Here is a 901,654-nt window from a genome sequence, read left to right on the forward strand (position 1 = left end):
TCGTCCACCAGCATCAGCCACGCCCCCAGCGCTCCCATGATCGCGTAGAGCCACGAGGCGACCAGCGCCGTGCCGAACCCGTCGATGTGGATGCCCGGCGAAAGGATCAGCCCGACGTACACGATGACTGCCTGGGCGAAGAAGCCGATCACCACGATGCCGAACCAGGACGTCGCCACCGCCAGCGCGCCCAGGATCGGCCGCAGCACGATGGTCACGGCCGCGACGAGCACGACGGCGAAGGCGATGTCCCACCAGTCGTCCGCGGTGATCCCGGGCAGGATGCGGATGATGATCGCCAGGACCACCGTGCCCATCACCCAGGTGATCAGGAAGCGCAGCAGCGAACCGACGGTCCAGCGGGTCGAGTGCAACAGGGACCGGGCCAGTCGCCAGCGACCGCTGGTCGAGCCCTGCTCGCCAGCGGCGGCAGGTGCCGGCGTGGTCGTCATCGCGCTCAGCGTGGCACGCCCGGGCCCGTCGCCCCTCGCCCGGGACGGGTGAGGCGGTCGCCGGCCCGAGGTGGCTAGCGTTCGCTCAGACCTGGGGCATCCGCGGCGGCACGAGCTGGGACCGTTGCGCCCACTCTGCCGACACCACGGCCGCCGCCACGATGCCGGCGCAGACCACGATGAGCCAGGTCAGCAGCGCGAACGTCACGCCGATCACGCCGTACCGCAGCGAGTTCAGCGCGATGATATGCGGCATCCAGATGGCCGAGTAGATGCTCACCAGCGCCTGGCCGGCGGCGGCCGTGATCGAGCCGGGAACCAGTGACCGGCGCGGGATCCGACGGCTGAGCAGCAGGTACTGCACCTGCAGCCAGAGCACGCTGGCCAGCGCGAGGTGCAGCACGACCACCACCCCCTGGTGGCCCGGCAGCGCCTCGAGCACCCCGGACAGCCAGCTGATCACCACGACCTGACCGATCAGCAGCCCGAGGCCGAGCAGGCTCTGCAGGGTGCCCGTGATACCGGCGGGCGGCAGGTCCCAGGCCAACTGGTAGGTGCGCTGGACGTAGCGGGCCAGCGCGAGCGTGGAGTAGAAGAGCACGACCAGCCCGAGCAGGGTCAGTGCGCCGGCGGTGCCGGGAGGGCGGGTGAACAGCGTCCGCATCGCGCTCTCGCCGCCGCCGGTGAGGTGGAAGCGTGTGACCATGCCGTCGGCGAGGGCGTCGTTGTCCGAGGAGAACCCGCTGATCACGATGAGCAACGGGATCATCGCCGTGAACGCCTGCGAGGCCATCACCAGGATCCGGTCCCGGCCGTTGATTCGCATGAATCGCAGCAGGCAGCCAAGCACGAACGAGTCGACCAGCCATCGGGCGAGTGCGCCGATGCGGTCCGGTCGCCGGCCGAGCTTGTCCAGCGGGTGGGTCCACAGCGGCCGCGGGGCGGGCTCGCTCACGCGGTGGACGGCGGGGCGCTGGGTGGCATCGACCCGCTGACGTCGTCGTCCGCCACCGGCGCGGCCAGCAGCTCGATGATGCCGATCAGCACGAGCAGGACGATCGCCAGCACGATCGTGAACCCGGCCGTCGGGTGGTCCTTCACGACGTAGACCAGGGCGCAGACGCCGATCACCGCGAGCCGCAACGGGGTGCGGTAGCGGCCGACGAACGTGCCGACCGGCCCGGCGTCGATGCCGTGCCGGGCGCCGCCCTCGCGCAGCGCCGTCGTTGCGCGGGAGAGCCCTTGGCGCATCGTCACGGCCGGCGTGGAGGCGCCGGTCGCCCACGCCGCGGCCGCGATCACCAGGAACAGCACCAGGACAGCGCGCAGGTTCGTCCGGATCGTCGCCGTGATGGTGTCGAAGATGTCGCCGCCGGCCTTCTGCGGGATGGCATCGGGCAGCGCGTCCAGGTAGTAAGGCCGGGACAGGTTCAGCCCCGCGCCGAGCACCAGCATGCTCACCGCGATGGCCAGTGCGCCGATCATCAGGGTGCGCCGGTGGTGCCGCGAGATCGCCACGCCGGCGAGCAGCGCGATGATGACGACCACGGGAAAAGCGGTGGCCAACGAGTCCAACAACGAGAACACCCGCTGCGCCCTGCTGATGTCCGCACCCTCCAGCACGACGAACGAGGCGTTCACCGTCGGCAGCCGGTCCACGATCGAGAACCCCTGCGCCGACAGCGTGGCCTTCACCGAGTCGATCACGGCGGCCAGGTTCACCGAGACGTTGTTGTCCTGCACGGTCACGGCGGCGCTCTGGTCGCCGGTCAGTACGGCGACCAGCTGGGCGTGCGCGGCCCGGTTGGCCGCCACCCAGGCGTCCTGGAACTGTTGCGAGGCAACGATCTTGGCGACCTGGTCGTGCACGAAGCTCTCGACCCCGTTGGCCAGCGGGCCACTGAGCGCGGTCAGTGCGGTGGCCACGTTCGGCGGTAGCCCCTGGGCCTCCAGCGCCTGCACGGCTTGGGTGGTGATGGCCTGGACGTCCAGTCGGGTGAAGATCGCCTTGGTCACCTGGTCGGTGATCGCGGCCTGCACCGAGGGCTCGTTGGCCAGCGGCGCAACGGTCGCCACGTAGGTGTCGGTGTCGCCGAGCTCGTGGCTGGTCCAGCGCGCGACCACGGCGGCCGGCGCGCAGATCGTGGCGATGATCAGCAGCAGGCAGACGACCGGTGGCCGCCACCACTCGGACAGCCGGCGCCGTTGCGGGACTGCGATGGGGGTGGTGACATCGCTGGCCGCAGGTCGCTCGGCGAGCTGGTGCTCGAGCTCGGCTACCTGCTCGCGCAGCCGACGGACCTCGTCGTCCGCGGCGGGCTTCGGGTTCGGAGCTGCTGTCGCGTCCGGCTGCTCGCTCATGCGCCCCGCCCGCCGTCGTCGCCGCGCGGCTGGCCGCTGGGCGGCAACCGACGTACCTCGAGGATCTCGGCGCCGGACACCTCGAGCTGGTTCAACACCCCCTGCAGCGCACACTGGTCGGCCAGCTCGCCGGAGAGCATCGTGTGCACTGGCACCTGCCGCCGGCTCAGACCGGGGAACGCGCGCAGCAGGTCGTCCGGCAGCGGTCCGGCCACGCTGATCACGTACTCGTTCATGGAGGAGTCCTCCGCGCTCGGCCGACCGTCCTGTTCGACGATGCGACCTGCCGCAGCGCCGCGCATCACCCGTGCCGGGGGAGGTTCCACGGCTGCCCCGGCGCGAGCCCGAGGACCGTGCACTCGTCGTCCACCTGGGCGACCAGGTCGGCGAAACCCGCCGCCGCGCGGCCGCGACGCGCCGCGCGCCAGCGCCACAGCACCGGGATCCGCAGGTCCCCGTAGTGGATCGGGATCGCGAACCGCGGTCGCAACATGCCGATCGCCGTCGCCGCCTCCTGCGGGTCCATGTGCCCTTCGGCGAGGGTCAGGCCCCATCCGCCGATCGGCATCAGCGCCAGGTCCAGCGGGCCGATCGTCCGCATCCCGTCGAACGCCTCGGTGTCCCCGGCGAAGTAGACCCGCTCACTGCCTTGCACGACGAAGCCCAGCGGGTCCGCCCGCAGCCGCCAGCGGCCGCGGCGCGGGTCGTGCTCGGCGTGCGTCGCCAGCACCTGCACCCCGCCGAGGTCGACCTGCCCGCCGGGGCGCACACCGCGCACGGTGTGACCGGTGCGCCGCCGAACGAACTCCGCGCCGCCCTCGGGTACGACGATCGGGACGCCGCGGGGCAGCCGCCGCAGGGACCCGAGGTCCAGGTGGTCGCCATGCAGATGCGAGATGAGCACGCCGTCCAGCCGGCCCAGGGACGCGACGTCCGGGATCGGCCCGGTGTTGTGCAGCGGACCGACGTTCCTGCGGAGCAGGGGATCGAGCAGCAGCGTCGTGCCGTCCATGGTGAGCGCGACGAAGGCGTGGCCCCACCAGGTGACGACGGTCTGCTGCGGATCGGCCGGACCGGGCACCCGGTCAGTCTGCGAGGGCGCGCGGCCGCTCGGATCACCCGTGCCGGGGGAGGTCGTTGACTTCCCGCGCTCCAGCCGTCAGCCGGCGTCCGGGCCGCGCTCGACGATCTCCCGGGCGATCGAGGACAGCTTGCGGTTCATCAGGGACGACGCCTTGCGCAGCGTCGCGAACGCCTGCTCGGCGCTGATGTCGTGCGCGGCCATCAGCAGCCCGATCGCGATGCCGATCTCGCGGTTGCTGGAGATGCCAGCCGCCAGGGTGGTGGCCTGCTCGTGCTGGGACGACCCGCCCAGCGCGACCGAGGCGAATGCGGCCAGCATGGTCCCGACGTCCGCCGACTCGCCGGTCAGCTCGCCCGCGGTGTCGCAGAAGACGTTCAGCGCCCCGGTCTTGCGGCCGTCCACCAGCAGGCGGTAGCCGGCCATGCCGCGTACCGGCGTCTCGGCCAGCACCCGGGCCGCCAGCTTGGGCCACTGCGAGGCGGTGGCGATGTCCGGGTCGAGCTGGAACGCGTCGTCCTCGATGGCGTCCACGCACGGCCCGTCACTGACCTCGCGCTCCATGGCGTCGATCAGGGCACCGATCTCGTCCGAGGCGGCGACGGTGCGGTAGCCCCGCCCCTCCTTGACCATGATGCTGGCGTGGTCGCAGCCGGGGATCAGCCGCGGCGCCGCGTCCACGACCGAGCGGCACACGTCGTCCAGAGCGGGACGCTCGTGCACGAGCCGGGCCAGCTCGGTGAAGCTGGCCGCGACGTCCAGCCTGCCATCGGCGTCCATCTGCTCGTCCACCCCTGGATTGTGCCCCGTTGTCGGTTCCTGTCGCTACCGTCCCTGAAGTGCAGCGCCTGCCGGACGACGGCCGCGGCCTCGCGCCGCGCGCCCGGGTCGAGCTCGCTCGCGACGAGCTCGGCCAAGGCGTGCTGCTCAGCTGGTCCGCCGGGCTGCTCGGCGGGTCGGTCCGGTACGACGACCCGACGCGCCCGCACCTGACCTGGCTCGGCGGGCCGCACGCGGCCTGGCTGCTGAAGCTCTCGCCGGTCCAGGCCGAGCCGCAGGACTACTGGGCACGCGCCTGGGGCGGTCGGGCGCTGCTGTACGTGTGGGACGATGCGGCGCCCGAGCTGGTGCCGGCGGTGCTGGCGGCGCTGGTCGACCCGAGCTGGCGGGTGCGCGAGATGGCCGCGAAGGTGGCCGCCCGACGTGAGGTCGGCCAGGCGGGCGAGGCGCTGCTCCCGCTCGCGGACGACGAGGTGCCGCGGGTGCGGGCTGCCGCGGTTCGCGCGCTCGGCGTCGTCGGCGAGGGCGAGGCGCTGGACGTCGCCCGGGCGGCGCAGGACGACGCGGACCCCGCGGTGCACCGGGCCGGCGAGCTCTCGCTGCGCCGGCTGCAGGAGCGGCTGGACCGCTGGTGAGCGGCGTCTCGCTGCGGCGCTAGGGTCGCAGGGTGCGCGCACCACAGACCACTGCCCTGGCCGGACTGCCGGACCGCGTGACGGTCTACGAGGTCGGAGCGCGCGACGGACTGCAGAACGAGTCCGAGGTGGTGCCGGTCGAGGTGAAGGCCGAGCTGGTCCGCCGGCTGGTCGCCAGCGGGCTGCGCGCGGTCGAGCTGACCAGTTTCGTGCACCCGAGGTGGGTGCCCCAGCTCGCCGACGCCGAGCAGCTGCTCGACCTCCTGGGTCCGCTGTCCACCGGCGAGCTCGCCGGGGTGCGGGCGCCGGTGCTGGTACCGAACCGGCGCGGGCTCGAGCGTGCGCTGGCCCGCGACGTCCCCGAGCTCGCGGTGTTCGTCAGTGCCACCGAGTCCTTCGCCCGCAAGAACCTGAACGCCTCGCGCGACGAGGCGCTGACGATGTCCGCCGACGTGGTCGACGGCGCGCTGGCGGCCGGCCGCTCGGTGCGCGGCTACGTGTCGATGTGCTTCGGCGACCCGTGGGAGGGGGACGTCGACCCCGCGGCAGTGGTGGACGTCGTCGTCGCGCTGCGCGAGCAGGGCTGCCACGAGATCTCGCTCGGCGACACGATCGGGGTGGCCACCCCGGGCCAGGTCGTGCAGCTGCTGGCCGCCCTGGACACGGCCGGCGTGCCGCGCGAGCAGCTGGCCGTGCACTTCCACGACACCTACGGGCAGGCGCTGTCGAACACGCTGGTCGCTCTGCAGCAGGGCATCACCACCGTCGACGCGTCGGCCGGCGGGCTCGGCGGCTGCCCGTTCGCGATGTCGGCGACCGGCAACCTGGCCACCGAGGACCTGGTCTGGCAGCTGCACGGTCTGGGCATCGCGACCGGCGTCGACCTCGAGGCGCTGGTCGCGACCAGCGGCTGGCTGGCCGCTCTGATGGGCCGCCCGAGCCCCTCGAACGCCGTCCGCGCACTCGGCTGAGCGCAGCGCGAGCAGGTCAGTCCGGCGGGTCGACCAGTGGGAGCGGCTCGGCCTGCGGACGCTTGGGCCTGATGGCGTCCCCGGACGAGCGGCGCCGCAGCCGCCGTCCGACCCAGGGCCCGACGTACAGCCGGACCCACTGCGCGTCCTGCTTGAGCGCCGTCCGCCGGTCCAGCGCGGCCGCGGGCGGCAGCGGCACCGCCCAGCTGCCGTCGCCGGCCAACCCCAGCACCTGCGCGGCGTGCGCGGCGACCCGCTGGTGGCCTTCGGTGGTCAGGTGGATCCGGTCGGCGGCCCACAGTCGCCGGTCCTGCAGCGCCTTCATGCCCCACAGGTCCAGCACGTAGGCCTGGTGGCGGCGGGCGATCGTCCAGATCGCGGCGGCGAAGACGGCGGCCTTGCCGCGGGTCAGGTTGATCAGCGGGGACTTCACCGGGTCGACCGGGGTGGCGAGCAGGACGTCGGCCCCGCTGAGCCGCAGGTCGACCACCGCCGCCTCGAGCCGGGCGGCCAGCTTGTCCACGTCGCTGCCGGGGCGCAGCACGTCGTTGCCGCCGCCGACCAGGCTCACCAGGTCGGCGCCCAGCTCGATCGCACCCGGCACCTGCTCGCGGACGATCTGGTCGAGCAACCGGCCACGCACCGCCAGGTTCGCGTAGTGCAGCGGCTCGACCTCGTGACCGGCCCGGTCACGGCCCGCCGCGCGCCCGGCCGCCAGCAGGTGGGCCAGCCCGTCGGCCCAGCCCCGGTACACGCCGTCCGGGCCGCGGTCCTCCATCCCCTCGGTGAAGGAGTCGCCGACGGCGACGTAACGGGTCCACGGCGGCGGGTGCGAGGCTCGGTCGTCCACCCGCCCATGGTGCCTCAAACCCATGGTGCCTCAACCGACAAGGCGCGCCGTCACCCTGATCGACACCTGGCGTCCGATCATCAGCCGCGGTGCCCGGATCCCGAGGTCACGACGGTCCAGCACGGCGGTCCCCTCGACGACGACGCTGCCGTCGTCGCCCGGCTGCCCGGGCAGCCCGCCGCGCACTGTCAGCGGGCAGCTCGTGCCGCGCGCGGTGAGCGTGCCCTGCGCGGTCCACCCCTGCTCGTCCACGTCGATGCGCTCGCTGACGAAGGTCATGGTCGGGTGGGCGTCCAGATCCAGCAGCCCCCGCCTGCGCAGGTCCTTGTCGCGCCGGGCGTTGGCGGTGTCCAGGCCGGCCAGGTCGAGGGTCGCGGTCAGCCGCCGCGGCGCACCGGAGGCGTCGACGACAAGCTCGCCCGCGCGCACCGGGACGGTGCCTTCCACGGCCTTGCCGAGGTTCCCCACGGTGAACGAGGCTCGGGAATGCTCGGTCTGGACCATCCAGGATCCCGTCCGCAGGGTCGCTCCGGTGGCAGGCGTGGCGCTCATCGCGCACCCGCCGGGGTCGCGTCAGTGGTGTGCAGCCCGGTCAGGTCGCCGGACTCGACGGACAGCACCGCCACGCGGTCCGGTCCGGTCAGCAGCGCGGCGTCCTCGCCGGGCAGCAGCTCGGTCGACATCGCCGCGCGCTCGATCGCGGCCGGGACGTCGGCGGAGGTCACCAGCGAGACGGTCACGTAGCCGAGGTCGTCCGCCCGCAGGACCCAGGCGCGGCACACACCAGGCACCTCACGGACCGCCGGTGCGATCCGGGTGATGGCGAGCTGGTCCGCGGAGGCCTGCGCGGCGCTGCGCGGGCCGTCGAACCACAGCACCATCGCGTGCGAGGGCGGCTCAGCGGCCGCGACCCCCTCGTGCGAGTCGACCACGACGTAGCCGAGCCCGGAGACGGCGGAGCGGGCCTGCTCCTCTGTTCGCCACAGGGCGAGCACCAGGTCGAGCAGGCCGTCGGCGGAGCGCAGCACGACGTGGCCGGACGGCGGCCCGCCAGTGCCTAGCTCCGGTGCCTGTGGGGCCCGGTGGGTGAAAGGGTGCAACGACGCGTACACGGCTACCTCCTTGATCGGTGGCCGACGTGACGCCGGCCTCGAGGACGACGATCCGCGCCGTGGCCGGCTCGGCCATCCGTACCAGCACGCACAGCGGCACTGAATTCGGGATACTGCGCAGGTGGCGACCCACGGTCCTGTCCAGGCGGGCCCGCCCTTCGTCGGCCGCGAGCGCCAGCTGGCCGAGCTGCGCGACCGGATGACCGGAGCGCTCGACGGGCACGGCGGGCTAGTGCTGGTCAGCGGCCCCGCAGGGATCGGCAAGACCCGACTGGTCGAGCAGGCGTGCGTGACGCCGGCCGGCCCGGCGTCCGCCCCGGTGCGCTGGGGTCGCGCGGTGGACGAGCCCGGCGCGCCGCCGCTGTGGCCGTGGCGGACCGCGCTGGCCGCGCTGGCGACGGCGCCGGCCGAGCCCGTCGGGGACGCCGAGTCCGCCCGGTTCCGCTTCGTCGCCGACAGCACCGACGCACTGGTGCGAGCCGCCGAGCCCGACGGCCTGGTCGTCGTCCTGGAGGACCTGCACTGGGCCGACGAGACGTCGCTGCGGCTGCTGCGACGACTGGCCGGGGAGGTCGCGGGCTCTCGACTGCTGATCGTCGCGACCCACCGGGACGGCGCAGCCGGTCCGCTGGCCGACGCACTGCCGGACCTGCTGCGCTGGTCGACGACGCACCCCGTTCCGCTGCCCCCGTTGGTCGAGCACGAGGTCCGCGCCTACCTGAGCCAGTCCCTGCACCGTCCCGCGGAGGCCGAGCAGGTGCGGTCGGTCCTGCACCGCTGCGGCGGAAACCCGCTGTACCTGCGAGCGGTCACCGACCTGGTCCGGGCCGGTTCCGCCGAACCGCTGGACGGCGACGTGGGCAGCCAGCTGCGCTCGCTGGTCCGGGCCGTGCTGTCCGGGCTGCCGCCGGGGGTGTGCGACCTGGTCGACGCGGCAGCGGTGCTGGGCGAGCAGGTGGACGTCGGTGCCCTGGCCGCGGTCAGCGGACGGCCGGAGGGCGACGTGCAGCACGACCTGGACACCGCGGTGCGCGTCGGGGTGCTGGCCGAGGTTCCGGACGGCGGCCCAGGTCGGCTGCGGTTCGTGCACGCCGTCGTCCGCGAGGGCGTCTACGCCGATCTCGATCGCTCGCACCGTGAGGCGCTGCACCGGCGGGCCGCGCTAGGCCTGCAGGAGCAGGCCGGGCACGACCCGGCCCGGGCCGGGCTGGTCGCCGGCCACTGGTTGCGCTGCGCCCGCGACCCGGCAGACCTGCGCACGGCCGCCGACTGGGCAGTGCGGGCCGCGGACGCCGCCACCCGCGCCTTCGCCGACGCCGAGGCGGTCCGCTATCTCGAGATGGCGCTCGGCGAGCTGGCCCGGGCCGGGGGCGACGACGGCGAGCGCGCCGAGCTGACGCTCCAGCTGGCCGAGGCGCAGTTCCGGGCCGGTCGTGTCCGCGAGGCCAGCGACTGCGCGGATCAGGTGGTGGATCTGTCTCTGGCCGCCGGCCGCGGCGACCTGCTCGCACCGGCCGCCCTGGTGGTGCACGACGTGGCCGCCCCGGAGGTGCTGCCGCAGGTGGAGCTGCGCTGCGCGCGGGTGCTCGAGCTGCGTCCGGACCTGGACGTCGTGACCCGGGCCCGGCTGCTGGCGCTGCGCACCTCCGCGGCCGCCGATGCCGGCCGCCCACAGGACGGCCGGGAGTGGTCGCGGCAGGCCCTCGAGCTTGCCGAGCGCAGCGGCGACGACACCGCACTCGTGGAGGCCGCGCGCGCCCGGGACAAGGTCGTCGAGGGTGCCTTCACGCCGCCGGAGCGGCTGCGGCTGGGCCGGGTCGCCGTCGAGACGGGCACCCGTAGCGGGCAGCCGATGACCGTTCTGTGGGGGCTCAAGTGGCGGATCGACGCGGCGCTTCACCTGGGCCAGATGGCCACTGCGGACGCCGAGATCGCGGCGCTCGGGCAGCTGGCCCGCTCCTCGCGGCTACCGCTGGTGCGCTGGCACGAGCTGCGGGTCCGGGCGTCGGTGACCGCGCTGCGCGGGGAGTTCGCCGAGGCTCTTGAGCTGAACGCGCAGGCGGCCCGGCTCGGCGCCCGCGAGCTGTCCCAGGACATTTCCGCGGTGGGGATGTCCGAGGCCTTCCTACTGGTGCACAGCGTCGCCACCGGCCAGCCGGTGCTGAGCGAGGAGTCGCTGGCCACCATGCGGTCCGCGCCGCAGGAGCTGATCGTGGTCCGGGTCAGCGTCGCGCTGATGCTGCTGCAGCTCGGCCGGACGGACGAGGCCCGGGCGGCGTACGACGGCCTCGGGCTCAGCATCGAGGACGTCGGACCCGAGCTGCGGCACGGCGTCCCACTGAGCCAGGTGGCGCTGGTCAGTGCCTTCGGCGACGTCGTCGCCGCGGCGGCTCTGGAACCCCTGGTCGCCCGCTACGAGTGGGCTGTCGGCGACGCGGGGGTCTACTGCTTCGGTTCGGCGCGCTGGTTCGCGGGTCGTCTCGCGCTCGTCCAGGAGCACTGGGACGACGCGGTCAGCCATTTTGAGTCGGCGCTGCGGACCGACACCCGCACGGGGGCGCGCCCGGCGGTTGCCCGGGACCGGGTGGGGCTGGCCGAGTCGCTGCTTGGCCGCTCACGAACCGACCACGCGCACGGCGACGACCTGCCCAGGGCCTTGCAGGAGGCGGTGGCCGCAGCGCGGGAGGCGCGCGCGTTGGACATGCCGGATCCGTTGCGGCAGGCCGTGCGGCTGCAGGAGCTGGCCCGCGCGGCGCAGCAGCAGCGCGACCCGTTGAGCGGCCGCGAGCGCGAGGTCGCCGAGCTGGTGTCGCAGGGCCTGAGCAACCGGCAGATCGCGCAGCGGCTCGTACTGTCCGAGCGGACCGTGGAGAGCCACATGCGCAGCATCCTGGCCAAGCTCGGAGTGGCGAACCGGGTGCAGCTGGTCAGCGCGCTCGCGGTTCGTCCCGACTGAGCTGCACCGCCCGCCGGACCCAGACCGCCGGGTCGCCGCGGTGGTAGACGTGCTCGTCCGGTTCGATGCGGTCCAGGAAGGTCCGGTAGATCAGCGCTTGGCGCAGCGCCGCGAGCGGCGGGACCAGCGCGATCGCCCGCTCGACGTCCGCCTCGGGACGCCGGGCGCGCCACTGCCGCACCCAGCCGCGCCGGACCTCGTCCAGATGCTCGGCCGGCACCCGCTCCAGGAACGCGGGCAGGTCGAGCAACGGGTTGCCGACGCCGCTGTCGCCCCAGTCGAGCAGCAGCAGGCCGCGCGGGCCGTAGCGCCAGTTCCCAGGGTGCAGGTCGCCGTGCACGACGGTGTCGCCGAGCCCGCAGCCGTCCAGCTCGCCGACCCGGGCGGGCAGCCGCGCGGCGAGCGCGTCGACCCCGGCGAGCTCAGCCGGCTCGAGGTCGGCGCGGACGTCGGCGCGGGCGAGCATCGCGGCGAGCGAGTCGGCCAGCGCCTTGCCGCGCCAGTCGGGCAGACCGAGGGCGAGCAGGTCGTCGGCGTGCCCGACCCACTCGTCCTGCAGGTCGACGACCGCCGCGATCATGTCGGCGAGCCGCTGGGCCGGTGCGTTCCACTGGTCCTCGCCCGGCACGTCGGCCATCAGCACCGTGCCGGTCGCCGGGTCGGTGCCGAGCAGCTGCGGGACCAGCCGGGGGTGCCGCTGCGCGACCTTGGCGATGATCGCGCCCTCGTGCTGGAAGAACGGCGGCGCGCTCTTGCACCACACCGGCCCGTTCGCCGTCGGCAGCCGCAGGATCGAGGACAGGTTCCAGGTCTTGACCTGCTCGGCCCGCCCGGTGCGCGGGGTGCCGGCCACGGCCAGCAGGTCGTCCGCCCAGGCCAGAATGGACGTCGGGCCGCCCGGCCGCGCCCACGGCGCGCGCAGCGGATGGTCGGCCAGTGCGGCGGCCAGCTCGTCGTCGTCCAGCACCGCGGACATCGGTCCGAGCGGGGGAGCGGACGCGGTGCGCAGCTGGGCGAGGTAGCTGACCCGGCCGCCGACGCAGTCCTGGCCGTCGTCGGGGCGGCTGGCCGCGCTGAGCACCCGCAGCACCAGGACATCCAGCCCGGTGCCGGCGAAAACCTCGACCACCGGCTCGACGTCCGGCCACCACTGCGACTCCACCCGCAGCGGGTCGGTGCTGCCGTGCGGTCGCCCGTCGAGACCGAGGACGGCGAGCCGGACGTCGCGTGGCATGTCAGCCCAGCGACCAGTCGATGGGCTGCGCGCCCTGCTGCACCAGCAGCGCGTTGACCTGGCTGAACGGGCGCGAACCGAAGAACCCGCGGTCGGCGGACATCGGGCTGGGGTGCGCGCTGGCCACCACCGGGACCTGGCCCAGCAGTGGCCGCAACGTCTGCGCGTCCCGGCCCCACAGCACCGCGACCAGCGGCGTGCCGCGCGCCACCAGAGCTCGGATGGCCTGGTCGGTGACCGCCTCCCAGCCCTTGCCGCGGTGGCTCGCGGACGCGCCGGGCTGCACCGTGAGCACGCGGTTCAGCAGCAGCACGCCCTGGTCGGCCCACGGTGTGAGGTCGCCGTTCACCGGTGCTGGGACGCCGAGGTCGTCGGCCAGTTCTCGGTAGATGTTCTGCAGGCTGCGCGGCACCGGCCGCACCTGCGGTGCGACCGAGAAGGACAGCCCGACCGCGTGCCCCGGGGTGGGGTACGGGTCCTGCCCGACGACCAGCACCCGGACGTCGGCGAACGGCCGCTCGAACGCGGCGAGCACCCGCTCGCCGGCCGGCAGGTACGTGTTGCCGCCGGACACCTCGGCCCGCAGGAAGTCGCCCATCTGCCGGACCTGGTCGGCGACCGGCGCGAGCGCCTGGGCCCAACCGTCGTCCATCAGCTCCTCGAGCGACCTGGCCGTCACGGAGGCAAACCCTAGTGGCCGACCGTCCGGCGGACAGCCGGCAGGCGTAGAGTTACTTACTAAGCCTAAGTATCTCCGCCGGAGGACCACCAGTGCCCACGCCTCGCTACGACGTCACCCACCCGAGCTACAAGTGGGTGGCGCTGTCCAACACCACGCTCGGGGTGCTGCTCGCCACGGTGAACGCCTCGATCGTGCTGATCTCGCTGCCGGCCATCTTCCGCGGCATCGAGCTCGACCCGCTGGAACCTTCGAACGTCAGCTACCTGCTCTGGATGCTGATGGGGTACCTGCTGGTCACCGCCGTGCTGGTCGTCTCACTCGGCCGGCTCGGCGACATGTACGGCCGGGTCAAGATGTACAACGCCGGGTTCGCGGTGTTCGCCGCCGCCTCGGTGCTGCTCGCGCTGGTGCCGTGGACGGGCAGCGCGGGCGCGCTGTGGCTGATCGGGTTCCGCGTCGTCCAGGGCGTCGGCGGCGCGATGCTGATGGCCAACTCGACCGCGATCCTGACCGACGCGTTCCCCACCCACCAGCGCGGCATGGCGCTCGGCATCAACCAGGTCGCCGCCCTGGCCGGCTCCTTCATCGGGCTGGTGCTGGGCGGGCTGCTCGCCGAGTGGCACTGGCGCGCGGTGTTCTGGGTCTCGGTGCCGATCGGCTTGGTCGGCACCGTCTGGGCCTACCGCTCGCTGCACGAGGTGGGCAGCCGCGGCAAGGGCCGGATCGACTGGCTCGGCAACATCACCTTCGGCGTCGGCCTGACCGCGCTGCTCGCCGGGATCACGTACGGCATCCAGCCCTACGGCGGCCACGACACCGGCTGGACCAACCCGTGGGTGGTCGCCGGCCTGGTCGGCGGCGTCGGGCTGCTGGTCGTGTTCTGGTTCGTCGAGCGCCGGGTGGAGTACCCGATGTTCCACCTCGAGCTGTTCCGCGACCGCACCTTCGCCTACGGCAACGCGGCCACCCTGCTGGCCTCCATCGCCCGCGGCGGCCTGCAGTTCATGCTGATCATCTGGCTGCAGGGCGTCTGGCTGCCGCTGCACGGCTACGACTACGAGTCGACCCCACTGTGGGCCGGCATCTACCTGGTGCCGCTGACCATCGGGTTCCTCGTCTCCGGCCCCGTCTCCGGACACCTGTCCGACAAGTACGGGTCGCGGATGTTCGCCTTCATCGGGTTGATGCTCGCGGCCGCCAGCTTCGTCGGCCTGCTGCTGCTGCCGGTCAACTTCTCCTACGGCTGGTTCGCGGCGCTGATCGCGCTGAACGGCATCGGCTCCGGGCTGTTCGCAGCCCCCAACACCAGCGCCATCATGGGCAGCGTCAAGCCGCAGGACCGAGGTGCCGCGTCCGGCATGCGCGCCACCTTCATGAACGCCGGCATGCTGCTGTCCATCGGCGTCTTCTTCTCGCTGATGATCGCCGGGCTGGCCAAGCACCTGCCCAGCCAGCTCAGCAGCAGCCTGACCGCCCAGGGCGTGCCCGCCGACACCGCGCACCAGATCGCCGGGCTGCCACCGGTCGGCAGCCTGTTCGCCGCGTTCCTCGGCTACAACCCGATGCGCGAGCTGCTCGGCCCGGACGTGCTGGCCAAGCTGTCGCCGGACCACGCCGCGACGCTGGTCGGCAAGACGTACTTCCCGCAGCTGATCTCCGGCCCGCTGCACGACGGCCTCGTCGTGGTGTTCCTCACCGCCGCGGTGATGTGCGCGCTCGGCGCCGTGCTCTCGCTGGCCAAGCCACGACCGCTGCCGGACGCCGTCGACGAAGCCGCTGCGCAGGAGGTCCTGACCGCGCGCTGAGCATCCGCGGCGACGCTTAGACTGCACCCTCGTGCATGCCTTCGATGAGGACGTCGAGACCCTGAGCCGGGCGGTCCTGGACTACACCCTGCGGCGCTCGCGGATGAACCCGGTGCCGCTGGACGGCCCCCGGACCCAGGCCGAGCTGGACGAGGTGGCCGGCCAGACGATCACCAAGGACGGCCTGGGCGGGACCGCGGCGCTGGACCTGTTCACCCGCGAGCTGGCGCCGGCCTGCATCTCGACCGACCACCCGCGCTATCTGTCGTTCATCCCCTGCGCGCCCACCGAGGCGAGCGCTTTGTTCGACCTGGTGGTCGGGGCGTCGTCCATCTACGGCGGGTCCTGGCTCGAGGGTGCGGGCGCCGTGCACGCCGAGAACGCCGCGCTGCGCTGGATCTCGGACCTGGTCGGCCTGCCCGACGAAGCCGGCGGGGTGTTCGTGCCGGGCGGCACGATCGGCAACCTGTCCGCGCTGGTCGCCGCCCGGCATGCCGCGCGCCGCGAGGGCGGCACGCCGCCGGCCCGGTGGAAGGTGGCCGGCACCACGCAGGCGCACTCCTCGATCAAGAGCGCCTGCGACATCATGGACGTCGACTTCGTCGGCGTGCCGGTGGACGAGGACGGCCGGCTGACCGGGGCGAACCTGCGGGCGACCCTGGAGTCGACGGGCACCGACGGGCTGTTCGCCGTGGTCGCGACCGCCGGGACGACGAACTTCGGCATCGTGGACGATCTGGCCTCGGTGGCCGAGGTCTGCGCCGAGCTCGGGGTCTGGTTCCACGTGGACGGCGCCTACGGCGGCGCCGGGCTGGCCGCCCCCAGCATCCGGCACCGCTACGACGGCATTGAGCGCTGCGACTCGTTCATCGTCGACCCGCACAAGTGGCTGTTCGCACCGTTCGACTGCTGCGCGCTGATCTACCGCGACCCGCAGCAGGCCCGCGCGGCGCACACCCAGAAGGCCGGCTACCTCGACGTGCTGACCGAGGCCGCCGAGTTCAACCCGTCCGACTACTCGGTCGGGCTGACCCGGCGGGCTCGTGGGCTGCCCTTCTGGTTCAGCCTGGCCACCCACGGCACCGACGCCTACACCGCAGCCATCGAGCGCACCCTGGAGGTGACCCGGTACGCGGCGGCGCAGATCGAGAAGCGGGACTACCTCGAGCTGCTGCGCGAGCCGGACACCTCGGTCGTGGTGTTCCGTCGGGTGGGCTGGACTCCGCAGCAGTACCAGCGCTGGTCGGACCGGCTGCTGCTGGCCAACCTGGCGTTCGTCGTGCCCACCACGCACGAGGGCGAGACGGTAACGAGGTTCGCGATCGTCAACCCGAACACCAGCGAAGCGGACATCTCGACGATCTTGGACACGATGGCGTGAGTTCGCGTCGTTGCGCGGGTCGAATGACATCAGTGTGGTTCACCGTCTACCCTGTCGGTCATGGACGCCGCAACGACCGATCGACGCTCCGCTGCACAGGCCGCGAACCACGGCAGTGTCGAGCCGAGCTCTGCGTCCACCCTGTCGGAGCGCGACACCGAGATCCTGGCCTTCGAGCGGCAGTGGTGGAAGTACGCCGGCGCGAAGGAGCAGGCGATCCGCGAGCTGTTCGACATGTCAGCCACTCGGTACTACCAGGTGCTGAACGCGCTGATCGACCGGCAGGACGCGCTGGAGCTCGACCCGATGCTGGTCAAGCGGCTGCGCCGGATGCGTGCCTCGCGCCAGCGGGCCCGTTCCGCGCGCCGCCTCGGGATGAAGGTCTGACCCTGTCCGTGGCGCCGGCGAACCGGCGCCGTGCAGGAGCACGAAGCGTATGAGCCAGTACCACGAACGCCGCGGGGCGCACCGCCCGCCGGGCCTGGGGCCAGCGGGCGCGATCCCGTGGTTCATCGCCGCCGTCGCCGTCGTGCTGATCGTCGTCTACGCCACCGGCTCGTGGGGTGGCGGCGCGGACGACAGCGGCACCAACGCGGCCAGCTCGGGAGCGGTATCGGGTTCGTCCTCGACGAAGACGCCCAGCAAGACCGGGACGACGAAGCCGAGCAGCACACCGACGTCCACGCCGGAGGACACCAGTACGAGCGCCGCGCCGACGGTGGACCACTCACAGCCGGTGTCGGTGCTGAACGCGACCAAGCGGTCCGGCCTCGCGGCCGGTGCCGCCGCCAAGCTCAAGAACGCGGGCTGGACCATCCGCAGCACCGGCAACTACAGCGCCGGCGTCGACGTGACCACCGTGTTCTACGGCCGGGCCTCGCTCCAGGCCACGGCGGACGCGGTCGCCGAGGACCTCGGCGGCAGCGCGGTCAGCCGCGAGTCAGCCGACTTCGGCTCCAACCGGGTCACGGCCGTGCTGGGCGCCGACTACCAGAACTGACCGGTTCGCCCGGACGCAGGTATCCGCCGTCCACCAGCCCGGCCCGGACCTCGAAGACGTTCGCCAGGGCGAAGTCGCGCACCTTCCACCAGGACACCAGGCTGGCCACGCCGTAGGCGACCGGGAAGCCGATCATCCCCAGCCAGCAGGCCCACTGCCCGCAGTGCCGCGACTCGTGGGTGAGCAGCCTCGGACGCCGGGCCAGCCGCTCGTCGTCCAGCCGGAGCAGGACCACGTCCCCGATCGTCACCGCCGGCGCCCGCGGCGCCGGGAACCGGGAGCGGTAGCCGGTGGCCACCCAGGTGCCGTGCGGGCCCGGCACCAGCGTGGCGTGCCCGCTGCGGGCGAGCAGCAGTCCCACCGGCGTGGCCAGGGTGAGCACGTTGACCACTCGTCGTGTCCAGTCCCGGGTGCGCAGTCGCATCCGGCCATGATCGTCGCGCCGAGCGGGCTGCGGTAGCCCCCGCCGGCCAGCCAATTCGCTCGTGGGGGCACGGCGGCGCGGGTCCACAGGTGGGCCAGCGGCATTTGCACTCGGAGGGGTCGAGTGCTAATCATTGACCTAGCACTCGTCACACGTGAGTGCTACCTGACGTCGATCGACCGGTGAGGTCGGGGGCCGTCGCGTGACCAGAGCGCGGCGCCGCCGATCGTCCGTCGCGGGCACCGAGCGGTCACCACCACCCGATAGCGGGAGGAACCCGAGAGCATGGCCAAGATCATCGCCTTCGACGAGGAGGCTCGCCGCGGTCTCGAGCGGGGCATGAACGTCCTCGCCGACGCCGTCCGCGTCACCCTCGGCCCCAAGGGCCGCAACGTCGTGCTGGAGAAGAAGTGGGGCGCCCCCACGATCACCAACGACGGTGTGAGCATCGCCAAGGAGATCGAGCTCGACGACCCCTACGAGAAGATCGGCGCCGAGCTGGTCAAGGAGGTCGCGAAGAAGACGGACGACGTCGCCGGTGACGGCACGACGACCGCCACTGTGCTGGCCCAGGCCATGGTCCGCGAGGGCCTGCGCAACGTGGCCGCCGGCGCGAACCCGATGGCCCTCAAGCGTGGCATCGAGCAGGCCGTCGAGGCCGTGTCCGAGCAGCTGCTGGCCTCGGCCCGTGAGGTCGAGACCAAGGAGCAGATCGCGCAGACCGCCGGCATCTCCGCCGGTGACTCCACGATCGGCGACCTGATCGCCGAGGCGATGGACAAGGTCGGCAAGGAAGGCGTCATCACCGTCGAGGAGTCGAACACCTTCGGGCTCGAGCTCGAGCTCACCGAGGGTATGCGTTTCGACAAGGGCTACATCTCGGCGTACTTCGTCACCGACACCGAGCGCATGGAGACCGAGCTCGAGGACCCCTACATCCTCGTCGCGAACTCCAAGATCTCGACCGTGAAGGACCTGCTCCCGCTGCTGGAGAAGGTCATGCAGTCCGGCAAGCCGCTGGTCATCATCGCCGAGGACGTCGACGGCGAGGCGCTGTCCACGCTGATCGTCAACAAGATCCGTGGCACCTTCAAGTCGGTCGCCGTCAAGGCGCCGGGCTTCGGTGACCGCCGCAAGGCCATGCTCGCCGACATCGCCACCCTGACCGGTGGTGAGGTCATCAGCGAGGAGGTCGGCCTGAAGCTGGAGAACACCGGCATCGAGCTGCTCGGCCGGGCCCGCAAGGTCGTCATCACCAAGGACGAGACGACCATCGTCGAGGGTGCTGGCGACGCTGACGCGATCGCCGGACGGGTCAACCAGATCCGCGCCGAGATCGAGAAGTCGGACTCCGACTACGACCGCGAGAAGCTGCAGGAGCGGCTGGCCAAGCTGGCCGGCGGCGTGGCCGTCATCAAGGCCGGCGCAGCGACCGAGGTCGAGCTCAAAGAGCGCAAGCACCGCATCGAGGACGCGGTGCGCAACGCCAAGGCCGCTGTGGAGGAGGGCATCGTCGCCGGTGGTGGCGTCGCGCTCATCCAGGCCGGCAACACCGCGTTCGACAAGCTCGACCTGACCGGCGACGAGGCCACTGGCGCCAACATCGTTCGGGTCGCCGTCGAGGCTCCGCTCAAGCAGATCGCGATCAACGCCGGTCTCGAGGGTGGCGTCGTGGCCGAGAAGGTCCGCGGCCTGGAGGCGGGCTGGGGGCTGAACGCGGCCACCGGCGAGTACGTCGACATGCTGAAGGCCGGCATCAACGACCCGGTCAAGGTGACCCGGTCCGCGCTGCAGAACGCCGCGTCGATCGCCGCGCTGTTCCTGACTACCGAGGCCGTCATCGCCGACAAGCCGGAGAAGGCCTCTCAGGCCATGCCGGGTGGCGACGGTGGCATGGGCGGCATGGACTTCTGATCCACCGCTCCTGATCGACTGCCTCACGCACGAGGCCGGAGGGCGGCACCCGCGCGGGTGCCGCCCTCCGGTGCGTCTGCGGCCCTTTCAGCTGGTGCGCGCGACCAGGGCCGACGTCAGCGAGTGCACCAGCGCACCGAGCCGGTAGCGGTCCGGCACCACGGGCTCGATCCCCGCGTCCCGCAGCGGTTGCGCGGTGACCGGGCCGACCGCGGCCGCGATCACGGCTCCGCTCGTGCAGGCCGACACGACGTCGTCCAGCCGGCCCTGCGTCCGGGCCGCCTCGAGCCAGGCCCAGGTGCCGGGCGCCGAGGTGAACACCACCGCGTCCGCCTGCCGGTCCGCGACGGTGTGCACGGAGGCGACGACCGCGGCCGGGTCCGGCGGCGGTCCCCACCGGTACACGACGAGGCTGGTCACCTGGGCACCCGCCGCTGCGAGCGCGTCATCCAGGCCGTCGGCGCCCGCGCCGTGGTGCTGCACCGCGACGCGCAGCCCGCTCACCCCCTCCAGCAGCAGCAGGTCCTGGATCTCCGCGGAGGTCTCGGACTCGGCGACCCAGTCCGCAGCCAGTCCTGCCGCGTGGATCGCGCCGACCGCCTTGGGGCCGCGCGCCACCAGCCGGGCATCGCCCAGCACCTCGAGCAGCGGGTCGGCGAGCCCCGCGGCGGTGGCTGCCTCCAGCCAGCCGCGGAACCCCACGCCGGTAGTCACCACGACGACGTCCGGACGCCGCTCGAGCACCTCCCGGGTACGGCTGAGCAGTGTCTCGTCGTCCACGTGCGAAACCATCGACAGCACCGGGGCGTGCACGACCTCGGCGCCCCGCCGGTCCAACGCCGCGCCGAGCTCGGCGGCCCGTCGCTCGGCCGTGACGACCACGGTGCAGCCGGCCAGTGGACGATTCGTGAAGTGCGGAGAGCTCACCCGGCCATCGTCCCAGCCCTGGACGTCGTCGCCAGGGTGACGCTGCGGCGTCCACATGCTGGACAGGCCACCAGAAGTTGTCCACAGTCCGGCCGAATGCCGCATCCACAGCATGTGCGCAGACGCGGAGCGCTCAGCGGTGTCCCACGCGCCCCATTCCCTGATCGATGTCCACAGGCGATCCACATGCGATCCACAGGTGGGTCCACAACCGCCGGCCCGCCTGAGAAAAATAGTTGGTGGTGAATCCGCTGAGAACCATTGCGCCGCACCGGGATCGGGGGATAGAAATTGCCTACACCGCAGCAAGCGGCGGGGCCAGAAGGCCGGGGCGACCCGGACGGAAGGCACCGCAGGCAGGCTGAGGTGGACGGTCAGGAGACCGGAGCTCCACCCCCGAGCGGCTTGCCGAGCGGGCGGCGTCGGTGACGAGACGTCGGGAGTTCACGGGCTTGGTCGAGCGGAGCACGTTGTTCGGAGTCCCGAAGGCCTCGGCCATCGGATAGGCCGGACGACGCGGGCGTCATCCCGAGTGATGGCAAGGTCGGTTCGCCGGCCAGGTGATCATGGCTACGCACACGCGAGGCCCCTCCAACTCATACTTGGAGGGGCCTCGTTCGTGTGCTGACCCCTTTCTACCTCCCTTGCGAGGCCGGGGCCGTACGCCACGCCGACGCGAGCACGGCCAAGTGGTGAACGCCACAGACCGCCGCCAGGCCCCCGATCACCGAAAGAGCGCGGCGTTCTGCTGCTCGGCGGCGGCGTACTGCCGGCCCGCCTGGCCCAGCGTCCGGGCGATCAGGTCAAGCGACTCGCGCACCTTGGCCTGGGTGCCGCGCCACTCCTGCGCGACCGCGTGGAAGCGCCCGGACGCCTCGCCGCGCCAGGCGTCCTGCAACGCCGTCAGCTCGCCCATCATGCGAGTCACCTGGCTGTCGATGTCCGCGCTGATCCGCGAAACCGTGCCCGCGGCCGCAGTGATCCGCTCGGTGTCTACCTGGAACTGGCTGCTCATGAGTGCCCCTCTCGTCGTGCCGGCAGTCGTTGCCGTGTCGCCCACGACGCTAGGCGAAACGCGCCGACCGCCGCGGAGCTCATCCACAGGCGAGCTCATCCACAGGCGGGCCGCCACCTAGGCTCGCAGGGTGGCGGTCCTCATCGACCCGCCGGCGTGGCCCGCCCACGGTCGGCTCTGGTCGCACCTGGTCAGCGACGTCTCCTACGACGAGCTGCACCGGTTCGCGGGTGCGGCCGGCGTGCCGCGCCGGGCGTTCGAGGGCGACCACTACGACGTCCCGCAGGAGCGCTACGACCAGCTCGTCGCCGCTGGTGCCCGGCCCGTCCCGTCCCGCGACTTGCTGCGGGCCCTGCAGCGCAGCGGGCTGCGGGTGCCCAAGCGCAAGGGCGAGCTGGTGCTGCGGAGCTGGCCGGACGGGTCCTGGCTGCGGGACGCCGGCCCGCACCAGGTCGACCTGATCCGTTCGGCGCTCGGTCCACCCTCGGACAGCACCATCGGCACCCGGCTGCTAGCCGTCCGGGGCGGCCGGCTGGCCCTCGTCGACGGTGACCTGCCGGCCCTGGACGGCGATCTGGCGAGCTCGTCGGACCCCTCGGCAGTCGGCACGTCGCTGGCCTACCTGCGGGCGCGCTTCGACGGACCGCGGGTCAGCGACCGCTACCCGTGGCCGCGCTGCCACCTGGGCCTGCGCTCGCTGCCGGACGAGTCGGACGGCGCGATCGAGGCCATCACGACCGGCCCGGTGCAGTGGGTGGACTGGGCGCAGGCGCGCCGCGGGCCGATGCCGGTGTACTGGTGGCCGCTGCTGCAGCGACAGCTCGGCGTGCCCTGAGGCCCTCTCAGGCCTGCTCAGGCCAGCTCAGGCCAGGTCGCGCAGCTCGGCCTCGACGTTCGTGCGGGCGTCCGCCTCCCAGCGTTCGTGCGCGGACGGCGTCCGGTAGATCGCGGGGCGCTCCAGCAGCCCGCGCAGCAACGCGGCCCGACCGGCACGGAACGCGACGTCCGGCACCGCGGCGTACTCGCGGCGAACGTCCGTGACGTACACCGCGTAGCGGTGCTTCGGGCTGGCCAGGATGGCCAGGTCCGCGTCGCTGAGCACCTGCCCGTCGACGTCGTGGTCGCCCGGTGCGTGCTGCGCCGTCATCCGGACCAGCTCGCCGACCGCCAGCACCCGGTCCGGGTCGGCGTCCCAGCCGGCCAGCGTCGCGGTGGCCAGCTGGGCACTGGCCTCCTCGTTGTCGTCCGAGCCGATCTCGTAGACCGCGTCGTGCCACCAGGCGGCCATCATCACCGCGGACAGGTCGCGAGCGTGCTCGGCCAGCAACGCGACGCCAGCCACCACCTCGGACAGGTGGCGCTTGTCGTGATAGGCGCGGTGCGGCTGCTCGTAGCGGGCGAGCAGCTCCAGGCCCGCGGCCTCGAGGTCCGTCCGGTCGATGCTCGGCGCCATCCGGCGCGCGTGCCGTACCCAACCACCCAGCAGCTCCATGGCCGCCATTGTTCCGGATACCGCCCCAGGTGCGTGCGATGCTGTGCCGTATGAGCGCCGACATGAGCGCCGACGAGGCCAGGTCGAGTGCGCAAGCCCTCGGGGACAGCCTGCGCGCCACCGGCTACCTGCCGGACCCCGGCCTGTCCACGGTCGCCTGGCTGGCCCTGCGGCTGCACCGCCCGCTGCTGCTCGAGGGCGAGCCCGGCACCGGCAAGACCGCGTTGGCCGAGGCGCTCGCCGCGGCCACCGGGGCGCCGCTGATCCGGCTGCAGTGCTACGAGGGGATCGACGCCAGCCAGGCCCTCTACGACTGGGACGTCACCCGCCAGGTGCTGCACCTACGTGCCCTGGAGGCCACCCGCGGCGACCAGGCGATCGACGTCGCCGTCGCCGAGCGCTCGCTGTTCGACGAACGGTTCCTGCTGGCCCGGCCGGTGCTGCAGGCGCTGCGCACCACGCCCAGCGTGCTGCTGGTCGACGAGATCGACCGGGCCGACGACGAGTTCGAGGCGTTCCTGCTCGAGGTGCTCTCGACGTACGCCGTGACGATCCCCGAGCTCGGCACGATCAGCGCGGCCCAGCCGCCCATCGTCGTGCTGACCAGCAACCGGACCCGAGAGGTGCACGATGCTTTGAAGCGGCGCTGCCTCTACCACTGGGTCGAGCACCCCGGGCTGGCCAGAGAGGTCGAGATCCTGCGGGTACGGGTGCCCGAGGTGCCGCAGCGGCTCGCCGAGCAGGTCGCCACCGCCGCCCAGCGGCTGCGCACCATCGGGCTGCTCAAACCCCCCGGCGTCGCCGAGTCGCTGGACTGGGCCCGCTCGCTGCTCGAGCTCGGCGTCCGCGACCTCGACCCCGAGGTCGCCGCCACCACCCTCGGCGTGGTGCTGAAGTACCGCGAGGACGCCGACCGGGTGCGCCAGGACCTCGCCCGGCTGCTGGCCGGCTGAGCGGCCCGGCTGATGGACGTCGCCGGCCGGGGCGTCGAGGCGGGCGTCGAGATGCGCGTCGAGGCGGACGTCGCGATGGTGCTCGCCGGGTTCGCCCGCACCCTGCGCGCGGCCGGCGTCCCGGTCACCCCCGACCGCACGGCGGCGTTCCTGACCGCAGCGGCCGAGGTCGGCGCCGGCGACCGAGCCGGCGTCTACTGGGCCGGCCGGGCCACGCTGTGCGCCGACCCGGACCACCTGCGGCTGTACGACCTCGCCTTCGACGACTGGTTCGGCGGTCGCCAGCCGCGGGCGCGCGGCCCCGAACAGCCCCCGACGCTGCCGCCCACCACGATGGCCGCGCTGGAGTCCGAGGCGGGGTCCGGCGTCCCCGAGGACGAGCAGGACCCATTGCGGGCAGCCGCCAGCTCGAGCGAGGTGCTGCGGCACCGCGACGTCGCCGACCTGGACGACGTCGCCCGCACCCAGATGCGCCAGCTGCTCGCCGAGCTGGACGTCCGGCTGCCCAGTCGGCGCTCCTCCCGGCGACGGCCGTCCGGCCGCGGCGAGCTGGACGTGCGGCGCACCCTGCGCGAGGAGCTGCGCCGCGGCGGCGAACCCGGCCCGCTGCGCTACCGGCGCGCTGCCCGCCGGCCACGCCGGGTGGTCTGGCTGGTCGACGTGTCCGGGTCGATGGCGCCGTACGCCGACGTCCTGCTCCGGCTCGCACACGCGCAGGTCCGCGCCGGGGTCGGCCAGGGACGCTCGCGGGTCGAGGTGTTCACGATCGGCACCCGGCTGACCCGGGTCACGCCGGCGTTCGCGCACCGGGACGTCGAGCTCGCCCTGCGGGCGGCCGGTGAGCAGGTCCCGGACTGGTCGGGCGGGACCCGGCTCGGCGAGACGCTCGCGGCCTTCAACGAGCGGTGGGGACGTCGGGGGGTGGCGCGCGGGGCGGTCGTCGTGGTGTGCTCCGACGGATGGGAACGCGGTGATCCGGTCCTGCTCGGCGAGCAGGTGCACCAGCTGCACCGGCTGGCCCACCGGCTGGTCTGGGTGAACCCGCACCGCGGCAAGGAGGGCTATCAACCCGTGCAGGGTGGGATGGCCGCGGTGCTGCCGTACGTTGACGACTTCGTGGCGGGGCACTCGGTGGCGTCCTACGCCCGGTTGATGGAGGTGGTCGCGCGTGCGTGAGGTGCTCGAGGAACTGCTCGGCTGGTGGCACCAGGACCGACCCTCCGCGATGGCCACCGTGGTGGCGACCTGGCAGTCCGCCCCCCGCCCGGCCGGCGCCTCGATGCTCGTCGGACCGGACGGCGAGGCGGTCGGCAGCGTCAGCGGCGGCTGCGTCGAGGGCGCGGTGTACGAGCTGGGCCAGCAGGTCATCGCGGACGGTGTCCCGGTCCTGCAGCGGTACGGCGTGAGCGACGACGACGCGTTCGCGGTCGGCCTGACCTGCGGGGGGATCCTGGACGTCTTGGTCCAGCGGGTCGACCCGCTGACCTTCCCCGAGCTCGGTCAGGTCGCGGACGACGTCCGGGGCGGCCGGCCGGTCGCGGTCTGCACGATCATCGAGCACGTCGACCCGGCCCTGGTCGGCGGCCGGCTGGTGGTCCGGGCCGAGGACGACCCCGAGCCGCTGACCGGGCACCTGGTCTCCGAGCGGGCCACCGACGCCGTCGCCGACGACGCCCGCGGGCTGCTCGCGGCCGGTCGCACCGAGACGCTGACCTACGGGCCGGACGGCGAGCGCCGCGGTGAGGGCATGCGGGTCTTCGTGGCCAGCTACGCGCCCAAGCCGCGGATGCTGGTGTTCGGCGCGATCGACTTCGCGGCCGCGGTGGCCCGGATCGGCTCCTTCCTCGGCTACCGGGTCACGGTCTGCGACGCCCGCCCGGTGTTCGCCACGGCCACCCGTTTCCCGGACGCCGACGAGGTGGTGGTGCGGTGGCCGCACCAGTACCTGCAGGAGGAGGCGGAGGCCGGCCGTATCGACCAGCGCGCGGTGCTCGCGGTGCTGACCCACGACCCGAAGTTCGACGTCCCGCTGCTGGAGGTCGCACTGCGCCTGGACGTCGCCTACGTCGGGGCGATGGGCTCGCGACGGACCCATGACGACCGGGTCAAGCGGCTGCAGGAGGCCGGCTTGGACGACGCGTCGCTGGCCAGGCTGAGCTCGCCGATCGGGCTGGACCTCGGCGCCCGCACGCCCGAGGAGACGGCGGTCTCGATCGCCGCCGAGATCGTCCAGCTGCAGTGGGGCGGGCGCGGCAGCCGGCTGGCCGAGCTGGCCGGTCCGATCCACCACGTCGCACCGCTCGCGACCCAGTCGTCCCCGCAGCTGTCCCCGTAGGTATCACCGCAGGTGTGCCCGTAGGTATCACCGTAGGTATCACCGCAGGCAGCTGGCTGCTCATCCTGATCGAGAGGGCCGCGCTCGCGACCCCACGGATTCGGGAGGGGTCGTGCTCGAGCTCGCGCACGCATCGGCCATCGGCTTCGGCACCCGCCGCTGGGCGGGTGCGGACGGGGACGAGCGGGCCCTGGCGACGGCGCTCGACCGCGGCTGCTCGTTGGTCGACGTGGCCGGCCCCCGCGCCGAGCAGGCCGAGCGCGCCGTGGGCCGGGTCCTCGCGCACCGCCTGGACGATGTCGCGGTCGTCGCGACCACCGCCGACCTCGACCTGCACGCGATCGTCGAGCGCGTCCGGTTCGCGGCGTCCCGGCTGCGCCGCGATCGGCTCGACGTCCTGGTGCTCGACCCGAGCCAGCTGCTGCGGGAGGAGCCGGACGACGTGCTGGCCGACTCCGTGGTGCGGGACGCCTTCGCGGTCTGCGAGGGTCTGGCGGACCGCGGCGAGCTGGGCTGCTACGGCGTCCGGCTCGACCCGTCCGTCGCCGCCGCCGATGCGACGTCCCTGGTGAACCGCTGGGTCGACCTGGCCCGTCAGGTCCGCGGCGTGCCGCGGCTGGCCGTTGCCCAGCTGCCGTGCTCGGCGGCGCAGCACCGGGGCGGACCGCAGGACCTGGTGCTGGCCGTGCACCGGGCCGGCCTGCGCGCGCTGGGCACCGAGCCGCTGCCGGTCTGGCCGAGCGCGGGCGGAGCGCCGCTGGCCACCTGCCAGCAGCACCTGCTGTCCGGGGTCGACCACGTGGTCGTCGACCCGTTGGACGCCGAGCAGGTCCGCGCCGTCCAGTCGCTGCTGCCGCTGCGTGCGGCCGCCTGACCCGCGCAACCCGACCCCGCGCAACCCGTTCGGGTGACGCGGTTCCGCTCGCCCCCTTGTGCTTGCGCCTTCAACGGCATTGGATGAGGCCATCGAGCCACAGCGTCGTGTTCTGCTCGCGCACTTGCTCACGGGTGGACCGTCGCGAACCGCATCCGTGGAGGCCGCATGACCCGTGTCACCGTCACTGTCGACGGAGTGCAGTACAGCGACGACGTCGAGCCCCGGCTGCTGCTGGTGCAGTACCTGCGGGAGAACCTCGGCAAGACCGGCACCGTCATCGGCTGCGACACCAGCAACTGCGGCGCGTGCACGGTGCACCTGGACGGCGCCAGCGTGAAGTCCTGCTCGGTGCTCGCCGTGCAGGCCGATGGGCGCGAGGTCACCACCATCGAAGGGCTCAGCCAGAACGGCGAGCTGCATCCCATGCAGGCCGCGTTCCATGAGCACCACGCCCTGCAGTGCGGCTTCTGCACGCCGGGCATGATCATGGCGTCCTGCGCGCTGCTGGCCGACAACCCCGACCCCAGCGAGGACGAGATTCGGCACGGCATCGAGGGCAACCTGTGCCGGTGCACCGGGTACCAGAACATCGTGGCGGCCGTGCAGGCCGCGGCGAAGGCCAGCGCGGGCGAACCGGGCCGGGCCGAGCGCGACGTCACGGCCGAGGCGGGTGCGCTGTGACCGCCGTCGAGGAGCGGACCGGCGAGGTCGGCCGGGCGCGACGGCGCAAGGAGGACCAGCGGCTGATCACCGGCCGCACCCGCTGGACCGACAACATCGTGCTGCCCGGCATGCTGCACCTGGCTTTCGTGCGCAGCCCGTTCGCGCACGCGCGGATCACCTCGATCGACACCGCGGCGGCTGCCGCGGCGTCCGGCGTGATCGCGGTCCTGACCGGTGCCGACCTGGACGAGGAGCAGGGCAGCCTGCCCAACGCCTGGCCGATCACTGCGGACATGAAGACGCCGCGGCACCCGGCGATGCCGGCCGACGTCGTCAAGTTCGCCGGCGAGGCGGTGGCCGTGGTAGCCGCCCGCACCGCCCGTGAGGCGCGCGACGCCGCCGAGCTGGTCGACGTCGACTACGACGAGCTGCCCGCAGTGCTGGACATGGAGGCGGCGGTCGCGTCCGGCGCGCACCTGACCCACGCCGACCTGGAGACCAACGAGAGCGCCACCTGGGTGTTCGACTCCGCCGAGGCCGGCACCGGGACGGACGTCGACGCGGCCATCGCCGACGCTCGGCTGAACGGCGTCGTGATCGAGCGCAGGTTCCGCCAGCAGCGCCTGGTGCCGGCATTCATGGAGCCGCGCTCGGTCGTCGTCGACCCGACCGGTGAGCAGTTCGTCGTGTGGAGCGCCACCCAGGTGCCGCACTTCGTGCGGATCTTCCTGGCGCTGGGCACCGGCGTCCCGGAGTCGAAGATCCGGGTGATCGCGCCGGACGTCGGGGGCGGGTTCGGCGGCAAGCTGCAGTTCACCCCGGAGGAGCTGGCCACGTTCCTGGTGGCCCGCCGGCTGGGCAAGCCGTGCAAGGCGACCGAGACCCGGACGGAGTCGATCCTGACCGCGCACCACGGACGCGACCAGATCCAACGCCTCACCTTGGCCGCCACCAAGGACGGCACCGTCACCGGGCTGAAGGTCGACCTGCTGGCCGACATGGGCGCCTACCTCGGGCTGGTCACCTCGGGGATCCCGATCCTCGGCGCGTTCATGTACAACGCGATCTACAAGTTCCCCGCCTACCGGTTCAGCTGCACGAACGTGTTCACCAACAAGACCTGGACCGACGCCTATCGCGGCGCGGGCCGGCCCGAGGCGACGTTCGCCATCGAGCGGATGATGGACGAGCTCGCCGTCGAGCTGGGCCGCGACCCGCTCGAGGTGCGCGAGCAGAACTGGATCAAGCACGAGGAGTTCCCGTTCAGCACGGTGGCCGGTCTGCAGTACGACTCGGGCAACTACGAGGCCGCAACCGCGAAGGCCAAGGAGCTGTTCGGGTACGACGCGTTGCGGGCCGAGCAGCAGCAGCGCCGTGACAGCGGCGACCCGGTCCAGCTCGGGCTGGGCATCTCCACATTCACCGAGATGTGCGGCCTCGCGCCGTCCCGGGTGCTGGGTGCGCTCAGCTACGTCGGTGGCGGCTGGGAGTCGGCGTCCATCCGGATGCTGCCGACCGGCAAGGTCGAGGTGATCACCGGAGCCAGCGCGCACGGCCAGGGGCACGAGACGGCGTTCAGCCAGATCGTCGCGGACCGGCTCGGCGTGGCGTTCGAGGACGTCGAGGTGCTGCACGGCGACACCCAGATCGCGCACAAGGGCCTGGACACCTACGGCTCGCGCTCGCTTGTGGTCGGCGGCATCGCCATCGTCAACGCCGCCGACAAGGTGATCGAGAAGGCGCGGCCGATCGCGGCGCACGTGCTCGAGGCCAGCGAGGACGACCTGGAGTTCAAGGGCGGGCGTTTCGGCGTCCGCGGGACTGACCAGGGGGTCACGCTCGGCGAGCTCTCCTTCGCGGTGTTCCAGGGGCACAACCTGCCGGACGGCGTGGAGCCGACGCTGGACGCCGACGCCACCTTCGACCCGGAGAACTTCTCGTTCCCGCACGGCACGCACCTGTGCGCGACCGAGGTGGACACCGAGACCGGCGCGGTGAAGATCCGCTCCTACGTCTGCGTGGACGACATCGGCGAGGTGATCAACCCGATGATCGTCGAGGGCCAGGTGCACGGCGGCCTGGCCCAGGGCATCTCGCAGGCCCTGTTCGAGGAGGCCGTGCACGACGACCAGGGCACGCTGACCACGGCGACCTTCGTGGACTACCTGCTGCCCACCGCCGCCGACCTGCCACACTTCACCACCGACCGCACCACCACGGCGTCCACCACGAACCCGTTGGGGGTCAAGGGAGTCGGCGAGGCGGGCACCATCGCCTCCACGCCCGCGGTGGTCAACTCGGTGATCGACGCGGTGCGCCACCTCGGGGTGAGCGACATCGAGATGCCGCTGTCGCCGCAACGGGTCTGGCGAGCCATCCGGGACGGCTCGGCCGGCGCCTCAGGCGAGGCGGCTGCGGCGTCCCCGCACTGGGACGAGCCGGCGCAGTCCGGCGGCGTCGAGGCCTCGCAGACCCGGTCCGACGAGGAAGGGAGCCAGGCATGATCCCCGCGGCGTTCGACTACGTGGCCCCGACCTCGGTGGACGGCGCGCTGCAGGCGCTGGCCGACGCTGTCGGCGAGGGCAAGGACGTGAAGGTGCTCGGTGGCGGGCAGAGCCTGCTGGCCGTGATGCGGATGCGGCTGGCCGCGCCCGAGCTCGTCGTCGACCTCGGTCGGATCGGCGACCTGGCCGACATCCGCGACGACGGTGACGCCGTCGTCATCGGCGCGATGGCCACCCACGACACGGTGCTTCGGCACGAGCTGGTCCGCCAGCACGCGCTGCTCATCGCGCTGGCCACCGAGACGGTGGCCGACCCGCAGGTGCGTCACCGCGGCACGTTCGGCGGGGCCCTCGTGCACGCCGACCCGGCGGGTGACCTGCCCGCACCGGCCCTGGCACTCGGCTGCCAGATGGTCATCGCCGGGCCGGGCGGCGCGCGCCGCACGGTCGACGCGGCCGACTTCTTCCAGGACCTGTTCACCACCGCGGTCGGCGAGGACGAGCTGCTGGTGCAGGTGCGGGTGCCCAAGCACACCGGCTGGGGCGCCTGCTACCAGAAGTTCAACCGCATCTCACACGCCTGGGCGATGTGCGGGGCGGCGGTCGCGCTGCGGGTCGAGGGCGGTTCGATCGCCGAGGCGCGGGTCGCGCTGACCAACATGGGGTCGGTCCCGGTGCGGGCCACGGGCGTCGAGGCGGCGCTGGTCGGCCAGCAGGCGACGTCCGACGCGGTGCGGATGGCGTGCGCTGCGGCGGGGGACGGCACCACGCCCCCCGAGGACGCCAACGCGGACGCCGAGTACCGCCGGCACCTGGCGGGCGTGCTGACCGGACGGGCCGTGCTCGCCGCCGCAGGGGTGTGAGCCGCTGACATGCAGCTGCAGCACCGGTTCAGCGTGCCGATCGGGATCGACGACGCCTGGGCGGCCTTCACCGACATCGAGCGGATCGCGCCGTGCCTGCCGGGCGCCGCGATCACCTCGGTCGACGGTGACGAGTTCGAGGGGACGGCGAAGGTCAAGCTCGGCCCGATCTCGTTGCAGTACGCCGGAAAGGGCACCTGGGTGTCCCGCGACGCGTCGACGTACAGCGCCGTGATCGATGCCCAGGGCAAGGACAAGCGGGGCAACGGGACGGCCGGCGCGACCATCGCGGCGCACCTGGAACCGGACGGCGAGGCCACCGTGGTCGTGGTGGACACCGAGCTGAAGGTCACCGGGCGTCCGGCGCAGTTCGGTCGAGGTGTGATCCAGGACGTCGGAACCAAGCTGCTGGACCAGTTCGCCGCCTGCCTCGCCGTCCGCCTCGCCGAGCCCGCCCAGACGCCAATGGACCTGCCAGCCGAAGCCGCTGTCCCGCCACCGCTCGCGATACCTCAGCCTTCGCCACCAGCGGCCGCCGTCTCGGCACCGCCCGCCATCCCGCCAACGCGCGCGCCTACGGCCGCCGTCCCGCCGGGCTCACCTGCAGCGCCGCCGTCCGAACCTACTGAGGTCAACCTCGGCTCCGTCGTCGGCCCGGTCCTGCTCAAGCGCTACGGCGCCTGGCTCGGTGGCCTCGCAGTCGTCGCCATCATCGTCTGGCTGGTCACCCGAGGCTGACGGCCCGATCGGCGGAGCCCGACGGGCGGCGTCAAACGAGCTTGCGAGAGCCGCCCAGAGGGCTGCGCCGACCGGGCCGGACCCTCACGGACGCAAGGCCTCGGGCAGCGGTTGCGCGTGGATCACGGCGAGGCCGGTGACAGCGCGGGTGAGGACGACGTAGAGCCGGCGCAGGCCGGTCCGCTCGTCCGGCTCGGCGGCGGCGATGGCGGCCGGCTCGACGACGACGACCCGGTCGAACTCCAGACCCTTGGCGACAGTGGCCGGCACCAGGTGCAGGCGGTGCGCGCCGTCCTCGTGGTCCGCGGTGCCGTGGTCCAGCTCGTCGTCGCGGCCGAGCCGCAGGTGGTCCAGGCCCGCCGCGGTGAGCGCCTTGGCCAGCTCGGCGACGTCCGCGTCCGCGACGATGACACCCACCGAGCCCTCGATGTCCAAGGCGGTGCGGGCGGCTGCCACCGTCGCGGCCAGGACGTCGTCGGCGGGCACCGCGTGCAGCTCCAGCAGCCCCGGGTCCTCACGCACCGACTCCGGCGGCGCGAGCCCGGGAGCCATGTGCGGCAGCAGGTTCGCGGCGAAGTCGATCACGGCGGACGGCACGCGGAAGCCGCGGGTCAGCTCCTCGACGTGCGCGCCCTCCTGGCCGAGGTGGGTCAGCGACTCCTCCCACGACCGGGTCGACCACGGCGTCGTGCCCTGGGCGATGTCGCCGAGCACGGTCATCGAGCCGGTCGAGCACCGCCGTCCGACCGCTCGCAGCTGCATCGGGGACAGGTCCTGCGCCTCGTCCAGCACCACGTGGCCCAGTGACGGGGTGCGGGTCAGCAGGTCCTCGACCTCGTCGACCAGGACGGCGTCCGCCGCGGTCCACGGAGCGGTGCGCGGTCCGCGGGCCGGGGTCGCCCAGCTCAGCGCAGCCTGCTCCTGCTCGGACAGGACCCCGTCGGCGCAGCGCCGCAACAGCTCAGGGTCGGAGAGCAGGTTCATCACCAGCCGGGTGGCGTCCAGCGCCGGCCAGACGGCGTCCACGTACGCCTTCACCGGCCGCGAGCGGGCCACCGAGTCCTGCACCCGATCGTCCGGGGAGTCGCCCGCCGCCTCCAGCTGCAGCAGCACCGCGTGGGCCAGCCGTTGCGGCAGCATCGCCCGGGCCGCGCCGTAGCGAACGCCGCGGGTGCGCAGCTCCTCGACCAGCTCGCGCACCTCGTAGGCCGGCACCCGCCAGCGGCGAGTGCCGCGCGGGACCACCAGTGCCTCGCTCGGGTCGCGCAGGGACGACCAGACCGCGCGGGACAGCACGACAGCCATCCGCGCATCGCCCTTGAGCGTCGCCACCGACGCGGACTCGCTGGCCCGTACCGGCACCGAGGCGACCAGCAGCTCGGCCGTGGTGTGCGCGACCTCGATCTCACCGAGCGCCGGCAGCACGGACCCGACGTGCTCGAGGAAGGCCCGGTTGGGCCCGACGACCAGGACGCCGCTACGGGCCAGCCGGTCGCGGAACGCGTACAGCAGCCACGCGGCGCGGTGCAGCCCGACCGCGGTCTTGCCGGTGCCCGGCGCGCCCTGCACGCAGACCGTGGTCGACACGTCGGCGCGCACGATGGCGTCCTGCTCGGGTTGGATGGTGGCCACGATGTCGCGCATCGGCCCCACCCGGGGGCGCTCGATCTCGCCCGCCAGGATCCGGCTGTGCTGCTCGGACTCAGTGGCGTCGGTGAGGTGCTCGTCCTCGTAGGCGGTGATCTGGCCGTGGTCCACGCCGAACCGCCGACGCAGCCGCACACCCATCGGCTCGGTCCGGCTGGCCCGGTAGAACGCCGTCGAGACCTGGGCCCGCCAGTCGATGACCACCGGGTCACCCGCCTCGTCGGCGACGTGCCGGCGTCCGATGTACCAGCGCTCGGGGACCTCACCGGTGGCCGGGTCGCTGCCGTCGGTGTCGATCCGCCCGAAGAACAGCGTGGACGCCGGGTCGTCGGCCAGCGAAGCGGCCCGGTGGTAGAGGGTCGCCGCGAGGAACTCGCTGGACACCCGGTCGCCGCCCTGCGCCTCCAGCGACAGGGTGCGCTCACGCATCCTGGCCAGCTGGACCCGAGCCCGTTCCAGGTACCCGCGCTCCGCGGCGAGCGGGGACGGGTCTGCGTCGGGCACGAGGGTCGACCTTACGCGGGTAGTCTGGTCCGCGCACAGGGTTTTGAGCGCCGGGGGTGGGACGGCGTCGCGTCGGCCAACCCGGAGACCCCGTGAACCGCTCGTCCGCGCGTGCCCTGATCGCCCTCGCCGGCCCTACTTTCCTGCCGGTCGGCTTCCTGGCCAAGCTGCCGCTCGCGATGGGCCAGCTCGGCATGCTGCTGGTCGTCGCGGACCGCACCGGCAGCTACACCACCGGTGGTCTGGCGGCTGCGGCCATCGGCCTCGGCTCCGCGGCGGGCGCGCCCGCAGCCGGCGCGGCGGCCGACCGGTTCGGCCAGCGGATCGTGCTGCTCGTGGTGGCCGTGCTGTACGCGGCGGGCATGATCGGCGTCCTGCTGCTCACCCAGTCCGACGCCTCGACCGGCATGCTGCTGGCCGCTGCCGCACTGGCCGGGCTGTTCGCGCCGCAGGTCGGTCCGCTGGCCAGGGTTCGGTGGGTGGCGCTGGTGCGGCGGGTGCACGAGCCTGAGCTGGAGCGGCAGCGGGTCACCGAGGCGTTCGCCATCGAGGGGGCCAGCGACGAGGCGAGCTTCGTCGCCGGTCCAGCCCTGGTCGGACTGCTGGCCAGCGCGGCCGGACCGAACTCGGTGCCGGTCGTCATCGCCGCGCTCTCGTTGACCGCCGTGGTGGCGTTCGCCCTGCACCCCACGGCCACGGCGGTCCGTCCCTCGCACACCCCGCACCTGACCGCGGCCCGCCGGGGCGGCCTGCCCGGCGGCGCGACGACGCTGCTGCTGCTGCTGGGCGGCTCGCTGCTGGGCCTGGTGTTCGGCGGCACCCAGGTGGGCGTGACCAGCCTGACCGCCGAGCTCGGCCACCCTGGCGCCGGAGGGCTGGTCTACGGACTGCTGGGCCTGGGCAGCGCGCTGGCCGGGCTGGCCAGCGCGCGGTTGCCGCAGCGGTTCGCCCTGCCGGACCGCCTGGTCGCGTTCGCGGCCGGACTGGCGGTGCTGTCGCTGCCGATGCTGCTGGTCAGCCAGATGTGGACCGTGTCCGTGTTCGTCACGCTCTTCGGCTGCGCGGTCGCGCCCTACCTGATCGTGCTCTACGCCCTCGCCGAGCGGGCCACCCCGATCGAGCGGGCGGCCACCGTGATGACGATGCTGTCCAGCGCCGTCATCGTCGGCTACGCGGCCGGCACCGCGATCGCCGGGGCGCTCGCAGACGACCGCGGCCACCAGGCGGCTTTCGCCGTCCCGGTGGCCGCGGGCTGTGCTGCGTTCGTGCTGTCCGTGCTCAGCCGTCCTCGGCTGCGTCGGATCAGCCCGCCGACTTCTTCGTGAGCGTCGCGTTGACGGTCTGCTGCTTGCCGTCCCGGACGATGGTGAGCTCGACCTTGCTGCCGACCGAGCGCTCGCGAATCTGGGCGACCAGCGACTCCGAGCTGTTCACGGACTCGCCGTCCACGGCGATGATCGCGTCGTCCTTCTTCATGCCGGCCGCGCTGGCCGGGCTGCTGGCGGTGACCTCCGCGACGATCGCGGCGTCGCGCTCAGCGTTGCCCTGCTTCACCGAGCCGTCCTTCAGGCTGACGCCCAGGAACGGGTGCTCGGCGGTGCCGTCGGCGATCAGCTGGTCGGCGATCGACTTGCCCTCGTTGATCGGGATCGAGAAGCCCAGGCCGATGCTGCCGGACTGGCTGCCGGCGCTCGCGCCGAGCGAGGCGATGGACGACGGGATGCCGATCACCCGGCCGCTGGTGTCGACCAGCGCGCCACCGGAGTTGCCGGGGTTCACCGCCGCGTCGGTCTGGATGGCGTTGGTGACCACGGTGCTGTCCGTGCTGGAGCCCTGGCTCGGCTGCTGGCCCTGGCCGCTCTGGTCGCCCTCGGTCTCGTTGGTCGTGGTGACCGGTCGGTCGAGCGCGCTGACGATGCCGGTGGTGACCGTACCGGCCAGCCCCAACGGGTTGCCGACGGCCATCACCGGGGCGCCGACCCGGACCGAGTCCGAGTCGCCGAGCGTCGCCGGCGTCAGGTTCGTGGCGCCCTTCATCTGGATCACGGCCAGGTCGGTCGAGGGGTCGGTGCCCACGACGGTCGCCGGGTAGGTGAGCCCGGCGGACGTGGTGACCTTCAGCGTTGCGTCGCTGCCGACGCCGGCGACCACGTGGTTGTTGGTGAGCACGCGGCCCTTGGTGTCCAGGATGGTCCCGGAACCCTCGCTGCCACCGCTCTGCGTGGTGGCGGAGATCGCGACCACACTCGGCTCGACGGCGGTCGCCACCTTGTTCCAGTCGGGGGCGACGGCGTTGGCCTGGGAGACCGGGCCGGACCCGGTGCCGGCCGCTGGGTTGCCGCTGCTGTGCCCGTTGCTGGTGCTGGAGACGTTGCTCGCGTCGTTGTTGTCCGCGGCCAGCACGGCGGCGGTGGTGCCGCCGGCGACGAGGGCGGCCACGACGGCGGCGACGCTCACCTCGACCCAGCGCGGACGGCTGGCTTGCTGGGTGGGCGTCGCGGCCGGCGGGGCCGGCGGGGCGCCTGCGGGCTGGTAGCCGTAGGGGCTGGTGTCGTTGGTCACGCCCAGCGGGCTGGTGCTGTCGTTCGCCGGGGTCGAGGGGCCGTACCACTCGATGGTGGGCTCGGAGTCCTGGGTGGACTGCGGCGCCTGCGGCTGCGGTTCGGTCATCTGGCTCATCCTGGCTCTCACCTCTGTGTGGGGTTCCTGGTACTAGGACACCTCACGCAGTTGGCTGGGCGCTGGGCTCTTCCTGGGAGTGGCCTGTGAATCGCTCGTCGGCCGCGGCCAACGGCAGCCGGACGGCGAACGTCGCGCCCCCGCCGGGGGTCTCGCTGACCCCGACCTGGCCGCCGTGCGCGCCCACGATGGCGGCCACGATGGCCAGGCCGAGCCCGGACCCGCCCGAGCTGCGCTGCCGCGAGGCGTCCGCGCGGAAGAACCGCTCGAAGACCCGGCGGGCGTGGTCGGGGGCGATGCCGGCTCCGTGGTCGCGGACCTCGACGATGCCGTAGCCGTTCTGGTGGCCGACGGCCAGCTCGACCGGTGAGCCCGCCGGGGTGTGTCGCAGGGCGTTGGCCACGAGGTTCGTCACGACCTGGCGCAGCCGGGACTCGTCGCCGAGGACGTCGGTGGGCCCGAGGGGTTCGCCGCGGCCGATCAGCCGGACCGACCGGTCGGGGTCGAGCGCACGCGCGTCCTGGACGGCGTCCGCGGCCACGACCGTGAGGTCGACTGGCACGCGCTTCTCGTGCCGCTGCTCGTCCAGCCGCGCGAGGGTGAGCAGGTCCTCGACCAGCCCGCCCATCCGGGTGGCCTCGTCCTCGATCCGGCGCATCGTGGTGTCCAGGTCGGCCTTCTCGGTGACGGCGCCCTGGCGGTACAGCTCGGCGTAGCCGCGGACGGCTGCCAGCGGTGTGCGCAGCTCGTGGCTGGCGTCGGAGGCGAACCGGCGCATGCGCTCCTCGGAGGCGGACTGGACGGCGAAGGCCTGCTCGATCTGGCTGAGCATGGCGTTCAGCGAAGCGGACAGCCGGCCGACCTCGGTGGACGTCGGGTGCTCCGGGACGCGCTGGGACAGGTCGCCGGCCGCGATGGCCTCGGCGACGTCCTCGACCTCCCGCAGCGGGCGCAGGGTCTGCCGGACGATCAACGCGCCGCCGACGCCGACCAGCACGAGCACCGAGACGCCCACCACCAGCAGGATGACGGCCATCCGGGTCACCGTGTCGTCGACGTCGCGCAGGCTCTGGCCGATCACCAGCGTGCCCTGGCCGAGCTCGGCGTCGGTGACCTCGACGGCCACCACCCGCCAGTGCCCGCCACCGGACTCGCTCTGCACGGTGAAGGGCTGGCCCTTGTGCTGGGCAACGGCCTGGTCGGTGATCGAGTCCAGGTCCGGGCTGCCGGAACCGACCCGGCGGCCGAGCTGACGGTTCTCGCCGCCGGAGTCCGGGATGAAGATGCCGAACGTGGACGTGGGGATGCCGCGCGGTGCTGGGGCCGGCTGCTGGGGCGTGGACTCGGGGTTTCGCACCAGGGTCTGCTCGGTGGCCAGGATCTGGTCGTCCACCTTGCCGACCAGCTGGCCGCGCAGCAGGGTCACGGCGAGCGTGCCCATCACGGTGAGCGCGACGAGCGCGAGCAGCACGAGCACCGCGACCAGCCGGTCGCGCAACGAGACCCGGTCGAGCCGGCGGCCGAGTGCGGTGTCCGCCATCGGTCAGCCACGCTCCGGGGGGAGCCGCAGGACGTAGCCGACACCGCGCCTGGTGTGGATCAGCGGCTCGGTCGCGTCGGCGTCGATCTTGCGCCGCAGGTAGGAGATGTAGGACTCGACGATGCCCGACTCGCCGCGGAAGTCGTAGTCCCAGACGTGGTCGAGGATCTGCGCCTTGGAAAGCACCCGGTTCGGGTTGAGCATCAGGTAGCGCAGCAGCTTGAACTCGGTCGGGGACAGCTCGACGAGGCGGCCGTCGCGGCGTACCTCGTGCGAGTCCTCGTCGAGCTCGAGGTCGGCGAAGACCAGCCGGGCGCCGTCGTCCGCCTCGTGCCCGCTGGTGCGGCGCAGCACGGCGCGGATCCTGGCCACCACCTCCTCGAGGCTGAACGGCTTGGTGACGTAGTCGTCGCCGCCCACGGTGAGGCCGGTGACCTTGTCCTGGGTGTCGTCGCGCGCGGTGAGGAAGACGACGGGCATCCGCCGGCCCTGGTCGCGCAGCCGTCGGGTCACGGCGAACCCGTCCATGTCGGGCAGCATGACGTCCAGCACGAGCAGGTCCGGACGGGTCGTCTCGGCGAGTTTCAGGGCGGTGGCGCCGTCGCCGGCGGTGTGCACCTCGAATCCGGCGAACCGCAGGGACGTCGAGAGCAGCTCTCGGATGTTGGGCTCGTCCTCGACGACGAGCAGGCGAGCCTCAGGGGTGCTCGGTGCGGGCATGTGCCACCGCCTTTCTGCGCGTCAGTCTCGCCGCCGTTCCTGGGAGTTGTCTGGGAGTCACGTGCACGGTACCCGTCAACCTTGGCTTTGGCGTGTCGCGGACCGAGCGGAAACCTTCGCGCGAAGTGTGCTGATCTGGCACATTCGTGCCCGATTGGCACGCAGCATCGGAGGGCCCGCGAAAAGTCTGTGGCTACCGTGCGTCAGGTTGGGCCGACAATGCGTAGTCGAGGAGCCGCCGCTCGTCGGCCTTCAGGCGCAGCTGGCCCAGTGCGGCGACGGCGACCGGGCAGGTGTCGTCGAAGTCGTGGGTGAACCGGCCGGTCCACGGCGGCGACACCGAGACTGCCGCCGGCATCGGATCGCGGTAATGCAGCACTAGCCGGCGGTCCTCGCGCGGCGACCAGAAGGTGTGCTCGTCGTCGCCGTCGCGAAGGTAGATGAAGCTCGCCCGGGCTGCTTCGTCGAGCATCGCCAGAGGCACGGTCGGCGGCACGAGGAGCTCGAGGTCACCCACGGGGAGTGGCAGACCGTGCAGTCGTGCGGCCAGAGTGCCGTCCGCGACCACGGGCAGCAGCGAGAACAGCCTCGCGAGCGACCTGCCGTCGAAGCAGAGATCGTGCTCGAACCACTCCATCGGTGGCCGAGCGCGCTCGTCGTCCAGCCGTGCGCGCAGGTGCGCGTCCAGTGCCTCCAGCTCGACCCTGGCCTGCAGGTCGAGCGCGGCGAGCAACTTCTGGAACATCGGCCAGGAGGCCGGGCGGTCACCCGACTCGAAGCGCGAGACCACGGTCCTGCAGACCTGCGCGCGGCGGGCGAGCTCTTCCTGGCTGATCTCGGCCTGCTCGCGGGCTCGCCGCAGCAGCCAGCCGGGGGCGCTGGGGTGGTCCGTTCGAGATGGCAGTCGCATCGCGTCAGTCTGACGCGCGCCGAGGTGGTCAGCCGTCGCTGTCCACAGGCCCGGTCAGGACGTCGGCCGCGTCGATGATCCGGTAGGCGTAACCCTGCTCGGCGAGGAAGCGCTGGCGGTGCGCGGCGAAGTCGGCGTCCACCGTGTCGCGCGAGACCACGGTGTAGAACCGCGCTGACCTGCCGTCCCCCTTCGGGCGGAGCACCCGGCCGAGGCGCTGCGCCTCCTCCTGGCGCGAACCGAAGCTGCCCGACACCTGGATGGCGACGCTGGCCTCCGGCAGGTCGATCGAGAAGTTCGCCACCTTGCTGACCACCAGAAGCTGGATCTCGCCGGTGCGGAAGGCCTCGAACAGCTTCTGGCGCTGGGTCACCGTGGTCTCCCCCTTGACCACCGGGGCGTCCAGGTGCTCGGCGAGCTCGTCCAGCTGGTCGATGTACTGACCGATGACCAGGGTCGGTTCGCCCCGGTGCTGCTCCACCAGCCGCTCGACGACCTTCAGCTTCACGTCCGACGAGGCGGCGAGCCGGTAGCGCACGTCCGGCTCCGCCGTGGCATAGGCGAGTCGCTCCCGCTCGGGCAGAGTGACCCGGACCTCGACGCAGTCGGCCGGGGCGATGTACCCCTGCGACTCGATGTCCTTCCACGGTGCGTCGTAGCGCTTCGGGCCGATCAGGCTGAACACGTCGCCCTCGCGTCCGTCCTCACGCACCAGCGTCGCGGTCAGGCCGAGCCGGCGCCGGGCCTGCAGGTCCGCCGACATCCGGAAGATCGGCGCGGGCAGCAGGTGCACCTCGTCGTACAGGATCAGCCCCCAGTCCCTGGCGTCCAACAGGTCCAGGTGCGGGTAGGCACCTTTCCGCTTCACGGTCAGCACCTGGTAGGTCGCGATGGTGACCGGCCGGACCTCCTTGCGAGCGCCGGAGTACTCGCCGATCTCGTCCTCGGTCAGCGACGTGCGCTTGAGCAGCTCCTCGCGCCACTGGCGCGCGGAGACCGTGTTCGTGACCAGGATCAGCGTGGTCGCGCTGGCGCGCGCCATGGCAGCTGCGCCCACGAGCGTCTTGCCGGCGCCGCAAGGCAGCACGACCACACCGGAGCCGCCGTGCCAGAAGTTGTCGACCGCCTCGATCTGGTACGGCCGGAGCTGCCAGTCGCTCTGGTCCAGCGCGATCGCATGCTTCTCGCCGTCCACGTAGCCGGCGAGGTCCTCGGCCGGCCAGCCGAGCCTGAGCAGCACCTGCTTGAGGTGGCCGCGCTCGCTCGGATGCACGACCACCGTCTCGGTGTCGATCCGGTTGCCCACCAGCGGCTGGACCTTGCGGCTGCGCAGCACCTCCTCGAGCACCGGGACGTCGCTGGCGTGCAGCACGAGGCCGTGCGTCGGGTGCTTCTCGAGCCGCAGCCGACCGAACCGGTCCATCGTCTCGGCGACGTCGACCAGCAGGGCGTGCGGGACCGGGTAGCGGCTGTAGGTCAGCAGGGTGTCCACGACCTGTTCGGCGTCGTGCCCGGCGGCACGCGCGTTCCACAGTCCGAGAGGAGTCAGCCGGTAGGTGTGCACGTGTTCAGGAGCACGCTCGAGCTCGGCGAAGGGGGCGATCGCCTTGCGGCACGCGTCGGCGTCGGCGTGCTCGACCTCGAGAAGCAGAGTCTTGTCGCTCTGCACGATCAGCGGGCCATCGGGGGCAGTCACCGGTCCATTGTCTCAGTCGCTGTCAGAGGTGCCTGGCAGAGTCCTCGGACATGGGACGAACTGTGCAGATCGTGTTCGACGCCGCCGACACCGTGCGGATCGGCGACTTCTGGGCCGACGCATTGGGCTACGTCGTCGAGCCACCCCCGCCGGGCTTCGACTCCTGGCCGGACGCGCTGCGCGCGTGGAAGGTGCCGGAGGAGGACTGGGACACGAAGAACGCCATCGTCGACCCGGATGGCATCGGCCCGCGGATCTTCTTGCAGAAGGTGCCCGAGGCGAAGTCGGTGAAGAACCGCCTGCACCTCGACATCCGGGTCAGCGACCCGGCGGCGTCCCCGGAAGAGCGGGACGCCGCCGTGCTGGCCGAGGTCGGCCGGTTGGAGGCTGCCGGGGGCCGCCGCCTGGAGTGGCGGCTCGAGATGGGTAAGCACTTCATGGTGATGCAGGATCCTGAGGGCAACGAGTTCTGCGTCACCTGAGTGCTCACCCGGAGGGTGCTCACCCGGCCCGGTAGCTCTCCATCAGCGCGACCGTGGCGTCCATCTGCGCTGCGGCCCGCGAGCGGAGCTTGGCGGCGGCGGCGGCATCCGTGCTGGTCAGGGCGCGCTGGTAGAGGCCGACGGAGCTCGAAACGTGGCCGGCTGCGGCGCGCCACGGCGCGGGAGTCCGGGACGGGTTCAGTCCGGTCGGCGCGGCCAGCTCGCTGGCAGCCCGGACGTGCGCCAGGCCCTGTGCGCGCAGTGCGCGGTTGCCGGTCTCGTGGGCGTTGACCATCTCGGACAGGCCGCGGCCGAGCGTGGCAACGATCTCGATGTCCTCGGGCAGCACGATGTCGCCGTGCCTGAAGGCGAGCTGCGGGCAGCCGGGGCAGTGCAGGTACACCGGGTCAATGGCATAGGGCACCGTGAAGCAGTACTTGTGGCCGTTGACCCAGATGCAGACCACGGTGCCCGTCGAGGCCCGCGCCGACTGGGTGGCGCCGAGCGGTGCGATGCTCACCACGAGTGCAGCGACGGCGGCCAGGATGACCGCGAACAGGCGGCGGGTCAGGTTCAGCTGCTGGTACATGACAACTCCTCGGTCGATGGTGTGGTGCTGGTCCCACCGAGGATCCGGACGGCCGTGCAGGCCTGCTGAAGGTCTGGTGAAAGCCCGCCGCCGTATCACCGCCGGCGCGCTCGGGCTCCTAAAGAGCGTCCCCATCTCAACCCTTGCGAGGACGCGTGCACTCTCTGGGCCTGCTGGAACGGGCCGTTCTCGGCCATCGGATCACGGTCGTCGAGGCGCTGCCTGGCTACGGCAAGACGCACCTGGTGCAGCAGCTCGAACGTCTGCGCGGCTGCGTCGCGGTGCCCGCCGACCACCTCGTCGAAGACCCCGCCGAGCTGGCCCGCGCACTCGCCTCGCCAGGGGTCGAGCGCGTACTGCTGGACGACGTCCACCTGCTGGCGGCGGACGGTGCAGCGATCACCGCGGTCCTCTCCTTGGCGGCTCGGGCGGCGCGTAGCGCGGCCGCCGCCGGAACCCCGGGGTTGGTCCTGCTCGGGGCCCCCGCGCTGCCCGGCCCACTCGCCTCGTTGGCCCTCGGCGACCAGGTGCTCCAGGTCGGCGAGCCGGAGCTCACGTGGCAGGAGGCTCAGATCGAGACCTACCTGCTCCGAGCCGTGGGCTTGGATGCGGCCGCTCTGGCACCTCGCCTGCAGGTCCTCAGCGGCGGCTGGCCCGCGCTGGTCGTCGCGGCCGCCGGGCAGCTGGCCCGCCGGGCGGCCGTCGACCTCGAGAGCCGGGCTGCCGCGCTGGAGGACTGCTTCGGAGCCGGCGGCGCGGCGACCCGGTACCTGGTCGAGCGGGTGCTCGGCGACGTGAAGGACACCGACCGCGAGCTGCTCCGGCTGGCCGCACACCTCGACCCGGCCGCCGCCGAAGTGCTCGCTGCGACCGTGGGCGGCGCGGGCGAGGGCAGCGCCAGAGTCCGGCAGCTCGCCACCCGTCGTCTGATCAGCCTCGAACAGGACGTCGCGCTGCTGGGCCGGCCGTTGCTCGCCGCGATCCGGGTGACCTGGCCGATGACGCCGGATGACGTCCGCGAACGGATGCGGCGGGCGGCCCCATTGCTGCACGCCGCCGGTCGGGTGCCTGCCGCGGTTCTCGCCCTGCGACTGTCCGGGGACGAGGCCGCGCTGTCCGGAGCGTTGACCGAAAGCGGGCAGGCCATGCTGCGATCGGGCCACGACCGGGTCGTGGTGGAGGGCGTGCGCGCGATCGCACCGGCCCGACGCACGATGGCGCTGACCATGCTGCTCGGCGAGGCCCTACAGGTCCGCGGTGACTGGGAGGGTGCGCTTCGCTGCTACGACTCGGTGGCCGACGGCGACGACCCGGTGCCTGCCGGGCTGGCCTGGCGGATGGGCGTCATCCACTACCTGCGGGGGCGACCCCGCGAGGCCGAGCGCTGCTACCGACGCGGGCGGTTGGTGGACGAGGACACCTGCGACGAGGCGCAGCTGCTCGGCTGGATGGCGTCCGCCGCATGGATGACCGGCGAGAGTGAGAGGTGTGCCAACCTCGCCCAGCGCGCTCACGGCGCGGCCGCGCGGTGCGCCGACCCGGCGGCGCTGGCCAGCGCGCACGTGGCGCTCGCGCTGCACGCCAGCATGGTCGGGGACCGTTCCGCGAACGACGCGCACTACACCCGCGCGCTGGACTACGCCGAGCAGGCCGGCGACGTGCTTCAGGTCGTCCGGGTGCGCGCCAACCGGGCCTCCCACCACCTCGAGGAGGGCAGCTGCGGGCGTGCGCTCGCCGAGCTCCAGCCGGCACTGGCTGCGGCGGCGTCCGCGGGGTTCACCGCCTTCGAGGGACTGTGCCACGCGAACGAGGGCGAGGCCCTGCTGCGGTTGGGCCGCCTCGACGAGGCGGTCGCGGCGTACGAGGCCAGTCGGCTCGCCTACCAGTCAATGGGTTCGGCCAAGGTGAGCTACCCGCTGGTCGGCGCCGGCGACGTGCACCGGCTGTCCGGTCGTCCCGAGCTGGCTGCGGCCGCGTACGAGCAGGCGCTCGCCGCCAATGAGGGGTGCGACGACCAGCAGGCGCTGCTGCCGGCCCTCGGCGGTCTGGCGCGGGTGCTGCGGGTGAGCAACCCGAGCCGCGCGCGGCAGCTCGCCGAGCGCGCGCTGTCGTTGGCGAACGGTCCGTACCGGGGCATGGCTGCCATCACGCTTGGCTGGGTGCTCTGCGACCACGACCCCATCCGCGCTGCGCAGCTGGGAGCCGATGCGGCCGCCGACTGCGCGCAGCGCCGGGACTGGCCGGCGCACGCCGAAGCCCTGGAGCTGCAGGCTGGTGCCTGCGCACCGGTCGACCCGGTTCGTGCGGCGTCGTTGCTGGGCAAGGCCCTGGAGTCGTGGCAGCAGACCGGTGACCAGATCGGCGGCTGCCGGGTGCAGGTCGCGTTGGGCCGCCTCGGCGTCGACCCGGACAGCAGCCGGCAGGAGCAGGCCGCCCGAGCGCAGGCCGAGCTTGCCCGGCGCGGCATCGCCACCTGCGGGGCCGGGCTGGACGGACTGCTCGGTGTCGTCGGCTTCGCGGGCACACCGCGGTTCCGGATCAGCACCCTGGGCAGGTTCCTGGTCGAGCGTGACGGCGAGCCGATCGACGGTTCCGCCTGGCAGTCCAGGAAGGCGCGCGAGCTGCTGAAGATCCTGGTCTCGGCCTCCGGCCGCCCGGTGCCGCGCGAGCGGCTGATCGACCTGCTCTGGCCCGATGAGCAGGGTGAACGGCTGGCGAACCGGCTCGCGGTGGCCGCCGCCACGCTGCGCCGGGTCCTGGACCCGGATCGCGCGCAGCCTGGGCCCGGCGTTGTCATTGGCGGGGACGACACGCTCGCCCTCGACCTGCGGAACGTGCAGGTCGACGTCCTGGGCTTCCTCAGCGACGCGCGGGTCGGGCTGGGGCTGCTGCGCGAGGGTCGGTCCGAGGCGGCCCGGCAGTGCCTGTCCGCGGCGGTTGCCGGGTACCCGGGTGACTACCTGCCGGAGAACCTGTACGACGACTGGGCCGGCGCCCTGCGCGAACAGGCGCGCGACGTCCTGCTGCTGTCGCTGCGCGGGCTCACCGAGGCAGCCGAGCAGCGCCAGGACGTCGACGACGTGCTGCGCTTCGCCAGGCGGGCGATCGAGTCGGACCCGTACGAGGCGTGGGCGCACCAGGCGGTGGTGCGGGCCTGCGCGGCTGCCGGACGCCGTGGTGCAGCCGCCCGGGCGCACGAGCAGTACCGACGGCGGATGGCCGAGCTCGAGCCCGAGCAGACACCCGGGCTGCGGGCGCTCGCTCAGTAGCCGTCGCTTGTGGTGTCGGAGAAGTCACCGGTGCTGAGGCCGACGGCGATCAGGACGCCTATCGCGATCACTGCCACGATGGTCAGACCGATCGCGATCCAGGAGCAGATCTTTCCGGCCTTGATCTGCCCCTCACCGGTGAGCCGACCCCCCGAAGCGGCGATGTCACGCTGCGCGCCAGGCGCGAGAATCAACGCGACGATCGCCGGGATGAAGCCGATGCAGCTGAGCAGCAGGACCAACGAGGCGATGCCGCAGATCATGACCGCCGTGGCCCGGCCGGACGTCGTCGGATACACCGGGTACTGCTGCCCGTAGGCCGGAGCCTGCCCGTAGGTCGGCGGCGGACCGTAGGCGGGTGCCTGTCCGTAGCCGGGCGGCTGTCCGTAGCCGGGCGGCTGCTGTCCGTAGCCGGGCGGCTGTCCGTAGCCGGGCGGCTGCTGTCCGTAGCCCGGCGGCTGTCCGTAGCCCGGCTGCCCCGCGGTGGGCAGCTGCTGGGTCGGCTCGGGCGAGTCGGATGCCGGTGCGGCGTAAGGGTTGTCGACGCCCGGGTCGGGCGTGCTGTCCGGTTGCGGGGGTGTCGTCTCGTCAGGCACGGACCTCACCCTAGCGATCAGTGGGCTCCACGGGTGCCACGCCGGTGACCCGGTGAACGGAGAACGTGCGCACCTCCTCGCGGGTGTGGTCGAAGGCGGTGACCCGGCCGCCCTCGATGGACAGGGGTTCCACGACCCTGCGCTCGACCCGCCCGGCGCCGTCCGCGTAGCCGATCCAGACGCGTTCGCGCCGTTCGACCGCCTCGCGGAGCACCGCGATGGTGTGGGTGGGCTCCGAGGGGCTCAGCGGCGGCCCGCTGGGCGGCGGCTCGGGTGTCGGAGCGCTGCGCAGCGCCCGGACCACGGCCTCGACCAGCGGCTCGGCCGCCGGCACGACCTCGCCTCGTGCCGGGGTCGGTGGCTGCCGGGGCGGGGTCCGGCGGACGTCGGGCCGGCGCACCACGACCTCTCCGGTGCTCGACTCGGCGGCCGGCGCCATCCCCATCTCGCGCAGCACCTCGAGCACCGTCGCCGGGTCAGCCTGCGCGGCCAGCACGCTCGGGGCCAGCGAGCGCAGCTGCAGCACCGCAGCGCGCCGGTCGGCCAGCAGCTCGCGCAGCACGCCCTCGTCGTCGCTGCGCACGAAGGCGCGAGCGGCGCCGACCCGGACCCGCCCGTGGCGTCGGGCGACGTCGCGGACCAGGTAGTCCAGCGGCTGCGGCACCGGGGTGCGGCTGCCGGCGGCGAGCTCGGCGAGCAGCTGGTCGGCTGCCCATCCGCCGTCCAGGGCGCGCCGCACGCTGTTGGCGGTGAACCGGTACACGGTGGCACCGCCGCGGGACTCGACGTCGGCCGACACGTGCATCAGCCGACCGAGCTCGGCCTCCAGCGGGCCTGGCGCCACAGCGGTCAGGTCGGCCTGCAGCAGCACATGGTCGACCGGCGCCGGCAGCAGCGCGGCGACCGCTTGCTCGACCGGTGCGTCCTCGCTCGGTGTGGCCACGTGCGCGGACCACAGCGCCTGCCCGGCCGCGCTGAGCGCGCCGCGGCCGGTCACGCCGAGCAGCTCGGCCTCGGCCACGCACCATCGGGCCAGCTGCTCGGTGAACGCTCCGCTGCGCCGCGGGCGCCGCCAGCGAAGTCCGGCGATCAGGGAGTCCACGTCCGGGGCCGAGCCCGCGGGCAGCTCGGCCAGCAGGACGAGCACGCTCTGCCGCACCGCTGCACTCACCCCGCGGTCGACGTCCGCGGACAGCGCCGCCCGAACCGTCCCGCGCTCGTCGCGCTCGCCGACGAGCTCGGGCACCCGCGAGCTGCGCAGCCACGCCTGGGCCAGCCGGCGCCAGCGGACAGCCGGCGGGTCTGCGGTCCAGGCGTCATAGGCGGGCGTGGGGGCCCAGCAGGGGCCGACGGCCCCGTCGGCGGCGACCAGGCCGGCGGCGTAGGCGAGCTCGATGACCTGGGCGGCGGCGGGCTCGGCCAGGTCCAGGTCGTTGGCGGTCCGCCGCAGGTCCCGGACGCCCAGGCCGCCGGCCCGCAGCACCGGTGGTGGGGCGAGTCCCCAGAGCTCGCCGAGCTCGCCGACCAGCCTCAGCAACTCGCTCGCCGCCGCTCCGGCGGCGGAGTCGACCAACCGGGCCGATCGTTCGGTGACCTGCACCGGGGGCTGCTCGACCTGCACCGCGGCGTGCACTCGGCCGCCGCGCAGATGCAGCCCGACCTCGCGGGGGAGCACGACGTGCCCGGGGTCGAGCACGGTGAGCAGCCGGTGCGCGATCAGCCACTCGACCGGTGAGCGGGCGGACTGCGCGCTGACCGGCCGATCAGCGTTCGGTACCGCCCCCACGGGCGAGCCCCAGACCAGAAGGTCCAGCACCTCGCGCACGCCGGCCGGTGCGGTGGCCAGCGCCTCGTCGATCTGCTGGCCGGACGGCGCGTTCGACGCGGGCGGCCCGAGGCCGGCGGGGTACGGGCCGACCGTGTCCCGGACCGTCAGCACCAGTCGTAGCGCGGTGTCCCGTCCCCAGACCAGCGCCAGGTCGCGCAGCCGGTCCAGAGCTGGGGCGAGCACGGTGGTCCGGACGCCGAGCCGCCTCGCGAGCTCAGCGCGGCTGGTCGGGTCCGGCAGCACGGCGAGTGCGTCGAGCACCTGCAGGGTGAAGGTGTCCAGGCTGTCCAGCGCGCGGTGCACGCTGGCCCGAGTGGTGCAGCGCGCGGCCACCGTGGCGAGGTCCGCGGGGACTGGCGCCATCACGTCCGGTCTGGCCCGGAGCAAGCCGACCAGCCGCGCGTCGTCCCACGAGCGCAGCTCGTCGGCGAGGCTGCGCGGCACCGCAGCAGGTCGAGTGGCCATCCGCACTACGCTACGCGGCCCGCCTAGGGTGACGACATGTCGGTGAACGTGGGTGTCGTCGTCCTGCCCCAGCAGCGTTGGCCGGAGGCGGCAGCGCGTTGGCGGGCGGTGGAGGAGATGGGCTTCTCGCATGCCTGGACGTACGACCACCTGGCCTGGCAGTCGCTGGCGGACGAGCCCTGGTTCGCCACCGTCCCGACGCTGACCGCGGCGGCCCTGGTGACCGAGCGGATCCGGCTGGGCACCTGGGTCGCCTCGCCGAACTACCGCCACCCGGTCCCCTTCGCGAAGGAGCTGATGAGCCTGGACGACGTCAGCGGCGGCCGTTTCGTGCTCGGCGTGGGCGCGGGTGGGTCCGGTTGGGACGCAAGGGTTCTGGGGGTAGAGGCGCCGACTCCGGCTCAGCGCGTGCAGCGGCTGGACGAGTTCGTCACCCTGCTCGACCTGCTGCTGCGCCAGCCAGTGACCAGCTGGCAGGGGGAGTGGTTCAGCGCCGTGGAGGCACGGATGCACCCGGGCAGCGTGCAGCGTCCGCGGATGCCCTTCGTGGTGGCGGCCAACGGCCCGAAAGGTATGCGGGTGGCGGCCGAGCGCGGGGACGGCTGGGCCACCACCGGGGCGACGTCCCCGGACGACGGCCAGGACGCCTGGTGGGACGGGGTCGCGGGGTTGGTCGGCCGGTTCGAGGATGCCCTGGTCGCGGCCGGCCGCGAGCCGTCGAGCGTGCCGCGGTACCTGAACCTGGACTCCGGCGCGGTGTTCTCGCTGGCCTCCCGCGAGGCGTTCGTGGATGCCGTCGGGCGCGCCGAGGGGCTGGGCTTCACGGACGTCGTCACCCACTGGCCGCGCGATTCCGGCGTCTACGCGGGCGACGTGGCTGTGCTGGAGCGGATCGCGCCTGGCTGACCTCGCCGCGCGAACCTCGAAGAAACTGGCAAAAGGGTATTGAAAGCATGCTTTCGAAAGAGTACTTTCGATGACATGCCCAACGAGCTGCGAGCACTGACCGGGGCCCGGACCATGCGGGCCCTGGCTCACCCGCTGCGGATCAAGCTGCTCGAGCTGGTCACCCTGCGCGGCCCGCTCACCGCGAGCCAGTGCGCGCCACTGGTCGGTGAGTCCCCGTCGTCCTGCTCGTTCCACCTGCGCCAGCTGGCCAAGTACGGCTACCTGGAGGAGGCGCCCACCGGCGTGGGGCGTAACCGCCCATGGCAGGCGACCGCGGTCGGCCACCACTGGGAGCCGGACGAGAACTCGACCGTGGCTGCGCGTGCGGCCAGCGAAGCGCTGGCCGAGCAGTTCCGCGAGCGCAGCGAGGAGCTCTACCGCGAGTACCTAGCGGCCGCGGACCGTTTCGAGCCGGCATGGTCGACGAGCGCGATGGACGCCAGCGCGAACCTCTACCTCACGCCTGCGGAGCTGGCGCAGATGTCCGACGACCTGATGACGCTGTGGCAGAAGTACCTGGACCGGGTGGCCGCCCCCTCTCGTCGACCGGACGGCGCCAGGTTGGTACACCTTCGCGCGCAGGGCTTCCCGCGCGCTGACGACCTCGAGGCCGAGGCCCCTACCTCACCGGAAACCACTCCGAACAAGGAGAACGACGATGCGTGAGCTCATGCGCCTGCGTAACCTGCGGTTGCTGCTGGTCGGTCAGACCCTGTCGATGTTCGGCGACACCGCGATGCTGCTGGTGCTCGCGATGTGGGCCAAACAGCTCACCGGATCGAACTCCGCCGCCGGCACGGTGCTGGCTGCGGTCATCGTTCCCACGCTGCTCGCCCCGCTCGGCGGCATCGTCATCGACCGGCTGCCGCGTCGTCCGCTGATGATCGGGGTCGACGTCGTCACTGCGGCGGTCGTCCTGATGCTGCTGTTCGTGCACGACGAGGGCGACCTGTGGCTGCTGTACGCGGTGGGCCTGGTCTACGGCGCCTCGCTGGTGCTCTTCCAGTCCGCGCGCTCGGCGCTGCTCAGCACGATGCTGCCGGACCAGCTGCTCGGCCAGGCGAACGGGACCTTGAGCACGGTGCGCGAGGCGCTGCGACTGGTGGGCCCGCTGAGCGGGGCGGCACTGTTCGCCGGCTTCGGCGGGCACGCGGTTGCCGTGCTGGACGCCGCGACGTTCCTGGTCTCGGCGCTGGCGCTCGCGCTGATGCGGGTCGAGGAGCCCAAGCCCGAGACGCACGAGCACCACGTGATCCGCGAGGCCAGCGCTGGCGCCCGGCACCTGTTCACCCACCCGGCGCTGCGCGCGCTCGTCATCGCCACGGTGATCTGCCTGCTGGCCATCGGCCTGGGCGAGAGCGTGTTCTTCGCGGTGGTCGACCAGGGGCTCGGCCGACCGGTGTCGTTCATCGGCGTGCTCGCGGCCGTGCAGGGTGCGGGGGCGGTCCTCGGCGGGGTGTCGGTCACCCTGCTGATCGGAAAGATCGGTGAGCTCCGGCTCGTCGCGCCCGGTCTGGCCCTGATCGCAGTGGGCTGCGCACTGGCCACCAGCCATCTCGTGCTCGTGGTCGCGTCCGGGTCGTTCGTGCTCGGGGCCGGGCTGCCGGTGGTGGTGGTGGCGATCGTCACCGCGCTGCAGCGTCGTACGCCCGGACCGTTGCAGGGCAGGGTGTTCACAGCGTTCGAGTTCCTCACCGGCGGGCCGCAGCTGCTGTCCGTCCTGGCCGGCGCAGCACTGGTGGCAGTGGTGGACTACCGGGTGCTGCTCGTGGTGATGGCGGCCGGGAACCTGGTCGGAGCCGGCTATGCCATGCTGCGGCTGCGCGAGGACCCGTCCGCCCCGGCCGAAGGCGACGCGCAAACCGTTGCGGCGCTGGAGCTCGAGATGACCGATCCGCACCTGCCGCTGAACGTCGAGCCGGGCTGACCGGTGCAGCGTCCTCGCACAGCAGCCGCCCTGGCCGCCTTCCTGGTGGCGGCCACGGCACTGGCTGCGGGCTGCTCATCTGCTGGTCAGGACGCGGGGACACGTTCGACCGGTCCGCGGGCCGCCGGCACCGGCACCGGCTCTGTCACCGGCACCGGCTCTGTCATCGGCACCGGCACGAGCGGCGGGGTTGCACCGCTGGCGCAGTCGTGGAGCGGCTGGAAGCGCTGTGCGGCAAAGGAGCTGGCGGCTCTGACCTGCGGAACACTGAGCGTGCCGCTGGACCGCAGCGCCCCGGCGGCAGACACGGCGGGAGATCAGGCGGGAACTAACGGAGCAACCGCGGGACGCCGCCTCGATCTTGCAGTGGCGGCTGGCGGCAACCTCGACGCGGACCGGACGGTGCTGTTCCTTACCGGTGGCCCCGGCCAGCCGGGCGTGCAGTTCGCGCCGCGGATCCTGGACGAGTTCGCGGCCGTGCGTGACCAGTACCGGATCGTGCTCGTCGACCAGCGTGGCACCGGCGCGAACGCCTTGGTCTGCCCCCTGCTGCAGCGGCAGATCGGCTACGCCGACCTCGAGGTGCCCAGCGACCAGGCCGTCACCGAGTGCGGGGCAGCGATCGGCGCTGACGCCGCGCACTACGGCACCACGGACACCGTGGCCGACCTGGACGACCTGCGGCGTGCACTCGGGTTGAAGCAGTGGTCCATCGACGGCGTGTCCTACGGCACGTACGTCGCGCAGCGTTACGCCGCCGCACACCCGGCCGCGGTGGATCGGCTGGTGCTGGACTCGGTCGTCCCAGTCGACGCGTTCTCCGCGACCAACGCGGAATCCTTCCCGGACGTCGCGGCCGTGCTGCGTGAGGTGTGCTCCGCCGAGCAGTGCGTCGGCGATCCCGCAGCGGACCTGTCGGCAGCCGTCGCGCGGTATCACCTGGGACCGGCTCTGCTCGACGTCATTTCGCTGATGTCGGTCGTCCAGCCGACCTACCCGGGGCTGTTCGCGGCGCTGGCCTCGGCGGCTGCGGGCCAACCGGCCGGGCTGCGCTCGCTGGTGGCGCAGTGGCAGCGGAACAGTGCCGGGCCGGCGGACCAGCTCAGCCAGGGGCTGCATGCGAGCACGCTCTGCCTGGATCTGACCTTCCCGTGGGGCGGCGCCGACTCCGCCCCAGCCACGCGGGCCCGGGCCGCCGACCGCGCGGTCGCCCGGCTGTCGGCGTCCGCGCTGTTCCCGTTCGACGAGCAGACCGCGCGCGGCAACGGCGAGATGCGGACTTGCGAGCTGTGGCCGAGGGTCGCTGACCCGGCGCTGGGGTCGCTGTCGCTGCGCGGCGTCCGGGCTCTGTTGCTGCACGGATCGCGCGACCTGAGCACGCCGCTGGCCTGGGCCGAGCGGGCGCACCTGGACCTACCGGGGTCCCGGCTGGTGATCGTGCCCGGAGCTGGGCACTCGGTGCAGTCGCGCGGGCCGGCGTCGGTGCGGGCAATGGTGGCCGACTTCCTGGGTTGAGGGCCAGGATGGGCGCATGAGCGCGAGCGCCGCAGAGCCCGTCATGCCGTCGTACACCTCCGCCACCTCGGACACGCCGCTGCTCGGCGAGACGATCGGGGCGAACTTGGAGCGCACGGTCGCACGCTGGGGTGATCGCGAGGCGCTGGTGGACGTGCCGACGCACCGACGCTGGACGTACAGCGAGCTGGACGTCGAGGTGGACGAGCTCGCGCTCGGCCTGCTCGAGCTGGGTGTGCGCAAGGGTGAGCGCGTCGGCATCTGGAGCCCGAACTGCGCCGAGTGGGTCCTGCTGCAGTACGCGACGGCGAAGGTCGGCGCGATCCTGGTCAACGTCAACCCGGCCTATCGCAGCCACGAGCTGGCGTACGTGGTCAACCAGTCCGGGCTGCGGCTGCTGGTCAGCGCGGTGCAGCACAAGACCTCGGACTACCGCTCGATGGTCGAGCAGGTGCGCGCAGACTGCCCCGGCCTGACGGACGTGGTCTACATCGGCGAGCAGTCCTGGACCGAGCTCGTCGCCAACGGCAGCCGGGTGGACCACCACCGGCTGCACGAGCGCGAGGCGCAGCTGGGGCCGGACGACCCGATCAACCTCCAGTACACCTCCGGCACGACCGGCTTTCCCAAGGGCGCGACGCTCAGCCACCACAACATCCTGAACAACGGCTACTTCGTCGGCGAGCTCGTGCACTACAGCGAGCTGGACCGGATCGCCATCCCGGTGCCCTTCTACCACTGCTTCGGCATGGTGATGGGCAACCTGGCGGCCACTTCGCACGGGGCCTGCATGGTGATTCCGGCGCCGTCCTTCGATGCCGCCGCGACCCTGCAGGCCGTGCAGGAGGAGAAGTGCACGTCCCTGTACGGCGTGCCGACCATGTTCATCGCCGAGCTCGGCCTGGCGGGCTTCGCCGACTATGACCTCAGCAGCCTGCGCACCGGGATCATGGCCGGCTCGCCCTGCCCGGTCGAGGTGATGAAGCGAGTGGTCGTCGAGATGCACATGGCGGAAGTGGCCATCTGCTACGGGATGACCGAGACTTCACCCGTCTCGACCATGACGCGCTCGGACGACGACCTGGCCCGCCGTACCGAGACCGTGGGGCGGACCATGCCGCACCTGGAGTCCAAGGTGGTCGACCCGGCCACCGGGCTGACCCTGCCGCGCGGGCGGGCCGGCGAGCTGTGCACCCGCGGGCACACCGTGATGCTCGGGTACTGGGACGAGCCGGCCAAGACCGCCGAGGCGATCGACGCGGCCCGCTGGATGCACAGCGGAGACCTGGCCACCATGGACGCCGACGGGTACCTGAACATCGTCGGCCGGATCAAGGACCTGGTGATTCGCGGCGGCGAGAACGTCTACCCGCGCGAGATCGAGGAGTTCCTCTACGGCCACCCGGACATCGCTGACGTGTCGGTGGTGGGGGTGCCCGACGAGAAGTACGGCGAGGAGCTGATGGCGTGGATCGTGATGAAACCGGAGTCGACGGCCCTGGACGCCGACGCCGTCCGTGAGTTCTGCGCCGGCAAGATCGCGCACTACAAGGTGCCGCGGTACGTGCACCTGGTGGACGGTTTCCCGATGACCGTGACCGGCAAGGTGCGCAAGGTCGAGATGCGCGAGGCGGCTGTCGAGATCCTCGGGCTGCAGGCCGCGGCGGCGACCCGCAACGCCTGAACCCCGCACCCATGCGCCAGAATGCGCTCGTGAGCTCAGGTACCCAGGACGGCAACGCATCCCCGACCTCGAACCCGACCGCCGACGCGCCGCTGCCACCCACGGGCGAGCAGGTGCGCATCAGCCACGCTGGCCACGAGGCGTGGACGGTTGCGGTGGCGGCCGGGCTGCGCTCGCTGAGCCTGGACGGTCGGCCGGTGGTCAACGGCTTCGCCGAGTCCGAGCGCCCGTCCGGCGGCCGCGGCCAGACGCTGGTGCCGTGGCCCAACCGGATCGCCGGCGCCCGCTACGCCCTGGACGGCGCGGAGCAGCAGCTCGCGGTCAGCGAGCCGAGCACCGGCAACGCGATCCACGGCCTGCTGCGCTGGGTCGCCTGGCACGTGGTCGCAGCGGACACCGAGCAGGTGACCTGGGAGTGCACGCTGCCACCGCAGCCGGGCTGGCCGACGTCCCTGCGGGCCCGGGTCTCGTACGCGCTGGACGACGGTGGCCTGACCGTCACCGTCCGCGTCCGCAACGTCGGGGACGCCGACTGCCTGTACGGCACGGGCTCGCACCCGTACCTGACCGCCGGGACCGAACTGGTGGACGACATCTTGCTCACCGTGCCGGCTGGCACCTGGTACGACACGGACGCGCTGGGGATCCCGACCGGGGCGCACTCCGTCGACGGCACGCCGTACGACCTGCGCGAGCCGACGCGGATCGGCGAGCGGGTGCTCGACACGGCGTACGGCGACCTGGACCGCGACGCGGACGGACGTTGGCGGATTCGTCTGACCGACCCGGGCACCGATCGGGATGTGGTGCTCTGGGCAGACGGTGCCTACAACTGGGCGCAGGTCTTCTCCGGCGACACGCTCGGGCCGCTGCAGCGCCGTCGCGGCCTCGCCGTCGAGCCGATGACGTGCCCGCCGGACGCCTTCAACGCCCCCGACCCGGCGGCGGCGGGGGTCGTGCGGCTGGCCCCAGGCGACGAGCACGTCGCCACCTGGGGCCTGTCGCTCAACTGACTGACGCCGAGCCCACCGACGCCGAGCCCACCGACGCCGAGCCCACCGACGCCGACTGGCGCTCAGGAGTGTGCTGCGCTGGCACTGCTGCACCGTTGTCGCCGTCGTCGCCCCCAGCAGACGGCCGCAGCCCGATGCCGTTCGCCTCGGGCGAGATGACCCGCTCGAGCCGGCCCAACATGGCGACCATCACGGCGCAGCCCACCAGCAGCAGAACAACGAACGGCGCGGCCAGGTGGTGGCCCAGCAGGAACCCGGCGGTCACCGGGCCGACGACGGCCGCGACCTGGAAGACCCCGGAGCCGACGGCGTTGTAGCGACCGCGCAGGTGCTCCGGCGCCAGGTCGTTGGTGATGGCTGGCACCACCGGCGACTGGAAGGTCTCGCCGAGCGCGAAGACGCCCATGCTCGCGCTGAGCAGGACGGCGGCCACCACGGACCCCGGCAGCAGCCCGGCGATCCCCATCAGCGACCAGGACAGCGCCCACACCACGCTCATCAACATGAGCACGCGGGTGCGGCGGTGCCCCTCGATGCGCTGAATGACGACGAGCTGCAACAGCACGATCGTGGCGGTGTTGACCGCGAAGGCGATGCCGATCAGCTTCGTCGACGCTTCCGCCACCGTTCGGGAGTACGCCGTCCACCCCGCCTCGAACTGGGCGTAGCCCACGAACGCGGAGAAGAACACCACGATCAGGAAGCGCCGGAACACCCCGTGCCCGAGCACCACCCGGTAGCTGCCGGACGGGGCCGCGTCGTCCTCGTGCGGGACGACGGTGTTGCCGACGTGCCGCAGCGGGATCGCGAGCACCGACAGCGGGGCCAGGAACGACAGGGCGTTCGCGACGTAGATCGCCTGGAACGTCCACGGATGCGCCTCGGAGACGAACATGCCCGAGGCGAGGCCCCCGATGCCGATCCCCAGGTTGAGCACGGTGAAGCTCAGCCCGTAGTACCGCTGGCGGATCTCGGCGGGGACGATGGTGGCGACCAGCGACTGCGAGGCAGGCCAGAACACCGCCTGCCCCGCGCCGAACAACCCGAAGGCCACGGCCGCGGCTGCCGGCGTCGTCGCGAACGCCAACACCAGGCTGCCCAGCACGTTCATCGTCAGCGCGAGCATCTGCAGCCGGCGCGGACCGTACCGGTCGATCACCGTGCCGATGGGCCCCAGCAGCGCCAGCGCGATGGCCGATGGAAGGGCCAGCAGCACGCCCACCGTGGGCAGCGCGATGTCGCGCACCTCGTGCAGGTAGACGACCCCGAAGGGCAGCACGAAGCCGATACCGAGGGCGTCGACGATGACGGTGGACAGCAGCAGGCGGCCCTCGCGCGGCAGGTCGTGCCAGAACGAGGACAGCGTGGGACGGCTCGGAACAGCGGTGGGCATGTCGTCCATGGTCGCAAGGACCACCGACAGTCCCCAAACCGTTATCCGCGGGCACTGGGCCGGTTGGGCGCGCATAGGCTGGCTGCGTGGACTACGACCCTGCGCCGCCAAGCCCCGCGCCGAACGCGGGCGCGCCGTACGGCGCGCCCGCCGACCTGGCGGTGGGCTTCGACCTCGACATGACCTTGGTCGACTCGAGCGAGGGCATCGTCGCGACCGTCCGGGCCGCGGTGGCCGAGCGCGGGTACACGGTGGACGACGCGGTGATGGCCTCCAGCATCGGCATCCCGATGGAGGACATGCTCGCGCCGTTCCTGCCCGCCGACCTCGTGCTGCCCGTGGCGGACCGCTACCGCGAGCTCTACCCGCGGATCGGCGTGCCTCTCGCTTTTGCGCTCCCAGGCGCCGCGGCCGCGTTCGACGCGGTGCGTGCCTTGCACGGGCGAGTCGTGGTGGTCAGCGCCAAGCCCGAGCCCGCCGTCCGACTCGTGCTCGAGCACGTCGGTCTGCAGGCGGACGTCGTGGTCGGACGGCTGTTCGCCGCGGACAAGGCCTTCGCGCTGCGCGAGCACGGCGTGAGCGTCTACGTCGGGGACCACCCCGGTGACGTGCTCGGCGCCCGGGCCGCGAGCGCGTTCGCGGTCGCGGTGGCCACCGGCCCGCACGACGAGGCGGCGCTTGCCGCCACCGGTGCAGATCTCGTGCTGCCCGGTCTCGAGCAGTTCGCGCCCTGGCTGGCCGAGCATGTGCTGGACCAGAGGCTGGCGGATCTGCACGCCCGGCTGTCCGCCACCGGGTCGCTGATGGTGGCCTTCTCCGGCGGGGTGGACTCGGCGTTCCTGCTGGCCGCGGCGGTCCGCGCGCTCGGGCCGCAGAACGTCGTTGCGGCCACTGCGGTCAGCGACTCGCTCGCCGACGGCGAGCTCGACCAGGCGGCTGACCTGGCCCGCAGCCTGGGCGTGCGCCACCTCACCCCACGCACGGACGAGCTGTCCCGTGAGGGCTACCGCGCGAACGCCGGGGACCGGTGCTTCTTCTGCAAGGCCGAGTTGCTCGACGTCCTCGGTCCGCTCGCGACGTCGCTGGGCATCGTGGCCGTGGCCACCGGCACCAACGCGGACGACGCCCTGGCGGGCTTCCGGCCCGGTATCAAGGCGGCTGCCGAGCGCGGGGCGCTGACGCCGTTGCGGGACGCCGGCTTCACCAAGGCCCAGGTGCGGGCGGCCGCCGCCCGCTGGGACCTGCCGACCTGGGACAAGCCGGCCGCCGCCTGCCTGTCCAGCCGAATCGCGTACGGCGTGCAGATCAGCTCGTCGGGACTGGCCCGGGTGGACCGGGCCGAGGCGGCGGTGCGGCACTGGTGCGCTGAGCACGGGGTCGGTGTCCGCGACCTTCGGGTCCGCGACCTGGGCGAGGACCGGGCGCGGATCGAGCTGGACGACTCGGCGCTGGCGGCGCTGGCGGCGCTGGAGCAGTTGGCCGGCGAGGGTGCCGGAGCCGGGTGGCGCGCAGGCGGACTGCTGGCCGACGTCGTGACCGCCGGCTTCTCAACCGCCGAGCTGGACCCGCGCGGCTTCCGGTCCGGGTCGATGAACGAGCTGCTGAGCACGCCCGAGCGCTATCGCTGAGCGATCGAGGTCAACCGGCTGGACACGGGCGTTACCCTGGTGCCGATCTCGGGCGTGCGGTCTCCTCGTGGGACGGTGCGCCCTTCCTTCTTACCTGTACGGGGGTCACGGTGCCGACTGGCAAGGTCAAGTGGTTCGACACGGCCAAGGGGTTCGGGTTCATCAGCTCGGACGAGGGCGGCGACGTCTTCATGCCGTCGTCGTCGTTGCCTGCCGGCACCACGACGGTCAAGGGCGGTGCCAAGGTCGAGTTCAGCGTCGTCGAGGGTCGCCGCGGCGCCCAGGCGCTGTCGGTGCAGCTGCTCGACGCCCCGCCGTCCGTGGCGGCCCGCACCCGCCGTCCGGCGGACGACCTCGGCGTCATCGTGGAGGACCTGATCAAGGTGCTCGACGGTGTCGGCAACACGCTGCGCCGTGGTCGATACCCGGACAAGGCGGCCGGCGCCAAGGTGGCTTCGCTGCTGCGTGCGGTCGCCGATGACCTGGACGCCTGAGCCGCTGAACGCCTAGCTCGGGACGCGCGAAGGTCGGCGCGGGGAGGGGCGTCGCGATCGCACCAGCGAGCGCACGGTGATCGCCAACGAGACCAGCAGGGCGACGGCTGCCACGGCCAGGCCCCACGCCCCTGGGATCGGCAGGCAGATGCCGATCCCGCCACCGACCACCCAGGCCAGCTGAAGCACGGTTTCGGAGCGGGCGAAGGCGGACGCCCGGACGTCCTCGGGCACCTCGATCTGGATCAGCGCGTCCAGCGACAGCTTGCCCAGCGCCGCCGCCAGACCCGCGCACAAGCCGGTGACCAGCACCGGCACCATGCCGTACCAGAGCGCGCCCACGCCCGCGCCCACCCCGGCCAGGGCCAGCATGGCGGTCACCACGAGCTCGGGTCGCAGCCGCCGCAGCAGCGCGCCCAGCGACGTACCCACGGTGTTGCCGATGCCGGCCGCACCGACAACGAGGCCGATCGAGGCGAGCAGAGGCAGCGAGTCCGAGATCGGGTCGGTGCGCAGCGCGAATGCCAGGAAGAAAGTGAGGAAGCCGGTGAAGCCGCGCAGGGTCGCCACGGCACGAAGACCAAGCACCACCCGGGGGCCGATGCTCCAGCGCACCGAGCGTCGTCCGGCAGGAAGCTGCGCGGTCTCGTCCGACGGGCTGCGTGGTTGCTGCTGGTCCGAGGACAGCCGGGCGGCGACCTCGCCGACTGCCGAGTCGACCCGAATGGGCAGGGCCAGGGACAGGCCGGTACCCACCACGTAGACCACGAACGCCAGCCGCAGCACCCACTCGGGGCCGGCCCGCATCACCAGGACGGCGACCGGGGTGGCCACGGCCACCGCAGCGATCCCGCCCAGCAGCACCCGGGAGTTGGCGGTGACCAGGTTGACCCCTCGAGGCTGGACGCGGGGGATGGCCGCGGCCCGGGTGACCAGGTACGCCTTGTTGGCGACCAGGTAACCGAACGCCGCCGGGTACAGCGCGAACGCTTCCTTGCCACCGGCCACCGCGCCGGCCATCACCCAGGCCAGGAAGGCTCTCGTGACGAAGGTGACGGCAAGCGCGTAGCGCCGGCCGTGCCGGAAGCGGTCGAGCAGCGGCCCCAGCACGGGAGCTATCACCACGAACGGCAGCATCGTGACCAGCAGGTACAGCGCGACCCGGCTGCGCGCCTCGCCGACGGGCACTGAGAAGAACACGGTGTTGGCCAGCGCGAGCAGCACCAAGGCGTCCCCGGCCGCCGACACGGCGTGCAGCTCGATGACCTTGGCCAGGCCGGACTCACCGGCCCCCTGGGCCGTCGTCACCCGGCGTACCCGGCGCCACGCGGTGCGCCCCATCCGACCCGATGCCGTGGCGGCGCGGCGGGTCGCCTGGCCTGTCCGACGAGTCGCGTCCACGACGTCCATCCTGCCGTTCCGCGGCGACAAGGACACTGTCGGCACCCGGCGGGTCGGGTGCTGTTCGCATCCTGGTCCGCGGTGCGGGACACTCGGTCTCATGCCGACCCCCACCGACACCGTCGCCGTCGTCGCCGTCGAGCCCGAGGCTGCCGCAGCACGCCGCGGGCGCGCCGCCCCGGTCGACGCGGTCCTCGCCGACGCCGTCGACCTCGCCCGTCAGGCGGCCCTGGAAGTCGCCGAGCCCGGTGCGGTCGGCGAGCACCTGGGCATCAGCGCGGACGGCGAGCGCCTGCTCAGCCACGCGTTCGCATGCTCCTCCATGGGCTACCGGGGCTGGCAGTGGGTCGTCACCTTCTCCCGCGCACCACGGTCGCGGGCCGTCACGGTCAGCGAGGTCAACCTGCTGCCCGGCGACGAGGCACTGCTGTCGCCGCAGTGGCTGCCCTGGTCCGACCGGCTCGCGCCGGGCGACCTGTCCGCCGGCGACGTGCTGCCCAAGCGGGTGGACGACCCCAACCTCGAGCTGGGCTACCAGGCCACCGGGGACGAGGACGCCGACCAGCTCGCGCTCTGGGAGCTCGGCCTCGGTCGGCCGCGCGTGCTGTCGCTGCTCGGTCGCGAGGACGCGGCGCAGCGTTGGTACGAGGGCAGTCACGGCCCGGACGACCCGCACGCCCAGCAGGCGCCCGCCAAATGCACCACCTGCGGCTACCTGGTGCCGATGGCCGGCGCGCTGCGGCAGGTGTTCGGGGTGTGCGCGAACGAGTGGTCCCCGTCCGACGGCTCCGTGGTCAGCCTGGACCACGGCTGCGGCGCGCACAGTGAGGTGGACGTCGAGCAGCGCAGCGAGGTCGTCGAGCTGCCGGTGCTGGACGAGCTGGGATACGAGAGCGTCGAGATCGAGCGACGGACTGCAGAGCCCGAGCAGGCTGAGCAGCCCGAAGACGACAGCACCGAGTGACCGACCCGTTCGGCACGGCCGGCATCCGCCAGCGGGTGCTTGCGGCATGGACCGCGGCGCCGGTGCGCCTGCGCGAGGACGCGAACACCGAGGAGGACCTGGCTCTCGGCGGCTACCGGGACCGCCTGCTGGTGGAGCTGGCGCAGAACGCCGCGGACGCCGCCACCCGCGCCGAGGTCCCCGGCCGGCTGCTGCTGACCCTGCGCGAGCGGCCGGACCAGCCACCCGTGCTGATCGCCGCGAACACCGGTGAGCCGCTGACCGCGGCCGGAGTGCAGTCGCTGGCCACGCTGCGGGCGTCGGCGAAGTCGGCGGACGACGACAGCGTCGGCCGCTTCGGTGTCGGTTTCGCGGCGGTGCTCGCGGTCAGTGACGAACCGGCGGTGCTCTCCCGCACGGGTGGGGTGCGGTTCTCCCGCCAGGACACCGCCGCGCTGGTCGCCACCGCCGGCCAGGACACACCCGCGCTGGCCGACGAGGTGCGCCGCCGCGAGGGTCACGTGCCCGTGCTCCGGCTGCCGTTCGAGGCTGACGGCACGCCACCGGACGGGTTCGACACCGCCGTCGTGCTCGCGCTGCGCGACGAGGTCGCGGCGGATGCGGTGCGCGCCCAGCTCGCCACCCTTGACGACGCGCTCCTGCTGGCGCTGCCGGCGCTGACCGAGGTCGTGCTGGACGTCGACGGCCGCCGCCGGGCGCTGTCCGGCGCGGAGCAGCGCTGGCACGTGCACCGGCGCGCCGGCACCTGGACGGCGTCCGACCGTGCCGCCCTGCTAGCCGACCGCCCCACCGAGGAACGTCGCCAGCTTGGCTGGCAGGTGCTGTGGGCGGTCCCGCGCGAGCCCGAGGTCGTCGTCCCGGGGACGGTGCACGCGCCGACCCCGACCGACGAGCCGCTGGCGCTGCCCGCCCTCCTGCTAGCCTCGCTGCCGCTGGACCCGACCCGGCGGCACGTGGCGCCCGGACCGCTGGCCGACCGGCTGGTCGCCGAGTGCGCTCGCGGCTACGCCGACCTGCTCAGCGAGCTGGCCCTGCGGCGGTCCCGAGTCGAGGTCGAGCTCGAGGTGCTGCGGCTCGTGCCGGTGGGCCTGCCTGCTGGTGCGCTGGACGGTCGGCTGCGAGAGCAGATCCTGACCTGTCTCGCCGGGGCCGAGATCCTCGCCGGCGTCGAGGACGGACGGCCGCTGCGACCCCGCGACGCCGTGGTGCTGGACGTCGACGCCGACCCGGGAGCGCTCGAAGTCCTGGCGCCGCGGCTGGCCGGTCTGGTCGAGGCCCCGTCCTGGGGGCGGTCCGCGCTGCGCGCCCTCGACGTCCCGGTCATGGCGCTCGCCGATGTGGTCGAGACCCTTCCGGCGCAAGGGGACCCGGCGTCCTGGCGGACGCTGTACGAAGGCCTGTCCTCGCTCGCGGTCGATGCCCGGGCACGTGAGGCGATGGCTGCCCTGCCGGTGCCGCTCGCCGACGGCCGGGTGGTGCGCGGGGCACGGGGGCTGCTGCTCGGCGAGTCCGGTCAGCTGCCCGAACAGGCACTGCAGCCGTTGGCCAGGTTCGGGCTGCGGGTGGTCCACCCGGACGCGGCTCACGTTCTGCTGGAGCGCCTCGGTGCTCGGCCGGCGACGGCGCGAGCGGTGCTGGACGACCCAGCGGTGGGGGTCGCCGTCCAGGCGTTGTCCGACGCGCTGTCGGGAGACGGCGCACTGGTAGACAACGGGGGCGACGCGCTCGCGGTGACTGACGCGGTGCTCGCGTTGGTCGCGGCAGCCGTTGCGGGACAGGGGATAGCGCCAGGTGAGCTGGCGTGGCTGCGTGACCTGCCGCTGCCCGACGACGATGGCGAGCTCGCGCCTGCCGCAGTGCTCGCCCTGCCCGGATCGGCCGCGGCCGAGCTGCTCGACCCGGACGCGATCGGATTGCTCGGGGCCGAGGTCACCGCCGCCTGGTCACCGGCGGTGCTGACGGCAGTCGGGGTGCTGGACGGACTGGGCACCTGGTCCGCCCAGGAGCCCGACCTGCACGACCCACCGGACGAGCTGGCCGAGCTGGACGGCTTCGAGCAGTGGGCGGACGAGGTGCTCGGGCGCGGCGTCGTGGCCGGCGACGTGGTGGCTGTGCGCGACCTGGATGCGGTGCTGGAACAGGCGTGGCCGGCGGCCGTTCGGCACCTTGCCGGCAATCCGGAGCTCCGGCGCGCGTTGCTCACCCCAGTGCGGTTGCGCACCTCGGACGGCGCGGCGACCTTCCCGTCGTACACGGCGTGGTGGCTCGGCCACGAGCTGGGCCTGACCGGGACGGTCGCCCCCGGCTCGGACGACCTGGACGGTGTGCTGGACGCCGCACCCGACTGGGTCGAGGGGCTCGACCCGCAGGTGCAGGCCGCGCTCGGGGTCGTCGACCCGGCGAGCTCGTTGCCGCTGGACGAGGAGGTCGTGGCACGCTTGGTCGGGGCCATCGGGGATCCGCAGCGCGAGCTCGGCGTGCCCAGCTGCCTGCGGCTGTGGAGCTGGCTTGCCTCGGCCGGACGCTTCGAGGTGCCTGTGCCGCAACGAGTTCGGGTGCTTGACCGGACCGGCGAGGGAACCCGGTTGGTAGACCGCGAAGACGCTGTGGTGGCCGACGACCCCCGGTGGCTGCAGCGCGCGGACGTCGGCGGGCTGGTCGTCGCGCCGTCCGGCCGGGCCCACGAGCTTGCCGGGCTGCTCGACCTGGACCTGTCCAGCGAGCGTGCTGTCGGAGCGGTGAGCAGCCCCGGGCTGGCGGCCGACGTCCCGGCGGTGGCGCGGCTGGCGGTGCCGACGGTCCCGCCGACGTGGGTCGAGCACGAGGTGCTCACGGTCGACGGGCAGGAGGTCGACTGGTGGGTGGACGACGCCGGACGCCCGCACGCGTCGACCTCGGACGGCCTGGCCCGGGCGTTGGCCTGGACGAGCGGTACGTGGCCCGCCCGGCACCTGTTGGCCGAGGTGCTGGCCGACCCGGGCTCGCTCGGTCGCCGGCTGGCGGAGGACCTCTGAGCTGCGTGCTGAGCCCTCAGTCGCGGGCGCCGGCAGCGTTGCCGCGACCGCGCAGCACGTAGGCCAGCCCGAGCAGTCCAAGGAGCAGCCCGCTCACGCACGTCCAGGGCCACCAGTCGCGGTCGCCGGAGTGCAGGGACGGGACGACGAGAGTGACCACCAGCGCGACTGCCCAGCAGAGTGTGCCGATCACCACGATGCGCGCTGTGTCGACGGCGATCGGCGCCAGTTCGGCGTCGTCCCGGGGGGCTGGGGAGGGGTTGGTCACCGCTCCAGAATAGGTCCTTGGGCGCTCTGCCCGACCCCCTGCCACAACGGCGTCTTCTCTGGCAGCATGTGCGTCGCCCGCACGGCCGTGACGAGAGGTGCCCATGTCCCGCTCCGAGCCCAACGCCGCCAAGTCCGGCGCCAAGCCCAGCAAGCCCAGCAAGCCCAACAAGTCCGGCACGTCCACCAGCTCCACGAGGTCCTCGAGCGCCTCGAGCACCTCGAGCACCTCGAGCACCGACACCGCGTTCAAAGAGAACGCGATCACCCGCTTCTTCGAGATCAGCAAACGCCAGTCCACCGTCGGCCGTGAGCTCCGGGGCGGGCTGGTCACGTTCTTCACGATGGCGTACATCGTTGTGCTCAACCCGTTGATCATCGGCACGACGAAGGACAGCACCGGACAGTTCCTCGGTGGCGGCTCCACACCCAACCTGCAGATGGTGGCCGCCTGCACCGCGCTGGTCGCCGGCGTGATGACCATCCTGATGGGCGTCGTCGCGAACTACCCTCTCGCCCTGGCGACCGGGCTCGGCCTGAACGCCTTCGTGGCCTTCGGGATCGCGACCCTGCCGAAGATGACCTGGGCCGACGCGATGGGCCTGGTGGTGATCGAGGGTCTGATCATCCTGGTGCTGGTGCTGACCGGGTTCCGCCAAGCGGTGTTCCGCGCTGTGCCCGGACAGCTGAAGACAGCCATCAGCGTGGGTATCGGGCTTTTCATCACGATCATCGGCCTGTTCGACTCGGGCATCGTGCGCAAGCCGGCCGGGCCGACTCCGGTCGAGCTGGGCGTCGGCGGCTTCCTGGCGGGCTGGCCGGCGGTCGTGTTCGTCTTCGGCCTGCTCGCCATCGTGGTGATGATGGTCAACCACGTGAAGGGCGCGATCCTCTACGGGATCATCGGGTCCACCGTGCTGGCGATCATCCTTGAGGCGATCTTCAGCATCGGCAGCCAGACGGACGCCAGCGGCAAGGTTGTCAATCCCACCGGTTGGGGTCTGAACGTGCCCAAGATCCCCAACGACTGGTTGGCGAAGCCGGACTTCGGGCTGCTCGGCCAGTTCGACCTGCTGGGCTCGTTCGCCGCCATCGGTGTGGTCAGTGCCGTCCTGCTGATCTTCACCCTGATGCTGGCGGACTTCTTCGACACCATGGGCACCGTCGTCGCCATCGGCAAGGAGGGCGACCTTCTGGACGAGCACGACAACCCGCCGCACGTGGAGCGCATCCTGGTGGTCGACTCGCTGGCCGCCGCGGCCGGTGGCGCCGCGAGCGTGTCGAGCAACACGTCGTACATCGAGTCGGCGTCCGGTGTCGGTGAGGGCGCCCGCACTGGACTGGCCTCGGTGGTCACCGGCGTGCTGTTCCTGTTCGCCACGTTCCTGGCGCCGCTCGTCGAGATCGTCCCCTACGAGGCCGCCACACCGGCGCTGGTGATCGTCGGGTTCCTGATGATGACCCAGGTCAGGGACATCACCTGGGACGACCTGGAGATCGCGGTCCCGGCCTTCCTGACCATCGTGCTGATGCCGTTCACGTACTCGATCACCGCCGGCATCGGCGCGGGCTTCGTGACCTACGTGCTGCTGAAGCTGGTGCGCGGCAAGGCGAAGTCGGTGCACCCGTTGCTGTGGCTGGTCAGCGCGCTGTTCATCGTGTACTTCGCGATCGACCCGATCAAGAGCTGGCTGGGGGTGGCCTAGCCTGACTGGCATGACTGTGGATGACCGCGCGAGCTGGCTGACCCATGACGCCTACCTCGCGTCGTACCGAGCGGACGGCGACCGGCTGGCGTCCTTGCTGCAGGGCGCCTCGCCGGACGCTGCCGTGCCGACCTGTCCAGGGTGGACCGCGCTGGACCTGCTGCGGCACGTCTGCGACGTCTACTCGCACAAGGTCGCGGTGCTGCGGTTCGGCCGGGCGCTGCACCCGGGCGAGTGGACGTTGGCCGACGAGATGGACCAGCCGACTGCCCTGGCCTGGCACGACTCCATCCGCGCCGAGCTCGAGCAGCTGCTGGCCGAGCTCGGCCCCGACTCCGCGTGCTGGACCTGGATGGAGGGAGCCGGCGAGGGGACGACAGGTGCCTGGGCGCGCCGGATGGCACACGAGGCGCTGGTGCACCGCGTGGACGCCGAGTCCGTGGTTGGCGTGGCGAGCGCGGACGCGGCGCCGGGCCTGGCCGTGGACGGGCTGAACGAGCTGCTCACCTGGATGGCAGGCGACCCTGACGTGGTGACCTCGGACGGCGCGGACGAGGGTGCGGCCGGCACACTGCTCGTGGACTTCGAGGACGGTGCCTGGTTGGTCGAGCTGCCGGACGGCGCGCAGGTCGTGTCGTGGGCGGAGTCTGGCTCGTCCGCCGATGCGCGCTTGGTCGGGGACGCCTTCGGGTTGGACCTGGCGCTCTGGGGACGCCCGGCCGATCTCGAGGAGTCCGGCGACGAGGGTGTGCTGGCTCGACTGCGAGCGCGGATCAAGATCGCGTCGCAGTAGCGAAGTCGCAGTAGTTTAGTCGCAGTGGCGCTTTCGCCAGCGCGAAGTGTCACGCCAGCGCGAAGTGTGTGGCACTACTCGCGCCTGCGCAGGTGCCATCGGCGGGCCAGGGCGTCCAGGGCCTGGGTGGCTCGGGTGAGCGCCGCGTGGTTCGGCGGGCTCAGATCTCCTGGTGGTCCCGTGTTCCAGACCACATGTCCGTCAACGAGCTCGGCGCGGGCGCGGGTCGCGTGGACGTGACGGTGGTGGCGGCCGCAGAGCAGCGTCCCGTTCTCGACCGACGTTGCTCCACCCGCGCCGAACGGCACGATGTGGTGGGCCTGACACCAGGCGGGCGGTGCCTGGCACCCGGGGTAGCTGCAGTGCCGGTCACGGTGGGCGATCGCGGTTCGCTGACGGGGTGGGAACAGTCGCTGGGTGTCACCGACGTCGAGCGGGTTGCCGACGCCGTCGACGAGAATGGGCACGAGGTCGGCGTCGCAGGCGAGGTTGGCCAGCGCCTCGGAGCTGAGGGCCGTTCCGTCGGGCAGGGTGGCGGGCTGCAGCCCGTCCACCGGTCGGCCCTCGAGGGTCGCGGCCAACGTCGGTTGCGCCACGGTGACCACCACTCGGTAGGGGCTGCCATGGGTTTCCGGCAGCAGTCCCGGCGTGGCCACCACCGTGTCGGCGACCAGGTTGAGGGCGTCGTGACGGCGTTGGGCCGGTGTGCGCGGGTCGGGCGTGCCGTCCGCGGCCGGTCGGGGTGCGGACCAGGCGTCCAGGGCGGTGCGCAGGGCGGCGCCGCATTCGGGTGTCAGCGAACCCGTCAGGTGAACCATCCCGGAGTTCTCGGTCACCATGGTCAGCGCGCGCGCCCGTGCCCTGGCTCGTTCGTCGCGGGCCAGCCGAGCGTCCGCGTCCGGGTCCAGGCGCGCGGTGAGGTAGCTGGCGAGACTGTGGAGCCTGGGAGCGTCAAAGACCCTTGCCTGGTCCAGCAGGAAGTCCTGAGCCTCGTGCAGCGTCTCGGCGTCGATGGTCCCCGCCGGGACGCTCGGCGGGAGCAGTCCCTCGACAGTGCGGGACACCACGTCGACCTGGTCTGCCGCCAGCTCGCCGGTGAGCATGGCGTGCCGGGTCGGTGCAAGGTCGGCCGCCGTCGGGGTGCTGTAGAGCCGCTCGGCTCGCCGGGCCTGCCCGGCCGCCTGCCCGGGTGACATCGTCGGAACGACCTCGCGCAGCCAGTGCGCCAGCCGGCCGTGCCCGGACTTGGCCGGCAGTCCACGCGAGCCGGCGTCCGCGAGAAGTCGCGTCGAGTGCGCCGCGATCACCCGGGTGGCGTGCTCGAGCCCGGCGACGCTTGCGATGAGCTCCGCATCCGACAGCTGCCAGGACTCGGCCTGGGCCAGCTCGGCCACCGCAGAGATCGCGCGGGCAAGCGCAGCGGACTCGTCGTCTGCCGCCGTGCTGCCCGGGTCTGTGGTCATGTGGCCACGCTAGGGGTGGTCGCCGTCAGATCGCCTGTGCCACAGGAAACCTGTGGACGGTGGGACCAGCTGTGGACCCAGCCCTGTGGACGGCCGGGAACAATCCACAGCAAGAGCCGGTTGACCCCACAGAGTCATTAGCAAAGGTAATGAGGTACGCTAACAAGTGATGTCTTCCGCAGCCAGCCCCCCAACCCGCCGTCCGATCGCGTCCCTCGCGGTCGAGCTGCGGATGGCTGTCATGCGCACGTCCCGTCGCCTCCGCCAGGAGCGCAGCGTGGATGACGTGACCCCGGGGCAGTACTCGGTGCTGGCCGGTCTCGACGTGGTCGGACCGATGACTCCACGCGAGCTCGCCGTCCGCGAGAAGGTGCAGCCGCCGTCCATGACGCGCACGATCGCCGCGCTGGAGCAGCTCGGCCTCGTCGACCGGACCGACCACCCCTCCGACGGTCGCCAGGTCCTGGTCAGCCTCTCCGCGCATGGCGCGACCGTCGTCCGCGAGACGCGCAAACGCCGCGACGCCTGGTTCGCCAAGCGCCTCGCCGAGGCGACCCCCGCCGAGCGCGAGGTCCTCGCTCAGGCCGCTGTGATCCTCAACCGTCTGGCTGATTCGTGAGCCCGACCTTCCGCGCGCTGCGGACCTTCAACTACCGCGTCTGGGCCATGGGCGCCATCGTGTCGAACGTCGGCACCTGGATGCAACGCGTCGCCCAGGACTGGCTCGTGCTCACGGTGCTCACGGACCACTCGGCGGTCGCCGTCGGTATCACCACGGGTCTGCAGTTCGCCCCGATGGTGCTGCTTGCCCCGTTCGCCGGCCTGCTCGCCGACCGGGTGTCGAAGCGCAAGCTGCTGATCGGCACCCAGGCTGCGATGGGGCTGGTGGGCCTCGTGATGGGTCTGCTCGTGGTGACCGGCTCGGCACAGCTCTGGCAGGCCTACGCCCTCGCGTTCGCTCTCGGCATGGCGGCCGCAGTGGACTCGCCGGCCCGGCAGGCGTTCGTCAGCGAGATGGTGGCCCGCGAGGACCTGTCCAACGCGGTCGGCCTGAACAGCGCCTCGTTCAACGCGGCCCGGATCATCGGGCCCGGCCTGGCCGGGCTGCTGATCGCCTGGGTCGGCACTGGCCCGGTCTTCCTGATCAACGCCGCAACCTTCCTCGCGGTGATCGGGTCGCTGCTGCGGATGCGCGCCAGCGAGCTGACCCCGGCCGACCGCGCGCCACGCGGCAAGGGGCAGCTGCGCGAAGGCGTGCGCTACGTGCGCAACCGCCCCGACCTGATCCTGATCATGAGCATCGTCTGCCTGGTCGGCACGTTCGGGCTGAACTTCCAGATGACCACGGCGATCATGGCGACCGGCGCGTTCGGCAAGGGAGCGGGCGAGTACGGGCTGCTCGGTTCGATCATGGCCATCGGCTCGCTGGCCGGCGCGCTGCTGGCCGCGCGCCGCGAGCGCCCGCGGCTGCGGCTCGTCGTCGGAGCCACGTTCGCGTTCGGGGTGTTCGCCTCGATCTCGGCGCTGATGCCGACGTACGAGCTGTTCGCGCTCTCACTGATCCCGGTCGGCCTGTCCGCGTTGACCCTGATGACGAGCGCCAACGCCACGATGCAGCTGTCCGTCGCGCCGCAGATGCGCGGTCGGGTGATGGCCCTGTACATGGCGATCTTCATGGGTGGCACGCCGATCGGTGCACCGATCATCGGCTGGATCGGCGCCACCATGGGCCCGCGCTGGACGATCCTGTTCGGCGGTCTGGTTTCGCTCTCCACGGCTGTGGTGGCCGGCGTGTATGTGGCGCGCAAGCAGGAACTGCGGCTGAGCTACAGCCTGACGCAGACCCCGCGCCTGCAGGTGCGCCAGTCCCGGGCGGCGCGCGAGGTCGCCCGCGACCGGATGCTCGCAGATCAGGTCGCAGACACCCGCTCGGCTGCCTGAGCGCGGTACCGGCACGCACCTACAGTTGACCCCGTGACTCCCAGGACCAGGCGGCTCGTCGTCAGCGTCGCCCTCGCTTCGTTGGTCCTCGCGGCCCTGCTCGGTGCCTTGCTGCGCTGACGCCCGCCCCCCACGCCCCTACGGGGCGCCCGCGTGCGGCCTTCCGCCTGGCCCTCACCCAGGAACCCCATCAGCACCCGCAGCCCCACCCGTAGACAGAAGATCATCGCGGTGGGATAACTAGCGAGGGGACCGCTTCCCGGGTCGGGGGGTCGACATGAGCTCGGACGACGAGCAGCCGCCGCAGCCCCCCGCGCCCGAACAAGCCCCTCCCGAAGATCCGCCGCCCCAGCCGAAACCGCCACGTCGCAAAGTCACCGAGCTGCTCGACGTCCAGGCGCCGCCACCCGCGAGACCCGGGGACGAGTCCGAGCACGACCTGGTGGCGCGGGTGCGCTACCTCGCGTTCCGTCGTCCGGTGCTCAAGGCGGTCGTCGCCGCGGCGCTGCTCGCGCCCGCGGCCGGGCAGGACGTGCTTGAGGACGGCGACCGGCCCTTCGTGCTGCTGCTGTGCACCCTGGTCACCTGGCTGCTGCTGGTGGCCACCTTCCGGATCCGAGGCGGCCGTGGACCGACCGTGAAGACCAGTCCGAACGCCGGACAGGTGATGCGCGTCTGGTGCCTGGTCAGCCTGCTGGGTCTGCTGTCGTGCTGCGTCGCGGTGTTCGTGCGCTCGGCGGGAACGGCCGACGTGGCGCTGCTGCTGCAGGGGGTGGCGACCGCGGGGTCGTTCGCGGTGGTGTGGTGGGTCAGGCCGCGTCGCGACGACAAGTCCTACGACCCGAACGCGCCGCTGCCGCAACCGTCCGGCTACGAGGCGTTCATCCACGGCCAGAAGCAGGTTGCCCAGCCAACCACCCAGGCCCTGGACAGGGCCGAGGAGACGGCGCCCGAGCCGGCCATGCTGTTCCGCGGCACCGCGATCGCGTGCTCTGGTGGCGGCATCCGATCGGCCGCCTTCTGCCTGGGCGGGCTGCAGCGGCTGCGCGACTGCGATGAGCCGGGCACGTCGTTGTACGACGGGACCGACCGCGTGTACGCGGTCAGCGGTGGCGGCTACATCGCGACGGCGCTGCACATGGCCAGGCGCCACAGCGAGCAGGACGAGACGGTGCAGCAGACGATCTTCGCGCCCGGCTCTCCGGAGGAGGACTGGCTGCGGAGGCGTTCGAAGTTCCTGCTGCCGACCGGCTCGACGAGGATCTCGGGCGTCCTGTCGATCCTGTACGGGATCGCGGTGAACGTCACGCTGATCGGCGTCGGCCTCTACTGGGTGGCCCTGTACGTCGGCTGGGTGCACCAGCGGATCACGGTGGTCTGTCCGCAGCGCGGCCCGGACGGCGCGGCGACGTGCCTGAATGACGGTACGCAGGCGATGTTCGACAGCGGGCGGGGGACCGCGCACGGCGGATGGTTCTGGTTCGGCTGGGGCGTGCTGGTGCTCGGGCTGGGGATGTTCGTCCTGGCGAAGGTGCTGGCGAAGTACCGCGGCCGTGGGCGGTTGGCGCTGGCCAGCATGACCCAGACCATCGTCGGCATCGGCCTGGGCGTGGGTGCGCTGATCATCGTGCTGCCCTGGCTTGTCGTGGTGCTGAACAACGCGACGTTGGAGAACAAGCCGACGCAGACGGTCGCGCGGGTGATGGCGGCATCCCGACTGGCCACTCCAGCCGGCTGTCTGACCGCGGTGGAGAACGACTTCAGCACAGAGGCGGTGCTGGCCTGGGGTCGGGCAACTCCCAAGCAGCGCACCGACTCGGTGCCGTTCACCTACGGCGGGTGCGGCGGCAGCTGGACGGACGACGCGGTGGTGTTCGCTCCTGGCGGCACCGTGGCCCTGGGCCCGGAGGGCACCTGGTGCGACATGGACCCGCAGCGCCATCCGGTGCCCAGCTTCTGCGACGACCGGCCGGGCCGCGGTGCCAGTTCGCTGTCCGACACGCTCGCCTCGTGGCTGACCGCGGTGATCGCCTTGGCGGCCGGGGTCCGCAGCCTGCTGAAGGCCGGGCAGGCATCGGCTCCGATGACCCGGCGCGGCGCGGCGCTGGACGTGTTCCGCAGGCTCGTGGTGCCGTGGCTGGCCGGCGGCATCGTGGTCGTCGCCGCGTTCGTGGTGCTGCTCGTGCTGGTGCGGGACAACCTGCTGTTCCCCGAGCGGCTGGAGGCGTACCGGGTCGAGCTCTACGCCATCCTGGTGGTGCTGGCGATCCGGTTGTTCAGCGACGCCATGCTCAGCTCGCTGCACCCCTTCTACCGGGAGCGGCTCTCGGACGCTTTCCTGGTGTTCCGCAAGGACTCCCAGGCCCAGCCGCTGCCGTACAAGGTGCCGACCCATGTGGCTGACAACGGTGCGCTAAAGGGCCCGAACCTGGTCGTCTGCTGCACGGTCAACATCTCCGACCCGGACTACATCCCGGCGGCGCGGGGCTGTGCGCCGTTCCAGTTCCGCACCGGCCCTGGCGAGCTGGACGGAGAACCCGTCGAGCAGGGCCTGATCGGGATCAGCGACGCCAGGCTGCCGCAGGGCCGGATGCGACCCGCCGACGCGTACTCCGCGACGTCGGACCCGCAGGGGCTGGACACCACGGTGGCTGCGGCGATGGCGGCCAGCGCGGCCGCCTTCTCACCGGTGGTCGGCCGGATGAGCGGTCGGGTCCGCCCGTACCGGATGCTGCTGGCACTGGCCAACGCGCGTCTTGGCGTATGGCTGCCCAACCCGTACCTGGTGGACCCCAGGGCGAGCGTGCAGGCGGAGCCCCGGGACGGGAACGAGCGTCTGCTCTGGCTGTGGCGGCGGGCGGTGCGTCCCGGGCCGCTGCGGATCTTCCGCGAGGCGTTCGGCAGCATGACCATCGACGACACCCGGGTCTACGTCACCGACGGCGGCCACTACGACAACACGGCCATGGTGGAGGCGTTGCGGGACAGGCCTCGTACGCTGTTCGTGCTGGATGCGTCCGCCGACGCCGAGGACAGCCTCGACGCGCTCAGCGACGCGATCGTGACGGCCCGGATGGACCTCGGTCTGGTCGTCCGGCCTAGCCCGCCGACGGCCGCGGCGCTGCTGCGGCGCGACGCGGCGACCTCGACGAACGTGATCCCGCGCGGCGCGCAGACCGCGGTCTCGCTGCCGCAGCGGGCCAGCCAGGCCTGGATGCATCTACAGGTGTCCACGGTGCGCGACCCGGAGACGGTGGTCAGCGACGTCTGGTTCGTCAAGAACGTGCGCACCGCTGAGCCCAACCTCGAGATCGACGGCTACGCCGCGGACAACCCGGCGTTCCCGGTCACCTCGACCGGCAACCAGTTCTACGGCGAGTACGACTTCGAGGCGTACCGGTTGCTGGGCTACACCAACACCACGAAGATGCTGGACGCGTTCTCGCAGGCGACCGGCGCGCAGGACAACACAGCGCCGAAGAAGCCGGTCTGAGCGCCGATCCCGTTGCGCGACTAGGGCCGGTGGGTCGTCGTCGTGGTCGTGGTGGTGCTGGAGATCGTGGTGATGGTGCAGACCCGCACCCCGAGCACGTCGATGATGCAGGGCGTCGTGGTCGTCACGATCGGCGTGGGCAGCTGGACGACCCGGGTGACCACGGACGTCACCAGGCTCGCTGCGGACGACGCGGCGGACGACGCGGCGGACCCTAGCGATCCCACGGCGCCGGCGACGTTCGGCGCGGTCGTCGGTGCGGCAGCCGCGCCGTCCCCTCCTGAGCCACCGGTGCCGCCCGCGCGGCCAGGTCCACCGGCCGAACCGGCTGCGGTGGAACCGTTCTGGTTGCCCGACGCGGCTTGGCCGGCGCCCGCGGAGGGGGTCGCGGCCCGGGCTCCGGCCGCCTCGACGTCCGTGCCGGCCGTCGATCCCTGGTGCGCTGCAGGCAGGCTGGACGCCGGCAGGCTGGCGATCCCGTGCCGGTAGGCGTCCGCGATCGCGATCACGGTGCGCACGTAGCGATCGGAGTTGTTGTAGCGCAGCACTGCCTGGTAGAGGTCGTCGGGCTGGCGCAGGTCACCGGGGCCGCTGCAGAGGTAGATCGCGGTGCCGGTCGCGGCGTCGTTCAGATCCTGCGGGTCGCGTACGCCGTCCCCGTCGGCGTCCGCTCCGACGATCCGCCAGGTGCCCGGGATGAACTGCATCGGCCCGACGGCGCGGTCATACGTGGTGTCGCGGTCCCAGCGGCCGTTGTCGGTGTCCAGGATCCGCGCGGTGCCGTTGGCCCCGTTCAGCGGCAGGCCGATGATGCCCGGTCGGGCGATCCCGGCGGCGTCCAGTGTGTTGCCTGCGTAGCGGGCGTGGTCGCTCTCTACCCGCCCGATGGCGCCGACCAGCGCCCAGTCGATGCCGCAGGAAGGGTCGGCCTGCGAGACGAGCTTGGCCGCCAGTTGGTACGCGACCAGCGCGGCGCGCGGGATGCCGAGCTCGTCGAGGCGCACGGGCTGCGCGGTGCCGGCGCCGACCCTCGGCGGCAGCGCGAGCCCGGGCGCCAGCCCGGGGTCGGCGGCCTGCGGTCCGGACGTCGCGGGCTCGAGGCTGCTGGTCGTGCGGTCGGGCTGGGTGAGCGCCTGGTCCGGGACGGCAGGCAGCTCGATCCCATCGCCACCGGGACCGCCCGCCAGGGCCAGCGCGATCCCACTCGCCGTGAGCACGATCGCCGGCACCAGCGCGGCGGCCTGCCGCCACCTGATGCGGACGGTCCTGACCTGTCGGTGGGCACTCACGGCTGAAGCCTCCGTCGTCGTCTCGGCACACCCCACCCCCGGGGCTCGAACTGCCTAACGAGCGGGCGCGTCGAAGGTCACGCCATGATCAGCCATTTCGGGCGAAACCGCATTCGGGACGTGCTCGAGGACAGGCGCGACGACAGGCGCCGAGCGGTTCATTCGCGCCCACTCGGGCCGCAGCGCGGGCAGCGTGGTGGCCACGAAGTACACGACGCCGCAGACCAGCAGGGCGGGTCCGATGCCCAGCCTGGTGGCGAGCAGGCCGCCCACCAGCCCGCCGAACGGGATCAGCGACCACGCCAGGCTCGTCATCAGCGACATGACGCGAGCCCGCATGTGCTCGGGGATGCGCTCCATCTCGACCGCGCCGAGGATCGGGTTGATCACCCCGCAACCGAGGCCGCCGACGAACAGCACCACGAACACCACGACCAGCGGGACGTCGAAGCCCAGCACGGCGAACCGCGGCGCGCCGATCACGAAGAAGCCCACCGCGAAGGCGACCCGGCGGGGCATCCGGTGGCCGATGACGGCCGCGGTGAACGCGCCGATCACGGCACCGGTCGACAGCGCGGCCGCCGCGGCGCCCATCAGGCCCGCGCCGCCGCCACGGTGCTGGGCCCAGACCGCGATGAGCACGCCGCTCAGCGCGGCGTCCAGCAAGTTGGTGACCGCCACCATCGCGACGATCGAGCGCAGCAGTCCGTCGCTCCAGACGAACCGTGCACCGGCCCGTAGTCGCACCAGGTAGCTCTCGTCGTCCCCCGCGTCCGGGCCGGGCTCGCCGTCGGTGCCCTTGGCCGGCCGGGCCTCGCTGGGGCGCAGCGCGACCAGGAAGACCACGGCGGCGATCGCGAAGGTGGCGGCGTCCAGCGCGATGGCGGTGGCGGCGCCGACCGCGGTGACCAGCACGGCGGCGAGCAGCGGCCCGATCACCGAGGCGGCGCGGCTGATCCCGTCCTCGAGCCCCAGCACCCGCTCGTTCGGTTGGCCGGCGGCCTTGGCCACGGCGGGCGCCAGCACGTACTTCGCGCTGTCGCCGGGGCCACGGACCGCGCCGGCGACGGCGACCAGCGCCAGCAGGGTGGCGAAGTGCAGCAGGCCGGCCTGGTGCAGCACCGGGATCAGGCCCACAACGGCAACGCTGACGACGTCCGAGGTGATACTCATCCGCCGTGGCCCCACCCGGTCCGTGACCGGCCCGGACAGCCCTTGGGCCAGCACGTACGGCAGCATCTCGGCCATCGCGACGAGCCCGGTGCGGGTCGGCGAGCCGGTGGTCTGCAGCACGAACAGGGGCACGGCGATCATCGACAGCCGAGTGCCGACCAGCGAGATCCCGAAGGCGGTGAGCAGCGCGACCATCGGGCGCAGCGAACCGCGGGCCGGCGCCTCGCGCTCGATCGTGGTGGTCGACATCAGCTGTCCCCGGGGACTGGGAAGACGTTGAGCTGGACGTCGACGGCGCGCAGCGCCTCGCCGCCGTCGCTCGCGTCGTCCGGCGGGGGAGCGGGCAGCTCGTCGGCGCGCGGGTACTCGCCGACCAGCGCCCACATCCGGTCGGCCAGCTCGTCGGCCTGGTCCGGGGTCAGGCGCAACCGGATGTCGTTGAACGTGCCGGCCGACTGCCAGTGGCCGGGCAGCGCGACCTTCTCGTCCAGGTGGGCCTGCACCAGGTCGGCGGACATCCGGGTGACCGCGCGCAGGTAGGTCTCGGTGTTCGCGGCCAGCTCGGGGTCGCTGACGTAGGCGCCGACGTCCAGGGTGGTGGAGCGACTCGCCGACTTCCACCAGCGCTCGCGGCCCTGGCCGAGCTCTGGGTCCTCGACGATGAAGCCGTACTCGGCGAGCTGGCGCAGGTGGTAGCTGGTCGCCGCGCTGGACTGACCGAGCTTCTCGGCCAGGCCGGTGGCGGTGGCGGCACCGTCGCGGCGAAGCATGCCCAGGATGCGCACCCGCAGCGGGTGGGCCAGCCCACGCAAGGTGCGGGCGTCGAGGCGCAGCTCCTGGGGGTCCTGAGCCGGCTCGGTGCCTTCGGGGGTCTCGTTCATGGTGCCAAAGGTACTTTGCAAAGACTTCTTTGCCAAGACATCTTTGCAAAGAACTTTGGGGATGCCTTCTCTCCTGCTCTGATCAGCGATGATGTGCGAGTGCTCGAACTCGACGATGCCCTCGCCCAGCTGCGCTCGGACCTGTTGGACCCGCAGCGGCTGGTCCGCGCGGTCGCGGCCGGACGGCGGCGGACGGCGCACCCCAGCGTGGCCCGCGCCGAGCTGCGACCGGTTGACCTGAAGAGTGGACGGGTCCTGCAGGTGGTCACCCACGACGGCCGCAACGCCACCACTCGGAACACGCCCTACGGCGCGGCCGCCGCCACGGTGGACGCACTGCTGGCCGAGCCGTTCGGGAACTGGCACGTGGAGACCGTCGACGAGACCGTGCAGCTGCGGGTGACCAAGAAGGGCGCCGCGCAGGTGCACCGGGCGCCGGCCAGCCGCCGGGTGGTCGAGGTCCGCTCGCACGACCGGATCCGCCAACGGCTGCTCTCGCCGGACGACCCGCTGTTCGGGGCGCTCGGTGCGGACGGCGACAAGCGACGGCAGGTGGACGCCTTCCTGCGCCTGCTCGAGCCCTGCCTGGAGCGCGTGCCCACCGACCGTCCGGTGCGGGTGGTCGACCTCGGCTGCGGCAACGCCTACCTGACCTTCGCGGCCCACCGCTTCCTCGCGCAGCGGCTCGGCGACGTGCAGACCGTCGGGGTCGACATCCGGCCGGACGTGGTCGAGCGCAACACCCGGCTGGCGGCCGAGGCCGGCCTGGACGGGCTGAGCTTCCAGGTCGGGTCCATCGCGGACGCCGAGCCGTTCGACGGGACGCCGCCGGTCCTGGTGCTCGCGCTGCACGCCTGCGACACCGCCACCGACGACGCACTGGCCCGGGCCACCCGCTGGGGCACCCCGGTCGTCCTGGCCGCACCGTGCTGTCACCACGACGTGCAGCGTCAGCTCGCCGCCGGCCCCGGGGCACCGAACCCGTACGGCGCGATGGCCCGGCACCCGATCCTGCGCGAGCGCTTCGCCGACGTGCTGACCGACTCGCTGCGCGCCCTGGTGCTGCGGATGGTCGGCTACAAGGTGGACGTCGTGGAGTTCGTCGACTCCCGGCACACCCCGCGCAACGCGATGATCCGGGCGATCCGGACGCCGGCGCCGGTCAAGGCGACCCTGGTGGCCGAGTACCGGGCGCTGACCGCCGACTGGAACGTGCACCCAGCACTGGCCCGGCTGCTCGACCCCGAGGTCACCAAGGCGATGGCGCTGCCGCGTCGATGAGCCTGGTGCTCGCCTTGCCGGCCGCGATGCTGGCGGCGCTGCTGTCGTCGGCGCCCGCAGTGACGCAACCCGCCGTGACGCAGCCCGCGCCGGCGCCCAGCGGCAGGGTCGTCACCGTCACCGACCCGCGCATCACCGAGTCCAGCGGTCTGGCCGTCAGCCCAGTCCACCCGGACCTGGTCTGGACCGTGAACGACTCCGGCTCGGAGCCGCAGCTGTTCGCCGTCTCCACCCGCACGGGCCGCACCCGCGCGGTCGTGCGGCTGGCCGGGATCGACGTCCGGGACGTCGAGGCGCTGGCCGCCGGCCGGGACGAGCGCCACCGGCCGATGATCTGGGTCGGTGACATCGGCGACAACCGCGCGGTCCGCGACAGCGTCGTCCTGCGGCTGTTGCGTGAGCCCGACCAGGTGCGCTCGCAGACCGCGGCGGTGCACTCGCTCCGGGTCCGGTACCCCCGCGGTCCGGCGGACGCCGAGACCCTGGTCTGGCTGCCGGACGGACGGCTGCTGATCGTCACCAAGGCCCTGCTGTCGGCGCGGGTCTACCAGGTGCCGGCGTCCGCCGTGAGCCAGGTGCTGGCGGGCCGAGATGTGTCCATCCCCGTTGTGGCGCAACAGGTCGGAACCATAGCGCAGACTCTGGCCACCGACGGCTCGGCGCTGCCGGATGGCCGGTTCGTGGTTCGCGGCTACGAGTCCGCGACGGTGTACGCGTGGCACGGCGGTGCATCCGACAGTGCATCCGACAGCGGCTCCGACAGCGGGTTCGAGCCGGTCGAGCCGGTTGCGCTGCCCACCCAGCAGCAGGGCGAGGGCATCACCGTCGAAGCAGGCGGCGGCACAGCGCTGGTCTCCTCCGAGGGACTGCGCCAGCCCCTCTACCGGGTGGCGCTGCCAGGCCCCACCGGCTCAGTCCCCACCACCCCGGTGCCCATCAGCCCGGTGCCCACCAGCCCCGGACCCTCGGGCAGCGCGTCGCAACCCGGCTCCACTCCGACTCGAGCAGGGGCCTCCAGCGACAGCGCGGGAAGGCAGTGGGGTGCCCCTGCGCTACTCGGCGGCGGCGCGCTGGCCGCCGCGCTCGCCTTGGGGGCGCTGGCGGTCAGAGGTGCTCGACGACGTACTCGACGCAGCCGGTGAGCGCCTGGACGTCGTCCGGCTCGATCGCCGGGAACATCGCGATCCGCAGCTGGTTGCGGCCGAGCTTGCGGTAGGGCTCGACGTCCACGATCCCGTTGTGCCGCAACGTGCTCGCCACTCTCGCCGCGTCGACGGCGTCGTCGAAGTCGATGGTCGCCACCACCGCTGATCGGTGCTCGGGATCGGCGACGAAGGGGGTGGTGTACGACGTCCGCTCGGCCCAGCCGTACAGCCGGGTCGCCGAGTCGGCGCTGCGTGCGGTCGACCAGGCCAGGCCGCCGTTGTCCGACAGCCACCGGATCTGCTCCTCCATCATCAGCAACGTGCCGATCGCCGGGGTGTTGTAGGTCTGGTCCAACCGGCTGTTGGTCACTGCGGTCATCAGGTCCAGCCCGGCCGGGATCCACCGCTCGCTCGCCGCGATCTGCTCGGCGCGGGTCACCGCCTCGGGCGACACGAACGCCAGCCACAGACCGCCGTCCGAGGCGAAACCCTTCTGCGGCGCGAAGTAGTAGACGTCACACGCAGCGACATCCACGGCCAAACCGGCGGCGGCCGAGGTGCCGTCCACCACGAGCAGAGGGCCGCCGTCCCGGCTGTGCGCCGTGCCTGGGACGCGCTCGACCGGCACCCAGACGCCCGTGGAGGTCTCGTTGTGCGGCCAGGCGATCACGTCCACCTCGTCGGCCGCCGAGGGAGCGGACAGCGCGGGCCGGCTGCCCGGGGCCGACCGAACCACCAGCGGATCCTCGAGAAAGGGCGCTGCCGTCGTCGTCGCCGCGAACTTCGCGGAGAACTCGCCGAGCACCAGGTGCTGGGCGCGATGGCTGACCAGGCAGCTGGTGGCGACATCCCAGAACAGCGTCGACCCGCCGTTGCCGAGCACCACCTCGTAGCCGTCCGGCAGCGCGAACAGCTCACGCAGCCCTGCCCGCACCCGGCCGACCAGCTCGCGCACCGGTGCCTGCCGGTGCGAGGTGCCGAGCAGCGTGCGACCCGCGTCGGCGACCGCCTGGGCCTGCTGGCGGCGGACCTTGCTCGGCCCGGAGCCGAACCGTCCGTCGGCGGGCAGCAGGTGCTTGGGGATCGTCAGCGTCACGTCGCGCAGTCTCCCAGACGGCCTGTCGTTGATCACGTTAGGTGTGCGTACGCCTGCTTCTGCAGGGCTGCACGCCTCGAGAAGTAGACCTTCGCCCACCTAACGTGATCAACAGCAGCGGCGGGCCAGCGGCGCAGCGGGGCTCAGCGGTGCGAGACGGCCTCGCTCCAGCCGGTCACGTCCTGGGGCAGCCGCGGACCCGGGCCGATGTAGCGCGCGCTCGGCCGGATCAGCCGCCCGGTGCGCTTCTGCTCCAGCACGTGCGCCGACCAGCCGGCGGTGCGCGCGCAGGTGAACATCGGTGTGAACATCGACGCCGGCACGTGCGCGAAGTCCAGGACCACCGCAGCCCAGAACTCCACGTTGGTGGCCAGCACGCGGTCCGGACGTCGGGAGTGCAGCTCGTCCAGCGCGGCCTTCTCCAGCGCGGCGGCGACCTCGAACCGCGGCGCACCCAGGCGCTCTGCGGTCGAGCGCAGCACCCGGGCGCGGGGGTCCTCGGCGCGGTAGACCCGGTGCCCGAAACCCATCAGCCGCTCGCCGCGGTCCAGCACTCCGCGCACGTAGGCGCCGGCGTCGTCGGTCTTCTCCACGCCCTCGATCATGTGCAGCACGCGCGATGGGGCGCCGCCGTGCAGCGGACCGCTCATCGCGCCAACCGCACCGGACAAGCAGGCCGCCACGTCCGCGCCGGTCGAGGCGATCACCCGGGCGGTGAAGGTCGAGGCGTTCATGCCGTGCTCGGCGGCGGAGACCCAGTACGCGTCCACGGCCTCGACGTGGCGCGGGTCGGGTTCGCCGCGCCAGCGGATCATGAACCGCTCGACGATGGTGTGCGCGCGGTCCACCTCGCGCTGCGGGACCATCGGCAGCTCCTGCCCGCGGGCGGACTGCGCGATGAACGACAGCGCCATCACCGACGCCCGGGCCAGGTCCTCGCGGCACTGCTCGGCGTCGATGTCCAGCAGCGGCCGGTAGCCCCAGATCGGCGCCAGCTGGGCCAGTGCGCTCTGCACGTCGACCCGCACGTCGCCGGTGTGCACCGGAAGCGGGAACGGCTCGGCCGGCGGCAGTCCGGGGTTGAACTCGTCGTCCACCAGCAGGCCCCACACGTTGCCGAAGGAGACCTTCCCGACGAGGTCGTTGATGTCGATGCCCCGGTAGCGCAGTGCCCCGCCCTCGCGATCGGGCTCGGCGATCTCGCTCTCGAACGCGATCACGCCTTCGAGGCCTGGACGGAACGTCGTGTCGGCGTCGGTCATGACGCTCCTCCCACTCGTCGTCGAGCGTGTTCGTCGAGCCAGTTCGTCGAGCCTGTTCGTCGAGCCTGTCGGACGGCGCGCCAGTGAGCCGGTCGTCCGCGGACATTCTGCACCTACCGACTGGTACGGCGACCAGTGGGCACCGGCGCGGAGCCCTAGGCTCGGCGGGTGAGCGAGCGGAAGGTGGTCGACCCGATGGCGCGGCTGGACTACGACGGTGAGCTGATCGGCGTCGACGTCTCTCCTGGTGGTGCAGGTGCGCCGCTGGCCTGGATCGAGCGCTGGTACGCCGAGGCGCAGGCTGACCCGCGGGTCAGCGAGCCGGCCGCGATGGTGGTGGCCACCGTGGACGCCGACGGCGTGCCGGACGCGCGCACGGTGCTGCTCAAGGGCCTGTCGGCGAACGGCTTGACCTTCTACACCAACACTCGCTCGGCCAAGGGCCACCAGCTGGTCTCCAACCCGCGGGCCGCGCTGGTGCTGCTCTGGCACCCCATGTACCGGCAGATCCGGGTGCGCGGGCCAGTCGAGCCCACGTCGCCGCAGGACGCCGCCGGCTACTTCGCCACCCGTCCGCGCGGTTCGCAGGTGGCCACCCGAGCCTCCCGGCAGTCCCAGCCGATCGGCTCGCGGGCCGACCTGGAGGCGAAGGTCGCCGCCGAGCAGGCACGCTGGCCGGACACCGGCTCGCCGGACGACGTCCCGGCCCCGTCCACCTGGGGCGGCTACCTGGTCCGCCCGGACGTCGTGGAGCTGTGGGTCGGCCAGCGCAACCGGCTGCATGACCGGCTGGTCTTCCAACGGTGCGGCGACGGCGGACTGGACCACGCGCCGTCCTGGCGGACCAGCCGTCTGCAACCCTAGGCGGCGGAAGGAGTTCACATGCCCCCAGCGCTCCCGCAGCTCGACGGCGCGGTGCTGCTCACCGACTCCGGCCTCGAGACGGACCTGATCTTCCACCACGACGTCGACCTGCCGGCGTTCGCCGCCTTCACCCTGCTGCGCACCGATGAGGGCCGCGAGCTGCTCGAGCAGTACTTCCGCGAGCACCTGCGAACCGCTGCGGCACATGGCTTCGGCATCATCCTGGAGACCCCGACCTGGCGGGCCAGCTCGGGCTGGGCGCCGCAGGTCGGCTGGTCGGTCGCGGATGTCGTCCGGGCCAACCGCGAGGCCTTCGACCTGGTCGCCGCCGTTCGTGACTCGGTTCGTGAGTTGGTGTCCGACCAGGCCGGGCCGTGCGTGATCAGCGGATGTGCCGGCCCTCGTGGCGACGGATACGTGGTGACCGAGCGGATGACCGGCCAGCAGGCGCGGATCTACCACCAGGCGCAGGTCGAGGCCTTCGCCGAGACCGACGTCGCGCTGGTCAGTCTGCTCACCATCAGCTACCCCGAGGAGGCGATCGGGTTCGTGCAGGCCGCGGCGGACGCCGGCGTCCCGTCCGTCGCCTCATTCACCGTCGAGGTGGACGGCCGGCTGCCGGATGGCACCCCCCTGGGCGAGGCGATCACCGCGGTGGACGACGCGACCGACGGCTACGCCGCCTACTTCATGGTCAACTGCGCCCACCCCGAGCACATCGGGCCAGCCCTGGACCCGACGGCGGTCTGGGCCCCGCGGCTGGTCGGGGTGCGAGCCAACGCCTCCACCCGCAGCCACGCCGAGCTGGACGAGGCCACCGAGCTGGACGACGGCGACCCGGTCATGCTGGCGGCCGAGCTGCTCGCGCTGCGGGCCGCCATGCCCGCGGTGAGCGTGCTCGGCGGGTGCTGCGGGACCGACGTCCGGCACATCGACGCGCTCGGTGCTGCGCTGCGGGGTTGAGCTGCGGGGTTGAGCTGCGGTATTGAGCTGCATCCCGGTCGGCGCGTCCGGATGTCGGGACTACTCACGGGTATGTTTGCCGCGCCGGCGCGGCGACCCTCTACCGTTGTAGGGGTTACATCCATCGCGGGCGTCAGAGTCGCCGCCCGTCGGCCCGGTTCCTCGGGCCGCCGGCGACAGGAAGCCTCATGAACGTGCACCGCGTCGTCCACGACGTCACGGAACGGATCGCCGCGCGTAGCCGAGACACGCGCGCGCAGTACCTCGACCAGCTCGAGCGGGCCCGCGCGAACCCTTCGCGCCGGTCCAACCTGGGCTGCAGCAACCTCGCGCACGCCGTCGCCGCCTGTGGCACCAGCGACCGCGCAGCGCTGACCACCGACGACGGCGCCAGCATCGCCATCGTCACCGCCTACAACGACATGCTCTCGGCGCACGCGCCGTACGAGACCTACCCGCAGCAGATCAAGGCCGCCGCGCAGCGGGCGGGGGCCGTGGCTCGCGTCGCGGGTGGGGTGCCGGCCATGTGCGACGGCATCACCCAGGGCCGCGAGGGCATGGAGCTCAGCCTGTTCAGCCGCGACGTCATCGCGATGTCGACCGCGATAGCGCTGTCCCACGACGTGTTCGACGCCGCGCTGATGCTCGGTGTCTGCGACAAGATCGTGCCCGGCCTGGTGGCCGGCGCGCTCGCCTTCGGCCACCTCCCGACCGCGTTCGTGCCGGCCGGGCCGATGGCCAGCGGGCTGCCCAACGCCGACAAGGCCGCGGTCCGACGGGCGGCCGCTGAGGGGACGGTCGGACGGCCGCAGCTGCTGGCGGCGGAGGTGGCCAGCTACCACTCGCCGGGCACGTGCACGTTCTACGGGACGGCGAACTCCAACCAGCTGCTGATGGACGTGATGGGTCTGCACCTGCCGGGCGCCGCGTTCGTGCACCCGGACCACCCGCTGCGGGCTGCGCTGACCGAGGCCGCCACGCAGCGGGTCGCACAGATCGCCACCAGCGCGGCGCCGTACGGCATCGGGGACGTCGTCGACGAGCGCTGCGTGGTCAACGGCGCGGTCGCGCTGCTGGCCACCGGTGGCTCGACCAACCACACCATGCACCTGGTCTCGATGGCCGCGGCCGCGGGCGTGCAGCTGACCTGGGAGGACCTGGACGACCTGTCCGCGGTCGTCCCGCTGTGCACCCGGCTCTACCCGAGCGGTACCGCCGACGTGAACGACTTCCACGCCGCGGGCGGCACCCCCTTCCTGGTCGGCACCCTGATGGACGCCGGCCTGCTGCACGGCGACGTCCGCACGCTCGCCGGGCACGACCTGTTCCGCTACCGGCAGACGCCGGTGCTGGACGACGACGGGCTGCTGACCTGGGTCGATGCGCCGGCGGTCAGCGGCGACCTCGACGTGCTGCGCCCGGCGTCCGCGCCGTTCTCGCCGGACGGCGGGCTGCGGGTGCTGCGGGGATCGCTGGGGCACGCAGTGGTCAAGACCTCCGCGGTGGCCGCCGAGCACCGCGTGATCGAGGCTCCCGCACGGGTGTTCACCGACCAGACCGCGGTGCTGGAGGCGTTCTCGCGCCGGGAGCTGGACCGCGACGTCGTGGTCGTCGTGCGCGACCAGGGGCCGTCGGCCAACGGGATGCCCGAGCTGCACCAGCTGACCCCGTCACTGTCCGTCCTGCAGAGGCGCGGGCACCAGGTCGCGCTGCTCACCGACGGCCGGATGTCCGGTGCGTCAGGGGCCGTGCCGGCCGCGATCCACGTCACCCCCGAGTCGGTGCACGGCGGCCCGATCTCCCGGCTGCGCGACGGTGACGTCGTCCGGATCGACTGCGAGACAGGTACTCTGGAGGTGCTGGTCGACCCGACCGAGTTCGCGGGCCGGCCGGCCGCCCCGCCGTCCCACCAGGACGAGCGAGGGGTCGGTCGCGAGCTGTTCGGCGCGCTGCGCCGGGCGGTCGGTCGCGCTGACCAGGGAGCGCACGTGTTCGGAACCCTTGCGCCGCAAGGGGTCAACCTCCAAGAGAGCGCACGGTGACCGGCATGACGCACAGCATCGTCGCCCCCTCGCTGCACGACCTGCTGGGCATCGCGCCGGTCGTGCCGGTGGTCGTGGTGAACGAGGTCGCGGACGCCGTCCCGCTGGCCCAGGCCCTGCTGCGCGGCGGGATCGGGATCGTTGAGATCACCCTGCGCACGGCCGCCGGGCTGGGGGCCATCGAGCGGGTCGCCGCCGAGGTGCCGGGCATGGTGGTCGGGGCCGGCACCGTGGTGACCCCGGCCCAGGTGGAGGCGGTGACCGCGGCCGGCGCGCAGTTCCTGGTCACGCCCGGCTCGCCGGACCGGGTGCTGAACGCCGCGCTGGCCACCGGGGTGCCGCTGTTGGCCGGGGCCAGCACGATCACCGAGATGATGCGGCTCGCTGAGCACGGGCTCGAGGCGATGAAGTTCTTCCCGGCCGAGGCCAGTGGCGGGCGGGACTACCTGGCCGCCGTGGCCGGCCCGCTGCCGCACCTGCGGTTCTGCCCGACCGGCGGCATCACCGCGGTCACCGCGCCGAGCTACCTGGCGCTGCCGTCCGTGGCCTGCGTCGGTGGCTCCTGGATCACTCCGAAGGACGCCATCGCCGAAGGGGCGTGGAACGTGGTCGAAGCGTTGGCCCGGGACACCGCTGCCTTGCGCTGAGGGTTCCGGCCGCCGCGCCGGGCAGACCTTCGGTCGGCTCTCGCAAGCTCGTTTGACGCCGACCTTCGGTCTGTCCGGCGCGGCGGCCTGCGGCCTCGCGCGGGCGGGGGTCCGGCGGGGTGGGGTCCTAGACGGCGAGGGGTCCGGGTGGGGGAATGCCGTTGCGGGGGGCGGGGGCGCGACGTACGGTTTCGGCACACGGGAAAGGAGGTGGTCCGATAGTGATTTCACAACGGACGCGTGAGGTGGCTACCCGCTAGCCGCTCGTCGACTTGGACGGGCTCTTCGATCCCACCAAGAACGCCGACGCTCTCGGGCGTTGACGGCTGGCGAGATCCTGGCAGTCACCGTTGGCCCGCAGGAGCCGCGCCCCGTCCAGCGCGGCAGGCCCTCAACCGGAGGGTCGGCCTGCGGGCCTCTGCCTGCCCAGCCCTGGCTCGGACGGCCGCGGCTCAGGCCAGCGGCACGGTCAGCACCGGCGTCGTGGTCGGCTGCTCGGACCCTCCCGACGGTTCCACCGTGACGCCGAGCTGCGCGTCCGGGCCGAGGCCGGTGGCCAGCAGCGGCTGGGACCCATCGATCAACCCGACCGACCGGGCGCCGTCCTGCAGCACCCACAGTTGCAGCACGTGGTCGGCGTCCACCGCAGGCAGGTTCTGCCCGACGAACACCGCCTCGCCCTTGGACGGCGACACGATCACCTTGGCGCTGTCGCCTGCGTCCACCTGCTTGGCGTCCGGAGCCGCGATCACCTGGGACATCTGGGTGGCCAGCTGCTGCGACTGCTCGGCCTGCTGGTGCTCATGAACCGCGATCGCGCCGAGACCGCCGGCGATCACCAGCAGAGCGGCCGCCACGGCCACCAAGGCGCGGGACGTGACCCGGGCTCGGCGGAGCATCGACTGGACGCGGCTGGGGTCCTGTGCGGGGTCGGCCAGCGGCGGCAGCTGGCGGGTGGTGCGCACCCGTGCCATCACCGCGTCGTGCAGCGACGCCGGCACGGCGGTCAGCTCGGCCAGTCCGAGCGTCGCGCCCACGGCGCGCAGCCCGCGCACCTCGTCGGTGCAGGCGTCGCACTCGCGCAGGTGCTCCTCGAACTGGCGGCGCTCCAGGTCGTCCAGCGCGTCAACCGCGTACGCGCCGGTGAGGGTGTGCAGGTCGGGGCTCACGCCGTCACCCCCAGGCAGTCGCGCAGCCGGATCAGGCCGTCCCGCAGCCTGGTCTTCACCGTGCCCAGCGGGGCGTCCACCAGCTCGGCGACCTCGCGGTACGTGTAGCCGCCGTAGTAGGCGAGCTGGACGGACTCGCGCTGCAACGCAGTCAGGCCACCGAGGCACCGGCGCACGGCCTGCTGCTCCATTCGCACCTCGACCTCCTCGGCCACCTCGTCGTACTCGCGGACGTGGTCGCGCCGTCCGACCTTCTCTTCGCGGGTCCGCGACGCGTGCGCCGAGCGCACCCGGTCCACCGCCCTGGCGTGCGCCATGGTCATGATCCAGGCCGTCGCGCTGCCGCGGTCGGGGTCGAACCGGGTCGCGGTGCGCCACACCTCGACCAGGACCTCCTGCGCCACCTCCTCGGACTGCGCAGGGTCGCGCAGCACCCGGCGCACCAGGCCGAGCACCGGCCCGCTGACCCGCCGGAACAGCTCCTCGAAGGCGGACTCGTCGCCGCGGGCCACCTGGGACACGACGGCCTCGAGCGGGAGCGACGCGTCGTCCGTGCCCGGGGACGAGTCGTCGCCCACCGCGCTGAGGCGTCGTTGGCCGGAGTCCATCCGGGCCCCTCTCCTGAGCCGAACCACGGGTCACCCCCTCTTCGGCGCCGGCGCGCACCCGGATTGGTGGTCGCCCGGGCAGAAGACTCGCACCTTTCGCGGTCCGGCGGGCTCAGACCGCGGTGACCACGTCGTCCAGTTCGAGCCGCGGGTTGCGCGGGAACCAAGCGTCCGGGCCGGGGTGGCCGATGTTGACCACGGCCAGTACGCGCTGACCGGTTCCGGCGAAGAACTCCTGCTCGAGCCCGGCGGCGTCGAAGCCGGCCATCGGCCCCGCGGACAGCCCGGCCGCCCGCACCCCGAGGATGAAGTAGCCGACCTGCAGCGAGGCGTTGAACCGACCGGTGCGCTCACGGACCTCGGCATCGGCGAACGCGTCCTTGGCGCCGGGGAAGTGCGGGAACGTGCGGGGCAGGTGCTCGTGGAAGTCGGTGTCCGCGGTCAGGACCGCGACCAGCGGCGCCGCGGCCGTCTTGGCGCGGTTGCCCTCGGCCATGTGGCCGAGCAGGCGCTCGCGGCCGTCGGGGCTGCGCACCACGGTGACTCGCATGGGCTGGCTGTTCATCGCGGTGGGAGCCCAGCGGACGAGGTCGTAGATCGCCGCGACCTGGTCGTCCGTCACCGGTTCGTCGGTGAAGGTGTTGGCGGTGCGCGCCGACCGGAAGAGCAGGTCCTGGGCGTCCCTCGACAGCTCGAGGACGTCGGCGAGGTCGCTCTGCAGGGTGACGGACTCGTTCAGGGTTGACGTCATAGTTGGTTGAACTATCAATAAAGTGTCGCCATTCCGAACACAGCGTGAGAGGAGCGTCACAGTCCGCACCCGAAGCACGTCGAGGGCAGCTAGCCGGGCCGCACGGCCGCCGGGTCGACCGCGATCCACACGGCGGTCGCCCGGGCCAGCACGCGCGGCGCCGGGTCGAGCACGTACAGCGCAGTCTCGGTCCACGCCTTGCGGCCGTCCTGGCCGAGGGCGCGGCCCATCACGACGTGTCGCTGACCGGGCTCGGGCAGCTGTTCCAGCTGGGCGGTCATCGTGCCGAGCACCATCGGCCGTCCCGCCAGGTCGACGGACCAGCCGCCGGGGCAGTCCAGTGCGGCCCAGGTGGTCTCGGCGTCCACCTCGTCCGGCGTCCACCTGCAGGCGGTCACCTCGGGGCGGTCGGTCAAGGGTCCCGGGCGCAGCCCCAGCCCGTCGTGGCGGGCCGTGCCGCAGCTGAAGCAGGTCGGGAACGGGTGGTCGGTGAGCCCGCGGTAGCGCTGCTCGGCGTCCCCGGCGACGTCCCAGGTGACCGGTGCCGGCGGCGGGTCGCTGAACGGGCTCGCGACCAGGCTGGCGGTCGCCACCGCATCCGAGGTTCCGGCCGCCATGGCGACCACGCGTTCGGACTCAGGGTCGTGCTGCACCGGCATCGGGACGTCGAGCGGCGGCGGAGCGCTCAGCCGCACCTGCACGGTCCGGCCGGCCGGGTGCAGCAGCGCGGCGACCGCGCCGCTGGTCCAGCCGCCGTTGCCGGAGTGCGGTGGGCCGTTGAACCGGGCCGGGACGACGAGGCTGCTCACCCGGCCAACCTAGCCGCGGCGCGCCGTCCCGGAGCGCACCCGCTGGTAGCGGCGCAGCGCCTCGGCCCGCTCTTCGGTGTGGTCCACCACCCGCTGCGGGTAGCCGTCCGCGTAGCCGTCCGCGGCCCGCCAGGGCTCGTGCGCGGCCGCCCCGGCCAGGTGCGACAGCTCGGGGACCCAGCGACGCACGTAGTCGCCGTCCGGGTCGAACCGCAGGCCCTGGGCGACCGGGTTGAACACCCGGAAGTACGGCGCGGCGTCCGTCCCGCTGCCCGCCACCCACTGCCATCCGTGGTTGTTGCTGGCCAGGTCGCCGTCCCGCAACCAGTGCAGGAAGTGCCGGGCGCCGTGCTGCCACTCGACGTGCAGGTCCTTGACCAGGAAGCTCGCGGTGACCATCCGCACCCGGTTGTGCATCCAGCCGGTGGCCCGCAGCTGGCGCATCCCGGCGTCCACGAACGGGAAGCCGGTGCGGCCCTCCCGCCAGGCCTGCACGGCGTACTGGTCCGGCGAGTCGTACGGCATGGACGCGTACTCCGGTCGCAGGTAGTCGCGGGCCGAGCGCGGGTGGTGCCAGAGCACGTCGGCGTAGAACTCGCGCCAGGCCAGCTCGGTGCGGAACGCCTCAGCGCCCGGCCCGCGCCGTCCGGCCAGGTCGGCCAGCAGGGTGCGGGGGTGGACCTCACCGAACTTCAGGTGCCCGGACAGGGCCGAGGTGCCATCGAGGTCCGGGCGGTCCCGGCTGTCCGCGTAGCGGGCCAGTGCGTCGTCCAGGAACCACGCCCAGCGCTCGGCCGCGGCCTGCTCGCCCACGGGTGGCAGCGTGAGGCCGTCGGGCTCGGGCTCGTCCGGCAGCTCGTCGGAGTCGAGCGTGCGCGCCCAGCGAAGCCCGGACGGCGGCGGGCCGGCCGGCGCCGGCCACCCGTGCTCTCGCCACCGGCGGGAGAACGGCGTGAACACCTGGTAGGGCGTGCCGTCGGGCTTGGTCACCGAGCCCGGACCGACGGCGTAGGGGGTACCGGTCCGCACCAGCGGGACGTCCAGCGCGCGGGTCACCGCCTCGTCCCGGCGACGGCCGTAGGGACCGCAGTCCGCGGTGACGTGCACGGACGACGCCCCGAGCTCGCGAACCACGTCGGCCAGGACCTGCTCCGGCGGTCCGCCGCGGACGACGAGCGCGCCGTCGGTGGCCGCGTGCAGCGCGCGCAGCGAGCGCAGCAGCCAGCTCCGGCGGGGCGGGCCGCACGGCGTCAGCAGGGCCGGGTCGAGCACGAACAGAGGGAGCACCCGGCCACCGTCCGCCGCCCGGGATGCGGCATGCAGCGCAGGGTGGTCGTGCAGCCGCAGGTCCCGGCGCAGCCAGAGCACGGTGTCGGGCACCAGATCACGGTAGGCGCGGGTGCCCGGTGGCGCCGCCTACGGGTCCTGGGCTGGCGCGGTGCGCGGGCCGGGAATGCGAGTGGGACCGCGTACGCTCAGGCCGTGCGGACCACGAAGGAGACGGGGACGGCGTGAGCGACCTGATCGACACCACCGAGATGTACCTGCGGACGATCTTCGAGCTGGAGGAAGAGGGCATCGTCCCGCTGCGCGCCCGGATCGCCGAGCGGCTGGGCCACAGCGGCCCCACCGTCTCGCAGACCGTCGCTCGGATGGAGCGGGCCGGCCTGCTGCACGTCAGCGGCGACCGGCACCTCGAGCTCAGCGCTGACGGGCGGGCCAAGGCCACCCGGGTGATGCGCAAGCACCGGCTGGCCGAGCGTCTGCTGGTGGACGTGATCGGGCTGGAGTGGGAGTACGTGCACGACGAGGCCTGTCGCTGGGAGCACGTGATGAGCGAGCGGGTGGAGCTCAAGCTGCTGCAGATCCTTGACCACCCGACGATGTCGCCCTACGGCAACCCGATCCCGGGCCTGGACGAGCTGGGCGAGCTCGGCGAGGGCGAGCTGTTCCTGGGCGAGGGCCTGCGTCAGCTCACCGAGGTGGCCGGCGAGCGCAGCGAGACCTTCGTGGTGCATCGGATCGGTGAGCCCGCCCAGGCGGACCCGACCGTGCTCTCCATGCTGCACTCGGCCGGGCTGCGCCCGGGTCGCACCGTGCACGTGCGGGTCGACGGTTCGCACCTGCTGGTGAACGCGGACGACGGCGACGAGGTCGAGGTCCAGCGCCAGATCGCCGAGCACGTCTTCGTCACGGCCAGTGACCTCTCACTCACCTGAGCTGGAGTTCTTCCTGCGCCGACTCGCCGACAAGGTGACAGAGACCACGTCGTCTGTGTAGGTTGGCGCGTGCTCCCGGTCCCTGTCCGGGGGTGCTCAGCGCGGACGCCGAACTCTGCCACCGTGCCTGGGGGACCGATCAACACCGTCTGGCAGAGGCGGGGGAACCACTTTTGGCCGGCGCGGAAGCCATTCGCGGCCAGCCTTGGGGTGAAGCCATCGGCGGCGCGGGGTCTCGATCCCGCTCCAATGATGGCCGGGTGATCACTCTCCACCCGAACCCGACAGCTCACCTCGAAGGCGTCGGAGAGGCTCGTCTACGTGACCACGAACAACACCGGGCGGCACCGGGTCCAGACCCGCTCCGCCTCACCTGTCCTCGCAGCTGTCCAGGCCACCGGCCCCGGCGCGGTTGTCGCCAAGACCGGAGCGGTCCTGGCGGTCTCCGGCGGGCTTGTGGCCTCTCTTGGTCTCCAGGCTCATGCCGCAACCCCCTCGGCGGCTGAGGCCTCCTCGAGCACCGTCGATCCCTCCGCCCGCGTCCAGCAGGCGTCCGCCGTCCCCGCGGCGTTCGTCGACGGCGTGGCGAAGGCCCCCTCGTTCGGCGACATCGGCTTCACTGCCAAGGCCAAGCCCAAGCCCAAACCCAAGCCGGTCAAGGCGCGCGTGCTCAAGCTGCGCGAGACCACCCGGGTCAGCCGCTCCGAGGTGCGCACCGCCGTCGCGCCGGTCAGCATCAAGGCCGGCGACCCCGGTTCGGCCGAGTTCGGCGCTGCGGTGATGTCCATCGCGGCCCGCTACGCCGGCACTCCGTACCAGTACGGCGGCACCACCCCGGCCGGCTTCGACTGCTCCGGTTACACCCGCTACGTGTTCGCCCAGGTCGGCATCGACCTGCCGCGCACCTCGGATGGCCAGCGCGCCGCCGCCGCTCGAATCTCGCGCAGCGAGGCCGTGCCCGGCGACCTGGTCTTCCTGCCCGGCCACGTCGGCATCTACGCCGGCAACGGCATGATGTGGGACTCCCCGCGCACCGGTGAGTCGGTCAGCAAGCGCGCGATCTACTCCAGCAGTGCATCGTTCGGCCGGGTCGGCTGACACAGCCGACCAGCCCCCTCGAAGAGCCCGGACCCTAGCGGTTCCGGGCTCTTCGACGTTCCCGGGCACGACACGGCCAGGTCTCACTGCGCCGATTGTGCGTGACCTCAGCCCCGATCGGCGTTTACCCTGACGCCTGGGCCGTCAATCCGGGCGGACCCTGGACGCCGACGTTTCCCGCACGCCAGCTGGGCCCCGCCGGCGAGAGAGGGGCGCGCCATGCGCACGCTCGTGCTCAACGCCGGCTACGAGCCGTTGTCAGTCGTCTCCTTCAAGCGGGCCGTCGTGCTCGTGCTAGCCGGAAAGGCGACCGTGCTTGCCGACACGGGTGCGCCGATCCGCAGCGCGGGCGGGCTGCACCGGCACGGTGTCGCGCTCAGCACCCCCGCGGTCATCCTGCTGGTCCGTTACGTGCGGGCTCCCCGCCGTCGCGCGGTCGCCGTCAGCCGCCGGGGGGTGCTGCGTCGCGACGGGCACCGGTGCGCGTACTGCAGCAGCCACGCCGCGACGGTGGACCACGTGCTGCCCCGGTCACGGGGAGGTGGTGACACCTGGGAGAACCTCGTCGCCTGCTGCCTGCGCTGCAACGGGCTCAAGGGCAACCGCACCCCGGACGAGCTGGGCTGGCACCTCAGGGTGCGTCCCTACGCTCCGGCAGGCCCGGTCTGGGTGCTACGCGGTGCCGAGGCGGTGGACCCGCTGTGGGAGGAGTTCCTGGACCTCGCGGCCTGAGGTGTGCAGCCTCAGCGTGAGGCAGGTAACGCCGGCCCGGGGAGTACTCGCAGGCGGGCACGCGTTGGCACCGGCATGAGCGAAGCCCTGCAGGTGGAGATCTGGTCCGACGTCGTGTGCCCGTGGTGCTACATCGGCAAGCGGCGGTTCGAGGCCGGCGCGGCGGCGTCCGGGGTGCCGGTCCACGTCACCTGGCGGTCCTTCCAGCTCGACCCGAGCGCTCCCCGGGAGTCGACCGAGGACGTCGCGACGTACCTGGGTCGCAAGTACGGCGGCGGCCGCGAGAACGGCCTGGTGATGAACGCCCGGGTCAGCCAGATCGCCGCCGAGGACGGGCTGGACTACCACCTGGACGAGGCCAAGCGGGCCAACACCGTGGACGCGCACCGGCTGCTGCACCTGGCGGCCGAGCACGGCGTGCAGGACGCGCTGAAGGAGCGGCTGCTGTCGGCGTACTTCGTCGAGGCGCTCGCGGTCGGCGACCACGACGTCCTGGCCCGGCTGGCGACCGAGGCCGGGTTGCCCGAGCAGCGGGTGCGTCAGGTGCTCGACTCGCAGGAGTACGCGGCTGACGTCGAGACCGACCAGCGAGAGGCCGCCGAGCTGGGCGCGAACGGCGTGCCGTTCTTCGTGATCGACCGCAAGTACGGCGTGAGCGGCGCGCAGCCGTCCGAGCTGTTCGAGCAGGCGCTCAAGCAGGCCTGGGACGAGCGGCGCCCCTCGCTGGTGACCCCGGTCGGGGCGGTCAACGCGGGCTCCGCCGAGGCCGAGGTCTGCGGGCCGGACGGCTGCTGAGGTCTCAGCCGACCGAGCCGACCGAGCCGATCTCGCCGAGGTAGCGCTCGACCAGCTCGAGCTCGTCGGCGCTGTAGCCGCGGTGCACGACGGCCATCTGCTCGAGGATCTCCTCGTAGGCCCGGCCGACCTCCTCTGCGTCGAACGGCAGGGCGTGCACGAGCACCTTGCGGCGGTCGTCCGCGGCTGCCTCGCGGCGGATCAGGCCCTTGGCCTCGAGCCGGTCGAGCACTCGCGTCGTGGTGCTGGACGGTAGGGCGGTCCTCGCGCTGACCTCACCTGGCGTCATCGCAGCGCCTCGGCGCAGCAGCAGGCCGTAGGTCTGGAAGTCCACCACGTTGAGCCCGATCATCCGGGCGATCCGCTCGTTGGTGAGCACGGCCGAGGCGATCACCTCCTGCATGCGCAGTGCGATCCGCGCCGTGAGCTCAGCGTGCCTGGACTCGTCGTGCCTGGACTCGTCGTGGGTGGACTCGTCGTGGGTGGACAACTCGTCAACCCTCCTCTAATGTCTCTCCACATCGGAAAGATTCCGATGTGGAGAAATCCTGTTACGGGACTTTCCCGGTATCCAGGCTAACGCACAAGGAGGACGTCGAGATGGCTAGCAGCCGCGGACTTGCGATCGGGGTACTGGTGTTCGCCTCGTTCATGGACCTGATGGACGCCACCATCGTCAACGTGGCGCTGCCCAGCATCCGGGCGGACCTGCAGGCGACGCCGGCCCAGCTGGAGTGGACGGTCGGCGGGTACCTGCTCGCGTTCGCCGTGCTGATGATCACCGGCGGGCGGCTCGGCGACATCTTCGGCCGGCAACGGATCTTCGTGATCGGCGTGCTGGGCTTCACCGTCGGCTCCACGCTGGCCTGCGTGGCGCCGTCCGCCGACGTGCTGGTCGCTGCTCGGGTGCTGCAGGGCGCCTTCGCCGCGCTGATGGTGCCGCAGACGCTGTCGAGCGTGCAGGCTCTGTTCAGCCCCCGCGAGCGGGCGCCGATCTACGGCGTGATCGGCGCCGTCTCGGGGCTGTCCGCCGTGATCGGACCAGTGCTCGGTGGCTGGATGATCAGCAGCGACGCCTTCGGTATCGGCTGGCGCAGCGTCTTCCTGATCAACCTGCCGATAGGGCTGGTGCTGATCGTGCTGGCGGTGAAGTTCGTCCCGAACACCCGCTCGCAGAACCCGCTGCGGCTCGACCTCGTCGGGGTCGCGCTGGCCAGCCTCGGCCTGCTCGGCGTGGTCTACCCGATCATCGAGGGGCGTCAGCAGGGCTGGCCGGCCTGGATCTGGGCGATGGGCGCCGCTGGCGTGGCGGTGCTGGGTGTCTTCGTGGTCCAGCAGCGTCGGCGCGAGCGCGGCGACGGCTCGGCGCTGCTGCCGATGCACCTGTTCGCCAACCGCGGCTTCTCCGCCGGGCTGGTCACCCAGGCGACCTTCCAGGGTGCGATGGCCGCGTTCGCGCTGATCACGGTCATCTTCCTGCAGGTCGGGCTCGGCTTCACCGCCATGCACGCCGGGCTCACCCTGCTCCCGTTCAGCCTCGGCGCCTTCGTCGGGGTCGGCGTCGCCGTGCCGCTGGGAGTGCGGGTGGGCAAGCTGATCATGGTGGCCGGCGGTGGCATGCAGTCCCTCGCCGTGGTCTGGACGTTGCTGGTGGTCCGGGCGCAGGGCGACGGGCTCGGCGCGTTGGACCTGGTGCCGCCGTTGCTGGTGGCCGGCATCGGGCTGGGCCTGCTGGTGGTCCCGCTGATCGACGTCGCACTGGCCACCGTGCCGACCGGCGACGCCGGGGCGGCCTCAGGTGCGTACGGCACCGTGCAGCAGGTCGGCGCGGCGTTGGGTGTGGCGGTGGTCGGCGTCGTCTTCTTCGGGGTGGTGGGTACGACGTACACGGCGGACTCGCTGCGGCACGCCCTGCTGGTGGCCGGCTGGGTGCCGATCGCCGGCTACGCGATGGCCGCCCTGGCGAGCCTGCTGCTGCCGGCCCGGGCCGACGTCCTCGCCCACGTGGAGGCGCAGGCCCGCGAGCTCGAGCTCGCCGCCTGACCACCCAGGTTGCTCCCCCCAGCCCGCTTTGCCCCCCCCAGACCGCACCAGCCGGCCCGGGGGGCGGTCTGGGGGGAGCAAGGGGTCAGTCCGCGCCGATGTGCTCGGCCACCCAATCGGCCAGCGGAGTGATCTGCCGCCAGGTGTCGCGCACGTGGTCGAGCGCGGACGGCGTGCCCAGCCAGTCCGGGTCGCCGAACTGCTGGAAGACCATCAGTGAGCGGAAGCGCATCAGCTCCAGCCGTGGGTGGTCCGCCGGGACGCCGCGCGGCCGCGTCTTGACCGGGTCACCCTCGATGTCGAAACCGTTGCCGCGCAGGGTGTCCACCAAGGTCACGAGCTGCGGGCCGGTGGTGTCGTCGTCCACGCCCTCGCGGTAGCGGCTGACCTGGTCCGCGGAGTGCGAGCGGAACCCGCCGCCGGCCAGCAGCCCGTCGGAGTCCAACTGTACGTAGTAGCCGACGCCGACGGCGGGCCCCCCGAACGCGCCCTGGTGCGTCTTGTACGGGGACTTGTCCTTCGAGAAGCGGGTGTCGCGATAGGGCCGGAACAGCTTGATCGGTCCGAACTCCGGCTCGAGCTCGTCGACCAGCGCCTCGAGTGGCTCGCGGACCTGCGACTCGTAGACGGTCTTGTGCATGGTCCAGAAGGCCTTGCTGTTGTCCGCCTCGAGCTGGGCGTAGAACTCGAGAGCGCGCGCCGGAAAGCCGTCGAAGGTCACAGACCGATTGTGCTCCAGGTCAGTACCCGGGGTGCCGCCGGACCGTGAGCCGGGGCACCGTCGCCAGCGACTGCGCGACCACGCAGTACCGCTCGGTCAGCGCCTTCAGCCGGTCCAGCTGGTCGTCGTCCGCGTCGCTGTCGAGCTCGGCGACGATGTGAATCTCCTGGACGCCGACCGGCACCTCGCGCGAGACGCCGAGCGTGCCCCGCGCGTCGAACCAGCCCTCGGCGGAGAGCCGCCCATTGCGCACGTCGACGCCGAGAGCGGTCGCCACGCTGCGCAGCGTCACGCCGGCGCAGGCCAGCACCGCCTGCAGCAGCATGTCCCCGGAGCAGGCTTCCGCGCCGTCGCCGCCGGTGGCCGAGTGCAGGCCCGCACGGACGGGGCCGCTCCAGGTCTGCACCGTGGCGGTGACACCGTCATCCGCGAAGGTCCCGCTGGCCCGCAGCGGCGTGCGTGCGGTGGTCGGGTCCTCGCGGTAGCGCTGCTTGAGCGGGCCCTGCAGCTCGCGCAGGTCGTTGGCGTCCATCCGGCCACCCTAGGTGCCGCCAGAGCAGAGAAGTGGGGCAGCCGGCGTCCCCGCCGTGCCCCACTTCTCTGGTTTCACAGCGTGCCCCCGACAGGAATCGAACCTGCGACACAGGGTTTAGGAAACCCTTGCTCTATCCCCTGAGCTACGGGGGCCCGCCGCAGGAGGACCCAGGGCCCGAGCGGCAGGTGCCATCCTGCCATCCCGGGCCCGGGACCAGGCACAGGTGTGGTCAGGCCACGTCGACGGAGACCTCGTAGACCTCGGCCGTCGGGTGCCCGGCCCGCTCGTGGATGCGCATGATGGCCTCCTTGCTCGGTCCGGTGGAAAGGCAGAACACCTTGCCAGCCTCCGGGTCCAGCCAGGCGCGCTCGAAGTGCACGCCCTCCTCGCTCTCGATCGCCAGGTCTCGGTCGTGCGCCTCGCACAGCTGCTGCGCCGTGACTCCGACGAAACCGCTGTGCACGTCCATGAAGCTCGCCATTGGACTGCCTCTCTCAAGGGAATGCTGTCGAGTCGACGATGACCGGGTCCGCCGCCGTGGACATCGGTCATCTGACCTATGAGCAGAGCGGGCGGCCGGGCTACCGTCGGGCGAACCGACGAGAGGGAGGAGGCCCGTGACCGTCGCCCGCCCGATCTCCTGCCCGGTGTTGGTGGGACGTGACGACCTGCTGGCGCACGCAGCCCGCCGGCTGCAGGAGGCCGCCGACGGTCAGGGGAGCCTGCTCTTCCTGTCCGGTGAGGCGGGAATCGGCAAGACCCGGCTGTTGGACGCCGTGATGCGGCGAGCGCAGCTGTCCGGCTTCGAGGTCGGTGAGGGCGCGGCGTTCCCGCACGACGCGGACGTGGCGGGGGCTGCCTTGCTGGACCTGGCCGCTGCGCTGAAGCGTGCGGACCGGGCCGAGACCAGGGCCGTCGGTGCCCGGCTGGACGACGTCCTGGCGGCCGAGGAGGAGTCCGTCGACGCGGGCAGGGGCCCCGGCGGAGACCTGCACCGACGGCGTCGGGTGCGGGTGCAGGCGGCCGCCGACGCGTTGATCGGCCTGGTCGAGCCGCTGGCCCCGTCGACCCCGTCGACCCCGTCGACCCCGCCGACCCCGCCGACCCCGTCGACCCCGCCGACCCCACCGACCCCGTCGACCCCGCCGACGCCGATGTTGCTGGCGGTGGAGGACCTGCACTGGGCCGACGACGTGACGCTCGAGGTGCTCGAGCAGGTGGCCCGTCGGGTGCGTGGACTGCCGCTCCTGGTCGTCGCCACCTACCGCAGCGACGAGCTGTATCCGCGGATCCCGCTGCGCGAGTGGCGTTCTCGGCTGCTGACCCGACGGTTGGCCGAGGAGATCAGGCTCGATCGGCTCGACCGCGAGCAGACCGCAGTGATGGCCGGAATGCTGATCGGGGACGCCCTGCCGCCTTCCGCCGCGCTCGTGGATGCCTTGCAGCAGCGCAGTGACGGCGTCCCGCTGCACGTCGAAGAGATCCTCGCGGGCGGGGCAACGGGGTCGGCGGTGGCGGACGTCGTCCCGGAGACCCTGGTGGACTCGGTGCTGGCCAGGGCGGCCCTGCTGTCCGAGCACGCCAAGGCGGTGGTCGAGGTCGCCGCCGTGATCGGGCGGACCTTCAGCCTCGACCTGCTGGCCGAGATCCTGGACGAGCCGCCGGACCGCACCGATGATGCCGTCGACGAGCTGGTCCGGCGCTTCTTCGTCGTCCCGGTCGCGCCTGCGCCGGACCGATACGGGTTCCGGCACGCGCTGATCCGGGACGCCTGCTACGCGCAGGTGCCGGCCGGGCGTCGTCGACGGCTGCACCGCCAGGTCGCGGACGCGGCACGGGCGGCCGGTTCGCCGTCCTCCTTCCTGGCCACCCACTACGACCTCGCCGGCGCGTCGGCACCGGCCTACGAGTATGCGCTGCTGGCGGCGCGGCGCGCGGTCTCGCTGAGCGCGCACCGCGAGGCGGTCGAGTTCTACCGCAAGGCGTTGCGGCACCTCCCGGACGCCGCGGAACCCGCCGATCGCGCAGACGTGCTGGCGGCCTTCGCAGCGGAGTGCGCCGCGACCGATGCGTCCGCCGACGCCGCGCAGGCCTTCGAGCAGGCCAGAGCGCTACGGCTGGGCGCGGGCGACGTCGTGGGCGCGGCGGCGCTGGTCGCCCCGCTCGTCGCGGTCCGGCACCTGCTCGGCGACGACCTACCGGCCCGGGTGGGACGCCTGACCGCGGCCTTGGACGAGCTCACAGCGGCGAGCGCCACGGAGTCCGCACCGGGCACCGCCACCCGGCTGCTCGCCGGTCTGAGCGACGCCTACATGCTCGACCGGCGGCTCGACCAGGCGATCGAGCACGGCGAGCGTGCGCGGGCGCTGGCCGTGGCCGCCGGCGACGAGGCCACCGAGGTCAACACGATGGCGACGGTGGGCTCGTGCCTGGTGTTCGCGGGCCGGATGGCCCAGGGCTGGACCCTGCTCGAGCAGGCCGTGCAGCAGGCCCGAGCACACCGGCTGGAGACCGAGGCGGCTCGGGCCTATCGGATGATCGGGTCCTCCGCCTCCGTCCTGGTCGCCTATGACCTCGCCGAGCGCTGGCTGGCCGAGGGCATCGAGTACGCCGAGCGGGTCGAGCTGTGGAACCACCGGCACTACCTGGTCGCGCACCTGGGTCACGTCGCGTGGGCCACCGGCGACTGGCCGCGGGCCCTCGACCTCGGGCAGCGGGCCCTGGTTGACGGCCGCGGCGGGATCACCACCCGGGTCACCGCGCTGATCGTGCGCGGCTACCACGCGATGGGTAGCGGCGACTTCGCCGCCGCGAGCGCGACCCTTGGCGAGGCGAGGGACATCGGTAGGTCGATGGGCGAGCTGCAGCGCTACTCGCCGGCGTTGTGGGGACTCGCCGAGACCGCGCTGCTGCGAGGTGCGCCGGACGAGGCCGTCGAGCTCTGCGAGCAGGGGCGGGCGGCGTCCGTCGCGGTCGACGACGCGGCGTACCTGTTCCCCTTCCTGCTGGTGGGGGCGCGGGCCAAACTCGCACTGCACGACACCGTCGGAGCGACGGAGTGGGTGGAGTCAATCGCACAGGCGTTGTCCCGCAGGGGAATTCCCGGCACGCTGCCAGCCATCGAGCACGGCCGCGCACTGGTCGCGCTGGCCACCGGGCGTACCGCGCAGGCCCGGACAGCGCTGCTGTCGGCCCAGCAGTCGTGGACGGGGCTGCGCCGGGTCTGGGAGCAGCTGTGGGCCGGCATCGACCTCGCCCGCTGCGCCACACGGGCGGGCCGGGTCGACGACGCCGTGCAGCAGGCCACCCAGGCGCGGACGGCGGCTGCCGCGGTCGGTGCCGCGCCGCTGGTCGCGCTCGCTGACGAGGTGCTCGCGCTGGCCCGCCGCCGCGGTGGTGTCGAACCGGTCTGGGCACCGCTGACCGCCCGGGAGTTCGAGGTGGCCCGGCTCGTCGGCGACGGGCTGACGAACCGTGAGATCGCGGACCGGCTGGGGATCTCGGTGAAGACCGTCGGCGCGCACGTGGAGCACATCCTGGCCCGCCTGGGCGTCACCCGCCGGGCGGGCATCGCGAGCTGGGTCGTCTCGGTGGCGGCCGAGCCGTCATGAGCACCGAAACGCGGAACCCGTCGTACTGCTTCCGCTGAGCGGCCGTTCGCGGGACCATCGTGGAAGATCGCAGGACCGGCGGTCCTGCGCGCAACAGGTGCGGTGGTGCACATGTGGGCGATCCGCGGGCGGATCCTGGCGATGTCCGACCATCCCGACGTGCCGACGGCCGCGTCGGGCGCGTTCGCCGGGACGGTGTGGCTGGCCGACGACGGCCGGATCGCGGCCGTCACCTCGAGCCGCCAGCGCGTGCCCGCCGGGTTCGAGGGCGCCGAGATCCTGGACGTCGGCACCTCGCTGGTGATGCCCGGGCTGATCGACCTGCACAACCACCTGGCGTACAACACCCTGCCGCTGTGGACCGAGCCGAAGCAGCAGGTCGCGTTCCTGCACCACAACTCCTGGACCCGCGCACCGACCTACTCGGCCAGCACGACCTGGCCGGCGTACGCGCTGATCACGGCCTGCCCCGGTGAGCTGCTGGCCTACGTCGAGACCAAGGCCATCGTCGGTGGTACGACGACGATCCAGGGCTCGCCGCCGATGAACCGTCCCCGGGACGGCTGGCTGGTGCGCAACGTCGAGGACGAGTCGTTCGGCACCGGTGACGACGACCGGATCTACGCCAGCACGCTGACCGGGAAGCCGCAGATGCTCGCGGACCGCGCCAACGGCATGCGCCGCGGCTCGACGTTCATCTACCACTGTGCCGAGGGCCAACCGGAGACTGTGGTGGCCCGTGAGTTCGTGGACGCCGAGCTCGCCGGCTGCCTGCAAGCCCGGTTCGTCGCGGTGCATGCCAACGCCGCGGACACCAGCCGGTTCGCGGCCTGGAAGGCCCGCCCGGGCGCCATCGCCTGGTCGCCGTTCTCGAACCTGTGGCTGTACGGCCGGACGACGGATGTGCCTGCCGCACAACGGGAGAAGATCACCGTCTGCCTGGGCTCGGACTGGGCGCCGTCCGGTACCAAGCACGTGCTCGGCGAGGTCAAGGTCGCCCGGCTGGTCAGTGACGCGCTGGGGTGGGGGTTCACCGACCAGCAGCTGGTCGCGATGATGACGTCCGCACCGGGCGACGTGCTGGCCAGGTCGTGGCGCCGCCAGCTGGGACGGTTGCAGCCGAAGGCGATCGGCGATGTCGTCGTGCTACGGGCCAGCCCCCGCGCCGACCCGTACGGGGCAGTCGTGGCGGCCACCGAGCGGGACGTGCAGCTGGTCGTCATCGCCGGCCAGCCGCGCTACGGCACCACGGCGTTGATGGACGCGGCAGGCGCCACGCCGCTGACCACCGTGACCATCGCCGGCGAGGACCGCTCGCTGCGGCTGACCACGCCGGACGACGCCGACTCCGGCTGGCAGTGGCAGGACGTGCTGAAGCGGATGGAGAAGGTGCGCAAGAACCCCAAGGCCGAGATCGAGGCCGCGCAGGGGCGGCTCGCCGCGTTCGGCGGCCGGCTGGACCACCGCGAGGCACCCTTGAGGCTCGCGCTGGACATGCCGTCCGGACTGGGCCCGGTCGGTGGCCTGCCCAAGGACCTGGGTGAGGTGCATGTGCCCGAGCTGCAGTCCTTGGAGCACGACGCGGACTGGCTGAAATCGTTGGTGGGCCGGGGTTTCCACCGCGGCCTGCTGGACGACCTGGCACGCTACTACCCGGCATAGGAAGACGACGATGACCGACCGCAGCAGCTCTCGCCGCGCCACCTCGAGTGGTCGCGCGAGGGACGTCGAGGGCGCCCGCACCGGCCGCTCGCTCAGCGACGCCGTGCGGGCCGAACCGGACGACGGTCGTCTCGACGGTGGCGAGCGGCAGCAGGTGCTGGACACGCTGATCGCCGTCCTGGGTGGCGCCTACGCGCACCTGCCGGCCAAGCGGGCGGCGTACGCGGTGGACCCGGTGCACGAGCTGGAGCTGTTGCGTCGCAGGTCCTCCGACCTCACCGAGGCCGAGTTCCACCTCGCCGTCACCGGCATCGTGACCAGGCTGCGTGACGCCCACACCCGCTACATCGGACCGTCCCGGCTGCGTGAGCAGGTGGCCGCGCTGCCGTTCCTGGTGGAGCAGTACGGCCCGTTCGACGCGCCGCGGTACGTGGTGACGAAGACCGCGGGCGTCGTGGCCGGCGACGAGGCGTTCAAAGCGGGCGTGCGGCTGGACTGGTGGAACGGCATCCCGTTCGACCGCGCGGTCGAGCTCTACGCCGACCGCGAGACCGGCGGTCGGGCGGACGCCCGGCGCGCTCGAGCCCTGGAGTCGTTGACGTTCCGGGCCCTGGACTACGGCCCCCCACCGGACGAGCACTGGGTGGTGGTCGGCTACCGGACCCGTCGCGGTGGCCAGCACGAGGTGAAGGTCCCCTGGCAGGTCTACGTCCCGGGCAAGGCGGCGACGGCGGCCAAGCCGGGTTCGCGCGCCCAGGCCAAGCAGGCCGCCGACCCTGCGGCAGAAGCGGTCCGGCGGGCCAAGAAGCGACTGTTCGCCCCGACCCTGTGGCTGAGCGAAGACGAGGACGCTCGTCAGCTGACCGCCTCCGCGAGGGTTCCGCTGCGCACCCCTATCCCGACCTCGTTCCAGGACACGCTCAGTGCCCAGCGGCTGACCGCGAGCCTGGGCTACCTGCGGATCTGGTCCTTCGACGTGGACGACGACGACGCCTTCCTGGACGAGGTGACCCGGCTGCTCGGGCTGCTCCCGCAGGACCGGCTCATCGTCGACCTGCGCGGCAACCCGGGCGGTCTGGTCTGGGCGGCCGAGCGCCTGCTGCAGCTGTTCGTCGACCACCCCCCGGGTCAAGCGATCGCGCCGACCCGGTTCCAGCTCGTGGCCTCGCCGCTGACCCGGGAGATGGCGAGCAACCCGTTCAACCGGCTGGAACTGCAGGCCTGGGCGGCGTCGCTGGAGGACGCGGTCTCCACCGGCGAGCAGTACGCGCAGCCGCTGCCGCTGACCGACCCGTCGTGGTGCAACGACCGGGCGAGGGTCTATCCCGGCCGGGCGGTGGCCGTGGTCGACGCGAACACCTACTCCTCGGGCGACCTGTTCAGCGCCGGATGGGTGGACAACGCGGTCGGTCCGCTGGTCTGCGTGGGACGGGCCACCGGCGCCGGCGGGGCGAACGTGTGGACCAGCAACCAGCTACGGGACGCGCTGACCGGCACGGACCACCAGTTCGCGACGCTGCCGGCCGGGGTCGGCTTCACCATCGCGATCCGCCGGGCGATCCGGTCCGGCCTGTCCGACGGCATCCCGATCGAGGACCTGGGCATCTCCGGGATCCCCTACGACATGACCGAGAACGACGTGCTGAGCGGCAACAAGGACCTCTACGCCTTCTGTGCGAACGTCATCGACCAGTCCGGCTGACCGGACGAGATCGGGAGCTGGCCATGCTCGAGTTCGACCCGGGACCTCCGCAGTCCGTCGCTGCGCACCTGATGGCGGTGCCGAGCTACGCGGCCCACCGCGAGCTGTTCTGGTACGACTGGGGTCCGGTGTTCTACCGCGGCAGGCTGGACGGCTCGGCCAAGCTGCTGTGCATCGCCTCCGACCCCGGGCCCACCGAGCGCATCGCCGGCCGCACCCTGGTGGGCGACGCCGGGCAGCGGGTGCAGGGCTTCCTGAACAAGGTGGGCCTGTCGCACAGCTACGTGCTGGTCAACGCCTTCGCGTACGCGCTGCTGCCCTCCAAGGCGCACAAAGGCACCGCGATCCTCAGCGAGGACGCGCACCTGACCTGGCGCAACGCACTGCTGGACATGATCGTGGGGCCGTCGCTGCAGGCCGTCGTGGCCTTCGGCGGTCAGGCCCAGGCTGCGGTCCAGCTGTGGCAGGACCGGCCCGACGTCCCGCTGGTGGAGGTCGCGCACCCCTCCAGCCGGCACGAGCCGGAGCTGGTGGCCGGCTGGCATGCGGCCATCGACACCCTGCGTTCGGTGGTGACGCCGGACGACGGCGCGGACCCGTCCCTGCCCAACTACGTGGGCAAGGTACTGGAGTCCGACTACGCTCGGATCCCGGTGCGGGACCTACCGTTCGGCGTGCCGCCCTGGCTGGGCGACGACCACGCCGGTCGCACCGGCAAGCCCAAGCGCCGCAACTGCGCCGACCGCCCCAGCGACGACCTGCTGCACACCCTGGTGTGGCAGGCGCCGGCCGACCAGCCCTAGAGCGCCCCGGCCAGCCGGACGATCGCCCGCACCGAACGGTCCACGTCCTGCTCGGTGGTGGAGTAGTTCGACACCGAGATCCGCATGAACCGGCGTCCGCGCCACGTCGTGCCGCCCATCCAGCAGGTCCCGTCGCACTGCACCGCCTCGACCACCGCGTCGGTGCGGGCATCGTCACCGAAGCCGACCAGCACCTGGTTCAGGACGACGTCGTTGGCCACCTCGAAACCCGCGTGCGCCAACGCGTCCGCGAAGCGACGGGCCAGCAGGCAGCACCGGTCCACCAGCTCCGCGATGCCGGACGCGCCGAGCTCCTTGACCGCCGCCCACACGGCCAGCCCGCGGGCCCTCCGGGAGGACTCCGCGGTGAAGTCGCCGCCGATCGGGACGACGCCGGAACCGACCAGGTACGAGGCCGTGTACGACATCGCCGCCACATGCACGGTGGGCCGCGAGCACATCGCGAACGCCGAGTCGTACGGGACGTTCAGCCACTTGTGTGCGTCGCAGCCCCAGGAGTCGGCGAGCTCCACGCCGTCCACGAGGTGGCGGTACTTCGGGCTGGCCGCGGCCCACAGGCCGAACGCACCGTCCACGTGCGCCCAGCCCCCATGGGAGTGGGCCAGGTCGCAGGCGGTGCGCAGGTCGTCGCAGGCGCCGGTGTTCACGTTGCCGGACTGCAGACAGACGATCAGCGGCCCGGCCGGCCCGTCGCCCAGCACGCGTTCGAGGTCCTGGAGGTCGATCGCGCCGTTCGGTCCGGCCCGCACCCCCTCGATCGCGTCTGACCCCAACCCCAGCAGCCGCAGCGACCGGTCGACGGTGGCGTGCCGCTCCTCGCCGGCCACCACCCGCACGGGTGGCGCACCGACCAGGCCGCGGCGCTCGACGTCCCAGCCCGCCTCGCCCAGCACGTGGTGCCGAGCGCTGGCCAGCCCCACGGTGTTCGCGGCCTGGGCGCCGGTGACGAAGCCGACGGACGCGGTGCCCGGCACCCCGAGCAGCTGCTTGGCCCACTGGCCGGCGGCTCCCTCGGCGGCCACCGCCGCGGGCGAGGTGACCGCGTTGAACGCGACTGCGTCCCAGCCGGTCGCGAGCTGGTCGGCCGCCGTAGCTGCGGGCAGCGCGCCGCCGACGACGAAGCCGAAGAACCGCGGGCCGGCACTGGCCAGCAGCCCCGGATCGGCCGCCGCCACCAGCTCCTCGACCACCTCGGAGGCCGGGGTCGGTCCGGGCGGCAGCGGTCCGCCGAAGGACGCGGCCAGCGAGTCGCCGTCCGCGCTCGGACTGACCGGTCGCTCAGCGAGCCCGGCGCGGTAGTCGGCGGTGACGTCCGCAACCCGGTGCAGGAGCTCGCGCAGGTCGTCCATGCGGTGACCGTACGCCCGAGCGCGCCGATCTCGATACGGTGCAGCGGCAGGCGGTCGCACGAGGCGTTCGGAGGACGAGCTGGTGAGTATCTGGAACGCGCTGTTCTGGGGCGCCTTCTCGTCCGCGTCGCTGTACCTGGGTCAGCTGCTGGCCGGGCCGCTGCGCGGACGCAACCGCGCGACCGGGCTGGTGATGGGCTTCGGCGCCGGCACCCTGCTGAGTGCGGTCGCCTACGAGCTGGTCCCGGAGTCCGCGCTCGAGAAGGGTTTCGGCGTCGGCGTGTGGCTTCTGGTCGGGGCGTTGGCGTACTACGTGGGGGACCGGCTGGTCGACCACCGAGGCGGCGGTGACCGGCAGTCGATCGCCACCGCGAGTGAGGGGTCCTCTGGTGCGGCCATGTTCGTCGGCGCGCTGCTGGACGGGGTGCCGGAGTCGTTCATCCTCGGCTCGACCATTGCCCTCGGTGGCGGCGTCAGCATCGCGTTCGTCGCCGCCGTGTCCGTCTCGAACATCCCGCAGGGCGTGGCCGGCACCAGCAGCCTGCAGGACGCCGGGTACTCGAACCGGCGGATCTTCGGGATGTGGACCGCGCTGACCGTCGCCTGCGCCCTAGTGGCGGTGCTGGGCTTCGCGGTGTCCGACGCGATGGGTGGCGCAGGCGTGTACGCGCAGGCGTTCGCCGGCGGAGCGGTGCTCACCATGCTGGCGGACTCGATGATGCCCGAGGCGTTCCAGCACGGCGGCGAGACCGTGGGGCTGGTTACCGTGCTGGGCTTCCTGGTCGCCGGGGCGCTGACCGTGCTGCAGTGAGCGGTTCACGCTTCGGGCTGGCGGTGCCGGCCCTCGCGGATCGCGGTGACCGCCAGCGCCAGCACGACGAGGTTGAACACGATGTTCAGGCAGACGATGGCCCGCGCCGCCTGGCCGCTCGCGGTGATGTCCCCGAAGCCGACCGTGGACGCGGTGGACAAGGTGAAGTAGACGGCGTCCAGGCGGGTGTGCAGCCCGGACATCTGGCCGGGGTCGTTCGCGGCCATGATGAAGTAGACGGCGGAGAAGAACAGCACCGCGATCCACATGGCCGTGAAGAGCCCGCGCAGCTGCTCGGCGCCGCGCCCCCGGCCGCTGCGGTAGCGGGTGATCTGCCAGAACACCAGCCCTGCACTGCCGACCACCCCGACGGCGAAGGCCAGCGCGACGACGAAGCTGCTCTTGGGCTCGTAGTCCGTCCATGGCACGTAGGCGTAGACCAGCGACACGGCCACGAGCACTGCGATGGTGCCGAGGATCGCCCAGGCTCGATTGCTCATGGCGCAGAGTCGACCACGCGGCCGCCGCCCCGCCATCACCCGTCAGGGGTGGGTCGGCGTAGCGTCCGAGCGGACGGCGAGGAGCGAGACAAAGGAGTGGGCATGGCATACAGCCCCAACGAGGACCTGGTCGCGGGCACCACCGCCGTCCCGGGCGGCGGCGGCGACGAGATCGAGGCCTACCGAGCCAGTCCTACGGCGCCGGGCCGCCGCGGCGGGGTGGTGGTGATCCACCACCTGCCCGGCTACGACAGCGCGACCAAGGAGATCACCCGGCGGTTCGCCGTCCTGGGCTATGACGCGATCTGCCCGAACCTCTACTCGCGCGAGGCGCCCGGCGCCGACCCGGACGACGCGTCGGCGACCGTGCGAGCGCTGGGCGGGGTGCCGGACGAACGGCTGGTCGCCGACGTCGCAGGCGCGGCGGCCTGGTTGCGCGCGCTCCCGTCGTCCAACGGGAGGGTGGCGGTGATCGGGTACTGCAGCGGTGGCCGGCAGGCGTTCCTGTCCGCGGTCAGCCTGGACCTGCAGGCCGCGGTGGACTGCTACGGCGCGTTCGTGGTCGGCACCCCGCCCGAGACGTTCCCGCTGCGGGTGACGCCGCTGCTGGACCGGACGTCGCAGCTGAGCTGTCCGCTGCTCGGGCTCTTCGGCCGGGAGGACTCCTACCCGTCGCCGGAGCAGGTCGAAGAGCTAGCGCAGGCGTTGCGGGACAACGGGAAGGAGCACGAGTTCCATGTCTTCGACGATGCCGGTCACGCCTTCTTCGCGGTGGACCGTCCGGGCTATCGTCAGGCGGCCGCCACCCAGGGTTGGCGGCTCATCGCCGACTTCTTCGACCGCCACCTGTCCTGAGGGGATCGCTGATGTGCACCTACGAGACGTTCACGGTCGAGATCGAGGGCGCAGGCAAGGGCGCGGCGGGCTGGTTCGACGCCACCCTCGCCTCGGTGTCGTTCGACCACCCGGTCCGGGCCCAGGCCGAGCACTCGCTCAACATCGACGTGCTGGCACCGGCGCTCGGCCCGTCCGCGCGGGTGGCGCTCGAGCTGAGCGCGCAGTCGGCCCGGGCGCTGGCCGCCGCGATCACCCAGGCGCTGGACGCGGCACCGCCGGCACTGCTCAGCGGAGCGTGACGCTGCGGTTCAGCCGCCCGAGCAGGCTCGCCAGGGAGTCGAGGTCGGCGGCGGTCCAGCCGGCGAGCAGCTCGCGCAGCCGTGCCGACCGTCGGTCGATGTCGGCTCGGCAGCGGGCCTCACCCCCCGGCGTCGCGGTGAGCAGCTGCGCGCGTCGGTCGTCCGGGTGCGGCCGGCGGGCGATCAGTCCCAGCTGCTCGAGCTGGCCGACCTGCCGGCTGACTGCGGCCTTGTCCAGTCCGAACACCTCGACCAGGCCGCGGGCCAGTGTGGGGCCCTGCTGCACGAGGTGGAACAGGATCGCGTACCCGGAGCTCTGCAGCTCCGGGTGCACGTAGGTCGCGGCGTCCCGCATGGCGGTGCGGGCGTGCGAGACCAGCACCCCCAGCTCGAGCTGGATCCGCCGCACCTCGTCGTCCGCGGTCGAAGCAGCGGCCGGGCTGATGGGCCCGGACGCCGCAAGGTTCGGGGGTACCTTGACGTCCATCGTGGCCTCCATCGCGACACCGCTCATCCGTCGCTCGGGGGCAGGATATGCCCACCGGGGAAGCGCGGGAGGTCAGCTGAACGGTGGCCGCTCGTCCAGCCGGCTCGAGGCCCGGCCGGCGGCCCGCCAGACCCGCGCCACCAGGTCGCCGTCCTCGGGCTGCACCAGGTTGCCCATCAGTCGCAGCGCCAGCGTCATCAGGGACCGCGACCGCATCCCGACCGGGCCGGCGGCCGGCAGCAGCCCCGGCACGGTGAGCAGCCCGGCCAGCCGCCGGGCGATGGAGAAGGCCTCGCCGTAGTGGTGACGCAGCGTCCGCGGCCAGGCCCGGTCGAGCGGCTCGCCCGAGTCGATCAGCTCGGCCAGCAGCCGGCCGGTCTCCAGCCCGTAGTCGATGCCCTCGCCGTTCAGCGGGTTCACGCATCCGGCCGCGTCGCCGACGAAACCCCAGTTGGGGCCGGCCACCCCGGAGACCGCGCCGCCCATCGGCAGCAGTGCCGACCAGGGTGCGCGGACCTCGCCGTCCAGCCGCCAGTCGTCGCGCCGCTGCGTCACGTACACGTCCAGCAGGGAGCGCAGGGCCACGTCCGCCGGGCGCCGCGAGGTGGCCAGCGTGCCGACCCCGATGTTCACCTCCCCGTCCCCGAGCGGGAACACCCAGCCGTACCCGGACAGCAGCTCGCCGTCCGCGCCGCGCAGCTCCAGGTGCGAGCTGATCCACGGGTCGTCGGCCCGGTCGGACTTGAGGTAGCCGCGGATCGCCACGCCGTACGCGGTGCTGCGGTGCCACTCGCGACCAAGTACGCGGCCAAGCTGGGAGCGAGCGCCGTCCGCCACCACCAGTCGGTCGCAGGTCACGGTGAACGTCCTGCCCCGCTGCCGGAACACCACTCCGGCCACCCGGTCGCCGTCCCGGACCACGTCGACCGCGCGGGCATCGTCGAGTGGCTCGGCCCCGCTGTCCAGCGCGACCTGGCGGATGGTGTGGTCCAGCTCGGTGCGCGGCACGGCGCTGCCGTAGGCGGGCAGGCTGCCGCCCGGCCAGGGCAGGAAGAGCTCCTTGCCGAAGCCCGCCGCCCGCAGTCCCCAGTTCACGCTGCGACCGGTCAGCCAGTCGGCCAGCCCGAGGCGGCGCAGCTCGGCGATCGCTCGGGGGGTGAGCCCGTCGCCGCAGGCCTTGTCCCGGGGGAACGTGTGCTTGTCCGCGAGGACCACCTGCCGACCGGCACGCGCGGACCAGGCCGCGGCGGCCGACCCCGCCGGACCGGCGCCCACCACAAGGACGTCGGCGTGCTGCGGGGTCTCGGCGAGTGGCACGGCGCTGGTCACGTGGTCGATTCTCCCTGGTCGAGGTCGCCGGGTCTGCACCTGGTCGGCGGTCGAGGGTGGCGGGCTCGGTGGTTGCGCCGACCCGTTGCTCCATTCGAGTGAGGAGGGGTTTGTGGTCTGGGCCACGAAATTCGTGGCAAAGGCAGACCAAATCCGCTGGATCCAGGCTCGTCGACAGAAGAACGTGACACCAATCCCGCCATCTGCTTGACGCTGCAACGGGTGTTGTCGCATGCTGTCTCTCGACGGTGTGCACCGCTTGCCCCCCCTGCGCGGTGCACACCGTCAACCATTTCCCGGTACAGGTCGTCGGCAGCGCCTCGAGCCCGACCAGTTCGCAGACCGGGGCGCGGCGCGGGCCGCGGACGGCGCGGCGGCGGTTAGCGTAGGACGGTGACCGCCGCAGAGTTCGAGGGAGCCGTGCAGCCGCCCGAGCCGCAGGCGCCTGGCGAGCAAGCAGCTGCCCAGCCAGCGTCTGCCCAGCCAGCCGAGCAGGCACCGCCGCAAGCACCGCCGCAAGCACCGCTCACCCGTCAGCAGCGGGTCGGCCTGGCGGTCGACTCCTGGGCTCGCGAGCTGGTGGACCTCGGCGGCCGCAACACGCTGCTCTGGTACCGCGACCTCACGGTCGGCACGCTCGACCTGACCAAGGCGCACCCGAGCGGCCTGGCGATGCTGCTGGCTGGTCGCCCCACCCGCCTGTCCACGCTGATCCGCGAACCGGGTGCGCTCGCCGACGGCAGACGTCGCGCCCGCGCCATCCGGGCCAAGACCATCGAGCTGGCCGAGGAGCGGGGCATCGCCGCCGGCTGGCTGGCCGTCGGCATGGCGACGTGGAGCGCACCGGATGCCGCCCGCCCCCCGGCCGCACCCGTGCTGCTGCGGCCCTGCACCCTGCGGCCGCGCGGCGCGGCCGGTGAGGACTTCGACGTCGACCTCGGCCCGTCGGTCGAGCTCAACCCGGTGCTGGTGCACTACCTGGACAGCGAGTTCGGCGTGCAGCTGGACGCCGACGTGATCGCCGACCTGGCGATGACCGACGACGGCTTCGACCCGGCACCGGTCCTGGACCGGGTCGCGCAGACCTGCCGGGAGGTGCCCGGCTTCTCAGTGCAGCACCGGCTGGTGGTCGGCACGTTCACCTACGCCCGCCTGCCGATGGTCACCGACCTCGAGGCGCAGCGGGACGCGCTGGCCGCTCACGACGTGGTCGCCGCGCTGGCCGGGGACGCCGAGGCACTCGCCGCGGTGGCTGCCCGCCCGCCGTCCGTGGCGGTCGGGGATGCCGACCCGGCCACCGAGCACCTGGTGCTGGATGCCGACGCCTCCCAGCAGGCCGTGGTGGACGCCGTGCTGGCCGGTTCGCACCTGGTCGTGAAGGGCCCGCCCGGCACCGGAAAGTCCCAGACCATCGCCAACCTGGTCGCCAGCCTGGCCGCCGCCGGCAAGCGCACCCTGTTCGTCGCCGAGAAGCGCGCCGCCATCGACGCGGTGCTCAGCCGGCTCGCCGCGGTCGGCCTGGACGACCTCGTGCTCGACCTGCACGACGGCGCGGCCAACCGCCGGCGGGTGGCCCGCGAGATCGCGGTCACGCTCGAGCGGGCCGGCCGGGTGCCGCGCCCCGACGTCGGGGCCGTGATGTCCACCCTCATCGAGCGCCGCGGCCGGCTCACCGGGCACGTCGAGGCGCTGCACGGGCGCCGGGCGCCGTGGCAGGTCAGCGCCTACGACGCCCAGCTCGCGCTGGCTCAGCTGACCGACCGCCGTCCGGCACCGCGTTCGCGGGTCCGGGTGCGTGGGGCCGCGCTGCAGGCGCTGGGCCGTGCCGAGCTCGACTCGCTCCGTGAGGAGCTGCGCGAGGCCGCCAGCCTCGGCGCGTTCCGCACCGCGCCGGACGACGACCCCTGGTTCGGCGCAGTGCTGCGCACCCCGGAGGAAGCCGGCCAGGCGCTGGAGAAGGTCACCGTGCTCGGCCAGCAGACGCTGCCCGCGGCCCGCTCGGCGCTGCCGGCCCTGCTGGCCGAGGCCGGCATGCCCGAGGGCCGCACGCTGGCTGACTGGGGCCGCAGCCTGGCCCTGATCGGGTCCGTGCGGAGAACGCTGGACGTGTTCTCCCCCAACGTCTTCGACACCTCGCTGGCCGACGCCGTCGCCGCCACCGCGACCCGGGAATGGCGGGCCGAGCGGGGGATCGACCTGGGCTGGTCGCAGCGCCGCCGGCTGGCTCGCGCCGCCCGGCGGTTGCTGCGCCCCGGTGCGCCGCCGGCGGACCTGCACGCCGCCCTGGAGCTGGCCCACCGCCAGCGCGAGGAGTGGCAGGTGCTGGCCGGGCGTGGCGCCAGGCCGCAGCTGCCACCGGGCATCGACGAGGCGGAGCGGCTCTACCTGGACGTCGCGGAGCCGTTGACCTGGCTGGCCGACCGGCTGGCTGGCACCCCCGCCGGTGGCGACCTGACCGAGACCGATCTCGAGCTGCTGGCCGGGCGGCTGGAGCTGCTCGGTGAGCGGACGGCGTCGCTGCCGGTGATCCCGCGCACGGTGGTCCTGCGCGAGCGGCTGCGGGCTGCCGGCCTGGAACCGCTGCTGGCCGACCTGGCTAGCCGGGACGTGGCCCCGGCGGACGTCGGCGCCGAGCTCGAGCTGGTCTGGTGGACGTCGGTGCTGGAGGACCTCGCCGTGGCCGACCCGCGCTACGGGGCGCACGACGGCGAGCTGCTGCGCCAGGTCGCGGACGAGTTCGCCGCCGCGGACCGCCAGCACCTGTCGGCAGGTGCGGTGCGGGTGCGCCGAGCCACGGCCGAGCGACTGGTCGCCGCCTTGGACCGCCGCCCGGAGCAGGCCGCGCTGCTGCGCGCGGAGGCCGCCAAGCAGCGCCGGCACCGGCCGTTGCGCGACCTGGTGGCCGGAGCGCCCGAGGTGCTCGGCGCCGCTAAGCCCTGCTGGGCGCTCAGCCCGTTGGTCGTCTCGCAGGTGCTGCCGCCCGGGCAGCAGTTCGACGTCGTGGTGTTCGACGAGGCCTCTCAGGTGCCCCCGGCCCAGGCGGTCGCCGCGATCAGCCGAGCCCGCCAGGTGGTCGTCGCCGGCGACGAGCGGCAGCTGCCCCCGACGGCCTTCTTCACCAGCGCCGTCCCGGACGAGGCTGCGGCCGGCGCCCACGCCGATGAGTCGTTCACCGAAGGTTTCGAGTCGGTCCTGGACGCGCTGTCCGCCAGCCTGCCGGTGGCCCAGCTGCGCTGGCACTACCGGTCCCGCGACGAGCGGCTGGTCGCCTTCGCCAACCGGCACGTCTACGACGGGTCGCTGGTCACCTTCCCGGCTGCCGGGTCGGGGCAGGTGCTGCGGATGGTGGAGGTCGACGGTCGTGGCGTGCTGTCGCCGGACGCGGAGTCGGTGGAGAGCACTGACGCCGAGGTGGCCGAGGTCGTCCGGCTGGTGATCGAGCACGCCCGTACCCGGCCGACCGAGTCGCTGGGGGTGATCGCGCTCGGGCTGCGGCACGCCGCCCGGGTCGACGACGCGCTGCGGCTCACCCTGGCCGACCACCCGGACGTCGCCGAGCTGCTGGGAGGCGACGGCCCCGAGCGGTTCTTCGTGAAGAACCTCGAGCGCGTCCAGGGGGACGAGCGGGACGCGATCATCCTGACCGTCGGCTACGGCCGCACGCCGCACGGCCGGGTGCTGCACCGGTTCGGGCCGCTGAACCAGGCGGGCGGCGAGCGGCGGCTGAACGTCGCGATGACCCGCGCCCGCTCCCGGATGACCGTGGTCGCCTCGTTCGGGCCGAGCGACCTGGACCCGACCCGGCTGTCCGCGCGCGGCGCGCGGCTGCTGCGGGACTACCTGACCTACGCCGCCAGCGGTGGCCGACTGCTCGAACCGGACGACGCTGCTGACGACGCTGCTGACGACGCTGCCGACGACGCTGCCGACGACGCTGGTGCCGTGGACCCGGCGTCCAGCGACCTCGTGGTAGCCGACCTGGCGGCGAGGCTGCGCGGGCAGGACCTGCGGGTCGTCGAGCGCTACGGCGCGTCCCGGGCACGGATCGACCTCGCGGTCGGCGAGGCGGACGGCCCGCTGCTGGTGGCGGTCGAGGCGGACGGCCCGCAGTATGCGGCGGTGCGCAGCAGCCGTGAACGCGACCGGCTGCGCGGCGAGCAGCTGCAGCGACTCGGTTGGACGCACGTGCGCAGCTGGTCGACCGACGTGTTCCGCGACCCGGCTCGCGAGGTCGCCCGGATCCGCTCCGTCGTCGCTCGGGCGTCGGCTGTCGCGGGTGCGCCCGCTGAGCCGGCGCTCGATGGTGCGCTGCCGGTGCGCTGGGACGCCGACGACGCGCTGTTCCCCACGTCCTACGCGGTCGCGGGATCGTCGTCAGCTGCGGCGAACCGGGCGGGGCCCAGGCCGCGGGTGCCGTCCGGGCTGCCGGTCGAGGACTACTCGGACGGCGACCTCGATGCGGTGGTCGGCTGGATCTGCTCGGACACGTTGCTGCGCACCCACGACGAGGTCGCGGCGTTGGCCCGCCAGCAGCTCGGCTTCTCGCGACGGGGGAGCAGGATCGACGCCGCCGTGGACGCCGCGATCGTCCGGGTCCGGTCCGCCGGGGAGTAGGCGAGACATGACCGACGAAGCACCGGAGCCTCGCCGCGGCAAGCACCGGCGAGCGACACGCGCTGCAACCGGCCCCGGCGCCACCGGCGACCAGAACGGACAGACGAAGGACGACACGGACGTCGGCTGGGGTGAGCTCCCGGACGGGGACGCCCGCCGTGACCAGCACGAGAAGTGGCTGAACGAGCAGCGCCCCCCGCACTGGGAATGAGGTCAGGCCGGGGGAGGACCTGCGGTTCCGCCGCTGCCTGAGCCGCTGGTCCGGCTGAGCAGGTCGCGGATCTCGGTGAGCAGGATGACCTCTTCGGTCGGCGCCTCGGGCTCGGGCTCCTCGCCGCGCTTGCGCCGCTCGGCCAGGTGGTTCATCGGAGCCACGACGATGAAGTAGATCGCCGCCGCCACGATGACGAAGTTGATCACCGCGCTGAGCACCAACCCGATCGAGAAGATGGCGCCGTTGATGTGGAACACGCCGACGCTGTTCAAGTTCGGCTTGCTGAAGATCGCCGCGATCAACGGGTTGATCAGCCCGTCGATCACCGCCTTGATCACGAGGCCGAACGCCGCGCCGATGACCACCGCGACCGCGAGGTCGACGACGTTGCCTCGCATCAGGAAGTCCTTGAAGCCCTTCAGCATCGGATCGCCCATCTGCTCGGGATGCGGAAACGCCTGAACGCTACCGGATCAGGAAGGACAGCGGCCCGATCGCTTCGGCCTGCGCCAGGTCGGCCGCCGTCGATCCGGGAACAGCGAGCAGCAGCAGCCCGCCCTGGCCCGGATCGGTGCCGCCCCCGCCGAGCAGGCTCTCGCCGCGGGCAGGCCCACCGACTGCTCGTCCGTCTGCCCCGCCGTCTGCCCCGCCGGTCCCGGGCATAGCCAGCACGGTGGCGCCGCGGGCGACGGTTCGGGCACTCGTGGCGTCCGTCAGCGCGACCAGGACGTCGATCCGGCTTCCCGGCCGCAGCATCGCGGTGGCCGCACCGTCCGCGATCCGCACCGGGACGGCTACGTCGCCGGCCGACCGCCCGGCGAGCAGCCCCCGGCCGACCAGCCTGGCCGGGGTCAGGACCTCGCCCGCCTGCAGCGGTGTGCTGACCACCCGTCCGAGCGCCAACCCGCGCTGGCGCAGCACCTCCCCGGGGAGCGTGTTCGGTGGACGTCGAGCCACTGCCAGGTCGCCGTCCTGCAACGAGGCCCCGGCCGGCACGTCCCGAGCGGCGACCAGCACCGACCGACCCGGCGCCGGATCGGGTGCCAGTACGTTCAGCCCGACCCCGACCGAAGCCGCCGCACAGCCGCCCGCGAGCCAGCGCCGCAGGCTGGGAAGCCTGCGGCGCAAGGGGACCCATCCACCGACACCGGCAGTCGGCCGGCCCGGCGAACGCGGCCGGCCCGGCTGGGCAGAGCGGGTCGGTCGGCGCAGACCGGGCAGTCTCACGGCAGGTCGAACGGCAAGCGCTGCCCGTCAAGCGCGTGCCGGCAGCCGCAGTCGTCGTCCGTCGGCATGGTCGGGACGACGTGGCCGAGCATCGCCTTGAGCCGTTCGACGTTGCGGGCGAAGACCTCCAGCACCTCGTGGTGGGTGACGCCCTCGCCCTCGGCCACCCCGGCGTCCAGGTCGGTGACCAGCGCGATCGAGGTCAGGCAGATGGCCAGCTCGCGGGCGATCGCCGCCTCCGGCATGCCGGTCATGCCGACCACGGACCACCCGGCGGCGCTGTGCCAGTGCGACTCGGCCCGGCTGGAGAACCGCGGACCGTTGATCACGACCAGCGTCCCGCCGTCCACCACGTGCTCGCCGGTGTCGTTGGCGACGTCCAGCACCGCGCGACGTCCGCGCGGGCAGTAGGGGTCGGCCATCGACACGTGCACGACCGGGCCCTCGGCGTCGTAGACAGTGTGCTCGCGGCCCCACGTGCGGTCGACGACCTGGTCGGGCAGCACGATCGTGCCGGGACCGTTCTCGGCGCGCAGCGAACCCACGGCGCAGGGCGCCAGCACCTGGCGCACTCCCAGAGCGCGTAGCGCCCACAGGTTGGCCCGGTAGTTGACCCGGTGCGGCGCGAACCGGTGGTCGCGGCCGTGCCGTGGCACGAACGCCACCTGGCGACCGCCGACTGCCCCGAGGGTGACCGGCGAGCTGGGCTCGCCGAACGGGGTCGGCACGGCCACTTCGGTGGCGTCGTCCAGGAACGAGTAAAAGCCCGAGCCGCCGATCACCCCGATCGGTGCGGGGCTCGGTTCGCTTGCGGCAGTGGAGTGGGAGGCAGGTGTGGCCGGATCGGTCATGGCCACAACCCTAGGGCGGGGCCACGCGCCGCTGTCCTTTGACGGACCGATCTGTGGACGGTGGGACGATCCGCCGTCCACAGGGGGACTGGCGCGGGCTGGTGCTCCGCTCAGGCGGCGGAGGTGGAGCCCGAGCTGCTCTCGGACTTCGAGCCTGACTTCGAGCCTGACTTCGACTCGGACTTCGACTCGGACTTCGAGTCCGACTTCGACTCGGACTTCGAGTCCGACTTCGAGTCCGACTTGCCCGCCGGGATCGACGAGGAAGCGCTGCGCGAGTCGGTGCGGTAGAAGCCGGAGCCCTTGAACACCACGCCCACGGAACCGAACACCTTGCGCAGCCGGCCGCCACACTCCGGGCAGACGGTCAGCGCGTCGTCCGTGAACGACTGCACGATCTCGAACGCGTGATCGCAGTGCGTGCAGGCGTAGTCGTACGTCGGCATCCAGGCCCTCCACAGGTGCGCACCGGATCTTGGCACTCCGGTCTGTCGAGTGCCAAGTGTACGGGTTGGTCAACATCCGCGTCGACGCGACGATTCCGGCGGCCCTGAGCACGGCGCCGAGCACGCAGCGCGCGGAATGGTCCGCCCCAGCGCGCACGTTGTGTCGCCATGACCACCACCCCGAGCGGCTACGAGCTCTTCCGCCTCGCCGAGCAGTACCTGGCCGACGGCCACCCCCGGCACGCCATCTCCACGCTGGAGCGGATGGAGCGCGACGACCTCGCGGCACCTGCCGCCCAGCGTCTGCTCGCGCTGTCCTGCTACCGGTTCGCCGCCCTGGGTCGTGCCCGCGAGATCGCCGAGCGGCTGGTCGAGACCGACCCGAGCGACGCCGAGGCGGCGCACCTGCTCGGCCGCACGCTGACCCGTCAGGGCGCCCCGGACGCCGCGCGCCGCTGGCTGAGGCTCGCCGCCGCGCTCGACCCGCGCGAGGAGCACCTGGCCTACGCGGACGGCATGCAACTATTCGCGACATGAACTCCGGGATGGACGCAGACGTCATCGTGGTCGGTGCCGGGTTGGCCGGGCTGGTCGCCACCGCCGAGCTGGTGGACGCCGGACGGCGGGTGATACTGGTGGACCAGGAGCCCGAGCAGGCCCTGGGCGGGCAGGCGTTCTGGTCGTTCGGCGGCCTGTTCCTGGTCGACAGCCCCGAGCAGCGCCGGATGGGCATCAAGGACTCGCTGGACCTGGCGTGGCAGGACTGGTTGGGCACGGCCGGCTTCGACCGCGAGCGGGAGGACCACTGGCCGCGGCGCTGGGCGCGTGCCTACGTCGAGTGGGCCGCCACCGAGAAGCGCACCTGGCTGCGCGAGCAGGGCGTGCGCTTCTTCCCCGTGGTCGGTTGGGCCGAGCGCGGCGGGTACCTCGCCGACGGGCCGGGCAACTCGGTGCCGCGCTTCCACATCACCTGGGGCACCGGCCCCGGGGTGGTCGAGCCGTTCGAGCGCCGGGTGCGGGTCGGGATCGAACGCGGGCTGGTGCGCCTGGCGTCCCGGCACCGGGTGGACGCTCTGAACGTGACCGACGGCGTGGTGGACGGGGTGAGCGGGGTCGTGCTCGAGCCGAGCGACGTGCGTCGCGGCGAGTCGTCCTCGCGCACCGTGGCGGGCGAGTTCAGCCTGCGCGCCCAGGCGGTGATCGTCACCGCCGGTGGGATCGGCGGCAACCACGACCTGGTGCGCGCGAGCTGGCCCAAGCGGCTGCCCCCGCCGCCGCAGGACATGCTGACCGGCGTCCCGGCGCACGTGGACGGACGGATGCTCGCCATCACCGAGGCGGCCGGCGGCTCGATCGTCAACCGCGACCGGATGTGGCACTACACCGAGGGCATCCAGAACTGGGACCCGATCTGGCCCGGGCACGGCATCCGGATCCTGCCCGGCCCGTCGTCGCTGTGGCTGGACGCGACCGGCAGGCGCCTGCCTGTGCCGTACTTCCCCGGGTTCGACACCCTCGGCACCCTCGAGCACATCCTGGGCACCGGTCACGACCACACCTGGTTCGTGCTGACCCAGAAGATCATCGAGAAGGAGTTCGCGCTGTCCGGCTCGGAGCAGAACCCGGACCTGACCGGCAAGGACGTGCGCCAGGTGCTGTCCCGGGTCAAGCCTGGTGCGCCCGGCCCGGTCGAGGCGTTCAAGCGCAACGGCGTCGACTTCGTCGTCCGGGACTCGCTGCGCGAGCTCGTGGCCGGGATGAACGCGTTGGCCGGCAACGACCTGCTGGACTTCGACGACATCGAGCGGCAGGTGCTGGCCCGCGACCGCGAGGTCGACAACGACTTCACCAAGGACCTGCAGATCACCGCGATCCACGGCGCTCGCCGGTACCGCGGCGACAAGCTGATCCGCACGGCCACGCCGCACAGGCTGCTCGACCCGAAGGCCGGTCCGTTGATCGCGGTCCGGCTTCGGGTGCTGACCCGCAAGACCCTCGGCGGACTGGAGACGGACCTGTCCGCTCGGGTGCTGCGCGCCAGCGCGGACAGCGTGGGCGAGCCCATCCCCGGCCTGTACGCGGCCGGCGAGGTGGCCGGCTTCGGCGGTGGTGGGATGCACGGGTACCGGTCGCTGGAGGGAACCTTCCTGGGCGGCTGCCTGTTCAGCGGACGCACGGCCGGCCGGGCCGCCGCCGCCGCGACCGCGTAGCCCGCAGCCGCGTAGGGCGTAGCCGCGTAGGCCGACGCGACTGCGGCCAGATCATGGCTATCCAGCCGCAGGTGCGGCTACATTGCGCTGGTGCCGCTCTACCGGATCCGTGAGGCAGCCGAGCTGCTCGGCGTCAGCGACGACACGCTGCGCCGCTGGGTGGACGCCGGACGGCTGAGCGTCGAGGCGGACGCCGCCGGCCGGCAGGTCGTCGACGGCACCGAGCTGGCCCGGCTGGCCACCGAGGTCGCCGGGGCGACCGAGCGACCCACGCCGCGTCCGATCCTGGTCGAGTCGGCGCGCAACCGCTTCGTCGGGCTGGTCACCCGGGTCGTGCGGGACACCGTGATGGCCCAGGTCGACGTCCAGGCCGGACCGCACCGCCTGGTGTCGCTGATGAGTCGCGAGGCCGCCGACGACCTGGGCCTCGAGCCGGGAGTGCTCGCCATCGCATCCGTGAAGTCCACCCACGTCGTCATCGAGAAGCCGGAGCAGCCGTGAACACCATCCGTCGCACCATGACCGTCACCCTGGTGGCGACCCTCGCCCTGTTCACCGCGGGCTGCGGGGACGACAGCAAGAGCGACACGTCGAGCGCAGGGGGCTCGTCGTCGACCTCGTCCGGCTCGGTCAGTGGCACCATCACGGTGTTCGCGGCGGCGTCGCTGACCGAGTCGTTCACCGACCTGGGCAAGAAGTTCGAGGCGGCCAACCCGGGGGTCAAGGTGACCTTCAGCTTCGGCCCGAGCTCCGGGCTCGCCGAGCAGATCACCCAGGGCGCGCCGGCGGACGTGTTCGCCTCGGCCAGTGCGAAGAACATGACCCAGGTGACGGACGCCGGCGACGCGGCCGACCCGAAGACGTTCGCCAAGAACGTGATGGAGATCGCCGTGCCGCCGACCAACCCGGCCAAGGTGACCGGAGTGAACGACCTGGCCAAGTCCTCGGTCAAGGTGGCGCTGTGCCAGTCCGAGGTGCCCTGCGGTGCGGTCGCCGCACAGGTCTTCAAGAACGCCGGCATCACGGTGAAGCCGGTGACGGAGGAGGCCGACGTCAAGGCGGTGCTGTCCAAGGTCACCCTCGGCGAGGTGGACGCGGGCATGGTCTACGTCACCGACGTCAAGTCGGCCGGTGACAAGGTGGCTGGAGTGCAGATCCCGGACGACGTGAACGCCTCGACGTCCTACCCGATCGCCACCCTGAAGAGCTCCAAGAACGCCGCCGCCGCCCAAGCCTTCATGAACTTCGTGCTCTCGCCGACCGGCACGTCGGTGCTGACTGCGGCAGGTTTCCAGGCACCCTGACCATGTGCCGCCAGACGTGAGCAGGTCCGCCGTCGCGCGACGGACCTCGCGCCGACGCGGACCGAGCGACCGTCCGCCGTGGCCGTTGGCCGTACCCGCAGCGGTCGGCGTGGTCTTCCTGGTGCTGCCGCTGCTGGCGCTGCTCATCCGGGCGCCCTGGCGGGCGCTGCCCGAGCTGCTGTCCGGCGATCAGGTCGCCAGCGCGCTGAAGCTGTCCCTGGTCAGCGCGACGCTGGCGACCGGGGTGTGCCTGGTGCTCGGCGTGCCGCTGGCCTGGGTGCTGGCCAGGTCGCGGGTGCCTGGTACCGCGCTGCTGCGCGCGCTGGTCACGGTGCCGCTGGTGCTGCCGCCGGTGGTCGGTGGGGTCGCGCTGCTGATGGCGCTCGGACGGCGAGGCGTGGTCGGGCAGTACCTCGACTCCTGGTTCGGCATCACCTTGCCGTTCACCCCGGCCGCCGTGGTGATCGCCGAGGCGTTCGTCGCGATGCCGTTCCTGGTGCTGACGCTGGAGGGCGCGTTCCGCAGTGCCGACCGGGGGATGGACGAGGCGGCCGTCACGCTGGGCGCGAGCCGGATCACCGTGTTCCGCCGGGTCACCCTGCCGCTGGTGGCACCGTCGCTGGTCGCCGGCGCCGTGCTGGCCTGGGCCAGGGCGCTGGGCGAGTTCGGTGCCACGATCACCTTCGCCGGCAACTTCCCGGGCCGCACCCAGACGATGCCGGTGGCCACCTACATCGCGTTGCAGACCGACCCCGATGCGGCCATCGCGTTGTCCCTGGTGCTGCTGGCGGTCTCGGTCACCGTCCTGGTGCTGCTGCGGGACAGCTGGTTGCGCACCGGGGTGAACCAGTGAGCGGGGTGAACCAGTGAGCGGGGTGAACCAGTGAGCGGGTCGCTGCGGGTGCACGGCGAGATCACCCGCGGCACGTTCACCGTGCAGCTCGAGGTGGAGGTCGCCCCCGACGAGGTGGTCGTCCTGCTCGGGCCGAACGGGGCCGGCAAGACCACCTTGCTGCGGGCGGTGGCCGGGCTGGAGCCCTTGCAGCACGGGCGGATCGAGCTGGACGGCCAGGTCCTGGACGACGGCGCCGACGTCTTCGTGCCGCCGGAGCAGCGCTCGGTCGGCCTGGTCTTTCAGGACTACCGGCTGTTCCCGCACCTGTCGGTGCTGGAGAACGTCGCCTTCGCGGCCCGCTCGGCCGGGGCTCACCGGCAGATCGCCCGGGACGGCGCACGCGAGTGGCTGCAACGGCTGGACGTCGAGCCGCTGGCCGACCGGCGGCCGGCCCAGCTCTCCGGCGGGCAGGCGCAGCGGGTCGCGCTGGCCCGAGCGCTGGCCCGCCGGCCACGGGTGCTGCTGCTGGACGAACCGCTGGCCGCGCTGGACGCCCGGGCCCGGCTCGAGCTGCGGGTCACCCTTCGCCGGCATCTGGTCGAGTTCGGCGGGCCGGTCGTGGTCGTCTCGCACGACCCGGTCGAGGCCATGGTGATGGCGGACCGGCTGGTCGTGGTCGAGGCCGGACGCGTCGTCCAGCAGGGCCGGCCGGCGGACGTCGCCCGCCGCCCCGCCACCGACTACGTCGCCCGGCTGGTGGGGCTGAACCTGCTGTCTGGCAACGGAGCGGCGGACCACGTCGTCGAGCTCGACGGTGGTGGGAAGATCCGCGGCGCGAGCGAGGTGACTGTCGGCGAACGGGTGCTGGTCGCCGTCCCGCCGTCCGCGGTCAGCATGCACCTTGAGCGGCCCGGGCCGGGCAGCGCCCGGAACCTGTGGTCCGGCGTCGTCGACGGGTTGGAACCCTTGCACGACAGGGTGCGTGTGCACGTCCGCTCGCAGCCCTCGCTGCTGGTGGACATCACCCCGGCCGCCGTTGCCGAGCTCGCGCTACGGCCCGGTTCGGCGGTCTGGCTGTCGGTCAAGGCGACCGAGGTGGAGGTCTACCCTTCGCCTACTTGAGCGCCGCCTACTTCAGAGCTGCGTCGATGGCGCTCTTCAACTCGGTCGGCGACGGGTTCGTCAGCACCTGCTCGTTGACCTTGACGGTAGGCGTGCCGTTGACACCGTCCTTGCTCGCCTGGTCGGTCACCGCCACCGTCCAGCCCTTGAACGTCTCGGCGTTGACGCACGCGGAAATGTCACCCGCGCCGGCCTGCTTGGCCAGCTCGATGAGCTTGCTGTTCGGCAGGCCCGCGCTGCCCTCCGCCGGCTGGTTCTCGAACAGCAGCTTGTGGTACGCCTGGAACGCGTCGAGCTTGGTGTCCACCACGCAGCCCGCGCTGTTCAGCGCCCGGGTCGAGTAGTTGGTGGTGGAGGCGCTGTCCAGGAAGGCGATCGGCCGGTAGTTCATCTTGATCTGCTGCTGGTTGAGGTAGGCGAGCAGCACCGGTCCGCTGGTCTGCTCGAACTGCTTGCAGACCGGGCACTGGAAGTCCTCGTAGGCCGTCACCAGCACGGTTGCGCTCGGTGAGCCCACCACGATCGTCTGGTTCGCCTTCCCCTGGGTGTTCTTCGGTGCCGCGTTGCTGCTGGACCCTGTCTTGGAGCTGTTGTCGTTCTGGATGAGGACGTAGGCGCCCACCACCACCAGGACGACCACGGCCACCACGGCGGTGATGATGCCGTTGCGCCGTCGGGACTCGGCCTTGGCCGCGGAGGCTCGGCGCTCGGCGGCCTTAGCCTCGCGGGTCTCGCGGGATGCTTTGCCGGAGGTCATGGTCGGGTCTCCTTCTCGGTCAACGAAGTTGAGGCGGTCGAGTCGCTCGCAGGTGCCGGAGCGGGTCGGGTCGGCGGTGTCGGGTCGAGGGAGAGCCGGCTGCCCGGCCAGACCACCAGGAAGGCGGCCGCGAGCAGCAGCCCGGTGTCACGGAGTATCTCCTGCAGGTACTTGGTCTGGTTGGCCGCCACCGAACCACCGCCGCCGAAGCAGCCGCAGTCGATGGTCAGGCCGCGGGCCCAGGCCGACGAGATGCCGATGATGAACGCGAGCATGAGCAGTCCGCCGACGGCGGCCGCGAACCGGGTGGCGAAGCCGACCACCAGCAGGACGCCGACCACGATCTCCAGCAACGGCAGTCCGTGGCCGACCGACGGCACGACCGACTCGGGCAGCAGCTGGTAGGCGCGCACCGCGCGGACCGACGCCGCGGGGTCCGGGAGCTTGAGCCATCCGGCCACGATTAGCACGCCCCCCAGCACCAGCCGCGCTGCGGTGGCCAGCCACAGCCGCCAGGCAGGCGCGTACTCCCTGCTCACGAGGCCTCCCGCTGCCGACGCCTGGCCAGCACGATCGTGCCGGCGCTGAGCGCCGCACCCACGAACAACACCAGCAGCAGGACCCGGCCGGGCCCGCCCGCCTCGTCGTCGTGACTGTGCGTGCTCCCGGCTGACGCTACCGGTGTCGAGGCGCCCGGAGTAGACACCGACGGCGAAGACACTGCTGTGGCTCCAGCCAGGGCGGTGAACCGAAACGTGCCGGAGACCGGGTGCCCGTCGTCCGAGGCGACGCGCCAGGCAACCAGGTAGCGGGCCGGCGGCAACGGCTGCGCGAACGTCGTCGCGACCACGGCGCCGCGTACCGACAGGGCGCCCGGCACCGGGCCGTCCGGGCCGGTCACCACGATCCGGTTGCCGTTTCCGGCGGCGAGGACGTCCTCGCCGAAGGTGAGGGTGACGGACGTCGGTGCGCTGACCTGTGAGCCGGCGGCCGGCACGGTGCTCGCCAGCTGGTCGTGCGCGCTGGCCGCAGAGGCGGGCCCGAGGGTCACCGCGGTGGCCGCGGCGAGCGCGAGAACGCGTCGTCGGGAGTGGGCCAATGAAAAGGGCATGCGGTCTCCGATGGCAGGGCGGGTGGACGTCGGCTCGGTGCAGAGGTACCCGCGCGAGCCGGCTGCCGGTGGCAACCTCAGCCCGCGCGGACCGCCACCGGGGGACCACGCCCGCGCATCGGCTCGAGCAGCAGACGGCCGGACGACGCCGCCGCCGTCCATACCAGGGCGACCACCCGTGAGTGGTCGCCGACGACAGCCGAGCGCACCAGCCGCACCAGCCGGGCACCCGCCAGATCGGCCAGCCGCCACAGCAGCGCCTCACCGTGCGCCAGCAGCAGGGCGGTGACCAGCACCGCGAGCAGGTGCGCCACCGGCATCGCCGGCCACCATGCGAACGCGGTGCCGCTGTGGGCGCAGTGGAGCACCTGGGTGTGGTGGTGACTCAGCACCAGCCCGCCGACGTCGCAGCCGTGGCCGCCGGACGGCGAGAACCCGGACGGCGAGAACCCAGACGGCGAGAACTCAGACAGCGAGAACCAGGTGTGCAGGCCGAGCTGGCTCAGCACCAGTCCGGACGCTGTCGCGAGCCGGCCCAGCCGTCGTCCGGTGGCCAGGGTCGAGGCGCAGCCCAGCAGCACGGTCGCGGTGACCAGGGTGAGCGCGGCCGGGCGGGCGCCCCCGCCGAGGGTGTGCGCGAGCAGTCCGAGCGACACCGCCACGACCGTGAAACTTCCGGCGCGTAGCGCACGCACGCGCCCAGCCGCGGGAGTCGCCTGCGGTCGGCCACGCACGGCACTGCTGGTCACGGCCCTACGGTAACCGGCCACCGGGCGGCGTCCGCGCACCGCTCATGGCGGCCGCTTGCCCCACAGCGCCAACCTGCCTCCCAGGCTCAGGGCGCGCAGCCGGCGCTGGGTCTCGCGGCGGACCTTCTGGGTGGTCACCACGAGCAGCTGGTCGCCGCGTCGCAGCACCGTCCGGTCGCCCGGGACGAAGCTGTTCTGCTCGCGCACCACCAGCGCGATGTTGGCCCCGCGGGGCAGCCGCAGCTCGAACACCTCCAGGCCGTGCAGCCGGGAGTCCTGGCCGATCCGCACCTGCAGGATCTCGGCACCCAGCTCGTCCAACGGCGCCGACTCGACGTCGAGGTCGCGCGAGTCCATGGTGTGCTCGACGTGCAGCCGCCGGGCCATGAACGGCAGCGTCGGCCCCTGCACCAGGGTGAACACCACGACCAGCACGAAGACCAGGTCGAACAGCCACTCCACCCCCGGCACGCCGGTGGTCACCGGGACAGTGGCCAGCACCACCGGCACGGCTCCGCGCAGACCGGCCCAGGACAGGAACGCCTGCTGGCGCCACGGCATCCGGAAGGGCGTCATGGAGACCAGCACCGACAGCGGTCGGGCGACCAGCAGCAGCACCACGCCCAGCGCCAGTGCCGGCCACACCTGCGTGTCCAGGTCGCCCGGCGAGGCGAGCAGCCCCAACAGCACGAACAGGCCGATCTGGGCCAGCCAACCGACCGCCTCGGCGAACCCGCGCACCGCCGTCCGGTGCGGCATCTCGGAGTTGCCCAGCACCAGCCCGGCCACGTAGACCGCCAGGAAGCCGGAGGTGTGCAGGGTCGCGCCGAGTGCGTACGCACCGACCGTCAGCGTGAGCACCGCCAGCGAGGTCAGCGCGGACGACGGCAGCGCGAGGCGGCGCAGGCCCTTGGCGCCGAGCCAGCCGACGCCCAGGCCGATGGCGGCCCCGGCCGCGAGCTCGAACGCGGCCAGCGGGACCAGCACGTACCAGGGATGGCCGCCGTGGTCGCTGGCCGCCTGCTCGGACAGCGCCACGACCAGCAGGACCACCGGGGCGTCGTTCAACCCGGACTCGGCCTCCAGCACCCCGGCCAGCCGCGGGTGGATCGGCACCCGGCGCAGCACCGAGAACACCGCCGCCGCGTCGGTCGAGGACAGCACCGCGCCGACCAGCAGCGCCACGGTCCACGGCAGGTCGAGCAGCAGGAACGCGGCAGCGCCGACCACCAGCACCGAGACCACGACGCCCACGGTGGCCAGCACTGCCGCGGGCGCCAGCGCGTGCCGGATCGTCGTCCACCGCGTGGTGAGCCCGCCCTCGGCCAGGATCAGCGCGAGCGCGCCGAAGCCCAGCACCTGGGTCAGCCGCTGGTCGTCGAAGTTGATGCCGATGGCGTCCTCGCCGAGCACCAGCCCGAGCGCCAGGTACAGCAACAGAGACGGCAGGCCGGACGACAGCGAGAAGCGCACCGCGGCGATCGCCACCAGCACCACGGCGGTGCCCAGCAGCAGCGAGTGGTTGAGCAGGTCGACGCTCACCTGGCAGGTCCGATCCGCGAGGTCACGTGTTGGCCTCCATCGGTGCGTGGGGGACCCGGGCCTGCCCCGGCTTCGGGTCGAGGTGGCTTAGTCTCGCAGCGTGGCCCGCCTCAACCCCCTCATCCGCACCGTAGTCATCGTGTGCGCCGCTCTGCTGGTCGTCGCCCTGGTGGCCTCGATCGCGCTGGTCACCTCGGTGCGCCGCTCGTTCCCGGACCGCGGCGGCGAGGCCGACGTCCCCGGGCTGCACGCGTCGGTGTCGGTGGTGCGCGACGGCCAGGGCGTGCCGCAGCTGTACGCGGACAACGCCGACGACCTGTTCGCGGCGCAGGGCTACGTGCAGGCCCAGGACCGGTTCTTCGAGATGGACCTGCGTCGGCACATCACCGCTGGGCGGCTGTCCGAGCTGGTCGGCGAGAGCAAGGACGCGCTGGACGCCGACAAGGTGGTCCGCACGCTGGGCTGGCGACGGGTGGCCGAGGCGGAGCTGCCGATGCTGTCCGCGACCACCCGGCAGTACCTGCAGGCCTACGCGGACGGGGTGAACGCCTACATCTCGGGTCGCTCGACGCACGAGCTCGGCGTCGAGTACGCGGTGCTCGACCTGCAGCTGCCGGACTACCGGGTCGAGCCGTGGACGCCGGTGGACTCGCTGGCCTGGCTCAAGGCGATGGCTTGGGACCTGAAGACCAACTACGACGACGAGATCACCCGCGCCCGGCTGTCGGCGTACCTGTCGCCGCGCCGGATCGAGCAGCTGTACCCGCCCTACCCGACGGACCGCAACGCGCCCATCCTCGCGGAGTCCACCACCTCGCAGAGCGCGTCGGCGGTGCCGCCGGGCACCCTGCGGGCGGCGGACGCCGCCTCCGGTCGCTCGGCGCTCGCGCTGGCCCAGAAGGCGCTGGACTCGGTGCCGGCGCTGATGGGCCGCGGGGACGGCATCGGATCGAACTCGTGGGTGGTGTCCGGGCGGATGACCAAGAGCGGCAAGCCGCTGCTGGCCAACGACCCGCACCTGGCCCCGGCCGTGCCGAGCCTGTGGTACCAGATGGGCCTGCACTGCCGGCAGGTCAACGCGGACTGCCCGTTCGACGTGGCGGGCTTCACCTTCTCCGGGACGCCGGGCGTGATCATCGGGCACAACGCGAAGGTGGCCTGGGGCTTGACCAACCTTGGACCGGACGTCACCGACCTCTACCTGGAGCGGGTGGCCGGCGACAGCGTCGAGTACGACGGCGTGTACGCCCCCCTGCAGACCCGGGCCGAGACCATCAAGGTGCGCGGCGGCAAGGACGTCCCGCTGACGGTCCGCACCACGCGGCACGGCCCGCTGCTGTCCGACGTGCTGGCCGACGTCAAGGACGCCGGCCGCGAGGAGGACGACAACGGCCAGGACGCCCCGACCTACGACGTCGCACTGGCCTGGACCGCGCTGAGCCCGGGGCGGACGGCGGACGCCATCTTCGCCATCGACCGGGCCACCGACTGGGACCAGTTCCGCGCCGCCGCGGCGCAGTTCGAGGTGCCCTCGCAGAACCTGGTCTACGCCGACGTGGACGGCAACATCGGCTACCAGGCGCCGGGCAAGGTGCCGGTGCGCGCCGGGTACGACGGGCGCTGGCCGGTGCCGGGCTGGTCCAGCAAGTACCGCTGGGCGTCGTACGTGCCGTTCAGCGAGATGCCGCACGTGCTCAACCCGGCCGACGGCTTCGTCGTCACCGCCAACCAGCAGGTGCAGGCCTCCGAACTGCCGTTCCTGACCGAGGACTGGTCCTACGGCTACCGCTCGCAGCGGATCCGCGACCTGCTCACCGGCCGGACCGGGCTGACCGCCGCGGACATGTCCGCCATCCAGTTCGACAACCGCAACGGGATGGCGCCGACTCTGGTGCCGCTGCTGCTGGCGACCGACCTGAAGGACGACCCGTTCACCCGGGAGGCGCAGGACCTGCTGCGCGGCTGGGACTACACCCAGCCGCCGGACTCGGCGGCCGCGGCCTACTACAACGCGGTGTGGCGCAACCTGATGCGGTTGGGCTTCGACGACGAGCTCGGTGACGACCTGCAGGCCGACGGCGGGGACCGCTGGTTCGAGGTCGTGACCACCCTGGTCAAGCGCAAGTCCGACCCGTGGTGGGACAACAAGGCCACGCCCGGTGCGATCGAGAACCGCGACGAGATCATCCGGCAGGCGATGGTCGCGGCACGCCTCGAGCTGACCCGCGACCTGGGCAAGGACGTCTCGCGTTGGCAGTGGGGGCGGCTGCACCGGCTCGAGCTGACCCACAGCCCGCTCGGCGGCCCGACCGTGTGGGGGCCGGTCCGTGCGATGTTCAACCGTGGACCGGTCGAGCTCGGCGGCGGTTCGGCGCTGGTCGACGCCACCGGGTGGAACGCCGCCGAGGGCTACCAGGTCAGCTGGGTGCCGTCGATGCGGATGGTGGTGGACCTGTCGGACCTGGACAAGTCGACCTGGGTGAACCTGACCGGCGCCTCCGGTCACCCGTTCGACGCGCACTACAACGACCAGAACGACCACTGGGCGACCGGCCGGACCTACCCGTGGCCGTTCAGCCAGCAGGCCGTCCTGGACGCGAAGTCCGACGAGCTGGTGCTCAACCCGCAGAAGTAGCCAGCCGGACGACGCCCTCCACCGTGGCCACCACGTGCACCGGGTGGTCGTGCGCTTCGGCGGGCAGCGGCTGCTCGAGCAGCTCGCCGGGGTGCAGCAGCGCGACCAGCAGGGCATCCGGGCGGACCCGGGCCAGCGCGCGGTCGTAGCTGCCGCCGCCCTGCCCGAGCCGGACGCCGCGCCGGTCCACCGCCAGGGCCGGCACCAGCACCACGTCGGCCCGGGCGATCGCGTCCACGCCCAGTCGCGCGCCGCCGGGTTCGGGCACCCGCACCACGCCGCCCGGGCGCAGGTCCCCGTCGTCCAGCGCCCAGTCCAGGTCGAGGTCGGCCAGCACGACCGGGAGCAGCACCCGGCGTCCGTGGGCGCGCCAGCGCGTGAGCAGCACGTCGGTAGCTGGTTCGTCCGGGCGGGAGACGAACGCCGCGAGCGTCCCGGCAGCCCGCACCTCGGGCAGCGTGTCCACCACGGACGCCAGCAGGTCGCCGAGCGGCCCGGGAGCGGTAATCTCTCGAGTGCGGCGCGCCGACCTCAGGCGTTGCCGTAGCTCTGGCTTGGACTGGGCCGTACCGGGGCGGTCCTCTTCGGATATTGGTGGAATGTTCGTGATGGACCCCCCTTCTTGCCCAGTTTTGCCAGGTCCGCCGTGACGATCGTCGGGCTTTCATGCCACCATGCCACGACGTCGCGTGCGCCAGCCTGCCGCATCGATCGGGGTTGGAGGGGGACATGAAGTCGGTTCGCAGCCGTCTGGCCGTCGTGCTGGGCGTTGTGCTGCTGATCCCGGCCCTCACGGCCCTGCTCGCGATCGGGGTGCTCGCGCCGCGCCAGCTCGGCCAGTCCGCCGGACAGGGCATGACGCAGGCGGCCAGCTCGGTAGGGGCTGCCCTGCAGGCCGGCTGTCTGTCCCAGGGCGAGGCCGCCCGAGTGCTCGCGCTGCAGGCCCGCGCGACGAACCTGCAGGCGGCCGCTCGCGCCGCCGTGTCCCGGCAGGGCTCGGAGGCCTTCGCCGTACTGATCCGCGACGACAAGGTGGTCGCGTCGTCCGGTCCCGTGCCGGACATGCCGGTCTCCGAGCTGCTCGCCGCCTCCTGCTCGGCGCAGACCGCGATCGGCGCGCCACCGCTGTCCGCCGCCGGGCTGCCGGTGCTGGCCGAGGTCGTCCCGGCAGTGGACGCCAAGGGGGCACCGATCGGCACCGCGGTCGTCGGCCGGATCTACGACGAGCAGCGGTTGCGCGCGTTGTCGGGTTCGCTCGGTCTGCCCTCCGGCACCGACCTCTCCCTCGCCTGCCCGCAGGGACGCGGGGTTTCCACCGCCACCGGCGCCCTGGGCACCAAGCTGCGACTGGCTGCGGCGTCCAGCCCCGGGACGCGGGACATCGAGGACCGCAAGGTCGCCATCGGCACCAAGGCACAGGGTCAGTACTGCGGTGTCTCGGCCGCCATCACCAACAGCGGGCTGGCGGACCAGCAGGGCTGGCTCGTCCTGCTGCTCGTCCTGGCAACGGTCGTCGGAATCGTCCTGGTGGTCCGGTTGGCGGCCAACCTGACCCGGCCCGTCCTGGCCCTGACCGAGGCCGCCGAGCGGGTCGCCCGCGGTGACCTCAGTACCCGGCTACCCAGCAGCGGACAGGACGAGCTCGGCCGACTCTCCGGCGCCTTCAACCACATGACCGACGAGCTCGAGCTCAAGATCACCGAGCTCGAGCGCAGCCGCAACCTGCTGCGCGAGAACGTCGCCCGCCTCGGCGACACCCTGGAGCGAACGCACGACCTCGAGGGTCTGCTCGGCACGGTGCTGTCGGCGGCCGCGTCGGCCACCGAGTCCCAGCGGGCCACGGCCTGGCTGGTCGAGGGTGGCTCGGTCGTCGCCCGGGCGTCCGTGCCGGCCGGAGCGCCGCGCGCCATCGTGCGCCGCCTGCCGCTCGGCGGCGACCTGGCCGGCGAGGTCGCGGTGGACGGCATGCCGCGCCGCCTCGGCCACGGGCACGAGGACTCCACCACGGTGCTCGGCGGCCCGGCCCTGGCCGCACCGTTGCGCCGCGGCCACCACACGGTCGGCGTGATCGTCGTCGAGCGCGAGCCGTCGCAGCCCGCCTACGACAGCGACGCCGAGGCCATGCTGGTCTCGCTGGCCGGCCCGGCCGGTATCGCCGTCGACAACGTGCTGCTGCACCGCGAGGCCCAGCGGCTTTCGGTGACCGACCCGCTGACCGGCGCCGGCAACCTGCGGCACATGACCACGACGCTGGCCCGCGAGGTCGAGCGCGCCAGCCGGTTCGAGCGACCGCTGTCGGTGCTGCTCCTCGACCTGGACCACTTCAAGAACGTCAACGACACCTACGGGCACACCGTCGGCGACGCGGTGCTTCGCGAGCTCGCCCGCCGGCTGGCCAGCGTGGTGCGCGAGGTCGACACGGTGGCGCGGTACGGCGGTGAGGAGTTCGTCGTGGTCACTCCCGAGACCGACACCGAGGGCGCCGAGCACCTGGCCGAGCGGATCTGCGAGGCCGTCCGCGAGGAGCCGTTCATCGTCGGTGACGACAGCGTCGACGTGACCGTCTCGGTCGGCATCTCGTCGCTGCCCATGCACGGCACCGCGAGCGGTGACCTGGTGCGCGCAGCGGACGACGGCCTGTATGCCGCGAAGCGGGCCGGCCGCAACCAGTGGCAGGTGGCCCCAGGGGTGCAGCCGGCGCCCACCGCGCCGCCGGCCGAGGGTGTGCCGACCGGCGACGCGAGCTCGCTGGACCGTTGATCGCCCTTCACTGCACCCCATACGGACCCGGCCGATAGCCTGGCCCGCATGAGCGATGGACGCCGAGTCAGCAAGGCCGTGATCCCGGTTGCCGGTCTCGGTACGAGGTTCCTGCCCGCCACCAAGGCGATCCCGAAGGAGATGCTGCCGGTCGTCGACAAGCCGGCCATCCAGTACGTGGTGGAGGAGGCGGTCAGTGCCGGTCTGTCGGATGTGCTGATGGTTACCGGACGCAACAAGGGTGCACTGGAGGACCACTTCGACCGCAGCTGGGAGCTCGAGCAGGCGCTGGAGGCCAAGGGCGACGAGTTCCGGCTCGAGCGGGTGCGGGACGCGGCCGTGCTGGCCGACGTGCACTACGTGCGCCAGGGCGACCCGAAGGGTCTGGGCCACGCGGTGCTCTGCGCTGCCCGGCACGTCGGTGACGAGGCGTTCGCCGTGCTGCTCGGCGACGACCTGATCGACGCGCGGGACACGCTGCTCGAGACGATGCTCGAGGTCCGCGCCGAGCACGGGGGCAGCGTGATCGCGCTGCTGGAGGTCCCGGCGGACCAGGTCCAGCTGTACGGCTGCGCCGCGGTCGACCCGGCCGACCAGGGCTCGGACGTCGTCCGGGTGACCGGGCTGGTGGAGAAGCCGGCGCCGCAGGAGGCGCCGAGCAACCTCGCGCTGATCGGCCGCTACGTGCTCGACCCCGCGGTCTTCGAGGTGCTGCGCCGGACCGGTCCTGGCCGCGGTGGCGAGATCCAGCTGACCGACGCGCTCCAGGAGCTAGCCGGTATGCCGGCCGAGGACGGCGGCGGGGTGCACGGCGTGGTGTTCCGTGGACGTCGCTACGACACCGGCGACCGGCTGAGCTACCTGCAGGCGGTCGTCCAGCTGGCCGAGGGACACCCGGAGTTCGGCAAGGAGTTCGCCGAGTGGCTGCGGTCCCGCACGTGATCGGCGCTGTGTAGTGATGCGGACCGTGTCGTGATCGGGGTCGAGGACCACCTGGCGCGCTGCCTCGACGGCGTCCAGGCACTGGACCCGATCGACCTGGCCCTGCTCGAGGCGCAGGACTGCGTGCTCACCGAGGACGTGGTCAGCCCGCTGGACCTGCCGGGCTTCGACAACTCGGCGATGGACGGCTACGCGGTGACGGTGGCCGACGTGTCGGGTGCCAGCGCGACCACGCCGGTCGAGCTGCCGGTGGTCGGCGACATCGCGGCGGGCTCGACCCGGCTGCAGCAGCTCCCCTCCGGGCAGACCATGCGGATCATGACCGGTGCGCCCGTTCCGGCTGGGGCGCAGGCCGTCGTCCCGGTCGAGGACAGCGACGGCGGCGTGCACACCGTGCGGCTCACCGCAGCTGCGGAGAACGGCCAGCACGTGCGGGTGGCCGGGTCCGACGTCCGGTGCGGCGACGTCGTGCTCACTGCGGGCACGCTGCTCGGCCCGGCCCAGCTGGCGCTGCTCGCCGCGGTCGGGCGGGCCCGGGTGCGGGTGCACGCGCAGCCGCGGGTGGTGGTGCTGTCCACTGGCAGCGAGCTCGTCGACCCGGGGGTCGCCCCGGCCTTCGGTCAGGTTGTGGACAGCAACGGCGTCATGCTCACGGCCGCCGCGATCGACGCCGGTGCGCGGCCGTATCGAGTGGGCGTGGTGCGTGACGAGGCGGGTGCGTTCCTGCAGACGTTGACCGACCAGCTGGTCCGGGCCGATCTGGTCGTCACCACGGGTGGCGTCAGCGCCGGCGCCTACGACACGGTCAAGGAGGTGCTGCGCGGCCTGGGCACGGTGTGGTTCGGCAAGGTCGCGATGCAGCCGGGAATGCCGCAGGGGTTCGGCACGGTCGGACCGGACGGCACCCCGATCTTCACCTTGCCGGGCAACCCGGCCAGCGCGTACGTCTCGTTCGAGATGTTCGTCCGGCCGGCGATCCGCAAGATGGCCGGCCACCGCGGGCTGTTCCGGCGCAGCGAGACGGCGACCGCGCTGGAGTCGTGGTCCTCTCCAGCCGGCAAGCTGCAGCTGGCGCGGGCTGAGCTGGGGACCACCGACGACGGCGAGCGGGTCGTCCGGCTGGCCGGTGCGCAGGGGTCGTACGTGCTCGGCGGGTTGGCCCGGGCCAGCGCGCTGGTCGTGGTGCCGGAGGCCGTGACCCGGGTGGCGGAGGGCGACCAGGTGCGCTGCCTGGTGCTGGACCGGCGGTCCCGGTGAGCGAGCAGCCGGAGCGGCTGCCCCACGTCGACGAGCGTGGTGCGGCTCGGATGGTCGACGTCTCGGCGAAGGCCGTCACCGCGCGGCAGGCGTCCGCCCGCGGCCGGGTGCTGCTGTCCGCTGCAGCCGTGGCGGCGCTGCGCGAGGGTGCCGTGCCCAAGGGCGACGCCCTTGCGGTTGCCCGGATCGCCGGGCTGCAGGCGGTGAAGCTGACCCCGATGCTGGTGCCGCTCGCGCACCCCGTCGCGGTGCACGGGGCGGTGGTCGACCTCGAGGTGCTCGACGACGGGGTGGAGATCTCGGCGACGGTGCGCACCGCCGACCGCACCGGCATCGAGATGGAGGCGCTGACCTGCGTGAGCGTGGCCGCGCTGGCTCTGGTCGACATGGTCAAGGCCGTGGACAAGCACGCGCGGATCACCGACGTCCGGGTGACCGCGAAGTCCGGTGGCCGGTCGGGGGACTGGGTCGAGCCGGGTGAGGGATCGCCGTGAGGGCGGTGGTGATCACTGCGTCCAACCGGGCGGCAGCCGGCGTGTACGCCGACCGGGGCGGCCCGATCCTGGTGGACGGCCTGCGCGAGCTGGGTTTCGAGGTGGCCGAGCCGGTCGTGGTCCCGGACGGTGAGCCGGTCGAGCAGGCGCTGCGGGCCGCCGTCGACCAGGACGTGGACGTCGTGCTGACGACCGGGGGGACAGGACTGACCCCGGGCGACCAGACGGCACAGATGACCGCACGGGTGCTGGACCGTCCGGCGCCGGGGATCGCCGAGGCCATCCGTGCCTTCGGTGTGGCACAGGGGGTTCCCGCGGCGATGTTGTCTCAGGGTCTGGCCGGGGTAGCCGGGCGGACTCTGGTGGTGAACCTGCCCGGGTCGACCGGCGGCTGCCGGGACGGGCTGGCAGTGCTGTCGCCGGTGCTCGTGCACGCGGTCGAACAGATCCGCGGTGGTGACCACTGATGGGCGGCCACCCATGACCTGGCCGGTGACGTTGACCGACGGACCGGTCGGGCTGCGCCAGCTGCGGCTGCGCGACGGCGCGCGCTGGCGCGAGCTGCGGACGGCCAACCGGCGCTGGCTGGAGCCGTGGGAGGCGACCCCGCCGGACCCGGGTGCTCCCGCCATGCAGTACCCGCAGCTGGTGCGGGCGCTGAACCGCGAGGCCCGCGCGGGCCGCGGGCTGCCGTTCGCGATCACCTACGAACGCGAGATGGTCGGTCAGCTGTCGGTCAGCGGGATCGGCTGGGGGTCGCTGTGCTCGGCGAACCTGGGCTACTGGATCTCTGAGCACGTGGCCGGTCGTGGGATCACCCCGACCGCGGTCGCGCTGGCGACCGACCACTGCCTGCTCACGCTGGGACTGCACCGGATGGAGGTCAATGTCCGTCCGGAGAACGCGGCGAGCCTGCGGGTGGTCGCCAAGCTCGGCTTCCGGGACGAGGGGGTGCGGCTGAAGTACCTGCACATCGACGGTGCCTGGCGGGACCACCGGACGTTCGCGATCACCCGCGAGGAGCTCGGGCCGGGCGGGATGCTGGGGCACTGGCACGGCGTCCGCTCACCGGGTGAATGAGCCCTCGTCACAGAAACCACACGGGTCTCATCCGCGACACACCGAGCCGCCTGCGTGAACACTTGTCAATGCACGCCTACCGTCTGTGACCGTGGACCCCAGCAGCCTGATCTTCGTGGTCATCGTGGCCATCTGGGCTGCATACCTGCTGGGCCACTGGGTCCGTCGCCGCGACCACCTCGCGACCGTCCGCTCCGTCGACCGGTTCTCGGCCGCGATGCGGGTGCTCGAGCGTCGTCCCGCCGTGCGGGCCGTTCCGCTGTCGCGACCGAACCCGCGGTCCTACGTCGTCGCCCCGGCCAGCCGCCCGGCGTCCGATGTCACCGTGAAGCGCGCCCCCGCGGTGTCAAGGCCGCTCGAGCCGCAGCCGCAGCCGCAGCCGCAGCCGCAGCCGGCGGCGCGGAAGCGTCCGACGCCGGTCCGGGGGCTGCTGCTGCTCGGTCTGCTGGTGGCCACGCCGGTCGTCTGGGTGCTGGTGCCGCTGACCGCGATGAGCTGGGTGGCGGGCCTCGCCGTCACCGCGGCGCTGATCGCGAACCTGGCCTACCTGCGGCACACGGTGCGTCGTCGCCGCGAGCAGCAGCGTCGGCTCAGCCGTCAGGAGCTCCGCTCTGCCTCGCAGGCTCGTCGCCAGTCTCGGCGCGACGTGGTCGGCCAGGTCGTCGCCGCGAACCGGACCAGGGCGCACGTCCCGGTGGTGGCCGAGATCCCGGACCACGCGCCGGACGAGTCGGTCGTGGACGACGGCAGCTGGCAGCCCGTCCCGGTGCCCCCGCCGACCTACACGCTGAAGCCGAAGGCACCCGCGCCGGCTCCGCGCCGCCCGGTCCTGGCCGAGCCCGCCGCTGTCGTCGAGGAACCTGTCGCGCCCGCCGCACCAGCCGCCGCGGTAGCAGCACCGGCTGCCTCGGGCGGCTTCGACCTCGACGAGATCCTCGAGCGCCGGATCGCCGCGAACGGCTGACCGCCGAAGGCGTGGCCCCGCACCGGGGTTGGTCCGAAGCACTCCTGGTCGGCTGCTAATCTTGTTCGCGGTTCAAGGGGCTGTGGCGCAGCTGGTAGCGCACCTCGTTCGCAACGAGGGGGTCAGGGGTTCGAGTCCCCTCAGCTCCACCCATGAACGCCCCGGATGCGCGCCGCCTCGGCGTCCGCGAGGATCGTCAAGACGCCCGCATGACGTGCGGGCGAACCGCGAGCCCCGAAGGAGTGCCACCGGTGAGCAACGTCCCCACGATCACGCTGAACGACGGCCGAGCCATCCCGCAGCTTGGTTTCGGGGTGTTCCAGGTTCCGCCGGACGAGACCGCGCGCGCCACCCGCACCGCGCTGGACGTCGGCTACCGGCACATCGACACGGCGCAGATGTACGGCAACGAGCGGGGCGTCGGCCAGGCCGTGCGGGAGAGCGGGATCGACCGCGGCGAGGTCTGGATCACCAGCAAGCTGAACAACGGCTATCACCGCCCGGACGACGCGCGTCGCGAGTTCGACCGCACGCTGCAGGCGCTGGACTCGGACTACGTGGACCTGTTCCTGATCCACTGGCCGCTGCCGACTCGGTACGACGGGGACTTCGTGTCGACCTGGAACGTGCTGCAGGAGCTCGCGGCCGACGGTCGCGCCCGGTCGATCGGGGTGTCGAACTTCCAGGTCGCGCACCTGGAGCGGCTGGTCGCGGAGACCGACGTGGTGCCGGCCGTCAACCAGATCGAGGTGCACCCGTACACGACCAACGAGGCCGTCCGCGGGTACGGGCACGAGCACCAGATCGTCACCGAGGCGTGGTCGCCGATCGCCCAGGGTGGGGTGCTGGATGACGCGGTCGTCACCGAGATCGCGGCCGCAGTGGGGCGGACGCCGGCGCAGGTGGTGCTTCGCTGGCACATCCAGCGCGGCGACGTGATCTTCCCGAAGTCGGTCACGCCGGCCCGGGTCGAGGAGAACTTCGCGCTCTTCGACTTCGAGCTGGACGATGCCCAGATGACCGCGATCAGTGGGCTGGACCGCGGCGAGGACGGAAGGACCGGACCGAACCCCGACGAGTTCGACTACATCCCGGACTAGCCCCCAGCAGCAGCCGGCGCCGCCTAGCAACGCAACCTGCTCAACCAGCGCCGGACAAGCCCGTCGACGGCTCGGTGGGCGCGCGTCATCGCCGGCTCGTCGCCTGACCCCGAGCCTGAGCCCGAACCCGAGCCTGAGCCCGAACCACCGGCGCCGTTCACGGGTGAACCTGTGCCCCACACGACCTGCCCGTCCACCAGGGCAGCCGTCATCGGAGCGGCGGATCTGGCAAGGGCGTGCACGTGTCGATGGTGCCTGCCGCACAGGAGCGTCCCGTTCCGGACGGACGTCGGCCCGCCCCGGCTGAACGGGACGATGTGATGCACGTCACACCACGGCGCCGGCGCCCCGCAGCCGGGGTAGGTGCAGCCCCTGTCCCGCACCGTGATCGCGGTCCGCTGGCGGGTGGGGAAGGCGTACTGCGCGTCGCCCACGTCGAGCGGGTTGCCCACTGCGTCGACCAGGACGGGCACAACCTCGGCGTCGCACGAACGCACCTCGAGGCTCAACGCTGAGAGCGCGGTGCCGTCCGGTAGCAGCGCGGGGGCCGTGGCTGGGCCGGCACCTGCCTCACGGGACTCAAGAGCCGCGGCCAGAGTTTCGTGTGGCACGGTGACGACCACTCGGTACGGGCTGCCGTGCGTGGTCGGCAGGAGGTCGGGCTCGGTGATGACGCCCTGCGCGACCAGCTGGAGCGCGTCGTGCCGACGTTGAGCAGCGGAGCGGGAGTCGAGGGTGCCGTCGGCCGCGGGTTGGGGCGCCGACCACGCGTCGATGGCGGTGGACAGCGCGGCACCGCACTCCGGAGTCAGCGACCCAGCCAGGTGAACCATGCCGGAGGACTCGGTCACCAAGGTCAGGCAGCGGGCCCGATCGCGGGCCTGCTCGTCCTCACGCAACCGGTCGTCCGCGTCCGGATCGAGGCGCAGCCGAACGTGCGTGGCGAGCCGCCGCAGCTGCGAGGCGTCGAAGACCGTGGCCTCGCGGAGCAGGAACGCCTGCGCCTCGGCTCGCGTCTCGGCGTCGATCGCCTCCGCGGGCACCACGGGCGGGGACAGCGCCTCGACCGTGCTCACCAAGACGTCGACCTGCTCTGGGCGAACCTCACCCGCCAGCATCGCCTCCCGGGTCGGCCCGAGGTCGGCACTGATCGGCTCCCGATACAGCGCCTCGGCCCGGCGCGCCTGCGCAGCTGCCTGACCCCGCCCGATCCCGGGGGCAGCACTTCGCAGCCAGTGCGAGAGACGGGCATGGCCGTGCCTTCCCGGTAGCCCGCGGGCGGCGACCTCGGCCAGGTACTTGGCGGACTGGGCGGCCGCGAGTCGCGCGAGCATCTCGAGTCCCACGATCGCCTCACGCAGCCCGTCGTCCGACTCTTGCCACGGCTCGCTCGACGACACGCGTTGCAGCACTCGAGCAGCGCGCGCGAGCGCCACGGACTCGGCGTCCGGTGAGCTGCCCGCGGTTGTCGTCATGCGTCAAACCTAGCGGCTGTCGCCGACAGACCGACTGTCCTGCAACGGGTCTGTGGACGGTGGGACTCGAGCCGACAACTGTGGACGAGCAGTGCTGTGGATGAGCGCCGTGGACGAGCGCCGTGGACGACTAGTTCACGCCAAGCGGCCTGAACTGGATGCTGATCCGCGGCCCAACCGCCTTGGCGGTCTTCGGGATCGCGTGGTCCCAGGTGCGCTGGCAGGAGCCGCCCATCACCACCAGGTCGCCGTGGCCGAGCGGGAACCGCTGCGTCCCGCCTCGACCATCGCCACCGCCCCCACCGCCGGCCGGCCGCAGCGCCAGCGTCCGGGCCGAGCCGACGGACAGGATCGCCACCATCGTGTCGTGCGTCGCGCCGCGTCCGAACCGGTCACCGTGCCAGGCGACGCTGTCCCGCCCGTCGCGGTACAGGCACAGGCCGGCGGTCACGAACCGCTCGCCGAGCTCGTCCGCGTAGTGCGCATCGAGTGCCGCGCGAGCCCGCGTCAGGGTCTCGTGCGGCAATGGGTCGCCCTCGCCGTAGTAGCTGAGCAGCCGGGGGACGTCGACCACCCGCTCGTACATCTGCCGCCGTTCACCGTGCCAGGGCACGTGCGCCACCAGGTGCTCGAACAGCTCGTCCGACCCGCTGAGCCATCCCGGCAACAGGTCGACCCAGGCCCCGGCGCCGAGCGTGGTGCGCCGGACACCCGTCAGCGAGCCCAGCGCGAGCTCGTCGCCGACGTCCAGCAGGGAGCCCTGGAGTGCTGCGATCGCGATGGCCGTCATGTCCAGCACGGTACTCCGAATCGAACAGATGTTCTATAAGGCAACCCCCGCTACCGGGTCGAGCTCACCCGACCCAGCAGGAACTCGCGCTCGGCGACGTTGTCGGTGAGCCCGGCGGCGACGCGGTAGGCGGCCGTCGCCTCGTCCAGGGAACCGTTGCGGCGCAGCAGGTCCGCGCGCACCGCGTGGAACAGGTAGTAGCCGTCCAGGTCGAGTCCGTCGACCAGCGCCAGCCCGGCGTCCGGGCCCAGCACCTCGGCCACCGCCACGGCTCGGTGCAGCGCGACCACCGGGGTCGGCGCCAGCGTCATGAGCTGGTCGTACAGCGCGACGACCTGGGGCCAGTCCGTCTCGGCGACCGACGCCGCGTCGCTGTGCACCGCGTTGATCGCCGCCTGCAGCTGGTACGGCCCCGGCTGGTCCCGGCGCAGGCACTGGCGCACCAGCGCCTGGCCCTCGCGCACCAGCTCGGCGTCCCAGCGCGAGCGGTCCTGCTCGCCGAGCGGCACCAGCGCGCCCCGCGGTCCGGTGCGCGCACCCGCGCGCGAGCGGGTCAACAGCATCAGGGCCAGCAGGCCCACCGCCTCGGGTTCGTCCGGCATCAGCTCGACCAGGAGCCGGCCCAGGCGCACCGCCTCGGCAGCCAGGTCCTCGCGCCCCAGGTCCGGCCCGGCGCTCGCGGTGTAGCCCTCGTTGAAGACCAGGTACACCACCGCCAGCACCGAGCGCAGGCGGTCCGGCAGGTCGGCGTCGCGGGGCACCCGGTAGGGGATGCCGGCGTCCCGGATCTTGGCCTTGGCCCGAACCAGCCGCTGCGCCATCGTGGACTCCGGCACCAGGAAGGCGTGAGCCACCTCCGCGGTGCTCAGCCCACCCAGCAGCCGCAAGGTCAGCGCCACCTGCGCGGGCCGGGACAGCGCCGGGTGGCAGCAGGTGAAGATCAGGCGGAGCCGGTCGTCGCGCACTGCACCCTCCTGAGACGCTTCCACGGCGGCGTGCAGCAGGGCAGCCTGGGCGTGCCGGTCGGCCCGCGAGGACTCCCGGCGCAGCCGGTCGATCGCCCGCCGGCGGGCCGTGGTGAGGATCCACCCGGCCGGGCTCGGTGGCAGGCCGTCCACCGGCCAGCGCTCGACGGCGACCGCGAAGGCCTCCTGGACCGCGTCCTCGGCGACGTCGATGTCACCGAAGACGCGAACCAGTACGGCGACCGCCCGGCCGTACTCGGCGCGGAACACCCGTCCGACCTCGGCCGCGTCCACCGTCGCCGGCACCGGCTGCCCGACCACGCCGGCTCAGCCCTGCTGCCAGTAGAAGGGACGCACCTCGATCGGCAGCGTGGTCGCCAGGGTCAGCCGGCGGCCCCACTCCAGCGCGGCATCCAGGTCGGGCGCGTTCACGATGGTGAAGCCGCCCAGGTACTCCTTGCCCTCCAGGAACGGGCCGTCGGTGGTCAGCACCTCGTCGTCCTTGGCGCGCAGGACAGTGGCCGTGCTGGGGGAGTGCAGGCCGCCGCTGAACACCCAGGCACCCGCGGCCCGCATCTCGGCGTTCAGCTCGTCGAGGTTGCGCTGGATCTGGTCCAGGAACTCCTGGTCGGGCATCGGGCCCTCGGGCTGGTACACGCTGAGCAGGTACTGCTTCATCTCGAGCCTCCTTCGTAGGTCGGCGCGACCACCACAAGGCCGCCGCTCACCTCCTACACGAACGGCGACCCGCCAGATCGACACCCGAGAGGAAATCGGCCTACCCGGCCGCCGGCACCCGCAGCGCGTGGACGGCGAGCAGGACCGTGGACGACGTCCAGGCCAGTGGCGCCGGACCGGCCGCCGAGCCGTCCCCGAGAACCTTCTCAGGCAGGCTTCCCCAGGGCACCCGGTGCCAGTCCAGCCAGTCCAGCCAGTGCTCGGCGCGCGTCTGGTCGCCGTAGGCCGCGGCGTTCAGCGCCACCAGCCCGACCTCAGGGGTCCACGAGACGCCGTCCTCGCGCCAGGCCGTGCCCGGTGCGAGCCCGCCGGCCGGTCGCTCGGCCTGGAACTGGTAGCGCCGCCAGGCCTGCACGACGTCCGCGCGGGGGTGCGCGACGAACGGCGGCATCAGGAACGTGATGGCCGCGTCGACGCCACCGCCGTTGACGTACCGCTGGAAGCCGCGGCGGGCGAACTGGCTGTAGACGACGCCCTGGTAGCGATCGGCGGCGGCGGACAGCGACTCCTGCGCGTCGGCCATCCCCAGCTCGCCGTAGATCTGAGCGGCCGAGCGGAGTCCGATCAGCACCGGGGCGGCCGATCCCAGGGTGACCCGGGTGGTCGGCACCTCCCAGTAGTCCGGGCTGGGCGGCGGCAGCATCCGGCCCTGGTCGGTCAGCCGCATCAGGTAGCTGGCCGCCCGGTTGACCATTTCGCGCTGGGCGTTCAGCGCGTACCAGCGGGCCATCGGGTCCGGCGTGGCGGAGGAGACCTGGGCCGCGCCCCACAGGGCCCAGCCCGCGCCATCGGTCTGACGCTGGCGGTCGTCCGGCGGGCCGGAGCCGTCCGGCTTGTACCGGGCCTCGAAGCCGCCGTCCGGCGCCTGCACCTCGCGCAAGAAGGTGATCATCTGCCAGGCCTGGTCGCGGTGGCCCGTCTGGGCCAGCGCGGCGGCCGCGAACGCGGTGTCCCGCGGCCAGGTGTAGCTCCAGTGCCGTGCCGCGCCCGCGGCGAGCGAGCCGTTGGCGCCGGACAGCTGGTTCAGGTCGACCAGCGCCCAGTGCGACATCTGAGCCCATCGGCTGCCGACTCCCGGGTCGGAGCCCGAGGCCACCCAGCGGTCCTCGGCGAGCGGCCCGCGGGCGTGCTGGCCGCTGCCGGTGTCCTTGACGACCCGCCACGACGGCGCGGTCAGCAGCGGCGCGAAGGACTCCGCGCGTCCGGGTGCCAGCGCCTGCCAGAGCACCGAGGCGGACAGCGAAAGCAGCACGACGGCGATCACCAGACGTCGCGGGTGACGGCGGCGCCGACCCCCGCCTGCCGTGAGCTGCGCCCCCGTCATCAGGTTCGCCCTCTCAGATCCAGCTCGGGAACCACATGCGCGCCGCCCACTGGGCGTACGGGATGACCTGGGCTGTCAGCACCGGCCAGAAGAAGAAGAACAGCATCACGCAGACCACCACGTACGCCCCGCTGACGATGCCGCCGACCAACCGGCGCGTCGGGCCGGCGGTGGGTGGTCCCAGCACGAGCCCGATCACGTACGTCACACCGAGCACCATCCAGGGCACGAACGCGATCGCATAGAAGGAGTAGATCGTGCGGTGCTGGAAGGCGAACCAGGGCAGGTACCCCGCGGTCAGCCCAGCCAGCACGGCGCCGGCCCGCCAGTCGCGGCGCAGCGCCCACATGGCCAGCAGCACGAAGACGGCGGCCGCACCGCCCCACCACAGGGTGGGCGTGCCGATCGAGGTGATCGCCTTGCTGCACTGGGCGACGAGGCAGCCCTCCTGGCCCTTCGTCTTGGACTCGTAGAAGAACGACGTCGGCCGCCCCTGGATCATCCACGACCATGGATTCGTCTTGTAGGGGTGGTCACTGAAGAGCGTGACGTGAAAGTGATACATCTCCTGGTGGTAGTGCCACAGCCCGCGCAGCGCGTCCGGCACGAAGCTGTTGCTCGGGTGGGCTGCCCCCCACTCGCGGTCCCAGCCGCCCTTGGTGGCGAACCAACCGGACCAGGACGCGACGTACGTGACCAGCGCGATCGGCACCACGGTCAGGAACGCCGGCAGGCCGTCGCGCAGCGCGCCGCCGGCGAACCAGCGCTGGATCCCGGCGGCGCGGCGGGCGCCGACGTCCCACAGCACGGTCATCAGACCGAAGACGGCCAGGAAGTACACGCCGGACCACTTGGTGCCGCAGCACAGCCCGAGGCAGACCGCGGCCAGCAGCCGCCAGGGCCGCCAACCCAGCCCGGGACCGAACCCGGCCAGGCGCGCGCTCGTGCGCGGTTCGCCGTCCGGCCGCTGATCGCCGTCCCGACCCCGCGCGCCGCTGACCCGGGCGCGGGCCACCGCGAGCGCCAGTCGTTCCCGGGTGTGGTCGCGGTCGATCAACAGCAGGCCGAACGCGGCCAGCGCCCAGAACATCACCAGCAGGTCGAGCAGGCCGGTGCGGCTGTGCACGAAGTGGTGCCCGTCGAACGCGATCAGCAGTCCGGCCACGCAACCCAGCAGCGTCGAGCCGAACAGCCGCCGGCCGATCCGCGCGGTCATCAGGATCGACAGGGTGCCGCACACGGCCACCGCGAACCGCCAGCCGAACGAGCTGTCCTGCCCGAAGATCCACTCGCCGGCCGCGATCATCCACTTGCCGACCGGTGGGTGCACCACGAAGTCCGCGGCCGGACCCCACACGCTGGTGGTGCCGTGGGTGAAGGCCTGGTCCGGTGAGCCGCTGAAGCTCGGGTCGACCGAGCGCTCGTAGCCGTAGTCCAGGTACGACGTGCCCTGCTTGACGTAGTACGTCTCGTCGAAGATCAGCTGGTGCGGCCGGCCGAGGTGCCAGAACCGCAGGAACCCGCCCACGGCGGTGATCGCCAGCGGCCCGAGCCACCCCCACATCGCCGAGGTCGGGCGGAACCCGAGCAGGTGGGTGCGCAGCCGCTCCACGGCAGGGGTGGGCTGGGTCACGACGGTGGTCACTGCGCCATCGTAGGCAAGCCGTAGGGTCGGGCACATGGACTTGGGCCTGGTGGGTTCGCGTGCAGTGGTCACCGGGGCCAGCCGCGGGATCGGGCTCGCGATCGCGAACGCGCTGGCCGCCGAAGGAGCGGACGTCGCGTTGCTGGCCCGCGGTGCGCAGGGACTGGACGCCGCCGCCGCGCAGGTCCGCCGGCATGGCGGCCGGGTGGTGACCCGGGCAGTCGACGTCACCGACCACGCGGCGCTGGCCTTGGCTGTCGACTCGGTCGCCGACGAGCTGGGCGGGCTGGACCGGCTGGTCGCCAACGCCGGCGGCACGGTCGGCGGCAACCTGCTGGACTCCACCCCGGCCGACTTCACGGCCACCTTCGACCTCAACGCCGGGCACGCCGTCGCGCTGGTGCAGGCCGGTCGACCGCACCTGGTGCGGGCCGGCGGCGGCGCCGTCGTCCTGATCACCAGCGTGACCGGCTCGCGGGTCGCGCCGCGCACCACGTACGCCGTGGCCAAGGCGGCCGAGATCCACCTGGCCCGGGTGCTGGGCGACGAGCTGGCCGGCGACCGGATCCGGGTCAACGCGGTCAGCCCCGGCAGCATCCTGTTCGACGGCGGCGGTTGGGACTCGCTGCGGCGGTCCGACCCTGAGGCCTTCGAGGCCTTCCGCACCGGGGAGTTCCCGTGGCAGCGGCTGGGCGGGGCGGCGGAGGTCGCGGACGTGGTGACCTTCCTGCTGTCGGACCGAGCCAGCTGGGTGACCGGCTCGGACGTCGTGGTGGACGGCGGCCAGCACCGGGCCAGCGCGCGCCGGTTCGGTACACGGTGAGCAGCTCGTCGTCCGGCTCGTCGTCCGGCTCGTCGTCCGGTCTGCTCGTGCTGGCCGGGACACCGATCGGGGACGTCCGGGACGCGCCGCCCCGGCTGGCCGCGGTGCTGGAGTCGGCAGACCTGGTCGCCGCGGAGGACACCCGGCGGCTGAGTCGGCTGGTGGCCGGGCTCGGCATCCAGGTCGGTGGACGGATCGTCAGCTACCACGAGCACAACGAGTCCAAGCGGACGCCGGAGCTGGTCGAGGCGCTGGTCGGCGGCGCGACCGTCGTGGTGGTCACCGACGCCGGGATGCCGTCCGTCTCCGACCCGGGGTACCGGCTGGTCGCGGCCGCGGTGGACGCCGGGGTGCGGGTCAGCGTGGTGCCCGGGCCAAGCGCGGTGCTGACCGCGCTGGCGGTGAGCGGGCTGCCGGTGGACCGTTTCTGCTTCGAGGGTTTCCTGCCGCGCAAGGCCGGCGACCGCGCCCGCACCCTTGCGGCGCTCGCGGCCGAACCACGCACGATGGTGTTCTTCGAGGCCCCGCACCGGCTCGCGGTCGCGCTGGCAGCGATGGCCGAGGCGTTCGGAGCGGACCGCCCGGCGGCGGTGTGCCGGGAGCTGACGAAGACCTACGAGGAGGTCGTCCGGGCCGCGCTGGGTGGGCTTGTGTCGTGGGCCGAGTCCGGCGAGGTGCGCGGTGAGATCACTGTCGTGGTGGCCGGCGCCCCGCCGTCCGTGGCGTCGGTCGAAGAGCTCGTGCCGCAGGTGCAGCGGCTGCTCGACGAGGGACGTCGGCTCAAGGAGGCGGCTGCCGAGGTGGCCGCGGCGAGCGGGGTCAGCAAGCGCGAGCTGTACGACGCCGTCCTGGTCGCCCGCCGCCCGTGAGCCGGCAGCGGCCGCGCAGGCAATAGGTTGGGGCGATGGAGTTCCGCCGCATCCCGGGCCTGCCGCCGTACGTGTTCACCATCATCGACGGGCTGAAGGTGGAGGCGCGCCGGGCCGGCCGGGACGTGATCGACCTAGGCTTCGGCAACCCGGACATCCCCTCGCCCGACCTCGCCGTCGAGAAGCTCGCCGAGGCCGCGCACAACCCGCGCAACCACCGCTACTCATCCTCGCGGGGCATCCCCAAGCTGCGTCAGGCCGTCGCCGGCCTGTACCGGCGCCGGTTCGGCGTCGAGCTCGACCCGGACACAGAGGTGATCAGCACCATCGGCGCCAAGGAGGGTTTCAGCCACCTGATGTGGGTGCTGCTACAGCCCGGGGACGCCGCGCTGGTGCCCTCGCCGTCGTACCCGATCCACATCTGGGGCCCGTACTTCGCCGGCGCGGACGCCCGGCAGGTCGGCGTCGGGCCGGGGCAGGACTTCGTGGAGAACGTGATGCAGGCCTGGGAGTACGGCTGGCCCAAGCCGCGGGTGGTCGTGCTGTCCTTCCCGCACAACCCGACCACCGCCACCATCGAGCTGGCCGACCTGCAGCGGCTGGTCGACTGGGCCAAGGAGAGGGACGTCGTCCTGGTGCACGACTTCGCCTACGCCGAGACCGCGTTCGACGGCTGGATGCCGCCCTCGATCCTGCAGTGCGAGGGCGGACGGGACGTCGCGGTCGAGCTCTACTCGATGACCAAGTCGTTCTCGATGGCCGGCTGGCGGGTGGCGTTCCTGGTCGGCAACAAGGAGGTCGTGGCCGCGCTGGCGAAGCTGAAGAGCTACCTGGACTACGGCACCTTCCAGCCGATCCAGATCGCCGCCACGGTCACCCTGGACGAGGCGGTGGACTACCCGTTGGAGGTCAACGCGATCTACCAGCGCCGCCGCGACGCGCTCTGCGACGGGCTCGACCGGGCCGGCTGGCACATCGACCGACCGCGGGGAACCATGTTCGCCTGGGCCCGCATCCCGCAGCCCTACCGGGACATGGGTTCCATCGAGTTCGCCACGCACGTGGTGCGCGAGTGCGACGTGGCGCTCTCGCCCGGTGTGGGCTTCGGCGCGCAGGGCGACGAGTACGTGCGGTTCGCGCTGATCGAGAACGAGCAGCGGATCGCGCAGGCTGCCCGTCAGCTCAAGCGCGGTCTGACCCGCCTGGGTTGAGTACCCGCCTGCCTGAACCTCAACCGCCGAGGCCCTTCTGCGGGTAGATCGTCTCGGAACGGGCGAGCATCTCGACGTACTGGGTGATCCGGCGGGCCCGGGTGTCGGCGCGCTTGGCCTGGCCGATCCGCAGCAGGATCGCGTAGCGGTTCTGGCTGTTCAGCTTCTCGAAGGTCGTCGCCGCCGCCGGGTCGAGCCGCAGCGCCGCGGCCAGGTCCTCGGGCACGGTGATCGTCGCCGGGCCGGCGTACGCGGCCTCCCAGCGTCCGTCGGCCTTGGCCGCGTCCACCGCCGCGACGCCGGCCGGCCGCATCCGGCCCTGCGCGCTCAGCTGCGCGATCCGCTCCACGTTGTTCTTGGACCACATGCTGCGCGAGCGGCGCGGAGTGAACCGCTGGTACATGGTCGCCTCGTCGCGACGGTTGACCTGGCCGTCGATCCAGCCCTGGCAGAGCGCCTCCTGCAGCGCTTCCTCATAGCGCAGGCTGGTCGGCTCGGTGGTGCCCTTCTTCGCCAGCACCAGCCGGACGCCGCGCTCCTGCTCGTGGTGCTCCGCGAGCCACGCCCGCCAGGCGTCGACGTCCGGCACCAGCAGCTCGGGCAGCTCCTCAGCCATCGGCGGGCTCCGTGGGCGTCGACAGCACGCAGAACGCATTGCCCTCGGGGTCGGCCATGACCTGCCACGGGACGGCGCCCTGCCCGATGTCCAACGGCTCGGCGCCGAGCGTGCCCAGCCTGGCCACCTCGTCCAGCTGCGGCGAGCCGGAAGTCGGCCGGACGTCCAGGTGCAGCCGGTCCAGCCCGACCGGTCGGTCGTCCACCGGGTACAGCTCCAGGAACATGCCGCCGGGCGAACGCAGCGCCACCAGCTCGGTGTCCGAGCGTTCCCAACCGGTCGCCGCCTGCCAGAAGGCGACCATCCGCTCCGGGTCGACCGCCTGGACGACGACGGCCGCCACCGCGCCGCGGTCGTACGCCGGCCGTGGCTCGAGCACGCAGAACAGGTTGCCCTCGGGGTCGCGCAGCACGTCCCACGGCACGTCGCCCTGACCGATGTCGGCCCCGGTCGCGCCGCTGGCCAGCAGCCGGGCCACGGTCTCGCGGTGGTGCGCTTCGTCGCGGCTACCCAGGTCGAGGTGCACCCGGTTGCGGTGGGCGGGCGCGTCGGGCACGTGCACGAAAACCACTCGCAGCGGCGCATCGCCGGGTGGCGCCTCGATGTCCACCTCCCACTCGTCGCGGAACGACTCCGACCAGCCGAGGGCCCGCGCCCACCAGGCGGCCTGGGCGTCAACGTCCCGTGCGTTCACCACGACGTGCTCGAACGCGGTGCTCACGAGAGCATCGCCTCAGCCTCGATCTCGACCAGCAGCCGGCGGTCGATCAGCGAAGTCACCTCGACCATGGTGGCCACCGGCCGCACCTGCCCGAACACCTCGCCGTGAGCGCGCCCGATCTCGGCCCAGTACGCGATGTCGGTGGTGTACATCCGGGTGCGGACTACGTCGGAGGCGCTCGCACCGACCTCGCCCAGGGCTGCGACGATGCGGCGCAGCGCCTCGCGTGCCTGCTCGTAGGCGTCGTCCCCGCAGACCGGGTCGCCGTCCGCGCCGGCCGCCGTCGTCCCGGCAACCCACACGTGGTCGCCGACCCGCACTGCGCGGCTGTAGCCGACCGACTCCTCCCAGACCGCGCCACTGCTGACCCGCTGCCGCTCGCCCATGCGCCCGAACTTACCGATCCGGTCCCACGAACAGGAGCGGTTGCTTTCCTTTGCCTGCTGAGCCACCTCAGGGCCATCCGATCCTGTTCGCCGGACCACACCCACCGCGGGGAAACCGAGTGGCGCGCGATCACTAGGCTGAGCGCATGAGCTATGTCCTGTCTGCCGTCGCCTGGCCGTACGCCAACGGCCCGCGCCACATCGGCCACGTCGCCGGCTTCGGCGTGCCCTCCGACGTGTTCAGCCGGTACATGCGGATGAGCGGGCACGACGTGCTGATGGTGAGCGGCACCGACGAGCACGGGACGCCGATCCTGGTGCAGGCGGATGCCGAAGGGGTCAGCCCTCGGGTGTTCGCCGACCGGTACAACCGGATGATCGTCGAGGACCTCGCCTCCCTCGGCCTGACCTACGACCTCTTCACCCGGACGACGACGCGCAACCACTATGCGGTCGCGCAGGAGCTGTTCCGCGGCGTGCAGCGCAACGGCTACATGATCGAGCAGACCACCAAGGGGGCAATCTCGCCTTCCACCGGTCGCACTCTGCCGGACAGGTTCATCGAGGGCACCTGCCCGATCTGCGGCTACGACAGTGCGCGCGGCGACCAGTGCGACAACTGCGGCAACCAGCTCGATCCGACCGACCTGATCAACCCCCGCAGCCGGATCAACGGGGAGACCCCGGAGTTCGTCGAGACCCAGCACTTCTTCCTCGACCTGCCGGCGCTGGCCGGCGAGCTGTCCCGCTGGCTGGACGAGCGCGAGGCCACCGGCACTTGGCGGCCGAACGTGATCCGGTTCAGCAAGAACCTGCTGGACGACCTACGGCCCCGGGCGATGACCCGCGACCTGGACTGGGGCATCCCGGTGCCGGGCTGGGAGGACCAGCCGACCAAGCGGCTCTACGTCTGGTTCGACGCGGTGATCGGATACCTGTCGGCGTCCATCGAGTGGGCCCGCCGCACCGGCGACCCGGACGCCTGGCGCAAGTGGTGGAACGACCCGCAGGCGCTGTCGTACTACTTCATGGGCAAGGACAACATCACCTTCCACTCCCAGATCTGGCCGGCCGAGCTGATCGGCTACAACGGCAAGGGCGACAAGGGTGGCGAGCCCGGTGAGTACGGCGAGCTCGACCTGCCGACCGAGGTGGTCAGCAGCGAGTTCCTGACGATGGAGAGCCGCAAGTTCTCCTCCAGCCGTGGCGTGGTCATCTACGTGCGCGACTTCCTGGAGCGCTACCAGCCGGACGCGCTGCGGTACTTCCTGTCCGCGGCCGGGCCGGAGTCGCAGGACACCGACTTCACCTGGGCCGAGTTCGTCCGCCGCACGAACGACGAGCTCGTCGCGGGCTGGGGCAACCTGGTCAACCGGACGGCCAACCTGATCCACAAGAACTTCGGCGAGATCCCGGCGGCTGGTGAGCTGACCGACGACGACCGCGAGCTGCTGGCGACCACCGCCGCGGGCTTCGGGGTGGTGGGCGACCTGATCGGCGCGCACCGGATGCGGCAGGGGCTGGCCGAGGCGATGCGGGCGGTCGCGTCGGTGAACGCGTACCTGTCCGACCAGGCGCCGTGGAAGCTCAAGGACGACAAGGATCGGATGGCCACCGTGCTGCACGTCGCGGCGCAGGCGATCAGCGACTGCCGCACGCTGCTCGCGCCGTTCCTGCCGTTCAGCGCGCAGACCGTGCACGAGATCTTCGGTGGCACCGGTGTCGTGTCACCGATGCCCGAGATCCGTGAGGTCGAGGACCTGGACGGCGGGCCTGGGTACCCCGTCCTGATGGGCGACTACACCGCCTTTCCGAAGTGGGAGTCCGTGCCGGTGACCGTCGGCGCGCCGGTCGGTCCGCCGGTACCGATCTTCACCAAGCTCGACCCGTCGGTGGTGGACGAGGAGCTGGCCCGACTGGACCAGGAGTCGTGACCGAGCGGCCGCCGCTGCCGGACGCGCTGCCCCTGCCGGTCGTCGACAACCACACCCACCTCGACATCGGCGCGAGCTCGCGGGACAGCTGGCCCGAACATGCGGCCGTGGACTCCGCGGACGCCGAGCTGAGCGCCCTGCTGGACGACGCGGTCAAGGTCAACGTGCCGCGCGCCGTCCAGGTGGGCTGCGACCTACCCAGTGCCCGGTGGACCGCAGACCTGGTGGCCCGCGAGCCGCGGCTCGTCGGTGCCGTGGCCTTGCACCCGAACGAGGCGCCTCGGCTGGCCGCGGCAGGCGAGCTGGCGGCCGCGTACGACGAGATCGCCGCGCTGGCCCGTCGTCCGCGGATCCGCTGCATCGGCGAGACCGGGCTGGACTACTTCCGCACCGAGCCGTCGGGCCAGGCCGTGCAGCAGGACTCGTTCCGCTGGCACATCGCGCTCGCCAAGGAGCTCGACCTCACCCTTCAGATCCACGACCGGGACGCGCACGAGGACGTGATGCGCATCCTGGCTGAGGAGGGCGCGCCGCGTCGCACCGTGTTCCACTGCTTCAGCGGGGACGGCGTGCTGGCCCGGCGGGCGGTCGAGGCGGGCTACTACCTGTCCTTCGCCGGCACGGTCACCTTCAAGAACGCGCAGAACCTGCGGAACGCGCTCGCCGTCACCCCACTGGACCGTTTGCAGGTCGAGACGGACGCGCCCTACCTGACCCCGATGCCCTACCGCGGCCGGCCGAACGCCAGCTACCTGGTGCCGCACACGGTGCGCGCGATGGCGCAGACGCTGGCGGTCGACGTCCCTGCGTTGTGCCGGGCGCTGAACGCCACCGCCGAGCACCTCTACGGCCCGTGGGGCGAGGACTGAGCGGTGATGGCTGGGCCGATCCGGGTGAACGCGCGGGTGTCGATCCCCGACGCGGAGCTGTCCTGGCGGTTCTCCCGCTCGTCCGGGCCGGGTGGGCAGAGCGTGAACACCACCGACTCGCGGGTCGAGCTGCTCTTCGACGTGGCCCGGACGTCGGCACTCGGGCCGACGTTGCGGGCGCGGGCGCTGGACCGGCTGTCGGATCGGTTGGTGGACGGCGTGCTGGTCATATCGGCCAGCGAGCAGCGGTCCCAGCTGCGCAACCGGGACGCGGCCCAGAAGCGGCTGGCCGAGACCATCGCGCAGGCCATCGCCGCACCGCCGAAGGCACGGCGTCCGACCAAGGCCACCAAGGGTTCGGTCGAGCGCCGCATCTCGGAGAAGAAGCGCCGCGGTCAGACGAAGAAGCTGCGCCGGGGCGACCTGGACTGAGCTCGCCCAGGGCCGAGGTCGGCGCCTCAGGGTTTGGTCAGCAGCGCCCGCAGCTGCGGGTGCGCGGCCAGGTAGCCGCCCAGCAGCGCCTGCGCCACCCGCGCCGAGTCGACCAGCGGATGCACCGTCAGCGCCTGCAGCGCAGCCGACCGCGAACCGGTCCGCGCCGCCAGCAGCGTCGCGTCCTCGACCGCACGCATCGAGCTGACCAGGCCGAGCTGGTGCGCGTCGAACGGCCCCAGCGTGAACGGGTGCGCACCGCCCGAGTCCACCCTGGCCGGCACCTCGACCACCGCGTCCGGCGGCAGCTGCGTCAGCGCAGAACCGTTGCGCACGTTCAGGATCAGCTCGGCCGGCGCGCCGGTCAGCACCGCCCGCATCACCGCCAGCGCCACCTGCTCGTAGCCGCCGCCGGCCAGGTCCGCCTCGTCGCGCTGCTCGCCCGAACCGCGCGCCTCGGCCAGGTAGCCCTCCTCGCGCGAGCGCCGCGCGGCCTCCCACAGCTCCAATGCCCCGGACGACGAACCGGCCAGCGCCGGGTACAGCTCGGCCTGCGCCGCCGCTAGCGTCATGCCCCGGGTGGCCGGTGCGGCCCGCATCGCAGCAACCGCCTCGCGTGTGCAGTAGTAGTAGAAGAGGTACTCGTTCGGCAGCGCCCCGAGCAGCCGCGGCAAGGTCGGACCGAACAGCCGCCCTTCCTCGAAGGAGGCCAGCCGCCCGTCGTTCGCGAGCAGTGCCGGCAGGTGGTTCGCGTCACCCACCCACAGCGCGCGCAGCCAGCCCAGGTGGTTCAGCCCCGCGTAGTCTGCGCGCACGGCCGTGGGGTCCAGCCCCGCTGCCAGAGCGGCCCGGCGCACCAGCCCGGACGGCGAGTCGCAGATCCCGATCACCCGCTCGCCCAGCACCTCGCCCATCGCCCGGGTCACCATGCCGGCCGGGTTGGTGAAGTTGACCACCCAGGCGGACGGCGCGAGCTCGGCGACCCGGCGGGCGACGTCCGTCGCGACCGGCAGGGTGCGCAGCGCGTACGCCACCCCACCGGCCCCGGTGGTCTCCTGCCCGAGCACGCCGAGGTCCAGCGCGACCTGCTCGTCGGCCACCCGACCCGCGGCCGAGCCGACCCGGATCGCGGAGAACACCACGTCCGCGCCGCGCAGCGCGTCGTCCAGGGACGTCGTCCCGCCCACCCTCGGACCGGCCCCGGGAATCTCGCGCACGACGTTGCTGATCGCCCGCAGCCGTTCGGCGTCGACGTCGTGCAGCACCACCTCGTCGACCAGGCCGACCGCGGACGGCGCGCGCAGCGCTCGCACGACCAGGGGCACCCGGAAGCCGCCACCACCTAGGATCGTCAACCTCACGGTCCGATCCTGTCGCGTGGGAGGGGACAGCGCCATCTGCCCGACACCAGCACAGCACCAGCCGCACCGGTACGACCCACTCGCCGCCAGCCGAGGCGACGACGGCGGGTTCGACCTGCTGCTGTCCGGCACCGTGTTCTTCGACCTGATCTTCACCGGGCTGCCGGAACGGCCGAGCACCGGGACCGAGGTCTGGGCGCAGGGCATGGGTTCGTGCCCTGGCGGCGTGGCGAACGTCGCGATCGCGGCCAGCCGGCTCGGCCTGCACACCACGCTGGCCGCCGCGTTCGGCGACGACTCCTACGGCGACTTCAACTGGGCCACGCTGGCCGAGCAGGAGGGGGTGGACCTGTCCCGCTCGCGCCGCTACGACGGCTGGCACTCCCCGGTCACTGTCTCGATGTCGGTCGACCGGGACCGCTCGATGGTCTCCCACGGCCACCACCCGCCCGAGGACGCCAGCACCATGATCGGTGAGCCGCCGAAGGCCCGCGCCGCCCTCGTCGACCTGCGCCCCGAGCTCGAGCCGTGGACGGCGCAGGCGGTGGAGCGCGGCACGCTGCTGTTCGCCGACACCGGCTGGGACCCCAGCGGCGAGTGGTCCCCGGACGTCCTCGCCGAGCTCGCGCGCTACCACGCGTTCATGCCGAACAGCGTCGAGGCGATGGCGTACACCCGCACGGACGACGCCTGGGCCGCGCTCTACGCGCTGGCCGACCTGGTGCCCATCGCGGTGGTCACCGACGGACCGCACGGGGCGCTGGCGGTGGACTCGATCACCGGCGAGGAGGAGTGGGTGCCGGCGCTGCCGATCACGCCGCTGGACCCCACCGGTGCCGGCGACGTGTTCGCCGCGGCCTTCGTCACCGGCACGCTGGCCGGCTGGCCGCTGGCCGACCGGCTCGGCCTGGCCAACCTGACGGCGGCGCTCGCCGTCCAGCAGTTCGGGGGCTCGCTGGCGGCCCCCGGGTGGGGCGACGTGGCCGACTGGTGGCACGAGGCGGAGTCCCGGTCGACGGGCATGCGGGCGCAGTGGCTGCGCCGTTACGCCTTCCTTCGGGACGTCGTCCAGGACGTCCCGGGAGGCGCCGTCCGGAGGGCAACCGCGACAATTGGTCGCCAATCGGACGCGCAGCGGCCTCGCCGCGGCGGTCACGGTGCCCCGTCGCGACGCAAAGACGCAGGTCAGAGCGGTGGACTTGGACTCTCTTGACGACTTCGTTACTGTCGGACGCTGTTGGCCGGGGTCGGGGAAGTCCTCGGGCGACGTGCGCCTGGGGGTGCGTCCATCCGGGCGTACCTGCGGGCGTCAGCGACCAGCTGGCCTCATGAGGGTCGGTTCGGTTGCCGACGAAGCGCGTGAGCCCGTTCCGTGCCCGGGTGCTGCTAGGTCTGGACAAACGTGATCTCACGCCCCACCCGCTTGCTCATCCAAGGGCTGACCCTTGCCGGCGTTGTCGCCAGCACGGTCGCCTTCGCCAGCTTCGACAAGAGCGTCGACCTCGTCGTCGACGGTCAGCATCGCAACGTGCATGCGTTCGGAGACACGGTTCAGGACGTGCTCAGCAGTGAGGGAGTGCAGGTCGGCGGGCACGACATCGTCTCGCCCGCCCCGGCCGCCAAGATCCACGACGGCAGCGATGTCGTCGTCCGCTACGGCCGCCAGCTGTACGTCACCATCGACGGCCGCGAGCGCAGCTACTGGACGACGGCCCTGAACGTCGACGAGGCGCTGACCCAGCTGGGGCTGCGGGCCGACTCGGCCCGGCTCTCGGTCTCGCGGTCTCTGCCGCTGGGCCGCCAGGCACTGCACATGGACCTCGACACCCAGAAGTCGGTCGCGCTGGTCGTCGGCGGCAAGCAGGCCCGCGAGGTGACCTACGCGAGCACCGTCGGCGAGCTGCTCGCCGAGGCACACGTGCGTCCCGGCGCGCTGGACAAGCTCTCCGCGCCGCTGACCCGGCCGCTGGTCAACGGCGCCACGGTCCGCCTGGACCGGGTGACCCAGCGCCATGTCTTCGGCGTCAGCAAGGTCGCCTTCGCGACCAGGTCGACGAAGACCGACGCCCTGGAGAAGGGCACCACGAAGGTCACCACCAAGGGCAAGGCCGGCAAGGCGAAGGTTACGTACCTGTCGACGTACGTCAACGGCAAGCTGACCGCCAAGAAGGTGCTGACCCGCGTCGTGGTCTCCGACCCGGTCACCCAGGTCGAGCAGGTCGGCACCAAGAAGCCCACCGCCGGCCCGATCCCGGCCGGAAGCGGCGGCGGTCTCAACTGGGCCGCGCTGGCCCAGTGCGAGTCCGGTGGCAACCCGCGCGCGGTGAACCCGGCGGGCTACTACGGCCTGTACCAGTTCTCGCTGTCCACCTGGCACGGCGTGGGTGGCGCCGGCAACCCGATCGACGCCTCGCCGGCCGAGCAGACCGCTCGCGCCCAGGCGCTGTACGCCCGCGGCGGCTCCGGCCAATGGGGTTGTGGCAGCCACCTGTACGACTGATCCTCGCGTGACCGGGCTGTGCCAGCCCGTCCCGGCAGACCTGCGGTCGGCTGTCGCAAGCTCCTTGACGCCGACCTTCGGTCTGACCGGGCGGTCTGGGACAGTGATGGCGTGAGCCAGGCTGCAGGTGGGTTGCTGGGGGGGTCGGAGGTTCGGGCGCTCGCTGCCGAGCTTGAGCTTCGTCCTACCAAGCAGCGCGGGCAGAACTTCGTCACCGACGGCAACACGGTGCGGCGGATCGTCCGGGCGGCCCAACTGGAGGCCGCCGACGTCGTCGTCGAGGTCGGTCCCGGCCTGGGGTCGCTGACCCTCGGGCTGCTGGACGTAGTCAGCCGGGTCGTCGCACTCGAGATCGACCCGCTGCTGGCCGGCCGGTTGCCGCGCACTGTCGCCGAACGCCGCCCGGATGTCGCGGACCGCCTCGAGGTACTCACTGTCGACGCGCTCGCGGTGGACGTCCTGCCCGGCCCGCCACCGACCGCGCTGGTCGCGAACCTGCCCTACAACGTCTCGGTGCCCGTGCTGCTGCACCTGCTGGAGCGGCTGCCGAGCCTGCGCAGCGTCCTGGTGATGGTGCAGGCCGAGGTGGCGGAGCGCCTCGCCGCCGGCCCCGGCTCGAAGATCTACGGCGTGCCGAGCCTGAAGGCCGCCTGGTACGGCGAGGTCAGCCGCGCCGGCCAGGTCGGCCGGGCGGTGTTCTGGCCGGCGCCGAACGTGGACAGCGGCCTGGTGCGGCTGGTGCGCCGAGACCCGCCGACCAGCGTGGCCGGCCGAGCGGCGGTGTTCGCCGTGGTCGACGCGGCGTTCGCGCAGCGGCGCAAGACGTTGCGCGCGGCGCTGGCGACCTGGGCCGGTAGCCCCGCGGCGGCTGAGGAGCTGCTGCGGGACAGCGGCATCGACCCGAGCACCCGGGGCGAGCAGCTGGACATCCACGCTTTCGTCGCCCTCGCCGATGCGCGGGCCGCGCGGGCTCTCACCTAGGGTGTGCGCATGTCAGGTGACCGGACGGACAGCGTCAGCGTGCGCGCTCCGGCCAAGATCAACCTCGACCTGTCGGTCGGGGCGCTCGGTGACGACGGTTTCCACCCCGTGCACACCGTCTACCACGCGGTCAGCGTCTTCGACGACGTCACGGTGACGCCGACGGAGACCGGCTTGGAGCTGGAGCTCACCGGCGACCACGTCGACGGAGTGCCGACCGACGCGTCCAACCTCGTGCTGCGCGCGGCCCAGCTGGTGGCCCGCCGCGGCGGCGTGCTGGGCGGTGCGCACCTGCTGCTGCACAAGGGGATCCCGGTGGCCGCCGGGCTGGCCGGCGGCTCGGCCGACGCGGCGGCCGCGCTGGTCGCCTGCGACGCCGCCTGGCGCACCGGGCTGGACCGCGGCGAGCTGGTCGAGCTGGCCGCCCAGCTCGGCTCGGACGTCGCGTTCGCGCTGGTCGGCGGTACGGCGATCGGCGCCGGCCGCGGCGAGCAGATCACCCCCGCACTCGCCCGCGGCCAGTACCACTGGGTGCTCGCCCTGAGCGAGGACGGACTGTCCACCCCCGCCGTGTACGCCGAGTACGACCGGCTGACCGCCGGCCGTGCGTTGCCCGAGCCGCGGGTCGGCGACGGGGTGATGCAGGCGCTGCGCAGCGGGGACTGCGAGGCGCTCGGCCACGCGCTGCACAACGACCTGCAGCAGGCCACGTTCTCGCTGCGGCCGGACCTCGGCGACCTGCTCGACGTCGGGCTGGAGTACGGCGCCCTCGGCGGCATCGTCAGCGGCTCGGGCCCGACCCTGGCCTTCCTGGTCCGCGACCACGAGCACGCCCTGGACCTGTCCGTCGCGCTGACCGCCTCGGGTGCCTGCGAGGTGGTCAAGCGGGCGCACGGCCCGGTGCACGGCGCTCGGGTCGGCGACCTGCCCCGGCTGGCCTGAGGCGCGCGATGGCTGCCGCCCCGGTCAACCTGGTCAACCTGGAACGCGCCCGGCTGGCGTTCGGCACGCGACGCATCCTGGACGACGTCTCGCTCGGGGTCGCGGCCGGCGACCGGATCGGCGTGGTCGGCCGCAACAGCGGCGGCAAGTCGACCCTGCTGCGGGTGCTGGCCGGCGTGCAGCCGGTGGACGACGGACGGGCCACCCAGACCGGCGGCCTCACCGTCGCGATGCTCGGACAGGACGACGAGCTGGACCCGACCTCCACCGTGCGTGCCTGCGTGGTCGGTGAGCTGGCCGACCACGAGTGGGCCGGTGACGCGCGGGTCCGCGACGTCGTCGCCGGGCTGCTCGGCGGGCTGGACGCGGCCGCGGTCGGCGGCCTGGACGCCGTGGTCGGGCCGATGTCCGGCGGGGAGCGCCGGCGGATCGCGCTGGCCCGGCACCTGGTCGAGGACCCGGACCTGCTGCTGCTGGACGAGCCGACGAACCACCTGGACGTCGAGGGGGTGGCCTGGCTGGCCCGGCACCTGTCGGCCCGGCGTCCGTCGTCCGCGCTGGTCGCGATCACCCACGACCGCTGGTTCCTGGACGCGATGGCGACGACCACCTGGGAGGTGCACGACGGCCAGGTCGAGGCCTACGACGGTGGCTATGCGGCGTACGTGCTGGCCCGCGCGGAGCGGGACCGGCTGGCGGCCAGCACCGAGGAGCGGCGGCAGAACCTGCTGCGCAAGGAGCTGGCCTGGCTGCGCCGCGGACCGCCGGCGCGCACCAGCAAGCCCAAGTTCCGGATCGAGGCGGCGAACGCGCTGGTCGCGGACGTGCCGCCGCCGCGCGACGACGTCGAGCTGCTGCGGTTCGCGACCCGACGGCTGGGCAAGGACGTCATCGACCTGGAGTCGGTGCGGGTCGAGCTCGGTGCCCGAGTGCTGCTGGACGGCGTGACCTGGCTGGTCGGGCCGGGCGACCGGGTCGGCATCGTCGGGGTGAACGGGTCGGGCAAGTCGACGCTGCTGCAGGTGCTGTCCGGGGACGTCGTCCCCTCGTCCGGGCGGGTCAGGACCGGCAAGACGGTGCGGCTGGCGTTCCTGACCCAGGAGGTGCGTGAGCTGGACGCGTTGGCCGAGCGGCGGGTGGTGGACGCCGTCGCTGAGGTCCGTGAGACCACCCACCTGGGCGAGCGCGAGGTCACGGCGTCCCAGCTGGCCGAGCGGCTGGGGTTCACCGGCCAGCGCCAGCAGTCGCTGGTCAAGGAGCTGTCCGGCGGGGAGCGGCGCCGGCTGCAGCTGCTGCGGCTGCTGATGGACGAGCCGAACGTGCTGCTGCTGGACGAGCCGACGAACGACCTGGACGTCGACACGCTGACCGCGCTCGAGGACCTGCTGGACGGCTGGGCGGGCACGCTGATCGTGGTCTCGCACGACCGGTACGCGCTGGAGCGGATGTGCGACCGCCAGCTCGCGCTGCTCGGCGACGGGCGGCTGCGCGACCTGCCCGGTGGCGTCGAGGAGTACCTGCACCTGCGGGCGGCGACCCCTGACTCCCGGGTCTCGTCCGGAGCCCAGGTCGCCAGGGCGGCCGCTGGTTCGGACGTCGTGGTCCACACGCCGGACGAGCAGCGTACGGCGCGCAAGGAGCTGGCCCGCCTGGAACGGCAGGTGGAGCGGATCGAGCGGCAGGTCGCCCAGCTGCACGCCGAGATGGCCGAGCAGGCCAGCGACCACCTCGCGATCGGGCAGCTGGACGAGCGGCTGCGCGGTCTGCTCGCCGAGCGCGAAGAGGTGGAGAGCCGCTGGATGGCGGTCGCCGAGGTGGCTGGCTGAGCCCAGCCCGAACCGGTTCGACGGACCTCGGCGCGCCGATCCGACGGCGGCGGTAGGCTCCCGGCTCGTGACGACCTTGCCGCGTTCGGGGCCCGCGGCAGAGCAAGGCCCGACGGGACATCAAGCCAGGGCCCGGATCGAGGTGGAATGGGGGGTCGCCGGAGCACGCCACTTCACCGAGGGTGCCGACCGCGCGCAGGTCGTCGTGGTGGTCGACGTGCTGTCGTTCTCGACCTCGGTGACGGTCGCGCTCGAGCGTGGGGCGCGGGTGTGGCCGCATCCCGGCGGCGAGCAGGCGCACGAGCTGGCCCGCTCGCTCGAGGCGGTGCTGGCTGGTACCCGTTCGCACACCTCGGGGCCGTCCCTGTCGCCGGCCTCGCTGCTCGACCTGGCGCCCGGCACCCGGCTGGTGCTGCCGTCGCCGAACGGCTCGTCCATCGCGCACGTCCTGATGAGCTCCCCGGCACTGGTGCTGATCGGCTGCCTGCGCAACGCCTCGGCGGTGGCCGCGCGGGTGGCCCAGCAGGTCCGCGAGCTGCTGCACGGCGCAGGGCAGGACGGCTCAGGGCAGGACCGCGCCCCGGTGCGGGTCGCCGTCGTGCCGGCGGGGGAGCGGTGGGGTGACGGTTCGCTGCGCGTGGCCTACGAGGACCATGTCGGCGCCGGCGCGGTGGTCGCCGGGCTGCGCAGGGTGCTGCCCGGCATCCAGGTCTCGGCCGAGGCGGCGGTCGCGGCGCAGGCCTTCGAGCACCTGATGCCGTTGGCCGGGACGCCGTCCGGGCGCGAGCTGATCGAGCGGGGCTTCGCCCAGGACGTCGAGATCGCCGGCGAGGTGGACGCCTCGCAGGTCGTGCCGGTGCTCAAGCAGGGGTCCTTCACCCCCGCCTGATGTCAGCGGCTGTCGAACGGGAGCACCAGCCGGCGCAGCAGAGCGGCCAGCCGCGCGCGGTCGGCGGCGTCGAGCTCGCCGAGCAGGTCGCGCTCGCGGACCAGCAGGCCGGCGAACGCGTCGTCCACCGTGGCGCGGCCCGCCGGGGTGAGCCGGACGATGACCCCGCGCCGGTCCCGCGGGTCGGGCAGCCGCTGCACCAGGCCGCGCGCGGTCAACCGGTCCACCCGGTTGGTCATGGTGCCGCTGGTGACCAGCGTCTGGGTGACCAGCTGTCCCGGCGAGAGCTCGTACGGTGAGCCGGCCCGACGCAGCGCGGACAGGACGTCGAACTCCCAGCTCTCCAGGTCGTGCTCGGCGAACGCCGCGCTGCGCGCGCGGTCCAGGTGCCGAGCCAGCCGCGAGACCCGGGACAGTACCTCCAGCGGCGCCACGTCCAGGTCGGGCCGCTCGCGCTGCCAGGCGAGCACGATGCGGTCGACCTCGTCGTCCGCCGATGGGGTGCTCATCCGCGCATCCTAAGGCCGTCAAGCATCTCGACATCGAGAAACAAGATGTCTTGACGTCAAGATACCTTCCTGGCAGTCTGGGTGCGCAGCCGAGCCGAGGAGGACGAGTGGTCAGCTGGGACCCGACGACGTACGCGCAGTTCACCGCCGAGCGCAGCCGACCGTTCGACGACCTGCTGGCCCGGGTGGACGTCGCCGCGCCGGCCGCCGTGGTCGACCTGGGCTGCGGGGACGGCGCGCTGACCGCCACCCTGGCCCGCCGCTGGCCGAGCGCCGCCGTGCATGGCGTCGACTCCTCGCCGCAGATGCTCGAGCGGGCCGCCGAGCACGCCGCGGCCGCCGAGCTGGCCGGTCGGCTGACCTTCGCCGAGGGTGACCTGGGCGACTGGAAGCCGGACGGCCGGGTCGACGTGCTGGTCACCAACGCCGCCCTGCAGTGGGTGCCCGGCCACCTGGAGCTGCTGCCCCGCTGGGTGGACGCCCTCGCGCCGGGCGGCGTGCTCGCCCTGCAGGTGCCCGGCAACTTCGCTGCCCCCTCGCACGCGCTGATGCGCCAGGTCGCGGCCGAGCCACGGTTCGTCCCGCACCTGGACGGCGTGCTGCGCGGCGTCGAGTCGGTCGCGCAGCCGGCCACCTACGCGGCGCTGCTGGCCGGCCTCGGCTGCTCGGTCGACGCCTGGGAGACGACGTATGTGCAGATCCTGGACCCGGCCGGCGAGCACGGGGACGACGCGGTGCTGGCCTGGGTGAGCGGCACCGGCCTGCGCCCGGTGCTGGACGCGCTGGACGCCGAGCCCGTGCTGCGCCGGGACTTCCTGGACAGCTACGCCGAGCTGCTGCGCCGCGCGTACCCGCGTCGGTCCTGGGGGACGCCGATGCCGTTCCGGCGGGTGTTCTGCGTCGCCGTCCGCCAGGGCGGTGCGGCATGAGCGCGCCGCTGGTGACCGGGCTGCACCACGTCCAGGTCTCCTGCCCGGCCGGCAGCGAGGACGCCTTGCGCGGCTTCTACGTCACCGTGCTCGGGATGCGCGAGGTGCCGAAGCCGGCCCCCCTCGCGGCGCGCGGCGGCGCCTGGTTCCGGTCCGGCAGCTGCGAGATCCACTGCGGCGTCGAGGACGGCTTCGTGCCCGCTCGCAAGGCGCACCCCGGGATCGCGGTCTCGGACGTCGACGCGCTGGCCGAGCGGGTCACCGCCGCAGGGCTCCCGGTGCACTGGGACGACCAGCTCCCCGGCGTCCGGCGCTTCCACACCCAGGACCCGGTGGGCAACCGCATCGAGCTCCAGCAGCACTGACCCCCACTCGTGATGGGTTGTGGGGGTCTCAAGGTGCCCTGAGACCCCCGCAACCCGTCGCAAGTGGGGGTCAGCGGGGGTGGCTGAGCAGGGCGGGCTTGGCCTCCAGGCCGGACAACCCGTTCCAGGCCAGGTTCACCAGGTGCGCCGCGACCTCGGCCCGCTTCGGCTTGCGCGCGTCCAGCCACCACTGCCCGGTCAGCGCCACCATGCCGACCAGCATCTGCGCGTACATCGGCGCGTTCTTGGGGTCCAGGTGGCGCCGCTTGAACTCGGCGGCGAGCAGGTGCTCGACCTGGGTCGCCACGTCGCTGATCAGGCTGGAGAACGAGCCGGACGCCTGCGCCACCGGCGAGTCGCGCACCAGGATCCGGAAGCCGTCAGCGGAGTCCTCGATGTAGCCGAGCAGTGCCATCGCGGCCTGCTCGACGAGGGTCCGCGAGCTGCCGCCGCTGAGCGCGCTGCTGATCTCGTCCAGCAGCAGGCGGATCTCACGGTCGACGACCACCGCGTACAGGCCCTCCTTGCCGCCGAAGTGCTCGTAGACCACCGGCTTGGAGACCTCGGCGCGCGAGGCGATCTCCTCCACGCTGGTGCCTTCGAAGCCTTTCTCCGCGAAGAGCCGGCGACCGACGTCCAGCAGCTGCTCGCGGCGCTGCGGTCCGGTCATCCGCGCTCGCCGCCCGGTGGGAGCGTCGGATCGTGCCTCAGCGGGGGTCATGTGCCCCATCATGCCTGCCGCTGGCACTATGGGCTGTTGCGCGGGGCTCGCCCCGTGCCGGTCCGCCCTGGTGTAACGGCAGCACGCAGGCCTTTGGAGCCTTGCAGTCCACGTTCGAATCGTGGGGGCGGAGCCAGCCCGGCCGGCTCGCGGGTAACATGCGCGGGTGCCAGACAATCGCCCGGCCGCCGTCGTCGTCCTCGCGGCAGGCGAGGGAACCCGCATGAAGTCCACGCTCCCCAAGGTCCTGCACCGGATCGGTGGGCGCTCGCTGCTGGGTCACGCCCTGGCCGCAGCCCAGTCGCTGAACCCCGAGCACCTCGCCGTCGTCGTGCGGCACGGCCGGGACCAGGTCGCCGAGCACGTCGCGCAGGTCGCCCCCGAGGCCGTAGTGGCCGACCAGGACGAGGTCAAGGGCACCGGACGGGCCGCCGAGTGTGGGCTGGCCGCGCTGCCCGAGCTGGACGGCACCGTGGTGGTGACCTACGGCGACGTCCCGCTGCTCGCCGCGGACACCCTTGCCGACCTGGTCGCCGCGCACCAGGAGTCCGGTAGCGCGGTGACCATCCTGACGTCGGTGCTGGACGACCCGAAGGCCTACGGCCGGGTGTTGCGCGAGCCGGACGGCTCGGTGGCCGGGGTGGTCGAGCTGAAGGACGCCACCGCCGAGCAGGCCGCGATCCGCGAGATCAACTCCGGCATCTACGCGTTCGACGCCGCGGTGCTGCGCGCCGCGCTGGCCGAGTTGAACACGGACAACGCGCAGGGCGAGAAGTACCTGACCGACGTGGTCGCCATCGCCCGCGCCGCCGGTCACCGGGTCAGCGCGCACGGCCTGGACGACGTGTGGCAGACCGAGGGCGTCAATGACCGGGTGCAGCTGGCCGAGGTCGGCGCCGAGCTCAACCGCCGGGTGCTGGACGGCTGGATGCGGGCCGGCGTCACGGTCGTCGACCCGACCACCACCTGGGTCGACGTCCAGGTCGAGCTCGCGGCCGACGTCCGGCTGCTGCCCGGCACCCAGCTGCACGGCGCGACCACGGTGGCCACCGGCGCGACGGTCGGCCCGGACTCCACGCTGACCGACGTCGAGGTCGGCGAGGGGGCCAGCGTGATCCGCACGCACGGCAGCGAGTCGGTGGTCGGCGCCGGCGCGGACGTCGGCCCGTTCGCCTACCTGAGGCCGGGCACCCGGCTCGGTGCCGGCGGCAAGATCGGCACGTTCGTGGAGACGAAGAACGCGCAGATCGGGGCCGGTTCGAAGGTGCCGCACCTGTCCTACGTCGGGGATGCCACCATCGGCGAGCACTCCAACATCGGCGCCGCCTCGGTCTTCGTGAACTACGACGGGGTCACCAAGTCGCACACCACGATCGGCGACCACTGCCGGACCGGCTCGGACAATATGTTCGTGGCGCCGGTCAGCGTCGGCGACGGCGCGTACTCCGGGGCCGGCACCGTGGTCCGCAAGGACGTGCCGCCCGGCGCGCTGGCGATCAACGTGGCCCCGCAGCGCAACCTCGAGGGCTGGACGCTGCGCAAGCGTGCAGGCACGCCCGCCGCCGAGGCGGCAGCGAAAGCGTTGAGCGAGAACGACTCCACCTCCACCGAAGGGAACGCCCCGGCATGACCGGCATCACCACCACGGGCGAGAAGCGGCTCGTGCTGATCAGCGGCCGGGGCTACCCGGAGCTGGCCCAGGAGGTCGCCCGCGAGCTGGGGGTCGAGCTCGTCGACACCACGGCGTACGACTTCGCCAACGGCGAGATCTACGTGCGGTTCCAGGAGAGCCTTCGCGGCTGCGACGCGTTCGTGATCCAGAGCCACACTGCCCCGATCAACCAGTGGGTGATGGAGCAGCTGATCATGACCGACGCCCTCAAGCGGGCCTCGGCCAAGCGGATCAGCTGCGTGATGCCCTTCTACGGCTACGCCCGTCAGGACAAGAAGCACCGGGGCCGCGAGCCCATCTCGGCCCGGCTGATGGCTGACCTTTTCAAGGCGGCCGGGGCCGACCGGCTGATCTGCGTGGACCTGCACGCCGCCCAGATCCAGGGCTACTTCGACGGCCCGGTGGACCACCTGTGGGCCCTGCCGCTGCTGGCCGGGTACGTCGGATCCCGGGTCGACCGCTCGAGCCTGACCATCGTGTCCCCGGACGCCGGGCGCGTCCGGGTGGCGGACCAGTGGTCGGACAAGCTCGGCGCCCCGCTGGCGATCATCCACAAGCGCCGCGACCCCGCGGTGCCCAACCAGGTCAAGGTGCACGAGGTCGTCGGTGACGTGCAGGGCCGCACCTGCGTGCTGGTCGACGACATGATCGACACCGCCGGCACGATCTGCCAGGCCGCCGACGCGCTGTTCGACAGCGGTGCGGCCGACGTCATCGTCACCGCGACGCACGCGGTGCTCAGCGGGCCGGCCGTGGACCGCCTGCGCGACAGCCGGATCAGCGAGGTGATCGTCACCAACACGCTGCCGATCCCCGAGGAGCGCCAGTTCCCGCAGCTGACCGTGCTGTCGATCGCCCCGCTGGTGGCGCGGGCCATCCGCGAGGTGTTCGACGACGGCTCGGTGACCAGCCTCTTCGACGGCAACGCCTGAGCCGGGGGAGTCGTGCGACTGTCCGCCCGCGTCGACTACGCGGTCCGCGCCTGCGTGGTGCTGGCCGGCTCCGAGGGGTGGACCAAGGCGGACGAGGTGGCCGAGCGGCAGGCGATCCCCGCGCAGTTCCTGGACACCATCCTGCGTGACCTGCGACGCGGCGCCCTGGTGGACTCCCGGCGCGGCCAGGACGGCGGGCACCGGCTGGCCCGGCCGGCCGCCGAGATCAGCGTGGCCGAGGTGATCCGGGCCATCGACGGACCGCTGGCCCTGGTGCGCGGTCTGCGCCCGGAGAACCTCACCTACCCCGACAGCGGCGCCGCCGTCCAGCAGCTGTGGCTGCGACTGCGGGCGGCCGAGCGCGAGGTGCTGGACGGCACCAGCATCGCGGATCTGGCGCCCTGACCCCGACCCGCCGAGGCCGAAACGCGGTGACGAAGCCCGCACTCTGCGTAGCGGGCTTGCACCTTCGCGAGCACGACGACCAGTCCGGCCCGTGGGACGGGGCGACCAGTTTCGCCATTCCGGTTGTGAGCAGGCCCCGACGTCGTCCATCGTTAAGTCGAGCAAAGTGATCGACTTACCTGGAAGGCAAGCCCATGACCCGTCGTCCTCGTCTCCTCCTCACCGCGACCGCAAGCGCGGCTTGCGTAGCGCTGCTCGCCGCCTGCGGTGGCGGTTCGAGCGACGTCGTCGCCTCGGGCAACGACAAGCCCGCCGGCGGCGCCAACACCGGCACCATCAAGCTGTACGCCTACTCGGCGCCCAAGGTCGGCTTCGACAAGGTCATCCCGGCCTTCAACGCCACCCCGCAGGGCAAGGGCATCAACTTCGAGCAGTCCTACGGCGCCTCCGGCGACCAGTCCCGCAAGGTTGCGGCCGGCGCCCCCGCGGACGTCGTCAACTTCTCCCTGGAGCCGGACGTCACCAGACTGGTGGACGCCGGGCTGGTCGACCCGAACTGGAACGCCGGGCCGCACAAGGGCATCCCGTTCGGCTCGGTCGTCACGATCGTGGTCCGCAAGGGCAACCCGAAGGGCATCACCGGCTGGGACGACCTGCTCAAGCCGGGCGTCGAGGTGGTCACTCCCAACCCGTTCAGCTCGGGATCGGCCAAGTGGAACCTGCTCGCGCCGTACGCGGACAAGAGCAACGGCGGCCAGAACCCGCAGGCCGGCCTGGACTACATCAAGCAGCTGGTCACCGACCACGTGAAGATCCAGCCGAAGTCGGCGCGTGAGGCCAGCGAGACGTTCACCCAGGGCACCGGCGACGCGCTGCTGAGCTACGAGAACGAGGCGCTCTTCCTCGAGCGCAGCGGTGAGAAGGTCGAGCACCACACGCCGCCGGTCACGTTCAAGATCGAGAACCCGGTCGCGGTCATGAAGAACAGCAAGAACCCCACGGCGGCCAAGGCGTTCAACGACTTCCTGTACACCACGGCCGGCCAGACCGCCTGGGCCCAGGCCGGCTTCCGTCCGGTCGACGAGGCCGTCGCCAAGCAGTTCGCCAGTGACTTCCCCGCGCCGCAGAAGCTGTGGACCATCACCGACCTGGGCGGCTGGAAGACGATCGACAAGGCGCTGTTCGACAAGGAGAACGGCTCCGTCGCCAAGATCTACAACGCGGCGACGAAGTAGTCCGTCATGACCAGCACCATCGAGAGACCGCGGGCCGCCCCCGCGACTCCGCGCAGCGGGCGGCGTCGCAGGGGCCGCTCGGGCGGGCACGCGACTGCGAGCGTGACGGGCGCGGTCGGGCCGCTCGGCTACGGCCTGGTGACCCTGTGGCTCAGCGTGATCGTGCTGCTGCCGCTGGCCGCGCTCACCGTCAAGTCGTTCGACGACGGGCTGAGCGGCTGGTGGGACGCGGTCACCGCGCCGAGCGCGCTGGCCGCGCTGCGGGTCACCGTGCTGATCTCGCTCGTGGTGGCGCTGGTCAACGCGGTGATGGGCACGTTGATCGCGTGGGTGCTGGTCCGCGACGAGTTTCCCGGCAAGCGCTGGGCCAACGCGATCATCGACCTCCCGTTCGCGCTGCCGACCATCGTGGCCAGCATCGTGCTGCTGTCGCTGTACGGCCCGCAGAGCCCCGTGGGAATCCGCCTGAACGCGACCCAGCCGGGCGTGATGGTCGCGCTCGCGTTCGTCACGCTCCCGTTCGTCGTCCGCTCGGTGCAGCCGGTGCTGATCGAGGCCGACCGGGACGTCGAGCAGGCGGCGGCCTCGCTCGGCGCCAGCAACCTGACCATCTTCCGGTCCGTGGTCCTGCCGGCCCTGCTGCCGGCCGTGCTCAGCGGCGCGGGGCTGGCCTTCGCCCGGGCGATCGGCGAGTACGGCTCGGTCGTGCTGATCGGCGGCAACATCCCGCGGCACACCCAGGTGGCCTCGCAGTACATCCAGCAGCAGATCGAGATCGACAGCCCGGTGAACGCGGCGGCGGTCTCGGTGGCGCTGCTGATGATCGCGTTCGCGGCGTTGTTCGTGCTGCGGGTCGTGGCCAGCCGCGGCCAGCGCCGACAGGAGAACGCAGCATGAGGACCTCGACCGCCTCCCGGCTGACCCTGCGCACGGTGGCCATGGGCTACCTCGTCGTCCTCGTGGTGCTGCCGCTGCTGCTGATCCTGTTCCGCACCTTCGAGAACGGGATCGCGGACTTCTTCGCCTCGATCACCACCCCGGCGGCAATCTCCGCTCTCCAGCTGTCGCTGCTCATCGTGGCGATCGTCGTGCCGGTCAACGTGGTGTTCGGCGTGATGACCGCGCTGGCGCTGGTCCGCGGCCGTTTCCCGGGGCGCAACCTGGTGCAGGCCGTGGTCGACCTGCCGTTCGCGGTCTCACCGGTCGTGGTCGGCGTATCGCTGATCATGCTGTGGGGGGCCGGCGGCTGGCTCGGCGCTGTCGAGAACACCGGCGTGCGGGTGATCTTCGGGTTCCCCGGGCTGGTCCTCGCGACCATCTTCGTGACGCTGCCGTTCGTCGTGCGCGAGGTCGAGCCGGTGCTGCACGAGATCGGCGACGAGCAGGAGCAGGCCGCCGTCACGCTCGGCGCCACCCGCTGCCAGATGCTCTGGCGGATCACGCTGCCGGCGATCCGCTGGGGTCTGACCTACGGCGTGGTGCTCACAGTGGCCCGCTCACTCGGTGAGTTCGGTGCGGTCATCATGGTCAGCTCGAACTTCCCGGGTGTCTCGCAGACCCTGACCCTGCTGGTGCACTCGCGCTACATCGACGACCACAACACCTACGGCGCCTACTGCGCCGCGACGCTGCTGATGGGCGTCGCGGTCCTGGTGCTGGTGCTGATGACCCTGCTGGACCGCAAGAGGAGCACCCGATGATCACCGTCTCGTCCGCCTGCAAGAACTACGGCGACTTCGCCGCGCTGGACGACGTCTCGCTCGAGATCCCGGCCGGTTCGCTGACCGCGCTGCTCGGTCCGAGCGGCTCCGGCAAGTCCACCCTGCTGCGGTCCATCGCGGGCCTGGAGGAGCTGGACGCCGGCACGGTGACCATCGGCGGACGCGACGTCACCAACGTCTCGCCGCAGCGTCGTGACATCGGTTTCGTGTTCCAGCACTATGCGGCCTTCAAGCACATGACGGTCCGGGACAACGTGGCGTTCGGTCTGAAGATCCGTAAGCGGCCCAAGGCCGAGATCACCAAGAAGGTCGACGAGCTGCTGGAGATCGTCGGTCTGGGCGGGTTCCAGCACCGCTACCCGGCGCAGCTGTCCGGCGGGCAGCGCCAGCGGATGGCGCTGGCCCGGGCGCTGGCGGTCGACCCGCAGGTCCTGCTGCTGGACGAGCCGTTCGGCGCGCTGGACGCCAAGGTGCGCGCTGACCTGCGCACCTGGCTGCGCCGGCTGCACCACGAGGTCAAGGTGACCACAGTGCTGGTCACCCACGACCAGGAGGAGGCGCTGGACGTCGCGGACCGGATCGCCGTGCTCAACCAGGGCCGGATCGAGCAGGTCGGCGGCCCGGACGACCTGTACGACCGGCCGGCCAACGACTTCGTGATGTCCTTCCTCGGCTCGGTGGCCCAGCTCGGTGGCCGGAAGGTGCGCCCGCACGACATCCGGCTGGACCGCGACCCGGCCAGGCTGCACGTCGCGGGCACCGGGTCGACCGACGTGGTCCGCGCGACCGTCGAGCGTGTCGTCCGGCTCGGCTTCGAGGTCCGGGTCGACATGCTGGACGACGCCAGCGGGGAGCCGTTCGCGGCGCAGATCACCCGCGGCGACAGCGAGGGGCTCGAGCTGCTGCCCGGCGACACCGTCTACGCGCGCGCCACCCGGCTGCCGGTGCTCGCCGCAAGCGCCGAGGACGGGGCCGACGAGCACCTGGAAGACGAGCCGAGCGCCGTCCCGGCCTGACCCGGTCCTGCCCAGGGTGCGTCCGGTTCCGCGCCGATTTCCGGCACGACGTCCGACCCGGGTAGACTCTGCGGGTTGCCTCGGCGAGGGACGACGTACGACGGGAGACCGTCAGTTCGTCCGTGATCGACGCGGCGCCCTGAGGGCGCCCTTCGTGCTGCGCCCCGCGTCGAGGCCCGCTTCCGCGACCGACGCCAGAACGCTTGAAGGAGCCTCATCGTGACCGACCTGACCCTGACTGCCGAGACCCGCACCGAGTTCGGCAAGGGCGCAGCCCGCAAGATCCGTCGCGCGCACCAGATCCCGGCGGTCATGTACGGCCACGGCACCGACCCCGTGCACATCACGCTCCCGGGTCACGACACCATGCTGGCGCTGAAGAACCCGAACGCGCTGCTCACCATCGTGATCGACGGCAAGGAGCAGCTCGCCCTGGCCAAGGACGTGCAGCGCGACCCGATCAAGCCGGTCATCGAGCACATCGACCTGGTCGTCGTCCGCAAGGGCGAGAAGGTCGCCGTCGACGTCCAGATCCACGTGGTCGGCGAGGCCGCCCCCGAGACCGTGGTGACGGTCGAGAACCAGACCCTCTCGCTCGAGGTCGCGGCCACCGCGATCCCGCAGAACGTCGAGGTCAGCGTCGAGGGCCTGACTGCGGGCACCCAGATCCACGCCTCCGACGTACAGCTTCCGGCCGGCGCCGCGCTGCTCACCGACGGCGAGATCCTGGTCGTCAACATCACCGCCCAGGTCTCCGCCGAGGCCCTGGAGGCCGAGCTCGCCGAGGCCGAGGCCGAGGCCGGCATCGAGCACGAGGTTCCGGAGGTCGCGGCCGACGAGGCTGCTGCCGCCGAGGCCGAGGACGCCCCGGCCGCCGAGCAGGAGTGAGCACAGACCACACCTGGCTGGTAGTCGGGCTCGGCAACCCCGGGCCCGACTACGCCGGCCACCGGCACAACGTCGGAGCCATGGTGCTCGACGTCCTCGGCGCGCGCGTTGGCGGCTCGTTCAAGAGCCACAAGGCGCGCGCCGCCGTGCTGGAGGGGCGCCTGGGCGTCATGCCAGGTGGCGCCCCGGGTCCGCGCGCCGTCCTGGCCAAGCCCTCGACGTACATGAACCAGTCCGGCGGGCCGGTGGCCGGGCTCAGCCAGTTCTACAAGGTCGACCCCGCCCAGGTCGTCGTCGTGCACGACGAGCTGGACATCCCCTACGGCGAGATCCGGCTCAAGCTGGGCGGCGGCGAGGGCGGCCACAACGGCCTGCGCTCGGTGACCCGGTCGCTGGGCACCAAGGACTACCTGCGGGTGCGGGTCGGTATCGGCCGCCCGCCGGGCCGGATGGACGCGGCGGACTACGTGCTGCGCGACTTCTCGGCGACCGAGCGCAAGGACCTCGCCGTCCTGCTCGAGGAGGCAGCGGACGCCGGCGAGATGCTGGTCCGCGAGGGCCTGCTGGCCAGCCAGAACCACTGGCACGCCTGATCGCGCACAGCAAGTACATCTGACCGACTGTCACTGACCGTCGGCGTTCAGGTGGCTTCGACTGCGCAAATCACCGCAAATCATCGTTCTGGCCACATCCCACCCCACTGCTCACCTACGCTGAGTGCACAGCGAAGGCCTTCAGACGGCGCTTCGGACTACGGTCAGTGACGAGGGTGGTGTGGTTCGTGCGCGTTCACGTGGTGATCCCCGCCCATGACGAGGCGGCCGGCATCGAGGCCACCATCGCCTCCGTCTGGCAGCAGACCGTGCGGCCCGACGCGGTCACCGTGGTGGCCGACAACTGCACCGACGCGACCGCCGAGCTGGCCCGCGCGAACGGCGCGCACGTCTTCGAGACGGTGGGCAACCGGCACCGCAAGGCCGGCGCGCTGAACCAGTACCTCGAGCACCAGCTGCCGCTGCTGGACGTCACCGACATCGTCCTGGTGATGGACGCCGACACCCGGCTCTCGCCGCAGTTCATCGAGATCTCCGCCGGGCTGCTGCAGACGAACAGCCGGCTGGGCGCCGTCGGCGGCGTCTTCGTCGGCGGCGAGCCCTCCAGCTGGCTCGAGCACGCCCAGGCCAACGAGTTCGCCCGCTACCAGCGCGACGTCGCCCGGCACGCCGGGCGGGTGCTGGTGCTCACCGGCACCGCCAGCGCCTTCCGGGTGCCCGCGATGCGGGACGTCGCCTTCGCCCGCGGGGTCAGCCTGCCGGGGCGGCACGGCGACGTCTACGACATCGCCGCGCTGACCGAGGACAACGAGATCACCCTCGCCCTCAAGCACCTGGGCTGGGGGCTGGTCTCGCCCAAGCAGTGCATGGTCTGGACCGAGCTGATGCCGACCGTCGGCGACCTGCACCGCCAGCGGCTGCGCTGGTACCGCGGGGCGATCGACAACCTGCGCAGCTACGGCCTGACCAGGATCACCGCCCGGTACTGGGCCCAGCAGTTCAACCTGTGTATCTCAGTGGGCGTCCTGCTGCTCCTCATCACGATGACCACGATGGGGATCCTCACCGGGACGCTGCGCTTCTCGTTGTTCTGGAGCCTGATCGGTCTCGGCTTCCTGGTCGAGCGGGTCATCAGCTCGTGGCGCACCGGTAGTCGGCGTGGGCGTGTGCTGTCCGCGCTGCTGTTCCCCGAGCTGGTCTACGACCTGATCCTGCAGTTCACGTTCATCCGCGCGGCGCGGCACAGCGCCCGCGGCACCACCGCCACCTGGCACCACGTCACCATCCAGATGAAGGAGCACGTCTGATGTACAGCTCACCGTCCGTCCTCGGCAGCGCCGCAGCAGCAGGGACCGGAGCCGCAACGCTGGCGTTCACCGGCCTCAACACCGCCCACTACCTGGTCGCGGCGGCCACGCTCGTCTTCTTCGGGATGGCGCTCCTGCGCCTGGTTCCGCGCCGCGAGTCCTGAACCGGCACCCCGGTGCCGGCGGCGTCCGGAGGTTACGTGCGGTGACCCGCTCCCCTTGGGAGCGGGTCCCTGGTTTCCGGTCCGTTACCAAGAGTGCCGACTTTCGGCATTCGCCGGACGCCGCGACGGCGAGTCATTACCTTGAGTTGAGTCCCGGTGGGGGGACGCAATGTGAACGTAGGAGGGGGGACTGGTGTCAGCCAATCCCGATGAGCGGCAGCAGGCGCTGCCAGGCCAGGTACCGGCTCCGGGTTCTCCCGGGGCCGACGACCTGAACGGCCAGCCGCGCGCCTCCGTGCCCGCTCCCGCGGACGCCCCCATCAACGTCCCGAACGGCGTCCCGAACGGCGTCCCGAACGGCGTCCCGAACGGCGTCCCGAACGGCGTCCCGAACGGCGTCCCGAACGGCGTCCCGGCCGCGGACCGCCGACGCAACGCGACCCAGACCCGCCGCTCCTGGGCGTCCGCACGTCCCTTCGAGCTGCCCGAACCGGAGGCCGGCCACGCCTCGCCGTGGCAGGACCCGGCCGCGTTGGCCGACCGCCGTCGTCGGAGCTGGACCCGTCCGCTGACGATCCGCGCGGTGGCCGGCGACGCGATCATCTCGTTCACCGTCACCGCGGCCTGCACCGCGACGTTGCCGGGGCTTCGCCACCTGACAGTGCAGGCCGGCCTGGTCGGTGCAGTCATCTGGGTGTTCGCGGTGCTGGTCTGCCGGGGCTACGAGGCGGCCCGGCTCGGCGACGGGGCCGAGGAGTTCCAGGCCGTGCTGCGCGCCGCCGCCGGGGTCATCGCCGGTGTCGGCGTCGCGTCCTACGCCGTGCACCACATGCTTCCCCGCCGAGACGTGCTGATCGCGGTGCCGGTCACCGCGCTGCTCAGCGCCTGCTACCGGCACGTGCTGCGTCAGCGGCTGCACCGGCGCCGGTACCGCGGCGACGCCATGCTGCGCACGCTGGTGGTCGGCGAGCCGGTAGCGGTCGACCGGCTGACCCAGGACCTGCAGAGCAAGGCCTCGCACGGTTTCGAGGTGGTCGGCGCCTGCGTCCCCCAGCCGGGGCCGGAGATCGCCGAGAACCTCGGCGTCGAGCTGATGGGCATCCTGTCCGACGTCCCGCAGGTGGTCGTCGACAACCGGATCGACGCGGTCATCGTGGTCGGCTCGCAGCTCAGCGGCCAGGGGCTGCGCCGGCTGTCCTGGGCACTGGAGCGCACCGGGGCCGGGCTGCTGGTCGAGCCCGGACTGGTCGAGGTCACCGGGCCGAACGTCTCGCTGCGGCCGGCCGCCGGCCTGTCGCTGCTGCAGCTCGAGCCGCCGTCCTCCCGGCACGGCCGGATGCTCGGCAAGGCGGTCCTGGACCGCGTGCTCGGCACCCTGCTGATCGTGCTCGCCAGCCCGGTGATCGTGCTGTCGGCGTTGGCCGTGCGGCTGACCAGCCGCGGGCCGGTGTTCTTCCGGCAGACCCGGATCGGGGTCGACGGCCGCACCTTCACGATGTTCAAGCTGCGCAGCATGGTGGTCGATGCCGAGCAGCAGCGGACCGAGGATCTCCTCACGCAGAGCAACCGCGACGGTCTGATGTTCAAGATGCACCGCGACCCGCGGGTCACCAAAGTCGGTGCGGTGCTGCGCCGCTTCTCGCTGGACGAGCTGCCCCAGCTGCTCAACGTGGTCGTTGGCGACATGTCGCTGGTCGGGCCGCGCCCGCCGCTGGAGTCCGAGTACCAGGCGTACCACGACGCGGTGCACCGTCGCCTGCGGGTGCGCCCGGGGCTGACCGGACTGTGGCAGGTGAGCGGTCGCGCGGACCTGTCCTGGGAGGAGTCGGTCCGGCTGGACCTGCGCTACGTGGACAACTGGTCCATCGCGCTGGACATGCTGATCCTCTGGAAGACCGCCAGGGCCGTTCTTCGCGGTTCTGGCGCCTACTAGGGAAGACTGCGAGAGACTGTCAGAGCCGTTCACGCGGCTGAACGAAAATCGACGACGATCTGAGGGGTCTGCTTTGTCACGCCTGGATGACGCCGAACTCGCCCGCGAGCTCGCCGACCACGCCGGCCGGCTGCTGGTCGAGGTCCGCGACGGGTCGCTGCCCGCTGCCGACCTCAAGGCCCTTGGTGACTCACGCTCCAACGCCCTGCTGATCGAACGGCTGGCCCAGGAGCGGCCGGACGACGCGGTGCTCAGCGAGGAGGAGAAGGACGACCACTCCCGGCTGTCCGCCTCCCGGTGCTGGATCATCGACCCGCTGGACGGTACCCGGGAGTACAGCGAGGTGCCGCGCGACGACTGGGCCGTACACGTCGCCCTGTGGCAGGACGGCGAGCTAGTGGCCGGCGCAGTCGCGCTGCCCGCCCGCGGCGTGACCTTTGGGACCGACCGCCCGCACCCGCGCCCGACCGGCACGCCGGAGCGGATCCGGCTGGCCGTCAGCCGCTCTCGCCCGCCGGCCTTCGTCACCGCGCTCGCCCAGACCCTGGACGCCGAGCTGGTGCCGATGGGCAGCGCCGGCGTCAAGGCCACAGCAGTGCTGGACGACACGGTGGATGCCTACGTGCACGCCGGTGGCCAGTACGAGTGGGACTCGGCGGCCCCGGTCGCGGTCTGCGCGGCGTCCGGCCTGCACACCAGCCGGATCGACGGCTCCCCGCTGGTCTACAACCAGTCCGACCCCCTGCTGCCGGACCTGCTGGTCTGCCGGCCCGAGATCGCTGAGCAGCTGCTGCAAGCGATCGCGAGCACCTCGATGGAGGCGAGTGCGTGATGACGGAACCGACCCGGTACCAGCTCTCCCAGCTGCAGACCCTTGAGGCCGAGGCCATCTTCATCTTCCGAGAGGTCGTCGCCGAGCTGGAGCGCCCGGTGCTGCTGTTCTCCGGCGGCAAGGACTCCATCGTCATGCTCCGCCTGGCCGAGAAGGCGTTCTACCCGGCCAAGATCCCCTTCCCCGTCATGCACGTCGACACCGGCCACAACTTCTCCGAGGTGCTCGCCTTCCGCGACCAGCGGGTCGACGAGCTCGGCGTCCAGCTCATCGTGGCCAGCGTGCAGGAGGCGATCGACAACGGCTCGGTCGTCGAGCCGCCCGACGGCACGCGCAACCGGATCCAGACCCCGGTCCTGCTGGAGGCCCTGGAGAAGCACCGGTTCAGCGCGATCTTCGGCGGCGCCCGCCGCGACGAGGACAAGGCCCGCGCGAAGGAGCGCATCTTCTCCTTCCGCGACGACTTCGGTCAGTGGGACCCGAAGAACCAGCGCCCCGAGCTGTGGAGCCTGTACAACGGCCGGATCCACGTCGGCGAGAGCATCCGGGTCTTCCCGCTGTCGAACTGGACCGAGCTGGACATCTGGCAGTACATCGAACAGGAGGGCATCGAGCTCCCGTCGATCTACTACGCGCACGACCGCGAGGTCTTCGAGCGCAACAGCATGCTGTTCGCCGTGCACGAGGTCTGCCAGCCCAAGCCGGGCGAGGCGGTCACCGTCCAGCGGGTGCGCTACCGCACGGTCGGCGACGCGAGCCTGACCGCCGCGGTCCTCTCCGACGCCGACACGGTCGAGAAGGTCATCGACGAGGTCGCGACCACCCGGGTCACCGAGCGGGGCGCAACCCGTGGTGACGACAAGTTCAGTGAGGCCGCGATGGAAGACCGAAAGCGCGAGGGGTACTTCTGATGGACATCCTGCGATTCGCCACGGCCGGCTCGGTCGACGACGGCAAGAGCACCCTGATCGGGCGCCTGCTGTACGACACCAAGACCGTGTTCGAGGATCAGATCGAGTCCGTCGAGCGGGCCAGCCGCGACCGCGGCGACGAGCACGTCAACCTGGCGCTGCTCACTGACGGCCTGCGGGCCGAGCGGGAGCAGGGCATCACGATCGACGTCGCGTACCGCTACTTCGCCACGCCCAAGCGCAAGTTCATCATCGCCGACACCCCGGGGCACATCCAGTACACCCGCAACATGGTGACCGGCGCCTCGACCGCGGACCTCGCCCTGGTGCTGGTCGACGCTCGCAAGGGCATCGTGGAGCAGAGCCGCCGGCACGCGTTCCTGGCGACGCTGCTGGAGGTGCCGCACCTGGTGCTGTGCGTGAACAAGATGGACCTGGTCGACTACTCGCAGGAGGTGTACGACCGGATCCACGCCGAGTTCAAGGCGTTCGCCACGAAGCTGCGCATCCCCGACCTGTCGATCATCCCGGTCAGCGCGCTGCGCGGCGACAACGTGGTGAACCGCTCGGACAACATGCCCTGGTACGAGGGTTCGAGCTTGCTGCACCACCTGGAGAACGTGCACGTCGCCAGCGACCGCAACCTCATCGACGTGCGGTTCCCGGTGCAGTACGTGATCCGGCCGCAGTCGGACGCGTGGCACGACTACCGCGGCTATGCGGGGCAGGTGGCCGGCGGGGTCCTGAAGAAGGGCGACGAGGTGATGGTCCTGCCGTCGGGCTTCACCTCGCGGATCAAGTCGGTGGAGACCGCGGACGGCGAGGTCGAGGAGGCCTACCCGCCGATGTCGGTGACGATCCGGCTCGAGGACCAGATCGACGTCTCCCGCGGCGACATGATCTGCCGCCCGCGCAACGCGCCCACCGCGGCCCAGGACATCGACGCGATGATCTGCTGGATGGACGAGGCGCAGCCGCTTCAGGTGGGCCGCAAGTACGCGATCAAGCACACCACCCGCACCGCGCGGACCGTGGTCAAGAGCCTGCAGTACCGGCTCGACGTCAACACGTTGCACCGTGACGAGCAGGCAGACCGGTTGAACCTCAACGACATCGGCCGGGTCAAGCTGCGTACGACGGTCCCGCTGATGTCCGACGAGTACTCGCGCAACCGCACCACCGGAGGGTTCGTCCTGGTCGACGAGGCCACCAACCGCACCGTGGCGGCCGGCATGATCACCGAAGCTGGTTGACGTCCGGTCGGGTGCCCGAGCGCAGAACTCCCATCAGCACGATGTCCTCGTAGGCGCCTCGGACCCAGGCATGCTCGCGCTGGCGTCCCTCGATCACGAAACCCGCCTTCTCGTACGCGCGGATCGCGGCGGTGTTCGACGCGATCGCCTGCAGGTGGATCCGGCGCAGGTTGCACCGCACGAATCCGAACTCGACGAGCTGGGAGATCGCCGCCGTCCCGATGCCGCGACCCCGCGCGTTCGGCACCAGACTGATCCCGGCCTCGGCATGGCGGGCGAACGAGTCGAAGTCGAACAGCGACGCACCCCCGACGGCCGTGCCGTCGAGGTCGACCACGAACGACACGGCTTCCCGAGGGCCACCGCTGTCGGCGGCCTGCGCGAGCCGAGCGTTGAACCGTTCCCTCGTCAAGGGGCGCGGCACCTCCGGGCTCCGCTCCTCCCAGGTGTCCAGGTCCCCGGCGATCTCGAACAGGACGTCCAGGTCCTCGTCGGTGCGCGCTCGCAGTCTCACGTTGGGCGTCTCAGGCATAGCGCGCACTGTAACTTCCAGCAACTGCTCGGCTAGTGGGTGGCTACTTCCATCGGAAGTGAACGAACACCCGGCCGAAGTTGTCGGAGTCCTTCTCCACGCGGTGGTAGAGACCCTTGATGTCCTTGCGGTCGAGGAAGCGAAGCACGCGCTTCTTCAGCTGACCCGAGCCCTTGCCTGGGATGATCTCGACCAGTGGCGCCTTCTTGGCGATGGCTTCGTCAATGACAGCGCGCAGGGCGCGCTCGATCTCGTCGCCGCGGTTGTAGATGTCGTGCAGGTCGAGCTTCAGCTTCACCCGGCCATGATCTGCCCTCCCACCGACGGACCGCCAGACGCCGAATGCATGGTCGCCGATCACGTGGTGGCACGTGACACGGCGTGATCACCGGGGCTGGTTGAGATCGGCCCCGGTGATCACGCCGGGCAGCAGGGTGTTGGCTACGGCAGCTGGTCGCTGACGACCGAGTGCCAAGCGTTCCGCGATGCGGCGTCACTCAGAGTGAAGTCGACTGCGCGGTTCGCATCGAAGTAACTGGCAAAGCTTGCGCTGTTGGCCTGGGCGAAGCGTGCCATCGCGAGTAGCCAAGCCGCGCGACCGGATCCCGAGTCGCCGGCGATCCGACGGCTCTCGAACTCTCCCAGACCCCAGGGCTTGTTGACGGCGTCAGCAACCGCCAACGGGTCCCTGAGCATGGATGCGGGATCCGCGTACTTGTCGCGGTCGGCCAGCTTGTTCGCGCAGTCGAACCCAACGACGTCGACGTACTGCGTTCCGGGCCAGTAGTCGTGCCAGTCTCGGCCGGAACCCGGACGGGCAGTCCAGCACATCAACATCCAGGTGGACTTGAGCTGGGCGTTGTCCACTGCGTTGGCAAGCCCCGCGATCCGCGCGTACGCCGACCTGAACTGTGCGGCGGTGAAGTTGCCGTTCGCGATGTCGTCCTCGGGCTCCGGGTGGTACGACCAGTACATGAGCCGGTTCGGTGCGGCGGCGAACCACGCCCGAAGCCCGGCGTCATAGGCTCCGCTGTTCACCTGCGACGGCGCCATCTTGAAGGAGATGATCCCGGGTCGGTTCCCCGTGAGCGACTCGATGCGGCTCCACGACGTGGGCATTCCGGGGTAGTAGAGCCTGACGATGCCTGGACCGTAGTCCGAGACCTGCCGGCTCACGGCCTCAGCCAGGGACTCCCCGCGACGGGGTTGGGCGCTCCAGCCGAACCACGTTCCGCTGACGCGAGCCACCGCCGAGGACGACCCAGCACTGGAACTGGCTGGCGCTTCGTTGGAACCGGAGGACGTACTGCTGGTGCGCGGTTCGGCTGCAGTGACCGATGTGGTCGGTGTGATCTTCGGGGTCGGCTGCCGGCTCTTGGCAGGTGCGGCTCCGGGGCTGGACTGCTCGCCGGAGTAGGGCCCGCTGGAGTCAGACCCAGAGGCCGTCGATGGTGCGCTGGTCGTCGAGAGACGGTGGGTGCTGGCGGTCTTCTCCCCGTCCAGTCCACCAAGACCGTGCACGCTCAGGGATACGGCTGCGGCTGCAGCGAGCATGGCAGCGGGGATGATGATCTTACGCATCTGCAGTTCCTTCCCAACCCCTACCGGATTAGCTGTCGGGTTCGGGCGGGAAGTGCCCGGCGCCAGTGGCGCTTAACCCCGAGCGCGTGGATAACGCGCAGGTGTGGGTCTCCGGTCCCTGCCTGGGCTGTCGATCGCGAGGTCAGGGCAGGGTTGGGGGCTGCCTCACGATTTTGCAACGGTCACATGAAATTGCTTGACGGATCGTCACACGATTACTCCGAATGAGCAACCGTGGACGTGCACAACGTACTTGGCTGCACCGAGATGCGCTAGATGCCCCGTCCGCGCGCATTGAGGGTCCGCATGACCCGATCCGGCGGGAGGATCCGCGCGGCCACCGCCAGCGCCAACCAGCCACGTGCCTGGGCCGGGTCGCGGCGCAGGGTGCGCAGTGCCCAGGCCGAGCCAAGGCTGCGGCGGCCGTGGGCCGCCCTGGCGAAGGCCACCTGACCGGCGACCCTGGCCCAGCCCTTCCTGTCGTTGCCCAGTTCCGGGTGGTGCTCCAACAGCCAGGACAACCCGTCCGCCATCGGCTCCCACTTGTGTGCGAAGTACGAGTCGGGGTGCCAGTGGATGCGGGCCAGTACCTGCGGCACGGAGATCACCGGGCCGATCGAGGCGGCGCGCAGCAGCAGGTCGTAGTCCTCGCCGTAGCCGTGCGGCACGGACTCCTGAACCAGCCCGAGTTCTCCCGCCAAGGCGTTGCGCCGCAACAGGAAGGTCGAAGGATGCAGCTCGGTCACCCGTGACCGGATCAGCTCGTCCAGCCCCACGGTCCGGCGCTCCAGGACACGCGGTGTCACCACGCCGTCTCGCACGATCTCAATGCCCGTGCAGGCCAGTACCGAGGACGGGTGCCCGTCCAGGGCGGTCACCTGCCGGGTGAGCTTCTGCGGCAGCCACTCGTCGTCGTCGTCGCAGAACGCCACCAGGGGTGCTCGTCCCTGCAGGATTCCCGTGTTGCGGGCACCGGCCAGGCCGGGCGTGCGCTCGTTGCGCACGACCTGCACCGAGCGGCGCTCGCCGGGGTCGACCAGGCTCAGGTCGAGCTCGGAACGGTCGAACACGAGGGTGCACTGGATGCGTCCCTCGTAGTCCTGCTCCAGCACAGAACGAATCGCCCGCCTGACCAGCTCCGGCCGATCTCGGGTGGCGATGACGACGTCCACGTCGGGACGAGGAGGGCTCATCCTCGCGACCGGTAGCCGTACCGCTGACGCAGTGGCGTCGTCAGGGCCCCGACAAGGCGACGATCGGAGCTGGCCATGCCGGTCTGCCACTCGAGGTCGGCGCTCAAGGCGAGCCTGCCCGTGGTGAACCGCATGGGGTTTCCGGCCACGAGATGGGCAGGTCCCAGGTCGACGCTGCCGTCCCGGATGAAGTCGAGATCGGCCTCGCTGATGGACAGCGAGAGCCCCTCGGCGATCGTCCGCAGTACCGAGCGCGGGTCCTCGACCAGCTCCTCGTACCGGACCAGGACGCGTGGCACGCGGCGCTTCAGCAGCTCGGCGAAGAAGTTCTCGGCATCCCAGAGCGCAGCGCTGCGCCAGGGCCGGTAGACCGGCATCATCGACTCCGGGTCCGAGGACTCCGGGCGGTGCACCTTGCGCGACCACGAGTGCGCCACGGCGCGCGGGTCTCGGACGACGTGGACCAGCCGCAGGTCGATGTCGTCGAACCGGGACAGCGCGAAGGCCAGGGATGCCCGCTTGCTCGAGTCGATCACGACGCTTGCACCAGAAGCAGCAGCCGCCGCACGGTGCAACCTGTCGTTCCACCAGGAGTACCGCGCCAGCGCCCGTCGGGTGCGAGGGCGTAGCGAACCCGAGGCGAGCTCGCCGAGGAACCGCATCCGGTCGACCTGCCCGCGCACCGCCAGTACCTCATCGACGTCGAGCTGCTCCCACCCGCCGAACGCCCGGTGGCCCACGTCCTTCCAGAACGGGCAGCCTTCGAACGGCTCACCGCAACCACAGCGCTCGTTGGCCCCCAGCGCACGCTCCCACAGGTGGGTCACCTCACCCAGGCCGCACGCCCCAGGAAGCTCGGCCAGCATTCGCTCGAGCAGCGTGCTGCCGCTCCGGCCCATTCCGGTCACCATCGCCACGACCGGGCCGGTGCGGGTCTGGCTCTTCCGCCGGGTGCGGGCAAGCGCGGTGATGGTCTGGCCAGCCTTGTCCACCGCAGTCCGGGGGTCCGCACGACCTGCCGTCAGAGTGTCGACCACCAGGAGCCGGGGATCGGCTAGGGCGGCGTCCAGGGCTGTGTGCAGGTCACTCTCGTTCTCGCAGAGCAGGATCCGGCCCTCCGCGCTCATCCGTCGAGCGAACGGGACCTGGTGGTCGTCCACCACTTCGCCGTTGCGGCTCAGGCGCGGGACGACGATCGGCACCTTTCCCAGCTCAGCGCACTCGGTGATGGTGGCGCCGGCGTGCGTGACGATGATCGATGCCGTCGACATGGCGGCGCGGAGCTCGGCGAAGTCCAAGAAGTCCCGTCCCGGCACGGCCGTCGGCGGTCTCGCGGTTCCGTGCTGCACCAGAGCGTCGACCCGAGCACGGTGTTCGCCGACGAGCAGCCAACTGTCCACCCACGAGACCAGCCGGTCGAACGGGTGGTGATCAGTACCGAGGGTGACCACCATCCTGAGACGTTCGGCCGCCGTGCTCGCCGTCCCCGGTTGGGTCGTCGTCACAGCAGGGGCCCGACGTTGATCGACTGGGGGTAGGCGGTGCGCTGCTCGTCCCACTGGACGAGAACCGCGGTGCAGAAGGGCCGGCACAGTCGCCCGGTGAGAGTGGGCATCTCGATCCGGTCGAAGACCTCGATGAAAACCGTGGTCGCGCCCCGGAAACGGCCCAGCACGATGAACGGCAAGGCGACTCCTGCGCCAGTCGTGACCACGACGTCAGGTCGCTCACGTCTCAGCAGCGTCCAGGCGAGCCGGGCGTTTCGCAGCAGGTTGGGGATGTTCCGGGTCGTCGGGGCGTAGGCGAAGACGACGCTCTCGTCGGTAAGCGCAGAACGGGCCTGCGTGCTGTCGAAGGTCACGAAGCTCCGTTGGTGAGCGGACCACCACGGCCTCAGGGCGAGTAGCTGGGTCAGGTGGCCACCGCTTGACGCGACCAGGAGCAACCGCAGGTTGGCGTCGTCGTCAGACACGGGCAGGCGTGCTCCCGCCCGCGCCCCCCGCCTGTTCCCACTCACGCAGTTCAGAATAGTGGTGGGGCGTCACGAAAGTGCGGGAATGCGCAAGGGAGTGACAGGCTCGGCCTCAGGGCTTCGCCGGTGACAGAGGCAGGTTCGAGGTGTTGAACGACGGGGTTGCCAGGATGTCGTGGAACGCGTTCACCGAGTCCGCGAACCCGAGCAGGGACAGCTGCGCCCGCGCGCCCTTGGCATCGTTGTTCCCGTTGAAGTAGGCGACGGCCTTGATGCTCGGGGTGGCCCGGATCGCGGCGGCGGCAGCACTGAGCCACTGGGCTCGCTGCCCGTCCCGCTCCGCGAGGCCGAACTCGCCGACCATCGCGGGGTGATGGTGGGCGTTGGTGAAGGCGATGAACTCCTTGGCCGCCACCGTGAAGGGCTGCAGGTCAGGACCGGGGTACACGTCCGAACAGGTCCAGTCGACCTCGGAGTCGCCCGGGTAGTAGGCGGCCGCACGACCTTCGGTGAAGGCCTTGGACGTCGGGCACCACACCCAGGCGGCGTTGGTGACGCCGACCTCGTCGAAGATCTCGCGGGTGTGCTTCCAGGCCGCGACGTACACCTCCGGCGTCGGCACGCTCTTGCGAAGGTTGGGCCGGTCCATCTCGCCGCGGAACATCAGCCAGAACGGCCCGGGGACCTTGAGCATGCTGCGGGCTCGTTCGCGGATGAGCCCGTCCTGACTGCCGTCGGCGACCGCTTGCATGTCCATGCCGTTCCAGGACAGCAGCAGCCGTCGACCATCCTGCATCAACGCCAGGTCCGACGCGCGCGGCCAGTCGTCGTCGATCTGGCTGTACACGTGCACGAGGTCGACCTGACGTCCCACCGCTTTCTCGAAGTCCGTGACTGCGCCGACGCGCGCCTCGTCTCCGCCGGTGCGGGCCTGGACCGCAGCCCCGACGAAGGCACCTCGCTTGGGTATGAGGTCGGCGATGTCGCCGACTGCCGTCGCCGGACCGTCTGGCGGGGTGGTGACGGAGAAGGTGGCGGATGGCCCGCCGAGGTGCTGTTGGCGGTCGCCGTCGGAGCCGCCCAGCAAGGTCAGCGCCATCGCGGCCGCGACCACCACGCCCGCCCCGACGGTCAGCGCAACCGCGAGCCTCGCATCGCGGCTGTGTGTGCCGTCGACTCGCTCGGGTCGTCGGGTCACGCGATCTTCCCCCCTTGGCGACACCGGCGCCGGCGAGTTGGTTCGGAACTCCACCGGAACAACGATAACCGTCCCTCCCGAACCATGCGGTCACTACGATCTGATCGGATTCGAGACGCGCTCGGTTCCGGCTGTGACGTCGAGGGGGGAATGACCGTGTCCGGAAGCACACCCGCCGGCGCGCCCGAGAGCCCGGCAGGGACTGTCCTTTTCGTCGCTGGTGCGGGCCGCAGTGGCAGCACGGTCCTGTCCAGGACGCTCGGTCTGCACCCCGACGTGTTTGCCCCGGGCGAGCTGCGCTACGTCTGGGACCAAGGAGTCCTGCGGGACCGTCCCTGCGGCTGCGGGACGGAGTTCTCACGATGTGACTTCTGGCAGGAGGTCGGTGCGGCTGCCTTCGGCGGCTGGAGCAAGGACGTAGCCAGCCGAGCTGTCACGCTCCGCCGCGCCGTCGACCGGGTACGCCACGTGCCAGCGCTGGTGGCGCCGCGCGGCCGGTTCCGCGACCACGTTCTCGAGTACACCGAGCTGCTGAGCCGGCTGGACGCGGCACTGAGAACGGTCAGCGGCGCGTCGGTCATCGTCGACACGTCGAAGGAGCCGTCGACCGCGTACCTGATGAGGCACGTGCCGGGCATCGACCTGCGGCTCCTGCACCTGGTCCGGTCGAGTCAGGGTGTCTGCTTCTCCTGGTCCCGCAGTGTGCAGCGCCAGGATCGCGCCGGGGCGCTGATGGCCCGGCATCCGGTGGCCCGGACCGCGGTCGAGTGGGACGTCTACAACACCATGGTCGACGGCCTGCGTCGGCTGGTGCGCCCGTCGATGCTGCTCAGGTACGAGGACTTCATCAGCCGTCCGGGGGAAGTCATCGCCCAGGTGCTGCAACTGTCCGGGTCATCCGCGCGGAGCCTCCTCGAGCCAGACGGTCGCAGTGTCGACCTTCCGCTCAGCCACAGCGTTGCCGGAAATCCGATGCGCTTTCGGTCCGGACCTGAGCGTCTTCAGCTCGACGAGCGCTGGCGGACGGAGATGCCCCGCAGTGCGCACGCCGCTGTCCTCGCGATCACCGGCCCGATCATGGTTCGCTACGGCTACCCGTTGCGGCGTGGTGCGTCGGTCGCGACTGTCGGCTGACGTGCAGAACCCAGCAGGTACCCCCAGGAGCACGAGGAGGAACGAGGACCCGATGTCAGCCCAACCGGTCAAGGTGCTCTACGTGGGGGGCATGCCGCGCAGCGGTACGACACTGCTCGACCTGATGCTGGGCGAGCTCGACGACCACGTCGCCGTGGGTGAGCTCTTCTACGTCTGGCTGACCGGGGTCGAACGGGACCGGTTGTGCGGGTGCGGCGATCCGTTCACCCAGTGCCCGTTCTGGAGCGAGGTCGGGCGCCGGGCCTTCGGTGGCTGGCAGGCGGTCGACCTCGACGAGGTGCGCCGGCTGATAGCGCGCGTCGATGACAGCAAGCGCGTGCCGCGCCTTGCGCTGCCCTGGTCAGGACGTGCTTTCGAACGGGATCTTGCGAAGTACATCGAGCTGATGACGTCCCTGTACCGGGCCGTTGCCAGTGTCTCCGGATCGTCGGTCGTGGTGGACTCGAGCAAGCGACCGTCCCTGGCCTACGTGCTGCGCCGGGCTCCCGAGATCGACGTCCGCGTCGTGCTGCTGACCCGGGACCCCCGAGGCGTGGTCAACTCGTGGCAGAAGAAGGTGGCACTGCCCGAGGGAGCAGGGGTGCGCAACCACCTCAAGGTTCGCCCCGCACGGCTGATGACCCGGCGCTGGCTGACCGTCAACCTCATGGTCGACATGCTCGGTGCCCTGCGGGTCCCGCTCGTCCGGCTGCGGTACGAGGACCTGGTCACCGATCCGGAGTCAGCGCTGCAGAAGATCGTGAAGCTGTGGCCAGGGGCTGGCTCGCAGGCCTTGTCGTTCCTCACGCCGCAGGGCGTGCAGCTGGAGCAGCAGCACACCGTCGCCGGTGGTCGCGTGCGATTCCACAGCAGCCCGCTACGGCTCTCGCTCGATGAGGGGTGGCGCACCGAGCTACCTGAGCGCCAGCAGCGAGCGGTCTCCCGGATCACCACCCCATTGCGTCGTCGCTACGGCTATCGCTGACGACCCCGGACGGCGAAGCGTCAGAACGGCTCGATGGGCTGGTTCAGGTCGAGGTCTCTCAGGCTGTACCCGAACCTGAGCGCCCGCTCCTCGTAGCGGTGGCACATCGCGGCGAAGCGCGTCCTGCCGACCACACTCCTGCTCGTGAGGTCCGTCCAGCGGTCGCGGTAGGACTGACTGCGATCGGCAGCCACCATGTCGACCGCGGGCTCACCACTCAGCCCGAGAAACCTCGTCACGCCGCGGACCGTCGCGACCGGGTCGCGCACCAGGTCCTCGTACTTGACGAGGTGCAGCGACCGCAGGTGTGGCGCGTCCTGGGCCAGTAGCTCGTGGGCTGCGAACCAGTGACCCAGGACCCGCTCGAGTGGGACGCCGCGGGCCCACTTCGAGGTCGACAGCGTCACCACCACGGGATGTCGAACGATCATGACGAACCGTGCGTCCGGCACCATCGCCTGCAGGAAGCGGCTCGTGACCAGGTTTCCAGGGGTCTTCTCGACGAGCACCCGGCGAGACAGGTCCCAGTAGGGCTGCCACTCGTCGATCAGCGTTCGTGCGTTCTCTGAGGTGGCCAGCGACGAGGACTCGGTCAGGTGCGCCCTTCGGTCCCGGGCGAACCGACCCGGCCCGCCATACCGACGCGCAGCAGGATAGACGGACTGCAGATGCTGTCCCTCGTCCTCCTTGACGCCCGTGCCACTGAAGCCGGAGACGTCGGGGTGGCCGGCGAGCACCTGCGCGAGGAGCGTGGTTCCGCTTCGGTGCAGGCCACCCACGAACACGAGCTGGTGACCTGGAATCGCCGTCCCCTCCACCCGGACAACAGTAGGGGATCGCAGTCGACCAGGACCGCCAGTTGGGCCGACCGAGCGCTGTGTAGTGAAGAAATTGTGATCAGCCGGTCGCTGGCACCCGTGTCGACTAGCCTTTCTTCCGTAGGGGGCGCTCTCCCTGCGCAGGCCTTCTTCGGAGCGAGGACCACAATGGCAGTGCAGCAGCGCCCCTGGCGTTCCGGGTTCGGCGACGTCGCACGCAGGCGCGGTTGGATCGTGCTGGTGTGCGCGATCCTCGGGCTGCTCGCCGGGTCGCTCCTTCTTCAGCACCAGGAGAAGCAGTACACCTCGACGGCGTCCGTACTGGTGCGCGGCACTGCCTCCTCGGACTCTGCGGAGGTGGCCGGCGGGCGAACCTCCGGCCCGGTGAACCTCGATACCGAGGCCCAGGTCGTCCGCTCGAACGACCTTGCGCAGCAGGTGGCTACGAACCTCGGCGGGGCCGCCAAGGCCACCGACCTGAGCAAGCGCGTCACCGTCAACGTGCCGGCCAACACCTCGGTTCTGCAGATCGTGTTCACGGCACCGACAGCGGCCGATGCCAAGGCGGGGGCCCAGGCCTATGCGGACGTGTACCTGGCGAACCGTGCCGCTGAGGCGAAGGCCGACGTGACACAGCGCGTCTCACAGCTGCGTGTGCAGGCGGCGGACGTCACGAAGCAGCTGACCACCGTCACAGGGCGGATCGCGACGCTGCCGGAGAGCTCGCCCGAACGGGCGCTCGCGCAGGCTCAGCAGTCGGTCCTGGTCAGTCAGCTCACCAGCCTCAACTCGCGGATCAGCCCGTTGGTCGGCGACGACCAGACGCCGGGTCGGGTGCTGACCCAGGCCGCCCTGCCGCAGGCGCCGACGAGCCCCGTGCCGCTGCTCTTCCGGGTCAGCGGCCTGGCTCTGGGGCTCCTGTGGGGTGTTGTGCTCGTGTACCTGCTCGAGCGAGCCGACGACCGACTGCGTCGCCCGGCGGCCGTGGAGGATGCGGGGGTGAACCTGCTCGGCTCTGTTCCAACGGTCCGCCACCTGGCTCTGGCCGCGCCGGGCGAGCCGCTCGCCGAGCGGTTCCGTGCCATCGCCAACGTGCTCGTCACCTCGCTGGGCGGCAGCGGGGCGGTTGTCGTGACTGGTGCGAACTCCGACGCGTCGAGCGGGTATGCATCGGCCAACCTCGTTGCCGCACTGGGCCGAAGCGGCGTCGACACCATCCTGCTGTGCCTCGATCGGCAGGACAGGACCATTCCGGGTCTGCTCCTCGTCGACCCCGACCGCGGTCTGGACAGCGTGCTTGAGGGTGCGGTGAGCTGGCAGCAGGCGGCGGTCTCGTTCGACAACGTTCGTGTCATTGCGGCCGCAGGTCGCTCCGGTCACGACCTGGAGGCCTTCAGCCGCCGCAAGCTGCACAGCTTGGTCCAAGAGCTTCGAGGTGCCTGCGAGGTGCTTGTGGTGGCCGCGCCCTCCACGGAGGTCTCGGCGGACGCCCAGGGCGTCGCGACCGTGATGGACGCAGCCGTCGTGGTGGTGGATCGCCGGCTGACGGGCGGGCAGGAGCTGATCAACGCGGTCGAGCAGTTCGACCAGGTCAAGTGCACGGTGCTCGGCGCTCTCATGGTGTCCGTGCCACGACGTGCTGCACGCAAGTGGGAGAGCAGCCGGCCCAGCACGGGTCGCGCCGTGCAGCCGACTGCGACGAACCAGGCTCACGAGTCCGTGCCCCCGAGCCGGCCCGGTCGGGCGAAGCTGCCATCGCTGCGCAAGGACAGGACTGGCCCGTCGCCCGTGGCGTCCCCCGTCAAGGTCCCGGCCGGCTCTGTCGTGAGCACCAAGTCGCCAACCACGCGATCGTGAGCTGGAGGGGGGCCCGCGCACCGCGCCGCTGGGCGTGGGTGGCAGTCCTGCCGCTCGCACTGATCTCCGCGTGCTCGGCGCAGGCATCCTCGGAGCCTCGCGCCACCCTCACCGCGGGGGTCTCGTCGCCAACCCCCAGCTCCACGCCGTCGGCCGGGCCGGCAACGCCGCGCGCCACGGCGCCGCTGTTGGGTACGACGTCAAGCAAGTCGCTGTCAGGCCCGTCGGTGGCGGTGGCCCTCGCCGACACCGCCAGCGTCGACTCGGCCGACCTCGTGTACGAGATGACGACCGAGGGGGGCGGCTCACGTCTGCTCGCGGTGTTCCAGTCCCAGCACCCCGAGAGCGTCGCGGCCGTCGGACCCACCCGGGCCGGGGACCGGGAGACCCTGAAGGTCCTCTCGCCGGTGGTCGTGTTCCGAGGCGGTGCCCATCGATCCGTGCTCCTGCTGCAGAAGTCTGGGCTGAAGACCGTCAACGCGCTCAGCGAGAGCGGTCCGTTCTCGCCCGCCGACGGCGGGCTGGCCGTCTCGATCCCGCAGGTGGTCTCCGGCTTCGCCACCGGAGTGGCCGCGGCGCAGCCGGTGCTCAGCTACGCCCCGGTGGGTGAGCCGATGACGGCGAAGGGTTCGTCCAAGGTGCGCACCCTCAGCATCGCCGTACCCGGCGGTTCGACACAGGTGTGGCGGTGGAACGCGACGACGTCCACCTGGCGCCGCACCTCGGGCCCCGCTGCGACTGCCACGTCGGTCGTCGTCCAAGTGGTGCCGTTCGACTCGCAGGTCATCAGCAAGGGCAGCTCGGCGATACTCATCCCGCGCGTCATCGGAACGGGTCGGTACACCCTCGTCTCCGGCGGCTCCGGCGTTTCGGGCACCTGGTACAAGAAGTCCGCCGAGCGGGTCACGAACTACGCGGCAAGCGACAAGAGCCCGGTCCGGCTCCAACCGGGGCGCGCTCGCATCCTGCTGGTACCCCCGGGAACCTCGATCAGGACGGCCGCGTCGTGACCAGCGTCGTCTCACAACCATTGCGCGAGCAGCCGATCGGGCAACAGGTCGGGCCGGTTCGTTCATGGCGGATCCGCGAGCGCGGCACTCCCCGGACGCCGTGGCCGTACTACGGCATGATCGCCGCGTTCCCGATCTGGTGGGCGATCGGTCTGGGTCCGGTCGTGTTCCCGCTGCTGGCAGTCCCCCTCGCATGGCAGCTCGCCAAGCTGCGTCCGCTGCGGCTGCCTCCAGGCTGGATCATCTGGGTCTGCTTCCTGGGTTGGGTGTTGCTGAGCGGGACGATGCTCGGTATGCACCCGCCTGACACGTTGGCGGGCAGTCCGACCGCCCGGCTGCTTCCCTTCACCTCACGCTATCTGAGCTACCTGTCGGCGACCGTGGTGCTGCTGTACGTCTACAACGCCCCCGACCGACTGCTTTCGATCGCCAGAACGGTTTCGGTGCAGGCCCTGCTGTTCGTCGAGGTCATCGGCCTCGGGGTGCTCGGTGTGCTGTTCCCGAGGTTCACCTTCACGGCGCCGCTCGCGCACATCGTGCCGGCCGGCATGTCGGGTCAGAACTACCTGGTCCAGCGCACCCAGCTCAGCTTCGCCCAGCTCCAGTCGGTGCTCGGATATCCGGCGCCTCGGCCGGCCGCACCGTTTGCGTACACCAACGCCTGGGGTGAGATCTCTTCGCTGCTCGCGGTGTGGTTCATCGTCTGGGGTTGGTCCCGCCGGGAGCGGTGGGGCAAGCCGGTCACCCTGGCGGTCCTGCTCGTCGCCGCAGTTCCCACCGTGTACTCCCTCAACCGTGGCATGTGGGCGGGCGTGGCAGTCGCCCTCGTCTACATCGGCCTCAGGCGAGCGCTGCACGGCCACTTGTTGCAAGCACTGATCGGGGCGGTCGCCGTTGCGCTGGTCGCCCTGGGCGTCCTCGCCTCGCCTCTCGGGGCCACGATCCAGGAACGCTTCGCCCACCCGCACTCGAACGAGGCGCGGGCGTCAGTGAGCGCTGCTGCGATCAAGGGCGCGATGACGTCACCCGTGCTGGGCTACGGCAGCACCCGCGACGTGGTCGGCAGCAACCAGTCGATCACCGTCGGCCGCTCGGCCAGCTGTTTGAAGTGTGGCAACGCAGCCATCGGCGGCGCCGGGCACCTGTGGCTGCTGATCTTCTCGCAAGGGTTCGTCGGCGCCGGCTTGTACGTGCTCTTCTTCCTGCGCTGCCTCTGGGTCAGTAGGCGTTCTCGTGCGATGGTCGCCCTAGCCGGTTCCACGGTCATGATCATGGGCCTGCTGTACATGTTCGTGTACGGCCACGTCGGGATGCCCCTCCTGTTGTACATGACGGCGGCAGCGCTGATGGCGCGCGCCTCGCAGTCGCCGCCCCCTGTGCCGGCGCCGACCAGACGCCGGTCCGTCTCACGATGACCGCCGCGGGGGAGGGGCGGACCGAGTTCGTCGACGAGATGCTGGAACTGCTGTGGCCGGCCCCTGAGTCTGCCCGTCGGGTCCGAGCGCGGCGATCTCAGCCGGGTAGCCGTGACCTGGTGATGATCCCGGGCGCCCGGGCGCCGCACCTGCTCGTCCCGCTCACGTCCCGCGCTGCTACCGCCCGGGTCATCGACTCCTGGGGGCGGGCCGGCAGCCCTCAGCGTCGCCTCGCCGGCAGCGTCCTGTCGTGGGGGGTGCGGCTCGGCCTGGCAGGCTTGCTCACCGCGGACCGTGTGCGGGTGCCCGGCGCGGGGGAAGGGTCCTTGCTCGAACGCCACCTGAGCGAGGTCGTCGGATGTCCGGTCTCCCTCACCGTCATCGTCACCCGAGCCAGAGCGAACCGGAAACCAGTGCTGCAGCTCGTCGACCAGGAGGGGGTCGTGCGTGCCTTCGTCAAGGTCGGGACGGACGAGCTCACGCGCGGCCTGGTTCAGGCAGAGACCACGGCACTTCGTTCGGTGTCTGGTGTGAGCAGCGTGCGGGTGCCACAGGTGCTGGCGGCGGGGGGGTGGAACGGACTCGAGCTGCTGGTGCTGTCGCCGCTCGACCTGGCCGCCGCCCAACGGGTGCGTGATCTCACCCGCTGGGAACCAGCCATGCGCGAGGTGTCGCGGATCGGCGGCGTGACCCGAGAGCCGTGGCTGAACAGTCAGTACCGGTCATCCCTGCACTCGCGGGTGCACCTGCTGGCAGAGGCTCGCGCCGGCAGGCTCGCGGCGGCGCTGGCGCAGGTCGATCGCTGCCTGCACGATCAGTCCCTGCTGATCGGCTCGTGGCACGGGGACTGGGCGACCTGGAACTGTGGCGCCACTGACGGCACCGGATACCTCTGGGACTGGGAGAGGTTTGCCTCCGGCGTCCCCGTCGGCTACGACGCCGCCCACTTCCTCACCCACCAGACCCTCCTTGACCCGGCGCTCGAGACCGCCGCTCTGGTGCCCGGGTACTCAGCGGCACTGGCTCCGGTCCTGGCCCGCCTGGGCGTACCTGAGGCGCAGGCGAAGGTGGTCACCCTGCTTTACCTGGTGGAGATCGCCGTCCGCTACCTCACCGACGGGCAGGACGAGGTCGGAAACGTGGGTGCCGTGCTGGAGGGGATGATCGATGGCATCGTGGCCGCATCACGGCAACTCGTGGAGGAAGTGGCATGACGGCCGCTCAGGCGAGCAGAGGTAGGGTCCAGGACTTCATGCGTCCCCGGCTGGGTTGGGCGCTGCGTGAAGCGGGCAGGGCTACCTCTCCACTGCGTGTTCTGCCCGAGTTTCTCGTGGTAGGTGGTCAACGCTGCGGGACCACGTCCCTGCACCGGGCCCTGCGTCAGCATCCGGCAGTGGTCGATGCCACCCTGCGCAAGGGTGTCCACTTCTTCGACCTCAAGTACGGCAAGGGCCTGGCTTGGTACCGGGGTCACTTCCCGCTGGACGTCGCCGTCAGGGTCCGCTCGAGCCGCTTGGGCCAGCGCGTCATCGCTGGCGAGTCGAGCCCTTACTACATGTTCCACCCGCTGGCGCCGGAGAGGTTCTCCCGCGACCTTCCGGCCGTGAAGGTCATCGCGATGCTGCGAGATCCGGTTGAGAGGGCCTACTCCGCGCACGCGCACGAGACGGTCCGGGGCTTCGAGTCCCTCCCCTTCGCGCAGGCCATTGCCGCGGAGGAGGGCCGCCTCAAGGGTGAGGTCGAGCGCCTCCGGTCCGACCCCGGCTACGTGAGCCAGGCGCATCAGCACAACGCCTACGTCTCACGCGGCCGCTACGTGGAGCAGCTGACGGCGATGGAGACGTACCTCGGTCGCGACCGGATCCATGTCGTGGACAGTCACCAGTTCTTCGCCGACCCGCACGGTGTGGTCGCAGACACCCTGGCCTTCCTGGGACTCGACCCTGACGCTCCGATCGATGCTCGACGGCACAACGAGCGGCCCCGGGCCGCGATGGATCCGCGGCTCCGCGCGGACCTGGAACAGATGTTCGCCGACTCCGATGCGGCGCTCGAACGGTGGTGGGGACGTCGTCCGGGCTGGCTGGTCGGTCGGTGAGCAAGCCCGTAGCCGCTGACGCGAGCCGAGCCGACCTGCGCGCTCTGGGCCGCGGTAGCGCCATCAACTTCGTCGGCGCGGGGCTGGCCGGAGTTGCCGGGTTCGTCATGACGGTGCTTGTCACCCGCACGCAGTCCCCCGTCCAGGCTGGCGTCTACTTCGTCGCCACGTCCTTGTTCGTCGTCCTGGCGGGGATGGCCCGAATGGGTTCGGGCGTCGGGGCCGTTTACTGGATCGCCAGACTTCGGGCCCAGGGTCACGACAACCTGCTGGCAGCCTGTGTGCGGGCCGGTCTCTGGCCGGTCGCCATCGTCTCGGTCGTGATCGCCGTCGCGCTCGCAGTGGCCGCTCCATCGCTCGGGCGCCTGCTGGCTCCACAGCAGGCCCCGGCAGTCGCGACAGCCCTGCGACAGCTCTCTGCTCTCTTTCCCTTTGCCGTGCTGCTCGACGTCCTGCTGGCCGCGACCCGTGGCTTCGGCACGATGCGCCCCACGTTCGTTGTCGAGCGGGTCCTGCGCCAGGCCCTGCAGCTCACCCTGGTAGCCGTCGCCTGCCTCTTCGTGCCTCGGCTCCTGCCGCTCCTGTGGGCGCTGGCCTGGTTGCCGACGGCGTGCCTGGCCTGGGTGCAGCTGCGGCGTCTGGTCCGCCGTGCCGGACGGCGCGCCGAGGCCAGCGCCGCTGACCAGGGGCCGCCCGAGGCAGCGGAGGATGGGGCAGGGGTCGCCGAGGACAATGCCGTACTCGGCGCAGGTGACCTGGTCGGGTCCTCCCGGGGTGAACCGCAGCGCGAGTACAGCACCGCCGCGTACTGGTCCTTCTGTGCGCCGCGAGGTGTCACGACCCTCGTCCAGACCGCATTGCTGCGGATGGACGTCCTGCTGGTATCGGCGATGCTCGGAGCCGGATCCGCGGCCCTGTACGCCGCCTCGACCCGCTTCCTGATCTTCGGGCAGCTGGTCACGCAGGCCATCTCGATGGCGGTCGGTCCGCAGCTCGCCCGACTGCTTGCGGCTGCGCCCCGGTCAGAGACCAACGTCGTGTACCGCTTGTCGACCGCTTGGCTCGTCCTGACCGCGTGGCCGGTGTACCTGGTGTGCGCATTGTTCGCGCCGGTGATCCTCTCCGTCTTCGGTCGCTCCTACCAGGAGGGCGTCCCGGTCACGGTCATGCTCGCGCTGACCATGCTGTTCGCCACCGCCTGTGGGCTCACCGACGTCGTGCTGACCATGGCCGGCCGCGCTCGATGGAACCTTGCGAACCGCACGCTGGCGCTGGTGGTGAACATCGCGGTCGACCTCTTGCTCATTCCTCGCTGGGGAATCATGGGGGCGGCGACCGGGTGGGCGTGCGCCATCGTGGTGAGCAACCTGCTGCCCGTGGTGCAGCTGCGGCGATCACTCGGCCTGAGCCCCTGGGGCCGCAGCACCACGATCGCGCTGCTGCTGTCCGGTGTGTGCTTCGGCTTTGTGCCAGGTGTGGTTCGCGTGGTCATGGGTGCGAACTGGCCGGCCGTCAGCGGTGCCCTGCTGCTGGGCGGAATGCTCTATCTGGGCGGGCTGTGGCGCTGGCGCGAGGTGCTCCGACTGGAGGACATGCTGGCGATCATCCGGCGCCGACCTCGGTCGAATTCGCCCATAGCCGCCGGACGCTGAGCGCGCAGTCGTTTGCCGCGGGTTCACCCGAATGGCTTATCGGGCTCGTGTCGGCACGTGTCGATAACTCGTTCAGTCGGGCCCACTGGGGCCCCTTTGAGCGGAGGCCCAAACCATGCATGTGCGACTTCCTCTGGGCCTGGCGGTTACTGGACTGGTCACCACCGGTGCAGTCGTCTTCTCGGCCTTCGGTCCGATCAGCCTGGCGAGTGCAGACACTCAGAAGATCACTGTGGCCAACCCCGGGTTCGAGACCCCCCTGGCATGGACGAGCAGTCGACCGGAGGTGACCCTGACTCGCACCACCAAGCACCACTCGGGGAACTACTCGATGGCGGCCTTTGCCACTGCCAACAGCACCGCGGTCCTGCGCCCGACGGCTCCGCTGGTCGCCAAGGCGGTTGTCGGCAGCACCTACAACTTCGACGTCTGGGTCTCCTCGCGCAAGGGCTCCGTGCCCGCGGTGTGGGAGGTCATCGAGGGTACGAGCACCGTTCGTGCCCAGGCCAACGTCACGGCGACGACGGACCACTGGGCGCACGTGGCGGTCAGCTACAAGGCCCAGCATGCGACGTCCCTGAACCCGGCCCTTTCGGTGAGCCTGCTCAAGGGTGGCGGGGTTCTGCTGGACGACCTGTCCGCGACCGTGACCGCCGTGCCGACGCCGCCGCCGGCCCCGCCCGTGGTGACGCCGACGCCGACCCCCCCGCCCGTGGTGACGCCGACGCCGACGCCGCCGCCGGCCCCGCCCGTGGTGACGCCGACGCCGACCCCCCCGCCCGTGGTGACGCCGACGCCGACCCCCCCGCCCGTGGTGACGCCGACGCCGACGCCGCCGGCGGTTCCCGCCGCCGGTCTGCTGGGAACGACGGCTATGGGCCTGGAAGGCGAGACCATGGCGCAGACGGTTGCCCGCGAGACGCAGAAGTTCGGTGGACAGATCGGCCTACTGCGTACCTACGCGCCGAACATGCCCCCGAGCTGGAGCACGCTGAACGGCGCCTACAACGGCCCCATCTCGGTCTCCTTCAAGGGTCTGCCTGCCGACATCCTGTCCGGCTCGGACGACGCCTACCTGACCCAGTGGTTCAGCCAGGTCCCCACCGACCGTCAGGTGTTCTGGTCCTACCAGCCCGAGCCTGAGGACAACATCGAGGCCGGCGACTTCAACGCGGCGGACTTCCGCGCCGCGTGGCGCCACGTCGACGCGATCGCGGACGCGGCTCACAAGCCGCTGCTGCGCAACAACCTCGTCCTGATGGGGTGGACGCTCTCCAAGAACTCGGGCCGCACGTGGACCGACTACTACCCGGGTTCGGAGTACGTCGACATCCTCGGCTGGGACGTGTACAACCACCTGGCCGCCAAGGGTTTGGGATACGCCCCTCCTGCCGACGTGTTCGGTGACGTCGTCGCGCTGAGCCGCGCTCAGGGCAAGCCGTGGGCGATCGGGGAGACCGGCGCCAAGCTGGTTCCCACCGATGACGGGACGGCGCGTGCAGCCTACCTGCAGGCAGCCGGAACGTGGTTGCGGGCCAACGGTTGCATCTACGCGGCCTACTTCGACTCCACCAACGGTGGGGAGTTCCGGCTGAACGACGCACCGTCGGTCAACGCCTGGGCTGCCCAGATGCACTCCGGAAGCTGACGCTTGGGCCTGTGGTCAGGGCAGCGGCATGAAGGCGACGCCTTCGCGGTACTCACCGTGGACGTACCTTCCGTCGCTGCCCAACCACAGGCCCTCCGGCGTGGTGTAGAGCTCTTCGGTGCCATGACCGCGGGTCTTGCCCGGGTTCCAGGGCAGCGCCTTGCCGGTCACCGGGTCGATGGCGCCGATTCCGTTCCGGGTCACGGCGCCGGGCCCTTGCTCGTCCAGCGCGGCCACGTTGTCCAGCCAGCGGAAGTGGCCGCCGACGTAGACCGCGACCCCGGTGGCTGCCACCGAGAACATCGAGTCCTTGCCCGTGTAGTTCACCCAGGTCGGTGTCGCACTGCCGGTGCCGCTGGCCGCCCAGCGACTCACGGCGTCGCAGACCGAGCCCGTGCGGCCGCCGCCGCTGGCGGCGATGACGAAGTACGAACCGTCCGGCGAGAAGTCCACGGCCCGGGTCCAGAACAGGATGTTCGGGTTGCAGGTCCGGTCGAACACGCTCGGATGCCAGGAAGTGACGACTCCGCCGGCTCCGTCGAGGTCGACCATGAAGGCCTGGCGTCGGGGCAGAAGGTTCGCCTCGGTGAAGTTGCCGACCACCACCAGCTTCGTGCCGGCCGGATTCACCGCGAAGCGGTAGGTCTTGGTCGGCGCAGTGTCCTCAGACTTTCCGCTCAGCTGAACGTTGAGCCAGCCGTCGGCTGCACCGGTCGTGGGATCCACCGACAGCAGGCCGCCGGGGTACGAACCCCCGACCAGGAGGTGGCCGCCGACCATCTCGAGGTCGTTGACCGCGCCCTTGGGCGCGAACGAGAAGCTGCTGACCCGCGCTCCGGTCGTCAGGTCGAACTTCAGCAGGCTGTGGGTCGCCCCCCCGTTCAGGGTGGTGAAGTCGCCGCCGACGAACAGGTACCTGCTGTCATCTGAGGCCAGCAGGGCGTTGACTCGCTTGTTCAGCTGTGGCGCCCAGGACGTCATTGCGCCCGTGTCGGCGTTGAACGCCATGATGTTTGCTCGGTTATAGGTGACGGTCCGGGCGGCGTTCGTCACGGTGCCGATCTGGCCGCCCGCGTACATCGTTCCCCCGACCTGGGCGTACTTGAGGATCGTTCCGTCTGAGCTGCCGAGGCCAGTCGGCACGTCAGGCGTGAAGTTCGCCGGGTTGTCTGACACCACGGTCGGTTGCGCGAGCGATGCCTGCGCGCTGGTGGCCGACAGCAGTGAGAGAGCGACCACGGACACGCCTGCGATCCACCGAGGTCCGCTGTGCCGAATGTGCAACATGTCGAGCCTCCGAAGGAGGGGGTGCAGACGGTCGGGGTAACTTCGAGTGTCCTGCGCTTTTGGTCGAAGGAACATGGGCACAACGAACTAGTCAACCGTGGTGCTGGTGTCTTGCAGGGCATCCAGCGAGTCCAGCGAGTCCAGCAGCGCGGCCGAGTGCTGAGGGTCGACCTTGCGAGCGAACCAGTCGCCGGATGCACGGATGTCGGAGAGGTCCGCAAGGTCGAGTGTCTTGGGGTGGGGCTCGCCGTGCACCCAGCGGATGAAGCGACGTCGCTCGTTGCCGACCGCGAGCTGCGCGTCGTTGAGCAGGAGCGTCGGCAGGAGGCCTTCGTCCGGCACCGGAGCTCGACGGAAGTACCGCACCAGGTCGCGTCGGCTCTCGAGCTGGGCGAGAAGGTGGTCCACGGCGGGCCGGCGCAGGTTGGGCCACATGTCGCCGACATACAGGTTCGTCCCCTGGCCGAACGGGTGTCGGCGCGGGAACGGCATGGATCGGTGGCTACCCGGAACTCTGAGCCGGCGCAGGTAGCGGCGCCGAGTCGAAGCCTGCCAGGGGTGGACGTCCTGCGAAGGGTCGGCGTCGGCGCGGAACCAGCGCAACGTGGCGTCCAGGCTGCTGGCCGCCAGCTCGGCCTCGATGGTTGGCATCGGAAGGCACGGGTAGTCCTGGCCGGACACCACCAGGACCCATTCCAGGTCCGGAACCTGCTGCACGGCACTGCGCAGGCCGGCGAACACCGCCATCGCGAGATTGGGTCGGCCCCAGTCGCAAGGACCCGCGTCCGGGACCGTCAGCACCCTCTCGTGGTGCGGCAGACGAAGGGCAGGGCCACGTGGGTCGTGATGGACCAGGACACGGGTCTGGGGTCCCTGCAGGAGCCGTGTGGTCAGCCGGTTCACCTGCGCCGGGTCGCGGTGGGAAAGGACGAGCACGACCACCGGTCCGCACGGCGCTGGAGCGCCGGGAGCAGCCGGCCCACGGCCCCCTTCGTTTTTCCCCACCCCCTGATCGTAATGGCGTGACCCTACGCACCGGGTCGGCTTTCACCTATTCGTGCAGTCACGATAAGTGACTGCAGTTCAACAGCCGGCGAAAGTCTCGTCACAGACGGTCGAATATCCCGGAACGACTGACGGCCCTAGAGGTCCGTGGCAATACTCACCGTGATGAGGTCCATCGAGTGGGCCCGCTCGTCGTTGGAGGCACTCCGTGCGGATTCCCGGAAGATCGACCGGCCTTTTCGTGGCCCTTGCTGTGGTGATGGCGTCCCTGCTGGCGCCCCAAGCCGCTAGTGCGAGTCCCATCGCTACGGCGGGACTGGTGAGCGACAACCCCGCGAACTACACCCCGCACCTGGTGGACGGCGAGGTCGACGCGATTGCCGTGGTCGGCTCGACCGTGGTTCTCGGCGGCACCTTCACCCAGGTCCAGCAGACGACCACCTCACCGGTGGTCTCGCGCTCCTACCTCGTGGCCTTCGACAAGGACACTGGCGCCCTGTCCACGTCGTTCCTGCCGACCCTGGACGGGCCGGTGAACACGCTGGCCCCAGCGGGAGACGGTCTGAGCGTCTTCGTCGGTGGGCAGTTCAACCAGGTGAACGGCGCTGCGGCATCCAAGCTCACGAGGCTCAACGTGAACTCCGGCGCGCGAGTGGCCGGCTTCAACTTCCCAGGCGCGAACGGTCTCATCCGCGACCTGAAGTTCGTGGGCGGCCGGCTGTTCATCGGCGGCCAGTTCACCATGATCAAGACCACGCCGCGGACCCTGCTCGCTGAGATCAACCCGACGACCGGCGCAGTGCTCCCGTTCAACGTCTCGGTGACCGGTACCTCGCGCACCAACCCGGACGGAAGCGGGATCGGCCCGTCGCGGATCTACAAGCTGGACATCAGTCCGGACGGCTCCAAGCTCGTCTTCGTCGGGAACTTCGGCCAGGTCGGCGCGCTGGACCGCAACCAGGTCGCCATGGTCGACATCTCGGTCTCGCCGGCGCAGGTGTCCGACTGGCAGACGAACGCTTTCAAGCCGGCCTGCTACTCGGTCTTCGAGGACTACCTGCGGGACATCGACTTCTCGCCTGACGGGTCCTACTTCGTGATCGGGACCACCGGCGGCTTCGGCAGCGGCCCGCCCACCCTGTGCGACAGCGTCAGCCGTTGGGCGACCACCGCGACCGGCAGCGGCCTGCTGCCGACCTGGGTGGACTACAGCGGAGGCGACTCGACGTACACCGTCGCGGTCACCGGCGACGCCATCTACACCGGCGGCCACACCCGCTGGTTCAACAACCCCTTCGCCGCTGACGCGGCCGGCCCCGGGGCCGTGGACCGGGTGGGAATCTCCGCGCTGGACCCCAGCAACGGACTTCCCCTGTCCTGGAACCCCAGTCGCACCCGTGGCCAGGGCGTGTTCGACATGGTGGTCACCCCGGGACCGTCCGGCGGCCTGTACGTGGGCAGTGACACCGACCGGCTCGGTGGCGAGTTCCACGGCCGCATCGGCTTCTTCCCGACAGCAGGTGGCAAGAGCGTGCCTCAGCCCGCCGTTGCTCCACTGCCGGTGGACGTCTACGAGGCGGGCAACACCTCCCCGAGCGCCACTGGAGTCCTGTACCGGATCAACGCCGGCGGCCCTGCTGTCACGGCGATCGACTCCGGCCCGGACTGGACGGCAGACGACGGCACCACCAACCCGCTGCGCAACTCCGGCAGCAACTCCGCAGGGTTCGCCGCGGTGAGCGGTGTCGATGCCTCGGTGCCGTCAACGACCCCGCTGTCGATCTTCTCCGACGAGCGCTGGGACCCGGCCGACGCGAATGAGATGCACTGGCTGCTCCCGGTGACCGCCGGCAAGCACATCCAGGTCCGGCTGTACTTCGCCAACGGCTGCAGCTGCACCGCGTCGCCCGGGCAACGCAAGTTCAACGTGTCCGTCGACGGGTCAGCACTGCTCACCAACTACGACATCGTCGCCGACGTCGGCACGGGCCGGGGCGTGATGAAGTCCGTGAACATCACGAGCGACGGCACGGTCAACATCGACTTCGGTCACGTCGTCGAGAACCCCTTGATCGTCGGGATCGAGGTCGTCGACCGGGACTTCGTTCCTCCGGTGGGCAACCCGCAGGACACGCTGGGCAAGGTCTTCTACGACGGTTCCGCGGCCACTTCGGTGACCCCGCCGGCCGCGGGTGGGATCGCCTGGGGACAGGCTCGGGGTGCCTTCTACACCAACGACACCCTGTACACCGCGATGGCGGACGGACAGCTGTACAGCAGGACCTTCGACGGAACCACGTTCGGTCCCGCGACGAGCCTGAACCTGAACGGCCTGGGTGCCTTCGCCAGCGAGATGCAGAGCATGACGGGGCTGTTCTACGACAGTGGTCGGATCTACTTCACGCTCAAGAACAGCGCGGCGCTCTACATGCGCTACTTCTCGGTGGAGAGCGGGATCGTGGGCGCTCAGCGCTTCACGGTGACGGGCAACCTGTCCGACCTCGACTGGACCAAGGTGGGCGGGATGTTCCGGGCCGGCTCGTCGCTGTACTGGTCCAACTCCTCGACCGGCGACCTGTGGCGGACCGGCTTCGCGGCCGGCGCACCCGCAGCCGGCACGGCGACCCGGGTCAGTGGACCGAGTGTCGACGGCGTCGACTGGCGCAGCCGCGCTCTGTTCGCGCTGCCTGGTCACGCGCCGAACAAGCCGCCGACAGCTGTCGCGTCGGTGTCCTGCCACGGGTTGGTCTGTGACGGGGACGGGTCGAACTCCATCGACCCGGACGGCTCGATCAGCTCCTACTCCTGGGACTTCGGCGACTCCACCCCGGCCGAGACCGGTGTGAGCCCGCATCACACCTACTCGACGGGTGGTACCTACCCGGTCACGCTGACGGTGACCGACAACGAAGGGGCGTCCGCGACCACCGCGCCGCAGTCCGTCACGGTCGTCAAGCCGCCGAACCAGCCGCCGACGGCTGTCGCGTCGGTGTCCTGCAGCGGGTTGGTCTGTGACGGGAACGGGTCGAACTCCAGCGACCCGGACGGCTCGATCAGCTCCTACTCCTGGGACTTCGGCGACTCCACCCCGGCCGAGACCGGTGCGAGCCCGCATCACCCCTACGCAACGGCGGGTACCTATGCGGTCACGCTGACGGTGACGGACAACGAAGGGGCGTCGACTTCCAGCGCGCCGCAGTCCGTCACGGTGGCCCCCATCACCTCACCGATCTCGTTCGTGGCAGCCGCGACCGACACCAAGGTCAGCACCCCGGTGTCCTTCGACGTCACGATTCCGAGCGCGGTCCAGGCGTCCGACGTCATGCTGCTCGCCTTCACGCTGAACTCCAAGGCGGGTTCGGTACCTGCGCCGTCCGGTTGGACGCAGGTCAGCGCGACGTCCACCTCGGCGATCCAGTCGGTGGTGTGGCGTCGCACGGCACAGGCCGGCGACCCGGGCACCTCGGTGGTCGTCACGCCGTCGGTGAAGGCCAAGGGCACCTTGACGCTGCTCGACTACCGCAACGTCGACCCGGTGAGCCCGGTCGTGGCCTCGTCCCTGGCAGCTGAGACGGCGACCGTGGCGACCCACACGACGCCCACGGTCACCAACACGGTAAACGGCGCCTGGTTGGTCTCCTACTGGGCAGACAAGTCCTCGTTGGCGACGCACTCGTGGACCACGCCGGCAGCCCAGACCTCGCGGGCCGCCTTCGCCGGCCAGGGCGGTGGGCACATCAGCTCGCTGCTCACGGACGCAGGACCGGCCGCTTCAGGTACGGTCGGTGGAGTCGCGGCGACCTCCGGGGACACGAGCCAGCAAGCGGTGATGGCAACCATCGTGCTGCGACCGGCGAGCTGAGCTCCAGCAGAGGGAGAAGCAGTGGTGAACAGCACTCGGACGACCGAGTGGGCTGTGCTGGACGGACCGGGTGAGCGCGCTCTGCTCACCCGGTCCGTCCGGGAACTGGCCCCGGATGGTCGCGAGCTGAATGTCCTGGAGGCCGGCTGCGGCAAGCGCTGGCCCGTCGACCTCGACGGTGTCCCGCATCGCCTCACCGGGGTGGACACGGACACCGAGGCGCTCAAGGTGCGTCGTGAGACCCGCGGAGACCTCGACGTCGAGATCGTCGGTGACCTACGGACCGTCGAGCTCGGCACGGACGAGTACGACGTCGTCTACTGCTCCTACGTGCTCGAGCACGTGGCAGGCGCCGAGCTCGTCATGGACCGCTTCGTGGCCGCGCTGCGACCAGGAGGTCGCCTGATCATCCGGATACCCGACGCCGACTCGGTGTACGGGTGGGTCACCAGGCGCACGCCGTTCTGGTTCCACGTCGCCTACAAGCGCTACGTCAAGGGCAACGCGAACGCCGGGCGCCCGGGCTATGGCCCCTATCCGACGGTCTACGACGACGTGATCTCCAGACGTGGACTGGAGGCCTACGCAGGCTCACGCGGTCTTGGCGTCGTGGCCGAGTACGGCACGAACCACCACCTCGGGGTGTTCGGCCGTGGCGCCGTCGTCGTCAACGCAGCCCTGCACGTGATCTCGCTGCTCTCGTTCGGCCGTCTGAGTGCCTCGCACAACAACGTCGCGGTGGTACTGCAGAAGCCGCTGGCCTGAGCGCTACACGGTCTCGTCGGCGCCGGCCGGCACCTCTTGCACCGGTGGTGCGGGGTGCAGGCTGCGTCGGACCAGGCCGCGGGCGCGGGCCGGCAGGCCGTGGCGGCGGCGCACCTCCATCCAGAGCAGCGGAGCCACCAGCAGGACCGCGAGCAGGATCATCCCGGTCGTCGGCGTGGGCACCCCGAGCAGCTTCAGCGCAGACGCGAGGAGCACGAAGGCCAGCGCCCGGCGAACCAGCCCACCAGGCGCCCGGGCCGACAGGTGCGCGCCCACCCACACCCCTGGGATCGAGCCGACCAGCAAGGACGTCGTGATGCTCAGCTGAAAGTCGCCGAACAGGATGTGCCCGAGCGCAGCCGACGCGACCAGGGGCACGGCCTGCAGCAGGTCGGTCCCGACCAGCTGGCTCGCCTTGAGCTGCGGGTAGAGCATCATCAAGGCGATGATGATCAGCGAACCCGAACCGACCGAGGTCAGTCCGACCACGACGCCGCCGACCATGCCGACCAGCACCGTCGGCAGGATCCGGACCTTGACGTTCGGACGGCCCTGCGGCAGGGGCTCGGCGCTCCCGTCGCGTCGGCGGGCGCGCTCGACCAGTCTCAGGTAGGCGCGAACCGTCAGACCGGCCGCAGCGATCAGCAGAGCGATGCCCAGGGCCATCTGGATGAGGTCCTGCGTGTGCTGTCCAGAGCCCAGCGACTTTGCGATGAGCACACCCATGAACGCTGCGGGTACGGAACCGACACACAGCCATCCGACCAGCCGCAGGTTCACGGTGCCTCGGCGCAGGTGGACGAACGAGCCCACCGGCTTCATCACCGCTGCCGCCACCAAGTCGCTGGAGACCGCCGTCAGCGGCGGGATGCCGAACATCAGCACCAGCACTGGTGTCATCAGGGCCCCGCCGCCCATCCCGGTCAGGCCAACGACGATGCCGATGCCGAACGAGGCCAGCGACAACAACGGGTCGATGCTCATGATCCGCTCCCAGTGCGAAGCCAGCCGCCCTTGGTCAGGTAGGCGATGACGGAGTCGAGTGCTTCAGCTCGTGTCATCAGCGAGGTGTCCACGCTCAGATCGGCGTCGTGCGGGACGTCGTACGGGTCGCTGACGCCGGTGAACTCCGCGATCTCGCCGGCTCGTGCCTTGGCGTACAGGCCCTTGAGGTCACGGCGCTCGCACTCCTGCAGAGGGGTCGAGACGTGGATCAGCACGAAGTCACCGAGCGGCTCGACCATCGCGCGGACCGCCGCCCGGCTGCTGGCGTAAGGCGCGATCGGCGCGCAGACGGCGGTCCCGCCATGCCGTGCGATCTCGCTCGCCACGTAGCCGATCCGTCGTACGTTCAGGTCGCGTGCGGCGCGGTCGAAACCCAGCCCCGAGGACAGCAGCCGCCGCACGTCGTCGCCGTCGAGCAGGCTCACGGTGCGGTCGGTGGCCACCGACACGTGCTGGGAAAGGTCGCGGGCCAGCGTCGACTTGCCAGAGCCGGAGAAGCCGGTGAACATCACGACCAGTCCGCGCCGCGACCGCGGTGGACGCCAGCGCTCGAGCTCCGCGCGAACCTCCGCGGCGAGCCCGGACACGGCGGACAGCTCTGAGGTCGAGGCGCGCAAGGCAGCCAGTCCACTCACCCAGCCGGCCCGATGGCGATCCAGGAGCACGGTGCACTGGCCGGCGTAAGCGTCGCCCAGAGCTGCGGCGAGCGCGGCATCGCTCGCGTCGTCCCGCCAACCGAGGGCGGTCGGCAGGATGATCGGGCTGACCCCGTCCGCTCGGGCGGCTGCCTCGACGCACCGCATCAACACCTCTGGGGGGACGCCGTCCGCGGTGACGGTCTCCGTCGGTACGAGAACGATCAGACTGCCTGCGGCAGAAGGGTCCGCGGTGTCGTGAATCTCCCGCAGCTCGCCCTGCAGAGGTGGACGCCCGACCACCACCACGGTGCGTTCGGACGTCGGCGCGGGCAGCTGGTCGGGCCGCACGGCGCGGCTCGCGAAGAGCCGCGCCTCGCGGGTGCGTTCGGGACGCAGGCCTCCCAGGAGGGCGCAGCCAGGCTCAGCGAGGTGTGCCTCGCCGTGCTGGACCTCGAGCAGGCGCGGTTCGACGAAGCGAGCCAGCGGGGTGTGCTCGCGGTCGGTCAAGATCAGGCCGCCTGCGCTCTGAGCCTGAGCGGCCACCCCGGCGCTCACGTCGAGCTCGATCCCGTCGCGGGTTCCGGACGACGCGCCGGGGCCGGCGGCGGTAACCCGTCCGCCCAACCGCAGCCAGGGCAGCACCACGCCGTCGAGCACGAGCTGGAGGTCGGCGACCGCCGTGTCACCCAGCTGCATCGCAGGCAGGCTGCGGCTCGCTGGGGTCGCGGTCACGGGCCCCCCTTCGGGAACGGTGGAGCGTGGCCGACCTCGGATCGGGTCGCGCGATCAGTGTCGCGCACGCCTGGCCCTGCTCGTGGCGGGTTGCCAAGACTTTCTTGGCCCCGCCGCTGACTCACAGCGGCTCACCGGTAGTTCAGTGTCGCCAGTGACGTCCGGAACGCCCTCAAGGACGCAGCGGACGAGCTGACCCGCCAGTCCGTCTCCTTGTTGGCGTTGAACCACACCAGCGCGGCGATCCGGGAGTCGACGGCCACCCGGGCGAACATGTCCGTGACCCAGGCGGCCTTGTCGCCGCCCCTCTCCGTGCAACCGACCTCGGCGAGCCAGATCGGCTTGCCGCTGAGTGAGCGGATCTGACTGAGCGACGCGGAGAAGATCTGCGAGTACGTCTGCCACGTCGACGTCGATCGCAAGGTACCCCAGTTGTACCCGTCCACCCCGACGAGGTCCACGGCGCCGTCGCCCGGGAAGAGTCCCGCGAGCGGCGTACTGCCGTTGTAGTTCACGATCGGCGTCCAAACCCACCGCACGTTGGTCGCGCCGATCGACACGAAGATCGAGCGGACGTGGTTCCAGGCGCGGACGAAGTCGCCCGCGTGGTTGCCGTTGACCTTCTCCGACCACGGGTTCCAGTCGCCGTTCATCTCGGGGGCGAACCGGAGGTACACCGGGGCGGCGTAGGCCTTGGCGGCCAGCGCGAAGGTCCGGACGTAGGCGTCGAACGTGCCCGCGGTGATCTTGGCGAGCCGGTAGTTGGCCTGGGTGGCGCCCAGGCTCCAGTTCCATGGCTCCCAGGTGATCAGCGGCAGCGCCCCCCGGGCGGCGGCCTTGCGGGCGGTGGCAGCCGGGAACGGCTGCTCGCCACCCCACGCGCAGAACCAGTGCAGGATCGACGGCGCCCTGCCGACCTGCGAAGTGAAGGCGTTCAGCTGCGCTGGCCACCCCGCCCAGTCCCAGAACGGGTCCGGGACGTAGGCGCCGAACCGCGCGGCCACCGCCGCGGCCGAGGAGCTGGGTCCCGGCAGAGCGAGGGCAGCCCCGGTCCCGAGGGTGGCCGCCAGCAAGGTTCGGCGGGTCATCGTCTGCTGGCTCATCGTCGGTCACCCGTCCGTCTGGTGGCGGCCCAGCGAGCAACTGCGAACTCGCTCCATCCTGCCCCTGTTCGTACCGGTTCGCGAGTGCAGCAGGGCTCGAACTACTCTGGCTGCACCACCCTGCCGGTTCTCATCGGCGGGCGTTCGTGCTGCCCGTCGATCGAGCAGGAGACATGAGCCTCACCGGCGTACTCGACGTCCTCACCGCTGACTCCGCGCTGGCAGCGGCCCGCGACCTGGCTCGTTCAGGTGCCGGCGGCGCGTTCGACCTGTCCGCGCCCGCAGGTGCCTGGCCCGCAGTGGCGGCCGTGCTGGCCAGCGCGACCGACCGCGGCGCCGCCCCTGCGCTGCTGGTGGTCACCGCGACCACCCGCGAGGCCGAGGACGTCGCCGAGGCACTGCGCTGCTTCCTGCCGCCGGACGCCGTGGTCGACTTCCCCTCCTGGGAGACGCTGCCGCACGAGCGACTCAGCCCGCGCAGCGACACCGTGGGACGACGGCTGGCGGTGCTTCGTCGGCTCTCGCACCCGGACTCCGGCGACGAGACGGTCGGCCCGGTCTCGGTGGTGGTCGCGCCGGTGCGCGCCGTCCTGCAGCCCCTGGTCCGCGGGCTGGGTGACCTCGAGCCGGTCCGGCTCGCGGCCGGCGACGCCGCCGACCTGGACGACGTCGCGCGCCGGCTGACCGCGGCGGCCTACTCGCGCACCGACCTCGTCGAGCGGCGCGGCGACTACGCCGTCCGCGGCGGCATCCTGGATGTCTTCCCACCCACCGAGCAGCACCCGCTGCGGCTGGAGTTCTGGGGCGACACGGTGGAGGAGATCCGCTTCTTCGCGGTCGCCGACCAGCGCAGCCTCGAGGTGGCCCAGCACGGGCTGTGGGCGCCGCCGTGCCGAGAGCTGCTGCTCACCGACGACGTGCGCGCCCGGGCCGGCGAGCTGGCCGACCGGCTGCCCGGGGTGCGGGACATGCTCGAGAAGGTCGCCGAGGGTATCGCGGTCGAGGGCATGGAGTCGCTGACCCCGGCGCTCGTGGACGGCATGGAGCTGCTGGTCGACGTCCTGCCCGAGCGGGCGATGGTGCTGGTCTGCGACCCGGAGCGGGTGCGGGCCCGGGCGCACGACCTGGTGGCCACCAGCGAGGAGTTCCTCGGCGCCAGCTGGGCGAACGCCTCGGCCGGCAACGTGACCCCGGTCGACCTGGAGTCGCTGCTGGGCACGGCGTCCTTCCACAGCCTGGCGGACGTGCGCGAGCACGCGCTCGGCGGCGGCGTCCCGTGGTGGAGCATCGGTCCGTTCACCGTGGACGCCGAGACGGCCGTGGACGTCGGGGCGGTGCCGAGCTCGGCGCTGGAGTGGTCGGAGGTCGACGCCTACCGGGGCGAGACGGTACGGGCGCTGGACGACCTGGCCGGCTGGACGTCGTCCGGCTGGCGGGTCGTGGTGGTGACCGAGGGGCACGGTCTGGCCCAGCGCGTGGTGGAGGTCCTCGGTGAGCGTGAGGTCGGCGCCCGGCTGGTCGGGGGGGTGGACGCCGCGCCCGAGCCCGGTCTGGTGCACGTCACGACCGGCCGGCTCGGTCGTGGCTTCGTCGCGCCGAACCTGCGGCTCGCGGTACTCACCGAGACCGACCTGACTGGCACCAGCGGGCAGGGGTCCACCAAGGACATGCGGCGGATGCCCTCGCGCCGGCGCAACGTGGTGGACCCGCTCCAGCTGCGGCCGGGCGACTACGTGGTGCACGAGCAGCACGGCGTCGGGCGCTTCGTCGAGATGATGCAGCGCACGGTGGCCGGCTCGACCCGCGAGTACCTGGTGATCGAGTACGCGGCGAGCAGGCGCGGCCAGCCCGCGGACCGGCTGTTCGTGCCCAGCGACTCGCTCGACCAGGTCACCAAGTACGTGGGCGGCGAGGCGCCGACCCTGAACAAGCTGGGCGGCGGCGACTGGGCCAAGACGAAGGGCCGGGCCCGCAAGGCGGTCAAGCAGATCGCCGGCGAGCTGATCCGGCTGTACTCGGCCCGGATGGCCTCACCGGGCTACGCGTTCGGCGCGGACACACCGTGGCAGCGCGAGCTCGAGGACGCGTTCGCCTACGTCGAGACCCCTGACCAGCTGGTCACCATCGACGAGGTCAAGGCGGACATGGAACGGTCCGTCCCGATGGACCGGCTGATCTGTGGCGACGTCGGCTACGGCAAGACCGAGATCGCGGTGCGCGCCGCGTTCAAGGCCGTGCAGGACGGCAAGCAGGTGGCCGTGCTGGTGCCCACGACCCTGTTGGTGCAGCAGCACTTCAACACGTTCTCCGACCGCTATGCCAACTTCCCGGTCGTGGTGAAGGCGCTGTCCCGCTTCCAGTCCGACAAGGAGGCCGAGGCGGTCAAGGAGGGGATCCGGGACGGCACCGCGGACGTCGTCATCGGTACCCACCGGCTGCTGACCAGCGACTTCCGGTTCAAGGACCTCGGCCTGATCGTGGTCGACGAGGAGCAGCGCTTCGGGGTCGAGCACAAGGAGCAGCTCAAGGCGATGCGCACGGCGGTGGACGTGCTCGCGATGAGCGCCACGCCGATCCCGCGCACGCTCGAGATGGCCGTCACCGGGATCCGCGAGATGTCCACTCTCGCAACACCTCCGGAGGAACGGCACCCGGTGCTGACGTTCGTCGGTGGCTACGACGAGAAGCAGATCGGCGCGGCCATCCGCCGCGAGCTGTTGCGCGACGGCCAGGTCTTCTACATCCACAACCGGGTCAGCTCCATCGAGAGGGCAGCGAGCCGGCTGCGTGAGCTCGTCCCCGAGGCGCGGATCGCCGTGGCGCACGGACAGATGGGCGAGCACAAGCTCGAGCAGGTCGTGGTCGACTTCTGGGAGAAGAGGTTCGACGTCCTGGTCTGCACCACGATCGTGGAGACCGGGCTGGACATCAGCAACGCCAACACGTTGATCCTGGAGCGGGCGGAGAACTTCGGCCTGTCCCAGCTGCACCAGCTGCGCGGTCGGGTGGGCCGGGGCCGCGAACGCGCTTACGCGTACTTCCTCTACCCGCCGGAGAAGCCGCTCACCGAGACGGCGTTGGACCGGTTGCAGACCATCGCCCAGCACACCGACCTCGGGTCGGGCATGGCCGTCGCGATGAAGGACCTCGAGATCCGTGGTGCCGGCAACCTGCTGGGCGGCGAGCAGTCCGGCCACATCGCCGGGGTCGGCTTCGACCTGTACGTGCGGCTGGTCGGCGAGGCGGTCGCGGAGTACCGCGGGGACGGCGAGCAGGCGCCCGCCGAGATGAAGGTCGAGCTGCCGGTCGACGCGCACCTGCCGCACGAGTACGTGCCGGGGGAGCGGCTGCGGCTGGAGGCGTACAAGAAGCTGGCCGACGCCGACGACGAGGCCGGGGTCGACGCAGTGCTCGCCGAGCTGGTGGACCGCTACGGCGAGCCGCCGGCGCCGGTGCAGAACCTGCTCGACGTGGCCCGCCTGCGGGTGCACGCGCGCCGCGCCGGGCTCACCGACGTCGCCTTGCAGGGCAACCAGGTGCGGTTCGCGCCGGTCGAGCTGCGCGAGAGCCAGCAGCTGCGGCTGAACCGCCTCTACCCGGGCGCGATCACCCGGCCCGCGGTGCGAGCCATCATGGTGCCCAAGCCGACCACGGCGCGGATCGGTGGCCGCCCGCTGCGGGATGGCGAGGTGCTGGCCTGGGCGCGTGACCTGATCGACGCCGTGCTGCTGGACGGCGTGGCCGTGGCCGCAAAGGTCGCGGACGGGGCCAGCTGAGGCTGACCCCGTAGGAGCCGTTCGCAGCCGTCAAGTTGTCACCTGCCGCAGCCCGGCCCGCCAGGTGCGCGCGCCGCTGCGTAGGATCGGTCGTTGCGAGCCCCGTGTCGAGCCGCTGACCAGGCACGAGGCGCGTTCCTGCACGTTCGAGAAGGGAAGCCCGCGGTGTCCGACATCCGGCGACGTTCCATCATCCACGATGTGAGACGAGGGTCGCGTTCCGCGCAGGCGCTCGTCGTCCTGGCCGTGGTTGCCGCCGTCGGCCTGTCGGCGTGCTCGCCGGCCAAGGTCGGCGCCGCCGCCATCGTGGGAGACAGCCGGATCACGTCCGCGCAGGTGAACAACGCCAGCGCGGGCATCCGCCAGGGCAACCCGCAGCTGGCGCAGGGCGAGGGCCTGGAGCGCACCGTGCTCTACTACCTCGTCATCGCGCCCTGGGTGCTGCCCACGGCGGCGGCCAACGGGCAGGGCGTCAGCAACCAGGAGGCCACCAAGCTGTTGCCGGATGCGAAGACCCCTGACCCGGACTCCGTGCTGGTGCTGCGCACGTTCATCGCCCTGCAGAAGATGCAGCAGGCCGGGCTGAGCGAGCCGCTCGCCCAGGTGCAGAAGGACATCGCCGCCGCCAACCCGAAGCTGAGCCCGCGGTACGGCACGTTCGACGCGAAGTCGATGTCCATCGTGGACGCGCCGCCCAACTGGGTGGTCCCGCAGTCCGAGCCCACCGAGACCACGACCGAGCAGCCCTGAGCGGCGCACCGGACCCGGCGGCCACGGTGAACGCGCAGCTCGTCCTGCTGCTCACCTCGCCGCGGGTGGCCGGCGGGCTGCTGACCCGCGCGGGCTGGCAGGTGATCGAGGCCGCCGACGCGGTGCTGTGCGACGACGTCACCGACCCGCTGCCGGCGGCGGTGCTCGAGTCGGGGATCGCGCTGGCCCAGCTTGACCCGAGCGGCCCGGGCCCGCGAGCCCGGGAGCTGGTCGATCAGGCACAGACCCGGCAGGTGGTCTGGCTCGGCTCCCCGGACGGCGACCCCGGCCTGACCGACGCGCTGGCCGACGAGCTGTCCCGGGTCGCGCAGCGCGACCAGCCGCCGGCCGTCGAGGTGCTGGTGGCCAGCCACGACGTGCCTGGTGCGCGGCTGCTGGACCTCGTCGCGGTGATGGACCGGCTGCGCTCGCCCGGTGGCTGTCCCTGGGACGCCGAGCAGACCCACCAGAGCCTGGTGCCCTACCTGGTCGAAGAGGCCTACGAGGCCGCCGAGGCGCTGGAGGCCGGTGACCCGGCGGCCGTGCGCGAGGAGCTCGGCGACGTCCTGCTGCAGGTCGTGTTCCACGCGCGGATGGCGCAGGAGGCCGACCAGCCGTTCGACGTCGACGACGTGGCCGCCGAGATCGTGGCCAAGCTGGTGCGTCGTCACCCGCACGTGTTCGCCGCCGACGGCGCCGTCAGCGGCGCCGCAGCCGACGCCGGGGTCGTCAGCGGCGCCGCCGGTCCGGAGCCGGCGGCCGGCCACGACGGCGCGACCGCGGCCCGCACGCGCACCGCCGCTCAGGTGCAGGCCAGCTGGGACCAGCTGAAGGCCGCCGAGAAGGGGCGGGCCAGCATCCTGGACGGCATCCCGCTCGCCCTGCCCGCGCTGGCCCGGGCGGACAAGGTCCTCGGCCGGCTGGACCGGGCCGGCGTCCTGACCGACGTGCTGGCCCAGCCCGTCGGGGACCCCGTCGCCGACCAGGCCATCGCCCTGGTCCGAGCGGCGCAGAGCGCGGGCGTCGATGCCGAGTCCGCCCTGCGGGCCGGGGTGCGTGAGCTGGAACGTCGCCAACGCGAGAAGGAGGCAACGGCGTGAGCGAAGCCGGCACGGTCCCCGAGAGCTTCCGGCAAACGGCGCGCACGGCGCTGGACGTCCTGCTGGAGTGCGATCCGGCGGCCGCGACCGCGCTCGGCGACCACCGCTTCGACCGGCGGCTGCCCGACGTGTCACCGACCGGCGTCCAGCGTCGGCTGAGCGACCTGGCCGACGCGACCGGAGCCCTGGACGACCTGGACGAGTCCCAGCTCGACCTGCAGGACCGGGTCGACCTGGAGATGCTGCGCACCCGGCTGACCGCGCGCACCTGGGCGCTCGGTGAGCTCGCCGAGCAGACCTGGGATCCGCTGGGCACCCTGCCCGGAGCGGCCATCTACCCGCTGGTGGCCCGGGACACCGGCGACCCCGACGAGCGGGCCCTCGCAGTGCTGGCCCGGCTGGCCGCCGTCCCGGCGTACCTGGAGGCGGTCCGCGCGCAGCTCGGCGAGATGCCGCAGGTGCACGTGGAGACCGCCGTGCTGCAGACCCGTGGCGCGGTCAGCCTGCTCGGCGAGCCGGTGGACGCGCTGGTCGCGCGGACCACTGCGCCGCTGCCCGGTCTGGACGACGCCCGCTCGGCCGCGGCGACCGCCCTCGAGCAGCACGCCGGCTGGCTCGCCGACCGACTGCCGGAGTGCCACCGCGACCCGCGGCTCGGCGAGCGGGCCTTCGCGGCCAGGCTCTGGTACAGCCTGGACACCGCGACCGGCCCGGACGCACTGCTGGACCGCGCCGAGAGCGACCTGATGGCCGTCGAGGACCAGATCGCCGAGGTCGCCGCGCGGTTGGCCCCCCTGCTCGGCGTGCAGGAGCCGGGACTGACCCGGGTGCGCGCCGTCCTGGACGCGCTCGCCGCGGGCGCGCTGGTCACCGACGCGACGGTGCTGGACCGCTGCCGCTCGCACCTGGACGACCTGACCGCCCTGGTGCGCGAGCACGACCTGGTCAGCGTGCCGGACGACGCCGTCGAGGTGATCGAGATGCCGCAGGCGCGTCGCGGCGTCGCGGTGGCCTACTGCGACCCGCCCGGCCCGCTCGAGGCCGACCTGCCCGGCGGCGGCCCGCCGCCGACCTTCTTCGCGGTGGCGCCGACGCCCGACGGCTGGAGCGAGCAGCAGGTCGCCTCGTTCTACCGCGAGTACAACGACCACATGCTGCGCAACCTCACCGTGCACGAGGCGATGCCGGGGCATGTGCTGCAGCTGGCGCACGCGCGCCGGTTCCGCGGCTCGACGCCGGTCCGCTCGGCGCTGCGCAGCGGCACCTTCGTGGAGGGATGGGCGGTCTACGCCGAGCGCGCGGTGGTCGAGCTGTGCGAGCGGCTCGAGCCCGGCTCGGTGACCGCCCTGGGTCAGCGCATGCAGCAGCTGAAGATGCAGCTGCGCTGCACCATCAACGCCATCCTCGACGTCCGGGTGCACTCACGCCGGATGACCGAGGCCGAGGCCATCACCCTGATGGTCGAGCGCGGGCACCAGGAGGAGGGCGAGGCCACCGGCAAGTGGCGACGGGCCCTGCTCACGAGCGGCCAGCTGTCGACCTACTACGTCGGCTGCACCGAGGTGAGCGCGCTCGCCGACCAGCTGCGTGCGGTGCGGCCCCAGCACAGCGACCGCGCGCTGCACGACGAGCTGCTCTCGCACGGCTCACCCCCACCACGCCTGCTGGCCGGCCTGGTCGGGGCCGAGGCCGGCAGCGAGGAGCAGGCGTGATCGACCTGGTGCTGTACGGCGGGGTGGTCTTCGACGGCGAGCAGCGCGTGCCCGGGGCCAGCGCGGTCGCGGTCGATGGCGGCCGGGTGGTCGCGGTCGGGACGGACGACGAGGTGCGCGCGATCGCTGGGCCGGCCAGCGAGGTGGTCGACCTGGCCGGCCGGCTGGTGCTGCCCGGTTTCACCGACGCGCACGTGCACCCGGTGCAGGGCGGGGTGGAGCGGCTGGGCTGCGACCTGACCGGCGCGCTGGACGCCGCGGACGCGCTGGCCCGGGTGCGTCGGTTCGCGCAGGCGCACCCCGAGGTGGCGTGGATCGTCGGCGGCGGCTGGCTCAAGGAACACTTCCCCGGCGGGCTGCCCACCGCCGTCGAGCTGGACGGCGCCGTGCCGGACCGTCCGGTCATGCTGCGCGACAACAGCCACCACGCGGTCTGGGTGAACAGCGCGGCGCTGCGCGTCGCCGGTGCGCAGAGTGCGGGGACGCTGCACGAGGAAGAGATGGACCAGGTCGTCGCGCACGTTCCGGCCGAGTCCCTGGACGAGCAGGTGTCCGGCCTGCTCGAGGCCCAGCGCTACCTGCACTCGCTCGGGGTGACCGGCTGGCAGGACGCCATCATCGGCGACTACGCCGGGCACGGCGACCCGACCGAGGCATACCTGGCGGTCCAGGCGCGTGGCCTGCTCACCGCCCGGGTGGTCGGCGCGCTGTGGTTCCCGCGCGGCACCAGCGACGACAACCTCGCGGACGTCGTCGCGGACCTGGTCCGCCGGCGGGCGCGGATCGCCGGCGAGCCGGGCGGCCGGTTCCTGGCCGGCACCGTCAAGGTCATGCAGGACGGCGTGGTCGAGAGCCGCACCGCCGGGATGAGCGAGCCGTACGTCGACCCGCCCGGCTGCGCCTGCGGCGAGCCGGTCACCGGCCTGTCCTACGTCGACCCGGCGGTGCTGCGCGAGGCGGCGGTCCGGCTGGCCCGCAACGCCTTCCAGCTGCACGTGCACGCCATCGGCGACCGCGCGGTGCGCGAGGCGCTGGACGCCCTCGAGGCCGCGCTCGCCGACCCGGATGCCGCGCCGGACCTGCGCCACCACGTGGCGCACGTGCAGGTGGTCGACCCGCGGGACGTCGCGCGGTTCGCCCCGCTCGGGGTCACCGCGAACCTGCAGGCGCTGTGGGCCTGCCACGAACAGGCGATGGACGAGCTCAACATCCCGCTGCTCGGCCCGCTACGCGCGTCCTGGCACTACCCGTTCGGCGACCTGGCCCGCAGCGGCGCCGCGCTGGCCATGGGCTCGGACTGGCCAGTCTCCTCACCGGACCCGCTGGCCGCCATCGAGGTGGCGGTGACCCGCCGCGAGCCGGGCGGCGACCGGCCACCACTGCTGCCCGACCAGGCGATCGACGTCCGCACCGCGCTCTCGGCGTACACGCTCGGCTCGGCCCGGGTCAATCACCTGGACGACGGCGGCCGGGTCGCGCCCGGAGCGCTGGCTGACCTGGTCGTGCTGGACCGTGACGTGCTCGCCGTCCCGAACGACGAGATCGCCGCGGTGCGCGTCGACCTGACGCTGGTGGACGGCCGGCCGGTCTGGGAGCGCTCGTGAGCGCCCTGGTCGATGCCCAGCGGGCCGCCGCCCGCGAGCTGCTCGACCCGGCGGCGCTGGCCTACTACGAGTCCGGTGCGGGCAGCGAGATCACCCGCCGGGAAGCCAGGGCCGCCTGGAGCCACTACCGGCTGCGACCGCGGGTGCTGACCGACGTGGCCGACGTCGACCTCTCGCTGGAGCTCTTCGGGGCCCGGTTGCGCACCCCGCTGCTGGTCGCGCCGACCGCCTTCCACCGGTTGGCGCACGCCGAGGGTGAGCTGGCCACCGCGCGCGGCGCCACGGCGTCCGGGTCGTTGATGGTGGTGTCCACCCGTAGCTCGACCCCGCTCGAGGTCGTCGCCGAGGCGTGCGGCGGGCCCTGGTGGTTCCAGGTGTACGCGACCCGCGACCCCGCCGTGCACCGGGCACTCGCCCTGCGGGCCCGCGACGCCGGCGCGACCGCGCTGGTACTGACCGGCGACACCCCCTACGTCGGGCGCAAGCCCCGCTCGGACGGCCCGGGCGTGCCCGGCATCGAGCAGATGATCGCGGTGAACACGGCCCAGCACCTGGCCCCGGGCGCCGCCGCCGACGCGGTCGACCAGACACCGGCGGTCACCGTGGCGATGATCGACGAGCTGGCCACGCTGACCGGACTGCCGGTGCTGGTCAAGGGCGTGCTGCGCGGCGACGAGGCGGCCCGCTGCGTGGCCGCCGGCGCTGCGGGCGTGGTGGTGTCCACCCACGGCGGCCGACAGCTCGACCGGGTGGTGCCCAGTGCGTACGCGCTGCCGGACGTCGTCGCGGCCGTGGGCGAGCGGGTGCCGGTGCTGGTGGACGGCGGGATCTGCAGCGGGCTGGACGCGCTGACCGCGCTGGCCCTGGGAGCTCGCGCCGTGCTGCTCGGACGGCCCGTGCTTTGGGCGCTCGCCGCTGGCGGCGCGGACGGCGTGCGCGAGCTGCTGGACACCCTGGGCGACGACCTGGAGCACGTGATGGCGCTGGCCGGGGCGCCCCGGCTGGCCGACCTGACGCCCGATCTGGTCACTGCGGGGGGCGGCGCGACGGCGTGGGGTCACGGGGCCTCGGACCCGGGGCACTAGGCTCGGAGGCGGCGTCGCCGGGCCCCGGACGAGGCCTTGAGACCATCTCAGTCGAGCCCGAGGAGCAGCAGTCGTGCCGAGCATCGAAGCAGTGGGAGCCCGCGAGATCCTCGACTCTCGCGGCAACCCGACGGTCGAGGTCGAGGTCGCGCTCGAGGACGGCACCATCGCGCGCGCGGCCGTGCCCTCCGGTGCGTCGACCGGCGCGTTCGAGGCGGTGGAGCGTCGGGACGAGGACGCCGCCCGCTACGGCGGCAAGGGCGTGCAGAAGGCCGTGCTCGCCGTGCTGGACGACATCGGCCCCGCCCTGCTCGGCTTCGACGCCAGCGAGCAGCGCCTGGTGGACGCCGCCATGCTCGACCTGGACGGTACCGACAACAAGGGCAAGCTCGGGGCGAACGCCATCCTGGGCGTCTCGCTGGCCGTCGCCCGCGCCGGCGCCGAGTCGGCTGGTCTGCCGCTGTTCCGCTACGTCGGCGGGCCGAACGCTCACCTGCTGCCGGTGCCGATGATGAACATCCTCAACGGTGGCGCGCACGCCGACACCAGCGTCGACGTCCAGGAGTTCATGATCGCGCCGATCGGCGCCGAGTCGTTCAGCGAGGCGCTGCGCTGGGGCGCCGAGACCTACCACGCGCTGAAGAGCGTGCTGAAGCAGCGGGGCCTGGCCACCGGGCTGGGCGACGAGGGCGGCTTCGCCCCCGACCTGCCCTCGACCAAGGACGCGCTCGACCTGATCGCGGTCGCCGTCGACAAGGCCGGTTTCACGCTGGGCAGTGACATCGCCCTGGCGATGGACGTCGCCGCCACCGAGTTCTGCACGGACGGGGTGTACCGCTTCGAGCAGAACGACCGCGACGCCGCCTGGATGTCCTCGTTCTACGAGAGCCTGGTCGGCGACTACCCGCTGGTCTCCATCGAGGACCCACTGAGCGAGGACGACTGGGCCGGCTGGTCGCACCTGACGGCCACGGTCGGCGGCCGGGTGCAGATCGTCGGCGACGACCTGTTCGTCACCAACCCGACCCGGCTGCAGCGCGGCATCGACGAGAGCGCGGCCAACGCGCTGCTGGTCAAGGTCAACCAGATCGGCTCGCTGACCGAGACGCTGGACGCCGTGGACCTGGCCCACCGCAACGGTTTCCGCTGCATGCTGAGCCACCGCTCGGGCGAGACCGAGGACACCACGATCGCCGACCTCGCGGTGGCCACCAACTGTGGCCAGATCAAGACCGGCGCCCCCGCCCGCAGCGACCGCGTGGCCAAGTACAACCAGCTGCTCCGGATCGAGGAGGAGCTGGACGACGCCGCGCGCTACGCGGGTCGGGCGGCCTTCCCGCGCTTCGGGGGCTGAGCGGGCCGATGGCAGCAGGACGACGGCCGGGCAGCACCGGCGGATCGCGCAGCCCGTCGCCGGGTGCGGGCCGCGCCGGTGCGCGTCCGGGTGCGGGTGCGCGGACCGGCGTCCGCCCTGCGCCGGCGGCCTCCGCCCGGCGGCGCTCGCCGTCGGCCGGGCCGCGGGCCAGCCGCACCCTGCGGCTGGTCGTCCTCGGCGGCGTGCTGGCCGTGCTGGCGGTGCTGCTCGCCCCCGCGCTCCGCTCGTACCTGACCCAGCGCCAGCAGATCGACGCGCTGCGCAGCACGGTGAACGAGCAGCAGGCGCAGGTGGGTGACCTGCAGAAGGAGCGCGCGGCCTGGAACGACCCCGCCTACGTCAAGGCGCAGGCGCGCGACCGGCTGAAGTTCGTGATGCCGGGGGAGAAGACGTACACGGTGATCGACCCGCGTCCGCAGGTCGCCCCGAGCACCTCGCCCGCGAAGGCCGCGGCGGGCACGGCGCGCAGCGACCGCTCGTGGTTCGACGACGTGTGGCGCTCGGCGCAGATCGCCGGCCGCGGCGGGGCCGCGGCCAAACCATGACCGGGGCGGTCGACCCAGCTGACCTGGCGACCGTCGAGGCTCAGCTCGGACGGCGTCCGCGGGGGGTGGTGGACGTCGCGCACCGGTGTCCCTGCGGGGACCCGGACGTCGTGCGCACCCTGCCGAAGCTGAACGACGGCACGCCCTTCCCGACCACGTTCTACCTGACCTGTCCGCGGCTGACCGGCGCGATCAGCACGCTCGAGTCGTCCGGCCTGATGGCGCAGATGACCGAGCGGCTCGGGCAGGACGGCGAGCTCGCCGAGCGGTACCGGCTGGCGCACGAGGACTACCTGCGTCGGCGCGACGAGCTCGGCGAGGTGCCGCAGATCGCCGGGATCAGCGCCGGTGGCATGCCCAACCGGGTCAAGTGCCTGCACGTGCTCGTCGGGCACTCGCTGGCTGCCGGCCCGGGGGTCAACCCGTTCGGCGACGAGGCGCTGGAGGCGTTGCCGCAGTGGTGGTCCAGGGGCTCGTGCACCGGGGAGGAAGAATGACCAGGGTTGCGGCGATCGACTGCGGAACCAACTCGCTGCGCATGCTCGTAGCGGACGTCGACCGAGGCGCCGGCACCCTCGTGGACGTCGAGCGGCAGATGGAGATCGTCCGGCTCGGCCAGGGAATCGACAGGACCGGACGGATCGCGCCCGCCGCGCTGGAGCGCACCCTGAAGGTGACCGCCGACTACGCGGTGCGCTGCCGCGAGCTCGGCGTCGAGGCGATGCGGTTCGTCGCGACGTCCGCCTCGCGGGACGCCGAGAACCGCGACGAGTTCGTCGTCGGCGTGCGCGAGCTGCTCGGCGTCGAGCCGGAGGTCGTGCCCGGCTTAGAGGAGGCGCAGCTGGCCTTCGCCGGTGCGACGTTCGAGCTGGCGGCGGCCGGTGGCGGCCCGTTCCTGGTGGTGGACATCGGCGGCGGCTCCACCGAGCTGGTTCGTGGGGACGACTCGGTCGAGTCGGCGCTGTCCGTCGACATCGGCTGCGTGCGGCTCACCGAGCGGCACCTGCACTCCGACCCGCCGACCCAGGTGGAGGTCGCGGCGGCCCGGGCGGACATCGAAGCCGGGCTGGACCGGATCGCCGAAGTCGTTGCGCTGCAGGGCATCCGGACCGTCGTCGGGGTGGCCGGCTCGGTCACCAACGTGACTGCGACGGCGCTTGAGCTGACCGAGTACGACCCGGCCCGGATTCACCGCACCGAGCTCGCGGTGGACGTCGCCCGGCTGGCCTGCGACGAGCTGCTGGCCATGTCGCGCGCGCAGCGGGCCGCCCTGCCGTTCATGCATCCCGGGCGGGTGGACGTGATCGGGGCCGGCGCGCTGATCTGGCGGATGGTGATCGACCGGATGGTCGCCGAGTCCGGCATCGCGTCGGTGGTCGCCAGCGAGCGCGACATCCTGGACGGCATCGCCTTCAGCATCACCTGACCCCTCGCCCCTCCGCCCTCCCGCCCTCCGCCCTCCCGCCCCCTGCCGCCCTCTGCACTTGTGGTGAGGAATCGGGGTCTCCGGCCGCCGTGAGGGACCGGTTTCTCGCCACAAGTGGGGGTTCGGGAGCGTGCCGGGACGGCAGGATGGCCGGGTGACGACGCCGCCTGCCGATCCGCACCCGGTCACCGGGCAGGACTTCACCTCGCCGGTGCCGCCGGGCACCGGCTGGCCCGGTGACCCGGCCAGCCCCCGCACCCCGCGGGCGCGCAGCGGGGCGGACGTCGTCCGGCTGGCCGCCTCATCGCGTGACGTCGCGACCCTGGACGCGCGGGTCTCGGTCTGCCGGGCGTGCCCCCGGCTGGTCGACTGGCGCGAGGACGTCGCCCGGCAGGGTCGGCGCGCGTCCTTCGCCGACCAGCCGTACTGGGGGCGGCCCGGTCCCGGCTTCGGCGACCCGGCGCCGCGGCTGCTGGTCGTCGGCCTCGCGCCCGCGGCGAACGGCACCAACCGCACCGGGCGGATGTTCACCGGCGATCGCAGCGGCGACTGGATCTACGCTGCGCTGCACAGGGCGGGCTACGCCGACGTGCCGTGGTCCCGGCACGCGGGCGACGGTCAGCTGCTGCGCGGTGCGCGGATCGTGGCCGCCGTTCGCTGCGCGCCGCCGGCCAACAAGCCGACGGGGCCCGAGCGGGCCACGTGTGCACCCTGGCTGGACCGCGACGTCCAGCTCGCCCTGCCCACGCTGCGGGTGGTGCTCGCGCTCGGCGCCATCGCGTTCGACGCCTGCCTCGGCGCGGCCCGTCGCACCGGGTGGGCGGTGCCGCGGCCGGCGCCGCGGTTCGGCCACGGGGTGCAGGTGCCGCTGGTCGCGCCGGACGGGCGGGTCATCCCGCTGCTGGCCAGCTACCACGTCAGCCAGCAGAACACCTTCACCGGCCGGTTGACCGAGCAGATGCTGGACGACGTCCTCGCCCGCGCGCAGGCCCTTGCTCCACCCGGACCGCTCGAACCGCCGTCCGGAGCCGTTCTGGCGGAGTAAAGCGCGTCGGGGGGAGCAAGGGGCAGGGCAGGATGGGCGCATGAGCCTGCTCGCCGTCACCGTCCTCGGTCACGACCGTCCCGGAATCGTGGCGGACACCACCGCCGCGCTGGCCCGTCTCGGGGGCAACCTCGAGGACTCGACCATGACGCTGCTACGCGGCCACTTCGCGATGCTGCTGCTGGTGCGCAGCAACGCGGGGGCGGGCGAGGTGCGCGACGCGCTCGCCGGGCTGGCGGCGGACGGCCGGCTGACCGTGGACGTCCGCGAGGTGCCCGACCTCGAGATCGGCGCCTCTGCGCCGGCGGGCGTGGCCTACGTGCTCAGCGTGCACGGGGCCGACCGGCCGGGCATCGTCAGCGCGCTGACGGGGGTGGTGGCGGGTGCCCGCGGGAACGTCACCGACCTGTCCACCCGGTTGACCGGTGACCTGTATGTGCTGCTCGCCGAGGTGACGCTGCCGGACGGCGCAGACGTCGACCTGCTGCAGGCCGCGCTGCGGACGACGGCCGAGGAGCTCGGCGTGGACGTGTCGCTGCGCCGGCAGGACACCGACGAGCTGTGAGCGAGGACCGCCTCACCATGCCCACCCTGCCGAGCGGCGCGCTGCGGGACGTCGTCCGGGCTCCGGCGCGAGTGCTGTCCACGGGGGGCGCGCAGGTCGACCCGGCCGACCCCGAGGTGATCCGGCTGGCCGCGGACCTGCTGGCCACCCAGGCCGTCTCGCCGGGCTGCGTCGGGTTGGCCGCGCAGCAGGTCGGCGTCGCCTGGCGGGTGTTCAGCGTCGACGTCAGCGGCCACCCAAAGACCCGGACCGGCCACGGCGCGTTCGTGCTGTGCAACGCGGTCGTGCTCGAGGCCAGCCGGTGGGAGCGCGGCCGCGAGGGCTGCATGTCGGTGCCCGACCTGACCGGTGACGTCAAGCGGGCCCGGCGGCTGGTGGTCAGCGGGCAGCTGCCGATGACCGGCGAGACGGTGACGATCAGCACGGACGCGTTCGAGGCGGTCGCGCTGCAGCACGAGATCGACCACACGGACGGTGCGCTGTTCCTGGATCGGGTGGCGGGCGCGCACGCACTGCACGCCCGCCAGACCTACCTGTAGCAGCAACGGTCTCTAGGCTGGGGCCGCCCCCGTAGCCCAACCGGCAGAGGCAGGCGCCTTAAAAGCGTTCCAGTACGGGTTCGAACCCCGTCGGGGGCACCTCGCCGGGACTGCCAGGAATCGCCCACCTATGATCACCAGATGTTCGGGAACTTCCCAGGCTCGCCGGGCATTATGTGCATGACGGCCCGTGTCACGGGACGCCGCGATGGCCCGGCTGCGGGCCGAGGAGGACGACGATGAGCAACCCGGTGTTCGAGCGGATGAAGGACGACCGCGGGTACGCGACGTTCGGTCCGACGGGCGCGACGAAGACGGACGCGCCGGCCCAGCCGACGTATGCCACACCGTCCGCCGACGAGCTGCAGACGATGTACTCCTCGCCCTCGGCGACCACCGCCGACACCGGCCGGATGACCTACGACGACGTCGTGGTCCGCACCGCCATCGTGTTCGTCGCAGTGCTCGCAGGTGGCGTGGTCGGCTGGCAGGTGCCGGCACTGATGTGGCCAGGGCTGATCGGTGGCCTCGTGCTCGGCCTGGTGAACGCGTTCAAGAAGAGCCCGAGCCCCGCGCTGATCATCGCCTACGGCCTGTTCGAGGGTGCCTTCCTCGGCGGCATCAGCATGTACTTCAACGACGCCTACCCGGGCATCGTCGCCCAGGCCGTGCTGGCCACGCTCGGTGTGTTCGCCGTCGTGCTGGTCGGGTTCCGCAGCGGCAAGCTGCGCACCTCGCCGAAGCTGAACAAGATCTTCTTCATCGCCATCGGCGGCTACATCGTCTTCGGCCTGGTCAACCTGCTGCTGATGGCCTTCACCGGCACCGGTTCGATGCGCGAGGGCGGCCTCGGCCTGGTGATCGGCGCTTTCGCGGTGGTGCTCGCCTCGTACTCGCTGGTGATGGACTTCGAGTTCATCAAGGCCGGCGTCGAGCAGGGCGCACCCGAGAAGTTCGCCTGGTACGGCGCGTTCGGCCTGATCGTCACGCTGGTCTGGCTGTACATCGAGATCCTGCGAATCCTGTCGATCCTGCGCAACTAGCGCGGTCGCAGAGCTGCCCGGCGGGCCGTCACGAACGAGTGGCGGCCCGTTGGTGCGTCCCGGTCCGGCGCGTGACACGCTCGGCGCGTGCCTGAGCCCACCGCGGACGACGCCCAGCTCGACGAGCTGCGCGACGGTCTGCGCCGCGAGCTGGCTAGGGTGCAGGGGCGGCTACGCGCCCTGCCGCTGGACCGGCTGGACGGCGAGCCCGCCGCGCTGGCCCGCGCCGCCGCGCAGGACCTGGCCGATCTGGCGGCGGACGCCCAGCAACGCCCGCGTCGCAGCGTTCCGCAGCTCGAGGTGCACGGCGTGCCGGACCAGCTCGCCGTCACCGCGCACGACGTCCTGGCCGAGGGCGACCGCGCCGCGCTGAGCCAGGCCCTCGACGTCCTGACCGCCCTGCGCCGCGCACTGTGAGCCAGCGCGGGCTCAGGGCTCAGGGACGCAGGTGGCGCACGGAGCTCCAGCCGGGATCGAGCTGCACGTCGACCTTGACCGCGCCCTGGTCCCAGCCCACCACGCCGGCCCGGACCTGCTCGGCCGCCGGTGTCGTCCCGTCCACGTACACGTGCAGGATGCGCACCCCGTCGTGCGACTGGTGGGCCACGATCCGGCCGCTGTCGCCGAGCAGCAGCGTCAGGTGGTCCTCAAGGTCGCGCAACGCGCTCAGCGAACCCGGGCCGGGCAGTCCCTGCTCGGTGCGGTCGGCGAACGGCACGACCACCGGCACGTAGGTGTCCAGGTGCGGCGCGGTGGACGCGCGCAGCGGCACCTGCGTGGACGCCAGGATCGCCCCGCCGTCCGGGGTGGTGCCGTTCAGCATCACCCAGTGCGGCTCGCCGTCCGGCCCGGTGTGCTGGGCGCGCACGTCCTCGACCACGGCCCGCAGCGCGACCAGCGGGATCGGGTCCAGGGCAGGTACCTCGCTGGAACCGATCTGCCCGATCCAGGTCTCGACGTCCGACTCGCCGAGCACCGCGTCGAGCAGCAGGAACGTCGCGGTGCGCTGGGCATCCTCGGGAAGCTCGGGGTAGCGCGGGTGGTGCACGACCACGTCGATCTGCGCGCCGACCACCCGCACGTCGGCGTTCGCCGCGCCGGCGTCCAGGTCGACCTCGCCCATCCGCAGCACCACGTCCTGGACATCGGGCGCAGGCAGCCGGACGTCGGAGTAGGACCACGTCAGGTCCGCCACCGGCGCGGCCATCCGCCAGCGCCGGGCCAGCGGACGCAGGTCCGGGTTGCCCTCGCCGGTCACCACCAGGACGTGTGAGCTGTCCGAACCCGGGCCGAGCTCCCAGGCCAGGCCGGAGTCGATCGCGTCGACCCGCTCGCTGAGCGCGGACACCATGCGCTCGGGGTCGCGGCCCTCGATCGCCAGCGCGGTCTGGGCCGACCCCTTCGTGACCCACCACGACCAGAACGCCTCGATCGCCACCCGCTGGCCGGCCGCTCCGTCGGGGGAGGCTCTGGGCGGTTTGCGACGCAGAAAGCTCATGCTCGCGATCCTGTCACGGGCCAGGCTCAGCTGAGGCGCTCGTAGACGATGGCCATGCCCTGGCCACCACCCACGCACATCGTCTCCAGGCCGAGGTTCTTGTCGCGGGACTGCAGGCCGTTCAGCAGGGTGGTGGTGATCCGGGCGCCGGTCGCACCGAACGGGTGGCCCAGTGCGATGGCGCCACCGTGCACGTTGAGCTTGTCCAGGTCGATGCCCAGGTCGTAGGCACTGGGCAGTACCTGCGCGGCGAAGGCCTCGTTGATCTCGACCAGGTCGATGTCGTCGATGGTGAGCCCGGCCCGGGACAACGCCTGCTTGGACGCCGCGACCGGCCCGAGGCCCATCACCTCGGGCGAGAGGGCGGACACTCCGGTGGACAGCACCCGGGCGATCGGCTCCAGGCCGAGCTCGCGGGCCCGGACGTCGCTCATCACCACCAGCGCGGCGGCGCCGTCGTTGAGCGGGCAGCAGTTGCCAGCCGTGACCGTGCCCTGCTCGCGGAACACCGGCTGCAGGCCGGAGACGCCCTCGAGGGTGACCCCCGCGCGCGGTCCGTCGTCGGCGGACACGAGCGTGCCGTCCGGCGTGGTGACCGGGGTGATCTCGCGGGCGAAGAAGCCGTCGGCGATGGCCTTCTCGGCGCGGTTCTGGCTCTCTACCCCCCAGGCATCCTGCTCGGCCCGGGTGATCCCACGCCAGGTGGCGACGTTCTCCGCGGTCTGGCCCATGGCGAGGTAGACGTCCGGCAGCAGCCCCTGCTCGCGCGGGTCGCTCCAGGTCGCGTTCGACTTCGCGGTCGCCACGCTGCGCGCCTCGGCTTCGGCGAACCGCGGGTTCTTGGTGTCGGACTCGCCGCCACCGGCGCCGGCGAACTTCTTGTACCGGCTCACACACTCCACGCCGGCGCTGACGAAGACGTCGCCCTCGCCGGCCCTGATCGCGTGGAAGGCCATCCGGGTGGTCTGCACGCTGGACGCGCAGAACCGGTTGATGGTCGAGCCGGGCAGGCCGTCCAGGCCGGCCAGTACCGCGACGACCCGGGCCATGTTGAAGCCCTGCTCGTCCGAGGGCTCGGCGCACCCGAGGTACAGGTCGTCGATGGTCGTCGGGTCGAGCGCCGGGATCTTGTCCAGCGCCGCCCGCACGATCGCGGCCGACAGGTCGTCCGGCCGCACGTCCTTCAGCGAGCCCTTGAAGGCGCGCCCGATCGGGCTGCGGGCGGTCGAGACGATCACGGCCTCGGTCATGTCGGGCTCCTGCTCAGTGGTCGGGCGCACTCGTCGTCGAGCGCGGGTCGACGGCAGCTGCTGGCCGCGCCGCCGACCATCGATATTACTGCGGGGTATCCGCCTCGGTCGCGGTGACCTTCGTCTCCTCTGGCTCCGCGTCCGGCTCCACCACCGGCTCGTGCCGGCGACGCAGCAGCACGGCCCACCGGCCGCGTGGACCACGCTGCTCGCCACCGACCTGCGTCCCGCTGACCTCGGTGCCGGGGTCGGCCGCGGCCACCACGGCGGCCACCGCGACCGGGCCGACGCCCTCACCGCGGCGGGCGTCCGGCGGTCGTTCGTGGCCGCCGTCCGGCCACAGCCCGAGGGCCGCGCAGACCGACGGGAGCACCGCCGCGGCGGCTGCGGCGTAACCGGCGGCCGAGGGGTGGAAGCGGTCCGCGCTGAACATCTCGTGCGGCACCCGGCGGAACTCCTCGCCGAGCAGGTCGCCGAGCGAGACACTTCGGGCGCCGGCCTCGACGGCGGCCACGGTCTGCGCGGCGGCCAGGTCGCGGCTGAGCCGGCGGGCGATCAGCCGCAGCGGCTGGGGCACCGGTTCGATCGTGCCCAGGTCCGGGCAGGTGCCGACGACGACCTCACAGCCGACTTCGCGCAGCCGCTCCACCGCACGCGCCAGGTCGCGTACTGCCAGCGCCGGGCGGACACGGTGGGTGACGTCGTTCGCGCCGACCATGACGATGGCGATGTCGGGTGCGGCGATCCGCTCGAAGGCGCGGTCCAGCTGGTCGGACAGGTCGGCGGAGACAGCACCGACCTGAGCGACGGTGGTCAGCCGGACGGCGCTGCCACCGACCGCGGACAGTCCGCGCGCCACCACGGCGCCGGGGGTCTGCTCGGGCAGGTCGGCGCCGAGCCCGGCGGCCGAGGAGTCCCCGAGCACGACGAGCTCGATCGGCTTGCCGACGCCGGCGCCGTACAGCCCGTCGGCATCCATCGCCTCACCGAACGGCTGTCCGATCGTGCGCCGGGCCAGCTTCATCTCGGTGGCCATCAGGGCCACCCCCAGCCCGCCGAGCACCGTCAGCCCGCCGCCGCCGTACGCTGCGGCGGCGGCCACCTTGCGGGCGCGTCGCGCACGACCCATTCCGTGCCTCCCGTCTCAGTCCGCTGTCTCAACGCTATCTGGAACCGCTGCGACACACCGGTTTCATCCCGGAATCCGTTGCCGGTTCAGCCGGCCTGGTAGGCGGCCAGGAACTCCCCGACGTAGGTGCGGGCAGCGGTGCTGACGTGCGGGCCGTGGGTGAACGCGGCGACCGAGAAGTCCAGCTCACTGAACCGGTGCGCGGTGTGCCTGCTCAGCTTGAAGTCGGTGCAGAAGAAGGGAATCGAGAAACCGATGCCGCGCATGTTGAACAGGGCGTCGCCGGTGATCAGCACGCCGGTGGGTTCGTGCAGGAACGACGCGTGCCCGGGGGAGTGGCCGGGCGTGTGCAGCACGCGCAGCCCGCCCGCGATGAGCAGCAGCTGGCCGTCGGTGAGCTCCTCGTCGACCGGGACCGGCTCGAACGCCGGCTTGCCCTTGCGCATCAGGCGCTGCATCAGCCGGCCCAGGCGCAGTGACTGGTCGAGCGGCGGACTCTTGCCGGCGCGCACCCAGCCGGCGTCGTGCGAGTGCACCGAGACCGGGGCAGTGGTGCGGCGCGCCATCTCGGCCACCCCGCCGGCGTGGTCGCTGTGCGCGTGGGTGAGCAGGATGCGGGTGACGTCCTCGTGCGCGATGCCGACGCTCCGCAGTCCGGCCGACATCCTGTCGGGCGAGCGCTTGAGGCCGCAGTCGACGAGGGTGACCTGCCCGTCGTCCTCGCGGAACGCGAAGCCGTTGACGAAGTCGCCCACCAAGCGAAGCCGCCAGACGTTCGGTGCGAGCTGCACTGCTGGGTCCGCGGCCATGAGGAGCAGCCTATGTGCCCGTTCCGGCGTTGGGACGGCGTGCCGTTACTCCAATAGGTACGTAGTGGCGTTGCGCCGCGACATAGGGCCTGAGTGCGAGGACGGGGCACCAGCGGGCGTGGCGGGGTCCGGCATCTGGGACGATGGCGCGGTGAAGTTCGCAGAGCACATCGCCGACCTCGTGGGCGACACGCCCCTCGTCAGGCTCACCTCGGTCACCGAAGGCATCCGTGCCACGGTGCTGGCCAAGGTCGAGTACATGAACCCGGGCGGGAGCGTGAAGGACCGCATCGCCCTGCGGATGATCGAGGCCGCCGAGGAGTCTGGCGCGCTGAAGCCCGGCGGCACCATCGTGGAGCCCACCAGTGGCAACACCGGTGTCGGCCTCGCGCTGATCGCCCAGCGCAAGGGCTACCACTGCATCTTCGTGTGCCCGGACAAGGTCAGCGAGGACAAGCGCAACGTGCTCAAGGCGTACGGCGCGGACGTCGTGGTCTGCCCGACCGCCGTCCCGCCGGACCACCCGGACAGCTACTACCAGACGTCCGACCGGCTGGTGCGCGAGACCGAGGACGCATGGAAGCCGGACCAGTACTCCAACCCGGAGGGACCGCGCAGCCACTACCTGACCACCGGGCCGGAGATCTGGCGGGACACCGACGGCAGGGTCACCCACTTCGTCGCGGGCGTGGGCACCGGCGGCACCATCACCGGCACCGGCCGCTACCTGCAGGAGGCGTCAGCCGACCGCGACGGCCTGCGGGTGCAGATCATCGGCGCCGACCCGGAGGGTTCGGTGTACTCCGGCGGCACCGGTCGCCCGTACCTGGTCGAGGGCGTCGGCGAGGACTTCTGGCCGACTGCCTACGACCCGGACGTGCCGGACCGGATCGTGGCGGTCAGCGACGCCGACTCCTTCGAGATGACCCGGCGGCTGGCCCGCGAGGAGGGGCTGCTGGTCGGCGGCTCCTGCGGGATGGCCGTCGTGGCCGCGCTGGAGGTGGCCCGCGACCTCGGACCGGACGACGTCGTCGTCGTGCTGCTGCCGGACAGCGGCCGCGGCTACCTGTCCAAGATCTTCAACGACGGCTGGATGAAGTCCTACGGGTTCATGCGCGACCACGAGGAGACGACCGTCGGGGAGGTGCTGCACGCCAAGGCCGGCGACCTGCCCGCACTGGTGCACACCCACCCGAGCGAGACGATCCGGGACGCCGTCCAGATCCTGCGCGAGTACGGGGTCTCGCAGATGCCGGTGGTCGGCGCGGAGCCCCCGGTGATGGCCGGCGAGGTGGCCGGCAGCGTCAGCGAGCGCGACCTGCTGGACGCGTTGTTCACCGGACGCGCCCACCTGGCGGACAGCGTGGCCCAGCACATGGGCAAGCCGCTGCCGCTGGTCGGCGCCGGCGAGCCGGTCTCGACCGCGCGGCACGAGCTGGAGAACGCGGACGCCGTGATGGTGGTCGAGGACGGCAAGCCGGCGGGCGTGCTGACCCGCGCCGACCTGCTGGGCTTCCTGGCCGACTGACGACCGCGGGGCCTACCCGGCCAGGTGCCGCCAGTCGGGCTCGAGGTCGCGCCACGAGCCGGTAGCCGCGACCCGGCCCTCCACCAGGACGACGACGACGTCCGCCTGCTCCAGAGCGGCCCGCTTGGTCGTCGCGCCGATCACCGTCGAACCACGCGCTCGCAGGGACTGCCACAGCTCGACCTCGGTGCCTGCGTCCAGCGCGGACGAGACGTCGTCGGCCACCAGCAGCTCGGCATCGCAGGCGAGCGCCCGGGCCAGGGCCAACCGCTGAACCTGGCCGCCGGACAGCCGGACGCCGCGATGACCGACGAGCGAGTCCGGGCCACCGGCGTCCTCGACGTCACGGTCGAGCCGGGCGTCCGAGATGGACCGCTGGACGTCCCGCTCCGGGTGGTCGAGTCGGATGTTGTCCGCGAACGTGCCGGACAGCACCCGCGGCACCTGCGCCACGTGCGCGACCCGACCGGGGCGCAGCCACGCCTCGGTGTCATCGACCGGCTCCCCGTTCCAGCGCACCGTTCCGCGGTGGTCCACCAGCCCGGCGAGCGCGGACAGCAGGCTGGACTTGCCGGAGCCGATCTGACCGAGGAGCAGCAGGAGCTCGCCGCGCCGCAGCTCGAGGTCGACGTCGCTCGCGCCGAGGGTGCCGTCCTCGTGCACGGCCGTGAAACCCTGCAGCTCGAGCCGCTGCAGCTCGTCGCAGGCGCCGGGCCGGGCGGCCGGGGAGACGCCGTCGACCAGGTCCACGCCGGTCGGAAGCTCGACGAGGTCTCGGCCGCCGGAGAACCGGCTCGTGTGCCGCTGCCACGAACGGGTCCCGGGGGCCTCGGTGATGACGGCCCCGGCGACCCGGCCGAACCAGTCGAACCCGTTGACGGCGCCGGCCACCAGCAGCGCCGTCGCCAGTCCCCAGAAACCGGCGACGTGTGCTGCCCAAGCCGCCACCACGCCCACCTGCACCAGCACGACCGGCACCCCGGCCAGCAGCGCCTGCACGAGGTGCTCCCGCACCGCCGCGTCGACCCGGCCCTCGTCGACGTCCCGCAAGTGGTGGTGCACGTGCGGTGTGGCGGCGGCCAGCTTGACGGTCCGGATGCCGTCCAGCGCGGAGACCAGCGAGCGGCCGAACCGGGCCCGGGCGGCCGAAGCCTGCGATGCCGATCGCCCGGCGACCGGCGACCCGAGGGCGGAGACCGCGGCCGAGGCGACCATCACGCCCAGCAGGACGGCGCCGGCGAGAGCGCTGCCGGCGGCGATCCCGGTGATCAGTGCGATCGCCAGGCCGTTCACGAAGTCGACCCAGCGGTCGGCGTACCGCGCGTAGCGGTCCGCGTCGAGCGCGCGCCCCACGACCTCGCCGGGTGGGGTCGGCGGCAGCCGGTGCTGGTCGGTCTGACCGATCAGCACGCTCATCCGCACTCGCAGCAGGACGGCGACCCACCACTGCGGGTACCGGCCGATCGCCTCGGCCAACAGGATGGGTGAGAGCAGCAGCGAGATCACCATCAGCACCAGCAGGTGCAGCGGTCGCTGACCGGCCTGCAGCCCCTGGATCAGGTGCCCCCACAGCCAGCCGGTGATCGCGCCGTACCCGCCGCACAGCACTGAGACGAGGAACAGGCCGACGCTGACCAGCCCCCAGTTGGGGTGGATCCGCATGGCGTGCCAGATCCCGCGGGACAGGCTCGGCCCGGTGCCTGGTTCGCGGGACGGCGGTGCCTGCCCGACCCTGCGCGTCGTACCGACCGCTCCCTCGGACGGGAGCGGCGCCTCCTCGGCCGCGGGCTGGTCTGGCTGCGGCAGCCCGGCGTGGTCGTCGTCCGGCACGGCGTCGTGGTCGGGGAGCTCGCCAGCCGCGGTCAGCAGGCGTCGGAACGGTCCTGCCGTTCTGGCCAGGACCGCGCGCGGGCCTTGTTGCACGACCTGGCCGGCGGCCATCACCGCCACGTGGTGCGCCCGGTTGGTGGTACTCAACCGGTGCGCCACCAGGATCCCGGTACGACCCGCGAGCAGCCGCTGCGACGCGGCGACCACCCGCGCCTCGGTGACCGGGTCCATCCTGGCCGTCGCCTCGTCTAGCACCACGACCCGCACGTGCCGCACCAGCAGCCTGGCGAAGGCCACCAGCTGCTCCTCACCGGCGGACAGCGTGGTCCCGCTCGGCCCGAGCAGGGTGTCCAGCCCGTCGGGCAGCCCGGCGACCCAGTCGGTCAGGCCGAGCTCGTCCACAGCGTCCTGCACCTGCTGGCGGGGGATGTCCCGGAACATCGAGATGTTCTGCGCGAGCGTGCCGGCGAGGATCTCGGTTCGCTGCGTGACCACGCCGACCGCCGCGCGCAGCTTCTGGAGGTCGAGGTCCAGGACGTCGACCCCGCCGAGCAGCACGGTGCCGCGCTCGGGCTCCACCGCCCGGGACAACAGGCTGGCCAGCGTCGACTTGCCGGAGCCGCTACGACCCACCAGGGCCAGCGTCGAGCCGGCAGGCACCAAGAGCTCGACGTCGCGCAGGGCGAACCCGCCCTCGGGATACGCGAAGTGCAGGTGGCGAAGCTCGACGGCGAGTACGCCGTCCGGCAGCTCGCTTCCGCCCACCGGTTCGCGCTCGGCCGCCAGCAGCTGGCGCAGCCGGACCACCGCTCCCATCCCCGCCTGCAGGTCCGGGACGTGCCGGGCAACCTGGTCGACCTGTCCCACGAACGTCGTGGTGACCAGGAACAGGGTGACCAGGGCCGCGGTGGACTCCACGCCGCCCAGCACCAGCGCCACCCCGATCACTGCCACCGCGGCGAGCACGCCATGCAGCAGCAGGCCCGCGCGGCGGCTCATCCGGCGCTCGAGCTGCACCACGTCGCGGAACCTGTCGTGCACCTGTGCCGACAGCTCGGTGAGGCGTCGCACGAGGTAGGCCTGACCCAGACAGGTACGCAGGTCGTTGCGGGCGGCGACGCCCTCCTCCATGGCGGCCGCGTGGTCCGTCCAGGCCATCTCCTCGACGACCTTGCGCTCGGTCAGCGCCCGCAGCAAGGGCCGGATCGCCACGTACACCCCGACCGCTGCCGCCGGCAGCAGCAGCCAGGCCGGCCACCAGGTCAGGCCGGCCACCACGAGCAGCGGAGGGGCGCTGAGCAGCACCCGCAGCACCTGCCAGGCGTTCTGGCGGAGCAGGGTCCCGATCTCGTGGGTGTCGTCGTCAACCCGGTCCAGCACTTCGCCGACGGCCTGCTCGGTCAGCGCGGACAACGGCTGGTGCATCACGGCTTCCAGCAGGTCCCCGCGCAGCACCCCCTCGGCACGGTCGACCGCGATGGACCAGCAGGAGCGGCCCGCGGTGTCGAGCAGCGCGGCACCGACGACGCACACCGCGAGCACGCCCACCAGACGCCACGTGGCGTTCTCCGCGAGCTGGCCGGCGACCACGGTGCCCAGAGCCTGCCCCACCCCGCAGATCGCCGCGGCGACCATCGCCAGGGTGAACAGCGTGCCGCGTAGGCGGCGCCAGTCCAGAGTGGTCGTGCCGGATTCCCCGGTACCGATGGCCGTCGAGGTTCTCCCGGGTGCGTCGTCCGTCGTCTCCCGAGTCGTCACCGTCACGTCGAACAACACTACGAGCAGCCACCGACAGGCGCCTTCCAATTTCCCTGGTCCTGGGCCTGACAGACTGGCGGGCGTGCAGATCGGCTACCTGGGACCCCTCGAGGTCCGCGACGGCGAGCAGGTGGTCGTCGTCCCCGGGGTGCGGCTGCGCAGGCTGCTCGGCCGGCTCGTGCTGGACGTCGGGCGGCCGGTCTCCTCGCGCGCCCTGACCGACGCCGTCTGGCCTGACGACGTGCCCGCCGATCCGGTGAACGCGCTGCAGTCCCTGGTCTCCCGGCTGCGCCGCACCCTCGGCGTCGCCGGCCTGGTCGAGCAGACGCCGGCCGGCTACCGGCTCAGCGTGGCCCCGGACGACGTGGACGCCGTGCGGTTCGGCCGGCTCGCCTCGGCCGGTCGCGAGGCGCTGCACCGTGGCGCTGACGACGAGGCCGCCGCCCTGCTGCGCGAGGCGCTGGCGCTGTGGCGGGGCGAGGTGCTGGACGGCGACGACGACGCCGACGTGCAGGTCACCCGCGCCCGCCTGGACGAGCTGCGGCTGCAGGCGCTGGCGGACAGGGTCGAGGCGGACCTTCGCCGCGGGCGGGCCGCCGACGTGGTCGCCGAGCTGGAGGAGCTCCTCGCGGCGCACCCGCTGCGTGAGGATCTGACTGCGCTGCAGATGACCGCGCTCGTCGCGCTCGGCCGCCCCGCCGAGGCGCTGGTGGTCTACGAGCAGACCCGGCGGTTCCTGTCCGACACGTTGGGCAGCGACCCGTCGGCGGCGTTGCAGGCCAAGCACCTGGAGGTGCTGCGCAGCCACGAGGACGAGGCGCCGCGCACCAACCTGCGAGCCGCGGTCACCAGCTTCGTGGGCCGCGACGAGGACGCCAAACGGGTGGTCCGGTTGCTGGCCGGCGGCCCGGCGTCGACCCGGTTGGTGACCGTCGTCGGTGCGGGCGGTTCCGGCAAGACCCGGCTGGCCAGCGAGGTCGCCGCGACCTGGGTGGACCGGATGCCGGACGGCGTGTGGTTCGCCGAGCTCGCGCCGGTCAGCGACCCGGACTCCATCGCGCTCGCCGTGCTGGACGGCATCGGCGTGCGGGACGTGCGGCTGATGGAGCAGCGCCGCGGCGAGCGTCCGCAGCGCGAGGCCCGCACGCGGGTGCTGGACACGCTGTCCAGCGCCGAGTGCCTGCTGGTGCTGGACAACTGTGAGCACGTCATCGAGGCGGCCGCCTCGCTGGTCGCGGAGCTGCTGGGCCGCTGCCCGAAGGTGCTGGTGATCGCGACCAGCCGCGAGCCGCTGGGGATCGACGGCGAGTCCGTGTTCCCGCTGACCCCGCTGGCCTTGCCGGCCGCCCCGGAGCAGGACCCGCAGGTGCCCGTGGTGGATCTGACCGAGCTGGACGTCGCGACGCTGGCCCAGGTGCCGGCGGTCCGGCTGCTGCTGGACCGGGCCCGGGCCGCCGGCGCCCCGATCGACCTGGACGCCGCGACCGCGCCGGACGTGGTGCGGATCGTGCGGCGGCTGGACGGGCTGCCGCTGGCCATCGAGCTGGCCGCCGCGCGGTTGCGGGTGCTGAGCGTCGCGGAGGTCGCCGACCGGCTGACCGACCGGTTCCGGCTGCTGACCGGCGGCAAGCGGACGGCGGTCCCGCGGCACCGCACGCTGCGCGCGGTCGTCGAGTGGAGCTGGGACCTGATGGACGCACGCGAGCGCGAGGTGGCCGAGCACTTCTCGCTGTTCGGTTCCGGTGCGGCGGCGCCGGCGGTGCGCGCTGTCTGCCCGAGCTGGCGCGACGGTGAGCCGCGAGCCATCGACCTGCGGCCGGACGCCGGCGGCGGTGCCGAGCTGACCGACGTCCAGGACGTGCTGCACTCGCTGGTCGACAAGTCGATCCTGGTGGCCGAGCCAGACCAGCTCGGCACCCGGTTCCGGATGCTGGAGACGTTGCGGGAGTACGGTTCCGAGCGGCTGGACGCGGCTGGCCTGCTGGACGACGGGCGCGCCGCCCATGCCGCCTACTTCGCCCGGCTCACCGAGGTCGCCGACGTCCGCCTGCGCTCGTCCGAGCAGCTTGTCGCGCTGCACGTGTTCGACGTCGAGCGGGACAACATCCTCGCCGCGCTGGCCTACCTCGGCGACTCCGGCGACGCGGCGGCGGCCATCGACCTGGCGGTGCGGCTGGCCTGGCAGTGGATGCTGCGTGAGAGCGGCCGGGACGCCGCGCGCTGGCTTCGCTTCGCGATGGCGGTACCGGGGGCCGAGCAGGCCCCGCTGTACCCGATCGCCGAGGCCATGGCGGTCGTGACCGCCTTTGCGAGCCCCGGCGACCAGCTGACGGCGCCCAGCGGGCAACGTCAGCTCGTCGACATCGCCGGCTCGCTGAGCGAGTGCGACGGGCTGCACCAGATCGCGCCGCTGCTGCGGCCGCTGCTGCTGTTCTTCACCGGCGACCGGCAGGCCGCGATGGCGAGCATGGACGCCTCGACGGCCTCGCCGGACCCGTGGGTGCGGGCGGCGGTGCGCGGCGTCCGGCTGGCGTTCGCCGAGAACGAGGGTGACCTGGACCTGATGCGCCAGGACGTCGCCGTCGGGATCGAGGCGTGGCGGCTGATCGGCGACAACTGGGGTCTGGCCGCGATGCTCTCCTCGCGCGGGCAGCTGCGCATGATGGACGGTGACCTGACGGGTGCCGCGCACGACCTGGAGGCGGCGCTCGGTCACATCCGGCTGCTCGGTGGTGGTTCGGACGACCTGATGGCGCACGTTCGCCTGGCCGACCTGTGCCTGCGCGCGGGGGACGTCGACGGCGCCCGGCAGTACGTCGAGGTGATCCGCTCGGACCGCCGGTACAACGAGCTGGCCGAGGTGCGCGACATGCTCGCCACGATCATGGCCGGCGCGGTGGCGATGGCCGACGGCGACGGCCAGGCGGCGGACCGCGAGTACACGAGCCTGCTCGAGACGATGCTCGCGATGGGCGAGCCCAACCAGTACCAGGCGCACGGCGGCGCGGTCGCGTACGCGTTCCTCGCGCTGGTCGACGTGGACCGTGGTGAGCTGGACGTCGGTGCCGATCACGTCCAGGAGGCGTTGCGGCTTTCGGCGATGACCGAGGACCTGCCGATCATCGCGACGGCCGGGGTGTCCTGCGCGGTGCTGGCGCAGGCGCAGGGTCATCCGCTGCGGTCGGCCGAGGTGCTCGGTGCGGCCGCCGGGTTGCGCGGGTCGCCGGACCTCACCCAGCCGAACATCGCGCGGCTGACGGAGCGGCTGGTGGCCGAGCTGGGCCGGGAGGCGTTCGACTCCGCGTACGCGCAGGGGCGCTCGCTGGAACGTGGCGCCGCGATCGGCCGGCTGTCCCCGGCCGACGCCTGACCCCCGCCCCCCGCCGCGCCCGCAAACGCCCGCCACCCCCAACTTGTGGTGAGGTATCGGGCTCTCGCGGGGCGTTGAGAGGCCGACAACCCATCCCAAGTGGGGGCAGCGGTGGGGGCAGCGGTGGGGGCAGCGGTGGGGGCAGCGGTGGGTGGTCAGGCCCGGCGGCGGTACGCACGCAGGGCCAGCGGGAAGAACACGACCAGCAGCACGGCCATCCAGGCCAGGGTCCACAGCAGGTGGACCTGCAGCGGGCCACCGAGCATCAGGGCCCGGACGGACCCGACCAGGTGGGTGATCGGGTTGACCTTCACGAAGGACTGCATCCAGCCCGGCATGGTGGCCGTGGGCACGAACACGTTGCTGGCGAAGCTCAGCGGCAGCACGAGCAGGAACATGATGCCCTGCACCGCGCCCGGGGTCCGCACCTTCATGCCGACGTAGACCGAGACCCAGCCGAAGCAGAGCGCGAAGCCCATGGACAGCGCCAGCGCGCCCATCACGCCGAGCCAGCCGCCGGTGGCGTTGAAGCCCATCAGCAGGCCCGTCGCCATCGTGACCGTGAACAGGATCAGGTACCGGACCAGGTCTGCCGCGACCGCACCGACCAGCGGGACCGACCGGGCGATGGGCAGTGACCGGAACCGGTCGAAGACACCCTTCTCGATGTCCGCGTTCAGGTTCTGGCCGAGCGCCACGCTGGCCATCGCGATGGTCTGGCCGAGGATCCCGGGCAGCAGGAACTGCAAGTACGCCTGCTGGGAGCCGCCGGCGATGGCGCCGCCGAAGATGTAGGTGAACATCGCCAGGAAGATCACCGGTTGCAGCGTGACGTCGATCAGCGCCTCCGGGGTCCGCATGGTCTTGATCAGGCTGCGCTTGGCCAGCACCAGGATGTGCTTGAGGCTGTTGTTGCGGGTGCCGACTGCGGCGGTGGGGACGGCGACACCCGCGCGGGGCGTCGCCACGTCGGTGGTGGTCATGCTGCCTCCTCGGCGGTCTCGTCGGCCGCTCGGCGGCCGGTCAGGGTGAGGAACACCTCGTCCAGCGTGGGCAGGTGCAGGGAGAACTCGTGCACCGTGATGCCGGCCGCGGTGATCCGCTCGACCAGGGCGGGCAGCAGGGTGTCGTCCTGCACCCGCGCCGTGATCTCGTGCCGGCTGGTCTCGCCGGGCTCGGTGCCGGTGACCTCGGCCAGGATCTGCCGGACGTCGCCGGTCCGGCTCGGGTCGGTCGGGCGCACCCGCACCCGCTGGCCGCCGACGATGTGCTTCAGTCCGTCGGGGGTGTCGTGCGCGATCACCCTGCCGTGGTCGATGACGGTGATCTCGTCGGCGAGCGCGTCGGCCTCCTCCAGGTACTGGGTGGTCAGCAGCACGGTCGAGCCGTCGCTGACGACGCGGCGGACGACGTCCCACATCTCCTCGCGCTTGGCCGGGTCGAGCCCGGTGGTGGGCTCGTCCAGGAAGATCACCGCCGGGCGGCCGACGAGGCTGGCAGCGAGATCGAGGCGGCGGCGCATGCCACCGGAGTACGTCTTGGCCATCCGTCCGGCCGCCTCGGTCAGGTCGAACCAGGCGAGCAGCTCGGCGGCCCGCGCCTTGGCGTCCCGGCTCGTCAGGTTGAGCAGCTGGCCGATCATCACCAGGTTCTGGGTGCCGGTCAGGTCCTCGTCGACCGAGGCGTACTGGCCGGTCAGCCCGACCTGCTGGCGGACGGCGGCGGCGTCCTTGACGACGTCCAGGCCGCGCACGGTGGCCGTTCCGGAGTCGGCCTGCAGCAGGGTGGCCAGGATCCGCACGGCGGTGGTCTTGCCGGCACCGTTCGGTCCCAGGACACCCAGGACCGTCCCCTCCCTGGCGGCCAGGTCGACCCCGGCCAGCGCCTGGGTGTCGCCGAACCGCTTGGTGAGGCCGGTGGCCTCGATCGCGTACGTCATGTCGTTCTCCCGACCTCGTCGTTGGCGACGACGATGCCGGGTGCGGCTGGCAGCAGGCGCACACGGCGCTGTCACGGACTGTCAGGGGCGTAGTCAGCGCGTCGCGCTGCGTGCCGGAGGGTGCCCAAGACTGGGCAGTTCGGGTTAACCGGAGGTTCATCCGATTGCGCCGGGATGGACCGTGAGTCACCATCGAGCCGTGGAACCGACTCTTCCCGTTCGCCGCCCGGCCGAGGTCGACATCGTCGACCTGCGGGCGGTCGAGGCGCGCCTGGCGGAGGTCGCGGACCTGAACGTCGTCCTGTCCTGGCTCGACGCGCAGGACTGAGCCACACCACCCCACCATCCGACCTGCGCAAGCGTGATCAAGCGCGCGTCGCGGGCGTACCCCAGGCTGGTGACATGTCGACCGACGTGATGGCCCGGATTCTCGACCTGGTGAGCCAGGCGATGAACGAGCCGTCCACCACCGGCGCCGACCTCGCGGACCGCGCCTACCTGTCCCGCTTCCACTTCGCCCGGCTGGTGACCGCCGCGATGGGTGAGCCGCCGGGGGCGTTGCGTCGCCGGCTGCTGCTCGAGCGCGCCGCCTTCCGGTTGCTCAGCACCCAGCTGTCCGTGCTGGACGTCGGGGTCGAGGCCGGCTACGGCTCGCACGAGGCGTTCACCCGTGCGTTCGCGCGCGAGTACGGACGCTCGCCGACGCAGCTGCGCCGCGAGCCACCGCGCACCTTCCACCAGCTCGAGCTGCCCTGCCCGAGTGGGGTGCACTTCCAGCCACCCGGCGGCCTGCGGCTGCCCGCTACGCATGAGGAGACCTCGATGGACGTCCTGCAGCAGCTGGTCGTACACCATGTCGACAGCCTGAACGCGATCCTCGACCGGGCCGAGCGCCTCGACGAGACAGTGCTCGACCAGCCCATCGTGGTATCGGTCGAGACCATCGACGGCGAGCAGACCCTGCGCTCACTGATCAACGCGATGGTGACCCAGGAGGAGCACTGGCTCTCGGCCCTGCGCGGCGGCGGCTGGCCCGACGAGAGCGACCAGAGCGTGCCGGGCCTGCGGGCGCGGCACGAGGTCGCCGGCCGGGACTACCTGGCCATGGTGGACGAGACGATCCGCGAGGGCCGACTGGCCGACACCTTCGTGGACACCACCTGCGGGCCACCGACGACCCACACGCTCGGCGGCACGATCGGGCACGTGATCACCTTCGCGGCGGTGCGGCGCACCCTGGCCGTCGGGGCGCTGGAGACGGCGGGGATCCCGGACCTGGGGGCGGCGGACCCGCGTCCGTTCCTGGACGACGTCGGCGGCCAGCAAGCCTGACGCACCTGTTGGTGGCGATGTCGGGGATCCGCTTGCGCATGCCTTGACAGGCATATACCAACAAGGGCATATTCAAGGCCGTGGCAGACCCGTTCACGGTGGTGGCCGAACCGACCCGCCGACGCATTCTGGCCGAGCTGCGAGGCTCGGACTGCAGCGTCGGCGAGCTGGTCGAGCGCCTCGGCCTGCCGCAACCGACCGTGTCCAAGCACCTGAAAGTGCTGCGCGACAACCGGTTCGTCCTCAGCCGTGGGGACGCCCAACGGCGGATCTACCGGCTGGACGGACGGGCCTTCGCCGAGCTCGAGACCTGGCTGACTCCCTACCGGCAGTACTGGGAGCAGCAGCTCGACCGGCTGCAGGTCCACCTGGACGAAGACGAGGAGAGCTGATGAACGACCCGCTGACCAACGGTCTCAACCCGGTGCAGTCCGAGGCGGTGGACGCCCGCTGGGCCGTCGTGCTGACCCGCCAGCTCCGCCAGGGCCCCGCCCGGGTCTGGACGGCGTTGACCGATCCCCACGGACTGGCCGGCTGGACGCCCTACACGGCCGACCGTGACCTGTCCACGCCCGGCCCAGCGAACCTGACCATGACCGACGGATCCTCCGGCGCGCCCCTGGACGGCACCGTCCTGACGGCGCAGCCGCCATACCTGCTGGAGCACCACTGGGGCGAGGACGTGCTGCGCTGGGAGCTGGTCGAGTCTGGCGGCGGCACCCTGCTCACGTTGCGGCACACCACGTCCAGGCGTGCGGAGCTGGCCAGCTTCGCCGCCGGCTGGCACCTCTGCCTGGACACCCTCGACCTGCTGCTGGCCGGGACGCCGCGCAAGCCGGTGGTCGGCGAGCGGGCGCGCGATTTCGGCTGGGCCGAGCTGGAGGCCCGCTACCGCGAGGTGCTCACCGCCTGAGCCCGCGGCTCGACCCCGACGTTCACAGCCCGAGGTGCAGTCGCAGGGCCTCGTCCAGCTGGCGCATCGTGGCACTGTCGAGGCGCCCGATCGCCTCACCGAGCCGTCGCACGTCGATCGACCGGACCTGCTCGGCCTGGGCCTTGCTGTCGGTCGCAAGCCCGCAGTCATGGGCGCTCAGCCGCACCTGGAACGCGAAGAGGCGGGCGACGTTCGACGTGATGGGCACGACCGTCACGACCCCGCAGCCCTGACGCTCGGCCGCGACGTTGGCGCCGTCGTTGCTGACCAGGACGACGGGACGGCGCTTGTCGGCCTCGCTGCCCAGCGCGGAAGCGAGGTCCGCGTATCGCACCTCTCCACGGCGCATCAGCGGCGGAGGCCGTCGGCGCTCGTGGCGTCCCACGGCTCGGCGTCGGCGGACTCGGCCCACTCGTCCCAGGCCGCGCCATAGTCCGCTCGCAGGCTGAGGCTGCGCAGCAGCTGGATCGCGTCGTGCAGCGCCCCGGAGCGGGTGCCGGCACCCGAGTCGTGCGCGTACGAGTCGAGGAACTCGATGTCGGCCTGCGGCAGGCTCACGGAGATCTTCACCCCAGCGATGCTACCCGGGTATGACCACTGGTGCCACCGCCGCGCGCGTTCCTCAGGCGAGCCTGGCCGCCGGGGAGAGTTACGCGGCGGGTCAGCTGGACTGAACCAGTGACGGTTCAGGACTTGGCGCACCGCTCGTCGGGTTGACCTTGGTCATCGCCTGGCGGCTCACGACGGTTTGACTGCCCGGTGGTGGCCGCCCCTGGCGACAGGAGGCGGGGCCGTGGTTTCCTCGGTGGGTGGTGACGTACCGGCTCGGTCGTCGTGATCCCGCCCACGGTCGGACCTGGTCGGTGATGGCCTGGCCGATGCGCCTGCGGCTGGCAGGCAGGATCCCGTCATGAACCCGGTGAGGATCGGCTCGGTGCTGGTGGCCGGCATGCTGGTCCTGGTCGCCGGCTGCACGGGCTCGAGTTCCGGGACGGCGAGCCCGACGACAACAGCTGCGGCCGGGTCCAGCACGCGGTTTCACGACCCCGACGTGCGGCCGCTGCCCGCGCCGCGCGCGAAGGCCCTGCAGGAGGTCCTGGACGAGCTGGTCACGCTGGAGGCGCAGGTTCCGGGCGCCGGTGCATCGGGGGTCACGGCAGCGGTAGTCAGCGATCATGGCGGCTGGACCGGCGCCGCGGGCACCGACGGCTTTGGCGTGCGTCTGCGACCCGAGACCGTGATGCTGATCGCCAGCATCACCAAGACCTTCCTCGCGGCTGAGGTGCTGCACCTGGTCGCCATGGGGAGGGTCGACATCGACGCTCCGCTATCCCGCTACGTGAGTGACCCGCGCGCGGCCAACGGCGCGACGGTCCGGCAGACGCTGGCCATGCGCGGTGGATTCCGCGACAAGGCAGGGGCCGACATCGACGAGGTGATCCGGGGGGCGGCCGCACAGCCACATCGTCATTGGACCGCCCGCGACAGCCTGTCGGCGTGGAGCGGGGCCTCGACCAAGCCGGGCGAGCTGGAGTACACCAGCGTGGGCTACATGCTGCTGGGCCTGCTCGTTGAGCGGGTGACCGGGCGTTCCGTGGCGCAGAGCTTGCGTGCTGACCTGTTCGGTCCGGCAGGCCTGCGACGGATCGCGGCCCAGGACGCCGAGCGCCCACCTGCGCCGCTCGCCTCCGCCAGCCGCAAGCTCGGCATCGACTCGCCGGACGGCTACCTGCCGGGCCGCTCACTGGCCAGTTTGGGCAACGCCTCCTCCTCAGGGATCGCGGCAGATGCCGCCACCATCGCCACCTGGGGCTACCACTTGTACGGCGGGCGGATCCTGCCAGCGACACTCACCAAGGCCATGATCACCTCGCCATCCCAGGAAACCCTCGGTGGGGGCACCGGCTACGGTCTCGGCACGATGGTGTTCGACGGGATGGCCACAGACCTCGCGGCTGGACACCTTGGCGACCTCGCGGGATACGACAGCATCCTGGTCGTCGTCCCGGCGCGAGAGCTGTCCATCGCAGTGCTGACGGTGGCTGGCCCGCATCGAGATCCGTTCGTGAGCGGCGCCTCCGGCCGCCTCGAGGAGATCGCGCGGAACCTGCTCAGGGCCCTTACGTGACAGGTGAACCCGGGCGTGATGTCGAGGAGCGCAGCCAGGCGATCAAACGGATCGCCTGACCGCGGCCCTCAGCTCCGGTTGCTGTTCACGACGCCGCGGGCCCGGCGCCCGGCATCGGGCAGGTCGCGCCCGTGCCGGCGATGCCGCAGTAGCCGTTCGGCACCTTGTACAGGTACTGCTGGTGGTAGTCCTCGGCGTAGTAGAACTCGCCCGCCTCGGACGCCGGACGGATGTCGGTGGTGATGTCACCGAAACCCTTGGCGCGCAGCGACTCCTGGTAGGCCGAGCGCGAGCTCTCGATCAGCCCACGCTGCTCGTCCGACGTCCAGTAGATCGCCGAGCGGTACTGGGTGCCGCGGTCGTTGCCCTGCCGGAACCCCTGGGTCGGGTCGTGCGCCTCCCAGAAGGTCTTCAGCAGCTCGGCGGTCGAGACCAGCGACGGGTCGTACGCGACCAGTACCGCCTCGGTGTGGCCGGTGCGCCCGGTGCACGTCTCGTCGTACGTCGGGTTGGGGGTGATGCCGCCCTGGTAGCCGACGGCGGTGGTCACGACTCCCGGCGTCTGCCAGAAGATGCGCTCGGCGCCCCAGAAGCAGCCCATCGCCACGTACAGCACCTCGGTGCCCTCGGGCCAGGGGCCCTTGAGCGGGGTGCCGAGGACGGCGTGCGTCTCGGGGACGGTGTAGGGGGTGGTGGCGCGACCCGGGAGCGCCTCGTCAGCGGTGATCATGCGGGTCTTGGTCGACGAACCGAACAACACGGTGGGGGACCTCCTCATAAGTTCCATCCGTAGAACCACGGCTGAGCACGGTTCGTTCCCGGTCTGAGGGGAGCGCGGACGTGACGATGAGCACCGTGCAGAGAGTAGTCTGGGACCGTGCAATAAGTATTCTGGATAGCGTGCAATAGGTAGTGTAGACGTCCGGGTCCAGGTAGGGTCGTTGGGTGCCGTACCTACCGCGAATCATCGACGACGAGCTCGACGAGCTCATGCCTGCTCTCGCTGCGATCAGCATCGAGGGGCCGAAGGGAGTCGGTAAGACCGAGACCGCCGAACGCCGAGCGAACGCGGTCCTCGCGCTGGATGACGCTCGCCAACGACAGCTGCTTCAGGCTGATCCCGACCGACTTGAGCGCGCCCCGGCTCCAGTACTGATTGACGAATGGCAGCGTCTTCCCGAGGTCTGGGACGTCGTCCGTCGCAGCGTGGACCGAGGTGCTGGGCCCGGCCGTTACCTGCTGACCGGCAGCGCGACTCCGTCCAGTGCTGCGTCCACCCACTCGGGAGCGGGTCGCATCGTTCAGCTCCGCATGCGACCGCTGACGCTCACGGAACGTGGACCGCACGCACCGACGGTGAGCCTGAGCCGTCTCCTCGACGGCGGCCGGCCCGGCGTCGAGGGGATGAGCCCGTTCACTCTCGCGGACTACACCGACGAGATCTTGGGGTCCGGGTTCCCGGCCGTGCGGAGGCTGGCCGGACGGGCGCGGCGGGCGCAGCTCGACGGGTACCTGGCACGCATTGTGGATCATGACTTCCCCGAGCAGGGCCATCGGGTGCGTCGTCCTCGTACCCTGCGCGCCTGGTTGACCGCATACGCCGCAGCGACGTCCACCACCGCGAAGTACGGCGTGATCCTGGATGCCGCCACAGCGGGGGAGAGCGAGAAGCCGGCCAAGACCACGGTTATCGCGTACCGCGACGTCCTCAGCCAGCTGTGGATTCTCGATCCGGTGCCGGGCTGGGTGCCGACCCGCAACCACTTCACTCGACTCCAGCAGTCGCCCAAGCATCACCTCGCCGACCCTGCACTGGCCGCACGACTTCTGGGCGCCACGCAGGCGTCGCTGCTGACCGGAGCCGAGACCGGCCCGTCCTTCCCGCGCGATGGCACGCTCCTGGGTGCGCTGTTCGAGTCGCTCGCGGCGCTCACGCTACGGGTGGCCGCACAAGTCGCCGAGGCGACCGTTCACCATCTCCGGACCGCCACCGGCGTGCACGAGGTCGACTTCATCATCGAGCGCGCCGATCATCGGGTGCTCGCCGTGGAGGTCAAGCTCGCGGCATCCGTCGAAGACCAGGACGTGGTCCATCTGAAGTGGCTGCGGAGCCAGTTGGGTCCGGATCTGGTGGACAGCGTGGTGATCACGACGGGTCCAGAGGCCTACCGTCGTCCGGACGGAATCGCCGTCGTGCCGCTTGCCCTGCTGGGTGCCTGACCGGCCGAGATGGCTCACACCACGTAGGCCGCGTCATCGTCCAGACTCGGACCACGCGTGCTCGCACGGCGCCTGCCGGCCGGCGTGCCAGCGACCGCGGCCCAGGCGCGCGCAACCAGCGGCACGGCCTGCTCCAGCACGTCCGGCGGCAGCGTGTAGGGCAGCCGCACCCACGACTCCAGCCCGCCGTCCGCCGCGAACCGTGAACCGGGCGTCAGCCGGACGCCGAGGTCCGCCGTGGCCTGGGCGAGCGCGCCGCTGGTCGGCGTGGGCAGGCCGCACCAGAGCACCTGACCGCCTGCCGGGGTCCGAACGGTCCAGTCCGGCAGCTGGTCGGCGAGCAGGCCCAGCAGCAGGTCCCGCCCACGGCGCAGCTCACCGACCCGGTGCTCGCGCAGGTCATCCAGCCGGTCCAGCAGGTGCAGCAGGGCCAGCTGCTCCAGGACCGGGCTGGCCAGGTCCTGGCGCGAGCGCAGCGCGGCCAGCCGGGACACCGTGGTGGCGTCCGAGCGCAGCCAGCCGACCCGCAGCCCACCCCAGGCGATCTTGCTGGCCGAGCCGACCGTGACCACCGGTGTGCGGCCGGCGAACGTCGCCAGCGGCGGCGGCGTCACGACGTCGTCCAGCGCAAGCTCGACGAGCGTCTCGTCCACGACCGCGACCGTGCCGGACCGGTCCAGCAGCGCGGCGACCAGCTGGCGCACCGGCGCGGGCATCAACGACCCGGTCGGGTTCTGGAACTCCGGCACCAGGTACGCCGCCGTCGGCCGGGTCTGTCGGGTCGCGGCAACCAGCGAGTCGACGTCCCAGGAGCCCGAGCGCGGGTCGACGGGAACCGGCACCGGCCGTCCGCCCAGGTCGGTGACCACGTCCAGGCCGTTCGGGTAGCCGGGCTGCTCGACGACCACCCGGTCACCGGCGCCGACTGCCAGCGTGAGCCCGAGCCGGACTGCCTGCAGCGCCCCGCTGGTCACCAGCACCTGCTCGGCGGTGGTGGCGAGCCCGCGCTCGGTGAACCGCGCGGCCAGCCGAGCCCGCAGTGCCGGCAGTCCGCGGTAGTCGTAGCCGGTGCCGGGCAAGTGCCGGGGCAGGTCCTCGAGAGCGGCGGAGTAGGCCGCGTGCAGGTGCGGCGGGGCACTCGGAGCGGCGTGCGCCAGATCGAGGACGCCGTCCGGCGCGGGCTCCGGGGCCCACGTCGGTACCGGGGCACCGGCGGTGGGCAGGGAGGTCCAGGTGCCCGAGCCCTGCCGGCTCACGGCGTGGCCGCCGTCGCGGAGCACGTCGAACGCGGCGCTCACGGTGGTCCGGCTCACGCCTAGCGAGGCAGCCAGCTCGCGCTCGGGTGGAAGTCGGACGCCGACCGGCAGCCGGCCGTCGAGCACGAGCAGCCGGATGCGACCGGCCAGGGCGGCATAGGCCGGCGCGGACGCGGACGGCCAGGCGCCGAGCAGACGGGTGAGCTCGCGGGGACCGATCCGGCGCGTGGGCACCAGGCCACTGTGCGCCAATTGGCCCTGGATCACAAGGCCAATTATCGGCGAGGATGCTCAGGTGCACCAGAAGCTGACCGTTCCTCGCCGCCTGCCTCGCCGACTGCCTCGCCGCCTGACCCAGCTCTACGTCGGGCTGGCGCTGTACGGGCTGAGCATGGCCCTGTTCGTCCAGTCCGACCTCGGCGTGATGCCTTGGGACGTACTGCACCAGGGTTTGGCCCGGCACTTCGGGCTGACGATCGGCACCTGGTCGATCATCGTCGGCGCGGTGGTCCTGCTCGGCTGGATCCCGCTGCGCGAGCGGCCCGGCCTGGGCACGGTGAGCAACGTGTTCGTGATCGGCATCGCCATCGACGCCTCGCTGGTGGTCCTGCCGGAGGCGCACGTGATGGCCGGCCGGATCGCGTTCGCCGCGCTCGGTCTGCTGCTCAACGCCGTCGCCACCGCGCTCTACATCGGCGCGCGGCTCGGACCCGGCCCGCGGGACGGCCTGATGACCGGGCTGGTGCGCCGCACCGGCGGGTCGGTGCGCCTGGTCCGGACCGGTATCGAGGTCGCGGTCGTCCTGGTCGGCTGGGCGCTCGGCGGCACCCTGGGCCTGGCCACCGCGGCCTACGCGCTTGCCATCGGCCCGCTCGTGCAGGTGTTCTTGCCGCGGCTGACAGTGCCCGAGATGCAGCCGGTGCCCGCCGAAGTGGTCGCGGATACGCTCGCAGCGTGACCGAGAGCAGCCGCAGCCAGGGGTTCAGCACCCGAGCCATCCACGCGGGTCAGGAGCCGGACCCGTTGACCGGCGCCGTCGTCCCGCCGATCTACCAGGTATCGACGTACAAGCAGGACGGCGTGGGCGGCCTGCGCGGCGGGTACGAGTACTCCCGCTCGGCGAACCCGACCCGGGCCGCGCTCGAGGAGTGTCTGGCAGCCCTGGAGGGCGGCAGCCGCGGCTTCGCGTTCGCCAGCGGCCTGGCGGCCGAGGACACGCTGCTGCGCGCCGTCGCCCGCCCGGGTGAGCACGCGGTCGTCCCGGACGACGCGTACGGCGGCACGTACCGGCTGTTCGCCAAGGTGGCCGAGCCGTGGGGGCTCGCGCACACCCCGGTGCATCTGGGCGACCTCGACGCCGTCCGGGCGGCGATCCGCCCCGGGCGGACCAAGCTGGTCTGGGCGGAGACGCCGACCAATCCGCTGCTCGGTGTCGCCGACATCGCGGCGCTGGCCGAGATCGCCCACGGCGCAGGCGCTCTGCTCGTCGTGGACAACACCTTCGCGACCCCCTACCTGCAGAACCCGCTCGCGCTCGGCGCGGACGTCGTGGTGCACTCCACGACCAAGTACGCGGGCGGGCACTCGGACGTGGTGGGCGGCGCACTCGTCACGAGCTCTTCTCCCGCAACGGGTTTCGAGGACCTCGACGAGCGGGTGGGCTTCCACCAGAACTCGATGGGTGCGGTGGCCGGGCCGTTCGACGCATGGTTGGTGCTTCGCGGGCTGAAGACGCTCGCGGTCCGGATGGACCGGCACTGCGACAACGCCGAGCGGATCGTCGGCTGGCTCGCCGAGCATCCGCGCGTCTCGTCGGTGCTATACCCGGGGCTGGCCGAGCACCCGGGCCACTCCGTTGCGGCACAACAGATGCGACGCTTCGGCGGCATGGTGAGCTTCCGGCTGCGCGGCGGGATCGAGGAGGCGCTCGGCGCGTGCAAGCGGGCCGAGGTCTTCACCCTCGGCGAGTCGCTGGGCGGGGTCGAGTCGCTGATCGAGCATCCGGGCCGGATGACCCACGCGAGCGTGGCCGGCTCGGTGCTGGAGGTCCCGGACGACCTGATCCGGCTCTCGGTCGGCATCGAGGACGTCGACGACCTGCTCGCCGACCTGGAGCAGGCGCTCAGCTGAGCCCTGCGACCGCCAGGACCTCCCGCACCATGCGCGCGGGCAGGACCCGGTCGCAGTGGCGGAAGCGACGCCGCAGGCGAATGAAGTTCCTCGGACGGCGTATGCCAGATCGGCACACATGTGCCAGATCGGCACACGTCTCTCGAGGCTTCCCATTTCGCTGGGGTGGTGCGTTTGCCTCAGGCCGGACGGCGCATCGAGAGCACCCGGCGGGTCTGGCGGGCCTCGGCCAGCCGAACGCCACGCTCGTCCCACAGGTGCGTCTCGTCGACGGCCCAGCCCTGCACCGACCAGAGGGTGCGCTGCTCCACCAGCACCCACGGCGAGCACGCCAGGTAGCCGCTGAGGTGGACGGTCAGGTCCACGCTCGGCACCGGCGCGGGGGTGGTCGCAATGCCGTACAGGCCGGGCGGCATCGCGTCGGCCAGCGTCACCAGATCGGCGTCGTCCGGCAGGTGGGCGTCCACGAACCGCACCCACGCCAGCAACGAGGGCTCGCTGCCACCCGCCAGCGGCAGCGCGCCGTCCGCCGTGCGGAACTCAAGGTGCTGCGCGAACGGCACCAGCTCGCGCGGCAGCTCGACCAGCGGACAGTCCAGCGCGGGCGGTACCCGGGGCGCAGGCTCCGGAGCCCAGGCAAGCCCGGGCTCACGGGCTGACCCGTAAAGCACCGTCGCGGTGGCCACCGTGTGGCCGTCCTGGACCGCGTCGACCCGGGTCAGGGTGCTCGCCCCGGACGTCGACACCGGCTCCGCGGCCAGCTCGACCAGCCGCTCGTCGACCGGCCGCAGGAAGTGCGCCGTGAGCGAGCGCAGCGCCGGCCGATGTCTCGACCCGCCCTCGGGCTCGGCGGCACGAGCCAGGTGACTGGCGACGAGCCCGCCGTGCGCCCCGACCCAGGAGAACCACGACCGGTCGAACTGGGTAACCCCCGCCGCGACGGTCACGACGTCGCCTGCGCGAGAACGGGAGCGGGCTCGCCAGCCGGCCGCCGGCTGGCATGCAGCAGCGCAGATCCCACTGCCGCAGCCAGCCCGAGCCCGGTCGCGACCCACCAGGATGCCTGGTACGCCGCCACTGCTGCCGGCGGCTTCCAGGCGGTGAGGATGGTCACCAGCACGGCCACGCCGACCCCGGAGGCGACCTGCCGGGAGGCGTTCAGCAGGGCCGAACCCGTTGCGGCACTGGCGTTCGGCAGTGAGGTGGTGCCGGCGGCCATCAGCGTCCCGAGGGCCAGTCCGACCCCGATCCCGCCGACCACCATCGCGGGCAGCATGTCGACCAGGTACGAGGGCTGCGGGGAGGCGGCCAGCGCGCGCCAGGCGAGTCCCGCGGCGAAGAGCAGGCTGCCGATGGTGGCGAGCGCACCCGGTCCGACTCGCTCGACCAACCGCCGGGAGGCGATGGTGGTCAAGGGCACCAGGGCCGGGCCGGGGGCCATCGCCAGCCCGGTGAGCAGTGGTCCGTAGCCCCAGATCTGCTGGCACCACAGGGCGTTCGAGACCAGCATGATCGCGAAGGCGATGCTGAACACGAACAGCGCGGCGTTGGCTCTGGCGAACCCGCGGGCGCGCACCAGCGCGGGCTCCACCAGTGGCACGGCCTGGGTCAGGCACCGCCGGACGACGACCGCCGCGCTCAGCGCCGCGACGAACAGCAACGACAGGGTGCCGACCGACGTCCAGCCCCAGGACGGTCCTTGCAGCAGCCCGGCGACCAGGGAGCCGACCGAGACCACCACCAGCACTGCGGCCACCGGGTCGGGCAGCGCAGTGCGCGGCTGCGCGGCCGCGTGCGGCAGGGTGCGACGTCCGGCCACCAGGCCGACCAGGCCGATCGGCAGGTTCACCAGGAACACCCAGCGCCAGCTGGCCTGGACCAGTAGCCCGCCGAGTACTGGCCCCGCCGCAGCCGCCAGGCCGCCCACCGAGGCCCACGCCCGGGTCGCGCGCACCCGGCCCTCGGGTGGCACGCCCGCCACCAGTAGCGCCAGGGACGACGGCAGCTGCATCGCGGCCCCGGCAGCCTGGACGACTCTGGCGCCGATCAGCACGTCGAGCGTCGGGGCGAGCGCGCAGGCCAGGGACGCGAGGGTGAACACCGCGGTGCCGAGCAGGAAGGTGCGGCGGTGGCCGTACCGGTCTCCGGCCCGGCCGGCTACGACGAGCAGCGCCCCGAGCGTGACGGCGTAGGCGTTCAGCACCCAGGAGACGTGGGCCAGCGAGCTGCCGGGGAAGGACTGCCGGATGTCCTCGAACGCGACGTTGACGATCCACAGGTCGAGGTTCGTCATGAACACCGCGAGGGCGACCACCGCGAAGATGGAACGGCTGCGTCGGTTTGATTTTCCAATCGACATGCGAGCACGCTAGCGCTCGTCGGTTTGATATGCAAACCTATAGGCGTGGATCGACTTTCGAACGTCCCTGGACGCCCCTGCGCCGCCGCCGCCGCCCTCGACGTGGTCGGTGACCGATGGGCCCTGCTGATCGTGCGCGAACTGCTGTTCGGCAACCACCGGTTCACCGAGATCGCCCGCAACACCGGTGCGCCGCGGGACCGCCTGGCCGCCCGGCTGCGCGACCTGGTCGAGGCCGGCGTGGTCGAGAAGCGGCAGTACCAGACCTCGCCGGAGCGCTTCGACTACCACCTGACTCGGTCCGGTGCGGACCTGGCCCCGGTGCTGCAGGCCCTGCTGGCCTGGGGTGATAGGTGGGCGGTGGACGACCCGCCGATGCAGCTGCGCCACCACGACCACGACCTCGTGCTGCGGCCGATCTGCACCACCTGCGGTGAGCGGGTGCGTCGCGACGAGGTGACCCGAGTCGGCCGGCGACCCGACTGGGACGAGGCCGGGCCGGTGTCCGTCCGCTGAGCGCCCGTAGGCTGCGCGCGTGACCCGCGTGCTCTGCGTCGACTTCGGCTCCACGTTCACCAAGGCGGCCCTGGTCGACTCCGACGACGGAGCCCTGGTGGCCACCGCTTCGCACCCCACCACGATCGCGACGGACGTGCTGGACGGCTACCACGCGATCCGGCAAACCCTTGCGGGCGAACGGGTCGAGGAGGTGCTGGCCTGCTCCAGCGCGGGCGGCGGGTTGCGCCTGGCCGTGGTCGGCTACGAACAGCTCGTGACCGCCGAGGCCGGGCACCGGGTGGGCCTGTCCGCCGGCGCCCGGGTCGTGCACGTGGCCGCCGGCGAGCTCACCGCGGACGGAGTGCGCGAGCTGCGCGAGAGCCGGCCGGACGTCGTCCTGCTGGTCGGCGGGACCGACGGCGGCAACGCAGAGGTGCTGTGCCACAACGCCCGCAGGCTCGGCATCGGCCGGCTGTCGGCCCCGGTCGTGCTGGCCGGCAACATCCAGGCGGCCGCGCAGGCAGAGCACGAGCTCACCTCGCGAGGGCGCCGGGTCACGGTGACCGCGAACGTGTTGCCGAGGATCGGCGTGCTGGACCCAGAGCCGGCCCGCGCAGCGATCCGTGAGGTGTTCATCCGGCACGTGATCGGCGGCAAGGGGCTGTCCAAGGGACCCCAGTTCGCGGACATGGTGCGGGCCGCGACGCCGGATGTCGTGCTGGCCGGGGTCAGCGTGCTCGCGGACGGCGGCCCAGGCGTCGCCGGACTGGGCGACGTCGTCGTGGTGGACGTCGGCGGGGCGACTACGGACGTGTACTCGGCGCTCGCACCCGAGGGTGAGGACGCTACCCTGCACAAGGAGGTCGTGGCCACGATGTGGCACGCTCGCACTGTCGAGGGCGACCTCGGAATGCGCTGGAACGCAACAGGTGTGGTCGCCGCCGCGCGCGCGGAGCACCTGCCGGTCGACCACCACCTGGCGGGGTACGCCGACCGCGTCCAAGCCGAGCCCGGCTACCTGCCGGGTCTCGCGTCCGAGATCCGCTACGACCTCCGGTTGGCCGAGCTCGCGGCGACCGTGGCCCTGCGCAGGCACGGTCGAGCGGCCAACCCTTCCGCGGCGCCCAGGCCGCTGCGTGACGTTGCGCTGGTCGTCGGCTCAGGCGGGGTGCTGCGCCACCACGACGACGCCGCGCGAGCCCAGGTGCTGGCGCCCGCCGTGAGCGACCATGGCGGTGGGTGGCGGGTTCCGGAGCAGGCGAGGCTGGCTGTGGACGACCGCTACGTGCTCTTCGCCGCCGGGCTGCTCGCCCCGCACGCGCCCGGCGCGGCCGCGGGACTCGCGTCCGGCTCGTTGCGTGAGGTGCCGCGCCTGGGCCGGTAGGACAGGATGGCCAGGTGAGCAGCCGCAGGCCGGACGACGACACCATCCCGTTCGGCATGCGTGCCACGGCCGCCTGGGCCTGGCGACTGCTGGTGATCGCGGCCGCGTTGTACGTGCTGCTACGGCTGCTCAGCCTGTTCATCGTGCTCGTCGCGCCGGTGCTGATCGCGTTGCTGTTGGTCGCGTTGGTCCGGCCGCTGACCGACCAGCTCTCCCGGGTGATGCCCCGCGGTATCGGCGCCCTCGTCACCGTGCTCGCGGTGATCGCCCTGGTAGCCGGGCTGATCACCTTGGTCAGCACCCAGGTGGCGAGCGGCTTCCCCGAGCTCCAGCGGCAGGCCGAGGCGGGCGTCCAGGAGGTCCGCGAGTGGCTGGCCGGTCCGCCGCTGCGGCTCACCACGGACCAGCTCGGGCACTACCTGGACCAGGCCAGGGCCAGCATCTCGGGCAGCGGCAACTCCATCGTCACCGGAGTGTTCGCGGCCACCTCCACGGCCGGGCACGTGGTCGCCGGCGTGTTCATCGCGCTGTTCTCCACCTACTTCTTCCTCGCCCAGGGCGAGAGCATCTGGCATTGGGTGCTCGGCGTGCTGCCTCGCGCCTCGCGCGGCCGGCTTGACGTCGCCGCCGAGCGCGGCTGGGTCACCCTCACGTCATTCGTGCGGGCGACGGTGCTGGTGGCCCTGGTCGACGCGGTCGGCATCGGAACGGGCGCGGCGCTGCTCGGCGTCCCGCTCGCGGTGCCGCTGGCCGTGTTGGTGTTCCTCGGCTCGTTCATCCCGGTCGTCGGCGCCCTGATCTCGGGCTCGGTGGCCGTGCTCATCGCGCTGGTGACCGGCGGGCTGGTCAAGGCACTGCTGATGCTGGCGGTGGTGATCGGGGTGCAGCAGGTGGAAGCCCATGTGCTGCAGCCGTTCCTGCTCGGTCGCGCGGTCAGCGTGCACCCCCTCGCGGTGATCCTCGGGATCGCGGCCGGCGCGTTGGTGGCCGGCATCCTCGGCGCCCTCTTCGCGGTGCCCCTGATCGCGGTGGGCAACACGATGCTGCTGTCGCTGACCGGTAACGACCCAGCGCCACCGCAGGAGCCGATCCCACCGAAGGCTGTGGACGACGCGAGCGCCACCGACGCCTGACCCGGCATGATGGTTCGGCGGCGTGGGGCCGATCGCAACCGGAAGGCCCGCAATGCCGTCGCTCCCGCCGCCCGTCCCTTTCGGCTACCCGGGCCTCGTGGTGCTCGACGCCGCACCCTGGGTGGTTCGGCTCCGGGCCGCCGCCGGCGAGGTGGGCGAGGTGAGCGCGGCACTGCGCCGCCGGGCGGGCTCGGCGGGTCTGGCGGGGCCGGCTGGTGAGGCGCTGGCCACTTTGGTGGCGGACGTCGCGCGGCTGGCCGACGAGCTGGCCGCCGGGTGCGGGTCGGCGGCCGATGCGGTGGCCCGTCAGGCCGGCGCGTGAGGCCGGTCGAGGTCGACGGCTACGCCCTGGGCGGGTTCGCCGAGGCGGTTGCCGGGCTGGCCACCCGCCTCGAGCAGGCGACCGGGACTCTCGTCGCTCTGCCGGCCCACCCGGACGTCGCCGCGCTCGCGCAGCCCTGGGCGACCCGGCTGGCGCTCGGCCGCGAGCTGCTGCTCACCCGGCTGCGGTCGTTGGCCCGGGTGGTGCTGCTGGCCCGACGCGCCTACCGCACGGTGGAGGACGAGGTCGCGGCGTCCTTCGTCGGGCCGGCGCGGATGGCGGAGCCGGCGGTGAGTGCCGACAACCTGCTGGACCTGCTCGGTCTCGCGTCGGCCGACCAGCTTGAGGCACTGCTCGTCGCGAGCCCGGCGCTGGCCATGGTGGTGGTCGACGAGCCCGGCCGCCCGCCAGGCGGTTCGGACGCCGACCAGCTCGACGCGCTGCTCGCCGGCGGCGCTGCGCAGGTGCGCGTGCACGAGTTCCTGGTCGGGCTCGACGGCGATCGACTGGCCCGGCTGGCGCTGCTGCACCCCGCGCTGCTGTGCCGGGTGCCGTCGGCACCGGTGGCTGCCCGCTGCCGGGCCGCCCGCGTCCTGGTGGCGGCCGACCTGGACGTGCTGCTGACCCGGCGAGCGGCGTTGCCGGTCGGGTCGGCCCGCCGCCAGGTGGACCGCCAGATCGCCCAGCGCCGCGAGTGGCTCACCGGCACCGTCGAGGTGCGGGACGCCCAGGGCCGCGTGGTGCGGCGCCGGCATCAGCTGCTGGACTTCTCGTCGAAGGGTGACGGCCAGGTCGTCGAGCTGCTGGGTGACGCGCGGCGGGCCCGCCACCTCGCGGTCTTCGTGCCGGGCACCGGGAGCGACCTCGAGCGAGAGCCCGGGTCGGTGGACCGGCTGCTGCCGTTCGTCCGGGCCGACCCCGGCCTGGCCGTGGTGCTCTGGCAGGGCGCGGACTTCCCGGACCAGCCGTTCGACGACGGGTTCCTCCCGCTGCGCCGACATGTGCTGGCGGCCGGCTACCGCGATGCTGCGGACGTCGCCGGGCCGGCCCTCGCGCGTGACGTGGCCGGGCTGCGGCTGTCCATGCCGCAGCCTGCGGACGACCTGACGGTGCTCGGTCACAGCTACGGCGGCTCGATCGTCGGGGCCGCGCAGGTGCATGGACTAGTGGCGGACCGGGTGGTGCACATCGCCAGTGCGGGCGCGTTCGTGTCACACGTCGCGCCGGGTGGAACGAGTGCGCCGCGGGTGTTCTCGATGACCGCTCCGGACGACCCGATCCAGCTGGCCCAGGGGTACGGCCTGCGCGACGCGGCCTCGCGCTGGCGTGCGATGAGCCCGCGCTGGCTGGTCCCGGCCGCACCGGTCGTGGGTGGCGCCGTCCACCTCGTGCCGGACGGGTCGGCGATCGGGCACGGCCTCGACCCGGACCGGCTGCCCGGGGTGGTCCGGCTCGACACCGGCAGGTTCGACGACAGCTGCCGGCTGGTGCGCGGGCACACCGGTGTGTTCGCGCCGGGCACCACGGCGTGGCGGAACCTGCTGGCAACCATGGACGGCGGGCGGGTCGAGGTGCTCGAACCCAGCAGGTGGCGCACGCACCTCGAGCCGGCTGGCATCCGGCTGGGGGGTGGCGGTGCCTGGCTGCCGCGGTACGTCGTCGACCGCACCCCGTGGAGCGACCCGACCTACCGACCGCCGACGCTCGACGTGCGATGAGGCGCCCGGCTCGGCTCCCAGACCGCCTCGTCGTGCGCGAACAGCACTCGTCGCGGGTCCAGAGCGAGGATCTCATCCATCCAGGCCGGGTAGCTCGGTGCGGCGGCTGTCTCGTTGCCGTCCGAGCCCGGCCAGCTGGCGGCCAGCGCGTGCGCCGTGAAGTCGCTGGCGTGGTCGTGCGACTGCCCAGCCAGCACGACCGTGCCGTCGTCGGTCTGCACCGCCAGCGACTGGTGTCCGGCGGTATGGCCGGGGGTGGCCAGCACGCGCACGCCAGGGAGGAGCTCCGCCGCGCCGTCCAGCAGCTCGTACCGGACTCCAGGGAAGTCGACCAGCTCGGGCAAGGTGTAGTCCGCGCCCTCGGCCAGCTCGCGTTCGGTGCGCTGTGCGAAGACCGGAACGCCGGCCAACAGCGGGTTGCCCCCGCAGTGGTCGAAGTGCAGGTGGCAGTTCACCACCAGACGCACGTCGTCCAGCGACACCCCGCGGGTGCGCAGCGCGGCGCGCAGGTCGGTGCGCCACGGCCGGTAGTGCGCGTCCACCTCGGGGTGCGAGCCCATCCCGGTGTCCAGCAGCAGCAGCCCCTCCGGGTGGTGCACCAGGTAGGCGAGCACCACCTCGACGCGGGGCTGTCCGTCGACGGTCTCGGACCCCGGCCGCAGGAAGCCGCCGAGCCCGAGCCGGTCCACCCTGGTGGCACGGTTCGTCATCTGGGCAGTGTCGCACCGGTCGGCTGCCGGACGGCGTCGGCGACGTGCCACACTCGCGCGCATGGCATCGACGACGCTGCCCGTGACCCTGGACGACGTGCGGGCCGCCCGCGAGGTGCTCGAGGGTGTGGTGCGACCGACCCCGCTGGAGTTCAGCCGGGCCCTGTCCGACCGGGTCGGCGGGCCGGTCTTCCTCAAATGCGAGAACCTGCAACGCGCGGGATCGTTCAAGATCCGCGGTGCCTACACCCGTATCGCCCGGCTCAGCGAGGACGAGAAGCGGCGTGGGGTCGTCGCCGCCAGCGCCGGCAACCACGCCCAGGGCGTGGCGCTCGCGGCCCAGCTGCTCGGGCTGCGCTCGACCGTCTTCATGCCGACCGTGGCACCGATCCCGAAGCTGCTGGCGACCCGCGGCTACGGCGCGCACGTCGAGCTGGTCGGCTTGACCGTGGACGAGGCCCTGGTCGCGGCGCGGCGGTACGAGCAGGAGCGGGGAGCGGTCCTGATCCACCCGTTCGACCACGTCGACATCGTGGCCGGCCAGGGCACCGTGGGCCTGGAGATTGTCGAGGAGTGCCCGGATGTGCGCACGGTGCTCGTCTGCACCGGCGGCGGCGGGCTGCTCGCCGGCATCGCCACGGCGATCAAAGGGCTGCGCCCCGACGTGCGGGTCGTCGGTGTGCAGGCGGAGGCGGCGGCCGCCTACCCGGCGTCCCTGGCCGCCGGCCGGCCGGTGCCGCTCGCGCGGATGGCCACGATGGCGGACGGGATCGCGGTGGGCTGCCCCGGCGAGGTGCCGTACGCCCTGGTCAGCGAGCTGGTGGACGACATCGTCACGGTGAGCGAGGAGTCCCTGTCGCGGGCCCTGCTGTTCCTGGTCGAGCGGGCCAAGCTGGTGGTCGAGCCGGCCGGGGCCGCGGGCGTCGCGGCTCTGCTCACCGACTCCGCCTCCGGTCGTCCGTCCTCGTTCGAGGCTCCGGTCGCGGTCGTGCTGTCCGGCGGCAACATCGACCCGCTGCTGCTGCTGCGGGTGCTGCGGCACGGCATGGCGGCGGCCGGGCGCTACCTGCAGTTCCGACTGCGGGTGCCGGACCGTCCGGGATCGCTGGCCGCGCTGCTCGCCGTGCTCGCCGAGGTCGACGCGAACGTGCTGGAGATCGAGCACGTGCGCACTGCTTCGACGCTGCACGTGGACGAGGTCGAGATCGCTCTGCAGCTCGAGACCAAGGGCGCCGACCACAGCGAGCAGGTGCTGAAGACGTTGCGTGACATCGGGTACCCGCTGAACTTCAGCTGAGGCAGCTTCGTCCTGTTGGCGCGGGGCGCTGCAGCCGACCTGGCGTCGGGCCAGGCGAAATTGCGATGAGTTCTGCGGCGTTGTTCGGTCTACTGGACGACGAGTCAGCCAGCTGAGCAAGGAGTCTCCCGTGAGCGATCTCGAGTTGTCGGTGGTTCGTGGAAGGCTTGTCACATGACTGATGCAGTGGTCGCTCGCGATCTGGTGAAGAAGTACGGCGACGTCACGGCGTTGGGCGGTCTCAGCCTGACCGTCCCTGCCGGCACGGTGCTCGGGCTGCTGGGGCCGAACGGCGCCGGCAAGACGACGACGGTGCGGGTGCTGACCACCCTGCTGCAGCCGGATTCTGGCAGCGCCGAGGTCGCCGGGGTCGACGTGCTGTCACATCCGCGCGAGGTACGCCATCGGATCGGCCTGAGCGGGCAGTACGCCGCCGTCGATGACTACCTCAACGGTCGAGAAAACCTTGAGATGGTCGGCAACCTCTACCACCTGGGTCGAAAGCAGTCGAAGCTGCGCGCTGTCGAGCTCCTCGAGCGGTTCAACCTCAGCGATGCGGCGAGCCGGCCCGTGAAGACGTACTCGGGGGGCATGAGGCGCCGGCTCGACCTGGCCGGCGCACTGGTCGCCGACCCGTCGGTGCTGTTCCTGGACGAGCCGACGACCGGGCTCGACCCGCGCGGACGCAACGACATGTGGGAGGTCATTCGCGAACTCGTCGCCGGCGGTACGACGCTGCTGCTGACGACGCAGTACATGGAGGAGGCGGAGCAGCTCGCGCACAACATCGTGGTGATCGACCGCGGGAAGATCATCGCCGAGGGCACCGCGGACCAGCTCAAGAGCCAGGTCGGAGGGGAACGCCTCGAGGTGGTCGTCGCCGACCCGACGAGGCTCAGCGAGGCGCGTGAGCTGCTCGTCCGGGTTGGCACCGGCGATCCGAGCACCGACGAGCACACGCGCACCATCAGCGTTCCGGTGGGCACGGGTACGGCCAGTTTGATCGAGGGGCTGCGAGAGCTGGACGGCGCCGGCATCGCGGTCAGCGACGTCGCGCTGCGGCGTCCGACCTTGGACGACGTGTTCCTGACCCTGACCGGCCACATGGCCGAGGACGACCAGAGCACGGCGTCAGACGACAACAAGGTGGCAGCACGATGACCTCGACGACCTTCGAACCGACCGCGCCGAGCTCGGGCTCACTCTCGGCCCTGAGTGACGGCCTGGTCGTCGCCAAGCGGAACCTGATCAAGATCAAGCGGGTGCCCGACCTGCTGGTGTTCACCACGTTGCAGCCGATCATGTTCGTGCTGCTGTTCGTCTACGTCTTCGGTGGCGCCATCAAGGTGCAGAGCAGCAGCTACAAGGAGTTCCTGATCGCCGGGATCTTCGCGCAGACCGTCACGTTCGGTGCGACGCTGACCGGCGCCGGCCTGGCCGACGACATGCAGAAGGGCATCATCGACCGGTTCCGGTCGCTGCCGATGTCCCGCTCGGCCGTGCTGATGGGTCGGACCGTCAGCGACGTGGCCAACAACCTGCTCGTGGTGGTCGTGATGAGCCTGACCGGTCTGGTGGTCGGCTGGCGGATCCGCAGCTCGTTCCTCGACGCGATCATCGGCTACCTGCTGCTCCTGCTGTGGGCCTACGCGTTCAGCTGGATCATGGCCTACGTCGGCCTGCTGGCACCGAGCCCCGAGGTGGTCAACAACGCCGCGTTCATCGTCATCTTCCCCGTCACCTTCATCGCGAACACCTTCGTGCCGCTGGAGAGCCTGTCCGGGGTGCTGAAGACGTTCGCGGCCTGGAACCCTCTGTCGGCGGTCACTCAGGCGTGCCGGGAGTGGTTCGGCAACATCCCGGCCGAGGTGCCGACGCCCGACTACTGGTCGCTGCAGCACGCTACGACGTACTCGCTGATCTGGATCGCCGCCATCCTGGTGATCTTCGTCCCGCTGGCCACCCGGCAGTACAACCGCGCCGCCAGTAAGTAGTCGCCAGGCGCGGGCGGCCCGGTCGCCGTCGCCGGAGTGTCCTGATCAGTCAGCGGGGGACGCGGGCGCCGTCCTGGTCGACCTAGTCCGGGTCGCCGACGTCCGGATCGCCGACGTCCGGGGCGCCTTCGCGCTCGTCCCGGTCGGCCCACTCCAGCAACGGTTCGATGGAGTGCGCCACGTCGTCGATCCCGGCGTGCAGGTCGCCGAGCTCGGCGAACCGGGCCGGTACCGTCGCGATCGTGAAGTCGTCCGGCTCGACGTCGTCCACCTCGTCCCAACGGATCGGCGTCGAGACGGTGCCGGTCGGCGTACCGCGCACCGAGTAGGCGCAGGCGATGGTGTGGTCTCGCGCATTCTGGTTGTAGTCCACGAACAGCGAGGTCGGGTCGCGGTCCTTGCGCCACCAGGTCGTGGTCACGTCGTCCGGGCTTCGCCGTTCGACCTCGCGGGCGAACGCGAGGGCGGCCCGGCGGACGTCCGTGAAGCCCCAGCGCGGCTCGATCCGGACGTAGACGTGCATGCCGTGGCCGCCGGAGGTCTTCGGGAACCCGACGACCCCGAGCTCGTCCAGCACCTCATGCGCGACGTGCGCGACCCGCCGCACGGTCGCGAAGTCGCACTGCGGCATCGGGTCCAGATCGATCCGCCACTCGTCCGGCTTCTCGGTGTCGGCTCGGCGGGAGTTCCAGGGGTGGAACTCCACGGTGCTCATCTGCACCGCCCAGATCACGCTGCCCAGCTCGGTGACGCACAGTTCGTCGGCGGTGCGGTTGTACCGGGGAAAGTGCACGCGGACCGTCTCGACCCACGGCGGCGCGCCGTGCGGCAGCCGCTTCTGGTGCACCTTGTCGCCGGCCAGCCCGTCGGGGAAGCGGTGCATCATGCACGGCCGCTCGCGCAGCGCCCGGACGATGCCGTCGCCGACCGAGAGGTAGTACTGCACCAGGTCGAGCTTGGTCGCGCCGGTGGCCGGGAAGTAGACGCGGTCGGGGTTGCTGACTCGCACCTCGCGGTCGCCCGCCTCGACCTCGATGGCCGGGCTCTTGGATCCGCTGGACGCCATGGTCGTCAACGTAGTGGCGGACGCCGACACCGCGCAGGGCTTGTCATGTGACCTTTTGGTCACCTATCATCGAGACGTGACCGACGAGGACCTGGTGTTCAAGGCACTCGCTGACCCGACCCGCAGGCTGCTGCTGGACCGGCTCTTCGAGCGTGACGGCCGCACGCTCACCGAGCTGGTGTCCGAGCTGGAGATGACACGGTTCGGGGTGATGAAGCACCTGCGCGTGCTGGAGGACTCGGGGCTCGTCACGACGCGCCGATCTGGCCGGGAGAAGCTGCATTTCCTGAACCCGGTCCCCATCCGGTTGATCCACGACCGCTGGATCGACAAGTACACCGAACGCCGGGTGTCTGCCTTGGCAGACCTGAAGGCAGAGCTGGAGAGCGAAGCATGAGCACGCAGACGACGAGCGAGGCCGGCGCCGACCAGGCGACGACGACGCAGGTCTACAAGATCTACATCAAGGCGAGCCCGCAACGGATCTGGGACGCCATCACCCAGCCGGACTGGAACTCCCGGTTCGGGTACGGCGGGCGCGGAAGCTACGACCTGCGCCCGGGCGGCCGGTACGAGGCGTTGGCTTCCGAGGAGTTCAAGGCCGCGGCCGCAGCAGCCGGGCAGCCGTGCGGCGACGTCGTCGTGGACGGCGAGGTCATCGAGGCCGACGAGCCGCGCCGCCTCGTACTCAGCTGGCGGATGCTGATGGACCCCGAGATCGCCGCCGAGGGCTTCACCCGGCTGACCTACGAGATCCGCGAGTGGGACGGCTTCTGCTCGCTCACCGTCACGCACGAGCTCGAGAACGCGCCGAAGCTGGCGATGATCGTCGGCGGCATGTTCGAGGGCGAGGGCGCCGGCGGCGGGCACGCCTGGATCCTCAGCGACCTCAAGAGCCTGCTGGAGACCGGCGGACCGCTCGCCGAACCGCGAATCAGCTGACCGCCGTCCGACGTCCGAAGTTGACCACGTTATGTGCCTCTACGCCTGCTTACCTAGGCGGAGAACCCTCGTGAAGCGGGTCTACGCCCACTTAACGTGATCAACGTCGGGGGCGCCGCGCGGGCGGCTGGCGTGGCACGCAGAACGCCTCCCCGCACAGAGTGCGCGGGGAGGCGTTCGACGTCCCGGTCGCGCTCAGCCGGTGTAGGGCTTGGCGTCCAGGATCTTCACCGGCACCTGCTTGCCGCTCGGCGCGCTGTAGGCCGAGCTGTCACCGACCTTGAGCCCGACGATGGCGGACCCGAGCGGCGACCGCTCGCTGTACACGTCGAGTGAGTCGTCCGAGACCTCACGGCTGCCGAGCAGGAAGCGCATGGACTCGCCGCCGACCTCGGCGGTCACGACCATGCCCTGCTCGACGACGCCGTCGTCCGCGGGGCGCTCACCGACCGTGGCGCTCTCGAGCAGCTGGTTGAGCTGGCGGATGCGGGCCTCCTGCTTGCCCTGCTCCTCCTTGGCGGCGTGGTAGCCGCCGTTCTCCCGCAGGTCGCCCTCTTCGCGCGCCGCCTCGATCCGCTTGGCGATCTCGGTTCGTCCCGGCCCCGCGAGGTGGTCCAGCTCGGCCTTCAGCCGGTCGTACGCCTCCTGGGTCAGCCAGGTGACGCTTGCGCTGGTCTCGGTCACGGTCTCTCCTTGCATCACGTACGTACTTCGTGCGTGTCGAACCGACCGATCCTGCGGCGGCAGACACGAGACCAGGCCCCGTTCTCGGGGCCTGATGTCACGAGGGGAAGCGGCCAGGATACCAAGACGAGCCCGGATTCGCCGGTCCGAGGCCCGTTCGGGCGTACCCGGTCGCAGCGGGTCAGTGGGCCACTGCGCAGTGGTCGACGAGGCCGGTGACCGCCTGCGCCGACGTCCGCACCTGGTCGGTGCGCCGGGTCACCTTCGCGCTCGACGGACCGACCGTGACCTGCGCGATCCCCACCGCCGTCTTGTTGCGGTCCAGCGCCCGCACGGTGCACACGGCGGTGGCGGACGGGTCCTTGCCGACGTCGTAGGTGACGTCGACGGCGGTGTCGCCGTGGATCACGAACCCGACGTCCGACCAGCGGACGTCGGCACCGGCCTGCCCGAGGCCGGCCCAGACCACCCAGGCCAGCGCGGCGAGCACCGCGACGCCGCCGGCGACCAGCGCGAACCGCCGCCGAGCCGGCGAGGGCACCCGCCCGTACCGCCCGGGGGGCAGCGGCCGCCGGTCGGTCGTCATAAGGTCCTCGGGGTGGTCGGGTCGTGCGTTGTCGGGCCGGGCTGACACCATTGTCACGCACCTGCGAGGCGCCAGTCGTCCGGGAGCGCCCTGTGGACCCGATCCGGTACCTGACCGAGGAGCCTGACGTGAGCGAGCAGCTGCGGCTGATGGCCGTGCACGCGCACCCTGACGACGAGTCGAGCAAGGGGGCTGCGTCCAGCGCGTACTACGTCAGCAAGGGCGTCGAGGTGCTGATCGTGAGCTGCACCGGCGGCGAGCGCGGCGACATCCTCAACCCCCGACTGAAGGACGATCCCGAGATCCTGCGGGACATGACCGAGTACCGCCGCCACGAGATGGCCAAGGCCGTCGAGATCCTCGGGGTGCAGCACACCTGGCTGGGCTTCGTCGACTCCGGCCTGCCCGAGGGTGATCCGCTGCCACCGCTGCCTGCGGGCTGCTTCGCGCTCGAGCCGCTCGAGACCGCCAGCGAGCCGCTGGTGCGGCTGATGCGCGAGTTCCGCCCGCACGTGGTCACCACGTACGACGAGAACGGCGGCTACCCGCACCCGGACCACATCAGGTGCCACGAGGTGTCGGTCGAGGCCTACCACGCGGCCGGGGACGCCGAGCGCTACCCGCACGCCGGGCCGGCCTGGCAGCCGAGCAAGCTCTACTACAACCAGACGCTGTCCCGGGGCCGGATCTTCGCCTTCCACGAGGCGATGAAGGCCGAGGGCCTGGACTCGCCGTACGAGGAGTGGATCAGCCGCTGGGAGGAGCGTGGCGAGCGGCCGATCACCACTCGGGTGCCGTGCGGGGAGTTCTTCGAGGTGCGTGACCGGGCCCTGCTCGCGCACGCCACCCAGGTCGACCCGGACGGCAGCTGGTTCTCCGTCCCGCTCGACATGCAGCGCCGGATCTGGCCGACCGAGGACTTCGAGCTCGCGCACAGCCACGTCCCGGTGAGCCTGCCCGAGGACGACCTGTTCGCCGGCATCGAGCCCGGCCGATGACGACCGGCTCGGGGTCGCTGACCTTCATCGGCACGGCCACCACCACGCCGTCACCGGGGCCAACCGGCCCCGATCCCGACACGGTCACGCCAGGGGTGGCCGGCTTCCTCGTCGTGTTCGTGCTGGCCATCGTGGTCTGGCTGCTGATGCGCAACATGACCGGGCGGCTGCGCCGGATGCGCCTGCGGGAGGAGCAGGCCTACCGCGAGGGGGCCTACGGCGAGGACACCGGCTCGTCAACGGGCGACGGCACCGGCTCGCCGACCGGCGACGGCACCGGCTCGTCAACGGGCGACGGCACCGGCTCGCCGACCCGCGACGAGGGCGGCACCTGAGCCGGCTGAGCGCCGAACACCCAGGTCCGCAGCAGCACGAACCGCAGCACCGTGGCGACCGCGTTGGCCGCGACCAGGCAGCAGAGCTCGAGGGTCCGCCCGGCGTCCGGGGCCAGGCTGTGCACCGCCGCCAGCGTTCCGCTGGTCACCGCCAGCCCGACACCGAAGACCACCAGCCCCTGGGCTTGGTGCCGTCCGGCGTCCTCGCGCCCGGTGACGCCGAACGTGAAGCGCCGGTTCGCCCCGGTGTTGGCCACCGCAGTGGCCAGCAGGGCCAGCAGGTTGGCCCATTGGGCACCGGCCGCGGGCCGCAGTGACCAGAACAGGACCGCGTACGCGAGCGTGCTGAGCAGCCCGATCGTGGCGAAGCGCAGGCTCTGCGCGGCCAGTCCCGGCCCCGGTACGTCGGGTGCCAGCGGCCCGCGGCCGAGGCTGGCCCGCACGCCGGCGATCGGCACGCGGCCGGCTGACAGCCCGCGGCCGAGCCGGACGATTCCGCGCAGGTCGTCCACTGCGGTCTGGACGACGTCGACCCGGCTGTCCGGGTCGTCCACCCAGTCCACCGGGACCTCGTGCACCCGCAGGCCGCATCGTTCGGCGAGCACCAGCAGCTCGGTGTCGAAGAACCAGCTGGTGTCCTCGACCAGTGGCAGCAGCTGTTGGGCGACGTCGCGGCGGATCGCCTTGAAGCCACACTGCGCATCCCGCACCGACGTCGCCAGGGTGGCCCGCAGCAGGACGTTGTAGCAGCGCGAGATCACCTCGCGTCCTGGCCCGCGAAGCACCCGGCTGCCCCGGCTGAGCCGGCTGCCGATCGCCAGGTCGGAGTGTCCGGACACCAGCGGGGCCACCAGCGGGAGCAGCGCGGCCAGGTCGGTCGACAGGTCGACGTCCATGTACGCCAGCACGTCGGCGTCCGAGTCCGCCCACACCGTGGCGAGCGCGTAGCCGCGACCCTTGCGGGGCAGGTGGACCGCGTGCACGTCGGGCAGCGCACCGGCCAGCCGCAAGGCGACGTCGTACGTCGTATCGGTGCTCGCGTTGTCGGCGATGGTGATCCGGAACCGGTAGGGCAGGGACCGGGTCAGGTGCTCGTGCAGCCGCTCGACCGAGGCCGCCAGCACGTGCTGCTCGTTGTGCACCGGAACGACGACCTCGACCAGCGGCAGGCGTCCCTGGCCGACGGCGCTATCCGGGTCGTCGGGGCGCAGCGTGGCCGTCGGCGGTGGGGACGCGATGGCGGTCATGGTCAGGCCGCCACGTTGGTGCGCAGGGCCGCCGGTTCGAACGCGCCGACCTGGACGACGGAGCCGTCCGGCCGGGTCAGCCGCGCGTTCGCGTGGTGGCGGGCCAGCCACGCCTCGGCCCGCTCGCCCAGGACCGCGGCAGCGACGGCCTGCCCGCTCGCGGTCCGGCAGGTGGCGGCGCTGACCTCGATGCGCGACCAGGTGCCCGGGGCGGGCCGGCCGGTTCGAGGGTCGACGACGTGCCGGGGGTCGGTGGTCGCCTGCCCGTGGCCGATGGTGGCGGCCCGGCCGCCCAGGTGGACGAGGACGTCGGCTCCGGTCAGCTGCGCCGCGACCAGCGCGATGTCGTCCAGGCCGACGGCCAGCGCGCAGGCCCGCAGCTCCAGGGTGCCGCCGGCGGGAACGGTCAGCCGCGCGCCGTCCAGCCGGACTCGGCGCCACCCGCCACCCGCGGCCGGACCGGTCACCTTGCCGCACACCGGGATCCAGCTGCGCTGCCCGGTCGTCCGGCTCACCCGCACGGTGGGGTCGACCAGGCCGTCGGTGCGGGCCGCCATCTCCAGCGACGCCTGCACGACTCGCGCCAGCAGTGGGCTGACGTCGACCGGACGCCCTGCGGCACAGGGGATGCGGTGCACCTCGGCGCGTGCGGACTCGCGGTGGCAGGCCCGGCCGAGGGTGTCCAGGTGGCGCTGGGCGATCTGCCGCGCCGCGCCGAGGGCAGCTGGGTCGCTCACCTCGATCCACCCGGTGTCATCCCAGGCCGTGAGGGTTGCTCGATTCGTCGCCCTGCTGCTGGCCATGGTGTCCTCCTGGGGGTCCGGCTCGTGTCGATGGCTTCACCGTGGTCCGCGCCGCTGGACGTCGAACCTGTTGGGGCTGTGCGCTTACTGGGAGTCCGGACCGAGCCCCGCGATCCTCAGCCAACGTCCAGCCGACGCACCGTCTGCGCCCACCGAAGCCGGACAGCGTGGATCTCGAACCCGTCCCGAGACCGGAGGCCTTGACATGTCCACTCCTGCACCTGCGTTGCCCCGCAACGCAACCCCGGTGCCCGACGTCCGAGCCCACGAGCCGCCAGGAACGAGACGCTCGCCCGGGCGGCTGTGGCGCGGACGCCCCGATGACCCTGCCTGGGTCCGGCCCGGCCTGCTCGCCCTGCTGGCCGCTACCGCCGTTCTGTATCTGTGGCACCTCGGTGACTCAGGTTGGGCCAACTCCTTCTACTCCGCTGCGGCGCAGGCTGGTTCGCAGTCCTGGAAGGCGATGTTCTTCGGCGCCTCGGACGCGGCGGGCTCGATCACGGTGGACAAGACGCCGATGTCGTTGTGGGTGATGGCTGCGTCCGTGCGGGTGTTCGGGCTCAGCTCGTGGAGCATCCTGGTGCCGCAGGCTCTGATGGGGGTCGCCGCTGTCGGCCTGCTCTACGCCACCGTGCGGCGGGCGTTCTCGCCGGCCGCCGGACTGATCGCCGGCCTGGTGATGGCTACGACACCCGTTGCGGCGCTGATGTTCCGGTTCAACAACCCGGACGCGCTGCTGGTGCTGCTGCTGGTCGGTGCCGCGTACGCGACGCTGCGAGCGATCGAGCGCGCCGGCACCGGCTGGATCGTCTTCGCCGCAGTCCTGGTCGGCTGCGGTTTCATGACGAAGATGCTGCAGGCGCTGCTGGTGGTACCGGTGCTGGTCGGCGTCTATCTGGTGTGTGCTCCGACGACGCTGCGCAGGCGCATCGTCAACCTGCTGTGGGCCGGACTCGCGCTGGTGGTCGCCAGCGGCTGGTGGGTCGCGATCGTCACCCTGGTGCCGGCCGGCGCCCGGCCGTACATCGGCGGGTCGCAGAACAACAGCATTCTCGAGCTCGCCCTGGGCTACAACGGGCTGGGCCGGTTGAGCGGCAACGAGACCGGCAGCGTGGGCGGCGGCAACACCGGCGCCAACGGCGGCGGCAACTGGGGCGCAACGGGTCTGACCCGGCTGCTGAGCGGTGAGAACGCCGGGCAGGCCGGCTGGCTGATCCCGACCGCGCTGGTGCTGCTCGTGGTGGGTCTGTTGCTTCGCGGGCGGGCGCCGCGCACGGACCGCCAGCGCGCCGCGTTCCTGGTCTGGGGCGGTTGGCTGCTGGTCACCGGGCTGACGTTCAGCCTGATGCAGGGGATCTTCCACGTCTACTACACCGTCGCGCTGGCGCCGGCTATCGGTGCGCTGGTGGGGATGGGCGCCGTCGCCCTCTGGCGGGCTCGGGGGGTGGTCTGGTCGGTGGTGCTCGGTGCCGTCGTCGCCGTCACAGCAGCCTGGTCATGGTCGCTGCTGGGCGACGCCAGCGGTTGGCACCCGTGGCTGCGCTGGGTCGTCCTGGTGCTCGGTCTTGTTGCCGGTGTCGTGCTGATGGCCCGGGAGTGGTTGTCCAGCCAGGTGTGCAGCGCTGCCGCCGTGGTGGCGCTGGTCGCGGTACTGCTCGGGCCGGTGGCCTGGACGGTGAACACGGTCGCCACCCCGCACGCCGGGTCGATCGTCACCGCAGGCCCTGCCGTTCAGGACGCAGGTCTCGGCGGCGGACCCGGCGGCGGACCCGGTGGTGCACCCGGTCGCGCTGGTGGTCCCGGCGGTGGCTTCCCCGGCGGCACGGGCGCCACGGGCGGTACTGCCGCTCCGACCGGCGGCGGCGGTGGCATGGGCGGACTGCTGAACGCCAGCGCTCCGAGCGCCGAGGTGGTCACCGCGTTGCAGCAGAACGCGTCGTCCTACAGCTGGGCCGCCGCGGCCGTCGGGTCGCAGACGGCGGCGGGCCTGCAGCTCGGCGCCGAGGTCCCGGTGATGGCGATCGGCGGCTTCAACGGCAGCGACCCGTCGCCGACGCTGGCCCAGTTCCAGCAGTACGTCGCCGAGGGCAGGGTGCACTACTTCGTGGGCAGCGGCTCCAGCCGGGGCGGCGGCCTCGGCGGCGCCGGCTCCAGCACCGGCGGGAGCTCGGCGTCGTCCGAGATCGCGGCCTGGGTGGCGGCGAACTTCACCGCCACCACGGTCGGCGGCGTGACGCTCTACGACCTGACCGCCACCGGTTGATCAACAGTCACAGACGGGGCACTGCGAACGTCCGCAGTGCCCCGTCTGTGACGGGTCAGGGGAGAGCGCGGACCAGGTCGAGCGGGTCGCGCCGGTCGCCGAACACCTGCCGCAGCGCACGCGAGGCGGCGTGCAGCCCGGCCATCCCGTGCACCGCCGGCCCCGGCGGCGTCGACGCCGAGCACAGGTAGGTGCCCGCCAGCGGCGTCCGGTACGGGTCCCAGCGCGGCGCCGGCCGCATCACCATCTGCCACGGCGTCGGGGCACCGGAGGCGATGTCACCCCCGACGTAGTTCGCGTTGTGGTCGGCCTCCTGCGCCGCGGTCATCACCGAGCGGTGCAGGACGACGTCCCGGAAGCCCGGCGCGAAGCGCTCGACCTGGGCGGTGACCTGCTCGCCGAGGTCACGCGTCGAGCCGTTCGGCACATGCGCGTACGTCCACAGCGTGTGCTGCCCGGACGGCGCTCGCCCGGCGTCCACCACGCCCGGTTGGGAGGCCAGCACGAACGGTCGCTCGGGGTGCCGGCCGGCGTGCACGTCGGCCTCGGTGGCGGCCATCTCGGCCCGGGCGCCGCCCAGATGCAGGGTGCCGGCGAGCTCGACGCCGGCTGCGGCCCACGGGACCGGGGCGCTGAGCGCGAAGTCCACCTTGCAGACCCCACCGCCGTACCGGAACCGGCGCAGCCACCCCTCGTACGACGCGGGCAGTGAGCCACGGGCCAGCTCGAGCAGCCCGCGAGGACTGACGTCGAGCAGCACCGCCCGGGCCGGCGGCAGCTCGGCCAGCGACGCCACCGGCGTGCCGGTGCGAATCCGTCCGCCGCCCGCGACGACTGCAGCTGCCAGCGCGTCCACGATGGACTGGCTGCCGCCGCGCGGGATCGGCCAGCCCACGCCGTGGGCGAGCGAGGCCAGCAGCAGACCGGCGCCGGCCGGGGCCAGCCGGCGCGGCGGCGAGATGGCGTGCGCGCTCACCCCGGTCAGCAGCGCGGGAGCGAACTCGCCGGTGAAGCGACGGTTCCAGGCGGGCGAGCCCTGCTCGAGGATGCGGGTGCCGAGCCGCAACAGGGTGCCCAGGTGCAGCGGCGGCCGCCGGAAGTCGGACAGCAGCAGCTCGACCACCTCCTGCCAGCGCTCGGCGAGCGGCTGCAGCAGCGAGCGCCAGGCCGCGCCGTCCGCGCCGAGGCCGTCCACCGTGCGGTCCAGGTCCCGCCAGGCCAGGGCCGCGACCTCGCCGTCCAGCGGCTGCGCGTAGGCGACCTCGGGCTGCAGCATCTCGACGCCGTGGCCGGCCAGGTCGAAGGCCTGGAAGAAGGGCGAGGCCACACCCATCGGGTGCACCGCCGAGCAGACGTCGTGCCGGAAGCCGGGGAGCGTGAGCTCGCTGGTTCGCGCGCCGCCGCCGATGGTCGGCGCCGCCTCGATGACCTCGACCTGCAGTCCGGCCGCGACCAGGACGACGGCAGCGGCCAACCCGTTGGGACCCGCGCCGACCACGACGGCGTCGAGCGGCTCGTCCACCGGGTCCTCCCTCGTGCGCCTGGCGGCCGGTGCGCCGCGTCGTCGCGAGCATAGGCGGGCCGGACTCAGCCGGGCAGCGGCGCCTGCCCGACTACGACGCAGCATCGACCGGGCGCAGGGTCCAGCCGGGGCCTGGCGTTCTCACAGCCCAGCCCGTCGACGACGCCGTCCAGCAGCGCGAGGTTCATCCCGCAGACGAGGTCGCGGTGCTCGTCCACCAGTGCGTCGAAAGGGCAGTTGCTCAGCTCGACGTCGTCGCCGACCCGGCGCGGTTCGTAGCCGTGCTCGTGCACGGCCGCGCTGACCCGGTCCAGCTCGTCCGTCCCGGTGGCCGACGACTGCGCGCCGAGCCGTTGGCCGGTCCGCTGCGCGACGTCCCGCACGCAGTCCAGCACGGGCAGGTCGCGGGCGGCCGCGGTCGAGACGGCGCTGGCCAGCAGCTGGCCGGCCAGCTCGTAGCGACGCCGGGGCAGGGACAGCTCGACCTGCCCGGCCGAGCGCCGGTAGAGCTTGGACGGTCGTCCGGCACCCGGCCCGGTGCGCCCGGACAGCCGCCGGAACTCGGTGGCCAGCAGTCCCTCCTCGACCAGCTTGTCGAGGTGGAACTTGGCGGTGTGGCCCGGGACCCCGGTCGCGTCGGCGGCCTCGACCCGGCCGACGGCGTCCGGGGCGCTCGCGACGTACTCGTACAGGGCACGGCGCACCGGCTCGGCGAGCAGGCTGACCCGGTTCACCTGGGTCTCGAAGTCCTGGTCGGACACGGTCGACCTCTCTAACGGAGATGGCAGTTGACGAAAGAGTGCTTGGGCCCTAACGTCCACCATAGTCTCCTTTACAAGCGACGTCACCACCTGGAGGAACCCGTGGACACCAACCGCACCGCCCCCGCCCGACCGCTCGTGCTCGACGACGACGACCTCGCCTCCAACCCCAGCCGTCAGGCGTTCATGCTGCTGCGGACCCTCTTCACGGTCGCGCCCATCCTGTTCGGCCTGGACAAGTTCACGAACCTGCTCACCGACTGGACCCAGTACCTGGCTCCGTGGATCAACGACCTGGTGCCCGGAACCGCCCAGCAGGCGATGTACGCCGTCGGGATCATCGAGGTGGTCGCCGGAATCACCGTCGCCCTCGCACCGAGGTTCGGCGCCTACCTGGTGGCCGCGTGGCTGGCCGGGATCATCGTCAACCTGATCAGCCTCGGCTACTACGGCGACGTGGCCCTGCGGGACTTCGGCCTGCTCGTCAGCGCGCTCGCGCTGGCCCGGCTGGCGGCCGCCCACCGTGGGCCCAGCCGGCGATGACTGCCCAGCCGACCCCGCTGGTCCGGCGCCATCCGGTCGACCCCGGCCCGCCGGTGGCTGACGTCGCAGCCGCCCGCCGCGCGGCCCACGACCTGCTGGTCTCGCTCGGGCTGCCGGTCGACAGCCCGGCCATGGCCGACACCCCGCGCCGCATGGTGGGTGCCTACCTCGAGATGCTCACGCCGCGTTCCTTCGACCTGACCACGTTCGACAACGACGAGGGCTACGACGAGCTGGTGCTCGCTCGCGGCATCCCGGTACAGGCGCTGTGCGAGCACCACCTGCTGCCGTTCGTGGGCGTGGCGCACGTCGGCTACCTTCCGCGCGACCGGATCCTCGGCCTGTCCAAGCTGGCCCGGGTGGTCGAGCTGTTCGCCCGCCGGCCGCAGGTGCAGGAGCGGCTCACCAAGCAGGTCGCCGACTGGCTGGACGACCAGCTCAGCCCACGCGGGGTGGGCGTGGTGATCGAGGCCGAGCACAGCTGCATGACCTTGCGCGGGGTGCGGGCGGCGGACACCAGCACGATCACCTCGACGCTGCTCGGTACCCTGCGCGAGGACCCTCGGTCACGGGCGGAGTTCCTCGCCCTGACGACCGGCGCACCTCGCTACCCCGGAGGACCACATGCCTGAGCAGCAACCGATCGTCGTCGTCGGAGGTGGGCTGGCCGGCGGCAAGACCGTGGAACAGCTGCGCGAGAAGGGCTACGCAGGCCCGCTCGTGCTGTTCTCCACCGAGCCGCACCTGCCCTACGAGCGACCGCCGTTGTCCAAGGGCTACCTGATGGGTGAGTCCGAGCGGGACGAGGTGTTCGTGCACGACGCGGTCTGGTACGACGAGCACGACGTCGAGCTGGCGCTGAGTGAACAAGTGGCCTCGGTGGACCTCGCGGCGCACCAGGTGCGCACCACCTCAGGACGCGTGCAGGGCTACTCGAACCTGGTGCTGGCCACCGGGTCCGAGCCACGTCGGCTCAACCTGACCGACCTGGACGCCGCGCACGTTGCGCGGGTGCTCACGCTGCGCACGCTGGACGAGAGCGAGAGCCTGCGCGAGTGGTTGCGGCCAGGCGTCCGGCTGGTCGTGGTCGGCGGCGGCTGGATCGGCCTGGAGGTCGCCTCCGCGGCCCGCAAGGCCGGTGCGGAGGTCACTGTGCTCGAGCTGGATCCCCTTCCGCTGCAACGTGTCCTGGGCGCACAGGTGGCCGAGGCGTTCGCGGCCAAGCACCGCCGCGAGGGGGTCGACCTGCGGACCGAGGTCACGGTGGCCGGCGTGGTCGCGGACGGCGAGGGGCTGCGGGTCGACCTGGACGGGGGTGACGCGGTGGGCGCGGACGTCGTGTTGGTCGGCATCGGCATCAGCCCGCGCACCGAGCTGGCCGAGGCGGCCGGCCTGGACGTCGACAACGGTGTCGTCGTGGACGGCCGGCTGCGTACTTCGGACCCGGACGTGTTCGCGGTCGGCGACGTGGCCAACGCGCCCTACCCGCGGCTGGGACGACGGCTGCGCGTCGAGCACTGGGCGGCTGCGCTGAACCAGCCAGAGGTCGTGGCCGGCGTGATCGCCGGCGGTGACGCGACGTGGGACCTGCTGCCCTACTTCTTCACCGACCAGTATGACTGGGGCATGGAGTACCACGGGTTCGCCGACCCGAGGAGCCAGCGGGTCGTCGTCCGGGGCGACCTGGCCGGCGGCGAGTTCGTCGCCGCCTGGCTGGACGACGAGGGCGCGGTCACCGCGGCCATGCACGTCAACCAGTGGGACGACGGCGACGCGGTCAAGGAGCTGGTCGGCACGACCCTGGACGCCGAGCGGTTCACCGACACCGGCACCCCGCTCGGCTGAGCGGGTCGGCGTCGTCCTACAAGGGTGCGGCGCCGACGTCCTGGATCTCCCCGCGCACGGCGTACAGCTCGGGGAAGAACGTCAGCTCCAGCGCGCGGCGCAGGAACGGCACCCCCGACGAGCCACCCGTGCCCTGCTTGGAGCCGATGATCCGCTCGACGGTCTTCAGGTGCCGGAACCGCCAGAGCTGGAAGTTGTCCTCCAGGTCAATGAGTTCCTCGCACGCCTCGTACGCCATCCAGTGCTCGCGCGAGCGCTCGTAGATCGTGGTGAACGTCGGCACCAGGTCGGGGTTGAACCGGTAGGGCTTTGTCCAGTCCCGGTCGAGCAGCTCGGGCGGAACCGGGTGGCCCATCCGGTGCAGATACGCGAGGAACTCGTCGTACAGGCTGCGCTCGTGCAACAGCTCGCGCAGCATCTGCTGGGCCTGCGGGTGGTGGTCGAAGACGTCGACCATGTCCTTGTTCTTGTTGCCGAGGATGAACTCGACCGCCCGGTACTGCCAGGACTGGAAGCCGGAGGACGACGCCAGGAAGCTTCGGAACTCGGCGTATTCGCTCGGGGTCAGGGTGGCCAGCACCGACCACTGTTCGGTCAGGGTGGTCTGGATGTGCTTGACCCGGGCCAGCCCCTTGAGGGCGGGCCGCAGGTCGTCCACGCGCAGCAGCTGCCGGACGGCGCGCAGCTCGTGCAGCATCAGCTTCAGCCACAGCTCGGACGTCTGGTGCTGGATGATGAACAGCAGCTCGTCGTGCCGCTGCGGCACGCTCAACGGGTGCTGGGCGGACAGCACCTGATCCAGGTGCAGGTAGTCGCCGTAGGACATTGCGGCGCGGAAGTCGCGCTGGACGCCCGGCTCGAGCTGGCGCTGGGCGGACGTCGGAGGTTGGGGCTCGTCGGGCATGCGCGCAGGCTATCGCCGCGCCTGGCCCCTGGCTCCCGCCCACCCGGCCGCGCACTCTCCCCACTTGTGGCGGGTTGTGGGGGTCTCAACCGCCGCTGAGACCCCCACAACCCGTCACAAGTGCAGAGACGAGGCGCCACAAGTGCGGGGGATCGGGCGCTCAGAAATGGGCACCCATCCGGGACCGCCCCGGCGGCGAACACTCGCCGTGGAGTATTTATCGCGACGCGGTTGCATTAAGCCCCTGGCTCTGGCTAGTTTCGGTGCCATGGCGATTTCCGAGGCTCCGGTTGCGACGGCCGACGAGTCGCCGTCCTCGCTCCGGCAGTTCCGGCGGTCGCTGGATCGCACCCAGTGGCTGGTGCTCGCCGGCATGGCCGGCTTCATCGTGCTGCTGCACGTGGTCGGCTGGGGGGTGCTGTTCGGTGCGGTCGCGCCGAAGGAGCTGCGGCTCGGCGATGGCCAGATGTACGGCGTCGCGCTCGGCGTCACCGCCTACGTGCTGGGCATGCGGCACGCCTTCGACGCCGACCACATCGCGGCGATCGACAACACCACGCGCAAGCTGGTCGCGGAGGACAAGAAGCCGCTGAGCGTGGGCTTCTGGTTCTCCCTCGGTCACTCCAGCATCGTCTTCGGGCTGTGCCTGCTGCTCGGGATCGGCGTCAAGGCGCTGTCCGGGCAGGTCGAGAACGAGGACTCGACGCTGCAGCAGTTCACCGGGGTCTTCGGCACCAGCGTCTCCGGACTGTTCCTGATCGCGCTCGGCATGATCAACCTGGTCTCCCTGATCGGCATCCTGGGGGTCTGGTCCGGGATGCGCAGCGGCGTGTACGACGAGCAGGCGCTTGAGCACCAGCTGGACAACCGCGGCCTGATGAACCGCATCCTGCGGCCGGTGATGAAGGGCGTGCGCCAGCCCCGGCACATGTACCCGGTCGGGTTCCTGTTCGGCCTCGGCTTCGACACCGCCACCGAGGTCAGCCTGCTGGTCCTGGCCGCGGGCAGTGCCGCCGTCTCGGTGCCTTGGTATGCGATCCTGGTGCTGCCGGTGCTGTTCGCCGCCGGGATGAGCCTGCTGGACAGCATCGATGGCGTCTTCATGAACTTCGCCTACGGCTGGGCCTTCGCCCGGCCGGTGCGCAAGGTGTACTACAACATCGTGATCACCGGCCTCTCGGTCGCCGTCGCCCTGGTGATCGGGCTGATCGAGATCGACTCGATCCTGGTGGAGAAGCTGTCCATCGACTCGGGGCCACTGCATGCGATCGGCACCCTCGACCTGAACTACGTCGGGTACGTCATCGCCGGGCTGTTCGCCCTGACCTGGGCGGTCGCGTTGCTGTGGTGGCGGTTCGGCCGGGTCGAGGAGCGCTGGAGCGCCGGGCTGGCCGGGCGCGCGTCGTCCCAGAGCTGATCGGCGCTGATCCGAAGTCGGCGCTACTGGCCCGTGGCACCGTCGATCTGCTCGCGCAGGATGTCCGCGTGACCGTTGTGCCGGGCGTACTCCTCGATCATGTGGATGACCACCGAGCGCAGGTCGAAGCGCACGTCGCCGTCGGACCGGCTGTCCACGTAGGTCTCGTCCAGCGGCCGGCCGTCGATCGCCCGGCGCGCCGCCTCGACCTCGGCCGCGAAGGTCGCGAAGTCGGCCTCCGGGTCGGCGTCGTCCACCGCCAGGAAGTCGTCGTCCGGGTCAGGTCCCTTCCAGTACAACTGGTCCAGCGCCTCGCCGGCCACCCGACGTCGGAACCACTGGCGCTCGACGTCGCTCATGTGCCGCACCAGCCCGAGCAACGAGATCTCGGACGGCGGGACGGCCCGCCGCCGCAGCTGCTCGGCCGTCAGGCCGCTGCACTTGGCCAGCAAGGTCGCCCGGTGGTGGTCGAGCCTGCTCAGCAGCGCGGGCCGCTCGTCCGCCAGCCACAGCGGCCCTGGTCGCGCCACCTCCGGTGCCGTCCACTTCATGCAGAACTCCTCGAAGTCGGGCGTGCAGCGTGCACCTCGTCGACGGTAGCGCTGCGCACTAGGCTCCTGACGTGTACGACATCGCGCTGACGGTCGAGGCGTGCCTTCGCGCCGGCACCCGGGTCGACGTGGGCTGGGCCGTCGCCACCGAGGGGATCAGCTCCCGGGACTGGAGCGAGGCGGTCGCCATCACCCCCGGCGGTGGGCGCACTGGCGGCGTGCTGTCCGGCAGTCTCAACGAGCAGCTGGCCGACCGGGCCGAGCAGGGGATCGGTGCGCGCGTCCTGCGGCTGCAGGTGAGCGAGGTGGACGCGATGGTCGCCGGCCTGTCCTGCGGCGGTGCCGCGACCGCCGTCCTGCTGCCGGCCACCAGCCTGCCGGGCGAGCTCTGGGGTGCGCTGCGCCGCCGCGAGCCGGTCTGCCTGGTCCTGCCGCTGGACGGGGACGACGTCCACGACGTCACGATGTTCACCGCGGACGACGTCGACGCGGCGGGTGAGGACGCGGCGCAGCTGTTCGCCCGCGGGACGAGCGCCAGCACGGTCACGGCCGACGCCGTGGTCACGGTGCTGTTCCCCGTGCCGACGCTGCTGGTCGTCGGGGCCGGTGCCATCCCGGACGCCCTGATGGTCTGCGCCGACCTGCTCGGCTGGCACACCCAGGTGACGTCGGACGCGGCCACAGCGACCGGCGTGATCGCCGGCCTCGCCCGGATCGACGTGCTGGTGGTCACCAGCCACGACGACGACGTCGCGGGGCGCGCGCTGGCCGCCGCGCTGGACGGTGAGGTCGGCTACATCGGCGCGCTCGGGTCCCGGCGCAAGCAGCAGGCACGAGCCGACTGGCTGGCCTACCGCGGTGTGGTCGACCTGAGCCGGGTGCACGGACCCGCCGGGCTGGACATCGGGGCGGGCACCGCGGCCGAGATCGCGGTGTCCATCGTCGCTGAGGCGATCGCCGTCCGGTCCGGACACGCCCGGTCCGGCGAACAGCCGATCATCTGAACAGCCCTCGTCCGAACCCGTTCCGCGATCTACAGTGGGGTGGGTAGGCGACCTCGGGTGAAGGGTTCGGCGATGACACGGCAACCGGACGACGCGGACGACACGGTAGAAGTGCTGCGCACGGTCTGGGCGGCGCAGGACCCCGTGGCCGCGGCCGCGGATGACGACTGCGGTCCCACCAAGTCCTGCCGGAACATGAAGGACGTCAGCTTCGACGGCTTCGCCGAGCCGGGCAGCGACATCGGCGCCGCCTGGCGGGCCAAGCTGCAGCGCGAGGGGAAGCTCAGCACCTCCGGCGCCAGCGTGCGCGACCTCGTGCTCGGTACGGCGTCGAACGACTGACCGGTCCGCACCGAACGCCCGCAGGTCCGCACGCCGACGCCTAGGAGAACCTGGATGGATCGACCCGAGAGCGTCGGCGCGCTGACCGAGATCCTGCGCTCCGGCGGGTACCTGGCCGACCGCGGGCTGTCCACCGCGCTGTTCGTCGGCCTGTCGCTGAACCGGCCCGTCCTGCTCGAGGGCGAGGTGGGGGTCGGCAAGACCGAGGTGGCCAAGGTGCTCGCGGAAGTGTTCGGGCGCAAGCTGATCCGGCTGCAGTGCTACGAGGGCATCGACACCAACCAGGCGCTCTACGAGTGGGACTACGCCCGCCAGATGCTGCACCTGCGTGCCCTGTCGGACCATCAGCTGGACGACGACGCAGCCGTCGAGAAGGTGTTCGGCCCGCGCTTCCTGCTGGAACGGCCGCTGCTGGAGGCCGTGCGGGCCGGCGACCGCGCGGTGCTGCTGATCGACGAGGTCGACCGCGCGGACGACGAGTTCGAGGCCTTCCTGCTCGAGGTGCTCTCGGACTACCAGATCAGCATCCCGGAGATCGGCACCATCACCGCGGAAAAGCCGCCACTGGTGATCCTCACCTCGAACCGCACCCGCGAGCTGCACGATGCGCTCAAGCGCCGCTGCCTGTACCACTGGGTCGGGTTCCCCAGCGCGGAGCGCGAGCTCGAGATCGTGCTGGTCCGCGAACCCGGCGTGTCGCAGGCGCTGGCGACCAAGGTCGTGGCCGCGGTCAACCGGCTGCGCGCCCTCGACCTGGCCAAGCCACCCGGTGTGGCCGAGACGATCGACTGGGTCCGCACGCTCGACGTCCTGGGCGAGAGCGAGCTCAACGCGCGGACGGTCGACGACACGATGGGCGCCGTGGTCAAGGAGCGCGACGACGTCGAGCTGGTCCGTGAGCACCTTGACCACATCGCCACCGGCGCCTGAGCCGGACGAGCTGGTCCGCCTCCTGGTGGGCTTCGCACGCCGGCTGCGCGAAGCCGAGCTGGCCGTCGGCTCGGGCGACGTCCTGACCTACTGCGCCGCGGCGGCCGCACTCAACCCCGCTGACCTGGTGGACGTCTACTGGGCCGGGCGAACCACCCTGGTGATCCGGCGCGACCAGATCCCGGTGTACGACAGCGTGTTCCGCAGCTACTTCCTGGACGAGGCGGACGACGAGCCGCCGAAACCGTTCAGCGTCAAGGCGAAGCAGCAGGCCCAGTCCGTCCTGCAGGTGCCGGAGTCCGAGCCGGGGGAGCAGCGCCGCGAGGACCAGCAGGCGCTGCTCGGCCTGATCGCCTCCGACGCGTCGTCGCTGAAGGCGAAGTCGTTCGCCGCCTGCACCGCCGAGGAGCTGCTCGCGTTGCGGCACATCATGAAGTCGCTGCGGCTGACGCCCCCGCGCCGGCGCACCCGTCGGACCGTCCGCGCCTCGTCCGGCCGGGTGCCGGACCTGCGCCGCACGGTCCGCGAGACCATGCGGCTGCACGGCGAGCCGACCGAACTGTACTGGCGCCGCCGTCGGCTGCGGCTACGCCCGCTGGTGCTGATCCTGGACGTGTCCGGCTCCATGTCGGACTACTCGAGAGCGCTGCTGCAGTTCGCCTACTCGACCAGCCGCGTGCCGACCAGGGTCGAGGTCTTCTGCTTCGGCACCCGGCTGACCCGGATCACCCGCGAGCTCGACCACCGTCGTCCGGACGAGGCGCTGGACCGGGCCGCCAGGGCCGTCGTGGACTGGGAGGGCGGCACCCGGATCGGCTCGTCGCTGGACACGTTCGTGCGCGACTGGGCCCGTCGCGGCCGGTGCCGCGGGGCGATCGTGGTGATCTGCTCGGACGGCCTGGACCGCGGCGATCCCGCGGTGCTGGCGACCGCGATGGACCGACTGTCCCGGTTGTGCCACCGGATCGTCTGGATGAACCCGCACAAGGGCGAGAGCGAGGACTTCCGGCCCAATACGCTCGGCATGATGGTCGCGGCCCCGCACATCGACCTGCTGATGTCCGGCCACGACCTGCGCAGCCTCGAGCAGTTCGCCTCGGTGCTGCCGGACCTGCGATAGGAGGCGGCCAGGTGCTGTGGAGCGTGCTCGTCGAGGCCGACGGCGACCGGGCGGTGACCCGCGAGGAGGTCGTCGAGCTGGCTGACGCCGTCGCTGCCGCATCCGGGATCGCCTCCGGCATCGGCACCAACGGTTACGGCGCGCGGCTGCTGGTCGAGGCGGACACCCCGGACGAGGCGACAGCCCTGGGACGCGAGGAGTTCACCCGGGCAGCGGCCGCCGCCGGACTGCCGCCGTGGCCGATCGTCACGCTGACGGCCACCAGCGAGGACGACGACGAGGACGACGACGACCAGCCGGCGACGAGCCCGGGTCAGGCCGGATGATCCGGCTCGGATCCCTTGCGGGGTACCCGTTCGAGGGGCCGCGGGTGCTCGGTGGTTGGACGCCGCCGGCCCGGCCCGCGGTGTTCGCGATCCTGTGCCGACCCGAGCCGGAGGCCAAGCCGGACCGGTACGCGGTGATCTACGTCGGGCACTGCGACGACCTGGCTGCCGAGCGGTTCCCGTTCAACCACCCCCAGGCCGCCTGCTGGGTGCGGCGCGCGGGCAACCGGTGGAAGCTGCACGTGTGCACCTACGAGGTGCCCGGCGGGCTGCGTTCGCACCGCGAGCAGATCGCCCAGGAGCTCGTCGCGATCTACCACCCAAGCTGCAACGAGCAGCAGTACGACCGGTCCTGGCAGGACCACTGGATCGGCGAGTACAAGGCGCCGACGACCGGCCCGCTGACCACCGGACGCGACCCGGACGACCGCTAGGCCGGCACCGAGGGCTCAGCGGGCGGGCGGTACCCGACGCCGTCGTGCAGCCGTGAGCGCCGCCGACCGGCCGCGGGCTTGGCCGGCGGACGCTCGACCGGCTGCTCGGGCATCGGGGTCACGCCGGCCACGATGCCCTCGGCCATCCCGTACAGCAGCGGTAGGGCGCCGGCCACCACGCCGCCGGTGCGGTTGATGTTCTGAACGCCGGGCAAGATCGGCTCGGCGTTGGCCACGATCTGCCGCACCAGGTCGCGGCACTCCTCGAGGTGCCCGGCGACCTGGGTCAGCTGGCTGCCGACGACGAACAGGTAGAACGCCAGGCCGGCGATCATCAGGACGATGTCGATGACAGAGAGCACGACCATGGCCGTCACATCCTCACCTTCGCCAGCACCCGTCCGAGGAACAGGTGGTGTTCGAGACCCTCGGCGAGGACGGCGTCCACGCCGTTGGCGGTGACCCCGATCAGCGCCGCGTCCGCGGTGTTGTCGACAGCCGCCTGCAAGGTGTCGCGGACCCGCAGCACCCGCTGGTCGATCCGGCGCACCAGCAGCACCAGGATGGTCAGCAGGGCCGCGACGGCCAGCACGACGACGAACCCGCCGATGATCGCCCCCCACCACAGGTTCTCCTGGGTGGAGGTCAACGCCTGCACGCTCGCCGGCGTCATGCTCGTCGTGCCCACCGTCAGCCTCCCAGCCTGGTGCGTCCGCGGTTCAGCCCGGCCACGATGACCGTGGCGTGCTCGATCGTGGTGTTGAGGTCCTTCAGCGCCGCCGTGTTCTGCACCGACAGCTGCAGCGACTCGTCGATGTCAGCGGCCTCGTTGCCGATCTTGTGGGCCAGCAGCAGGATCGGCACGACGAGGGCGACGACCACCAGGACGACGACTATCGCCACCGTGTAGCCGATCACCCAGCCGGTGGTGGAGTCGCTCGCCGCGAGGGTCACCATGGTAGATATCCCTTCCCGCTCAGACGGTTTCGCAGAAGTCGCGGACCGGCTTGAGGCTGTCGTTCACCGACGCCACCACCGGTGGCACGGTGCTGGTCTGGCTGGCGACGACGCCGAGACCGCCGATCAGCGCGGTGAGCGTGCTGCTGACCGCGCGCAGGTGGAAGATCACCCGGATCAGGCCGAGTGCGGCGGCGGCGATGATGAGCACGGCGAGGACCACGGTCACCCAGGCGACGACTGGCACGACGGATCTCCTTCCTGCTCAGCCGAGCAGCTTGGCGACGGAGCCGGCGTAGCGGACGGCGCCGACGGCTACCTCATGGATGGTCTGGTCGGTGGTCGCCAGCGCCTCCGGGACGCCGTCGAGCTCGCCGATCAGCGCGACGCCGCCGGCCAGGATGTCGTCGGAGGCACCCCGGATGCGTTCCAGCGCAGCGAGAACACGGTTCAGCAGGGCCACCAGCACTGGCACCACGACGAGCAGCAGCACCGCGTTGCCGATCCACCACAGCACCATGCGGCCTCCTCAGCTCGGGTTCGGTTGGTAGGGCAGGAAGAAGCGGCGGAACACCCGCATCAGGGCCATCCGCATGGCCCGCAGGCCGATCGCCAGACCGCTGGCCGGCGCCGCGTTGGCCACCTGGTCGGGGGACAGGCCCTGGTCGGCCGCCTCGATCCGGCGCTGCATGTTGCCGGCGAAGTCACGCATCAGCACCGAGGTGACGTCGGAGATCATGCCGCGGCCGTACTGGGCCGCGGCGCCGGACAGCTGCAGGTCCTGCACGACGTCCACCTTGGTGCCCGAAGCGGTCGGTGCCAGCGTCGCGGTGACCAGCATGCTGGCCTGCCCGCGGCCGCGTTCGTCCGCGCCGGACGCGTCGACGACGACCCGCTTGGCCGCGTCGTCCCGCTCCACGATGGTTGCGGTGCCGGCGAACTGGAGCTTGACCGGTCCCATCCGGATGCCGACCCGTCCCAGGAACTTCTGCGAGCCGTCGTCCGACTGCTGCTCGTCGGTCAGCTCGGCGCCGGGCAGGCAGGCCGCCACCTGCGGGATGTCGTCGAAGAACGACCACACCTTGTCGATCGGCTGCGGCACCTCGAAGTCGCTCTTGATCAGCATCAAGCCTCCTCGGACCGGTGGGTCGCCGTAAGGTACGCGTCGGGGTCCAGCAGGAACCGGTCCCGGCAGCCGACGCAGCAGAAGTACGAGACAATGCCCTGGTGCTCGACCGGGTGGCTGGACGCGTCGGCCCGCACCGTCATCCCGCAGACCGGGTCGATCGCCTGAGCCGGCTCGAAGACCTGTGCCGCAGTGTTTTCGGGGCTGCCGCTCGTGCCTCCAACGAGGTTGCCGGCGGCCCGATCGCGGACCAGCTCGGCGAGGATCGCGACCGCGATCTCGCGGTGCGTGGTGTGCCCCAGGTCCAGGCCGACCGGCACCCGCACCCGGTCGAGCTGGTGCTGCGGGACTCCGCGGTCGGCCAGGTAGCCGAGCACCGCCTCTCCGCGGCGCCTCGAAGCGACCAGGCCGACGTAGGCGGGGGAGGCGCCGACCGCCTGCTCGACCGCCTCCTCGTCGCCGTGACCCTGGGTGGCCACCACGACGATGGTGCGCCGGTCGACGTCCGCGGCGGAGAAGTCAGGGTGGTCCAGCAGGTCGGCCCGCCAGCCCAGCGCGGTGGCGAGCTCGGTCAGCGTGGACGCCATCGGCGAGCGCCCGACGACCAGCAGCCGCGGGCGGGGGGTGGCCGGTTCGACGTACACCTCCAGCGCGCCCTCGCTGGCGCAGGAGACCGGTACGACGACCATTCCCTCGGGGACGGCGGCGCCGAACTGCTCGACGCTGCCGAGCAGCAGCAGCTTCGGCTCACCGTCCCGCATCACCTGCTGCGCCTGGCGGATCACGGCCGGCTCCGCGCAGGCCCCGCCGATCCAGCCGTGCAGCTGGCCGGCCGCGGTGATGATCGCCCGCGAACCCTGCTGCCCGGACGAGGGACCCTGGCGCCACACCACGGTGGCCAACGCGAAGTCCTCGCCCTGCTCGGCGAGCTCGCGGGCCTGCTCGAGGATGTCCCAGCCGTTGAGCGGTCCGGGTTTCAGCGGTCCGGGGTTCAGCGGTCCGGTGCTCATCGTCACTCCGTCCGGACCGGTGGGGCGCCGGAGACGTCGCGGCGCATCGTGATGGCCTCGTAGACCCGGTCCGGCAGCAGCGGCATGTCGATGTTGCGCACGCCGGTGCCCTTGAGCGCGTCCAGCACGGCGTTGACGAACGCGGCCGGTCCGCCGACGGTCGCGCACTCGCCGATGCCCTTGGCTCCGATCGGGTGGTGCGGGCAGGGGGTGACGACCTCGTGCAGCTCGTAACCCGGTGTCTCCCAGGCGGTCGGCAGCAGGTAGTCCATGAAGTTCGAGCCGACGCAGTTGCCCTCGGCGTCGAACGTGATGAACTGCATGCTGGCCATCGCGTAGGCCTCGGTCAGGCCGCCCATGATCTGGCCCTCGACGATCATCGGGTTGATCCGCACCCCGCAGTCGTCCACCGCGACCACCTGCAGCACGTCCCACACGCCGGTCTCCGGGTCGACCTCGACCGTCACGATGTAGCAGGCGAACGGCCAGGTCAGGTTCGGCGGGTCGTAGTAGGCGTTGGCCTCCAGGCCGGGTTCCAGGCCGTCCGGCATGTTGCTGTACGCCGCCATCGCGCACTCCTGGATGGTGGCGCCGCGGTCCGGTGCGCTGCGGACGTAGAACCGGCCGAGCTCCCACTCGAGGTCCTCCTCGGACACCTCGAGCAGGTGCGCGGCGAGCTTGCGCGCCTTGGCCCGGATCTTGCGCGAGACCATCGCGACCGCCGCGCCGGCGACCGGGGTGCTGCGCGAGGCGTAGGTGCCCATGCCGAACGGCGCGGTGTCGGTGTCGCCCTCTTCGACCAGCACGTCCTCGGCCGGCAGACCCAGCTCGTGCGCGACGATCTGCGCCCACGTGGTCTCGTGCCCCTGACCCTGCGTCTTCGCGCCGGTGCGCAGGATCGCCTTGCCGGTCAGGTGCACCCGCAGCTCGGCGGAGTCGAACATCTTGATGCCCAGGATGTCGTACTCGCGGCTGTTCCCGGCGCCGAGGGGCTCGGTCATCGTGGAGATGCCGATGCCGAGCAGCCGGCCGCGCGATGCCGCCTCGGCCTTGCGGGCCAGGAAGTCCTGGTACCCGATGGCCTGCAGCCCGACGTCCAGGCACTTGCCGTACTGACCGGAGTCGGTCAGGAACCCGAACGGTGTGCGGTGCGGGAAGTCGTCGTCCCGCACGAAGTTCATCCGGCGGAACTCGGCCTGGTCGATCCCCAGGTCGTCCGCGGCGGCCTGCACCATCCGCTCCTGGAAGAACATCGCCTCGGTGACCCGGAAGGAGCACCGGTAGGCCACTCCGCCGGGCGCCTTGTTGGTGTAGACGCCGCGGGCGGTCAGGTGCGCGGCCGGGATGTCGTAGCAGGCGAACGCCGAGTGCATCAGGCCGATCTTGAACTTGCTCGGCTGGGCATCGGCGAAGAAGGCGCCGTGGTCGGCGTCGGTGTGCATCCGGACGCCGAGGATCCGGCCGTCCTTGCGCAGCGCCAGCTCACCGGTCAGGTAGACGTCGCGACCGAAGCCGGTCGAGATCAGGTTGCCCGAGCGGTCCTCGATCCACTTGACCGGCCGCTCCAGCAGGATCGAGCAGAGGATCGAGGCGACGTAGCCGGGGTAGACCGGCACCTTGTTGCCGAAGCCGCCGCCCAGGTCCGGCGAGACGATCCGGATCAGGTGCTCGGGCAGCTCGGCGACCATCGCGACCGCGGCCCGGATGATGTGCGGGGCCTGCGAGGTCATGTAGACGGTCAGCTTGGACGTCGCCCGGTCGAAGTCCGCGATGGACCCGCAGCACTCCAGGGGCGAGGGGTGCGAGCGCGGGTAGTGCAGCTGGAGCCGCGAGACCAGGTCGGCCTGCGCGAAGGCCCGGTCGGTCCCGTCCTTGTCGCCGACCTCCCAGTCGTAGACCACGTTGTCGTGCTGGTTCTCCTTGTCGTCGCGGATCAGCGGCGCGTCCGGCGCGAGCGACTGCGCCGGGTTGACGATCACCGGCAACGGCTCGTAGTCGACGACGATCCGCTCGCACGCGTCCTTGGCGATGTACGGGTCGTCCGCGACGACGACCGCGACCTCCTGGCCCTGGAAGCGCACCTTGTCGGTGGCGAGCACGGCCTGCGTGTCGTAGCTCAGGGTCGGCATCCAGGCCAGGTTGCGGGTCGCCATCATCTCGCCGGTCAGCACCAGGCGGACGCCGGGCACCTCCCACGCCTTGGTGGTGTCGATGGACCGGATCCTGGCGTGCGCCAACGGGCTGCGCAGGATCTCCATGTGCAGCATGCCGGGCAGCACGATGTCGTCGACGTAGTTGCCCTTGCCCCGGATGAACCGGTTGTCCTCGACCCGCTTACGGCTGGACCCGAGTCCGCCGATCTTGATCTCGTCCAAGGCCTGCGACACGTCGTCAGCTCCCGTCCTCGTCGGACCCGGACCCGGACTCGGCCCGCATCTTCCTCGCGGCCCACAGCACCGACTTCACGATGTTCTGGTAGCCCGTGCAGCGACACAGGTTGCCCGACAGCGCCCAGCGGATCTCATCCTCGGTGGGGTCGGGGTTCTCGCCCAGGAAGGCCTTGGCGGTCAGCATCATCCCGGGCGTGCAGAAGCCGCACTGCAGGCCGTGCTCGTCCTTGAAGCCCTCCTGCAGCGGGTGCAGCTCGCTGGCACCGGCCAGCCCCTCGACCGTGGTGATCTCGTGCCCGTCGGCCTGCACGGCGAGCATCGTGCAGCTCTTCACCGGCTCGCCGTCGAAGAGCACCGTGCACGCACCGCAGTTCGTGGTGTCGCAGCCGGTGTGGGTGCCGGTCAGCTGCAGCCCCTGGCGGATCAGGTGGGCCAGCAGCAGCCGAGGCTCGATGTCCGCGGTGCGGCGCTGGCCGTTGACGGTGATCGTCACCCGCCGTACCGGGGTGTCCTGGCCCGGCTCGGCGGCGATCTCCTCGAACAGGTGGGTCATGTCAGGCCGCCGTCTCGTGGGTCTCGGCTACGCGGGTCAGGATGCGCTGGACGAACGTATGCACGATGTGCCGCTTGTACTCCGCGCTGCCGCGGTGGTCGGTCCGCGGCCGGGCCGCCTGCGCGGCAAGCTCAGCGGCCGAGCTGATGGTGGCTGCGCCGAGCGCGGCGCCCACGAGTGCCGCCGCCGCCTCGGTGGCGTCGATGGTGGACGGTCCGACACCGGTCAGGCCGATGCCCGCCCGGGTCACCACGCCACCGGTGCTCTCCACCGAGATGGCGACGCCGGCCGTCGCGAAGTCGCCCACCCGCCGTTCGAGCTTCAGGTACCCGCCGGCGCGCACGCCCTGAGCGGCCGGGATGACCGCCTCGACGGCGATCTCGTCGTACGCCAGGACGTTCTGGAACGGCCCGGTGACGAACTGCCCGATCGGGATGGTCCGCGTCCCGGCCGGACCGCGCGCGACGACGTGGCCGCCCAGCGAGGTGACCACGGAGGCCCAGTCCCCCTGGGGGTCCGCGTGGCACAGCGACCCGACCAGCGTGCCGCGGTTGCGCACGATGGGGTCGGCGATCAGCGGTGCGGCCGCGGCCATCGTGGGCTGGCGCTCGACCAGCAGGCCGGAGCGCTCGAGGTTGGCGTGCCGGCACAGCGCGCCGATGTGCAGGGTGCCGTCAGCGTCCATCCGGTGGTAGCCCAGGTCCGGCAGGTTGTTGATGTCGACGAGCAGGTCGGGCGAGGCGAAGCGCAGCTTCATCAGGGGCACCAGGCTCTGCCCGCCGGCCAGCACCTTCGCCTCGCCGGCGCCGGCGTGCAGCAGCTCGAGGGCCTCCTCGATGGTGCGCGGCGCCTCGTAGCGGAACCGGGATGGGTACATGCAGCCTCCTCCGGCCTCAGGCCCGGTTGCCTTCGGGGTCCGGGACGGCCACCGGCACCGACTCCTCCTCGGGGTCGGGCCGGGGCTGCTGGTGCGGCGGCCAGGGGCCCTGGACCGGCTGGCCGGCCACCTTCAGGTAGTCGATGAGCTCAGGGAACGCGAACACCGTGGGGCTCTTGCCGGTCTTCGGTGCGTTCTCGAAGAGCTCGAACAGGCGCGGGTTGCCCTGGCTGTGGCCGTTCGACTCGACTCGCATGCGTCGTGCCTTCCCGCTGGACGCCGCCGAGGCGGCGTCACCGCTGATACGAAGATGTTGTACTGCGAACGATCTCTGACACAAGAGCGGAGCGAAAGTTGCCTCTCCTTCCGTGTCGCACGGCCGACATTCCGGGTGGTCAGGACCGGTGGTGCACCTCCTGGAGCCCCCACACCGGGGTGGGAACGCCTTCGTAGCGGGCCTTGAGCTGCAGCGCGAGGTACAGCGAGTAGTGCCGGGACTGATGCAGGTTGCCGCCGTGGAACCACAGCGCCTCCTGCTGGGTCGGCTTCCACATGTTGCGCTGCTCGCCCTCCCACGGCCCCGGGTCCTTGGTGGTGTCCGAGCCGAGCCCCCAGACCTTTCCGACCTGGTCGGCGACGTCCTGGCTGATCAGATCGGCCGCCCAGCCGTTCATCGAGCCGTAGCCGGTCGCGTAGACCACGAGGTCGGCCTCGAGCTCGGTGCCGTCGGCCAGCACGACCGAGTGCTCGCGCAGGTGGTCGACCTGGCCGTGGGCGAGCTTGACGTCGCCGTTGGCCACCAGGTCCGCGGCGCCGACGTCGATGTAGTAGCCGGACCCGCGGCGCAGGTACTTCATGAACAGCCCGGAACCGTCGTCCCCCCAGTCGTGCCGGAAGCCGGCGGCCTCGAGCCGGTCGTAGAACTCCTGGTCGCGCTCACGCATCTGGTCGTACAGCGGGATCTGGAACTCGTGCAGGATCCGGTAAGGCAGCGACGCGAACACCAAATCTGCCTTGTCGGTCGTCATGCCGGACGCCACTGCCTGCTCGGAGTAGAGCGCGCCGAGCCCGATGTCCATCAACGTGCCGGACTTCACGATGTGCGTGGAGGACCGCTGCACCATGGTGACGTCGGCGCCGACCTCCCACAGCGCGCCGCAGATGTCGAAGGCCGAGTTGTTGGAGCCCACGACGACACATCTCTTGCCCGCGTAGGCGTCCGGGCCGGGGTGCGCGCTGGAGTGGTGCTGGTCGCCGGCGAACACGTCCATCCCCGGCAGGTCTGGCACGTTCGGCTTGCCGGACATCCCGGTCGCCAGTACGAGCTGCTTGGGCCGCAACGTGATCGGGTTGCCGTCCCGCTCGACCGTGACGGCCCACTCCCGGGTCTGCGGTGAGTAGGCCGCGCTGGTGGCGACGCTGTTCGTCCAGTACGGCACCTCCATCACCGAGGTGTAGGACTCCAGCCAGTCGGCGATCTTGTCCTTGGGGGAGAACACCGGCCAGTTGTCCGGGAACCTCAGGTACGGCAGGTGGTCATACCAGACCGGGTCGTGCAGGCACAGCGACTTGTAGCGGCCACGCCACTGGTCACCGGGACGGGCGTGCTTGTCGATGACGATGCTGGGCACCCCGAGCTGGCGCAGCCGGGCGCCGAGCGCGATGCCCCCTTGGCCGCCGCCGACGACCAGCACGTACGGCTGGACGGCGGCGCCGAGCTCGCTCGCCTCACGCTGCCTCGCCTCGGACCAGGTCACCCGCTCGCGGTGCGCACCGTGCTCGGCCCCGAGCGGGCGGGCCGGACCGCGCGGCTCCTCGTACCCCTTGAGCTCGTACAGCGTGGTGAGCAGCGTCCAGCACTCGTCCGCCTTGAGCCGCAGGTGACCCCGGCCCCGGCCCACCGCAGTCTCGAAAAGGATCCACGCCTCGGTGACGCCGCCCGCCTCGGTCGGCTGCTCGTCGGGGTCGGCCACGAAACCGTGCGCGTCCGCCGCGTCCATCGTTCCGCGCAGCAGCGCGGCGACGCCGTCGCGGCCCTCAACGGTCCTGATGTTCCAGGTGAAGGCCACCAGGTCGCGCCAAAAGCTCTGCACGGCGAACAGGGCGGCGCCGGCCTCGGCGTCGCGCGCCACGAGCGCGGCCTCCAGCCGGCCCAGCCAGGCGTCGACCCTGGCGGCGGCCGGGTCGGGACCTGCTTCTGCCGGGTCGGTTCGGTCCAGGGTCTGGCTCACGTCGGCTCCTCGCGTCCGCGGGCGCGTCGCTGCGTCCGCGCCTCCCACAGAACACCTCCGACCGCCCGGACGGAAGGGGTGAAGTCGGGCGAGCAGGGCCGGTCCGGCGAGCGGGTCAGCCGACGGACGTCGAGCGTGCCGTGCCGTCCAGCAGCCCGGGCTCGTCGGCCACCGCCAAGGCGGTCAGCGCCAGCGCCTTCGCGCCCTCCAGCATCGTGCGGTCGCCGACCTCGGACACGCACGCCGCGGCGAACTCGTGCTGGTGGTTGACCGCGGGCCAGGACAGCACGGCGAGGTCGGCGTGCAGTCCGGGCACCAGCTGGCTGACGTTGCCGAAGTCGGTCGAGCCGCTGATCGAGTCGGCGGCCGGGTCCGGTGTGTACGGGCGGCCGATGGCCTCGCAGGCGGCGGTGAACTCGGCGGCCAGCCCCGGATGGGCGTCGATCGGCTCGTAGACGTGCCCCTCGACGGCGATCTGGACCGTCGTCCCGGTCGCCGTCGCCGCACCGTCCAGGCAGGCCCGCACCCGGGTGCGAAGGTCCACCAGGTCCGCGACGTCGCCGGCCCGCAGGAAGTACGACGCCTCGGCCCGCTCCGGGACCACGTTGGCCGCCTGGCCGCCGTCCACGATCACGCCGTGCACCTGCTGCAGTGGCCGCAGGTGCTGGCGCAGCATCGCCAGCGACGTGTAGCCCTGCACGACACCGTCCAGCGCGTTCAGCCCGAGCTCGGGCGCGGACGAGGCGTGCGAGGCCCGGCCGGTGTAGACCACCCGCCACTCCTCGATGGCGAGCGCCTTCGGGGCGTGGTCGTCATAGGGCGTCGGGTGGATCATCATCGCGGCGTCGACCCCCACGAAGGCGCCGGCCCGGATCAGGTCGACCTTCCCGCCGCCCGCCTCCTCCGCGTGCGTTCCCAGCACGGTCAGACGCAGCCCAGCGGCCTCGACGAGCGGGGCGAGCGCCAGCCCGGCGCCGACGGCGGAAGCGGCGATCACGTTGTGGCCGCAGGCGTGCCCGACGCCCGGCAGCGCGTCGTACTCTGCGCAGACGACGACGTGCGGCCCGCGATTGCCCAGCCGCGCGGCGAACGAGGTGGGCTGGCCGTAGGCGCCGCGCTCCACCTCGAAGCCGTGCTCCTCGAGCAGGTCCGCGCACCGGGCCGCAGCGCGGTGTTCCTCGTAGGCGAGCTCGGGATCGGCGGAGATGGCGTGGGACAGATCGACCAGGCGAGGTGCGAACGCGTCCACGCTGGCGCAGACCTGGCTGACCTGCTCGGCGGTGAAGTGCGGCATGGCCGCCATAGTGCCTGCTGGCGCCCGGGTCGTGCAGCGCACTCCCAGCCGGCGCGCCGCAGCCGCTCAGGTGCCGGACCTAGCGTGCAGGCATGACCAGCCGCGACCAGAGCCCCGAAGAGCACGCCGGACAGCGCCCCGAAGCGCACGACCTCGGCCTCTCCCACGACCTGCCGACCCTGCTGAGCCGTCGTCGCGCGTTCGGTCTGGCCGGTGCAGCCGGACTGGCCGCTGCGCTCGCCGCCTGCTCGTCGGCGTCGGACTCCTCAACCGGCTCGGCGGGCTCGACCGGTGCGGGTCCAGGGGCTGGGCCGGGTGGTCCGCCGGGTGGCGGTCCGGGAGGCGGGTCGAACGTGCAGGTCGGTGACGGCGAGATCCCCGAGGAGACCAACGGGCCGTACCCGGCGGACGGCACCAACGGCGCCAACGTGCTCACCGAGTCCGGCATCGTGCGCGCCGACCTCAGGTCCAGCTTCGGTGACGGCAGCGCGGTCGCCGGCGGGGTCCCGCTCACCTTCGCGCTCACCGTGGTGGACGTCAGCGGCAGCGACGACGCCGGCAAGCCGGCCGCGGGCGCCGCGGTCTACGCCTGGCACTGCGACCGCGAGGGCCGGTACTCGATGTACGACGACCAGATCTCGGGCGAGAACTACCTGCGCGGGGTGCAGGAGGCCGACGCGAACGGCACCGTGACGTTCACCTCGATCTTCCCGGCCTGCTACTCCGGGCGGTGGCCGCACATCCACTTCGAGGTCTACCCGAGCCTGGCCGACGCCACCTCGGCGTCCAACCGGATGCGGACGTCGCAGCTGGCCTTCCCGGAGGACGTCTGCCGCCAGGTGTACGCCAGTGACGGCTACCAGGCCAGCGTGGCCAACCTGGCCAAGGTCAGCCTCGACTCCGACAACGTCTTCTCCGACGGCTACTCGTTGCAGATGGCCAAGCTCAGTGGGTCGGTGGACCAGGGCTACCGGGCGACCCTGCGGGTGCCGATCTGATCGACTGCGCGCTGCGTTCAGCTGCCATGCACCGCCAGCACGTCGCAGGACGCCTGTTGCGTGCACCGTCCCGCGACGTCGTGGCCATCAACAGGAGCATCCCGCCCGATGACCAGCAGCGAGGCACCCCGACTGCGTTCGACCAGCACCAGCGCCGGGTCCCCTTGCACGACCTCGAAGCTGCTGGACAGCCGGTTGAGCCCCTTGAGGCCGCGCAGTGCCGCCCGAAAGGTTGCCCGGTCCACCCCGTCCCGGTCCTCGGGGCTCAGGTGCGCGGCCGCGACCTGGAGGAAGAGCACCCGGGCGCCGCGATGCGCGGCCTCGGTCTCGGGACCTTTGGCACTCATTCTGCCCCACCGGGGTTAGGTCATAGTGGGAGCAGAAGGAGGCCGGCGATGACGGTGAAGGTGTTCCTGCTGGACGACCACGAGATCGTCCGGCGCGGTCTGCGTGAGCTGCTCGAGCTCGAGGACGACATCGAGGTGGTCGGGGAGTCGGCGTCCGCTCGCGAGGCGACCCGACGCATCCCGGCCCTGCGCCCGGACGTGGCTCTGCTGGATGCCCGACTCCCGGACGGCTCGGGCATCGACACCTGCCGTGACGTCCGCTCGGTCGACCCGACCATCGCCGTGCTCATCGTGACCTCGTACGACGACGAGCAGGCCCTCGCCGCCGCCGTGGCGGCCGGTGCCGCCGGCTACGTGCTCAAGGACATCAAGGGCAACGACCTGGTCTCCTCGATCCGCCGGGCCGCGGCCGGCGAGTCCCTGATCGACGAGGCACGACGGGTGAGCATCCGCGAGCGCTGGGACGCCGGTCGCGACGACCCGCGACTGGCTGCCCTCTCGCCGCAGGAACGGCGCATCCTGCAGCACATCGCGGACGGGCTGACCAACCGTCAGATCGGCGAGACGATGATGCTGGCAGAGAAGACGGTCAAGAACTACGTGACGGCCATCCTGAGCAAGCTCGGCTTCGAGCGGCGCACCCAGGCCGCGGTGTACGCGGTCACCCAGGGAGTCACCAAGCCCCAGAGGCGCTGAGCGGCAACGGGTTCGAGGCGCGTCCGCCCGCCCAGTCCGGCAGCGGGACGCTCCACCGGACGGCGGTCCCGGCCGGTTCGCGGCCACCGACCGTCAGCGTCCGGCCGAGCCGCTGCGCCCGTCGGGCCAGGTTGGCCAGCCCACTGCGCGAGCCGCCGGGCTCAGCTCCCCGAACACCTTGCCACGGATGGTCACGGGCGGGTCGCCGATCCGTTGCCGCTCCTGCTCGGACAACCCGTGGGTGACGAACTCGACGAGCCGCTCGCCTTCGGGGGCCAGCACGCCCAGGGCTGGGCCCCTGCGCCGTCCTGCGGTCCCTGTGTCACGGCGCTCAGCGTCGTGCCGCTGACCGCTGAGGTTCCGGGACCTCTGGCCCTGCCGCGCCGCTGCTGGCGCAGCGACGATGAGCGGGACGCGACCCAGCACCCGACGAAGGTGGGCAGACCCGTGGAACTCCAGACGACGGACATCGAGCAGCTGCAGGAGCACGAGTCGTGGGCACTGGTCCGCGGCACGGCAGTCGGACGGCTCGCCGTGGTCGTCGACGACCAGCCCGAGATCTTCCCGGTCAACCACCTGGTCGACCACGCGGACCTCGTCTTCCGCACCGCGGCAGGCACCAAGCTGAGCGCCTCGGACGGCCGCCGGGTGGCCTTCGAGGTCGACGGCGTCGACGTCGAGACCGGCCAGGCCTGGAGCGTCGTCCTCAAGGGACGAGCGCACGTGGTCCGCAAGCTGCACGACGTGCTCGACACCTATGGCATGCCGTTGGACGCCTGGCAGGGCGGCGCGAAACCGACGTTCGTGCGGATCCAGGTGGACGAGGTCACCGGCCGCCGGTTCACCCCGACCTGGCGTCGACCGCCGACCTGAGCCTGCTCACCGGCGCCTAGCCGAGACCGGCGCAGCGTCGGCGGGGGCGCCGCGGATCAGAACCGCGCGGATCAGAACCGGGAGCCGGCATCAGCCGGCGGAGCTCGTCGGTCTGGGGGTCCGGGTAGCGGCTCAGGATCGCCTGCAGCTCGAGCTGGTCGGCGTGCGTGACGAACGCGGCCAGGTCGGCCTCCAGGCGGCGGCGGCGCAGGTTCTCGCTACGACGAACGATCCTCGTCGCCCGCCACACCAGGAGACTGGGTAGCACCACGTTCTCGCCGTCCCTACCAGGTCTGCCGGACCCGGCCGAAGAACCTCCATCCTACGCGCGAGCGAGGGGATTGACCCCTCGGCCGGTGGACGTCACACGCTGCGGGCAGGCATGCCGAGCTCGTCGAGCAGGACGAGTACACGGCGTTTGAACTCGTCGCGGATCGGGCGCACCGCGGCCAGCCCCTGGCCGGCTGGGTCGTCGAGCTCCCAGTCCTGGTACCGCTTGCCCGGGAAGATGGGGCAGGTGTCGCCGCAGCCCATGGTGATGACCCCGTCGGAGTGCTCGACCGCCTCTCGGGTCAGGATCTTGGGCTTCTCGGCATGGATGTCGATGCCCTCCTCGGACATCGCCGCGACCGCTGCCGGGTTCACCAGCTCCGCAGGCTCGGAACCGGCCGAGCGCACGTCGACGGCGCCCCCGGACAGGCGCAGCAGGTAGCCGGCGGCCATCTGGGACGCTGACCGCGCAGGACGCCGTCGCGCTGGCCGTGCGGCTCAAGGCGATCGCCGACCCGATCCGCCTCCAGCTCGTCGCGTTCCTGCTGGGTGCGCCGAAGTGGGAGGCCTGCACCTGCGACCTGGCACCCGTCGTCGGCCTGAGCGAGGCGACGGTCAGCCACCACCTGCGCAAGCTGCTCGAGGCCGGTCTGTGCACGAAGCGGCGGGACGGGATGAACGTCTGGTACCGCCTCGTCCCCGACTCCCTGACGGCCATCTCCCGGATGCTCGACCCGGGCTGCTGCTGACAGCAGTTGGGTCAGGTACCTGTTGCAGCGCTGGTCAGGGGTGTAAGCGGGAGACGTGCCGCGGTTCCAGCTCGGCGACGGACTGGACGCCGAGCAGGGCCAGGGTGCGTTCGACCTCGGCGCGCAGGATCGCGATGGCGCGGTCGACGCCGGCCCGCCCGCCGGCCATCAGGCCGTACAGGTAGGCCCGGCCGACCAGGGTGAAGGTGGCCCCGTGGGCCAGGGCGGCCACGATGTCCTGGCCGGACAGGATCCCGGTGTCCAGATGCACCTCGACGTCGGCGCCGACGTCCTTCACCACCGCCGGCAGCAGGTGGAACGGGACGGGCGCGCGGTCCAGCTGGCGGCCGCCGTGGTTGGACAGCAGCACCGCGTCAACCCCGACCTGCGCGCACGCGCGGGCGTCCGCGACCGTCTGCACTCCCTTGACCACCACCTTGCCGGGCCACTGCTCGCGGATCCACTCGAGGTCCTGGTAGGTCACGGTGGGGTCGAACATCGTGTTCAACAGGTCGGCCACCGTGCCTGACCAGCGGTCCAGCGACGCGAACGCCAACGGCTCGGTAGTTAGGAAGTTCACCCACCACGCCGGGCGCGACAGCGCGTTCAGCACCGTGCTCGGGGTCAACGTCGGGGGGATCGTCATGCCGTTGCGCACGTCTCGCAACCGGTTACCGGCCACCGGTACGTCCACCGTGACCAGCAACGTGTCGAACCCCTGCGCCGCCGCCCGCTCCACCAAGGCCATCGAACGGTCCCGGTCCCTCCACATGTACAGCTGGAACCAGTTGCGCCCACCTGGAGCCGCCGCCGCCACCTGCTCGATCGACGTCGTGCCCATCGTCGACAGGCAGAACGGGATCCCGGCCGCCTGCGCCGCCTGCGCCCCCGCCACCTCACCCTCGGTCTGCATCATCCGGGTGAAGCCGGTCGGCGCGATCCCGAACGGCAACTCCGAACGCTTCCCCAGCACCTGCACCGAAGGATCGACCATCGAGACGTCCCGCAAGATCGACGGATGGAACGTCACCTCGGCGAAGGCCCGCCGGGCGCGGGTCAGGCTCACCTCACCATCGGCAGCACCATCGGTGTAGTCGAACGCCGCCTTCGGAGTGCGGCGCCTTGCGATCGTCCGCAGGTCAGCGATCGTGTGCGCCCGCGACAAGCGCCGCTGCGTCGCACTCCAGGCCGGCTTCTTGAACCGCAGCAGCGGTGCAAGATCGTGCGGGGTTGGCAGCTGTCGCTTCACGAGGTCATCTCCGTAGCCCCACCGTGGTATCAGCATCTGGCCACAGGTCCTCGGCCACGGAGGTGGTGGCCCACTCCGTAGCGGTCCGGGCATGCTCAGCGGTGCCCAGCCCGGCCACCACGCTGACCACAGCAGGATGCGTCAGCGGGAACTGCAGCGCTGCGTGTGGCAACGAAACGCCGTATCGTGCAGCGGTTTCAGCCAGTCGACGCGCTGCGGTGAGCATCTCCGCAGGCGCTGGGCCGTAGTCGAAGTACACCCCGGCTGCCGGCTGCGCACTGGCGAGCAGACCGGAGTTGAACGGCGCTGCACTGACCAGCGCGACGCCCTTGGCCAGGCAGTCGTCGAGCAGTGGCTCCGCCGTGCGGTCGGCCAACGTCCAGCGACCGGCCACCATAACCACGTCGATCGGGGTCTCGGCCACGAAACGGCGCAGCGGTGCGACGAGGTTCATGCCGACCCCGACGGCGCCGACCACACCCTGGTCCTTCAGCTCCAGCAAGGCCGGAACCGCCTGCGACACAGCGACATCCATGAAGTCCTCGGGGTCATGCACATAGACGATGTCGATCCGCGACGTGTCGAGTCGTCGCAAGCTGGACTCGAGGCTGCGCCGGACGCCGTCGCGGCTGTAGTCCCGCTCACGCCGCAGCGTGTCCGGGACGGCGAACCCACCGGCGCCCAGATCCGACCCGGACGGAGCGTCGTTGTCGACCAGCAACCGGCCGACCTTCGTCGAGAGCGCGAACGAGTCGCGCGGTCGGTCCCGCAAAGCCTGACCGAGACGCGTCTCGGACAAGCCCAGCCCGTAGTGCGGGGCGGTGTCGAAGTACCGGACGCCACCGCACCACGCCGTCCCGACGGCGGCCATCGCAGTGTCGTGATCCACTTCGCGGTACAGGTTGCCGATCGGCGCCGCCCCGAATCCCAGCTCGGTGACCCGGACGCCGGTCCGGCCGATCTCCCGGGTCCTCATCGCGCCAGCCCGTACCAACGTTCGGCGGTGCCCCCGAACACGGCCTCCCGCTCCACCGGGTCGAGACCGTCCGTCAGTTGCTCGGCCAGGGCGATCACCGTGTCGTAGGACGCCGCCAGCAGACAGACGGGCCAGTCGGACCCGTAGATCGTTCGGGTCGGCGGGAAGGCGTCCAGGATGACCTCCGCGAACGGTGCCACCTGGCTGGGTTCCCACGATAAGTGGTCGGCCTCGGTGACGAGACCGGAGAGCTTGACGGCGAGGTTCGGCAGGCGTCCCAGCTCTGCGAGCCGGGTGGCCCAGGGCTGGCGTCGACGACTGGCGATCGCAGGCTTGCCGGCATGGTCGAGCACGAACCGTAGCTGCGGCAGGGCCTCGACGGTTTCGGCCACAGCCTGAAGCTGGTGGGGGATCACGACGAGGTCGTACACCAACCCGGTCTCGGCCAGGGCGGCCAGGCCACGACGGACGTCTGGACGGCACAGCCACCGCGGATCCGCCTCCTCCTGCACCTGGTGCCGGACCCCGACGAGCCGGTCACCACCGGGAGAACGGCGCAGACGCTCGACCTGGGTGGACACGTCCGCGGTCAGGTCGACCCAGCCGACGACGCCGCGGACCTGTGGGTCCCCATCGGCCAGCGCCAGCAACCAGACGGACTCCTCGGGGACGTTGCCGGTCTGCACCAGCACGGTGGCCGCGATGTCGTGGGCCTGCAGGCTCGGGCGCAGCTCGTCAAGCTCGAAGGATCGGCGCAGCACGGGCAGCTTCTCGGTCCAGGGTTGGTCCCGCACCGCGAGGTCCCAGACGTGGTGATGCGCATCGACCCGCCACGTTCCCGGCCTGGGCTCAGCAGGCTCAGTCACAGTGGAAGACCTCCTCGGCCGCGGCCCACCACTGCCCAGGGGACGCGGTCGGTAGCGGCTGCTGGCAGGGGTCCGTGAGCTCCCACCACGACCTGGTCGTCTCGTCGGCCGCCAAGGCAGCCATGTCGGCGGCGTAGTCGGCCCCGTCGTACTCGAGGTAGCTGAACAGCAGTCCGTCACGATGGAAGATCGAGTAGTTGTGCACGTGCGCGGCCCGCAGCCCGGCCAGCACCTCTGGCCAGACCGCCGCGTGCAGCGCGCGGTACTCGGCTTCCCGTCCCGGGCGCAGCCGGATGACGGACGCGAACCGTTGCATGGGTTCACGCCTTCGGTCGAAGCCGTAGCCCGGCCATGCCACCGTCGACGGCCAGCGTCGTCCCAGTCGTGGATCCCGAAGCGGGCGAGGCGAGGAAGACGATCGCAGCGGCCACCTGCTCGGCGGAGACGAGCTTGCCATGCGGTTGCCGAGCCTCGAGGGCTGCCCGCTCAGCGGCAGGATCGTCGGCGGCGGCGAGCAGCCGCGCGACCCACGGAGTGTCGGCCGTACCCGGGTTGACGGCGTTGACCCGGATGCCCTCGCGGACCAGGTCCGCAGCCATGGCCAGGGTGGCGGACAGGACGGCCCCCTTGCTGGCGGAGTAGAGCACCCGGTTCGGCAGGCCGGCCGTTGCGGCGATCGAGCAGGTGTTGACGATCGCGGCCCGGCTGGACGAGCGCAACGACGGCAGCGCGGCCCGGGTGACCCGGACGAGGCCCTGCACGTTGACGTCCAGGACCCTGCGCCACTCGTCGTCGTCGTTGTCCGCCACCCCACCCTGAGCGCCGATCCCGGCGTTGTTGACCAGGATGTCGAGCCCACCGAGGCGTTCGACGGCGGCCGCCACCGCCCGGCGCACCGCGGCATCGTCGGTGACGTCGGCCCGTTCGCTCCAGAGGTCGTCGGGGTCGATCTCGCGGTCGATGACGACGACGCTTGCACCTTCGTCTCGCATCAGCTCGACGGTGGCGGCCCCGATCCCGGAGGCGCCGCCGGTGACGATCGCCCGCAGGCCGTCGACCATTCTCATCTGCTCGTCCTTTCAGGCATCTACGAAGGTCTGGCGTTGGCGCCCGAGTCCGTCGATCTCCACCTCGACGACGTCGCCGGCCCGCAGGTAGGGCGTGTCCGGCAGACCCAGGGCGACGCCGGCGGGCGTTCCGGTGTTGATGACATCGCCGGGCTCCAGGACCATGAACTGGCTGATGTACCAGACGAGGTGGTCGACGCCGAAGACCATGTCCGCCGTCGTCCCGTCCTGCCGAAGCCGACCGTTCACCCAGAGCCGGAGAGCGAGTGACTGCGGGTCCGGGACCTCGTCGGCCGTGACGAACCAGGGCCCGAGCGGGTTGAACGTGTCGCAGTTCTTCCCCTTGTCCCACTGGCCGCCACGTTCGAGCTGGAACGCCCGCTCGGACACGTCGTTGGACACCGCGTACCCAGCGACGTGGGCCCGCGCCTGCTCGGGGGCGTCGAGGTAGTGCGCTCGGCGGCCGATCACGACCGCGAGCTCAACCTCCCAGTCCGTCTTCGTCGAACCGCGCGGGATGCGCACGTCGTCGTCCGGACCGACGATCGTCTGCGGGGTCTTCAGGAACAGGATCGGCTCGGCCGGGATCGGCGCCCCGGTCTCCGCCGCGTGGTCGCGATAGTTGAGCCCGACGCAGACGATCTTGCGAGTGCCGGCCAGGGGCGGCCCGAACCGTTCCACCGCAACGACTTCCGGCAGTCCGTCAAGGTCCGGGGCTAGGTCGGGCAGGGCAGCGAGAAAGGCACCGTCGACGTCCGCGGTGAGCGGGCTCAGGTCCCGCCAGCTCCCGTCGTCCCGCGCGATGATCGGTCGTTCCCGGCCCGGTGGGCCGTGTCTGGCGATGCGCATCCTGGTTCCTCTCAGTCCTGGGCCCGGCCGGTCACGACGCGCTGGACGATCAGTACGGCCAGGATGATCGCTCCGTTGAGGAAGTCGAACCACTCACCGCTGACCCCGGCGAAGGTGAGCACGTTCTGCACCAGGTACAGCAGCAGGATGCCGGTGAACGCACCGACCAGGGAACCCCGGCCGCCGTTGAGACTGACCCCACCGATCACAGCGGCGGCGAAGACGGTGAAGATCGCACCGGAACCCTGGCTCGACGCCACCGACGCAAGGTGACCAGAGAGCATGATTCCGCTCAGCGCGGCGATCAGACTGGCCAGCACGAACACCAGTGCGACCGTCCGGTCGGTGCGAATTCCGGCGGCGCGCGCGGCCTCCGCGTTGCCACCGATGGCGAACAGCGACCGCCCGGCGCGCAGGTAGCGCAGCGCGAGCACCCCCACCGCGTAGGCGAGCACGCACACCCAGATGGCCGATGGGATCCCGAACCAGTTGGCCGTGCCGAGATAGGTCATCGAGCCGCTCATACCGAAGAACGTCTGCCCGGAGGAGATCCCGGTGAGCAGTCCGCGCAACGTGATGAGCATGCCGAGGGTGACGATGAAGGCGTTCAGGCCGAGACCGACGATCAGCAGGGCGTTCACCGCGCCGACGGCCAGTCCGACGACCAGAGCGATGGGAACAGCCCACTGCGGCGGCACCAGATCGAGGCCGTGGTTGATGCCCTTGGGCAGGGTGAGCCACGCGGCGACGCCGGGAGCAAGACCCACCGTCGACTCCAGCGACAGGTCCATCTTCCCGCTGATCAGCACCAGCGCCTCGGCCAGCACCAGCAACCCGATCCACGACATCGACACGAGGACGTCGGTGAGGTTGGTGCGGGTCAGGAAGCTGGGTGAAACGAAGGCGCCCACGATCACGATGAGCACGATCGGCGGCAGCAGCGCGAGATCGCGCAACCGGGCCAGCGCCAGCCGACGGGACACCCTGGTCGAGGGCGCCCGGGCCGGACTGGTCCTAGTGTCCCGGGTCTCAGTCATCACCGAACTCGACTCCTTCCATGCTCGAGACGAGCTCACGGTCGTCCCAGCTTCCGGTCATCTCGGCCACGAGCCGCCCGCGGAACATCACGAGGACCCGATGGCAGTACCGCAGGTCCTCGAGGTCGTCGGTGACGACCAGAACCCCCGCGCCGTTCTCGGCCGCTCGAACGGCCGCCTGCATGAGTGACTCCTTGGATCGGACGTCGACCCCCGCCGTAGGCGCCATCAGCACCAGGACGCGGGGGTCGTCGGCGATCGCGCGCCCGGCCACCACCTTCTGCTGGTTGCCGCCCGACAGCTCTCCCGCCGGCTGATCCGGCCGCGGCGGCACGATGTCGAGCCGACGGATCAGCTCGGTCGCCACCTCGGTGCGCCGCTTCGTACTGAGCAGACCGCCTCGGCCCAGGCGGTGCGGCACGGTCATCGTGACGTTCTCGGCGATGCTCAGACCCTCGACGAACCCGTCGGCGTGCCGGTCCTGGGGGACGAAGCCGATCCCGGCGGCCAGCGCTCGCGGCACGCTGCCCAAGCGTTGTGGGCGGCCACTGACGGTGATGTCCCCCTGTCGGGGACGGCGAAGGCCGACGATCGACTCCGCGACCCCGAACTTGCCACTGCCGCCGTTTCCAGCCAGGCCGACGATCTCGCCGGCGCGAACGTCGAACGAGATGTCGTCGAACGTCTCGTCCGTCAAGGACCGCACCGAGAGGATGGCGTCATCGGCCGTCGGCGCAGGTGGACGGTGATCGACCGCCGAGGCCACCTTCTCGCCGGTCATCGCCTCGACGACCTGGGTGTGCGTGATGTCCTCGATCGCGTCCGACCGGATGTAGCGGGCGTCTCGGAAGACGGTCACCGACTGACAGATGTCGAAGATCTCCTGCAGGTGGTGGCTGATGAACAGGAACGTCACGCCTTGGCGCTGCAGGTTCCGAATCCGCTCGAACAGTGACGCGATCCCGGCTGCGTCCAACCGGGCGGTCGGCTCGTCCAGGATCACGAACCGCGCCCCGAACGACAGTGCCCGGGCGATCTCCAGCAGCTGACGCTGCTCGACGTTGAGGTCGCCGGCCTCCAACCGAGGGTCGACGTCGATGTTCCAGTCCGCCAGCAGTCGCTCACTGCGAGTGCGAAGCTCGCGCCAGCTGATGGGCCGTCTCGGCTCGGCCTGCCGGCCGAGGAAGAGGTTCTCGGCCACGGTGAGCTCGTCGATGACAGTGAGCTTCTGGTACACGCAGGCGACCGTCGAGCGCCACGCCAGCCGGTCGGCCAAAGCCGGCGCGGGTCGGCCGTTGAACTCGACCGTCCCGCTGTCGGCCGCCTGCAGGCCGGTCAGGATGGACACCAGCGTCGACTTGCCAGCTCCGTTGCGACCCACCAACGCATGCACCTGCCCGGGTTGCACCGTCAGCTGGACGTCGTTGAGCGCCTGGGTGGCACCGAAACGTTTGCCGACTCCGCTCACCGCGGCTACGGGCGCGATGGCGCCCGTAGCCGCGGATGATGCCGCGTTCGCTGTCATACATGGCCTCTCGTGGTCGTCTCGTCGGTCAGTTCAGCCGATCTGGTTGCCCCACAGGCTCTGGTCGGTGACCGCGACCGAGTCGGGGAACTTGCCGTCGACGGTCACCAGCGGCGCCGGGATCTGGTCCTCCAAGATCCCGGGGCTCACCTGTACGATCTTGCCCCCGTGACCATCGTCACCGGGCGCGAACGTCTTGCCCTGGATCGCCGCCTTGACGTAATCCAGTGCGTACTTCGCGTACAGATCGGCCGGCTGCGAGACGGTGGCGTCCATCTGGCCGGCCTTGATGGCCTGGAACTCGGCCGGTACGCCGTCGTTGGACACGATGACGATGTGGGCCGGGTCGCCGGGCGGCTTGAGCAGGTTCTTCTGCTTGAGCGCCTGCAGGGTCGAGGGCAGGTAGATGCTCGCTTGCATGTAGATCGCGTTGATCGTGTTCCCGGCCAGCACGGCGTTGAGCTTGGACACCGCCGTCGGGGGATCCCACTTGGTCGGTTCGGCGAACACGGTGATGCCCGGGTAGCTGGCCTTCATGCACTCGTTGAACGCCTCGCTGCGGTCCCGGCCGTTGATCGAGGCCAGGTCGCCCTCGAACATGACGACCTTGCCCTTGCCCTTCAGCGTCTCACCGATGTACTTGCAGGCCTTCTCGCCGTAGGCGCGGTTGTCGGCCCGCACGACCATGAAGACCTTGCCGCTGTCCGGACGGGTGTCCACCGACACGACGGGAATCTTCTTGGCCTCGAGCTGGGCGAGCGTCGGGATGACCGCTGCGGTGTCCTGCGGGGCGATCACCACGCCCTTGACACCCTGGGCGATCAGCGTCTGGACGTTGTCCGCCAGCTTGCTGATGTCGTTCTGCGAGTTGGTGGTCTTGATGTCCACGCCGACGGTCTTGGCCATCTCTGGCACGTACTTGATGTAAGCGTTCCAGAAGTCGGAGTCGGAGCGGGGGTAGTCGACGCCGACCAGCGGCGTTGCCGACCCGGCGCCGGCGCCGCTGGCGGAGTCCGACCCATCCGTGCTGGACCCGCACGCGGTGGCCGCGAAGCTGGCCAACAGCACCGCAGTGGTGGCGGTTACTGCCATCTTGAGTCGCATTGTTCTCCTTCGGGTGACGGCCAGGGCGGCCGCGGGGTGGGGTTGGAAAGCACTCGTTCGGGGCGGGGTCAGCGGGCTGCCCAGACCTCGCCTTCGGGATATCGGTTGGTCCGCAAGGTCTCCTGGTGGACCTGAGCGCTCGATCCGGGCAGGACCGGGGCGGCGTAGCGTCCGCCGGAGACGCGGACCGGCTCGACGAAGTGCTCGTGCAGGTGGTCGACGAACTCCAACCATCGCCCGTCGGTGGAACCGCTGACCGCGACGTAGTCGAACATCGCCAGGTGCTGCACGACCTCGCAGAGCCCCACGCCACCGGCGTGCGGGCAGACCGGGACGCCGAACTTGGCGGCCAGCACGAGGATCGCCAGGTTCTCGTTGACCCCGGCGACGCGGCAGGCGTCGATCTGGCACACGTCGATCGCGCCGCTGGCCAGCAGCTGTTTGAACATGACCCGGTTTGCCACGTGCTCACCACTGGCCACCAGGACCGGCGCGACCGCCTCGGCGATGCGCCGGTGGCCGAGCACGTCATCGGGACTGGTCGGCTCCTCGATCCACCGGATCCCGTAGGGCGTCAGGCGACGCACGTTCTCGATGGCCTCGTCGACCTCCCACGCCTGGTTCGCATCCACCGAGAGGACCACGTCCGGGCCGACGAGCCGGCGCACCAGCGCCACCCGGCGCTCGTCGTCGACGATGTCGGCGCCCACCTTGAGCTTGAGGTGGGTGAACCCGTCGCGCAGCGCCTCACCGACCAGCCGGGTGACCTTGTCGTCGCTGTAGCCGAGCCAGCCGGCCGAGGTCGTGTAGGCGGGATAGCCGTCGGCCAGCAACGCGTCGATCCGCTGCTGCTTGCCCTCCGCGGCCGCGGTCAGGATGTCAAGCGCCTCCTCGCGGGTCAGGACGTCGGTGAGGTGGCGGAAGTCGATCAGGTCGACCAGCTCGTGCGGCGACAGGTCTCCCAGCAACCGCCACAGCGGTTTGCCCTCGCGCCGAGCTCGCAGGTCCCAGATGGCGTTGACCACCGCGCCGATCGCCATGTGCACCACGCCCTTCTCGGGCCCCAGCCAACGCAGCTGGCTGTCGTGCACCAGCCGTCGCCACAGGCCACCGAGGTCGGCCAGCGTGCTGTCGACGTCCAAGCCGGTGACCAGACGCTCGACCGCGCGGATGGCTGCGACGGCCACCTCGTTTCCGCGGCCGATGGTGAACACGAACCCGAAGCCGGACTCGCCGCCCGAGGTGTGCAGGACGACGTAGGCCGCCGAGTAGTCCGGGTCCGGGTTCATCGCGTCGGAGCCGTCGAGCTCGAGTGAGGTCGGGAAGCGGACGTCGACGAGCTCGAACTCGGTGAACGCCGACGACACGGAGCTGGACGGCATATAGCCGACCGTGACGGCCCCGTCCAGGTCGGCCGGGATGGTCGCGCTCGGTGTCTCGCGGTCTGACACGTCAGCCCTTTCGTTCGATGAACCCATTGCTCCGATGTCTACCCCCCGACCGATCGCCGCCTTGGCCCAAGAGTGGCCTCAGGCGGTCGTCTGAGGAGAGAAGACATCCGATGTCTCGGCACAGTTATAGACCACCCACCCTCGGCTGTAAAGACCCGATGTCTGGCGTGTTTCAGTTGCGCGTCGACGGCACGATGCAGCACACTTCATCCGCGCCAGCAGTTCAGCGCGTCATCAGACATCGGAGGGGTAGCTCGGATGGCCGTCACGGACGAGGCAATCGACAAGCTGAAGGGCATGATCGCCAGCGGCGAGCTCAAACCCGGTCAGCGGTTGCCCCGCGAGGCAGACCTGGCTACCGGCCTCGGCTTGTCCCGCAGCTCGCTCCGCGAGGCCGTGCGGGTCCTGTCGGTGCTGCGCATCCTGGACGTCCGGCAAGGCGACGGCACCTACATCTCCAGCCTGTCGACGGAGTCGTTGGTCGAGACCCTCAGCTTCATCGCCGACTTTCACCAGGACTCCTCGGTGCTGCACATGCTCGAGGTCCGTCGCATCCTGGAGCCGGCCGCCAGCTCACGCGCAGCGCGGTTCGCGAGTGCCGTCGAGGTCGCTTCGCTCCTGGAGATCCTCGACCGAGCCACCCCGGAGTCGCCGGTGGAGGAGCTGGTCAGCGCGGACATCGAGTTCCACCGGGCCATTGCCGTCGCCTCGCGCAACCCGGTGCTCGCCTCGCTCATCGAGAGCCTGTCGGGCCCGACGCAGCGCGCCCGCATCTGGCGCGGCATGACCGAAGAGGGAGCGCTCGCCCGCACGCTCGCCGAGCACCGCGCCATCTTCGAGGCCATCCAGGCGCACGACCCCGAGCTCGCCGAGGCCACCTCCCGCGTCCACGTCGGTGGAGTCGAGTCCTGGCTGCGCCGCACCCTCGACTGATCGCACCGACCGCTACGTGCGCGGCGCACGCAGGAACTGTGAGACCAGCGGGCCGAGCTCGTCCGCGGAGGTCACCAGGCCGAGGTGACCGTCTGCGAAGACATGCACTGTGGCGTGCGGGAGCAGCCGCCGCATGATGTGCGCGTTGACCAGCGGGATGATGGGATCGTCATTGCCAGCGAGAATCAGGGTCTGTTGCCTGATCAGGGGCAGCGCGGGCAGGCTCGTCCAGCCGGCGCCGGCCAGGAGCTGGAACAGGTAGCCGGTCCGCGACCCGATCCGGGACTGCTCGTAGATCAGGTGTCGCACCTCTTCTGGGCTCTCACGCATCCGGCCGCCGTACAGGTCTGCGGCGATGTCCCTGGCGTAGGCCGGGTCGCGGTAGCGGCGGGGGGTGAGCATCTTGCTCAGCACGGAGAACCCGCCGGGCACCATGAGCATGCCGGTGCCTGTGCTCGCCAGGACCAGGCGTCGGCAGCGGCGGGGATTCTGGAAAGCCAACTGTTGGGCGAGTGCACCGCCCCACGAGATGCCGAGCACGTCGAACCGGTCGTAGCCGAGCTGCTCCAGCAGCCTCGTTGCGAAGCAGGCGAGCAGCGAGAAGCGGTAGGGCAGCTTCGGACTTCCGGAGCCGCCCGCGCCGGGGACGTCGAACCGGACCACCTCGATCCGGGGGTCGAGGTGGTCGACGAACGGCTGCAGCACGTCGAGCCCGGCGCCGAGGCCGTTGCACAGCAGGAGCGGTGGTCCCGGTTCGCTACCCGGGCGGACCGAGACCCGTACCTCGTGGCCGAGCACGTGTTTCCATTGCAGCTGAGTGGGCATGGGGCTCGACCTCAGGAGAAGGCGCCGACACCGGTGATGTCCCGGCCGACGATCAGGGTCTGGATGGTCTCGGTTCCCTCATAGGTGTGTAGCGCCTCCATGTCGGCCATGTGTCGCATGACGTGAAAGTCGAGCAGGATCCCGTTGCCTCCCAGTAGGTCGCGTGCCTCGGCGATGACCTCGCGGGCCCTACGGGTGTTGTTCATCTTGGCGATCGCAGCGATCGTGTCGGTCAGGCTGCCTTCCTCGATGAGGCGGCCGAGCCGGAGGCAGTAGAGCTGCATCGAGCAGACCTCGGCGAGCATCTTGACCAGCTTGTCCTGCACGATCTGGAAGCTGACGAGTGGCTTGCCGAACTGGGTCCGCTCGGTGCAGTAGCCCAGCGCGATCTCGTACCCGGCGGTGGCATGCCCGAGGGCACCCCAGGCCACGGCGTTCCGGGTGCCGGCCAGCACGCGGGCGGTGTCGCGGAAGCTGTTCGCCTCTGGGAGCCGGTTTGCTTCCGACACCTCGACACCAGTGAGTGTGATCTCGGCCTGCCAAACCGCGCGGAGCGAGACCTTGCCGTCGATCCGGCGGGCGTCGTACCCGGGCGTGCCGGGCTCGACGAGGAACCCCTTGACCTGGCCGTCGGCGACGTCGCGTGCCCAGACGACGACGACGTCCGCGACCGTGCCGTTGCCGATCCACTTCTTCCGACCGTCGAGCACCCAGGTGTCGCCGTCACGCCGCGCCGTGGTCTCGAGGCCGACGGAGTCGGATCCGTGGTCGGGCTCGGTCAGGGCGAACGCCCCGAGGGCGTCGACGTCCGCCATCTTCGGCAGCCACCGTGCTTTCTGCTCCTCAGAGCCGAGCATCGCGATCGACTGCATGGCCAGCCCGGCCTGAACCCCGAGGAAAGTGCCAAGGCTGCCGTCGCCGCGGTTGAGCTCGAGATGCACCAGGCCGGTGGCGATGGGACTCATCGGCGGGCAGCCGTAGCCGGCGATCCCGTCTCCGACCAGCCCGAGCTCGCCGAGTCGGCGGACCAGCTCACGGGGGAACTCCGCGCGCTCCCAGAAGCCGTTGATCACGGGCAGCACCTCGTCGTCGACGAAGTGCCGGGCACGGTTCCAGTATTCGCGCTCCTCCGGCGTCAACTGGTCGCCGATCTTGAAGAAGTCGGTCCCGCGGGCCCGGGCGATGTTCTCAAACATGGTTGCCTCACTTGTCCATCACGTAGGTGCCGGGGGCCCCGGCGAGCACGGGCAGTCGGACCGAGCCCAGGTCTGTGGGCGCGGGGACCAGTTCGCCACAGCGTGCGTTCAGCCATTCGCCGATGTCGGCCCACCAGGTGCCTTGATGGGTCTCGGCGCCATTGAGCCATGCTTTCGGGTCAGCGGTCTCGTCGTTGTTGGTGTGGTAGGTCGCCTTGGGGTTGCCGGGCGGGTTCACCAGTGCGGCGATGTGGCCGCTGGTCGACAGGACGAACCGGGTGGTTCCGCCGAACAGCTGGGTGGTGCGGTAGCAGTTCTCCCACGGTGTGATGTGGTCGGCGATGCCGGCAGCCACGTAGGAGTCGACGGTGATTCTGCCCAGGTCGATCGGGACGCCGAGCACGGTGATCCCCTGCGGCCGGGTCAGTGAGTTGTCTACGGCGATGTCGACGAAGTCGGCGTGCAGGCCAGCGGTCATCCGGGTGGTGTCGGAGTTCCAGAACAGGATGTCGAAGGCTGGCGGCCGTCTGCCGAGCAGGTAGTTGTTCACCCAGTAGTTCCAGATCAGGTCGCCAGGTCGCAGCCAGGCGAAGACCTCCGCGAGCGCACGGCCGTCGAGGTATCCCTTGCGGGCCGAGCGTTGCTTGGCCAGGGTGGCCAGCCGCGGGTCGGTCAGCGCGGAGACCGTGCCTGCGTCGTGGTTGTCGATGACGGTGACCGCGAGGCAGACGGCGGCCAGTCGGTCCTGCCGTCCGATGCCTGCGAGGTACGCCGCTGCGATGCTGGCCAGGATGCCCCCGGAGCAGATGCCGCCGAGCACCGTGGTGGCCGAGCCGCTGATCTCCTCGACGGCGTCGAGGGCGTCGAGGATCGCGCGGACGTAGGTGTCGATGTTCCAGTCGGCATGCCGGGCGTCCGGGTTGCGCCAGGAGATGACGAACATCTGCCGGCCGTGCTGGACGCTGTACTCCACCAGGCTGCGTCCAGGTGCAAGGTCGATGGCGTAGAACTTGTTGATGGTCGGCGGCACTACGAGCACGGGCACCTCGTACACCTCCTCGCTCTGCGGCTGATACTGGATCAGCTCCAGGACCTCGTTGTGGAAGACCACCGCGCCAGGGGTGGCGGCGACGTTCTCGCCGAGCACGAAGCCGCTGGTGTCGACCATCTCCGGGATCCGGGGCGACGAGGCGAGGTCCTTGACCAGCTGGCTCCCGCCGCGTACCAGGCTCAGCCCGGCAGTGTCGATGACGGCCTTCGCCGAGGCCGGGTTGACGAGTGGAAAGTTGCTCGGTGCGAGGGCTTCGACGAGATTCTCGAGCAGGAAGCCCACCCGCTTGCGGTCGCGGGGGTCGAGGTCGGCGTCGGTCACGAGCTGATCGAGGGTATGTCCGCCGGCGAGGTAGAGCTGGACCAGCCGTTCGAGCAGCGGGTTGTCGGTCCAGGCGGCATCAGTGAACCGGCGGTCACCGCGCCTGGGTGTGACAGTGGAGGTGCCAGCCACGATCCGGCCTGCCTCGGCGCCAAGACCGCCCAGTCTGCGGGCGGTGTTGCGGGGTCGTCGGGCTAGCGAGGCCGCCCACTTGGCGGTGGACCGGTCGGGTAGGAAGCGGCGTGCCGGCGTCAGGGCCGCGTCGACGAGGAGGACGTCGAGCGGTGTCGCGTCATCGGCGAGCTGGCTGCTGGTCGTGCTCATCGCGTGGTCTCCTCGATGGTGACGGGCGGGACGATCTCTCGCTTCAGCACCTTGCCGGTGGGACCGAGGGGCAGGGCGTCGACGAACCAGACGCGACGCGGGTACTTGTACGCCGCGACCTGGGCCTTCACGAAGTCGCGCAGCTCGGCTTCACTGACTGTCGCGCCGGGTCGCAGGGCGACTGCGGCACCGACCTCCTCGCCCAGCTCGACGTGCGGGATGCCGACGACCGCCGCCGCCGCGACATCAGGGTGCTCGTAGAGCACCTCCTCGATCTCACGCGGGTAGATGTTGAAGCCGCCGCGGATGATCAGGTCCTTCATCCGGTCGACGATGAAGTAGAAGCCGTCTTCGTCGACGCGGCCCATGTCACCAGTTCGGAACCAGCCCTCGCGGTCGAGAACGTCGGCGGTGGCCTCGGGCTTGTGCCAATAGCCTTTCATCACGTTGTGGCCGCGGATCGAGATCTCGCCGACGTCGCCATTCGTCACCGGAGTGCCGTCCTTGGCCAGGACCTGCATCGGCACACCGGTAACCGGGTAGCCGATCGAGCCCGGCCTGCGGTTCGGGCCGGAGCGGTTGAAGGAGGCGACCGGCGAGGTTTCCGAGAGGCCGTAGCCCTCGAGCACCTCGCAGCCGAACTTCTCCTCGAACCGGTGCAGCACCTCGACAGGCAGCGCGGCGCCTCCTGAGATGCAGGTGCGCAGATCGGGCAGCCGTGGAGCCTCCTCGAGGCCGACCAGAGCGGCATACATCGTGGGGACGCCGGCGAAGACAGTGACGCCGTACGTCGCCGACAGCTCGGCCGCCGCGGCTGCGTTGAACCGGGGCAGCAGCAGCAATGTGGCGCCGGCGGCCATCGACACGTTCAGGGTGCAGGTCTGGCCGAAGGAGTGAAACAGCGGAAGCCCGCCGAAGACCAGGTCGTCCCCGGTCAGCTGCACCAGGTCGGACTGGGTGACCTCGGCGTTGCTGACCAGGTTTGCATGGGTGAGCTCCGCACCCTTCGGCTGGCCGGTGGTTCCAGAGGTGTAGAGGACCACCGCGGTGTCTTCAGCCGCGCGGTCGACCACGGTGTCCACCCGGTCCTGATCGCTCAGCAGCTTGGCGAAGGAGTCGGGCTCGACGACGATCGTGCTCGTGCCGACATCCTCCGGCAGGGCTTTGACGACCTCGTCGGCGGCGGCCGGCGACGCGAAGACGACCCGGGCCTGCGAGTCCGAGAGGTAGTAGGCGATCTCGCGGGCCTTCAGCAAAGGGTTCATGGGGACGACCACTGCGCCGACCCGGAGCACTCCGTAGTAGACCAAGGCGAACTCGGGGACGTTGGGCAACATGACCGCGACCCGGTCACCAGGAGTGACGCCGTTGGCGACGAGCAGGCCGGCGACCCGCTCGCTGGCCTCGGCCAGCTGCTGATAGCTGATGGTCTGCTCGTTGAGGCGAAGGGCGATGTGGTCGGGGCGGGTGGCGGCGGTGTCGGTGAAGAGCCGGGCTAGGTTCATGGTGGGTCCTGGGTTGAGTCGGGCGTTGGGAATGGCGTGCTGGGACCTCCAGCGTCGATCCCGCACCCCTTGGAGCGCTTCGGCCCCGGGCCTCGACTTCCGGACGTCGCGACTGTGCACGTGCACAACGCGGGGCTAGGTTGGCGGCCATGGCTGGTCCCATCGCCGCTCCCGGCCCGGACGTCGCGCCCGAGGTCCGCGAGCTGAGTCGGCGGCTTCTGCCCGAGGCCGACATGCTCGGCGCGCAGATGGCGGAACGAGTGCGGGTGGAGATTCCGCTGTACGCAGACGGCGAGCTCGTCCCTCACGAGCAGTTGATCGCGTCGTGCTGTGACAACACGCGGTTCGTGCTCGGCCAGCTGGCTGATGCGCCCCACGTCAGCATCGACGCGCCGCGGGCCACCGGGACGGCCAGGGCCGAGCAGGGTGTTCCCTATGCCGCGGTCCTGCAGGCCTTCCGTGTGGGCGGACGGTTCATCTGGGAGCTCCTCGTCGAGCGGGCCGACCCCGAGGCCCACGACGTGCTGCTACTCGCGGCGGCGGACATCTGGGCCGTGAGCGATGAGTTGTCGAGCCAGGTGACGGATGCCTATCGCACGGCCCTGGCCGACAAGGTGCGGCGCGACGGCCAGATGAGGGCGGTGCTGGTGAGCAGCCTCCTCGACGGTGACTCCGCCGCGGCCGAGGAGCTGATGGAGTCTGCCAGCGCGTTGCACCTGCCGCGCAGCGGCGAGTTCGCCGTCGTCTCGGCCGAGTGCGCTGCCCCCGGCGCCGAGGCGCTTGCGGACGTCGAAGGTGTGCTGCGTCGGCACAACGTCACCGGGGTCTGGCGCCTGGATCACGAGTACCACGACGGGCTAGTCGAGCTGCGGCCGGGCTTTGGGGTGCAGCAGCTGGTCGAGGAGCTGACCGGACTGGCGCGGGGTCGGGTCGGCGTGAGCTCGGTGTTCCATGGGCTGGCTAACGCTCCAGACGCAAGACGCCAGGCGCGGCTGGCCTGCACCGCCGCGGCCCCGTCATCTCGTGACGTCGTGCGGTGCGACCAGCATCCGCTCGCGGTGCTCCTGGCCGGCGCGCCGGACCAGGCCGCCGCCCTTGCTGGTGCCGTTGTCGGTCGTGTGCTCGAGCTGCCCCGTGACGACCGGGCGGTGATGATGCACACCGTACGCATCTGGCTTGCCGCGGACGGCTCGAGCTCGCGTGCCGCAGAGCAGCTGCATCTGCATCGCAACACCGTCCGGTACCGGCTGCGCCGATTCGAGGAGATGACTGGGCGCGACCTGGCCAAACCGGTCGACGCCGCCGAGGTCTTCGTCGCTCTCGAATGTGTGCGGATACTCGGCCTCGACACCGAGCGCGCGACTCGTTGAGCCACAGCCAGAGCTAGCCGGCGAGCTCCTTGCGAGCCCGTGTGACGAGCTCTTCGTTGGTGTAGGCGTGACCGGAGATGCCCCACCCGCCGTCGTAGGTCTCGGTCAGAAGCACCCAGGTCCGGTCGGTCAGTCCAGGGTCTCCAGCGGCCGCAGCCACCACGTCCGTCAGTTGGCGGACGGCGGCGAGCTGCTTGTCGCGGTCCAGGGCGCCGGCGTTGGTGAGCACCTGGACACGGACCCGGTCGTCGTCGCCGTCGACGTTCGACAGGGCGGTGTCGTGCACGAAGGCAGCCGTGTTCTGTCGGAACAGTGCGATCGGCGGGACGCCCTCGAGCTCCATCAAGGTGCGGGCCAGCTCGGTTGCGAGGGCTTTCGGGTCGGTGAAGGTCCCGGGGCGCGCATAGACGTCGATCATCGGCATGGTGCCACCTCCAGAAGTATGGTGGTCGGCATAGTAGGCAGGAAAGTATGCAGGTGTACATAGTTGATGGCTGGAGGCCGGGTTGGCGAAGGGTGAGGTTCGGGCTCGGATGGTGGCCGGCGCGGTCCGTCTGCTGGCCACGCAGGGACCGCCAGGGGCTTCGTTCGGCGACGTCCTGAAGGAGACGGGTGCGGCCCGAGGGTCCACGTACCACCATTTTCCGGGCGGCAAGGAGGAGCTGTACCGGGCGGCGCTCGACCTGGCCAGTGACCGAGCCCTGCGCGCGCTCGAGCCGGTGCGCGGCCAACCTGCCGATGTCGTGGTCGAGCGGTTCTTCGCCATGTGGCGCGCTCTGCTCACCGAGACCGACCTTCGGGCCGGCTGCGCCGTGCTGGCGGTCGCCGTCGCCGGCGAGCCGGCGCAGATCCGTGACGACGCCGGGCAGATCTTCCGCAGCTGGCAGAGTCACCTGGAGTCGTTGTTCGTCGAGGGTGGCCTGACGCCGACCAAGGCACGGTCGCTCGCCGCACTGACCATGACCTCGGCTGAGGGCGCGGTCGCCATCGCTCGCGCCGAGCGGGACCTGGAGACCTTCGAGCTGGTGGCTCAGCAGGTCCTGACCATCACACGGCAGTCCATGCCCGTCGCGAAACGCATCTGAGTAGGTCGCTCAGGGAAGGGACCGTTCCCGCACCTGAGCGCGGGTCAGGAAGATGTGCTCTGCTGAGTTCAGGTCGCCGGTCGACTTACAGCGAACATCACTGGTTCGGAGAACGGGAGGCCAGCCGTCTGATGAACCGCCTCGCCTCAGCTACTAGCCCGTACCTGCTGCAGCACAAGGACAATCCCGTCGACTGGCAGGAGTGGGGTCCCGAGGCGTTCGAGGAGGCCCGCCGTCGCGACGTGCCGATCCTGCTGAGCGTCGGCTACGCGTCCTGCCACTGGTGCCACGTGATGGCCCACGAGTCCTTCGAGGACGAGCAGACGGCCGCCGAGCTGAACGCGGCCTTCGTGTCGATCAAGGTGGACCGCGAGGAGCGCCCCGACGTGGACGCCGTCTACATGGAAGCCACGGTTGCGCTGACCGGTCATGGCGGCTGGCCGATGACCGTGCTGCTCACTCCGGACGGCACCGTGTTCCACGCCGGCACCTACTACCCGCCCACGGCCCGGCAGGGGATGGCGTCCTTCCGCCAGCTGATCGCCGCGGCGAGCGAGGCGTGGCGCGAGCGACGACACGAGGTCGAGGGTGCCAGCGCCAGGATCACCGAGGCGCTGACCGGCCAGCGCGCCGGGCAGGCGAGCGCGTCTGCGGATGCCGCGCCGCCCGGGCCGGCCGACCTCGAGGGCTGGGTGCGCGCCCTGGCCGAGCAGCACGACCGGGTCCACGGCGGGTTCGGTGGCGCACCGAAGTTCCCGCCGTCCATGGTCCTGGAGTGGCTGCTCCGCCATGCTGCGCGCACCGGCACCCAGCCAGGTGCCAGCGGCGCCATCGCGCTCGACCTGGCCGCGAACACGTTGCGGCACATGGCGTCCAGCGGCACCTACGACCAGCTCGAAGGCGGCTTCGCCCGGTACAGCGTGGACGCCGCCTGGGTGGTGCCGCACTTCGAGAAGATGCTCTACGACAACGCGTTGCTGGCCCGGGTCTACCTGCACTGGTGGCGGCTGACCGGCGACCCGCTGGGCCGCCGGATCGCCCTGGAGACCTGCGACTTCCTGCTGCACCGCTTGGGCACCGCGGAAGGAGGGCTGGCCAGCGCGCTGGATGCCGACACCCCGACCGGCGACGGCGGGCACGGCGTCGAGGGGCTGACGTACGTGTGGACGCCGGCCGAGCTGGTCGAGGTGCTCGGCCAGGACGACGGGGTGTGGGCGGCCCGCGCCTTCGGGGTCACCGAGGCCGGCACCTTCGAGCACGGCACCTCGACCCTGCGGCTGCTCGTCGACGTGGACGCACCCGACGCCGACCCGGCCACCGTGCAGCGTTGGCAGGACGTCCGCGCCCGGCTGCGCAGCCCCCGGGCCGGACGCCCCCAGCCCGTGCGTGACGACAAGGTGGTCGCGGCCTGGAACGGACTTGCCGTCGCATCGCTGGCCGAGACCGGTGCCCTGCTGGACCGCCCCGACCTGGTCGAGGCCGCTCGCCGGGCGGCATCCCTGCTGCTCGACGTGCACGTGGTCGACGGACGGCTGCGCCGGGTCTCGCTCGGCGGAGTGGCCGGCGACCCGTCAGGAACGCTGGAGGACCAGGGCGACCTGGTCGAGGGGTTGCTGGCGCTGTACGCGGTCACTGGTGAGCGGCGGTGGTCCGATGCGTCGTCCGAGCTCGTCGCCGCACTGCTGGAACGGTTCTGGGACGTCGGGACCGGTCTCAGCGACACCCCGCTGGACGACCCGGACCCACTGCTCGCCCACGCCGGCACCCGACGTCCGGCCGATCCGGGGGACAACGCCTACCCGTCCGGGGTGGCCGCGGCCGCGGGTGCCCTGCTGTCCTGGGCGGCGCTGAGCGGCGACGCCACGGCCCGCGACGTGGCCGAGAGCGCGCTCGCGGTCACCGCCCGGATCGCCGCGACGTCACCGCGCTTCGCCGGCTGGGGGCTGGCCGTCGCCGAGGCCGCTCTGGACGGTCCGCGCGAGGTGGCGGTGGTGGGTGGGTGGGACGACTCTGCGACGTCCCAGCTGTGGCAGGTCGCGCTCAACGGGACCGCTCCCGGTCTCGTGGTGGCCGTGGGGGAGTCGGGCGCCCCGCCTGCGGTGCCGTTGCTCGAGCAGCGCGGGACGGCCGGCACTGGGGCCCTTGCCTATCCCTGCCGGGGGATGGTCTGCGACCTGCCGACGTCCGATCCCGAGGTGCTGCGCCGCTTCGTCCGCAGGCCTGGCTAGGCGGGGTGCGAGTACACCGCGAAGGACACCGCGATGTAGTGCACGACGAAGGCCGCGACGGTGCACGCGTGGAAGAGCTCGTGGAAGCCGAACCAACGCGGGCTGAGGTTCGGCCGCTTGATGCCGTAGATGAGCGCGCCGACGGTGTAGAGCGCGCCGCCGACGATGATCAGCACGATCAGCGCCACGCCACCGCTGTGCAGGAAGGCCGGCATGTAGAACACCGCGACCCAGCCGAGCGCGACGTAGACCGGGGTGTACAGCCAGCGAGGGGCGCCCACCCATAACACCCGGAACAGCACCCCGAGCACGGCGCCGGTCCACACCACGAAGAGCAGGGTGCGGGCCTTGCCGGGTGGCAGCAGCAGCGCCGCGAACGGTGTGTAGCTGCCGGCGATGATCAGGAAGATGTTCGAGTGGTCCATCCGCTTGAGCAGCACGGCCGTGCGCGGTGACCAGTTGCCGCGGTGGTACAGCGCGCTGGTGCCGAAGAGCAGCGCGGCGCTCAGCGTGAAGATCGTGGCGGTGATCCGGCCCGCGGTGCTGGGCGCCAGGGCGATCAGCACGATGCCGGCCGCGACCACCAGCGGGAACGTGCCGGCGTGCAGCCAGCCGCGCAGCTTCGGCTTGACCGCGGCGACGGCCTCGGAGACGACGCTGACGGCCTCGCCCATCGAGTCACCGACGCGCTCGACCTGCTGCTCGAGGCGGTAGCGCACGCCGGACGTCGACGGCTGGTCGGGCGCCGGTGGCAGGTGGCTCATGGCACAACATCCTAACCTACGGTTGCGTAAGTTACTACCGCGTAGCCTAGTGATCCAGGTGAAGATGCCGTGAATCCCGGGCCTCCAGGAACGTCCTGTCCGTCCCGATCCACCATACGGGAGTAGCGTGACCGAGGCCGCCTGATCAGGCAGGTGGATCATGAATGACGAAGGGGCAGCAGTGGGTTTGCGCAACCTCGTCTATGGCGTCTACGAGCGCCGGCTGGCGGCGTCCCTCGCTCCGACCGCGATCCCTCGGCACGTCGGCGTGATCGTCGACGGCAACCGGCGATGGGCACGTGCGGCCGGTGCCGGCTCGGCCGTCGGGCACGCCGCCGGGGCGGACAACATGGAGCGCCTGCTGCAGTGGTGCGACGAGGTCGGCGTCGAGGTCGTCACCCTGTGGCTGCTGTCCACCGACAACTTCAACCGGCCACCCGAAGAGCTCGCCGCCCTGATGCCGATCATCGAGGACCTCACTGAGCGGATCGCCGCGACCGGCCGCTGGCGGGTGCACCCGGTGGGCGCGCTCGACCTGCTGCCGGACGACACCCAGCGCACGCTCAAGGAGCTGGACGAGCGGACCCGCCACATCAGCGGGCGGACCGTCAACGCGGCGATCGGCTACGGCGGCCGACGCGAGATCGCCGACGCCGTCCGCTCCCTGATGAAGGAGCACGCGGCCAAGGGCACCTCGATCGAGGAGCTCGCCGAGATCCTGGACGTCGAGCACATCAGCGAGCACCTCTACACCCGTGGCCAGCCCGACCCCGACCTGGTGATCCGCACCTCGGGCGAGCAGCGACTCGGCGGTTTCCTGCTCTGGCAGAGCGCGCACAGCGAGTTCTACTTCTGCGAGGCGTACTGGCCGGACTTCCGCAAGGTCGACTTCCTGCGCGCGCTGCGCGCGTACGGCCAGCGCGAGCGTCGCTTCGGCACCTGACGTCCGGCGCCCAGCGCACCGTGTGGCGTCGATGAGGTACGCGAACCCGGGGTGATCACACCGTGCTCGCGTACCTCATCGGGTCACACGTCGAGGCTGCTGGAGCCGGCCGGCGCCACGGTGCTCAGCCCGCGGCACGCACCGTGCGGGCCGCCTCGCGACGCAGGGTGGCCAGCACCTCCTCGAGCGGCTGCGGCCGGGCGTACAGGTAGCCCTGGCCGTCCGCGCAACCGGCCAGCCGCAGGACGTCGGCCTGCGACTCACGCTCGATGCCCTCGGCGACGACGTCCAGCTCCAGCGCGGAGGCCATCACCAGGATGGCGTCGACCAGGGCTCGCGAGCGCGGCAGGTGGTCGATGTCGCGCACGAACGAGCGGTCGATCTTGACCACGCCGACCGGCAGGTGCTGCAGGTAGCCGATCGAGGAGAAGCCGACCCCGAAGTCGTCGATGGACAGCCGGGCGCCGGCCGCGGTCAGGTCGTCCAGGGTCGCTGCGGTGTGCGGGTCGTCCTGGACCAGCACGGTCTCGGTCATCTCCAGCACCAGCCGGGAGTCGCCGAACGCGGCTACCGCGGCGCCGACCTGCGGCAGGAAGTCGGGGTCGTGCAGCTGGTGGGCGGACATGTTCACGGCGAGGTCGATCGGACCGCCGGCGGCTTGCACCAGCGCGGCCGAGTCGGCGACCACCTGGGCCAGCACGCGCCGTCCGAGCGGGACGATCAGCCCGCTGTCCTCGGCTGCCGGGATGAACAGGTCCGGCGGCACCAGCGCTCCGTCGCGGCGCCAGCGCACCAGCGCCTCGACCCCGCCGATCCGGCCGGTGGTCAGGCTGACCACCGGCTGGTAGTGCACGACCAGGTCGCGGTCGATCCCGGTGCGCAGGGCCTCGATCAGCTCCAGACGCAGGATGCGGTCGGTGCGCAGCGAGTCCTCGTAGAGCCGGTACTGGCTCTTGCCCATGCCCTTGGCGCTGTACATGGCCATGTCGGCGTTGCGCATCACCTCGGCGGCGTCGTCCCCGCCGCTGGACAGCACGACACCCACGCTGGTGCTGACCACCACGCCGTGCCCGGCCACGACCGCCTCCCGGCGGACCGCGGTCAGCACCCGCTGGCAGATCTGCTCGAGCTCCTTGACGTCCCAGACCTCGGTGAGCAGGATGGCGAACTCGTCGCCGCCCAGCCGGGCGACGCAGTCGTCCGCGCGGACGGTTGGGGTCAGCCGCTCGGCCACGATGCGCAGCAGCTCGTCGCCGGCCATGTGCCCGAAGCGGTCGTTGACGGACTTGAACCCGTCCAGGTCGAGGTAGAGGACGGCGACCTGGCTGCGGGCGTTCGCGCCGGCCAGCGCCGCCTCGAGCCGCTCGTTGAACTCCACCCGGTTGGGCAGGCCGGTCAGCCCGTCGGTCCGGGCCTGGCGGCCGAGCTGCTCGACCAGGGCGAGCCGGGCGAAGGTCTGCTCGCCGACCCCGGCCAGCGACTCCAGCGCTTGGCGGTCCAGCTCGTTGTCGTTGCTGCCGAGCTGCCCTCGCGGAGCGACGAGCCAGGTGGGCTCGGCGCGTCCGACCACGGGGGCGCCGACCTCCTTCTCGCCGGGTGCGGTGTCCCGGACGCCGGTCTGCGGGCGGTCCAGCACCAGCTCGGCGTGCTCGTCGAGCAGGCCGACCACCTCGCTCGGTGACTCGGCGCCGAAGATCGCCTGGGTGGCCTCGAACAGGCTCTTCAGTCGTCGCCGCTGCTCGGCGTGCCTGCTCAGCGCCTGGCTGGCGATCAGGATGGTGGCCAGCGGCACCCCGAGCAGCAGGCTGGCCCACGGCGGCAGCGCGCGCATCACCAGCCCGGCCAGGTAGCCGAGGCTGTCGATGCCGACGAAGACCAGGCCGGCGAGCACGGCGCTGTTGTGCCGCAGCTGCGACCCGAAGCTGCTGCGCTCCTCGATCGCGACCGAGACGGCCGAGACCAGGTAGTCGAGCATGAAGAACACGACGCAGCCCGCACCGACCGCGACGAGCTCGGCTGGCGACGTCCGCCCGAGGCCGTCGCCGAGCTGCATGACCAGGACCGCAACGGTGCCGCAGATGATCGTGATGGCGATGTTGAACAGCCGGATGTCGAGCCGCTTGCGCTTCCACAGCTGGGTAGCCGCCTGACCGATCGCCCACATGGTCAGTGCGCCGTGGGCATCGCCGAGCACCACGAGCGTGACCAGGACGGCCGACTCGAAGCCCACCTCGATGCCGACGCCGTGCCGGGAGAGCCGCAGCGGGAACTGGGACAGCAGGACGATCAGCGGGACGCCGACCAGGCAGGACAGGAACCAGCGGCTGTCCATGCCGCCGGAGAGGGCAAAGGCGATCGCGGCGCCTGCGCCGAGCGCGGCACCGATGAGCATCACCGCGAGGTCGAAGGCCCAGCTCGCGCTGGACTTCCCCTCGGGAGCAGCCTGCATGACGACGGGTCTCCTGTGGTCGGGGTCGGGCTTCCCCTCGTGCTCACCATCGGTACGTCAGGGCCCCGACTGGAGGGCTGGCGTTCACCCGATCGCTGCGGCGTGTTGGCTCGGGACCGCTCCGTGCGCGGCGTAGCGTCCAACGTGACGGGCCGGCTCCCTGCCAGTCCGTCCGGGAGGCCCACGTGACGCGACCTGCAGGTCGCGGGGAGGGCCGGATCTCGGCCCTCACGGGGGCCCGGTCCCGGCACCTGACCCGCGGACGTGGCCGGGGTGCGACCCCGGCCCAGGGGAGCCCACGTGATCACTGATCGACGGACGTTCGTGCTCGACACCTCCGTGCTGCTGTCCGATCCGCGCGCCATGCTGCGCTTCGCCGAGCACGAGGTCGTGCTGCCGGTGGTGGTCGTGACCGAGCTGGAGGGCAAGCGGCACCACCCGGAGCTCGGCTACTTCGCTCGCACCGCGCTGCGCCTGCTGGACGACCTGCGGGTCAAGCACGGTCGGCTGGACGCTCCCCTGCAGCTGGACGACGGCGGCACCCTGCGGGTCGAGCTGAACCACACCGACGCGACGACACTGCCGGCCGGCTTCCGGCTGGCTGACAACGACACCCGCATCCTGGCGGTGGCCAAGAACCTCGCCGACGAGGGTGCCCAGGTGACCCTGGTCAGCAAGGACCTGCCGCTGCGCGTCAAGGCGTCAGCGGTCGGTCTGGTCGCCGAGGAGTACCGGGCCGAGCTGGCCGTGGACACCGGCTGGACCGGGATGGCCGAGCTCGAGGTCACCGCGGACGACGTGGCGACGCTGTACGACGAGGGCCACCTGGACCTGGCCGCGGCCGCGGACCTGCCCTGCCACACCGGCGTGGTGCTGGTCTCCGAGCGGGGCAGCGGGCTGGGGCGGACCACCCCGGACAAGCAGGTCCGCCTGGTGCGCGGCGACCGTGACGCGTTCGGGCTGCACGGGCGCAGCGCCGAGCAGCGGATCGCCCTGGACATGCTGCTGGATCCCGACATCGGCATCCTCAGCCTCGGCGGGCGGGCCGGCACCGGCAAGAGCGCGCTGGCTCTGTGCGCCGGGCTGGAGGCCGTGATGGAGCGGCGCCAGCACCGCAAGGTCATCGTCTTCCGACCGCTGTACGCCGTCGGCGGCCAGGACCTCGGCTACCTGCCGGGCACCGAGGCCGAGAAGATGGGCCCGTGGGGCCAGGCCGTGTTCGACACCCTCGGCGCGCTGATCAGCAGTGAGGTCGTCGAGGAGGTCATGGACCGCGGCATGCTCGAGGTGCTGCCGCTGACCCACATCCGAGGTCGCTCGCTGCACGACGCCTTCGTGATCGTCGACGAGGCCCAGTCGCTGGAGCGCAACGTGCTGCTCACCGTGCTCAGCCGGGTCGGGCAGAACTCCAAGGTCGTGCTCACCCACGATGTCGCGCAGCGGGACAACCTGCGGGTGGGCCGGCACGACGGCGTCGCGGCGGTCATCGAGGCGCTCAAGGGTCACCCGCTGTTCGCGCACGTCACGCTGACCCGCTCCGAGCGCTCGCCGATCGCGGCTCTGGTCACGGACCTGCTCGAGGGGCTCGAGGTCTGAGCCACCCTCACCCGTCGTCCATGAACTTGTGACGCGTTGTCGGGTCTCAGCCCTCGCTGAGACCCCGCCAACGCGTCACGAGTCGTGTCCGAACGTGTGTGACGGGTCACGATCTTGACGTTGCGTGCGCAATTATCACTCTGCGTCGAGCCAGTCGTGATGGTTCTGTGTGCACCGTTTGCGCGCGGTTCGTACCTGTGCGCAGGGTGGTCGACGAACTGAGATCACCCCTGGTCTCGGCTCCCCGGCGCCTACCGGCGTCGTCGGGGCCGTTCGGGCGCCCGTGTGCGCATCCCCTGGGGCGGGCCGTGACGGCGCCGCCCGGCGGGCCCGGACCGGGGTGACGCAGACCGTGCCGCTTCGCACGCGGGGCACGGCCGATGGAAGGTACTTCGTGATTCGACGCGCCCTGCGCCGGCCCCTGCTGTCCAGCATGACCGCCCTGGCCGCCACTGCCGCGGTGGCCGCGGGCATCGCCACGAACGAGAAGGAACCCGCCGAGGCGGTGAGCCCGCGCATGCAGGTGACCGCCGACGTCATCGCCGAACGCATCGAGGTCGACCCCCGCCCGATGGTCGCCCGACACAGGCTCGCTTCGGACGCCGCCCAGCACCGCGCCATGCTCGCCGCCGTCGCGAAGGCCAAGGCGGCCCGCCGCAAGGCCGCCAAGGCGCGCGCTGCCGCCCGTGAGCGGGCCAGCCGCGCCAAGGAGCGCGCCCGCCTGCAGTCGATGGACCCGCGCTCGATCGCCAGGAGCCTGCTCGGTGACTACGGCTTCAGCTCGGGCCAGTACGGCTGCCTCGACTCGCTCTGGCAGAAGGAGAGCGGCTGGAGCCTGCACGCGTCCAACGCCTCGTCCGGCGCCTACGGCATCCCGCAGGCCCTGCCCGGCAGCAAGATGGGCACGGTCGCCGGCGACTGGAGGACCAACCCGGTGACCCAGATCAAGTGGGGCCTGCAGTACATCCGCTCCAGCTACGGCTCGCCCTGCGCGGCCTGGTCGCACAGCCAGGGTTCCGGCTGGTACTGATCAGCTGGTCGGCCGGGCCATGGCGTCGACGTCCAGCGCGGCGTCCAGCTGCTGCTCGGTGAGCTCCCCGCGCTGCACGTAGCCGAGATCCAGCACGGCCTGCCGGATCGTCGTCCGGTCGGTCACCGCCTTCTTGGCCACCGCGGCGGCCGCCTCGTAGCCGATCACCCGGTTCAACGGGGTCACGACGGACGGCGAGGACTCGGCCAGCTCGCGGCAGCGCTCGACGTCCGCCACGAGCCCGTCCACGCACCCGTCGGCCAGCAACCGGCAGGCGGCGGCCAGCAGCCGGGTCGACTCGAGCACTGCGCGCCCCATGACCGGCATCATCACGTTCAGCTCGAAGCTGCCGCTGGCGCCGGCGAAGGTCACCGTCGCGTCGTGGCCGATGACCTGCGCGCAGACCTGCAGGGTGGCCTCGGGGAGCACCGGGTTGACCTTGCCGGGCATGATGCTCGACCCCGGCTGCAGATCTGGCAGCCGCAGCTCGCCCAGGCCGGTCCGCGGGCCCGAGCCCATCCACCGCAGGTCGTTGCACAGCTTGACCAGGCTCACCGCGACGGTGCGCAACTGCCCGGACAGCTCCACCAGGCCGTCCCGGGCACCCTGGGCCTCGAAGTGGTTGCGCGCCTCGCGCAGCGGCAGACCGGTGGCCGCGGCCAGCTCGGCGACGACCTGCTCGGCGAAACCGGGCGGGGTGTTGATCCCGGTGCCGACCGCCGTCCCGCCGAGCGGCACCTCGGCCAGCCTGGGCAGCGTCGAGCGCAGCCGCTCCACGCCGGCCAGCATCTGCGCCGCGTAGCCGTCGAACTCCTGACCCAGCGTCACCGGCACAGCGTCCATCAGGTGCGTCCGCCCGGCCTTCACGACGTCGGAGAACTCGGCAGCCTTGCGCCGCAACGACTCCGCGAGGTGCTCCAGTGCGGGCACCACGTCGTTCACCACGGCGTCGGTGGCGGCCAGGTGCAGGCCGGTGGGGAACGTGTCGTTGCTGGACTGCGACGCGTTCACCTGGTCGTTCGGGTGCACCGCACGCCCGAGCTCGGCGCTCGCCAGCCGGGCCAGCACCTCGTTGACGTTCATGTTGGTCGAGGTTCCCGAGCCGGTCTGGAACACGTCGATCGGGAACTGGTCGTCGTGCTCGCCGTCGATGACCTGCTGCGCCGCAACGACGATGGCGTCCGCGACGTCCTGGTCCAGCACTCCGAGCCGGGCGTTGACCCGCGCGGCGGCGCCCTTGATCCTGGCCAGCGCGTGGACCACGGCCGGCTCGACCGGCACCCCGGAGATGGGGAAGTTCTGCACGGCCCGCTGGGTCTGCGCACCCCACAGCGCGGATGCCGGAACCCGCACCTCGCCCATCGTGTCGTGCTCGACCCGGAACTGCTCGCTGCTGTCTGCCATGGCCCCATCCTGTCGCGCGCTGGCTTGCCGAGCACCCTGCATGGCGTCCAGCATGGCCGGGTGGACGTCGAGGGGCTGGCCGAGCGGGCGCGCGCCATCGTGGCGCGGGACGGCGGCCGCCGCGCGCTGCTCGGGATCACCGGGCCGCCGGGCGCGGGCAAGTCGACCGTCGCCGCGGACCTGGTCCGGACGCTGCGGCGCAGCGGGCTCGAGGCGGTGCTGGTCCCGATGGACGGCTTCCACCTCGCCCAGGCCAGGCTCGACGCGCTCGGCCTGGCTGACGTCAAGGGGGCGCCGCGGACCTTCGACGCCTGGGGGTACCACGCGTTGCTGGAACGCCTGCGGCGCAACGATTCCATCGTGGTCTACGCGCCGCAGTTCCGGCGCGAGATCGAGGAGCCGGTGGCCGGTGCGATCGCGGTGGGACCGGACGTCCAGGTGGTCCTCACCGAGGGCAACTACCTGCTCCTGGACGAGCAGCCGTGGTCCGGAGTGCGCGACCTGCTCGACGAGGTCTGGTACCTGGACCTGGACGTCGAGCTGCGCCGGCAGCGGCTGGCCGCCCGGCACCAACACTTCGGGCGCTCGGACGCCGAGTCCTGGCAGCGCACCCTGGGCAGCGACGAGGCCAACGCGCTGCTGGTCCAGGAGGGCATCGCCAGGGCCGACCTGGTCGTCCCGGTGCCCTAGGGCCGGTGACTGCTCAGTCCTCGATGTCGCTCGCACCGGCGACGTCGCCGATCACCTCGACGACGCTCACCCGGCCGTCGTCGAGCGCGTAGACCAGCCCGACCACAGCCAGCGCACCGCGCAGCACGGCGTCCGACAGCATCGCCGAACGGTCGACCAGCAGCCGCACGGTCTGCCGGACGTGCTCCGCCTCGACCTCCTCGGTGGAGCTGCGGCCGGCCCGCTGCGCGGCCAGCACGCTCGGGGTGACCCGCTCGACGATGTCCCGCACGAATCCGGCCGGCAGGATGCCGGACTCGACCGCGTCGATGGTCGCGCTGACCGCCCCGCACGAGTCGTGGCCGAGCACGACGACCAGCGGGATGGACAGGTAGCCGACGCCGAACTCGACGGAGCCGAGCACGCCGGAGTCCACCACGTGGCCTGCGGTACGCACCACGAAGAGCCGCCCGAGCCCCTGGTCGAAGACGATCTCGGCGGACACCCGTGAGTCACCGCAGCCGAAGACGAGGGCGAACGGGTGCTGGCTGACGGCGACCTCGGCCCGTCGCGCCAGGTCCTTGTCCGCGTTGGCCGAGTGGCCGCGGGCGAACCGCTCGTTGCCGGCCTGCAGCTCCGCCCAGGCCTGAGCCGGCGTCCGTCGTCCATCGCTCGCGTCGCTCACGACGGCATCGTCGCAGGTGCCCGGGCCCGGGCCGCGCGGTGGCCGTCCACCGACCAGCCGACCACGGCGTACCACGCTGACAGCACCACGATCTGCGCGCGCTGGGTCAGCCCCAGCATCGCGACCGCACCGGCCTGCTGGGTGGACACGAAGACCAGACCCAACGCTGCGGCCAGCACCCCGGCCACCAGGTGGCAGACCAGCTCGGCCCGTCGTCCCCGGCTGGCCGCCGCGAAAACCAGGCAGGCCAGCACCCCGCACGACGTCCCGACGCTGCTGATCAGGTCGTGCACGGCGTCGTCCAGGCCCTGGTCCACCAGCCGGGTCGGGCACGAGGCGTCGGTGGACATCGCGCAGTGCTCCGGGAAGAGCACGGCCAGCAACGTGGACGCCGCGAAGACCCCGAGCAGGACGGTGCCGGCCCGCCACGTCCGGGTGCGGCAGCACCGCCAGGCCAGCACCGCGAGCACCAGCAGCAGCACCGCCGACGTCGCATCCGCGGCCCGGAACGCCCAGAACAGCTCGCGCCCGCTGGTGGCCAGGTCGCTGACCATCGTGGTCATGATGGGCGAGCGGTGGGTCAGCACCAGCTCGAGCAGGAAGTTCACGTTGAGCAGGCCGGCCGCGACGCCCAACCACAGCCCCGTCCGGCGGGGGAGGGTGCCGCTGCTCACCGCATCATCATGCTCACTACCGTGGCGGCCGTGAACGAGGGGCGTTCGGACGGCGCGCGCAAGGCGGCCGCGAGCGAGGCGGGCTCGAACCGCGTCGCACCGCTGCGCAGCCGGGTGCCGTCGCTGGTCGCCTGGGTGGTCCGGGCGGTGTCGCTGCTGTCGCTGCTCTCGCTGTTCACCCGCACCGGCCCCCACCGGCGCGAGGTGCAGGACGCGGTGGTGGACGGCGCCACGATCGCGGTGGTGATCGTGCTGGCCGCCGTGATGCTCGTCGTGGCGCGCGGGATCGCCCGGCGCAAGCGTCGCGCCTGGCGGATCGTGCTCGGCCTGGTCGTGGTCGCCGCGCTGCTCTACCTGCGCGCCCACAACTGGGTCGCCGCCGGGCTCAACGTCTCGATGGCCGTGCTGCTGATCTGGACCCGGGCCGAGTTCTGGGCCCGCTCCGAGCCGTCTTCGCGGTGGCTGGCCCTGCGTGCCGGCCTGCTGACCGGGGCAGTCGCCTTCGGTGCCGGACTGGCGTTGACCGCCCGCACCGCACCCGACGCGGACAGCGTCGCCGTCCTCGGCCAGACCGTGCGGGGCCTGTTCGGGTTCTTCCCCGACCTGCCCTACCGCCGTCCCGAGCTCGCCGACCTGACCAACGTCGTACTGACCGGGCTGGGCGCGGCCACGGTGCTGATCGTGCTGGCCATCCTGCTCTCGCCACGGCGCAAGCCGGCCGAGCTGGGGGAGTCCGACGAGGCGCGGCTGCGCGAGCTGCTGGCCCGGCACGGCTCCCGCGACTCCCTCGGCTACTTCGCGCTGCGCCGGGACAAGTCGGCGATGTTCTCGCCCAGTGGGAAGGCAGCCATCGCCTACCGGGTGGTGGACGGCGTCACCCTCGCCTCGGGCGACCCGATCGGCGACCCGGAGGCCTGGCCCGGCGCGATCGCCGCCTGGCTGGGCGAGGCCGAGCGGTATGCCTGGACCCCGGGCGTGCTCGGGGCCAGCCAGAGCGGCGCCACCGCCTACGTCCGGGCCGGGCTGGACGCGCTCGAGGTCGGCGACGAGGCGGTGCTCGACCTGAGCACGTTCTCGCTGTCCGGGCGTGACATGCGCGGCATCCGCCAGGCCGTCTCGCGAGTGGAGCGAGCCGGCTATACGGCGGCCGTGGTCCGGCAGAAGGACCTGGACCCGACCGAGGTGGACGAGCTCGTGCGGGCCGCGGAAGCGCTGCGCGACGGGGACGTCGAACGCGGCTTCTCGATGGCCCTCGGACGGCTCGGCGACCCCCTCGACCCGGAGGTGGTGGTGGTCCGCGCCCGCGACGAGCAGGGCCGGCTGGTGGCCGTGCTGTCGCTGGTCCCGTGGGGCACGGACGGGCTGTCGCTGGACGTGATGCGGCGCTCGCGGTCCAGCGAGAACGGCACGATGGAGTTCCTGGTGGCCACGCTGGCCCGGCACGCAGCGGAGCTCGGCGTGCAGCGGGTGTCGCTGAACTTCGCGGTCTTCCGGTCGGCTCTGGAGCGGGGCGGTCAGGTAGGCGCCGGGCCGATCCTGCGGCTGTGGCGCTCGCTGCTGCTCAAGCTGTCCCGCTGGTGGCAGATCGAGTCGCTGTACCGGGCCAACGCCAAGTACCACCCGCGGTGGGAGCCGCGGATGGTGTGCTTCGGCCGGGGTGCCGACCTGCCCCGGGTAGCGGTCGCCGCGCTGCAGGCCGAGGCGTTCGTCGTCCGGCCCCGCCTGTCCCGCTGGCTGCGCCCCCGCCGCTGACCCACCCCCCCACGCAACGCGGGGTCCGCTGGAGGGAGTGCTGGCCGACGTCGCCGGCGGCGTGCAGAGCCTGGGTGAGCGGAACTTCGCGCGGCTCTGCCGGGATCGCGGGCTGCCTGAGCCGTCCCGGCAGGTGCGCCGGCGGCGCGGTGACGGCGTGATGTACCTGGACGTCCGGTGGGACCCGTGGGGCGTGGTGGCGGAGATCGACGGCGTCCATCACCTCGATGTCGGGCCCTGGATGGACGACACCCTGCGCCAGCACGTGGCCAGCATGGCCGGCAGCCAGCTGTTCCAGCGGATTCCCAACGTCGGTCTCCGGGTGATGCCGGACAGGTTCCTGGACCAGGTGGAGCAGGCCCTGCGCGCCGCCGGCTGCCCGCTGCGTCCGAAGCCTCGGCCGCAATAGCGACCAGTTCTTCCGACGCAAGGGGTGGGGGCGGCGGTCAGCTGCGGGGGCCGACCGGGATGGTGGTGGCCAGCGGCTTCGTGATGGTCGCGAAGAAGTCGTTTCCCTTGTCGTCGACCACGATGAACGCCGGGAAGTCCTCGACGTCGATCTTCCAGACCGCCTCCATCCCCAGCTCGGGGTACTCCAGGACCTCGACGTGCTTGATGCAGTCCTGCGCCAGCCGGGCCGCCGGCCCGCCGATCGAGCCGAGGTAGAAGCCGCCGTGCGCCGCGCAGGCCGCGGTCACCGCGCTGCTGCGGTTGCCCTTGGCCAGCATCACCAGCGACCCGCCGGCCGCCTGGAACTGCTCGACGTAGGAGTCCATCCGCCCGGCTGTGGTCGGCCCGAACGACCCCGACGCGTAGCCCTGCGGCGTCTTGGCCGGCCCGGCGTAGTAGACCGCGTGGTCGCGCAGGTACTGCGGCATCGGCTGGCCGGCGTCCAGCAGCTCCTTGATCTTGGCGTGCGCGATGTCCCGGGCCACCACGAGCGAACCGCTCAGCGACAGCCGCGTGGTCACGGGATAGCGGGACAGCTCGGCGCGGACCTCGACCATCGGCCGGTTCAGGTCGATCCGCACCACGTCGTCGCCGGACGTCGACTCGACCCGGGCGCGCTGGGCCAGCTCGGATGTCGCGAGGTGCTCCTCGGTCGTCTCCGGCAGGAACCGCGCGGGGTCGGTCTCCAGAGCCTCCAGGAACACCCCTTCGGCGGTGATCTTGCCCATCGCCTGGCGGTCGGCCGAGCAGGACACCGCGATCGCCACCGGGCAGGACGCACCATGCCGCGGCAGCCGCACGACCCGCACGTCGTGGCAGAAGTACTTGCCGCCGAACTGCGCGCCGATCCCGAACTCGCGGGTCATCTCGAGCACTTGCTGCTCCAGCTCGACGTCCCGGAACCCGTGCGCGGCAAGGGATCCGGACGTCGGCAGCGAGTCCAGGTACTTGGCCGAGGCGTACTTGGCGGTCTTCAGCGCGAACTCCGCCGAGGTGCCGCCGACCACGATGGCCAGGTGGTACGGCGGGCAGGCGGCGGTGCCCAGCGCTCGCAGCTTCTCGTCCAGGAAGCGGCGCATGCCGGCCGGGTTCAGCACGGCCTTGGTCTCCTGGAAGAGGAACGACTTGTTGGCCGAGCCGCCGCCCTTGGCCATGAACAGGAACTTGTACGTCGTCTCGTGCCCCGGGGTGGTGTCGGCGTACAGCTCGATCTGCGCCGGAAGGTTCGACCCGGTGTTCTTCTCTTCCCACATGCTCAGCGGCGCGAGCTGGCTGTAACGCAGGTTCAGTCGGGTGTAGGCGTCGAAGACGCCCTGGGACAGCGCCTGCTCGTCGGTGCCGGCGGTGAGCACGTGCTGCCCGCGCTTGCCCATCACGATCGCGGTGCCGGTGTCCTGGCACATCGGCAGCACCCCGCCGGCCGCGATGTTCGCGTTCTTCAGCAGGTCCAGCGCGACGAACTTGTCGTTGTTGCTGGCTGCGGGGTCGTCCAGGATCGAACGAAGCTGGGCCAGGTGCGCCGGGCGCAGGTAGTGCGCGATGTCGTGCATCGCGGTGTCGGTGAGCAGCCGCAGCGCCTCGGCGTCCACCTCCAGGAAGGTCCGCCCGCCCGGGCCGTCCACTGCGCGCACGCCCTGGCTGGTCAGCAGGCGGTACTGCGTGGTGTCGCTGCCGATCGGCAGCAGGTCCTCGTAGACGAACTCGGGCTCGGGCATCGCAGACCTCTGGCTTGGCGGATGTCAAGGGCGATCCCAGATTACCTACCGCGCCGGTCACGAGCTCGCGCCGCTCTGGCCGTACCGTTCACGAAACTCGGTGGGAGGTTCACCGGTTCGCCGGATGCCCTGCCGCCCCACCGTCGATTATCTTGGCGGCGGAGGGGTGACGTGAGCAACGATCTGGTCGCGCTGTCGGTCGTCCTGGGTCTGGTTGCCGCAGGCTACCTCGCCGTGGCCGGCTACGTGTGGAGCCACCGGCGGGTGGCGGGCGGGCCTGCGCTGACCGTGCTGCTGCTCGCGGCCGGCGTGTGGACCGTGTGCAACGCGGTCGAGGTGGCGCTGCCGGACCCCGCCGACCAGGCGGTGTGGGGCGACATCAAGTACGTCGGGATCGTCCTGCTGCCACCGGCCCTGCTGGTGTTCGCGCTGGAGTACACCGGCCGGATCCGGTCGCTGACCCTGACGAACCTCGCGCTGCTGTCGATCGAGCCGGTCGTGGTGCTCGGTGCGCTGTCGATCCCGGCGACCCAGCACCTGGTCCGCTCCGTCCCGGCGGACGCGCCCTACGGCGAGTACGCGGTGGCGCAGACTGGACCGCTGTTCTGGGTGAACGCCGTCTACAGCTACGCGCTGGTGTCGGTGGCGATCGGGCTGATCGTGGTGGCGACGCTGGCGGTGACCCGCCGCCGAGCCGGTGCCTGGCTGCTGGTCGGCTCCTGCGTGCTGCCCCTGCTGCTGAACATCGCCTACAACTTGGGCTTCGAGGAGTACTTCCCGATCGACCCGACGCCGATCGGCTTCAGCGTCGCGGGCTTCGTGCTGGTGTGGGGCTTCTTCCGGTTCAAGCTGTCGGACCTCGTGCCGATGGGTCGCAAGCAGGTCGTCGAGCAGCTCCCGGACGCCGTCCTGGTGCTGGACCTGCAGGGCCGCATCGTCGACGTGAACCCCGCGGCGGCGTCCCTGGTCGGCGAACGGGAGTCCACGCTGGTCGGCCGTGAGGTGCACGACGTGCTGAGCCAGCTGTCCGGGCTCTTCGAGTCCACGCCGCTGCAGGAGGCGGCCTCCACGACCGCCCGGGCGCGCGGCCGGGACGGTGGCGTGCTCGACCTGGCGGTGACCCTGAGCCCGCTACCCGGTGGCGGCGCGCCGTCGTCCGGCCGGCTCGTCGTGCTGCGTGACGTCACCGCGCAGCGGGACGTCGAGCGCCGGCTGCGTGAGCTGGTGGCCGAGCGCACGGGCATCATCGAGACGCTGCGCCGCGGTCTGTACCCGCTGCGGCTGCCCGAGATCCCCGGTCTGCAGGTGGCTGCGGTGCTCGACCCCGCCGAGGCGGAGACGAGCATCGGCGGCGACTTCCTGGACGTTCGCACGATCGGCTCCGGCCGGTGGGCGCTGATGCTCGGTGACGTGGTCGGCAAGGGCGCGGGGGCGGCGACGCTCACTGCGCTCGCCCGGCACACCACGATCGCGCTGACCGCGCTGGGCTGGCTGCCCTCACGGGTGCTGGCGCGCGTCAGCGACGCGATCTCGGATGACAGCGGTCTCGACCCGGCCGGGGACGTGCGGTTCTGCACGATGGCCCTGGCCACGGTCGAGCCGGGGGAGGATTCGGCGGAGGTCCTGCTCTCGCTGGGCGGCCACCCACGGCCGATGTTCGTCAGCGACCGCGGCGTGGTCAGCGAGGTGGGTGTGCCGGGCAGCCTGCTCGGGGTGCTGTCCGACCCCGAGCTGCACGACGTCCGGCTCGGGCTGCGCCCCGGGGAGTACCTGGTGATGTTCAGCGACGGCGTGACCGAGGCCCGCCGCGGGATGGAGGCGTTCGGCGAGCAACGGCTGATCGAGCTGCTGTCCCGGCTGGCCGGGACGCCGCCGGCGCACATCGTGCACGAGGTGGTGGGTTCGGTCCGGGCCTTCTCGGCCCAGGAGGAGCACCGGGACGACATCGCCGTGCTGGTGGTCGGGGTGCCCACCCCGGACGCCGAGCCCGGGCGGTAGCTGAGCTGGCTGCTAGCCGAGCTCGGCGCGGTGCGGCGGGTTCGATCCGGCCCGCCCGCAGGTGATGGAGGACGTTCGGGTCGCGCGGTCCAGAGCAGCCCGGACGACGTCGTCCCCAGCCGCGTCGAGGGCCGACCGGCAACCGCGTCCGAGCACACCCTGGTCGGCCAGCCCGGACAGCAGGCCGGACATGAAGGAGTCGCCGGCACCGACCGTGTCGACCACCTGGACCGGTTGTGGCGCAACGGTCATCGGCTCTGCCGATCCGGCTCCCCGCCAGGCCAGCGCGCCCTCGCCGCCGCGGGTGACGACCACCAGTGCCGGGCCCGTGGTGGCCCAGTGCGCGGCCACTCGTTGGGTGCTGCCCGGGCCGTAGAGCCACTCGAGGTCCTCCTCGCTGGCCTTGACCACGTCGCTGGAGGCGACCAGCGCCTCGACGCCGGGCCGTTCTGCGTCGGCCGTGCCGATGATCTGCGGGCGCAGGTTCGGGTCGTAGGACGTCGTCGCGCCGAGGGCGTGCGCCGCGCTGACCGCTACCTGCACCGCCGCGGCGCCCGGCCCCAAGGCCGCGGCGATCGATCCGGTGTGCACGTGCTCGGCGGCGGAGACGTCCAGCGGCGGCAGGTCCCAGACCAGGTCGAAGACGTAGCTGGCCGAGCCGCCCGCGTCCAACGTCGCGGTGGCCGTCGACGTCCGGGACCGGGACTGCCAGCCGTAGGCGAGCCGAACGCCGTCGGACTCCAGCGCGGTGCGAACCAGCGCGCCGTCCGGGTCGTCGCCGAGCCGGGTGGCGAACTGCACGCTGTGACCGAGCCGGGCCAGTCCCATCGCGACGTTCGCCGGGCTGCCCCCGACGTAGCGGTGCACGTCGTCCTGCGAAGGCCGCACCACCACGTCGACCAGCGACTCGCCGACCACGAGCAACGGGGTGCTCACCGCGGGTTCGAGCGCAGCCACGCCAGCACCTCCTCGCCGTGCGCATCGGGCGGGAACACGGGGTAGAAGCAGTGCGTCACCGCGGCGTCGTCGACGACCAGCGTGAGGCGCCGCAGCAGGGTCAGCCCGCCCGCCTCGAAGGTCGGCAGCCGCAGCGCCCGCGCCAGCTCGAGGCCCTCGTCGGACAGCAGCGGGTAGGGCAGGTGCAGCCGCTGGACGACCTCGAGCTGGTCGTCCGTCGGCTGGGTTGACAGGCCGAGCACCCGGTCGGCGCCGGCGTCGCGCAGCTCGGCGTGCAGGTCGCGCATCGAGCAGGCCTGCGGCGTGCAGCCGCGGGCACCGGGGATCCGGTCCCACTCCGGTACCAGCGGCGCGGTGTCCGGACGACCGGTGCGCGGGTAGGCGTACAGCACAGTGCGTCCGGCCAGGCTCGCGACGTCCACGGTCCCACCGTCGGTCGCGGCCAGCGCCACCGACGGCACCGCGGCGCCGGGCAGGTGGTCGGCGGCGCCGTCGTCGGTCGGGACGGGCAGGTCGTCCGGCAACCGGGTGGGGTCGTAGCCAGGCTGGGTGGCCATGCTCAGCGTCCGTGCTCGAAGTCCACCGAGCTGTAGGCCCGCAGCTTGCTCAGCCGGTGGTGGCTCTCGATCACCCTGATGGTGCCGCTCTTGGACCGCATCACCAACGAGTGCGTGGTCGCGCCGCCGGCCCGGTAGCGCACCCCACGCAGCAGCTCGCCGTCGGTGATGCCGGTGGCGACGAAGAAGACGTTGTCCCCGCTGACCAGGTCGTCGGTGTGCAGCACGCGGTCCAGGTCGTGGCCGGCGTCCAGGGCGCGATGGCGCTCGGCGTCGTCCTTCGGCCAGAGCCGGCCCTGGATGGTGCCGCCGAGGCACTTGATCGCGCAGGCCGAGATGATCCCCTCGGGCGTGCCGCCGATGCCGAGCAGCAGGTCGACGCCGGTGTCGGGTCGGGCCGCCATGATGGCGCCGGCGACGTCGCCGTCCGAGATCAGCCGGATCCGCGCGCCGGTGGCCCGGACCTCCTCGATCAACTGCTGGTGCCGTGGCCGGTCCAGGATGACCACGGTGACGTCCTCGGGCTCCTCGTTCTTCGCCTTGGCGACCCGGGCGATGTTCTCCGCGACCGGTGCGGTGATGTCCACGACGTCGGCCGCGTCGGGGCCGGTGACCAGCTTGTCCATGTAGAAGACCGCGCTGGGGTCGTACATGGCGCCGCGCTCGGCCACGGCCAGGACGGCGATCGCACTGGGCTGGCCGTTGGCGGTCAGGCTGGTGCCGTCGATCGGGTCGACCGCGACGTCGCAGTCCGCGCCGGTGCCGTCGCCGACCCGCTCGCCGTTGAACAGCATGGGGGCGTCGTCCTTCTCGCCCTCGCCGATCACGACGACCCCGTTCATCGACACCGTGCCGATGAGCTTGCGCATCGCGTTGACGGCAGCGCCGTCCGCGCCGTTCTTGTCGCCGCGCCCGACCCAGCGGCCGCCGGCCATGGCGGCGGCCTCGGTGACCCGGACCAGCTCCAGCGCCAGGTTGCGGTCCGGCTCCTCGGCGGACACGCGCAGGCTCTCGGGGAGCGCGCCCGGGGTGGTCAGGTCGTCGGGCATGGTTCTCCTCGCGTGGGGCCGGTGGGCGGGGCGGGGTGCGTGCCGACTCTATCGGGCTGGTGGCGGCTCAGCCGGGCGGGCGCAGGCTCTCTGCCAGTACGGCGAGATCGTCGAAGGAGGCTGTGCCGGTGACGATCGTGGTCACCGCACCGTTGGTGTGCACCAGGCTGTTCTGGTTGGCCCGCCCACCTGCGTAGCGCTGCCAGGTCTGGCCGGCCACCTCCTGGGTGCCGACCGTGGGCGCCCGGTTGGTCTGCTGGGTGACCCACGCCTGCGGAGCGTCCTTGCCCTGCTCGAACGCCGCGTACTGCTGGTCCGGCGTCTGGAAGCCGGCGTGCCAGGTGATCACGTCGGCGGTGGACCTGGTGGTGCGCACGCTGGTGGCGCGCCAGCCGTCCGGTAGCCCGACCGGCACGGACGGGGTGAAGTCCACCTGAGCCGCTGCGGCCCTGGCTCCCAGCGGGACGTCGACCGGCGGCTGGGTGACCTGGTTGACCCGAGGCACGAGCAGGATGAGCACGAACGCGATGCCGAGCACGACAGCCAGCGAGAGCACCATCGAGGTCCAGGGCGCACGGGCGCGGCGCAGCCGACGCTGGGCTGCAAGGTCGGCCGCCTGCTCGAGCTCGCTGCTCGGGGCCGGGGCAGGCTGAGGGTTGCTCACGACTCCATGGTGCCTGATCGCTGCTTGGCCGCCTCCAGCCGCTCGCGGGCGCCGTCCAGCCAGCTCTGGCACCGGGCGGCCAGCGCCTCGCCGCGCTCCCACAGGTCGAGCGACTCCTCGAGGCTGGCCCCGCCCGTCTCGAGCCGGCGCACGACGTCCACCAGCTCGTCGCGCGCCTGCTCGTAGGACAGTGCTGCGACGTCCTGGTTCTTCTGGTCGGCGTCGTTCTTCTGCTTGGCGGCCACCCGCCGACCCTAGCCTGGCCCGCCAACGACCTGCGCCGTCCAGGCAGTCAGTCGGCGTGCGCCGCGAGCTCCCCTCCGGCGACCCGCAGGCGCAGCGAGGCCCCCGCCGCGACGTCGTCGGGGGAGCGGACGACGTGCCCGTCCGCGCGCTGGACGACGGCGTACCCGCGCTGCAACGTCGCCGCCGGCGACAGGGCGGTGACCTGGACGTGCAGGTGCCGGACGGCGTCGACCGCTCGGTCGAGCCGGGCGGACAGCGCCTGCCGGGCCCGGTGGGTGGCGGACTCGACCTCTTGCGCGCGGCTGTCCAACAGGGTGTGCGGGCTCGCCAGGACGGGGCGCGAGCGCAGGGCGTCCAGCGTGGCCTGCTCGCGGTCGACCCGGTGACCGACAGCACGGCGCAGCCGGTCGGTCGCGGCCTGCACCGCGGCCAGCTCTTCGCCGACGTCCGGCACCACGAGGCGCCCGGCGTCGGTGGGGGTGGACGCGCGGACGTCGGCGACGAGGTCGAGCAGCGGGCTGTCCACCTCGTGACCGATGGCGCTGACCACGGGGGTCCTGGCCGCTGCGACGGCACGCACCAAGGCCTCGTTGCTGAACGGCAGCAGGTCCTCCAGTGAGCCGCCGCCACGCGCGATCACGATCACCTCGACCTCGGGGTCGGCGTCCAGCTCGAGCAGGGCGGCCCGGACCTCGCTCACCGCGTTGGGTCCCTGCACCGCGACCTCCCGGATGGCGAACTCGACCGCCGGCCAGCGTCGGCGCGCGTTCTCGACCACATCGCGCTCGGCCGCACTCGCCCGGCCGCAGACCAGACCGACGCGGCCCGGCAGGAAGGGCAGCGCCTTCTTGCGGCTGGCGGCCAGCAGCCCCTCGGCGAGCAGCAGCCGTTTGAGGTGCTCGACCCGAGCCAGCAGCTCGCCGACGCCGACCGGGCGGATCGCGTCGGCGTTCAGCTGCAGGGTGCCGCGCTTGACCCAGAAGTCGGGCTTGGCGTGCACGACGACGCGGGCGCCGTCCACCAGGTCCGTGCCCAGGGCGTCGAGCACCCGCACGTTGGTGGTCACCGGCAGCGAGAAGTCGACGTCCGCGTCGCGCAGCGTGAGAAAGGCCACGTTCTGGCCCGGCCGCCGAGTGAGCTGGACGACCTGCCCCTCGATCCAGACCGGCGGCATCTTCGCCACGTAGTCGGCCATCTTCGTGCTCAGCAGCCGCACCGGCCACGGTTGCTCCGCCGTGGTCTCGCGGGCGAACTCCGGAACCTTGCGGGGCTGCTCGCTCACGTCGCAACCCTACGCAGCCGGGCTCGCAGGGCGCTCGGACGCCCGACACCTACGATGGGTGGGTGACTGGACAGACGAAGCGCGTGCTGCTCGCCGCTCCCCGTGGCTACTGCGCCGGGGTGGACCGCGCCGTGGTCGCGGTGGAGAAGTCGCTCGACCTGTACGGCGCGCCGGTGTACGTGCGCAAGCAGATCGTGCACAACAAGCACGTGGTGATGACCCTGGAGAAGCGCGGCGCGATCTTCGTGGACGAGACCGACCAGGTTCCCGAGGGGGCGACGGTGGTGTTCTCGGCGCACGGGGTCGCTCCGTCGGTGCACGTGGAGGCCGAACGGCTGTCGCTGAAGACCATTGACGCGACCTGCCCGCTGGTCACCAAGGTGCACAACGAGGCCGTGCGCTTCGCCGGTGAGGACTTCGACATCCTGCTGATCGGCCACGAAGGCCACGAGGAGGTCGTCGGCACCGCCGGTGAGGCGCCGGCGAACATCCAGCTCGTCGACGGCCCGGACGACGTGCCGAACGTAACGGTGCGCGACCCCGAGCGGGTGGTGTGGCTGTCCCAGACCACGCTGTCGGTGGACGAGACGATGGAGACGGTTCGCCGGCTGCGCGATCGGTTCCCCAGCCTGCAGGACCCGCCCAGCGACGACATCTGCTACGCCACCCAGAACCGCCAGGTCGCGGTGAAGCAGATCGCCCCGCAGGTCGACCTGATGCTGGTGGTCGGCTCGACCAACTCCTCGAACTCGGTGCGGCTGGTCGAGGTGGCGCTGGAGCACGGCGCCCGCGCCGGTCACCTGGTGGACTATGCCGACGAGATCGACCCGTCCTGGCTGGACGGGGTGACCACGGTGGGGTTGACCAGCGGCGCGAGCGTTCCCGAGGTGCTGGTCCGCGACGTCCTGGCGTGGCTGGCTGAGCGCGGCTACGGCGAGGTCGACGAGGTCGTCTCGGCTCAGGAGAGCCTGCTGTTCTCGTTGCCGCGCGAGCTGCGCCGCGACCTGAAAGCGGCCGAGGCCGCGCAGGCCGCCCAAGGCGCGCAGGCGCTCACCTGAGCACTCGTCCCGCGCGCTGCTGACTGGCCGGGTCGGCTCAACCAACGTCACGGCGGGCGGGGGGCTCGTCGGGCCGGTCCGTCGTGCCGTCCACCAGCCCGCGGTCGCCCAGCAGCAGCTCGACGGCGGTCAGCGCCCGTGGCGTCGTCTCGATCGGTGCCACCTGGGGCAGCGTCTGGTCGGTCAGGTCGAGGTCGTTCATCCGTCGCGCGGTCACCAGCACCCGCCGCTCCAGGGTGCCGACGAGCGCGTTGTAGTCCTCGACCGCGCGGTGCAGGGTGCGGCCCAGCTTCATCGAGTGCTCGCCCAACGTGCCGATCCGGCTGTACAGCTCTTTGCCCACCTCGAACAGCTCGCGGGCGTTGCCGGACAGCGCGTCCTGCTGCCAGGTGAACGCCACGGTGCGCAGCAGCGCCAACAGGGTCGCGGGGGAGGCCAGTACCACCCGACGGCCCATGGCCGCCTCGTGCAGGCCGGGATCGGCGTCCAGCGCGGCCGCCAGGATCGCGTCGCCCGGCACGAAGCAGACCACCATCTCCGGGGTCGGGGTGAAGGCCTGCCAGTAGGCGCGCGCCGCGAGGACGTCGACGTGGCCGCGCAGCGCCTTGGCGTGCGCCCCGAGCAGCCGTCGCCGCTCGGTCTCGTCGTCGCAGTTGCTGGCGTCCAGGAACGCGGTCAGCGGAGCCTTGGCGTCGACCACGAGCTGCTTGCCGCCGGGCAGTCGGACCACCAGGTCGGGCCGGACCACCCCGCCGTCCGGTGACCTTGCGGAGGCCTGCTCGACGAAGTCGACCCGGGCCAGCATCCCGGCGTGCTCGACGACCCGGCGCAGCTGGGTCTCACCCCAGGTGCCGCGGGTGTTGGAGGAGCGCAGCGCCCCGACCAGCGCGGCGGTCTGCCCGCGCAGTGCCTCACCCGAGGCGGCGACGGCCATCAGCTGTTCGTCGAGCCGGGCGAACTGCTCGACCCGGTCGCGTTCGAGCACACCGACCTGCCGCTCGACCCTGGTCAGGCTGTCGCGCAGCGGACCGAGCACCGACGCGAGCTCGCGGTCCTGGCTGGACTCGGCCTCGAGGTCGACCACCCGTCGCCGCAGCAGCTCGCGCTCGGCCTCGCCGGCAGCCGTGTGCACCAGTGCCCAGGCGCGCGCGCCGAAGGCACCGAGCAACCCGCCGAGCGCGAGGCCGGCAAGCAGTGCGAAGAGGATCCACCCGTTCATGTCGGCCACCCTGGCAGCGGGCACCGACAGCGAGGCCGGTGCCGTTGGGGTCGTGGACTGCGCAGCCGGTCGCCGCGGCTAGAGACGGACCTTCTGCCGGGCGGGCGGGTGTCCGGTCGCGAGATCGCTCGCACGAAGACGCGCGAGATCCCGCTCAGCGGCCGCGACGACGCGGCGTGCGGCGGACAGGGCACGAAAACCCAGCCCGCCGACCAAGGCACCCACCAGCAGCGCCACCAGCAGCTCGGCGGCGATTGAGGCATCCATGCCGGGCAATGTCCCACCCGAATGGCCCAATGGCACGCAAGCCGCTCGGCATGTCGTCCCGTCGTTCTCGGCGCGTGGTCGGGCACGCTCGCGCGGCCGGTAGACTCTCGTCCTCGTGGCCCTCACCATCGGAATCGTCGGACTGCCCAACGTCGGCAAGTCCACCCTGTTCAACGCCCTCACCAAGAACGAGGTGCTCGCCGCGAACTACCCGTTCGCGACCATCGAGCCCAACGTCGGTGTGGTCCCGCTGCCGGACGAGCGGCTGCCCAAGCTGGCCGAGGTCTTCGGCAGCGCCCGGATTCTGCCTGCGACGGTCTCGTTCGTCGACATCGCCGGCATCGTGCGCGGCGCCAGCGAGGGTGAGGGACTGGGCAACAAGTTCCTGGCCAACATCCGCGAGGCCGACGCGATCTGCCAGGTGATCCGCGCCTTCGGCGACCCGGACGTCGTGCACGTGGACGGCAAGGTCGACCCGGCGTCCGATATCGAGACGATCCACACCGAGCTGATCCTGGCCGACCTGCAGACCCTCGAGAACGCGATCCCGCGGCTCGAGAAGGAGGTCAAGGGCAAGAAGACAGACGCCAGGGTGCTCGAGGGTGCCAGGGCGGCGCGGGCGATCCTCGAGCAGGGCACGACGCTGTACGCGGGCGGTGCGGCCGCTGGGATCGACCCGGCTGACGTGCGCGAGCTGTCACTGCTCACCGCGAAGCCGTTCATCTACGTGTTCAACGTGGACGAGGACGGGCTGGCGGACGAGGCGTTGATGGCGTCCCTGCGCGAGCTGGTCGCGCCGGCCGAAGCGATCTTCCTGGACGCCAAGGTCGAGGCCGAGCTGGCCGAGCTGGATCCCGAGGACGCCGCCGAGCTGCTTGCCGGCATCGGCCAGGACGAGGCCGGGCTGGACCAGCTGGCCCGGGTGGGCTTCGCGACGCTGGGGCTGCAGACCTATCTGACGGCGGGTCCGAAGGAGACGCGCGCCTGGACGATCCACCAGGGCTGGACGGCGCCGCAGGCCGCAGGGGTGATCCACACCGACTTCCAGCGCGGGTTCATCAAGGCCGAGATCGTCTCGTTCGACGAGATCGTCGCAGCCGGCTCGATGGCCGAGGCCAAGTCCCGCGGCAAGGTGCGGATCGAGGGCAAGGACTACGTGATGGCGGACGGCGACGTCGTGGAGTTCCGCTTCAACGTATAAGCCGGTCTCTGTCCTGCGGCGATATGGCTCTGACCTGCGGGTATGTGTTCGCCAACGCCCAGCGAGCGTTACCCGCTTCCGCATCCGTTTGACGATCTGGTGGCATCCGTCCGTGGTAGCAACCCGCACGACCCCCGGCAGTGCCGCCCAGCACGCCGGTGCGGTCGCCGAGCTGCAAGCGCGGGTCGCGCTCGCCCAGGAAAAGACGGCGGGCCGACTCGTCTTCGCGACATGGGCACTCGTCATCGCGACCGGTTTACTCATCGTCGCCACGATCACGCTCGGCGGCTAGCGCAGAAGGCCAGGAGGACGACGACATGGACTCAACGACGGTCGCGCTCGCCAGCGTCGTGTCGGGCGCCGCCGTCGCGATCTGCGGCCTGCGACGTCCACTTCGGCCCGCCGAAGACGCCGTCGAGCGTCCGCACGATGCCCGTGCCGACGTTCGCCCGGAAGGCCGCGACCCCGAACCGAGATCCCCTCGGACCGGGCGAGCACGCGCACTGCACCGACTTCGTGGTCCTGGCCAGCCTCGTCTCGGCTCGCGCTTCCGGGAGACTGAGCTGGTGAAGAAAGGACCGGCGAAGCTGAATGGCTCCGCGCCGTGATCAACTTCGACGATCATCCACGACGTTCTAGCCGAGGAATCCGGCGATCTGGGCGAGCGCACGGCGGTCGCGCGCCACGCTGATGTGCCCGCGCCGGGCGAAGACGGATAACCGGCTCCGCGGGATCAACGCGGCAGTCTCGGCGAACAGGGCTGGGCTGTAGAACCGGTCGCGTCCACCGGCCACGATCAGCGTCGTCGCTGTGATCTGGCCCGCGCAGCGGGCGAGGTCGAACTCGTCCTCTGCCTCGAGGGTGGCGAGCAGGTCCGCGCGGGCGGCCGGTGTGGCGAGAAGTCGCCGTCCAGCCAGCCAGCCGGCGCCCCGGGCGACCGGACCGGCCCAGGGAACCAGCGCGGCCGCCGCGACCGCGGCGGCCTGCCGATCGCGCCCGGCACGCAGCTCGGCGGCCATCGCCGCCTGCCCGTCGCGGCCGGTTGGCCCGAGCCGGCAGGCGCTGCTGATCAGCACCAGGCGGCGCACTGTGTCCGGGTGCTCGGCCGCGAGCTGCTGGGCGATGCTGCCCCCGGTCGAGACCCCGACGACGTCGGCCGGCTGGTCGAACTCGGCGCGCAGTGCCTCGGCGTGCTCCTGTGCCAGCCGGGCCATCGTCAGATCGCCTGGCAGGCCGGGCCGACGGTTGAGCGCAAGCAGTCGGCGGCGGTTCTCCAGCTGCCGCACGGGAGCCAGCACCGAGCGCACGAAACCGTCGCCCTGGACGCCGGTCGACGGTGACAGCCCAGCCAGCACGACGACCGGACTGCCGGAGCCGACCGCCGCCCAGGGCAGGGAGCCCATGACTCCGCGTTCGATCTGCACGTCTGCCACGGTAGGGCGCGCTGGAGCTGGGGCGGCTCTCAGCCAGTGGGCTCCGAGATGGCGCTCAGCACGAGCTTGCGCACGTCATCGGCGCCAGCAAGCGTCAGTGCCTTCTGCGCCAAGGCGATGCATTGCTCGACGTCCAGCTCCCGGACCGCGGCCTTGACCCGCGGGACCGCGTAGGGCGAGACGCTGAGCTCGCGAACCCCGAGCCCGACGAGGACGGGGATCGCCAGCTCGTCCGAGGCGGCCTCGCCGCACACGGCGACGTCCACGCGCCTCCGGGCCGCCCGGCAGACGTGGTCGATCAGCTGCAGGACAGCAGGATCGAGGGCGTCGGACAGGGCTGCCACGGCGCCGTTGCCCCGCTCGGCGGCGAGCGTGTACTGGGTCAGGTCGTTGGTGCCGATGCTGACGAAGTCCAGGTATGGCAGGAACGTCTCGATCTTGAGCGCCGCGGCCGGGACCTCGACCATCATCCCGACCCGCAGGTCGTCCGGGGGGCCGGTCGGACCGGCCGCGTCGAGCAGCACCTGGCGCGCCTCGTGCAGCTCACCCAGGGTCGAGACCATCGGGAACATCACATTGGTGGGGGAGCCCTGCGCCGTCCGGCAGATCGCCACCAGCTGATCGCGCAGCAGGTCTCGGTGGTCGAGGCTGAGCCGGATGCCCCGCCGTCCCAGGAAGGGGTTCTCCTCGAAGGGCACCGGCAGGTACGACATTGGCTTGTCGCCGCCCACGTCGAGGGTGCGCAGCGTGACTCGTCGCCCGGACAACGCCTCGGCGATGGCCTGGTACTCCGCCTGCTGCTCGTCGATGTCAGGAGCGGCCCCTCGACCAAGGAACAGGAACTCGGTGCGCACCAGCCCGGCGCCGTCCGCCCCGGCCGAGAGCGAGGCCCGGGCGTCGGCCACCGACCCCACGTTGGCCAGCACCGCGAACGCGGTCCCGTCCCGGGACAGCGCCGGCTGCTCGGCGAGAGCGAGCTCCCGCGATCGGCGCTCCGCGAGTTCCTGCGCCCGACGGCGGAACCGATCGAGCTGCGCTGGCGAGGGATCGACGTGCACCTCACCGGAGCTGCCGTCCAGGACGATCGTGGTGCCCTCTGGGACGGAGAGGACGTCGCGTCCGGCGGACACGACGAGCGGGATGTCGCGCGCCCGGGCGAGGATCGCGGCGTGGGAGGTGGGACTTCCCTGCGCGAGCACGACCCCGGTCACCAGCTCGGCGTCGAGCCCGGCTGCCTCGGCCGGAGTCAGGTCCCGCGCGACCAGCACCCCTTCGGCCATCGACTGCCGGGCGGGCTCGCCGGTCAGCGCGCGCAGCACCTGGTCGCTGACGGCGCGGACGTCCTCGGCGCGCTCGCGCAGGTAAGGGTCGGGCAGCTGCGCCCACTGGCGCTCGACCTCGGACAGGCAGGCGGCCCAGGCGGGGACCGCTCCGACGCCGGTGCCGATGCGCGCCTTGACGTCGGCGAGCATCTCACCGTCGCCGAGCAGGGAAAGGTGCGCGTCGAAGATGCTCGCCTCCTCGGCACCGACCTCCCGGCTGGTCAGGACGCGCACGTGCTCGATCTCCCGTCGCACCGCGGCGATCGACTCGACGATCCGCCGCCACTCCGCCGCTGGCTCCGCCACCGCAGGCTGGGTGACGTCGACCGGCACGCTGGTCAACCGGCGGACCGGCCCGATCGCGATCCCGGGCGCCGCGGCCAGCGGCCCACCCGATGCGCTCGGCACCGGTGCCGGCTTGGACGTCGTCCCCACGGGTTCGTCGAACCTGCGCTGAGCCAGGGTCAGCAGGTGCTCGACCGCTTCGTGGGCCTGCGGCCCGACCGCTCGGACCTCGACCTGGTGTCCCTGCAGGGCGGCGAGAGTTGCGACCCGGCTCAGGCTGCTGGCGGGCACTGGTCCGGCTCCCGTGCTCAGGTTGCGCAGCTCGACCGACGCGTCGAGCCCGCGCACCTCACTGACCAGCCGGGCCGCCGGCCGCGCGTGCAGTCCGTGCGGGTTGTCGACCGAGAAGACCCCCACGACCTCGGCGTCCGGCTGAGCCGCCGACGCGGCGTCGGGCGGGGCACCCTGTGCGGCGTCCTCAACCGACGACGACAGGTGGGCGGCCTTGCCCAGCAGGGCCCCGCGCGCCTCGCCGGCGACCTCGGCACGGCTGGCTCCGCCGGCGGCAGCCACGGCCGCTACGATCAGCCCCTCGACGATCGGTGCCGGGGAGAGCGTCACCCGGTCTCGCGCGGACGGGTCGGCGAGCAGGTCGAGCGCGAGATCGGCGCTGAGGACGGCGCTGCCGAGGTCCATCAGCACGACCACCCCCGCCGGGCCGTCGGCTCGCTCGATGGCCTCCTTGATGCCGACGGCGTCCGTCCCGAACGTGGCGTCGTCCAGGCCGGCGGCCATCTCGATCCTGACCGGTCGCCCGTGCAGCATCTCTGCCGCCAGCGCCACCGCAGCCCGGGCGAGCGCGCGACTGTGGGACACGACCACCAGGCCGACCTCGTGGCGCGGCTCGGGCGCGTCGGTGGCAGCTGCTCTGGGCTGTGTCATGTCCGCTTCCCTCCCTCGCGCCGGATTCGACATCGGCTCGTCACTCGTTGCCGCACTGAGCGGCCGCTCAGAACGCAGACTCGGCAGCGGCCTCGATCAGCAGCGCAACGGTCGTCGCGCCCGGGTCCTGGTGCCCGACGCTGCGCTCACCGAGGTAGCTGGCCCGGCCCTTGCGGGCCAGCATCGGCGTCGTCGCGTCTCGTCCCGCTGCCGCGGCCTCCTGGGCCGCCTTGAGGCCGGCGGAGAGCGGGGACTGTGCCGCCAGTGCGTTGTCCAGGGCGTCGACCGCCGGCGCGAGCGCGTCGTACATGGTCTTGTCACCCGGCTCGGCCTTGCCACGAGCCACCACGCCGCCGAGCCCTGCCCGCAGCGCGGTCGCGACGTCGAGCGGTGTCGGGTCTTGGGAGTCGCCCAGCGACGTGCCCATGCGCAGGAAGAAGGTTCCGAACAGCGGGCCACTGGCGCCACCCACGGTGGAGACCAGCGTCATCCCCACCTTCGAGAACATGGCACCAGCCGACGCCGACGGCGCCTCGTCCAACGCGGCCACGGCGGCCTGCATGCCTCGGTCCATGTTCGACCCGTGATCGGCATCGCCGATCGCCGCGTCGAGCTCGGTCAGGTAGTCGCGGTTCGCGGCCACCAGCGTGGCGAACCTGCGAACCCACTCCTCGAAGACCGCCGTGGTCGCGTTCATCGCGTCAGATTCCCCATCTCAGAGCTGGAGTACTCACCGGAGCGTCCCAGAGCGAGAGCAGCTCGTCGTCGACCTTGAGCAGGGTGACCGACGTGCCGGCCATGTCCAGCGAGGTGATGTACGAACCGACCAGGGAACGGGCGATCTGTACGCCGTGCCCGCTCAGGATCCTGTTCACCTCGTTGTACATCAGGTACAGCTCGATCAGCGGGGTGCCGCCGAGGCCGTTGACGAAGGCGATGACCGGGTCGTCGGAGGTGAAGGGCAGGTCCGCGAGGATCGGCTCGACCAGCATCTCCGCGATGTCCTTGGCGGGGGCCAGGGGCAGCCGTTGACGACCCGGCTCGCCGTGGATGCCGACGCCGAGCTCCATCTCGGCCTCGCCGAGGTCGAAGGTCGGGTGGCCCACCGCCGGGACCGTGCACGAGGTGAGGGCCAGGCCCATGCTGCGACCGTTGGCGTTCACGGTCTGCGCGATCTTGGCCACCGCGTCCAGGTCGCGGCCCTGCTCGGCCGCGGCGCCGGCGATCTTCTCGAGCAGCACGGTGACGCCGACACCGCGACGTCCGGCGGTCCAGGTGCTGTCCTGGACGGCGACGTCGTCGTCGGTGACCACGGAGACGACCCGCGCGCCGGTCTCCGCGGCCGCGAGCTCGGCCGCCATCTCGAAGTTCATCACGTCGCCGGTGTAGTTCTTCACGACGTGCAGAACACCTGCCCCGCCGTCCACCAGCTTGGTGGCCGCCAGCATCTGGTCCGGCACCGGGGAGGTGAAGACCTCGCCGGCACATGCGGCGTCGAGCATGCCCAGTCCGACGAAGCCGCCGTGCAGGGGCTCGTGCCCGGAGCCGCCGCCGGAGATGATTCCGACCTTGCCCTGCTTCGGGGCGCCGGCCCGGTAGATGATCTTGTTCTGGTGGTCGACCTGAAGGTCCGGGTGGGCGGCCTCGATGCCGAGCAGCGCCTCGACCACGACGTCGTTCGGGTCGTTGATCAGCTTCTTCATGATGTCCCTTTCCGAGTCCGTCCGAGGTCAGGCGTTGCTGTTGGTGGCCTGGCGGGCTCCGGCCGGCTCAGGCTCGGGGTCTGCGAGGTCGACGCCGGGGCCTGCGCCGGCGCGGTCGGCGGGGGTGCGGGTGAGTACTCCGTACAGCAGCGCCGCCACGACGCCGGCGAGGAGCTCGGCCGCAAGGTAGACGGGCAGCTGCTGCCACTTCACCTCGCCACCGGCGATCTGCTGCACGAGCATGGGACCCACCGTACGAGCCGGGTTGATCGAGGCGCCGGTGGCCGGCGCCACCGGGATGATCGCCGCGAACACGACCAGGCCGATCGCCACGCCGGCGAAGCCGGCTGCGGCCTTGCGGTGGATGACGCCGAAGATCGTGAACACCAGGATGAAGGTGCCGACGAACTCGGCCGTGAACGCCTGCGTCCAGCTGATGTCGCCGTAGGACGCGACGCCGAGCCCGACGTCGCTGGCCTTCTGCCCGAGCACGCCGATGATGGCGGTCGCGCCGATGATGGCCCCCACCACCTGGGCACCGATGTAGGCCGGAACCTGCGACCACGGGAACTTGCCGGCAGCGGCCAGTCCCAGCGTGACCGCAGGGTTGATGTGGTTGCCGCCGATGTGCCCGAGGGCGTAGACCGTCGCCACCACGATGGTGCCGAAGGCCAGGGAGATCATTCCGAGGTCCGCCATCGTGAACGGCGCATCGCCGTTGACGATCAGGGTGGCGGGCACAGCCCCGACTCCGATGAACACCAAGAAGGCCGTCCCGATGACCTCGGCACCCAGCCGCTGGAACAGCGTGGTCTCGTCAAGCATGCCGTGCCCCTTCCACCCGCGGTTCGAATAGCATTCGATATAGTCGAATGTGACGCGGACGCTACGCCCGTGATTCACTAGTGCGCAAGAGTTTTCGTGAAATTGCTCACACGACAGGAGGGGTAGCGCGTGATCCAGTCCGTCGACCGGGCCATCCGGGTGCTCACCGCACTCCAGGGGGCCCGTCGGATGAGCCTGTCCGAGCTGGCGACGCGGCTGGAGCTCGCCCCGTCGACCACCCATGGCATCGTCCGGACGCTGGTCGAGCACGGGATGGTCGTCCAGGAGCGCGGGTCCAGCCGCTACCAGCTCGGGCCGGCCGTCCTGCGCCTGGGGAACGTCTACCTGGACACCCTCGAGCTGCGCTCCAAGACCATCCCCTGGGCCGAGGACCTCGCTCGACGAACCGGCTTCGCAGTGCGCACCGGCGTGCTGCTCATCGACGACGTCGTGATCATCCACCACGAGCCCCGCCCGGACGGCAGCCGCCAGATGCCCGAGGTCGGCATCGTCATCCCGGTCCACGCCAGCGCGCTCGGCAAGGCGATGCTCGCGTTCCTGCCGGAGGACGAGAAGCGGATCCTGACGTCTGGTGGACTGCGCAGCATGACCGGCGAGACGCTCACGGCGGCCGACGCGCTCGGTGAGCAGCTGGAGACCGTGCGATCCACCGGCATCGCGGTCGAGGAGGACGAGGCCATCATCGGTGAGAGCGCCTTGGCCAGCCCGGTGTTCGACTCGACCGGCGAGGCCGTGGGCGCCATCGGCGTCGTCATCCCCTCCGGTGGCGAGCTCGGCACCCACCAGGCCCGTGACCTCGTCCGTGAGACCGCTCGCGCCCTCTCCCGTGAGCTCGGTGCTCAGACTTGGCCGCCACGACGGGTTGGCTAGGCCGAGGGCAGCGTCGATCAGCCTGTGCGCAGCTCGAGCGGTCCGGAGGTCTTGTGGAATGCGTTAGCGACGGCTAACGTGTTGTCGATCCCGAAGACCAGGAGGCTCCCATGGCCAAGTACCTGTTCGTCTACTACGCACCGATGACGGCCAATGACGCCCCGCCACCGGACCCCGCGCAGATGGGCGCCGTGATGGGGGAGTGGAACGCGTGGGCCGCCGAGGTCGGCAGCGCGATGGTCGACTTCGGGGCTCCGGTCAACCGGGGGGTCCGAGTTACCAAGAATGGGACGTCGCCGAGCACCCGTCAGGTCTCCGGCTACTCCATCCTCGAGGCCGGCGATCTCGATGCCGCCCTCGCCCTGACGCGCAACCACCCGCACCTGAACCTGTCCGGCGGTTACGAGGTCGAAGTGCATGAGGCGCAGCCCCTGCCGGGCATGTGACCAGCCCGGAGGAGGCACGCCTGTGACGGATGCGCTGTCGGCCGCGGCCGAGCCGACGCGACGACGCATCCTGCAGCTGCTGGCGGCGCACCCGCGCACCGTCAGCAGCATCGCGGCCGAGTTCCCGGTGACCAGGTCGGCGATCTCGCAGCACCTGCTGCTGCTCGCCTCGGTCGACCTGGTGCAGGCCGACAAGGTCGGCCGCGAACGGATCTACCGAGTCGACCCCACCGGCCTGCGTCGGTTGCAGGCCGAGATCGACCTGTTCTGGACCACCGAGCTCGACCTGCTCGTCGCCGATGCGCGCACCCTGCACTCCAGACCCAACCAGCAACAGAATGAGGCGGACCGCTGATGTTCTCCAAGACCGTGACCCTGCCAGTCGGGCTCGACGACGCCTTCGCCCTGGTGACCGAGCCCGCGCGACTGCGTCGCTGGCAGGCGGTGTCGGCCACCGTCGACCTGCGGGTCGGCGGCGACTACCACTGGACGATCACCCCGGGCCACGTCGCCTCCGGCACCTACCGCGTCCTGGAGCCCGGCCGTCGCGTGGTCTTCGGTTGGGGCTGGGAGGGCTCGAACGACCTGCCGCCCGACACCTCCACCGTGGCGATCACGTTGCAGGCGGTGGACGGCGGGACCGAGGTCACCCTGGTCCACGAGGGGCTGGACGACCAGCAGGAGCAGCAGCACGCCGAGGGCTGGAACCACTACCTGTCCCGGCTTGAGCGCGCTGCCGTTGCCGGGGACGCCGGGCCGGACGAGTGGACGGCGGTGCCGGACCCGCTCGACGAGCTGACGGCGGCGCAGGCAGTGCTGGCCGTGCTGCAGTCGGTGCTCGTCCGGCTGACTGCCGAGGACCAGCCCAAGCAGACCCCGTGCACCGACTTCACCTGCCACGACCTGGCTCTGCACCTGTTCGCCTCGCTGGAGTCGCTCGGTGCGATGGCCGGGGTACAGGTCGTGAACCCTGGCACCGGAACGCTGGAGAACAAGGTCGCCGTGATGGGTGCCCAGATGATCGCCGGGTGGCGGACTCGTGGCCTGGAGGGGACGGTCCCTGGCCCTGGCGGCGGGCAGATGCCAGCGACCTACGCTGCCAGCATCATCCCGGTCGAGCTGTTGCTGCACACCTGGGACATGTCCCGAGGCAGTGGCAAGCCCATGCAGGTCAGCGACGAGCTCGTCGGCTACGTGCACGGGCTCGCCGAGCAGATCGTCCCCGGTGGGCGCGGCCGGTCCTTCGGTGACGAGGTCCCGGCGCCCGCGGACGCCAGCCCGCTGGAGCGGCTCGCCGCTTTCGCGGGGCGACAGCCGCGCACGCCGGTCGCCGCCTGACTCGCGGGTCACGCGCGGCCGTCGCGGCCATTGTGGGCCATCGCGACCGCGGCAGTGCCTCGCCGCCCTGTGCGATCCCACAACCCGTCACGCCTCCGGCGGCACCCCTTTGGCGGATCTGCACTCGCCCAGGGCGCTCGCAGGCGCCAGGCTGGCTCCGTGCCGCCCGATCAGCCGACAGCCCTGGCACGCTTCAATGCCATGAGTGCTGTCACGGCCGAGCACGACCTGCTCGCGTGCTGCTCGTCGCCGGCCTGGGTACGGGCGATGGCCGCTGGCCGCCCCTTCGCGTCCGTGGCCGAGGCGCAGCGGGTCGCCGCCGAGGCGATCGACGCCCTGGACCAGACGGAGCTCAGCGATGCGCTCGCCGGGCATCCGCGGATCGGCGAGCGGGCGCGGGCCGGGCAGGCCGCCGAGCGTTCCCGACGCGAGCAGGCCGGCATGGATGAAGCGGCAGCGGCGACCCGGGCTTCGATGGCCGAGCTCAACCTGGCCTACGAGGGCCGCTTCGGGTACGTGTACCTGGTGTGCGCCAGCGGGTTGAGCGCCGAGGAGCTGCTCGCCCAGCTCCGCACCCGGCTGACCAACGACCCGGCCACCGAACGCGCGGTGATGCGCCAGGAGCTCGCCAAGATCACCCGGCTGAGGTTGGCCACGATGCTCGCGGAGGACGGATGACCAGCATCAGCACGCATGTGCTCGACACCGCACTCGGTCGCCCGGCGCGGGGGGTGCCGGTGCGACTCGAGACGCAGGACGGAACCGTTCTCGCAGAGGCGGTCACGGACGACGACGGCCGGGTCGGCCAGCTCGGCGGTGACGACCTGGCCCCGGGCCGCGTGCGGCTGGTCTTCGACACGGCCGCCTACCTCGCGACGACTGGTGAGCCGGCGTTCTTCCCGGAGGTCGTGGTGACCATTGACGTCTTCGACGGGGACGGACGGCTGCACGTACCGCTGCTGCTCTCGCCGTTCGCCTACTCCACCTACCGAGGGAGCTGACCCGATGGCGATCGTCCTGGGGCAGAACCAGTACGGCAAGGCCGAGAGCCGGGTCGTGCACATCTCGCGGAACGGCCCGCGCCACGAGATCCGCGACCTCAATGTCAGCACCTCGTTGCGCGGCGACTTCGCGGCCGCGCACCTGGACGGCGACCAGCGCAATGTGCTGCCCACGGACAGCCAGAAGAACGCCGCCTTCGCGTTCGCCAGGCAGTACGGCGTCGACCAGATCGAGGACTACGCGCTGCTGCTCGCCGGGCACTTCGTGGACGACGTCGAGCCGGTCCGGTCCGCCCGGGTCACCGTGCAGGAGCTCGGGTGGCAGCGGGCGTCCTTCGATGGCGTCGAGCACAACCACACGTGGGTACGCAGCGGGCCCGAGGTGCGCTTCGCCGAAGCCACGGTCGAGGGCAGCGGCGGCGAGCAGCGGCTCGACCTGGTCAGCGGGCTCGACGACCTGGTGCTGCTGAAGTCCACCGGTTCGGAGTTCGCCGGCTTCCTGCACGACGAGTACACGACTCTCGCCGAGACGCACGACCGGGTGCTGGCCACCTCGTTGGTCGCTCGTTGGCGGCACACGTTGACCTCTGCCGACTGGGCGACCTCGTACGCCGACGTGCGCCGGATCCTGGTCGAGCAGTTCGCCTCGGTGCACTCCCTCGCCCTGCAGCAGACCTTGTGGCACATGGGCCGCGCGGTCCTGCAGGCCCATCCGCTGCTCGCCGAGATCCGGCTCAGCGCGCCAAACAAGCACCACTTCCTGGTCGATCTCGCGCCGTTCGGTCTGGACAACCCCGGCGAGGTCTACCTGGCCGCGGACCGCCCCTACGGGCTGATCGAGGCCACCGTCACCCGCGACGACGCCTGAGCCTCACAGCGACCGCAGGGCAAGGAAGAGGTCGACCCGGTCCTCCAGCCGGGTCAGGTCCCGGCCGGTCAGCTCCTCGACGCGCGTGATCCGATAGCGCACGGTGTTGACGTGCAGGTGCAGCTGGGCGGCCGTCCGGTTCCACGCGCCCGAGCAGTCCAGGAACGCCTGCAGCGTCCGGCGCAGGTCGGCGTCGTGCGCGCCGTCGTAGTCCAGCACCGGTCCCAGCACGCGCCTGGCGAACGCCCGCCGGACGTCGTCCGGGACGCTCGCCAGCAGCAGTACCGACGACGTCACCTCGTCCCCGGCGACCACGTCCACCGGGTCGTGTCGTCCCAACGCGACCCGGTAGGCGTGCCCGGCCTCGTCCAGCGCGCCGCCGACGGAGTCGGCGCCGGTCGGTCCCCCGATGCCCACGGCCAACCGGGTGCCGACGACGCCAGGACGTAGCCGCCCCAACGCCTTGCGGACGTGCCCGACCGACGCGACCCCGTCAACCCGGGCAGGCAGCAGCACCGCGGCGACGTGCTCTCCCGAGTCCAGCACCTCAACCCGGGCGGGGAGTGAGGACCTGCAGCCGGCGGCGACGTCGTCCAGGACAGCTCGTGCGGTCTCCACCAGGTCGTCCCGGTCGGCGAAGCCGGCCACCAGCACGTGCAGCGGTTCACCAGGGCCCCCGAAGTCGCTGCGCCGCAACGCGTCCGGCCCGCCGAGCGACCTGGCCGTGTGCAGTCCCTCCTCACGCCGGCCGCGGTCCAGCGCCGCGATGGCGGCGAGCTCGTTGACGACGTCCGCGACGTCCACGTCCCAGTCGGTCCAGACCCCTTGCGCCGCAACCATCCAGGACGTCGTGCGGTGTCCCAGGCCCGGGCCGACCGCGAAGAGGCTGTACGGCGGCTCACCTGCGGGCGTCACCGCGGGCAGCCGGTCGGCCGCGAGGAAGGCGTGGGTCAGCCGGTCCAGCTCGTCGTCGCCCAGCGGCTGCGGCCAGGCCGTCACCTCGCGTCCGGTCGGGGTCAGGATCCGGCAGATCAGCCCCGTGTCCGAGTGCACCCGGGTGGTCAGCTCGTCGAGTCCCCGTCCCTCGGCCATCAGCGACAGCAGCTGACGCTGTCGGCCGAGCATCATGGCCAGCCGGTCACCACGCGCACCGGCCACCGCGGCCACTACGCGTTCGGTGATGTCGCCGAACGAGACGTGCGTCGGCACCTCGAGCAGTGCCAGCCCGTGCCGTCGGCATGCGGCAACCACGTCCGCCGGCACCGAACCGAACAGCGCGTCGCCAGCCGCCAGTGCCGCGGCGCCGGCCGCTGCGATGGCCGAGACGAACCGCTCGCTGTCCGCCGCCTGATGGCGCCAGACCAGCCCGGTCATCACCAGCTCGCCGCCGGACAGGTACTGGCTCGGGTCGAGCAGGTCCGTGGTGTAGACCCAGCGCAGCGGCCGGGACAGCGCGGCGTCGTCCCCGTGCAGCAGCCTCAGCTCGAGCTCGGGGTTGGCGAGCAGGTCACCCAGTAGCACCGGTCTCCTCCCGTCGTCCGCTTGGAGAAACCTACAACGCAGCCTTGCCGGACGGCGCCCAGTTCGTTCCCCCGGACGACGGCGCGGCGCGCCAGCAGGTTGTGTACTACGGGGACGCCGAGGACGACGGATGCCAGCCGGGTGTCACACCCGGCCGGGTGGAGGCCGCGTGGAGTTCCTGCAGCCGAGCAGCTGGGCCGACGCGCTGGCCGCGAAGGCCGAGCATCCCGACGCCGTGCCGATCTGCGGCGGGACCGACGTCATGGTCGAGATCAACTTCGACCGACGCCGTCCCCCCGCGCTGCTCGATCTCACCCGGGTGCCCGACCTGGCCACCTGGACGACCGAGGACGGCCGGGTCCGGCTGGGTGCAGGGGTGACCTACGCCCGGGTGATCGACGAGCTCGGCGACGTGCTACCAGGACTGGCGATGGCCTCGCGGACCGTCGGGTCGCCGCAGATCCGCAACCGCGGCACCGTCGGCGGCAACCTCGGCGCGGCCTCGCCGGCCGGGGACAGCCACCCCGCGCTGCTGGCCGCCGACTGCGAGGTCGAGGTGGCGTCCGCGTCCGGCACGAGGCGCATCCCGATCGCGGACTTCTACACCGGCGTCAAGCGCAACGCCCTGGCCGCCGACGAGCTGATCGCCGCGGTCTGGGTCACCCCGCCGAGCGGCCCGCAGCAGTTCAGCAAGATCGGCACCCGCAACGCGATGGTCATCTCGGTGGCCGCCTTCGGCCTGGCCCTGCACCCGGACCGTGAGCAGGTCGGCACCGGGATCGGTTCTGCCGCACCGACTCCGCGCCGGGCGCCGGACGCCGAGCAGTTCGCCGCCCACGCCCTGGCCGAGGCCGGCCTATGGCACAGCCGCGGACCGCTGCCAGCGAGCCTGGCCGCCGAGTTCGGCACCCGGGTGCGGGCCGCCGCGTCGCCGATCGACGACGTCCGCGGCAGCGCCGCCTACCGGCTGCACTCGCTGTCCGTGATGGCCCGGCGCGCCCTGACCTGGGCGTGGGACGACTACCGGAAGGCGGCCTGAGCCGATGCGGATCACCACGACCGTCAACGGTGAGCGCCGCGAGGTCGACGACGTGTGGGAGGGCGAGAGCCTGCTCTACGTGCTGCGCGAACGGCTGGGCCTGCCCGGCTCGAAGAACGCCTGCGAGCAGGGCGAGTGCGGCTCGTGCACGGTGTACCTGGACGGCCTGCCGGTGTGCGCCTGCCTGGTCGCCGCAGGGCAGGCCGAGAGCCGTGAGCTGGTCACCGTGGAGGGCCTGGCCGGGCCGGACGAGCTGCACCCGGTGCAGCAGGCCTTCGTCGAGGCAGGTGCCGTGCAGTGCGGCTTCTGCACCCCCGGGCTGCTGGTCGCCGCGCACGACCTGATCGCCCGCAACCCCCGGCCGAGCGACCCCGAGATCCGGGAGGCGCTCGCCGGGAACCTGTGCCGCTGCACCGGCTACGAGAAGATCCTGGACGCCGTCCGGCTCGCCGCTGAGCGGCAGTCCGGCGACGCGCCCGCGGCCGCCACGGCAGGTCAGCCATGAGGCGGGTCGTCGAGGGCGCCGCCGTCGTCACCGTCGACTCCCGGCGCACCGAGTACCCGGTCGGACACGTGGTGCTGGACGGAAACCGGATCGTCGCGGTCGGTCCCGGCCGCGCGCCCGACGAGCTGCGCGAGGGGGCCGAGGTGCTCGACGCCGCCGGCTGCCTGGTCACCCCGGGCCTGGTCAACACCCACCACCACCTCTACCAGTGGGTCACCCGAGGACTCGCGGTGGACGCGACGCTCTTCGAGTGGCTGACCACGCTTTACCCGGTGTGGGCGGGCATCGACGAGGACGCCGTGCACGTGGCCGCCAGCGGGGCGCTGGCCTGGTTGGCCCGCACCGGCTGCACCACCACCACCGACCACCACTACGTCTTCCCGAGCGAGGGTGGCGACGTCTTCGGAGCCGAGATCGCTGCGGCACAACAGGTCGGGCTGCGTTTCCACCCGTGTCGCGGCTCGATGGACCTGGGCCGCAGCCAGGGTGGCCTGCCGCCGGACGACGTGGTCGAGCGGCTGGACGACGTCCTCACCGGCACGGACGAGGCCATCACCCGCTGGCACGACCCGGCACCGGGCTCGATGGTCCGCGTCGCGGTCGCCCCCTGCTCGCCGTTCTCGGTGACCGGTGAGCTGATGCGCGCGGCCGCCGAGCTCGCCCGCGCCCGCGGTGTCCGGCTGCACACTCACCTGGCGGAGACGCTGGACGAGGTGGACTTCTGCCGCGAACGCTTCGGCGGAACGCCGCTGGAGTACGTCGAGCAGCTCGGCTGGACCGGGGACGATGTGTGGTTCGCCCACGCGGTGCACCTGGACGACAAGGCGGTGCGGCGGCTGGGGGAGACCCGGACCGGGGTGGCGCACTGCCCCTCGTCCAACGCCCGCCTCGGTGCCGGCACCGCGCGAGCCCGGGACCTGCGCGACGCCGGGGCACCGGTCGGCCTGGGCGTCGACGGGGCCGCCAGCAACGAGGCCGCCAGCCTGGTCGAGGAGGTGCGGCACGCCTTGCTCTTCGCCCGGGCCGCTGGCGGCCCGCAGGCGCTCACCGTGCGGGGCGCCCTGGAGATGGCAACCATCGGCGGCGCCCAGGTGCTGGGCCGGGCCGACGAGATCGGCAGCCTCGAACCGGGCAAGCTGGCCGACCTGGTGGTCTGGCGGCTGGACACGCTGGCGCACCACGACATCGCCGACCCGGTCGCGGCCCTGGTGCTGGGGTCCGCGCCACCCGTCGAGCTGGTCCTGGTGGACGGCGAGGTGGTCGTCCGGCAGGGCCGGGTCACCACGGTCGACGAGCACTCGCTGGCCGTGCGTGCGGCGGATGTGCACCGGTCGCTGGTGCGAAAGGCGGGCTGAGATGACCAGCACCCCGACCAGTACCCCGACCAGACCAGGAGGTGCTGCGCCCGCAGGCGTGAGCGAGGGGACGGGCCGGATCGGCGAGAGCCCGAGCCGGCCCGACGGCACGCTGAAGGTCACTGGCGAGTTCGCCTACGCCAGCGACCTGTGGATGGACGACATGATCTGGGGCGTCACGCTGCGCAGCCCGCATCCGCACGCCCGGATCCGCTCGGTGTCGATCGGGGCCGCGCTCGCGGTGCCCGGGGTGTACGCGGTGCTCACCTCGGATGACGTGCCGGGCCACAACGCGTTCGGGCTGGAGTTCGACGACCAGCCGGTGCTGGCCCGCGACGTCGTCCGGTACCAGGGCGAGCCGGTCGCGATCGTGGCCGCAGACCACCCGGAGGTGGCCCGCCAGGCGGCCAAGCAGATCGTGGTCGACTACGAGGTGCTGCCAGCCGTGACCGACGGCCGCGACGCCATGCAACCGCTGGCGCCGAAGGTGCACGAGCGGGGCAACCTGTTGCGGCACCTGAAGATCCGCAAGGGAGAGGGCCGGTTCGAGGCGCCGGTCGTCGTCCGGCTCGACTTCGAGGTGGGCATGCAGGACCAGGCGTTCCTCGGGCCGGAGTCCGGCCTCGCGGTGCCTGCCGAGGACGGTGGTGTCGACCTGTTCGTCGCGACGCAGTGGCTGCACGTGGACCAACGCCAGATCTGCCTGGCCCTCGCCCTCCCGCCGGAGAAGGTGCGGCTGACGCTGTCCGGGGTCGGCGGCGCGTTCGGGGGACGCGAGGACCTGTCCATCCACGTGCACGCCTGCCTGCTGGCCCTGCACACCGGCAAGCCGGTGAAGATGGTCTACAACCGTGAGGAGTCGTTCTTCGGTCACGTGCACCGCCACCCCGCGGACATGCGGTACGAGTTCGGCGCGGACCAGGACGGACGGCTGCGCTACGCCAAGGCGGACATCGTGTTCGACGGCGGTGCCTACGCGTCGTCGACCACTGCCGTGGTCGGCAACGGCGGCACGATGGGCCTGGGGCCGTACAACATCCCGGACGTGCAGGTGGACTGCTACGGCGTCTACACGAACAACCCGCCGTGCGGGGCGATGCGTGGCTTCGGCTGTGTGCAGACCGCGTTCGCCCACGAGGCGCTGATGGACGAGCTGGCCGACCGGCTCGGCCTGGACCGGGTCGCGATCCGCCAGCTCAACGGGATGCGCGAGGGCGACCAGAACATCACCGGACAGGTGATCGACTCCGCCGCGCCGGTGGCCGAGCTGCTGCAGGTGGTGCGGGACCTGCCGATGCCGGCCGAGCGCAGCCCGGACGACGAGCTCGACCTGCGCTCGATGCCTGGTGGAGTGTCCAACACCACGCACGGCGAGGGGGTCCGCCGAGGCGTCGGCTACGCGGTCACCTACAAGAACGTCGGCTTCTCCGAAGGCTTCGACGACTACTCCACGGCCCGCGTGCGAATCCAGGTCACCGCCGGCGAGCCGATCGTGACGGTGCACACTGCCGCCGCCGAGGTCGGCCAGGGACTGGTCACCATCCAGCAGCAGATCGCTCGGACGGAGCTCGGCGTGGACCGGGTGGTGGTGCAGACCTCGGACACCCAGGTCGGTTCGGCCGGGTCGACGTCCGCCTCACGGCAGACCTACGTGACCGGGGGAGCGGTCAAGGCGGCCTGCGAGGCCGTCCGGCACCGGGTGCTCGAGCTGGCCGAGCGCCTGACCGGCCAGCCCGCGCAAGGGCTTTCGCTGGTCGGCGGCAAGGTGGTCGCGGCCTCCGGTGAGGTGCTCGTCCCGCTGGTGGACCTGCTGGGTGAGCAGGCCGTCGAGGACACTGTCGAGTGGCGGCATCGACCCACGTCCACGCTCGACCCTGAGACCGGACAGGGCGACGCGCACGTCCAGTTCGCCTTCTCCGCGCACCGGGCCGTGGTGGACGTCGACGTCGAGCTCGGGCTGGTCAAGGTGGTCGCCCTGGACACCGCCCAGGACGTCGGCCGGGCGCTGAACCCGCAGGCGGTGATCGGCCAGATCCAGGGCGGCAGCGCGCAGGGCATGGGACTCGCGCTGATGGAGGAGGTGCTGGTCCAGGACGGCCAGGTCCGCAACCCGTCGTTCACCGACTACCTGATCCCGACGATCCTGGACATGCCACCGATGCAGATCCGGGTGCTGGAGTACGCCGACCCGCACGCGCCGTACGGGGTGCGCGGGGTCGGTGAGCCGCCCACCATCTCCTCGGGTCCGGCCGTCGCGGCGGCGATCCGGGCGGCGACCGGACGGCCGCTGCGCCGGGTGCCGGTGCGTCCCGAGCACATCACCGGCACGTGACCGGCTCGTGACCGGCAGAGCATGAGCTGGGACGAGCCCGCAGTGGACCTGGTGGTCCGCGCCGGGCGCGCCGTCGTGGACGGGACCCTGCGCGCAGTGACCGTGCTCGTCGACGACGGCCGGATCATCGGGTTGCGCGAGCCCGACGCGATCGTCCCGGCCCGCAGCGAGCTCGTGCTCGCCGACGACGAGGTGCTGCTGCCGGGGCTGGTCGACACTCATGTGCACGTCAACGAGCCGGGACGCACCAACTGGGAGGGCTTCGCCAGCGCCACCCGGGCGGCTGCGGCCGGTGGCGTCACCACGCTGGTCGACATGCCGCTGAACAGCATCCCACCGACCGTCGACCTCGACGCGCTGCGGGCCAAGCGCCGCAGCGCGCAGCACCGGTGCGGTATCGACGTCGCGTTCTGGGCCGGAGCTGTACCGTCCAACCTGGGTCGGCTGAAGACGTTGCACGACAACGGGGTCATCGGGTTCAAGTGCTTCCTGGTCGAGTCCGGGGTCGAGGAGTTCCCGGCCCTGGACGACGAGCAGCTGGCGGCCGCGATGGCCGAGGTTGCCGCCTTCGACGGGCTGCTGCTGGTGCACGCCGAGGACGGCGGCACCATCGCGGCGGCGCCGCCCGCCGCGGGTCGTCTCTACCGCGACTTCTTGGCCTCACGCCCCGCCGCGGCCGAGGACGAAGCCATCGCCACCGTGATCGACCTGGCCCGGCGCACCGGTGCCCGGGTGCACGTGGTGCACCTATCCAGTGCGGGCTCGCTCGACCAGCTCGCCGCAGCGCAGCACGCCGGGGTTCGCATCTCCGCCGAGACCTGCCCGCACTACCTGAGCCTGGCCGCGCAGGACGTCCCGGACGGTGCGACGGAGTTCAAGTGCTGCCCGCCGATTCGGGACCGGGCGAACCAGGACGGGCTGTGGGCGGGCCTGCGAGCCGGAACCGTCTCGATGGTGGTCAGCGACCACTCACCCTGCCCGCCGGAGCTCAAGCACCTCGCCGACGGCGACCTGGGCGCGGCCTGGGGCGGCATCTCGTCGGTGCAGCTCGGGCTGCCCGTCGTCTGGACGGCCGCCCGCTCGCGCGGACACTTGCTGCCCGACGTGGTGCGGTGGATGGCCGAGGCCCCGGCGGCGCTCGTCGGACTGCGGCACAAGGGAAGGATCGCCGTCGGCTGCGACGCCGACCTGGTCGTGCTGGCCCCGGACGCCACCTTCGAGGTGCGCCCGGACGAGCTGCTGCACCGCCACCCGCTCACCCCCTACGCTGGGCGCGAGCTCACTGGCGTCGTCCGGCGTACCCTGCTGCGCGGCGCACCGGCCGGCGCCGAACCCCGCGGACGGCTGCTGTCGCGAGAGGACCGTTGATGACCGACCAGCCGGACGGGCGGACGGACCAGCTGGCCGCCGCGCTGCGGCTGCCCGACCTGGCCGTCCGCACCCTCGGCGGCTCGGTCGTGTGGGCCAACGACGAGCACTTCGCCGAGCGCGAGAACCTGATCCGGCCCGGGCCGGCGTCGTTCGACCCGACGGCGTTCGGGCACAAGGGAAAGGTGTACGACGGCTGGGAGACCCGCCGGCGCCGCGAGCCCGGCCACGACGAGGCGCTCGTGCGCCTCGGGGTGGCCGGCATCGTGCGCGCCGTCGTGGTGGACACCAGCTGGTTCACCGGCAACTTTCCGCCGCGGGTCTCGGTGGAGGGCGCCTGCGTGGACGGTTACCCGTCGGTGCCCGAGCTGCGCGAGGCCAGCTGGACGACGTTGGTGTCGCCGTCGGCCGTGCGGGGTGACGCGCAGAACGTGTTCGCCGTGCCGCACGAGGGTCGGCTCACCCACGTGCGGTTGCGCATGTTCCCCGACGGCGGCGTCGCGCGGCTGCGGGTGCACGGCCAGGTGGTGCCCGACCCGCAGCTGCTGGACGGCGAGCTCGACCTGGCCGCTCTGGAGCACGGCGGCGCCGTGGTGGGCTGCTCGGACCTGTTCTACGGCGCGCCGACCAACCTGATCAGCCCAGGCCTGCCGCGCAGCATGGCCGACGGCTGGGAGACGGCTCGGCGCCGCGACGACGGCAACGACTGGGTGACGGTGCGGCTGGCCGCCGCCGGGACGGTGCGGCTGGCCGAGCTGGACACCAGCTACTACGTGGGTAACGCCCCGGGCTGGGCGGGGCTGCGCGGCAGCGACTGCGCGGACCGCGAGCCCGGCGCGGACGACTGGTTCGAGCTGTTGGCGCGCACCAGGTTGCAGCCGGACACCCGGCACCGGCTGCGCGTGCCGGCGTCCGAGCAGGTCACCCACGTACGGCTGGACGTCTACCCGGACGGCGGGATGGCACGGCTTCGGCTGTGGGGGTCGCTCACGGCGGCCGGTCGCGAGAGGATCGAACGGCATTGGCGCGACAGCGCGCCGAACCCCAGAGGGGACGACGGGTGAGCCAGCACGAGTCGCACGGGACCGCGACCTGGCCCGCGGTGCCCGGCGTCCAGATCGTCGGCGGGCCGGTGCCGGGCGCCGAACACGTCCTGACCGCGGACGCCCTGGCGTTCGTGGCCGACCTGCAGCGCCGCTTCGGACCGCGCCGCGACGAGCTGCTGGCCGCGCGGGAGCGACGTCGGGAGGAGATCGCGCGGACCGGCCGGCTGGACTTCCTGCCGGACACCGCGGCGGTGCGTGCCGGTGACTGGCGGGTCGCGACCGCACCGGACGCGCTGGTCGACCGCCGGGTCGAGATCACCGGCCCTTGCGACCCGAAGATGGCCGTCAACGCGCTCAACTCCGGCGCGAAGGTGTGGCTCGCCGACCTGGAGGACGCCAGCACACCGCACTGGCACAACGTGATCGGCGGGCAGGTCTCGCTCTACCAGGCCCACCGCGGCTCGCTCGAGCACACCTCAGATGAGGGCAAGCACTACACGCTGGCCGAAGGCCCGCTCGCGGTCGCGGTGGTCCGTCCCCGCGGCTGGCACCTGGACGAGGCCGGGCTGCTGGTGGACGGCTCGCGGACGGTCGGTGCGTTCGTCGACTTCGGGCTGCACTTCTTCCACAACGCTCGTGAGCTGCTGGCCCGCGGCGCCGGCCCCTACTACTACCTGCCGAAGACCGAGAGCCACCTCGAGGCGCGGCTGTGGGACGACGTGTTCAGCCACAGCGAGCAGGCGCTCGGCATCGAGCACGGCACGGTCCGGGCGACGGTGCTGATCGAGACCATCACCGCTGCCTTCGAGATGGACGAGATCCTCTACGAGCTGCGCGAGCACGCCTCTGGTCTGAACGCCGGACGCTGGGACTACCTGTTCAGCCTGATCAAGAACTTCCGCGACGCCGGGCCGCAGTTCGTCCTGCCGGACCGCGCCGCGGTGACCATGACGGCGCCCTTCATGCGTGCCTACACCGAGCTGCTGGTGCAGACCTGCCACAGCCGCGGCGCCCTCGCCATCGGCGGCATGGCGGCGTTCATCCCCAGCCGCCGGGACGCCGAGGTCAATGCCCGGGCGCTGGCCAAGGTGCGCGAGGACAAGGAACGCGAGGCCCAGGACGGCTTCGACGGTTCCTGGGTGGCGCACCCGGACCTGGTGCCAGTCTGCCGGGAGGTGTTCGACGCCGTCCTGGGCGAGCGGCCGAACCAGCTGGACCGGCTTCGGGCAGAGGTGCGGGTCGGTCCGGCCGACCTGCTCGACGTCTCGCGCACCGGCGGCCAGGTCACCCCGGAAGGGCTGCGCGGCAACGTCGAGGTCGTCCTGCTGTACGTCGAGTCCTGGCTGCGGGGGCAGGGTGCGGTGGCGATCCACAACCTGATGGAGGACGCCGCGACCGCGGAGATCGCACGCAGCCAGATCTGGCAGTGGATCCGCAACGGCACGACGCTGTCCGACGGGCGGCCGATCACCACCGAGTTGGTCCGCGGGCTGCTGGACGAGGTCTACCAGCAGGTCACCGCTGGCGAGGGCGCCGCCGTCGGCGAGGGTCGGTTCGAGCAGGCGCGCGCAGTGTTCGAGCAGACCGCGCTGGGCGCGGACTACGTGGAGTTCCTGACGTTGCCGGCCTACCGGCTGGTGACCGGGTGACCCAGCCGCCCCGAGGCAGGTTGGGCCCGGACGACCTGTCGGCCGTCGATGCGATCGTCGCACCGGCCGACGCGGCCACGGCCCGGGACTATCCCGGCGAACGGGCCGGGCGTGCGCCGGTGCACACCGTGTACGTGCCGGCCGACCGGGTGCGCGCCGGGCTCGCCGCGTCCTGGGGGGCGCAGGCCCGCGAGGCGCTGGACCGGTTCGCGCCGGACGCCGAGTCCCTCGCTCTCGCAACGGGTCTGGACGAGGACCAGGTGCGCGGCTGCTGGGACGTCCTACTTGCCAAGCTGAGCATCGAGCCGGTCGAGGACCTGCGGATCGACCTCGAGGACGGCTACGGACGGCGACCCGACGAGCGCGAGGACGAGGACGTCGTCCGTGCCGTCCGGGCGGTCGCCCAGGACGCCGCGCAGGGTCTCGCGCCGCCCTGGTGGGGAATCCGGTTCGCCTCGTTCGAGCCGGCCACCCGGCACCGCGGAGTGCGCACCCTCGACCTCGCGATCGGCGCCGCCCTCGAGGTCGGGCCGCTGCCGGACGGCTTCGTGGTGACCCTGCCCAAGGTGAGCTCCGTCGAGCAGGTGCGTGCCATGGTCGAGCTGTGCCGTCGTCTGGAGCACGCCTACGCGCTCCCCGATGCCGGCCTGCGCTTCGAGGTGCAGGTCGAGACCCCGCAGGCGGTGCTCGCCGCCGACGGGTCCGCCACCGTCGCCAAGGTGGTGCACGAGGGCGGACGGCGCCTGCTCGGGCTGCACTTCGGCACCTACGACTACAGCGCCGCGCTCGGCGTGCCGTCGTCGTTCCAGAGCCTGGAGCACCCCGCGGCCGACCATGCCAAGGCCGTCATGCAGCTCGCCGCGGCCGGGACCGGCGTGCGGGTCGCGGACGGATCCACCAACGTGCTGCCGGTCGGTGACGGCGACCAGGTGCGAGCCGCCTGGCGCCTGCACACCCGGCTGGTCCGCCGGTCGCTCCGCCGCGGCCTCTACCAAGGCTGGGACCTGCACCCCGCCCAGCTGGTGACCCGCCACCTGGCCGTCTGCACGTTCTTCCGGGAGGGCCTGCCCGAGGCGGGTTCGCGGCTGCGCGCCTACACCGCGCGACAGGGCGGGGGAGTGCTCGACGAGCCGGCGACGGCCCAGGCGCTGGCCGGTTTCCTGCTGCGCGCGATGGACTGCGGTGCGGTCACGCCGACCGAGGCTCGCTCGGCCAGCGGTCTGCAGCGGGAGGCGCTGGACCGCCTGGTCCGGCGTGCGCTGCCCGCGCAAACCTCGGACGCCGAGCCGTGAGCGAGCCGCCGGCTGCGCTGTCGGCGGCGCTGCCGGCGGCGGAGCGGGCGGCTCCGCCGCCGCTCGCCTGGCGGCAGCTGAGCGTCGTCGTCCTGGTGCTGCTGGCGGTCCTGCTGCCGCTGGCCACCAGGTACGGCTTCCACCGCGACGAGCTGTACTTCCTGGCCGGCGGTCGACACCTGGCCTGGGGCTTCCCCGACCAGGGGCCGCTGACTCCTGCCCTGGCCCGGCTCGCGGACCTGGCCGCCCCCGGTTCGCTGCTCGCGCTGCGCATCCCGGCCGCTCTGCTCACCTCGGTGACCGTGCTGACCGCCGCGCTGACCGCGCGCGAGCTGGGTGGCCGGGTGTTCGGCCAGGTGCTCGCCGCGGTCACCGTGGCGATCGGGACGCTGACTCTGATCGGCGGCCACCTGCTCGTCACCTCGACGGTGGACCTGACGGTGTGGGCGTCGACCGGCTGGCTGACCACCCGGCTGCTGCGCACCCGCGATCCACGGCTCTGGCTGGCCCTCGGGCTGGTCTGCGGCATCGGGTTGAACAACAAGCAGCTGCCCGTGGTGCTGGCCGGGGCGACGGTGCTGGCCATCGGCCTGGACCGCACCGCGCGCCGCCTGCTGCTCAGTCGCTGGCTGGTCGCCGGAGCCGTTGTCGCAGTGGCGCTCTGGGCGCCGGGACTGACCTGGCAGGCCCAGCACGGGTGGCCGCAGCTCGAGCTGGCCGGGCAGATCCGCGCCGAGTACGGCGTGCTGGGGGAACGGATCGGGTTCCTGGCCACCCAGCTGGTGATCTTCAGCGTCGGTGCGACGGTGCTGCTGGTGGCCGGGGTGCGCGCGATGGTTCGGGACCCCCGGTGGCGCCCGTTCCGCCCGCTAGCGGTGACCGCGCTCGTGGTCCTGGTGTTCTTCATCGTGGTCGCCGGCCAGGTCTACTACCCGGCCGGCTCCTACCTGCCGCTGTTCGCCGCGGGTGCGGTGGTGGTCGAGGAGCGCCGAACCCGTTGGCGCACAGTGGTCACGGTGGCCTGGACGTCGGCGCTGCTCATCCCAGCCGCCCTACCCGTGCTGCCGCTCAGCACTCTCGCCGCGTCCCCCTGGACCGGTCTCGGCGAGCAGCAGCGCGAGACCGCGGGCTGGCCAGAGTTTGTGGACCAGGTCGCGGCCGTGTACCGGACCATCCCGGCGGGGGAGCGCACCACCACCGTGGTGTTCACCTCCAACTACGGCGAGGCGGGTGCGGTGGACGAGCTCGGCGCCAGCCGCGGCCTGCCCCGCGCGTACAGCGGGCACAACGGCTACGGCGACTGGGGACCGCCGCCGCCCTCGGCGACCGGGCCGGTCGTGGTGGTCGCCGAGGGCGGGCCCCCGAACGACGACTTCGACGGCTGCGACACGGGCCACAAGGTGACCGGCCCGGTGCCGAACGAGGAGCGGGACTACGCCTCGATCTACCTGTGCCAGGGCCCGCGCGGGGGCTGGACGGCGCGCTGGCCGTACCTGGTGCATCTGGACTCGTGAGCGTGCGCGGCGCGGATCGCAGAACGCCGTGACCCGCCGGGCTCAGATCCCGATCCCGCCGACGAGGCTCCCGACGGCGTAGGTGACCACCATCGCCAGCGCGCCGCCGATCACGTTTCGCCGCACCGCCCGCACCCGGCTCGCGTCGCCGATCCGGGCGCTGGCCCAGCCGGTCAGCGCCAGCGCGAGCACCACCGAGACGAAGGTCACCGGCACCCGCCACCCGGTGGGCGGCAGCAGGATGGCGAACATCGGCAGCAGCGCACCCACGGTGAACGCGGACGCCGACGCGCCGGCTGCCTGCCAGGGGTTGGTCAGGTCGTCGGGATCCAGGCCGAGCTCGGCGTCCACGTGCGCGGCGAACGCGTCGTGCTTGGTGAGCTCCTCGGCCACCTGGCGGGCCAGGTCCGGCGGCAGGCCCTTCTCCTGGTAGATGCCGGCGAGCTCGTCCAGCTCCTCGGCCGGCATCTCGCGCAGCTCGCGACGTTCCTTCTCAAGCAACGCCGTCTCCGTGTCGCGCTGGGTGCTGACGGAGACGTACTCACCGGCCGCCATGGACAGCGCGCCGGCCACCAGACCAGCGATGCCGGCGGTGAAGATCGTGCCGCGGTCGGCCGTCGCGCCGGCCACCCCGACGACGATGCCGGCCACCGACACGATGCCATCGTTGGCGCCGAGCACGCCTGCTCGCAGCCAGTTCAGCCGGGCGCCGATCGACTGGGTGTGCTGCTCGCCCTGATGCGCGGAGACAGGTTCGGGAGCTGCGCTCACGATCGCCCTGTCACTTCGGCAGGGTGCAGACGCAGCACTCGTTGCCCTCGGCGTCCGCGACGACCCACCAGCCCGGCGCGTGCGAGCCGTCGGTGACGGTGCCACCGAGGGCGACCAGCCGGTCGCGCAGGCCAGCCGCGTCCGCGGGCGCGACGTACACGTCCAGGTGGAACCGTCCGCGCTCGCTGCGCGGTGGGTCCATGGTCTGGAACCACAACGAGAACCCGGCGCCGTGCGGGTCGTGCAGCTCGGTCTCGCCGCGTACCGTGGCGTCCCGGTAGGCCAGCGCCTCGCGCCAGAACGGCAGCACCGCCGCCGGATCCGCCGCATCCAGGGCCAGCTCGACGAGCCGCGGCGGCACGCCCACGTCGGCCCCGAGCCGCTGCGCCCACTCCTGCGCGCGGTGCGCGAGCTCGATGTCGAGCTGGGTGACCCCGCCCTCGGAGTGGGTGGAGCAGCGCAGCACGACGGTGCTCCATCGCAGGTCGACGTCGGGGTGGTGGTTCATCTGCTCGGCCTCGTCGGCCAGCTCGGTCACGAACCGGACCGCAGTCGGGAAGTCCGGCGCGGTGTAGGCACCGCGCAGGCTCAGCGAGTCCCGCTGCCACCCGGTCAGGTCACGGAGCTGGCGGTCGATCTCCTCGTCGTCCAGCAGTCTGCTCACGGACTGGATCCTAGAGCGCGCCCCCGGCGGCGGCGGGAGCCGTCGGGTCGGCCTGGGATGCGGACATCTCCCGGGCCACGAAGTCCTCGAGGTGGAACAGGTTGTCGCCGGCCCGCCGGGCGATGGCCAGCAGCGTGCTCATCGAGGCGACCTCCTCGACCTGCTCCTTGAGGAACCACTGCATGAACTGCTCGCCGCGGTAGTCCCCCTCGTCGCGGGCGGTACGGGCCAGGGCCTCGATCTGCGCCGTCACGGTGCGCTCCTGCTGCAGCGCGAGCTCGATCGGCTCGATCACCGAGGAGAACTCGGTGGTGACGTCGTCCACGCCTGTGACCGCCACCGGGGAGTCGCTGTCCAACAGGTACTGCACCATCATCATCGCGTGGTTGCGCTCCTCGACGGACTGCGCGTAGAAGTGCGCCGCGAGCTGGGGCATGTCGTAGTCGTCGAAGAACACGGCCAACGCGACGTACTGCTGCGAAGCCGTGAACTCGTGCCGGATCTGCTGGCGCAGAAGGTCCAGGAAAGCGGTTCCCATGGGCCGGACCCTATCTGCCGAGGTAAGGCCGCCCGCAGGGCTGGCTCCGCGGCGTGCCGTGCGTCCTGCGCGCGCCGTAGACTGTGCTGACTCCCCGAACTGGACAGGACGTACCCCCATGCCCACGCAGAGCCGCGACGACATCCGTAATGTCGCGATCGTCGCCCACGTCGACCACGGCAAGACCACGCTTGTCGACGCCATGTTGTGGCAGTCCGGCGCCTTCGGCGAGCACCAGCACGTGGACGAGCGCGCCATGGACTCCGGCGACCTGGAGCGTGAGAAGGGGATCACGATCCTGGCCAAGAACACCGGGGTGAAGTACAAGGGCCCGGCCGCTGCCGCGATCGGCAAGCCCGACGGGGTCACCATCAACATCATCGACACCCCCGGCCACGCCGACTTCGGCGGCGAGGTCGAGCGCGGGCTGTCCATGGTGGACGCCGTCTGCCTGCTCATCGACGCCAGCGAGGGGCCCCTGCCACAGACGCGGTTCGTGCTGCGCAAGGCGCTGGAGGCCCGCCTGCCGGTGATCCTGGTGGTCAACAAGGTCGACCGCCCGGACGCGCGGATCGGCGAGGTCGTCGACGAGACCTATGAGCTGTTCCTGGACCTGGACGCCGAAGAGGACCAGATCGAGTTCCCCATCGTGTACGCCTCGGCCCGGGCCGGTCGGGCCTCGCTGAACCGTCCGGAGGACGGCGGCCTGCCGGACTCGGACAACCTCGAGCCGCTGTTCGAGACGATCCTGAAGGCCGTGCCGGCGCCGGTGTACGACGACGAGCACCCGTTCCAGGCGCACGTGACCAACCTGGACGCCTCACCGTTCCTGGGCCGGATCGCGCTGTGCCGTGTCCACCAGGGCACGGTGCGCAAGGGCCAGCAGGTCACCTGGTGCCGGCACGACGGCACCCAGCAACGGGTCAAGATCACCGAGCTGCTGATGACCCAGGCGCTCGAGCGTCTGCCCGCCGAGCAGGCCGGCCCCGGCGACATCATCGCGATCGCCGGCATCCCGGAGATCACCATCGGCGAGACGCTCGCGGACGCCGATGACCCTCGTCCGCTGCCGTTGATCACCGTGGACGAGCCGGCCATTTCCATGACCATCGGCACCAACACCTCGCCGCTGGCCGGCCGCGGCCCCACCAAGAACACGAAGGTCACCGCCCGGCTGGTCAAGGACCGGCTGGACCGCGAGCTGGTCGGCAACGTGTCCATGCGGGTGCTGCCCACCGCGCGGCCGGACACCTGGGAGGTGCAGGGTCGCGGTGAGCTGGCGCTGGCCATCCTGGTCGAGCAGATGCGCCGTGAGGGCTTCGAGCTGACCGTCGGCAAGCCGCAGGTGGTCACCCGCGAGATCGAGGGCAAGCTGCACGAGCCGGTCGAGCGCCTCACCGTGGACGCTCCCGAGGACTACCTCGGCCCGATCACCCAGCTGCTCGCCGTCCGCAAGGGCCGGATGGAGCAGATGACGAACCACGGCACCGGCTGGATCCGGATGGAGTTCCTGGTGCCCTCACGCGGCCTGATCGGCTTCCGCACGGAGTTCCTGACCGAGACCCGCGGCACCGGCATCGCGCACCAGGTCTTCGAGCGCTACGAGCCGTGGTTCGGCGAGCTGCGCACCCGGCCCAGCGGGTCGCTGGTCTCCGACCGGGCCGGCGCGTCCACCCAGTACGCCATGGCGAACCTGCAGGAGCGCGGAACCCTGTTCGTGGACCCCGGCACCGAGGTGTACGAGGGGATGGTGGTGGGGGAGAACTCCCGGGCGGACGACATGGACGTCAACATCACCAAAGAGAAGAAGATGACCAACGTCCGCTCCAACGCGGACGAGCTGGAGCGTCTGGTGCCGGCCCGCAAGCTCTCGCTGGAGCAGTCCCTCGAGTTCTGCCGGGACGAGGAGTGCGTCGAGGTCACCCCTGACGCCGTCCGGATCCGGATGGTGCTGCTGAACGCCCACGATCGCCAGAAGGCCCACGGCCGCGCCCGCCGCGCCTGACCGGCCCTCCGGCGGGCCCGCTGGCGCCCTATTTGTCCGTTTCTGAAGCACCCTTCGTGGGCCCGTTTCGGGTCACGGACCGGTGTCGGTGACGTCTCGAGGACGAACAGGGCGAAACCTGGGGAGCGCACCCAGGTCGCGGCGCGGTCACGATTGGGCAACGTAGGGTGGTCGAGGTTGCTCGGCGTGTGCCAGGTTGGCATAGAGTCCACTCGGCTTGAGCACGTCCCCCACCGAAAGGCTCATCGCGCCATGACGATTGCGTCGCAGTCCGTCGAGCAGGAGGCCCATGTCTCCGGCGGCGAAGGTGGCGTGCAGGGGCGGTCGCCCTCGCAGATCGCCTGGGGCCGGCTGAAGCGCGACAAGGTCGGCATGGTCAGCCTGGTGGTCGTGATCATGTACGTCGTGATCGCGCTGCTCGCACCGGTCATCACCCGCATGCTCGGGGTCGACGTCTCCTACCACACCGAGCTCATCGGTGACGGCGGCCTGCCGAAGGGCAGCAGTCTCGCGAACGCCGCGATCAGCCTGCAGCACCTGCTCGGCATCGAGCCGGAGACGGGCCGCGACATCTTGGCCGAGCTGCTCTACGGCAGCCGGATCTCGCTGTTGGTGGCCTTCTCGGCGACCTTGCTCACCTGCGTCATCGGCGTCACGCTCGGCATCATCGCCGGCTACAGCGGTGGCTGGATCGACACGGCCCTCGGTCGCACGATGGACCTCATCCTCAGCATCCCGCAGCTCGTCCTGCTGATCTCGCTCAGCCCGCTGGTGCTGCAGTCGCTGGACCAGCGCTTCGGGGTTGACGGCAACACCGCGCGACTGATCTTCCTGATCCTGGTCTTCGGGATCTTCGGCTGGCCGTACCTGGCGCGTATCATCCGCGGCCAGGTGCTGAGCCTGCGTGAGCGCGAGTTCGTGGAGGCAGCCATCTCGACCGGCGCCTCCACCCGGCGGATCCTGTTCAAGGAGGTCCTGCCGAACCTCTGGGTGCCGATCCTCGTGTACTCATCGCTGCTGCTGCCGTCGTACATCAGCGCCGAGGCCGCACTCTCGTTCCTCGGCGTGGGGGTCACCGAGCCGACACCGACCTGGGGAAACATGCTCTCCAACTCGGTGAAGTACTACCAGGTAGCACCGCTCTACCTGTTCATCCCGGGTACCGCGCTGTTCCTGCTCGTGCTCGCGTTCAACCTGCTCGGCGACTCGATCCGAGATGCGCTCGATCCACGAGCCGGTCGCAGCTAGCACTCGAGCGACCCACCACCCAACAAGACGTCCCGGCTACACGCCGGGAACGGCCTACCGCACGCGGCAGGTCGGACGGGCCGAGCAAAAGTCTCGGCCCATCAACCAGGAGGAGAAAACATGGGCAAGGCCAAGACCGGTCTTCGCTTCGTGGCCCTGGCCTCGGTCGGCGCGCTCGCGCTGGCCGCGTGCGGCGGCGGCGACAGCGGCGACAAGGCAAGCAGCTCGAGCAACACCGGTGACAAGGGTGGCACCCTGACCATCCTCACCAACGCTGAGCAGTTCAACCACCTCGACCCTCAGCGCAACTACACCGGTGAGGACCTCGCGCTCGCGAGCGGCTACTTCACCCGGACCTTGACCGCCTACAAGATGAGCCCGGACGGGACCAAGGCCGGCGAGCTCGTCGGCGACCTGGCGACGGACACCGGCAAGCCGACCGACGGTGGCAAGACCTGGGCGTTCACCCTGCGTGACGGCTCCAAGTGGGAGGACGGCTCTGACGTCACCTGCGCCGACCTGAAGTACGGCATCTCCCGTACGTTCGCGCAGACCGTGATCACTGATGGCCCGACCTACGCCATCAGCCTCCTGGACATCCCGAAGGCCGCCGACGGCACCTCCGTCTACAAGGGCCCCTACGAGACGTCGAAGAACGACACCGCCGCCTACGACAAGGCCGTGGAGTGCTCCTCGGACGGCAAGACGATCACCTTCCACCTCGCGAAGGCGGCCGGTGACTTCAACTACACCGTCACCCTGACGTCGTTCGGCGCCGTCCCGAAGGCCAAGGACACCGGCGAGAAGTACGACGACGCCGTCGTCTCGAACGGTCCCTACAAGATCGCCGAGTACACCAAGGGTCAGCAGCTCGTGCTGGAGCGCAACACCAACTGGAGCGCTGCCACCGACTCCTACCGTCCGGCCCTGCCGGACAAGATCGTCGTGAAGTTCTCGATCGAGACCACCACGATCGACCAGCGCATGATGGCCGACGCCGGCGAGGACCAGACCGCGATCTCGCGTGACAACCTCGACACCGCGTCGCTGACCTCCGTCTTCAACGACGAGCGGTTCGCAACGCGTCGCGTCAACGAGTTCGACCCGTACTCGCGCTACATCGCGATCAACGCCAAGAAGGTCCCGAACGTCAAGCAGCGTCAGGCGATCGTCGTCGCTGCCGACCGTGCGGCCCTGCGTACCATCGCCGGTGGCTCGTTCGCCGGTGACCTGGCGGACGGTGTCATCAAGCCGAACCTGCCGGCCGACTACGCGAAGTCGGGTATGTGGGACGGCATGTACGGTGCTCAGGTTCCGGACACCGGCAACCCCGACCTGGCCAAGCAGCTGATCAGCCAGTCCGGTTCGCCGATGCCGACCATCACCTACCAGTACTCGAAGAGCCCGGTCAACGACAAGGCGGCTGCTTCGCTGCAGGCGTCCGAGGCCCGCGCCGGGATCAAGCTCAAGCTGTCACCGCTGCCCCCGGGCGAGTACTACTCGATCGTCCTGGACCCGACCAAGGAAGAGGCCATGGCTGGCGCTGGCTGGGGCCCGGACTGGCTGAACGCCTCGACGGTCATCCCCGAGCTGTTCACCCCGGCCGGTGGCTTCAACCTCTCGCGCGCTGACGACAAGGCCTTCACCGCCGCGTCCGACGCCGCAAAGGGCGAGACCGACCGCGCAAAGCAGGGCGATGCGTGGAAGGCTCTCAACAAGCAGGCCATGCAGAACGCATGGGTCCTGCCGACCCGCTTCGGTCGCGAGCAGCGTCTCGCGGGCTCGAAGGTTGGCTCCGCCTCCGGTGACGGTGGCAAGGTCTACGTGTGGGCGCCCTATGGCTCCTGGAGCTACGGCGACCTGTACGTCAAGAAGTGATCCTCAGCTCTTGAGCTGAGACAGTTTCACCGTTCCACAAGGTTCTCGGGGGCGGGTGCAAACCACCCGCCCCCGGGAACCGGACCGGGCCCAGTGCCCGGTTTCCCGCTGCCCAGAACCCGGAGGCTCCCGTGGGGACCTACATCATCCGGCGAATCATCGCGATGATTCTGATGCTGATCGCCTTGAGCATGCTCGTGTTCGGGCTGTTCACGCTCCTGCCGGCGGACCCCGCGGCGCTGACCTGTGGCAAGTCCTGCAACCCTCAGGTCATCGCGCAGAACCGTATCCGGCTGGGCTACGACAAGCCCATCTACGTGCAGTACGGCCAGTTCGTGAAGGGGATCTTCGTCGGTCGCACCTACGGCAGCGGGACCGCGACCTTCGAGTGCCCGGCCCCGAGCCTGGGCTACTCCTTCACCAAGGGCGACTGTGTCACCGACCTGATCAAGCAGGCCTTCCCAGTCACCGCGACCGAGGCGGTGGGCGCCTGCATCCTGTGGTTGGTGACCGGTATCTCGGTCGGCATCCTCGCCGCCCTCAAACGAGGTCGCTGGCAGGACCGCGTGGCCACCGGCGGAGCTCTGATCGGGTACTCGTTCCCGACGTTCTTCATCGGTCTGGTGCTGCAGTACTTCGTGTTCTTCAAGTTCCGGATCATGGACTACGCGTCCTACACCCCGTTCAAGGAAGACCCGGTGGCCTGGTTCAAGGCGTTCATCCTGCCCTGGATCACCCTGGCCCTGGTTTTCGCCGCCTTCTACTCCCGGCTCACCCGTAACCAGATGCTCGAGACGCTGGGCGAGGACTACATCCGCACCGCGCGCTCCAAGGGCCTGACCGAGCGGGTGGTCATCGGCAAGCACGCCCTGCGCTCGGGTCTGACGCCGATCGTCACGGCCGCCGGTCTGGACCTGGCCGGCCTGCTGGGCGGCGTGGTCGTCACCGAGTACATCTTCGGGCTGCCGGGGCTCGGCCGGCTCTCGCTCGGCGCGGCGCTGAACTCCGACCTACCCCTTATCGTGGGGACGGTGATGGTCGCTGCCACCTTCGTGATCGTGGCGAACCTGGTCGTCGACTTGCTCTATGCCGTGATCGACCCGAGAGTGAGACTGTCATGAGCGCGTTCCTCGAGGTCGAGGACCTTCACGTCCAGTTCACCACGGACGACGGCGTCGTCCGTGCGGTGGACGGCGTCACGTTCGGCGTCGACAAGGGCCGCACGCTGGCCATCGTCGGCGAGTCCGGCTCCGGCAAGAGCGTGACCAGCGCCGCCATCATGGGCCTGCACAACCCGCGGCGAACCAAGATCACCGGCTCCATCCGGCTGGACGGTGAAGAGATCGTCACCGCCACCCCCGCGCGGCTGCGCGAGCTGCGCGGCAAGCGGATGGCGATGATCTTCCAGGACCCGCTGAGCTCCCTGCACCCGTTCTACACGATCGGCGGACAGCTGATCGAGGCCGTCCAGGTGCACCAGGACGTCAACAAGTCCGACGCCCGCAAGCGCGCCGTCGAGCTGCTGAAGAAGGTCGGCATCCCGAACGCGGAGCGCCGCGCGGGCGAGTTCCCGCACCAGCTGTCCGGCGGTATGCGCCAGCGCGTGATGATCGCGATGGCCCTGGTGAACGACCCCGACCTCCTGATCGCCGACGAGCCGACGACCGCGCTGGACGTCACGGTCCAGGCGCAGATCATCGACCTGCTCAGGACGTTGCAGAGCGAGTTCGGCACGGCGATCATCCTGATCACCCACGACCTCGGGGTGGTCGCCGAGACCGCCGACGACGTGGCCGTGATGTACGGCGCCCGCGTGGTCGAGCGCGGCTCCGTGCGCGACATCTTCTACCGGCCGCAGATGCCCTACACCTGGGGTCTGCTGAGCTCGCTGCCGCGTCTGGACGAGGCGGGCGGCGGACGACTCTCGCCGATCCCCGGCCAGCCGCCGTCGCTGATCAACCTGCCGAAGGGGTGCGTGTTCCGGCCGCGCTGCCAGTACCACCAGTTCGTGACCGACGGTCGCTGCGACACCGTGCGGCCGATGCTCGACGAGGTGGGCGACGGGCACGCTGCCCGCTGCCACCTGTCCGGTGCCGACAAGCAGCGTCTGGCCGCCGAGCGGCTCGCCACCATCCAGAAGGAGGGCGCGTGAGCGACCCGATCCTGAACATCACCGACCTGCAGAAGTACTTCCCGATCCGGGAGGGCCTACTCAAGCGTCAGGTCGGTGACGTCAAGGCCGTGGACGGCGTCTCGCTGGCACTGCAGGAGCGCGAGACCATCGGTCTGGTCGGCGAGAGCGGTTGCGGCAAGTCCACCGCCGGTCGCACCATGCTCAAGCTGCTCGAGCCCACCGGCGGCAAGATCGAGTACGAGGGTCGCGACATCACCGACCTGACCCGCAAGCAGATGGTCCCGTTGCGTCGCAAGATGCAGATGATCTTCCAGGACCCGTACAACTCGCTGAACCCGCGGCACACCGTCGGCAGCATCATCGGCTCGCCCTACGAGGTGCAGAAGGTCACCCCGCCCGGCGGGGTCAAGGCCGCCGTCCAGGACATCATGGAGCGGGTCGGGCTCAATCCCGAGCACTACAACCGCTACCCGAACGAGTTCTCCGGCGGTCAGCGCCAGCGCATCGGCATCGCTCGGGCGATCGTCCTGCGCCCGAAGGTGATCATCGCCGACGAGCCGGTCTCCGCGCTGGACGTGTCGATCCAGGCGCAGGTGGTCAACCTGCTCGAGGACATCCAGGACGAGTTCGGCCTGTCGTACGTGGTCATCGCGCACGACCTGTCCGTCGTCCGGCACATCTCCGACCGGGTCGCCGTCATGTACCTCGGCCACCTGGTCGAGCTCGCGGACGCCGAGGACCTCTACGGCCGTCCGTTGCACCCGTACACGAACGCGCTGATGTCCGCCGTGCCGATGCCCGACCCGGATCTCGAGAGCAGCCGCGACCGCATCCTGCTGCAGGGCGACCTGCCCTCGCCCAGCGACCCGCCGTCGGGCTGCGTGTTCCGCACCCGCTGCTGGAAGGCCCAGGACCGCTGCGCGACCGAGATCCCGCTGCTGCGTGAGCTGACGCCGGGGCACACGGTGGCCTGCCACTTCCCCGAGCACGACGCGAAGCCGGCGGAGAACCGGGACGCCCAGCCCGCCCTCGGGTGAGCGAGCACACCTTCGGCGACGAGCCGGCGGCAGGCGCAGAGCCAGCGCGCCGGCTCGTTCTCGTGCACGCCCATCCGGACGACGAGACCCTGACCACCGGCATCACGATGGCCAAGTACGTCGCCGAAGGGGCCGGTGTCACCCTGGTGACCTGCACGCTCGGTGACGAGGGCGAGGTGATCCCGTCCGACCTGAGGCACCTGGCCAGCGACGCCGACGACGTGCTCGGCCCGCACCGGGCTCTGGAGCTGGCCGCGGCGATGCGCGCGCTCGGCGTCACGGACCACCGCGTCCTGGGTGAGGGTCGGTGGCGGGACTCCGGGATGGTCTGGTCCGCGCCGGGCGTGGCGGCGCAGGGCGCCCGGGTGCACCCGAGGGCCTTCGTGCGGGCGGACCCGGACGTCGCCGCCGGGCTGCTCGCCGACGTCCTGCGCGAGGTCCGACCGCAGGTGGTGGTCACCTACGACCCGATGGGGGGGTACGGACACCCCGACCACGTGATGGCGCACCGGGTGACCATGCGCGGCGTGGAGCTGGCCCGCCAGGACGGCGCGCTGCCCGGGTGGCAGGTGCGGGCGGTGCACTGGGTCCAGGAGGCCCACTCGTGGGCGCGTGCCGAGCGCCGAGCGGTGCTGGCGGCAGCCCAGGACGGGCGGTTGCCGGCGGGGATGCTTCCGCCGGACTACGCCGAGCACCCGCCGGCCGTGGTCCCCGACGACCAGCTGGACGTCGTCGTCGAGGCTCCGGAGCACCTGCCGGCCGTGACGGCCGCGCTGACCGCGCACGCCACCCAGGTGTGCGTCGAGCCACCCTGGTTCGCACTGTCCAACGACGTGGCTCACCGGCTCAGCGCCCGAGAGGGCTTCCGCCGGGTCTTCGGACCGCCGGCGGCGGTCGACGGGCAGGTCGCCGACGACTTGTTCGCCGGCCTGGAGCTGCCCGAACGCTGACTCGTTTCCCACCACGTGTCACGCACCGTGAGCGAAGCAACCCCATGCGGGTGAGCGGAGGAGCGATCCCCACGTCGGTGCGCCAGGCTGGCCCCATCACCGTGCTGGCCGGCAGCGCGCGGAGGAAGGGGCCACCCGTGTCCGGGACGACCAACCTGCTGCTCGAGGTGTCCGGCGATAAGCCGCTGCAGGGCGCGGACGTCGGCGCCACCCGGGAGCGCACCCGGCTTCGCCGGCTGCGCCGGCTGGCGGTGCCCCTTGCCGTGGTGCTGGCCTGGCTGTGGTGGCGGCTGCTGCGTGGGGACCCGGCGGGGCTGCCGAGCCTGCCCGCCATCGACCCGATGTACCTGATGACCGGCATCTTCTTCCTGGTACTGATCCTGGCCACCGTGTTCAGCCTGGTCGCGACCGGGCGCTCGCCGCACGTGGTGATCCGACCCGAGCAGATCGACGTCGGCCTGGACGACGTGGTCGGCATCGACGTGGTCAAGGCCGAGGTCATCCGCACGCTCAACCTCTTCCTGGCGCACCGGACGTTCAGCGCCGAGATGGGCGGTCGCCCGCGCCGCGGCGTGCTGTTCGAAGGCCCTCCCGGCACCGGCAAGACGCACACCGCCAAGGCGCTGGCCAAGGAGGCGGGAGTGCCGTTCCTGATGGCCTCCGCGACGTCCTTCCAGTCCAGCATGCAGGGCGCCTCGCAACGTCAGATCCGCAGCTTCTTCAAGGCGCTGCGCAAGGCCGCTCGCCAGTACGGCGGCGCGATCGGATTCATCGACGAGTTCGACGCCATCGCCATGACCCGGCCCAGCGCCGCGGCCACCCTGGCGCCCCCGCTGCCCAGCCACCTGCTCGGCTGCGGCGGCCTGACCGGCCTGCCGATGTCCGGGCAGGCACCGGTCACGGCGGTGGCGGGCGGCAGCATCCAGTCCGCGTTCGTCGGCTCGGGCGATGCCCAGATGACGGTCAACGAGCTGCTCGTGCAGATGCAGTCCTTCGACCAGCCCACCGGCGGCCAGAAGCTGCGCGGCAAGCTCACCGACCTGGTCAACCTGGTGCTGCGGGCCAACCGCCAGCTCAAGGGCCCAGGGGTGCCGTGGGCCAACATCATGCTGCTGGCCTCGACGAACACGGCCGATCGGCTCGACCCTGCGCTGATGCGTCCGGGCCGGTTCGACCAACGCCTGAGCTTCGACCTGCCGTCCAAGGCCGGACGGCGCCAGATCGTCGACCACTTCCTGTCCCGCAAGGCGCACGAGCCCGCGCTGGATGCGGACGAGCGCCGTGACGCGCTCGCCGCGATCACCCAGGGCTACAGCCCGGCGATGCTCGAGGGCCTGCTGGACGAAGCGCTGGTGCGCGCCATCGAGGGCGGCCGCAGGACCATGAGCTGGGCCGACCTGGAGCACGCCCGGATGATCACCGAGATCGGCCTCGGGCAGCCGGTGGGCTACACCTCGCACGAGGAGCGGCTGATCGCCACGCACGAGGCCGGCCACGCGACGGTGGCCTGGCTGGTCGCGCCGGAGCGCCGCCTCGAGGTGCTCACCATCATCAAGCGTCGCGACTCGCTCGGCCTGCTCTCGCACGGTGACGCCGAGGACGTGTTCACCCGATCGCGCAGCGAGCTGCGCGCGCTGATCAAGGTGGCCTTCGGCGGCCAGGTCGCCGAGGAGCTGTTCTTCGGTGACGTGTCCACCGGCCCGGCCGGCGACCTGCAGTACGCCACGTCGGTCGCCGTGCAGATGGTCGGCGCGGCCGGCATGCTCGACACGCTGGTCTCCTATGCCGCGATCCAGGGCTCGTCGCTGAGCAGCTCCAACCTGGTCGGCCGGGTGCTCGGTGACTCCGTCGGACGCGAGCTGGTCGAGAACCTGCTGCAGGAGCAGAAACGGGCCGTCCGTGACCTGCTCAGCAACAACCGGCACCTGGTGGCCGCGCTGCGAGACGCGCTGCTGGAGCGGCACGAGCTGATCGGCCCGCAGATCACCGAGGTGCTGCAGGCTGCGGCTGACCGGCACGGTGACCTCGGTCGACCCGGCGTCGCGCTGATGGACGGGGCAGCCGACGACGGCTTGGGCCCGGCCGAGGAGGTCGACGTGATCGACCTGACCGACAAGGCTGCCGCCACCGAGCGGGAGCGGCGCGGATACTGAGCCTGTGCTGGCCGACCGCGCGACGTCCGAGACAGCCCGCGCGGTGCGGTGGCCGGCTCTCGCCGCGATCGTCGCGGCGCTCGCTGCGCTGCTCGCCGCCCTGGTGGTCGCCACTGCCGCCCTGCTCGGCACGGTGACCCATCAGCTGACGTACCGGGTCGCCGGCGTGCGCGCCCCGGTCGGGCTGGCGATGGCGGTGGCGCTGACCGCGCTGGTCGCCGTCCTGCTGCGTGAGCTGCGGGCGTCGCTGCTGACCCGGGCGGCGGCCGCGGCTGGCTGGCTGGTGGCCATCGCGGCGGTGCTGCGAACCAGCCCGGGCGGCGACGTCCTGGTGCCGGCCAACCTGCGCGGCTACGGCTGGCTGCTCGGCGGTTTCCTGGTGCTGCTGGTCGTCCTGGTGCTCCCTGGCCGGGACCGGCGCGCGACGCGCGGTTAGGGTCAGGGAGTGAGCCTCGTGGGAACGCCGCCCGAACCCCAGCCCCTGGGCAGCGACGCGGACGTCGCCCGGTTCCGTCGGGCGATGGCCCGGTACGCCTCCGGGGTCACCGTGGTGACCACGGCGGTGGCCGGCGTGGACCACGCGATGACGGCCAACGCGTTCACCTCGGTGTCCCTCGAGCCGCTGCTGGTGCTGGTCTGCGTCGAGCGGGAGGCCCGGTTCCACGACGCGGTGGTGGAGGCGGGCGTCTGGGGGGTCTGCGTGCTCGACGAGTCGGCCCGACCGTCCTCGCAGTGGCTGGCCACCCGCGGCCGCCCGCTGCACGGCCAGCTCGACCGGGTGCCGCACCGCAAGGGCCCGATGACCGGGGTGGCGCTGCTCGAGCAGTCCTTGGCCACCCTGGAGTGCCGGACGACGGACGTGCACGTCGCAGGGGACCACTCGATCGTGGTCGGTGAGGTGCTGGCCATCGAGCTGCCGGACAGCCCGTCCGGCCCGCTGCTCTACCACCGCGGCGCTTACACCCACCTGCGCTGAGCCGCGCAGCGCGGCCGGCTCAGGGCGCCACCCGGTAGTGGTAGCCGTGGTGGTCGGCGAAGCCCAGCCCGGCGTACAGTCCGCGAGCGCCGCTGTTGTGCTCGGCGACCTGCAGGTACATCGACCGGTCGCCGCGCTCGACCGCCCAGGCGGCCAGCTCGCCGAGCATCACGGTGGCCAGCCCGCGGCGTCGGTGCGCGGGCACGACCTCCATGGCGGTCACGCCGGTCCAGCCTCGTGAGGACGCGCCGCGACCGACCGCGACGACGTGCTCGCCGGAGCGGACGGCGACGAACACCTGGGCGGGGGCGGACATCAGCAGGCGGGCCGCGACCGCCGGCAGCTCCTGCCCCCGGTAGTGGTACACCGAGAGCCACCCGTCGTCCGGCTCGTCGGCGCTGGTCAGCTCGAGCCCGGACGGCAGCACGGTGCTGGCCCCTGACTCGAAGCCGCCGCCGCCGGGGTGCTTCAGGCTTGCCAGCACCTGCCGGGCCGCGCCGCTCATCACCAGGGTCGGAGTGTCCACGACGTAGCCGCGCTCGGCCAGCAGCACGTCCAGCGTGCTGTCCCGGTCGTTCAGCGGCCAGGCCAGCGAGAACCTGGCCGCCAGCCCGCGCTCGGCGTACCAGCCTTCGGCGACCTGCAGGGCCCGCCCCAGCGGCATGCCGGGGTCGCCGACCGCCAGGACGGAGTTCGCCCGCCCGGTGAACCCCTCGGCGGCGCGCAGCCGCCAGCCCTGGCCGGGTGCGCCGAGCCACTCCATCTCCAGCGGGCGCCAGCCGTCCGCGACGACGTCCTGCAGGCCCTGCCAGCCGATCGCGGCGTGCGGGGCGCCCCGCCGGACCGGTGCCGGCGGCACGGGTTTGCCGGCCACCACGTCGCTCAGCGGGACGACCACCTCGCCGTGCCGGCTGCGCACCCGCGCTGTACCGTCACCGGCCTGGTCCCAGGAGAGCAGCTCGCCGAGCACGTCCGCCACCCGTCCGTTCCCGATGCGGCGGCGCACCACCACCCGCTGTCCGACGTGCTCAGGGCCCAATCGGGGGTCGATTCGTCCGGACAAGGGACCCCTCCCTGTTCGCGACGGCTACGTTGTCCGCGATACTAGGGGCGGACCTGGTGACAGCCGGGCCGCGTACCACGGCGCCGTGCGCCGTCTGTTCGAGGAGGATCGCACGTGACGTACGTCATCGCCCAGCCCTGCGTCGACCTCAAGGACAAGGCATGCATCGAGGAGTGTCCGGTCGACTGCATCTACGAGGGTGAGCGATCGCTCTACATCCACCCTGACGAGTGCGTGGACTGCGGTGCCTGCGAGCCGGTCTGCCCGGTTGAGGCCATCTACTACGAGGACGACGTCCCCGAGCAGTGGGCCGACTACTACAAGGCCAACGTGGAGTTCTTCGACGACCTCGGTTCGCCCGGTGGTGCGGCCAAGCTCGGGGTCATCGAGAAGGACCACCCGATCATCCTGGCCCTCCCCCCGCAGGAGCACGACGAGTAAGGGTGCAGCTCCCCGACTTCCCCTGGGACTCGCTGGCGCCGGCCGCCGCGAGGGCACGCGCGCACCCTGACGGCATCGTCGACCTGTCCGTCGGCACGCCGGTCGACCCGACCCCACAGGTCGTCCAGGACGCGCTGCGCGCTGCCTCGGACGCGCACGGCTACCCGCAGACCTGGGGGACGAGCGACCTCCGCGAGGCGGTGTCGGGCTGGTTCGCCCGCCGCCGCGGCGTGCCGGACGTCGACCCGGACGGCGTGCTGCCCACCATCGGCTCCAAGGAGCTGGTCGCCTGGCTGCCGACCTTGCTCGGGCTCGGTGCCGGTGACCTGGTGGTGCACCCGGAGGTGGCCTACCCGACGTACGACGTCGGCGCCCGGATCGCCGGTGCGACCCCGGTGCCCGCGGACGGGACGGCGCAGCTCGGCCCGGCGTCGTCGTCCGGCCGGGTCCGGCTGGTGTGGGTCAACTCGCCGTCCAACCCGACCGGTCGGGTGCTCGGACGGGCGCACCTGGCGAAGGTGGTGGCCTGGGCGCGTGAGCGCGGCGCGGTGGTGGCCAGCGACGAGTGCTACGCGGAGCTGGGCTGGGACGGCGAGTGGGCTGACGGCGGGGTGCCGAGCCTGCTGGACCCGCAGGTCTGCGGCGGCTCCCACGAGGGCCTGCTGGTGGTGTACTCGCTGTCCAAGCAGTCCAGTGCGGCTGGGTACCGGGCGGCGTTCGCGGCCGGCGACCCGAGGCTGGTCTCCCGGCTGCTGGCCGTGCGCAAGCACGCCGGGATGATCGTGCCGTGGCCGGTGCAGCGGGCGATGCTGGCCGCGTTGGGCGACGACGCCCACGTGGCTGAGCAGAAGGAGCTCTACCGCGGCCGCCGTGGGGTGCTGTGCGCCGCCTTGCTCCGGGCGGGCTTGCGGATCGACGACTCCCAAGCCGGGCTCTACCTGTGGGCGACCCGGGACGAGCCGGCCGCGGCGACGGTGGACGACCTGGCCGACCTCGGCATCCTGGTGGCGCCGGGCACCTTCTACGGCGCCGCCGGTGCCCGCCACGTGCGGGTCGCGCTGACGGCGTCCGACGAGCGCGTGCAAGCGGCCGCGCAGCGGCTGGCCACGCTCACCGGCTGAACCCCGCGGATCCGGTCCGGCGCCCCTGATTGGTGGAGGTCGGGTACCCCCGGGTAGCGTCAAGGTTCTGTGCGGCCGCCCGAAGCGTCGGCCGCCCGCTGAGCCCGACGTGATCCGTGGGCTGGTCGACGAAGACGAAGGAGCGGACGAACCATGGCTGACGACGCCATTCTCAAGCACGCCGGCGGCGAGCTCACCCTGTCCGGGGAGACCGCGACCGAGGGCGAGAACGCCTACGACATCTCGCCCCTGCTCAAGAACACCGGCCACGTCACGCTCGACCCCGGCTTCGTCAACACCGCGTCGTGCCGTTCGGCGATCACCTACATCGACGGTGACCAGGGCATCCTGCGCTACCGCGGGTACCCGATCGAGCAGCTCGCCGAGAAGTCCTCGTTCCTGGAGACGTCGTACCTGCTGATCTACGGCCAGCTGCCCACCCAGGCCGAGCTGGACGACTTCGACCAGCGGATCCGCCGGCACACCCTGCTGCACGAGGAGCTGAAGCGGTTCTTCGACGGGTTCCCGCGTGACGCGCACCCGATGCCGGTGCTGTCGTCGGCGGTCTCCGCGCTGTCCACCTTCTACCAGGACAGCCTCAACCCGTTCGACCCCGAGCAGGTCGAGATCTCCACCGTGCGCCTGCTGGCCAAGCTGCCCACGATCGCGGCCTACGCCTACAAGAAGAGCGTCGGCCAGCCGATGCTGTACCCGGACAACTCGCTCTCGCTGACCGACAACTTCCTGCGGATGACGTTCGGCTTCCCGGCCGAGCCGTACGAGGTGGACCAGACGCTGACCAAGGCGCTGGACCAGCTCTTCATCCTGCACGCGGACCACGAGCAGAACTGCTCGACGTCGACGGTGCGGCTGGTCGGGTCCAGCCAGGCCAACCTGTTCGCCTCGATCTCGGCCGGCATCAACGCGTTGTTCGGCCCCCTGCACGGCGGCGCGAACCAGGCGGTTCTGGAGATGCTGCAGGGCATCCGCGACTCCGACGACGACGTCGACGGGTTCATGGCGAAGGTCAAGAACAAGGAGCAGGGCGTCCGGCTGATGGGCTTCGGCCACCGGGTCTACAAGAACTACGACCCGCGCGCGGCCATCATCAAGAAGACCGCGGACCGCGTGCTGGACCAGCTGGCCGGCGGCGACGAGCTGCTCGAGATCGCCCTGCGGCTGGAGGAGATCGCCCTCGCCGACGACTACTTCGTCGAGCGCAAGCTGTACCCGAACGTGGACTTCTACACCGGCCTGATCTACAAGGCGATGGGCTTCCCGACCCGGATGTTCACCGTGCTGTTCGCGCTCGGCCGGCTGCCCGGCTGGATCGCCCAGTGGCGCGAGATGATCGAGGACCCGGAGACCAAGATCGGGCGCCCGCGTCAGCTGTACGTCGGCGCCACCGAGCGCGACTACGCGCCGGTCGACGGCCGCACCAGCTCCCGTCAGCCGCTGCCGAACTGGGACACGGGCGTGATCGGCCGGGTCTGACCCGCTAGCCGGACGGCTTGCCGGGGGCGAAGGTGACCACGACGCCAGCACCCCCCTCGGACGACGCGACCCAGCCCTGGTCGGGTTTGGCGCGGTCCCAGACCTTGCCGTCGACGTAGACCCGCTCGACACCGAGCTGGTCCGCCCTGGCCACGGACCACTGGGCCAGGGACCAGGCCTGGGTGGTGTCCTTCGTGTCGAGCCGGACGCCGGGCACCGTGCCGGTCAGCCTGGTCGACCCGACGGCCACCTGCTCGCGCTTCAGGGCCGCCAGGTACGGCGTGACCGCAGCCGCCCCGCCAGCGGTCGACTTCGGGTCCAGGCGGCAGGTCAGCGCCGCCTTGGAGTTCCCGGACAGGGCGGAGGCGAGTACCCGACCCTCGGGCTCGTGGTCGGCGTACGCCTCGGGGAAGGCCGAGCGCTGCACCTTCTGCGCGACCTTGGTGATCTCCATCGAGCGGTAGCCGTCGATCTTGATCAGCACGTCGTAGAAAGCGTTCGTCGCGTAGACCGGGTCGGTCACCTGGGAACGCGTGCCCCAGCCCTGGGACGGCCGCTGCTGGAACAGGCCGAGCGAGTCCCGGTCCCCGTAGTCCACGTTGATGAACTTGCTCTCCTGCCTGGCCGTGGCCAACGCGATGGTCGCGGCCCGGGCCGGCAGGGCGCGCTGCATCGCGATGCCCGCGATGGTTGCGGCGTTGCCCATCTGCTCGGGCGTGTACTCGAACGTGACTCCGTTCGCGGTGGCCTGGCAGGACGGCGAGCCGAACGGCTTGTCCATGCCGTGCAGCGCGAACACCACCACGGCGGCCGCCGCGACGGTTGCGGTGGCCAGCAAGGCGTTACGGGTCACCCGGCCTCGGTGGGACAGACGCACCTGGTCGGCCTCAGTTGGCGTGCAGGACGGCGTTGAGCTCGACGGTCGTGCCTGGCCGGGCCACCACCTCGACCCGTCCGCTGGTGGAGTTGCGGCGCAGCAGCATGTTCGAGGCGCCGGACAGCTCGCGCGCCTTGACCACCCGGCCGGCTTGGTCGCCGTCCACGAGGGTCACCTTGGTGCCGGCGGTCACGTACAGCCCGGCCTCGACGACGCAGTCGTCGCCCAGGCTGATCCCGACCCCGGAGTTGGCGCCGAGCAGGCAGCGCCGGCCGATGGACACGACGTCCTTGCCGCCGCCGGACAGGGTGCCCAGGATCGACGCGCCGCCGCCGACGTCCGAACCGTCACCGACCACCACGCCGGCCACGATCCGGCCCTCGACCATCGACGTGCCCAGGGTGCCCGCGTTGAAGTTCACGAACCCCTCGTGCATCACGGTCGTGCCGCTGGCCAGGTGCGCACCGAGCCGGACCCGGTCGGCGTCCGCGATGCGCACCCCGCTGGGCACGACGTAGTCGACCATCCGCGGGAACTTGTCGATGCCGTACACGGTGACCCGACCGTGCTGGGCCATCAGCCGCGCCCGGGTGGACTCGAAGCCCTCGACCGCGCAGGGTCCGGCGCTGGTCCAGACCACGTTGTTCAGCACCCCGAACAGGCCGTCCAGGTTCTGACCGTGCGGTTGCACCAGGCGGTGCGAGAGCAGGTGCAGACGTAGGTAGGCGTCCGCCGGGTCGGCCGGGGCGGCGTCCAGGTCGATCTCGGTGCGCACCACGTCCAGCCGCACGCGGCGGGCCGGGTCCATGTCCTCCAGCGCGCCCAGCTCGGCCGGCACGTCGTACGGCCCGGCGTGCGCCGGGGCCGGGCCGAGTGCAGGGCTCGGGTACCAGACGTCGAGCACGAGACCGTCGTCCGTGGTCGTGGCGAGGCCGTGGCCCCAGGCGGCGCGGGTGTCGGTCATATGCACCAGGATACGTGGCCGCTGATCACCACCGGCTGGGTGTCGTGATGCTCCGGTGAGGGTCCGCGTCGGTTTCGTGCAGGTGCGACGGCGCCCTGCGCCGCTGCGCCGTCGTGCCGCTGCGCCGTCATGCTGAGCGCCGACTAGGGTCGGGGACCATGACGGACCTGCTCGACCTGACCGGCGACCCGGCCGACCTGACCCGCGTGCTGTGCGACCTGGAGTCGGTCAGCGGCAACGAGGGCCCGCTGGCGGACCTCGTCGAGCGGACGCTGCGCACGCTGCCGCACCTGAGCGTGACCCGGTACGGCGACGCCGTGCTGGCCCGAACCGAGCTCGGCCGGGCCGAGCGGGTCGTGCTCGCCGGGCACATCGACACGGTGCCGTTGGCCGCCGCCGCGAACCTGCCGACCTGGCTGGAGGGCGACCGGCTGTACGGGCGCGGCACCTGCGACATGAAGGGCGGGGTCGCCGTCCAGCTGGCCCTCGCGGCTGCGCTGCCCGAGCCGAGCCGTGACCTGACCTTCGTGTTCTACGACGGCGAGGAGGTCGAGTCCGAGCGCAACGGCCTGGGACGGATCTCCCGCGAGGCCCCCGATCAGCTGGCCGGCGACTTCGCGGTGCTGCTCGAACCGACGTCCGGCAACGTCGAGGGCGGCTGTAACGGCACCATCCGGGTGGACGTGACGATGCACGGCAGGGCCGCGCATTCGGCGCGGGCCTGGATGGGGCACAACGCGATCCACGACGCTGCGGTGGTGCTCGGCCGGCTGACCGCCTACGACCCGCAGGACGTCGAGGTGGAGGGGCTGGTGTTCCGGGAGAGCCTGAACGCCGTGCGGATCGACGGCGGGGTGGCCGGCAACGTGATCCCGGATCGCTGTGTGGTGAGCGTGAACTACCGGTTCGCGCCCAGCAAGAGTGTGCAGGACGCCGAGCATCACCTGCGTGAGCTGTTCACCGGCCTCGACGTGGTGGTCAGCGACGCCGCCGGGGGCGCTCGCCCGGGTCTGGACCGGCCGATGGCCAAGGCCTTCCTCGACGTGATCGGCAAGGCGCCCGGGCCGAAGTACGGCTGGACCGACGTCGCGCGGTTCAGCGAGCTGGGCATGCCCGCCGTCAACTTCGGGCCGGGGGACCCGCTCAAGGCCCACGCGGACGACGAGTTCGTGCCGGTCGAGCAGATTCGGCACTGTCTTCGGGTCCTCAAGGCTTGGCTGGCATAGCGTTCGCTCCATGACAACGAGCCGGCCGAGCCCCGCCCCGAACGACGAACCGGAGCACCGGACCGGTCCGGTACGACTGCGCGGCGACCTGGTGCCGGACAGCACCACCGACCAGCGCCTGCTGGACAGCCGCGGCTCGAGCGACTGGGTGCACACCGACCCGTGGCGGGTGCTGCGGATCCAGAGCGAGTTCGTCGAGGGCTTCGGCGCGTTGGCCGAGCTCGGACGAGCGGTCACCGTGTTCGGCTCGGCCCGGCTGCGGCCCGACTCAGCGACCTACCAGCTCGGCGTCGAGGTCGGGCGCCAGCTGGCGCGGGCCGGGTACGCGCTGATCACCGGCGGCGGCCCCGGGGTGATGGAGGCCGTCAACAAGGGTGCCCGCGAGGGCGGCGGGGTCAGCGTCGGGCTCGGGATCGAGCTGCCGCACGAGCAGGGCCTCAACGACTACGTGGAGCTGGGCATCAACTTCCGCTACTTCTTCGCCCGCAAGACCATGTTCGTGAAGTACGCGGAGGGGTTCGTGGTGCTGCCCGGTGGCTTCGGGACGCTGGACGAGCTCTTCGAGGCGCTGACGCTGGTGCAGACGCGCAAGGTCACCCGCTTCCCGATCGTGCTGATGGGCACCGAGTACTGGAGCGGGCTGCTGGCCTGGCTGCGTCAGGTGGCGCTGGACCACGGCACCATCAACGAGACCGACCTCGCGCTGCTGACCGTCACCGACGACGTCGAGGAAGCCGTGCGGGCCATCGTCGAGGCCGACTCCCGGCCAGGGCACGCCGTCCGGCTGGGCTGAGACCTTCCTGGGCATCCACTCGTTTCCTGGACACCCGTCCATCGCCGGGCGACCATGGACCATGAACGTGTCGCCGCTGCCGTCGAGGGGGACCGTGCTGGTCGGCCGGGACGTCGCCGGGCGCACGCTGCGGGTCAGCCCGCACCCGGAAGTCGGCCGCGTCGTGCTGTCGATCTGGCAGGACAGCATCTGTGTGGCCACGTTCCGACTGGCCGAGGCCGATGTGCCGGACCTGCTCAAGGTGCTCGCGCAGGGCCTTCTGCCGGCCCAGCATCCGGCCCAGCTGCCGGCCTAGCATCCGGCCCAGCTGCCGGCCTAGCATCCGGCCCAGCATCCGGCCCAGCATCCGGCCCAGCATCCGGCCAGCATCCGGCCCAGCATCCGGGCATGGTCGCCGAAGCCGGCTGACCCTCGAAGCCGCCCGGCTGTCGGGCCTGCATGGCACGATGCTCCTCGTGACCCTGGTGCAGATCTTCGTAGTGCTCGCCGTGATCGCCGTGGTGGGCGCCGTCGCTGCGGGCGCCGTTCGCGGCGGCCTGCCCGAGCCGGAGTCCACCGTCCCGGACGCCGGGCTGTCCGAGGGCACGCTGCAGGCGGACGACGTCAGCCAGGTGCGTTTCGCGTTGGCCTTCCGCGGCTATCGGATGGACCAGGTCGACGAGGTGCTGGACCGGCTCTGCGCCGAGCTGAGCGAGCGCGACGCAGAGATCGCCCGGCTCAAGGAGCAGTGAGCGTGGCGTTGTTCTGCGTGCGGCGCGACATCGCCGCCCCGGCGTCCGACGTCTGGGCCACCCTGACGGACTGGCCCGCGCACGGCCGGTGGGTGGCGGGCACCCGCGTGCGGACGACGTCAGCGCAGCCGGACGGCGTCGGGGCCACCTTCGTGGCGCGCACCGGTGTTGGCCGGCTCGGCTTCGACGACCCGATGACCGTGACGGTCTGGCAGCCGCCCGATGGTGACCGGCCGGGACGGTGCACGGTGCGCAAGACCGGCCGAGTGGTGCTGGGGGAGGCGACCTTCGAGGTGAGCGCGTCGGCGCCGGGCCGCAGCCGGCTGGACTGGTCGGAGGACGTCGAGCTGGCCGGCGTCCGGCGGCTTCCCGGCTCGGCCTACCTGAGCCGGCTGGTCGGCGGCTGGGTGTTCGGCTCGGTCGTGCGCCGGATGGCGCGCGAGGTCGAGTCGTCGGCGAGCGCGGCGCCCCCGTCGCAGCGGCCGGCATGACGGCGCCGGTCGTCGGCCCGGACGGGTTGGCTCGCTGCGCCTGGGCCAGCAGCACTGCTGACTACCTGTCCTACCACGACCAGGAGTGGGGCCGCCCGGTGCACGGCGAGCTCGCCCTGTACGAGCGGATCACCCTGGAGGCGTTCCAGTCCGGGCTGTCCTGGATCACCATCCTGCGCAAGCGCGAAGGCTTCCGCGCCGCGTTCGCCGGCTTCGACCCGCAGGTCGTCGCCGGCTTCGGCGAGGACGACGTGACCCGGCTGATGGCGGACGCCTCGATCGTGCGCAACCAGGCGAAGATCCGCGCCGCCGTGGTCAACGCCGCGGCGGTGCTGGCGTTGCGTGACGACGGTGGCCTGGACGACTTCGTCTGGTCCTTCGCCCCCACGCCTCGGCCGGCCAGGCTGGGCGCCGAAGACACCTTCCCGGCTACGACCGCGGAGTCCAAGGCGTTGGCAAAGGCGTTGAAGGCCAAGGGTTTCGCGTTCGTCGGGCCGACCACGGCATACGCTGCGATGCAGGCCTGCGGGCTGGTCGACGACCACGTCGCGGGCTGCCACGTGCCGCCGAGCGCGGCGCGGGCGTGAGCGCCGCGCCGACGGCTGCGCCGTCCACGGTTGCGACCCGGCTGCGTGCGGTGCCGGACGCCGCGAAGCTGCTCGCGTTCTTCGCGCTGACCCGGGTCTGGGCGGCCGTGTTCATCGGGCGCGCGGCCGACCGGCAGCTGCCGAGCATCTGGACCGGCAGCCGGTCCGGCTACTTCGACATGGCCCAGCTGTGGGACGGGCAGTGGTACAAGATCATCGCCGAGCAGGGCTATCCGGCCGGTCTGCCGGTGGACGCGGCCGGCAACGTCCAGCAGAACCCCTGGGCGTTCTTCCCCGGCTTCCCGTTCACGGTCAAGCCGGTGATGGCGCTGACCGGGCTGCCCTTCTCGCAGGCTGCGGTCCTGGTGAACGTGCTCCTCGCCGCCTGCGCGCTCTACGTGGTGATGAAGGTGCTGCAGCAGGTCGCCGGGCGGCGGTTCGGGCTGTGGGGCGCGATGCTGCTGTGCGCGGTGCCCAGCGCACCGGCCCTGCAGATCGCCTACAGCGAGAGCCTGGCCCTGCTGCTGCTGGCGCTCGCCTGCTGGTGGCTGCTGAACCGCGACTACCTGCTGTGTGCGGTGGCGGTGGTGGCGCTCGCCCTCACCCGGCCGATCGTCGCGCCGTTCGCGCTGGTGGTGCTGACCCACCTGGTGGTTCGTTGGCGGCGCCGCGGCACCGATCCGTTCCGGACGTCCGAACGGGTCCAGGTGGTGGGGCTGGGGCTGCTCGCCGCGGGGGCCAGCCTGATCTGGCCCGTCATGGTTGGCCTGGCGGTGGGCTCCTCGGACGCCTACGAGCGCACCCAGGGCGCCTGGCGCAGCGGTGGGGTGATCCAGCCCTTCCACCAGTCGATGGGCATCGTGCACCTGCTGTGGGGCGACCGCGGACCCTGGTACCTGCTGACCGGGGCGGTCGTCTACGTCGGGCTGCTGCTGTCGCCGTGGGGACGCCGGGTCGGCGCCGAGCTGGTGACCTGGTGCCTGGCCTACCCCTTCTACCTGCTCGCCGTCACCGAGCCCTGGACGAGTACGTTCCGCTACCTGCTCATGCTGTTCCCGCTCGGTGCGGTGCTCGCCGGACTGCTGCGCTCGCGCTGGCTGATCGCCGCCTTCGCACTGCTCGGGCTGGTCTGGCAGGTGCACTGGATCGACGACCTGCTGCTGTTCGTGCCGCCGACGGACTACCCACCGTGATCAGCGGCCGATGAGGGTGGATCAGCGGCCGATGAGGGTGGATCAGCGGCCGATGAAGGTGGGGCGCTGCTTGGCCACGAAGGCCTCCACCGCGCCCGCGTGGTCCTGGCTGCGTCCGGTCAGGTCCATCAGGTCCGCCTCGTTGGCCAGCGACTGCTCCAGGTCGTGCGACTGCGAGAACGCGATGGCCCGGCGGATCGAGGCATAGGCCAGGGTTGGCCCGGCGGCAAGCGTGCGGGCCAGCTCGGTGGTGGCCGCCTCGAGCTCCTCGTCGGGCACCACCCGGGTGGCCAGGCCCAGCTCGAGCGCCTCCTGCGCGCCGACGGTCCGCGGGAAGAGCAGCAGGTCCTTCGCCTTGGCCACGCCGACCAGCCGCGGCAGCCACCACGAGGCGCCGGAGTCGCAGGACAGCGCGATCGCGCTGAACGCCAGGTTGAAGCCTGCGCTGGCACCGACCAGCCGGACGTCCGCGGCGAACGCGAAGGAGGCACCGGCACCCGCCGCCACGCCGTTCACCGAGGCGATCACCGGCTTCGCCATCGTGGCGATCAGGGTGGCGATCGGGTTGTAGTGCTCGCGCACCGTGCCGCCCAGCGCGAACCCGGCTGACCCGGCTGACCCGGCTGACCCGGCTGCCCCGCCGCTGCCGCTGCCGGCGGCGTTCGCGGCCCGCAGGTCGGCGACGTGCTCGCGCAGGTCCTGCCCGGCGCTGAACGCCCGACCGCTGCCGGTCAGCACGACGCAGCGCACCTCATCGTCCTCGCCGGCCGTGCGCAGCGCCTCGAGCAGCGCGACCTTGGTGGCCCGGTCCAGCGAGTTCATCGCCTCGGGCCGGCGCAGCCGGACCACCGCGACGGCGTCCTGGACCTCGTACTCCACTGGTGCGTCAACGGTCTGGCTCACGGTGCCTCCGAGCTGGGTCCGACGTGTCGCAAGCCAGTCTGCCCTCTGCGCTGACGTCGGCGCGCACCGCCTCGAATGGCCGAACCGCAGGGGTTGATTTCCCGCGGAAGCGAACTCGCGGGATACTGGTGGGGACTACCCGCCGTGACGGCTGCCCGCAAACGGCCAGCCCGGCGTCCGCGAACAGCGAAAGGGGTCGGCGAATGGCCGCCATGAAGCCCAGGACCGGGGACGGTCCGCTCGAGGTGACCAAGGAAGGGCGGGACATCGTCATGCGCATGCCACTGGACGGTGGCGGTCGCCTCGTGGTCGAGATGACCCCGGACGAGGCGAACGCCCTCGGTGACGCGCTCAAGGGCGCCACCGGCGTGACCGCGAGCGCGTGACCGTCAACGGCTGACCGCACCGCGTGTGACCTCGTCGGGCCCTCCCCACCCTGGGGGAGGGCCCGACGGCGTTTGCTGCCGGGCTAAGGTTCTGGCGTCCCCCTGACCTGCCTCGAGGAGTTCCGTGCGCGCGCCCCGCATCCGCCCGGTAGCCGGAAGACTCGCCGAGGTCCTCGCGGCCGGCAGCCCGATCGACGTGCTGGCCGTGCCCGTCCTCACTGGTGCGGACGGCGCGCGTCCGTCGGCGGCCGCCCGGCAGGCCGGCGAACTTCTCGGCTTCGACCTCGACCAGACCCTCGACCTGGAGCGGGTGCGCGGGTCTGCCGGTGAGGTGACCCGCGTGCCATGGGCGCCCGGCCCGGGCTCCCAACCGGTGCAGCGGGTCGTGCTGGTCGGCGTGGACGCCGGACAGCCGGCGTCCGTCCGGCTGGCGGCCGCCGCGCTCGCACGCGCGCACCGCGGCCAGGACCGTCTGGTCACCACGCTGGGTGCCGGCAGCGCCGCCGCGACCCGCGCCATGGCCGAGGGTTTCGTGCTGGGCTCGTACTCGCCGCCGCGTACCGGGACCGGCGACGGCCCGCGCTCGCCGCTGCGCCGGGTGGACGTCGTCGGACGGGTCGCGCCGTCCGAGCTGGACCGTGGTCTCGCGGTCGCCGACGCGACGGTGCTGGCCCGCGATCTGGCGCACACGCCGTCCTCGGTCAAGAGCCCGGCCTGGCTGGCCGGGCGGGCCCGCCGGGCCGCAGCAGAGGTGGGTCTGCGCTGCCGGGTGCGCGACCACCGCCAGCTGCTCGCCGACGGTTTCGGCGGCCTGCTCGCGGTCGGTGGCGGGGCGCACCGCCCGCCGAGGCTGGTCGAGCTGACGTACACGCCGCCGGAGCTCGGGCCGGGCACCCAGCACGTGGTCCTGGTCGGCAAGGGCATCACGTTCGACACCGGTGGGGTCTCGCTGAAGCCGCGCGAGGCGATGGTGCCGATGAAGACCGACATGACCGGCGCCGGGGTGGTGCTGGCCGTGCTGCGGGCCTGCGCGCGGCTGGAGGTACGGGTGAAGGTGACCGGCCTGCTCGCCTTGGCCGAGAACACCCTCGGCGCCTGCGCGTACCGGCCCGGCGACGTGGTGCGGCAGTACGGCGGCCGCACGGTCGAGGTGCGCAACACCGACGCCGAGGGGCGGCTGGTGATGGCCGATGCGCTGGCGTACGCCGACGCCCACCTGGACCCAGACGTGCTGGTCGACATCGCCACCCTGACCGGTGCGGCGACCATGGGCCTGGGCCGCGGCCATGCCGCGATGTACACCGCGGACGAGCGGCTGGCGGCGGCGTTGCAGCAGGCTGGTGAGCTTGGCGCGGAACGGGTTTGGCGGATGCCGCTCGCCGAGGACTACCGCAGCGCCATCGACTCCGACGTCGCGGACATCTGCCAGATCGCCAGCGTGCCGGGTGTCGGTGGCGGCTCGATCATCGCGGCCCTGTTCCTGCGCGAGTTCGTGGGCGAGCGACGCTGGGTGCACCTGGACATCGCCGGGCCGGGGCGAGGCGACCGCGACACCGGTGTGTCCACCCGCGGCGGCACCGGCTTCGGTGCCCGCCTGTTGCTGCGCTGGCTCGAGACCCAGAGCTGACCGACCAGAGCTGACCGACCAGAGCTGACCGACCAGAGCTGACCGACTAGAGCTGACCGACTAGAGCTGACCGACTAGAGCTGACCGACTAGAGCTGACCGACTAGAGCTGACCGACTAGCGCTGGACCCACGAGAGGTGGCACGAATGTACGGACTGACCGTGCGCTGGTCGCTGGCGCAGGCGCCCGACGGCGCCGAGGACGCGTTGCGCGAGTACGTGACCGGGACGTCGCTGGCCAGGTTCAGCGCGATGGACGGCCTGTGCTTCAAGACCTGGCGGATGCGCGCCGGTGAGTGGTTCGAGGGCATCTACGTCTGGCAGGACGCAGCAGGACGCGACGCCTTCGCCGAGCAGTTCTCGGCCACTGGCTCGGACAACCCCGGCTCGCAGCTGATCGGCAGCGGCCCGGCCCTGATCGAGACGTTCGAGGTCGTCGCCGTCGCCGAGGGGCTGGCCGGGTTCAGCAAGGGCCCTGGCCCGGGTTCGCTCTAGCGCAGGACGGCCGTGAGCAGCCCGTCCCCGGTGGGCAGCAGCGCCGGCACCAGCCGCTCGTCGTCGCGCACCCGCTTGCCCAGCTCGCGGATCGCGGTGGTCGTCTCGTCCCGCTGCGCGGGGTCGGCCACCTTGTCGTGCCACAGCGCGTTGTCGAAGGCCACCACGCCGCCGGGCCGCAGCAACCGCAGGGCCTGGTCGAGGTAGTCCTCGTACTCCGGTTTCGCCGCGTCGCACAACACCAGGTCGTAGACGCCGTCGGTCAGCCGGGGGAGCACGTCCAGCGCGCGGCCGGAGATCAGCCGGGCCCGGTTGGTGGCGATGCCCGCCTCACCGAAGGCCTCGCGGGCGGCGCGCTGGTGCTCGGGCTCGACGTCGATCGTGGTGAGCACGCCGTCGGCCGGCATGCCACGCAGCAGCCACAACCCGGACACGCCCGCGCCGGTGCCGATCTCGACCACCGAACGCGCGGACAGCGCGGCGGCCAGCAGGCGCAGGGCCGCCCCGACGCCGGGCGAGACCGGCACGCAGCCGAGCTCCTCGGCGCGGGCCCTGGCCCGCTCGAGCACGTCGTCCTCGTGGATGAAGCCCTCCGTGTAGGCCCAGGTTGCGGGCTTCTGACCGCTGATGACGACCTCCAGGTGAACGTGCAGGTGAGCGGGCGGGCGGGACCGGATCAGCCTAGTGCTGGGAACCTCTGGCGTCTGCGGAGCGTCATACGGTCGGGCGCATCGGGCGTCGGTTTGGGCGAAAGGGGCTGGACGAGGGATCATGGACGCGACGATGCACGCCGTCCGGCCCGGAGGAGACGCCTTGAGCGACCCGCAGCCGTGGACGCCGCCCTCGTGGGAGCAGGTGGTGCGTGAGCACTCCGCCCGCGTGTACCGCCTCGCGTACCGGCTGACCGGTAACCAGCACGACGCCGAGGACCTCACCCAGGAGGTCTTCGTCCGAGTCTTCCGCAGCCTCTCGTCGTACACCCCCGGCACGTTCGAGGGCTGGCTGCACCGGATCACCACGAACCTGTTCCTGGACGGCGTGCGCCGCAAGAAGCGGGTCCGCTTCGACGCGCTCGCCGAGGACGCGCACGACAAGCTGCCGGGCCGGGAGCCGGACCCGTCCCGGGTCTACGAGGACACCCACCTGGACGACGACGTGCAGGCCGCGCTGGACGCCTTGGCGCCGCAGTTCCGGGCCGCAGTCGTGCTCTGCGACATCGAGGGCCTCTCGTACGAGGAGGTCGCGGTCACCCTAGGCGTCAAGCTCGGCACCGTACGCTCACGCATCCACCGCGGTCGCGCCCAGCTGCGCGAGGCGTTGGCGCATCGCCGCCGGCCGGACGGCGCGATCGCCCACGCAGACCTGCCCGAGCCCAGCCGCCCGGCAGCCGCGGGAGGTGAGCGATGACGCACCGCCCGGTGAAGACCCCCTGCCTGGGTGCCCGGGTCGCGGCCCTGGCCGACGGCACGATGCGTCCCGACGTCCGCGACCGGGCGCTGGCGCACACCCTGACCTGCCCGACCTGCCGGGACGCCGTGGACGTCGAGCGGCTGACCGTCGAGCGGCTGCGGTCGTTGCACGACCCCGACCCGTCGCCCGGGCTGCTCGCCACGCTGTACGCGATGGGCGAGCCCGGTGACCCGGTGCCGCCGCGCCGAGGTGTCGGCCCGGGTATGCCCCGGCCACTGCTGGTCGCCGTGGGGCCCTCCGGACCGCCGTCGATGGTCGCGCCGGTGCGGCCCGGTGGCAGCACGCACCCCACCAACCGGTCCGCCGGACGCCGGATGCGGCGCTCAGTGGTCGTCGTGGCGGCCGGTGCGCTGGGCATGGGCGCGGTGACCGCAGGGGTGCTGACGTCCGCGGTCGGCCTGGGTGCTGTCGGGTCCCCGGTGGCCCAGCTGCGGGTGCAGAGCCCCACGAGCGCCGCGAGCGCCGCGACGGGTGGCCAGTTCGGCGCGTCGTCCGGTCGACAGTCCCAGTCGCGCAGCGGGTCGATGTTCGGCCGGCCCTCGTCCGCGACGTCTGCCTTGACCACGTCGGCCTTGACCACGTCGGCATTCACCACGTCGGCGTCCAGCACCTCCGTCTTCGCCACCCCGCTCAACAGCCCGTTCAGCAGCCCGTTCAGCAGCCCGTCGTTCAGCACGACGGCGCTGCGGATGGGAGGCGTCGAGCCCGTCGCGCACGGTCACCGTCTGACCCACTGAGGCCCCGTCGGCCCGGCGGTTCACCCGTTCGTCCACGGGCGGTTCGTGACAGCGCGCACGATAGGGGAGGATCGAGGGGAAGACCGGACGTCGAGCGGGCGTCCGTCGGACAGGAGGACGTCTCGATGAGCCAGGACGTGCCAGGGGCTGGCGACGCGCCGCAGCCGCGGGACCAGCCGGACTGGTGGAGCCCGTCCGACCATGTGTCGGACGATTCGGAGGCCCCGTCCGAGCAGCCTTCGTCCGAGCAGCCTTCGTCCGAGCCGCCTTCGTCCGAGCCGCCTTCGTTCGAGCAGCCTTCGTTCGAGCAGCCTTCGTTCGAGCAGCCGCCGTTCGAGCAGTCGCCGTTCGAGCAGTCGCAGCAGCTGCCGTGGCCGCACGACGTCACGGACGCGACCGACGCCACCGAGACGACCGAGCCGCTCACCGTGCCGCAGTCCTGGCGTGCCGGCGGCGACGGTCTGGGACGTCCGCGTCGCAGCCGTGGGCTACCAGCCGGACTGGTCGTGGCGATCACGGTCGTCGTCGCGCTGGTAGCCGGACTGCTCGGCGGCGCCGCAGGAGCCTGGTGGGTGCAGCGTGCCGGTTCGTCCCCGAACCGCTCGGTCAGCCTGCCGGCCCCGACGTCCGGCTCGACGGCGAGGTCGAGCACCACCGTGGCCGGAGTCGCGCAGAAGGTGCTGCCCAGCGTCGTGTCGATCGAGGTGCGCGGCGCTGACGGCGCGGGCACCGGATCAGGCTTCGTGGTCCGCCCCGACGGCTACATCGTGACGAACAACCACGTGGTGGCGGGGGCGGCGGACGGTGGCACGATCACCGTGGTCTTCGCCGACGGCTCGCACGAGTCCGCAAAGGTGGTGGGGCGTGACGCGTCGTACGACCTGGCGGCGCTCAAGGTGTCGCGCACTGGCCTGTCCCCGCTGTCGTTCGGCGACTCCGACTCCGTGGTGGTCGGCGACGAGGTGATCGCCATCGGTGCCCCGCTCGGGCTGCAGGGCACGGTGACCACCGGCATCGTCAGCGCGCTGAACCGTCCGGTCTCGGCCGGCGAGGACGAGAACGACCCCGCCTTCATCAACGCCATCCAGACCGACGCGGCCATCAACCCGGGCAACTCAGGTGGTCCGCTGGTCAACCTCAAGGGCGAGGTGATCGCGGTCAACTCCGCCATCGCCCGGGTCCCCGGCACGGGTGACCTGGGTGCGCAGTCCGGCAACATCGGGCTCGGCTTCGCGATCCCGAGCCAGCAGGCCCGCCGCACGGTGCAGGAGCTCATCCAGACCGGCAAGGCGCGCCACCCGGTGATCGGCGTCATCCTGGACCGCTCGTACACCGGTGAGGGGGTCCGGGTCGCGCCGTCCGCGCAGGACGGCCAGGCCCCGGTCACCCCGGGCGGGCCGGCGGACCAGGCCGGGATCAAGCCCGGTGACGTGATCACCGAGTTCAACGGCCGTCCGATGAGCGACTCGGACGCACTGGTGGTGGCGATCCGGGCGCAGGCGCCGGGCGACACGGTCAAGCTGACCGTCCGGTCGGGGGGTCGGGAACGTACTGTCACCATGACGTTGCAGGCTTCGAGCGACTGATCGCGCCCGACGAGAGAGGATGGACCCGTGTTCGACATCAACGGCGGCGAGTTCCTCGTGCTCATCGTCGTCGCCCTGCTCATCCTCGGCCCCGAGCGGCTGCCGCAGTACGCCGCGCAGCTCGCCAGGCTGGTCCGTGAGGCCCGCACCTTCGCCGGCAAGGCCCGCGAGCAGGTCAAGGCCGAGATGGGCGACGAGTTCGACGACGTCGACTGGAAGGCACTGGACCCGCGCCGCTACGACCCGCGCCGGATCGTCCGCGAGGCGCTGCTGGACGGGGACGACGACCCGCTGGGGCTGAACGGCTGGAACACCAGCGACTCCGCGCCGAACGTGCCCGACAACATGCGCCCGGAGGGTACCGAGGACTCTGCTGAGACGGAGCCGGCGGCGTCGCCGACCAGTGTCGTGCAGAGCTACGACGCCGACGCGACCTAACGGTTCGTCAGCTTCGCCAACTGCGGGTCAGCGACCGGCGGGCGTGAGCCCGAGGGAGCGCCCGGCCAGGCCACGGGCCCGGCGGGACAGCGTCTTGGCGACCCCGCGCAGGGCCACCGCCGCCGCGGAGTCTGGGTCGGACAGCACGACCGGCGTCCCGTTGTCCCCACTCTCGCGCAGCGCGACGTCGATCGGCACCTGGCCCAGCAGCGGTACCGGCGCGCCGACCGCCCTGGTCAGCGAGTCCGACACCGCCTGCCCGCCGCCGGCGCCGAACAACTCGACCCGCGAGCCGTCCGGCTGCTCGAGCCAGGACATGTTCTCGATCACGCCGACCACGTGCTGGTGGGTCTGCAGGGCGATCGCCCCGGCCCGCTCGGCCACCTCCGCGGCGGCTCGCTGCGGGGTGGTGACCACCAGGATCTCGGCGCTCGGGATCAGCTGGGCGACCGAGATGGCGATGTCTCCGGTGCCCGGCGGCAGGTCGAGCAGCAGCACGTCGAGGTCACCCCAGAACACGTCGCCCAGGAACTGCTGCAGGGCGCGGTGCAGCATCGGTCCGCGCCACACCACGGGCTGGTTCCCGGGCACGAACATGCCGATCGAGATGACCTTCACCTCGTGCGAGATCGGCGGCAGGATCATGTCGTCGACCTGGGTGGGGCGCTGGGTCACGCCGAGCATCCGGGGGACTGAGAAGCCGTAGACGTCGGCATCCACCACGCCGACCCGCAGACCGTCCTGGGCCATCGCGGCGGCGAGGTTGACGGTCACCGAGGACTTGCCGACCCCGCCCTTGCCCGAGGCCACCGCGTACACCCGGGTCAGCGAGCCCGGCTTGGCGAACGGGATCTCCCGCTCGCCCTGGCCGCCGCGAAGTTGCTCGCGCAGGCCCTGGCGCTGCTCGGCGGACATCACGTCGAGGTCCACCTTGACCTCGCGGACGCCGCTCAGCGGGCTGACCGCGGCCGTGACGTCCTTGGTGATCGTGTCCTTCATCGGGCAGCCCGCCACGGTCAGGAACACCCCGACGGTGACCAGCCCGTCGTCGGAGATGACGACGTCGCGGACCATCCCGAGCTCGGTGATGGGCTTCCTGATCTCAGGGTCGTTGACGCGGGTGAGCGCCTCGCGCACCTGATCCTGCGTGGGCATGGCCATGGCTCGATGCTAGGCGTCCTGACCAGGACCGATGGCGCCGGGGCGGCTTCCCAGGCCCTAGGCTGGTTCTCGTGGATCCGGGGACCGCGCAAGAACAGCCGGTCGGGGGTGGCGCGAGCGGTGGCACTGCGCCGGCTCCGACACCGCCGACACGACACCCGCGCACGCACGAGGTTGCCGCGTGGCGCTCGTTCCTGCGCGCGCACGCGTCGGTGGTTCGCCGGCTGGAGGCAGACCTCTTACGCGTGCACGGACTCTCGCTCGGCGTGTACGACGTCCTGGTCCAGCTCGTCGAGGCGCCCGAGCGGCGGCTGCGGATGACCGAGCTGGCGGACGCGGTGCTGCTCTCGCGCAGCGGGCTGACCCGGCTGGTGGACCGCATGGTCCGCGACGGGTACGTCATCCGCGAACCCGACCCCGGCGACGCTCGCGGTGTCTGGGCGGTGCTCACGCCCGCCGGCTTCGACCGGCTGCGGACGGCGTCGTCCACCCACCTGGACGGTGTCGGCCGCTACGTGGTGGACCCGCTGGACCCAGCCGAGCTCACGGCCTGGGGCAACGCCTGCGCGAAAATCGCGGGAGCCGACCTGCCGGCCCCACCCCAGCTGTCGCCCTGACCCTGGGCTGCTCGCTGGTCTACTCGGTGAACGGGTAATCCTCGGGCGCCACGTAGACCTCGGCAGGGTCGCCGGCACGGCGTCGCCGCTCACGGTGCGTACCCAGTGCCTGAGCCTCGGCGCGGCACCACGGGCAGACCCGCCACTCGGACTCGAGCTTGCGGCCGCAGCTGACGCAGCTGGAGTCGAGCGACACTGCGCACCACGGGCAGGCGACCATGCCGGCCTCCACCGCGCGCTCGCAGGCCGGACACGCCTTGCCTTCGGCGTGGTCGGCGTGGGTGACCCGGACCGCCTCCTCGAAGGTGGTCTCGCCGCGCTTGGCCTTCTCCAGCGCCGCGCCGCGCAGGGTCAGCATGCCGACCTCTCGTGCCTGGGCACCGACGGCCGACTCGGTCGCCGACGTCATGAGGACCGTGCGCATGGCGTTGTCCACCTCGAGCACCTCGTACACGGCGGTCCGGCCGCGGTAGCCGGTGCCACCGCAGTCCGGGCAGCCGACGCCCTTGAGCGGCGTCGCGTCCAGGATGTCCTCGATGGTCAGGCCGAGCAGCGCCAGCGTTCCGTCGTCCGGGATGTAGCCCTCGGCGCACGACTCGCAGGGCTTGCGCACGAGTCGCTGCGCCACCGCTGCGGTCAGCGAGGACGCGACAAGGAACGGCTCGACGCCCATGTCGACCAGGCGGGTCAACGCGGCGACGGCCGAGTTGGTGTGCAGGGTGGTGAGCACCAGGTGACCGGTCAGGGACGCCTTGAGCGCCAGCTCTGCGGTCAGCGCGTCACGGACCTCACCGACCAGCACGATGTCGGGGTCCTGGCGCAGGATCGAGCGCAGCCCGGCGTCGAAGGTCATGCCGGTCTTCAGGTTGACCTGCACCTGCGTGATGCCCGGCAGCTGGACCTCGATCGGGTCCTCGAGGGTGACGATGTTCTTGTCGGGCGTCATGGTCTGGTTGATCGCCGCGTACAGCGTGTTCGTCTTGCCCGAACCGGTCGGGCCGGTGATCAGCACCAGCCCCTGCGGCACGGACAGTGCGGACAGGAACGTGGCCAGCTGGTCCGGCTCGAAGCCGAGCGAGGCCAGCGACGGGACGTTGTCGGCCCGGGTGAGCAGCCGGACGACGATCTTCTCCCCGTGCAGCGACGGCAGGGTGCTGACCCGGGTGTCGATCGCCGAGCCGTCCACGATGATCCGGCTGCGACCGTCCTGTGGCACCCGCCGCTCGGCGATGTCCAGGCCGGACATGATCTTGACCCGGCTGACCACCGACGGGCCGAGCCGCTTCGGCGCGGTCATCACGTCGCGCAGCAGGCCGTCCACGCGGTACCGGATCCGCAGTCCGTCGCGCTGCATCTCGATGTGGATGTCCGAGGCGCGCAGCCGCGCCGCATCGGCGAGCACCTGGTTGACCAGCTTCACGATGGGGGCGTCGTCCACCCCGCCGGCGCCCGAGAGCTCCTCGCTGGACAGGCCCTCGTCCATGTCCTCGGCGATCATGGTCACGCCGGCGTCGTCGGCCCCGAGTGACCAGGCCCGCGCCAGGTGGTCCTTGATCTGGGTCGCCGGTGAGACCACCACGTAGAGCTCGCTGGCCCGGGTGTACATCCGGACGTCGTCCAGGGCCAGCACGTTGGTGGGGTCGGACGTCGCGACGATCAGGCCGCCGTCCGGGTGCCGGTCCAGGCAGAGCACGCCGGTGCGGTCGGCCACGACCCGCGGAAGCATCCGGACGACGTCCGGGGCGGGCACGATCTTCGACAGGTCCGCTGACTCCAGGCCCAGGTGGGTCGCGAGCGACTCAGCGATCTCACGCTCTGTCGCGTAGCCGAGGTCGGCCACCACCTGGCCGAGGCGGCGGCGCGGGCCCTCCGCGGTGGCCTGGGCCTCGAGCGCGTGGTCGAGCTGGGCGGGCGTGAGCAGCTGCTCGTCGAGCAGGACCTCACCCAGCCGGCGTCGCCTGGTGCCGGACTCCGACCCGTCGTCCAGGGGCCGCGCCTGCAGGAGCGTAGTGTTCTGCGACCCGTGTGCAGGCGTGGTGGAGTCAGGGCTGGGCGACGACATGGTGCCTCTATCGGCAGATGATCCGTGTGGGTGAAGGAACCCGGCCCGAAGTCACCCAGCGGGGTGGTCGTCGGCCTCGGCCGGCCCCTCGCGCTGCCCGGTCTGCGCTGGTATGCCCGCCGGCGCAGCACGGTCCCGGTCGTCGAGCTCCTCGAGTAGTGCGCGCAGCTCCGAACGGACGAAGTCACGCGTGGCTACCTCGCGCAGCGCGATGCGCAGCGAGGCGACCTCGCGGGTCAGGTACTCGGTGTCGGCCAGTCCGCGCTCGTCGCGGGCCCGGTCCTGCTCGCCGATGACCCGGTCGCGGTCGTCCTGGCGGTTCTGCGCGAGCAGGATCAGCGGAGCGGCGTAGGAGGCCTGCAGCGACAGGATCAGCGTGAGCAGGGTGTAGTTGAGCGCCTTGGGGTCGAACTGGAGCGAGAGCGGCGTGAACGTGTTCCAGGCGAGCCACAGCGCCACGAACACGGTCATGTAGACCAGGAACCGAGCCGTTCCCATGAACCGGGCGAACTGCTCGGCGAACTTGGCGAACGCCTCCGGGTCGACCTGCGGCCGGCTGATCAGCGTACGGCGGACCTCGCGGGGCTGGTCCAGCCGCGGCGAGCGGGTACGGCGCTCACGAGCCATGGGCACCTCCCACAGCGGGGGCGCCGTCCGGCTGGACGTCGTCCTGCGGGCCGTCGTCGTCGCGCCAGTCGTCGGGCAGCATGTGGTCGAGCACGTCGTCCACGGTCACCGCGCCGACCAGGTGGCCGTCGTCGTCCGCGATGGGCGCGCTGACCAGGTTGTAGGTGGCCAGGAACCGGGTCACCTCGTCGAGGGTCGCCTGCGGGGTCAGTGAGCCGATGTCCTTGTCGATGATGCCGCCGACGGCCGCATGCGGCGGCTCACGCAGCATCCGCTGGATGTGCACCAGGCCGAGGAACCGCCCGGTGGGCGTCTCCAGCGGTGGGCGGCAGACGAACACGCTGGCCGCCAGCGCCGGGCTGATGTCGGCTCGGCGGACCACCGCGAGTGCCTCGGCGATGGTCGCGTCCGGCGCCAGGATGACCGGCTCGCTGGTCATCAGGCCGCCCGCGGTGTCCTCGTCGTAGCTGAGCAGCCGGCGCAGCGGGGCGGCCTCCTCGGGCTCCATGAGCTGCAGCAGGTGCTCGGCGGTCTCGGCCGGCAGCTCGGAGAGCAGGTCGGCGGCGTCGTCCGGCTCCATCGCCTCGAGCACGTCGGCGGCGCGCTCGTTCTCCAGCTGGGTGAGGATCTCGACCTGGTCGTCCTCGGGCAGCTCCTCCAGGACGTCGGCCAGCTTCTCGTCGTCCAGCGCGGCCGCCACCTCGACCCGGCGCTTGGGGGACAGGTCGTGGATGACGTCGGCCAGGTCCGCGGCCTTCAGCGACTCCAGGCTGGCCAGCAGGCTCGCGGCGCCCTGGCCGGTGCTCTCCAGGGACAGCCCGATGACCTGGTCGGCGTCCACCAGGAAGCTCTCGCCACGCCGGCGCAGACGACCCCCCAGGCCGCGGGTCTGCCCGCCGCGCCGGACGAAGATCTTGCTGACCACCCAGTCGCGGGTGCGCTGCTGGGTCATCGCGACGTCCTCGACGGCGACCGAGCCGGTGCCGTCGCGCAAGGTCACGGAGCGGTCCAACAGCTCGGCCAGCACCAGGGTCTCGGTGGAACGCGACTCGAACCGACGCATGTTCACGACGCCGGTCATGATCACCTGGCCGCCGTCCACGCTGGTCACCCGGGTCATCGGCAGGAACACCCGGCGTCGGCCCGGCACCTCGACCACAAGCCCGACGACCAGCGGCGCCAGTCGCCCGGTGCGGAAGACGACGACGACATCGCGCACTCGCCCGACCTGGTCGCCGAGGGGATCGAACACGGCAAGACCGGACATGCGCGCGATGAAGACCCGAGAGGGTGCGCCGCTCACGCAGGTCAGGCTAGCGCCGCGTACGCTGCGGCCGGTGGACGCTAGGCGGATGCTGGACTACGACGTCGTCGACGTCTTCACCGATCGGGCCTTCGCGGGCAACCCGCTGGCGGTCGTGCACGGCGCGCAGGGCCTGTCCACCGGGCAGCTGCAACAGCTGGCGCGCGAGTTCAGCTACTCGGAGTCGGCCTTCCCGATGTCGCCCACCGGTCCGTCCGACTGTGTGTCGGACGACGCTTCTTCGGGTTGCGCGGACTACCGGCTGCGGATCTTCACGCCGAGCGGCGAGCTGCCGTTCGCCGGCCATCCGTCGATCGGTACGGCGTGGGTGCTCAGGTCGCGCGGCCTGCTGGCCGGGCCGACGGCGTCCCAGGAGTGCGGCGCCGGGCGGGCGGCACTGCACCTGGGCGACGCGGACGACGGCCTGGTCTGGCTGACCGGCCTGTCGCCCATGTGCCGGGGCGTGCTCGGCGGGCCAGACGTCGCGCTGGCGCTCGACGCGGTGGGCCTGGTGGCCGACGACCTCGCGGGTCCGGCCACGACCGTCGCGGGCGCGGGACTCGACTTCTGCTTCCTGCTGGTGCACCCGGACGCCCTGGGTCGGGTCAATCCCGGTCTGGCAGCGCTCACCCGCCTTCGCCTCGCGCTCCAGGACCGGTACAGCTGCGGGATCGGTGGGGTGAGCGTCGTCGTGTGGCCGGAGCCGGCCGGCGGACCGCCCGCGCGGCTGGCGGTCCGGGTGTTCTCGGACGATGCGGGTGCGGTCGAGGACCCAGCCACCGGGTCGGCAGCGCTTGGTCTGCAGGCCGCACTCGTTGACCTGGCGCTGCTGCCCGCGGACGGCGCCAGCGAGCTGGTGCTGAGCCAGGGCACCGAGCTGGGTCGTCCCTCGACGCTGCACTGCCGAGTCGAGGCGAGGGGAGGGACGGCGGTGCGCTGCCAGGTCGGCGGACAGGTGGTGCCGGTGGCCCGTGGGTCGATCCGGGTCCCGCCGGTCAACCGCTGATCGACGTCTCCGTCAGCTGACTGGATCAGCCGTTGGCTGCATGCTGCTCGCGGGCACGCCGCTCGGCGGCCTTGCGCGCCCGGCGTCCGCGGCGGCCGCGCAGGTGCCACGGCAGCCAGCTGGACGTCGTCGCGGCGCTGGGCGCGGGCGGCGCTGCGCCGCTCGCGTCGTCGTAGGAGCCGGGTTGCTCCGCGGCCTCGCCGGTCGGCACGAAGCGGGTGATCCGCACGCCGGTCACGCGCCAGTGCTCCGGTAGCTCGGCGGGCAGTGCGGCCGAGTTGAGCCGGCCGGGGGCAAGGGCCTCGGCCGCTGCCGTCCACTCCTGGCTCGACGGGTCGAGAAGCTGCGCGCTCGCCGCCACCGTGACGAGCCGCGAGCCGGTGTCCTTGCTGCGCAGGATGAGGTCGACATCGACGCCCAGGTCGCCGAGATCCTGCTCGCCGGGGCCGCTGGCCACCAGTACGGCGCCCTCGTGCCACGCGTGCCAGACCCCCCACGCCCGCGAGCCCCCACGCGGTCGGACCCACACCAGCCCGCTCTTCGCCGCGGCCTCAGCGACCAGCGCCCCCAGCACGTCCGCCGCTCCCGCCGGCGCCGCAGCCGGCGCAGCAGACTCAGCCTCGGACCCAGCCGCGCTCAGACGCTCGGACCCAGCCGCGCTCAGACGCTCGGACCCAGCTGTGGATTCGACCGCGGGCTCCGCCTCCGACTCGCTCACGCCAGCACCTTCCCATACGAACGCAAGGCGCGGTCGGCGCAGACCGAAGGTCGGCGTCAAACGAGCCTGCGAGAGCCGACCGCAGGTCTGTGCCGACCGCGCCGACCAGCTCATGAGAAGGTCCGGAGCGTGGGCCAGGACGAGCAGGACAGCGCGCGGCTGACGGCTGCGCTGTTGGCGATCGGGGTCGTCGCGGTCTCGTTCTCGGCGCCGATCGCGGCGACGACGGCTGCGCCGGCGCTCGCGGTCGCGTTCTGGCGCAACGCCTTCGCGTCGGCCGGAGTGGTGCCCTTCGCCGTGATCCGCCGACGCGCCGAGCTGCGGCGGCTGTGGTCGCAGGAGCGTCGGGTGCTCGGCACGGCCGTGCTGGCCGGGTTGGCGCTGGCCGTGCACTTCGGGCTGTGGATCCCGAGCCTGCGGATGACCAGCGTGGCGGCCTCCACCGCGCTGGTCACCACGACGCCGTTGTGGACGCTCGGCATCGACTGGGCGCGCGGCAACCGGCCCCGGGCCGGGGTGCTGGCCGGGGTGCTCGTCGCATTCGCCGGCGTGCTGGTGATCACCGGCGTGGATGCGGGCTCGTCCTCGCGCCAGCTGCTCGGCGACGCGCTCGCGCTGGCCGGCGGCGCCGCGGCAGCGGTGTACACGGTGCTCGGGTCCTCGGTCCGACGTACGACCAGCACCGCCTCGTACACGGCGATCGCGTACTCGGTCTGCGCGCTCGCGCTGCTGCCCGTCTGCCTGCTGGGGCAGCAGCAGCTGGTCGGCTTCGACGCGCAGACCTGGGCCGAGCTGCTGGCGCTCACCCTGACCGCGCAGCTGCTCGGGCACTCGCTGCTGAACCGGGCGCTGCGCACGGCCGGGGCGACTACGGTCGCGCTCGCGATCCTGTTCGAGGTACCCGGAGCGGTGATCATCGCCTGGGCCTTCTACGGGCAGCAGCCGCCGGTGGCCGTCATCCCCGGCGCCATCCTCGTACTGGTCGGGCTCGCCCTGGTCGTGCGCTCGCGGACCACCCCACGGCGGGTCGTGTCGGCGCTGGAGGTGGGCAACGTCACGGACTGAGTCGGGTGACCGGGCACACCCACTCTCGGTAGCCTCGCCGACGTCCAGTCCTCGATCCTTCGGGAGCCTCTGATGTCCGACCAGACCGCGCCGACCGCCGCCTCTGGTGGGGTCTGGGGGCCGCAGGCCACGCCGGGCACCACGCCGGCCACGGCACCTCGCCGGCAGCGCTCGCGCCGCAGCAACCTGGCCGTGCCGGGCTCGAACCCGAAGATGATCGAGAAGGCCAAGGGGCTGGCGGCCGACCAGGTCTTCCTCGACCTCGAGGACGCGGTCGCGCCGATCGCCAAGGAAGGTGCGCGCGCCACGATCGTCGCGGCGCTGACCGAGGGCGGCTGGGGCGACAAGGTGCGCACCGTGCGGGTCAACGACTGGACGACGAAGTGGACCTTCGGTGACGTCATCGAGGTCGTCGGCGGCGCCGGTGCCGACCTGGACTGCATCATGCTGCCGAAGGTGCAGACCGCCGAGCAGGTGGTCGCGCTCGACCTGCTGCTCACCCAGCTGGAGTCCGCGCACGGCTACGAGCCCGGCCGGATCGGCATCGAGGCGCAGATCGAGAACGCGCTCGGCCTGACCAACGTCAACGCGATCGCGGCGGCCTCGCCGCGGGTCGAGGCCATCATCTTCGGACCGGCGGACTTCATGGCCAGCATCAACATGAAGTCGCTGGTCGTGGGTGAGCAGCCGCCCGGCTACGACGTGGGCGACGCCTATCACTACATCCTCATGCAGATCCTGATGGCGGCCCGGGCCTACGACAAGCTGGCGATCGACGGTCCGTACCTGCAGATCCGGGACGTCGAGGGTTTCACCCGGGTCGCAAGCCGTTCTGCCGCACTGGGTTTCGACGGCAAGTGGGTGCTGCACCCCGGCCAGATCGACGCGGCGAACGAGGTCTACAGCCCGCGTCAGGAGGACTACGACCACGCCGAGAACATCCTGGACGCCTACCAGCACTACACGTCCGAGGCGGGCGGTGCGCGGGGCGCGGTGATGCTGGGCGATGAGATGATCGACGAGGCCTCGCGCAAGATGGCGCTGGTCATCTCGGCCAAGGGACGCGCCGCTGGCATGGCTCGTGGTGAGCAGTGGACGCCGCCCCAGGAGTGAGCAGCCGCGATGACCTGACGCAGATCGGGCACCTGCCCGGTGCGAACTGCCCCGACTTCGTCAGGTCAGCGAGGCAGGGCGTCATGTCAGCGAGGCAGGGCGGCGGCCCGCGTGGCCCGGAGCACAGGTGGCGATGGTCACACCGGACGCCGCCCACAGTCGCGGCGCGCCATACTCACCGGTAGCCACCCCGACGAGGAGGAACGAACCGTGGGCCGCCTGCAGCACACCGAAGGACTCAGCGACGACCAGCTCGAGCTGCTGAAGCTGGTGCGCGAGTTCGTCGACGAGCAGGTCATCCCGGTCGCCACCGAGCTCGAGCACAAGGACGAGTACCCCACCGAGATCGTCGAGGGCATGAAGCAGATGGGGATCTTCGGCCTGATGATCCCCGAGGAGTACGGCGGTCTAGGCGAGTCGCTGCTCACCTACGCGCTCACCGTCGAGGAGATCGCCCGCGGCTGGATGAGCGTCAGCGGCATCATCAACACCCACTTCATCGTGGCGCACCTGCTGATCCAGCACGGCACCGAGGAGCAGAAGCAGTGTTACCTGCCGCGGATGGCCACCGGTGAGGTGCGCGGCGCGTTCTCGATGAGCGAGCCCGGCTGTGGCTCAGACGTCAGCGGCATCAAGACCAAGGCCGTCCGCGACGCCTCGGCCGACTCACGCGACTGGACGATCAACGGCCAGAAGATGTGGCTGACCAACGGCGGCACAGCCAACCTGGTCGCCGTGCTCACCAAGACCGACACCGGCGCCGACTCGGTCTACAAGAACATGACGACGTTCCTGGTCGAGAAGGAGCCCGGCTTCGGCGAGACCGCGCCCGGCCTGACGGTGCCCGGCAAGATCGAGAAGATGGGCTATAAGGGCGTCGACACCACCGAGCTGATCTTCGACGGGTACCGGACGACATCCGAGCAGATCCTCGGTGGGGAGCCGGGCAAGGGCTTCTACCAGATGATGGACGGCGTCGAGGTCGGCCGCGTCAACGTCGCGGCCCGCGCGTGCGGCGTCGCGATGCGCGCGTTCGAGCTCGGCACCGCGTACGCGCAGCAGCGCGAGACGTTCGGCAAGAAGATCGCCGAGCACCAGGCCGTGCTCTTCCGGATCGCCGAGATGGCCACCAAGGTCGAGGCCGCCCACCAGATGATGGTGATGGCCGCGCGGACCAAGGACGCCGGCCAGCGCAACGACCTGGAAGCAGGCATGGCCAAGTACCTGGCCAGCGAGTACTGCGCCCAGGTGGTCGAGGACTCCTTCCGCATCCACGGGGGGTTCGGGTACTCCAAGGAGTACGAGATCGAGCGGCTCTACCGAGAGGCCCCGATGCTGCTGATCGGTGAGGGGACCGCGGACATCCAGCGCATGATCATCGGTCGCCGCTTGCTGGAGGACTACAAGTTCCAGGGATGAGAGGCTGAGGGCCTGCCGAAAAGTGAGGACCCTCAAGATGGCCGCTTCGACGCCCCGCGGCGTTCGCCCCTCGCTCGCCCTCGACTTCCCGCAGTCGCTGGGCGTCTTCGACAAGTACGAGGACGCCCAACGCACCGTGGACTACCTGTCGGACCAGCAGTTCGCCGTCCAGAACGTGATGATCGTGGGCACCGACCTGCGGCAGGTGGAGCGGATCACCGGGCGGCTGACGTACGCTCGCGCGGCCATGGCCGGAGCCGCCTCGGGCGCGTGGTTCGGCCTGCTGATCGGCATCCTGCTCAGCCTGTTCAGCACCGGTGGCGACGCCTGGTCGGCGATCCTGACCGGGTTGCTGATCGGGCTGGCGTTCGGCATCGCGTTCGGCGTCGCCGGCTACGCCGCCACCGGCGGCCGCCGCGACTTCACGTCGGTCTCGCAGGTGGTCGCCACCCGGTACGAGGTGCTGGTCGAGCACAAGCTGCTGCTGGAGGCCCAGCAGCTGCTGCAGCAGATGCCGGGACGTCCGCAACAGCCGCTGTGATCTGACCTGCGATCAGCGCCGTGAGCTGAGACCGCTACTCGCGCAACCACAGGCAGAACGGGTGCCCTGCCGGGTCCAGGCACACCCGTACGTCGTCCTGCGGCTGGTACTGCGCGAGCTCGGCCCCGCTGGCCAGGGCATGCTCGAGAGCGCCGTTCAGGTCGTCCACGCCGACCTCGAGGTGCAGCTGCATCTGCTGGTCGCCCTCGAGGGCCGGCCACACCGGCGCGACGTGCGCCTCCTCGAGCTGGCAGCTGATCGCGACCCCTGGCTGGGGCGGCCGCACCACCACCCAGGTCTCGTCGGCGGAGTCCTCGTCGACCGTCCAGCCGAGCAGCCGCTCGTAGAAGCGGGCCAGCACCATGGGCTCGGGTGCGCCCAGGTTGATCGTGGTCAGTGAGATCCCGTGCGGAGCGCTCACGGCAGACCCGGTGCGGGATCGGGGTCCGGGAAGCCCGGGGTGGGCTCAGTGGGGACCGGCAGTGGGGGCTCGGTCGGTCCCGGACCCGGGACCGGCGTGCGCGGGTCCGGGGGGATGGGGCCGGGAGTGGGTCCGGGTGCCGGGGGATCGGGGACGACGGGTTCGCTCATCCGCCTACCATCCCCCGACTCCGGCCACCCGGCCACCCGGCCAGCGCAGGCTCAGCTGACCTTGTAGCTGGCCCTGGCGAGAGTGAACTCGTGCCCGTCGGCCGCCCGGCAACTGATGCCGTCCTTGCTGCTGGCACAGGTGAAGTCGCCGCGAGTGACGGTCTTGCCGTACTTCAGGGCTTTGCCGCCGTCCACGCTGTCGCTGGCGCAGACCAGTCCGGCACGGGAGCCGTCGACGAAGACCCCGACCCCCCAGTCGGCGACGCAGCCGGCCGGCTTGGGTCCGGGCGACCAGTCCTTGCGGGCGATGTCGCAGCGCGCCCCCGCCGAGCTGACTGCGCAGCGGATGTTGCCGGACGGCGAGGCGAACTGGACGACGTCCGCGGCCGCCTGCGGCGGGGTGGACGTCGGCGACGGGCTCTGGCTGCCGGTGTCCGTGCCGGTCGGCGCGGGTTGCGCGGACGTTGTGGACGACGTCCCGGCGGCGGCCGGAGAGCTGCCACCGGAGGGCTGCCCGTCGGCCGGGGCGAACAGTCCCTTGACGCCGAACACCAGCGCCAGCAGGCACAGCCCGCCCAGGGCGCCGACCGCGATGATCGTGGCGGTCCGGCGCCGGTCGCGGGGGACGTCCGGCAAGTGCGGGAGGGTCATCGGGCCACGCTCACGACAGCAGGGACGACATCCACTGCTCAACGTCGTCGGGGGTTCGGGGGAGGGCCGCGGACAGGTTCTCGAAACCGTCCGCGGTGACCAGGACGTCGTCCTCGATGCGAACCCCGACACCGCGCAGCTCGTCGGGCACCAGCTCGTCGTCCGCCTTGAAGTACAGGCCGGGCTCGACGGTCAGGATCATGCCCGGCTTGAGCTCGGCCTCCATGTACTGCTCGCGGCGGGCCTGCGCGCAGTCGTGCACGTCGATGCCGAGGTGGTGGCTGGTGCCGTGCACCATCCAACGGCGGTGGTAGCCGCCCTCCTCGCCGAGGCTGGTCTCCGCGTCGACCGGAAGCAGGCCCCACTCGGCCAGGCGCTCGGCGATCACCTTGATGGCCGCGTCGTGCACGTCCTTGAACGAGTTGCCCGGCTTCACGGCTGCCATGCCGGCCTCCTGCGCATCGAGCACGGCCTGGTAGACCTTGCGCTGCGCCTCGGTGAACCGGCCGTTCACCGGCATGGTGCGGGTGACGTCGGCGGTGTAGAGCGAGTCCACCTCGACGCCGGCGTCCACGAGCAGCAGGTCGCCGTCCTTGATGTCCCCGTCGTTGCGGATCCAGTGCAGGGTGCAGGCGTGGTCGCCGGCCGCCACGATCGACTCGTAGCCGACGCCGTTGCCGGAGTGCCGGGCGACGAGACCGAACTGCCCCTCGACCCAGCGCTCGCCACGGCCCTTGCCGACCGCGTCGGGCAGGCTGCGCACGACGGCCTCGAAGCCCTCGGCGGTGGCCACGCAGGCCAGCCGCATCTGGGCGACCTCCCACTCGTCCTTGGTCAGCCGCAGCTCGGACAGCATCTGCAGCAGCTCGGCGTCCAGCGCCTGGTCGGCCTCGAGCTCGCGCTCGGCGGACTGGCGGCGGGCCTCGTCCAGCACCTCGGTGAGCTCGGCGTCGGCGCCGCGCACGATGCGCACGACCAGGTCGCCGAGGTCCTTCTTGATCGCCTCCGGCAGCTCGTCGAGGTGTCGGACGGCGAGCGCGAGCTCGGCCTCGATCTCCTCCAGACTCGGGCGCACGCCGACCCAGAGCTCGCCGTAGCGGGCGTCGGAGTAGAACTCCTCGGTGTCCCGGCCTGCGCGCGGGCGGAAGTACAGGATTGCCTCGTGGCCACCGCCGTCCTTCGGCTCGAGCACGAGCACGGAGTCCGGCTCGCGGTCCGCGCCCAGACCGGTCAGGTGGGCGAACGCCGAGTGCGGCCGGAAGATGTAGTCGGTGTCGTTGGAGCGGACCTTCAGGCCTCCTGCGGGGACGACGATCCGCTCACCCGGGAAGGCGGCCGAGACCGCGTCGCGGCGTGCCGCCGCGTACGGTGCCGCCTCCGCACGAACGGGCAGGTCGGTCGGTCGCGGCGCCCAGCCCTTGGCGATGAACGCCTTGAACGCCTCGGACGTCGGGCGGGAACGGTGGTCGGTCTTCTTCGGCTGCTCTTCGCTCACCCGCACATGGTGACACCTGGGCGGCGAACAGCGTGAATCAGGACTGCAGGACCATCGCCCGACGGTGCTCCACCGGCTCCAGGCCGTACGACCGGTACGCCGCGACGGCGGCGGTGTTGGTGGCCGGGGTGGCGACCGCGATCCCGCTGGCCCCGGTGGCGACGAGGGCCCGTGCTGCGGCGAGCACGGCACGTCGCCCGTGCCCCTGGCCGCGGTGCTCGCGGTGCGTGCCGACCGGCTCGAGGATGCCGCACCGTCCGGGGCCGGCCGACCAGGCGGTCGCCGAGGCCACCGCGCGCCCGTGCTCGTCATAGGCGACCACGTCGAGGGCCGGGTCGTAGGCCGGACAGGCGAGCAACCGGCGGTACCCGTCCTGGGTGAACGTCGAGTGGTCCCACGACGCGCGCTGGACGTCGACCCTGGCCTGGACGTCGCGGGTCGGGTCCACCGGGCGGGTACCGGCGTCCGTGTTGCCGGCGTCTGTGTTGCCGGCGTCCGTGCTGAGCTCGGCGAACGATAGGTAACCCACCACCCACGGTTCGCCGAGGCGCCAGCCGCATCTGGCCAGCTCGGCGCGCAGCGGCGACCCGGTGTCGACCTCGGCCTCGACCGTGCCGTCCTGGCCGCGACAGCCTGAGGCCTCCAACGCGACCTGTTGAGCCAGCGCCCCGTCGTCCCGGTGATCGGGGGCTGCCCGCCAGCGGACCAGGCCCGGCTCGAAGAGGCCGACGCCGATCACCTCCTCGCCGAGCCGGAGCATGCGAACCGTGCCGTCGACCTCGGCGTCGCACAGCCGCGCGTGCCAGCCCACGTCCCCGGCATGCAGTGCGCCGGCGTAGCCTCCCGGGACCTCCCAGGCGTTGAGCAGGGCGGCGGCCTCGGCCAGGCCCGCGCGACCGGTGCGCTGCCAGCTGGTGTGCACGTCCCGGACGCTAGGCCGTTGGCGAAGTTCCGTCACTGGGGTTTCGGGTCGGCCCGTGAAGTCGACCGCACGGGCCCAAATGCGCTTGGCTCGGCGACGGTTCTAGCCGATCCTCCAGTCATGACCACGTACGCCCACCTGTCGTCCCGCCGCGTCGACTGGTCGGCCGACCGGCAGCAGGTGCGCTCGCGGTCGGCTTCGATGGCTCCAGCCCGATGAGCACGCTGGTCGCCGGCCTGCTCGCCGGCCTGGGGATCGCCATGCCCGTCGGGGCGGTGGGGGTCTACCTGGTGACGCTCGCCGCGCATCGGTCCGTGCGGGTGGCAGCCTGCGCGGCCCTGGGTGTGGCCAGCGCAGACGGCGTCTACGCGGTGGTCGCCGTGGTCGGCGGCCGAGTGGTGGCACAGTGGGCCGAGGCGGTGGCCGGGCCGTTGCAGGTGGTCTCCGTGGTGGCGCTGCTCGCGGTCGGAGTGAAGATCGCGGTCGACGCGATCCGGCTGACCCGGGTGAGCGCCGAGACCGTGCACGCGCCCAGCGACCCGTCCGCGCTGCGGGCCTACTTCTCGCTGCTCGGTCTGACTCTGGCCAACCCCGCCACGATCGTCTACTTCGTGGCGCTGGTGACCGGCAACCGGGCCGGGACGGCGGACGGCGCCGGGCTGGCAGTCGTGTTCGTGGTGGGTGTGTTCGTTGCCTCCGCAGCGTGGCAGCTGACCTTGGTGACGGGTGGGCGGATGCTCGCGGCGATCGCGACGGGGCGACGCGGGCGGCTGGTGACGAGCTTGGCAGGGAGCGCGGTGGTGATCGCCCTCGCGGTGGCGACAGCGTTGGGTTGAGCTAGCGGCATTCGGCCTGTGGATGACGAATGCGGACCTCGCCGGGTTCCACGTAGAATCGAACACATGTTCGAGACCGCCCAACGCGAGCGCCGTCTGCCGGTGCTGCCCGCCGACGCCGACCCCGCGCTGCGCGCGCGGGTCGATCCCGTGTCGGTCGCCGAGGACGAGGCGTGGCTGTGGGCGCTCAGCCACGGCTTCGTCGAGCCGCTGGCCGCCACCGACGCAGTGGCCGAGGCCGTCTCGGGCCTTCGCGGCGACGAGCTCGCCGCGTTCCTGCCGACCCTGCCCGCACCGCCGGGAGTGGACGGCTGGACGGTCATCGAGGCCGTCAAGGGCTACGAGAAGGTGATGCGCTGGGCCGCTGCCCAGCAGCTGCGGTGGATCGCTGAGCTCGCCCGTCGTCGACCGGACGGCCGATCGCGCTGGTCCCGCGGGGATGCTGTCGACCCGCTCGACCCGGCCGAGGGCACGCCGGGGGAGCGGCTGATGGGGCGGGTGGGCCACGACGGTGCTGTCGAGATCGCGTTTGCGCTGGGTGAGTCGACCCGCGTGGCGAAGGACCTGATCTACCAGGCGCTGTGCCTCACCGAGAGGTTGCCGGCCACGCTTGCTGCCCTGTCGGCCGGTGAGGTCTCGCGCCGGGTGGCGGCCGTGGTGGCGGACGAAACCTCCGTGCTCGAGGCGGACGTTGTGGCTGGCCTCGACGAGTCCCTGGCCGAGCGGGTCGCCGGTCGGACGGCGCCCGAGGCGCGGGCGAAGGTTCGACGGGCGGTGGTGGCTGCGGATCCTGGCGCGGCCCGCGCTCGAGAGCAGAAGGCGCGGCGCCAGCGCGGCTTCGAGGTCGAGCGTCAGGTGGTCGACGGAATGGGCACCTTCGGGGGCTACGCGCCGATCGCCGACGTCATGGCCATCGACGCGAGGGTCCGTGAGCTCGCCGACCGAGCCCGCGCCCCTGGCGACGACCGGACGGCGGCTGCCCGTCGGCTGGACGTGGTCACCGACCTGCTTCTCGGCCGCAGTTCGTGCGCCGAGGTTGCCGCTGAGCCCGAGTGGCTCACACAGCCAGTGCAGCCGAACCAGGCACCGCAGTTGCGCGAGGCATCGCAGCCGAGCCAGCCAGCGCAGCCAGCGCAGACAGCGCAGGCAGCGCAGCCAGCGCAGCCAGCCAAGCCTGCCGCGTCGCGGCGATCCGCCAAACCATGGGCGGTAGACGTCGTGGTCTCCCTCGCGACGCTGCTCGGCGGTGACGACGCGGGTGAGCTGCAGGGCTTCGGACCGATCACGGCCGAGACGGCCCGTGAGCTGGCCGGCGACGGTGTGTGGCGCCGGCTGTTGACCGATCCGGTCACCGGGATCGTCACCGACTGCGGCACGCAGCGCTATCGACCACCACCCGGCCTGGCCGATCTGGTCAGGGCCCGCGATCGGGCCTGTCACGCGCCCGGCTGCCGACAACCAGCCGCCAGGTGCGACCTCGACCACGTCCTCGACTCGCCCGCGGGTCCGTCACCCGTGCCGCATCCGCGCGGCGCCACCGCGGACTGGAACCTCGGGCCGCTGTGCAGGACGCATCACACCTGCAAGCCACTCCCGGGTTGGCGGGTGACCTCACCGAGCCCAGGCACGTTCCAGTGGAAGACACCTTCCGGTCACACGTACACCACCGAGCCGGGTCCTCCGCTCGAGCCGCCGTTCTGATGGCTGAGGATCTGCGCTCAGCCGAGCCACTCGTTGCCGATCTCCTGTTCCTTGGCGATCGCGGAGCGGATCGCCGGCTCCGCAGCCTTCTCGACCTTGCCGCCGACCAGCGGGATCGACGCCTTCAGGTCACCGTCCACCCGCTCGGCCGTCCCGGAACCGTCGGCTGCCAGCGCCAGCGTGCCGGTCAGCCGCACCGGTGCGCCCTTGATCTCCACCACCACGGTGCCGGACCTCGCGCCCGTGGCGTCCGCAGCACCCCAGTGGTCCACCCGCATGACCTGCAGGGTCGACCCGACGAACCTGCGCACGAAGTCCGGCAGGTCGTCCGCGGGCAGCGTGCGCGTTGTGGTGATGGTGGCCCCGCCGCCGGCCTCCTCGACGTCCACGCTGCTGTCGATCGCGCCGGTCGCGTCGCAGACCTGGCGCTGGAAGTCCGAGGTCGTGAGCATCGCGAACACGTCCGCCGGCGCGGCCTCGTAACGGATATCGGCGGTGAACTTCACGTCGGCTCCCAGATCTTCGCGGTCGGTCCGGCCACACGCTACGCGAGACGCGCCGACCGGGTCAGCCTGAACCACAGCCCAGCGGTATCGTCGCCACCGGGCACGCAACGGCGCGTGCACCGGGGTCACGACAAAGGTCACGGGAGTCATGGCGCACTCGCCAGCAGGGTCAAGGTCGCAGGTTCTCGAGAAGGCGGCGGCGCTGGCCGACCGATCCCACCAGGACGCGACGTTGGCCTATCTCAGTCGCTACTACCGTCACGTCGCGGACGACGACCTGCTGGCCCGTCGCCCGGAGGACCTGCTCGGGGCGGCCGCCAGCCACCGCGAGCTGGCTCGCAACCGGCCGGTCGGAACGGCGAACGTGCGGGTCTTCACCCCGACAGTCGACGAGCACGGCTGGGCGAGCGGCCACACCGTCGTCGAGATCGTGACCGACGACATGCCCTTCCTGGTGGACTCGGTCCAGGCCGAGCTGTCCCGGCTCGGGCGCGCCATCCATCTCGTCGTCCACCCCGTGCTGATCGTCCGCCGGGATGCCACCGGCCTGCTGCTGGAGCACGTCGAGGGCGTCGCTCCTGGTGACGAGCTGCCATACGACACCGGCCGTGAGTCCTGGATGCACCTGGAGATCGACCGCGACGCCGGTCGTGTCGACGCCGAGTCGTTGACCGCGAGCCTGCGCAGTGTCCTGGACGACGTCCGGGACGCCGTCGAGGACTGGTCGAAGATGCGCGCAACTGCCGTCCGGCTGGCCGGCGAGCTGGTCGAGAGCCCGCCGCAGGGCCTCGACCCCGACGAAGTCCACGAGGCGCAGCGACTGCTGACCTGGCTGTCCGAGGGCAACTTCACGTTCATCGGGTACCGCGAGTACGCACTGGAGACCGAGGACGGCGATGCCGCCCTGCGCGCCACGTCCGGCACCGGCCTAGGCATCCTGCGCTACGACCAGCGCGTCTCGGACAGCTTCGGACGGCTCTCGCCTGAGGTCCGGGCCCGGGCCCGCGACCCGCGGCTGCTCATCCTGACCAAGGCGAACTCCCGCTCGACCGTGCACCGTCCGGCCTACCTGGACTACGTCGGCGTGAAGAAGTTCGACGCCGACGGCAACGTGGTCGGCGAGCGCCGCTTCCTTGGCCTGTTCACCTCGGCGGCCTACACCTGGTCGGTGGTCCAGGTGCCGGTGATCGACTCCAAGGTCGCTCGGGTCCTGCAGCAGTCCGGGTTCAGCCCGCAGAGCCACAGCGGCAAGGACCTGCTCGAGATCCTCGAGACCTACCCGCGCGACGAGCTGTTCCAGACCGACGTCGACGCCCTGTACTTCATTGCCACCAGCGTGCTGCACCTGCAGGAGCGGCGGCGCACGCGGCTGTTCCTGCGTCGCGACGACTACGGCCGTTTCATGTCCTGCCTGATCTACCTGCCCCGCGATCGCTACACCACGCAGATGCGTCTGCGGATGGAAGAGATCCTGCGCGACGCGTTCCACGGCGAGAGCGTCGACTACACCACCCGGGTCTCGGAGTCCGTGCTGGCCCGGTTGCACTTCGTCGTCCGGGTCCCGCGCGGCGCGGCCATCCCCGAGGTCGACGTGGAGGCGCTCGAGGACCGGCTGATCGCCGCCACCCGCACCTGGGACGAGGACTTCGGCGAGTCGCTCCGGGCGGACGTGGGTGAGGCAGACGCCGCGCGGCAGCTTTCGCTGTACGCCAAGGCCTTCCCCGAGGCCTACAAGGAGGACTTCCCGGCTCGGGTGGCGGTCGCCGACCTGCGCCATGTCGACGCCGTGGTCACCGAACCCGCCGGTCACGAACCGTTGATGAACCTGTACCAGGAGCCCGGCCGCCCGCCGAACGAGCGTCGGTTCAAGTTCTACCGCCGCGACCCGCTGTCGCTGACCACGGTCCTGCCGGTGTTCAGCCACCTGGGCTCCGAGGTCGTGGACGAGCGCCCGTACGAGCTCGACCTGGCCGACGGCACCCAGGTGCACGTCTACGACTTCGGCCTGCGCTACGCCGGTGAGGGTGTGGACGGCTGGGTGCGCGACCAGGCCGAGGTCGCCCGCGAGATGTTCCAGGACGCCTTCGCCGCGGTCTGGTCCGGTCGCGCTGAGAGCGACGGCTTCAACGGTCTCGTGCTCGCAGCCGGGCTGACCTGGCGCGAGGTCAGCGTGCTGCGCGCCTATACCAAGTACCTGCGCCAGGCCGGCCTGACCTTCAGCCAGGACTACGTCGAGGCCTGCCTGCTGGCCAACGTCGGCGTCGCCCGCATGCTGGTCCGGCTGTTCGAAGCCCGCTTCGACCCCGACCACTTCGGCGGTACGGCCGACGCGGACGCGCGGGTGGAGACCTGCGCCGCGATCAGCGAAGAGATCGAAGGCGCGCTGGACGACGTCGCCAGCCTCGACCACGACCGCATCCTGCGTGCGCTGCTGGGCGTCGTCCAAGCCACCTTGCGCAGCAGCTACTTCCAGCTGGACGCCGACAGCCAGCCCTACCCGTACCTGGCCTTCAAGCTCGACCCGCACGCGTTGCCGGACCTGCCCGAGCCACGCCCCGCGTTCGAGATGTGGGTCTACTCGCCCAGGGTCGAGGGGGTGCACCTGCGGTTCGGCAAGGTCGCCCGCGGCGGCCTGCGCTGGAGCGACCGGCGCGAGGACTTCCGAACCGAGATCCTCGGCCTGGTCAAGGCGCAGATGGTGAAGAACGCGGTCATCGTGCCAACCGGCGCCAAGGGTGGCTTCGTCGCCAAGCAGCTGCCCGACTCCGGCGACCGCGAGGCCTTCCTGGCCGAGGGCATCGCGTCCTACCGAACGTTCATCTCCGCGCTGCTGGACCTGACCGACAACCTGGCCGGCACCGGCGACAGCGCCGTCGTCGTGGCACCGCAGCGCGTCGTCCGGTACGACGCCGAGGACACCTACCTGGTGGTCGCGGCGGACAAGGGCACAGCGACGTTCAGCGACATCGCGAACGAGGTCGCGACCGACTACGGCTTCTGGCTGGGCGACGCGTTCGCCTCCGGCGGTTCGGCCGGATACGACCACAAGGCGATGGGGATCACCGCGCGCGGTGCCTGGGAGTCGGTGAAGCGACACTTCCGCGAGCTCGACGTGGACACCCAGTCCCAGGACTTCACCGTCGTCGGCGTCGGTGACATGAGCGGTGACGTGTTCGGCAACGGGATGCTGCTGTCCGAGCACATCCGGCTGGTCGCGGCGTTCGACCACCGGCACATCTTCATCGACCCCAGCCCGGACGCGGCGACCTCGTTCGTCGAGCGCCGACGCCTGTTCGACCTGTCGCGCTCGTCCTGGGACGACTACGACCGCACCCTGGTCAGCGAGGGCGGCGGCATCTGGCCGCGCAGCGCCAAGGCGGTCAAGCTCAGCGCGCAGGCGGCGGCCGCGATCGGGCTCGGCCGCGAGGCCACCTCGGTGACCCCTGCCGTGCTGATGCACGCCATCCTCGCTGCGCCGGTGGACCTGCTCTGGAACGGCGGGATCGGCACCTACGTGAAGGCATCCACCGAGTCGAACGGGGACGTCGGCGACCGCGCCAACGACGCGATCCGGGTCAGCGGCAACGAGCTGCGGGTGCGGGTCGTCGGTGAGGGCGGCAACCTCGGCCTGACCCAGCTCGGCCGGATCGAGGCGGCGCTGCACGGCGTGCGGGTGAACACCGACGCCATCGACAACTCGGCCGGAGTGGACACTTCGGACTACGAGGTGAACATCAAGATCCTGCTCAACGCGGTCGTCGCGGACGGCGACCTGACCACCAAGCAGCGCAACGCGCTGCTCGCCGAGATGACCGACGACGTCGCGCACCTGGTGCTGCGCGACAACTACGAGCAGAACGTGCTGCTGGGCAACGCTCGCGAGCAGGCGCACCCGATGCTGCCGGTGCACCAGCGGCTCATCCATGCGCTGTCCCAGCAGGGCGAGCTCAACCGTCGCCTGGAGTTCCTGCCGGACGACGCGGCGATCAACCGCCGGCACGAGGAGGGGCTCGGCCTGAGCTCGCCGGAGTTCTCGGTGCTGGTCGCCTACGCCAAGATCACGCTGGCCGACGAGCTGCTGGCCAGCTCGCTGCCGGATGACCCGTGGTTCGCCTCCACACTGACCGCCTACTTCCCGAAGGCGATCGTCGAGCGCTACGGTGACCGACTCGCCCAGCACCCGCTGCGCCGCGAGATCATCACCACCAAGCTGGTCAACAACCTGGTCAACCGCGGCGGGATCACGTTCGCCTTCCGGGTGCAGGAGGAGACCTCTGCCACCCCGGTGCAGGTGGCGCTGGCCTACGTGGTCGCCCGCGAGGTGTTCGGGCTGCAGGAGTTCGTGGCTGAGGTCGAGGCGCTGGACAACCAGGTGCCGACCCGTGCGCAGACCGCGCTTTACCTGGAGTTCCGCCGTCTGATGGACCGCGCGGTGCGGTGGCTGCTCCAGTCCCGCCCGACGATCACCGACCTGGCGGCTGAGATCGAGCGGTTCGCCAGCGTGGTACGCCCGCTGCGCCCGCAGGTTCCCGAGATGCTCGTCGGCGCCGAGCAGCGTCGCCTGCACCGGCGCACCAAGGAACTGGTCAAGCTCGGTCTGCCGGAGGAGCTCGCCGGCCGGGCCGCCTCGCTGCTGGACGTCTACTCGCTGCTGGACATCGCCGAGATCAGCCACGACACCGGAACGTCGCCGGACGTGGTGGCGCCGATGTACTTCCTGATGTCGGAGCGCTTCCAGGTCGACACCATGCTGAGCCTGATCACCCGGCTGCCGCGCGACGACCGTTGGGACGCGCTGGCCCGCGCCGCCCTCCGCTACGACCTGTACTCCGCGCTGGAGCGGCTGACCGTATCGGTGATCGCCACGACGGACCCCGACCTGCCTGCGTCCGAGCGGATAGGTGCGTGGGACGCCTCGAACCGGGAGAGCCTGGCGCGGGTGCGGGACATGGTCACGGAGGTCAGCCACCTGGATCGCCCCGGCATCGCGGCGCTGTCGGTGGCGCTGCGCGGCCTGCGCGCCGTGGTGCGCAGCAACGCGGCTGGCTAGTGGCTGCCGCCGGTGCTAGTGGCTGCCGCCGGTGCTAGTGGCTGCCGCCGGTGCTAGTGGCTGCCGCCGGTGCTAGTGGCTGCCGCCGGTGCTAGTGGCTGCCGCCGGTGCTAGTGGCTGCCGCCGGTGCTAGTGGCTGCCGCCCGGGCTACTGGCTGCCGCCGGTGCTCACCTGGAGGCCGATCACCCCGACGACGATGACGCCGATCCAGAGCGCCTTGGCCAGGCTGGCCGACTCATCGAAGAACCAGACCCCCAACACGGCGACCGCTGCTGTACCGACCCCCGACCAGATCGCGTACGCGACACCGACCTCGAGGTCCTTGAGAGCCTTGGCGAGCAGCCCGAAGCTGGCCAGGTAGCCGGCGACCACGATGACCGATGGCCAGAGCTTGCTCATCCCGTCGCTGGCCTTCAGGAAGACGGTCGCCACGATCTCGGTGGCGATCGCGGCGAACAGCAGAATCCAGGGCATGCAGCCATCCTGTCGCACCGGCTCGAGCGCTCTGGGCGACACAGTGCTGGTCGGCACGGCCGGAGCGCGACACGGTGCTGCGTGCGATCCTGCGTGCGGCCCTGCATCCGATCCTGCGTGCGATCCTGCGTCCGGCCCTGAATTCGATCCTGCGTAGGCTCAACCCGTGCCGTCGATGACCGACCTCGTGCATGAGCGGACCGACCTCGGCGACGCCGATGTCGAGTGGTTGCGCCTGCTCGTCGGGGACTGGCAGCTGCTGTCCGACCTGTCCTTCGCTGACCTCGTGCTGTGGGTGGCCGTCCCGCAAGGTTGGCTCGCGGTCGCGCACGCCCGGCCCACCACCGGAGCGACCGCGTTCGTGGACGACGTGGTCGGTCAGGGCGCGGGGCACGGTCGTCGTCCGCAGCTGGACCGGGCGGCCGCCGAGCAGCGGATCTGCCGCGAGCGCGACCCCGACTGGCGCGACGACGTCCCGATGCGCGAGGAGACCATCCCGGTCGTGCGGGCCGGGCGCGTCATCGCGGTGATCGCCCGGCACACGAACCTGTCCACGATGCGCACCCCCAGCCGGCTGGAGCTCACCTACCTCGCCTGCGCCGACGCGCTCGCCACCATGGTCACCTCGGGGGCGTTCCCGGTGGCCGGCGCCCCGACCGGTATGCGGCGCGGCGCCCCCCGGGTCGGTGACGGGCTGCTCAGGCTGGACGTCGAGGGGCGCGTCACCTACGCCAGTCCCAACGCCGTGTCCGCCTTCCACCGGCTCGGCCACGATCGAGAGCTGCTCGGGCAGTCGCTGGCCGAGGTCACCACGTCGCTGCTGCGCGGCCGCACCCAAGTGGATGAGGGACTGTCCTTGGTGGTCACCGGCAAGGCGCCCTGGCGGGCTGACCTCGAGGCCTCCGGGGCGACGCTCAGCGTGCGAGCGATCCCGCTGCAGGTGGACGGCGAGCGCATCGGAGCGCTGCTGCTGGCCCGTGACGTGTCTGAGCTGCGCCGTCGCGAGCGCCAGCTGCTGAGCAAGGACGCCACCATCCGCGAGATCCACCACCGGGTGAAGAACAACCTGCAGACCGTCGCTGCCCTGCTGCGCCTGCAGTCGCGCCGGGTGGAGGACGCCGCCGCTCGGACGGCGCTGTCCCGGGCCGAGCGGCGGGTGGCCGCGATCGCCACCGTGCACGAAACGCTGAGCACGGGGTACGACGAGACGGTCGACTTCGACGAGGTGGCGCTGCGCGGACTGTCTGCGCTGGTGGAGGTGGCCCGCCCGAGCGGGGAAGTGCGCACCACACACGAAGGGGCGTTCGGCCGGTTGCGGGCCGAGGACGCGACGGCGCTCTCGCTGGTGCTCACCGAGCTGGTGGCCAACGCGGTCGAGCACGGCTTCGCCGGCCGGGACGGTGTGGTGACCGTCCGCGCGGACCGCACCGGGTCCGGTCGGCAGGACCGGCTCGTCGTGCTGGTCACCGACGACGGCCTGGGGCTGCCGGACGACCGCGAGGGCCTGGCCCAGGACGGGCTCGGCACCCAGATCGTCAAGGCGCTGGTCGCCGAGCTGGGCGGCACCATCACCTGGTCGGCGCGTGAGGGAGGCGGAACGCAGGTCCGGCTCGACCTGGCCCCGCGGCCGCTCGACGACTGAGTCTGGGAGAGGGGCTGGACTCGGGCCTGGACCAGCGAGCTGGACTCGCGGCTGGACCAGCGAGCTGGACTCGGGGGCATGACAACGCCCCGGTCGGCTGACCGGGGCGTCGGTGGTTCTCGGGTTGGTCGTCCTGCGGATCAGACGGCCCGTCGAGCCCGCGCGTTGCGTCGCTTCAGTGCCCGACGCTCGTCTTCGGAAAGGCCGCCCCAGACCCCGGCGTCCTGCCCGGACTCCAGCGCCCACTGCAGGCAGACGTCCTTGACCGGGCAGCGACGGCAGACGGCCTTCGCTTCCTCGATCTGCAGCAGGGCGGGTCCGGTGTTTCCGATCGGAAAGAACAGCTCGGGATCCTCGTCCAGGCAGGCAGCGCGGTGGCGCCAGTCCATGGGGATCGTTCTCCTGTCATGTTGCGTCGCTGTGGGCGCCACGACCGGGGGTGCCCGGGTGGCGCGGGTTTATCTTGGCTGCTCGAGGTCGCCTTGTGAAGGACTTCACGAGCGCCCGTGTCGCACGAGACTCACTTCCCGCCGACCAAGCCTCACATCCCGCTCGCCCGCGCACAAGAGGTATCCGTGATCATCCTGTGATGAGCGGTGAGGGCTTGGTCACACAGCGTTCGCGTAGGGCGCCGTTCGGAAAGGGACGAAGAGAGCCTGTCCGGTCAGCACGCTAGCGTTGCGCCGTGTCGAGCGACGAGAACCCCGGCGTGGGCGACGACCCTGGTGCGCGCGGTGACGCACGCGCCGACGTGCTGTTCTGGCGCCGGCTGGCCAGCCTGCTGATGGGCCTGCAGGCGCTCGCCCTGGGCGCGGTGGCGCTGTGGGCGCTGGCGCTGCTGGTCATCGGGGGATCCAGCACGGTGCAGAACGATGCTCTGCTGGGCATCCTGCTGGCCGTCGGCGCCCTGGGCGTCGGGTTCGTGGCGCGCGAGTTGTTGCGCGGGCACTCCCGGGTGCGGACCGCCGCGCTGTTCTGGCAGGTCCTGCTCCTGCTGCTGGTGCCGAGCATCTGGCACGCGGGCAACCAGGTGCTGGCCGTCGGCGTGCTGGTGCTGGCGGTGGCTACCGGGGTGACCGTCGTGGCCGCCACCAGTAGCAGAGCGTGAGCGCTCGCTCCCTCGCAGTAGGTCCCATTTCGGGCTAGGTTCGGAAACACCTGACAAACCACCGCGAACCCCCTTGACGGCTCGCGTTATTTGATTGTAAACCTTACAAACATATTTTCCACGGCCTCGTCCTGACCACGGCAAGGGAGCTGAGAATGGCCCGACTGAAGCGAGTCGTCGTCCTCGTCTGTGCTGGATCCGCAGCGGTGGCACTGGCCGCCTGCGGCGGCGGTACCGGTGCCTCGAGCAACGACGCAGACAGCAAGGGCGGTGCCGCGAAGTCGATCAAGCTCGTCGCGGCGGAGTACTCCGCGAGCAACACCAAGGCCTTCTGGGACAAGTTCGCGGCGGACTACAAGAAGAAGACGGGCACGACCCTCGACGTCCAGGTGGTCAGCTGGACGGACATCGACCAGCAGTCCAGCACGATGATCCAGAACGGCAACCCGCCCGACATCCTCAACCTCAACGTCTACGCCAGCTATGCCAAGGACAGCCTGCTCTACTCAGCCGACGACGTGCTGTCCTCCGGGGTCAAGGACGACCTGATCCCGGCCTTCGTGAAGTCCGGGACGTACGACGGCAAGCTCTACGGCATGCCGGACCTCTCCTCGGCGCGCGCGCTGTTCTACAACAAGGCGCTGTTCAAGCAGGCCGGCATCGCCGAGCCGCCGAAGACCTGGGCCGAGTTCGAGGACGACGCCAAGAAGGTCACCGCCCTCGGTGGCGGCAACGTCGGCTACGCGATGCCGCTCGGGCCGGAGGAGTCCCAGGCCGAGTTCTCGATCTGGCTGGTGAACAACGGCGGCGACTGGAAGACCGACGGCAAGTGGAGCATCAACTCGCCGAAGAACGTCGAGACGCTGAACTTCATGAAGAAGCTCGCCGTCACCGACAAGGTCACCCAGAACAACCCCGGCAAGACCAACCGCACGGACGGCGCCTTCGCCCTGTTCGGGTCCGGCAAGGCCGGCATGGTCGTCGGCTTCTCGCCGCTGTCCGCCCAGCTCGACAAGGAGAAGAAGGTCGACTACGGCATCGCGCCGATGCCGACCAGTGACGGCAGCACGCCGCAGACGTACGGCGTCACCGACTACCTGATGGCCTTCAAGAAGAAGGGCAACGAGGACGCGGTGAAGGCCTTCTACGACCTCTACTACCAGCCGGACCAGGTGAACGCGTTCATCAAGGCCGAGGGCTTCCTGCCGGTGACCAAGACGGGCCTGACCCAGTTCGGCGCCGAGAAAGCGCTCGCGGTCTACCTGCAGACGCTGCCGAACGCGCACCTGACGCCGACCGACGACCCGGGCTGGGACAAGGTCAAGCTCGCCGTCCAGCAGAACCTCGGCGCCGCGGTGGCGCCGAACGGCAACCCGCAGAAGGTGCTGGACACCTTGCAGCAGCAGGCCGAGTCCGGAAGCTGAGCGTGAGCTCGAGCACGCTGGCGGAGGCTGGTTCGTCGGGGTCGGCGGGGTCGGCGGGGTCGGCGGGGTCGGTGGCAGGCCGACCCCGCGGGCGCCGGCGCCGCGAGCGAGCCTCCGGCTGGGAGGCGCTGGTCTGGCTCGGCCCCGCGCTGCTGCTCATCGCGGGCGTCGTGGTGTTCCCGGCGATCGCGCTGGCACGAGCGTCGTTCAGCGAGTACTCCATCACCGGTCTGCGCAAGGGACCGGCGGGGCTGGACAACTACCGGCACGTGCTGGAGCACCCCGCGCTGGGGACGGTGCTGCGCACCACCGCGATCTGGGTGGTGGCGGTCGTCGTCCTGACGATGGTGATCAGCCTCGCGCTGGCGCAGTTCCTGTCCAAGGAGTTCGTCGGACGGCGCTACGTGCGTTGCGCGCTGATCGTGCCCTGGGCGGCCTCGCTGATCATCACGGCCCGGCTGTTCACCCTGCTGCTGGACTACTACCACGGCATCGTCAACACGGTCCTGGTCGCGCTGCCCTTCGTCGACCACCCGGTGGACTTCCTCGGTGACGACCGGTTCACCCTGGCGTCCATCGTGGCAGTTGGTGTCTTCGTGTCGGTGCCGTTCGTGACGTACGTGCTGCTGGCCGGCCTGAACGGCATCCCGAACGAGGTCTACGAGGCCGCGCGGATCGACGGCGCCGGCCCGTGGCAGGTCTACCGGCGGATCACCCTGCCGCTGCTCGCTCCAGCGCTGTCGGTCTCGACGGTGCTGAGCATCATCTACGTCTTCAACTCGTTCCCGGTCGTGTACACCTTGAACGACCGCAACCCCGGCTTCGCGCACGACACGTCGATCACGTTCATGTACAAGCTCGCCTTCAAGAGCGCGGACAAGGACGTCGGGATGTCGGCCGCCGCCGGGGTGTTCAACGTGCTGCTCATCCTGGGCGCGGTGGCCGTGTACCTGCGGGTGACCCGCACGAGCGAGGGGGAGCGGGCGTGAGCGCGGCCACAACCAGTCGCGCCGGAGATGCAACTGCGGCGTCTAGGCCAGGCTCGGCGTCGTCGACGAGCGCTGCGCGCCGTCGTGTCGGGCGGTCGGGCTGGCGGCGGGCGCGGCCGTTCGTGCTGCCCTTGGTCGGGGTGCTGGTCGGCCTTTTCTTCCTGTGGCCGTACCTCGTGATGCTGCTCGATGCGTTGCGGCCCAGTGCCGACGTGCTGCAGTCGCCGGCCACCTTCCTGCCCCGGCAGTGGCAGTGGAACACGTTCGGCACGGTGTTGTCGGACACCAGGTTCCTGGCTTGGCTGCGCACCTCGGTCGTGGTGGCGACCGCCGCTACCGCCGTGGTGCTGGTCGTCTCCGTGCCAGCCGCGTACTTCACCGGTCGCGCCCGCTTCCCCGGCCGGCGCACGTTCCTGCTGGTCGTGCTGGTCACCCAGATGTTCAGCCCGACGGCACTGGTCGTCGGGCTGTATCGCGAGTTCTTCCAGCTGAACCTGGTCAACACCTACCTGGCGATCATCCTGACAAACGCGGCGTTCAACCTGGCGTTCGCGATCTGGATCCTGCAGGCGTTCTTCGGGTCGATCCCGACCGAGGTGGAGGAGGCCGCCGAGCTGGACGGCTGCGGCCGGTTCGGGACGATGTGGCGGATCATGCTGCCGCTCACCCGACCCGGAATCGTCACCGCGGTGATCTTCACCTTCATCGCCGCGTGGAACGAGTACGTCGTCGCGCTGACCTTGATGCAGGACGACGCGAAGAAGCCGCTGACCGTTGGGATCAGCAGCTACGTGACCGGGTACGAGCAGCACTGGGACCAGCTGTTCGCGGCGTCGCTGATCGCGGTGATCCCCGTGGTGGTGCTGTTCGCGATGATCGAGAAGCACCTGGTGGGCGGGCTGACCGCGGGGTCCGTGAAGTAGCTCGGGCTGGCTCGCCGCTGCTCAGCCGAGGTCTTCCAGCGCGTGCCGCAGATCGTCGATGGTGCGGGACAGCAGCCGGGAGACGTGCATCTGCGAGATGCCCAGCTCATCGGCGATCTCGCTCTGGGTCAGGCCGCGGAAGAAGCGCAACACCAGGATCCGCTTCTCTCGGGCCGGCAGCTGGTGCAGCAGCGGGCGCAGCGACTCGCGGTCGACCACGTCCTCCAGGGCGGTGTCGACCAGCGCGACGCTGCTGCTGACGTTGTCCAGCGGGCTCTCCAGGGGGACCGTGCTGTAGGCCTGCTGGGCCTCGAGTGCCTCGATGGCGTCCTCCTGGCCGATGCCGAGGTGCTCGGCCAGCTCGGTGACGGTGGGTGCGCGTTCCAGGGACTGGGTCAGCTCGGCTCGTGCCCGCTCCAGCTGGGTCTGTAGCTCCTGCAGCCGCCGGGGCACCCGCACCGCCCAGCCGCGGTCGCGGAAGTGCCGCTTGATCTCGCCCAGAATCGTCGGCGTGGCGAAGGTGGCGAGCTCGGCGCCGCGCTGCGGGTCGAATCGATCGACGGCGTTGATCAGCCCGATGGTGCCGACCTGGACGAGGTCGTCCAGCGGCTCGCCGAGGTTGCGGTAGCGCTGGGCCAGGTAGCGCACCAGGGGCAGGTGCTCCTCGACGACCCGGGCGCGCAGCACGGCGCGCTGCGGGTCGTCCGGCGCGAGGGCGGCGAGCTGGGCCAGGGTCTGGCTGGGCGCCTGGCGCTGGGCAGGCGGCTGGGCGGGCGGCTGGGCGGGCGGCTGGGCGGGCGGCTGGGCGGGCGGCTGGGCATAGGACTGCGTGGGGGACTGCGCCGCTGGTTGGGGCTGCGTGGGCGGCTGAGCCGTCTGCCGTGCGCCGATCACGGTCATGTCCACTGTCCCCCGCTGGCCCGGACGACGAGGCGGATCCAGGTGCGGCAGACGCCGTCGACGTCCTCGTGCCCGGACTCCAGTGAGTCGACCAGAGCGGAAAGTACGGCCCACGCGTACGCGGTGTGCTCGGGCAGCTCGACGTCCGGGCCAGTGACGTCCACGGTCAGTGCCCCCTCGCCGAGGGTGAAGACGCACTCGAGGTGGTCCGGCGGGGCGTCGGCCGGACGGCGGATCAGCAGGGTGCACGCCTCGTCGATGGCGATGCGCAGGTCCTCGATGCGGTCGAGCGTGAGGTCGAACCGTGCGGCCAGGCCGGCCGTCGCGGTCCGGACCACGGCCACGTAGGCGGCGCTGGCCGGGACCTCCAGCTCGACGACGTCCGGCGAGCCAGCCGGCCCCTCGTAGGCCGATCGGGTCATCGCGGACACGTGGCCACCAGATTCGGGCCGTCTGCGGATCGGGGCGGACACTGCACAGCACCATCCTGACGCGCCATCGGTGACCCGTCTACGCGAACCTCGAGACTCGCGCCGACCACCGCTCGTCAGGCCCGGTCGGCGAGGTTCTGCAGGGCATCGCCGTCGATCCGGAAAACGGTCCACTCGTCCTGCCCGACGGCGCCCAAGGACTCGTAGAAGCCGATCGCGGGCTCGTTCCAGTCGAGCACCCACCACTCCAGCCGCGGGTACTTGCGGTCCGTGCAGATCTTCGCGAGCTCGGTCAGGAACTGCCGCCCGAGGCCCTGCCCGCGCACCTGCGGCTGGACGAACAGGTCCTCCAGCCAGATGCCGTGCCGGCTGGTCCAGGTGGAGAACGTGACGTACCAGACCGCCATGCCGACCAGTCGCTTCGAGCCGTCCTCGTCGGTGACCTCGGCGACCAGGGCGGACGCCCCTGGCGCCCCGTCGGCCGGGAACAGGGACGCCCGCAGGTGCTCCTCGGTGGACTGCACGTGGTGCAGCGACTTCTCGTACTCGGCGAGCTCCTTGATCAGCCGCAGGATGTCCAGGACGTCGGCCTCGACCGCCTCACGGATCACTGCGCGGGCGGCTTGCGGTGAGGTCTGGTCCGGCGACATGGGGTGACCGTAGCCCTAGCGGTATCTGCACTGTTCGTCGGCCATCGCCACTCATTCGGCTGCCCGCGCACGAGTGCTCAGCACGCGATCTGGACGACGGTGGCCTGGCCGCGCAGCACGAGCAGGCCGCGACCGGGAACGCACTGGTCGACCGGGTCGGCGTGGACGCCGAGCGGCTCGCCGTCGTGCGCGTGCCGTGGCTGGAGCAGGACACCGGTGCGCTGCCGGTGCGCGCTGGCGACCAGCGCGCTCGACGGGCTGCGCACGCCGCTGCGGCGGACGGACCAGACCAGGCAGGGACCGCCGAGCCCCATCGCGAGCTGGTCGATCGCCGAGGCCAGTCCCGCGTGGTGCTGCAGGTCTTCTGCGTCGTCCACCAGCAGGAAGTCGGTCTCGAGCACCGAGCTGACTTGCGAGCTGACTTGCGAGCCGACTTGCGAGCCGAGCGCTCGCGCGCCATCGAGCGCCAGGATCGGCCACGGCCCCGCCAGCAGCGGGCTTTCGCCGGAGCCCACGGCGGTCACCCGCTGTCCGCGTTCGTGCAGCTGCCGGGCGATCGTGGCCAGCGTCTGGGAGCGGCCGCTGCCACCGGGCCCGTGGACGAGAACACGGCGATGCCGGTCCAGGTCGAGCCGGATCAGCCCGGCCTCGTCGCCACCGAGCCCGAGCACGACGGAGCTGTCGACCGGACCCGATCTGGTGGGCTGCGGCTCGCGCGGAGGTTCGATCAGGCGCAGCTCCACTTTGGCCGGCAGCGCCCTGAGCCGCACCGGCTGGCCGAGGGCACACTCGGGCTCCGCCTCGGCTGCGGCGTGCTCGGTCACCGTCAGCCGTCGGTGCACCTGGTCGGCGTCCCCTGGCCAGGCCAGCTGGATCACGTCTCCCGAAGGCAGGTGGACGGCTCGGCCGGGAGGCTGGTGCAACGGGCCGGCCTGGGCAGGTAACCCGGCCAATAGCAGGTCGCTTGGGTCGGTCGGGCGCAGCAGCAGCCGCTCTCCTACCAACGACGCCAAGCGGGACAGGAGCACGCCTCGGCCGCCTGCGACGACGAGTCGCAGCCCAGCCTGCTCACCGTCGCGGACGAGCGTGAGCAGCTCATCCAGACCTCGACCGTGGTCGACCTGTTCCAGTGCCTCGGCCAGCGCCTCCCAGCCGTCCACCACGAGCACCGTGCCCGGCGGTCGGTCCGGCCGCCCACTCGTCTGGCGCAGCCGATCCGCCAGCACCGACACCAGCCTGCGGACGGCGAGCGGCTGGTCCCCGGACAGCACCGTGCCCAGCGCGCGACGTCCGGACTCGACCGCGGGGGCGAGCGCGCGGGTCAGTGCTCCGCCTGCGGCATCGACCACGTGCACGTGGCGCTGGTGGCTGCCGGTGTCTTCGAGCAGTCCGCGCAGCACGGTCAGCAGGGCGCTGGTGCGACCAGTGCGCGGCGCGCCGCTGATCGCCAGGTGTGAGGCGCACCGCGGGTCCCAGCGGGCGAGCTCCTGTCGGCCCTGGGCAGGGCGGTCGACCAGGCCGAGGGCCACGCCCGACGCTGCGGCAGTGCCCGGGAGGAACGACGGCGCGTCTACGAGCCCGTCGAGCGGCAGCAGGTCAGGCAGCGGTGCGAGCCACGGACTCGGCGGCGGCTGCGCAGCCACCGCGTCAGTCGCGGACCGGACGGCCCGCACCAGTTCGGCCAGCCGGTCGGTCCGGTCCTCGATGGGCACCCGTTGGCCGGCCAGCAGCACCATCGGCAGGTCCGGCCGTGACTCGCACGGCGCGCCGCCGGCGAGTGCGGCCTGGAACGCGGTCAGCGGTCCCGACCCGCTGCGCAGCAGGGCGCGCCCAGGCGAGGCGTCGGGCAGCGAAGCGGCGTCGGGTGCGTCGAGCACGTCCTCGGAGTCCACCCGGTCGCGGACCCGAAGGCAGATCCGCAGGTTCACGTTGGCCCGAATGTCGGCTGACACGATGCCGGCCGGACGTTGGGTGGCCAACATCAGGTGGACGCCGAGCGAGCGGCCGACGGCGGCGAGCCTGACCAGGCCTTCGAGGAAGTCCGGCAGCTCCTTGGCCAGCAGCCGGAACTCGTCGATGACCAGCACCAGCCTGGCCAGTCGGGCTCGCCCAGGCTCGGCGTCGGACCACCGCTGGTACTCGCCGAGGTCTGCGACGCCGACCTCGGCCAACAGGCGCTCGCGACGGGTCAGCTCGGCCTGCAGCGCGGTGAGCGCTCGCCCGGCGAGGTGCGCATCCAGGTCGGTCACCAGTCCGACGACGTGAGGCAGGCCCCAACAGCGCTGGAACGCGGCACCGCCCTTGTAGTCGACCAGCACGAAGCAGAGCTCGTCGGGGCGGTTGCCAAGGGCGAGTGACGTGACCATGGTCAGCAGCAGCTCGGACTTGCCGGCGCCGGTCGTGCCTGCGACCAGCACGTGTGGGCCGTCGCGCACCAGGTCGACCTCGGCCGCGCCATCCGCCCCGGCTCCGAGCACCACGCGAGTCGAGCGCGGTTCGTGCAGCCAGCATTCGGCCAGCCCGGACGCGGACAGGCGACGATCGTCCACCAGCTCCGGCAGTCCGATCGTCGCCGGCAGTGAGCCGGCGCCATCCGCCTCGGGCGTGGCATCGCGCAGCGGCGCGAGCGCCCTGGCCAGCTCGTCGGCCCAGGCGCCCGCGACGCCGTCGAGGTGCAGGTCGTCGATGCTGTCGCTGTCCTGACGGCGCACGGTCGCGGGGCCGCTGGCCGGCACCAGCACGTTCGCGCCGCACGAGCTCGGCAGCTGCACCGGGTGCAGGGTCAGGCAGACAAGGTGCACGCCGACGTCCGGGCCGTGTCGCAGGGTCATCGCGAGGAGGCCGGTGCTGGACGTTTGCCGCTCGTCGAGGAGCACCACCAGCCGGGGGACCGGCTGGCTGACGCCCTTGCCGGTGACCGTGGCCTGCGCCCAGCGCCGTGCGACCTCGTCCTCGAGTGCGGCCGCCCCCAACGACCGCCCATGCGGGAGCCACCTTGTCCACCCCCAGGCCTGGTCGTCGGACAGCACCACCAGCTGCACGGCCCGCGGAGTGCAGCGGGTGGTGAGCTGCCCGAGCAGATAGCGGGCGGCGGCATCCACCCGGCCTGTGTCACCGGTGAGCCCGAAATGACCGACGTCGTCGAGCCTGAGCGTGAACGGCGTATCTGCCAGCCACTCCTGACCCGATCCGCCCTCAATCGCGCCCGGGGATGTGCTGACCGAGACGGCCGAACGTGCCCTGGCCGCGCCCAGGCACACCTCGAGCAGGTCGTCGTCGCCATCGCAGCGTTCCCAGAGCCGGCGCGTCGCCCTGGCGGCTGTGCTCGTCAGCTCGGCCGCATCGCCCGAGCGTCGGCGCCTGAGCTCGAGCTCGGCGGCCAGCGCCTCAGCCGTAGCGCTCGCGGCCGCCTGGTCGCGCTGGCGCCACTGCCGTCCGGACTCGCGTTCGCGGCGCCGTCGGCCGCGTCGCTCGACCACGGTGGTGGCGATCATCGCGACCGGTCCGATCAGCCCGAACGCGAGGTACGTGGGCTGACCCAGGAGCAGCGCGACGGGTACGCACAGCACGAGTGGCACCAAGGCGGCGACCCAAGGGACGCGGGCAGGCGCTTCGTCCGGCGGCGCAGCGGGACGCACGATCCGAACCGGTTGCACGGCAGGCAGTTCGCGGGGCGCCCGACTCAGCACGATGCCGCCCCGACCGTCGGGCCGCGTGGAGGCCAGCGGCTGGTCGTCGACCCGGACCAGGAGGGTGGACGCGCCGGCGACGAGTCGCTGCCCGATCCGCAGCGTCGTCCCCGCGGCCTCCACACGCCGCGACCCGACGCGCGTGCCGTTGGTGGAGCCGAGGTCGTGCAACAGTGCGCCGTCCGGGCCGACCGTGATCGACAGGTGGCGCCGCGACATCGCCGGATCGTGCACCGTCAGCGTCACGTCGGGGCCGCGCCCGACGGAGTGCGTGCCGGGTCGTAGCGGCAGCCGCAGCCCGGCGTCCGGTCCGGCGACGACGCAGAGCCAGAGCACGCCGGCGACCCGGCCAGCGGGTTGGGCGCCGTCGTCCGTTGCCGGTCCGCGGCTCGCCGGGAGCGCGACGAGCAACGCGCCGTCCACCAGCGGAGGAAGGCCAAGCGGTTGACCGGGGCGCAGCCGCCGGCCGTCGGCGGCCAGCTCGAGCCCGGTCGGCAACTTGCAGCGGGCGAGCACCTGGTCGGCCAGGTCCGAGAGCACGGCGCCGGATGGCGCGTACAGGTCGAGGTCTACCGACGTCGCCGGATGGCAGCCGTCGATCACGGTGCAGCGCAACGGAATCACGCGGACCAGTCTGCCGGGTGCGTCGACCCGACCGGAGAAGTTGTCCACAGGGCCGGTCTGACGCGCCCAAGGCGCGGCCAGCGCTGAGAGCTGTTTTCCACAGATCTGCGGGGGCGGCTTCTTCCGGTATGTCCGATTGTCTAGAGTGATCCACGGACGTCGACAGGGGGGCACATGGCGGTGGAACGCACTGCGCGCGAGCGCATCGAGGACGTGGTTCGCGAGGTGGTCCGGTCTTCGAGCCTCGATCCGATGGCGGACGGCCAGGCCGTGCGGCGGCTGGTCGAGGACGCCGTGGCGGACTACGAGGAGCGGTCGCTGACCGGTGGGCTACCGGCTCTCGCCGACCGGGACGGCGTCATCGCGGCCGTATGGGCTGCCGTTGCAGGATTCGGTGCGCTGCAACGGTTCCTGGACGATCCCGGGATCGAGGAGGTCTGGGTCAACGAGCCCGGCAAGGTCTTCGTCGCCCGCGACGGAGTGCCCGAGCTGACCACCACCATGCTGACCTCGGAGGCGGTCGCGGACCTGGTCGAGCGCATGCTGGCAACGTCCGGGCGCCGGGTCGACCTGTCCTCACCGTTCGTAGACGCGAGCCTGCCGGACGGGTCGCGGCTGCACGTGGTCATCCCGGACGTCACCCGCGAGCACTGGGCGGTCAACATCCGCAAGTTCGTCGTCAAGGCGCGCCATCTGGACGAGCTGGTGCGGCTTGGCACGTTGACCCAGCACGCCGCCTCGTTCCTGTCGGCCAGCGTGCGTGCCGGGCTGAACGTTCTGGTCGCCGGAGGCACGCAGGCAGGCAAGACGACCCTGCTGAACTGCCTCGCCGGTGCGATCGACTCCCGGGAGCGCATCGTGACCTGCGAGGAGGTCTTCGAGCTGCAGCTCGCAGGGCGGGACGTCGTGGCGATGCAGTGCCGCCAGCCGAGCCTGGAGGGTACCGGTGAGATCGCGCTGCGCCGGTTGGTCAAAGAGTCCCTGCGCATGCGGCCCTCGCGGATCATCGTCGGTGAGGTCCGCCAGGAGGAGAGCCTCGACATGTTGCTGGCCCTGAACAGCGGGCTGCCGGGGATGTGCACCGTGCACGCCAACAGCGCTCGTGACGCGCTCGTCAAGATGTGCACGCTGCCGCTGCTGGCGGGCGAGAACGTCGGTGCCCGGTTCGTCGTGCCCACTGTGGCCACGGCCGTCGACCTTGTCGTGCACATCGCGATGGACTCGGACGGGCGACGGCGGGTCAGGGAGGTGGTCGCGGTTCCTGGGCGGGTCGAGGCGGACGTGGTGGAGACGGCCGACGTGTTCACCACCAAGAACGGCCGGCTGGTCCGCGCCGAGGGCTACCCACCGCACGCTGACCGGTTCGAGCGGATCGGCGTGGACCTCGCCCGGCTGCTCTCCTGTGGTGCGGACGAAGACGGCGACTACCTGAGCAGCCGGGACGTCGGATCGCTCGCGGGCGTCGGTTCGTGAGCGGCCTGGCGGTAGGGCTCGTCCTCGGTACCGGTCTGTTCCTGATGTGGAGCGCCTGCTGGGTCCGGCCGGCGCGGTCGATCCGGGCTCGCCGCCGGAGCAGCTGGTCCAAAGTGGCCCAGGACGCCAGGCTCGTCGGGGTGCGGCCCCGGACGCTCGGGGCCGCCTGTCTGCTCTGCGGTGCTCTGGTGCTGGCGGTGCTTCAGGTGGTCACCGGAGTGCTGCCCGTTGCCGCCTGCTTCGGCGTGATGGCCGCCACGGCACCGCTGGCGGTGGTCCGCGGACGAGCCAGTCGGCGGCGGTCCGGGCTGCGCGAGATCTGGCCGGAGGCGGTCGACAACCTCGGGTCGGCCGTGCGCGCGGGCCTGTCCCTGCCGGAGGCGCTCAGTCAGCTGTCCGTGCGCGGACCGGCTCCACTGCGGCCTGCCTTTGCAGCGTTCGCCCAGGACTACCGGGCGAGCGGGCGGCTGCACGAAGCACTGGATGCGCTCAAGGACCGGCTGGCGGACCCGGTGGGCGACCGCGTCGTCGAGTCGCTCAGGATCGCGCGCGAGGTAGGCGGCAGCGATCTGGGGCGGCTACTGCGCACCCTGTCCGCGTTCCTACGGCAGGATGCTCGCACCCGCTCCGAGCTGGAGGCCCGCCAGGGATGGACGGTCAACGGTGCGCGGCTGGCCGTGGCCGCTCCGTGGATCGTGTTGCTCCTGCTGGCCACCCGGCCCGAGTCGATCGCCGCCTACAGCCGTCCGGCCGGCGCCGTCGTGCTCGCGGGTGGCGCCTTGGTCTCAGTGGTGTCCTACCTCGCGATGCTGCGGATCGCTCGGCTGCCTGCCGAAGAGCGGGTCCTTCAGTGATCGGGCCATCGCCCGGCTGGTGGGTCGGCGCGGGACTGGGTGCGTTCCTCGGCTGCGGTCTGCTGCTGGCGGTGTGGGCACTTCCCTTCCTGCGCCGGCCGGGGCTGGACGAGCGGCTCGCCCCCTACGTCCAGGACGTGGCCGGCCCGAGTCGCTTGCTCCCCGGTGGGATCAGCCACCGGACGACCGGGCTCGGCGGCGCGGGTCGGGTCGCGATGTCTCGACTCTCCGGTGCGCTGGACCGTAGCCTCGGCGGCTCGGTCTCGGTCGCCGGTCGCCTCGACCGGGCCGGGCTGGCGCTCGACCTCAACGGGTTCCGTGCTCAACAGGTGCTCTGCGGCGCAACAGGTCTGGCCGGTGGCTGCCTACTGGCGGCAGGCGTGTGGTCCAGGCGGCAGGGGCCGCTGCTTCCACTGGCTGTCCTGGTCCTGGCCTGCGGCGCCGGCGGTGTGGCGGCGCGCGACTGGTACCTGAGCCGACAGGTGGTCCGGCGCGAACGCCGGATGCTGGCCGAGTTCCCCACGGTGGCCGAGATGCTGGCGCTGGCGGTCGGCGCGGGCGAGGGCGCGCTGGCCGCGCTGCACCGGGTTGTCGCGATCAGCGGTGGGGAGCTGTCGGCCGAGCTGCAGCGCACCCTGGCCGACACGCACGCCGGGTCGTCACTGGTAAACGCCTTGCAGCAGCTGAGCAGGCGCACCGGCCTGGCTCCGTTGGCCCGCTTCGTGGACGGCGTCGTGGTCGCGGTCGAACGAGGCACCCCGCTGGCCGAGGTGCTGCGGGCCCAGGCTGAGGACGTCCGTCAGCTCGGTCAGCGCAGCCTGATGGACGCGGCGGGTCGCAAAGAGGTCGCGATGATGGTGCCGGTGGTGTTCGGGGTGCTGCCCGTCACTGTCCTGTTCGCGGTCTACCCCGGATTCGCATTCCTGAGGACGAGCCTGTGATGAGTACGACGACAGAGGGGATCACCATGCGTGCAGCGGGCTTCGCCGGGACGGCCGTCAGGGCCTGGGCGGCCAGGGCATCAGCGGTCAGGAGGTCGGTGGCAGAACGGGTCCGGACAGCCACGGGAGCACCGCCGGATCGCGGTGATGTACCTGGTTGGGTGCTCGTCACCATCATGACCGCGGGCCTGGTCGCGGCGCTGTGGGCCGTCGCCGGTCCCACGCTGAACGATCTGTTCGTCAACTCGATCAACAGTGTCGCGCCCTGAGGCGCGGGGCGAGGGAGGGCCGATCCGGCGCCTTGACCAGGGTTCGGCAGTGGTCGACTTCGCACTGGTGGGTGCCCTGCTCACGCTCCTCTTCGCGTCGCTCGCCCAGCTGACCCTGGTGCTGCACGTCCGCAACACGGCGGTCGACTGCGCGGCGGAGGGGGCGCGGTTCGGTGCGCGGGCCGATCGGGTGCCGGCCGACGGCGCGCCCAGGGCGCGCGAGCTGGTCGCGGCCGATCTGTCGCCGGAGTACGGATCGCGGATAAGCCAGGTCAGCTCGACGCAGGTCGAGATCGGGGGAGTGCAGGCGGTGCAGGTGACGATGACGATCCCGCTGCCGTTGTTCGGCCTGGTCGGGTCCGCCCGGTCGATGACCGTGCGCGGGCACGCCTTCATGGAGTCGCAGTGAGCGGCACGCGCAGTGTTGACGACCAGGGCAGCGCGGTCGTCGAGTTCATCGTGCTCGGGCTGCTGCTGCTCCTTCCGGTGGTGTATCTGGTGCTGGTGCTGGCCAGGATCGAGGGCGCCGCGTTCGCTGTCCAGCGAGCCGCCCGCGAGGCTGGTCGGGCGTACGTCACCGCCGACCGGCCGGACCACGCACGCGAGCGGGCCGACGCCGCAGCCGCGCTCGCCCTGTCCGACCAGCGGTTCGAAGGTCAGGGCGCACTTGTCGTGAGCTGTTCGCAGCCGGACTGCCTCGCTCCGGACAGTCGGGTCACGACCTCCGCCCGGGTACGCGTGGCCCTGCCTGGCGTCCCGCGGCTGCTCGACCAGATGGTGCCGGCCGCGGTAGAGGTCGTCGCCACCCAGGTCACGCCTGTCGACCGGTTCGCCACCAGGCCCGACCGGTTCGCCACCAGGCCCGGCCGGTTCGCCACCAGGCGCGACCGGGTCGATCGATGAACGGCCGGCCTCGGAGTGCCTGGTCGCCGCGACGCCCAAAGGCTGGCAGCGACGACGGGCAGATCAGCCTGCTGATCCTCGGGTACCTCGTGCTGGCGTTCGCCCTGGTGACCGTCGTCGTGGACGCCGCATCCGTGCACCTCGCGCACACTCAGCTGATCGACGCCGCAGACGCTGCCGCCCTGGACGCAGCGGACGCGCTAGCCGAGCCGGACGTCTACGGCGGCGGCTTGCCCGACGCGCGGGCCGTCCCGCTGACCGACCTGGCGGTGCACCGCCAGGCCGCGCTCTACCTGTCCGCGTATCCGCCGCCGCGACGACTGGAAGACGTCGCGCTGGCTTCGGGCACCGGCACGAGCGACGGAGCCAGCGCGACCGTGGCCCTGACCGGGCGGGTCCGGCTGCCCATCGCCGGCTTCGTGGTCGTCGGTTTCACCGGCGGGGTCAGCGTGCACGCAAGCTCCACGGCGAGGGCGCAGCTCGACCGGTGAGCCGGGCTGGGCGAGCGGGCCAGTGTCCGAGAACAGGGCCGTCAGGGGCCGACCAGGCGCACGAAGTCGCCCGGCCCGATCCGGGTGCCGGCGATCACGGTGCCCCCGTTGTCCTGCCAGACTTCGACGGTCGGCAGCACGCGCAAGTCGTTGCACTGGACCACCACCTCCACCGGAATGCCTGGTTCGAACGGCTGTCCGGGCCCGACTGAGTTCGCGTTGTGGGTCAACGTCCGGGCGGGAACGGCCACCTCGATCGGGCCGGGCGGTAGCTGGTGCTTCGGGCTGCCAACCGGAGCGGCGAAGACGGTGACCCGGATCTGCTGGTCGGTGCCCGTGTCGTTGAGGACGAGCCAGTCCACCGACATTGCTGCGGCGGGAAGCCCGAACGCACCGCTGGACAACCTGAACTCGAACGGCATGAGCACCCCCTTGCGGCGGCTCCCGTGAGCCGACGCTGGACTTCACCGTCGACTGTGGCACTGGCACTCACCGCTGTCCACTGGCCGGAACGGCGTCCTTGAATTGGCAAACGGCAAGAACTTGTCGACCTCCCTGGAATCGCCCTGTGAAACAGCTTGCGCTTCGCTCTGTCGCCGCCTCATGAATCCAGATAGCCTGGCGCGGATTTGGCAACGCGTCCAAGGGGGGCCGAATGTCAGCTGCGGAACGTAAACCAACGAAGACTGATATCGACATCACCAGGGCCCGCACCGGTCTCGGCGTCGTGCTGGCTGGCGACATCGTGATTCTCCTTGCCACCGCGGGAGCGGTGTGGAAGCTGACCGACGGCCCTGCGGCGAGCACCGCGTCCACCGCGATCATCTCGATTCTCACTTCTGCTTTCACCACCATCGGCACGATGACCACGGCCTACTTCGGTATCAGGGCCGCCACCAATACAGCCCAGACGTCCATCAATAGAACTGCCACACCGGACGACGGGAACGACCAGACTGTCGCGCGGGGCGAAGTGGTTACTCCGTAGCGGCGGCTCGCGGCTGAGGACTTCCAGAATTCTGGAAACGTTTCGCTGCCAAAAGGCAGCTGAGCGCGTCCAAGGAGAATTCGGCGCGTCGGTTGCGCCGCCGATGCGCCACCTGCCGAGCTGCCCTCTGCCCGAAGGCGCAGCGGATCTTGCCCGAACGCTCCGAGCGGGGGCTCTGGCGTCAGGACCGAGGGTCAGCCAACCTGGAAGCCGGGAAAGGGGTTGTCGGTGGCCCAGGCGAAGGGTGCGAAGAGCTCCGCCGTGACTGCGTCGCGCCGTCCGTCCGGCCCGAAGTCCGTCGATCACGCCCCATCTCAGCTGGCACCGCACGCCACCAGGGAGGCCGAGGTCCTGACCGACCTGCAGCGCACCGCCGGCAACCGGGCCGTTTCCCGGTTCCTGGAGTCCGACGAGGCGTCGCTGCAACGCGTCCCGGTCTCCACTGAGTTTCACGAGACCCTCTACAACAAGACCGCCACCACCGGCCTGGCCACCGCGCCACCGAAGGGTTTCACAGGCAAACCCACCGACGTCGCCAACCCCGACAAGACCAGCTATGAGATGACTCGCAGCGGCAGCGGCGTCACCGTGCTGATCAAGATCCGCTACCTGCAGCAGACTCGCAACACGGTCGCTCCGCCGAGCCCCAACCCGTCCAACCTGCCTGAGATCGGGGCGCTCCTCGGGCGGCCCACTGTCATCCCGGCGAACGACCCGACCGACCGGCGCACCTGGGCGAGCGATGCCGCCAACAAGGCGACCGCACACTGGACCGGCCTCAAGATCAGCTTCGCCAGCACCGACCACCCCCAGCCCGGCGAAGGGGCCGGCTCCTACGCCGCCCCGCTCCCACCCACGCCGGTCCGGCTGCCCGTCACCTTCAAGGCCGAAGCGGTGTTCGGGCTGAACGACCCGGCCCATCACCAGGTCATCGTGCACCCGCCCAGCACGGTGGCCGGCTCGCTGGGCAACCCGATCGACAAGGGCAACTGGTACCAGCAGGACCCGGCCGCCCGTTCGGCCAAGTACCCGCACAGCGACGACGTGATCTACGCCCACGAGTACGGGCACATGCTCGGCATCCCGGACGAGTACAGCCAGTCCAACGAGCAGCTGAACGCCCTGCTGCACCAGGCTGCGCCCGCGAGCGCCGCCTCCTCACGCGCTGCCCTCGACAAGACGACCATCGAGCGGATGACCCTCGCTGGGCTGACCGCACGACTGTCGGGGCAGCTCCTGGCGGCGATGCCGATCATGGTCGCCGCGCTCAATGGCAAGCGCCGGGGCGTCGTGAACCGGCTGGCGGCGGCCGCCCGGTCCGCGGCCGTCTCGGCCGACGTCCGGTCCGTGCTGGTCGGTGAGCTGACCGCCGAGTCCGACGCCCGGACCAGCCCCAAGGTGCCAACCGCGGTCGCGTTCGAGACGACCAGGAACTTCAGCAACCTCGACATTGCCAGCCAGGCCGTTGCTGGTGGATTCGCCATCGGCCCGGTCACCAAGCTGATCATGGACGCCTACAACGCCCTGCTGGCTGCGCCGCACAAGGCGAACGTCGCGGTGGCCGACTTCGACGCAGTGCGGATCAACATCTCCAGTGCCGTGTCCGGCTCAGCCGGTGCCGCAACACCGCTGGCCGTCCCGGCCGCCACCGAGGTGACCAGCCTGGTGGGTCCGGCCGCCCCCGGACCCGGCCTGCCGGTGGTACCCCCCGGCACCCTGATCGCGCAGCTCAGCGCGCTGCCCGCGACCTGGTCGGCGGCGGGCTCGACCCTCGAGTCGTCCGTCAGCGCGGCCACGTTCAGCGCCGCGATGGCGACTGGGCTGCGCAACGTCGCGGCCGGTGCGGCCCTCGTCCGCGGCGCGGCGGCGCTGCTGCCCGGGCTCGCCGCGCCGACTCCGCTCGGCTCGACCAACGCGCTCTACCGGCGCGCCTACGCGTTGGTGCAGAAGGCGGCCACCGATGCCGCGACCCAGGTGGTCGGCGAACTGCTGTCCGCCACGGTCAAGCCCACCTTGGACGCGAGCGTCACGTCACTGCAGAGCTCGATCAACGCCGAGGTCACCCGGATCACCACCACGCCACCGGTGGGCGTCGCGGCCGCCGGGCCGGCCGACCCGCAGATGGCCACCATCGTCGCGGCGATGAAGGCCAGGCTCGACGCCGACAAGACCGCCACAGCCGGTACCGGGCGCGACCCGACCAAGGCCGGCGGCGCCGCACCCGACCAGAACGTCACATACAGCGCGCAGGGCCTGATGGGCTCGTCGAACTCGTCAGCGGTTCGGGTGGACCAGTTCCAGGCGATGCTGGACGCCTTCAACGCCAAGCTCCGCCAGGTCCCGCGCGAGGACGTCTTCACCGTGGACGTGGGCAAATAGATGGCGACCCTGGTCACCGTCCGCTGGCACACACGGCCGCCGAGCTCGGTCGACGAGCGGCTGGTCATCACCGACGACGGCCAGGCGCAGCTGGCGGTGCTGCGGCCGCGCGAGCCGCGGGACACCGTGGGCCTGTTCGCCGGCCCGGTCGACGAGGCTGAGGTGCGCGAACTCAGCGCCGCCGGGTCGCAGGTCGAGCTGGACGTCGAACTGCCGGACCCGCAGGTCGCCGCCGTCGGCGCGGTCGCCGCTGCAGTGGCTCGGCGGCTTCTCGACTCGCCGTTGGCCGCGGCGCGGTTCGTCGCGCGCCCGGTGGCTGCGGCGGACGCCGGCTCGGTGACGCTCGCGCTGGGCGTCGTGGGGCTCGGCTCGCAGCCGGTCGAGTTCGAGCTGGACCTCGACGGCTGCGCCGTGCACTTCGGCGCCAGCGGGTCGCCGGTCACCTGGACGCCGCTGCCCGAGCTCGCCACCGGGTTCAGCACCGTGGACGCCGAGGGGCTGGGCGGCGTCCGGCGTCGGGCGGTGGTGGCACCCGGAGTGCTCGGCGCCATCTCACTGGACCTGACCGTCCCGGACGGCGCGGACCAGGTCAGCGTGCAGGTGGCCGGAGCCTGGTTCTTCTCGGAGTACGCACAGCCCGAGGGGTTCGAGGTGCGGACCCGCTCGACTTCCCTCGAGCCGGCTGGCTGAGCCCGGACGCGCGTGATGCCGGCAGTGGGGAGCTGCCGGCATCACGCTGGTCCGAACTCTGGAGGGGCTGCGTCACCACCAGATCTTGGTGACGGGGGAGAACTCGAAGTTCGTCCACGCCCCCTTGACGGCGCCGCTGATCACCCGGAACTGCGTCTTGTCGTAGATCTCCTCGTTGCTGTCCGTGTCGGTGTGCGGCAGGGTGCCGAGGAAGTTGACCGTCGTGCTGCCGCCCGCGGTGGTGAAGTATCGACTCGCGCTCCCCGAGCCGATCCGGTCCTCGTCGGCGTTGTTGACGCCGTTGGCGTCCACGTCACCGGCGCGTCCCGTCAGGTCCTGCTCCCAGGTCTGCAGGTTCAGCTCAACCGTCACCGCGGTGGGTGCACCGCCCACGCAGCTGATGTCGACCGGGTAGTACACCTGGGGCACGTTCGCGGCCGTATAAGTGCCAGCGAAGTACGGCGCCTTGGGGGTCACCGTGCACCCGCTCCTGGTGGTGCTGGCCTGGGCGGGCGCCGCGAAGGCGAGCGGGATGGCCGCTACTGCCGCGAGTGCCACTGCTGCCCTGGTCTTGTTCATGGTCATGACTGTCTCCATCTGCTGCAGGCGACCTCGTGATCGCCACCGGTGCTGCCACTGCTGTGGCGGCAGGCACACAGTGCGATCCGTGCATCAGCGTGGCGTCACAACCCGGCGAAACCCCAGGTCAGCGGGCTGACCGTGAGGTATCGGCTCTGCCTCGCGAGAGTCAGGCGCAGGGACGTCGGCAGCTAGGCCTTGCGCCCCAGGAAGGCCAGCAGCTTGGTCTGCTCGTCGGCGTCCGGCGGCGACTCGAGCGCGGGGCCGAAGGCACCGGGGGAGCGCATGGTGTCGCCGAACACCTCGACGTCCTTCCAGGCCCGCGCGATCTCGTCGGCCGGGATGGACAGGTCTGCTCCGGTCGCCTTGGCCAGGTCCCAGCGATGGGTCACCAGGTCACCGGACAGGAACTGGTCCACGGCCTTCGCGAACGTCGACCGGCCGAAGAACCCGTCGTACTCCACGTCGGCCAGCGCCGGGTCGGCCAGCTCCTCCTCCACCTGCGAGCGCATCGCCTCGAAGGCACCGAGCGGGTCGTCGTCCACCGAAGGTCCAGGGCGCTGCTCGCGCCCCACCAGCTTCTCGAACATCGACAACGTCCCCACCACGTGGGCGACGACGCCCCGGGCGTCCCAGTCGGGGCACGGTGACGGGCTCGACCAGCGGTCGTCCGGCGTCGCGCGGATCGTGTCCGCGAAGGCGTCGGCGTTGCGGTGGTAGCGGTCCAGGATCTCGGTCATGCCCCCACCCTGCCCGCGATCGGCTGCCAGCGCTTGAACGAATGCGACAGCGGCGTCGCCCTCCTACGCTCGAGGGCGTGGTGCAGCCAGCCGAGCGGGACAGCCGGGGGATCGTCGACCCCGCAGCCGGCCTGTCCCGCTTCTCGCTCGACCGGTTCGCGCCGTCCGGGCACGTCGCCCGCTTCGTCGACCGGTACTGGATTGTCACCTGGGACCTGCCGTCCGGCCAGAGCTACCCCCAGCACGTACTGCCGCACCCGGTGGTGAACCTGATCATCGAACCCGCCGTCGCGGTCGCGGTCGGAGTGCAGATCGGACGGACCACGAAGGTCCTCGAGCGCAGCGGGCGAGCGCTCGGTGTGATGTTCCGTGCAGGTGGTTTCAGCCCGCTGGCGCCCGGACCGATGACCCGGCTGACCGACCGGTCCGCGCACCTGGTCGACTGGCTCGGAGCCGACGCCGGCCGGTGGGCGGACCAGGTGCGGGCGGCGCCGGATCAGCGCGAGATGGTGGCCGCGGCGGAACGCTTCCTGAGAGCCCGGCTGCCCATCGAGCCGCACCCGTGCGAGGACGCCACCGCGCTGGTCGACCGGATCGTGGCGGACCCGTCGCTGCGCCGGGTCGACCAGCTCGCGGCGCTCGCCGGTCGCAGTGAACGCACATTGCAACGTCTGTTCGCCGCCCACGTCGGCGTCTCACCCAAGTGGGTGGTCCGGCGCTACCGGATCTACGAGGCAGCCGAGGCCGTCGCGCACGGCCAGGACGTGAGCTGGGCCGACCTCGCGGCCGACCTCGGGTACGCCGACCAGGCCCACCTGACCCGTGAGTTCAGCGCCGCGTTCGGCGTTCCCCCGCAGCAGTACGCCAGGCGCCAACGCGAAGCCGCCCAGTAGCCGGAGCCACACCCCGTAGCCATAGCCACCGGCAGTTCAGCGCAGCAGGTTGACCACCAGGACCGCGAGCGCGAGCCCGCTGAACAGCGAGTAGGCGAACAGCGATCGACCGCGGTCGCCGTGCCGCAGCTGCATCGCCAGGATCCAGCCGAACGCGACCAGCTCGAGGGCGGCGCCGAGCGCCCCGACCGGCGGGTTGTTGAGCCCGACCAGGAGTAGGACGGCGCCGACGCAGTGCGCCGCACCGACCGTGCGCAGCAGCCACACCCGCTCGCCACGGGTCACCGGGATCCGGGTCAGCTCCTCGAACCGAGCTCGGGCCACCCCCATGGCCGGCACGCCCGCGATCGCCGAGGGCACCACCTCGAACAGCAGCATGATGGTCAACACCCAGGCCAGAACGTCCACGGGTGATCTCTACCAGGTTCAGCCACCGGCCCGCACTGCCGTAGATTGGACGCTCGTGGCAGCCGTCGACTTCTCCGCAGAGCTCAAGGACCTCCGAACGACCGTCGAGTCGATCCGGCAGGTCACGGACGTCGACCGGCTCAAGGCCGCCATTGCCGACCTCGAGCAGCAGTCCGCCGCGCCGGACCTGTGGGACGACCCCGAGGCCGCGCAGAAGGTCACCAGCAAGCTCAGCCACCTGAACGCCGAGCTCGAGCGGTACGAGGGCATCGCGCAGCGCGTCGACGACCTCGAGGTGCTGGTCCAGATGGCTCAGGAGGAGGACGACGCCGACACCCTGGCCGAGGCCGACACCGAGCTGACGTCGCTGAAGAAGGCGGTCGGCGAGCTCGAGGTCCGCACGCTGCTGAACGGCGAGATGGACGAGCGCGAGGCGCTGGTCACCATCCGCGCCGAGGCCGGTGGGGTGGACGCCGCCGACTTCGCCGAGATGCTGCTGCGGATGTACCTGCGCTGGGCCGAGCGGCACGGCTACGGCACCGAGGTGATGGACACCTCCTACGCCGAGGAGGCCGGCCTGAAGTCGGCCACCTTCGCCGTGCATGCGCCGTACGCCTACGGCACCCTCCAGGTCGAGCAGGGCACCCACCGGCTGGTGCGGATCAGCCCGTTCGACAACCAGGGACGCCGGCAGACCAGCTTCGCCGGCGTCGAGGTGCTGCCGGTCACCGAGGTCACCGATCACGTGGACATCCCCGAGGCGGAGATCAAGGTCGACGTGTTCCGCTCCTCCGGCCCCGGCGGGCAGAGCGTGAACACCACCGACTCGGCCGTGCGGATGACTCACATCCCGACCGGCATCGTGGTCTCGATGCAGAACGAGAAGTCGCAGATCCAGAACCGCGCCGCCGCGCTGAAGGTGCTGCAGTCCCGGCTGCTGCAGGTGCGCAAGGCCGAGGAGCGCGCCGCGATGGACGCGCTCAAGGGTGACGGTGGCTCTAGCTGGGGCAACCAGATGCGGTCCTACGTGCTGCACCCCTACCAGATGGTCAAGGACCTGCGGACCGAGCACGAGGTGGGCAACACCTCCGCGGTCTTCGACGGCGACATCGACGGCTTCCTGGAGGCGGGCATCCGCTGGAAGCGCACCAGCGACCGCGAAGACGCCTGACGCTGCCTCGCGTGAGGTCGCACTGCTGAAACCGTTCTGGCTGAACCCTTCTGCGCTGAACCCTTCTGCGCTCGGTCCAGCCATTCTGAACTGCTATCCCTCTCTGGACACGTGACACGCTTGTCAATGAGTCTTCAGCTCCGAGCACACCATCCGGGCGCATCGCCCGGACCGGAGAGAGGACGACACGCATGCTGCTGATGGATCTCGACTTCGACATCGAGTTCGCGGAGCGAGGGATCGTGGGCCGAGGCAAGGAGCCGACAGGTTGTTCCTGCTTCGCCTCGTGCTGCTGCTGCTCAGGCTGCCGCGCCGAGCTTCCCTCCGACGGGTTCGTCACCGACCGTGCCTGACCGCGCCGGGCAGTCGACCGCGATGTTCGCCCTCGATGCCCGGTGCCGCCTCATCGCGGACGGCGACCGACTGGTCCTGGTCACGGACCGGACGGCCGCCGTCCTGCGGGGGACGACCACCCAGGGCCTGATCGCCGACGGGCTGGCACTGCTCGACGGCAGCCGAACCCAGCAAGAGATCGCCGACACCCTCGGGGTGCCGGTGCGGCAGTGGGGCGAGGTCGTCCGGCGGATCGTCGGGGCCGGCCTCGCGACGGAACTGCCGGCATCGTCGTCCGGCCAGGCAGCCCGTGTCATCCGCGATCCCGACCTGTTGGATCTGGTCGGGAACGGCGCGGACGACGATCAGCCGACGGGCCTGGACTCCGCCCGGCTGCACCTGCTCGGACGGCACGAGCGCCTGCTTGACGCGATCACCCAGGTCTGGGTCGACTCCGGTGCCCCGGAACCGACTCGCGGCGCCTGGGCCGACGCATCCGCGGATGCCCTGCCGGTGCACGCCGCGCTGGACGACGACGAACTGGTCGAGACCAACGCGGCGGCGATCGCGTCCGGCAGTCCGTGGCTGCAGGTGCCGGCCTACGACGGCGATCTCCTCACGGTCGGCCCGCTGCACGTGCCCGGGCAGACCTGCTGCGCCGACTGCCTGCGCATCCGGCGCGCGGCGAACGCGCCCTACCCCAAGGCGGCTCGCTCCGCTCGGTTGCTGACCGCGCCGCGACTGCACCGGGCGTCCCTTGTCGTCCAGCTGCAGGCCGGGCTGGTCGCGCTCGTCGCGGCCCGGTTCACGCTCAACCCAGCGTCCAGTGCGGTGGGTACCGTGCACGCGCTCGCCCTGACCTCGCTGCGCAGCAGCGAGCACCGCGTGCTGCGGGTTCCGCGCTGCCCGAGCTGCTCTGCGGCCCGCGAGCGCGCCGTGCCCTACCCCTGGACGAGGAGCGCCGATGTCCTGCGATGACTCGTCGACGCCCACCGGGCTGCGTGCCGCGGTGTCGCCGCTGTACGGGCTGGTCCGCCGGCTCGATGCCTGTACTGCGGAGGCCGGTCTACCGCCGGTGCCTGTGCTGAGTGCCGTGACGGCGGACCCGGTGCCGGCACTGGGCGTCGACCTCACCTCGGGTGCCGGCGGCGCGGCGCTCGGCTACGGCTCGGCGGCCGACTCCGGGACCGGGGAGGCGATCGAGCGGTACTCCGCGGCCTACGTGCCCTACGACCGGCTGATCGTCGGCACTCGCGCAGACCTCGGCACTCGCGCAGACCTCGACCTGCACCTCACGCCCGCCGCGGACTGGGCCCTCTACCCCCCGGACGCCGCGTCGACCGGTTCCGGAGAGCACCCGCACGGGCACGACCACGGCCAGCCGGACGGCTTCCACAATCTCACCGACGATGCACGAATCGGCTGGGTCGAGGCGCGCCGGCTGGACGACGACCGGCCTTCCGCCGTGCCGGCCCAGTGGGTGTACCTCGGCTACACCCGCGCGCCCGGCGAGCCATTGCTGGTCTGGACGACGAGCACCGGGCTGGCCTGTGCCCCCGACCTGTCCGGTGCGGTGCTGGGCGGCCTGCTCGAGGTCATCGAGCGCGACGCGTTCGTCCGGGTGTGGCGGCACCGCCGGACGCTGCCCAGGCTCCGGGTGGACGGTCTGCTCGCCCGGCACCGCTGGCTCGGCGACGCCTTCGACCTGCCGGACGGTCCGCGGCTCTCTCTGGTCGACCTCAGCCCGATCGCGGTGGCGCCCACCGTGCTTGCCACGATCCGGCACCCGCACCCCGAGATGCCCGCGCTCGCGGTCGGCGCGGCCTCGGGTCTGACCCGTGCTGCAGCCGCGACCAAGGCGGCGGTCGAGGCCTGCCACACGGCGTACTACGCCGCCGGCCTGCGGCTCGGTGAGCTCAGCGCAGCCAGGCCCAGGCCGGCTGCGGAAGGCTTCGACCGCGGTGTCTGGCAGTACGTCGACCACCGCCGCGCCGAGCGGGCCGCATTCCTGGACTGCGGGCCGGTGACCCTGGCCGTCGACTGGTCCGAGCCGTCGCCGTACGACGACGCGGCCACCGCCACCCAGATCCTCGCCGGCAGATGGCGGGACGAGGGGGTGGAGACCTTCGCGGTCGACGTGACCGCACCGGACGTCGCCGACCTCGGGCTCGCGGTGGCCCGGGTGGTCAGCCCGCAGGCGGTCCAGCTGGACGTCCCAGGCGCAGGGCCCTACCTCGGTCAACCTCGCTTGCGCAGCACCGATCCCCGCGGGCTGAACCCGGACCCCCACCCGTTTCCCTGACCACGTCCCCACCGGAGGCCAGCGTGACCGCAGAACCTGTGACGACCGACCGCACCGAGGGGGCAGCAGAACCCGGCCCCGAGCCCGAGCCCTTGGCGAACGGGCCGCTCTTCGCCAGCTATCCAGTGCGCGCCCACCACCGGTTCGACCCGGTCGATCCGGAGGGGGAACCGGACGTCGGTGCCGACTTCCATGAGGCCACCAAGCTGCACCCGGCGCTGTCCGCCTACGTCACCGGACCGGCCGAACAGCTGTGGACGCCGGGCTACGAGTCGGTGCCGAACGAGGGACTGGCCACCCGCAGGTGGTACACCCGAGCGCACCCGCTGCCCGTTCCCGAGCCGGTGGATCGCACGCTGTCGGAGGTTGTGGCACAACGGGTCTCGACCTCACCACCCGGTGCCGAGGGACTGACCGCCGCCGAGCTGTCCTCGGTGCTGTTCCTCGCCTACGGAGCGACCCCCGTGCCAGGCGACCCCCGGGTGCACCGCCGTCCGGTTCCGTCCGGAGGAGCCCTGTACCCGCTCGACCTCTACGTCGCGGTCGGTCCAGAAGGCTTGGGGGACAGCGAGATCGGCAGCGGGCTGTTCCACTACGACCCGTTCCGCCACTGCCTGGAGGAGCTGCGCGACGGACGCGGCTGGGACCAGGTCGTCACGGCCTCGATCGCGCAGTCCACGGTGCGCGGCAGCTCCGTGGTGCTCTGCATGGTGGCCTGCTTCGCCCGGCAGACGGGCAAGTACGGCGAACGGGGGTACCGGTTCACCTACCTCGAGGCCGGTCACGTCGGTCAGAACGTCGGGCTCGCCTGCACCGGGCTCGGTCTGGGTTGCCTGCCGTTCGCGTCGATCTACGACGCGGCCGTCGAGCAGGCGCTCGGGGTCGACGGCCTGCACGAGAGCCTGGTGCACACCGTCCTGCTGGGACGCCGGTGAGCGGCGCTGCGGCGGTGCCCACGGTGACGTCCGAACGCACTGTGGCTAAGGGGTTTCGGCCGACACCGCCACTCGCGGTCAGCCAGGTCGGACTGGTGCTGAAGGGAGCCAGCGTGCTGCGCGGGGTGACCTTCGACGTCCAGCCCGGCAGCGCGGTGGCGCTGCTCGGTCGCAACGGCGCCGGCAAGTCCAGCCTGCTGCAGACCGTCGCGCACCTGCGCCGCCCGACGTCAGGGACCATCGCGGTGGACGGTGCCCCCGCGGGCAGCGCCCGAGCGCGGACGGCGATGGCCGTGGTTCTGCAGGACGTGGAGTTCCCGGTCGCGCTGCGGGTGGGCGAGCTGCTCGACCACGTGGCCCGGCACTATCCGCGCCCTCGCGACCCGCAGGCGGTGGGCGATCGCCTGGGGTTGACGCCCTTGTGGTCCCGGCGGGCCGGCGGGTTGTCCGGTGGTGAGGAACGCCGCCTCGCGCTGGCCTGTGCGCTGGTGGGCCGCCCTCGACTGGTCCTGCTGGACGAGCCCACGGCCGGCCTCGACCGGTCGGGCAGCGAACAGCTGTGGACGGTGCTGGACGAGCACGTCGCCGACGGGGGTGCGGTGCTGTTCAGTACGCACCAGCTCGCCGAGGTGGAGGCCCGGGCGCAACGGGTGCTGCTGCTCGACGCCGGAACCGTCGTCGCCGACGAGCCGCCGCAGGGCCTGGTGGCCTCACTCGGGCTCACCCAGGTCTGCGCCGTCGCGCAGGTCGCGCCCGCCGCGCTCACCGCGGCACCGGGCTGCACGCGGGTGAGCTGGGACGGCGTCCGCTGCGCCTTCCTCACCAGCCGCCCGGACGACGTGGTCCGCTGGTTGGTGCACAGCGGCATCGCGTTCCGGGAGCTGACGATCGAGCCGCTCGGCCTCCCCGCCGCCATCGACGAGCTGCTCCGCCGCCGTACCGGGCAGGCATCGTGAGCGCCCTGTCGGTTTGCGCGTCGACGGTCTCGCTGATCGGCCGCGAGCACCTTCGGCTGCCGGCCTTCAGCGTGCCGACGTTCTCGATGCCGGTGCTGGTGTACCTGTTCTTCGGCACCGTGCGCGGGCGCGCGGCAGGTCAGGGCGGTGCCGAGTCGGCGACGTCCCTGGAGCTGCTCGGCTACTGCGGCTTCGCGGTGCTCGGGGTGGCCCTGTTCAGCTTCGGGGCGAGTCTGGCGCTGGAGCGGGTCTCGCCGTGGGAGCAGTTCCAGCGCACACTGCCGGTGTCCGGCGGGGTGCGGTACGTGGCCCGCGTGGCGGTCGTCCTGACCTTCAGCCTCGCCAGCCTGCTGCCGCTGCTCGCGGTCGGACTCACGGTGGGCGGAGCCGACCCAGGGGTCGTGCTGCGACCGGTCAACCTCCTGCCACTGGCCCTCGGGGTCGCGGTGTTCTCCGCACTCGGCACCACCCTGGGCTACTGGCTGCCGGTGCGTGGCGCCGTCCCCCTGACCAACCTCATCTACCTGCCGCTCAGCTTCGCTGGTGGTCTGCTCGGCGCCGCCCGGGCGGACCGGGTCGACCGCTGGGGTGTGCTGCCGACGACCCAATGGAACGAACTGCTGTACGGCACGTCGGTGCGGCACTGCGTGCCGGTGACCGCCACCGTCGGTCTGCTCTGCTGGCTGGCTGTGCTCAGCCTGCTGGCGTTGGTCGGGTACCAGCGCGTGCAGCGCGAGACCTTCCGCTGAGGCCCGCCGTGTTCAGGATCCAGGCCAGTCGCAGCGCCTGCTCGCGGACCAGCTCGTCCGGGTCCGTCGGTCCGCTGTGGCCACCGGTGGCGAGACCGCGCAGCAGGATTGGGCCGCGTCCGGAGCCCAGCGACCGCAGGCGCTCGACCCAGTCGAGCACGTGCGCCGGGTCGGCCCGCCAGTCCTGCTCGGCAGTGGTGACGTACATCGGTGGATAGCTCACCGGCCGTACGTTCTGGCGCGGAGAGTAGGCCTGCATCGCCTGCAGCACAGCGGTATCGGACAGCGGGTCGCCCCACTCAGCGTGCTCCAGGCTGGTCAACGGTCGTGAGGGCTCGCTCATGCTGGTCAGCGGGTCGACGAACGGCACCAAGGCCACCACTGCTGCGAACAGTTCCGGCTGCTGGTTCACTGCCACAGCGACGGCCAGCCCACCCGCGCTCGTGCCTTGGGCGACCAGGCCGGCGGGCGTCGTCCAGCCGTCCTCGACGAGGAACCGCGCGCAGTCCAGCAGGTCTGCGAACGTCGTCTGCTTCGCGCGCCCGCGGCCGGCGTCATGCCATCGCGGCCCGAGGTCGCCCCCACCGCGAACGTGGGCGATCGCGACCCGCATGCCGCGGTCCAGCAGCTCGGCGCGGGCCAGGTCGAACACGGGTTCCTGGCACTGCCCGTAGGCGCCGTAGACCGTCAGCAGCAACGGCCCGGGCCTGGGGTCGTCCGGCTGGCCGATCACGGTGAGCGGGATCGCGACGCCGTCCAGGCTCGAGGGCACCCTCAGCCGCTCGACCCTCAGCCGCTCGACCCTCAGCCGCTCGACCCTCAGCCGCTCGACCCTCAGCCGTTCCGGCTCGTAGCCGGCCGGCGCCGGGGCGTGCCGGGCAACCGACTGTGCGGCCGTCGCCACGTCCAGGTCCAGCAGCTGCGGCGGGGCGCCCCACGACATCCGATTCACCCGAACGTGCGGCTGCGCCCAGTCCAGCGGCCTGGCGGCCAGCGCGGACGCGAACTCGGCAAGGGGATGGCGGAACACCGCGGTCACGTCGGGCGGCGCACCGTCCGGGCCGCCGGCGACGCCGTCGACGCCGTCGACGCGGTAGACCCGGGCACACGGCAGGCCGTCCTCGCGCACGTTCAGGACGACGGCGGCGGCCGAGGCGCTCAGGTGTAGCAGCTGCAGCCGGTCGTGCCCGGCCAGAATCGTGGACGTCGGGGCGTCCGGCGCCAGACCTCGCCGCAGTTGGAGGAGGTCGGGCCGGCCCGGTTCGCTGCGCAGCACCAGCAGCACGTCGTGGCCGGCCAGCCGGGCGTGCTCGACCTGGTGCTGCACGTGCCGCTCACGCGGCACCAGCACGGTGGCCAGCGGCCGTCCCGGCGGTCCCTGCAGCCGCAGCCACTCGGTCGAGTCGGCCGAGCCGGACAGCACCAGCAGCAACCGCCCGGACGTCGAGGCGCCCACCCCGACCCAGCGGCTCGGATCGGGCTCGTGGACGGCGACGACGTCCTGCTCGACGGGGGAGCCGAGGCGGTGCACGCGCACGGTGTCCGGGCGCAAGGTGGCGTCCGTGGTGGCGTAGGCGAGGCCGGACCCGTCCGGCCACCACGCGAACCGCGAGGCCACCTGGCGAACCCGGTCGACCTCCACTCCCGCCGCCACGTCCCGGACGACGAGGTCGTAGCTCTCGTCGCCGGTGGTGTCCACCGTGAAGGCGACCAGGGCGCCGTCCGGGGAGGGCGTCACCTCGGCGACGTCGGCGTACCCGGTCGCAGCGGCGAGCGAGGAGCCGTCCAGGACCACCTGCCAGCCGTCGGGACAGGCCGGCGGCTGCCAGGACGCCGCCGGGCGGCGGCAGATCTGCGGGTACGGGCGGCCGGGGACCCGGCGCCGCACGTACCAGTGCTCGCCGAGCCGGTACGGCAGCGAGGCGGTCGTACGAGCGCGGGCCGACCGGAGTCGGCGGGCGAGCTGCTCGACGAGCTCGTCGAGTGGAGCGAGGAGTGCGTCCGCGTGCTCCTGCTCGCGGGCCAGCCGAGCTCGCAGGTCGGCGGGTTCGCGGTCGAAGTGATGGTCGAGGGGCATCCGACGACGCTAGGAGCAGCGGGACGGCGCGGACCGGTTTCGCGCCGGTTAGGCCATTCGTGTCATGGATGCTGGGTGCGTTGTCCAAACGAGACCGGTCCGCAACGCCCGGTGACCCCAGATGACCGGGAGTACCAAGGTTCGCCACGTACCCTGAGCCGGTGATCCGGCTCGACAACGTGTCCAAGTCCTACGCCCTCGGGCAGCGCCCTGCCCTCGACAAGGTGTCGGTGGAGGTCGAGCGCGGCGAGTTCGTCTTCATCGTCGGCGCCTCGGGCTCCGGCAAGTCGACCCTGCTGCGGCTGGTGCTCAAGGAGGAGAAGGCCACCTCCGGCACTGTCCACGTCGCCGGCCGCGATCTGGCCGCCCTGTCCAGCCGCAAGGTGCCGATGCTGCGCCGGCAGATCGGCGCGGTCTTCCAGGACTTCCGCCTGCTGCCCAGCAAGACCGTCTTCCAGAACGTCGCGTTCGCCCTCCAGGTGATCGGCAAGCCGCGGCACACCATCGCCCAGGTGGTGCCCGAGACGCTTGACCTGGTCGGCCTCGGTGGCAAGGAGAACCGGCTGCCGCACGAGCTGTCCGGTGGCGAGCAGCAGCGGGTGGCGATCGCCCGGGCCTTCGTCAACCGGCCCTCCATCCTGCTTGCCGACGAGCCGACCGGAAACCTCGACCCGACGACCAGCATCGGCATCATGCGACTGCTGGACCGGATCAACCGCACCGGAACCACGATCGTGATGGCCACCCACGACGACGAGATAGTCGACCAGATGCGCAAGCGCGTCGTCGAGCTCGAGGACGGCCAGCTGGTGCGCGACCAGGCGCGTGGCGTCTACGGATCCCAGCGCTAGAAGTACCGAACCACCGACCCGAAGGAAGTCATGCGCCTGCAGTTCGTTCTCAGCGAGATGGCCATCGGCCTGCGCCGCAACCTGTCCATGACGGTGTCGCTGGTGCTCGTCACGATGGTCTCGCTGGTGTTCTTCGGGTTCGGCCTGCTGTCCAGCATGCAGGTCAACGAGATGAAGGACTTCTGGTACGGCAAGGTCGAGGTCTGGATCGCGCTCTGCCCCGCCCGCTCGCTCGAGCCGTCCTGCGCCTCCGGCGAGGTCACCCAGGCGCAGAAGGACGAGATGAGCCAGCAGCTCGACTCGCTCAAGCCGCTGGTCAGCACGGTCTACTTCGAGTCCAAGCAGGAGGCGTACGACCACTTCGTGCAGCAGTTCAAGGACTCGGCGATCAAGGACTCCGTCAAGCCGGACCAGATGCAGGAGAGCTTCCGGGTCAAGCTGTCCGACCCGAAGAAGTACGACGTGGTCGCGAGTGCCTTCGAGGGTGCGCCTGGTGTCGAACGGGTCATCGACCAACGCAAGCTGCTGAGCACCATGTTCTTCGCGTTGAACCGGGTCACCATCGGCGCCTGGATCTTCGCCGGCGCGATGACGCTGTCCGCGATCTTGCTCGTGGCGACGACGGTGCGGCTGTCCGCGTTCAACCGAAGACGCGAGATCGGCATCATGCGGCTGGTCGGCGCCTCGAACCTGTTCATCCAGCTGCCCTTCCTGATGGAGGCGATCCTGGCCACCGTGCTGGGGGCCGGAATCGCGATCGGTACGCTCTGGGCGTTGACCCACTTCGCGGTGCAGGGCTGGCTGGCGCAGAAGATGCAGTTCATCCCGTTCGTCACCGGTGCCGACGTGCTGTCCATCGCCCCGGTCGTGTTCGGCATCGGGCTGCTGATCGCGGTGCTGACGTCGTTCCTGACCATGCGGCGGTATCTGCGGGTCTAGCCTCCCCGGTGACGGGTGTTACCTGTGGTACGAATGGTGTGTCTGAGACGTCACTGAGCGTGCCCGCACTCGGTATCGAGTTCGAAGGAGACCCCGTCACATGCGCCTGGCCCGCACGACACGGCTGACCCTGGCCACGGTCCTGACGGCTCTGATCGCCTCGCTGGTCGCACCGGCCACCAGCGCGCAGGCCGGTCCGGCGGACAAGAAGCGTCACGTCGACCGGTCCATCGCCTCGCTGCAGGACGACCTCGAGGACACCTCGTCCGACCTGGTCGCGGCCTATCACAGGCTGCAGTCCATCCAGAAGCAGCTGCCGTCGGCCCAGGCCGACCTCGTGCAGGCGCAGGCGCGACTCGCCGCAGCACAAGCGCTGGACCTCGAGATCGGTCGCCAGCTCACCGTCGCCCGCGCGCAGGAGGCGAAGGCGGACGACGACCTGTCGGCAGCCACCGCCTCCACCGCCGAGACCACCGACAAGATCGCCGGCATCGCCCGACAGGCCTACCAGACCGGCGGCATCGGTGAGCTGTCGGTCGCGCTCGCTGCGGAGAGTGCGGACGACTTCGCCCAGCGCGTCGTGGGGATGGACACCGCGATGCAGATGCAGGGCATGGCGCTGGCCCAGCTGGACGTCGACCGCGCCCAGATCCGGGCCAAGCAAGCCAGACTCGTCGCCGTCCGGCAGCAGGTCGCGCTCCTGAAGGCGAAGGCCGAAGCCGGCTTGGCCCGCGCGGCCACGCTGGAGAAGGCCGCCGAGGCGGCCAAGGCCCGGGTCGAGTCCCTGATCCGCAGCCAGGCCGCGGTCGTGCGCACCATCGAGGTCCGCAAGGCGGCCGAGCGCAGGCGGTTGGACGCCCTCGAGGCGCAGGCGCGCAAGCTGCGCGCCCAGCTCGCGGCGATCGCCCGCGCCAACCTCAGGCGCCACGGCATTGGTGGTGGCGGCTTCACCTCGAACGGCTACCTTTCCACGCCGGTCACCGGTGCGCGCATCTCCTCCGAGTTCGGGATGCGGTTCCACCCGATCCTGCACTACTGGCGGCTGCACGCCGGAATGGACTTCGCGGTCCCGTGCGGTACCCCGGTGCACGCCGCTGCCTCCGGCGTGGTGGTCAGTGCCGGGTGGGGCGGCGGCTACGGCAACCGGATCATCGTCTCGCACGGCGTGGTGAACCGGATGGGCCTGGCGACCACGTACAACCACCTGTCCCGGATCCTGGTGCACAGCGGTCACGTCTCGCGCGGGCAGCTGATCGCGCTCTCTGGCACGACTGGCGAGTCCACCGGATGTCACCTGCACTTCGAGACCTACGACAACGGAACCCCGGTCAACCCGCGTCGCTGGCTCTGAGGTCGGCCGTGACGCCGGCGACGATGGCCGGGCGGAACTCGTTGGGGTCCGGCCGCGTCTGACCGGTACCGTGTCCGGTCGGTGACACGAGGTGTCGCGGGGAGCAGCAGGGAGTGAGCACGGTGGCCAAGGAGTCGGGGCGCAAGCTCGTCGCGAGCAACCGCAAGGCGCGGCACGACTACACGATCGAGGACGTCTTCGAGGCGGGCATCGTGCTGTCCGGTACCGAGGTGAAGTCGCTGCGCGCCGGCCGCGCCTCGCTCGTCGACGGGTTCGTCAGCTTCTACGGGCACGAGGCGTGGCTGGAGTCCGTGCACATCGCCGAGTACATCTCCGGCAACTGGACGAACCACCCGCCGCGCAGGCGTCGCAAGCTGCTGCTGCACCGTGACGAGATCACCCGCCTCGAGCAGGCGGTCAACCAGAGTGGGCTGACCGTCGTCCCGTTGCAGCTGTACTTCCTGGACGGACGGGCCAAGGTCGAGATCGCACTGGCCCGCGGCAAGAAGAACTGGGACAAGCGGCAGGCGCTGCGTGAGCGGCAGGACACTCGCGAGGCCCAGCGCGCCATGTCCCGGAAAGACCAGTGAGAGCGCGGTTGGGGACGGCCCTGGGGGCCGTCCTGCTGGCCGGTGCCGTCAGCGTGGGGACGTCGAGCGCGGCCTTCGCCGCGGACAGCGAGCAGATCCGCAGCTTCGCCTCGGCGATCACGGTGGACGCGGACGGGGTCCTGCATGTCAAGGAGACCATCCAGTACCAGTTCGAGGGAGAGCACCACGGCATCGAGCGAGAGCTCGTCACGGCGCAGTCGACCAACCGGGAGGACGGCAAGCTACGGCTCTACCCGGTGAGCGACATCGAGGTGAGCAGCCCAAGCCACGCTCCCGCCGACTCGGACGTCTCGGAGTCGGACGCCTCGACCACGATCCGGATCGGCGACCCGCACAAGAGCGTCAGCGGGACGCAGACCTACGTCATCTCGTACACCGTCCGGGGAGCGTTCAACCGGTTCACCGAGCCGGTGACGGAGCCGGACGGGACCACGTTGCCACCGCACGACGAGCTGTACTGGAACGTCACCGGCAACGCGTGGAACGTGCCCATCGTTGCAGCGAGCGCGACGGTGACCGCGACGCAGCCGGCCACCGCAGCGCAGTGCTACAAGGGCGGCCGCGGGTCGACCGACACCTGCCCCGCCACCGCCGGAGCGACGTCCACCTTCTCGACCACTGGGCTAGGCGAGCAGCAGGGGATGACGATCCTGCTTGCCTACCCCCTGAACATGGTCTCTGACGCCGCGCCGATCCTCGCCGACCCGCCGCGGCACGGGATCTCACAGCTGCTGGACGTCTCGCCGATCTCGCTCGGCGGGGCAGTGCTCGTGCTGGCGGCCATCGTCGGCGGCATGGCCTGGCTGGTTCGCCGGCGCGGACGCGACGCCGCCTACGTCGGCCTCACCCCCGGCCTGATGCCGGTGCACGGACAGCAGGCGGGGGAGCGGCCGGTCACCCGGCAGCCCAAGGACGTCGCGGTGCAGTTCACGCCGCCGGCCGGCCTGCACCCGGGGCAGATCGGCACCCTGATCGACGAGGTGGCCAACCCCGTCGACGTGACCGCGACGATCATCGACCTGGCCGTGCGCGGATTCCTGAAGATCGAGGAGATCACCAACGACGCGGGCACCAAGGTCAAGGACTGGCGCCTGTCGGTGGTCTCACCCGCACCGGCGGAGCAGCTCGAGCCGTACGAGCTGGCGCTGCTGCAGGCGCTGTTCAAGGGCCGCAACGACGTCGAGCTCAAGGGCGAGCTGCGCAACACGTTCGCCGGGGACCTCAAGGCGACCCAGACGAGGCTGTACGACGACGTCACGCAGCGCGGCTGGTTCCGTGGCAACCCGGAGTCGGTGCGCGGGCTCTACCGGATGCTCGGGCTGGCGCTGATGGGGCTCGGCTTCGTCGGTGTCTTCTTCAGCAGCCTGACCCACCTCAACTTCCTGGTCCCGTCGGCCGCGGTGTTCCTGGGTGGCCTCGTCGTCCTGCTGATGGCCAAGCGGATGCCGGCCAGGACGGCGTCCGGGACGGCGGTGCTCACCCAGGCGCAGGGTTTCCGGCGCTACCTGGAGACCGCCGAGGCCGATCAGATCCGGTTCGAGGAGGGGCAGGACCTGTTCAGCCGTTACCTGCCGTACGCGATCGTGTTCGGCGTCGCGGACCGGTGGGCCAGGGTGTTCGACGACCTCGCCAAGTCCGGCGCCGCGGTGTCGCAGCCGTCCTGGTACGTCGGCCACTCGCCGGTCTGGAGCTACTACTGGCTCAGCGCCAGCATGAACAGCTTCGAGACGACGTCCAACTCGAGCCTGGTGTCCACGCCGGCGTCCAGCGGTTCCAGCGGCTTCAGCTCCGGCGGCGGGTTCAGCGGCGGCGGCGGCGGCGGAGGTGGGGGCGGGTCTTGGTGAGGGGTCGCGCGGGCTGGGACGAGGGGGACGGCGGCTCTCGCAAGCTCGTTTGACGCCGCCGTCCCCGTCGTCCCAGCCCGCGCTCGGTTCGTCGTCCGAGAGCGCCGGCTTCGCTGACGCTCAGCGGCGTGACCACCCTCGGACCACCAGCGGCTGACCCGCCGGACGTCGGCTCCGCACTCGCGCAGCAGCGCGGACGCGCCGGGAACCGGCCGGGCGGCGTCAAACGAGCGAAGCGAGAGCCGCCCAGAGGTTCGCGGCGTGACCGCGCGGCACCACAAGCTCAGGAGATGACGACCAGCAAGTCGCCGCCCTCAACCTGTTGCTGCGACCCGATCGCCAGCCGCTGCACCGTCCCGGCGACCGGCGTGGTGATCGACGCCTCCATCTTCATGGCCTCGATGGTCGCGACCGTCGCCCCGGCCTCCACGTTGGCTCCCTGCTCGACGGCCAGGGAGACCACCCCGGCGAACGGCGCCGCCACGTGGCCCTGCTCCTTCGGGTCGGCCTTCTCGGCGGCGCGCACGTCCACGTCGGCGCTCTCGTCGCGGGTCAGCACCGGACGCAGCTGCCCGTTCAGGGTGGTCATCACGGTGCGCATCCCGCGCTCGTCGACCTCGCTGACCGACTGGACGCCGACCAGCAGGCGCTTGCCGGGCTCGATCTCGACCTCGGCCTCCGCACCACCGGGCCGCAACCCGTGCAGGAACTGCGTGGTGGGCAGCACGGAAACATCGCTGTAGGTCTCGCGCGACCGCTCGAACTCCTGGGTCGGACCGGGGAACAGCAGCCGGTTCAGGGTCGCCCGCCGGTCGGTGGCCAGCCCCTCGACGTCCGCAGCGTCCAGCTCCGCGACAGCCGGCTTCGACCGGCTCCGACCCGCCAACGCCTTGGTACGGAACGGTTCCGGCCAGCCGCCGGGCGGGTCGCCGAGCTCGCCCTGCAGGAAGCCGATGACGGAGTCGGGGATGTCGTGCGAGCCCGGGTCCGCCTCGAAGTCGGCCGGGTCGACGCCGCGACCGACCAGGGCGAGGGCCAGGTCGCCGACCACCTTGCTGGACGGTGTCACCTTGACGACGTTGCCGAGCATCCGGTTGGCCGCCGCGTAGGTGTCCTCGATGGCCTCGAACTTCTGGCCCAGCCCGAGCGCGATCGCCTGCTGGCGCAGGTTGGACAGCTGCCCGCCGGGGATCTCGTGGTCGTAGACCCGTCCGGTCGGCGCGGTCAGCCCGGACTCGAACGGCGCGTACAGCCGGCGCACCGCCTCCCAGTACGGCTCGAGGTCGCAGACCGCGCGCAGGTCCAGCCCGGTGGCCCGCTCCGTCCCGTCGGTCGCCGCGACCAGTGCCGACATCGGGACCTGGCTGGTGGTGCCGGCCATCGGCGCGCTGGCGACGTCCACCGCATCCACACCCGCGTCGATCGCGGCCAGCAGCGTTGCGAGCTGGCCGCCGGCCGTGTCGTGGGTGTGCAGGTGCACGGGCAGCTCGAAGCGATCGCGCAGCGCGCTGACCAGCACCCGCGCGGCCGGGGCCCGCAGCAGCCCGGCCATGTCCTTGATGGCCAGCACGTGCGCGCCGGCCTCGACGATCCGCTCGGCCAGGGCCAGGTAGTAGTCCAGCGTGTAGAGCGTCTCGGCGGGATCGGACAGGTTGCCGGTGTAGCAGAGCGCGACCTCGGCGATCGCCGTCCCGCTGGCCCGTACCGCCTCGATCGCCGGGCGCATCTGCGCGACGTCGTTGAGCGCGTCGAACACCCGGAAGACGTCGATGCCGGTGCGGGCGGCCTCCTCCACGAACGCGTCGGTGACCTCGACCGGGTAGGGCGTGTAGCCGACCGTGTTGCGACCGCGCAGCAGCATCTGCAGGCAGAGGTTCGGCATCGCCTCGCGCAGCGCGGACAGCCGGTCCCACGGATCCTCGGCGAGGAAGCGCAGCGCCACGTCGTACGTCGCACCGCCCCACGCCTCGACGCTCCACAGCTGCGGGGTCAGCCGGGCCACCGGCGCGGCGGCGGCCAGCAGGTCGCGGGTTCGCACCCGGGTGGCCAGCAGCGACTGGTGCGCGTCGCGGAACGTGGTGTCGGTGACGGCGACCGCGGTCTGCGCGCGCAGCGCGGCCGCGAACTCCTGCGGTCCCACCCGCACGAGCAGGTCGCGAGCACCGGGCGGCGGGGTCGTCTCGAGGTCGACGGCCGGCAGCTTGCCGGCCGGGTCGGCGAGGTCCTGACCCGGCCCGTGCGGCTGGTTCACAGTCATGTGCGCCAGGTAGGTCAGCAGCTTGGTGCCGCGGTCGGCCGGGGCCCGCGGGGTCAGCAGCTCCGGCCGCTCGTCGATGAAGGACGTCGAGAGCCGGCCGGCGACGAAGTCCGGCTGGTCGATCAGGCTCTGCAGGAACGGGATGTTCGTGGAGACGCCACGGATCCGGAACTCGGCCAGCGCCCGCCGAGCCCGCCGGACGGCGGTGGGAAAGTCCCGCCCGCGGCAGGTGAGCTTGACCAGCATCGAGTCGAAGTGCGCGCCGATCTCGGCCCCCACGAACACCGTGCCGCCGTCCAGCCGGACCCCGGCGCCGCCGGCCGAACGGTAGGTGGTGATGGTGCCGGTGTCGGGCCGGAACCCGTTGGACGGGTCCTCGGTGGTGATCCGGCACTGCAGGGCCGCCCCGTTGACCCGGATCGTGTCCTGCGAGAGGCCGAGGTCCCCCAGGCCCTCGCCGCTGGCGATGCGCATCTGAGCCGAGACGAGGTCGATGTCGGTGACCTCCTCGGTCACCGTGTGCTCGACCTGGATCCGCGGGTTCATCTCGATGAAGACGTAGCTGCCGTCCGGGTCCAGCAGGAACTCGACCGTGCCCGCGTTGGCATAGCCGATCTGCCGGGCGAAGGCGACCGCGTGCGCACACATCCGCTCGCGGATCTCGGTGGGCAGGTTGGGGGCGGGCGCGATCTCGACGACCTTCTGGTGCCGGCGCTGGACCGAGCAGTCGCGCTCGAAGAGGTGGACGACGTCCCCGCTGCCGTCGGCCAGGATCTGGACCTCGATGTGCCGGGGGGACACCACGGCCTGCTCGAGGAACACGGTCGCGTCGCCGAACGCGCTCTCCGCCTCGCGCATCGCGGCCTCGATGGATTCGCGCAGCTCGGCCGGGGCCTCGACCCGGCGCATGCCGCGGCCGCCGCCACCGGCGACGGCCTTGACGAAGATCGGGAAGCCGACCTCGCCCGCGGCGGCGACCAGGGCGTCCACGTCGGTGCTCGGCGGCACGCTCGCCAGTACCGGCAGGCCGGCCTCGCGGGCCGCGGTGATGGCCCGCGCCTTGTTGCCGGTCAGCTCGAGCACCGGGGCCGGCGGCCCGATGAACGTGATCCCTGCGTTCGCGCAGGCCTCGGCCAGCTGCGGGTTCTCGGAAAGGAAGCCGTAGCCCGGGTAGACCGCGTCCGCGCCGGACTCGCGAGCCACCCGGACGATCTCGGCGATGTCCAGGTACGCGCGCACCGGGTGGCCGGCCTCGCCGATCCGGTAGGCCTCGTCCGCCTTGGACCGGTGCTCGCTGCGGCGGTCCTCGTGGGCGAACACGGCCACCGTCTGGGCGCCCAGCTCGGTGGCTGCCCGGAAGGCGCGGACGGCGATCTCGCCACGGTTGGCGACCAGGACCTTGCGGAACACGCGCGGGACCTCCGGCGGGGCTACGAAATGCGGCAGGACGGACACGGCTGACAACCGGGAGCCTACCGATCCGTCCGTCAGGCGGGATCGCGGTCTCCACTGGCGAGACGAGAGGGCCGCCACAGGGTCCAGACTGGGTGGATGCCACGAACCATCGCCACCAACACCCAGGTCGACCTCGACGCGTTGCTGGAGTTCGTCCGCAGCCGGCACCAATTCGTCCTGCTGACCCGGCGCAGCGACGGTGCGCCGCAGGCGTCCCCGGTCACCGGGGGAGTGGACGACGAGGGCCGGCTGGTGATCTCCACGTACCCGCAGCGGGCCAAGGTGAGCAACGCCCGCCGGGACGGCAGGGTCAGCGTGCTCGTGCTGTCCGAGGACTTCGGCGGCGCCTGGGTGCAGGTGGACGGCGAGTGCGAGGTGATCGACCAGCCTGACGCGATCGAGCCGCTCGTCGACTACTACCGGTCGATCTCCGGCGAGCACCCGGACTGGGACGAGTACCGCGCAGCGATGGCGAAACAGGGCAAGTCGCTGCTGCGGATCACCCCGACCCGCTGGGGTCCGGTCGCCACCGGCGGCTTCCCGCCTGAGCTGGCCGACTGAGCTGCCGACTGAGCTGCCGACTGAGCTGCCAGGAGTCTCAGCGGTCCGCGGCGGAACGCATCCGCCAGGCGTCGCCGATCAGCTCAGCCAGCCGGCCGACGTCCACCTCCGGCAGCCGCAGCATCACCAGTGGCCAGCCGTCGTAGCCCGCGGTGGTGAAGAACAGGTCTGGTTCGCCGAGCAGGAGGGCCTGCTTCTCGGCCTCGTCCCCGACGTACAGCACGGCAACGTCGGTCCGGATCACCCGCCGCTTGCCCGGGTTGCGCTCGGGGTAGGACCAGACGAAGCCGTGCCCGCCGACCCGGAAGTCGAAGCCCTCGCTCTCGATCTCCCGCACGTCGGGCAGCGCCAGGGCGAGCCGGCGCACGTCGTCCGCGTCTGCCATCGAGGTCGCTCAGCCGCCGGTCACGTTGGGATCGCGCCAGGTCCGCTCGAACGGCAGCCGCCACGAGGTCGGCGCGATCAGCTGGTGGATCTGGTTGGGGCCGTAGGAGCCCGGCGCGTAGGGCCGCACCGGTGGTGGGTTCTCCAGCAGCGGCACCGAGATCGCCCAGAGCCGCTCGATGCCCTCCGCCGTGTTGAACAACGTGTGGTCGCCGCGCATCGCGTCGTAGATGAGGCGCTCGTAGGCCTCCAGCGCGGCGCCGGCCCAGTTCGTCTCCTGCATCGCGAACTGCATGCTCAGCTTGTCGAGCTTCATGCCCGGGCCGGGTCGCTTGCCGTAGAACGACAACGACATCCGCGACTTGTCGGCGAGGTCGAAGGTCAGGTGGTCCGGACCGTGCTGGCCGACGCCCGAGCCGGGCGGGAACATGCTGCGCGGCGGCTCCTTGAAGGCGATCGAGATGATCCGGGCTCCCTCAGCCATCCGCTTGCCGGTGCGCAGGTAGAACGGCACGCCGGCCCAGCGCCAGTTGTCGATCTCGCACTTGAGCGCGATGAAGGTCTCGGTCTGCGACTCCGGTGAGACCCCCTCCTCGTCCCGGTAGCCGCTGTACTGGCCGCGGACGACGTTCGAGGGGTCGATCGTGGCCAGCGAGCGGAAGACCTTGTTCTTCTCCTCGCTGATCGCGAAGGGCTCCAGGGCGGTCGGCGGCTCCATCGCGGTGAACGCCAGCACCTGGAACAGGTGGGTGACCACCATGTCGCGGTAGGCGCCGGTGGCCTCGTAGAAGCTGGCGCGCTGGTTCAGTCCCAGCTCCTCCGGGACGTCGATCTGGATGTGGTCGATGTTGTTGCGGTGCCAGATCGGCTCGAACAGGCCGTTGGCGAACCGGAATGCAAGGATGTTCTGGGCAGCCTCCTTGCCCAGGAAGTGGTCGATGCGGAAGATCCGCTCCTCCGCGAACACCTCGTGCAGTGCGGCGTTCAGCTTCTGTGCCGACTCCAGGTCGGTGCCGAAGGGCTTCTCCATGATGATCCGGCTGTGCTCGACGAGCTTGGCCTCCTCGAGCATCGCCACCACCGACAGCGCCGCGCGTGGAGGCACCGAGAGGTAGTGCAGCCGGCGCGCGTCCGAGCCCAGGTCCGCCTCGCACTCCTCGACGACGGCGCGCAGCCCCGCCGCGCCGGCGCCGCCGGGCACGTAGCGCAGGCAGGCCGCGAACGCCGTCCACTGCTCGGGGCTGAGGGGGTGGCCGCTGAACTGCTCGACCGCCGAGCGCGTGAACTCGACGAAGGTGTCCTGGTCGTAGTCCTCGAGCGACGTGCCGACGACGCACATCTTCGGGACCAGGCCGGACTGGAACAGGTGCAGCAGACCCGGCAGCAGCTTGCGCTTGGCCAGGTCGCCGGTGGCACCGAACAGGACGACGACGTAGGGGTCAGCCATCTACGCAGCGTAGAGAGGGTGGCGGCGTAGCGGCACCCCCTTCAGCACGCGAACCGCTTCAGCGGTCTGGGTCCAGACGGACCAGCATCTTGCCGGTGTTGCCGCCGGACAGCAGCGATCGGAAGGCGTCCGGCGCCGACTCGATGCCTTCGCTGACCGTCTCGCGCCGGGTGATCCGGCCCTCGCGCAACCAACTCGCAACGTCCTGCAGGAACCGCGGGCGGGCGTCCGCGTGGTCGCGAACGAGGAAGCCGCGCAGGGTCAGCCGGTTCTGCACCAGGCGAGCCAGGTTGCGCGGTCCGGGCGGCGGCTCGGTCGCGTTGTACGCCGAGATGGCCCCGCACAGCGCGGCCCGGCCGTGCAGCCTCAGCGCGCCGATCGCGGCCTCGAGGTGGTCCCCTCCGACGTTGTCGAAATAGACGTCGATGCCGTCCGGGGCGGCCTCGCGCAGCTGCTCACGGATCGGGCGGGCCTTGTAGTCCAGGGCGTGGGTGAAGCCGAGCTCGTCCAGCAGCCACTGGGTCTTGGCCGGGCCGCCCGCGCTGCCGACCACCGCCGAGGCGCCCTTGAGCCGGGCGAACTGGCCGACCAGCGAACCCACCGCGCCCGCGGCGGCGCTGACGAACACGACGTCCCCCTCGTGCAGCTGCGCGACGTCCAGCAGCCCGGCGTACGCGGTCAGGCCGGGCATGCCGAGCACCCCGAGGTAGGCCTGCGGCGCGGCCAGGTCGACGTCCACCCGCTGGGTGCGATCGGGCGGCAGGACGGCGCGCTCGCGCCAGCCCAGACCGTGCAGCACGGTGTCACCGACGGCCAGCCCCTCGACGTCCGGGCCGACCTGCTCGACGACGCCCACCGCACCGCCGTCCATCGGCTCACCGAGCGCGAACGGGGCGACGTAGGACTTGGCGTCGTTCATCCGACCGCGCATGTAGGGATCCACGCTCAGCCACGTGTTGTTGACGAGGATCTCGCCGCTGCCCGGCGCCGGCAGCTCGTGCTCGACCAGCTCGAAGTCCTCGGCGACCGGCTCGCCGTGCGGGCGGCGGACGAGGTGCCAGGCATGGCTGGTGACGGGCATGCGCAGGTCCTTTCGGTCGGGGTGGGGAGCAAACGTCTTGCTTACCTCGTTACAGTGGTGCAGACAACTGAACAGCGGTGGCAGAACGGCTGGTAGGCCATCAGGCAAGGCCGCATCCCCACGGGGGTGATCGGTTTCGACGTTGGTCGTACTACCAGGGGAAGCGGGTCGAGGATGCACGGTTATCTCGTGAACGCTCCGTGCAAAACACAGGTGCCGATTCCAATCGCACCGACTTCGCCCTCGCCGCCTGAGCGAGCTGCGTAAGTCCGTCAGCCCGGGAGTGCTCTCGGTCCGGTAGCTGGCGTCATCTAGAGAGCCACTGCTTGTTGCCTGCGTCGCAGGGGTAACAGGGACTAACACTGCGACTGGGCCCGGCAGCGACATGCCTGCTAGATCGCTGGGGCCGAGAAACACCGCAGCAGGCTGCACCCGGAGAAGTCCTGGTTCTGCGCTAGCGGACGCGGGTTCGATTCCCGCCACCTCCACCAACCAACCAGCCAAGGGGCAGTTCCCCAAAGGACGGCCAAGTCTTCAACGAAAGACGGACCCGGGGGACGCCCCGTTCTGCACCCGAACGGGCGGTCGAGCATGAGCTCGACCGCCCGTCATCTTTGCTGCGCATGCAGCGCACACCACTCCCGGGGACTCGACCGTGTGCTCCCGAGGCTCGCCCAGTGCACAGTGCACTCAACGAGTCGGATTCGAACGTAGGGGAGGCCCACTCGCAGGCGTTCATCAGAGCGTCAGACCCGCAGAGGATCGTGCCTAACTACCGCTCGGACGAGGGTCAACCATCAGCACCGACGGGGGTAGCGCATGGTCCGGTACGAGTTCGAGAACCAGGCCCCGGACCCGGTCGTCCAGGTCGGCGAGGATTCGGCGAACTGTCGCGTCGTTCTGTCCGCTGGGGTCGTCTACGGGCCAGTCGATGTACTTGACGCCCGGCACGTACGGGCACTCCTCGCCGCAGCCGAGGGTGATCGCCAGGTCGCTGGACGCGATGGTCTCGCGGGTGAGGAGCTTGGGATGCTCCTTGGAGGTGTCGAGGCCGAGCGAGGTCAGCACCTCCTCGACCTCCGGGTGGATGCGCGCACCGGGCTGGGTGCCGGCGGACAAGGCCACGACTCGTGAGCCGGCGTAGTGCTCGGTCAAGACGCGGCTGATCACCGACCTGCCGCCGTTCTTGACGCAGGCGAACACCACTTGGGGCACGTGTGGTGGTGCATCTTCTTCGGCAACGGCTTGGCTCATCGTGGACCGCTCCCTGTCTCGGCGCTGGTGGTGTGGGGTACGACGACTTCGTCAACCGCTGGATCCGCGGGAGTGCTGGGTTCGGGGAAGAACCAGAGCACGAGGAGGACGGCGACTGCACCACCCACGAGCTGTGCAGCGATGAAGCCGGGTGCCGAGGACGGAGCGATGCCGGCGAAGGAGTCGGAGAAAATCCGGCCGATCGTGACGGCGGGGTTGGCGAACGAGGTTGACGAGGTGAACCAATAGGCAGCACCGATGTAGGCGCCCACGGCTGGCGCCGCGAGTGCAACGCGTCCGGTGCGCACCAAGGCGAAGATCAGCGCGATCAGGCCGGCGGTGGCGACGACCTCACCCAGCAGCAGTGGTGCGCCCGTGCGTTCGGTGGTGGCCAACTGGCCGACCGGCACGCCGTACATCAGGTTGGCGAGCTCGGCGCCGGCAACCGCGCCCGCGATCTGCGCAGCGCAGTACGGGAGGACCTCCCGGCCGGGCATGCCAGCACCCTTGCCGGCCACCGCACTGAGCGTCCAGTCGGCCGCGGAGACGACCGGGTTGAAGTGGCCGCCCGAGATCGGTCCGAGCATCAGGATCAACACGGTGAGGCCGAACGCCGTAGCCAGGGAGTTCTCGAGCAGCTGCAGCCCCACGTCGTGTGGCGAGAGTCGTTGCGCTGCAATGCCCGACCCGACGACCACAGTGACCAGCATTGCGGTGCCCAGGAACTCGGCGGTCAGCCGCCGGGCCATCTGGCCGGCTTGTGTGGGGGAGGTGGCGCCGTCGCGGCGCTTCACGCGACGGGTTCCAAGTCGAGTTCCTTGAGCAGGGCCAGTACCCGGCGCTCGACCTCGTCCCGGATCGGGCGGACTTCCTCGACGCTCAGGCCGGCCGGGTCGTCGACGGTCCACTCCTCATAGCGCTTGCCTGGGAAGATGGGGCAGGCGTCTCCGCATCCCATCGAGATGACCACGTCGGCGGCTCGGACGACCTCGTCGGTCCAGGGCTTTGGGTACTCCCAGGAGATGTCGATGTCACGCTCGGCCATCGCGGCGATGGCCGAGGCGTTGACCTCGATGCCGGGCTCGGAGCCGCCGGACCAGGCGATGGCGGTCTCGCCGGCGTGGTGCTCGAAGAAGCCGAGTGCCATCTGGGACCGGCCGGCGTTGTGCGTGCACAGGAACAGCACGACGGGCTTGCCATCCTGGTGCAGTCCCTCGACCCGGGCCAGCGCCTGCAGCCGCTGGTTCGCGAACCGCTCGGCCAGCAGCGGCAGGAAGTTCAGCACCTTGGCTCGACCGGCGAACTCGTCGTACGAGGTGGTCAGGAAGCGTTCGATCGTCTCCGGGCCGAAGACTCCCTCGAAGTTCTCCGCGAGGCGACTGGCGGCGGCCCTGAGGGCGACCTGCTGGTCGAGGGTGATCTCCTGCCGGCGCCAGGTGTGTGTGGTCATGGCTTGCTCCCTAGGAGGCAACGAGGTGAGGCGATAGGTCGTGGATGCGCGCGGTCAGGTCGTCCAGGGCAGCGTCGAACGCGACGTCCGTACCCACAGGCACCGGGTCGGGCACGGACCAGTGCAGTGAGGGGCTCGGCTGATCCCGGGGACCAGCGTGCAGCTCCTCGTGAGCGTGGTCGCAGACCGTCACGATGTAGTCGCCGGGGGCCAGCACGTCGTCCAGGTGCAGTGGCTTCGCCGGTCGAAGTGCTACGCGATGCCGCCGTGCGACCGCGACGGCGCCGTCCGCTACAGCCGCGGCGGGGTGTGTCCCGGCCGAGGCCACCGGCAAGGAGTTCTGCTGGCGCCACAGGGCCGCCGCGAGCTGGGATCGTGCTGAGTTCGCGGTGCAGACGAACACCACCCGGGTCACGGTCAACACTCGGTCCGCGGTCAGCTTGTCCAGGCCGGAGCGGACCAGACGCAGGTACGAACGGCGGCGATCGGCCTCGGACCGGTGGCGCGTCACCAGGCCCTCGCGCTCAAGAACCTGCAGGTGGTGGGCGAGCAGGTTCGACGGCAGGCCAAGCAGCTGCTGGAGTTCCTTTGGTGAGGCGTCGCCGAGCTCCAGCGCGTCCACTACGCGCAGGCGCGAGGGGTCCGAGAGCGCGGCATGCACGCGAGCCCGGAGCTCGACGCCTTGATCTGCCTCAGTAGTCATTGAGTCAATGCTGGCTGAGTAGTTGTGATCCGTCAAGACCGTTCAGGGCCGGCAAGGCCGCCAGATCGGCCCGGCGTGGCTCAGCAGCAGGCGGGATCGAGCATGCGGCAGATCGCGGACAGCGACTCCGGGACAAGCCGGTACCAGACGTTCATCCCGTCGCGGCGTTTGGTCACCACGCCGGCCTCGAGCAGCTTGCGCAGATGGTGGCTGACGGTCGCCTCACTGAGCCCTACGACTGGGGCCAGGTCGCACGTGCAGGCCTCCCGGTTCGGGGCGCCCAACAGGAAGGCCACCAGCTGCAGACGGGTCGGGTCGGCGATCGCCTTCAGCCGCACGGCCAGTGCTACCGCGTCGTCCGCGGTGAGTTTCGGCTGGGCGGCCAGCGGGGTGCAGCAGATCGGCGAGGTGTCCACGAGCAGGGGAAGCGTCTTCGGCATGAGAAACAGTGTGCCACCTTCTTGACGAATGTCGAAGAGGTTGGCATCGTTCCTTTCGATCAAGATTAGATGTGTGTCGAAGGAGAAGCCATGATCAGCCCAGTGTTCGACCTCACCGCCGCCAGCGCCCACCTGCACGTCCGCGAGCTCACCGACCAGGCGCGCCAGCACCGGCTCGCTCGCCGTGCGCGTCCCGTCGCCCCGGCGCAGATCGCCGCGGCCCGGCCCCGCCGGCTCAGTCGCGCACTGCGCTCACCCGCTCCGTCCGGCGCAGCCTGCTGCGCCCCAGCCTGAGCATCCCCAGCCACTCAAAACCCCGGCAGTTCCACCACCTTCGGAGGTAATTCGTGTCCCGCATCCAACTGGCCCTCAACGTCGAGAGCATCGACGAGGCCGTGCAGTTCTACTCCACACTCTTCGACACCCGGCCCGCCAAGCGCCGTCCGGGCTACGCGAACTTCGCCGTCGAAAACCCGGCGCTCAAGCTCGTGCTGTTCGAGAACCCCGGGAAGTCCGGCACCCTCAACCACCTCGGCGTCGAGCGTGCCTCGATGGACGAGATCGTCGAGCAGGCCGAGCGGCTCGAGTCGGCTGGTCTGACCCTCGACGTCGAGGGCGACGTCGTCTGTTGCTATGCCCGTCAGGACAAGCACTGGGTCACCGGGCCCGACGGACAGCGTTGGGAGAACTACGTGGTGCTGGCCGACGCCGGAGCCGACCTGGAGGGCAAGTCGCTGGCCGACGTCCAGGCCGCGCCCGGTACCGCGGGCGACCTAGGGCCGGCGACCGCCGGTGGGTGCTGCGGATCGAGCGCGGCCGATGGCGAGGCAGAGGTGACGGCCACGACCTGCTGCGCCAACTAGCAACCCCCGGTCGGCACCCGCCGGACGCCACGCCCTCCGACGTGAGGGTGCAGGCGCGACCCACGCGAGGAGGTGAAGGGACATGGACGACTGCATCGGGACTGACTGCTGTGGGCCACGACCTAACCAACCTGACCTGGTGTCGGGTCCCAGTGGTTCTCGCGGTTCCGCGGTGAGCAGCCCCGGTTGGTCTCAGCAGGCCGGAAGTGCAGAAGCTTGAGTCCGCCGGATGCAACTCTTCCTGCGCATCCGTGAGCTGCAGTCGTTCCGACTTGATCAGTGGTATGCAACGCTCATTCGCCTGATGGTGCCGTTGAAGGCGAAAGGTGCCCTCGCCCGGTAGTCCAGGGAGACGGGTGAGCCGAGGCAGGTGCCGATGTCGAGGCAGTCGTTGGCTGTGAACAGCAGTGGTGCGCTGACTGGGACGCGACCCTCGCCGACGGGCTCGCCGTTGACCTTGAGGGTGATGTCGAGCGGGCCTCCGGGCCGGGGTTCGGCGTACCGGGTGACGACCTCGACGGTCGCCTGGCCTGTGGGCAGCGGGGTGGTCGCCTGGATCTTGGTCCGCATGACGATGAAGAGGTTGTACTCGTAGCAGAGCGTCCCGTCGTCGATGTAGCAGGTGAGCCCTCCGCTGTTTGCACCGAGGGCGTAGAGCACGCCGCTGGGTGTTTCTGGTAGGTCGAGGTGCAGGGTGACGGTGTTGGCCTTGTTGCCGAGCGCCGGCGCGGAGAACTCGGGGATGCGGGTGATGGGGCCGGGGAAGTCCCAGCGTGAGTAGGGCGGGGTGATGCGCAGCTCCGGGTGCAGGATGGGGATCCAGAGGCCGCCGCCGATGGGCAGGGCTGAGTTTCGGGTGGCCTCGATGAGGAAGAGCTGCTTCAGCGCGGCGAGCCGGTCCGGGTGTTCGGCGGCGAGGTCGCGGGCTTGGGACCAGTCGGTCTCGAGGTCGTACAGCTCCCAGGTGTCGTTGTCGGGCGTCCAGTCTGTGATGCCGGGTGGCAGCCCGAGCACCCAGGGCAGTCGTGGTCCGATGGCGGAGGCCATCCAGCCGTCGTGGTAGATCGCGCGGCTGCCCATGACCTCGAAGTACTGCGTGCGAAGCCGTCCCTCTGCGGCCGTGTCGTCCAAGGCGTAGGCGAAGCTGACTCCGTCGATCGGGTCCTGCGGGACGCCGTTCACCAGGCGGGGTGGGGTGATGCCGAGGATCTCGTAGATGGTGGGGACGACGTCATTGCAGTGGTGGAACTGCGGATGCGGCACCGGGTCAGGGGCGATGCGTTCTGGCCACCTGACGGCCATCGGGTTGCGGGTGCCGCCGAGGTGGGAGGCGAGCAGCTTCATGCCCTGGTAGGGCGCGCTACCGGCCCAGGCCCAGCCCGCGTGGTACTGGTTGTCGGTCAGCGGACTTCCCAGGACGTCCAGGCCGCCGAGCGCGTCGAGTGCGGCGATGTGCATGTCGACTGTGGTGGGGATGCCGTTCTGGGCGAGCAGCTCGCTGATCGTGCCGTCCTGGCCCTCACCCGAGGAGCCGTTGTCGCCCCAGATGTAGAAGACCAGGGTGTTGTCGGCGTAGCCGAGGGCGTCGAGCTCGTCGACCATTCGACCGACCTGGACGTCGCAGTGCTCGGCGAAGCCGGCCGCGACCTCCATGAGGCGGCGCTGGAACGGGCGCTGCGCGTCGGGGATGCTGTCCCACGAGGGCATCTGGGGGTGCGGTGGGGTGAGCTCCGCGTCATCCGGGATCCACCCCTTCGCCTTGGCGTCGGCGAACGCACGCTCTCGATAGACGTCCCAGCCGTCGTCGAAGGCTCCCGCGTAGTGGTCGGCCCACTCCTTCATCACCTGGTGCGGACCGTGCAGGCACCCGCTGGCCCAGTACATGAAGAACGGCTTGTCGGGCTCCAGCGCCTTGTGCGTGCGCAGCCAGGAGATGGCGTCGTCGGCCAGGTCCTCGCTCAGGTGATAGCCCTCCTCCGGCGTCTTCGGCGTTGGGACGATGGTGGTGTTGCGCACCAGGTTCGGCTCGTACTGGGACGCCTCGCCGGCCAGGAAGCCGTAGAAGTACTCGAACCCCAGGCCGGTCGGCCAGTGGTCGAACGGGCCGACCGCGGTCGTCTCCTGGGCCGGGGTGTTGTGCCACTTTCCCCAGGCCCCCGTGGAGTAGCCGTAGTGGCGCAGGACATCGGCCACCAGGGCGCTGCTGCGCGGGATGCGCCCCGCGTAGCCGTCCCAGTCGTTCGCCAGCTCAGCGATCTGGCCGTTCCCGACGCGATGGTGGTTGCGCCCGGTCAGCAGCGACGCCCGGGTCGGCGAGCACATGGCCGTGGTGTGGAACCGGTTGAAGCCCACGCCCTCGGCCAGGATTCGCTGCAGGGTGGGGGTGTGCACCTGGCCGCCAAGTGGTTCCGGCAGCGCGGGGCCAGCGTCGTCGATCAGCACGATCAACACATTCGGGGCGTCCGGCGGCAGGTGGTGCTGCGGCTCCCGCGGCTGGTACACCGACTCCTGCATCGTACGACCCGCCGTGCTCCCCGACGGCAACGAAGCGAAGGGTAGCGACTCCGCCGACGCGGGCACCCGTCCTCTATCGGCATCCAGGACTGCCATGACGTCCTCCTCGCCGGCTCACCGGTCAGCTGAGGGCCGGTTCTCCTGCATTCGGGGATGATCCGGTGCGTTTGATCTCAGCGCGTGAACGGGGCCAGGCGCATCCTCCACGGCGGGTGAGATCGTCCAGGCGGGCGAGCGACATGAGGGCGGACGAGCGACATGCAAGGCGCGCGACCGGGTGCGGAAGCTCCGCGGGTGTGAGCCTCGCGAAAATGGGCCGTGCTCGCGGAGCACGGCGCAGCCCCCCGCCAACCGTTTCGCCGCCACCGCTTTCAGGGTGGCGCGCTTCCCCACCCACCTGGGGTGGCCCAGTGTCGGCCCCGTGCCGCGAGGTCAGTCCGGGCTGCCTGCAGTCAGGCGGTGAGCAACACCACCGTGACCTCAACGGCTTCGAACGAGTTCCACTCCAACGGGATTTCGACGTAGTCGCCCGCAACCAGCTGCGCGTCACCGGACGCCGGGACGACCGTGGCCCGCCCCGGATCATCTGGAGGGTGATCTCGCCAGTGTTCAGGCTCATCGTCTCCAGGAAAGCCCTTCGACGTCCCTCGTTGGCGACACCGCGCGTGCAACGGATCCCGTCATCGCCAGGAAACGGGGAACGCGCGACACTGGTGACCAAGCGTGACGCGAGGGACGGAGGGCGATGGAACCGAACTCGTCCACATCGGACCGGGCGCTCCTGGAAGGGCTCCGGCGACACCGCGCTGAGTTGCGCGAGTCGATGAGCGCGCTGGAGGAGGCCCTGGCCGCGCCAGCCACGGCCGATCCAGTGCGCTGGGCCGAACGCGTCCAAGGTGCTTCGATGGAGCTCTCCGGCGACTTTCGTGAGCACATCGACATTACCGAAGGGCCCGACGGGCTCTATCACGATCTCCTCCAGACCTCGCCGCGGCTGTCCAACGCCGTAGCCAGCCTTACCAACGAACACGTGCTGATCTGTCGCCAGGTCGATGACCTGCTCGCCGTAGTGACGGCACCGGACGACACCGGGGCAGTGGACGGGATCCGCGACTTGGGTACGACGCTGCTTGGCAGGCTCGTCCGACACCGCCAGCGAGGCTCCGAGCTCGTCTTCGAGGCCTACCAGTTCGACGTCGGGGGCGAGACCTGAGCAGAGTCCGATGCCCGGGTGACCGCCATCGCTCAGTTCTCCGGAGGCGCGCGCACCTACCGATGTCCCGCACACACGCCCTGCTTAGCCGCGCAGCAACGCGGCGAACCGGCTGAGGTAGAGGGGCCAGCCCTGCTCGGTGTCGACGCCGTCGCGTACCGATTCCCATCCGGGCCCGTGCCGGTCGAGCCGGTAGTGCCGCAGGTTGACCCGGGTATGGTCTGGCCCCTCCGCGGTGAAGGTCACCTCGACTTCGCTGGTGCGTCCGGGGTCGGTCTCGATCTGCCAGGTCGGGCCGATGTCCCAGCTGAAGACGACGCGCTCGGGCGGGTCGTAGACGAGCACCCGAGCCCACCGGCACTCGCTGCCGTCCTCGGCGCGGTCGTAGATGTGGCCGCCCACGTGGTCTTCGAACACCGTCTCGGCGATCGGTGAGCCGAGCAGGTTGTGCTCGGGGGGCTTGAAGTCCCCGAACCGCGTCGTGAACGTGGTGAACGCTTCCTGCACCGGGGCGGCCACGACGATTTCCTGGTGCACCTCGGTCGCAGATGTGGTGGTCATGGGTCCTCCTTGGTGTGCGCTTCTGCGGTCTCGATGTAGCCGTCGAGGGCGCGGCGCCAGTAGGTGTCCAGCTGGTCACGAAGGGCGGCGACTGCTGTCGGGTTGAGTCGGTAGATGCGGCGGGTCCCTGCCGCGCGCTCGCTCACCAGGCCGGCGTCTTTGAGCACCTTGAGGTGCTGGGAGACCGCCGACCGGGTCACCGGGAGCTGAGCGGCCAGCTGGCCGACCGGCAGGGGGCCGTCGGCGAGGCGAGCGATGATTCTGCGTCGCGTGCCGTCGGCCAACGCGTCCCAGCCATCTCCTGCTCGGTTAGCTACCACTAACGGTTAGTGTTTACTAACAAAGGCGCTGGGTCAAGGACGATGGCCGTCAGAGTAGGAAGCGGTCATGACAACACCTTGATCAGCTGCTCCTGGGTCGGCGAGCCCGCCAGGCCATTGGGGGTCGTGTACAGCCGGCAGCTCAGCCCGGCCGGCGCATCAGGCACCGCAAACGGGTCGACACCGTCGAGCAGGATGGTCGGCGAACCGTGGAAGCCGACCCGTTGTGCGTCGGCGTCGGTCTCGACGAGCTCCAGGAGGATGGGAACATCCGCCTGGCCGGTGCGGTCCAGCGCCACACGCAGGCGTTCCTCGGCCTGCCTCCAGCTCGTGCACCCGTCGAAGTACTGCAGCGTCACGCCCACCCGCCGATTCTCCCACCTGCCATCGGGCGCGGCGGGGGCTTACCGTGGACGCATGAGACGCGCGCTCGGGCTGCTCTTGGGGCTGTACCTGCTCGCTGCGGTTGTGGGCAGGGTGCTCGAGACGGCAGGGGTGTCGACGTGCGGCTGCTCCGCGGACTGCTGGTGCAAGCGGCCCGGGCTGTCGACGTTCCGGTGGGTCTTCCCGTTCCGCCATCGCTAGCCGCGCCAAGCCCTCGATGTCGCCTCGCACTCCCAGCGGACGGGCTCACCCCACCTTGGCAAGCGTCAGTTGCCGCCGATGGTGGTCGAGTGACCCGGCGTGGTTGACGACATGAAACGGACGCGTGACAGCGTTCAAAGCGCGGCGAACCTCTGCGAAACAGCGTCGGGGAGTCGCGAGAACGCCCACACCAGCATGCGCAGGTTTCGTACTCGCTGACCTGCGCGAACTGCGCCGCGAACGACCAGTACGTGGCCTCGGCAGACCCGCATCAGTCATGCACGGTCCCGTTGCTGGGTGGGTCGGGGGCAGCATCGGCGGCCTGGCCAAGGCCACAAGATGCGTAGTTTCGGCAGAAGTTCCACTATTGACCCCATTCACGATGGCGCAACAGTCGGCCACCGGTGACCACATCGAGTTCTCGGAGGTGTTCCCCATGGCAAGGATCGGACGGCGGACAGGCGCGGTCGGCGCCGTGCTCGCCCTCGGTATCGCGATTGGAGGAAGCGCCCTCGCGGCCGGCATGTCCGACGACGATGAGGCGCTGGCGCCCACACGGCACCCCGCCAACCGGACCATCGAGCAGAAGGTCGACGCGCTGCTCTCACAGATGACGACCAAAGAGAAGCTGCAGCAGGTGCAGCTGCTCTCCGACGGCCAGATCACCGACGCCGACGCCAAGGCAGGCGTTGGCTCGGTCTTCAGCCTCGTCGACCCCGTGAAGATCAACCACTTCCAGCACGTCGCGGTCCAGCAGTCGCGACTGCACATCCCGATTCTCTTCGCCTACGACACCATCCACGGCTATCGCACGATCTTCCCGGCGCCGCTCGGTGCCGCGAGCTCCTTCGACCCGAACGTCGCGCAGGCCGACGCCGTGGTCGGCGCGAAGGAGTCCGCCATCCAGGGCCTGAAGCAGATCTACAGCCCGATGGTCGACGTCTCCCACGAGCCTCGGTGGGGCCGCATCGTCGAGGGTGCGGGCGAGGACCCGTACCTCGGCTCGGTGATGGCTGCTGCCCGGGTCAAGGGCGCCCAGGGCAGCGACTACAGCGCTCGTGACAAGGTCGTCGCAAGCGTGAAGCACTACGTCGGATACGGCCAGCCCGAGGGTGGCCGTGACTACAACACCACCGACATGTCCGAATCCCGGCTGCGCAACATGTACCTGCCGCCGTTCAAGGCCGCCATCGACGCCGGAGCCGACACGGTCATGTGCTCCTTCAACGCGATCAACGGGGTTCCCGGGTGTGCCAACAAGTACACCGAGACCGACATCCTGAAGAACGAGTGGGGCTTCGACGGTTTCATCGAGAGCGACTACACCGCCGTCGCCGAGCTGCGTGCCTGCCCGCCGGTGAAGCCGGACAGCGGACCGTGCGGTCACGGCGTCGCCGCCGACGGTCCCGACGCGGGCGCCGCGGCCCTGATGGCCGGCACCGACTCGGAGATGGTCAGTACCAACCTGCGCGACTACGGTCAGCAGCTTCTCAACCAGCACCGCATCACCATGTCGCGCCTGGACGACGCGGTGCGGCGGATCCTGCGCGTGAAGTATCGCGCCGGGCTGTTCGACCACCCGTACGTCGACGTCAGCAGGGCCAGCGACCCGGCAAGCTACGGCAAGCCGGCCGACCTGGCGAAGAGTCGATGGGCCGCGAGTCGATCGATGGTGCTGCTCAAGAACTCCGGCACGCCGCTGCCGCTGGACCCCAGCAAGTCGACGGCGCTGATCGGCCCGTTCGCCGAGACGGTCGACGAGGTGCTCGGTCCGTGGTCGGGACGCGGGTCTGACGAGCTGGCTCCGAAGTTCGTCAGCCTCTTCGACGGGCTGAAGGCCGCCAGCTCGGCCCCGGTCACCTACACCGCGGCGTGCAACCTGGCGCACAACTTCGACCCGCCGAACAACGCCGTCCCGCCGATTACCGCCGACGACGAGGTGTGCGCCGGCCCGGGTACTGACGGAACCACGATCCAGGACGCCGTCAGCGCGGCCAACCATTCCCAGCAGGTTGTGCTCGCCCTCGGCGAGAACGGCTTCATGAGCGGAGAGTCCAACAGCCGCAGCCAGCTCGACCTCCCGGGCCACCAGGAGGATCTGCTCAACGCGGTCGCAGCCACCGGCAAGCCCGTGGTCGTGGTGCTGTTCAACGGCCACCCGCTCGACTTGACCGCCGTCCAGGACAAGGCGGCGGCGATCCTCGAGGCCTGGTTCCCGGGCACCGAGGGCGGCAACGCGGTCGCCGACGTGCTCTACGGCAAGGTCAACCCGGGTGGCAAGCTCCCGGTCTCGTTCCCGCGTGGCGTGGGCACGGTGCCCTACTACTACAACCACGAGCCGAGCGGGCGTCCGTGCGACCCGACCTTCAAGTGGAACTCGCGCTACCGCGACCTACCCACCTGCCAACCGCTCTACGCGTTCGGCGAGGGCCTCAGCTACACGTCCTTCGACGTCTCGAACCTGAGCCTGAGCCGCTCGAGCGTCGGCCGCAACGGCAAGCTCACGGTCTCGATGGACGTGAAGAACGCGGGCCGCCGCAAGGGCGACGACGTCGTGCAGCTGTACATCCACGACCCCGTCGCGAGCATCTCTCAACCGGTCCGCCGGCTGCGGGGCTTCCAGCGCGTGACGCTAGCGGCCGGGGCGTCGACGACGGTGACGTTCACCCTCGACAAGAGCGACTTCGGCTTCTACGACAACCAAGGCAAGTACGTCGTGGAGCCGGGGACGATCGAGGTGTACGGCGGAGACTCGTCCGCTGCCACCATGGAGAAGTCGTTCACCGTCACCCAGTGATGACGATGCAGTGACCGCTGCGCCAGGACCGCCGCAGCCCTCGTGTGGGTGGGGGCTGCGGCGAGCTGCACCTATTCGGGCAGCTCGCCGGGCAGGGCGACAACGTCAACAAGCGCGCCGTTGCGCAATACGGTGATCTCCAGCCGCCGGCCCACCGCATCGCCGAGCAGTCGTCGCTGCAGTGACTGAGCGTCACCAAGCGCGACGCCGTCCATCGCCAGGACGAGATCCCCGGCTCGAATGCCGCTCCTAGCAGCAGGACCGCCCTCCACCACTTCAACAACGCGGAGAGCCTGACGCTGTCCGAATCGCTCGGCCTGGACGGGCGTCAGCGGTGCGGGTGCGCTGACCAGGCCAAGGTAGGCACGTCGCACACGGCCGTCGTGCATCAGGGCGTAGATGATCTGGTGCGTGGTGCGGTTGATGGGAACCGCCAGCCCGAGCCCGACCCCGGCGACGGCCGTGTTGATCCCGACGACGCGGCCGTGGCTGTCAGCCAACGCGCCCCCCGAGTTGCCGGGGTTGAGAGCGGCATCGGTCTGGATCACGTCTTCGATCAGGCGGGCGGCGGTCCGCGTGCGCGCGGGCATGCTGCGCCCGAGGCCGCTGACCACGCCCGCCGTCACCGTGCCCGACAGCCCCAACGGGTTTCCGACGGCCACCACCAGCGATCCGACGAGCAACGAGTCCGCGTTGCCGTACTCGGGCGGGGACGGTATCTCGCGGTCGGCTCGGATGATGGCGAGGTCCGACAGCGGATCCCGACCGAGCACGCGGAACTGGGCCGTAGTGCCATCGCTGAACTCGGCCTTGCCGCCGTCGGCGTCGCCGACGACGTGGGCGTTGGTGATCAGGTGCGACTCCGCCGTCAGGACGACACCAGATCCCGCGGACTCGCCCCGACCCGACCGCATCCGGAGCGCCGCGACCCGTGGCGTCAGGTTCGCAGCGACGGAAGTGACGATCGAGGAATAGGCGTCAAGCGCCCCGTCCTCCGGGGCCGGGTCCGTACTCACACAGGTGGGAACGAAATACCGAGGCGTGAGGATTCCGCTGTTCTCGGTCAGCGAACGACGCCCCTGGGCGTGGGTCGGCGGCCGACGGTGCCGCCACACTCGCCGCTCTTCGCGAGTGCCGTCACGATCGAGCCCTTCTTGTTGGCAATCGCCACACGCGACGCAGCACCTTGTACGTGGTCGTCCGGCTCTCGGCCCCCTCACCGGGAACAGGGGGACGCGATGCTGCGGTGGCCCTGCTCGCGGTGGCGATGGGGATGCAGCGCCAGTCGGTCCGGCTGCGTAGGCTCCGCGCCAGGGTGGGGATCATCACTGTCGCAGCGACGAGGTGTAGCCCGATCAGGGCGATCGTGGTGGCGGTGTTCGCCCCGGAGAGTAGGGGCGCGGCCAGCGAGATCGCGGTCAGCGCCACTGCCGCCCAGACGAAGCTCTCGGCGGGGCGAGCGCTCCACCGAAGGAGTGCGACGGCAATGACGACACCCACCACCGAGAAGAGGCCGGTTACCACGGCGAAGCCGGGCAACGGGATCGTCTCGCCACCTTCGGGGACCTCGAAGTCGACGCCAACGGCCTGGGCAAGTGCAGCGGTGAGGGTGGTGGCCGCCATCGCTGCGAGGGTGGCAAGGGAGCCGGTGACGAGGAGCCTGCGGGTTCGGTGGGAGTGGCTGGTCTGGGCCGACGCCGGGCCTGCGTCGACCCCGGTGTCGTTCACGCTGTTCATGTCGCTCCTCCATCGTTGGGAAGCCAGGAGAACGGGGATGAGTTGACTGGCGGACTACGTCACGGCCTGGACTACTCGGTGCCGTCCGCGGGCAGGCGCTGCGGGAGGCCGAGCCGCGGGAACTGGTCGGCGTGGAACGTGATGATCTCGGTGATCGCCCCGCCTGTGACGCGCAGGACGTCGATCGTCAGCGGCAGGTAGGCGCGCTCCCGCTCCCGCCACTGGTAGAACGCGGCGGCGGGCTGCCGGTTCACGAAGGTGGGGACGGCGCGCAGGTTCTTCATGTCCTCGAAGCCGCTCTCGACCCAGTCCTTCACGACCGTGTCGCGGCCGACGTACAGGCCCGGCGTGGGCGGCCGCGATGCTGCGGACGTCGTCGCGCAGCATCGCGGCCAGTCCGTCGATGTCGGTGGCCACGGCGGCGTCGATGTAGCGGCGCACCAGCTGGCGCGTCCCGACGTCCTCCTGGCCGCCGGTCCAGTCCTGCCGTTCGGCGGGCAGGTGCGCCCGCATGCCGGCCCGGGCCCGCTGCAGCGCGCTGTTCACCGAGTTGACGGAGTCCCCGAGGAGCTCCGCGACGTCCTTGGCCGGCCAGCCGAGCACGTCCCGCAGGATCAGCACGGCCCGTGGGCGCGGCGCGAGGTGCTGGACGGCGACCAGGTAGGCCAGTTCGATCGTCTCCCGCGCGAGGGCGACGGCCTCCGGCTCGTCCGCGTCGCCCGCGGCCAGCTCGTCGAGCAGCCGGTCCGGGTAGGGCTGCAGCCACAGCACCTCGCCGCCGGCCGCGGGCTCGGGGCGGCGCTTGGCGAGCAGGTCCAGGCAGGCGTTGGTGGCGATCCGATACAGCCAGGCCCGGAACGTGGAGCGCCCCTGGAAGGTCTCTCGCCGCCGCCAGGCACGCAGGAACGTCTCCTGCACGGTGTCCTCGGCGTCCTCGAACGACCCGAGCATCCGGTAGCAGTGCACGTGCAGCTCCCGCCGGTGCCGCTGCGCCAGCCGCGAGAACGCCGGCTCGTCGACCACGCCCAGATCGCTCACGCCCAGCTCCTCCAGCCGCGTTTCCGCAGTCATCACGTCATCCTTCCGCGTCGTCGTGTCCCGTCGTACGTGTGACGGGTACGGGCGCGACAACTCATCACCGCTCAGGATGGAAGGACTACCACCTTGCCTAGGGCGAGTCCCTCGCCGACGTGCGCCAGCGCCGCCGGCACCTGGTCGAGCGAAAACGTGCGATCCACGGAGATCTTCACGGTCCCGCTGGCGCACAGGTCACTAAGTGGCGTGAAGTGGTCCGGGCCCTCCTTCACGGCGAGCACCCCGATGGAGCGGCCGCTGGCCACGCCGAGCAACGCGCCAACAGTGAGTACTCGCAGCATCGTGCCGACCGAACCGCCCACACAGCGATACCGTCCGCGGCGGGCCAGCGCGCGCCGGTAGGCGTAGACCGACCGGTGCGCGACCAGGTCCAGGACCAGGTCGTAGCGCTGGGGAGTTCGCGTGAAGTCGTCCCTGGTGTAGTCGAGCACCTGGTCTGCCCCAAGAGAGAGCATGAAGTCCAGCTTCCCGGCGTTGTCGACCCCGGTGACATGGGCGCCGGCTTGCTTCGCAAGCTGGATGGCGAATGCCCCGGAGCCGCCGCCGGCGCCGTTGATTAGCACGTGGTCACCTGCTTTGGCCCACCGTGATCCCTGCAGTGCGATCGCGCCCGCCTGCGGAATCGACGAAGCCTCCGCGAACGACAGCTCGGACGGCTTGAGCGCCAGCGCCGACTCCGGGACCACGGCATACTCCGCGAAGCCGCCTTTGATGGCGAGGTTGTCGCCGTACACCTCGTCGCCGACTCGGAACCGGGTCACTCCGTTCCCGACGTCGTCGACCACGCCGGCGATGTCCGACCCGAGCGTCCGACGCGCGGGCGACCGCAGGCCACCGATCCGCGCGTATGCCGGGGACCCGCGCAGGCACTCCCAGTCGCTGAGGTTCACCGAGGTCGCCGCGACCCTGATCAGCACCTGACCCGCCGCGGGGGATGGCGTCGGCACGTCCTCGACCCGTAGCACTTCGGGGCCGCCGTACCGGTCGTAGACAACTGCCTTCACGCGCACCCCACTTCACCGCTGGTCGATTTCGCAACGTAGCAGTGACTACTACCGTCGTCCCATGAGTGCGACGAGCGAGCCTGTGCCTTTCGAGGTCTTCGAACCCGGGGTGTACTTGCACGGCACGAAGGCGGACGTTGCCGTTGGCGAGATGCTGGTGCCAGGCCGCGAGTCGAACTTCGAGAGCGGTCGGGTGATGAACTACATCTACGTCACGCAAACCCTCGACGCCGCGGTCTGGGGCGCCGAGCTCGCCGCGGGTGAGGGTCGCGGGCGGGTCTACATCGTCGAGCCGACGGGAGAGCTCGAGGACGACCCCAACGTCACTGACAAGCGGTTCCCTGGCAATCCCACGCAGTCGTTCCGCAGTCGCCAGCCGGTGCGCGTCGTGGCAGAGCTGGTCGACTGGGTCGGTCACTCGCCAGAGAAGCTTCAGGCCATGCGCGACGGTCTCGATGCGTTGAAGCGGCAGGGCAGGGCTGCGATCGAGGACTGAGCCGGCAGGTGCTGGCTTGTGATCTCTGCGAGGGCATTGGCTACAGCTGGATCCCGCGGGTGAGCGCGCCATCGACGACGAGGTTGGTGCCGCTGATCCGGCGGGACACGGGACTCGCGAGGAAGACGACCGGCCCGGCGATCTCTTCCGGGGTTCCCATGTGACCAGTCGGGTTGAGTCCGACGGCCATCTCGTACAGCTCGGGGTTGCCGGTCTCGATGCTCTGCCAGACGCCACCCTCGAAATAGGTGTTGCCCGGCGAGACGGTGTTGGCGCGGATGCCCTTCTCGGCCAGCTGCATCGCCAGACCGTTGATGTAGCCGATGATGGCTGTCTTCGCGGTGCCGTACGGCCCTGAGGCGAAGTCCGACTCACGTCCGGACACGCTGGAGATGGCGATGATCGCGGCGGAGCTGCTGCGCTCGAGGTGCGGCATCGCGGCGCGGACCAACCGGACGGTGTGCATCAGGTCGACATTCAGGCTGGCCTGCCAGTTCTCCTCGGTGTCCGGGATGGCAAGGGCACTGACGTTGGCGACGACGACGTCGAGCCCACCGAATGCCTGCGCAGAGTCCTCGACCCAGGTGGTCAGGGCGTCCTCGTCACCCACGTCGACCACGCTCCCGGTGACGCTGCCGACATCTTTCAGGGCGTCCCGCGTCGCCGCTACCTCGTCGGCGCTGCGCGCGCAGAAGCCGACGGTGGCCCCCTCGTCGAGGAACGCCTCGACGATGGCTCTGCCGATCCCCCGGGTGCCACCGGTGACGAGGACGCGAGTGCCGTTGAGCTGCAGATCCATGACTGGCCTTTCAGGTGCGGGCCGGAGCTCCGGTGTTCAGCTGGACCCAAGGGACCGGGCCCGGGCTCGGAGCTCGGCGTGGATGCCATCGAAGGCGTCCGCCGGTGGGAGGAGTGCCTTCTGCACCTTCACGACGACGCTGTAGTTGGCGTCGACGACGTTCGCGATGGGGACCTGGGCGACCTGCGAGCACAGCTGGTAGGCGTCCATCGTGTGCAGCCCGCAGAGCTCCGCCACCCAGTGCACGACCTCCGCGTTGGCTATCCGCCACGAGTCCTCGAGCGGGCGACTGGAGCCGATCGCCATCCAGTGGGTGTCGTCCTCGATCCGGGGCCAACCCGGGCCGCGTCCCTTGATCAGATCGATGATCAGCGTGGTCGTCATCGCGCCCTCGACCGCGGTGCCGCAGGCCTCGCCCTCGCCCTGGCGGTAGTGACCGTCGCCGATCGAGAACAGGGCCCCCTCGACATTGACGCCCAGGAACACCGTCGATCCGGCCCGCATCTGGGGCGTGTCCATGTTGCCGCCGAAGCGGTCGGGAACCAGCGACGAACGCACCTCCCCGCCGGACGGCGCGACCCCGACCGTGCCGAGCATCGGCTCTACGGGTAGGTCGATGCGGTGGTCGCTGTGGCGCGCGGCGAACGAGACGGTGTTGCGGTCACGATCCAGCTCGTAGATCCACGTCGTGTCGGGTAGCGGCTCCTGCAGCGTGACGACCCGGTCCGTGCTGGTCATCCCGCCGAAGAACGGGATGGCGGCCGAGGCTCCCCAGTCGCGAGCAGGCGTCAAGTCGACCAGATGAAGGACGAGGGTGTCGCCGGGCTCGGCGCCCTCGACGTAGAAGGGACCGGTCTGCGGGTTGACGAACCGCAGGTCGACCTTGGCGCTGGACAGGTCCTCGACGCTTCGCAGAACCCCGCCGAATGCATCGTCGGACCAGAGTCGAAGGGCTGTCCCCGGGACGACCCGCCTGACGGGCGCGACCCCGCCGAACGTGTACGCGTACTGGTCACGGGTCGGCGTGTACTCGACGACGTCCATCACCGCAACCTACTCAGCCGGTGCGCAGCCGTACATGGGCACGGCGGAGGTCGTCCACCCGCGTCGCGCCAAGCAGGGCCATGGTGCTCGCGACCTCGCCCTTGAGGATGTCGGCGGCCCTCTGCACGCCGGGTTCACCGCCGGCCATCAGCCCGTAGAGATAGGCCCGGCCAACCAGAGCCGCGCGAGCCCCGAAGGCCACCGCCGCGACAACGTCGCTGCCGGACAGGATGCCACCGTCGACGTACACCTCAGCCCGATCGCCCACCGCGTCGACGACACCGGGCAGCACCTCCAGCGGAGTGGGCGCTCGGTCGAGCTGGCGTCCCCCGTGGTTGGACACGACGAGCGCGTCGGCACCGGCATCGACAACCGCGACGGCGTCGGCGATCGTCTGGATACCTTTGACTACCAACGGCCCTGGCCAGGCCGACCGGATCCACGCCAGGTCGTCGAGAGTCGCGGACGGGTCGAACATCTGCGCGACCAGCTCCGCAACCGTGCCCTCGAACCGGTTGAGCGAGGCGAACTCCAGGGGCTCGGTGGTCAGCAGGTCGAACCACCACGCCGGGTGCAGTGCGCCGTCGAGGAGCGTTCGTGCCGTCAGCGCGGGCGGGATGGTCAGCCCGTTTCGTTCATCGCGCAGACGGCGACCGGGGACGGGTGTGTCGACCGTCAGCACGAGCGCCTCGTACCCGGCAGCCCGGGCGCGCTCCACCAGGCTGCGGCTGGCCTCCCGGTCGCGCCACAGGTACAGCTGGAACCACAGCCTCGCGTCCGGCACGTCGGCCGCGAGTCTGTCCACGGAGGTGGTGCCCATGGTGGACAGTGCGTAGGGGATTCCGACGCGTGCCGCCACGCGGGCGACCGCTGGCTCTCCCTGGGTGTGCATCATCCGGGTGAACCCGGTGGGGGCGAAGACGAGCGGCGCCGTCGATGTCCGCCCGAGGATCGTCGTCGAGGTGTCCACGACGAGACGTCGCGCAGCACCTGGGGGACGAACTCGACGCGGGCGTAGGACTCCCGGGAGCGGCGCAAGCTGATCTCGTCCCCCGCGGCCCCGTCCGTGTAGTCGAACACAGTCCGAGGTGCCCGACGTCGAGCCAGCACCCGCAGGTCGCGGATCGACGCGGCGCGCGTCAGTCGTCCCTCGGTGCGGGCCATCCCCGGGCGCGGACGGAGCAGGGGCGTCAGCTGCGACCATCGCGGCCAGCTTCGGTCGGTCATCTTCGTGTTGTACACCTGCACCCGTCGGCCGCGTAGGCGCAGGAAGCTCGCCGGCGGCACACTCACAGCATGAGGAGGCGCTGGTCGCGGCTCGCTTCAGGACCGGTGGCGTTGGTCGCCGCGAGCCTGCTGCTTCCCGGCTGCGTGGGGTCGGGTGGCTCGACCAGTCAGACGGCGGGCGGTATTCCGGTCACCGTCCTGCGCGTGGACGGCGCCCGATATCCCATCGTGTACTCCCAGCCGGAGTCAGAGTCTCTGGACCTGTACCTGACGACTGTAGAAGGCGCAGCTCCAGTTCAGTTCACCCAAGGTCCTGCGGACGAGGTCATGCCCTCCTGGTCACCCGACGGTTCGCGGGTCGCGTTCGTGGTCACCAAAGACCTTGATCAGGGCCCGAGCGACATCTACGTCGTAGGGGCCGACGGGCAGGGACTTCGCCTCCTGACCCCCGGCGAGGAGTGCGCCACGAACCCGTCCTGGTCTTCCAACGGAGCGGCCATCTTGTACTTGTCCGCAGTCTGTGGCCCTGGCAATAGTGCGTCCGTGTTCGTGATGGACAGCGGGGGCGGTCGCGCGCGGCCGATCATCGCGGGACCCACGGCCTGGCCGGACTGGTCGAGCGATGGGCGAATCGTCTACGAAGGCCCCTCCGGGCCCGGGCAGTCCGCCATGTTCATCACCGACACGACAGGGAAACACCCACAAATGATCGACACGGGGCGACTGCCTTCGGGGTCCGAGATGACGTGGTCGCCCGACGGACGCCAGATCGCCTACGTAGCAGGCATGGAGCGAGGGGAGGACCCCGAGCAGTGGAACGAGGACATCTTCGTCGTGAGCGTCGACGGGCCCGGGCGCCGGATCGTGTCCACACCAGGAAACGACCACTGGCCACCCGCGTGGTCGCCAGATGGCAGGCAGCTGCTCTACACGGCGGACGGACCCGGGAACGCCTCGCGGATCGGAAACCTCACTCTTGTCGACCTACAAACTCGACGCTTGCGGCCCTTGTTCAGGCTGCCCTGTCAGTGTTTCTTCCCCGACTGGCGGCGCTGACCAGACCTAGGGCGTCGGCGTCCACGCCGCCCAGTCGCCGCCGGGCGAGGTCTGCCCGACCGAGAACAGGTCATGGTTGCCATCGACCACCCAGAGCTGCACCCGACCGTCGTTCTGCTGAGCCGCCGCCACCGAGACCAACCCCGAGGGTGACGACCCGTTCCACACGCCCGACCACGACGACCACGAACCGCCGGGGGACTCCTGGTAGGCCGAGCGCAGCTGTCCCTGCTCGTCGACACCCCACAGCTGGGCACCGCGCGAACCGCCCTGCTGGGACGCCGCAACCGTGACCAGCTTCGGCGCACCGTTCCAGCCCGCCGGCGTCCACCCCACCCAGTCGCCGCCGGGCGAGGTCTGCCCGACCGAGAACAGGTCATGGTTGCCATCGACCACCCAGAGCTGCACGCGGCCGTCGTTCTGCTGAGCCGCCGCCACCGAGACCAATCCCGAGGGTGACGAACCGTTCCACACGCCCGACCACGTCGACCACGAACCGCCGGGGGACTCCTGGTAGGCCGAGCGCAGCTGTCCCTGCTCGTCGACACCCCACAGCTGGGCACCGCGCGAACCGCCCTGCTGGGACGCCGCAACCGTGACCAGCTTCGGCGCACCGTTCCAGCCCGCCGGCGTCCACCCCACCCAGTCGCCGCCGGGCGAGGTCTGCCAGACCGAGAACAGGTCATGGTTGCCATCGACCACCCAGAGCTGCACCCGGCCGTCGTTCTGCTGAGCCGCCGCGACCGAGACCAATCCCGAGGGTGACGACCCGTTCCACACGCCCGACCACGACGACCACGAACCGCCGGGAGACTCCTGGTAGGCCGAGCGCAGCTGTCCCTGCTCGTCGACACCCCACAGCTGGGCACCGCGCGAACCGCCCTGCTGGGACGCCGCAACCGTCACCAGCTTCGGCGCACCGTTCCACGACGCCCCCTGACCAGGTTGTTGGCCGGGTTGCCCGACCGCTGCGGGCAGCACGGTCCACCTGTCGCTCTTGATGATCACCCCGTCGGTTGAGGTGGTGAGCCACTCTCCGTTGCCCAGTCGCCAGTCGTGGGTCAGCATCTGCCCCGGGAAGCCGACGCTCATGAGCACGATCTGGTCGCCGTAGTGCAGCGTCTGGTCCTGACCGGCGACGCTCTTCTGAACCGTCCAGTGCTGTCGCGGGCCAAAGGTGCTGTCGAGGTACTCGTCGCAGTAGTAGCAGTCGTAGGAGTCGGTCCCGGCCGGGGCGTAGAGGAGGTTGAGGGACCGCAGTGGCTCCTCGCGGGACACGATCATGATCTGCGCGTTGTCTGTGACCGCGGCCGTCGGGTCCGTCGCCATGGTGACGAACGACAGAGGTGCCGGGGCGCCCTCGCCGACGGTGGGGTAGCTGGCCGCGACGCCAAGGTCCTGGGCGATCTGCATGACTGCGTCCGGCAGCACAGACCCGCCGCCGAGAAGCTTGATCGTCCGGTAGAAGCCGGTGATGTAGTCCCCGTCCTGGTTGCGCAGGTTGATCGTTTCGCCGTAGCCGACCGGGTCGCCGAGCGCCCTCGCCTTGTCCAGGAACGCCAGATCCTGCTCGTCCGTCCGGGGCTGGTCGAGAGTGAAGACGCCGTCGAACGTCGGCGCAGCCTGCGCCCGGGCGCCGAACTGCTGCTTGGCCCCCGGCTGGCCGATCCAGTCAAGAACCGTGGCCAGGACGGAGGTGTGGTCGTAGGGGTAGGCGCCGGTCGAGCGGAAGACGGTTCCCTCTTGGACGTACGGTGAAATGAGGATGGTCGGGACCCGTGCACCCAGCCGCTCGAAGTCGAAGTTGGTCGGGCTCTTGAAGACCGGCTGCGCCGCACCGCCGACCGGGGCCAGGATCTTCCCGTGCTGCAAGTCGTCGCTGATGTGGTCGAAGGTCCCGACGAACTCGTCGAAGGTGATGAGAAGGGCCGTCCTCTGCCACGCCGCACGGTTCGAGATGAGGCTCGTGTAGACGTCCTTCACGAACTGCTCGCCGACGAACAGGTTGCTCGGCGGGTGGTAGTCGTTGCCCTGCTCCGTCGTCAGCTTCTCCTGGACCGACGTCGCGTTCGTGACGTGCGCGATGGACCAGAACGGCTCGATGTAGCTGAACTTCGGAAGCGTCCCCGCCCGGGCCTGGCGGTGGAACTCGTCGACCGGATGGAAGTGGTCGGCCGCGTTCGGGATGTCCTGCTGGATCTGCGGGAACAGTCGCCAGGTGTACGACGACCCGAGGTCCCCCGTCGCGAGCTCGCGGAGGTAGACCTCGAAGGGCAGCAGGAGGGCGAGCAGCGCGGCGAGCGCGGGCGCGAGCAGCGACACCGGTGGCGGCATGGCCGCGAGGATGGGGATCAGGATCGGCAGCCCGTCGATGAGCGTGCTGATCTTCTGTGGCACGTAGCTGGTCTGCCAGAACACCTCCCAGTCGGCGCCGGCGTTGTTGAGCGCGTTGAAGACTGTCGGGGCATCGACCCGGTCGTCGCCGACCTTCATCCCGAGGAGCTTCTCCAACAGCGGCAGCTGCGGGTACGTCTGGTAGTCCTCGAGGTCACCGTTGTTGACCATCCCCATGGACGTGCCGCACATGAGGAACGCCCTGTTGGGGTTCGTCTGAGACGGCATGGACGCATACCACGCGTCGCTGACCGCGTAGTGCCGGGCGAGCTGGTTGAGCACTGGCAGCTGGGCCGGTGTGAAGGACTCGAGGCACATCTGTGCCATCGCCATGATCGTCGGCGCGTCATATCCGCGCTCCTGGAGGACGTCCACGAAGTCCTGCAGCACCCCCGTCATCGTGATCGGGTCGGTCGGGCCAGGGCTCGCCTTGTCGTAGAACTGCAGGAGGACGTGCTCGTACTCCTCCCCCGGGTCGACCTGCGGCACGGACACCCCGGAGACGCCACGGGTCGGGCTGGCGCTGAAGGTCTGTCCGCCGACCTGAGCCTGGTTGACGAACGCGGAGCCGTTCACCGACGACATCCCGCGAAAACGGTCGTTCGGATCTGCGTTCGGGATGTTCAGCGCGGGCGTCTCGCCCTTCGCGTACAGCCAGCCCAGCATGCTGTCGAACGACCGGTTCTCCAGCATGAGCACGACGACGTGCTCGATGTTCTGCATGGTCATCGACGAACCTCCAGTCGCCCGCCCGAACTTGCCGGGCGGATCGGATCCACCGTCTTCCTGACCGGTGCTCGTGCTGGGTATGGCGTCGGCCTGAGTGTTCGACTCACTCTGTGCGTTGCTGCACGTGGTCGCTCTGTCGATAGTGCCAGCGGGCGCCAGGCAATACATCACTAGATATGTGAGGCTTTCCCGGCCGACCGGCGAGCTAGTCGGCAACGGCGCCCATCGTGAGGTTGACGGTGGTCCCGGTGAAGCCGCTCGCCCTGTCGGAGGCCAGGAAGACCGCCGCGTCGGCCACCTCTGCGAGTCTCATGACCCGTCGAGGATGCGACGTACTGGCCAGGTACCCGCGGAACTGCTCGTCGTCGAGCCCCGCGGCCTTGAGCTCGCGGACGTGGTCCATCGTGGCTGTTCCCGGGATCCCGTGCGGGCGGACACTGACCACCCGGACTCCGTGCGGTGCGAGCTCGGCCGACAGGTCCCGGGTCAGCGCCTCCTTGGCGGCCATCGCCGGACCGTAGCCACCGTTCAAGGTGGTGCCGGTCCGGGCCGGGAGCGCGGTGACCGTCATGATCACCCCCGAACCGTTCGGGATCATCCGGCGCGCGGCCAGCCGCGCGGTCAGGAAGAACGTCGTCGCGTATGTCGTGATCGGCCGAGCGAGCTGCTCGGCGTCCAGCTCGAGCAGCGGCACTCCGATGACCGTCGTCTCCGGGACGCCGACGGCGTTGAACGAGACGTCGACGCGGCCGGCCCGGTCCTGCACGTACTCCAGGTGCTGGTCGATCGCCTGCTCGTCGAGCGCGTCGACGGTGGCGGCCTCAGCGGATCCTCCGGCCGCGACGATGTCCCGCGCGAGCGCTTCGACCTGCGCGCGGCTGCGCCCGGTGACGAACAGCCGAGCGCCCTCACGCGCCGCCGTGCACGCCACCGCACCGCCGATCGCCCCGCCGGCCCCGTACACCACCATGACCTTGTCCTTCAGCATCATCTGCGTGCCTCTCGTGGGATTCCGTTGGCTCCTGCTGTCTGGTGCAGACACCGGGACGTCGGCGAACTGGGCGCCGGGCGGCCGCCCAGTTCGCGGCTCGGCCGGGGTCTACCCAGCCAGGAAGTACGACAGGATGCGGAAGAGGGTGACGCGAAGGTGAGTGCGATGACTGCCGACCTGATGTCCAGGGCGCAAGCGGGGGACGGCGAGGCGTTCCGTGAGCTGACGCAGCCGCACGTGCGTGAGCTGCAGGTGCACTGCTACCGGATGCTCGGTTCTTTCCAGGATGCCCAGGACGCCCTGCAGGACACGCTGCTCAGCGCCTGGCAGGGCATCGCGCGGTTCGAGGGCCGTGCATCGCTGCGGACCTGGCTCTACCGGATCGCGACCAACCGCTGCCTCAACGTCCGTCGCTCGGCCGCCCGCCGCCCCCCGCAGGACTGGAACGTCCCCGGGGTCGAGCGCCTGGAGCCCACCCGGCTCGGTGAGGTGGTCTGGCTCGAGCCGTTCCCGGACGCCCTGCTCGACGGGGCGGGCGACGTCCCGCTCGGCCCGGAGGCCCGCTACGAGCGGACCGAGTCCATCTCGCTGGCCTTCGTCACCGCGCTGCAGGTGCTTGCGCCCCGTCAGGTCGCCGTGCTCGTCCTGCGCGACGTCCTCGGGTTCCGGGCCAGCGAGGTGGCCGACATGCTGGACTCGACGGTCGAGTCGGTGAACAGCGCACTCAAGCGGGCCCGCGCCGGCCTGCAGCGAAGCCGGACGCAGGACGTCGACCACGAACCGCCGCCCGCAGCCGACTCACCGGTCGAGGCGGCCGTCGTGGCCAGGTTCGTCAGCGCGTACGAGGCGGCCGACCTGGACGCCGTGGTGGCCCTGCTGTCGGACGACGTCTTCATCTCGATGCCGCCGATGCCCCTGGAGTACGAGGGCCGCGAGCTCGTGGCCCGCTTCTGCGCCGGCATCTTCCGGGCCGGCCGCCGGTTCGACCTGGTGGCGACCCGGGCCAACGGGCAGCCGGCGTTCGGGACCTACCTGCACGCCGCCGACGGCAGCCGGCACGGTGTCGGCCTGTTCGTGATCGCCCTCGCCGGTGACCGGATCTGCGCCATGACCCGCTTCGACAACACGGTGCTCTCCTCGTTCGGGCTGCCGCGTACGCTGCCCAGCCGATGGAGGGTCAGAGGCTGACCCTGGCCACGCACACCTCGCCGCCCACCGAGTTCACCGCGCGGAACGTGAACGAGTCGGTCCCCGCGGCGTTCGGGGTGCGGCGCTCGACCTCGAACGACCCGCTGGGTGCCCGGGTGACGGACCGGCCGCTGGCCGCCACGCTGCCGTTGTGCCGCAGAACCCAGTTCCAGCTCTGGCCGACGCGGTTGCTGTCGATCTCGGCTTCGACCTCGATCCGGCCGTCGTCGGGCTTCGCCTTGATCTTCCAGTCGGTACTGCCGGTGCACGAACCACGGCGGACCACGTCGCCGTCCGATGCCTGCGCCGTTGCGGCGCCGACGACGGGAACGACGGTGGCGATCAGCAACGCAGCCACGCCGGCTGGCAGCTTCTTGGTCATCACGAGCTCCTTCGGTCGGTCTAGCCTTCGGATGCGGGCAATGTTCGCGACGGCACCGCTAAACGCGGGAAAAGCCGACCTCAAGTCCACGTCAAGGCGTCCGGGATACGCTGGCCTGCAGGCGGGAGGGGAGGCGGGATGCGCACCATCGGCAACATCCTGTGGTTCTTCCTGGCCGGCATCTGGCTGGCGATCGGCTACGCCGTCGCCGGCGTCATCTGCTTCATCCTGATCATCACCATCCCGTTCGGCATCGCCAGCTTCCGGCTCGCCGGCTTCGTGCTGTGGCCCTTCGGTCGCACCGTCGTCCGCCGGCCGACGTCCGGTGCGATGAGCGCGATCGGGAACGTGATCTGGTTCGTCGTCGCCGGCGTGTGGATCGCCATCGAGCACGTTGTCGTCGGACTGCTGCTGTGCGTCACGATCATCGGCATCCCGTTCGGCATCGCCAGCTTCAAGCTGGCCGGCCTCGCGCTGTTCCCGCTCGGCAAGATGGTCGTGCCCGCCTCGTCCGTTGCCACCTCTGAGCAGCTCGTCACGATGCCCTAGCCGGGCCCGCGGGCCTCTCGCGCTAGCCCTCGCCGGCCGCCAGCAACCGTCGGCCGATCGCCCGCGCGGCCTCCTGCAGCTGCGGGCACCCCGCGATCCGGTAGGGGACTTGCAGCGCCGTGAGCTGGGTGGCGTACCAGTCAAGGTCGCTGGTGCTGCCGACCAGCCGGCACGTCTCGGGGTCGACCGGCTCGACCCGGCCGAGCGCACGGGACAGCCGCCGGCCAACGACCTCGGCAGGGCCCTCGATGACGACCTCGACCTCGTACTCCCACCCGACGGCCAGGTGCTCCTCGAGCATGGTGACCGGGTCCAGGTCGGACGGCGGGTCGAACGTGCCGGTCAACACCTCGACCGCCCGCACCCGGTCGATCCGGTACGCGCGCCGAGCGTCGGCCCGGTGGGATCGGCACAGCACGTACCAACGCCCGTGCCGGACGACGACGGTCCACGGGTCGACGTCCATGACCAAGTCGTTGCCGGCCTCGGAGCGGTAGCCGAGCCGGACCGGCCGCTGGTCGGCGCAGGCCTGCACGAGTGCGGCCGTGGTGGAGGGGTCCGGACGCGCCGCGGCACGGTCCGGCGCGGCCGCGGTGGCCCGACGTACCGCCTCGGCCTGCGCCGCCACGGCTGCGGGCAGCGCCCGGCTGATCTTGGCCAGCGCACTGCCGACCGGGTCGGTGGGGTCGCCGGCGTGGTGGTGTCCGTCGAGCACCGCCATCACCAGCCCGAGCGCCTCGGCCGAGCTGAACGTCAGTGGTGGCAGGCGCAGGCCGCGACCGACCCGGTAGCCGCCGTACGGCCCCCGTTCGGACTCGACCGGGATGCCGGCCTCGCGCAGGATGGCGACGTAGCGCCGGCTGGCTCGGTCCGAGACGCCGAGCTTGTCGGCCAACCGCTCCGCGGTGATCCCGGGATAGTCCTGCAGGAGCGTGAGGGCCATCAGTGCCCGTGCCGTCGGGCTCGCGCCGGCTGCCATCGTCTGCCTCTCGTCAGGAGCGTCTCAGCGCGATGCCGCGCGACTGGTCACAGCCCAGCTGTCGGGCAGGCTGAGATCAAGCTCGAGCCAGTCCGCGAGGTCCTCGACCTCGCGGCGCACGTCCGCCGCGACCTGCCTGCTGAACGGCACGTCCTCGTGGATGGCGTGCACCTGCAGGACGCCGCGCTCGCGGTCGGCGGCGGCGTCGACCTTGCCGACCAGCCGGTCGCCGTGCAGGATCGGCAGCGCCCAGTACCCCCACCTGCGTTTGGCCGCCGGCTTGTACATCTCAAGCTGGTAGTCGAACTCGAAGATCTCGCTCATCCGCTTGCGGTCGTAGACCAGCCGGTCGAGCGGTGACAGCAGCGCAGTCCGTCCCGTGAACGGCTGCCCCACCAGTGCCGGGTCGACCCGCCACTGCCCACGGACCCCGGCGACCACGGCAGGTTCGCCGGCCTCGTCGACGTCCTGCGCCTCGACCTGGTACTCCGGGCCGCGGGCGCGGGCGATGCCCAGCGCGGCGAGCCGCAGCTCGTTGCGGATCCGGCGGGACTCGACGAGGTCGGGGGCCGGGTCGTCCGGGTAGACCCGGTAGGCCAGGTCCCACAGCCGGTCGCGGCCCTCGCGGGTGGCGACTGCGACCTCGCCACGCACCTCCATGAAGTCCAGCAGGCGGCTCACGTTCCGGTTGTTCGTCCACCCCGACGACCGCCACGGCACCTCGCAGGTGTCCGGCAGGTCGCGCGAGCGCATCGGCCCGTCCAGCTCCAACCGGTAGAGGATGTCGCGGCGGCAGCCCTCGTTCGCCTGCACCCAGTCACGCTGGTATTCCTGCCAGTCGCGAAGCTCGCCGTCGCCGGGCCACTGCGCCATCTCGGCCCGACACAGTGCGAGGTAGTCCTGGTGCCGGATGATCAGCTGGAGCTCGACCAGCGACCCGTCCCGCAGGGCCCTGTGCAGCTGCTCGGGGGAGTACGACGAACCCAGCCTGCTCCACGCGACGAGATGCGGGCTCGGTGCCACGGCCGCGGTCTGGTCGTACTGCAGCATCGTCAGGTGGCGGACGACGCGCAGCAGGTCGGTCGGCCGGACGGCGTCCAGCAGCTGGGCACGCACCGCGATCCGGCGCGCGTCCGTGCGGGACAGCTGGTGCAGGCTCACGGGCCGACCCTAGCCAGGGTGACCGACATCGGCTCGGACAGGCTGTGACCGAATCTGACGTCCTGTTCACCTGCTGTTCACCATCGTCGGAGACGCTCTGCGGATGACCCTGATCGTGCACCCTCCCGTCGTCGCCGGCGCTGCCGTGGACGACGACCTGGTCGCCGTCGCCCGCGCCGTCCACGAGGAGTTCGACACCCGGCTCGAACCCACGCTGGTGGACGAGTGCATCCACGAGGTGGCGGCCCGGTTCGCCGACGCACGCGTCCGCTCGTTCGTCCCGCTGCTCGTTCGTCGCTACGCCACGGACGCGCTCAGGGACCGGGTGGCCAGCGCCCGCTAGAGGACGAGACAGCGTGGCAACGGGGACCGACCTACGACCCTCGTTGCCACGCTGTCCAGGAAGTACAGATCCTACCGATAGTCCCTACTCGACGTAGAGGTCGGTGTAGCTCCAGGACCCGTACGGCGACCAGATGTACACGTGCCCGTCCGGACCGCTTGCTGCCTTGACCTTCGAGCCGGCCAGCCGCTGGGTGCGGGCGAACCGGGTCGGCAGCACCCAGGCCTGCTGCATGGCCTGCTTGTTGAGCGACTTCCACGCGTCGGCCTGCTTGTTGCGGTCGGTCTCGCCCTTCGCGGCGTCGGACGCGGCGGTGAAGGCCTTGTCGTCGACCTGCGAGAGGTTGAAGCCGCCCGCCTGGGTGAAGAGCTCAGGGATGACCGTCGAGGCGTTCAGCCAGTCCGGGCCCCAGCCAGCGGCCGCCATGGCCTCTTCCTTGGTGGTGTCCTGGACGATCGAGTAGTACTCGCCCTGAGGAAGTGCCGTCAGCTTGATCTTGATCCCGGCCCGGGCGAGCGAGCTCTGCAGTGACGCCGCCATCTTGTCGTTCACCGGGGTCTTGATGTACTGGTACGTCATCGCCGGCATCGGCGCACCGGACTGGGCGATGAGCTGCTTGGCCAGGTCCACGTTGCCGGTGTCCGGGATGGCGGCGCCGTACATGCCGTCCCACATCCCCGACTTCGCGTAGTCGAGCGTCAGGTTCGGCTTGATCACGCCGTCCGCGAGGTCACCGGCGAACGAGCCACCGGCGATGGTGCGCAGGGCCGCGCGGTCGGTTGCCGCCAGGATCGCCTGGCGCTGCTTGACGTTCGGCACCTTCTTGGTGTTGATCGCGATGTACCGGACGTAGGCGTCGTAGTCGTTCACCCGGCGGTCGGCGAAGCGCGGGTCGTTGAACACCGTCGTCAGCGAGGAGGTGTCCAGCGGATCCCGTGAGATGGCCGTCTGGTCGTCGCCCGCGTCGGCCATCATGCGCTGGTCGATCGTGGTGGGCTCGATGGAGAACTTCACGATGATCTTGTCCGGGTAGGCGCCGCGGTAGCTGTCCGAGGACGCGCTCCAGTTGGTGTTGCGCTCCAGGACCAGCTGCTGGCCCTTGGTGTACTCGGTGATCTTGTACGGCGCGTTGGACACGACGTTGTCGTCGTACTTCTCGCCGGTGTCCTTGGCCTTCGGCACGGGGGCGAAGGCGGTCAGCGTGACGGTGTAGTTGAAGTCACCGGCCGCCTGCCTGAGGTTGAACGTGATCGTCTTGCCGTCCGAGGAGCACTGCACAGCCTTGTCGAACGCCGCGGTGTCGTTGCCGGATGTCTCGTACGGGCCCTTGTAGACGGACGTGCCGTCCTTCGCCTTCGGGATGTCCAGCAGGCTGATCGCGTACGTCGGCCCGTCCGTGATCGTCGACTGCGCGAACGTGCGCGAGACGCCGTACTTGATGTCCGCGCAGGTCACGTCCGAGCCGTCCTGCCACTTGATGCCGTCGCGCAGGGTGAACGCCCAGGTCTTGCCACCGTTGGTCGGCTTGCCGGTGTCGGTGGCCAGGTCGCCCACCAGCCCGCCGGCCGTCTTGCCGTCCGCGCTGACCTTGTAGGCGGTCAGCGTCCGGGTCAGGTAGGCGCTGGAGAACGCGAGGTCCTCACCGGTGTAGTTGCGCTGAGGGTCGAGGTGGTTGAACTGCTCAGCGTTGGTGAGGAAGGTCAGCGTGCCGCCCTTGGTGGCGCCACTCTTCCCGCTGGACGAGCTCCCGCTGTCGCTGCCGCCACCGCAGGCTGCCAGCGCGAGTGCGCCGACCGCCGAGATCGCGACGAGCCGAAGGCTGATTCTGGCCGTGCCCATATCGTCTCCTCCTGGTTGGTGTGCCAGGGCTGTTGACGTGTCCCGGGGTCACGGCGACGTGACGGATTTACCGACACGGTGCCGGCGGCGTGATATTGGTGGCCGCAAGTTCGTTGCCCCCGAACAGGTTTATCGCCACTCCTACCCTTGCTCGCCCAGCCGGGCGGCGATAGAGGCCGTTGTCCAATCGTGATGCCGCCGCGACCTTGCCACGCTCAGCGGGTCTCGCTCGCCAGCCCGGCGCTACCTTGCTGTGACCTTTCAGCCGATGCCCAGCGTGCGCCCAGCCGCCTCCATGCCCCGCAAACGCCCAAGATCCGTCAGTCGTCCAGCGGCTCGATCCAGCGGTGCCCGGGATGAACGCGCGGGCGAAGTCGCTCTGTCCTTGTCCCGCAACGCCTTCGCCTTGGACAGCAACGCGATCTGCGGCACCAGTTGTACCGGCCCGGTCGCGGGTTAGGCCCGGTCGGGGCCCTGCTTCCTGACCTCGCGGACCTTCTCCATCGCCTCGCGCAGCTCGCCCAGCCACGCGTCGGTGTTGTCGCCGACCAGCCGCACGCACCAGGCCAGCGCGTGTGCGCGTGATCGGGCCACCCCAGCCTCGACCAGCGTGTCCAGCACCTGACGCTGGGGCTGGCGTAGCCGGGTCATCACCGGGACGGCGAGGTGGGTGAACAGGTGGGTGTCCTCGCCCGCCCGAACGCCCCAGGACACCTTCCGGTCGAACCGGTGCTCGGCCTCCAGGGCGATGCCGATCCGGCGCTCGCGGGTGTCCTCGCGCCAGCCCTGGACCCGCCCGGCCAGCGCTTGCGCCTGCTCGGCCTCGGTGGCGTCGTCGGCCAGCACGGGTGCGGCCAGGGCCAGCACGACCGTGATCTCCTCGCGGTCGACGGTGAGGTCGGGCTCGCCGTCCGTGGTCCAATCCTGCGGCAGTCGCCCGGCGAACCAGGCGCGGACCTCTGCTGAAACATCTGTAGTCATGTAACGATGATTACTCGCTTGCACCTTGAAGGCCAGCGTGTTCGCTGTCAGCGTGCCGAGGCCAGCAGGACGTCCCGGGTCACCTCGAGCTGGCCCAGGTGCTGAGCGAGCTCCTCGTAGAGGTGCAGGAGCACGGCGCCCTGGGTGCGCCCCAGTGGCAGCGAGGTGTCGTCGTCGTCCAGCCGGCCGCGAGCCGGCGCCGCGGCGTCCAGCGTGTCCAGGTCGGCCACCAGCTGCTCGCGGGCCTGCCGCAGTCGGCCGACCAGCGCGGCCACCTCGCCGCTGGCCCGGAACTCGGCGTCGCGATCCCGCTCGATCGACCGACCGGCCAGCGCGTACCCGCCCCAGAACTCCATCACCCCCAGGCAGTGTGTGACCACGGCGTACGGCGAGTTCGCGCCGGGGGTGTCCAGGCGGGTGTTCGCGAGGTCGTCACCGAGCTGTTCGAGGGCTGCCACCAACCCGTCGAGAGCGTTGTCCACGAACCACAGGTAGTCCTGCGTCGAGATCATCGGACCATCCTGGCGCCGGGTGCCGACTGTCGCCAGGTGCGGTGGACCTCCACCGCAACGTTTGGCAGAGTCGGGCGAATGATTCTGCGTCGTAAGCCAGCCCCGACGCTGACCCTGTGGTGCGCGGCGGGCCCGGCGCAGCTGCGGGCGCTGGCCGAGGTGGGCTGGAGCTCGTTCCCGCAGGCCGATGTCCGGGACACCGAGCTGGAGGCGTTCCGGCTGCGCGAGGACGCCGTCCGGTTGGCTCGCGGTGAGCTGGTCAGCGCCCAGGACGAGGGGTCCGTCGTCGTGTTCGACGTGGCGCTCGACGTGCTCGACTGGCCCGGCGTCCGCGCCGAAGGGGAGCGGCTGCGCATCCCCAAGGGACGGCGGCTGACCAAGTCGCTGGTCGGCGACATCAACGAGGAGGCGCAGTACCAGCGCGGCGTGGCGCAGGACGAGGTGAGCGCGGTGCAGGCCGCCTTCGGATGGCCGGTGGCCGAGGCCTGGCGCGAGATGGTCACCGCCGCCGGCTGGCTGCGCCGTGGCTGGATGCTGAGCGGCGCCTACGTCGAGCTGCACCCGCCGGTGGACGCCGTCCGGGTCACCCGGGAGTGGACCAGCGAGATGATCTACCACCCGGGGGTGCTGGTGATCGGGTCGGACGGCGGCGAGCGCCGGCTGGCCGTCGACCTGCGGGACGACGACCCGCCGGTCCGGCTGATCGAGCCCTCCAGCACGGGCTGGGAGGACACAGTGGTCCAGGCGCCCAGCGTGCGGGTGCTGGCCCACCGGCTGGAGACCGGGGACTTCGGTTTCCTTACCTGAACCGGATCGGGTCGCGGTATCGTTGTCTGGTGACCTGCACCTTGAACCGCGCGTGGTGGCTGCCCTCGTAGGGCGGCCCCCTCAGCATCCCCATGGCCGCCGTTCGGCGGTCAGGTAGCAGGTCTCACAGGCTCACTCCCGGTCCGGCGCGACGGCGTCCGTCCGACCCGTTGGAGAAGAAGCCATGACCATCAGCAGCACCATCCCGACCGACCACACCGTCGTCGCGCCGGCCGGCGAGGCGATCCTCGCCGAGCGCGCCGACGTCCTGGCCCATCCCGACCGCTACCGCGTGCTGACCGGCGACCGGCCCACCGGCTCGCTGCACCTCGGCCACTACCTCGGCACCCTGCGCGAACGGGTACGGCTGCAGGACGCCGGCGTCGAGACGTTCGTCGTCGTCGCCGACTACCAGGTGATCACCGACCGGGTCGACACCAGCTCGGTGGCGACCAGCATCCGCGAGCTGGTGCTGGACTACCTCGCCTGCGGCATCGACCCCGCGCGCACCACCGTGTTCGTGCACAGCGCCGTCCCCGAGATCGGTCAGCTCATGCTGCCGCTGCTGTCCGCGACCACGCTGTCCGAGCTGCAACGCAACCCGACGGTCAAGGCCGAGGTGGCCGAGTCGGGCTCGAGTGCGATCGGGGGGCTGATGCTGACCTACCCGGTGCACCAGGCCGCCGACATCCTGTCGGTGGGCGGAACCCTTGTGCCAGTAGGCGGTGACCAGCTGCCGCACCTCGAGCAGGCCCGGGCCGTCGCGCGACGGATCAACGAGCGGTACGGCGACGGGCGCACCCTGCTGACCCCGCCGCAGGCGCTGCTCACCGAGGCGCCGCGGCTGCTCGGCACGGACGGTCGCAAGATGGCCAAGAGCCGCGGCAACGCCATCGCGATCAGCGCGACGGACGACGAGACCGCCAGGCTGGTGCGTGGCGCGGTCACCGACTCGTTGCGGCACATCACCTACGACCCGCAGCTGCGGCCCGAGGTGTCCAGCCTGCTGCTCGTCGCGGCGCTCTGCACCGACAGCACGCCGCAGCGAGTCGCCGACCAGATCGGTTCCGGTGGCGCCGCCGGGCTCAAGGCCGTGGTGACCGAGGCGGTGAACGAGCACATTCGGCCGATCCGGGTGCGCCGGCGCGAGCTCGAGCAGGACCCGGCCGTCGTCCGGGAGGTGCTGCGGGAGGGGCTCGAGCGGGCCCGTCCGCTCGCCGTCGCGACTCTCGCCCGGGTGCACCAGGCGATGGGACTGGACTACGGGCTGGCCTGAGCGGTGGGTTCGAGTGGCGGCAGTGGCACCGGCAGCGGCAGCTCGAACCACTGCACGTCCCAGTAGCGGCCGAACTTGCGTCCGACCTCGCGGTAGACCCCGAGGGGGGTGAACCCGAGCCGGCGGTGCAGAGCGACCGACGCGTCGTTCGGCAGTGCGACGCCTGCGTACGCCCGGTGCAGGTCCTCCCCGGCCAGTGCCGCCAGCAGCGCGCCGTACAGCCGACTGCCCAGGCCCAGCCCGACGGCGTCCGGGCGGCAGTAGATCGTCGTCTCGACCGACGTGTCGTACGCGGGCTTGGGCCGCAGCGCGCTACTGGTCGCGTAGCCGAGCAACACGCCGTCCTCGCTCTCGGCCACCAGCAGGCGGTGCCGGCCGGACGGCGCGTAGTGGTCGAACCACGCGCGGCGGGACTCGACGCTGAACGGCTCGATGTCGAACGTCGCGTTGCCGGTCCGCACGTAGTGGTTGTAGATCTCGGTCAGCGCGGGCAGGTCGGGGAGGTCGCCGGAGCGGATCGTCACGGGGTTCGTCAGGGGGTTCGTCAGGGGTGTCACGGGGCCATTGTCCCGATCCGCAACAGTCTCGGCATTCGAGAATTCTGGTCTTGAGGGTTGGGCGGGGCCGTGGCGTGCCGATACCTTCGATGAAGGTCATGAGTGCCAGCGCGTAGCCCCGGCTTGCTGGCCGGCAACCCTCCACCGCGGTGGGGTGCCCCGGGTGAGGACCAGGCGTCGACGAGGTGTCGACGCAAGCGCGGACCCGCCACGGCGTTGCAGCCCAGGGTCCCTGACCCTACGGAGCGCCAGTGTCCGTCCAGCCGAGCACCCAGCAGCACGCGCACCAACCAGCCCAGCAGGCCACTCAGCAGCCCACTCAGCAGCCGCGCCCGGACGCCGACTTCCCCGGCGCCGGTCCGCTGCTCCCAGTGGTCGGCGCCGACCTGCAGGTGCCGGTCGTCACGGGCGGCACGGTGCGGTACGCCAACCTCGACTACGCGGCCAGCGCGCCTGCGCTGGAGTCGGTAGAGGAGCACCTGAGCCAGGTGCTGCCCTACTACGCCAGCGTGCACCGCGGTGCCGGCTACGCCTCGCAGGTCTCCACCGCGCTGCTCGAGCGGGCCCGGGCCACCGTGGGCCGGTTCCTCGGCGCCCGAGCCGGCGACGTGGTGGTCTTCACCCGCAACACCACCGACGCGCTGAACCTGCTGGCCGGCTGCCTGCCGCAGTGGGGCGACGTCGTCTTCCTGGACGCCGAGCACCACGCGAACCTGCTGCCCTGGCAGCGCGGCGAGCACCGCTACGTGCCGGTGCGAGGGTCCCTGGACGCCACCCTGCAGTCCCTGGAGTCGGCGCTGCGCGAGCGTCCCGCGGCGCTGGTCGCGATCACCGGCGCGTCCAACGTGACCGGCGAGGAGCTGCCGATCGAGCGGGTCGTGGCGATCGCGCACCGCCACGGCGCACGGGTCGTCGTGGACGCCGCCCAGCTGGCCCCGCACCGCCGGATCGACCTGGACGCGACCGGCGTGGACTACGTCGCGCTCAGCGGCCACAAGCTCTACGCGCCTTACGGCACAGGCGTCCTGGTCGGCCGGCGCGACTGGCTGGACCGCGGGACGCCGTACCTGGCCGGTGGCGGTGCGGTGCGCAGCGTCGAGCTCGAGCGCACTGAGTGGGCCTGCGCGCCGCAGCGCCACGAGGGCGGCACCCCCAACATGCTTGGTGCCGCCGCACTGGCTGCGTCCTGCGAGGCGCTGGCCGCGCTGCCCGAGGCGGCGCTGGAGGTGCACGAGGCCGCGCTGCGCGAGCGGCTGGTGCACGGGCTGGCCCAGCTGCCCGGCGTCCGGGTGCACCGGATCTTCGACGACGCGCCGTCCTCGATCGGCGTCGTGACCTTCACCGTCGACGGCGTCGACCCCGGCCTGGTCGCCGCCTACCTGTCCGCCGAGCACGGCATCGGAGTGCGGGACGGCAAGTTCTGCGCGCACCCGCTGCTTGCCCGCCTCGGCTTGGACGCCGGTGCGGTGCGGGCCAGCGTCGGCGTTGGCTCGCAGACCGACGACGTCGACCGCCTGGTCGCCGCGCTCGCGTCCCTCATCGAGACAGGGCCGGCCTGGCAGTACGCCTCGGTGGAGGGCCGCTGGACGCCGACCCCCGACCCGCGCCCGTTGCCGCGGTGGGCGACCGGAGCCGGGGACCTCGGCGCCTCGCCCTGCACGCCCGAGGCGCGCTGAGGCTCACAGCAGTGCAGGCTCACAGCAGCGCAGGCTCACAGCAGCGAGGCGACCGCCCGGACGACGACGTCCGGCTCCTCATCGACGATCCAGTGGGTGCCGGACAGGTCCACCCGGCGGTACGGCCCGTCGACGTAGTCGGCGCACCACTGCGCAGCCGCCCGTCCCACCCCGAGGTCGTGCTCGGCCGAGACGTAGACGGTCGGCACGCTGATCCTTGGCACCGCGGCGAGCTCCGGCCCGGCCATCGCCCGGTACCAGGACAGCGGTCCGCGCAGCCCGTCCTCGCTGAGCATCGGGGCGAGGTAGTCCTGCACTGCGTCGGCGGTCAGTGAACCGCCCTCGAAGAACCGGCGCAGCGCCGCGGCGTCGTCGCCCAGCAGCACCCGCTCAGCCGTGCCTTCCTTGCGCAGCAACCCGAAGTAGTCGGACAGCTGCTGCTGCTCGGCGTCCTCTCGGATCGCCCGGCCGAACGCATGCGGATGCGGCACGGACAGCGCGACCAGCCCACGGACCCGTTCGGGGTGGTGCGCGGCCAGGGCCCAGCCGACCAGCGCACCCCAGTCGTGCCCGACCACGACGGCCCGCTGCGCGCCGACGTCGTCCAGCACGGCGAGCGCGTCGGCGACCAGCGGGCCCAGCCGGTAGGCCTCGACGTCCCGCGGCTGCGGCTGAGGGCTGTAGCCGCGCTGGTCGGGGGCCAGGGTGCGCAGCCCGAGCTCGTGCAGACCGGGTAGGCAGCCCTGCCACAGGCCGCCGTGCTGCGGGAAGCCGTGCAGCAGTAGGGCGACCGGGCCGTCCGGTGGTCCCTCGTCGCGCACCAGCAGCTCGAACTCGGCGCCCGCGTGCTCACGTCTGAGGTGTCGTCGGCTCACGACCCAACACCTACCACGCCATCCCACGAGCGCTCGGATGCATAGGCGGGCTACGATCCGTCGAGTGGCTCAGGACGCAGCACCTGAACGAACCACGGCGGGTGGACCCGTGAAGGGGTACCCCGCCGCGGTGGAGCGACTGCGCGCCGACTTCGCGGCGCTGCCCGCTGACCAGCCGGTGCGGCTGGCCAAGAAGACCAGCAACCTGTTCCGCCCACGCGAGCGCGGCCAGCGGCTGGGACTGGACGTCACGGGCCTGGACGCGGTGTTCTCGGTCGACCCGGTGACCCGGACGGCGTACGTCGGTGGGATGACCACGTACGAGCACCTGGTGGACGCGACCCTCGCGCACGGCCTGATGCCGCTGGTGGTGCCGCAGCTGAAGACCATCACGATCGGTGGCGCGCTGACCGGCCTCGGTATCGAGTCGTCGTCCTGGCGCGAAGGACTGCCGCACGAGTCCGCGCTGTCCTTCGACGTGCTGACCGGCGGCGGTGACCTGGTCCGCGCGACGCCGGATGGTCCGGACGCCGAGCTGTTCGCGACGTTCCCGAACTCCTACGGCACCCTCGGGTATGCCGCGGCGGCGACGATCGAGCTGGCCCCGGTCAGCCCGTACGTGCACCTGCGGCACGTGCGGTTCACCGACCTGGACGAGCTGGCGGCCACCATCGACAGTCTGGTGCGGCTGGCGCAGGATGGCCGCGCGAGCTGGCAGGGCGAACCGGTCGACTTCATCGACGGCACGGTGTTCCCCACCCCACAGGACCGTCCCGGCCCTGCGCTGGAGGGTTTCTTGACCCTCGGCACCTGGGCCGACGAGGCGCCGTACACCTCGGACTACACCGGCGAGCAGGTCTACTACCGCTCGATCCGCGCCCGTCGCGAGGACTGGCTGACCGTCCGGGACTACCTCTGGCGCTGGGACACCGACTGGTTCTGGTGCTCGCGGGCGCTCGGTGTGCAGAACCCGCGGATCCGTCGCTGGGTGCCCAAGCGCTACCTGCGCAGCGACACCTACCAGCGGGTGATCGGGCTGGAGAACCGCTACGGCTTCAAGGCCAGGATGGACGCGCGCAAGGGCCTGCCGGCCCGCGAGCGTGTCGTGCAGGACGTCGAGATCCCGGTCGGGCGGACCGCCGAGTTCCTGCGCTGGTTCATCGACAACGTGCCGATCGAGCCGATCTGGCTGTGCCCGCTGCGGCTGCGCCGTCCGGCGCCGACGCAGGACGGCAAGTGGCCGCTGTACCCGCTCGGCCCGGGCAGCCTCTACGTCAACGTCGGCTTCTGGTCGACGGTCGCCATCGCCGACGGCGACCAGGACGGTGACCACAACCGGCGGATCGAGGCCAAGGTCGCCGAGCTGGACGGTCACAAGAGCCTGTACTCGGATGCCTACTACGAGCCGGACGAGTTCTGGAAGCTGTACGGCCGCGAGGACTACCAGCGGGCCAAGGACAGGTACGACCCGGACGGGCGGTTGCTCGACCTCTACGAGAAGGCGGTGAAGCGACGGTGAGCGTGCTCGGTCAGTGGAAGCAGGATCCAGGCGGGCGGGGTCCGATCAGCATCGCGGATGCGTTCGAGATGGTGATCGGGCCGGTTGAGGGCATCGGCTTCTCGGCGTACGACGGTTCACGGACCGGTTCGGTGGACGCGCCGATCCAGCTGCGGCTGGTGCGCCCGCGCGGTCTGGCCTACATCGCGGGGGCGCCGTCCTCGCTCGGGATGGCTCGCGCCTACCTGATGGAGGACCTCGAGATCGACGGGATCCATCCTGGCGACCCGTACGAACTGCTGCTGCACGCGCAGACGCTGCTCACCCCGAAGCGACCGGCGCCGAGCGACGCGGCCCGCGCGCTGCGCTCCTTCGGGCGGCTCGCCCTGACCATGCCGCCGCCGCCGCCGAACGAGGTGCCCAGCGGCTGGCACCGAGCGCTGCACGGGCTGCGGCACTCGCGCACCCGTGACGCCGAGGCGATCCGCCACCACTACGACGTGAGCAACCGGTTCTACGAGATCGTGCTCGGCCAGTCGATGGCGTACACCTGCGCCTGCTACCCCGCGGACGACTCCACGCTGGAGCAGGCGCAGGAGCACAAGTTCGACCTCGTCGCCCGCAAGCTCGGCCTGCAGCCGGGGATGCGCCTGCTCGACGTCGGGTGCGGCTGGGGCGGCATGGTGCGGCACGCGGTACGCGAGTACGGCGTGACGGCGCTCGGCGTGACCCTCTCGCGCGACCAGGCGCAGTGGGCGCAGGCGGCGATCGAGCGGGACGGCCTGGGGGACCGCGCGCAGGTCCGCCACCAGGACTACCGCGAGGTCACCGAGACCGGGTTCGACGCGGTGAGCTCGATCGGCCTGACCGAGCACATCGGGGTGCGCAACTACCCGGCCTACTTCCGGTTCCTGCGCTCTCGGCTGATGCCCGGCGGCCGGCTGCTGAACCACTCGATCACCCGGCAGGACAACCTGCACCCCGGCATCAAGCGGCGCGGCTTCATCGACCGCTACGTGTTCCCGGACGGTGAGCTGACCGGCGTGGGCGCGATCATCACTGCGATGCAGGACCAGGGCCTGGAGGTCCAGCACGAGGAGAACCTGCGCCGGCACTACGCGCGCACACTTGCCGCCTGGTGCACCAACCTCGTCGAGGGCTGGGACGAGGCGGTCGCCGAGGCCGGCCTGGCCACCGCGAAGGTATGGGGCCTGTACATGGCCGGATCTCGGCTCGCGTTCGAGCGTCAGCAGATCGAGCTGCACCAGGTGCTGGCCACCCGAACGGACGAAGGCGGTGACCCGCACCTGCCGATGCGTCCGGACTGGGGCGTTTGAGCCGGCTCGGTTGGGCCACCCGGGTGGGCTGCCGCGATTCGGGTGCGAACGCTGTGCAACTCGGGGTTTGCTGCCGATAGAGACGCCTGAGCCGTGCGCCCTGCCGGCCCTCGAGGAGCACAGATGCCGTTGCCCGACGCCGATGGGTTCCTTGGCGCCCACGACGTCCTGGTCTTCCGGCGCGTCGGCAGCCGCTGGACCCATCTGGGCGGGCTCGGCCGCGGTGCGGCCTGGGCCGGTTCCGTGCAGGGGCAGGAGCTGGCCGACCCCCGGCTGGAGGCGGCGCTGTCCCACGGCCGTCCGGTGCGCCGGCACGGTCAGAAGCCGCACCGGGTGCTCGGCCCGTACTCGGCGTGCACCTCAGCGGTCGTCCGGCTGGACGCCTATCACGCGGTGGTGCTGGGCTCGGTCCAGCCGGACCCGCAGCTGCTTGGCCTTGACGACGGGCAGCTGGTCGAGCTGGCGGCGCGGGCCTGCGAGCTGGTCACCCAGGCCGCGCCGGCCAAGCACCTGGCCGACGAGCTCGTCGTGCTGTCCGCGCTGCGCGACCTGGCCACCGCAGCGCCAGTAGGCGTCGACGCCCTGCTCTACCACCTGGCCGCCTCGACCGCGGAGGCGCTGTCCTGCGCGCTGGCGGCCGTCTGGCTGGACGACGACCGGCACGCGGTGGCCACCCCGGAGTGGATCCCGGACGGCGGCGCCCAACGTGCCGTGGTGGTGGCCCGGACGCTGGCCGGAAAGGTCGAGGACGTGCTCGTCGTCCAGGACGCGTGCGAGCAGCCGCTGCCCGCCCCGATCGGCGCCACGCACGCGGTGTCGGCGTACCTGGCCGTCCCGGTCGAGGTGGACGGCGTGCACGGCTGCATGCTGCTGGTGCACAGCCCCGGCACGCCGAGCACCTTCACCCCGCTGTGCGAGCAGCTCGCCGTCCAGCTGGCCCGGGCCGGCTCGCGGATGCTCGAGGTGGCCACCACCCACGACGAGCTGGTCCGCCAGCTGGACTCCACCCGTGAGTACGCGATCCGCGACCCGCTGACCGGTGCCGCGAACCGGCGTGGCTGGGACGAGGCCGTCGCCCGCGCCCGTGACCACGTCGCGGCCGGCGGCACCGTCACCGTCGTCTCGGTCGACCTGGACGACCTGAAGGTGGTCAACGACACCCACGGCCACGCGGCCGGCGACGAGCTGATCATCGCCGCCGCGCACGCGCTGCGCCGCACAGTGCGCGGCCAGCCGGACGTCATCGCCCGGCTCGGCGGCGACGAGTTCGCCCTGCTGCTGCGCGGCTACGAGATCGACCCCGTCGAGATCGCCGATCGGCTGCGCCGCTCGCTCGAGCGCACCCTGACCGGGCACGGGCTGCCGCTGCGCAGCTCGGTCGGGGCCGCCGCGTGCCCGCCACGAGGGTCGCTGGACGACGCGATCCGGCGTGCGGACGTCGAGATGTACCGGGACAAGCGGGCCCGTCGGCAGTCGGACTGACCCCTGCGCTTGAATGGTTGCCGTCGGCGATACGGAGGCACCATGACATCGGCACCGAGCGTCTCGTACTCGATCACGGTGCGGCTGGAGCTGCCGGCCCGCCCCACCGCGGTCAGCGAGCTCACCACGGTGATCGAGCGCGGCGGTGGGCTGGTCACCGCGCTGGACGTCACCGCGTCCGGCGCCGACCGGGTACAGGTGGACGTGACCTGCGCGGCGCGCGACGTCGAGCACGCCAACACCCTGGTCGACGAGATGCGCGCGGTGCCCGGCGTGCAGATCGGCAAGGTCAGCGACCGCACGTTCCTGGCACACCTTGGCGGCAAGCTGACCATCGAGTCCAAGGTGCCGATCCGCAACCGCGACGACCTGTCGCTGGTCTACACCCCCGGAGTGGCCCGGATCTGCCTGGCCATCGCCGAGGACCCCTCGGACGCCCGCCGGCTGACCATCAAGCGGAACACCGTCGCGGTGGTCTCTGACGGCTCAGCCGTGCTCGGGCTGGGCAACCTCGGGCCGCTGGCCGCGCTGCCGGTGATGGAGGGCAAGGCCGCGCTGTTCAAGCGGTTCGCCGGGATCGACGCGTTCCCGATCTGCTTGGACACCCAGGACACCGACGAGATCGTCGCGGCGGTCAAGGCGATCGCGCCGGTCTTCGCCGGGATCAACCTGGAGGACATCAGCGCACCGCGCTGCTTCGAGATCGAGGCGCGGCTGCGGGCCGAGCTCGACATCCCGGTGTTCCACGACGATCAGCACGGCACGGCGATCGTCACGCTCGCCGCGCTGACCAACGCACTGCGTGTCGTGCGCAAGCAGCTGCCCGACGTCCGGGTCGTGATGTCCGGCGCCGGCGCGGCTGGCACCGCGATCCTGCGGCTGCTGCTGCACGCTGGCGCCCGCGACGTGGTGGTCTGCGACGTGCACGGCGTGGTCGCCGCCGACCGCCCGGACGTGGTCGCATCGCCCGACTCGGCGCTGGCCGGGGTGGCGGCCAGCACGAACCCGCGCGGGGTCAGTGGCACGCTGCGCGACGCCCTGGTCGGCGCCGACGTGTTCATCGGCGTCTCCGCCCCCGGCATCCTGACCGGCGGCGACATCGCGACCATGGCGGCGGACGCCATCGTGTTCGCGATGGCCAACCCCGACCCCGAGGTCGACCCGGTCGAGGCGGCCCAGCACGCGGCCGTGGTGGCCACCGGGCGCAGCGACTTCGCGAACCAGATCAACAACGTGCTGGCCTTCCCGGGCGTCTTCCGGGGGTTGCTGGACGCGCAGTCCACGAAGATCACCGAGGCCGTGCTGCTCGCTGCGGCGAGCGCCCTCGCCGGGGTGGTCGCGGACGACGAGCTGAACGCCACCTACATCGTGCCCAGCGTGTTCCACCCCGACGTCACCAAGGTGGTGGCCGCCGCCGTCCACCAGGCCGCCGGCCCGGCCCCGGCACCGATCGCGCCGCACCCGGCCACGTTGCCCGCCGCTGCGGCCGGGCCGTCCTTCGGGCGCACGTGAACCTCACCGGGCAGCTGCTGCTCGCGACGCCGTCGCTGCGCGAGCCGACGTTCCACCGCACGGTGGTGCTGATGCTGGACCACACCGACGAGGGCGGGCTCGGCGTCGTGCTGAACCGGCCGATGGAGGTCGAGGTCGCCGCCGTGCTGCCGCCGTGGCAGCCCTGGACGACGGAGCCGGGCGTGCTCTTCCAGGGCGGCCCGGTGGCGCTGGACTCGGCGCTCGGCCTGGTCGGGGTACCGGGCGACGGCGCCGAGCCGATCGGGGTGCGCCGGATCAACGGTTCGCTCGGGCTGGTCGACCTGGACACCGACCCGGTGGACGTCGTCCAGTCGCTGTCCGGGCTGCGGGTGTTCGCCGGCTACGCCGGGTGGTCCTCGGGTCAGCTCGAGCGGGAGATCGAGGAGGGCGCCTGGTACGTGGTGGACGCCGAGCCGCGGGACGCGTTCACCGACCGGCCTGAGCTGCTCTGGCGCACGGTGCTGCGGCGGCAGGGCGGCGACCTGGCCTTCGTGGCCACCTTCCCGGAGGACCCGGACCTCAACTAGGGACCAGCCGGTCGGGCCTGGCAGACCTAGACTGGACGTCATGAGCAACGACGACCCGTTCGGCGCCCCCGGTCAGCCGCAGGAGCCGCAGCCGGCCAGCAGCCCGCAGCGCACCGCCGTCCTCGAGCGCGAGCTGGTCGAGGAAACTCGGGTCGAGCCCGGCGACCACGAGCGCTTCGCGCACTACGTGCGCAAGGAGGCTCAGCTGGAGGCCGCGATCAACGGCAAGCCGGCGGTCGCACTCTGCGGCAAGGTGTGGGTCCCGGTGCGCGACCCGGCCCGGTTCCCGATCTGCCCGACCTGCAAGGAGATCTACGAGGGCCTGCGCGGGCCGGACGATGAGAGCTGAAACACGCTGAAATCTGATCACCAACGGCATCAGCGGAAGGCTCACCAGCAGCCAGATCAGTTCCCAGCTCTCGGTGCTGAACGCCCCGTACTCCTCGGCCGGCTTCGAGTGCCCGACCGGTCGGGACACCTGCTCCGCCAGTGGCGTCGACCGATCCACAACTTCATGGACTACACCTACGACTCCTGCATGAACACCTTCACGGCGGGCCAGCACACCCGCATGCAGTCCCAGTGGGCCGCCTACCGCGGCTGACCCAGCACCGCCTCCGCGACACCGGAGCCGGGCGGCCGCCACGCCGATGTATCAGGGGGGTTGCCGCGCGGCTCCGGTGGGGTGTTCGCTGTCAGCCAGCAACCGCCGCGGCCCGCGCCCGGCGCACCCCCGAGGGAGTCCCATGAGGTCTGCATCTCGCCGCGCCGCGGCACTCGCCGTCACTGCCGGGCTGGGCCTGGTCCTGGCCACGCTCCAGGTCTCGCCGGCCGCGGCCGCCGCCGCACCCGAACGCGCCGCGCCTGCCACGTGCGAGACGCACTCCGGCGCGGTCGGCGCGCGCGCAACCCACGGCCGGTCCGACCCCAACGAGCTGACCAACGCTCAGGTGGCTGCTGCCGAGCGGGTCTTCGGCCGGGCGCTCGCGGCGAAGGGTTCGTCGGCGCCGCGGGCATCCGCACTGGCGACGGTCAGCGTGCCGGTCTACTTCCACGTGATCACCAACGGCACCAAGGGGGGCCTGAGCACCGGCGCCATCAACTCGCAGATCGCCGTGCTGAACGCCGCGTACTCCTCGGCCGGGTTCTCGTTCAGCCTGGCCGGCACCGACACCACCGTGAAGAAGGCCTGGTTCAGGGTGGGCCAGGGCAGCGCGGCCGAGACGGCGATGAAGAAGGCGCTGCGCAAGGGCGGCAAGAACGCGCTCAACGTCTATACCGCCAACCTCGGTGGCGGGCTGCTCGGCTGGGCCACCTTCCCCTCCGACTACCGCAGCGCACCGAAGATGGACGGCGTGGTGATCCTGTACTCCTCGCTGCCCGGCGGCGCGACCACCAACTACAACCAGGGCGACACGGCCACCCATGAGGTCGGGCACTGGATGGGGCTCTACCACACGTTCCAGGGCGGCTGCGCGGCTCCCGGCGACGAGGTCGCGGACACCCCGGCGGAGGCGTCGCCGGCCTTCGAGTGCCCGGTCGGGCGCGACACCTGTGCCGCGGCGGGCCTGGATCCCATCCGGAACTTCATGGACTACACCTACGACTCCTGCATGAACACCTTCAGCCCTGGGCAGAACGCTCGGATGCAGGCGCAGTGGACGGCCTTCCGGGCCTGACCAGCAGCCATCCCGGCACCTTCGGGAGCACACGGCCGACACGCCATAGCACGCCGTCGAGGGCCCGCGCCGCAGCGCGGGCCCTCGGCATGTCCTTTCGCCACAACGGTTACGCTCGCCGGACCGATGAGTACCTCCGCCGCCTCCCACCTGCCTCCGGCCTTTCCGGACCGCGCGCCCTGGGGCACCGCCTCCAAGCTGCGGGCCTGGCAGGCGGCGGCGCTCGAGCAGTACCTGCGTGAGCACCCCAAGGACTTCCTGGCCGTGGCGACCCCCGGCGCCGGCAAGACGACGTTCGCGCTGCGGGTGGCCACCGAGCTGCTCGACCGCGGCGAGATCGCCCGGATCACCGTCGTGGCGCCGACCGAGCACCTGAAGAGCCAGTGGGCGGACGCCGCGCACCGGGTCGGCATCCGGGTCGACCCGCAGTTCCGCAACTCGCACGGCACGCACGGGCGCGACTTCGACGGCGTGGCGGTCACCTACGCGCAGGTCGCGGCCCGCCCGCTGCTGCACCGGGCCCGCACCGAGGCCGCCCGCACCCTGGTCATCCTGGACGAGATTCACCACGGTGGTGATGCCCTGTCCTGGGGTGATGCCGTGCGCGAGGCCTTCGAGCCCGCGCAGCGCCGACTGGCCCTGACCGGTACCCCGTTCCGCTCGGACATCGCGGCCATCCCGTTCGTCACCTACGTCGAGGACGGCGCGGGGGTACGTCGTTCGCAGGCCGACTTCACCTACGGCTACGGTGACGCGCTGCGCGACGGCGTCGTCCGGCCGGTGATCTTCCTGGCCTACTCGGGGCAGATGCGCTGGCGCACCCGGGCCGGGGACGAGCTGAGCGCCAAGCTGGGCGACCCGCTGACCCAGGACGTCACCGCGCACGCCTGGCGGACGGCGCTGGACCCCAAGGGGGAGTGGATGACGTCGGTGCTGCGCGCCGCCGACACCCGGCTGTCCGAGGTGCGCCGGCACGTCCCGGACGCCGGTGGGCTGGTCATCGCGACCGACCAGACCCAGGCGCGGGCGTACGCCTCCCTGCTGCGCGGGCTGACCGGCGAGCCGGCGGTCGTGGTGCTGTCCGACGACTCGGGGTCCTCGAAGCGGATCGAGGAGTACGCGGCCGGCCAGCAGCGCTGGATGGTCGCCGTCCGGATGGTGTCGGAGGGGGTCGACGTCCCGCGGTTGGCCGTCGGCGTCTACGCGACGTCCACCGCGACGCCGCTGTTCTTCGCGCAGGCGGTCGGCCGGTTCGTCCGGGCCCGGCGCCGCGGCGAGACGGCGTCGGTGTTCCTGCCCAGCGTCCCGCTGCTGATGCAGCACGCCGGCGAGCTCGAGGTGGAGCGCGACCACGCGCTGGACCGCCCGCGCACCGGCCGGGACGAGGACTGGTCGCCGGAGGACGCGCTGCTCGCGGCGGCGAACCGGGCGGAGCAGGCCTCGGCGGAGGCGGACCTGCTGCCGTTCGAGGCGCTGGAGGCCCAGGCCGAGTTCGACCGGGTGCTGTTCGACGGCGGCGAGTTCGGGACGTCGGCGCTGGTCGGCAGCGAGGAGGAGCAGGACTTCCTCGGGCTGCCTGGGCTGCTCGAGCCCGAGCAGGTCGCGGTGCTGCTGCGCGAGCGCCAGGCCGCCCAGCAGAAGGGGCGGCGCAAGGCCGGCGCGGACGCCGTGGCGGTGGCCCAGGCCGGCGCGGACCGAGCCACCCACCGCGAGGTCGCCGCGCTGCGCAAGGAGCTGCACCAGCTGGTCGGCGCCTGGGCCAAGCGCACCGGGCAGCCGCACGGGACCGTGCACGCCGAGCTGCGCCGCAGCTGTGGCGGTCCGGCCGTCCCGCAGGCCGGCGCCGACGAGGTGCGCGAGCGGATCGCGGCGCTGCGCCGCTGGTTCGTCGGCAAGCCCTGAGCAGCGTTGCCGAGATCACAGCGGCCGACTCGCCGTGCACGGAACACCGGGCAGCGTCGCGCCGTTGTGCTCAGCATGGCTACCAGTGCACTGACCCCGCAGACCCATGACGAGACCGTCTCGGACGGCATCGTGCTGATCGACTTCTGGGCTGAGTGGTGCGGCCCGTGCCGCCAGTTTGGCCCGGTCTTCGAGAAGGTCAGCGAAGCCAACCTGGACGCGAAGTTCGTCAAGGTGGACACCGAGGCCGAGCCTGAGCTCGCCGCGCAGTACGGCGTGAGCTCCATCCCGATGCTGGTCGTCTACCGCGACGGCATCCCGGTGTTCGGCCAGCCCGGCGCCCTCCCGCAGCCGGCGCTGGAGGACCTGCTCAAGCAGGTCCGCGAGCTCGACATGGACGCCGTCCGGGTCCAGTACGCCGAGCAGAAGGCGGCCGCCGAGGCCGCCGCCGCGGGCCGCCGCCCGAGCAGCGACCCCACCTCTTTCTGAACCGATCAGCCCTGCGCCAGACCCCCTCGCGGGGTGTGGCGCAGGGCGTTGTGGGCCATGGACCAGCGGGTCGGCCCCGATAGGCTCGCGCCTGTGAACCATCCCGCCACACCGAGCCGTCGATGACCACCGGGGGCCACCACCCGGAGACCTCGCAGACCCTGGACCGTGGCCTGCAGCTGCTGCTGCTGCTCGCAGCCGACGAGGCCGGGTGCACGGTCACCGAGCTGGCCAGCGCGCTCGGCGTCGCCCGGCCGGTGGTCTACCGGCTGCTCACGACGCTCGAGCAGCGGCACCTGGCCACCCGCGGGCGCGACGGACGGGTGCGGCTCGGGCTCGGCGTGCTCGCCCTGGCCGGGCGGGTCCAGCCGCTACTGCGGGACGTGGCCACACCGGTGCTGCGCCAGCTCGCCGACGAGGTCGGCGCTACCGCGCACCTGACCGTGGTGGACGGCGAGGACGCCCTCGCCGTCGTGGTCGTCGAGCCCCAGTGGACCCAGTTTCACGTCGCCTACCGGGTCGGCAGCCGGCACCCACTTGGTCGTGGCGCGGCCGGGCGGGCCATCCTCGCCATGCGCTCCGGCGCACCGGAGACGACCACCAGCGACGGCGAGCTGCAGGCCGGCGCGCACGGTCTGGCGGTCGGCTGGTCGGTGGGCAGCCTCGAGGGTTCGGTGGGCGTCGTCACGCTCACGCCGCTCGACCCGGACGACGTCGCCGCGTCGGTGCGGAGCGCGCGGGACGAGCTGGTGGAGCGGCTGCACGCCTGAGGTTCGGTCGGCCTCAGCGACCGCCGGCGCCGAGCACGAGCGGCAGCACCCGGTGCTCCAGCACGCAGGCCAGGGCCATCACGGTCGAGGTGCGGATGATGTCGTCGTCCGCGACCAGCTCGTCGATCACTCGCTGCAGGTCGTCGTTGTCGCGGGCCACGATCCGGCAGAACAGGTCGCCCTGGCCGGTGATGGTGTGCACCTCGAGCACCTCCGGGATCGCGCCGAGGTGCTCGGCCAGCCGGTCTCGTGCGCCCTGGCGGATCTCCAGGTTGGCGAACGCGGTGACCCGGTAGCCCAGCGCGCCCGGGTCGATCTGCGGTGCGAACGAGCGGATCACGCCGCGCTCGACCAACCGCTCCAGCCGGGCCTGGACCGTGCCGCGTGCGACCTCGAGCCGTCGCGAGGCCTCCAGCACGCCGATCCGGGGCTCCTCGGTGAGCAGCTCGATCAGGCGCGAGTCCAGCGAGTCGATGGGCATAGTGCACAGTATCGCGACCAGTTCGCTGGGCACACTGCACAAGGTGACCAGGCTGGACCGAGCCTGTTGCCCGGCCAGCGGTCCTGCGGGAGGCTCGAGACGGCGTCCACCGACGTCCGATCACCCCTGACCACACCCGACCGGAGGTGCGCGTGACCACTCAGGCCGACGCCAACCAGTCCCAGCACATCAGCCTGACCGAGCAGGAGACCGAGGCGGGCCTGGACCTGCACCAGCTCCAGCAGCTGGTCGGCCTCGTGGACTACGACGAGGAGAAGGACCCCTTCCCGGTCACCGGGTGGGACGCGATCGTCTTCGTCGTGGGCAACGCGACCCAGGCCGCGCACTTCTACCAGACCGCGTACGGCATGGAGCTGGTCGCGTACTCCGGCCCCGAGACGGGCAACCGTGACCACAAGGCCTTCGTGCTGAAGAGCGGGTCGATCAAGTTCGTGCTCAAGGGCGGGGTCACGCCGGACAGCCCGTTGCACGACCACCACCGCAAGCACGGGGACGGCGTCGTCGACATCTCGCTGGAGGTGCCGGACGTCGACAAGTGCGTCGAGCAGGCCCGCCGCGCGGGTGCCACGATCCTGCAGGAGCCGACGGACGTCAGCGACGAGCACGGCACCGTCCGGGTGGCGGCCATCGCGGCGTACGGCGAGACCCGGCACAGCCTCGTGCAGCGCGGCGACTACCGGGGCCCGTACCTGCCCGGCTACGTCGCCCGCAGCAGCGGGTACGTCAAGCGCGACGGCGCCCCGAAGCGGATGTTCCAGGCGCTGGACCACGTGGTCGGCAACGTCGAGCTCGGCAAGATGGACGAGTGGGTCACCTACTACAACAAGGTGATGGGCTTCGTGAACATGGCGGAGTTCATCGGTGACGACATCGCCACCGACTACTCGGCGCTGATGAGCAAGGTCGTCGCCAACGGCAACCACCGGGTGAAGTTCCCGCTGAACGAGCCGGCGATCGCCAAGAAGAAGAGCCAGATCGACGAGTACCTGGAGTTCTACGACGGTCCTGGCGCGCAGCACCTCGCGCTGGCCACGAACGACATCCTGACCACGGTCGACGCGATGCGCGCCGAAGGCGTGGAGTTCCTGGACACCCCGGACTCGTACTACGAGGACGACGAGCTGCGGGCCCGGATCGGCAACGTGCGCGCGCCGATCGAGGAGCTGCAGAAGCGCGGCATCCTGGTCGATCGCGACGAGGACGGCTACCTGCTGCAGATCTTCACCAAGCCGGTCGGCGATCGTCCGACGGTGTTCTTCGAGCTGATCGAGCGGCACGGCTCGCTGGGCTTCGGCAAGGGCAACTTCAAGGCGCTGTTCGAGGCGATCGAGCGCGAGCAGGACCGCCGCGGCAACCTCTGACGTTGCTCCCTCCCGCCTAGTTTGCTCAGCCCAACCCGCTTCCCGAGCCGCGTACGGCGGGTTGGGTGGCGCAAAGCGGGTTGGGTGGAGCAAGGCGGGTGGGGTAGAGACCTCGAGCGGTCCTGGTGGGTGCGGCGTCGCGGGACGGGGTGCCGCCGCTGAGAGGATGTCGTCATGACGTTCCCCACGCCCGGTTGGTATCCCGACCCGCATGTCGAGATGCAGATGCGCTGGTGGGACGGCGCGAGCTGGACCGACGACACCTACGAGCGGGTTGAGCCGATGCAGCCGTGGGCGCCGGCCGGCTCCGGTTCGGACACCGTCACCACGGACCGCCGTCCAGCCGGCCCGACCTCACCGCGCGCAGCCGCCCGTGAGCTCACCGCGCGCACGGACGACGGCGTCCCGGTCGCGGGGTGGTGGGTGCGGGCCGCAGCCTGGCTGCTGGACTGGCTGATCACCGGCATGCTGGCCTGGCTGATCGGCTTCAACCAGGCCCGGATCGTCTTCGACTCCCTCGCGAACCAGGTGGACGCCGCACTGCGGGCCAGCGAGGCGGGCCAGCCAGCGCCGCAGTTCCACTACGACCAGAGCACGCTGCAGGCGCTGCTGGTGATCTCGCTGATCTGGGTTCTCGTCTCGCTCGTCTACAACCTCGTGTTCCTGCTCTGGCGGGCGGCCACGCCGGGCAAGATGGCCTGCGGGATCGTGGTGCGCCGCTGGGTGCCGGGGCAGTCGCTGACCGTCGCCGTCGTCGTCCGTCGCTGGCTCAGTTTCGAGGCCGCCTCGGCGATCTCCTACATCGGCACCCTCTACCTGCTGGTCGACGTGCTGTGGCCGCTGCGCGACCCGCAGAGCAGGGCGCTGCACGACAAGTTCGCGGGCACCTGCGTGGTCCGCAAGGCCGACCAGGTGATCGCCCAGGCCAGTGCCGGAGGTACTGCCCCGAGCTGATCCGGGTGGAATGTCCCACTGCGGGGGTAGTGTCGCTTTCCTGTTCCCGCCGGCCCGACCACGGCCGGCGACGCATCGAGGAGGGCACATGCGAGGTGCAGGACTGGCTCGGCGTCGGGCCACAACCGTCACGGCGGTGACGGCGGCTCTGGCGGTCGGACTGAGTGGCACGGCCTGGGCGGCCGCCGCCCGGCCCGGAGCTTCGGGGCTGGGTGACGCGTACTACCCCAGCTACGGCAACGGTGGCTACGACGTCGGCCACTACAAGCTGGACGTCAGCTACGACCCGGCGAGCGACCTGGTGACCGGCAAGGCGACCATCACGGCGAAGGCGACGCAGGACCTGTCCCGGTTCGACCTGGACTTCGGGCTGCACGCGCAGTCGGTCACGGTCAACGGCCACGCCGCGCGCACCCGCACCGACGACCTCGAGCTGGTGGTGACGCCGCGCAAGGCGATCAAGAACGGGGCGTCGATGACGGTCGTCGTCGTGTACGCCGGGGTGCCCAGCTCGGTCACGGCGGACGGCTACTCGCCATGGATCCGCACGGACGACGGTGCCGTGGCGGTCGGCGAGCCGCAGATCTCGTCGTGGTGGTTCCCGGGTAACGACCACCCGCGTGACAAGGCGACCTACGACATCAAGGTCACCGTGCCCGCCGGGCTCGAGGCGCTGAGCAACGGCAAGCTGGTCTCGCACGGCAGTACCGCCGGCAAGGAGGTGTGGAGCTGGAGCGAGAGCAGGCCGATGGCCACCTACCTGGCCTACTTCGCGGTGGGACAGTTCGACATCACCCAGTCCAGCACGGCCTCGGGCCTGCCGGTGATCACCGCGGTCGCGTCCAACGGCGGCAGCGAGGGCACCTACGCCGCGGCCGACCTGGCGCGCACCGGCGAGGTGATCGACTGGCACGCGCGGCACTGGGGGCCGTACCCGTTCAACATCACCGGTGGTGTGGCCCCGGCGGCCGACTTCGGCTTCGCGCTGGAGAACCAGACCCGCCCGGTCTACACCCGCGGCTTCTGGCGGTCGGGTCCGAACATCTACGTCGTCGTGCACGAGCAGGCGCACCAGTGGTACGGCGACAGCGTCAGCGTCGACCAGTGGAAGGACATCTGGCTGAACGAGGGCTTCGCCAGCTTCGCTGAGTGGGCCTGGTCCGAGGAGCACGGCGACGGCACCGGAGCCGAGCTGTTGCAGGCCTACTACGACGGCATCCCCGCCTCGGATCCGTTCTGGCAGACCAAGATCGGCGACCCCGGCAAGGACCACGAGTTCACCGGCGCGGTCTACGACCGCGGCGCGATGACCTTGCAGGCGCTGCGCCAGCGGATCGGCGACCCGGCCTTCTGGCAGCTGATGCGCAACTGGCCGCGCCAGCACAAGTACGGCAACGGCTCGATCCCGCAGTTCATCGCGCTCGCCGAGCGGCTGACCGGTGAGGACCTGGGCGGTTTCTTCGACGCGTGGCTGTACTCGTCGACCAAGCCGGCCGCGACGCCGGAGAACGGCTTCCCCGCGGCGATGGCGGGTGCGGCCGCGGCCAGGGCAGGCGGCTCGCGTGCCGAGGTGCCGCGCTCGAAGGCGAAGATCGACGCGGTGCACCGGGTGCTGCTGGCGCAGGCCCAGGGTCGGTAGTCAGCCTGGGCGTCAGGGTCAGGTCAGGTCAGGTCGTGGCTGGCTGGATCGTCCCGGTGACCTCACCGAGGGCGATCCGGCCGCCACCGACCGAGGTGGCGCTGGCCCGCAGCGTGACGGTGTCGCCGTCCTGCAGGAACGCGCGGGTGCCCTCGCCCACAGCCACCGGCTCGGCGCCGTTGAGGGTGAGCTCGAGCAACGAGCCGACCTGTTCACGGTTCGGTCCGGACACCGTTCCGCTGGCGAACAGGTCGCCGGTGCGTAGGCTCGCGCCGTTGACGCTCAGGTGCGCGAGCATCTGCGCGGGGGACCAGTACATCGAGGCGTACGGCGGCCGGCTGACCACGGTGCCATTCAGCTCGACCTCGAGATCCAGGTCGTAGGCGGGCAGGTCGTCCCCGCTCAGGTAGGGCAGCGGGGCCGGGTCCTGCTCTGGCAGCGGCACTCGCGCCGCCTCCAGCGCCTGCAGCGGGGTCACCCAGGCCGAGATGCTGGTCGCGAAGGACTTGCCGAGGAACGGGCCGAGCGGGACGTACTCCCACGCCTGCAGGTCGCGGGCACTCCAGTCGTTGAGCAGCACCACGCCGAACACGTGGTCCGCGAACGCCCCGACGCCGACCTGCTGGCCGAGTCCGGTCGGCGTGGCCACGACGAAGCCGAGCTCGGCCTCGATGTCCAGCCGGGTGCTCGGGCCGAAGGTGGGGGACGCCTCGCCCCTGTCCCGTCGCTGCCCCTGCGGCCGGACGACGTCCGTGCCGCTGACCACGACGGTGCCGGCCCGGCCGTGGTACCCGATCGGCAGGTGCTTCCAGTTCGGGGTGAGCGGGTCGCCGTCCGGACGGAAGATCCGGCCCACGTTCGAGGCGTGGTGCTCGCTGGCGTAGAAGTCCACGTAGTCGGCGACCTCGACGGGCAGGTGCAGTCGCACCTCGGAGACCGGGCGCAGGTGCGGGGCCACCAGGTCGGCGTTCGCCTCCTGGGTCAGCACGTCCACCAGCCACTCGCGCACGGCCGTCCAGTGCCCGCGGCCGTAGGACAGGAACGCGTTCAGGCTCGGCTCGGCGAACACCGGCGCCGACTGGATGCCGTCCGCCGCGGCGACCGGGGCCAGGTCGAGGACCAGGTCGCCGACCCGCACCCCCACCCGCGGCGACTCGTCCTCGGTCGAGAACACGCCGTACGGCAGGTGGTCCAGGCCGTAGGGCGTGTCCGGCGGCAGGTCGACGGCGCTCACGTCAGCTCCAGGCGGTCGGGTCGTTCTCGTCGGTCGGGTCGTTCGGGTCGTGCTGGTCGGTCGGGTCGGTCGGGTCGTGCAGCTCCTGGTGAAGCAGGTCGGCCAGTTCGTACAGCGGGTCGGTGACCCCGCAGCAGCCGAACGAGACGAACCGCGCTCGGAGCCGGTCAACGTCGTCCTCGCCGAGGCCGAGCAGCCCGGCACGCACCTGCTCCGGGTCGCGTTCGTCGAGCACATCACGAACCTCACCTGGAGTGCCACCCGAGACCGCTGCCGCGGTAGCGGCCAGCACGTTGGCGATGCCGTGCTGGTCCAGGCCGCTGGCCGGCTCGACCGCGCGTACGGCGTGATGCAGGCCCGCCGTCAGCTTGAACCGTAGGGCCCGCGAGACGCATTCGACGATGAAGTCCGCGAGCACCGCAGAGGGTGGGACGTCGGCCGCGGTCAGCCCGCCGGTCCGCAGCTTGGCGTTCGCGCCCACTGCGGCCACGGCGTCCAGGTCGTGGCCCAGCCGGCTCTGCGTGACCTCGAGCCACACCGGCACGGCGAGCTCGGTGGCCGGGCGCAGGCTGATCGGGTCCGACACCGGCAGCTCCAGCCCGCGCACCAAGGCCCGGCCCTCGCGCTGCAGCTGGTCGACGGCGGTGGGCAGCACGACCGGGTCGGCGCCCGGGCGCACCACGAGCGCGATGCCGAGCCCCTCGCGCGCGTGCAGCAGCGCGGCGGTCGTTGCGGCGTCGCCGGCCCGTACCAGCAGCGGGCCGACGAACCCGGCATAACGGGCCGCACGGTGCTCGCGGTGGTCGGCGACGGCGACCGGCAGCGGCGAGCTCCCGGGTGGGAAGACCGCCGCGTCGTCCACCAGCAGCCGCAGCAGCGCAGCGAAGGGGAGGGAGGTCGTCGACCAGGAGCTCGCCGAGGTTGACATGCCTCGCACGTTAGCGCACCGTAACGGGTGACAGGACGATGCCGTCCGATAATCGGACAGCAGGATAGGGAAAGGGACGCCCGTGGCCCACTACCGCAGCGTCGGCGACATCCCGGCCAAGCGACACACGCAGTTCCGGCAGCCGGACGGCCGGCTGTACTGCGAGGAGCTGATGGGGGAGGAGGGCTTCTCCTCGGACTCCTCGCTGCTCTACCACCGCGAGGTCCCCTCGGCGATCGTCGACTCCCGCCCCTGGGACATGGCTGAGCTCAAGACCCACGCCAACTTCCCGCTGCGGCCCTTCCACTTCAAGCTGCACGAGCTGTTCCCCGGCGAGGGCGAGGAAGCCGCCTGGCGCGGCGTCGACATCGTCCGCGGTCGACGGCTGCTGCTCGGCAACGGCGACCTGCGCATCTCCTACGCGGTCAGCGACACGACGTCCCCTTACTACCGCAACGCCATCGGCGACGAGTGCGTGTTCATCGAGTCCGGCGAGGGGGTGCTCGAGACGATGTTCGGGGCGCTGCCGTTCCGGTCCGGCGACTACGTGCTGATCCCGCGCGCGACCGTGCATCGCTGGGTGCCGGGTGACGCGAGCGAGCACGGGCCGGTCCGGGCCTACGCGATCGAGGGCAACAGCCACATCGCGCCACCCAAGCGCTACCTCAGCAAGTACGGCCAGTTCCTCGAGCACAGCCCGTACTGCGAGCGCGACCTGCACGGTCCGGCCGAGCCCCTGCTGGCCGAAGGCACGGACGTCGAGGTGTACACCAAGCACCGCGGCAACGGCCCGCACGGGATCGTGGGCAGCGTCGTCGTCCAGGCCACCCACCCGTTCGACGTGGTCGGCTGGGACGGTTGCATGTACCCGTACACGTTCAACGTCGAGGACTACGAGCCGATCACCGGCCGGATCCACCAGCCACCGCCCGTGCACCAGGTCTTCGAGGGCTGGAACTTCGTGATCTGCAACTTCGTGCCGCGCAAGGTGGACTACCACCCGCTGGCCGTGCCGGTGCCCTACTACCACTCCAACGTGGACAGCGACGAGGTCATGTTCTACGTCGCCGGCGACTACGAGGCCCGCAAGGGCAGCGGCATCGCCAAGGGCTCCATCTCCCTGCACCCCGGTGGTCACAGCCACGGGCCGCAGCCGGGGGCCGTCGAGGCCACCCTGGGCAAGGACTACTTCGACGAGCTGGCCGTCATGGTCGACACGTTCCGCCCGCTTGAGCTCGGCGAGGGTGCGATCGCCAGTGACGACGGGTTGTACGCGTGGTCCTGGTCCGGCGGCCGTCAGGAGTCCTGACGGCCGCCGGACCAGTGCGGTGAGCCTGGCTACACCCGGCTGCCGCGCCGGCCCACCAAGGTTCCGATCAGGCCGATGACGAGGATGATCACCCCGATCCAGATCAGGATGTTGCCCACGCCAGCGAAGCCGACGATGGCGAGGATGACGCCGACGGCGATGAGAATCAGCCACAAAGGCATCTAGGACCTCCCGGTTGTGCGAACCGCACGGCGGGGGTCTCCCGCCAGCGAGCAGGGGCTCGCGCGGCCAGCAAGGTCTAGTGCACTTGATGCGGGTCCGCATCTCGAGATGCGTGCAGCGAGGCTGCCAGCGGCATGCGGGGCGTTTCGTCGGGTTCTGCCCGGATGCGCTGTCGGTCGACTCGGGTAGCGTCGCACCGAATCGATGAGATACGTCGTGTTCGCGCTGTTCGTGGAGGTTCCATGTCGTCCAGCAGTTCCCTGCCGGGTCCAGAGACCACCGCCGCGCTCCGGCGCCGCACCGTGCTCGGTGGCGGTGCTGCCGCTGGGCTGCTGGCGGCGTCCGGACTGGCCGCCGATCCCGCCGAGGCGAGCGGCGGCGGTCATGGCCACCCGCAGCCGACCCGCACCGCCCACCTGACGGTGCTTGGCACCACCGACCTGCACGGCAACGGTCTGAACTGGGACTACTACAAGGACGCCGAGTTCGACGACTCCGCGCACAACGACGTCGGGCTGGCCAAGATCTCGACCCTGGTCACCCAGCAGCGGGCCGCAGCGCGGGCGGCCGGCGCGGGCTGCCTGCTGGTCGACGCCGGTGACACCATCCAGGGCACACCGCTCGCGTACTACTTCGCCAAGATCGAGCCGATCACCAAGCGGCGCATGCACCCGATGGCCCTGGCGATGAACAAGATCGGCTACGACGCTGCGGCCCTGGGCAACCACGAGTTCAACTACGGGCTCGAGATCCTGCACACCTTCCAGCGGCAGCTGACGTTCCCGCTGCTCGGCGCCAACGCGGTGGATGCACGCACCGGCCAGCCCGCCTTCCCGCCGTTCGCGATCAAGAGGGTTCACGTCGGCCACGGCCAGTACGTCAAGGTGGCCATCCTTGGCCTGACCAACCCGGGCATCGCGATCTGGGACAAGGCCAACGTCGAGGGCAGGCTCGCCTTCCCGGGCCTGGTCGAGCAGGCCAAGATCTGGGTGCCCCGGCTGCGCCGGATGGGCGCGGACGTCGTCCTCGTCGCCGCGCACTCGGGGGCGGACACCTCCTCCTCGTACGGTGACGCGCTGCCCTACCCGGAGAACGCGTCCACGCTGGTCGCCCAGCAGGTGCCCGGGATCGACGCGATCCTGGTCGGGCACGCGCACGTCGAGATTCCGCAGCGCCTGGTCGTCAACGACCAGACCGGTCAGGAGGTCGTCCTGACCGAGCCGCTGTTCTGGGGCAAGCGGCTCAGTGTCATCGACCTCGACCTGGAGTGCACGCACGGCCGCTGGAAGGTCGTCACCCGCGTGGCCAAGGTGCTGAACAGCAACACGGTCGAGCAGGACGCCGCCATCGTCGCCCTGCTGACCCGCGACCACGAGAAGGTGCGCACCTACGTCAACTCGGTCGTGGCGCAGAACGTGACCGCGATGTCGGCGGCGACCGCTCGGTACGAGGACGTCGCGGCGCTGGACTTCATCAACCTGGTGCAGGCGCAGACGGTCAAGGACGCGCTGGCCGGCACGCCCCAGGCCGACCTGCCGGTGCTGTCGATCGCCGCGCCGTTCAACCGCGAGGCGGCGATCCCGGCGGGTGACGTCACGGTGCGCGACGTCGCGGGGCTGTACATCTTCGACAACACGCTGCTCGGGGTGACCATGACGGGCACCGAGATCCACGACTACCTCGAGTACTCGGCGCAGTACTTCACGGCACAGTCCGGGCCCGGGCCGGTGGCCGCGGACTCAGTGACCAACGCGCCGACCGCGACGGCACCGGGCGGCACTCCGGACTACAACTACGACGTCATGGGCGGCCTGGACGCTGCCCTGACGTACGACATCGACCTGAGCCAGCCTGTCGGGTCGCGGATCGTGGGGCTGTCCTACGCGGGTGCCGCGGTGACCCCGGCTCAGCAGTTCGTCATCGCGATCAACAACTACCGGCAGTCCGGCGGCGGCAACTTCCCGCACACCACCACGGCCCCGGTGGTCTACAACCGCCAGCTCGAGATCCGGCAGCTGCTGATCGACTGGGCCACCGCCCAGGGCACGATCGACTCGGCTGAGTTCGCGACGGTGGACTGGCGGCTGGTGTACGCGGGGACGCCGATAACGATCACGCCCTGAGTGCGGGCCCGGGTCGTCCGAGTGCGTCGTGCGCTAGTCGCGCAGCACCGGCTCGCCTTCTAGCCGGACGCCGGCGTCGCGCATCGCCTCCAGTGCGCGCCCGGTCGACTCACGGGCCACGCCGGCTGTGAGACCGAGCAGCACGCGGGTCTCGAAGCCCTCGGCCACGGCGTCGAGCGCGGTCGCGCGCACGCAGTGGTCCGTCGCGATCCCGACGACGTCCACGCTGCGCACGCCTAGCTCACGCAGCGAGTCGGCCAATGCCACCGGGCCGCCACCGGCGCGTTCCGTCGTCCCTTCGAAACCGGAGTACGCGGCCGCGTGGGCTCCCTTGCGGAAGCGCGTCGCCAGCAGCTCGAGCGGTAGTGCGGCGTGCAGGTCTGCTCCGTGCGTGTCCGCCGTGCAGTGCCGCGGCCAGGTGTCCACGTAGTCGGGGTCGTCGCTGAAGTGCGCGCCCGGGTCCACGTGCCAGTCCTGGGTCGCGATGACCAGGCGATAGGTGTTCTCCCGCAACAGCTCCGCGATCGCGTGCGCGACGTCCGAGCCACCGGCGACCGCGAGCGAACCGCCCTCGCAGAAGTCGTTCTGCACGTCCACCACGACCAGCGCGTCGGCGACGTCGGGCTCCTGGTTCGCCGTCACGGCTGCTCCTGCTGGTAGGTGGTGGGGATCGCGGGCTCACCACGCGAGAGCTGCGTGGCGGTGTCCGGCAGCGCGGAGCGGGAGCGCAGGTGCCGGCTGCGCGCGTCGTCCAGCGGCTCGCGGCCGACCACGACGCCGTCCCGGACCAGCTCGACCAGGAGCGGCCGCATCGACGCGGTGCCAGCGGGGCGGTGGCCGCCGACCCCGATCACCTCGGCCACGTCCACGCCGTCCGCACTGCTGCGCCGCATCGCCCACTTGCGTCCGGCGATCCCGACCTTGTCGACGCTGCTCTTGGCCACGCCGACCAGCCGGCCGTCCGCGCCCTGCCGCGCCGCGAGCTTGTAGACCAGGCCGGCGGTGGGGGCGCCCGACCCGGTGACCAGGCTGGTGCCCACGCCGTACCCGTCGACCGGCGCCACGGCCAGCGCCGCGATCGCGTGCTCGTCCAGGTCGCTGGTCACCAGGATCCGGGTGGACCTCGCGCCGAGTTCGTCCAGCTGGCGGCGGACCTGCTCGGCCAGCAGCAGCAGGTCGCCGGAGTCCAGCCGGACCGCGCCCAGCCCGGTACCGGCCACCTCGACCGCAGTGCGCACCCCGGCGGCCACGTCGTAGGTGTCCACCAGCAACGTCGTGCCGGTGCCCAGGCCGGCGACCTGGGCGGCGAAGGCGGCCCGCTCGTCGTCGTGCAGCAGGGTGAACGCGTGGGCCGCGGTGCCGGCCGTCGGCACGGCGTAGGTCCGTCCGGCCTCCAGGTTGCTCGTACTGGCGAAGCCGGCGACGTAGGCGGCCCGCGCGGCGGCCACCGCCGACCGCTCGTGGGTGCGGCGCGAGCCCATCTCGATGCATGGCCGGCCGGCCGCGGCCGCGGTCATCCGGCTGGCCGCCGCCGCGATCGCGCAGTCGTGGTTGAGCACGCTCAGCACCAGGGTCTCGAGCAGCACCGCCTCGGCGAACGTCCCCTCGACGACCAGCAGCGGGGAACCGGGGAAGTAGCACTCGCCCTCGGCGTAGCCCCAGATCGAACCGGTGAACCGCCACTCGCGCAGGGCCCGGATCGTGCCGTCGTCCACGACGCCGACCAGGGCGGCCAACTCGTCCTCGTCGAACCGGAACGCCTCGAGCGCGTCCAGCAGCCGGCCGGTGCCGGCCACCACGCCGTACCGGCGTCCGTCCGGCAGGCGACGGGCGAAGACCTCGAAGACGCACCGCCGCCCGGCCGTCCCGCTGTGCACGGCGGCTTGCAGCATGGTCAGCTCGTACTGGTCGGTGAGCAGAGCAGTGCTCGGCAGATTCACCCGACCGAGCGTAGACGGCAGTCTGTCCGGGCCGCTCGCGCTCGCGAGTGCTCCTGGGTGCCTACAGTGGATGGGTGGTCACGTCGCCGGTCGAGCTCGACGAGCCGCGGTCGGCTGAGCAAGCCGATGTCGCGAGCCCGTGGGTCACTCTCGTGTGGAACGACCCGGTGAACCTGATGTCCTACGTGACGTACGTCTTCCAGTCCTACTTCGGCTACAGCCGGGCCAAGGCCGAGAAGCTGATGCTGGACGTGCACCAGAAGGGCCGCGCCGCCGTCGCGCACGGCGACCGCGAGGGGATGGAGCGGCACGTCGAGGCCCTGCAGGGCTACGGCCTGTGGGCGACCATGCAGAAGGACGACTAGTGTCCCGAGGCTTTCGACGGTCCCGGCGCGGCATCCGGGCGCGGTTCGACGACCAGGAACGGGCGCTGCTGGCGCACCTGTTCGTCGAGGTGCACGAGATGCTGGACGACGGACCCGACGGTGAGTCCGACCCGCTCGCGATGCTGGTGGGCATCGGGACAGCGACGGACCTGCCCGGGGACCCTGCGGTGGCCCGCTTGCTGCCCGACGCGCACCGCGACGACCCGCAGGCCTCGGCCGACTTCCGCCGGTACACCGAGGCGGGCCTGCGCCAGCGCAAGCGGGACGGGCTCGAGCTGGCCCGGCAGACCCTGGGGCGGGACGGCAACCTGGTGCTGGACGACGCGGAGGCGCAGGCGTGGGTGGTGGCGCTGACCGACGTCCGGCTGGTGCTCGCGTCGCGGATGGGGCTGGAGGTCGACGACGACCACGTCCGGCTCGAGCTGCTCGCGGCCGCTGAGCTGGCCCATGAGGCGGCGGTTGCGCAGCGGGACGCCGGGGGTGGGAGCGATGACGATGGTGAGGCCGACCCGTCCGGAGGCGAGGCCACTGCGGGCCTGTCCATGCTGCTGGCGATCTACGACTTCCTGACCTGGCTGCAGGAGTCCCTGGTCGAGGCTCTCCTCGAGCCCCTGCCCCGCGACTAATCGCTCACCCCGCCCCAGCCCCACCCCCGCCCAGCCCCACCACCGCCCAGCCCCACCACACGATCTCGGCAACTACGCGTCGCCGGTGACGCGTAGTTGCCGAGATGCTGGATTGGCCGGAGCCGGAGCCGGTGCCGGAGCCGGTGCCGGAGCGCGGGACGTGATGGGCTGTGGACGGCGGCCACGGCGCCGACGCCGGAACCGGCACGCTGGTGAGGTGCCCCCGTTGCCCGATCATCTCGCCGAGCTGATCCACGACCAGCACGGCGTGGTCTCCCGTCAGCAGCTACTCGACGCCGGTCTCGGTCACGGCTGGGTCCAGCACCGGGTGCGCTGCGGCCAGTGGCGAACGCTGCACCCCGGTGTGTTCGTGACATACACCGGTCCGGTCGACTTCCGCGGCCGAACTTGGGCGGCGCTGCTGCACGCCGGGCCCGGAGCGGTCGCCAGCCACCGAACAGCCGCGCACCTGCAGGGCCTTCTCGATACCGAACCGGACGTCCTCGAGGTCAGCACGCGGGGGGAGCATCGGACGACGAAACGTCCAGGGCTGATCGTGCGCCGACGGCTGCACCTTAACGCCATGCGGCAACGAGGGGGGTCCGTACCGCAGTCAAGCGTCGAGGACACCGTGCTCGATCTTGTCGAAGCGTCGGCCGGCGTGGATGCGGTGGTCGGCTGGCTGACCCGTGCCTGTCAGCGCCGGCTGACCACGCCGGCGCGCATCGCGGCCGCGGCGGCCCGTCGCAGCCGGCTCCGGCACCGGCGGCTGCTCTCGCAGGTGCTGGACGACGTCCGTCAAGGAGTGGCCTCCGCGCTGGAGCGACGGTACGCGCGCGACGTCGAGAGGGCTCACGGTCTGCCGCGGGGGATGCGCAACTCGCTGCACGTCGTCGCCGGCGTCAACAGGTACAGCGACGTCTGCTACCGGCGGTGGCTGACCAGGGTCGAGCTCGAGTCGGTGGCCTACCACCCGGCCGACGGCAGTCACCGCGACCAGGCTCGGGACAACGCGGCGACCGTTACCGGCGAGGCCACACTCCGCTACGGGTGGCGAGCCGTCGCCGGCTTCGCGTGCTCGACGGCCAACGAGGTGGCGAGCGTGCTGCGGGCGAAGGGCTGGCCAGGTCAGCCGGTGCCGTGCGGCCCAGGGTGTGCAGTCGCGTCCTCCGTCTCGACATCTCGGCAACTTCGCGTCGCGGGTGACGCGTAGTTGCCGAGATGTGGCGCCGGCGATCGCGGATCAGGGTGCACGGCGTGGCGAGGCTCACGGTGCGAAGCGGCGCGTCGGTGCGTCCGCCGACCGTAGGCTCGTGCCGTGGCAGACGCACCCATCGGGATCTTCGACTCCGGCTACGGCGGTCTCACGGTCGCACGTGCGGTGCTCGACCAGCTGCCGCACGAACCGGTGCTGTACATGGGCGACACCGCGCGCCAGCCGTACGGTCCGCGCCCCATCGCACAGGTCCGCGAGTACGCCCTCGAGTGCCTGGACCAGCTGGTGGACCAAGGCGTGAAGCTGCTGGTCATCGCCTGCAACTCAGCCAGCGCGGCCGTGCTCGGCGACGCCCGCGAACGGTACGACGTCCCCGTGGTCGAGGTCATCCGGCCGGCGGTCCGGCGTGCCGCCGCAGCCAGCCGGGTGGGTCACGTCGGCGTCATCTGCACCACGGCGACCAAGACCTCCGGCGCCTACGAGGACGCGTTCGCCGCGGCGCCACACCTGAAGGTCACCTCGCAGGCCTGCCCGCGCTTCGTGGAGTTCGTCGAGGCCGGCGTCACCAGCGGCCCGGACCTGCTCGCCGCGGCGCACGAGTACCTCGACCCGGTGGTCGCTGCGGGCGTCGACACGCTGATCCTCGGCTGCACGCACTACCCGCTGCTCACCGGTGTCATCTCCTACGTGGTCGGCGACCTGGTCACTCTGGTGAGCAGCGCCGAGGAGACCGCCAAGGACGTCTACCGCCAGCTCGTCGTGCACGACCTGGTCCGGCCGGACGACCTGCCCGCGCCGCGGCACCGTTTCGAGACCACCGGGGACCCCCAGGCCTTCGCCGAGCTCGGACGCCGGTTCCTCGGCCCCGAGGTCTCCCCGGCGCAGCTGGTAGGCGATCTGCGATGAGGCTGACTGTCGTGGGCTGCTCCGGTTCGCTCCCGGGGCCGGCGTCGGCAGCGTCCTGCTACCTGCTCGAGGCGGACGGGTCCGGTGCGGACGGCGAGCCGCGTACCTGGCGGGTGCTGCTCGACCTGGGCAGCGGCGCGCTGGGGCCGTTGCAGCAGTTCGTCGACCCGATGAGCGTGGACGCCGTACTGCTCAGCCACCTGCACGCCGACCACTGCCTTGACCTCTGCGGCCTGTACGTGATGCTCAAGCACTCCCCCGTCGGACCGTGGCCGCGCCCGCGGGTGCCGGTCTGGGGGCCGGCCGGCACCGCGGCCCGGCTGGCCGGCGCCTACGACCTGCCAGTGGACCCGGGCATGTCCGCCGAGCTGGACGTGCAGACCTGGACCGACGGCGAGAGCGTGCGGATCGGACCGTTCGCGGTGACCCCGATGCGGGTCAACCACCCGGTCGAGGCGTACGGCTTGCGGATCGAGCACGACAGATCGGTGCTCGCCTACACCGGCGACACCGACAGCTGCGACTCGTTGAAGCCGTTGTGCCACAACGCGAACATGGTGCTCGCCGATGCGGCGTTCGTGGACGGCCGGGACGAGGCGGACGGGATCCACCTGTCCGGGCGGCGCGCCGCCCAAGCCGTGCTGGACGCCGAGGGCGTGCAGCATCTCGTGCTCACCCACCTGCCGCCGTGGAACGATCCGGACGTGTGCGTGGCGCAGGCCCGCGAGCTCTGGGACGGACCGCTGGACGTCGCCGCACCGGGCCGGACGTTCGACCTCTAGCCTGGACGGCATGGCTCCCGATCTCACCGACAGCGGCGCGCGCGTCGACGGCCGCACCCCCGACCAGCTCCGCCCGGTCAGCATCACCCGCGGCTGGCTGGACCACGCCGAGGGCAGCGTCCTGGTGGAGTTCGGCCGCACCCGGGTGCTGTGCGCGGCGTCCTTCACGGCCGGCGTGCCGCGCTGGCGCAAGGGTAGCGGCCAGGGCTGGGTCACCGCCGAGTACGCGATGCTGCCGCGCTCGACGAACACCCGCAACGACCGCGAGTCGGTCAAGGGGCGCATCGGGGGCCGCACGCACGAGATCAGCCGCCTGGTCGGTCGCAGCCTGCGGGCCGTGATCGACACCAAGGCGTTGGGAGAGAACACCATCGTGCTTGACTGCGACGTCCTGCAGGCCGACGGCGGGACCCGCACCGCAGCCATCACCGGGGCCTACGTGGCCCTCGCGGACGCCATCGAGAACGCCCGCGGCAAGGGCCTGGTGGCCTCCGCTGCGAAGCCGTTGACCGGCTCGGTCGCCGCCGTCAGCGTCGGCATCGTCGGCGGTCGCCCGCTGCTGGACCTCTGCTACGACGAGGACGTCACCGCCGGCACCGACATGAACGTCGTGATGACCGGCGACGGTCGCTACGTCGAGGTGCAGGGCACCGCGGAGGGCGAGGCGTTCGACCGCGCCCTGCTGGACGGTCTGCTGGACCTCGCCGCCGTCGGCTGCGCCGAGCTGACCGAGCTGCAGAGGGCGGCGCTGGAGCCCCCGAAGTGAGCGCACCGCAGGGCGCCCGGCTGGTGCTGGCCACGCACAACCCGCACAAGGTCGCGGAGCTGCGCGAGATCCTCGCGGACGTCCTCGCCGACCGTGGGCTGGACGTCGACCTGGACCGTGCCGTGGTGGGCGCCGGCGACTTCCCCGGCCTGGGCGAGCCGGTGGAGGACGGCGACTCGTTCGCGGCGAACGCGTTGATCAAGGCTCGCGCAGTGTGCGCGGCCACCGGTCTGCCAGCGCTGGCGGACGACTCGGGGCTGGCCGTCGACATCCTGGGCGGTTCGCCGGGCATCTTCTCGGCCCGCTGGTCCGGCAAGCCGGCCGGCGGTGCGGATCGCGGCGTGCGGGACCGCGCCAACGTGGTGCTGCTTCTCGAGCAGCTCGACGACGTGCTGGACGAGCACCGCGGCGCCGGCTTCGTCTGCGCCGTCGCACTCGTCACGCCGTCCGGCGGCGAGCACGTCGAGCACGGCGAGGTGCGCGGCGTGCTGGCCCGGGAACCGCAGGGGGACAACGGGTTCGGCTACGACCCGATCCTGCAGGTGGACCCCGAACGCACCCTGGCGCAGTTCAGCAACGCGGAGAAGAACGCGATCAGCCATCGCGGCCGGGCCCTGCGCGCTATCGCACCGCGACTGGTCGACCTGCTGGTGGCGGACGTCAGCACTTCGTAATGGTCAGGTGCCGTCTCTTTTGACCCGGGCCCGTGTGATGCTTGACGGGTGACAAGCAAGGCGGGCAGCGCCCCGCTGCTGGACGCGCAGCCGGCGCCGCGTCCACGCAGCGCGACCATCTGGTGGCCGGCGCTGACCGGTGTGGTCGCCGGCGCCCTGACCATCGCGGTGGCCGAGCTCATCGCGGCGCTCCTGGTGCGCACGGGGCACACCCACGGCACACCGTCGCCGGTGGTGGCGCTCGGGCAGGCGTTCATCGACCGCACCCCGCCCTGGCTCAAGGACTTCGCGGTCTCGACGTTCGGCACGCACGACAAGACCGCGCTGCTGACCAGCATTGCCGTGGTGGTCACGGTGGTGGCAGCGGTCGCTGGAATCGTGGCTGCCCGCAACCGGCTCATCGGGCTGCTCGTGGTGGTGACCATGGCGGCGGTCGCCGGGTTGGCCGTCCTCAGCCGGCCGAAGGCCTCTGGCACCGACCTGCTGCCGCTGATCGTCGGTACCGTGGTCGGGCTCTTCACGCTGTCGTACCTGACGGACCAGTGGACGCGCACCCAGCTCGCGGTGTCGAACCCGACCCCCAGTGAGCAGCTGGATGCCAGCCTCGGCCGCCGCGCCTTCCTGCGCGGGCTGGTGGGCGCGGGCGGGGCTGCCGTCCTGGCCGCGGTCGGCTCGCAGGTCATCGCGCACGCCAGCCGCGCCGTCCAGGCCAGCCGTGCGGCGCTGCGGCTGCCGGCGCCGACCGGTCCTACTCCGACGCCCGCCGAGCTGGCCAGCCTGGAGGTGTCCGGGATCAGCCCGATGGTCACGCCGCCGGACGATTTCTACCGGATTGACACGGCGCTGTCCGTGCCGCAGCTGTCCACCCAGGACTGGAAGCTGCGGGTGCACGGCATGGTGGCCAACGAGATCGAGCTGAGCTTCGCCGACCTGCTCGCCCTGCCGATGATCGAGCGGATGACCACGCTGACCTGCGTGTCGAACGAGGTGGGCGGCGAGCTGATCGGCAACCAGGTCTGGCTGGGCCACCCGATCCGCGAGCTGCTGGCCCGGGCGGTACCCAGCGCGGACGCCGACATGGTGCTGTCCACCAGCATCGACGGCTTCACCGCGGGCACCCCGCTGGACGCCCTCACCGACGACAACCGCGACGCCCTGCTGGCCATCGCGATGAGCGGGCAGCCGCTGCCGGTCGAGCACGGCTTCCCGGTGCGGATGGTCGTGCCAGGGCTGTACGGCTACGTGTCGGCGACCAAGTGGGTGGTCGACCTCGAGGTCACCCGCTTCGACCGCGACGAGGGGTACTGGACGCCGCGTGGCTGGTCGCCGATGGGGCCGATCAAGACGGGCTCTCGGATCGACGTCCCGCGTGGTGGCCGGGTGGACCCCGGCAAGGTGGCCGTGGCCGGCATCGCCTGGGCCCAGCATCGCGGCATCGACAAGGTCGAGGTGCGGGTGGACGAGGGCGCCTGGCAGCCCGCCCGCCTCGGCGAGGGCGGCACCAAGGACAGCTGGAAGCAGTGGGTCTTCGAGTGGGATGCGACCAAGGGCGAGCACACCCTGCAGGTCCGGGCCACGGACGGCCAGGACGACGTCCAGACCGGGCAGCAGGCGACACCGGCGCCGAACGGCGCGACCGGCTGGGACACCGTCACGGTCACCGTGAACTGACTAGGTGGACGTGGGCAGCACCGTGGCTGCGGCATTGCGCTGGCTCGGTCACCGACCCGAGCCCCTGCTCGCTCACTGCCCGGTACGGCCGTCGATGCACTCGCGCAGCAGGTCGGCGTGGCCCGCGTGCCGTGCGTACTCCTCGATCACGTGCACCAGCACGTCCCGGATCGAGGCGCTCTCGTCGTGCAGGGACACCTCGCGGCCCAGGTCGGCCTCGTCGAGGGCGTCCAGCCACTCGTTGGCCGCGCCTATCTCGGCCTTCCAGGTGGCGAAGGCCTCCTCGACCGCCGCGGGCTCCGGGGCCGCGCCGGTGAAGTCCCAGTCCCTGTCGTCCTCGCGCTTGTACAGCCGCGGTGCGTCGGTGCGTCCTTGCAGCACCCGCTGGAACCAGTTGTTCTCCACCTGGGCGAGGTGCCGGACCAACCCGAGCAGGCTGAGGGTGCTGGGCGGCACGGACCGTCGGGCGAGCTGTTCGGCCACCAGCCCTGAGCACTTCAGCTCGATGGTCAGCCGATAGTTGGCGAGGTACTCGCGGTAGGTCGCCTTCTCGCCCACCGGGTTGCCGTAGGTGCGAGGGTCGTGCTCGGGGTCGGTCCACCTGTCATTCATGGGCAAACCCAATCCCAGCGACACCGGATCGGCAAGGGCGGCGGGTTCTACGTGCCGGCGAGCCGCTCCACCACGGGTGCCAGCTGGTCGAGGTCACCGACCAGGAACGACGAGATGCCCAGCCTCTCGCGCAGCTCGCTGAACTTCTCGACCAGGCGGTCGTGGGAGCCGATGAACAGGTGCGGGGAGTCCAGCACCTCGCGCTCGGTGAGGTCGACGCCGCCACGCTCAAGGACGGCGGCTCGCACCTTCTCGATCTCGCCGTGCAGGTCGTCGGTGACCGTCGTCGGCCAGAACGAGGGGTAGACGTTGAACGTCAGCTCGCCGAACCGGTCACCGGCCGCCTGCCGGACCCAGTCGATCTTCTCCGCCGTCGCCTCCCAGGTGTAGGACCGGAAGTCCGGGACGGCGCCGCGCCGGATCCGAGGGGCCAGCCCGACGATCTGCGCCTCGCGCGCGGCCAGCTCCAGAGTGGTCCGACCGCCGCCGCCGATGAAGAACGGCGGGTGCGGCTGCTGCACGGGCTTGGGCTGCCCGTCGTAGTCGGTGATCGTGTAGTGCTCGCCGCTGAACGAGAACGGACCCGTGCCGAAGCACCCCTTGATGACCGCCACCGACTCGGCCAACCGGGCCTGGCGGACCCGGATCGGGTCGAACCGCAGGCCGATCGCGGCGTACTCGGGCTCGTTCCAGCCGGCCCCGATCGCCACGTCCAGCCGGCCCTCGGACAACGCGTCCAGGGTGGCCAGGTCCTGCGCCAGGACCGCCGGGTGCCGCAGGTCGTTGTTGTGCACGAACGCACTGATCCGGATCCGGTCGGTCAGCGCGGCGACCGCGGCCAGGTACGGCACCGGGGCCGGCTGGCCGACGAGGTGGTCGGGCAGCGCGAACGTGGTGATCCCCAGCTGCTCCGCGGCGCGGGCCTTCTCGCCGAGCTCTCGCGCGCTGGACGCGTCGAACGCGTCGGCCATGAACGTGAACGGCTTGGTCATGGCCAGCATCATGGCCCTTGCCGCGTATCCGCGGCGAGGTCCCTGCGCTCTTAGCCCACGGGACGCCGCTCACGAGGGGCGGCTGCACATCCGGGGGGATCCAGATGACTTCGAAGCCTCGACAGCCCGCGCAGCGGGACCATGTCGTGCTCACACCTGCGCGCTGGCAGTTCCGACAGCTGATCACGGCCAACCCGAACCACTTCGGCACGTTCCCGGACCTGCCGTTCGAGGTCGTCGAGCCCTTGAAGGGGGACACCTCCTACGAGCAGGTCTCGTGCGTCTCGTACAGCCCGAGCCGGGACCGGATCGAGGCGACGATCGACGTCAAGCAGACGTTCGGCTACTCCGGTGGTCCCTGCACGAGCGGGTCGTTCGAGCACCTGCGGTTCTACGTCGACTACGGCAGCGGCTGGGAGGACGCCGGCCCGGCCGCGATCAAGGTGCACGACTTCGCCGAGGGCAAGGACTGCCCGGGCGACCCGCTGCACCCGCTGAGCTACGTGGCCAGCGTCGCGCACGTTCCGCACCGCAGGTGGTGCGGGACGCCAGTGCTGCCGCGGGTACGGGTGATCCTGTCCTGGAATCTGCCGCCGACGCCCGGTGACCCGGACTTCCCGCCGGTCTGGGGCGACGTCCATGAGTGCAACGTGCAGATCGCGCCGCGCCGCTTCTTCTTCGGCGACATCGTCCACCTGCTGCCGTCCAAGGTCGTCCAGCTGCTGCCGCAGAAGGTGCTGCAGCAGGTGCCGATCCCGCATCCTGACCCCGACCCGGGCCCGCAGCTCACCGTGGCCGAGCTCGCCGACCAGTACGTCCAGCTCGACGTCCCGCAGCACCGGTTCGCGTTCCCGCACGTCATGGCGCTCAGCGACTCCGACGCCGCCAGCTCGGCCAGCCTGATCAGCTCGGCCCTGGCCGCGCTCGAGTCGAAGATCAACCTGAGCGAGATCTTCAAGCAGCTCGAGGACACCAAGGGCAACGTGGACTACGAGGAGCTGGAGTGCCTCGGCCTCGACGAGGGCCTGTCCTCCCTGGTGGCCACGTTCAACGTCAAGAAGGGCAGCGGCTACTCCGGCGGCCCCTGCACCGCGGGCAGCACCGAGTACGTGGCCTTCTGGGCTGACTGGGACGACGAGTGCCAGTACACCTACCTGGGCACCGCGCAGGTCACCGCGCACGACTACGACGTCCCCGGCGGGGGCCTCTGCTACGCGGCCATCCAACCGGTCGACCTCGGTGCTCTGCGCCGTCCCTGCGACGTGCCCCGGATCAGTCGGGTGCGTGCTGTGCTGTCCTGGGGCAGCCCGCCGTCCACCACCGATGCGGACGAGGTTCCGGTGTGGGGCAACAGGATCGACCGGCACGTGCAGGTCGAGCCCGGCCCGACGTACGACGGCACCGCGCACTTCACCATTGTCGGCGGCGTGTCCGCGAACAAGGTCAGCCTGGCGACCGGGCTGACCGACGTCGGTGCGACGCTCGGCACCTCGACCGTCCCGCTGACCCCGCCGTCGTGCCCGTTCGCCGGGCAGGTCACGCTGCAGGGTCCGAACGACCCGACGTTGGTCGGACACCAGTACCGGATCAAGGCGACCGACCTGGCCAGCGGCGGCTTCACCTACCTGGACACGCCGTTCGGGGTGACCGACAGCAACGGCGACCCAGGCACGGTGACCCCGACGCTGGGCACCGGCTGGGCGACCTGGCCGACCTGGGTGACCAACACGGAGGGATTCCTCGGCGTGCACACCCCGGGCGGCAACGACCAGTGGGACTACACGCTCGAGCTGGACTCGGACGGCAACACGGTCGACACCGCCCGGGTGCAGATGGACAACCTGGTGCGCAACGAGATCGACGCCCTGGACACTGTCAACGCAGGCGACCTGTGGCTGGACACCGCAGGTGCTTGCAAGGTGCCGAAGGCCGAGCTCGCCGCCCGCTTCGTGGCGCGGGACCTGCACTTCTCGAACTGGTCCATCTCGCTGCTCGGCGGCCCCGGCGGCAACCCGCCGCAGCCACCGTTGCACCTGCCGGGCAACCTGCCGATGCTGGCGACGACGTCCCAGACGCCGTTGTCCGGCACCGACTTCACGATCGACCTGACCGACCCGATGCTGGCGCCGTGCGGCTACGTCGTGCGCCTGACGATCGTCGACCGGGCCATCGTGAACAGCGTGACGCAGGGGCAGCACGCGACGATCGACCGCGGAATCTGCCTGGAGTAGCAGGGGGATTCGCCGACGTGGCAACCTCGCATCACCCGCGATGCGAGGTTGCCACGATCGTCGTGCTTGGGGCGTACTCGGCGCGGGCCTACGGGAGTACCGTGGCTGGCTGCCACCCCGCTGTGGCGCGAGGTGGGCCGAAGGGAGCCCGTCATGTTCGTACAGGTGATCCAGGGTCATGTTTCGGATGCCCCGAAGGTGCGTGAGCAGCTCGACAAGTGGGTGAGCGAGCTGGCCCCCGGGGCGGACGGCTGGCTGGGCAGCACGTCCGGGGTGACCGAGGACGGCCAGGTGGTGGCCCTGGCCCGGTTCGAGTCCGAGGAGGCCGCGCAGCGCAACAGCGATCGGCCGGAGCAGTCGGCGTGGTGGGACGGCATGGCTGCGCTCTTCACCGACGAGCCGGTGTTCCACAACAGCACCTCGGTCGAGGTCGACACGGTCGGGGATCCGGACCAGGCCGGTTTCGTCCAGGTCATGCAGGGGCTCTCGAGCGACCCCGATCGCGCGCGCGAGCTGATGGCCAACGAGCCGACCGACATGCGGGCGTTGCGGCCGGACATCCTCGGCACGATGTCGATCGGGCACGACGCCGGCGCCTGGACGATGGCCATCTACTTCACCTCCGAGGAGGCGGCCCGCGAGGGCGAGCAGAAGGAGATGCCGCCGCAGATGCAGGAGATGATGCAGGAGATGCAGGCGCTCACGATCGGGGAGCCTTCGTTCTACGACTTCAAGGACCCCTGGCTCAACTCGCCGGGCTGACCGCGGACCTTGCGTCGTTCCCGGCTGCTGCGCGGGCCGGCGCCCGTTCTGGCGCTGGTCTTGACCGCTGCTGTGGTCGGTGGCCTGCAGGGCGGTTTCACGGATCTCTTCGTGTACCGGTACGGCGGCCGGGCGGTGCTCGACGGGTTGCCCACCCTGCAGTCCGCCGACCCGGTGACCGGGCTGTGGTTCACCTACCCGCCGTTCGGAGCGGTCGTGATGGTGCCGGTGGCGCTGATGCCGGCCTGGATTGCGGCCGCGCTCTGGACGGGCGCGTCGGTGGGTGCGCTCGCGGCGGTCGTCGTCCTGGTCCGCCGTTCGCTGGGCCGACCCGCGCCGGGATGGTGGGTAGCGCTGGTGACCGCCGGTGCGATCGCCCTGGAACCGGTGTGGCAGAACCTCGCCTTCGGGCAGGTCAACGCGATCCTGATGCTGGCCGTGCTGGTCGACTTGGTGCTGCCTGAACGGCGTTGGACCGGTGTGCTGGTCGGCATCGCGGCCGGGGTCAAGCTGACCCCGCTGGTGTTCGTCGTGCTGCTCTTGCTGGTGGGTCGTCGAGCCGCCGCGGGACGAGCGGTCCTCACCTTCTTCGCCACCATCGTGGTCGGCTTCGTGATGATGCCGACCTACTCGACGACGTACTGGACCGACCGGCTGCTCGACGCGAGCCGGGTCGGTCCACCGGCCCTGGCCCACAACCAGTCGGTGTACGGTGCGCTGACCCGACTCCTGGACGGACCGCCGCCGACCCTGCTTTGGTTGGCGGTCGCCGTGCCGCTCTCGGTCGCGGTGCTTGTCGTCGGGGCCGGCTGGTGGCGCCGGGGTGACCGGGTGCTCGGCACCTGTCTGGGGGCGCTCGCCATGCTGCTCGCCTCACCGATCTCGTGGTCGCACCACTGGGTGTGGGTGGTTCCGGTGGCGCTGGCGCTGTGGGAGCGCAGCCGTTGGGCGGCCGCCGGGTGGGCCGCGGTGTTCGTGGCTCGACCGATCCTGTGGCCGCCCTACGGGCACAACCGCGAGTACGGCTGGAGCGCGTTCGACCACGTCGTCGGCAACGCCTACCTGATCGCCGCCGTGCTGCTGGCTGCCTGGGCCGCAGCAACGCTCGACCGCCGGGTGAGGCCGGCTGGGCCGGCTCAGTCGCCGGTCGGCGTCGGCACGGGCTGCGGCGGACGCGGCCCGCGGTAGCGCCCCTCGCCACGGAACCGCAGCGGCGTCTCGTCGTACTCCTCCAGGGCGTGCGCGACCCAGCCGACCGACCGGGCGACGCAGAAGACGACCTCGCCGCCGTCGCGCGTCATCCCGGTCGACTCGCCCAGGGCGGCCAGCGCCAGGTCGACGTTGGGGTGCAGGTCGCTGGCCTCGACCAACCCGCGCACGACGTCCATCACCTCGTCCGCGACGGGCTCGTCGGCGAGGCGGTCCAGCAGGGCCCGGCCGCGCGGGTCGCCGTCGGGGTAGAGGGGATGGCCGAAGCCGGGCAGCGGCCGGCCGGTGCGCAGGTGGTCCGCCACGACGAGTCGCGGGTCGCGCTCGTGGGCGCCGCGCAGCAGCTCGCGGGCCAGCGTGCTGGCCCCACCGTGCAAGGGTCCCTCCATCGCGGCCAGCCCGGTGGCCACCACCGCGTAGGGGTGCGCCCGAACGGACGCCGCGGTGCGGGCGGCGACGGTCGACACGGCCAGGTCGTGGTCCATCAGCAGGACGAGCGCCGCGTCCAGGCAGCCGAGCAGCCGGTCCGTCGGCGGCTGCGGAGACAGCCTTGCCCACAGCCGTCTGGTCAGCGGTGCGCCGTCGTCCGGCTGCACGCCCACCACCGGCAGCGCCTCGACCATGGTGGCCAGCAGCCCTTGCGCCGCAGGCAGTACCGCTCGCTCGCGCACGTCGTAGCGCAGCGGGTCGACCGACCCGGCAGCCGCGACGGCGACGCGTAGCCGACCGACCAGGTCGGCTGAGGGCGGCAGCGCGTCGACCGCAGCCCGAGCCGCGGCCAGCGGCTCGGGCGCGGGGGTGAAGGCCGCCGGCTCGAGGTCGCCGGTCCACAGCCACTGGGCCGCAGGCTCGAACCCCACGGCCGCGGCCAGCTGCACGGCGTCCACCCCGCGCAGGTACAGCCGACCGCCGTCGATCAGCGTGATGTCGGTGTCGACCACCGGGCCGCGCCAGGTCCGCTGCGGGGCGGCGCGCCGACGCCCGCCGCTGCCGGCCAGCGCCTCGACCTCGGCGCGATCGAAGGTGCTGCCCCGGCCGCCGGCCGCTCGGGTGCTGCTGAGCAGACCGCGGCTGACGTACGCATAGACCGTCTCGAGCCGGACGCCGAGCAGGTCAGCGACCTCCTGGGTGCTCAGACGGGTCCCTCTCAGGTTCGTCATATATTGACTGTATCAACGTTGACAACTATGGACCGCCGAACGCACTCTGCTGACATGAACGCGACCCGTGAGCTGGCCCAGGACGACGTGATCGAGGTACCCCGGGGACTGAAGGGGGTGGTGGTCACCGAGACCGAGCTGGGCGACGTCCGGGGGCAGCAGGGCTTCTACCACTACCGCCAGTACTCCGCGGTCGAGCTGGCCGAGTCCCGCGGCCTGGAGGACGTCTGGTTCCTGGGGCTGCACGGCCGGCTGCCCGACGCCACCGAGCGCGCCCAGTTCGCCGCGCAGGTGGCGGCCGCCCGGCACCTGCCCGCCGAGCTGGTCGCGGCGCTGCCGGTGATCGCCGCCGCCGGCGGGCCGCCGCTGGACGGCCTGCGCACCGCGCTGTCCCTGCTGGGCAGCGCGCTGGGGCTGCAGCCGGTCTACGACCTCGACGACGCCACCCGCCGCGGGGACGTGCTGGCGCTCGCCGCCGCCGTGCCCACGGTGCTGGCCGCGCTGCACCGGCTGCGTAGCGGCCTCCAGCCGCTCGAACCACGTGACGACCTCGGGCACGCGGCCGCCTACCTGACCATGCTGACCGGTCAGCAGCCGTCGCGGGCGCAGGCGCGGGCGGTCGAGCAGTACCTGGTGCTGACCGTCGACCACGGCTTCAACGCCTCCACGTTCACCGCGCGGGTGATCGCCTCCACCGGGGCGGACGCCGCCGCCTGCCTGGTCGGCGCGATCGGCGCGCTGTCCGGGCCGCTGCACGGTGGTGCGCCCAGCCGCGCCCTGGACACCCTGGACGACATCGGGACGCCGGACCGGATCGACCCTTGGGTGCGGGCGCGGGTGCTGTCCGGCGACCGGATCATGGGCTTCGGTCACGCCGTCTACCGCACCGAGGACCCGCGGTCCCGGCTGCTGCGCTCGGTGGCCGAGCAGCTCAGCGCGGGTAACCAGGAGGCGAGCGCCCTGGTCGAGCTCGCCGAGCAGACCGAGCGCCGGGTCGTGGAGATCCTGGCCGAGCTGAAGCCGGGCCGCGAGCTGCACACCAACGTGGAGTTCTACGCGGGCGTGGTGATGTACCTGTGCGGCCTGCCGCGGGAGATGTTCACCCCGACGTTCGCGGTGGCCCGGGTGATCGGCTGGGCGGCGAACGTGCTCGAGCAGGCCCGAGACAGCAAGATCATCCGGCCCTCAGCCCGCTACGTCGGGCCGCCGGCTCCGCAGCCCGTGCCGCGCTGAGCCGAGAAACCCCGCCCGAAAGCAATCCTTGCGGGCCTGCGCTCCGTAGACAGAACGGGGCCTCGTCGTCCTCCCGCGACGGGGCCCCAGCTACCGGTCGACCTCATCCGGGCGGAGTGAGGGTTGGGGTAGCAGTGCGGCCACCATGCTCTCGGTGACGAACTGGCCGTAGCGACGAAGTGACCAGCCGCGACGCACGACCAGCAGGTCATAGAGGTCTGGCGAGCTGTAGGTCCACATGATCTCGGCAGCCAGAGCCTGCGTGACGCCGGGCTTGAGGCGACCGTCCAGGACGCGCGCATTGCGTCGCATGCGCCTCAGTCGCTGGCTGTCGGTCTGGGCCAGCAGCCGTCTCATGTCGAGGTCGGTGGCAGCGGCGGAACGGATCAGCAACAGAATCGGCGCGACCTGCGGCGCCACCTCAGTGGTGAGCTGCCCCCAGTTGCGGATGATCTCGAGGGGGTCGCTGACCGTGGCCTGCATCCGGTCAGACCGCTCTGGCGCCGGGACCTGACCTCGCCCGGCCAGGCCGCGCTCCCAGATGGCCGCCACCAGGCCGGACTTGCTCCCGAAGCTCTTGTACACCATCTCGACTGAGACCCCGACGTCAGCGGCAACCGACGCGATCGTCGTGGCCGCGTACCCATCGGCCAGGAACCGTCGCCTGCCCGCCTCGATCAGGGCGTCGTAGTTGCGCTGCGCCTGTTCGAGCCGGCGACTGGAGTCGTAGTTCCGCTTGAGGTTCGCCATCCACTCCTCGCTCCGCTGAATTGGATACATGCTACTGTAACGAACCTACGGGGAACCATCTTGAGGAGGGCCCGATGACATCCACTGCGAAAGAGGTGGTGCAGCGCCTGGCGCAGGCCACGAACGACCATGACCTCGACGCGATCGTGGCCTGCTTCGCGACCGACTACGTCAACGAGACGCCCGTGCATCCCGCGCGCGGGTTCGTGGGCAGTGCGCAGGTGCGCAGCAACTGGTCGCAGATCCTCAGCGGCGTGCCCGACATTCGCGCTCGCGTGCTGGCGATCCACGCCGAGGACGACACGGTCTGGTCTGAGTGGGAGATGTCCGGGACCCGACGCGACGGCGCAGCCCACCTGATGCGCGGTGTGAACATCTTCATCGTGAGGGACTCACTGATCCGGGCGGCCCGGTTCTACCTCGAACCAGTCGATCTCGAGCCTGGACTGGTCGAGGAGTTCGTGCGGTCCACCGTTGGCCAGGGCTCCGGGCCGGACCCGACATGATCCTGGTGGCGGGCGGCACGGGCGTGCTCGGTCGCAGGGTCGTGAAGCGCCTCACCGATCGAGGCGACGCTGTCCGGGTTCTGACCCGTGACCCGAGGCGGGCTGCAAATCTCCCGGACGCGGTCCAGGTAGTCGTCGGGGACCTTCGATCCGATCCGATCGACCAGTTCGTCGACGGCGCCAGCACGGTCATCTCGGCTGTGCACGGGTTCGCCGGGCCCACGCGCACCACGCCCGAGGCGGTCGACCGTGACGCGAACGCCCGTCTGGCCGCCGCCGCGAAGCTGGCAGGAGTGGGTCATTTCGTGCTCGTCTCGGTGGTAGGCGCTGCACCGGACCACCCGATGTCACTTCATCGGATGAAGTACGCAGCCGAGCAGGGTCTGCACCAATGCGGAATCAGCTCCTCGATCGTGCGTGCGACCAGCTTCCTGGAGACTTGGATGCAGGTCATCGGCGCCAAGCTTGCCGACGGCGGACCGGCGCTGGTGCTCGGACCCGGCCAGAACCCGATCAACTTCCTCTGCGCCGATGACCTCGCGGCCTTCGTCTGCCTCGCGGCAGACCGCGACCCGCGCATCGCCGAGGGGATCTCAGTGGGGGGACCACAGAACCTGAGCTTCACCCAAGTCGCTGAGCACCTGCTCGCAGGCACCAAGGGCAGTCCAGGGATCAGGCACGTTCCCCTGCAAGCCCTGCGCGCCATGTCCGTCCTGGCCAAACCGATCCATCCGGCCTTCGCCAGGCAGGCGCAGGCGGCAGTCGTGATGAACACCATCGACATGACGTTCGACGCAGCTCCCCTGCGAGCCCGCTTCCCGGAGATCGAGGCCACCACGCTGGCCACGCTCACCGAACGCGCAGGCTCCCAGGCACGCTGACCCCCCTCGCCCAGCCGGGCAAGGAGGTCAGCGGGCTACCCGCCACAAGTCGTCCTCGAGGGCACGGGCGGTCTCCTGCAGCGGGCCGAGCAGCTCGCGGCGGATGTCGTCAGAGCTGCCCCGGCTGATGTGCGCGGACAGGTTCATCGCCGCGACGACCGCGCCGTTGGCGTCGTGCACCGGGACCGCCAGCGAGCGCAGCCCCTCCTCCAGCTCTTGGTCGACCAGCGCGTAGCCCTGCGAGCGGACCCGGCCCAGCACCGCGCGCAGCCGTGGCACCTCGGTGACGGTCCGCGGCGTCAGTGCGACCAGGGTGGTGCCGGCCAGGTAAGCGTCCAGCCAGGCGTCGGGCTGGGCGGCCAGCAACACCCGCCCCATGGACGTCGCGTACGCCGGGAAGCGGGTTCCGACGGCGATCGCCACCGTCATGATCCGTTTGGTGGGCAGCCGGGCGACGTACACCACATCGTCCCCGTCGAGCACCGAGACGGAGCAGGACTCGTGCACCTTGGAGACCAGCACCTCCATGTGCGGCATCGCGATCTCCGGCAGGGACTGGCTGGACAGGAACGCGTAGCCGAGCTCGAGCACCCTGGGGCGCAACGAGAACAGCCTCCCGTCGGTGCGCATGTAGCCGAGGTCGACCAGGGTCAGCAGGAACCGTCGCGCGGCTGCCCGGGTCAGGTCGGTGGCCCGGGCGACCTCGCTGAGCGTCAGCGCCGGGTGGTCCGCGTCGAAGGCGCGGATCACCGCGAGCCCGCGCTCGAGGGACTGGACGAAGTCGGGGGAGCGAGTCGGCCCGGGGTCGGTGGTCATCAGCCGTCCTCGGGCTCGGACGGGGCGTCGGCGAGCGCCGCGTCGGCCACCCGGAAGGCGCGGTTCGCCGTCGGCACCCCGGCGTAGACGCCCACCTGCAGCAGGATCTCGGAGATCTCCTCGCGGGTCAGCCCGTTGCGCAGCCCGGCACGGCAGTGCATGGCGAGCTCCTCCTCGTGCTGCAGGCTGGCCAGCATCGCGATCGTGATGGCGCTGCGGGTGCGCCGGTCCAGCCCCGGCCGCGACCAGATGTCGCCCCAGGCATAGCGGGTGATCAGGTCCTGGAACGGCTCGGCGAACGGGCTGGTGGCGGAGGTGGCCCGGTCCACGTGGGCGTCGCCGAGCACCTCGCGGCGCACGGCCGTGCCCTCTCGGCGGCGGTCGTCGTCGTCCACGGTGGCTCCTTCAGTCGGCCGTTAGGTGGTCCAGCAGCAGTGCGCTGACGGCGTCCGGCTGCTGCAGGTTGGCCAGGTGCGCGGCGTCGTCCAGGACCTCCAGGCGGGCCCCCGGGACGGCGCTCACGATGACCCGTGAGTGCTCCGGTGGGATGGCCGGGTCCTGCTGGGCGGCGATGACCAGGGTGGGGCAGGCGATCTGTGGCAGGTCGGCGAGCAGATCCATGGCGGCGATGGCCTCGCAGCACGCGGCGTAGCCGGTCGGTGGGACGGCGAGCAGTCCGTCGCGGTGGGCGGTGACCAGGTCGGGGTGCTCGGCCGCGAAGCCGGGGGTGAACCAGCGCCCCACGACGGCGTCCGCGACGGCGGCCATCCCGCCGTCCAAGACGGCGCTCGCGCGCTCGTGCCAGGGCTGGGCGGGGCGGAGCCGGGCTGAGGTGCACAGCAGCGCGAGTCGCTCGACCCGTTGCGGCGCATGGGCTGCCAGCCACATGCCGACCATCCCGCCGAGCGAGAGCCCCGCGTAGCGCACCCGTTCGATGCTCAGCCGGTCCAGCAGCGCCAGCACGTCTGCACCGAGGTCGTCGATCCGGTAGGGACCCGGCGGCACCTCGGACTCGCCGTGCCCGCGGTGGTCGTAGCGAACCACCCGACAGCGTTGGCTCAGGGCGGCGACCTGTGGCTGCCACATGGTCCCGGTGGTGCCGAGCGAGCTGCCCAGCAGCAGCACCGGGGGGTCCGGCGAGCCGTCGGCCGGGCCGTCGACACGGGCGTGCAGGCGAGCGGTCATCGAGCGGCCAGCTCGTCGTGGCGGGCCAACGCCGCGTCGATCAGTGCGGGCGCCGAGCCCAGCCAGCCGCGTGGGTCCAGCGCAGCCTCGATGCCGTTCTCGCCCAACGCGTCCAGCACGGTCTGGTCCTTGCGCAGAGCGGCCGCGAAGTCGCCGGCGCCGATGTCGGCCACCAGCTGAGCGACCTTGGCGTGCGCGTCGCCGCGACCGAGCGCCGGGGTCAGCCGGGCCGCGACGGCCTCGGCCATCAGCACCCCGCCGCCGTCGTCCAGGTGGGCAGCCATGCGGTCGCCGAAGACCTCCAGGCCCTCCAGCAGGTCGGCGGTGCGCCGGCAGGTCCCGACCGCGAGCCGCACCAGGTCCAGCAACGGCTCCCACTCCGCGTGCCAGGCCCCGGTGGCCCGCTGCTGCTCGTGCACGGCAGAGCCGAACAGCGAGCCGACCAGCGCGGGGGAGCGTCGGGCGGCGGCGACGACCAGCACGCTGGCGACGGGGTTCTGCTTGTGCGGCATGGCGGACGAGCCGCCGCCGCTTGCCTCGGCCACCTCGCCGACCTCGGTCTGCGCCAGCAGCAGGACGTCGGTCGCCACCTTCCCGCAGGCGGCCACCAGAGCGCCGAGGCCGGCGGCGATGTCCAGCACCGGCTGGCGGTCGGTGTGCCAGGGCGGGCCGGCGCTCAGCCCGAGCCGCTGCGCGAACCGGGCGGCCACCGCCTCACCGTCCGTGCCGTAGAACGCCCGGGTGCCGACGGCGCCGCCGAGCTGGGCCGGCAGCCGGTCGGCGACCAGCAGCCAGCGAGCCAGCGCGGTGTCCAGCTGCCCGAGCCAGCCGGCCGCAGTCAGCCCGAAGACGGTGGGGGAAGCCTGCTGGCCGAGGGTCCGACCCACGCAGACGGTGTCGCGGTGAGCGTCCGCCAGCCGGGCGGTGGCCACGCCGGCGGCCCGAGCGGCGCCGACCAGCGGCCGCGACGCACGGGCGACCAGCAGCACCAGCGCGGTGTCCAGCACGTCCTGGCTCGTCGCCCCGGGGTGGACCCAGGCGCGAGCGGCCGGTTCGACGGCGGCCTCCAGCGCGCGCATCAGTGGCACGACAGGGTTTCCGGCCCGCAGTGTGCCTGCAGCGAGGTCGCCCAGGTCCAGCCGGCTGGGGTCCGCGCACGCGGCGGCCACCGCGGCCGCGGCAGAGGTCGGTGCCAGCCCGCAGTCGGCGACCGCCCCGGTCAGCGCGGCCTCGACGTCCAGCATCGCCCGCAGCAGCGCGCGGTCGTCCACCAGCGCGTCGACGTCCGGGCCGGCGGTCAGCCCGCTGAGCAGCGGCGCGCCAGCCTCAGAGGTCGAAGTAGACGGTCTCATGGTCCCCCCGAAGGTGGATGTCGAACACGAGCCCGTCCGGGCCCGCTGACGCCACGAGCGTAGGGCGCCGGTCGGCTGCGACGGCGCGCAGCAGGTGGTCGGCGTCGTTCGCGGCCTGCTCGTCCGGCAGGTAGATCCGGGTGACGACGCGGTCCAGCAGTCCGCGGGCGAACACCGACACGTCCAGGTGCGGTGCCTGGGTGCCGCCGCGGTCGTCCGGTAGCCGGCCGGGGCGAACGGTCAGCACCGCCCACCGGCCGTCGGCATCGGTGGCGGACCGGGCGAAGCCGCGAAATCCTTGCGGCACAGCAGATTCGTCCCGTCGTGGCACTGCGTCCGGATGGTCGAACCGACCAGCCGGGTCGCACTGCCAGGTCTCCACCAGAGCGTCCGGCACCGGTTCGCCGGCGCCGTCCAGCACGTGCCCCCGCACCCAGAACGCGTCGAGGGTGCCCGCCGGGACGGCGTACGCGCCGTCCGGCCAGATCAGGCCGAGGGACAGGTACGGCCCGACGGTCTGCGACGGGGTGGTGCCGAGCACGTCGGTGCCCACAGGCTCACTCGTCATCGTCGTCGTCCTCGAACGGGGTCTGCTCGCGGCCGCGGAGCACGATGTCGAACCGGAAGCCGAGCGCCCACTCCGGCTCGGTCGCGCCGTGGTCGTAGCGGCAGATCATCCGTTGTCGGGCAGCAGGATCGGGGACCGCGTTGAAGATCGGGTCCTGGAAGAACAGCGGGTCACGGGGGAAGTACATCTGGGTGACCAGGCGCTGGGTGAACGAGCGCCCGAACAACGAGAAGTGGATGTGCGCCGGGCGCCAGGCGTTGTCGTGGTTGCGCCACGGGTAGGCGCCGGGCCGGATGGTGACGAAACGGTACCGCCCGTCCGCGTCGGTGAGCGTCCGCCCGGTGCCGGTGAAGTTCGGGTCGACCGGTGAGGGCCAGTTGTCCGTGACGTGCCGGTAGCGCCCGCCCGCGTTGGCCTGCCAGACCTCGATCAGCGTGTGCGGCACCGGTCGGCGGTCCTGGTCCAGCACCTGGCCGTGCACCACGATCCGTTGGCCCTGTGGCTCGCCGTCGTGCTGTCGGGTGAGGTCGTGGTCCAGCGGGCCGAGCCGACCCTGGCCGAGCAGCGGCCCGGTCAGCTCGGTGAGCATGTGCGGCAGGTACTGCAGCGGCTGGCTCGGCGCGCGGAGCACCGTCGAGGCGTAGTCCGGCCACCTCAGCGGTGGCGTGCTGCTGGGCTCGGTGCGGCGGTACGGTGCGGAGCTCATGGCCCTCCTGTACTGGGCGACTGGTTCATGATGCCGTTCGCAGCGTGGCGTTCAACGCGCGCAACGCCCGCAGCTCCTCCGGCTGCGGAGCCGGCGTGGTCGCCAGGTCGGCGGCGACCTTGAGGTCCCAACCCGTCGCATCCATGGCCTGCTGAACGCTGGCGCCGGGATGCAGCGAGGTCAGGGTCAGCTCGCAGGTCGTGGGGTCGGGCTCGAGAATCCCGAGGTCGGTGATCACCACGCGTGGACCGCGTCCGGTCAGCCCCCACCGCTCGCGGTCGCCCGGACCGGAGCCGAACCCGACGGACGTGACGAAGTCGAGCCGGTCCACGAAGCTGCGCGCGGACTGCCGGACGACCACCACTACCTCACGGCAGGACGCCGCGATCTCCGGTGCGCCACCGGCGCCGGGCAACCTGACGTCGGGTGCCGCGTAGTCCCCGCCCACCACGGTGGTGTTGATGTTGGCGAACCGGTCCAGCTGGGCGGCGCCGAGGAAGCCGACGTCGATCCGGCCGGGCTGCAGCCAGTAGTTGAACACCTCCGGGACCGAGACCACCGCGTCCGCGGTGTCGGCCAGGATCCCGTCGCCGATGCTCAGCGGCAGCCGGCTCGGCTTGGCGCCCAGGCACCCGGACTCGTACACTAGGACGAGCCGCGGGGCGTGGGTGGCGCGGGCCAGGTTGGCCGCGGTGCTGGGCAGCCCGATCCCCACGAAGCAGGCCGAGCCGTCGTGCAGCTGGCGAGCCGCCGCGACGGTCATCATCTCGTCCGCCGTCCACTGCGCGGCCGCGTTCACGTCATCACCCCGGCGCCCAGCACGTCCTGGTCGAGCCACCTGGTGAAGCTGTCGCGGTCCCGGCTGATCGCGTCCCAGCGTCGGTAGAAGTCGTTGTCCCGCACCGAGAACCCCTGTGCGTACGACGGGTGCGCCCCGCCGGGAACAAGGGCGACCGCGGTCACCACCCACGAGGGCAGCACGACCTGCCCGGGCACCGGCGTCAGCTCGTCCACGACCTCCTCGACCGTGACCAGCGACCGGTGCGCAGCGAGCACCGCCTCCTTCTGCACGCCGGTGATGCCCCACATCTGCACGTTGCCCTGCCGGTCGGCACGCTGGGCGTGCACGACCGAGACGTCGGGCCGCAGGGCGGGGACGGCGGTGAGCTCCTCGCCGGTGAACGGGCAGGTGATCGGCGCGATGTTCGCGGTGCGCGAGACCAGGTCGGTGCCGCGGTAGCCGCGCAGCACCGCGAACGGCAGGCCGGATGCGCCGGCCACGTAGCGGTTCGCCATACCGGCATGGCTGTGCTCCTCGAGCTCCAGCGGCCGGGGCCAGCCGTTCTCGACGGCGTCCCGGAAGCGGTGCAGCGAACCGACGCCGGGGTTGCCGCCCCAGGAGAAGACCAGCCGGGCCGCGCAGCCGGCGCCGATCAGCTGGTCGTAGACGACGTCCGGGGTCATCCGGACCAGGGTCAGCTCGCGGCGCTGCTGACGCAGGATCTCGTGCCCGGCGGCGAATGGGATCAGGTGGGTGAAGCCCTCCAGGGCCACCGTGTCGCCGTCGTGCACGAGCTCGGCGACCGCCTCGCCCAGCGTGACGATGTCGGCCATCACCACCCGCCCCTCGTCCGCGTCCGGCGCGTACGCATAGCGCACGGACGTTCCTATGACGAACATACGGAGTTCTGGGTCGGCCCGTCAACGAGCGCTTCGCCATTGACTGGGGCGGGGGCTGGTCCGTACGTTCTTCATGAGAACACATGTTCGTCATACGAACGCAGTCGTCAGTGACCGCAGTCCGTCGATCCCTGACGCACGCGAAGGAGGAACCATGACGCTGCTCGACGACACCAGCTGGCACGGGAAGGTGTTCAGCGACGGCTGGACGACGTCCTCCGGTGGTGACGCGCCGGTTCGTGAGCCGGCCACCGGTGACGAGCTGGCCCGCACCGGGATCGGTGACGCGGCCGACGTCGACCGCGCCGTCCGAAGCGCGCAGCAGGCCCAGACCGGCTGGGCGAGAACGAGCTTCGAGGAGCGCGCCGCGATCCTGCGCGCGGCCGGGCGGGTGTTCGAGGAGCAGGTCGACCACCTGCGAGACTGGATCGTCCGGGAGACCGGCGGCATTCCCCCCAAGGCCGACCTCGAACTGCACATCGCGGCCCAGGAGTGCTTCGAGGCCGCTGCGCTGACCTCGCAGCCGCTGGGCGAGATCATCCCGTCCGCGCAGCCACGGCTCAGCCTGGCCCGACGCCGCCCGGTCGGCGTCGTCGGGGTCATCTCGCCGTTCAACTTCCCGCTCATCCTGTCCATCCGCTCGGTCGCGCCGGCGCTGGCGCTGGGCAACGCGGTGGTGCTCAAGCCGGACGCCCGGACGTCGGTCGCCGGCGGCCTGCTGATCGCCCGGGCGTTCGAGGAGGCCGGTCTGCCGCAAGGCGTCCTGCACGTGCTCCCCGGTGGCGCCGAGACGGGCGCGGCCCTGGTCGAGCACCCCGGCGTGCCGGTGATCAGCTTCACCGGCTCCACGGCTGCCGGCCGCAAGGTCGGCGAGGCGGCTGGGCGGCTGCTCAAGCGAGCGCACCTGGAGCTGGGCGGCAACTCCGCGCTGGTCGTGCTGGACGACGCCGACCTGGACCTCGCGGTGTCTGCCGGGGCCTTCGGCTCCTTCATGCACCAGGGCCAGATCTGCATGACGACCGGACGACACCTGGTGCACGAGTCGATCGCGGACGAGTACGTCGGCCGGCTGGTCGAGCACGCCCAGGCCCTGCCGGTCGGCGACCCCTTCCGCGAGCAGGTGGCGCTGGGTCCGCTGATCGACGCCGGTCAGCGCGACCGGGTGCACGCGCTGGTCACTGCCAGCGTCGACGCGGGCGCCAAGGTGTTGGCCGGGGGTGAGTTCACCGAGCTGTTCTACCGGCCCACCGTGCTGGCCGACGTCACCGTCGACACCCCCGCGTACGCGCAGGAGGTGTTCGGGCCGGTGGCCCCGGTGATGCGCTTCGCGACCCTCGACGAGGCCGCCGCGCTGGCCGCCAACACCGAGTACGGCCTCTCGCTGGGCATCCTGAGCAGGGACGTGATGAAGGCCTACGAACTGGCCGAACGCATCCCCAGCGGCATCGTGCACATCAACGACCAGACCGTCGGCGACGAGGCGGTCGCACCCTTCGGCGGGGTGGCGGCGTCCGGGACCGGGTCGCGGTTCGGTGGTGCCGCCGCGAACATCGACGCCTTCACCGATACGCAGTGGCTGACCCTGCAAGCCAAGATCAACCCCTACCCGTTCTGAGGAGCACGTGACACCGGTGTCGACTCGGCGTACCCAGGTCGCCATCATCGGCGCCGGTCCGGCCGGGCTGATGCTGTCCCACCTGCTGCACCTGCACGGCATCGAGTCGGTGGTGCTCGAGGTGCGCGACCGCGCGTACGTCGAGCACCGGGTGCGGGCCGGCGTGCTCGAACAGGGCACGGTGGACCTGTTGCAGGACAGCGGGATCGGCGAGCGGTTGCTGCGTGAGGGGCAGCCGCACGAAGCGATCAACCTGCAGTTCCAGGGCGAGCGGCACCGGCTGGCCATGACCGAGCTGACCGGTCGGCGGATCACCGTCTACGGCCAGCAGGAGGTGGTCAAGGACCTCATCGCGCAGCGGCTGGCCGACGACGGGCTGATCGTGTTCGAGGCCGACGGCCTCACGGTCGACGGGGTGGACGGCGACGACCCGGTGGTGCGCTACCGCGTCGACGGCGTCCAGCACGAGCTGCACGCCGACTTCGTGGCCGGCTGCGACGGCTCGTACGGGGTCAGCAAGGACGCGGTGCCGGACGGCGTGCTGACCACCTACGAGCGCACGTACCCGTTCGCCTGGCTGGGGATCCTGGCCCAGGCCGCACCCGCGGTGCACGAGCTGATCTACGCCAGGCACGAGAACGGGTTCGCGCTCTACAGCCTGCGCTCCCCGCAGGTCTCCCGGCTCTACCTGCAGGTCGCACCGGACGAGGACCTCGCGCAGTGGCCGGACGAGCGGGTCTGGGCCGAGCTGCACACCCGGCTCGAGCTGGACGGCGACCCCGTTCGGGTCACCGAGGGTCCGGTGCTGGAGAAGGGCATCACGCCCATGCGCAGCCTCGTCGTCGAGCCCATGCAGCACCGCCGGCTGTTCCTGGCCGGCGACGCCGTGCACATCGTGCCGCCGACCGGCGCCAAGGGGATGAACCTGGCGATCGCGGACGCCCGGCTACTCGGACGGGCCTTCGACGCCTGGTACGCGCGGAGCGACCGCGAGCTGCTGGACGCCTACACAGCCACCGCCCTGCGTCGGGTCTGGCGAGCCCAGCACTTCTCGTGGTGGATGACGTCGATGCTGCACCGCTTCGACGGACACGACCCGTACGAGGAGCAGCTGGCCCTGTCCCAGCTCAGATATGCCACCACGTCGCAGGCGTACGCGCGCTCGCTCGCCGAGAACTACGTGGGCCTGCTGGACGTCTGAGCTAGCTGTAGTTCCCCGACAGGTTGTGAACGCGTAGGCGTAGACGGATAGCGAGGACCTCCAGTACGGAGGGGGTTACGACACCAACCCTCGACTGGAGGTCCTCGTGACTCACGCTAATGCCCCGCTGACGCCTGAGGGGCGTCGACGCCTGGCGGTCCTGATCGTCGAGCAGGGGTGGACGGTCCGTCGTGCTGCGGAGCGGTTGCAGGTCTCGCCCGCGACAGCGGCCAAGTGGGCCCGGCGCTACCGTGATGGCGAGCCGATGACGGACTGCTCGTCTCGTCCAGCGCGGTCGCCGCGGCGCTGCCCGCGCCGCCTTGAACGGCGCATCGTGAAGCTGCGGTACTGCCGGCGTTGGGGTCCGCACCGGATCGGCTATCACCTCGGGGTTCCGCGATCGACGGTTGGTCGCGTCCTGGCGCGTTATCGGATGCCGCTGCTGGTCCACCTCGACCAGGCCACCGGCCTGCCGGTCCGCAAGCCATCGCCGATCCGCTACGAGGCGGCGGCCCCGGGCGACCTGGTCCATGTGGACATCAAGAAGCTGGGCCGGATCCCGGACGGTGGTGGCTGGCGGGCCTTTGGTCGCGACTCCGAACAGCACCGACGCGCCCATGCCAGGACCGAGCGGGCCGGTCATGGTGGCGCGCCGACGTCGCGTGGCTACGTCTTCTTGCACCACGCGGTGGACGATCATTCCCGGCTGGCCTACTCCGAGCCGCTGCCTGACGAGCGCAAGGAGACCGCCGCGGCCTTCTGGGGCCGCGCCAACGCGTTCTTCGCCCAAGCCGGGATCACCGTCCGCGCAGTCATGACCGACAACGGCTCCTGCTACCGCTCACGCGACTTCGCCAACGCCCTCGGGCCCGCCATCAAACACCGACGGACCCGCCCCTACCGACCCCAGACCAACGGGAAGGTCGAGCGGTTCAACCGGACCCTGATCGTCGAATGGGCCTACGCCCAGGTCTATCTCTCCGACCAAGCCCGCGCAGCGACCTACCCCGACTGGCTCCACTCCTACAATCATCACCGACCCCACACCGGCATCGGAGGCCTCGTCCCCGCAGCCCGCGTTCACAACCTGTCGGGGAACTACAGCTAGCGCGCGCGGGCGACCGTGAGGGTCATCGCGAACCGCAGGTCCAGGTGGCCGCCGAAGTCGTGGTCGATCAGCCGGCGCAGACCGACGAGCCGCTCCGCCCGTGCCTGCGGCGGCAGGGCCCGGGTGGTCGAGAAGGTGTCGACCAGCCCCGCGAAGCGCTCAGCGGAGTAGCGGATGACGATCGGGAAGACCCGGAAGCCCACGGGTTCGAACAGGTCGGGATCGAGGTGCTCCGGTCGCAGATCGCTCACCCGCGGCAGTCGGGGCTCGTCGTCCGGGGAGCCGCCGTGAGCGTCGGCGCGGGGGTGCGGTTGCTCCGTCGCCGTCCGGTAGATCTCCTGGGAGGCAAGGAAGAACGCGTCGCCGGACTCGTCACTGACGTGTTCGCTGTAGATCGCTGCCAGGTGGCCGCCTTGACGCAGCAGGTCGTGCGGGCGCCGCGAGCGGACGGCTTCGGGGACCCAGTGCAGGGACGTCGCGGCGTACACGAGGTCGAACGCGTGCAACGGGAGGTCCGCGTCCTCCACGGGCGCCTGCACGACGTGCGCGCGTGGGTACGCCGCGAGGTTCTTGCGAGCGAGCCGGGCCATGGCGCCGCCGAGCTCAACGGCCGTGATGGCGAAGCCGCGGGCGGCCAGAGGAACCGTCGCCTGACCGGTGCCAGGCCCGATCTCGAGCAGCTCTGAGTCCGGTCCGATCCCCGTCACGGCCACGAGCTCGTCGAACAGCTCGTCCGGGTAGCCGGGCCGGACGTCCGCGTACTGGCTGGCGACGGCATCGAACGTCGCGCGCAGGTCCTGCTCCGACATTGTCGACCTCGCTCCCTTCCGTGCGGGAGAAGGGACTCGAACCCTCACGCCCGAAGGCACAGGAACCTAAATCCTGCGTGGCTGCCAGTTACACCACTCCCGCTCGCGGCCCAGCCTACGAGACGTGCTCGACCAGGCAGAGCTCGTTGCCCTCCGGGTCGGCCAGCACCATCCAGCGCACACCGGCCTCGGCCACCAGGTCCTGCCAGTCGCCGAGCCGTCGAGCGCCCAGACCCTCCAACATCGCGAGGTGCGCGTGCGGGTCCTGCGGGTGCACGTCGAGGTGCACCCGGTTCTTGCCGGCCTTCGCCTCGGGCACCTGCTGGAGCAGCACGACGGGACGGCCGTCCCGCTCCGGTGGTACCAGCGCGCGGTACCCCGGCGGCGCCTCGGCCTCGCGGTAGCCCAGGGCCGCCGCCCAGAACGGTGCGAGCGCCGAAGGATCGACGCTGTCGATGACGACGGTGATCCGCACCGGGTCCAGCCTCAGACGCCGAGCTGCTTGCGCAGCGACGCGACGTGCCCGGTGGCCTTGACGTTGTACTTGGCCAGCTCGACCGCGCCGTCCTCATCGACGACGACCGTCGAGCGGATCACCCCGGTCACGGTCTTGCCATAGAGCTTCTTCTCGCCGTAGGCGCCCCAGGCGGTGAGCGTGGCCTTGTCCGGGTCCGCCAGCAGCGGGTAGGTCAGCGACTCCTTCTCGACGAACTTGGCCAGCTTCTCCGGCTTGTCCGGGCTGATCCCGAGCACCTCGTAGCCGGCCGCCTGCAGCGGCGCCAGGCTGTCCCGGAAGTCGCACGCCTCCTTGGTGCAGCCCGGCGTCATGGCGGCGGGGTAGAAGAACACGACGACCTTGCGGCCGCGCAGGTCGTGCAGCGAGACCTCGCGTCCGGTGTGGTCGGTCAGGGTGAGGTCGGGGGCCGGTTCGCCGGCCGTCAGCTGTGCCATGACCCCATCTCACCATCAAGTCGTGCCAGCGGCGCCGCGGACCGGTAGGTTCGACGCCGTGAGCCAGAACGATCCCGCAGCCATCGAGTCTGAGATCGTCGCTACCCGCGACCACCTCAGGGGCACCGTCGACGAGCTCGCGCACCGGCTGATGCCGAAGGAGATCGCCCGCCGCTCGGTCGCCGATGCGAAGCAGGACCTGCGCGAGGCGACCACCAACCCGGACGGCTCGCTGCGGGTTGAGCGGATCGCCGCCGTGGTCGGGGCGGTCGTCGCCGTGGTCCTGCTGATCGGCATGCTGCGCCGCCATCGCAGCTCCTGAGCACCGGGCGCAGGTTCGTCGTCCTGGTTGGGCGCGGGTAGCGTGCACGTCGTGAGCCCCACCGACCAGTCCCCGTTGCCGATCCGGATGCTGCACGACCGACTGCTCGTCGCGGCGGACGGCGAGAGCGGCGAGCGGCGCAGCGGTGGCGGCATCGTGATCCCGGCGACCGCCGCGGTCGGCAAGCGGCTGTCCTGGGCCGAGGTCAAGGCGATCGGCCAGCACGTGCGTCAGGTGCAGGTCGGCGACCGGGTGCTGTTCGATCCCGAGGACCGCTCTGAGGTCGAGCTGCAGGGCACCCAGTACGCCCTGCTTCGCGAGCGGGACATCCACGCCGTCGCCGCACCGCGGGTGGACGACGGCCAGACCGGGCTGTACCTCTGAGCGCGGTAGGCCCGTCCGCGCCCGCCCGGCGCAACGCCCGCTACACCCCGCTCGCCGCCGACGGACCGCTGCCGCGGGACATGGTTCGCGACCTGCTGGCCATCCGCCGCGACCCGCTGGGCTACCTCGAGCGCACCGTGCAGCGGTTCGGCGACCTGGTGGCCTTCCCGCTGCCCCGCACCCCCGTGCTGCTGGTGAACGAGCCGGACGGCGTCCGCCGGGTGCTGGTGGAGAACCCGCGCGGCTACTCCAAGGCCACCGTGCAGTACACGGCACTGTCGGCCGTCACCGGTGTCGGGCTGCTGACCGCGGACGGCGACACCTGGCGCCAACGGCGCCGGATCGCCCAGCCGGCGTTCCACCACGGCTCGCTCGACGTCGTCGCGGCGCAGTCCGTGCTGGCCGGCCAGCGGATCCGGCGTGGTTGGCGGGGGCTGCCGGACGGCACCGCGGTGGACGTGGACGCCGCCTGCATGGCCGCGACCTTGGACGTCGTCGGCGGCACACTGTTCGCGGCCGACCTGGCGCAGGACGGCGAACGCATCGTCCGCGCCGTCCAGCAGGCGCTCGAGGTGGTCGTGCAGCGAGCCCGGCTGCCCCGCCCGGCCTGGCTGCCGGTGCCCAGCAGGCGTCGGCTGGACCGCGCGGTGGCCACCCTGGACGAGACCTGCGCGCGCGTCGTCCGGGCCAGACGGGCGCGCGGGATCACGGACGACGACACCGACCTGCTCGCCCTCCTGCTGCGTTCTGCGGACGCCGAGGGTGGGCTCACCGACCAGCAGGTGCGCGACGAGCTGGTCACCCTGGTGATCGCCGGCCACGAGACCGTCGCGTCGTCGCTGGCCTGGACGCTCCAGCTGCTGGCCGAGCACCCGCAGGTGCAGGACACAGTGCAGCTCGAGCTGGCCGAGGTGCTGGCCGGTCGTGAGCCCGGCTGGGCCGACTTGGCGGCTCTGCCGTACACCCGCAGGGTCGTCGACGAGGCGCTCCGGCTCTATCCGCCGGCCTGGGTGCTCACCCGGCGCGCCCTGCAGCCGGATGTGCTGGCCGGGGTCGAGGTACCCGCCGGCACGCTGGTGATCATCAGCCCGTGGCTGCTGCACCGGCGCTCGGCCGCCTGGGAGCGTCCGCTGGAGTTCGACCCGGACCGCTTCGCGGCGGCGCGGTCGAGCGCTCCCCGGCCGGACTACCTGCCGTTCGGGATGGGGCCGCGGCTGTGTATCGGCCGGGACTTCGCGCTGGTGGAGTCGGTCCTGGTGCTCGCCACGCTGCTGCCCGGCCTGCGCCTCGAACCGGCACGCCGCGACGGCGTGGTGCGACGTCCGGACGTCGACGCGTTGGTCACCCTGCGGCCGCGTGGCGGGCTGCCGCTCGTGCTGCGCCGTTGCGCCGGATGAGGGAATCATCCGCCGGGCACTGAAGTCTGCGACGTGGCCGGTCGAACGTGGGTAAGCCAACGGTGGTGGCACGGACGCGACCCCCGACGGGGCTCGACGACGGGACGCGGTAGTGATCGCCAGCACGAGTGAACCGCACTGGGCTCCACGTCCGGTGCTCTCGCTGGGAGTCCGGCTGGTCCAGTACGGCGTGCCCCTGCTCGCTGGCTCGCTCGCGGCCGAGCTGGTCGCCAAGCGGTTGGTGGGACACCTGCCCAGCCTGGGCACGATCGCGGCCGCGCTGACCGCCGCGGTATTGGTGAGCCTGCTGTTCTCGCGGCTGACGCTCCGGCTGGCACCGCTGGCGATGCTGTTCAAGATGACCATGATCTTCCCGGACCACGCACCGACCAGGCTGCGGGTGGCCCGGCGCTCGACGAGCGCCGACGACATCCGCCGCCGGTTGTCCAGCCCCAGTGCCGACGAGCAGGACGCGGCGGTGACGATGCTGGCCCTGGTCACCGCCCTGGGCCGGCACGACAAGCACACCCGCGGGCACAGCGAGCGGGTCCGGCTGTTCTGCGACCTGCTGTCCCGCGAGCTCGGGCTGTCCGAGGCCGACAGCGGCCGGCTGCGCTGGGCCGCGTTGATCCACGACGTGGGCAAGCTCGAGGTCGCCGTCACCGTGCTGAACAAGCCGGGTCGGCTGAACTCGACCGAGTGGGCACAGATCCGGATGCACCCGCAGGCCGGGGCCCGGCTGGCCAGGCCGCTGGCGGAGTGGCTCGGGCCGTGGTTCGCCGGGATCGTCGAGCACCACGAGCGCTTCGACGGCACCGGCTACCCGATGGGCCTGGCCGGTGACCAGATCTCGCCGTCCGGGCGAGCGGTGGCCGTGGTCGACGCGTACGAGACCATGACCGCGGCGCGGTCCTACAAGGCGGCGGTGACCGCCGTGGCTGCCCGGGCCGAGCTGACCCGTTGTGCCGGAACGCACTTCGACCCGGCCATGGTGCGCGCCTTCATGGGCATCGCCTTGCCGCGGTTGCTGTGGTCGGTGGGACCGTTGGCCTTCTTCGTCAACCTGCCCTTCCTGCGTTGGGTCGGCGACGGCGGCGCGCGGCTCGCCCAGGCGTCATCGACCGCGATGAACGCGGCGAGCGTCTCGGCCGTGGTCGTCGCATCGGGGAGCCTTCCTGCCCTGGTCACCGAGCCGACCGAGCTGCCGGTGGTTCAGCAACAGGCGCACCACAAGGTCGAGACGACCAAGCCGGCCGTGACCAAGCACAAGGGCGCGAAGGACACGTCGAAGGGCGGCCACGCGTCGAAGCCCGCCGCGAGGCCGACGGACGTCCCGGTGGGCGGACCGGATGCTACGACGGGGTCCACCGTCCTACCGGCTGCGGACTCAACCGCGCAGCCGGCGTCGGAGCCCACCTCCGAGCTCACCTCTGAAGCCAGCCCCGAACCCAGCGCGACGAACAGCGGGATCGGCGACGGCAGCGGTGGTGGCAGGGGGCACCGGGGCAAGGACGGTAGTGGCAGCAGCGGTAGTGGCAGCAGCGGTAGTGGCAGCAGCGGCAGCAGCGGCCGCGGGGGCGACTCCTCGGGCGGCGACGACTGACCCCGCGCTGACCGGTCGACGGACAGGCTCTGCCGTCCAGGGGGCGCGAGGGTGTATTGATGGGCTCGCATCCAACCCCGAAGGCGGCCTGCATGAACGACCTCCCGCTGTTCCCGACCACGCTGGTCGGCAGCTACCCGCAGCCCGAGTGGCTGATCGACCGCGCGAAGCTGGCCGGCCGGTTCCCGCCGCGGGTACGCGCGCGCGAACTGTGGCGCCCTGATCCGGAGTTCCTTGCGCAGGCCCAGGACGACGCGACGCTGCTGGCCATCCGCGCGCAGCAGGACGCCGGGCTGGACATCGTGACGGACGGCGAGATCCGCCGGGAGAGCTACTCGAACCACTTCGCCACGGCACTGGACGGCGTCGACATCGACAACCCGGGCGTCGGGATGGACCGCAGCGGCCACCCGAACCCGGTGCCGCGAGTGGTCGGACCGGTCCGCCGTCCAGGACCGATCCAGCGCCCTGACGTGGAGTTCCTGCTGGCCAACACGGACCGGACGACGAAGGTCACCGTGCCGGGACCGTTCACCATGTCCCAGCAGGCGCAGGACGACCACTACGGCGACCCCAGGTCGCTGGCGCTGGCCTACGCCGAGGCCTGCAACCAGGAGGTCAAGGACCTGTTCGCCGCTGGGGCGGACATCGTGCAGCTGGACGAGCCGTACATGCAGGCGCGCCCGGACGCGGCTCGCGAGTTCGGCCTCGAAGCGCTCAACCGCGCCCTGGACGGCGTGGGCGGGACCACCGCCGTGCACCTCTGCTTCGGGTACGCAGCGATCATCCACGAGCGGCCCTCCGGCTACTCGTTCCTGCCCGAGCTGGCGGACTGCGCGTGCGACCAGGTCTCGATCGAGACGGCCCAGTCCGGGCTGGACCCCTCGGTGCTGACCCGGCTGCCCGACAAGACGATCCTGCTCGGCGTGCTTGACCTGTCCACCCCGCAGGTGGAGACCCCGGAGGTGGTGGCGGCGCGGGTGCGGCGTGCGCTGCCGTTCGTCGAGCCCGAGCGGGTAGTGCTGGCCAGCGACTGCGGCATGAAGTACCTGCCTCGCGAGGCGGCCGAGGGCAAGATGGCATCGCTGGTGGCTGCCGCCCAGGTGCTGCGTGCCGAGCTCGCCGGCTGACCAGAGCTCGGGGGCTAGGGCATCGGGCTGCCCAAGCCGACCTCCTGGGCTCTCAGCGCAGCTGCTGTCCGATCGGGCACCCTGAGCTTGACCAGGACCGATGAGGTCAGGTTGCGCACCGTCTTCTCGGCGATTCCAAGCCGGCGCGCGATCTCGTGGTTTCGACAGCCAACCGCGATCAGCCGCAGCACTTCCGTCTCGCGCGCCGTGAGCTCGGGAAAGGCGACCGGATCGCGCTCATCGCTACCCGCGTAGGCGGCGATGACCTGCTGGCTGATCGCAGGGTCCAGAACGACCTGACCGCTGGCGGCGGCCTCGACGGCGCCTGCGATCGCCAGGGCGTCGGCGCCCTTGAGGAGGTATCCGCACGCGCCGGCGCGCAGCGCGGCGCGGACGTGAACCTCGTCCGCGTGCATGGTCATCGCGAGGACGGGCAGGACCTGGTGGGTCCTGGCCAGGGTCTGGATCACTGTGACGCCGTCGACGTCGCTCATGCTCAGGTCGGTGAGGACCACGTCGGGGTCGAGCTCGTCGACGAGCGCCAGCAATGCCGCCCCGTCCGCCGCCTCGCCCACCACTTCGATACCTTCGGTCTGCTCCAGAACGGCCCGAAGCCCGAACCGGAACATCGGGTGGTCGTCCGCAAGCACGACGCGGATCGTCATGACGCTGAGTCCAGCGGTAGTCGAACGCACACGACCGTTCCCGCAGCCGGCTGGGAGGAGATGGCGCAGGTCCCTCCCGCCGCGCGTGCGCGCCGCAGCATCGACTCGAGCCCCACTCCTCGGGGCCGCTCGTCGCGCAGCCCCAGACCGTCATCGGTGATGCGAAGCTCAAACACCCCGCCCGCCTCGCTGAGACTGACGTCGCAGCGAGTGGCCCGGGCGTGCCGCGCGACGTTGTGCAGAGCCTCACCGGCGATTCGGTAGGCGGTCTCCTCCAGGTGCGGCGGGAGCGCTGCCACTGCGGCCGAACGGCAGGCGAAGCTCGGCCCGGAGTCGCCGTCGAACCCCAGACGGTCCGCGGCGTCGCGGATGGCCGCTGCGAGATGGCGGTGATCGAGAGCGGCGGGTCCCAGTGCCTCGAGAACGCGGCGAACCTCGGCCACCGCGCGGTCTGCCTCCTCCCGGGTCCGCTGCAGGATCGCCCGCACTGCTGGCTGGTCGCCGCTGATCGCGACATCCGCTGCCTGCAGCCCCAGGGAGATGCCGGACAACGACGGCCCGAGCCCGTCGTGCAGGTCGCTGCGGATGCGTTCGCGTTCGGCGGTCGTCGCCGCGACGACACGACCTCGCTCCGCATCGATCTCGGTGAGCAGCCGCTGGTTGCGGACGACGCTGGCGACGTGGGGCACGAGTGCCTCGACGATCCGGCGTCCGGCGGAGTCGTGGGGCACCGCGATCACGAGGTCTCCCAGCCGGTCGCCGCCCTCGCGCAACGGGAGTCGGAGCGTGGTCGGTGGTTCAGCTCCGATCTCGACGACTTGCCGTCCGTCGGTGTCCACGACCGCCACATACTCGACACCAACGGCCTCGACCATGGCCTCCAGGACGCTGGACACCGGGTCCACCGCCGTCACAAGCTCGCCTCGGCCTGCCACTCTGCCAACCGCTGACACGGGGTCGGCGCGCTCGCCGAGGGCGAACCGGTCAACTGCCCTGCGCAGCCAGCCGGTCACCGGGCCGACCAGGAACGCGACGATCACGGCGGACCCGACCAGCGGCAAGGCCCCGCCAGGAGCCACCCTTGCGATCGCCGTGGAGACCACCGCGACCACCAGAGCCACCAATGCGATCAGCGGGGCGTAGAACAGAGTTCGTCGCACGACGACGTTGATGTCGAGAAGTCTGTACCGCAGGATCCCGATCGCGACCGCGACGCCCACGAAGGCGTATCCCGGCAGCCACGGCGGCACTGGCAAGAAGTAGCTGACGGCATACGGCCACAGTGCAAACAGCAACCACAGCATCTGCTGCCGCTCCGGGGCACGGGCTCGCAACGCCCGGGCGCTGGCGGCCGAGAGACCACCCACGACCGCCACCGTCAGCGCCAGCGCCGTCAGGCCCAGGACTATGGGGTCGGTCCACGCCGGTGGTTGCGGGAAGGCAAGCTTCAGGCCGGGAACGGCTTCGCCGGGCGCGTCCGGGCCGAACGCGAGAGCGACGCACATTCCAGTGATACCCACGATGCCCGCTGCGACCAGCCGTCGCCTGGCCCGGGTCTCGGGCCGTCCGGTCGGGTAGATCGCGGGCAGGATCGCGACCGGCATCGCCAACGACGGAAACCAGACCCAAGCGGCGATCCAGGCGCCGAAGAACGCGCCGGGCTCAGGGTTCCCGTCGGCGTAGGACACCTGCGCGTACGCTCCGCCGACGAGCGAGGCCATCTGCAGGAACACCGCGATGCTGAGCAACCAGCCGATGCTGTTCCGGGGGCGAGCCCAGGCCACCACCAGCCCCGCTGCTCCCACGATGAACAGCTGCGTCAGCCATTGCGGGTCCGCCCAGACCTGGACCTCGGGCAGGCGTTCGAGCAACGCCGCGACCAAGCAACCGACCGCGGTCGTGAGAGCGAGCATCACTGCGACGGCTCGACGGGCCGAGTCCCCGTGTGTCGAACGCCCTGCGTCGGTCTCGACCACGATGCCTCTCCTCCGGCACCAGTGTCCGCCTGCGCCCGGCCACTGTCACCGACAATGACCCGACGAGGGGCGGGACGACGTCCCTGCGACCCGGGACGACGTCCCGGCCGATCTGGGATCGATGCCTCAGGCGCGTCGCGCGCCATGCAGGAATCCTCGGTCGGACGAGGCCCGGACACATTCGGGGCTCCTCACCGTAGGTGCGCCATGGAGCTGCTCACAAGTACCCACCTACGCGGCCCCGTCGCCGAGATCCTCGGCCATGCGCGTGGGCAGTGGCGGCATGCGGGTCCGGTGACGTCATGTTGATCCTGGCGATCGCGACCGCGGCCTCGAGCGTCCTGCTGTCAGCCGCGCCGTCCGCCGCCGCGAACCCGGCGCCCATCGAGCACGAACACACGGTCACCACGGTTCCGGCCGAGGGCCGTTTCACGTGTGGCGACCTGGTCCTGACCATCAACGGTGGAACCGAGACCGAGGTCTTCGACGGCGTCCTGGTTCACGGCGTGGCCGTCGTGCGGATCCATCGCCTGTGGAACGGGGTGACCCTGACCGGATCGGATCGGCGTTCCTATCGGGCGACCGCGAACACCCGAGCGAAGTTCGTGCTGGTCGACCCCGACTTCGACAACCCGATCTGGGGCCACGAGGTCGTTGTGGTCAGGTTCCGCGGAGGTCCGACGGGGTCCCCAGGCCGCTTGCGGGAGGAGATCACCATCCGCAACGGCGTCGAGACCGACGTCGTCAGCGGACGGTGCGACTTCGCAGAGTGACCCGAACGACGAAGAGCGCCCACCGTCAGGTGAGCGCTCTTCGTGATGGTGCGCCATCAGGGACTCGAACCCCGAACCCGCTGATTAAGAGTCAGCTGCTCTGCCAATTGAGCTAATGGCGCAACGAGTTCAGAGGTTACCAGCCTCAGGGCGGCACTCTGAAATCGCGGTCAGGCCTGGGTCCACCAGGCCTGGTCCGGTGCCCCCTCGACGTCCATGATGTTCTGGCTGTCCGGGCCCTCAGGCGCGGTCAGGTCGATGATCAGGGACAGCGGCACGTGCTCACCCAGAAGCTCCAGGACGGAGTCCGCCGGCTCCCTCAGCGAGACGTGTGCGGCGATTGCGTCCAGGGGCGTGGCGATCCGGCTTGTCTGCATGACTGCCTCCCGTGTCCGACGTCGTCACGCGTCTCGCGACGACAAGGTGATCATCGGCAGCAAACGCGAGAAACTTGACCGTTCGGTAGCGGAATCGGATGTGATCTGCTACGCACTACAACTATCTTCCCCCGGGTCTAATCAGGAGGAAAAGGACATGCTTGGAGATTCGAAGGCTTTCAGCGGCTTCGCGGTGGACGATGTGGAGCGGGCACGCACCTTCTACACGGACGTGCTCGGGCTCGATGTCAGCGTGGACGCCGAGATGGGATTCATCCGGCTGGCGCTGGCTGGTGGCGGCTCCGTGATGATCTACCCGAAGTCGGACTTCACCCCGGCCACGTACACGGTGCTGAACTTCCCGGTTCCGGACGTCACCGCGACGGTGCGTGCGTTGGCCGGCCGCGGCGTCCAGTTCACCCGCTACGACGGCTTCGGGCAGGACGAGGACGGCATCGCCCGGGGGCCACAAGGCCCGGCCATCGCCTGGTTCAGCGACCCGGCCGGCAACATCATGTCGGTCATCGAGACGGCGGACGACGCGAACGCCAGCTGAGCAAGGGCGATCAGGCGGCGCGCACCGGCCGCGATGCAGCCTTGGGAAGGTCGCCGGACCGGCTGGCGAGCAACCCGAGGAGGCATTGCGATGCGACTCCCGTACGCCGAACCGCTCACAGTTATCGACGCCGGGCCAGCCGTCGTCCCGGAACCGCCGCGTCGAGGCGAGCCCGGTGGCCCGCCGTGCGGGATCTGCGCGGACGACGCCCCCACCGTGTGGTCCGACGAGCTCTGGACGCTGCACCCGCCGCGGGGGTGCAGCCTTCCCGGGACGGTCTGGCTCGCCAGCCGCGAGCATGCGGACTCGTTCGCCGACCTCTCGCCCGCCGCGGCCGAGGACTTCGGCCGGGTTGCCGCCAAGGTAGAACGCGCCGTCCTCGGCTGGGGCGACTTCGCCCGCGTGCACCTGTACCGGTGGGGGGACGGGGGAGCGCACTTCCACGTCTGGTTCCTCCCGCGTCCGCTGGGCATGCTGGACGCCCAGGGGATGATGCTGCCGCTGTGGGAGGACGTGCTGCCCAACGTGACGGACGACGAGCTGCTGGCCGCCGCCCGCGGCGTGGCCGGGCTGCTGGCAGATGACTGACCCCTCCGGGGCGACGCTCGCCCGACGGCTCGGCACCCGCGACGCGGTGGTCGTCGGGCTCGGCGCGATGCTCGGCGCGGGCGTCTTCGCGGCCTTCGGCCCCGCCGCCTCGGCGGCCGGCGCCGGCCTGCTGGTGGGTCTGGTGGTCGCGGCGGTGGTGGCGTGGTGCAACGCGCTGTCCTCCGCGCAGCTCGCCGCCCGCTACCCGACGTCCGGCGGGACCTACGTCTACGGACGCGAGCGGCTCGGCCCGTGGTGGGGTTTCGCCGCCGGCTGGTGCTTCGTGATCGGCAAGACCGCATCCTGCGCGGCGATGGCGCTCACCTTCGCCGGGTACGTGCTGCCCGAGGGTGGCTGGTCGCAGCGCGCGCTTGCGGCCACGGCCGTAGCCGCACTCGCCGCAGTGAACCTGCGCGGCATCACCAGGACTGCCGCGCTCAGCCGCGTGCTGGTCGCGTTCACCCTGGTCGCGCTGCTGGTGGCGCTCGTCGTACTGGCGGGTTCCGGGCACACCCAGGGCGACCGGCTGCGGGCGCCGTGGCTGGACGAGTTCGGACTGCACGGCGTCCTGCAGGCGGCCGGCTTCCTGTTCTTCGCGTTCGCCGGGTACGCCCGGGTCGCCACGCTGGGGGAGGAGGTGCGCGACCCATCGCGCACGATCCCACGCGCGATCACGCTCGCCCTGGCGATCGTCATCGCGATCTACGCAGCGGTCGCGGTGGTGCTGCTGTCCGTGCTCGGTCCGACCGGGCTGGCCGAGGCGGCCGCTCCGGTCTCCGACGCAGTGCGGGTGGCGGGAGCCGAGTGGGCGGTGCCCGTCGTCCAGGCCGGTGCCGCCGTCGCCAGCCTGGGCGCGCTGCTCGCCCTGGTCGCCGGCGTCGGGCGGACCGGCCTCGCGATGGCCCGCAACGGCGACCTGCCCCGGACGCTGGCCGCGGTGTCTTCGCGCTGGCAGGTGCCGCACCACGCCGAGGTCGCGGTGGCCGCAGTGGTCATCGCGCTGGTGCTGGCGTTCGACGTCCGGACGGTGATCGCCTTCTCTTCGTTCGGCGTGCTGCTCTACTACGGCGTCGCCAACGCGTCGGCGCTCACCCTGACCGCGCAGGAGCGACGGCTTCCACCGGTCGTCGCCGGGGTCGGCGTCGTCGGTTGCGTGGTGCTGGTGCTGTGCCTGCCCTGGCCGGCGATCGCGACCGGGGTGGGCGTCCTGGTGGTCGGGCTGCTCGGCCGACTTCTGTTCGCGCCGTCCGCTCGCTGAGCGGTCGAAGGTGGTGCTGGCACCACCATCCGGCTTGGCCAGCCAGCACCCTCGGAACGGATGGCGGATCCCGGGATCGTTGAGGCATCGGCAAGAACGCCGGTCAACACCTCGACAAGTCCAAGGAGATTCACCATGTCCCGCAACGCTTCCGCCGCTCGTCGCTCGTCCCGGACCGCTCGCCGCCTCGGCGCGCTGGCAGTCGTCAGTGCAGCCGCCGCTGCGCTCCCGCTGGCCGATGTGGCCGTCGCCTCGGCCGCGCCGGCCGCCCCGGCCAGCTCAAGCGCCGTGGTGGCGTTCTCGCTGTCCACCCACTCGGTCGCCTTCGGCTCCCGCAACACCGGCTCGGCTACGACGAAGAAGGTGGTGTTCAAGAACACCGGTAGCAAGGCGCTGCATCCGGTGCAGGTGCTGAGCGCCCCGGCGAGCGTCTCGCTCAGCGCGAACACCTGCGCCGCGGCGAAGGTGCTGGCAGGTGGCAGCTGCACCTACACCGTGCGCTTCGCGCCGACTGCGGCAGGCGCCGTCTCGGCCTCGCTGCAGGTGCTGACGGCCGAGGGCACACCCGCCCAGAGCGTGGCGATCCGCGGCACCGGCGTCCAGCAGCTGATGGAGCACTACTACTACCAGTACACGTTCACCAACCCGCCGGTCATCAACGGCGTCGCGGCGCCGCAGTCCTTCATCGGCACCGGCTACGCGGTGGCCGGCACGTACGCGACGGGCCAGACCATCGACGTGTTCGACATCACCGGGCTGCGCCAGATCGGCACGTACCGGATCGGCGCGGTCGACAACACCGTGGCGCTGGACAGCGCCCTGCTGAACACCGTGGACGTCAACGAGTACGACTGGGGCACCAGCCGCTTCACCGCGGCCACCGGCCTGGTCGACCGGACCGGCACCGCCGGGCTGGGTAGCGAGGCCGGCGCGATCGCCGGGCTCGGGCTCGAGGGCACCAGCGCCTCCTTCACCGACCACCAGCCGGCCGTGGTGGCGCACCACTCCTGACTCCGCCCGCGCCCGCCGCACCCCAGCCGATGTCCTGGACTCCCCATCCAGGGCATCGGCATGCGGGCGTCCGGCGAGCGCCGGACGCCGACGAGGCGCCAGACTGGGCCGGTGGTCTCCCCGCAGCCCACCCGGACAGCGCGGCGTCGCTCCACCCGCGACGGCTGCTACGCCGTCGCGTTCGCGGCCTACGTCGTGGGGCTGCTGCTCTGGCTGGCGGTCGGTCTGCTGCCGCTGCTCTCGCTGGTCGGCCCGCTGCGTGAGGTGGCATCGTCCGTGGCCGGCGGCCAGTCCGGTCTGGCCGCCACGGCTCGCACGATCCTGGACGAGCGCCCCACGGGCGCCGAGCAGGCCAGCTGGGCGATCGCGTACCTGTTCAGTGCGCTCAACCTCGCGCTGGGCCTGCTGCTGGCGATCCGGATGCCGCGTCAGCTGGAGTCGCGGTTGCTGTCCGTCGCGTTCATCGGCACGGCCGCGACCTTCAACCAGCCCAGCCACGTGGTGTTCCACCTGCTGGCCAGCGCGCCGGTCCTGACCGCCGTCCACTTCGTCTTCCACGTGCTCTCCGGTGTCGCATACCTGTGGGCCGTCGTCCTGTTCCCGGACGGCGAGCTGCCCGCTGCCGTCCCCCGCCGGCTGGCCCTGCCCGCCGGGCTGGTGGTCACCGCTGGCGTGGCCTGGATCTGCTGGCGCAGCAGCTTCATCCAGCACCCGCCGTTCTTCGTGGCCTTCTTCGGGGTGCTCGTGCCGATCGTCGGCATCGCCGCGCAGACCATCCGGATCCGTTCGGTCGGCTCTCCTGGGGCGCCGATGACGACGGGCCAGATGGAGAGTGTCCAGCAGTCCAGGTTGCTGCGAACCGCGCTGGTGCCCGCACTGGTCGCCGCCATGCTCTGGTTGCTGCTGAACGCCGTCGAGCGGCTGGTCGGCACCATGGCCGGCGGCGCCGGCACGGCCGGGACCAGGATCGAGGCGCTCTTCCCGGCGCTGTTCGCCGTCGTGCCCGTCGCGCTGTTCGTGGCGATCCTGCGCCTGCACCTGTGGGACCTGGACCGGGTGCTGAGCAGGGCGTTGCTGATCTCCTTGGTTGCCGGTGCCGTCTGCGTGCTGTACATCGGGGTGCTGGCGCTCAGTGCCGCGATCAGCGGAGGCATCGGCTGGTCCTCCGCAGTGGCGGTCGCCGTCGTCGCCGTGGTGATCGAGCCGGTCCGCCGGGCGTGCACGCGGCTGGCGAACCGGGTGGTGTTCGGCCAGGAGCTGCCGCCACGAGAGGCGCTGCGCCGGTTGGCGGACCAGCTGGCTCGCGGCGACGGCGCGGACCAGCTGGTGCAGCTCACCGCCGTCGTGGTGGCCGGCAGCCGGGCCAGCGCAGCAACGGTCTGGGTACGCACGGATGGAGAGCTCGTCCCGGTGTCGTCCTGGCCGGAGGGCGAGGACGCGACGACGATCCCGCTCGCCGGTGACGGCGGTACGGGCGACCCCGGCGTGCTCGAGCGCGCGGTCGGGTCGGCGCGGCCCGGGTGGGTCGTGCTGCCGGTGCGTCACGACGGCGTGCCGCTCGGCGCGCTGGCGGTGCGGACGCCGCCCGGCGTGGACCTGGTCCCCGCCGAGCGCAGGTTGGTCGGGCAGCTCGCCGGGCACGCGGGGATGCTCGTCGCGAACGCCATGCTCACCCACTCGTTGATGGAGCAGGTGGAGTTTGTCCGAACTCGCCGGCGCGAGCTGGCCGTCTCGCGCCGGGCGGTCGTGGTGGCGCAGGACGCCGAGCGGCGCCGGCTGGAGCGCGACCTGCACGACGGCGCCCAGCAGGAGCTCGTCGCCTTCCTCGTTCAGCTGTCCATCGTGTCCGCCGCTGTCCGGGCCGGCCGCCGACCGAGCACTGCGCTCGTCGAGCCGGCCGCGCAGCTGCTGTCCGCGTCCGTGCAGACCGTGACGGCCCTGGCCAGGGGTGGGGCGCCGCAGATCCTGGTGGAGGGCGGTCTGAGAGCTGCGCTGCGGCAGGCGGCCGACCGCGCGGCGGCCGCGGGCACCCGGGTGGAGCTGGCCGTTCGGCTGTCGCAGGAGCCCGAGCCCTCGGCCGCCAACGTGGTGTACTTCACGTGCGTGGAGGCGCTGCAGAACGCGAGCAAGCACGCCCGGGCGACCCGGATCGACGTTCGGGTGGTGCTGGACGAGGACGAGCTGCGTTTCGGGGTCAGCGACGACGGCGTCGGCTTCGACGGGCGAGGCTTCGACGGGCGAGGCGTCGACGGGCGAGGCGTCCGCGACCGAGCGATGGCAGGCTCTGGCCTGGCGGGAATCGGCCGCCGGGTCGTCGCGGCCGGCGGGGTCGCCGAGCTGACCAGTCGGCCGGGCCGTGGCACCCGGCTGGATTGCCGGCTGCCCGTCTCGATCGCCCGCGGTGAGTCCCTGCGGGAGTCGGCGTGACGTCCGGCTCGGTGCGCGGCCCGGCGGCTCGCAACCTGGTGGCAGCGCTGCTGACTGGGGCGTTCGCCGGGTCAGCCGCCGCCCTGGTGCTCGTCGGCTGGGCGCAGGTCGCGCAGGGGCCGGTCGGGGCGGCCGGCTGGTTCGCGGCGACGGCAGCGGTCGCGGTCGTCGTCCCGCTGACCCGCCCGTTGGCCGAGCGAGGTGCCGATCGTTTTGTGTTCGGAGCGGACGGGGACCCGAGCGCCGTGCTGGCCCGGTTCGTCGACGAGATCTCGGGGGCGATCGCCGTGGACGACGTGCTGCCGCAGTTGGCCCGGGCGGCCGCCTCAGCCACGCACAGCCCCACCGGCCAGGCGACCGTGCGGCTGGCGGACGGCGACGCCTTCCGCCAGACCTGGCCGTCCGAGATGGCCGGCGTCGGCGAGGAGGTCACGGTGTCGCTCGAGCACGGTGGTCGCGTGGTCGGCGAGCTTGGCGTGCAGGCCGACCGCGAGGTGGCGGACGTCGACCGGGCGCAGCTGCAGCGCTTCTCGGGGCCGGCGGGTCTGGCCCTGGCCAACGTCGGGCTGACCTTCGACCTGCGACGCCAGCTGGCCCAGGAGCAGGCTCTGCTGCGCCAGCTCCGCGACTCCCGGCAGCGGTTGCTCACCGCGGCGGCCGACCAGCGGGCCAGGTTCAGCGTCGACGTCCAGCGTGAGGTGGTCCAGGTGCTCGGGCGGGCGGAGCAGGCGCTGGCGGCCGTCGCGACCGGTGACGGCGAGGCGGTCCTGCGGGCGCGCGGGGACGCCCAGCAGGCGTTGGACTCCTTGCGGGCACTGGCCTCGAGCGTCTACGAGGTGACCCTCGCCGAGCGCGGAGTGGTCGCTGCGGTACAGCGGTACCAGGAGCTGCACCCCGAGGTGTCGTGGAGCTCAGGCGCCCCGGCCCTGCCCAGGCTGCCACGTGGTGTCGAGGAGGCCGCGTACTTCGCGCTGCTCGCCGTCGTGGGGGCACTGCCGAGCGGGGCGGGTCCGGTGGCCGTCGACCTGGAGCTGCGCACCGCGACGCTGTGGGTGTTGCTGGCCGGGCCGCGAGCGGTGCCCGATTCGGCGATCCAGCTCGCCCGGGACCGGGTCGAGGCCGCGGGCGGTGCCCTGACGGTGCGCGACTGGCAGGCACTGGACCTCGAGCTCTGGCTACCAGCCCTCGACGAGGGGTCCGGCGGATGAGCATCGGCGTGGTCCTCGCGGAGGACAACACCCTGCTGCGGCTGGGGATCAGTGGCTTGCTGGACAGTACGGACGACCTGCACCTGCTGGCTGCCGTGCCCGATCTCGCCACGTTGCTGACCGCCATCGACGACCACGACCCCGATGTGGTGTTGACCGACATCCGGATGCCGCCCACCCATACCGACGAGGGAATCCGAGCGGCGAGGTACTGCCGCAAGCACCATCCCGGGATGGGTGTCCTGCTGCTCAGCCAGTACGTCGAACCGGCCTACGTCAAGGAGCTGCTGGACGAGGGGACGGAGGGTCGCGGCTACTTGCTGAAGGAGCGGGTCGCCGACATCGACGAGCTGGTCTCGGGGGTGCGGGCGGTGGCGGCCGGAGGCTCGGTGGTGGACCCCAAGGTGGTGCAGGCCCTGGTGTCCAGCCGGGCCCAGGCCGGCCGGTCGGAGCTGGAGCGGCTGACCCCGCGCGAGCGCGCGGTGCTCGCCGAGATGGCCCACGGTCACAACAACCACGCCATCGCGGCCGACCTGGTGATCACCCCCCGAGCGGTCGAGAAGCACATCAACGCGATCTTCGCCAAGCTCGGGGTCTCACCCCAGGACGGCGACCACCCACGGGTCCGGGCGGTGCTGCTGTACCTGTCCGAGGGCGTCCGCTGAGCGCGACCCGTCAGTGGCCGGGTCCGGTCATCACCTTCTGCCGCTCCGAGGCGTGTGCGCCGCCCTTGGCCTCCAGCGTGCGGCAGGCGTCCTCGATGTCGCGCGCCAGCGTGTCCACGTGCTCGCGGCTCATCGTCTCCTTGACCAGCGCGCGCATGATCGTCACGTCCTGCGCGTCCGGCGGCAGCGTGTACGCCGGCACCATCCAGCCACGTTCGGCCGACAGCTGCCAGGCGATGTCGAACTCGTTGTAGCTGTGCTGCTGGGCGAGCTTGAAGGCCACCAGGGGAAGCTGCTCCTCTCCCCGCCCGATCAGCTCGAACTGGCCCATGGCCTGCAGCTTGTCGGCCAGCAGCTCGGCGTTCGTCTGCATGTTCTGCATGATGTACGTGTAGCCGGCGCGTCCGTAGCGGACCAGGTTGTAGTACTGGGCCAGCACCATCGCCGAGCCGGTCGAGAAGTTCAGCGTGAACGTTGCGTCGGTCTTGCCGAGGTAGTTCTCCTCGAACACCAGGTCCCGGTTCAGGTCCGCCTCCCCGCGGAAGATCAGCCACCCGATGCCCGGGTACACCAGGCCGAACTTGTGCCCCGAGACGTTGATCGACCGGACCTGCTCGAGCCGGAAGTCCCAGGCCGTGTCGGGGTAGAGGAACGGCCACACGAAACCACCGCTGGCGCCGTCCACGTGCAGCGGCACGTCCAGGCCGCGCTCGCTCTTGATGCGCAGCAGCAGGTCGTTGATGCCGCCGACGTCGTCCTTGTGCCCGGTGAACGTGGTGCCCAGGACTGCGGCGACGCCGATGGTGTTCTCGTCCACGTGCGGCTCGACGTCCTCGGGCCCGATCGTGTACTTGCCCGGCTGCAGTGGCACGATGCGGGGCTCGACGTCGAAGTAGCGGCAGAACTTCTCCCAGACCACGTGCACGTCCCCGCCGAACACCAGGTTCGGGCTCTCGGTGGACCCGCCCTCGGCCTTGCGGCGTTTGCGCCAGTTCCACTTCAGGGACAGGCCGCCGAGCATGATGGCCTCCGACGACCCCTGGGTGCGCGCACCGGTCGTCGCACCCGGCGCGTGGAAGAGGTCGGCCAGCATCCGGATGCAGCGCTGCTCGATCTCGGCGGTGCGCGGGTACTCGGCGTGGTCGATGAAGTTGCGGTGCAGGTTCATCGCGATGAGCCGCTGCGCCTCCGGCTCCATCCAGGTGGTCACGAACGTGGCCAGGTTGCGGGCCGGATCACCCTCCAGGGCCAGGTCCTCGCCAACCAGACGCATCGCCTCCACGGCAGACATGCCGGACTCCGGGAACTCGCTGGTCGGCACCTCCCGGGTCAGGAACCGGTTGCCGAACATGGCGACGTCGGCAGCGCTTTGCAGGGGCGTGCTGGTCATCGGTGCACTCCTTTGGTTACCCCTGACGCTATTGATCAGTCGGCGGAGATCGCTTCCCCCATAGTGGGTGGGATCTGTCGCCAAGCCGGGAGCATCAGGGCTGCGCCGGCCAGGAAGCAGACCGCGCCGAGCAACGTGCCCAGCACGGAGGCCCGGACGTCGATCAGGTCACCGGTGCTGGGCAGGACGAAGCTGGCCAGCGCCGACCACATGAACAGCACCGAGCCCGCCATGTTGACCCACGCGATCCACCAGCCGACCGAGCGGAGCCGGACGGCGAAGCCCAGCCCGAGCGCGGCGATGGCGAAGCCGCTGGCCACCAGGAAGAGCGTGGAGCCGAAGAAGTCCGGGCGCCAGACGTGCTGTTCCTTCTGCTGCACGGTCGCGTTGTGCGCGATGGCGACCAGCGTGCTGACGTTGAAGAACAACGTGCCGGGGAACTGGCTGGCCGCGGCCAGCCAGCCGCGGTCGTGCGGCAACCATCCCCAGAACCGCACCGGCCCGGCGATGTTTTGTCGCATCGCCTCGACGCCGGTCATCGCCGGGCTCTGTGCCTGAACGAGCTGGCAGAACGAGGCGCTGGTGAAGAAGATCGAGCCGACGAAGTACGTGACGGCGTCCACGGTGCCACCGACCGCGTTGGCATAGGCAGGTACGGACCCGAGGACGAAGCAGGCAGATCCGACCATGAACAGCCAGGCGATCACGGCGTTGAGGCGAGCGGGCCGCACCACCATGCAGGTTCTCCTTCCCCCGACCGGCAGATCCCACCCTTCAGCGGACGACGCCCGAGCGACTCACCCGAGTCGGGTGACCGGACGCCGGACCGCCCGGCCCTGAGCTTTCAGGGCCGGGCGGTCCGGTGCGGTTCGGTTCGGTGCGGTTCGGTGCGGTTCGGTGCGGTCGGTGCGGTTCGGTGCGGGTGGGACCTATGAGTTCACCGACACGACGGTCCGGCCGACGCTGTTCGTGCCGTCGCCGTACCCCACGACACCGAGGTAGTGCGTCCCGGCGGACAGCCCGGTCCATGTCAGGGTGACGCTCGCCGCTCCGGTGTTGGTGACCGACTGGCTCGTCGGGGTGGCGGTCAGGTTCCCGCTCGCGGTGCCGGGGACGGCCCACGAGTAGGTGTTGACCGTCACCGGGGCGGTCGGGGTGGCGAACACGTCGGTGTAGACGTCGTACGTGCCCGGCGGCAGGTCGATCGACTCGTCCGCCGTGCCGCCCGCGCTGAGCCCGACCTCGCTCGACGTGCCCGCGAAGTAGGCGAACAGGTCGACGTCGGTGCCGGCCGCGTAGTCACTGGCGAAGGTGCTCACCCGGCCCACGGCAGTGCCGGACGGCACCGTGATCGTGGTCTTCGCCGTGCCGGGGCCGACCGCAGGTGCGGCCTGGACGAAACCGGACACGTCCTGCACTAGGGAGTTGCTGTCCACCACCGGCGCCATCAGGCCCCCAACGGACGTCGTCAGCGTGCCGGTGTAGCCGGCCTTCACTTGGACGACCTGGCTGCCGCTGGTGCCGGTGCCGGTGACCGCTGCGGGCGCGGCGAGCGGCACTGCCTGAGCCGCGATCGGGCTGCGCAGGGTCCGACCATCAGGCCCGACGAGGAGCAGCAGACCGAAGCCGTAGCTGCCGAACGCAGCGTCCTTGCGGGTCAGCGTGAGCTTGAAGCTCGCAGTCCCGTGCGCCGGGATGACCAGCCGGTTCGGCGACACCGCCACCTTGTAGCCGGCCGGTGCGGCGGCCCGGGCGTCGTACACGAGACGTTGGGCGGTCACGTTCGTCACCGTCCGGGTCACCTGCTGGGATCCGGTCAGCGAGCCGAAGGCGATCGACGGGTAGTTCAGGTCCGACGGCGAGCCGAGGAACCCGACCGTGTCGCACACGTCTCCGCTGCTGTCCTGCAGGTGCACCCCGATGGTGCAGGAGTAGCGCAACCAGTCGGTGACGCCGGAGTCGAAGACGAGCTGGGTGTCGAACGAATGCTTCGGCACGACCTGACCGGAACCCATGTCGAGGGCGGTCGCGTCAGCGCTGCCGGTCGAGATTCTGTTCCCGGCGTTGTCCTTCACCTTCGCCCCGGTCATGATGGCCGACTTGACCCACATGGGGGACCACGTCGGGTGCTTGCTCATGATCAGTGCGGCGATGCCCGCGATGTGCGGGGTGGCCATCGAGGTCCCGGACTCGGCGTCGTACAGGTTGCCGCTGTGGTTCTCCGGCGACACGGCGGCGACCACGCCGACACCAGGTGCCATCACGTCCGGCTTGAGCAGGCTGCCACCACTGCTGGTGGACGGCCCGCGGCTCGAGAAGGCGGCGACGACGGGCGCCTCGGCAGTTCCCACGGTGCCAGCCGACTGGGAGGCGGTGGGGCTGGCAGTCCCGTGGATGTAGGTCTTGATCGCGAGTCCGGCCGCGGTGTCCACGTGCACGGTCGGCACGAAGTGGTAGTCGGCGTCGAGCTCGAGCGGGGTCGCGTTGTAGAGAATCATCCCCACTCCGCCGGCGAGCTGGACCGCCTTGCTCTTGTCGGTGCGGGCGTTGCTGCCGCGCCTGCAGAGCACCTCCTTGCCGGCGACCTTCGCTGGGTCCAGCGTGCCCGAGAAACACAGCTCGACCAGCCCAGCGTTCGCTCCGGACAGGCCCGCGTCCACCGAGTCGATCAGTGGCGCACTCGGCACCGCCGGCCCGACGCCGACACCGGTGTAGGTGGAGCCGTCGCCGAGCGTCACGGACTTCGAGTACGACTGATCGAACGTCCCGGCGGCCACCGTGGCCTCCCACGGCATCGCGTTGTCGACCGTGCCCGGTCCAGGTCCGGCGTTGCCTGCGGCCGCGGAGACGAACACCCCTGCGGCAGCGGCGTTCAGGAAGGCGAGCTCGACCGCGCTGAAGTTGTCGTCGTCGTCGCCGATCGAGTAGTTGATGACGTCGACTCCGTCGGTGATGGCGTCGCCGATCGCCGCAACGATGTCAGCGCCGCTGCCCTGGGCCGAGGTGTTGATGGCGTTCTCGTAGAGCACCTTGTAGACGGCCAGCCGTGCGCCGGGCGCCATGCCGGCCAGGTCACCGACGTTCGCGCCGTTGATCGTGGCGTTCTGGATGTGGTTGCCGGCGGCGGTGCTCGCGGTGTGCGAGCCGTGACCGTCGTAGTCCCGAGGCGAGTGGTGCTCGCCGGGGTTGACCGAGGCCAGCCCGCCGCTGTCGTACCAGCGGGCGCCGATCACCTTGTTGTTGCAGGTGACCTGCGGATCGCAGATGCCCTGCCACTTGGCCGCGATGGTCGCGTCGTCCGACCGGGGCTCGTGCAGCGCTGCGAAGCTCGGGCTCTCGGGCCAGTAGCCCGTGTCGAGGTCACCGATGATGATGCCGTTGCCAGCGTTGGTGTCCGAGCCGAACTGCTGCTTCCACACGCCGCCGTTGCCGGTCAGGCCGAGGAACTTGGGCGTGGGGGGCGTGGCCACCGACACGATCTGGTTCTTCCACATGTTCAGGACCGACGGGTCCTTCGCCAGTGTGGTCGCCTGCTGGGCGGTCAGGTTCACAGCGACGCCGTTGAGCGCGGTGTCGTAGTGGTACACGACCTTGCTGCTCGTCACCTTCGCGCGGCTGAGTGCCTTGTCCTGCTTGCTCTTCAGCTGCGACTTGTAGGCCCTGGCGGTGGAGGAGCGCGCGTCGAGCTTGTGGCCGGGAACCGGCTTCGTCGCTGCTGCAGTGGCGAGCGGGTCGCCGACCATCTGCACGATGTAGAGACCGGCGCCGTTCACGCCGGTTGCCACCGGTGCTGGCTTCGGTGCTGCGCCGGCCGCGCTGCCCGTACTCAGGGCTGCGGCGGTGACCAAGGCCGCTGTGGCGGCGACGACGATTCGGGACCTACGAGTCAAGGAACTGCGAAAGCGCACAATCCACCACCTGGGAGCCCGGCCTTGCACGGATGCGATCCAGGCGCAGAGTAGACCCGGCGTCGGCCCTTGCCTAGTGCCCTGACGGACCTCGGTCAGGTCAGCGAGAACGGTGGGTACCGGTCGGTGACCAAGAGCAGGGCGTAGGCCTCGACCCGCAGCCACCATCGTCCGACGCCGACCACGAAGTCGAACAGCCCCTGCGGATAGCGCCCGGTGAACAGGATCGCGAACCAGGCGATCACGACGGCGAAGAAGGCGCCGATGGACAGGAAGAACAGGACGATGAAGTGCGGGATCGCGAGCAGCCACTTCACCAGTGGCAGCCCGCGGTTCAGGTCGCGTTCGACGTCGGGGTAGTCCAGCTGCAGGTGCACGCTCTGCTCCTCCACGGTGGAGGGGTAGGTGTCGGTAAGCAGCACAACGTACGCGCCGACCCTGGCCCCGAACCGTGCGAGCTCCAGGACGAAGTCGAACCACCACCGCGGGTAGCGCTTTCGGAAGAGGATCATCAGCACCGTTGCGAGGAACAGGCCGGTGCCGATGCCTCCGCTCGACGTGGCCACCACGTTGCCGGACTGGTCGTAGACGGTCTTGGTGGCACCCGAGGTCAGCACGCCGATGACGACGGCGATCGGGATGACGAGGATCAGCCGGAAGGCGGTCGTTACCCGGTCGAGGGACTGCGGGTAGTCGACCTGCAGGCGGGCGGGGAACTGCGGGGACGGCGAGACGGGTGCGCCGGTCTCAGTCATGGTGCGCCAGCTTTCTCTTGAGTGCTCACCGGTCTACGCCTCCCGGTGCCACCCGTCCAGGGCATCGATGTCCGGTAGCGCAGGCCCGGTGCGGCGTACTCTCGCGAAAGGCACCTCATGGAACGGGGGCGGTCGCCGTGAGCAGATCACGCGACGTCCCGTGCGACCCGGGCCGTGTCGTCGACCGGCTGCTCACACCGGTCACCGTTGTCGGGTCGGCGGTGGGGCTCGCCCTGGTCGTCGTCGGTGTCGTGTCCGACCCGCACGTCGTGCCCGCCGGCCCGGTGCTCATCATCGGCGGTGCGACCATCGCGCTCCTGGTCCTGGCTTGGCCGGCCATCACGGCGGTGACGGCCGGCCTCCCCTTCGCTCAGGTCGCGCTGAGCCCGACGGCCGCCGCGGACCGTCGCGGACGGCAGTCGCGACAGGTTCAACAAGTCCTCGTGGACTGCGCCGAGCTGCTCGTCGTCGATCCGGCCGAGCGGGCGGGCGCGGTCGAGCGGTCGTTGGAGGCGGGCTACCGGTTCAACAAACGACGGGCCGATGAGCTGGAGCTGTTCCTGCTGTGTGCCCTTGTCCGGCGGGCTCGCACCATCGACCTGACCTCGACCTCGCGCCCGGGCGACCATCCGGTGCATCACTTTCCGCTCGCTCAACGCGAAGCGTGGGTGCTCACGGACGTCGCGTACCTCTCCATGGGCCGTGCGGCAGCGATCCTGGGGTCTACGCCCCAAGAGGTCCAGGCAGCCCGAGACGATGTCGTGAGGCAGCTGCAGCGCGCGAAGGCCGACGAGTGAGCGACCCGCGAGGCGCCCTGGACGAGGCCGCCCGGCGAGGGACGCAGACCGCTGAGCACGGCTTCCGGACCCGCTGGCTGCGCGTTGGGCTCGTCGAGCTACTCCTCGGCGTCGTCCTCGTGCTGGCGGCCCTGTTCCTGCGCGGCGCCCTGCACCCTCCGGGTCCGGTGCACGTGGTTGGCACCTCGGTGACGACGCCGTCAGCACCGTCCTCGACCCGGCCGTCGCCCAGCGCGCCCCCCAGCTCCACCGCCGCCAGGTCGCGAACCACGACGACGCGGCCGAGACCCTCGACTCCCGCAACACAGCCCACGCTGCCCGGCTCCACGTCGGCCGGCCCGACGGCTCCGGCTCAGCGCGTCACGCCATCGGCGGACCAGATCAAGCCGGACAGCGGCCCAGCTGGCACTCTGGTGGACATCGGTGGTCGGCAGCTCGACACCGTGGTGGCTGTGCTCTTCGGCAAGTTCGACACGGCGGTGCTGCCGGGGCGCTCGGCCCGAGTCATCCAGGTCATGGCGCCGAACGGCAACGGGCCAGGAACCAAGGTCCCGATCACGCTCGAGACCAAGGCCGGTCGGGTAGCCACGAAGCTCACGTTCTCCTACGCCCCCAGCGCCGTCACCCCGTCGTGACGTGGGCCGACCTGCCCGACGTCGAACAGGTCAGCGGGCCGTGAAGACCGGAACACTGTTCAACCGATCGCGTGGGTTGGAGGGCAGGTAGGCATCGCGCGGGCATGCCACCCCGGGCATCCTGGGGGTGTGGACACCCAGTGCGTGGTGGTCGGGGCCGGCGCGGCGGGTCTCGCCGTGAGCCGGTGTCTGGCGGAGGTTGGCGTTGAGCATCTGGTCCTCGAACGGCACGACGTGGCCGATACCTGGCGTAGCCAACGGTGGGACAGTTTCACGCTGAACACGCCTGACTCGATGAACGACGGGCTTCACGCAGGCCCGGACCTGCGTACGACACGCTCGCGGGACGAGGTCGTTCAGCTGTTGGCCGAGCAGGCGCAGGCTCTCCCGGTTCGTACTCACACGCCGGTGACGGCGGTGGACAGCATCCCAAAGGGCTTCTTGGTCGCCACGCCGGATGGAACGCTGACCGCCCGCACGCTGGTCCTAGCCGCGGGTCTGCGCAACGTGCCTCGGGTGCCTGCCCAAGCGAAGCGAGTTGCGCCCCGGGTGCATCAGCTGCACACCGCTGACTATCGATCTGCCAGTCAGCTACCCGATGGAGCCGTGCTCGTCGTGGGTGGAGGGCAGTCCGGGTGCCAGATCGCGGAGGACCTTTCCCTGGCCGGACGCACGGTCTATCTGTCCACGAGCCGGGTCGGTCGCATCCCGTGGCTCTACCGGGGACGTGAGTCGCTTGTCTGGCTCGTCGATTGTGGCTTCTGGGATCAGAGCCCGCACGACCTGCCCGACCCGGCAGACATGGAGCTGACCATTCCCCTGCTGGCTGGGGGGCGCAGCCTCGACCTGCGCATCCTGTCCGGCCTCGGCGTTCGGCTGGTCGGTCGCTTCATCTCGGCCGATGGCGAGACGATCGGATTCGAAGGTTCCCCTTCGGCGTACGCGGCCCAGGCAGACGAGGCCTGGGCAAGGCTCAGAAACTTGGTCGACCACCACATCGAGGAACAGGGCATCGTGGCGCCGGACCCCGCAACGGAGCGCCGACCAAGCGGTCCGGTGCAGGACCCCGATACGGCCACCCTCGATCTACGCGCAGCCGACGTGACCACGCTGATCTGGAGCACAGGGTTCACCGGTGACCTGTCTTGGGTCCATCTCCCGCTGCTCGGTCCAACCGGCAGACTCGAGCATGACGGCTGCACAGCTCCCTGGCCCGGCGTCTGGTACGTGGGATTCCCCTGGCTGACCCGGCGTTGCTCCGGCATCTTCTACGGATTCTCCCGCGACGCCCGATCCATAGTCCACGCGGTGCTCCACGAGCTCGACCGCTGATCGCAGGTTTCCGTCGCTGGGTCCGGAGGCGTCATGCTGGATGAATGCCACCAGGTTCCTCCCGCTTCGCGGAGTTCCTTCCAGCTGCTTCGGGGGAGTGGGAGCCAGTTGCCGGTGGGGAGTCTGGCGCATCGGTCTTTGTCGACCGTGGCCAGCAGCGTTACGCGAAGATCGTGTTGGCAGATCGGCTGACGGAGTTGGCCGCCGAGCGCGATCGCAGCGTCTGGATCAATCGGACGGCCATCCCCAGTGCTCGGGTGCTGGACTGGCGTGAGTCAGATGCCGGTGCTTGTCTGGTGACCCAAACAGTGCCGGGGGTGCCGGCGAGTCAGCTCGATGCTCCAGCCCTTCGTCGGGCGTGGCCATCCGTTGTCGCCATGCTCCGGGCGCTGCATGATCTCGCCACCGACCGATGTCCCTTCGATCGCGGACTCGGGCGGATGATGTCGCTCGCCGAGGCCAGCGTGGCGGAGGGTCGGGTGGTCGTCGAATTTCTCCCCGAGGCGCTGCGGCGCACTCCGCCGCGTCAGATCTTGGAGGGGATCAAGTCTGAACTGCCGATCCGTCTCGCCCAGGAGCGAGCGGAGCTGGTGGTGTGTCATGGCGACCTGTGTCTGCCCAATATTCTTGTCGACCTCGCCAGCGGGAAGGTCCGCGGACTCATCGACATCGGACGACTGGGAACGGCAGATCCGTACGGTGACATTTCTTTGCTGCTCGCCACCGCGCGTGAGACGTCGTCCGACGAGGCGATGGCTCGTGGAGCCCACGACGAGTTCGCCGAGATCTATGGAACGAAACTCGACCCTGAGCGCCAAGACTTCTACCTCCGGCTCGACCCATTGACCTGGTAGGGCGGCTGGGTCTGCGCTACTGGACGGGACGCGCAAGCTGAACTGATTCCGGGCTGTGAGCCGGACTGGAACAGCGGCGCCGTCGCCTAGTGGCGCTCTCGTGCCCGTCAGCGCGTAGAGCTAGTCCGGGTCGACGTCTGCGAGCGTCTGGCGAAGGAGCGCTCGCGCAGACCAGTGCATCCGCTCGGCGGCTTCCTCACGGGTGAGTCGGGCGACGTCCGTGAGCCAGACCAAAGACTCGATGCCGACGGCGCTACGGACGGACAGTGCCAGCCGGTGGATCTCGGCGTCGGTGAGCCGGGGCCGCAGGGGGGAGAGGGCGTCTTCGAACCAGATGATGGCCCGGCCCTGACGTAGCGCCAGCGACTCCCGCGAGGTATCCGGGTCCAGCGATAGTCGCAGCATGGTTCGCTGCTGGTGCTCGGTGTCCACGACGATCCTGATGAAGGCGTCAACGGCACCCAGCAGACGAGCCTCGGGGTCGTCACCGGCGTCGTCCGGGACCAGGCTGTTCACGGTGATCTCGGGGTGCGCAGCGACAAGCAGCGCCTTCTGCGTCGGGAAGTACCGGTACGCGGTCGTGCGTGAGACCGATGCGGCCTCCGCGGCCGCCTCGACGGTCGGAGCGGCCCCGCCCTCTGCGACGAGGGCGCGCGCCGCGGCTACCAAGGCGTCGCGGGTCCGCTGCTTCTGCCGGGTCCGGCCGGTGAGCTCGTATCTCATTGACACGGCCTTCACAGTACCTTAATGTCTTCATGGGATATCAGTCCCATAAACAACGGAAGAAGATCGTCATGGCGACGCTGGAGACGACGGTGCGAGCAAGCGGGACGGGCGAGCGTCGCTGGTTCTGCGGAGGGGGAGTGCACACCTGGCTCGCCACCGAGATCGAGACGGGTGGCGCGTACCTCCTGTTCGAGGATGCGCTAGACAGGGGCAAAGTGACCCCGCTTCACCAGCACCCCGATGCCGACGAGACCTTCTACATGCTTGAGGGCGAGGTGCGGCTGCACATCGACGGTGACGAACAGACCCTGTCGACCGGCGGAATCGCGATCATCCCGCGTGGCGTACCCCACGCGTTCATGGTGACGACCGCGACGGCCAGGATGCTCTGTCTCCAGACGCCGGGCGGCGGGGAGCCGTTCTACCGGCATGCGAGTGAGCCGGCCGGCGCGGGCGAGCCGCCGATGCCCGACTTCGGGCGCGTTCGCGCGGCAGCTGCTGTCACGGGTGCGATCGAGATCCTAGGCCCCCCGCCGTTCTGATCACGACCGTCCAGGGGCGCTCGCTGAATCGGCAGTCGCCGGTTTGACGCACCCAGCTGGCTGATCCGGCTGGTTGCGATCAAGGCAACGGCCTCGCGGGGATCGAGTCCTGTGGCCGTTACGGTCCTCGTGTGGACCTCGCCGCTCGCATCAGCTCTGGTCAGGGAGAGTTCGTGCTCTTCGCGATCACGCCTCCCCGCCGGTCGACGCCCGCCGAGCGGCTACCCGCCATCGCCCAGGCCACCATTGACCGGCTGAGCCATCTCGACCTCGACGGCCTTGTCCTCTACGACATCGACGACGAAAGCTCGCGCAACCCCGTCGAGCGCCCGTTCCCGTTCAGCCCGACGGTTGACCCGTCCGAGTATCGAACTGCCCACCTTCAGTCGTGGCGGACACCGGTGATCGTCTACCGGGCGGTCGGCAAGTACCAGCGTGAAGACATGCGGACCTGGATAGCTGAGCAGAACCCTGCGCATACCTTGACCGTGATGGTCGGGGCTGCGTCGAGCGGCGCGACGCCCGCGGTCTCTCTCGCTGACGCGCAGGCGATGCGCGCCGAGTTCAACCCGGACCTGCTGCTCGGCGGAGTCGCGATTCCAGAGCGGCACAGTCGTCGCGAGAACGAGCACCTGCGCCTCATCGCCAAGCAGGAGGCCGGCTGCCGGTTCTTCGTGACCCAGGTCGTCTACGACCTCAACGCTGCCAAGAACCTCGTGTCCGACTACCGCTACGAGTGCGAGTCACGCGGCCTGGACCCGCTGCCTATCGTGTTCACGTTCTCGGTGTGCGGCTCCATGAAGACGCTCGAGTTCCTGCGCTGGCTAGGAGTCGACGTCCCGAGGTGGATCGAGAACGACCTCCGGCATGCGACCAACTCGCTGGCGGCCTCCCTGGAGCAAGCTGCCACGACAGCAGTCGAGCTCATCGACTACTGCCGGCGACTGGGAGTGCCGTTTGGCCTCAACGTGGAGAGCGTCTCCATCCGGCGCGAAGAAATCGAAGCGTCAGTGGAGCTCGCCGCCCAACTAGCTGTACACCTTCGGACGTAGCCTGCTCGGCCGGCTTGACTCCGGGTGAGTGCGTCCGGCTAGCGGCGGTAAGACGCACTTCCTGCAGTCCTTCGACGTCGCACCGGAACGATCGCCGAGTCACGACGGCCCGCCGAGTTGGTGACGCACCACCCGCCGGCGCAGGGTCGGCGAGGCCACCACCTCGTAACCGGCGTCGAAGAAGACTTGCAGCAGCCCGACTGACGCCTCGTCCCAGATCACGGTCTTTCCGGGCGGCGGCTCGGTGGGATAGCCCTCCAGGACGCGGCTGCCGACCTGCCTTCCGTACTCGACGGTGGCGGCGGCCAGCTCGTACATCAACCCCTGCCGGCGGAAGCCCTTGCGTACGACGAAGCAGGTGACCGACCAGACGCCCTCGAGCTCAGGGTCCATCCGCATCCACGCCTGCTTCCGGCTCCACACTCTGGGGTAGTTGTCCCGCGGCTCGACCGCAACCCAGCCGGCCGGCTCACCGTCGAGGTAACCGATCAGTCCGGACGTGGGTCCGGCGGTGCCGCAACCGGTCTGCTCCAGCAGGGCGGCGTCCCTTTGCTCCTGGGTGGTGTCGCGCCAGATCCAGCCGGGGGCCTTCAGCGCCTGGCAGCGGCACTTGCGGGCGCCACCGGTGTCGAACACCGCCTCGACGTCCTCGCTCGTTGCCTGGTTGGCCGGTCGCCAGGTGAACTCGGGCACACTCCAGCCTAGCTAGAGCGCGGCGGTGCGGGCATCACGCCTGTTGGAAGGTCGAAGGGTCACGGCGACATCGCGGCGGAGCGTCGCACGTCATGATCGCAGCAGTCCCAGATGACGTCCGGGAGTGGATTCTGCGAGGTGGCCGAGTCGTCGAGGAGTACGACGACGGCTACTGGGTGGTGTTCCGTCGGGTCGAGAAGGATGTCCGAGCTGCGCTGCTGTCCGAACGTCGGGTACTTGCATGAGGCCGAGATGAAGGACCCGGAGCGCAACCCGGGCGATCTGGCCACGAGCGGCGACGGTCCACGGAGTAGCGGTCAGTGGCCGTCTGGGCTGATCAGGGTTTCTTTGACTTTGGCGATGGCGAAGCCCCAGGCGTCGCTGACGTGGGTGTGCGGCGGCAGGGAGATCTCCTCTGGATTGGTCACGACGTCGAGAAGGGCCGGCCCGTCGTGCGCAAGCACGTCACGGACGGCGGCATCGACGTCCTCCGGTGCGGTGACTCTGACGCCGAGCAACCCGAGTGAGCGGGCGACCGCGGCCAGGTCGGGGTTGGCCAAGACGGTGCCGAACTCCGGGAGACCGACGACCTCCTGCTCAAGCTTGACCATGCCGAGGCGTCCGTTGTCGAAGACCACCAGCTTGACCGGCAGGTCGTACGAGGCCGCGGTGATCAGGTCGCCCAGCAGCATGGTCAGGCCGCCGTCCCCGCAGAACGCCACTACCTGTCGGCTCCGGTCCAAAGCTTGGGCGCCGAGGGCCTGCGGCATCGCGTTAGCCATCGAGCCGAGGTTGAACGAGCCGAGCAGGCGTCGTCCCTGCGTGATCTCGACGAACCGGGCCAGCCATACGGTGGACATCCCGGTATCCACGGTCAGCACCGCCTCCGGTGCGGCGTGACGGTGGACGGCGTCGGCGAGCTGCTCGGGGCGGATACGGTCGTCGCTGTTGTCCAGCCGCTCGCGGATACGACCGACGAGGCCGCGGTCGTGCTCGGGGTCCAGCAGTGCCCGTTGGCGGCCCTGCCAGTCCGTGAAGGACTCCCTGCAGCTGTCCAGATGCCCCCGGTCGGCCTTGGCCGACAGCATCGGCAGCAACGCTTCCACCGTCGCGGTGACGTCCCCGATCATGCCGAGGTCCACCGCGGTTCTTCGGCCTATGTGTGCACCTCGGACGTCGACCTGTATCACGGTCTTGCCCTGTGGGTACCACTCCCGATACGGGAAGTCGGTGCCGAGCATGAGCAGCAGGTCACCACTGTCGAGGGCCTCCCGGGCAGCGGGGTTCCCGATCAGCCCGCTCTGCCCGACCTGGTAGGGGTTGTCGTGCTCCAGGCCGTCTTTCGCCTTCAGTGTCAGCACCATCGGTGCGGACAGTCGTTCGGCCAGCGCCAGAACATGCCCTCGCGCGGCCCGCGCACCGACACCGACCAGCAGCGTGACCGTGGCGGCGGCGTCGATCAGCTCGGCTGCCCTGGCCAGCGTCGCGTCGTCCGGGCGCGATGGCGGGTGGGCCACGACGAACCTCGGCCGCTCCGCATGCTTCGGTAGGTCCTGGTCGCCGACATCGCCCGGCAGCGTCAGCACCGCGACGCCTTGCTCGTTCAGTGCGGCCTGCACGGCCTGCTCGAGTAGCGCAGGCGCCTGCTCCGGCGAGGTGATCGTACGCGTGAACACGGCGACGTCGCGGAAGAGCAGGTCGTTGTCGACCTCCTGGAAGAAGTCAGAGCCCAGCTCGGCCAGCGGCACTTGTCCGCAGATGGCGAGCACCGGAGCATGGGACTTCTTGGAGTCGTAGAGCCCATTGAGCAGATGCACTGATCCCGGTCCGACCGTCCCCATGCACACACCGAGGTTGCCGGTCAGCTGGGCCTGAGCGCCGGCCGCGAACGCCCCGACCTCTTCGTGCCGGACGCCGATCCAGCCGACCCCGTCCTGACGCCGGATGGCGTCGGTAACGGGGTTCAGCGCATCACCGACGACTCCCCAGACGGTCCTCACACCTTGTGCAGCGAGGGCTTCGACGATCATCTCGGCGACGGTGGTCACTCGTTCTCCTGTCAGAGGATCGGGCGGCGGGACGTTGGTACTCAGGTCTCGGTGCGCGAGAATGAGTCGGGCGAGGCTGCCGCCCAGTCATGGGCCCAACCCTTACGCGGCTCCGTCAGCAGCTCGCTGGGCTCGAGCCAGTCGAACAGATCGGCATAGGAGCGGGTGGTGGTGTGGTCGATCCGTCTCAGCAGCAGCCCCGGATGGAGCTGGCTCGGGTCGTCCAGACCGAGTGAGCCAATCATCTGCATCGCCTGCCGGACGGTGCCGTTCTGGAATCGCTGGACCCGCAATGACTTGTCCGCCACGTCCAACGCTCGGGCCCGCCGCTTATCCTGGGTGGTGACCCCGACCGGGCATGTGTTTGTGTGACACCGCTGGGCCTGGATGCACCCGATCGCCATCATCATCGCCCGGGCAGCGTTGGTGTAGTCCGCGCCCTGCGCGATGCGCTTGACGAGGTCGGTACCGGTGGCCACCTTTCCGCTGGCCCCGAGACGAATCCGGTCCCTGAGGCCGGTTCCGACCAGCGCGTTGTGCACCATGATCAGGCCCTCGGTGAGCGGGGTTCCGACGTGGTCCTCGTACTCCAAGGGTGCTGCCCCGGTGCCGCCCTCGGACCCGTCGACCAGGATGAAGTCGGGGGTGATGCCCTCGGCGACCATTGCCTTGCAGATCGCCAGCAACTCGTGCCGGCGGCCCACGCAGAGCTTGAACCCGGCCGGCTTGCCGCCCGCCAACTCACGCATCCTGGCGATGAAAAGCACCAGTTCGCGGGGAGTGCTGAAGACCCGGTGGTAGGGCGGGCTCACGCACTTCTCACCGGCCGGCACGCCCCGCGCCTTGGCGATCTCGGCGTTCACCTTGGCGGCGGGCAGCACTCCTCCGATCCCGGGCTTCGCGCCCTGGCTCAGCTTCAGGGAGACGAGCTTCACCTGGTCGTGTCCAGCCTTCTCCCGGAACATCGCGGGGTCGAACTCGCCATCCTTCGTCCTGGCCCCGAAGTAGCCGCTGCCCAGCTCCCAGACCAGGTCTCCGCCGTGTCGCAAGTGGTACTCCGTCAATCCACCCTCCCCGGTGTCGTGCGCGAAGCCACCCGCGGCCGCGCCCTTGTTCAATGCCAGGATCGCGTTGGCGGACAACGCACCGAAGCTCATCGCGGACACATTGAGCAGGGCCATGTCGTACGGCTGTGTGCAGTCCGGACCGCCCACACGCACCCGCGGAACCTCGTCCGGCGGATCCTTCGGTGCCGTGCTGTGCAGCAGGAACTCGTAGCCCACCTCGCCGACGTCTCGCTCGGTGCCGAACGCCTGCTCGCCGTGGATGCCCTTGGCTCGCTCGTAGATAACCGAGCGGACGTCCCGGTCGTAAGGTCGACCGTCGTAGTTACGTTCGATGAAGTACTGCTGGAGCTCAGGACGAAGTCCTTCCAGCAGATAGCGAAAGTGACCGACGACCGGATAGTTGCGCAGCACGGAGTGACGCCGCTGCAGTAGGTCGTAAAGACCCACCAGCAGCACCAGCGCCAGCACCACGGCCAGCACCCACCAACCTCGCGACCCGAGAACCGCGGCGAACAGTGCCAGCGTGGCGGCGCCAGCGAGAGCGGCGACTGCGAAGAATCGACCCACGTCGGCACGCTATGGCGGGAGCAGCGTCTTCGCAGGTCGAAATGCATTCAGCCAAAGGAGTGGCGATCGCCTGACACGGTCCACGAGAACCGGACTCAGCCTGATCTGCCCGACATCCAGGGACATCGCGTGCTCGCCTCATGACCACCCCTCGATCCTTGGCCTGTGGTGGCACCACGCGGCCCAAGAGTCGAGCGCTCGTGATGCGATCTTCGACGAGGGTCGACAACTCACGATCAGCGGCCAGATCCGGCCGAGTGGAGTCGCCCTCAACGCGGCTGCCCACCATGAGTCGTGTGACTCGCACATGACATGTGCGGGCCGGGCGTAGCGTTGCCTCCCCCGACTGTCAGGACGAGGCGCGGGGGCCCTTCTCGACGTAGCCCTTGAGTTGGTCGAGCATCGCCTGCCAGTTCGACGAGAACTGTGCCGCCTGCTCCTCCGAGTCGTTGCCATCCTGTTCGAGCGTGACGCGCGTGCGGTCGCCAGCATCCATGACTCGGTAGTCGAGGGTGTGATAGTTCTCCGGAGTGTCGGACTCCCCGGTCAGCGGGCTGAAGTGGGTCATGCGCAGCCGCTTCCCCTGCACAACCTCGAGGATCTCGCCTTTGTCCTGGTAAGGCTTGCCGTCGTACTCACCGGTCCACGTGATCGGGCTCCCTTCCTCCCAGTCGGTGTCGACCTTCGCACCGAACATGAAGCGCGAGATCGCCTCGGGGCTCGTCAGCGCTTCCCAAACTTGCTGGGCGGACGCGGAGATCTCCACCTCGGCATGGGCGATGTGCTCGGTCATGGCGATCCTTTCCCTCGAGGGCGCGCGCTCATTTTCGTACCCGGTGGCTACCCTTCCAATTCCATCGACGCGCGGCTTATGTCATGCCTTCCACATAAGGCTCTGCGCTTCTTCGGCGGTTCGCGCGCTGAGGCGCCGGCTGCGCTCGAGCGTTTCGTGGCCGTCAGCGAGCAGCCTGGCTGCGTTGATCAGGTTCGCGACCGAGGCGCCGTCGTTGTGCACAGCGCGCGGGGCCGGCGTCGGGCTGTGGCCCGGCTCTGCTGTTGCCATCGTGGTGGCGTCGCAGGCCGTCAGCGAAAGAGGTGCCCGGCCGACCACGACCCGGGCGTCCAGCGACAGGATGCGCAGCCCGAGCAACCGAGCGTGGACGACGGCCCGAACAACGATCTCGCCGTCGTCCTCGCGCTCACGTGGCTCGCGGGGCACGTGGCGCCCCATCCCGCGGAACGCCGTTTCGACGCCCGTAGTCTTCGAGACGAGCGGCGTACCCCTGGAGCCGCCCCTGGACCTCGGACCCCTCCAGCCCTTGTGCCGCCTGCCGTGCCAGCTGAAGAATCTGGTCGTAACGCTGACGACCGGCCTTGGTGCCCAGCAGATAGCCAGCGCCGAACGCGGTCAGCGTGACGATCTTCACTTGTTCGCCTGTTGGCGAGCCGAGGACACCGCGGCGCTGGCCGCCGTTGCGCTGACTGCGCCGGCCGCGACGCCGAGGCCGACCTTGGCTGCCCGCCTGATGCGTCGGTCCGCGGCGGTTGAAACTGCGGCCGCCGTAACCGCCTCGAGCATCAGGTCCCACTTGCTCTTACGCGTAAACAGTCCCATGAGTCGTCTCCGTCCCATTGGTAGTAGGTAGGCGGGCTTACCGCGATCTGGGCGACTGCAGCATCTCGACGAGCTCCTGCTTCGTCATGGCCTGACGTACTTCCAGACCCAAGTGCTCACCCGCAGTCAGCAGCGTGCGCTTGGTCATCGCCTCGAGCGGGACGCCCTTGGCGCCGAGCCGCTGGACGAGGACGGGCTTGGTCAAGTTCGTGCCGGCATCGACCTCAACGGTCCTGGCCAACTCGATCAGGTCCTGCTTCGGTAACGCAGATAGGACCTTCCGCCCGGCCGATCTCACCTGCGCTCGGTCCGACCCGCCGTTTCGGGTGACCCCGTTCGCCCTGGCTGGGCTGCGCCTGCCGTTGCTGGACGTCGCTGGCTCGGACATGTCTTGTATCTCAGCTGCTGCCCGGTCCGCCCTGTCTTTGGCCTGGTCAGCAGCTCGCGCGTGGCGTCTGGCTGCAGTGGCTGTCTGGCGGGCGTGTCCGGCCAGACGCTCGGCCTCACGGATGGCCTGCTCAGCTTCCTCCTGCGCGACGATCGCCGCCCGATTCGCCAGTTCCTGTGCCCTGGCCAAGGCGGCGTTCGCCTCTTCGATCGCCTCGGCGGCGCGGGCCTGCGCCTGCTCCGCCCTGTCCTCGGCCTCCTTGGTGCGAGAGGCGGCCTCCGACTCGACCTTCTGCACCGCCTTTCGCGCAGACTCCTCCTCGGACCCTCGCACGCTGTCGACGCGATGGTTGGCAGTCTCCCGCGCCTTGCGGACTCGCTCCTGCTGCTCCCGGACGACCTCGGCTACCTCGGCAGCCGTCTCCTGCTCGACCTGGGCGACACGAGCGCTGACCTGGCCGGTCGCGTCGTCGCGGGCCTGACGCACCGCGTCATCGGCCTCACGGGCGACTCGGGCGGCCTCATCCGCCTCATCCTTGGCCTGCTGCGCAAGCCGTACCGCGGTCGACTCGGCTTCGTTCGCGCGCTGGGCTGCCTCATCTGCCTGCCGGATCAAGTCCGTCACCGAGTCGCGATGACCCAGACCCGGCACAGTGTCGATCACCGAATCCCGAGCCGCACCGACCTTTCGGCGTGCGCCCTTCAAGCCGGATTCGGCGCCCGCGGCGGCGGAGGTCATCGTGTCCGAAACGCTGCCGGAAACCCCCGAGGCCGTGCTGGCGGTACCGGCAGCGACCGGCTTGAGGGCCTTGGCCAGCAGCCATGCGGTGTTGGCAGGCAGCTCTCGCAGGCCCGTCGTGGCTGCCCGGGAGATGCGGCGCGGCTTCTTGGTTTTCGCCATGATCACTCCAGATATGCACTCGGACTACGCGAAGCGCGGAATCTTCGGCCACCTGCTTGACCAGTGGGCGGGCTGACCACGACGGGCAGCTCGGCACCACACCAGGGTCAACATAGGCGCGGCCACGCGATCTCGCACTTTGGCAATCAATGAGGCCGTCGTCGCCGACAGCAGGCATGTTCGAGGGGGGACGACGCCCCCGAGCAGCTGCACGCACTGTGGGTCGACGCGGTCGATCGGACCAGGTCCGCGGCGAGCGCGACTCTGGCCGCGGGCGGTATGGATGCGGTGAACGTCTGCCGAACGGCCATGAGAAGAGCCTGCGCCGCGTGCTCGTCGACTGATCCAGGAGTACCCGACACACCGGCCAAGCTGACCTGATCCGCGAGTCGCTAGCCGGCCCAGTGGCGAGGACCTGCCAGGGCAGCCCCACCGGAACGAGCTCCCGGAGCATATCCTTGCCGAGCGGACGCGGCTGATCGTGCCCATGATGAGTGGATGGACGAGAACCAAAACACGGACCAGCGGCCGGACCAGGCCCGGCAGCCGGACCAAGACGAGCAACATGACCAGCAGCCCGACCAGGAGCCAGACCGGGGCCAAGTCCGGGACGCACGGTCCCGTGGCGAAACGCCAGAGGCACGCGCTAAGAGTGCCCACGAACGGACGCAGGCGTTGGCCGACGAGTTGGAGCAGGTGAAGGCCAGCGTGACCGACGGCCAAGACGATACAGACCGCCCTCAGCCTGTCGCCGAGGCGCAGGACGAGCGCGCCCGGACAGGCGACGAGGATAACTAGAACGACCGCGACGCACGACGACCACGACGACCGGAGCGCGCGAGACTTACGAGCATTCGAGTCTCGAGCTCGCGGCTGACCCTGACGAAAGCACAGGCATCTGAGGACTAGTAGACCGGTTTGCGCGCCCCGGTCTGGCCCGAGCGGCAGGGGTCTGAGCCCGATCGGTCAACGAGCAGCTGCCAGGCTGGCTGGCGTCCAGGCTGGCTGACGTCGAGGCATTCCCCCTTGCTGCTGAAGCGGTGGCCGCCAGAGCTGTTGGCACTACGACGCTGAACGCCGACACCTCCTAGACATGCGCCTGCGCGGTCGAGGAACGAAGCCCCCACTGCGAGAAGCGGTACGAGTTCCTCACCGCAGCCGCGGTCCGAGACGCCCGCCCTGCGGTGAGTGTCCAGCCCACCGCTCGCAGTTGGCCGAGCTCGTCGCGGCTGCGGGCCGCCAGCGGGCCCCGCCCCGGGGGCCGTCAATGCCGTTGCGGGTTGCCGAACGGACCCTGGCACGGCACGTCAAGAACATTCGCTGAGAGCGCCCTGAGACCTTCGAGATGCGGGGGAGCCCGCGCCGGGCTACATCTTGGGCACCGTGGGTCCCTGCCCACTCCAGTATCGGGAGGTTCACATGCCGTTTTGGCTCATCCTCATCGTCGTCGGCGTGATTCTGGCCATCATCGGTTTCGCTGGTGTCGGCAACATCCTCATTTGGATTGGCGTCATCATCTTGGTCGTCGGCTTGGTCATGACTCTGCTCAGCCGTCGTGGCGGCAGGGTGTAGCAACCCCGTACTCACGCCGACCGGACGGAGCCACGGAACCGTTGGCGTTGAACAGCATTGGGCTGCTCCGCCCGTTTCGCCGAGCTGGCACCGGATGGAACCAGTGGGACCCGGCTTTGCCGCGAACCACCCGGCTCGGCCTTTGAAGGAGGCCCGCGCCGCGTGACTGAGCCGACGGAGCGGAACTGCCAGCCATGCGCAGCGGGCCAGCCATGACGCGCACAGGACGAGCAGGGTTGCGGTTCGGGCCTGTCTGGGCCAGTTCCAGGATCTGTCGGGCCGCGACGGTGCCCGTGATGGCGGCATCCGCATGAGGACCGTTGGCGCGACGCACGCTTCGTCGGGATCTGGGCAGTCTCGGCGAAGCTGAAGGGGTGCCTGCCGCGCCGTGCTGGGTGAGCGTGCTCGTTGTCGCCGTCGCGATCACGACCACCTCGACCTGTGCTGCCCTCGGCCATACTGGCTGGGTGGACGAACCGCCAGGATCCGCTGGACAGGAACCACCGACGTGGCCCCACCTCGGCGCGCTCGAGCTCGAGGACATCCTCGGCGAGCTGCGCAGCCGGGCGCGTCTGGCGCAGGACGCCCAGCGCAGGATGACTGGTCTGCTGGACGCCGTGGTCGCGGTCAGCTCGGACCTCGACCTGTCACTCGTCCTGTCGCGGATCGTGCACTCGGCGTGCGAGCTCGTCGATGCGACCTACGGTGCGCTCGGTGTCCTCGCGCCGCACGGGGAGCGGCTCGTCGAGTTCGTGACGCAGGGCATCAGCGAGGACGACCGCCGCAAGATCGGTGACCCACCACACGGCCGGGGCGTGCTGGGGTTGCTGATCCGCGATCCCAGACCGCGTCGGATGCGGGACATCGCAGCGCACCCGGACTCGTACGGGTTTCCGCCGAACCACCCGCCCATGAGCAGCTTCCTCGGCACACCCGTAACCATCCGCGGACAGGTATTCGGAAACTTGTACATGTCGGAGAAGCGCGGGGCGCCGGAGTTCACGAAGGACGACGAGGCGATCCTCGTGGCCCTGGCGGCTGCTGCAGGAGTGGCGATCGACAATGCGCGGCTCTATGACCGGTCCCAACGCGAGGGGCAGCTCTCGGACGCCGTCGGGGAGATGACCCAGCACCTGCTCGAAGATGGGGACGCGGAGGCGGCGCTACGGATCATGGCGACGCGCAGCCGGGCGCTGACGGACGCGGACTTCTCGGTGGTCGCCCTCTACGACGACCAACGTCGGCTCTTGGTCCGCGCTACCAGCGATGAGCGGCCGCACCACGCGGTGGGCCAGCCGCTGGACGCCGGTCGCTGGGAGGACATCGTCGGCGAGCGTGAACCGCTGCTTCTGCTCACCCACGGCGACGAGACACCGGCCCCGGAGGCCCGGACGGTCCGGCAGCTCGGGGCGGTGGCCGACCAGGGGCCGACCGCGCTCGTCGCCATCGCGGTGGGCGATGCCGAGCTGGGGCTGCTGGGCGTAGCGTGGCGAACGGACGCCGACAGCGTGGCGGCCGAGTCGGTGGCTCCGTTGCGTGAGTTCGGCCGGACGGCGGCACTGGCCCTCGAGGCGGCCTCGGCACGACGGCATCGGGTCAGCATGGAGCTGCTGGAGGACCGTGACCGCATCGCGCGGGACATGCACGACCACGTGATCCAGCGGCTCTTCGCGACTGGCCTGTCATTGCAGTCGGCATCGCGGATGACCGAAGACGTCGGTCTCGGCAAGCGCCTGGACGACGCCGTGGACGAGCTGGACAGCGCGATCAAGGACATCCGACAGGCGATCTTCGCGCTGCACCGGCCGCTAGGCGGACCGGGCATCCGCGCCGAGCTGGCCGAGCTCATCGAGCAGGCTGCGGCAGGCTTGGAGTTTGGGCCCGAACTGGACGTCGTCGGCGTTCTGGATGAGTTGCCGGAGCTTCTTGAGGCGGAGATGCTCGCCGTCGTGCGCGAGGGGTTGGCCAACGTGGTCCGACACGCGCAAGCCAGCTGGTGCGCCGTGCATGTGGGGGTGCTCGAGCGGCTGCTCGTGCGGATCGAGGACGACGGACTTGGGGTGCAGCCGGATGTCCAGCGCAGCGGTCTGGCGAACCTCGTGCGACGGGCCGAGCGGCTCGGCGGCACGCTTCGGGTGGAATCGCGCGAGCCGAGTGGCTGCAAGGTCACCTGGGAGGTGCCGCTCGCGTCGACAGACTGAGGCGGTCAACGACTGCGGCCCAACTTCGCCTGTGTGGCACCGAACACCCCGCTTGCGCCGGCAGCGATGGCGCTGACGAGCCTCCTCGGACTGGCCTGAGGGGCGGGACGTTCGGCCCTGTGCACGGTGGCTGAGCAGGACGAGGCTCGGGGCATGACCACGGTCAAGAACGCGGAACTCTCTGCGGTTGCGTCATCGTCCGTCCGCCGGTTAGGCCCGGACGTCGTCGCCGGCCTCGTGCGCGACGGCAACGCGTACCACGTGGCGAGGGCAGCCGTCCGCGAGGCGGCGCACCGCTCCAGCCGGGTGCGGTTCATCCAGGTCGCCCCACCTGGGTTGAGCGTGGAGGAGCGCGCGAGCGTCGACGGCGCCACGTTCCGGTCGGCGCTGCGAGCCTTGCACGGTCTGCATCCCGTGCCCTGCACGTTCGAGGTGCTGCACGGCGACCCTGGGCAGGTCCTGGTCCGGCACAGTATGGACGCGGCTCTGCTCGTTGTGGGTCGCGATCTGCGCCCCGAGCACGAAGACCAAGTCGATGGGCACGACGTCGCCCGGCAGTGCCAGGAGAATGCAGGCTGCGACGTCCTCATCGTCTTCGGTGACGGGTCCGCGACCACAGAATGAGAGGTACGACCGTGATCATCGAAACCCCTGCCCGCCCCGTGGTCGTCGGCGTCGACGGCTCGACCGCGTCCAGCGCGGCCGTGACCTGGGCGTGCGCCGCAGCGGCAAGCCTGAACCGTCCCCTGCACGTCGTGCACGCCTTCGTGGTGGGCGCGACGTACCCCGGTGTTGGCGGCCTCGGCCCGCTGTCGGTTGCCGACCGGCGCGACCTTGAGGCAATCGCCGCGGCGACCCTCGAGGAGGCCGTCGGCAGCGCCCGTGCACGGGCACCAGCCCTGACCATCTCCAGCGATGCGGTCTCCGGCAGCGCGGGAAAGGTGCTCGTCGACGCCTCCGAGACTGCGCACATCGTTGTCGTCGGCGCCCGCGGGCTCGGGTCGGTGATGGGACTGTTGCTCGGGTCCGTGTCGACGTGGACGGCGATGCATGCCGAATGCCCGGTCGTCGTTGTCAAGGGCAGCAAGGACGGCCAGGACCGCGCGGCCCCGTTGCACCGCGGGGGTGTCGTCGTCGGCATCGACGGATCCGCCAACAGCCAGCTCTGCCTGGACTACGCCTTCGAGCACGCCGCCGCCGTAGGCGTCCCGCTGGACGTCTTGCACGCCTGGTCGCTCGAGCGGCCCGCGTACTCAGCCCGGCCGGGGGCGGCCTTCGCTGCGGTGGAGGCCACCGAGCAGCGGCACCAGCTGCTACTCAGCGAGGCGCTGGCCGGCTGGACGGAGAAGTATCCGGACGTCGTCCTTCGGACCTCACTCGTGCACGGCCTAGCGGTGCCGGCGCTGCTGGAGCGCGCCGAGGACGCCGAGCTGTTGGTGGTGGGGTCGCGTGGCCGCGGCGGCGTCGCCAACCTCGTGCTCGACTCCGTCAGCCACACCGTGCTGCAGCGTGCCGCCAGCCCGGTCGCGGTCGTGCGGGGCCGGCGATGAGCGCGCGAGCCGGCCTCGGTGCTCTCCGCGAGCCAGGCGTGGCAGTTGCTCCGCGGCGCTCCATTCGGACGGCTGGCCGTCGTCCTGGACGCGTGCCCCGACATCTTCCCGGTCAACCACGTCGTCGACCACGGCTCGGTGGTGTTCCGCACCGAAGTCGGCGCCAAGCTGATCGGATCCGACGGGCAGCAGGTGGCCTACGAGGCCGACGGCTTCGACGTCCACGCCCAAACAGGCCTGGAGCGTCGTGGTCAAGGGCCGCGCACGTCAGCTGCGTCAGCTGCACGAGGTCGTCCACTCGTTCGGCCTTCCCCTTGAGTCGTGGCAGGCCGGGCCCAAGCCACGCTACGTTCGGATCGAGGTCGAGCAGATCACCGGACGGCGGCTCGCGTCCGCCGGCCCGGACACCGTCGTCGACGTGCGGTCGGCCCTTCAGTGCGCCGACTTGGAGTAGGCAAGCGGCTCCTGCCTGGCCGTTCACCTGAGCCAGCGGTGATGCCGGATGATTGTCAGCCGCTCCCACCAGCGACCAAGCCGCAGAGTTCGACCCGCGCCCGGCGAGGAACAGCGCCACGAGCGTGAGGGCGGAGATGATGTGCTCGTCCCTGAACGGGTTGTTCGCCGGAGGCACGCGCTCCACACCAGCACCAGCACGGTGACGCGGCGATGACGTGCCGAGCTTGGGGAACCTGAAGCTGGGATGACCGCCGTTGATCCAGGCAGCCGTGCTCGCCGCTGCTCGGGGGACCTTCGGCCCTGATAGGGCCGACCGAGCCGGCGCACGCTTGGTCGTATGAGCACCGCTCTGATCGTGATCCTCGTCCTGTTGGCCCTCTTGCTCGTCCTGGGGCTCGTCATGGCCCTGAAGATCGTCAAGCAGTACGAGCAGGGGGTGCTCTTCCGGCTCGGCCAGGTGCGCGGTGAGCGGGGGCCAGGGCTGCACGTGGTGATCCCGTTCGTCGACGTCCTGCACCGGGTGTCGCTTCGGATCGTGACGATGCCGATCCAGTCCCAGGGAATCATCACGCGCGACAACGTGAGCGTCGACGTGTCAGCGGTCGCCTACTTCAGGGTCGTCGACCCAGTGAAGTCGGTCGTCGCCATCGAGAACGTCTACGCAGCCATTGATCAGATCGCCCAGACCACGCTGCGCAAGGTCGTCGGTCAGCACACGCTCGATCAAACCCTGTCCGAGACGGACAAGATCAACCTGGACATCCGGGCCATCCTCGACGTCACCACCGTCGACTGGGGCGTCGAGGTGACCTTGGTGGAACTCAAGGACATCCAGCTACCAGAGACCATGAAGCGTGCCATGGCCCGCCAGGCCGAGGCGGAGCGAGAGAAGCGCGCCAAGATCATCAACGCCGAGGGCGAGTCGCTGGCGGCAGCTGCGCTCGGTGAGGCCTCCGACACGATGATGGCGCATCCCCTCGCGCTTCAGCTGCGCAATCTGCAGAGCTTGGTCGAGCTCGGCGTCGACAAGAACACGACGGTCGTCTTTCCTGCGCCACTGATGAGCACCATCGCCGAGCTCGGCGCGTTCCTGGCCCGCGAGGCCGCGGCCGCAGCCGGCCCACCGGCTCCCGCGCGGACTCTGCCGAGTCCGCCGCTCATCCCGGTCGCCACCAACGGCGCCGTACCGGCCTCGGTCTGAGGAGAGCGCCATGACGACGTCAGCAGCGCAGAACGACCCAGTCGCCGATGCGTCTGGTGACGACGGGCCGGCACCCGGAGGTGGCCTAACGAAGGTCAGCGCCGTGTGGGTGGCTGTCGGCGTCGGGCTGCTCTGCCTCGTCCTGTTGCTGGTGTTCGTCCTACAGAACCTGCAACGAAGCCAGGTGCATTTCCTGGGCCTCAACGAATCGCTGCCGCTCGGTCTGGCGCTGCTTGTCGCGGCCACCGCGGGTGGTGTGGTCGTCGGGGTCGCCGGTGTGGCTCGCGTCGTGCAGCTGCGCCATGCCGCTCACCGGTAGCGCACGGTCGGCTCAGAGAAAGCGCTACGCGCTGCCCGGCAGCGGTGCGAGCACCCCCCGTCCGCTCGATGTCTGCGGGGGGCACGGCGAGGTCGATCGCGAACGTGCCACGCAGCAACGCGCTGTGTACCTGGGCTGATTCCGTTCGTCCGCGCCAGGGAGGAGGGCCTGGCCGTGACAACTCTTCCATCTCCTCATCCACAGGCCTTGCAACGGGACCAACGGCCTTGTCTAGATCCTTCGGAGTTGGCACGATCCGCACATGGACACCACGACGCTCGTGCCCGAATCAGTGGACGGCCACGTCATTCTCGCTTTCGACGGGTCGCCGGATTCCGAACGAGCTGTCCGGTGGGCGGTGGAGATCGCGCAGGACCTGAAGTGCCCGCTCACCGTGGTCACCGCGCGAGACCTATCGCGTCAGTGGCCGGCGATGGTCGGTGGGTCGCAGGAGTGGGACGACGTCGCAAGCGAACGACTGGGCCGTGCGACCGCGCAGGTGGGGCAGCATGGGGGACTCGCACCCCAGGTCATTGCGACGAAGCAACCACCGGTGCAGGCCCTGCGGGACCTCAGCACCACCGCACGGATGGTAGTGCTCGGCGCGCGGGGACACACCCGAGTCGGAGGCACGCTGGTGGGCTCGGTCAGCCAGCACCTGGTCCAGCACGCCTCCTGCTCCGTTGCGGTGGTCCGAGAGCCGGCGAGCACGCAGTCACGCGACGTCGTGGTCGGTGTCGATGGCAGCGAGGAGAACCAGGCCGCAGTCAAACTCGCCTTCGAGGTTGCGGCCGCTCGGGGCGTCGGCGTGGTTGCAGTGTTCGGCTGGCATCCCGACTCTGGCGAGCGTCCGATCGGCCGGTTGCCTTTGTCAGGCGATGTCGTCGACCACGTGCACGCTGGAGAGCAGCTTGTGGAAGCGGCCGTCGAGCCCTGGCAGAGACGCTACCCGGGGGTCGAGGTGCTCGTGGAAGCCGTCCCCATCCATCCGAGCCGACTGCTGAGCGATGCGTCGGCGCATCGCGGTCTGGTCGTCGTCGGTTCCCGGGGACGGGGTGCCTTCACCGGCATGCTTCTCGGCTCCGTGAGCCAGTCGGTACTCGCTCACGCGCACAGCCCAGTGATCGTGGCCCGTTAATTCAGTCGAACGCAGCTTCGCCTCACGACGGCGTCCGGTCAGGTCGAAGGTCCTGACGTGCGCCAGACATGGTCGACGAACGCCAGCGCGCCAGCACAGTCGAGAGTTCGGCGAGGACTCTGCCCGAGATCGCCGGCTGGACGTGGCCGCACAGCTGAGTTCCCGCCGGCAGGCCTGCTCCGGTCACGGCCGCAAGCGGAGCGGGTGGCGACTCGTGTGCGTTTCGTGGACGCGATCGAGTTCGGTCATTACGCGCACCCGGTCTCCATCGTGCACCACATGGGCGACCCCGTCGTGATCGGCGCCTTCCAGTCGCAGTCGGATGGGATGGGGTTCCTCGAAGTTGCGCCACCAGGTCTTGCTCTCGGCCATGCCGACCTCGATTCGCACGGTCCGCCCCTCGGCGACGTACAACGCGACGAGCTGGTGCGGCTGGCCGGTCCGGCGCCCCAGATACTCGACAACCGCGAACCGGCGCCCAAGGCGTTCGCCGGCCGAGCTGTGCAGCAACGGGATGAGGAACCGGTTGGCCACGCCGTTCATCACGGCGACGGCGTTGGCTACGGAGAACGTTCGTACGCGGACCGATGTCATGGGTCCAAGCGTCCTTCGTGCTCCGCTGTCGGGGCAGAGTCGAACGTCCCGGGACCTGCTGGGTCGACGCGGGAGAAGACCAGAACGACGTGTGGCCGAGGGTCGCCGGTGATCGAGTTAGGTTAGGTGCGTCTCGTCCATCACCGACGTTGCCCCGGGCGAGCCGCGCCTGGCGTCCCCCATGGCATGCAAGCCAGCGATCCAGTCGGTGTGCCGCCATATGCCCACCTGTTGCTCACCACGCCTACCACCACTGATGCCCGGTCGGCGTCAGCATCGTGACGTCCCGCCAGGTGAGCATTCGCGTCGATCTCGCCCAACAGGTTGTCCCGTCACTGGCCGGCCTGGACGCGCGCATCGCAGCACGGACGCTCTCGAATCCGTCGTCGCGCATCTCTGCCCCCAGCACTGGAAACGAGCCGCTACGGCTGCGTCATGCTGTGGCCCGTCCGGGGAATAGGGGAGTCGATCGGGCGAGGTGAGCGGCTGTGGTGTCCGAGCCCGGCTTCGCGGGACGACGCCCCTCTTAGGAGTGGTACGCCTCCCCGAGCGCCGTCTCGATACCCAGTCGCAGACCCGCCGCATAGGCGGCGTCCCAGTCGACCCCGGACAGAGCGGCCCGGGCCATGGCGAAGGGCTGCCGGATCTCCTCCTCCTGCTGCGGCAGGCGGGGCATCTGCACCCTGGACCGAAGGGCGTCGGCCGCGCCGAGCAGCCGGACGGCCCCCGCGTGGTCGCCGAGCTCGGCCAGCAGCGCCGCATAGTCCTCGGCGAGCACGATGAGCAGGTCCGGGTTGGCGAGCCGGATGACCGGCGTGAATTGCTCGCGCATCCGCGTTCGCGCCTCGGCCAGGTGGCCCATCAACCGCAGGGTGCAGGCGAAGTTGTGACGAGCGTACAGGGTCTTGCGCTCGTCCCCGATCGCCACACTGATCTGCAGCGCCGCGTCCTGCAGCTGAAGCGACCGCTCGTACCGGCCCTCGCCCATCTCCATGTACGCGAGCCCCACCAGCGCCTCAGCCAGCCGTTGCTGGTGCTCGGCCTCGGAGCTCGCCAGCGTGATGACCTCATCGAAGACGGCCCGGGCCACGTCGGGGCTGCCGGCGATGTGCTCGCTGCGCCCCAGCATGATCAGCGCACCGATGAGGCCGGCGAGGTCACCGAGCCGGCGACCCATCCCCACGGCGCGGGCGGCAGTGTCCCGGCTCATCGTGAAGTCGCGCTGCAGGATCGCGAGCTCGGCGTACACGCACAGGCACTGCAGGAGGGCGACGCTGTCCTCGTCGGGCGAGCGGTCGATCGCCCGCTGCGCCCACACGCGGCCCTCGACGAGGGCGCCCCCGTCGGTCCACATCCGCCAGAGGTCGGCGCAGAGGACCTGGCCTGCGCGCACCCGGGCGGGGGCCGGGGACGGACCGGAACCACTGCCCAACAACGACTCCAGGACGGACCGGACGTTGTCGTGCTCAACCTCGAAGAGACGGCGCGCCGCAACGACGCTGTCACCGCTCCCGGCCATCAGGTCGGACGCCGCATGAAAGACGGCTGCGCAGTGCTGGGCGAACAGCAATTCGACGGACTCCGCCTCCCCCTGGCTGCGCAGCTGCTCGCGGGCGAAGTCCCCGATGGTCTGCAGGGTGGTGATCCGGGGCTCACCGTCCGAGCCCTCCGTGACGCTGATCAGGCTCGCGTCGAGGAGGTCCGCGACCACGTCGAACGCCTCCGCCTCCCCCCGGCAGCCCTCGGTGACGGCCTCGACGGCGGCGAGGTCGGCGCCGCCGACGAAGACGCCCAGCCGCCGGAAGACGCGCTGCTGCACCGGGCTCAGCAGGTCGTAGCTCCAGGCGATCGTCGCGCGCAGCGTCTGCTGCCGGCGCGGACGGTCCACCCCGACGTCATGCAGCCCCAGGACGTGGTCCAGCCGCTTGACCATCGCCGCGGGCGACAGCAGCTTCGAGCGGGCCGCCGCCAGCTCGATCGCCAGCGGCAGTCCGTCCAACCGGTGGCAGAGGTGGACGACGTCGGCGACGTTGGCGTTGTCCAGGACGAAGGTGGACCGCACCCGACGGGCCTGGTGCACGAACAGGGACACGGCGGCCGACCCCTCGGCCTCGCCGAGCGTGGCCTGTCGCGGTAGCTCCAGCGGTGGGACCGCGTGCTCATGCTCCGCCGCCAGGTGCAGGGGACGCCGAGAGGTGGCGACAACCGTGATGTCGGGGGCGGCCCGCAGCAGCTGCGAGACCACGGTGTGGGCGTCGGCGAGCTGCTCCAGGTTGTCGAGCACCAGCAGCAGCGACCGGCTCGCGAGGTGGCCAAGCAGCCCGGTGACCGTCCGGTCGCTGGTGGGGACGTCCAGGGACTCCGCGATGGAGGTCCACATCGCCCCCGGCTCGGTGACTGCAGCCAGGGTGACGAGGAAGGCGCCGTCCGGGTAGGCCGCTGCGGACTCGCTGGCCAGGCCGACCGCGAGCCGCGTCTTGCCTGCCCCTCCTGGCCCGGTCAACGTCACGAGGCGGACGCCCGGTGCCCTCAGCAGCGCGACCAGCTCGGCCAGCTCACCCTCGCGTCCGATCAGGGGCGTGGGCGGTTCGGGCAGCCGCGACGTGGCTCGCACCGCAGGCGCAGCCCCAGGCTGCCCCGGCTCCGGAGCCACGTCCCCTCGTAGCAGCTGCTCCTGGAGGATCGACAGCTCCGACCCCGGGTCGAGCCCCAGTTCCTCCCGCAAGCCGTGCGCGGCCCGCTCGTACGCGGCCAGCGCGTCGGCCGTCCTGCCGCTGTGGTGCAGTGCGGTCACCAGCTTGCACCACCAGCCCTCGTGGAAGGGCTGCTCGGTCAGCACCGACTCCGCCAGCCGGACCACGTCCGCATGTCGCCCCGCTGCCGCCAGCGTCACCGCCGTCAGCTCGGTCAGGTCCAGACGCAGCTGACCCAGCCGGCCTGCCTCCAGGACGGCGAACGGCGCGCGCGCCACACTCGTCAGCGCCGGTCCCGACCACAGTGCCAAGGCTTGCGCGGCCAGCGCCTGCGCGGCGTCGACCTGTCCGCTGGCCAGGCAGCTCCGGGCGTTGGTGAGCAGGCGCTCCGCCACCAGGGCGTCGACTCTCTCCGGCGCGAGGCGCAGGACGTAGCCGGAGGAGGTCCCCTCGACGACTGCTCCCGGCGCCAGCCCGGCCGCGGCCAGCGCCTTGCGCAGGCTTGAGATGTGCACCTGCAGTGCGTTGCGGGCTGTCAGTGGAGCGTCCTCACCCCAGACGCCGTCGATGAGCTGCTCGGTCGTGACCAACGACCCGGCGCGCAGAGCGAGCATGGCTAGCACTGCGCACACCCGCCCACCGCCGGGGGACACAGGACCGGCCGCCCTGTCGATCACCCGCACAGGACCGAGCAGTAGCACCCCGATGGCCGGGGGCTGAGCAGAGGGCACGGCTCATGGTATGGGCCGACCGCGGGCTTCAGCGGGCCTTCAGCGCGACATCAGCGCGAGCGCGCAGTCTCTGACCTGTCGCAGATCCACCTTCCAGCCCAGGAGTCGACATGCACACCACGACCAGCACCCTCAGCCCGACCACCACCCCCATCACCACCCCCGACGAGGACGGCGCGACAGCGGCCCTCCCGAAGCCGCACCCCCAGGGCCGTCGCCTCCGGCGGGCCGTGGTCGGGGGGCTCGCGGCGGCGATCGCTGCTGGCCTCCTCAGCATCGGCGCGGCTGCGCCGGCGAACGCGACCGGCACGACGGGGGCGTACACCCAGACTGTCTGCGGCTGGTACATCCAGCCTGGCGCCCCCAGTAGCTTCGTGGACTCCAAGATCACCAAGGGCACCCTCCCCTGGGTCTCGGGCACCTCGACGGCCAACCAGCTGGTCTGGGTGCAGATCCGGTTCTGGCACCCGGGCGGAGCGGCTGGCTGGTACGTCTACCGCACCGCCTGGTACTACACCTACGCGCGGGCCGGTGTCTGGACCAAGACCTGGACCAACAACGCGAACGGTTGGAAGAACCAGACGCTGGCCCAGGACGAGGCCCCGGAGAGCGGCTACACCGGTGGCGAGTTCACCAGCCTGGACACCCGCTACAGCGCGACGATCTCCTGGATGACCGGGAGCACCGTAACCGGCACCGTGTCCAACTACGCCACCGCTCCCTACAACTCCAACAACATGCTGGTCTGCAATGGGGGCGCGAACCACTGAACAGCAACCGGAGTGGCGGACAGGCTTGGCTTCGCACGGGCCAGCCACCGAGTGGAGGCGAAAGAGGCACCGGACCGTGGCCCGGTGCCTCTTTCGTGGCGTCACCACAGCCACCCATCCGTCAGCTGGGTTCGTGAGCCACCCGGGTTGTAGGTCCCGTCGTGCAGCATCACCATGGCGGGGTCGGCCCTTGGCCTCCGGCGCCGCCATCCCAGGTCTGGTCATGGACCTTCACCTAACGGCAGGCGAACCCCGCCGCGGACCACCGTCACGACGATCGACAGGTGTTTGGCTGGCGGCCCTGGCCACTGAGCCGCCCCGCCGTCAGATCAGCAGGGTCTCGACTCGACTGTGGGGTACGAATCCGTCGGGGCGCGCAGCGGGTCCTTGGACAGGATCAGACCGATGTCCTGGACACCGAAGTACGGGTCCAGGTAGTGCTCGGCCAGAGCCTTGTACCCGGCGATCGTTTTGGCCTCGGAGACTCGTGAGGTTGGCCAGGTAGTTCTGGCGCAGCACGGCGAAGGTCACGCCGGTCGGCTGGCCGGGCCGGGTCTGCTCTCGACCTTCGCTCTCACCGACGTCCGAGACGGGCCCAGAGGCCTGGGCCCGCTGGGCCGGGCCGCAGTTGGAGTTCTCCGACGACGATCTGACGAGCCGTCTCCAGTCCGACGAGCTCGGCAAGAGCGCGGAAGTCGTGCGCTGGGTCGGGCGCGTCGAACGGCAGGTAGGACTTGCGGCCGTGGCGTACGCCCCCAGAGCGGCCTCAAGGAGGCGTTGGGGGCAAATGAAGGGCACTACTCGTATTCCCCGGCCCTGACCTGGGGTGAGTGACGGGACTCGAACATAGGACGCCAGGCTGCCCCTCGTCGGTCTGACCAGGGGTTTCGACCATACCGGCTCAGGTAGACACGAACTGATCGTCGCTGAGCGTCCGTGGACGTCGGTCAGCGTCCCTGAGCGTCTGGTCTGCCCCCCAGATCGCCCCCCGAGCCGCCCAGACAACAGTCGTCGCTCCCGCCCCGTGGCGCTACGGACGGCGACGTCGTGCGATCTGAGGTGCCGAAGGGGAGACCGGTTCCGCGGAGGCGGCGGACCTCGTGATGCGACGCGGGCCGGTGCGGGCCTGCTGACGGCGTTGTGGCACGTGAACGGTGCGATCGCCGATGCGCTGGCCGGGCTCAGCAGGCTAGCGCTGGATCTGAGGTCTTGCGTGCGTCCGAACAGGCGTCCCCTTCGGCGCCGAGCTGCTTGGGCTGTAAGGCAAGGCTTTCGTAAGAATGGGAGCTGCCTGACCCATCCGGTCCGCGCTTAGGGTGACGGAATGCGCATGGTGGTGACGGGTGGGGCGGGTTTCATTGGCAGCCACGTCGTGTCGGCCGCCGAGGCTTCGGGCGACGACGTGGTGGTGCTCGATATCGCGCGCGGGGGCGACGTCCGGGACGCGGACCTCATGGGTCGGGCGCTGCGCGGGGCTGACGTCGTCGTCCATCTCGCCGCCAAGGTCGGCGTGGAGCAGGGCCTGAGGGACGTGCCGGAGTACGTCTCGCACAACGACCTGGGCATAGCAGTGGTCCTTGCGGCGGCGGCATCTCGCGACGTGCCGCGGATGGTTCTGGCCAGCTCGATGGTGGTGTACGGGGACGGGGTTGCCCGGTGCCCGGAGCACGGTGGCGTTCGCCCAGGCGCCCGAAGGGCGGCAGACCTACGAGCGGGCCGGTTCGAGCCGACCTGTCCCACGTGCGACGCGGAGTTGAGCCCGATGTTGGTCGACGAGGCCGTGACCCCCGATCCGCGCAGCGGGTATGCGGTGACCAAGGTCTGCCAGGAGCAGCTGGCCGGGCTCTGGGCTCGCCAGACCGGTGGGTCTGTGACGGCTCTGCGGTTCCACAATGTGTACGGTCCGGGCCTTCCGTTGGACACGCCCTACGCCGGCGTCGCCGCCATCTTCCGGTCGGCCGTGCTCGGCGGCCGGGCACCGGAGGTCGCCGAGGACGGCGCGCAGCGCCGTGACCTGGTGCATGTGCGGGACGTCGCGCGCGCTTGCGTCCTGGCAGCGCACACGGAGGTCGTGGCCAGGGGCACGATGCGCGCCTACAACATCGGCAGCGGGACGGTGCGCACCGTTCTCGACCTGGCGACCGCACTGAGCGCTGCCGCCGGCGCCCCGGCACCGATGGTGACCGGGCTGGCACGGCCCACGGACGTCCGGCACATCACCGCGTCCAGCGAGCGAGCGGCGCGCGAGCTCGGATGGCGCGCGACCGAGGACTTCACCTCGTCCGTCCGTGAGCTGCTCAACGAACCGCGCCGTCCTGCGACCTCGGCGTCGCCGCGCCGGGGAGGGTGATCTCGAACCGGCAACCCGGCGGCACGTTGGAGACACTCACCTGGCCGTCGTGGGCGGCCACGATGCCCTGGGTGACGGCCAGACCGAGTCCACCCCCGCCGTCCGGCCCGCTGAAGCGTGCGGACCGCCCACGCCAGGCCAGGTCGAAGACCCGGGACAGGTCCTCGGGCGCGATCCCGCCGCAGGCGTCCTGGACGCTGATCCGGATCCCGTCGGCCAGCTGCTCGGCGCGCACGGACACCTCGCCGCGGGCCGGCGTGTGGTGCACACCGTTGATGAGCAGGTTGGCGAGAGCCCGAGAGATCTGGCTCGGGTCGACGCAGGCGACAAGCCCGGGATCCACGTCGCCCGTCACCGAAACCTTGCGGACCTCGGCGACCGGGGCCACGGAGGCCACCGCGTCCGAGACCAGGTCCCGCAGGTTCATCGGCTCCTGGTGCGGGGGAAGTGCACCGGCGTGCAGCCGGGAGAGCAGGAACAGGGTGTCGACCATCTCGGACAGCCGGTCGGACTCGATCCGGAGGCGCTTGTGGTAGTCGCTGGGGTCGTCGAGCACGCCGTCCTCGAGCGCCTCGGCCATGGCCCGGATGCCGGCCAGTGGGGTACGCAGGTCGTGGGAGACCCAGGCGACCAGCTCACGTCGTGAGGCCTCGGCGGCCTGTTCGCCGTGGCGGGCTGCCCGGAGCGCGGAGTCGGCGGCCAGCAGCTGGTCCTGCACCGAGGCGAGCTCGCTGGACACCATGGGGGCGGCTCGCGGTGGCTCGGTGCCACCGACCTGGCTCGCAGTGTTGGCCAACGAGTCGGCCGCGACGGAGACGGCTCGAGCCAGCCAGATCGCCAGGCCGCAGGCCAGTGGCAGCGCCGCAGCGAGGGTGAGGGCGACGACGAGGCCGTCGTGGGTCGACAGGAACATCACTCGGGAGTCGACGGCGACTGCCGCACCCACGGCCGCCAGGACCACGACCGAGATCGCGACCAGCAGGGTCGCGAGGCCACGACCGTGCAGGCGCCTGATCAGGACCTGCCCCGCGAAACCGACGACGATGACGCACCCCGCTGCGATCGCCACGACCGTCAGCTCGTCCGTACTCATGTGGCCTCGTCCCACCGGTAGCCAGCGCCCCAGACCGTGACCAGCCGAACGGGTGACGACGGGTTGTCCTCGACCTTCTCCCGCAGGCGTCTGACGTGCACCGTCACGGTCGAGTCGTCGCCGAACGACCAGCCCCAGACGCGGTGCATCAGCACCTCGCGGGAGAAGACCTGGCCGGGGTGCTCGACGAGGAAGGCCAACAGGTCGAGCTCGCGCGTGGTGAGCTGGAGCCGTTCGCCGCCGCGGGTGACGACTCGCGCGGCGGTGTCGACCACCAGGTCACCCGACGTCAGTGTGCTGCCACCAGAGCCGGCGTCCGGCGCGGCACGGCGCAGCAGCGCCTGCACCCGTAGGAGCAGCTCACGCGGGCTGAACGGTTTCGTGACATAGTCGTCGGCACCGGTCTCGAAGCCGGCGATCCGGTCCATCTCGTCACCGAGCGCCGTGAGCAGGATGATCGGCAGCAGGCTGGTCAGCGGGTCGGCGCGCAGTCGGCGGCAGACCTCGAGGCCGTCCGGCGGACCCATCATCACGTCCAGCACCGCGGCATCGATCTGCGCGCTGCGCACGACGGCCAGTGCCGCCGAGCCGTCGACCGCGGTTACGGGCGTGATCCCGGCTCTGCGCAGGTAGTCACACAGCACCTGCGAGACCGTCGGGTCGTCATCCGCTACCAGCACCGTCGGCACGTCCGCCACTGTAGGTGCGCCCGGTGGTGCCCACCACGGTTCCAGCCGCCACCCGCCGCCCCGCAAGGATTCCGTAAGGGTCGGGACGCCCAGCGGGCCGTGGTCCGACCCCTAGCGTCGGGTCATGCAGGTGGATGTGGTGCTGCCGTGCCTGGACGAGGCGCCGGCGTTGGCGAGGCTGCTCCGTGCGGTCCCGGACGTGCTTCGTCCGATCGTCGTGGACAACGGCTCGGCCGACGGCTCCGCCGACCTCGCTCGCGAGCTGGGGGCGCGGGTGGTGCACGAGCCGCGCCGTGGTTACGGTGCCGCGTGCCACCGCGGGCTGATGGCGGCCACCGCGGAGGTCGTGGCGTTCTGCGACGCAGACGCGTCGATGGACCTGGAGGACCTCCTCGCGCTGGCCGCGCAGGTGTCGGATGGTGACGCCGACCTGGTGATCGGCCGGCGGGTCGCAGCGCCGCGGGCGTGGCCGACCCACGCCCGGCTGGCCAACGCGGTTCTCAGCCTGCCGATGAGCCTGGCGGCCCGGCACCGCCTGCACGACCTCGGCCCCGTTCGGGTCGCCCGGCGCGAGGACCTGATCGACCTGGGCGTGCGAGACCGCCGGTCCGGCTACCCGCTCGAGACCGTGCTGCGCGCCGCCCGCGCCGGCTGGCGGATCCGTGAGGCACCCATCGCCTACGTGCCCCGGCTCGGCCGCTCGAAGGTCACCGGAACGGCCCGTGGCACCTTGCAGGCGGTGGCCGACATGACTCGGGTGCTGGTCGTCGACGGCTGGGTGCGATGAGCAGTCTGACGTTGATGGTGCTGGCCAAGGCACCGGTGCCCGGTCTGGTCAAGACGAGGCTCACCCCGGAGTTGAGTGCGGTCGAGGCGGCGGAGGTGGCTGCGGCCGCGCTGGCCGACACGCTCTCCGTGGTCGCCGCCGCTCCGGCCCGCCGCCGGGTGCTGGTGCTCGACGGCGCGGCCGGGGCGTGGCTGCCCGAGGGGTTCGACGTCGTCCCGCAAGTCGGCGGCGGGCTCGACCGCCGGTTGGCCGGCGCCTTCGCGATGGTCGACGGGCCGGCGTTCCTGGTCGGCATGGACACCCCGCAGATCACCGCGGAGCTCCTGGACGTCGCCCTGACGGCCCCCGACGCCGCGATCGGGCTGTGCGAGGACGGAGGCTTCTGGGGCATTGGGATGGGACGACCGCTGCCCGCAGTGTTCCTCGGGGTGCCGATGAGCACCGACCAGACCGGACGCCGACAGCGCGCCCGGCTGGTCGAGGCCGGGCTCCGCGTGCAGGACCTGAGGGTGCTGCGCGACGTCGACACGATGGACGACGCCCGGCACGTGGCGTCGCTCGTGCCCGCCTCGCGGTTCTCCGAAGTCCTGGCCCGACTGCCCGGTCCGCGGATCGGCTTCCCGGTCGAGCACCTGTACGACGAGGTCGTGCGCGCGCGGCAGACGCTGCGGCTCGTCGCCCTGAACGGGCAGGCGCCACCCTTCGACATCGCTCGCTGGACAGGCGAGGCCGACGCCGTCGACCTCGACCTTCTGCACCGGTGCGAAGGGGTCGTCCTGGACGTCGGGTGCGGACCGGGGCGGATGGCTGCCGCGATCACCGGGCTGGGCCGACCGGTGCTCGGCGTCGACATCGCGGGCACGTCGGTGGACCGCACCGCAGCTGCTGGCGCGCTGGCGCTGCGGCGCTCGGTGTTCGACCGGCTGCCCGGGGAAGGGCGCTGGGACACGGTGCTTCTCGCGGACGGAAACCTCGGGATCGGTGCCGACCCGGACCGGCTCCTGTGCCGCGTTCGCGAGCTGCTGCGGCCGGGCGGCCTGCTCCTCGTCGAGCCCGAGCCGGACGAGGTGGACGAGCGCGTGCACCTGTGCCTGCAGACCGCCGACGGCGCCGTGGCCAGCGACAGCTTCGAGTGGGCGCGGGTCGGCGTTTCGGCCGCGGTGAACCGGGCCGAACGACTGGGGTTCAGTCTCGAGGAGCGTTGGGAAGCCTCGGGTCGGACGTTCCTGGCCCTTCGGCTGGTGGCTGATCCCGGGCCGTCCGCGATCTGACGAAGGCGCCCAGGACCACCACCAAGCACAGCACGGCCGTCACCAGGAGGACGTTGCGCCGGTAGTCCAGCGGGTCGACGGACGGGTTGCCCGTGGGGAGCTGGCCGAGCAACTGGCCGAGCCACAGCGGGGCGGACATGAGGACGACGGAGCCGCAGACGAGGAAGGCCACGGCGACCGAGGACCTGGCCTTGGCGGGCACGATCCTCGCGACCAACCAGCCCAGTGCGACGACGATCGGCGCCAGGACTAGGTCGTGAGCGATCAGCACCGCCGCGAGCCAGGTCGCCATGGGGACCGGCGGGGTGACGACCCCGCCGGAGAGCACCAGCCACGCGGCCCAGCCCATCGCCCCGATCCCGAGCGCGCCGAGCACCATCCGCCACCGACTCATGCCGCCTCGATCCGGGCCAGCCACTTGGTCTGCAGCACGCCCGGCCGGTTCGGCGCGACGAGCCGGAGCGGGTATCCGTGGTCCAGTCCGAGGTCGGACCCGTTGAGCCGCAACGCCAGCAGCGTGTCCGGGTGGTGGGCCTGAGCCGAGGTCAGGTCGGATGAACGGTAGATCCCGTGCGGTTCCAGTGAGCGGACCGTGGCGCCAGACCCCGACCGGACGCCGGCGAGCTCGAGCACGTCCCGCAGTCGTACGCCGCCCCACCGGCCGGTCGCGCTCCACCCCTCGACGCAGGCGATGGGCAGCGAGACCTCATGCTGCTCCATAGCCGCGAGCTCGACTCGACTGAGCTGCAACGGGTTCGGGCCGTCGACCACCAGCCGCCAGGAGTCGGCGGCCGCCAGGTCGCGGACGCGCGCGGCGGTCGCGGTGCGGTTGACCGGCAGACCCTGCGGTCCGATGTCGGGCCGGCGTGGGGCGAGCAGGGCCAGACGTCCGAGACCCGGCAGGGTCTGCCCGATGGTCACCAGGGTGACCGCCCCCACCGACGCCATGGTGGCGAGCAGCAGGCCGCGCCGAGTCAGCCCGTCGGGGTCGTCCGGCACGGTGCGGGGGTCGTCCAGCCCGGTGCGCAGAGCGCTCGCGATGACGTCGGCCTTCGCCGCCAGGTGCAGCAGGATCGACCCGACCAGGGCCCACGCGATGGCGTAGTGGGCGGCGGGGAAGAAGAAGCTCCATGGATACCACTGAACGGTGTTCAGGATGCCGGTGGTGACCTCGAACAGCATGCAGGACACCAGGACCGCGACCGACAGGCGCTCGAGCCCATGCTTGAGGCCGCGTACCGGCGGCCACTGCAGCAGCAGCGGGTACACGCTGAACAGCTTGACGAGGACCAGCGGGACGCAGGCGATGCCGAAGGCCACGTGCGCGCCCTGGGTGACCTGGTAGCCCCAGGCGGGGCTGGGTGGAAGCGGGAGCCACCCGACGGGGTGCTGGTGCAGGTGGCTGATCATGCCGGTTACGAAGCAGACGCCGACCGAGATGCCGAGCATCCGGCCGACCCGCGCGGTGACCCGCGCATCTCGGCGCGGGCTCGACACCTGGGGTGGCTGCGGGATCCTCACGTTTTCGACCGTAGGCAGGCCCGACGGTCCCGACGAGGGGTGCGGACCTTACGGAATCGGGACGTCGGGCCTTGCGGGCCTGTGCCCGCGACGCCCGGGTGTCAGGCTGGCCCGGTGCTTCGAAGCCGCCAAGTCCTGCTCGCCGTCGCCGGCGGGCTGACCGTCGGCGTGCTGCTGATCCTGGAGCAGCTCAGCAGCCGGCGCGCGCACGCGCTCGCCCCGCTCGCGTTCGTCGGCCTGATGTTCGTGGCGTATTCGTGCACGGCCGTCCAGCTGCAACGGGTGGCCGTGACCGCGAGCGTGCGGCTGTCCGTCGTCGGCGGGGCGCTGCTCCAGCTCGCGGCCCTGCGGGTGAGCCCGCTGAACGGTGACGACTACCTGCGCTACGCCTGGGACGGTCGGGTGCAGGCGGCCGGGATCGATCCGTACCGCTACCCGCCCGGCGCCCCGCAGTTGGTGGGACTGCGGGACGCGTGGTTGTTCCCGGACGGGGTGACGCCTCGGCTCAACCACCCGACCGAGCGCACGATCTACCCGCCGGTCGCTCAGGCGTGGTTCTGGCTGATGCACGTGCTCACCGGTGGTCATGGCCAGGGGCGCGGGCTGCAGGTCGGTGCCGCCTTCGTGGCGGTCGCGACGTCCGCGGCGATCGTGGTGGTGCTGCGCCGGGTCGGCGGCGACCCGCGTCGGGTGGCGTGGTGGGCGTGGTGCCCCACCGTGGTCATCGAGACCGGCGGGAACGGCCACGTCGACGTCCTCGCCTCGTTGCTCGTGGTGATCGCGCTGGGTCTGCTGGCCCGTCGGCACTGGGCCGGCGCCGGGGTCGTGCTCGGGCTCGCCGTGGCGACCAAGCTGCTACCCGCGCTCCTGGCGGTCACCGTGCCACCGCGGCGCGCGGTCCGGGTCGGCGCAGCGGCTCTCGCCGCGGTGGTCCTGGTCTACCTGCCGCACGTGCTGGTGCTGGGGACCGGTGTCACCGGCTTCCTGGGCGGATATCTCGGCGAGGAGTCCCACCAGCAGTTCGACCTGCTCAAGCCTGTGCTGCCCGAGATCGCCGTGCGGCCCGTTGGTTGCGTCCTGCTCGCCGTGACCGCCCTGCTCGTCTGGCGTCAGACCGCCGTGGAGGACGACGCAGGACTGCCACCCCAGCCGTGGACGCACGGCGCGACCATGGTCGGGATCAGCTTCATCCTCCTCGAACCGCCCTACCCCTGGTACGCGCTCCTCCTCGTGCCGCTCGTGGCCCTCGGCGCTCGACCGGTGTGGTTGGTCGTGGCCGCGGCGATGTACCTGGTCTACGCCGCCGCCCCGCTGGGCGACGCGTACTTCGGTACCCGGGTGCTCGGGTACGGGGTCGCCGCTGCGGTCGTCGCCGTTGACGCCCTGCACCGGCGCCGTCGAGCCGCGCCAGCCGACGCTGGACCCAGCGGTGACCATGGCGGACAAGACGCCGGCGACTCCACGAGACCGAAGACGTCAAGGTCGTACAAGCCCACGGGGTAACGTGTCTCCCGGTGCGCCGGGAAGTCTGGTCGGCAACGGAATCATCCTGCCCCAGACCAGGAGTTCAGATGCGTGCCAGAGATCTTGCCGAGCCCTTTCCGATCGTCTCGCTGGACGACGACGCCATGACGGCGGCGCGGACCATGGCGCGGCAACGGCTGCCGGGGCTGATCGTCTGCGACGCACAGGGCCGGCCGTACACGATCCTGCCCGGCTCGCAGGTGCTGAGGTTCCTGATCCCGCGGTACATCCAGGACGACCCGGGTCTGGCCGGCGCCTTCGACGAGAACGCGGCGGACGAGCTGTGCCGCAAGCTCGTCGCGAGCACGGTGCAGGACCTGCTGCCCCGCCCGCAGGACACCGACGAGCTGCCCGTCGTGGACGCAGACGCGACCAGCCTCGAGGTCGCCGCGGTGATGGCCCGCATGCACAGCCCAGTCGTCGCGGTGGTCGACGACGAAGCCGAGCGGCACGTGGTCGGCGCGATCACGGTCAGCCGGCTGCTCGAGCACCTGCTGCCCTCGTGACGGAGGTTCTGGTTGTCGCGGTGTTCGTCGCCGCCTACGTCCTGATCGCCACCGAACGGATCCACCGCGTCGCCGCTGCGCTGGCCGGCGCGGCGGGCATGGTGCTCCTCGGGGTCGTCGACGCCCACGTCGCGTTCTACAGCGAGCGCACCGGCATCGACTGGAACGTCATCTTCCTGCTGCTGGGCATGATGGTCATCGTCAGCGTGGTCAAGCAGACCGGTGTCTTCGACTACCTCGCGATCTGGGCCGCCAAGCGCACCCGCGGCCGGCCGTTCGCGACCATGGTCATGCTCGTGGTGATCACCGCCGTGGCATCGGCGTTGCTGGACAACGTCACCACGGTGCTCCTGATGGCCCCGGTCACGCTGCTGATCTGCGAACGCCTCGCCCTGCCGCCCGTGCCGTTCCTCATCGCCGAGGCGATGGCCTCGAACATCGGTGGCACCGCCACGCTGATCGGCGACCCGCCGAACATCATCATCGCCAGCCGCTCGGGACTGACCTTCAACGACTTCCTGGTCAACCTGGCGCCGATCATCGTCGTCCTGATGCTGGTGTTCATCGGGCTGTGCCGGGTGCTGTTCCGCTCGGCGTTCAGCTACGACGCCGAGCGGGTCGCCGCCCTGATGGCCCTGGACGAGCGGGAGGTCATCCGGGACCGACGGCTGCTGGTGCGCTGCGGGGTCGTCCTGGCCGCGGTGATGGTCGGCTTCGTCGCGCACTCCGCGCTGCACGTCGAACCCTCGCTCGTCGCGCTGCTCGGTGCCGGCGCCCTCGTCGCGCTGTCCAGGCTCGACCCGCCCCAGTTCCTGGAAGAGGTCGAGTGGGCGACCCTGGTCTTCTTCGCCGGGTTGTTCATCATGGTCGGCGCCCTCGTGCAGGTCGGCGTGATCGACCGTCTCGCCTCCGCCGTCACCGCGGCCGTCGGCGACCGGTACCTGCTCGCGTCGTCCGCCTTGCTGTGGGGATCGGCGGCCCTGTCCGGGATCGTGGACAACATCCCGTACGTCGCCACCATGGCTCCGCTCGTCCAGGACCTCGTGCAGGCCGGCGGCAACGCGCCGCCGGCCCGCGCCCTGTGGTGGGCACTGGCGCTGGGCGCCGACCTGGGCGGGAACGCCACGGCGGTGGGCGCCAGCGCGAACGTGGTCATCATCGGCATCGCCGCCAAGAACGGCCACCCCATCTCGTTCTGGCGCTTCACCAAGGTCGGGCTCGTCGTCGCCGCAGTCACCATCGCGATCAGCTGGGTCTACCTCTGGCTGCGGTATTACGCCTGGTAACAGCCACGGCGTGCCGCCGTGAGCAAGCGCCCGCAGTTGGGCGTCAAGACCGCGGTGCGATCGTCAGCGCAATGACGCAACCTCGAACCGCGTGAGGTCGGTGCCGTTGAAGTCCGCGGTCCAGAGCTCATCGGCGTCGGCGTCGAGGACGAACGGGTTCGCGACCCCGGTCGGCCACACCCCCGTGAGGCGGTCGGTGGCGGCGTCCAGACGCACGACCCGCCCGTCCTTCAGTGGCACCCAGACCGCACCACCATCGGCATCGCCGTCCAACGGTGTGCCACCGACGGAGACCGTGCGCACCACCGCACGCGTGCCGGTGTCGATGTGAGTGACCGATCCGGCGGTGCCGTTCATCACCCACAGGTCGTCCCCGTCCGCCGCGGTCCAGCCGGCCCCCGGCGCGGTCGCGACCCGGTCGGTGACCTTCGACGCGCGGGGGTCGATGCGCGCCACCTCGGTCGTGCCCAGCCCGACCCACACGGCACCACCTGCGAACACGATGCCGACCGGGTTGCCCCCGGTTCGGACGACGGTGCGGCGGCCGGTCGTCGCATCGACGCGCGAGACCGTGCCGTCCAGGTTGTCACTCACCCACGCCGCACCTGCCCCGAACGTCACGTCGTAGGGGGACGCGCCCACCTCGACGGTCGAGAGCACCCGCCCGGTTCTCTCGTCCACCCGGGTGAGCTCCGACGAACCGTAGTCCTCGACCCAGACCGATCCCGCACCCTGGGCAAGCCCGCACGGCTGCGAGCCGACCTCGACCGTCGTCCGCACGACGCCGGTGGCGCGGTCGACCGCGACCAGTGTGCCGTCGGCGTAGTTGCTCACCCAGACCGTCGAGGGGGTCACCAGCACCCCGCACGGCTTGCTGCCCACGTGAATCCGCTGTGCCGCAACGGTCGGCGAGGTCTGGGCGCCGGACGCGGTTGCCGGGCTGGGTCGGGGTCGCGCGGTGCTCGGCCCGTCGCCAGGGTTGCAGGATGTCGTCGTGGCCATCACTACAGCGGCGAGCAGGACCAGCGAAGACCGCCGGCCCGGACGTCGACGGGCTGCACTGGGCATGGCTGCGAAGTTAGTTCATGTTGGAACTATCTGCCAGAGCCGACACCACATCGTGACCTCGTCCGCGCCGGTTCAGCTCGGCATAGGCTGCGGTCGTGGCAGGACGGTTGCAGTGGCGCGGGCCCTTCCTGCTCACGTACGCCCTCGACCAGCAGCTGGCTGAGCTCCTCGCGACCACCTTCGGGGACGCACCGCTGACGCCGGGGGAGTTTGCCGTGTACAGCGTGCTGCACGGCAGCGGGCCGACCACGCCGTCCGAGCTCGCCGCCGACCTCGGGCTGGGGCGCTCCACGATGTCGAACTGGTTGCGACGCATGGAGGCTCGAGGCCACCTGCGACGTCGGCGGAACCCGGCGGACGGACGCTCGCAGCTGGTGCAGCTCACGGCCCAGGGAGCCCGGCTGACCGAGCAGTGCTTCCCGGCATTCTCCACGGCGATCGAGACGTTCCGCGAGGCTCTGGAGATCGACGAGCAGGCGCTGCTGGAGGTGCTCGAAGCGATGAGCGCCGCGCTCGCCGTAGCCGTCGAGAAGCTACGAGACGGCGGTCAGCGTCGGCCAGCCTCCCTGAGCGCCAGGTATCCCTGACGACATGGGCAGGCTGCCGAGCGAGCTCAGGCGGATACAGCATTCGATCACCAGCAAATAGCAAACGTTCTGGCCGAGAGCGGACGCATCTGTCGGTAGGGAAGCACTACGCGTTTAACTGGGGGAGCCAGACCGCTGCTTCGCGTCGGACCGGGACGGTGGCCCCGAGTAGGCAGAGGACGCCGGCGGTGCCAACGGCGACGCGTTGAACGAGCAGGTGCCGGGCTGGCATGTGCAGTCGGCGCTGGGAGCGGGCCGCGGCCGAACGAGGGTCTGACATCCGGGTCGTCAGCGAGCGCATCCAGTCCCGCGTGAACGTGAACGCCTCGATCCGTAACGGTTCCAGCATGGGGTCGATGAGCTCCAGGAGCCCCTGCGGGGTGACGGCGTCGTTCACGACCAGCCCGGCCGCGATCGCCACGTCCATCAAGCGTCGGGCGTCGCGGTCCCGGCCGGCGAGCAGCAGGCCGGCGACCCGGGGCGGCCACCCGGTGGCCATCGGCAGCGTGGAGCCGTAGTCGACCACGACGAGCCGGCCGTCGGCGTGGAGGCGGAAGTTGCCTGGGTGGGGATCGCCGTGCAACCGCCCCACCCGTGTAGGACTGGACAGCAGGAACCGGGTGAGCAGCAGCCCGGCCCGGTCCCGGTCCACCCGTTCCCCGGCTCGGGCCACCTGCGACAAAGGGGTCCCGTCAACCCACTCCGAGACCAGGACGCGGTCGGTGACCTCGACCACCGCCGGAACCACGAAGTCCGGGTCATCGCGCAGGGCCGAGGCGAACGCGGCTTGTGCCTCGGCTTCCTGCCGGTAGTCGACCTCCGCCATGACGCGAGCCCTGAGCTCACTGAACAGGGCCCGCGGATCGATTCCCGGCGCGGCAACCCGCACGATCGGGACGAGCCGGTCCAGCTGGCGAAGATCAGAGGCGAGCGCGTCACCAGCGCCCGGGTACTGCACCTTGACGGCCACCACCCGTCCGTCCCGCCACACCGCTCTGTGGACCTGCCCGATGCTGGCCGCCGCGGCCGGTCGATCGTCGAACTCACGGAACCGTTCTCTCCAGCGCGGGCCGAGCTGCTCGGACAGGACCTGGTGCACCGTGCGCATCGGCATGGCCGGCGCAGCCTCCTGCAGGCGGGTCAGGGCCTGCCCGTACGGCCCGGCCAGCTGCTCCGGCAGCGCCGCCTCCATCGCCGACAGCCACTGGCCAGCCTTCATCGCGCCGCCCTTGAGCTCGCCCAGGGTCGAGAACAGCTGCTCAGCCGTCCGCGCCTGCAGCTCAGCAGCAACCAGGTCCGCCGGCCGGCCGCCTACACGGCGGCCCCATCCCACCACCTGCCGGCCAGCGAAGGTCACCGGGAGCGCGGCCAGCCGTGCACCCCGCTTGAGCGCGCGCGTCGGCAGCTCCTCCACCCCGCCATCTTGCACGGCAGCGCGTACCGGCGACCACGCTGGTCGCTGGTCCGTACTGCCGAACGGCGACGTCGCCGGAGGCTTCAGATCGGCGCGGCAGCCGGAATGGCTACTTGTCCGCTGAGCCCGGTGACGGTCCAGAGTCGCGCCCTCGATCTTGAACGTAGTTCGTCAGCGGTACCCGAACGGGGGCGCGGCCGTTCAGCCTTGAGGTACGCGGCGCTGATGGAACCCGGCGAACGCGGCTGAAGCCAGGAGGGCTGCGACAAGACCCAACCAGGCAAGCGCCGTGGCGTCGATGTCGTCGAGGGGCGGCCGTCCCACGTGAGTCAACGGAGACAGGTTCAGCGCCCAGTCCGGTAGCTGTAGCCCCGAGCCGAGCAGCCCGATGAACGTGATCGCGCCGAACGCCGCCCAGGCCACGCCGAAGGCACGGGCACGAAGTTGTTTGATGCCATGGTCGTCGACTGCCGTCACGGCCGCGGCTAACAGTCGTTCGCGGCTGGCCTGGCCCCGGCGCGTCTTCGGCCCTACTGCGGACGCTGGGGCTGATTGCTGTGACTTCTCGCCGTTCATGAGAACAGCCTGGGGAATCTGGACCAACCAGTCCTGTTCCGCCCTCTGGCTCGAGTCGAGCCGTTCGGCTTGAGTTGATGTCGATTCGGCTTTACTCGGCCAGCCCTTTCCGGGCGAAGTCGACAGCCTCGGCGAGCAACGTCTGCCATAGCCCCCGGTCGACTTCGGGGATCGACACCCACTCACGGAAGACCTTGCCGGCCGGGGTGAACGGATCGCCGTCGCCGTTGTCGACGAGCTCGGTGACCCGCTCGCGGGGCAGCTTCACGACCAGGCAGCCAGCCTTGTCGTCGTAGGACGCCAGAAACCGTCCGGCCAGCCGCACGCAGGGGTAGCCCATCATCGTGGCGCGGCCGATGGCGGGGTCGTAGAGCAGGTCGTCGGTGAGCTCGTCGTAGAGGTCGCGGGCGGCGTCCTCGCCGGACTGCTCCATCGGGGAGGTGCACTTCGCGTCTCTCGCCATCAGGCCGCCGGTGGGGTGAAGACGCCGAACTGGTTGCCCGAGGGGTCGCGTAGATAGGCGAACGTGGGTGCGCCGGGGCCTGGGTCGAGGTGCTTGCTGACCACCGAGCCGCCGAGCTGCTCCGCGTCGGCGCAGGTGCCCTCGACGTCGGCCACCAGGATGTAGAACACCGCGTGGTCGGGCACTTGCCCGTCGGTGCCGTAGATGCCGCCCATCGATCCGTCGGCGCCGGACGCCTTGATGTTGCGGTAGTCCATGCCGGAGGAGGCGCCCGGCCCGTCGGGGTCGAACGTCCAGTCGAAGAGGTTGCCGTAGAACTTCTCGGCACCGTCGGGGTCGCTGGTGGCGATCTCGAACCATGCCACGGTGCCGGGTGCGGGGTTGGTCATCGCTTTCTCTTTCTGGTTGCTGATCACCCGCCGGGGCGGCGGGAGACAACCACCGTCCCCCGGTCTCGCGACAGCCCTATGTCGGTGTTTGGCAGCAGATCTTCGGGATGCAGCGCCGACGCGGGCAGCTTCGTCTGGTGACCGTCGACGATCGGCTCCGCGACCATGCGAGGTGGGCGCGGCAGCGACGGCGTCCGCTCGGCTCGGGTGATGCGATCCATGCGGAACACCCGGTCGTCCCCTCTCAGGTGGCAGTACGCGGTGAGGTAGGAGCCGTTGGGCCCGACCACGACGTGCTGCGGCTCGACCTCGCGCTCGGTCTCGACGCCGCCGACATCGGTGTAGGCGATGCGCAGCGCGTGGTTGTCGCGTACCGCCCGCCAGATGGTCTCGGCGATCTCGGCGTCGGGGTCGGATGCCGGTTGCACGAGCAGCCTGACCTTCTCCGCGGTCGAACGCGCCTCCTGCAACGCGCGCTCGGGCATCGCGGCCACGATTTTCCGGAGCGCGCTGCGGGCGTCACTGGCGAACAGCACGTGCTCGCTGCGGCTCAGCGCCACGGCGACCGCGGCGGCCTCGCGTGGTGTGAAGTTCAGCGGCGGCAGGCTCATCGACCGGTCAAGCGTGTAGCCGCCGGTGCGACCCGTCCTCGTCGTGAGAGGCGCCCCGGCCTGCCCAACCGCGCTCAGGTCGCGTTCGATGGTCCGGACGCTCACCTCGAAGTGTTCGGCCAGCTGTCGCGCCGTACGCCCTCTCGGTCCTGCTGCCCGTAGCTCCTCGACCAGCGCGTACAGGCGATCGGTGCGGTTCATACTCGGAGCGTAGGCGTCGGCGCGGACAGTGTGGAGTGCTGCGCGCTCGGGTGTCCTAATGGGAGCAGCGCCGTTCGTCAGTAGGTAGGAGCGGGATGTCCCCGCGGGAGTGAGGAGCTCGGATGAACCAGTACCTGCTGTCGGTGTACGACGCCGGCGACCAAGGCGCGCAAGCGCCCCCTGCCCCCGCGGAGATGCAGGCCTTCATGGGCCGGGTGATTGCCCTCGAGGAGGAGATGGACCGCGTGGGCGCGTTCGCGTTTGGAGGCGCGCTGCATGGCCCGGAGGCTTCGACGGTGGTGCGGGGTGGGACCGGCCTGGACAAGGTGACCACCGACGGTCCTTTCGTGGAGGCCAAGGAGCACATCGGCGGGTTCTACATCGTCAACGCCGAGAACCTTGACGAGGCGCTGGCGTGGGCCGAGAAGGTCGTCGAGGCGATCAACCACGACATCGAGGTGCGCCCCTTCCGGGCCAGCGGACGCGTTCAGGCCGACCCCGGCCACTGACGGAGCCCGGCGGATGGACGACGTCGAGAGCGCGTTCCGAGCGGCGCACGGTTCGGCCGTGGCGACGCTGACCCGCATCTTCGGCGACATCACGCTCGCCGAGGACGCAGTTCAGGACGCCTTCGTTGCCGCCGTCGACCGGTGGCCACGCGACGGCGTCCCGGACAACCCTGCAGGCTGGATCGTGATCACCGCGCGCAACCGGGCCATCGACGTCGTCCGTCGAGATCGACGCGGGCGCCAGCTCACCGAGCAGATCGCAACCGACCCGCTGCGGCCCTCCGCCGCCCGACCGGAGTCGGAGCTCGTGCGCGACGACCAGCTGCGGCTCATCTTCACCTGCTGCCACCCGGCCCTCGGCGCCGAGCACCAGGTCGCGCTGACCCTGCGCCTGATCGCGGGTCTCACCGTCGCCGAGGTGGCCGACGCGTTCCTGGTGACCGAGGAGGCCATGGCTAAGCGCCTAGTCCGCGCGAAGTACAAGATCAAGGCGGCGAGCATCCCGTACGGGGTCCCTCACGGTGCCGACCTGCCCCGGCGGGTACGTACGGTGCTCTCGGTGCTGTACCTGATCTACAGCACCGGCGCCGACCACGGCGAGCGCCGGGCGCTCCGGGCCGAGGCGATCCGCCTCACCCGCGTGCTCGTGGCTCTGATGCCCGAGGTGCCGGAGGCCGCGGGCCTGCTGGCACTCATGCTCCTCAGCGAGGCCCGGATGCCGGCTCGCGGCGACGCAGCCCACGTCGTCTTGCTGAAGGACCAGGACCGGTCGCTGTGGGATCGCCCTCTGGTTGCCGAGGGGCAAGCGCTGGTACTGGCCTGCATGCGGCGGCGCCGGCTGGGGCCGTTGCAGCTGCAGGCCGCGATCCACGCACTGCACTGCGCAGCATCCCGATACGAGGAGACCGACTGGGCCGCGATCGTCCGGTTCTACGACCGGCTGGTCGCGGTGCTCCCCACGCCCGTTGTGGCACTGAACCGGGCCATCGCCGTCGCCGAGACCAGGGGGCCCGTGACCGGCCTCGCATTGCTCGACGGTGTCGCGGACGAACTGGACGGATACCACCTTCTGCACGCCGCACGCGGATCGATGCTGGAGCGACTGGGGCGACCGCGCGAGGCAGCGGAGGCGTACGACCGCGCCGTCGCGCTGGCCCGTACTGAAACTGAGAGCACGTTCCTGAGCCGCCGCCGCGCGGAACTTGTCGCCTCCGATCCGGGAGCGCTGGACGGCTGACGCGGCTGGGGTCTCGCTGGCCGCCGTCGACCCTTTGCGAGCGGGGATTTCCTGCCGAGCGCGCGCCTCCCGCGCCGCCGGCGTCGAAGCCCTCCGTAGTTCTTATTCCGGACTCACCCCATACGGAGCAGGCCGAGAAATCGGTTTCAAGAGGAGTAGTCAAGCCTCCGCTCGTGCCGCCGAGCGAGCGCGGTCTTCCGGATGTCAGGGCGCGTCGTACCACCGCTTGTCGACCAGGCTCGGGCACATCGTGTCGAGGGTCAGGTCGCCTGCGAAAGAGCGCTTGCGATCACAGCGGCGGTCTTCTGGGGAGCCTCGTCCGGGAGGAGGAACACCGAGCCGGGAATCGTCACCAGGGTCACGTGGGGAGCCGCTTGGAGTGTGGCGCGCTCGGCGCTGGTGAGACCTCCGTCCCCCTTCTCGGCGTGGACCACCCACACGGGATTGGAAGACGCGGCCAGTTGGGCGGCGAAGTCTCGGTCTTCGGCGATGTAGTCCAGGTACTCGCCGCAGGTGAGAACCGAATCGCTGGCCCTGTTCTGCTTGAAGTCCTCGATCAGTTCCTTCTTGTGCAGTGCGGGTGTCTTGGCAGTCTTGGCCATCAGTGGCATGAGCCTGAACAGGACGGCCATCGGCCAGCTGCCCACCTTCTGCGACGCCCGGACGACGGCGCGGAAGAACCGCGCCTCATCCTCAGTCGTCAAGCTGATGCCGAGGAGGATCACTGGGCCTTGGAAGTGCCCTGACAGCACCATGTCGAGCGCCACTGTCGCGCCATGGGAGAAGCCCACGACCACGTCGCACCCGTGTTCTTTGGCTAGTTCCCCGGCCCGGCGGGACAGGGCGGGGATGGACATGTCTTCGGACACCGGAGCGCCTGCCATGCCCGGCAGCGTCGTGGCTACCAAGCGAATCCCGGAGAGCGCCGGTTCAGCCATCACGAGGTTGAACGAGCGGGCTGCGTTCGCCCCGCCAGGGAGGAGCAGGACCGTTCGCTCCGCCTCCGGGGGTCCCGCTGTCAGGAGCTCCCAGGCCTCCCTCATGGCTACCTCCCAAACAGCGGCTCCTACCCCATGAACCCTAGGGCGCAGCCTCCCTGCGGGGAAGGTCGGAGTCCTTAAGCACCTGTGACGCTCGCGGTACCGGTTTCGGGAAGTAGTCGAGGGAGTCGGCACGCCAGCGACGTCGACAACCAGTCGCCTCGCCTCGGCCAGGCTGGTCAGCCGGGCGAGCTCACGGAACAGCTCGGCCCTCTCCCTCGTGCTGAACTTGGCGAAGGCACGGCCGCCTTCGGGTCGGCGGTAATAGACGCGGTGCTGACGGCCGCGCAGTTCGATCCACATGATGGTGATCCGGTTGGTCGGTGGTCCTTGACCAGCCCGACCGTCCGTGAGACGCGCGAACGCGCAACCGACCCCATCACATGCCCCCCAGGGCGCCCCCCCCGGCTGCCCCCCAGTTTGCGTGGATCTGGGGGGCGTGAGCGCGCCTGCAGGTCGCTGACCTGCACCTTCAGTGGGGTGAGTGACGGGACTCGAACCCGCGACATCCGCGACCACAACGCGGCGCTCTACCAGCTGAGCTACACCCACCATGTGCACCGGCGGGGGCACTCGCCCTCACCGCGGCGACCATCGTACCGGCTGTCGGGGGGTGCTCGAGACACCCACCCCGAGATCAGCTGGCCGGGGTCGGCACGTCCCCGGCCAGGGACGGCTCGGCCGCCTGCCGAGCGATCTTCTTGGCCGTTGCGGAGTCCGGCCCGGGCTCGGGCACGAACACCGCTGCCCGGTAGTAGCGCAGCTCCTGGATGGACTCGCGGATGTCGGCGAGCGCCCGGTGACCGCCCTGCTTCTTCGGGGCGTTGAAGTACGCCCGCGGGTACCAGCGCCGGGCCAGCTCCTTGATCGAGCTGACGTCGATGATCCGGTAGTGCAGGTACTGCTCGAGCTCGGGCATGTCCCGAGCCAGGAACCCGCGGTCGGTGCCGACCGTGTTGCCGGCCAGCGGTGCCTTGCCGGCGTCCGGCACGTGCTCGCGCACGTACGACATCACGAGCTCTTGCGCCTCGGCCATCGTGACGCCGTTGGCCAGCTCGTCCAGCAGCCCGCTGCTGGTATGCATCGCACGGACGACGTCCGGCATGGTCTCCAGCGACTCGGGCGGGCACGTGATCACCACGTCCACCCCCTCGCCGAGGATCTCCAGCTCGGAGTCGGTCACCAGCACCGCGACCTCGATCAGCGCGTCGCGCACGAGGTCGAGCCCGGTCATCTCGCAGTCGATCCAGACGATGCGCTCAGCAGAACGGTCCACCCGCCTAGCCTACGGGGGTGGACGGCGTGGTCGAGACGACCCGCTCATGGCGACCGCACCGAGTGCGGCCAGGGCCAGCGCGCCGGCCAGGACGACGAGCAGAGCCGCCCCCCACGACCCCCCGAGCCAGAGCACGGCGACGGCCGCGACCAGGCAGGCGAAGAGCCCCCAGCCCAGCAGCTCCCAAGGCACCACCCGGCGCGGCGCCGGAAGTCCGTGTCGCCCCACCCACCGAGCGTACGTTCCAGGTGGGCGGGAGGCCCGGATGACCGCGGCGAGTCGCATGACTAGCCTGCCGCGCATGACGAACGAGGCCCGCGGCTGGTCCGCCGTCCCGTCCGCGGCCTCGGCGCTGACGCCGAGCGCGCCGCGGCGGACCGGCCGCTCGGCTGTGGGTCGCGGGCTGCTGCTGACGCTCGGGGGCGTGCTGATGGTGGCGGCGTTGCTCCTGGTGATGGTCGCCATCGGAGCGGATACCGGTCTCGCCGGGTTTGCCGCCGGCTTCGTCTTCTCGCTGGTGCCGGTGTGCATCGTGCTGCCGGCGCTGCTCTGGCTCGACCGGCTGGAGGCCGAGCCGGTCGGCCAGCTGCTCTTCGCGTTCGGCTGGGGCGCGCTGGTCGCGACGTCCGTGGCCCTGGTGGTCAACACGTACTCGGTGACGGTGCTGACCCAGCACGGCGGGAGCGTGTCGACCACCGCGGTGCTGGTGGCGCCGTGGGTGGAAGAGACCTGCAAAGGTGCAGCCGTGCTGGTCGTCCTGCTGTGGCGCCGGCAGGAGTTCGACGGGGTGGTCGACGGGATCGTGTACGCCGGGCTGGCCGGGCTGGGCTTCGCGTTCACCGAGAACGTGCTGTACCTCGGGCGCGCGTTGCAGGAGGACGGGTCGTCCGGCTTGGCCATGACGTTCGTGCTGCGCTGCGTTTTCGGTCCGTTCGCCCACCCGCTGTTCACCATGGCCATCGGGGTCGGGCTGGGCATCGCCGTGCAGACCACGCGGACGTGGCTCAAGGTCGTGGCACCGCTGGCCGGGCTGCTCGTCGCGGTTCTGCTGCACGGGCTCTGGAACCTGAGCGCGGTGGCCGGACTGCGCGGTTTCGTCGGCGTGTACGTCGCCGTCCAGGTGCCGATCTTCGCCGCCGCAGTGGGTTTCGCGGTGTGGGCGCGCCGACGTGAGAGCCGGCTGATCCGTCGGCACCTGCAGGTCTACGTGGCCAGCGGCTGGTTCACCGCGGCCGAGGCGCAGATGCTCGGTTCGACCAGCGAGCGCAGGCGAGCGCGGGCCTGGGCGAGGCAGGTCGCCGGGCCGCCGGGGCGACGGGCGATGCGCGGCTTCCAGGCCGCGGCGACCGAGCTGGCCTTCGCGCGGGACCGGGCCACCCGGACGTCGGCTTCCCACGGGGGTTCGGACGTCGAGCGCTACCTGCTTCAGGAAGTCACCGCCCAGCGTTACGCGCTGCTGGGCGGGCGGTGACGAGCGCGCCCGCCGAGACTCGAACTCGGAACCTGCGGATTAGAAGGCCGCTGCTCTATCCGTTGAGCTACGGGCGCTCGGTACCGCGTCAGTATGCCGCAGCCCACACACACTGGGCGGCCGCGCAGGACCTGGCGTCGTCCGCAGCCGCGCAAGGTCATCAGGAACTCGCCCCGCGCCTAGCGTGAGCAGGGTCAGAATGGTGTTTCGGGCCGCTGCGCCGTCGGTCGCAGCTGGAGGTTTGCGATGCTCGCGACCGATCGATCGCGCGCCGAGTTGGCTTAGGTGAGCGTGAGACGGCAGGCTGGCTCATCGTGCAGGACCAGCCCGATCGAGACCCGCTGCTCGTGGCCGTCGACGAGCTCCGCAGCGGGATGGCTGCTGTACGTCTGCCCCTGGACGTCCCGGGGGTGGACAGCGCGCAGGCGGCGCGCGGCGAGATCCTCGACCAGCTCGACGACTACGTGCTGCCGAGACTGCGCTCGCAGGACGCGCCGCTGCTCGCAGTGGTCGGCGGTTCGACGGGCGCAGGCAAGTCGACGTTGGTCAACTCGATCGTCCGCGCACCGGTCAGCCCGAGCGGCGTCCTGCGCCCCACCACGCGGTCGCCGGTGCTGATCCACCACCCCCAGGACGCGGCGGCGTTCTCGGACCAGCGGGTGCTGGGCTCGCTGAGCAGGGTCACCGGAGACGTCGATCCGGCGCCGGTCCGAGCCGGCGGGGACGACGACGAGCGGATCACGGTGCTCCGGCTGGCCGCCAGTGATGCCCTGCCCGCGGGCCTGGCGCTGGTGGACGCTCCGGACATCGACTCGGTGGTGAGCGCCAACCGGGTGCTCGCGGCCCAGCTGCTCTCGGCCGCCGACCTGTGGATCTTCGTCACGACGGCAGCTCGCTATGCGGACGCCGTGCCGTGGGACTTCCTGCAGGGCGCTTCGGCACGCGGCGCGTCCGTGGCCATCGTGCTGGACCGTGTGCCGCCCGAGGCGATGATCGAGGTACGGCTGCACCTGGCCTCGATGCTGCGCGAGCGCGGGATGCAGTCGTCCCCGCTGTTCACCATCGCGGACAGCCCGGTGGACGAACAGGGGCTGCTCGCTCTCGACGTGGTTCGGCCGGTCAGCTCGTGGCTGGTGGCGCTGGCCCGGGACGCCCAGGCCCGGCGGGTGGTCTCGCGCCGGACCGTGAACGGCATCCTGGGCACACTGCCCGAGCGGGTGACGGCCGTCGCGGCGGCTTCCGGGCTGCAGGTCACCGCTCGGCAGGCACTGCTGGCCTCCGCGGCCCAGGCGTACGACGAGGCTCGCGAGGCGGTCGAGGGCGGCCTGACAGATGGTTCGTTGCTGCGCGGCGAGGTGCTGGCGCGCTGGCAGGAGTTCGTCGGAACCGGGGACATGCTGCGTTCCCTGGAAGCCAGGGTGGGTCGGGTGCGCGACCGCATCGCGGCCGCCGTCCGAGGTCGCAAGCACCCCGAGGAGGATCTCGGCGTGGCCCTGCAGAGCGGCGTCGAGTCGCTGCTCAGTGGTCAGGCCGAGCTGGCTGCGGCCAACACCTGGCAGCGCTGGCGGCAGCTCGATGGTGGGACGGCCCTGCTCGCTGCGCACCCGGAGCTCGAGGCGGCCTCGGCTGACCTGCACGAGCGGGCTTCGCGGACGATCCGTGACTGGCAGGGCTTCGTGCTGGACCTGGTGAGCAGCGAGGGCAGTGACCGCAGGACCACGGCGCGGATGCTCTCCTACGGTGTCAACGGTCTCGGGGTGCTGCTGATGCTGGTCGTGTTCAGCCACTCGTTCGGACTGTCGGGGGCAGAGGTGGGCATCGCAGGTGGCACAGCCGTCGTGGCACAGCGGCTGCTGGAGGCGGTGTTCGGCGACCAAGCCGTTCGTGGGCTGGCGGCACGGGCGCGTGCTGACCTGGCGAACCGGTGCGAGGAGCTGCTGTCCGCGGAGCGGTCCCGCTACGACGAGGCTGTCGCAGCGCTCGATCTGGGCTGCTCCGCCGACGTGCTGGTCGCGGCACTCGGCGCCGTCGAGGCGGCGCGATGAGTCGGCACAAGGCCCGCCACGAGGGCGCTCCCGGTGCCGGCGAGGTCTCCGCGCGGGCGGTGGCCCTGACCGAGGCCCTCGACATCGGCGGCCACCGACTCGAACCGGCGAGCTCACGCCGAGGCCGCGAGCTCGCCGGTCGGGTGACCGATCGGATGAGGCTGAGCGGCGAGCACACCGTCGTCGCGCTCGCGGGTGCGACCGGCAGCGGCAAGTCGAGCCTGTTCAACGCGTTGACCCGGCTGGACATCGCGGCGGTCGGTGCGCGACGCCCCACTACCTCCGCGGCCGCGGCCTGCGTGTACGGCGCCGAGAACGCGGGCCCGCTGCTGGAGTGGCTCGGCGTCCCGGCACAGCACCGGGTCAGCCAGGAGAGCGCGCTGGACTCCGGGGACGACCGACTGCAGGGGCTGGTCCTGCTGGACCTGCCGGACCACGACTCGACCGAGCTCTCGCACCGGCTGGAGGTCGACCGGCTGGTCGAGCTCGTCGACCTCTTCGTCTGGGTGACCGATCCGCAGAAGTACGCAGACGCCGCGCTGCACCGTCGCTACCTGTCGAAGCTCGCCGGGCATGACGCGGTCACCGTGGTCGTGCTGAACCATGCCGATCGACTCTCGCCCGAGGCGTTGGAGACCTGCCGCCGGGACCTCGAGCGCCTTGTCGCGGCGGACGGGCTGCGTGAGGTCGAGGTGATGACGACCTCGGCCACCCGGGGGGACGGCGTTCCTGGCCTGCGGGAGGAGCTGGCCACGGCGGTGGCTCGGCGCAACGCGTGGTCGCAGCGCCTTTCGGCCGACCTGGACACCGTCGCGGAGGAGCTCACGAAGGAGGTCGGCGAGCCCCACCGCCCTGCCTCCGCCCTGCTCGAAGGCAGCGGACTGACGCCCGCTCTGGAGTCCGCAGCGGGTGTGCCGCGGGTGGTGTCCGCGGTCGGCCAGGCGTACCAGCGTGACGCGGTGGGCGCGGCCGGATGGCCGGTGACCAGGTGGACGCGCCGGCTGCGGCCGGACCCGCTGCGCCGCCTTCACCTTCGACCCGCGGTCGAGGGCGGCTCGAAGCGGGGCGCCGACGCCGACGCCGCGAACAATGCCCTGCAGTTGGACGCGGACCTTGCCCGGTCGTCGCTGTCCCGGCCCACGCCCGGGCAGCGAGCAGCCGTGGAGCTCGCACTGCGCCGGGTCGGCGACCAGGCTGCGCAGGGCCTGCCGGCCCGGTGGGCGACCGCCGCACGAGCCGCCGCCGAACCATCGCCGGCGGACCTGTCCGATGCGGTCGACCAGGCGATCGTGTCCGCGGACCTCGGCTTGACCCGCCCCCGGTGGTGGATGGTTCTGGCCGCCGTGCAGCTCGTCCTGCTGCTCGCGGCCATCGCCGGGCTGGTCTGGTTGGTCGTGCTCGCGGTCACGGCCTGGCTCAAGCTGCCCGAGCCGGGAACGCCGTACCTGGGCGCGATCCCGGTGCCGACGCTTATGCTGATCGGTGGGCTGGTCATCGGCATCCTCATCGGGTTGGTGGTTCGGTGGGTGGCGCCCGCCGCCGGCCGTCGTCGCGGGGCGCGGGTGTCCAAGCGGTTGTCGAAGGCCGTGCAGGCCGTTGCCGAGCAGCGCGTCGTCGCCCCGGCCGAGCAGGTGCTTGCAGACCACCGTGCCACCCTGGACGCGCTGCAGCGGGCTCGTTCCTGACGCCTGTGGATGGTGGGGCTCGCGTCGTAGCTGTGGACGGCCGCCCGTCACACCGTGCACAGGTCGTCGCTCCACCCTTTCGGCAGCCGCGCCGCCCCAACAGGGTTGTCCGAGGCGGCACCCGGCCGCCCCGGAGGAGGACAAGTGAACGAGATCGTGACGACTGTCAGCGGCAACATCGCGACCGTCCCGAAGCACCAGATCACCGCCAAGGGCCAGGCCATGACGAGCTTTCGGCTCGCGTCCACACCGCGCAAGTTCGACCAGGACGTCCAGGGTTATGTGGACGGTGAGACGACCTGGGTGAATGTCAGCTGCTGGGGAGCCCTGGCCTTCAACGCGAGCAAGTCGCTTCAGAAGGGACAACCGGTCACCGTGCACGGCGCCATGAGGCAGCGGGAGTGGGTGGCCGACGACGGGAAGACCGGCAAGGAACTCGAGCTCGCGGCGCAGACGATCGGGCACGACCTGCGGCGAGGGTGCGCCGAGTTCCAGAAGGTCACCCGCGGCCCCAGCGCTGAGCGACGGTTCGGGCCAGCGTCCTCGCCTAGTGCAGAGCCCCACGACGCTGCGGACGTCGACCTGTCGCAGCACGACCAGCCGGCGATCGAGCCGTCCGTCAACAACTCCGAGCTCGAGCAGCTGGCGCGCAGCGCGTAGCCGCACCCGGCGCGGTCGGGAGCATGCTCGCGGGCCGTTAGCCTAGGTGCATGCCCGAGTTCATCTACACCATGACCAAGGCGCGCAAAGCGCACGGTGAGAAGGTCATCCTCGACGACGTGACGATGTCGTTCTACCCCGGCGCCAAGATCGGCGTCGTGGGGCCGAACGGCGCCGGCAAGTCGACGATCCTGAAGATCATGGCGGGCCTGGACCAGCCGTCGAACGGTGAGGCCAGGCTGACCCCCGGCTTCACCGTCGGGATCCTGCTGCAGGAGCCGCCGCTCAACGAGGAGAAGACCGTTCTCGGCAACGTCGAGGAGGGTGCGGGCGAGATCAAGGCGACGCTCGACCGCTACAACGAGATCGCCGCCGAGATGGCGGAGAACTACTCCGACGCGCTCATGGAAGAGATGGGCAAGCTCCAGGAGCAGATCGACGCGGCTGATGCGTGGGACCTGGACAGCCAGCTCGAGCAGGCGATGGACGCATTGCGCTGCCCACCGCCGGACGCCGACGTCACCGTCCTGTCCGGCGGTGAGCGCCGCCGGGTCGCACTGTGCAAGCTGCTGCTGCAGAAGCCCGACCTCCTGCTGCTCGACGAGCCCACCAACCACCTGGACGCCGAGAGCGTGCAGTGGCTGGAGCAGCACCTCGCCGCCTACCACGGCGCGGTCCTCGCGGTCACGCACGACCGGTACTTCCTGGACAACGTCGCTGAGTGGATCGCCGAGGTCGACCGCGGTCGGCTGTACCCCTACCAGGGCAACTACTCGACGTACCTGGAGAAGAAGGCCGAGCGCCTCCAGGTCCAGGGCAAGAAGGACGCCAAGACGGCCAAGCGCCTTCGCGACGAGCTCGAGTGGGTGCGGTCGAACGCCAAGGGGCGCCAGACCAAGTCAAAGGCCCGTCTGGCCAGGTACGAGGAGATGGCGTCCGAGGCCGAGCGCACCCGCAAGCTCGACTTCGAGGAGATCCAGATCCCGGCCGGCCCGCGGCTGGGCAGCGTCGTCATCGAAGCCGCCTCGCTGCGCAAGGGGTTCGACGACCGGATCCTGATCAACGACCTGACTTTTACGTTGCCGCGCAACGGGATCGTCGGCGTCATCGGCCCGAACGGTGTCGGCAAGACGACGTTGTTCAAGACCATCGTCGGGCTCGAGCCGATCGACAGCGGCGACCTCAAGGTCGGCGAGACGGTCAAGATCTCATACGTCGACCAGAGCCGTGGCGGCATCGACCCGAAGAAGAACGTCTGGGAGGTCGTCAGCGACGGCCTGGACTACATGAAGGTCGGCAACGTCGAGATTCCCTCGCGCGCCTACGTCTCGACGTTCGGGTTCAAGGGGCCGGACCAGCAGAAGGCGGCCGGTGTGCTCTCCGGCGGTGAGCGAAACCGGCTGAACCTGGCGCTGACCCTCAAGCAGGGCGGCAACCTGCTGCTGCTCGACGAGCCGACAAACGACCTCGACGTCGAGACCCTCGGCTCGCTGGAGAACGCGCTGCTCGAGTTCCCCGGCTGTGCCGTCGTGATCAGCCACGACCGGTGGTTCCTGGACCGGGTCGCCACCCACATCCTCGCCTACGAGGGCGACGACGCGGACCCGTCGAAGTGGTACTGGTTCGAGGGCAACTACGAGTCCTACGAGGCCAACAAGGTCTCTCGTCTCGGAGTCGAGGCAGCGCGTCCGCACCGCGTGACCTACCGCAAGCTGACCCGCGACTGACCCCCGCGACTGACCCCCGCGACTGACCCCCGCGACTGACCCCCGCGACTGACCCCCGCGAGTGAGCCGCGCGCGACACGTGCAGAGCAGCCCGCCGACCGCCGTGGTCAACGGGCTGCTCGCGTCTGCTCTCAGAGATCGAGCGGCCGCAGCACGAAGCTGATGCCGTGCGCGATCTGCCGGTTGCCCTTGTTGATGTTCAGCTCGCCGGGCACCAGGAAGGGGTTGATGTCGTTGCGGTCGTTGTCGACCAGCGCGACGATGCCGAAGCATCGGCTGATCACGTCGACCTTGAACGTCGCGCCGGGCAGCGCGGTGTGCAGCACCGCACCGTCCGAACGCAGTGCCTGTGCCTTGGTGATGGTCGCCCCCGGCACCACGTGGTAGAGCAGCACCGACTCGAGGGTGTCCACCCCGAGGGTCGCCGCGGCCGCGAAGACCTGCGACTCGCTGCGGTACCAGTGGCCGGTCAGGTCAGCGACCAGCACCTGGAACGCGCGGTCGTTCGGAAGGAAGGCCGTGAGCGGGACCCTCCCGTCGGCCAGCACCGCGACGGGGCTTGTCGGCTTGGCGGTCAGCACCGCACCGACCGCGGCGTCCACGACGTCGAAGTCGTACCAGTTGCGGTCGAAGGAGTGCCCGTCCGCGGCGAGTACCGCGGCCAGGCTGCGGGTGCCGAGGGCGTGCGAGGAGCGCGCACCCTCGCTGGCGCTGGCGCCCGGCGCGAGCGCGACGGCGGTGGCTGCGACCACCACGGTCGCGGCGACGGTGCTGATGGAACGGGCGATGGATCGGCGGAGCAGGGACACGTTGCCTCCCAGGGGTGTGGTGACCGGTTCCGGTCGCACCCCACTTCGGCTGGGGACGCTGGCGCGGTTGCACGGCGTCGTTCTGCAACCGCGCAGCCACATCGGTACGAAGTGGGGTTGTGGAGGCCGTCGACGTGCTGGGTGCCCGGCTGCACAACGGCGACGAGAGCGCGCTCGAGGAGTGCTACGCGCAGTTCGGCCCGACCGTGCTGGCCTACCTTCGCCGGCACGTCGGGGTGGACGACGCCGAGGACGTCCTGCAGCGCACGTTCCTCGACGTGTGGCGCAGCGCGGCGCGGTACGACCCGATGCAGCCCCTGGCGGGCTGGGTCTTCACCATCGCCCGACGGCGAGCCATCGACACCCTGCGCGGTCGTCGTCCGACCGTCGTCTCGGTCGACGTGCTGCGCGACCTCGTGGGGGAGGACGGACGGGAGATGGCTGAGCGGTTCGCCTGGGCGGCCGACCTCCGGGCGGCCCTGGCCCGGCTGCCCGAGGCCCAACGACGAACGCTGGAGCTCGCCTACTTCGAGGACCGCACCCAGCGCGAGATCGCACGGCTGCTCGACGTCCCGCTCGGCACCGTGAAGGCCAGGATGGCGCGCGGCACCCGGGCTTTGGGGGAGCTGATGGTGAACGACACCGTCGCCGCCAACGAGAGGGGAGGTGAGGTCGAGTGAGCCACGTCGACACGGGCGAGGAGCTGGTCGCGCTGCTGCGCGGAGAGCTCGACCGCGCACGGACCGGGGACGTCGTCGGGCACCTGCGCGAGTGCGACGACTGCCGCTCGGCGCTGGTCGAAGTCGCGTCCGTGCACTGCGCCTTGTCGGCGGCGGCGAGGCTGCTGCGGTCCGAGCCGGAGGCTCACCTGACCCCTGTGGGGCCGTCGTCCGTCCTGGCTGGTCAGTCGACCGTCGAGCTGCCGCCACTGGTCCCGGTCACGACCCGCAGGCGGCTGCCGATGGTGCTGGTGGCGTGCGCGGCCGGGGTGCTGCTCGTGGTCGGGCTCGCTGCCGGGATCCAGCACTGGCGGGGGAACGCCTCGGCCACGCCGTCGCGGTCGGTCGCGTTGCAGGCGGTCACTGGGACGGCGTCCGGGCGGGTGTCGATGGCCGAGCCGGCCACCCAGCGCGGGACGACGCGGATGAGCATCACGACGACGGGACTGGACCCCGCAGGTCCAGGACGCTTCTACTACGCGTGGCTGTTCGACCCGATGACGAGCAAGATGCTGCCGCTCGGCGTGGTCTCACCGGACGGCTCGACGCGCTTCGACGTCTCCGACGACCTGGTCAGCAGCTACCACGCCGTCGACATCAGCCTGCAGGACGACAACGGAGACCCGGCGCACTCGGCGACCTCGGTGCTCCACGCCGGCTATTGAGGCGCAGGAAGGCACGGCCCCGCCAGGTACGCCGTGAGGTACGCCAGTCAGGGGTGATCACCCCCGCCTCGCGTACCTCACGGAGTACGGAACATCGTCCAGCGGTTCAGCGCACCCGGCCGTACCGGACCTGCGACGTCCAGAGGTGCACCTTCTTGACCTTCTTGCCCGGCCGCGGCGCGTGCCAGATGTTGCCGTGGCCGGCGTAGATGGCGACGTGGTACGCGTGCCGACCGTGGAAGAAGAACACCAGGTCGCCCTGGCGGCGGTTCTTGGACTTGATGTGGATCGACCTCTTCCACTGGCCCTGCGCCGTGCGGGCCAGCTTCTTGCCGACCTTGGCGTAGCTCCAGCGGGTCAGGCCCGAGCAGTCGAAGGCGCGTGGGCCGGTGGCCCCGTGCCGGTAGGGGGTTCCGTGCCTGGTCGCCGCCATCTTGACGGCCCGGGTGGCGACGGCGGCGGGGACCACGGCCGACGCGGACAGCGTGCCGGCCACAGCCAGCGGGATGGTGAGCCCGACGGCCAGCGCGGCCGCGAAGACCAGACGGAACAGGGCAGGGTGAACAGCGCGACGAGTCGCGGTCATGGGGTACTCCAGGTCAGCGCCTGCGAAGCGGGACCTGTCGGGGTCGGGAACCTGTACTCCCGGTCCGTCGTCAGCCGGCCTCAACGTGCGAGGTCGTCAGCGACGTCCTTACCCCCAAGAGCTGCCGTGGTGCACGGCGCTCGAAAAACCTGGGCGCTCCGTACCTGCCACCAACGCGTCGTGGTAGACGACTCCCTGGTGCCGTGGCAGGTCTCGGCGTGACACCAGGAGCCCCGCCGTCTGGCGAGGGCTTCGTCTCTGTATCGGCCGCGACGCTCGCGACCTGAAGTGCCTGTGGCCGACGTCACGTCGAAGTCGACCTGTTCGGCTCAGCCGAGCAGCTCCTCGGGCACCCGCAGCATGCCCTCCTGTGCGACCGAGGCGACCAGGCGGCCGTCCTGGCTGAAGATCCGGCCGATGCCCAGACCGCGGGCGCCGGACGCCGACGGGCTGGCTTGGACGTACAGCAGCCACTCGTCGACCCGCACCGGCCGGTGCCACCACATCGCGTGGTCCAGGCTCGCTGCCTTCAGCCCGCGGGTCGCCCAGGTCACTCCGTGTCGGCGCAGCACGGACTCCAGCAGCGTGTAGTCGCTCGCATAGCCCAGCACGGCCCGGTGCAGCACGGGGTCGTCCGGCATCGCGGCGGGTGTGCGCATCCAGACGGCGTTGCGGGCCACCCGCTCCGGGTCGGCTTCCCAGTACACCGGCGGCTGCACGTGCCGCAGGTCCATGGGCCGCTCCTGCGACCAGTACCGCGCCACCGGGTGGTCGATGTGGCCGAGCAGCTGGGCGGTGGTGGGCAGCTCGTCCGGGCCGGGGACGTCGGGCATCGAGTCCTGGTGGTCCAGTCCCGGTGCCTCGTCCTGGAAGGAGGCGATCATCGACAGGATCGGCTTGCCGAACTGGATCGCGTGCACCCGCCGGGCGCTGAAGGAGCGACCGTCGCGCAGCCGCTCGACCGCGAAGGTGATCGGCTCGTTGGAGTCGCCCGCCCGCAGGAAGTAGCCGTGCATCGAGTGGACGTCGCGGCCGGGCTCGACAGTCCGTCCGGCCGCCACCAGGGTCTGGCCGAGCACCTGGCCGCCGAAGACGCGGCCGTGCGGCTGGCGCTGGCTGGCGCCGACGAAGACGTCCTGGCCGTGCTCGTCCAGCCCCTGCGGCTCGAGGTCGAGCACCGCCAGCAGACCCTTGAGCAGCTCGGCGCCGTCCCCGCGCGCGTCCTGCGCCGTCGTCCGCTCGCTCACGTGACCTCCGGGCTCGTCGTGGTCGGCGCCTGCGCAGCGCCGAGCATCCGCAGGGCCAGCCTGCCGTACAGCGTCGCCACGTCCTCCGGCGACTCCCGGCCGGCCGGGTCGTACCACCGGCAGACGTCGATGCTCAGCGACAGGATGGCTCGGGTCACCCCGTGCGGGTCGTCCAGCGACAGCTCGCCGGCAGCCGCACCTCGCCGCACCTCGGCCTCGACCAACGACTCGATGGCCCGCCGCATCTGGGCCACCTCGACCCGGTCCGCGGCGGGCAGCGCACCCAGCTCGTACTGGACGACGCGGGCCACGGTGTGGTGCCGGGCGTGCCAGGCGGTGAAGGTCTCGACGCACCGCCGCAGCCGCTGGGTGCTGCTGCCCGGAGTCTGCGGCGAGAGTGCCTCGCGCACCAGGTCGAGCGCGCCCTGGTGCCCGAGCAGGCTGACCTGGGCCAGTACCGCGGCCTTGCTCGGGTAGTGCACGTACAGGCCGGCAGGGGACAGCCCGGCACCGATTGCGATGTCCCGCGTCGTGGTCGCGTGGTACCCGCGGTCCGCGAACGCGGCGACCGCCGCCTGGACGATCCGGCGGGGCGTGTCGGGCAGGTCGACGAAGGCGTCCGCGAGCGCGGGGTCGCCGGCTGCGGTGCTGGCCATCGCGCACTCCCTCGAAGGTCGTCGGACCGCTTGACAGGCCACGGCTGGGACGGGAGGCTAGCAGGTGAGCAAGCGCTTAGTCACTGTCTGTCCTGGGAGGCCCCCGGTGCGCCGCACCCTGTTCACCGAAGAGCACGAGGCGCTGCGCGCCACGGCCAAGGAGTTCCTGGCCCGTCACGTGATCCCGCACCAGGACGAGTTCATCGAGAACCGCGGTCTGCCTCGCGAGTTCTGGCTGGAGGCCGGCAAGCAGGGGCTGCTCGGCCTGCACATCCCCGACGAGTGGGGCGGCGGCGGCAGTGAGGACTACCGCTACGGCGTCGTGGTCGCCGAGGAGTTCTCCAAGGTCTCGGCGTCCATCTCCTCGTGCTTCGGCATCCACGGCAGCGTCTGCGCGCCGTACCTGGTGGAGCTGACCACCGACGAGCAGAAGGAGCGCTGGCTGCCGCGCTTCTGCACCGGCGAGCTGGTCTGCGCGATCGCGATGACCGAGCCCAGTGGCGGCTCCGACCTCGCCGCGCTGAAGACCCACGCAGTGCGCGACGGCGACGACTGGATCCTCAACGGCTCCAAGACCTTCATCACCAACGGGTACAGCGCCGACCTGGTGATCGTGGCCGCGCGCACCGACCCGTCCAAGGGCGCCCGCGGCATCACGCTGTTCGGCGTCGAGACGGGCATGGAAGGCTTCACCCGCGGCCGCAAGCTCGACAAGGTCGGCCAGACCGAGTCCGACACCGCCGAGCTGTTCTTCCAGGACGTGCGGGTGCCGGACGCACTGCGGATCGGCGAGGAGGGGCAGGGCTTCATCTCGATGATGGAGCGGCTGGTGCAGGAGCGCGTCGGCGCGGCGCTGGCGAACATCGCGCACGCCGCGCAGATCCTGGACGAGACCATCGAGTACGTGAAGCAGCGCAAGGCGTTCGGCCAGTCCGTCGGGTCGTTCCAGCACAACAAGTTCAAGGTCGCCGAGCTGAAGACCAAGGTCGACGTCACGCAGGCGTTCGTCGACAAGTGCATCGTGCTGTTCGCCGAGGGCCAGCTGACCTCCGCCGAGGCCGCCGAGGCCAAGTGGTGGAGTGCCCAGGTGCAGAACGACGTCCTGGACGAGTGCGTCCAGCTCTACGGCGGCTACGGCTACATGAACGAGTACCGGGTGGCACGCGCCTGGCGCGACGCCCGGGTGACCAAGATCTGGGCCGGCTCCAACGAGATCATGAAGGAGCTCATCGGCCGGGACCTGGGCCTGTGAGCGGGTCGGCACGGCGCTTCGAGGGCAAGACCGCGATCGTCACAGGTGCTTCGCGGGGCATCGGCCTCGGCATCGCCGAGCGTCTGGTCGCTGAAGGTGCGCGGGTCGTCATCACCGCGCGCACCGCCGAGGCGCTGGACGAGGCGGTGACCACGCTCGGCGGCCCCGGCGTCGCGCTCGCCGTCGCCGGACGCTCGGACGACGCCGAGCACCGCGCGCAGACCGTCGAACGGGCCGTCCAGGTCTTCGGTGGTCTGGACTTCCTGGTCAACAACACCGGCATCAACCCGGTCGCCGGCCCGCTGCTCGACCTGGACCTCGACGCGGCCCGCAAGATCGCTGAGACCAACATCGTCTCCACCCTGGCCTGGACCCAGCTCGCGGTCCAGGCGGGGATCGCTGAGCGTCGCGGCGCGGTGGTCAACATCTCGTCCATCGCCGGGGTGCAGCCGGCCCCGGGCATCTCGTTCTACGGCGCGAGCAAGGCGGCCGTCATCTCGCTGACCGAGTCCCTGGCCGTCGAGCTCGGACCGCTGGTGCGGGTCAACGCGGTGGCGCCGGCCATCATCAAGACCAAGTTCGCGGAGGTGCTGTACCTGGACAAGGAGGAGCGGGTCGCGCGGCACTACCCGCTCAAGCGGCTGGGGGAGCCCGCGGACGTGGCCGGACCGGTCGCCTTCCTGCTCTCCGACGACGCGGCCTGGGTGACCGGCCAGACGATCGTCGTCGACGGCGGGATCAGCAAGGCCGGAGGTCTCGGGTGAGCGACCTGCCCAGCACGATGCATGCCTGGCAGGTGGTGCGGCACGGGGACCCGGCATACGCGTTGGAGCGTCGCGAGGTATCGGTGCCGCGTCCCGGTCCGGGCCAGCTGGTGGCCCGGGTCGCGGCCTGCGCGCTGAACTACCCGGACACCATGCTCGCCGCCGGCACCTACCAGCAGCGGCCCGAGCTGCCCTTCACCCCTGGCATCGAGCTGTCCGGTCACGTTGCGGCAGTGGGTGACGGGGTCACCGACCACGCCGTCGGGGACCGAGTGCTCGGCCTGCCCGCCCTGCCGCACGGGGCGCTGGCCGACTACGCGGTGATGTCCGCGGACACCGCCTTCGCCGCACCCGAGTCGCTGGACGACGCGAAGGCGTCGGCCCTCTACGTGGCGTACCAGACGGGCTGGTTCGGGCTGCACCGGCGCGCTCGGCTGCAGGCCGGGGAGACGCTGGTCGTGCACGCTGCGACCGGTGGAGTGGGCAGCGCAGCGGTCCAGCTCGGTCTGGCGGCCGGTGCGCGCGTGGTGGCGGTCGTTGGTGGCCCGGACAAGGCCGAGGTGGCCTGGTGGCTGGGTGCGGACGAGGTGGTGGACCGGCACGCCGCCGGCGACCTGGCCGGGCTCGTCGGCGCGCTGAAGGCCGCCTGCGGCCCGCACGGTGCCGACGTCGTCTACGACCCGGTCGGCGGGGACGCGTTCGCCGCGTCCACCAAGGTCGTCGCCTTCGAGGGGCGGATCGTGGTCGTCGGCTTCACCAGCGGCACAGCGGCGCAGGCCGCGACGAACCACGCACTGATCAAGAACTACAGCGTGCTCGGGCTGCACTGGGGCCTGTACCAGCAGCACGACCCGGCGGCGGTGCAGCACGCGCAGCGGGAGATCCACGAGCTGGTGGCGGCGGGCCTGGTCGACCCGTGGGTCTCCGAGCGGATCGGCCCGGACGACGTCCCGGACGCGCTGAGCCGACTGGCCGCGGGCCGGACGACGGGACGGGTGGTGGTCGTAGGTGCTTGAGCTCTCCGGCGCGTGCGTCGTGGTCACCGGCGGTGGGTCCGGCATCGGCGCCGAGCTGTCTCGCCGGTTCGCCCAGCAGGGCGCGCACGTCGTGGTCAACGACCTCGATCCCGCGTCGGCCAAGGCGGTCGCCGACGAGATCGGCGGGCTGACCGCGCCGGGTGACGCCGCGACCCTCGACGGGGTCGAGGCCGTGGTGGCGCTGGCCCGGGAGCGCTTTGGCGAGGTGGACCTGTTCTGCGCCAACGCCGGCGTGGCTCCGCGCGGTGGTCCGGTCGGGCCCGGTGCGACTACGCCGCAGGCCTGGGCACAGGCCCTCGAGGTCAACGTGCTCGCCCACGTGCGGGCCGCCGAGGTCCTGCTGCCGGCCTGGTTGGCCCGCGGGCGCGGCCACCTGCTGGTCACGGCGTCGGCCGCTGGGCTGCTCACCATGCTGGGCAGCGCGCCGTACGCGGTGACCAAGCACGCCGCGGTGGCCTTCGCCGAATGGCTGCGGCTGACGTACTCGCACCGCGGGGTCGTCGTCCAAGCTCTGTGCCCGCAGGGCGTCCGGACCCCGATGCTCGCGGGCACCGGTCGGCTCGGCCGGGCGCTGCTCGAACCGGACGCCGTCGACGTCTCGGTGGTGGGCGACGCGGTCCTCGCTGCGTTGGGCACCGGGCAGTTCCTGGTGCTGCCGCACCCCGAGGTGGCCGGCTACCTGGCGGCCAAGGCGGCCGACCCGGACGACTGGCTCGAGTCGATGAACCGCCTGCAGCAGCGGCTGGAGTCCGGGCGCTGAGTCAGCCGTCCATGCCGGCCGAGAAGGTCTCACGGGCCAGCAGCGGCCGCAGCCGGTGCTCGACGTCCGGGGTGACGAAGGCCTGGTGCAGGCTGCCCGTCAGCACGTTGCCGATCGCACCCATCACCATCGCCTGGTCCAGCGACAGGTAGGTCTTGGCCACCGTTCCGGAGCGCACTGCCACGGCGTCGTAGAAGCCGCCGTCGCCGTAGGCACCCAGGTGGTCCTTGATCGCGGCCAGGTTGTCCATCGCGGCGCGCGGGGCGTAGGGCAGCGCGAGGAACGACGCGTGCGGTGTCACCACGCCGTCACCGAAGGTCGGTGTCGGTACGGTCGCCGGTCGGCAGTCGCCGAACCCGTCGTCCACCGGGCTCTTCTCGGCGTCGGAGTAGTAGCCGTCCGGGTTCATCCCGATCGCGTCCACGCCGTACTCGCGGTAGCCGCCGCCGGGGGTGCTGGACGGCGAGAAGCCCCAGTACCCGTACTTCGCGTCGTCCAGACCGTGCTCGATCTGGGCGCGCACGGTGAGCGGGTGGTTCACCGCCCAGCTGCGCGGACCCCACGAGGCCTCGGGTACGAACAGGTCCGGCATCAGCGACTCGAACATGTCTCCGCCCCAGCTGGGCACCAGGCGCATCCCGCGGTAGCGGTAGGCGCCCTCGTAGACCGGCACGCCCAGGTAGGTGCGGGTGGTGCCGACCGGCTGCTGCTCCTGCCAGGACCAGTCGCAGGTGCTGGGGAAGGTACGCCAGGTCGCGTAGTACGCCTCGGGCGGGATCTGGGCCCGGGCGATGCCGAGGTAGAGCGCGATCCGCGCCTCGGTCACCGTCGTGTCGTAGCTGTTGCAGGTGTACCAGACGTCCGGGCCGCTGCCGCGGTAGTTGCCGACCACCGAACAGCCGCCGGGGTCGGAGTCCCAGAAGCCGCCGCGGACGAAGCCGGCGTTCACCCCGTCGCGGGCGGGTGCCGGGTTGTAGAAGAAGCCGAAGTCCATGGGGCGCAACAGGTCCTGGGCCTGGCGGCGCAGTCTGGGCTCGGCTCCGGCGACCACCATCAGCGCCGCGGCCAGCCAGCCGTTGTCGACGCTGGACAGGAATGGGGTGATCGGGTCACCGGACGGCGGCCAGACCGTCAGCTTGGCCCCGGTGTGCTCGTCGTACCAGTTGTAGAACATGCCGCTGGCCGGGTGTCGATCCAGGTGGCCGAGCGTGGTCAGCGTCCGGCTCATCCGCCGCAGAGCCTCGGCGCGGCGGATCACCCCCGTGTCGCGCGCGACGACCGTGCTCCACAGGTAGCCACCGATGTTGGTCGGCGAGGTGTAGCCGGACCGCACCGGAGCGGTCACCGGGCCGGTCATGTTGTCTGCGGGAAGTCCGGTGGCGTCGTCCGTCAAGGCGACGAAGGAGCGCCAGGTGTCCGCGGCGTAGCGGTGCAGGGTGGCCCGGTCTGCACTGGTCAGGCCACCGCCGTCCGGACGTCCTGGCGGCGCGGCCGTGGCGGCGGCGCTCGACCCCGCCAGCAGGGCCAGCAAGACCGGACCAACGACGGTCAGCAGAGCGGTGCGGCGGTGCACGGTGGGCCTCCTCGACGGTTCCCCTCCTGGCACCCTGTCCGAACTGTCCGGATCGTGCAACCGGAGCTCAGGCGTAGCGGGCCAGCTCCCGTCGCGCGAGCGACATGCGGTGCACCTCGTCCGGGCCGTCGGCAAGCCGCAGGGTCCGCGCGGCCACCCACAGCTGGGCGAGCGGCGTGTCCTGGCTGACGCCGGCCCCGCCGTGCACCTGGATGGCGTCGTCGATCACCCGCTGGGCCATCAACGGGACCGCGATCTTGATCGCCTGGATCTCGGCGTGCGCGCCCTTGTTGCCGACGGTGTCCATCAGCCAGGCAGTCTTCAGCACCAGCAGCCGGGCCTGCTCGATGGCGACCCGGGCGTTGGCGACCTGCTCGCGCACCACACCCTGCGCCGACAGCGGCCGCCCGAACGCCACCCGCTCGTTGGCCCGGCGGCACATCAGCTCCAGCGCGCGCTCGGCCATCCCGATCAGGCGCATGCAGTGGTGGATGCGGCCCGGGCCCAGTCGCGCCTGGGCGATCGCGAAACCCTCGCCCTCACCCTTGAGGATGTTCGACGCAGGAACCCGGACGTCGTCGAACGCAACCTCGGCGTGGCCGCCGTGCGGGCTGTCGTCGTAGCCGAAGGTGTGCAGCGCGCGGACGATCCGCACGCCCGGGGTGTCCCGCGGCACCAGGACCATCGACTGCCGGCGGTGCCGGTCCACCGACTCGTCGGCCGGGTCCGCCGACTGCCCCATCACCACGAAGATCTCGGCGGCGGGGTCCATCGCGCCCGTGGACCACCACTTGCGTCCGCTGACGACGTACTCGTCGCCGTCGCGGCGGATCCTGGTCTCGATGTTCGTCGCGTCCGAGGAGGCGACCTCTGGCTCCGTCATGCAGAAGGCGGACCGGATCCGCCCGTCCAGCAACGGTTCCAGCCAACGGGACTGCTGCTGCGGGGTACCGAACTCGGCCAGCACCTCCATGTTGCCGGTGTCCGGGGCAGCGCAGTTCAGCGACTCCGGTGCCAGCCACGGAGACCGCCCGGTCAGCTCGGCGAGCGGCGCGTACTGCGCGTTGGTCAGGCCGGCCCCGTGCCGGCCTGGGATGAAGAGGTTCCACAGGCCCTCGCCGCGGGCGGCCGCCTTGAGCTCCTGGACGACGGGTGGGCGCGACCACTCCCGGTCGGTGCCGCGCGCATCCTGGACCTGCTGGTGCAGAACGGCTTCCGCCGGGTAGACGTGCGTCTCGAGGAACCTCTGCAGCCGTTCGGTGAGCTCGGTGGTGCGGTCGTCATAGGCGAAGTCCACGGTGGTCCTCTCGTTGCGGGCGCGGCGCTCAGGCCAGCTCGGCGAGCAGCAGATAGGTCGTCTGCTCGGGCCGCTCGAGGTTCGGCAGGTGACCGGCCCAGGGCAGCTCGACCAACCGGGCCTGCGGCATGGTGTCGGCCAGGTGCCTGGCCACGTGCTGGAAGTGGTCCAGGTCGTGGCCGGCGCTGAACACCGTGGTCGGTACGTCGATCGTGGCGGCGTCCAACTCCGGCCGAGCCGGGCCGAGGTCGTCCGGGCCAGGCAGCTGGACCTCGAAGTTGCGCCGCTGCATCCGGGCCAGCTCGGCGCGGGTCGACTGGTCGGCGTCCGGGCCGAGCCAGGTCTCGACGTTGAGCTGGACGGCCGCCTCGACGTCACCGGCCTCGAGCAGCGCCTCCTCGGCCTCGCCGAACGCCTCGACGGTTGCCGTCACCGGCAGCCCCGGGTACGCAGTGCAGAGCAGGAGCAGCTGCGACACCCGTTGCGGCGCAACGGTCGCCAGCTCCATGGCGATCCTGCCGCCGTATGACGACCCGATCACCGCAACCTGGTCGATGCCGTGCTCGTCCAGCAGCGCGAGCAGGTCTGTGCTGTCGCTCCAGCCCGACTCGGTGGGCAGCGGGGTCTCGCCGAAGCCGCGCAGGTCGGCACGGACCACCCGGTGCGAGGCGGTCAGAGCCTCCCACTGCGGGTCCCACTGCTCGCGGCCGGCGACGCCGGAGTGCAGCAGCAGCACCGCCGTCCCCGAACCTGCCACGTCGTGGGCCAGCAAGCTGCTCATGATGCCTCCGCGAGCGCGTGACGTCCGGCCCCGACGAGCCTGGGGACCACGGCGCCGATCTGGTCGAACCCCGGACCCACGGTCTGGCCCTGGGTGAAGCGGTAGTGGATCCCTTCCAGGATCACCGCGAGCTTGAAGTAGCCGAACGCGACGTACCACGGCAGCGCCGTGAGATCGAGGCCGGTGGTCGTGGCGTACCGGTGGGCCAGCTGGTCGCCGCTGGGAAACCCGTCGACGGCCGCCGGGGTGTCGTTGATCGGACCCAGCGCCGTCACGGACTTGTTGCCCCAGTACACAAGCAGCAGTCCGAGGTCGGTCAGCGGGTCGCCGAGGGTGGCCATCTCCCAGTCCAGCACGGCCGCCACGTCCCACGTGCCCGGCCGGACCAGCAGGTTGTCCAGCCGGAAGTCACCGTGCACGACGGCCGCTCGCTGCGGCGCCGGCACGTCGGCCGCCAGGGCGTCGTGCAACGCGTCGATGCCGGCGACGTCCCGGCTGCGGCTCGCGGCCAGCTGCTTGCCCCAGCGGGCGACCTGGCGGGTCATGAAGCCCTCTGGGCGGCCGAAGTCGTGCAGCCCCACCGCGTCCGGCTCGACCGAGTGCAGTGCTGACAGCGTGTCCAGCATCCGGTCGGCCAGCGACCCGCGCTCGGCGGCGGGCACCGCCAACAGCTGTTCGCGGCTGCGCAGCACCTGCCCGTCCACCCGCTGCATGAGGTAGAACGGAGCGTCCAGCGGTGAGTCGGTCTCGCACAGCAGCACAGGATCGGGAACCGGCACGGCGCCGCCGCGCAGGGCGCTGATCACCCGGAACTCGCGGCTCATGTCGTGCGCGGTGGCGAGCACGTGACCCAGCGGCGGGCGGCGCAGCACCCAGCGGTGGCTCCCGTCGTCCAGCGTGTACGTGAGGTTGGACCGACCGCCGGCGATCAACTCGGCCGACAGGTCGCCGGCGCGCAGTCCTGGGTGTCGGGCGTCGAGCCACCGGGTGAGCGCGATGACGTCCAGACCACGAGGCACGCAGGCACCGTATCCCAGGCCCGGCAGGGCAGGGCAGGATGTCCGGCATGGCTCGCTACCGCTGTGACTACCCGATGCGCTGGTCCGACATGGACGCCTACGGGCACGTGAACAACGTGCAGTACCTGCGTTTCTTCGAGGACGCGCGGATCGAGGCGTTCGCGGCGCACCGGGCGGGGGACGGCGACAAGAGCCTGCTGGACGCCGGCATCCTCGTGGTGCGGCACGAGATCGAGTACCTCAAGCCGCTGAAGTGGCGCCCCGAGCCGGTGCACATCGACCTGTGGATCACCGAACTCAAGGGCGCCCGGGTCGACGTCGGCTACGAGGTCTACGACGCGCACGAGGGCGAGGAGCGGGTCCGCTACGCGCTGGCCGAGTCCACGCTGGTCGTCTACGACCTGGTCAGCGAGCGGCCACGCCGGATCAGCGCCGCCGACATCGAACGCCTGGACGGGCTGCGCGGGGATCCAGTTCCGTTCCGGATGCGTCGGTCCAGGGCGTGAGCGACCTCCTGCTCCCGGACGAGGACACCGCGGCGGATCTCGCCACCTACCTGGCTCGGGCTCGGCGGGTCGACCCGGACGGCGCCGCTCGGTTGGTCGCCGCCGGGGCGACGCTGGCGGTGTACGTCTCGCCGGTGCACGGCGGCGGCGGACCCACCGTGATAGGGCTGCGCGTGCTCGCGCTCGCCGAACCCGCCACGGCCGACCGGACGGTGCCGATGGCCGCGCTGAGCGACCGGCTGGCCCGGCCGGTCGCCGCGTCCGGTCCGGTCCGGCTGGCGCTGCCGCCGATGGACGCCGCGGACGCCGGCTGGGCGGGGGTCGGCCCTCCGCGCTCGGGCTGGCAGGCGGTCGGCACGGTCGACGCGGCCGCGCTGGGTGACGCGGCGCGGGCCGGCATCGAGGAGATCGCGGCCGGCGCCGGCCAGGGCGCCGGGTCGGCGGTTGTCAGCCGCCTGCGCGCGCTGGTCTGGGGACGGGACATGGTGTCCGTGCCGGGGTTGGCGGCCGGCGCAGCGTTCGCCGTGGAGTCGTTGGGGTTCCTGGGTTCCGACGATCCCGTCACGCTGCACGCGGCCGGTCCGTGGCAGCGGCTGTCCAGTGTCCGCGGGCACGTCCTGGTGCGGCGCTCGATGCTGTAGGACCGGCTCAGCCGAACGGTGGGCTCTGCGCGATGGTCAGCGGGTGTCCGTCCAGTCCGAGACCCACCTGGACGACGTAGCTGCCCCGGGCCCTCGGCAGCGGCACCCACAGGTACGCGACGGTGGAGTCGTTCTCGGTGCTCGACCTGACCAGCGCGCCCATCGTGGTGCCGAGCCAGCTCTTCGGCAGCGGGGTGTCGCCGCTCTCCTGCAGGACCGTCCAGGTCAGGGCAAGATCCTTGCCGCGCAAGCCGATCGTCTGCACGTTCGTGGTCACCAGCACGCCGAGGGTGTCGCCGCGGTGTCCGGACGCGCGCGCATTGCCCAGCAGGCCGATCACCCGGTCGGCCGCCACGTCGGCGGCGACCGGCTGGCCCGCGCTGTCCACCTGCGTCGTCGTCGCGGCCAACCCGACCGCGTTCTTGAGGATCAAGGGCTTGCAGTCGTCCTGGGCGCAGGTCAAGCCGTCGCGAACGCCGGCGCTCACCAGGCTCTGCTGGCCCGCGGTCAGCATGCTGAGCAGCGGTTCGCCCTGCAGCCGGGCGGTCGCCGACCCGGTGGCCGTCGCGTCCGTCGTCGCGCGGGTCGTGGGGCTGGTCGTCGGGCTTGTGCTGGCGCTGGCCGTGGGGCTGGTCGTGGGGCTGGCCGTGGTGGTGACGGTCAGCCGCGAGCGCTGATCCTGCTGCAGCGTGGTCAGCCCGGTCGGCCGAGCGGTGCGGACGAACGCGGCCAGCTGGGCGCCGACCGCGCCCGGTCGCGGCGCCGAGTTCGCGGTGCTGCGGGAGACCGGTTGCGGGATGAGCGCCGGTGCCCGGGTGAGGTACTCGCTCAACGGCATCCGGACGACGCTGAGCACCACCAGGTGCGCCTCGTCCTGCGGGTCCGGGTCGGGCCACAGCGAGACGATGGCCGTGACGGCGGCCGCGACGGCGCCCGCGCCGAGCACGAGCTGCATCGGGCGGGACCACCAGCCCGCCTGCTTCCCCGCGCGCTCGTCGTCGGCACTGGCCATCTCAACCCACTTCCCGCCGCCCACAGTCCTCCGCACCCGGGCCGGCAGGCAAGCCCCGCGCGCGGGTGCCTGCCGTGCACGCTCGCCGGATCGCCTGCCCGGTGTGCGGGCTCGTCGCAGGAACAGAGCCGCCGCGGCCGGCGAAAGTACATGATCTTGGTGTTCGGCGACGGCCCGACGCTCAGACGTCGATGGTGAGCCGGACCGAGACCACGTCACCAAGGGCGAGGCCCTCGGCGGTCCGGACCCGGTCCTTCAGCGGCACCACGTACCGACCGTCCTTGGGCCACAACGAGGTCGTCCAGTCGGTGGCACCGATCCGCACGGCCACTGGGATCATGCCCCAGCCGTAGCTGACCAGCGCCGAGGCGGCCTCCAGCTCGGCGCACTCCTCGTCAGGCACGCTGACGAAGTGGTAGGGGGCCGGCCCCCTCCAGTGCCAGATCTCGCCGCTGAACTCCAGGTCCACCGGGTCAGGATAGGGCTCGACGTACGCTGCGGAAGTGGCGCAACGGGACCCGGGGCAGGCGTTCGAGGACGTTCCGTGAGTCCGGCACGTCGGCGGGCGTTGGTCGCGCTCGGTGCCGCGCTCGTCCTGGTCGTCGGGGTCGTCGTCGGGGCCGGGTTGCGTGCCCGCGAGTCGACGTCCGACGCGGTGTCGCAGAGCCGCCCGGGCGCAGTGCTCCTGGTCCCCGGGTACGGCGGGAGCACGTCGTCGCTGCAGACGCTGGCGGACGCGCTCACCGCGTCCGGTCGCCGCACGGTCGTCGTCCAGCTGCCGGGGGACGGCACCGGCGACCTGCGCGCCCAGGCGGCCGCCGTCAAGGCAGCGGCCGACGGGGCGATCGTGGCCGGCGCGCCCAGCGTCGACGTCGTCGGGTACTCGGCCGGCGGTGTGGTGGCGCGGATCTGGGCCGCTGACCTGGGCGGGGCGGCGCAGGCCCGGCGGATCGTCACGCTCGGGTCGCCGCACCACGGTACCGAGCTGGCGGGGCTGGGCTCGGCCCTGGCGCCCGGGGCGTGCCCGCTCGCCTGCCGGCAGCTCGTGCCGGGCAGCGACGTGCTGACCGGCCTGCCCGAGACGCCGTCCGGGCCGGTCTGGACCAGCCTGTGGACGACCCAGGACCAGACCGTCGTCCCGCCGGACTCGGCCCGCCTCGAGGGCGCGCTGGACATCGAGGTCCAGAGCATCTGCCCCGACGCCTCGGTGCAGCACGGCCAGCTGCCCCGCGACCCGCTGGTCATCGGCCTGGTCGAGCAGGCCCTCGACGTGGCGCCGATGACCCAGGCCCCGGCGCCGTCGCGGTGCGCCGCGCTCCGCGCGAGGGGTGGCGCGGGCTCGACCTGAGCGGACCGTCAGCTCGTGATGTCGCGGGTGGCGAAGTTGGCCCACGCGGCGCCAAGCAGGACGACGACGTACGCGGTCTGCACCAGGACGCCGCGCTCGACGTCGTGCCAGAGCACCGGATCGCGGAACAGGTCCACCCAGGCGAGCCAGTACCGGGTCGGCAGGTAGTCCCGGACACCGCCGGCGGCGTCCAGCGCGACCAGCACACTGCTGGCCACGAGCGCCGCGAGTCCGCCGAGCGCTGCGGCCAGCGGTGAGTCGGTGAGCGTCGACAGCAGCAGGGACACGGCCGCCACCCCGACCATCGACCAGCCGATGTAGAGCACCATCAGCGCGGTGCGCCAGGCCAGCGCGCTGGTGGTCAGGGTGGTGCCGGACAGCGTCGTGGTGGTGGCCGAGCTCGAGGTGCCGAGCAGGCTGACCCCGGCGACGTAGCCGGTCACCGCGACTGCGAGCACGCTGACGAGGGTGAACACCAGGATCGAGACCAGCTTGGCCACCAGCAGGCGCGTCCGTCCGACCGGCCGGACGAGCAGGTAGCGCAGGGTCCCCGCGGTCGCTTCGCCGGCGACCGCCTCACCGGCAACCACGGCGACTGCGATGGGCAGGAAGAAGGGCAGCACGATGCCGAGGGCAGCCGCCGGGTAGAGCGCACCGTTGCCGAGCACCGCCGACAGGAACGTCGGCCCCTGGCCGGGTCGCGGGCCGATCTTGGTCAGCGCGAGGAACACCGCCACGATCGCCGGCAGCAGGCAGAGCATCGCGATCGTCGTCCAGGTGCGGGGCCGGGCCAGCTGACGGCGCAGCTCCATCACGATCACGAGGTCAGCTCCAGCACCGTCTGCTCGAGGGTGCGCCGCTCCGGCGCCGCCTCGAGCACGCCGATGCCGTCCCGGACCAGCCGGGCGGTCACCTCGGCCACCGTCGTCCCCTCGAGCACCAGCCGCCCGTTCGAGTCGCCGGCGACCTGCGCGCCGAGCAGCCGGCGCGCGGCCGCGGTGTCGTCCACCCGGACGAGGGTCCGCCCGGTGGGGCCGCGCAGCGCGTCCAGGTCGTCCTGGGCGACGAGCCGACCGCGGTGCAGCACCCCGACCCGCGTGCAGGTCCGCTCGACCTCGGCGAGCAGGTGGCTGGACAGGAAGATGGTGGTGCCGGCCTCGTTGAGCGAGACCAGCAGCTCGCGCACCTCATAGATACCCTGCGGGTCCAGCCCGTTCGTCGGCTCGTCCAGCACCAGCAGGCGCGGCGATCGCACCAGGGCCTGCGCCAGCCCTAGGCGTTGTCGCATGCCGAGGGAGTAGGTGCGGACCGGACGGCGTCCGATGTCCGCGAGTCCGACCCGCTCGAGGGCCTCGTCGACCCGACGACGGCGGGTCCGGCGCGAGCCCGTGCCGGGGGCGGCCGGTGCGTCGCCGGGGCCGGTGGGGCCGGCCGAGTCGAGCAGCCGCAGGTTGGCCCGACCCGACAGGTAGGGGTAGGCGGCCGGACCCTCCACCAGCGCGCCCACCTCGCCGAGCACCTCGCGGGCCTGCCGAGGAACGGAGTGCCCGAGCAGCTCGACCTCGCCGCTGGTGGCGAAGACCAGCCCGAGCAGGATGCGCACCGTCGTGGTCTTGCCCGAGCCGTTTGGTCCGAGGAAGCCGTAGCGCTCGCCCTGGTGCACCGTGAGGCTCACCGAGTCCACGGCCGTGATCCGGCCGAACCGCTTGGTCAGGTTCCGGGTCGTGATGATCGGTTCGCCGGTCACTGCAGGCGCCGCGGGGGAGGGGAGGCCAGCAGCTCCTGCGCGGCGGACCGGAGCAGGTCGGGACCGACCAGCCCGGCGATCAGGTACCCGTGCCGGAAGTCGTCGCCCTGGGCCACCACGACATCCAGCAGGCTGGTGCTCACCTCGGCAACCGTCCCGCCCGGCACCTGGGAGGTGGGGCTGCCGGCGGACGTGGCGTTCGCGATCACGTCTCGAACGGTCCGGCCGGGCAGTGGCAGGAGGGCGAACCGCACCAGCCCAGTGCCGTACGAGGCGGTGCCTTGCAGCAGCGAGCGGGTGGCCGGCAGGCCGGCCAGCGTGTCGGGCAGCAGCCAGGGGGCGCGCTGGTCGATGGTCGCGGCGAGGTCCGGGGCGGTGCGCACGTCGTGCTTGGCGCCGAGTGCGAGCGGGGGCGTGACGTCCCGGGCGTGCTGGGCACCCAGCCGGACGTCGTCCAGTTCCGTGTCGAGTGCGAGCGCCCCGCGGCGGTCGACGACCTGCACCCGCAGCGGCAGGGCGCTGGCCCGGTCCACCCACACGTCGGCCTGCCCGATGGTGCTGACCTGGTCGGCGGGTTCGATCCGGACGCCGTCCGCGAGCCGCCCCGCCACCCGGCTGCCGCCCAGCCCGGTGACCCGGTCGGCCCTCCCGACGGCGGAAAGCAGGCGGTGTGCGACGGCCGGCGCGGTCAGATCGTCCGGGCGGGGCAGTCGAGCGCCGGGTTCGCCGACGGTGGTCGCGAGCTCGTGCCGCTCGTAGTCCCAGCTCACGACGCCGTCGTACGTGCCGTAGGTGTCCTGCTCACCGGTCGGGCTGAGCACCTGCACGCGCCACCGTTCGGGGCTGTCCCACCAGACCCTCGCGCGGGTTGTGCCGCCGAGGAGGTCGGCGACGTCGCCCAGGCCGGGGATGTCCGGCAGCCCCAGGGTGCCGCGGCTTTGGCTGGATGCGCTGTAGGGCACGTCGACCGCGAGCGCGCGCCGGACGAGCTCCTGCGGCCCCTGCCCGGCGGTGCCGTTCGGACCGGACAGCAGGTCCACCGCGCGCGGGCCGGACGTCGCGAGCAGCGACGTCAGCACGGCGCAGGCGCCGACGGCGGCCCAGCGCCGCCGGGCACTGCCGCTGACGACGGACATCACCGAGTAGACGAACGGGGAGGGCAGATGGTTCACATGGTGGAACCTGAGGATCCGGTCCCTACGATCAAGGTCGACAGGGGAGGGTCACATGAGGTACTTGGTCGTCGTCCCCGACGGACCGTTCGCCGAGTCCAAGGATCGTGAGCTACTCGGAGCTGGTCGTGCGGCGTCCGGTGCTGGACGGGCCGCTGGACGGGTGCGCCGAGGAGAGTCGTGACGCCGCTGCTCAGAGGCCGAGCCGGCCCTGCCCGTCGGCGGCCGCTGGACGAGGAGTCCGCCCGATGGCTGCACGAGCTCGCGGGCGACGGCCGCCAGCGCGAGGAGGCCGTCCGCCGGCTGCACGCCCTGCTGGTCCGGGTGTCCACCCGGGAGGTGCACCGGCGCGGCCACCGGCTGGACCTGTCCGGTCCCGAGCTGGACGACATCGCCTACCAGGCGGCGGCGGACGCGACGATCGCGGTGACCGCCAAGCTGAGCCAGTTCCGCGGGGAGAGCCGGTTCACCACGTGGGCCTACGCGTTCGCGGTGTTCGAGGTCTCGGCCAAGGTCGCCCGGCACTTCTGGGCGCGCCCCGGTGCCCGGCTGGCGGATGAGCAGTGGGCGCAGCTGCCGGCCCGGTTCGGCTTCCAGCCCGACCAGGAGGCGCAGTGGCGCGAGCTGCTGGCCGCGCTGCGTCGGGCGGTGGAGCAGCAGCTCACCGAACGCCAGCGGCGGGTGTTCGTGGCCGTGGTGCTGAACGACGAGCCCATGGACACCTTGGCGCTGGAGCTCAGCACCAGCCGGAACGCGCTCTACAAGACCCTGTTCGACGCGCGTCGCAAGCTGCGCGCCGCGCTCGTCGCCGACGGCCACCTGGCGAGCCCTACCGAGGAGGCCGTGAGTGGATGGTCCGCCCTCGAGCGCTTCCTGCGCACCGACCCGCACGACGTGGGGTGCGACGAGGCGATGAAGGTCATGCACCTCTACGTCGAGCTGGTGACCGCCGACCCGCAGCACGCTCGGCAGCAGTTCGCCGGGCTGGCCGCGCACCTGGAGGCGTGCGGGCCGTGCGGTGAGGACTTCGACGGGCTGCTGGCCGCGGTGAGGAAAGTTCCGGACGAGAGGTAAGACGGGCGCGTCCGCGGACGCCAACGAGGTATCCATCCGATCCTCGTGAGGAGCTCCCATGAAGACCCTCGTTCGACTCGCCGGCGCAGCGACCGTCTCGCTGGCCGCCGTCGCCGCCGTCGCCGGGCCCGCCGTCGCCGCCCCGGCGTCGACGAGCCCGACGTCGTCCCACCGCGCAGCCGGAGCCGTCTTCGTCCAGTCCGACGACCCGGACGCGAACACCGTGGTCGCCTATGCGCGGCGTGCGGACGGCACCCTGCGCCAGGCCGGGACGTACCGCACCGGCGGACGTGGCGGCGTGCTGGACGGCTCGGTCGTCGACCACCTCGCCTCCCAGGGCTCCCTCGCCCTGGACAAGGCGCACGGTCTGCTGCTCGCGGTGAACGCGGGCAGCAACTCGGTCACCGTCTTCGCCGTGCACGGCGACCGGCTCGCGCGTCGGCAGGTGATCGCTTCCGGCGGTGAGTTCCCGGTCAGCCTGAGCGTGCGCGGGGACCTCGTGTACGTGCTGAACGCGCGTGGCGGCGGCTCGGTGCAGGGCTACCGGCTGAACGGCGGGCGGCTGCACCGGGTGAATGCCTGGCACCGCGACCTCGGGCTCGACCCGAGCGCCACTCCCGAGTTCACCCACACGCCCGGCCAGGCAGCGATCACGCCCGACGGACGGGCCCTGGTGGTGACGACGAAGGCCAACGGCAGCGCGTTCGAGGTCTTCCGGCTGGCCGCGAGCGGGGCGCCGTCCGCGCAGCCTGTGCTCACCCCGGACCCGGATGCAGTGCCGTTCGCGATGACGTTCGACCACCACGGCCGGGTCGTGGTGGCCGAGGCCGGTACCAACGCGGTTGCCACGTTCCGGGTCGAGCGCGACGGCACGCTCACGCTGCTCGGTCGGGCTGCGACCGGTCAGGCAGCGACCTGCTGGATCGTCCGCAGCGGGCGGAACCTGTACGCCTCCAACGCCGGCAGCGCCACGGTGAGCGGGTTCCGGATCGAGGGTCCCGGCGCGCTGGTCCTGCTCGGCAACACCAGCACGGGTGGCGGCACCGTCGACGCGGCAACGACCTCGAACGGCCGGTACCTGTACGTGCAGACCGGCGCAGCAGGCGGGGTCGACGCTTTCCGGGTCGCTTCGGACGGCGGCCTGCGCCCGCTCGGGTCGGTCCTGGTTCCCGGCGCGGCGGGTGGCGAGGGGATCGTCGCATCCTGACCGGCGCGCCCCGGGCAGGGCAGGATCCGGCTCAGCCGGATCCTGCCCTGCCTCGCTAGACTCCAGGCGGCTGCCGTCGGGGCAGCCCAGGGGAGCCCATCATGGATGGTCGACCACCAGCAGTCCCCACGCCGGAGGCGGACGGCTTCGCCGCTGACGTCTCGGCCGCGTTGGCGCAGACCCTGGCCAGCCCCGATCTGCGTGCGGCGTTCCCGGATCCCACCCGCCTGACCGCCCGGGTCCTGGAGCACGTCCCCGACTTGTCCCAGCAGCAGCGCGCCGAGCGGGCGGCCGTGGAGTCAGCGCTCGCCAACCTGGCTGCGGCCAGGTCCCGCGAGCGGCGATGGCTCACAGTGCTCCGGGTCGTCTTCGGACTGCCGCTCACGTTCTGCCTGGTCTACGCGCTCATCGGGTTGTACGGGGCGTTCTACGCGAAGGCGGGCCTCCGCCTGGGCTGGGATCCCACTGGCGCGATCCTGCTGCCGGGCGACGCCAAGGAGGACCTTGCCGGCGACGCGCTCAGCACGCTCTTCGCGTTCTGGTTCCTGATGGCCGTGATCGCCGGGGTCTACACCTTCGCCGCTCGTCGCATCCGACGACCTGCGCACCGCTGCGCGGCCGCCGTGCAGCAGCTGGAGTCTGTCGCGCGGGCCGCGCTTCAGCTGCGGGTGGAAGGGTTGGCCCGACGGCTGGCCAACAGCGAGGAGTTCATCACCGTCCGGTCCGTGGTGAGCCTGACCACGACCACGGCCCCGCAGCTCGTCGAACAGGACTATGCGAAGGACACGATCCCGGGGCGCACCCAGCTCGAGGTCGAGGATCTCATCCGCGAGCACCGTACGACCGCCATCGGCATCGCCGGGCCGCGCGGGGTCGGCAAGACGACCATCATGCGCCGACTGCCCAGCGACCTGCCCGACCACGTCGTGGTCTACGTACCCGTGCCGGTGTACTACTCCGCGGCGGACTTCGTCCACCACGTGCACGTCCAGGTGGCGCAGGCGGTGCGGGACAGCCAGCCACCCGAGCCCCCCGCGAGCCGGGGTCGGCTGCGCCGAGCGGCGCCGGGCATCGGGATCGCGGTCGCGTTCCTGCTGCTGCTCGGTGCAGTCGACCTGATCATGCCGGACGACCCGTTCGCGTTCGTCCTGCCGCACGACGTCTCGAACGGCCTCCTGGTGCTGATGGCCTCGATCGCGGTCCTCGTGTCGGTCCCGTTGGGGCTGCGGTGGTGGGACGAGGAGGTCCGCGAACGCGCCGAGCAGGGCAGCCCCGGGTCGGCGCGCCAGCTCGCCGAACGCCAGCTGCGGTGGCTGACGTACCGCAGCACCCTGCAGACCAGCCACAGGTGGTCGCTGCCGCTGGCCAAGGCGACGTTCGAGAGCAGCACCGGACGCACTGTCGAGGAGCGCGAGCTGTCCCACCCGGACGCCGTCGACGCGTTTCGCAGGTTCGCGCGCGAGTACGGGCAGCTCGACGGTGTGCAGCCGCTCGTGGTGACGGTCGACGAGCTCGACAAGATCTCCGACCCGCAGAAGGCCGTCGAGCTCGTCAACGGTGCCAAGGACCTGCTGCACATCGACGGCACGCACTTCGTCGTGTCGGTGTCCGAGGAGGCCCTCGCCGGTTACGCGTTGCGCGGGCTGGAGGTGCGCGACGTCTTCGACTCCACGTTCGACGTCGTGCTGGAGGTCAAGCCGTTGAGTGCCCACGACTCGCTCGCCCTGCTGGAACGTCGGGTGCTGGACTTCCCGGTACCGGTGGGTCTGCTCTGCCACTGCGTCTCGGGAGGACTCCCCAGGGACCTCATCCGCAGCGCGCGGTTCTGCGTCGGAATACGCCGGGCCGACACGTCGCCGGTGGGCATCGCGGACCTGGCCGGCGCGTTGACCCGCAGCGAGCTGATCGGTGCACTGGACGCCGCACTGCGGACGGGGTCGAACCACGTCGGCTCAGACCAGCTGCTCGCGCTGCGCGACGTCCTGGAGGCCGGCCCCCGGCTGGAAGCGTCCACGGTAAGAGACGTGCTGGGACGCCTGGCCGGCGACCGTGCCGCGGTGCTGGACGTCTACGCTGCGTTCCTCGCGACCACCTACGAGTACTTCGCGACGCCGCGTGACAGCGACCAGTGGACCGCGCTGATCGACGACGGGAGGGCCGCTGGCTTCGCGACCGCGTTGGCGTCGGTGCAACGCACGATCCCGGTCTCTGCCTCTGCGGCCGCCGCGCGGCTGGACACGGCGAGGAGGACCTTTGATCTGTCCGCCTCGGCCACCGCGGTCACCTGAACCCCTGAGGTCCACCGATATCGGGTGGAACCGGACGGCGTCTGCCGGCGTCCCATCACCATGCGACTCGACGTGAGAGCCACGCCACCGCTGGCCCGTCTGGCCGCCGCGCTCCTCGGCGGTGCACTGCTGGTCGGCGCCAGTGCGTGCGGCTCCGAGCAGCCCTCTGGCACGGCAGGCTCGACGCCCGCGAGCCTGCCCGCGACGTCCGGCAACCAGCCAGGCGGGCTGGCCTCACCGGTCGTGCTGATCCGCACCGGGGGGATCGCCGGCATGAACGACGCGCTGGTGCTGATGCCGGACGGCACCTACACGGTCACCCGCAAGAACCAGGACCCGGTCACCCGCCGCGCCGACGCCGGCCAGCTCAGGGCCATCGCGGACGCCGTGCAGGGCGCGAACCTTTCCAAGCTGCCGCCGAGCACGCCGGACACCACCACCAGCGACCAGATCAGCTACCGGCTCAGTGTCGGTTCGCGCACCTACCAGATCGCCGGGACTCAGACTCCGGACGAGGTGCGGCCGCTGCTGGACGAGCTCGGCGCGCTGTTCAGCGCGCCGGCAACCACACCGTGACGTCGGCCGGCAGCCCGGCGGACAGGTCCACCGGCACGCTGGTCAGCAGGGGCTGCGCGCCATCGGGCAGCGGCACCGTCGTCCGGCCGGTGTTGGCCAGGACCAGCACGTCATCGTTGCGCAGCGCGACGACCTGCTCGGGGTAGCCGTCGACCCAGCTGAGCTCGCCCTCGCCCAGCCGGTGCTCGCGGCGCAGCCGCAGCGCCCCGCGGTAGGTCTCGTACGTCGAGCCCGGGACGGTGCGCTGGGCGTCCAGCGCGAGGCCGGCCCAGCTGGACGGCTGTGGCAGCCAGGCGTTGTGGCTGGGTCCGAAGCCGAAGGAGGGCGAGTCCCCGGCCCACGGCATCGGCACCCGGCAGCCGTCGCGGCCGCGGTGCTCGTGGCTCGAGCGCGCCCAGGTCGGGTCCTGCCGGACGTCGTCCGGCAGGGTCGTGTGCTCGGGTAGGCCGAGCTCCTCGCCCTGGTACAGGTAGCAGCTGCCGGGCAGTGCGAGCATCAGCATGGTGGCCGCCCGGGCGCGGCGCAGGCCGACCTCGTGGTTGGGCTGGGAGTCCGCCAGCCCGATGCCGTTGGGGAGCGCGGTGCCCGCTTCGAAACCGAAGCGGGTCACATGCCGGAGCACGTCGTGGTTGCTCAGCACCCAGGTCGCCGGGGCACCCACCGAACCCATCGCCTCGAGGGACTCGGTGATCACCTCGCGCAGCGCCGGACCCTCCCACGCGGTGACCAGGTAGGGGAAGTTGAACGACTGGTGCAGCTCGTCGGGTCGCACGTAGTCGGCGATCCGGGCCGCGGGGGTGACCCACGCCTCGGCGACGAGCACCCGGTCGCCCGCGTACTGGGCGACCACCTGGTGCCACTCGCGGTAGATGTCGTGCACACCCGGCTGGTCCCAGTAGGGCGGGCGGGAGAACCTCGAGTCGGTGCCCTCGAGCATCTCCGGCTCGTGCTCCCAGTCCGGCAGGCCCTCAGCCTTGACCAGGCCGTGCGCGACGTCGATCCGGAAGCCGTCGACGCCATGGTCCAACCAGAACCGCAGCACCGAGACGAACTCCTCGTGCACCTGCGGGTTCGTCCAGTCCAGGTCCGGCTGCTTGACGTCGAACAGGTGCAGGTACCACTGCCCGGGGCTGCCGTCCGCCTCGGCGACCCGAGTCCAGGCCGGGCCGCCGAAGACCGACCGCCAGCGGTTCGGCGGCAGCTCGCCGTGCTCGCCGAGGCCGTCGCGGAAGAGATAGCGGGCGCGTTGCTCGCTGCCCGGTCCGGCCGCCAGCGCGGCCTGGAACCAGTCGTGCTCGTCGCTGGTGTGGTTCGGCACGATGTCGACGATCACCCGCAGGCCGAGCTCGTGCGCCCGCGCGACCAGCGCGTCGGCGTCCGCGAGGTCACCGAACACCGGGTCCACCGCGCGGTAGTCGGACACGTCGTACCCAGCGTCCGCCTGCGGCGAGCGGTAGAACGGCGAGAGCCACAGCGCGTCCACGCCGAGCTCGACCAGGTGCGGCAGGCGAGCCGTGATGCCCGGCAGGTCGCCGATGCCGTCGCCGTCCGAGTCGGCGAAGGAGCGTGGGTAGACCTGGTAGATCACGGCGCTGCGCCACCACTCGTGGCCCGGGGCGGTGAGCGGGTGGTCGGCGCGCTTGGTGAGGGGCTCAGAAGTCACCGAAACAGGCTACGACCTCACGGCGCCGAAGGTGAAAGCGCTTGTCCACTCCGTGGTCGAGTCGGGCGGGCCGTTCAGCCGGGGGTGTTGACCAGGGAGTGCGCGGCCCGCTCGAGGTAGTCCCACAGGATCGCCTCGTGCACCGGGGCCAGCGCGACCTCGTCGATGGCCTCGCGCATGTGGTGCAGCCAGCGGTCGCGCATCTGCACGGTCACCGCGAACGGGTGGTGCCGCATCCGCAGGCGGGGGTGTCCGCGTTGGTCGCTGTAGCTGGTCGGGCCGCCCCAGTACTGCTCCAGGAACATCCGGAACCGGACCTCAGCCGGTCCGAGGTCGGCCTCGGGGTAGAGGGCGCGGAGCTCGGGGTCGCCGGACACGCCCTGGTAGAAGCTGTGCACGAGCCGGACGAAGGTGTCGTGCCCGCCCACCTCCTCGTAGAAGGTGACCTGCTGCTGCTCGCTCACCCCGCCAGTCTCTCAAACCCGCCCGCCCCCTCCCCGCCGCCCCCGCACCCAGGCTTGCTCCACCCCGCCTACTTTGCTCCAGCAGAACCGCTTGTTGCACGGAGCAAAGCGGGTTGGGGGGAGCAAGCCTGGGTCAGCGTGCGGAGACGCCGACCTCGACCAGAGCCCCCGGATCGGCGTCCCTGACCTCCAGGCGGAGCCGCTGCTCCGCGGACGGTCGCGGGGTCAGGTCGACCGTCCGGCTCACTCGCTGGTCCACCGGGCAGTCCACCGTCTGTTGCTCGCCGTCCCCGAGGTCCGCGACGAGCTGCTGGCGCCCGATGCAGTACACCAGCAGGTGCACGGAGCGCTTGTCCGCCATGGCGATCTCGGCGCCGTTCAGGACCTCGTTGCCGGCCGGCGTCTCGGCGCTGCTGTCCGCCGTCCCCGAGGCGTACAGCCAGCCGTTCGAGAGCGCGAACGAGTTCATGAACGTGTAGCCCTTCGGCGCCGCCCGCAGCGGCGACAGGTCGATGACGTCGTCGCCGCCCAGCAACGCGACCGAGAACGTGGACCCTGCCGGCACCGGCCGGTCGAACCTAGCCTGCAGCCGCAGCGTCGCGCCGGCCTTCAGGTCGACGGTGCCCAGGATGTCGCTGTCGGCCGGCTCACCGTCGGGTGCGCAGGTAATGGAGGCCGGGGCGGGCGCCTCGTCGTCTCCCAAGAACTCGGCTGTCACGATGACCGCCGTGTTCTCGTCCAGCACGGCGCCCTTCAGTGCGGCGCACCGGACGACGATCGCACCGCCCGTGCCGGCCGGAAACGTGACCAGCTTGGCCGGGGTCTCGCCGTACGTGCCGGTGAGCTCGGCGACGACGTCCTGCCCGCGGTAGAGCAGGGGCAGCGGCGCGAGCGCCGCGGTTGCGGTGGACGGTGTGGACGATGTCGCCGGGGTGAGCGGCGAGCGGCCGCCGCCGGCGCTCACGTTCGCGGCGACGGCGACGGCGGTAACGACGGCCAGCACCCCCACGCCGGCGGCGGCCGCGGCCCGAGTGCGCTGGCGGCGCTGGACCCGGGCGCGGACCCCCGCCAGCCGCGCGGAGGACGCCGCGTCGTACGGCGCGCTGGACGCCTCGTCGAGCGCGGCGCGCAGCTCCTCGGTGCTCAGGCTCATGACAGCTCCTCGATCTCGACGCCCTGGCCGGCGGTGGACTCGGCGAGGGCTGGGGACACGCGCAAATGGGCGAGCGCCTTGGACGTCTGGGACTTCACGGTGCCGACGCTGACGTCGAGGACGTCGGCGGTCTGGGCCTCGGTGAGGTCCTCGAAGTAGCGCAGGACGATGACCGCGCGTTGGCGTCGCGGGAGCCGGGCCAGCGCGTCCAACAGCCCGGTTCGGATGGCGACCGCCTCACCGTGGTCGGCGGAGGCGACGTCCGGCAGGGTCTCGGTGGGGCGTTCGCCGTTCCAGCGCCGGCGCCACCAGGTGGCGAAGGTGTTGACGATCACCTTGCGCACGTAGGCGTCCGGCTGCGTCTGGATCCGGCCCCAGGCCGGCCACGCCTTGGCCAGCGCCGTCTGCACGAGGTCCTCGGCCAGCGCGTGGTCGCGGGTCAGCAGGTACGCCGTCCGGTGCAGCGCGTCGCCACGGGCCACCACGTAGGCCTCGAAGCCTGCGTCCACGTCGCCTCCGGGCTGCTGCGAGCTCTCGGTCGGAGCCCTTCAGCCCTGACGACCACCCAGGGTGCCCGGAAGGTTGCCCGACCGGCGCCATTTCGCCGCGGATTCATCCGCCTGGTTCGCCGCAGCCTCGGCGGCTGCCGCGATGCCGCGCTGCATGCCGCCGAAGACGATGCCGTGGAAGGGCTTGACCGCCAACCAGTAGGCCTGCCCGGCCAGCCCACGCGGGGCGAAGATGGCGCGCTGCCGGAAGGTCGAGCCGCCGTCCGGGTCGTCGCCGGCGATGAGCTCGAGCCAGGCCAGGCCGGGCACCCGCATCTCGGCGCGCAGTCGCAGCAGCGACAGGTCGTCGAGCTCCTCGACCCGCCACCAGTCGAGGGCGTCGCCGACCGCCAGGTCGTAGGGGTTGCGGCGACCGCGGCGTAGGCCGGGGCCGCCGCTGATCCGGTCCAGCACGCCGCGGGCCCACCAGCCCAGAGGCCAGCTGTACCAACCGTTCCGGCCGCCGATGCCCTCGATCACCGACCACAGCGAGACGCGGTCGGCGGCCACGCGAACGCTGCGGTCGTCGACGTAGAGGGTGCCGCCGGCCCAGTCCGGGTCGGTGGGTAGCGGGTCGCTCGGGGCCCCGGGCGTACTGGCCGATGACCAGGTCGTCGCCACGTCGTACGCCTGTACCTTCGCCAGCGCCAGCTCGACGGCCTGGTCGAAGCCGACCAGCCCCTCCGGCGGGTCCGGCACGTACTCGGCCACGTCGTGCTCCTTGCAGACCACCTCGTGCACCAGCGACTCGACCAGTGGCCGGGCGATGCTGTTCGGCACGGGAGTCACGAGACCGACCCAGTGGCTGGACAGCCTGGGCGTCAGCACGTTGACCCCCCAGATCGAGCGGCGCGGCAGCCCGGCCACGTTCGCGTACCGGCGCATCATCTGCCGGTAGGTCAGCACGTCCGGCCCGCCGATGTCGAAACCGCGGCTGACGTCGTCCGGCAGGTCGGCGGCGCGGACCAGGTACCTCAGGACGTCCCGGACGGCGATCGGCTGGATGCGGTTGTCCACCCAGCGCGGGGTGAGCATCACCGGCAGCCGCTCGGTCAGGTACCGCAGCATCTCGAAGGACGCCGAACCCGAGCCGAGGATCACTGCGGCGCGCAGTACCGCAGTCGGCACGCCGGAGTCGAGCAGGATCTCCCCGACCTCCTTTCGCGAGTCCAGGTGTGGCGAGAGGTCCGCGACGTCCGGGTAGAGACCGCCGAGGTAGACCAGCCGACCTGCGCCGCCCGAGCGCGCACCACGGACGAAGGCGCGGGCCAGGTCACGGTCGCGGCGCTCGAAGGACTTGCCGCTGCCCAGGCTGTGCACCAGGTAGTACGCGACGTCGGCCCCCGCGACGGCCCGCCGGACGGCGTCCGGGTCGCCGACGTCGCCGGGCACGATCTCGACGTCCTGGCTCCACGGCTGGTCGCGCAGCTTGCTCGGCGTGCGGACCAGACAGCGGACGGCGAAGCCGGCAGCCAGCAGCTCGGGCACCAGGCGGCCGCCGATGTACCCGGTGGCGCCGGTCACGAGGGCGATGCGAGCCATGGCTCAACCTTGCCCGCCGAGCGCTATCGCCGCAGTGCACGCCCCGCTTGCGCAACGAGCTTGCTCAGCTCAACCCGCTGCGCAGGCCGTGGCGAGCGGGTTGGGCGGAGCAAAGCAGGTTGGGGGGAGCAAGGGTTCAGACGGTGCCGGTGATGGTGCCGGACGACGGAGCGCCTGGTACCGGCGGGTAGACGACCGGCGCCTGCACCCCGGCTGCGTCGAAGGCCACCTTGACCCGCTCGCGGATCGCTCGCTGCACGCCCCACTGCTCGTTGGGCTCGGTCTTGGCGATCACCCGGACCGTCACGGTCGAGCCGGTGATCTGCTCGACGCCGGCCACTGTCGGCTCGTCCAGCAGCACGCCCGAGAACGCCTCGTCCAGGTACAGGGCGTGCACCACCTCAGCGATCAGCGAGCTGGCCCGCTCAATGTCCTCGGTGTACGCAACCGGGATATCCACGATCGCGGTGGACCAGCCCTGGCTCTTGTTGGCCACCCGGACGATCTCGCCGTTGCGCACGTACCAGGCGACCCCGCTGCCGTCGCGAAGCTTGGTGATCCGCAGCGTGACCTCCTCGACCGTGCCGACCGCCTCGCCGGTGTCGATCAGGTCGCCCACGCCGTACTGGTCCTCCAGCAGCATGAAGATGCCCGACAGGAAGTCCTTGACCAGGCTCTGCGCACCGAAGCCGAGCGCCACCCCGGCCACTCCGGCCGAGGCCAGCACGGGGGCCAGGTTGAAGCCGAGCTCGGACAGGATCATCAGCAGCGCGATGCCGTAGACCACGCCGGTGATGATGCTGCTGAGCACCGAACCGAGAGTCTCGGTCCGCTGCCGGCGCCGCTCGTTCAGCGCGCCGGTGGCGCTGGCCAGCACCCGGGTGGCGCGGTTCTCCGCCAGCTTCTCGCCGACGGTGGACTTCACGGTGCCGTTGATCACGCGGCGCAGGACGCGCAGCAGCACGAAGCGCACGATCGTGGCGACCAGCAGGATTCCCAGGATCCGTCCGGCTGACGGCAGCACGGTCTGGCTGAGCCAGTCGGGCAGCTTCTGGGCTTCTGCGGCGGTCAGGGCGATGAGCTGGCTGTGCACAGGTGTCCGGTCCTCCTGGTCGTCGTCCCCCGGCGAGGGCAGCCTCCCAGGCTACGTGCCTCGCCGTGAAGGACCGAGCAGCGGCGTGTCAGCCCAGTGAAAGTCCCGTGTGGTGCGCGGCGAACGCCAAAGAGTCCGCAGTGAGCTCCACCGACCGGGAGATCGCCCGGCCGCCGTGCCCGACGTTCGCCTCAGCGCGGACCAGGACCGGCGCGTCGTCGACCGCCGCGGACGTCGCGTGCTGCAGTGCCGCAGCCAGCTTGCGCGCGTGCAGCGGGTCGACCCGGGTGTCGCCGGCGAACACCGTGAACAGCGTCGCCGGGTAGCGGGTGCCCTCGACGACCCGGTGGTACGGCGAGTAGCCGAGCAGCCAGCCCAGCTCCTGGGCGTCGTCCGCCTTGCCGTACTCGCTGGCCCACGTCGCGCCCAGGCCGAACCGCTCGTAGCGCACCATGTCCAGCAACGGAACCGAGCACACGGCCGCCGCGAACAGCTCAGGCCGCTGGGTGATCGCGGCGCCGACCAGCAACCCGCCGTTGGAACCACCGCTGATCGAGAGCTGCTCGGTCGTCGTCCAGCCCTGTGCGACCAGGAACTCCGCGGCGGCGTGGAAGTCGTCGAAGACGTTCTGCTTGTTCCCCAGCATCCCGGCGCGATGCCAGTCCTCGCCCTCCTCGCCGCCGCCGCGCAGCCCGGCGACGGCGTACACGCCGCCCGCCTCGACCCAGGCCAGGATCCCGGCCGAGTAGCCAGGCGTCATCGGTAGGCCGAAACCCCCGTAGCCGTACAGGATCGTCGGCCGCGGCCGGTCCGGCTCGGCGGTCGGCGACACGACCAGCAGGTGGACCTCGGTACCGTCGCCGCTGCGGTAGACGAGCTGCTGGGTGCTCACCTCGGGCACCTCGACCGACCCCGGCGCGGTCGCCCAGGTCGTGCTCTCGCCGGTCAGGGCGTCGAAGCGCAGCACGCTGCTCGGGGTGACCGAGTCGGTGTAACCGATCCAGGCCTCGTGCCCGCCCTCGGGGTGCTCGGTGATGGCACCCACCGATCCCACGCCGGGCAGCGGCACCGCGCCGACCCGCTCACCGGTGGCCAGGTCGTGCAGGGTCAGCTCGCTCACCGCGTGCCGTGTCCAGGCGACCACGCAGCGCGGGGTCGCGAGCTGGGGCCCGTCCAGGATCGCGAAGCCCTCGAGCACGGCCTCGTCGTCCTGGGCGATCAGGTCCACCCAGTTCTCGTACGCCGGAGCGCTCGGGTCGACCACCGCGATCCGCCCGCGGGGGGCGTCCCGGTCGGTGAAGACGTAGCCGCGACCGTCCCGCCCGACGGACAGGCTGGTCTGCGCGTCGATCTCGCTGGACTGCACGACCACCAGCTCAGGCGCCTGCGGCGAGCTCGCCCGCAGGTCGGCCAGCCACAGGTCGTTGCGCGGCGCCGTCCCGGCCGAGGCGGTGACCGACAGCCAGCGTCCGTCCATCGACACCGAGACGCCGTAGTAGTTGGTCTTCTCGAGTCCCTCCCCGAACACCAGCACGTCGTCGTCCGCGCTGGTGCCGACCCGGTGCAGCCAGACCCGGCGGTGGTACTGCTGCTCGTCGGCCGGCAGGTGGGCAGTGTCGATCCGGCGCACGTAGTAGAACTCCTGCCCGCCCGGCAGCCAGGCCACCGGGGAGTACCGGGCGCGGTCGATCGGGCCGTCCACCAGCTCGCCGGTCGCGACGTCCAGCACTCGCAGCACGGACTCCTCGCGGCCGCCCTCGCTCAGCTGGTAGGCCAGGAGCACGCCCTCCTTGCTGGGCTGCCAGCTGTCCAGCGTGGTGGCGCCGCTCGGGTCGATCTGCATGGGGTCCAGCAGCACCCGCTCGCTGCCGTCGGGGTCAACGGTGAGCAGCACGGCGTGCTCCTGCCCGGCGACCCGGCGGATCACGAACTGGCGCTCGCGGCGCCAGGCCGGGGCGCTGACCACGCCCGCGCCGAGCAGCTCGGTGACCCGCGTGCGCGCGTGGTCGCGCCCGGCCCACAAAGCCCGGTGCTCGGCAAGCAGCTCGTCCTGGGCGCGTGACCAGTCGCTGGTGGCCGGGCTCGTGTCGTCCTCCAGCCAGCGGTACGGGTCGGCCACCTCGTACTTCGGTTCGTTCTCCGGCAGGCGTTCGAGGATGTCCTGACGCTCCGCGGTCGGGTACTGCGAGGTCAGCTGGGGTGCGGTCGAGGCCATGGCGGGCAGCCTACGTGGCAGGATCGGACGTCGCACCGCCCTTCCCCCGGACCGAACCCGAGCCTGTGAGCCCCTGTGACCGACGCCCCGCTCGACCCTCCCAGCCGCGAGCTGGTCGATCTCGCCCGCCACTTCGGGGTGGCGACCGAGTACTGGAGCTGGACGGGCGAGCACGTGCTGGTGCCGGCATCGACCGTTCGGGCGGTGCTCGGCGCGCTGGGCGTCGAGGCGAGCACCGACGCCGAGGCGCTGCAGGCGCTGCACGTGGCGCAGGAACAGCCGTGGCGGCGGGTGCTGCCGCCGGTCGTGGTGTGCCGCAGCGGGTGGAAGCCGTGGATCCCGGTGCACGTGCCGCACGGCAGCGCGGTGCAGGCCTGGGTCGAGCTCGAGGGTGGTGGCCGGCGCGACCTGGCCCAGCGCGACCACTGGGTCGAGCCGCGCGTGGTGGACGGGGCGCAGATCGGTGAGGCGACCTTCGAGGTGCCAGCGGACGTCCCCCTGGGTTGGCACAAGCTGATCGCCCGGGCCGGTGGCCGGACGACGTCCTGCCCGCTGGTGGTCACGCCGGACGTGCTCGAGCTGCCCGAGCCGCTGACCGGCGACGGCCGCGCCTGGGGCTTCATGACGCAGCTGTACTCCGTGCGGTCCAGCCGGTCGTGGGGGATCGGCGACCTGGACGACCTCGCTGAGCTCGCCGTGTGGAGCGCCAGCGACCTGGGCGCCGACTTCGTGCTGACCAACCCCTTGCACGCCGCCGAGCCGGTGGGCGAGATGGAGCCCTCGCCGTACCTGCCGACCACCCGGCGGTTCGTCAACCCGCTCTACATCCGGGTCGAGGCAGTGCCCGAGGTCGCGTCCATGTCGTCGGCCCAGCGCCAGCTCATCGAGTGGCAGGCCGACCAGGCGCAGCTGGCCAACGCAGCGGACTCCCTCGACCGGGACGCCGCGTGGCAGGCCAAGCGGTCGGCCCTGGGGCAGGTCTTCGAAGCCGGACGCACGTTGGGTCGCGAGCGCGAGTACGAGCGCTTCCTGGTCGAGCAAGGGCAGGGGCTGCTCGACTTCGCGACCTGGTCCGCGCTCGCCGAGGAGCACGGCCTGCCATGGGCCAGCTGGCCCGAGGAGCTGCACGACCCGACGTCCGACGCGGTGGCGGCCGAGCGTGACCGCCTCGCCGACCGGGTCGACTTCCACTGCTGGCTGCAGTGGGTGGCCGACGAGCAGCTCGCGACGGCCCACCGCCGCGCACGCGCGGCCGGGATGTCGCTCGGGGTCGTGCACGATCTGGCAGTCGGCGTCCACCCCGAGGGCGCCGACGTGTGGGGTCTGGGGTCGGCGCTGGCCCGCGGCGTGTCGGTCGGGGCCCCGCCGGACGCCTTCAACCAGCAGGGTCAGGACTGGTCGCAGCCGCCCTGGCGGCCGGACCGGCTCGCAGAGCTGGGCTACGCGCCGTACCGGGACATGCTGCGCACCGTGCTGCGGCACGCCGGCGGGGTCCGGGTGGACCACGTTCTCGGGCTGTTCCGCCTGTGGTGGGTGCCGGAGGGGCACCCGCCCACCGAGGGCACCTACGTCCGCTACGACCACGAGGCGCTGGTCGGCATCCTCGCGCTGGAGGCGTACCGCGCCGGCTCGGTGGTGATCGGAGAGGACCTGGGCGTCGTCGAGCCGTGGGTGCGCAGCTACCTGACCGAGCGCGGCGTGCTCGGGACGTCGATCCTGTGGTTCGAGAAGGACGGTGACGGCGAGCCGCTGCCGCCGGAGTCGTGGCGCGAGCTCTGCCTGGCGACCGTCACCACGCACGACCTGCCGCCGACTGCCGGGTACCTGGCCGGCGTGCACGTCGACCTGCGCGAGTCCCTGGGGCTGCTCACCCGGCCGGTGGAGCAGGAGCGCGAGATCGACGAGGCCGAGCGGGCCTCGGTGCTGTCGATGCTGGTCGCGCGCGGCCTGCTCGCTCCTGGTGCGGGGGAGCGCGAGACCGTGGAGGCGCTGCACCGGTTCCTGACCTGGACGCCGTCGCGGCTGCTCGGGGTCTCGCTGGCCGACGCGGTAGGGGACCGCCGCGCCATCAACCAGCCGGGCACCGACGAGCAGTACCCGAACTGGCGCGTGCCACTGGCGGACGGCGACGGGCAGCCGGTGCTGCTGGACGACCTCTTCCGGGACCGACGCGCGCGGTCGCTGGCCCGCGCCGTCCGCGGTCGCTAACCGGACCCTTACTCAGCTCAGACCGCTCGCGAAGGCTCTGCGAGCGGTCTGAGCTGAGTAATGCGGGTTGGGGGGAGCAAGCCTTGGGTCAGGCCTGGTGGTCGCGGGCCTGCGCTCGCAGGGCTCGGGCCACACCGTCGCGGTTCTCCGACACCAGTCGGCGCATGGCCGGCACTGCCTGCGGGTGTGCCTCGAGCCAGGCGTCGCTCGCCGAGACCAGGGCCTCGTCGGCCAGCACGGTCGGGAACAGCCCGACCACGATCTGCTGGGCGATCTCGTTGGTCCGGGTCGTCCAGACCTGCTCGATCGACGCGAAGTACCGGTCCACGAAGGGGCGAAGCAGGTCTGCGTCGTGCACCCGCGCGAAGCCACCGATGATCGACTCCTGCATCGCGTTGGGCAGCTCGCCCTCGTCCACCACGCTCGTCCAGGCCGCGGCCTTGGACTGCGCCGTCGGCACCGTGGCCCGGGCGAACGCCGCCGCGCGCTGCCCGTTCGCGGTCGAGTCGCGGTCCAGCTCGGCCTCGATCTCGTCCTCGCCGGCGGCACCGGCCGCGACCAGGGACGTCAGCAGTGCCCAGCGCATGTCGGCGTCCACGCTCAGCCCCGGCAGCGGGCCGGTGCCGTCGAGCAGGCCGCGTACGGCCTCGACGTGCTCGGGCTGGCGAGCAGCGCTGGCGCTCGCGAGCACGAGCTGGAGCTGGCGGTCGCTGTCCGGCTCGGCGGAGCGAGCCATCTCGAGCAGCGAGGCGGCCACCTGGCCGACGACGTCCGCCCGGTGCTCGGGGCTCGTGTAGAGCCGCGAGGTGGTGGTGAGCTGGGCCAGCAGCAGCCGCAGCACGGTGGAGTCGGCCTCGGTGCTGATCGCGCGCAGCGCGAGCTCGACGAACTGGCGGGCGGGCACCTCGGCGTCGCGGGTCATGTCCCACGCCGCGCCGAGCACGAGCATCCGTGGCATCGAGTCACCGAAGCGGTCCAGGTGCCCGACCGCGGTCTCGAACGAGTGCTCGTCGAGCCGGATCTTGGAGTAGGCGAGGTCGTCGTCGTTGACCAGCAGCAGGTCCGCGCGCTTGCGCCCGGCCAGCTCGGGGATCTCGGTGCGATCGCCGATGACGTCGGTCTCGATCCGGTCGGTGCGCTGCAGCCGGCCCTCGACCAGGTCGTAGCAGCCGATCGCGAGCCGGTGCGGACGCAGCACGCCGTGCGCCGCCGGCGCGGTCTGCAGGACGGCGACCGACCGGTAGCGGCCCTCGTCGTCCAGGTCGACCTCGGGCACCAGGGTGTTGACGCCGGCGCGCTGCAGCCACTGCGCGCTCCATCCGCGCAGGTCGCGACCGCTGGTCACCTCGAGCTCGCGCAGCAGGTCGACCAGCTCGGTGTTGCCCCAGGCGTGCGCCTTGAAGTAGCGGCGCAGCCCCTGGACGAACTCCTCCTCGCCGACGTAGGCGACGAGCTGCTTGAGCACCGAGGCGCCCTTGGCGTACGTGATGCCGTCGAAGTTGACCTCGACGTCCTCGAGGTCGCGGATGTCGGCCACGATCGGGTGCGTGGTGGGCATCTGGTCCTGGCGGTACGCCCACGACTTCTCGGCGACCCCGAACGTCGTCCAGGCCCACGGCCAACGGGTGTTCTCGGCCTGGGCGCTGGTGCTGGCCCACTCGGCGAAGGACTCGTTGAGCCAGAGGTCGTCCCACCAGCGCATCGTGACCAGGTCGCCGAACCACATGTGGGCCAGCTCGTGCAGCACGGTCAGCGCGCGGCGCTCGACCATCGCCTGGGGCACCTTGGAGCGGAAGACGTAGGTCTCCACGAAGGTCACCGCGCCGGCGTTCTCCATCGCGCCCGCGTTGAACTCCGGGACGAAGAGCTGGTCGTACTTCTCGAACGGGTAGGGCATGTCGAAGACGCGCTCGAAGTACTCGAAGCCCTGGCGGGTGACCTCGACGATGTTGTCGGCGTCCAGGTGCTCGCGCAGGGAGTACCGGCAGAACACGCCGAGCGGGATGACCCGGCCGTCCGCGCTGGTCAGCGAGCTGCGCTCCACGTGGTAGGGGCCGGCGACGATCGCGGTGATGTACGACGAGATGCGTGGGGTCGGCGCGAACCGCCACACGGCCTTGCCCTCGGGCAGCGGCTCGGGGTCCGGCGTGGGCTGGTTGCTGACCACTGTCCAGTGGTTGGGTGCGGTGACCGTGAAGGTGAACTCGGCCTTGAGGTCGGGCTGCTCGAAGGCGGCGAACACGCGCCGGGAGTCGGCCACCTCGAACTGGCTGTAGAGGTAGACCTCCTTGTCGACCGGGTCGACGAAGCGGTGCAGGCCCTCGCCGGTGTTCATGTACGGGCAGTCGGCGACGACGCGCAGCTCGTTGTCCGCCAACAGCTCGTCCAGCTGGATGCGCGAGTCGGCGAAGACCGCGGCCGGGTCGAGGGCGCGCCCGTTGAGCACGACCTCGTGCACGTCGCGGGCCACCAGGTCGACGAAGGTGCTCGAGCCCGGCTCGGTGCTGGTGAACCTCAGCACGGTCGTCGACCGGAAGACCTCCGGGCCGGTGGTGACGTCCAGGCCGACGTCGTAGGACTGGACCGCGAGGTGGGTGGCGCGCTGCGCCGCCTCGTCGCGGGTCAGGTTCATGCCAGGCACAGGGGCATCCGTTCGATCGGGATCAACGAGTGCGCGGACGACGACAGCGGGCGGCGGTCGGCAGTCGCTCAGGGGCGCGCGTTCCATGCTCCCACGGATCGCGGAATGTCCCAACGCGCTTCGGGGTTGGCGCAATTGACGGCCCAGATGGGGTGCGTCGCGACGCTTGTGAATCCCTGCATCCTGGAGCTGAAGTGCCTGTTGAGACCTCTGAGACCTCTGAGACCACGTCGGTCGACTTCTGGTTCGACCCCATCTGTCCCTGGGCGTGGATGACCTCGCGCTGGATGGAAGAGGTCGAGAGGGTGCGCGACGTCGAGGTCAGCTGGCACGTGATGAGCCTCGGCGTGCTGAACGAGGGCCGCGACCTGCCGGCCGAGTACGCCGAGAAGATGAAGGCCGCCTGGGGTCCGGTACGGGTGGTCGTCGCGGCGCAGAAGCAGTTCGGCGACGATGTCGTCAAGAAGCTGTACGACGCCCTGGGCACCCGGATCCACCCCGGCGGGGAGCAGGACTACAAGGTCGCCATCGCGGGGGCGCTGGCCGAGCTCGACCTGCCGGCCGACCTGATCGAGGCGGCCGACAGCACGGACTACGACGACGCGCTGCGTGCGAGCCACAGCGAGGGCATCGACCTGGTCGGTCAGGACGTCGGCACGCCGGTCGTGGCGGTGAACGGTGTCGCGTTCTTCGGCCCGGTGGTCACCCCCGCGCCCAAGGGCGACGCGGCCGGCCGGCTGTGGGACGGCTGCCTCCTGGTCGCCGAGACGCCCGGCTTCTTCGAGCTCAAGCGCAGCCGGACCCAGGGCCCGATCTTCGACTGAAGCGGGCGTTACCGCCGGGGCCGGGTTGGTGGCAGAGTGTCCCCATGCGCGTCCATATCGGCGGTGACCACGCCGCGTACGACCTGAAGGTGCACCTCGTGGACCACCTGCTCGCGCAGGGGTTCGACGTGGTCGACCACGGTCCCGACCGCTTCGATCCCGACGACGACTACCCGGTGGCTGTGCTGCGCGCGGCCACCGGGGTCCGCAGCGACGAGGGCAGCCTCGGCGTGGTGGTCGGGGGTTCGGGCAACGGCGAGCAGATCGCCGCCAACAAGGTGCTCGGCATCAGGGCCGCTCTGGCCTGGAGCGTCGAGACCGCACAGCTGGCCCGCGAGCACAACGACGCCCAGGTCGTCTCGATCGGGGCCAGGATGCACTCGCTGGAGGACGCGGCCGCGATCGTCGACGCGTTCCTGGCCACCACTTTCACCAAAGACAACCGGCACCGTCGCCGACTGGCGATGGTGTCTCGGTACGAGGACCACGAGGAGCTCCCGCCGTGGCCCAACGCCGACAGCTGACCGGCTGACAGCTAGAAGCCGAACGTCGTCGCCGGCTCCACGGCTGACCGCATCGCCGCGGACAGCCTCCCCACGGCGCCCGAGGTGTGTTCGCGCACCAACCCGGCCGTCCGCGCAGCGGCCAGCGTCGAGCCGCCCGGGAGCGCGGCACCCAGCTCGCGAACGTCGAGCGACAGGTCCGGGGCGGCGTCCGTGCGTTCGCAGGACGCGCCGTCGGGACCGCCGACCAGCCGCCACGAGCCGGCGTTCCACGGGCAGACCTCGTCCGTGACGGACAGCACGACGTCCACGGGCATTGCGTACCCGCGGGCGGACAGGGCCCGGTCGACGTCCACGACACGCAGCCACAGCTCGTCGGTCCGGGTCGGCCGGACCGAGCGCGCGTCCACCAGCCAGGTCAGCAGCGGACTGTCTGTCGGCACCCGGTAGACCTGCGTCCTGGTGGTGAGGTCGAAGTCGGAGACCGCCTGCCAGAGCCGGTGCTCGGTCGCCCGGTCGCTGGCGGCGAGGTCGAAGACCCTGGTGGTGCCGTCGAACGAGCTGTCCTTCCAGGACATGCTCCTGCGCAGCAGCGCGTAGCCGACCGGTTCGCCGTCCCGCTCGGCGAGCAGCAGCCGGACCGGCTCGTCCTTCTGCAGCTGCAGCTCGGTCATCCGCATCATGTCCCGGGTCAGCGCTGGGGTGCGGTCGACCATGCCGGGACGCCGTAGGCAGTCCTGGGTGTACAGGTCGGCCACCACCTTGCCGTGCTGGTCGAAGTCGGCGGTGAAGAAGGTCAGCCGCAGCCCGTCGTCCGCGGAGTCCGGCGTGCCGGTGCCAGTGCCGGGGCCGTCGCCGGGCAGCGGTCGCAGGGTTGCTCCCCGGCCGAGGGTGACCACGTAGCCCACCGTGGCCAGGCCGTAGCCGAACCGTCCGTAGATCGCCGCCTCGGAGGCGTGCAGCCCGGCGACCGGCTCGGCGCCACGGGCGTGCACCTCGTGCAAGTGGTGCCGCATCATCGCCGACAGCACCCCGCGCCGGCGGTAGCCGGGATGCACCGAGACCCAGCTGAGCCCGGCCATCGGCACCTGCACGACCCGCTCTCCGCGCTCAGCGGTGGGCAGCGACACCTTGAGGCTGTAGGCGGTGTTGGCGCCGACGAGCTGCCCGTCGCCGGACCGCACGCCGAACGTGCGGTCCCACTCGAAGAAGTCCATCTGGTGGCCCGGGTCGTCCGGCGAGACGAACGCGGCCTGGTCCAGCCACAGCACGTCGGCGGCGTGCTCCTGGGTCAGCGCCACCACGGAACCGGCGACACTGGGTACGGCGGGCAGCTCGGCAGACGGCATACCCCTCAGCCTGACCAGCCGCACGCTTGCACGCAACGCATTTCGACCGGCGGCGATGGCTAGGGTCAGCGCCATGAGACTCGTCCAGGTCGCCGTCGGTGTGCAGGACCTCGACCGCGCCGTCGCGTTCTACCGGGACGTCGTCGGGCTGGAGCACCGAGCCACCTACGACCCGCCGGGGCTGGCGTTCTTCGACCTGGACGGGGTCCGGCTGCTGCTGGACCGCGGCGCGCCCGGTTCGCTGGTGTACCTGGCGGTGGTCGACCTGCCCGCCATGGTCGAACGGCTCCGGGCGCAGGGTGTGCCGGTGGAGGGCGAGCCGCACGTCATTTTCACCCACGAGGACGACCGGCTCGGGCCCGCGGGGACGGCCGAGTGGATGGCCTTCGTGCGTGACAGCGAGCAGAACCTGGTCGGGCTGGTCGAGCAGCGTCCGACCTGAGCGGACCGAACGGAACACCCCGTCCCGCGACATAGGTCATCAGACGGTCAGGTCCGCGGCACCTGGCCCGCGGGTCAGTAGGGTTTCGCCGTGGTCACCGCGCGGCGTGCGAGGGACACGCCCCGTAGGCGTGCCCCGTTCATGCGGCGCGTGCGCTCGCGAGTGCGCCGGCAGATCCTGCCGAGCACCGCCTTCCAGTTCGGCGGTCTGACCGTCCTGACCGTTGCGATCACGGCCGCCACCATCAACTACGACGACTGGGTGCCCGCGTCGTCCTTCGCGATCGTGCTGGTGGCCGGCGGGTTCCTGCTGCGACCGCTGGCCCTGGCAGTGCTGGACGCGATGGTGCTCGCCGGGCTGGTCTACGTGCAGCTCGTGCGCGACGTCGGCCTCAACCGCGGACTGGTCGTGGTGCTGGCCGCGATGGCCCTGCTGATGTGGGTCGTGGCGCGTAGCCGGGCTCGGCTGGGTCTGCAGGGCAACCTCGGTGAGGCGATGCTGGTCGACCTTCGTGACCGGCTGCGCATGCAGGGCGAGATGCCCGCGCTGCCGTCCGGCTGGCAGGTCGAGTCGGTGCTCCGCTCGGCGTACGGCGACTCGTTCTCCGGGGACTTCCTGGTGGCCAGCCGGTCCACGGACGGCTCGCACCTCGAGGTAGCCCTGGTCGACGTCAGTGGCAAGGGTGCGGCGGCCGGTACCCGGGCGCTCCTGCTCTCCGGTGCCTTCGGCGGACTGCTCGGCGCCATGCCCGCCCACGACTTCCTGCACGCGGCCAACCAGTACCTGCTCCGCCAGCGCTGGGATGAGGGTTTCGCCACCGCGGTGCACCTTGACCTCGACTTCGTCACCGGCCGGTACCGGATCGCGGGGGCGGGGCACCCGCCGGCCGCGCACTTCCAGGCGGGCTCAGGCCGCTGGACGCTGACCACCGGCGGCGGTGGCCCGCTGCTCGGGGTGATGGACGGCGTGAACTTCCCGGGCGTGGTCGGCACCCTCGAGCGCGGCGACGCACTGCTGATGTACACCGACGGGGTGGTCGAGATCCCCGGCCGCGACCTGGACGTCGGCATCGACCGGATGCTCGGCCAGGCCGAGCGGATGGTGCGGGACGGCTTCCGCGGCGGCGCCCGACGGATCGTCGAGGACGCCTTGGCCGGCGAGACCGACGACCGCGCGCTGGTGCTGATCTGGCGGCAGTGATCTGGCGGCGGTGATCTGACGGCCGTGATCTGGCGGCCGTGATCTGGCGGCAGTGAGTCGAAGCAGTGACCCCGCGGTCGCAGCCGCGGCTCAGCCGAAGGTCTGGCCCTCGCCCCGGTAGGTAGGCGCGGTGCCGACGACCCGCGTGCCCTGCACGAGCTGGAGCGCGTCGAACCGCTCGCACAGCTCGCCGGCCTTGGCGTGCCGGAACCACACCCGGTCGCCGACCTGGAGCGACGCCGCGGCTTTGCCACGGACCGGCGTCTGCACCTCGCCGGCGCCCTCGGCGCCGAGCAGCTTGAGCCCGGCCGGCGCCACCGGCAGGGGCTGGCGGGTCTTGCCGGTCGGTCCGGAGGCGATGTAGCCGCCGCCGAAGCAGGTCGCGATGTCCGGCGCGGGTCGGCGGGTCACCGACAGTGCGAACCACGCAGCCGGCCGCGGGACGAATGCTCGGTACCCGTCGAAGAGGGTGGGGCAGTACAAGCCGGAGCCTGCGGTCAGCTCGGTGACCGCGCGGTCGGCGGCGGTGGCCTCGAGGCTCCCGGAGCCGCCGCCGTTGACCAGCTCGAGCGGGTGCTCGCTCGCGCCGGCCACCGCGTCGACCACGGCCGCCCGCCGGGTTGCGAGGTCGGCCAGCGAGCGGCGCTTGACCAGCCGGACACCGGCGTTGCGGTCCGGCAGCCCGGCCACCTGCGCCTCGTAGAACATCACGCCGACCACCCGCAGCCCGGGCTGGCGGGACGCCGACCGGGTCAGCCGGGCGGCGTCGTCCGGGGTGCGCAGCGGCGAGCGGCGCACGCCGAGGTGCAGCGGCCCGATCCGCAGCGAGGAGTCGATGTCCAGGCACAGCCGCAGCGGTTGCTCGGCCAAGGTGTTGCCGGTGTCGGAGACCGCCTTGGCCGCCATCGCGACCTGGGCTTCGTCGTCCACCATGATCGCGATGGCCGCGCGCAGCTCGTCGTCCGCGGCCAGCTCGGCCAGCGCAGCTCGGTCGGACGTCGGGTACGCGACCACCACGTCGTGCGTAGTCCCGGTGCGCACCAGCCAGATCGCCTCGCGCAGCGAGAAGGCGAGGACGCCGGCGAACCCGGGGCGGGACAGCGCGCGCGCCACCAGGTCGCGGCAGCGCACCGACTTGCTGGCCACCCGGATCGGCACCCCACCGGCACGGCGCAGCAGGTCTTCGGCGTTGGCGTCGAAGGCGTCGAGGTCCACCACCGCCAGCGGCGGGTCGAGGTGCGCCGTCGCGGTGTCCAGTCGCTTGCCGAGGTCGTCCACGTGACCATCATGCCCGCCCGCCGTCGCGAGCGCTGCGGTGCTGCGTCCGTACGGGTGGCGCGGGTGTCGGGGAGGCGCCCACCCAGGGTGGTGCGTCATCATCGGTCAGTGACCGCCGCTACCTGGACCAACTGGGCTCGCACCGAGACCGCGAATCCCGCCGCCGTCGTGCACCCCAGGGACGCCGACGAGGTCTCCCGGGTCCTGCTGGCGGCGGCCGACGCCGGACGGCGGGTCAAGGCGGTCGGGTCGGGGCACTCCTTCACCGGGGTCGCGGTGACCGACGGCGTCCAGCTGCAGCTGGACCGCCTCGAGCGGCGGCTGCAGGTGCACGGCGACGGGCTGGTCACCGTGGGTGCCGGCTGGCCGCTGCATGCGCTGGGGCCGGCGCTCGCCGCGCAGGGGCTGGCGATGAGCAACCTCGGTGACATCGACGTGCAGACCATCTCGGGCGCCATCGGCACCGGGACGCACGGCACCGGCGGGCGGTTCGGCGGCATCTCCGACCAGGTCCGCGCGCTCGAGCTGGTGCTGGCCGACGGCTCCGTGGCCCGGTGCAGCCCGGACGACGACCCGGACCTGTTCCAGTCGGCCCGGGTCGGTCTCGGCGCCTTCGGCGTGGTGACGGCGGTGACGCTGCAGTGCGAGCCGGCCTACGCGCTGCACGCAGTCGAGACGCCGATGCCGTTGGCCGAGGTGCTGGAGGGGCTCGACGACTTCATCGCGGCCAACGAGCACTTCGAGTTCTACTGGTTCCCGCACACCCACCGCACCCTGACCAAGCGCAACAACCGGGTGCCGCAGGGCTCGCCGCTGGCTCCGCTGAGCCGGGCGCGGGCGTACGTTGACGACGAGCTGCTGTCCAACCGCCTGTTCGAGGTGCTCAACCGCGTCGCCACGCTGGCACCGCGAGCGGTGCCGCGGCTGAACGCGGTCAGTGCCCGTGCGCTCAGCGCACGCGAGTTCACCGACGAGTCCTACAAGGTGTTCGCGTCGACGCGGTCGGTGCGGTTCCGGGAGAGCGAGTGGGCGATGCCGAGGGCGGCGCTACCCGAGGTGCTGCGCGAGATCGACGGCTGGGTCGAGAGCAGCGGTGAGCGGCTGCCCTTCCCGGTCGAGGTGCGGTTCGGCGCGGCCGACCAGCCGTGGCTGTCCACCGCGTACGGCCGGGACACCGCCTGGGTCGCGGTGCACCAGTACCACCGGATGGACCACACCCGGTACTTCGATGCGGTGCAGTCGATCCTGCGCTCGTACGAGGGTCGGCCGCACTGGGGCAAGATGCACTCGCTGGACGGCGAGCAGCTCGCCGAGCTGTACCCGCGGTTCGGTGACGCGATGGCCGTGCGGGACCGGGTTGACCCGGCTCGGCTGTTCGGCAACGCCTACCTGGAGCGTGTCTTCGCCGGCTGAGCCTGCTGCGGCGAGGGCTGCGGTGAGCTGACCACGCCGTCCGCCACCGGGATGGCGTCGACGACCGCGAGCCGTGCCCGCTGGGCGGACGTCAGCCGCAGCCGGATGTCGGCGCATTCCTCGCAGATCGAGCGCGGGATAACGCCGATCCGCATCAGGCCGCTGAACGCGATGCAGCCCGCGCAGATGCCGAACCCGGCCTCCAGCAACGGGAACACGACCATCACCGCGCCGATCAGCCAGGTCAACGTCGTCCAGCCGGCGACGTAGTAGGTCAGCGTCGCGGCGACCGTCATGAACGCCCCGATCCCGGCGGCGAACCGCTTGGGCGGCCCCGGCGTCGGCTGCGGCGATGCCTTCAGCCGCGGTCGGATGGTGGTCGCCGCCAGGCGCGCGAAGGGGCTCAGAGCGGGACCGAAGACCGTGCGCAGCAGGAAGTCCACCGCGAGGACGCCGTACAGCCAGGGCTGGCGGGTCACCAGTGCCAGCACGGTCACGACGAGCACCTCGCCGGCGATGACGCGCACGGTGACGTCGTCCACGGTGCGCGGGAAGCGTGGGTGTGCCATGTCAGGAGCAAACACCAGGATCTCAGGCGATGATCCCACCGTCTTGCAGGCTGAGACGGTGGTTTCGGTGCTGCTGCCAGACCCCGCGAGCGACCAGGGCGATCACCGGGACGCTGACAGCAAGGACGGCCCCGGGTGGCTGGGGGAGCACCAGCGGAACGGCGAGCACGACCCCGGCCGCGACAACCTTGCCCACCACGTCCGTGGTGCTGGTCATGCCGACGATCCGGCCGAGCAGGGTCAGCAGCACCAGGAAGGCGGCAACCGGGACGGCCAGCGCCCAGGCGGCGCTCGCGTCGTGACCCGCGCCGTCGGCCCCGTGGTGCCCGACCGTCTCGGCGGCCACCTCGAGGCCGGCGCCCAGGGCCGCCAGCGCCGCGAACACGCCGTAGTGCACGTAGCCCCAGGCGAAGATCGCACCCGAGCCGCGGTCCAGCTGCTCGGGGAAGGGCCGCAGGAAGTACAGCCACCAGACCGCGAACACCAGCACCAAGCCGCCCACCCCCGTCAGGGCCAGGGCCACCGAAAGACCATTGGCACCTTGCAACGTCCGCTGCACGGCTGCCGTGGCGCCGAGCACGCACTCGCCGAGCACGATGATCACGAAGAGTCCGTAGCGCTCGGCGATGTGCTCGGCGTGCCAGGGCGTCACTCCGCGCCGCTCGGCCCACACCGGGACGAGCATGTCGAGGGTGATGAGCACCAGGAACGCGGGCATCTGCCAGGACTGGGGCAGTGCCAGGAACGCCAGCCAGCCGACCTGCACCGTGGTGACCCCGACCGCGTAGCGGCGGGCCGTCGTCCGGTGCGTCGGGTCGCCGGCGGCGGCACGCAGCCACTGGGCGACCAGTGCGATCCGCATCACCACGTACCCGATGACCGCCCAGGTGAAGTCGTGGTGCTCGAACAGCTGCGGCACAGCGGAAGCCAGGATCAGCACCCCCAGCATCTGCAGCAGCGTGAGCAGCCGGTACGGGACGTCGTCGCTGTCGTAGGCCGAGGCGAACCAGGTGAAGTTCACCCATGCCCACCAGATGGCGAAGAACGTCATCAGGTAGCTGACCAGCGCGCTGCCGACGTCCGAGCCGTCCACGATCGCGTGTGCGAGCTCGGCGGACACCAGCGAGACGGCGACCACGAAGGTGAGGTCGAACAGCAGCTCCAGCGAGGTCGAGGTGCGGTGCTGCTCGTCAGGGTCGCGACCGCGCATGGCGGCTCGCCACGGGCGGGCGAGGTGCTTCGGCTCGCTCATGGGCTGAGTATCGCGGGAAACTCACTCCAGCACGGCGGCGAACGCCGGCGGGTACTCCAACCGGCCGCGCAGACCCGGGTGATAGCCGGTCAGCGGGTAGGCCTGTCCGGCCTCGCGAGGCGCCCAGTCCGGCAGGTCGACCTGGATCCCGAGCGTGCGGCAGTCGACGAAACCGAATCGCGAGTAGTACGCCGGGGCGCCCTCGAGGACGACGAGCGGCTCGCCGAGCGTGTCCGCGACGTGAAGTGCCGACCGGACGAGGGCCGAACCGATTCCCCTGCGCTGCAGGGCCGGCTTGACGGCAAGCGGTGACAGGCTCAAGGTCCGGTGCCGCCTGCCGTCCACCTCGACCAGGTCGGTGTGGCTGACCATCACGTGCCCGACCACCTCGTCGTCCCACCTCGCCACCAGCGACAGCTCAGGCACGAACTGCGGCGAGGTGCGGATCGCGTCCACGAGGTCGGCGACCTCCTGGTGGTCGGCGAAGGCAGCCCGGACGATGTCGCGGATCGCGTCGTGGTCCGCGGCCGTCTCGGGGTCGATGCGGGGTCGGATCGGGTCGGAGCTCACCACGCCATGCTGGGCGAAGAGTGCCCACCACGTCATCCGGGTTTCGTCGGAGCCGGACCGTGGCTAGATCGCGATCTCGGCCTGCCCGATCACCTTGGTCATCCGCAACCGCACCAGCGACTCGCCCGGAGCGTCGTTGCGCTCGCCGTACTCCGGTGCGAGGCCGGCCGGCACGTAGCGTGCGGCCAGCCGCGTCGTCCAGGTGGCTCGGTCCGCCGGCTCGTCGTCGATGGTCACCGGTCCGCGCACGACGACGAACGAGAAGGGGAACGTGTCGTCGTCGACCGCGAGGCTGGCCCGGGGGTTGGCGCGCAGGTGCCGGCCCTTGAGGCTGGTCTGGGCCGTTGTGAAGACGAGGTCGTCGCCGTCCACCAGGAACCAGATCGGTGCCACGTGCGGGTTGCCGTCCGCGCCCGCGGTGGCGAGCTTGCCGGTGCGAGTACCCGCGGCGAGGAACGCCACCGCCTCGTCGCGCGTCATGGTGCGCATCGCAACCTCCTGGTCCGCGGCGTCCACTCGAGGGTAGGTCCGATGGGCGCCTGACGGTGGACGCCGCGATCGGTGGGTGGAGAACGAGGTCTGGTGCTGTCTTGGCGTTTGCGGTAGAAATCGACCACTCCATCCGAGTTGGTCCGGCCGTCAGTAGGTGCGGGTCCGATCCGTAAACGCTTCCGGCAGGCCCACCAGCCTCGATCGGTAGAACTCATGCTGACCACCCGCTCCCGCCGGACCGTGCTTGTTGCCGTCGCCACCACGTGCCTGTCCGTCGCCGCGGTCGGTGCCGTCGCCGTCGCGCCCAGCGCCGCCGCGGACGCCACGGACCCGGACTTCGGTCCGAACGTCTTCGTCTTCGACCCCACGACCCCGACCGCCGACATCCAAGCGAAGCTGGACCAGCTCTACGCGGAGCAGAACAGCAACGAGATGGGAACCAGCCGGTACGCGGTGCTGTTCAAGCCCGGCCACTACGACGCCAACGCCAACCTGGGCTACTACGAGACGGTCGCCGGGCTGGGCCGGTCGCCGGACGACGTCGACATCACCGGCGCCGTTCGAGTCGTCGGCCAGCCGGACCCGGGCTCGGCGGCCGGAATCTCGGCCCTGACCAACTTCTGGCGCTCGGCCGAGAACCTCTCGGTGACCCCGACGGACTGGTCGAACCAGTGGGCCGTGTCGCAGGCCGCGCCGATGCGCCGGGTACACATCAAGGGAATCCTGTGGCTCGAGCCGGGCAACGGCGGCTTCTCCAGTGGTGGCTACCTGGCCGACTCGAAGGTCGACGGCATCACGATCAACGGTTCGCAGCAGCAGTGGCTGACCCGCAACAGCGTGCTCGGTGACATCTGGACGAACGGCGTGTGGAACCAGGTGTTCTCCGGCGTGACCGGCGCACCCGCAGCCGACTACCCGAGCAACCCGTACACCGTCCTGCCCACCAGCCCGGTCACCCGCGAGAAGCCGTACCTCTACGTGGACGACGACGGAGCCTACCGGGTGTTCCTGCCTGCGTTGCAGCACAACAGCTCTGGGACGACGTGGGGTGGCGCTGATCCCGAGGCGGGCAGCTCGGTACCGATCACTGACTTCTTCATCGCCAAGCCCAGCGACAGTGCTCGCACGATCAACAAGGCGTTGTCCCACGGCAAGAACCTGCTCCTGACGCCCGGCGTCTACCACCTGGACCGCGCGCTCGTGGTGAACCGTCCGAACACCGTGGTGCTCGGCCTCGGCATGGCGACGTTGACGCCCGACAACGGCACGCCTGCCCTGGCCGTGGCCGACGGCGACGGCATCCGGATCGCCGGCCTGACCATCGACGCCGGTCCGCAGAACTCAGCGGTGCTGGCCCGGATCGGTGGGGTCGTCCGCCACCACGACCACTCGGCGAACCCGATCTCCGTGCAGGACGTGTTCTTCCGGGTCGGCGGCCCGTGGGAGGGCAAGGCCACCCGGAGCCTGGTCGTGAACAGCGACGACACACTCCTGGACGACGTGTGGGCCTGGCGCGCCGACCACGGCAACGGGGTGGGCTGGACCCAGAACACCGCGGCCACCGGCGTCAACGTCAACGGGGACGACGTCACGGCGTACGGGCTGTTCGTAGAGCACTACCAGCGGTACCAGACGATCTGGCGAGGTGAGCGCGGGACGACGATCTTCTACCAGAGCGAGATGCCGTACGACCCGCCGAGCCAGGCGGCCTGGACCAGCCCCACCGGTCAGGGATACGCGTCGTACCGGGTGCCATGGACCGTGCACACCCACACCGCCTACGGACTCGGCGTCTACTCCTTCTTCAACCAGGGCGTCGACATCCGGGCGGACCGGGCGATCGAGGTGCCCAAGCGCCCGGGGATGTCGTTGCACGACATGGTCACGGTGTTCCTCAACGGCAGCGGCGGGATCGAGCACACCGTCAACGACGCCGGCACTGCGGTGGTCGGCAGCTTCGGGACCAGCAACGTGGTGTCCTACCCCTGACCCCGACTCGCTACGGTCGGGTGCGTGGCTTTCATCCCGGTCGTCGACCACGTCTACGTCCGCACCAGCCGCAGGATGGCGACCACGTCGACGTTGTTCGTCGCGGGGGGGGCGCGGGTTGCTGGTGGACCCGGCGTGGCTGCCCGACGAGCTCGAGGCGATCGCGGACGAGGTCGCAGTCCTCGGTGTGTCGGTGACCGCCGGGTTCTCCACGCACCCGCACCACGACCACCTGCTCTGGCACCGGCGGCTCGGTGACGTGCCGCGGTGGGCGTCAGCGCGCGGTGCCGCTGCCGCCCGCGATCACGCCGACGAGCTGCTCGCCTATCTCGGGCCGCACTACCCACCGGACGTGCTCGAGGTGTTCGCGGCGGTTGAACCGCTGCCCAGTGACGTGCTGCCCCAGCCGTTCGGACCGGACGGTGTCGCGGAGCGCTTCGAGGTCGTCGTCCACGACGGCCACGCCCCGGGGCACGCCGCGCTCTGGGCGCCCGACCGGGGCGTGCTCGTAGTCGGCGACATGCTCAGCGACGTCGAGGTCCCGCTGCCGTTCTGGCCGGACGACCTGCCCGCCTACCTAGCGGGCCTGGACGCGTTGGCGCCGTTCGTGTTCCAGGCCTCGGTGCTGGTGCCCGGGCACGGGAGTCCGACGTCCGCACCGGTCGCACGTCTGGACGCCGACCGGCGATACCTCGACGCCGTGCTCGCCGGCCGGACGCCGGACGACGAGCGGCTGGCGAACCCGCGGATGCGGGAGGAGTACGAGCACCTGGTCCGGATGGTCAGCGGCCAGGCGGACGTCTGAGCGTCGCCGGGCGGCAAGGTCAGGTGCGGATCAGCTCCGCACGCACGCCGACCAACCGCACCGCGCGGGGTGCGAAGCGGTCGAACGCCTCGAGAGCCGCTTGCTCGATCGCCGCCGCAGCGGTCGTCGGCGCGGGCAGCACCCGGCTGCTGGTGCGGGTGGTGAACGGCACGAAGCGCAGCTTGATCACCACTCGGACGGCGTCCACCCCCGACTCCGCGACCTCTGCGGCGACCCGGTTGGCCAGCTCGACGACCTGGGCCCGGACGTCGTCCCAGTCGTGCAGGTCCTGCTGGAAGGTGACCTCGCGGCCCAGCGACCTGCGTTCGCGCGGGGTGCTGCGGATCGTCGCGCTGTCCCGGCCAGCGGCGAGCCGGCGCAGCCACGGGCCGGTCGTCGGGCCGAAGCGCGCGGCCAGGGCGTCCTCGTCCGTCTCGGCGAGCGTCCGGACCGTGGTGATGTCGAGCTCGGAGAGCTTGCGGGACGTCTTGGACCCGATGCCCCACAAGGCGTCCGGTGGCAGGTCGCCGAGCAGGTCGAACCACGTTGCTCCGGTGATCCGGAAGACGCCGGCCGGCTTGCCGTAGCTGGTAGCCGTCTTGGCCTGCAACCGGTTGCGCCCGATGCCGACCGAGCAGTGCAGCCCGGTCGCGGCCAGCACCCGGCGCTGCACCTCGCGGGCCACCGCCTCGGGGTCGTCGTCCGGCGGGTCGTCCACGCCGAGGAACGCCTCGTCCCAGCCGAGCACCTCGACCTCGTCGGTGACCTCGCGCAGCGTCGCCATGACCTGCTCGGAGATCGGCTCGTAGTGCGGCCGGTCGACCGGCAGGAACACGGCGTCCGGGATCCGCCTGGCGGCGGTGCGCAGCGGAGTGCCCGAGCCGACGCCGAGCGCCCGAGCCTCGTATGAGGCGGTGCTGACCACGCCGCGCTTGGTGGGGTCGCCGTCGCCGCCGACCACAACTGGCAGCCCGGCGAGCTCGGGGTGGCGCAGCACCTCGACCGCGGCCAGGAACTGGTCGAGGTCGACGTGCAGCACCCAGCGCGTCACGGGGCAAGTGTGTCGGGTGGCGCCGACACGCGTGCGCGGGCCGGTCCAGCGTTCGCGAGGATGAAGCAGCGAATGATCGCCTGGAGGGACGGTCACCGGCGCAAGCTCGCGAGCCGTGGTGACGCTGGAGTCAGCGAGAGGGTGCGGCTCCAGGGCGGCGACCGCGATCGGCGTTTGAGCCCCACGGCCGCAGCAGCGACAGCTTCAAAGGGTAGACGCCCCGGCTAGCAGCAGCGCCCCTATCCCTACTCGGTGCGGGCGCAGTGGTCGATGAAGCCCTGCAGGCTCGCGGCGAAGCGGGCGGGGTCCACCAGGTGCACGAAGTGGCCGTCACCGGGGTGCACCTCGATGGTTACGTCGTCCCACTGGTCGAGCCGTCGCTGGTCGCCGTCGGATACGGGGTGGCCGTACACGGCGAGCACCGGGACCTCGATGCGGCGCATCACCGTGTCGATCCAAGACTGGAACTCAGCCGGGGGAGTGCTCAGCATCTGCTCCCAGTAGCCGAGGACCACCTGCTGGTCGACCCGGTGTGTGTCGCGAACCAGCGTCTGCCCGGGCTCCGGGATCAGTTCCAACCCAAGGGAGTTCTCGAACATCGTCCAGGCCTCGGTGAAGCCGGGTCCGCGCAGCAGAGGTGCCACGCGATGGATCAGCTCGGCGAAGGGCTGGATCTCTGGCCCGGAATCGACCATGACCAGGCCGGCGCAGGCATGGCGGGCGGCGTACAGGCTGGCAACCGCGGTGCCGTACGAGTGCCCGACTACGACTGGACGCACGATGCCGAGGTCGACCAGGAGGTCGTGCACGCGTTCGGCAACCTCTTCGGCCGTCGTCGGTGGGCCGCCGGTATCCCCGTGCGCCGGCATGTCGATCGCGATCGTCTGCACTGCTCCGTGGAGCTGCTCGACGACCGGTCGCCACGTCGTCCTGTTGAACGTCAGGCCGTGGATCAAGACGAGCGGCGGCCCCGTCCCGGCGATCTCGTAAGCGAGCGCCGATCTCGTCCCCGTGGCCGTTGTCATGGTGCACCTCCCGCAGGAAACGAATCGTAACGTTGTTACGGTAACAGTGTTACGGTATGTTGGCAAGCGTGAGCCGACCCCGGGAGCATGACGAGAAGCTGGCTGAGGCTCTGCTCGATGCCGCCGAGCAGCGAATCGCTGTCGATGGACTGGACGCCCTGGCGCTTCGCCTCGTCGCGGCCGACGCCGGCACGACTACGCGCGCCGTCTACACGCTCTTCGGCGCGAAGGACGGCCTCGTCGGGGCGCTGGGTATGCGAGCGATGCGGTTGCTGGCGAGTCAGGTCGACGCGCTACCCGCCACCAGTGATCCGGTGGCGGACGTCGTAGAGGCCGCCCTGGTGTTCCGGCGGTTCGCGCTGGAGCATCCCGCCCTGTTCTCTGTCGCGTTCCACCGGGCATCGGCCGCAGGGTGGCCACTGTTTCGCGACGCGGCCGTCGACGCGTTCGCCACGCTGCAGCGACGGTTCGAGCCGCTGGCAGACTCAGGACTCCTCGGCGACCGAACCGTGTTCGAGGCCGCGCAGCAGTTCGACGCGCTCTGCGAGGGCATCGCCTGGGTCGAACTGCGCGGAAACCTGCTCACGCCCGACCCACAAGCCTTCTGGCGTAGTGCTGTCGCCGCACTGGTCGAGGGCTTCGCCGCGACGACCGCCAGAGGCGAGACGTCGGTGCCAACGGCGCGACCGGTCGCAGACCGCTGAAGCAAGGCACACGTTCATCGGCCGCAGAACTTCCATCGCGCTGCAGACCAGCCGTCGTCGACATCTGGCCGCCCGGACCTCGGTCGGTCCATTGACGCGTTGACGGCCGCAGGTGCACGGTGTCCTAAGGCGGAGCAGCTGGACATCGCAGTGTTAGGGGGATCGATGTGCCCGACACCTGACCTCCCTCGCAGAACGGTTCTCAGAGGGATCGGCCTGAGTGCCCTTGGCGTGGGGGTCGCAACGGGTTTGCCGTCCGCTCCTGCTTCCCGTCGTCACGTCGAAGCGCGCTCAGCCCCGTCACCAGACTGGGCAACGCTGCGCTCTCACCTGGTGGGCCCGCTCTACGTGCAGGGGGACAACGGGTACGCCCCCTACGCCCACGGAAGCAACGCCCGGTTCAACGGGTTGTTCCCGGCGGCCGTCTCGCTTTGCGCCGGCGGGGCAGATGTCGCGGCGTGCATCGCCTTCGCGCAAATGTCCGGCATCAGGTTCGCGATCAGGTCGGGCGGACACTCATACACGGGTTGGTCAACATGTCCCGGTCTCGTACTCGATCTGCGGCTGATGGCATCGGTCGCCGTCGACACGACTGCCAGGGTGGCGCGCATCGGGGCCGGGGCGCGGCTCATCGACATCTACCAGGCCGTCTCTGCCAAGGGGCTGGCGGTGGGCGGCGGCACGTGCTCTGACGTCGGAGTCTCCGGGCTGATTCTTGGTGGTGGCATCGGCGTTATGTCCCGATCGTGGGGACTGACACTGGACAGCCTGCTCGGTGCCGACGTGGTCTACCCGGACGGCGGGCTTCGTCGGGTCGATGACACCCACGACCCTGACCTCTTCTGGGCACTTCGAGGGGGAGGCGGCGGCTCGTTCGGAGCGGTCACGTCCTTCGACGTGGCCCTGCGGCCAGCACCGTCGGTAGCGATGTACAGCCTCACCTTCGCGTGGCAGGCGGCGGCTGGCGTCATCGACGCCTGGCAACATTGGGCACCTGTGGCGGACCCGCGGCTCTCGTCGTTCGCACACCTCTACGCAACGAACCCGACGCACTCCCGGACATGCGAGGTGGTTGGCACCTGGACTGGGCCGGCGGCACAGTTGACCCCCATACTCAACGGCTTCGTGACCAGCACGCGGGCGACACCGACGAAACGTTCGCTACAGAAGAAGACGTACATGGGGGCGATGCTCGCCGAGGCTGGCTGCACGTCCTACGAAGCGTGTCAGCCCTCTGGTCCAGCGATCCAGCAGCGTGGTCCCTTTGCCGCGACCTCGGGGATCCTCAGCCAGCCTCTGCCGCCGAGCGGCATACAGACCATGCTGGACCGGGTGTCCGCTGGTCTGAACGTGCCGAACATGCGCAGAGCTAGCGCTTCGCTCGACGCCTTGGGCGGTGCGGTGGCACGGGTGCCAGTCGCCGACACCGCGTTTGTTCATCGGTCAGCGATCGCCGACGTGCAGTACCGCGCTAATTGGGATTCGGCGACAAGCGACCCAGCGCCCATGGACGCCTATGTGCGCGACATGCGCGACTCGATGTACTCCTGGTGCGGCGTCGGCGCGTACGTCAACTACCTCAGCGCGGACATCAAGTACTACGGCGCCGCGTACTGGGGGACCAACTACCCGCGGCTCCGCTCGATCAAGAAGGCGTTCGACCCCGGCAACGTGTTCAGCTTTCCGCAGTCCGTGCAGCCTGCTTGAGGTGTCGACTATGCCGCGGCCTCAACCTGTCCGAGCTGCTCGACCGTGGCCTCGATGCGCTCCAGGCTCCAGAGCAGGTCCGCCGGGAGCGCCGCTCGAACCGCTCGCCCTCCCGGTCCAGGTACATGTCCAGCAGTTCCTTGTCCACCAGCGGTCGTGTCGCCGCGTTGTTTCGCACCACCCGGCGACCCCCGGCGTCGTAGTGCGGCGCCATCGTGGGCCTGGTGCAGGTTGCCTGGCAGCCCGACGATCTGCCCCGACACGAGGCCGGTCGCCGGGTCCTCCACCTCGTCCACGCCGACCAGCACGGTGACGGATCGCCGCGTTTCCGGGCAACTCCGCGGGCCAGTGGCTGACCTGTGGCTTTGGTCCCTCCGGACCATCCTCGACCGATCCCGGTCCAGAGCCACCAGTTCCCGCGTTTGCCCAGGTGAGAGGGCCTGCCCTCCCACCTACGACCTATGGAGCGGGTGACGGGAATCGAACCCGCGTAGCCAGTTTGGAAGACTGGGGCTCTACCATTGAGCTACACCCGCGCGATGCCCCCGCCCAGCCGTGCCAGGTCGAGGGACCGCGCACAGACTACCGGCCCGGCGAGCGCCGACGCACAGGTGCCCCGGGACGTCGGATGCGAAGCAAGGTTGGGGCCGATGAGCTCTGACGAGCGGGTCGAGCGGGCCCGGCAGATCCAAAGGGACGCCGTTTTCAGCGCGGACCTCACCGCGTTCGCGGAGGCCGAGGCACAGGCCGAGCGAACGGCGCGGACCGTGTCGTCACACAGGTCCAGGAGGCTCGCGGGTCGCGGTGACCTTGGGCGGGACGTCGTCCCGGGTCAAGTAGGATGCGGGCACCACGGGCTGTGGCGCAGCTTGGTAGCGCGCTTCGTTTGGGACGAAGATGTCGCAGGTTCAAATCCTGTCAGCCCGACTTTTTGATCAGTTCCTCGTGGTGGCCTGCAATTGGCTGCGGATCAAGCGGGTCCCGTTTCCCAGGTCGCGCACTGCCTCGTCCACCAGGTCCTGCGCCGGTACCCGACGTCCGTACATCACCCGCTCGGCCGTCACGAACGCCCGAGGCGGCACCTCGGGCACCCGCCTGGCCAGCTCGGCGAGCGTCTCGGCCGGTGGCGATGGCCGGCCGGCCTCCTGCAAGGCTCGGCACAGCTCGTCCAGTGCGATGCACACCGTCCACGCCAACGGGTCCATCGAGCCCCGGGCGACCGGCACGGCAAGTGCACGTGCGCGGCGTCGACGTCCGACGAGCAGAACGATCCCCGCGACCGCGCCGCCGAGCAGCAGCAGTCCACCGGCGACCAGCCAACGGGTGCGGGTGGACGACATCACCTTGTGCACCGCGTCCATCAGCGGGTTGCTGGCGGCTGCGCCGGTGGAGGGGGTGCCGCCGGGCGTCGGGTCCGAGGTCAGCCAGCCGGAGCCGGGCTGCCACACCTCGACCCAGGCGTGCGCGTCCTTGCCGCGCAACACCCGGACGTCGCCCTGGACACTGCCGAAGGCGTAGCCGGTGGCCATCCTGGACGGCACGCCGAGGCTGCGCAGGAGCACGACCTCCGCCGCGGCGAACTGCTCGCAGAACCCCGTCCTCGCATCGAACAGGAAGTGGTCGACCGCGTCCTGGCCCGGCGGTGGCACGGGGGAGTCCAACCGGTACGGGTACGTGCTGGACAGGTAGTGCTCGACCATCGCGACCTGCTCGCCGCGCGTCGTCGCCCCGCCGGTCACCTGCGTCGCCAGGGCACGGGTTCGTGCCGTGACCGACGGCGGCAACTGGAGCCAGTCGCCCGGTGGGGACTGCGCCGCAGCCGCGGAGCTGACGGCGGGACCCGGCTCGTCCGTGGCGCTTGCCGCGGGGGTCCAGGCGACGGAGTAGCCGAACGAGGTCCCGGCGGTTCCGGCGGCGTAGACGAGGCTGCCGTTCGCCACGACCACCTGGCTGCCCTGGTCGGTCCGCACGCTCTCCGCCTGACCAGGGACGAGCAGGAAGCCGCTGGCCGGAGCCAGCATCGTCACCCGGTCCTCGTGAACCGGCCGTCCGCGCAGCGAGGGGTCGGCGGCGTCCGCCAACGCCGCAGCGATCAGGTACTGCCCGGACTGGGCCGGCACCGCCGTTGCGGAGATCGAACCGCGGGTCGCTCGCCAGGTGACCCCGTCGTACCGGGACAACGTCCCCGAGCGCCAGTACAGGGCGCTGGCCGCCGGGACGTGCGCGACCGGCGTCGAAGGCAGCTCGCCCCGGTTGCGCATGTCCAGCTCGCCACCCAGGTAGCTCGACGCACTGCGCTGCTGCGTCTGGGGCGGCTGCTTGCCGGCCAACCGGGACAGTGCCTGCATCCGCTGCGCCGCCGATCCCTGCGGAGTCGGCATCAGCAGGGCGGCGACGAGGGCGGCCAGCAGGGAGACGCCCACGGCGACGGCGATCGGGCCGGCGACGCGACGGCCCGCCCCCTGGGTCTGGCTGGCCCGTGCCCGGGCATGAGCGCCGTCCGGGTGGGCCGATCGCCGGACGGCCAGCGCCAGCGTGCTGACCGCCGCCACCCACCCCACCAGCCAGGGGGCGGTCAGCGCCGGGGCGGGCGCCAGGCCGCCGGGCAGCAGCATCAGGGCGAGAGCCAGCAGCGCGGTGACGCACAGCTCGCGCAGCGTGTCGGCGGCCAGCTGCGCGGTGACCATCAGCCACAGCGTGGCGAAGGCCAGGCTCGTGCTGCCCATGCCGGAGCTCGCCAGGCAGACCCCCGCGGCGACCAGCAGGCTGGCGAAACCGAGCGTCGTGCGCAGCATGCGGTGCCCGCCGTGAGCCGCCGCGAGCGCGACAACGACCAGCGCGAGCGCCGTCCCGCCCACCGCCGTCCACGGCACCAGCTGCGCGACGCCGACGGACGCCGCGGCAGCCAGCTCCAGCGCCAGTACGCAGCCGCGCAGGGGCAGGTCGCGGACGCTGTCCGCGGTGGCACCTCGCTGGCTGCTCATCGCTGCACCGGCACCCGACCGACCGGCACCAGACCGACCGACACCCGCACGCCCTGTCGAGCGGCGTGGTGGGTGAGCTCGTCCAGCCATCCGGCCGGGGTGGACTCGGAAGCGACCACGGTGAGTGCGTCGGTGTTCTCGGGCAACGACTCCAGGACGAGTGCGCCGCTCGGCACCGCCAGCGTGGCGATCCGGGCGAACCAGTCCTCGACGCCCTGCGGTGCGGCGTCCGGCTCCTCGTAGCGGGTGCCGTCAGCCCGCCAGGCCAGCGCGTTGACGTCATGGCCGCGACGCACCTGGTCCGCCCAGGTGGCCGCCGCGGTGGCCAGTGCCGCCTCGTCGGCGGGGCCGGCCGGTGTCCCGACCAGCACGAGGACCCAGCGGGTGGGCAGGTCCGGCACGTCTCGCTCCACGACGACCAGGCGGCCACGCCGAGCGGAGGCGCGCCAGTGCACCGCGCGCCGGTCCTCGCCGGTGCGCCAGGGCCGCAGCCCGGCGAGCTCCTCGGTGCCGGTCACCGACGCACGGGCGCGAGCCGTCGTCCGCACGCTGGACAGCACCGGGGTTGTCGCCTCGGCGGCCGCGGGGACGACCAGCAGCTCTCGATCGTCCTGCCAGGTTCGCCGGGTGCGGACCAGCCCGAACGGGTCGGTGAGTGAGCAGGAGACCACCGAACCGCGGTACACGCCCCGAACCAAGGTGGTCGGGGTGAGCCGGGCCGGGGCCACGTCGGAAGGGTGGACCGCGTCGACGTCCACCAGCAGCTCGCCGGCGACGCCGGCCAGTGCCAGCGTGAACCGGGTTGGTGGCAGTACCCGGCGTCCGTCGTTGTGCACGTGCAGCTCGAGCCGGACCGGCTCGCCGGCTCGGCTCCGCCGCGCACCGCCGATACAGATGCGCACGGCGGACAGGTCCGGACGCATCAGGTGCCCGGTGAGCGCGAGCCCTGCCACGGCGGCGGCGCCGAGGACCAGCCAGCGGTTCGCCGTCAGCATGTACAGCAGCTGAAGCACTCCGGCCACCGCGACCAGCGCGCCGCTGAGTGCCGTCGGCTTATACGGCGGCCGGCTCACGTGCCGAGCGGGACCGGTACCCGAGCCAGCAGGTCCGCCACGACGCGCTGGGCGGCGTCGCGGGGTGCGGCCGTCGCGCCGTGCAGCACGATCCGGTGGGCCAAGACTGACACGGCGACCGCCTTGGTGTCGTCCGGAGTGACGTAGTCACGCCCGGCCAGGGCGGCCCGGGCCTGGGCGGCGCGGACGAGAGCGAGCGCGGCTCGCGAGCTGGCGCCCTGCGCCACCTGCTGGTGCGAGCGGGTGGCCCGCACGACGGCGACCGCGTGGGCCATCGCCGGCTCGGCCACGTGCAAGGTGCGGACGGCTGCCCTGGCCTGACGCAGGTCGGCCAGGGTGACGACGGGGGAGACGTTCTGCACCGTCGGCCCTACGAGCTGCTCGCGAACGACGGCCATCTCGGTATGCAGGTCCAGCTCGCCCGCGCCGACCCGCAGTGCGAAGCGGTCCAGCTCGCCTTCGGGCAGCGCGAACGTGCCGTGCTGGTCGGACGGGTTCTGCGTGCCGATCGCGAAGAACGGGTCGGGCAGCTCGTGCCGGACGCCGTCGCTGGTCACGGCGCCTTCGTCGAGGGCCTCCATGAGAGCGGACTGGGTGCGCGGCGCCGCGCGGTTGAGCTCGTCGACCAGGAACACGTTGGCGAAGACCGGTCCGGGCACGAAGCGCAAGCCACCCTGCTGGTCGTCCCAGACCCCGGAGCCGGTGACGTCGGCCGGCATCAGGTCGGCCGTTCCCTGGACCCTGGCGAACGAGCCGCCGACCGCCCGGGCGACAGCCTTGGCGAGCGTGGTCTTGCCGGTGCCGGGCAGGTCCTCGACCAGCACGTGGCCGCCGGAAAGCAGGGCGCACACCACGAGCCCGACGGTGTTCTCCGACCCCCGCACCACGCCGTTGACCGCCTGGATCATGCGCACGCCGACCCCGTGCGGGTCGCCGGGAAGGGCGGACGGCGCGCGGCCGGACTGACCGGCCAGCTCGGACGTTGGAGCGCTGCTCACGGGCGGACCTCTCGACAGACGGGACGACGCGTCGGGGCTCGCTGCCCCGGCTCGCTGCCCTTCGCATCGGCCGGACCGGCGGCCATCTGAAGCGGATTGGGTTCAAGCACCCTCGGGCGGATACCATGGGCGCCGCGCTTCGTGCGCCCGCTGCGCGGGCGCGGCCTTGGGGCGCATCCCCGAAACCGCAGGAGACCACCGCAGTGAAGAGCGCCGTCGAGAACCTCAACCCGACCCGGGTCAAGCTCACCGTCGAGGTCGCGTTCGACGAGCTCAAGCCGAGCCTGGACGCCGCCTACCAGACGATCGGCGCACAGGTGCAGATCCCCGGCTTCCGCCGCGGCAAGGTGCCCGCCCGGATCATCGACCAGCGGGTCGGCCGCGGCGCCGTGCTGGAGGAGGCCGTCAACAACGCGCTTCCGACCTTCTACGGCCAGGCGGTCGAAGAGGCGAAGCTCCGCCCCCTCGGCCAGCCCGAGGTCGAGATCACCGAGGCTCCGGACCCGGCGTCCGGTGGCGACCTGAAGTTCAGCGTCGAGGTCGACGTCCGACCCGAGGTCGCCGTCCCCGACTACGCGACGCTGGCCGTCAAGGTCGACGACATCGTGGTGGACGAGTCCGACGTCGAGAACGAGATCACCGCGCTGCGCCAGCGCTTCGGCACCCTGGTCGGGGTCGAGCGCGCCGCGGTCGACGGCGACTTCGTCTCGCTCGACCTGAAGGCCGAGATCGACGGCGACGAGATCGACGCGGTGACCGGTGTCTCGTACGAGATCGGCAGCCGCAACATGCTCGACGGCCTGGACGACGCGCTGATCGGCATGTCGGCCGGCGAGACCAAGAACTTCGCCGCGCCCCTGGCCGGCGGCGACCGCGAGGGGCAGGACGCCGACGTCACGGTCACCGTGCAGTCCGTCAAGGAGCGTGAGCTGCCCGAGCTGGACGACGAGTTCGCCCAGCTCGCCAGCGAGTTCGACACCCTCGACGAGCTGACCGCCGACCTGCGCTCGCAGGCCGAGCGGGCCAAGAAGCTCCAGCAGGGCGTGCAGGCCCGCGACAAGGTGCTCGACGCGCTGCTCGAGGCAGCCGACATCCCGGTGCCGCCGGCGCTCGTCGAGGCCGAGGTGCACTCCCACCTCGAGGGCGAGAACCGCCTCGAGGACGACGAGCACCGCGCCGAGGTGAGCGAGAACGCCACCAAGGCCCTGCAGGCCCAGTTCCTGCTCGACGCGATCGTCGAGAAAGAGAAGGTCTCGGTCAGCCAGCCCGAGCTGATCGAGTACCTCGTGATGAGCGCCCAGCAGTACGGCATGTCGCCCGACGCGTTCGCGCAGGCGGTCGACGAAGCCGGGCAGGTGCAGGCGATGGTCGCCGAGGTCGCTCGCCGCAAGGCGCTCGCGGTCGTGCTCGAGCACGCTGCGATCACCGACGAGAGCGGCAACACCGTCGACCTCGAGGAGATCCGTCCGGAGGCCGCCGAGGAGCCCACCGAGGAGCCCACCGAGGAGCCCACCGAGGAGCCCACCGAGGAGCCCACCCAGGACTGATCGCACGCTCAGCTGACGCAGATGGGGCACCGGACGGACGTTCGGTGCCCCATCTGCGTCAGGTCAGGGTGATTCCTGCGCTCACGGCGAACATCGGGGGTCTACGGGAGTGGAGCGTCGGGGGACGACGTTAGGGTCCTTGCCAGGACGGCGAAGGTGCCGAGAAGTCATCCACAGCCGCAGCAGTCATCACATCAGGGAGACCAGCGTGAGCGAGACCGGAAGCGTGCAGGCCGCAGGCCCTCAGTCGGCGGTGGGCCTGGACGACCACATCTACAACCGGCTGCTGAAGGAGCGCATCATCTTCCTCGGCTCAGAGGTGCGCGACGACAACGCGAACGCGATCTGCGCCCAGCTGCTGCTGCTCGCCGCCGAGGATCCTGAGCGCGACATCTGGCTGTACATCAACTCACCCGGTGGCTCGGTCACCGCCGGCATGGCGATCTTCGACACGATGCAGTTCGTCCAGCCGGACGTCGCCACCGTCGCAATGGGGCTCGCCGCGTCGATGGGTCAGTTCCTGCTCTCGGCCGGCACACCGGGCAAGCGCTACGCGACGCCGCACGCGCGGATCATGATGCACCAGCCCTCGGGCGGCATCGGGGGCACGGCCAGCGACATCAAGATCCAGGCCGAGCAGATGCTGCACATCAAGAAGCAGATGGCCGACCTGATCTCCCAGCACACGGGCCAGCCGGTCGAGCAGATCGAGACGGACTCCGACCGCGACCGCTGGTTCACCGCCGATCAGGCCAAGGAGTACGGCTTCGTCGACCACGTCATCGAGAGCGCCAGCGAGGCCCGCGGCGGCGCGGGCACGACCGACTGACGGCCGCCCCGACCACACCCCTTCGCTTCGACCGATCAGGAGACCCAGCGCGATGAGCGTCCCGACCCCGCACAGCGGCCTGCAGGTGCCCGGCCATTACGGCCGACTGGCCGGCCCGACCCCCAGCAGCCGTTACATCCTCCCGCAGTTCGAGGAGCGCACGTCCTACGGGATGAAGCGCCTCGACCCGTACACGAAGCTGTTCGAGGACCGCATCATCTTCCTCGGCGTCCAGGTGGACGACGCGTCCGCCGACGACATCATCGCCCAGCTCATCGTGCTCGAGTCGCAGGACCCGGACCGCGACATCCTGCTCTACATCAACTCGCCCGGCGGCTCGTTCACCGCGCTGACGGCGATCTACGACACGATGCAGTACGTCCGTCCGGACATCCAGACGTACGTCCTGGGCCAGGCCGCGTCCGCCGCGGCCGTGCTGCTCGGCGCCGGCGCCAAGGGCAAGCGCTATGCGCTGCCGAACGCCCGGATCCTGATCCACCAGCCCGCCATGGAGGGCACCGGTGGGATGGCCAGCGACCTGGAGATCCAGGCCAACGAGGTGCTGCGCATGCGCGGTTGGCTCGAGGACACCCTGGCCCTGCACTCCGGACGCACCACGGAGCAGGTGCGTAAGGACATCGAGCGCGACAAGATCCTCACCGCCGATCAGGCCAAGGAGTACGGCCTGGTCGACGAGGTGCTGGCCAGCCGCAAGGCCTCGAACGACTAGCCCGTCCGGGCAGGCCCCGTCCGCTTATGGCGTACAGGGCTGACTCACACGCCGACACCGGCGTTGAATAGGGACGGTGCCGCATCGGGCAAGGTACCGTCGCTGAACGGACTCGACGTCCTGGCCCGGACGAGAGTGACTAGGGAGGACCCGCACGTGGCGCGTATCGGTGATGGAGGTGACCTGCTGAAGTGCTCCTTCTGCGGAAAGAGCCAGAAGCAGGTCAAGAAGCTGATCGCCGGTCCGGGGGTCTACATCTGCGACGAGTGCATCGACCTGTGCAACGAGATCATCGAGGAGGAGCTCGCCGAGACCAGCGAGCTCGGCCTCGACGAGCTGCCCAAGCCGCGTGAGATCTTCGACTTCCTCGAGCAGTACGTGGTTGGCCAGGAGCCCGCGAAGAAGGCGCTCGCCGTCGCGGTCTACAACCACTACAAGCGCATCCAGGCGGGCGAGCCGGGCCGCAAGGGCGAGGAGAGCATCGACCTCGCCAAGTCGAACATCCTGCTGATCGGGCCTACCGGCTGCGGCAAGACGTACCTCGCGCAGACCCTCGCCCGCATGCTGAACGTGCCCTTCGCCATCGCCGACGCCACGGCGCTGACCGAGGCCGGCTACGTCGGCGAGGACGTCGAGAACATCCTGCTCAAGCTGATCCAGGCGGCGGACTACGACGTCAAGAAGGCCGAGACCGGGATCATCTACATCGACGAGGTCGACAAGATCGCCCGCAAGAGCGAGAACCCGTCGATCACCCGCGACGTGTCCGGTGAGGGCGTGCAGCAGGCGCTGCTGAAGATCCTGGAGGGGACGACGGCCAGCGTGCCGCCGCAGGGCGGTCGCAAGCACCCGCACCAGGAGTTCATCCAGATCGACACCACCAACGTGCTCTTCATCGTGGGAGGCGCGTTCGCCGGGCTGGACCAGCTCATCGAGCAGCGGGCCGGCAAGAAGGGCCTCGGCTTCGGCGCCAAGCTGCACTCGGCGGCCGACCCGACATCCGACTCCTACGCGGACGTCATGCCGGAGGACCTGATGAAGTTCGGGCTCATCCCCGAGTTCATCGGTCGCCTGCCGGTCATCACGACGGTCTCGAACCTCGACCGCGACGCGCTGGTGCAGATCCTGACCACGCCGCGCAACGCGCTGTCCAAGCAGTACCAGCGGATGTTCGAGATCGACGGTGTCGAGCTCGAGTTCACCGAGGACGCCCTGGAGGCGGTCGCCGACCAGGCGATCCTGCGGGGCACCGGTGCGCGCGGGCTGCGCGCCATCATGGAGGAGGTCCTCCTCCCGGTCATGTTCGACGTGCCCAGCGACGACGGCATCGCCCGGGTGGTGGTGACCAAGGAGGTCGTCCTCGACAACGTGAACCCGACGATCGTGCGCCGCGACACCCCCGAGCCGCGCAAGCGTGCGCCGCGGGAGAAGTCGGCCTGACCGTCAGCCGCCGAGCGCGGCGGAGAGCACGGCCAGCACCAGGACCGCGAGCACTGTCAGCACGAGGCTGCTGCTCCCGCTCGAGCGCACCATCGCGTGCGCGACTGCCCAGGTCCCGGTCGTCGCGGCGAGCAGCGCGGCGAGCCGTCGGGCCCAGGTCCGGGCCGTGGTCGGGTCGATCCGCATCCCCGGTGGCCCGAGCGCGGCCACGGACGCCGCGCCGTGGCAGGCCAGCAGCAGCGCTGCGGCGACCAGTGACCAGGCGGTGAGCTGGCGAGGGGCGCTCAGCAACCAGTAGGCACAGGTCACGGTCATCGCCAGGGCGGCCCAGTGCGAGTCCGGCCGTACCGCGGCGGCGATCGCGGCCGGCAGCACCAGCAGCAGCCCGAACAGCACGGCGGGCGCCCCCGCCGCTGCCGCGCAGCCGACGGCCAGCAGCGGGGCCGCCAGGACGGCGGCGCGCAGCACCCACTGGTCGACGCTCCAGCGCAGCCGCCCGCGCTGCGCCCGCCCGGCCTGCGGCGACGCGCCACTCATCGCCGGACCCCCGTCGGGCGGCCGGCGCGCGCACCGAGCTGGCGGAGCACCGGATCCAGGCTGCCGGGGCCGGCCCAGCGCACGACCGGAATGCCGGCCGCCTGGAGCCGGCGAACCACCGCCTCGCGCTCGAGCAGCCGCATCCGCCAGGCCAGGTCGGCCAGCGGGTCTGCGGGGTCGGCGCCGACCCGCAGGTCACCGGCGCCCAGGTCAGCGCGGTCCGGCAGGGTGTCCACCGCGACCACCGTCAAGCCGCGGCCGACCAGCCCGAACAGCACCGTGATCAGCTCGTCGCTGAGCACCGGAGTGACCGCGAGCACGAACGACCCGCCGCGGATGCCCAGCTCCAGACGACGGCGCCGGGTGCGTGGCATCGGCATCGGCTCAAGGGTTGAAAGTGCCTCCAGCAACCTGGTCGCGTGCCGGGTTCCGGAGCGCGCGGGGATCCGCACCGGACGGGCCCCGCCGACCGCGGTCAGCGCCACCCGGTCCCCACGTCGCAGGTGGTGTTCGGCCAACGCGCCGGCCGCCCGCACGCTCGTGGCCAGGCTGCTTGCGGTGCCGTCCGGTCCGCCGCCCACCGAGCTCAGTGCGTCGACCACCAGCACGACCTCGCTGTCCTGGTCGGCGTAGGTGGTGACCACCTGCAGCCGTCCCGTGCGCAGTGACACGGGCCAGTGCACGCGGCGCAGCCGGTCGCCGACCTGGAACGGGCGGATCCCGGAGAACTCGGTGCCGTCCCCGGGCCGTCGTCCGCGGTCGGGTCCGACCAGCCCGCTCGGGTGCGGTACCGGAGCCTTGCTGTCGAACACCGCCGGCTGCGGCAGCACCGTGACGAGGCGGCTCGGCTGCGGGGCTGGCGCGAAACGGTAGGCACCGAACGCGCTGGTCAGCGAGACCAGGGCCGGCCCGGCGCGTCGGGCGCCCCAGCGCAGCGGCCGAAGGGTCGTACCGAGCTGCAGCGCCTGCTCGGCTGCGCGGGTGGAGCGCCCAGGGGCCAGCCCGATGGCGGGCGCGGAGGTGTGCGGTACCAGCCACTCGTCGTGGTCCAGGTCCGCGACGGCGTGCTCGACGCCGTTCACCGGCGAGACCTGCGCCGCCCACTGCGCTGTTCCCGACTCGCGCAGCCGCAACGGCCCGGCGGCTACGTCCACGGTCGGCGTACTGTCCGGCCGCAGGACACGCGCCCAGCAGGCCAGCACGACCAGCGGCAGGCCGAGCACCAGCAGGTTCGGCCGTCCGGTCAGCACCGACGCCAGCACGAGGGCAGCCCCGACGCCGACGGCGCGCAGGTACGCGGCCGTGGGCCGCCACGGCGACACGACCATCGGCGAAGGGCGGGACACGGTCGGTCAGCCCGCCGAGATCTCGCGGGCGGACGGCGTGGGCACCTCGTCCAGCACCGTGGCGACCACGGCCGCCGGGCTCGCGCTGCTCATCCACAGCTCGGGCCGCAGGGTGATCCGGTGCGCGAGCACCGACTCTGCGACCGTCTTGACGTCCTCGGGAACCACGTAGTCGCGTCCGTCCAGGACCGCATGGGCACGAGCGACCAGGAGCAGGCCGAGGGAGCCTCGCGGCGAGGCGCCGACCAGCACCTGGGGGTGGGATCGGGTCGCTGTGGCCAGCGCCACGCAGTAGCGCCCCACGCTCGGGTCGACATCCACCCGCTCGATGGCTGCCTGCATCGCCCGCAGCCCCGCGGCGTCGGTCACCGGCGTGAGGTCGATGTCCTCGTGCTGGCGCTCGACCCGGCGCCGCAGCACCTCCCACTCCTGGTCCGCGTCGGGGTAGCCGAACGAGACCCGCAGCAGGAACCGGTCGAGCTGGGCCTCCGGCAGCGGATACGTGCCCTCGTACTCGACCGGGTTCGCGGTGGCCAGCACGTGGAACGGCACGGGCAAGAGGAAGGTCTGTCCCTCGACCGTGACCTGGTGCTCCTGCATGGCCTCCAGCAGCGCGGCCTGGGTCTTCGGCGGCGTCCGGTTGATCTCGTCGGCCAGCAGCAGCCCGGCGAACAGAGGTCCCTTGCGGAAGCTGAACTGTCCCGAGCCCTGGTCGTAGACGAAGGACCCGGTCAGGTCCGCTGGCAGCAGGTCCGGCGTGAACTGTGCCCGGCTGAAGTCCAGCCCCAAGGTGCGGGCGAACGAGCGTGCCGCCAGGGTCTTGCCCAGGCCGGGGAAGTCCTCCAGCAGCACGTGTCCACCGGCCAGCACGGCTGCCAGCACCAAGGACAGCGCCTCGCGCTTGCCGACGACGGCGCGTTCCACCTCGTCCAGCACGGCTCGGGCGAGCGTAGTGGTCTGCGACAGCGAGAGCTCGACGTCTGGCGTGGTCACAGGGACTCGATTCTGTCGAGCAGCGGGGACAGCGCTGCGGGGTCGGTGGGCAGCAGGGTCGGGTCGGCGAGCAAGCGCTGCAGCTCCGGGTCCGGCCAGACCGTGCCCGGGTCCGGCGGTTCGCCGGTGCGCCTGCCGAGTCGTGCGTCGAGCCGGGACTGTGCGATCCGGTTGAGGTCGGCGGCCAGCTCGGCGGCGGCCGCCGGCGAACCCGGCGCCTTGCGCATCGTGCTGTACAGCCGGGTCAGCCGGGGATCGCCCGCGGTCGTCAGACGTGGCTCCTCGGCGTGCGCAAGCCAGCGCGGTGTCCGCACCAGGTGTGAGAGGTCGAGCAGGGTCCAGACCAGCACCGACGCCCCCATCACCACGGCCGCCAGGCCCAGTGGCGCCGGGCGCAGCTCGAGCACGAGGCCGACGGCGCAGACCACCGCCCAGCAAGCGACGGCTGCGGCTAGCCGCAGCCGTGTGGGCCTGGTCATCGGGCCTCACCGGACCGGACCGTCCCCGCGGACGGCGCGGGCAGGTCTGCGTGCAGTCGCCGTAGGGCGGCGATGGCGGCATCCCGGTCGGCCTCGACCATCGGGTGTCTGGAGAAGCGCGCCTCACGGTAGAGCTCGGCCAGGTCGCGGATGCTCGTGCGGTCGACGTCCAGCCGGCCCAGCACCCGGCTGGTCAGCTCGGCGGCCGTCTCGCTGGCTCGCGGCTCGACGCCGGTGGCGCCGACGGCCTCCTCCAGCTCGAGCCAGCAGGCCACGATCGCGTTGCGCGGCGTGCCCTGACGCAGCGCGGCCTCCTGCTGCTCGCGCCGGGACGCTACGGCGAGCTTCACGGAGGTGGGAAGGTCCGGCGCCGCTTCACCGCGCTGGACGCCGGGGAGCAGGCGACGGCGGTGACGAGTCCGCGCCGAGCGCACGACGAGGACCACGCAGGCCACCACGACCGCGACGAACAGCGCCGCAAAGACGACCGCGAGGACCGTGCCGATCCACGTATGCGTGGCCGGCGGGGGCGTGGGTAGGGGCGTCGCCGACGTGGTGGGTGTGTCGCTGCCCGGCGTTGCTGAGCTCGTCGGCGGCGGCGGCAACAGCAGCAGATCGGCTGGCCTGCTCGGGGAGTCCAGCAGCCGCGCGGGCGGTCCGGTCGCCACCCAGACGACGAGGGCGGCAGCCGCGGCACCGGCGGAGGCCAGTGCGCCAGTGCGCCAGCCCCCTCGCTCGTTCACCCAGGTGACCCTAACGCTCGCTGGAGGTCGGGCGCAGGCAGGGGCTGCCCGACGTCCATCCTGGTCGATGGGTCGCGCTCAGCCGCCGGCGACCGCGTCGGCCACCGTCGAGGTGGCCTCGCGGGCCACGGAGGCCGCAGCTGCGGTCTCGGCGGCGATGGCTGCCATGCTTCGGGGCGGCACCCGGGTGGCCGCGTGCTCGCTGGCCCAACCGAGGACCTCGCTGGCCACCATCGGGCGGGCGAACCAGAAGCCCTGCAGGTCGTCGCACTCGAGCTCGACCAGCCGGCTCGCGGTGGCCTCGGACTCCACGCCCTCGGCCACGATGGACAGCCCCAGCCGGTGACCCAGCTCGATGATCGAGGTGACCACGGCGTCGTCGCTCGGCGAGCGCTCCAGGGCGGTGATGAACTGCCGGTCGATCTTCAGCTGGTGCACGGGCAGCCCGCGCAGCTGGCTGAGGCTGGTGAAGCCGGCGCCGAAGTCGTCCACCGACACCTGGATGCCGCGGTCGCGCAGCGCTCCGACGACGGCGCGGGCGGTCTCGGGGTTGTCCGTGACGGCGCTCTCGGTGATCTCCAGGACCAGTGCCTCGGCCGGCCAGCGGTGCAGGGCCAGCACCTCCTCGACGATGCCGAGCAGGCCGAACTCCAGCGACATCGGGCTGATGTTGACGGCAACGCTGGCCTCCAGCCCCTCCTGGCGCCAGCGGGTGGCGTCCCGGACGGCGGTGAGCAGCACCCAGCGGGTCAGCGCGTGGATCAGGCTCGTCCGCTCAGCGAGCGGGATGAACTCCGAGGGCAGCAGTAGCCCGCGCTCGGGGTGCTGCCAGCGCAGCAGGGCCTCGAAGCCGGTCAGCGTGTGGTCCTCGGCGCGGATCACCGGCTGGTAGCGGATGTGCAGCTGGTCCTCGAGCATCGCCTCACGAAGGTGGGCGAGGGTCTCCAGCCGGTCGGTCGAGTGGTCGTCGACGGCGGGGTCGTAGGTCGCGACTCCAGCGCGCTCGCGCTTGGCCTGGTACATCGCGATGTCGGCGTGCTGCAGCAGGTCGCTCAGGGTGCGGCCGTCCTGCGGTGCGACGGTGACGCCGATGCTCGCCCGGATGTCGATGGACACCCCACGGGCCCGGAACTCACTCAGGGTCAGCGCGCCGAGGATCCGCTTGGCTCGCACGCTCGCGCCCGAGACGTTGATCGGACCCTCGATCAGCACGGCGAACTCGTCGCCACCGAGCCGGGTCACCAGCGCGTCGGTCCCGGACGCCGCGACGAGCTGCTGCGCGACCTCGACCAGGACCTCGTCGCCGGCGATGTGCCCCAACGTGTCGTTGACGTCCTTGAAGCCGTCCAGGTCGACCAGCAGCAGTGCGGGACCGTGGTTGCCGTTGCCATCCATCTGGTCCAGGTCGCCGAGCAGCCGCTCGGCGACCTCGGCGAGCTTTCGGCGGTTGCCCAGCTGGGTCAGCGGGTCGCGGCGAGCCACCCGCTCGCGCTCGCGGTCGCGGGCGACCAGCATGATGGCGAGCACGGCGGCTGAGGCCACCGCGATGACCGCGAAGATCACCGTGACGACCAGCGCGAGCCCACCCATGTGTTCGCCATCCTTCGCAGCACGTGGCGGGGTGCTCCCACCGACTCCTACCCTTCGGCAGTGCGTGGTGGCCGCTTGAGCCATTCGGGTCAGCCGGTCTGCTCCTGGACCGCGAGCTCGACGGCACCCACCTGGACGCCGTCCACGTCCTGGGCCGCGGCCGCCAGTGCCAGGTCGTCCACACCCCCGGCGGCCCGCAGATCGCCAGCCGCGGCTCGCAGCCGCTCGACGTCCGCGCTGCTGGCCGTGACCTCGGCCCGGGTGACCGGCGTGCGCTGGGACACCTTGGCCTGCGACTTGGCGCCGCGGATGCCGGCCAACGCGGTCGCCACCACGCCGAGCAGGGCGGCGTCCCCGTCCGCCGCGGCGGTCGTCAGGGCGCCGATCTCGTCCGCCGTCGGGTACGCGGCGTTGTGGATCGAGCCCTGCTGCCACCACGACCAGGCCTCCTCGGTGACGAACGGCATGATCGGCGCGAGTAGTCGCAGCTGCACCGACAGAGCGATCGCCAGTGCCGAGCGCGCCGAGGCGGTGCCCTGTGCGCGGCCGTCGGCCGCATCGCCGTTCTCGCCGTAGGCGCGCTCCTTGACCAGCTCGACGTAGTCGTCGCAGAACGTCCAGAAGAAGCGCTCGCTGAGCTCCAGGGCGCGCGTGTAGTCGAAGGCGGCGAACGCCTCACCGGCTTCGCGGACCGTCTCGGCCAGACCGGCCAGCATCGAGGCGTCCAGCGGTTCGGTCACCGCACCGGCGTCGATGCTCGCGCCGGCGCCGAGGACGAACTTCGTCGCGTTGAGCACCTTGATGGCGAGCCGGCGGCCGACCTTCATCTGGGTCTCGTCGAACGGCGAGTCCATGCCTGGGCGGGCCATGGCGGCCCGCCAGCGCACCGCGTCCGTCCCGAACTTGGCCAGGATCTCGGTGGGCACGATCGCGTTGTCCTTGGACTTGCTCATCTTCTTGCGATCCGGGTCGACCACGAAGCCGCTGATCATCGAGCGCTTCCAGGGCAGCGAGCCGTTCTCGTAGTGGGCGCGGACCACGCGGGAGAACAGCCAGGTGCGGATGATCTCGTGCGCGTGCGTGTTGAGGTCCATCGGAAAGACCCGGGCGAACAGGTCCGGGTCGCGCTCCCAGCCGCCCGCGATGTGCGGGGTCAGCGAGGACGTCGCCCAGGTGTCCATCACGTCTGGGTCACCGATGAACCCACCGGGCACGCCCCGCTGGTCGGTGCCGAAGCCCGGGGCCGGGTCGGACGACGGGTCGACGGGCAGCGCGGACTCCTGCGGCACGATCGGCTGGTCGTAGACGATCTCGCCGGCCTCGTCCAGCCGGTACCAGACCGGGAAGGGCACGCCGAAGAAACGCTGACGGCTGATCAGCCAGTCACCGTTGAGCCCGCTGACCCAGTTCTCGTAGCGGTGCGCCATGAACTCAGGGACGAACTTGAGCTCGTGGCCCCGCTCGACGAAGGTCGCCTTGAGCCCCTCGTCGCGCCCGCCGTTGCGGATATACCACTGCCGGCTGGTGACGATCTCGAGCGGCTTGTCGCCCTTCTCGTAGAAGTTCGCCATCCGCAGCGTCGCCGTCGGCTCGCCCTGCAGGTCGTCGGACTCGCGCAACGCGGCGACGATCGCCTCGCGCGCCGAGAACGTGGTCATTCCGGCGATCCGGGCGTAGAGCTCGCGTCCGGCGTCGGTGGCGAGCCAGGCCGGCGTGTCGCGCAGGATCCGGCCGTCCCGGCCCACCACGGCCCGGGTCGGCAGCTGGAGCTCACGCCACCAGGTGACGTCGGTCAGGTCGCCGAACGTGCAGCACATCGCGATGCCGGCGCCCTTGTCCATCTCGGCGGCAGGGTGGGCCAGGACTGGGATCTCGACGTCGAAGAGCGGCGAGCGCACCGTGCTGCCGAACAGCGGTTGGTACCGCTCGTCGTCCGGGTGCGCGATCAGCGCGACCACGGCAGGGATCAGCTCGGGCCGGGTCGTCTCGATCGGGACCGCGCCGTCCGGGCCGTGGAAGGCCACTCGGTGGTAGTGGCCGGGGTATTCGCGAGGCTCGAGCTCGGCTTGCGCGACCGCGGTCTGGAACGTGACGTCCCACAGGCTGGGCGCCTCGCTCTGGTACGCCTCGTCGCGGGACAGGTTGCGCAGGAAGGCTCGCTGCGCCGCGGTGCGGGCGTCCACCCCGATGGTCTCGTACAGCGTGGACCAGTCCACCGACAGGCCGAGGTGGCGCAGCAGACTGCCGAACGCCTTCTCGTCCTCGGCGGTCAGCCGGGTGCAGAGCTCGACGAAGTTGGGACGGCTGACCGCAACCTGGCGCTTGGTGTCGGGCTTGGCCGGCGGCTCGAAGTCCGGGTCGTAGGGCAGCGACGGGTCGCAGCGCACGCCGAAGTAGTTCTGCACCCGGCGCTCGGTCGGCAGGCCGTTGTCGTCCCACCCGATCGGGTAGAAGACGCTTTTGCCGCTCATCCGCTGGAACCTGGCGATCAGGTCCGTGTGCGTGTAGCTGAACACGTGCCCGACATGCAGGCTGCCGCTCACAGTGGGCGGCGGGGTGTCGATGGAGAACACCTGCTCGCGCGAGGCCCCGCGGTCGAAGGTGTAGGTGCCCTGCTCACGCCATACCTCGACCCAGCGGTCCTCGAGTCCGTCGAGGGTGGGCTTGTCGGGCACGAGGGAGGGGTTCGGCATGTCGAGGATTCTCCCAGATGGGGCGAGGTCCTCGCGTCCGGGTTTCTACAGGCCCGGGCAGGCAGGGCTCGGTCAGGCCGGCCGCAGGGTCACTGCGCGTCCCACACGTCGGCGACGGCCTGGGAGGCGAGGGTCACCGGGTTGCCGCTCGGCGCGACGACGATGACGGCGACGGTCAGTGCGCGGGTCTCGCGCCAGCACACCGCCCGGTCGGTGAACGTCCGAGCCCCGACTGCGCCGCTTCCTGTGCCGGTGGCCGTCGCGGACGGATCGAGTGTCTGGGTGCAGGTGACCTTCCCGAGCTCGGTGAACGGCGGCAGGGTCGTGGTCTTGTCCTGCGCTGAGCGCGCCAGCCGGCCCGCGCTGACGATCGCGATCTGGTTCGGCTTGCCCGGGTCCAGGAACACGCCGGCGGCGACGGCCGCACCGTGCGAGGTTCGGACCAGGGCGTCGTGGGTGGCTGACTCAGCGGCGGCGCGCGGGTCGGTCGGCCCGACCCTGGGCATGCCAGCCAGGGTCGCGGGCAGTGCCACCGGCTTGTGCCGGTCCGGGAACACGTAGTGCCGCGCCGCGACGCCGCCGGCCACGACCAGGACCAGCACGACCGCGATGGTGACCACGTTCTTGCCCGCCGAGGACCCCGGGCCGGCGGTCCCAGAGGTCGACGACCATGCGCCGTTCGACTCGAACGTGTGAGCAGCACTCGCGCCAGGGGTCGTGATGGGCGTGCCGAACTGGTTCACCGGCGTGCCTGCCGACGCGTAGGAGTGGGTGCTCACCTTGTGTCTGTCGGCCCACGGCCGACGGGTCTTGATCATTTGCGCGGGTCACCGGCGGGCCGCCCGAGTGACCATGCGGCCACGTCGGGCATGGCCCGAACGGACTAGTTCGCGTCCCAGGCCGCCGAGACCGCCGCCGCGGCGTTGGGCATCTGGGTCGGTGCCGTCCCCGTGGCGAACGCCATCACTGTCAGGGTGCGGCTGTCGCGCCAGCAGACCGCGACGTCGACCGAGGCAGTGCCACTGGCGATCGCCTCCTGATCCCGGTCCATGGCGCAGGTGACCTTCCCGAACTTCGTGTAGGGACCGGGGAGGCTCTCCTTGGCGTTCTTCGAGCGGTGACCGCGGGCTCCCATCAGCCCGATCATGTTCGCGCCCGCGGGATCGGTATAGACGGCGACGCCGTAGACGTGACCGTTGAGCTCACGGCGCAAGGCTTCGGAGAACGTGCTCTGCGCCTGCGCGTCGCTGCTCTGCGCCATGCCCGCGACGCTCGCCGGCAGGTCGATCGGGCTCTTGCTGTCGGACAGGAAGTAGCCGAAGACCACCAGCTTGAGCAGCACGACGAGGATCGTGACACCGACGCCGCCGAACGTGCCCAGCCTGCGCCTGGACGCCTTGGGCGCGAAGGGTGGCGGTGCCCACGACGGGTCCATCGACGCCACGCCGAACTGGGCGGGGGCGGCGATGGGTTGCGGCTGCGGGGTGCCGAACTGGTTCTGCGGGGTGCCGAACTGGCCATGCGGGGTGCCGAACTGGTTCTGCGGGGTGCCGAACTGGGACGCAGCGGCCGCCACGGCTGGAGCGGCTGGTGCGGTTGGTGCGACCGCTGATCCGGTGAAGAACGGCACTTCCCCCGGGCGTAGGGGGGCGGTCGGAGGGGCAGGGTTCTGTGCATCCATAACCTGCAGAACCTCGACCACGTCGGGCTGCTCTTGAGCCCCCGGCCGCGGGCCACCCCCATCCGGCTCAGTCCCGGCCGTCGAGAACCTCCAAGTGCGGCCCCGGGCGGAACGCAGGTGCGGCCGGACCACGCGGCTCGGTAGCATGGCGGGCAGGCGTCGATCCGGCCATCACCGGGGAGCCTCCGGAAGAACCGGTCCGCTGCTGCGGGCCTCAGTAGAACCGGGCGGACCGGCCCGTACCCCAGCCGGCGAAGAGAGGCCCGCCGAGCAGGTGGACGGGCAAGCGAGGTGGTACCGCGGTGCCGTCCGGACCAGCCGGGCGACGTCGTCCTCGCGGGAGAGCACGGCGCGAGAGCGCGGACCCGCGAGAGGCACCGATGACGTACCCCAAGGTCGGCCCCGATGACCACGGCAGCACCGAGGTGCCCGCGAGCCCGCGCTTCCCGTTCATCGAGGAGCGGATCGGTCGGTACTGGGACGCGGATGGCACCTTCCGGGCCAGCGTCGAGCAGCGCGAGGCCGGCGAGCACGGCAGCAACGAGTTCGTCTTCTACGACGGCCCGCCGTTCGCCAACGGCCTGCCGCACTACGGCCACCTGCTGACCGGGTACGTCAAGGACGTCGTGCCGCGCTACATGACCATGCGCGGCAAGCGGGTCGAGCGCCGGTTCGGCTGGGACTGCCACGGCCTGCCCGCCGAGGTCGAGGCCGAGAAGCAGCTCGGCATCCACCACAAGTCGGAGATCGACGCCATGGGCGTCGAGACCTTCAACGACGTCTGCCGGTCCTCGGTGCTGGCGTACACCAAGGACTGGGAGGAGTACGTCAACCGCCAGGCCCGCTGGGTGGACTTCGAGAACGACTACAAGACCCTGGACACCGACTACATGGAGTCGGTGATGTGGGCGTTCAAGTCGTTGTGGGACAAGGGGTTGGTCTACGAGGGTTTCCGCGTGCTGGCCTACTGCTGGCGCTGCGAGACGCCGTTGTCCAACACCGAGACCCGGATGGACGACGTCTACCGGGACCGCCAGGACCCTGCCGTCACCGTGGGACTGAAGCTCGAGACCGGCGAGTACGCGCTGATCTGGACGACGACGCCGTGGACGCTGCCGAGCAACTTGGCCGCCGCGGTGAACCGGGACGTCGAGTACGTCGTGGTGACCGGCCCGGCCGAGGGCCCGTTCGCCGGCGAGCGCCTCGTGCTGGCCGCCGACCGGCTCGGTCGCTACGAGCGCGAGCTGGGGCTGCGCGACGTCGAGCACGCCCAGGAGACCGGCCGGCTGGTCGAGCGGCTCACCGGTGCCGACCTGCTGGGACGCCGCTACACCCCGCCGTTCGACTTCTTCGCCGGCCGCGAGAACGCCCATCAGGTGCTCGAGGCCGACTACGTCACCACCGACGAGGGCACCGGCATCGTGCACATCGCGCCCGCCTTCGGTGAGGAGGACAAGGTCGTCACCGACGCCGCGGGCATCGAGCCCGTCGTCCCGGTCGACAGCAAGGGCGAGTTCACCGCCGAGGTGCCGCCCTACGCCGGTCAGCACGTGTTCGAGGCCAACAAGGCGATCACCCGCGACCTGCGCGCGGCCGGGCTGTTGTTGAGGCTGGAGAGCTACGAGCACCCCTACCCGCACTGCTGGCGCTGCGACCAGCCGCTGATCTACCGCGCGGTGTCCAGCTGGTTCGTCAAAGTCACCCAGTTCCGCGACCGGATGCTCGAGCTGAACCGGGAGATCACCTGGGTGCCGGACCACATCCAGGACGGCTCGTTCGGCAAGTGGCTGGAGAATGCCCGCGACTGGTCGATCAGCCGAAGCCGCTACTGGGGCAGCCCGATCCCGGTATGGACGTCGGACGACCCGATGTACCCGAGGGTCGACGTCTACGGCTCGCTGGACGAGCTGGAGCGCGACTTCGGAGTGCGCCCGAAGGACCTGCACCGCCCGTACATCGACGAGCTGACCCGGCCCAACCCGGACGACCCGTCCGGGAGGTCCACCATGCGGCGGGTGCCGGAGGTGCTGGACTGCTGGTTCGAGTCCGGCTCCATGCCGTTCGCGCAGGTGCACTACCCGTTCGAGAACGCGGACTGGTTCGAGCACCACTACCCGGGCGACTTCATCGTCGAGTACATCGGCCAGACCCGCGGCTGGTTCTACACGATGCACGTGCTGGCCACTGCGCTGTTCGACCGACCGGCCTTCCGCAGCTGCGTCAGCCACGGCATCCTGCTTGGCGACGACGGCCGCAAGATGAGCAAGAGCCTGCGCAACTATCCCGACGTCCGCGAGGTCTTCGACCGCGACGGGTCGGACGCTATGCGCTGGTTCCTGATGTCCTCGCCGGTGCTGCGCGGCGGCAACCTGGTCGTCACCGAGCGGGCGATCCGCGACGGCGTCCGGCAGGTGCTGATCCCGCTGTGGAACGCCTGGTACTTCTTCTCCCTGTACGCCAACGCGCTCGACGGCGGGGCCGGTTACGAGGCGAAGTGGTCGACGGACTCCACCGACGTGCTGGACCGCTACCTGCTGGCCAAGCTGCGCGACTTGGTCTCCGGCGTGCAGGCCCAGCTCGACGTGTACGACGTCAGCGCGGCCTGCCAGTCGGTGCGCGAGTTCCTGGACGTGCTGACCAACTGGTACATCCGACGATCCCGCGAGCGGTTCTGGGGCGAGGACGACCGCGTCGCCTTCGACACGCTCTACACCACGCTCGAGGTGCTCACCCGGGTCGCCGCACCGCTGCTGCCGCTGACCACCGAAGAGATCTGGCGTGGGCTGACCGGCGGGCGCAGCGTGCACCTGACCGACTGGCCGGATGCCGCGGGGCTGCCCGGGGACGACGCGCTGGTGGCTGCGATGGACCGCACCCGCGAGGTCTGCTCCGCGGCGCTCGCGCTGCGCAAGGCCGAGTCCCTTCGGGTGCGGCTGCCGCTGCCCGCGCTGACCGTGGTCGGCGAGGACGCGGCGGCCCTGGCCGACTTCGCGGCGCTGGTCGCCGACGAGGTCAACGTCGGCGAGGTCCGGCTGGTCGACCTGCAGGACGCGGCCGGCTCGCAGTTCGGTGTCTCGCAACGGCTCACGGTCAACGCGCGCACCGCCGGGCCGCGGCTCGGCAAGGACGTGCAGACCGCGATCCGGGGCAGTAAAAGCGGGGACTGGCAGGTCGCGGACGACGGCACGGTGACCTCCGGCGGCTTCGCCCTGCTCGACGGCGAGTACTCCTTGGAGACCGTCGTCGCCGGCGGCGACGACGCGGACCACAGCGCTGTAGGTGTGCTGCCCCGCAACGGCTTCGTCGTGCTGGACACCGCCGTCACGCCCGAGCTCGAGGCCGTCGGGGTGGTCCGGGACGTCGTCCGCGCGGTCCAGCAGGCACGCCGGGACGCCGGGCTGCACGTCAGCGACCGGATCCGGTTGACGGTGGCCGGCGACGAGCCGGTCTGGCGCGCGCTGACCGAGCACCAGGCGCTGTTGATGTCCGAGACCCTGGCCGGCCAAGCCGGTCTGGCCGGCGATCTCGGGCAGCTGCCGCTCGGCGAGGGCGTCAGCGAGACGGCGGTGGGCGACGGCCTTCGGGTGCGGGTCAGGGTCGAGCGTCTGGGCTAGTCGGGATCCCACCCGCTGCCGGAGGCGGCGCCGCACCCGCACGGCTGCGGGGCGTCGCAGAGCCGTAGCCTTACGCACGTGCCGGAACCAGAGCAGGTGACCGCGCGGCTGGCCGAGGTCGAGCAGGCCGTGCTCGCGCGGACGCCGGAGAACCAGGTCGACCCCTCGATCGACGCGATCACCGCGCTGACCGAGCTGATGGGGGACCCGCAGCGGTCCATCCCGGTGATCCACGTGACCGGCACCAACGGCAAGACCTCGACCTCGCGGATGATCGAGCGGCTGCTGCGCGAGCTCGGGCTGCGCACCGGCCGCTTCACCAGCCCGCACCTGTCCGACGTCCGCGAGCGGATCGCCTTCGACGGCGTGCCGATCAGCCCGGAGCGTTTCGTCGCCGCGTGGGACGACGTCGAGCCCTACTTGCAGCTCGTCGACCAGCGCAGCCGGGACGCCGGCGAGCCGGTGATCAACTACTTCCAGGTGCTCACCGCCATGGCCTTCTCGGCCTTCGCCGATGCGCCGGTCGACGTCGCGGTTCTCGAGGTCGGCCTCGGCGGCACCTGGGACTCCACCAACGTCGCCGACGGCCAGGTCGCCGTGATCACGCCGATCGCGATCGACCACGAACGGCTCTTGGGCTCCACGGTCGAGGCGATCGCCACGGAGAAGGCCGGGATCATCAAGTCGGGCGCGGTCGCGGTGCTGGGACAGCAGCCGCGCGAGGCCGCCGAGGTGCTGCTCGCGCGGGCTGGGGAGGTCGGAGCCGACGTGGTCGTGGAGGGTCAGCAGGTCGGGCTGCTGTCCCGTGAGATCGCGGTCGGTGGCCAGCTGGTCAGCGTGCGTGGCATCGGTGGCGAGTACGAGGACCTCTTCCTGCCCCTGCACGGCGAGCACCAGGCGCACAACCTGGTCACCGCGATCGCTGCGGTCGAGGCCTTCGTCGGCGGCGGGCAGGAACGCCTGGACGTCGACCTGGTCCGTGCCGCGGTCGCCGGGATGGACTCGCCCGGACGGCTCGAGGTGGTCCGGCGCAGCCCGACCGTCGTGGTCGACGCGGCGCACAACCCGGCCGGCGCGCAGGTCGTGGCGGAAGCCATGAACGAGGCCTTCGCGTTCACCCGGCTGGTCGGCCTGGTGGCGGTGCTCAGCGAGAAGGACCCCGAGGGCATCCTGGCCGCGCTCGAGCCCGTGCTCGACGAGGTGGTGGTGACCCGGACGTCGTCCCCGCGCTCGGTCGACCCCGACGACCTCGCGGAGGTTGCCCGTGAGGTGTTCGGCGAGGACCGCGTGCACGTCGCGCGCAACCTGCCCGAGGCGCTGGCCCGGGCCGTCGACCTCGCCGAGCAGGAAGGCGGCATGGGAGCCGGGGTGCTGGCCACCGGCTCGGTCACGATGGCGGCCGACGTCCGCATCCTGCTGGGAGTGCGGTGAGCGAGCCGGAGGTCGACCAGCCCCAGCCGCGCTCGCTGCGCCGTTCCTTCGCCGCGCTGGTGCTGGTCGGCGAGATCTTCGTGGTGGGCTTCGCCGCTCTGGTGGCCTTCCAGCTCTCCGACGTGTCTGGGGCGAGCGTCGCGGTGGTGGCCGGGGGTACGGCGCTGCTCTGTGTGGTCGCCGCCGGGACGCTCCGCTCGCCGGTCGGGTACGCGCTGGGCTGGCTGGTGCAGCTGTTGCTCGTGCTCAGCGGCTTCTGGGTGCCGATGATGTTCGTCGTCGGGATCGTGTTCGGCGCCATCTGGTTCGTGGCTCTGCAGCAGGGTGGCCGAGCGGACGCGATCACGGCGCAGCGGCAGCTCGCCGAGCGCCAGCACCGAGAGCAGGACCAGGACGGCTGAACGGGAGCGCGCGATGGCACGGCTGATCTACTCGATGCAGTGCTCGCTGGACGGCTACGTCGCCGACGCCGACGGCAGCTTCGACTGGGCCGCACCCGACGAAGAGGTGCACGCCTTCGTCAACGACCTCGAGCGGCCGATCGGCACGTACCTCTACGGGCGGCGGATGTATGAGGTGATGGTCGCCTGGAAGGACATGGACGTGACCGGACAGTCCGACGTCGTCGTCGACTACGCGGGCATCTGGCGGGCCGCTGACAAGGTGGTCTACTCCTCGACTCTGCCGAGGCCGGCCAGCGAGCGCACCCGGGTCGAGCGGCAGTTCGACCCGGTCGCCGTCCGACGCCTCAAGGAGTCGGCCGAGCGCGACCTCAGCGTGGGCGGGCCCGAGCTGGCCGGCCACGCGCTGAGGGCGGGTCTGGTCGACGAGTGCCACCTGCTGATCGTGCCGGTGGTCGTGGGAGGCGGTCGGCGCAGCCTGCCGGACGACGTCCGGTTCGGGCTCGAGCTGGTCGACGAGCGTCGGTTCGCCAACGGCGTCGTGCACCTGCACTACCGCACCCGCTGAACCCGGCGAACCGGCTCGGTAGGCTGGCCCGGCCCAGTCGACGACCCGAGAGGTACCCCCATGACCGAGCGCAGCCTCGTCCTCGTCAAGCCGGACGGCGTGCGCCGTGGCCTCACCGGTGAGGTGTTGCGCCGGATCGAGGCGAAGGGCTACACCCTGGTGGCGCTGGACCGGCGCACGGTCGGCCGCGAGCTCCTGGCCGAGCACTACGCCGAGCACGTGGGCAAGCCGTTCTACGAGCCGCTGGTCGAGTTCATGTCCTCCGGCCCGGTGGTCGCCGTGGTCATCGAGGGGCAGCGTTGCATCGAGGGGTTCCGCGCCCTGGCCGGCGCCACCGACCCGACCGTGGCGCTGCCCGGCACGATCCGCGGCGACCTGGCGCGGGACTGGGGGTTGGCGGTGCAGCAGAACCTGGTCCACGGGTCGGACTCCCCGGAGTCCGCATCGCGAGAGCTCGGCATCTGGTTCCCCGAACTCGGCTGATCGGCTGGTCCGAATCGTCAGCGCGACCACGTAACATGACGTCCGAAACCTCCTGAGTCAGCGATCCGGAAGTCGTGGTACCCCCCAACATGAGCAGCCTGTCCTTCATCGGTCGTGACATGGCCGTCGATCTCGGTACGGCCAACACCCTCGTCTACGTCCGCGGACGCGGCATCGTGCTCGACGAGCCCAGCGTCGTGGCCATCGACGAGCACACCGGCCGCCTGGTCGCCGTCGGCATCGAGGCGAAGCGGATGATCGGCCGCACGCCCGGCTACATCAAGGCGATCCGACCGCTGAAGGACGGCGTGATCAGTGACGCCGACACCACCGAGCGGATGCTGCGCTACTTCATCCACAAGGTGCACAAGCGCTCGCGCTTCGCCCGGCCGCGAATCGTCATCTGCGTGCCGAGCGGCATCACCGGGGTCGAGCGGCGCGCGGTGGAGGACGCCGCGAGCCACGCCGGGGCGCGTCGGGTCTACATCATCGAGGAGCCGATGGCCGCCGCGATCGGCGCTGGCCTACCCATCGAGGAGCCGACCGGCAACATGGTGGTCGACATCGGCGGCGGCACGACCGAGGTCGCCGTGATCAGCCTCGGCGGCATCGTCACGGCGCAGTCGATCCGGGTGGCCGGCGACGAGCTGGACAACGCGATCATCCAGTACGTCAAGAAGGAGTACTCGCTGATGCTCGGCGAGCGCTCCGCCGAAGAGATCAAGATGAGCATCGGCTCGGCGTTCCCGCTCAGCGAGGAGCCGACCGCCGAGATCCGCGGCCGCGACCTGGTCAGCGGCCTGCCCAAGACGATCACCGTGGGCGCCGAAGAGATCCGCAAGGCGATCGAGGAGCCCGTCAACGCGATCGTCGACGCGGTCAAGTCGACGCTGGACAAGTGCCCGCCGGAGCTGTCCGGCGACATCATGGACCGCGGCATCGTGCTCACCGGTGGCGGCGCGTCGCTCAAGGGTCTGGACGAGCGACTCCGTCACGAGACGGGGATGCCGATCCACGTCGCGGAGGACCCGCTGATGTCCGTCGCGCTCGGCTCCGGCCGCTGCGTCGAGGACTTCGACGCGCTGCAGCGCGTGCTCGTGCCCGAACGACGCATGTGACGCGATCACCATGACCTGCACCCGCTGCCCGTCGGTGGGCCGCTGCCGCCTGGACGCCTAGTGCCGCGGTCGTCGCGCCGCCCTCCGCGTCGCTCACGCGCCATCCTCGCTCCGCTGATCGTGCTCACGCTCGCGTTGCTCCTGCTGGACCTGGTCGCCTCCCCGGGCGGCGCCAGCGACCGCATCCGCGGTGTCGGCTCGACCGTGCTCGGCCCCGCGGCGGGGCTGGTCTCCGGTGTCGGCCGTGCCGTCTCCGACGCGGCCGCCGGGCTGACTGGTCGCAACCGCGAGCAGCTGGACGAGCTGCGCCGGCAGAACGACGCGCTGCGGCTGGCTGCCCTGGCCGCGCAAGACGACCAGCGCCGCGCCCAGGAGGCGGACGCCCTGCTGAGGACCGCGGGCCTGGGCCGCTACCGGATGGTTGCCGCGCGGGTGGTGGCCATCTCCCCGGAGCAGGCGACCCGACGCATGGTCACCCTGGACGCCGGCAGTCGGGACGGCGTGAAGACCGAGCTGACGGTGCTGTCCGGTCAAGGTCTGGTGGGCCGCGTCGTGCGGGTCGGTCCGACCACGTGCGACGTCCTGCTGCTCACCGACCCGTCCTTCTCGGTCGGGGTCCGCCTCGAGGCCAGCGGCCTGATCGGCGTCACCACCGGGAACGGCGACCTTCCGATGAGCCTGAAGCTGCTGGACGCGCAGACCAAGGTGGAGCCGGGTGCGCGCCTGGTGACGCTGGGCAGCGCCGGCGGCTCGCCGTTCGTGCCGGGCGTCCCGGTCGGCGAGGTCCGCGCCGTGCGGACCGCCCCCGGCACGCTGTCCCGGGCGGGCTCGGTGACCCCGTACGTCGAGCCGGCGACCCTCGACCTGGTCGGCGTGGTCGTCCAGCCACCGCGCACGGACCCGCGGGACGCGGTGCTGCCGCCGAAGCCCACCCCCACCCAGACGTCGACCCAGACGGCGACGACGGGCGGCCAGGGATGAGCGCCGCGCGGATCGTGCTCGCCGCCGGCCTCGTCGTGCTGGCCCAGCTGATCGATGTGACGATGCTGTCCCGGTGGTCCTGGCCCGGCGCGACTCCGGACCTCACCCTGCTCGTCGTGGTCGCGCTGGCGCTGCTCGGCGGTCCGGCGTCCGGCGCGGTGGCCGGGCTGAGTGCGGGGCTGCTGGCCGACCTCACCCCGCCGGGCGCCTCCCTGCTCGGGCTGACCGCCGTCGCCTACGGGCTGGCCGGTGCGGTGGCGGGGCGCTGGCACCGCCCGGGGGAGCGTTCCCTGCTGCTGGCGATGACCGCTGCGGCCGCCGCCGCGGCCACCGCGTCCACGGTGCAGGAGCTCGCGCTGCTCGTCACCGGCCGCGAGAGCCTCGGGTCGGCATTGTCCGGCGTGCTCGCCTGCGTGCTGTACTCCGCCGTGGGCGCGCTCGTGGTGGTGCCGCTCGTCGTGCTGCTCGACCGCCTGGTCGAGGGCGAGCAGGCCGAGGCGGCGCGGCTGTGAACGGCGGTGCGCGCAGCACCCGGCTGCTGGTGGTCGGGGTGTTCGTGCTGTCCCTCATGGTGACGTTGGGGGCCAGGCTGTTCACCGTGCAGGTGGTCGGCGCGGACGGCTACCGCGCGGCGTCGAACACCAACCGCGAGCGCGAGATCGTCACGCCCGCGGTGCGAGGCCTCGTGCTGGACGACCGTGGCCGGCCGCTGCTCTCCAACCGCACGGCGCTGGTCGTCTCGATCAGCCGGACCACACTGCTGAACAGCAAGGACGAGGGCCGTGCTCTGGTGCAGCGGCTGGCGACCGCGCTGCGGCTGCCGTTCGCGACCGTCTGGGGCCGCACCCAGCTGTGCGGCACCAAGGGCGCGCCGAAGCCGCCGGTCTGCTTCAACGGCGCGCCGTACCAGCCGGTCCCGGTGGCCCAGGACGTCGACCCGCGGATCGCCTTGCAGATCATGGAGCGCAGCGAGGACTTCCCCGGCGTGACCGCCGAGCTGCAGGCGGTGCGGACCATCCCTGAGCCGCTCGGGGTCAACGCCGCGCACCTGCTCGGTTACCTCGGCCCGGTCACCGACGATGAGCTCAAGGCCAGCTCGGCCGCCGCCCGCGAGGGGCGGGCCGAGCTGCAGCGCACCGACCGGGTCGGCCGCGCCGGCCTGGAGAAGCAGTACGACGCGGCGCTTCGTGGCACGCCCGGGGTGACCGACGTCGGGGTGGACATCCGTGGCCGGCTGACCGGCGAGCTGAACAGCACCGACCCGGTCGCCGGCAACTACGTGGTGACCAGCATCGACGCCAAGGTCCAGGCGGCGACCGAGAAGGCGCTGGCCAAGGGCATCAAGGAGGCGCGCACGCGCAACGCGTCCGGCGGCGGTGGCAAGCTCAAGGCGGACTCCGGCGCCGCGGTCGTGATGGACGTGCGAACCGGCCAGATCGTGGCGATGGCCAGCTGGCCGACGTACGACCCGAAGATCTGGCTCGGTGGCATCACCGACAAGGAGCTGGCCGGGCTCACCGACGAGAAGGCCGGCACCCCGATGGTGTCGCGGGCGACCCAGGGACTGTTCCCGCCGGCCTCGACCTTCAAGGTCGTCTCGCTGCCGGCCGCGGTGCAGAGCGGGTACGACCTGCACGGCAGCTACCAGTGCAGCAGCTCGTACCAGGTGGGTGAGAGGGCGTTCCACAACTACGAGTCCGAGGCCTACGGCACGATCGACCTGCACAAGGCGATCGTGGTGTCCTGCGACACGATCTTCTACAAGTTCGCCTACGAGACTTGGCTGCGGCTGGGCGGGTCGGACAACCACAGCGACGCCAAGGACCCGTTCGTGGCGATGGCCAAGGCGTTCGGGCTCGGCAAGGACACCGGCATCGACCTGCCGGACGACGTCTCCGGCCGGATCCCGGACCGGGCCTGGAAGCAGGCCTACTGGGACCAGACCAAGAAGTACTACTGCACCAAGGCGAAGACGGGCTTCCCCGAGGTCGCCAAGGACGACCCCTCACGCGCCGCGTTCCTGACCCAGCTGGCCAAGGAGAACTGCGCGGACGGCAACGTGTTCCGTGGCGGTGACGCGGCCAACTTCGCCATCGGCCAGGGTGACGTGACGGTCTCCCCGCTGCAGATGGTGCGAGTGTACGGCGCCATCGCCAACGGCGGCACGCTGTGGACGCCGCACGTGGGCAAGGCGATCGTCACCCCGGCCGGCAAGCTGGTGCAGAGGATCGCACCGAAGAAGGCCGGCACGGTGCCGATCCGTGCGGACGTGCTGAGGTTCCTGCACAGCGCGCTGCGTGGTGTGGTGACGTCCGGTACGGCGAGCGGCGCGTTCGCCGGGTTCCCGGTGCCGGTGTCCGGCAAGACCGGGACGGGCGAGGTCTACGGCAAGCAGGCGACGTCCTGGTTCTCCTCGTACGCGCCGTCCAACAGCCCGCAGTACGCGGTCTCGGTCGTGGTCAGCCAGGGTGGGACCGGAGCCACGACGTCGGGTCCGATCGTGCGCGACATCTACTCGGCGATCTTCGGGGTGCGCGGCTCGAAGCTGGTCCCCGGGGCGGCGGCGCTGCCCGGTGGCAGGCCGCCGGCCGGGCTGCCGACGATCCGCCCGGACGGCACGATCGTGACCCCGGAGGGCCCGGTGGCCTCGGCCGAAGGTCTGCCCGACCCGCGCGCGAAGGCCACCCGGTGAGCGCGCTGCGCTGGACCGACACCCGGGCCCGGCGCGCCCGCGAGCACGGCAGCGTATGGGTCCGGCTGGACTGGGGGCTGCTGGTCGCGGCGCTCGGGCTGTCGCTGATCGGCGCGTTGCTGGTGTGGTCGGCGACCCGTCGCGTCGAGGGCGACGCGCTGCTGGTGCGGCACCTGGTCAACGTGGCTCTCGGCATGGTGCTCGGTGGTGCGGTCGCGCTGGTCGACTACCGCGGACTGCGGGCGTACTCGCCGATCCTGTACGTCGCCTCGATCGTCGGGCTGGTGGCCGTGCTGTCGCCACTGGGCTCGACCATCAACGGCTCGCATTCCTGGATCGTGCTGCCGGCGGGCTTCTCGGTGCAGCCCTCGGAGTTCGCGAAGGTGGCGATGGTGGTCGCGTTGCCGCTGCTGCTGGCGGAGAAGCGCGACGCCGACGACACTCCACGGCACGTCGACGTCGCGCTGGCCCTGGTGGTGGCTGCGATTCCGATGGCGCTGGTCATGCTGCAGCCGGACCTCGGCTCGATGCTGGTGCTGGCCGCCCTGGTCGTCGGGGTGGTGGCGGCGTCCGGTGCGCCGGCCCGTTGGGTGGTCGGGCTGCTGGTCGTGGGTGCCGTCGGTATCGCGGTCGGGCTGGGCACCAACGTGCTCGACACGTACCAGAAGGACCGGCTGACCGCCTTCGCCAACCCGACCGTGGACCCGCGCGGGATCGGCTACCAGACCCGGCAGGTGCGCATCGCGATCGGGTCCGGCGGGCTGCACGGCGAGGGGCTGTTCCACGGCGCGCAGACCCAGGGCGGCTACGTGCCCTACCAGCAGACCGACTTCGTGTTCTCGGTTGCGGGGGAGGAGCTCGGCTTCCTGGGTGCGGCGGCGATCCTGCTCCTGGAGGGCTTCGTGCTGTTCCGAGGGCTGATGATCGCCTATCGGGCGGAGGAGCTGTTCGGGCGGCTGGTCGCTGTCGGGGTGGTGTGCTGGTTCACGTTCCAGATCTTCGAGAACGTCGGGATGAACCTCGGGATCATGCCGGTGACCGGGTTGCCGCTGCCCTTCGTCTCGTACGGCGGTTCCTCGATGTTCGCGTCGTGGCTGGCGATCGGGTTGCTGCAGAACGTGCGGCTCGGCATGAGCGCGCGCAGCACCTGACGCGCTGAACAGCCCCCAGTGGTCACGGTCGGGTCACGGGTACGGCATACTGTTGGGTAGCGGCTTCGGTGATCCCACCGGGCCGCGGTCGAGTGCAGTGCCTCACCAGAGGCCCAGGTCCGCCGCGATGACTTCGCGGGTTGCCACGCATCAACGGCCAACCCGAGTACTCATCGAGAGGCAGTACCCCTTGTCCGACAACACTTCCGCCGCGCCGTCGTTCGCCGATCTCGGCGTCGACGCACGGCTCGTCCGCTCGCTCGCCGAGCGCGACATCACCGCCGCCTTCCCCATCCAGGCCAAGACCCTGCCGGACTCCCTGGCCGGGCGCGACGTGCTGGGCAAGGGCAAGACGGGCAGCGGCAAGACCGTGGCCTTCGCGCTGCCGACCGTGACCGCGTTGGCCGCCAGCGGCCGGGCTCGTCGTCCGGGTCGCCCCCGCGCGCTCGTCCTGCTGCCGACCCGTGAGCTCGCCTCGCAGGTCGCCGAGACCATCACCCCGCTCGCGAAGGCGTTGGGGCTCAACGTCACCACGATCTTCGGCGGCGTCGGGCAGAACCCGCAGGTCTCCGCGCTGCGTGCCGGCGTCGACGTCCTGGTCGCGTGCCCCGGCCGGCTCGAGGACCTGATCGGCCAGGGCCGCGTGCACTTGGACGCGATCGAGGTCACGGTGCTGGACGAGGCCGACCACATGGCCGACCTCGGCTTCCTGCCCGGCGTCAAGCGCATCCTGGACAAGACCCCCCGCGGCACCCAGCGGCTGCTGTTCTCGGCGACGCTGGACAACGGCATCGACGTGCTGGTCAAGCGCTACCTGAGCAACCCGGTCACGCATGCGGTCGCGCCGGTCAAGGCCGACACCGCCGCGATGGAGCACCATGTCCTGGCGGTCGACAAGGAGCACAAGCCCGACGTGGTTCGCGCCCTCGCCGGCGGCCAGGGCCGCAGCCTGCTGTTCATGCGCACCAAGCACACCGCGAAGAAGCTGGCCAAGCAGCTGACCGCCGCCGGCATCCCGGCCGTGGACCTGCACGGCAACCTGTCGCAGAACGCCCGCGAGCGGAACCTCGCCGCGTTCACCGACGGCAGCGTCAAGGTGCTGGTGGCCACCGACATCGCCGCGCGTGGCATCCACGTGGACGACATCAACCTCGTCGTGCACGTCGACCCGCCGGCCGAGCACAAGGCCTACACCCACCGCTCGGGTCGCACCGCGCGAGCCGGAGCGGCCGGCGTGGTCGTGACGATCATGACTCCGGACCAGCACGGCGACGTCCGGACGCTGACCCGGCAGGCCGGCATCCGCCCGCAGCAGGCCGTGGTCGTGCCCGGCGACGAGCTGCTCACCCAGCTGGCCGGCCCGCCGGCGCCGTTCGTCCAGCCAGTCGCGGCGCCCGCGGCCGCGCCTGCGGTGCAGCGCAAGGGTTCTGCCCGCTCCTCGCGTCCCGGACAGGGTCGCGCCGGTGGCCTGTCCCGCGGCCGTGGCCAGGCCAGCGGCTCCGGCCGCGCCACTCACGACAACCAGTCCGGCCAGTCGAACGGTCAGGCGAACGGTCAGTCGAACGCCGGACGTCGGCGCCGTCGTCCCAGCGCTCGCTGAAGCCCCCGCGAAGCGCTTGGAAGAGCGTGTCAACGTCGCATCACCGGTGATGCGACGTTGACACGTCACTGCTTTGCGCCGGCGTACAGCCGCGTCCAGCGCAGGTCCTCGTCCAGCTCCAGCTCGTCCGGCGCGCCGGAAGGGTGCCAGGTCCGCAGCAGCCGACGTAGGTGTCACCGCAGCCGCACGGGCATCGGTCGCTCACCCGGACATCATCGTGCACCGAACGCGTACCCTGGGTAGTTGCCCCACCCCGTCCTGGAAGGTCTGTCGTCATGCCCGTCGAGTCCGTGTTCACCGCGCTCGAGCCGTTGCTCGCGCGTGTGAGCAAGCCGATCCAGTACGTCGGCGGTGAGCTCAACTCCACCGTCAAGGACTGGGACGACGTCGAGGTGCGCTGGGCGCTGATGTACCCCGACGCGTACGAGGTGGGCGTGCCGAACCAGGGCACGATGATCCTGTACGAGGTGCTCAACGAGCGTCCGGACGCGCTGGCCGAGCGCACCTACTCGGTGTGGCCCGACCTCGAGGCGCTGATGCGTGAGCACGCAGTGCCGCAGTTCACGGTCGACGCGCACCGCCCGGTCGGCGCCTTCGACGTGCTCGGCGTGAGCTTCTCCACCGAGCTCGGGTACACCAACCTGCTGACGGCGCTCGATCTGGCCGGCATCCCGCTGCACGCTGCGGACCGCACGGACGAGCACCCGCTCGTGCTGGCGGGCGGCCACGCGGCCTTCAACCCGGAGCCGGTCGCGGACTTCCTGGACGCCGCGGTGGTCGGGGACGGCGAGGAGGCCGTGCTCGCGATCACCGACGTGATCCGGGACTTCAAGGCCGAGGGCTCGCCCGGCGGACGCGAGGAGCTGCTGCTGCGCCTGGCCCGCTCCGGCGGGGTCTACGTGCCCGCGTTCTACGACGTCGACTACCTGCCGGACGGCCGGATCCATCGGGTCGCGCCGAACCGTCCTGGGGTGCCGTGGCGGGTCAGCAAGCACACCGTGATGGACCTCGACGAGTGGCCGTACCCGAAGCAGCCGCTGGTCCCACTGGCCGAGAGCGTGCACGAGCGGATGAGCGTCGAGATCTTCCGCGGCTGCACTCGGGGCTGCCGCTTCTGCCAGGCCGGCATGATCACCCGCCCGGTGCGTGAGCGCAGCCTGCAGGGCATCGGCGAGATGGTCGAGAAGGGCCTGGCCGCGACCGGCTTCGAGGAGGTCGGCCTGCTGTCGCTGTCCAGCGCGGACCACTCCGAGATCGCCGAGGTGGCCAAGGGCCTGGCGGACCGGTACGAGGGCACCAACACCGGGCTCTCGCTGCCGTCCACCCGGGTGGACGCGTTCAACATCGACCTGGCCAACGAGCTGTCCCGCGGCGGACGACGCTCCGGACTGACCTTCGCACCCGAGGGCGGCAGCGAGCGGCTGCGCAAGGTGATCAACAAGATGGTCAGCGAGGACGACCTGATCCGGACGGTTTCGGCTGCCTACGCCAGCGGCTGGCGGCAGGTGAAGCTCTACTTCATGTGCGGCCTGCCCACCGAGACCGACGACGACGTGCTGCAGATCGGCCAGATGGCCGCCAACGTGATCAGGACCGGGCGTCAGGTCAGTGGGCAGAACGACATCCGCTGCACGGTCAGCATCGGCGGGTTCGTGCCCAAGCCGCACACCCCGTTCCAGTGGGCGGCCCAGCTCGGCGCGGAGGAGACCGACGCCCGGCTCGCGCTGCTGCGCGACGCCGTCCGCGCCGACAAGAAGTACGGCCGCTCCATCGGCTTCCGGTACCACGACGGCAAGCCCGGCATCGTCGAGGGGCTGTTGTCCCGCGGTGACCGTCGGGTCGGCCGGGTGATCGAGCAGGTCTGGCGGGACGGTGGCCGGTTCGACGGGTGGAGCGAGCACTTCTCCTACCAGCGCTGGATGGCCGCCGCGCAGGTCGCGCTGGCCGACGAGCCGGTGGACGTCGCCTGGTACACCACCCGCGAGCGGGACTTCTCCGAAGTGCTGCCTTGGGACCACCTGGACTCCGGCCTGGACAAGGACTGGCTCTGGGAGGACTGGCAGGACTCGCTGTCCGAGGTCGAGGTCGAGGACTGCCGCTGGACGCCTTGCTTCGACTGTGGCGTGTGCCCGCAGATGGGCACCGACATCCAGGTCGGTCCCACCGGCAAGACGCTGCTGCCGCTGACGGTGACCGGTCAGGGCGTGACCGGACACGGCCGCCAGCACCTGGCAGCCAGCGCCGCGTCGTCCGGGCAGTAGGCCGTGGCTCGCCAACCGGACGGTCCGCCCCCGCCGCCCGTCGTCCAGAAGCTGCGCCTGCAGTACGCCAAGCGCGGCCGGCTGCGCTTCAGCAGCCACCGGGACTTCCAGCGCGCGCTGGAGCGCGCCCTGCGGCGGGCCGACGTCCCGATGGCGTACTCGGCCGGCTTCCACCCGCACCCCAAGATCTCGTTCGCCAACGCCGCGCCGACCGGGACGGCCAGCGAGGCCGAGTACGTCGAGCTCTCGCTGGCCGAGCGCTGCGACCCCGAGGCCGTCCGGCGCGCACTGGACGAGTCGCTGCCGCAGGGCCTGGACGTGCTGCTCGTGGTCGAGGCCGCACCCGGTGCGCTGGCCGATCGGCTGGAGGCCAGCGAGTGGCTGGTCGTGCTGCCGGGCACGGAGCGGTCCGCCGTCGAGTCCGCGGTCGCGCAGTTCCTCGCGCAGGAGCGGGTGGACGTCGAGCGGCTGACCAAGAACGGTCCGCGCACCCTGGACGCCCGCGAGCCCGTGGTCAGTCTGGCTGTCGAGCCCACGACGGGCGAGCCGACGATCCGGCTGGTGGTGCGGCACGTCACGCCGACCGTGCGGCCGAACGAGGTGCTGGCGGCGCTCGAGATGCTTGGCGGGGTGCTCAGCGAGCAGGCCGCCCAGGCCACCCGGCTGCGTCAGGGCCCGCTGCGCGACGGCGTGGTCGGCGACCCGCTGACGGTCTCTGCATAACGGGACTTTCCGCGGCGTGTGCGATACTGCGAGTGGTCGGACGGCATGCCACACCTGTCGCCCGCCCCGACGAAGTTCGGCCACGCTCGCGTGGCGGCTGACCCGGCGCAGTCCCACCATTCCAGGTGGCTCTGCCTGAGGGGCCGCCATGAGGACGAGACAGACCGGTGAGCCGGTTGTGGCCACGCGACGTCGGCAGTCGAGGGCACACGCGCGAACCGCGCGAACACCCCCGGATGCAAACGACACGACTTCCGTCGTGACCGCAACCGCGGCGCGACGACGCGACCGCCCCGTGCGGCGCCGGAACGGTGTGGACGGCGCCCGGGGTCGACGGGAGTTACCCGCAATGAGTGAGACCACGACCGAGCAGGGTGCGGCAGGCGGAACGGACGCCGGCCCGGCCGCCGCGCAGGATGCCCAGCAGAGCGCCCCGGCGAAGAAGGCGGCGCGCAAGCGCGCGCCGCGCAAGAAGGCCACCGCACCGGCGCAGAGCAAGGACGGCGGCACGACCGACGCGCCGTCCGCGGGCGCGGACGAGGCGGACGCCCCCGCCGCCGCGCCGGCCAAGAAGGCCGCCGCCCGCAAGCGGGCTCCGCGTGCGGCGAAGGCCGCCGGCGACGCGTCAGCCGCGACCGACCCGGCAGCCGCGACCGACCCGGCAGCCGCTGCGGAGCCGTTCGCCGAGCTCGCAGCCGATGGCGAAGCTGCCGCCGAGCCGGCCAAGAAGACTGCCAAGAAGGCGGCCAAGAAGACCACTCGCAAGGGCGCCGCCAAGGCCGCCGCCCCGGCCGAGCCGACCGTGCCGGTCGAGGTGAGCGCAGCCATCGCCGACGAGGACGAAGCGGCCACCGAGGAGGCTGCTGCGCAGGCCGCTGCCGCCGTCGGCTTCGGCGGCCTGCTGTTCCAGGCGCCGGACCCGGCCAGCGCACCGGCCCCCCGTACCCGTCGTCGGGCCCAGGCCCCGGCGGGCCCGCCCACCCCGCACCCGGTCGACGAGTCGAGCTCTGCAGCGGCGACGCCCGAGGCTGACACCGAGCCCGAAGCGGGCACCGAGTCCAGCACCGCGTCGGCCGCCCCTGAGGGTGACGACACGGCCGAGGGCGCCGGCCCTCGCAAGCGTCGTCGTCGCGGTGGACGCGGTCGTCGCGGCCGCAGCGACGCAGCGACCGACACCGACAGCGAGGACAACGCCGAGGACGCCACCGCTGACGACGAGTCCGCCCCGCCGCAGCAGTCCGAGCAGGACGGCGGCGCCCGGGCCGACTCGAACGGCCCCGCGGACGCCGAGGGCGACGACTCCGACGAGGAGGGCGGCTCGGCGTCCAGCCGTCGTCGCCGCCGCCGTCGTCGTCGGGCCGGCTCGGGCGAGGACGGTTCTGAGGACCCGCCCGGCACCGTGACCAAGGTTCGCCAGCCGCGCAAGGCCGACGACCAGGTCGCGTCCGTCAAGGGCTCGACCCGGCTCGAGGCGAAGAAGCAGCGCCGCCGCGAGGGACGCGATGCCGGACGGCGCAAGCCGATCATCACCGAGTCCGAGTTCCTGGCCCGCCGGGAGAGCGTCGACCGCACGATGATCGTGCGCGAGCGCGCCGGCCGCACCCAGATCGCCGTGCTCGAGGACGACGTGCTGGTCGAGCACTACGTCGCCAACGAGACCAACGCCTCGATGATCGGCAACGTCTACCTCGGCCGGGTGCAGAACGTGCTGCCCAGCATGGAGGCGGCGTTCATCGACATCGGCAAGGGCCGCAACGCCGTGCTCTACGCGGGTGAGGTGAACTGGGACGCCGCCGGGCTCGAGGGCCAGCCGCGCCGCATCGAGGCCGCGCTGAAGTCCGGCGACTCGGTGCTGGTCCAGGTCACCAAGGACCCGATGGGTCACAAGGGTGCTCGGCTGACCAGCCAGATCTCGCTGCCTGGCCGCTACCTCGTCTACGTGCCGAACAGCTCGATGACCGGTATCTCACGCAAGCTTCCGGACACCGAGCGCACCCGCCTCAAGCGCATCCTCAAGGCCGTCGTCCCCGAGCAGGCGGGCGTCATCGTGCGCACTGCCGCCGAGGGTGCGAGCGAGGAGGAGCTGCAGCGGGACGTCGAGCGGCTGACCGCGCAGTGGGAGACGATCGAGAAGAAGTCGAAGTCCTCCGCCGGCGGCTCGGCACCCAAGCTGCTGCACGGCGAGCCCGACCTGACCGTCAGGGTCATCCGGGACGTGTTCAACGAGGACTTCAACAAGCTGGTCGTCAGCGGCGGGACGGCCTGGGACGTCGTCCAGCCGTACGTCGACTCGGTGGCCCCGGACCTCGCCGAGCGCATCTCGAGGTGGACGCCGGAGCAGGACGTCTTCGCAGCGCACCGGGTCGACGAGCAGCTGGCCAAGGCGATGGACCGCAAGGTGTGGCTGCCCAGCGGCGGCTCGCTGGTCATCGACCGCACCGAAGCCATGACGGTCGTCGACGTCAACACCGGCAAGTTCACCGGCTCCGGCGGCAACCTTGAGGAGACGGTCACCCGGAACAACCTCGAGGCGGCGGAAGAGATCGTCCGTCAGCTCCGGCTGCGCGACATCGGCGGCATCATCGTCGTCGACTTCATCGACATGGTGCTCGAGTCCAACCGCGACCTCGTGCTGCGCCGGTTGCTGGAGTGCCTGGGCCGGGACCGCACCAAGCACCAGGTCGCCGAGGTCACTTCCCTCGGTCTGGTTCAGATGACCCGCAAGCGCGTCGGCCAGGGCCTGCTCGAGGTGTTCAGCGAGCCGTGCGAGCACTGCAACGGCCGCGGCATCCTCGTGCACGCCGAGCCGGTGCAGTCCAAGAGCGCCCCCAAGAACGACGCCGAGAAGAACGACGGCGGACGCAGCAAGGGCGACGGCGGCGGCAACGCCAAGACCGAGGGCGGCGGCGGACGTTCCCGCCGTGGCCGGGGCAAGGGCGCGGACGACGAGCAGCCCGCACCCGCGCAGCAGCCGGCGGCCCCGCCGCGTCAACCGATCCCGGCTGGGCTGGTCGCCTCGCTCGCCCACCACCACGAGCACGAGCACGACGCGGACCAGCAGCTCGATCCGCAGCACGATCCGCAGCACGAAGGCGACCGCCAGGTCGAGGCGTCGCCGGTCGAGGAGTCGCCCACGCCTGGCGCGGCCGAGTCTGCTGCTGAGCCGGCAGCCCAGACTGCTCAGCCGGCTGTCGAGCCCCAGTCCGTCCCGGCAGCGGCCGTCTCGGCGCCCGATGCTCAGGCGCCGGCCCCGGCCAAGGCACCGCGGCGGCGACGACGCGCGTCCGCTCCGGCTGGCCCGCCGGTGCCCGCCGCCGACTGACGCCAGCCCCACCGCAACCCCCCAGGGTCGCGGCAGCTACGCATCGCCCGTGATGCGAAGCTGCCGCGATCTACGTTGTCGCCGTGCCCGGCTGCGTCAAAAAAATCCGTCTAGATCGTGATATTCGGAAGTCTTGTGTCTTTACGGAGGCAATGGCAACATTCGGGCGGCCCCACGCCGTCGGGACAAGGCTCGGCGCGGGGGCTCGTCGAAACGGGGGCAGGGCATGGCGCCTGCAGTACGGCATCGGACGACCATCCTGGTCGCGGCGGGAGCACTGGCCGTCGGCACAGCACTAGCGGCACCAGGGGCCGCCGCGGCCGCTGGAGGCTCGGGTGGGTCGGCGACCCAGACGTCCGGCGTCCACGCAGGTCAGAGCAAGGTCGATCCGAACGCCGACGTCGACATCCGCGTCCCTGCCACCTCCGCCGAGCGCGAGGTGGCGACCCAGCGCGAGGCCAAGGCGGCCGCGCGTCCCGACGTCCGGTCGCTGAAGGCGTCCCTCGGTGCCCAGGGTCTGGTGGACGTCGACGGACTGACCGGCACGCCCCGTCAGGTCGCCCGCGTCGACGGTTTCCTCACCGCACCCAGCTCGGCCAAGGCCAGTGACATCGCGCTCGGCTACGTGCGCGGCAAGAGCGAGGTGTTCCGGCTGTCCTCGACCGACCTGGCGAACCTGCGGCTGAGTCGGGACTACGTAGACATCGCCGGCACCCACCACCTGACGTGGGTGCAGACCTCGGGCGGGCTGGACCTCTACGGCAACGGCCTGAAGGCGAACGTCGCCAAGGACGGTCGGCTGATCAGCGTCCTCGGGTCGCCAGTGCCCGGCCTGGCCGCACCCTCGGCACTCTCCTCGCCGAGCCTGGCCAGCAGCCGGTCGGCGATCGGCTCGGCCCGCAAGGACCTCGGCGACAGCGCCGCTGCGGAGGTCGGCGACTCGGCCAAGCAGGTCCTGTTCCAGACCCCGGGCGGCACCCGCCGTGCCTGGCAGGTCATCACCATGGGCTCGGCCAAGCCGTCCGTGCACGTGCTGGACGCGGAGACCGGCCGCATCCTGTACCGGGCCTCGCTGAGCTCGGATGCGAACGGCCCGTCGACGCCGGCCGCCCCGGCCGCCAAGGGGGCGAACCTGAACGCCCTGATCTTCGACAACTTCCCCGGCGCCCCGCGAGGCGGTACGGCACGCAAGGTGTCGATGAACCGTCCGGGCTGGTTCACCACGGGAGCCACCACGCTTACGGGTAACAATGCGCACACCTACACGGACGTCAACGACGACAACGCTCCGCAGGCCTCGGAGGAGGTCAACAGCCAGGGCGGCCCGAGCTTCCGCTTCACACTGGTCCGCGCCTTCCCGGCCGGTCAGCCGTGCGACATCTGGATCTGCACCTGGGACCCGGAGACGGCGAACTCGTGGGCGGCCAACCGTCAGCGGACGGCCACCAACAACTTCTACCTGGTGAACCTCTATCACGACCACCTGGCCAAGGCGCCGATCGGCTTCACCGAGGCGGCCGGCAACTTCCAGCTAGTGAACGCCAGCGGTCAGGGTCTGGGCGGCGACCCGCTCCAGGACGAGCCGCTGGACGGGGCGTCCACCGCAGCCGGCCTGCCGGACGGTGACCACATCGACAACGCCAACATGAACACCCCGCCGGACGGTACCTCGCCGCGGATGCAGATGTACCTGTTCCACGAGCCTGGCACCACCTACCCGGCCGAGGACCCGTTCATCGCGGTCAGCGGCGCCGACGAGGCCGACGTCGTGTTCCACGAGTACACCCACGGACTGTCCAACCGGTTGGTCACCAACGCCTCCGGGGTCGGCGCCCTGCGGTCGGCGCAGTCCGGTGCGATGGGTGAGGCGTGGTCCGACTGGTACGCCTTCGACCTGCTGGTCGACCAGGGCTTCGCCAAGGACACCGCCGCCGACGGTGACCTCCGGGTCGGCGACTACGCCGGTGCCGGGGTCGACGTCGTCCGCACCCAGCCGCTGGACTGCCCGGTCGGCAGCGAGTCGCCCAAGTGCCACGGCCGGCCGAACGCCGGTCAGGGCGGGTACACCTATGGGGACTTCGGCAAGATCAGCAGCCGTGGCGCCGAGGTGCACTCGGATGGCGAGATCTGGGGCGAGACGCTCTGGGACGTCCGCAGCAAGCTGGGGTCGAAGCTCACCGAGTCCCTGGTGACCCGCGGCATGGAGCTGTCGCCGCCCGAGCCCTCGATGCTCGACATGCGCAACTCAATCCTGCAGGCCGACACGGTGCTGAACGGCGGCTCACACCTGAAGACTTTGTGGAAGCTGTTCGCCACCCGAGGGATGGGCTACTTCGCGGCCGCCACCAGTGGCGCGGACACCGCGCCGGTCGAGGACTTCCAAGTCCCGCCGACCGGTGCGCCGAACGCGAGCCTGGACGGCGTCGTGACCACCGCGGGAACCACCACGCCGGCCGCCGGCGTGACGGTCTTCTTCGGCGGCCACGCGTCAGGGTTCGCCGGCGATCTGGCGGCCGTCACGGACGCCCAGGGTCGGTACCTGATCACCGGGTTCTTCCCCGGCCGGTACGCCGACGTGGTCGCCGGTGGTCCCGGCTACCTGCCGCAGGTCCGCACGTTGTCGCTGCACCAGGGTCGCAACACGGTGAACTGGTCGGCGGTGCGCAACTGGGCTCAGGCGGCTGGCGGCGCCAGCATCACCGAGACCAACGACGACACCGGTGCGCCGTTCGGTTGCGGTGCCGCGGCGCTGATCGACGGCAACCAGGGCGTCGGCTGGTCCGCCTTCCTGCCCGGCCCTGGGCAGGATGTGCACGCGGTCGTCCAGCTGCCGACGTCGGTCAACGTCTCGTCGGTGCAGGTCGACCCGTCCGGCACCTGCGGTGACGACATCTCGGCGTCCACCGGCGACTACCGGTTCGAGACGTCGACGGACGGGACGACTTGGACGGTGGCCGCGACCGGGCACTTCACGCCGGCGCAGATCCACACGCTGGCCAACGTACCGCTGGCGGCCGGCTCGACGGCCGGGGTGCGGTTCGTGCGGCTGGTGCTGCTCGGCACCCAGACCGGTGACTTCGGGGTCGACTGCACGACCGTGGTCACCTCGGGCTGCGTCTTCATCGACGCGTCCGAGCTGGTGGTGCAGGGCACGCCGGCGACCTGACGACCTGGCCCAGCGGGGCGTGCCTGGCGGACTTCGTCAGGCACGCCCCGGCTGGTCCTTCGTCAGGTGCAGCAACCAGTCCTTGTCGGTCCGGATCAGCGCGTACCGGCGGGCGTCCTGCTGTCCGTGCAGCACGAGCACGATGCGCCGCTCCGTCCGGGACTCCTCCTGCCACCAGCCGATGTCGGCGATCGACTTGTCGGCGTCGGTGTAGGTGAGGTGGTCCAGCTCGTGGTCGGGTACCGCGACGGCCAGCCGGTTGCCGGACGACGTCGGCGGTAGGCCGCGGGGCAGCGCCCACGAGCGCAGCACCCCGCCCTCCTCCAGCCGCAGGTCGAAGTGGTGCCGAGGCTTGTGGTGCTCGTGCAGCACGAACGCGGGGCGGTCCACACCCCCAGCCTGCCCGCTCAGCCGTCGATCCGCCCGACCGGCGTGGACGACGCGAGCGCCGACCACCGCGGGGTGATCCGGCCGGCGCGGTAGGCGGCCCGTCCGGCGCGGACGGCGTCCCGCATGGCCTGTGCCATCAGCACCGGTTCGGCGGCCCGGGTCACCGCCGAGGCCACCAGCACCGCGTCGCAGCCCAGCTCCATCGCCCGCGCGGCCTCGCTGGCCGTGCCGATCCCAGCGTCCAGCACCACCGGCACGGTGGCCTGCTCGACGATCAGCGCGACGTGGTGCGGGTTGAGGATGCCCAGCCCCGAGCCGATCGGGGCGCCGCCGGGCATGACCGCCGCGCAGCCGACGTCCTGCAGGCGCAGCGCGAGCACCGGGTCGTCGTTGGTGTAGGCGAGCACGACGAAGCCGTCGCGGACCAGCTGCTCGGCCGCATCCAACAGCTCGACCGGGTCAGGCAGCAGCAGCCGGTCGTCGCTGACCACCTCGAGCTTGACCCAGTCGGTGCGGAGCAGCTCGCGGCCCAGCCGCGCGGTCAGCAGGGCCTCGGCCGCCGTGCGGCAGCCGGCGGTGTTCGGCACCACCCGCAGGCCCCGCTGGCGCGCGACGTCCAGCACGGACGACGGGGCTGTCCCCGGGTTGCCCGCCACGGTCTGCACCCGGCGAAGTGCCACTGTGGTCAGCTCGGTCTCGGAGGCATGCAGCGCGTCGTCCAGCGCGGTCAGGCTGGCCGCACCCCCGGTGCCCAGCACCAGCCGTGACCCGAGCCGCTCGCCGGCCACGCGCCAGCCGTCGTCCGGCGCCATGTCAGCCACCCTGCACCGCGGTGACGACCTCCACGATGTCGTCGGCGGCCACAGCCGTCGCGTCCCAGGCGCTGCGCGGCACGACCTCACCGTTCACCGCGACCGCCACCCCGCCGGACCGGCCGGCCAGCGAGTGCACGAGCTCGGTCAGGCGGCTGCCCGCGACGTCGCGCTCGACACCGTTGACCTGCGCGGACGTGCTCACGAGCTGGCCTCCTGAAGGGCTGGGTGCGTACTGCGGGCGAAGCGGTTCGGGTCGAAGGGGCTCCACAACGCGGACGCCGCACCGCCGGCGACCCGGCCAACCACTTCCTGTGCGGTGAGCTCGCTGAGCAGCAGGCCGTTGCGGTAGTGGCCGGTGGCCAGCAGCACTCCGGGCGCGGCCCAGCCGAGCAGCGGTCCGTTGTCCGGGGTGCCTGGGCGCAGGCCGGTCGCCGTCTCGGTCAGCGTCAGCTCGTCCAGCACCGGCAGCACCGCGGTGGCGTCGTCGAGCAGGCCGCGGACGGCGCCGGCCCGGACGTCGAGGTCGAAGCCCTCGTGCTCGGTGGTCGCGCCGACCACGACCTCGCCGTCGGCGCGCGGCACCAGGTAGACCTCGCGGCCGTGCACCAGCGCGCGCACCGTGCGGGTCAGGTACGCGGTGCTCGGACGGGCGCCGCGCGGTCGCAGACGCAGGATGTGTCCCTTGACCGGGACGACGTGCGGCTGTGCGTGCGCGGGCAGCCCGGTCACCTGCGCGGACCAGGCACCAGCGGCCAGAACCGCTGTGTGGCAGGCGATCCGTCGTCCGTCGTCGAGCACGACGCCGTGCAGCCGGGTGCCGTCGCGGTCGAACGAGCAGGCTCGCCCGCGAACGACCTCGACGCCGGCGGCCGCGACCGCCTCGCGCAGGGCGGTCAGCAGCTGGCGGTTGTCGACGGACAGGTCGTCGACGGCCAGCACGCCCGAGCTCGCCGAAGTGCTCAGGAACGGCTCGGCCCGTCGAAGTGTGCGGCCGGAAAGCTGCTCGGTCGCCAGACCGAGGCCGTTGCGGAAGGCGGTCAACCGATCCAGCGCGAGCCGGTCGTCCGGGTCGAGGCCGACAGTGAGCGTGCCGTGGCTGCGCTGCTCGACCGGGCCGTGGCCGCTGCCGGCCAAGTCAGCGACCAGGGCCGGGAAGCAGCGAAGAGCGGCCAACGTGAGCCGGGCCAGGCCCTCCTCACCGAACGAGGCCTCGCTGACCGGTGCGAGCATCCCGCCGGCCACCTGGCTCGCGGCCGGCCCACCGTCGTCCAGCAGCAGGACCCGGTGGCCCGCCCCGGCCAGCCGCCAGGCGCAGGTCAGCCCGATCACCCCGGCGCCGATGACCGCGACCCGCCCCGCTGCCGGGCGCCGCATAGCATCCATCGCAGCGCCCACCACGTCGCCCATCACGTCGCCCACCTCGAACTCCCTTCGCCGGCATGACCCGGAGCAGGTTCTACGGTCGGAGCGGCGTGCTCCCTCTCAGCCCGGCAGGGCTCCCGTGTCGTCCCGCACATCCTAGGGGTGGTTGGATCGTCGCCGTGACGAGGACGCGCGAGCAGCGACTGCAGCGGCTCGCTGAGGCCACGCTGTACCTGTGCACCGACGCGCGGTCCGAGCCCGGCGACCTGGCCGAGTTCGCAGAGGCCGTGCTGGAGGCTGGCGTCGACGTGATCCAGTTGCGGGAGAAGGGATTGGAGGCCGCAGACGAGATCGCCGCCCTCGAGGTGCTCGCCCGGGCCTGCCACCGGCACGACGCCCTGCTGGCGGCCAACGACCGGGCGGACCTGGCGCGAGCGGTCGGCGCCGACCTGCTGCACCTGGGCCAGCGTGATCTGACCCCGGCACTGGCGCGGGCCGTGGTCGGACCGGACGTGCTGATCGGCCGCAGCACACACGAACCCGCGCAGGCCGCTGCGGCACAGGACGATCCTGAGGTCGACTACCTGTGCGCCGGGCCCATCTGGGCCACACCGACCAAGCCCGGACGTCGCGCGGTCGGCCTCGAGTACGTCGCGCAGGTCGCGTGGGCCGCGCCAACGAAGCCGTGGTTCGCGATCGGCGGCATCGACCTCGAGCGGCTGCCGCAGGTGATGTCCGCAGGTGCGCAGCGAATCGTGGTCGTCCGGGCGATCGCCGCGGCGGACGACCCCGGGGCGGCGACGCGGATGCTACGGACCGCACTGAAACCCCCTGTGCCGCATGGTCTAGGGTGACCGACCGGGGCTACGAAGGGATCGACCGGCATGCCGCACGCCGTCCAGCAGGCCGTCCTGAGCATCGCCGGAAGCGACCCCAGCGGGGGAGCGGGCGTCCAGGCCGACATCAAGACCATCAGCGCGCTGGGCGGCTACGCCATGGCCGCGTTGACCGCGCTGACGGCGCAGAACACCCAGGGAGTTCGCTCGCTGCACGTGCCCGATCCCGCGTTCGTCCGTGAGCAGCTCGACGCGGTCAGTGACGACGTCCGGATCGACGCGGTGAAGATCGGCATGCTCGGCACGGCGGGGGTCGCGGAGCAGGTCGCGGCGTGGCTGGGCGAGGTCCGCCCGCCGCACGTGGTGCTGGACCCGGTCATGGTCTCGCGCAGCGGGCACCGGCTGCTCGACGCCGACGCGGTCCGCACGATCCGGGACGAGCTGTGCCCGGTGGTCGACCTGGTCGCCCCGAACCTGCTCGAGCTGGCCGACCTGCTCGAGGTCGCGCAGGCGGTCAGCTGGTCGGACGCGCTCGCCCAGGGCCGGGCGTTGGCTGGCGCGACAGGCACGCGCGTGCTGGTCAAGGGCGGCCATCTGGGCGGTCCCTGCAGCCCTGACGCACTCGTCGAGCCGGACGGGCAGGTGCATGAGCTGCCGGGTGATCGGGTGCTGACCCGCAGCACGCACGGCACCGGCTGCACGCTGTCCGCCGCGCTGGCGACGCTGCGCCCGGTGCGCGCGGACTGGCTGACCGCCGCGCGGGACGCGAAGGGCTGGCTGGCTGCGGCCATCGCCGCCGGGGACCAGCTGCGGATCGGCAGCGGCCACGGCCCGGTTCACCACTTCCACGCCTACGGCGGCGCGGGTGCGAACGGCAAGCCGAGCTTCACCGACCAGGTCTGGTCGCAGACCGCGCAGGTGCGTGCCGCGATCGACGAGCTGCCGTTCGTCCGCGGGCTGGCCGACGGCACCCTGCCGGACGCAGCCTTCCGCGAGTACCTGCGCCAGGACGCGCTGTACCTCGAGCAGTACGCACGGGCGCTGGCGACGCTCGCGGCCATGGCGCCCACGACGGACGAGCAGCTGTTCTGGTCGGGCAGCTCGCAGGAGTGCCTGCAGGTCGAGCGCGCGCTGCACGAGTCGTGGGTGGACGTCCCGCACTCGGACGGTGCGGACGGTGCGGACGACGCGCACGACGGCGCCTCGGCGTCGGAGCGCTGGGTCGAGCCACCGTCGGCGTCGGCCGCCTGCACGGCGTACACGTCCTACCTGCTCGCCGTCGCGCATCGCGGGGAGTACGCGGAGCTGGTGGCCGCCGTCCTGCCGTGCTTCTGGGTGTACGCCGACGTGGGGGAGCGGCTGCAGGTCGCCACCTCGGGCCGGACCGAGCACCCCTACCGACAGTGGATCGACCAGTACGGCGACCCCGAGTTCGCGGTTCGCACGCAGTGGGTCCGCGACCTCGCCGACCGGCTGGCCGAGCAGGGCGGCCCGGACCGACGCCTTAAGATGTCCCAGGCGTTCGCCACCGCGACCCGCTACGAGTGGATGTTCTGGGACTCGCCCTGGCGGGGTGAGCACTGGCCGGTTTGACCCACCCCCGTGGTGCTGCGGTAGTCTGAACAGTCGGTGCGCCGCGTGCGCGCCTCCCCGAGTGCGTGCCAGTGCGACCCCGGTCGCTTCCGGTTGGTCGTGCCCGGTCCCCCCGAACGACGAGAGAATTGAGCTTCAGGTGTACGCGATCGTCCGCGCTGGCGGCCGTCAGGAGAAGGTGTCCGTCGGCGACATCTTGGTCATCGACAAGATCGACGGCAAGGCCGGTGACACCATCGAGCTCGCCCCGCTCCTGCTCGTCGACGGCGCGACCGTGACCAGCGACGCCAAGAAGCTCGCCAAGGTCAAGGTCACCGCCGAGTTCGTCCAGGCGGAGAAGGGGCCGAAGATCACGATCATGAAGTTCAAGAACAAGACCGGCTACCGCAAGCGCCAGGGTCACCGCCAGAAGCTCACCCGCGTCAAGGTCACCGGCATCGAGGCCTGAGCCCCGGCTCGGCCCGACAGACACCTCATCACAAGGCAGGCACCTCATGGCACACAAGAAGGGCGCGTCGTCCACGCGCAACGGTCGTGACTCCAACTCGCAGCGCCTCGGCGTGAAGCGCTACGGCGGCCAGGTCGTCGGCGCGGGCGAGATCATCGTCCGTCAGCGCGGCACGCACTTCCACCCGGGCGACGGCGTCGGCCGTGGCGGCGACGACACGCTGTTCGCGCTGGTCGAGGGTGCGGTCACCTTCGGCACCAAGCGTGGCCGCCGCGTCGTCAGCGTGCTCCCGCCGGCCTGACCGGCCGCACCAAGAACTCTCGCGAGGGGGTGGGCCGATGACGGCCCACCCCCTCGCGGCATGTCCAGCCCAGTTCGTGAACGCCTAGACCACAGGAGGCAGCGATGACGTCGTTCGTCGACCACGTTGTGCTCCATGTCTCCGCCGGCGACGGCGGCAACGGGTGCGCGTCGATCCACCGCGAGAAGTTCAAGCCGCTGGGCGGCCCGGACGGCGGCAACGGCGGACGCGGCGGGGACGTCGTCCTCGTCGTCGACCCGAGCACCACGACGTTGCTCGACTACCACCACAGCCCGCACCGCAAGGCCGGCAACGGCAAGCCGGGCGCCGGCTCGCACCGCAGCGGTGCCGAAGGCGGGGACGTCGAGCTCGCGGTGCCGCTGGGCACCGTGGTCAAGGGCGCAACCGGTGACGTGCTGGCCGACCTGGTCACCGCAGGAGAGCGGTACGTCGTTGCTCGCGGTGGCCGCGGCGGACTGGGCAATGCGGCGCTGGCGTCGGCGCGCCGCAAGGCACCCGGGTTCGCCCTGCTCGGTGAGCCCGGCGACGGCGGGGACGTCGTGCTCGAGCTCAAGTCGCTCGCCGACGTCGCGCTGGTCGGCTACCCGAGCGCGGGCAAGTCCAGCCTGGTCGCTGCGATGTCCGCCGCTCGACCCAAGATCGCCGACTACCCCTTCACCACGCTCGTGCCGAACCTGGGCGTCGTCCAGGCCGGCGACGTGCGGTTCACGATGGCCGACGTGCCCGGACTGATCCCGGGGGCCAGCGAGGGCAAGGGCCTGGGCCTGGAGTTCCTGCGGCACGTCGAGCGCTGTTCGGTGCTGGTGCACGTGATCGACTGCGCCACGCTCGAGCCCGGCCGCGACCCGCTGACCGACCTGGACGTCATCGAGTCCGAGCTGTCCGCGTACACGATCGACGAGACGCTGGGCGGCCGGCCGCTGCACGAGCGGCCGCGGGTCATCGTGCTGAACAAGTCCGACGTGCCGGACGCCGTCGAGCTGGCCGAGATGGTGCGTCCCGACCTGGAGGCGCGCGGCGTCGCCGTGCACGTGGTCAGCGCAGCCACCCACCAGGGGCTGCGCGAGCTGGGCTTCGCCCTTGCCGCGATGGTGACCGCGGACCGTCAGGCCCGGGTCGTCGAGGTCGCTCCGCGGGTGGTGCTGCGGCCCAAGGCCGTGGACGACACCGGCTTCGAGGTCGTCGCCGAGAACGGGCCGGACGGCCCGCGATTCCGGATCGTCGGCGAGCGCCCTGCGCGCTGGGTGCGGCAGACCGACTTCGGCAACGAGGAGGCCGTCGGCTACCTCGCGGACCGGCTGGCCCGGCTCGGGGTCGAGGACGAGCTGTTCAAGAAGGGCGCCACGCCGGGTGCGGAGGTGCTCATCGGGGTCGGTGACGAGGCCGTCGTCTTCGACTGGGAGCCCACCATGGCCGCCGGTGCCGAGCTGTTGGCCGGACCGCGCGGCACCGACGTCCGGGTGTCCGGGGACGACGTCCGGCCGACCCGCGCAGCCAAGCGCGAGTCGCTGGAGCAGCTTCGCTCGGCCCGAGAGCACGCCCGGGATGAGCTCGCCGCCGAGCGCAGCGCCGGCCAGTGGACCGACCCCGAGCTCGGGGCCGACTCCGCGCCGAGCCCTGAGCCCAGCCCCACGTCCGACCGGGCCGAGGACGACTAACCGTGCTGGCCGGGCAGCGATGAGTGGCTCCGCCGCGTCCCTGCGGCAGCGTTCCGACCTGTCCTCCGCCGGCCGGGTCGTGGTCAAGGTCGGGTCGAGCTCGCTGACCAGGCCGGACGGCAAGGTGGACGACGAGCGGGTGACGGCCCTGGTCGAGGCGCTGGCCGCTCGGCGGTCCGCCGGCGCCGAGGTCGTGCTGGTCAGCTCCGGCGCCATCGCCGCCGGATTGGACCCGCTCGGCCTGCCGAAGCGCCCTCGCGACCTGGCCACCCAGCAGGCCGCCGCCAGTGTCGGTCAGGGTCTGCTGGTCGCCCGGTACACGGCCGCCTTCGGGCGCCACGGCATCGGTGTCGGTCAGGTCCTGCTGACCGCCGAGGACGTCATCCGACGGACCCACTACGTCAACGCCCGGCGCACCCTGTACCGGCTGCTCCAGCTCGGCGTCGTCCCCGTGGTGAACGAGAACGACACGGTCGCCACCGACGAGATCCGGTTCGGTGACAACGACCGGTTGGCGGCTCTCGTCGCCCACCTGGTGCACGCGGACGCGCTGGTCCTGCTGACCGACGTGGACGCGCTGTACGACCGTGCGCCCAGCAAGGCTGGCGCCAGGCGGATCGAGCTCGTCGACGGGCGGGCAGACCTCGAAGGGGTCTCGTTGGGGTCCACCGGCAGCCGGATCGGCACGGGGGGGATGGTGACCAAGGTCGAGGCCGCGTCCATCGCGACCACCGCCGGCATCGCCACCCTGCTGACCAACGCCGAGCAGGTCGCCGACGCGCTGGCCGGCCGTGACGTCGGCACCTGGTTCGCGCCGACCGGGTCGCGGCGGGCCAGCCGGCTGCTCTGGTTGGCGCACGCCACCCGGGCGCGCGGGCGGCTCGTACTGGACGACGGCGCCGTGGCCGCAGTGGTCGAACGCAGGATGTCTTTGCTGCCTGCCGGACTCGTAGGTGTCGAAGGCGACTTTTCGGCCGGAGATCCGGTAGACCTGTGTGATCAAAAGGGCCACGCGGTGGCCCGCGGACTGGTGAACTATGGAGCAGGGGAGCTACCCGGGCTGCTGGGTCGTTCCACGCGTGAGCTCGCCCGCGAGCTCGGACCTGCGTACGAGCGCGAGGTCGTCCACCGGGACGACCTGGTGCTGCTGCACTGAGAGTGGGAGGGCCCGGTGGCGAAAGCCGTCGAGTGGACGTCGAAGAGTGGGCTGCCCTTGTGGCACGTCACCCTGACGGTTGCCGGGGAGTCGGTCCCAGGTGACCTGCTGCGTCGCGCCCTGGAGTGTCTGGTGCACGAACGGCCGTTCATGCTCGCCGTCCGATACTCCGCAGACCGAGCCGAACTGCGCTACTGGGACGAGGCGGAGGACGTCGATGACGCCGCGGCCCTGGCGCTGCGGATCTGGGGCGATCACCGCGCCAGCTGCGGGCTGCCGCCCTGGCGGGTCGTCGGCGTCGAGGTGATCGACCGCGACACCGTGCACGTGCGTGGTGTCGAGCGCCCGCAGACCCCGCTGATCACCGCCGGCGTCGCCCCGCTCTGAGCGGCTGTCCGGGGCCGAGCCGGGCCGCGTAGCCTGAGCGCATGGCCATCACTCCCGCCGAGTCAGAGCTGCGCGCGCCGGCCGCCGCGCCGGACGCTGACGAACCGCAGGACGTCCTGGCTGCCTGTGCCAGGGCCAAGGCCGCCAGCCGGGCGATCCGCACCCTCACCCGGGCGGACAAGGACGCCCTGCTGCTGGCCATGGCCGACGCCCTGCGGGCGGATGTCGCGTGCATCGTCGCGGCGAACGACGAGGACGTCGCGCGCGGACGTCGCGCGGGCCTGTCCGAGGGGCTGGTGGACCGGTTGCGGTTGGACGCCGAGCGGGTGGCCGGGGTGGCGCAGTCGCTGCAGGACCTGGCCGCCCTGCCGGACCCGGTGGGTGAGGTGGTGCGCGGCGAGCGGCTGGCCAACGGGCTGGAGGTGCGCCAGACCCGGGTGCCGATGGGCGTCGTGGCGATGGTGTACGAGGCTCGGCCGAACGTGACCGTGGACGCCGCCGGGCTGGCGCTGAAGAGCGGCAACGCTGTGGTGCTGCGCGGTGGATCCGCTGCCGCACAGTCGAACCGGGCCCTCACGGCGGTGCTGCGCGACGTGCTCGCCCAGGCCGGCCTGCCACCGGACGCGGTGACCTTGCTGGACGGCGGGGGCCGCGAGGCGGTGCACCAGCTGATGACGGCCCGCGGCCTGGTGGACGTGCTGATCCCGCGCGGCGGGGCCGACCTGATCCGCACCGTGGTGCAGGGCTCGACCGTGCCGGTGATCGAGACCGGAGTCGGCAACTGCCATGTCTACGTGGACGCGGCGGCCGACCTGGAGCGCGCCCTGGCCATCACGCTGAACTCCAAGACGCACCGGCCGAGCGTGTGCAACGCCGCCGAGACCCTGCTCGTCCACCAGGCCGTGGCCGGCTCGTTCCTGGGCACCGCGCTGCCGGTGCTCGAGGCGGCCGGCGTCACGGTGCACGGCGACCCCGACACGGTGCGCGCCGGGCGGGAGGTCGGCATCGACGTCCTCGCGGCCGACGACGAGGACTGGGCGCGCGAGTACCTGTCGCTGGACCTGGCGGTCCGAGTGGTCGACAGCCTGGACGACGCGCTGGCGCACATCGCCCGCTGGTCCAGCGGCCACACCGAGGCGATCGTCACCCAGGACCTCGCGGCCAGTCGCCGGTTCGTCGCCTCGGTCGACTCCGCGGCGGTCATGGTCAACGCCTCGACCCGGTTCACCGACGGGGGCCAGCTCGGGCTGGGTGCCGAGATCGGCATTTCGACCCAGAAGCTGCACGCCCGTGGACCGATGGGACTGGCGGAGCTGACCACCACGACGTGGGTCGTCAGCGGCGACGGTCACGTCCGGGACTGAGCCGGATCGAGGAGGAACCGTGGCGACTTTCGAGGAGCTGCGCTCGATCGCGATGGCACTGCCGCAGACCACCCAGGTCGAGGGGGACCCGCTGTTCCTGGTCGCCGGCAAGCAGTTCGTCTGGACCTGGCGCGAGCGGGTGCACCCGAAGAAGACGAAGGTGCCGCGACCCGAGGTGCTGGCCGTTCGCGTTCCCGACCAGCAGGACAAGGCGGCCCTGATCAGCAGCGACCCCACGGTGTTCTTCACCGAGTCGCACTACGACGGCTACCCGATCGTGCTGGTCAGGCTGCCGCAGATCGGCCTCCCGGCACTGACCGAGGTGGTCCAGGACTCCTGGCGTTGCGTTGCGCCGCCGGAGCTGACCGGCACCGCCTGACCCTGCCCGGATCACCGACCTGCGTTCGCTCCGCAAGCTGGCCGGCTGGCAGGATGGGCTCCCGTGGAGGCAACAGAGGTTCGCAAGCTGGCCGAGCTCGAGGACGCGCACTGGTGGTACCGCGAGCGAAGGGAGCTGCTGGCGCGCGAGCTGCGCGGCGTCCGTCCCGGGGTCGCTCTGGACGTCGGCGCTGCGGGTGGCGGCAACACCCGCGTCCTGCGTGACCACGGTTGGCGCGCGACCGCTCTGGAGTACGGCGAGGAGGGCGCCGGCGTCGCCCTCGAGCGCGGCCTGGCCACCGTGCGCGGTGACGCGACCGCGCTGCCGGTGGCGGACGGCAGCTTGGACCTGGTCGTGGCCTTCGACGTCCTCGAGCACATCGAGGACGACGACAGCGCGGTGCGCGACGTACGGCGGGTGCTGCGTCCCGGTGGGCACTTCTTCGTGGCCGTACCGTGCGACCCCAGGCTCTGGTCGGCGCACGACGAGGCGGTCGGCCACGTGCGGCGCTACACCCGCCCAACGCTGACGTCCCTGTTGGTGCGCAACGGTTTCACCCCCGGACCGGTCCGCTCCTGGAACGTGCTGCTGCGTCCGGTGGTGGCACTGCGTCGCCGGTCGAGCTCGGGCAGCGACCTGCAGGACATGCCGTCGTTCGTCAACCACGGCCTTCGCGCGGTGATCACTGCCGAGCGCTACCTGCCGGTGCGCTCGCTGCCGGGGGTCTCGCTGCTGGTGTCCGCCCGGCGCCCCTGAGCGTCGTCGTCGCCGGCGACCCTGGCCGGGCCGCCGGGTGGGCCCTCGGGGGCGAGCGAGTCGTAGGCCACGAAGTAGGACGGCCGACCTTGCAGCTGGGTGTAGATCCGGCCGACGTACTCGCCCAGCATGCCCAGGCAGAGCAGCTGGACGGCACCGACCGCAGACACGACGACGAAGGTGGACGTCCAGCCGGGGGCGGTGTGGCCGGTCAGGAACGAGACGAAGGCGAACAGCAGCAGCAGCAGAGCCGTCAGTCCGCCGACGATGCCGAACCACGTCGCCAGCCGCAGGGGTGCCGTGGTGAAACCGGTGATCGAATCGACACTTAGGCGCAGCATCTTCACGAACGGGTACTTGGACTTGCCGGCCGCCCGCACGTTGCGCTCGTAGCCCACGTTGTCACTGGGGAAGCCCAGGGCCGGCACGACCAGTCGCAGCACCCGGTGGTGCTCGGGTAGCAGGTTGACGGCATCCACCGTGGCCCGGCTCATCAGCCGGAAGTCGCCGGCGTGGGAGGGGCCGCTGCTGGTCACCATGCGTCCCATCACCCGGTAGAACAGGTCGGCGGTGTTGCGCTTGAACATCGAGTCGGTCCTACGGTCGGTCCGCACTCCGTAGACCACGTCCACCAGCTGGCCACGGGCCTGCGCGAGCATCTTGGGGATCGTCTCGGGCGGGTCCTGCAGATCGGCGTCGATGCTGGCCACCCAGTCCCCGCGGGCCCGGGCGAGGCCGGCGGACAGGGCTGCCTGGTGGCCGCTGTTGGCGCGCAGTCGGACCACCCGAGTCTGTGGCCACTCCCGCCGGATCCGCTCCAGCAAGGCCGGCGTCGCGTCCGTGCTGCCGTCGTCGACGACCAGCACCTCGTAGCTCTCACCGATCCCGTCGAGCACCGGACGCAGCCGGTCCACGAACATCGTCAGCACCTCTGCCTCGTTGTACGCGGGCACGACGACGCTCAGCAGGGGCGTGGCAGGCGGGGTCACGTCACGGCCTTCGCTTCACTCGGCGGTGGGGGCTCCCACCCTAGGACGGTTGGCGCACACCGTAGCGTCGGTGGTGCCGCGTTCGCGCAGAACCTGACGTCTGCCAAACTGTTGGCGAGCGGCGTACCGCCGAGCGCATTGACGAAGGAGCCCCTGATGTCGCAGGCCCTGCTTCTGGCCGCAACGACGCCCGAGCACCACACGGAGCTGCCTTTGCCTCCGATCATGTACGGCGTGATCGCGATCACCACGTTCGTCGCGCTGCTGGGCCTGGTCTGGACGTTCCGGGGCAACTCCAACAAGCACCACTGAGCCGCGGGCGAGCGGTGGTGCAGGACGGCGGTCGGCGCCGGCTCGGGGTGATGGGCGGCACCTTCGACCCCATTCACCACGGGCACCTCGTCGCCGCCAGCGAGGTGGCCAGCGTCTTCGGGCTCGACCAGGTCGTGTTCGTGCCGACCGGCCAGCCCTGGCAGAAGGGCGACCGAGCGGTCAGCACCTCTGAGCTGCGCTACCTCATGACGGTCATCGCGACCGCGTCCAACCCTGGTTTCACCGTCAGCCGGGTGGACGTCGACCGTCCGGGTCCCACGTACACGATCGACACGCTGCGTGACCTTCGTCACGAGTACCCGGACGCCGACCTGTTCTTCATCACGGGGGCGGACGCGCTGGCCGAGATCCTGTCCTGGAAAGAGGTGGACGAGCTCTTCGAGCTCGCACAGTTCGTCGGCGTGACCCGCCCTGGGCACGAACTGAGCGGGGCGGGGCTGCCCACGGCCCGCGTGAGCCTGCTCGAGGTGCCCGCTATGGCCATTTCGTCCACAGCCTGCCGAGAGCGCGTGCGGACCGGCGAACCGGTCTGGTACCTGGTTCCGGACGGCGTCGTGCAGTTCATCGGAAAATATAGGCTCTACCGAACGGGTGAATCTGCCGAGAGATAGATCGTGGCAGATCTGCTCGTCTCCAGCGACGACACCGACCGTCCCTGGCACCGTGACCTGTCGGACTCCGACGGCAGCCCTCGGGGCGCCGCGGCCGACCAGCGCGGTGCCGCGCCCGACGCTGCCCTGGAGCAGTCGGGAGAGCTCGTCCCACAGACGGGCGGAATCGCCCTGGCCGACGTGCCCGAGTGGGTCGTGGAGCGGGTCGACCGCGTGACGTACCCGACCCGGATGGCCCGCCGCCGGGCGATCGAGGCCGCGCAGACCTCGAACACCTGGCAGCCGGACCCCTGGATCACCCCGCCGGTGCTCAACCAGCTCGAGGACGAGCTGAGCCGAGTGCTGGGCCGCCGGTACGAGCCGCTAGCCCCGGCGGAGCCAGCCGTCGAGCCCGAGCCCGTCGAGCCCGAGGCCGTCGAGCCCGAGGCCGTCGAGCCCGAGGAGTCGACCCAGCCGATCCGGACCGACCCGCCGGTCCCCGCCCATCGCACGTCGCCCGGGCTTCCCGACCTGCTGCCCTCGGTGGCGCGCTCGCAGCGCGGCGCCCGCCGGCGCAGCAAGCGGCGCCGCGTGGTCGCCGTCGCGATGGCGACCGTCGCGGCCGTCGCCACCCTCGCCGGCTCGATCGTCGTCGTCACGCACGGCGGGGGCGACTCGGGACAAGACGCGGCCGCCACCTCGGCGGCGCCGACCCAGCAGGTCGTCGCGCTCGGTCTGGCCTCCGGCGGCCAGCTCACCGGCATCTCCTTGCTGGCCAGCGGACCTGGCGGGGCCGAGCAGGTGCTCGTGCCCAGCCAGCTGCTGCTCGACGTGCCCGGCGCCGGCCGGATGCCCGTCTCGCGCTCCCTGGCGCCCGGCGCCTCCGCGCCGGGCGCGGCGGTCGCCGACGCCCTGGACATCCGCGTCGCCGGCACCTGGGTGCTGGACAGCTCGGCCCTGGCCACCCTGGTGGACAGTGTCGGCGGGGTGACCGTGGACGTCGATGTCGACGTCGCGAAGGGGCCCGCTGAGGGCGCCGCGATCATCGTGAGCGCCGGCCCACACGTGAAGCTCAACGGCTCGCAGGCCGCCGCGTACGCGCAGCTTCTCGTCGGCGACGAGCCGGAGGCATCTCGGCTGGCCCGCCAGGAGCGGGTCGTCACGGCGCTGCTGACGGCTCTGCCGCAGGACGACAACCAGCGGCGAGCCTTCCTGGTCGGCCTCCCCAACGCGCCGAAGGCTGACGTGCTCCAGGCAGTGCTGGCCGTGACCGGTGGTCTGCGCGAGGCGGCGGCCAGCGATGCACTCCCCTCGACCGTGCTGCCGGTACGCGACATCGACACCGGTGGCGACGTGACGGCCTACGGGCTGGACGACGCCGCAGCGGCCAAGCTGGTCAGTGCCCGGCTGGCGGGTGCCGCGATCCCGGTCCCGGCCGGTGGACGCCTGACGGTCCTGGTGCAGAACGGCAACGGCGCGCCCGGGCTGGGCGACTCGGCCCGCTCGAAGCTGGTTGCCGCCGGCCTGAAGTACATGGGCGGCGGCAACGTGGACGGGTTCGGCGTGGCGCAGACCGTGGTGCTGATCCCGGACAGCTCCTCGGAGCAGCGCGCCAAGGGGCTCTCGGTCGCGCGGGCGCTCGGCCTGTCGGACTCGGCGCTTCGGATCTCCGACTCCTCGCCGTCCGTCGCCGACCTCGTCGTCATCCTGGGTGCGGACTTCCGTCGCGACTGACCCCGCCCGGATCATGAGAGGCTAGGGGCCGTGCGCGACCGGGCCCGGTCGCGTCTTCATCCTTGCAAGGAGTACCGGTGCCAGCCTCCGAACGCGCTCGCGAGCTCGTGCTCGCCGCAGCACACGCGGCCGCGGACAAGCTCGCCACCGACGTCGTGGCGATCGACGTGAGCGACCAGCTCTTCATCACCGACGCGTTCCTGGTTGCCTCGGCGCCGAACGACCGGCAGGTCAACGCCATCGTCGACGCGGTGGAAGAGGCGCTGCGCGCCGTCGACGCCAAGCCGCTGCGCCGCGAGGGCGAGCGGGACGGCCGGTGGGTGCTGCTCGACTATGCGGACGTCGTGGTGCATGTGCAGCACGACGAGGAGCGCACGTACTACGCGCTCGAGCGGCTGTGGAAGGACTGCCCGCTCATCGAACTGCCAGAGGAGGCGCGCGGCCGGAAGCGGTCGAGCGAGTGAGTTCCGGGCGCCAGGTGCTGCTGCTGCGGCACGGGCAGACCTCGTGGAACGCCGCCGGCCGGTTCCAGGGCCAGACGGACATCGACCTGGACGACGTCGGCCGCCGCCAGGCCGACCGGGCCGCCAAGCACCTGGCCCGGCTCTCGCCGTCCGCGATCGTGTCCTCCGACCTGCGCCGTGCGCAGGACACCGCCGCTGCGCTGGCGCAGCGAACCGGCCTGGACGTCGCCACCGACCAGCGCCTGCGCGAGGTCTACGCCGGGTCCTGGCAGGGTCTGGTGGCCAGCGAGATCGACGCCGCCACGCCGGAGCTGCGCCGGGCCTGGCGGTCCGGCGAGGACGTCCGGCCAGGCGGCGACGGCGAGACCCGGGTCGAACTCGGCCAGCGGGTCGCCGAGGCGGTGCGTGAGCACGTCGGGCGGGTCCAGCCGGGGCAGCTGCTGGTCGTGGTGACGCACGGCGGCTCGATCAGCAACGGCGTGCAGACCCTGCTCGGGGTGCCTCGCGAGCACTGGCCGGTCGTGTCCGGTGTCGGCAACTGCCACTGGACCGTGCTGGACGAGCTGGTCGCGGGACGTTGGGTGCTGAGCGAGCACAACGCTTTCTCGCTGCCCGAGGACGTCGTCGGCGACGAGTCCTGACCCCGATTTGGAAGACCCGCCGGTGGTCAGGCTAAACTTGGCGAGCCCTACGGGGTGAACGGGGCTGTGGCGCAGCTGGTAGCGCACTTCCATGGCATGGAAGGGGTCAGGGGTTCGAGTCCCCTCAGCTCCACCCAGGATTCTGAGCACGAGATCGGCCCTCACCGCATTACCTGGTGGGGGCCGATTCGCATCAGGGGGTTGATCAGGGGGTCTACGCCGCACTTCCCCCGTCCGATTCCGGCGGTTCGTCGCGACCGAAGATGCCGTCCATGGCCACCGCCCCGTCGTCGATCACGGGCCGGATCTGCTTGCGGTAGACCAGCTCGGTCGTTGTGGTGTTTCGGTGCCCGACCAGGCGCGAGATGGTCTCCAGCGGCACGCCGTTGTCAGACAACAACGACACGAAACTGTGTCGCAGCTCGCGCGGCGTCCACTCCTTCGCCTTGATGCCCGGCGCGCCCGTGATCGCGGCCCGGAACGCGCGGCGCACGTTCGCGGCGTCCAGCCCCGTGCCGAGCGAGGTCGCGAATACGAACGCCTCGCCGCTGCATGGCTGGCCGGCCGCGCGCCGGCGCGCCCGCAGGACCGTGAGCACATCGACACAGCGGCCCGGCAGTGCCAGCGTCCGTCGGGATTTGCGCGTCTTCGTGTCGCCGCTGGCTCGCACCGACCGCCACACGAGCATGTGCGGCGGCACCGGCGGGTCGGCCTTCGGGCGGCCCACCAGGTCGACGTGCGACCAGCGCAGTTCGCGCATCTCCTCGGTCCGAGCACCCGTGAGCAGCGACACGACGATGTACTCGTGCAGCTGCGAGCCGCGAGCGGCCCTGAGCACGGCCTCGGCTTGCGCGGCGGTGAGCGCCTTCGACGGCCGCCCCGGTCTTCCGTTCGGGATCTCGCACAGCTCGACAACGTTGCGGCGCACCAGGTCGTGCTTCATGGCGTGCTTCACGGCGCGGTTCAGGCAGCTGTGCGCGTGGCGCAGTGAGCTGGTCGCGAGCACGGTCGCCGTGGCCTCCAGCCAACGCTCGACGTCCTTGCTCGTCAGCTCGCGCAACCGCCGCTTGCCGAGCGCGGGCTCGATGTGGACGCGGCACAAGCTCTTGCACTTCGCCACCGTCGACTTGTCGGCCCGGGGCAGTCCGAAGCGCAGCCAGTCCGCCAGAGCGTCGCGTACGCGGTAGTCGACCGGTCCGACGTCGTCGCCGTCCTCGCGAGCCTTCAGCGCCTTCTTCAGGCTGGCGAGGGCGGCCGACTTGCTCTTGCCCGTTCGGCGCACGCGGTCGGGCTTGCCCCTGGCGTCGAACCCCAAGTTGGCCTCGGCCACCCAGCGGCTGCGGGCCTGCTCGAAGTAGCAGGTGCCCTCACCCCTGGCCCGGCGCGGGCGGTCGCTGTCACCTGCCATCAGGCGGCCTCCTGCTCGAGTTGGGCGACGTACTCGACGAGCGCGGAGGCCGGGATCAGGCGCGTGCGTCCCTCCTGGACGGACCGGAGCCGGCGGGTGCGGATGAGGTCGAAGACGACGGTTCGGGACAGGCTGAGCAGTTCGGCGGCGTCGTCGACCCGGTAGAGCAGCCGGGTGGGCTGGGCGGGCATGGTCATCGGCCGTCCTCCGGGTCGGTGCAGGTGGGGTGCAGGTGGGTGCCGTCGTCGAGGGCGAGGGGCTGGCCGCATCCGTGGCAGGTCCAGGAGGGGGGTCCGTCATCAAGTGTCACAAGTGGCAAAGGCCTGGTCAGACCGCTGACACTTGATGCCGGTTTGCCACTTGAAGTGGCAAGCGGCGCATAAGTGTCAGGCGCTGACCTGCGGTTTGCCACTTGTGACACTTGTGACGGATCTCCCGGCCCTGCCGCGCCTGCCGGGCCTGCCGGGTCGGCGGGGTCGGTGGGGGCGGGGCAGTAGCGCATCCAGGTGTCGAGGAACTCCTCGCGCAGGTAGCCGCGGGCGACGGTGCCGTCTTCCCAGGTGCGGCGGGTGGAGTAGACGCCGTACTTGCCGAGCATCTGGGCCAGGACGCGCACGGTGATCCCGGACCCGTTCAGGCTGGACCAGGGGGCTTCGTCGTCGAGCTTGAGCCGGTCGACCAGGTCGGTGGACTTCATGCCGACGCCGGGGCCGAGGATGTCGCGCACGTCCATCAGCAGTCGGACCGACAGGGACACCTCGGAGGCTTCCTCGGCGTTTGTGGTCAGGGCCAGGACGGCGGTGCGGGCGCGGGCCGGCCAGTGCCCGCCGGCGACGTCGGCGATCGCCACCAGGGGTTCCCAGGTGTCGGCGGCGCGGTCTTCGACGGGCATCGCGGGCACGGCGGCGGTCAACTCGTCCAGGTGGGCGCGGACCCACTGGTTCAGCCGGTCCTTGAGGTCGCGCAGCTGCGGGCCGTCGCGGCGCACCCGGTAGGGCTGCACCTCCTCGTGGGGGGCGCGGCGCTTCATCTTGATGACGGCGGCGCGGTCCTCGATGGTGTCGGGCATCCGCCCGATCCCGGCCAGCGCGGCCATGGCGAAGGTCTCGATCCGGTCCACGGACCTGGTGCCGGCGTCGTAGCGCAGGGTGGGCCGGCCGCGCTGGTGGCCCGCGTTGAGCAGGCCGCGCAGGTCCTCGTTGTCGCCGGCCTTGGGACCGAAGATCGCGTCGGCCTCGTCGATGAGCAGGGTCGGCGGGTCCTTCGGGGACATCCCGATGGACCGGTAGACCGCCGAGGGGCTGGCGTTGGTGGTCATCAGGGGCCGGTGGCACAGGGCCTCGACCAGGTCCAGTAGCCGGGACTTGCCGCATCGCTTCTCCACGGCGCGGATGACCAGCCGGGCGGCGCAGTTCCAGGCCGGCACAGCGTGAGTGGCGGCGATCCACAACACCACGGCGACCAGCGCCTCAGGTGAGGGCAGCACGACGTACCTAGTGACCGCCCGGCCGATGTCATCCAGCAGGGCCGCGCCGTCGACGTCGACGAGCTGATCGACCTCGACGGGGTCGGGGGCGGCCACCAGCTGCGGGCGCAGCACGCCGGGCTGGGTCACGCTTTCGGTCTGAGTGGTGGCGTCGTCGGGGTGGGTCACGCTGGCTCCCTGGGTCGTCGGGGTTGAGGGGTTCGAGCTGGTGTGGGGCTGCCTGCTGCTCGGCCGGCTGGAGTTGGTCATGCCGCGCTCCCGGTCCTGATGCGGCGGGGTTCGGCCTGTCCTTTGCTCATGCCGGACCGGATGGTCCCCAGCGCCTCGGCGGCGGTGAACGCGCCCGCGCCGACGTGGCCGGCGACGGCGTCCAGGAGGACCTGGACGGCCTGGGCGTGGTTGAGGGCGTTGCCGCCGACGAGCTGGCCGAGGGCGAGTGCGGCGACGAACAGCTCGTGGTTGCGCCGGCCCGGCTGAGCAGCCTGGACTCGCTGGACCTCTCCGGCGACGGCGGCCGCCGCGTACCGGGTGACCTCGCCTACTGCCGGGCCGGCCGGTGACGCGCCGAGGATGTCGAACGCCGGCCGAACGGTCGCCGTCTGGTCCGGACGTCTGGTGCTGCTCACCTGACGCAGCTGCACGTGCAGCCAGCACGGCAGCGCCGACGCCGCCCGGTCGTCGAGGACGGCGTACCGGCGGCGGTCGATCGTCGTGGGCGCGGCCACGACGTACCCGCCGGCGGCTCGGGTGTCGATCAGCCACCCGATCGCCCCGCTGGTGTTCGCGAGCCGCTGGCTCTCGTCGTCGAGATCGGGTAGGAGGTAGTAGCGGTGCAGGCCACCGGAGCGGGTGCGCACCGTGTACGTCTCTGGGATGGCGGCCCGGGCCTCGTCGGCGAGGTAAGCCAGCACGTCCTCGCCGTCGACCACGCCGGGCAGCTGCCATCGGGCCGGCGGATGCTGGCCGTCCTTGGGGGTGTCGGTGTCGATGACCAGCAGCCGGGACGGGCCGGTGGCGATGGCGACGCCGTACCAGCCGCCGCGTGGCGCGGGGCTGGACCAGGCGCGGGTGATCCGGTCGGGGTCGGTGGTGGCGCGCTGCTGCCAGCCGACGTGCCCGGCGTGGCAGCGCGGGTCACGGTTCGGGCCGCCCGGTCCGGCCGGCGTCGCGCAGCTCGTGGCGGGGTGGTCGGGCACGGCGGGTCGCTTGTCGCCCGGGCGCAGCGGCAAGACGTGCCAGCCTCGGCCGGCGTACTCCAGCGCAGCGGCGAGCAGCTGCTCGCCGTAGTCGGCGGCCGACCTCATCGACGACCGCATCGACGAGCTCCTGGTCGAGCTGGCGGTCGAGCTGGCGGTCGAGCTGGCGGTCGAGCTGGCGGTCGAGCTGGCGGTGCTGCGGGTGGTGTGGGTGTCGGTGGTCGACATGGGTGTGGTGCTCCTTTGTCGAGGGTGATCTGGCCTGGTTGAGGGCGTGAGGGGGTAGCGGTAGCGGCCCGTGGTGGGCTCGGAACCGTTGTGTGGGTGGGGTTTCGGCGGGTGTGGCGGTGGGGTGCTACCGCGCTACCGCGCAGGTCAGAGCGGGTTTCCGGGTGGTAGCGGACCCGCTACCGGTAGCGGTGCCCGCGGGACCGGCTGCTACCTCGCCGGCCGAGTGGTCTCATTCGCCGCCCTGCTTGTCGATGGCCTGCTTGTCGATGGCCTGCTTGTCGATGGCCTGCTGGTCGATGGCCTGCTGGTCGACGTGTGGCTGGTCGACGTGTGGCTGGTAGACGGGCGGTTGGTCGACGGGCGGTCCGCCGGGGTCGCTGGTGCCGGTGGTGGTGTGGTGGGCGGCGCTGACCTCCTCGCGGTCCAGGCCGCGTTTGTTGATCTGTTCGCCGTCGCGGCGGCGTTTGATCTGGCGGGTGGTGATGCCGTGTGGTTTGACGGCGGCGGTGACCTGCTCGCCGGTCCACCCGTCGTAGCGGCCCGGGTAGGTGGTGGCCAACAGCCCGGCCAGGTCGTCGGACCACACCCGGCCCGAGCCGGCCGGCCAGACGTTCAGCAGGTGTTCCAGGACGCTGACGTCCTGGTCCAGGGGGTCGGTCTGGTCGAGGCCGGCGGCGTGCCCGGTCAGCAGGCCGGCGGCCAGGCGGGCGGCGCGGGCTCGGGTGGCGACCAGCGCGGCGGTGGGGCTGTCGACGTAGGCGGTGCGCACGATCAGCGGGTCGTCGCCCTCACCGGCCAGGATCGCCACGCCCAGGTCGCGGCGGGACAGCATGGTGGCGCGCACCCCGGCCTTGTACATCGAGGTGCCCAGCACCATGTCGTTCTCCAGCTGGCCCATCACCCGCAGGCATAGCCGCAGCACCGCGTTCGCGCTGATCCCGGTCGGCAGCGACTTGGCGTCGGGGCGCTGGGTGGCGCACCACACCATGATCCCGACGGCCGGTCCGCGTTTGACCAGGTCGGTGACCAGCTCGGTGATCTGTTTGCCGTGCTCGGGGTGCTCGAACGCGATCTGACACTCGTCCATGGCCAGCAGCACCGGGTGCAGGCCCAGCTCGCGGCGGGAGGCGAGCGCGTCGGTGACCTTGGACTCCGGGCACACCTCGTGGGGTAGTGACCGGATGGTCTTGTAGCGGGCCCGCATGTTGGTGTGCAGCTCGCGCAGGTCGGCGCGCAGGTAGTCGATGTCCTCGGGTTCGTCACCGACCCGGTGCCGGTGCGCGACCGCCGCCAGCGGCAGGGCGTCCCCGCCGCCCTTGAGGTCGTACACGTGCAGCTCGACCCGCGGGTCCAAGGACGCGGCCAGCAGCAGCAGGCGCAGCAGGAACGTCTTGCCCATCCGCGGCACCGCACCGATGATCCCGGCCGCGAACATCAGCGTCACGGTCACCGGGCGGTGCCGCTGGTCCACCCCGATCGGCACCGGGTCGAACACGTTCACCGCGGTGCCCTGCCTGCCGCGTCCGGTGCCGGCCAGCGGCCAGGTGACGGGCTGGCCGCCGGACAGGGGCCGGTCACCGACCCACAGCACCAGGCGGCCGGCGTGGGCGTCGGCGTCGACCTCTGGCCACACGCAGCCCAGCGGCCGGCGCAGCCCAGACGCGAGGCGGTCGCGGCGCTCGATCACGTCTCCGGCGGTCACCCCAGGCGGCAGGTCGACGTCGGCGCGCCAGCCCGGCCCGTCCCGGGTGATCGGCCCGGGGAAGCGCACCGCGGCCTCCCCGCCGGCCTTGAGGCCCTTGTTCAGCTCGGCGATGCCCAATGCCCCCAGGGCCGTCTCGATCAGCTCGGCGGTCAGGCGGGGGATGGCCGCCGAGTCAGTCGCCCGGATCGTGACCGGCCGGTCGGCCGAGCGGCCGGCCAGCCCGAGCAGCGGCAGCACGATGGCCACGGCCAGGACCTGCGCGACCCCGGCCAACCCGGCGGCCATGGCCACCGTGAACGGCGCGCCGGCGGCCACGGCCACCAAGGACAGCAGCAGCCGTGTCCGCACCGTTGCGCGGTGGTGCTGGGTGACCCGCAGGAACATCTCAGTGTCCAATCGCGAGTCACCCAGCACAGCGCCACCCGCGAACCCGCCGGCGAACCCACCGGCCATGCCGGTCGACGCGGCCCCGCTGAGGCCCGCGCCGCTGCGGGCGGCTTGGACCAGGGCGGCGGTCCGGCCACGGGTCTGGGTGGTCATCGCGACGCGCATCTCGCGGCCCTCGACGTCCCACGCCCACCGGCCCCAGCGGGCCAGCAGCCGGGCCGCGCCGACCGGCGCGCGGCCGGTCAGCCGGCACCAGTACAGCGGCACCCGGACGGTGTGGAAGCACACCGCATGCCACACCGACCCAACCGCCCACCGCGCCGCCGACCCCATCGAGGCCCAGTCCCGCGCCCACACCGGCAGCACGTCACGCCGGCCACCGGCGAACCGGCGAAGCACCGGCCCAGCCTCCACCGCTCCTGGCCGTCGCCGAGCCCGTCCAGTGGCCCGCACTGGCGTGCCTGAGGCGTCAGCGTCGATCGGATCGCCCGGGTCAGCGGAGTCGCCCGGGTCGCCCGGGTCGACGGGCCGCCGGCGGTGCTCGTCCAGGTCGACCACCTCAGCGTCGACGGGCTCGGCGTCGACCAGGTCGTCGATGGCCCGGTCCGGATCGCCTGCGGCCCCGCCGCCCGCACGGTGGGTGGGGCCGTGGGCGTCGAGGTCTGCCTCGAGGCGGGCGAACAGCTCGTCCTCCGCCCGTCGGGCGTTGAAGTCCTCCGGGACCTCAGGGTGCTGGTGCTCGCTCATGCCGACGTCCTCTCCAGCTCGACACCGCGCACGCGGCCGAGCTCCTCCTCGTGGTCGGGCTGCTGGTCGGGCTGCTGGCTGGTCTGAGTGGTGGCGGCGGCGTCCCGCAGGGCGGCGACGTGCCGGCGGGCGGTGCGCGCCGACACCTGCAGCCGCGCGGCCACCTGCGCCGGACTGGCGGCCGGCTGATCGTTGAGCAGCGCGGCGACCCGGGCGCGGGTGTCCACCCCGTCGGCCACCGTGCTGCGCTCGTGTGGGTCGCTGCCCCCTGCGGCAGCGGCCCTGGCCCTGAACGGCTTCGACGGTCTGGATGGCCTGACCGGCCTGGACGGTGTGGCCGGTGGGGGGCCGGTCGGCGGCCCCACGCTCACCCACTCCGGCGGCCGCGCGGCCGGCGCAACCGCCTCGGCCTGCTCGGTGGACTCGGGTGGCTCGTGGGCGCGCAGCAGATGGGCCAGGGCTGCGCCCATGCCGAGGACGGCGACGGGCAGGCATGCGACCAGGGCGGTGACGGGCCAGGGGGCGCGGGTGACGCCGGCGGCCGCCATCAGGTGGTAGGCGACCTGACCGGCCGCGCCCAGCCCCAGCGCGACCAGCGCCGAGGTCCGCGCGAACCGGCGAGCCGGCGCGGGTGCCCGCTGGTCCAGCCAGGACCGCAGCGCGAGTGCGGCGTAGGCTTCCATGCCCACTGGCAGGGTGATCCGGGAGTCGATCCGCAGACCGTCGACCAGGCCGGGCAGTGGCTGGACCAGGCCGAAGCCGGCCAGGCCGGCCAGCTGCACCCAGCCGCCCCAGATGGCCACCGCCGCCGGTGCGGCGAGCAGCCACAGCGGCCAGGTGCGCGCGGCCGTCGATGACCTGCGGGGCGCTGTCGTCCGGGTCATCGAAGTACCCCCGCCACGCCCTGGACGACGGCGGTCCCGGCCGAGGTGATGGCCTGGTTGGCCGAGTGCCCGATCGGGGTGCCACCCAGCAGCAGCCCGAACGCGGTGCACAGCACGAACGCGCCGGCATTGAGCTTCTTGTGCTTGAGGCCGAGCACGATCCCGATGGACATGCACAGCAGCAGGACGACGACAGTCGGCATCACAGACCTCCACGGTCGGTGTCGAAGGTGTTCACGGTGGTTGTGCGGGGGCTGGTGGTTGACGTGGCCCGGTCGGTGCGAGCGCGACGGGCTTGGCTCTGGCCTGGACCGGGGGTGACGGTCAGCTCGCCGTCCGTGCCCCACTCCACGAGCACCCGCCACTTTTCCCGACTCCAGGAGCCGGTGATGCTCAGCGGGTACAGCCGGACCGGGTGGTCATCGAGCACCAGGCCCGCGACCACCTGGGCCAGCCGGTGCTCGCCACCGGACAGGCCCGCCTCGTCCAGGCCGTACGCGCACGCGGCTGGCCAGTCCAGCCACCACCCCGCCGGCCGCTCGCCCGTGGCCTCGATGTAGCCGGCGAACAACGACCACAGCCGCGGGCACAGCTCGATCAGCTCGCGCGCCGCGAGCCACTCCTCATTGCCGACCTCACGCCAGTAGGCGGCCCAGCGCTCGGCTGGCGTGAGCTGCGCGGACGTCATGCCGTCCTCCGCTCGGTCGGCGCGATGACGAACGGCACTGGTAGGTCCTCGCGGGCCGCGCGAACGAACGTCTCCAGGTGGTCCAGCTGTCGGCGGACCAGCTGCACGTCGGCCGCGCTGCGACGGTCCAAGCCGTCGAGCACGGTCGCGTCCAGGACGGCGTCGAAGACGGCGTCCAGCTCGTGGGCCAGGTGCTGCCTGGCGATGTTGCTGGGCATTGATGCTCTCCTCTCGGTGGGTGTTGCGAATGTAGAAGAGTCAGGCAACTCAGTCAACTGACTTGAATGAGTTGAGTCAGAAGCTTTGCCGATCCGTAGGCTGGGCGCGTGAAGAGTGGAGACGGGCGGTCAGATCCGCCGTACCTGCGAGTGGCGGCCCAGCTGCGGGCCTCGATCGCGGCGGGTGAGTTCGCGGTCGGCTCGCGCCTTCCGGCGGTCACCAAGTTGGGGGAGCAGTTCGGCGTCGCGGCGGGCACGGTGCGCAGCGCGCTGGCCGTGCTCGCTCGCGAAGGGCTCGTCGAGGTGCAACACGGGCGCGGTACCACCGTGCTCGACGGCGGCCGCGATGCGGTCGGCGGTGCCGACCTCGACGAGCTGCGCGAGCAGCTCGTCAAGCTTGAGCGCCGGGTCAAGCGGCTCGAACGCCGCTCCGGGTCGGGGTCGTGAGGCCATGCCTCAACCCTGGTGGCGCGCAACGCTTTCCATCAGTGACACCTTGGGTGCTACCGAGGTGACACCCTCCCGGTAACACTGTCACCAACGAGCTAGGGGGGCTGCTGCATGACGGCTGATTCGGGGCGCCGCATGAGGGCGCTGCGAGAGGCGTACGGACTGACGCAGGCGCAGGCTGTCGAAGCCATGCAACGGCACGCCGGTCGACCGATGGCTGAGCCCGACAGCCTGCTGCGTCGGTGGAAGGCATGGGAGCGCGGTGACAACCAGCCCAGCGCCGTCTACCGCCCGCACGTGGCGGCCGCGTTGGGCGTCGCGACGGCCAGTCTGTTCCCGCCGCGCCCGGCCGTCGGTTCAGCCCTCCTGGCCGGTGGTGCCTCGACGCTGGACCTGCTCGCGCGCCTCGACGGCTCCGACGTCGACCGCGCGACCCTGGACGGCCTGCGCGCCACCGTCGAGCGCCTGTGTTGCGACTACGCAGCGCGGCCGGCGGGTGCACTCATTGTGGAGGGCCGTGACTGGCTGCGCCGAGTGGTGCACTTGCAGGACGGTCGGCTGAGTCTGCGCGACAAGTCCGAGTCGCTGGAGGTCGCCGGCTGGCTGGCCCTGCTCGTGGGCTGCCTGGAGTACGACCTGGGCGACCGGGCCGCGGCCGAGACGACCCGCAAGGCCGCCCAGCGCATCGGGCAGGAGATCGGCCACGCAGCCCTCACGGGCTGGGCGTTCGAGATGCGCGCGTGGTTCGCGCTCACGTCCAACGATCTGCGCGGCACCATCGCGGCCGCACGGCAGGGGCTGGCCAATGCCGCGGGGGAGAGCGCCGGGGTGCAGCTGTACGCCCAAGAGGCGAAGGCCTGGGCGCGCATGGGCCGACGTGAGGAGACGCAGCGCGCCCTCGACAAGGGGCGGGACCTGCTCGATGCGCTGCCGTACCCGGACGACGTCCGCAACCACTTCGTCGTCGACCCCATGAAGTTCGACTTCTATGCCATGGACTGCTACCGCATGGCCGGCGACGACCGCCTGGCCGCCGGCCTCGCAAATGAGGTGATCCTGGCCGGTCTCGATCACTCGGGCCGTGTGCTGTCACCGATGCGCGTCACCGAGGCGCGGCTCACGCTAGGGGTGGTCGCGGCGCGAGAGGGCGACCTCGATGCGGCTATCGCGCACGGCGACGCAGCGCTCTGTGCCGAACGCCGATCGCTACCGTCGCTCGGCATGGTGGCAGGCGAGCTGCGGCGCGTCGTGGCCGAGCGCTACCGAGGCGAGCGGCGAGCGCAGGACTTCATCTCGCGGACCACGCCGAGCGCCTGACGGCGTCGACTCCTGCTGGAGAGGCCCGCGGCCCCCCGCCGCTCGCGTGCTCGCGCGTGCTCAGGACCTCGGCCGGTTTCGTTGCGCGCAACACCCTCGGCCTGTTGGCCCGCCGCCACCGCTGATGGGGTGCGGTGACGCACTCGCCGAGAGGCCTTGCGCCGGATCGAGGCTCGGCCGACAGCCGCACCGCCTCAGACTTGCCCGATGACGACTCCCCCCGGCAGGAGACGACTCAGCATGCCTCGGTACGGCCCCGGCACAACTGCTGCCTGACGTCGCCGTCTGGTAGGACTTACGCACGCGGAGTTCGGTCGGTCAGGGGGAGCGGAATGGACCCACAGCAAGTCGTGCAGTCCATCACGATGGGTTCGCGGATTGCGGAGGATGAGCGGGACGACCTGTCGTCGTACTTCGTCGAGACCGAGAACTGGCGCAAGGTGTACCACGGCGAGGCAGACGTGATCTTCGCGCCCAAGGGAGGGGGCAAGAGTGCGATCTACTCGATGCTCATGTCCCGCGAGGGCGACTTCTTCGACCGCGGCATCCTCCTCGCGACTGCCGAGAATCCGAGCGGCGGGACCGCCTTCGCCGAGGTAGAGACGGCTCCGCCGACGTCTGAGGCCGAGTTCATCGGGCTGTGGAAGATCTACTTCCTGACGATCATCGCGCAGGCTCTGGCGCAGTACGACCTCAGGAGCGACTCAGCGCAGAAGCTGAGCGCGAAACTCAGCGAGGCGGGCCTGCTGCCGCCGAGCGCGGCCCCCCGCCGCCAACTGGTGCGCGCGGCCATGGACTACGTGAAGTTCCTCTTCCGCCCCGCGTCGGTCGAGGCGACGATGACAATCGACCCCAACTCAGGTGCGCCCGTGGTTACCCCGAAGATTACCTTCGCCGAGCCCACCAGTGAGGAGCGACGGGGTGGGGCGCTCTTCGTCGACGAACTGTTCGACCTGGCCCAGGAGGCGCTCGACGAGGCCGGGACCTCCATGTGGATCCTGCTGGACCGGCTCGACATCGCCTTCGCCGACTCGCCCGAACTTGAGGCCAATGCCCTACGCGCGCTGTTCCGCGTGTACCGCGACCTTGAGCCGCGGAACAAGGTCCACCTGAAGATCTTCCTCCGGTCGGACATCTGGGAGGCAATCACAAAGGACGGCTTCCGGGAGGCCAGCCACATCACTCGTGACCTGCGCATCGACTGGAACGAGAACACGCTCCTGCGCCTGGCGGTCCAGCGCCTTCTGCGCAGCGCCGACCTGCGGTCCCACTACGGCGTGGACCAGGGGGAGGTCCTGTCCGACATCGAGCGCCAGAGGGCGTTCTTCTATCGGGTGTTCCCGCCGCAGATCGACCAGGGCAGCAAGAAACCGTCGACCCTCGACTGGTGCCTATCGCGCACGAAGGACGGGACCGGCCGAAACGCGCCCCGCGAGTTGATCCATCTGCTGTCGGAGACCCGGAACAGCCAACTCAACCGGTTTGAGACCGGTCAGGCGGCCCCCGAGGAGGAGACCGTCTTCGACCGGCAGGCGTTCAAGGAGGCGCTGCCGACGGTCTCGAAGGTCCGCCTCACCCAGACGCTGTACGCGGAGCAGCCGACTCTGCGCCCCTCCATCGAGAGGCTGGAGGGCCAGAAGACGCGGCAGAACGCGGCGAGCCTGGCATCGGTTTGGGGGGTGTCGGACGCCGAGGCCACAAGGATCGCCGAGCAACTGGTGGTCATCGGCTTCTTCGAGCCGCGACTCAGCGACTACTGGGTGCCGTTCATGTACCGGCCCGCGTTGGAGATGGTCCAGGGGTCTGCGGAGGGCGTCGCCGGGGCGGACGAAGAGTAGCCAGCCGGGTCGCGAGGGGTTCAGCGGTATGACTACCTCGACCAGCGAGTGCCTCGGCTTGCTCGGAGCTGGCCGCCGCCCTCCCGCCGCTCGCGCGTGCTCGGAACCTCGATGCGCCGCAACGCCTTCCGCGCCGTGTGCCACCATCGGGGATGCTGGGGACCCGAACTGGAGGATGCTGATGGGGGAGTTCGCCGGGCTCATCGAGAAGTTGAGCGACGAGACGCTGGACGGCCTCGACGCCGACATCATGGGCGTGCACAACCTCCGCAACGTTGTCGCCCTGCTCCGGCTCGTGCGCAGGGATCTGGAGGCGGGCGAGTCCCTGAGCCCTGACGAGATCACCCAGGGCGTTCGCGGCGAGATCCTGAGCGCCAACTTCGCCAACCAGATCGACGAGTTGGTCAACGGCATGACGCAGTACGGGGAGCAGACGCCGAACCCCCTCGACCAGCGCGCGGCGTTCCAGCGGCAGGCCGAGAACCTGCGAAACCAGGTCATCGAGCGCCTGAGGCCGATCGTGCGGACCGACGAGGCCGAGATGCGGCAGGTCCTCGCCAGCGCGGCGGCGATGCTCGTGAGCCTCCACCAGGACCAGGAGGAGTTGGCGAAGCAGCGGACTGCCCTCGCGCAGAACAGCGCGGCGACGGCCTCCGAGGACCTCGCGGGCTTCTACAAGGCCCAGGCGCAGGGGCACGCAACGTCAGCGCGGACGTTCCTCGTGGCGGGGGCCGTCGCCGCCATCGTGCTCACGGCCCTGACGGTCATCTTCCTGTTCGTGGCCCCGCCCGACTATACGGCCACCGACACGTCGGAGCAGTGGATCGAGGTCGCCCGGAACACGGTCGGTCGCCTTGCGCTGCTCTCGATCGCGGGCTTCGCCGTCGCGTTCTGCGCGAGGAACTACCGGGTCAACATGCACCTGGAGGTCCTCAACAAGCGCCGGGAGAACGCGCTGAACACGTTCGGGCTCATGCAGGCGGCCGTCGTCAGCGACGCCGCGCGGGACGTCGTCGTGGCCGAGTTGGTGCGCGCGGTGTTCACCAGCGAGGAGACCGGCTACCTGGGCGCGGACACCGAGCGGACAGTCATCGAGCAGCCCGGCGGCGCGGGGATGCTCTCGGCCGTGTCAGCGATGGCGCGCGGCTCGTCCTAGCACTGCTGCGACACATCGTGTTTCGGCATCCGCCCTCGTGGCCGGCCTTGAGGACTCATCCCGCACAGCGGCTGGTCGACCACGAGGGGGGTTAGACGATGAGGCCCTATGCAACGTGTTGTGCGCTGCCCCTCGGTCCCTGCATTCCCATGCGACCGAAGAAGCCACCATGCCCCGCAGCCAAGACCCTGACGGCCACCTGTCGCTCGACACCCGGCTGGAACACCGCCCCAGCTGGTGAACTGTCCGCGCGGGATCCGACGGCTCACTCACCGCACTGTAGGGCTCGGTCTAGCTAGGCTCGCCGCATGAGCGGATTGGAGCCGATAGCAGTGGCGGGCGGTGTCGCCAAGGCGGCGGCCAAGGCCGAGCGGGGAGACTCGGAGGACCGGAAAGCCTTGCGCGAGTTGGCCAAGGTGTCGGGCACGCTCGACCCGGCGGCGCGCGCCTACGCCAAGCGCCTGGCGGTCAAGGAGCAGATCCGGATGAAGATCTGGCAGCCGCTCGGCATGCTGTTCGGCATTTCGCGCGACTACTTCGAAAACGACTTCGCGGACGACTTGGCGGATCGGGTGGCACAGATCCCCGAGGAGGACCTGATCACGCCGCGTCTCTCCGTAGCAGGCCCGACGGTGCAAGGCATCGCTTTCACCGTCGACGAGCCGGAACTCCGAGCCATGTACCTGAACCTGCTCGCCGCGGCCTCTGACGCCCGCCGGGCGAGCACCGCTCACCCCTCCTTCGCCGAGATCATCCGCCAGCTGAGCCCCGAAGAGGCAGTCCTGCTGAAGCCCGTTCTCCTGCAGTCGATTCACGGCATTGTCGAACTGCGGTCGAACGTCGCCACCCAAGCCGACCCGGCCCTACAGGGGTACACCTCCGAGGCGACGCACGTCATGAACTGGCGGGTTGACGGTCAGGCCGCCTTCGTGCCCGAGCGTGCGCTGCAGATCGTGAACTGGGTACGCCTCGGGCTCGTGGTCGTGGACTACTCCACGAGCTTGACCGACGAATCGCACTACGGGTGGGTCGAGACCAATCCCCGGGTGCTCCAGTTGCGCGCGGCCTTGGACACCGACGAGTTCAAACGCGTGGACGTCCAGCGGGGGATCCTTGAGGTCACCGCCTTTGGTCGGGCTTTCCAGGCCGTGGTGATGTCGTCCGCCGACGCGCAGCCTGACGCGGAGTCCTGACGAGGCGTGCCCCCTAGACGCTCGGTTGCTGCAACATGCTGCAGATCGCGAGTGTCTACGGGGCTGCCCACGGCGGTCACGCGCTCCAGACGACCTCCACCCTGTCCGGAGTCCAGGGCGGCGCGCCGCGACGCTCGGCCCTGCCCACGACGACGGCCCCGACCAGGCCGTCCACGACGGCCAGACAGACCCACGTACTCGTGGCTCCACCGGCCGCGCGTTTCGTCGACGGACGCGTCCATTGCACCGGGTAGGGGCGGCAGGACTCACACCGCTTGTACGGGTGCGAGGGGGTGTCCGTGCGCCGGCGGCGGGCGGAACGGGTGACGAGGCTGTGGCCCGGGCCACCGGAGGGGCGTGCGGGGGGGGGGTCTTACTGGGGGTTCATCACCACGAACGACCACGAACCTGCCGGGACAACGGGGGACCGCCGATCTGATCGCACAGACGACCGGACGAGGGGCGGCTGCGCATGGCATGGAAGGGGTCAGGGGTTCGAGTCCCCTCAGCTCCACCCAGGATTCTGAGCACGAGATCGGCCCTCACTGCATAGCGCGGTGGGGGCCGATTCGCATCAGGGGGTACCGAAGATGCCGTCCATGGCCACCGCCCCGTCGTCGATCAGGCCCCTAGCACGTGGGCCGAACCAGGCGGATACTCACGACGTACGCACTGAGGACGACAGTCCCTGGAGGTTCCCCCATGAGCCAGGCCCGCGCCACCCGGACCGTCCTGATCGCAGTCGCAGCCCTCGCGCTCGCGACCGTCGGGGCCGCCCCCGCTGTCGCCGTCGGGGCACGGAGCAGCGGTGCATCCGCTGCGAGGGCCGACAGCCAGTCCGGCGCGCCGGCGCTGGCTCGCCGGGTCGCCACAGACATCCAGCCGGGCGCCGGGTCGGCAAGGGTCTCGGGAACGGGGTCGACGCGGCCGCACGGGGTTCGCCATGCTTCGGCCGCATCGTCGTCGGTCGCGCCCCGCGCGACAGCGCCGGGGGTCGCGACCGACCCGTCGTCGCTGTTGTCGAGCTTCAACGGGACGAGTAGCCGGGACAGCGAGTTCACGAACTTCAACCTGCGGTTCGAGCCGCCGGACCAGGGGCTGTGTGCCGGCGCCGGGTTCATCATCGAGCCCGTCAACTCGGCCTACCGGATCTACAACACCGCCGGCCAGACCCTGCGCGGCCCTTTCAACGTGAACGAGCTCTTCAACGAGGGCGGCAAGGAGTTCACCAGCGACCCGCGCTGCTGGTACGACCCGTCGGCGCACGCCTGGTTCGCGACCATCCTGTTCCTCAACGACACGTTCACCGAGGGTCGGCTGGACATCGCGGTCAACCCGTCGGACGACCCCACCGGCCTATGGACCGAGTACCAGATCGACACGACGTTCGACGGCCGTGACGGCGAGCCGAACCTGCCGGGCTGCCCGTGCTTCGGTGACCAGCCGCGGATCGGTATCGACCAGACCAACCTCTACATCACCACCGACGAGTTCTCGATCAACGGTCCGCAGTTCTACGGCGGGCAGATCTACGCCATCGACAAGTCGGACCTCGTCGCCGGCGCTGCGACCGCGCACTTCGTCCGGTTCGGGAACCTCCACCTTGGCGGTGCGCTGTCCGGCGCACCGCAGCCCGCGCTGTCCATCGGCACGCCGAACGCCGAGTACTTCCTCAGCCAGCTCGACCCGCAGGGCGCGGGGGACAACCGGATCGGCGTCTGGGCGATGACGAACCGAGGCCGGGTCGGCACGGGCGGTTCGCCCACACTCAGCAAGCTGACGATCGGCTCGCTGCCGTACGTCACCCCGGCTCGGGCGAAGCAACGGGGATCCACGAGCACGCTGGACGCCGGTGACGACCGGATGCAGCAGGCGTCCTTCGTGAACGGCTCGTTGTGGGGCGAGCTGGGCACCGGTCTCAGTGTGTTGGGCGCCCCTGCCAACCGAGCCGGCGCGGCCTGGTTCCAGGTGAGGCCGAGGCTGTCAGGGAACGTGCTCAGCGGCGCGAGCATCGTGCGTCAGGGTTACCTGGTCAACCCGAGCGGCGCACTGCTCTACCCGGCGATCCAGCCGGACGCGGCGGGCAACGCGGCCATGGTGTTCACCCTCACTGGCGCGAACCGTTTCCCCAGCGTCGGCTACTCCGTGCTGAAGGCGGGCGAGACCGCCTTCTCGACGCCGCGGGTCGCTGCGGCCGGGACGGGGCCGTACGACCCGGCTGCGACGCGCTGGGGCGACTACTCGTTCGCCGTCCCGGACCCCGGCTCGGACTCGGCGTGGCTCGCGTCCGAGTACATTCCGCCGGTGTCCAGCCAGACGACGACTCGTACTCGGAACTGGGGCACCCGGGTGATCCACGTCAAGCTGGGGTAGCTCGTAGCGCTCAGCAGGTGCGGGGCGCCTAAGCGCCTCAGCGTTCGGCAGCTCGACGTCGATCAGCTCGACCTTGGACCCAGCGGTGGATCCTGTTCCGCCGTCAGCAGGGCCCTGGCGGACAGGTACTCCTTGGTCTCGAGGCTCTCCAAGGACTCGAATGCGGCAACCGCGGCCCGGGCGTGCTGCAGCGCCGACGCGCCGTCCCCGGTGGCCTGCTCGGCCTGCGCGAGCCAAGAGAGCAGGCAGGCGCGGTCGTACGGCAGCAAAGCGTCGCCAAAGCGATCGAGGGCCCGACGGGCATACTCGCCGACCCGGGCGGGGTCCACGTCCATCAGAGTCTTCGCCGCGCAATCGGCCGCAAAGCGGGCGACTTCGAACGCAGCGTAGTAGCCACCGGAGCCCGCGCGCTCCGCGACCTCGAATGCCTGCTCGAGGTCCCGGTCGGCGAGCTCGACCTGGCCGGTGGCCCAGTGGGCCCGGAACATCATGTCGTAGCAGTACGAGCGCAAGGAGTCATCACCTAGCTCGGTGGCCAGTGCCAGCGCTTCGTCGAGCACGGCGAGCGCCTCGTCATGCTGACCGACGTCGACCAAGAACTCGCCGAGGTTCAGCCTCGTGCGGACCCGGAGCGGCGCGAAGCCGGCCCGGGCGGCGGCAGCATCGGCCCGGCGCGCCACTTTGGCGCCCTGCTGGGGGTCATCGAGCCGGTCATACAGGACTGCCAGGTTGTTCAGCAGCGCGGCCTCGGCCAAGTGCTCACCGGCCTTGGCGGCGGCTGCTGCCCCGGTGTGATGGCTGATCTCGTGGGCCCGGTTCTCGCCCAGGTTGGCCAACTCAAAGTAACCGATGAGGCCCATCGGGATCTGCCAGGCCGCCGGGTGGCCGCGGTCGGCGGCGACCTGGACGCAGGCCATCAGGTCGTCCAGGGACCGGCTGAACCAGGCAGTTGCTGCGTCGGCATCGCCGAGTCCGAGCTGCTCGGCGCTCTGACCCGGTGCGGCCATACCCTCGCGCAGCGGCGTGCCCAGGGCCACCCGCCCGGCGCTGGAGGCCGCGGCGTACCAGGCCAGCACCCGGTCCACCGCCGCGCCGAGCACTGCCGGGCTGTCCTGCAGGTCGGCTTGTGCGCGTGCGTGCTGGCGCACCAGGTCGTGCATCCGGTGCTGCACGCCGTCCGGCTCGAGCATGTGCCGGGCCGCCAGGGCGCGCAGCAGCCGGTGCGCCTGGTCCGGCGGGGCGTCCAGCAGCCGGGCCGCCGAGTGCTGGTCGAAGTGGACCGTCGGGCCCGCGCCGAGCAACCGGTAGAGCGCGGCTGCCCGCGGGTCGGCGGCGGACAGCCGCTGGTAGGACCAGAACAGCACCTCACCCATCATCATCGCCGGATCCTCGGCGGTGCCCAACCGATCCAGCAGGCGGTCACCGGCCCGGGAGAGCTGACCGCAGACCTCGTCCAGTCCGAGCGTGCCGTCGTCGTGCTCGAGGACCTGCTCGGCCGCGATCCGCAGGGCCAGCGGCCAGCGGCTGCACAGCTCGATCAGCTGGCCGACCTGCTCCGGTTGCCCGGCCACCAGCTCGGCGCCGAGCAGGTGCGACATCAGCTGGACGCATTCGGCGTCGGCCATCGGGCGGACATCCAGCCGGCGGGCGCCCTCGCGAGCCACCAGGCCGGCCATCCGGTGCCGGCTGGTGACCAGCACCGCGCAGCCCGCCGCCCCGGGCAGCAGATCCTGCACCACCTGCCCCGAGGGTGCGTCGTCCAGGAACAGCAGGATCCGGCGCTCGGCGAGCACGGTGCGGAGCATCGCGCTCTGATCGGCCGCCGCCGCGGGCATGTCCTCGTCCAGGACGCCCAGCGCCCGCAGGAAGCCCGGCAGCACGTCCGCGGCGACCAGCGCCGGGTGTGCCGGGTCGAAGCCGCGCAGACTGGCGTACAGCTGACCGTCGGGATAGCCGGCCGCCACCAGGTGCGCCGCCCGCAGACCCAGGCTGGTCTTGCCGATCCCGCCCGGACCATGCAGCACCACCACCCGCGGACGCGCCCGGCCCTTCGCTGCGCCCACGTCCTGAGCCTGCGCCGCGTCCTGAGCCTGCGCCGCGTCTGCGTCCTGGTCCTGGGTCAGCCAGCCGACCAGCTGCGTGGTCTCGCCGTGACGGCCGATGAAGTCCCGCGAGGTCGCCGGCAGCTGCGCCGGCTTCGGCACCGGCTTGGCCACCCGCTTGTCCACCCTGTCCGGCGGCCGTTCTGGGTCGCCACCACGCAGCACCTTCTCGTGCGCGGTACGCAGACCTGGCCCCGGGTCCAGCCCCAGCTCCTCGCGCAGCGCGCGCCGGACCCGGTCGAACTCCGCCAACGCCTCCGGCCGCCGACCCAGCTGGTGCAGCGCGATGATCAGCAGCTCGCTGAACCGTTCGTTCAGCGGGTCGTTGGCCGCCTCGGACCGCAACGACGACAACGCCTCCACCGCCCGGGACAGCTCGATCAACAGCTCGACCCTCGCCGCCACCAGCTGGGTGCGCAGGCTCTCCAGCTCCGCCCGGGCCAGGTCCGCGGCCACCCCCTCGACGTCGGACAGCGGCGAACCAGTCCAGAACGACAGGGCCGCCTCCGCGCCCGCCAACGCCTCCTCCGCTGGAGTGTCCCGGCGCTGCACATACGCGGCCAGCTGCCGGACCCGCAGCAGATCGCACTCGCCCTCGCCCAGGCTGAGCCGATACCCGTCACCGACTCGCTCCAGACGGTCCGGCCCCAGCAGCCGGCGCAGTGACCACACCAGGGTGTGCAGGCTGTGGCTGACCGTCGAGGGCGGCTGCTCACCCCACAAGAAATCCACCAGGACCGACCGGGACAGCGCCAGGCCGGCGTTGATCGCCAACACCGCCAACAAGCTGCGCTGCAGGCGAGGACCCGCCGGCACCGCCGCCCCGCACACCGACAGCGTCACCGGACCCAGCAGCCGCACCTGCAGATCCGGCTCACCGGCATCCTCGCGAACGACCGAACCCTCACTCGCCGTCGCACCCACGGGCTCGCTCCCAGCTGGCGCAGCCACGCCCAGAAGAGTTGGATGCCCAGACCCCCACCATAGTCCGCCCAGGCAGGCTGCATCAGAGCCGATCCCACGTCGTGGCGGCCTCACCGATGCGAGGGCCGCCGAGCAGTTGGCGCCCAGGGTCCGCTCGTCCCGTCAGGTCAACCGGATCCGCGAAGTCGTCCGCGACGGGTCAGCCGCGCGGTAGCGCGAGCACGTGCAGCAGCCCGACCAGCGTCCCCGAGTTCTGCACCTGCCCTACTCGAGCTCGACGTAGTCCTTCACGACGACACAGCCTTGCTCGCTGGCGGCGTGCGCGCGCAGTCGGTGCTCCTGGGCGTCGAGGCTGTACGGCTAGTTGCCGTCGTCGGTGGAGGCCCGACGCAGAGCGCGACCCGGACGGCCCGGTCCTCGGGTTTGAGCTTCGCGCCTGGCGCAGAGGACGGATTCAGGCGAGGCGACATGGTGAGTGTTCCTTCAGGCGGCGCGACGGCGCGCGGCCGGACGGATGGTGTCACCGTGCTCCGACACGTGCCCGGCCATCGGCCCCAACCCGGGCAACCCCGGCAACTGGCGCTGATCCATTCGAGTGATTCTGCGGCTAGGGCTGCCAGAGGCGGTCAAGGGGCATCACGTGCAGCCGGTCCTCGTAGGTGTAGCTGCGCTCTCCGAGGTAGAGGGCCACGCCGGCGAGGAACGCCTCGCCGGTGGCCTCGCGCAGCTTTCGGAGCCCGCGCAGGTCGCCGCCGGGCACTCGGCCAGCGGTCTTGACCTCGAAGGCCACCAGCGCGCCGTCGTCGCGCTCGACCACCAGGTCGACCTCGTCGTGGTCACGGGTGCGCCAGTGCCCGGTGCCGGCCATGTCGTCCAGCCAGGACGCTTGCCGCAGGAGCTCGCCGACGGCGAAGGTCTCCAGCAGATGTCCGAGCTCGGTCAGTGCTGTCGGGTCCCGCCGGGCGAGCTTGGCGGGGGTGAGGCGAAGCAGCCGCGCTGCGACGCCGGAGTCCGTCACGTGGATCTTTGGTGTGGCGGTGGATCGGGCGGTCAGGGTGCTACCCCACGCCGGCAGCCGAGACACCAGGAACACCGCCTCCAGCAAACGGACGTAGGAGTCGCCGGTGCGTTCGTCGAGCCCGATGTCCGAGGCGGCGTTGGCGATGTTGAGCACCTGTGCGGTCTGCCCGGCAAGCTTGCCGAGTAGGCGTGGCAACATCGCGGCCTGTCTGACGTGACTGAGCTCCCTGACGTCGCGCTCAAGGGTGAGCCGGACGTAGTCATCGAACCACCGGTTCCGCGCACCGGCGCCACGGGCGAGCGCCATCGGGAAGCCCCCGGCGACCATCCGATCGATGTAGGCCTCTCGCGTCGTGTGCGACGGCGGTCCCGCCACGGCCGCCTCGGGATCGGCGAACAGGTCAGCGAGCAAGTGCTCGTGGACGCCGGAGATCTCCCCTTGGGACAGCGGGTGGACCGTCATCCTGTGCAACCGGCCGGTCAGGGCCTGAGCGGCCGCCGGCAGGGCGTCGTGCCGAGTCGACCCGGTGAGCAGGAAACGGCCGGCAGAGCCGTCGCGGTTAAGCTCCGCCTTGACGGCGTCAAGCACCAGGGGTGCCTTCTGGTATTCGTCGACGCAGACGGGGGCGGACCCGGCCACGAACGTTGCAGGATCTGCCGCGACCGCGTCGCGGGTGGCCAGGTCGTCCAGGTCCAGGACGTCGACCCCGCGCGCAGCGGCCACCTTCCTGAGGAGGGTCGACTTTCCCACCGAACGGGGTCCCTCGAGCAGGATGACCGGCTCGTCGGCCATGCGGGCTTCAACGAGCGGGGTGATGCGGCGGGCAACCATGCCATGCAACGGTGCGGACACGCTGCGAGGGTATCAGGAACTGCGGATTTGGAGCCGAGTGAACTGCGGATTTGGAGGCGAATGAACTGCGGATTTGGAGCAGGTCATCTAGGACCAGTTCCAGCACAACCGGAACCCGTTCGTCGACCACCCCGAGTGGGTTGCGTCGATCTTCGGCTGATCCGGGACGCTCCTGGACAACTCGGCAGGCTCAAGATGGCGGGCCGGTGTGACGAAGATTGCCTCGTGAGCGAACCGATGGCCCGGGGGCAGGACGCCGCAGCGACACCGCTGTGGGTGTTCGACGTGGCCGCCCTCGTGATTTCGATGATCGGTGCCGTCCTGGTCGTCCTCACGCAGAGCCCGGACTGGACCACCCTGTGCCTGCTAGGCCTGGGTACCGCCACCCTGGGTTCCGCACGCCGGGTCTGGCTGGTCCTCGCGCTGTGCAGCGCCGGCGCCAGCCTGCTGGTCGGCACGGCCCTGCACGTGGTGCGCACCCCAACCTGGACCGGCGACGAGATCATTGCCTGGACCCGATCGCTGCTCGTGCTCGCCGCAGCCGGCGCCGCGGCCGTGATCGTGCACGGCCGGCTGTGGGGGTCACGGCGCGAGGTCGAGCGTGCCCTGCTCTTCGCACAGGACGCGACGGTGCACGACCCGCTGACCGGACTCGCCAACCGCAAGGGCCTGGCCATGCTCGGTGCGCAGATCCTAGAGACCGCCCGTCGCCGCGGCGACGCCGTCTACTGCATGTTCCTGGACGTCGACGGGCTGGCCAGGGTGAACACCGACCTCGGGCACGCCGCCGGCGACGAGGTGCTGCTGACCGTCTCCGAGGCGCTGACCAGCTCGACCCGCGCGACCGACGCGGTAGCCCGCTGGGGTGACGACGAGTTCGTGGTCGTCGGCCCAGGCACCGGTCTGGCCCCGCTCGAGATGGAGCGGCGGGTACGCGCCCGCTGCCTGGAGAACTCCCCCGTGCCCCGCGAGAAGTGGGCTGCCCGGATCAGCGCCGGTGGCGCAGTCCTGGAGCCCTGGGACGACGGCGACGTGGACACCCTGCTGCGTCAGGCGGACCGCGAGATGCACCTGCGTCGAGCCCTTCGTCGCGAGGCCGCGGCGCCCGCGTACCAGCCGGTCCGGCTCGACCCGAGCCCGAACCCGCCCGACCTGCGCCGCCCGCACGGCTGGGCTGACTAGCCTGCCGGTGTAACCGGTCACCTGCTCGTCCTCGGTGCGATGGACGCCGCCGCCACGGCCGGCGAGCGCACTGCGCTAACCTGAACAGGTGCGAGCCGTCTTGCTCCTTAGCCGGCCGCGCTGACCTCGAGAACGGGTGCGACCCCGCCGGGCCCCGCACGATTCCGCGTCAGCGCGGCAGACCCCTCCTGCGCAGGGCTACCTGCGGCCCAGGGGTCTTTTCGTGTCCGACCGACACGACCGCGGCCTGCACCCTGACGACGACAGGACCATCATGAGCGACACGATCGACAGCGCCGGGACCGAGAGCGTGGGCGACACCCCGCCGTACCGGTACGGCGCGCAGCTGGCCGGCCGGATCGAGCTGGCCTGGCAGGACCACTGGGAGAGCGAGGGCACGTTCAGCGCGCCCAACCCGGCCGGCCCGTGGGCCGACCCCGCTGGCGTCGGAGGGCGCGAGAAGCTGTTTGTGCTGGACATGTTCCCCTACCCCTCGGGCGCCGGGCTGCACGTCGGGCACCCGCTGGGCTACATCGCGACCGACGTCTACGGCCGCTACCAGCGGATGTGCGGGCGCAACGTGCTGCACGCGCTGGGCTACGACGCGTTCGGCCTGCCGGCAGAGCAGTACGCCGTGCAGACCGGGCAGCACCCGCGCAAGACCACCGAGGACAACATCGTCACGATGCGCCGCCAGCTGCGTCGGCTGGGCCTGGCGCACGACTCGCGCCGTTCGATCGCGACGACGGACCCGGACTTCGTGCGCTGGACGCAGTGGATGTTCCTGCGGATCTGGGACGCCTGGTACGACGAGGACGCCGTAGCCGGGCGTGGGCAGGCTCGGCCGATCGCCGACCTGGCCGCGCAGTTCGCCGACGGCACCCGGCCGCTGCCGGACGGAGGCGCCTGGGCCGACCTGTCCGCGGGCGAGCAGCGCGACGTCCTGGACGGCTACCGGCTGGCCTACGTGTCCGAGGCGCCGGTGAACTGGTGCCCCGGCCTGGGCACAGTGCTGTCCAACGAGGAGGTCACCAACGACGGGCGCAGCGAGCGGGGCAACTTCCCAGTGTTCAAGCGCAGCCTGCGGCAGTGGATGATGCGGATCAGCGCGTACTCCGACCGGCTCACGGACGACCTGGACCGGCTGGACTGGCCGGAACCGGTGAAGCTGATGCAGCGCAACTGGATCGGCCGCAGCCACGGTGCACGAGTGCGGTTCCCGCTTTCCGACGGCGCGGACGTCGAGGTGTTCACCACCCGCCCGGACACGCTGTTCGGCGCGACGTTCATGGTGCTGGCCCCCGAGCACCCGCTGGTCGACCAGGTCGCTCCGGCCACCTGGCCCGACGGCACGAAGGACGCCTGGATCGCCGACGCGAGCGACCCGGCGTCCGCCGTGGCCGCCTACCGGCGCCAGGCCGAGCTGAAGTCCGACCTGGAACGGCAGACCGAGGGCCGGGAGAAGACCGGCGTGTTCACCGGTGCGTTCGCGACGAACCCGGTCAACGGCGAGCAGATCCCGGTGTTCGTCGCTGACTACGTGCTGATGGGCTACGGCACCGGCGCGATCATGGCGGTGCCCGGCCAGGACGAGCGCGACTGGGAGTTCGCCACCCGGTTCGAGCTGCCGATCGTGCGCACCGTGCAGCCACCGGAGGGTTGGGAGGGCGAGGCGTTCACCGGTGAGGGTCCAGCGGTCAACTCGGCCAACGCCGAGGTCAGCCTGGACGGCCTGGGTGTCGTCGAGGCCAAGGCGCGGATCATCGACTGGCTGCAGGACAAGGGCTTCGGCGACGGCGCCATCACCTACAAGCTGCGCGACTGGCTGTTCAGCCGACAGCGCTACTGGGGTGAGCCGTTCCCCGTCGTGTTCGACGAGGAGGGCCGGGTGCATGCCGTGCCCGACGACCAGCTGCCGGTCACGCTGCCGGACGTGCCGGACTACTCGCCGCGCACCTTCGCCCCGGATGACGCCGACTCCGACCCCGAGCCGCCGCTGGGGCGGGTACCCGAGTGGGTTGCGGTCGAGATGGACCTGGGTGACGGGCCGCGCCAGTACACCCGCGAGACGAACACCATGCCGAACTGGGCCGGGTCGTGCTGGTACTTCCTGCGCTACCTGGACCCGGCCAACCAGGACACGTTCTGCGACAAGGAGAACGAGGCCTACTGGATGGGTCCGCGCGGCGAGCGCTCGCCCGGCGTCCCCGACCCAGGTGGGGTCGACCTGTACGTCGGCGGGGTCGAGCATGCGGTGCTGCACCTGCTGTACGCCCGCTTCTGGCACAAGGTGATGCACGACCTGGGCTACGTGACCAGCGAGGAGCCGTTCCGTCGCTACTTCGGCCAGGGGATGATCCAGGCCTTCGCCTACCGGGACATCCGAGGCCAGGTCGTCCCGGCCGACGAGGTCGTCGAGGACGAAGGGGCCTGGTCGTGGCAGGGCGAGGAGGTGTCCCGAGAGCACGGCAAGATGGGCAAGTCCCTGAAGAACGTCGTGACACCGGACGAGATGTACTCGGGCTACGGCGCCGACACGTTCCGCGTCTACGAGATGTCGATGGGCCCGCTGGACGTCTCCCGGCCATGGGAGACGCGGGCCGTGGTTGGCTCGCTGCGCTTCCTGCAGCGCCTGTGGCGCAACGTGGTCGACGAGCAGACCGGCGTGCTGACGGTGGTCGACGACCCGGCCGACGATGCGTTGCGCCGGGTGCTGCACCGGACCATCGACGCGGTCGGTCGGGACTACGACGGGCTGCGCTTCAACACGGCCGTGGCCAAGATGATCGAGCTGAACAACCACCTGACCCGGCTGGCCGCCGTGCCGCGCGAGCTGGCCGAGCCGCTGGTGCTGATGACCGCACCGCTGGCACCACACATCGCCGAGGAGCTGTGGCACCGGCTGGGTCACGACGGTTCGCTGGCCTACGAACCCTTCCCGCAGGCCGACCCGGAGCTGCTGGTCGAGGACACGGTGACCTGTGTGGTCCAGGTGCAGGGCAAGGTGCGTGACCGGCTGGAGGTGCCACCCGGCATCGCCGAGGCCGACCTGCGCGAGCTGGCGCTGGCCAGCGAGAAGGTCGCCGCGGCTCTGGACGGTCGCGGCGTGCGGACGGTCGTCGTCCGGGCGCCCAAGCTGGTCAACGTGGTGCCGGAGTAGCGATATGGCGGTCGCCGTCGTCACGGACTCCACCGCGAGCCTGAGCCCGCTGGACGCCACCGCGGCCGGCGTCCAGGTCGTGCCGTTGCAGGTGGTCGTCGGTGGCACCGCGTACGAGGAGGGCGTCGAGATCACCTCGGCGCAGGTGGCGACGGCGCTGCGGGCCGGGACGGCGCTGTCCACGTCTCGGCCCAGCCCCCAGCTGTTCCTGGACGCCTACACCGCGGCTGCCGAGGCCGGCGCGGACTCGGTGGTGTCGCTGCACATCTCGGCCGCGCTGTCCGGCACCTACGAGTCCGCACTGCTGGCGGCGCGGGACTCGCCGATCCCGGCGCACGTGGTCGACTCGCGGTCGATGGGCATGGGGCTGGGCTTCCTGGTGCTGCAGGCCGCCCGCTCCGCGGCCGACGGCGCGGACGTGCAGGCCGTGGCGCAGGCGGCTCGCGCGCGGGCCCGCGGGTCGCGCGCCTACTTCTTCGTGGGCACCCTCGAGCACTTGCGTCGCGGCGGTCGGATCGGGCCGGCCGCGGCGTTCGTCGGGTCGGCCCTGGCGATCAAGCCGCTGCTGGTGCTGGACGACGGGATCATCTCCCCGCTGGAGAAGGTGCGGACGTCCTCGCGCGCGCTCGCCCGGCTGGCCGACCTCGCGGTCACCGAGGTGGGTGATCGCGCGGCCGAGGTGGCGGTGCACCACCTGGATGCCGCGGAGCGGGCGACCGCGCTGGCTGACGGGTTGCGCGCCCGGTTGCCCAAGGTGGCGAACATTCAGGTCAGCGACGTGGGTGCCGTGATCGGGACCCACGTGGGTCCGGGGATGGTGGCGGTCGTGGTGGTTCCCGGGCCATGAACGACGGGCAGTGGTGGCAGCTGGTGCTGCTGGTGCTGGGCGCCTATCTTCTGGGTGCGGTCAGCCCGGCCGCGGTGCTGGCGCGCCGGCGCGGGATCGACCTGCGGCACAGCGGCTCCGGCAACCCCGGCGCGACCAATGTCGCCCGCGCCATGGGGCGCCGCTCGGGGATCACCGTCGGTGTACTGGACGTGCTCAAGGGAACGCTGCCTACCCTGCTCGGGCTCATGGTGCTGGGCCGGCCCTGGGTCTACGTGGTGGCGGTGGCCTGCGTGCTCGGGCACGTCACCTCGCCATACCTGCGCGGCCGCGGCGGCAAGGGTGTGGCCACCTCGCTCGGCGTGCTGATCGCGGCCGCGTGGCTGTGGGTCGCCGCTGTCGCGGTGGTGTTCGTAGTGGTCGTCGCGGTGACCAGGTGGGTCGCCGGTGCCTCGGTGGCGGCGGCGCTGGCGCTGGTGCCGGTATGCCTTTTCCTCGGACCCGTGTGGGGCGTGCCGCCCGACCTGTGGTCGCGGTTGTTCGGGTTGTCGTTGGTGCTCGTCGTGCTGGGGCGGCACCGGACGAACCTGCTCCTGCGCTGGATGGCGCGCAAGGCGGGCGCAGGTACCTGAGGACAGTCGTCAAGATGCACCGTCCACTGGACGGCGGTTCGTCCCAGTGTCCACAGGTGCACGCCGCGATCTCCGTCGGCGCACTGGGAATGCCTAGTGTCGCAACGTGATCGAAGAACCGATGAGGTCCGGCTCCGGCCGTGGTCAGCCGCCGCGGCGCACTCTGCGCGGACGATGCGACGACGTGCTGGTCGACGTCGCCGCGCGCACCGGGGTCAGTCCGCGGGCGGTGGTCTCGCTGGTCGTCCTCGCGGCACTGGTTATCGGCCTGCTGACGTTGCGGCTGACCCTGGCTCGCTCGCGCGCCGAGCCGACCCCGATCGCCGCGTTGCCCGCCCTGGCGAGCGGGCCGGCGTCACCGGCCGCACCCGCGGCGTCGACTGCACCGTCGGCGAGCGGGGCGAGTGCGACGGCGGTTGCGTCGCCCACCCCGACGGCGGCGCAGGTAGTGGTGCACGTCGTCGGGCAGGTGCGCCATGCCGGCGTGGTGCGGCTCCCGTCCGGCTCGCGGGTGCAGGATGCGGTGGCCGCTGCCGGTGGTGCGCGGACGGGGGCGGACCTGTCCGCGGTGAACCTGGCCCGGCTGCTGGTGGACGGCGAGCAGGTGGTCGTACCTAAGCCCGGGCAGGTGGTCGCGGGGCCCGCGAGTCCGCTCGGCGGGTCCACCGGCGGGGGCTCGGCCGCGGCCGTGCTTCCCGCTGGCCCGGTGGACCTCAACTCGGCCAACGAGGGGCAGCTCGACGCATTGCCCGGGGTAGGTCAGGTGTTGGCCGGGCGGATCCTCGACTGGCGCGCCCAGCACGGCCGGTTCAGCTCGGTCGACGAGCTGAGCGAGGTCAGCGGGATCGGTGAGAAGATGCTCGAGCGGCTCCGGCCACTGGTGCGCGTGTGAGGACGGGCGCCGATGCCGAGCCTGCGGAGCCGGTCGACCTCCGGCTCCTGGTGCCGGCGCTGGCCGCCTGGGCGTGCGGCGCGGCTGCGCTGGCGTTGAGCGGCGCCGTCCGGGTCGGGTTCGGTGTCGCGATGCTGGCCGGCGCCGCGGCGCTGGTGCTGGCCGCCGGACGACGCGCCCGGCGTCCCGTGCGGCACGCCCGCCACCAGGCAGGTCCCGGCCTGGCCGGGGCGGCAATGGTCGCGGTCTCCTGCGGGCTCGTGCTCGTGGCATCCGGTGTCCAGTCCTGGACTCGTGAGATCGGCGTGCGCGAGCTCGCTGCGCAAGGCGCTGCGGTGCTGCTGGACGGTGTGGTGGTCAGCGACCCGCGGACCATCGCGCCCACCGGTCGCGCCGATCCGGAGGTGCTGCTGCGGGTGTCCGTGCGGACGGTGCAGGGCAGGGGTGAGCGCCGGGTCGTGCGTTCGCAGGTGCTGGTGTTCGCCGATCCCAGCTGGGCGCGAGTGCGCTGGGGAGACGGGGTGAGCGTTCGCGGCCGGCTTGCTCCGGCCGCTCGGGCGGACGACGTGGTCGCCACCCTGTCGGCCCGTGGGCCACCGCAGGTGACCGCGCGGGCCGGGGCGTTGGACCGAGCGACCGAGCGCATCCGAGCCGGGCTGCGGCGGGCGGCTGCACCGCTGCCGGCCGACCCCCGCGGACTGCTTCCCGGTCTCGTCGTCGGCGACACCTCCCAGCAGCCGGCGGACCTGGCCATCGCCATGCGAGCGACCGGGCTCACCCACCTGTCGGCGGTCAGTGGGACGAACGCGCGGGTTCAAGATGTGTGGCAGACCTACAGCCAGACACCAGCAGGGGGACGCAATGAGCTTCACACGACGGTGGCTCGACCGGATGACCGAATGGCTGAACCGGGAGCCGATCGACCTGGACTCGATGGACGGGCGACGTGAGCCCGACGACGAGCAGCACCGACGGGCAGCGTGATGGACGGGTTCGGCAATGCGCTGCCGTTCTCGCCGATCTCCCACGAAATGTGCGAGGTCAAGTTCAGCGCAGGCTCTGACGCGACCTACACGGCGACCCCGCTGCGGCTGGTCTGGCAGGAGAACTACCGGTCCGCGGCCATCGCCCTCGTCTACGGCGCGGAGGAGAGGGCTAAGCGGCTCGCTCGGGTCGGCCTGGACATGGAGGACGCGTACCTGTCTCGTTGGGGTGCCGAGTCCCGGCTCCGTCGGGCGGCCGCCGAGGATTCGCTGATGGGAGGATGACGGGCATGAAGATCGAGCAGCACAACGCGAGGACGGACCGGTTCGATGCGGCCATCGCGAAGCGTCTGGGCTTGGACCCGAGCCAAGTGGTGGCGGGCAGTATGCACGGAGACTATGGCTCGGAGACGGTCACCGTCCGCTGGGAGGGCTACGCGGTCTTGTCCCGGGGCGAGTTCGACGCGGTCCGCTGCGAGGCCGAGGCATGACAAAGATCGAGTATCCGGGCGGCGACGAGAACACGCGCCTGCTCAAGATCGGGCCTGCGGAAGCGCCGACCGTGTCGACCGTCCATCCGGACGGCTGGGTATCGACCATCCACCAGGGCGGCTGGGTGGAACTGGACGGTCATGGCGGTGCCAGGGTTTGCCTCGACGTGGACCCGGACGATCTCGCGGACGGCGACGAGATCACGCTGCGCGTCGTCAAGCGCCCGGTCAAGCTGGATGACTCCCTCCGCTGGAGGGTCTGGCCATGACCACGGACACGCTCGCGGAGTTCCTGCTCGCTCGGATTGACGAGACGGAGCGGATGCTCTCGGTCAGCGTCGACCATGCCGAGTTCCTAGGTAGCCGGTTGATCGACGGGCGCGAACTCGTCCGGGCTGACGGCGAGGCGAAGCGGCGGATCGTGGCCGAGTTGGAGACCTTTGAGGCGATCCAGTGCGCGGCCGCCGACCGGGATACCCCACTGCCCCAGGCGCTCACCGCTGCGGGGATCGTAGAGGGCTTGCGCCGCGCAGTGAGGCACCTCACCGTGGCCTACGCAGGCCACCCGGATTTTCAGGAGGAGTGGCGGCCGTGATGCCCGAGATCATCGAGGAGCCGTTCGAGGGTGGCGGCAGCCCGGCATCGGGGAAGTGGTGGAGGTGGAGCGGGCTTCCCAACGTCGAGCAGCGGAATGCGTCGACGTCGCGGGTCGACGCCTGGGACCGACTACCGAGAGGACAGTCGGACATGAGTGCGGACCTGACGCCGCTCGAGCGTTTGCAGGTCGGGTTCATCCGTTCTGCGGAGAGCCAAAGTACGGCCTCGATGGACGACCGCGAGTGCCTCTTGATGTACGGGCCGAGTTCGCTGCCTTTCGTGGCCGCGATGGTCGACCTGATTCAGACTGAGGTTGCGCGTCAGCAGGCCGAGCGCGCCTGACCTCCTAGACCTGCGTTCCGGTTCCCCCCGGACCCCCCACCGGGACGCAGAAAACGCCGCCCTCCCCGAGATGGGGAGGGCGGCGTTCGTCGTGCGGGCGTCAGCGTGAGCCGAGGACAGTCCACAGCGGGTCGGTCGGTGCGGGCAGGTAGGTCGAGTTCCCGGGCCAGTAGATGAACTCCCGGAACCCGTGCGCGGCGGCGTAGTCCAGGACCGAGGCCATGAACGTCGCTCGCCCGGGCAAGCCTGTGTTGGTGCCGACGCCGCACTCGTACACGGCGGGTGGCTTACCCCACTCGGTGGCCCCGGCGATGATCGGGTCCAGCAGCTCGCCCGGGGAGTTCCCGGACGGACCGTTCTTGGCGTAGGTGTCGGCGCCGAACCGGTCCACGACGTCAGGCTCGGCCACCCAGTCCCGCCAGTCCACGACGCCGGCGGTGTTGCCCCGCAGCGTCGCGGCCATCGGAGCGCACGAGAACAAGCATCCGTTCGCGCGGACGATCGCGGAGACCTGACGGCAGGAGGCGCGGTACTGCACCCCACGAGGGTCGCCGGGCATCTCCACGGGGGACGCTTCGGCGTGGAACGTGACGATCGTGCCGGCGGGGGCCTCGGCGGTGAACGTCGCCAGGTTCGCCAGGTTCGCAGCCGAGACACGACCGTTCGAGTCGCCCTTGAAGTCCACCGAGACGACCGCGCCCGCCGCATACCCGTAGCCGTAGTGCGCGGAAAGCGTGGGGCCCTCGAAGACGCGGACGAGGGTCGGGGTCCGGCCGAGGCGGGATGCCAGGGTTGCGAACCCGGCCGCGGTCGGCCCGCCGAGCTCGGGGGGCTGGGATGTGCCGACGAGCAGGGTCGCCGGGTTGGTGAAGTTGAGCTGGACCGGCTTCGGCGCGGAGCGGTGGCCTGCCTTGTCGATCGCGACGACCTGCCAGGTCTCGGACCTGGTCACGTCAGCCGACGAACGTGATGATGCCGTTGGGCTGCACGTTGACGACGGTCGGGGAGCCGGCCGGGCCGGTGACCTCGTAGGTGATGGGGTCGGTCCAGACGAGCTGCAGGGACTGCTTGGCGCCGCGCACGCCGGAGAGTACGTTCACCGGGACGACGTCGAAGGTTTCGGTTCGGGCGTCCACGTCGTGCGCGACGACCTGCACGGAGACGACGGTGCCGACGTTGGCGGTGATCGGTCCGGCGGGCGTGATCGAGTCGATGACGGGCGGGGTGTTGGGCATGATGGGGTCCTCCGGGTCGGGGGTGTGGTTGGTTGGTCAGGCGTCGGGTTCGTCGAGGTGCGCAAGTGCGGTGACGACCGGGGCGTGCTGCGCGTCTGGGTCGGGCTTGGTCCGCTCGGCGTCGGAGGTTCGCGGGGCCAGGTAGCCCAGCGCGAAGGAGACGGCCGCGAAGATCGCCGCGACGACCACGGCCGGGACGGCGGCGACCGCGATGTCCTCGTGGCCGCGGTCGAGGGGGACGTGGGTGATGAGGACGCCGAGGCCCCAGACGATCAGGCCGGCGACGATGGCGCCGCCACCGGACGCGGCGACGACCTTGACCTCGGGGCGCTTGTTCATGCTTCGTCGCCCTGCACGATGCGGAGGTCGGCCAGAGCTGCGTCGACCTTGCTGGACACGAGGGCTTCGATCGCTGCGGGGTCGGCGCCGACCGAGGTCGCGAGCGCGGCGACGGCCGCCGAGAGCGCGGCAAGCTGTGGCTCGAGGCGCTTGACGGTCGCGCGGGTGCGCCCGGTGGCCAGGCCGAAGGGCTCGGTTGTGGAGCCGACCTGTACGGACTTGCCGAGCAGCTCGGAGACTGCCAGGTCGGCGATGTCCTTCTTGTCTGCGTCAGTAACCACTTCGTCCTCCTGGTTGCCGCCGGCGGCGGCGATCATCCGATCCCAGGGGAAGGCGCCTGGGTCGCCGTGGTCGTTCTCGGGGACGTGCTGGTGACCCAGCCATCCGGAGTAGGTGTCGAAGTGCGGACCGGAGAACCGGCGCGGGTTGGATTCGCCGAACGAGTCGGGGTACGCCTGGAACGACGGCGCGGCGATCGGGATGTGCAGCGCGTCCGAGGCGGGCTTGATGACCTTGCGGTAGAGGTCCGCGAGGACGGCGTCGTCGGCGTCCGGCCAGTAGTAGCCGGGGCCGCCCTTTGCACAGGTCCCGATGAGCTCGAACTGCAGGACGTAGTCGCGGTTCGTCTGGACGCCGCCGGGGGCGTTGCGCAGCGCCCGCGCGGCCCGGCTGAACGGCGTGTGTTGGCGGACGTCCACGCCCTTGCCGGGGGTTGGCAGGACGGTGGCGTGGGGTGCCTTCGCGCCGTCGTCGTAGGACGGCCAGCCGGAGCCCTCGGTGGTGTGCAGGCAGCCCTTCGGGTCGGTCCGCTGGGTCCAGTCGCCGGCGTCGACGGGGTAGGGGTGTCGGGATGCGGCGGGGAGCCAGTCCATGTGAGCGCCTCCTAGGCGGGTGACGGCATCGAGGTCGGTGGCAGGAGTGGCGGTGGCGGCGGGAGGTGGCCGCCGAGGTCGGCGACGATGCGGACGGCCGCCTGGTCCCAGCGCTGGTGGGCGCGGGCCAGCCGCTCGAGCTGGTCCATGCGAGCCTCGACGGCACCGAGGCGCTCCTCGGCCTTGTCCGCCTTGTCGATGGCCGCCTGCATCTGCGCGAGCGCGGCGTTCGACAGGACGACGGCGCCGTCGGTGTCCTGGTGGCGAACCTCGGCGCCGAGCTTCTTCCGGTCGGGTCCGAGGCGCAGCAGCGCGGCGGCCGCGGTGACGAGTGCGGTGGCCGCGATCAGGAGTGCGGTGGCGCCCTGCCAGGACCCGTTCACGGGTGCCGCTCAAGGTCTTCGATGGTCCAGTGCAGCCACTTCGTGATCCGCCGCTGTCGCCGGTAGCAGGCGAAGCCGTAGGCGAGTGTCAGCGTGGCCGCGAACAGCGACTGCAGCCCGAAGACGGTCAGTGCCGCGATCGCGTACACCGCGCACGAGCCGGCCAGCCCGCGGCGGCCTGCGCGCTCGAGGAGGACGCCCGTCGAGGGGTTGGGCCAGCAGATGCTCCCGAACGTCAGGCCGCCGAACGCGATGAGCGACAGCGCCCACCCGATCGTCAGGACGCGCGACAGGAGCGTGTCGACTGAGCCGGCGACCTGGCCCGTGGCCAGCTGGCTGACGCCGGACACCGCGACGAGCGCGGACAGGAAGATGGCGTCCTCGGCGCGACGGTCGAGCCGCGGATCGCCCGGGTGCAGGAGGATCGGCTCGCCCGCCATCACTTCACCGTCACGTAGGAGTTCTTCGCCGCGACGACGATCTCGACCTCGGAACTGTCGGCGACGACGGCCTTGAGGCGGTACGAGCCGGGCTCGAACCGGCCATTGACCATGAGGGCGACGCGGACGATGTTGTCGTCGACCTGCTCGCTGTCGTCTGGGGCATACCATCCACTGCCGGTCACGTCCGGTGTCGGCCCGAGGCTGGGGACCAGAGTCACCTTGATCTGGTCGGCGGTGATGGGCTTGCCGTTGATCTCGGTGACTCTGGCCCACCGGTAGACGTGGACGCCGGCGCTGACCTCGATGGTGCTCACGGGGGCCTCCTCGACGATGGCGCTATAGCGGGACGGCTCGACCTCTGCCACGTACCGGTCCGGCTCGACGACGGCCGCATAGCGGTCGGGCTCGACCTCGATCAGCAAGGTCACGTCGCGGGGCGCGATGAACCTGACGGCCCAAGCGGTGCTGCGGGTGGCAGGCAGGACGGTCCGCAGGGTGTCCCAGAACGTTGAGCGCTCGATCGCGGCCAGCCTCTGCAGGACGTCCCAGATGGTGATGCGGCTGCTGGTGGCGTCCTGGCGGGTTTCCCAGTCGGTCGTGCGGGTCGCTGCACCCACGGTCGCGCGGACGGTCCAGGCAGTGACCCGGGATGCGGTGGCCAGCGCCCGGGTCGCCCAGGGTGTGGCCCTGGTAGCCGCAGCTACTGCAGCCAGCGTGGCCCAGATGCTGACGCGGGTCGCCGAAACTAGGGCGTTGGTGGCCCACGATGTCAGCCGGGTGGCTGCGGCCACGATCGCGGCCGTGGTCCAGGTGGTCGAGCGAGTGGACGCCGCCGGGGTGGTCAGCGTGTCCCAGGTCGTCAATCGGGTCGACGACGACCCGATTGGCACGATCAGGTTCTCCGGGCCGGGCGTCGCGCTGTCGTTCAGGACGATGGAGTCCAGGTACCCCGACCATGTGATCGACGCCTGCGCGCCGGCGCGGAAGGCGTTCCAGGCTGCGTTCGGTGCCGCACCGGTGAGGGTGTCGAGCAGGAACGCGGCGTTGCCCGAGTAGATGCGCAGCGCCTGCGTGGCGCCGGTGACGTCGTGCTCGCAGTAGTACTGGGTGGCGTTGGTCAGGTTGAAGTTGGTGGTGTCCACGGCCGTGGCCGCGTTCATGATCGACAGCGCGCCCGTGGTGTTGGCACGGACCGTGGCCCGGTTGTTGTTGCCCGTGGTGTCCCGGAACCCGATGAAGATCATGTTCGCCGACGGTGGCGCGTCCTGCTGGTAGTAGAACCGGTAGAACCCCGTCGTCGCCGAGCTCAGGGTGGCTTGCCCGTACCCGAACTGCGCGGCGTAGACGCAACGCATCGACTGGCCCAGGCCAGCGAGCAGCACGGTGGCGCTGAACGTCGGGACCGTCGCCCCGTTGGCGGTGAAGACGGAGTTCCCGATGCCGATGGCCGTGCCAGGGGACGCTCCGCCGAAGTCCTCCCGCAGCAGCTGCGTCATGGGCTCAGAGCGAGCCGGTGTCGCCGGTCACCGCGAGGGTCACGCCGTCTGCAGACAGCGCGGCGGAGTTCGCGGCGGTGCGACGGATCCAGATGGCGCGGCAGTGGCCGGCGGGGATGGTGCCCAGCGCGATGCCCGTGCCAGCGGTGGTCGGCGAGGAGTACGTCAGGCCGGTCACCGATCCACCGGGCGCGGTCTCGCTGGTGCCGGTCAGTGCCTGCGCGGACGAGCTGCTGATGATCGACTCGGCAGTGGAGTCGACCGCGATCGCGATGCCCGCGCCGCCGGACACCTCGGCGGACAGGTACGCAACGGCGTTCTGCAGCGGGTTGGCCGCGTTGGAGTTGTGCACGAAGATGCACCGGTAGTCCACGGTGCTCGCGGCGTTCTCGGCGCCACTGATGTCGTCGAACAGGTCGTTGGCCGAGCCGCCCGTCCAGGCGGTCGTCGACATGTACGTGCCGAGCGAGCCAGCAGCCGTTCCGGCCGTGGAGTTGCCGGCCGAGCCGGTCTTCACGCTGTACTTGAACAGGATCTCGCCGGTGGTGATCGCGGTCATCGGTTGCTCCCGTGCGTCAGGGGTTGGTCCAGGCATGGACGTCGAAGCGAAGTGCTCACGGGTACTGCCCGAACTCGGCCAGCAGCCCGTTCCATGCGGCCAGGAGCGCCGAGTCGGTCTGGACCCGGTAGTCCCCGGCCGCGCCGGCGACCGTCCACGGTGTGTTGAACCAGCCGCAGAAGTGCGCGCCGTTCTTGCGCGCCTCGCGTGCGGAGGTGACCATCCAGTCGACCCGGTTCTGGATCGACGTCGGGTCGGCCAGGTAGGCGTTGCCGAGGAAGAAGCCCCACGCCGCGGCGTCCCAGTCCAGGCCGCGGGTGATGGCGTAGTCGCCGATCCGCTTCGGCATCTTCACCGCGTCGCGGGTGGCGACCATGTGCCCGGTGCCCTTGTCTTTCGCCTGCGCGTACATCGACACCATGAGGTGCTTGACGTCCGAGGCGATGAACGTGTCCGCGACCAAAGGCTGGTAGATGGTCTGCGGCATCAGCGACACGGACGGCTCGAGGTAGGTCTTCCCCGCCGCGATGGCTTCGGCGATGGCCTGCCGCAGTGGAGCGGAGTCGCTGATGTAGAGGTCGCCGCGGTAGACGTAGTTCGGGTAGGTGCCGGTCCGGTACGGGGAGTCGTTGTCCTTCTCCTGCCCGAAGCTGATCCGCACCTTCCCGGTGCGGGTGGCGGGGAACGTGGCGAGCATGTTGCGCGCCTGCGTCAAGGTGTTCGGTGACGCTGCGATGAAGAACTGCCAGTCGGAGGGGTAGTGCGCGCAGATGTTCGCCCAGTCGTAGTCCGCAGTGGACGTCCAGTACTGGTAGGCGCCCTCGGAGTGCAGGGCGGCCACGGACGCGTCGATCAAGGCGACGGTCCCGACGCCGCCGCCCAGGCCGAGGGTCATCGTCCCGGTGGGGTCGATGTCCGGCGGGGGTGCGACGGACCCGCGCACGACCTGCCAGGACGACGCCGTGGCGATGGTCCCGTCCTGCTGGATTTCGCCGCCGAGGCTGAGGGGGATGAGGGTGTCGACCCCGCCGGGCTTGACGAACTCGAAGAACCCCTCGGTCATTGAGGTGACCACGGTCAGGACCAGGGGGCGGCGAGGGTGGAGTCGGACAGGTCGTGGCAGGAGAACCGCATGACGGCGTTCGCGTTGGCGCCCAGCGGGTACCCAAGCCGGATCGTGTCCGGTATGCCAGAGGAGCCGGCACCGAGCGTGCCGGTCGACTCGAGCAGCGTGCCGGAGTTCCCCACGTAGAAGTTCCACCGTTGCGAGGAGCCGCCAATGAAGTAGTCGGCCCGGTACCACGTGCCCACGGAGAACGCCGTCGACGTGGTCTTGACCGTGGTCGCGACGTTCTTGACCTGAATCTGCCCGCCGGCCTGCAGCTGCAGGAGTCCCAGCGACGGGGAAGTGGTGGAGGTGGAGCGGGCCTCCCAGAAGTTGGCGTTGCCGGTGACGGAGATGATCTTGAAGAAGAACCGGCCGAAGGTGACCGGGTCGGTGAGGCCGGTGTCGGCGAGGTAGCGGATCGACCCGGCCGCGAACTCAGCCGAGGTGGTAGGACCGGTCAGCCCGCTTGGGCGGTCCGTGACGTACACGGCCTTGTTGCTGACGTCCGCGCTGTAGCCCTCGAGGACGGCGGTGACGTTCGCGGCTGCGGCGCCCTGGCCGAGCGTGTGGCGCTTCAACGGTGCCGCCGCGGGACGGAATAGCACGACGTCCCCGGCGGGCAGGCCCAGGGATGAGACGTCGATGCCGACGTCGACGACATGCACGGTCCTGCCGCCAGGGACCACAGCCCCCGTCGGGTCCACCGTCAGCGCGGTCCCGGCCGGGGTGCCCGTGTCGGGGACGTTGAAGTCATCCAGTTCGCGCAGCGAAGTCGGTGGCGCGGGGACCGTCGAGGAAAACGACACCTTCTTCGTCACTGGGTCGACCGTGACGTTCACACCCTGCCCGGACTGCAGGGTCGTGGCGATGATCCCCTCGACGGCGTCTGCGTCGACCGACTCGCTCGCGGTGGCGATGTGGTTGGTCAGAGCCTGCGCGGTGGCGTCAGCGAGCGCCTTCGCCTCCGCGGCGAGCGTGGCCGCCGCCTGCATCCGCGCCTTCTCCTCCTTGGAGTAGAGCGTCTGCCAGAGCGACTCGCCCTCCGGCAGGATTTCGATGACCGGGTGGGTGTCGGTGTCGTCGACGTAGCTGAGGTACCCGTACAGGTTCGACGTCCAGGCACCGAGGTCTTCCAGGGTGAATGCGTCGCGGACCTGGACGGTGACGTCGCCCGGGTCGGGGCGCTTGACCTGCCCGGCGTTGTCCGGGTCTGGGACCTCGATGTACAGCGCCCGGTCGTCCTTCGTGCTGAACGTGTTCGACATGGGTCAGGCCGCCTTCGGGAACCAGCTGCAGCCGTCCAGCTGCACCCATGGGGTGGAATCGGCGCAGTTGAGGATGACTACGCCGTTCGTGTTGATCTGCAGCCGGGCGGACGTGCTGGCCCCGGAGAACGAGGTCAGGAGCGTCATCTCGACGAGCCGGGCGGGGCAGAGCTCGTCGGGCAGGGTGAACAGGGTGACGTCGGAGTCCGGGACGAAGTTCGCGCCCACAACCGAGCGCTTCACCTGTCCTTCGATCCAGACCCGCCCGCCGGCGACGCCGATCCGCGGGGTCAGGCCGGCACCCGTCACCACGCTCCCCGTCAGGGAAAGGTCATCCCAGTCCGGCAGCGTCAGGCACTTCCACTCGCCACCGGTCGCGGCAGCGTTGCGGACTCGCAGCCAGTCGTTCACGCCGTCGTGCAGGCGGGTGCCCAACGCGGCGTCGGACGGCCGAACCCCGGGCGGCGCCCACAGCTGCGGGCCGACGTACTGGCGGTAGTCGGCCTTCGCGGCCAGCGACAGGACCTGGGAGGGCTGGCGGGTGACACCCCATACCTTGCGGAACGACCCGCCGGACGGGATGGTCACGGCGGTGTCCAGGGCGGCGTACAGGGACAGCGGCCCGTCGTCGGTGGACTCGTTCGCCGGGTTGTACATGACGCCGATCAGGTACGTCTTCGCGGACCCGGTGACAGCGGCCAGTGTGAGGCCGTGGGCGGGCGAGACGTGCAACTCGAAGCCGCGGTAGCGGTAGTAGCCGACGCCGACGGTGGCGGTGTCGTCGACGGCGGACAGGGTCAGGCGCAGGTCGCCGGAGTGGTTGATGTCCAGGCCGGATGCGGACCCGTCGGCCAGGACGATCCCGCCGGCGTCGTCGAACAGGGTCCGCCACAGGACGTGGTCGATGTTCGCGTCCGGCCCGGAGACCGACGCGACGACGGGTCGCGACACTGTGGTCACTGGGACACCACCTTCCGCAGCTGTCGCTTCATCGCCAGGAACTCCTTCTGGGTGCGGGTAAGGCCGGCCTCGTCGGAGCCGATGACGCCGGTTACGGTCACGGTCGGCGAGCCGGGGTCGCCGGAGATGACGGTGGTGATCTGCTGCAGCCGGTCCTGCACGACCCAGCGGCGCAGGTCGACGGTCACGAGGTCGCCGAGTTGGACGTCCACGCCGAGTCGCAGGTCCGGGAGGTCGATGACGGGGGCGTTCAGCTGGACGGGCTGCGCACCAGTTGCGAGGGCGTCGTCCCCGGCCTTGTCGAGCTCGCCCGTGTCGCTGGTGCTGGACTGGTCGACGGTCTGCTCAATGCGCCGACCCCACGCCGTCTCGGCGGCCGTGTCCTCGCGTTCGCGCAGGACCCGCAATGCCCCGAGCCCACCGCCGGCGACGAGCCCACGTGTCAGGTCCGGCCTGCTGAACCGGACGTAGGCGCCCTGTCCGACGCCGGCCGTCCCACCGGAGTAGCCCGAGCCGAACCGAGCCGTGGCCGTGCGGTCGGTCGAGGCCGTGACGGTCACGTTCAGGTCGGCCTCGTCCTGCAGGACGGTGACCCGCAACCCCGCAGCGATCGCGATGTCAGCGACCAAGCGGCCGAGGGAGTCGAACCGGGCCTTGAGGTTGTCGATCGTGCCGCCGCGCCCGAGGGACGATGGGACGACCAGACCGGACACGCGACGCGCGGCGACCGCACCCGGCCCGGCGTTCTTGTCGATGTAGTGCAGCGCAACGGTCTCCGCGGGAGAGGACGTCTGGACGTCGTAGTCCGTGGCCTGCGACTCCCACACGTGCGCGGGATCGGGGTAGACGTCCCGATCCCACAGGTGGATCAGGTCCGACTCGAACGTGAGAGTCAGTTGGTCGCCGTCGAACTCGTAGTCGACGTCAGCCAGCACCCCGGAGAACCGGCGCCCGGACCCATCAGAGAGGGTGCATCCGCCGTCGAGCTGGTCGACGCCCAGGGTCGGGGCGGTCTGGCAGAGCGGCCACAGCGCGTCCCAGCGTCCGGTGACCTGCAGGGTGTCCGCGATGTTCCAGCGCTCGTCGAGCGCGCCCTGCCAGTCGTTGATGATCCGCCCGGAGGACAGGTCTGCCTTACGGACGCGCAGCGTCCAGGGGCCGGCCACGTCAGCCCCACAACGTCTCGAACAGCTCGGTCCCGTACACGCGCGCGCGGGTGTCGCTGCTCGCGCCCGTCATCACGATGGAGACGGTGGTGGCGCCGGGCTGGAACGGCGCCCACTGCGGTGAGTCGCCGATCAGCAGCTCGTCCGCGCGGACTCCGTTGAGGGTCAACGACTTCGTCCGGCCGGTCTGCAGGACCAGGAGGTCGCCGGTGTCGATCGCGTCCAGCGTGACGTCCAGGCCGGCCGGGCTGGTGATGTGTGTCGAGTCGGCGGGCCCGATCAGCTCGACGGTGCCGGGGGTGGGGACGTCGCCGCCGATGATCACGGGCATGTTCGCGCCAAGGGCCACGGACGCGGTGATCGCGCGGGGGAACCCGTCGGCCGGGTCGTTCGACAGGAACGGTGCGACGATGGGCAGCTGCACGACCGGCGTCGACCACTCGCTGCCGCGGCAGTACGGGTCCACGGCCAGCAGGGTCACGCCATCGGCCCGCCACCACCCGAACATCTGGTCGGAGCCGTAGTCGCCTTCCATGCCGGACAGGTACGTGCACCGCAGCACCCGCCGCGTCCCGTCGCCGTACCCGACGAGGTCGAACGTCCCCTCGGCTGCCACGTAGTCGCGGTCGCGGTAGTTCAGGAACGACCGGACGCTGGCCAGCTGCTTGAGGTGGGTACGCCAGTCCCGATCCGCCGGACGGGTGTGCACGGGGATGAACACCTGGCGCTCGAGGTCGCGGATCTCGTCGATCCGGGAGCCGGGCAGGCCGGGGAGTTGGCGGCGGATGACGTCGCGGGGCGGGACGTCGATGCCGGTGATGCCGTTGAGGGCGATGAACTCGTCCCCGGCCCAGTCGATCAGGCTTGTCCCGTCAAGGGACTCGAACTCCAGGCGGCGGGTGTCCGGGACGATGATGGAACGGTTGTCGGGCAGGGTCACGATCGTTGCGAGGACCGGCACGTCGAGCCCCTTTACCCGTAGACCCGTGTGAGTGCCTCGCGGTGTCGTTCGCTCAGTGCGATCTCTCGGGCGATCTCAGCGGCTCCCGGGCCCTGTGCGATGACCTGGATGGTCTTGGATACCCCGGGTGCCTGGACGGTCACCTGCGGCGCTGTGGAGGCGCCTGAGACGAACCGCTGGGGGCTGGACCAGCCGCCGACCATGCCGCCGTCTGCGTACTTGTCGGCGTTGATCGCGCGGAGCAGCGGTAGGTTCCTGGCGGTCGATGCAGCGTTGATCACGTACTCGCCGTTGGAGACCATCGCGGGGATGGAGTCGGATGTGCCCGTCCCGGGGCCGGTGATCAGGCCACCCGACGCGGGGTGCACGGCAGCGTGGTGCGTGGATGCGTGAGGCACAGCAGTGTGAGGCATGCCCGGCGCCGCGATCCCCGGGCCGGGCAGAGTCTTGGGCGCGTACAGGATCTGGACCCGCTTCTGCGCCGGCAGGTTGTTGAGCTGCTGCGCGAACGCCGCGACACTCGACGCCGCCGGACGCAGGCCAGGGACGGAGAAGGTGATCGCGTGCTTGGTCGGCAGGCCGCGGACGGTATGGCCCAGCCCTGTCACTCCAAGGCCCGCCTTCGTGGTTCCGGACGTCACGCCTGCGGCGATGGAGATGCCGAACTCGGCCGCGATCCGCTTCACCTCACCGGCGCCGATGTGCAGCTGCTTGGCCAGTGCCGCCGCAGTCGCCTTGCCGCCCGCCGAAGCCTCGGCCTCGGTGATCCTCATAGCGGCCGCGAGATCGTGCGTCATCGTGTCGGTACCCGACTGCAACGCCAGGTTCGTCAGCCGTGCTTCCTCCAGCACGCGGGCCTGGATGTTGCCGAGCGCCTTCTCGGACTGGTTGGCCATCCTGATGAGCCGGTTCGAGTGGTCACCGACCATCGTCCGAAGCGCGGGCCCAGCCGCCGCCGGGCCCGCCTCGAGCAGACGCGCGATGATGGTCGGGTCCAAGCCCCGCCGGGTCGCCGCGGCAATGTCAGATGCGAACGCCCGGGCCTTGCGCAGCGTCGTCTTATACGACGCGGTCAGCTGTGCGGCGGCCGTCCCGGCCTTCTTGCCGGTGTCGATGGTGAAGCTGGTCAGCACGTTCGTGGATGACTGGAACGCAGAGGCGACCTTCTGCTGGTACTTGTCCAGCTCCTCAGCCAGGCCCTGGACGGCCTTGTCACTGGACTTCGCGGACGGTCCGAGCAGGAGCATCGCGTCGGCCATGGAGCGCGTGACCGGGATGCCGTCGGCTGTCGCCTGGGTGTGCTTCTTGGTCGCCTGGGTGTCGGCGTTCGCCTTGTCCTTCGCCTCGTTCAGGGCCGCGCCGTACTGCTTGAACTGCGACGCAACGACCTTTAGCGGCACACCCTGTTGGACGGCCGCCTGGGTCAGCCGCTGGAACGCGGTCGCAGCGTCGTCCGCGTGGCCGGTGCGCACGAGCTCTGCCAGGCCGGCGTCGAGCTGGCCGACGTCCTTGTTGAACTTGCTGGTTGCGGCGCCCATCCGCTGCCAGCGGCCGATGCGCGCGTCCCAGCCCTGGTCGAGAGCGTTGAAGGCGTCGGTCCCGAAGTTCTTGAGCGCCTCACTCGACGACGACAGGCCACCCGAGAGGCGCTTCCCGGAAACGGTGAGGCTCTGCAGCCCGGCGTCGCCGAGCTTCCCGGACTTCGCCAACTCCTGCAGGGACGCAGCCATCTGCTTCGTGCCGACGGTCGCGGTCTCGGTCTGCCCGATCCAGTCGCCGATCCCGTTTGCCGCCTCGGCTGCCGCGATGACCGTGAAGCCGCTGCCGACTGCGACGAGCGCCGCGCGGGCTCGCACGGCCGAGACGCCGACTCCGGTCAGCGCCGTCCTGACCGCAATGATCTTCGGGGTCAGCGTCAGGAAGGCGCCGCCAGCGAGCGATGCCGCTGCGGCAGTGGTGAGCAGGGCGAGGCCGGTGGCCTGCACCGGCTTGGGAAGCCCCCCGTACAGGGTGGCCAGCTTGGTGACGGCCTGCGTCATCCCGCGCAGCGTGGTGTTGCCCGACGACCCGGTCTTGATCAGGTCGTTCTCCAGCGCGGCCCGCAGCTTGGCAAGGTCGCCCTTGAGGTTGTCCATCTTCCCGGCCGCCTGCTGCGCGGCGAACGCGGCAATGTTGATCGAGGTGCCCCAGTTGGCGTTGACCTTCGCGCCGTCGGTCATCAGGATGTTCGCGCCCTGGATGGCGTGCGCGCCGAAGATCACCGCGAGGGCATGGGTGCGCACTGCCGGCGTCAGGCCACCGAAGGACTTCTGTAGCCGTCCCGCGAGCTCGCTGGAGTGAATCAGACCGCCGTTGGCCGACTCGACTGAGAAGTTGTACTCGTCCATCACGGCCTTGGCCTGCTTGGACGGGTTCACCAGCTGCAGCAGCATCTGCCGCACCAAGGTGCCGCCCTTCTCACCGATCTGCGCGTTCTGCGCGAACTCGGCGAGCGTGCCGACCGTCTCCTCCAGCGACCACCCGAACTGGTGGGCGACCGTACCCGCCGACGACAAGGCGGACCCCAGGTCACCGACGCCACCGAGGGCCTTGTCCGCCCCCGCCGCGAGAAGGTCCGCGATGTGCGGGACGTCCTTGCCGGACAGCTTGAACTGCGTCATCGCCGACGCCGCGATCTCGGTGGCCTGAGCCACGTCGATCTGCCCGGCGGCGGCGAGGTTCAGGGCACCGACCAGCGCGCCACCGAGGATGTCCTTGACGGACAGGCCCGCCTTGACGAGTTCGGTCTCAGCCTCAGCGGTCTGCTTCGCCGAGAAACCGATCCCCTGGCCCATCGACAGGGCAGCGTTGGTCAGCTGGTCCATCTCGGACGCGGTCGCGTGGGACAGGGTCTTGACCTGGGACATCTGAGCGTCGAAGTCCATGAACGTCTTGACGCTGATCGCGACACCGGCAGCCAGGGCAGCGCCGGTCAGGAGCATCGCCCGCCCGGACTTCTCCCACGCGTCCTTGTTCTTGTGCGCAGACGCAACCATCCGCTCACTGGCCGTGGTCGCTGACGCTGCGGTCCGCTTCGCTTCCTCGCCGACGACCTTGGTGGACGCAGCGGCCTCCGCCATCCCACGCTTGAATCCATCGACCTCAGCCCGGAGGCGGACGACAACCGAACGATCAGCCACGGTCCGCCCCCATCCGGGTGTTCAATGGGTGGTATGAGCACCGCAGAAGGTCAGGTCCGGGCGGGGAACAAGGCCATCGCCGTCGGCGTCGTGTGCCTGCCGGTCGGGCTCCTGCTGGCCGCCGTGATGTGGGTACTGGCGTCGAACAACGTCGGCGACGCGGGCCTGGTCGGCGCGGCTGGGCTACTCGGCTACGCCCTGGTGCTCATCGGCGGCGGCGCCCTGATCGTCGGCGCCGTGAAGCGACTACTGACTCCCGGCTGACAGGAACCGCGGGTCGGGCTCGAAGCCCTCGCCGTAGGAGTCGTCGACCACGCCGACCTTGCGGCCCGCCTCGGGGCGGTCGTCAGCCTGCGCGAGCTCGATGACCCGGCACGCCTGGCACAGCCGCTCGACCTTGGAGTAGTAGCCCTCCATGTCCTCGTTGTGGGCCCGGTTGATCGGGTGCCCACATGAGCACAACGACGACTCGTACATGGTCAGCGCCAGGGCCAGGATCCGGTCCTTGAGCGTCCACTCGTTGCGGCCGAAGCGGATCAGGCCGGGTGGGACACGCCAGTCACGGGCCGTGCGGACTTCGGCGACTACGCCAGCCCATCGCGGCCGGGAGAGGACGTCTGCGAGAAAGGGCCGCTGATCATCGGGTCCTCGCTCATGGCCCGATTCAGGGCCTGCACGAGCCGCATGATCTGCAGGTCGCCCAGCCTCTCGCGCAACGCGATGATCTGGGCCGCGGTGGCCGAGTGGATCACTGAGCCGTTCGGCTGCTCGACTCGGACGACCGCGGCGGCCAGCTGGAACGCGGTGAGATCCGCGGCCTCCTGCCCATCAGGCTTGGCTGCCTCGGCCGCCTTCGCGGCATCGTCGACCTCATCAGGCAGAAGCGCCCGCAGGTGCCACGTCGTCCGCGACGCGGACATCTGCTCCTCGAGCACCTCAAGCGCGGACAGCAGTGCGTCGGGGGAGTCGTCATTCAAGCCCCGGTCGTCGGCCGGCGTGTTCTTCGCCCGCTCGTAGCGGCGCAGCAGGTCTTCGGCCTGGGCGACGAGGTCACCGCGGCCGACGATCTCGCAGGACCGGACGGTGGGCTTGCTGCCGTTGATCCACCCGTCCAAGTCGAACGAGTCGGGGGCCAGGTCGTCGGGAGTGCTGGTCATGGTGTTCCTTCTGCCGGTGATCTGCCGGTGGGAGGGGACGTGCAGGAGGGGCGGCGCACCGGCAGGAACACCGCCCCTCCGTCTGGGGGTCAGGCGGCGACGACTGCGCCGACCTTGAACGAGCCCTGCTGCAGCAGCGGGACGGTCAGCTTGAGGTAGCCCTCACCGGTGCCACCCTGAATCTGCGGGTTGTCCGTCATGAACTTGAAGACATCCACGACGTCGGTGGCCACGACGGCAGCCGAGGATGCCTTGCCGACCCGGCGCACGACGTAGCCCACGATCCCGGCCGCGTTGAACGTGGCCAGCAGGTCCACCGAGGACGTCGGGGCGCCCGAGGTGAAGTCGCGGAAGAGGACGAGGTTGCCCTCGTAGTTCCCGATGGTCGGGACCACGACGTTGGCTGTGTCCGTGATGGCCTTCTCGTTCGTGGTGTCCGACGCGGATGCCTGCACGTTGGTCGTGGTGACCACGAACTGCGAGATGTCCTTCACGGACCCGGCAGTCAGCTCGGCGGCGGTCGGTGCGGTGACGACCGCGACGCCACCCGCGGGAACCCACAGGTACTTCGTGATGCCAAGATCGACGATCCGCGGCATGTCAGTCCTCCTTCTTGGGGGCCGCGGGGTGCGGCTTCTCGATCGCCGGTGGGGCCGGCGTGAAGTCCACCTCGCTGACAGCGGGCGGGGTCTGCTCGCCGATCTGGACCTCGATCGGCTGGAACTCGTCGGACGGGGTGTGCTTGGGCATCGCGGTGTCTCCCCTTCCGGGGGTCGAGGACGATCGGGGAGGTCAGGCGCGGGCGCCGTAGATCGCGAACTGGTCCACGGCGAACAAGGCGGGACTGCTGGGCACGTCGTTGTCGGGCTCGACCGGGCGTGCGAGGTCGAGCTCGTACGGCCCGAACTGCCAGCCGTCGACGTCCGGGACGACGTCGATGAGCGCGGCCCGGCAGGTGTTCCGCAGCCACGACACGGCCCGACGGGACGCCTTGGACCCCTTGGTCGCGTAGGTGAGCTGGAACCGGTACGTGCACAGGTCGCTGGTGTGCGCGACGTCCCCGGCCCACGGTGTGCCGTCGTCGAAGTAGCCGACGACGTATCGGAGCGGGATGTCGGACTCGTTCGCCGGCAGCTTCCCGTCGTAGAACGGGACAGGCGCCAGGGCTGCCGACAGGAGGACGACGGTCGCGTCGGGCAGGTCGGCCACAGCGCCCCCTTGGGTCAGTCGAGGATGTGGGCGGTGAGCTGCTCGATCGCCAACTGGAAGAGCACCGCACCCCGGTCGAACGCGGGACCCATGTAGGCGTGTGGTGCCATCCGGGAGGTGCCGAACTCGACGTAGGCGCCGTAGTTCGCGGTTGGCCCGATCTCGGCTTCCATGGCCAGTGACCGGCCGTCGCCGCGCAGGTCGGTGCTGATGCTGTTGCGCAGGTTGCCGGTGTCGACGGGGCAGAACAGCTTGGCGTTCCGTTCGATGTCCGATGCCGATGCGCGGACGGCAACGGCGGCGAGCCGGCCGACCCGCGCGCTTGCTTTGCCGAGGTCGGCGGAGAGGCTGTTCAGCTGGTCGATGCCTTCGAACCAGACGGAGACCATGACGCCCTCCGATCAGCCGAGGTTGTCGTTGCACATGAGGTCGCGGGTGAACCGCTCGGACCCTGACTGCACGTCGTCGACGATCAGTGACCGGCCGGCGAGGCGGACGTCGTTCAACGCCGCGGTGACCTTGACGAGCCACCCGACGGCGACGTCGTCCGGCACCGGAGAGTTCGAGTCGCTCTCGTCGAGCTGCACGAGGTAGCCGCGGAACGTCACCATCTGCTCGGCCTGGTCGACGGTCCGGCCTTCGCCGGTCACCACTTGGATCCGGGCTCGGCCGGTCCATCGGGTGGTGGGCTCAGCGTCGCTGGTGTCGCCTGTGTCGGGGTCGAAGTCGCCCCCGTCCGCGCTCGGTTCGAGGAGCTGCACGGTGGCGTTCATCCCGCCGGCCGCTACGACCTGGTGGTGCTTCGACCAGCCCGCCGGGATGACCCGCGTGCTCGGGAAGGGCACGGTCAGCACCAGCTGACGTGCTCGGGCCCGCACCGCGGCCGGAAGTCGACGACCGTGAACGCGTCGTCGTCCAGCTCGCCCAGCTCGGCGGCCTGCGCGCGCAGTGCGGTCGCGCGGGCGCGGAGCTCGGCGGACACCTTCGTGCCGTCGGTGGCCAGGTCCTGGGTGCGGATCACCTTGGACACCAGGACCTCGGACACGGCGATCGCCTCGAGGGCGGCCGCTGCGGCGAGCTTGACGACGCCCGCCTCGAGGGCGAGGAACCCGGCGACCTGGTCGTCGTCGAGGACCTGTTCGTCGGGGTCTTCGGCGACGTCGGCGATCAGGAGGCGGACCTGCCCGTCGGGGGTCGTGTAGTCCACCAGGGCCTCCCGGGCGTTGGGGTGGTGTCGGGGACGCAGGACGCGCTGCTGCAGGGGCGGAAAGGACCGGGCGGTGGACGCCCCCAAGCGGCCTTAACGACCAGCGTTGAATGTCCCGTGCGGTTGCCCGGGGCCGTGTTGACGCCCCCGACACCCACCCCACGTCACCCAGCCCCGGGGGAGGGCTGGGTGACGGGAGAAGGAGCCGGCGGTCAGGAACCGGTGGAGACGAACGTGCCCTCCACGTAGCCCTGAGCCGCGCCGACGACGTGCCGCATGCGGTACTCGACGTCGTCGTGCTCGTGGTCGCCCTCGTTGGGGTCGACCGCGCCGCCGCCGGGGCGGACGGACCCGGAGGCCTTCTGCCGCAGGTCCGGCGTCTCGTGGCCGCGCAGGAACGCGGTGAACACCGACGGCCGCTCCGAGTTCGGGTCGGCCACCAGGAACCACGTGGTCGGCGCCTTCGCGTCCTTGTTGATGACGGTCAGCCACCGGTTCTCGACGAGCTTCGGCGTGCGGGACAGGCCGTTGCCGTTGATGTCCGTCAGCGTCGAGCCCGAGCCCGTGCCCGTCTGGGTGCGGACCTGGGTGGTGCTGATGATGTTCTGCGCCGTCAGGAGCAGCGCGGTCGGCACCATCAGGATGGGCGTGCCCACCTCGACCGGGTTGCCGGCGTCGTCGACCTGGTTGGTGACGATCTGCAGGGCCGCCTCCAGGTTGACGGCGGACAGCGCCGTGGTCTTCGGGGTGCCCAGCCACGAGGCCGGCCCGGACACGGTGGCCAGGACCGACGTGGTCAGGTAGTCCTCGGTGCGGGTCGCCGCGGTGGCGAGGTCACCGGGGGCCGCCTGGAAGGCGCCCAGGTCGTCGTTGACGCCCATCTCCCACGACCACGCGATCGCCCGGCCGTACTTGGCGACGAGGATCTGGATCTGGCTGTCGGTGTACGACCCACGCGGGTACGGCTCGTGCTGAGCCACCCGCTCGAGCAGTGCGTTGCCGCCCAGCAGGTCCACGATGTTCGTGGCCCGGAAGTCCCGGACGGTGGTGCGGCGGGAGTACTGCTGCCACACCGGCTGCGCGGCGGCGTACCGCTGCGCCAGGGACCGGGACAGGACGTCGCCGAACACGTAGGAGAAGTCCGAGGTGGACATCGCCTCCGCGAGGACGGTGAGTGCGTTGCGGTTGCCGGACGCAGCGAGCGCGAACAGCTGCGTCGCCTCGGCGACGGCCTTGCGGTGCGCGGGGGAGCCGCCGGGCCGCGACAGCGCGGTCCGCTCGGCAACCGCCGCGGCCACGTCGGCCGCGCCACGGAGCAGGGTCTGGGTCACGGTGGCCTCCTCAGACCTGTGCGATCTCGACGAGGACGTCCGCGGCTGCGGAGCCCTTGGCCTCGAGGCAGTACCCGAAGATCGGGTTCGCCGCCGAGTTGTCCGTGGTCGTGATGACCCCGGTCGCGGTGATGATGTACACCGGCTGGCCCACCGACCGCGTCGTGGTGGTGATCACGTTCACGGTGAACGCGCCGTCCAGGGCGACGGTGGCCTCACCGGAGGCGTTGCCGTCGACGCCGCGGCCGGTCAGGCAGACCCCGACGAGGGAGCCGACGTTGACCGGGGAGCCGGACACGCAGTACGACGGGACCGCGATGGCGCGGGACCTGGTGTACGCGAACTTGTTGTTCTTGGCCATGGCTCAGCCCTCCTTCACGGTGTTGCCGAAGGCGCCGGCGATGAGCTTGTCGAGGTCGGCCTCGCTCAGCTCGCCCTCGCCGTCGGCACCGGTGGTCTGGCCGAAGCTGCGGACGGTCCCCGCACCGCGGGACTCCTTCTGCTTGGCGATGGCCTCGTCTGCGCGGGTGCGCAGCGCGGCCTCGTCGACGCGACCGTCCTCGGCCAGCGGGGCGTTGGCGGCCAGGCCGGCGAGCTCCAGGTCGTTCAGCTGGAGTTCGGCGCCGTCGGCGGCCTCGCGGACGACGCGCGCGGCGGCGTCCGTGTTGAGCTGGACGCGGGCCTCCGCCAGCTCGCGCTGTGCGTCGTCTCGCTCCGTCCTGGCTGCGTCGCGCTCGGAGATGAGCGTCTGCACCCGGCCGGCGTCCTCCTCGAGCTGGCGCAGTCGCGCCTCCTCGATCTGGGGCATGGTGTCCTCCTCGGACTCCTGGGTGGTGGTGGACTGCCCAGCCGGGTCGACTGGGACGTATTCGGTGTGGACGCGGACCTCGACCGGGTCGTCGTCCGACAGGACAGCGGTGCCGGCGGCGTCGAGCTCGTAGGCCAGCTGGTAGCAGGCGTCCTCGGTTTCGGTCTGCAGCTCGAACCAGACCTGGGCGTCGTCGAAGTCGCGGACCCACACCCACGTCTTGTCGCCGGTGAACCGCTCACGAAGCGCCGAGCCGAGGGCCTCGCGGGTGTCGTTCGCGGTGGCCTCGCGGACGCCGCGGGCCACAGCGCGCTGGACGACGCGGGTGGGTCGGGCGGACTCCAGGACCTCGAAGGTGCCGCCGCGGCCGGCGTGGGTGACGAAGTCCACCGAGATGCCCTCGGTGAGCTTGTCGACGATGGGCATCTTGCGGCCCTCGATCTCACCTTCGGAGACGACGGCGCCGGCGCGGATGGACATGCCGATCGAGCCGGCCATCTCGGTCAGGTGCTTGTGGTGGGGGAACACCTGCGCCTCGGCGACCAGGCCCGTGCCGTCCCAGCGGGCGTCCTCGGTGAGGACGGCGGCGAGGTCGTCGATGGACCGTTCGGGGCGGTCGAACATCTCGGACTCGGAGGGGTGGTTGACGTAGCAGTGGGTGCCGGCGGGCCAGACCTTGCTGGTCGCTGCCTCTTGGAGGACCTCGGCGGCGTAGTAGCCGCTGCTGCCCACGCCTGGGGTGATCAAGGTGACGAGGAGGCGGCCCTTGGTCTCGGCGGCGATGGCCGACCCGGCCTTGATGGCCTCGGTGAGCACGGTGGTGTTGCCCACTTGGTGCCTCCTTGCTGCGTAGGCTGGTCTGGTGGGAATGGACGACGGCAACGAAGGCGCACGCGACGGCGAGTGCCCGGAGCATGTTTGGCGCGTCGCCGAGGTCGTCTTCAACGACACCGGCGCCTACGCCGAGGTCACCTGCGGACGCTGCGGCGCCGTCCGCCTCGACCAGCCCGGCATCGGGGCGCTCGAGGCAGCGAAGAGGGTCAGGCAGCCGCCGACGTCGGGGTAGCCGGCAGGTCCTTGACCGGGGTCGGCGCGAACGAGTCCCGCCACCCGTCCGTCGACCGCCGCTGCGACAGGTCGGCCCAGGACACCTGCCCGGACTGCAGGAGCTCCAGGCGCTGCGGGCCCATCACCGCCAGCTGGTCGCCGTCGGACAGGGCGGCGAACCGTGCCTGGCCGTCGGGGACGAGCGAGGGCGGCTCGGCGATGTTGAACCCGAGCTGCGACCACGGCTTCGTGATCGGCAGGCGCGCGCACCGGCCCTGCTGGTGGTCGTTCGGCCCGTCCTCGTCGACCGGGTGCTCGGAGCCGTGCTGCGCCCAGCAGGAAGGGCAGGTCCGCTTGTCGAGCTGCGCGACCCACTGCCATCCGCCGAGGACCGCGGTGTTGGCGCGTTCCCAGGACGCGCCGCCGGCGCGGTGGGCGTCGAGGATCTCGGTGCGGGCGATGACGTTGGCGCGGGTCAGGCCGCCGTCGAACGCGCCCTTGACCTGCTCGACCATGGCGGCCGCGGCGTCGCGGGGGTTCGCGCCGACCAGGACGCCGCGGATCAGCTGGTCGTACATCGCCGACACGGCGTCCGCGGACAGCGGCCGGGTGAGGGCTTCGATGCGCTGGCTGGTGCGGTGCACGATGGCCTCGACCTGGCGGGCATTGACCACGTTGAACGCTGCCTGCATGTCCGTGCGGACAGCGCCTGGCAGCTGTGACCCGACCAGGTCCGGCCGGCCGGCCAGGGCGGCGTGCAGGGCGTCGCCGGCGGACTGTATGACGGTGAACCCGACGGTGCGGGATGCGTCGTTCAGCAGTGCGCGGGTGACGGTGAGGGCGCGTTGGGCGCGGTCCTCGCGGGCGATCTGCGTGCGGGTCGGCCACTTCCCGTCGTCGCGGACCAGTGCGAGGGCGAGTGCGGCGTCTTCCCATTCGCGTACGGCTACGTTCCAGGCGCGGGCCCACGAGTAGGCGGCCTGCTGGGTGGCGGCGTCGACGGTCTGGCCCAGGATGATGCGGAGCTGGCCGAGGAGGCGGAGCGTCTCGCGGCGCGCGGCCATCAGTCGGTCCAGACGATGCGAGTCGCTCCGCCGTGGCCGTGGATGGCCTCGACGTCAGCCATGGAATCCCAGCTGCAGGTCTGCGCGATCGTCCCGCGCCACCTGGTGGCGACCCGGCCGTCGGGGAATTCGATGCCGTCGGCGACAACGCCTGTGCCGGAGATCCCGGAGACATCGACGTCGCGGTGGAGCTCGAACCGTCGGCCAGCCATCTCAGGCTACCGGCGGGACTGGCGCAGGCGCCGCAGGGTTGTCGGCCGGGACGTCGCCCGCCTTGACCGCATCCAACGCCGCCTGTGCTGCGGCCTGCGCGTCACCCAACGCCTGCGAGCGCTGCGGGTCGATCCAGTTGCCCGCGTCATCCGTCAGCTCATCCAGCAGCGAGTCGATGTCGTCCACACCCAGGGCCTGCAGCAGCAGCCGCACCGTGGTCAGCGGCGGCATCTTCCCAGTGCCTTCCGCCTCCGTGATGGCCTGCACCCGAGCCAGCGGGTCGATCTTGTCCAGCGGCGGGAACTCCACCGTCACCGTCGCGTCCACATCACCCGTGAGGGTGACGACCTCGCGGCCGAACTCGTCCCGCCCGATGGCGCCCTTCAACGCGCCGGCGGGAGCGCGGACGGACTCGGCGATCACGTAGCCGGTGACCCGCCGGTACACCTCGGCCCACCGCTGCCGGCGTGCCTCCATCGACAGGCGCTGAGGCTCGTCCAGCGTCTCCGCCGTCGCCCGCGCACCCGTGACACCCGGGTCGCCGAGAAGCATCGTCACAGGCAGGTCCAGGCCGGCGGCCACCAGCGCGGCCAGGGGTCGACCGGACTCGGAGTCGATCGTGGCGCCCGTCTTCGGGATCGCCTCGAGCTGGTAGGAGTCGGTGGCCGACAGCGACGCGCCAGCCCCGGACTCTGTGCCGAACGCGGCGTTCCCGGCGGCCTGGGTACGGTCACGCAGCTCCTGCGCGGCCTTCGTCGCCCTCGTCTTGCCCTTCGAGCTGACGCGCCACGCGAACTGCGACAGGGCCTTCACCAGCTGGGCCCAGTCGGCCATGAACTCGCGGTAGGCCCGCGCCCACGGCAGGGCCGTGTACACGTCGCCGATGCCGAACGACCAGTCGTTCAACCGGTTCACCGACACGAGCAGCACGGGCGTGTCCCAGCGGACCTCGACGCTGTTGATCGTGCCGCGCTTCGTGGCCGGCCGGTACCCCAGCGCCGGGTAGTAGGCGCGCTGCTCGACGTCCCGGGTGCTCGTGCCGGTCAGGTCGGTGACGACCTGCCGGGACGTCCAGCGCCGCTCGTAGAACCACGGCTCGTCCTTGTCGTCCGGGTTGCAGATCACATCCTCGATCTCGTCGAACGAGATCGTCCGCACCTGCACCCGCCCAGTGCGGGGCTTGGTGAAGAACGCGATGCCCAGGTTCCCGTCCGTGGCGAGCGCGCGTTCGTTCTCCTCGTGGGCCTGCTCGCCGGTGAACGCGGCCCGGTTGCCCTCGTCGTCCAGGAACTCCTGGATGACGGCGTTCACGTCCTGCTTGGCGCCTTCGCCGGAGCGGGCGGCGACCTGCACGCCGTCGCCCCACACGTAGGCGATGCGCAGCGCGACACCACGGCGGATGAGGGTGTTGGTGACGGCCATGACGCGGCCCACGTGCGCGGCGGACTTCAAGCCGGCGCGGGAGAACACCACCGCCGAGCGTGCGGTCAGTTCCACCCAGCCGCGGTCCTCGAGGGCGAGCTCGGCGTCGGCGAGGGACTCGGTGAGGAGGAGGTTGGTGTCCTGCTCGCGGCGCAGTTGCTCGGACAGCTCGTCGATGACGGGGTTCCCGGACTCGGTGATGTGCGGGTCGAACGTCGGTGTGGTCCAGCCTTCACCGGTGCGGAGGCCACGCATGAGACCCATCGCGTCGACCTCCCTCTCAGCCCATCGCGGTCAGGTAGCTGGTGGCGTGGTCGAAGTCGTCGTCCAGGACGTCGCCCGTCCCGAACGTCTCCCCGGACGCCAGCGGCACGAGGACCAGCCGGGTCAGTGCCTGGGAGAGCGCGTCGACCTGGTCGTCGTGTGCGCCGTTCGGGAACGCCGCGGCTTCCTCGACCAGATCACCGACCCACGGCGCGATCTCAGGATCGGGGAGGTGCACGTTCGCGGCCTCCACCAACGGCGTCACAGCCGAGGCGCGGGCCACCTTCGACCCGTGCGGCTCCTCCGCGACGATCCCGGGGACCTGCCGGCCGAGCGCGGAGATGACCGCCGGCCCGTTCGCCTTGTCCTCCACCAGCTTCAACAGCGCTTGCGGCCAGCGGGCCGTCAACGTCTTGAACGCGGCGCAGGTCGCGGTGAACGACATCCGGTCGCGGACCTGGTCCAGCAGCCAGCAGTCGATGCCACGGCGCAACCAGACCTGCCCGACAACGTAGTCGGTGCCGGCGGTGTCCTTGAACGTCATGTCCCACGACTGCATGACCTCGTCACCGTCGTGGAGGCCGACGACGATGCGGGCACCGTCTTCGCGTTCCACCCACTGCGGGACGTCGTAGAAGTCCCAGCCGTCGCGGGGGAACAGGCCCCCGCCGTCGGGCGTCGGGCTGCCCTGGTAGAGCGCCGACCAGGTGCGTGCCCCGGAGCGGACCTTGATGGCCGCCCACTGCGCCAAGGTGCGGCCGCGCGCGGACTCCATGAACTCGCCGACCTCACGGTCCAACGGGTCCGTCTCACCCTTGGCCGGGTCGTGGTCGGCCTGCGCGGGGATGCTCAACACCTTCCACAGGTGCCCGTCCTCCGCCGCCAGCAGGCGAGCAGCGAGGTCGTCGTGGTGCCACCTGGTCAGAATCAGCACGACCGGTGCGCCCGGCGCGAGACGGGTGGAGGCGACGTCCGTCCACCAGTCCCAGACACGGTCCCGGTACACCTTCGAGTCGGCCTGCTCGCGATCCTTGATCGGGTCGTCGATGATCAGCAGGTCCACCGGCCGGCCGGTCAGGGCGCCGCCGATGCCGGCCGCGTACACGCCGCCGTCGTGGCCGCCGAGCTGCCACTCGTGCTGGGCGGCCAGGTCGTCACGGACCCGCAAGCTCAGGTGGTCGGCGTGGGTGGTGATGTCGTCGCGGATCGCGCGGCCCCACCGTCGGGCGACACCGAGCTCGTAGGAGCAGATCGCGATGCGGGTGTCCTGGTTCTGGGTGAGCAGCCACAGCGGGAACCGCCGCGACGCCCGCTGGGACTTGCCCTCCTGCGGCGGCATGCAGATGATCAGCCGGCCGTCGGGGGTGTCAGCGACGTCGACGAGTGCGGCGTCGATGAGGTCGAGCGCCGCGGTCTGGACGGTGCGCGGGTCAAGGTCGACGGCGAGGGCGCCTGGGGTAGCCCAGCGCCGGCGGGCGGGTTCGAACTGGCGGGCGGCGTGCTCAGCCCACGACACGTCCGCGGCGTCCGGGCGGGCCATCAGCTGCACGCAGAGCGGTGCGTCGCCAAGGGGATCGGCGGCCAGGGCGCGAGGTGCGTTGTGGTGCCGTCGTCGTGCCGGCACAGCCAGATGGTGACTGGGAGGCGGTCGATGCGGATGCCGGCCGGGGTGATCGACAGGACGGGCACGTGGATGGTGCGGCGCAGGAACCTCACGGCGTGGCCTGCTCGGGCTGCGCGTCCGCCTGCTCGGCGAGCTCGCGGCGACATTGGGTGGGCAGGCCTGGGTTGAGGGAGTGCTCCATGGCTACCCCCTCGGTGTCGTCGCCTCAGCCCGCCATATGGTCGGGGCGGCCCGACATCACCGGTGTTGCGCTGGCCGGGCGCTCGGGGCCGGGTCCGCAGCAGGTCATAGCTCGACGGCTCCTGCTGCAGAGGGTGTGTGGAGAGTGCCGGGGACCGTCGGTCCTCGGGCCTACGCTTTGGATCAACGGTCGGCGCCAGGCAGGCCACGACGAAAGGAACGTGTGTGCCGAAGCGAGGCTGGACCAAAGATGAACTCGACCCGGTCGACTTCATCAGCACCACCACCGGCAAGACGTACCCGGGGCAGCAAGGGCGCGGCGACGGCCACGCGGTTCAGGATGAGGCGTCGATGACCGCAGTGTGCGGCGAGGAGGTGGTGCTCCTTGGCGCAGAGTTCGGGGAGCATGAATATCCGGGCTGCGAGAATTGCGCCCGCGTCCTAGACGTTTGACCCGTCGGGGCGGTGGTGACCAGCACGAGGGCTTGCGCTCAGCGCAGCGTCTGATGGGTGCTGTCCGGCCGACCCCGGCGGGGGCATGGGGAGGCCCCACGAGCTGAGAGCCAGAGGCTCTTGCCGGCGGGGCCTGGCGGTAGAGACACCTCTACCAACGAACGCAGCATGAATCACACCAGCCACGCCCGTCAAGCACCCCGCGCAACTGGGCGAGTCGCAGCCAACCGCCCACGCGCCCGCTCCGCCATCTCCTGACGCGTCAGCAAGCACTCCATGCACTCCAGCGGGAACCCCTCCGCGTCGTGCAGCCAATGCCGCGGCCCCGACAGGTGCTCAGCCGACCAGGCGACGATCCGACCCAGCTGCTCGACGTGCTCGGAGTCCCAGAACGCCCCGCACTCCACGCACGCCGCGACCCGCAGATCGAAGCGGACCCGCAGGCTGCCCCGCTTCTCGCAGTCTGTGTTCGGGCACGGCACGTCCGGTGCGAACGCCGGCGCCTCGATCCCGGACACCACGCGGGCGGCCGTCCGCCACGACCGCACCGCCGATGCCAGGCCGGCCCGGCCCGCCAGCTGGTCGACGTCGGCGGCTACCGCGGCGCCGATGAGGCCGCGTAGGCGGTCGTCGAGTGGGACGCGGCGGCGGGACCGCAGGACCTGCGCCCAGCTGAGGGACTGCTGGTCGATGCGCGCCAGGGTGGCGATCGCGTCCAGGCGGGCGGACGGCTTGGAGCCGGGGATGGGCCGGAACGTGTCTTCGCTGGTCATGGTGCTCCCGGTGGTGGCGGCGCGCAGTTGGGCGAGTAGCGGCGGGTGATGGACGGTGTGCCTCGCCTTGCTGGCGCGCCAGTGGCCTTTGACGTGGGTGAGTCGGTCGACGGTCTCGGTGGTGGTGGCGCCGTTGACGAGTTCGTCGATGTCGTCGGTGATCCGGTCGATGAGGTCCTGGCGGTTGGTCACTGTCCTCGCACCTCGATGGTTCCGTCGGGTCGGATGGTCGTGCCGCACGTGGGGCACCACCGGTACCCGGGGCGGCGGGTCACGGTGAGGGTGGCGGGGTGGGTGCAGGGGGTGTCGGTCATCCGTCGGCCTCGGCTGGGGTGGGCTGGTTCGCGAGTTCGAGCAGGACGTCCGCGTGGCAGGGCTGGTTGAGCGGGCACCAGCAGGCGAGGTCGTGGCCGGCCAGTGCGGTGCGAATCTCCTCGGTATCAGGCGTGAATGCGAGGCGGTAGAGAGCGACCGCCAGGTCCGGGGTGACGACGACCTCGCGCGCCAGCTGGTCGTCGGATGCAAAGGGCCACGTGATCAGGGCAGAGTCACCGACACGCCACGGGTTACCCCACACGGTCGGGCGTCCCACGTAGATCGCACCCTCGGGCATCCGCCAGTCCTTGATGCGCTTCCGCTGGATGCGTTTCGGCCCGGTCATGGCGCTCCCTCGATGGCGACCGATCGGGTGTAGGCCCGCGACGCGCACTCGCAGTCCCGACCGCTCGTGGCCTCGAGCTCACAGCCCTCGTCGTGCTTCACGACCCACCCCCAGCCAGCGCCCGCAGCTCCTGCGGCACCACCTCACCGACAAGCAACTGCTGGTCGGCCGACAGGCTGAGCCGGGCGAGGATCCGGCGGATCGTCTCCGCCACCAGGGCGCCCTGCGATTCGGCGAGGCGGACGCGGCGCTCGTCGATGCCGGCCTTCAACGCGGCCGACGCGTACCGCTCGAGGCGGTCGGACGCTTGGACGAGCATCACGTAGGCGATGTGCGGTTTGGCCTCGGAGGTGATGCCGTGGTCGTCGCCGCCGGTCTTCTCCTTCGTGACACCCCAGGTGAGGTCGCTGGTTTCGATGTCGCGGACGCGTTGGCGCCAGTAGTCGACTTCGCCGGCGGTCCAGTGGACGAGCTCGAGGAGGGCTTCGGCGGGGTGGATGTCGCGGCGGCCGGCGAACAGTTGGACGTCGCGGGTGGCTTGGGCTTCTTGGAGTCGTCGTTGGGCTGCAGCCCGGACTTGGGGTGCGGAGCCGCCGTGCATGCGGCAGACGGTGGCGCCGGTGACGGGGCGTGCCTTGCAGGGTCGGCCGGTGCGGGTGTGGGCGGTGCACCGCGACTGGTCGTCGGCGCTCATCGGACCCACCTCGTGACGAGTGAGCCCGCGAGGCTGCAGTCTCCAAGTCGAACCGCTGCCCGCCACCCGTAGGCGATCAGGCAGATCGGCGCACCCGAGTTCGCCTTGCCGCGTGTGCCGTCGGGGTGGTGGAAGTGCGGGCGGCCGTGCAGGAACAGGACCGCGTCAGCCTTGCCCCACACCTGCTGGACGAACCAGCGCGTCTCCGTCCGGGCAGGGACGAGGGCGATCGCGTTGCCGTGCTGGGCGCACCGAGCGAGCCACGCCGCGGCCTCGGGGCCGAAGGGTGGGTTGCACCAGACCAGGCCGTCCCAGTCCTGCGCGAGCCCGTCATCCTCGACCGTGTACTGGGCGGTCGCGGTCTTCCACGGCTGGTTGACGGCGGCGCACGGGTCCAGGTCGAACGGGCCGAGCGCGGCGAGGAGGTCCGGTGGTGTCAGCCAGACGTTGGTGGCGCCGTGGTGTGGACGCTGGTGCGAGGTCAGGCTCACGGCGCCACCTCGGTTGGGGTGGCCGGCTGCAACGCCTTCTCGGCTGGGGCGGGCTGCCAGGGACCGACGACGCGGGTGGCGTTAGCGACGCGCTCAAGCGCCGCGACTCCCACGACTGGGACGGCGCGGTCGTCGAACAGGAAGCCACGCTCTGTCGACCCCTTGATCAGCCAGGCGATGTCCTCCACCGACATGGCCCGGATGACGGCGATGACGGCATCGGTGACGTGGACATGGAACTCGACCCGTGTCGTCCAGCCGCGCTCACGGCAGCCCCGACACGTCACCCCGAGCGGCCCGGTGAACCCGATCGTGTGCGTCCGGTGAACCTCGGCGATCTCGTCCCGGGCGCTCACTCGGCACCTGCCTCGGTGTCACACCAGGTGCGGTGCTGCCCCTCCGGGCCGGGGTCGAGCACAGCGAGCGCCGCTTCTCGTAGTCCCTCGTCAACAGCCGGGGTGGCGCACTGGTCGCACACCCGCACCTCCGCCTTGAACCACGGTTCTGGGGGCTCGGGATGGTGGCTGCATCCCTCGTCGCCGTAGCGGTAGCCGGGACCGCAGCCCTTACGACACGGTTCTGCGGGCTCGGGGTCAGCCAGAGCGGCGCGTGCTGCGTGCTCGTCAACCGCAGCCTCAAACACAGCCAGGATGGACTTGAGCCGCGCGACCTCCCGTTCGGCAACCTCGGCGCGGGCCAGGGCGGCGGTCGCCGTGCAGCAGCTGGGGTCGCCACAGCACTCCGGGCAGCGCACGGGGTCCACGACCGGCTCCGGAGCGTGTGGGGTGCCGATGAAGCCGGCGCCGTCGATGCGCCAGGGGCAGGCGAGGTCGGGGTTGCAGTCGGGGCTGTTGGCGTGGATGGCGCAGGGCTGGGTGGTGTTCATCAGGCATCTCCTCAGTAGGGAATGGCCGCGTGGTCGCGGCGCGCGGTCGGGGTGGCGGCTGGGGCGAGGTTGGTGGTGGTGACGAGGTGGCCGGTGAGGTGGGTGCCGCACTGGTGGGTGGGGACGACGTCGTACGCGGCGCCTGGGTGGGGTGGGCGGCCGGTGGTGCGGTAGCGGTCGCGGTGGTCGAGATGGAGGCGGCCGCCGGCGTTCGTGAGGATGTAGGTGGGTCGTCCGGCGAGGAGGGCGACGAGCTCGCCTTGGGTGGTGAGTGGTGTGGGGTCGACGCGGGCGGTTCGGGCAAGGACGGCGGCGTCGAGGCCGAGGAGGGTCCAGGCGCCGCAGGGGCAGAGGCGGGGTTTGGCGGTGCGGGCTCCCAGGGGTGCGCCGGCCTGGTCCTCGAGGTGGCGGGCGAGCCAGCCGGGCATCATCGGTGGCCGCCGGCGCAGGTGGTGTGGATGACGGATCGGCGGTCGGCACCTGTTGAACTCTCTTGCGCGCCCGCGTGATGTGGGTCAATAGAAGACAATCCGTCATGCGTCATGGGCCGGGTTGCCGCGTGATGCCGGAACGATCCGTCATACGTGTCATGACCTGCGGTTTCGCAGAGTGCATCCGTCACGCCGGGGGGCCTGACGGATGCGTTGTCCATGACGGGTCGATGTGTCATGACCGGCCCCAGAACTCGTCGTCGGACTGTTGGTGGGGGGCCCATGACGGTTCGGTGTCGCCGTCTGATGACACGTCACAGAGGCGGATGCCGGCGTAGAACCTGGCGCTCATGGAGCGTTCGGACTGGACGTCGTAGCGGCTGCGCAGCTCGAGGGTGAGGGCTTTGGCGGAGACGGGGGTTTCGCCTTCTGCGCGGCACCAGGTCTCGTAGGCGGCGCGCAGCTCGGTGACCTTCACGTGCAGGTGCTGGGCGCTGGCGGGGCCGGTCTCGCAGACCTCGTCGACGAAGCGGCCGACGGTGTCTTGGTCGCTGGCGTAGGCGTCGGTGGCGGCTAGGACGCTGTCGGGTTCGGCGAGGCCGTGGGTGAGGTAGTCGGCGGCGCCTTGGGCGATCCAGCCGAGGATGGCTGGGCCTTCGGCTTCGACGAGCTGGTCTTCGAGGTCGGCGATGCGCTGGTCGGCGGGGACGGTGTGCAGGAAGGGCAGGAGGCGTAGCCGTCGCCAGAATGCGGGGCCGCCGGCGCGGACGGCGGGCTGGTGGTTGGCCAGGAGCCAGAGGCTGTGGGTGGGGGTGAAAGAGAACCAGTCTTGGCGCATGAAGCGGCCGGAGATGGTGTCGCGGCCGGTGAGGTTCTTGACTTTGGCTTCGGCGAAGCGTTGGCCGTCTTCGAGTTCGCTGGTGACGACGAGGCGGGCGCCGGCGAGGCGGGCGATCTCGGTGGGGTGGCCTTGCTGGGTGCCGGCGAGGAGCATCTCGGCGGGGGCGCTGATGGAGTAGCCGTCGTCGCCGATGCCGACGATGCGTTGGACGACGCCGACGAGGGTGGTTTTGCCGTTGGCGCCGGGGCCGAAGGCGAAGGGGAGGACTTGTTCGAGGACGACGCCGAGCAGGGAGACGCCGAGGAGGCGTTGGATGTAGGTGGTGAGGGCCTGGTCGCCGGCGAAGGTGTCGGCGAGGAACCGCAGCCATCTGGTGGGTTCGGTGTCGAGGTCGGGGGCGACGTCGGTGGAGCGGGTGTGCAGGGCTGCGGGGTCGGCCGGGCGGAGGGTGGCGGTGCGCATGTCGAGGATGCCGGCGGGGGTGTTGAGCTCGTAGGGGCGGGCGTCGAGGCCGGCGAGGTGGACGACGGTGCGGGCGTCGGTGGCGGCGAGGGCGGTCATGGCGTTGATGCCGCGCCGGGACAGGGTGTTGCGGCGGTGCCGGTCGGCGGCTTTGTCGTCGGCTGGGAGGTTGCGGGCGACGGTGCGGGCGAGCTCGGTGGCGAGGCCTTCGGTGTCCCAGCGCCAGCGGGTGCCGTCCCAGTGCAGCCAGGTGGCGCGTTGGGGGCAGTAGCGCAGCTGGTGGCCGTGGTCGTCGACGAGGCGCAGGGCGTTGCCGTCGTCGGTTTCGCTGTAGGTGGTGGGCTGGACGACGCGCAGCCGCGGCTGGGCGGGCTGGGGTGCGGGCTGGTGGGCGAGGGCGGCGTTGCCGTTGGTTGCGGTCGTGCTGGGTGCGATGAGGCCGGCGAGGTCGTCGGCGGTGGGGCGGTTGGCTTCGCCGCGGTGGCCGTAGCCGTCGGCGGCGAGGGCCTTGGCGGCGGCCGTGTAGTCGCCGTCGTGGTCGAGGAGGGTGTAGACGGCGAACTTGGAGTAGGCCTTCTCGGTCTCGAACTCGGTGCTTGAGGAGAAGACGTACAGGTTGTCGGCGTCGTTGCGGCCGGTGGTGGCGGAGATGCCCGGGTCGGTCTTGCCGGGGCGTTTCCAGCCGTAGCAGGTGCCGCCGAAGTGGCGGGTTCGCTTCCAGCCGTGGGGTTCGAGGATGTCCGCCCAGCTGGTGCGGGTGTTGTAGTCGTCGCCGGGGCGGGAGCCGTCGCGGACGGTCTGCCCGTCCTGGCTGCGGGCGGGTGGCCCGTCGACTTCGGTGGGCATCTCGTCGAGGATCGCGGCGATGGCGTGCAGGGCGTCGCGCTCGTCGACGCTGATGGTGGGGATGGTGGCCGGTCCGCCGGCGGCGAGGGTCCAGGGGTTGCCGGTGGGGTGGGAGCGGCCGGCGGAGGGGGCGAGGACGGTGAAGCCGCCCTGGCCGCGGGTCTCGATGAGGACCTTGATGCGTTCGCCCGGCTTGGCGGCGAGCTCGTCGGTGGTGGCGGGGCGGCGGGCGAGCTTGGTGTTGGGGCGGGCGGGCCCGTCGACGCGGTAGTGCCAGTGGAGGCCGCCGGACGGTGTTGCTTCGAGCCAGCCGGTGGCGATCAGGTCCCAGAGGTCGCCGAGTCCGTTGTCGTGCATGAGGGTGCGGAGCTGGGCGGCGAGGTGGATGGCGCGGCCTTCGACTTCGAGCATCTCGAGGTTGCCGGCGGCGGCGCCGGTGATGGTGCCGATGCCGTCGGTGTCCGTGCTGGTGAACCAGCTGGTGACGACGTCGGCGGGTGGTGGGGTGTCGACGTAGGGTTTCCAGTTGACGGCGGGGGCTTTGGAGCCGTCTGCGCGCAGGGGGAGGGGTGCGAGGCCGGCGGCGAGCATGGCCTGGGCGGTGGCGAGCAGGTCTGGCACGGCTCTCCTGGATGCTGGTGTGCGGTCGAGGGCGGGGTCGGCCGCGCGTTAGGTGACGTGTGGTCGCTGGTGGCGGCAGCGGACGGCCTCGATGTAGCTGGCGGCCTTGGCGGGGTTGGTGCAGACGGTGGTGCCGGACGCTGGGCAGGGTGTGTGGGCGCCTCCCCAGGTGACGACGTCGTGGGGGCGCCAGATGAGGTGCTGGCCTTGCAGGACGAGGCCGGTGAGCTTGACGTCGCCTTTGGTGGTGCGCCGGTTGCAGGACGGGCAGATGGCTTGGGCGACGGACCGGATGGGTTTCTGTCGTTCGCCGGAATTGGTAGGGCCGCTCACCTCGTCACCCCCCCCTGCGTGAAAAGCGGGAGCTCTTCGGTGCCATACCGGTCGGGGGTCACGACGCGGCCCGCTTGTGTGCGGTGATGAATGCGTCGATGACGTGGCCGGGTACGGCACCGCGGGCGGCGACGTCGATGCCGTGTTCGCGGGCCCACTGGCGGACGATGCTGGGCTTGAGGCTGAGGTCGGCGAGTCGGCTGGCTGCGTGCTTGATGCCGGTGCCGCAGTCGGTGCGGCCGCGGGAGACGCCGTTGACGCGCTGGTACTTGTTGACGGTGCCGACGCCGATGCCCAGGCGTTGGGCGATCGCGGCCTGGGGCATGCCTTCCTTGGTGAGGCGGACGATGTCGTCGATGACGGCCTGGGACTTGGGCGCCTTGGCTCCGGTCTCAGCTGCGTGTGACTGGACGACCTCGAGCCGCGGGATCGGCTGGCCCTGCGCCTTCTTCCAGGCGAGGTGCAGCTTCACGGCGGCGTTGGCGACGGACTTGCGCAGTGCCCGGATGTCCGGGTCGGGGTAGCCCTCGGTGTCGACCAGGAGGGCGGTGAGCTCGGCCGGCCAGCGCGACGTAGCGGGCGCGGCCGGTGTCTTGCCGGGCAGTCCGTCGAGGACGTTGGGCTTGGGCGGCGCCGGCTTCGCCAGTGCGGTGGCGGCGGCCTGGTCCTCACACCAGCTGCACCAGCCGGCCTTGGACAGCGGCTTGTCGGTGTACTGGTCGCAGGAGAGGCACTGCTTGGGTAGGGGCATGGCTGCCTCCGTGGTGTTCGGGGTGGCTGGCTGGGTGGGGATGACGGGCAGGTGTGTGCGGTGGGCGCGTTCGATGTCGGAGACGACGTCGCGGCCGGACGGGAGGGGCGTGGTGGGGACGGGCACGCCGGCCATGTGGGCTGCGCCGGTGGCGGTGGTGCCTTCGGAGGTGTGTCCGAGGTGGGGTCGTGGCCGGTTCTGCCAGCGGTGGATGGGCCGCATGGGTAGGCCTCGCGTGATGGCGCTGTTCTTCGCTGTCGAGACGGCCTGGCGGTAGGTGGCGCAGGGTTCGCAGTACTGGGTGGAGTCGGGCGTGCCGGGGCGGCGCTCGACGGGTGTGGTGCCGCACTGGGTGCACAGCCGCTGCGGGTTGATGCCGGCCGCGTTGCGGTCCTTCTGGAGGCGGCGGCGTTCGCGTTCGGACAGCCCACCCCAAATACCGAACTGTTCGTTGCGGGCGAGTGCCCATTCGAGGCACTGTTCGCGGACGTCGCAGGTCACGCAGACCTTCTTGGCTTCGCGGGTGGATCCGCCCTTCTCGGGGAAGAACGCGTCGGGGTCGGTCTCGGCGCAGCGGGCGTCGACGGCCCAAGGCTGCTCGTCGAACCCTGCAGTGAGGACGATGCTGGCGACGGGTTCAGTGCTCACGCGGTCACCTCGCTGAATAGGTGCGGGTGGCCGATCGGGCGGTTGGACCAGAGGACCTCAGTGCGGCCGCCGTGTCGGCCGGTGTTCCCGCCCTGGCCGGTGAATGCGGCGATTTCGATCCGCGACCAGCCTGCGTAGAGCTCGTCGTACAGCGGCGAGGGGTAGCCCGACAGGACCACGGATGCGGTGCAGGAGCGCAGCAGATCGGCGAGCTGGCGGTGCTCGTCGTCGCCGCGGAGTTCGTGGCGGTACTGGTTGCCCCAGGCGCGTGTGGTGCCGAGGTAGGGCGGGTCGACGTACAGCAGCACGCTCTGGTGCTGGCCGTAGTCCTCGATCAGCTGCAGCGCTGGGCGGCACTCGAGGCTGACGCCGGCCAGTCGTTCGACGGCGTCCCACATGCGCTCGACGTAGGCGTTGAGGGTCCACGGCATCGACCCAGTGCGACGTGCAGCGTCGCGGTAGAACCGCCAGCCCGTGCGTCGGAGCATTCCGCCGCGGCCCTGGGAGAGACGCACCCAGACGCGGCGGGCGCGTTCGAGGTCGGCCACGTCCAGGTCGAACGAGGCGGCATGCTCGGCCCTTGCGTGTGGGGTCAGGGCACATACGGTGGCCAGCTCGTCGCCTCGATCGCGCAGGACCCGCCAGAAGGTGACCAGGTCCTCGTCGAGGTCGTTGACCGTCTCGAACTGGGCGCGCGGCTTGGCCAGGAGGACCGCGAGTGAGCCGGCGAAGGGCTCGATGTAGTGGCGGTGCTCGGGCAGTGCGTCGACGATGCGCTCGGCGATCGACGTCTTGCCGCCGTAGTAGGCGAACGGCGGCGCACCCGTCATGCCGCACCGTCGCGCGCGGTGAGGGTGTCAGCGGTGTAGACGGCGAGGGCGTAGGCCTGCCAGACGTCCGCGCGGAACCCGTAGAACCAGCCGGGGGCGGCCTTGGTGCCTTTGCCGTGGTTGGGTTGGCCGGGTGCGAAGCGGTCGACGAGGGCCTGGGTGATGTTGGAGTCCTTGGCCTTCGCGGAGTGGCAGTGGTGGACCTTGACGGGGTGCCGCTTCACGAGATCCGGCTCGGTGCCGGTGACGCGCTCGACGGTCTCGATGTAGCGGCCGATCCACACGCAGGTCTCGAAGACGTCGGCGCCGACGGCCATGCCGTAGGAGGCGACCATCTCGATCGCGACGTGGTCTAGGTCGTCTTTTGGGCTGGCGAATAGCAGGGACTCGCGGAGCGTTACGTTGCTGTCCTTGCCGAAGTGGAGTGGCCGGCAGGTGTCGGCGTCGATGATCACCCAGCCGGACTCGGTGTTGCCGGGGTCGATCGCCAAGATCCTCATGCTGACGCGCCGGCGAGCAGCTGCAGCATCGACGGGTGGGTGGCTTTGGCGGTGCGGTCGCCGACGTAGAGCACGAACACGTAGCGGCTGGAGACTCGGACGATGGTGCCGTCCTCAGCCTGGTCGGCGCCGTACGCGGGCTTGTAGACGACACCGTCTCCGACGTGTTCGCGGGCCTCGTCGAGCGTCATGAGGCCGCCCTCGCAGCAGCAGCCTTCTGGGTCACGCCAAGCTGGCCGCCGGTCGCCGAGTTGCACCCGCCGCAGGCGGGGCGGAGGTTCTCGCGCCGGTAGGTGCCGCCCTGGCAGCCGGGTACGCGCCGGTCAGCGGTCACGGTGGAGACGGTCAGGAGCCGGCCGCACCGGTAACAGCGGCACGCGGGCTCGCCTTCGCCGAGGTCGACGGTGGCGACGACCAGGCGGTGCTCGACCATGTCGATGTACGTGGTGACGTCGACGTCGGCGCGCCACGTCTCGACGAGCCACTCACGGCGCCGCTGGCGGTCCGTACTGCTGCCGCGGACGTTCGTGTTACTGGTGCCCCGGGTGGTCATGTGGACCGCCGCCCGCGGACCCATTGGCCGGCGACGATCGCGCCGGACACTACGGCGCCGCCGACAGCCGCGAGCACCGTCATCGCACCGATGACGGCGAGGCCGTCGACCAGCAGCTGGCTCTTCATAGCCTTTCTCCTGTCTACGTTTCGGGTGGGGGTCTGACTGCTCGACCTCCTCGCCCGCGCGGGGAGGGCGCGGGCGAGGAGGTCCAGCGGTCAGGCCGCGTTGCGGAGGGCGGCGACGACCTCGGCGGTGAGCGACGGCGCGGCGGCGAGGACGGTGGCGTCGTCCAGGCCGGCGGCGATGAGGCTCTTCGCCGTGGTGATGTCCTGCGGTGCGGGCCCGGTCGCCGGTGCCGCAGCGGGCGCGACGGCCGGCGCTGCAGCGGACTGGGCCTGGTCGGTGCCGAGGAAGCCGGCGGCCGCGGGCGTGTAGACCGCCTGGTACTGCTTGGGCGGGTTGAACCCGGCCGTCTTGGACGTGCCGTCACCGACGTAGGTGACCTGCAGGGTGCCGCCGACCTCGAGGCCCTTGGCGCCGGAGGCGATGACGGCGGCCGCCACGGCCGCGTGCATGCTCTTCGACTCGGGCTTCTTGGACCCGCCGACGTACAACTTGCGGACGCCGTCATCCTCGGCGTCGGCCGGGTCGCGCTCGTCGGTGGCGAGGGTGACAACGAGCTGCAGCTTGGGGGAGCCGTCGTCCCAGGTCTCGAGGTCGCCGGTACCCATCTTGGTCTTCTGGCGGACCTCCGGGGTGGACACGATCTGGCCCTTCGCGGTGGCGCCGACCGTAAGGAACGAGGCGGACCTGCCGCCCCCTCCGAGCAAGAAGTCATTGGCGCTGGGCTGTGCGGTCATGCTGTCTCCTGGGCTGATGCACTCGCCGTCAGGCGGCGGGTGCGTTGGCCGTCGCCGCGGATGCGGTGGCGGGGTTCGTGTCGCCGAGCAGGTCGGCGAAGGGGTTGGCCTGGTGCGCGTGGCCGGGTGCTGGTGGCGCGGAGCCGTCGGGGTTCGGGTAGCGCGGGCACGAGTAGCAGCCGGGCGTCCGCGCCAGCTGGGGCAGGACGGTGTCGGGTCCGGCGAGGCGGATGGCCTTGGCCATGGCGTCTGCGCGGGTGAGGGCGTCGACGGCGATCCGCTCGTCGTAGTCCTCACCCCAGATGACGGCGTTCGCGAGCGTGGGCTCGTTGCGGGGCAGGTAGACGATCTGGACCCGCTGCACGGGGATGCCGCGGCGGTGGAAGCCGCGGCCGTACAGGTGGGCCTGGACGCGGTACTCCGGGGTCGGGCCCTTGCCCTTGGCCTTGGTGAGGGACGTCTTGCCGACGACCTTCCAGTCGGACTGGGTGAGGGTGACGACGTCGACGAGGTCCGCGGAGCCGGTGATCTCGACGCCGTCGACCTCACCGACTGCGACGCGGGTCTCGACGAGGTAGCGGGCTTTCGGTAGGCCGTTGTTGGCGTGGACGAAAACCTCTTCGAGGCCGCCGTGGACCATGTTGCCGACCCACGGAAGCCAGGCGGCGTCGCGGGCTTCGGGTACGCCGGCGAGCTTGTGGCCGAGGCACCAGTCGCAGGGCGTGCCGATCTCGGACGGGCCGATCCGCCTTTGCAGGGTGCGGGGCATGTTGGCGATCGCCGACTCGATGGTGTGCCGGTACTCGGCCCATAGCAGGACTGGGTCGCCGCCGGTCTGGGTGGGCTGGTCGGCGAGCTGCGCCAGCGACGGCAGGGCAGTCATCGGATGCTCACGGACGGCTTCGCGAGCTTGAACAGCGGCTCCAGGTCAACGGGCGCGATGTGCTTACGGACCTTCGCGACCGAGGGCACGAGCTCGTACAGCTCGGGGTGACTGTCCGGCGGGTACTTCGCGGCGACCTCGGCCGGGTCGATGCGCGCCGCCTGCGTGACGACGACGGTGAGGGCGCCGGCGTCGAAGGTGCCGGGCCCGTCGGTCGTGTCGAGGATCTGTGCCTTGATGGTGGTCTCGGCGTCCTTGAGGGCGGCGATGCGCTCCTGGATGTCGCCGAGTGCGGCGGCGAGGGAGGCGCGGCGGGCATCGCGGTCGGCGGCGGTCACTGGGGCCACTTCCTCTCGATGGCTCGTTCGAGGACTCGTTCGATGGCGGGCACGGCGAGGACCAGCGCGGTGATGGCGATGAGGAGGACAAGGTCCAGCCCGTCGAGGCCGGGTGCCATCACGCACCTCGCAGGTACGTATCGTCGGCGATGTCGTCGAGGCCGGCGTCGTCGACGTGGGACATGCACCAGCCGTCGTCGACCGCGTAGTTCGCGCACTGCGGGTAGTGGCAGTGGTCCGGTTCGAGCTGCGCGTCGTCGAGCTGGTCGCGGAGGGCGGTGGCGGCGTCGGGGGTGATGGTGCGGCGCAGGACGTCCATGACGGACCGCTCAGATGTGAGCGCCTCCAACGCCTGGACGCAGCGGATCGGGTGGGAGCGGTTGGCGTGCAGGACCCGCAGCTCGTCCATCAGGCCGGCTTCGCCGACGGCTCGGGCGAGGTCGGCGAGGATGCCGTCGAGCCCGCCGGCCTGGGCGGTGAGGTCGACGATGACGGTGTGCGCGTCGTCCTCGATGTGCCGGTCGGCGGTCAGGACGCCCGGGTGGACGGCCTCCGACGTTCCGGGCAGGTGCCGGACGTGCTGGTTGGTGATGGACCCTTCGCCGTCGCAGCTGGTGCAGGTGGTGGTGTCTGCCATGCCGGGGTGCAGGGTGAAGGGGTCGCGGAGGACCTCACCGGACCCGCCGCAGCGGGGGCAGGTGACCAGGGCGCTCACTGCTCGACCTGCACGATCTTGACGACCCGGCCGACGATGAGGTCGCGCAGGTTGATCGCGGCCAGGTGGGCGTCGGCGGGGCGGGTGTAGCCCTCGGACTGGGCGACGATCTCGCCGTTGCCGGCGACGACGCGGAAGTACCACTGGCGGCGCCGACTGATGCGGGTGCGGCCCGGGAAGACCTCGATGCGTGGCTGGTTCATCGCGCACTGCCGCGGTGCAGGTCGGCCTCGAGCCGGTCGATGTCTTCCTGGCAGCGCTGTGAGCGCCCCAGGTGGAACGCCATCCGCTCGTCGTGGCCGAGGAGTGCGTGACGCATGGCGTCGATGTCGTGGCGGGCCTTGACGGCGCGGGCGCGGTGCAGCTGGTCGCGGGCGCGCTGGCGTGCGGCTCGCTGTTCGGGGGTGCTGACAGCGTTCACTGGGTCACCGCGCTCGGGTCGATCATCCGGTCGAGGAGGTCCAGGGCAGACGCCTGGAGGAGGTCGACCGTGGGCTTGAGCGCGGCCCTGGCGGCGGCCCAGGCGGCGTCCCCGGCGGCGGCCCAGGCGGCGTCCCCGGCGGCGGCCCAGGCGGCGGCCCAGGCGGCGGCCCAGGCGGCGGCCCAGGCGGCGTCCCCGGCGGCGTCCCCGGCGGCGGCCCAGGCGGCGTCCCCGGCGGCGGCCCAGGCGGCGTCCCCGGCGGCGGCCCAGGCGGCGTCCCCGGCGGCGGCCCAGGCGGCGGCCCCGGCGGCGGCCCAGGCGGCGTCCCCGGCGGCGGCCCAGGCGGCGGCCCAGGCGGCGGCCCAGGCGGCGTCCGCCGCCGTACTGCCCTGCCGCACAACGGGACCTGCCGCCTGCGCTGAGACCAGGTCCACGATCCTGCGCAGGTCACGCAGCGCCTGCGCCTCCGCGGTCAGCCCGGCCAGGTCCAGCCATGCCGGGGTGTAGGTGCGGATCAGCCAGTCCAACGCCAGGTAGGAACGGGCCTCGTCCTGACCGTCGCCGGCGGTGCCGATCTGGCGGACCAGGTACGGCTTGAGCTGCTGGCGCTGCTCGGTGGACCAGGTGTCGTTCAGGCTGATGCAGAAGGTCCGCAGCACGGGGGATGCGCAGGCGGGTGAGTCGGTGATGTCCAGGCCGGCGAGGTAGGCGACGGCCTCCTCGGCGCAGACGCCGTCTTCGTAGCGCTCGTGGCCGCCGGAGTCGAGGGTGATGGTGTCGAGCCACGCGAGGCGCTCGGCGGGGATGCTGGTGGTCATCGGATAGCCTTTCTGTCGTAACGTCGATGGCCGGTTGCTCAGGCATGGGGAGCCGGCCGTTGGCTTGTTCAGGGGCTGCAGTGCTCGCAGGTGGCGGGGCCGCAGGCGGTGCAGATGGCGTGGACCTCGAAGGTCGGCTTGCGGCAGCGCTGGCAGGGGACCGCGCGCTCGCGCGGCTGGTGGGCAACGACTTCGACTGCGCGCCGCGCACGTGCCATCTCGCGCTCGAAGGCCGCGGAGTCGGCGGTGAAGTGGATCGACCCCCAGCGGTGCATCACGGCCGCACCGCCCCGCCGTTGCGGCGGTCCCGCGCGTCGAGGTCCACCGAGACGCGGAACGCCTTCGGCTTGCGAGCGGGCTGCGGGCCGCGGCGCATCAGCCGGCGGAACCGCCACTCGTCGACCGCGAAGTACGCGGCGCCGGTGCCTGCGGCCAGCGCGGTCAGGAAGGCGCTCACGCCACACCTGCCAGGAGGTGGTCAGCGGCGGCGATGATCGCCAGCCGCATCGGGTCCTGAGGGGGAAGGTCGAGCGCGAACTGCTGGGCCTTGACCGGCGGCCACGCGACGACCAGGTGCGAGTCGGCCTGGATGACGATGTTGCGCCCGTCCACGTCCACGGAAGCCTCGCCGTCAGACCATCGGGTGAAGGTGCTCACGACGCCCGCCGACGCGAAGGGCTGGCAGTGGAGGCGGCCGGCGACGAGGTCCGGGCGGCGCTGGCGCCAGCGATGACGCGACGCAACCGCTGCACCAGGTGCTCGGGCATCGGCCCGTGCTCGGCGAGAGCGCGCTGCCCCCACTCCTCGACGGTCTCCACGCGGACCGGCTCGGGCTGCTGACCGGCCATCACGCTGCCTCCTCGGACTTGTTTTCTGTCCCAGTAGTACTTGCCAAGCGGGCGTCAAAAAGGACAGTCACCGGGACGCGAAGAGACCTCGCGATGCGCTCGGCCAGCTCTGGCGTGCACGACGACCGCCGCCCGGACAGTAGGTGCGAGACAAAGCTCTTGTGGCAGTGGCTCATCTCCGCCAGCTCGCCGAGTGACAGGTTGCAGGCACCGGGTCCCATCAGCTCACGCATCAGACCAGCGCTCTTGAGCTTCATCCAAGCCCCCTTCGGCCAGCGCTTCCGTGTCCTCATGAACTCTCCCCGGTAGACGGCTATCTGTCAAGTAGTGTGCGCCAACTATCAGGCTACTGCTAGCCGCCTGTCAAGGACTTGCACGGCGGTAGTTCCGCAGGCAGCACGGCAAACCGGTTCGCCGGTGCCGGTGTGTGGTAGACGATTCGCTACGGTGAGCGCGTCGCACACTGGTAGACGGGTAGGGGTTGGTCGTGGTTGATCGCGCTGGCAGCAGCAGCCACCGTGATGCTGTGCCCACGATCTCGGAGCTCATCGCCCGCCAACACGCTGCCGGCATCACGTACCGGCAGATGGCGGATCGAGCCAAGGCAGCTGGATACCAGCTGACGCATCAGCAGATCAACGAGCTGGAGAACGTCCCGCCGGACCAGTGGCCGAAGTCGGCCCAGCGGATCCGCGCCTACGCGGCGGCGTTGGACGTCAGCGAGCGCGCCATCGTGCTCGCCTTCGCCCGCTCGTTCGACCTGGACGTCAGCGAGCGTTCATCGCTGCTCGAGGTGCTCCTACCGGTCGGGACCCGGGATATCGATGAAGGCCTCCAGGCCGCCATCGCCGGCGTCGTCAGGGCAGCCGTGAAAGCCCGACACGAAGGCGGTGGTACCAGTGGCGACACAGCCCCCATAGAGGCCGAGGTCCTCCAGGACGACAGCGTCACCCAGTCGGTCCAGGCCAAACCTGTGCGATCTCCCGCCAAGCGGGGCAGCCGGCCGGCGCCGACCTGAGAATTGTCTGAGGGTGTCCATAGCCTCCGCCTCGCCCAGTCGTTAGAGGAGTTGGGGAGGTGGGCTGCATGCGCGTGTTGCTCGTTAGGGACGATGGGGTCCTGCCAGGCGGTGAGCATGGAGTCTGGATGCCCGACGAGCTGCTCGTGGTGGTCTCCAGCTGGGGGGTCAGCGAGGATGGCGCGCAGTGCCTGCAGGTCTGCCTGGACTGGTTCGTGCAACGTCGGATCTGGCGTTTCGACGAGCCCGGCGGCCGGCCGTTGCGAGTGACCTTCGTGCACGACACGGGCCTCGACCAGGACGTCGCGGCCCGTGTCGACTGCAGGGTCGGCAAGGCGACCGCCAGGCTGTCCCCGGAGCACTTCGACGTCTGCTCCCTGGGCGGGCTGCGCCGGACCGCGGCCGGCACGACGGACTGGTCATGGTTCCCGACCCAGGCCCGAGTGGTCCGCCGCGCGTCCTAGCTGGACGGCTCGATGGAAAGATCTGGCTCTGTTCGATTGATTCTCCGGCGGGGGTGGGATCGCGCGGAGGATGCTATGGGTGGGGGAATGGGGAGGGGCAGCGATATGGCTGAGATCGAAGCGCCTGCCGGCACCGAGCCTGGGCCGGCCAAGAAGCCAGACGAGCTACGGCATTGGTTGAAGGTCGCCGGCATGGTCGCCCTCGTGGCGGCGGCTGCGCTCGTCGCGAACTTCATCGGCGACAAGTCGGGGTCGAGCGGCGGCCCCGGGCCCGGGGCGGGCACGACGGTGCCTGTGCTGTATGAGGTCGAGGGCACCGCGACGAGCACAGACATCACCTTCCAGACGCCCACCGGAACTTCCCAGGGCAGCGGACTGGCCGTCCCGCTGGTGAGCCAGGCCGGCCCGCACGGCCTGCAGTTCACGTTCCAGATCGGCGCGTTCGTCTACCTGTCGGCGCAGAATGGCGGCGACACCGGCGACATCACCTGCCGGATCACCGCGGACGGCCAGGTCATCTCGGAGAACACTGCCACCGGGGAGTACGCGATCGCCACCTGCAAAGGCGCGGCCTGACCTACTGGCCGGCGGCCCGCCCTGCCAGGGCTTCACCAAGGCTGGTCACCACCTGGGCGTGATGGTCACTGCGTCCGGGTCGATGGCGCCGCGGCGGCCGCGGACCGCGACCCGGTTGACGACGACGTCGACGCTCTCGCGCAGCACGGTCCGCTGGGTCTCCAGCGGCCAGTCCGGCCACGACGCCGTGGGCGTGCTCATGTCGATGCCGGCCAGCACCGACGGCGCCCGCACCGCGCGGATCTTCCGCTCGGCCGCGGCGATCGCCGGGAGTAGCCGGCCCTCCACGCGTACCAGCGACCCGGCGGTCAGCTCGCCGGCGGCCGCAGCGTCCTGGAACGTGGCCAGCCGGATGCGCAGCTGCTCGAGCTCGGCGACCGCCTCGCTGTCGCCGGCGTCATCGTCCAGGGGCGCGGTGACGTCGGCGCGCTGCTCGAGCAGCCAGAGCAGCCGGTCGACGACGAAGGGTTCGAGGAGCTCCTTGGAGCGGGCGACGTGGTGGCCGGTGCCGCAGGCGTAGGACAGGTAGCCGCGGGGCTTGAGGACGTACATGGGGGAGCCGCAGACCCCGCAGGTGGCGATCCCGGACAGCAGGTGGTGGACGGAGGTGTCGGGGCGGCGGGGCCGGTCGGGGGAGCGGAGGGCGGCGTTGGCGGCGTCGAAGGTGGCCTGGTCGACGATGGCGGGCCAGGCGGCGTCGCCGACGACCTCGCCGCGGTGGACGCGCTTGCCGAGGTAGGTGGGGGAGGTGACGATGCGGCGGACGGTGGTGGTCTGCCACCCGTACTTGCCGGGCCGCGGCTTGGCGACGCCCTCGGCGTCCAGGGCCTGGGCGATGGCGTAGAGCGGCTTGCCGGCGATGACGTCGGCGTGGATGCGCCGCACGACCTGGGCGGTGGGCTCGTCGACGAGCTGGGTGGGGCGGCGGTGTTCGTCGTACTCGCGGCGGTAGCCGTAGGGGATTTTCCCGTGGGGTGCGCCGTCGCGGGCTCTGGCTCGGGTGGAGCGTTGGACGCGTTCGGAGATCCGCGCGGACTCGTCCTCGGACAGCAGGGCGTCCAGTCCGGTGCGGAACCGGTCCTCACGCTTGGCCAGGTCGTACACCGTGCCGGAGTACGCCCACAGGACGCCGCGGCGGGCGCAGAGGTCGCGGAGCATGGCGTAGACGGCCAGGTCGCGGGTGGCGCGCGAGCTTTCCCAGGTGATCAGGATGTCGAAGGCGCCGGTCTCGATGAGGTCGACGACTTCGGGCCAGCGTTCGCGGGTGCCGCGGGCGAAGCGTGACGCGGACCCCTTCTCGTCGATAACGTGCGTGACCGTCCAGCCTTCTCGGGTCGCCCAGGCCTTGGACTCGAGGATCTGCTCGTCGACGGACCTGCTCTGGCCGTCGGGGTCGAGGCTGACTCGGGCGAAGATTCCAGCACGCATGGAGTCATCTTAGAGACAAGCGGTTGACGGCACGAACGTCACCATCATCTGCTCGATGGCACTCGCGCTTGCCCGTGGGCTGGGGCTGGGCCGGCGGTCTCGACTGGTCGCCGCGGGTGCCCTGCTGGCGGGTTTCGTCGCTCTGGCTCGGCCCGAGCCCTCGGTTCTGCGGGCTGCGGTGATGGGTGCCATCGGTCTGCTCGCCATCGGGTCGGCGCGCCGCCGCGCGGCAGTACCGGCGCTGGCCGCCGCAGTGGTCGGTCTGCTCGTGGTCGACCCGTGGCTGTCCCGGTCCTACGGTTTCGCGTTGTCGGTTCTCGCCACCCTCGGCCTGCTGCTATTCGCGGCCCGCTGGACGCGCGCGTGGTCTCGTCGTCTGCCGGGGCCGCTCGCGCTCGCCCTGGCCGTGCCGCTGGCCGCCCAGATCACCTGCACCCCGGTGATCGTGCTGCTGTCCGGCCAGATCAGCCTGGTGGCGCTGCCCGCAAACGTGCTCGCCGAGCCGTGCGTGGCACCGGCCACCGTGATCGGGCTCGCCGCGGCGCTGGCCTCGCAGGCGTCGGCGCCGGCTGCGCAGCTGCTGGCGCAACTCGCCGGCCTGTCCTGCCGGGTGATCGCCGCCGTCGCTCGTGCCCTGGCCCAGTTGCCCGGCGGGCAGCTCGCCTGGCCGTCGGACGCCCGCGGCGTGCTGACCCTGACCGCGCTCACCCTGCTGTCGCTGCTCGTCGGGCCGACGCTGCTGGCCCGCTGGCGGCGGCCCGGGCGCGGGGGCGTGCCGGCTCGCGCCGCGTCCCGGCTGGGCTGGGCGGTCGGTGCACTGTCCGTCGGCGGGCTGGTGGCGGCAGCGGCCGGACTGCCGCTGCCCGCGCCGGGTGCGGCCGCGTGGCCCCCGGCGGGCTGGGTACTGGTGGCCTGCGACGTGGGACAGGGCGACGCGCTGGTGCTGGCCACCGGTCCGCACCGTGCCGTCCTGGTGGACGCCGGGCCTGCACCAGAGGCGGTTGACGACTGCCTGACCCGGCTGGGGGTACGGCAGTTGGACACAGTGGTGCTGACGCACTTCCACGCCGATCACGTGGGCGGCCTGGCCGGCGCGCTGCGCGGGCGCCGGGTCGGCGGCCTCGTCGTCACCATCATCGACGACCCGGCCGAGCAGGCCCGTCGGGTCCGGGAGCTGGCAGCTCGGCTCGCCGTGCCGGTGCGCACCGTGGTGGACGGGGAGCAGGTCACTGACGGGCCGGTGAGCTGGCAGGTGCTCTGGCCGCAGCGGGTGGTGCACGACGGGTCCGTGCCGAACAACGCAAGCATCGTGCTGCGGGTGCGGTCGGCGGGTCTGCGCCTGCTGCTGCTCGGCGACGTCGAACCGGCGGCTGCTCGCGCGGTCGCGGCCCGGTCCGCCGCCCTGCCCGAAGGGCCGCAGGTCGACGTCCTGAAGGTCGCCCACCACGGCTCGGGCCTGCAGGACCGCGACCTGCTCGCGGCGGCGCGGCCACGGCTGGCGCTGATCAGCGTGGGGGAGGGCAACGACTACGGTCACCCGGCAGCCTCGCTGCTGCGCACGCTGGCCGGCCAGGGCGCCACCGTGGCCCGGACCGACGAGCGGGGTGACCTGGCTGTCGTGTCCCAGCACGGCCGGCTCGCCCTGGCGACCTCCGGTCCGCACCGGCACGAGCCGCACGGCCAGGTCAGCCGATGACCAGGTTAGAGGGTGTGACCACCCGAGCGGCTCAACGAGAGGTCGACGTACTCGGCGCCGCCCTCCGTGACGGTGTAGCGGTCGTGCTCGACGAACCCGTGCCTGAGGGCGAACCGCAAGCCGGCGTCATTGGCGGCCAGGACCACCGTCTCAACCCGATCGACGCCCAGCGCGGCGGCCTCGGACAGGATCCAGGCTGCGTACTCGGTGCCGTAGCCGCGCCCCCGGTGCTCCGGCAACACCCGCACGATGACGGTCACCTTGCGCTGACCGCTGGTCGGCGGGCGAAGCGTAGCGTTACCGACGACGACCCCGTCGACGTAGCCCAGCGTGAGGCGGTTGCGGGTCAGCCGTTCGCGCACGTCGTCCAGCGACAGCGGGCTGGGCGCGATCACGCGGTTGTGGATCTCTCGCCACAATGCCGCGGTCTGCTCCGTCACCGGGACGACGTCCAGGGCCACAGCGGCAGGTTAGTCGGCGCTGCCCCTGCCCGGTGCACGCCGGTCAGCCGGTGACCTCGCGCAGGGTGCCGTCGCCGACGTCGAACACGAAACCGCGGACCTGGTCCGTGTGCGGCACGAACGGGCTGGACCGGATGACCTCGATCGACTTCCGGACGTCGGCGTCCAGGTCGTCGAACGCGTGCGCCGTCCACGTCGGCTCGGCGCCGGTGTCCTCGCGCAGGATTCCGCTGAACTGCTCGTCGGTGAAGGTGAGCATCCCGCAGTCGGTGTGGTGCACGAGCAGGATCTCGCGGGTGCCCAGCAGCCGCTGGCTGATCGCCAGAGAGCGGATCGCGTCGTCCGACGCGACCCCGCCCGCATTGCGGATGACGTGCGCCTCGCCCTCCGCGATCCCCAGCACCCGCGCCACGTCCAGGCGGGCGTCCATGCAGGCCAGGACGGCGATCTGCTTCGAGGGCGGCAGTGGCAGCGGGCCGCTGAAGCCCGTGGCGTACGCCGCGTTGTTCTCCAGGTACTCGTCGGTGACGGACATGAAAACTCCCAAAGGTCGGTCTGGACGGACGCGCCCCACCCGCGCCCCAGCCTTCGCCCAACGGTGCGTTCGGGCAAGGGTCCGGGCCGCCGTCCCAGGATGTGGGAGCCCGGCGATACCGTCGCCGTCATGACCCCGCCAGCCAGCCGCGCCGCACCCCCCTCAGCCGGGTCGGGGGACGGCGACCCCGCAGGTCCGCTGCACCTGGTCAGCGGGCCGGAGGAGCTGCTCGCCGACCGCGCCGTCGAACGGGTGGTTGGCGCCGCCCGCGCCCGTGAGCCGGGGGTCTCGGTGGTCCAGGTCGAGCCGGTCGGCTATGCGAGCGGTGACCTTGCGGCGCATGCGGCCCCTTCCTTGTTCGGTGAGGGCACGGTGCTCGTGCTGCACGGGCTGGAGGAAGCACCCGACGAGCTGCTGGAGGACGCGAAGGCGCTGGTGCTCGCGCCCGACCCGGACGTCGTCCTCGTCCTGCGCCACCGCAGCGGCCAGCGCGGCAAAGGACTGCTGGACGCGGCGAAGAAGGCCGGCGCGGCCGTGCACGACTGCCCCAAACTCACCTCGGACGCCGAGAAGACCAGCTTCGTGCAGCACGAGTTCCGTCGAGCCGGGCGGCGGATCGCGCCCGAGGCCGTAGTCGCGGTAGTCGAGGCGGTCGGTCAGGACGTGCGCGAGCTCGCCGCCGCTTGCGCTCAGCTGATGGCTGACACGCTGCCGGCCGACGGTGACCCACGCGACGCCGAGACCGTGGAGGTCGATGTCGTGGAGCGGTACTACGGCGGGCGGATCGAGGCGACCGGGTTCAAGGTGGCCGACGCAGCCATCGCCGGGCAGACCGATCAGGCCCTTGGCCTGCTTCGGCACGCGCTGGGCTCCGGGGTCGACCCGGTGCCGATCGTCGCGGTGCTGGCGATGGGGCTGCGCTCGCTGGCCAAGGTGTCCACCGTCGGGTCCATGCGCTCGGCGGACGCCGCGCGGGATCTGGGCATGGCCCCGTGGCAGGTCGACAAGGCTCGTCGCCAGCTGCGCGCCTGGTCGCCGCGAGGGCTCGCCGCGGCCATCGAGGCGGTCGCGGCGGCCGACCTCGCGGTCAAGGGCGGGCTGCCGAGCAAGGGACGTCGAGCTGGTGACCCGGTCTACGCGGTCGAGAAGGCCGTGCTGGAGATCGGGCGCGCCCAGCGCGACCGGCCCTGACCCTCAGCAGACACCGGGAACGCCGAAGGCGCCGGCCCCGAGGGGGTCCGGCGCCTTCGAGGCGCTGGTGCTGCTAGCTCAGAGCGCGGCGGCCTTGGACGCCAGGGCAGACTTGCGGTTCGCTGCCTGGTTCTTGTGGATGACGCCCTTGCTCACGGCCTTGTCGAGCTTGCGGGACGCCACGGCCACGGCCTGCTGGGCCTGGGCGGCGTCGCCGGACTCGATGGCGGTGCGCGCGTTGCGGATGTGGGTGCGCAGCTCGCTCTTGACCGCCTTGTTGCGCTCGGTGCGCTTGAGGTTGGTCAGGTTGCGCTTGATCTGGGACTTGATGTTCGCCACGGATGAACTCTCTCGGTTCGCTCGTCAAATAGGTCGGTTGAGGGCGTCGAGCCGCTCCGGGACCGAGGTGATGGGGATCACCTGTGGCGGAGCCGCTCCGAGCACGCACGACCTGGGCGTGCACGCAAGGGTCAAGGTTACCAGCGCACGGCCGCCCGGCCAAAAGCGCTCAGTGCCAGCCCCGGCACTCGCGCAGCGCCCGCGCGACCTGGTCGAACCGCGCGCGGTCCAGCTGCGCGCCGGTCCGGCGCACCTGCGACGGCGCGATCCGCAGCACCCGATCGGCCCGGACGAAGCTCGGCCGGCGCTGTGGGTCCCACTCGCCGCTGCCGATCCCGACCCAGGTGGTGCGGCGAGCCGCGGCGGGCGCGCGCGTGCGGTCGTGCGAGGTGAGCATCAGGGCGAGCAGCCACGCGTCGTCCCGGCCGACCACCAGCACCGGACGGTCCTTGCCCCGCGAGTGGTCCTCCTCGAACGGCACCCAGGCCCAGACCACCTCTCCCGGGTCGGCCCGATCGTCCCGGCGCGGCGCGTAGACCGCCCGCGAGGTGCCGGTGAAGTCCCCCGGGTAGCGCGGCTGCCGGCGTCCGCCGAACAGGTTGCCGAACCAGCTGCGCAGTCCCCTCCAGGTCACTCGGGCGACGGTACCCGGGCGGTCACTCGCGCCTGCGCCGGACCCGTATCTGCGGGCGACTGGAAGGCTCCTTGGCCAGGTGTTCGGGCACCAGCCGTTCGGCCGGCATCACGAACCCGTGCTTGAGGATGCAGGTCACGCGTGCGTGCTCGATGGGGCCATCCGTGCTGCCGAGCGTGAACCGCGCCACGACCTCGGCCAGCGCGTCGCACTCCGGGCACTGGGTGAGCTCCAGCGTGGTCTCGTCTCGTCCGGACATCGGATCGACCCCTCCTGCGCGGCCCGTCGGCGTCGACGACGCCAGTCCACCGAACCGCTACAGGTAACAGAGCGCTCCCGGCGCTCCTGCGATACAGCCCGACCCCGGTCAGCTGGCCCGGTCGGTCCGCTGGACGTGCGCCTTGCTCACTCTCACGGTCTGCCCGTCCTCGCACCGGACGGTGTGCCGGCTGCTGGTGTCGCCGCCGAGCTGCACCAACTGCGCCAGGTGTCCGCGATGCGCTCCGGCGATGAGCCGTACGTCGTCCCCGACCTGCAGGGTGTGGTCCGTCACCGCCATCGCGGCCTCCCGCCTCTCGTCAGGGCCCTTCGTAACCCAGGTGCCGTGGGGTTGCATCCGGCGGGCGCGCAATCGTTGCAGCGACCGTTGACGGTGCAAGCCGCAGCCGGTCAGGCTGGGCGGGTGCTCAACGCCAAGCAGCTGATGGACCACTGCCTGTCCCTGCCGGGAGCGTGGTCGGACCAACCGTGGGAGGGCGACCACGTCGCCAAGGTGGGCGACAAGATCTTCGCCTTCATCGGCGAGACGTCCGTCGGCCTCAAATGCGGACGGAGCCGCGACGAGGCCGACGAGTGGTTGCGGCGCTACCCCGACGACGCGAGCGTGATGGCCTACATCGGTCGCTACGGCTGGAACACGCTGAAGCTGGGTGGCGCGATCACCGACGACGAGGTCCTGGAGGCCGTCGACACCTCCTACGCGGACGTCGTCGCCCGGCTGCCGAAGGCGAAGCGGCCGCCGCAGCCCGGCAGCTGACGTCGCAGGTCGTGTCGAGAACGTCGGCTCGGCTCCGACGTCTCACTGTGAGCGGCGCGAGCAGCGTGCCGGCCTGAGCAGCAGGAGACTGGTGTCATGAAGTACGTGATCTTGATCCACGCAAACCCCGAGCCCTGGGGCCACCCGACGTCCATCTACAGCGCGGAGGCCAAGGCGATTCCGCAGGAGCAGCACGACGAGATGGCGCGGGACTTCGACGCGCTGCTGACCGAGATCTCCGAGTCCGGCGAGTTCGTGGTCGCCGAAGCGCTGGCCGACCCGTCGTCAGCCACCCTCTACGGCTGGAGCCCGCAGGGATACCTGGCCACCGAGGGTCCATATGCCGAGGCGAAGGAGCACCTGGCCGGCTTCTTCATGATCGACTGCGAGACCCGCGAGCGGGCCGAGCAGATCGCCGCGAGGTTCGCCCAGCCCGGTGGGGTGGTCGAGCTCCGGCCGGCCATGTGGCCGGGCGGCGATGACCGCTGAGCGGACCGGCCTCGAGCACGTCTGGCGGCAGTTCGCGCCAGACGTGCTCGCCGCCCTGGTGCGCTCGGGTGGCGACTTCGACGCCGCCGAGGACGCCGCCCAGGAGGCGATGGTGGCCGCCGCACGGCAGTGGCCGGTCGAGGGCGTGCCGGACAACCCCAAGGGCTGGCTGATCAGGGTCGGCTCGCGGCGGCTGGTCGATGCGTGGCGCAGCGAGCACGCTCGGGCCGGCCGCGAGCTGCTGGTGGCCAGGGCGATCCCGGAGCCGGCGCTGCTGGCACCGGCCGCCGACTCGGCCCTGCCGGGCGACCACGACGACTCGCTGATCCTCTTGCTGCTCTGCTGCCACCCGGCCCTCTCCCGGCCGTCGCAGGTCGCGCTGACGTTGCGGGCGGTGGCCGGGTTGAGCACCGCGCAGATCGCGCGTGCGTTCCTGGTGCCGGAGAGCACCATGGCTCAACGGATCAGCCGGGCCAAGAGCCGGCTGCGCCAGCTCGGCGCGAGGTTCACCGTGCCGGCGGCCGAGGAGCTGCCGGAGCGGGTGGCCGCCGCGGCACAGGTGCTGTACCTGGTGTTCACCGAGGGGCACACCAGCACCATCGGAGCCGGGCTGTACGACGGGTCGCTGGCCGACGAGGCGATCCGGCTGACCCGTCAGCTGCACCAGCGGCTGCCGGCCGACGGGGAGGTGGCCGGACTGTTCGCGCTGATGCTGCTCACCGACTCGCGCAGAGCCGCCCGTACCCGCCCCGACGGATCGCTGGCACCGCTCGCGGAGCAGGACCGCACGCTGTGGGACCGGACTCGCATCCAGCAGGGCACCGAGCTCATCGAGGCCGCGCTACCGACCGGCCCGGTCGGTCCCTTCCAGCTTCAGGCGGCCATCGCGGCAGTGCACGCCGAGGCGGCCAGCGCCCAGGACACCGACTGGCCGCAGATCGAGGTCTTGTACCGGATGCTGCACGAGCTCGCCCCGAGTCCGGTGGTCACGCTGAACCACGCGGTCGCCGTCGCGATGGTGGACGGCCCGAGCGCCGGCCTCGCCATGCTCGACCCCTTGCTCCAGGACGCCCAGCTGCGCCGCGGCCACCGACTGCACGCCGTGCGCGCCCACCTGCTCGAGATGGACGGCCAGGTGGCGCAGGCGCGGGCGGGTTACGCGCAGGCGGCTCGGCTGGCGACCAGCATCCCGGAGCAGCGCTACCTGAACGCCAAGGCGACGGGCGCCGCCGACACCGGGTGACCGACCGGCTACCGCGAGCCGGGCTGAGGTGACAAGGTCGTCGACATGACGCAGGCAGCGGCGCAGGACTCCTCCAGCCAGCGACCTGCCGGCGTCGCCGGCGTTTTCGACCGGGTCGCCGACACCTACGACTCGGTCGGCGTGCCATGGTTCGGGCCGATCGCGCTGGGGCTGGTTCGGGCGCTCGACCCGCACCCGGGCGAACGGGTGCTCGACATCGGATGTGGCAAGGGTGCAGCGCTGCTGCCTCTCGCGCAGGCGGTGGGCGAAACAGGGCACGCCACGGGGATCGACCTGTCGCCACGGATGGTGGCGGCGGCCACGACGGCGGCACGGGCCGCGGCTCTGCGCAACGTCGACGTCCAGGTGGCCGATGCCGGCGCACCCGGGTTGGACGAGGGCGGCTTCGACGTCGTCGCGGCGTCGCTGGTGCTGTTCTTCCTGCCCGACCCGGCGGCCGCCCTGGCCGGCTGGTCGCGGCTGCTCCGCCCTGGTGGGCGGCTGGGCATCTCGACGTTCGGCCCGGCGGCGCCGATCTGGGAGCAGGTCGATGACGTGTTCCAGCCGTACCTGCCGCAGCAGCTGCTGGACGCGCGTACGTCGGGGCGCCGCGGCCCGTTCGGCAGTGACGAGGGGGTGGAGTCCCTGTTCCTGTCGGCTGGTTTGACCGCTGTGCGGACCGTGACCGCGGGCGTGGACGCCGTCCTGCGCGACCTCGACCACTGGTACGAGTTCAGCTGGTCGCACGGCCAGCGCGCACTCTGGGAGTGCGTCCCCGAGGTCGAGCGGGAAGCCGTGCGCCGCAAGGCCTACCGGGTGCTGGAGGGTGCCCGCGGCGATGACGGCGCCATCCATCTCGGGCAGCAGGTGCGCTACACCCTGGGTGTGGCCGGCTGACGGAGCCCGGCAGCCGAACGGCGCCGCCTGGTGAACCCGCTCACCCGTCGACCCAGCCCCGCCGCACACCGAGCCACTGCGCGAACGCGTGCGCATACAGGCGCTGGTGGTCGCGCACCGCCTGCGGGCCGCCGGGCCACACCGGCTCGTCGGCCCTCGGCAGCATGAAGGCCACGAGTGCGGCCAGCCAGGCGTCGACGGACTCGGCGGCGACGTCCCGGGTCAGCGGGCTGCGCCGCAGCCAGACGTCGACGTCCACCCCGTCCAGCCGGGCCAGCGGCAGCAAGCCCACGAAGTCGGTCCAGGCGGCGCCGCGCATCAGCCAGTTCCAGTCCACGAAGACCGCACCGGCCGGGCCGACCAGCATGTTGTCGGCGCGCAGGTCCGTGTGGCAGGCGGTGTCGCCGTCCAGGTGCGGCGGGCAGCCAGCCACGAGGTCGGCCAGCTCGGTGAACCGGCCGGGCAGCCAGCCCGGCTGGCCGGTGGTCAGCACCAGGTCGCCGCTGAGCAGCCTCGGGAAGCAGGTCTGCACGTCCGGGAGCAGGCCGACCTTGTCCACCAGGCGGGGCAGGTCCAGCCAGGACGGCGCAGGGGTGAGGGCCTGCGCGCTGGCCAGGCAGGCGTCGTGGGCCGCCTCGAGATCCCTCTCGGTCCACGGCTGGGGGAGCCGTCCCTGCGCGACCTCGGCGATCACGATGCGCCACTCGTGCTCGTCGGCCTCGCCCGGGTCGAGCCGTCCGGCACCGACGAAGGCGGGGGAGGGGACGCCGGGCGGCAGCCCCTGCAGCACCAGCGCCTCCTGGGCGTACGCGGTGCACAGGTGCGGGTTGGTCGAGGAACCGGCCTTGGCGAACACGCGCCGACCGTCGGCGAGGTGGACCACGGCCGCGAACCCACCGCTGAAGCCGCTGGTGGCCGACGGCTCGGCGCGGGTCACCGGCGATCCGGCGGCGCGACCGACCGCCTGCCGCACCTGCTCCGGGAGCTCGGTCCAGTCCGGGCGCACGACGCTTGCCGTGTAGTCCACCGTGGGCCGCGCGTCGTCCATGCGTTCCATTCTGGTCGTCGCCGATGCGGTGGCGCACCGAGGTTTCCCGAGCGCTGTCAACCTGAGTTGACAAGGTCGTGATGTCAACGTACGTTGACAACCATGTCGGACGCCACCAAGCTCGCCACCGCGGCCGCCGCTCCGGACCCCCGGACCGGGCTACGCGCCGTGGCCGCCCTGCGAAAGCTGCTCGAACAGCTCGAGGCGGCGCAGGTCGCCAGCGCCAGGGCCCAGGGGTGGTCCTGGCAGGACGTCGCCGACGTGCTCGGCGTCAGTCGCCAAGCAGTGCACAAGAAGCACTCGGCACGGCGAGGCCTGCTCGCCGGCCGCGGTCGGGAGGACTAGATGTTCGAGCGTTTCACCAACCGGGCCCGCGCGGTCGTCGTCCAGGCCCAGCAGGAGGCGCGCGAGCAGCTCGCACCCGCGATCGGCGCCGAGCACCTGCTGCTCGGGCTGCTGCCGGACGACCAGAGCCTGGCCATGCGGACGCTGACCGAGCTCGGCGTTGGCCCCGCCCAGGTCCGGGAGGCGGTTGAGCGGCACTGCGCCTCCGGCGCGGGCCTGCTGGACGACGGGGACGTCGAGGCACTGCGCGCCATCGGCATCGACGCCGCCGAGGTGCTGCGTCGCGCCGAGGCCGAGCTCGGTGTGCTGCCGAGCGCCGGTGCCCCCACCAAGTGGCGGCTGCGGATGACGGCGGAGGCCAAGAAGACTCTGGAGCTGTCCCTGCGCGAGGCCGTCGCGCTCAAGCACAAGTACATCGGCACCGAGCACCTGCTGCTGGGGCTGCTGCGCGGCGCCTCCGGGGGCCTGGCCGAGGTGTTCGCCGACCTCGGCGTCACCCACGACCAGGTGCGCGAGGTCGTCCTGGCAACCCTGCGACGCACCGGCTGAGCCGACGCGGGGCGTGCGCGTGGGAGACTGTGGCGTCGCCCGCGACACCGTCCGCTTCCACGATCAGATGAGGTCCGCCGCTCGTGTCCCCCATGGCCCGTACCGCGCTGCCGCCCGCCGCGACGCCGCCGGACCTGATCCGGAACTTCTGCATCATTGCCCACATCGACCACGGCAAGTCGACCCTGGCCGACCGGATGCTGCAGATCACCGGTGTGGTCGACCCGCGGGCGATGCGCGCGCAGTACCTGGACCGGATGGACATCGAGCGTGAGCGCGGCATCACCATCAAGAGCCAGGCCGTGCGGATGCCGTGGGAGCTGGACGGCACGACGTACGCGCTGAACATGATCGACACCCCCGGGCACGTCGACTTCACCTACGAGGTGTCCCGGTCGCTGGCCGCCTGTGAGGGGGCCGTGCTGCTGGTTGACGCCGCGCAGGGCATCGAGGCGCAGACCCTGGCCAACCTGTACCTGGCGATGGAGAACGACCTCACCATCATCCCGGTGCTGAACAAGATCGACCTTCCTGCCGCCCAGCCGGAGAAGTACGCCGCCGAGCTGGCCCACCTGGTCGGTGGCGAGCCGGAGGACGTCCTGCTGGTGTCCGGCAAGACCGGCGTGGGCGTGGAGCCGTTGCTGGACATCATCGTCCGACGGCTACCCGCGCCGACCGGCGACGCCGACGCCCCAGCCCGCGCGATGATCTTCGACTCGGTCTACGACACCTACCGCGGTGTCGTCACCTACGTGCGGGTGATCGACGGCCACCTCAGCCCGCGCGAGCGCATCGTGATGATGTCGACCAGGGCGCACCACGAGCTGCTCGAGATCGGGGTCAGCTCGCCGGAGCCCGAGCCGACCAAGGGGCTCGGCGTCGGTGAGGTCGGCTACCTGATCACCGGCGTCAAGGACGTGCGCCAGTCCAAGGTCGGCGACACCGTGACCAACGCCGGCAAGCCGGCCAAGAATGCGCTGGCCGGTTACAGCGATCCCAAGCCGATGGTCTTCAGCGGCCTGTACCCGATCGACGGCTCCGACTACCCGATCCTGCGCGACGCGCTCGACAGGCTGAAGCTCAACGACGCGGCCCTGGTCTACGAGCCCGAGACCTCGGCGGCGCTCGGCTTCGGCTTCCGGGTCGGCTTCCTCGGCCTGCTGCACCTGGAGATCATCCGCGAGCGACTCGAGCGCGAGTTCGACCTCGACCTGATCGCCACCCTGCCCAGTGCGGTCTACGAGGTCACCCTCGAGGACGGGAAGCACGTCACGGTCACCAACCCGTCCGAGTACCCGGTGGGCAAGATCGCCGAGGTTCGCGAGCCGGTGGTGCGCGCCACGATCCTCGCGCCGAGCGACTACGTCGGCGCGATCATGGAGCTCTGCCAGCAGCGCCGCGGCGCCCTGCGCGGGATGGACTACCTGTCCGAGGACCGCGTCGAGATGCGGTACACGTTGCCGCTGGCCGAGATCGTGTTCGACTTCTTCGACATCCTGAAGTCCAAGACGCGCGGGTACGCCTCGCTGGACTACGAGCCGGACGGCGACCAGGTGGCCGACCTGGTCAAGGTCGACATCCTGCTGCAGGGCGAGGGCGTCGACGCGTTCAGCACCATCGTGCACAAGGACAAGGCCTACGCCTACGGCGTGATGATGGCCGGCAAGCTGCGCAAGCTCATCCCGCGCCAGCAGTTCGAGGTGCCGATCCAGGCCGCGATCGGCACCCGGGTGATCGCCCGCGAGACGATCAGCGCCATCCGCAAGGACGTGCTCGCCAAGTGCTACGGCGGTGACATCACCCGCAAGCGCAAGCTGCTGGAGAAGCAGAAGGAAGGCAAGAAGCGGATGAAGATGGTCGGCCGGGTCGAGGTCCCGCAGGAGGCCTTCATCGCCGCCCTGTCCAACGAGGCACTGCCGGACAAGGTCAAGAAGTAGCCGGACGGCGGGCTCGCCCGCCTCGGTGCCGCCTCGGTGCCGCGTCGGTGCCGCGTCGGTGCCGCGTCGACGTCCGGCCGTTGACACGGGACGACCGCACGATCACGCTCGGGTCACGCCGGACGTCCGGGCCGGCCGCCCGTCTCAGGGAGCAACCGTGGCCGAGTCCGACACCGCCGCCACCTCCAGAACCGTCACCGAGCTGCGCCTGGCCCTGGTCTGCTACGGCGGTGTCTCGCTGGCCATCTACATGCACGGCGTGGCCAAGGAGCTGCACAAGCTCGTCGTGGCCTCGCGCCGCTTCGACGAGCTCGGCGCCGAGGGCGTGAACCCGTTCGACGAGCGCGTCGACTCCGAGCACGCGTACTTCGAGGCGCTGCGCGACCTGTCCGGCGACGGCCGCGTGATGTCGGTCAACGTCGACATCATCGCCGGGACGTCGGCTGGCGGGATCAACGGCGTCTGCCTGGCGAAGGTGTTGGCGCGCAACGGGTCCCAGGACGCGCTGAAGCGGCTCTGGATCGACGAGGGCGACCTGAAGAAGCTGCTCAAGGCACCGCCGGTGCTGGGCTGGCGGACCCGCGCGGCGCTCGCTGTCGGCGGCCTGTTGCCGCGGTTGCGCAAGCCGGTGTCTCCGTTGCGCGGAGACCGGATGTCGAGGCTGCTGTATGACGCGATCGCGGCCATGGAGGACCCGGTGGACGCCGACCGGCGCACGCTGCTGCAGCCGACGACACCGTTGGACCTGTTCGTCACGACCACCGACCTCGCCGGCTTCCGCACGCTGGTGCCTACCGGTGCCGGTGGTGCGAGCCAGCGCGAGACCGACCACTCCCAGGTCGTCCAGCTGCGCACCGATGGTCAGGACGACACGTTCGGCGCGGATAGCGTCGGCACCCTCGCCTTCGCGGCCCGGGCCACGTCGTCCTTCCCGGGCGCCTTCCCGCCGGTGAGCCTGAACAGCTTCAAGGCCGAGCTGGACGGGCGACCGCTGGACGGCGAGCAGGTGGCGCTGCGGTTCCGCCGGCGCTATGCAGACCCGGCCCAGTCGCTGGACGCCTGGTTCGTCGACGGGGGAGTGCTGGACAACGCCCCGTTCGACCTGGTCGTCGAGGCGATCAGCCAGAAGCGGGCCGAGACCGAGGTGGTCCGCCGGCTGGTCTACATCCAGCCCGACCCCGGCCGGGCGATCGACACCTCGGTGCCCGGCCCGTTGGCGTCCGAACCCGCGCCCGGGTACCTGTCCGGGCTGCTGAAGAGCGTCGGATCCGTCCGCGGCAGCCACTCGATCCTGCGCGAGCTGGAGAACCTTCGCGACCTGAACGGCCGTATCGCCGAGCTCTCGGCGATCGCCGAGCAGCAGGGCACGCAGGTGGACACCGCGCTCGAGGCGGCCTGGGTGAAGGCCGCCCCTCGCCAGGCCGGCCAGGCAGGACAGGCCGGGCACGCCGGGCAGGCCGGCCAGCCGTGGGACATCAACGACCAGCAGGACGTCCAGGCGCTCGCCGCCAGCCTGTACGACGAGGCGCGGACGTTCGTCGGTGCCGGCTTCGCCACGTACTGCCGCCTCAAGGTCGAGGTCGCGGGCGCACGGCTGGCCGACGAGGTCGTGCTGCGGTTCGTCTACCCACCGGGCTCGAGCCGGGCCAGCTTCGTCCGAGCGGCCATCTCGGCCTGGGCCCGCGGCCACGTGGAGTGGCGCGAGGTCGACCAGAGCCGGCTGCTCGAGCTGCTCGGGCCGGTCGACGTCCCGTACCGCGAGCGTCGGCTGATGTTCATCCTGTCCGGCATCAACGCGCTGTACGCGACGACCGACACCCCGACCGGTCCGCCGCGAGCCCAGCTGGACGCCCTGAAGACGCGGGCCTGGCAGCTGCTGGAGCAGCTGCGCGCCGCACCGCGGCAGGCGGTCGACGCGGTGCCGGACTCTGCCGTGACCTTCCTCGGCGCCGACCTCACCGACGAGCACGTGTTCAGCAACCCGGAGCTCTTCGCCGCCGATCACGACGCAGAGTTCACCACGCTGTTCTCGACGTACCGGGCCAGCCTCGAGGAGCAGCTGAAGGACAGCACGGTGCCCATCTGGCAAGGGTTCGTGCAGCACACCGCCGAGTGGTCCCAGCAGGACCGGCAGGGGCTGCTCTCCCGCTACCTCGGCTTCCCGCTGTGGGACGCGCTGATCTTCCCGACCGTGGCCCTGGCGCAGCTGCCGCAGTTCAGCCCCATCACCGTGAGCCAGTTCAGCCCGCTGGCGGCCATGGCGCTGCCCACACCCGAGGGCGGCAAGCTGAAGGGCGTGTCGCTGCACCACTTCGGCGGGTTCGCGGACGCCGCCTGGCGGGAGAACGACTACCTCTGGGGGCGCCTGGACGCCGCGGAGCTGCTGCTGCGCACGCTGCGCTCGAGCACACCCGGTCAGTCCCCGCCGACCCCCCGGGACTCCGCGGACGCCGCGCGGCTGGCCGGGCCGCGGCTTCGCCCGGCGCTGTCCGCGATCCTCGCCGCGGAGCACGACCTGGTCCGCGATCCAGCGATGCTGCCGAGCCTGCGCGCTGCGGTCCAGACGCTGCCCCCGTCCTAGCCGACAGACCTCCCGGCGTCCCGCGACACCACAATGGCGCAGAATGACACCATGAGCCCTTGACATGACACCACCGTGGTGTCATCGTAGTGGCATGGAACTCGGACAGTACGTCAGTGACCTGCAGCGCCAGCTGGTGGATGCCGCGGAGAACGGCACCGAAGAAACCCGGGTCGTGGCGGAGCGGCTGGCCGCCGGGCTGGATGCAGCGACGCGGCTCGTGCTCCTGGACGCGCTGTCGGCCGCTCTCGGCGAGATCACCAGCGACCTCGCCCCCGGCTCGGTCGACCTGCGGCTGCGCGGCCGCGAGGTCGAGTTCGTCGTCACCCAGCCGAACCCCGAGCCCGACGCCGACGAGCATCCTGGCGGCGCCGTCGACCTCGACGACGTCAGCACCTCGCGCACGACGCTTCGCCTGCCGGACGCGCTCAAGGCCCGGGTGGACGAGGCGGCTGCGGCTGACGGCCTGTCGGTCAACACCTGGCTGGTCCGCGCGGTTGCGGACGCACTCCAGCCCAAGCAACGACGCTCCGCGCAACGCAGCATGCGCACCGGCGACAACTTCGCGGGCTGGGCGCGCTAAGCGCCCACCCCCTGCTCAACCACCAGCCACGCGAACCCGCGGGCTCGGACGAACACGCCCAGACAAAGGGAGGCGTCAGCATGCCCACCTACAACACCCCTACGCCCGTCGACCTCGCCATCAACCTTCAGGTCGGCGCCATCGAGGTCTTCGCCGGAGACCGCACGGACACGGTCGTGACCGTCTCCGCCACCAACCCGTCGAAGGCCGCCGACCGCCGAGGTGCGCAGGAGACCAAGGTCGACTTCGACGGCCAGCGGGTCACCATCACCGGCCCGCGGCCGCGCTTCAGCTGGCGCGGCCCGAGCGAGTCGATCGACGTGAAGGTCGAGCTGCCTGCGGGGTCGCGGTTCACCGCAGAGGTCGCGGTCGGCGGCGTGCGCACCGTCGGCAACCTTGGCGCCACCCGCGTCAAGAGCTCGATGGGGTCCGTGGATCTCGACCGCACGGGCGATCTCTGGCTGCGCGCGTCGCACGGCACCGCCACCGTCGGTACCGCCGAGGGCGGCATCGAGATCACCGCCAATCACGGCCAGATCCGGGTCGGCACGGTCACCGGCGACGCGATCCTCAAGGCGTCGCACGGCAGCATCCTGGTCGATGAGTCCGGCGGCGAGCTCGACGCGAAGCTCTCCTACGGCGATCTCGAGATCGGCAGAGCGCTCGCCTCCGTCACCGCGAAGACGGCCTACGGCAGCATCCGGCTGCCCGAGGTCTCGAGCGGTTCGATCCAGGTCGAGAGCGGCTTCGGCCAGGTCACCGTCGGCGTGCGACCCGGCGTCCCCGCCTGGCTCGACCTGTCGTCCAAGGACGGGCACGTGCGCAACGAGCTCGACGGCGACCGCGCACCCGAAGCCTACGAGCAGACGGTCGCAGTACGGGCGCGAACCCAGTTCGGCGACATCACCATCCAGCGCGCCGGCTAAGACCCGGCCTTCCGACAGAAAGGAACGACAGCGATGACCACCACAGCGATCGAGGTCCGTGGGCTCCGCAAGTCCTACGGCGACAAGCTCGTGCTGGACGACGTCGACCTCAGCGTGCGCCCCGGCACCGTCACCGCGCTGCTCGGCCCGAACGGCGCCGGCAAGACGACGACCGTGCACATCCTGAGCACGCTCGTGCGGCCCGACGCCGGCACGGCCCTGGTGAACGGCTCCGACACCGTTCGCGATCCGGACGGGGTGCGGGCGGTGATCGGCCTGACCGGCCAGTTCTCCGCGGTCGACGGCCTGCTCACCGGCGAGGAGAACCTCCTGCTGATGGCCCGGCTGCGCCACCTCGGTGCCAAACGCTCGCAGACCCGGGTGGCCGAGCTGCTCGAGCAGTTCGACCTCGTGGACGCCGCGCGCAAGCCGCTCGCCACCTACTCGGGTGGGATGCGCCGGCGCCTCGACCTCGCGATGACCCTCGTCGCGACGCCGAGCGTGATCTTCCTGGACGAGCCCACGACCGGGCTGGACCCGCGCAGCCGCCACACCATGTGGGACATCGTGCGCGGCCTCGTCGCGGACGGCACGACCGTCCTGCTCACCACGCAGTACCTGGACGAGGCGGACGAGCTCGCCGACCGGGTCGCCGTGCTCGACGACGGCCGCGTGGTCGCCGAGGGCACGCCGGAGGAGCTCAAGCGCCTGGTGCCCGGTGGGCAGATCCGGCTCCGGTTCGCCGATGCCGTGGCGTTCGACGCCGCCGCACGCCTGCTCGAGGAGTCCGCCCGCGACGACGCCGGGCTCGCGCTGACCGTGCCCAGCGACGGCGGCGTCGCCGTGCTCCGCACCGTGCTGGACCGCCTTGATGCGGCTCGTCTCGAGGTCGCCGACCTCAGCATCCACACCCCGAACCTCGATGACGTGTTCTTCGCGCTCACCGGCCGGGCCGAATCGAAGGGAACCGAGTCATGACCACCATCACCACCAGTCGCCAGAGCGCCCCGAGCACCAGCCGGTCCTCGCACGTCGTCGCCGACGCGGTCACCATGCTGCGTCGCAACCTGCTGCACATCGTGCGCTACCCGGGCCTGACGGTGTTCGTGATCGGAGCACCGGTGGTGTTCCTGCTGCTGTTCGTGTACGTCTTCGGCGGCACGCTCGGGGCCGGTCTGCCCGGCGTGGACCCTTCCGGCGGACGGGCGGCCTACGTCGCCTATGTCATGCCGGGAATCCTGGCGATGACGATCGCGGGCACAGCAGGTGGTATCGCGACGACCGTCGCGATGGACATGACCGAGGGCATCACTGCCCGGTTCCGCACGATGGCGATCTCGCGGGCGGCAGTGCTCGCCGGGCACGTGCTCGGCAACACGATCCAGGCGATCCTGGCCGTCACCGTGGTGCTCGGGGTCGGCCTGCTGGTCGGGTTCCGCCCGAGCGCGGGTCCGGTCGACTGGATCGCGGCCATCGCCATCATGGTGCTCATCGCCTTCGCCATCAGCTGGCTCGCGGTGGCGATGGGGATGCAGTCGAAGTCGGTCGAGACCGCGAGCAACCTGCCCATGCTGCTCCTCCTGCTGCCCTTCCTCGGCAGCGGTTTCGTGCCGACCGACTCGATGCCGGCAGGGCTGCAGTGGTTCGCCGAGTACCAGCCGTTCACGCCGTTCGTCGAGACCATCCGCGGGCTGCTGCTCGGCACCCCGCTGGGGTCGAACCTCGTCCTCGCCCTCGGGTGGTGCGTCGTGATCACCGTCGGCGGGTACGCCTGGTCGATGAACATCTACGAACGCAAGTCCGTGCGCTGAGCCCGGGCCGCACCTGACGCACCCGCGCTGGCCCCAGGGACCTGACGAGGTCCTAGGGCCGGCGCAGGGTGCGTTCCAGCAGCTCGCGGACGTCGTCGGGCAGCTGCTGCTCGGCGACGACCACGTCGACACCGGTGCTCTCGTGGGTCAGCCGGTACACGAACCGGTCGGGCTGGGCCGGCTCGTTCGGGAGCTCGCGCAGCAGCGGCGAGCTGAGCAACGCGCGCCAGGCTGCGGCGTCCGCGGGATCGAGCGCGTCGAGGTCGATCTGCCGGTCCACCCGCATCCCGGCGAAACCGCCGCTGCGTTCCAGGTGCAGCCGCTGGGGCTCGGCCGGGTCGCTCACCCGACGCCGACCTGCTGCCAGGCATCCCGGACCGCGCTCGCCTGAGCTCCGCCAGCGCCGAACCTGGCCTCGGCCGCGGACACCGTCGCCGCCGCGAACCCGGCGAAGTCGACGTCCGAGGCGAGCGAGCCGCCGGTCAGCGTGTCGTACCAGATCCGGCCGGCGCCGTCCCACGCGCTGCCGCCGATGGCGACGGCCGCCAGGTAGAAGGCGTGGTTCGGTATGCCGGAGTTGATGTGCACGCCGCCGTTGTCACTGCTGGTGTGCACGTAGCCGGCCATGGTGGCCGGCTGCGGGTCCTTGCCCAGCTCGTCGTCGTCGTACGCGGTGCCGGGAGCGCGCATCGAGCGCAGCGCCACGCCGTTCACGGCCGCCGTGAACAGTCCGGCGCCGATCAACCAGTCCGCGCCCGCCGCGTCCTGGCCCAGGGCCCGCTGCTTGACCAGGGAGCCGAAGACGTCGGACACGCTCTCGTTCAGCGCGCCCGGCTGGTCCTGGTACTCCAGGCCGGCGGTCAGCTGCGTGACGCCGTGGGTGAGCTCGTGCCCCATCACGTCGACCGCGATGGTGAACCGGTTGAAGGTGACGCCGTCCCCGTCGCCGAAGACCATCTGCTCGCCGTCCCAGAAGGCGTTGTCGTAGGCATCGCCGTAGTGCACCGTGCCCAGCAGCGGCAGCCCCTTGCCGTCGATCGAGTCGCGACCGTAGACGTCGTAGTAGAGCGACCAGGTCTGTCCCAGGCCGTCGTACGCCTCGTCCGTCGCCGGGTCCCCGGTGGGCGGTGCGCCCTCGGCCCGGGCCTCGTCGCCGGGCAGCGTGGTGTCGTTGTGGGCCGTGCTGATGGTGCGCCGCGCCGAGGGGACCGCGCCGGGCGCCGGGTCCTGCGGTGCCGGTCCGGCGCCCGGTCCGGCGCCGGTGACGCCCCCGGACTCGCGCCGGGTGCGGTGCACCGTGTCCAGCGCCAGGGTCCGGGCGGCTGGTTGCGACCGGGCGGGGTCGGCGGCCGCGGCGAGCCGGGCCAGCAGGTACGGCGGGATGATCGAGCAACGGCTCGCCTTCGTCACGCTGCGTCGTGGCATGTCTGCTCCCTGGGTCCACTTCGACCCTAGGCCGCGACGCCGTCCTGGGCCAGGTCGGTCAATCGATCAAGTTTCCGGCCTGGGCTCTTGACCCGTCCTTTACTCTTCGTCACATTGCAGATCGACGTCACCGCCGACGCCCGACCGGCTAGGAATCGGTGACGGTCCGTCATCCCACCGGAGAGGACACCTACCGTGACCACCGCTGACGCCTCAGCCGCCCACCAGCTGTTCACCTCAGCGGTTCCGGTGGCCCGTCCGGAGGAGGTCGCCCGCTTCGAAGAGCTCCACCGACAGCTCCCCGCGTCCCTGGGGGCACTGCTCGGCTGGCGGGTCGGGCTCACCCCGGACGTGGAGGCGTTCCGCTCGCAGGCGGACGACGGCACCTGGACGACGTGGACCTGGCGAGACGTCGCGGGGGCCGTGGACGAGATCGCCGCAGGGCTGCTCGCGCTCGGGCTGGCGCCCCAGCAGCGGGTCGCCATCGCGTCCTCGACCCGGGTCGAGTGGGTGCTGGCCGACCTCGCGGTGATGCGCGCAGGCGGTGCGACCACGACGATCTACCCCTCCAGCACGCCCGCCGACGTCCGGTTCATCCTGGCCGACAGCGAGTCCGTGGTGGTGTTCGCCGAGGACGCGACCCAGCTGGCCAAGGTCCGCGACCACTGGGCCGGGCTGTCGCAGCTGCGCGCCCTGGTGGTGCTCGACCCGGACGCCCTCGGTCCGGACTCCCAGCACGCCGGTGACGCCAACGTGATGACGCTGGACGCGCTGCGCGAACGTGGCCGCCGTTCCCTGGACGCGGACCCGGACGTCGTCCGGACGGCGTGCGCCACCGTGCGCAGCGACCACCTCGCCACGCTGATCTACACGTCCGGGACGACCGGGCAGCCCAAGGGCGTGCGGCTGCTGCACTCGGCCTGGGTCTACCAGGGCGCCAGCACCGCCGCGCTCGGCCTGCTCACCCCGCAGGACCTGCAGTATCTGTGGCTGCCGCTGTCGCACGTGTTCGGCAAGGGCCTGCTGACCACCCAGCTGGTGGTCGGCTTCCCGTCCGCGGTGTGCGGTGACCTGGACCGGCTGATCGACAACCTGGCCACGGTGCGCCCGACGTTCATGGCCGGCGCCCCGCGGATCTACGAGAAAGTGCACGCCCGGGTGCGCACCCAGCTGGAGTCCGAGCGGGCGGCCAGGGCCCGGCTGGCCGCCTGGGCGATCGACGTCGGCCGCCAGGTCTCGGTGCTGCACCAGCGCGGCCAGCAACCGTCCACCTCCCTGGCCGTGCAGCACGCGCTGGCCAAGCGGCTGGTGCTGTCCAAGATCACCGCCCGGTTCGGCGGTCGCATCCGGTACTTCGTGGCCGGGTCGGCGGCCCTGAGCAAGGAGGTCGCCCAGTGGTTCCACGCGGTCGGCATCCTGGTGCTCGAGGGCTACGGGCTGACCGAGAGCTCGGCCGCCTCGTTCATCAACCGCCCCGAGGGCTTCGCGTTCGGCACGGTGGGCCAACCGTTCCCGGGCACCGAGGTGCGGCTTGAGGAGGACGGCGAGGTTCTGCTGCGCAGCCCCGGCGTGATGGCGGGCTACCACGGGCTCGAGCACGAGAGCGGTCAGGTACTGGACGATGACGGCTGGCTGCACACCGGTGACATCGGCGAGTTCGTGGACGGCTGCCTGAAGATCACCGACCGCAAGAAGGACCTCATCAAGACCTCCGGCGGCAAGTACGTCGCGCCGCAGGGCATCGAGAGCCGGTTCAAGGCGGTCTGCCCGTACGCCGCGCAGATCGTGGTGCACGGCGACGGACGTCGCTATATCACCGCACTGGTCACCTTGGACGCCGACGCGATGGCGACCTGGGCGCAGCACCACGACATGGCCGGCGCGCCGTACGAGGAGATCGTGGCATCGCCGGCGGCCCGCGAGATGGTCCAGCGCTGCCTCGACGAGCTCAACGACGGCCTGGGCAGGTGGGAGACGATCAAGCGTTTCGAGATCCTCGAGCGCGACCTGACCATCGAGTCCGGCGAGCTCACGCCGTCGTTGAAGCTGAGGCGCCGGGTCGTCGAGCGGCGTTACGGCGACCTGTTGGACGCGCTGTACGACGAGCCCGCGCACTGAGCCTGGTGCGGTGGCGGTCCGCCTGGGCCGCCGGTCGCCGCGTGTGGTCCACTAGCGCCATGGCTCTGGTCGAGGCGGTCTGCGTCGTGCACGAGGTGCATCACGACGAGGGTGGAGACGTCGGTGAGACGGCGATCGACAAGCGTCCCGTCCCGGGGCGGGTGCCGGTGCTGCAGCTGGGGCTGCACGGCGACAAGCAGCTGGACCTCGAGCACCATGGCGGTCGCGACCAGGCCGTGTACGTGTACGCCGGCGAGGACGCGTCCTGGTGGGCGGGCCAGCTCGAGCGGGACGTGCCGGCCGGACTGTTCGGCGAGAACCTGCGTACGACCGGCTTGGACGTGACCGGGGCCCTGATCGGCGAACGCTGGCGGATCGGCGAGGCCGACGAGGGTGCCGTGCTTGAGGTGACGGCGCCGCGCATCCCGTGCGCGACGTTCCAGCGCTGGCTCGACGAGCCGCAGTGGGTCAAGCGGTTCACCGAGCACGGCGCTCCCGGCGCGTACCTGCGGGTGCTGCGCGAGGGCAGCGTAGCGGCCGGGGACCGGATCGAGGTGGAGCACCGCCCGCAGCACGGCGTGCGCATCACGGACTGCTTCCCGCGCCTCTCGCCGGAGCACGCCCAGCGGCTGCTGGACAGCGAAGACGCCGGCGAGGTCCAGCTGCACGCGGACCTGCGTCGTCGTAGCGAGCTCGCTGCCGCGCGGGCCGCCTCGGTGTGAGTGCCCCAAGGGTTGCGGGTGCCGAGCGCCCTGCCTGAGGGCGAGCCGGCCCCGGACGACGGCGCGCTGCCGCCGGACGCGCTGGTCGGCCTCGGCCGACGTCCGTTCGGGGTCTACCTGCACGTCCCGTTCTGCGCTGTGCGCTGCGGTTACTGCGACTTCAACACCTACACCGCCAGCGAGCTGGGTGGCGGCGCGAGCCAGGCCACGTTCGCGCGCACCGCGCTGAGCGAGCTGGGGCTGTCCCGCCGGGTGCTGGGCGACGCGGCGCCGGCCGCCGGCACGGTGTTTGTCGGTGGCGGCACCCCGACGGTGTTGTCTTCGGACGATCTAGGACTGCTGCTCGAGGGCGTGCGGGCCACCTTCGGGTTGACCGACGACGCCGAGGTGACGACCGAGGCGAACCCCGACTCGGTGACGGCCGAGTCGTTGCAGTCGTTGCGGGACAACGGTTTCACCCGGGTCAGCTTCGGCATGCAGTCGGCGGTGCCGCACGTGCTGGCCACGCTGGACCGCACCCACGACCCCGAGCGGGTGCCGCAGGCGGTGCAGTGGGCCCGCGTGGCGGGGCTGGACGTCAGCCTTGACCTGATCTACGGGACGCCGGGGGAGTCCCTGGACGACTGGCGCGCCAGCCTGACCGCGGCGCTGGCCTGCGAGCCGGACCACGTCTCGGCGTACGCGCTGGTGGTCGAGCAGGGCACCAGGCTGGCCACCCGGGTGCGTCGCGGTGAGGTCACCATGCCGGATGACGACGACGAGGCCGACAAATACGAGCTGGCCGACGAGGTGCTGACCGGGGCGGGGCTGGGCTGGTACGAGGTCAGCAACTGGTCGACGTCGGCGGCCACCCGCTGCCGGCACAACGTCGGCTACTGGCAGGGCGCGAACTGGTGGGGCGTCGGGCCGGGGGCGCACAGCCACGTCGGCGGGGTGCGCTGGTGGAACGTCAAGCACCCCAGCGGATACGCGACCCGGTTGGCCGGCGGCCTGAGCCCGGCGGCGGCACGCGAGATCCTGTCCGCCGACCAGCAGCACGCCGAGCAGGTGCTGCTGGGGGTGCGGATGGCCGACGGTCTGGACCTGGCGGTGCTCGACCCCGGGGGTCGCCGCGCGGTGGCGGCCCTGGTCGCGGACCGCCTGGTGGACGGTCCGGCGGCGCTCGCCGGGCGAGCCGTGCTCACCCGGCGCGGCCGACTGCTCGCCGACACCGTGGTGCGTGCCCTGCTGCCCTGAGGCGCTGGCGTGAGGCGCGGCGCTGCGGTCAGTGCACCAGGTCCGGCGTCAGGGGGTAGCGGAACTCCTGGCCCTTGTTGGCAGCGACGGCCCCCATGATCTGGAGCACGATCGAGGCCACCAGGAGCAGCAGCAGGAACGGGACCAGGATGATCAGCCCGAAGCCGAGCGTCACGATGGCCAGCACCAAGCCGCCGACAACGGCGACGACCGAGACGATCAGCAGCATGATCTGGAAGTTCAGGGCAGCCGCCGCGTGCCGGCGCACGAACGGCGAACGGTCCTTGTAGATCAGGTAGACCACCAGCGGTCCCAGCACCGGGAAGCCGACCAGCCCGCCGGCCCATGGCGACAGGTGGGCGAGCGTCGCCCAGGTCCGCTCGTCAGAGGGGTTCATGGGCTGCCCGGGGTACGGCCGGCCGTACGGCCCGGCGTACGGAGCAGGCGGGTAAGGGCCGACCTGGTTGGGCGGTCCGTAGCCCGGGAGCGGCGGTGGTTGGTTCGGCTGGTCGTTCGGTGTCTGGCTCATGGTCCCCCTCGTCAGGTGCTGGCGACCGCGCTACTTCACCAGACGGATGGCGAACGGGTAGCGGTAGTGCTCGCCCTTGTTGGCAGCCAGCCCGCCGATGATGCAGAAGACGATGTTGACGACCCAGATCAGGAACGGCAGGAAGAAGAGCAGCCCGAGGGTCACGCCGGCGAGCACCCAGCAGATGACGTAGCCGATGAGCACGGTGATCTGGAAGTTGAGCGCCTCCTTGCCCTGGTCGTCGACGAGCTCCGAGCGCTCGCGGAAGACCAGCCAGGTGATCAGCGGGGCGAGGAACCCGAGCACGATGCCGCCGAGGTGGCCGAGCATCGCCCACAGCCGCGAGTCGCTCTCCGACAGCGGGGCGCCGGCGGTGACCGGCGCGGGCGCCACCGGAGGCGCCGGGGCCACCGGAGCTGCGGCTGTCGGCGGTGCGGCCGGCGGTGCGGCGGGCGGTGCTGCCGGTGCCGGGGTTGCCGCATCGGTGACGGGCTGGTCCGCGTTGGCCGCGCCCTCGCTCGGCGTGGTCGGCTCGGGCTGCTGCTCGCTCACTGGTCCTCCAGGGTTGGAATGTCTCCCATGCGCAGGTCAGCGTAGGGCTTGGGGCTCCCGGCGTCAGCGGTCCTGGGAATCCGCTGTGACGAAGTCGATCAGCTCCTCGACCCGCGCGAGCAGGTCCGGTTCGAGGTCGGCGTACGAGCTGACGCTCGACAGGATCCGCCGCCAGCCCTGGGCGACGTCCGTATGGGTCCGGTGTGGCCACCCCAGGTGCGCCAGGACGCCACGCTTCCACTCGACGTCCCGCGGCACGACGGGCCACCGGTCCAGGCCGAGCCGCTGCGGCCGCACCGACTGCCAGACGTCCACGTACGGGTGCCCGACGATCAGCAGATGGTCGCGGAACTGCCGTTGGGCCACCGCCTGTGCGGCCAGCCGGGACTCCTTGGACCCGGCAACCAGGTGGTCGACGAGCACGCCGAGCCGGCGTCCCGTGCCCGGGGCGAAGTCGCGCACCGCCGCGGCCAGGTCGTCGACCCCGTCCAGCATCTCGACCACCACGCCCTCGACCCGCAGGTCGTCCCCCCAGACCTTCTCGACCAGCTCGGCGTCGTGCTTGCCCTCGACCCAGATCCGCGACCCGCGGGCGCTGCGCGCACGCTGGTCCCGCACGAGGGTGGACCCGCTGGCCGTTCTGGTGGGCGTTGGCGGCGCTGCCGGTGCCTTGGGAGCGACGAGGACGACGGGGGCGCCGTCCAGCAGGAAGCCCGGTCCGAGCGGAAAGCCGCGGCTGCGCCCCCTGCGGTCCTCCAGGTGCACGACGTGGATGCCACCGGCCTTCTCGGTGCGGACCACCGCGCCGCACCAGCCGGTCTCGACATCCTCGACGACCAGGCCGGTCTCGGCGGTCACCTCGGTGCTGTGCCCCCGGGGCGGCGTCCTCCAGTCACCGGTCAGCACGTCGTCCCCGTAGCGGTCCACGGCGGTGATGCTAGTGGTCGAGCAGGATCCGACCAGGTCCGGTGACGGGGTGGGGCGCCAGGACGCCCAAGGGCTCCCAGCGGCGAGGACCCGGTCGATCCCTGTCGCCGGTGGCTCGCGCCGGGCGTGGGCGCCCAGGTCGAGGGCACGGTGGGCGGCGAGGACGTAGACTGGCACTCGCGCTGTTTGAGTGCCAGGTTGCTTCGAGACCGACGACGCGGAGGTGTGGATGAGTGACGAGCGACGGCTCGCCGTGCTGCGCGCCATCGTCGAGGACTACGTCGAGACCCGTGAGCCCGTCGGTTCCAAGGCGCTGGTCGAGCGGCACCGCCTCGGCGTGTCGAGCGCGACCATCCGCAACGACATGGCGGCTCTGGAGGACGAGGGCCTGATCACCCAGCCGCACACCAGCGCCGGCCGGGTGCCGACCGACGCCGGCTACCGGATGTTCGTCGACCGGCTGTCCGCCTTCAAACCCATGTCCGGCCCCGAGCGGCAGGCGATCTCCGGCTTCCTCGCCGGTGCCGTCGACCTGGACGACGTGGTGGACCGCACCGTGCGGCTGATGGCTTCGCTGACCCACCAGGTCGCGGTCATGCAGTACCCGTCGCTGACCCGCTCGACCGTGCGGCACATCGAGCTGGTCCCGATCGGCCAGCAGCGGCTGCTGGTCGTGCTCATCGCCGGCACCGGTCGGGTGGAGCAGCGGGTGCTGGAGACGGAGAACCCGCTGGACGAGAGCGTGCTCGGTGAGATCCGTGCCCGGATCAACGCCGAGTCGGCCGGCCGCCAGCTGACCGACGCGGCAGCCCGGCTGCAGCAGCTCCCCGAGCAGCTGCCGGTGGAGGACCGCGAGCTGGTGCGCTCGGTCGTCCGGGCGCTGGACGACGCCCTCATTGAGGAGCGGGAGGAGCGGGTGGTGCTCGCCGGGGCCGCCAACCTGACCCGGTTCGGCCAGGACTTCCCGGACAGCATCGGACCGGTGCTGGACGCGCTCGAGGAGCACGTCGTGCTGCTACGGCTGCTCGGTGAGCTCTCGCACGACCCCAACGCAGTCGCCGTCCGGATCGGCAGCGAGCTCGAGTACGAGGGCCTGCAGGGAACCTCAGTGGTCTCCAGCGGCTACGGCGGTGGGCAGGACGTGGTGGCCGCCCTCGGCGTCCTCGGCCCGACCCGGATGGACTACCCGACCACGATGGCCACGGTGCGCGCGGTGGCCCGCTACGTCTCCCGGGCGCTCGACGGGTAACCCGTTACCGCCCGCCCAGCCGGCCTCGCCCGGCACCATCCCGAACGGACGAAGAGGACCCTTGAGCGACCACTACGAGACCCTCGGCGTCGCCCGTGACGCCACGCCGGAGGAGATCAAGAAGGCCTACCGCAGGCTGGCCCGCAAGCTGCACCCCGACGTCAACCCCGGGCCTGAGGCGGAGGACCAGTTCAAGTCGGTCAGCGCCGCCTACGACGTGCTCAGCGACGCCGGCAAGCGTGCGAGCTACGACCGTGGCGGCGACGCGTTCGCGGGGGCGGCCGGCGGGTTCGGCCAGGGCTTCTCGTTCACGGACATCATGGACGCCTTCTTCGGCGGTCAGGGCGGCGCCGAGCGCGGGCCGCGCTCGCGCCAGCGCCGCGGTCAGGATGCCTTGATCCGGGTGCAGATCGACCTGCGGGACGCCGTGTTCGGCAGCGAGAAGGAGATCTCGGTCGACACGGCCGTCGGCTGCCCGACCTGCGACGGTCTTGGCGCGCAGCCGGGCACCGGCACCCGCACCTGCGACGTCTGCGGCGGACGCGGCCAGGTGCAGCAGGTTCAACGATCGTTCATGGGCAACGTGATGACCTCGCGGCCATGCGCCACCTGCCAGGGCTACGGCTCGGTCATCGCGCAACCGTGCGTTCAGTGCTCCGGCGAGGGCCGGGTGCGCTCGCGGCGCACCATGACGCTGCGCATCCCCGCCGGTGTCGACAACGGCACCCGCATCCAGCTCAGCGGCGAGGGCGAGGTCGGCGCCGGGAACGGACCGGCGGGCGATCTGTACGTCGAGATCGCGGTCGCTAACCACCCGACGTTCGTCCGGCGCGGCGACGACCTGCACGCCACGGTCGCGCTGCCGATGACGGCTGCGGCGCTGGGCACCAGCGTCACGCTCGACACGCTGGACGGCGACCAGACCCTCGACGTCGCAGCGGGAACGCAGTCCGGCCAGGTGACCACGATGCGTGGTCTCGGCGTGACCCGGCTGCGCGGTATGGGGCGCGGCGACCTGATCGTGCACGTCGAGGTCAACACCCCCAAGAACCTGGACGAAGAGCAGCGGGCGCTGCTGACCCAGCTCGCCAGGCTCCGTGACGAGGAGCGCCCGGAGGGTCGGCTGGCCTCGCACGGCAGCGGTCTGTTCGGCCGGCTGAAGGACGCGCTCAGTGGCAAGTGAGCTGAGGGTGCGCGGCCGTTGAGCGCGCCGCTGTTCCTGCTCGAGCCGGACGCCCTGCAGGGCGTCCGGCTCGGCGCCAGCGTGCTGCTCGGTGGCCCGGAGGGCCGGCACGCGGCGACCGTACGACGGATCGTGGTCGGCGAGCGGGTGGACGTCGCTGACGGCTCCGGTGCGCTGGCCCGCTGCACGGTGACCGCGGTCGGCCGGGACGAGCTCACCCTGCGGGTCGACGAGCGGGAGGACGTGCCTGAGCCGGCCCCTCGGTTCGTTCTGGTCCAGGCGCTGGCGAAGGGCGAGCGCGACGACCTTGCCATCGAGGCGGCCACCGAGCTGGGTGTCGACGAGGTGGTGCCCTGGCAGGCGGAGCGCAGCGTCGTGGTGTGGCGCGGCGAGCGGGGCGTGCGGTCGCATCGCAAGTGGGAGCAGACCGTGCGGGCGGCCGCCAAGCAGTCGCGCCGGGCGCGGGTGCCGAAGGTCGGTGACCTGGTGGACCGCGAGGGGCTGGTGGCGCGGGTCGGCGCCGCGACCCTGGCTGTCGTGCTGCACGAGGAGGCGACCCTGCCGCTGGCGGCGCTGGACGTACCGAGCATCGGCGAGGTGCTCCTGGTGGTGGGGCCAGAGGGCGGCATCACGCCGGACGAGGTCGACGCGATGGCTCTGGTGGGGGCCACCACCTGCCGGATCGGCCGCGAGGTGCTGCGCTCCTCGACCGCTGGGCCGGCGGCGCTGTCGGTGCTCAGCGCGGCGATGCGCTGGCGCTGAGCCCAGCTGACATCCGCCCGCCACGGGTCGTCGGACTCCTGCCGTTGACCTGACGGACACCTGACGGAGGCATCCCCGCGATTGCCGTTGTCGGTGGTGGTTGATAGGCATGGTCCCGACGCACGACGGCCGGTCACCGACGACCTGCCGGACCTTGTCCAACACCGGACGGCCGGGGGGCCCGCGATGGCGACCGAGAGCTTCCTGGGTGCCGCGACGACGGATCCGCGCGGTGCACTCGGGGTGGACGAGGTGCGCGAGCACGTCGCCAGCCTCGCGCTGCGCGACGACCGCCCGGTGGGCACCTCCCGGGTCGGCCTCGAGCTGGAGTCGCATCTGGTCGACCTGGTGGCACCGGACTGCCGACCTAGCTGGGACGAGATCGGCGCGGCGCTGGCGGACCTGCCGCTGATGCCTGGGGGTAGCGGGGTCAGCGTGGAGCCTGGCGGCCAGGTCGAGCTGTCCGGGCCTGCGACGTCCGACGTGGTGCGGGCCGTACAGGCGCTCCGGTCCGACCACCGGGTGCTGCGCACCCACCTGCGGCAGAGCGGGTTGGCGCTTTCCCTGGCGGGTACGGATCCGGTTCGCCCCGCGCTCCGGGTGAACCCAGGTCCGCGGTACGTGGCGATGGAGGAGCACTGGCGCGCCACCGGCCAGAGCGCCGCCGGGCTCGCGATGATGTGCTCGACCGCATCGGTCCAGGTGAACCTCGATGCCGGGCCGCGCTCAGGTTGGGCCCAGCGCACCGAGCTGGCGCACCTGCTCGGTCCGGTCCTGGTGGCGGTCTCGGCCTGCTCACCGTGGCTGACCGGTCGGGCGACCGGCTGGCGTTCGGCTCGCCAGCGCGTCTGGGGCGACCTCGACGTGCTGCGCTGCGGGCCCTTGCGCGGTGGTCCGGACCCGGCGGTGGAGTGGGCCGGCTACGCCCTCGAGGCCCCGGTGATGCTGGTCGGCTCGGCCGCGGGGATGGCCGCCGTGCGCAGCAGGGTGTCGATGCGTGAGTGGATCCGCGGTGACGTGCTGCTCGACGGGCGAAGACCGACGCTGGTCGACGTCGACCAGCACCTGACCACGCTGTTCCCGCCTGCTCGGCTGCGCGGCTGGATCGAGGTGCGCTACCTCGATGCCGCGCCCGTGCGGTGGTGGCCCGCGCTGGTGGCCGTGCTGGTCACGCTGATGGACGTGCCCGCCGCCGCCGACCGTGCGGCGCAGCTGACCGAGCCGGTGCGTCGGGAGTGGACGGCGGCCGCGCGGGACGGCCTGGCGCACCCGGAAATCGCCCGGGCCGCCCGGGCCTGCCTGGAGCTGGCGGGGCAGCACTGCCCGGACGAGCTGGTGCCGGACGTCGCCAGGCTGGCGGACCTGGTCGGCGCAGGCAGGTCGCCGGGCGATGAGCTGGCCGACCTGGCCACCCGGTCCGGGCCGCGAGCCGCACTGCTGGAGGACTGCGATGCGTGAGCTGCTCGCCCGCGACCTCGAGCGGGCCCGGGTTCGCACCCTGCGCCTGACCGACCTCGACGAGCCAGAGCTGGTCCGCCAGCACGACCCGCTGATGAGCCCGCTGGTGTGGGACCTCGCGCACATCGGCCAGCAGGAGGACCTCTGGCTGCTCCGCGGTGGCAACGCCGGGGAGCCAGGGCTGCTGCCGCCGGACGTCGAGCAGCTCTACGACGCCTTCAAGCACCGGCGCTCCGACCGACCGTCGCTGCCGCTGCTGCCGCCGGTGCGGGCGCGCTCGTTCTGCACCGAGGTCCGCGGCCGGGTGCTCGACCGGTTAGAGCGCGCGGACGAGGAACGGCTCTTCCCCTACGGCATGGTCGTCCAGCACGAGCAGCAGCACGACGAGACGATGCTCGCCGCCCTCCAGCTGCGCCAGGGCCCGCCGGTTCTCGGCCCTGGCACGGCGCTGCCGTCAGGGCGGCCACTGCGGCTGGCGCCGGTCGGCGACGAGGCGGGAGCGGGGGGCTTGCAGAGGTGGCGCTCGGCGCTCAGCGACTCCTGCCTCGTCCCGGCCAGCGAGTTCGTGCTGGGCGTCGACCTGGCCCATGAGCCCTTCTCACTCGACAACGAGCGTCCGGCGCACGTCGTCCACGTGCCGGCGTTCCGGATCGGACGGGTGCCGGTGACCAACGCGCAGTGGCGCGAGTTCATCGCCGACGGCGGGTACCAGCAGCCTCGGTGGTGGTCCGGGCGCGGCTGGCAGCACCGGGTGAGCACGGGGGTGAGCGCGCCGATGAGCTGGTTGCCGGACGGCAGCCGGGTGCGCTTCGGCCTCATCGAGGACGTCCCGCCGGACGAGCCGGTCCAGCACGTCTCGTACTTCGAGGCACAGGCCTTCGCCGCCTGGGCGGGCGCCCGGCTGCCGACCGAGGTCGAGTGGGAGAAAGCCTGCGCCTGGGACCCGGTCGCCGGGCAGCGGCGGCGCTGGCCCTGGGGATCGGCCGAGCCGACCGCCGAGCTGGCGAACCTCGGCGGGGACGCGTTGCGACCGGCCTCGGTGGGTGCCTATCCCGCCGGTGCCTCCGCGTACGGCGTGGAGCAGCTCATCGGCGAGGTGTGGGAGTGGACGTCGTCGCCGTTCGTCGCCTACCCCGGCTTCTCGCCGATGCTCTACGACACGTACAGCTCGCCGTTCTTCGGCGGCGACTTCCGGGTGCTGCGCGGCGGGTCCTGGGCGGTGGCGCCCAGCACCGTGCGGCCCTCGTTCCGCAACTGGGACCTACCAGTGCGACGCCAGATCTTCACCGGCCTGCGACTCGCCTGGGACGCCTGAATGTGCCGCCACCTGGGTTGGCTCGGTGCGCCGCGCACGCTGCACGAGCTCGTGCTGGCCGGCCCGCACTCGCTGCTGGTGCAGTCCTACCGGCCGCGCCGGCAGCGCTTCGGCCTGGTGAACGCCGACGGCTGGGGGGTCGGCTTCAGCGGCCCGGACGGCGAGCCGGCCCGCTGGCGCTCGACCCGACCGTTGTGGCAGGACGCGTCGTTCGCCTCCGTGGCTACGGCGCTTCGCTCGGGGCTGGTGGTCGCGGCGGTCCGTTCGGCCACCGAGGGCATGCCGATCGACGAGAGCGCCACCGCCCCGTTCCTGCACGACGGCTGGCTGGTGTCGCACAACGGGCGGGTGGAGCGCTCCGTGCTGCCGGTCCGGCCGGACGCCGAGTCGCTCTGCGACTCGGCGCTGCTGGCCGCCCACGTGGTGGCCGAGGGGGTTGACCGGATCGCCGACACCTTGCTGAAGGTGGCGGCGGACGACCCCGGCGCCCGGCTCAACCTGCTGCTCGCCCGCCCGGGTCGGCTGATCGCCACCACCTACGGCGACACGTTGTCCCGTATCTGCACCGACGCCGGGACGCTCCTGGCTAGTGAGCCGCTCGACGACGACGAGCGCTGGACCGACGTGCCAGATCGGCACGTCGTCGAGGTGACGCCGGCCGGGCTCACCGTGACCCCGCTGGAGAGCCCATGAGCATCACCGTCCAGAGCCACCTGGCCGGCACCGACCGTGCGCAGGCCTTGGCCGACGACGTCCGCAGCGGGCTGACCGCCAGCCCGAAGTCGTTGCCGCCCAAGTGGTTCTACGACGAGCGGGGGAGCGCGTTGTTCGACGAGATCACCCGTCTGCCTGAGTACTACCCGACGGACGCGGAGCGATCGGTGCTGCGTGAGCGGGCGGCCGAGATCGTCGCGCGGTCGGGCGCCGACACGCTCGTCGAGCTCGGTAGCGGGACGTCCGAGAAGACTCGCCTGCTGCTCGACGCGTTCGCCGCGGCCGGCCGGCTGGAGCGCTTCGTGCCGTTCGACGTCGATCCCACGATCCTTCAGCAGGCGGGGGAGGCGGTTGCCGCCGAGTATCCCGGCACGCAGGTGCAGGCGGTGGCCGGCGACTTCGAGCGGCACCTGGACCGGCTCCCGGTGACCGGGCATCGGCTGGTGGCGTTCCTGGGGTCGACCATCGGCAACCTGGAGCCGCGCCCGCGGGCTCAGTTCCTGACAGCGATCGCGGCGGGCTTACGTCCGGGCGACGCGTTCCTGCTGGGCACTGACCTGGTCAAGGAGCCCGGCCGGCTGGTCGCGGCCTACGACGACGCGGCCGGCGTGACCGCACAGTTCAACAAGAACGTGCTGCGGGTCGTCAACCGCGAACTGGCTGCGGACTTCGACCTGGACGGGTTCGAGCACGTCGCGCGCTGGGACGAGCGGGACGAGTGGATGGAGATGCTGCTGCGGTCGGTCCGCGCCCAGACCGTGCGAGTCGGCGCCCTCGACCTGCAGGTCGAGTTCGCGGCCGGCGAGCTGATGCGCACCGAGGTCTCGGCGAAGTTCCGGCAGTCCGGCGTCCGCCGCGAGCTGGCCGCGGCCGGGCTCGAGACGCAGGCCTGGTGGACGGACCCGCGCGGGGACTTCGCGGTGTCGCTCAGCACGCTGCGCTGAGCGCGCGCTCGGACCTCGGCTGAGCACGCCGGCTCAACGGACCACGAACACCCTGGTGTCCTCGCGGTCCGGGCCCTGCCCGGACGCCGGCGGGTCGAAGGCCCGGAAGGTGTAGCTTCCGGGGGCGAGGTCGCCGAGGTCGACCGTCCAGCTGCCGCGCTCGGGGCAGGCGATGCTGGCAGTGGTGTGGCCGGACCGTACAACCTGCGAGCCGGAAAACAGCTGCCAGGCCACGTTCGCCTCGAAGGTGCAGGCTGAGCCTTGGACCGTGACGGGTGAGCCGACCACCTGGCCCTCCCCGGGGGTCTGGACCCAGATCGAGCCGAGGACCTCGTACGCCGGGTCCGTGCGGTGCAGGACACTGCCCACGGGGAGCTGGTCGAAGAGCTTGCCCGGCCGTCCGTCGGCGTGGCTCTTCACAGCCCCACGGCTGATCTGCAGGGCCTGGGCGATCTCGCCCTCGGACATCCCCAGGTGGTACCGCAGGACCAGTACCTCACGTTGCCGGGTGGGCAGCTGGGCAGCTGGGCGAGCGCGGCGTTCACGGCGGCGAGCGAGCGGGTGCCAGCGGCCGTGGGGCCACCCGCCTGCGTCCATCGATGCCGCACGGTCCGCCGCCGCAGTGCGCTTCGCGAGCCGTTGACCACCGCGACCCGCAGATAGGCCAGGGCCTGGTCGTGGTCCGACATCCGGCGCCAGCGGCGGTGCACGGCGATGAACGCGTCCTGGACGACCTCCTCGGCCACCGCCTGGTCCCGCACCAACAGGTAGGAAAGCCGGACGAGCGAGCGCCAGTGCGCCCGGTAGAGCTCGGTCAGGGCCTCGTCGGCGGTCCAGCGCGTGCTCTCCTCGGGCAGCGGCGAGGCGGATGCGGCGACCTGGTCCGAGGTCATCACCGTCACCTCCGGTCCTGGGCTGAGCAGCGCTGCCATGGTGTTGACACGCGCGAGGTCGCGCAATGGTTGTCCGGCGCGCACACCGGTAACCTCGCCGGGTGAGCAGCGAACCACGACCACGCGACCCGCAGTGCCTGTTCTGCCGCATCGTCGCCGGCGAGATCCCGGCCGACGTAGTCGCCGAGGACGAGCAGGCGCTGGCGTTCCGTGACCTCGAGCCGCAGGCACCGCTGCACGTGCTCGTGGTGCCGCGCGCGCACTACCCCGACATCGGCACGCTGGCGCACGGCGACCCGGACGCGCTCGTGGGCGTGGCCCGCCTCGCCGCCAAGGTCGCCGCCGACGAGAACGGTGGCCAGTTCCGGTTCGTGTTCAACAGCGGCCGGCAGGCGCACCAGAGCGTCTTCCACGCCCACGGGCACGTGCTCGGCGGTCGTGACATGACCTGGCCGCCCGGCTGATGGCCGCCGGCACCGAGCCACGTCCGCTGCCGGACGACGTGGCACAGTCGTTGCGGCACAAGGTCTTCCAGGCGCAGCGTGACTGGCGTGCGCCCTCCGTCGTGGTGCGTGTGGTGCGCCGTGGGCAGGTCCAGCTGGACGCCTGGGCCGGTGCTGCCGACCTCGGCTCGACCGGCCCCGGGCCGACCTCGGGCCCGCTCGAACCCGGCCCCGACGTGCAGTACCGGATGGGTTCGATCACCAAGACCTTCACCGCGGCGCTGGTGCTGCAGGCCCGCGACGACGGCCTGCTCGACCTGGACGACCGGCTGGACGCGCACCTGCAGGTGCCGGCGCACGGCGAGGTCACGTTGCGCCGCATGCTCTGCCACCTGTCCGGCCTGCAGCGCGAGCCGGTCGGCGAGGTCTGGGAGTCGCTGCGCGGGCCCGACCTGGACGCCATGCTGGCCGACCTGGCGGTTGCCGAGGCGGTGCTCTCGCCGCAGCAGCGCTGGCACTACTCGAACCTGGCCTACGCGCTGCTCGGGCAGGTCGCGGCCACGGTCCGCGGCACCAGCTGGGAGCAGGTGCTGCGCGAGCGGCTGCTCGACCCGCTCGGGCTGACCCGCACGACCACCGAGCCGACCGCGCCGGTGGCGCGCGGCTACTTCGTGGACCCGTACGCCGACCGCGTCCTTCCCGAGCCGCTGTTCCCGGGGTACGCGTTCGCGCCCGCTGCCGAGCTGTGGACGACGAGTGCCGACCTCGCCCGCTGGGCGGCGTTCTGGGCCGAGCCCGACGAGAGCGTGCTGAAGGCGGCCACCGTCGCCGAGATGACCCACCTGCACGCGATGGCCGACCTGCAGCAGTGGACGTTGGGCTGGGGGCTCGGCCTGATGCTGCACCGGCGCGGCGAGCGGTTCTTCGTCGGCCACGACGGGGCGATGCCGGGGTTCCTGGCCAGCATGGTGGTGCACCGCGACAGCAGTCTGGGCGTGGTCGCGTTGACCAGCACGAGTCGGGCCGCGGACCCTCTCACCCTGGCTGTCGAGCTGGCCGAGGCGGTGCTGGACGCCGTCCCGGAGCTGCCGCAGCCGTGGCTGCCCGGGCCCTCGGTCCCCGCGGACGTCGAAGGACTGCTCGGCACCTGGTGGACCGAGGGAATGGAGTTCGCCGCCTCCTGGCGCTCCGGCGACGACCACGAGGTGGACGGCAACGACGGCGCTCACCTGGAGCTGCAGGCTGCCGGTGCCCCCGCGTCCCGGCCGCCCGCGCGGCTGCGCCGCGACGGCTCGGACCGTTGGCGGGTGGTCTCCGGGCGCGAGCAGGGAGAGTTGCTGCGCGTCGTCCGGGGCGAGGACGGCGTGCCGACCCGGCTGTACTGGGCGACGTACCCGATGACCCGGCTGCCGCTGCCGTTCGGCAGCTGAGCGGCTCGTCCGGGGTCGCAGCCTGTCCTATCCACCTGTCGCAGTCGGGCCTCCCGGCTACGATGGAGGAGTCCACGAGCAGCGACGGAAGGGACGAACTGGCCACCTGGCCGCCCATGAGCGACACACCACCCACCAGCGCGTCCGACGTCCCCGCGGCAGGGGGCGAGGCACCTACGGGCAGCAGCCGGCCCCCGACCTCCCTCCCGCACACCATCGTTGTCACCCCTGAGGTGCCGATGGTCAGCCTGCTCGGGCCTGGCGACGACGTCCTGCGCACCATCGAGCGCGCCTTCCCGCGGCTCGACGTGCACGTGCGCGGCAACGAGATCACGGTCAGCGGTCCGCCCGGCGAGGTGGCGCTGCTGGAGCGCCTGGTCGACGAGCTCCTGATCGTCATCGCGTCCGGCCAGCCGTTGACCCGCGATGCGGTGGACCGTTCGGTCGCGATGCTGCGCCAGCAGACCACCGAACGGCCGGCCGACGTCCTGACGATGAACATCTTGTCCAACCGGGGCAAGAAGATCCGGCCCAAGACGTTGAACCAGAAGCGTTACGTCGACGCGATCGACGACAACACGGTGGTCTTCGGCATCGGCCCGGCCGGCACCGGTAAGACCTATCTGGCGATGGCCAAGGCGGTGCAGGCCCTGCAGGCCAAGCGGGTCAACCGGATCATCCTGACCCGGCCGGCCGTCGAGGCGGGCGAGCGGCTCGGCTTCCTGCCGGGCACCTTGACCGAGAAGATCGACCCCTACCTGCGCCCGCTGTACGACGCGCTGCACGACATGCTCGACCCGGACTCGATCCCGCGGCTGATGGCGGCCGGCACGATCGAGGTCGCGCCTCTCGCCTTCATGCGGGGTCGCACGCTCAATGACGCCTTCGTCATCCTGGACGAGGCGCAGAACACCTCCGCCGAGCAGATGAAGATGTTCCTGACCCGCCTCGGCTTCGGTTCCAAGATCGTGGTCACCGGCGACGTCACCCAGGTCGACCTGCCGGCGGGGACGACGTCCGGGCTGCGGGTCGTCCAGGACATCCTCGACGGCCTGGACGACGTCCACTTCGCGTTCCTGACCAGCCAGGACGTGGTGCGGCACCGTCTGGTCGGGCAGATCGTCGACGCCTACGGCCGCTGGGACGCGTTGCGTTCCGGGGCGACCCTGTCGGGCAACCGGGCGAGCCGGCGCAGCCGGCGATGACCCGATGAGCATCGAGGTCAACAACGAGACCGGCCACGAGTGCGACGAGCACGAGCTGGTCCGCATCTCGCGCTACGTGATGGACGAGCTGAGGGTGCACCCGCAGGCCGAGCTGTCCATCGTGCTGGTCGACGAGCCCGCCATGGAGCGCCTGCACGTGCAGTGGATGGACCTGCCAGGCCCGACCGACGTGATGAGCTTTCCGATGGACGAGCTGCGCCCGGGCAGCGAGGACGCCGAGCCCGAGCCGGGCCTGCTCGGCGACGTCGTGCTCTGCCCGTCGGTCGCTGCCCAGCAGGCGTCGCAGGCCGGCCACACGACGCAGGAGGAGCTCCTGCTGCTGACCACCCACGGCATCCTGCACCTGCTGGGGTACGACCATGCCGAGCCGGACGAGGAGGCTCAGATGTTCGAGCTCCAGCGCCGACTGCTGCTGACCTTCCTAGCCGGCAAGGGCCGACCCCGGCCATGATCACCCCGGACGCGAGGCTCGCCCTCGCGGTCGTCCTGCTGGTCGTCTTCGCCGCCGCCCTGGCCGCAGCCGAGGCATCCGTGTCGAAGGTGACCCGGGTGCGCGCCGAGCAGCTGGTCGAGGATGGCCGCCGCGGTTCGGCGTCCCTGCTCGCCGTGGTCGGCAACAGCGGACCGTTCCTGTCGGTGTCCACGTTCGTCCGGGTGGTCTGCGAGTCGTTCGCTGCGGTGTTCGTGACGATCACCTGTGCGGGGGCGTTCGAGCGTCAGTGGGTCGCGCTGCTGGTGGCGGCGGCGATCATGGTGGTCGCCTCGTTCGTCCTGGTCGGGGTCAGCCCGCGCACCGTCGGCCGCCAGCACGCCGAGACCGTCGCGCTGCTCAGCGCCCCGGTGCTGCTCTGGCTGTCCCGGCTGCTCGGCCCGCTGGCCAGGCTGCTGGTCGCGCTGGGCAACGCCGTCACGCCGGGCCGGGGTTACCGCGACGGCCCGTTCTCCAGCGAGTCCGAGCTGCGCGAGCTGCTGGACCTGGCCGGTCAGAACTCGGTGATCGAGGCCTCCGAGCAGCAGATGCTGCACTCGGTCTTCGAGCTCGGCGACACCATCGTCCGCGAGGTCATGGTGCCCCGCACCGACATGGTCACGATCGAGCACGACAAGGTGCTGCGCCAAGGGCTGTCGCTGTTTCTGCGCTCGGGCTTCTCCCGGATCCCGGTCGTGGACGAGGGACCGGACGACGTGCTCGGCATGCTCTACCTCAAGGACGTGACCAGGCGCGTCTACCTGGACGCTGCGTCCGAGCAGTCGGTGCGTGTCCGCGACGTGATGCGTCCGGTGCACTACGTGCCGGAGAGCAAGCCGGTGGACGACCTGATGCGTGAGATGCAGCGCGACCAGACGCACGTCGCGGTCGTCGTCGACGAGTACGGCGGCACCGCCGGGTTGGTGACCATTGAGGACGTGCTGGAAGAGATCGTCGGTGAGATCGCGGACGAGTACGACCGCGAGGCGGACGCCGTGGAACGGCTCGACGACGGCACGATCCGGGTGCAGGCCACCCTGCACGTCGATGAGCTGGGTGAGCTGTTCGACCTCGAGCTGGACGACGAGGACGTCGACACCGTCGGTGGCCTGCTGGGCAAGGCGCTCGGCCGGGTCCCGATCCCGGGGGCGCGGGCCGTCGTCGAGGGACTCGAGCTGACCGCTGAGCGACCCGCCGGACGTCGGCACCGCATCGCGACCGTGATCGTGCGGGACGTGCGCGGCGCAGCGGAGGCGGACGCCAAGCAGGCGGATGCTGCGAGACTGGGCCAGTGAGCGCCTCTGAGCACCGGTCCGGCTTCGCGTGCATCGTGGGCCGGCCGAACGCCGGCAAGTCCACGCTGACCAACGCGCTGGTCGGCGAGAAGGTCGCCATCACGTCGTCCAAGCCGCAGACCACCCGGCACGCGATCCGCGGCATCGTGACCCGCGACGACGCCCAGCTCGTGCTTGTCGACACGCCCGGGTTGCACCGACCCAGAACCCTTCTGGGACAGCGGCTCAACGACGTCGTACGCGGGACGCTGACCGAGGTGGACGTCGTCGGCTTCTGCCTGCCGGCCGACCAGAAGGTCGGCCCCGGCGACCGGTTCATCGCCGCCGAGCTCGCCGCGATCCGCCGCGAGGGCCGCGGAACGCCCGTGGTGGCGGTCGCCACGAAGATCGACCTGGTCGACCGGCAACGGCTGACCGAGCACCTGATGTCCATCGACCGGCTGGGGGAGTGGGACGACATCGTCCCCGTGTCCGCCGTGCGGCACGAGCAGGTCGACGTCCTGACCGACCTGCTGATCAAGCACCTGCCCGTCGGCCCCGTGATGTACCCCTCCGGTGAGCTCACGGACGAACCCGAGGCCGTCATGGTCGCCGAGCTGATCCGCGAGGCCGCCCTGGAGGGCGTTCGGGACGAGCTGCCGCACAGCCTCGCCGTGGTCGTCGACGAGATGACCCGGCGCGAGGACCGCCCCGAGCACGACCCGATGCTCCAGATCCGGGTGATCCTGTACGTGGAGCGTTCTTCGCAGAAGGGCATCATCATCGGCAAGGGCGGCGCGCGGCTCAAAGAGGTCGGCAGCAACGCCCGGCGCGGCATCGAGGCCTTGCTTGGGCAGAAGGTGTTCCTGGACCTGCACGTGAAGATCGCCAAGGACTGGCAGCGCGATCCGAAGCAGCTGCAGCGCCTCGGCTTCTGACCCTTCGGTGCTGGCGTGAAGCCGAGCGCCGCAGACCTTCGGTCGGCCCTCGCTCCGCTCGTTTGACGCCGACCTGCGGTCTGCGGCGCCCGGCTTCGCGGGCTGGTTGGGTGAGACCGCGGGGCGGGTCGCTCTTCGGCTCGCCTATTCTGGGCTAATGCGCGTAGGTGTGTTTGGGACTACTGGTCAGGTTGGCGGGGTCATGCGGGCCTTGCTCGCGGAGCGATCCTTTCCGCTCGATGATGTGCGGTTCTTCGCGTCCGCACGCTCGGCAGGGACCACGTTGCCCTGGGGTGGCGGCGAGGTCGTCGTCGAGGACTCGGCGACGGCTGACCTGTCGGGGCTGGACATCGCGCTGTTCAGCAACGGCAAGGGTGCCTCGCTGGAGCTGGCGCCGCGGGTGGCCGCGGCCGGCGCCGTCGTGATCGACAACTCCAGCGCGTGGCGGATGGACCCCGACGTCCCGCTCGTGGTGAGCGAGGTCAACCCGGAGGACCTCGACGTCCTGCCCAGGGGGATCGTCGCTAACCCGAACTGCACGACCATGGCCGCGATGCCGGTGCTGGCCCCGCTGCACCGCCGGGCCGGCTTGGTTCGGCTGCACGTCGCCTCGTACCAGGCCGTCTCGGGTTCTGGCGGCAAGGGTGTGGCCGAGCTGGACGAGCAGGTCCGCAAGGTCGCCGACAGTGCTGCCGCGCTGGCCTTCGACGGCCGAGCGGTCGAGCTGCCGGCGCCGAGTGCCTACGTCAAGCCGATCGCCTTCAACGTGCTCCCGCTGGCCGGCTCGATCGTCGACGACGGTTCGGGTGAGACCGACGAGGAGCAGAAGCTGCGCAACGAGACGCGCAAGATTCTGCACGCCCCCGGCCTGGCCGTCGCCGCGACCTGCGTGCGGGTGCCGGTCTTCACCGGGCACAGCCTCGCGATCCACGCCGCGTTCTCGCGCCCGCTGTCGCCGTCCGAGGCGACCGAGCTGCTGGCGACGGCGCCCGGCGTCGAGCTGTCCGACGTCCCGACGCCGCTGGACGCGGCCGGTCGCGACCCGAGCCTGGTCGGCCGGATCCGGACCGACCCGACCGTGGACGGCGGCCGTGGCCTGAGCCTGTTCGTCTCGGGCGACAACCTGCGCAAGGGCGCCGCGCTGAACGCCGTCCAGATCGCCGAGCTCCTGCTCGCCCGCCGTTCTTGACCAACTCCCCCGCCCCCGCCCCCGCCCCCTCGCAGCGGCGTTGAAGTTGATCACGTTAAGTGGGCGAAGACCTGCTTCTCGAGGCGAAGACCCCTCGAGAAGCAGGTGTTCGCACACCTAACGTGATCAACGGCGGAAGCGTCAGCGAGGAGCGGGGGGTGGAGACGGGGGGAGGGTCCGGGATGTGGGACCGGATGACCAGGGCGTGGACGACGTCCGGCGCCCGGGCGTACGGTATCCGGGTGCGGACGACGAGCCTCCTCCTTGGTCGCCGCGGCGGGGCTTCGTAGCAGGCCGGCCCCTCGCCGCGGGTTCTTGGCGTGCCGGTCACACCTCCTCGCAGAGACGAAGGCCACCCGATGACGCACGAGACCACTGAGCGCTGGGCGACCACGCCGCAGCAGCCGTCGGTGATGCCGGTCCACAAGTACCGGCCCTACTACGAGACCTTCACGGTCGAGCTGCCCGACCGCACCTGGCCGGACAAGACGGTCGACCACGCCCCCCGCTGGTGCGCGGTCGACCTGCGTGACGGCAACCAGGCGCTGATCGACCCGATGAGCCCGGCCCGCAAGCTGGCGATGTTCCAGCTGCTGGTGCGCATGGGCTACAAGGAGATCGAGGTCGGCTTCCCCAGCGCCAGCCAGACCGACTTCGACTTCGTCCGCCAGCTGGTCGAGGGTGAGTACATCCCCGACGACGTGATGATCCAGGTGCTGACCCAGTGCCGCGAGCACCTGATCGAGCGCACCTTCGAGTCCCTGGTCGGCGCTAAGCAGGCCATCGTGCACTTCTACAACTCGACGTCGACCCTGCAGCGCCGGGTCGTCTTCGGTCTGGACCGCGACGGCATCACCGACATCGCCACCCAGGGCGCCAGCCTGGCCAAGAAGTACGCCGAGATGATCACCCCAGACACGGAGATCCACTACGAGTACTCGCCGGAGTCCTACACCGGTACCGAGCTGGAGTACGCGGTCGAGGTGTGCGGCAAGGTCATCGACGTCATCGACCCGACGCCGGACCGCCCGCTGATCATCAACCTGCCGGCCACCGTCGAGATGGCCTCCCCGAACGTCTACGCCGACTCGATCGAGTGGATGAACCGGCATCTGCCGCGCCGCGACAGCGTCGTGCTGAGCCTGCACCCGCACAACGACCGGGGCACCGGCGTCGCGGCCGCCGAGCTCGCCTACCTGGCCGGCGCCGACCGCATCGAGGGCTGCCTGTTCGGCAACGGCGAGCGCACCGGCAACGTCTGCCTGGTCACCCTCGGGCTCAACCTGTTCAGCCAGGGCATCGACCCCCAGATCGACTTCGGCGACATCGACGACGTGCGCCGCACCGTCGAGTACTGCAACCAGCTGCCGGTGCCGGAGCGGCATCCGTACGGCGGCGACCTGGTCTACACCGCGTTCTCCGGCTCGCACCAAGACGCCATCAAGAAGGGCCTGGAGGCGCTCGAGAAGGACGCCGCGGAGCAGGGCCTGGACGTCGACGAGCTCGTCTGGGCCGTGCCGTACCTACCCATCGACCCGAAGGACGTCGGCCGCACCTACGAGGCCGTGATCCGGGTGAACAGCCAGTCCGGCAAGGGTGGCGTCGCCTACCTGCTGAAGTCCGAGCACCAGCTGGACCTGCCGAGACGACTGCAGATCGAGTTCAGCGGAGTCGTCCAGCGGCACACCGACGACGAGGGTGGCGAGGTGTCCGCGGCCGCGCTGTGGACCGCGTTCAGCAACGAGTACCTCCCGCTGCCCGACCGCCCCTGGGGGCGGTTCACGCTGCGCGGCACGAGGCTCTCGACGTCCCAGGACGGTCTGGACCAGCTCGCCGTCGAGCTGGCCGACGGCGGCGAGGTCGTGTCCCTGCAGGGGCAGGGCAACGGCCCGATCGCCGCGTTCACCCAGGCGCTGGCCGACCGCGGCGTCGACGTCCGGGTGCTGGACTACCACGAGCACGCCATGAGCGCGGGCGGCGACGCCACCGCTGCCGCCTACGTCGAGTGCGCGATCGAGGGGCGCGTTCTGTGGGGCGTCGGCATCGACGCGAACATCGTCACCGCCTCGCTCAAGGCGGTCGTGTCAGCCGTGAACCGCTGGGTGCGCGACAGCGCCGACGCCGGTCAGGACGACGCGCCCGCCTAGTTCCGCAGATGCCCGGCGATCCGCGTCCGCAACCGGCAGACTGAGCACACCGGGGGCAACCGGGCAGGTCGAGGCAGGCGGGCGGTGGGTTCGGTAGACGGCGTCGTTGTGGTGTGCAGCGAGTTCGGTCCGCTCGACCTGTTGTCCGACTGGGCCCATGAGTTCTACCTGGACGGGTTCTCCGAACGCGCCGTGCAGGCTGCGCGCGAGGCGATCCCGGTCGCCCGCGGCGCCGGCGACCTGCGCACCCTGCGGTTCCTGCACTACACGTGCGGCGTGGCGTTGATCGAGCAGCGTCGCTGGGACGACGCGATCGTGGCGGCGCACGACCTGCTGTCGGTGGTCGAGCCGTGGGACTCGGCCTGGCGGGCCAAGGCACTGTCGCTGCTCGGCGACGCCGGCCTGCGGCTGGGACGGGCGTCGGCGGCCGTCGACGCGCTGGCCGAGGCGTTCAGCCTCGTCGAGCACGACCCGCCGAAGGTCTACAACCAGCTCAGCGCGACCATGGCCGTCGCGGCCACCCTGAGCCACGCCCAGCTGTTCACCCCGGCAGACGACCTGTTCCGGCTGTGCCTGTCGTCTCCGGCGGTGCGGGGGCCGCTGGCGGCGACCCGGATCGCCAAGGTGCTGGTGCTGCAGGAGTACTCCGTGCTGCACGCCACCTGGGGCACCGCACTGCTGCTGGACGGTCGCGACGGGCAGGCGTACCAGCACTTCGTCCGCAGCGCCGAGGTGGCGCTGCAGATGATGCAGATGACCGCCGGCAGTGACGACGAGATGCACGCCCGGGCCGAGCTGGTCGAGGGATACGCACAGCTGCAGCTGGGCGAGACCGAGCTCGCCGAGGTGCGGCTCATGCAGGCCGCCGCGCGGTTCGAGATGCGGCCGGAGCTGCCGGAGGTGCAGATCAGCTGCCTCGGTCGGGCGCTCTGCCTGCTCGAGCGAGGGCGGTACGACCCGGCCCGCGACGTGCTCCGTGAGGTGCTGGACAGCGTCCGGGTGGCCGACCGGGTGGTCTGGGAGCTGGCCACCCTGGCGACCATGGCCGAGGTCGAGGTGGCCGAGCACGGCGAGCACCCGTCCACCCAGTACTACGCGCAGAGCACACAGGTCGCGGCCCAGCGGCTGTGGATCGAGCGGGAGAGCCGCTTCTTCGCGATGCGTGACCGGATCAGCCTGCGTGCGCTGGCCGCCGAGGCCTCCCAGCTCGGTCGCGACGCGATGATCGACCCGCTCACCGGGCTGGGCAACCGCCGGATGCTGGACGTCGGGATCGCCCAGTCCCTCGGTGGTGCGGCGCTGTTCGTGGACATCGACCTGTTCAAGGTCGTCAACGACCGCTTCTCGCACTCGGTGGGTGACGAGGTGCTGCGCCGGATCGCGGACATCCTGCGCGCGCACTGCCGTTCTCACGACGTCGTCGTCCGGTTCGGCGGTGACGAGTTCGTGGTGCTGCTGCCGGCCACGGCCGCGGTGGAGGCGGCCGCGGTCGGGGAGCGGGTGCGCGCCGCGGTGTACCGCGAGCACTGGGAGGACCTGCGTCCCGGCCTCGCCGTCAGCGTCTCGGTGGGCGTTGCCGCGTCGGAGGCGTCCACCGACCGGGTCCTGAAGGACGCGGACGCCGCCCTGTACGCGGCCAAGGAGTCCGGCCGCAACCGGGTCGCCGTGTACTGAGGCCCACCCGGCTGCGTGGCGGCGCCGGACTTGTCGGTGCGGCGTAGCACAATCATCCGGTGAGCCTGTACCGCGACGAGGCGATCGTCCTGCGCACCCACTCCCTGGGCGAGGCCGATCGGATCGTCACGCTGCTCACCCGCGAGCGGGGCAAGGTGCGCGCGGTGGCCAAGGGGGTCCGGCGCACCCGCAGCCGGTTCGGCGCCCGGCTCGAGCCGTTCATGATGACCGACGTACAGCTCTACCAGGGCCGCAATCTCGACACGGTGACCCAGGCCGAGACCATCGCGCCCTACGGCGAGCGGCTCGTCGCCGACTACCCGAGCTACACGGCGGGCTCGGCGATGCTGGAGACGGCCGACCGGCTGACCGAGGAGCGCGAGCCGGCGGTGCAGCAGTTCCTGCTGCTGGCCGGCGGGCTGCGCACGCTGGCCGAGCGGTCGCACGATCCGTCGCTTGTGCTCGACGCCTATCTGCTGCGCTCGCTGTCGGTGGCCGGGTGGGCGCCGTCGTTCGTCGACTGCTCGCGATGCGGGGCTCCGGGCCCCCATCGGGCGTTCGCCGTCGCTTCCGGCGGCTCGGTCTGCCCGACCTGCCGTCCGGCTGGATCGGTCGCGCCGGCGCTGGCCACGCTCGAGCTGCTCGCTGCCCTGCTGGCTGGCGACTGGGAGGTCGCGGACGCCAGCGACCCGCGGCACCGCCGCGAGGGCAGCGGCCTGGTGGCGGCCTACCTGCAGTGGCACCTCGAGCGCGGCGTCCGTTCGCTGCGGCTCGTGGAGCGGGCGTGAGGGCGCGCCGGGCGGACCGGCGGGCGTCGTCCGCCGTCCGAGCGGAGCCGGTGCCGCCACCGGCGCACCACTCGGGGGCCCGGCCGCCCGGCCTACCGGCCGAGCTGGTGCCCAAGCACGTCGCCGTCGTGATGGACGGCAACGGACGGTGGGCCAACGCCCGCGGTCTGCCCCGCACCGAGGGTCACGCCCGCGGTGAGGCCGTGCTGCTGGACGTCGTCGCCGGCGCGATCGAGGTCGGCGTGACCCACCTGTCGGCGTACGCCTTCTCCACCGAGAACTGGCGTCGCTCGCCGGACGAGGTGCGGTACCTGATGGGCTTCAACCGCGACGTGATCCGTCGCCGCCGTGACGAGATGCACGCCTGGGGGGTGCGGGTCCGGTGGGCCGGACGGCGACCTCGGTTGTGGCGCAGCGTGATCCGCGAGCTCGAGGCGGCCGAGGAGCTGACCCGCGACAACACCGTGCTGACCCTGACGATGTGCGTGAACTACGGCGGACGGGCCGAGATCGCGGACGCCGCGCGGGCCCTGGCGCTGGACGTGCAGGCCGGTCGGGTGTCGGCCGACCGCATCGACGAGAAGGTGCTGGCCCGCTACCTGGACGAGCCGACGATGCCGGACGTCGACCTGTTCTGGCGCTCGTCGGGCGAGCAGCGGACGTCGAACTTCCTGCTCTGGCAGTCGGCCTACGCCGAGATGGTGTTCGACGACGTGCTGTGGCCGGACGTCGACCGGCTGGACCTGTGGCGGGCCATCGAGACCTACGCCAGCCGCGAGCGCCGCTACGGTGGTGCGGTCGACGTCCCTGACCCCCCTGCGCTGTAAGGGATTCGCGCCAAGGCGTGGGCTGGCGGGTCAGTGGCGGTTGCAGGTGCCAAACAGCTCCAGGGTGTGGCTGATGTCGCGGAACCCATGCTGGCCGGCGACGGCGTCGGCCCACTGCTCGACGGCCGGACCCTCGACCTCGACGGTCCGACCGCACTCGCGGCAGACCAGGTGGTGGTGATGCGAGCCGGAGCGGCACCGCCGGTAGACGACCTCACCGTCGTCGGTGCGCAGGGCGTCCACGCCCTCGTCCTCGACCATTCCCTGCAGCGCGCGGTAGACGGTGGCCAGCCCGATGGTGCTGCCCTGCTCGCGCAGCCCCGCGTAGATCTGCTGGGCGCTGACGAACGTGGTGCCGTCCGCGAGGTAGGACTCCACCGCCTCACGCTGTTTGGTGGCCCGTCGGGTCGTGCTGGTCATCGCTCGGCCTCCTGTGGCTGGGCTCCGGGTGCCGCGTCGTGGTCGTGCGGATGGTCGTGCGGATGGTCGTGCGGATGGTCGTGCGGATGGTCGTGCGCGAGGTTGTTGCCGTGCTCGTCGTAGTGCCCGCCGTGCGCTGCGTGCAGGTGCCCGCCGTGGAGGTAGTCCACGTGCCCGTCGTGCAGGACGGCGGGGTGACCGCAGTTCTCGCCGTGCTCGTGGGCGTGCTGTCCCTCAGCGACCCGGTGCCGACGTCCGGCCCAGCGTTCGCGCAGCCCGACCGCCACGGCGGTGAAGGCGAAGACCGTCACGGCCAGGACCACGATCGTGGCTCCCGACGGCGTGCTGGTGTAGAAGCTCGCGCTGATCCCGCACAGGCTGACCGCGACGCCCACCACGACCGCCAGCAGCAGGCTGGTGCGGAAGCTGCGGCAGACCAGCTGGGCGACAGCGTTCGGCACGATCATCAGCGCGCTGATCAGCAGCAGTCCGACCACCCGCATCGACACCACCACGGTCACCGCGGTCAAGATGGCCAGCACCATGTTCAGCCCGAGCACCGGCAGGCCGACGGCCCGCGCGTACTCGGGGTCGTTGGCCACCGCGAACAGCCGCGGCGCCAGTACGGCGGTCACCACCAGGACCACCGTCGCCAGAGCGGCGAACGTCACCACGTCGCGTGGGCTGGTGGTGGTGATGGCGCCGAAGAGGTAGGCGTTGAGGTTGGCTGGTGTGCCCTGTGGCGAGCGGGAGATCAGCGCGACGCCGAGCGCGATCCCGCCGTAGAACATCACGGCGAGGGCGACGTCCCCGCTGGTGCGTCCGCGTGCCCGGATCAGCTCGATCGCCACCGCGGCCGCGACCGCGGCCACCAGTGCCGTCCAGACCGGTGCCCGGCCGCTGACCACGCCGATCGCGACGCCGGCCAGTGCGACGTGCCCCATGCCGTCGCCGATCAGCGCGAGCCGGCGCTGAACCAGGAAGATCCCGACCACAGGCGCGGCCAGCCCGACCAGCAGGCCAGCCAGCAGGGCGCGCCGCATGAAGTCGTACTGCAGCAGCTCCAGGACAGCCATCACGCACCGCCCAGGGGGTGCTCGATCCAGGCCGACGGGTGACGCGGGTCGTCGGCGTGCGGGTCGGGCAGGTGGTGGTGGTCAGCCGAGTGCGGTGCGTGCGGCACGGGGCTCGGCGGGGGACCGTCGTAGGTGATCCGGCCGTCCGAGACGACGACGGCCCGGGTCAGGGTGTCGGCCAGCGGCCCGACCTCGTGCGTCACGATGATCATCGGCACGCCCCGGGTGGCGAGCTGGCGGATGGTGTCGGCCAGGGCCTGCTGGCTGACCTGGTCGACCCCAGCGGTGGGCTCGTCCATCACCAGGACGCCGGGCTCGGCGGCCAGCGCCCGCGCGATCAGCACGCGGCGCTGCTGGCCGCCGGACAGCTCGGCGATGTTGGTGTCGGCGAAACCGCCCAGCCGGACGGCGTCGATGGCCTCCGTGACCACCGCTCGGTCGACCGCGCCGAGCCGGCCGAACAGGCCGAGTCGGGGCAGGCGTCCGGACGAGACGACCTCGCGGACCGTCGAGGCGATGGCCCCGCCGACGGTGTGCCGCTGCGGGACGTAGCCGATGGCCGCGCGGTCACGCCGGGTGCGCAGCGGCTTGCCGAGCAGCTCGACCTCGCCGCGCATCACCGTCGCCAGCCCGAGCAGGCCGCGCACCAGCGTGGTCTTGCCCGAGCCGTTCGCACCGAGGACTGCGACGACCTCGCCGTCGGTGACGGTCAGGTCGGCGTCCCGGACCACCGGGCGGTCGCCGTACCCGATGGTGACGTCGCGCATCCGGACGACCGGCGTGCTGGTCATCGGCACGGCTGCCCGTGCCGCAGGCTCGCCAGGTTGGCGCGCATGACCTCGAAGTAGCTGGTCCCGGCCGACTGCGCCGTGAGCCCCTCGATCGGGTCGAGGACAGCGGCGGCGGCCCCGGTCTCGCGGGCGACGGTGTCGGCCACCGCCGGGCTGACCAGGGTCTCGTAGTAGATGGTGCGCACGTCGTTCGCCTCCACGAAGTCGATGACGTCGGCGAGCTCGCGCGGCTGCGGCTCGGCCTCGGGGGTCAACCCGGTGATGGGGACCTGCCGCAGGCCGTAGCGCTGGGCGAGGTAGCCGAAGGCGTTGTGGCTGGTCACCAGGTCCGGGTTCGCACACTGGGACAGACCCTTGCGGTAGTCCGCGTCCAGCGCGTCCAGCTCGGCCCGCAGCGCGGCCAGGTTGGTCGCGAAGTCGGCCGCATCGGCCGGCCTGAGCCTGGCCATCTCGGCTTCCAGCGCGGCGGCGACGGACGAGAGCCGGGTCGGGTCCAGCCAGAAGTGCGGGTCGGTGCTGCCGGCCTCGTTCCGCTTCGCCTGGCCCTGCTCGACCGGAGTGAAGGTGAGGTTGAGGTCGGCCGACGGGGCGGCGTCGAACGTGGCGGGTGGTCCGGCCGCGACGATGCCGTCGTCGACCGCGGGCTGGAAGCCGCTGAGGTAGACGACAAGGTCGGAGTCCTGCAGGTGCGCGACGTCGCGCGGGGTCAGCTCGAGGTCGTGCGGCTCGGCGCCCGGTCGGGTCAGCGAGGCGACCCGGACGGCGTCCCCGCCGATCCGCTGGGCGATGTACTGCAGCGGGTAGAAACTCGCGGTGACCCGCAGGCGTCCGTCGGCGTCGGAGGAGTCAGCGGCCGCTTCGCTGCTGCAGCCGGACAGGGCGAGGGCACCGGCCAGGGCCAGCAGGGCGGCGCCTGCGATGGCTCGCGTCCGGCGCTTCGTCATGACAATCATTCTCAGTCGAGATGAGAACGGTTGTCAATCTCCCTGGGACGTGACCTTCTCGCGCACCTCAGCTCCGGGGGAAGAACTGCACGACGCACAGGGCCAGCGCGAGCAGCAGCACGGCCAGCCGGCCCAGGCGCTCGCTGGTGGTCAGCCGGGGCCAGCTCAGGTACAGCAGCCAGGCCACGAACAGCGCGACGATCCCGGTGCACACGCCGCCGATCACGCCACCCACGAACAGCCCGACCAGCAGCAGGCCGAGCATCGCCAGGAACGGCACCACTCGGGGCAGGGCGGAGATCCGGGACAGCACAGGGTGACTGGCCCGGGCCACTGCGGCGCGCAGGTTCGAGTTCGCAGGCGTGCTCGCGGGCGGTCCTGAGGTGGGCACTTCGGCTCCGTCGGTCGGATGGGTGGGACGACGTGACATCCTCCCAGGAGCCAGCAACCGTCGTCCGGGGAGGTCAGCCGTGCCGCTCGTGGTGGTCACCCGATACCGAGTCCCGCCCGGTGACGAGCCGGCGTTCCGCGAGCGAGCCCGCGAGGCGCTGGACGCGTTGCGCGCCCAGCCCGGCTGCCGACGCGGTCACGTGGGCCGTTCGATCGACGACCCGCAGCGCTGGTTGCTGCAGACCGAGTGGGAGAGCACCGGGTCCTACCGACGGGCGCTGTCGTCGTACGACGTGAAGCTGCGAGCGGTGCCGGTGATGTACCACGCGATCGACGAGCCGACGGCGTACGAGTCGCTGGTGGAGGCCGACGAGAACGGCATGAGCGAGCACGAGAGCGACCGCGATCCCGGTGCTGGAACCGCATCGCCCGGCCGGCACGGCGACCGGTAGCCTGGCTGATCACCGCGCGCCGCCTGGGAGCGCCGGTCCCCGAACCTCGATGGAGTGATCCGCCCGTGGCCGCCAAGCCCGAGTCCCGCATCGACGCCGTCGTCAGCCTCGCCAAGCGGCGCGGCCTGGTCTACCCGTGCGGCGAGATCTACGGGGGTACGAAGTCGGCCTGGGACTACGGCCCGCTCGGCGTCGAGCTGAAAGAGAACATCAAGCGGCAGTGGTGGCGCACGATGGTGACCAGCCGCGACGACGTGGTGGGCCTGGACTCCTCGGTGATCCTGCCGACCCAGACCTGGGTGGCCAGTGGGCACGTCGAGACGTTCACCGATCCGCTGACCGAGTGCCAGAGCTGTCACCGCAGGTTCCGCGCCGACCACCTCCAGGAGGCGGTGGCCGACAAGAAGGGCATCGCGAACCCGGACGACGTCGACCTGGCCGATGTGGCCTGCCCGAACTGCGGCACCCGCGGGGCCTGGACGCCGCCCCGCGCCTTCAACGGCCTGCTGAAGACCTACCTCGGCCCGGTGGACGACGAGTCCGGCCTGCACTACCTGCGGCCCGAGACCGCGCAGGGCATCTTCCTGAACTTCCTCAACGTGATGACCTCGGCCCGCAAGAAGCCGCCGTTCGGGATCGCGCAGACCGGCAAGAGCTTCCGCAACGAGATCACGCCGGGCAACTTCATCTTCCGCACCCGCGAGTTCGAGCAGATGGAGATGGAGTTCTTCGTCGAGCCCGGCACCGACGCCGAGTGGCACCAGACCTGGATCGACCTGCGCACCCAGTGGTACGTCGACCTTGGCATCGACCGGGACAACCTTCGCCACTACGAGCACCCGAAGGAGAAGCTCTCGCACTACTCGACCCGCACGGTGGACATCGAGTACCGCTTCCACTTCCAGGGTTCGGAGTGGGGCGAGCTCGAGGGCGTCGCGAACCGCACCGACTTCGACCTGACGACGCACAGCAAGCACTCCGGCGTCGACCTGTCGTACTTCGACCAGGGCAAGAACGAGCGCTGGACGCCGTACGTGATCGAGCCCGCAGCCGGGATCGGCCGCTCGATGATGGCCTTCCTGCTCGACGCCTACTCCGAGGACGAGGCACCCAACGCGAAGGGCGGCGTGGACAAGCGCGTCGTGCTGCGGCTCGACCCGCGCCTGGCCCCGGTGAAGGCAGCAGTGCTGCCGCTGTCCCGGCACGCCGACCTGTCGCCGAAGGCCCGCGACCTCGCAACGGCGCTGCGCCGCAACTGGAACATCGACTTCGACGACGCCGGCGCCATTGGCCGCCGCTACCGCCGTCAGGACGAGATCGGCACGCCGTTCTGTCTCACGGTCGACTTCGACACCCTCGACGACCAGGCCGTGACGGTGCGCCAGCGCGACTCGATGGCCCAGGAGCGGATCGGGCTGGACCAGGTCGAGGCCTACCTGTCGGGCCACCTAGTCGGCTGCTGACCGGCCACGCCCTCCCCACTTGTGACGCGTTGTGGGGGTCTCAGCGCGTGGTGAGACCCCGATAGCGCGTCACAAGGTGCAGGTGGAGGCGGTCCAGTCGTCCGCGGCGGACCGCAGGCCGTCCAGCACCAGGGCGATCGCCGGGTCGTTCTGCGAGCCGGCTCGGACCGCCGCGTAGAAGTGCCGCGAGGCCGGTGACCCGAGGACCGGGACGACGGCCAGCCCGTCGACTGGCAGCGGCTGGGCCAGCCGCGGCACCAGAGCCACGCCCGCGCCCGCTGCGACGAGCGCACCCAGTGCGACCCAGTCCCCGACGTGATGCCGGACGTCGGCGGTGAATCCGGCGTTCGTGCAGACGGCGTCCGTCAGCTGGGCGCAGGACCCACCCGGATAGCCCGCGACCCACCGTTCGCCGGCCAGGTCGATCAGCCGGACGCCGGCCGGGTCGGCCAGCAGATGGCCGGCCGGCAACACCGCGTCGAGCGGGTCAACCAGCAGGTCGACGCGGTGGTACCGGGGGTCGGTGGACGGCGGGCTCGGCCGGTGGTGCACCGTGACCGCGACGTCGACGTCGCCCAGGTCGAGCATGGTGAAAAGCCCGGGCGGCTCTGCCTCCTCGACGGTGAGCGAGAGCCCAGGATGGCTGTGGCACAGCGACTTCAGCGCCGGTGCCACGATCGCGCTGATCCCCGTGGACAGGGATGCGACGCTCACCTGACCGGCCTGCCCGGCGTCCCAGGTCGCCAGGTCGGCGCGCGCAGCCTGCAGCTGCTGCTCGATCACCGCCGCGTGCTCCAGCAGAAGTCGGGCGCGGCTGGTCAACCGGACGCCGCGCCCGCGCTTCTCCAGCAGCTGCACGCCGGTCTCGCGGGCCAGCCCGGCGATCTGCTGGGACACCGCGGACGGGGTCAGATGGAGTGCCGCCGCGGCAGCGGACACCGTGCCGCGCTGCTCGAGCATGCGCAGCACGCGCAGCCGACGCAGATCAATCGTGAAGTCCCGACTCAACGTTGACATGAACAGATTGTAGATGGACTGAACGATCTGCAACACCGACAATGAAGGTATGAGTCGTCGTGGGGTGCTTCTGTTCGCCGGTCTGTCGATCGCCTGGGGGATCCCCTACCTGCTGATCAAGATCGCGGTCGAGGAGCTCAGCCCGCTCACCCTGGTGTTCGCCCGCACCGCGCTGGCCGCGGTGCTGCTGCTGCCCGTGGCGATCGCCCGTGGGTGGGTCCGGCCGGTGCTGAGCCGTTGGCCGAAGCTCCTCGTCTTCACCGCGGTCGAGATCACCGTGCCGTGGCTGCTGATCTCTCGTGCCGAGCAGCACCTCACCAGCTCCCTGACCGCACTGCTGGTGGCCGCCGTCCCGCTGGTCGGGGTGGGGGTCGCGATGGTCACCGGACGGCACGAGCCGCTGGGGCGCCTCGGGGCCCTCGGCCTGCTGGTCGGCATCGCGGGCGTCGCGCCGCTGGTGGGCGTCGACGTGGGTGGCAGCCAGTGGTCCGCGGTCGCCGAGATGGGCGTGGTGGTGGTCGGGTACGCCTTCGGCGCGGCCCTGCTGGCGCGCTGGTTCTCCGACGTCCCCGGCCCGGGTGTGGTGGCCCTCTCGCTCACGGCTGCGGCCCTGGGCTACCTGCCGTTCGCGGTGCCTGGCCTGCCCAGCACGATGCCCTCCACCCGGGTCGTGGTGTCGGTCCTCCTCCTCGCGCTGATCTGCACGGCCGCCGCGTTCCTGCTGCTGGTGGCGCTGGTCGGCGAGATCGGTCCGGTCCGCGCGACGACCATCACCTACGTGAACCCGGCGGTCGCCGTTCTGGCCGGTGCCCTCGTGCTCGGCGAGCAGGTGACCGGCTGGACGCTGGCCGGCTTCGCCTTGGTGATCGCCGGCTCGGTCCTGGTCAACCGTCGTCGGCCCGTTCAGGAGCGGCTCGACGAGAGCGCGCCCTGCCCTGCTCCGGTGGTCGCGACCACCTGAGCCGTCGTGACACCCGTCATGGGTCGCTCATGACTGCCGCCGGGGCGCGCGCCCCGCCGAGGCGGCAACCTTGGACCATGACGCAGAACGACACCACCACGGTCGGCGCCCTTGCGTCGGCGACCCGCAGCCCGGCGCTGCAGCTGCGCGACCTGCGCAAGAGCTACGGCGACGTCCGGGCGGTCGACGGGATCGACCTGACGGTCGAACGCGGCGAGATCGTCGCCTTCCTCGGCCCTAACGGCGCCGGCAAGACCACGACGATCGACATGATGCTCGGGCTGGCCCGCCCCAGCGGCGGGACGGTGCAGGTGCTCGGCTTCGAGCCGCACCAGGCCGTCGCCCGCGGTGAGATCGCCGCGGTGATGCAGACCGGCGGCCTGCTCAAGGACGTTACGGTGCGCGAGACCGCGCAGATGATGGCCGCCCTCTTCCGGTCGGCGCGGCCGGTCGAGGAGGTGCTGGCCCGGGCTGGCATCGCGGACATCGGCGACCGGATGGTCGGCAAGTGCTCGGGTGGTCAGCAGCAGCGGCTGCGGTTCGCACTCGCGCTGCTGCCCGACCCGTCCCTGCTGGTGCTCGACGAACCCACGACCGGCATGGACGTCGAGGGACGCCGCGAGTTCTGGGCGGCCATCCGCGCCGACGCCGCACGCGGGCGCACCGTGCTTTTCGCTACCCACTACCTGGACGAGGCTGACGCGTACGCCGACCGGATCGTGCTGGTTCGGCACGGTCGCGTGGTCGCCGACGGCACGTCCGCGCAGATCAAGAACCTGGCCTCCGGGCGGGTGGTCAGCGCCACCCTTTCCGGGGTGTCCGAGGTCGAGCTGGCCGCAGTGCCCGGGGTCGAGCGGGCCGAGCGCCGCGGCGATCGGGTTTTGCTGCGCGGCAAGGACTCTGACGCCATCGCCCGACACCTGCTCACCCACACCGCCGCCCGCGACCTGGAGATCGCCTCCACCGGGCTCGAGGACGCGTTCATCGCCCTGACCGGCGACACCACCGAGGAGAACGGCTCATGAGCACCGCGACCCTGACCGACGCCCGCAAGCCGCGCTCGGGCTTCAACCCGACCTACCTGCGGCTGGAGATGCGCCGCCTGCTGCGCAACCGACGCACGATCATCTTCACCCTGATCATGCCGGCGGCGTTCTTTCTCGCCTTCGGCGGCGGGGCCGACTACCGCAACCAGTCCGCCGGCGTCGGCAACGTCACCGCGTACGTGATGGTCAGCATGGCGGCGTACGGCGCCATGCTCGCCTGCACCAGCGGCGGCGCCAGCGTCTCGGTCGAGCGAGCGGTCGGCTGGAGCCGTCAGCTGCGCCTGACACCGCTGCGTCCGCTGGCGTACGTCGCGATGAAGATGACCACCGCGATGGTCCTGGGCCTGGTCGCGGTCGTGGTCGTCTTCGCGGTCGGCTACGCCAAGCATGCGCAGATGCCGCTGCACTCCTGGATCGAGTGCGGTCTGATCGCCTGGGTGGGCTCGTTGGTCTTCGCGGCGTTCGGGCTGTTCATGGGCTACCTGCTGCCGAGCGAGAACGTCATGCAGGTCCTCGGCCCGGGGCTTGCCCTGCTGGCGTTCGCCGGCGGCCTGTTCGTGCCGCTCTCGGACGGCACGCTGTTCGCCACACTGTCCGCGTTCACCCCGATGAACGGCCTGGCCAAGCTGTGCCGCGCACCGCTGACTGGGGACGGTTGGGAGATCTCCGCGGTGCTCAACGTGGTGTTCTGGTTCGCGGTGTTCGCCGGCGGTGCGGCCTGGCGGTTCCGGCGGGACACGGCACGGGTGTGAGGGATCTGCTGGCGCCTGGCTCACGGACCTCTACGGTGAGGTCCGTGAGCACTGGCGCGGCGGAGCAGACGCCGCGAGCCCGACCGAACGAGGCGGCCGCGGTGGCCGCGAGCTTCATGCCGGGCATCGGTCGGGCCCGGCCGATGGTCTTCGCCGGGGTCTGGCTGGTCTACCTGGTCTCGCCGCTCGCCGACGTCCTGAGGTCCGATGGCCCGTGGCGGGTGGTCGGCGTTCTCGCGCTGGTCGGTTTCGCGATGCTCTTCCTGGTCGGCGCGCTGCTGGTGCGCGACGTCCGGCGCGGCGCACCGGGCGCCGAGCCGAAGGTGTGGCTGACCCTTGTCGCGATGGTCGCACTGCTGGCCCTGGCGGCACCGGCCGGTGGCCAGGACGTGGTCGGCGGCGCGATCTACGTCGCCGTGCTCGCGGTGATGGCACTGCCGGGGCGGGTCGGTGCGGCCGTGGTGGCCCTGGTGGCCGTGGCGTCCGAGGTGGTGCCACGGCTCGTCGACGGGTGGAGCGCGGACAACTTCTTCGCTTTCCAGGTGATCGTGGCGAGCTTCGCGGCCTGGGGGATCATCCAGGTCATCGCTCGCAACGCCGACCTGATGCGCGCCCGCGAGGAGATCGCCCGGCTGGCGGTCGCCGACGAGCGGGCCCGGATGTCGCGCGACCTGCACGACATCCTCGGCCACAGCCTCACGGTCATCACGGTCAAGGCGGAGTTGGCCGGACGGCTCGCCGAGGTTGAGGGCGCACCCCAGGCGCGGGCCGAGATCGGGGACGTCGAGCGGCTGGCTCGCGAGGCCCTGGCCGACGTCCGGTCCACGGTCGGCGGAATGCGTGGGCTCACCCTGGCCGGCGAGCTGGCGGGTGCACGGACGGCCCTCGAGGCTGCCGGCATCGAGGCCCAGCTGCCCTCATCGGTGGACGACGTTCCGGCCGCCTGGCGTGAGCTGTTCGCCTGGACGGTGCGCGAGGGCGTCACCAACGTGGTCCGGCACAGCCGGGCCGAGCGGTGCGTCGTCCGGCTCTCGCCGCGAGCCGTCGAGGTGCGGGACGACGGGTGCGGCCCCGCCTGTCCGGACCGTTCGGACCTGCGCGCCGACCCCGGCTCGGTCGGGTCGGGACGTCTCGCGGGTACCCAGGGCGGCCACGGGTTGGTAGGCCTGCGTGAGCGGGCCGGTCAGCTGGGCGCCCGGATGTCCGTCGGATCGGCGGGTGCCGACGGGTTGCCCGGGTTCGTGCTGCGGGTGGAGGTCCCCGCGTGAGCGAGCCGATCCGCCTGCTGCTCGCGGACGACCAGGCGCTGGTGCGCGGCGCGCTGGCGGCCCTGCTGCGGCTGGAGCCCGACCTGGACGTCGTCGCGGAGGTCTCCTCAGGGGAGGAGGTGGTCGCGGCCGCTCGGCGGACCAGCCCCGACGTGGCGCTGCTCGACGTCGAGATGGGCGAGGTGGACGGGATCTCCGCGACCGCGTTGCTCCGCGCGGCGATCCCGCGCTGCCGAGTGCTGGTGGTCACGACGTTCGGTCGTCCCGGTTACCTGCGCCGGGCCATGGAGGCCGGGGCCAGCGGCTTCGTGGTCAAGGACACCCCGGCCCGGCAGCTGGCCGACGCCGTGCGTCGCGTGCACGCCGGCCTGCGGGTGGTCGACCCGTCGCTGGCCGCCGAGACGCTGGCTGTGGGCGACAGCCCGCTGACCCGGCGCGAGGGCGAGGTGCTGCAGGCGGCCCGGGACGGCGGGACGGTCGCCGACATCGCGGCGGCCGTGCACCTGAGCGAGGGGACTGTGCGCAACCACCTGTCCGCGGCCATCGGCAAGACTGGCGCGCGAACCCGGGCCGAGGCAGTCCGCATCGCCGACGAGCACGGCTGGCTGCTGAGCTGAAGACTGTCCTCGACGAAGGAGTGGCGATGGACGAGAACGCCGCAGGGATCACGCACGTGTCGGTCGTGGCGGTGCACGTCGAGGACCAGCAGCGGGCGGTCAGCTTCTACACAGAGGTGCTCGGCTTCGAGATCCGGCGGGACGCACCCTATGGTGACGGCGCACGCTGGGTGGAGGTCGCTCCGGAGGGCGGGCAGGCGTCCCTGTCGCTGGTACCGGCGCACGGCGCGGCCGCCGCCGGGGTGGACACCGGGGTCCGGCTGGTCGCGGACGACGCGCAGCGTGCCCACTCCGCGCTGGTGGCGGCCGGTGCGGACGTGGACGCCGACATCTCGAGGTGGCCGGGGGTGCCGCCGATGTTCTCCTTCCGCGATCCCGACGGAAACGTCCTCTACCTGGTGCAGCGCGAGTGAGCTGACGGGCTGCACGTCCACAGCCGGCGCGAGGGTCGCGCGCCGCATCGTCCCTGTGGACGACGGTTCGTCCCATCCTCCACAGGTCGGCCGGTGCCGCTGGGAACGGGCGCTTCTGGACGGCAGGTTTGGTCGCGGAGGTGGTTCCGTTGGCCGCGAAGGACACGTTGGGCAGGTACGGCGAGGACGTCGCCGCGCGGCATCTGGTCGAGCAGGGTTTCCAGGTGCTGTGCCGCAACTGGCGCTGTGAGCTGGGTGAGATCGACATCGTGGCCCGCGACGGCAGCTGCCTGGTCGTCTGCGAGGTCAAGACCAGGCGCAGCAACGTGTGCGGGCATCCGGCCGAGTCAGTGACCGCGCGCAAGCTGGCCCGGCTTCGCCGGCTGGCCGCCCGGTGGCTGGCCGAGTCTGGGCTGCACCCGCCGCAGGTGCGGATCGACGTCGTCTCGGTGTTGCGGCCGCCGACCGGGCGCGCCGTCGTCGAACACCTGAGGGCGGTGTCCTGAGTGCCGCTCGGACGAACCCGGTGCGTGGCGTTGTCCGGGATCGACGGCCTGGTGGTGGACGTCGAGGCAGATGTCGCCAGCGGCCTGCCCGCCTTCACCCTGACCGGTCTGCCGGATGCGTCGTTGGGGGAGGCCCGCGACCGGGTGCGAGCCGCCTGCCACAACAGCGGGGTGACGTTGCCGGCGCGCAGGATCACGGTCAACCTGTCGCCGGCGTCGCTGCGAAAGGCTGGCACCAGCTTCGACGTCGCGGTCGCCGTCGCGGTGCTCGCCGCAGGCGACGTGATCCCGCACCGCGCGGTCGAAGGCGTGGTGCACCTCGGCGAGCTCGGTCTGGACGGCCGAGTGCGGGCCGTGCGCGGTGTGCTGCCGATGGTGCTGGCCGCGGCCCGGGCCGGTGTCCGTCGGGTGGTGGTGCCCGAGCCGAACCTCGACGAGGCCGCACTGGTCTCGGATGTCGAGGTGCGCGGTGCCCGCAGCCTGGCGGCCCTGGTGGCGGACTACCGGGGCGAGCCGGAGCCCTGCCAGGACGTCGCTGAAGAGCTCGTCCCCGAGGCGGCCGACAGCCCAGCCGCTTCGGTCGAGCCGCCGGAGCCGCTAGACCTGGTGGACGTCGTCGGTCAGACCGAGGCGCGGCAGGCGCTCGAGGTGGCCGCGGCCGGTGGTCACCACCTGCTGCTGCTCGGTCCGCCCGGTGCGGGCAAGACGATGCTGGCGGCCAGGCTGCCTGGCCTGTTGCCCGACCTCGACCGCACCAGCGCCCTTGAGGTGACGGCGGTGCACTCCCTGGCGGGTGCCCTGCCGGCCGGCAGCGGCCTGGTCCGCCGGCCGCCGTTCGTCGACCCGCACCACACGTCGTCGCCGGCTGCCGTGGTCGGCGGCGGGGCGGGCGTGCCGCGCCCGGGCGCCGCGTCCCGCGCTCACCACGGCGTGCTGTTCCTGGACGAGGCACCAGAGTTCGACGTGCGGGTGCTGGATGCGCTCCGCCAGCCCTTGGAGGACGGCGAGCTGGTGATCCACCGAGCGGCCGGGCACGCCCGCTACCCCGCTCGGTTCCAGCTCGTGCTGGCCGCCAACCCCTGTCCCTGCGGCAACGCGTCCGGCAAGGGGCTGGACTGCACGTGCACGCCGATGGCCCGCCGTCGCTACCTGCACCGACTCTCCGGCCCGCTGCTCGACCGGGTCGACCTGCAGGTGCAGGTCCTGCCGGTCACCCGCGCCGCGCTGTCCGGCGGTCCGCTGCCGGAGTCTTCACGAACGGTGGCCGGGCGGGTGCTGGCGGCGCGCGAGGCGCAGGCTGCACGGTGGTCCGGCACGTCCTGGCGGATCAATGCGCACGTCCCCGGGCACGTGCTGCGACGCGCCCCATGGCGGCTGCCGGCCGCTGTCACGTCCTCGATCGACTCGGGCATCGAACGCGGCACGCTGACCGTCCGCGGCTATGACCGGGTGCTGCGCGCCGCCTGGACGTACGCGGACCTCGCCGGTCGCGACCGCCCGATCGAGGCGGACGTCCTGCAGGCGAGTGCGCTGCGACACCACCGGGTCGCCGCCTGATGCCCGGCCGGCACAGCCTTCGCTTCGACTCCGCCGACGAGACTCTGGCCCGGGCGGCCTGGAGTCGGCTCGCCGAGCCTGGGGACGTCAAGGTCGCGAGCCTGCTCGCCGAGGTGGGGCCCACGGAGGCGCTGCGGGCGCTCGTCACCCGGGACGTGGACTGGATGCAGCGGTACCTGACCCGGCTGCCTGAGCTCGACCCGCCGCGCGACCTGCGCGCACTGGCGAGCCTTGGTGGTCGGGTCTTGGTGCCGGGCGACGCCGAGTGGCCGACCGGCCTCAACCAGCTCGCTGCGCCGCCTCCGTGCCTGTGGGTGCGTGGTCCCGTCGAGCTCGCTGACCTGGCACGCCGGTCCGTCTCGGTCGTCGGTGCCCGGGCCAGCACCGCGTACGGCGAGCACGTGGCCGGTGAGCTGTCCAGCGGCTTGGCGGGCCGCGGCTTCGCGGTGGTCAGTGGGCTTGCCTACGGGATCGACGGGACGGCGCACCGCGCTGCCCTGGGCTCGGGGACCAGCGTCGCGGTCGTCGCCGGCGGTGTCGACCGCGCCTACCCCCGCGGCCACGACGCGTTGATGGCCGAGCTCGTGCGCAGCGGCGCGGTGGTCAGCGAGGTGCCGCCTGGCTCCGCGCCCACCCGGTCCCGGTTCCTGCAGCGCAACCGGCTGATCGCCGCGATGACCAGCGGCACCGTGGTCGTCGAGGCCGCCGTGCGCAGCGGCGCTCTGAGCACGGCGAGGGCGGCGGCCACGCTCGGCCGTCCCGTCGGCGCCGTGCCGGGGCCGGTCACCTCGTCCTCCTCGGCGGGTTGCCACGCCCTGGTCCGGGAGGGGCGGGCCGTGCTGGTCACGGATGCGGCCGAGGTCGCGGACCTCGTCGGCCGGATCGGTGCCGACGCGGTCGACCCGCCGCGGGGCGGCGCCGGCCCGTTCGACGGCTTGGACGACGTCACCCTCCGCGTGGTCGACGCCCTGCCGGTGCGGACCGGCAGGCCTCTGGACCGGTTGTGCGTGGCGTCCGGTCTCGAGCCGGCGACCGTCCAGGTCGCGCTGGGACGGCTCGCGCTGCTCGGCCTGGCCGAGCGACACGCGCACGGGTGGCGCAGGGTGCCTGCCGGTCGTCGCCCGCCTGCGTAGCGTGGACCCATGCCCGGGGCGATGGATGACGCGGTGGGGGAGTTCGTCCGTCACCTGCGCGCCGAGCGCAACCGCTCCGAGCACACTCAGCGCGCCTACACCACGGACGTGTGCGCCCTGCTCGACTTCGCCGCCGAACGCGGGGCTACCGACCTGGACGCGGTGACACTGCCCCTGCTGAGGTCCTGGCTGGCCGCGCAGACCGCCGCCGGGCTGTCCCGGGCCACCATCGCCCGCCGGGCAGCCGCAGCTCGGACCTTCTGCGCCTGGGCCACCCGGACCGGCCGGATGCTGCGTGACCCTGCGCTGCGCCTGGTCGCGCCGCGGCGGGACCGCACGTTGCCGGGAGTGCTCGCGCAGCAACAGGCCACCGAGCTGCTGGACGTCGCCGCCGGGGCCGCCGACGACGGCGACCCGCTGCATCTGCGCGACCGGGCCGCTCTGGAGCTGCTGTACGGCAGCGGAGTGCGGGTCGGCGAGCTGGTCGGCCTCGACGTGGACGACGTTGACCTCGACCGCCGGGTGATCCGGGTGACCGGGAAGGGAAACAAGCAGCGCGTGGTTCCCTTCGGCGTGCCCGCAGCCGAAGCCGTCCGTGACTGGTTGTCGCAGGGGCGACCCCAACTGGCCACCGCCGACAGCGGGCCGGCCCTGTTGCTAGGGCGCCGCGGCCGTCGAGCCGACCAGCGCCAGGTGCGTGAGGCGGTGCATGCCCTGCTGGAGCACGTTCCCGGCGCGGACGACCTCGGACCGCACGGACTGCGCCATTCGGCGGCAACCCACTTGCTCGAGGGTGGAGCTGACTTGAGAGCCGTTCAAGAACTCCTGGGTCACGCTACGCTCGCCACGACCCAGATCTATACACACGTATCCGTCGAGAGGCTGAAGGCGACATATGAGCAGGCGCACCCGCGTGCCTGAGGTGGAGGTCGCGGTGGATCCGCAGGCCGACGCTGACGGCCAGCCGGAGGCCGCTGACGCAGCCCTTACGGACGCGGACGCCGCTTCGGCAGTGTCCGCCGAGCACGACCCCGCTGACCCGGACCCGGCTGCGGACCACGAAGCGGCTGACGACGCGGCTGACGAAGCGGCTGAGGAGCCGGCTGAGCAGCCGGCTGAGGAGCCGGCTGACGAGTCAGCCGCCGAGGCCGAGGACCCGGAGGACGCGGTCGCGGTGAACGCCGCGGCGATCGCCGACTTGTGGCGCCAGTACAAGTCCGAGGGTGACCCGGCGGTCCGCGAGAAGCTGATCCTGCACTACTCGCCGCTGGTCAAGTACGTGGCCGGACGCGTCGGCGTCGGCCTGCCGCCGAACATCGAGCAGGCGGACCTCGTCTCCTACGGCATCTTCGGGCTGATCGACGCCATCGAGAAGTTCGACATCGAGCGGGCGATCAAGTTCGAGACGTACGCCATCTCGCGGGTCCGCGGCGCGATCATCGACGAACTGCGGGCCATCGACTGGATCCCGCGCTCGGTTCGGCACAAGGCGCGCGAGGTCGAGCGGGCCTACGCCGAGCTCGAGGGCGAGCTGCACCGCACCCCCACCGAGGCCGAGGTGGCCGGCCGAATGGGCATCAAGGTCGGCGACCTGCACCACATCTTCAGCCAGGTGTCCTACGTCAACGTCGTCGCGCTCGACGAGCTGCTCAGCGTGGGCGGCGAGAAGGGTGACTCACTCACCCTGGGCGACACCCTCGAGGACAAGGGCGCCGACGACCCGGTGCTGGCCTTCGAGGGCGAGGAGACCAAGTACCTGCTCGCCCGCGCGATCAACCAGCTCCCCGAGCGGGAGAAGATCGTCGTCACCCCCTACTACTACGAGGGACTCACGCTGGCGGAGATCGGCCAGGTGCTCGGCGTCACCGAGTCCCGGATCTGCCAGATGCACACCAAGGCCGTGCTGCAGCTGCGCGGCAAGATCGCCGAGGTCACTGCCGGCTGAGCGGAAGTAGGACCGGTAACGGCGGCTCGAGCAGGTACAGCGGGTCCAGGTACGTCGTCCCGCGACGAAGCCCCCAGTGCAGGCAGGTCCTGGGCAGGCAGTGCCCGGCGCCGGCGGCGAGCACCCCGATGCCGTCGCCGCGACGCACGACGAGGCCGACCGCAGCGCGTCGTGCCACGGGCTCGTAGCTCGTCCTGAGTCCGCCGGCGTGGGTGACCACCACGACGCCCTGGCCGGCCACCATGCCGGAAAAGCTGACCACTCCGGGCCCGGCCGAACGCACCACCTGCCCGACCCCGGCATCCAGGTCGACCCCGCGGTGCCCGGCGCTCCACGGCGTGGGGGGAGCGCGGAACGGCCGGGCCACCGCGGGGCGTGGATCGAGAGGCCAGCCCCAGGAGCGAACCGGCACGACCGGGGCCGCAGCGCCCGCGGTCGGCGGCGCACTCGACACCGAGGGGGTGAACGCCGCAACCGCGGCCAGGAGCATCTCTCGAACCATGTCGCCAGCCTGCGGTGCGACGAGGAGAACGGGAACCAGGCGACGCGAGGCTGTGGACGGTGGGACGAGAGCCCTTCCCTGTGGACGGCGCCCGTCGTCCGGCCGTCGCAGACCTGTGCAGGTCGGCGCGAACGGTCGCCTCGTAGGGTGAGCCGCATGATCACGATCGTGACTGGGGGAAGCCGCGGTATCGGCGCCGCGATCTGCGCCCGGCTGGCCGCCGAGGGGCACGACATCGTGCTCGGCTTCCGGTCGGACCGGGACGCCGCCGACCGGGTCGTGGCCGCGGTCGTGGACGCCGGACGCCGTGCCGTGGCCGTCGCGGTGGACACGAGCGACGAGCACGACGTGGACCGGCTGTTCGACGCCGCAGGGCAGCTCGGCCAGGTCACCGGACTGGTCAACAACGCCGGGATCAGTGGACCCAACGGCCCGTTGGTCGACGCCGACGCGGAGGGGATGCGCCGGGCGCTGGAGGTCAACGTCCTCGGCTACCTGCTGTGCGCGCGACGCGCCGTGCGCGAGATGACCCGTGGCGGCGCCGGGTCGATCGTGAACATCTCCTCGGCGGCCGCCACGCTGGGCAGCCCCGGCCAGTACGTGCACTACGCCGCGGCCAAGGCCGCGGTGGACGCGATGACGGTCGGTCTGGCCAAAGAGGTCGCGGCCCAGGGCGTCCGGGTCAACTGCGTGGCCCCGGGGATCATCTGGACCGGCTTCCACGCCGACCCGCAGCGACCGGCCCGGCTGGCAACCACCATCCCGCTGGGACGGGCCGGGCAGCCCGACGAGGTGGCCGGTGCCGTCGCCTGGCTGATGTCGGACGACGCGTCGTTCACCACGGGTGCCGTGCTGCGGGTCGCCGGCGGGATGTAGCCGGCGCCGACCGTGCTGCTACCGCCGCAGCTTCGCCAACCGCACGGCGGCCTCCTGCAGCATCTCGGGGCGCTTGCAGAACGCAAAGCGCACCAGGGACCGTCCGGCCTCCGGGTCGTCGTGGAAGACCCCGACGGGTACCCCGACGACGCCGGCGAGCTCGGGCAGGTCGCGGCAGAGTGCCAGCCCGTCGTCGTACCCGAGGTCGCGACCGTCCACCACGACGAAGTAGGTCCCGGCCGGCACGAGCGGAGTGAATCCGGCGTCGGCCAGCCCCGCGCAGAGCAGGTCACGGCCGGTCTGCAGCGTCGTCGCCAGTCCGGCGTACACCTCGTCCGGCAGCCCGAGCCCGTGCGCGACCGCGGGCTGAAAAGGCCCGGAGGCCACGAACGTGAGGAACTGCTTGACCGCCCGGACTGCGTCCACCAGCTCGCGTGGGCTGTGCACCCAGCCGACCTTCCACCCGGTCACCGAGAAGGTCTTGCCGGCCGAGGAGATGGTCAGCGTGCGCTCGGCCATCCCGGGCAGCGTGGCCACCGGGACGTGCCGCCCCCCGGTCGGACCGTCCGAGAACAGCAGGTGCTCGTAGACCTCGTCGCTGACCACCACGGCTCCGTGCTCGCGGGCCAGCTCGGCCACCAGCGAGAGCTCCTGGGTGGTGAAGACCTTTCCGGTCGGGTTGTGCGGGGAGTTCATCAGCACGACCCTGGTGCGCTCGCTGAACGCTGCCCGCAGCTGTGCCTCGTCGACGGCGAAGTCCGGTGCGCGAAGCACGACCGTTCGCCGCACCCCGCCGGCCAGCGCCACGGACGCCGCGTAGGAGTCGTAGTAGGGCTCGAACATGACCACCTCGTCGCCGGGCTCCACGAGCGCGAGCAGGCTGGCCGCGATCGCCTCCGTGGCGCCGGCCGTCACCAGCACCTCGGTCGCCGGGTCGACGTCCAGGTCGTAGAACCTGCGCTGGTGCTCGGCCACGGCCTGGCGCAGCTCGGGCACGCCCGGGCCGGGCGGGTACTGGTTGCGCCCGCCGCGGATGGCGGCGACCGCGTCGTCCAGCACGGACGCCGGTCCGTCGGTGTCCGGGAAGCCCTGGCCGAGGTTGATCGCCCCCGTGCTCTGCGCCAGCGCAGTCATCTCGGCGAAGATGGTGGTCCCGAACCCGCGCATCCGGTCGACCAGAAATGGGGTGCGCGGCGCTTGGTCCATGCCGCGACACTACGACGGTGAGCATCGCGCCGACTTCCGGGACCCCAGAACCGCCGGCCCAGGCGGCCGGCTGGCGAGCCCGCTTCGGTCCGCTGTCCGAGCCCGTGTTCCGCCGATACTGGCTCGGGCAGGCGGTCAGCCACTTCGGTGACCGGATCGCGCCGGTCGCGCTGGCGTTCGCGGTGCTGGAGATCTCGGGGTCGGCCACCGACCTCGGGCTCGTGGTCGCGGCGGGCACCGTCCCGCTGGCCGTGCTGCTGCTGGTGGGCGGCGTCTGGGCCGACCGGCTCGACCGGCGCCGGGTGATGCTCGTGGCGGACGCGGTGCGGGCGGTCGTGCAGGGTGTGGCCGCGGTGCTGCTGCTCACCGGGGAAGCCCAGATCTGGCAGCTCGCGGTGCTCGCCGCCATGGCCGGCGCCGCGCAGGCGTTCTTCGAGCCCGCGGGCACCGGCATGGTGCCCCAGGTCGTGTCCCCGGCCCGACTGGGTCAGGCCAACGCGCTGGTCGGCCTCAGCCACAACGCCGCGATGATCGTTGCCCCCCTGGTGGCCGGCGCGCTGGTCGCAGCGGCCAGCCCGGGCGCCGCAATCGCCGTGGACGCCGCGACCTTCGTGGTCAGCGCCGCTTTCCTGTGGCGGTTACGGCCGAGACCGAGCGAGCCGTCCGAGCGCTCGACCTTCGTCACCGAGCTGGTCGGCGGGTTCCGCGAGGTGACCTCGCGGTCGTGGCTGGGCGCGATGATCATCGGCTTCACCGTCTACCACGCCATCGTGCTGCCGGCGCTGCTCGTGCTCGGGCCGGTGGTCAGCGAGCGCCGCTACGAAGGGGCGACGACGTGGGCGGTGATCACGTCGGCGTTCGGGGTGGGCGCGGTCCTGGGTGCCCTCGCCGCTCTCAAGGCTCGGCCACGACGTCCGATCGTCTGGTGCTCGGTGCTCCTGGTCGGCGGTTCGGTGCAGCCGCTGATCGTCGGCACGTGGCTGCCGCTGGCGGCGATGGCCGGCCTGATCGCCATCTCGGGAGCCAGCATCAGCGTGCTGTTCGTCATCTGGGACACGACCCTGGCGCGCGAGATCCCCCCGCAGGCGCTGAGCCGGGTCAGCTCGTTCGACTTCTTCGGCTCGGTGGTGGGTATGCCGCTGGGGTTCGCGGTGATCGGGCCGGTCTCGGACTGGCTCGGCCTGACCGAGACCATGGTGATCGCGTCCGCGATCGGGGTGGCCTGGGCGCTGGTGACCGCAGCCCTCCCCTCGGTGCGCGGGCTGCGAGAGGACCCGGCCAGCCGGACGACGCGCACCGGCGAGCCGGTGCCGACCTACCACGCACCGCACCCGCCGACCGACCCGTCACCAGCACCCCCCACGCTGGCGTAGACTGCTCCCACGACCGGTCTCGATCGGTCGAATTCGCGCGTCCGCAGACCGGCACCGTGACGAGGGCATTCCTCGCCGCTCCGCCGGGGCGCACATCCGGTCCGGGCAGGCCCAGCACGACTCAGCCCGGTTCAGTGCGTCGCGGTCGCCAGGCGTGGTGGTCGACCGACCGCCGCGGACAACCGAGCGACAAAGGACACCAAGCATGGCCGTCGTCACCATGCGCCAGCTCCTCGAGAGCGGCGTGCACTTCGGGCACCAGACCCGCCGTTGGAACCCCAAGATGAAGCGCTTCATCTTCACCGAGCGCAACGGCATCTACATCATCGACCTGCAGCAGTCGCTGACGTACATCGACAACGCCTACGAGTTCGTCAAGGAGACGGTCGCCCACGGCGGCTCGATCCTGTTCGTCGGCACCAAGAAGCAGGCTCAGGAGCCGGTGGCCGAGCAGGCCACCCGCGTCGGCATGCCCTACGTCAACCAGCGTTGGCTCGGCGGCATGCTCACCAACTTCCAGACTGTGCACAAGCGCCTGCAGCGCCTCAAGGAGCTCGAGGTCATCGACTTCGACGACGTCGCCGGCTCTGGCATGACGAAGAAGGAGTTGCTGGTCCTGCGCCGCGAGAAGGACAAGCTCGAGCGCACCCTCGGCGGTATCCGTGACATGGCCAAGGTGCCCAGCGCGGTGTGGATCGTCGACACCAAGAAGGAGCACCTGGCGGTCGACGAGGCCAAGAAGCTGGGCATCCCGATCGTCGCGATCCTGGACACCAACTGCGATCCCGACGAGGTCGACTACAAGATCCCGGGCAACGACGACGCGATCCGCTCCGTCACGCTGCTCACCCGCGTGGTCGCGGACGCCGTGGCTGAGGGCCTGATGGCTCGCTCGCGCGGTGGCGAGGCCGCGGCCGACTCCGGCCAGGTGGCCGGCGACGAGCCGCTGGCCGAGTGGGAGCGCGAGCTCCTGGGCGGCCAGTCGCAGTCCGGCGAGCCCGAGGGCACGCACGCCGCCGCCGGTGACGCTGAGGCCGTCGTGGCCGAGCAGGCTGCCGGCCAGGACGCCGAGGCTGCTGCTGAGGCTGTCGAGGCTCCTGCCGCGGAGGCTGTCGAGGCTCCCGTTGCTGAGGCTGCTGAGGCTGAGGCTCCCGTTGCTGAGGCTGCTGAGGCTGAGGCTCCCGCTGCTGAGGCTCCCGCTGCTGAGGCCGCTGTGGCCGTCGAGGCTGCCCCCGAGGCAGCCGACGTGACCGACGCAGACCAGGCCTGAGCGCCCGCTCCCGTATTTCGAGAGGAAGAACCACCCGCATGGCGAACTACACGTTGGACGACATCAAGGCACTGCGCGAGCAGACCGGCGCCGGGATGATGGACGTCAAGAAGGCCCTGGACGAGTCTGACGGCGACCGCGAGAAGGCCGTCGAGTACCTGCGCGTCAAGGGTCAGAAGGGCGTCGCCAAGCGCGAGGGCCGCAACGCCAGCAACGGCCTCGTGGCGATCCACGTCGACGGCGGCGTGGGCACGCTCGTCGAGGTCAACTGCGAGACGGACTTCGTCGCCAAGGGCGACAAGTTCCAGGCCGTCGCGCAGCGCGTCCTCGACCAGGCGGTGGCCATCGGCGCCGCGGACGCCGAGTCGCTGCTCGACTCCACGATCGAGGGCCAGACGGTCCGCGAGATCCTCGACGAGGCCAACGCGGCCATCGGCGAGAAGATCGAGGTCCGTCGGGTCGCCCGCATCGAGGGCGGCGCCGTCGCGTCCTACCTGCACAAGACCAGCCCGGACCTGCCCCCGCAGGTCGGCGTGCTGTTCGCGGTGGACGGCGAGACGCCGGTGGCGCGTGACGTCGCGATGCACATCGCGGCGTTCCCGGAGACCGCCTTCGTCACCCGCGAGGAGGTCCCGGCCGAGACGGTCGAGACCGAGCGCCGGATCGCGCGCGACACGGCGATCGAGGAGGGCAAGCCCGAGGCTGCCCTGCCCAAGATCGTCGAGGGCCGGGTGAACGGCTTCTTCAAGGAGAAGGTCCTGATCGAGCAGCCCTTCGCCAAGGACAGCAAGAAGACCGTCGGCGCCGTGCTGACCGAGGCCGGCGTCAAGCCGGTCGCGTTCGCCCGGTTCCGGGTCGGCGCCTGACTCAGGCGCCCCAGGTCCCAGCCGAAGACCCCGTCCACCGACCGGTGGGCGGGGTCTTCGGCAACTGTCACCCGTTCGCATTGGCTCGACTACCCTCCGGTAAGGCAGACTGCCCAGGACGTCGGACGAGCACCTTGGGGGACCAGCGCGTGGAGAGCATCGTGAGCCAGACCGCCCCTGACCTGCAGGTTCGACCGGACCGCCAGGACCTCGTGTACGAACGCGTCCTGCTGAAGCTGTCCGGCGAGGCCTTCGGCGGGGGCAAGGTCGGGCTCGACCCGGATGTCGTGCGTGCGATGGCGCGTGAGGTCGCCGGCGCGATCGCCACCGGGGTGCAGGTCGCCATGGTGATCGGCGGCGGCAACTTCTTCCGCGGCTCGGAGCTCCAGCAGCGTGGCATGGACCGCTCGCGCGCGGACTACATGGGCATGCTCGGCATCGTGATGAACTGCCTCGCGCTGCAGGACTTCCTCGAGAAGGAGGGCGTCGAGACGCGGGTGCAGACCGCCATCACGATGGGCCAGGTCGCCGAGCCCTACATCCCTCGGCGGGCCATCCGGCACATGGAGAAGGGCCGCGTTGTCATCTTCGGTGCCGGGGCCGGTCTGCCGTTCTTCTCCACCGACACCGTCGCCGCCCAGCGCGCGCTGGAGACCAAGTGCGACGTGGTGCTGATGGGAAAGAACGGGGTGGACGGCGTCTACACCGCCGACCCGCGCATCGACCCGACGGCGACCAAGCTCGACACGATCACCTACTCCGACGCGCTGCAGCGGGGCCTGCGGGTCGCCGACGCGACGGCTTTCGCGCTGTGCATGGAGAACGCGATGCCGATGGTCGTGTTCGGCATGGAGGGGGACGGCAACGTGGCGCGTGCCATCCAGGGTGAGAAGATCGGCACGCGGGTCGTCGCCGGCTGACCGGCCGCGCCCGCCGCCCGCCGCCAGCACGACCTGTCCGACAGCGCCACAGCCAAGGAGTCCGAGTGATCGACGAGACCCTCTTCGACGCGGAAGAGAAGATGAGCAAGGCCGTCGAGGTCGCCAAGGACGACTTCGCCGCCATTCGCACCGGGCGCGCGAACCCGGCGATGTTCACCAAGCTGACTGTCGACTACTACGGCAGCCCGACGCCGCTGATGCAGCTCGCGTCGTTCCAGACGCCCGAGGCCCGCACGATCCTGATCACGCCGTACGACAAGAGCGCTATGCACGAGATCGAGAAGACGCTGCGCGACAGCGACCTCGGCGCCAACCCGGCCAACGACGGCAACGTGATCCGGATCGTGCTCCCTCAGCTGACCGAGGAGCGCCGCAAGGAGTACGTCAAGCTCGCCCGCCACAAGGCCGAGGACGCCAAGATCTCCATCCGCAACATCCGCCGCAAGGCCAAGGAGTCCATCGACCACGCGATCAAGGACGGCGAGGTCGGCGAGGACGAGGGCAACCGGGCCGAGAAGGAGCTCGAGGGCACCACCAAGAAGTACGTCGACACCGTCGACGACCTGCTCAAGCACAAGGAGTCCGAGCTCCTGGAGGTCTGATCCAGCACCGCTGGACCGATTCCGCCACGCTCGAGTGCCCACCGTGACCGACAACCCCAGCCTCCCTCCGCAGCCCTCGGCTGCGCCGACGACGCGTGTCGCGGCCCGCGCCGCCCGCCAGCACGGCCGGGCCGGCCGCAACCTGCCCGCTGCCATCGGTGTCGGCGTCGGGCTGGGCGCGGTGGTGGTGGCCAGCCTGTTCATCCGCCGCGAGGTGTTCCTGGCCGTGGTCGCGGTCGCGGTCTGCCTCGCGCTGTGGGAGCTCACGAACGCCCTCGCCGAGCGGCGGGTCGCGGTGCCCCTGGTCCCGGTGGCCGTCGGCACGGTCGCGATGCTCGTGGCGTCATACACGGCAGGCGGTCAGGCCCTCGCCGTCTGCTTCGTGCTGACCGCGGTCGCCGTGGTCATCTGGCGGACGTCGGAAGGCCCGGAGGGCGCGCTGCGGGACGTCGCCGGCGGCATCTTCGCCGCGGCCTACCTGCCGCTCCTGGCAGGGTTCGTGGTCCTGATGCTCGCCGAGGACGACGGCGCCTGGCGGGTGTTCACCTTCATCGTGGTCACTATCGCGAGCGACATCGGCGGCTACGCGCTCGGTGTGGTCGCCGGCAAGCACCCGATGGCACCCTCGGTCAGCCCGAAGAAGTCCTGGGAGGGCTTCGCCGGGTCGGCCATCGCGTGCATCCTGGTCGGCACCCTGGCGCTGCCCCTGCTGCTTGACGGGCCTTGGTGGGGCGGCCCGCTGATCGGTGTGGCCGCCGTGCTGTGCGCGACGCTGGGTGACCTGTCGGAGTCGATGATCAAACGCGACCTCGGCATCAAGGACATGGGTTCGGTGCTGCCAGGGCACGGCGGGGTGATGGACCGGCTGGACTCGCTGGTGATCGCGGCGCCGG

The 901,654-nt window shown here is 71.5% G+C and carries 881 protein-coding genes, 11 tRNA genes, 1 other RNA gene, 7 pseudogenes and 3 riboswitches (2 of these 903 running past the window's edge); of the genes and pseudogenes, 491 read left to right on the plus strand and 409 right to left on the minus strand.

The genetic code is table 11. From position 1 onward, the window contains the following. The 6 genes from ACPPVT_RS03610 to ACPPVT_RS03635 form a co-directional block, all read right to left on the minus strand. On the minus strand, window positions 1-452 hold the 5' end (the start) of the coding sequence (locus ACPPVT_RS03610; RefSeq protein WP_426565550.1) for a phage holin family protein. The gene continues 1,765 nt to the left of window position 1, outside the view; only the first 452 of its 2,217 coding nucleotides appear in the window; it begins with the start codon at window positions 450-452; its stop codon lies off the left edge, out of view. Window positions 453-537: 85 nt separating this feature from the next. Beyond that, entirely contained in the window at window positions 538-1,407 is an 870-nt protein-coding gene (locus ACPPVT_RS03615) for a YhjD/YihY/BrkB family envelope integrity protein (RefSeq protein WP_426565552.1), read from the minus strand. Next, window positions 1,404-2,813 carry a hypothetical protein gene (locus ACPPVT_RS03620; protein WP_426565554.1) on the minus strand — a complete coding sequence of 470 codons (1,410 nt, stop codon included), beginning with the start codon at window positions 2,811-2,813 and terminating at the stop codon, window positions 1,404-1,406. The genes ACPPVT_RS03615 and ACPPVT_RS03620 overlap by 4 nt, the downstream gene beginning before the upstream one ends. Then, window positions 2,810-3,049: a hypothetical protein gene (locus ACPPVT_RS03625; protein ID WP_426565556.1), complete on the minus strand. Its 240-nt coding sequence runs from the start codon at window positions 3,047-3,049 to the stop codon at window positions 2,810-2,812. Before ACPPVT_RS03625 ends, ACPPVT_RS03620 begins: the two co-directional genes overlap by 4 nt. Before the next feature lie 65 nt (window positions 3,050-3,114). Continuing rightward, entirely contained in the window at window positions 3,115-3,894 is a 780-nt protein-coding gene (locus tag ACPPVT_RS03630; RefSeq protein ID WP_426565558.1) for an MBL fold metallo-hydrolase, read from the minus strand. Between the two features lie 78 nt (window positions 3,895-3,972). Beyond that, the gene (locus tag ACPPVT_RS03635; RefSeq protein ID WP_426565560.1) at window positions 3,973-4,686 is read right to left on the minus strand and encodes a GAF and ANTAR domain-containing protein; all 714 of its coding nucleotides are present in this window, start codon (window positions 4,684-4,686) and stop codon (window positions 3,973-3,975) included. Window positions 4,687-4,733: 47 nt separating this feature from the next. Between ACPPVT_RS03635 and ACPPVT_RS03640 the strand changes: the two genes are divergently transcribed. Together ACPPVT_RS03640 and ACPPVT_RS03645 are read left to right on the plus strand one after the other, a co-directional pair. Next, a complete protein-coding gene (locus ACPPVT_RS03640) occupies window positions 4,734-5,309 on the plus strand; it encodes a HEAT repeat domain-containing protein (RefSeq protein ID WP_426565562.1) in 576 nt (191 codons plus the stop codon). Between the two features lie 32 nt (window positions 5,310-5,341). After that, window positions 5,342-6,280, plus strand: coding sequence for a hydroxymethylglutaryl-CoA lyase (locus tag ACPPVT_RS03645; RefSeq protein WP_426565564.1), 939 nt, complete (start codon window positions 5,342-5,344; stop codon window positions 6,278-6,280). 16 nt (window positions 6,281-6,296) lie between these two features. On the opposite strand, the gene ACPPVT_RS03650 is transcribed toward ACPPVT_RS03645, so the two are convergent. Genes ACPPVT_RS03650 through ACPPVT_RS03660 form a run of 3 tightly spaced genes read right to left on the minus strand, consistent with a single transcriptional unit; the run spans window position 6,297 to window position 8,242 of the window. Next, entirely contained in the window at window positions 6,297-7,130 is an 834-nt protein-coding gene (locus tag ACPPVT_RS03650; RefSeq protein ID WP_426565566.1) for an SGNH/GDSL hydrolase family protein, read from the minus strand. A 30-nt stretch (window positions 7,131-7,160) separates the two neighbouring features. Further along, window positions 7,161-7,682, minus strand: coding sequence for a YceI family protein (locus tag ACPPVT_RS03655; protein WP_426565568.1), 522 nt, complete (start codon window positions 7,680-7,682; stop codon window positions 7,161-7,163). Continuing rightward, window positions 7,679-8,242, minus strand: a complete 564-nt coding sequence (locus ACPPVT_RS03660) for a hypothetical protein (RefSeq protein WP_426565570.1) — start codon at window positions 8,240-8,242, stop codon at window positions 7,679-7,681. The genes ACPPVT_RS03655 and ACPPVT_RS03660 overlap by 4 nt, the downstream gene beginning before the upstream one ends. Before the next feature lie 121 nt (window positions 8,243-8,363). Here ACPPVT_RS03660 and ACPPVT_RS03665 point away from each other — a divergent pair, with 121 nt between their 5' ends. Continuing rightward, on the plus strand, window positions 8,364-11,198 hold the full coding sequence (locus ACPPVT_RS03665) for a helix-turn-helix transcriptional regulator (protein WP_426565572.1): 2,835 nt from the start codon (window positions 8,364-8,366) through the stop codon (window positions 11,196-11,198). On the opposite strand, the gene ACPPVT_RS03670 is transcribed toward ACPPVT_RS03665, so the two are convergent. Continuing rightward, entirely contained in the window at window positions 11,170-12,432 is a 1,263-nt protein-coding gene (locus tag ACPPVT_RS03670) for a phosphotransferase family protein (RefSeq protein WP_426565574.1), read from the minus strand. The genes ACPPVT_RS03665 and ACPPVT_RS03670 overlap by 29 nt on opposite strands. Window position 12,433: 1 nt before the next feature. Continuing rightward, complete coding sequence (locus ACPPVT_RS03675) at window positions 12,434-13,111, minus strand: uracil-DNA glycosylase (RefSeq protein WP_426565576.1); 678 nt, start codon at window positions 13,109-13,111, stop codon at window positions 12,434-12,436. A gap of 92 nt (window positions 13,112-13,203) precedes the next feature. On the opposite strand from ACPPVT_RS03675, the gene ACPPVT_RS03680 reads away from it, so the two are divergent. The 4 genes from ACPPVT_RS03680 to ACPPVT_RS03695 are packed head-to-tail and all read left to right on the plus strand — an operon-like array spanning window position 13,204 to window position 17,300. After that, window positions 13,204-14,919 (plus strand): MFS transporter, encoded by a 1,716-nt coding sequence (locus ACPPVT_RS03680; RefSeq protein WP_426565578.1) that lies wholly within the window; start codon window positions 13,204-13,206, stop codon window positions 14,917-14,919. A 31-nt stretch (window positions 14,920-14,950) separates the two neighbouring features. Beyond that, window positions 14,951-16,300 carry a pyridoxal phosphate-dependent decarboxylase family protein gene (locus ACPPVT_RS03685; RefSeq protein WP_426565579.1) on the plus strand — a complete coding sequence of 450 codons (1,350 nt, stop codon included), beginning with the start codon at window positions 14,951-14,953 and terminating at the stop codon, window positions 16,298-16,300. Between the two features lie 60 nt (window positions 16,301-16,360). Beyond that, a complete protein-coding gene (locus ACPPVT_RS03690) occupies window positions 16,361-16,687 on the plus strand; it encodes a DUF3263 domain-containing protein (RefSeq protein ID WP_426565581.1) in 327 nt (108 codons plus the stop codon). Between the two features lie 49 nt (window positions 16,688-16,736). After that, window positions 16,737-17,300, plus strand: coding sequence for a LytR C-terminal domain-containing protein (locus tag ACPPVT_RS03695; RefSeq protein ID WP_426565583.1), 564 nt, complete (start codon window positions 16,737-16,739; stop codon window positions 17,298-17,300). Here the strand turns inward: ACPPVT_RS03695 and ACPPVT_RS03700 are convergent. After that, window positions 17,266-17,724: a hypothetical protein gene (locus ACPPVT_RS03700; protein ID WP_426565585.1), complete on the minus strand. Its 459-nt coding sequence runs from the start codon at window positions 17,722-17,724 to the stop codon at window positions 17,266-17,268. The two genes, ACPPVT_RS03695 and ACPPVT_RS03700, sit on opposite strands and share 35 nt — an antisense overlap. A gap of 285 nt (window positions 17,725-18,009) precedes the next feature. On the opposite strand from ACPPVT_RS03700, the gene groL reads away from it, so the two are divergent. Next, complete coding sequence (groL, locus tag ACPPVT_RS03705; RefSeq protein ID WP_426565587.1) at window positions 18,010-19,638, plus strand: chaperonin GroEL; 1,629 nt, start codon at window positions 18,010-18,012, stop codon at window positions 19,636-19,638. Between the two features lie 87 nt (window positions 19,639-19,725). Here groL and ACPPVT_RS03710 read toward each other — a convergent pair whose 3' ends face one another. Together ACPPVT_RS03710 and ACPPVT_RS03715 are read right to left on the minus strand one after the other, a co-directional pair. Beyond that, complete coding sequence (locus tag ACPPVT_RS03710; protein ID WP_426565589.1) at window positions 19,726-20,565, minus strand: uroporphyrinogen-III synthase; 840 nt, start codon at window positions 20,563-20,565, stop codon at window positions 19,726-19,728. A 724-nt stretch (window positions 20,566-21,289) separates the two neighbouring features. Beyond that, on the minus strand, window positions 21,290-21,580 hold the full coding sequence (locus tag ACPPVT_RS03715; RefSeq protein WP_426565591.1) for a WXG100 family type VII secretion target: 291 nt from the start codon (window positions 21,578-21,580) through the stop codon (window positions 21,290-21,292). A 130-nt stretch (window positions 21,581-21,710) separates the two neighbouring features. On the opposite strand from ACPPVT_RS03715, the gene ACPPVT_RS03720 reads away from it, so the two are divergent. Continuing rightward, window positions 21,711-22,415, plus strand: coding sequence for a DUF4031 domain-containing protein (locus tag ACPPVT_RS03720; protein ID WP_426565593.1), 705 nt, complete (start codon window positions 21,711-21,713; stop codon window positions 22,413-22,415). A gap of 27 nt (window positions 22,416-22,442) precedes the next feature. Here ACPPVT_RS03720 and ACPPVT_RS03725 read toward each other — a convergent pair whose 3' ends face one another. Then, window positions 22,443-23,072: an HD domain-containing protein gene (locus ACPPVT_RS03725; protein ID WP_426565595.1), complete on the minus strand. Its 630-nt coding sequence runs from the start codon at window positions 23,070-23,072 to the stop codon at window positions 22,443-22,445. Between the two features lie 50 nt (window positions 23,073-23,122). Between ACPPVT_RS03725 and ACPPVT_RS03730 the strand changes: the two genes are divergently transcribed. From ACPPVT_RS03730 to ACPPVT_RS03765, 8 genes are all read left to right on the plus strand, one after another. After that, the gene (locus tag ACPPVT_RS03730; protein ID WP_426565597.1) at window positions 23,123-24,025 is read left to right on the plus strand and encodes an AAA family ATPase; all 903 of its coding nucleotides are present in this window, start codon (window positions 23,123-23,125) and stop codon (window positions 24,023-24,025) included. A gap of 12 nt (window positions 24,026-24,037) precedes the next feature. Continuing rightward, window positions 24,038-25,201, plus strand: a complete 1,164-nt coding sequence (locus tag ACPPVT_RS03735) for a vWA domain-containing protein (protein ID WP_426565599.1) — start codon at window positions 24,038-24,040, stop codon at window positions 25,199-25,201. Continuing rightward, window positions 25,194-26,360: an XdhC family protein gene (locus tag ACPPVT_RS03740; RefSeq protein ID WP_426565601.1), complete on the plus strand. Its 1,167-nt coding sequence runs from the start codon at window positions 25,194-25,196 to the stop codon at window positions 26,358-26,360. Before ACPPVT_RS03735 ends, ACPPVT_RS03740 begins: the two co-directional genes overlap by 8 nt. Window positions 26,361-26,472: 112 nt before the next feature. Further along, entirely contained in the window at window positions 26,473-27,234 is a 762-nt protein-coding gene (locus ACPPVT_RS03745; protein WP_426565603.1) for a hypothetical protein, read from the plus strand. A 168-nt stretch (window positions 27,235-27,402) separates the two neighbouring features. Continuing rightward, window positions 27,403-27,918 (plus strand): (2Fe-2S)-binding protein, encoded by a 516-nt coding sequence (locus ACPPVT_RS03750; protein ID WP_426565605.1) that lies wholly within the window; start codon window positions 27,403-27,405, stop codon window positions 27,916-27,918. Beyond that, window positions 27,915-30,404 (plus strand): xanthine dehydrogenase family protein molybdopterin-binding subunit, encoded by a 2,490-nt coding sequence (locus ACPPVT_RS03755; protein WP_426565606.1) that lies wholly within the window; start codon window positions 27,915-27,917, stop codon window positions 30,402-30,404. The genes ACPPVT_RS03750 and ACPPVT_RS03755 overlap by 4 nt, the downstream gene beginning before the upstream one ends. Further along, on the plus strand, window positions 30,401-31,267 hold the full coding sequence (locus tag ACPPVT_RS03760; RefSeq protein ID WP_426565608.1) for an FAD binding domain-containing protein: 867 nt from the start codon (window positions 30,401-30,403) through the stop codon (window positions 31,265-31,267). Before ACPPVT_RS03755 ends, ACPPVT_RS03760 begins: the two co-directional genes overlap by 4 nt. A gap of 9 nt (window positions 31,268-31,276) precedes the next feature. Next, window positions 31,277-32,005, plus strand: coding sequence for an SRPBCC family protein (locus tag ACPPVT_RS03765; RefSeq protein WP_426565610.1), 729 nt, complete (start codon window positions 31,277-31,279; stop codon window positions 32,003-32,005). An 84-nt stretch (window positions 32,006-32,089) separates the two neighbouring features. Here the strand turns inward: ACPPVT_RS03765 and ACPPVT_RS03770 are convergent, their stop codons facing one another. Next, window positions 32,090-34,156: a HelD family protein gene (locus tag ACPPVT_RS03770; protein WP_426565612.1), complete on the minus strand. Its 2,067-nt coding sequence runs from the start codon at window positions 34,154-34,156 to the stop codon at window positions 32,090-32,092. Between the two features lie 92 nt (window positions 34,157-34,248). On the opposite strand from ACPPVT_RS03770, the gene ACPPVT_RS03775 reads away from it, so the two are divergent. Then, a complete protein-coding gene (locus ACPPVT_RS03775) occupies window positions 34,249-35,481 on the plus strand; it encodes an MFS transporter (RefSeq protein WP_426565614.1) in 1,233 nt (410 codons plus the stop codon). Here the strand turns inward: ACPPVT_RS03775 and ACPPVT_RS03780 are convergent. The 5 genes from ACPPVT_RS03780 to ACPPVT_RS03800 form a co-directional block, all read right to left on the minus strand. After that, a complete protein-coding gene (locus ACPPVT_RS03780; protein ID WP_426565616.1) occupies window positions 35,459-36,826 on the minus strand; it encodes a S1C family serine protease in 1,368 nt (455 codons plus the stop codon). The two genes, ACPPVT_RS03775 and ACPPVT_RS03780, sit on opposite strands and share 23 nt — an antisense overlap. A 52-nt stretch (window positions 36,827-36,878) precedes the next feature. Further along, on the minus strand, window positions 36,879-38,375 hold the full coding sequence (locus ACPPVT_RS03785; RefSeq protein ID WP_426565618.1) for a sensor histidine kinase: 1,497 nt from the start codon (window positions 38,373-38,375) through the stop codon (window positions 36,879-36,881). A 3-nt stretch (window positions 38,376-38,378) separates the two neighbouring features. Next, the gene (locus ACPPVT_RS03790) at window positions 38,379-39,095 is read right to left on the minus strand and encodes a response regulator transcription factor (RefSeq protein WP_426565620.1); all 717 of its coding nucleotides are present in this window, start codon (window positions 39,093-39,095) and stop codon (window positions 38,379-38,381) included. Window positions 39,096-39,288: 193 nt separating this feature from the next. Then, complete coding sequence (locus tag ACPPVT_RS03795) at window positions 39,289-40,005, minus strand: helix-turn-helix domain-containing protein (protein ID WP_426565622.1); 717 nt, start codon at window positions 40,003-40,005, stop codon at window positions 39,289-39,291. Between the two features lie 28 nt (window positions 40,006-40,033). Further along, window positions 40,034-41,701, minus strand: coding sequence for a DNA repair helicase XPB (locus ACPPVT_RS03800; RefSeq protein WP_426565624.1), 1,668 nt, complete (start codon window positions 41,699-41,701; stop codon window positions 40,034-40,036). Window positions 41,702-41,751: 50 nt separating this feature from the next. On the opposite strand from ACPPVT_RS03800, the gene ACPPVT_RS03805 reads away from it, so the two are divergent. Beyond that, window positions 41,752-42,183, plus strand: coding sequence for a VOC family protein (locus ACPPVT_RS03805; protein WP_426565626.1), 432 nt, complete (start codon window positions 41,752-41,754; stop codon window positions 42,181-42,183). Between the two features lie 19 nt (window positions 42,184-42,202). Here ACPPVT_RS03805 and ACPPVT_RS03810 read toward each other — a convergent pair whose 3' ends face one another. Continuing rightward, window positions 42,203-42,772 (minus strand): hypothetical protein, encoded by a 570-nt coding sequence (locus tag ACPPVT_RS03810; RefSeq protein WP_426565628.1) that lies wholly within the window; start codon window positions 42,770-42,772, stop codon window positions 42,203-42,205. A gap of 155 nt (window positions 42,773-42,927) precedes the next feature. Between ACPPVT_RS03810 and ACPPVT_RS03815 the strand changes: the two genes are divergently transcribed. Then, window positions 42,928-46,041, plus strand: coding sequence for a BTAD domain-containing putative transcriptional regulator (locus ACPPVT_RS03815; protein ID WP_426565630.1), 3,114 nt, complete (start codon window positions 42,928-42,930; stop codon window positions 46,039-46,041). Here the strand turns inward: ACPPVT_RS03815 and ACPPVT_RS03820 are convergent. Further along, window positions 46,035-46,637 (minus strand): hypothetical protein, encoded by a 603-nt coding sequence (locus tag ACPPVT_RS03820; RefSeq protein WP_426565632.1) that lies wholly within the window; start codon window positions 46,635-46,637, stop codon window positions 46,035-46,037. The two genes, ACPPVT_RS03815 and ACPPVT_RS03820, sit on opposite strands and share 7 nt — an antisense overlap. A gap of 10 nt (window positions 46,638-46,647) precedes the next feature. Then, entirely contained in the window at window positions 46,648-48,930 is a 2,283-nt protein-coding gene (locus tag ACPPVT_RS03825; protein WP_426565634.1) for a helicase-associated domain-containing protein, read from the minus strand. 36 nt (window positions 48,931-48,966) lie between these two features. Here ACPPVT_RS03825 and ACPPVT_RS03830 point away from each other — a divergent pair, with 36 nt between their 5' ends. The 6 genes from ACPPVT_RS03830 to ACPPVT_RS03855 all read left to right on the plus strand — a co-directional run bounded on the left by ACPPVT_RS03830 (window position 48,967) and on the right by ACPPVT_RS03855 (window position 56,017). Next, window positions 48,967-49,836, plus strand: coding sequence for an LLM class flavin-dependent oxidoreductase (locus tag ACPPVT_RS03830; protein ID WP_426565636.1), 870 nt, complete (start codon window positions 48,967-48,969; stop codon window positions 49,834-49,836). A gap of 75 nt (window positions 49,837-49,911) precedes the next feature. Beyond that, the gene (locus ACPPVT_RS03835) at window positions 49,912-50,544 is read left to right on the plus strand and encodes an ArsR/SmtB family transcription factor (RefSeq protein ID WP_426565638.1); all 633 of its coding nucleotides are present in this window, start codon (window positions 49,912-49,914) and stop codon (window positions 50,542-50,544) included. Then, window positions 50,537-51,805 carry an MFS transporter gene (locus ACPPVT_RS03840; protein ID WP_426565640.1) on the plus strand — a complete coding sequence of 423 codons (1,269 nt, stop codon included), beginning with the start codon at window positions 50,537-50,539 and terminating at the stop codon, window positions 51,803-51,805. The genes ACPPVT_RS03835 and ACPPVT_RS03840 overlap by 8 nt, the downstream gene beginning before the upstream one ends. A 3-nt stretch (window positions 51,806-51,808) precedes the next feature. Then, complete coding sequence (locus ACPPVT_RS03845) at window positions 51,809-53,320, plus strand: alpha/beta hydrolase (protein WP_426565642.1); 1,512 nt, start codon at window positions 51,809-51,811, stop codon at window positions 53,318-53,320. A gap of 16 nt (window positions 53,321-53,336) precedes the next feature. Beyond that, window positions 53,337-55,004, plus strand: coding sequence for an AMP-binding protein (locus ACPPVT_RS03850; protein ID WP_426565644.1), 1,668 nt, complete (start codon window positions 53,337-53,339; stop codon window positions 55,002-55,004). A 29-nt stretch (window positions 55,005-55,033) separates the two neighbouring features. Continuing rightward, window positions 55,034-56,017 carry an aldose 1-epimerase family protein gene (locus tag ACPPVT_RS03855; RefSeq protein ID WP_426565646.1) on the plus strand — a complete coding sequence of 328 codons (984 nt, stop codon included), beginning with the start codon at window positions 55,034-55,036 and terminating at the stop codon, window positions 56,015-56,017. On the opposite strand, the gene ACPPVT_RS03860 is transcribed toward ACPPVT_RS03855, so the two are convergent. Beyond that, window positions 56,010-57,410 (minus strand): MFS transporter, encoded by a 1,401-nt coding sequence (locus tag ACPPVT_RS03860; protein ID WP_426565648.1) that lies wholly within the window; start codon window positions 57,408-57,410, stop codon window positions 56,010-56,012. The genes ACPPVT_RS03855 and ACPPVT_RS03860 overlap by 8 nt on opposite strands. Window positions 57,411-57,496: 86 nt before the next feature. Here ACPPVT_RS03860 and larE point away from each other — a divergent pair, with 86 nt between their 5' ends. Next, window positions 57,497-59,038, plus strand: a complete 1,542-nt coding sequence (gene larE / locus ACPPVT_RS03865; protein ID WP_426565650.1) for an ATP-dependent sacrificial sulfur transferase LarE — start codon at window positions 57,497-57,499, stop codon at window positions 59,036-59,038. A 110-nt stretch (window positions 59,039-59,148) separates the two neighbouring features. Beyond that, window positions 59,149-59,532, plus strand: coding sequence for a cold-shock protein (locus tag ACPPVT_RS03870; RefSeq protein ID WP_426565652.1), 384 nt, complete (start codon window positions 59,149-59,151; stop codon window positions 59,530-59,532). Between the two features lie 12 nt (window positions 59,533-59,544). Here the strand turns inward: ACPPVT_RS03870 and ACPPVT_RS03875 are convergent, their stop codons facing one another. After that, the gene (locus tag ACPPVT_RS03875; protein WP_426565654.1) at window positions 59,545-60,942 is read right to left on the minus strand and encodes an MFS transporter; all 1,398 of its coding nucleotides are present in this window, start codon (window positions 60,940-60,942) and stop codon (window positions 59,545-59,547) included. 91 nt (window positions 60,943-61,033) lie between these two features. Here ACPPVT_RS03875 and ACPPVT_RS03880 point away from each other — a divergent pair, with 91 nt between their 5' ends. Both ACPPVT_RS03880 and ACPPVT_RS03885 read left to right on the plus strand, forming a co-directional pair. Continuing rightward, entirely contained in the window at window positions 61,034-61,897 is an 864-nt protein-coding gene (locus tag ACPPVT_RS03880; protein WP_426565656.1) for a DUF3027 domain-containing protein, read from the plus strand. Then, window positions 61,894-64,911 carry a sacsin N-terminal ATP-binding-like domain-containing protein gene (locus ACPPVT_RS03885; protein WP_426565658.1) on the plus strand — a complete coding sequence of 1,006 codons (3,018 nt, stop codon included), beginning with the start codon at window positions 61,894-61,896 and terminating at the stop codon, window positions 64,909-64,911. The genes ACPPVT_RS03880 and ACPPVT_RS03885 overlap by 4 nt, the downstream gene beginning before the upstream one ends. A gap of 16 nt (window positions 64,912-64,927) precedes the next feature. Here ACPPVT_RS03885 and ACPPVT_RS03890 read toward each other — a convergent pair whose 3' ends face one another. Beyond that, window positions 64,928-65,179: a DUF2530 domain-containing protein gene (locus ACPPVT_RS03890; RefSeq protein WP_426565659.1), complete on the minus strand. Its 252-nt coding sequence runs from the start codon at window positions 65,177-65,179 to the stop codon at window positions 64,928-64,930. 103 nt (window positions 65,180-65,282) lie between these two features. Between ACPPVT_RS03890 and ACPPVT_RS03895 the strand changes: the two genes are divergently transcribed. After that, a complete protein-coding gene (locus ACPPVT_RS03895; protein WP_426565661.1) occupies window positions 65,283-66,884 on the plus strand; it encodes an NCS2 family permease in 1,602 nt (533 codons plus the stop codon). 10 nt (window positions 66,885-66,894) lie between these two features. Next, window positions 66,895-67,677, plus strand: a complete 783-nt coding sequence (locus ACPPVT_RS03900) for a maleylpyruvate isomerase N-terminal domain-containing protein (protein ID WP_426565663.1) — start codon at window positions 66,895-66,897, stop codon at window positions 67,675-67,677. Between the two features lie 74 nt (window positions 67,678-67,751). On the opposite strand, the gene ACPPVT_RS03905 is transcribed toward ACPPVT_RS03900, so the two are convergent. Further along, entirely contained in the window at window positions 67,752-69,140 is a 1,389-nt protein-coding gene (locus tag ACPPVT_RS03905; protein WP_426565665.1) for a DUF222 domain-containing protein, read from the minus strand. 277 nt (window positions 69,141-69,417) lie between these two features. Between ACPPVT_RS03905 and ACPPVT_RS03910 the strand changes: the two genes are divergently transcribed. From ACPPVT_RS03910 to ACPPVT_RS03920, 3 genes are all read left to right on the plus strand, one after another. Continuing rightward, a complete protein-coding gene (locus ACPPVT_RS03910; protein WP_426565667.1) occupies window positions 69,418-69,759 on the plus strand; it encodes a MarR family winged helix-turn-helix transcriptional regulator in 342 nt (113 codons plus the stop codon). Further along, the gene (locus ACPPVT_RS03915; protein ID WP_426565669.1) at window positions 69,756-71,081 is read left to right on the plus strand and encodes an MFS transporter; all 1,326 of its coding nucleotides are present in this window, start codon (window positions 69,756-69,758) and stop codon (window positions 71,079-71,081) included. Before ACPPVT_RS03910 ends, ACPPVT_RS03915 begins: the two co-directional genes overlap by 4 nt. Before the next feature lie 277 nt (window positions 71,082-71,358). Further along, complete coding sequence (locus ACPPVT_RS03920; RefSeq protein ID WP_426565671.1) at window positions 71,359-74,574, plus strand: hypothetical protein; 3,216 nt, start codon at window positions 71,359-71,361, stop codon at window positions 74,572-74,574. A 20-nt stretch (window positions 74,575-74,594) separates the two neighbouring features. On the opposite strand, the gene ACPPVT_RS03925 is transcribed toward ACPPVT_RS03920, so the two are convergent. Genes ACPPVT_RS03925 through ACPPVT_RS03935 form a run of 3 tightly spaced genes read right to left on the minus strand, consistent with a single transcriptional unit; the run spans window position 74,595 to window position 77,917 of the window. Continuing rightward, a complete protein-coding gene (locus ACPPVT_RS03925) occupies window positions 74,595-75,863 on the minus strand; it encodes a lytic transglycosylase domain-containing protein (protein ID WP_426565673.1) in 1,269 nt (422 codons plus the stop codon). 54 nt (window positions 75,864-75,917) lie between these two features. Continuing rightward, a complete protein-coding gene (locus ACPPVT_RS03930; RefSeq protein ID WP_426565675.1) occupies window positions 75,918-77,285 on the minus strand; it encodes an MFS transporter in 1,368 nt (455 codons plus the stop codon). Next, window positions 77,285-77,917: an ArsR/SmtB family transcription factor gene (locus ACPPVT_RS03935; RefSeq protein ID WP_426565677.1), complete on the minus strand. Its 633-nt coding sequence runs from the start codon at window positions 77,915-77,917 to the stop codon at window positions 77,285-77,287. The genes ACPPVT_RS03930 and ACPPVT_RS03935 overlap by 1 nt, the downstream gene beginning before the upstream one ends. A 99-nt stretch (window positions 77,918-78,016) precedes the next feature. Between ACPPVT_RS03935 and ACPPVT_RS03940 the strand changes: the two genes are divergently transcribed. Together ACPPVT_RS03940 and ACPPVT_RS03945 are read left to right on the plus strand one after the other, a co-directional pair. Then, window positions 78,017-79,198 carry a class I SAM-dependent methyltransferase gene (locus ACPPVT_RS03940; protein WP_426565679.1) on the plus strand — a complete coding sequence of 394 codons (1,182 nt, stop codon included), beginning with the start codon at window positions 78,017-78,019 and terminating at the stop codon, window positions 79,196-79,198. After that, window positions 79,195-80,340, plus strand: coding sequence for a hypothetical protein (locus ACPPVT_RS03945; RefSeq protein ID WP_426565681.1), 1,146 nt, complete (start codon window positions 79,195-79,197; stop codon window positions 80,338-80,340). The genes ACPPVT_RS03940 and ACPPVT_RS03945 overlap by 4 nt, the downstream gene beginning before the upstream one ends. Here ACPPVT_RS03945 and serC read toward each other — a convergent pair. Together serC and ACPPVT_RS03955 are read right to left on the minus strand one after the other, a co-directional pair. Continuing rightward, window positions 80,303-81,433: a phosphoserine transaminase gene (gene serC / locus ACPPVT_RS03950; RefSeq protein ID WP_426567044.1), complete on the minus strand. Its 1,131-nt coding sequence runs from the start codon at window positions 81,431-81,433 to the stop codon at window positions 80,303-80,305. The genes ACPPVT_RS03945 and serC overlap by 38 nt on opposite strands. Before the next feature lie 149 nt (window positions 81,434-81,582). Beyond that, window positions 81,583-82,701 (minus strand): citrate synthase 2, encoded by a 1,119-nt coding sequence (locus ACPPVT_RS03955; RefSeq protein ID WP_426565683.1) that lies wholly within the window; start codon window positions 82,699-82,701, stop codon window positions 81,583-81,585. Between the two features lie 168 nt (window positions 82,702-82,869). On the opposite strand from ACPPVT_RS03955, the gene pdxH reads away from it, so the two are divergent. The 4 genes from pdxH to eda all read left to right on the plus strand — a co-directional run bounded on the left by pdxH (window position 82,870) and on the right by eda (window position 87,217). Then, complete coding sequence (gene pdxH, locus ACPPVT_RS03960) at window positions 82,870-83,565, plus strand: pyridoxamine 5'-phosphate oxidase (protein WP_426565685.1); 696 nt, start codon at window positions 82,870-82,872, stop codon at window positions 83,563-83,565. Window positions 83,566-83,583: 18 nt separating this feature from the next. Beyond that, window positions 83,584-84,528, plus strand: coding sequence for a homocysteine S-methyltransferase family protein (locus ACPPVT_RS03965; RefSeq protein ID WP_426565687.1), 945 nt, complete (start codon window positions 83,584-83,586; stop codon window positions 84,526-84,528). Window positions 84,529-84,716: 188 nt separating this feature from the next. Next, the gene (gene edd, locus ACPPVT_RS03970; RefSeq protein ID WP_426565689.1) at window positions 84,717-86,570 is read left to right on the plus strand and encodes a phosphogluconate dehydratase; all 1,854 of its coding nucleotides are present in this window, start codon (window positions 84,717-84,719) and stop codon (window positions 86,568-86,570) included. A gap of 5 nt (window positions 86,571-86,575) precedes the next feature. Beyond that, the gene (gene eda / locus ACPPVT_RS03975) at window positions 86,576-87,217 is read left to right on the plus strand and encodes a bifunctional 4-hydroxy-2-oxoglutarate aldolase/2-dehydro-3-deoxy-phosphogluconate aldolase (RefSeq protein ID WP_426565691.1); all 642 of its coding nucleotides are present in this window, start codon (window positions 86,576-86,578) and stop codon (window positions 87,215-87,217) included. 452 nt (window positions 87,218-87,669) lie between these two features. On the opposite strand, the gene ACPPVT_RS03980 is transcribed toward eda, so the two are convergent. The 5 genes from ACPPVT_RS03980 to ACPPVT_RS04000 all read right to left on the minus strand — a co-directional run bounded on the left by ACPPVT_RS03980 (window position 87,670) and on the right by ACPPVT_RS04000 (window position 91,934). Then, a complete protein-coding gene (locus tag ACPPVT_RS03980; RefSeq protein WP_426565693.1) occupies window positions 87,670-88,386 on the minus strand; it encodes an anti-sigma factor in 717 nt (238 codons plus the stop codon). Beyond that, window positions 88,383-88,994 carry an ECF RNA polymerase sigma factor SigK gene (gene sigK / locus ACPPVT_RS03985; RefSeq protein WP_426565695.1) on the minus strand — a complete coding sequence of 204 codons (612 nt, stop codon included), beginning with the start codon at window positions 88,992-88,994 and terminating at the stop codon, window positions 88,383-88,385. The genes ACPPVT_RS03980 and sigK overlap by 4 nt, the downstream gene beginning before the upstream one ends. A gap of 112 nt (window positions 88,995-89,106) precedes the next feature. Beyond that, window positions 89,107-89,745: a malonic semialdehyde reductase gene (locus ACPPVT_RS03990; protein WP_426565697.1), complete on the minus strand. Its 639-nt coding sequence runs from the start codon at window positions 89,743-89,745 to the stop codon at window positions 89,107-89,109. A gap of 89 nt (window positions 89,746-89,834) precedes the next feature. Further along, window positions 89,835-90,554 carry a hypothetical protein gene (locus ACPPVT_RS03995; protein ID WP_426565699.1) on the minus strand — a complete coding sequence of 240 codons (720 nt, stop codon included), beginning with the start codon at window positions 90,552-90,554 and terminating at the stop codon, window positions 89,835-89,837. Between the two features lie 9 nt (window positions 90,555-90,563). Beyond that, a complete protein-coding gene (locus ACPPVT_RS04000) occupies window positions 90,564-91,934 on the minus strand; it encodes a cryptochrome/photolyase family protein (protein WP_426565701.1) in 1,371 nt (456 codons plus the stop codon). Between the two features lie 131 nt (window positions 91,935-92,065). Between ACPPVT_RS04000 and ACPPVT_RS04005 the strand changes: the two genes are divergently transcribed. The 4 genes from ACPPVT_RS04005 to ACPPVT_RS04020 all read left to right on the plus strand — a co-directional run bounded on the left by ACPPVT_RS04005 (window position 92,066) and on the right by ACPPVT_RS04020 (window position 95,398). After that, window positions 92,066-92,773, plus strand: a complete 708-nt coding sequence (locus ACPPVT_RS04005; protein ID WP_426565703.1) for a metal-dependent transcriptional regulator — start codon at window positions 92,066-92,068, stop codon at window positions 92,771-92,773. A gap of 96 nt (window positions 92,774-92,869) precedes the next feature. Then, a riboswitch (cyclic di-AMP (ydaO/yuaA leader) is annotated at window positions 92,870-93,091 on the plus strand. Window positions 93,092-93,094: 3 nt separating this feature from the next. Then, a complete protein-coding gene (locus ACPPVT_RS04010; protein WP_426565705.1) occupies window positions 93,095-93,871 on the plus strand; it encodes a C40 family peptidase in 777 nt (258 codons plus the stop codon). 219 nt (window positions 93,872-94,090) lie between these two features. Continuing rightward, window positions 94,091-94,603 carry an HNH endonuclease gene (locus ACPPVT_RS04015; RefSeq protein WP_426565707.1) on the plus strand — a complete coding sequence of 171 codons (513 nt, stop codon included), beginning with the start codon at window positions 94,091-94,093 and terminating at the stop codon, window positions 94,601-94,603. 75 nt (window positions 94,604-94,678) lie between these two features. Further along, on the plus strand, window positions 94,679-95,398 hold the full coding sequence (locus ACPPVT_RS04020; RefSeq protein WP_426565709.1) for a DsbA family oxidoreductase: 720 nt from the start codon (window positions 94,679-94,681) through the stop codon (window positions 95,396-95,398). A gap of 4 nt (window positions 95,399-95,402) precedes the next feature. Here the strand turns inward: ACPPVT_RS04020 and ACPPVT_RS04025 are convergent, their stop codons facing one another. Then, on the minus strand, window positions 95,403-95,888 hold the full coding sequence (locus ACPPVT_RS04025) for a MarR family winged helix-turn-helix transcriptional regulator (protein WP_426565711.1): 486 nt from the start codon (window positions 95,886-95,888) through the stop codon (window positions 95,403-95,405). 110 nt (window positions 95,889-95,998) lie between these two features. Here ACPPVT_RS04025 and ACPPVT_RS04030 point away from each other — a divergent pair, with 110 nt between their 5' ends. Continuing rightward, window positions 95,999-97,441 (plus strand): MFS transporter, encoded by a 1,443-nt coding sequence (locus ACPPVT_RS04030; protein ID WP_426565713.1) that lies wholly within the window; start codon window positions 95,999-96,001, stop codon window positions 97,439-97,441. Window positions 97,442-97,526: 85 nt separating this feature from the next. Here ACPPVT_RS04030 and ACPPVT_RS04035 read toward each other — a convergent pair whose 3' ends face one another. The 4 genes from ACPPVT_RS04035 to ACPPVT_RS04050 all read right to left on the minus strand — a co-directional run bounded on the left by ACPPVT_RS04035 (window position 97,527) and on the right by ACPPVT_RS04050 (window position 99,178). Then, window positions 97,527-98,162, minus strand: a complete 636-nt coding sequence (locus ACPPVT_RS04035; protein ID WP_426565715.1) for a DUF2461 domain-containing protein — start codon at window positions 98,160-98,162, stop codon at window positions 97,527-97,529. 19 nt (window positions 98,163-98,181) lie between these two features. Beyond that, window positions 98,182-98,694: an OsmC family protein gene (locus tag ACPPVT_RS04040; RefSeq protein ID WP_426565717.1), complete on the minus strand. Its 513-nt coding sequence runs from the start codon at window positions 98,692-98,694 to the stop codon at window positions 98,182-98,184. A gap of 82 nt (window positions 98,695-98,776) precedes the next feature. Beyond that, a tRNA-Arg gene (locus tag ACPPVT_RS04045) sits at window positions 98,777-98,849 on the minus strand. 77 nt (window positions 98,850-98,926) lie between these two features. After that, window positions 98,927-99,178, minus strand: a complete 252-nt coding sequence (locus ACPPVT_RS04050; protein WP_426565719.1) for an SCO4226 family nickel-binding protein — start codon at window positions 99,176-99,178, stop codon at window positions 98,927-98,929. A 136-nt stretch (window positions 99,179-99,314) separates the two neighbouring features. Between ACPPVT_RS04050 and ACPPVT_RS04055 the strand changes: the two genes are divergently transcribed. From ACPPVT_RS04055 to ACPPVT_RS04070, 4 genes are all read left to right on the plus strand, one after another. After that, on the plus strand, window positions 99,315-102,308 hold the full coding sequence (locus tag ACPPVT_RS04055; protein ID WP_426565721.1) for a helix-turn-helix transcriptional regulator: 2,994 nt from the start codon (window positions 99,315-99,317) through the stop codon (window positions 102,306-102,308). Window positions 102,309-102,419: 111 nt separating this feature from the next. Further along, the gene (locus tag ACPPVT_RS04060) at window positions 102,420-103,970 is read left to right on the plus strand and encodes an amidohydrolase family protein (protein WP_426567045.1); all 1,551 of its coding nucleotides are present in this window, start codon (window positions 102,420-102,422) and stop codon (window positions 103,968-103,970) included. Between the two features lie 10 nt (window positions 103,971-103,980). Further along, window positions 103,981-105,672 carry a S41 family peptidase gene (locus ACPPVT_RS04065; RefSeq protein ID WP_426565723.1) on the plus strand — a complete coding sequence of 564 codons (1,692 nt, stop codon included), beginning with the start codon at window positions 103,981-103,983 and terminating at the stop codon, window positions 105,670-105,672. Window positions 105,673-105,695: 23 nt separating this feature from the next. Further along, window positions 105,696-106,475 carry a uracil-DNA glycosylase family protein gene (locus tag ACPPVT_RS04070; protein WP_426565725.1) on the plus strand — a complete coding sequence of 260 codons (780 nt, stop codon included), beginning with the start codon at window positions 105,696-105,698 and terminating at the stop codon, window positions 106,473-106,475. Here ACPPVT_RS04070 and ACPPVT_RS04075 read toward each other — a convergent pair. After that, the gene (locus ACPPVT_RS04075) at window positions 106,472-107,845 is read right to left on the minus strand and encodes a pyridoxal phosphate-dependent decarboxylase family protein (protein ID WP_426565727.1); all 1,374 of its coding nucleotides are present in this window, start codon (window positions 107,843-107,845) and stop codon (window positions 106,472-106,474) included. The two genes, ACPPVT_RS04070 and ACPPVT_RS04075, sit on opposite strands and share 4 nt — an antisense overlap. Before the next feature lie 82 nt (window positions 107,846-107,927). Between ACPPVT_RS04075 and ACPPVT_RS04080 the strand changes: the two genes are divergently transcribed. Further along, window positions 107,928-108,656 carry a ZIP family metal transporter gene (locus tag ACPPVT_RS04080; RefSeq protein ID WP_426565729.1) on the plus strand — a complete coding sequence of 243 codons (729 nt, stop codon included), beginning with the start codon at window positions 107,928-107,930 and terminating at the stop codon, window positions 108,654-108,656. A 5-nt stretch (window positions 108,657-108,661) separates the two neighbouring features. Here ACPPVT_RS04080 and ACPPVT_RS04085 read toward each other — a convergent pair whose 3' ends face one another. Further along, entirely contained in the window at window positions 108,662-109,156 is a 495-nt protein-coding gene (locus ACPPVT_RS04085; RefSeq protein WP_426565731.1) for a potassium channel family protein, read from the minus strand. A 102-nt stretch (window positions 109,157-109,258) separates the two neighbouring features. On the opposite strand from ACPPVT_RS04085, the gene ACPPVT_RS04090 reads away from it, so the two are divergent. Next, window positions 109,259-110,011, plus strand: coding sequence for a dienelactone hydrolase family protein (locus ACPPVT_RS04090; protein ID WP_426565733.1), 753 nt, complete (start codon window positions 109,259-109,261; stop codon window positions 110,009-110,011). 11 nt (window positions 110,012-110,022) lie between these two features. Continuing rightward, entirely contained in the window at window positions 110,023-110,292 is a 270-nt protein-coding gene (locus ACPPVT_RS04095; protein WP_426565735.1) for a DUF6295 family protein, read from the plus strand. Here the strand turns inward: ACPPVT_RS04095 and ACPPVT_RS04100 are convergent. Further along, window positions 110,279-110,806: a MarR family winged helix-turn-helix transcriptional regulator gene (locus ACPPVT_RS04100; RefSeq protein WP_426565737.1), complete on the minus strand. Its 528-nt coding sequence runs from the start codon at window positions 110,804-110,806 to the stop codon at window positions 110,279-110,281. The genes ACPPVT_RS04095 and ACPPVT_RS04100 overlap by 14 nt on opposite strands. A 45-nt stretch (window positions 110,807-110,851) precedes the next feature. Further along, the gene (locus ACPPVT_RS04105; RefSeq protein ID WP_426565739.1) at window positions 110,852-112,108 is read right to left on the minus strand and encodes a geranylgeranyl reductase family protein; all 1,257 of its coding nucleotides are present in this window, start codon (window positions 112,106-112,108) and stop codon (window positions 110,852-110,854) included. 393 nt (window positions 112,109-112,501) lie between these two features. Between ACPPVT_RS04105 and ACPPVT_RS04110 the strand changes: the two genes are divergently transcribed. Both ACPPVT_RS04110 and ACPPVT_RS04115 read left to right on the plus strand, forming a co-directional pair. Next, window positions 112,502-116,722, plus strand: a complete 4,221-nt coding sequence (locus ACPPVT_RS04110) for an AAA domain-containing protein (protein WP_426565741.1) — start codon at window positions 112,502-112,504, stop codon at window positions 116,720-116,722. Between the two features lie 7 nt (window positions 116,723-116,729). Continuing rightward, complete coding sequence (locus tag ACPPVT_RS04115; protein ID WP_426565743.1) at window positions 116,730-116,933, plus strand: hypothetical protein; 204 nt, start codon at window positions 116,730-116,732, stop codon at window positions 116,931-116,933. Between the two features lie 2 nt (window positions 116,934-116,935). On the opposite strand, the gene mscL is transcribed toward ACPPVT_RS04115, so the two are convergent. The 4 genes from mscL to ACPPVT_RS04135 form a co-directional block, all read right to left on the minus strand. Continuing rightward, window positions 116,936-117,373, minus strand: coding sequence for a large conductance mechanosensitive channel protein MscL (mscL, locus tag ACPPVT_RS04120; RefSeq protein ID WP_426565745.1), 438 nt, complete (start codon window positions 117,371-117,373; stop codon window positions 116,936-116,938). 28 nt (window positions 117,374-117,401) lie between these two features. Then, window positions 117,402-118,064: a Flp pilus assembly protein CpaB gene (gene cpaB / locus ACPPVT_RS04125; RefSeq protein WP_426565747.1), complete on the minus strand. Its 663-nt coding sequence runs from the start codon at window positions 118,062-118,064 to the stop codon at window positions 117,402-117,404. 95 nt (window positions 118,065-118,159) lie between these two features. Further along, window positions 118,160-119,014: an S-methyl-5'-thioadenosine phosphorylase gene (locus ACPPVT_RS04130; RefSeq protein ID WP_426565749.1), complete on the minus strand. Its 855-nt coding sequence runs from the start codon at window positions 119,012-119,014 to the stop codon at window positions 118,160-118,162. A gap of 110 nt (window positions 119,015-119,124) precedes the next feature. Further along, window positions 119,125-119,460 carry an FmdB family zinc ribbon protein gene (locus tag ACPPVT_RS04135; RefSeq protein ID WP_426565751.1) on the minus strand — a complete coding sequence of 112 codons (336 nt, stop codon included), beginning with the start codon at window positions 119,458-119,460 and terminating at the stop codon, window positions 119,125-119,127. A gap of 168 nt (window positions 119,461-119,628) precedes the next feature. Here ACPPVT_RS04135 and ACPPVT_RS04140 point away from each other — a divergent pair, with 168 nt between their 5' ends. From ACPPVT_RS04140 to ACPPVT_RS04165, 6 genes are all read left to right on the plus strand, one after another. Then, window positions 119,629-119,997 (plus strand): tetratricopeptide repeat protein, encoded by a 369-nt coding sequence (locus ACPPVT_RS04140; protein WP_426565753.1) that lies wholly within the window; start codon window positions 119,629-119,631, stop codon window positions 119,995-119,997. Beyond that, on the plus strand, window positions 119,994-121,670 hold the full coding sequence (locus ACPPVT_RS04145) for an FAD-binding dehydrogenase (RefSeq protein ID WP_426565755.1): 1,677 nt from the start codon (window positions 119,994-119,996) through the stop codon (window positions 121,668-121,670). The genes ACPPVT_RS04140 and ACPPVT_RS04145 overlap by 4 nt, the downstream gene beginning before the upstream one ends. Before the next feature lie 90 nt (window positions 121,671-121,760). Then, complete coding sequence (locus tag ACPPVT_RS04150) at window positions 121,761-122,171, plus strand: TOBE domain-containing protein (RefSeq protein WP_426565757.1); 411 nt, start codon at window positions 121,761-121,763, stop codon at window positions 122,169-122,171. After that, on the plus strand, window positions 122,168-122,974 hold the full coding sequence (modA, locus tag ACPPVT_RS04155) for a molybdate ABC transporter substrate-binding protein (RefSeq protein ID WP_426565759.1): 807 nt from the start codon (window positions 122,168-122,170) through the stop codon (window positions 122,972-122,974). Before ACPPVT_RS04150 ends, modA begins: the two co-directional genes overlap by 4 nt. A 16-nt stretch (window positions 122,975-122,990) precedes the next feature. Next, on the plus strand, window positions 122,991-123,827 hold the full coding sequence (locus tag ACPPVT_RS04160) for an ABC transporter permease (protein ID WP_426565761.1): 837 nt from the start codon (window positions 122,991-122,993) through the stop codon (window positions 123,825-123,827). A gap of 30 nt (window positions 123,828-123,857) precedes the next feature. Continuing rightward, the gene (locus tag ACPPVT_RS04165; protein ID WP_426565763.1) at window positions 123,858-124,931 is read left to right on the plus strand and encodes an ABC transporter ATP-binding protein; all 1,074 of its coding nucleotides are present in this window, start codon (window positions 123,858-123,860) and stop codon (window positions 124,929-124,931) included. A gap of 7 nt (window positions 124,932-124,938) precedes the next feature. Here ACPPVT_RS04165 and ACPPVT_RS04170 read toward each other — a convergent pair whose 3' ends face one another. From ACPPVT_RS04170 to ACPPVT_RS04190, 5 genes are all read right to left on the minus strand, one after another. Beyond that, complete coding sequence (locus tag ACPPVT_RS04170) at window positions 124,939-125,688, minus strand: thioredoxin domain-containing protein (protein ID WP_426565765.1); 750 nt, start codon at window positions 125,686-125,688, stop codon at window positions 124,939-124,941. Continuing rightward, the gene (locus tag ACPPVT_RS04175; RefSeq protein WP_426565767.1) at window positions 125,685-126,227 is read right to left on the minus strand and encodes a MauE/DoxX family redox-associated membrane protein; all 543 of its coding nucleotides are present in this window, start codon (window positions 126,225-126,227) and stop codon (window positions 125,685-125,687) included. The genes ACPPVT_RS04170 and ACPPVT_RS04175 overlap by 4 nt, the downstream gene beginning before the upstream one ends. Further along, the gene (locus ACPPVT_RS04180; RefSeq protein WP_426565769.1) at window positions 126,224-126,799 is read right to left on the minus strand and encodes a copper resistance CopC family protein; all 576 of its coding nucleotides are present in this window, start codon (window positions 126,797-126,799) and stop codon (window positions 126,224-126,226) included. Before ACPPVT_RS04180 ends, ACPPVT_RS04175 begins: the two co-directional genes overlap by 4 nt. A gap of 77 nt (window positions 126,800-126,876) precedes the next feature. Further along, a complete protein-coding gene (locus ACPPVT_RS04185) occupies window positions 126,877-127,548 on the minus strand; it encodes a hypothetical protein (RefSeq protein WP_426565771.1) in 672 nt (223 codons plus the stop codon). 42 nt (window positions 127,549-127,590) lie between these two features. Continuing rightward, window positions 127,591-129,090, minus strand: a complete 1,500-nt coding sequence (locus tag ACPPVT_RS04190) for a potassium/proton antiporter (protein WP_426565773.1) — start codon at window positions 129,088-129,090, stop codon at window positions 127,591-127,593. A gap of 100 nt (window positions 129,091-129,190) precedes the next feature. Between ACPPVT_RS04190 and ACPPVT_RS04195 the strand changes: the two genes are divergently transcribed. Continuing rightward, window positions 129,191-131,725 (plus strand): penicillin acylase family protein, encoded by a 2,535-nt coding sequence (locus tag ACPPVT_RS04195; protein WP_426565775.1) that lies wholly within the window; start codon window positions 129,191-129,193, stop codon window positions 131,723-131,725. On the opposite strand, the gene ACPPVT_RS04200 is transcribed toward ACPPVT_RS04195, so the two are convergent. After that, on the minus strand, window positions 131,709-132,335 hold the full coding sequence (locus ACPPVT_RS04200; protein WP_426567046.1) for a 5-formyltetrahydrofolate cyclo-ligase: 627 nt from the start codon (window positions 132,333-132,335) through the stop codon (window positions 131,709-131,711). The genes ACPPVT_RS04195 and ACPPVT_RS04200 overlap by 17 nt on opposite strands. Window positions 132,336-132,454: 119 nt before the next feature. Between ACPPVT_RS04200 and ACPPVT_RS04205 the strand changes: the two genes are divergently transcribed. From ACPPVT_RS04205 to ACPPVT_RS04245, 9 genes are all read left to right on the plus strand, one after another. Further along, window positions 132,455-134,485, plus strand: coding sequence for a diguanylate cyclase (locus tag ACPPVT_RS04205; protein WP_426565777.1), 2,031 nt, complete (start codon window positions 132,455-132,457; stop codon window positions 134,483-134,485). A 48-nt stretch (window positions 134,486-134,533) separates the two neighbouring features. After that, on the plus strand, window positions 134,534-135,427 hold the full coding sequence (gene galU / locus ACPPVT_RS04210; protein ID WP_426565779.1) for a UTP--glucose-1-phosphate uridylyltransferase GalU: 894 nt from the start codon (window positions 134,534-134,536) through the stop codon (window positions 135,425-135,427). Window positions 135,428-135,457: 30 nt separating this feature from the next. Continuing rightward, complete coding sequence (gene glp / locus ACPPVT_RS04215) at window positions 135,458-136,684, plus strand: gephyrin-like molybdotransferase Glp (RefSeq protein ID WP_426565781.1); 1,227 nt, start codon at window positions 135,458-135,460, stop codon at window positions 136,682-136,684. Between the two features lie 50 nt (window positions 136,685-136,734). Beyond that, the gene (gene moaC, locus ACPPVT_RS04220) at window positions 136,735-137,178 is read left to right on the plus strand and encodes a cyclic pyranopterin monophosphate synthase MoaC (protein ID WP_426567047.1); all 444 of its coding nucleotides are present in this window, start codon (window positions 136,735-136,737) and stop codon (window positions 137,176-137,178) included. Further along, a complete protein-coding gene (locus ACPPVT_RS04225) occupies window positions 137,169-137,645 on the plus strand; it encodes a MogA/MoaB family molybdenum cofactor biosynthesis protein (protein ID WP_426567048.1) in 477 nt (158 codons plus the stop codon). The genes moaC and ACPPVT_RS04225 overlap by 10 nt, the downstream gene beginning before the upstream one ends. A gap of 13 nt (window positions 137,646-137,658) precedes the next feature. Beyond that, window positions 137,659-138,258 carry a GNAT family N-acetyltransferase gene (locus ACPPVT_RS04230; RefSeq protein ID WP_426565783.1) on the plus strand — a complete coding sequence of 200 codons (600 nt, stop codon included), beginning with the start codon at window positions 137,659-137,661 and terminating at the stop codon, window positions 138,256-138,258. Window positions 138,259-138,349: 91 nt separating this feature from the next. Next, window positions 138,350-139,222 carry a hypothetical protein gene (locus ACPPVT_RS04235; RefSeq protein ID WP_426565784.1) on the plus strand — a complete coding sequence of 291 codons (873 nt, stop codon included), beginning with the start codon at window positions 138,350-138,352 and terminating at the stop codon, window positions 139,220-139,222. A 76-nt stretch (window positions 139,223-139,298) separates the two neighbouring features. Continuing rightward, window positions 139,299-139,371: transfer RNA gene (locus tag ACPPVT_RS04240), tRNA-Ala, on the plus strand. 102 nt (window positions 139,372-139,473) lie between these two features. Further along, entirely contained in the window at window positions 139,474-140,322 is an 849-nt protein-coding gene (locus ACPPVT_RS04245) for an aldo/keto reductase (protein ID WP_426565785.1), read from the plus strand. 23 nt (window positions 140,323-140,345) lie between these two features. On the opposite strand, the gene ACPPVT_RS04250 is transcribed toward ACPPVT_RS04245, so the two are convergent. The 6 genes from ACPPVT_RS04250 to ACPPVT_RS04275 form a co-directional block, all read right to left on the minus strand. Next, window positions 140,346-141,797 (minus strand): DUF222 domain-containing protein, encoded by a 1,452-nt coding sequence (locus tag ACPPVT_RS04250; protein ID WP_426565786.1) that lies wholly within the window; start codon window positions 141,795-141,797, stop codon window positions 140,346-140,348. A gap of 130 nt (window positions 141,798-141,927) precedes the next feature. Further along, window positions 141,928-142,587, minus strand: coding sequence for an alpha-ketoglutarate-dependent dioxygenase AlkB (locus ACPPVT_RS04255; RefSeq protein ID WP_426565787.1), 660 nt, complete (start codon window positions 142,585-142,587; stop codon window positions 141,928-141,930). A 50-nt stretch (window positions 142,588-142,637) separates the two neighbouring features. Beyond that, on the minus strand, window positions 142,638-143,873 hold the full coding sequence (locus ACPPVT_RS04260) for an RNA polymerase sigma factor (RefSeq protein ID WP_426565788.1): 1,236 nt from the start codon (window positions 143,871-143,873) through the stop codon (window positions 142,638-142,640). Between the two features lie 6 nt (window positions 143,874-143,879). Further along, entirely contained in the window at window positions 143,880-144,230 is a 351-nt protein-coding gene (locus ACPPVT_RS04265) for a YciI family protein (RefSeq protein WP_426565789.1), read from the minus strand. Between the two features lie 100 nt (window positions 144,231-144,330). Next, window positions 144,331-145,614, minus strand: a complete 1,284-nt coding sequence (locus ACPPVT_RS04270) for a glycoside hydrolase family 15 (RefSeq protein WP_426565790.1) — start codon at window positions 145,612-145,614, stop codon at window positions 144,331-144,333. A 13-nt stretch (window positions 145,615-145,627) separates the two neighbouring features. Next, the gene (locus tag ACPPVT_RS04275) at window positions 145,628-147,259 is read right to left on the minus strand and encodes a dolichyl-phosphate-mannose--protein mannosyltransferase (RefSeq protein ID WP_426565791.1); all 1,632 of its coding nucleotides are present in this window, start codon (window positions 147,257-147,259) and stop codon (window positions 145,628-145,630) included. A gap of 34 nt (window positions 147,260-147,293) precedes the next feature. Between ACPPVT_RS04275 and ACPPVT_RS04280 the strand changes: the two genes are divergently transcribed. From ACPPVT_RS04280 to ACPPVT_RS04290, 3 genes are read left to right on the plus strand one after another with little or no spacing between them, the layout of a single operon-like run. Then, a complete protein-coding gene (locus tag ACPPVT_RS04280) occupies window positions 147,294-148,082 on the plus strand; it encodes an SDR family NAD(P)-dependent oxidoreductase (RefSeq protein ID WP_426565792.1) in 789 nt (262 codons plus the stop codon). Then, window positions 148,079-148,951, plus strand: a complete 873-nt coding sequence (gene rsmI / locus ACPPVT_RS04285) for a 16S rRNA (cytidine(1402)-2'-O)-methyltransferase (protein ID WP_426565793.1) — start codon at window positions 148,079-148,081, stop codon at window positions 148,949-148,951. The genes ACPPVT_RS04280 and rsmI overlap by 4 nt, the downstream gene beginning before the upstream one ends. Window positions 148,952-148,986: 35 nt before the next feature. Further along, entirely contained in the window at window positions 148,987-150,162 is a 1,176-nt protein-coding gene (locus ACPPVT_RS04290; protein ID WP_426565794.1) for an aminotransferase class I/II-fold pyridoxal phosphate-dependent enzyme, read from the plus strand. A gap of 19 nt (window positions 150,163-150,181) precedes the next feature. Here ACPPVT_RS04290 and ACPPVT_RS04295 read toward each other — a convergent pair whose 3' ends face one another. The 3 genes from ACPPVT_RS04295 to ACPPVT_RS04305 are packed head-to-tail and all read right to left on the minus strand — an operon-like array spanning window position 150,182 to window position 151,885. Then, entirely contained in the window at window positions 150,182-150,778 is a 597-nt protein-coding gene (locus tag ACPPVT_RS04295; protein ID WP_426565795.1) for a YdeI/OmpD-associated family protein, read from the minus strand. Next, the gene (locus ACPPVT_RS04300; protein ID WP_426565796.1) at window positions 150,771-151,499 is read right to left on the minus strand and encodes a VOC family protein; all 729 of its coding nucleotides are present in this window, start codon (window positions 151,497-151,499) and stop codon (window positions 150,771-150,773) included. Before ACPPVT_RS04300 ends, ACPPVT_RS04295 begins: the two co-directional genes overlap by 8 nt. Next, a complete protein-coding gene (locus ACPPVT_RS04305) occupies window positions 151,496-151,885 on the minus strand; it encodes a RidA family protein (protein ID WP_426565797.1) in 390 nt (129 codons plus the stop codon). The genes ACPPVT_RS04300 and ACPPVT_RS04305 overlap by 4 nt, the downstream gene beginning before the upstream one ends. Window positions 151,886-152,031: 146 nt before the next feature. Between ACPPVT_RS04305 and metG the strand changes: the two genes are divergently transcribed. Genes metG through arfB form a run of 3 tightly spaced genes read left to right on the plus strand, consistent with a single transcriptional unit; the run spans window position 152,032 to window position 155,120 of the window. Beyond that, entirely contained in the window at window positions 152,032-153,819 is a 1,788-nt protein-coding gene (gene metG / locus ACPPVT_RS04310; protein ID WP_426565798.1) for a methionine--tRNA ligase, read from the plus strand. Next, window positions 153,816-154,688 (plus strand): TatD family hydrolase, encoded by an 873-nt coding sequence (locus tag ACPPVT_RS04315; RefSeq protein ID WP_426565799.1) that lies wholly within the window; start codon window positions 153,816-153,818, stop codon window positions 154,686-154,688. Before metG ends, ACPPVT_RS04315 begins: the two co-directional genes overlap by 4 nt. 6 nt (window positions 154,689-154,694) lie before the next feature. Continuing rightward, window positions 154,695-155,120, plus strand: a complete 426-nt coding sequence (arfB, locus tag ACPPVT_RS04320) for an alternative ribosome rescue aminoacyl-tRNA hydrolase ArfB (RefSeq protein WP_426565800.1) — start codon at window positions 154,695-154,697, stop codon at window positions 155,118-155,120. Window positions 155,121-155,146: 26 nt separating this feature from the next. On the opposite strand, the gene ACPPVT_RS04325 is transcribed toward arfB, so the two are convergent. Continuing rightward, the gene (locus ACPPVT_RS04325) at window positions 155,147-156,481 is read right to left on the minus strand and encodes a 6-phospho-beta-glucosidase (RefSeq protein WP_426565801.1); all 1,335 of its coding nucleotides are present in this window, start codon (window positions 156,479-156,481) and stop codon (window positions 155,147-155,149) included. Between the two features lie 16 nt (window positions 156,482-156,497). Here ACPPVT_RS04325 and ACPPVT_RS04330 point away from each other — a divergent pair, with 16 nt between their 5' ends. From ACPPVT_RS04330 to ACPPVT_RS04355, 6 genes are all read left to right on the plus strand, one after another. Continuing rightward, on the plus strand, window positions 156,498-157,694 hold the full coding sequence (locus ACPPVT_RS04330; protein ID WP_426565802.1) for a PfkB family carbohydrate kinase: 1,197 nt from the start codon (window positions 156,498-156,500) through the stop codon (window positions 157,692-157,694). A gap of 189 nt (window positions 157,695-157,883) precedes the next feature. Continuing rightward, window positions 157,884-158,981 (plus strand): ubiquitin-like domain-containing protein, encoded by a 1,098-nt coding sequence (locus ACPPVT_RS04335; protein ID WP_426565803.1) that lies wholly within the window; start codon window positions 157,884-157,886, stop codon window positions 158,979-158,981. Between the two features lie 111 nt (window positions 158,982-159,092). Continuing rightward, window positions 159,093-159,962, plus strand: a complete 870-nt coding sequence (rsmA, locus tag ACPPVT_RS04340) for a 16S rRNA (adenine(1518)-N(6)/adenine(1519)-N(6))-dimethyltransferase RsmA (RefSeq protein ID WP_426565804.1) — start codon at window positions 159,093-159,095, stop codon at window positions 159,960-159,962. A gap of 9 nt (window positions 159,963-159,971) precedes the next feature. Further along, complete coding sequence (locus ACPPVT_RS04345; protein ID WP_426565805.1) at window positions 159,972-160,904, plus strand: 4-(cytidine 5'-diphospho)-2-C-methyl-D-erythritol kinase; 933 nt, start codon at window positions 159,972-159,974, stop codon at window positions 160,902-160,904. 8 nt (window positions 160,905-160,912) lie between these two features. After that, window positions 160,913-162,730, plus strand: a complete 1,818-nt coding sequence (locus ACPPVT_RS04350; protein ID WP_426565806.1) for an ABC-F family ATP-binding cassette domain-containing protein — start codon at window positions 160,913-160,915, stop codon at window positions 162,728-162,730. 67 nt (window positions 162,731-162,797) lie between these two features. Next, complete coding sequence (locus ACPPVT_RS04355; protein ID WP_426565807.1) at window positions 162,798-163,619, plus strand: 2-phosphosulfolactate phosphatase; 822 nt, start codon at window positions 162,798-162,800, stop codon at window positions 163,617-163,619. 2 nt (window positions 163,620-163,621) lie between these two features. Here ACPPVT_RS04355 and ACPPVT_RS04360 read toward each other — a convergent pair whose 3' ends face one another. After that, complete coding sequence (locus ACPPVT_RS04360) at window positions 163,622-164,128, minus strand: MarR family winged helix-turn-helix transcriptional regulator (protein WP_426565808.1); 507 nt, start codon at window positions 164,126-164,128, stop codon at window positions 163,622-163,624. 107 nt (window positions 164,129-164,235) lie between these two features. On the opposite strand from ACPPVT_RS04360, the gene ACPPVT_RS04365 reads away from it, so the two are divergent. Together ACPPVT_RS04365 and ACPPVT_RS04370 are read left to right on the plus strand one after the other, a co-directional pair. After that, window positions 164,236-165,057 carry a trans-aconitate 2-methyltransferase gene (locus ACPPVT_RS04365; RefSeq protein ID WP_426565809.1) on the plus strand — a complete coding sequence of 274 codons (822 nt, stop codon included), beginning with the start codon at window positions 164,236-164,238 and terminating at the stop codon, window positions 165,055-165,057. Further along, the gene (locus tag ACPPVT_RS04370; RefSeq protein ID WP_426565810.1) at window positions 165,054-165,422 is read left to right on the plus strand and encodes a VOC family protein; all 369 of its coding nucleotides are present in this window, start codon (window positions 165,054-165,056) and stop codon (window positions 165,420-165,422) included. The genes ACPPVT_RS04365 and ACPPVT_RS04370 overlap by 4 nt, the downstream gene beginning before the upstream one ends. Before the next feature lie 70 nt (window positions 165,423-165,492). On the opposite strand, the gene ACPPVT_RS04375 is transcribed toward ACPPVT_RS04370, so the two are convergent. Beyond that, the gene (locus tag ACPPVT_RS04375) at window positions 165,493-166,155 is read right to left on the minus strand and encodes a TetR family transcriptional regulator (RefSeq protein WP_426565811.1); all 663 of its coding nucleotides are present in this window, start codon (window positions 166,153-166,155) and stop codon (window positions 165,493-165,495) included. Between the two features lie 49 nt (window positions 166,156-166,204). Between ACPPVT_RS04375 and ACPPVT_RS04380 the strand changes: the two genes are divergently transcribed. From ACPPVT_RS04380 to cysN, 16 genes are all read left to right on the plus strand, one after another. Further along, window positions 166,205-166,279: transfer RNA gene (locus tag ACPPVT_RS04380), tRNA-Gln, on the plus strand. 87 nt (window positions 166,280-166,366) lie between these two features. After that, window positions 166,367-167,773, plus strand: coding sequence for a bifunctional UDP-N-acetylglucosamine diphosphorylase/glucosamine-1-phosphate N-acetyltransferase GlmU (gene glmU / locus ACPPVT_RS04385; RefSeq protein ID WP_426567049.1), 1,407 nt, complete (start codon window positions 166,367-166,369; stop codon window positions 167,771-167,773). Continuing rightward, complete coding sequence (locus ACPPVT_RS04390; protein WP_426565812.1) at window positions 167,770-168,747, plus strand: ribose-phosphate diphosphokinase; 978 nt, start codon at window positions 167,770-167,772, stop codon at window positions 168,745-168,747. Before glmU ends, ACPPVT_RS04390 begins: the two co-directional genes overlap by 4 nt. Before the next feature lie 12 nt (window positions 168,748-168,759). Beyond that, window positions 168,760-169,152 (plus strand): RrF2 family transcriptional regulator, encoded by a 393-nt coding sequence (locus tag ACPPVT_RS04395; protein ID WP_426565813.1) that lies wholly within the window; start codon window positions 168,760-168,762, stop codon window positions 169,150-169,152. Window positions 169,153-169,346: 194 nt separating this feature from the next. Beyond that, window positions 169,347-170,387, plus strand: a complete 1,041-nt coding sequence (locus tag ACPPVT_RS04400) for a sulfate ABC transporter substrate-binding protein (RefSeq protein WP_426565814.1) — start codon at window positions 169,347-169,349, stop codon at window positions 170,385-170,387. Between the two features lie 6 nt (window positions 170,388-170,393). Continuing rightward, window positions 170,394-171,284 carry a sulfate ABC transporter permease subunit CysT gene (gene cysT / locus ACPPVT_RS04405; protein ID WP_426565815.1) on the plus strand — a complete coding sequence of 297 codons (891 nt, stop codon included), beginning with the start codon at window positions 170,394-170,396 and terminating at the stop codon, window positions 171,282-171,284. After that, a complete protein-coding gene (cysW, locus tag ACPPVT_RS04410) occupies window positions 171,281-172,087 on the plus strand; it encodes a sulfate ABC transporter permease subunit CysW (RefSeq protein ID WP_426565816.1) in 807 nt (268 codons plus the stop codon). Before cysT ends, cysW begins: the two co-directional genes overlap by 4 nt. Continuing rightward, window positions 172,084-173,124: a sulfate/molybdate ABC transporter ATP-binding protein gene (locus ACPPVT_RS04415; RefSeq protein ID WP_426565817.1), complete on the plus strand. Its 1,041-nt coding sequence runs from the start codon at window positions 172,084-172,086 to the stop codon at window positions 173,122-173,124. Before cysW ends, ACPPVT_RS04415 begins: the two co-directional genes overlap by 4 nt. 219 nt (window positions 173,125-173,343) lie before the next feature. Next, window positions 173,344-174,012 (plus strand): 50S ribosomal protein L25/general stress protein Ctc, encoded by a 669-nt coding sequence (locus ACPPVT_RS04420; protein WP_426565818.1) that lies wholly within the window; start codon window positions 173,344-173,346, stop codon window positions 174,010-174,012. Continuing rightward, window positions 174,009-174,605 carry an aminoacyl-tRNA hydrolase gene (gene pth, locus ACPPVT_RS04425; RefSeq protein ID WP_426565819.1) on the plus strand — a complete coding sequence of 199 codons (597 nt, stop codon included), beginning with the start codon at window positions 174,009-174,011 and terminating at the stop codon, window positions 174,603-174,605. Before ACPPVT_RS04420 ends, pth begins: the two co-directional genes overlap by 4 nt. 188 nt (window positions 174,606-174,793) lie before the next feature. Further along, window positions 174,794-175,873, plus strand: coding sequence for a glycosyltransferase family 2 protein (locus ACPPVT_RS04430; RefSeq protein ID WP_426565820.1), 1,080 nt, complete (start codon window positions 174,794-174,796; stop codon window positions 175,871-175,873). Further along, the gene (locus tag ACPPVT_RS04435; protein WP_426565821.1) at window positions 175,873-176,037 is read left to right on the plus strand and encodes a hypothetical protein; all 165 of its coding nucleotides are present in this window, start codon (window positions 175,873-175,875) and stop codon (window positions 176,035-176,037) included. Before ACPPVT_RS04430 ends, ACPPVT_RS04435 begins: the two co-directional genes overlap by 1 nt. A gap of 193 nt (window positions 176,038-176,230) precedes the next feature. Further along, window positions 176,231-177,970, plus strand: a complete 1,740-nt coding sequence (locus ACPPVT_RS04440; protein WP_426565822.1) for an exopolysaccharide biosynthesis polyprenyl glycosylphosphotransferase — start codon at window positions 176,231-176,233, stop codon at window positions 177,968-177,970. A gap of 82 nt (window positions 177,971-178,052) precedes the next feature. After that, the gene (locus tag ACPPVT_RS04445; RefSeq protein ID WP_426567050.1) at window positions 178,053-178,802 is read left to right on the plus strand and encodes a 3'(2'),5'-bisphosphate nucleotidase CysQ; all 750 of its coding nucleotides are present in this window, start codon (window positions 178,053-178,055) and stop codon (window positions 178,800-178,802) included. Further along, window positions 178,802-179,713, plus strand: coding sequence for a sulfate adenylyltransferase subunit CysD (cysD, locus tag ACPPVT_RS04450; RefSeq protein WP_426565823.1), 912 nt, complete (start codon window positions 178,802-178,804; stop codon window positions 179,711-179,713). Before ACPPVT_RS04445 ends, cysD begins: the two co-directional genes overlap by 1 nt. Then, entirely contained in the window at window positions 179,713-180,966 is a 1,254-nt protein-coding gene (gene cysN, locus ACPPVT_RS04455; RefSeq protein WP_426565824.1) for a sulfate adenylyltransferase subunit CysN, read from the plus strand. The genes cysD and cysN overlap by 1 nt, the downstream gene beginning before the upstream one ends. Here cysN and ACPPVT_RS04460 read toward each other — a convergent pair. From ACPPVT_RS04460 to ACPPVT_RS04490, 7 genes are all read right to left on the minus strand, one after another. Then, the gene (locus tag ACPPVT_RS04460; protein WP_426565825.1) at window positions 180,950-181,498 is read right to left on the minus strand and encodes a GNAT family N-acetyltransferase; all 549 of its coding nucleotides are present in this window, start codon (window positions 181,496-181,498) and stop codon (window positions 180,950-180,952) included. The two genes, cysN and ACPPVT_RS04460, sit on opposite strands and share 17 nt — an antisense overlap. 43 nt (window positions 181,499-181,541) lie before the next feature. Continuing rightward, on the minus strand, window positions 181,542-181,796 hold the full coding sequence (locus ACPPVT_RS04465; protein WP_426565826.1) for a Smr/MutS family protein: 255 nt from the start codon (window positions 181,794-181,796) through the stop codon (window positions 181,542-181,544). A 143-nt stretch (window positions 181,797-181,939) separates the two neighbouring features. After that, on the minus strand, window positions 181,940-182,674 hold the full coding sequence (locus tag ACPPVT_RS04470; protein ID WP_426565827.1) for a hypothetical protein: 735 nt from the start codon (window positions 182,672-182,674) through the stop codon (window positions 181,940-181,942). A gap of 408 nt (window positions 182,675-183,082) precedes the next feature. Further along, window positions 183,083-183,237, minus strand: a riboswitch (cyclic di-AMP (ydaO/yuaA leader). A gap of 114 nt (window positions 183,238-183,351) precedes the next feature. Continuing rightward, window positions 183,352-184,272, minus strand: a complete 921-nt coding sequence (locus ACPPVT_RS04475; protein WP_426565828.1) for a glycosyltransferase family 2 protein — start codon at window positions 184,270-184,272, stop codon at window positions 183,352-183,354. After that, on the minus strand, window positions 184,269-185,726 hold the full coding sequence (locus ACPPVT_RS04480; RefSeq protein WP_426565829.1) for a glycosyltransferase: 1,458 nt from the start codon (window positions 185,724-185,726) through the stop codon (window positions 184,269-184,271). The genes ACPPVT_RS04475 and ACPPVT_RS04480 overlap by 4 nt, the downstream gene beginning before the upstream one ends. 47 nt (window positions 185,727-185,773) lie before the next feature. Next, window positions 185,774-186,250: a UDP-N-acetylglucosamine--LPS N-acetylglucosamine transferase gene (locus ACPPVT_RS04485; protein ID WP_426567051.1), complete on the minus strand. Its 477-nt coding sequence runs from the start codon at window positions 186,248-186,250 to the stop codon at window positions 185,774-185,776. A 106-nt stretch (window positions 186,251-186,356) separates the two neighbouring features. Beyond that, window positions 186,357-187,442: a glycosyl hydrolase gene (locus ACPPVT_RS04490; RefSeq protein ID WP_426565830.1), complete on the minus strand. Its 1,086-nt coding sequence runs from the start codon at window positions 187,440-187,442 to the stop codon at window positions 186,357-186,359. 156 nt (window positions 187,443-187,598) lie between these two features. Between ACPPVT_RS04490 and ACPPVT_RS04495 the strand changes: the two genes are divergently transcribed. Together ACPPVT_RS04495 and ACPPVT_RS04500 are read left to right on the plus strand one after the other, a co-directional pair. Then, a complete protein-coding gene (locus ACPPVT_RS04495; protein ID WP_426565831.1) occupies window positions 187,599-188,576 on the plus strand; it encodes a sulfotransferase in 978 nt (325 codons plus the stop codon). A 52-nt stretch (window positions 188,577-188,628) separates the two neighbouring features. After that, window positions 188,629-189,561, plus strand: coding sequence for a sulfotransferase (locus ACPPVT_RS04500; protein WP_426565832.1), 933 nt, complete (start codon window positions 188,629-188,631; stop codon window positions 189,559-189,561). Between the two features lie 20 nt (window positions 189,562-189,581). Here ACPPVT_RS04500 and ACPPVT_RS04505 read toward each other — a convergent pair whose 3' ends face one another. Then, complete coding sequence (locus ACPPVT_RS04505; RefSeq protein WP_426565833.1) at window positions 189,582-190,298, minus strand: sulfotransferase family protein; 717 nt, start codon at window positions 190,296-190,298, stop codon at window positions 189,582-189,584. Between ACPPVT_RS04505 and ACPPVT_RS04510 the strand changes: the two genes are divergently transcribed. From ACPPVT_RS04510 to ACPPVT_RS04540, 7 genes are all read left to right on the plus strand, one after another. Then, window positions 190,284-192,236: a hypothetical protein gene (locus tag ACPPVT_RS04510; RefSeq protein ID WP_426565834.1), complete on the plus strand. Its 1,953-nt coding sequence runs from the start codon at window positions 190,284-190,286 to the stop codon at window positions 192,234-192,236. The genes ACPPVT_RS04505 and ACPPVT_RS04510 overlap by 15 nt on opposite strands. Continuing rightward, the gene (locus tag ACPPVT_RS04515) at window positions 192,233-193,246 is read left to right on the plus strand and encodes a DUF3048 domain-containing protein (RefSeq protein WP_426565835.1); all 1,014 of its coding nucleotides are present in this window, start codon (window positions 192,233-192,235) and stop codon (window positions 193,244-193,246) included. Before ACPPVT_RS04510 ends, ACPPVT_RS04515 begins: the two co-directional genes overlap by 4 nt. After that, window positions 193,243-194,661, plus strand: coding sequence for an O-antigen ligase family protein (locus ACPPVT_RS04520; protein ID WP_426565836.1), 1,419 nt, complete (start codon window positions 193,243-193,245; stop codon window positions 194,659-194,661). Before ACPPVT_RS04515 ends, ACPPVT_RS04520 begins: the two co-directional genes overlap by 4 nt. Then, window positions 194,658-195,875, plus strand: a complete 1,218-nt coding sequence (locus tag ACPPVT_RS04525; protein ID WP_426565837.1) for a hypothetical protein — start codon at window positions 194,658-194,660, stop codon at window positions 195,873-195,875. Before ACPPVT_RS04520 ends, ACPPVT_RS04525 begins: the two co-directional genes overlap by 4 nt. A gap of 38 nt (window positions 195,876-195,913) precedes the next feature. Beyond that, the gene (locus ACPPVT_RS04530) at window positions 195,914-196,759 is read left to right on the plus strand and encodes a sulfotransferase domain-containing protein (RefSeq protein ID WP_426565838.1); all 846 of its coding nucleotides are present in this window, start codon (window positions 195,914-195,916) and stop codon (window positions 196,757-196,759) included. Beyond that, window positions 196,756-198,411 (plus strand): lipopolysaccharide biosynthesis protein, encoded by a 1,656-nt coding sequence (locus ACPPVT_RS04535; RefSeq protein WP_426565839.1) that lies wholly within the window; start codon window positions 196,756-196,758, stop codon window positions 198,409-198,411. Before ACPPVT_RS04530 ends, ACPPVT_RS04535 begins: the two co-directional genes overlap by 4 nt. A 286-nt stretch (window positions 198,412-198,697) precedes the next feature. Continuing rightward, window positions 198,698-200,059: a glycosyl hydrolase gene (locus ACPPVT_RS04540; RefSeq protein WP_426565840.1), complete on the plus strand. Its 1,362-nt coding sequence runs from the start codon at window positions 198,698-198,700 to the stop codon at window positions 200,057-200,059. A 15-nt stretch (window positions 200,060-200,074) separates the two neighbouring features. Here ACPPVT_RS04540 and ACPPVT_RS04545 read toward each other — a convergent pair whose 3' ends face one another. Both ACPPVT_RS04545 and ACPPVT_RS04550 read right to left on the minus strand, forming a co-directional pair. Next, complete coding sequence (locus ACPPVT_RS04545; RefSeq protein WP_426565841.1) at window positions 200,075-201,421, minus strand: hypothetical protein; 1,347 nt, start codon at window positions 201,419-201,421, stop codon at window positions 200,075-200,077. Window positions 201,422-201,433: 12 nt separating this feature from the next. Further along, a complete protein-coding gene (locus ACPPVT_RS04550; protein WP_426565842.1) occupies window positions 201,434-202,351 on the minus strand; it encodes a beta-1,6-N-acetylglucosaminyltransferase in 918 nt (305 codons plus the stop codon). A 319-nt stretch (window positions 202,352-202,670) separates the two neighbouring features. Here ACPPVT_RS04550 and ACPPVT_RS04555 point away from each other — a divergent pair, with 319 nt between their 5' ends. After that, complete coding sequence (locus ACPPVT_RS04555; RefSeq protein ID WP_426565843.1) at window positions 202,671-206,213, plus strand: PKD domain-containing protein; 3,543 nt, start codon at window positions 202,671-202,673, stop codon at window positions 206,211-206,213. A gap of 24 nt (window positions 206,214-206,237) precedes the next feature. Then, entirely contained in the window at window positions 206,238-206,978 is a 741-nt protein-coding gene (locus ACPPVT_RS04560) for a class I SAM-dependent methyltransferase (RefSeq protein ID WP_426565844.1), read from the plus strand. A 3-nt stretch (window positions 206,979-206,981) separates the two neighbouring features. Here the strand turns inward: ACPPVT_RS04560 and ACPPVT_RS04565 are convergent, their stop codons facing one another. The 3 genes from ACPPVT_RS04565 to ACPPVT_RS04575 all read right to left on the minus strand — a co-directional run bounded on the left by ACPPVT_RS04565 (window position 206,982) and on the right by ACPPVT_RS04575 (window position 210,456). Then, a complete protein-coding gene (locus ACPPVT_RS04565; protein ID WP_426565845.1) occupies window positions 206,982-207,962 on the minus strand; it encodes a sulfite exporter TauE/SafE family protein in 981 nt (326 codons plus the stop codon). Further along, entirely contained in the window at window positions 207,959-209,353 is a 1,395-nt protein-coding gene (gene cysC, locus ACPPVT_RS04570; RefSeq protein ID WP_426565846.1) for an adenylyl-sulfate kinase, read from the minus strand. Before cysC ends, ACPPVT_RS04565 begins: the two co-directional genes overlap by 4 nt. Window positions 209,354-209,484: 131 nt before the next feature. After that, window positions 209,485-210,456, minus strand: a complete 972-nt coding sequence (locus ACPPVT_RS04575; RefSeq protein ID WP_426565847.1) for a glycoside hydrolase family 26 protein — start codon at window positions 210,454-210,456, stop codon at window positions 209,485-209,487. A 173-nt stretch (window positions 210,457-210,629) separates the two neighbouring features. Here ACPPVT_RS04575 and mfd point away from each other — a divergent pair, with 173 nt between their 5' ends. The 16 genes from mfd to ACPPVT_RS04655 all read left to right on the plus strand — a co-directional run bounded on the left by mfd (window position 210,630) and on the right by ACPPVT_RS04655 (window position 227,438). Then, window positions 210,630-214,232: a transcription-repair coupling factor gene (mfd, locus tag ACPPVT_RS04580; protein WP_426565848.1), complete on the plus strand. Its 3,603-nt coding sequence runs from the start codon at window positions 210,630-210,632 to the stop codon at window positions 214,230-214,232. 201 nt (window positions 214,233-214,433) lie between these two features. Beyond that, window positions 214,434-214,982, plus strand: a complete 549-nt coding sequence (locus ACPPVT_RS04585; RefSeq protein WP_426565849.1) for a hypothetical protein — start codon at window positions 214,434-214,436, stop codon at window positions 214,980-214,982. A gap of 26 nt (window positions 214,983-215,008) precedes the next feature. Beyond that, complete coding sequence (locus ACPPVT_RS04590; protein ID WP_426565850.1) at window positions 215,009-216,082, plus strand: MazG family protein; 1,074 nt, start codon at window positions 215,009-215,011, stop codon at window positions 216,080-216,082. After that, window positions 216,079-217,794 (plus strand): DUF885 domain-containing protein, encoded by a 1,716-nt coding sequence (locus tag ACPPVT_RS04595; RefSeq protein ID WP_426565851.1) that lies wholly within the window; start codon window positions 216,079-216,081, stop codon window positions 217,792-217,794. The genes ACPPVT_RS04590 and ACPPVT_RS04595 overlap by 4 nt, the downstream gene beginning before the upstream one ends. After that, window positions 217,791-219,398, plus strand: a complete 1,608-nt coding sequence (locus ACPPVT_RS04600; RefSeq protein ID WP_426565852.1) for an amidohydrolase — start codon at window positions 217,791-217,793, stop codon at window positions 219,396-219,398. Before ACPPVT_RS04595 ends, ACPPVT_RS04600 begins: the two co-directional genes overlap by 4 nt. Further along, window positions 219,395-220,483, plus strand: coding sequence for an alpha-hydroxy acid oxidase (locus ACPPVT_RS04605; protein ID WP_426565853.1), 1,089 nt, complete (start codon window positions 219,395-219,397; stop codon window positions 220,481-220,483). The genes ACPPVT_RS04600 and ACPPVT_RS04605 overlap by 4 nt, the downstream gene beginning before the upstream one ends. Window positions 220,484-220,556: 73 nt before the next feature. Continuing rightward, window positions 220,557-221,837 carry a phosphopyruvate hydratase gene (eno, locus tag ACPPVT_RS04610; protein ID WP_426565854.1) on the plus strand — a complete coding sequence of 427 codons (1,281 nt, stop codon included), beginning with the start codon at window positions 220,557-220,559 and terminating at the stop codon, window positions 221,835-221,837. Between the two features lie 8 nt (window positions 221,838-221,845). Beyond that, window positions 221,846-222,403, plus strand: coding sequence for an FtsB family cell division protein (locus ACPPVT_RS04615; protein WP_426565855.1), 558 nt, complete (start codon window positions 221,846-221,848; stop codon window positions 222,401-222,403). Then, on the plus strand, window positions 222,400-222,900 hold the full coding sequence (locus tag ACPPVT_RS04620) for a DUF501 domain-containing protein (protein WP_426565856.1): 501 nt from the start codon (window positions 222,400-222,402) through the stop codon (window positions 222,898-222,900). The genes ACPPVT_RS04615 and ACPPVT_RS04620 overlap by 4 nt, the downstream gene beginning before the upstream one ends. Beyond that, window positions 222,897-223,829: an exopolyphosphatase gene (locus ACPPVT_RS04625; RefSeq protein WP_426565857.1), complete on the plus strand. Its 933-nt coding sequence runs from the start codon at window positions 222,897-222,899 to the stop codon at window positions 223,827-223,829. Before ACPPVT_RS04620 ends, ACPPVT_RS04625 begins: the two co-directional genes overlap by 4 nt. A 154-nt stretch (window positions 223,830-223,983) precedes the next feature. Next, window positions 223,984-224,874, plus strand: coding sequence for a uracil-DNA glycosylase (locus ACPPVT_RS04630; RefSeq protein ID WP_426565858.1), 891 nt, complete (start codon window positions 223,984-223,986; stop codon window positions 224,872-224,874). Window positions 224,875-224,914: 40 nt separating this feature from the next. After that, entirely contained in the window at window positions 224,915-225,439 is a 525-nt protein-coding gene (locus tag ACPPVT_RS04635) for a glycine cleavage system protein R (RefSeq protein WP_426565859.1), read from the plus strand. A gap of 17 nt (window positions 225,440-225,456) precedes the next feature. Further along, window positions 225,457-225,978, plus strand: a complete 522-nt coding sequence (locus tag ACPPVT_RS04640; protein WP_426567052.1) for a peptide deformylase — start codon at window positions 225,457-225,459, stop codon at window positions 225,976-225,978. 25 nt (window positions 225,979-226,003) lie between these two features. Beyond that, window positions 226,004-226,077, plus strand: a tRNA-Leu gene (locus ACPPVT_RS04645). A 140-nt stretch (window positions 226,078-226,217) separates the two neighbouring features. Then, a complete protein-coding gene (locus ACPPVT_RS04650) occupies window positions 226,218-227,021 on the plus strand; it encodes a Bax inhibitor-1/YccA family protein (RefSeq protein ID WP_426565860.1) in 804 nt (267 codons plus the stop codon). An 87-nt stretch (window positions 227,022-227,108) separates the two neighbouring features. Further along, the gene (locus ACPPVT_RS04655) at window positions 227,109-227,438 is read left to right on the plus strand and encodes a hypothetical protein (protein WP_426565861.1); all 330 of its coding nucleotides are present in this window, start codon (window positions 227,109-227,111) and stop codon (window positions 227,436-227,438) included. A gap of 19 nt (window positions 227,439-227,457) precedes the next feature. Here the strand turns inward: ACPPVT_RS04655 and ACPPVT_RS04660 are convergent, their stop codons facing one another. The 4 genes from ACPPVT_RS04660 to ACPPVT_RS04675 form a co-directional block, all read right to left on the minus strand. Then, on the minus strand, window positions 227,458-228,519 hold the full coding sequence (locus ACPPVT_RS04660) for a DUF695 domain-containing protein (RefSeq protein WP_426565862.1): 1,062 nt from the start codon (window positions 228,517-228,519) through the stop codon (window positions 227,458-227,460). Window positions 228,520-228,545: 26 nt separating this feature from the next. Next, the gene (locus ACPPVT_RS04665) at window positions 228,546-229,769 is read right to left on the minus strand and encodes an acetyl-CoA C-acetyltransferase (RefSeq protein WP_426565863.1); all 1,224 of its coding nucleotides are present in this window, start codon (window positions 229,767-229,769) and stop codon (window positions 228,546-228,548) included. 85 nt (window positions 229,770-229,854) lie between these two features. Then, on the minus strand, window positions 229,855-230,898 hold the full coding sequence (locus ACPPVT_RS04670; RefSeq protein ID WP_426565864.1) for an SGNH/GDSL hydrolase family protein: 1,044 nt from the start codon (window positions 230,896-230,898) through the stop codon (window positions 229,855-229,857). Between the two features lie 86 nt (window positions 230,899-230,984). Next, window positions 230,985-231,707, minus strand: a complete 723-nt coding sequence (locus ACPPVT_RS04675; protein WP_426565865.1) for an MBL fold metallo-hydrolase — start codon at window positions 231,705-231,707, stop codon at window positions 230,985-230,987. 151 nt (window positions 231,708-231,858) lie between these two features. Between ACPPVT_RS04675 and ACPPVT_RS04680 the strand changes: the two genes are divergently transcribed. Further along, window positions 231,859-233,235 (plus strand): cystathionine beta-synthase, encoded by a 1,377-nt coding sequence (locus ACPPVT_RS04680; protein WP_426565866.1) that lies wholly within the window; start codon window positions 231,859-231,861, stop codon window positions 233,233-233,235. A 12-nt stretch (window positions 233,236-233,247) separates the two neighbouring features. Here ACPPVT_RS04680 and ACPPVT_RS04685 read toward each other — a convergent pair whose 3' ends face one another. Beyond that, window positions 233,248-236,829, minus strand: coding sequence for an ATP-binding cassette domain-containing protein (locus ACPPVT_RS04685; protein ID WP_426565867.1), 3,582 nt, complete (start codon window positions 236,827-236,829; stop codon window positions 233,248-233,250). Window positions 236,830-236,905: 76 nt separating this feature from the next. Between ACPPVT_RS04685 and ACPPVT_RS04690 the strand changes: the two genes are divergently transcribed. Further along, window positions 236,906-240,193: a BTAD domain-containing putative transcriptional regulator gene (locus ACPPVT_RS04690; protein ID WP_426565868.1), complete on the plus strand. Its 3,288-nt coding sequence runs from the start codon at window positions 236,906-236,908 to the stop codon at window positions 240,191-240,193. Window positions 240,194-240,348: 155 nt separating this feature from the next. Here the strand turns inward: ACPPVT_RS04690 and ACPPVT_RS04695 are convergent, their stop codons facing one another. Both ACPPVT_RS04695 and ACPPVT_RS04700 read right to left on the minus strand, forming a co-directional pair. Further along, window positions 240,349-241,176, minus strand: a complete 828-nt coding sequence (locus tag ACPPVT_RS04695; protein WP_426565869.1) for an ABC transporter permease — start codon at window positions 241,174-241,176, stop codon at window positions 240,349-240,351. After that, on the minus strand, window positions 241,173-242,132 hold the full coding sequence (locus ACPPVT_RS04700; RefSeq protein ID WP_426565870.1) for an ATP-binding cassette domain-containing protein: 960 nt from the start codon (window positions 242,130-242,132) through the stop codon (window positions 241,173-241,175). The genes ACPPVT_RS04695 and ACPPVT_RS04700 overlap by 4 nt, the downstream gene beginning before the upstream one ends. A 199-nt stretch (window positions 242,133-242,331) precedes the next feature. Here ACPPVT_RS04700 and ACPPVT_RS04705 point away from each other — a divergent pair, with 199 nt between their 5' ends. The 4 genes from ACPPVT_RS04705 (at window position 242,332) to ACPPVT_RS04720 (ending at window position 244,377) form a co-directional block, all read left to right on the plus strand. Further along, complete coding sequence (locus ACPPVT_RS04705) at window positions 242,332-242,460, plus strand: hypothetical protein (RefSeq protein WP_426565871.1); 129 nt, start codon at window positions 242,332-242,334, stop codon at window positions 242,458-242,460. 74 nt (window positions 242,461-242,534) lie between these two features. Continuing rightward, on the plus strand, window positions 242,535-243,464 hold the full coding sequence (locus ACPPVT_RS04710) for a helix-turn-helix transcriptional regulator (RefSeq protein ID WP_426565872.1): 930 nt from the start codon (window positions 242,535-242,537) through the stop codon (window positions 243,462-243,464). Window positions 243,465-243,544: 80 nt separating this feature from the next. Then, window positions 243,545-243,856: an ArsR/SmtB family transcription factor gene (locus tag ACPPVT_RS04715; RefSeq protein ID WP_426565873.1), complete on the plus strand. Its 312-nt coding sequence runs from the start codon at window positions 243,545-243,547 to the stop codon at window positions 243,854-243,856. Further along, the gene (locus ACPPVT_RS04720) at window positions 243,856-244,377 is read left to right on the plus strand and encodes an SRPBCC domain-containing protein (protein WP_426565874.1); all 522 of its coding nucleotides are present in this window, start codon (window positions 243,856-243,858) and stop codon (window positions 244,375-244,377) included. The genes ACPPVT_RS04715 and ACPPVT_RS04720 overlap by 1 nt, the downstream gene beginning before the upstream one ends. A gap of 22 nt (window positions 244,378-244,399) precedes the next feature. Here ACPPVT_RS04720 and ACPPVT_RS04725 read toward each other — a convergent pair whose 3' ends face one another. Together ACPPVT_RS04725 and ACPPVT_RS04730 are read right to left on the minus strand one after the other, a co-directional pair. Continuing rightward, window positions 244,400-244,747, minus strand: coding sequence for a type II toxin-antitoxin system PemK/MazF family toxin (locus tag ACPPVT_RS04725; protein WP_426565875.1), 348 nt, complete (start codon window positions 244,745-244,747; stop codon window positions 244,400-244,402). Then, complete coding sequence (locus tag ACPPVT_RS04730; protein WP_426565876.1) at window positions 244,747-244,968, minus strand: ribbon-helix-helix domain-containing protein; 222 nt, start codon at window positions 244,966-244,968, stop codon at window positions 244,747-244,749. The genes ACPPVT_RS04725 and ACPPVT_RS04730 overlap by 1 nt, the downstream gene beginning before the upstream one ends. Window positions 244,969-245,308: 340 nt before the next feature. Between ACPPVT_RS04730 and ACPPVT_RS04735 the strand changes: the two genes are divergently transcribed. Then, window positions 245,309-246,526, plus strand: a complete 1,218-nt coding sequence (locus tag ACPPVT_RS04735; RefSeq protein ID WP_426565877.1) for a serine hydrolase domain-containing protein — start codon at window positions 245,309-245,311, stop codon at window positions 246,524-246,526. Between the two features lie 85 nt (window positions 246,527-246,611). Here the strand turns inward: ACPPVT_RS04735 and msrA are convergent, their stop codons facing one another. Continuing rightward, a complete protein-coding gene (gene msrA / locus ACPPVT_RS04740) occupies window positions 246,612-247,256 on the minus strand; it encodes a peptide-methionine (S)-S-oxide reductase MsrA (protein ID WP_426565878.1) in 645 nt (214 codons plus the stop codon). Between the two features lie 260 nt (window positions 247,257-247,516). On the opposite strand from msrA, the pseudogene ACPPVT_RS04745 reads away from it, so the two are divergent. Next, window positions 247,517-247,801, plus strand: a pseudogene (locus ACPPVT_RS04745) (AAA family ATPase); the annotation flags it as partial. 81 nt (window positions 247,802-247,882) lie between these two features. Beyond that, the gene (locus tag ACPPVT_RS04750; protein WP_426567053.1) at window positions 247,883-248,746 is read left to right on the plus strand and encodes an ATP-binding protein; all 864 of its coding nucleotides are present in this window, start codon (window positions 247,883-247,885) and stop codon (window positions 248,744-248,746) included. A gap of 14 nt (window positions 248,747-248,760) precedes the next feature. Here the strand turns inward: ACPPVT_RS04750 and ACPPVT_RS04755 are convergent, their stop codons facing one another. Then, entirely contained in the window at window positions 248,761-250,236 is a 1,476-nt protein-coding gene (locus ACPPVT_RS04755) for a PLP-dependent aminotransferase family protein (RefSeq protein ID WP_426565879.1), read from the minus strand. Between the two features lie 61 nt (window positions 250,237-250,297). On the opposite strand from ACPPVT_RS04755, the gene ACPPVT_RS04760 reads away from it, so the two are divergent. Together ACPPVT_RS04760 and ACPPVT_RS04765 are read left to right on the plus strand one after the other, a co-directional pair. Next, window positions 250,298-250,960, plus strand: coding sequence for a YczE/YyaS/YitT family protein (locus ACPPVT_RS04760; protein ID WP_426565880.1), 663 nt, complete (start codon window positions 250,298-250,300; stop codon window positions 250,958-250,960). Then, window positions 250,957-252,132, plus strand: a complete 1,176-nt coding sequence (locus tag ACPPVT_RS04765) for a cystathionine gamma-synthase (RefSeq protein WP_426565881.1) — start codon at window positions 250,957-250,959, stop codon at window positions 252,130-252,132. The genes ACPPVT_RS04760 and ACPPVT_RS04765 overlap by 4 nt, the downstream gene beginning before the upstream one ends. A gap of 179 nt (window positions 252,133-252,311) precedes the next feature. Here ACPPVT_RS04765 and ACPPVT_RS04770 read toward each other — a convergent pair whose 3' ends face one another. Continuing rightward, complete coding sequence (locus ACPPVT_RS04770) at window positions 252,312-253,079, minus strand: thioesterase family protein (protein ID WP_426565882.1); 768 nt, start codon at window positions 253,077-253,079, stop codon at window positions 252,312-252,314. Then, window positions 253,076-254,491 (minus strand): MFS transporter, encoded by a 1,416-nt coding sequence (locus ACPPVT_RS04775; RefSeq protein ID WP_426565883.1) that lies wholly within the window; start codon window positions 254,489-254,491, stop codon window positions 253,076-253,078. The genes ACPPVT_RS04770 and ACPPVT_RS04775 overlap by 4 nt, the downstream gene beginning before the upstream one ends. 45 nt (window positions 254,492-254,536) lie before the next feature. On the opposite strand from ACPPVT_RS04775, the gene ACPPVT_RS04780 reads away from it, so the two are divergent. The 5 genes from ACPPVT_RS04780 to ACPPVT_RS04800 are packed head-to-tail and all read left to right on the plus strand — an operon-like array spanning window position 254,537 to window position 259,546. Further along, entirely contained in the window at window positions 254,537-255,007 is a 471-nt protein-coding gene (locus tag ACPPVT_RS04780) for a winged helix-turn-helix transcriptional regulator (RefSeq protein ID WP_426565884.1), read from the plus strand. A gap of 19 nt (window positions 255,008-255,026) precedes the next feature. Continuing rightward, the gene (locus ACPPVT_RS04785; protein WP_426565885.1) at window positions 255,027-256,373 is read left to right on the plus strand and encodes a glutamate mutase L; all 1,347 of its coding nucleotides are present in this window, start codon (window positions 255,027-255,029) and stop codon (window positions 256,371-256,373) included. A gap of 14 nt (window positions 256,374-256,387) precedes the next feature. Further along, window positions 256,388-257,506 (plus strand): AI-2E family transporter, encoded by a 1,119-nt coding sequence (locus ACPPVT_RS04790; protein WP_426565886.1) that lies wholly within the window; start codon window positions 256,388-256,390, stop codon window positions 257,504-257,506. A gap of 52 nt (window positions 257,507-257,558) precedes the next feature. Next, the gene (locus ACPPVT_RS04795) at window positions 257,559-257,828 is read left to right on the plus strand and encodes a hypothetical protein (RefSeq protein ID WP_426565887.1); all 270 of its coding nucleotides are present in this window, start codon (window positions 257,559-257,561) and stop codon (window positions 257,826-257,828) included. Beyond that, complete coding sequence (locus ACPPVT_RS04800; protein WP_426565888.1) at window positions 257,825-259,546, plus strand: alpha/beta hydrolase; 1,722 nt, start codon at window positions 257,825-257,827, stop codon at window positions 259,544-259,546. Before ACPPVT_RS04795 ends, ACPPVT_RS04800 begins: the two co-directional genes overlap by 4 nt. Here ACPPVT_RS04800 and ACPPVT_RS04805 read toward each other — a convergent pair. Then, the gene (locus tag ACPPVT_RS04805; protein WP_426565889.1) at window positions 259,516-260,256 is read right to left on the minus strand and encodes an N-acyl homoserine lactonase family protein; all 741 of its coding nucleotides are present in this window, start codon (window positions 260,254-260,256) and stop codon (window positions 259,516-259,518) included. The two genes, ACPPVT_RS04800 and ACPPVT_RS04805, sit on opposite strands and share 31 nt — an antisense overlap. 61 nt (window positions 260,257-260,317) lie before the next feature. On the opposite strand from ACPPVT_RS04805, the gene ilvA reads away from it, so the two are divergent. From ilvA to ACPPVT_RS04820, 3 genes are all read left to right on the plus strand, one after another. Next, on the plus strand, window positions 260,318-261,553 hold the full coding sequence (gene ilvA, locus ACPPVT_RS04810; RefSeq protein WP_426565890.1) for a threonine ammonia-lyase: 1,236 nt from the start codon (window positions 260,318-260,320) through the stop codon (window positions 261,551-261,553). 174 nt (window positions 261,554-261,727) lie between these two features. Further along, window positions 261,728-262,714 carry an ATP-binding cassette domain-containing protein gene (locus ACPPVT_RS04815; RefSeq protein WP_426565891.1) on the plus strand — a complete coding sequence of 329 codons (987 nt, stop codon included), beginning with the start codon at window positions 261,728-261,730 and terminating at the stop codon, window positions 262,712-262,714. After that, a complete protein-coding gene (locus ACPPVT_RS04820) occupies window positions 262,711-263,547 on the plus strand; it encodes an ABC transporter permease (protein ID WP_426565892.1) in 837 nt (278 codons plus the stop codon). The genes ACPPVT_RS04815 and ACPPVT_RS04820 overlap by 4 nt, the downstream gene beginning before the upstream one ends. Before the next feature lie 82 nt (window positions 263,548-263,629). Here the strand turns inward: ACPPVT_RS04820 and ligD are convergent, their stop codons facing one another. Beyond that, entirely contained in the window at window positions 263,630-264,613 is a 984-nt protein-coding gene (gene ligD, locus ACPPVT_RS04825; RefSeq protein WP_426565893.1) for a non-homologous end-joining DNA ligase, read from the minus strand. A gap of 76 nt (window positions 264,614-264,689) precedes the next feature. On the opposite strand from ligD, the gene ACPPVT_RS04830 reads away from it, so the two are divergent. Beyond that, window positions 264,690-265,010, plus strand: a complete 321-nt coding sequence (locus tag ACPPVT_RS04830; protein ID WP_426567054.1) for an ArsR/SmtB family transcription factor — start codon at window positions 264,690-264,692, stop codon at window positions 265,008-265,010. Continuing rightward, window positions 265,007-265,555, plus strand: a complete 549-nt coding sequence (locus ACPPVT_RS04835; RefSeq protein WP_426565894.1) for an SRPBCC domain-containing protein — start codon at window positions 265,007-265,009, stop codon at window positions 265,553-265,555. Before ACPPVT_RS04830 ends, ACPPVT_RS04835 begins: the two co-directional genes overlap by 4 nt. A gap of 195 nt (window positions 265,556-265,750) precedes the next feature. On the opposite strand, the gene greA is transcribed toward ACPPVT_RS04835, so the two are convergent. Beyond that, a complete protein-coding gene (gene greA, locus ACPPVT_RS04840; RefSeq protein WP_426565895.1) occupies window positions 265,751-266,239 on the minus strand; it encodes a transcription elongation factor GreA in 489 nt (162 codons plus the stop codon). Between the two features lie 181 nt (window positions 266,240-266,420). Next, window positions 266,421-266,825 (minus strand): DUF4307 domain-containing protein, encoded by a 405-nt coding sequence (locus tag ACPPVT_RS04845; RefSeq protein ID WP_426565896.1) that lies wholly within the window; start codon window positions 266,823-266,825, stop codon window positions 266,421-266,423. Window positions 266,826-266,953: 128 nt separating this feature from the next. Here ACPPVT_RS04845 and mca point away from each other — a divergent pair, with 128 nt between their 5' ends. Further along, window positions 266,954-267,823, plus strand: coding sequence for a mycothiol conjugate amidase Mca (gene mca, locus ACPPVT_RS04850; RefSeq protein ID WP_426565897.1), 870 nt, complete (start codon window positions 266,954-266,956; stop codon window positions 267,821-267,823). A 214-nt stretch (window positions 267,824-268,037) separates the two neighbouring features. Here the strand turns inward: mca and ACPPVT_RS04855 are convergent, their stop codons facing one another. Both ACPPVT_RS04855 and ACPPVT_RS04860 read right to left on the minus strand, forming a co-directional pair. Next, window positions 268,038-269,405 carry a glycosyltransferase gene (locus ACPPVT_RS04855; protein ID WP_426565898.1) on the minus strand — a complete coding sequence of 456 codons (1,368 nt, stop codon included), beginning with the start codon at window positions 269,403-269,405 and terminating at the stop codon, window positions 268,038-268,040. 2 nt (window positions 269,406-269,407) lie between these two features. Then, window positions 269,408-270,208: an FAD:protein FMN transferase gene (locus ACPPVT_RS04860; RefSeq protein ID WP_426565899.1), complete on the minus strand. Its 801-nt coding sequence runs from the start codon at window positions 270,206-270,208 to the stop codon at window positions 269,408-269,410. A gap of 205 nt (window positions 270,209-270,413) precedes the next feature. Here ACPPVT_RS04860 and ACPPVT_RS04865 point away from each other — a divergent pair, with 205 nt between their 5' ends. After that, window positions 270,414-272,471 carry an ArnT family glycosyltransferase gene (locus tag ACPPVT_RS04865; protein WP_426565900.1) on the plus strand — a complete coding sequence of 686 codons (2,058 nt, stop codon included), beginning with the start codon at window positions 270,414-270,416 and terminating at the stop codon, window positions 272,469-272,471. A 55-nt stretch (window positions 272,472-272,526) separates the two neighbouring features. Here the strand turns inward: ACPPVT_RS04865 and ACPPVT_RS04870 are convergent, their stop codons facing one another. Together ACPPVT_RS04870 and ACPPVT_RS04875 are read right to left on the minus strand one after the other, a co-directional pair. Then, window positions 272,527-273,993 (minus strand): phytoene desaturase family protein, encoded by a 1,467-nt coding sequence (locus ACPPVT_RS04870; RefSeq protein WP_426565901.1) that lies wholly within the window; start codon window positions 273,991-273,993, stop codon window positions 272,527-272,529. A 65-nt stretch (window positions 273,994-274,058) separates the two neighbouring features. After that, the gene (locus ACPPVT_RS04875; protein WP_426565902.1) at window positions 274,059-274,754 is read right to left on the minus strand and encodes a helix-turn-helix transcriptional regulator; all 696 of its coding nucleotides are present in this window, start codon (window positions 274,752-274,754) and stop codon (window positions 274,059-274,061) included. Between the two features lie 102 nt (window positions 274,755-274,856). Here ACPPVT_RS04875 and ACPPVT_RS04880 point away from each other — a divergent pair, with 102 nt between their 5' ends. The 3 genes from ACPPVT_RS04880 to ACPPVT_RS04890 are packed head-to-tail and all read left to right on the plus strand — an operon-like array spanning window position 274,857 to window position 277,142. Then, on the plus strand, window positions 274,857-275,297 hold the full coding sequence (locus ACPPVT_RS04880) for a hypothetical protein (RefSeq protein ID WP_426565903.1): 441 nt from the start codon (window positions 274,857-274,859) through the stop codon (window positions 275,295-275,297). Beyond that, window positions 275,294-275,929, plus strand: coding sequence for a GTP cyclohydrolase I (gene folE, locus ACPPVT_RS04885; protein ID WP_426565904.1), 636 nt, complete (start codon window positions 275,294-275,296; stop codon window positions 275,927-275,929). Before ACPPVT_RS04880 ends, folE begins: the two co-directional genes overlap by 4 nt. Then, a complete protein-coding gene (locus ACPPVT_RS04890) occupies window positions 275,922-277,142 on the plus strand; it encodes an NAD(P)/FAD-dependent oxidoreductase (RefSeq protein WP_426565905.1) in 1,221 nt (406 codons plus the stop codon). The genes folE and ACPPVT_RS04890 overlap by 8 nt, the downstream gene beginning before the upstream one ends. A gap of 16 nt (window positions 277,143-277,158) precedes the next feature. On the opposite strand, the gene ACPPVT_RS04895 is transcribed toward ACPPVT_RS04890, so the two are convergent. After that, entirely contained in the window at window positions 277,159-278,046 is an 888-nt protein-coding gene (locus tag ACPPVT_RS04895) for a tryptophan 2,3-dioxygenase (RefSeq protein ID WP_426565906.1), read from the minus strand. 268 nt (window positions 278,047-278,314) lie between these two features. Here ACPPVT_RS04895 and ACPPVT_RS04900 point away from each other — a divergent pair, with 268 nt between their 5' ends. Next, window positions 278,315-279,463 (plus strand): HoxN/HupN/NixA family nickel/cobalt transporter, encoded by a 1,149-nt coding sequence (locus ACPPVT_RS04900; RefSeq protein WP_426565907.1) that lies wholly within the window; start codon window positions 278,315-278,317, stop codon window positions 279,461-279,463. A 23-nt stretch (window positions 279,464-279,486) separates the two neighbouring features. Here ACPPVT_RS04900 and ACPPVT_RS04905 read toward each other — a convergent pair whose 3' ends face one another. Next, window positions 279,487-280,014 carry a DinB family protein gene (locus tag ACPPVT_RS04905; RefSeq protein WP_426565908.1) on the minus strand — a complete coding sequence of 176 codons (528 nt, stop codon included), beginning with the start codon at window positions 280,012-280,014 and terminating at the stop codon, window positions 279,487-279,489. Between the two features lie 71 nt (window positions 280,015-280,085). Here ACPPVT_RS04905 and ACPPVT_RS04910 point away from each other — a divergent pair, with 71 nt between their 5' ends. The 6 genes from ACPPVT_RS04910 (at window position 280,086) to ACPPVT_RS04935 (ending at window position 284,170) form a co-directional block, all read left to right on the plus strand. Continuing rightward, a complete protein-coding gene (locus ACPPVT_RS04910; protein ID WP_426565909.1) occupies window positions 280,086-281,018 on the plus strand; it encodes an XdhC family protein in 933 nt (310 codons plus the stop codon). 72 nt (window positions 281,019-281,090) lie between these two features. Further along, the gene (locus ACPPVT_RS04915; RefSeq protein ID WP_426565910.1) at window positions 281,091-281,360 is read left to right on the plus strand and encodes a hypothetical protein; all 270 of its coding nucleotides are present in this window, start codon (window positions 281,091-281,093) and stop codon (window positions 281,358-281,360) included. Between the two features lie 54 nt (window positions 281,361-281,414). Next, window positions 281,415-282,290 (plus strand): AAA family ATPase, encoded by an 876-nt coding sequence (locus tag ACPPVT_RS04920; RefSeq protein ID WP_426565911.1) that lies wholly within the window; start codon window positions 281,415-281,417, stop codon window positions 282,288-282,290. Beyond that, window positions 282,256-283,410 (plus strand): vWA domain-containing protein, encoded by a 1,155-nt coding sequence (locus ACPPVT_RS04925; protein WP_426565912.1) that lies wholly within the window; start codon window positions 282,256-282,258, stop codon window positions 283,408-283,410. Before ACPPVT_RS04920 ends, ACPPVT_RS04925 begins: the two co-directional genes overlap by 35 nt. A gap of 11 nt (window positions 283,411-283,421) precedes the next feature. Continuing rightward, complete coding sequence (locus ACPPVT_RS04930; RefSeq protein ID WP_426565913.1) at window positions 283,422-283,736, plus strand: hypothetical protein; 315 nt, start codon at window positions 283,422-283,424, stop codon at window positions 283,734-283,736. Further along, window positions 283,733-284,170, plus strand: a complete 438-nt coding sequence (locus ACPPVT_RS04935; protein ID WP_426565914.1) for a hypothetical protein — start codon at window positions 283,733-283,735, stop codon at window positions 284,168-284,170. The genes ACPPVT_RS04930 and ACPPVT_RS04935 overlap by 4 nt, the downstream gene beginning before the upstream one ends. Here the strand turns inward: ACPPVT_RS04935 and ACPPVT_RS04940 are convergent. From ACPPVT_RS04940 to ACPPVT_RS05000, 13 genes are all read right to left on the minus strand, one after another. Beyond that, window positions 284,167-284,538: a hypothetical protein gene (locus tag ACPPVT_RS04940; protein ID WP_426567055.1), complete on the minus strand. Its 372-nt coding sequence runs from the start codon at window positions 284,536-284,538 to the stop codon at window positions 284,167-284,169. The genes ACPPVT_RS04935 and ACPPVT_RS04940 overlap by 4 nt on opposite strands. A 5-nt stretch (window positions 284,539-284,543) precedes the next feature. Beyond that, complete coding sequence (locus ACPPVT_RS04945) at window positions 284,544-284,858, minus strand: hypothetical protein (RefSeq protein WP_426565915.1); 315 nt, start codon at window positions 284,856-284,858, stop codon at window positions 284,544-284,546. A gap of 2 nt (window positions 284,859-284,860) precedes the next feature. Beyond that, window positions 284,861-285,127 carry a hypothetical protein gene (locus tag ACPPVT_RS04950; RefSeq protein ID WP_426565916.1) on the minus strand — a complete coding sequence of 89 codons (267 nt, stop codon included), beginning with the start codon at window positions 285,125-285,127 and terminating at the stop codon, window positions 284,861-284,863. 19 nt (window positions 285,128-285,146) lie between these two features. Beyond that, window positions 285,147-285,374, minus strand: coding sequence for a hypothetical protein (locus ACPPVT_RS04955; protein WP_426565917.1), 228 nt, complete (start codon window positions 285,372-285,374; stop codon window positions 285,147-285,149). 18 nt (window positions 285,375-285,392) lie between these two features. After that, entirely contained in the window at window positions 285,393-285,647 is a 255-nt protein-coding gene (locus ACPPVT_RS04960; RefSeq protein WP_426565918.1) for a hypothetical protein, read from the minus strand. 9 nt (window positions 285,648-285,656) lie between these two features. Further along, on the minus strand, window positions 285,657-286,253 hold the full coding sequence (locus tag ACPPVT_RS04965) for an SRPBCC family protein (protein ID WP_426565919.1): 597 nt from the start codon (window positions 286,251-286,253) through the stop codon (window positions 285,657-285,659). After that, on the minus strand, window positions 286,253-287,263 hold the full coding sequence (locus tag ACPPVT_RS04970) for an XdhC family protein (RefSeq protein WP_426565920.1): 1,011 nt from the start codon (window positions 287,261-287,263) through the stop codon (window positions 286,253-286,255). Before ACPPVT_RS04970 ends, ACPPVT_RS04965 begins: the two co-directional genes overlap by 1 nt. 2 nt (window positions 287,264-287,265) lie before the next feature. Then, window positions 287,266-289,650 carry an aerobic carbon-monoxide dehydrogenase large subunit gene (locus ACPPVT_RS04975; RefSeq protein WP_426565921.1) on the minus strand — a complete coding sequence of 795 codons (2,385 nt, stop codon included), beginning with the start codon at window positions 289,648-289,650 and terminating at the stop codon, window positions 287,266-287,268. A gap of 4 nt (window positions 289,651-289,654) precedes the next feature. Further along, entirely contained in the window at window positions 289,655-290,206 is a 552-nt protein-coding gene (locus ACPPVT_RS04980) for a (2Fe-2S)-binding protein (protein ID WP_426565922.1), read from the minus strand. A gap of 1 nt (window position 290,207) precedes the next feature. After that, a complete protein-coding gene (locus ACPPVT_RS04985) occupies window positions 290,208-291,083 on the minus strand; it encodes an FAD binding domain-containing protein (RefSeq protein ID WP_426565923.1) in 876 nt (291 codons plus the stop codon). A 16-nt stretch (window positions 291,084-291,099) separates the two neighbouring features. Then, window positions 291,100-291,339 carry a hypothetical protein gene (locus tag ACPPVT_RS04990; RefSeq protein ID WP_426565924.1) on the minus strand — a complete coding sequence of 80 codons (240 nt, stop codon included), beginning with the start codon at window positions 291,337-291,339 and terminating at the stop codon, window positions 291,100-291,102. Window positions 291,340-291,478: 139 nt separating this feature from the next. Next, the gene (locus ACPPVT_RS04995; RefSeq protein WP_426565925.1) at window positions 291,479-293,314 is read right to left on the minus strand and encodes a flavin-containing monooxygenase; all 1,836 of its coding nucleotides are present in this window, start codon (window positions 293,312-293,314) and stop codon (window positions 291,479-291,481) included. A gap of 115 nt (window positions 293,315-293,429) precedes the next feature. After that, complete coding sequence (locus ACPPVT_RS05000; protein ID WP_426565926.1) at window positions 293,430-294,608, minus strand: M20 family metallopeptidase; 1,179 nt, start codon at window positions 294,606-294,608, stop codon at window positions 293,430-293,432. A 92-nt stretch (window positions 294,609-294,700) separates the two neighbouring features. Here ACPPVT_RS05000 and ACPPVT_RS05005 point away from each other — a divergent pair, with 92 nt between their 5' ends. Next, window positions 294,701-295,606 (plus strand): intradiol ring-cleavage dioxygenase, encoded by a 906-nt coding sequence (locus tag ACPPVT_RS05005; protein ID WP_426565927.1) that lies wholly within the window; start codon window positions 294,701-294,703, stop codon window positions 295,604-295,606. Window positions 295,607-295,623: 17 nt separating this feature from the next. Here ACPPVT_RS05005 and ACPPVT_RS05010 read toward each other — a convergent pair whose 3' ends face one another. Then, the gene (locus ACPPVT_RS05010) at window positions 295,624-295,953 is read right to left on the minus strand and encodes a hypothetical protein (protein WP_426565928.1); all 330 of its coding nucleotides are present in this window, start codon (window positions 295,951-295,953) and stop codon (window positions 295,624-295,626) included. 48 nt (window positions 295,954-296,001) lie between these two features. On the opposite strand from ACPPVT_RS05010, the gene ACPPVT_RS05015 reads away from it, so the two are divergent. Further along, window positions 296,002-296,649, plus strand: coding sequence for a response regulator (locus tag ACPPVT_RS05015; RefSeq protein WP_426565929.1), 648 nt, complete (start codon window positions 296,002-296,004; stop codon window positions 296,647-296,649). A gap of 93 nt (window positions 296,650-296,742) precedes the next feature. On the opposite strand, the gene ACPPVT_RS05020 is transcribed toward ACPPVT_RS05015, so the two are convergent. Then, window positions 296,743-296,931: a hypothetical protein gene (locus ACPPVT_RS05020; RefSeq protein WP_426565930.1), complete on the minus strand. Its 189-nt coding sequence runs from the start codon at window positions 296,929-296,931 to the stop codon at window positions 296,743-296,745. A 165-nt stretch (window positions 296,932-297,096) separates the two neighbouring features. On the opposite strand from ACPPVT_RS05020, the gene ACPPVT_RS05025 reads away from it, so the two are divergent. After that, complete coding sequence (locus ACPPVT_RS05025) at window positions 297,097-297,522, plus strand: pyridoxamine 5'-phosphate oxidase family protein (RefSeq protein ID WP_426565931.1); 426 nt, start codon at window positions 297,097-297,099, stop codon at window positions 297,520-297,522. 16 nt (window positions 297,523-297,538) lie between these two features. Here the strand turns inward: ACPPVT_RS05025 and ACPPVT_RS05030 are convergent, their stop codons facing one another. Then, window positions 297,539-297,793: a hypothetical protein gene (locus ACPPVT_RS05030; protein WP_426565932.1), complete on the minus strand. Its 255-nt coding sequence runs from the start codon at window positions 297,791-297,793 to the stop codon at window positions 297,539-297,541. 92 nt (window positions 297,794-297,885) lie between these two features. Beyond that, window positions 297,886-298,245, minus strand: a complete 360-nt coding sequence (locus ACPPVT_RS05035) for a phosphotyrosine protein phosphatase (protein WP_426565933.1) — start codon at window positions 298,243-298,245, stop codon at window positions 297,886-297,888. Between the two features lie 38 nt (window positions 298,246-298,283). On the opposite strand from ACPPVT_RS05035, the gene ACPPVT_RS05040 reads away from it, so the two are divergent. Beyond that, window positions 298,284-298,541 (plus strand): metalloregulator ArsR/SmtB family transcription factor, encoded by a 258-nt coding sequence (locus ACPPVT_RS05040; protein ID WP_426565934.1) that lies wholly within the window; start codon window positions 298,284-298,286, stop codon window positions 298,539-298,541. Between the two features lie 34 nt (window positions 298,542-298,575). Here ACPPVT_RS05040 and ACPPVT_RS05045 read toward each other — a convergent pair whose 3' ends face one another. From ACPPVT_RS05045 to ACPPVT_RS05090, 10 genes are all read right to left on the minus strand, one after another. Further along, a complete protein-coding gene (locus tag ACPPVT_RS05045; protein WP_426565935.1) occupies window positions 298,576-299,790 on the minus strand; it encodes an alpha-hydroxy acid oxidase in 1,215 nt (404 codons plus the stop codon). Between the two features lie 4 nt (window positions 299,791-299,794). Beyond that, entirely contained in the window at window positions 299,795-300,766 is a 972-nt protein-coding gene (locus tag ACPPVT_RS05050) for an aldo/keto reductase (protein ID WP_426565936.1), read from the minus strand. Continuing rightward, window positions 300,763-301,632 (minus strand): amidohydrolase family protein, encoded by an 870-nt coding sequence (locus tag ACPPVT_RS05055; RefSeq protein ID WP_426565937.1) that lies wholly within the window; start codon window positions 301,630-301,632, stop codon window positions 300,763-300,765. Before ACPPVT_RS05055 ends, ACPPVT_RS05050 begins: the two co-directional genes overlap by 4 nt. Next, complete coding sequence (locus ACPPVT_RS05060; protein WP_426565938.1) at window positions 301,625-301,948, minus strand: L-rhamnose mutarotase; 324 nt, start codon at window positions 301,946-301,948, stop codon at window positions 301,625-301,627. The genes ACPPVT_RS05055 and ACPPVT_RS05060 overlap by 8 nt, the downstream gene beginning before the upstream one ends. Before the next feature lie 4 nt (window positions 301,949-301,952). Beyond that, window positions 301,953-302,699, minus strand: coding sequence for an SDR family NAD(P)-dependent oxidoreductase (locus tag ACPPVT_RS05065; RefSeq protein WP_426565939.1), 747 nt, complete (start codon window positions 302,697-302,699; stop codon window positions 301,953-301,955). A gap of 12 nt (window positions 302,700-302,711) precedes the next feature. Further along, entirely contained in the window at window positions 302,712-303,548 is an 837-nt protein-coding gene (locus ACPPVT_RS05070) for a fumarylacetoacetate hydrolase family protein (protein WP_426565940.1), read from the minus strand. Window positions 303,549-303,559: 11 nt separating this feature from the next. Further along, window positions 303,560-304,585, minus strand: a complete 1,026-nt coding sequence (locus ACPPVT_RS05075) for an ABC transporter permease (protein ID WP_426565941.1) — start codon at window positions 304,583-304,585, stop codon at window positions 303,560-303,562. After that, complete coding sequence (locus tag ACPPVT_RS05080) at window positions 304,578-306,110, minus strand: sugar ABC transporter ATP-binding protein (protein WP_426565942.1); 1,533 nt, start codon at window positions 306,108-306,110, stop codon at window positions 304,578-304,580. Before ACPPVT_RS05080 ends, ACPPVT_RS05075 begins: the two co-directional genes overlap by 8 nt. 33 nt (window positions 306,111-306,143) lie before the next feature. Then, on the minus strand, window positions 306,144-307,214 hold the full coding sequence (locus ACPPVT_RS05085; RefSeq protein ID WP_426565943.1) for a sugar ABC transporter substrate-binding protein: 1,071 nt from the start codon (window positions 307,212-307,214) through the stop codon (window positions 306,144-306,146). 68 nt (window positions 307,215-307,282) lie between these two features. Continuing rightward, window positions 307,283-308,596: an enolase C-terminal domain-like protein gene (locus ACPPVT_RS05090; RefSeq protein WP_426567056.1), complete on the minus strand. Its 1,314-nt coding sequence runs from the start codon at window positions 308,594-308,596 to the stop codon at window positions 307,283-307,285. Window positions 308,597-308,923: 327 nt separating this feature from the next. Here ACPPVT_RS05090 and ACPPVT_RS05095 point away from each other — a divergent pair, with 327 nt between their 5' ends. Further along, window positions 308,924-309,598 (plus strand): FadR/GntR family transcriptional regulator, encoded by a 675-nt coding sequence (locus ACPPVT_RS05095; protein ID WP_426565944.1) that lies wholly within the window; start codon window positions 308,924-308,926, stop codon window positions 309,596-309,598. Between the two features lie 12 nt (window positions 309,599-309,610). On the opposite strand, the gene phaZ is transcribed toward ACPPVT_RS05095, so the two are convergent. From phaZ to ACPPVT_RS05115, 4 genes are read right to left on the minus strand one after another with little or no spacing between them, the layout of a single operon-like run. Continuing rightward, window positions 309,611-310,423, minus strand: coding sequence for a poly(3-hydroxyalkanoate) depolymerase (gene phaZ / locus ACPPVT_RS05100; protein WP_426565945.1), 813 nt, complete (start codon window positions 310,421-310,423; stop codon window positions 309,611-309,613). Between the two features lie 11 nt (window positions 310,424-310,434). Then, a complete protein-coding gene (locus ACPPVT_RS05105; RefSeq protein WP_426565946.1) occupies window positions 310,435-311,619 on the minus strand; it encodes an acyl-CoA dehydrogenase family protein in 1,185 nt (394 codons plus the stop codon). Between the two features lie 7 nt (window positions 311,620-311,626). Continuing rightward, the gene (locus ACPPVT_RS05110; RefSeq protein WP_426565947.1) at window positions 311,627-313,315 is read right to left on the minus strand and encodes a PHA/PHB synthase family protein; all 1,689 of its coding nucleotides are present in this window, start codon (window positions 313,313-313,315) and stop codon (window positions 311,627-311,629) included. Continuing rightward, window positions 313,312-314,820, minus strand: a complete 1,509-nt coding sequence (locus ACPPVT_RS05115; protein ID WP_426565948.1) for a long-chain-fatty-acid--CoA ligase — start codon at window positions 314,818-314,820, stop codon at window positions 313,312-313,314. Before ACPPVT_RS05115 ends, ACPPVT_RS05110 begins: the two co-directional genes overlap by 4 nt. Before the next feature lie 149 nt (window positions 314,821-314,969). On the opposite strand from ACPPVT_RS05115, the gene ACPPVT_RS05120 reads away from it, so the two are divergent. Continuing rightward, a complete protein-coding gene (locus ACPPVT_RS05120; protein WP_426565949.1) occupies window positions 314,970-316,190 on the plus strand; it encodes a PucR family transcriptional regulator in 1,221 nt (406 codons plus the stop codon). A 13-nt stretch (window positions 316,191-316,203) separates the two neighbouring features. On the opposite strand, the gene ACPPVT_RS05125 is transcribed toward ACPPVT_RS05120, so the two are convergent. After that, window positions 316,204-316,614: a tautomerase family protein gene (locus ACPPVT_RS05125; RefSeq protein WP_426565950.1), complete on the minus strand. Its 411-nt coding sequence runs from the start codon at window positions 316,612-316,614 to the stop codon at window positions 316,204-316,206. A gap of 109 nt (window positions 316,615-316,723) precedes the next feature. On the opposite strand from ACPPVT_RS05125, the gene ACPPVT_RS05130 reads away from it, so the two are divergent. Together ACPPVT_RS05130 and ACPPVT_RS05135 are read left to right on the plus strand one after the other, a co-directional pair. Then, window positions 316,724-317,275, plus strand: a complete 552-nt coding sequence (locus tag ACPPVT_RS05130; RefSeq protein WP_426565951.1) for a TetR/AcrR family transcriptional regulator — start codon at window positions 316,724-316,726, stop codon at window positions 317,273-317,275. 131 nt (window positions 317,276-317,406) lie between these two features. Next, a complete protein-coding gene (locus tag ACPPVT_RS05135) occupies window positions 317,407-319,503 on the plus strand; it encodes a thioredoxin domain-containing protein (RefSeq protein ID WP_426565952.1) in 2,097 nt (698 codons plus the stop codon). Here ACPPVT_RS05135 and trhA read toward each other — a convergent pair. Continuing rightward, on the minus strand, window positions 319,500-320,177 hold the full coding sequence (gene trhA, locus ACPPVT_RS05140) for a PAQR family membrane homeostasis protein TrhA (protein WP_426567057.1): 678 nt from the start codon (window positions 320,175-320,177) through the stop codon (window positions 319,500-319,502). The two genes, ACPPVT_RS05135 and trhA, sit on opposite strands and share 4 nt — an antisense overlap. 250 nt (window positions 320,178-320,427) lie before the next feature. On the opposite strand from trhA, the gene ACPPVT_RS05145 reads away from it, so the two are divergent. Then, the gene (locus ACPPVT_RS05145; RefSeq protein WP_426565953.1) at window positions 320,428-321,210 is read left to right on the plus strand and encodes an isoprenyl transferase; all 783 of its coding nucleotides are present in this window, start codon (window positions 320,428-320,430) and stop codon (window positions 321,208-321,210) included. Window positions 321,211-321,334: 124 nt separating this feature from the next. Here the strand turns inward: ACPPVT_RS05145 and ACPPVT_RS05150 are convergent, their stop codons facing one another. Further along, window positions 321,335-323,659 (minus strand): putative bifunctional diguanylate cyclase/phosphodiesterase, encoded by a 2,325-nt coding sequence (locus ACPPVT_RS05150; protein ID WP_426565954.1) that lies wholly within the window; start codon window positions 323,657-323,659, stop codon window positions 321,335-321,337. Window positions 323,660-324,022: 363 nt separating this feature from the next. Between ACPPVT_RS05150 and ACPPVT_RS05155 the strand changes: the two genes are divergently transcribed. Both ACPPVT_RS05155 and ACPPVT_RS05160 read left to right on the plus strand, forming a co-directional pair. Further along, a complete protein-coding gene (locus tag ACPPVT_RS05155) occupies window positions 324,023-325,255 on the plus strand; it encodes a PhoH family protein (protein ID WP_426567058.1) in 1,233 nt (410 codons plus the stop codon). Window positions 325,256-325,649: 394 nt separating this feature from the next. Continuing rightward, window positions 325,650-326,285 carry a hypothetical protein gene (locus ACPPVT_RS05160; protein WP_426565955.1) on the plus strand — a complete coding sequence of 212 codons (636 nt, stop codon included), beginning with the start codon at window positions 325,650-325,652 and terminating at the stop codon, window positions 326,283-326,285. Here the strand turns inward: ACPPVT_RS05160 and ACPPVT_RS05165 are convergent, their stop codons facing one another. After that, complete coding sequence (locus tag ACPPVT_RS05165) at window positions 326,286-327,689, minus strand: class II fumarate hydratase (protein ID WP_426565956.1); 1,404 nt, start codon at window positions 327,687-327,689, stop codon at window positions 326,286-326,288. A 60-nt stretch (window positions 327,690-327,749) separates the two neighbouring features. On the opposite strand from ACPPVT_RS05165, the gene ACPPVT_RS05170 reads away from it, so the two are divergent. Further along, the gene (locus tag ACPPVT_RS05170) at window positions 327,750-328,379 is read left to right on the plus strand and encodes a nucleoside/nucleotide kinase family protein (RefSeq protein ID WP_426565957.1); all 630 of its coding nucleotides are present in this window, start codon (window positions 327,750-327,752) and stop codon (window positions 328,377-328,379) included. A 13-nt stretch (window positions 328,380-328,392) separates the two neighbouring features. On the opposite strand, the gene ACPPVT_RS05175 is transcribed toward ACPPVT_RS05170, so the two are convergent. Together ACPPVT_RS05175 and ACPPVT_RS05180 are read right to left on the minus strand one after the other, a co-directional pair. Then, window positions 328,393-329,043 carry a carbonic anhydrase gene (locus tag ACPPVT_RS05175; RefSeq protein WP_426565958.1) on the minus strand — a complete coding sequence of 217 codons (651 nt, stop codon included), beginning with the start codon at window positions 329,041-329,043 and terminating at the stop codon, window positions 328,393-328,395. After that, window positions 329,040-329,717 (minus strand): DUF998 domain-containing protein, encoded by a 678-nt coding sequence (locus ACPPVT_RS05180; RefSeq protein WP_426565959.1) that lies wholly within the window; start codon window positions 329,715-329,717, stop codon window positions 329,040-329,042. Before ACPPVT_RS05180 ends, ACPPVT_RS05175 begins: the two co-directional genes overlap by 4 nt. Before the next feature lie 30 nt (window positions 329,718-329,747). Between ACPPVT_RS05180 and ACPPVT_RS05185 the strand changes: the two genes are divergently transcribed. Further along, window positions 329,748-331,469, plus strand: coding sequence for a phosphatidylglycerol lysyltransferase domain-containing protein (locus ACPPVT_RS05185; RefSeq protein WP_426565960.1), 1,722 nt, complete (start codon window positions 329,748-329,750; stop codon window positions 331,467-331,469). A gap of 37 nt (window positions 331,470-331,506) precedes the next feature. Continuing rightward, window positions 331,507-331,878: a hypothetical protein gene (locus ACPPVT_RS05190; RefSeq protein ID WP_426565961.1), complete on the plus strand. Its 372-nt coding sequence runs from the start codon at window positions 331,507-331,509 to the stop codon at window positions 331,876-331,878. Window positions 331,879-331,915: 37 nt separating this feature from the next. Here the strand turns inward: ACPPVT_RS05190 and ACPPVT_RS05195 are convergent, their stop codons facing one another. Continuing rightward, on the minus strand, window positions 331,916-333,634 hold the full coding sequence (locus ACPPVT_RS05195) for a fumarate hydratase (RefSeq protein ID WP_426565962.1): 1,719 nt from the start codon (window positions 333,632-333,634) through the stop codon (window positions 331,916-331,918). Between the two features lie 171 nt (window positions 333,635-333,805). Here ACPPVT_RS05195 and ACPPVT_RS05200 point away from each other — a divergent pair, with 171 nt between their 5' ends. After that, a complete protein-coding gene (locus ACPPVT_RS05200; RefSeq protein WP_426565963.1) occupies window positions 333,806-335,632 on the plus strand; it encodes a histidine kinase N-terminal 7TM domain-containing protein in 1,827 nt (608 codons plus the stop codon). Window positions 335,633-335,644: 12 nt separating this feature from the next. On the opposite strand, the gene ACPPVT_RS05205 is transcribed toward ACPPVT_RS05200, so the two are convergent. The 6 genes from ACPPVT_RS05205 to xseA form a co-directional block, all read right to left on the minus strand. Beyond that, window positions 335,645-336,589, minus strand: a complete 945-nt coding sequence (locus ACPPVT_RS05205) for a carbohydrate kinase family protein (protein ID WP_426565964.1) — start codon at window positions 336,587-336,589, stop codon at window positions 335,645-335,647. Next, window positions 336,565-337,146 carry a peroxiredoxin gene (locus tag ACPPVT_RS05210; protein ID WP_426565965.1) on the minus strand — a complete coding sequence of 194 codons (582 nt, stop codon included), beginning with the start codon at window positions 337,144-337,146 and terminating at the stop codon, window positions 336,565-336,567. Before ACPPVT_RS05210 ends, ACPPVT_RS05205 begins: the two co-directional genes overlap by 25 nt. A 2-nt stretch (window positions 337,147-337,148) precedes the next feature. Next, window positions 337,149-338,195: a class II fructose-bisphosphatase gene (gene glpX / locus ACPPVT_RS05215; RefSeq protein ID WP_426565966.1), complete on the minus strand. Its 1,047-nt coding sequence runs from the start codon at window positions 338,193-338,195 to the stop codon at window positions 337,149-337,151. Window positions 338,196-338,262: 67 nt separating this feature from the next. Then, the gene (locus tag ACPPVT_RS05220) at window positions 338,263-338,859 is read right to left on the minus strand and encodes a DUF4245 domain-containing protein (protein ID WP_426565967.1); all 597 of its coding nucleotides are present in this window, start codon (window positions 338,857-338,859) and stop codon (window positions 338,263-338,265) included. Next, window positions 338,856-339,104, minus strand: coding sequence for an exodeoxyribonuclease VII small subunit (locus tag ACPPVT_RS05225; RefSeq protein WP_426565968.1), 249 nt, complete (start codon window positions 339,102-339,104; stop codon window positions 338,856-338,858). The genes ACPPVT_RS05220 and ACPPVT_RS05225 overlap by 4 nt, the downstream gene beginning before the upstream one ends. 47 nt (window positions 339,105-339,151) lie before the next feature. Continuing rightward, window positions 339,152-340,387, minus strand: coding sequence for an exodeoxyribonuclease VII large subunit (xseA, locus tag ACPPVT_RS05230; protein ID WP_426565969.1), 1,236 nt, complete (start codon window positions 340,385-340,387; stop codon window positions 339,152-339,154). Between the two features lie 62 nt (window positions 340,388-340,449). On the opposite strand from xseA, the gene ACPPVT_RS05235 reads away from it, so the two are divergent. Then, window positions 340,450-341,445, plus strand: a complete 996-nt coding sequence (locus tag ACPPVT_RS05235; RefSeq protein ID WP_426565970.1) for a 4-hydroxy-3-methylbut-2-enyl diphosphate reductase — start codon at window positions 340,450-340,452, stop codon at window positions 341,443-341,445. Window positions 341,446-341,482: 37 nt separating this feature from the next. On the opposite strand, the gene ACPPVT_RS05240 is transcribed toward ACPPVT_RS05235, so the two are convergent. Both ACPPVT_RS05240 and ACPPVT_RS05245 read right to left on the minus strand, forming a co-directional pair. Further along, window positions 341,483-342,664 carry a DNA recombination protein RmuC gene (locus tag ACPPVT_RS05240; protein ID WP_426565971.1) on the minus strand — a complete coding sequence of 394 codons (1,182 nt, stop codon included), beginning with the start codon at window positions 342,662-342,664 and terminating at the stop codon, window positions 341,483-341,485. A gap of 78 nt (window positions 342,665-342,742) precedes the next feature. Beyond that, entirely contained in the window at window positions 342,743-342,931 is a 189-nt protein-coding gene (locus ACPPVT_RS05245) for a hypothetical protein (protein ID WP_426565972.1), read from the minus strand. Window positions 342,932-343,046: 115 nt separating this feature from the next. Between ACPPVT_RS05245 and ychF the strand changes: the two genes are divergently transcribed. Next, window positions 343,047-344,132 carry a redox-regulated ATPase YchF gene (ychF, locus tag ACPPVT_RS05250; RefSeq protein WP_426565973.1) on the plus strand — a complete coding sequence of 362 codons (1,086 nt, stop codon included), beginning with the start codon at window positions 343,047-343,049 and terminating at the stop codon, window positions 344,130-344,132. 112 nt (window positions 344,133-344,244) lie between these two features. Then, complete coding sequence (locus ACPPVT_RS05255; RefSeq protein WP_426565974.1) at window positions 344,245-344,424, plus strand: hypothetical protein; 180 nt, start codon at window positions 344,245-344,247, stop codon at window positions 344,422-344,424. A 343-nt stretch (window positions 344,425-344,767) separates the two neighbouring features. On the opposite strand, the gene ACPPVT_RS05260 is transcribed toward ACPPVT_RS05255, so the two are convergent. From ACPPVT_RS05260 to ACPPVT_RS05280, 5 genes are all read right to left on the minus strand, one after another. After that, a complete protein-coding gene (locus ACPPVT_RS05260; protein WP_426565975.1) occupies window positions 344,768-345,556 on the minus strand; it encodes an alpha/beta fold hydrolase in 789 nt (262 codons plus the stop codon). A 38-nt stretch (window positions 345,557-345,594) separates the two neighbouring features. Further along, window positions 345,595-348,114 (minus strand): phosphoenolpyruvate--protein phosphotransferase, encoded by a 2,520-nt coding sequence (gene ptsP, locus ACPPVT_RS05265; RefSeq protein WP_426565976.1) that lies wholly within the window; start codon window positions 348,112-348,114, stop codon window positions 345,595-345,597. Window positions 348,115-348,181: 67 nt separating this feature from the next. Then, window positions 348,182-348,811 (minus strand): dihydroxyacetone kinase subunit DhaL, encoded by a 630-nt coding sequence (gene dhaL, locus ACPPVT_RS05270; RefSeq protein ID WP_426565977.1) that lies wholly within the window; start codon window positions 348,809-348,811, stop codon window positions 348,182-348,184. A gap of 4 nt (window positions 348,812-348,815) precedes the next feature. Then, complete coding sequence (gene dhaK / locus ACPPVT_RS05275; protein ID WP_426565978.1) at window positions 348,816-349,817, minus strand: dihydroxyacetone kinase subunit DhaK; 1,002 nt, start codon at window positions 349,815-349,817, stop codon at window positions 348,816-348,818. Window positions 349,818-349,844: 27 nt separating this feature from the next. Further along, entirely contained in the window at window positions 349,845-350,642 is a 798-nt protein-coding gene (locus tag ACPPVT_RS05280; RefSeq protein ID WP_426565979.1) for an MIP/aquaporin family protein, read from the minus strand. 129 nt (window positions 350,643-350,771) lie between these two features. Here ACPPVT_RS05280 and ACPPVT_RS05285 point away from each other — a divergent pair, with 129 nt between their 5' ends. From ACPPVT_RS05285 to pucL, 7 genes are all read left to right on the plus strand, one after another. Then, window positions 350,772-351,533 carry an IclR family transcriptional regulator gene (locus tag ACPPVT_RS05285; protein ID WP_426565980.1) on the plus strand — a complete coding sequence of 254 codons (762 nt, stop codon included), beginning with the start codon at window positions 350,772-350,774 and terminating at the stop codon, window positions 351,531-351,533. Window positions 351,534-351,643: 110 nt separating this feature from the next. After that, window positions 351,644-351,979 (plus strand): YciI family protein, encoded by a 336-nt coding sequence (locus ACPPVT_RS05290; RefSeq protein ID WP_426565981.1) that lies wholly within the window; start codon window positions 351,644-351,646, stop codon window positions 351,977-351,979. Between the two features lie 22 nt (window positions 351,980-352,001). Then, window positions 352,002-352,334: an ArsR/SmtB family transcription factor gene (locus ACPPVT_RS05295; RefSeq protein WP_426565982.1), complete on the plus strand. Its 333-nt coding sequence runs from the start codon at window positions 352,002-352,004 to the stop codon at window positions 352,332-352,334. Beyond that, complete coding sequence (locus tag ACPPVT_RS05300) at window positions 352,334-353,317, plus strand: TIGR03086 family metal-binding protein (RefSeq protein ID WP_426565983.1); 984 nt, start codon at window positions 352,334-352,336, stop codon at window positions 353,315-353,317. The genes ACPPVT_RS05295 and ACPPVT_RS05300 overlap by 1 nt, the downstream gene beginning before the upstream one ends. A 201-nt stretch (window positions 353,318-353,518) precedes the next feature. Then, window positions 353,519-353,995: a 2-oxo-4-hydroxy-4-carboxy-5-ureidoimidazoline decarboxylase gene (gene uraD / locus ACPPVT_RS05305; RefSeq protein WP_426565984.1), complete on the plus strand. Its 477-nt coding sequence runs from the start codon at window positions 353,519-353,521 to the stop codon at window positions 353,993-353,995. After that, on the plus strand, window positions 353,992-354,318 hold the full coding sequence (gene uraH / locus ACPPVT_RS05310) for a hydroxyisourate hydrolase (RefSeq protein WP_426565985.1): 327 nt from the start codon (window positions 353,992-353,994) through the stop codon (window positions 354,316-354,318). The genes uraD and uraH overlap by 4 nt, the downstream gene beginning before the upstream one ends. A 4-nt stretch (window positions 354,319-354,322) precedes the next feature. Continuing rightward, on the plus strand, window positions 354,323-355,186 hold the full coding sequence (gene pucL, locus ACPPVT_RS05315) for a factor-independent urate hydroxylase (RefSeq protein WP_426565986.1): 864 nt from the start codon (window positions 354,323-354,325) through the stop codon (window positions 355,184-355,186). A 3-nt stretch (window positions 355,187-355,189) separates the two neighbouring features. On the opposite strand, the gene ACPPVT_RS05320 is transcribed toward pucL, so the two are convergent. Beyond that, on the minus strand, window positions 355,190-356,707 hold the full coding sequence (locus ACPPVT_RS05320) for a PucR family transcriptional regulator (RefSeq protein ID WP_426565987.1): 1,518 nt from the start codon (window positions 356,705-356,707) through the stop codon (window positions 355,190-355,192). A gap of 169 nt (window positions 356,708-356,876) precedes the next feature. Here ACPPVT_RS05320 and ACPPVT_RS05325 point away from each other — a divergent pair, with 169 nt between their 5' ends. From ACPPVT_RS05325 to ACPPVT_RS05365, 9 genes are read left to right on the plus strand one after another with little or no spacing between them, the layout of a single operon-like run. Beyond that, window positions 356,877-357,746 carry an FAD binding domain-containing protein gene (locus ACPPVT_RS05325; RefSeq protein ID WP_426565988.1) on the plus strand — a complete coding sequence of 290 codons (870 nt, stop codon included), beginning with the start codon at window positions 356,877-356,879 and terminating at the stop codon, window positions 357,744-357,746. Between the two features lie 4 nt (window positions 357,747-357,750). Continuing rightward, the gene (locus tag ACPPVT_RS05330; protein ID WP_426565989.1) at window positions 357,751-358,251 is read left to right on the plus strand and encodes a (2Fe-2S)-binding protein; all 501 of its coding nucleotides are present in this window, start codon (window positions 357,751-357,753) and stop codon (window positions 358,249-358,251) included. Then, entirely contained in the window at window positions 358,248-359,606 is a 1,359-nt protein-coding gene (locus tag ACPPVT_RS05335) for an 8-oxoguanine deaminase (RefSeq protein WP_426565990.1), read from the plus strand. Before ACPPVT_RS05330 ends, ACPPVT_RS05335 begins: the two co-directional genes overlap by 4 nt. A 1-nt stretch (window position 359,607) precedes the next feature. Then, window positions 359,608-361,938, plus strand: coding sequence for a xanthine dehydrogenase subunit D (gene pucD / locus ACPPVT_RS05340; RefSeq protein WP_426565991.1), 2,331 nt, complete (start codon window positions 359,608-359,610; stop codon window positions 361,936-361,938). Between the two features lie 21 nt (window positions 361,939-361,959). After that, on the plus strand, window positions 361,960-363,306 hold the full coding sequence (gene allB, locus ACPPVT_RS05345) for an allantoinase AllB (protein ID WP_426565992.1): 1,347 nt from the start codon (window positions 361,960-361,962) through the stop codon (window positions 363,304-363,306). After that, window positions 363,306-364,370: an allantoicase gene (gene alc, locus ACPPVT_RS05350; RefSeq protein ID WP_426565993.1), complete on the plus strand. Its 1,065-nt coding sequence runs from the start codon at window positions 363,306-363,308 to the stop codon at window positions 364,368-364,370. Before allB ends, alc begins: the two co-directional genes overlap by 1 nt. Window positions 364,371-364,408: 38 nt before the next feature. After that, complete coding sequence (aceB, locus tag ACPPVT_RS05355) at window positions 364,409-366,001, plus strand: malate synthase A (RefSeq protein ID WP_426567059.1); 1,593 nt, start codon at window positions 364,409-364,411, stop codon at window positions 365,999-366,001. Next, a complete protein-coding gene (locus ACPPVT_RS05360; RefSeq protein ID WP_426565994.1) occupies window positions 365,998-367,293 on the plus strand; it encodes a DUF6986 family protein in 1,296 nt (431 codons plus the stop codon). Before aceB ends, ACPPVT_RS05360 begins: the two co-directional genes overlap by 4 nt. Beyond that, the gene (locus tag ACPPVT_RS05365; RefSeq protein ID WP_426565995.1) at window positions 367,290-368,807 is read left to right on the plus strand and encodes an ArnT family glycosyltransferase; all 1,518 of its coding nucleotides are present in this window, start codon (window positions 367,290-367,292) and stop codon (window positions 368,805-368,807) included. The genes ACPPVT_RS05360 and ACPPVT_RS05365 overlap by 4 nt, the downstream gene beginning before the upstream one ends. A gap of 42 nt (window positions 368,808-368,849) precedes the next feature. Here the strand turns inward: ACPPVT_RS05365 and ACPPVT_RS05370 are convergent, their stop codons facing one another. Genes ACPPVT_RS05370 through ACPPVT_RS05380 form a run of 3 tightly spaced genes read right to left on the minus strand, consistent with a single transcriptional unit; the run spans window position 368,850 to window position 370,780 of the window. Continuing rightward, window positions 368,850-369,578, minus strand: coding sequence for a VIT1/CCC1 transporter family protein (locus ACPPVT_RS05370; protein ID WP_426565996.1), 729 nt, complete (start codon window positions 369,576-369,578; stop codon window positions 368,850-368,852). Window positions 369,579-369,588: 10 nt separating this feature from the next. Next, entirely contained in the window at window positions 369,589-370,242 is a 654-nt protein-coding gene (locus tag ACPPVT_RS05375; protein ID WP_426565997.1) for a 4a-hydroxytetrahydrobiopterin dehydratase, read from the minus strand. Window positions 370,243-370,252: 10 nt separating this feature from the next. Then, the gene (locus ACPPVT_RS05380) at window positions 370,253-370,780 is read right to left on the minus strand and encodes a ferritin (RefSeq protein ID WP_426565998.1); all 528 of its coding nucleotides are present in this window, start codon (window positions 370,778-370,780) and stop codon (window positions 370,253-370,255) included. A gap of 118 nt (window positions 370,781-370,898) precedes the next feature. On the opposite strand from ACPPVT_RS05380, the gene typA reads away from it, so the two are divergent. The 10 genes from typA to ACPPVT_RS05430 all read left to right on the plus strand — a co-directional run bounded on the left by typA (window position 370,899) and on the right by ACPPVT_RS05430 (window position 383,161). After that, window positions 370,899-372,785, plus strand: coding sequence for a translational GTPase TypA (gene typA / locus ACPPVT_RS05385; protein WP_426565999.1), 1,887 nt, complete (start codon window positions 370,899-370,901; stop codon window positions 372,783-372,785). Window positions 372,786-373,037: 252 nt separating this feature from the next. After that, window positions 373,038-374,033 carry an ABC transporter permease gene (locus ACPPVT_RS05390; protein WP_426566000.1) on the plus strand — a complete coding sequence of 332 codons (996 nt, stop codon included), beginning with the start codon at window positions 373,038-373,040 and terminating at the stop codon, window positions 374,031-374,033. A gap of 120 nt (window positions 374,034-374,153) precedes the next feature. After that, window positions 374,154-375,911: an ABC transporter substrate-binding protein gene (locus ACPPVT_RS05395; RefSeq protein ID WP_426566001.1), complete on the plus strand. Its 1,758-nt coding sequence runs from the start codon at window positions 374,154-374,156 to the stop codon at window positions 375,909-375,911. A 131-nt stretch (window positions 375,912-376,042) separates the two neighbouring features. Beyond that, entirely contained in the window at window positions 376,043-377,032 is a 990-nt protein-coding gene (locus tag ACPPVT_RS05400) for an ABC transporter permease (protein WP_426566002.1), read from the plus strand. Continuing rightward, window positions 377,029-378,063 carry an ABC transporter ATP-binding protein gene (locus tag ACPPVT_RS05405; protein ID WP_426566003.1) on the plus strand — a complete coding sequence of 345 codons (1,035 nt, stop codon included), beginning with the start codon at window positions 377,029-377,031 and terminating at the stop codon, window positions 378,061-378,063. The genes ACPPVT_RS05400 and ACPPVT_RS05405 overlap by 4 nt, the downstream gene beginning before the upstream one ends. Further along, a complete protein-coding gene (locus tag ACPPVT_RS05410; protein WP_426566004.1) occupies window positions 378,060-379,082 on the plus strand; it encodes an ABC transporter ATP-binding protein in 1,023 nt (340 codons plus the stop codon). The genes ACPPVT_RS05405 and ACPPVT_RS05410 overlap by 4 nt, the downstream gene beginning before the upstream one ends. After that, complete coding sequence (mshB, locus tag ACPPVT_RS05415; RefSeq protein ID WP_426566005.1) at window positions 379,079-380,032, plus strand: N-acetyl-1-D-myo-inositol-2-amino-2-deoxy-alpha-D-glucopyranoside deacetylase; 954 nt, start codon at window positions 379,079-379,081, stop codon at window positions 380,030-380,032. Before ACPPVT_RS05410 ends, mshB begins: the two co-directional genes overlap by 4 nt. 137 nt (window positions 380,033-380,169) lie before the next feature. After that, window positions 380,170-382,185: an AAA family ATPase gene (locus ACPPVT_RS05420; RefSeq protein ID WP_426566006.1), complete on the plus strand. Its 2,016-nt coding sequence runs from the start codon at window positions 380,170-380,172 to the stop codon at window positions 382,183-382,185. A gap of 4 nt (window positions 382,186-382,189) precedes the next feature. Then, window positions 382,190-382,621, plus strand: coding sequence for a hypothetical protein (locus tag ACPPVT_RS05425; RefSeq protein WP_426566007.1), 432 nt, complete (start codon window positions 382,190-382,192; stop codon window positions 382,619-382,621). 9 nt (window positions 382,622-382,630) lie between these two features. After that, window positions 382,631-383,161 (plus strand): flavin reductase family protein, encoded by a 531-nt coding sequence (locus ACPPVT_RS05430; RefSeq protein ID WP_426566008.1) that lies wholly within the window; start codon window positions 382,631-382,633, stop codon window positions 383,159-383,161. A gap of 19 nt (window positions 383,162-383,180) precedes the next feature. Here the strand turns inward: ACPPVT_RS05430 and ACPPVT_RS05435 are convergent, their stop codons facing one another. Then, on the minus strand, window positions 383,181-384,224 hold the full coding sequence (locus ACPPVT_RS05435; protein WP_426566009.1) for a GNAT family N-acetyltransferase: 1,044 nt from the start codon (window positions 384,222-384,224) through the stop codon (window positions 383,181-383,183). A 114-nt stretch (window positions 384,225-384,338) separates the two neighbouring features. On the opposite strand from ACPPVT_RS05435, the gene fdxA reads away from it, so the two are divergent. The 3 genes from fdxA (at window position 384,339) to ACPPVT_RS05450 (ending at window position 387,280) form a co-directional block, all read left to right on the plus strand. Beyond that, window positions 384,339-384,665 (plus strand): ferredoxin, encoded by a 327-nt coding sequence (gene fdxA / locus ACPPVT_RS05440; protein ID WP_426566010.1) that lies wholly within the window; start codon window positions 384,339-384,341, stop codon window positions 384,663-384,665. 2 nt (window positions 384,666-384,667) lie between these two features. Continuing rightward, complete coding sequence (gene dapC / locus ACPPVT_RS05445; protein ID WP_426566011.1) at window positions 384,668-385,786, plus strand: succinyldiaminopimelate transaminase; 1,119 nt, start codon at window positions 384,668-384,670, stop codon at window positions 385,784-385,786. 153 nt (window positions 385,787-385,939) lie between these two features. Beyond that, a complete protein-coding gene (locus ACPPVT_RS05450) occupies window positions 385,940-387,280 on the plus strand; it encodes a citrate synthase (RefSeq protein WP_426566012.1) in 1,341 nt (446 codons plus the stop codon). 4 nt (window positions 387,281-387,284) lie between these two features. On the opposite strand, the gene ACPPVT_RS05455 is transcribed toward ACPPVT_RS05450, so the two are convergent. Continuing rightward, the gene (locus tag ACPPVT_RS05455) at window positions 387,285-388,133 is read right to left on the minus strand and encodes a hypothetical protein (RefSeq protein WP_426566013.1); all 849 of its coding nucleotides are present in this window, start codon (window positions 388,131-388,133) and stop codon (window positions 387,285-387,287) included. 34 nt (window positions 388,134-388,167) lie between these two features. Next, window positions 388,168-389,121: a 2,3,4,5-tetrahydropyridine-2,6-dicarboxylate N-succinyltransferase gene (gene dapD / locus ACPPVT_RS05460; protein WP_426566014.1), complete on the minus strand. Its 954-nt coding sequence runs from the start codon at window positions 389,119-389,121 to the stop codon at window positions 388,168-388,170. Window positions 389,122-389,279: 158 nt separating this feature from the next. On the opposite strand from dapD, the gene dapE reads away from it, so the two are divergent. From dapE to ACPPVT_RS05495, 7 genes are all read left to right on the plus strand, one after another. Continuing rightward, window positions 389,280-390,347, plus strand: a complete 1,068-nt coding sequence (gene dapE, locus ACPPVT_RS05465; protein ID WP_426566015.1) for a succinyl-diaminopimelate desuccinylase — start codon at window positions 389,280-389,282, stop codon at window positions 390,345-390,347. A 10-nt stretch (window positions 390,348-390,357) separates the two neighbouring features. After that, a complete protein-coding gene (locus ACPPVT_RS05470; protein ID WP_426566016.1) occupies window positions 390,358-391,140 on the plus strand; it encodes a TIGR00730 family Rossman fold protein in 783 nt (260 codons plus the stop codon). Window positions 391,141-391,201: 61 nt separating this feature from the next. Further along, window positions 391,202-391,435: a hypothetical protein gene (locus ACPPVT_RS05475; RefSeq protein WP_426566017.1), complete on the plus strand. Its 234-nt coding sequence runs from the start codon at window positions 391,202-391,204 to the stop codon at window positions 391,433-391,435. A 160-nt stretch (window positions 391,436-391,595) separates the two neighbouring features. Next, window positions 391,596-391,871, plus strand: coding sequence for a DivIVA domain-containing protein (locus ACPPVT_RS05480; RefSeq protein WP_426566018.1), 276 nt, complete (start codon window positions 391,596-391,598; stop codon window positions 391,869-391,871). Window positions 391,872-391,873: 2 nt separating this feature from the next. After that, the gene (locus ACPPVT_RS05485; protein ID WP_426566019.1) at window positions 391,874-392,362 is read left to right on the plus strand and encodes an SRPBCC family protein; all 489 of its coding nucleotides are present in this window, start codon (window positions 391,874-391,876) and stop codon (window positions 392,360-392,362) included. Next, window positions 392,359-392,949 carry a DNA-3-methyladenine glycosylase I gene (locus tag ACPPVT_RS05490; protein WP_426566020.1) on the plus strand — a complete coding sequence of 197 codons (591 nt, stop codon included), beginning with the start codon at window positions 392,359-392,361 and terminating at the stop codon, window positions 392,947-392,949. Before ACPPVT_RS05485 ends, ACPPVT_RS05490 begins: the two co-directional genes overlap by 4 nt. Continuing rightward, window positions 392,946-394,142: a hypothetical protein gene (locus tag ACPPVT_RS05495; RefSeq protein ID WP_426566021.1), complete on the plus strand. Its 1,197-nt coding sequence runs from the start codon at window positions 392,946-392,948 to the stop codon at window positions 394,140-394,142. Before ACPPVT_RS05490 ends, ACPPVT_RS05495 begins: the two co-directional genes overlap by 4 nt. A gap of 42 nt (window positions 394,143-394,184) precedes the next feature. Here the strand turns inward: ACPPVT_RS05495 and ACPPVT_RS05500 are convergent, their stop codons facing one another. Beyond that, window positions 394,185-395,045 carry an enoyl-CoA hydratase/isomerase family protein gene (locus ACPPVT_RS05500; RefSeq protein ID WP_426566022.1) on the minus strand — a complete coding sequence of 287 codons (861 nt, stop codon included), beginning with the start codon at window positions 395,043-395,045 and terminating at the stop codon, window positions 394,185-394,187. Between the two features lie 203 nt (window positions 395,046-395,248). Between ACPPVT_RS05500 and ACPPVT_RS05505 the strand changes: the two genes are divergently transcribed. The 3 genes from ACPPVT_RS05505 to ACPPVT_RS05515 all read left to right on the plus strand — a co-directional run bounded on the left by ACPPVT_RS05505 (window position 395,249) and on the right by ACPPVT_RS05515 (window position 397,552). Further along, window positions 395,249-395,431 carry a DUF3117 domain-containing protein gene (locus ACPPVT_RS05505; protein ID WP_426566023.1) on the plus strand — a complete coding sequence of 61 codons (183 nt, stop codon included), beginning with the start codon at window positions 395,249-395,251 and terminating at the stop codon, window positions 395,429-395,431. 124 nt (window positions 395,432-395,555) lie between these two features. Further along, complete coding sequence (locus tag ACPPVT_RS05510; RefSeq protein ID WP_426566024.1) at window positions 395,556-397,058, plus strand: leucyl aminopeptidase family protein; 1,503 nt, start codon at window positions 395,556-395,558, stop codon at window positions 397,056-397,058. A gap of 146 nt (window positions 397,059-397,204) precedes the next feature. After that, window positions 397,205-397,552 (plus strand): hypothetical protein, encoded by a 348-nt coding sequence (locus tag ACPPVT_RS05515; protein ID WP_426566025.1) that lies wholly within the window; start codon window positions 397,205-397,207, stop codon window positions 397,550-397,552. Here ACPPVT_RS05515 and ACPPVT_RS05520 read toward each other — a convergent pair. Then, window positions 397,549-398,325, minus strand: coding sequence for an O-methyltransferase (locus tag ACPPVT_RS05520; protein ID WP_426566026.1), 777 nt, complete (start codon window positions 398,323-398,325; stop codon window positions 397,549-397,551). The genes ACPPVT_RS05515 and ACPPVT_RS05520 overlap by 4 nt on opposite strands. A gap of 10 nt (window positions 398,326-398,335) precedes the next feature. Here ACPPVT_RS05520 and sigE point away from each other — a divergent pair, with 10 nt between their 5' ends. From sigE to ACPPVT_RS05540, 4 genes are all read left to right on the plus strand, one after another. Next, entirely contained in the window at window positions 398,336-398,959 is a 624-nt protein-coding gene (gene sigE, locus ACPPVT_RS05525; RefSeq protein WP_426567060.1) for an RNA polymerase sigma factor SigE, read from the plus strand. Then, entirely contained in the window at window positions 398,956-399,759 is an 804-nt protein-coding gene (locus tag ACPPVT_RS05530) for a hypothetical protein (protein ID WP_426566027.1), read from the plus strand. The genes sigE and ACPPVT_RS05530 overlap by 4 nt, the downstream gene beginning before the upstream one ends. A 125-nt stretch (window positions 399,760-399,884) precedes the next feature. Continuing rightward, the gene (locus ACPPVT_RS05535; protein WP_426566028.1) at window positions 399,885-401,345 is read left to right on the plus strand and encodes a S1C family serine protease; all 1,461 of its coding nucleotides are present in this window, start codon (window positions 399,885-399,887) and stop codon (window positions 401,343-401,345) included. Window positions 401,346-401,372: 27 nt separating this feature from the next. Next, window positions 401,373-401,783 carry a Sec-independent protein translocase TatB gene (locus ACPPVT_RS05540; RefSeq protein WP_426566029.1) on the plus strand — a complete coding sequence of 137 codons (411 nt, stop codon included), beginning with the start codon at window positions 401,373-401,375 and terminating at the stop codon, window positions 401,781-401,783. A gap of 27 nt (window positions 401,784-401,810) precedes the next feature. Here the strand turns inward: ACPPVT_RS05540 and ACPPVT_RS05545 are convergent, their stop codons facing one another. Beyond that, on the minus strand, window positions 401,811-402,944 hold the full coding sequence (locus ACPPVT_RS05545) for an Mrp/NBP35 family ATP-binding protein (protein ID WP_426566030.1): 1,134 nt from the start codon (window positions 402,942-402,944) through the stop codon (window positions 401,811-401,813). A gap of 71 nt (window positions 402,945-403,015) precedes the next feature. Between ACPPVT_RS05545 and ACPPVT_RS05550 the strand changes: the two genes are divergently transcribed. Next, window positions 403,016-403,561 (plus strand): MarR family winged helix-turn-helix transcriptional regulator, encoded by a 546-nt coding sequence (locus tag ACPPVT_RS05550; protein ID WP_426566031.1) that lies wholly within the window; start codon window positions 403,016-403,018, stop codon window positions 403,559-403,561. Window positions 403,562-403,580: 19 nt separating this feature from the next. Here ACPPVT_RS05550 and ACPPVT_RS05555 read toward each other — a convergent pair whose 3' ends face one another. Genes ACPPVT_RS05555 through ACPPVT_RS05565 form a run of 3 tightly spaced genes read right to left on the minus strand, consistent with a single transcriptional unit; the run spans window position 403,581 to window position 407,553 of the window. After that, window positions 403,581-405,623, minus strand: coding sequence for an ATPase, T2SS/T4P/T4SS family (locus ACPPVT_RS05555; protein ID WP_426566032.1), 2,043 nt, complete (start codon window positions 405,621-405,623; stop codon window positions 403,581-403,583). A 51-nt stretch (window positions 405,624-405,674) separates the two neighbouring features. After that, window positions 405,675-406,250, minus strand: coding sequence for a DUF1003 domain-containing protein (locus tag ACPPVT_RS05560; protein WP_426566033.1), 576 nt, complete (start codon window positions 406,248-406,250; stop codon window positions 405,675-405,677). Continuing rightward, complete coding sequence (locus tag ACPPVT_RS05565) at window positions 406,240-407,553, minus strand: magnesium transporter MgtE N-terminal domain-containing protein (protein ID WP_426566034.1); 1,314 nt, start codon at window positions 407,551-407,553, stop codon at window positions 406,240-406,242. The genes ACPPVT_RS05560 and ACPPVT_RS05565 overlap by 11 nt, the downstream gene beginning before the upstream one ends. 34 nt (window positions 407,554-407,587) lie before the next feature. Here ACPPVT_RS05565 and ACPPVT_RS05570 point away from each other — a divergent pair, with 34 nt between their 5' ends. Continuing rightward, window positions 407,588-408,559 carry a PhzF family phenazine biosynthesis protein gene (locus ACPPVT_RS05570; RefSeq protein ID WP_426566035.1) on the plus strand — a complete coding sequence of 324 codons (972 nt, stop codon included), beginning with the start codon at window positions 407,588-407,590 and terminating at the stop codon, window positions 408,557-408,559. A gap of 25 nt (window positions 408,560-408,584) precedes the next feature. Here the strand turns inward: ACPPVT_RS05570 and ACPPVT_RS05575 are convergent, their stop codons facing one another. Beyond that, on the minus strand, window positions 408,585-409,277 hold the full coding sequence (locus ACPPVT_RS05575; RefSeq protein ID WP_426566036.1) for a hypothetical protein: 693 nt from the start codon (window positions 409,275-409,277) through the stop codon (window positions 408,585-408,587). A 129-nt stretch (window positions 409,278-409,406) separates the two neighbouring features. On the opposite strand from ACPPVT_RS05575, the gene ACPPVT_RS05580 reads away from it, so the two are divergent. The 4 genes from ACPPVT_RS05580 to ACPPVT_RS05595 all read left to right on the plus strand — a co-directional run bounded on the left by ACPPVT_RS05580 (window position 409,407) and on the right by ACPPVT_RS05595 (window position 413,415). Beyond that, the gene (locus ACPPVT_RS05580; RefSeq protein ID WP_426566037.1) at window positions 409,407-410,342 is read left to right on the plus strand and encodes a DMT family transporter; all 936 of its coding nucleotides are present in this window, start codon (window positions 409,407-409,409) and stop codon (window positions 410,340-410,342) included. A 213-nt stretch (window positions 410,343-410,555) separates the two neighbouring features. Further along, complete coding sequence (locus ACPPVT_RS05585; protein ID WP_426567061.1) at window positions 410,556-411,455, plus strand: HpcH/HpaI aldolase/citrate lyase family protein; 900 nt, start codon at window positions 410,556-410,558, stop codon at window positions 411,453-411,455. 210 nt (window positions 411,456-411,665) lie between these two features. After that, entirely contained in the window at window positions 411,666-412,874 is a 1,209-nt protein-coding gene (locus ACPPVT_RS05590; RefSeq protein ID WP_426566038.1) for an acyl-CoA dehydrogenase family protein, read from the plus strand. A 37-nt stretch (window positions 412,875-412,911) separates the two neighbouring features. Next, window positions 412,912-413,415 (plus strand): general stress protein, encoded by a 504-nt coding sequence (locus tag ACPPVT_RS05595; protein ID WP_426566039.1) that lies wholly within the window; start codon window positions 412,912-412,914, stop codon window positions 413,413-413,415. Window positions 413,416-413,449: 34 nt separating this feature from the next. Here ACPPVT_RS05595 and ACPPVT_RS05600 read toward each other — a convergent pair whose 3' ends face one another. The 4 genes from ACPPVT_RS05600 to ACPPVT_RS05615 form a co-directional block, all read right to left on the minus strand. After that, window positions 413,450-413,818, minus strand: coding sequence for a VOC family protein (locus tag ACPPVT_RS05600; protein WP_426567062.1), 369 nt, complete (start codon window positions 413,816-413,818; stop codon window positions 413,450-413,452). 239 nt (window positions 413,819-414,057) lie between these two features. Further along, the gene (locus ACPPVT_RS05605; protein WP_426566040.1) at window positions 414,058-414,657 is read right to left on the minus strand and encodes a DUF6636 domain-containing protein; all 600 of its coding nucleotides are present in this window, start codon (window positions 414,655-414,657) and stop codon (window positions 414,058-414,060) included. A gap of 10 nt (window positions 414,658-414,667) precedes the next feature. Then, window positions 414,668-416,152 carry an aminopeptidase P family protein gene (locus ACPPVT_RS05610; protein ID WP_426566041.1) on the minus strand — a complete coding sequence of 495 codons (1,485 nt, stop codon included), beginning with the start codon at window positions 416,150-416,152 and terminating at the stop codon, window positions 414,668-414,670. A gap of 37 nt (window positions 416,153-416,189) precedes the next feature. Next, a complete protein-coding gene (locus ACPPVT_RS05615; protein WP_426566042.1) occupies window positions 416,190-417,074 on the minus strand; it encodes an N-acetyltransferase family protein in 885 nt (294 codons plus the stop codon). 215 nt (window positions 417,075-417,289) lie between these two features. Between ACPPVT_RS05615 and ACPPVT_RS05620 the strand changes: the two genes are divergently transcribed. Together ACPPVT_RS05620 and ACPPVT_RS05625 are read left to right on the plus strand one after the other, a co-directional pair. Continuing rightward, a complete protein-coding gene (locus ACPPVT_RS05620) occupies window positions 417,290-417,910 on the plus strand; it encodes a LysE family transporter (protein ID WP_426566043.1) in 621 nt (206 codons plus the stop codon). 66 nt (window positions 417,911-417,976) lie between these two features. Next, window positions 417,977-419,611 (plus strand): DUF222 domain-containing protein, encoded by a 1,635-nt coding sequence (locus ACPPVT_RS05625; RefSeq protein WP_426566044.1) that lies wholly within the window; start codon window positions 417,977-417,979, stop codon window positions 419,609-419,611. Window positions 419,612-419,628: 17 nt separating this feature from the next. Here ACPPVT_RS05625 and ACPPVT_RS05630 read toward each other — a convergent pair whose 3' ends face one another. Then, window positions 419,629-420,117: a DUF2505 domain-containing protein gene (locus ACPPVT_RS05630; RefSeq protein WP_426566045.1), complete on the minus strand. Its 489-nt coding sequence runs from the start codon at window positions 420,115-420,117 to the stop codon at window positions 419,629-419,631. Between the two features lie 148 nt (window positions 420,118-420,265). Here ACPPVT_RS05630 and ACPPVT_RS05635 point away from each other — a divergent pair, with 148 nt between their 5' ends. Then, entirely contained in the window at window positions 420,266-425,167 is a 4,902-nt protein-coding gene (locus ACPPVT_RS05635; protein ID WP_426566046.1) for an NAD-glutamate dehydrogenase, read from the plus strand. A 148-nt stretch (window positions 425,168-425,315) separates the two neighbouring features. Here the strand turns inward: ACPPVT_RS05635 and ACPPVT_RS05640 are convergent, their stop codons facing one another. After that, a complete protein-coding gene (locus tag ACPPVT_RS05640) occupies window positions 425,316-425,642 on the minus strand; it encodes a DMT family transporter (protein ID WP_426566047.1) in 327 nt (108 codons plus the stop codon). Window positions 425,643-425,817: 175 nt separating this feature from the next. Here ACPPVT_RS05640 and ACPPVT_RS05645 point away from each other — a divergent pair, with 175 nt between their 5' ends. Beyond that, window positions 425,818-427,284 carry a sensor histidine kinase gene (locus tag ACPPVT_RS05645; protein WP_426567063.1) on the plus strand — a complete coding sequence of 489 codons (1,467 nt, stop codon included), beginning with the start codon at window positions 425,818-425,820 and terminating at the stop codon, window positions 427,282-427,284. Between the two features lie 140 nt (window positions 427,285-427,424). Here ACPPVT_RS05645 and ACPPVT_RS05650 read toward each other — a convergent pair whose 3' ends face one another. Continuing rightward, window positions 427,425-427,673 (minus strand): WhiB family transcriptional regulator, encoded by a 249-nt coding sequence (locus ACPPVT_RS05650; protein ID WP_426566048.1) that lies wholly within the window; start codon window positions 427,671-427,673, stop codon window positions 427,425-427,427. 296 nt (window positions 427,674-427,969) lie between these two features. Here ACPPVT_RS05650 and ACPPVT_RS05655 point away from each other — a divergent pair, with 296 nt between their 5' ends. The 4 genes from ACPPVT_RS05655 to ACPPVT_RS05670 all read left to right on the plus strand — a co-directional run bounded on the left by ACPPVT_RS05655 (window position 427,970) and on the right by ACPPVT_RS05670 (window position 431,728). Continuing rightward, on the plus strand, window positions 427,970-428,392 hold the full coding sequence (locus ACPPVT_RS05655; protein ID WP_426566049.1) for a hypothetical protein: 423 nt from the start codon (window positions 427,970-427,972) through the stop codon (window positions 428,390-428,392). Window positions 428,393-428,547: 155 nt separating this feature from the next. Continuing rightward, window positions 428,548-429,816 (plus strand): extracellular solute-binding protein, encoded by a 1,269-nt coding sequence (locus tag ACPPVT_RS05660; protein WP_426566050.1) that lies wholly within the window; start codon window positions 428,548-428,550, stop codon window positions 429,814-429,816. 71 nt (window positions 429,817-429,887) lie between these two features. Then, window positions 429,888-430,805, plus strand: a complete 918-nt coding sequence (locus ACPPVT_RS05665) for a carbohydrate ABC transporter permease (protein WP_426566051.1) — start codon at window positions 429,888-429,890, stop codon at window positions 430,803-430,805. Further along, window positions 430,802-431,728 (plus strand): carbohydrate ABC transporter permease, encoded by a 927-nt coding sequence (locus ACPPVT_RS05670; RefSeq protein WP_426566052.1) that lies wholly within the window; start codon window positions 430,802-430,804, stop codon window positions 431,726-431,728. The genes ACPPVT_RS05665 and ACPPVT_RS05670 overlap by 4 nt, the downstream gene beginning before the upstream one ends. A 21-nt stretch (window positions 431,729-431,749) precedes the next feature. On the opposite strand, the gene ACPPVT_RS05675 is transcribed toward ACPPVT_RS05670, so the two are convergent. From ACPPVT_RS05675 to ACPPVT_RS05690, 4 genes are all read right to left on the minus strand, one after another. Further along, complete coding sequence (locus tag ACPPVT_RS05675) at window positions 431,750-432,628, minus strand: SigB/SigF/SigG family RNA polymerase sigma factor (RefSeq protein WP_426566053.1); 879 nt, start codon at window positions 432,626-432,628, stop codon at window positions 431,750-431,752. Then, a complete protein-coding gene (locus tag ACPPVT_RS05680; protein WP_426566054.1) occupies window positions 432,625-433,050 on the minus strand; it encodes an ATP-binding protein in 426 nt (141 codons plus the stop codon). Before ACPPVT_RS05680 ends, ACPPVT_RS05675 begins: the two co-directional genes overlap by 4 nt. Window positions 433,051-433,175: 125 nt before the next feature. Then, window positions 433,176-433,709, minus strand: coding sequence for an N-acetyltransferase family protein (locus ACPPVT_RS05685; protein ID WP_426566055.1), 534 nt, complete (start codon window positions 433,707-433,709; stop codon window positions 433,176-433,178). Window positions 433,710-433,786: 77 nt separating this feature from the next. Continuing rightward, window positions 433,787-438,022 carry an FtsK/SpoIIIE domain-containing protein gene (locus tag ACPPVT_RS05690; RefSeq protein WP_426566056.1) on the minus strand — a complete coding sequence of 1,412 codons (4,236 nt, stop codon included), beginning with the start codon at window positions 438,020-438,022 and terminating at the stop codon, window positions 433,787-433,789. Between the two features lie 174 nt (window positions 438,023-438,196). Here ACPPVT_RS05690 and ACPPVT_RS05695 point away from each other — a divergent pair, with 174 nt between their 5' ends. From ACPPVT_RS05695 to ACPPVT_RS05725, 7 genes are read left to right on the plus strand one after another with little or no spacing between them, the layout of a single operon-like run. After that, window positions 438,197-439,495, plus strand: coding sequence for a CpaF family protein (locus ACPPVT_RS05695; protein ID WP_426566057.1), 1,299 nt, complete (start codon window positions 438,197-438,199; stop codon window positions 439,493-439,495). Continuing rightward, window positions 439,492-440,349, plus strand: a complete 858-nt coding sequence (locus ACPPVT_RS05700) for a type II secretion system F family protein (protein ID WP_426566058.1) — start codon at window positions 439,492-439,494, stop codon at window positions 440,347-440,349. The genes ACPPVT_RS05695 and ACPPVT_RS05700 overlap by 4 nt, the downstream gene beginning before the upstream one ends. Continuing rightward, entirely contained in the window at window positions 440,346-441,290 is a 945-nt protein-coding gene (locus tag ACPPVT_RS05705; RefSeq protein WP_426566059.1) for a type II secretion system F family protein, read from the plus strand. Before ACPPVT_RS05700 ends, ACPPVT_RS05705 begins: the two co-directional genes overlap by 4 nt. A 26-nt stretch (window positions 441,291-441,316) precedes the next feature. Continuing rightward, window positions 441,317-441,559 carry a hypothetical protein gene (locus ACPPVT_RS05710; protein WP_426567064.1) on the plus strand — a complete coding sequence of 81 codons (243 nt, stop codon included), beginning with the start codon at window positions 441,317-441,319 and terminating at the stop codon, window positions 441,557-441,559. A gap of 49 nt (window positions 441,560-441,608) precedes the next feature. Beyond that, window positions 441,609-441,968 (plus strand): TadE family protein, encoded by a 360-nt coding sequence (locus ACPPVT_RS05715; RefSeq protein ID WP_426566060.1) that lies wholly within the window; start codon window positions 441,609-441,611, stop codon window positions 441,966-441,968. After that, window positions 441,965-442,462 (plus strand): pilus assembly protein, encoded by a 498-nt coding sequence (locus tag ACPPVT_RS05720; protein ID WP_426566061.1) that lies wholly within the window; start codon window positions 441,965-441,967, stop codon window positions 442,460-442,462. The genes ACPPVT_RS05715 and ACPPVT_RS05720 overlap by 4 nt, the downstream gene beginning before the upstream one ends. Continuing rightward, window positions 442,459-442,953: a pilus assembly protein TadG-related protein gene (locus ACPPVT_RS05725; RefSeq protein ID WP_426566062.1), complete on the plus strand. Its 495-nt coding sequence runs from the start codon at window positions 442,459-442,461 to the stop codon at window positions 442,951-442,953. Before ACPPVT_RS05720 ends, ACPPVT_RS05725 begins: the two co-directional genes overlap by 4 nt. Before the next feature lie 41 nt (window positions 442,954-442,994). Here ACPPVT_RS05725 and ACPPVT_RS05730 read toward each other — a convergent pair whose 3' ends face one another. Continuing rightward, window positions 442,995-443,375, minus strand: a complete 381-nt coding sequence (locus ACPPVT_RS05730; RefSeq protein ID WP_426566063.1) for a hypothetical protein — start codon at window positions 443,373-443,375, stop codon at window positions 442,995-442,997. 233 nt (window positions 443,376-443,608) lie between these two features. Between ACPPVT_RS05730 and ACPPVT_RS05735 the strand changes: the two genes are divergently transcribed. From ACPPVT_RS05735 to ACPPVT_RS05745, 3 genes are all read left to right on the plus strand, one after another. Then, window positions 443,609-443,941, plus strand: a complete 333-nt coding sequence (locus ACPPVT_RS05735) for a hypothetical protein (RefSeq protein WP_426566064.1) — start codon at window positions 443,609-443,611, stop codon at window positions 443,939-443,941. A 261-nt stretch (window positions 443,942-444,202) separates the two neighbouring features. Continuing rightward, window positions 444,203-446,320: a hypothetical protein gene (locus tag ACPPVT_RS05740; protein WP_426566065.1), complete on the plus strand. Its 2,118-nt coding sequence runs from the start codon at window positions 444,203-444,205 to the stop codon at window positions 446,318-446,320. After that, the gene (locus ACPPVT_RS05745) at window positions 446,321-447,010 is read left to right on the plus strand and encodes a hypothetical protein (RefSeq protein WP_426566066.1); all 690 of its coding nucleotides are present in this window, start codon (window positions 446,321-446,323) and stop codon (window positions 447,008-447,010) included. A gap of 72 nt (window positions 447,011-447,082) precedes the next feature. Here ACPPVT_RS05745 and ACPPVT_RS05750 read toward each other — a convergent pair whose 3' ends face one another. Both ACPPVT_RS05750 and ACPPVT_RS05755 read right to left on the minus strand, forming a co-directional pair. After that, complete coding sequence (locus ACPPVT_RS05750) at window positions 447,083-447,595, minus strand: hypothetical protein (protein ID WP_426566067.1); 513 nt, start codon at window positions 447,593-447,595, stop codon at window positions 447,083-447,085. Between the two features lie 185 nt (window positions 447,596-447,780). Beyond that, window positions 447,781-448,329 (minus strand): TIGR03086 family metal-binding protein, encoded by a 549-nt coding sequence (locus ACPPVT_RS05755; RefSeq protein ID WP_426566068.1) that lies wholly within the window; start codon window positions 448,327-448,329, stop codon window positions 447,781-447,783. Window positions 448,330-448,406: 77 nt separating this feature from the next. On the opposite strand from ACPPVT_RS05755, the gene ACPPVT_RS05760 reads away from it, so the two are divergent. Next, entirely contained in the window at window positions 448,407-449,222 is an 816-nt protein-coding gene (locus ACPPVT_RS05760; protein ID WP_426566069.1) for a helix-turn-helix domain-containing protein, read from the plus strand. Between the two features lie 36 nt (window positions 449,223-449,258). Here the strand turns inward: ACPPVT_RS05760 and ACPPVT_RS05765 are convergent, their stop codons facing one another. Beyond that, window positions 449,259-449,630: a hypothetical protein gene (locus ACPPVT_RS05765; RefSeq protein WP_426566070.1), complete on the minus strand. Its 372-nt coding sequence runs from the start codon at window positions 449,628-449,630 to the stop codon at window positions 449,259-449,261. A gap of 55 nt (window positions 449,631-449,685) precedes the next feature. Between ACPPVT_RS05765 and prfB the strand changes: the two genes are divergently transcribed. The 7 genes from prfB to ACPPVT_RS05800 all read left to right on the plus strand — a co-directional run bounded on the left by prfB (window position 449,686) and on the right by ACPPVT_RS05800 (window position 456,076). Next, window positions 449,686-450,801, plus strand: coding sequence for a peptide chain release factor 2 (prfB, locus tag ACPPVT_RS05770; RefSeq protein ID WP_426566071.1), 1,116 nt, complete (start codon window positions 449,686-449,688; stop codon window positions 450,799-450,801). Between the two features lie 191 nt (window positions 450,802-450,992). Continuing rightward, window positions 450,993-451,154 carry a hypothetical protein gene (locus ACPPVT_RS05775; RefSeq protein WP_426566072.1) on the plus strand — a complete coding sequence of 54 codons (162 nt, stop codon included), beginning with the start codon at window positions 450,993-450,995 and terminating at the stop codon, window positions 451,152-451,154. Next, window positions 451,147-452,112, plus strand: coding sequence for a TOMM precursor leader peptide-binding protein (locus ACPPVT_RS05780; RefSeq protein ID WP_426566073.1), 966 nt, complete (start codon window positions 451,147-451,149; stop codon window positions 452,110-452,112). The genes ACPPVT_RS05775 and ACPPVT_RS05780 overlap by 8 nt, the downstream gene beginning before the upstream one ends. Then, on the plus strand, window positions 452,099-453,436 hold the full coding sequence (locus tag ACPPVT_RS05785) for a YcaO-like family protein (RefSeq protein WP_426566074.1): 1,338 nt from the start codon (window positions 452,099-452,101) through the stop codon (window positions 453,434-453,436). Before ACPPVT_RS05780 ends, ACPPVT_RS05785 begins: the two co-directional genes overlap by 14 nt. A gap of 23 nt (window positions 453,437-453,459) precedes the next feature. Next, window positions 453,460-454,371, plus strand: coding sequence for a SagB/ThcOx family dehydrogenase (locus ACPPVT_RS05790; protein ID WP_426566075.1), 912 nt, complete (start codon window positions 453,460-453,462; stop codon window positions 454,369-454,371). Then, a complete protein-coding gene (locus ACPPVT_RS05795) occupies window positions 454,368-455,327 on the plus strand; it encodes an ABC transporter ATP-binding protein (RefSeq protein WP_426566076.1) in 960 nt (319 codons plus the stop codon). Before ACPPVT_RS05790 ends, ACPPVT_RS05795 begins: the two co-directional genes overlap by 4 nt. Then, window positions 455,324-456,076: a hypothetical protein gene (locus ACPPVT_RS05800; protein ID WP_426566077.1), complete on the plus strand. Its 753-nt coding sequence runs from the start codon at window positions 455,324-455,326 to the stop codon at window positions 456,074-456,076. The genes ACPPVT_RS05795 and ACPPVT_RS05800 overlap by 4 nt, the downstream gene beginning before the upstream one ends. Here ACPPVT_RS05800 and ACPPVT_RS05805 read toward each other — a convergent pair. Further along, window positions 456,021-458,153, minus strand: a complete 2,133-nt coding sequence (locus ACPPVT_RS05805) for a prolyl oligopeptidase family serine peptidase (protein ID WP_426566078.1) — start codon at window positions 458,151-458,153, stop codon at window positions 456,021-456,023. The two genes, ACPPVT_RS05800 and ACPPVT_RS05805, sit on opposite strands and share 56 nt — an antisense overlap. 161 nt (window positions 458,154-458,314) lie before the next feature. Between ACPPVT_RS05805 and ftsE the strand changes: the two genes are divergently transcribed. The 5 genes from ftsE (at window position 458,315) to ACPPVT_RS05830 (ending at window position 463,749) form a co-directional block, all read left to right on the plus strand. After that, window positions 458,315-459,004, plus strand: a complete 690-nt coding sequence (gene ftsE, locus ACPPVT_RS05810; protein ID WP_426566079.1) for a cell division ATP-binding protein FtsE — start codon at window positions 458,315-458,317, stop codon at window positions 459,002-459,004. A 30-nt stretch (window positions 459,005-459,034) separates the two neighbouring features. Continuing rightward, complete coding sequence (ftsX, locus tag ACPPVT_RS05815) at window positions 459,035-459,943, plus strand: permease-like cell division protein FtsX (protein ID WP_426566080.1); 909 nt, start codon at window positions 459,035-459,037, stop codon at window positions 459,941-459,943. A 100-nt stretch (window positions 459,944-460,043) separates the two neighbouring features. Next, window positions 460,044-461,294, plus strand: coding sequence for a peptidoglycan DD-metalloendopeptidase family protein (locus ACPPVT_RS05820; RefSeq protein ID WP_426566081.1), 1,251 nt, complete (start codon window positions 460,044-460,046; stop codon window positions 461,292-461,294). A 122-nt stretch (window positions 461,295-461,416) separates the two neighbouring features. Beyond that, the gene (gene smpB / locus ACPPVT_RS05825) at window positions 461,417-461,884 is read left to right on the plus strand and encodes an SsrA-binding protein SmpB (protein ID WP_426567065.1); all 468 of its coding nucleotides are present in this window, start codon (window positions 461,417-461,419) and stop codon (window positions 461,882-461,884) included. Window positions 461,885-461,892: 8 nt separating this feature from the next. Further along, a complete protein-coding gene (locus ACPPVT_RS05830; protein WP_426566082.1) occupies window positions 461,893-463,749 on the plus strand; it encodes a DUF2207 domain-containing protein in 1,857 nt (618 codons plus the stop codon). Window positions 463,750-464,032: 283 nt separating this feature from the next. On the opposite strand, the gene ACPPVT_RS05835 is transcribed toward ACPPVT_RS05830, so the two are convergent. Further along, window positions 464,033-467,416 (minus strand): pyruvate carboxylase, encoded by a 3,384-nt coding sequence (locus tag ACPPVT_RS05835; RefSeq protein WP_426566083.1) that lies wholly within the window; start codon window positions 467,414-467,416, stop codon window positions 464,033-464,035. 141 nt (window positions 467,417-467,557) lie between these two features. Between ACPPVT_RS05835 and ACPPVT_RS05840 the strand changes: the two genes are divergently transcribed. Beyond that, a complete protein-coding gene (locus ACPPVT_RS05840) occupies window positions 467,558-468,022 on the plus strand; it encodes a PPOX class F420-dependent oxidoreductase (RefSeq protein ID WP_426566084.1) in 465 nt (154 codons plus the stop codon). A 37-nt stretch (window positions 468,023-468,059) separates the two neighbouring features. Here ACPPVT_RS05840 and ACPPVT_RS05845 read toward each other — a convergent pair whose 3' ends face one another. From ACPPVT_RS05845 to ACPPVT_RS05855, 3 genes are read right to left on the minus strand one after another with little or no spacing between them, the layout of a single operon-like run. Further along, the gene (locus ACPPVT_RS05845) at window positions 468,060-468,407 is read right to left on the minus strand and encodes an MmcQ/YjbR family DNA-binding protein (RefSeq protein WP_426566085.1); all 348 of its coding nucleotides are present in this window, start codon (window positions 468,405-468,407) and stop codon (window positions 468,060-468,062) included. Window positions 468,408-468,416: 9 nt separating this feature from the next. Continuing rightward, on the minus strand, window positions 468,417-469,853 hold the full coding sequence (zwf, locus tag ACPPVT_RS05850; RefSeq protein ID WP_426566086.1) for a glucose-6-phosphate dehydrogenase: 1,437 nt from the start codon (window positions 469,851-469,853) through the stop codon (window positions 468,417-468,419). Window positions 469,854-469,911: 58 nt separating this feature from the next. Continuing rightward, on the minus strand, window positions 469,912-470,934 hold the full coding sequence (locus tag ACPPVT_RS05855; protein WP_426566087.1) for an NADP-dependent oxidoreductase: 1,023 nt from the start codon (window positions 470,932-470,934) through the stop codon (window positions 469,912-469,914). A 122-nt stretch (window positions 470,935-471,056) separates the two neighbouring features. Between ACPPVT_RS05855 and ssrA the strand changes: the two genes are divergently transcribed. Next, window positions 471,057-471,425, plus strand: a transfer-messenger RNA (tmRNA) gene (gene ssrA, locus ACPPVT_RS05860). A gap of 277 nt (window positions 471,426-471,702) precedes the next feature. Here ssrA and ACPPVT_RS05865 read toward each other — a convergent pair. From ACPPVT_RS05865 to ACPPVT_RS05885, 5 genes are all read right to left on the minus strand, one after another. Continuing rightward, window positions 471,703-472,149 (minus strand): low molecular weight phosphatase family protein, encoded by a 447-nt coding sequence (locus ACPPVT_RS05865; protein WP_426566088.1) that lies wholly within the window; start codon window positions 472,147-472,149, stop codon window positions 471,703-471,705. A 35-nt stretch (window positions 472,150-472,184) separates the two neighbouring features. Beyond that, on the minus strand, window positions 472,185-472,937 hold the full coding sequence (locus tag ACPPVT_RS05870; protein ID WP_426567066.1) for an MIP/aquaporin family protein: 753 nt from the start codon (window positions 472,935-472,937) through the stop codon (window positions 472,185-472,187). Between the two features lie 41 nt (window positions 472,938-472,978). Then, window positions 472,979-473,638 (minus strand): arsenate reductase ArsC, encoded by a 660-nt coding sequence (locus ACPPVT_RS05875; RefSeq protein WP_426566089.1) that lies wholly within the window; start codon window positions 473,636-473,638, stop codon window positions 472,979-472,981. Between the two features lie 10 nt (window positions 473,639-473,648). After that, on the minus strand, window positions 473,649-474,341 hold the full coding sequence (locus ACPPVT_RS05880) for a helix-turn-helix domain-containing protein (protein ID WP_426566090.1): 693 nt from the start codon (window positions 474,339-474,341) through the stop codon (window positions 473,649-473,651). An 80-nt stretch (window positions 474,342-474,421) separates the two neighbouring features. After that, window positions 474,422-474,781 (minus strand): metalloregulator ArsR/SmtB family transcription factor, encoded by a 360-nt coding sequence (locus ACPPVT_RS05885; RefSeq protein WP_426566091.1) that lies wholly within the window; start codon window positions 474,779-474,781, stop codon window positions 474,422-474,424. A 90-nt stretch (window positions 474,782-474,871) separates the two neighbouring features. On the opposite strand from ACPPVT_RS05885, the gene ACPPVT_RS05890 reads away from it, so the two are divergent. After that, window positions 474,872-475,075, plus strand: a complete 204-nt coding sequence (locus tag ACPPVT_RS05890; RefSeq protein ID WP_426566092.1) for a hypothetical protein — start codon at window positions 474,872-474,874, stop codon at window positions 475,073-475,075. A gap of 53 nt (window positions 475,076-475,128) precedes the next feature. Then, complete coding sequence (locus ACPPVT_RS05895; protein WP_426566093.1) at window positions 475,129-475,644, plus strand: ArsI/CadI family heavy metal resistance metalloenzyme; 516 nt, start codon at window positions 475,129-475,131, stop codon at window positions 475,642-475,644. A 276-nt stretch (window positions 475,645-475,920) separates the two neighbouring features. Here the strand turns inward: ACPPVT_RS05895 and ACPPVT_RS05900 are convergent, their stop codons facing one another. Beyond that, window positions 475,921-478,254 (minus strand): arylsulfatase, encoded by a 2,334-nt coding sequence (locus ACPPVT_RS05900; protein ID WP_426566094.1) that lies wholly within the window; start codon window positions 478,252-478,254, stop codon window positions 475,921-475,923. A 727-nt stretch (window positions 478,255-478,981) separates the two neighbouring features. Here ACPPVT_RS05900 and ACPPVT_RS05905 point away from each other — a divergent pair. Beyond that, window positions 478,982-479,371, plus strand: a complete 390-nt coding sequence (locus ACPPVT_RS05905; protein ID WP_426566095.1) for a hypothetical protein — start codon at window positions 478,982-478,984, stop codon at window positions 479,369-479,371. An 84-nt stretch (window positions 479,372-479,455) separates the two neighbouring features. Here ACPPVT_RS05905 and ACPPVT_RS05910 read toward each other — a convergent pair whose 3' ends face one another. The 3 genes from ACPPVT_RS05910 to ACPPVT_RS05920 form a co-directional block, all read right to left on the minus strand. Then, window positions 479,456-479,932 carry an SRPBCC family protein gene (locus ACPPVT_RS05910; protein WP_426566096.1) on the minus strand — a complete coding sequence of 159 codons (477 nt, stop codon included), beginning with the start codon at window positions 479,930-479,932 and terminating at the stop codon, window positions 479,456-479,458. Further along, window positions 479,929-480,252 (minus strand): ArsR/SmtB family transcription factor, encoded by a 324-nt coding sequence (locus tag ACPPVT_RS05915; RefSeq protein WP_426566097.1) that lies wholly within the window; start codon window positions 480,250-480,252, stop codon window positions 479,929-479,931. The genes ACPPVT_RS05910 and ACPPVT_RS05915 overlap by 4 nt, the downstream gene beginning before the upstream one ends. Before the next feature lie 65 nt (window positions 480,253-480,317). After that, entirely contained in the window at window positions 480,318-480,617 is a 300-nt protein-coding gene (locus ACPPVT_RS05920; protein ID WP_426566098.1) for a thioredoxin family protein, read from the minus strand. Between the two features lie 52 nt (window positions 480,618-480,669). Here ACPPVT_RS05920 and ACPPVT_RS05925 point away from each other — a divergent pair, with 52 nt between their 5' ends. Continuing rightward, window positions 480,670-480,837, plus strand: coding sequence for a hypothetical protein (locus ACPPVT_RS05925; RefSeq protein ID WP_426566099.1), 168 nt, complete (start codon window positions 480,670-480,672; stop codon window positions 480,835-480,837). Window positions 480,838-481,114: 277 nt separating this feature from the next. Beyond that, a complete protein-coding gene (gene bglX / locus ACPPVT_RS05930; RefSeq protein ID WP_426566100.1) occupies window positions 481,115-483,634 on the plus strand; it encodes a beta-glucosidase BglX in 2,520 nt (839 codons plus the stop codon). A gap of 71 nt (window positions 483,635-483,705) precedes the next feature. Here bglX and ACPPVT_RS05935 read toward each other — a convergent pair whose 3' ends face one another. The 4 genes and pseudogenes from ACPPVT_RS05935 to ACPPVT_RS05950 all read right to left on the minus strand — a co-directional run bounded on the left by ACPPVT_RS05935 (window position 483,706) and on the right by ACPPVT_RS05950 (window position 487,470). Continuing rightward, the gene (locus tag ACPPVT_RS05935) at window positions 483,706-484,650 is read right to left on the minus strand and encodes a S1C family serine protease (protein WP_426567067.1); all 945 of its coding nucleotides are present in this window, start codon (window positions 484,648-484,650) and stop codon (window positions 483,706-483,708) included. A 121-nt stretch (window positions 484,651-484,771) separates the two neighbouring features. After that, window positions 484,772-485,371, minus strand: a complete 600-nt coding sequence (locus ACPPVT_RS05940; protein ID WP_426566101.1) for a DUF6069 family protein — start codon at window positions 485,369-485,371, stop codon at window positions 484,772-484,774. A 71-nt stretch (window positions 485,372-485,442) separates the two neighbouring features. Beyond that, window positions 485,443-486,442: pseudogene (locus ACPPVT_RS05945) on the minus strand (RNA polymerase subunit sigma-70). A gap of 71 nt (window positions 486,443-486,513) precedes the next feature. After that, the gene (locus ACPPVT_RS05950) at window positions 486,514-487,470 is read right to left on the minus strand and encodes an NAD(P)-dependent alcohol dehydrogenase (protein WP_426566102.1); all 957 of its coding nucleotides are present in this window, start codon (window positions 487,468-487,470) and stop codon (window positions 486,514-486,516) included. A gap of 61 nt (window positions 487,471-487,531) precedes the next feature. On the opposite strand from ACPPVT_RS05950, the gene arr reads away from it, so the two are divergent. Further along, window positions 487,532-487,966 (plus strand): NAD(+)--rifampin ADP-ribosyltransferase, encoded by a 435-nt coding sequence (arr, locus tag ACPPVT_RS05955; RefSeq protein WP_426566103.1) that lies wholly within the window; start codon window positions 487,532-487,534, stop codon window positions 487,964-487,966. A 40-nt stretch (window positions 487,967-488,006) separates the two neighbouring features. Here arr and ACPPVT_RS05960 read toward each other — a convergent pair whose 3' ends face one another. From ACPPVT_RS05960 to ACPPVT_RS05970, 3 genes and pseudogenes are all read right to left on the minus strand, one after another. Then, window positions 488,007-488,765, minus strand: a complete 759-nt coding sequence (locus tag ACPPVT_RS05960) for an SDR family NAD(P)-dependent oxidoreductase (protein WP_426566104.1) — start codon at window positions 488,763-488,765, stop codon at window positions 488,007-488,009. Between the two features lie 36 nt (window positions 488,766-488,801). After that, entirely contained in the window at window positions 488,802-489,809 is a 1,008-nt protein-coding gene (locus ACPPVT_RS05965) for an acetamidase/formamidase family protein (protein WP_426566105.1), read from the minus strand. 13 nt (window positions 489,810-489,822) lie between these two features. Beyond that, window positions 489,823-491,036, minus strand: a pseudogene (locus tag ACPPVT_RS05970) (alpha-hydroxy acid oxidase). Between the two features lie 69 nt (window positions 491,037-491,105). Here ACPPVT_RS05970 and ACPPVT_RS05975 point away from each other — a divergent pair. Further along, complete coding sequence (locus tag ACPPVT_RS05975) at window positions 491,106-492,092, plus strand: TolB family protein (protein ID WP_426566106.1); 987 nt, start codon at window positions 491,106-491,108, stop codon at window positions 492,090-492,092. 6 nt (window positions 492,093-492,098) lie between these two features. On the opposite strand, the gene ACPPVT_RS05980 is transcribed toward ACPPVT_RS05975, so the two are convergent. Together ACPPVT_RS05980 and ACPPVT_RS05985 are read right to left on the minus strand one after the other, a co-directional pair. Next, on the minus strand, window positions 492,099-495,215 hold the full coding sequence (locus ACPPVT_RS05980; RefSeq protein ID WP_426566107.1) for an alkaline phosphatase family protein: 3,117 nt from the start codon (window positions 495,213-495,215) through the stop codon (window positions 492,099-492,101). 205 nt (window positions 495,216-495,420) lie between these two features. Continuing rightward, window positions 495,421-496,206: an SDR family NAD(P)-dependent oxidoreductase gene (locus ACPPVT_RS05985; protein ID WP_426566108.1), complete on the minus strand. Its 786-nt coding sequence runs from the start codon at window positions 496,204-496,206 to the stop codon at window positions 495,421-495,423. A gap of 165 nt (window positions 496,207-496,371) precedes the next feature. Between ACPPVT_RS05985 and ACPPVT_RS05990 the strand changes: the two genes are divergently transcribed. Further along, entirely contained in the window at window positions 496,372-497,394 is a 1,023-nt protein-coding gene (locus tag ACPPVT_RS05990; RefSeq protein WP_426566109.1) for a sigma-70 family RNA polymerase sigma factor, read from the plus strand. On the opposite strand, the gene ACPPVT_RS05995 is transcribed toward ACPPVT_RS05990, so the two are convergent. After that, window positions 497,384-497,776: a hypothetical protein gene (locus ACPPVT_RS05995; protein WP_426566110.1), complete on the minus strand. Its 393-nt coding sequence runs from the start codon at window positions 497,774-497,776 to the stop codon at window positions 497,384-497,386. The genes ACPPVT_RS05990 and ACPPVT_RS05995 overlap by 11 nt on opposite strands. 138 nt (window positions 497,777-497,914) lie before the next feature. Here ACPPVT_RS05995 and ACPPVT_RS06000 point away from each other — a divergent pair, with 138 nt between their 5' ends. Beyond that, complete coding sequence (locus ACPPVT_RS06000; RefSeq protein ID WP_426566111.1) at window positions 497,915-498,325, plus strand: YccF domain-containing protein; 411 nt, start codon at window positions 497,915-497,917, stop codon at window positions 498,323-498,325. 22 nt (window positions 498,326-498,347) lie between these two features. On the opposite strand, the gene ACPPVT_RS06005 is transcribed toward ACPPVT_RS06000, so the two are convergent. Both ACPPVT_RS06005 and ACPPVT_RS06010 read right to left on the minus strand, forming a co-directional pair. Beyond that, a complete protein-coding gene (locus ACPPVT_RS06005) occupies window positions 498,348-499,304 on the minus strand; it encodes a helix-turn-helix transcriptional regulator (protein WP_426566112.1) in 957 nt (318 codons plus the stop codon). Window positions 499,305-499,328: 24 nt separating this feature from the next. After that, on the minus strand, window positions 499,329-500,465 hold the full coding sequence (locus ACPPVT_RS06010; RefSeq protein ID WP_426566113.1) for a DNA glycosylase AlkZ-like family protein: 1,137 nt from the start codon (window positions 500,463-500,465) through the stop codon (window positions 499,329-499,331). A gap of 103 nt (window positions 500,466-500,568) precedes the next feature. On the opposite strand from ACPPVT_RS06010, the gene ACPPVT_RS06015 reads away from it, so the two are divergent. Beyond that, on the plus strand, window positions 500,569-500,808 hold the full coding sequence (locus ACPPVT_RS06015) for a three-helix bundle dimerization domain-containing protein (protein WP_426566114.1): 240 nt from the start codon (window positions 500,569-500,571) through the stop codon (window positions 500,806-500,808). A gap of 84 nt (window positions 500,809-500,892) precedes the next feature. On the opposite strand, the gene ACPPVT_RS06020 is transcribed toward ACPPVT_RS06015, so the two are convergent. From ACPPVT_RS06020 to ACPPVT_RS06030, 3 genes are all read right to left on the minus strand, one after another. Continuing rightward, window positions 500,893-502,647 (minus strand): ABC transporter substrate-binding protein, encoded by a 1,755-nt coding sequence (locus ACPPVT_RS06020; protein ID WP_426566115.1) that lies wholly within the window; start codon window positions 502,645-502,647, stop codon window positions 500,893-500,895. Between the two features lie 456 nt (window positions 502,648-503,103). Next, on the minus strand, window positions 503,104-503,628 hold the full coding sequence (locus ACPPVT_RS06025) for a hypothetical protein (RefSeq protein WP_426566116.1): 525 nt from the start codon (window positions 503,626-503,628) through the stop codon (window positions 503,104-503,106). A 47-nt stretch (window positions 503,629-503,675) separates the two neighbouring features. After that, window positions 503,676-504,140 (minus strand): DUF664 domain-containing protein, encoded by a 465-nt coding sequence (locus ACPPVT_RS06030; RefSeq protein ID WP_426566117.1) that lies wholly within the window; start codon window positions 504,138-504,140, stop codon window positions 503,676-503,678. A gap of 78 nt (window positions 504,141-504,218) precedes the next feature. Here ACPPVT_RS06030 and ACPPVT_RS06035 point away from each other — a divergent pair, with 78 nt between their 5' ends. Together ACPPVT_RS06035 and trpS are read left to right on the plus strand one after the other, a co-directional pair. Further along, on the plus strand, window positions 504,219-504,947 hold the full coding sequence (locus tag ACPPVT_RS06035) for a hypothetical protein (protein WP_426566118.1): 729 nt from the start codon (window positions 504,219-504,221) through the stop codon (window positions 504,945-504,947). A 184-nt stretch (window positions 504,948-505,131) separates the two neighbouring features. Beyond that, a complete protein-coding gene (gene trpS / locus ACPPVT_RS06040; RefSeq protein WP_426566119.1) occupies window positions 505,132-506,223 on the plus strand; it encodes a tryptophan--tRNA ligase in 1,092 nt (363 codons plus the stop codon). Here trpS and ACPPVT_RS06045 read toward each other — a convergent pair. Beyond that, the gene (locus ACPPVT_RS06045; RefSeq protein WP_426566120.1) at window positions 506,208-506,780 is read right to left on the minus strand and encodes an N-acetyltransferase family protein; all 573 of its coding nucleotides are present in this window, start codon (window positions 506,778-506,780) and stop codon (window positions 506,208-506,210) included. The genes trpS and ACPPVT_RS06045 overlap by 16 nt on opposite strands. Before the next feature lie 94 nt (window positions 506,781-506,874). Beyond that, window positions 506,875-506,986: riboswitch (SAM riboswitch) on the plus strand. Between the two features lie 156 nt (window positions 506,987-507,142). Here ACPPVT_RS06045 and ACPPVT_RS06050 point away from each other — a divergent pair. Then, window positions 507,143-508,456 carry an aminotransferase class V-fold PLP-dependent enzyme gene (locus ACPPVT_RS06050; RefSeq protein WP_426567068.1) on the plus strand — a complete coding sequence of 438 codons (1,314 nt, stop codon included), beginning with the start codon at window positions 507,143-507,145 and terminating at the stop codon, window positions 508,454-508,456. Window positions 508,457-508,491: 35 nt separating this feature from the next. Here the strand turns inward: ACPPVT_RS06050 and ACPPVT_RS06055 are convergent, their stop codons facing one another. After that, window positions 508,492-509,331: an alpha/beta fold hydrolase gene (locus ACPPVT_RS06055; protein ID WP_426566121.1), complete on the minus strand. Its 840-nt coding sequence runs from the start codon at window positions 509,329-509,331 to the stop codon at window positions 508,492-508,494. Between the two features lie 109 nt (window positions 509,332-509,440). Between ACPPVT_RS06055 and ACPPVT_RS06060 the strand changes: the two genes are divergently transcribed. From ACPPVT_RS06060 to ACPPVT_RS06110, 11 genes and pseudogenes are all read left to right on the plus strand, one after another. After that, window positions 509,441-510,850, plus strand: a complete 1,410-nt coding sequence (locus ACPPVT_RS06060; RefSeq protein WP_426566122.1) for an FAD-binding protein — start codon at window positions 509,441-509,443, stop codon at window positions 510,848-510,850. 68 nt (window positions 510,851-510,918) lie between these two features. Further along, a complete protein-coding gene (locus ACPPVT_RS06065; RefSeq protein WP_426567069.1) occupies window positions 510,919-512,166 on the plus strand; it encodes a class I SAM-dependent methyltransferase in 1,248 nt (415 codons plus the stop codon). 123 nt (window positions 512,167-512,289) lie between these two features. Further along, window positions 512,290-513,648: a diguanylate cyclase gene (locus tag ACPPVT_RS06070; RefSeq protein ID WP_426566123.1), complete on the plus strand. Its 1,359-nt coding sequence runs from the start codon at window positions 512,290-512,292 to the stop codon at window positions 513,646-513,648. A gap of 42 nt (window positions 513,649-513,690) precedes the next feature. Beyond that, window positions 513,691-515,160 (plus strand): NAD-dependent malic enzyme, encoded by a 1,470-nt coding sequence (locus ACPPVT_RS06075; RefSeq protein WP_426566124.1) that lies wholly within the window; start codon window positions 513,691-513,693, stop codon window positions 515,158-515,160. Continuing rightward, complete coding sequence (locus ACPPVT_RS06080; RefSeq protein ID WP_426566125.1) at window positions 515,157-515,708, plus strand: YqgE/AlgH family protein; 552 nt, start codon at window positions 515,157-515,159, stop codon at window positions 515,706-515,708. The genes ACPPVT_RS06075 and ACPPVT_RS06080 overlap by 4 nt, the downstream gene beginning before the upstream one ends. A gap of 40 nt (window positions 515,709-515,748) precedes the next feature. Further along, window positions 515,749-516,057 carry a DUF3039 domain-containing protein gene (locus ACPPVT_RS06085; protein ID WP_426566126.1) on the plus strand — a complete coding sequence of 103 codons (309 nt, stop codon included), beginning with the start codon at window positions 515,749-515,751 and terminating at the stop codon, window positions 516,055-516,057. A 94-nt stretch (window positions 516,058-516,151) separates the two neighbouring features. Continuing rightward, window positions 516,152-516,312, plus strand: a pseudogene (locus ACPPVT_RS06090) (zinc metalloprotease); the annotation flags it as partial. Between the two features lie 142 nt (window positions 516,313-516,454). Continuing rightward, a complete protein-coding gene (locus ACPPVT_RS06095) occupies window positions 516,455-517,387 on the plus strand; it encodes a zinc metalloprotease (protein WP_426566127.1) in 933 nt (310 codons plus the stop codon). A gap of 126 nt (window positions 517,388-517,513) precedes the next feature. Then, complete coding sequence (locus ACPPVT_RS06100; RefSeq protein ID WP_426566128.1) at window positions 517,514-519,289, plus strand: DEAD/DEAH box helicase; 1,776 nt, start codon at window positions 517,514-517,516, stop codon at window positions 519,287-519,289. Window positions 519,290-519,364: 75 nt separating this feature from the next. Next, complete coding sequence (gene trxA, locus ACPPVT_RS06105) at window positions 519,365-519,778, plus strand: thioredoxin (protein ID WP_426566129.1); 414 nt, start codon at window positions 519,365-519,367, stop codon at window positions 519,776-519,778. 122 nt (window positions 519,779-519,900) lie between these two features. After that, window positions 519,901-520,548 (plus strand): IclR family transcriptional regulator, encoded by a 648-nt coding sequence (locus ACPPVT_RS06110; protein WP_426566130.1) that lies wholly within the window; start codon window positions 519,901-519,903, stop codon window positions 520,546-520,548. 13 nt (window positions 520,549-520,561) lie between these two features. Here ACPPVT_RS06110 and ACPPVT_RS06115 read toward each other — a convergent pair whose 3' ends face one another. After that, complete coding sequence (locus ACPPVT_RS06115; RefSeq protein WP_426566131.1) at window positions 520,562-521,029, minus strand: Lrp/AsnC family transcriptional regulator; 468 nt, start codon at window positions 521,027-521,029, stop codon at window positions 520,562-520,564. A gap of 152 nt (window positions 521,030-521,181) precedes the next feature. On the opposite strand from ACPPVT_RS06115, the gene hppD reads away from it, so the two are divergent. The 3 genes from hppD to ACPPVT_RS06130 all read left to right on the plus strand — a co-directional run bounded on the left by hppD (window position 521,182) and on the right by ACPPVT_RS06130 (window position 525,004). Next, on the plus strand, window positions 521,182-522,411 hold the full coding sequence (gene hppD, locus ACPPVT_RS06120; RefSeq protein WP_426566132.1) for a 4-hydroxyphenylpyruvate dioxygenase: 1,230 nt from the start codon (window positions 521,182-521,184) through the stop codon (window positions 522,409-522,411). Between the two features lie 174 nt (window positions 522,412-522,585). Then, the gene (locus tag ACPPVT_RS06125; protein WP_426566133.1) at window positions 522,586-523,365 is read left to right on the plus strand and encodes an RDD family protein; all 780 of its coding nucleotides are present in this window, start codon (window positions 522,586-522,588) and stop codon (window positions 523,363-523,365) included. An 88-nt stretch (window positions 523,366-523,453) separates the two neighbouring features. Next, window positions 523,454-525,004, plus strand: coding sequence for a M1 family metallopeptidase (locus ACPPVT_RS06130; protein WP_426566134.1), 1,551 nt, complete (start codon window positions 523,454-523,456; stop codon window positions 525,002-525,004). A gap of 28 nt (window positions 525,005-525,032) precedes the next feature. On the opposite strand, the gene fahA is transcribed toward ACPPVT_RS06130, so the two are convergent. Both fahA and ACPPVT_RS06140 read right to left on the minus strand, forming a co-directional pair. After that, window positions 525,033-526,238 (minus strand): fumarylacetoacetase, encoded by a 1,206-nt coding sequence (fahA, locus tag ACPPVT_RS06135; protein WP_426566135.1) that lies wholly within the window; start codon window positions 526,236-526,238, stop codon window positions 525,033-525,035. A gap of 1 nt (window position 526,239) precedes the next feature. Next, entirely contained in the window at window positions 526,240-527,166 is a 927-nt protein-coding gene (locus ACPPVT_RS06140; RefSeq protein ID WP_426566136.1) for a hypothetical protein, read from the minus strand. 82 nt (window positions 527,167-527,248) lie between these two features. On the opposite strand from ACPPVT_RS06140, the gene ACPPVT_RS06145 reads away from it, so the two are divergent. Continuing rightward, the gene (locus ACPPVT_RS06145) at window positions 527,249-528,475 is read left to right on the plus strand and encodes a homogentisate 1,2-dioxygenase (RefSeq protein WP_426566137.1); all 1,227 of its coding nucleotides are present in this window, start codon (window positions 527,249-527,251) and stop codon (window positions 528,473-528,475) included. Between the two features lie 29 nt (window positions 528,476-528,504). Here ACPPVT_RS06145 and ACPPVT_RS06150 read toward each other — a convergent pair whose 3' ends face one another. After that, the gene (locus ACPPVT_RS06150) at window positions 528,505-528,657 is read right to left on the minus strand and encodes a hypothetical protein (protein ID WP_426566138.1); all 153 of its coding nucleotides are present in this window, start codon (window positions 528,655-528,657) and stop codon (window positions 528,505-528,507) included. A 243-nt stretch (window positions 528,658-528,900) separates the two neighbouring features. On the opposite strand from ACPPVT_RS06150, the gene ACPPVT_RS06155 reads away from it, so the two are divergent. Further along, complete coding sequence (locus tag ACPPVT_RS06155) at window positions 528,901-530,781, plus strand: bifunctional metallophosphatase/5'-nucleotidase (protein ID WP_426566139.1); 1,881 nt, start codon at window positions 528,901-528,903, stop codon at window positions 530,779-530,781. A gap of 33 nt (window positions 530,782-530,814) precedes the next feature. Here ACPPVT_RS06155 and ACPPVT_RS06160 read toward each other — a convergent pair whose 3' ends face one another. Both ACPPVT_RS06160 and ACPPVT_RS06165 read right to left on the minus strand, forming a co-directional pair. Further along, the gene (locus tag ACPPVT_RS06160; protein ID WP_426566140.1) at window positions 530,815-531,423 is read right to left on the minus strand and encodes an isochorismatase family protein; all 609 of its coding nucleotides are present in this window, start codon (window positions 531,421-531,423) and stop codon (window positions 530,815-530,817) included. After that, window positions 531,420-532,673 carry a nicotinate phosphoribosyltransferase gene (locus tag ACPPVT_RS06165; protein ID WP_426567070.1) on the minus strand — a complete coding sequence of 418 codons (1,254 nt, stop codon included), beginning with the start codon at window positions 532,671-532,673 and terminating at the stop codon, window positions 531,420-531,422. Before ACPPVT_RS06165 ends, ACPPVT_RS06160 begins: the two co-directional genes overlap by 4 nt. Before the next feature lie 122 nt (window positions 532,674-532,795). Between ACPPVT_RS06165 and clpS the strand changes: the two genes are divergently transcribed. The 8 genes from clpS (at window position 532,796) to ACPPVT_RS06205 (ending at window position 539,748) form a co-directional block, all read left to right on the plus strand. Further along, the gene (gene clpS / locus ACPPVT_RS06170; RefSeq protein ID WP_426566141.1) at window positions 532,796-533,086 is read left to right on the plus strand and encodes an ATP-dependent Clp protease adapter ClpS; all 291 of its coding nucleotides are present in this window, start codon (window positions 532,796-532,798) and stop codon (window positions 533,084-533,086) included. Continuing rightward, the gene (locus ACPPVT_RS06175; protein WP_426566142.1) at window positions 533,086-533,733 is read left to right on the plus strand and encodes a DUF2017 domain-containing protein; all 648 of its coding nucleotides are present in this window, start codon (window positions 533,086-533,088) and stop codon (window positions 533,731-533,733) included. Before clpS ends, ACPPVT_RS06175 begins: the two co-directional genes overlap by 1 nt. A 217-nt stretch (window positions 533,734-533,950) precedes the next feature. Further along, window positions 533,951-534,946 carry a hypothetical protein gene (locus ACPPVT_RS06180; RefSeq protein ID WP_426566143.1) on the plus strand — a complete coding sequence of 332 codons (996 nt, stop codon included), beginning with the start codon at window positions 533,951-533,953 and terminating at the stop codon, window positions 534,944-534,946. A gap of 105 nt (window positions 534,947-535,051) precedes the next feature. Next, window positions 535,052-535,855, plus strand: coding sequence for a glutamate racemase (gene murI / locus ACPPVT_RS06185; RefSeq protein ID WP_426566144.1), 804 nt, complete (start codon window positions 535,052-535,054; stop codon window positions 535,853-535,855). Then, a complete protein-coding gene (locus tag ACPPVT_RS06190) occupies window positions 535,852-536,637 on the plus strand; it encodes an MBL fold metallo-hydrolase (RefSeq protein ID WP_426566145.1) in 786 nt (261 codons plus the stop codon). The genes murI and ACPPVT_RS06190 overlap by 4 nt, the downstream gene beginning before the upstream one ends. Window positions 536,638-536,647: 10 nt before the next feature. Next, window positions 536,648-537,403, plus strand: a complete 756-nt coding sequence (rph, locus tag ACPPVT_RS06195; RefSeq protein WP_426566146.1) for a ribonuclease PH — start codon at window positions 536,648-536,650, stop codon at window positions 537,401-537,403. Beyond that, window positions 537,400-538,077, plus strand: coding sequence for an RdgB/HAM1 family non-canonical purine NTP pyrophosphatase (gene rdgB / locus ACPPVT_RS06200; protein ID WP_426566147.1), 678 nt, complete (start codon window positions 537,400-537,402; stop codon window positions 538,075-538,077). Before rph ends, rdgB begins: the two co-directional genes overlap by 4 nt. Window positions 538,078-538,125: 48 nt before the next feature. Next, window positions 538,126-539,748: a molybdopterin-dependent oxidoreductase gene (locus tag ACPPVT_RS06205; RefSeq protein WP_426566148.1), complete on the plus strand. Its 1,623-nt coding sequence runs from the start codon at window positions 538,126-538,128 to the stop codon at window positions 539,746-539,748. Between the two features lie 72 nt (window positions 539,749-539,820). Here the strand turns inward: ACPPVT_RS06205 and ACPPVT_RS06210 are convergent, their stop codons facing one another. Beyond that, complete coding sequence (locus ACPPVT_RS06210) at window positions 539,821-540,360, minus strand: DinB family protein (RefSeq protein WP_426566149.1); 540 nt, start codon at window positions 540,358-540,360, stop codon at window positions 539,821-539,823. A 47-nt stretch (window positions 540,361-540,407) separates the two neighbouring features. Continuing rightward, window positions 540,408-541,352, minus strand: coding sequence for a TIGR03621 family F420-dependent LLM class oxidoreductase (locus ACPPVT_RS06215; protein ID WP_426566150.1), 945 nt, complete (start codon window positions 541,350-541,352; stop codon window positions 540,408-540,410). A gap of 146 nt (window positions 541,353-541,498) precedes the next feature. Here ACPPVT_RS06215 and ACPPVT_RS06220 point away from each other — a divergent pair, with 146 nt between their 5' ends. The 3 genes from ACPPVT_RS06220 to ACPPVT_RS06230 all read left to right on the plus strand — a co-directional run bounded on the left by ACPPVT_RS06220 (window position 541,499) and on the right by ACPPVT_RS06230 (window position 545,533). After that, window positions 541,499-543,583, plus strand: coding sequence for a hypothetical protein (locus tag ACPPVT_RS06220; RefSeq protein ID WP_426566151.1), 2,085 nt, complete (start codon window positions 541,499-541,501; stop codon window positions 543,581-543,583). 153 nt (window positions 543,584-543,736) lie between these two features. Continuing rightward, a complete protein-coding gene (locus ACPPVT_RS06225) occupies window positions 543,737-544,345 on the plus strand; it encodes a hypothetical protein (RefSeq protein WP_426566152.1) in 609 nt (202 codons plus the stop codon). Window positions 544,346-544,354: 9 nt separating this feature from the next. After that, window positions 544,355-545,533 (plus strand): glycosyltransferase 87 family protein, encoded by a 1,179-nt coding sequence (locus ACPPVT_RS06230; RefSeq protein WP_426566153.1) that lies wholly within the window; start codon window positions 544,355-544,357, stop codon window positions 545,531-545,533. Here ACPPVT_RS06230 and ACPPVT_RS06235 read toward each other — a convergent pair. Further along, window positions 545,482-546,714, minus strand: a complete 1,233-nt coding sequence (locus ACPPVT_RS06235; protein ID WP_426566154.1) for a citrate synthase family protein — start codon at window positions 546,712-546,714, stop codon at window positions 545,482-545,484. The genes ACPPVT_RS06230 and ACPPVT_RS06235 overlap by 52 nt on opposite strands. A gap of 54 nt (window positions 546,715-546,768) precedes the next feature. Between ACPPVT_RS06235 and ACPPVT_RS06240 the strand changes: the two genes are divergently transcribed. Then, window positions 546,769-547,947 carry a citrate/2-methylcitrate synthase gene (locus ACPPVT_RS06240; protein ID WP_426566155.1) on the plus strand — a complete coding sequence of 393 codons (1,179 nt, stop codon included), beginning with the start codon at window positions 546,769-546,771 and terminating at the stop codon, window positions 547,945-547,947. 90 nt (window positions 547,948-548,037) lie between these two features. Here ACPPVT_RS06240 and ACPPVT_RS06245 read toward each other — a convergent pair whose 3' ends face one another. Then, a complete protein-coding gene (locus ACPPVT_RS06245; RefSeq protein WP_426566156.1) occupies window positions 548,038-548,697 on the minus strand; it encodes a TetR/AcrR family transcriptional regulator in 660 nt (219 codons plus the stop codon). A 74-nt stretch (window positions 548,698-548,771) separates the two neighbouring features. On the opposite strand from ACPPVT_RS06245, the gene ACPPVT_RS06250 reads away from it, so the two are divergent. Together ACPPVT_RS06250 and ACPPVT_RS06255 are read left to right on the plus strand one after the other, a co-directional pair. Continuing rightward, entirely contained in the window at window positions 548,772-549,203 is a 432-nt protein-coding gene (locus ACPPVT_RS06250; protein ID WP_426566157.1) for a nuclear transport factor 2 family protein, read from the plus strand. Continuing rightward, entirely contained in the window at window positions 549,200-550,084 is an 885-nt protein-coding gene (locus ACPPVT_RS06255) for an SDR family oxidoreductase (protein WP_426566158.1), read from the plus strand. Before ACPPVT_RS06250 ends, ACPPVT_RS06255 begins: the two co-directional genes overlap by 4 nt. 27 nt (window positions 550,085-550,111) lie before the next feature. Here ACPPVT_RS06255 and ACPPVT_RS06260 read toward each other — a convergent pair whose 3' ends face one another. From ACPPVT_RS06260 to ACPPVT_RS06295, 8 genes are read right to left on the minus strand one after another with little or no spacing between them, the layout of a single operon-like run. Further along, entirely contained in the window at window positions 550,112-550,900 is a 789-nt protein-coding gene (locus tag ACPPVT_RS06260) for an IclR family transcriptional regulator domain-containing protein (protein WP_426566159.1), read from the minus strand. Next, complete coding sequence (gene pcaC, locus ACPPVT_RS06265) at window positions 550,900-551,295, minus strand: 4-carboxymuconolactone decarboxylase (RefSeq protein WP_426566160.1); 396 nt, start codon at window positions 551,293-551,295, stop codon at window positions 550,900-550,902. The genes ACPPVT_RS06260 and pcaC overlap by 1 nt, the downstream gene beginning before the upstream one ends. Window positions 551,296-551,305: 10 nt before the next feature. Continuing rightward, window positions 551,306-552,085 carry a 3-oxoadipate enol-lactonase gene (gene pcaD, locus ACPPVT_RS06270; protein ID WP_426566161.1) on the minus strand — a complete coding sequence of 260 codons (780 nt, stop codon included), beginning with the start codon at window positions 552,083-552,085 and terminating at the stop codon, window positions 551,306-551,308. Then, complete coding sequence (locus ACPPVT_RS06275) at window positions 552,082-553,437, minus strand: lyase family protein (protein WP_426566162.1); 1,356 nt, start codon at window positions 553,435-553,437, stop codon at window positions 552,082-552,084. The genes pcaD and ACPPVT_RS06275 overlap by 4 nt, the downstream gene beginning before the upstream one ends. After that, window positions 553,412-554,005 (minus strand): protocatechuate 3,4-dioxygenase subunit alpha, encoded by a 594-nt coding sequence (pcaG, locus tag ACPPVT_RS06280; protein ID WP_426566163.1) that lies wholly within the window; start codon window positions 554,003-554,005, stop codon window positions 553,412-553,414. Before pcaG ends, ACPPVT_RS06275 begins: the two co-directional genes overlap by 26 nt. Further along, the gene (gene pcaH, locus ACPPVT_RS06285; RefSeq protein WP_426566164.1) at window positions 553,995-554,711 is read right to left on the minus strand and encodes a protocatechuate 3,4-dioxygenase subunit beta; all 717 of its coding nucleotides are present in this window, start codon (window positions 554,709-554,711) and stop codon (window positions 553,995-553,997) included. Before pcaH ends, pcaG begins: the two co-directional genes overlap by 11 nt. Before the next feature lie 25 nt (window positions 554,712-554,736). Beyond that, entirely contained in the window at window positions 554,737-555,477 is a 741-nt protein-coding gene (locus tag ACPPVT_RS06290; protein ID WP_426567071.1) for a CoA-transferase subunit beta, read from the minus strand. A gap of 29 nt (window positions 555,478-555,506) precedes the next feature. After that, on the minus strand, window positions 555,507-556,325 hold the full coding sequence (locus ACPPVT_RS06295; RefSeq protein WP_426567072.1) for a CoA transferase subunit A: 819 nt from the start codon (window positions 556,323-556,325) through the stop codon (window positions 555,507-555,509). A 220-nt stretch (window positions 556,326-556,545) separates the two neighbouring features. Here ACPPVT_RS06295 and ACPPVT_RS06300 point away from each other — a divergent pair, with 220 nt between their 5' ends. From ACPPVT_RS06300 to ACPPVT_RS06310, 3 genes are all read left to right on the plus strand, one after another. Then, entirely contained in the window at window positions 556,546-558,006 is a 1,461-nt protein-coding gene (locus tag ACPPVT_RS06300) for a benzaldehyde dehydrogenase (RefSeq protein WP_426566165.1), read from the plus strand. 16 nt (window positions 558,007-558,022) lie between these two features. After that, a complete protein-coding gene (locus ACPPVT_RS06305) occupies window positions 558,023-559,207 on the plus strand; it encodes a 4-hydroxybenzoate 3-monooxygenase (protein ID WP_426566166.1) in 1,185 nt (394 codons plus the stop codon). A 106-nt stretch (window positions 559,208-559,313) separates the two neighbouring features. After that, window positions 559,314-560,315, plus strand: a complete 1,002-nt coding sequence (locus tag ACPPVT_RS06310; protein WP_426566167.1) for an IS481 family transposase — start codon at window positions 559,314-559,316, stop codon at window positions 560,313-560,315. Here ACPPVT_RS06310 and ACPPVT_RS06315 read toward each other — a convergent pair. The 4 genes from ACPPVT_RS06315 to bcp form a co-directional block, all read right to left on the minus strand. Further along, a complete protein-coding gene (locus ACPPVT_RS06315) occupies window positions 560,312-561,124 on the minus strand; it encodes a class I SAM-dependent methyltransferase (RefSeq protein ID WP_426566168.1) in 813 nt (270 codons plus the stop codon). The two genes, ACPPVT_RS06310 and ACPPVT_RS06315, sit on opposite strands and share 4 nt — an antisense overlap. 21 nt (window positions 561,125-561,145) lie before the next feature. Continuing rightward, window positions 561,146-561,227 (minus strand) — tRNA-Leu (locus ACPPVT_RS06320). A gap of 12 nt (window positions 561,228-561,239) precedes the next feature. Beyond that, window positions 561,240-561,599 (minus strand): VOC family protein, encoded by a 360-nt coding sequence (locus ACPPVT_RS06325; protein WP_426566169.1) that lies wholly within the window; start codon window positions 561,597-561,599, stop codon window positions 561,240-561,242. A gap of 11 nt (window positions 561,600-561,610) precedes the next feature. Continuing rightward, window positions 561,611-562,075 (minus strand): thioredoxin-dependent thiol peroxidase, encoded by a 465-nt coding sequence (gene bcp, locus ACPPVT_RS06330; protein WP_426566170.1) that lies wholly within the window; start codon window positions 562,073-562,075, stop codon window positions 561,611-561,613. 58 nt (window positions 562,076-562,133) lie between these two features. On the opposite strand from bcp, the gene ACPPVT_RS06335 reads away from it, so the two are divergent. The 5 genes from ACPPVT_RS06335 to ACPPVT_RS06355 all read left to right on the plus strand — a co-directional run bounded on the left by ACPPVT_RS06335 (window position 562,134) and on the right by ACPPVT_RS06355 (window position 566,911). Further along, window positions 562,134-562,397, plus strand: a complete 264-nt coding sequence (locus ACPPVT_RS06335) for a DUF3618 domain-containing protein (RefSeq protein WP_426566171.1) — start codon at window positions 562,134-562,136, stop codon at window positions 562,395-562,397. An 87-nt stretch (window positions 562,398-562,484) separates the two neighbouring features. After that, a complete protein-coding gene (locus tag ACPPVT_RS06340; protein ID WP_426567073.1) occupies window positions 562,485-562,781 on the plus strand; it encodes a GroES family chaperonin in 297 nt (98 codons plus the stop codon). 80 nt (window positions 562,782-562,861) lie between these two features. Continuing rightward, window positions 562,862-564,178, plus strand: a complete 1,317-nt coding sequence (locus tag ACPPVT_RS06345; RefSeq protein WP_426566172.1) for a cytochrome P450 — start codon at window positions 562,862-562,864, stop codon at window positions 564,176-564,178. Between the two features lie 112 nt (window positions 564,179-564,290). After that, complete coding sequence (locus ACPPVT_RS06350) at window positions 564,291-565,781, plus strand: HD-GYP domain-containing protein (RefSeq protein ID WP_426566173.1); 1,491 nt, start codon at window positions 564,291-564,293, stop codon at window positions 565,779-565,781. A 92-nt stretch (window positions 565,782-565,873) separates the two neighbouring features. After that, window positions 565,874-566,911: a uroporphyrinogen decarboxylase family protein gene (locus ACPPVT_RS06355; protein WP_426566174.1), complete on the plus strand. Its 1,038-nt coding sequence runs from the start codon at window positions 565,874-565,876 to the stop codon at window positions 566,909-566,911. A gap of 14 nt (window positions 566,912-566,925) precedes the next feature. Here the strand turns inward: ACPPVT_RS06355 and ACPPVT_RS06360 are convergent, their stop codons facing one another. Both ACPPVT_RS06360 and ACPPVT_RS06365 read right to left on the minus strand, forming a co-directional pair. Then, a complete protein-coding gene (locus ACPPVT_RS06360) occupies window positions 566,926-567,576 on the minus strand; it encodes a response regulator (protein WP_426566175.1) in 651 nt (216 codons plus the stop codon). Continuing rightward, entirely contained in the window at window positions 567,573-569,552 is a 1,980-nt protein-coding gene (locus ACPPVT_RS06365; protein WP_426566176.1) for a histidine kinase, read from the minus strand. The genes ACPPVT_RS06360 and ACPPVT_RS06365 overlap by 4 nt, the downstream gene beginning before the upstream one ends. A gap of 302 nt (window positions 569,553-569,854) precedes the next feature. Here ACPPVT_RS06365 and ACPPVT_RS06370 point away from each other — a divergent pair, with 302 nt between their 5' ends. Continuing rightward, window positions 569,855-570,325, plus strand: coding sequence for a hypothetical protein (locus ACPPVT_RS06370; RefSeq protein WP_426566177.1), 471 nt, complete (start codon window positions 569,855-569,857; stop codon window positions 570,323-570,325). Window positions 570,326-570,371: 46 nt separating this feature from the next. On the opposite strand, the gene ACPPVT_RS06375 is transcribed toward ACPPVT_RS06370, so the two are convergent. Next, window positions 570,372-570,447: transfer RNA gene (locus tag ACPPVT_RS06375), tRNA-Lys, on the minus strand. 48 nt (window positions 570,448-570,495) lie between these two features. Then, window positions 570,496-570,702: a hypothetical protein gene (locus ACPPVT_RS06380; RefSeq protein WP_426566178.1), complete on the minus strand. Its 207-nt coding sequence runs from the start codon at window positions 570,700-570,702 to the stop codon at window positions 570,496-570,498. 157 nt (window positions 570,703-570,859) lie between these two features. Between ACPPVT_RS06380 and ACPPVT_RS06385 the strand changes: the two genes are divergently transcribed. From ACPPVT_RS06385 to ACPPVT_RS06415, 7 genes are all read left to right on the plus strand, one after another. After that, a complete protein-coding gene (locus ACPPVT_RS06385) occupies window positions 570,860-571,258 on the plus strand; it encodes a VOC family protein (RefSeq protein ID WP_426566179.1) in 399 nt (132 codons plus the stop codon). A 90-nt stretch (window positions 571,259-571,348) separates the two neighbouring features. Further along, entirely contained in the window at window positions 571,349-571,846 is a 498-nt protein-coding gene (locus tag ACPPVT_RS06390; protein WP_426566180.1) for an HIT family protein, read from the plus strand. Then, window positions 571,839-573,104, plus strand: a complete 1,266-nt coding sequence (locus ACPPVT_RS06395; RefSeq protein WP_426566181.1) for an APC family permease — start codon at window positions 571,839-571,841, stop codon at window positions 573,102-573,104. The genes ACPPVT_RS06390 and ACPPVT_RS06395 overlap by 8 nt, the downstream gene beginning before the upstream one ends. 135 nt (window positions 573,105-573,239) lie before the next feature. After that, window positions 573,240-574,115 (plus strand): choice-of-anchor D domain-containing protein, encoded by an 876-nt coding sequence (locus ACPPVT_RS06400; protein ID WP_426566182.1) that lies wholly within the window; start codon window positions 573,240-573,242, stop codon window positions 574,113-574,115. Between the two features lie 111 nt (window positions 574,116-574,226). Next, window positions 574,227-576,542 (plus strand): sensor histidine kinase, encoded by a 2,316-nt coding sequence (locus ACPPVT_RS06405; protein ID WP_426566183.1) that lies wholly within the window; start codon window positions 574,227-574,229, stop codon window positions 576,540-576,542. Beyond that, the gene (locus ACPPVT_RS06410) at window positions 576,539-577,750 is read left to right on the plus strand and encodes a hypothetical protein (protein WP_426566184.1); all 1,212 of its coding nucleotides are present in this window, start codon (window positions 576,539-576,541) and stop codon (window positions 577,748-577,750) included. Before ACPPVT_RS06405 ends, ACPPVT_RS06410 begins: the two co-directional genes overlap by 4 nt. Beyond that, window positions 577,747-578,415: a response regulator transcription factor gene (locus tag ACPPVT_RS06415; protein ID WP_426566185.1), complete on the plus strand. Its 669-nt coding sequence runs from the start codon at window positions 577,747-577,749 to the stop codon at window positions 578,413-578,415. Before ACPPVT_RS06410 ends, ACPPVT_RS06415 begins: the two co-directional genes overlap by 4 nt. A gap of 10 nt (window positions 578,416-578,425) precedes the next feature. Here the strand turns inward: ACPPVT_RS06415 and ACPPVT_RS06420 are convergent, their stop codons facing one another. From ACPPVT_RS06420 to ACPPVT_RS06435, 4 genes are all read right to left on the minus strand, one after another. Next, window positions 578,426-579,805, minus strand: coding sequence for a glutamate decarboxylase (locus tag ACPPVT_RS06420; RefSeq protein WP_426566186.1), 1,380 nt, complete (start codon window positions 579,803-579,805; stop codon window positions 578,426-578,428). 35 nt (window positions 579,806-579,840) lie between these two features. Beyond that, complete coding sequence (locus ACPPVT_RS06425; protein ID WP_426566187.1) at window positions 579,841-580,542, minus strand: hypothetical protein; 702 nt, start codon at window positions 580,540-580,542, stop codon at window positions 579,841-579,843. Between the two features lie 192 nt (window positions 580,543-580,734). Continuing rightward, window positions 580,735-583,590: a S8 family peptidase gene (locus ACPPVT_RS06430; RefSeq protein WP_426566188.1), complete on the minus strand. Its 2,856-nt coding sequence runs from the start codon at window positions 583,588-583,590 to the stop codon at window positions 580,735-580,737. Window positions 583,591-583,808: 218 nt separating this feature from the next. Further along, window positions 583,809-584,468: a DUF4389 domain-containing protein gene (locus ACPPVT_RS06435; protein WP_426566189.1), complete on the minus strand. Its 660-nt coding sequence runs from the start codon at window positions 584,466-584,468 to the stop codon at window positions 583,809-583,811. Window positions 584,469-584,605: 137 nt separating this feature from the next. On the opposite strand from ACPPVT_RS06435, the gene ACPPVT_RS06440 reads away from it, so the two are divergent. From ACPPVT_RS06440 to ACPPVT_RS06455, 4 genes are all read left to right on the plus strand, one after another. Continuing rightward, window positions 584,606-585,265 carry a hypothetical protein gene (locus ACPPVT_RS06440; protein ID WP_426566190.1) on the plus strand — a complete coding sequence of 220 codons (660 nt, stop codon included), beginning with the start codon at window positions 584,606-584,608 and terminating at the stop codon, window positions 585,263-585,265. Then, window positions 585,262-585,900 carry a hypothetical protein gene (locus ACPPVT_RS06445; protein WP_426566191.1) on the plus strand — a complete coding sequence of 213 codons (639 nt, stop codon included), beginning with the start codon at window positions 585,262-585,264 and terminating at the stop codon, window positions 585,898-585,900. The genes ACPPVT_RS06440 and ACPPVT_RS06445 overlap by 4 nt, the downstream gene beginning before the upstream one ends. Window positions 585,901-586,044: 144 nt before the next feature. Then, window positions 586,045-587,232 (plus strand): flavin-containing monooxygenase, encoded by a 1,188-nt coding sequence (locus tag ACPPVT_RS06450; protein ID WP_426566192.1) that lies wholly within the window; start codon window positions 586,045-586,047, stop codon window positions 587,230-587,232. 44 nt (window positions 587,233-587,276) lie between these two features. Further along, the gene (locus tag ACPPVT_RS06455; RefSeq protein WP_426566193.1) at window positions 587,277-588,086 is read left to right on the plus strand and encodes a phosphotransferase; all 810 of its coding nucleotides are present in this window, start codon (window positions 587,277-587,279) and stop codon (window positions 588,084-588,086) included. A 120-nt stretch (window positions 588,087-588,206) separates the two neighbouring features. Here ACPPVT_RS06455 and ACPPVT_RS06460 read toward each other — a convergent pair whose 3' ends face one another. Continuing rightward, window positions 588,207-588,809, minus strand: a complete 603-nt coding sequence (locus ACPPVT_RS06460; RefSeq protein WP_426567074.1) for a TetR family transcriptional regulator — start codon at window positions 588,807-588,809, stop codon at window positions 588,207-588,209. Between the two features lie 71 nt (window positions 588,810-588,880). Here ACPPVT_RS06460 and ACPPVT_RS06465 point away from each other — a divergent pair, with 71 nt between their 5' ends. Next, a complete protein-coding gene (locus ACPPVT_RS06465; protein ID WP_426566194.1) occupies window positions 588,881-589,354 on the plus strand; it encodes a quercetin 2,3-dioxygenase in 474 nt (157 codons plus the stop codon). 173 nt (window positions 589,355-589,527) lie between these two features. Then, complete coding sequence (locus ACPPVT_RS06470) at window positions 589,528-590,406, plus strand: methylenetetrahydrofolate reductase (RefSeq protein WP_426566195.1); 879 nt, start codon at window positions 589,528-589,530, stop codon at window positions 590,404-590,406. A gap of 99 nt (window positions 590,407-590,505) precedes the next feature. Here ACPPVT_RS06470 and ACPPVT_RS06475 read toward each other — a convergent pair whose 3' ends face one another. Beyond that, a complete protein-coding gene (locus ACPPVT_RS06475; protein WP_426566196.1) occupies window positions 590,506-591,099 on the minus strand; it encodes a GNAT family N-acetyltransferase in 594 nt (197 codons plus the stop codon). Between the two features lie 92 nt (window positions 591,100-591,191). Here ACPPVT_RS06475 and ACPPVT_RS06480 point away from each other — a divergent pair, with 92 nt between their 5' ends. Beyond that, window positions 591,192-591,344 carry a hypothetical protein gene (locus ACPPVT_RS06480; RefSeq protein ID WP_426566197.1) on the plus strand — a complete coding sequence of 51 codons (153 nt, stop codon included), beginning with the start codon at window positions 591,192-591,194 and terminating at the stop codon, window positions 591,342-591,344. Between the two features lie 72 nt (window positions 591,345-591,416). On the opposite strand, the gene ACPPVT_RS06485 is transcribed toward ACPPVT_RS06480, so the two are convergent. The 6 genes from ACPPVT_RS06485 to ACPPVT_RS06510 form a co-directional block, all read right to left on the minus strand. Beyond that, window positions 591,417-593,129 (minus strand): thiamine pyrophosphate-dependent enzyme, encoded by a 1,713-nt coding sequence (locus tag ACPPVT_RS06485; RefSeq protein ID WP_426567075.1) that lies wholly within the window; start codon window positions 593,127-593,129, stop codon window positions 591,417-591,419. Window positions 593,130-593,188: 59 nt separating this feature from the next. Continuing rightward, complete coding sequence (locus ACPPVT_RS06490; protein WP_426566198.1) at window positions 593,189-594,781, minus strand: FMN-binding glutamate synthase family protein; 1,593 nt, start codon at window positions 594,779-594,781, stop codon at window positions 593,189-593,191. 349 nt (window positions 594,782-595,130) lie between these two features. Next, on the minus strand, window positions 595,131-595,574 hold the full coding sequence (locus ACPPVT_RS06495) for an SRPBCC family protein (protein ID WP_426566199.1): 444 nt from the start codon (window positions 595,572-595,574) through the stop codon (window positions 595,131-595,133). A gap of 81 nt (window positions 595,575-595,655) precedes the next feature. After that, window positions 595,656-596,000: a hypothetical protein gene (locus tag ACPPVT_RS06500; protein ID WP_426566200.1), complete on the minus strand. Its 345-nt coding sequence runs from the start codon at window positions 595,998-596,000 to the stop codon at window positions 595,656-595,658. Window positions 596,001-596,204: 204 nt separating this feature from the next. After that, a complete protein-coding gene (locus ACPPVT_RS06505) occupies window positions 596,205-596,396 on the minus strand; it encodes a hypothetical protein (protein WP_426566201.1) in 192 nt (63 codons plus the stop codon). Between the two features lie 37 nt (window positions 596,397-596,433). Continuing rightward, a complete protein-coding gene (locus ACPPVT_RS06510) occupies window positions 596,434-597,408 on the minus strand; it encodes a hypothetical protein (protein ID WP_426566202.1) in 975 nt (324 codons plus the stop codon). Window positions 597,409-597,436: 28 nt separating this feature from the next. On the opposite strand from ACPPVT_RS06510, the gene ACPPVT_RS06515 reads away from it, so the two are divergent. From ACPPVT_RS06515 to ACPPVT_RS06565, 11 genes are all read left to right on the plus strand, one after another. Beyond that, window positions 597,437-597,760, plus strand: coding sequence for a hypothetical protein (locus ACPPVT_RS06515; RefSeq protein ID WP_426566203.1), 324 nt, complete (start codon window positions 597,437-597,439; stop codon window positions 597,758-597,760). A gap of 422 nt (window positions 597,761-598,182) precedes the next feature. Next, the gene (locus ACPPVT_RS06520) at window positions 598,183-598,482 is read left to right on the plus strand and encodes a hypothetical protein (protein WP_426566204.1); all 300 of its coding nucleotides are present in this window, start codon (window positions 598,183-598,185) and stop codon (window positions 598,480-598,482) included. Between the two features lie 621 nt (window positions 598,483-599,103). Next, window positions 599,104-599,256 carry a hypothetical protein gene (locus tag ACPPVT_RS06525; RefSeq protein WP_426566205.1) on the plus strand — a complete coding sequence of 51 codons (153 nt, stop codon included), beginning with the start codon at window positions 599,104-599,106 and terminating at the stop codon, window positions 599,254-599,256. Between the two features lie 374 nt (window positions 599,257-599,630). Then, window positions 599,631-601,457, plus strand: coding sequence for a GAF domain-containing protein (locus ACPPVT_RS06530; RefSeq protein ID WP_426566206.1), 1,827 nt, complete (start codon window positions 599,631-599,633; stop codon window positions 601,455-601,457). Window positions 601,458-601,610: 153 nt separating this feature from the next. Next, window positions 601,611-602,081 carry a hypothetical protein gene (locus ACPPVT_RS06535; protein ID WP_426566207.1) on the plus strand — a complete coding sequence of 157 codons (471 nt, stop codon included), beginning with the start codon at window positions 601,611-601,613 and terminating at the stop codon, window positions 602,079-602,081. An 11-nt stretch (window positions 602,082-602,092) separates the two neighbouring features. After that, a complete protein-coding gene (locus ACPPVT_RS06540) occupies window positions 602,093-603,007 on the plus strand; it encodes a universal stress protein (RefSeq protein WP_426566208.1) in 915 nt (304 codons plus the stop codon). An 18-nt stretch (window positions 603,008-603,025) separates the two neighbouring features. Next, entirely contained in the window at window positions 603,026-603,325 is a 300-nt protein-coding gene (locus ACPPVT_RS06545; RefSeq protein WP_426566209.1) for a pyridoxamine 5'-phosphate oxidase family protein, read from the plus strand. Continuing rightward, entirely contained in the window at window positions 603,255-603,461 is a 207-nt protein-coding gene (locus ACPPVT_RS06550) for a hypothetical protein (protein ID WP_426567251.1), read from the plus strand. The genes ACPPVT_RS06545 and ACPPVT_RS06550 overlap by 71 nt, the downstream gene beginning before the upstream one ends. A gap of 339 nt (window positions 603,462-603,800) precedes the next feature. Further along, on the plus strand, window positions 603,801-604,664 hold the full coding sequence (locus ACPPVT_RS06555; protein ID WP_426566210.1) for a slipin family protein: 864 nt from the start codon (window positions 603,801-603,803) through the stop codon (window positions 604,662-604,664). Between the two features lie 10 nt (window positions 604,665-604,674). Further along, window positions 604,675-604,983, plus strand: coding sequence for a DUF1049 domain-containing protein (locus tag ACPPVT_RS06560; RefSeq protein ID WP_426566211.1), 309 nt, complete (start codon window positions 604,675-604,677; stop codon window positions 604,981-604,983). 262 nt (window positions 604,984-605,245) lie between these two features. Beyond that, entirely contained in the window at window positions 605,246-606,121 is an 876-nt protein-coding gene (locus tag ACPPVT_RS06565) for a universal stress protein (RefSeq protein WP_426566212.1), read from the plus strand. A 183-nt stretch (window positions 606,122-606,304) separates the two neighbouring features. On the opposite strand, the gene ACPPVT_RS06570 is transcribed toward ACPPVT_RS06565, so the two are convergent. Further along, window positions 606,305-606,715: a hypothetical protein gene (locus ACPPVT_RS06570; RefSeq protein ID WP_426566213.1), complete on the minus strand. Its 411-nt coding sequence runs from the start codon at window positions 606,713-606,715 to the stop codon at window positions 606,305-606,307. Between the two features lie 526 nt (window positions 606,716-607,241). Next, entirely contained in the window at window positions 607,242-610,040 is a 2,799-nt protein-coding gene (locus ACPPVT_RS06575; RefSeq protein WP_426566214.1) for a BTAD domain-containing putative transcriptional regulator, read from the minus strand. A gap of 209 nt (window positions 610,041-610,249) precedes the next feature. Between ACPPVT_RS06575 and ACPPVT_RS06580 the strand changes: the two genes are divergently transcribed. Then, window positions 610,250-610,909, plus strand: a complete 660-nt coding sequence (locus tag ACPPVT_RS06580) for a hypothetical protein (protein ID WP_426566215.1) — start codon at window positions 610,250-610,252, stop codon at window positions 610,907-610,909. Window positions 610,910-612,233: 1,324 nt separating this feature from the next. Beyond that, entirely contained in the window at window positions 612,234-613,259 is a 1,026-nt protein-coding gene (locus ACPPVT_RS06585) for an NAD-dependent epimerase/dehydratase family protein (protein WP_426566216.1), read from the plus strand. On the opposite strand, the gene ACPPVT_RS06590 is transcribed toward ACPPVT_RS06585, so the two are convergent. After that, a complete protein-coding gene (locus ACPPVT_RS06590) occupies window positions 613,207-614,352 on the minus strand; it encodes a sensor histidine kinase (protein WP_426566217.1) in 1,146 nt (381 codons plus the stop codon). The genes ACPPVT_RS06585 and ACPPVT_RS06590 overlap by 53 nt on opposite strands. Continuing rightward, entirely contained in the window at window positions 614,349-615,041 is a 693-nt protein-coding gene (locus ACPPVT_RS06595; RefSeq protein WP_426566218.1) for a response regulator transcription factor, read from the minus strand. The genes ACPPVT_RS06590 and ACPPVT_RS06595 overlap by 4 nt, the downstream gene beginning before the upstream one ends. 124 nt (window positions 615,042-615,165) lie before the next feature. On the opposite strand from ACPPVT_RS06595, the gene ACPPVT_RS06600 reads away from it, so the two are divergent. From ACPPVT_RS06600 to ACPPVT_RS06610, 3 genes and pseudogenes are all read left to right on the plus strand, one after another. Next, window positions 615,166-615,828, plus strand: coding sequence for a glycosyltransferase family 2 protein (locus ACPPVT_RS06600; protein WP_426566219.1), 663 nt, complete (start codon window positions 615,166-615,168; stop codon window positions 615,826-615,828). Then, window positions 615,825-616,424: pseudogene (locus tag ACPPVT_RS06605) on the plus strand (TIGR04282 family arsenosugar biosynthesis glycosyltransferase); the annotation flags it as partial. The gene ACPPVT_RS06600 and the pseudogene ACPPVT_RS06605, both read left to right, overlap by 4 nt. Before the next feature lie 207 nt (window positions 616,425-616,631). Next, complete coding sequence (locus tag ACPPVT_RS06610; RefSeq protein ID WP_426567076.1) at window positions 616,632-617,099, plus strand: SAM-dependent methyltransferase; 468 nt, start codon at window positions 616,632-616,634, stop codon at window positions 617,097-617,099. Here ACPPVT_RS06610 and ACPPVT_RS06615 read toward each other — a convergent pair. Next, window positions 617,014-617,493, minus strand: a complete 480-nt coding sequence (locus ACPPVT_RS06615; RefSeq protein WP_426566220.1) for a hypothetical protein — start codon at window positions 617,491-617,493, stop codon at window positions 617,014-617,016. The two genes, ACPPVT_RS06610 and ACPPVT_RS06615, sit on opposite strands and share 86 nt — an antisense overlap. After that, window positions 617,490-618,620 (minus strand): molybdopterin-dependent oxidoreductase, encoded by a 1,131-nt coding sequence (locus tag ACPPVT_RS06620; RefSeq protein ID WP_426566221.1) that lies wholly within the window; start codon window positions 618,618-618,620, stop codon window positions 617,490-617,492. Before ACPPVT_RS06620 ends, ACPPVT_RS06615 begins: the two co-directional genes overlap by 4 nt. A gap of 114 nt (window positions 618,621-618,734) precedes the next feature. Here ACPPVT_RS06620 and ACPPVT_RS06625 point away from each other — a divergent pair, with 114 nt between their 5' ends. The 3 genes from ACPPVT_RS06625 (at window position 618,735) to ACPPVT_RS06635 (ending at window position 621,936) form a co-directional block, all read left to right on the plus strand. Then, a complete protein-coding gene (locus ACPPVT_RS06625; RefSeq protein WP_426566222.1) occupies window positions 618,735-620,123 on the plus strand; it encodes a glycosyltransferase 87 family protein in 1,389 nt (462 codons plus the stop codon). 68 nt (window positions 620,124-620,191) lie between these two features. Further along, window positions 620,192-620,650 (plus strand): CBS domain-containing protein, encoded by a 459-nt coding sequence (locus ACPPVT_RS06630; RefSeq protein WP_426566223.1) that lies wholly within the window; start codon window positions 620,192-620,194, stop codon window positions 620,648-620,650. Next, entirely contained in the window at window positions 620,647-621,936 is a 1,290-nt protein-coding gene (locus ACPPVT_RS06635) for an ArsB/NhaD family transporter (RefSeq protein WP_426566224.1), read from the plus strand. The genes ACPPVT_RS06630 and ACPPVT_RS06635 overlap by 4 nt, the downstream gene beginning before the upstream one ends. A gap of 63 nt (window positions 621,937-621,999) precedes the next feature. Here ACPPVT_RS06635 and ACPPVT_RS06640 read toward each other — a convergent pair whose 3' ends face one another. Beyond that, a complete protein-coding gene (locus tag ACPPVT_RS06640; protein WP_426566225.1) occupies window positions 622,000-623,004 on the minus strand; it encodes a hypothetical protein in 1,005 nt (334 codons plus the stop codon). A gap of 95 nt (window positions 623,005-623,099) precedes the next feature. Here ACPPVT_RS06640 and ACPPVT_RS06645 point away from each other — a divergent pair, with 95 nt between their 5' ends. Then, window positions 623,100-623,591: a MarR family winged helix-turn-helix transcriptional regulator gene (locus ACPPVT_RS06645; protein ID WP_426566226.1), complete on the plus strand. Its 492-nt coding sequence runs from the start codon at window positions 623,100-623,102 to the stop codon at window positions 623,589-623,591. A gap of 106 nt (window positions 623,592-623,697) precedes the next feature. Here ACPPVT_RS06645 and ACPPVT_RS06650 read toward each other — a convergent pair whose 3' ends face one another. The 5 genes from ACPPVT_RS06650 to ACPPVT_RS06670 form a co-directional block, all read right to left on the minus strand. Next, a complete protein-coding gene (locus ACPPVT_RS06650; RefSeq protein ID WP_426566227.1) occupies window positions 623,698-625,005 on the minus strand; it encodes an ABC1 kinase family protein in 1,308 nt (435 codons plus the stop codon). A 201-nt stretch (window positions 625,006-625,206) separates the two neighbouring features. Further along, window positions 625,207-625,581 carry a hypothetical protein gene (locus tag ACPPVT_RS06655; protein ID WP_426566228.1) on the minus strand — a complete coding sequence of 125 codons (375 nt, stop codon included), beginning with the start codon at window positions 625,579-625,581 and terminating at the stop codon, window positions 625,207-625,209. 91 nt (window positions 625,582-625,672) lie between these two features. Next, on the minus strand, window positions 625,673-626,044 hold the full coding sequence (locus tag ACPPVT_RS06660; protein ID WP_426566229.1) for a hypothetical protein: 372 nt from the start codon (window positions 626,042-626,044) through the stop codon (window positions 625,673-625,675). Continuing rightward, the gene (locus ACPPVT_RS06665) at window positions 626,044-626,433 is read right to left on the minus strand and encodes a VOC family protein (RefSeq protein ID WP_426566230.1); all 390 of its coding nucleotides are present in this window, start codon (window positions 626,431-626,433) and stop codon (window positions 626,044-626,046) included. Before ACPPVT_RS06665 ends, ACPPVT_RS06660 begins: the two co-directional genes overlap by 1 nt. A 23-nt stretch (window positions 626,434-626,456) precedes the next feature. Continuing rightward, window positions 626,457-627,245 carry a helix-turn-helix transcriptional regulator gene (locus ACPPVT_RS06670; protein WP_426566231.1) on the minus strand — a complete coding sequence of 263 codons (789 nt, stop codon included), beginning with the start codon at window positions 627,243-627,245 and terminating at the stop codon, window positions 626,457-626,459. Window positions 627,246-627,367: 122 nt separating this feature from the next. Between ACPPVT_RS06670 and ACPPVT_RS06675 the strand changes: the two genes are divergently transcribed. Further along, the gene (locus ACPPVT_RS06675; RefSeq protein ID WP_426566232.1) at window positions 627,368-627,754 is read left to right on the plus strand and encodes a YciI family protein; all 387 of its coding nucleotides are present in this window, start codon (window positions 627,368-627,370) and stop codon (window positions 627,752-627,754) included. A 13-nt stretch (window positions 627,755-627,767) separates the two neighbouring features. After that, entirely contained in the window at window positions 627,768-628,991 is a 1,224-nt protein-coding gene (locus ACPPVT_RS06680) for an RNA polymerase sigma factor (RefSeq protein WP_426566233.1), read from the plus strand. A gap of 260 nt (window positions 628,992-629,251) precedes the next feature. Here ACPPVT_RS06680 and ACPPVT_RS06685 read toward each other — a convergent pair whose 3' ends face one another. From ACPPVT_RS06685 to ACPPVT_RS06700, 4 genes are all read right to left on the minus strand, one after another. Further along, window positions 629,252-630,034, minus strand: coding sequence for an alpha/beta fold hydrolase (locus ACPPVT_RS06685; protein ID WP_426566234.1), 783 nt, complete (start codon window positions 630,032-630,034; stop codon window positions 629,252-629,254). A gap of 473 nt (window positions 630,035-630,507) precedes the next feature. Beyond that, a tRNA-His gene (locus ACPPVT_RS06690) sits at window positions 630,508-630,583 on the minus strand. Between the two features lie 85 nt (window positions 630,584-630,668). Next, entirely contained in the window at window positions 630,669-631,265 is a 597-nt protein-coding gene (gene orn / locus ACPPVT_RS06695; protein WP_426567077.1) for an oligoribonuclease, read from the minus strand. Window positions 631,266-631,316: 51 nt separating this feature from the next. Continuing rightward, window positions 631,317-631,535 (minus strand): hypothetical protein, encoded by a 219-nt coding sequence (locus ACPPVT_RS06700; RefSeq protein ID WP_426566235.1) that lies wholly within the window; start codon window positions 631,533-631,535, stop codon window positions 631,317-631,319. Window positions 631,536-631,608: 73 nt separating this feature from the next. On the opposite strand from ACPPVT_RS06700, the gene ACPPVT_RS06705 reads away from it, so the two are divergent. Next, window positions 631,609-632,778, plus strand: a complete 1,170-nt coding sequence (locus ACPPVT_RS06705) for a PrsW family intramembrane metalloprotease (RefSeq protein WP_426566236.1) — start codon at window positions 631,609-631,611, stop codon at window positions 632,776-632,778. 4 nt (window positions 632,779-632,782) lie between these two features. On the opposite strand, the gene ACPPVT_RS06710 is transcribed toward ACPPVT_RS06705, so the two are convergent. Then, window positions 632,783-632,855, minus strand: a tRNA-Arg gene (locus ACPPVT_RS06710). Between the two features lie 237 nt (window positions 632,856-633,092). Between ACPPVT_RS06710 and ACPPVT_RS06715 the strand changes: the two genes are divergently transcribed. The 4 genes from ACPPVT_RS06715 to ettA all read left to right on the plus strand — a co-directional run bounded on the left by ACPPVT_RS06715 (window position 633,093) and on the right by ettA (window position 638,895). Then, entirely contained in the window at window positions 633,093-634,823 is a 1,731-nt protein-coding gene (locus ACPPVT_RS06715) for a dynamin family protein (protein WP_426566237.1), read from the plus strand. Continuing rightward, the gene (locus ACPPVT_RS06720; RefSeq protein WP_426566238.1) at window positions 634,820-636,508 is read left to right on the plus strand and encodes a GTPase; all 1,689 of its coding nucleotides are present in this window, start codon (window positions 634,820-634,822) and stop codon (window positions 636,506-636,508) included. The genes ACPPVT_RS06715 and ACPPVT_RS06720 overlap by 4 nt, the downstream gene beginning before the upstream one ends. 144 nt (window positions 636,509-636,652) lie before the next feature. Then, a complete protein-coding gene (locus tag ACPPVT_RS06725; RefSeq protein ID WP_426566239.1) occupies window positions 636,653-637,168 on the plus strand; it encodes a single-stranded DNA-binding protein in 516 nt (171 codons plus the stop codon). A gap of 50 nt (window positions 637,169-637,218) precedes the next feature. After that, window positions 637,219-638,895 carry an energy-dependent translational throttle protein EttA gene (gene ettA, locus ACPPVT_RS06730; protein ID WP_426566240.1) on the plus strand — a complete coding sequence of 559 codons (1,677 nt, stop codon included), beginning with the start codon at window positions 637,219-637,221 and terminating at the stop codon, window positions 638,893-638,895. 131 nt (window positions 638,896-639,026) lie between these two features. Here the strand turns inward: ettA and ACPPVT_RS06735 are convergent, their stop codons facing one another. After that, window positions 639,027-639,698, minus strand: coding sequence for a fasciclin domain-containing protein (locus ACPPVT_RS06735; protein WP_426567078.1), 672 nt, complete (start codon window positions 639,696-639,698; stop codon window positions 639,027-639,029). 125 nt (window positions 639,699-639,823) lie between these two features. Here ACPPVT_RS06735 and ACPPVT_RS06740 point away from each other — a divergent pair, with 125 nt between their 5' ends. Next, window positions 639,824-640,384: an RNA polymerase sigma factor gene (locus tag ACPPVT_RS06740; RefSeq protein ID WP_426566241.1), complete on the plus strand. Its 561-nt coding sequence runs from the start codon at window positions 639,824-639,826 to the stop codon at window positions 640,382-640,384. After that, a complete protein-coding gene (locus ACPPVT_RS06745; RefSeq protein WP_426566242.1) occupies window positions 640,381-641,088 on the plus strand; it encodes an anti-sigma factor domain-containing protein in 708 nt (235 codons plus the stop codon). The genes ACPPVT_RS06740 and ACPPVT_RS06745 overlap by 4 nt, the downstream gene beginning before the upstream one ends. Window positions 641,089-641,194: 106 nt before the next feature. On the opposite strand, the gene ACPPVT_RS06750 is transcribed toward ACPPVT_RS06745, so the two are convergent. The 3 genes from ACPPVT_RS06750 to ACPPVT_RS06760 all read right to left on the minus strand — a co-directional run bounded on the left by ACPPVT_RS06750 (window position 641,195) and on the right by ACPPVT_RS06760 (window position 643,577). Further along, window positions 641,195-641,674: a C40 family peptidase gene (locus ACPPVT_RS06750; RefSeq protein WP_426566243.1), complete on the minus strand. Its 480-nt coding sequence runs from the start codon at window positions 641,672-641,674 to the stop codon at window positions 641,195-641,197. Window positions 641,675-642,003: 329 nt separating this feature from the next. Further along, on the minus strand, window positions 642,004-642,921 hold the full coding sequence (locus ACPPVT_RS06755; protein ID WP_426566244.1) for an acyl-CoA thioesterase: 918 nt from the start codon (window positions 642,919-642,921) through the stop codon (window positions 642,004-642,006). After that, the gene (locus tag ACPPVT_RS06760) at window positions 642,918-643,577 is read right to left on the minus strand and encodes a TetR/AcrR family transcriptional regulator (RefSeq protein ID WP_426566245.1); all 660 of its coding nucleotides are present in this window, start codon (window positions 643,575-643,577) and stop codon (window positions 642,918-642,920) included. Before ACPPVT_RS06760 ends, ACPPVT_RS06755 begins: the two co-directional genes overlap by 4 nt. 106 nt (window positions 643,578-643,683) lie before the next feature. Between ACPPVT_RS06760 and ACPPVT_RS06765 the strand changes: the two genes are divergently transcribed. The 4 genes from ACPPVT_RS06765 to ACPPVT_RS06780 are packed head-to-tail and all read left to right on the plus strand — an operon-like array spanning window position 643,684 to window position 647,390. Further along, complete coding sequence (locus ACPPVT_RS06765; protein ID WP_426566246.1) at window positions 643,684-644,829, plus strand: acyl-CoA dehydrogenase family protein; 1,146 nt, start codon at window positions 643,684-643,686, stop codon at window positions 644,827-644,829. Next, window positions 644,826-645,593, plus strand: coding sequence for an SDR family oxidoreductase (locus ACPPVT_RS06770; RefSeq protein WP_426566247.1), 768 nt, complete (start codon window positions 644,826-644,828; stop codon window positions 645,591-645,593). The genes ACPPVT_RS06765 and ACPPVT_RS06770 overlap by 4 nt, the downstream gene beginning before the upstream one ends. After that, the gene (locus tag ACPPVT_RS06775; RefSeq protein ID WP_426566248.1) at window positions 645,590-646,609 is read left to right on the plus strand and encodes an NADPH:quinone oxidoreductase family protein; all 1,020 of its coding nucleotides are present in this window, start codon (window positions 645,590-645,592) and stop codon (window positions 646,607-646,609) included. Before ACPPVT_RS06770 ends, ACPPVT_RS06775 begins: the two co-directional genes overlap by 4 nt. After that, the gene (locus ACPPVT_RS06780; RefSeq protein ID WP_426566249.1) at window positions 646,602-647,390 is read left to right on the plus strand and encodes an SDR family NAD(P)-dependent oxidoreductase; all 789 of its coding nucleotides are present in this window, start codon (window positions 646,602-646,604) and stop codon (window positions 647,388-647,390) included. The genes ACPPVT_RS06775 and ACPPVT_RS06780 overlap by 8 nt, the downstream gene beginning before the upstream one ends. Before the next feature lies 1 nt (window position 647,391). Here the strand turns inward: ACPPVT_RS06780 and ACPPVT_RS06785 are convergent, their stop codons facing one another. The 4 genes from ACPPVT_RS06785 to ACPPVT_RS06800 all read right to left on the minus strand — a co-directional run bounded on the left by ACPPVT_RS06785 (window position 647,392) and on the right by ACPPVT_RS06800 (window position 652,060). Continuing rightward, the gene (locus tag ACPPVT_RS06785; protein ID WP_426566250.1) at window positions 647,392-648,963 is read right to left on the minus strand and encodes a glucoamylase family protein; all 1,572 of its coding nucleotides are present in this window, start codon (window positions 648,961-648,963) and stop codon (window positions 647,392-647,394) included. A 67-nt stretch (window positions 648,964-649,030) separates the two neighbouring features. After that, window positions 649,031-650,260 carry an acyl-CoA dehydrogenase family protein gene (locus ACPPVT_RS06790; protein WP_426566251.1) on the minus strand — a complete coding sequence of 410 codons (1,230 nt, stop codon included), beginning with the start codon at window positions 650,258-650,260 and terminating at the stop codon, window positions 649,031-649,033. A 28-nt stretch (window positions 650,261-650,288) separates the two neighbouring features. Continuing rightward, the gene (locus tag ACPPVT_RS06795) at window positions 650,289-651,041 is read right to left on the minus strand and encodes an alpha/beta fold hydrolase (RefSeq protein ID WP_426566252.1); all 753 of its coding nucleotides are present in this window, start codon (window positions 651,039-651,041) and stop codon (window positions 650,289-650,291) included. Further along, the gene (locus ACPPVT_RS06800) at window positions 651,038-652,060 is read right to left on the minus strand and encodes a phosphotransferase family protein (RefSeq protein WP_426566253.1); all 1,023 of its coding nucleotides are present in this window, start codon (window positions 652,058-652,060) and stop codon (window positions 651,038-651,040) included. Before ACPPVT_RS06800 ends, ACPPVT_RS06795 begins: the two co-directional genes overlap by 4 nt. 47 nt (window positions 652,061-652,107) lie before the next feature. Here ACPPVT_RS06800 and ACPPVT_RS06805 point away from each other — a divergent pair, with 47 nt between their 5' ends. Then, complete coding sequence (locus ACPPVT_RS06805; protein WP_426566254.1) at window positions 652,108-652,566, plus strand: acyl-CoA thioesterase; 459 nt, start codon at window positions 652,108-652,110, stop codon at window positions 652,564-652,566. After that, entirely contained in the window at window positions 652,563-653,207 is a 645-nt protein-coding gene (locus ACPPVT_RS06810; protein ID WP_426566255.1) for a hypothetical protein, read from the plus strand. Before ACPPVT_RS06805 ends, ACPPVT_RS06810 begins: the two co-directional genes overlap by 4 nt. A gap of 7 nt (window positions 653,208-653,214) precedes the next feature. On the opposite strand, the gene ACPPVT_RS06815 is transcribed toward ACPPVT_RS06810, so the two are convergent. Both ACPPVT_RS06815 and ACPPVT_RS06820 read right to left on the minus strand, forming a co-directional pair. Continuing rightward, window positions 653,215-654,219 carry a hypothetical protein gene (locus ACPPVT_RS06815; protein ID WP_426566256.1) on the minus strand — a complete coding sequence of 335 codons (1,005 nt, stop codon included), beginning with the start codon at window positions 654,217-654,219 and terminating at the stop codon, window positions 653,215-653,217. Between the two features lie 181 nt (window positions 654,220-654,400). Continuing rightward, window positions 654,401-654,688 carry a DUF1905 domain-containing protein gene (locus ACPPVT_RS06820; protein ID WP_426566257.1) on the minus strand — a complete coding sequence of 96 codons (288 nt, stop codon included), beginning with the start codon at window positions 654,686-654,688 and terminating at the stop codon, window positions 654,401-654,403. Between the two features lie 75 nt (window positions 654,689-654,763). Here ACPPVT_RS06820 and ACPPVT_RS06825 point away from each other — a divergent pair, with 75 nt between their 5' ends. Further along, the gene (locus tag ACPPVT_RS06825) at window positions 654,764-655,567 is read left to right on the plus strand and encodes an esterase/lipase family protein (RefSeq protein ID WP_426566258.1); all 804 of its coding nucleotides are present in this window, start codon (window positions 654,764-654,766) and stop codon (window positions 655,565-655,567) included. Between the two features lie 8 nt (window positions 655,568-655,575). Here the strand turns inward: ACPPVT_RS06825 and ACPPVT_RS06830 are convergent, their stop codons facing one another. From ACPPVT_RS06830 to ACPPVT_RS06840, 3 genes are read right to left on the minus strand one after another with little or no spacing between them, the layout of a single operon-like run. Next, window positions 655,576-656,388 (minus strand): DUF2705 family protein, encoded by an 813-nt coding sequence (locus ACPPVT_RS06830; RefSeq protein WP_426566259.1) that lies wholly within the window; start codon window positions 656,386-656,388, stop codon window positions 655,576-655,578. Then, a complete protein-coding gene (locus tag ACPPVT_RS06835) occupies window positions 656,385-657,299 on the minus strand; it encodes an ABC transporter ATP-binding protein (protein WP_426567079.1) in 915 nt (304 codons plus the stop codon). Before ACPPVT_RS06835 ends, ACPPVT_RS06830 begins: the two co-directional genes overlap by 4 nt. Window positions 657,300-657,310: 11 nt before the next feature. Then, entirely contained in the window at window positions 657,311-658,486 is a 1,176-nt protein-coding gene (locus tag ACPPVT_RS06840) for a sigma-E factor regulatory protein RseB domain-containing protein (RefSeq protein WP_426566260.1), read from the minus strand. A 180-nt stretch (window positions 658,487-658,666) separates the two neighbouring features. Between ACPPVT_RS06840 and ACPPVT_RS06845 the strand changes: the two genes are divergently transcribed. From ACPPVT_RS06845 to ACPPVT_RS06860, 4 genes are all read left to right on the plus strand, one after another. Next, a complete protein-coding gene (locus ACPPVT_RS06845; RefSeq protein ID WP_426566261.1) occupies window positions 658,667-659,560 on the plus strand; it encodes a sigma-70 family RNA polymerase sigma factor in 894 nt (297 codons plus the stop codon). Window positions 659,561-659,618: 58 nt separating this feature from the next. Further along, entirely contained in the window at window positions 659,619-660,767 is a 1,149-nt protein-coding gene (locus tag ACPPVT_RS06850; protein ID WP_426566262.1) for a lactonase family protein, read from the plus strand. 101 nt (window positions 660,768-660,868) lie between these two features. After that, window positions 660,869-663,055, plus strand: a complete 2,187-nt coding sequence (locus tag ACPPVT_RS06855) for a hypothetical protein (RefSeq protein ID WP_426566263.1) — start codon at window positions 660,869-660,871, stop codon at window positions 663,053-663,055. Window positions 663,056-663,127: 72 nt separating this feature from the next. Further along, window positions 663,128-663,631, plus strand: a complete 504-nt coding sequence (locus ACPPVT_RS06860) for a protealysin inhibitor emfourin (RefSeq protein ID WP_426566264.1) — start codon at window positions 663,128-663,130, stop codon at window positions 663,629-663,631. Here ACPPVT_RS06860 and ACPPVT_RS06865 read toward each other — a convergent pair. The 7 genes from ACPPVT_RS06865 to ACPPVT_RS06895 form a co-directional block, all read right to left on the minus strand. After that, window positions 663,606-665,294, minus strand: coding sequence for a glycoside hydrolase family 13 protein (locus ACPPVT_RS06865; RefSeq protein WP_426566265.1), 1,689 nt, complete (start codon window positions 665,292-665,294; stop codon window positions 663,606-663,608). The two genes, ACPPVT_RS06860 and ACPPVT_RS06865, sit on opposite strands and share 26 nt — an antisense overlap. A gap of 74 nt (window positions 665,295-665,368) precedes the next feature. Then, the gene (locus ACPPVT_RS06870) at window positions 665,369-665,758 is read right to left on the minus strand and encodes a globin (RefSeq protein WP_426566266.1); all 390 of its coding nucleotides are present in this window, start codon (window positions 665,756-665,758) and stop codon (window positions 665,369-665,371) included. Window positions 665,759-665,891: 133 nt separating this feature from the next. Beyond that, a complete protein-coding gene (locus ACPPVT_RS06875; RefSeq protein WP_426566267.1) occupies window positions 665,892-666,911 on the minus strand; it encodes a hypothetical protein in 1,020 nt (339 codons plus the stop codon). Further along, window positions 666,908-667,420: a SigE family RNA polymerase sigma factor gene (locus ACPPVT_RS06880; RefSeq protein ID WP_426566268.1), complete on the minus strand. Its 513-nt coding sequence runs from the start codon at window positions 667,418-667,420 to the stop codon at window positions 666,908-666,910. Before ACPPVT_RS06880 ends, ACPPVT_RS06875 begins: the two co-directional genes overlap by 4 nt. A 39-nt stretch (window positions 667,421-667,459) precedes the next feature. Next, window positions 667,460-669,001: an SDR family oxidoreductase gene (locus tag ACPPVT_RS06885; RefSeq protein ID WP_426566269.1), complete on the minus strand. Its 1,542-nt coding sequence runs from the start codon at window positions 668,999-669,001 to the stop codon at window positions 667,460-667,462. 136 nt (window positions 669,002-669,137) lie between these two features. Then, entirely contained in the window at window positions 669,138-670,094 is a 957-nt protein-coding gene (locus ACPPVT_RS06890) for a mechanosensitive ion channel family protein (RefSeq protein WP_426566270.1), read from the minus strand. Between the two features lie 88 nt (window positions 670,095-670,182). Next, complete coding sequence (locus tag ACPPVT_RS06895) at window positions 670,183-672,309, minus strand: prolyl oligopeptidase family serine peptidase (protein ID WP_426566271.1); 2,127 nt, start codon at window positions 672,307-672,309, stop codon at window positions 670,183-670,185. Between the two features lie 75 nt (window positions 672,310-672,384). Here ACPPVT_RS06895 and malQ point away from each other — a divergent pair, with 75 nt between their 5' ends. After that, window positions 672,385-674,517: a 4-alpha-glucanotransferase gene (malQ, locus tag ACPPVT_RS06900; protein WP_426566272.1), complete on the plus strand. Its 2,133-nt coding sequence runs from the start codon at window positions 672,385-672,387 to the stop codon at window positions 674,515-674,517. An 88-nt stretch (window positions 674,518-674,605) separates the two neighbouring features. Here malQ and pepN read toward each other — a convergent pair whose 3' ends face one another. After that, the gene (pepN, locus tag ACPPVT_RS06905; RefSeq protein WP_426566273.1) at window positions 674,606-677,158 is read right to left on the minus strand and encodes an aminopeptidase N; all 2,553 of its coding nucleotides are present in this window, start codon (window positions 677,156-677,158) and stop codon (window positions 674,606-674,608) included. A 272-nt stretch (window positions 677,159-677,430) separates the two neighbouring features. Here pepN and ACPPVT_RS06910 point away from each other — a divergent pair, with 272 nt between their 5' ends. Together ACPPVT_RS06910 and ACPPVT_RS06915 are read left to right on the plus strand one after the other, a co-directional pair. Further along, a complete protein-coding gene (locus tag ACPPVT_RS06910) occupies window positions 677,431-677,982 on the plus strand; it encodes a disulfide bond formation protein DsbA (protein ID WP_426566274.1) in 552 nt (183 codons plus the stop codon). Window positions 677,983-678,026: 44 nt separating this feature from the next. Continuing rightward, window positions 678,027-678,506 (plus strand): ribose-5-phosphate isomerase, encoded by a 480-nt coding sequence (locus ACPPVT_RS06915; RefSeq protein ID WP_426566275.1) that lies wholly within the window; start codon window positions 678,027-678,029, stop codon window positions 678,504-678,506. A gap of 11 nt (window positions 678,507-678,517) precedes the next feature. Here ACPPVT_RS06915 and ACPPVT_RS06920 read toward each other — a convergent pair whose 3' ends face one another. Then, on the minus strand, window positions 678,518-679,834 hold the full coding sequence (locus ACPPVT_RS06920; protein ID WP_426566276.1) for a GNAT family N-acetyltransferase: 1,317 nt from the start codon (window positions 679,832-679,834) through the stop codon (window positions 678,518-678,520). Between the two features lie 73 nt (window positions 679,835-679,907). Here ACPPVT_RS06920 and ACPPVT_RS06925 point away from each other — a divergent pair, with 73 nt between their 5' ends. Both ACPPVT_RS06925 and ACPPVT_RS06930 read left to right on the plus strand, forming a co-directional pair. After that, window positions 679,908-680,276, plus strand: a complete 369-nt coding sequence (locus tag ACPPVT_RS06925; protein WP_426566277.1) for a VOC family protein — start codon at window positions 679,908-679,910, stop codon at window positions 680,274-680,276. Between the two features lie 141 nt (window positions 680,277-680,417). Then, the gene (locus ACPPVT_RS06930; RefSeq protein WP_426566278.1) at window positions 680,418-681,476 is read left to right on the plus strand and encodes a PP2C family protein-serine/threonine phosphatase; all 1,059 of its coding nucleotides are present in this window, start codon (window positions 680,418-680,420) and stop codon (window positions 681,474-681,476) included. A 90-nt stretch (window positions 681,477-681,566) separates the two neighbouring features. On the opposite strand, the gene ACPPVT_RS06935 is transcribed toward ACPPVT_RS06930, so the two are convergent. Next, on the minus strand, window positions 681,567-682,754 hold the full coding sequence (locus ACPPVT_RS06935; RefSeq protein WP_426566279.1) for an amino acid deaminase/aldolase: 1,188 nt from the start codon (window positions 682,752-682,754) through the stop codon (window positions 681,567-681,569). 108 nt (window positions 682,755-682,862) lie between these two features. Between ACPPVT_RS06935 and ACPPVT_RS06940 the strand changes: the two genes are divergently transcribed. Continuing rightward, the gene (locus ACPPVT_RS06940) at window positions 682,863-684,167 is read left to right on the plus strand and encodes a D-arabinono-1,4-lactone oxidase (protein WP_426566280.1); all 1,305 of its coding nucleotides are present in this window, start codon (window positions 682,863-682,865) and stop codon (window positions 684,165-684,167) included. Here the strand turns inward: ACPPVT_RS06940 and ACPPVT_RS06945 are convergent. The 4 genes from ACPPVT_RS06945 to ACPPVT_RS06960 all read right to left on the minus strand — a co-directional run bounded on the left by ACPPVT_RS06945 (window position 684,140) and on the right by ACPPVT_RS06960 (window position 687,047). After that, window positions 684,140-684,736 carry a DUF4395 domain-containing protein gene (locus ACPPVT_RS06945; protein ID WP_426566281.1) on the minus strand — a complete coding sequence of 199 codons (597 nt, stop codon included), beginning with the start codon at window positions 684,734-684,736 and terminating at the stop codon, window positions 684,140-684,142. The two genes, ACPPVT_RS06940 and ACPPVT_RS06945, sit on opposite strands and share 28 nt — an antisense overlap. 22 nt (window positions 684,737-684,758) lie before the next feature. Continuing rightward, window positions 684,759-685,988: a low temperature requirement protein A gene (locus ACPPVT_RS06950; RefSeq protein ID WP_426566282.1), complete on the minus strand. Its 1,230-nt coding sequence runs from the start codon at window positions 685,986-685,988 to the stop codon at window positions 684,759-684,761. Window positions 685,989-686,009: 21 nt separating this feature from the next. Beyond that, window positions 686,010-686,558 carry a GNAT family N-acetyltransferase gene (locus tag ACPPVT_RS06955; RefSeq protein WP_426566283.1) on the minus strand — a complete coding sequence of 183 codons (549 nt, stop codon included), beginning with the start codon at window positions 686,556-686,558 and terminating at the stop codon, window positions 686,010-686,012. Window positions 686,559-686,621: 63 nt separating this feature from the next. After that, entirely contained in the window at window positions 686,622-687,047 is a 426-nt protein-coding gene (locus tag ACPPVT_RS06960) for a PPOX class F420-dependent oxidoreductase (RefSeq protein ID WP_426566284.1), read from the minus strand. 216 nt (window positions 687,048-687,263) lie between these two features. Here ACPPVT_RS06960 and ACPPVT_RS06965 point away from each other — a divergent pair, with 216 nt between their 5' ends. Together ACPPVT_RS06965 and ACPPVT_RS06970 are read left to right on the plus strand one after the other, a co-directional pair. Next, window positions 687,264-689,039 carry an adenylyl cyclase gene (locus tag ACPPVT_RS06965; RefSeq protein WP_426566285.1) on the plus strand — a complete coding sequence of 592 codons (1,776 nt, stop codon included), beginning with the start codon at window positions 687,264-687,266 and terminating at the stop codon, window positions 689,037-689,039. A 124-nt stretch (window positions 689,040-689,163) separates the two neighbouring features. Then, window positions 689,164-689,844 (plus strand): MBL fold metallo-hydrolase, encoded by a 681-nt coding sequence (locus ACPPVT_RS06970; protein ID WP_426567080.1) that lies wholly within the window; start codon window positions 689,164-689,166, stop codon window positions 689,842-689,844. A gap of 19 nt (window positions 689,845-689,863) precedes the next feature. On the opposite strand, the gene ACPPVT_RS06975 is transcribed toward ACPPVT_RS06970, so the two are convergent. Together ACPPVT_RS06975 and ACPPVT_RS06980 are read right to left on the minus strand one after the other, a co-directional pair. After that, window positions 689,864-690,895: a DNA polymerase IV gene (locus ACPPVT_RS06975; protein ID WP_426566286.1), complete on the minus strand. Its 1,032-nt coding sequence runs from the start codon at window positions 690,893-690,895 to the stop codon at window positions 689,864-689,866. Between the two features lie 245 nt (window positions 690,896-691,140). After that, entirely contained in the window at window positions 691,141-691,920 is a 780-nt protein-coding gene (locus ACPPVT_RS06980) for an alpha/beta fold hydrolase (RefSeq protein WP_426566287.1), read from the minus strand. Window positions 691,921-691,988: 68 nt separating this feature from the next. Here ACPPVT_RS06980 and ACPPVT_RS06985 point away from each other — a divergent pair, with 68 nt between their 5' ends. Both ACPPVT_RS06985 and ACPPVT_RS06990 read left to right on the plus strand, forming a co-directional pair. Continuing rightward, complete coding sequence (locus ACPPVT_RS06985) at window positions 691,989-692,624, plus strand: TetR/AcrR family transcriptional regulator (RefSeq protein WP_426566288.1); 636 nt, start codon at window positions 691,989-691,991, stop codon at window positions 692,622-692,624. Window positions 692,625-692,855: 231 nt separating this feature from the next. Beyond that, window positions 692,856-694,331 carry an FAD-binding oxidoreductase gene (locus ACPPVT_RS06990; RefSeq protein WP_426566289.1) on the plus strand — a complete coding sequence of 492 codons (1,476 nt, stop codon included), beginning with the start codon at window positions 692,856-692,858 and terminating at the stop codon, window positions 694,329-694,331. Between the two features lie 462 nt (window positions 694,332-694,793). On the opposite strand, the gene ACPPVT_RS06995 is transcribed toward ACPPVT_RS06990, so the two are convergent. Further along, window positions 694,794-694,867: transfer RNA gene (locus ACPPVT_RS06995), tRNA-Gly, on the minus strand. A gap of 317 nt (window positions 694,868-695,184) precedes the next feature. Between ACPPVT_RS06995 and ACPPVT_RS07000 the strand changes: the two genes are divergently transcribed. Next, window positions 695,185-695,258, plus strand: a tRNA-Pro gene (locus ACPPVT_RS07000). A gap of 8 nt (window positions 695,259-695,266) precedes the next feature. Here the strand turns inward: ACPPVT_RS07000 and ACPPVT_RS07005 are convergent. Genes ACPPVT_RS07005 through ACPPVT_RS07015 form a run of 3 tightly spaced genes read right to left on the minus strand, consistent with a single transcriptional unit; the run spans window position 695,267 to window position 699,386 of the window. Next, complete coding sequence (locus ACPPVT_RS07005) at window positions 695,267-697,315, minus strand: transglutaminase TgpA family protein (protein WP_426566290.1); 2,049 nt, start codon at window positions 697,313-697,315, stop codon at window positions 695,267-695,269. Further along, window positions 697,312-698,388, minus strand: a complete 1,077-nt coding sequence (locus ACPPVT_RS07010) for a DUF58 domain-containing protein (protein WP_426566291.1) — start codon at window positions 698,386-698,388, stop codon at window positions 697,312-697,314. The genes ACPPVT_RS07005 and ACPPVT_RS07010 overlap by 4 nt, the downstream gene beginning before the upstream one ends. Then, a complete protein-coding gene (locus ACPPVT_RS07015) occupies window positions 698,385-699,386 on the minus strand; it encodes an AAA family ATPase (RefSeq protein ID WP_426566292.1) in 1,002 nt (333 codons plus the stop codon). Before ACPPVT_RS07015 ends, ACPPVT_RS07010 begins: the two co-directional genes overlap by 4 nt. A gap of 203 nt (window positions 699,387-699,589) precedes the next feature. On the opposite strand from ACPPVT_RS07015, the gene tig reads away from it, so the two are divergent. From tig to clpX, 4 genes are all read left to right on the plus strand, one after another. Then, on the plus strand, window positions 699,590-700,933 hold the full coding sequence (gene tig, locus ACPPVT_RS07020) for a trigger factor (RefSeq protein ID WP_426566293.1): 1,344 nt from the start codon (window positions 699,590-699,592) through the stop codon (window positions 700,931-700,933). A 208-nt stretch (window positions 700,934-701,141) separates the two neighbouring features. Beyond that, the gene (locus ACPPVT_RS07025) at window positions 701,142-701,762 is read left to right on the plus strand and encodes an ATP-dependent Clp protease proteolytic subunit (RefSeq protein ID WP_426566294.1); all 621 of its coding nucleotides are present in this window, start codon (window positions 701,142-701,144) and stop codon (window positions 701,760-701,762) included. A 52-nt stretch (window positions 701,763-701,814) separates the two neighbouring features. Continuing rightward, window positions 701,815-702,492, plus strand: a complete 678-nt coding sequence (locus tag ACPPVT_RS07030; RefSeq protein WP_426566295.1) for an ATP-dependent Clp protease proteolytic subunit — start codon at window positions 701,815-701,817, stop codon at window positions 702,490-702,492. Window positions 702,493-702,648: 156 nt separating this feature from the next. Continuing rightward, entirely contained in the window at window positions 702,649-703,932 is a 1,284-nt protein-coding gene (clpX, locus tag ACPPVT_RS07035) for an ATP-dependent Clp protease ATP-binding subunit ClpX (RefSeq protein ID WP_426566296.1), read from the plus strand. A gap of 3 nt (window positions 703,933-703,935) precedes the next feature. On the opposite strand, the gene ACPPVT_RS07040 is transcribed toward clpX, so the two are convergent. From ACPPVT_RS07040 to ACPPVT_RS07080, 9 genes are all read right to left on the minus strand, one after another. Continuing rightward, window positions 703,936-704,469: a hypothetical protein gene (locus tag ACPPVT_RS07040; protein WP_426566297.1), complete on the minus strand. Its 534-nt coding sequence runs from the start codon at window positions 704,467-704,469 to the stop codon at window positions 703,936-703,938. Further along, window positions 704,466-705,815 carry a DUF58 domain-containing protein gene (locus ACPPVT_RS07045; protein WP_426566298.1) on the minus strand — a complete coding sequence of 450 codons (1,350 nt, stop codon included), beginning with the start codon at window positions 705,813-705,815 and terminating at the stop codon, window positions 704,466-704,468. Before ACPPVT_RS07045 ends, ACPPVT_RS07040 begins: the two co-directional genes overlap by 4 nt. A 6-nt stretch (window positions 705,816-705,821) precedes the next feature. Further along, complete coding sequence (locus ACPPVT_RS07050) at window positions 705,822-706,808, minus strand: AAA family ATPase (RefSeq protein ID WP_426566299.1); 987 nt, start codon at window positions 706,806-706,808, stop codon at window positions 705,822-705,824. Continuing rightward, window positions 706,805-707,287 carry a hypothetical protein gene (locus ACPPVT_RS07055; RefSeq protein ID WP_426566300.1) on the minus strand — a complete coding sequence of 161 codons (483 nt, stop codon included), beginning with the start codon at window positions 707,285-707,287 and terminating at the stop codon, window positions 706,805-706,807. The genes ACPPVT_RS07050 and ACPPVT_RS07055 overlap by 4 nt, the downstream gene beginning before the upstream one ends. Further along, a complete protein-coding gene (locus ACPPVT_RS07060) occupies window positions 707,284-708,030 on the minus strand; it encodes a DUF4129 domain-containing protein (protein WP_426566301.1) in 747 nt (248 codons plus the stop codon). The genes ACPPVT_RS07055 and ACPPVT_RS07060 overlap by 4 nt, the downstream gene beginning before the upstream one ends. A gap of 78 nt (window positions 708,031-708,108) precedes the next feature. Next, window positions 708,109-709,620, minus strand: coding sequence for a putative bifunctional diguanylate cyclase/phosphodiesterase (locus ACPPVT_RS07065; RefSeq protein WP_426566302.1), 1,512 nt, complete (start codon window positions 709,618-709,620; stop codon window positions 708,109-708,111). 89 nt (window positions 709,621-709,709) lie between these two features. Next, window positions 709,710-712,313 (minus strand): valine--tRNA ligase, encoded by a 2,604-nt coding sequence (gene valS / locus ACPPVT_RS07070; protein ID WP_426566303.1) that lies wholly within the window; start codon window positions 712,311-712,313, stop codon window positions 709,710-709,712. An 89-nt stretch (window positions 712,314-712,402) separates the two neighbouring features. Beyond that, window positions 712,403-713,092: a hypothetical protein gene (locus tag ACPPVT_RS07075; protein ID WP_426566304.1), complete on the minus strand. Its 690-nt coding sequence runs from the start codon at window positions 713,090-713,092 to the stop codon at window positions 712,403-712,405. Between the two features lie 104 nt (window positions 713,093-713,196). Beyond that, window positions 713,197-713,889 carry a hypothetical protein gene (locus ACPPVT_RS07080; RefSeq protein ID WP_426566305.1) on the minus strand — a complete coding sequence of 231 codons (693 nt, stop codon included), beginning with the start codon at window positions 713,887-713,889 and terminating at the stop codon, window positions 713,197-713,199. 485 nt (window positions 713,890-714,374) lie between these two features. Here ACPPVT_RS07080 and ileS point away from each other — a divergent pair, with 485 nt between their 5' ends. From ileS to ACPPVT_RS07155, 15 genes are all read left to right on the plus strand, one after another. Further along, window positions 714,375-717,608 (plus strand): isoleucine--tRNA ligase, encoded by a 3,234-nt coding sequence (gene ileS / locus ACPPVT_RS07085; RefSeq protein WP_426566306.1) that lies wholly within the window; start codon window positions 714,375-714,377, stop codon window positions 717,606-717,608. Between the two features lie 78 nt (window positions 717,609-717,686). Beyond that, a complete protein-coding gene (locus ACPPVT_RS07090; RefSeq protein ID WP_426566307.1) occupies window positions 717,687-719,039 on the plus strand; it encodes a bifunctional folylpolyglutamate synthase/dihydrofolate synthase in 1,353 nt (450 codons plus the stop codon). Then, window positions 719,036-719,440 carry a DUF4233 domain-containing protein gene (locus ACPPVT_RS07095; protein WP_426566308.1) on the plus strand — a complete coding sequence of 135 codons (405 nt, stop codon included), beginning with the start codon at window positions 719,036-719,038 and terminating at the stop codon, window positions 719,438-719,440. Before ACPPVT_RS07090 ends, ACPPVT_RS07095 begins: the two co-directional genes overlap by 4 nt. 13 nt (window positions 719,441-719,453) lie before the next feature. Next, on the plus strand, window positions 719,454-720,008 hold the full coding sequence (locus ACPPVT_RS07100) for a dihydrofolate reductase family protein (protein WP_426566309.1): 555 nt from the start codon (window positions 719,454-719,456) through the stop codon (window positions 720,006-720,008). 60 nt (window positions 720,009-720,068) lie between these two features. Next, the gene (ndk, locus tag ACPPVT_RS07105; protein ID WP_426566310.1) at window positions 720,069-720,491 is read left to right on the plus strand and encodes a nucleoside-diphosphate kinase; all 423 of its coding nucleotides are present in this window, start codon (window positions 720,069-720,071) and stop codon (window positions 720,489-720,491) included. 98 nt (window positions 720,492-720,589) lie between these two features. Beyond that, the gene (locus tag ACPPVT_RS07110; RefSeq protein ID WP_426567081.1) at window positions 720,590-721,609 is read left to right on the plus strand and encodes a rod shape-determining protein; all 1,020 of its coding nucleotides are present in this window, start codon (window positions 720,590-720,592) and stop codon (window positions 721,607-721,609) included. A gap of 120 nt (window positions 721,610-721,729) precedes the next feature. Next, on the plus strand, window positions 721,730-722,590 hold the full coding sequence (gene mreC / locus ACPPVT_RS07115; RefSeq protein ID WP_426566311.1) for a rod shape-determining protein MreC: 861 nt from the start codon (window positions 721,730-721,732) through the stop codon (window positions 722,588-722,590). Next, window positions 722,587-723,102, plus strand: coding sequence for a rod shape-determining protein MreD (gene mreD, locus ACPPVT_RS07120; protein WP_426566312.1), 516 nt, complete (start codon window positions 722,587-722,589; stop codon window positions 723,100-723,102). Before mreC ends, mreD begins: the two co-directional genes overlap by 4 nt. Beyond that, window positions 723,099-725,282, plus strand: coding sequence for a penicillin-binding protein 2 (gene mrdA / locus ACPPVT_RS07125; RefSeq protein ID WP_426566313.1), 2,184 nt, complete (start codon window positions 723,099-723,101; stop codon window positions 725,280-725,282). Before mreD ends, mrdA begins: the two co-directional genes overlap by 4 nt. Continuing rightward, window positions 725,279-726,433 carry a rod shape-determining protein RodA gene (gene rodA, locus ACPPVT_RS07130; protein ID WP_426566314.1) on the plus strand — a complete coding sequence of 385 codons (1,155 nt, stop codon included), beginning with the start codon at window positions 725,279-725,281 and terminating at the stop codon, window positions 726,431-726,433. The genes mrdA and rodA overlap by 4 nt, the downstream gene beginning before the upstream one ends. A gap of 190 nt (window positions 726,434-726,623) precedes the next feature. Next, window positions 726,624-728,033, plus strand: coding sequence for a DEAD/DEAH box helicase (locus ACPPVT_RS07135; RefSeq protein WP_426566315.1), 1,410 nt, complete (start codon window positions 726,624-726,626; stop codon window positions 728,031-728,033). Between the two features lie 275 nt (window positions 728,034-728,308). Further along, window positions 728,309-730,294, plus strand: coding sequence for a TIGR03960 family B12-binding radical SAM protein (locus tag ACPPVT_RS07140; protein WP_426566316.1), 1,986 nt, complete (start codon window positions 728,309-728,311; stop codon window positions 730,292-730,294). A 3-nt stretch (window positions 730,295-730,297) separates the two neighbouring features. Next, window positions 730,298-731,017, plus strand: a complete 720-nt coding sequence (locus ACPPVT_RS07145) for a TIGR03936 family radical SAM-associated protein (RefSeq protein WP_426566317.1) — start codon at window positions 730,298-730,300, stop codon at window positions 731,015-731,017. A gap of 349 nt (window positions 731,018-731,366) precedes the next feature. Further along, entirely contained in the window at window positions 731,367-734,339 is a 2,973-nt protein-coding gene (locus tag ACPPVT_RS07150; RefSeq protein WP_426566318.1) for an Rne/Rng family ribonuclease, read from the plus strand. Between the two features lie 226 nt (window positions 734,340-734,565). Next, window positions 734,566-737,505, plus strand: a complete 2,940-nt coding sequence (locus tag ACPPVT_RS07155) for a M36 family metallopeptidase (protein ID WP_426566319.1) — start codon at window positions 734,566-734,568, stop codon at window positions 737,503-737,505. A gap of 36 nt (window positions 737,506-737,541) precedes the next feature. Here ACPPVT_RS07155 and ACPPVT_RS07160 read toward each other — a convergent pair whose 3' ends face one another. From ACPPVT_RS07160 to thiO, 4 genes are read right to left on the minus strand one after another with little or no spacing between them, the layout of a single operon-like run. Beyond that, window positions 737,542-737,895, minus strand: coding sequence for a DNA polymerase ligase N-terminal domain-containing protein (locus ACPPVT_RS07160; protein ID WP_426566320.1), 354 nt, complete (start codon window positions 737,893-737,895; stop codon window positions 737,542-737,544). Between the two features lie 17 nt (window positions 737,896-737,912). After that, window positions 737,913-738,707: a thiazole synthase gene (locus ACPPVT_RS07165; protein WP_426566321.1), complete on the minus strand. Its 795-nt coding sequence runs from the start codon at window positions 738,705-738,707 to the stop codon at window positions 737,913-737,915. A gap of 1 nt (window position 738,708) precedes the next feature. After that, entirely contained in the window at window positions 738,709-738,912 is a 204-nt protein-coding gene (thiS, locus tag ACPPVT_RS07170) for a sulfur carrier protein ThiS (protein ID WP_426566322.1), read from the minus strand. Then, window positions 738,909-740,129 (minus strand): glycine oxidase ThiO, encoded by a 1,221-nt coding sequence (gene thiO / locus ACPPVT_RS07175; RefSeq protein ID WP_426566323.1) that lies wholly within the window; start codon window positions 740,127-740,129, stop codon window positions 738,909-738,911. Before thiO ends, thiS begins: the two co-directional genes overlap by 4 nt. Window positions 740,130-740,251: 122 nt before the next feature. On the opposite strand from thiO, the gene thiE reads away from it, so the two are divergent. From thiE to ACPPVT_RS07225, 10 genes are all read left to right on the plus strand, one after another. Continuing rightward, a complete protein-coding gene (gene thiE / locus ACPPVT_RS07180) occupies window positions 740,252-740,926 on the plus strand; it encodes a thiamine phosphate synthase (RefSeq protein ID WP_426566324.1) in 675 nt (224 codons plus the stop codon). A gap of 30 nt (window positions 740,927-740,956) precedes the next feature. Next, a complete protein-coding gene (gene thiD, locus ACPPVT_RS07185; RefSeq protein ID WP_426566325.1) occupies window positions 740,957-742,501 on the plus strand; it encodes a bifunctional hydroxymethylpyrimidine kinase/phosphomethylpyrimidine kinase in 1,545 nt (514 codons plus the stop codon). A gap of 139 nt (window positions 742,502-742,640) precedes the next feature. After that, window positions 742,641-742,949 carry a 50S ribosomal protein L21 gene (gene rplU / locus ACPPVT_RS07190; RefSeq protein ID WP_426566326.1) on the plus strand — a complete coding sequence of 103 codons (309 nt, stop codon included), beginning with the start codon at window positions 742,641-742,643 and terminating at the stop codon, window positions 742,947-742,949. Window positions 742,950-742,995: 46 nt separating this feature from the next. Next, entirely contained in the window at window positions 742,996-743,250 is a 255-nt protein-coding gene (rpmA, locus tag ACPPVT_RS07195) for a 50S ribosomal protein L27 (protein WP_345717777.1), read from the plus strand. 104 nt (window positions 743,251-743,354) lie between these two features. Continuing rightward, window positions 743,355-744,929, plus strand: coding sequence for a GTPase ObgE (gene obgE, locus ACPPVT_RS07200; RefSeq protein ID WP_426566327.1), 1,575 nt, complete (start codon window positions 743,355-743,357; stop codon window positions 744,927-744,929). 19 nt (window positions 744,930-744,948) lie between these two features. Further along, entirely contained in the window at window positions 744,949-746,085 is a 1,137-nt protein-coding gene (proB, locus tag ACPPVT_RS07205) for a glutamate 5-kinase (protein WP_426566328.1), read from the plus strand. Window positions 746,086-746,100: 15 nt separating this feature from the next. Further along, the gene (locus tag ACPPVT_RS07210; RefSeq protein WP_426566329.1) at window positions 746,101-746,472 is read left to right on the plus strand and encodes a hypothetical protein; all 372 of its coding nucleotides are present in this window, start codon (window positions 746,101-746,103) and stop codon (window positions 746,470-746,472) included. A gap of 41 nt (window positions 746,473-746,513) precedes the next feature. Then, a complete protein-coding gene (locus tag ACPPVT_RS07215) occupies window positions 746,514-747,836 on the plus strand; it encodes a glutamate-5-semialdehyde dehydrogenase (protein ID WP_426566330.1) in 1,323 nt (440 codons plus the stop codon). Window positions 747,837-747,855: 19 nt separating this feature from the next. Next, window positions 747,856-748,215: an MmcQ/YjbR family DNA-binding protein gene (locus ACPPVT_RS07220; RefSeq protein ID WP_426566331.1), complete on the plus strand. Its 360-nt coding sequence runs from the start codon at window positions 747,856-747,858 to the stop codon at window positions 748,213-748,215. 63 nt (window positions 748,216-748,278) lie between these two features. Beyond that, a complete protein-coding gene (locus ACPPVT_RS07225) occupies window positions 748,279-748,971 on the plus strand; it encodes a class I SAM-dependent methyltransferase (protein WP_426566332.1) in 693 nt (230 codons plus the stop codon). Here the strand turns inward: ACPPVT_RS07225 and ACPPVT_RS07230 are convergent. After that, window positions 748,911-749,891 (minus strand): glycosyltransferase family 2 protein, encoded by a 981-nt coding sequence (locus ACPPVT_RS07230; RefSeq protein WP_426567082.1) that lies wholly within the window; start codon window positions 749,889-749,891, stop codon window positions 748,911-748,913. The genes ACPPVT_RS07225 and ACPPVT_RS07230 overlap by 61 nt on opposite strands. 225 nt (window positions 749,892-750,116) lie before the next feature. Between ACPPVT_RS07230 and ACPPVT_RS07235 the strand changes: the two genes are divergently transcribed. The 6 genes from ACPPVT_RS07235 (at window position 750,117) to ACPPVT_RS07260 (ending at window position 753,855) form a co-directional block, all read left to right on the plus strand. Continuing rightward, the gene (locus ACPPVT_RS07235) at window positions 750,117-750,272 is read left to right on the plus strand and encodes a hypothetical protein (protein ID WP_426566333.1); all 156 of its coding nucleotides are present in this window, start codon (window positions 750,117-750,119) and stop codon (window positions 750,270-750,272) included. 50 nt (window positions 750,273-750,322) lie between these two features. Further along, window positions 750,323-750,904, plus strand: a complete 582-nt coding sequence (nadD, locus tag ACPPVT_RS07240) for a nicotinate-nucleotide adenylyltransferase (protein WP_426567083.1) — start codon at window positions 750,323-750,325, stop codon at window positions 750,902-750,904. Between the two features lie 3 nt (window positions 750,905-750,907). After that, entirely contained in the window at window positions 750,908-752,617 is a 1,710-nt protein-coding gene (locus tag ACPPVT_RS07245; protein WP_426566334.1) for an LCP family protein, read from the plus strand. A 77-nt stretch (window positions 752,618-752,694) separates the two neighbouring features. Beyond that, window positions 752,695-753,081, plus strand: coding sequence for a ribosome silencing factor (gene rsfS / locus ACPPVT_RS07250; protein WP_426566335.1), 387 nt, complete (start codon window positions 752,695-752,697; stop codon window positions 753,079-753,081). Then, on the plus strand, window positions 753,078-753,722 hold the full coding sequence (locus ACPPVT_RS07255) for a histidine phosphatase family protein (RefSeq protein WP_426566336.1): 645 nt from the start codon (window positions 753,078-753,080) through the stop codon (window positions 753,720-753,722). Before rsfS ends, ACPPVT_RS07255 begins: the two co-directional genes overlap by 4 nt. 60 nt (window positions 753,723-753,782) lie before the next feature. After that, window positions 753,783-753,855 (plus strand) — tRNA-Ala (locus tag ACPPVT_RS07260). Window positions 753,856-753,936: 81 nt separating this feature from the next. Here ACPPVT_RS07260 and ACPPVT_RS07265 read toward each other — a convergent pair. The 9 genes and pseudogenes from ACPPVT_RS07265 to ACPPVT_RS07305 all read right to left on the minus strand — a co-directional run bounded on the left by ACPPVT_RS07265 (window position 753,937) and on the right by ACPPVT_RS07305 (window position 762,672). Continuing rightward, window positions 753,937-755,130 carry a tyrosine-type recombinase/integrase gene (locus ACPPVT_RS07265; protein ID WP_426566337.1) on the minus strand — a complete coding sequence of 398 codons (1,194 nt, stop codon included), beginning with the start codon at window positions 755,128-755,130 and terminating at the stop codon, window positions 753,937-753,939. Next, entirely contained in the window at window positions 755,130-755,327 is a 198-nt protein-coding gene (locus ACPPVT_RS07270; protein WP_426566338.1) for a helix-turn-helix domain-containing protein, read from the minus strand. The genes ACPPVT_RS07265 and ACPPVT_RS07270 overlap by 1 nt, the downstream gene beginning before the upstream one ends. Beyond that, a complete protein-coding gene (locus ACPPVT_RS07275) occupies window positions 755,324-756,712 on the minus strand; it encodes a DUF3631 domain-containing protein (RefSeq protein WP_426567084.1) in 1,389 nt (462 codons plus the stop codon). Before ACPPVT_RS07275 ends, ACPPVT_RS07270 begins: the two co-directional genes overlap by 4 nt. Before the next feature lie 149 nt (window positions 756,713-756,861). Continuing rightward, a complete protein-coding gene (locus ACPPVT_RS07280; RefSeq protein WP_426566339.1) occupies window positions 756,862-758,040 on the minus strand; it encodes a bifunctional DNA primase/polymerase in 1,179 nt (392 codons plus the stop codon). Between the two features lie 232 nt (window positions 758,041-758,272). After that, window positions 758,273-760,882 carry a cell division protein FtsK gene (locus ACPPVT_RS07285; RefSeq protein WP_426566340.1) on the minus strand — a complete coding sequence of 870 codons (2,610 nt, stop codon included), beginning with the start codon at window positions 760,880-760,882 and terminating at the stop codon, window positions 758,273-758,275. 431 nt (window positions 760,883-761,313) lie between these two features. Further along, window positions 761,314-761,775: pseudogene (locus ACPPVT_RS07290) on the minus strand (ABC transporter permease); the annotation flags it as partial. Continuing rightward, window positions 761,763-761,969, minus strand: coding sequence for a hypothetical protein (locus ACPPVT_RS07295; RefSeq protein ID WP_426566341.1), 207 nt, complete (start codon window positions 761,967-761,969; stop codon window positions 761,763-761,765). The pseudogene ACPPVT_RS07290 and the gene ACPPVT_RS07295, both read right to left, overlap by 13 nt. Then, window positions 761,969-762,454, minus strand: a complete 486-nt coding sequence (locus ACPPVT_RS07300) for a hypothetical protein (RefSeq protein ID WP_426566342.1) — start codon at window positions 762,452-762,454, stop codon at window positions 761,969-761,971. Before ACPPVT_RS07300 ends, ACPPVT_RS07295 begins: the two co-directional genes overlap by 1 nt. Further along, window positions 762,451-762,672: a hypothetical protein gene (locus tag ACPPVT_RS07305; RefSeq protein WP_426566343.1), complete on the minus strand. Its 222-nt coding sequence runs from the start codon at window positions 762,670-762,672 to the stop codon at window positions 762,451-762,453. Before ACPPVT_RS07305 ends, ACPPVT_RS07300 begins: the two co-directional genes overlap by 4 nt. A 108-nt stretch (window positions 762,673-762,780) precedes the next feature. On the opposite strand from ACPPVT_RS07305, the gene ACPPVT_RS07310 reads away from it, so the two are divergent. The 6 genes from ACPPVT_RS07310 to ACPPVT_RS07335 all read left to right on the plus strand — a co-directional run bounded on the left by ACPPVT_RS07310 (window position 762,781) and on the right by ACPPVT_RS07335 (window position 770,999). After that, the gene (locus ACPPVT_RS07310; RefSeq protein WP_426566344.1) at window positions 762,781-763,119 is read left to right on the plus strand and encodes a GntR family transcriptional regulator; all 339 of its coding nucleotides are present in this window, start codon (window positions 762,781-762,783) and stop codon (window positions 763,117-763,119) included. Between the two features lie 216 nt (window positions 763,120-763,335). Next, the gene (locus ACPPVT_RS07315; RefSeq protein ID WP_426566345.1) at window positions 763,336-764,439 is read left to right on the plus strand and encodes an XRE family transcriptional regulator; all 1,104 of its coding nucleotides are present in this window, start codon (window positions 763,336-763,338) and stop codon (window positions 764,437-764,439) included. Window positions 764,440-764,771: 332 nt separating this feature from the next. Next, window positions 764,772-766,277, plus strand: coding sequence for a P-loop ATPase, Sll1717 family (locus ACPPVT_RS07320; RefSeq protein WP_426566346.1), 1,506 nt, complete (start codon window positions 764,772-764,774; stop codon window positions 766,275-766,277). 181 nt (window positions 766,278-766,458) lie between these two features. Continuing rightward, the gene (locus ACPPVT_RS07325) at window positions 766,459-767,433 is read left to right on the plus strand and encodes a hypothetical protein (protein WP_426566347.1); all 975 of its coding nucleotides are present in this window, start codon (window positions 766,459-766,461) and stop codon (window positions 767,431-767,433) included. Between the two features lie 308 nt (window positions 767,434-767,741). Beyond that, a complete protein-coding gene (locus tag ACPPVT_RS07330; RefSeq protein ID WP_426566348.1) occupies window positions 767,742-768,626 on the plus strand; it encodes a DUF4393 domain-containing protein in 885 nt (294 codons plus the stop codon). Window positions 768,627-769,328: 702 nt separating this feature from the next. Beyond that, window positions 769,329-770,999, plus strand: a complete 1,671-nt coding sequence (locus ACPPVT_RS07335; protein WP_426566349.1) for a hypothetical protein — start codon at window positions 769,329-769,331, stop codon at window positions 770,997-770,999. A gap of 62 nt (window positions 771,000-771,061) precedes the next feature. Here ACPPVT_RS07335 and ACPPVT_RS07340 read toward each other — a convergent pair whose 3' ends face one another. Both ACPPVT_RS07340 and ACPPVT_RS07345 read right to left on the minus strand, forming a co-directional pair. After that, the gene (locus tag ACPPVT_RS07340; RefSeq protein WP_426566350.1) at window positions 771,062-774,025 is read right to left on the minus strand and encodes a BTAD domain-containing putative transcriptional regulator; all 2,964 of its coding nucleotides are present in this window, start codon (window positions 774,023-774,025) and stop codon (window positions 771,062-771,064) included. 607 nt (window positions 774,026-774,632) lie between these two features. Continuing rightward, window positions 774,633-775,898, minus strand: a complete 1,266-nt coding sequence (locus ACPPVT_RS07345; protein ID WP_426566351.1) for an ATP-binding protein — start codon at window positions 775,896-775,898, stop codon at window positions 774,633-774,635. 225 nt (window positions 775,899-776,123) lie between these two features. On the opposite strand from ACPPVT_RS07345, the gene ACPPVT_RS07350 reads away from it, so the two are divergent. The 11 genes from ACPPVT_RS07350 (at window position 776,124) to ACPPVT_RS07400 (ending at window position 785,003) form a co-directional block, all read left to right on the plus strand. Next, a complete protein-coding gene (locus tag ACPPVT_RS07350; RefSeq protein ID WP_426566352.1) occupies window positions 776,124-777,080 on the plus strand; it encodes a GGDEF domain-containing protein in 957 nt (318 codons plus the stop codon). A gap of 274 nt (window positions 777,081-777,354) precedes the next feature. After that, window positions 777,355-780,240: a leucine--tRNA ligase gene (leuS, locus tag ACPPVT_RS07355; RefSeq protein WP_426566353.1), complete on the plus strand. Its 2,886-nt coding sequence runs from the start codon at window positions 777,355-777,357 to the stop codon at window positions 780,238-780,240. A gap of 4 nt (window positions 780,241-780,244) precedes the next feature. Further along, complete coding sequence (locus tag ACPPVT_RS07360; protein ID WP_426566354.1) at window positions 780,245-781,087, plus strand: DegV family protein; 843 nt, start codon at window positions 780,245-780,247, stop codon at window positions 781,085-781,087. After that, window positions 781,084-781,698 (plus strand): glycerol-3-phosphate acyltransferase, encoded by a 615-nt coding sequence (locus tag ACPPVT_RS07365; protein ID WP_426566355.1) that lies wholly within the window; start codon window positions 781,084-781,086, stop codon window positions 781,696-781,698. Before ACPPVT_RS07360 ends, ACPPVT_RS07365 begins: the two co-directional genes overlap by 4 nt. A gap of 106 nt (window positions 781,699-781,804) precedes the next feature. Next, window positions 781,805-782,590 (plus strand): ComEA family DNA-binding protein, encoded by a 786-nt coding sequence (locus tag ACPPVT_RS07370; protein WP_426566356.1) that lies wholly within the window; start codon window positions 781,805-781,807, stop codon window positions 782,588-782,590. After that, on the plus strand, window positions 782,587-783,540 hold the full coding sequence (locus ACPPVT_RS07375) for a hypothetical protein (protein WP_426566357.1): 954 nt from the start codon (window positions 782,587-782,589) through the stop codon (window positions 783,538-783,540). The genes ACPPVT_RS07370 and ACPPVT_RS07375 overlap by 4 nt, the downstream gene beginning before the upstream one ends. Window positions 783,541-783,573: 33 nt before the next feature. After that, window positions 783,574-783,858 (plus strand): hypothetical protein, encoded by a 285-nt coding sequence (locus ACPPVT_RS07380; protein WP_426566358.1) that lies wholly within the window; start codon window positions 783,574-783,576, stop codon window positions 783,856-783,858. Window positions 783,859-783,863: 5 nt separating this feature from the next. Further along, window positions 783,864-784,064 carry a hypothetical protein gene (locus ACPPVT_RS07385; protein WP_426566359.1) on the plus strand — a complete coding sequence of 67 codons (201 nt, stop codon included), beginning with the start codon at window positions 783,864-783,866 and terminating at the stop codon, window positions 784,062-784,064. After that, the gene (locus ACPPVT_RS07390; protein WP_426566360.1) at window positions 784,061-784,333 is read left to right on the plus strand and encodes a hypothetical protein; all 273 of its coding nucleotides are present in this window, start codon (window positions 784,061-784,063) and stop codon (window positions 784,331-784,333) included. Before ACPPVT_RS07385 ends, ACPPVT_RS07390 begins: the two co-directional genes overlap by 4 nt. Continuing rightward, window positions 784,330-784,659: a DUF6221 family protein gene (locus ACPPVT_RS07395; protein WP_426566361.1), complete on the plus strand. Its 330-nt coding sequence runs from the start codon at window positions 784,330-784,332 to the stop codon at window positions 784,657-784,659. The genes ACPPVT_RS07390 and ACPPVT_RS07395 overlap by 4 nt, the downstream gene beginning before the upstream one ends. After that, on the plus strand, window positions 784,659-785,003 hold the full coding sequence (locus tag ACPPVT_RS07400; RefSeq protein ID WP_426566362.1) for a hypothetical protein: 345 nt from the start codon (window positions 784,659-784,661) through the stop codon (window positions 785,001-785,003). The genes ACPPVT_RS07395 and ACPPVT_RS07400 overlap by 1 nt, the downstream gene beginning before the upstream one ends. A 100-nt stretch (window positions 785,004-785,103) precedes the next feature. Here the strand turns inward: ACPPVT_RS07400 and ACPPVT_RS07405 are convergent, their stop codons facing one another. Genes ACPPVT_RS07405 through ACPPVT_RS07470 form a run of 14 tightly spaced genes read right to left on the minus strand, consistent with a single transcriptional unit; the run spans window position 785,104 to window position 798,909 of the window. Continuing rightward, entirely contained in the window at window positions 785,104-785,955 is an 852-nt protein-coding gene (locus ACPPVT_RS07405; RefSeq protein WP_426566363.1) for a hypothetical protein, read from the minus strand. 1 nt (window position 785,956) lies between these two features. Further along, the gene (locus ACPPVT_RS07410) at window positions 785,957-786,238 is read right to left on the minus strand and encodes a hypothetical protein (RefSeq protein WP_426566364.1); all 282 of its coding nucleotides are present in this window, start codon (window positions 786,236-786,238) and stop codon (window positions 785,957-785,959) included. A 36-nt stretch (window positions 786,239-786,274) separates the two neighbouring features. After that, the gene (locus tag ACPPVT_RS07415) at window positions 786,275-786,577 is read right to left on the minus strand and encodes a hypothetical protein (protein WP_426566365.1); all 303 of its coding nucleotides are present in this window, start codon (window positions 786,575-786,577) and stop codon (window positions 786,275-786,277) included. After that, window positions 786,574-787,449, minus strand: coding sequence for a hypothetical protein (locus tag ACPPVT_RS07420; protein ID WP_426566366.1), 876 nt, complete (start codon window positions 787,447-787,449; stop codon window positions 786,574-786,576). The genes ACPPVT_RS07415 and ACPPVT_RS07420 overlap by 4 nt, the downstream gene beginning before the upstream one ends. Window positions 787,450-787,460: 11 nt before the next feature. Further along, entirely contained in the window at window positions 787,461-787,832 is a 372-nt protein-coding gene (locus ACPPVT_RS07425; protein ID WP_426566367.1) for a hypothetical protein, read from the minus strand. Beyond that, window positions 787,829-788,272: a hypothetical protein gene (locus ACPPVT_RS07430; RefSeq protein ID WP_426566368.1), complete on the minus strand. Its 444-nt coding sequence runs from the start codon at window positions 788,270-788,272 to the stop codon at window positions 787,829-787,831. The genes ACPPVT_RS07425 and ACPPVT_RS07430 overlap by 4 nt, the downstream gene beginning before the upstream one ends. After that, window positions 788,272-789,771: a hypothetical protein gene (locus ACPPVT_RS07435; protein WP_426566369.1), complete on the minus strand. Its 1,500-nt coding sequence runs from the start codon at window positions 789,769-789,771 to the stop codon at window positions 788,272-788,274. Before ACPPVT_RS07435 ends, ACPPVT_RS07430 begins: the two co-directional genes overlap by 1 nt. 4 nt (window positions 789,772-789,775) lie before the next feature. Continuing rightward, a complete protein-coding gene (locus ACPPVT_RS07440; RefSeq protein WP_426566370.1) occupies window positions 789,776-790,330 on the minus strand; it encodes a hypothetical protein in 555 nt (184 codons plus the stop codon). 55 nt (window positions 790,331-790,385) lie between these two features. Further along, the gene (locus ACPPVT_RS07445) at window positions 790,386-791,393 is read right to left on the minus strand and encodes a hypothetical protein (RefSeq protein WP_426566371.1); all 1,008 of its coding nucleotides are present in this window, start codon (window positions 791,391-791,393) and stop codon (window positions 790,386-790,388) included. A gap of 14 nt (window positions 791,394-791,407) precedes the next feature. Continuing rightward, window positions 791,408-792,703 (minus strand): hypothetical protein, encoded by a 1,296-nt coding sequence (locus ACPPVT_RS07450; protein ID WP_426566372.1) that lies wholly within the window; start codon window positions 792,701-792,703, stop codon window positions 791,408-791,410. A gap of 3 nt (window positions 792,704-792,706) precedes the next feature. Then, the gene (locus ACPPVT_RS07455; protein ID WP_426566373.1) at window positions 792,707-793,663 is read right to left on the minus strand and encodes a hypothetical protein; all 957 of its coding nucleotides are present in this window, start codon (window positions 793,661-793,663) and stop codon (window positions 792,707-792,709) included. Continuing rightward, window positions 793,660-794,829, minus strand: coding sequence for a Gp37-like protein (locus ACPPVT_RS07460; protein WP_426566374.1), 1,170 nt, complete (start codon window positions 794,827-794,829; stop codon window positions 793,660-793,662). The genes ACPPVT_RS07455 and ACPPVT_RS07460 overlap by 4 nt, the downstream gene beginning before the upstream one ends. Window position 794,830: 1 nt before the next feature. Continuing rightward, on the minus strand, window positions 794,831-795,790 hold the full coding sequence (locus tag ACPPVT_RS07465) for a hypothetical protein (RefSeq protein ID WP_426566375.1): 960 nt from the start codon (window positions 795,788-795,790) through the stop codon (window positions 794,831-794,833). 11 nt (window positions 795,791-795,801) lie between these two features. After that, complete coding sequence (locus ACPPVT_RS07470; RefSeq protein ID WP_426566376.1) at window positions 795,802-798,909, minus strand: phage tail tape measure protein; 3,108 nt, start codon at window positions 798,907-798,909, stop codon at window positions 795,802-795,804. A 93-nt stretch (window positions 798,910-799,002) separates the two neighbouring features. Here ACPPVT_RS07470 and ACPPVT_RS07475 point away from each other — a divergent pair, with 93 nt between their 5' ends. Next, complete coding sequence (locus ACPPVT_RS07475; protein ID WP_426566377.1) at window positions 799,003-799,233, plus strand: hypothetical protein; 231 nt, start codon at window positions 799,003-799,005, stop codon at window positions 799,231-799,233. Here ACPPVT_RS07475 and ACPPVT_RS07480 read toward each other — a convergent pair. The 11 genes from ACPPVT_RS07480 to ACPPVT_RS07530 form a co-directional block, all read right to left on the minus strand. Further along, window positions 799,216-799,446, minus strand: a complete 231-nt coding sequence (locus tag ACPPVT_RS07480) for a hypothetical protein (protein WP_426566378.1) — start codon at window positions 799,444-799,446, stop codon at window positions 799,216-799,218. The genes ACPPVT_RS07475 and ACPPVT_RS07480 overlap by 18 nt on opposite strands. Window positions 799,447-799,553: 107 nt before the next feature. Beyond that, the gene (locus ACPPVT_RS07485; protein ID WP_426566379.1) at window positions 799,554-800,126 is read right to left on the minus strand and encodes a hypothetical protein; all 573 of its coding nucleotides are present in this window, start codon (window positions 800,124-800,126) and stop codon (window positions 799,554-799,556) included. Window positions 800,127-800,215: 89 nt separating this feature from the next. Continuing rightward, the gene (locus ACPPVT_RS07490) at window positions 800,216-800,725 is read right to left on the minus strand and encodes a hypothetical protein (RefSeq protein ID WP_426566380.1); all 510 of its coding nucleotides are present in this window, start codon (window positions 800,723-800,725) and stop codon (window positions 800,216-800,218) included. A gap of 1 nt (window position 800,726) precedes the next feature. After that, the gene (locus tag ACPPVT_RS07495) at window positions 800,727-800,876 is read right to left on the minus strand and encodes a hypothetical protein (RefSeq protein WP_426566381.1); all 150 of its coding nucleotides are present in this window, start codon (window positions 800,874-800,876) and stop codon (window positions 800,727-800,729) included. A 42-nt stretch (window positions 800,877-800,918) separates the two neighbouring features. Then, the gene (locus ACPPVT_RS07500) at window positions 800,919-801,335 is read right to left on the minus strand and encodes a hypothetical protein (RefSeq protein WP_426566382.1); all 417 of its coding nucleotides are present in this window, start codon (window positions 801,333-801,335) and stop codon (window positions 800,919-800,921) included. A gap of 14 nt (window positions 801,336-801,349) precedes the next feature. Further along, window positions 801,350-801,724: an HK97-gp10 family putative phage morphogenesis protein gene (locus ACPPVT_RS07505; RefSeq protein ID WP_426566383.1), complete on the minus strand. Its 375-nt coding sequence runs from the start codon at window positions 801,722-801,724 to the stop codon at window positions 801,350-801,352. Window positions 801,725-801,736: 12 nt separating this feature from the next. Further along, window positions 801,737-802,180: a DUF6093 family protein gene (locus ACPPVT_RS07510; RefSeq protein WP_426566384.1), complete on the minus strand. Its 444-nt coding sequence runs from the start codon at window positions 802,178-802,180 to the stop codon at window positions 801,737-801,739. A 2-nt stretch (window positions 802,181-802,182) separates the two neighbouring features. Next, entirely contained in the window at window positions 802,183-802,542 is a 360-nt protein-coding gene (locus ACPPVT_RS07515) for a hypothetical protein (RefSeq protein WP_426566385.1), read from the minus strand. 212 nt (window positions 802,543-802,754) lie between these two features. Further along, the gene (locus ACPPVT_RS07520) at window positions 802,755-803,873 is read right to left on the minus strand and encodes a hypothetical protein (RefSeq protein WP_426566386.1); all 1,119 of its coding nucleotides are present in this window, start codon (window positions 803,871-803,873) and stop codon (window positions 802,755-802,757) included. Between the two features lie 10 nt (window positions 803,874-803,883). Continuing rightward, the gene (locus ACPPVT_RS07525) at window positions 803,884-804,234 is read right to left on the minus strand and encodes a DUF2190 family protein (protein WP_426566387.1); all 351 of its coding nucleotides are present in this window, start codon (window positions 804,232-804,234) and stop codon (window positions 803,884-803,886) included. 3 nt (window positions 804,235-804,237) lie between these two features. Beyond that, window positions 804,238-805,512 carry a hypothetical protein gene (locus ACPPVT_RS07530; RefSeq protein ID WP_426566388.1) on the minus strand — a complete coding sequence of 425 codons (1,275 nt, stop codon included), beginning with the start codon at window positions 805,510-805,512 and terminating at the stop codon, window positions 804,238-804,240. A gap of 31 nt (window positions 805,513-805,543) precedes the next feature. Here ACPPVT_RS07530 and ACPPVT_RS07535 point away from each other — a divergent pair, with 31 nt between their 5' ends. Beyond that, window positions 805,544-805,747 (plus strand): 3-oxoacyl-ACP reductase, encoded by a 204-nt coding sequence (locus tag ACPPVT_RS07535; protein ID WP_426566389.1) that lies wholly within the window; start codon window positions 805,544-805,546, stop codon window positions 805,745-805,747. Here ACPPVT_RS07535 and ACPPVT_RS07540 read toward each other — a convergent pair. Genes ACPPVT_RS07540 through terL form a run of 4 tightly spaced genes read right to left on the minus strand, consistent with a single transcriptional unit; the run spans window position 805,722 to window position 810,315 of the window. Further along, complete coding sequence (locus ACPPVT_RS07540) at window positions 805,722-806,792, minus strand: phage minor head protein (protein WP_426566390.1); 1,071 nt, start codon at window positions 806,790-806,792, stop codon at window positions 805,722-805,724. The genes ACPPVT_RS07535 and ACPPVT_RS07540 overlap by 26 nt on opposite strands. Next, window positions 806,792-807,004 (minus strand): hypothetical protein, encoded by a 213-nt coding sequence (locus tag ACPPVT_RS07545; RefSeq protein WP_426566391.1) that lies wholly within the window; start codon window positions 807,002-807,004, stop codon window positions 806,792-806,794. The genes ACPPVT_RS07540 and ACPPVT_RS07545 overlap by 1 nt, the downstream gene beginning before the upstream one ends. A 1-nt stretch (window position 807,005) precedes the next feature. After that, on the minus strand, window positions 807,006-808,682 hold the full coding sequence (locus ACPPVT_RS07550; protein WP_426566392.1) for a hypothetical protein: 1,677 nt from the start codon (window positions 808,680-808,682) through the stop codon (window positions 807,006-807,008). Between the two features lie 25 nt (window positions 808,683-808,707). After that, the gene (gene terL / locus ACPPVT_RS07555; RefSeq protein ID WP_426566393.1) at window positions 808,708-810,315 is read right to left on the minus strand and encodes a phage terminase large subunit; all 1,608 of its coding nucleotides are present in this window, start codon (window positions 810,313-810,315) and stop codon (window positions 808,708-808,710) included. Between the two features lie 405 nt (window positions 810,316-810,720). Here terL and ACPPVT_RS07560 point away from each other — a divergent pair, with 405 nt between their 5' ends. Then, window positions 810,721-810,948, plus strand: coding sequence for a hypothetical protein (locus ACPPVT_RS07560; RefSeq protein ID WP_426566394.1), 228 nt, complete (start codon window positions 810,721-810,723; stop codon window positions 810,946-810,948). Window positions 810,949-811,139: 191 nt separating this feature from the next. Here ACPPVT_RS07560 and ACPPVT_RS07565 read toward each other — a convergent pair whose 3' ends face one another. From ACPPVT_RS07565 to ACPPVT_RS07700, 28 genes are all read right to left on the minus strand, one after another. Further along, window positions 811,140-811,913, minus strand: coding sequence for a DUF7341 domain-containing protein (locus tag ACPPVT_RS07565; RefSeq protein WP_426566395.1), 774 nt, complete (start codon window positions 811,911-811,913; stop codon window positions 811,140-811,142). Between the two features lie 118 nt (window positions 811,914-812,031). Next, window positions 812,032-812,382 (minus strand): DUF4326 domain-containing protein, encoded by a 351-nt coding sequence (locus ACPPVT_RS07570; protein ID WP_426566396.1) that lies wholly within the window; start codon window positions 812,380-812,382, stop codon window positions 812,032-812,034. A 97-nt stretch (window positions 812,383-812,479) separates the two neighbouring features. Then, on the minus strand, window positions 812,480-813,076 hold the full coding sequence (locus ACPPVT_RS07575) for an HGGxSTG domain-containing protein (protein ID WP_426566397.1): 597 nt from the start codon (window positions 813,074-813,076) through the stop codon (window positions 812,480-812,482). Continuing rightward, window positions 813,073-813,567 carry a DNA N-6-adenine-methyltransferase gene (locus ACPPVT_RS07580; RefSeq protein WP_426566398.1) on the minus strand — a complete coding sequence of 165 codons (495 nt, stop codon included), beginning with the start codon at window positions 813,565-813,567 and terminating at the stop codon, window positions 813,073-813,075. Before ACPPVT_RS07580 ends, ACPPVT_RS07575 begins: the two co-directional genes overlap by 4 nt. Continuing rightward, window positions 813,564-813,923 carry a hypothetical protein gene (locus tag ACPPVT_RS07585; RefSeq protein WP_426566399.1) on the minus strand — a complete coding sequence of 120 codons (360 nt, stop codon included), beginning with the start codon at window positions 813,921-813,923 and terminating at the stop codon, window positions 813,564-813,566. Before ACPPVT_RS07585 ends, ACPPVT_RS07580 begins: the two co-directional genes overlap by 4 nt. Further along, window positions 813,920-814,453 carry a hypothetical protein gene (locus ACPPVT_RS07590; RefSeq protein WP_426566400.1) on the minus strand — a complete coding sequence of 178 codons (534 nt, stop codon included), beginning with the start codon at window positions 814,451-814,453 and terminating at the stop codon, window positions 813,920-813,922. The genes ACPPVT_RS07585 and ACPPVT_RS07590 overlap by 4 nt, the downstream gene beginning before the upstream one ends. A gap of 11 nt (window positions 814,454-814,464) precedes the next feature. Then, complete coding sequence (locus ACPPVT_RS07595; RefSeq protein WP_426566401.1) at window positions 814,465-814,884, minus strand: hypothetical protein; 420 nt, start codon at window positions 814,882-814,884, stop codon at window positions 814,465-814,467. Between the two features lie 235 nt (window positions 814,885-815,119). Next, entirely contained in the window at window positions 815,120-817,654 is a 2,535-nt protein-coding gene (locus ACPPVT_RS07600) for a phage/plasmid primase, P4 family (protein WP_426566402.1), read from the minus strand. Window positions 817,655-817,702: 48 nt separating this feature from the next. Further along, window positions 817,703-817,987, minus strand: a complete 285-nt coding sequence (locus tag ACPPVT_RS07605) for a hypothetical protein (protein WP_426566403.1) — start codon at window positions 817,985-817,987, stop codon at window positions 817,703-817,705. A 58-nt stretch (window positions 817,988-818,045) separates the two neighbouring features. Continuing rightward, window positions 818,046-819,386 (minus strand): WhiB family transcriptional regulator, encoded by a 1,341-nt coding sequence (locus ACPPVT_RS07610; protein WP_426566404.1) that lies wholly within the window; start codon window positions 819,384-819,386, stop codon window positions 818,046-818,048. Continuing rightward, window positions 819,383-820,216, minus strand: coding sequence for a DNA adenine methylase (locus ACPPVT_RS07615; RefSeq protein ID WP_426566405.1), 834 nt, complete (start codon window positions 820,214-820,216; stop codon window positions 819,383-819,385). Before ACPPVT_RS07615 ends, ACPPVT_RS07610 begins: the two co-directional genes overlap by 4 nt. Further along, window positions 820,213-820,716 carry a hypothetical protein gene (locus ACPPVT_RS07620; protein ID WP_426566406.1) on the minus strand — a complete coding sequence of 168 codons (504 nt, stop codon included), beginning with the start codon at window positions 820,714-820,716 and terminating at the stop codon, window positions 820,213-820,215. The genes ACPPVT_RS07615 and ACPPVT_RS07620 overlap by 4 nt, the downstream gene beginning before the upstream one ends. Continuing rightward, entirely contained in the window at window positions 820,713-820,907 is a 195-nt protein-coding gene (locus ACPPVT_RS07625) for a hypothetical protein (RefSeq protein WP_426566407.1), read from the minus strand. The genes ACPPVT_RS07620 and ACPPVT_RS07625 overlap by 4 nt, the downstream gene beginning before the upstream one ends. Further along, window positions 820,904-821,269 carry an HNH endonuclease gene (locus tag ACPPVT_RS07630; protein WP_426566408.1) on the minus strand — a complete coding sequence of 122 codons (366 nt, stop codon included), beginning with the start codon at window positions 821,267-821,269 and terminating at the stop codon, window positions 820,904-820,906. Before ACPPVT_RS07630 ends, ACPPVT_RS07625 begins: the two co-directional genes overlap by 4 nt. Beyond that, window positions 821,266-821,397, minus strand: a complete 132-nt coding sequence (locus ACPPVT_RS07635) for a hypothetical protein (RefSeq protein ID WP_426566409.1) — start codon at window positions 821,395-821,397, stop codon at window positions 821,266-821,268. The genes ACPPVT_RS07630 and ACPPVT_RS07635 overlap by 4 nt, the downstream gene beginning before the upstream one ends. A gap of 90 nt (window positions 821,398-821,487) precedes the next feature. Further along, on the minus strand, window positions 821,488-822,132 hold the full coding sequence (locus ACPPVT_RS07640) for a hypothetical protein (protein WP_426566410.1): 645 nt from the start codon (window positions 822,130-822,132) through the stop codon (window positions 821,488-821,490). 28 nt (window positions 822,133-822,160) lie between these two features. Next, window positions 822,161-823,015: a hypothetical protein gene (locus tag ACPPVT_RS07645; protein ID WP_426566411.1), complete on the minus strand. Its 855-nt coding sequence runs from the start codon at window positions 823,013-823,015 to the stop codon at window positions 822,161-822,163. Next, window positions 823,012-823,353, minus strand: a complete 342-nt coding sequence (locus ACPPVT_RS07650) for a hypothetical protein (protein ID WP_426566412.1) — start codon at window positions 823,351-823,353, stop codon at window positions 823,012-823,014. The genes ACPPVT_RS07645 and ACPPVT_RS07650 overlap by 4 nt, the downstream gene beginning before the upstream one ends. Then, window positions 823,350-823,472: a hypothetical protein gene (locus ACPPVT_RS07655; protein WP_426566413.1), complete on the minus strand. Its 123-nt coding sequence runs from the start codon at window positions 823,470-823,472 to the stop codon at window positions 823,350-823,352. Before ACPPVT_RS07655 ends, ACPPVT_RS07650 begins: the two co-directional genes overlap by 4 nt. Next, on the minus strand, window positions 823,472-823,990 hold the full coding sequence (locus tag ACPPVT_RS07660) for a hypothetical protein (protein ID WP_426566414.1): 519 nt from the start codon (window positions 823,988-823,990) through the stop codon (window positions 823,472-823,474). The genes ACPPVT_RS07655 and ACPPVT_RS07660 overlap by 1 nt, the downstream gene beginning before the upstream one ends. 74 nt (window positions 823,991-824,064) lie before the next feature. Beyond that, on the minus strand, window positions 824,065-824,271 hold the full coding sequence (locus ACPPVT_RS07665) for a YegP family protein (protein WP_426566415.1): 207 nt from the start codon (window positions 824,269-824,271) through the stop codon (window positions 824,065-824,067). After that, entirely contained in the window at window positions 824,268-824,489 is a 222-nt protein-coding gene (locus ACPPVT_RS07670; RefSeq protein ID WP_426566416.1) for a hypothetical protein, read from the minus strand. Before ACPPVT_RS07670 ends, ACPPVT_RS07665 begins: the two co-directional genes overlap by 4 nt. Further along, complete coding sequence (locus ACPPVT_RS07675; RefSeq protein WP_426566417.1) at window positions 824,486-825,307, minus strand: hypothetical protein; 822 nt, start codon at window positions 825,305-825,307, stop codon at window positions 824,486-824,488. The genes ACPPVT_RS07670 and ACPPVT_RS07675 overlap by 4 nt, the downstream gene beginning before the upstream one ends. A gap of 68 nt (window positions 825,308-825,375) precedes the next feature. Further along, on the minus strand, window positions 825,376-825,585 hold the full coding sequence (locus ACPPVT_RS07680) for a hypothetical protein (protein ID WP_426566418.1): 210 nt from the start codon (window positions 825,583-825,585) through the stop codon (window positions 825,376-825,378). Beyond that, complete coding sequence (locus ACPPVT_RS07685; protein ID WP_426566419.1) at window positions 825,582-825,764, minus strand: hypothetical protein; 183 nt, start codon at window positions 825,762-825,764, stop codon at window positions 825,582-825,584. The genes ACPPVT_RS07680 and ACPPVT_RS07685 overlap by 4 nt, the downstream gene beginning before the upstream one ends. After that, window positions 825,761-825,964 carry a hypothetical protein gene (locus tag ACPPVT_RS07690; protein WP_426566420.1) on the minus strand — a complete coding sequence of 68 codons (204 nt, stop codon included), beginning with the start codon at window positions 825,962-825,964 and terminating at the stop codon, window positions 825,761-825,763. The genes ACPPVT_RS07685 and ACPPVT_RS07690 overlap by 4 nt, the downstream gene beginning before the upstream one ends. Beyond that, the gene (locus tag ACPPVT_RS07695) at window positions 825,961-826,155 is read right to left on the minus strand and encodes a hypothetical protein (RefSeq protein WP_426566421.1); all 195 of its coding nucleotides are present in this window, start codon (window positions 826,153-826,155) and stop codon (window positions 825,961-825,963) included. The genes ACPPVT_RS07690 and ACPPVT_RS07695 overlap by 4 nt, the downstream gene beginning before the upstream one ends. After that, a complete protein-coding gene (locus tag ACPPVT_RS07700) occupies window positions 826,155-826,412 on the minus strand; it encodes a helix-turn-helix domain-containing protein (RefSeq protein ID WP_426566422.1) in 258 nt (85 codons plus the stop codon). The genes ACPPVT_RS07695 and ACPPVT_RS07700 overlap by 1 nt, the downstream gene beginning before the upstream one ends. Before the next feature lie 269 nt (window positions 826,413-826,681). Between ACPPVT_RS07700 and ACPPVT_RS07705 the strand changes: the two genes are divergently transcribed. The 3 genes from ACPPVT_RS07705 (at window position 826,682) to ACPPVT_RS07715 (ending at window position 828,213) form a co-directional block, all read left to right on the plus strand. After that, window positions 826,682-827,173, plus strand: coding sequence for a hypothetical protein (locus ACPPVT_RS07705; RefSeq protein ID WP_426566423.1), 492 nt, complete (start codon window positions 826,682-826,684; stop codon window positions 827,171-827,173). Between the two features lie 128 nt (window positions 827,174-827,301). Further along, entirely contained in the window at window positions 827,302-827,637 is a 336-nt protein-coding gene (locus tag ACPPVT_RS07710; RefSeq protein ID WP_426566424.1) for a hypothetical protein, read from the plus strand. A gap of 105 nt (window positions 827,638-827,742) precedes the next feature. Beyond that, the gene (locus ACPPVT_RS07715) at window positions 827,743-828,213 is read left to right on the plus strand and encodes a hypothetical protein (RefSeq protein ID WP_426566425.1); all 471 of its coding nucleotides are present in this window, start codon (window positions 827,743-827,745) and stop codon (window positions 828,211-828,213) included. Window positions 828,214-828,258: 45 nt separating this feature from the next. Here the strand turns inward: ACPPVT_RS07715 and ACPPVT_RS07720 are convergent, their stop codons facing one another. Further along, window positions 828,259-829,641 (minus strand): recombinase family protein, encoded by a 1,383-nt coding sequence (locus ACPPVT_RS07720; protein ID WP_426566426.1) that lies wholly within the window; start codon window positions 829,639-829,641, stop codon window positions 828,259-828,261. Between the two features lie 55 nt (window positions 829,642-829,696). Between ACPPVT_RS07720 and ACPPVT_RS07725 the strand changes: the two genes are divergently transcribed. Continuing rightward, the gene (locus ACPPVT_RS07725) at window positions 829,697-831,337 is read left to right on the plus strand and encodes a ComEC/Rec2 family competence protein (RefSeq protein ID WP_426566427.1); all 1,641 of its coding nucleotides are present in this window, start codon (window positions 829,697-829,699) and stop codon (window positions 831,335-831,337) included. A 5-nt stretch (window positions 831,338-831,342) separates the two neighbouring features. Here the strand turns inward: ACPPVT_RS07725 and ACPPVT_RS07730 are convergent, their stop codons facing one another. After that, complete coding sequence (locus tag ACPPVT_RS07730) at window positions 831,343-831,798, minus strand: N-acetyltransferase family protein (RefSeq protein ID WP_426566428.1); 456 nt, start codon at window positions 831,796-831,798, stop codon at window positions 831,343-831,345. Window positions 831,799-831,841: 43 nt separating this feature from the next. After that, window positions 831,842-832,333: a beta-class carbonic anhydrase gene (locus ACPPVT_RS07735; protein ID WP_426566429.1), complete on the minus strand. Its 492-nt coding sequence runs from the start codon at window positions 832,331-832,333 to the stop codon at window positions 831,842-831,844. A gap of 129 nt (window positions 832,334-832,462) precedes the next feature. Here ACPPVT_RS07735 and holA point away from each other — a divergent pair, with 129 nt between their 5' ends. After that, on the plus strand, window positions 832,463-833,524 hold the full coding sequence (gene holA / locus ACPPVT_RS07740; protein WP_426566430.1) for a DNA polymerase III subunit delta: 1,062 nt from the start codon (window positions 832,463-832,465) through the stop codon (window positions 833,522-833,524). Between the two features lie 78 nt (window positions 833,525-833,602). On the opposite strand, the gene rpsT is transcribed toward holA, so the two are convergent. The 4 genes from rpsT to ACPPVT_RS07760 form a co-directional block, all read right to left on the minus strand. Further along, the gene (gene rpsT / locus ACPPVT_RS07745; protein WP_426566431.1) at window positions 833,603-833,863 is read right to left on the minus strand and encodes a 30S ribosomal protein S20; all 261 of its coding nucleotides are present in this window, start codon (window positions 833,861-833,863) and stop codon (window positions 833,603-833,605) included. A gap of 169 nt (window positions 833,864-834,032) precedes the next feature. Further along, a complete protein-coding gene (locus ACPPVT_RS07750) occupies window positions 834,033-834,497 on the minus strand; it encodes a type II toxin-antitoxin system PemK/MazF family toxin (RefSeq protein WP_426566432.1) in 465 nt (154 codons plus the stop codon). 22 nt (window positions 834,498-834,519) lie between these two features. Further along, window positions 834,520-834,756: a hypothetical protein gene (locus tag ACPPVT_RS07755; RefSeq protein WP_426566433.1), complete on the minus strand. Its 237-nt coding sequence runs from the start codon at window positions 834,754-834,756 to the stop codon at window positions 834,520-834,522. Window positions 834,757-834,864: 108 nt separating this feature from the next. Further along, window positions 834,865-835,056, minus strand: a complete 192-nt coding sequence (locus tag ACPPVT_RS07760; RefSeq protein ID WP_426566434.1) for a hypothetical protein — start codon at window positions 835,054-835,056, stop codon at window positions 834,865-834,867. 144 nt (window positions 835,057-835,200) lie between these two features. On the opposite strand from ACPPVT_RS07760, the gene ACPPVT_RS07765 reads away from it, so the two are divergent. From ACPPVT_RS07765 to ACPPVT_RS07780, 4 genes are all read left to right on the plus strand, one after another. Next, entirely contained in the window at window positions 835,201-835,533 is a 333-nt protein-coding gene (locus ACPPVT_RS07765) for an MmcQ/YjbR family DNA-binding protein (protein ID WP_426567085.1), read from the plus strand. Window positions 835,534-835,629: 96 nt separating this feature from the next. After that, a complete protein-coding gene (locus ACPPVT_RS07770) occupies window positions 835,630-836,022 on the plus strand; it encodes a YciI family protein (protein ID WP_426566435.1) in 393 nt (130 codons plus the stop codon). Further along, entirely contained in the window at window positions 836,012-837,265 is a 1,254-nt protein-coding gene (locus tag ACPPVT_RS07775) for an RNA polymerase sigma factor (RefSeq protein WP_426566436.1), read from the plus strand. The genes ACPPVT_RS07770 and ACPPVT_RS07775 overlap by 11 nt, the downstream gene beginning before the upstream one ends. A gap of 45 nt (window positions 837,266-837,310) precedes the next feature. Then, window positions 837,311-838,162: a class I SAM-dependent methyltransferase gene (locus ACPPVT_RS07780; protein ID WP_426566437.1), complete on the plus strand. Its 852-nt coding sequence runs from the start codon at window positions 837,311-837,313 to the stop codon at window positions 838,160-838,162. Between the two features lie 40 nt (window positions 838,163-838,202). On the opposite strand, the gene ACPPVT_RS07785 is transcribed toward ACPPVT_RS07780, so the two are convergent. Next, window positions 838,203-839,210: an aminoglycoside phosphotransferase gene (locus ACPPVT_RS07785; RefSeq protein ID WP_426566438.1), complete on the minus strand. Its 1,008-nt coding sequence runs from the start codon at window positions 839,208-839,210 to the stop codon at window positions 838,203-838,205. 102 nt (window positions 839,211-839,312) lie between these two features. Here ACPPVT_RS07785 and ACPPVT_RS07790 point away from each other — a divergent pair, with 102 nt between their 5' ends. From ACPPVT_RS07790 to ACPPVT_RS07825, 8 genes are all read left to right on the plus strand, one after another. Next, on the plus strand, window positions 839,313-839,555 hold the full coding sequence (locus tag ACPPVT_RS07790; protein ID WP_426566439.1) for a helix-turn-helix domain-containing protein: 243 nt from the start codon (window positions 839,313-839,315) through the stop codon (window positions 839,553-839,555). Beyond that, window positions 839,556-840,104, plus strand: a complete 549-nt coding sequence (locus tag ACPPVT_RS07795; RefSeq protein WP_426566440.1) for a Clp protease N-terminal domain-containing protein — start codon at window positions 839,556-839,558, stop codon at window positions 840,102-840,104. 92 nt (window positions 840,105-840,196) lie between these two features. Then, on the plus strand, window positions 840,197-842,041 hold the full coding sequence (lepA, locus tag ACPPVT_RS07800) for a translation elongation factor 4 (protein ID WP_426567086.1): 1,845 nt from the start codon (window positions 840,197-840,199) through the stop codon (window positions 842,039-842,041). Between the two features lie 157 nt (window positions 842,042-842,198). Continuing rightward, window positions 842,199-844,622 (plus strand): patatin-like protein, encoded by a 2,424-nt coding sequence (locus tag ACPPVT_RS07805; protein WP_426566441.1) that lies wholly within the window; start codon window positions 842,199-842,201, stop codon window positions 844,620-844,622. Window positions 844,623-844,716: 94 nt separating this feature from the next. Beyond that, window positions 844,717-845,205, plus strand: coding sequence for a histidine kinase (locus ACPPVT_RS07810; protein ID WP_426566442.1), 489 nt, complete (start codon window positions 844,717-844,719; stop codon window positions 845,203-845,205). 80 nt (window positions 845,206-845,285) lie between these two features. Continuing rightward, the gene (locus tag ACPPVT_RS07815; protein WP_426566443.1) at window positions 845,286-846,131 is read left to right on the plus strand and encodes a DUF4097 family beta strand repeat-containing protein; all 846 of its coding nucleotides are present in this window, start codon (window positions 845,286-845,288) and stop codon (window positions 846,129-846,131) included. A gap of 33 nt (window positions 846,132-846,164) precedes the next feature. Continuing rightward, window positions 846,165-847,109: an ATP-binding cassette domain-containing protein gene (locus ACPPVT_RS07820; RefSeq protein ID WP_426566444.1), complete on the plus strand. Its 945-nt coding sequence runs from the start codon at window positions 846,165-846,167 to the stop codon at window positions 847,107-847,109. After that, window positions 847,106-847,942: an ABC transporter permease gene (locus ACPPVT_RS07825; protein ID WP_426566445.1), complete on the plus strand. Its 837-nt coding sequence runs from the start codon at window positions 847,106-847,108 to the stop codon at window positions 847,940-847,942. The genes ACPPVT_RS07820 and ACPPVT_RS07825 overlap by 4 nt, the downstream gene beginning before the upstream one ends. A 52-nt stretch (window positions 847,943-847,994) precedes the next feature. On the opposite strand, the gene ACPPVT_RS07830 is transcribed toward ACPPVT_RS07825, so the two are convergent. Both ACPPVT_RS07830 and ACPPVT_RS07835 read right to left on the minus strand, forming a co-directional pair. Further along, the gene (locus tag ACPPVT_RS07830; protein ID WP_426566446.1) at window positions 847,995-848,288 is read right to left on the minus strand and encodes a protealysin inhibitor emfourin; all 294 of its coding nucleotides are present in this window, start codon (window positions 848,286-848,288) and stop codon (window positions 847,995-847,997) included. Next, on the minus strand, window positions 848,285-849,367 hold the full coding sequence (locus ACPPVT_RS07835) for a M4 family metallopeptidase (protein ID WP_426566447.1): 1,083 nt from the start codon (window positions 849,365-849,367) through the stop codon (window positions 848,285-848,287). The genes ACPPVT_RS07830 and ACPPVT_RS07835 overlap by 4 nt, the downstream gene beginning before the upstream one ends. A gap of 249 nt (window positions 849,368-849,616) precedes the next feature. Between ACPPVT_RS07835 and ACPPVT_RS07840 the strand changes: the two genes are divergently transcribed. Genes ACPPVT_RS07840 through hemW form a run of 3 tightly spaced genes read left to right on the plus strand, consistent with a single transcriptional unit; the run spans window position 849,617 to window position 853,443 of the window. Beyond that, entirely contained in the window at window positions 849,617-851,485 is a 1,869-nt protein-coding gene (locus ACPPVT_RS07840; protein ID WP_426567087.1) for an AMP-dependent synthetase/ligase, read from the plus strand. Window positions 851,486-851,544: 59 nt separating this feature from the next. Next, on the plus strand, window positions 851,545-852,207 hold the full coding sequence (locus ACPPVT_RS07845) for an MOSC domain-containing protein (RefSeq protein ID WP_426566448.1): 663 nt from the start codon (window positions 851,545-851,547) through the stop codon (window positions 852,205-852,207). A gap of 18 nt (window positions 852,208-852,225) precedes the next feature. After that, a complete protein-coding gene (gene hemW, locus ACPPVT_RS07850; protein WP_426566449.1) occupies window positions 852,226-853,443 on the plus strand; it encodes a radical SAM family heme chaperone HemW in 1,218 nt (405 codons plus the stop codon). A gap of 28 nt (window positions 853,444-853,471) precedes the next feature. Here hemW and ACPPVT_RS07855 read toward each other — a convergent pair whose 3' ends face one another. The 3 genes from ACPPVT_RS07855 to ACPPVT_RS07865 form a co-directional block, all read right to left on the minus strand. Next, window positions 853,472-853,972, minus strand: coding sequence for a DUF4870 domain-containing protein (locus tag ACPPVT_RS07855; protein ID WP_426566450.1), 501 nt, complete (start codon window positions 853,970-853,972; stop codon window positions 853,472-853,474). A 30-nt stretch (window positions 853,973-854,002) separates the two neighbouring features. After that, a complete protein-coding gene (locus ACPPVT_RS07860) occupies window positions 854,003-854,524 on the minus strand; it encodes a DUF4870 domain-containing protein (protein ID WP_426566451.1) in 522 nt (173 codons plus the stop codon). Window positions 854,525-854,587: 63 nt separating this feature from the next. Then, on the minus strand, window positions 854,588-855,451 hold the full coding sequence (locus tag ACPPVT_RS07865) for a DUF3097 domain-containing protein (protein ID WP_426566452.1): 864 nt from the start codon (window positions 855,449-855,451) through the stop codon (window positions 854,588-854,590). A gap of 229 nt (window positions 855,452-855,680) precedes the next feature. Between ACPPVT_RS07865 and hrcA the strand changes: the two genes are divergently transcribed. The 7 genes from hrcA (at window position 855,681) to egtD (ending at window position 863,076) form a co-directional block, all read left to right on the plus strand. Beyond that, window positions 855,681-856,700, plus strand: coding sequence for a heat-inducible transcriptional repressor HrcA (hrcA, locus tag ACPPVT_RS07870; protein ID WP_426566453.1), 1,020 nt, complete (start codon window positions 855,681-855,683; stop codon window positions 856,698-856,700). Between the two features lie 61 nt (window positions 856,701-856,761). Then, complete coding sequence (dnaJ, locus tag ACPPVT_RS07875; protein WP_426566454.1) at window positions 856,762-857,883, plus strand: molecular chaperone DnaJ; 1,122 nt, start codon at window positions 856,762-856,764, stop codon at window positions 857,881-857,883. Between the two features lie 18 nt (window positions 857,884-857,901). After that, window positions 857,902-858,645 carry a 16S rRNA (uracil(1498)-N(3))-methyltransferase gene (locus ACPPVT_RS07880; RefSeq protein ID WP_426566455.1) on the plus strand — a complete coding sequence of 248 codons (744 nt, stop codon included), beginning with the start codon at window positions 857,902-857,904 and terminating at the stop codon, window positions 858,643-858,645. Between the two features lie 186 nt (window positions 858,646-858,831). Beyond that, the gene (gene egtA, locus ACPPVT_RS07885; protein WP_426566456.1) at window positions 858,832-860,103 is read left to right on the plus strand and encodes an ergothioneine biosynthesis glutamate--cysteine ligase EgtA; all 1,272 of its coding nucleotides are present in this window, start codon (window positions 858,832-858,834) and stop codon (window positions 860,101-860,103) included. After that, complete coding sequence (gene egtB / locus ACPPVT_RS07890) at window positions 860,096-861,418, plus strand: ergothioneine biosynthesis protein EgtB (protein ID WP_426566457.1); 1,323 nt, start codon at window positions 860,096-860,098, stop codon at window positions 861,416-861,418. The genes egtA and egtB overlap by 8 nt, the downstream gene beginning before the upstream one ends. Next, entirely contained in the window at window positions 861,419-862,111 is a 693-nt protein-coding gene (gene egtC, locus ACPPVT_RS07895; protein WP_426566458.1) for an ergothioneine biosynthesis protein EgtC, read from the plus strand. Then, window positions 862,108-863,076, plus strand: a complete 969-nt coding sequence (gene egtD / locus ACPPVT_RS07900; RefSeq protein ID WP_426566459.1) for an L-histidine N(alpha)-methyltransferase — start codon at window positions 862,108-862,110, stop codon at window positions 863,074-863,076. The genes egtC and egtD overlap by 4 nt, the downstream gene beginning before the upstream one ends. Before the next feature lie 33 nt (window positions 863,077-863,109). Here egtD and ACPPVT_RS07905 read toward each other — a convergent pair whose 3' ends face one another. Together ACPPVT_RS07905 and ACPPVT_RS07910 are read right to left on the minus strand one after the other, a co-directional pair. Further along, window positions 863,110-863,496 (minus strand): Gmad2 immunoglobulin-like domain-containing protein, encoded by a 387-nt coding sequence (locus ACPPVT_RS07905; RefSeq protein ID WP_426567088.1) that lies wholly within the window; start codon window positions 863,494-863,496, stop codon window positions 863,110-863,112. Beyond that, window positions 863,485-863,969 (minus strand): annotated as a pseudogene (locus ACPPVT_RS07910) (SigE family RNA polymerase sigma factor); the annotation flags it as partial. The gene ACPPVT_RS07905 and the pseudogene ACPPVT_RS07910, both read right to left, overlap by 12 nt. A gap of 101 nt (window positions 863,970-864,070) precedes the next feature. On the opposite strand from ACPPVT_RS07910, the gene ACPPVT_RS07915 reads away from it, so the two are divergent. From ACPPVT_RS07915 to ACPPVT_RS07965, 11 genes are all read left to right on the plus strand, one after another. Then, a complete protein-coding gene (locus tag ACPPVT_RS07915) occupies window positions 864,071-864,433 on the plus strand; it encodes an HIT domain-containing protein (protein WP_426566460.1) in 363 nt (120 codons plus the stop codon). Then, the gene (locus tag ACPPVT_RS07920; RefSeq protein WP_426566461.1) at window positions 864,433-865,842 is read left to right on the plus strand and encodes a serine hydrolase domain-containing protein; all 1,410 of its coding nucleotides are present in this window, start codon (window positions 864,433-864,435) and stop codon (window positions 865,840-865,842) included. The genes ACPPVT_RS07915 and ACPPVT_RS07920 overlap by 1 nt, the downstream gene beginning before the upstream one ends. 116 nt (window positions 865,843-865,958) lie before the next feature. Continuing rightward, window positions 865,959-867,047: a PhoH family protein gene (locus ACPPVT_RS07925; RefSeq protein ID WP_426566462.1), complete on the plus strand. Its 1,089-nt coding sequence runs from the start codon at window positions 865,959-865,961 to the stop codon at window positions 867,045-867,047. 4 nt (window positions 867,048-867,051) lie between these two features. Beyond that, entirely contained in the window at window positions 867,052-867,519 is a 468-nt protein-coding gene (gene ybeY, locus ACPPVT_RS07930) for an rRNA maturation RNase YbeY (protein WP_426566463.1), read from the plus strand. Then, the gene (locus ACPPVT_RS07935) at window positions 867,516-868,832 is read left to right on the plus strand and encodes a hemolysin family protein (RefSeq protein WP_426566464.1); all 1,317 of its coding nucleotides are present in this window, start codon (window positions 867,516-867,518) and stop codon (window positions 868,830-868,832) included. The genes ybeY and ACPPVT_RS07935 overlap by 4 nt, the downstream gene beginning before the upstream one ends. Further along, a complete protein-coding gene (era, locus tag ACPPVT_RS07940) occupies window positions 868,829-869,749 on the plus strand; it encodes a GTPase Era (RefSeq protein WP_426566465.1) in 921 nt (306 codons plus the stop codon). The genes ACPPVT_RS07935 and era overlap by 4 nt, the downstream gene beginning before the upstream one ends. Before the next feature lie 157 nt (window positions 869,750-869,906). After that, the gene (locus tag ACPPVT_RS07945; RefSeq protein WP_426566466.1) at window positions 869,907-870,938 is read left to right on the plus strand and encodes an aspartate-semialdehyde dehydrogenase; all 1,032 of its coding nucleotides are present in this window, start codon (window positions 869,907-869,909) and stop codon (window positions 870,936-870,938) included. A 359-nt stretch (window positions 870,939-871,297) separates the two neighbouring features. Then, window positions 871,298-873,085, plus strand: a complete 1,788-nt coding sequence (gene leuA, locus ACPPVT_RS07950; RefSeq protein ID WP_426566467.1) for a 2-isopropylmalate synthase — start codon at window positions 871,298-871,300, stop codon at window positions 873,083-873,085. A gap of 84 nt (window positions 873,086-873,169) precedes the next feature. Then, on the plus strand, window positions 873,170-874,759 hold the full coding sequence (locus ACPPVT_RS07955) for a diguanylate cyclase (protein ID WP_426566468.1): 1,590 nt from the start codon (window positions 873,170-873,172) through the stop codon (window positions 874,757-874,759). A gap of 59 nt (window positions 874,760-874,818) precedes the next feature. Then, window positions 874,819-875,547, plus strand: a complete 729-nt coding sequence (gene recO, locus ACPPVT_RS07960) for a DNA repair protein RecO (protein WP_426566469.1) — start codon at window positions 874,819-874,821, stop codon at window positions 875,545-875,547. Beyond that, on the plus strand, window positions 875,544-876,374 hold the full coding sequence (locus ACPPVT_RS07965) for an isoprenyl transferase (RefSeq protein ID WP_426566470.1): 831 nt from the start codon (window positions 875,544-875,546) through the stop codon (window positions 876,372-876,374). Before recO ends, ACPPVT_RS07965 begins: the two co-directional genes overlap by 4 nt. Window positions 876,375-876,404: 30 nt before the next feature. Here the strand turns inward: ACPPVT_RS07965 and ACPPVT_RS07970 are convergent, their stop codons facing one another. The 5 genes from ACPPVT_RS07970 to ACPPVT_RS07990 all read right to left on the minus strand — a co-directional run bounded on the left by ACPPVT_RS07970 (window position 876,405) and on the right by ACPPVT_RS07990 (window position 879,996). Next, window positions 876,405-876,794 (minus strand): Fur family transcriptional regulator, encoded by a 390-nt coding sequence (locus ACPPVT_RS07970; RefSeq protein WP_426566471.1) that lies wholly within the window; start codon window positions 876,792-876,794, stop codon window positions 876,405-876,407. Next, window positions 876,791-877,870 carry a metal ABC transporter permease gene (locus ACPPVT_RS07975; protein ID WP_426566472.1) on the minus strand — a complete coding sequence of 360 codons (1,080 nt, stop codon included), beginning with the start codon at window positions 877,868-877,870 and terminating at the stop codon, window positions 876,791-876,793. Before ACPPVT_RS07975 ends, ACPPVT_RS07970 begins: the two co-directional genes overlap by 4 nt. Further along, window positions 877,870-878,661 (minus strand): metal ABC transporter ATP-binding protein, encoded by a 792-nt coding sequence (locus tag ACPPVT_RS07980; protein WP_426566473.1) that lies wholly within the window; start codon window positions 878,659-878,661, stop codon window positions 877,870-877,872. The genes ACPPVT_RS07975 and ACPPVT_RS07980 overlap by 1 nt, the downstream gene beginning before the upstream one ends. Continuing rightward, window positions 878,658-879,605 (minus strand): metal ABC transporter substrate-binding protein, encoded by a 948-nt coding sequence (locus tag ACPPVT_RS07985; protein WP_426566474.1) that lies wholly within the window; start codon window positions 879,603-879,605, stop codon window positions 878,658-878,660. Before ACPPVT_RS07985 ends, ACPPVT_RS07980 begins: the two co-directional genes overlap by 4 nt. Window positions 879,606-879,672: 67 nt before the next feature. Then, complete coding sequence (locus tag ACPPVT_RS07990; RefSeq protein WP_426566475.1) at window positions 879,673-879,996, minus strand: DUF6703 family protein; 324 nt, start codon at window positions 879,994-879,996, stop codon at window positions 879,673-879,675. A 79-nt stretch (window positions 879,997-880,075) separates the two neighbouring features. Between ACPPVT_RS07990 and ACPPVT_RS07995 the strand changes: the two genes are divergently transcribed. Both ACPPVT_RS07995 and ACPPVT_RS08000 read left to right on the plus strand, forming a co-directional pair. Then, window positions 880,076-880,447, plus strand: a complete 372-nt coding sequence (locus tag ACPPVT_RS07995) for an antibiotic biosynthesis monooxygenase family protein (protein WP_426566476.1) — start codon at window positions 880,076-880,078, stop codon at window positions 880,445-880,447. Window positions 880,448-880,512: 65 nt separating this feature from the next. Continuing rightward, window positions 880,513-881,910, plus strand: a complete 1,398-nt coding sequence (locus tag ACPPVT_RS08000) for a glycine--tRNA ligase (protein ID WP_426566477.1) — start codon at window positions 880,513-880,515, stop codon at window positions 881,908-881,910. Window positions 881,911-881,979: 69 nt separating this feature from the next. Here the strand turns inward: ACPPVT_RS08000 and ACPPVT_RS08005 are convergent, their stop codons facing one another. Then, window positions 881,980-882,927, minus strand: coding sequence for a LysR family transcriptional regulator (locus tag ACPPVT_RS08005; protein WP_426566478.1), 948 nt, complete (start codon window positions 882,925-882,927; stop codon window positions 881,980-881,982). A 49-nt stretch (window positions 882,928-882,976) separates the two neighbouring features. Between ACPPVT_RS08005 and ACPPVT_RS08010 the strand changes: the two genes are divergently transcribed. The 11 genes from ACPPVT_RS08010 (at window position 882,977) to whiG (ending at window position 893,125) form a co-directional block, all read left to right on the plus strand. After that, on the plus strand, window positions 882,977-883,888 hold the full coding sequence (locus tag ACPPVT_RS08010) for a DMT family transporter (protein WP_426566479.1): 912 nt from the start codon (window positions 882,977-882,979) through the stop codon (window positions 883,886-883,888). A gap of 77 nt (window positions 883,889-883,965) precedes the next feature. Continuing rightward, window positions 883,966-884,913: an ABC transporter ATP-binding protein gene (locus ACPPVT_RS08015; protein WP_426566480.1), complete on the plus strand. Its 948-nt coding sequence runs from the start codon at window positions 883,966-883,968 to the stop codon at window positions 884,911-884,913. Next, complete coding sequence (locus ACPPVT_RS08020) at window positions 884,910-885,686, plus strand: ABC transporter permease (protein ID WP_426566481.1); 777 nt, start codon at window positions 884,910-884,912, stop codon at window positions 885,684-885,686. The genes ACPPVT_RS08015 and ACPPVT_RS08020 overlap by 4 nt, the downstream gene beginning before the upstream one ends. Before the next feature lie 44 nt (window positions 885,687-885,730). Further along, window positions 885,731-886,954, plus strand: coding sequence for a sensor histidine kinase (locus ACPPVT_RS08025; RefSeq protein WP_426566482.1), 1,224 nt, complete (start codon window positions 885,731-885,733; stop codon window positions 886,952-886,954). Beyond that, window positions 886,951-887,571 (plus strand): response regulator transcription factor, encoded by a 621-nt coding sequence (locus tag ACPPVT_RS08030; RefSeq protein ID WP_426566483.1) that lies wholly within the window; start codon window positions 886,951-886,953, stop codon window positions 887,569-887,571. Before ACPPVT_RS08025 ends, ACPPVT_RS08030 begins: the two co-directional genes overlap by 4 nt. 26 nt (window positions 887,572-887,597) lie before the next feature. Beyond that, window positions 887,598-887,984, plus strand: a complete 387-nt coding sequence (locus ACPPVT_RS08035) for a VOC family protein (RefSeq protein ID WP_426566484.1) — start codon at window positions 887,598-887,600, stop codon at window positions 887,982-887,984. 149 nt (window positions 887,985-888,133) lie between these two features. Then, window positions 888,134-888,490: a YraN family protein gene (locus tag ACPPVT_RS08040; protein ID WP_426566485.1), complete on the plus strand. Its 357-nt coding sequence runs from the start codon at window positions 888,134-888,136 to the stop codon at window positions 888,488-888,490. After that, a complete protein-coding gene (locus tag ACPPVT_RS08045; RefSeq protein ID WP_426566486.1) occupies window positions 888,491-890,047 on the plus strand; it encodes a YifB family Mg chelatase-like AAA ATPase in 1,557 nt (518 codons plus the stop codon). Next, entirely contained in the window at window positions 890,047-891,180 is a 1,134-nt protein-coding gene (gene dprA, locus ACPPVT_RS08050; RefSeq protein WP_426566487.1) for a DNA-processing protein DprA, read from the plus strand. Before ACPPVT_RS08045 ends, dprA begins: the two co-directional genes overlap by 1 nt. 21 nt (window positions 891,181-891,201) lie before the next feature. After that, window positions 891,202-892,101, plus strand: a complete 900-nt coding sequence (locus ACPPVT_RS08055) for a tyrosine recombinase XerC (RefSeq protein ID WP_426567089.1) — start codon at window positions 891,202-891,204, stop codon at window positions 892,099-892,101. 253 nt (window positions 892,102-892,354) lie between these two features. Then, window positions 892,355-893,125, plus strand: coding sequence for an RNA polymerase sigma factor WhiG (whiG, locus tag ACPPVT_RS08060; RefSeq protein ID WP_426567090.1), 771 nt, complete (start codon window positions 892,355-892,357; stop codon window positions 893,123-893,125). Here the strand turns inward: whiG and ACPPVT_RS08065 are convergent. Beyond that, window positions 893,112-893,627: a peptidoglycan DD-metalloendopeptidase family protein gene (locus tag ACPPVT_RS08065; RefSeq protein WP_426566488.1), complete on the minus strand. Its 516-nt coding sequence runs from the start codon at window positions 893,625-893,627 to the stop codon at window positions 893,112-893,114. The two genes, whiG and ACPPVT_RS08065, sit on opposite strands and share 14 nt — an antisense overlap. A 156-nt stretch (window positions 893,628-893,783) precedes the next feature. Here ACPPVT_RS08065 and ACPPVT_RS08070 point away from each other — a divergent pair, with 156 nt between their 5' ends. Then, on the plus strand, window positions 893,784-894,503 hold the full coding sequence (locus ACPPVT_RS08070; RefSeq protein ID WP_426566489.1) for an SDR family NAD(P)-dependent oxidoreductase: 720 nt from the start codon (window positions 893,784-893,786) through the stop codon (window positions 894,501-894,503). Between the two features lie 18 nt (window positions 894,504-894,521). Here ACPPVT_RS08070 and ACPPVT_RS08075 read toward each other — a convergent pair whose 3' ends face one another. Then, entirely contained in the window at window positions 894,522-895,709 is a 1,188-nt protein-coding gene (locus tag ACPPVT_RS08075; protein WP_426566490.1) for a pyridoxal phosphate-dependent aminotransferase, read from the minus strand. 17 nt (window positions 895,710-895,726) lie between these two features. Here ACPPVT_RS08075 and ACPPVT_RS08080 point away from each other — a divergent pair, with 17 nt between their 5' ends. From ACPPVT_RS08080 to ACPPVT_RS08105, 6 genes are all read left to right on the plus strand, one after another. Continuing rightward, on the plus strand, window positions 895,727-897,082 hold the full coding sequence (locus tag ACPPVT_RS08080) for an MFS transporter (protein WP_426566491.1): 1,356 nt from the start codon (window positions 895,727-895,729) through the stop codon (window positions 897,080-897,082). Window positions 897,083-897,287: 205 nt separating this feature from the next. Continuing rightward, window positions 897,288-898,352 (plus strand): 30S ribosomal protein S2, encoded by a 1,065-nt coding sequence (gene rpsB, locus ACPPVT_RS08085; RefSeq protein WP_426566492.1) that lies wholly within the window; start codon window positions 897,288-897,290, stop codon window positions 898,350-898,352. 38 nt (window positions 898,353-898,390) lie between these two features. Further along, window positions 898,391-899,218: a translation elongation factor Ts gene (gene tsf / locus ACPPVT_RS08090; protein ID WP_426566493.1), complete on the plus strand. Its 828-nt coding sequence runs from the start codon at window positions 898,391-898,393 to the stop codon at window positions 899,216-899,218. Between the two features lie 161 nt (window positions 899,219-899,379). Next, window positions 899,380-900,138, plus strand: a complete 759-nt coding sequence (pyrH, locus tag ACPPVT_RS08095) for a UMP kinase (protein WP_426566494.1) — start codon at window positions 899,380-899,382, stop codon at window positions 900,136-900,138. Window positions 900,139-900,203: 65 nt separating this feature from the next. After that, the gene (gene frr, locus ACPPVT_RS08100; RefSeq protein WP_426566495.1) at window positions 900,204-900,761 is read left to right on the plus strand and encodes a ribosome recycling factor; all 558 of its coding nucleotides are present in this window, start codon (window positions 900,204-900,206) and stop codon (window positions 900,759-900,761) included. Between the two features lie 43 nt (window positions 900,762-900,804). Further along, window positions 900,805-901,654, plus strand: partial view of a phosphatidate cytidylyltransferase gene (locus ACPPVT_RS08105; protein WP_426566496.1) — the 5' portion only. Its footprint extends 32 nt past the window's final position; only the first 850 of its 882 coding nucleotides appear in the window; its start codon is at window positions 900,805-900,807; the stop codon falls past the right edge of the window.

The organism is Angustibacter sp. McL0619 (genome assembly GCF_049994355.1).
Lineage (GTDB): Bacteria > Actinomycetota > Actinomycetes > Actinomycetales > Angustibacteraceae > Angustibacter.

Coding starts and splice junctions, on each gene's coding strand:
- typA (WP_426565999.1), top strand. CDS start 370,899: ATGCCCACGCAGAGCCGCGACGACATCCGTAATGTCGCGATCGTCGCC.
- ACPPVT_RS04205 (WP_426565777.1), top strand. CDS start 132,455: ATGAAGTCGGTTCGCAGCCGTCTGGCCGTCGTGCTGGGCGTTGTGCTG.
- uraH (WP_426565985.1), top strand. CDS start 353,992: ATGACCAGCATCAGCACGCATGTGCTCGACACCGCACTCGGTCGCCCG.
- thiD (WP_426566325.1), top strand. CDS start 740,957: ATGCCGCACGCCGTCCAGCAGGCCGTCCTGAGCATCGCCGGAAGCGAC.
- ACPPVT_RS05195 (WP_426565962.1), bottom strand. CDS start 333,634: ATGCCCGAGCCCGAGTTCGTCTACGAGGACCTGCTGCCGATCGGCAGC.
- ACPPVT_RS05695 (WP_426566057.1), top strand. CDS start 438,197: ATGGCGGTGGAACGCACTGCGCGCGAGCGCATCGAGGACGTGGTTCGC.
- ndk (WP_426566310.1), top strand. CDS start 720,069: ATGACCGAGCGCAGCCTCGTCCTCGTCAAGCCGGACGGCGTGCGCCGT.
- ACPPVT_RS07100 (WP_426566309.1), top strand. CDS start 719,454: ATGGCACGGCTGATCTACTCGATGCAGTGCTCGCTGGACGGCTACGTC.
- ACPPVT_RS06705 (WP_426566236.1), top strand. CDS start 631,609: ATGACGAACGAGGCCCGCGGCTGGTCCGCCGTCCCGTCCGCGGCCTCG.
- ACPPVT_RS07655 (WP_426566413.1), bottom strand. CDS start 823,472: ATGGCACCCGGCCTCGACGGGCTGGACCTTGTCCTCCTCATCGCCATC.
- mreD (WP_426566312.1), top strand. CDS start 722,587: ATGAGCGCCGCGCGGATCGTGCTCGCCGCCGGCCTCGTCGTGCTGGCC.
- ACPPVT_RS07155 (WP_426566319.1), top strand. CDS start 734,566: ATGGCGCCTGCAGTACGGCATCGGACGACCATCCTGGTCGCGGCGGGA.
- ACPPVT_RS07335 (WP_426566349.1), top strand. CDS start 769,329: ATGAGCCAGGCCCGCGCCACCCGGACCGTCCTGATCGCAGTCGCAGCC.
- cysW (WP_426565816.1), top strand. CDS start 171,281: ATGAGGACCTCGACCGCCTCCCGGCTGACCCTGCGCACGGTGGCCATG.
- ACPPVT_RS07675 (WP_426566417.1), bottom strand. CDS start 825,307: ATGACCACCAGCATCCCCGCCGAGCGCCTCGCGTGGCTCGACACCATC.
- ACPPVT_RS06915 (WP_426566275.1), top strand. CDS start 678,027: ATGCGCGTCCATATCGGCGGTGACCACGCCGCGTACGACCTGAAGGTG.
- ACPPVT_RS05125 (WP_426565950.1), bottom strand. CDS start 316,614: ATGCCGATGATCGACGTCTATGCGCGCCCCGGGACCTTCACCGACCCG.
- ACPPVT_RS07495 (WP_426566381.1), bottom strand. CDS start 800,876: ATGCCCAAGCACACCCCGTCCGACGAGTTCCAGCCGATCGAGGTCCAG.
- ACPPVT_RS06495 (WP_426566199.1), bottom strand. CDS start 595,574: ATGACCGAGCACATCGCCCATGCCGAGGTGGAGATCTCCGCGTCCGCC.
- ACPPVT_RS06315 (WP_426566168.1), bottom strand. CDS start 561,124: ATGTCGGAGCAGGACCTGCGCGCGACGTTCGATGCCGTCGCCAGCCAG.
- ACPPVT_RS03750 (WP_426565605.1), top strand. CDS start 27,403: ATGACCCGTGTCACCGTCACTGTCGACGGAGTGCAGTACAGCGACGAC.
- ACPPVT_RS04180 (WP_426565769.1), bottom strand. CDS start 126,799: ATGCCCTTTTCATTGGCCCACTCCCGACGACGCGTTCTCGCGCTCGCC.
- bglX (WP_426566100.1), top strand. CDS start 481,115: ATGCACGGTCCCGTTGCTGGGTGGGTCGGGGGCAGCATCGGCGGCCTG.
- ACPPVT_RS04295 (WP_426565795.1), bottom strand. CDS start 150,778: ATGGCTGAGGAGCTGCCCGAGCTGCTGGTGCCGGACGTCGACGCCTGG.
- ACPPVT_RS04270 (WP_426565790.1), bottom strand. CDS start 145,614: ATGACGGGGGCGCAGCTCACGGCAGGCGGGGGTCGGCGCCGCCGTCAC.
- zwf (WP_426566086.1), bottom strand. CDS start 469,853: ATGGCTGACCCCTACGTCGTCGTCCTGTTCGGTGCCACCGGCGACCTG.
- ACPPVT_RS05975 (WP_426566106.1), top strand. CDS start 491,106: ATGAGGAGGCGCTGGTCGCGGCTCGCTTCAGGACCGGTGGCGTTGGTC.
- ACPPVT_RS05755 (WP_426566068.1), bottom strand. CDS start 448,329: ATGACCGAGATCCTGGACCGCTACCACCGCAACGCCGACGCCTTCGCG.
- ACPPVT_RS04575 (WP_426565847.1), bottom strand. CDS start 210,456: ATGAGCCAGCAGACGATGACCCGCCGAACCTTGCTGGCGGCCACCCTC.
- ACPPVT_RS06370 (WP_426566177.1), top strand. CDS start 569,855: ATGTTGATCCTGGCGATCGCGACCGCGGCCTCGAGCGTCCTGCTGTCA.
- ACPPVT_RS05925 (WP_426566099.1), top strand. CDS start 480,670: ATGAGACGCGCGCTCGGGCTGCTCTTGGGGCTGTACCTGCTCGCTGCG.
- ACPPVT_RS03875 (WP_426565654.1), bottom strand. CDS start 60,942: ATGGACGTCGTGGACGCGACTCGTCGGACAGGCCAGGCGACCCGCCGC.
- ACPPVT_RS06240 (WP_426566155.1), top strand. CDS start 546,769: ATGAACGCGACCCGTGAGCTGGCCCAGGACGACGTGATCGAGGTACCC.
- ACPPVT_RS05725 (WP_426566062.1), top strand. CDS start 442,459: ATGAACGGCCGGCCTCGGAGTGCCTGGTCGCCGCGACGCCCAAAGGCT.
- ACPPVT_RS04435 (WP_426565821.1), top strand. CDS start 175,873: ATGTACAGCTCACCGTCCGTCCTCGGCAGCGCCGCAGCAGCAGGGACC.
- ACPPVT_RS03810 (WP_426565628.1), bottom strand. CDS start 42,772: ATGTACCAGCAGCTGAACCTGACCCGCCGCCTGTTCGCGGTCATCCTG.
- ACPPVT_RS04050 (WP_426565719.1), bottom strand. CDS start 99,178: ATGGCGAGCTTCATGGACGTGCACAGCGGTTTCGTCGGAGTCACGGCG.
- ACPPVT_RS05280 (WP_426565979.1), bottom strand. CDS start 350,642: ATGCTTGACGAGACCACGCTGTTCCAGCGGCTGGGTGCCGAGGTCATC.
- ACPPVT_RS07795 (WP_426566440.1), top strand. CDS start 839,556: ATGTTCGAGCGTTTCACCAACCGGGCCCGCGCGGTCGTCGTCCAGGCC.
- ACPPVT_RS06100 (WP_426566128.1), top strand. CDS start 517,514: ATGAGTACCTCCGCCGCCTCCCACCTGCCTCCGGCCTTTCCGGACCGC.
- ACPPVT_RS07295 (WP_426566341.1), bottom strand. CDS start 761,969: ATGCCGACTGTCGTCGTCCTGCTGCTGTGCATGTCCATCGGGATCGTG.
- ACPPVT_RS07410 (WP_426566364.1), bottom strand. CDS start 786,238: ATGCCCAACACCCCGCCCGTCATCGACTCGATCACGCCCGCCGGACCG.
- orn (WP_426567077.1), bottom strand. CDS start 631,265: ATGACCGGGCTCGACCTCGTGCGCGACGCGCTGATCGAGGTCGCGGTG.
- ACPPVT_RS07360 (WP_426566354.1), top strand. CDS start 780,245: ATGGCGGTCGCCGTCGTCACGGACTCCACCGCGAGCCTGAGCCCGCTG.
- ACPPVT_RS06910 (WP_426566274.1), top strand. CDS start 677,431: ATGACCTCGCGCTGGATGGAAGAGGTCGAGAGGGTGCGCGACGTCGAG.
- ACPPVT_RS07980 (WP_426566473.1), bottom strand. CDS start 878,661: ATGACCAGCACGCCGGTCGTCCGGATGCGCGACGTCACCATCGGGTAC.
- ACPPVT_RS06295 (WP_426567072.1), bottom strand. CDS start 556,325: ATGGCCGACATCGTCACGCTGGGCGAGGCGGTCGCCGAGCTCGTGCAC.
- ACPPVT_RS06945 (WP_426566281.1), bottom strand. CDS start 684,736: ATGGCACACCCACGCTTCCCGCGCACCGTGGACGACGTCACCGTGCGC.
- ACPPVT_RS05980 (WP_426566107.1), bottom strand. CDS start 495,215: ATGACCATGCAGAACATCGAGCACGTCGTCGTGCTCATGCTGGAGAAC.
- ACPPVT_RS04530 (WP_426565838.1), top strand. CDS start 195,914: ATGCGTCCCCGGCTGGGTTGGGCGCTGCGTGAAGCGGGCAGGGCTACC.
- ACPPVT_RS07665 (WP_426566415.1), bottom strand. CDS start 824,271: ATGAACCAGCCACGCATCGAGGTCTTCCCGGGCCGCACCCGCATCAGT.
- ACPPVT_RS06190 (WP_426566145.1), top strand. CDS start 535,852: ATGAGGCTGACTGTCGTGGGCTGCTCCGGTTCGCTCCCGGGGCCGGCG.
- ACPPVT_RS07320 (WP_426566346.1), top strand. CDS start 764,772: ATGGACCCACAGCAAGTCGTGCAGTCCATCACGATGGGTTCGCGGATT.
- ACPPVT_RS08015 (WP_426566480.1), top strand. CDS start 883,966: ATGACGCAGAACGACACCACCACGGTCGGCGCCCTTGCGTCGGCGACC.
- ACPPVT_RS04030 (WP_426565713.1), top strand. CDS start 95,999: ATGGCTAGCAGCCGCGGACTTGCGATCGGGGTACTGGTGTTCGCCTCG.
- dhaK (WP_426565978.1), bottom strand. CDS start 349,817: ATGAAGAAGCTGATCAACGACCCGAACGACGTCGTGGTCGAGGCGCTG.
- ACPPVT_RS04230 (WP_426565783.1), top strand. CDS start 137,659: ATGACCTGGCCGGTGACGTTGACCGACGGACCGGTCGGGCTGCGCCAG.
- ACPPVT_RS06720 (WP_426566238.1), top strand. CDS start 634,820: ATGAGTCGGCACAAGGCCCGCCACGAGGGCGCTCCCGGTGCCGGCGAG.
- ACPPVT_RS07420 (WP_426566366.1), bottom strand. CDS start 787,449: ATGGACTGGCTCCCCGCCGCATCCCGACACCCCTACCCCGTCGACGCC.
- folE (WP_426565904.1), top strand. CDS start 275,294: ATGACTGCCCAGCCGACCCCGCTGGTCCGGCGCCATCCGGTCGACCCC.
- ACPPVT_RS04015 (WP_426565707.1), top strand. CDS start 94,091: ATGCGCACGCTCGTGCTCAACGCCGGCTACGAGCCGTTGTCAGTCGTC.
- ilvA (WP_426565890.1), top strand. CDS start 260,318: ATGGCATCGACGACGCTGCCCGTGACCCTGGACGACGTGCGGGCCGCC.
- ACPPVT_RS07710 (WP_426566424.1), top strand. CDS start 827,302: ATGCCCGACGAGCTGCTCGTGGTGGTCTCCAGCTGGGGGGTCAGCGAG.
- ACPPVT_RS04075 (WP_426565727.1), bottom strand. CDS start 107,845: ATGGACGACCTGCGCGAGCTCCTGCACCGGGTTGCGGACGTCACCGCC.
- ACPPVT_RS07700 (WP_426566422.1), bottom strand. CDS start 826,412: ATGAAGCTCAAGAGCGCTGGTCTGATGCGTGAGCTGATGGGACCCGGT.
- ACPPVT_RS04020 (WP_426565709.1), top strand. CDS start 94,679: ATGAGCGAAGCCCTGCAGGTGGAGATCTGGTCCGACGTCGTGTGCCCG.
- ACPPVT_RS05585 (WP_426567061.1), top strand. CDS start 410,556: ATGATCGAGAAGGCCAAGGGGCTGGCGGCCGACCAGGTCTTCCTCGAC.
- ACPPVT_RS06760 (WP_426566245.1), bottom strand. CDS start 643,577: ATGGCCAGCACCGCAGCCGGCGACCCCGCGCTCGCGGACGCCTTCGTC.
- ACPPVT_RS05545 (WP_426566030.1), bottom strand. CDS start 402,944: ATGGCCATGCCCACGCAGGATCAGGTGCGCGAGGCGCTCACCCGCGTC.
- ACPPVT_RS05605 (WP_426566040.1), bottom strand. CDS start 414,657: ATGACCCTCCCGCACTTGCCGGACGTCCCCCGCGACCGGCGCCGGACC.
- ACPPVT_RS06520 (WP_426566204.1), top strand. CDS start 598,183: ATGGACGAGAACCAAAACACGGACCAGCGGCCGGACCAGGCCCGGCAG.
- ACPPVT_RS06555 (WP_426566210.1), top strand. CDS start 603,801: ATGAGCACCGCTCTGATCGTGATCCTCGTCCTGTTGGCCCTCTTGCTC.
- ACPPVT_RS05395 (WP_426566001.1), top strand. CDS start 374,154: ATGGGCAAGGCCAAGACCGGTCTTCGCTTCGTGGCCCTGGCCTCGGTC.
- ACPPVT_RS05640 (WP_426566047.1), bottom strand. CDS start 425,642: ATGCCCTGGATTCTGCTGTTCGCCGCGATCGCCACCGAGATCGTGGCG.
- ACPPVT_RS04480 (WP_426565829.1), bottom strand. CDS start 185,726: ATGGTGGTCACCCTCGGTACTGATCACCACCCGTTCGACCGGCTGGTC.
- ACPPVT_RS05010 (WP_426565928.1), bottom strand. CDS start 295,953: ATGAGTGCCAAAGGTCCCGAGACCGAGGCCGCGCATCGCGGCGCCCGG.
- ACPPVT_RS04375 (WP_426565811.1), bottom strand. CDS start 166,155: ATGATGGGGCACATGACCCCCGCTGAGGCACGATCCGACGCTCCCACC.
- ACPPVT_RS04135 (WP_426565751.1), bottom strand. CDS start 119,460: ATGCCGACGTACGACTACGCCTGCACGCACTGCGATCACGCGTTCGAG.
- ACPPVT_RS05965 (WP_426566105.1), bottom strand. CDS start 489,809: ATGGACGTCGTCGAGTACACGCCGACCCGTGACCAGTACGCGTACACG.
- ACPPVT_RS07720 (WP_426566426.1), bottom strand. CDS start 829,641: ATGCGTGCTGGAATCTTCGCCCGAGTCAGCCTCGACCCCGACGGCCAG.
- ACPPVT_RS05300 (WP_426565983.1), top strand. CDS start 352,334: ATGTTCTCCAAGACCGTGACCCTGCCAGTCGGGCTCGACGACGCCTTC.
- ACPPVT_RS08020 (WP_426566481.1), top strand. CDS start 884,910: ATGAGCACCGCGACCCTGACCGACGCCCGCAAGCCGCGCTCGGGCTTC.
- ACPPVT_RS04390 (WP_426565812.1), top strand. CDS start 167,770: ATGACCGGCATCACCACCACGGGCGAGAAGCGGCTCGTGCTGATCAGC.
- ACPPVT_RS05070 (WP_426565940.1), bottom strand. CDS start 303,548: ATGCGCATCGCCAGACACGGCCCACCGGGCCGGGAACGACCGATCATC.
- ACPPVT_RS07635 (WP_426566409.1), bottom strand. CDS start 821,397: ATGAAGAGCCAGCTGCTGGTCGACGGCCTCGCCGTCATCGGTGCGATG.
- ACPPVT_RS05890 (WP_426566092.1), top strand. CDS start 474,872: ATGATCAGCCCAGTGTTCGACCTCACCGCCGCCAGCGCCCACCTGCAC.
- ACPPVT_RS05880 (WP_426566090.1), bottom strand. CDS start 474,341: ATGACTACTGAGGCAGATCAAGGCGTCGAGCTCCGGGCTCGCGTGCAT.
- ACPPVT_RS06075 (WP_426566124.1), top strand. CDS start 513,691: ATGACATCGGCACCGAGCGTCTCGTACTCGATCACGGTGCGGCTGGAG.
- moaC (WP_426567047.1), top strand. CDS start 136,735: ATGGTCGACGTCTCGGCGAAGGCCGTCACCGCGCGGCAGGCGTCCGCC.
- ACPPVT_RS03860 (WP_426565648.1), bottom strand. CDS start 57,410: ATGCCCACCGCTGTTCCGAGCCGTCCCACGCTGTCCTCGTTCTGGCAC.
- arfB (WP_426565800.1), top strand. CDS start 154,695: ATGGCTGGGCCGATCCGGGTGAACGCGCGGGTGTCGATCCCCGACGCG.
- ACPPVT_RS05065 (WP_426565939.1), bottom strand. CDS start 302,699: ATGAGAATGGTCGACGGCCTGCGGGCGATCGTCACCGGCGGCGCCTCC.
- alc (WP_426565993.1), top strand. CDS start 363,306: ATGACCGACCAGCCGGACGGGCGGACGGACCAGCTGGCCGCCGCGCTG.
- ACPPVT_RS05490 (WP_426566020.1), top strand. CDS start 392,359: ATGACGGCGCCGGTCGTCGGCCCGGACGGGTTGGCTCGCTGCGCCTGG.
- ACPPVT_RS04345 (WP_426565805.1), top strand. CDS start 159,972: ATGTCAGGTGACCGGACGGACAGCGTCAGCGTGCGCGCTCCGGCCAAG.
- ACPPVT_RS06005 (WP_426566112.1), bottom strand. CDS start 499,304: ATGGCAGCCGGCGCGAGCCCGACGGCACGGGCACTGATGGCCCTCACG.
- ACPPVT_RS05475 (WP_426566017.1), top strand. CDS start 391,202: ATGAACGTGTCGCCGCTGCCGTCGAGGGGGACCGTGCTGGTCGGCCGG.
- ACPPVT_RS03900 (WP_426565663.1), top strand. CDS start 66,895: ATGACTGTGGATGACCGCGCGAGCTGGCTGACCCATGACGCCTACCTC.
- ACPPVT_RS03690 (WP_426565581.1), top strand. CDS start 16,361: ATGGACGCCGCAACGACCGATCGACGCTCCGCTGCACAGGCCGCGAAC.
- ACPPVT_RS04500 (WP_426565832.1), top strand. CDS start 188,629: ATGTCAGCCCAACCGGTCAAGGTGCTCTACGTGGGGGGCATGCCGCGC.
- ACPPVT_RS06805 (WP_426566254.1), top strand. CDS start 652,108: ATGGCTCGCTACCGCTGTGACTACCCGATGCGCTGGTCCGACATGGAC.
- ACPPVT_RS06215 (WP_426566150.1), bottom strand. CDS start 541,352: ATGACCAAGCCGTTCACGTTCATGGCCGACGCGTTCGACGCGTCCAGC.
- ACPPVT_RS06980 (WP_426566287.1), bottom strand. CDS start 691,920: ATGACAACGGCCACGGGGACGAGATCGGCGCTCGCTTACGAGATCGCC.
- ACPPVT_RS05150 (WP_426565954.1), bottom strand. CDS start 323,659: ATGCAGGCTGCTCCCGAGGGGAAGTCCAGCGCGAGCTGGGCCTTCGAC.
- ACPPVT_RS04065 (WP_426565723.1), top strand. CDS start 103,981: ATGACCGACCGCAGCAGCTCTCGCCGCGCCACCTCGAGTGGTCGCGCG.
- ACPPVT_RS07760 (WP_426566434.1), bottom strand. CDS start 835,056: ATGGCGGTGACGGACCACACCCTGCAGGTCGGGGACGACGTACGGCTC.
- ACPPVT_RS04845 (WP_426565896.1), bottom strand. CDS start 266,825: ATGACGACCGACCGGCGGCCGCTGCCCCCCGGGCGGTACGGGCGGGTG.
- ACPPVT_RS07005 (WP_426566290.1), bottom strand. CDS start 697,315: ATGAGCAGCCAGCGAGGTGCCACCGCGGACAGCGTCCGCGACCTGCCC.
- egtC (WP_426566458.1), top strand. CDS start 861,419: ATGTGCCGCCACCTGGGTTGGCTCGGTGCGCCGCGCACGCTGCACGAG.
- glmU (WP_426567049.1), top strand. CDS start 166,367: ATGAAGTCCACGCTCCCCAAGGTCCTGCACCGGATCGGTGGGCGCTCG.
- egtB (WP_426566457.1), top strand. CDS start 860,096: ATGCGTGAGCTGCTCGCCCGCGACCTCGAGCGGGCCCGGGTTCGCACC.
- tsf (WP_426566493.1), top strand. CDS start 898,391: ATGGCGAACTACACGTTGGACGACATCAAGGCACTGCGCGAGCAGACC.
- phaZ (WP_426565945.1), bottom strand. CDS start 310,423: ATGCCCACTCAGCTGCAATGGAAACACGTGCTCGGCCACGAGGTACGG.
- ACPPVT_RS07440 (WP_426566370.1), bottom strand. CDS start 790,330: ATGACCGCGATCACCACCGGCGAGATCCTGTTCAAGTACAGCGTGAAG.
- pcaG (WP_426566163.1), bottom strand. CDS start 554,005: ATGACGAGTGAGCCTGTGGGCACCGACGTGCTCGGCACCACCCCGTCG.
- ACPPVT_RS07315 (WP_426566345.1), top strand. CDS start 763,336: ATGGCTGAGCCCGACAGCCTGCTGCGTCGGTGGAAGGCATGGGAGCGC.
- ACPPVT_RS04720 (WP_426565874.1), top strand. CDS start 243,856: ATGAACGACCCGCTGACCAACGGTCTCAACCCGGTGCAGTCCGAGGCG.
- ACPPVT_RS03880 (WP_426565656.1), top strand. CDS start 61,034: ATGCCGACCCCCACCGACACCGTCGCCGTCGTCGCCGTCGAGCCCGAG.
- ACPPVT_RS03840 (WP_426565640.1), top strand. CDS start 50,537: ATGCGTGAGCTCATGCGCCTGCGTAACCTGCGGTTGCTGCTGGTCGGT.
- ACPPVT_RS07725 (WP_426566427.1), top strand. CDS start 829,697: ATGGCACTCGCGCTTGCCCGTGGGCTGGGGCTGGGCCGGCGGTCTCGA.
- ACPPVT_RS06610 (WP_426567076.1), top strand. CDS start 616,632: ATGGCTGCCGCGATCACCGGGCTGGGCCGACCGGTGCTCGGCGTCGAC.
- dapE (WP_426566015.1), top strand. CDS start 389,280: ATGACGGACCTGCTCGACCTGACCGGCGACCCGGCCGACCTGACCCGC.
- ACPPVT_RS06020 (WP_426566115.1), bottom strand. CDS start 502,647: ATGGGCACGGCCAGAATCAGCCTTCGGCTCGTCGCGATCTCGGCGGTC.
- ACPPVT_RS06850 (WP_426566262.1), top strand. CDS start 659,619: ATGAAGACCCTCGTTCGACTCGCCGGCGCAGCGACCGTCTCGCTGGCC.
- ACPPVT_RS07150 (WP_426566318.1), top strand. CDS start 731,367: ATGAGTGAGACCACGACCGAGCAGGGTGCGGCAGGCGGAACGGACGCC.
- ACPPVT_RS07305 (WP_426566343.1), bottom strand. CDS start 762,672: ATGCCCAGCAACATCGCCAGGCAGCACCTGGCCCACGAGCTGGACGCC.
- ACPPVT_RS04400 (WP_426565814.1), top strand. CDS start 169,347: ATGACCCGTCGTCCTCGTCTCCTCCTCACCGCGACCGCAAGCGCGGCT.
- ACPPVT_RS04775 (WP_426565883.1), bottom strand. CDS start 254,491: ATGTCGATTGGAAAATCAAACCGACGCAGCCGTTCCATCTTCGCGGTG.
- ACPPVT_RS07975 (WP_426566472.1), bottom strand. CDS start 877,870: ATGGCTGTCCTGGAGCTGCTGCAGTACGACTTCATGCGGCGCGCCCTG.
- ACPPVT_RS03790 (WP_426565620.1), bottom strand. CDS start 39,095: ATGCCCGCACCGAGCACCCCTGAGGCTCGCCTGCTCGTCGTCGAGGAC.
- ACPPVT_RS05555 (WP_426566032.1), bottom strand. CDS start 405,623: ATGTCGTCGCCCAGCCCTGACTCCACCACGCCTGCACACGGGTCGCAG.
- ACPPVT_RS08010 (WP_426566479.1), top strand. CDS start 882,977: ATGAGTCGTCGTGGGGTGCTTCTGTTCGCCGGTCTGTCGATCGCCTGG.
- ACPPVT_RS07300 (WP_426566342.1), bottom strand. CDS start 762,454: ATGACGTCCGCGCAGCTCACGCCAGCCGAGCGCTGGGCCGCCTACTGG.
- ACPPVT_RS06925 (WP_426566277.1), top strand. CDS start 679,908: ATGAGACTCGTCCAGGTCGCCGTCGGTGTGCAGGACCTCGACCGCGCC.
- ptsP (WP_426565976.1), bottom strand. CDS start 348,114: ATGACACAGCCCAGAGCAGCTGCCACCGACGCGCCCGAGCCGCGCCAC.
- edd (WP_426565689.1), top strand. CDS start 84,717: ATGAACGTGCACCGCGTCGTCCACGACGTCACGGAACGGATCGCCGCG.
- ACPPVT_RS03825 (WP_426565634.1), bottom strand. CDS start 48,930: ATGGCCACTCGACCTGCTGCGGTGCCGCGCAGCCTCGCCGACGAGCTG.
- ACPPVT_RS06025 (WP_426566116.1), bottom strand. CDS start 503,628: ATGACTACAGATGTTTCAGCAGAGGTCCGCGCCTGGTTCGCCGGGCGA.
- pcaH (WP_426566164.1), bottom strand. CDS start 554,711: ATGAGCTCCGCACCGTACCGCCGCACCGAGCCCAGCAGCACGCCACCG.
- ACPPVT_RS06165 (WP_426567070.1), bottom strand. CDS start 532,673: ATGCTGCAAGCCGCCGTGCACAGCGGGACGGCCGGGCGGCGGTGCGTC.
- ACPPVT_RS08055 (WP_426567089.1), top strand. CDS start 891,202: ATGGATGACGCGGTGGGGGAGTTCGTCCGTCACCTGCGCGCCGAGCGC.
- ACPPVT_RS06675 (WP_426566232.1), top strand. CDS start 627,368: ATGAACCAGTACCTGCTGTCGGTGTACGACGCCGGCGACCAAGGCGCG.
- ACPPVT_RS04130 (WP_426565749.1), bottom strand. CDS start 119,014: ATGACCGATCCGGCCACACCTGCCTCCCACTCCACTGCCGCAAGCGAA.
- trhA (WP_426567057.1), bottom strand. CDS start 320,177: ATGGGCGAGGCCGTCAGCGTCGTCTCCGAGGCCGTCGCCGCGGTCAAG.
- ACPPVT_RS07695 (WP_426566421.1), bottom strand. CDS start 826,155: ATGGCCGGTCAGCAGCCCGAGCCGGTCCGCGTGGAGACCGTCGAGGAG.
- ACPPVT_RS07810 (WP_426566442.1), top strand. CDS start 844,717: ATGGAACTCGGACAGTACGTCAGTGACCTGCAGCGCCAGCTGGTGGAT.
- ACPPVT_RS06115 (WP_426566131.1), bottom strand. CDS start 521,029: ATGCCCATCGACTCGCTGGACTCGCGCCTGATCGAGCTGCTCACCGAG.
- ACPPVT_RS07970 (WP_426566471.1), bottom strand. CDS start 876,794: ATGACCAGCACGACCCGACGGGCCACCAAACAGCGTGAGGCGGTGGAG.
- ACPPVT_RS05115 (WP_426565948.1), bottom strand. CDS start 314,820: ATGAACCTAGCCCGGCTCTTCACCGACACCGCCGCCACCCGCCCCGAC.
- ACPPVT_RS05075 (WP_426565941.1), bottom strand. CDS start 304,585: ATGACTGAGACCCGGGACACTAGGACCAGTCCGGCCCGGGCGCCCTCG.
- ACPPVT_RS04965 (WP_426565919.1), bottom strand. CDS start 286,253: ATGCTGATCAAGAGCGACTTCGAGGTGCCGCAGCCGATCGACAAGGTG.
- trxA (WP_426566129.1), top strand. CDS start 519,365: ATGGCTACCAGTGCACTGACCCCGCAGACCCATGACGAGACCGTCTCG.
- ACPPVT_RS06340 (WP_426567073.1), top strand. CDS start 562,485: ATGCTGCACGACCGACTGCTCGTCGCGGCGGACGGCGAGAGCGGCGAG.
- ACPPVT_RS04980 (WP_426565922.1), bottom strand. CDS start 290,206: ATGACCCACCTGTTCGAGGAGATCGCCGCCGAGCCGGGCCAGGACACC.
- ACPPVT_RS07785 (WP_426566438.1), bottom strand. CDS start 839,210: ATGGACGACGCGCGGCCCACGGTGGACTACACGGCAAGCGTCGTGCGC.
- ACPPVT_RS06000 (WP_426566111.1), top strand. CDS start 497,915: ATGCGCACCATCGGCAACATCCTGTGGTTCTTCCTGGCCGGCATCTGG.
- ACPPVT_RS03850 (WP_426565644.1), top strand. CDS start 53,337: ATGAGCGCGAGCGCCGCAGAGCCCGTCATGCCGTCGTACACCTCCGCC.
- ACPPVT_RS07235 (WP_426566333.1), top strand. CDS start 750,117: ATGTCGCAGGCCCTGCTTCTGGCCGCAACGACGCCCGAGCACCACACG.
- ACPPVT_RS04255 (WP_426565787.1), bottom strand. CDS start 142,587: ATGACGGCCATCGCGATCGCAGCACTCCAGGGCTCCCTGCTGGACGTC.
- ACPPVT_RS06640 (WP_426566225.1), bottom strand. CDS start 623,004: ATGCCCAGTGCAGCCCGTCGACGTCCGGGCCGGCGGTCTTCGCTGGTC.
- ACPPVT_RS05095 (WP_426565944.1), top strand. CDS start 308,924: ATGGCCGTCACGGACGAGGCAATCGACAAGCTGAAGGGCATGATCGCC.
- ACPPVT_RS06300 (WP_426566165.1), top strand. CDS start 556,546: ATGACGCTGCTCGACGACACCAGCTGGCACGGGAAGGTGTTCAGCGAC.
- pucL (WP_426565986.1), top strand. CDS start 354,323: ATGGCGATCGTCCTGGGGCAGAACCAGTACGGCAAGGCCGAGAGCCGG.
- ACPPVT_RS07780 (WP_426566437.1), top strand. CDS start 837,311: ATGACGCAGGCAGCGGCGCAGGACTCCTCCAGCCAGCGACCTGCCGGC.
- ACPPVT_RS06665 (WP_426566230.1), bottom strand. CDS start 626,433: ATGACCAACCCCGCACCCGGCACCGTGGCATGGTTCGAGATCGCCACC.
- ACPPVT_RS06385 (WP_426566179.1), top strand. CDS start 570,860: ATGCTTGGAGATTCGAAGGCTTTCAGCGGCTTCGCGGTGGACGATGTG.
- ACPPVT_RS05870 (WP_426567066.1), bottom strand. CDS start 472,937: ATGGCCCGGCGGCTGACCGCCGAGTTCCTGGGCACCGCAATGCTGGTC.
- ACPPVT_RS04085 (WP_426565731.1), bottom strand. CDS start 109,156: ATGAGCAATCGAGCCTGGGCGATCCTCGGCACCATCGCAGTGCTCGTG.
- ACPPVT_RS04855 (WP_426565898.1), bottom strand. CDS start 269,405: ATGACCGCCATCGCGTCCCCACCGCCGACGGCCACGCTGCGCCCCGAC.
- ACPPVT_RS03785 (WP_426565618.1), bottom strand. CDS start 38,375: ATGGCGGACACCGCACTCGGCCGCCGGCTCGACCGGGTCTCGTTGCGC.
- ACPPVT_RS06355 (WP_426566174.1), top strand. CDS start 565,874: ATGAACGACCTCCCGCTGTTCCCGACCACGCTGGTCGGCAGCTACCCG.
- ACPPVT_RS06345 (WP_426566172.1), top strand. CDS start 562,862: ATGGTTCGCGACCTGCTGGCCATCCGCCGCGACCCGCTGGGCTACCTC.
- ACPPVT_RS03955 (WP_426565683.1), bottom strand. CDS start 82,701: ATGACCGACGCCGACACGACGTTCCGTCCAGGCCTCGAAGGCGTGATC.
- ACPPVT_RS07540 (WP_426566390.1), bottom strand. CDS start 806,792: ATGGCCGCGCGCCGCGAGACGCTCCGCCTCCTCGGCCAGCTCCGCATC.
- ACPPVT_RS05520 (WP_426566026.1), bottom strand. CDS start 398,325: ATGATCCCTCGTCCAGCCCCTTTCGCCCAAACCGACGCCCGATGCGCC.
- ACPPVT_RS03805 (WP_426565626.1), top strand. CDS start 41,752: ATGGGACGAACTGTGCAGATCGTGTTCGACGCCGCCGACACCGTGCGG.
- ACPPVT_RS05805 (WP_426566078.1), bottom strand. CDS start 458,153: ATGCCCCTCGACCATCACTTCGACCGCGAACCCGCCGACCTGCGAGCT.
- ACPPVT_RS07415 (WP_426566365.1), bottom strand. CDS start 786,577: ATGAACAAGCGCCCCGAGGTCAAGGTCGTCGCCGCGTCCGGTGGCGGC.
- ACPPVT_RS07715 (WP_426566425.1), top strand. CDS start 827,743: ATGGCTGAGATCGAAGCGCCTGCCGGCACCGAGCCTGGGCCGGCCAAG.
- ACPPVT_RS04170 (WP_426565765.1), bottom strand. CDS start 125,688: ATGACCTCCGGCAAAGCATCCCGCGAGACCCGCGAGGCTAAGGCCGCC.
- ACPPVT_RS04620 (WP_426565856.1), top strand. CDS start 222,400: ATGACCGGGGCGGTCGACCCAGCTGACCTGGCGACCGTCGAGGCTCAG.
- ACPPVT_RS07055 (WP_426566300.1), bottom strand. CDS start 707,287: ATGACCAGGCCCACACGGCTGCGGCTAGCCGCAGCCGTCGCTTGCTGG.
- ACPPVT_RS06155 (WP_426566139.1), top strand. CDS start 528,901: ATGTCGTCCAGCAGTTCCCTGCCGGGTCCAGAGACCACCGCCGCGCTC.
- ACPPVT_RS07450 (WP_426566372.1), bottom strand. CDS start 792,703: ATGTCGAACACGTTCAGCACGAAGGACGACCGGGCGCTGTACATCGAG.
- ACPPVT_RS06570 (WP_426566213.1), bottom strand. CDS start 606,715: ATGACATCGGTCCGCGTACGAACGTTCTCCGTAGCCAACGCCGTCGCC.
- ACPPVT_RS03935 (WP_426565677.1), bottom strand. CDS start 77,917: ATGAACGAGACCCCCGAAGGCACCGAGCCGGCTCAGGACCCCCAGGAG.
- ACPPVT_RS06895 (WP_426566271.1), bottom strand. CDS start 672,309: ATGGCCTCGACCGCACCCCAGCTGACCTCGCAGTACCCGACCGCGGAG.
- ACPPVT_RS07925 (WP_426566462.1), top strand. CDS start 865,959: ATGAGCGACACACCACCCACCAGCGCGTCCGACGTCCCCGCGGCAGGG.
- ACPPVT_RS04805 (WP_426565889.1), bottom strand. CDS start 260,256: ATGACGAACCGTGCCACCAGGGTGGACCGGCTCGGGCTCGGCGGCTTC.
- ACPPVT_RS03625 (WP_426565556.1), bottom strand. CDS start 3,049: ATGAACGAGTACGTGATCAGCGTGGCCGGACCGCTGCCGGACGACCTG.
- ACPPVT_RS07265 (WP_426566337.1), bottom strand. CDS start 755,130: ATGGCAGGTGACAGCGACCGCCCGCGCCGGGCCAGGGGTGAGGGCACC.
- ACPPVT_RS07765 (WP_426567085.1), top strand. CDS start 835,201: ATGGACCACTGCCTGTCCCTGCCGGGAGCGTGGTCGGACCAACCGTGG.
- ACPPVT_RS04950 (WP_426565916.1), bottom strand. CDS start 285,127: ATGGTGACCCTCGCGGCGAGCGACTCCACCACCGGCTGGGTGATCGGC.
- ACPPVT_RS05105 (WP_426565946.1), bottom strand. CDS start 311,619: ATGTTTGAGAACATCGCCCGGGCCCGCGGGACCGACTTCTTCAAGATC.
- ACPPVT_RS05515 (WP_426566025.1), top strand. CDS start 397,205: ATGTACGGACTGACCGTGCGCTGGTCGCTGGCGCAGGCGCCCGACGGC.
- ACPPVT_RS04360 (WP_426565808.1), bottom strand. CDS start 164,128: ATGAGCACCCCATCGGCGGACGACGAGGTCGACCGCATCGTGCTCGCC.
- ACPPVT_RS05155 (WP_426567058.1), top strand. CDS start 324,023: ATGCTGCGCTTCGCCGAGCACGAGGTCGTGCTGCCGGTGGTGGTCGTG.
- ACPPVT_RS05995 (WP_426566110.1), bottom strand. CDS start 497,776: ATGACCAAGAAGCTGCCAGCCGGCGTGGCTGCGTTGCTGATCGCCACC.
- ACPPVT_RS07270 (WP_426566338.1), bottom strand. CDS start 755,327: ATGACCATGCCCGCCCAGCCCACCCGGCTGCTCTACCGGGTCGACGAC.
- ACPPVT_RS05710 (WP_426567064.1), top strand. CDS start 441,317: ATGCGTGCAGCGGGCTTCGCCGGGACGGCCGTCAGGGCCTGGGCGGCC.
- leuA (WP_426566467.1), top strand. CDS start 871,298: ATGACGCACGAGACCACTGAGCGCTGGGCGACCACGCCGCAGCAGCCG.
- ACPPVT_RS04865 (WP_426565900.1), top strand. CDS start 270,414: ATGTCCACTCCTGCACCTGCGTTGCCCCGCAACGCAACCCCGGTGCCC.
- ACPPVT_RS06065 (WP_426567069.1), top strand. CDS start 510,919: ATGGTGATCGGGCCGGTTGAGGGCATCGGCTTCTCGGCGTACGACGGT.
- arr (WP_426566103.1), top strand. CDS start 487,532: ATGAGTGCGACGAGCGAGCCTGTGCCTTTCGAGGTCTTCGAACCCGGG.
- ACPPVT_RS04660 (WP_426565862.1), bottom strand. CDS start 228,519: ATGAGCTTTCTGCGTCGCAAACCGCCCAGAGCCTCCCCCGACGGAGCG.
- ACPPVT_RS07280 (WP_426566339.1), bottom strand. CDS start 758,040: ATGTCGACCACCGACACCCACACCACCCGCAGCACCGCCAGCTCGACC.
- ACPPVT_RS04140 (WP_426565753.1), top strand. CDS start 119,629: ATGACCACCACCCCGAGCGGCTACGAGCTCTTCCGCCTCGCCGAGCAG.
- eda (WP_426565691.1), top strand. CDS start 86,576: ATGACGCACAGCATCGTCGCCCCCTCGCTGCACGACCTGCTGGGCATC.
- ACPPVT_RS06965 (WP_426566285.1), top strand. CDS start 687,264: ATGCTGACCACCCGCTCCCGCCGGACCGTGCTTGTTGCCGTCGCCACC.
- ACPPVT_RS06070 (WP_426566123.1), top strand. CDS start 512,290: ATGCCGTTGCCCGACGCCGATGGGTTCCTTGGCGCCCACGACGTCCTG.
- ACPPVT_RS07835 (WP_426566447.1), bottom strand. CDS start 849,367: ATGCCACGACGCAGCGTGACGAAGGCGAGCCGTTGCTCGATCATCCCG.
- ACPPVT_RS06920 (WP_426566276.1), bottom strand. CDS start 679,834: ATGCCGTCTGCCGAGCTGCCCGCCGTACCCAGTGTCGCCGGTTCCGTG.
- ACPPVT_RS05210 (WP_426565965.1), bottom strand. CDS start 337,146: ATGGCCACCCAGCCTGGCTACGACCCCACCCGGTTGCCGGACGACCTG.
- ACPPVT_RS04905 (WP_426565908.1), bottom strand. CDS start 280,014: ATGAAGTGGACGGCACCGGAGGTGGCGCGACCAGGGCCGCTGTGGCTG.
- cysT (WP_426565815.1), top strand. CDS start 170,394: ATGACCAGCACCATCGAGAGACCGCGGGCCGCCCCCGCGACTCCGCGC.
- ACPPVT_RS06130 (WP_426566134.1), top strand. CDS start 523,454: ATGCGAGGTGCAGGACTGGCTCGGCGTCGGGCCACAACCGTCACGGCG.
- ACPPVT_RS04370 (WP_426565810.1), top strand. CDS start 165,054: ATGAGCGCGCCGCTGGTGACCGGGCTGCACCACGTCCAGGTCTCCTGC.
- ACPPVT_RS04860 (WP_426565899.1), bottom strand. CDS start 270,208: ATGGCCAGCAGCAGGGCGACGAATCGAGCAACCCTCACGGCCTGGGAT.
- ACPPVT_RS06565 (WP_426566212.1), top strand. CDS start 605,246: ATGGACACCACGACGCTCGTGCCCGAATCAGTGGACGGCCACGTCATT.
- ACPPVT_RS07815 (WP_426566443.1), top strand. CDS start 845,286: ATGCCCACCTACAACACCCCTACGCCCGTCGACCTCGCCATCAACCTT.
- ACPPVT_RS03725 (WP_426565595.1), bottom strand. CDS start 23,072: ATGGAGCTGCTGGGTGGTTGGGTACGGCACGCGCGCCGGATGGCGCCG.
- ACPPVT_RS06030 (WP_426566117.1), bottom strand. CDS start 504,140: ATGATCTCGACGCAGGACTACCTGTGGTTCGTGGACAACGCTCTCGAC.
- ACPPVT_RS04615 (WP_426565855.1), top strand. CDS start 221,846: ATGGCAGCAGGACGACGGCCGGGCAGCACCGGCGGATCGCGCAGCCCG.
- rph (WP_426566146.1), top strand. CDS start 536,648: ATGGCTCCCGATCTCACCGACAGCGGCGCGCGCGTCGACGGCCGCACC.
- proB (WP_426566328.1), top strand. CDS start 744,949: ATGAGTGGCTCCGCCGCGTCCCTGCGGCAGCGTTCCGACCTGTCCTCC.
- ACPPVT_RS04710 (WP_426565872.1), top strand. CDS start 242,535: ATGTCGACCGACGTGATGGCCCGGATTCTCGACCTGGTGAGCCAGGCG.
- ACPPVT_RS07325 (WP_426566347.1), top strand. CDS start 766,459: ATGGGGGAGTTCGCCGGGCTCATCGAGAAGTTGAGCGACGAGACGCTG.
- ACPPVT_RS07165 (WP_426566321.1), bottom strand. CDS start 738,707: ATGGCGCCGGACGACGGCTGGCGCGTGGCCGGCGAGCGGCTCGGGTCA.
- egtA (WP_426566456.1), top strand. CDS start 858,832: ATGGCGACCGAGAGCTTCCTGGGTGCCGCGACGACGGATCCGCGCGGT.
- ACPPVT_RS04675 (WP_426565865.1), bottom strand. CDS start 231,707: ATGGCCGCGGACCCAGCAGTGCAGCTCGCACCGAACGTCTGGCGGCTT.
- ACPPVT_RS06875 (WP_426566267.1), bottom strand. CDS start 666,911: ATGAGCCTGAGCACCGAGGAGCTGCGCGCCGCGCTCGACGAGGCGTCC.
- ACPPVT_RS07775 (WP_426566436.1), top strand. CDS start 836,012: ATGACCGCTGAGCGGACCGGCCTCGAGCACGTCTGGCGGCAGTTCGCG.
- ACPPVT_RS06085 (WP_426566126.1), top strand. CDS start 515,749: ATGAGCAACGACGACCCGTTCGGCGCCCCCGGTCAGCCGCAGGAGCCG.
- ACPPVT_RS06660 (WP_426566229.1), bottom strand. CDS start 626,044: ATGGCGAGAGACGCGAAGTGCACCTCCCCGATGGAGCAGTCCGGCGAG.
- ACPPVT_RS05390 (WP_426566000.1), top strand. CDS start 373,038: ATGACGATTGCGTCGCAGTCCGTCGAGCAGGAGGCCCATGTCTCCGGC.
- ACPPVT_RS05245 (WP_426565972.1), bottom strand. CDS start 342,931: ATGGATGCCTCAATCGCCGCCGAGCTGCTGGTGGCGCTGCTGGTGGGT.
- ACPPVT_RS06255 (WP_426566158.1), top strand. CDS start 549,200: ATGATCCTGGTGGCGGGCGGCACGGGCGTGCTCGGTCGCAGGGTCGTG.
- ACPPVT_RS05080 (WP_426565942.1), bottom strand. CDS start 306,110: ATGACAGCGAACGCGGCATCATCCGCGGCTACGGGCGCCATCGCGCCC.
- ACPPVT_RS03735 (WP_426565599.1), top strand. CDS start 24,038: ATGGACGTCGCCGGCCGGGGCGTCGAGGCGGGCGTCGAGATGCGCGTC.
- ACPPVT_RS06140 (WP_426566136.1), bottom strand. CDS start 527,166: ATGTCAACCTCGGCGAGCTCCTGGTCGACGACCTCCCTCCCCTTCGCT.
- ACPPVT_RS06460 (WP_426567074.1), bottom strand. CDS start 588,809: ATGAGATACGAGCTCACCGGCCGGACCCGGCAGAAGCAGCGGACCCGC.
- ACPPVT_RS07590 (WP_426566400.1), bottom strand. CDS start 814,453: ATGAACACCACCCAGCCCTGCGCCATCCACGCCAACAGCCCCGACTGC.
- ettA (WP_426566240.1), top strand. CDS start 637,219: ATGCCCGAGTTCATCTACACCATGACCAAGGCGCGCAAAGCGCACGGT.
- ACPPVT_RS07385 (WP_426566359.1), top strand. CDS start 783,864: ATGAAGATCGAGCAGCACAACGCGAGGACGGACCGGTTCGATGCGGCC.
- galU (WP_426565779.1), top strand. CDS start 134,534: ATGAGCGATGGACGCCGAGTCAGCAAGGCCGTGATCCCGGTTGCCGGT.
- mscL (WP_426565745.1), bottom strand. CDS start 117,373: ATGGGCGATCCGATGCTGAAGGGCTTCAAGGACTTCCTGATGCGAGGC.
- ACPPVT_RS05910 (WP_426566096.1), bottom strand. CDS start 479,932: ATGACCACCACATCTGCGACCGAGGTGCACCAGGAAATCGTCGTGGCC.
- ACPPVT_RS04890 (WP_426565905.1), top strand. CDS start 275,922: ATGCCTGAGCAGCAACCGATCGTCGTCGTCGGAGGTGGGCTGGCCGGC.
- ACPPVT_RS06590 (WP_426566217.1), bottom strand. CDS start 614,352: ATGAGTACGGACGAGCTGACGGTCGTGGCGATCGCAGCGGGGTGCGTC.
- ACPPVT_RS06750 (WP_426566243.1), bottom strand. CDS start 641,674: ATGACCGCGACTCGTCGCGCTGTTCACCCTGCCCTGTTCCGTCTGGTC.
- ACPPVT_RS06505 (WP_426566201.1), bottom strand. CDS start 596,396: ATGGGACTGTTTACGCGTAAGAGCAAGTGGGACCTGATGCTCGAGGCG.
- cysN (WP_426565824.1), top strand. CDS start 179,713: ATGGACATCCTGCGATTCGCCACGGCCGGCTCGGTCGACGACGGCAAG.
- ACPPVT_RS04095 (WP_426565735.1), top strand. CDS start 110,023: ATGTGCACCTACGAGACGTTCACGGTCGAGATCGAGGGCGCAGGCAAG.
- ACPPVT_RS07490 (WP_426566380.1), bottom strand. CDS start 800,725: ATGCCGCGGATCGTCGATCTTGGCATCACGAAGTACCTGTGGGTTCCC.
- ACPPVT_RS07230 (WP_426567082.1), bottom strand. CDS start 749,891: ATGTTCGTGGACCGGCTGCGTCCGGTGCTCGACGGGATCGGTGAGAGC.
- ACPPVT_RS04280 (WP_426565792.1), top strand. CDS start 147,294: ATGGACTTGGGCCTGGTGGGTTCGCGTGCAGTGGTCACCGGGGCCAGC.
- ACPPVT_RS05380 (WP_426565998.1), bottom strand. CDS start 370,780: ATGGGAACCGCTTTCCTGGACCTTCTGCGCCAGCAGATCCGGCACGAG.
- ACPPVT_RS06585 (WP_426566216.1), top strand. CDS start 612,234: ATGCGCATGGTGGTGACGGGTGGGGCGGGTTTCATTGGCAGCCACGTC.
- ACPPVT_RS07660 (WP_426566414.1), bottom strand. CDS start 823,990: ATGGCAGACACCACCACCTGCACCAGCTGCGACGGCGAAGGGTCCATC.
- ACPPVT_RS03695 (WP_426565583.1), top strand. CDS start 16,737: ATGAGCCAGTACCACGAACGCCGCGGGGCGCACCGCCCGCCGGGCCTG.
- ACPPVT_RS06885 (WP_426566269.1), bottom strand. CDS start 669,001: ATGGCTCGCATCGCCCTCGTGACCGGCGCCACCGGGTACATCGGCGGC.
- ACPPVT_RS07040 (WP_426566297.1), bottom strand. CDS start 704,469: ATGAGTGGCGCGTCGCCGCAGGCCGGGCGGGCGCAGCGCGGGCGGCTG.
- ACPPVT_RS07985 (WP_426566474.1), bottom strand. CDS start 879,605: ATGACGAAGCGCCGGACGCGAGCCATCGCAGGCGCCGCCCTGCTGGCC.
- holA (WP_426566430.1), top strand. CDS start 832,463: ATGACCCCGCCAGCCAGCCGCGCCGCACCCCCCTCAGCCGGGTCGGGG.
- ACPPVT_RS05110 (WP_426565947.1), bottom strand. CDS start 313,315: ATGAGCACGACCAGCAGCCAGCTCGCCGATGACGCGACACCGCTCGAC.
- ACPPVT_RS04935 (WP_426565914.1), top strand. CDS start 283,733: ATGATCCGGCTCGGATCCCTTGCGGGGTACCCGTTCGAGGGGCCGCGG.
- ACPPVT_RS04250 (WP_426565786.1), bottom strand. CDS start 141,797: ATGACGACAACCGCGGGCAGCTCACCGGACGCCGAGTCCGTGGCGCTC.
- ACPPVT_RS05450 (WP_426566012.1), top strand. CDS start 385,940: ATGGCTGACGACGCCATTCTCAAGCACGCCGGCGGCGAGCTCACCCTG.
- ACPPVT_RS03830 (WP_426565636.1), top strand. CDS start 48,967: ATGTCGGTGAACGTGGGTGTCGTCGTCCTGCCCCAGCAGCGTTGGCCG.
- ACPPVT_RS04915 (WP_426565910.1), top strand. CDS start 281,091: ATGACACGGCAACCGGACGACGCGGACGACACGGTAGAAGTGCTGCGC.
- ACPPVT_RS07140 (WP_426566316.1), top strand. CDS start 728,309: ATGCCCGTCGAGTCCGTGTTCACCGCGCTCGAGCCGTTGCTCGCGCGT.
- ACPPVT_RS08005 (WP_426566478.1), bottom strand. CDS start 882,927: ATGTCAACGTTGAGTCGGGACTTCACGATTGATCTGCGTCGGCTGCGC.
- dhaL (WP_426565977.1), bottom strand. CDS start 348,811: ATGAACGCGACCACGGCGGTCTTCGAGGAGTGGGTTCGCAGGTTCGCC.
- ACPPVT_RS05335 (WP_426565990.1), top strand. CDS start 358,248: ATGAGGCGGGTCGTCGAGGGCGCCGCCGTCGTCACCGTCGACTCCCGG.
- ACPPVT_RS05135 (WP_426565952.1), top strand. CDS start 317,407: ATGAACCGCCTCGCCTCAGCTACTAGCCCGTACCTGCTGCAGCACAAG.
- ACPPVT_RS07845 (WP_426566448.1), top strand. CDS start 851,545: ATGGCTCTGGTCGAGGCGGTCTGCGTCGTGCACGAGGTGCATCACGAC.
- ACPPVT_RS06670 (WP_426566231.1), bottom strand. CDS start 627,245: ATGAACCGCACCGATCGCCTGTACGCGCTGGTCGAGGAGCTACGGGCA.
- ftsX (WP_426566080.1), top strand. CDS start 459,035: ATGCGCCTGCAGTTCGTTCTCAGCGAGATGGCCATCGGCCTGCGCCGC.
- ACPPVT_RS05775 (WP_426566072.1), top strand. CDS start 450,993: ATGCTGCTGATGGATCTCGACTTCGACATCGAGTTCGCGGAGCGAGGG.
- leuS (WP_426566353.1), top strand. CDS start 777,355: ATGAGCGACACGATCGACAGCGCCGGGACCGAGAGCGTGGGCGACACC.
- ACPPVT_RS06095 (WP_426566127.1), top strand. CDS start 516,455: ATGAGGTCTGCATCTCGCCGCGCCGCGGCACTCGCCGTCACTGCCGGG.
- ACPPVT_RS05290 (WP_426565981.1), top strand. CDS start 351,644: ATGGCCAAGTACCTGTTCGTCTACTACGCACCGATGACGGCCAATGAC.
- ACPPVT_RS04265 (WP_426565789.1), bottom strand. CDS start 144,230: ATGAAGCAGTACCTGCTCAGCGTGTACCAGCCCGAGGGCCCGATGCCC.
- ACPPVT_RS05845 (WP_426566085.1), bottom strand. CDS start 468,407: ATGGCAGACGCGGACGACGTGCGCCGGCTCGCCCTGGCGCTGCCCGAC.
- ACPPVT_RS03945 (WP_426565681.1), top strand. CDS start 79,195: ATGAGCCTGGTGCTCGCCTTGCCGGCCGCGATGCTGGCGGCGCTGCTG.
- ACPPVT_RS06425 (WP_426566187.1), bottom strand. CDS start 580,542: ATGGTGGTGCGGCCCGCTCGCCTCAACGCCGTGATCGCCTGGCTGTTC.
- groL (WP_426565587.1), top strand. CDS start 18,010: ATGGCCAAGATCATCGCCTTCGACGAGGAGGCTCGCCGCGGTCTCGAG.
- lepA (WP_426567086.1), top strand. CDS start 840,197: ATGGCCCGTACCGCGCTGCCGCCCGCCGCGACGCCGCCGGACCTGATC.
- ACPPVT_RS03990 (WP_426565697.1), bottom strand. CDS start 89,745: ATGACGTCAACCCTGAACGAGTCCGTCACCCTGCAGAGCGACCTCGCC.
- ACPPVT_RS06110 (WP_426566130.1), top strand. CDS start 519,901: ATGACCACCGGGGGCCACCACCCGGAGACCTCGCAGACCCTGGACCGT.
- ACPPVT_RS04960 (WP_426565918.1), bottom strand. CDS start 285,647: ATGGTGCTGTGGTGGATCGGCAACGCGGTGCTGCTGCTCGTCGTGGTG.
- ACPPVT_RS07825 (WP_426566445.1), top strand. CDS start 847,106: ATGACCACCATCACCACCAGTCGCCAGAGCGCCCCGAGCACCAGCCGG.
- ACPPVT_RS07445 (WP_426566371.1), bottom strand. CDS start 791,393: ATGACCGAGGGGTTCTTCGAGTTCGTCAAGCCCGGCGGGGTCGACACC.
- ACPPVT_RS05675 (WP_426566053.1), bottom strand. CDS start 432,628: ATGACCGTGATCGGCGCACGGCAGACGGCTCAGCCGCCCACGCAGCCC.
- ACPPVT_RS04115 (WP_426565743.1), top strand. CDS start 116,730: ATGACCGACGAAGCACCGGAGCCTCGCCGCGGCAAGCACCGGCGAGCG.
- rpmA (WP_345717777.1), top strand. CDS start 742,996: ATGGCACACAAGAAGGGCGCGTCGTCCACGCGCAACGGTCGTGACTCC.
- ACPPVT_RS05050 (WP_426565936.1), bottom strand. CDS start 300,766: ATGAGGACCCGGGAGATCGGCCGGACCGGCGTCCGGGTCACCGAGCTG.
- ACPPVT_RS07545 (WP_426566391.1), bottom strand. CDS start 807,004: ATGGCTGGCCGACGGTTCGAGCTCCACCGCGACGTCGATGTCTCCGGG.
- ACPPVT_RS04735 (WP_426565877.1), top strand. CDS start 245,309: ATGAACCCGGTGAGGATCGGCTCGGTGCTGGTGGCCGGCATGCTGGTC.
- ACPPVT_RS06685 (WP_426566234.1), bottom strand. CDS start 630,034: ATGAGGGAGGCCTGGGAGCTCCTGACAGCGGGACCCCCGGAGGCGGAG.
- ACPPVT_RS08035 (WP_426566484.1), top strand. CDS start 887,598: ATGGACGAGAACGCCGCAGGGATCACGCACGTGTCGGTCGTGGCGGTG.
- ACPPVT_RS05535 (WP_426566028.1), top strand. CDS start 399,885: ATGAGCCAGGACGTGCCAGGGGCTGGCGACGCGCCGCAGCCGCGGGAC.
- ACPPVT_RS06380 (WP_426566178.1), bottom strand. CDS start 570,702: ATGCAGACAAGCCGGATCGCCACGCCCCTGGACGCAATCGCCGCACAC.
- ACPPVT_RS05090 (WP_426567056.1), bottom strand. CDS start 308,596: ATGCCGTCCAGCTCCGTGTCGTCGGCGTTCACCGAGTTCGAGCTCGTC.
- ligD (WP_426565893.1), bottom strand. CDS start 264,613: ATGGCGTCCAGCGGATCCAAGAGCCCGGCCATCGAGGTCGAGGCGGGC.
- ACPPVT_RS06415 (WP_426566185.1), top strand. CDS start 577,747: ATGAGCATCGGCGTGGTCCTCGCGGAGGACAACACCCTGCTGCGGCTG.
- ACPPVT_RS03835 (WP_426565638.1), top strand. CDS start 49,912: ATGCCCAACGAGCTGCGAGCACTGACCGGGGCCCGGACCATGCGGGCC.
- ACPPVT_RS05035 (WP_426565933.1), bottom strand. CDS start 298,245: ATGGCCGCCGGCTACCTGCTGCGCCTGTCCGGGGGCGCCGTCGACGTG.
- ACPPVT_RS05625 (WP_426566044.1), top strand. CDS start 417,977: ATGTTCGAGACCGCCCAACGCGAGCGCCGTCTGCCGGTGCTGCCCGCC.
- ACPPVT_RS04970 (WP_426565920.1), bottom strand. CDS start 287,263: ATGAGCACCGGACCGCTGAACCCCGGACCGCTGAAACCCGGACCGCTC.
- ACPPVT_RS07755 (WP_426566433.1), bottom strand. CDS start 834,756: ATGTCCGGACGAGACGAGACCACGCTGGAGCTCACCCAGTGCCCGGAG.
- ACPPVT_RS04900 (WP_426565907.1), top strand. CDS start 278,315: ATGGCGATTTCCGAGGCTCCGGTTGCGACGGCCGACGAGTCGCCGTCC.
- ACPPVT_RS04565 (WP_426565845.1), bottom strand. CDS start 207,962: ATGAGCATCGACCCGTTGTTGTCGCTGGCCTCGTTCGGCATCGGCATC.
- ACPPVT_RS07570 (WP_426566396.1), bottom strand. CDS start 812,382: ATGACCGGGCCGAAACGCATCCAGCGGAAGCGCATCAAGGACTGGCGG.
- ACPPVT_RS06250 (WP_426566157.1), top strand. CDS start 548,772: ATGACATCCACTGCGAAAGAGGTGGTGCAGCGCCTGGCGCAGGCCACG.
- ACPPVT_RS06600 (WP_426566219.1), top strand. CDS start 615,166: ATGCAGGTGGATGTGGTGCTGCCGTGCCTGGACGAGGCGCCGGCGTTG.
- ACPPVT_RS06435 (WP_426566189.1), bottom strand. CDS start 584,468: ATGACTGAGACCGGCGCACCCGTCTCGCCGTCCCCGCAGTTCCCCGCC.
- ACPPVT_RS05635 (WP_426566046.1), top strand. CDS start 420,266: ATGGCGCACTCGCCAGCAGGGTCAAGGTCGCAGGTTCTCGAGAAGGCG.
- ACPPVT_RS04070 (WP_426565725.1), top strand. CDS start 105,696: ATGCTCGAGTTCGACCCGGGACCTCCGCAGTCCGTCGCTGCGCACCTG.
- ACPPVT_RS05660 (WP_426566050.1), top strand. CDS start 428,548: ATGGCCCGACTGAAGCGAGTCGTCGTCCTCGTCTGTGCTGGATCCGCA.
- ACPPVT_RS06260 (WP_426566159.1), bottom strand. CDS start 550,900: ATGACCACCGACCCCGGGCCGACTCGCTCCCCCGACTTCGTCCAGTCC.
- ACPPVT_RS06815 (WP_426566256.1), bottom strand. CDS start 654,219: ATGGCCAGTGCCGACGACGAGCGCGCGGGGAAGCAGGCGGGCTGGTGG.
- dprA (WP_426566487.1), top strand. CDS start 890,047: ATGCCCGGCCGGCACAGCCTTCGCTTCGACTCCGCCGACGAGACTCTG.
- ACPPVT_RS05005 (WP_426565927.1), top strand. CDS start 294,701: ATGACCAGCCGCGACCAGAGCCCCGAAGAGCACGCCGGACAGCGCCCC.
- ACPPVT_RS07380 (WP_426566358.1), top strand. CDS start 783,574: ATGGACGGGTTCGGCAATGCGCTGCCGTTCTCGCCGATCTCCCACGAA.
- ACPPVT_RS06480 (WP_426566197.1), top strand. CDS start 591,192: ATGATCGCAGCAGTCCCAGATGACGTCCGGGAGTGGATTCTGCGAGGT.
- ACPPVT_RS07790 (WP_426566439.1), top strand. CDS start 839,313: ATGTCGGACGCCACCAAGCTCGCCACCGCGGCCGCCGCTCCGGACCCC.
- ACPPVT_RS04625 (WP_426565857.1), top strand. CDS start 222,897: ATGACCAGGGTTGCGGCGATCGACTGCGGAACCAACTCGCTGCGCATG.
- hrcA (WP_426566453.1), top strand. CDS start 855,681: ATGAGTGACGAGCGACGGCTCGCCGTGCTGCGCGCCATCGTCGAGGAC.
- ACPPVT_RS05785 (WP_426566074.1), top strand. CDS start 452,099: ATGTCCTGCGATGACTCGTCGACGCCCACCGGGCTGCGTGCCGCGGTG.
- ACPPVT_RS07470 (WP_426566376.1), bottom strand. CDS start 798,909: ATGGCGGAGGCCGCTGCGTCCACCAAGGTCGTCGGCGAGGAAGCGAAG.
- ACPPVT_RS07625 (WP_426566407.1), bottom strand. CDS start 820,907: ATGACGCTCGACGAGGCCCGCGAACACGTCGGAGACGGTGTCGTCTAC.
- uraD (WP_426565984.1), top strand. CDS start 353,519: ATGAGTGCTGTCACGGCCGAGCACGACCTGCTCGCGTGCTGCTCGTCG.
- ACPPVT_RS04725 (WP_426565875.1), bottom strand. CDS start 244,747: ATGCGCCGTGGAGAGGTGCGATACGCGGACCTCGCTTCCGCGCTGGGC.
- ACPPVT_RS04145 (WP_426565755.1), top strand. CDS start 119,994: ATGAACTCCGGGATGGACGCAGACGTCATCGTGGTCGGTGCCGGGTTG.
- ACPPVT_RS07595 (WP_426566401.1), bottom strand. CDS start 814,884: ATGATGCCCGGCTGGCTCGCCCGCCACCTCGAGGACCAGGCCGGCGCA.
- ACPPVT_RS04820 (WP_426565892.1), top strand. CDS start 262,711: ATGACCTCGACGACCTTCGAACCGACCGCGCCGAGCTCGGGCTCACTC.
- ACPPVT_RS04060 (WP_426567045.1), top strand. CDS start 102,420: ATGTGGGCGATCCGCGGGCGGATCCTGGCGATGTCCGACCATCCCGAC.
- ACPPVT_RS07430 (WP_426566368.1), bottom strand. CDS start 788,272: ATGGCGGGCGAGCCGATCCTCCTGCACCCGGGCGATCCGCGGCTCGAC.
- ACPPVT_RS03905 (WP_426565665.1), bottom strand. CDS start 69,140: ATGACCACAGACCCGGGCAGCACGGCGGCAGACGACGAGTCCGCTGCG.
- ACPPVT_RS07735 (WP_426566429.1), bottom strand. CDS start 832,333: ATGTCCGTCACCGACGAGTACCTGGAGAACAACGCGGCGTACGCCACG.
- ACPPVT_RS04700 (WP_426565870.1), bottom strand. CDS start 242,132: ATGACGTACGCGATCGAGGCCACCGGCCTCACCAAGCGGTTCGGCGAC.
- ACPPVT_RS06525 (WP_426566205.1), top strand. CDS start 599,104: ATGCCGTTTTGGCTCATCCTCATCGTCGTCGGCGTGATTCTGGCCATC.
- msrA (WP_426565878.1), bottom strand. CDS start 247,256: ATGATCACCGCTGACGAGGCGCTCCCGGGTCGCGCCACCACCCCCTAC.
- ACPPVT_RS04895 (WP_426565906.1), bottom strand. CDS start 278,046: ATGCCCGACGAGCCCCAACCTCCGACGTCCGCCCAGCGCCAGCTCGAG.
- nadD (WP_426567083.1), top strand. CDS start 750,323: ATGGGCGGCACCTTCGACCCCATTCACCACGGGCACCTCGTCGCCGCC.
- ACPPVT_RS07215 (WP_426566330.1), top strand. CDS start 746,514: ATGGCCATCACTCCCGCCGAGTCAGAGCTGCGCGCGCCGGCCGCCGCG.
- sigE (WP_426567060.1), top strand. CDS start 398,336: ATGCACGCCGTCCGGCCCGGAGGAGACGCCTTGAGCGACCCGCAGCCG.
- ACPPVT_RS08075 (WP_426566490.1), bottom strand. CDS start 895,709: ATGGACCAAGCGCCGCGCACCCCATTTCTGGTCGACCGGATGCGCGGG.
- ACPPVT_RS05595 (WP_426566039.1), top strand. CDS start 412,912: ATGGCCGCTTCGACGCCCCGCGGCGTTCGCCCCTCGCTCGCCCTCGAC.
- ACPPVT_RS07400 (WP_426566362.1), top strand. CDS start 784,659: ATGCCCGAGATCATCGAGGAGCCGTTCGAGGGTGGCGGCAGCCCGGCA.
- ACPPVT_RS06950 (WP_426566282.1), bottom strand. CDS start 685,988: ATGAGCGAGCCGAAGCACCTCGCCCGCCCGTGGCGAGCCGCCATGCGC.
- ACPPVT_RS07575 (WP_426566397.1), bottom strand. CDS start 813,076: ATGAGCGCCGACGACCAGTCGCGGTGCACCGCCCACACCCGCACCGGC.
- ACPPVT_RS05505 (WP_426566023.1), top strand. CDS start 395,249: ATGGCCGCCATGAAGCCCAGGACCGGGGACGGTCCGCTCGAGGTGACC.
- ACPPVT_RS04460 (WP_426565825.1), bottom strand. CDS start 181,498: ATGCCTGAGACGCCCAACGTGAGACTGCGAGCGCGCACCGACGAGGAC.
- pcaD (WP_426566161.1), bottom strand. CDS start 552,085: ATGACCGCTCGCCTGCACGCCCGTGTCGACGGCCCGGCCGACGGCTCG.
- ACPPVT_RS05990 (WP_426566109.1), top strand. CDS start 496,372: ATGACTGCCGACCTGATGTCCAGGGCGCAAGCGGGGGACGGCGAGGCG.
- obgE (WP_426566327.1), top strand. CDS start 743,355: ATGACGTCGTTCGTCGACCACGTTGTGCTCCATGTCTCCGCCGGCGAC.
- ACPPVT_RS04350 (WP_426565806.1), top strand. CDS start 160,913: ATGGCTGCCGCCCCGGTCAACCTGGTCAACCTGGAACGCGCCCGGCTG.
- ACPPVT_RS07770 (WP_426566435.1), top strand. CDS start 835,630: ATGAAGTACGTGATCTTGATCCACGCAAACCCCGAGCCCTGGGGCCAC.
- rpsB (WP_426566492.1), top strand. CDS start 897,288: ATGGCCGTCGTCACCATGCGCCAGCTCCTCGAGAGCGGCGTGCACTTC.
- pucD (WP_426565991.1), top strand. CDS start 359,608: ATGACCAGCACCCCGACCAGTACCCCGACCAGACCAGGAGGTGCTGCG.
- ACPPVT_RS06015 (WP_426566114.1), top strand. CDS start 500,569: ATGACCCTGATCGTGCACCCTCCCGTCGTCGCCGGCGCTGCCGTGGAC.
- ACPPVT_RS05130 (WP_426565951.1), top strand. CDS start 316,724: ATGGTGGCCGGCGCGGTCCGTCTGCTGGCCACGCAGGGACCGCCAGGG.
- ACPPVT_RS06360 (WP_426566175.1), bottom strand. CDS start 567,576: ATGACGATCCGCGTCGTGCTTGCGGACGACCACCCGATGTTCCGGTTC.
- ACPPVT_RS05620 (WP_426566043.1), top strand. CDS start 417,290: ATGAGCACGCTGGTCGCCGGCCTGCTCGCCGGCCTGGGGATCGCCATG.
- ACPPVT_RS07365 (WP_426566355.1), top strand. CDS start 781,084: ATGAACGACGGGCAGTGGTGGCAGCTGGTGCTGCTGGTGCTGGGCGCC.
- ACPPVT_RS04635 (WP_426565859.1), top strand. CDS start 224,915: ATGAGCCTGCTCGCCGTCACCGTCCTCGGTCACGACCGTCCCGGAATC.
- ACPPVT_RS05685 (WP_426566055.1), bottom strand. CDS start 433,709: ATGTCGCCGGACCAGACCTCACCGCAAGCCGCCCGCGCAGTGATCCGT.
- ACPPVT_RS06630 (WP_426566223.1), top strand. CDS start 620,192: ATGCGTGCCAGAGATCTTGCCGAGCCCTTTCCGATCGTCTCGCTGGAC.
- metG (WP_426565798.1), top strand. CDS start 152,032: ATGAGCTATGTCCTGTCTGCCGTCGCCTGGCCGTACGCCAACGGCCCG.
- ACPPVT_RS04920 (WP_426565911.1), top strand. CDS start 281,415: ATGGATCGACCCGAGAGCGTCGGCGCGCTGACCGAGATCCTGCGCTCC.
- ACPPVT_RS06680 (WP_426566233.1), top strand. CDS start 627,768: ATGGACGACGTCGAGAGCGCGTTCCGAGCGGCGCACGGTTCGGCCGTG.
- valS (WP_426566303.1), bottom strand. CDS start 712,313: ATGCCGAACCCCTCCCTCGTGCCCGACAAGCCCACCCTCGACGGACTC.
- ACPPVT_RS04940 (WP_426567055.1), bottom strand. CDS start 284,538: ATGGTCGTGCTCTCTGTCATCGACATCGTCCTGATGATCGCCGGCCTG.
- ACPPVT_RS03930 (WP_426565675.1), bottom strand. CDS start 77,285: ATGTCGACCACCACGATCGAGCGCGAGGCGCCGGCCCGCGGTTCGCTG.
- ACPPVT_RS03780 (WP_426565616.1), bottom strand. CDS start 36,826: ATGACCGAACCGCAGCCGCAGGCGCCGCAGTCCACCCAGGACTCCGAG.
- ACPPVT_RS05900 (WP_426566094.1), bottom strand. CDS start 478,254: ATGGCAGTCCTGGATGCCGATAGAGGACGGGTGCCCGCGTCGGCGGAG.
- ACPPVT_RS07945 (WP_426566466.1), top strand. CDS start 869,907: ATGCGCGTAGGTGTGTTTGGGACTACTGGTCAGGTTGGCGGGGTCATG.
- ACPPVT_RS05560 (WP_426566033.1), bottom strand. CDS start 406,250: ATGGCTCGTGAGCGCCGTACCCGCTCGCCGCGGCTGGACCAGCCCCGC.
- ACPPVT_RS07855 (WP_426566450.1), bottom strand. CDS start 853,972: ATGAGCCAGACACCGAACGACCAGCCGAACCAACCACCGCCGCTCCCG.
- ACPPVT_RS04545 (WP_426565841.1), bottom strand. CDS start 201,421: ATGTTCCTTCGACCAAAAGCGCAGGACACTCGAAGTTACCCCGACCGT.
- ACPPVT_RS04415 (WP_426565817.1), top strand. CDS start 172,084: ATGATCACCGTCTCGTCCGCCTGCAAGAACTACGGCGACTTCGCCGCG.
- ACPPVT_RS07285 (WP_426566340.1), bottom strand. CDS start 760,882: ATGAGCGAGCACCAGCACCCTGAGGTCCCGGAGGACTTCAACGCCCGA.
- ACPPVT_RS03655 (WP_426565568.1), bottom strand. CDS start 7,682: ATGAGCGCCACGCCTGCCACCGGAGCGACCCTGCGGACGGGATCCTGG.
- ACPPVT_RS05405 (WP_426566003.1), top strand. CDS start 377,029: ATGAGCGCGTTCCTCGAGGTCGAGGACCTTCACGTCCAGTTCACCACG.
- ACPPVT_RS07395 (WP_426566361.1), top strand. CDS start 784,330: ATGACCACGGACACGCTCGCGGAGTTCCTGCTCGCTCGGATTGACGAG.
- ACPPVT_RS05960 (WP_426566104.1), bottom strand. CDS start 488,765: ATGGATCTGCAGCTCAACGGCACTCGCGTCCTCGTCACCGGTGGCACC.
- ACPPVT_RS05015 (WP_426565929.1), top strand. CDS start 296,002: ATGACGGTGAAGGTGTTCCTGCTGGACGACCACGAGATCGTCCGGCGC.
- ACPPVT_RS04815 (WP_426565891.1), top strand. CDS start 261,728: ATGACTGATGCAGTGGTCGCTCGCGATCTGGTGAAGAAGTACGGCGAC.
- ACPPVT_RS06560 (WP_426566211.1), top strand. CDS start 604,675: ATGACGACGTCAGCAGCGCAGAACGACCCAGTCGCCGATGCGTCTGGT.
- ACPPVT_RS07475 (WP_426566377.1), top strand. CDS start 799,003: ATGAGCACCGCAGAAGGTCAGGTCCGGGCGGGGAACAAGGCCATCGCC.
- ACPPVT_RS03670 (WP_426565574.1), bottom strand. CDS start 12,432: ATGCCACGCGACGTCCGGCTCGCCGTCCTCGGTCTCGACGGGCGACCG.
- trpS (WP_426566119.1), top strand. CDS start 505,132: ATGACCATCAGCAGCACCATCCCGACCGACCACACCGTCGTCGCGCCG.
- ACPPVT_RS04475 (WP_426565828.1), bottom strand. CDS start 184,272: ATGAGCCCTCCTCGTCCCGACGTGGACGTCGTCATCGCCACCCGAGAT.
- ACPPVT_RS06150 (WP_426566138.1), bottom strand. CDS start 528,657: ATGCCTTTGTGGCTGATTCTCATCGCCGTCGGCGTCATCCTCGCCATC.
- ACPPVT_RS05145 (WP_426565953.1), top strand. CDS start 320,428: ATGAATGACGAAGGGGCAGCAGTGGGTTTGCGCAACCTCGTCTATGGC.
- ACPPVT_RS06395 (WP_426566181.1), top strand. CDS start 571,839: ATGACTGACCCCTCCGGGGCGACGCTCGCCCGACGGCTCGGCACCCGC.
- ACPPVT_RS05330 (WP_426565989.1), top strand. CDS start 357,751: ATGCGGATCACCACGACCGTCAACGGTGAGCGCCGCGAGGTCGACGAC.
- ACPPVT_RS06245 (WP_426566156.1), bottom strand. CDS start 548,697: ATGGCGAACCTCAAGCGGAACTACGACTCCAGTCGCCGGCTCGAACAG.
- ACPPVT_RS04795 (WP_426565887.1), top strand. CDS start 257,559: ATGCCGTCGCTCCCGCCGCCCGTCCCTTTCGGCTACCCGGGCCTCGTG.
- egtD (WP_426566459.1), top strand. CDS start 862,108: ATGAGCATCACCGTCCAGAGCCACCTGGCCGGCACCGACCGTGCGCAG.
- ACPPVT_RS07485 (WP_426566379.1), bottom strand. CDS start 800,126: ATGACCAGCACTCCCGACGACCTGGCCCCCGACTCGTTCGACTTGGAC.
- dapD (WP_426566014.1), bottom strand. CDS start 389,121: ATGACCGACACCCGCGCCGCCTGGGGCCACGGCCTCGCCACGACCACG.
- ACPPVT_RS04695 (WP_426565869.1), bottom strand. CDS start 241,176: ATGACCACCACCGACGTGGCGACGCCCCGCGCGGGTGTCGCCGTCCCC.
- ACPPVT_RS04650 (WP_426565860.1), top strand. CDS start 226,218: ATGAGCAACCCGGTGTTCGAGCGGATGAAGGACGACCGCGGGTACGCG.
- ACPPVT_RS08065 (WP_426566488.1), bottom strand. CDS start 893,627: ATGGTTCGAGAGATGCTCCTGGCCGCGGTTGCGGCGTTCACCCCCTCG.
- ACPPVT_RS05000 (WP_426565926.1), bottom strand. CDS start 294,608: ATGCCGCACTTCACCGCCGAGCAGGTCAGCCAGGTCTGCGCCAGCGTG.
- ACPPVT_RS03795 (WP_426565622.1), bottom strand. CDS start 40,005: ATGCGACTGCCATCTCGAACGGACCACCCCAGCGCCCCCGGCTGGCTG.
- ACPPVT_RS06580 (WP_426566215.1), top strand. CDS start 610,250: ATGCACACCACGACCAGCACCCTCAGCCCGACCACCACCCCCATCACC.
- ileS (WP_426566306.1), top strand. CDS start 714,375: ATGACGTACCCCAAGGTCGGCCCCGATGACCACGGCAGCACCGAGGTG.
- ACPPVT_RS05985 (WP_426566108.1), bottom strand. CDS start 496,206: ATGATGCTGAAGGACAAGGTCATGGTGGTGTACGGGGCCGGCGGGGCG.
- ACPPVT_RS05650 (WP_426566048.1), bottom strand. CDS start 427,673: ATGGACTGGCGCCACCGCGCTGCCTGCCTGGACGAGGATCCCGAGCTG.
- ACPPVT_RS06485 (WP_426567075.1), bottom strand. CDS start 593,129: ATGATCGTCGAAGCCCTCGCTGCACAAGGTGTGAGGACCGTCTGGGGA.
- ACPPVT_RS07330 (WP_426566348.1), top strand. CDS start 767,742: ATGAGCGGATTGGAGCCGATAGCAGTGGCGGGCGGTGTCGCCAAGGCG.
- bcp (WP_426566170.1), bottom strand. CDS start 562,075: ATGGCACAGCTGACGGCCGGCGAACCGGCCCCCGACCTCACCCTGACC.
- ACPPVT_RS03765 (WP_426565610.1), top strand. CDS start 31,277: ATGCAGCTGCAGCACCGGTTCAGCGTGCCGATCGGGATCGACGACGCC.
- ACPPVT_RS07525 (WP_426566387.1), bottom strand. CDS start 804,234: ATGGCCAAGAACAACAAGTTCGCGTACACCAGGTCCCGCGCCATCGCG.
- ACPPVT_RS04100 (WP_426565737.1), bottom strand. CDS start 110,806: ATGAGCGGTGTCGCGATGGAGGCCACGATGGACGTCAAGGTACCCCCG.
- ACPPVT_RS04525 (WP_426565837.1), top strand. CDS start 194,658: ATGACCGCCGCGGGGGAGGGGCGGACCGAGTTCGTCGACGAGATGCTG.
- ACPPVT_RS05470 (WP_426566016.1), top strand. CDS start 390,358: ATGACAACGAGCCGGCCGAGCCCCGCCCCGAACGACGAACCGGAGCAC.
- ACPPVT_RS07645 (WP_426566411.1), bottom strand. CDS start 823,015: ATGACTGCCCTGCCGTCGCTGGCGCAGCTCGCCGACCAGCCCACCCAG.
- ACPPVT_RS05645 (WP_426567063.1), top strand. CDS start 425,818: ATGACCGACCTCGTGCATGAGCGGACCGACCTCGGCGACGCCGATGTC.
- ACPPVT_RS06465 (WP_426566194.1), top strand. CDS start 588,881: ATGGCGACGCTGGAGACGACGGTGCGAGCAAGCGGGACGGGCGAGCGT.
- ACPPVT_RS05680 (WP_426566054.1), bottom strand. CDS start 433,050: ATGACCCGATCGGCCTACGAGGGGCCGGCTGGCTCGCCGGACGTCGTC.
- cysD (WP_426565823.1), top strand. CDS start 178,802: ATGACGGAACCGACCCGGTACCAGCTCTCCCAGCTGCAGACCCTTGAG.
- ACPPVT_RS06390 (WP_426566180.1), top strand. CDS start 571,349: ATGCGACTCCCGTACGCCGAACCGCTCACAGTTATCGACGCCGGGCCA.
- ACPPVT_RS05875 (WP_426566089.1), bottom strand. CDS start 473,638: ATGACCACACACACCTGGCGCCGGCAGGAGATCACCCTCGACCAGCAG.
- ACPPVT_RS08070 (WP_426566489.1), top strand. CDS start 893,784: ATGATCACGATCGTGACTGGGGGAAGCCGCGGTATCGGCGCCGCGATC.
- ACPPVT_RS06420 (WP_426566186.1), bottom strand. CDS start 579,805: ATGACCAGCACGCCCCTGCAAAGCGCTGCCGACGTCGCCATGTTCGGC.
- sigK (WP_426565695.1), bottom strand. CDS start 88,994: ATGGACTCCGGCCAACGACGCCTCAGCGCGGTGGGCGACGACTCGTCC.
- ACPPVT_RS07065 (WP_426566302.1), bottom strand. CDS start 709,620: ATGGGTGGGCTCGCGCTGGTCGTCACGGTGATCTTCGCGGTCATCGCG.
- ACPPVT_RS07550 (WP_426566392.1), bottom strand. CDS start 808,682: ATGCGTGGCCTCCGCACCGGTGAAGGCTGGACCACACCGACGTTCGAC.
- ACPPVT_RS04990 (WP_426565924.1), bottom strand. CDS start 291,339: ATGCGAGTCGAGTCGAACGGCCACAGCCAGGGCAACCCGCGCCTGTTC.
- glpX (WP_426565966.1), bottom strand. CDS start 338,195: ATGCCCGACGACCTGACCACCCCGGGCGCGCTCCCCGAGAGCCTGCGC.
- ACPPVT_RS03700 (WP_426565585.1), bottom strand. CDS start 17,724: ATGCGACTGCGCACCCGGGACTGGACACGACGAGTGGTCAACGTGCTC.
- ACPPVT_RS05840 (WP_426566084.1), top strand. CDS start 467,558: ATGCCACGAACCATCGCCACCAACACCCAGGTCGACCTCGACGCGTTG.
- ACPPVT_RS06535 (WP_426566207.1), top strand. CDS start 601,611: ATGACCACGGTCAAGAACGCGGAACTCTCTGCGGTTGCGTCATCGTCC.
- ACPPVT_RS04670 (WP_426565864.1), bottom strand. CDS start 230,898: ATGGGTCGTGCGCGACGCGCCCGCAAGGTGGCCGCCGCCGCAGCGTAC.
- ybeY (WP_426566463.1), top strand. CDS start 867,052: ATGAGCATCGAGGTCAACAACGAGACCGGCCACGAGTGCGACGAGCAC.
- ACPPVT_RS04835 (WP_426565894.1), top strand. CDS start 265,007: ATGAGCACGCAGACGACGAGCGAGGCCGGCGCCGACCAGGCGACGACG.
- ACPPVT_RS06400 (WP_426566182.1), top strand. CDS start 573,240: ATGTCCCGCAACGCTTCCGCCGCTCGTCGCTCGTCCCGGACCGCTCGC.
- ACPPVT_RS06035 (WP_426566118.1), top strand. CDS start 504,219: ATGATTCTGCGTCGTAAGCCAGCCCCGACGCTGACCCTGTGGTGCGCG.
- ACPPVT_RS06125 (WP_426566133.1), top strand. CDS start 522,586: ATGACGTTCCCCACGCCCGGTTGGTATCCCGACCCGCATGTCGAGATG.
- ACPPVT_RS03760 (WP_426565608.1), top strand. CDS start 30,401: ATGATCCCCGCGGCGTTCGACTACGTGGCCCCGACCTCGGTGGACGGC.
- ACPPVT_RS03895 (WP_426565661.1), top strand. CDS start 65,283: ATGTCCCGCTCCGAGCCCAACGCCGCCAAGTCCGGCGCCAAGCCCAGC.
- ACPPVT_RS03715 (WP_426565591.1), bottom strand. CDS start 21,580: ATGAGCAGCCAGTTCCAGGTAGACACCGAGCGGATCACTGCGGCCGCG.
- ACPPVT_RS06615 (WP_426566220.1), bottom strand. CDS start 617,493: ATGAGTCGGTGGCGGATGGTGCTCGGCGCGCTCGGGATCGGGGCGATG.
- ACPPVT_RS07435 (WP_426566369.1), bottom strand. CDS start 789,771: ATGACGCAGCTGCTGCGGGAGGACTTCGGCGGAGCGTCCCCTGGCACG.
- ACPPVT_RS04305 (WP_426565797.1), bottom strand. CDS start 151,885: ATGGGCGAGCGGCAGCGGGTCAGCAGTGGCGCGGTCTGGGAGGAGTCG.
- ACPPVT_RS05730 (WP_426566063.1), bottom strand. CDS start 443,375: ATGCCGTTCGAGTTCAGGTTGTCCAGCGGTGCGTTCGGGCTTCCCGCC.
- ACPPVT_RS05060 (WP_426565938.1), bottom strand. CDS start 301,948: ATGCAACGGTTCGCGTCCGTCATCCGGCTGCGCCCGGGACGGGAAGCC.
- ACPPVT_RS06290 (WP_426567071.1), bottom strand. CDS start 555,477: ATGATGACCGTCGCGGCGGCTCGCCAGCTGCACGACGGCTCGGCCTGC.
- ACPPVT_RS04665 (WP_426565863.1), bottom strand. CDS start 229,769: ATGACCGAGGCCGTGATCGTCTCGACCGCCCGCAGCCCGATCGGGCGC.
- ACPPVT_RS03620 (WP_426565554.1), bottom strand. CDS start 2,813: ATGAGCGAGCAGCCGGACGCGACAGCAGCTCCGAACCCGAAGCCCGCC.
- ACPPVT_RS03920 (WP_426565671.1), top strand. CDS start 71,359: ATGAGCTCGGACGACGAGCAGCCGCCGCAGCCCCCCGCGCCCGAACAA.
- ACPPVT_RS04640 (WP_426567052.1), top strand. CDS start 225,457: ATGCCCACCCTGCCGAGCGGCGCGCTGCGGGACGTCGTCCGGGCTCCG.
- ACPPVT_RS05735 (WP_426566064.1), top strand. CDS start 443,609: ATGTCAGCTGCGGAACGTAAACCAACGAAGACTGATATCGACATCACC.
- ACPPVT_RS04090 (WP_426565733.1), top strand. CDS start 109,259: ATGGCATACAGCCCCAACGAGGACCTGGTCGCGGGCACCACCGCCGTC.
- ACPPVT_RS06930 (WP_426566278.1), top strand. CDS start 680,418: ATGCGGCGCGTGCGCTCGCGAGTGCGCCGGCAGATCCTGCCGAGCACC.
- ACPPVT_RS06655 (WP_426566228.1), bottom strand. CDS start 625,581: ATGAACGGCGAGAAGTCACAGCAATCAGCCCCAGCGTCCGCAGTAGGG.
- allB (WP_426565992.1), top strand. CDS start 361,960: ATGAGCTGGGACGAGCCCGCAGTGGACCTGGTGGTCCGCGCCGGGCGC.
- ACPPVT_RS05165 (WP_426565956.1), bottom strand. CDS start 327,689: ATGGCAGACAGCAGCGAGCAGTTCCGGGTCGAGCACGACACGATGGGC.
- ACPPVT_RS06275 (WP_426566162.1), bottom strand. CDS start 553,437: ATGAGACCGTCTACTTCGACCTCTGAGGCTGGCGCGCCGCTGCTCAGC.
- ACPPVT_RS07620 (WP_426566406.1), bottom strand. CDS start 820,716: ATGAGGATCTTGGCGATCGACCCCGGCAACACCGAGTCCGGCTGGGTG.
- ACPPVT_RS05820 (WP_426566081.1), top strand. CDS start 460,044: ATGCGCCTGGCCCGCACGACACGGCTGACCCTGGCCACGGTCCTGACG.
- ACPPVT_RS06235 (WP_426566154.1), bottom strand. CDS start 546,714: ATGACGAACCTGAGAGGGACCCGTCTGAGCACCCAGGAGGTCGCTGAC.
- ACPPVT_RS07920 (WP_426566461.1), top strand. CDS start 864,433: ATGGCCGCCGGCACCGAGCCACGTCCGCTGCCGGACGACGTGGCACAG.
- ACPPVT_RS06795 (WP_426566252.1), bottom strand. CDS start 651,041: ATGAGCAGCTTGCTGGCCCACGACGTGGCAGGTTCGGGGACGGCGGTG.
- ACPPVT_RS04290 (WP_426565794.1), top strand. CDS start 148,987: ATGGAGTTCCGCCGCATCCCGGGCCTGCCGCCGTACGTGTTCACCATC.
- ACPPVT_RS05855 (WP_426566087.1), bottom strand. CDS start 470,934: ATGCCCGTCACCAGCCATGCCTGGCACCTCGTCCGCCGCCCGCACGGC.
- ACPPVT_RS04040 (WP_426565717.1), bottom strand. CDS start 98,694: ATGGACGCCAACGACCTGCGCGAGCTGCAGGGCCCGCTCAAGCAGCGC.
- ACPPVT_RS07390 (WP_426566360.1), top strand. CDS start 784,061: ATGACAAAGATCGAGTATCCGGGCGGCGACGAGAACACGCGCCTGCTC.
- ACPPVT_RS05240 (WP_426565971.1), bottom strand. CDS start 342,664: ATGAACGGGTGGATCCTCTTCGCACTGCTTGCCGGCCTCGCGCTCGGC.
- ACPPVT_RS07630 (WP_426566408.1), bottom strand. CDS start 821,269: ATGACCACCCGGGGCACCAGTAACACGAACGTCCGCGGCAGCAGTACG.
- ACPPVT_RS04985 (WP_426565923.1), bottom strand. CDS start 291,083: ATGTACCCATCCCGGTTCCGCTACGAGGCGCCGCGCACCATCGAGGAG.
- ACPPVT_RS05885 (WP_426566091.1), bottom strand. CDS start 474,781: ATGCCGAAGACGCTTCCCCTGCTCGTGGACACCTCGCCGATCTGCTGC.
- ACPPVT_RS03965 (WP_426565687.1), top strand. CDS start 83,584: ATGCCCCCAGCGCTCCCGCAGCTCGACGGCGCGGTGCTGCTCACCGAC.
- ACPPVT_RS03730 (WP_426565597.1), top strand. CDS start 23,123: ATGAGCGCCGACATGAGCGCCGACGAGGCCAGGTCGAGTGCGCAAGCC.
- ACPPVT_RS07030 (WP_426566295.1), top strand. CDS start 701,815: ATGAGCGTCCCGACCCCGCACAGCGGCCTGCAGGTGCCCGGCCATTAC.
- ACPPVT_RS05085 (WP_426565943.1), bottom strand. CDS start 307,214: ATGCGACTCAAGATGGCAGTAACCGCCACCACTGCGGTGCTGTTGGCC.
- ACPPVT_RS05905 (WP_426566095.1), top strand. CDS start 478,982: ATGAGCGCGCTGGAGGAGGCCCTGGCCGCGCCAGCCACGGCCGATCCA.
- ACPPVT_RS06855 (WP_426566263.1), top strand. CDS start 660,869: ATGGATGGTCGACCACCAGCAGTCCCCACGCCGGAGGCGGACGGCTTC.
- ACPPVT_RS06960 (WP_426566284.1), bottom strand. CDS start 687,047: ATGCGCACCATGACGCGCGACGAGGCGGTGGCGTTCCTCGCCGCGGGT.
- ACPPVT_RS06455 (WP_426566193.1), top strand. CDS start 587,277: ATGCCACCAGGTTCCTCCCGCTTCGCGGAGTTCCTTCCAGCTGCTTCG.
- ACPPVT_RS07505 (WP_426566383.1), bottom strand. CDS start 801,724: ATGGTCTCCGTCTGGTTCGAAGGCATCGACCAGCTGAACAGCCTCTCC.
- ACPPVT_RS05750 (WP_426566067.1), bottom strand. CDS start 447,595: ATGACCATGAACAAGACCAGGGCAGCAGTGGCACTCGCGGCAGTAGCG.
- ACPPVT_RS07480 (WP_426566378.1), bottom strand. CDS start 799,446: ATGTACGAGTCGTCGTTGTGCTCATGTGGGCACCCGATCAACCGGGCC.
- ACPPVT_RS05745 (WP_426566066.1), top strand. CDS start 446,321: ATGGCGACCCTGGTCACCGTCCGCTGGCACACACGGCCGCCGAGCTCG.
- ACPPVT_RS07615 (WP_426566405.1), bottom strand. CDS start 820,216: ATGACGGGTGCGCCGCCGTTCGCCTACTACGGCGGCAAGACGTCGATC.
- ACPPVT_RS06210 (WP_426566149.1), bottom strand. CDS start 540,360: ATGAATGACAGGTGGACCGACCCCGAGCACGACCCTCGCACCTACGGC.
- ACPPVT_RS05530 (WP_426566027.1), top strand. CDS start 398,956: ATGACGCACCGCCCGGTGAAGACCCCCTGCCTGGGTGCCCGGGTCGCG.
- ACPPVT_RS06225 (WP_426566152.1), top strand. CDS start 543,737: ATGTTCGTACAGGTGATCCAGGGTCATGTTTCGGATGCCCCGAAGGTG.
- ACPPVT_RS07820 (WP_426566444.1), top strand. CDS start 846,165: ATGACCACCACAGCGATCGAGGTCCGTGGGCTCCGCAAGTCCTACGGC.
- ACPPVT_RS05940 (WP_426566101.1), bottom strand. CDS start 485,371: ATGAACAGCGTGAACGACACCGGGGTCGACGCAGGCCCGGCGTCGGCC.
- ACPPVT_RS07935 (WP_426566464.1), top strand. CDS start 867,516: ATGATCACCCCGGACGCGAGGCTCGCCCTCGCGGTCGTCCTGCTGGTC.
- mfd (WP_426565848.1), top strand. CDS start 210,630: ATGAGCCTCACCGGCGTACTCGACGTCCTCACCGCTGACTCCGCGCTG.
- ACPPVT_RS07640 (WP_426566410.1), bottom strand. CDS start 822,132: ATGACCGCACAGCCCAGCGCCAATGACTTCTTGCTCGGAGGGGGCGGC.
- ACPPVT_RS05120 (WP_426565949.1), top strand. CDS start 314,970: ATGGCTGGTCCCATCGCCGCTCCCGGCCCGGACGTCGCGCCCGAGGTC.